Below are 922,746 nucleotides of genomic sequence, written 5' to 3' on the forward strand. Positions count from 1 at the left end.
CTTTTGTCTTTGCTACGCAACACTAACGCGAACGTAGGATAGGGGTAGGGGGAGAGGTTCTTTCAAGATTACTGGAACTGAATTGGTGTTCTAGAAATTCGGGCAATACTCTTGGATGGTTTTTACGTCCAAGGTGGTATTTTGCATAGAACGGATGGCTGCGACAGTTGCTTTAGCCCCAGCGATAGTGGTGATGATGGGGATTTTATACGCTAGACCTGTCCGGCGGATTAATCTGGCATCAGTTTGTGCTTCTTCTCCAGAAGGTGTGTTAATAATCAGCTGGATTTTTTGATTTTTGATGGCATCGATGACGTGGGGACGGCCTTCATGAAGTTTCAAGACTAATTCCACATTCAAGCCGTTTTCTAACAAAACTCGACGCGTACCAAAGGTAGCCATCACTTTAAAGCCTAAGTCGATAAATTCCCTAACTACAGATACGGCGGCGGATTTATCGCGATCGCTCATCGAGACAAAGACTGTTCCTGTTAGTGGCAGACGTTCTCCAGCACCTAATTCTGCTTTGGCGAAGGCGCGACCAAAGTCGCTGTCGATTCCCATTACCTCGCCAGTGGAACGCATCTCTGGGCCTAAGATTGTATCAGTTCCGGGGAATTTATTAAAGGGTAATACAGCTTCTTTGACGGCAATGTGGCTAGGGATAACTTCTTGGGTAAAGTTTAACTCTTCCAAGGTTTTTCCCGACATAATCAAGGATGCCAATTTTGCCAAAGATATACCAGTGGCTTTGGATACAAAAGGTACAGTCCGAGAGGCGCGGGGATTGGCTTCCAAAATATAAACTTGGGGTGAGTAAGAACTAGCACCAACAACGGCGAACTGAATATTCATCAATCCCACTACGGAAAGCGCCTGTGCTAGTTGTACTGTCCAACTACGAATTTGATTGAGAACGGCTGGTGGGAGGGAAATCGAAGGTAGAGAACAAGCGGAATCTCCTGAGTGAATACCCGCTTGTTCGATGTGTTCCATGATGCCACCAATCACGACACGTCCTGTATGGTCGGCGATCGCATCCACATCAACTTCAATGGCATTTTCGAGGAACTTGTCGATTAAAATTGGGTGTTCTGGTTCTACCTGCACCGCAAAGGTCATGTAGCGTTCCAATTCTGCATCGGAGTAGACAATTTCCATCGCCCTACCACCCAAGACATAACTCGGACGCACCACCACCGGGTAACCAATACGCTTGGCAACAATCAGTGCATCTTCGTAACTCCGGGCAATTCCGTTTGGTGGTTGGGAAATATTCAACTGTTGGAGGATTTTCTCAAATCTTTCCCGGTCTTCGGCGCTGTCGATTGAGTCGGGGGAAGTACCCCAAATTTTGGTAATTGCCGTTTCTTCATTCCCATTACCGATTACCAATGACCCATTCCCTACCTGCCTGAGATATTCCTGTAAAGGCAATGCTAACTTCAACGGTGTTTGTCCGCCAAATTGGACAATTATCCCTACGGGGTTTTCAGCTTCGATGATGTTGAGGACATCTTCTTTGGTTAAGGGTTCAAAGTATAGGCGATCGCTGGTGTCATAATCGGTGGATACTGTCTCTGGGTTGGAGTTGACCATGATTGTTTCATAACCAGCCCCTTTGAGTGCATAGGCGGCGTGACAACAACAATAGTCAAACTCGATTCCCTGACCGATGCGGTTGGGGCCACCGCCCAAAATCATCACTTTGGGTTTGCTGGCGGGGATAACTTCGGTTTCTTCTTCGTAGGTGGAGTAGTAATAGGGTGTAAACGCTTCAAATTCAGCCGCGCAGGTATCGACGGTTTTGTAAACGGGGGTAACTCCTAATTCTTTGCGGTAGGCGCGGACTTCATCTTCTGTGGTTTTGGTGGCAAAGGCAATTTGGCGATCGCTATAACCATCCCGTTTGACTGCATACATCTGCTCTCGCGTCAACTGTTTGAGAGGTGTGCGCTTGAGGAATTTTTCCACCTCTAACAGTTGCTGCATTTTATCTAGGAACCAAGGGTCAATGGCGGTGAGTTCGTAGATTTCTTCCGGACTCATCCCTAATTGCAACGCATGACGCACTGCAAAAATCCGGTCTGGGTTTGGTGTCCGCAGTTGGGCGCGAATTTGTTCACCACTAGGTAATTTTTCGGCTTTGTCGCAACCCCAACCAGCCCGGCCTGTTTCTAGGGAACGCAGGGCTTTTTGGAAGGATTCGTTAAAAGTCCGACCGATAGCCATTGCTTCCCCGACGGATTTCATTTGGGTAGTCAGGACTGGTTCGGAACCAGGGAATTTCTCAAAGGCGAAGCGGGGAACTTTGGTAACAACGTAATCAATTGTCGGTTCAAAGGATGCAGGGGTTTTCTTGGTGATATCGTTTCTAATTTCATCCAAGGTGTAGCCCACAGCTAACTTAGCAGCCATTTTGGCAATGGGGAAACCAGTGGCTTTGGAAGACAAAGCCGAACTGCGGGAAACGCGGGGGTTCATTTCAATGACAACCACATCCCCATTTACCGGATTCACCGCAAACTGAATATTAGAACCACCAGTTTCTACGCCAATCTCACGGATGATTTTAATCGCCATATCCCGCAGGCGTTGGTATTCCTTATCGGTGAGAGTTTGGGCGGGGGCGACGGTGATAGAATCGCCTGTGTGGATACCCATCGGGTCGATATTTTCGATGGAACAGATAATTACAACGTTATCTGCAAGGTCGCGCATCACCTCCAACTCGTATTCTTTCCAGCCGAGTAGGGACTGGTCGATAAGAATTTGGGAAACGGGACTTGCATCTATCCCGACTTGCGCCATTTCCTCAAATTCTTCTTGGTTGTACGCAATACCACCACCCGTACCACCCATAGTAAAAGCAGGGCGAATAATTAAAGGATAAGTGCCGATGCGACGGGCGATCGCTTTAGCTTCGTCTAAGGATGAGGCTGTACCACTGGGGCAAACTTTTACCCCAATCTTATCCATTGCTTCATTGAATAGTTTGCGGTCTTCGGCTTTCTCAATTGCCGGTAACTTAGCACCGATTAATTCAACGTTATACTGATCCAGTACGCCATTTTTTGCTAAAGCAACAGCGATATTTAAGGCAGTTTGTCCACCCATTGTGGGTAGTAAAGCGTCTGGACGTTCTCTAGCAATGACTTTTTCTACTAATTCCGGTGTTAGTGGTTCAATGTAAGTGCGATCGGCTGTTTCCGGATCGGTCATGATGGTCGCAGGATTGGAATTCACCAGCACTACTTCATAACCTTCTTCTCGCAGTGCTTTACAGGCTTGAGTCCCGGAGTAATCAAACTCACAGGCTTGTCCGATCACAATTGGGCCAGATCCCAATAATAATATCTTCTGGATGTCTTGACGGCGGGGCATAGTCGTTGGGTTGGAGTACGAGAATACAAATCCTGATTATTTTAAGGGTCTTTCCCCTTATTCATGTTGTTTATTATCAAGTTTTCTAGGTTTGATAACACAATAGCTGCCAGCTAGTACAACAAGGCAAAAGTCAAAATGATCATATCTCTATATAGTGCGCTGGTTAATCATTTCAAAGCGTCTGTGCTTTTTTGCACTCATTGCACTGAGTTATGTATTCATCCTTTGGTAGTATCCCAATACTACCCCTTTCGGAGAAACATAAATTTCATCAGTTTTGTCAGTAATTTAATTTTTCGATTTACTTTGCTTAAAAGTAGTGATATTTTACCCCACTTATCACATAGGGAAAAAACTTCAATCATCCCCAGGTCAGGCATTTATAACGTAAATTATATGAATACAATAGACTCAAACTTACTGACCATTTTCTCGACTGCATCATATTTAATGAAACAAAGACAAATAACTTTTAAAAATCTTCTAGTTCCGTAGGGTAGATATTGCCTACCAAAACCATAATACGCCGGGAAATGTCCACTCTATATATAAACAAAAAAATGGCAGATAAGTATCAATACTCTCTGCCATTTTTTATATTCTTTTAAGATCCGTTCTTGTTAAGGATAATTCCTATCTATTGTAGAATCAACTACCTTTAGGTTAAGTAAAGGTTAATTCTGAGCAGGCTGAACAAATCCTAAGGTTAAGCTATCTTTAGCTAAGAAGTGAGCTAAATGATAAGCTCTTTCTTCGGTTTTTAACAGAATTTTTTCGTAGAGGTAGCGTGTACCGCGATCGCCTAAACTTTCAGCCTGAGCCGCTTGGCGACGGATAACGTTGATAATAGCCTGTTCTGCTGCTAGGTCATTTTCTACCATCTTACGGGAAGAATATACGCCATCAGATTCTTGTTCAAAACAGGTTAATTCTGCTAACTTGCTGAAAGATGCAGCTGGTACGCCACCCAATCCGTTCAAGCGTTCGCCAATTTCATGAACGTGGTCTTGCACTTCATTGTAGCTGGAGTTAAAAAACTCATGCAGTGAATAAAATTCAGCGCCTTCAACTACGAAATGGTGTTTTTGGTACTGCAAATAAAGTGCTTGAAAACTAGCTAGAAGAACATTTAGTCCTTCTGTGACTGGAGCAGTTACACTCCGATCCAGTAGCACTGGATTGTCGTAAACCTGACCAAAATTTTGTAACAAAGTTTGTGTATCAGCCATTGTTCTCCTCGCTTTTGGGCAGTTATATTTGCTAACTGCTTAGTTACTACATATTAACATCTAAAAAATTAAAGCAAGCCTAATAAATAGCACAAATTTCTGATTTTTCTGTTGTCAAAATGCCAATTTTTAGCTTTTAGTATGGTGAATTTATACTCATTATTTAATGTTTAGTTACTACTCTTATTGCAAGAATTTCTAAACATTACTTTGCTATCTCAGAGTCGCTCCGCCTTGCTAGTAGATGAGAGTGGTCTGATTTAGCAAAAATTGGCTACAAACTAGAAATAAAACAGAAAAATTGTCATTTCCTAGACATCACACTCTACTTGCAAACAATGGTGTTCTCAGGAAAAATTATCAGAAAATTTCTCTCACAAGGTATAGAAGGGTTTTCATTCTATCCGCAAGCGATACGCCTACGCGTTATCTTGAATCATGAAGCTCTCTGGAATTCATAAATCATGAAAGGTAGACAAGTTCTACTTACAGGCGGTACTGGTGGACTAGGTGTAGGTGTCACACCAGTCGTCCTCGCCCAAGGTGCAAATCTGACCATTACTTACCGCAATCTCAAGGAAGTTGAACGCCTCAAGGAAGTTCTCCCGCCGGCGGATTTTGCCAGAGTTACTTTTCTTCCCGCTAACTTGGAAGAAGAATCTTCTGTTGATAATCTCATTACCCGCATCGGTAGGGTAGATGTATTAATTCATCTTGTGGGTGGCTTTTCGATGGGCAAAATCCATGAATACAGTTATTACAGTTGGAAACGAGAATTTGATATCAATTTAAATACAACCTTTCTGGTATGCAAATATAGCCTCAAAAGTATGTTAGACCACGGCTACGGACGCATTATCACCATAGGTTCTAAGGCTGCTGTGGAACCATCAGGAGGATTAGCCGCCTATTCTGCGGCGAAGGCGGGTGTGGTAGCTTTCACAAAAGCGATCGCTGATGAAACTAAAGGTACGAACATCACCGCTAATGTCATCCTCCCCACAATTATTGATACCCCCGCTAACCGTCAAGCGATGGGTACAGAGAACGCCGACAAATGGGTAAAGCCTGAGTCTATTGGCGAATTGATCTGCTTTTTAGCTTCAGAAAAAGCCAAAGATATTCGCGGCGCTGCTATTCCGATATATGGAGGGGTGTAGGGGTGTAGGGGTGTAGGAGAACAATTTTTTACTCCTCACTCCCTACTTCCTACTCCCTACTATTGCCTAATAGGTGTACCACAGGGATAAGTAGCAACTTCTCCGTTGGTTGCTACTTTCTCTACTGGTTGATCTTTCGCTGCTAGGTAGTCTGTGCGGAGTTTATCGTATAATTCTTCCCGTCTGTCATACAACCGCTTCAGAGGACGGGGTGGGCATTGATTGAGGATGTATGCTGTTACCAAAGGTAAGGCGATCGTGCTATCTGTGTAACAAACAATGGTGCTGGGTAGTTCGTCTGGGTCGATCTTACCCCAGCTTACTGCTTCTGCTGGTGTCGCTCCAGATAAGCCACCAGTATCAGGACGCGCATCTGTGAATTGAACGAAGAAATCATGTCCCCGTTCTTCTAAACCCAAAACTTCGTGAATCTGCGGTTGGGTTTGTAGCAAAAAGTTTTTCGGACTACCACCACCAAGAATTACAGCCGCACTTTTGCCTTCTCCTTCTCTGGCATTGTAGGCGATCGCAGCTGTTTCGTTCACGTCAATGGCTGGATCTAATACTAGTTGGGAACCTTCCAACGCCAACGCCGCTACGTTCATCCCGATGGAACTGTCACCAGGGGAAGATGTGTAAATGGGTACGCCATACTCATAAGCTGTAGCCAGCAAGCAGGAATGTTTCACCCCTAATTGCTTTTCAACTTCTCTCACATACTTACCCAAAAGATAATGAAACTCCGCCGTTCCCATCCGTTTTTGAAAGGGTTCTGCTTGCAAAATCTTGCGGATGAAAGCGTCAGTTTCTAGCAGGACATCGTAACCAAAGATGATGTCGTAAATTCTGATAGTCCCTTCTTCACGCAGCTTGACATCATCTAAAAACGGGTTCCCAGCAAACAACTCAAAACCTAACCCGTAGTGCATATCATGGTAAAGATTTGCACCAGTGCTAATCATCCAATCAATAAAGCCATTACGAATTAGGGGCGCAAGTGCAGACACGCCAAAACCGGCAGGTGTCATCGCACCGGAAAGACTTACACCCACAGTCACACCATCTTTGAGGATATCACAAGCCAATAATTGGCTGGCTTCCCGCAAACGTGCTGAGTTGTAGGCGGTGAAGTAATTATCAATCAAATCCACCACACTGATATCTGTTGACATCGGTATAGGTGCAATTTTCTTACCCAAATGTTTTGCCATTTTCAGACTCCCGAATCGTAACCTTGCCGAATTTAATGTTAACTATGTTTCAGCAATTTCTCGCATCGCCTGAATGTAAAAATCACTCGCGCTTTGTGCAGAATATAGGAAAACAAAATTTTCAGTATCTGTAGGGTCGTATGATGGTTGTGCTGGGCAATGCCCACCCTACATATATTTCTTATACATTTAAGGTTTGCCACGCTGCTACAGTGGTGAGTTAAGCTATTACACATTTAAATCGTATATTTCGCACTCAGGTTGTCCAAAGTCCAAGCTAGCCTTTAACTCTGGACTCTTGACTATGGACAGCCCTGACGCAAGAATATTTGATTTAGGTGCATATCACCTTATTTAATAACTTGATATACGAATTGCTTGTAGTCGCTGCAATATTGTCAACAAATGACCATTATCTATCATTTGCGCTAAATGACCACTACAAAAACGTTCTTTACGAACGTGGCTAGTCAATAATTTCTGTATTGTAGAAATATCAGCTAAATTTAATAGTTCGGGATTAGTTACAAAACGATTAGCTTCATCCTGCCAATTTGTCCAATCAAAAGATATGACAAAATTTCCTGCGTAAAGTGCTGTTATGAATCTATTAAATTCCTTAGAATAGCAGTAAGGGTCTAAGGTTAAAGGTTCAGTTTGGATGTCATATAGTTGGCAATTTTGACTGGAAAATAATGTTAGAAAAGTGAGTACATTATCAATGTTTTGTAGCGTAACTAAACTGGACATAACCATAAACTAAAGACTGTATAAATTGCGTGCTAGAAAGCAATTAGAGAGATTTACTAGATATATTCTTATACACATTACAAGGCTAAATCATTCGCGCAACATTGCCCATAGGAGAAGATTTAGCCAAGTATCAAAATCAATAGGTGAAAAAACTAATTTTTTCACCAAGTCTTTTTCTTTTCTCTGCCAGATTCCCCTCAAGTTCTCATCGATCTAAACACAAGTTTTTCTTGGGTTTGTTAGTTGTAACATTTATTTTCTGTATTTCCTGATGAATTTGATGACAAGCGATACACCAGAAGCATTAGAATCAGATAAGGAAATTGAGCGTCTCATTGATGAAATAATGGCATCAACCCAAAACCTTTCTGATGAACAATACCGCACCAAAATGCAGCGCCGCAAGGAAGTACAAGAGCGCCGCATATCTCAAGCTGTGCCAGAAAAAGGGTTAATTATTGTTAATACTGGTAACGGTAAAGGCAAAACCACCGCAGCACTAGGTATGGTATTACGATCGCTCGGTCATGGGTATAAAGTAGCGATCGTCCAGTTCATCAAGGGTGGTTGGGAACCTTCAGAAAAAAGCGTGTTTAGCTACTGGGAAGACCAAATCGAGTTTCACGCAATGGGAGAAGGCTTTACTTGGGACACCCAAGACCGCGATCGCGACATTGACAAAGCTCAAGCCGCATGGGAAAAATCATTAGAGTTCATCCTTGATCCTAAGTACCAGTTAGTTTTGTTAGATGAAATTAATATTGCCCTGAAAATGGGCTATTTAAGCGTAGATGAGGTGCTGGCTGGCTTGGCACGTAAACCCACAAGTAAGCACGTAATTCTTACAGGTAGAGGCGCACCAGCCGCCCTCATTGAACGCGCAGACTTAGTTACAGAAATGACACTGATTAAGCACCCTTTCCGTGATCAAAACGTTAAGGCGCAGCCAGGGATTGAGTATTAGTCGTGTATACACGTTGTATACAACACCCTGTTTTTGTAGAGACGTTGTATACAACATCTCTACTGACTACACATTTGTAGAATGCGGCGATCGCCAGGACTTATTCTGTTAATGGGATGATAATCTTGCAATGCTAGAGAGTACGCATAGCTCGTTGGCTCATCTTCAGAAAATTTGGGTAATGTACTAGCTGTAGCTACTTCAGGTGAAATACCAGCATCTGGTGTGGCGGTAACAGTCATTGCCAATTCTCCAGATGTATCAAGTTTGCCTTGAAAACAACTAAACTCAGAATTAGGCATATACAATGCGCCTACTAGTCTACCTTGCTGCTTTTTAAACAGAACATAACCTTGTCCTATTTGGTCTGGTTGTGGCGATTGTCCATAAAGATAAATGCCATCTTTCTTTGGTAAACTAAACTTCGGTGCGATCGCTGTTTCTTTTTCGGCTTTTTGATTCTTTGTTTGTGCTAAATCTTCACTAACTGGGCTGAAGCTCATCAAGGTAGGAGTCAGGGAACTATGTGGTTGGCCATACGTCGATAGGGTTATAGAAGTAAGTGACGATACTTCCCTACTCTGTACAGGCTTGATTTCTGCGCCCACTACGGAAAGAGTAAAAAGCAGACCAATAGCGGGGATTCTCAACTGACGCAAGGGTGAAGATTTAGAAATATTGTTAAGCACCCGACTCCTCCTGTGACAAACTTATACGACTGCCTCTGCAACTTGTCTTAAACCATAAGTAAATTTGCAACCTTTAAGTCTCGGTCAAAGGTTTGATATATTTCTTCTAGAAAAAATATTTTTTAAAAACTCAGGTTTTCTAGATTTTTCCGCAAGTTATCTCAAACTATCAGTGATTATGAAACTTTTGCTTCCCCCAACAGATTCACCCTATGAGGTGATGTCAACTGCGATTGAATCATTGATGAAGTTTACGGTCTTGCTGTGAAATTTCTCTGTTAAAGAAATTCATCTTGCTAGGTACATAGAGATATACAACAGCAAGTATCTTCATTTCGGAAAGCGTATGGTTTAATTTTTCCCAAACCTCTTGACGCTGCCATTTGCGGTAGTAGTTGTATACCGTTGAACTTGGTGGAAAGTCTCCTGGCAGCTATTCCGCTCACATCCAGTCTTCAAATGATAATAAATGGCATAGCATTGCATATTTCACGCATATCTGTTGTGTATGAATGCCCACCAGGTTTATTTGGTGGAATCAACTTAGCCAGGATTTCCCACGACCTATCAGTTAAGTCTGTGGGATAAGCTTTCGTACCATGAGCAACTATGTAGATAAACTGTGTGAAGTATCTCATTCCTTACATAGCTCCTCTCTCTTCGCTTTTAGATTTACTTTAATGAATAGCCTCTTAGTAGGGTAAAGTCTTGATCAGATGAGCAATTGGTATCAACTTGATGTCGCCGAAGTGCTGCACAGGCTGGGTAGTGAAGCTTCCTGGGGGTTGAGTACGCCAGAAGCTAGTCATCGTTTAGAAAAATATGGTTTCAATGAATTGATTGAGCCAGGACTGAAACAATCTTGGCAAATTCTTTGGGAACAACTCAGCGAAACACTGGTAATTATTTTGATTGCGGCTGCGGTGATTTCGGCTCTTTTGGGTGACTATAAGGATGGCTTAGGCATTATTGCCATTATTTTGCTGATTACTTTTTTAGGTTTTAGCCAAGAATACAGAGCGCAAAAAGCGATCGCCAATCTCAAACAGCTTTCAGCACCAAATGTCAAAGTCCGCCGTGATGGGCGTGTACAGGAAATCTCCGCCCGTCGTCTTGTACCAGGGGATATTGTGCTAATAGAAGCAGAGGATATTGTCCCAGCCGACTGCCGACTACTTTCTATTTCCGGTTTGCGGACTCAAGAAGCTGCTCTGACAGGAGCAGCCGAACCAGTAGATAAAAATATCCAGAGATTGACAAACTCAGAGGTAATGCTGGGCGATCGCCACAATATGGTTTATATGCAGACCATTGTTACCTACGGTCGGGGTGAGGCGGTAGTTACTGAAACGGGTATGCAGACTGAGTTGGGACACATTACCAACATGATTCAAACAGTAGAACCAGAACTAACTCCTTTACAAAAACGTCTGGATGTGCTGGGAAGGTGGTTAGCGATCGCCTCTTTCGCTTTGGTAGGAATCATCTTGGCTTTGGGATTGTTACGGGGTGAAGAGATCAAGTTAATGTTTCTTACCGCCATCACCTTAGTAGTTGCGGCTTTACCGGAAGGATTACCCGCAGTGGTCAGCATTGCCTTGGCATTGGGAGCGCAACAGATGCTCAAACGCCGGGCGTTGATTCGCAATCTACCCGCCGTAGAGACGCTAGGATCTGTGACTACCATTTGCTCTGGCAAAACAGGTACTCTGACTGAGAACCGCATGGTAGTGACTGTTTTAGATGTAGCAGGTCGTCGCTTAGATTTAGCTGCCCATATGCGTTGGGCATCACCTGTTGTAGATCCTAGTCAAGCCAGCCCATTCTTACTCAGTCAACCACCTGCCCTAGCTTTATTATTAGCTGGTGCTACTCTGTGCAATAACGCCAGATTAGAGCCAGACTGGGAAGAACCGCGTTACTTTCGTGCCGTCGGCGACCCCATAGAGAATGCTTTAGTGATGGCTGCTGCACACCAGGGACTCTGGAAAGGTGAACTAGAACAGACCATGCCCCGTGTAGGTGAACTGTTATCTGACTTTGAGCGTCAGCGCATGACCACAATCCATCAATTGCCGACGGCGTTAGCGGAAATTTCCTGTGCATTGGAGACAGTTTGGCATTGGCATAGGGAGATCGGGGAAACTGCTCCTTATATTGCTTTCACCAAAGGCCGAATCAAGAGTCTGCTGGATGTTTCTAGCCAAGTTTGGGTGGATGGATGTGCTGAAGAACTCAATGAAGTTCGACGCGAACAGATTTTAACTGCTTATCACCAGCTGACACAAAATGGTTTACGGGTTTTGGGATTATCTTTTCGGTTGTGGCAATCACTTGATATTGCTGAGATAGAACAGGACTTGATATTTATTGGTTTGGTGGGGATGAATGATCCAGCAAGACCAGAAGTTAGGGATGCCGTACTACTTTGCAAGCAGGCTGGTATCCGTCCGGTAATGATTACGGGAGATCACCCCCTGACAGCTCAATATATTGCTCAAGAGGTGGGGATTGCTACAGGCGATTTTATTCTCACCAGTAATGATCTCTCCCACCTATCCCCAGAGGCGTTGGGAAATCTCGTCGAAGAAGTATCAGTTTACGCCAGGATTTCCCCAGAACATAAGTTTAATATTGTGCAGTTTCTCCAAAGACGGCGGCATATCGTCGCCATGACTGGCGATGGAGCTAACGATGCACCTGCTTTGAAAAAAGCTGATATTGGCATAGCAATGGGCATTAACGGTACTGATGTCGCCAGAGAAGCAGCCGATATGGTGTTGCTAGACGACAACTTCGCCACCATCGTTGCTGCTGTCAAAGAAGGGCGAATAATTTACGACAATATCCGCAAGTTTATTAAGTACATCTTAAGTAGCAATGTTGGCGAACTCTGCGTGATGCTCCTAGCTCCTTTTTTGGGAATGCCACTACCATTGTTACCACTCCAAATTCTCTGGATCAATATAACTACCGACGGTTTACCAGCCCTAGCTTTAGGCGTAGAACCTGCGGAAAGAGACACCATGAATCGCCCTCCTCATCCCCCCCATGAAAATATTTTTGGACGAGGCATGGGCAGAGATATTATCTGGATAGGTTTACTAATGTCTTTTGTCTCCCTAGTCACAGGATATTTGTATTGGCGTAGTAGCAATCCAGGCTGGCAAACAATTTTGTTTACTACTGTCACCCTATCTCAGATGGGTAACGCCTTGGCCATTCGCTCAGAACGAGACTCTCTTTGGCAAATTGGGTTGCTATCCAACAAGCCAATTTTGGCAGCAGTAATCCTCACGCTGGTTTTGCAACTGGCTGTCATATATCTCCCTGTTTTACAGAACATTTTTGCAACAGTAGCCCTATCACCATTAGATTTGGGTGTTAGTTTGATTCTAAGTACCCTGGTCTTCTGGGGTGTGGAACTGAAAAAATGGCTGATGCGCCGCAGGCATTTTTAAACAACCATCATAGCGGTTTGCAGTTGGGTAAAATATAGCCTATTTCTAGGGGCGTACAGATGTTCGCCTCTTTATGAATTCTATTCACCAGGATCTAATCCAAAAGACACATAACTCATTTATGCCCAAAGCCAGTGTATTTTCATCTCTGATTATAAAAAGATTGAAAGTGAGATATGACAATTTTCACAAAAAACTCAGTTCCTCTTAGAGCAAGAGTAGAAACTATGTCAGCCTTTTCTTTGCCATCTGTAAATCCTTCTAGAGCAGATAGCGAAGTTATTTTACATGCAAAGGTAGAGGCATTTTATTATGATAGATTTTTGGCCTTACGTAATGTTTACCTTCCTATCTACAAAAACCTAATTACAACTTTAATTGGACCTTCTGGCTGTGGTAAAAGCACATTACTCCGGTGTTTTAATCGTCTCAATGATCTTATTCCCCAAACTCGCTTACAAGGGCAAATTATTTTTAAAGGACGCAATATTTATCATCCTCTAGAAGATGCCGTAGTTCTACGCCGCAACATTGGGATGGTCTTCCAAAAGCCAAATCCCTTTCCAAAATCTATCTATAATAATGTTGCCTTTGGTCTCCGCATTCAGGGATATCGAGGAGATATAGATGAAATCGTTGAGCATTCATTACGTCAGGCTATCCTTTGGGATGAGGTCAAGAATAAACTTAAAGAAAATGCTCTATCTCTTTCTGGTGGTCAGCAACAAAGGTTGTGTATCGCGCGAATGCTGGCTGTACAACCAGAGATAATTCTTATGGATGAACCTTGCTCTGCTCTTGATCCAACATCAACCAAGCAAATTGAAGCATTAATAAAAGAAATTAAGCAACAACATACTATTGTGATTGTTACCCATAATATGCAACAGGCTTCACGAATCTCTGATATGACTGCATTTTTCAATACTGAAATGATAGAAGGAAGCCGTACTGGTGAATTAGTCGAATATGATCACACACCTGTAATTTTTCAAAATCCAACAAGAGAAATTACTCGGCAATATGTGAATGGTTATTTCGGTTGAATTTTAAATATTTTTCAATGGTATAATTTCATCTATTTATGGGTAGATTATTCTAATTTTTTATTGGAATGATTCGATAAATAAGCTGCATCATTTTACAGGTAAATCAGCAAAACAATTAATGAAATAAGAGTTTTTACAAAAAAATACTATGAGGAAATTATCTATTTTTTATTGATACAATAAAGGTGTAAACATTCAGGAGACAATGATGTTATGTCACCTAAAATTTTACCAGATGTTGAAAATTTAGTAGAAGACCTTGGCGTTCCGGGTATTGCCGCGATAGTGCTTCTGCCAGTTATCGTTCCAGTAGTAACGGGTGTTGGTAAACCAATAGCTAAAACAGCCATAAAAGGCGGAATTCTCCTCTATGAAAAGGGTAAAGGAGTAATTGCCGAAGTTGGTGAAACTTTTGAGGATACTATGGCTGAAGCCAAGGCTGAACTCGCTGAACAACAATCTGAAGCTCACATGGAGACAATTGAACCATCTACTAAATAAGTACACTATCAACTCTAAGGAAATCTATGCTAGTGGTTGAATGTTGTAGTGTACAGGTATAAAAATGCAATTTTTTTTGCAAGATGGGTGAAATATCCATCTTTTTTAGTATTTAAAATTTTTTAAAGTATCTAGAGTATATGAGACACAATTGGCTCAATTATGGTGATTTTCAAATATTGCTGAGACGGGTGTTACATAGAAATAAAAAGCCAAAAGTAGAATCTGATATTTCTACAAAATTATCAGCAAAACTTCTTGATATTTCTACAAAAGATTTAGAAATATTACTGCGATCGCTCAATACATCCATTGAAGGTTTAAGTGAAATTGAATCGGAAATTCATTTAGAAAAATACGGATTAAATGAAATTGCCCGTGAGAGACCACCAAAATGGTATATTCAGATATTTAAAACTTTTCAAAATCCTTTAGTTATTCTCTTGATATCTTTGGCAATCGTCTCCTTGATGACAGGTGATATCAAAGCCGCCGTGATTATTTTCATCATGGTTGTCTTTAGTGTGTTGCTACGTTTTTCTCAAGAGTTTCGTTCTAGTCTAGCCGCCGAAAAACTCCGAGAAATGGTCAAAACAACTGCAACTGTTAGCCGCAAAGATCAGCGTCAAGATATTCCCCCAGAAATGCTTCAAGAATATGGTATTACTCTCCATCCCCATGAAGCAGAAAGAAAAGAAATTTCCATCAAGTTTTTAGTCCCAGGAGATATTATTTACCTCTCAGCCGGAGATATGATTCCCGCAGATGTGAGATTAATTACTGCTAAAGATTTATTTATCAGTCAGGGTGCGTTAACAGGAGAATCTCTACCCGTAGAAAAACATCCTACTTTACCCGCAGGTCAAACCCAAAGCGAAAACCCACTAGAATTAGTGAACATTTGTTTTATGGGTACTAACATTGTTAGCGGTACAGGTACGGCAGTAGTGGTACAAACTGGTAGCAATACTTACTTAGGTGCATTAGCTCAAACTCTGGTCGGTCAGAAAACACTCTCTAGTTTTGACAAAGGAGTAAATGGCATTAGCTTCTTGCTATTGCGGTTTATGCTGGTCATTGCACCTTTAGTATTTTTCATCAATGGCTTAATTAAAGGTAATTGGACAGAGGCTTTCTTTTTTGCGTTATCTGTAGCTGTAGGGTTAACGCCAGAGATGCTACCGATGATTGTAACGGCTAATTTGGGTAGAGGTGCGATCGCTATGTCTGAGAAAAAAGTGATCGTCAAAAATATCGACTCCATCCAAAGCCTTGGTGCAATGGATATTCTTTGTACCGATAAAACAGGTACTCTCACCCAAGATAAAATTATTTTGGAAATGCACCTGGATGTTTATGGTGAAGAAAATGACGAAGTTTTAGAGTATGCCTATCTCAATAGCTTTTATCAAACAGGGTTAAAAAACTTACTAGATGTAGCTGTACTCGAACACATCGAGTTACACGAATCTCTGAAAGTTGAAAAAGATTTCCGCAAAATTGATGAAATTCCTTTTGATTTTATCCGCCGTCGGATGTCGGTAGTAGTAGAAGAAACTCATCACAAGCATATATTAATTTGCAAAGGCGCAGTCGAAGAAATTCTGCAAGTTTGTACCCAAGTCCAAGGTAATGAACAGATTGTACCGATGGATGAATCAGCCCACACCCAAACGCTGCAATTAGACAAGGATTTAAATGAAGATGGTTTACGGGTGATTGCTGTTGCTTATAAAGAACTACCACCCGACCAACTCACATACTCAGTTGTCGATGAGTCTAATCTGATTCTACTAGGGTTCATTGCTTTTCTCGACCCTCCTAAAGAATCAGCAGCCCAAGCAATTAACGCCCTGAATCGCAATGGCATCCAAGTAAAAATCTTAACAGGTGATAATGAAATTATTACTCGCAAAACCTGTAAAGATGTGGGTTTATACGTTCACCACACACTCTTGGGTAACGAAGTTGAAAAATTATCTGATGAGGAATTAGCAGAAATAGCAGTCACAACAACTATTTTTGCCAAACTATCTCCCCTACAAAAAGCTAGAATCATTCAAGTTTTACGCCGTAAAAATCACATAGTCGGCTTTTTGGGGGATGGAATTAATGATGCAGCAGCTTTACGAGAAGCTGATGTTGGTATCTCTGTGGACACAGCCGTAGATATTGCCAAAGAGTCAGCAGATATTATCCTGTTAGAAAAAAGCTTGTTGGTACTGGAAGCAGGTGTAAATGAAGGGCGCAAGACCTTCGGCAATATTGTTAAATATATCAAAATGGGTACAAGTTCCAACTTTGGCAATATGTTCAGTATGTTGGGAGCAAGTGCCTTGCTACCATTTTTACCAATGAATCCAGTACAAATACTTTTAAATAATCTACTCTACGATTTTTCCCAAACTGGCATTCCCTTCGATCATGTAGATCCAGAATACCTAACTAAACCGCGTAAATGGCAGATTAATGATATCCAGAAGTTTATGCTCTACATCGGCCCCATGAGTTCGATTTTTGACTATGGGACATTTGCTTTAATGTGGTTTGTCTTTGGTGCTAACTCGGTAGAAAAACAAGCACTATTTCAAACAGGTTGGTTTGTCGAAAGTTTATTAACCCAAACCCTCATTGTTCACATTATCCGTACTGCGAAAATTCCCCTCATTCAAAGTACAGCAGCGTTGCCTACGCTACTAGTGACCGTGACAATTATGACACTGGGAATTTATATTCCTTTCTCTCCGATTGCATCCGGTTTAGGATTTGTGCCTTTACCCGCCAGCTATTTTCTCTGGTTAGGGTTGATTTTATCTAGTTACTGTGTATTGACACAGTTAGTAAAAACCTGGTTTGTGAAAAAATACGGCTACAACTAAACAACACCTCCAGCAACCGCCTTGAGTGGGGTCAGGATTCCACGCTCAGAGGTTTGACATTCCATATTTCTGGCAATATTCAAGAATCGTCCGATCTGAGGAAAATTTGCCAATTCGAGCTATATTCATCAGTAAGATTGGCAATGTGCTTCAAGCCGGGATCGTTTCACAGAGAAGTAAACCCCTAAAAAAATCGCCCCCTGAATGAGTTCAGGAGGCGCGGAGATTTGTACAGACGTAGCGGTGCTACGTCTTGATAATTTAGCTGGCGACGTATTCTTTGACATTGGCTCGACGGCGACGCAGATGAGCTAGTGCTTGATGTTCTAATTGGCGGACGCGTTCACGACTGAGGTTCAATCGTTCACCGACTTTCGCCAAGGACAATTCGTTACCGTCTAGTAAGCCAAAGCGCAAGGCTACGACTTCTCGCTGTTGGGGTGTGAGTTCTGCCAAGAGAGTATTCAAGTCTTGGCGCAAGAATTCTTGAGTGGTGTAATACTCTGGTGATGGGCCTTCATCTTCGAGCATTTCTTGCAGTTCTGTATCCTGGTTGTCACCAACTTTCACATCGAGAGAAACTGGTTGACGCGCCATGTTCAGATACTCACGAATCTGAGCAGGTTCTAGTTCTAGTTCTTTGGCGATTTCTGCCGGTGAAGGAGAACGCCCCAAGGTTTGAGCTAGTTCGCGTTGAACTTTTTTGATTTTGTTTAGTTTCTCGGTAATATGGATAGGTAACCTGATGGTACGACCTTGTTGAGCGATCGCACGGGTAATCGCTTGGCGAATCCACCAGTAAGCGTAGGTTGAGAATTTGTAACCCCTCATCGGGTCAAACTTCTCTACGCCTCTTTCTAGTCCTAGAGTTCCTTCTTGGATTAAATCTAGGAACTCCATGTTCCGCTTTTGGTATTTCTTGGCAATCGCCACTACCAAACGCAGGTTCGCTTCAATCATTTTTTGCTTGGCTCGCTTACCCTGAGTTACAGTCTGTTTCACCTCTGTTTCAGACTTTTGAACGTGGTCAGCCCACTCTGGTAAACTCGGTTCTCGATCCAATTTTTTCGCTAAAGCCTCTTTAGCGTCAATCAGCGACATCATTTGCTGCACCTGCTTCCCGTAAACAATCTCTTGCTCACGGGTGAGCAGGGGTACACGACCAATTTCGCGCAGATAGGTTCGCACCATATCAGCCGTGAATTTGGTATTTGTGTCTTCTGTGTGGGTGTTAACAGTAGGCATTGGTGCGTTGTCCTCTACTCCGTAAACACAATCAATATTGAGTAACAAATTTAGCTAGTAAACATCGTCCGCATCTCACAGAACTCAAGGCGCTACCAAACTTAAACAATTTCATGTATCCGTTTTCTAGAAGGCGCTGCCTTGAGATAGGTTCCCCTACCATCCGACAATGTTTTAATGTCTTACAAGCACAGTGGTCAATTTTCCAGAATTCTTTCTCTATTTCAGTTACTGGCAGTAACTGGTCAATACGAAGTCAGTATGAGTTCCACTTAGTTTTATATTAAGACAAATCAGGTGGATAGTAAAGTAGCCAAAAGAAGGATATGGATTATAGTGTAAAATTGCTTTTTTTATAAAAAGATTTTTAAGTTCCTTAGAAAAGCTAACTATACCTATAGTGACGCGAAAACCCCCTCTTCTGTTGCCTGCCAGTAGGGAGATAACCGAACTGTATGGGGTAAGGGTTTACTACTTACGTAGTTAGTTGTCGGTTGTCAGAGACGCGATTAATCGCGTCTGTACAGTTGTCTCTGCTGCTCTGCTCCCCCTGCTTCTCACACTAGAATCCCAAATCGGCTTTGGCTAGTTCAGCTGCTGCGAATACTTCTGCGTCTGGTTTTTCTTCCCATGCTGCATCGCCAATTTCCGCATAGAAGGTTGAATCATAGGGGCGAGTCCGGACTACCACAGGCATAGGTACGGCATGACCTAAAATTAAAGCTTGTTGCTTGGAGTCTAGCTTGGCTAAAACTGACCTGAGACCACCAGCCCCTGATACGCCGGTGAAGATGGCATCAATGTCTTTGTCGTCATTTAGTAAGGCGGTGATGCGTGTCCCAATTTGGGACATAACTTCATTATCTATGCCTGAAGGTCGTTGATCAACTACCAAAAGGGTGACGAAATATTTACGCAGTTCACGGGCAATTGTGCCGAATATAGTACTTTGAACGATCGCCGGGTCTAGAAAGCGATGCGCTTCTTCTATTGTAATCATTAATGGCGTTGGGCGATCGCTGGGATTTTTGCTTTGTAGGAATTTATCAGCTTTGCGGACGTAATGCTCATGAATCCGTCTGGTGATCATGTTAGTCACCAGCATATAAGAGAGCATATTCGACTGGGAACCAAATTCTATAACGACATTTTTGCCGGCTTCTAAAGATTGTAAAATTTTATTAATATAATTTTGGGGGCAAACTGCCCGCATATATTTAAGACCATCTAAGCGTAAGAGTTTACGCTGTAACGCCATAATTGAGCCTTTGTGTCCCCGCTTCTCATCACAAAACATCTCAATTTCTTCATTAGTCATATTCAGCAGTTGGACAATCCAAGATTTGCCGAATTCACTATATAAGATGTTGGCGTTATCTAAGGCTGCTTCCGATAAGCCTAAATCTCGACTACATAATTTAATATCTTCGACTTCGATTTGCTCATAACTCAAATAAAGTTCTTGGGAATCTCTGACACCCCGGCGCTTGGTTGATTCCGGGTCGAGGGTATATACTTCGACTCTCCCCGGAAACAGTTGCTTGAGTCCCTTAACGGTGTTGACATTCTTTCCTTCCGCTACTGCTTCCCAGCCATATTCGGAGTGCATATCAAATATCAAGTTAACCGCCGCATTCTTACGAATCACCCCAGCTAAGAGTAAGCGGGTGAGGAAAGATTTACCCGTACCCGATTTACCAAACACTCCGTTACTACGTTCGACAAACCGATTTAAATCAATACATACGGGAACATCCATATCTAAGGGTTTACCAATGGAAAAGTTTTTCCGTTGGATGTCGTCTTCCCAACCAAACACTCGCCGAAAATCATCCACGCTGGCTTCATAAACTTGGCTGAAGTGACTGGGGATAGTTTTCACGGGGAGTAATTCCATCGTCGTACTAGTTTGGGGTTGAAAAGAAGCCAAACCTGTGGAAGATGGGACAAAAGGATTTACAGATTTACCATCTGTTGCTGTCAAAGACTCATTAGATTCAGGGGTGAACATTAGCATTGGTGAGAGGTTAATCGTTCCATAAGTCCCACTCCCGGCTAAAACGTCCCGTAAAAAAGTGTCCTCCCAACTGGGGGGACTAGCAATAATGCGCGCGTTAGCAGTTCCCAAGGCTACATCTGTCAGCATACAGAAAAAGCGCGATCGCATCCCTTGGACTACCAAAAACTTACCTACCCGCATATCCTCAACGGAAATATCCGGGTGTAAGCGCACTTCTAAACCCTCAGTGAGAGAACCTTGAATTACTGAACCTAATGGTTGTTGTGGATTGTCATTGGTCATTAGTCATTAGTCAGTTGTCAGTTGTCAGTTGTCAGTTGTCAGTTGTCAGTTGTCAGTTGTCAGTTGTCTTCCCCTGCTCCCTCTGCTCCCCCTGCTTCCCTCGCCACTACCTAATCAATTTGAATAGACGTAGGCGCGCCACCGGTGGGTGGTTTACCAATTAGGGGTTTGCGGAATTGGGTGTAGATGCGATCGCGCCAGGCAAAAAAGGCTGCATAATCAGGGTTATCGGCTAATGATGGTACACCTTTACCTGCAATACTGGCGGGTAAGTCTAAATAAGAACCCTCTGGGAATTTTAACAGTATTGATAAACCAGCTACGGCTAAATCAGCCAAAGTGGGTTCGTCCCCGGTTAAATAAGGACTATCTGCTAACAATAGTGTAAGTGCTTCTAGGTCTTGTTTTAAATCTGCGATCGCTGACTTAACCACATCTGGACTATAACCAACACCAAATCCCAAAACTGTCAGCAAATCTGTGGGTACGCCTTCAACTAAGGTTTTGAGTACGTCTGGTGTGGAGGTGGGTAATAAAGCTTTGCGGAAACTTTGGTCTTGACTGATAGCTGAAAATAGTGCTTTTCTTCCTTTAATACCGATGGACTCATCAGCCCATTCTTCTATTAATAAAGTTAAACCTCTTTGTTTGGGGTCTGTTGGTAAAAGAGGACGGTCTGGATATTCTAAGTCTAAATATTTGGCGATCGCTGTTGAGTCGGAAATATATCTGTTACCATCTTTCAAGACTGGCACTTGTTTTTGTCCAGTTAACCTGAATAACTCTACCTGTCCAATTCCTGGGGTAACCTCAATTTTGCGATATTCTAATCCTTTGTAATCGAGAATTAGCCGTACTTTTTCTGAGTATTGGGAGAACTCCCATTGGTATAATTCTAACATAATTTATCTCTCTTTACGGAGTAATCAATCAACTTCCTAATTGTAACTGTACTTTCAGTAAATTTCCGGTGTAAATCATTAATTTCCCACCTCATTTATCAGGGAGATAAAGTCTATTTTTTCCTATTTATTTTTGTCAAATATCGATTTTTGTTTTATATTATTTTGGGAACGCCTATTTGCACTTAATCATCATTTGCACAGTAATTATATTTTGTTTTTACTGCTATAGTCTCAGCTTGTGCTGAAAAAAAACTAAATAGTTTCCTTTACCTATTACCTGAATCCAAAAAGTGTAATTAAGCCATGCTGCGTCAATAAAAATCAAAGCAGACTGCTATACATAAATCCTATTTGGTTATGGAAAAATTTAAGTATCTGTGGGCTGGGAATTACCCACCACAAAAGTAATACGATGGACAATGCCCATAGGCATATTTCAGAAATCCAGGATGAATCCCATATATTATTTCTGTGTTAAATACAAATTAGTTATCAGATTTTTCCACACACAGCATATTTTTGAATACAAATCTTACTTCTGTGGTTAGATTTTGTTGGTTGGAAAATGTTATAAATCTTTATGTAACCTAATTCAAATTAAAACAAACAAAAATTATGAGGGTGAATCAAAACAAACTGCTGACCAATTTGGTAGGTGTAGTGACGTTAGCAGGCGCTAGCCTCTCAATCACCTTACCATCGGGAGCAAGAGAAGTATTAAATCCCAATCCTACTATTTTCCAAGAAGCTCACTATAATCGGGGTCAACGGATTCAAGCAAATGTTAACCAGATAACAAAAGACAACAGCAAGAAACAGGTAGCACAAAATACAGGACGTACTAATCCTAGACCAAGTATTTTTAACGAGCCTCCCTATAACCGTGGTAGCCGTACTTCACCCACTCCAGTTACTCCTCCAGAAACCCAACCTACAACAGAAACACCCACAACACAACCACCAGCAGCAGAAACAACTAACACAGACTCGAAAAATCTGTTAGCGTTGGTGCAATCAAATAACTCTTTTACCACTCTCAACAAAGCATTACAAGCAGCCGGACTAACAGAAACTTTACAAGGCAAAGATAACTTAACAATTTTTGCTCCTACCGATGCTGCATTTGCTAAATTGCCACAAGATGCTCTACAAGCATTATTACAACCAGATAATAAAGAAGTATTACTCAAGGTGCTAACTTACCATGTTGTTCCTGGTAATGTTTTATCCACTGATTTGAAATCTGGTGAAGTGAAAAGCGTCGAAGGTGGCACAATTAATGTAAAAGTTGATAAGCAAGGTGTCAGCGTCAACGATGCGAAAGTAATACAAGCAGATATCAAAGCCTCTAATGGCGTAATCCATGCGATCGATACAGTAATTTTGCCTGCTGATTTGTAGAATTTTGGTAGCCAAGATGATTGGCTAAAAATTAAAGCTCTAGTACTCAACCGAATTAATTTTGACAGGTTATTCTCCTGATAGCCGACTTTTTTAAAAGGTCGGCTATCTATGACCTATCATAATGTGTTTGCTGGACTAATAGTAAAAAATCCCCCTTCAAAAGTTACTGTGAAGGGGGGTTATTATTTAATGTCCTCATTAACCTAATTAAACAGAGTTAAATTACGAATTACTTCTTGGCAATTACCCAAACTGCGTGAACAATTCCCGGAATATAACCGAACAAAGTCAAAAGTATATTAATCCAAAAATCCTTACCTATACCAACTTGTAGAAATACTCCCAAAGGTGGGAAGAAAATAGCACATAAAAGCCGAATTAAATCCATATTGACCTCCTTGTTAGTTAATCCTTATTAAGGAAACGTAAAACATATGGCTTGAGAATGAAAACCCCCATCCAACCACCACATACAAAACTAGTCATCCGCCACTAATTTTGGCTTTGTAGCCTAACTTAATCAAAATCTCTAAAATTTTCTGTTTATGTTCACCTTGAATTTCAATTTCGTTATCTTTAACCGTTCCACCTGTACCACATTGAGTTTTTAACTGTTTTACTAAATCTGCCAATACTTCTGGTTTAGTTTGAAAACCAGTTATCACAGTGACAGTTTTTCCTTTGCGGCCGGCGCGAGTAGCCTGCACTCTGACATTTTGTTGTTGTGGAGGTAGTTCGGGAGTTGGTCTTTCTAAGGCGGCGGAGTTATCGTTGCCAAATTCACGATACACAAAGCGCTTGTCAGAAGATTTGGAATTGGAAGAAGACATAGAATTTACTGAATACGAAAAATTAGATTTGTCAGTGTTCGGTTGTTTTGGAATTTTGGGGTATATTTTTGGGCTATATATCTATTACAAATTAAGAATTGGCAATTACGAACTAGTTTAATGTCTTTCTTGTGAAGCTACACTGTATTATCTGTGCCTCAGACTTTCCTATAATAATTAAGTCTATCCCATCATCAAAAATCATTCCGTGACTACCACTCCCCTTTCTCCAAGTACCCCCTCAAATGCTCAGGTTCCCGATATCCAAGGACGCTTTGGACGCTTTGGCGGTAAGTATGTGCCGGAAACCTTGATGCCGGCTTTGGCTGAATTAGAAACAGCTTATCAAAAATACCGCCATGACCCTGGTTTTCAAGCAGAACTGCAACAATTATTACGGGACTACGTAGGACGTGCGACACCGTTGTATTTTGCAGAACGCCTCACTGCCCATTATGCCCGACCAGATGGTACAGGAGCGCAAATTTACTTAAAACGCGAAGATTTAAATCATACAGGTGCTCATAAAATTAATAACGCCCTTGGTCAAGTATTATTAGCCAAGCGCATGGGTAAGCAGCGCATTATTGCCGAAACCGGTGCTGGACAACATGGTGTAGCAACGGCTACAGTTTGCGCTCGGTTTGGGTTGGAATGTGTGATTTATATGGGTGTTCACGATATGGAACGCCAAGCTTTGAATGTGTTTAGAATGCGGCTGATGGGGGCTGAAGTTCGTCCAGTAGAGGCTGGGACTGGAACTCTCAAGGACGCTACATCTGAGGCAATTCGGGATTGGGTGACGAATGTGGAAACTACTCACTACATTTTGGGTTCCGTCGCCGGGCCTCATCCTTACCCAATGATGGTACGGGATTTTCATGCAGTCATTGGGCAAGAAACTCGCGCTCAAGCTTTGGAAAAATGGGGTGGTTTACCCGATATTCTCTTGGCTTGTGTGGGTGGCGGGTCTAATGCGATGGGCTTATTTTACGAGTTTGTGAATGAGTCATCCATTAGGTTAATTGGAGTAGAAGCAGCTGGGGAAGGTGTCAATACAGAAAAGCACGCTGCCACCTTGACAAAAGGGCGCGTTGGTGTATTACACGGGGCGATGAGTTATCTGCTGCAAGATGAGGATGGCCAGGTAATTGAAGCGCACTCGATTAGCGCGGGGTTAGATTACCCTGGTGTGGGGCCAGAACACAGCTATTTGAAGGATGTTGGTCGTGCAGAATATTACAGTGTGACGGATGAGCAAGCTTTGGCTGCGTTCCAGCGATTATCCCGCTTGGAAGGAATTATCCCAGCCCTGGAAACAGCCCATGCGATCGCCTACTTAGAAACCCTCTGTCCTCAACTTGACGGTAGCCCCCGCATTATTATCAACTGCTCTGGACGCGGTGATAAAGATGTCCAAACTGTAGCTAAGTTTTTAATCCCACAATAAATCTATCTAAAGATAGATATTTTGTTAAAGATTTATAAATTTACGCAGGCTGTTTTGCAGCATTTTTCGGGAAAATTTAGCGAAAAATCAGACTTATAGGGGAGGGCGATCTGTGCGATCGCCTTCTTATTGATGAAAATCTATGAATTTAAAAGTTATCAGAGAATATTCAAAGGGATAAGGATAGAACCAAAGATATACAGAGCCACAGCAAATTTGTTCAAATCCAGGCGGTTTGTTTAGATGAACTGGAAGTTTACTCTCAGCAACTACGTCTGTGATTGCCAATGCTTAAAACAACAATTTACGCCGTTGCGTTAGGAACTTTCGCTCTCACCAGTGGAGCGAGTGCAGTTTCTCTCCAAATTCAACCTCCTGCACCCAAGTCTTCATCTATTTCCAGCGATCGCCTTCTCGCACAATACAGTTTTCCGAGACAATATAATCGTCTTCCCGCAAGATATCCTGGGCAATCTTACCCCCAAAGACCCTATAATCCCTCAGGTGGACAAAATAATCCTTCCAGCCCTTCAGGTGGACAAAATAATCCTTCCAGCCCTTCAGGTGGACAAAATAACCCTTCCAGCCCTTCAGGTGGACAAAATAACCCTTCCAGCCCTTCAGGTGGACAAAATAACCCTTCCAGCCCTTCAGGTGGACAAAATAACCCTTCCAGCCCTTCAGGTGGGCAAAATAATGGCAACTCAGCCTCTATAGAACAGGCAGTTTTCGATCAAGTTAATCAATACAGACAGTCCCAGGGCCTACCAGCATTAACCCGGAACGCTAGCATTGACGAGCAAGCCAGAACTCACAGCCAAAATATGGCTAGTGGTAAAGTTCCCTTTAGCCACCAGGGATTTGATCAGCGTGTGAAAGCGCTGAATATGCCCAACAAATCCGCAAGTGAAAACGTTGCTTATAACCAAGATAAAGACCCAGCAACACGCGCAGTGCAAAGTTGGCTCAAAAGCTCAGGACACCTAGCCAATATTAAAGGTAATGCCAACTTGACTGGGGTTGGTGTTGCTGTTAACGGTCAAGGTGTAGTTTATTTCACCCAAATTTTCATTCGTTCTTAGAACATTGAGGGTGGGGGATGATGAGCGTCAGAAATCATTACTGCCTCATTACCCTCATTTCTTTCTTCACTGGGCGAACAGTAATATGGGGCGAGGTTCCATCGAATTCACGTTTTTTGAGAAAAATTTATCAAAGCGGCGGGAAACTCCATCCCCTTGTAGGTGACGAATTTTAACCATAAGATGGTTTTATATGCTACAAATGGCGAACGAAATCGTTAGACGCTTAGATGCGTGTGCAGTTTTAGTAATTTGTCCCCAATTTTAAGGCTGATTAAACTGCAAAAGTATCCTGTTATATAACTTAGACAGTAGAAGTTAGAGTATAGGTCTTATAAGTATGTACACAAAGTAATTCTTCATGTCCCGACAACCTGCTTTTGGCATCGCTATAAGTATGCTTGTCCTTGCCGGAGGATTAATGGCTCCTCTAATACCAGGTCACTCTTCTACAAAACACGCCACTGGTGATTCACCGTTGTCGATTTTTTCTCATCAGGTTGCTACCACTACTACTACAACCTTTCAAACTACTGCTTTGGAAAAATCAGTATTTGAGCAGATTAATCGGTATCGGATGTCTAGAAGACTACCAAAGTTGACCTTAAATGCGAGGATCACTCAGCAAGCAAGAGTTCACAGTCGAAACATGGCTAGAGGTAGAGTTCCGTTTAGCCATCAAGGATTTGAGCAACGAGTGAATGCTATTCCTCTTCGCTACAACAGTGCTGCCGAAAATGTGGCTTTTAATCGGGGATATGACGATCCAGCAAACGAAGCTGTGATTGGTTGGATAGATAGTCCTGGTCATTTAAAGAATATCAAAGGCAATTTCAATATGACTGGTATTGGCGTTGCCACTAATGCCCAAGGGGAAGTTTATCTGACACAAATTTTCTTGCGTACTCGATAGATGGAATTGTGGGTTTTTTAGACAATAATAGTGTAGTGTCGGTGACTCGTCGGCAGATACTGCATATATTATTGAGTGATTCATGACATTACAAGATTTCCAAGTTGGCGATCGCGACCTTAGTGACGCTGCTGTTGACCAATATTTACAATCAGAGGCGATCGCTGTCGATACAGAAACGATGGGATTGTTACCCCAGCGCGATCGCCTGTGCTTAATTCAACTATGCAACCCAGAGGGTAAGGTAACTGCAATCCGTATAGCCAGAGGGCAAACCGCAGCGCCTAATCTCAAAAAACTCCTAGAAGCAACAAACGTCCTCAAAGTTTTCCACTTCGCTCGGTTTGATGTGGCTACCTTGCGTCACCATCTGGATATTCATGTCCAGCCAATTTTCTGCACCAAAATCGCCAGTAAGTTAGCCCGCACTTACACCAATCGCCACGGACTTAAAGATTTGGTGTATGAGTTGGAACAAGTAGAACTAGATAAAAGCGCTCAAAGTTCGGATTGGGGAAACGCTGCAAATTTAACTGACGCACAACTCAGTTACGCCGCCAATGATGTCCGCTATTTACTCAGCGCCCAGCAAAAGTTAGTCGCCATGCTCAAACGCGAAGAACGCTGGGAACTAGCACAACAATGCTTTCAAGTCCTACCAACAATTGTTTCTCTAGATTTATTACAGTTCAAGGATTTGTTTGAACATTAAATTAATCACTAGTCACTAGTCATTAGTCAAATGTCCAAACCAATGACCAATGACCAATGACCAATGACTACTAAACTTCCTTCTTCTGATTCTCTAAATGATTTTGCATTCGAGAAACAACGTTGTAGTCATCCGCACCTGCGGGAGTTCTGGACTCAATAATTCCTTCGGTAGGGCCACCAATCGCCTTCCATGCAGCTAAACCACCCTTGAGTTCAGAGACGTGGTTAAAACCAGCCGAACGCAGGAGATTTACTGCTTGGGAGGTTTGCTCATCACCTGCACCATAAACATAAATATCACGGCTTTTTTCTAAGGACGATGAGGCTCTGTCTACTAAGTCCTCAATGGGCATTGCCATCGCACCCATAATATGTCCATTGTTATAGGTAGAGCGATCGCTTACATCTAATATTGTAAAAGCTGGTTCGCCCCACTCTAAACGAGATTTGAGTGCATGAACATCAGATTGTGGTTCAATGGGTGGTTGCTGAGGAATAATACGGCCTAATGGATTATTAGTCATAACCTAACTATTAACTGCTAATGGAATTAACAGCAATTTAGCTAACTTTATCCGCTCATTTTCTCTGGCTGTGGTATGAATATCGTCTATTTATCTCTTTTGGTAGACTAAAAATAATTCATCCTCAATTTTTCGTTTTAGTCTACTATCCAAGGCATATCTTAGACAATCTCTTAGTAATTTATTAGCTTCAAAATATTGTTGTAATAGTCGAACCTGTTGCTGATTAAATTGCCAGTCATAACCAATATTACGATATTTAATTATCTTGCTTCTCAATTGCTGGTTCCATAATTTACCATTTTCATACCACCAATATACTACTTTTTCAAGGTTACCTTCTGCGCTGGGTAATCCTCTTTTTAGCTTTTGTAATTCTTCTCTAAATTCAGCATCGTTAACTACATTAATAGCTTCATCAAAATTAATATTGAGAGCGTAGATATAATTAAAAGCATGAGCATGATGCAGATTTTGTTCAAAACCAAGTTCTAGCTCACTCACACAGTTCAGAGTACTAAAAAGCAACTGATCCAGAGCTAATTCAGAATTAAAAGATAGATTATTAAATAAATCTCCTGCTAACACATCATTGGCACTATGGGTAAAAGTGCAACTACAAATTATGTAAAAGGCACGAGCAGCAAATACTTGCTGTGAATTAACCACTTCACTAGTTTTTTGATGCAGCCAAACTAAATAACTTTGAATCTTTTCATCAGCAGCTACAAGTTCATCAATTTTATCTTTCATTAATTGCAGTATTTCATCAGGGTTGTCTAGCATACTGACAATTAAAAATAATAAGTTATGCCAACGCTCCTCACCTATGTGGTTAATTAATAACTGCCAATTATAATTTTGAGCATCATCAACAATATATTTTGCAGTGAGATATTCTTGAAATGCCAAATGGGAAAAAGAATCAATCCCCCTAGCCCGTTCTACTAATAAACCATCTTGTGCTTCAATTCCTTGCAGAACAGCTATACTGTGCTGCTGTAAATCAATGGTATTTGATTGGTTGGATAAATAATCACATATTAGGTTTTGAATTTTATCTGAGGTAAAAAAATAATCTCCTTTCACAAAAGTATGGACAGCAAGGTAACAAAGCAGCTTTTTCTTATTTGCTAAATTTAAATGTGCATAGAAATCATCTCTTTTGATACCTCTAGTTTCATCCCATCTAGCCAGTAAAATATTCAGTGCCTGTTCATATAAGTTTGCCGGCTTATAGGGAAATTGCATCTTAACTCTAAATACTAGACACAAAAGATGTAATAAAATTGGTGTATTAGCTAATTCTCGGATACGCTGATTTTCTGGTAAGTTTAGTTGCTGGGTAAATATATTGCAAGTTGATTCACCTTCTTTGCTTGACAGATGAGCTACTGCCATAAACCATTGCCTGACAAAAACATCTCTTTGTTGTTCTTGAAAATCTGCAATTTCTACCTCAGTGAAACCTTGAAATCTATATTTTTGGGCAGAAACTCGGCAAGTAATTACAAATTGATTTTTATAAAATGTCTGAATAAACTTGCGGATTTCTCTGATAACTTTATCTACATGACTCAATGGCACTTCATCTAAAGCATCAAGTAAAATTAGTGCTTTACCGCCAGCAAGTACTGCTAAAGTTGATTCTTCTTCAACTCCATTGCAACTAAATTCTTGAAGTAAGTACTGTAGAAGATTTAACTCACTCTCACGTTGAGTATCTTCAGCAAATTCCTTTAACCTAATAAAAATAGGTACTTGATTGGGTCGTAATTTACCATGATTACATTCCATTGCTAGATACTGTAAAAATGTTGTCTTACCAGACCCAGGTTTACCCAACAGCATCAACTTTGAATAGCGCGATATGGCATCTAACCCTGCTAATGCTCTTTGATGGTTTCCTTGTCCAAACCCCTGAAAGTTAGACTCAAGACACCAATCGTTCATTAGGTCAGAAATTTCCCGCCATTGCTGACTGGTTATCTCCTCCAAAATACTCACAGGAGTGTAAATTTCACTTAAGGGAATTGCCTGAGCAATATCTAACATTTGTAGAGTACAGCACTGGTCTTGAATTTTCTCCTGACGCTTTTGGCGCACTTCCCTTACCAACACATCAAGGTCAATTCCTTTGGGTTGTAATGTAGTCTCTGATATTGCTTCCTCCGCTAAACCAACAACTTTTTGCCATGATAGTCCTAGTTGTTGGCAAATTTGCACAAAACAGCTGCGAGATACTGGCTCTCCCGCGAAAAACTTGGAGACTGGTTGACGTGTAATCCCTAACGCAGCTGCTAGTTTTTGTTGAGTCAAGGTTTTGTCGGTTAGGGCTGTTTTCGCGGCTCTAATACCTTCAGGCGAAGCTCTCAGTCCTTGGCTGGTCATACTCTCAGCTAAAATGTGTTATTAAATACGATTTTTTTGGTAGCTGCACGCAGACACACTCCGGACAAATACTCATATCTCCCCGTAGGTAGTTTTTTTATGAGTTAAATCAGAGTAGGCTATATCACGGATTTTTTGGATGGGATTGTTGCGTGGCTTTGTTTGGAAGCCAACTAGATTGATTTAGAGAAGTTCTACAAATTGGGAAACACACTGAAAACTATTAACTTCTCTCAACAGTGAAGATTCGTCATTTTAGCACGTAAGCAGAAAGACATACCAAGGTTATACAAAAGTCATACATTTTGTTTGCATAATCATGGCTGAACTTTTCATAAATTTAATGGAAAATTAAGTGTAGCTAAGTAATACAGAAATAATGTATTCCTGTCAGATATTGTCAGTCTACGTATTCACTAGAGGTAGACTTCAACCAACGCTCCTTACTAGAAGCGCTCATAACACAATCACCTTAACGGCTGTCTCTTGTGTAGGAGCATAACAAACAGCAAAACGCTAGATAAACAATAGGCTATAACAATCGCTGAAATAATATGGTGATGCTTTCCGCTACAAACCCCAAAATTCTTGTTGTAGATGACGATTTTGGAGTCCGTAACCTCATATATCGCTTTTTAAGTCGCAAATATCAAATAGAGTCTGCGGCTGACGGTAAAACAGCTTTGTCATTGTTTGAGCAATTCAACCCAGCCTTGGTGATTCTTGATTGGAATCTTCCCGATACTAGTGGCTATAGTCTTTGTCAAGAAATGCAGAGCCGTAATAACGTCTTGGTGATGATCTTGACTGGAAGAACAGAGGAAGCTGACAAAATTAAAATCCTGGCGGCTGGTGCTGATGACTTCATTACTAAGCCATTTAGTTTGGCTGAAATTGAAGTTCGTGTCCAAGCTCTTTTAAGACGTATCCGCTCTATTAAACCTTCTCCTTCACAACGCTTGATCTTTAAGCAGCTAGCAATTAACCCAGAAGGAAGAGAAGTAACTCTGAACGATAAACCTCTGAATCTCACCGCTTTGGAGTTTAATATTCTCCATTTCTTAGCTAGTCATCCTGGTCAAGCTTGGAGCCGTCCTCAATTGATTCAAAAAATTTGGGGTTGTGACTATGTAGGAGATGGACGGGTGGTTGATGTACACATCGGACAGCTACGTAAAAAGTTAGAATCTGATACCAGTATACCGGAGTTTATTAAAACTGTTCGCGGTTACGGTTATAAGTTTGAAATACCAGAATCTACACCAATTTAAGCCAGGAAAACAAGAGTTTACCTGAATAAAAAAGTTCACTCACACATTTCTATCAGGGTGTGGCTATTTATAATTTGACTGTTTATTTACATCTTCTTTTTTGATACTTGCAATCAGGGTCTTCTAGATAAAAAACATCCAAAATGTAGAGTGCGTCAGTATGAATAATTTCTCGGCACAGCTAAGCTTTCTCTCACTGACGCGCCCTACTAACTAAATCAGCAACGTATTCAAAATTATTTTTCCAAACCTAACCTTTGACTAACCAACTCAGCCGCTAATACGATCGCCTCCTTCATACTAGTAGCATCAGCAATACCTTTACCGGCAATATCAAAAGCTGTTCCGTGGTCTGGGGAAGTACGGACAAAAGGTAAACCTATAGAAGTATTCACAGCCCGGTCAAATGCCATCAGTTTGACAGGAATTAAACCTTGGTCGTGGTACAGTGCCAGGTAGCCATCAGCAGAGTGCTGCACAACCCCATTACCATACCAAGCTTGACCAGGCTTAACCCACATCGTATCCGGGGGAATCGGCCCATCTAGCTGGAAATTTGGGCGTTTTTGTCGTTCTGACTCTAACCAAGGAATTAACCAATCTAGTTCTTCTGTTCCCAGTTGTCCTTGTTCGCCACTGTGGGGATTTAAACCAGCGATCGCAATTCTCCCACTAGTGATGCCAAAATCTTTCTCTAAACACTCCACCAACAAATCTAATTTTTGCGTCAGCAATGGCGGTGTTAGTGTATCCGCCACTTGACGTAAAGGTATATGGGTAGTTGCGAGTAAGGCTCTCAGTGTCCAACCAGTGTGAGGCGATCGCGCGACAAATAACATCCCAAAGCGATCAACACCAGACTTTTCAGCTAGCAGTTCCGTTTGTCCTGGGTAATTATAGCCTGCGGCTTTCCATGCAGATTTAGCTATGGGGCCAGTCACAATTCCATCAAATTCACCCGCTAGGGTTTGGGCGATCGCATATTCCATATAAGTGAAACTGGCTGCACCACTAGCCGCGTTACCAGTTCCTACATTTATCTGTCCCGCAATTTCTTGATCAATAGTTACATCAATGATTTTTAATAAATTAGGATCAGCCAAAGGCGCTAAATTTTCAGTCAAGCTTAGTTGTTGATACGTCTTTATGAGTAAATTTTTATTACCTACTACAGTTAAGTCATAGTGATGACCGATTTCTAAATCAGCCAAAGCTTTTAAAATCACTTCTGTCCCGATTCCGCCAGGATCTCCCACTGTTAGAGCTAAACGTGGGCGATATTTTTCAGGTGTATTTACTGTCTGATTTTGATTTAATTGGTACATATAAGTACTTTAGAGAAGAATTTTTTGCTTGATTCCATCTCCCAATAGTAGGGATTGACTATCAAACTAGTTTAAAATTGTTTACACAGGTCTAATCCAAATACAAGGGGCTAGGGATTAGAGGCTAGAAGAAGCAGGAGGGCAGAGAAGCAGATGAGGGAGAATGAACAAATTATCATTCAATACTCATTACTCAGCACTCATGAATTAGCACTTCTGACTCCTGTGCCTGGATAAGACCAAAAAATCAAAATTTATTCGTCAAGGAGAATCACATTAAATGAGCGGCGAACTTCTGAATGCAGCTTTGTTATCTTTCGGCTTAATCTTCGTAGGTTGGGCTTTGGGTGCTTTACTATTGAAAATCCAAGGCGCAGAAGAATAATTTATCCGTATTTGCCTGCTTTCAACAGATGAGAAACCTGAATCGCTCTGGCAAAATAGCGTGTCCGGGTATTCCTCCGAAAAAGCAGGCTACGGCAGTCCACCCAGCGCTTCATACCGCGTGTGTGGCTGCATTCACCGGAAAACTTTGTTTTAGCGATTTTTTCAGTATCAATTCTGTTCCTTAAAAACCATTAATTTTTATTTACAGATATAATTCTGTTAAGATTCTTTTCATAAAAGTTTAAAATTTGTTACAACCCTCATGACATTATTAATAGTCGGTGCCACTGGCACCTTAGGAAGACAAGTGGCTCGTCGGGCGATCGATGAGGGATATAAAGTGCGTTGTCTTGTCAGAAGCCCTAAAAGAGCAGCTTTTTTAAAAGAATGGGGAGCCGAACTCGTCAGAGGAGATTTATGTCAACCCCAGACTCTGGCAGAGGCGCTAGAAGGCGTAACAGCAGTAATTGATGCAGCTACTTCTCGCGCTACAGATTCGCTGACAATCAAGCAGGTGGACTGGGAAGGACAAATAGCCCTGATCCAGGCAGCAAAGGCGGCGAGTGTAGAACGTTTTATATTCTTCTCTATTATTGATGCCGATAAATATCCAGAAGTCCCACTGATGGAAATTAAACGGTGTACAGAATTATTTTTAGCTGAATCTGGGATAAATTACACTGTTCTGCGCTTGGCTGGCTTCATGCAGGGGTTAATCGGTCAGTATGGCATCCCCATTTTAGAAGGGCAACCTGTGTGGGTAACTGGCGCATCTTCCCCAGTCGCCTATATGGATACTTTAGACATTGCTAAATTTGCTGTGCGGGCGTTGAGTGTGCCAGAAACAGAAAAACAAGCTTTTCCTGTAGTGGGTACTCGTGCCTGGAGTGCCGAAGAAATCATTAACTTATGTGAACGCTTATCTGGCAAAGAGGCTAAAGTTAGACGAATGCCCATCAACCTACTACGAGCTGTGCGCGGTCTGGCTAAGTTCTTTCAGTGGGGATGGAATATAGCCGACAGACTGGCATTTACCGAAGTTTTGGCTAGTGGTAGACCGCTAAATGCTTCAATGGACGAAGTTTACACAGTCTTTGGGTTAGAGAAAGAACAAAGTACTACTTTAGAAAGCTATTTACAAGAGTATTTCAGCCGGATTCTGAAAAAGCTCAAACAGTTAGATTACGAGAAAACTAAAACTAAAAAGCAGAAAGACAAAAAAACTCCCTTTAAAAAAGTCAATAGTTAATAGTCGCCAGTCAACAGTCAGTAATCAACAGTTTTTTACCATAGAGTATAGACTTTTGATGCCAAACTAATGACTGGTGATCCAAAATGTGTAACGATTACAAAAGACAAAGCGTCGCTTAAACTTGGATATTTGAGTGTGCCGAAAGTAGGCATTATATACAACGACATTAAACCGGTAGCCGGTCGTGTTGCTATCGAGTTAAAAGATAAGCTAACCACAGCCGGTTGGGATGTATCTATCACATCTAGTATCGGTGGCATATTGGGCTACTCTAATCCCGAAAGCCCTGTGTGCCACACACCAATTGACGGTTTGACACCCCCTGGTTTTGATTCAGAGATGAAGTTTGCCATAGTGCTGGGGGGCGATGGTACTGTTTTAGCCGCATCGCGTCAGGTAGCGCCTTGCGGTATCCCGATTTTGGCCATCAATACCGGACACATGGGGTTCCTAACGGAAACTTACCTAAATCAATTACCCCAAGCTATAGATCAGGCGATCGCCGGTGAGTATGAAATCGAAGAACGAGCCATGCTCACAGTCAAAGTGCTACGAGGAGAATCAGTACTTTGGGAGGCTCTATGCTTGAACGAAATGGTTTTGCATCGTGAACCATTAACGTCAATGTGTCATTTTGAGATTGCTGTAGGTCGTCATGCGCCAGTTGATATTGCCGCAGATGGGGTAATTGTTTCTACGCCTACAGGCTCCACCGCTTACTCTTTAAGCGCAGGTGGGCCAGTTGTCACCCCCGGCGTACCCGCATTGCAGCTCGTTCCTATTTGTCCCCATTCTTTGGCTTCTAGGGCTTTGGTATTTCCCGATACTGAACCAGTCAATATTTACCCGGTGAACATTCCCCGGTTGGTGATGGTAGTCGATGGCAACGGGGGATGCTATATTTTTCCCGAAGATAGAGTATATCTGGAGCGCTCGCCATACAGTGTCAAATTTATTCGCCTCCAACCACCAGAATTTTTCCGTATTTTGCGAGAAAAACTGGGTTGGGGTCTACCGCATATCGCCAAACCAACTTCAGTAGAATTACCTTAGTCAATAGTCAATAGTTATTCCCCTTTCCCCCACTCCCCATTTATTGCCTATACAATTAAACATCCTAATATCCCCAAATCTTATGATAGCTACTCATAGCCCCTGTGTTTTGGTGATCGAAACTGATGATAGCCTAGCGAATCAACTGTCTTTTGATTTACAAGAAGCTGGCTATGATGCTATTTTGGCGAGCGATGCGACTACTGGGTTACAATACTGTCGCGATCGCCAGCCTGCTTTAGTTGTATTGGACAGAATGCTGGCGGGTGAATCTGGTCTTTCTTTGTGCAAAAATCTCAGGAATACCGGAGTGCGATCGCCAGTATTAGTTTTAATGGCTAGGGACACAGTTGATGATCGGGTTGCTTGTCTAGAAGCAGGGGCTGATGATTATATTCTTAAACCTTATCGCCCAGAAGATTTTTTAAGACTGATTCGCCTCTACTTGAAACCAGATGTCGATACCACAGAACAGTTACGCTTTGGTGATTTGATTTTAGACCTAGCTAATCGCCGCGCTGTTTACAGTGGACGAAATGTCGAGTTAACAATGAAAGAATTTGAACTTTTAAAATACTTAATGGAACATCCCCGTGAAGTATTAACCCGCGAACAAATTCTCGAAAACGTCTGGGGTTACGATTTTATGGGTGAATCTAATGTTATAGAAGTGTATATTCGCTACTTACGCTTAAAAATTGAGGATGAAGGTCAAAAGCGTCTAATTCAAACGGTGCGAGGCGTTGGTTACGTCCTTAGAGAGTCCTAAAAATTTAACTTCGTAGTAATGCAAATTACATTCTATAATTAAGCACTCCCACTCTCTCACAGGTGGGATATTTGCTTTATGGCAGGTTATACCAATTCAACTAATGATTGCAACACATCTTTGGATGAAGAAGACGCGATTAATCGCGTCTCTACGGATGGTTATTTGTCGCATTCTTTTTTCAAATTGGTATTACATCCAAATTTATATGGTTTGTCAACCATCAACTGTCAACACGAAAAGATATGCAGGTCAAAACAAGGGCAGCTTAACCAGTCTCCTCAAGGTGCTAGAAAACATAACCGATAACCGTGGGCTTTTTCGTTTAATTTCTGTAAAATCGAAGTCTAAATTACAAAATTAAAAATTGTATGATGCGTTGGTTAAGTTTAATTCCGATGTTATTGAGTATTCTACTGATGGCTTGTTCTTCACAAAACACAGCCGAAACACCTACAGATACTGCTAGTCCTCCGCCTGCACTAGTAGTGAATTCTGGACAAACGCTACCAATTTCAGCTAAAGCAACTGTTCCCAATGGCACAACTATTGAATTAGAAGTGGCAAAAACACAAGAACAGCAGCAAATGGGACTGATGTATCGGCCAGCTTTACCAGATAACAGGGGAATGCTGTTTTCTTTTCCTTCTCCACAACCAGCTAGATTTTGGATGAAGAATGTACCGGTTGCTTTAGATATGGTGTTTTTGCAAAAGGGCGTAGTCAAGTATATTCAGGCTGCTGCACCTCCTTGCCTTAGTGAGCCTTGTCCTACATATGGCCCTGACGTACTTATTGATGCAGTCATAGAGTTACGTGCAGGCAGGGCAGCTGAGTTAAATTTGCAGCCAGGCAATAGTATCAAAATTGAGTTTTTAAATAACCGTAATTAAAAGTGTTAAATCTCTCAATGGCTTGTATTCCAAGGTAAACCTGATTTTTACTTCATGATCTTTGCGTAAAAAAAACATCAAGTATACGTAAAAAGCAAATTCTGCGGTTACTATTTAGTATGATGTCAAACACAACGAAATCTATACACTCTCAAGTGCGATCGCAGCCGAGAGAAACTTTATGCAAAAAATCTTTCTTTTGGCATAAGTGTAACTAGTTGTTTGTAAGGCAGTATTAGCTATGGAATCTTTGCTACTAAAAGTGTATCTAGGTGACACACTAAAGTAAAAAAAGATAAAACCTATTTGACCAGAACAACTAACAGCTGGAAAATAAAGCATCTAGATGAAATGACGGCTAAGATTAGCTATAATTCTCTAGTTTTCATTAAAAAATAGCTGTGTTTGCAGAATTTAAAAAATTGCTCTAGTGATTATCCGGTCATCGTATATTCACGGGTGAAGTGATATTTGCAAAGTATAGGGAAAAGGGAAAACACTAAATGACGATTCAGACTAAACAAGGAGGTGAGTTACAGATGTCACCATCTACTTATTCAAGACTAATTCATTTTCTACAGGAAGATTTAGCAATTTCTGCGGCATCTTTGGCTGTGGCACTACGCCATCGAGAACAAGATCCAGGGCCTTTGCCTATGATTCTTTGGCAGTACGGTTTAATTAGCTTAGAACAGTTAGAAAAAATTTATGATTGGTTAGAAACAGCGTAAGCTATGAAGTTCTCGTTTAGGAGAATTAAGGTATGTTACACCCACTCTGTCTTGTACCAAGACTGAGACACAAAAAGTTGGCTCCCGTCAGTTCTACTCATTTAAATACAAGCAAACTAGAAGAGCGAGTTGGATGATTAACTCGCTCTTTTAATTTAGCTTTCATGAACTTTTTACATCATGACAGAGAAAAAAGGAACTAGAGAGAATTATTTCCTACCCAATACCCAATCCCCATTACCCCAATCCTTTTTAATCAGGAGTTGCAACTTGCTGATCATGATGGTTGATTGACCAACGATGTTCTACTGATAGGGAAGAACCTAGACAAGAGTTTTCTAAGTGTTTTTGCTGGGCTGCTGCTTTTCTTAGTGTAATAATTAATTGATTTACTTGATGCCGCAAATCAGGGTTTTTACTGACTGCTGACATAGTTTGTCTTTCTAATAATTGGAGTATGAGTTCATAATGGATGGGTGAGGGTAGGGGAATTTGCTCCATGTAGTCAATTGGTGATGTTAAATTAAGCATTTTGTGATGCTTAGTAGTTGTATGTTATTAAGTTAATTTTTACACAATAAATAAATATTAACTATATTTTTTGATATTTAAATAGCTTTATAAAGTTTATTAGGGAACACCAAAGAATAAATTATTCCAAATTTACGGTTAGTAGGGTGCGTCAGTGCAAGAAAACCTAGCTGTACCAGGAAATTATTCATGCTGACGCACCCTACATATTAGACATTAGATAATGGAATTAAAACACTCAGAAGTGTAGGTACTGGCAAGTACACCATCCGCTAGAATTGCGGTACCTACTTTTCTGGTCGTAAGAACAACTTTTAAACACCACTAGGGAATAGGTTGGCGATCGCTAATTCTGGATCTGGTTGTTTGACTAAAGACTCACCAATCAACACAGCACTAGCACCAGATTGGGATACTAAACTTAAATCCTCTGGGTTATGTAATCCTGACTCGCTGACAACTAAAATATTTCGTTCTTGTAACTGGCTACCTCTGGCGGCTAAAAGTTGACAAGTAGTTTGTAAGTCTACAGAAAAATCTTCTAGATTGCGATTGTTAATGCCAACTAAAGATACGCCATCTAAAGCTAATACACGGTCAAGTTCTTCCAGATTATGAACTTCAACCAAAGCTGCCATATTCAAAGCCTTGGCAATTTTGATGAAGTACTGTAAATCTTGATCACTAAGGATAGCGGCAATTAACAACACAGCATCTGCGCCTTGAATCCTTGCCAGATACATTTGATAAGGATAAATCACAAAATCCTTGCAAAGTAATGGTAAATCAACGGCGGCGCGGACTTTAGTTAAGTTGTCAAAACTGCCTTGAAAAAACTTTTCATCAGTTAAGACGGAAATACAACTAGCGCCACCTTGTTGGTAGGATAAGGCGATCGCTACTGGGTCAAAATCTTCCCGAAACACGCCTTTACTGGGTGAGGCCTTTTTGACTTCGGCAATTAACGCAGGTGTGGTTCTACCTTGTTTTAAGGCGGCGAAAAAATCGCGGGTGGGTGGCGCGATACGTGCTTTCTTTTGCAATTCCAGCAAAGGCAACTTTTCCCGCATTTGGTCAACTTCTACTTCCTTTTGCCAAACGATTTCTTCCAGAATATGTTGTGGTTTGGCATCTGGTACAGCGACTTGGTAGCGCAATATCGATACATTGATAGCAGGATTTGGTTGTCGGCGACGGATTTGCATAAGGTTGTCAGTTGTCAGTGGTCAGTTGTCATTAGTCCATAGTCAATGGTCATTAGTTATAGCCGTGGACTATGGACTATGGACTGTTGACTAAACTAAACAATAGCTCGTTTATACGCTTCATCCAACACTTCGGATAATGTTGGGTGGGCGTGGACTAAATGGGCTAGGGTTTGGACGGTTTGACGGTTGGCTACGGCGGCGGATGCTTCGTGGATTAAGTCGGAGGCGTGTAAACCAAAGATATGTACGCCTAAAACTTCCCCTGTATCTTTGCGGTAGATGACTTTGGCTATACCGTCGGCTTCGTTTTCGGCTAAAGCTTTAGAATTGCCTTTGAAGTAACTTCTGCTGGTGGCGATTTCAAAACCTTCAGCTTGGCCTAATTCTTTAGCGCCTGTTTCTGTTAAGCCGACATAGCTAACTTCGGGATGGGTAAATGCGGCGGCGGGAATGCTGCGATAGTCTACTGTTCTTTCCTTACCGATGATATTTTCCACGGCGACAATGCCTTGGGCTGAAGCCGCGTGTGCCAGCATCATTTTGCCGTTGGCATCACCAATTGCCCACAAATGGGGTACTACTTCACCTGCTGATAACACTGCCATGCGATCGTCTACAGGAATAAAGTTGCGGCGGTCAAGTTCCACACCAATGGATTCTAAACCCAGGTTTTTGGTGGCTGGGATGCGTCCTGTTGCTACTAGGCAAGCATCTACCTCGATGACATCGACAACTTCCTTGGTTTTGAAATCTGCCAATTCAATTACTACTGGCGAACCAGGAATAACTTTTTTGGCATATACACCAACTTTTGTTTCAATATCGCGGGGTGTAATTAGCACCCGTTCCGCGAGTTTGGCGATATCGCGGTCAAATCCTGGCATTAACTGGTCGAGGGCTTCAATCAAGGTGATTTCACAGCCCAAAGCTGAGTAAATATCCGAGAATTCTAAACCAATGTAACCACTACCAATAATGGCTACCCATTCAGGTAAGGTTTCTAACTTTACGCCTTGGTCGCTGGTGAATACGGTTTTGCCATCTACTTCAATACCTGGAGGTACGAAGGGGACAGAACCAGGGGAAAGGATAATATCTCTAGCGGTGATGGTTTTTTCACCACCATCGCCTGTGACGGTGACTTTTTGTGTCCCCGCGATTTTGCCCCAACCCCTGATGATATCGACTCCCAGACGTTTCAGGCTATTTGTTAAATCTCCTTGAATTTTGGAGACGAGATTATTGGCATGATTAGCGATCGCTTGACGATCAAACTCCACATTACCAATTTGAATCCCCAGAGACTTCAGGTGATGAGCATCGCGTAATTCCCGCACACGTCCAGAAGCAGCCAACAGCGCCTTCGATGGAATACAACCCCGGTTGACACAGGTTCCCCCCATATCACCCGCCTCGATAATCGCCGTCTTTAAGCCACAACTTACCGCGTGTAGGGCTGCGCCATGTCCCCCTACACCAGCGCCTATTATGACTAAATCGTAATCAAATTCATGACTCACGTTAGTTTCCCCGTGTGCTTCGCCTCTCTATTTTCGACTTGTCTAGCCATCCTTGCAAGTCTTTGGAGGTGTGGAAGTTACTAAATTGGGGATTGGGGACTGGGGATTGGGTATTGTAGAGACGCGATTCATCGCGTCTATGAAAAAATTCATCGCGTCACTAATGACCAATCTCCTAATTGCAATCAATGAGCGGAAAGCCTAAGCTTGATCTAAGATTTATCTACGCACAGGTTTTTGCAGGCGATCGCTCGATGTCTCTACCCCAAATCAGTGAATTTACAGTCCGTCGCTACGCTAATGCCAAATCTTTCCAACGTGGGGAGGCTTATTTTGAAGCGGGTGCTGTCATCACAATTACTCAGCGTGGTCAGCAATTGCAGGCAGAAGTTGAAGGAAATGAACGATTACCTTATCGTGTATCTCTCAATTTTGATGACAAGACTATCGCTTCGGCCAAGTGTACTTGTGCTTATAACCTAGATGGCTGGTGTAAACACATTGTGGCGACGATGCTTGTATCTACAAGACAACCAGAAATTATTGAGCAGCGTCCTACTATAGAACAATTACTAGATCGTTTAGATCATGTCCAGACTCAAAGGCTCGTACAGGAATTAGTTGCCGAACAACCCCAACTCATAGATGTAATTGATCAGCACGTTAGTTGGATGACTAATCCTGTAGCTAAACCTATATCTACTCAACCCGGACGGCAAGTAACTGTGAATTTGGCTTCCTTTCGCGGACAGGTTAAGCAAATTTTGCGGGAAGCAGTCCGCTACTTTGAGGAGGGGTACGAGGAAGACCCAATTACCGAAGATTTGTTTAGTTTGGTGCAGACGGCTTTAGAATTTTCTCAGCAAGGAGAAAGTAATAATGCGATCGCCATTCTCGAAGCCATCACCTCTACCTGTGCCGAAAATTGGGATGAGGTATCAGAATATGGTGCTGACAATGATGAAATTGCCTGGGAGTTAAATCTGGCTTGGTGTGAAGTTATTCTCTCGTCTGAACTGACATCAGCAGAAAAAGTTGATGTGCAAGTGAGTTTGGAAGCTTGGCAAGATGAATGGAATGCCGACTTCACCATGAGTTTAGATGCGTTGCGTCAAGGTTGGGATAATCCGCATTTGCTGCGAGTTCTCCAGGGCGATATCGCTGAAATGGGTGTATGGGAGAGAGAAGTTCCCAATTATGCTGATGATTTGGCACAAATTCGCCTCAAAATTCTCGAACGCCAGGAACGCTACCAAGAATATCTATATTTAGCCCAAGCAGAGGGACAAACCCAAGAATATTTAACTATGTTGGGGCGTTTAGGTAGGGTAGAGGAAGCATTGGCGGCGGCGGAAATGCAGATGAGTTCCACAGAAGAGGCTTTTGCTTTAGCTAAAACCTTAGCGGAACAAGGTTCATTACCCGAAGCATTGGACATAGCCCAAGTTGGTTTTAAGTTACCGGGGAATTGTCGGTATGAATTAGGTATTTGGACAAGCGATTTAGCCGAAGCTGTGGGTAACCCAGAGATTTCTTTACTTGCACTCAAGGAAGCTTTTCAAGTTAAACCCTGCTTTGTTGATTATCAAAAAATGGCAGAATTAGCGGGTGAAAATTGGGAAAATGTCAAAACAGATTTATTAAGGATTATCCAGAGTTGTAAGACTTGGGGAATAGAATCAGCCAAGGTGGATGTATTTTTATCTGAGGGACTGATTGAGGATGCGATCGCTACTGTTAGTGAACTCAGTTCCTATCATTCAGCTTTAATCCACCGAGTCATGGAAGCTGCCATATCACATAAGCCCGATTGGGTAATAACTAATGCCCGTCGCCGTGCTGAAAAAATTATGGATGAGGGTAAGGCAGAATATTACAGTGAAGCAGTGCAGTGGTTGAAAAAGGTACGTGCTGCTTACATACAATCTGGCAGACAAGCTGATTGGTCAAAATATCGAGAAAAGTTAATAGAAATCCACGCCCGTAAACGGAAATTGATGGGAATGTTCAAAGAACGGGGGATGGAGTGACAAAGCAGGGGAGTATAGAATCAGGGGAACATTGGGGAATCATCGCCGTCACTTATGGTACCAACCGTGACTCATTAGACTATATGATTAAAAAGATACATTTATTTAACAAAGCTTAAAGTTGCTTTATTATATTATTTACCAACAGGTGTGAGTTGAGTTTTGGAATTAAAAAAAGATGGCTACTGCTACATCTACTGTTTCTGAACGTGAATCCCAAGCTGCGTTGACACGTCATTTAAATAAGTCTTACTACCAAGATGACCAGCAAGTTAAACTAATGAACTTGCAAGCAGAGGTAGACTCTCTGTTAGAACAATTACAAAATCTCAAAGAACAACGTTTAGCCGCTACTACCAAAGAAGAATAATTTTTTGATGGCGCGCCTTTATCATCTGTTTTTGGGAACACGCAACTTTCAACCATGAATCTTCACTTTCAAGCTTGGCGATCGCCATCGATACTTGATAAAGATTGTGTGAAGACATCATAAAATAAACTTAACATTATCCAATCAATTTAGTAAATGGGGGTGGAAAAAGTTTTCCACCCCCATAATTTTGGCAATTAATTATCTGTATCTGGACTGGGCGCGGAATCATCAATTGTGTCTGCTTGGGGATAGAGTTGCTTTGTCAGACCTTGGATATAACTGAGGCTTGCTGTGGAGGGTTTTGCTTGTTCTTCTAACCAAGAATTGGCTTTGGCTTCCCCCTGCTGGACTGTTAAAATCAAAGCCCCCCAAGCTTGGACGGCTTTTCTATTGGGGTTAACTTGCATTGCACCTACCACACGCCGCCATAATCGCCCTTTGTCTGCTTTTAACAAGATGGCTATTTCTTGTGCATTCTGTGGGGATGCGCTAAATACTTGCAACGCTTTTTCCCAACGACCATCAATTAAATCCGCAAGCACTTGTTCACTGGGACTAGCCCATGTTTTATCTGCTTGGGCTTTAGTTACTTCAGAGTGGAGGCGAATCAAGTCCAATTGTGATTGGGCGGCGGCTGGTAAAGTATTTTTGCGTTGTTTTTTAATAGATGTTAACCACTCGAAAGCTGGTGACCATAAGCCATTGCGGCTAATTAACAGGGCGTTTTTGTAACCAGAGTCTTTCAAGACGGGGTTTTGTAGAGAAATTTCTTCCAGTTGAATAGGATTCAGGTATAAGTTTACAGATTTAACTTGGTAAACCTGTAGTTTTGGTTCTAAACCTATGGTTTGATCAACGACTAATTCTTTCGCGTTACTACCTGTGACTTGTTCCCATTTGGGAAGGTGTCCATTGGGACTAGTCCAAGATAACATCAGTTGTAAGTTGCTACGTTCTGGATTGTAATAGACGATTTGACCGTAAGTGATAGTCCCTGAACCAGAAGCCGAGTGATGATCTTGTTGTCGCTGTCCGCGCAAATTTAACCAGACACCTGCTGCTGGTGTTCCGGCTTCAAAGCGGTTAACTACATCTAAGGGTAAAGGATTGCTAACATCTTCATTTTCTGGTGTATCCTCTGCCAAGGAAGCGATCGCATTCTGCCCATCTCCGGTAATCGCAAATGATTCTTCAGGGCCAGTAATGGGTAAACTATTTGCCAAGCGATAAAATTTTTCTGGTTGTGATTCGTATTTTAAATTTTCTAACTGATAAACCCTGAGTTCGACTATTTCTTTACAGTTGGCTACACAATCGGGACGCTGGCGCATCACTGGTAACAGCAATGATTTTTCCTCATCATCTAGAGGAATGGTTTCCCCTGGTATTTGTTGTTTTTGACTCAAGTTGATTTGGATTTGGGCGAGAGTTTGGGGGTTTTCGCTGTTACCGGGGATGTGCGCCCACTCCGGGAGGAAATTATTCAGCCAGCTTACCTGTTCTGGGTTAAATATCCACAGAATTCCAATCCAGGTACAACTCAGCACTAAGCCAGCACTTGTAAGTAAAATGGCGATCGCAATTATTGAGGATGGTTTATAGGATTTTGATGGAGAAATCGCTTTCTGTATCTGGGTTTGATTAATTCCTCCATCACCTTCTTTTGGCAAATCGGTATTACCTACCTGTTGTTGCTGGATTTGAGGTTTCTTCGCTTCCAAATCAGAGCCATTTTGCTTAGAAGATTTTGGCGTTAGCTTGCGCGAGCGATTTGCCATGTTATTTCTCTGTTAATTTCAGGTATTAATTTGTGTTTGTTTTTTCTTTTATACTCGCGCTTTGATTAGTTGCCTAGAAGTAAGTGGTTTAATTTTCTACACAAAAAGAATGAGTAGATATTTTGGGCGATCGCCTTTAGGTATTGCTTTGGCTACCCTGTTGGGTTTTCCGCAAAGTCAGGGTTGTTGTTGAGAGTACTTACGCAGCAGAATCATTTTAATCCCTGATAGGGATTTTAGAGGGTTTTAACATAATACGGTTAAGAAACAATATTCAGATATATTGGGTTTCAATCCCTGATAGGGATTTTAGAGGGTTTTAACTTTATGCGGTCTTTGTGCTGTTGGTAATACGTGGTTTCAATCCCTGATAGGGATTTTAGAGGGTTTTAACCGTTTCCGCCATTGGCTTTTCATACTGGGAAGAAGTTTCAATCCCTGATAGGGATTTTAGAGGGTTTTAACATATTTCTAGAAAATCATCAAGCTTTCTCGCCCAGTTTCAATCCCTGATAGGGATTTTAGAGGGTTTTAACGATATAGCAGAGAAACATGGATATGCACCAGTGTTTCAATCCCTGATAGGGATTTTAGAGGGTTTTAACACGATATAGGGATTTAACCTTGCCTTTAGCATCGTTTCAATCCCTGATAGGGATTTTAGAGGGTTTTAACTAGGTCAGGATTTGTTAACAAAATATCCGTTTCGGTTTCAATCCCTGATAGGGATTTTAGAGGGTTTTAACCGGTAATCTTTGCTTTCTGGCGTTCTTTAGGATTCTTGTTTCAATCCCTGATAGGGATTTTAGAGGGTTTTAACGGCTTTGGCTATACTTTCAGCCTTCAGATGCTCTGTTTCAATCCCTGATAGGGATTTTAGAGGGTTTTAACTCGTTATACACGACGGTATTAACGTCGATAATTACGTTTCAATCCCTGATAGGGATTTTAGAGGGTTTTAACATGATTTTCAGTGGCTAGCGATTAACACAATGAAGTTTCAATCCCTGATAGGGATTTTAGAGGGTTTTAACCAGATTACGGAGAAGTTGGCGGTTCTTGGTCGGAGTTTCAATCCCTGATAGGGATTTTAGAGGGTTTTAACCACAAAGGGATTAACTTTAGAAACATAGGGTTTGGTTTCAATCCCTGATAGGGATTTTAGAGGGTTTTAACGCCAAAGTTACCATGCGTAAGTCGTCCGAGTTAGTTTCAATCCCTGATAGGGATTTTAGAGGGTTTTAACTCACAAACGACTACTAAATGAAGATGCAAAGCAGGGTTTCAATCCCTGATAGGGATTTTAGAGGGTTTTAACTTTGTTGAATTAAAAAAGCGTACTCTTTTTGAGAGTGTTTCAATCCCTGATAGGGATTTTAGAGGGTTTTAACATTACCCTCCGGCGTAAAATTTAAGCTTCAAAATGTTTCAATCCCTGATAGGGATTTTAGAGGGTTTTAACGGATGAACTTTTTCTCCTGTATTGAGATAGCTTCCCCGGTTTCAATCCCTGATAGGGATTTTAGAGGGTTTTAACTAGTTCACCGTTACTCTCAGCCCATTTATCATATATGTTTCAATCCCTGATAGGGATTTTAGAGGGTTTTAACCCCAGAAGAAGAACTGCCAGACCCATCATAACGTTGTTTCAATCCCTGATAGGGATTTTAGAGGGTTTTAACTGATGTTTCGTATTTCAACTTACGCAAGAAAGTAGTTTCAATCCCTGATAGGGATTTTAGAGGGTTTTAACTCGTAGCAGACTTTACATAGCTGCCTTTTGCGTGTTTCAATCCCTGATAGGGATTTTAGAGGGTTTTAACTAAAGCAGGTACAGTTACAATCCTTTCCTCTTTAGTTTCAATCCCTGATAGGGATTTTAGAGGGTTTTAACAAGGGTTAAGGTTATTCCAGGTGGTGCAGAGGGATTGTTTCAATCCCTGATAGGGATTTTAGAGGGTTTTAACCTCTAATTAAGTTCATTTTTAATTAAAATACTCGTTTCAATCCCTGATAGGGATTTTAGAGGGTTTTAACTTTGTGTGGGTGTCAGCAATATGTTGATTCTCTGTTTCAATCCCTGATAGGGATTTTAGAGGGTTTTAACTCTACGTGATCAAATAGCTCAAATTGAAGCTCAGAAAGTTTCAATCCCTGATAGGGATTTTAGAGGGTTTTAACACTTGACTGAGATATTGGTTGCTGAGTAATCGGCGGTTTCAATCCCTGATAGGGATTTTAGAGGGTTTTAACCTCTTTCACGGCTATGCTGCAAGGCACTAGTTTTGTTTCAATCCCTGATAGGGATTTTAGAGGGTTTTAACACAATCTGAAGCCAACAAAGACTATCAATCATGTGTTTCAATCCCTGATAGGGATTTTAGAGGGTTTTAACTGTCTTTGTTGAGGCTTGTTCAGCTATTGAGTAGTTTCAATCCCTGATAGGGATTTTAGAGGGTTTTAACTAACATAGGTACTATTTATCTACGATGGGAAAGTTTCAATCCCTGATAGGGATTTTAGAGGGTTTTAACCGTGGAATTTCAGTACAAATCTAAACCCGCGGACGTTTCAATCCCTGATAGGGATTTTAGAGGGTTTTAACCCTATCACTAAGCAGGGAAAAACATTTTTCCCCTGTTTCAATCCCTGATAGGGATTTTAGAGGGTTTTAACCAGTAATGTTATGGAGTCGTCTAAGTCTCCAAGAAGTTTCAATCCCTGATAGGGATTTTAGAGGGTTTTAACATCGGTGGTGGATTGTTTTAGTACCTAGTGTACTCGTTTCAATCCCTGATAGGGATTTTAGAGGGTTTTAACCACCGCAGCGCCTCCAACTGGGTACTCAACTGATTACGTTTCAATCCCTGATAGGGATTTTAGAGGGTTTTAACCAACTTTATATATAGTTTTCACCCCTAATGATGTTTCAATCCCTGATAGGGATTTTAGAGGGTTTTAACTTCAGATGAGCTACCAGATGATTGCAAGTCTCGCGTTTCAATCCCTGATAGGGATTTTAGAGGGTTTTAACCCAGGATTACCAGCGCGTTTATTTACAGCGTCAGGTTTCAATCCCTGATAGGGATTTTAGAGGGTTTTAACAATCACGATAGGAATAACTATTGCCTGTACACTTGTTTCAATCCCTGATAGGGATTTTAGAGGGTTTTAACTTTATCTCAAATCTCCTATGAAGTACAGTCTTTAAGTTTCAATCCCTGATAGGGATTTTAGAGGGTTTTAACCGCTTGGCTCTCAAAGCTTTGGTGTATTTGGTTTTCAAGGTTCAGTTGCGTCAACATGGAGCCAAGATAACTTTTCAGACATGGGATTGTCAAGAAGCGTATGGTAAAAATTAACTCAAAAGCTGTTATGGCGAAGGTTAGAGGTAATTGCGTCAACCCCAATTTTAATGTTATGGGCTGCAACCTAATCAGGATGAGGCATAGAGGCAAAAAACTGAAGCTGTGCAGAAAAACATCTATGGGTTGACGCAATATTTTAAAAATTAAAGGTGGTACGGATAGCACCGATGAAAATATCATTGTTGCTGGAAATATGACCAGGGTCGGTGACGAGAAAAAAGCCAGGGGTAATGGCGATGTTGTCGTTGACTAAATAGCGGTAAAAAACTTCGTAGTGAGTGGAATTGCCAGTATCTGCGGTGGGTATTAATACGCCGTTGTTTAATTTTGGTGGTAAGCCGTAGAGAAAACCAAATAAATCCCCTTTTCTGCCAAAGGGGTCATATATACCTAAAGAAACTGTATAGGTGCTGCTGAGAACAACTGCATCTGATTTGAGAGAATCTGTCACCATGACACCACCCCAAGCACCAAGAACTAGCTTATTAGTTAATTGCCATCTCATGCTAGCGTTGAGGGCGTGGATTTGTGAAGGTTCGTTAATTCCCCCTGAGGTATCGGCGTTACTGCTACCAGTACCCGTATCTAAGTGACCATCGCTGGAATAAGCGTTGATATAAGCTAAACCTGTAATAAGTGAGGGGGTTGGCTTGTATAAAAACTGTAATCCTAAGGCGCTGTGATCTGCACCAAATAAACCTTGGTTGCTGTCGCTGCTACCTCTTGTACCATAGGCGAATTGCAAACGGATTTCGTCTGAAAGTAACCAGTCAAAGCCTAAACCAGCATCTAAGTTACCAATTCTCAAGATAGGTGTTGAACCTGCAAATGCAGATATTGCTCCTTGTCCTGCATCTGCATAGATAGAGTTAGGACTAAGTACACTGCCTAAGCTAAATCCTACAGGTTTAAAGGTGAAAACAACGCGATCGCCTAAACCTGCAACTCGATATTCAACAGAGTTTATACTAACTTGATTGTCGTAATTTCCTTGCCAAGCTAATCTTGCCATGTTGGTATTGAAGGCTTGGAGGTTTTCAAAGCTATTATTAGCGGCGTTTCCTGATATTAGCCCGACGCGAAAACGGTCTTTTCCTGTAAAGGAGGAAGCTAGTTGTAATTGTGTCAGGTAAGTAAAAATTGTGTTGGCTTCTCCATCACCTGGACGATTCCCCCCAAAACCACCAGCTAGCCCGAAAATAGTTTGTCCTCCTAATACTACGTTAGGGGAAAACTGTTGAGCTTGAATATCAGCACTACGGGCTTCTAAAGCATCAACTCTACCTCTAGAAATGGCTAATTCTGTAGCAAATTCTTCTTGGAGTTTTCGTAATGTTTCTAAATCAGCGTCGGTGACTTTATCTGTTAAGCCAGATGCAATTAATTGATTGATTTTATCTAAAGCAGCATTTAATCCAGCCGCAAATTCGTAACGTGTAATGGTGCGATCGCCTTTAAATGTACCATCAGGATAACCTGCTATCACTCCATAACGTTCTATTAAGGATTGCAAGGCAGCAAAAGCCCAATCACTTGGTTGTACATCAGATAATTGTGATACTGATGTCACCTGTGCCATATTTTGTTCAGGCGATGTTTGAGAGTAAATATCTGGATTAATCTGACTTTTCACATTATGTGGAAAATTTAATGTGAAACCTAACCCCCTAACCCCCTTCCCTACAAGGGAAGTGGGAAAATTCAAAGCCTCTCTCCTTTTAGGGGAGAGGTTTGGAGAGGGGTTTTCCAGATCCAGTGAAAAGTCAGATGGATTAATAGGAACTTGTTCAGCTAAATATTGAGCATCTTCGCTAATAATTTCAAAGGATAATTTTTCAACATCAGATTTATCCGGCGATCGCCATTGATTTTTGAGTATATCTTCCGCCAAAACTGGAACATTTAGCCCTAATAATACTGTCCCAGATAGTAGTAATAAGTTTATTTTATTTTGCATCACTCCTCACACCTGATCAAAATTGAAATTCTCAATAATTTATTGTTAAAAAATAGAGGAATCGAGAATTTAATACTTTCACCAAATTTTAACAAAATCTAGGGTTTTAAATTCCCTGCTTCTATCAAGCCGTAAGTGTTTTATGGGGATATTAAAAAATTAGCGATCGCGGGCTATACCCGTTGTCAAACTACCACGATAAGGAACACCTTCTTGTGGGCTTTCTCCATTCACAGCAAAAACTTCTATTTGAGTTATTTGACCGTTAGCATTAATTACGGAACCGCTAGCATTATTACCACTTAATCCCGCCCTATTAGACACGCCTGTATTGCCACCAATATCAATTGTTCGCTGATCAAAATCTACAGAAATATCAACTGGAGAGTTGGGATTATTATCAGGAATAAACACAGCATTATTACCCTGTCTTCGGTAAAAAGTACCTGTAACAACTTGTGGGTTTGTAATCCTGACGGAAACTGATGGACGAGGATTTAAATCACCTTCTGTACCATTGAGTGCATCAGCTAAAAATGTCCTGGTAAATCCTCTAAACCTGTCGGACTGTCTTCTCAAAGCGGCTAATGTTTCTATGCGTACAGCGTTGATTGTTTCTTGCACCGGAGTAGTTTCTTGAGCCACTAAATTTTCTTGTCCCGCACCTAGTCCAGAGGCAAGGGCAATACTTTTATAAAAGGCTGGTAAGTCAAATTCTTGAGGATTTCCCACTACACCATTTGTCACTGCTACCGTTTGACCACCAAGCAAAGATACAATTTTTCGTCCTCTTTGATCTGTAATTTTAATATCTCCATCAGTTAGGGCAAAAACTTGTGTTTTCTTGCTTTCTTGATTATGTATTACCATCACTGCACTAGCTTTTTGTGCAGGTGCATATAAATCATTATTTTGGGTTAACTTTGTATTTTTAGAATTAGTAATAACAGAGTGGTTAAGTTTGGCAATAGTGTTCTGCCCACTAGAGGTAATTGCTGGATTTGCTGCAAAAATAGTAATCTGACTTTCTGGTGTTTCTATTGCTGTTCCGACACTTCCTGGTGGACTCAAAATTAAAGCTGTGCCACTTTCCAATTTAAATATCATTTCATTCAGGGCAATCAGATTTCGCAACTTAAAGCGACGTAACCCTGGTTCAAAGCGAAAGATACTACTTTGGTCTACCCGAATGAGGGATTGATCATTAAAGAATAGTTGCGCTTCTGAACTGACACCCGTTTTTACTGCATCTTTAGGAACGACAACATCCTTGGGGCGTGCTGGGCGTTGAGTTTGGTTGTGTAGCAGCAGTTCCACAATCTTAGTAAGTTTGTAAACTTCGGCACGAGTCAGAAGCGGATCCGATTGAGCTAAAACGGGAGTTATCCAAGATACCGTAATCACTGTACTAATCAGTAATTTTTTCTGTAATGACCAAATCTGCCCTCTCATCACGGTTTACCTTAGGTGATGTTAAATCTACTGATAACGACTCGATTTCATAATACATAGTTTCATATTTATTTTTCTGTTTTGATATTAAGTTTAATTGCAAATTACATAGGCGTAAGCCTTGCTTTGGCTGCGTAGCTGAATCTGTAAAGGTAGTATTAGCCTTCTGAATTATGAATTACCCTAGCCAGTCGCCGTACCCCTTCTTGAATTTGCTGTTCATTGAGTTCTGCATAGCCAAAGATAAATTCACTACCAGGGCTATCTTTTAAATACTGGGGATACGCTGCCCCGATACTGACACCGGAAAGAGCTGCACTTTGGACTATTTCATCATCGCTGATTTGAGTATCTATTTTTACCATGAGGTGCATTCCTGCATTTTCTCCCAGAATTTTTGCCCTATTGCCAAAATGAGAAAACAAAGACTGTACTAAAGTTTGCCTACGTTGGTTGTAGAGCGATCGCATCTTTCTTATATGTCGTTCCAGATGTCCTTCTGTAATAAAATCAGTCAGGGCATACTGTTCTAGTAAACTACATTGCCTATCTGCCAGCCATTTTGCACGGGCAAATATATTTACTAAATTCTGGGGTAAAACTAAATAACCCAAGCGCAAGGCGGGAAAAAGGACTTTAGAAAATGTACCTACATAAATAACTGAGTTACCCTGATCTAATCCTTGTAAAGCTGGTATGGGACGCTCACCATAACGGTACTCACTATCATAGTCATCTTCAATAATCATCACCCCTGCTTTCTGCGCCCAAGCCAGTAACTCTAATCTGCGGGGAAGAGATAACACCGCACCTGTAGGAAATTGATGGGAGGGAGTGACATAAACTAGTTTAAGGTTAGGAATTATACTTGTTTTCAACTTATTGACTATTAGCCCTGATTGATCCACAGGAACAGGAAATAGACTAGCCCCCTGAGCTAAAAAAGCTCGTCTAGCACCTAAATAACCCGGTTCTTCTACAACAATTCCATCACCACGGTCAATTAAGATACGTGTAATTAAATCAAGACCTTGCTGAGAACCACCAACAATAATGATTTGTTCTGCCTGACAATTAACGGCTCTGGAGCGCGAAAGATAAGCAGCGATCGCCTCCCTTAATGGTTGATATCCCAGGGAATTATCTGTATAGTCAAGCACATTTGGTTTAAGTTGGCAATGACGCGAGATTAACTTACGCCATAAATCTATCGGGAACTTATCAAAAGCTGGTCGTCCATAACTAAAGCTAATTTCTACCGCTTGTTCTGGTATACATAAAAACGCTTTATCACTCAAACTTTTACCATAAGCTGATAAAGGCACAGGTGAGTTATTTGGTTGTAATTTTGACTCAATTGGTGCAGTATTCAGTAATTCATCGGGAAGTTGACGACAAACAAACGTCCCCGAACCCACAATAGTTTCTAGATAACCTTCACTCAGCAATAACTCATAACCTTGAGTCACAGTAGCACGAGAAACACCAAGTAATTGAGCAAGCGATCGCGTAGATGGTAGTTTTTCCCCTGAAATTAACCGTCCTAACAAAATAGCCCGACGTAATTCCTCATAAACTTGGCGATGCAGAGGTAAAGGTGCGTCTGGGTCGATATTAATAGCAAAATCCATTGTCAATCACAAATTACACAAGTGGACTGGTCAGATAACTAAAAAGTGGCTCTTGTTTCATGCCAATTACCTGATTACTCTAACCGTATAGAGTAGAAATTTTCCATCATGACGCAACAAAAAGCCCCCAGCCAAAGAACTACAGTTAAACGCGTACCTAAAAGAGCTAACTACGAAAGTGAAACTATTTATCAAATTTTAGATGAAGGATTAGTCTGTCATGTAGGTTTTGTGGCTGATGGACAGCCTGTTGTGATTCCTACAGCCTATGGAAGAATAGACGATACATTATATATTCACGGGTCACCTGCTAGCCGGATGTTAAAAACCCTGCAACAAGGTCTTGATATCTGCGTCACAGTCACCTTAATTGATGGGTTAGTCTTAGCGCGATCAGCGTTTCACCACTCTATGAACTATCGCTCAGTGGTAGTATTTGGTAAAGCCACACTAGTAGAAGATACAGAGCAAAAATTAGCTGCTCTCAAAGCATTTACAGAACACGTTATTCTAGGGAGGTGGGAAGAAGTGCGATCGCCTAATCGTCAAGAATTAGCAGGAACTCTAGTACTATCTCTACCTCTAACAGAAGCTTCAGCAAAAATCCGCACTGGTGAACCAATTGACGATGAAGCAGATTATCAAATACCAGTCTGGGCAGGACAAATTCCTTTAAAATTAACTGCGGCTACACCTATAAATGATTCCCGCTTAGATTCAAGCATAGAATTACCTGTATATGTAAAGAAGTACACTAGACCACAAAAAGGTGCTGCGTGAAAGTTTGTAATTCGTAGTGGTGCGTTCGCCTAAAGCCGTGTGCAACTTTCTCTCAGACCTAACCCCCAACCCCTTCCCTACCAAGATACTGTTGGCGAATTGATAGAGGGCAAAACCAATCATCACAAAATAGAAAATCAGGAATACTATGAGGCAGTGGGAGCAATTCGAGCAAAGTGAGAAACGCGAGTCTGACTGCGTGGGACATGTTGCCACCAATCCCACATCCGACTGAAGTTGATAGCAGCAGCAGTAATGACATGCTGCAAGAGAGTTTTGGCAAGACCAATGTAGCGACAACGGCGTAATTGGTAGCGACCAGTAGCTTGGGAAATCAAGCCTTCAACGCCAGCACGTTGGTGATAAATTTGTTGAAAAGATTCAGTTTTTTGGCGAATGCGAGCATCATGTAATGCAAGATGTAGTTCCTGTGGTTTGAGGGTCAGAAGACGCGGTAGTTTTTTGGAGCGAGTGCATTTTGAGCGACTTGAACAAAGCGAACAATCGGATTTGTCAAATTGTATTTTGACTACTGGATTGTCATGGCTATCGACAGTTGTACGCCAGGACTTACTTTGTTTACCCATTGGGCAATCAACACGCATCAAATCCCAATGAATAGTGAAGCAATTTTGCTCAAAGCCGGATTGTGCTGTTGCTTGCCAACTAGTTCCGGGGGGAACTTTTCCTACTAAATCAACATGAAAATGGGATTGACTATCGACTAAGTTTTGAGCATTGACATAGCCAGTATCGACAACATGTTCTTGTGGCAAAAGATTGTTCTGGTTTAAACGAGAATGAATTACTGGTGTCATCTCAACATCCGCACTTGTGGCCACGGACGTTTCCACATTGATAATTAAGTTTGGCAGTATGGGGTGACAAATTTCTGTCAGATGCAGATTATAACCAGTCCAGTTGATTTCTCGCTTGCTGGAATTGCGTGCATCAACATCGTAAGGAGATTCAATCTGTAGTCTATTTGGTGGTAAGTTATCTTGTTCTCGCCAATAGACTTGTTGCAATTGAATATAGTATTGTTGCACCCAAACTATACGTAATGTTTCCACTGATGGAATCTGCCACAGCCAATTACAAGTTGAGTCTGCATACAAAGCGGATAGCAAATGATGACCATCCTCACCAATTTTTCGCCTCAATTTCTCACGTTCGGCTTTTGATTTGGGCAAGCGGTATTGCTCAAATCTCAGGGAGTAACGTTCAAACCAATCAACGTCAACTCTCGATTTGAGCCAATCAGGGGCAAAATAAGCCAAGTCATTTAAGGTATGACGTAAAGTTTCTCCCACTAATTCCAAACGATTTAACTGTCGTACTGCGGCTAATACGTGAGTTGAATCAGTTCTGACACGGCCGCGATTTTTGAGCCAACCTAGTTCTTGGAAACGAGCTAGCATTTGGTTGAGTAACTCTCGCTCTCGTCCTGCTTTGATTAATCGCTGACGAAATTCTGAAAGTACTGAATAATCAAACCCTGGGTCATTTAATTCCAACGATAGTGCGTATTTCCAATCAATATGACCCCTCACTGCATCCGCCGCTTGTCTATCCGTTAAACCTTCGATAAATTGCATTACTGTCACTAATGCCAGTTGTCCTGCTGATATTCCACTTTGACCACAATCTGCGCGGTAAAGTTTGACAAAATCCTCATCCTTATATAACACTCCTATTTCATCCCGCATCTTCATATATATGTTCCCTTTGGGAAATGAATTCCGGGCTACTTGCGCTGTTGTTTCAGGAATCTGCGACATATCACGCGGGTGCAGGGTCATAATCTTTGTAGATGCTACGCTCAATATACTTATTCTCTTTTTTCCACTGTTCCAAACTCTTGAGGGGCTTAACCCTTCAATAATTCGCCAACAGTATCCTACCAAGGAAGGGGAGTAATAATTAAAGCCTCTACGCCACTTGCTACAACGCGGGGAACCCGCACAACACAGTGGCTCCTTCTTGCAGGGCAGAGTACGGGTACTCCTGCGGAGAACTCGTAGAGTAGCAAGCTATAAAGAGGGGTTTCTAGAATCATTTACCAGCACTTAATACTTACTATTTATGGCTAAAGTTTTTGACCACATCACCAAAGAATTACAAGAATTTATTGCAGCCCAACACCTGTTTTTTGTAGCTTCTGCACCCCTGAGTCCTGATGGCCATGTGAATATGTCTCCCAAAGGACTAGACTGCTTTCGGATTCTTTCCCCTCATCAGGTAGCTTACCTAGATTTAACAGGTAGTGGTAATGAAACCTCAGCCCATCTCCAAGAAAACGGGCGAATCACCTTAATGTTTTGCGCTTTTGAAGGAGCGCCTCTAATTTTACGCCTCTATGGAAAAGGAGAGACAATTTTACCCAGTTCCCCTAATTGGGATTCCTTGTACTCATTATTTCCTCCAATCCCTGGAACTCGGCAAATTATAGTTGCAGATATCGAACGTGTGCAAACTTCTTGTGGTCTTGGTGTCCCACTGTATGAATATCAAGGACAAAGACAGGCTTTAGTTGATTGGGCAGAGAAAAAAGGAGTACAAGGAGTTAATGACTATCGAAAGCAAAAAAATGTTGTGAGTATCGATGGTTTACCGACTCCACTCAGCAAATTATTTTAAGCAGCCTGAGAAAATTTCAGTAAATATGTAGGTTCTTTTGCTACAAAGATGATCTTTGTCATAAATTAAGTAATTGCCGAAAACAGAAAGCATTTACAACAAATGAGAAAGCAATATCTCTAATTGCTTGCTGAAAACACCGAAATGAATACGCAATCTACTGAAATGAGAAAGTATTTACAGCAAATGAATAAGCAATATGCCTAATTGCTTACGGAAAACACTGAAATGAGAAAGCATTTAAGGCAAATAAGAAAGTATTTAAGCATTTTGCTTTCTCAAACGCTTATGAGCAAAAAAATAATGCGCTAAAGCCCACCAAAAGCTACTTCTGGGATGAAAGCTACACCGGAGGTCATCGCTAAAAAAATCTAATTGTGTGAACAAATTACTAAGGACGCGCAATTTCCAAGTCTTTGCATATTTTGACAACTAGAACATCAACAATTTCTGTATGTCTGGGAACTGCTGATGTTCTATTGTTGATTGGATTGTAGTAAATTGTATGCTTCCCACCCTCTCGAAGAAATAAACAACCATTCTCTTCTAAATGGCGAATTAACTCACGTCTTTTCACTAGATTTTAACGGTAATCTGTTCACGAATAACGTTTTTGTTAGCGAGTTCTTTTTCTGCAAGCTCTCGATTAGAAATCAATATAAGTTCAATAGCTTCTAATAAACTTTCTCTTGCTTCTTCTAAAGTTCTCTCTTGAATATTTGCTCCTGGTAACTCTTGGGCATAGCCTATATACCAATCGCCTACTTTTTCAAATACAGCAGTGAAAGAGTTTTCCATATTATTTCATAATAATTGCTTGGACAAAACGAGCAACAATTATATATTTGCACTATGTGAGTACGAGCTTAGAATATCATAATTCAGTATTGACTTCCAATATATACTGGAAGTATATTAGAATGAATCAGTTTTTGAAGTGAGTTATACAACTTACAAAATACTGAACAGTTTCCTAATTGGTACTTAGGATGCTTTATATAGCTCTCTAGTGTTTTAGAGCGTTACAACGTGAAAATAGTTAAATTAAGGGTAATTTTGCAGCGATTTTGAACTGATTTGCTGTGATTTTGCCCTGTTTTGCTTTTGACAATAAGCCGATTTTGGCTCTATAGTTGATTACACTTAGTTGTTCTGTATAGGAAGTACCATCCTTGATAACTAAGCCTTAAATTCACGTTATAACGTCGTAAAATAAATTCTGGAGAATTTAATGAACGGAAAACTTTCTCGCCTTGAATTGGCAGCCCAGCTAGCTGAAAATACAAAAGAGAACGTAGAAATGCTCAAGCTACTATTAAAGCTAGACGAATTAGATAAAGTTGATGTACAACCAGATTCTCAGTTAAAGCGTAAAGCAGTTGAAATAGCTGTAAAAAAAGGTATTTACACTCCTCGACACGTCAACAAAATGACTTATACGGAACTTGAAGAGTGGTGTCTCGCCCAAAATTTCTAGTTTAGTTATTTAGCAATACAATAACCTATCCATTCGCTTGTGGAGTGGATAGGCTATGAGACCAAAGTAAAAATTCAGTTTTTGGCGTTGCTGAATCAGGGGATGAAATTTGATGTGCTGAAATCTCAAACTCTTTATCTTCTCTGCGTCTCTGCGTGATAGAAATCATCCCACATTTATGCAACGGACGGTTTTTCAATGCTTGGAAAAATTTGTCTCTGGTTAGTCCTAACCTAGAAATTATTTTCTTAAACCGTCACACCTTCCAATTGTTCATCTGTCAACTCATACAACTGACGCAACTTATCTAACTTATCTGTATCAGCTTGCCATAAACCCCGTCCATGCGCTTCTAACATCCTGTTGAGGATATTACGAAAAGCTTCTGGGTTGGCTTGGCGTAGTTTCTCTGCCATTTCGGGGTCTAAAGCATAAGTATCAGCAGCTTGGTCATAAACCCAATCATCTTTAAAATCAGCCGTACCACCCCAACCGATTAGGGCTGTCATGCGTTGGGAAATTTCATAAGCGCCACCGGAACCTTGATTCGCCATTGCATCAGCCCATTTGGGATTAAGTAATTTAGTTCGGTATTCCATCCGCAATAAATCTTCTAAGTTGCGGGGTGTGGTGTCTTTAGAGAAACTTTCGACAAAACTAGCCGTAACTTTCTTACCGCTTTGCTTTTCGGCTGCTTTTTTCAACCCGCCGGTGTTGGCGTAATATTCCTGAATATCGGTTAAACCATATTCTACCGAATCTATTTCTTGCACAATGCGATCGCTCGTCTTCAAAAGTTCCTGCAATACTTCTGGTCTAGCTTGTCCTTTGTCTTGTCTGCCATAGCTAAACACATTGCGACTTTGCCAAGTATTGCCTAACTCTTCGCCAGATTCCCAGTTACCATCAACAACTCTATCATTGACCAAAGAACCAAAATCACCCGCAGGATTGGAAAATAATCTCGCGGAAGCATTTTCTACGCCTTGGGCTTTTAAAGCTAAAGCGTGTTTTCTAATAAAATTCTGGTCTTCTGGTTCATCAGCATCAGCAGCTCTTTGAAATAAATCATCTAATAATTCAATGATGTTGACAAAACTATCTCTAAAAATTCCTGACAGATTTCCTAACACATCAATACGGGGATGTCCGACTTCTGCTAAAGGCTTCAATTCATAACGCACAATGCGACCTGTTCCTTCTTTCACAGGTTCAGCACCGACTAATTCTAAAAGAATCCCTAAAGATTCACCCTTAGTTTTAATCGCATCCAATCCCCACAATAAAACTGCTACGGTTTCGGGATATGTATGATGTTCTTGTAAATGCTGGGCGATGATTTTTTGAGCAATTTCTCGACCCCGTTCATAAGCTGCGGGGGATGGCATTCTATAGGGGTCTAAAGCGTGAATATTTCGACCTGTGGGTAATACACCAGCACCATCCCGTAACAAATCGCCTCCCGGTGCTGGGGGAATGTATTCACCATTTAATCCGCGTAATAAATTAGTTAATTCATCTGTAGTTTGCATTAACAAATCTGTAATTTGCTGCTCAATTTCTGGGTCTTTTGATTGTTCTTCACCAAAATAAGCATTGAGATAAGACGCTAATTCTTCTTGATTTGGTGCTTCACCTAATGTATGTAACCCAGAAGAAAACAAGCGCGTTTCTAAAACTTGCAAATACTCATATAATTTCACCAAATAATCATCAAAAGCATGGGCGCTAAACATTCTGATATTTTCTGGAGTGAAGGAAATACCCAAGCGTTTGGCATCTTCAAAGGGGCAATCTGTATCTAAACCTGTATCAACAATCTTTTTACAAATCCCTTCTTTCAAGACATAATTCTTTTGCGGGTCTTCTCGATATTCTGCAATTAAATCCCGCAGTGTAATTAATTCCTTATATAACCCAGCGCGACCATAAGGCGGGACATTGTGAGAAATTAGCACCCCATAACCGCGACGCTTGGCCAAAATCGACTCGGAAGGATTATTGGCTGCATATATATATAGATTGGGCAAATCTCCCAACAAAATATCTGACCAGGAATAACCAGTATTACCCAAAGGTGAACCGGGTAACCATTCTACAGTCCCGTGCATACCAAAATGGACAACAGCATCAGCTTGTAATTCATTTTGCAACCATTTGTAAAAAGCAGCATATTGGGGATGGGGTGTTAAATCACGTTCAAACATCAGGCGCATAGGGTCGCCTTGTATCCCCAATGGTGGCTGGACACCTATCCACACGTTTCCTAACTGCACACCACCAACATGAAGTTCATCACCGTAGGTTTTGATTCCGCTACCTGTCAAAGATTTCCATTGTTTTTCGATACGGGAAGTGCGGAGATATCCCAACCATTTTTCCAATTTACGGGAATTAACAGTATTAGCTGAAGAAGGAAAAGGTTTATTTTTCTCCCATCTTTCCATCTCTTCATCAGTTTCCTTCACCAGACGAATTAATTCTTCCCCATCTTCTGGGATATCGCCGACGTTGTAACCTTGGTCTTTGAGGGCGTGGAGTAATTTAATCAAACTACGAGGAACATTTAATAATGCAGCCGTACCCGTAGCCCCATAACCAGGAGGGAACCCATATAAGATGATGGCAATTTTCCGTTCTGCTGGGGGTGTTTGGCGTAAAGCAATCCAGCTTTTAACTCTACCAATGAGACGCTGTACCCGTTCAGGAACTAAATAAATATCTTCACCCACCAAACCACCAAGGGGTATGGTATCAATTGCACCGTCTAATTCTGGTAAGGCGTATAACACTACGCTTTGCAAACCACCCACACCTTGACGTGTCCATGAATGGATATCTTGAATTAATAAAGGTGCAGCGACAATATAAGGAACATTTTTGGCGGTAAGAATGCGCTTGGCTACTTCCACCTGACGACCAGCTTCCATTGAACCCGCCGGGCCACCGACCAGAGGAAAGCCAATAGTGGAAACAATTGCATCAACTTTAACGGCTTCTGGGGATAGTGAGGGTGTGGCAATATTACCGATTTGGCGTTGCTGAAATTCGTAGTCAGTCGTCATCCAATCCCGTACCGCAACGTGTCCTTCTACGCCGTTGATAAAAATAGGTAAGGGAATGAAACCCGCATCTTCAAAGCGGCGAATTAATTGGGGAATATAGGGTTGTTTGGTGATGACGTGTTTACGGTAGAGGAGAATACCAACAACTGGATTTGTGGCGACGTTGCGGGGATGGGTTTGATACCATGCCAAATATTCGCGGGGGGATGCAAAAAACCCTGGATAATCGGGATGCAATAAACCTATGTTGGGGGTTTCAATTGGTGGGGGAATGTCACCGATTTTTAAATCTAAATATTTTTCTGCTAGCGTCCAAAATAAAGCAGCCACGTTTTCAGTGCCGCCGGCGTTCCAATAACCATAGATAATTAACCAGTTGCGTAAGTCTTGGACTTTCTGCACTGGGACAAATTTTAAGAGTTTGGGGCCGATTTTTAAAAAGCTAATATAACCCGCGAGTTTGTCTTCTTCTCGTCCGTTGCTGAATTTGTCGAGAATAAATTTAACAGGTTTGGGCATTCCCTTTGGTTTATCACCAATGGCGAAAGCACCCAGTTTAGTTAAACTCATCAATTCTAAGGCTGACTCAAATACTAAGCGGATGGGAATTTGGGAAACGCGATCGCGCAACCACACAACTTGGTCATAATCAAATAGTAGGCTACCAAAAAACACATCCGCGCCTTGCAAGGCCGCTTCCACTTCCAGACGTTTGCTGGTAATATCGCGATCGCTAAACACCCGAATATCTAAATCAGCACAGCGAGAATTAGCCAAAAAGGCTGCTTTTCTGTACAAGTCAGCATTAAATGATTCAAATCCAGCAATCAAAACGATGCGTTTCATTCCCGTAAGCCAAGAAACATTTCTTTACCTAAAATTTTACATAAAGCTCTTGACAATTGGGCATCAGTTAGAGAAAAGGGATAGGGGATTGATTTGTCCCTAATTCCCAATTTTGGCAATTTGGCACATTTGATAATTATCAGGTTGGTATTCTGAGGTTCATGAATGTTCTTTGTGCGACCATACAGACTTGCAGAACCCCTCGGTTAACCACCGGGGGTCTTTTTTTTAACCTTTGTAGGGGATAATTTTTAAAAGATATCAGGGATAAATTCCAGTGGTTCCACAATCAGAACTTCAGGAAAACTCGTCTATGCAGGCCATTGGGCGTGTATTGGAGAGTTTGCGGAATTATAGATTGATTTCGCTGGGGGCTTTGTTGAGTCTTTTGCTGTTGACGGTGGCAAATGCAGTCACGCCCCAACTATTTCGCTGGGGAATTGATCAGGGCATTGTCAAGAAAGACTTACAGATAGTACTTTACAGTGCCGCCTGGATGGTAGTTGCGGCGATCGCTCGCGGTGTGTTTAATTTTGGTCAAAGTTATTTGGCAGAGGCGGCTTCCCAAGGTGTAGCTTATGAACTGCGAAACAAGATTTTTAGCAAAATTCAAAATCTCAGTTTTAGCTATCATGACCAGTCACAAACTTCTCAACTCTTAACCCGCGTCACTAGTGATATTGAGCAAATCCGCACTTTTATCGGTACTAGCTTAATTCAGGTAATTAGTGGAATAGTGACGTTAGCCAGTGCAGCCGTAATTTTACTAGTCATGAATTGGCAACTAGCACTAATTACCTTAACAGTTGTACCCATGTCAGGGTGGTTAATGGCGCGATTCATCACCCAAAATGACCGCCTGTTTCGGCAAGTACAAGAGCAACTAAGTGACCTAAATGCTGTATTGCAAGAAAATCTGATTGGTATCAGGGTAGTCAAAGCTTTTGTGCGGGAGTCGGCGGAAAGGTCACGTTACACAGGTCTGAATGATGCCCTAGTGACGGCTAACATGAAGACAATTAGCGCCATTCGTAATACCTTTCCGTTTATCTTTTTACTGAGTAACTTGGTAACCCTGGCGGTGTTTGGCTATGGTGGGGCGCAGGTAATTGGCAATACTTTCTCCATTGGTGAACTAGTAGCCTTTAACGCCTATCTAGTATTAATTTTGCAACCAATTTTACTGATTGGTTTTGCTGCGCCAGCGATCGCCCAAGCAGCCGCTTCTGCTCAACGAGTCTATGAGGTCGTAGATGCAGCAGTAGAAATCCGCGATCGCGCTGATGCCATTCCCTTTGAAATTTGTGGTGGTAGAATCACCTTTGAAAATGTGTCTTTCCGCTATCCTGGTGCAGCTACAGAAGCCCTAAAAGATGTTTCCTTTGAAACTAAACCTAACGAATTAATAGCCATTTTAGGCATGACAGGTTCCGGGAAAAGTACCGTTATGAACCTGATTCCCCGCTTTTATGATGTCACCAAAGGGGCAATTCGCATTGATGGGCGAGATGTGCGAGACTTTACCCTCAACAGCCTCAGAAAGCACATCGGCATTGTATTTCAAGAAACCACCCTATTTTCGGGAACTATCCGCGAGAATATCGCCTATGCCAAACCTAAAGCATCATTAGAACAGGTAATAGAAGTAGCGAAAACTGCCCAAATTCATGATTTTATTATCAGCCTGCCAGATGGTTACGAAACCATAGTTGGTGAACGTGGCGTAGGTTTATCTGGTGGACAAAAGCAACGAATAGCGATTGCTCGCACCCTCCTCACCGATTACAGTATTTTGATTTTGGATGATAGTACTTCGGCCGTTGATGCTAAAACCGCCTCTGAAATTCAAGCCGAACTGGATAGCATGATGCGGCAAAAAGCTTGTGTCACCTTTGTTGTAGCCCAACGTATCAGCACAGTCAAAAACGCCGACCGCATTTTTCTCATAGATAAAGGACGGTTAGTAGCCCAAGGTACTCACGAAGAACTAATGCAAACCAGCCCACTCTATGGCGCAATTTTGGAATCTCAAGTGAAGAAGAGACAGGAGACAGAAAAGGTAGGGAATGGGGGGTTGACAACTAACAACTAACAACTGACAACTGACAACTGACAACTAACAACTGACAACTCCCTATGAGAACTCCAGCCCCAGTTATTGCCTCCGAACAACAAGCAACTAAGCAACTTTCAACCTTACGGCGTTTTTTACAATACTTGCGTCCCTTTCGCAAAGAAGTTCCCATTGCTTTGAGTTTAGTATTAATCGGTGCTGTCACCCAGGCGATCGGGCCGTTTTTACTAGGTTGGTCAGTAGATAACCTCATAGCCAAAGGCAATTTACCAGGATTGCTACTGTTATTAGTGTTATTAGGCCTAAATTATAGTTTTGGTATCTGGGCAATTCGGGGGCAAATTATCCGCGTCGGCTGGATTATGCAGCGATTACTGGCTCAGTTGAGGCAAGATATTTTTACCAAAATTCAAAGTTTGCCACTCAGCTTTTTTGACCGCAGTGAAGCCGGTGATTTAATGAGTCGTCTGCTAAACGATGTCAACACTGTTAATCAAGCCTTTGGGCAAACGGTGGCACAAATGCTAGGTAATACCTTCAGTTTGGTAGGTATTGTCATTGCTATGCTTTCAATTAACTTACAACTTGGGTTGTTAAGTAACTTAGTTGTCCCTCTGATGATTTTTACCACCAGCTTATTTGCGCGTTGGGCTAGGACTAAATTTCGCGTCACCAGACAAACAATTGGGGAACTTTCCGCCAAGTTAGAAGAAGATATTGGCAGTGTGCGAGAAGCCCAAGCCTTTAACCGGGTACATCTCAACATCGCAGAATTTGACGTTCTCAACGCCGCTAATCGTGATGCCAACGTTGAAGCCGTAGCAATTACGGCGGCATTTTTACCATCAATTGATTTTCTCAACACCTTAGCTACAGCAGGTGTCCTTGCCTATGGTGGTTATCTTGCCGTGACAGGAGCCGCAACTGTGGGTGTGGTAACATCATTTTTACTTTACGTCCAGCAATTCTTCCGCCCCATCCAAATCCTCAGTCAGTTTTACACCCAAGCTCAGTCAGCCTTTGCCGGATTAGAGCGTATTTTCCTCTTACTAGATGAACCATCCCAACTCAATGACGCACCCAACGCCACCCAAATGCCTCCTATTCAAGGTGAGGTGACATTTGAGGATGTTAAGTTTGGGTATAATCCAGAGCAACTAGTCCTCAAAGGAGTTAATTTACACGCTGATGCAGGACAGATGGTGGCATTAGTAGGGGCGACTGGTTCAGGCAAAACAACAATTATTAACCTCATATTGCGTTTTTATGATGTGTCTGACGGTGCGGTAAAAATTGATGGCGTTGATGTGCGTAGTGTGACTCAAGCCAGCCTCCGCCATCAGATTGGCATTGTCCTGCAAGATAATATTTTGTTTAGCGGTACTGTTGCCGAAAATATTGCTTTTGGCGCGCCTTATGCCACTCAAGCCGAAATTGAAGCGGCGGCACAAATGGCAAACGTCCATGAGTTTATCACTTCACTACCGCAAGGTTACACAACCAAATTAGGCGAACGGGGCGCACCTCTCAGCCAAGGACAAAGACAACTGATTAGTATTGCTCGTGCAGTATTAATTAATCCCCGCATCTTGATTCTTGACGAAGCAACCAGTAGTATAGATACCCGAACAGAAGCTCTAGTACAGGATGCGATCGCCCGTTTATTACAGGGTCGCACCAGTTTTGTCATTGCCCACCGCCTCAGCACCGTTACCCAAGCTAATCAAGTATTGGTTATTCAGCAAGGGCAAATCGTAGAACGAGGTACTCACGCAGAACTTGTCAGGCAGCAAGGTATTTACGCTAATCTGTATGCACTCCAACTGGGGGCAGCGACAGCACAATAATTTATGGGTAATTGGTAATTGGTAATAATGTGACGGACTGCGGGTGTTCAGATCCCCGACTTTTTCAAAAAAGTCGGGGATCTAAGGGATATATGAAAAAAATCACCTCTGGATTTTCTACCTCAGAGGTGATTAGCAAAGACATCTGATTGTGGACTAGTCTGGAATTTAAATTTAACTTTGAAATCAAATATCTCCCCTCCATCTGAAGGCGCAAGCAAGGTTAAGTTGATTTGTAATTAGCAGTACAAAAATCCAAATACTAGTATTAAATTAACGTGAGTCTCCAACGGAGGCGCACCTACGGGAAGGGCGAAAGAAAACTTTCTGTTTTCTTAGGAGTTTGACGGAACCTAACCCCAACCCCTTCCCTACAAGGGAAGGGGCTGACAATCTATAACTGAGTACCAAATAATCAGGTTTTTAAGCCTCTACCCGCGTCGGGGAGAGGTTTGGAGAGGGGTTCTTCCGAATTTATCGAACTCACATTAAATTAATCTTAACCACGCTCCATAACAGACCGTAGATAATCATTGAATATTTAAACTCCATAATTATTACTAAACAGGTACTAAATACCGTTTCTTGATAAAGATGCACTTTATTCCGTACTGTAGAGACTTTCCATGCAACGTCTCTACATCATTTATTTGGCGCAACTTCATAGAGAATTGATATAAATATATACCTATTGTTTCTTTATCAAAATTACAAATGTATTATCTAGATTAGATGAGAAAATCTAAGAATAAATTGTACATTACTAAAGATTAAATAGTAATTTATTTTTGTCAATGAATCAACATGAATATGTACATATTACCTTAATGTAACTTTTTTTTGAGTCAGATATACAATAAGAAGAGATGCCAATGACTTATGCTTTGGTTGACCAACACAGCAAACTATTCTCCCTCTCAATCCCTTGTCTTTTATGGCAAGTTGATGCGCTGTAGTGGTAAGAGATGAACAGCATATCTATAGGCAGAGGGGATATCTCGTAAAACTTTTCCTGAAAAGAGTTTAATACTCTGGGTCGTTAAACTTTGAAATCTACACAATTAGACCAATTTGAGTGTATTTCAAGTGACTGAATATCATTTATTGTTTTGCTGATTGCTCAGCACAGATGGTCTATTGTCTATTACCTCAAACGCTTCGCCAGATTTAAAATCCAGAGGACTCAATGACTAACTCCAGTTTTACGAAAGGAAAAAATTCATATCACCACCAAGCGGAAGAACCGCATTTACCGACCAAAATACAGATAAAAAATGGTAGCAAACATGAAGTTTCTAGGCAGCGAGAACCTAGAAATGATGTATCTATTACTAATGACTTAAATCGGGGTCGAGTAGCTATTTTCATCGATGGTGCTAATCTATTTCAAGCCGCTTTACAACTTGGTATCGAAATCGATTACCTCAAATTACTTTGCCGTTTAACTGCGGGTTCTAGATTATTACGGGCATTTTTCTACACCGGAGTTGATATGTCTCGACCAACTCCTACACGTCAACGCACCAATGATAAGCAACAAGGTTTTCTATTTTGGATGCGCCGTAACGGTTATCGTGTTGTCACCAAAGAACTCCAAGTTACAGATAACAACAAAAAACCAAATTTGAACGTAGAAATTGCTGTAGACATGATCACCTTAGCACCTCATTATGATACAGCTGTCTTGGTGAGTGGTGATGGTGATTTAGCATACGCAGTCAACGCAGTCAGCAGCACCGGAGTTCGTGTAGAAGTCGTCAGTTTACGAACCATGACTAACGACTGTTTAATTGATGTCGCCGACTACTTTATTGACCTCGATAGCATTAAACAATATATCCAAAAGGATTCCCATCTAGGATATGGCTATCGGACGCTATCTAATTCTAATCTTTAAAATATAAAGGTTGGTTGAGTTAATACTCAATATGGTTAAGTGAAAGATAATTTCACCAGATTTGGATAAAAGCTATTGAGAAAGGATGCACTTGATATTCCTTTCTTTTTTCATGTTTGCAAACCGTAAATTAGTTTTAATAACCTAAAATCTATAAGACTAATATTCGATTTATGAACTATACGTAGGGCAGCCACTGCGTTGGACGGGTTCCCCGGCTTAGAGCAAGTGGCGTTGGCCAATGCCCACCACAAGCATGATATGGTAGGCATTGCCTACAGATACTTTTCCTTACTAACCTAAAAGCTATATCTAGCTCAAGCACAACTAAAAGCGTAAGTGTTAAATTAATTACTATCAGAACTCTTGCAGTTGCTGAAATAAAATAACAAGCCTAGAAATTACGCTGCGTACCTTACATCGAAATGGACATTCTAATTGTTGAGGATGAATCAGAAATTGCTCAGTTAATTCAACATTCCTTAGAAAAAGAGGGCTTTTCCTGTCGGACTAGCCGCGATGGAATCAATGCTTTACGAATGTTCCAAGAACAACCACCAGATTTAATCATCCTAGACCTGATGATTCCAGGGTTAGATGGGTTGGAAGTTTGCGCGAGAATTCGCCAGAAACCTGGGGCAAAAGACCCATATATACTAATGCTTACAGCTAAAGGTGAGGAAATAGACCGGGTAATTGGCTTGTCTACGGGTGCTGATGACTATATGGTCAAACCCTTCAGCCCTAGAGAGTTGGTAGCGCGAGTGCGGGCGCTTCTAAGGCGCAGTCTACGTCAAGGGGGACAAAATCAGGTAAGTCGAACTCAACACTTTATAGTAGATGTAGACCAACGGACTGCTAGTCGTCAAATAGATGCCCATCAAGCAGAAGCTTTAGATTTAACTACTCTAGAATTTAATTTATTAAGCACTTTTGTCAGCAATCCTGGGCGGGTGTGGAACCGAACCCAACTAATTGACAAATTGTGGGGAGATAATTTTTTTGGTGATGAGCGTGTTGTGGATACTCATGTAGCTAGGCTCAGAAAAAAAATTGAGCCTGATCCCACTAATCCCAGTTTTATTAAAACTGTCGTCGGAGTTGGTTATAAATTTGAAGACTCTCCCGTAATTTCAGCATGATCAACAAAGGTTGGCGTTGGACAAAATCCCTACCTTTAGCATCTCGCTTGTTTGTCTCCCATTTAGTGGTGATGATAGTGGGATTAATTAGTCTGGTGATTATCAGTAGAGTTTCGTCACCGCGCTTTTTTGTCCTGCACCTAGAAAGATTGGAAAGTGAAGGGGTAAATTTAATCAATGTTCGTGCAGATTTAGTCCAAGGGTTCGAGATTGCTTGGCGCAGTAGCACTATTTGGTCAGTTTTAGTCGGTAGCACGGCTGCGGGAGGCTTGAGTTACTGGGTTTCTAAACGGATTATGCAGCGATTAACTGAGATGGAACAAATCACTCAACAGTTTGCTGCTGGTCATCTACAAGCGCGACTACCTTTGTCTGACATCCCCGAACTCAATCGCTTGGGTACGAGTTTTAACCGCATGGCTGCAAGTTTGGAAGGGGTGGAAGCACGCCGACGGGAACTCATAGGAGATATGACTCATGAACTACGCACACCGTTAACAGTTGTGCGTGGTTATTTAGAAGAACTCGCCGATGGTGAAATTGAACCGTCCCCAGAGGTTTATCGGCGCTTGGCGAAAGAGACTAAACGTTTAGAACGATTGGTCAATGATTTACAAGAATTATCGAAGGCAGAAGCTGGTTATTTACCGATTAGAATACAGTCAGTAAATCTATATCCTTTATTAGAGTCTTTAGTAGAAAGATTTAGTGATCAATTGTTGGAGGATGGGCCAGTATTACTTGCAGAATTTACACCCCAAATCCCCCTTGTACTAGCAGATATCGATCGCACAGAACAAATATTAGTCAACTTGCTAGGTAACGCCATCCGTTATACCGTCAAAGGCTCAATTACCATCCGTACATGGGCTGAAAACAGGCAACTCTGGATTGCCGTGATTGATACAGGGATTGGTATTGCCTCAGAGGATATACCTCATGTATTTGAGCGCTTTTGGCGAGCTGATCAATCACGCGATCGCCATTCCGGTGGCACAGGTATTGGCTTAACTATCACTAAACACCTAGTAGAACTACAAGGTGGCGAAATTCACTTAGATAGTGAACTTGGTATTGGCAGCACTTTCCGATTTTGTTTGCCTCTAGCATAAGCAATAGTTTATAGATCACCGACTTTTTAAAAAAGTCGGGGTTCTGAGCGTTCATATTTTCCACACAAAACGAACGGCTTCCATTATGATAATGGTTATCAATCTTGTGAAGACTTATGTCAGTTGAAAATCCATCTACCGCCAAACCATTGAACCTGCTTCAACGCCCCCGTCGGTTGCGTCGGACTGTAACACTGAGGCGGATGGTGCGGGAAACTACCCTGACAGTGGATGATTTGATTTATCCGATGTTTGTCATGGAAGGAGAGGGGCAAAAAGTAGAAATTGCTTCTATGCCTGGATGTTATCGTTACTCCCTAGATTTGTTGCTCAAAGAGATAGCCGAAGTATCACAGCTAGGAATTAAGGCGATCGCACTTTTCCCTGTCATCTCCGAAAATAAAAAAGATGATATCGGTGCAGAAAGTTACAATCCAGATGGGTTAGTACAGCAAACAGTCAAAGCCATTAAACAAGCAGTTCCCGACATTGTTATTATCACCGACGTAGCCCTTGACCCCTTCACCACACATGGACATGATGGTTTAGTTGCTGAAAACGGCACAATCTTAAATGACCCCACTGTGGAAGTGTTAGTGAAAATGGCACTTTCCCAAGCCGCCGCCGGTACAGATTTTGTCGCCCCTTCCGACATGATGGATGGCAGAATTGGCGCAATCCGTCAAGCCTTAGATGCAGAAGGCTACGTTCATGTAGGAATTTTGGCATACTCCGCTAAATACGCCTCTGCCTATTACGGCCCCTTTCGAGATGCGTTAGATTCTGCCCCCAAATTTGGCGACAAAAAGACTTATCAAATGGACGCAGCCAACGCTAGAGAAGCAATTAAAGAAGTAGAACTAGATATTGCCGAAGGTGCAGATATTGTTATGGTAAAACCTGCCCTGGCATATCTAGATATCATTTATCAAGTCCGTCAAGCCACCCAGTTACCAGTTGCAGCCTACAACGTCAGTGGCGAATATGCCATGATCAAAGCTGCGGCTCAAATGGGTTGGATTGATGAAAAACAAGTGATTTTGGAATCTTTAACCAGCATGAAACGCGCCGGCGCAGATTTAATTCTCACCTACTTTGCCAGAGAAGTAGCACTGATGTTGCTTTAAAAATGGGAATGGGGAAGTAGAAGGGAGAACTTTTGACAATCACCCATTACTAATGATCAAAAAAATCGTCCCAGCCAGTTTTATAGTCATTCCCAATTCCCAATCCACCCATTTTGCGCTAACATGATAACGATTCTCATTATTTATTAATATGGTCAGTTCCTTAACCCAGTCCCAGAAAGACTTAGACCAGCACAACAACGAGCAACTTGTGCGGATTCGTCACACCTGCGCCCACATTATGGCGATGGCAGTACAAAAGTTATTTCTAGGGACAAAAGTAGCCACTGACTCAGTGACAGACAAGGGATTTTACATAGTTTCCAATTATTGAACATTGCCGGTACATATTGGCTGCCAAGAAGTAATTGACAAATACAAAACTCTCAAGTCTATTTGCTGAAATTGAATATACGTACATAGCCACAATTATTCAACAGCATCATTGATTTCATAGTTCACAAACATCTCATCATCCTATGAATACACTAACCGCAGAAACAACCAGCATAATTCCTGAAATTCCCAAACGAGGAATGCCAGTTACAATCATTACTGGCTTTTTAGGTAGTGGTAAAACAACTCTACTCAATCAAATTCTTAAAAATAAGCATGACTTAAAAGTAGCTGTTCTTGTCAATGAGTTCGGCGATATTAATATTGATAGCCAGTTATTAGTGTCTGTAGACCAAGATATGCTCGAACTAAGCAATGGTTGTATATGCTGCACTATCAATGATGGTCTAGTTGATGCTGTTTATCGGGTTTTGGAACGAGAAGAACGTATTGATTATTTAGTTATTGAAACTACTGGCGTTGCTGACCCATTACCCATTATTTTAACATTTTTAGGTACAGAGCTTAGGGATTTGACAAACCTTGATTCAATTTTGACGGTTGTAGATGCGGAAGCTTTTGAACCAACTCATTTCGAGAGCGAAGTTGCTTTAAAACAACTTACTTATGCAGATATTATCCTCCTGAACAAAACAGACTTGGCTACTGCGGAAAAAATTCAAGCATTAGAAGACTATATCCAAACTGTCAAAGATAGTGCAAGAATCCTACATACCAAATATGGTGAGGTAGCTTTACCCTTAATTTTAGGTGTTGGCTTAACCTCAAAAGATGACTATACAACTGATGATGCAGAAGCTCCTCATGAACATAATCATGAGCATCATAGCCAAGACCATGACCATCATGAGCATCACCATCTTCATGAACACCACTCCCATCATTTAGATAATGATGGATTTGTTGCGGTATCTTTTCAGTCTGATAGACCGTTTGATATTCATAAATTTGAGAATTTTCTCACAGAACAAATGCCCCAGAATGTGTTCCGAGCTAAGGGTATTTTGTGGTTTAGTGATAGTGAGTTACGCCATATATTTCAACTGAGTGGGCCTCGTTATAACTTACACGCCGATGAATGGCATACTTTACCAAAGAACCAATTAGTTTTTATTGGTAGAAAATTGGAGACTCAGCAAATTTATACACAACTTAACAATTGTTTGATATGATTAAGAAGTGTTAAGTAATCAAACGACTCGGTTAATAGATTTTTGTCAATCTCTAACTATTAACTAACTCACAATCTCTACCAATTAAACGAAATAATATGACTTTATCGATTCGTCCCGATACAGTTTCTGCTGCTCAGATGGTATCTTCTTTATCTACTCAGCAAACACCAACTGTCACAGAAGCAGAAATGGTACAGGCTGTGCGTACTTTACTAATTGGATTAGGAGAAAATCCTGACCGTGAAGGGTTGCTAGATACTCCTAAGCGAGTGGTAAAAGCTTTGCAGTTTTTGACTAAGGGATACAATGAATCCTTAGATGAACTGTTAAATGGTGCAGTATTTACAGAAGATGCCAATGAAATGGTATTGATTCGGGATATCGACATTTTCAGTTCTTGTGAACATCATATTTTGCCAATTATTGGTCGCGCTCATGTTGCCTATATTCCCAATGGTAAGGTGATAGGATTATCTAAAATTGCGCGAGTTTGTGAGATGTACGCTCGACGTTTACAAGTACAGGAACGTCTGACGCTACAAATTGCTGATGCACTGCAAGGTTTACTCAAACCTCAAGGGGTAGCAGTGGTAGTAGAAGCAACTCATATGTGCATGGTGATGCGTGGTGTACAAAAGCCTGGTTCTTGGACTGTAACTAGTGCAATGCGTGGTGTATTTGCGGAAGATGCTCGCACTCGTGAAGAGTTTATGAATTTAGTACGACATAATGCTAATTTTCACTAATACCGTTTCTTAATGAAGATGTGCTTTATTCTGGACTGTAGAGACCTTTACCTGGTGCAACTTCATAGAAAATGGGTATCAATAACCAAGATTTAGAGGACACCAAAAAATAAATTATCCGAAATTGATGGTTTGGTAGGGTGCGTCAGTATGAATAATTTCTGAGTATATTTAAGTTCTATCATACTGACGCACTCTACATTTTTGATATTTTTTATCTGGAATTCCCTTATATACAAGTAATAATCAAAGCTTAAAAAAGTTTTGTAATAGCGCATCTGTCTTTAAAATTAATGCCATAAATCCATAAATAAGGTACAGATGCGCTGCTACTGGCTAAAAATTTTCATTTATTCCACAAATCTGCAACGCTAAAACTTCCTATAAAGATGAATGTGGAGATAAAAGATATTTTGTCTCTGTGTTTATATCTATGTTGAAAAATTTAGCATTATTCTTTAAACCTCTTCATCTTCTCCTTGAATTAAAGAAGTAAGTCTATCTAAAGTTTGTGTTAGTTGTGTTAGCTTTTGCAAGGAATCATCTTGAGATTCAGCGAGGCTCTGCACTGCATCACACAAGGCAAAAATTTGATACCCCTGTTGCTGTAACTGCTTTCCTTGTGCTTCTACTTGGCAACTCAGATTTTCCACTCTTTCTGCGAGACGTTCAATGGTTTCAGTAGTAGATAATACTGCTTCCCCAATTTGCTCCACAATGGACTCTAGACGACTAATTTTTACCTCGACTCCAGATGCAACCATTTCTTGACTACCCCGATTGTAAGAGAGAATTTTAGTAATGTATGGATATTAATAATTGACTAATCTAGTCCAATAAATACAACTCTATATAAATGCTCTTTTCATACTATTGATGATTTTATTGATGGCTGCTTCTAGCAAATGGTAGAAGAATTTTTGCAACTTCAATGATAATTGAGCTAGTTTAATTGCTTTACCTTGTATCTGTCACCTGCATTTGATCTTGGTAAGAGAATCCTTGCTTAGGGATGTCTATCTGGACTTAATTTTGATCAGATGAATTTGAGATTTTTCACTCATACGATCGCCTGGTAACATTATTTGCGACTATAGGCATTTTTAATACATATTATTGTGTTTCAACCATCCTCCTCATGAAATATTTATTTCTCTTTATTTTAAATTTATAAAACTTCATGATCCCCAGAAGGTTGATGAAGATTACGTAAATATACCGTAAAATGTCCGAGTCTTTGATGAAGATGAGTTTATATTTTGTTGAGTGCAACTCAGTGTTATTACCCTTTTTGTTAGGCATTCGGCTAGAAAACGTACCATGTATCAAACACAATTACAAAGCGTCTTGCAAGGTACTACTTATAAGGATTGGGCGTTCGGGCTTATGCCCCATCCCTCAGTGCAATCTAAGTTCAAACGTTGTTTAGATATTTTAGGCAGCTTAGTGGGATTGGGAATTTTAGCGATCGCATTCTTACCAATTGCGATCGCGATCAAGCTCGATAGTCCAGGCCCAATTTTCTTTTCTCAAGAGCGCTATGGTTTTCGGGGTCGTCCCTTCCAAATTTGGAAGTTTCGCTCGATGGTGAACGACGCGGAGAGACTGAAAACCTTAGTAGATAACGAAGCAGACGGATTGATCTTTAAAAATAAAAACGATTTTCGGGTAACTAAAGTGGGGCGTTTATTGCGTAGTACTAGCTTAGATGAACTACCCCAATTCTGGAACGTCCTCATGGGTGACATGAGTTTAGTCGGAACACGTCCACCCACTGCTGATGAAGTAGCCAAATATAGCGATCGCCACTGGCAAAGATTAAACGTCAAGCCTGGCTTAACCGGCGAATGGCAAGTTAACGGACGTTCTCATGTCAAAGACTTTGAACAGATAGTAGATTTAGATTTGCAATATCAAAATAATTGGCATCCTCTATACGACTTGCTACTGATTGGTAAAACAATTTACGTTATCGTCGCTAGAGTTGGAGCCTTCTAAAGCGATCGCTCAAAATAATGATTGAGCAAGCTTGGCTCTCATCAATTACCCATTACCTATTACCGAAAACACCGCCCACAAGGGGGCGGTGTTTTTCATCTTTGCCTTTATGCGTACTGAATGATGTCTATTTACCTTTTCCCAGAATTAGTTAAACGTTTTTTCCCTGATTTCTTTGGCACAGCTTGAGCAGCAGAGCGAGGCTGATGCTTACTATCTTTGGGTTTTTGCTTGCGTTCATCCTGGCTTGGTTCTGGTTTAGTTTGGGAATTAGCTCCAATACCCGCTACCAATTCAAAAGGCAATCGTTTTTCAATCAGTTTTTCAATATCTGCCAACAAATGATATTCATCGGCGCTCACCAAAGATACAGCCTCACCTGATGCACCAGCACGACCAGTGCGACCAATGCGATGAACATAATCTTCTGGTACATAGGGCAAATCGAAATTGACCACATAAGGCAATTCGCTGATGTCCAGCCCCCGCGCGGCGATATCAGTTGCCACTAAAACTTGTAAACTACCATTTTTGAACTTTGCCAGAGCGTGGGTACGTGCCGACTGGCTCTTATTGCCGTGGATAGCTAGAGCTTGAATGCGCTCATGTCCCAATTGTTTCACCAGGCGGTCAGCACCATACTTGGTGCGAGTAAATACTAGTACTTGATACCAATTATCTTTCCGAATCAGGTGAGCAAGTAAATCTCGTTTCCTGTCGCGCTCTATTTTGTAGACTTTTTGTGTCACCGTATCGGCGGTAACGTTACGGCGTGCTACTTCAATCATTTGTGGGCGATTTAGCAGACCGGCGGCTAGTTCCTTGATTTTGTCTGAGAATGTAGCGAAGAATAGCAAATTTTGTCGCTGTTTGGGCAGCAAAGAGAGGATACGACGGATATCACGAATAAAGCCCATATCTAACATCCGGTCGGCTTCATCCAGCACGAGAATCTCAATCTGTGAAAGGTTTACCGTTCCCTGCTGCACATGGTCTAGGAGTCGCCCTGGGGTAGCAACCAAAATATCCACGCGACCCTTTAAACGCTGTTTTTGGGGATTAATACTGACTCCACCAAACATCACCATTGAGTTGAGGTTCAAGTACTTGCCGTAGTCACGTACGCTTGATTCCACCTGTGCGGCAAGTTCACGAGTCGGGGTGAGAATCAGCGCCCGAATGGGGGAGGAAGGACTGGAGGCGCTTTTAAGACTATCTTGGGATAATAAATGTAGCAGTGGGAGGGTAAAGCTGGCAGTTTTCCCAGTTCCAGTTTGAGCGCCAGCTAGCAAGTCACGTCCCGACAAGACAGCAGGAATGGACTGCATCTGGATTGGTGTAGGTTTGGTGTACCCCAACTCAGTAACAGCACGAATAATTTCATTGGACAAGCCGAGATGAGAAAAAGACATAGAACTCCGGATATAACATCGGCCTGTCACCAGTAGCGGTATCAGTCTTAGGCGGACGGACAAAGGTTTGAGGCGTGGGATGGGCAGTAGCGCCAAGACTGATAGCGAATACCCCAACCGTGAATCTTAACAGAGTAAAGGTGACATATAATCCAATTTCTTTAAACTTTAATATTGATGGTTGAGAATAATGGTTCCAAGCTAATGTACGTCTGATGACAAGTCATAGATACCCGACTTTTTCAAAAAAAGTCGGGTATCTGAACACCCACAACCTGGGATATTTCAAAAATTAGCAGTACCTAAGAAATTGAGTAAGTTACCGCAGAATACAAAACCGATCGCCATAAAAGCAAAACCTACAAAACGGACGATTGTGTATAAGCTATCCTTAACCAGTCGTCTGGTACTAGTGGCGATTGCATACTGAGTTAAACCGAAGCCTGCGGTGTAGGTAAGCAAGGAGATGAAATCAATCCCGTCGGTAACTTGTCCAGAAACGTAGCCTTGCAACAAACCAGCGATCGCACCTAAGATCACTACAACCAGCCAGTTAGGTTTATGGGGCATCACTAAGATAGCACCAAAGCCAATAGTAAAAATAGCGATCGCTATCTCTGCACCTGGTAAATGGAACGTCGATAAATGTGTAAGTCCGCCCAGTACAGATGCTAAGACAAAAGACATGGTGACGAATGAACCATGAACAATGCCTGTTGAGATTAAACCAATGCCTAATATCCTGGCTAAACTGTCGAGGTGCAGCACCGGATCAGCCACACCCCATAAAAAACCATCCCAGCTATTGGTTATCTGATATTGCAGAGATAATCCACTTACAGAGCTTAACAAACTAATTAGTATCAAAGCGGCGATCGCTCCCAGGTGACGATGCTGTAACTTCCTGACAGCAGTAGGTATGGATGTAGTTAACATAAAAATGCACAAGTAGTTTTTTGATACCTTATACTTCCCTGGCAATCAAAATAACTAACATCTCATACAAAACAGAGGTAGAGGGATAGGGGGCAGGATTAATGTACAAATGTTGGATAGAAAGTTTTTTTTGTTAACAACTAATACCTAATACCAATTCTCTATGAAGTTGTGCCAAATAAATGATGTAGAAACGTTGTATGCAACGTCTCTACAGTACAGAATAAAGTGCATCTTGCTCAAAAAACGGTATAAAAAAACTGGATTCTTATGTAGAAGACTTGAGGCGAGTTGGGATGCAAATGATAAACTCAGTCCCTTCGTTGGGAGCAGAAACACACTTTAGGGTGCCACCATGCTTATTGATAATCTGATAACTAATCGACATCCCTAGACCAGTACCTGAACCAATAGGTTTAGTTGTGAAGAAAGGGTCAAAAATTTTATTTCTTACTTCTTCCGTCATACCACAACCGTTATCAGAAATCTGAATCATCACTTGACTACTATCTAGAGCCTTAGTCTGAATCTGAATCAGTGGCTTGTTTGCTGATTCCTTGGCTGCTTCAATAGCATTGGTCAGGATATTCATGAATACTTGATTTAGTTGACCAGGATAGCACTCCACTAGAGGTAAGTTATTGTATTCTCTAACAACGTCAATATCTGGATGTTTGCCCTGACCTTTTAAGCGGTTTTTTAGCAGTAATATTGTATTATCAATGCCTTCATGAATATCTACTTGTTTAATTTCCGCTTCATCCAAGCGAGAAAAATTGCGTAAAGATAAAACTATTTCCCGAATGCGATCGGCTCCATTCTTGATAGAGGCTAAAATTTTTTCAAAATCGTTCTGTACAAAATCAAGATCAATTTCTTGTATGTAAGCCGCAATTTCCCAAGCAGGTTTAGGATAGTATTGCTGATAAAGAATAATTAGTTGCCACAAAGCTTTGGTATATTCATAGATGAAGTGAATATTACCGTAAATAAAATTAACTGGGTTATTAATTTCATGGGCAATACCTCCAACTAATTGACCCAAAGAAGACATTTTTTCTGTTTGAATCAGTTGGACTTGAGCGTTAGCCAAATCGTTCAAAGCGACTTGCAGTTTTTCTGCTTGGTCTTTAGCTTTAGCGGCTGTAGCCAAGGATGCCAACATACTTTGATGTAACTGATTGGTGCGCTCCTCAACTCTATTCTCTAAGTCTGCTTTAATTTGTAAAAGAGCTGCTTCTGCTGTTTTGCGCTCGATGATTTCCGTTTTGAGTCGGTTGTTAGCAGCTTCTAATTGTGCAGGACTAGGTAAAGCTAATAATTGCGGAACAATGGGTATGAGGACAATGGCTGTATATATGGAGATAAAAGCAGTGATTGCCTTCATGAAACCAGACAACCAATAAGTTGGATGCCAAAGTGTCCAGATTTCCATCACATGGGAGGTAGCACAGGAGACAATGAAAGCCCCAAATAGTAGAAATATCCATTTAAAAGGCAAATCTTGTCGCTTTCTAACAAAATAAACCAGGGTGATGGGGATGGAATAGTAGGCAACAGCGATGAGGAAATCTGAAAGTGTATGCAACCAAACTAATCCAGGTTGCCACAGGTAGCAATGGCCATGAGGGATAAATAAATTATCCGCAAAAACATTATGTATTAATTGTAACATTAAATATTGCCAAAGTATACTTCGCTACGATAATTTACATGGCAAGTATAAAATTTTGTAAATAAAGATGCTACAGAGAAATTACTAACTTAGTAGTTCTGCCACTTGATGCTGGCTCCAAAGTTTCCGGTACAGACCTGCTTGCTGTAACAGTTCCAAGTGATTACCCACCTGTACAATTTGACCTTTATCCATGACAAATATCCGGTCTGCCGCCGCCGCCGCCGAAAGTTGATGAGTGATGAAAACTACAGTCTTACGTTCAGTACCACTGGATAGATTATTGAGAATTTGTGTAGCTGTTTGATTATCCACACTAGAGAGGGCATCATCTAAAATTAAGACTGGAGCATTAACTAACATTGCTCTAGCTAGTGCAGTACGTTGCCTTTGACCGCCAGAAAGGGTAATACCGCGTTCTCCGACGATGGTTTCATACTGTTGGGGAAAATTAATAATTTCGGGATGGATTTGAGCTAGTTTAGCAACGTACTCTACATTTTCTGGAGGACTGACAGGATCGCTGTAGCGGATATTATTTTTAATTGTAGTACTAAATAAAAAGCTATCTTGAGGAACATAGGCGATCGCACTACGTAAATCGGCCAAAGCTATCTGAGTAATATCCTGCCCATCTAAAAACAATTGTCCTGGCGCAACTTCCAATAATCTGGGCAAGGCATTAGCTAACGTAGATTTACCAGAACCGATTGCTCCGACAATCGCTACGGTTTCCCCAGGAGCAATAGTAAAGCTAACTTTGTCCAAAGCCGGATTTTCAACACCCGGATAAGCGTAACTGAGATTTTTGGCAGTTAATTCCCCTTTTACCTCAGCTAATTCTAAATGTATGGCTGCATCAGCATCTTGAATTTTAGCTTCTACACTGAGGATAGCTTCCAAACGATCTACACTCACCTCACCCCGTTGGTAAGCAGAAATCGTGAAGCCTAATAGCGCTGTGGGAAAGACTAGACGTTCTATGTATATGAGAAGCGCCAAAAAATCGCCAACAGCTAAGGTTCCCTCGGCAATTCTTGACGTTCCCAACCAAATAACTACCAGTGAACTCAGACTGGCTAAACCACCAATTAAAGGAAACAGAATATTGCGGCTTTTGGCTAGTTCCAAGTTAGCACTTAATAACTTTTGATTTTGTTGGGCAAAAGCGCGACGCTCATTTTCTTCTTGAGCGTAAATTTTAATTAAAGCAATGCCACTAATATCTTCTTGAATCAACTCACTAATGTCAGAGAGTTGTTCTTGTACTTTTGCCTGTTCCTGACGTAAACGATTGCTAAATAAGTTGACTAAAACAAACATTAAGGGATAAATTGCCAAAGCTGCGAGTGTCAAATCGACACTAATTCTCAGCATGACGGGTAAGGTGAGAACGTAAGCAAATAGGGTGTTGGCCAAACTTAAGACCGCAAAACCTAATAAGCGCCTGACATTATCTACATCACTGGTGGCTCTGCTAATTAGATCACCAATTGTATTGGTGGCAAAATAAGCTGGTTCTAGCTTGAGTAAATGCTCAAAAATCCGTTGTTTAAGGTCAAATTCTACTTGCCTACCCACTCCAAATAACCAAATCCGCGAAGCCATGCGGATGAGCAACATAGCGGAACTAAGCAAGATAATAACTACTACGTAACGTAATATTTGGTTCCAGCTAAAGTTGGTAGAAAGTAGGTCAACACAAGCCCTAATCAACCAAGGGATATAAACACCCAGCCCATTGACAGACAACAAAGCCAGGATGCCCAATGCTGCTTCCCGCCAATGGGGACGCAGATAAGCAGCAAGTTTAGTAATTCGTCGAGATTTTGTCATGAATTGGGGGACTGGGTTTTGGTGACTGGGGACTGGTGAGTCAGCGACGGGTACGTAGGGGGTTTCCCCCATAAGCGACTGACGAACCCCGAAGGGGGAATTGGGGACTAGTGAGTGGAGAATGTTGAGTGGAGAGTGCCGAGTCAAAATTTCTTTACCTCTGCTCCCCTGCTCCTCTACTTTTTGCTAGTCCCTAGCCCCTGTTCTCTTTTTCAAGATACTTATTTTACCCTTATGATTGACGACCACGTAAGAAAAAATAAATCTGATTAAGATAACTTTCCCAAAATCTTGTTGTTTGTTGCAGAGTGTCTGCACTAGGTACAAAGTCACTCACAGTTAAACCTGTCCGATTTGCTACAGGGGCAGGAGTCTGTAACAAATAGGAGGGAATTTCTGAATTTAACGAGTTGAGAGCTATTGTTGTCTGCCCTGATTCCGCACTGTATAAGATATTGCTTCCAATATCAGTAATATTATTGCTTGATGGCTGCAAGGCTACTAAGGTTTGTGATGGTAGAGAAACAGATGTGGTAGCTAAGGTTCCTCCTAGCAACTTGTTGATGAATGGCATACTCGACAACAGTAGAATCGTCAATGCCCAACCGGCAAGATATCCTCCTGGCTTTTCTATACCACCGCCTTTAATTCTTTGGGCTGCGAAAATCAGCAGTAAAAGTGATCCCCCTAAGGGTTTGAGGGGAAAGGATACTAAATCCCAGAGCGATCGCACAGCTGGTTCATTCGGATTAATGAATGACAAAGCTAAGACAACCAAGATAATAACTAAGATTATTCGCCCAACAAAAGTACTGGAAGGATAAACTCTCTGAAACAGGGAATAGACAATAATCCCAATCAGTAGCCACAGCAGTACCCGGCTTAACAGTAAAAACATATATTTACGCTCTAATCTCCTTTTGTGGTTAGCCTAGAGGTCTTGCGAAGTGGATTTATTTTAGCCTCAACTGTAATTGCAGCATTTGACATCAAACTGTTCACCCCTCACACAAAAGACCACCGTCGTAGTGATTTTAGTGCAATTTTTCCACACTGCGTCCAATATTTATAATTTTCCAGATTATTAATTACTTACGTAGCTAAATTTTTTTGTTGAGACTGGGTGTAAGGGTGTAGGGGTGTAGGGGTGAATTCCGCAGGGTACTTTCTACCTTTCTTGCTAAATTAATTGAGTAGTTGTCACTCAAAAGGAAAAACTATGTCGCCTGGAAAGCCCAGCATCTTGGTAACGGGGGGAGCAGGATATATTGGTTCGCACACTGTCCTGGCTCTCAAGCAAGCAGGTTACGACGTGGTAATACTAGATAATTTGGTCTATGGACATCGTGATTTAGTAGAAAAAGTTTTACAAGTAGAATTGGTGGTGGGTGATACAGGCGATCGCTCTTTGTTAGATGAGTTATTTAAATCCCGTCATTTTGATGCAGTGATGCACTTTTCCGCTTACGCTTATGTAGGCGAATCTGTTAGTGATCCTGCCAAGTACTATCGCAATAATGTTTTAGGCACATTAACCTTATTAGAAGCGATGCTGGCTGCTTCAATTAATAAGTTTGTCTTTTCTTCCACTTGTGCCACTTATGGAGTGCCAAAAAGTGTTCCCATTCCCGAAGATCATCCCCAAGACCCCATCAATCCTTATGGTGCGACTAAGTTAATGGTGGAAAGGATTTTGGCGGATTTCGATGTAGCTTATGGTTTGAAATCAGTCCGTTTCCGTTACTTTAATGCTGCTGGTGCTAATCCTGATGGATTGCTAGGTGAGGATCACAACCCCGAAACTCATTTAATCCCTCTAGTACTACTAACAGCTTTAGGTAAACGTAAATCCATCTCTATTTTCGGCACTGATTATCCCACACCCGATGGCACTTGTATTCGGGATTATATCCACGTTAACGACTTAGCCGATGCCCACGTTTTGGGATTGGAATATTTGTTAAAAGGTGGAGATAGCGAAGTTTTTAACTTGGGTAATGGCCAAGGTTTCTCTGTCAGAGAAGTAATTGCAGCTGGTGAACAAGTCACAGGATTACCCATAGCCGTTGAAGAATGCGATCGCCGTCCCGGAGATCCCCCCAGTCTGATTGGTAGTGGTGAGAAAGCCAGAAAAATCCTTGGCTGGCAACCAAATTACCCATCAATCAAAGATATTGTTGCCCATGCTTGGCAATGGCATCAGAAGCGGCATCAATAACAATTCAAAATTCAAAATTCAAAATTCAAAATACCCTTCGGGTTCTCCGCAGGAGTACAAAATTCAAAATTACTAGATACCCGACTTCTTGAAGAAGTCGGGTATCTATGGCTTGTTTTTATTGCGCCAAATAGCCAATACAACACCTAAGACAGCTAAAATCGGCAGAGCGATCGCCCAAGGTGGTATAGATTTAGATTCAGCTGCTATATCAACTGAATTGTTATTGTTGACATTTTGAGTATTTTGTGTATTTACTGCATTGCCACCGGCTACGGTCACTTCAAATGTAAATTCAAATGGTTTGAAGTTTGCCCCAGTTGCGGGTTTACCACTTAGTTGTAGTTGATAAATTCCGGCTTTGGGAAAGGTAATATCTGCGCCTGGTATGCCCTGATAGCGTTCAGCATTCACTGGTTTGAGGGATGGTTCCAGTAGTGCCGGTTCTCCTGGTGTGTGGGGTTCGGCGTAAACTGCTAACTGACAATTACATTGCTGGAGGGGTAATATTGTGCCACCTTTGCGGGTGAGGGCAAACCAAGCTTGCGTCGGTTCACCTGCACGAGGGTTATCGTTGGGTTCTATGTGCAGTGTTCCGCCAATATCTGGTGATATCTGCACCTTATGGGCGGTAGCTGGGTGAATATTAGCGATGGATAAAGTTAAACAACTGAGAAATGGTACGAGGTATTGATTAACTCTAAGATTTGCTGTTGATACCTTGTTTTGGATTTTGTAATACACCAGGTGTTTTTCTTTGGTTGCTTTAGCGTGATTTGGTAGGGGGGACATAAAACTGCTTTACGGCTAACTTTGACCAAAAAAAGTGCGAGCGAACGAGCAACACGCTAAGAGTTATTATTCCTAACAGCACTGTTGCTATGATATTCCCCCAAGTTGACTGTAGAGAACCCAAATAGTGGGAACCAATCAACACCGCATGAATTGCACTCAACAGCAAAGCTGGTACACTCAGTAAATGAATCTGTCGCCAGTACTTGCCTAAAGATTTTTGCCATGATTCCCAACTTGTAAAAGCTGCGGGGGTCATTAAGATCAATGCTACAGCACCAGCAGCCATGCCTATTTGAAATTGTGGCGGTAAAAAGAAAAAGGCGGCAAAATTCCAGTCTAATGAATGTTGAATCATGTGGGTGGTATGCACCACAGACAACACAAATGCCCCTACCCCCAAAGCGCGACGATAATGCAACAGTGATGCCCAGAGTTTGCTAATGGGGCGAGCAATCAAAGCTAGAACCAAGCACAGTAAGGCTGCGTGTCCGGTATAATCTACCATTATGTCGCCAGTCCGCAGCAAAGTAATTGTCCCAATAGTCAGGGTAATCCAACCACCCAAACGAAATAACTGACTGCGCCTATCTTGACTCACCAAGGAAGTAGACACGCCTACGCCTAACATGGTGGGGAGTGTTCCCAAGCCAAAAGCCGCCATAGTCGCTCCACCCATCCATAGACTACCAGTTTCCGCCGCCTTAATCTGAGCAGCGTACAAAAAGCCACAGGGCATCAAACCCCAAGTCATGCCTAAAAGTGTGGGTGTCCACCAGCGCGGTTGCAAAGAAAGTTTGACCATTCCCGCACTCAGGCGGTTGTGTAAGTTGCCTTTTAACAGGGGATGCAATATGGGAATGTGGGGTAGTAAATTTGGTGCTAATTGCCCTAAGCCGAACCAAATCAACATTACACCAGTAATAATTGCCATGACTCGGCGAAAGTCGCTACCTAAACCCGCTAACTGTCCGCCTTGCAATAATACAGAACCGACTCCCCCAAGTCCAGCACCTACAAGGGCATAACTCAACATCCGCCCCAAGTTGAGCAGGAAATGAAACTTTAATTGCTGTTGCCAAGTCGGATTAGTTTTTGTGGGTGATATCTTTTTCTGAGAATCCTTTTCAGGAGTGGTGTGTTGATGAGATAGAGAAAACGCTACTGTTAACGGCCCACACATCCCAAAACAATGCCCAAAACTGCCCAAGAACCCCAGGATAGTGATGAGTGATAAATCTAGCATAAAGAAATTCCTGAGGCAGCTTTTTCGTACAGGTGGGGAGTAGGGAGGGGGAAAGAGTTATTTTGCTAAAAATTTTTATCTTTTGCAAATTTTACTCAACAGAATACTAGGGCAAAACATTAGGCCATATTGGTCACTTTGTCAAAAGACAAACTGTCGAAATTGTGTAGTCTCATGATGAAAAAACGGATTTGGTTGACATTGTTGGTGCTGGTGGTAGTTGTGATTGTGGGTAGTAGGAGCAGCGCTTTTTTTGAACAGCGCTCTTCGCCAGAAATTGTTGAGAGTGCGCCAGTAGCAACGCCACCGCCACAACCAGAGTTGCAGGAAGTCAAAGATGAGTTACAAGTATCTGTTGATAAATTATTAGCTCATATTCAACAGTTAAATTTTCAACGCTATACAAAAACAGAGCGATCGCGCACTCGGACATATATCATTAATGAACTGCGAAAATCTGGCTGGACACCAAAGCTGGAAAAGTTCTCCGGTGGTGTGAATGTGTTTGCTGAACGTCCAGGGACTGACAACACAGGCGACGCAATTTTAGTAGCAGCTCATTATGACACTGTAGTCGGTTCTCCTGGTGCAGATGATAACGCCAGTGGTGTGGCTGTAATCTTGGAAATCGCCAGACTGTTTGCTTCCCACCCCACACCCCGGACTTTGCAGTTAGCTTTTTTTGACCTTGAGGAAGCCGGACTAGTTGGTAGTAAAGCTTTTGTCACCAATACTCAACGCCTGGAAAAACTCCGGGGTGTGATAGTCATGGATATGGTTGGTTACGCTTGTTATACCGCCGGCTGTCAGCAATATCCACCGGGATTACCTGTTACCCCACCCAGCGATAAGGGTGATTTTTTAGTAGCCGTCGGCGATATCGAAAATTTGTCTTTACTCAAAGCTTTTAATCATGCAGATACAAAAAATCTTCCCAGTGTCTTAACTATACCGATTCCTCTGAAAGGTCTACTCACACCAGATACACTGCGTAGTGATCATGCTCCATTTTGGTATCAGGGAATAGGTGCAGTATTAGTCACCGATACTGCCAATTTACGTACACCTCATTATCATCAACCTACTGATACACCCAGCAATATTGAGCAAGCATTTTTTGTTGGTGCAGCGCAAATTGTAGTCAATGCAGTTAATACTTTGGTCAATAGTCAATAAGGTGATACGCACCTATATCAAATATTATTGCGTCAGGGCTGTCCATAGTCAAGAGTTCAGAGTTAATGGCTAGCTTGGACTGTGGACTTTTGACAACCTGAGTGCGAAATATACGATTTAAATGCGTAACAGCTTAGTCAATAGTCAATGTTAACTTTTCTCCATACCTGGGTAATTACATACACTTCTGAGAAATGATGCAGTATAAAGTGACAGGACTCAATAAAATCAACGATGATTTGCTTAGTCTGTTTTTTTGCATCATATATTTGGAGATTATAGTAAATATGCTGAGTATCTATAAACCTAGTGCTACGCTTTCCGTTGCAGCTGCGATCGCCTTATTATTGACAGGCTGTGGTGAAAGTAAGGTTGCTCAATGTAATAAAGTTATAAAAATCGCTAATCAAGCAGCTTTATTAGGTCAGCAATATGGTAAAGATCCCAAATCAGCTAAAGGTTCCCAAGGCTTAACTGAATTTGCTAGTAAGATAGACCAAGTAACCACAGAAATGAAAGGTTTGGCAATCAAGGATGAACAGTTGCAAGGCTTTCAGGGGCGATTTATCAAACTCTATGAAGATATTAGTAAGGGTTTGAATGAAGCCGCAACAGCCATAAATCAAAAGAATATTAAACAGGCAAATCGCTTTTTAGTAACCTTGCAAAAGAGCAGTCTTGAAGAAGGTGTCATAGTTAAAGAAATTAACGGCTACTGCTCTGGTAAGTAAAAATATACTTCTCATTAACTTTCTATTTTGGTGTGAAAGAACAGTTTGCTGGTAGCGTATTAAAACTAGGACTGAAGCAAGAAAGTGAAAAATCAAGGGTTTCGGCTCAGAGTACAAGTGTTCACAACCCTTACTCCCCTAAACCCTTGCACAGCTAAAAATCTTGTTGAGCCAGTCCTCAAAACATCGGCGAACATAAAAACAGCATGGGTGGCAGATTCATTGTATTTGAAGGGGTTGAAGGTTGCGGCAAAACTAGCCAAATGCAGCTTTGTGCAGAGTGGTTGCAAAATTTGGGAATTTCTGTGATTCTCACCCGTGAACCAGGAGGAACAGAATTAGGTGTAGATTTGCGGCGCTTGTTGTTACAGAAGGCGGAAGATAAGCCAATCGCTGAGGTGACAGAGTTATTATTATATGCTGCCGATCGCGCACAACACGTTGCCCAAGAACTCAAACCTAAGTTAGCTCAGGGTAAGTATATATTATGCGATCGCTATGTTGACTCTACTATTGCCTACCAAGGTTACGGTCGCAATTTGGACATGAATCTCATCCATCAGTTAAATGACATCGCCACTGGTGGGTTAACCAGTGACATCACCATCTGGCTAGATGTGGATGTTGAAGTCGGACTAGCCCGAAAACGGGGGGAAAATGTAGGACTAGACCGGATTGAACAAGAAACCATCGCTTTCCACCGCCGTGTACAGCAAGGCTATGCAAACTTAGCTGCATCCTCTCCCTCGCGCATCATCAGGGTTGATGGTCAATTGAGTAAAGAAACTGTACATAAAACCATTCAGGAGATTCTCAGCCCACATCTAAAGGAATGGCTGTAGTCAGTCGTTTGATATGTTTCGATGACAAAATCATCAGAATATTTATATCCAGCCCCAGCAAAACTTTATTTACTGGGAGTTTTTATTATCAACAACAGTTGATCTAATATAGAAGTTGCCAGATTGTTAACTTTATAAGTCTAATTTACTTTTATTAGCCTCATATGAAAAATTACTGCTTTTGCTTTTTACCAATATCGTTATAAAACGATAATTTGCTCCTCTATTTAGGGGTTAACACCAGGATCTATTGTAGTAGCCACCATGCCCAGAAAAGCCTCCAGAAAATGAATTGTAAGAGCCACTACTTCCTGAATAACCACCCCCAAACAAGGAGTTATACCCATAAGATTTACCCCAACCACCTCCTACAGATGACGTTTCCTGATGAAATAGTTCATCAAGAAAGCTGTCAGCATCAGATAACAAATCATAACCTGTAAGATGTAGTGTATCGATTGCGATATTAGCCATTTGTCTCACTCCTTCCTCCCAAGATTAAACCCAAGGAGATAATCTATGCAAACTAATTATTATGTTTACAATTTATTTTGTATAAATCAATATATAGAATAAATAAAAATAGACAAAACGTCTTAAATTTTGTCTAAAATATATCTTTACCAAAATGACTAAGTAGCTAGGTGAAATTAAATTAGGGATTGCCTATAAAAACGAAAAATCCAGGGTTTGCATAAGGGTGTAGGGGTGTAAGGGACTTCCAGAAAATAAATTATTCAATGGGTCAGAGCAAATATGATCATTGTATTCTTCCTCCCCTGCTTCCCCTGCTTACCACAGTGATTGTATATTTTTTTAGTTGGAAGTCCCTTATTGATGTGTAATATGTTTTAGTATCGCCGGGACGCTTAGCAATTATCTTTATAAATGTGACGGTTAGCCGCTTTATATGCAGCATTCAGCTAAATCTAACCACAAAACATGGAAAAACGACGACTATTAAGACAAATACGTAAAAAATTAAATAAGCTTTATATGAAATTTTAATTACTCAAGAATGACCAATAACCCGTTTGCACCACTGGTAGGACAAAAGCAAGCTATTGAGTTATTAACTCAAGCTGTTAAGCAAAACCGAGTAGCCCCGGCTTATCTATTTGCGGGGCCAGATGGTGTAGGACGGAGTTTAGCGGCGCGTTGCTTTGTAGAGTTGTTATTTGCATCTGTTGTGGAAGCGCGACTTCTTCCATCTTTACAACAGCGTTTACGTCAAGGTAATCACCCTGATTTACTGTGGGTACAGCCAACTTATCAATACCAAGGGCAAAGATTCACCGCCGCCCAAGCAGCAGAAAAGAAACTCAAACGCAAAGCACCGCCTTTAATTCGCCTAGAACAAATTCGAGAAATTACAGAATTTCTCAGCCGTCCTCCCTTAGAAGCACCAAGAAATGTGGTGGTGTTGGAGGAAGCGCAAACAATGGCGGAACCAGCCGCAAATGCTTTGTTGAAGACGTTAGAAGAACCAGGACAAGCAACCATAGTTTTGATTACGCCTTCCCCTGAGTCTGTATTGCCGACTTTGGTGTCACGCTGTCAACGCATTCCCTTTTACAGTTTAGATACAACATCTTTGACTCAAGTACTTACGCAAACCGGGAATCAAGCAGTTTTACAGCACCCAGCCCTGTTGAGTTTAGCATCTGGTAGCCCAGGGAGTGCGATCGCCTCTTATGAACAATTACAAACTATTCCCCCTGACTTACTGCAAGATTTAACAACAGCACCAAAATCTCAACGTCACGCGTTGGAATTAGCTAAGAGAATCGACAAGGATTTAGAAACGGAAGCACAACTATGGTTAGTGGATTATTTACAGCAATCCTACTGGCAAAAGCGGCATCTACCAGGGATTATCAGTCAACTAGAAAAAGCTCGTAAATACCTACTGGTCTACGCTCAACCGCGCCTCGTTTGGGAATGTACTTTATTATCTGTATATCAGGAATTTAATATCTAACTACTGGACAATTAATCCTCAACTGCGATACATCTTTTCTGGAAGAATGCAATTGTACAAAATACAGCTATAGAAATGATGGAAACTGCAACTGCTGACAATGGATGGGTGAATACTATCGATGCTGAAAATTTAGAGGTTATAAGTAAAGCACATTCTATCATTGCCGATAATATTTACTGTTCACTATCCACCTGTTCAGTTGATGGTTTTCCTTGGGTGTCGCCTGTATTTTTTGCTTATGATGATAGTTGGAATATTTACTGGTCTTCAGCTATTACATCCAAGCACTCACAAAATATTTATCACAATCATGGACGAGTGGCGATCGCTATTTATAATTCTAGTTTCCCAGAAGGTAGTCCAGAAGGGTTATATTTTCAAGGTACAGCTTGTGAGTTAAACCAAAACCAAGCCGAACAAGCTTTTCCTCTGCTAGCAAATCGCGCCAGAAAACCACTTCTCAAAACGGCGGCGGATTATCTAGATGATTCTCCCCGGAGAATTTACCAATTTCAATCTCAACAAACTTGGATTACTGGTAACCGATTATTAGTTAATAATCAATTGATTGATACAAAAATTCAGATCAATTTGTTCTCAAACTAATCCACAATTTGAATGTTATGGCTATAACCTTGCTCTGTTAGAAATAACTGCCGATGACGGGCAAAATCCTCTTTATAGCGTTTCTTGATGTAGCTTGCCTGGCGTAGCCATAGATGCACTTTATTCTGTACTGTAGAGACGTTGCATACAAAGTCTCTACATCATTCATTTGGCGCAGCTTCATATTAATTTGGTATTACAGGTACGCAGAGATAAATATACCCCAAATACAAGATGGGGCTAAAAAAATATTACAGTAACTCAAATATCAGCGTTTACTTCTTTTTCTGAGAGTGAGAATTACGCTGTGCTTGACTATCACTTCTTAGTTGTTGCCTGCCATTTGTAATAACTCGTAACATATCTTTTAGGTCTTGTTCGATCCCTTCCAGAACATGATCAGCATATTCATCAGCACCATTTTCGATTTCTTGAGCTTGAGCGATCGCTGTTTGTCGCATTTCTTCTAATTCCTGTTGACAAGCGCGCCGCTTGCGGTCAATTTCTGCAAGGGTTTCCTGCATCATTTCCTCACACTCTTGCTGAACCTGTCGGCGCAGTTGGTCAGCTTCTTGTTTCGCCTGTCTGATAATATCGCTTTCAGCTAAGATTTGCGCCCTTTTAGCTTGAGCTGCATCAACCAATTGCTGTCCATATTCTTCCGCCTCCAACAAGATTTCTTGCTTTTGTTCCAAGGTTGCGGCTGCATCCTGAAACACCGACGGTAAAGAAACTCTAATAAAATCTAGCTGTTCTAATAATTTTTCTTCATCTATCAGCGTCCTTCCCGTTAAGGGGACGCGGAAGCTAGATAAGATAATTTCTTCTAGGCGATCGAGTTCTTGCTGAATATCTACATTTCCTGTTCCTGGAGTATCTCCTGGGGGGCTGCCGTTGCCATATTCTGGTGAGGGGGAGTAATTTCCGTTGTAGTTGGATTCGCCGTTGGATAATTGTGGTTGTAGCATTTGTATATATCTAAAGCTATGTGTGGGGGGACAAGATGATCGACGGAACCACCAAATCTTGCAATCTCTTTTACCACACTACTACTTAAAAAACTATACTCATTTGATGTTGCTAAAAAAACTGTCTCAATTTGAGTAGAAAGAGTTTTATTAGTATGGGCCATCTGTAACTCGACCTCAAAATCAGAAATCGCTCGTAAACCCCTTAATAAAACCTGTGCTTGTCGCTGTTGGGCATAATTAACAGTCAGACCATCAAAACCATCGGCTTCTACGTTTGGTAAATGCTTAGTGGTTCTGCGAATCTGTTCTAGGCGTTCCTGCACGCTAAATAATGGTACTTTATTAGGATTTCGCAAGACGGCGACAATCACCAAATCAAATAAACGGCTACCACGCTGAATAATATCGAGGTGTCCTAAAGTGATCGGATCAAAGCTACCAGGATAAACAGCAATCACAATTTTAGATGTATCAAAGTTATTGAGGTGATTATATCCGGGGAATGGGGGGAAACAATTCAAAATTCAAAATTCAAAACAAGGCTTAGTGCCTGTTGACTATGGACTATTGACCATTGACTATGGACTATGGATTCATAATATTTATTTGGGTAATTTTACATGGCATTGCCTTTGGCGTTTCTGTTTACTTCTCCAGGGCCGGTTCTGGTGGAAATAGGCCCAATCACTATTCGCTGGTATGGCTTATTGATTGCTACGGCTGTGCTAATTGGTGTTAGCCTTTCTCAATACTTGGCAAAGCGCCGACAGGTGAATCCTGACTTACTCAGTGACTTGTCAATTTGGCTGGTGATTGGGGCGATTCCCGCAGCCCGGATTTATTACGTTTTGTTTCAGTGGTCAGAGTATGCCCAGCATCCAGAACGGATTATTGCGATTTGGCAGGGGGGAATTGCGATTCACGGAGCGATTATTGGCGGGACTCTAGCAGCGTTAATTTTTGCCAAGCTCAAGCGAGTTCCTTTTTGGCAATTAGCTGATTTGGTGGCTCCTTCACTGATTTTAGGGCAAGCGATCGGGCGTTGGGGTAATTTCTTCAACTCAGAAGCTTTTGGTCGTCCTACCAATTTACCCTGGAAGTTATACATTCCCATAGAACGCCGTCCTCCAGATTTAGCAAGTTTTGAGTACTTTCACCCAACATTCCTTTATGAATCTATTTGGGACTTAATGGTTTTTGCCTTGCTAATCACTTTATTCTTTCGTAGTTTAGCTGGCAAACCACGCCTCAAAGTAGGTACGTTATTCATGGTTTACCTAGCAACCTACAGCTTAGGACGCTTATGGATTGAAGGTCTGCGGACAGATAGCTTAATGCTTGGGCCGCTACGCATCGCACAAGTTGTCAGCCTGACAGGTATTACTTTAGGATTAGCCGGATTAGCTTGGTTGTACGTTCGCAAACGTCCTTTACCTGACGTTGTTTCTTCTCCCAAAGATACGGAGTAGAGGCTGTGGGGTGGGAGGCAAGGGGGCAGGGGGAGAAGAGGAATACTAATGGTTAATGGCAACTGACAACTGACAACTAACAACTGACCAAAAATAAAAAATGCCCCAGAATGATTTCTAGGGCTTAACCAGGGTGCATCTACCATTACTCTCTACTATGGCTAGAGGGATAATCCGGAAAGATACCGAGCAAATTCTCAAAAAATTTTTTGATTTTTTTCTGTCTACCGATAATTACTTAGATTTTATATAAAATTTTGTATGCAAAATCATGTAAATCCCCTAGATTCCGCCGTTTATATTGTAGGAGCGGGACCTGGAGACCCAGATTTACTGACAGTTAAAGCCCAAAAACTACTGTCAGTAGCAGATGTGATTTTATTCGCAGATTCGTTAATACCAGAGGAGCTTTTACAGTTTTGCCGAAAAGATGCAGAAATTATTCAGACTGCAAACAAAACTCTGGAGGAGATTATACCTTTGATGATCGCCAGGGTGCGATCGCACAAATCTGTAGTACGTCTCCATTCCGGTGATCCCAGTCTCTACAGCGCCATTAATGAGCAAATGCAGCTTCTGGCAGCAGCTAATATTCCTTTTGAAGTCATTCCCGGTATTAGTGCTTTCCAAGCCGCCGCAGCTAAACTGAAGGTAGAGTTGACTGTTCCTGGTTTAGTCCAGACTATTATTCTGACGCGCATTAGTGGACGAACACAAGTCCCACAGACAGAAGAACTAGCTACCCTCGCAGCACATCAAGCTAGTTTATGCTTATATCTGAGTGCGCGTCATGTGGAAAATGCCCAAGCTAAACTACTAGAACACTATCCCCCAGATACACCTGTAGCTATTTGCTTTCGCATAGGATGGCCTGATGAAAGAATTCGTGTGGTTCCTCTCCGGGAGATGGCAGAGTGTACTCAGCAAGAAAATCTGATTCGCACTACGTTATATGTGATTAGCCCTGCATTATCACATACCACTGGGCGATCGCGCTTATATCATCCTGAGCATAGTCATCTGTTCCGCACTGCTGGAGATAGCTAAGGTAAACTCATAATCTGACACGATATAAGTTCTCAAAAGGAAATGTTCAAGCCTTGACTAACCGACTTTTACTGAGGGAAAAACTACAAGCAAAACTGGCGGAGATCCAAATTAACAGTGCTGGCTCTCCTGTTACTAATGTGAAGCTAGATCAAACTATCGCCGCAGAAATCGAACAGATAACAACGGAATTAGAAAGCTGCAACCCCAATCCCCAGCCTCTGTTGAATGCTGCTGCTTTGCTGGAGGGTTCTTGGCAACTGCAATACTCAACTGCCAGAGAAATCCGTTCTTTGGATTCCCTGCCATTAGGACTCAAGGTAGGTAAAGTTTATCAAGTGATCGATGTTGCTAATAAATTGTTTTTTAATTTAGCTTTTGTGCAACATTCTCTGGGATTAATATCAGGATACGTGAAAGTAACAGCTAGGTTTGAGCCTGTGATAGATGATAAATCATCTGCACCAGACAAACGTATCAATGTCTATTTTGACAAACGCTATCTATCCATCGAGAAGATTATTGGCATTGATACCCCCCAACTCAACCCATTTAAGGTTGTGTCAGCGAACAATCCTCAAGGTAGAGTTGCCAGCCTTGACATTACTTACTTAGACGAAACCTTAAGAATTGGACGCGGGGGCGACGGTAGTTTGTTTATTTTGCAAAAATCTGATGAACTATGTAAGTAGCCGTCATCAGTCAACAGTCAACAGTCGTCAATAATTTTTCCACTCCTTAATTTTCCTCTAATCAATAACCTGCCTTCGCATAGATTTAATCTCTGCTCGCTTAGTTTTACTGTCAAGTCGTCTTTTTTGAGAACCGCGAGTTGGTTTAGTAGGTTTGCGTGGTTGGGGTAGTATGACCGCGCTTTTGATGAGGTCTTTGAGGCGTTGCAGAGCTTCTTCTTTGTTTTGCTCTTGGCTACGGTGTTCTTGAGCCTTGATGACAACGACTCCCTCTTGGTTAATGCGTCGGTCATTCAGCTTCAAAAGCTGCTCTTTATAGAAAGCTGGTAAGGATGAAGCTTCTATGTTGAAGCGTAGGTGGATAGCAGTAGAAACCTTATTGACATTTTGCCCTCCCGCGCCTTGGGAGCGAATGGCGCTAATTTCAATTTCGCTATCGGGGATGATGATTTTCTGGGAAATTTGCAGCATAACTTTATGTATAGCATTAAAGGGGCGATCGCCTCTGGTTGCTCAAAGACAATCGCCTCTAAATTACTTCTGCTGGCGTAGCTGCTCTACTATATGGTCTTCGAGTTCTTGTTTTTCTCGGTTACTAGCAGAACGTTGATAGTTCTTCCCTGTTTGTTGAATAAATTTACGTTTCTCTGCTGGGGACAATTTACCAGAAAAGTTTTTTTGCATTTCTTCCCAGGTTTGCAGGGCTACAGCTTCACCATGCTGGACAAGTGCAGCAGGGAGTAATTTTTTGGCTTCAATACGCAAATCTTCCTCGGTTTCCAAGGAAGATAAGTCTACATGGCTAAAATCAATATCGATAGAAAATTTACTCATTCAAATATTAAAACTCAGTATTGGCTACTCTTAAGGTTGAACGCTTTTTTATTAAACCCTATTAGGGTGGTTATTGGTTAATTCCTTAATGTCGTGGTAGATTTGCAAGGAAATCCCATCAAAAGACCCGTGAAATCAGAGTTAACAGTTCCAGAAGCTCATCGATAAGCAATCTCAAAGCACAATGGCACAAGAAATCGAGCGAAAATTTTTAGTCAACGGAGATGATTGGCGACAACTAGCTGAAGGTAGTCCATATCGTCAAGGATACATTCCTTCACAAGGGGCTACTGTGCGTATTCGTGTAGTTGGTAATCAAGGTTATTTAACTATTAAAGGCCCTACAGTCAATTTCTCTCGCTCAGAGTTTGAGTATCTTATTCCCCTTGCAGATGCCCAGGAAATGCTAGATACTTTGTGCGATCGCCCCTTTATCGAAAAAATCAGGTACAAAATCGATCTGGCTGGTTTAGTTTGGGAAATAGACGAGTTTGCCGGAGTCAATCAAGGCTTGATATTAGCAGAAGTTGAACTTGCCGATGAAGCACAAAAGATTGATATCCCTCACTGGATTGGCACAGAAGTTACTGGAGATCACCGATATTTCAATAGTTATTTAGTTAAACACCCTTTTTCGCAATGGTGATTGATATCTGTAATAAGTATGACCAAAGAAAAAAGTATACAAGCCCCCGGATTTATCCGTGGGGTATTTAATTTTGAATTTTGAGTTTTGAATTTTGAATTTTGAATTGGAGCGAAGCGACTTGACTCCCCGACTTCTTCAAGAAATCGGGGATATTTAGCATTAGATACGGGAGTAACGCAAACGTACTCTTAGTACTCTTAACCAACGTAGCCAAACCTGTGCTGGTTGCTCAAAGACAGTGAAGATATCACCAAAACCCAGGTTAGTTTTTTGATGATGTAACCAGTGTCTTTCAGGAGTGGTGATAAACAGAATTTGACATAAAATATTCACCAACTTTGGAGTTTGCCAACCTAAAGCTGTTACGTGTCTCCACCATACATGAAATTGACCTAACAATAATCCAGAAATAACACCAATGGGAGAGAAAGACCAGAGAACTACTGCTACTATTAAATAAGGTAAAGCTCCCAAAATACCATCTAAAAGAACTTGGGTATTGGAGGTTAAAATAGCATAGTGACGGAAGTTCTTTTTCCATGAATGATGCGTTTTTAAATGGAGACTACCAAAAACGTGTTCGGGTACGTGGTAGAAAAATGTAGACAAGAAATCGCCAAAAAATAACAATAGCCAAGCAACAGCGATCGCCTCAAGCATTTGTACTCCTCAAGTTCCGTAAAAAAACACCACACCAAAAAGGTGAATATCATTACTGTTGAAGCAGAGACACGGTTTTAATAATGTTTCCGCGAGTAAGTTTCAGATTATTTGGCTGAACATTTAGGTAATTGCAAAAGTTGCATTTTCACGAATTTATGCTCCTAATTACACGAAGCGGCAACCGTTGATAGCCTGTTATTTGGCTTCTGGATTTGGGTAGATAGAATTGATACATCTAAACACCGATAGACTTGCCGTACTTTATGGTAAATACCTTATAATTTTCTTATGAAGGCATATGCTATAAGCAAAGAATGAGTTAAAGTTCGTACAAATTTAGGTTAAGGTTATTCTTTTAATCTATACTTCAGTGAATGTATGATATGGGTGCATAATAAAATACATTAATATATGTACAAAGTATAATTAGGAATTTAATTAAATTAAATATTAATGGCTAGATTCAGCCTAAAATAAATAATTTTAATTCATTTATATGGGAAAGTTGTGATTAATTAATATCTGGATTGAGTAGGTTATTTAGAGCTATTTGCTACACAGAAATACTTCGATATCAAATTCTGTTTAAGCACTTTTATTCTCAACTGTTACAATACCTTTTTGCTCATAAATTGGCATGATTAATTTTCTCAGCTTTGGTAATTCTCTTTGAAATAATATTGAACCGATAATACAAGCTATACCATCAATAATTAATGTATTAGGTGCGCCGATTCTATTGGCTAATGCACCACCCAATAAATTACCCACAGGTATCATCCCTAAAAATGACATGGTATATAAGCTCATCAATCTACCACGCTTATCTTCTTCGACAATTGTTTGCAGAAATGTATTGCTAGCAGCTATTTGTAAAATTGTTCCTAAGCCAACAAACAACATGGTGAATAGAGAAAGAGGTAAATATCGAGAAATGGCAAAAGCAATTAGTCCAAATCCTAAAATTGCTGGAGCTATAGCAATGAGTTTACCAATGCCTAGAATTGTTTTTTTACTGGCTAAATAAATACCACCAGATAAGGCTCCCAGTCCTGAAGCTGCCATGATAAATCCTAAGCTTTCCGCACCACCTTTGAGAATAGTTTCAGCAAAAATTGGCACAAGGATAGTATTTTGTAATCCCATCAAACTCACTAAAGTTGATAGTAATAAAATCGCTCTAATTGGTGGAAAGCTAAAGGCGTAAATAAATCCTTCTTTGACTTGCTGTAAGGGATTACCATCAATTCTAGTCACTGTCCAAGGTTTAACTTTCATCGCCAATAAACTAGCAATGACGGCAATATAACTCAAGCCATCTATTAGAAAACAATACTTTACACCCACCCAGGATATTAATAAGCCCCCAATGGCTGGGCCAATTAATCGCGCCCCATTAATCATAGTCGAGTTGATGGCGATCGCATTAGCTATATCTTCTCTGCGTTGCACGAGTTCTGGGACAAAGGCTTGTCTAGCAGGTGCGTCTAAGGCGTTAATCATTCCTTGGAGTAAGCTTAAGGCGATAATATGCCAAATTTGAATGACACCTGTGAACATTAACGCTGCTAAGGTTAACGACTGAAACATTGCTAGTACTTGTGTACCAATCAAGGTTCGATAACGGGAAAATCTGTCTACAAATACGCCTCCAAAAGGTGCAAGAAAGAAACTAGGAATCTGACTAGTAAATCCCACAACTCCCAACATTAAAGGGGAATTAGTTAAGCTATAAACTAGCCAAACAGTGGCTAGTTGTGTCATCCAAGTGCCAATTAGAGAAATTCCTTGTCCTGCAAAAAACAAGCGATAATTTCTTGACCTAAAAGCAGGTATTTGCAGCCACGTTTTTTTATTCATAAATTATTTGTCTGAAAATTGGGGACTGATAAATTTAGTAAAACTTGATAATGTTTAAAGTGCGTAATATTAGCTTATTGATATATGTGCGGCTTTTCTTTCGTGTACGTAATATATTCCTAAAAAAAGCTAGAAATTTCTTCACCCCGTCGGATGAAGAATAATAAGACTTAAGAGAGGTTAGCGATCGCCCGATTTAAAAGCTGAGAAAATAGTTCACGTTCAGCATCAGAAATCCCTTGCATTGCTTCATCGCGTAGTTTTGCAGACAGTGGTGGTAAAACAGCTTCTAAATCTTTACCTGCGTGTGTTAACCAAATGCGCCAGATTCGGCGATCGTGTAGATCCCTTTCTCGACGCACCAAGCCCCGTTCTTCCATACGGTCTAGTACACCTGTCAGCGTACCTCCAACTTGCTTGAGTTTATCTCCAATACTCGAAGTAGGTAAACCATCTTCTTGCCACAGACAGCATAAAACTAGCCAATGAAATGGAGTCAGTCCAAAGGGTTCTAGTATTTCAGTAAACCTGCGGGTAAGCAGTTGTGAAAGTAACTTAATTCTATAGCCCACATTGTAGGGAGCCAGATTTTGTTGCCACGAATCTAAAGCTGGTGAATTATCTGGTTGGGCAATCATGAGACAATTACTTAGCGCACGTAATATTTATTATAGGGGGGTGAAGGGTTAATAGTCAATGATCAGAGACGTGATTAATCGCGTCTGTACAATTGTCTCAATAGTGATTCTCCTCCTACACCCCCACACCCCTACGGAACCGCTTGAATTAACTTGTAGTTGCGTACTTCACCGATGACGCGGTGTGGTCTGGATATTTCAGGTGAGTGATTTTTATCTATCCAAGCATAGCTAGAAGGTGGTAGTTGGGCGATTGTGTCTAGTTTTTGACCGTGAACAGGGGTGTAAAAATTGAGTAAGACAGAGTTCTTATCGTTTACCTGTACAAAGTTGATGGGGTTGTTTTGTAAGATAGAGGCGATCGCTGGTTGTTGGAAGAAAATACGAAAATCTGGATTATAGTCACCTAATAAGCCAAAGCCACCAGCAAAGGCCAAAGCTAACCAGCAAGGAATTAGCCAACCTGCAATCCAATAACGTGCGGAAAGAAACTTCCAGCCAAGTTTATGGCGACTAATCCAGACTACTGGCACAATAAACCAACTTAAACCGACAACTAAAGCAATAACTGCATACTTGCGATCGACAAAGCCCCAGATCAAGGTAGCTATGGCGGCTAACAAAAATAAAATTCCTAATGCACCGGAAGTATAGCTGAGGATCTGAGGAATATTACCCCTGTGCCACAAGGATTTTCTTTTTGTATATTCCATCTCGTAAACTTTACCCAACCAGTCTAAACCAACAGCCGCTAGCAAAGCGATGAAAGGATAAAGACTCAGAGCGTAGTGAGATAAACGAGTAGAGAAAATGGTAAGTTCTGCGAATAATACAAGAGGAAATCCTATCAGGAGCAAATTATAACGATGCCAAGGGCGACGAATAATTAATAGTGATCCCAAAAGACTAAAACATGGCCAGGGAAAAGCTTTTAAAGGGGTATTCCACAAATAAAATAATATCCCATTACCATCACGCTCTTCCGAGCCAAGAAGAAATACAAAGTTGACTAGAGGAGTAAAGGTATTATTACCGTCACCTTGCCAATTGAACCATGACCAAAGCAATATGGGGATAAAACCAATAACTACACCCAAGTATAACCAAGGGTTAATCAAATGACGATGACGACGATGTTCTGCTATTAAATAAGGTAATAAAGCTACAGTCGGGAGAACAATTACAAAGCTTCTCATTAAGAAACCTAAACCCAAACTTAACCCAACAATAAAACTAAAATAATTTCTATATTGAGGATGTAATTCTGCTTGAATAAGTAAGTAAATAGCCAAGAGTATCAAGAAAATCATTGGCATATCAGGATTACCTAAACGGCTATATTGCAGCCAGAGAAATTCTACACTCAAAATTGCTGCACTTAGCCAAGCTAAGGTTTTACTAAGCATGATCTTGCCAATTTCATAGACAAGTAATACGCACAAAATACCAAAAATCATGCTGGGTAATCTGACACTAAATTCGCTGACTCCAAATAACTGGTAGAAAATAGCAATTAACCAATAAGGGCCTGGTGTCTTATGGTGCATAGAACCCCAACTGGATATCCAATTACCAGAGTCCAATATTTGACGCGATCGCCAAGCATAAAGCCCTTCATCATGAGCGATTAAACTATTTTCCCCGGAGCTAAAAAGTAATAAGGGAACTGTCCAAATCAGCAAACTTATGTAAGGAAAGGCTGCTGATAAACTGATTTGTCGCCAAATAGCTGGCAATGGCTGTGATTTATACGACATTAAAGCACTAAGTAAATGGGTTGATGTACCTTAACTTTATTAAAATATGTTAAAGAGCATTTCTTTCCCAGAAAAACCAAAAGTTTTCCCTACAGACATTTATGTTGCTAAAACCAGATCAACGCTTGAAATTAGACGATACAGACGACAACTTATTTTATGCCTATCCCCGTTTTGTCACTCATGTGGATGAAGGTTTTATTCAACAGTTGACTGATTTATATAGAGAGCGATTACAGCCCAACACACGCATATTAGACATGATGAGTAGTTGGGTTTCACATCTACCAGAAGAGATAAAGTTTGCTCATGTGGAGGGACATGGACTCAACGCTGAGGAACTAGGACGCAATCCCCAACTTAACCATTACTTTGTGCAGAACCTCAACGAAAATCCAGGTTTACCCCTACCAGATCAAGAATTCGATGCAGTTCTCAATTGTGTTTCCGTACAGTACCTACAATATCCAGAAGCAGTATTTTCCGAAATTCACCGCATCCTCAAACCTGGTGGCGTAGCAATTATCAGCTTTTCTAACAGAATGTTCTATCAAAAAGCTATTCAAGCTTGGCGCGATGCTTCCGAGCCTGGACGTTTAGAATTAGTGAAACGCTACTTCGCCTCAGTACCCGGATTTAGCACTCCAGAAATTATTGCTCGTAAGTCAACAGCACCCAATTTCTTGCAGTGGTTAGGTGCGCCAGGGGGAGATCCCTTTTATGCTGCGATCGCTCATCGAGAAGGCTTCGCCTAGACTCATCGAAAGTAGAGTCAATATTGATCACTCATCCTCGAATTGGATCAAAAGATAAATTTTTGGGTATGAATTGACAGCAGCGCAGATAATTGCCTCAAAGCTGAAACATCAGGAGTAGACATGAACTTTCCTCGTTCCCGTAGAATTCTAGCGGCTGTATTGCTGTCTGTTTTGTTATTGACTACCGCCTGTACCCCTAAAGCACCAGGGCGATTTGACCAAGCACAGCAGGAAAGTAGCCGCCAAAAAACTGGACAAGCAGTAGCTAAAACGGCAACTCAGGGCGAGAAGTTTAACAAATTTTTCCCAAAAGAAGAAGCCGGGTATCAGAGGGTTTATACCCAAGAGAAAAAGGGCTTTGCTGAAGCCAAGCTGAAAAAAGATGGCAAAGATTTAGCAATGTTATCTATTTCCGATACTACCAGTACACCTGGAGCCGCCGCGAAATTCTCTAACAGTACCAAGAACATTGGTGGATATCAGGCAGTGGAAGTAGGTAATACGCAAACAGCAGTTTTAGTCGGTAAATACCAGGTAAAAGTTCTGTCACGTTCTCCGTCATTTACTGCAAGCGATCGCGCCGACTGGATAGAAAAATTTAATCTCGATGGCTTGGCTAAACTCAAATAAGTATTGTTTCTCTGCGTACCTCTGCGTTTAAGATTCAACCCTGAATTCGCTACCATTTGACCCAAAACAGATAATAAAACCTGATAATTAGGAGATTGTTGTGAGCAAAACTATCTTTGAGTTGGTTGATCAACTACCAACTAGTGGTTTAACTATATCTATGCTAAATGCTTTAGATTTTGTTGCTCCTGGTGAGTGGCAAAATACTGTTGGTTTTGTGAATACCATTAAGACTGTTACTGGTGAAACTGACGAAGGCTTAATTCAGCAAATTGGTGAACGAGCAATTTATCTCTTTAATGATCGCTCCCAAGGATATCAAACTGCATTATGGCTCTATCAAACTGTTGATAATACAGATAAAGCCTTGGGTGCGGCTGCTTTAGCTAACAAAGTCGGTGAAAAGTTACCCCTGTTGGGTTTCCTCAACTCAGTTACGCCCAAACCAGACAAAGCCCAAACTATAGATTTATCTCTGAAATTGGTGGCTGAACTAGTCGCTTTTTGCCAAATTAACGGTATTCCTGGGGATAGTATCGGCGATTTTGTTAGCTCACTTGGTGAGTATAGTGGTGAGTCACTAATTCGCATGGTAGCTTTAGTTTGTGTTGATGGTTTAATACCTTTAGGCCCAGATTTTATTAGTAGGGCTATATCTGCTTTAAGTCAAACTAATCCTCAAGAATTAGAGAAAAATTCCACTTTTCAAGGCATCAAGGATGTGATTCCTGGTGGAAATGCTGGTAGTAAACTCAACTTTATTGGTGAAAGTTTTGATTCAGTAAAAGGTTGGATGAACGGTTTAGTTAGTAGTCACAATTTAAGCCCACAAAAAGTAGTTCACAATCTGAGTAACTTTGTGGAAATCGCTGATGATAAGCTAGATTATTTAGCTGCTTTTTTAGATGTAGCCACGAATTACTACGAACATACAGGAACACAAACCTTAGCAAGACGCTTGATTGAGCGAGCTGTAGCGGAGATTTAAGCTAAGAGGTAATAGCAAAAATTCTACCTTTGCTATTACCTGTTAAGTAACTCACTGAATATCTTCTTACATAATATAAGTAGGAAACACCAAAAAACAAATTACCCGCAATTGATGGTTTGGTAAGGTGTATCAGTGCAATATAATCTAAACATACTCATAACTTATTCATACTGTCGCACCCTGCATTTTGGATATTCTTTTATCTGAAAGTCCCAAGTGAAAAAGAATATGCTAATTAAACATTAATAGATAATATTGATAAATAATCAAATTTACCTAAGTAAAAACCCTCAAAGATCCGGAAGTGAATTTATCGCCAAAAATATTAAAATTGGATGAATTGGTATTGAGATAATGACCTCATAGAAGGGAATACTAAAGCAGAGTTATAAAAATGTCAAGAGCGCTGCAATGATAGTATTGTCCGATCCAATATTTCCCCTTTCTGGATATCGCATTACAGAACAACTTTATTTTGGTAGCAAAACCATAGTTTATCGAGGTCTTAGAAAACAAGACCAGAAACCCGTAGTCATCAAATTGATGCGGAATGAGTACCCAACTTTCCAAGAAATTGCTCAGTTTCGTAACCAGTATACAATCACCAAAGATTTGGACATTCCAGGGATTGTGAAACCCCTGAGCTTAGAGACTTATCGTAACAGCTATGCTCTAGTGATGGAGGACTTTGGCGGCCTATCACTTAAGGACTGGGGGCAAATTAGCAAAGATAGTAACGAATATGGCACAGTTCTCAAAAGATTTTTTCACATTGCTATAGCGATCGCATCTACTTTAGAAAGTCTACATCGTAGTCGCATTATTCATAAAGATATCAAACCTGCCAACATCCTGATTAACCCTACTACACTGGAAATCAGGGTTACTGACTTTAGTATCGCTACTCTCCTACCAAGAGAAGTCCAAGTTCTCACAAATCACAATGTTTTAGAAGGGACGCTAGCTTATTTATCTCCTGAACAAACAGGTAGGATGAACAGGGGAATCGATTACCGCAGTGATTTCTATTCTTTGGGTGTCACTTTTTTTGAACTCCTAACCGGACAGTTACCCTTCATGACTATTGAGCCGATGGAGTTAGTCTACTGCCACATTGCCAAGCAACCACCAAAAGCAAGCGACATCAACCCTAAGATTCCCACAATTTTGTCTGATATTGTCAGCAAGCTGATGGCGAAAAATGCCGAAGACCGTTATCAGAGTGCTTACGGACTCGCATACGACTTAGAAATTTGCCATAAACAGTGGCAGGAAACAGGTAACATCACATCCTTTGAGTTAGCAACGAAGGATGTCTCAGATCGTTTTCTCATTCCCGAAAAGCTGTATGGTCGTCAACATGAAGTGGCAACTTTACTTGCTGCCTTTGAGCGGGCAACACAAGGAACGACAGAAATGATCTTAGTTACTGGATTCTCTGGCATCGGTAAAACTGCTGTAGTTAACGAAGTCCATAAGCCCATTGTTCGACAACAAAGTTACTTTATTAAAGGAAAATTTGATCAGTTTCAACGAGATATTCCTTTATCGGGCTTAGTACAAGCTTTTAGAGATTTAATTGGGCAAATACTTTTAGAAACTGATGCTCAAATTCAACGTTGGCGAAGCAAAATTCTATCGGCGTTAGGTGAACAAGCTCAAGTAATTATTGATGTAATTCCTGAACTTGCAGAAGTCATTGGTCAGCAGTCAGAGGTCAGCGAACTTTCGGGTAGTTCTGCTCAAAATCGATTTAATTTGTTATTTCAACGATTTATCCAAGTATTTAGTAGTAAACACCATCCTCTAGTTATTTTTCTGGATGATTTGCAATGGGCAGATACGGCTTCTTTAAAATTCATCCAGTTATTGATGAATCAAACAAATTTACTGAATAAAAATCCTGCCGCGCCTCCTGTGGAAACCAAAGAGAATCTCTGGATTCCTGTTTTTAATGGAGAACCTTGGACGGGTTCTGAGTTACAGAGAAATAATGAAGAAGAGCATAGCTTATTTCTCATTGGTGCATACCGTGATAATGAAGTCTCTCAAGCACATCCACTATCTTTGACAATCAAAGAGATTGAAAAAGTGCGGGGTAATATTACACGTATTTCCTTATCACCTTTAAATCAAACTAATTTAAACGCTTTAATTTCTGATACGCTACGTTGCCAAGAGGAAATAACTATTCCTCTCAGCCAAATGGTGTTTGTAAAAACACAAGGTAATCCTTTTTTTGCTACTCAATTTATTAAATCTTTACATCAAGATGGCGTAATTAAGTTTAATTTTGATGTTGCCTATTGGCAATATGATATTGCTAAAATTCAAGAATTATCTCTGACAGACGATGTCGTAGAATTCATGGGTCAGCAAATCGAAAAGTTGCCCACAACGACACAAAACATATTAAAATTAGCAGCCTGTATTGGTAATGAGTTTGATTTGAAAACTCTGGCGATTGCTCATGAGAAATCAGTGTCAGGTACAGCATCTGACTTATGGGCAGCATTACATGAGGGCATAATTCTACCTCAGACAGAGCTTTATAAATTCTTCCAAGAAGATAATAATTCAGTAGCGATTTTTGGGAATAAGAAACCTTATAAATCACGAATAAATCATTGCCGCCAAGTTCCCACATACAAGTTTATTCATGACAGGGTACAACAAGCCGCTTATTCTTTAATCCCGGAGCAACTGAGAAAACAAATTCACTTAAAAATTGGATTGTTGCTTTTAGATAAAATCCCCGTCGCTGAAAGAGAAGACAAAGTTTTTCAACTGGTAAATCAGTTAAATGTTGCAGTGGAGTTAATCACGCATCAAAGCAAGCGTGATGAATTAGCCCAGATGAATCTAATTGCTGGACGTAAAGCTTTAGCATCAACAGCTTATACAGCAGCAATTAAATATTTAACGACGGGAATTGAACTACTGGCAGGCGATAGCTGGGAGAATCAATATCAACTCACTTTAGCTTTGTATGAAACAGCAGCAGAAGCAGCCTACCTAGCTGGCAATTTTGAGCGAATGGAATCTTTGATTCAAGTAGTCTTATTACAAGCTAAAACACTGCTTGAACAAGTAAAAATTTATGAAATAAAAATTCAGGCTTATGGAGCGCAGAATCAAGCGATTGAAGCTGTCAATACTGCATTGACATTTTTAAAATTATTAGGAGTAGAGTTTCCAGAAAATCCCAGCCAGTCAGATTTTCAATTAGCAATGGCAGGGATTACAACAAATCTCAATGGAAAGCTAATTGAAAATTTAATTAATCTCCCAGAAATGAGAGATAAAAAATCACTAGCCGCAATCCAAATATTATCTAGTGCATCTGGTTTAGTATATCAAGCTGTTCCTCAACTGTTTCCACTGATTGTTTTAAAACAAGTTGAACTATCTCTTAAAGATGGAAATGCTCATTTATCAGCTTATGCTTATGTTCTTTATGGATTAATGCTTTGTGGCATTATAGGGGATATAGAATCTGGTTATCAATTTGGCAAACTGGCATTACGACTAACAGATAAATTCAATTCTGAAGAATTGAAAGCTAAAATAACAGAAATTTTCTACGCTACTATCAGCCATTGGAAAGAGCATACCAAAGAAATACTATCTCCTTTATTAGAAGGTTACTCTGCTGCATTACAAACGGGAGATTTGGAATTTGCCAGCTATTGTCTCTATACCCATTCTTATGCTTCCTATTTTATAGGAACAGAACTAACAGGATTAGCATCTGAAATGGCAAGTTATAGTCATGCAATATCACAAATTAAGCAAGAAAGGGTATTTAATTGGCACGCTATTTATAGGCAAACAGTTTTGAATTTAATACAAGCCAATGAAAATCCCTGTGATTTAATTGGTGAGGCATATAATGAGAAAATTATGCGTCATGTTCACCAGATATCCAATGATGGAACTGGTCTTGTATATTTACATTTTAATAAACTATTTTTATGCTATGTATTTGGTGAATTTAAGCAAGCGATTAAAAATTCTTACATAGCAGAAAATTATTTAGAAAGTGGAGTCGGAAATCATGTTTTTTCTCTTTTCTATTTTTATGATTCACTAGCAAGATTAGCCGTATACAATAATCTAATAGAAAGTGAAAAAAAGGAAGTATTAGATAAGGTACAAGCTAATCAAAATAAAATACAACATTGGGTGAAATATGCCCCCATGAATTATCTGCATAAATTTTATTTAGTAGAAGCTGAGCAATATCGTGTAAAAGAGAAGTATCTTGAAGCAATAGATTATTATGATCGCTCTATATACCTTGCCAAAGAAAATGAATACATTAATGAAGAAGCTTTAGCTAATGAACTTGCTGCCAGATTCTATCTTCAATGGGGCAAAGAAAAAATAGCCCAGACTTATCTCACTGATGCCTACTATGGCTACAGTCGTTGGGGAGCAAAAGCAAAAGTTGATGATTTAGCAAAACATTATCCCCAATTACTTGCGCCCATACTCCAACAAGAAAAATTGACCTTGCAAGCCAGTGATAGAATTACGTCTGCTACTTATCAATCTATACCAGATAGGAGTATCCAGCAGACAGTAATTGGTTCTAAAACCAGTATTTCTGACTCTTTAGATTTAGCATCTGTCATTAAAGCTTCTCAAGCTCTCTCCGGGGAAATTGAGTTGGAACAATTACTTTCCACCTTGATGCAGGTTGTCATGGAGAATGCCGGCGCTTCTAAATCAGCGTTGATTTTGACTGCATCAGATACTTCAGAATTAGTAGTTACTACAGTGAGTCACAGTACCAATTCTGCTTCTGTCTTCACATCGTTTCCTGCAAACATTTTAGATTCTAGTTTCGAGCTTCCTGTGAGCTTGATTAAGTATGTCAAACGTAATGGAGAAATCTTTGTTATCGATAATGCCAAGACTGTTGATTTCTTAGCTAGCGATCGCTACATTCTTCGTGAGCAACCCAAGAGTCTATTATGTATACCTATTATCAATCAGGGTAAATTATTAGGCATTCTTTATCTAGAGAATAATCTGACAACAGGAGCATTTACACGGGATCGCGTAGAGGTTCTGAAACTACTCACGACTCAAGCAGCAATCTCCATAGAGAATGCTATGCTTTACAAAAATTTAGCACAAGCTAATCAAAACCTAGAAGATTACAACCATCGATTAGAAGAAAAAGTAGAAGCTAGAACACAGGAACTCAATGATAAAAATCACTGCTTACAGCAAACTCTCCAAGAATTACAACGCACACAAACTCAATTAATTCAAAGTGAGAAAATGTCCTCTTTAGGGCAAATGATAGCGGGTATTGCCCATGAAATTAATAACCCCATTAATTTTATTCACGGCAATATTGCCCATGCTAGTGAGTATGTACAAGACTTACTCAATTTAGTTACTATCTATCAAAGAGAATGCCCTAATTATTCTGATATTCTTGCAGAGGAATATGCACAAATTGATATAGATTTCTTAGCAGAAGATTTGCCAAAAATTCTTAACTCTATGAGAGTTGGAAGTTCGCGCATTCGTAACATCGTTCTGAGTTTACGTAATTTCTCTCGGTTAGATGAATCAGACATGAAGCCTGTAGATATTCATGAAGGCATTGATAACACCTTGATGATTTTGCATCACAGACTTAAAGAGAATAGCGAACGCCCTGAAATTACACTTATCAAAGAATATGCACAATTACCACTTGTGAATTGTTACGCTGGTCAACTCAACCAAGTATTTATGAATATTATCAGTAATGCGATCGATGCTTTAGAGGAATCAGTCGTCAGTCGTCAGTTGTCAATTGGTAAAACAAATGACATGGACAACATGACAACTGCTCATCCTACTATTCGTATTTGCACGGAACTACTAGGTTCAACTACCTTACGAATTCGCATTGCTGATAATGGTTTTGGGATGACTGAAGCAGTGCAGCAGAAAATCTTTGATCCCTTTTACACCACTAAGCCAGTAGGCAGTGGTACAGGGCTAGGATTATCTATTAGTTATCAAGTAGTCGTGGAAAAACACAAGGGTCAGTTAACCTGTTATTCAGCCTTAGGGCAGGGTACTGAATTTGTTATTGAGATTCCTATCTAATAGTAGAGTAACTATACTATGTTGTGAATGTTGTTGAGGCAGCAGTTGAATAGTTTTGACGCTGATGTTTTCCTGTGATTAACATCTTAACTCCGTTGGCAGGTGTAAGAGTAAAACCTTGACGCTGAGGACGTTCTGGTTTTCCATCTGCCAGTGCAAATTGATAACGTGATAGGACTGTTGCTAATACTATCTTCATTTCAAACATAGCTATAGCCTGACCAATACAACCACGTACACCACCACCAAATGGCATAAATTCATACTGGGAAAATTCACGTTTGAGAAACCGCTCTGGTTGAAATAGCTTTGATTCGGGATATAAATCTTCTCGGTGATGAGTCAGATAAATGCAGCCAACTACTGTTGTACCACTCTCTAGTCGATTTCCCAGTAGCTCAACTGGTTCTTTCACTACTCTAGGTAGTGTTAACATGGCAACAGGGTTAATTCGCAAGGTCTCGTTACAGACAGCTGTAAGATATGGCAACCGAAAGATACTCATAGGATCAGGAGAATCACCGAGGCTATCTAACTCTTGGATCAGCCTTTGAAATACTTCTGGAGTTTGCAGAATCCAATATAAAGACCATGCCATAGCTGTCCCTGTAGTTTCATGTCCAGAAATCATCAAGGTGATCAATTCATCCCGCAACTCTTGATCTGACATGGAATTACCTGTCTCATCTCTAGACGATATGAGCAAGGAAAGAATATCAATACGATCAGAATTTATTTCCTGTCTGCGTTCAGCAATTTCTTCATAAAGCAGTTTATCAATTTTCTCTCTTTGGCGGACAAATCTTCCCCAGGGAGTCAAATTACCTAAATCTTTTTGGAGGAAAGGAAAAAAGAGGATACTAGAAGCCAATGGGGACTGAAATAATTCAGAAAGAAAAACTGGTAATAAGTGTTTGAATTGTTGACAACGTTCTCCCTCATAAAAACCAAACACAGCTTGTAAAATAACCTGCATCGAGATTTCTCGCATTGCTGTGAGAGCAGAAAAAGTAACATTCTGTTGTAGCTGACTAAAAAGGGTTTCAGTAATATTTCTGATTAAGTGGCCATACTCGCGCATTCTTTCCCCATGAAAGGAGGGCATAAGGAGTTGTCGTCGTTGCTTGTGTTTTACTCCTTCTAGTAGGAACATAGAATTGTTACCCACTAAAGGATACAAAATTCTGTTTGCTTCGCCAACAGCTACTAACTTTTTTCTGTCATTGGCAAAGATTGTCTGAATTCCCTGAGGGTGGCTAACAAACACTACAGTGTCGCCAAAACCAATTACCTCTGCTGTAAACATATCACGATGTTGCAGAGATGCTTTTTCCATGTATTCTACAGGGTCAGCAATCCATTGGAGTTTTTGTAGAAAAGGGTGAGTTTTTAGCGGATTAGGTCTCTTTATTTGATACTTCATAATAAAATATTGATGACTTTCTCAAGAAGCAAGTAATTCTAATTTCTCTGTTATTTGATAGCGCCCTGAATGAGCATACCAATCTAGATTTCCACGTATCCATGCGTGTAATCCAGATATATACTTTGTAATCTCTGCATCAGTTTCTGCACTAAAAGATGCAATTTTTGATTCTAAATTTACAAGTTTCTGAACCTCGTGATTGTGCATTGCAGCAGCCGCTAACATGGCTTTTTCTAGAGGAATTTTTTGATGATGGTGTATGACAAAAACTAAATTATGTACCTCACCGTTAGCTATTTCTCTGGGAGCGGAGAAAATATCATTCGACCAGGCAAGAATATTAATCGTCATTTGAGTTAGTTTTTTGAGAGTCTCATGATTTCTTAAAGAATAAGGAATCATTACTCTGTCACAGAATTCAATTAAGTTCAGACACAGAGCGGCTGCTGCGTTTGCGCTACGGATTTTGATATAAGCCTCAACATCAGGAACTGATACATTGACGCGGTTATGAGCTTCTTCAATACATCCGTGAAAATAATCCTCGAAGTTACGTACAAAATGATGGAAAAATGTTATGCCTCCTCTATTAATGATGCGATTTCTAATATCTCTTAATGCAAATCCCAGGGGTAGATCATCGGGAGTAAGTTCTGCTCCATTTAGTATTTCTAGGAATCTGTTACACCAAGTTTTCAGTAACTCCGGTTTTTTTCCTAAGTCTGAAATATCACATTGATCGTCCCAAATAAATAACCAGCTTATTACATCATTGGCAATTTTTAATTCTTCCAGTTGACAATGAGGATAAGCGCCTGCTGTGAGTAAATAAAATTTAGCTTTCGAGAAACGTTGATATAACGATTCACTATCAATTAGTTTGAAGCGAATTACCCATTGAAGTGCATAGTCTTGTAGAAATTCAGAATACGGATTTTTCCTTTCGGGAAATGGGCAGTATAAATTTGGGAAAGTAAATTTTTCCATAAATCCTTTGTGTTTCCAAGAAATGCCAATTTAACTAACTTAATAACTAGAATCGTTGCTCATCAAACTAAGCTCTTTTAGTTGAACTACGCAGATGCGCTGCGTGAAGCTTACGGAAGAATTTGCCAGTCTGAAGGAATTGGCAAATCTTTCCGCAGTACAGTCTTGCTATTGAGCTTTGGCTAAGGTGAAATTTCTGTTTTACAGCCTACGTGCTACATGGAGTTCAGCGTAAGCATAATAGACTAGCTAATTAGAGGAAGCGCCGAGGCGAAGACTCCTATAGCCAAGCTACTAGATTGCGAAGTTTCCCCAACTTGTAATCGTTAGCAGAAGATATGGAATAAACTTTTGACAAACCCTTAGTTCAGAGATTGAAAGCTTATCTTTTACTAAAGCTTATCCTTTCGTATCACTGAAACTTTAATGAACAGCACTTCATAAATCCGCATTTACACTGCTACCCAACAATGTAAAAACCACCAGTTATCACGTCACTTATGTAACTAAGTGTGAGCCTGCCTTTAACTAAGTTTCAGTTATGTGTACTTTCTGGTAACTACTTAAGTATTCTTTTATATTTTCCTTCAAAAAAGAACTGTATTTTTATGTAATTACTAAGAAATCTTCTATCTTATTAATACATTGATAAAAATTATACTTAACACAAATTATAAGATTAAGTATGTGATGTATTTTCACTGATCGTTTTATCTAAGCATCACAAAAGAGTTCTATAACTATGTGGTTATTGAAAATTTTGTGAAATAAGCCGTGTATCAACCGCATATTTACATACCATAGTTAGTTATCTTAATAACTTAGCCGTTAAGTATATACAGCTAAATGTGATGATATCATCATATTTAGGGATGATTAAGAAGATATATTTGACCGAAAAACCAAATATGATGTTGATAAAGTCCAGTATTTACAATATTTTCTATCGACTGATAGATGTATATAGGTAAAATTAACTATGTGACAAATAGTACATTACAATAAATGTTCTATTAAGCCTAGTATTTATCATCCATAGTGGTGGTGACAAATATGAAATTTGTATTGTACTTATACTAACTGAACCACTAAGTATCCTATGTAAAAAATTTTGGTAATCCAGTATTCTTTATATTTATTTAAAGAAACTATTTAATTACTAAGGTTGTGCTGATGTTTGATTGATAGACAAATTCAAATTTTCAGCGATCGCCGACAAGTATGGTTGAAAAATCGCCAAGTTCTCCAGGCTGTCAAATTTAGCTTTTGATGAACTTGGGTTAAAGGATGTGTTAATTACGTACAGTTGTGTACCATCTGAGGTAACGTAACCTATATATTGCTCTTGCACACCACCCTCTGGCTTGAGTTTGACAAAACCATAACGTATTCCAGGCTGTTGACCGAAGCTTACTTCTTGTGGTGGATAGGTTGAGAAAGTGGTTTTGTCTGCGTTTTTAGCTTGGTGGTTTTTTGCAAAGGTATTGTATGAGTCCGCCACCCAGGCTTGGAGTGCCTTGACCAGTTGGCTTTGGGACTGAGGATTTTGTAAATTGATTTGGGAACCTGGAGGGATACCAACTTCTGTTAGGTGCTTTTGAAATTGAGGATTGTCTTTTACCGGGTAAATATCAATCTCAACTGTACCCAATGTTTTACCTTGAGAAGCAACGCATAGTAAAGCGGTTTCTCCCTGACAAGGTAAGACTTGCCAATTGTTCGGTGCAGAGGTGCTGCGTAACAATCTTTGCCAAGTATTATCTTTTTTGAGATTGGCTGGTTTTGATGGGGTAGCAGTTTTCGTGGTTGTAGCTTCAGTATTAGGTTGTGTATCTTTATTTATAAAAAGGTTCGGGAAAGCAAACCTTGCTCCCACTGGGATGATAATGAGTAAAATAGTAGCAATTATAAGATGATAAACACGTAACATTTTTCTGATTGTCCCAAGGCAAAGATTGCAGATTAATTGTATCTACAATACTTTGTGAGTGTACAGGAATCTATGTGATATGTGTTGGGTTCAGGACAGTAAGAGCTGGAGTGTAGGCGATCGCAGGGACATTTTTATAGAGCTTCTCCTTTGTATGCTGAGGAGAGAGGCTTTGAGTCTTACTTCTCTTCCCTTGTAGACTGGGGGTTGGGTCTGTATTTGACTCAATTGCAACCCGCCATACTCTAAAGTCTTATAATTGAAGACCTAAGCAAACAAAAAATAATCCAGCAGATTTAATCTGCTGGAGATTCGACTATCTAAAGCTTGCGTTGCAGCAATAGGATTTAGTAACTACGGCGATTACCACCGCCGCCACCACCACGGTTATTATTGCCCCAACTACCGCCGCCACCACGAGGAGAACTTCTTTCTTCACGGGGTTTAGCTTTGTTAACTTTTAAATCACGTCCCATCCATTCAGCACCATCCAGTGCTTCAATGGCTGCGGTTTCTTGAGCTTCTGTTTCCATTTCTACAAAAGCAAACCCACGAGGACGGCCAGTTTCACGGTCGGTTGGTAATTGAACGCGGCTAACTTTTCCGTACTCTGCGAAGGCCAGCTTCAGGTCTTCCTCTGTAACTTGGTAGGATAAGTTACCGATGTAAATTGACATACAATGTCTCCGAATTCAGGAAATGTAGAGAGTTAAATTCGGAGAGATACTTTTTATAAATCAAAATGAGTCACTCAACCGAAAATAATTCTTATAGACTCAACTATAGCACAGCTCTTAAATGTTGGGAGAACTTGACACAGCATCATAAATTAGCGATTTATTGATGGTAATTTGTGGTTGAGACTTATCGATTTCATGTAGGTTTGAGGACAAACTTTATTACATCTCGTCGAACTGCACCAATATTTTTGCTATTTTCTGGCAAAGTTCTGTATGATAATGGCCGTTACTAGCCAGTAAACCACCCCATTGATTGATATCTCCGGTGTTGTACTGTAAAGGCGAGCCGTCAAAATGAGTAAACTGACCTCCAGCTTCGGTCAGAATTAACTCTGGTGCGGCTATGTCCCAGTCTTTGGGAGCAGATGTGCCAGACAGGGAAATGTAAAGGTCTGCTTGCTGTTCTAAAATAGTGGCTATCTTACAACCTACGCTACCCACAGATTTTTGCTGCTGACAGGGTAATTTTTCTAGTAGGTAGTTTAACTTTTGATTGCGGTGAGAACGGCTGACAACTATCTTGAGATCCTCTAATGACTTGGTTGTGTTGTTGAGTGATAGTTGTAAAACGTTGGAATTGTTGCGTGTTTCCACAAATGTACCACTATCTTTGATAGCGAAATATAATTTTTCTGCTTCCGGTATTGCTACCACCGCTAAAACTGGTCGATGTTCTTTGACTAAAGCAATATGGACTGCGTAATCACCTGTTTTTTCAATAAAACCACGGGTTCCATCTAAGGGGTCAATAATCCACACCCAGTCAGTTTTAGTTTTTGTATCTTCAGATAATTCTGATTTATAGGTTTCTTCACTGACGTAGGCAAAATCTTCCTGTCCTAAAGCAGCCTGTAGCTTTTGTAAAATATATTGACTGACGGTGATATCGGCAATGGTGACAGGCTCATTCTGCTTATACTGCACGTTGAGATTTGAGTCTGTGGCTGTGCCGTGATAATAGGATTGTAATATTTCGGCAGCACCCCAACCCACAGCACGGGCGATCGCTAATATCTCTTGTAAGTCTTTCATTTCACATCCATCCAACGGCGTGTACCAAAGAGTCTACAAGCATCAGCCGCAATTTTGGCTGCATATTCTAGTGCTTTAGTAAAACTTTCTTGTAAGATATAGTGGCAAAAAGCACCGTGAAAAATATCGCCAGCCCCCAGGGTATCGACTGCTGTAATCTTCGGTACAATCACAGTACCACGTTCACCATAACTTAGATATTCAATCGGCTTTTCGCCGTGGGTAATGGCAATGTGGGGAATGCCTAAGTTATGGAGATAAGCAAAAACTTCTCCGCTAGAACTACATTTAGGGGGATAAAAGTTAGCAGAACAAATGGCGTAATCAACGAATGGGAGGATTTGATCAAATCCTGGTTTCCAACTACCGCCATCAATTACTACAGGGATACGACTTGCTTTAGCCATTTGCGCGATGACATACCCCACAGTCATTTGATGCCCATCAATCAGCACGATATCAATATTATGTAAAATATCTGGTGGGATAGAGTCGCTACTAACTTGGGTTTTGACAGCATTGATCGAAATGACAGCCCGTTCCCCCGTGGCTTGGGTGACAATAATTGAAGATACAGGCGGTGGTGTATTAATAGTAGGATCAAGGTCAGCGATCGCTACTTGATATTTGGTTAAATCACTACGAATTAGTTGCGTCATCGGATGGGAACCAACTACACCCAAAACTTTGGCGTGATTACCCAGATAACTAAAAGTCACAGCCGCGTTAGTGGCAGGGCCGCCTGCTGCTACAGTGTAGTCAGTCGCCACTAATTTTTGATTATTTTTAGGGGCAGACTCAGCCAAGTAAATTAAATCTAATGTCACCAAACCCACGAATAGAGAGTGATTTGTCATTTGTTAGAGACGCGATTAATCGCGTCTGTACAATTTTCAGAAACGCGATTAATCGCGTCTGTACTAAATATTTATTGAATTTTGAATTGATTAAATGCAGACTGAACCCAAACCAGGCGCACTATATATAGTTGGTACACCGATTGGTAATTTGGAGGATATCACCTTTCGGGCGGTGCGGATATTGCAAAATGTGGATTTGATTGCGGCGGAAGATACGCGCCACACAGGGAAATTACTCCAACATTTGCAAGTAAAAACACCACAAGTTAGTTACCATGAGCATAATCGTAGTAGTCGCATCCCAGAATTATTAGAGCATTTGCATAGTGGTAAAGCGATCGCTCTAGTCAGTGATGCAGGTATGCCGGGAATTTCTGATCCTGGTTATGAACTGGTGAAAGCCTGTGTTGAGGTAGCCATTCCAGTAGTTCCCATTCCTGGTGCGAGTGCGGCAATTACAGCCTTGAGTGCGGCGGGACTACCAACAGATAAGTTTGTATTTGAGGGTTTTTTGCCAGCTAAAGGTCAACAAAGACGAGAACATTTAGAGGCTTTACAAACAGAATCCCGTACTTTAATTTTCTACGAATCGCCCCACCGTCTGCGGGAAACTTTACAAGATTTAGCAGAGGTTTGGGGAAGCGATCGCCAAATAGTCCTGGCAAGGGAGTTGACTAAATTATATGAGGAATTTTGGCGAGGGAGTATTGAGGAAGCGATCGCCCATTATCAACAAAAGGAACCCCAAGGTGAATATACGCTTTTGGTAGCGGGAAACCCACCCAGCCAAACCCTATTAACAGAAGAACAACTCAAAGCTGAATTACAACAATTAATCAGTCAAGGAATATCGCGATCGCAAGCTAGCCGTCAACTAGCAAAATACACTTCCCTCAACCGTCGCCAAGTCTATCAAATTGCTCTTTCTATAGTTATGAATCCTGAATAGTTAAGTAAAAGGCAGAAAGGAAAAAAACTTGTTCACTAAGAAAAAGAACGCAGCGATCGCTTGAGGGCGAAGCTGCGAGAATTAAATACAGATACAGATACTATTTAACCGAAATTGCTAGTTATGTAGATATAGTCTCTGTAGTTGGTAATTGGTAATGGGTAATCGAGAAGATTATGTTTACCCATTACTGATCAATTTTCAGGAAGAACCCATTTAGGTGGTTCCATCCTTTTTTTCCGCAGACGCTCTTCTGCCATTTGCAACATTTGGTCTAAAGAAGTCTCGGCAATGAATTGAGAAGTAGCCTCTCGAAACTCAATGTTCGGACATTTATCCCCTAGAACACAACCGTTGACACAAGCTTGAGCGCAGTTAATTTTCTGCTCCACAGTCCATTCCTCTCTACTCTGGGTCTTTTTCTGCCCTCCAGGTAAATTTTACCTTGGTAGTTAAAATCAAATTAGTCTAAATCTCTACCATTTAAAAAAAGGTCTGGGTACTAGGCATTGGGAAGAGGTGCAAGAGATGATGACTATTGACTGTTGACTGTTGACTATGGACTAATGACAAATGACCAATGACAACTGACAAATGACTCAACTTTTGGCTATTACTGGAACTATTGCAGCGATCGCTACTGCTATTGTCCCTCAACAAGGTAGCGTCGGTATCGTGCGGGTGTCTGGTTCCCAGGCAATAGCGATCGCCCAAACTCTGTTTCATGCACCAGGTAAACAAGTTTGGGAAAGTCACCGGATTCTTTACGGTTACATCCGCCATCCCCAGACGCGACAAATTGTCGATGAAGCACTGTTACTGCTCATGAAAGCCCCTCGTTCTTACACCCGCGAAGATGTGGTGGAGTTCCATTGCCACGGCGGAATTATGGCAGTGCAGCAGGTGTTGCAATTGTGCCTGGAAGGCGGCGCTAGACTCGCTCAACCGGGGGAATTTACCCTCAGAGCCTTTTTGAATGGCAGACTAGATTTAACCCAAGCTGAGAGCATTGCTGATTTGGTAGGAGCGCGATCGCCCCAAGCTGCTCAAACGGCTTTAGCTGGTTTACAAGGCAAACTCGCTCATCCCATCCGCCAGTTACGCGCTAACTGTTTGGATATTCTGGCAGAAATTGAAGCCCGGATTGATTTTGAGGAAGATTTACCCCCGTTGGATGATGAAAAAATAATATCAGATATTGAAAACATTGCCGCAGAAATATCGCAACTACTGGCAACTAAAGACAAAGGTGAACTGTTGCGGACAGGCTTAAAAGTGGCGATAGTCGGTCGTCCGAATGTAGGTAAATCCAGCTTATTGAATGCTTGGAGCCAGAGCGATCGCGCCATTGTCACCGACTTACCCGGCACAACCCGCGACGTTGTGGAATCGCAGTTAGTTGTGGGCGGTATTCCTGTACAGGTGCTAGATACAGCAGGCATTCGGGAGACTAGCGACCAAGTAGAAAAAATAGGGGTAGAGCGATCGCGCCAAGCCGCCAACACCGCCGATTTAGTCTTGTTAACCATCGATGCAGCCACAGGTTGGACGACTGGCGACCAAGAAATTTATGAACAAGTAAAACACCGTCCGTTAATTCTAGTAATGAATAAAATTGATTTAGTAGACAAAAAATTAATTACATCCTTAGAATATCCTAAAAATATTACTCAAATTGTCCACACAGCCGCAGCCCAAAAACAAGGAATTGATGCGCTAGAAACTGCAATTTTAGAGATAGTTCAAACTGGAAAAGTGAAAGCGGCTGATATGGATTTAGCCATTAATCAAAGACAAGCCGCAGCCCTCACCCAGGCGAAAATTTCTCTAGAACAAGTGCAAGCCACCATCACCCAGCAGCTACCCCTAGATTTTTGGACAATTGACTTACGCGGTGCAATTCAAGCACTAGGAGAAATCACCGGGGAAGAGGTAACGGAGTCAGTGCTTGATAGGATTTTTAGTAGGTTTTGTATAGGAAAGTAGACGGTCAGAATTTATTGGTATGGTTTTAGGAATATTCTGCAAAAGCAACCTCTTGAGGTAATTGCTTTAAGTGAACTGGGAATTAATTTAGATGCTGTATCGGAAGTCCCTCGAAAACAGGATAAAAGTACGCCCAAGGAGCCTGTTGCAATACAGGGAATATCAACTGCGTTGGGGGTTGAGCCTGGGAACCCTCATATAGCGGAGGAGAAGCTAAGTAATTAGCGCTCGGCATTTTCTAGCATTAGCTAAAATGCTGTCGATTGAAATCGGACGAGGTTGAAAAACTTAGATTTTAAAAACGGAGAGGGGGAGATTCGAACTCCCGGAGGTTTTAGCCTCATCCGATTTCAAGTCGGACGCAATCGACCACTCTGCCACCTCTCCAAATAAACTGTCGAGCTACTGCTACCCGTATTTTGTGGGTGAGCAATAAAGCTGACAGATAATACTATATCTTATCATCTACACAGATGGTACTACTGAAGTTGATCGCTCATAAAAAATTTCCTCTTTTGCCACCTGAAAATCTTCGCCTACCCAAATTAAGGAAGCTTGTGTCACTTCACCCGCCTCTAGGGAAACCAGGGAAAAGTTCCGCAGTTTACCGCTTTCACCTTCCACAATCCTTGGTACACTGGCGGCGTTTAGGTAAACTATGCCCTCTGGGCTTTTAAATATGGGTTTGCGTAGTTCTTTTTTGGTGTGCCGTAAACTATGGTGCATATGACCAAAAGTCACTAAGGCAATCTGTTTACCAGTCGTCATCGTCAGAGAGATTGCTTCGGCTAAATCTGGGTCGCCAAAGTCGCCGCCTATGGGATGCCAATCTTTGCCGCATGGGTCTTCTGGCCGATCGCCTAATCCACTCGGCCCATTATGACCAAGGAAAATAATCGTCTCACAGGCTGCACTTTTTACCGACGCAAAGATTCTCTGTGCTGATTCTTCCAGAGTGGTCACACCATAACGGTCTTTACAGATATCAGCAAATCGCCATTCATGACCACCCCAGCTAAAAGGGCGACCACCCACAACGGTTAAATTCCATTCGGGGAAATCCAGCTTACCGTAACCCACATGGGCTGAACCCAGTAAATCTAATTGTTCCTGTACCCAATCTTCCTTGGTGCGATCATAGGGACATTTCTTTCGTCCCCATTCTGTGGCAGTGTACCACGCATCATGGTTACCCATAACTGCTGCCTTGGGAATATTCAATGAAGCGATCGCTCTTACCACTTCCACCGACTCATTACCAAAGTCCCCCACAAACAGCACTAAATCAACACCCAGATGCTTGAGTGCCATGCCATCTTCTACTTCCCACTGATCATGGATATCTCCAACTACAGCAATTTTCAGAGTTTTGGATTGATATTTTTGACTGGTCATGCCACTTTCCTTGCCGTATATTTCCAGCATAGGAAACTCAGCCGGATTTGGACACTATTTCGGGGTATTAACCCGCCATCTATTTTTGGTAAAAACTACTATAATTAAATAACCAGACAAAATTTGTAATAAAAAGTAACCCTAACTGTGTTTACCACTGCCTTTGCTCAACGGGAACAAACTCAACCAGGTGGACTACCACTAGATTTATTTGCTGCTATTGATAGTCTGAAAAAAGAACTCAATGCGGTGATTTTGGCACATTATTATCAAGAGCCGGATATTCAAGATATTGCAGACTTTATAGGCGATTCATTACAATTAGCTAGAGCCGCAGCCAAGACCAATGCAGATGTGATTGTCTTTGCTGGCGTTCATTTTATGGCAGAGACAGCCAAGATTCTCAATCCTGAGAAATTGGTACTGTTACCAGATTTAAATGCGGGTTGTTCTCTAGCAGATAGTTGTCCACCAAAAGAATTTGCCGCTTTTAAAGCAGCACATCCCGATCATTTAGTAGTTTCCTATATTAACTGCTCTGCTGAAATTAAAGCTATGAGCGATATTATCTGCACGAGTTCCAACGCCGTGAAGATTGTGCAGCAAATCCCTAAAGAACAGCCGATTATTTTTGCTCCTGACAGAAATTTGGGGCGTTATGTGATGGAACAGACGGGACGGGATTTAGTACTGTGGCAGGGTAGCTGTTTGGTACATGAAACCTTCTCTGAGAAGAAGATTGTACAGTTAAAAGTTGCTCATCCCCAAGCCGAGGCGATCGCTCACCCAGAATGTGAAAGCAGTGTCTTGCGTCACGCTAGTTTTATCGGCTCTACAGCAGCTTTACTCCAATACTGCCAAACAAGCCCCAGCCAAGAATTTATTGTGGCGACTGAGCCAGGAATTATCCACCAAATGCAGAAACTAGCACCTAACAAGCATTTTATTCCTGCGCCGCCCATAAATAATTGTGCTTGCAATGAGTGTCCATTCATGCGGTTAAACACCCTAGAAAAACTCTACTGGGCGATGAAAAATCGGACTCCGGAAATCACCATGTCAGAGGATATCCGTATTGCGGCTTTGCGACCAATGCAAAGAATGTTAGAGATGAGTAATTAGTCAATTAATTCTTATATTTTTTACAAATTAAATGGGGAAACGTGATTTCCCCATTTTCCATATCATCTCTGTTTTCCAAATCCTCAAATCTAAACATTCTCTCTGGGTGACACAGTTCATACACTTTTGAATTGCTTAGTCATCATGGAGATTTATCCGCCTCTTTTTGTGCCGCTTCACTATATTTCTTATATAGCTGAGTACGTATCTTCGCTTCCTGGTAACGGCTGTGATTGGTTGGTACTGCACTCATTAAATCAGATGCTCGTTGCCACATAGCCGCTAACTCCAACCATTGAGTTGCACTAGTAGCTGTTTTACCAGATGCGGAGGCTTGATTAGCAAGGCGTACAGCCGAAGCAAAGGAGTCTTCAGATTCGTTAGTAGCGCCACTATTAAAAGCCTTGTTCAGTACTGCTGATTTTTTCCCGTTAGTGTTGGCTGTAGCTAAAGAATTGTGATTGTCTAGTTGTGCTGAATTTTGGAGTTGTTCACCAAACTGACTATAAAAAATCCACCCAACCGATAGCAACAAGCACAAACCAAATGCTGACCGCAACTTAACTTTGGAGACTTTTGTTTGTTTACCTTTTTTATGCAGTGGCGAGAGATCGCGTAAATTTACTTGTCCTTGTTCAGCTTGGGCTTCTTGGAAATCACTTATCAGTTGCTTGAAGACATTGGGTTGAGCAAGAGTGATTTCTTGTGACCAGAGTAATTGATTGTCACGATCGCGGTCAATTTCTGTCAACCATAGCAGTTGTTGTTCCCGAACAATCCGACTGTTAATTTTGATGCGGCGAATATGGCGCGGTGCAATTGATTCCAGAATGTGCTGGATTTGCTCTACCAGACTAGATTGCTCAAGTTGTTCTACCTTGGCTGCTTCGCATAATAGTTGCAGGACACCATCAGCAAAAACAGCCCTAATTCTCACACCGGATTTGGTGAGCTTTTCGTTTAATAATTGAATAATCGCCGCAACGCTTCCTTGGTGAGCTTGCCAGGCGATATCGTTTATCCGATCTACCATTGGAGATTTAATAATAGCTTTTAACCCTGAATTTTTTAAAAGAATCATAAATTTAGGCTGTTGTTCTACTGAACTTTACCTTGTCTTCGATTTTAGGAGTAAAAAGATCCGGTTGTCACATAAAATCTTAAAAATCTAGCCTCCCTATACTGATATCTACCAAGCTCTATCTTTACCGTTTTGCCTGTGTCAGTTGTCAGTTGTTAGAGACGCGATTAATCGCGTCTGTTGTTAATTTCAGTTGTTTTTTATTGCGCTGTACGTGTCAGTTGTTAATTGTTTTACCTCTAACTACTGACCACTGGCAAAATTGAAGATATTTACCGCACTACGATCATACTTAACCAAAACTAAATAACATCAGGGTCAACACTTAACACTTTTAACTTTTGTACCAATATTTTTCTAGTTCTAAACACCACCCTCTCCTTTTTATGATTTCAGAACGCTTTACCCAAGCCTTGACCTACGCTACTCAACTCCACACTCACCAAGTCCGTAAAGGTTCGGGTATCCCTTACGTAGCTCATTTGTTAGGAGTTGCTAGTATTGCCTTGGAATATGGAGCCAATGAAGATGAAGCCATAGCAGCACTTTTACATGATGCGGTGGAAGACCAAGGTGGTGCAGAGACGCGAGAAGAAATTCGTCGCCGCTTTGGTGAAACGGTCACGGCAATTGTTGATGGTTGTACAGACGCTGATACAATGCCAAAGCCCCCTTGGAAACAACGCAAGGAGGCTTATATTGCTCATATTTCTACCGCTTCTCCATCAGTGCTACTTGTATCAGCTGCTGATAAACTCCACAATGCTCGGTCAATTCTCCAAGATTATCGCCTTGTGGGTGAATCTCTTTGGGAACGCTTCCAAGGTGGTAAAACTGGTACTCTTTGGTATTACCGATCACTTGTGGATGCTTATCAAAAGACTGAAACTAGGGCAATTTTTGCAGAACTGGCACGGGTAGTTACCCAAATTGAGGATTTAGCATCTCAGAAAAAATCTGAAGCATGAAGGCTGAAAAATTCTTTGCCTCATACTTCACATCTTTGTTTATGCTTCGACTGTAACAGGAAAAACAGTCTTGTTTGGGCTAGCGGAACATACTACTAATAGATGTATCTTCATGAATCCGCCAGATGGTTTCCCCTAACAAGTTAGCGACTGATAACACTACTAGTTGGGGAAAGCGATCACTTTCTGGTATGGGTATTGTATTGGTGACAATTACTTCCTCAAACAAGCCACTGGACAATCGTTCAACAGCAGGAGGAGAGAAGACTGCATGGGTTGCACAAGCGTATACCTGACGCGCCCCTTCTTCACGTAATAATTTAGCGCCGGCGGCAATCGTACCACCAGTATCGATCATGTCATCAACCAAAACTGCTGTTTTGCCTTTGACATCACCAATCACATTTAAAACTTCGGCGACGTTATGAGCCTGACGGCGTTTGTCAATAATCGCCAGTGGGGCATCATTGAGCTTTTTCGCAAATGCTCTTGCTCTGGCTACACCACCAACGTCAGGAGAAACGACTACAAGATCATGCAGTTGTTTGCTTGTTAGATAATCCAGTAAGACTGGTGAACCGTACACATGATCAAATGGAATATCGAAGTATCCTTGAATTTGAGCAGCGTGTAAATCCATTGCCAGAACGCGATTAGCGCCAGCTTGAGTAATCAGGTTAGCAACCAACTTGGCAGTGATTGATTCTCTCCCTGCGGTTTTACGGTCAGCACGAGCGTAACCATAGTAAGGAATTACTGCTGTCACCTGTCGCGCAGAAGCACGCCGACAAGCATCAACCATAATTAGTAATTCCATTAAGTGATCGTTAACTGGTTGACAACATGGTTGGATGAGGTAGACATCACAACCCCGAATCGATTCCTGAATTTGAACATACAGTTCACCATCCGCAAATCTCTTGCGAATCATGGGGCCTAAGTCCATACCCAGGTAACGAGCGACTTCTTGAGAAAGTTGTACGTTAGAAGAGCCAGAAAACAGCCGCAGGCGATGATTTTCAGTCAGTCCTGTTGCAGTTGGCTGCATTTTAAAAGTTGCAGAACTGAGCACAGCAGATCCTCGATGTGCATTCATGGCAATCTTAGCATTAGATATTTGGTGGATTTAACTGAAAGAGAGCAAAAAAAACATCTGTGTGTTTTTTTGAAGCTTTCATAAATACTTTAAATATTTCTCAATATAATCATCATCTGCTCACTTTTCGTTCCTTTTGATAAACAAAGCATCATGCCGATTAACCCACGGACTAGCAGAAACTAGTTTAATTCTCGTTCATTATCCGCAAAACCAGATTTTCCGAGTCTATTTAGACTGAGAGACTTCTTCTTTATATTGCTAACGGAGGATTAACCATTAAATTAGTTAGTTGGTTTTGTCCTAATAGCAATTAAGAAATAGAATCATTAACAGACAAAAACCTTAACGAATTTTAAGGGTTCATTCAATATTCTACGATATTAGTCTCAAAAATATAATATAAACTGACAAACTAAATTTTTGACTGGTCATCAACAATTTTTTTCAGTTTATAAAATCATCTTAACTATTATCCATTCAGATTATAGTTGATGAGTTATTGGCTTACCGACTGAAATCTCATATTCTCCTGAAATATAGTTTATTTTTGAGGACAACTACTCATTCAGGGAAAGTTCCCCAGCAAGCAGTAATTTACTCTGAAGGTTACAGAGTAAAGATGCGACGATGCTCCCCTCCGTCTTTTCTACGGAACCCTCCATGAAAGACGATGGCGTTACGCTCACCGTAGGCGATCGCCCACCTGAGAGCGAAGCGAGTATGAGTCTAACTACAAGATTTTTCTGCTATTTTTCACAAGCTTATTTAAATATACGAAATGCGTGGGAATGATTGTTGCCTGCTCCCAAAAAGATTTTTTTGAGTCTATTGAACTGTTTTATGAAACTGAATGGCAGACATTGGTACGAAAGTAAAACAAATTCTACCACGACAATTAAAACCATCAATACCGTATTTCTATGAATTGAGAAATTCTTGTGGAGAAAATTGTAGTTAATTTCCACAAGCTCCCCTTTTTGATTATTACCTCAGACTTTTGATCGAAATTGACAAAAAATTCCCATCTGAATTTCAACCAATAAAAGGTGAAACCGTTGGTTGGGCATTTACACCCCTACACACGCCAGTTTGCTCAAGTCGGGAGACCCGCCCGCGCAACTGGCTCCCCTACACCCAGTTTCCACACCCAACCTGAGTGCGTAACTCCTACGAGTAGACGATCGCCTTTCATTTGAGGCAACATTGTTGATGGTAGATCCAAAGGTTGCCGAGCGTTGCACAATAGGCATACAACACATTAGTTGCCAGTTTACCTGCTGTGTAGGGTAGAATATCGCCGCAGGTAACTGTCTGTCGCCGCTTTGATTTATCTTGGTGGGTGACTTACTCCCTCCTGAGTTGCTATTACACTCTACTGATTGATCATGCAACCACCAATTTTAATTGGCACTGTCCTGCAAAATCGTTACCGCATTGTGCAAATTCTCGGACAAGGAGGATTTGGTAGAACCTATTTAGCGGAAGACCAGAGACGCTTTAACGAACTGTGTGCGATTAAGGAACTGATTCCTACTGCAACAGGGACTGTTGCTTGGGAAAAGGCTCAAGAGCTTTTTCACAGAGAAGCCGCTATCTTATATCAGATAGAAAATCCCCAAATACCAAAATTCCGCGAAAAATTTGAGCAAGACCAGCGCTTATTCTTGGTACAAGACTATGTAGCTGGGAAAACCTATTGGGACATATTGACGGAAAGGCAAGCTACCGGCAAAGCTTTCACGGAGTTAGAAGTATTACAGTTAATGCGCTCATTGTTACCAGTCTTGGAACATATCCACGGGCGCGGCATTATTCACCGAGATATTTCTCCAGATAATATTATTTTGCGGGATAGCGATTCTCAGCCAGTGTTGATTGACTTTGGGGTGGTCAAAGAATTAGCGACGCGTTTGCAGTCTCCAGAGATGACAACACCAGTTACCTCCGTGGGAAAATTGGGCTACTCTCCTAGTGAACAAATGCAAACGGGGCGGGCTTATCCTAGCAGTGATTTGTATGCTTTAGCAGTCACTGCGATAGTTTTATTGACGGGGAAGGAAGCATCAGAATTATTTGATGAGAACCAACTGAGTTGGACTTGGCAAAGATGGGTGAGAGTACATCCCGTCCTTGCCCAGATTATAAATCGGATGTTGAGTCATGCACCAGGCGATCGCTTCCAAACTGCGGCCGAAGTCGCCCAAGCATTACAAGCTATAGACCAACCCAATGTTGGTGTTTCTCTTCCTAACGTTTCCCGTGTGCAAACAATTGCCGTCGGTCGTCGTCCTGACTTTGCACCACCACCACCTGCACCCAACAAATCTGAACCTGTAATTCCTCCCAGTCGCAGTAGTTCAGTTTTAGATAGCCCTCTGGCTTTGGGGGCTATAGGTACGGCTGTAGTCATTTTGGCTGGTGTCGGTTCTTGGGCGCTGGTAAGTTCTATTCGCAGTCACTCATCATCACAGCCTGGTGAAACACCGCTGCCCCAAACCTTCCCCTCACCAGTAGTTACAGGTGGTACTACTTTCTCAACAGAAACCCCAGAACCAGTAGTTCTGAACAAGCGTCTCAATCTGGGAAACTCTAATACAGCTACGGTTGCAGATACTATCCAAGCAAATCAGATTATTCGATACAGTTTTTTTGGCAACGCAGGAGATAAGGTAACTACCTTTATTGACCAAGGTGAAGGCGTGTCATTGACTATTGTGGGTAGGAATCAACAGCCAATTGATAGTAGCGCCCAGCAAGTGACCAACTATGTAGGTACATTACCGAATACTGAAAGATATACCATTCAGTTGACTTTGGCTTCAGGGGTGGCTGCAAGTGACTACAGTTTGAATGTAGCCATAGAAAAAGCCATTCCCGCGACACCAACACCAACCCCCACACCTACGGAAACTCCAACACCAACCCTTACGCCTACAGAAACCCCAACACCGACATCTACACCGACGGAGACCCCAACACCAACCCCCACGCCTACGGAAACCCCAACACCAACCCTCACGCCTACAGAAACCCCAACATCTGTTCCTGAACCACAAAGTTTACCCTAATAGAACTTAACTTATGGATACAAAAAATCAGTTTCGATACCAGCGTTACCGTAATGCCTGAATGCCAGCGCCAACAGTGTATTACAATATTTGTGAGTTCTTAGCGATCAAAACTCTGAAGTAATGCGATTTACTTCATCACATACCCGTCTTCATTCAGATTATTAAACCAGATTGTTGAAGTCACTACTAATTACTGGAACTGATACAGAAGCTGGCAAAACTGCTTTGACTACAGTTTTGGCAGCTTACTGTCAGAAATATTACCCCCAAGGCAGTTGGGGAATTATGAAACCAATTCAATCGGGAATTGGCGATCGCGAATGGTATCAAAATCTGTTTACACTAGAGCAAACAATCGCCGAAATTACACCTCTGCACTTTAGCGCACCTCTGGCTCCTCCCATCGCCGCCGCCAAGGAAAATCGTTCTGTAGATTTAGCTATAGTTTGGCAGACTTTAACCCAGTTGCGATCGCGTCTTGATGTGTTGCTAATTGAAGCTTTAGGTGGTTTGGGTTCACCAGTCACCGACGAGTTAACAGTGGCAGATTTAGCCGGGGAATGGCGCTTACCTACAGTATTAGTAGTACCTGTAAAATTAGGTTCCCTGGGACACGCTGTAGCGAATGTGGCATTGGCTAGACAAACGCGAGTGGATCTCAAAGGGATTGTGTTGAACTGTACACAACCTATATCTGATGAAGAAATCGCCGACTTAACACCAAAAGATTTAATTCAATCCCTCACGAATATTCCAGTCTTAGGCTGTCTACCTTATGTAGATAACTTCTCTGATTTCGATCAACTGGTGCAAATCGCCTCAAATTTAGATTTAGAAACACTGGAGTAGGTGAGTGTAGGGGTGTAAGGGTGTAGGGGTTAGTGAAATGATGATTCTCTCGTTAGTTTGAGAGTCATAATTTACCCCTTGGTAAAAAGTCCCCAATCCCCAATCCCCAGTCCCCAACCCCCTCATGTGTACAACTGAAAATTTTTGGGAATACTATTCACAGCCACCAATATCCCCAGTTGTCAATTAACTTGAGGAATGTCCAAAAATGTCTATTGAGCAACTCCAGCCTGCCACTCAGCAACAAGCGAGTGTCTATTTGCCTTATATTCAGGGTACTAAACGCAATTCTTTGCCCCTTGCTATTAGTCTTTATCAAAAAGGCATTGTGGAAGGTCAACGCAAAATAGAAGCCGGTGAAAATGTTCCTTTTGTCGCTTCTTGGAATGTTGCTACTCTACCTTCAGATTTGACACGTTGCCGGATACAGTTTGATGGCAACGCTGAATTAAATTACGAAGTAATGATGGCAAGTTTTGAATTTATGAGTTTTCTCATCGAATTAATGGAAAATCATAGACGTTATAAGCTGACAGATTTCTCACAATCTTTTTACCGCAAACTCCTGCGTATAGATGAATGAAAGTCTGTTTGCGTATATGAGTGTAGGAGTTTAGAGACAGAAATATGTTCTGGAATCTATGCTCTTATACTCTGGAATTTATTAAAATTTGCTAATTTTTGGGTTTATTTAAACAATTTTAATTGTGTAATTTAAACAAGATTAATTTTCTTATATTTAACATAATAACTCTCCACCCGTAAGGAAACTCTTGATTTGAACTGTGGTCTATATAGATGGATGTTTTCGACAGGGTACAAGTGGACAGGACATTAGACCAGAGCAAAAATAACCCCTCTACTGAAAACTTAACCAAGCGCTCACGCAGAAGTGTTTATCGCAAATCCGAAAACTGACACGCGTAGCACAGTAAAATTATTTAGCATTTATATTCATTTAAATACCAAAAAAAAGTACATTTCAAGAAATTACCTTGTGAGAACGTCTGAGGTTTCTGCCGGAACCAACTAAAATTAGTAAACACCTGGCTGGGTTTTACTGCCTTTTGAAATTAGGAGTGCGTGTGTGCCAAAATCTGCTAAATATTTGCTGATTGGCTCGACTGAGACTTATAGCGGTAAGTCCGCAACAGTTCTGGGATTGTCTCATCAGTTACAGCAAAAAGGATTAGATATTGCTTACGGCAAACCATTAGGCAATAGTTTGAGTACATCTGAAGGTACTTTAGTTGAAGAAGATGTCCAGTTTATTACCCATAGTCTCAATTTATCGGCAAATCGTATTGCTCCCACAATATTGGCTTTAGATGAAGCCAGTATGCAGAAACGTCTATTTGGTGAAGACACAACTGATTATAGTCAGACTTTGGTGGAGCAGTATTTACAAGTTCCTCGTGGGGATTTAGTTGTGCTAGAAGGCCCTGGGGATTTAGCAGAAGGTTATCTGTTTGATTTGTCTTTACTGCAAGTAGCAGACGTTTTGGATGCGTCTGTACTATTGGTGAGTCGTTACAGTTCGCTAATTTCTGTGGAATCGCTATTATCGGCTAAACAACGTGTAGGCGATCGCTTGATTGGTGTTGTGATCAATGATATCCCGCCTGCCCAGTTAGAAACTGTTGAGAATTTTGTCCGTCCTTATCTAGAACAGCAAGGTATTGCCGTAATGGCGATGCTGCCCAAAAATGATTTACTCCGTAGTGTCAGCGTGGGTGAATTGGTCAAACAACTCAACGCCGAAGTTCTCTGTCGTAGCGATCGCCTAGATTTGATGGTCGAGAGTTTAGCAATTGGGGCGATGAATGTAAATGCTGCGGTGAAGTATTTCCGCAAGCGTCGGAATATGGCGGTAGTGACAGGCGGCGATCGCGTGGAAATTCAGCAAGCAGCCTTAGAAACCTCTACTCAATGCCTCATCCTTACCGGACAATTACCCCCTCCACAATTTATCCTCAGTCGTGCTGAAGAGTTAGAAATTCCCATCTTATCCGTTGACTTAGATACCCTCACCACTGTAGAAATTGTTGACCGCACCTTCGGCCAAGTGCGTGTCCATGAGCCGATTAAAGTACAGTGTATTCGTCAGTTAATGGCTGAAAATTTTGATAGCGATCGCCTGTTATCTAAACTAGGTTTAACGCCCGCTACAGCCTTACCTTAGATTTCCAACCTCTTCACACACAAATCTTTTGATACAAAATGAAAAACTTTACGACTCAAATTCGCTTCCTACTTACACGCTCTTTGGTAGAATAGCTTGGTCGTTTAATCTGAATATATCCGTCTTTGAGCCAGTCAACAGACCTCATTAACCTCGATACGTTAGCGCAAGAACTGGCGACAATCCAGCAAACAGGTTCTAAACGAATTGCTTTGCTGGGTTCCCGTCATGTGCCAATTACGCATCAAAATCTCATTGAAATGATGACTTATGCCCTGGTTTTGTCAGGGAATCGAGTCATTACTTCTGGTGCTACAGGTACTAACTCGGCTGCCATTAAGGGCGCAATGCGCGCTGACCCCAATTTGCTCACGGTAATTCTACCCCAAAGCTTAGAACGTCAGCCCCAAGAATCTCGCCAGCAACTAGAACAGGTGATGCACCTAGTAGAAAATCCTAGTAATGATAACTTGTCTCTTGCTGAAGCTAGTTACTTGTGCAACAAAGAAATTGTCTCCCGATGTCAGCAGCTCATCTGCTTCGCGTTTCATGACAGCCGTACTCTCCTACAAACTTGTGGAGATGCGGAAGAACAGAGAAAGGTTGTCACACTTTTCTACTTTGATTAGTCAACAGTCAATAGTCAAACATCGGGACTATAGACTGATGACTAATGAATAACTAACCATAAAGCATGATTATTTTCTTATATTCTATTGCCGCAGCTGCGGTTTTAATTTATCTGCCATTTTTGGTGGTAGGTTATGCTCGTGCGCGTGTTGGGTATGATGTTTCTGCTCCACGGGCGATGTTTGATAAGTTACCACCTTACGGACAGCGAGCTACATGGGCGCACCAAAATTCATTTGAGGCGTTTATGATATTTGCCGCAGCCGCACTAATGGCTTATGTGACTGGTGTGAATTCTCCTACAGCCGTATGGGCTGCGATCGCCTTTCTGGTGGCGCGTCTGCTATACTCTATCTTCTATATTTTGAATATACCGCTTTTGCGATCGCTCATGTACGCTATTGGCTCCCTTGGCTCTGGTACTCTCTTTGTCCTGAGCATAATTCAAGCTAAAGGTTGATTAGGAAGCGGGGACTGGGATTCTTTTCAATCCATGTTCTATCCTTGATCTAAAATCCAAAATCGCAAGTTAGACATTCTTTATGGCTTCTACTTATTCCTTTGACATTGTGAGCGATTTTGATCGGCAAGAACTAGTTAACGCTGTTGATCAAGTCATCAGAGACCTGAAAAGTCGTTACGACCTCAAAGATACTCAGACAACTGTCGAGTTGGGTGAAGAAAAAATCACGATTGGTACGGATAGCGAGTTTACCCTAGAGTCTGTTCATAACATTCTTCGGGAAAAAGCAGCCAAGCGTAATCTCTCACAAAAAATCTTTGACTTTGGCAAAGTAGAATCGGCCAGTGGTAATCGCGTCCGTCAAGAAATCACCCTCAAAAAAGGCATCAGTCAAGACATCGCCAAGCAAATTTCTAAATTGATTCGGGATGAATTCAAAAAAGTCCAAGCTTCAATTCAAGGTGATGCTGTGCGAGTGTCTGCTAAAGCAAAAGATGATTTGCAAACCGTCATCCAACGCTTGAAACAAGAAGACTATCCAGTGGCTTTACAGTTCACTAATTATCGTTAAGGGACTACCAGATAAAAAAATATCCAAAATGTAGTGTGCGTCAGTATGAATAATTTCTGAGTATAGTTAGGTTTTATGGCACTGACGCACCCTACTAAACCATGAATTTCGGGTAATTTATCTTTCGTTTTTCCCTAACAGGTAATTTCCAGACATGAAAAAGCGGGTGAGATATCATATCCCCGCTTTTTTGTTTGACAATTTATTAACGTTTAACAGTTCAGTGAATTATGATCCAATACAGTTCAGTTAGCGTTAAAAAACTGATTTAGTGTAGGTTGGGTGGAGGAACGTAGGCGCAGCCTTCTCGTAGAGTAACCCAACATTCTTGCCACTTTGTTGGGTTTCGCTATCGCTCCACCCAACCTACAATTATCCTTAACTGAACCGTATTGAATTATGATCTCCCGCCAATGCTTTTTTGAAATGCTGGTCGTTCAGTCATTTGCTTAATATAGTTCACCACTGCTGGATAATCGCCCAAATCTAGTTTCAGCATGATGGGAATATAAGCCAAAATAGACCCCACTGCAACATCAGCAACGCTGAATTCATTACCCAGCAAAAACGGTTGACGCTCAAAAATTTCATTGAGAGGAGTCAGCAAACGGGGCATTTCTTTTTCTCGATTTGCTTCGACAAAAATACCAGGCCCAAGGGTGGCGTTAGCAAATACTACCCATTGGGCGAGTATCCCTCGCTCCTCTGGTGACAGGGGAGCTTTACCGTACTTATCCCTAAGATAAAGTAAAATTGCTCCTGATTCCCAAAGCTGAAGATCCCCGTCTACAATCGCGGGTACTTTGCCAATGGGGTTTATTTTCAGGTATTCCGGCTGGCGATGTTCCCCCGCCTGCATATCTAACAAAACAAACTCATAGGGAACTTCTATCTCTTCTAAATACCACTTCACGATGGAAGCGCGGCTAAAAGCCCCTCCATAAAGTTTCAGCATAGCTACCTGAGATTAAAGTACTTTGTGAGTGTGGGAGTGCTGTTTGACGTTATCGTCTTTTGTTACTACTCTATTAGCATTTAATACCCGCTTACGGTCAAGGGAATATTTAAAATCCGTATAGGTTGTACCGAGAGGAATCAGAGTTTTGGCAATTTCTCGACGCTTGTATGTACGAGTGGCTGCAAATACTCGTGACGCAAATTCATCGGCGAACTGAGCCGAATCGGGAAAGCCTGCGGGTAAGATTGGCTCATCTCCATGCAAAACCGAACCCAAGGTGGTTGCATAGGCAAATTTATAAGAGGTGGGAATACCCTTCATAATTGCTTCTAAAGAAGCTGAGGGTATTGGTTCAATCACATCGACTTGATGAACTTCGCCATCTTCTTTAATGAAGCAGGTAGCCAGACCGATGACAATATAATCATCACTATTGAGATCGGCTGTGTTTTGCTCAGAAATTGTAGTTGTCATAGGGATTGGGGAGTTTTCAGTGTTGATTGCTGTAAGGCCCTGTGGGCATAGCTGCGCTTTAAGGGAAGGGCATTTAGTCCGTGCTGAGTAGGAAGCCCTTATCTCACGCGATGTGCGATTTATTTTTGAAACCCCTCTCCAAACCTCTCCCCGAAGCGGAGAGAGGCTTTGAATCTTGCTCCCCTTCCCTGTCTCCGACACGCTGCGCGAACGCAGGGAAGGGGTTGGGGGTTAGGTTTGAGAGAAAGTTGCACACGGCGTTATCTCTTAATTTTGAATTTTGTTGGCGAAGCCTTCCCGTAGGGTATTTTGAATTTTGAATTGATTGCCCTTGTGTGTCTTCCCTGGCATTTTACCGAATTTGTCAGTCTTACTACTTGAATAGTCTTAGAGATTAATATTTCTTGTTTCAGGAATTTACCCTGAGGATGACGTATGTATTACTAGATTGGAGCGTAAATAGTCTGTATCAGGTGTGCTTGTTGGCAAGAAAATTTCCGCAACAAGCTACCACCACAACTCTAATTTAATTTCTCAGACTAAGCAGCGAAGGTAGGAAAACATGAACAGTCACTCATTTTTAGCCTCTGGTGATCAGCAGAATAACTGTTACCAATTTATTGCTAAGACTAAACTGGACCCTCAAGAAAATGGGGCTAGGGGTGATGAGTCGGGGTTCGGTGATGGCTACTTACGCTCTTGTGCTTTGAGATCAGCGCAACAGGGAAATTATAGCGAAGCGATCGCTCTCCTGAACCAATTGATTAACCGCCATCCTGACAACGCGGTTGACTACAACAACCGGGGGTTAATCTATTTTCAATGTGGACATACTCAAAAGGCAATACAAGATTACAACACCGCATTACATTTGAATCCTGATTTAGCCAGCGCTTACAACAATCGCGCCAATTATTACGCAGCTTGTGGACAACTAGCAGCCGCTCTGGCTGATTACGATCGCGCTATTGATTTAAATCCTCGTCATGTGCGAGCCTGGATTAATCGTGGCATTACTCTACGCGATTTGGGCGAATATGACCAAGCAATTGAGAATTTTGATATTGCCCTGGTTTTTGGTCAGCTAGAGGGGCATATCTGGGCTGAACGTGGTAGAACTTACCATCTTTGGGGTGATTGGAATTGTGCGATCGCCGACTATCGTCGTGCCGAAACTCAATTACCTTCGTTACATGGTCGCAGAGATGTTCCTGGCTACCGTTTGCGGCTACAAATGGAAAATTGGTTAAATGAATTGCTGCCTTCGGCGTAATTAGTCGGTTGTCAATATAAGAGACGTTGTATACAACATCTGTACATTAATTCTTTCCCCTATCCCCTGCCTAATCAGCAGTACAACCCTGTATTTATAAGCCACTAAATCTATAAAAATAATTTATATTATCTCAACCCCAAGGCAATACTTTCCTTAGGGCATAGATTCTGAGGCTTCGGTATCTACTTGCTCTTCATTGGTCAATACAATGGGAATTTGATTAGGAGCAAATCGGAATCCTTGCTGTTGTCTAATACTATTAGCTTGACTCGAATCAAGATTGCGGCTCAATTGAGCTTGTAAATCGCTAACGCGCTTTTCCATCTGTTTGACCTCAACGCGCACTTCGCGCAACTTTGTTTGCTGTGAAAAGTGATGAGGTACAAGCTGCATCAAAGCGGCTGCTGCTGCGGCTGAAATCGCTATATTAGCCCCTATTTTCACTGTGGCTTCTATAGCCATTACTCGATAAGAGCGTTGGCGTAGATGCCGTTTTGGGCGGGGTACAGGACGAGGTTGCGGTGTAGGTTGTTGCGGAAATTGGGAAGGTTGAAAAGCGTTCATGATGCTCTAGAGAAAATTGCCTGATTGAATAGCTGAACCGTCAAGAGCCTACTGGCATAGATAACGGCTGAGATTAGCTGACATATTACTTCATTTTTTCCAAATTGCTACACGTATGCTGTTTGTCAAAAGTACACAAAAGATACGTAGGTAACTAGTTGGCACAGCTTTCTGGAATTCAGCCACCAGTATATGGAAACTGCTCCTTGTATGCCAGGATTATTATTCTTTTAAGAGTTAATGTCAATTGCAACGTATATCTCACTTGTAAAGCACAACTTACTGTATGATGTACAGTTTTGTATGTTTTGATTCCTCAGGAAAACTAAACCATTCTAAAGTATCAATCAAAACTTGCTTCTGTCAATTTTATTCTCATGGCAGATGTTACTTTTCTCGCAATTACTACCATTTTTGAAAGATATGTGTCTATTGTAGACTCATAAATGAGCATATATTTTCGATATATATTTTTATCTCAGGACGTATATACACTTAAAACATAAGTATAAAAAATACAAAAAAGTGTCTGCGTAGAGAAACCTTGTTTAATTCTCGTGGGTGCAAGTTGCACTGAAATTTATCTAACAAACAAACAAAACACAACAATCCAAAGTATCTGGATTGTTGTGTTCAGTAATAAGAAGCTTGAGTTTACATCAAGCCTGTTTGATGACTAATCATGACAAATTTTCATGACGAGTACCTAAGCAGACTTGATGAGAGGCTTCATTATTTGTAAAGTTCTGTTGCTAAACGCCAAGCTAGAAGACCTGGAATCAGCGCTACAGCTAGAGCGATGTACACTTGGGTATCCGAAATGGAAGACACTTGAGCAAGGTACAGAGTAGGCATGGTGGGAAACCTCCTAACCTTAAATGGATGTTGACATAGTAGTTCGTTTACTACTTTTCCTTGTTTTGCCAGAAATATGGAATATCTTGTTACAAGATGCAACAAAAGCACTTGTTAGTCAGTAGTCTTAGTTATCTTTCATTAAAAAAATTTATAAAAATATGGATTTTTATTTGGGGATAGACTTTGGTACGTCCGGTGCTAGGGCTGTGGTAATTGATGAATCAGCCCATATCCAGGTGCAGGTGCGTTATCCTTGGCTAGAGGTTGATTCCCTAGTCTCTAGTTGGCAAAAGGCGTTGTTGACGCTGCTGGGACAAATTCCCGAACAGTTGCGGCGAGAAATAAAAGCGATCGCAATTAACGGTACTTCCTCTACAGTTTTATTATGCGATGCAAATGGCAACCCTGTAGATACTCCTTTACTCTACAACGATGGGCGGGGATCAATAGTACTAAATGAGTTGAGAGATATCGCACCAGCAAATCATACTGTTTTAAGTGCTACCTCCAGCTTGGCTAAATTGCGCTGGATGATGCAGTTACCCTCTTTTGGCGAAGCACGATATTTTCTGCACCAAGCCGACTGGTTAGGGTTTCTCCTACATGGAAAGTTGGGAATCAGCGACTACCACAATGCTTTAAAGCTGGGTTATGACGTGGAAAAGTTGCAATACCCCGAATGGTTAGAAAGTCTGCAACTACCGATTCATTTACCCAAAGTTTTACCCCCTGGGACTCCCATTGGTGAAGTAAGTCCCGAAATTTCCCAACAGTTTTTATTACCTCCAGACTGCTTGGTATGTGCGGGGACAACAGATAGTATTGCAGCATTTCTGGCGAGTGGGGCAAAATCCCCAGGGGAAGCGGTGACTTCCCTTGGTTCGACATTAGTACTCAAACTTTTGAGTCACACCCCTGTAGAAGATGTACGATATGGAATTTATAGCCATCGCCTTGGTGATTTGTGGCTAACCGGTGGCGCATCAAATACGGGGGGTGCAGTATTACGGGAATTTTTCACTGATGCTGAGTTAGAAAACTTGAGTCGTGAAATTGATGCCACAAAAGCCAGCGAATTAGATTATTATCCCTTGTTGAAAGTAGGGGAACGCTTTCCTATCAATGATCCCAATTTACCCCCACGCCTCACACCACGCCCAGAGAATCCAGCAGAATTTTTACATGGCTTATTAGAAAGTATCGCCCGTATAGAAACCCAAGGATATGAACTATTACAAAAATTGGGTGCAGATAGCTTAAATCAAGTTTATACAGCCGGTGGCGGCGCAAAAAACCCCACATGGAATGCAATTCGGCAAAGAAACTTAAAAGTTCCCGTCATTTCTTCACTTAATACAGAAGCCGCCTATGGTTCAGCATTGCTGGCGATGGGAAGATAAGAGAAAAACTCCTCCTTCTCTCCCTGTCTCTGCGTGAATCAATCACACCATCATTCCCTCATCGGATATTCAGTATGATTTGTTCATAAATATCGTCTAAATCCGTATCTATCCCAGTGACAATAGACATATCTCGACTGATACTGGATTCATTAGATACCAGATTATAGGGTTCCAGGTTCGTCATCTGGGCAGCTATTTAGGGATAGATACTTCGCAGTAACCGAATGTCATCTATCCCTTTAATTATTGTGGATTTTATAAAAACTGCGATCGCCTAAATTCCCTCTTTACCTGCTAAACTTTGCAAAGCCAATAAACCAGCACCATAAGCAGGTTCATAGCGGGGGAAAATTACCTTCACCTGGGGAAATCTATTTACCATAGCTGCTGTAAATCTTTGCTGTATCTGACATCTACCCCGCCATACACTTCCCGTTGTCACTATTTCTAAAACTGAGTTAGGAATAAAAATTGCTTCGATTACTGTAGCTGTGGCTTTGACTAATTCTCTAACAGCATCGTCAATTATATTATTGGCTACTTCATCACCAGAAGCGGCGGCTAAATCAACAATAGGTGCTAAAGCTGCTATTTGTTTTACTCCCCATCCCCCACGATAGATAACCTCGATTAAGTCTTCAATATTTTCTAAATCTAAATTCTGTTTAAAAGCTGCTACGAGACTGGTAGATTTTTCACGCCCGTCATAAGATTTTAAGGCTGCTTGTAAACCAGCCACAGCAATTTTATAGGCGCTTCCTTCATCACCTAAAATATATCCCCAGCCACCAACTCGCTTGGTTTGTCCTTGATGATTGCGACCAAAAACGATGGAACCAGTACCAACTGCGACGACAATTCCTACAGGATGACTAATTCCGCCGACTAAAGCAATCAAAGCATCGTTACAAATAACAATATTAAATGGTTGTAAATTCCAGGTAATAGGTAAAGTTTTACTATTAATTAATTGTTCTATTAGATGTTTAACTACCTTTATATCTTCTGGACGACCTACACCAGCCAATCCCAAACATATAGCGTTAATTTCGATTGTTTTGATTAATTTGACAGCCTCATGAATGGCGGATTGAATAGATGTAAATGCTGCTTCTATCCCTATACTTTGATAATTAGCTGCACCAGCTTGACCGCGACCAACCACTTGATGTGTATCATCCATTAAAATACACACAGTTTTACTACCGCCGCCATCTATTCCTAAAACATAGCTCATATTAACTAGTTTGGTGATTGGTTTCTTCCGGCAAAGGAATAAAAAATAGAGAAATCATTCCAGGGATAGTTAAAACACAAACTAGGACGAAAAATAATGGATAGCCAAGTGAGTTTTGTAGATAACCGCTAACTATTCCTGGTAGCATCATTCCTAAGGCCATGATACCTGTAGATATGGCAAAATGGGATGTTTTATATTCTCCTTGAGAGATGTACATTAAATACACACTAAAAGCGGTGAACCCGAAACCATAGCCAAATTGCTCTAGGGAAACAAGGGGATATACTAATGTTAGCGGAGGTTGATTATAAGCCATGTAAACGTAGAATAGATCAGGTAGGTTCAAAGCTAAAGCCATTGGTAAGAGACATTTCTTCAGTCCATATTTAGCTATTGCTAGTCCTCCCAAAATACCGCCACAAATCAAAGAAATAACGCCAAATGTGCCATAAACTAAGCCAACATCCGATGTAGTTAATCCTAAACCACCTAATTCTGGTTTATCTAATAAAAATAAGGAAGCAATTTTCAGCAGCATGGCTTCGCCAAATCTGTAAAGTAGGATAAAAGCTAAAATGGCGAGAATTTTTGGTTGCTGGAAATATGAGGTAATTATTTTTAAAAAGGGGATTTTACTACTAGCTTGTAGTTCTCTTGGGTTATCTGATTCTGGGAAGGGTAAAATTAGGCGATCACTGACATAAATCATTGCTAAAATTACAGTAGCCGAGCCAATAGCCAAAGTCCAACTGAGAGGAATATCATTGAGGTAAGTTTCTAGTTGTCCGGCGAAAACTACTAAAAATCCAGAGCCGAAAATAACAGCTAGTCTATAGAATAGTGAGCGAACACCCACAAAGAAGGCTTGTTGGTCGGGATTTAACGCTAGTAGATAAAAGCCATCTGTTGCAATATCATAGTTTGCGGAAATAAATGCACCTATAGTCAAAGCAGCTAGGGAGATGAAAAAGAAATTTGGTAATTGTAAACAAAATGCTACTACAGCCAAACAAGCACACATAGCAAATTGAGTATAAAGTATCCACTGGCGTTTGGTTGAGTAAACATCGACAATCGGCCCCCAAAACATTTTAATTACCCAAGGTAGATAGAGAAAACTTGTCCAGAAGGCAATTTGTGTATTAGCTATTCCTAGCTTTTTGTAGAAAATTACAGAAACAGTGTTGATAATAACGTAAGGGACACCAGAAGCAAAATATAAAATAGGAATATAAGCCCACGGTGAGGTAAATCTGGCTTGATATTTCATTAAATTTCATTAAATCTATTAAGTAACGATGCTCTTTGATAGACGATAATTACACAGTTTATGTGAGGCGATCGCTACCAGTATTATCGTAAGATAAACTAATATTTTGAGCGATGAATGTAGCAAATCTATAAATTTAGATACTCTACTTATCTCTTCTGGTAGAAGGAAAAATTATTGGTAATTAATAAATTACTGGTAAGTCTTTTACACAGTAGAATTATGAACATTATCGCCTGGATTATTCTTGGTCTCATTGCTGGAGCCATAGCCAAAGCTATTTACCCTGGTCGTCAAGGTGGTGGTATTTTGGGAACTATGATCTTAGGTATTATTGGCGCTTTAATCGGTGGTACAATTGTTACCCTGATAGATACGGGAACACTACAACTGACCGCAGCTAGCCTTAGTATTTCTGGGATAATTGTGGCAATTATTGGAGCTATAGTTGCTATCTTTCTATGGAATTTAATCACTGGAAGTTCCAGAAGCTATTAGTCAGATGATAGAAATCATGGTTAGAGCGAATTTATTCAAAACTAACCTTTTTTACATGAAAAATTTAAAACAAAAATACTCCACTCTTTTACAAGTAGTGGAGTTAAAAAATACAAAATATTAATCTGGAAAATTTAAGCTGTAACTACAGTAATTAAAACGTGCATATCCTTTTAGGGACTTACAGAGAAAAAATATTCCAAATGTAGGGTGCGTCAGTATGAATAAGTTCTTGGTGTATTTAGGTTTTTTGATACTGACGCACCCTACTGAACTATCAATTTTGGATAATCTATTTTTTGGTATTCCCTTAAAGTTTTTTAGTCAATGGCTTTCTTTAATTCGTCCTTAATATTTTCTGTAGTATGAATCACCTGAGATTCAGCTTGTTTAGCTTTACCCTCTGCCTTATCTGCTGGGTTTCCGGTAACTTCGCCAATTACCTCTTGTAATTTACCTTCGATATTTTTAGCAGTTGCTTCAATTCTTTTTTCAGTACTCATATCTTCCTTAAACTATTGAAAATACCAACATAAAGTAAGCTACCAGTAAAAAGCTTTTTATTTGTCTATCATAGGAAAGATAATATTTGCTTTTTTTATATACCTGGGATAGATGATTCAATAGAAGATATCATGAGATATTCTACAGCACTGAAAATATCAAAATTAAATAGGTAAATCTTAGGAGTGGCTAAAAGATATCAGAAAAATGGGTGGAAACGCGAGATAAATGATATTTTACGGGGTACTTGTGGAGGTTTTCTATTTGGTATACCTTTAATATATACGATGGAAGTCTGGTGGATTGGCTCGCTAGCAAAACCAAGATTAATTATGATAGCGATCGCCTTGATGTTTATCGTAGTTTTCCTCCTCAATTATACTGAAGGTTTTCGCAAACGCAAAAATAACTGGCGAGTGGATGAAGCTGTCATAGATACTGTAGAAGCAATGGCGATTGGGTTTGTTTGTGCTGCTTTTATGTTGTGGTTATTGCAAGAAATCACGCCAGAAACTTCATTAAAAGAATCATTGGGTAAAATTGTTTTTGAAGGTGTACCTTTTACTTTGGGTGTAGCATTAGCTAACCAGTTTCTTGGAGATAGCAACCAGAATAATTTACCATCCAGTGATCATCAAGAAAACGGACTCAGCAAGTATAAACAAAATGGTTTGTATGGAACTTTGGCTGATTTAGGTGCGACTCTCATCGGTGCAATTGTCATTGCTTTTAATATCGCGCCTACGGATGAAGTTCCCATGTTAGCAGCCGCTATTTCACCGCCGTGGCTACTCGCATTAATCGCTGCATCTTTAGTAATTTCCTATGCTATTGTCTTCCAAGCTGGTTTTTCCGACCAGAAAAAACGTAGACAACAAAAGGGTATTTTTCAACGTCCATTAAGTGAAACAACTATTTCTTATTTAGTATCTTTGTTAGCAAGTGCATTAATGTTGTTGTTTTTTCAAAAAGTAACATTTGCAGACCCTTGGAGAATGTGGCTAGAACATACTTTAGTTTTAGGTTTACCTGCAACAATTGGTGGTGCTGCTGGTAGGTTAGCAATATGATGGAAGCAGAACAAAAATCAGCACGTTCTCTAGCTGAGTGGGTAACATTCGGTATTGCTTTGTTTATCCTCGGAATTATTATGAGCTTAGTAGCTTATCTTTGGCTACATGAGGAAAATAAACCCCCCGTTTTATCTGTTACGAAAAAACAAGTAATGCGGGAAGTTAACGGACAATTTTACGTTCCATTCGAGATAGTAAATACTGGTGGCGAAACTGCTGAATCAGTACAAATTATTGCTGAATTACAAATTACTGGTGAAGTTGTGGAAACAGGAGAACAACAAATTGACTTCTTATCTGACGGTGAGAAGGAGGAGGGTACATTTATCTTTAGCCAAAACCCCCGTCAAGGAAAACTAATTGTGCGTGTTGCTAGCTATAAGTTGCCATAATTAAAAAGCAAAACAAAACCCTAACCACAAATGGTTAGGGTTTCAGTTAAATATTATATACGCCTTATAATCTAGGCTTTATCAATCGGAGCGGCGGGATTCGAACCCACGACCTCCACTACCCCAAAGTGGCGCGCTACCAAGCTGCGCTACGCCCCGGTCAGAATTACTATATTACCGCAAACGCTTTGTGAAATCAAGGGGTAAGTTCAAAAAACTTTGAGCATTGCCGCAGCTTGCAACAGACTAGGCACAGCAGAGGCGTTCCATTTACCTTCTGCACAACGTCCTGTGTTGAGGATAAAGTGCAGACTGTATTCATGAGGATAACCCTCTACCTCCATCCATAATAAATCGCTTTCGGCTTCACAGGCAATCTTCTCTTCATCCATCAACTCGGCGGTGAGTTGCTTCATGGTGTTGGCTAACTTGGCTAAGAGGCGACAAAAATCATCTAACTCAGCTTCGGTTAACTCGATTGCCCAATCGTCAGTACCGACTAAACCTCTATATTCCCTTGCGTCGGGGTTCCAGCCAATACGCCAGCCAGCACCGCTTTTAATGAGACGTTCCATAACATTTTGATGAAGAGGTTATTTGAGGAGTTCAGCGCCTCCTGTTGGGGGTGGGGTTGGGGTGCGGGGAGTGCTGGGGCGTGGGGTTGGTTGAGTGGGGGTATTGGGGTTAAATATATTGGTTAATACTTGTACTAAGGCATTGCGCTGAGTGCGACTGAGGCGAGAAATAATCGCGCGATCGCCTTTTAAGGGATTCTGCCGCAATGTATCATTACCAGGATAGGTATTTTCGTACATAATTTCATTCGCATCCAAGTAATCGGCCAGAGTTAATTTCCAATCTAGGCGATAATTGGGCGCACGTTCTTTGACATATATGTGATATCTAATGAGGCGAGATGCTAAGGTGTTATTTTCTGCAACTCTTCCCGATTCTTTACTGATATATTGGTTTTCTTTGGGAAAATCAGGCAATTGCTGATAAACTAGCTGCCAAACGTCACCAGGACTAATTCTTTGGGCTACCGCAGGTTGGATGCTGATTAAATTACCTGCACTAAAAATAATAACACCCGCTACCACGAAGGTACTTATCAACGCTGAGTTAAACTTCACAACTACAAACTGGAGGGTTGACTAAAGCGCAAGCTTGTTTTTGATATCACAGGCACCCTGAGAAGAAAGTGCAAAGCGATTGCTTATCAACTCAGCACGGACTGAACGCCCCGCTATCGCTAATAGCACTCTCAACTCAGCAATATATTTTAAATTTCACCAATGATTTCTGGTTGTGTCAATTCATCAGACATTTCAATAATTGCCCTGAGTACTGGCTTCATCATGGAATCTTCAGCACTCTCAAATTCTTCATAACGCCGACGTTTAGCGCGATTTGCCACCTGAACCGTAATGCGGTAGCGATTGGAAGCTGCACTAATTAAATCCTCAGCACGGTGCATAATCTGAGATTGGGTTGTCTCGAATTTAGAACGCTTGAGCATAGTAATGGGTTCTTAGGGACTACCCTAGTTTAGCAGTAGTTATCATGACTAGGGACTCTTCAGGGGCAGGGAGGGGTAAGAACTGGTGAGTAATGACCTTTCTTGCGATAGAGGTTGATTGCTTTTGTCTGTTTATAAGTTGGTTGTAATTGTGAAGTCAATAAATTAACCAAATATTATGGCTGACATTGTGGAAACTGCTGTCAAAACTGGAAAATTCAATAAGTTTGTGCAGGCGGCTGAAGCTGCACAAATCTTAGATACTCTCAATAGTCCTGGGATTTTTACTTTGTTTGCACCTACTGATGAGGCTTTTGCAAAGTTACCACAGGGAACTTTAGAAGCATTGCTTAAAGATATACCCAAGTTAAAAAAGATTGTCACATATCACGTAGCTTTTGGTGATGTCCGGTCGGATGACTTGGTGCAAATTGCAGAAGCGGAAACCGTGGAAGGATCTGTTTTAGCAATTGAGTCTATCGACGGTAAATTTAAGGTGAATGGTGCTAATGTCCTGCAAACAGATATCCTGGCTGATAATGGTGTGATTCATGTTATCGACGCTGTTTTAATGCCGGCAATGGTAGCGGGGAAATAGTTCCTCATAGCCTGCGGAAAGGATTTCTTCTGGGAATGGGGTTGGGTATTACCGAATAAGGCAAAAGTAAAAAGTTAAAAGGCAAAAGAAATAAAAAGAACATCTCTAAACTCATAGGGATTATCTCTTCCCAACCCCCAGTCCCTAATCCCTAATCCCTAATCCCCAATCCCCAGTCCCTAATCCCCTAAACCCAAAATGCAGCCACTACGTGGGGGGAGATTTAAGGAAAGTTGTTTTGTTTCTTCTGTATTGTGCCAGCTAAATTCTGCTTCGCCATACAGGATTTTATCTGGCTGAGTCTGCAAACTAGCAACATCTACATTAGCCTGGGCTGGTGCTGTACCTACATTTACAGCAATAATCAGTTCTTCCTTACCTAAAGTACGGGCAAATACATACAATGCACCTTGCGCCCAAATAACTTGATACTCACCTGTGCGTAAGGCTGGGTAAGCGTGGCGTAAGGCTATTAATTGACGGTGAGTCTGGTAAATTTCTCTATCCCAGTTGGCTTCTAAGGGAAAACCCCGGCGAGAATCGGGGTCTATACCTCCCGGTAAACCCACTTCATCACCGTAGTAGATACTCGGCGCACCAGGAAAGGTAAGTAGTAATAGGGTAGCTAATTCTATACTGGCTTGATCACCGCCAGCAATGGTCATTAGTCTGGCTGTATCGTGACTGGCTAATAAGTTGAGTTGGGTAAGTTGAATTTCCCAAGGATAAAGTTGCAGTACTTCCTGAATTTTGGTGGCGTATTCGGCGGCGAATAGGGGCGGATACGGTTGATAGTCGCGGCTTTGGACTTGTTCTAAGACTACGCGATCGCCTGCGGTAAAAGCAATGGTCGGCCCGGCAAATAAGTAATTCATCACGCCGTCGAATTGCGTCCCATCTAGCCACTCACGGGAATCTCCCCACACTTCCCCCACAATATAAGCTTCGGGGTTAATGGCTTTAACGCGATCGCGGAATTCTTGCCAAAAGCCAGGAGTTTTAATTTCAAATGGTACATCCAATCGCCAGCCGTCGATGCCGAATTTAAGCCAATATTCGGCAATTTCCATAATATATTCCCGTACGTCTGGGTTATCGTGATTAAATACGGGCAAGGCACGATTATCAGCCCAACCTACGTAATTTGCCGGTAACTCACCTGTATATGGTGCAAGAGGCCAGCCTTCTATTTTGAACCAATTTACCCAAGGAGAATGGGGGCCATTTTCCAAAACGTCATGGAAAAAGAAAAATCCTCGACTGGAATGATTAAATACGCCATCGAGGACAACTTTAATATTGCGTTCGTGGGCCGCGTCTAGTAACTCCTTAAAAGCGGCATTCCCACCCAACATCGGGTCTACTTGATAATAGTCGTGGGTATGATAGCGGTGATTGCTGGCAGACTGAAAGATGGGCGTAAAGTAGATGGCATCGATGCCCAAATCTTGAATATAGTCCAACTGCTCCATAATGCCCCATAAATCACCGCCTTTGTATCCTTGCAGTGTTGGCATTGCGTCCCAGTCTTCCCAACGCACATCACGCAACAGCCGCTTCCGGGACTGTTTACTTATAGCAAAACGGTCTGGAAAGATTTGGTAGAATACAGCGTTTTTCACCCAGTCTGGTGTTTGAATTTGCATGAGTTCCCTTTTATGCCTTCAGGTGCGATCGTTACAAATAATTACCTATTTGTGATTCTTACTTATGATAGAAAATTTACATTTACCTATCAGTCATCAGTAGTTAATTTATATCAAGTTTGGGTAATTGGTAATTGGTAATTGTTTACTAGTTGTTACCTATTGAAGTTTTCAAAAAATACAAATATATGTAGGGTGGGCATTGCCCACCGAAAACCGGATATGGTGGGCAATGCCCACCCTACAGATACTTACTCTTATTCAATAATCAAATCTGATTCCCATATATAAATATTTCCAGTTTATTTTCTACTCTTTGAATTGATTTAATGATATTGCTAAAGGTAATAACCTAATTAGGAATTTATCAATTCAAAAATTAGTAATGAGTAAAACTTACTAAATTTCCTCCAATTACCAATTACTTACTACCAATTACCCCATCCAGAGTCGCATCAATACCAGCACTAATTAATTTAAATACTCTTGTAAAATTGGTGTCAAAATGCGACATGAAAAACTTGCGCCTGCATTGTTATTAGCCTATCAAGACCTTCAAAATGAAGGACAGACAGCTTTAATAAAGCATAGGCATTTTCTAGGTATAATTGCCCCTAAAACAGTTATCAAACCTACCAAAAGTATTATCTTTATCTACTGTGATGCTGACGCTGACTTAAGCCATTTGTCACAGTACGGGGTGGAAGTAAATCAAAATTCCGGCAGTGTTCGTACAGCTTTCTTACCCTTAGAAAATCTCGCCGCCATATCAGAAGAAGCCGCCATCCACAGAATTAAACCTTCACGTCAACTCAAGCTGCGGATGGATGTTGCACCCCAAGCCGTGCAATTGCCAGATTTTCATGGCAAAACAGGATTGACTGGTAAAGGTGTCATCATCGGCATTATCGACACAGGAATCGATGCCAAACACCATGCTTTTACTGGCCGGATTTTGCGGATTTGGGATCAAACTCTACCAGGCCCAGGGGTAAATGAGGGTGGCTACGGTGCGGAATTTACAGAAACACAACTTACCATTTCTCAAGATACGGCAGGTCATGGTACTCATGTTGCTGGCATTGCGGCTGGTGCGGATGCTACCTATCGCGGCGTAGCACCAGAGGCCGAGTTAGTCATTGTCAAATCTGATTTACAAGATGCCCATATTGCCGATGGCATCCGTTATATTTTTCGGGTAGCTGGTGAGTTGGGAAGACCAGCCGTAGTTAACATTAGTTTAGGTAATCATAGTGATGCCCATGATGGCACTGATTCTCTATCACAAATTATTGATGCAGAATCAGGTTCAGGCAAAATTGTATGTTGCGCTGCGGGTAATGAAGGTAACTACAATATTCACGGTCAAGCAAACATTCCCAGTGGACGCAACCGAGGAATGCGCTTTCATGTCCCCTTAAATCAAATTGGTATAGTTTGGTTAAATGCTTGGTATGCCAGTAGTGGCCAATTGGAAGTATCGGTACAGAGTCCCAACGGTTTTGTTAGTCCTTGGCAAAAAATTATCACTGACGGCAATCCTAGCCAAAGTTATAATTTACCTGATTCTCAGGTAGAAATTGTCACCCCAGGCCCAGACCCAGCCAATGGTGATTACAATGTCTTTGTACAGATTCGTGGTCAGGGTAAATCACCAGTACAAGGCGGTGTGTGGCAATTGCGATCGCGCAACACTTCCTCATCTGATACTAGACTGGATGTGTGGACACTGGACGATACATCCTCAGTGTTTTTTACAGGTAAAAGTGTCAAGGATGCCTTAAAAATTGGTTCTCCAGGCTGCGCTAAAAGTGCGGTGACGGTTGCTGCTTACACCACCAAAGCCAAGTTTCAAGATATAGATGGTCAGATTCAAGAAATGGGGCTTGATTTAAACACCATTGCGGATTTTAGTAGTGAAGGCCCTCTGCGGAACAATACCCAAAAACCAGATGTGGCTGCACCAGGGGCAATGATTGTATCTGCACTTTCTGGTTATGCTCATAGTGATGATCGCTCAATGACCATTAATCCCCAGTTTATCGCCATGTCTGGTACAAGTATGGCTGCACCGTTCATCACCGGCTTAATCGCCTTACTTCTGCAACGCAACCCTAGCCTAGACCCGGAGGCAATTAAAGACTTACTACGTCAAAGTAGTTCTATCCCTGGTAAACCTCCTGGTACATTTGACCCCAAATGGGGTTTTGGGCTGATTAATGCTGCAAAATTAATCGGCTGAGATTGAGGGTTTTTAGCCAAAAAGTCATGATTATGGATTACCAAAAGTTAGATGCAGCCCTGACTATGGCGCTAAATGAATCGCCAGAAGGCAGTTTAGAGATATTTATCCATACACACACTCACTTAGATGCTGGGGCAACTGCTGTGTTAAAGAGTCTGGGAATTAATTGTGTCAAAGCTAACCAGGAAATATTTACAGCCACAGTATCACCTGATCAGATTTCTCAGTTATCCGCCCAACCTTGGGTGAAATTCTTGAGGCAATCAGCTACACTGGACGTTATGCGATCGCCAAAATTAAGTTTACTCAGTAGTCACCACAACAGATTTTCAACCAAATTAAGGCGAGATTAAGAAATAGTGTAACTATTAACATATCTAATATTTTTAATTACCAGTGCAAATTAATACAGTAGAAATTGTTTTGTGATCAATGGCTACACGATACGTCACCAGTAAGGTTTTTTAAAATTCATTCAAGATAATCTTTGATCCCCCCTTACCAGCTGCCACAGACAGTCCTAAACTGTAGGTGGGAGTTGAAAGGCAGTTGGGAGAAATCTTGTGAAAAAAGTCTTAGCAATTATTCTTGGTGGTGGTGCGGGTACTCGCCTTTACCCACTAACCAAACTCCGCGCTAAACCGGCAGTACCAGTGGCAGGGAAATACCGCCTAATAGATATCCCTGTCAGTAACTGCATTAATTCGGAAATTTTTAAAATCTACGTATTAACACAATTTAACTCAGCTTCTCTCAATCGCCACATTGCCCGTACCTACAACTTTAGTGGTTTTAGCGAGGGTTTTGTGGAAGTGCTGGCCGCCCAGCAGACACCAGAGAACCCTAACTGGTTCCAAGGTACAGCCGATGCTGTACGTCAGTATCTCTGGATGTTACAAGAGTGGGACGTAGATGAATTTTTGATCCTGTCAGGAGATCACCTGTACCGGATGGATTATCGCCTATTTATCCAGCGCCATCGAGAAACCAATGCGGATATCACACTTTCCGTAATTCCCATTGACGATCGCCGCGCCTCGGATTTTGGTTTAATGAAGATCGATAACTCTGGACGAGTCATCGATTTTAGCGAAAAACCCAAAGGCGAAGCCTTAACCAAAATGCGTGTTGATACCACCGTTTTAGGCTTGACACCAGAACAGGCAGCATCACAGCCTTACATCGCCTCGATGGGGATTTACGTATTTAAAAAAGATGTTTTGATCAAACTGTTGAAGGAATCTTTAGAACGTACTGATTTCGGCAAAGAAATTATTCCTGATGCCTCCAAAGATCACAACGTTCAAGCTTACTTATTCGATGACTACTGGGAAGATATTGGGACAATCGAAGCTTTTTATAATGCTAATTTAGCATTGACTCAGCAGCCCATGCCGCCCTTTAGCTTCTACGACGAAGAAGCACCAATTTATACCCGCGCACGTTACTTACCACCCACAAAACTATTAGATTGCCACGTTACAGAATCAATCATTGGCGAAGGCTGTATTCTGAAAAACTGTCGCATTCAACACTCAGTATTGGGAGTGCGATCGCGTATTGAAACCGGCTGCGTCATCGAAGAATCTTTACTCATGGGTGCCGACTTCTACCAAGCTTCAGTGGAACGCCAGTGCAGCATTGACAAAGGAGACATCCCCGTAGGCATCGGCCCAGATACCATTATTCGCCGTGCCATCATCGATAAAAATGCCCGCATCGGTCACGATGTCAAAATTATCAATAAAGACAACGTGCAGGAAGCCGACCGCGAAAGTCAAGGATTTTACATCCGCAGTGGCATTGTCGTCGTTCTCAAAAATGCCGTCATTACCGATGGCACAATAATTTAGTCAGCAGTCAACCCTCCGGGTACTCTTCGAGAACTCCTTTCCTACGGAACGCTCCGTGAACGGAGAACGGCAGTTCGCAATCGACGCAAAGCGCCAAGACTGCGACTGCCTCACAGTCAACAGTCAACAACTTTGACTACTGACTACTGACTACTGACCCTAGACTAATGACAAAACTCATATTACTGATTGGTCTTCCTGGTAGCGGTAAGTCAAACTTGGCAAAACAATTAGTAGCACAATGCCCCCAGATGCAGCTGATTTCCACAGATGCCATCAGGGGGCAACTGTTTGGCTCAGAAGCAATTCAAGGGTCATGGCTGCTAATTTGGCGGGAGATAGAGCGGCAATTACAGCAAACTGTGATTACCAATAAAATCGCCCTTTTCGATGCTACCAACGCCCAACGCCGCCATCGTCGTGAACTTATTGCCCTAGCCCGTGAATTAGGCTTTACCGACATTACAGGAGTTTGGATCAAAACACCCGTCTGGTTATGTCTAGCACGTAACAAAAAACGCCCACGCCAAGTCCCCGAAGATGTCATCCTACGAATGCACCGCCAACTCCGCGATGCACCCCCCACCCTACAAGAAGGACTAGAAAACCTAATTGTCCATGAAAATATCTCTTCCCCCATTCAAGGCTCCCTACTCCCCATTTCCTCCATCGATAAGTACGGAAATTGCCCTGACCCAGTGAGCGTGAACCACACTTGATTTTCTTTATTATTTGTTAATTTAAAATCAGAATATTTATGCGTTGGCATTAGACCTAGCAAATTCTCAATTTCAAATCTTAGAAAAAAACTTAAAGAAATTTCTACAGGAGGCTGGTAGATGGCTGCAACAGACTTCAAAGACTATTACGCGATTTTGGGAGTTAGTAAAACTGCCACTCCAGAGGAAATTAAACAAGCTTTTCGCAAATTAGCCCGCAAATATCACCCTGATGTTAATCCAGGGAATAAACAGGCGGAAGCAAGCTTCAAGGAAGTTAACGAAGCCTACGAAGTTTTGTCAGATGCCGAAAAACGCCAAAAATACGATCAATTTGGACAATATTGGCGACAAGTAGGCGAAGGCTTCCCTGGGGGTGGCGCTGGTGTCGATATGGGTGGAGTGGACTTCAGCCAATACGGCAATTTTGATGAATTTATTAATGAGTTGTTAGGGCGCTTTGGTGGTGCTGCGCCTCGTGGTGGGCGACAAGGTTACTCTTATCGCACTTCTGGTGGTAGACCAGGAGGTGGTTTTGGCGGCTTTAATGACTTTGGATTTCAAGATGTAGGCACAGCAGGCGGTGGTCAAGATGCCGAAGCTACCATCAGCCTCACTTTTGCTGAAGCTTTTGCTGGAGTTCAAAAGCGCTTTAATTTAGGTAACGAAACTATTGATGTGCGAATTCCGGCTGGTACTAAACCCGGTACTCGCTTACGGGTCAGGGGTAAGGGTCAATTTAACCCCATGACACAACAAAGAGGCGATTTATATTTAAAAGTAGAATTTCAGCCCCACTCATTTTTCCAAATTGAAGGGGATAACTTGGCCTGCGAAATTCCCATTACTCCCGATGAAGCTGCGCTGGGAGCCTCCATTGATGTGCCTACACCCGATGGTTCTGTGAACGTTAAACTACCTGCTGGTGTGCGTTCTGGTCAATCACTCCGTTTACGGGGCAAAGGCTGGCCTATAGCCAAAGGCGGACGGGGTGATCAGTTTGTCAAAGTGGCTATTGTTCCACCAAAAGATATGAGCCAACAAGAGCGAGAATACTATGAAAAAATCCGGGCTATCCGCAGTTACAATCCCCGGAGTCATTTACAACAAGTTAAGTTGTGATATTCCGTTTTGCTAATTATTTATATCTAGGATTCGTACTTGATTTTTAAAACGTAGGGTGGGCATTGCCCATCGGCTCATGGTTTTAGTGGGCATTGCTCACCCTACAGATGTTGATAATTTTTCTGAAATCAAATCGAATTTCTATGGTTGATTTGGTTGGTAATGGGTAATATTAATACCGATTCAATTAATGATGGCAACACATCATTGGGTGAAGAAGACGCGATTCATCGCGTCTCTACAAGGGTTCTTTTTTTAAATTGGTATAATTGTTTTTTCCTATTACCAATTTTAATCAAATTTTTCTAACAATTTCTCGATACTAGCATTGTGATCAAAAAACGAAAATAAATGCTTGTAACGCAATCTACCATCTTTATCTAAGACAAATTGGGCTGGTAAAGGCGCTCCCAAGGCTTGCCCTACTTGATAGGTACGAAATGTCCGACAACTCGGATCACTAAGTAAAGGCATTTTTAAGCTCAAATCTTTAACTACTATTTGACTTTGCTTTTCATCAGTACTCGTAACTAATAAAACTTCTATCCCGCGATTGGTAAATTGTTCGTAGTTCTCATTTAAAGCTTTGATGTGAGGAAAGCAAAAGGGACAATATTGCTTTTCTGTAAAAATTCGCGTAAATGCCAGTAATACAGGCTGTTTACCTCGATAATTTGATAGTTTAACTAATGTTCCATTGGTAATATCTGGTAATTGAAAGTCTGGTGTTCCTACATCTAGCCTTAATTCGTTGCTAGCGGGAATAGGCAAGAAATTACGAAAGAACCGTTCATTCAATAAGCCACTAAAATCTGTTGAAGTTAACATAAACAGTTGAAAATTATCTAGTAGTAATATGATGGAAAATACAATTATAAAACCACAGATAAACACTGGAGTTAACACTGATTTTATATCTGTGTCTATCTGCGTTCATCTGTGGTGCGGATGATTATCTTATTTAACTCTTGCAAGCAGGATAGAAGTTGGAAGGTTTCTAAATAAAGTAATCGATCGCAGAGGGGCAGAATAAACATATGAAAGAAACAGCTATGAACCAATGAGGCTATTTTCTTTCCTTCTGCCTGCTACCCTCTCTTCGAGAGATGCGCGATCGCCAACTGCCTTCTTAAACAGCAGCGAAGTAAACTTTGGACTTCACAGGGTCGGGAGTCATGGTCTTTTCGCCAGGTTGCCAACCAGCAGGGCAAACTTCATCTGGGTGAGACTGGACATACTGGATTGCTTGTAATGTCCGTAGGGTTTCGTCAACGCTACGACCAAAAGCTAGGTTGTTAATAGTAGCGTGCTGAATGATACCATCTTTATCGATGATGAACAGACCACGTAAAGCAATACCTGCTGCTGGGTCTAGTACGTTGTAAGCGTCGCTAACCTCTTTCTTAATATCGGAAACTAAGGGATAATTTAGGTCGCCAACACCACCAGACTTACGATCAGTTTGAATCCAAGCTAGGTGGGAGAACTCGCTATCAACGGACACACCGAGAATTTCGGTGTTAAGTTTCTTGAATTCTTCGTAGCGATCGCTAAATGCTGTGATCTCCGTGGGGCAAACAAAGGTAAAGTCTAGGGGATAGAAGAACAAGACAACATACTTACCACGATAGTCGGAAAGCTTAATTGTCTTGAATTCCTGATCAACTACAGCTGTTGCTGTAAAATCGGGAGCCTGTTGACCAACGCGGAGGCTTTCTTGTGTTCCGTAGGTGATGGACATTAACTTAATTCTCCTTCAACTTATATCGGTTTACTAGGTATTGGAGTTTGGGTTAGGAATAAACTTACCCATCCACGCTTTCACCCTATCGGGTACTCTCCGAGAAGCCTTACGGGTACGCAGTCCTTTCGGGCTGTCTCACAGTTTGATTACGATCTGTTACGACTATATCATAGTCATAACGATTTTGAGTAGCAAATGGATGATTTAGATACAAGAGAATGGTTGCTGACTAATGGCTTAGGAAGTTTTGCCAGTGGTACTGTTTCGGATATCCGTACACGAACCTACCACGGTTGGCTATTTGCATCGACAAATCCGCCTTCTGGACGCACCTTACTGCTGTCGCACCTAGAAGCTAGTTTAGAAGTCTCAGGAAAAGTCGTAGCATTGGGGACGAATATTTGGGGTACAGGTGAGATTGCACCCACTGGTTACAAGCTACTACGTTCTTTTGATGTTAACCCAGTACCTAAGTGGATTTGGGGTGAAGGAGACTGGCAATTAAGTAGGCAACTTGTGATGCCTTACGGTGTAGTGGAAAGTGGAGAAGAATGTGAACTCAAGGCTCAAGAATCTCAATTTCGCCATCGGTTATTAATTCACTATCGTTACGAAGGTAGAGAAACTGCCGTATTGAGACTGCGATTGCTAATTGCCGATCGCGACTTTCACCATCAACAAACCAATAGCCTAGATTTACAATTTTCCCAAGTCCTGGGTAACAAGCAAATCTACTTGCAAGCCATGAATTCTGGTAGTTTCGGCACACCTTGGCAGTTGCGGTGGTCGCAAGGAGAATATCAAGCCAATGCAGTTTGGTATTGGCGTTATGGCTTACCAGAAGAAACACAACGGGGATTAGGCGATCGCGAAGACCTCCACAGCCCTGGTTATTTGACAGTGACTCTCCAACCAGGAGACACAGTCACTCTAGAAGCACGGATGGGTTTTCCGGCTGAACTCACAGATTCCTTAACCAGCGACACCTTTGCCGAAGCCGTGGAAGCAGAGCAAGAAAGACTGTCTCAGGTTTTTGGTTGGGAATGGGGGGAAGATAGGAGCGATGGGGAAGAATCTTTCCATATTTCCTCCTCATCCCCACTTTGGCAGCAACTACTCAAAGCCGGGGATCAATTTATTGTCTATCGAGATTCCATTGCAGGCCCTACGGTAATTGCTGGTTATCACTGGTTTAATGATTGGGGACGTGATACGTTAATTGCCTTACCTGGTTTAGCTTTAGTACCCAAGCGTTTTGAATTAGCAAAAGGTCTGTTGCAAACCTTTGGGCGTTATTGCCGCCACGGTTTGATACCTAACGCTTTTCCTGATATTGACAGCGAACCATATTACAACAGTATTGATGCAGCCCTATGGTGGATTGAAACTTTAGGACTGTACCTGGAAGCTACCCAAGATTGGCAATTTTTGGCGGAACAGTTCCCCACTGTCCAGCAAATTTACAAAGCATATTTTGGTGGTACTCGCTACAATATCCAACTCGATGCGACTGATGGTCTGATTGGCTGGGATGCTCCAAATGTTGCCCTTACCTGGATGGATGCGGTAGTTGGGGGAGAGCCGATGACTCCTCGTCCAGGTAAAGCAGTGGAAATTAACGCTCTGTGGTATTCTGCTTTATGTTGGCTGAGTCAATGGGCTGAACGATTGAGTCAGATGGATTTGGGTGATTCTGTTCGTCTGGAAAAACAGGGGCGGCGTTATGCTCAACAAGCCCAACAGGTGAAAGCTTCTTTGCAAAAATTTTGGAATCCACAGCTTGGTTATTTGTACGACACCATCGATTTAGACGATCGCCGGAACGCACAAATTCGTCCCAACGCGATTTTAGCTTTGTCTTTACACCACTGCGGATTTTCCCAAAAACAGGGACAACAAATATTAGATTTGGCAACTTATCGCCTGTTAACCCCCTATGGTCTTCGTAGCCTCGATCCGGCAGATCCAGAATATATTGGCAGATATGAAGGCAATCCCGAAAAACGCGATCGCGCTTACCATCAAGGTACCGTTTGGACTTGGCTAATTGGGCCTTTTATCCGCGCTTGGCAGCGTTTTTACCCAGAACAACCATTGCCTTTTGATTGGCAACCTCTATTAGATCACTTTTTAAGTGATGCTTGTCTGGGTTCTATTTCCGAAATTTTTGATGGTGACCCTCCTCATAGAGCAAGAGGAGCCGTAGCACAGGCTTGGTCAGTCGCAGAAGTGATTCGCCATTTGCGGACGACATGATTTGTGTTTGGTTTGTGGAGATTGGTAATATTTAATCGGTCATTGGTAATAGCCAAAACTATTATCTTTGACACTCCCGAAGGCGATCGCCTTCCTGCTTACAAAGCTTTATATATTTATCCCGTCTTTAATGACTAGGAAGAAAAACTCTTGTATAGCTTAAATTTAGATATGGCTCAGGTCGGATTTGAACCAACGACCCCAGGCTTATGAGTCCCGTGCTCTAACCAACTGAGCTACTGAGCCTTGTTTTTCACACATTTCTTAATATAGCTGACAAATTTATTTTTGTCTAGCACTCTGAGAAATGAATTTTCTCTGGTTGCTTGATATAAGCCTCTAACTAGCGCGGTGGCGCACTAGCAAAATATAGGAGAAACACTTTTTCTCTTCCCCTATACCCTTACACCCTTGTTTTTCTTGAGAGTAAGCATAGTTTCTCTATTTCCACAATTGGGAGAAGATTTCCCCCTTGCTTCAGCCAGACGGTCAACCAAATCTAAAAACTGGCGTAGGCCAGGAGTTGAAATAGTGGACGTAGCAAGGGGTAGCATTATCAGCTTTGAGGTGAAGGTTGATTATTGCGTCTTTGCTGCCAGCGCTGACGGGCATTAGCTTTCAGCTCTTGTAATTTAGTTCGCTGTTCTGGGGTTAAAACTGCTTCCATTTGTTGTTGTGAAGTTTGGCGAATTGACCGGATTCTAGTTTTCTGGTCTTCAGTCAAATTTAATTCAGCAAAATTCTTCTTACCACCGCGCTGGCCGGCTTGTGGGCGTTGACCTTGTTGACGCTGCGCCTGACGTGCTTGGCGTGCGGCTTCCATTTTGGCTTTCTGTTCTGGGGTAAAAACTGCTTCAATTTGGGCGCGGCTATTACGGCCAATTTCTTGTATTCTGGCTTTCTGTTCGTTGCTTAATCCCAAACTTTCCCAAGGGCCTTTCTTTCCAGCCTGTGCGATTAATAACACAGAAGAAGAATTTGTTTGTGCTTGAACAGCGAAGGGGGTTGCGGTTAAGGTGAGCGCCAGCGCTCCAACTAATAGGGATAAGGGTTTGAGTTGCATTAGGTTCCTTGATGTGTTTTCCTGTGGGAATGTAACCATCTTAGAAACCCAAATCAACTATCCACATGAGGAGAAAGTCATGAATACACCCATGACTTTTGTCATGCTTCAAACCTGAGTCAAGTGACTGGTGGTCTGATAAAAAATAAAGTAAACATAGAGAACTAGTCAGAATCCAGAAGTCAGAATACAAAAGAATTGAAATAAGTTAAAAGTTTATATGGTTTGTGATGTTCTCACTATTGTCAATCCTGACTTATACATTCTTTGTCACTATATTTTGCAGTATAAACTATGGGTCAATATATTAAAGTTCATAACCACCCTTTCCGCTTTTTACTATATCTAGAATGGATATTGTTGGCAATATCTATTATCACATCGATATTGCCCTATCCCTCACCTAGATTTTCCAGTAGGTTTCCAGAAATTACGATTATTAGTCTCACAATTTTTGGATTAATGGGACTAAGATTACCTACTAGTAATAACCTAAATAAAATAGTTTATACTGCCTGTGAAATAATTTTAATTTTCATTACTGGACTATTTGAAGGGAGAGCAGCTCGAATGTTTCCCTTTCTCTACATCATTTTAGTGACTCGTAGTTGTTTAATCTTTAAGTTACCTGGACGGTTATCTGTCACTTTGATTTCGTTTAGTTTGTTTTTATTCACCTTAATAAATCGATTACCTCGTCCTCCACTTCCACTACAAGCTCAAGAGCGTTTTCGCTTTTTCACGCTGAGTTTGACACTTGTATTTGGCTTAAGCTTAATTTTCGTCTTGCTGTTAATGAATAGCTTATTATCAGAACGTCAGAGTCGAGAAGAACTAGCCGTTGCGAATGAAAAACTACGTCAATATGCTCTACGTATTGAAAACCAAGCAACTCTAGAAGAACGCAATCGCATTGCGCGGGAAATTCACGACTCTTTAGGTCATTCGCTCACAGCATTGAATTTACAATTAGAAACTGCGCTAAAACTTGCACAGTCTAATCCCAATAAAGCACAAACTTTTTTAGTTAGGGCAAAAGAGCTTGGTTCTAAAGCTTTACAAGATGTGAGAAATTCTGTTTCTACTATGCGATCTCATCCATTGCAGGACAAAACTTTAGAGCAAGCAATAGATATCATAGCAGAAGACTTTCAACAGAATACCGGGATTATATTAACTAGTAGTTTTAATCTTGATTATAAATTATCAACAGAAGTTAGTACAGCCATATATAGGATCATTCAAGAATCTTTAACTAATATTTCTAAGCACGCCAGAGCCACAGAAGTTATTTTAGAAATTTCTCTCAATCGAGGTAGCTTATCTTTGATAATTCGGGATAATGGTAGAGGGTTTGATATACAACAAAATACTACAGGTTTTGGATTACAAAGTATGCGCGATCGCACTTTGGCTTTAGGAGGAAAATTTGCCATCAATAGCGATGTTGGTTATGGTTGTCAAATTACAGTTGATATTCCTGCAAGCAGATTAATATGATTAAAGTTTTATTAGTAGATGATCAAAATCTGATCCGTCAAGGATTAAGAGCATTATTAGAGCTAGAATCTGATATAGAAATTGTGGGAGAGGCAGAAAATGGAAAAATCGCTATTGATTTGATTCCCCAATTCCATCCAGATGTAGTATTGATGGATATGCGAATGCCAATTATGGATGGAGTAGCTGCTACACAAGAAATTCAACGAAATTTCCCCAGTGTTAAAGTTCTAGTCCTCACAACTTTTGATGATGATGAATATGTCAAAGCGGCTTTACAAAATGGTGCAATGGGTTATTTACTCAAAGATACACCCTCAGAAGAATTAGCTGTGGCAATTCGTGCAGTCGAGAAAGGTTACACTCAACTAGGCCCAGGAATAGTCAAGAAACTCTTAGTGCAGTTTCAGTCTACACCAAACCACACGCCACCTGCGCCGACTAATTTAGCTGATCTTACGCCCAGAGAAAAAGAAGTTTTACGCTTAATTGCCGCAGGTGCAAATAACAAAGAAATTGCCCAGCAACTCTATATTTCCGAGGGGACAGTTAAAAATCATGTGACGAATATTTTAAATCGTTTGAGTTTGCGCGATCGCACTCAAGCCGCTATCATTGCCAATACCTATTTAAGTCATCTCAATGAACCTGAATAAAAGTGATTATCTGATTTCACGCAAACAAATTCAAACATTCCTGCCGAAGAATACCCTTAGTCACTTTGATGTTCCTAAAAGATTTGGCAATTACTTCTTCACAAGATATTTGGATTTGTGCTTGATTTGCTAAAATTAGATCTTGAATTGAAGCACCATATATAATCTCTGCAATACCACTCCAAACGCAGGCTGCGGCACACATGGGGCAAGGTTCACCGGTGGTATATATGCTATAACCTTCTAAGGAAAAGCTTTGCAATTGCGCGGTTAAACGGCGAACCACATTAATTTCTGCATGAGCAGAAGGATCATTGTCTCTACCAACAGTGTTGTGTGCAAATGCCACAACTTGGTCATCTTTGACAATTACCGCACCGTATGGCGCATCTCCTTTTTTTGCTTCGGCGATCGCTAGACGCATAAAATATTCTGGATTCATAATTATCTTGATATTTCAGTCAGATAGACGGTAAAAATACCATATTTAAGCAGATATCGTGAAGTATGTTACTGAGTAGACAACAAACTGAATTTTACTTAACAGACCTAGAAACACCATTAGGTAAAGCTATTAATTTGACAATTGCTGCCTTGGTTCTATTATCATCAGGCATCTTTGTCGCTCAAACCTACGCTATACCTGATTCTATTAGGTTGCAGTTGGATCAAATAGATACAGTTATATTGATAATTTTTGCAGTAGAGTATGTCCTCCGCCTTTGGAGTGCAGAAAATAAACTAAAGTATATATTTAGCTTTTATGCCATTATTGATTTAATAGCAATTATGCCATTTTTATTAGGCTTAGTAAATATTAGCTTTATTCGGATATTACGCTGGTTTAGAATTTTAAGATTAATTAGATTCATTGATAGTAAATTTTTATTTGGCAGTATTAGTTCCGAAGACGGGATAATTTTTATTCGCATACTGTTTACTTTGTTTACCATAATTTTTGTTTATTCTGGCTTAATTTATCAAGTAGAACATCCCGTAAATGCTCAAGTTTATAATACTTTTTTAGATGCCTTTTATTTCTCAGTGGTCACAATGACTACTGTAGGCTTTGGAGATTTAACTCCCATTTCAGAACTAGGTAGATTATTAACTGTATTGATGATTTTGACAGGTGTAGCCATCATTCCTTGGCAAGTAGGAGATTTAATTAGGCGCGTAGTCAAAACAGCCAATCAGGTAGAAACTGTATGTTTGAATTGTGGTCTAAAATTTCACGATCAGGATGCAGAGTTTTGTAAACGTTGCGGAACTAAATTACCCAGCCAAAAAATGGATTAACTCTAACCTATTAATCAAAAACCTCACCCATAAGACAGAAGTCATTGTAAATACACCAATCACACTAGTAATTAAGAGAGATTCGTGGTGCAAAACAATGATTAAATTGTCTAACCCTGCTCTCCACGAAGAACCTCGTCACCAGTCAGGCGCTATCATTCCTCTCAAACAAGAAGAATCTTTGCTGGATTGGTTACAAAGTACAGGTCGATTAGTTTCTTACCAACCTATTGACTACTATTACGAAGACGAGGTAGATGAAGAAGACGTGGAAGAGTTTGTAGATGCCTATAGTTTTGATGCAGAAGAAGTAGAGGATTTAGAAGAGTAGAAGCAAGTGCTGGCAATTTTTAGAAGTGAAGATTGAAGAATAAACCAGCGATCGCCATTTTACTGCGATCGCTTACCTCATCCCCACCAATCGTTGAGGCGCGCTAGTTTTCTGCCTGACAGATTTCCCAGTCAGCAATTCTACAACATCCATGCCATTCCCAATTACACCGGGAACACTAGGATATCCAGCACTAGCCCCCACCAAGAATAAGTTAGGTAACTCTGTTGTGTAACCCAAGCGATTTAACCCCACCTGTCTAGGGACTAATTTCGCACCGTAAATATTACCTTGTGGTTGTCCCAGATAATATTCGCTGGTTGTGGGTGTGCCGTAAACTTTCATCCTGATGTAATTATCTATATCTGGAACGATATCACGCACACTGTTCATGATTTGTCGGTAGATCTCACGCTTTTTAGCTTTATAGGCTGCCGAGTCGTTACTATGCAGATATGCAAAAGGTTCATAAGCACAAACAGTGGCAATTTCTAAAACATGATGCCCGGCTGGAGCCATTCCTGGTTCATGAGATTTCATCGTCGGACAAGAAAGGAAAATCCACGGATGACTGAAATCACCTTGCAATTGTTGGTGATATTCTCTATTTAAATCTCCCGTAGGATAATACCAAATGTTCCAGTTACCAATGCCGTAGCGTTGTGGATCAAAATTGTTATCTAAACCCAAGTAAATATTAAAAGCACTGGCAGAGTATTCATAATCGGTCAGTCGTCGCCGTTCTTTGTGGCTGATAGCTTCACTATCGTGCATCAACTCTACTGTTAATTTAGGGTCAAGGTCGCTGATATAGGCTTTGGTGGCGCGATAGATTTTGCCATCAGCAATGACAGTATGAACTTTGCCACCACTAACTTGAATATGATTAACCGTCGTAGCATAAGCAATGACACCACCACCGGCGGTAATTGTCTCAACAATGGTATCAACCAAGTGCTTAAAGTGATATTTGGGATAATAAGCACCTTCAGAATAATCCCAAACCAGAGAAGTATGGGTCAGTAAAGCAATTTCTGCGGGTGGTAGTGCATAGTCGCCACTTTGTCCAGCCAGCACAGCTTGGAGTTTGGGCGATAACCCGGCATAGTTATACAAGTCTTGCAGAGTCCAATTGCGCTTTTTAAAAAGATTAAAATACTTAGGTAACTTTAACCAGTCAGATAGCTTTTGGTCAAACCAACGAATTTCTTGCGCTAAATTACGGATTTCTTGATGAAGTTGTTGAATTTCGTTGCAGTAGCGGTTAATAGCATTGGTTTCTTCAGGAAAGGTAGAAAGCAAACGATAGCGTAAACTTTCCCATCCCAAGGGAATTCTAAAATCTGCTTCTGGGGTGATGATGCGATCTATGCAGTCGGGGTCAAGGCTATTAAAAGGGACATCTTGACCAATATAGTAGAGAAATTGAGCGATCGCCTGGCCATGGCCACATTGAGAAACATAATGCACATCCGCACAAAAACTATATTCGCCGTAATCAAAAGTGTGACAACAGCCACCAGGTAAATAGTGTTTTTCTAAAACTGCCACATTATATCCTTGGCGAGTTAAACAAGCAGCCGTTGCTAATCCACCCAAACCAGATCCGAGAATTACATAATCAAAGATTTCCATATTCTCCCCCTCTGAAATCTTGATTGCTCTTAATTTCATCAATATTCTTGTTAAAACTTCTTATAATATGGTTACTGTTTTTGCAATTTTCATCCAATAGTACTGAGAAACCGGAAAAACATTAAATATCAGAGTCGATATTTAGTCTAGTTTGCATTGAGAAGACGAGAATTAAGCTAACTAGACTGTTTATTTTCCTCTCACTTAGTTATAGTTAAGGTATCTAAAGAGGATGATTGCATTTTCCATCTTGAAGAATCTGTAACTAATTACTACTAATCAAACTCAGTACTTTTATCTATGACTGATATTTTTTAGTCTATCTAACATCTCAAAATTCCTGGGAAACTATTTGTTTTTCTTAACACAACCCAAATTTTTTACGTACTTGTTTTAACATAGTTATGACTTACACACGAAAAAGAAAAATCAAGGGTTTTGATCAGGATGTAGAGGTTAAGGGTGTAGGGGTGTAGGGGTGTAAGGGTTTTAAACACTTACACTCTTAGACAAACTGGGTGTGTAAGTCCTAATAGTGATTGAAACCATATTTGCAATAGTAGGCTATGGTCGAAGGAATCCCGTCCCTCAGAAAGACTACGCTAACACATCCCATGAAAAGGATTCACTACTTACAATTTAGTCTGATTATCACTTATAAATTCCTTGCCATTTGCCATACTTGAGCAAATTTTCAAATATTTTGAACTATGGTTATGATAGAGATAGAAACATTACAATTTACTAAAAAATACAGATTAAATTCTCTTTTAATCACGGATAATAGCAGTATTTAGACTTTCAGTAAACTGCACAGACGATTATAATTTATAATCCTGAAAATATCATATTACATCGTTTTTAACTATATTCATAGTGGTATATATTAGTATTCATGATCTGCACCCATAGCCAGAATTTTTATGATTCATGTTCTTAAACAAATATATTGCTGAGAATATGTCTTCAAACTATATCCAAGGATATAGTTTTCAGCTTACTGAGCAAAACTATTGACAGAGATAGCTAAAACTTTATTTTGTTAAACATATAATTGAAGCACTAAAAAAGGTTCATCTCGAATCAAACACCGAGGTATCAATGTTACATACGCATATAATAGTAATCAATATTTATAGCATATGCCTAATTTATTAGTGCTAAATATGTTATGTGATACAACCATCAATCTTTTTGTGTCCACAGTACCAAATAAATACCAAATAAAACCCAAATTAGCAAATATATAAATAAGGTTAAATAATATGTTCACTGAGGTAATAAATCAACACAAGATAACGGCAAATAATCACATTCGGTCTGTGAATATAACTGAATCTCAACAAAAAAACACTCAAACTAATAGTATAGATTTTCCAGATATAGCTGTTTCTTTAACTCCTGTTGGATTAGTTTTTAGTTGGGTAATTTTTTTTATAATTTTACGAAAAATCCGTTCTATCATAGAAAATAAGATGGTTTTTACAGTGAAAGGGTTACATCAATTACCTTGTAAAAACTGCCAATATTATTGCAATAATCATTATCTTAAATGTGCAGTACAGCCCTCCATTGTACTCACAGATGAAGCAAAAAACTGTTCTGAATATTTACCCAAAAACGACAAATTTGATTCCAAACATTTTTTTTAATAGCTTCTGATAATTACAGAAGATATAAGAAAAAGGTAATAGATAATATAACAATTACCCATTACCAAATTATCATACCTTTTAGGTGATGATTTTAACCTATGTTATTTCTGCTTTTGCCGTTTTAATAAAATGCCAAATCCCATAACCAACGGTAAGCCAATAATAGAAGAGCCTTCCGGAACAGTGATAGATTGTTGCTGCAACAATGGTGGTAAAACTTGTGTTAGTGCTAGAGCAGTTATTTCTGAGTTTCGTGTGGAACCTTTGCGAAACTGAAGATTAATGGCTTCAAAAGTCACAGGACTTTCAATCAACCCATTAGCATCTATCCAATCTGAAGCTTTAATTGTAAGTGGGGAAGACATTAACGTTGACTTGGGATCAAAAATTTTCCAAGCAGTCTGAGCAATATCCCAATACGATAAAGAAGCTTCGTATGAGGTTGAACTCACCTTACTTACTCTCAAGCGGAAATCTGTTGGCTGACCTGCTGGAAGGTTTAATCGCGTTGATGCAGGTGAGTAGTTACTAATCGGATCGAAACCGGGATCTACATAAACTTGATGATAAGTGTCTGCAACATTGGTAGGATTACGCGGTCTCATTGCGACTTTAAGTTCAGCATTTTCATCAACTATTGAACTACCGCTCGGACAGGGTGGTGTACCGACAATCGTATTGCTTGAACTGTTGTAACATACAGGAGCATTATCAACATACTGCAAACCAACATAATACTTGTCATTTTCTCTGTGAGCATTTGTGCTAGGAAAAATTCCACTCCAGTATAAAGAAACGGGCCCTAAATCTAAATTTACACGATTATTTAGAGAATAAGAGGCAGTACCCCAAGCTGAAGTACCGACAATTTTACCGGCATTAATAGTTGTTCCACTTAATGACCAGCCGTCGCTGTTATCAAAATCTGTCTTGAAAATTTCTGTCTCGTTGGCATCATAGCTAAATTGCCCTAATGCTTTAGTTGGTAAAGTTATCAATCCTAGTAATGTTAAAAGTAAACCTAAACTAATACTTTTGTAAGTAAACATTTCCCCTCACTACATGATTTAGGATAGACTTAGCCAGTGATCAAGCGAATTGATAAAGCTCGCCAAAAAATAAGACAGTTCATCTCCAATAGCCCCAGCATAGGCCTACGCTAAAGTGCTTGCTAATTCAACAATCCAGGCGATGACTGGGTTTTTAGCTAGGAATTTGCTTTCTTTTTTGGCGCGTTAGTATAATTACTGATATTCAAACACAGTAGATTCTAATATTACAGTTGTATTTTTACAAGTAAAGCTACTTATTTAATATAAAAAACTGAGTTTTTTTAAATTTACTATAAAGTATCATCCACATTGTTCAATTAATGATTTTATGTGTATCTATCCTATGAATCTCAAAAGCATAATGTTTGACTGAGAAACCTGCCTAATATGTAGCAGATAACGGCTTGATATGAAGCTGGTTAAATATTTTTATCAACAGCGTTACAACACCTTATTATTAGGCGCTCAAAAATAAAAATATCAATATATGCGGATATATTAAGAGGCAATGACCTATAATCTACGGGCAAGCATCGCGCAAACAAAATAATGAAATTTCCCAGTCAGAGACTGGGAGTGAGGGGACAAATCTTAAGAAACTTTCGCTTCTAAGGATTTAAGTAACTCAGTATTGACACCAGATTCACGAGTCAGGGCGATTTTACCAGTACGGGCGATTTCCCTGATACCAAACTTTTGTAGCACCTGGACGATCGCCACCATTTTACCAGGGTCGCCGACCACTTCCAAAGTTAAAGAATCTTCCGCTACATCGACTACTCGCGCCCGGAAAATTTGAGCTAGTTCAATGACTTCTGAACGGTTGCTGCTAGTGGCGTTCACCTTCAGGAGCATCAATTCTCTCTCCACACAAGGAGTTTCAGTTATATCCTGTACTTTGAGAACGTTAACGAGCTTGTATAGTTGTTTGGTAAGTTGTTCAATCACGCGATCGTCACCAGGCACAACCATAGTAATGCGGGAAACCCCGCCCTCTTCCCCCGAACCAACAGCCAGGCTTTCTATATTAAAGCCACGACGAGCAAATAAACTAGCAATGCGGGACAGAACTCCCGCCTCATCTTCTACCAGAACTGAAAGAGTATGTTTCATCTTTGCCAACACAGGCTCAGACAACATATAACTAACCCGAATGTTAGCTAACAGCTGCCCTACACGTACTGCTTACTAGGTGAATAGGTTATAAATCTTATACTTTATTTTAAACTTAATCCCTGCATTCCTGAAATCTTCTATAAAAAAGTTATGTCTAAATCATTCCAAAAGCAGAAGTCATTTGGAGAATATATCTTTTGATCGGCAGATGTACATTATTTATCAACATCTTATTTTGAGAATATTGTCACCATTAAATCAGGAGAAAGACATTTATGGGTTGGTTAAAAAGACTTTTTGGCATGGAAAAACCTCAAAATGCCCAGGTAAATCCAACTCCGCAAGTATCCTCAGCCTCCACTACTGCTAATGCACCTACGGCTACCCAATCAATTCCACCAGAACGTTTAGGGTTAAACGGCGAATACGACCAAAGTGGTTTAGCAAAGCGAGTAGCACTGGCATTTGATCAAGACCAGCAACTTGATGATATGAATTCTTTGTGGGTTGCTCAAACTGGTAGCACCGTCGTTCTAAAAGGTTCGGTTCCCAGCCAAGACATTCTCAATAAAATGATTTCTGTGGCGCAGTCCGTACATGGCACCACAAACGTTGATACCAACCAAGTCAATATTGGCTAAAGACTAGCAATTTTTGTCATTTCTGGGAGATAACTAGATTTTAGTAATCTCCCAAGGACTTATCCATCCATGCCAAAATCGCCTTGTTTACCTGTTCTGGGCATTCATCATGGGGACAATGCCCTACATCGTCTAGGTTGAGCAATTGCAACTTTTCGTTGTATTGAGCGAATTGGTTAGCCAAAATCGGCGGAACAAACCTATCTTTGTTTCCCCAAATCAACAGCATGGGAATTTGTAGAGTTGGCAATATAGCTTTGACACTAGGACTAAAGTTAACACCGATCGCCGCTTTAAACAAAGCACTAAAAGCACGGGCTGAACCCCTATCCTGGGGAGGCCCAGCTAAAATATCCACCAGCTCGTCGGTGATGGCTGCGGGATTGGCGTAAGCAATACCAGCCCAACGGCGGAGAATGCTGGGACGGCGCACGAAATAAAACACTGGCTTTAAAAATATTGGAGAAGCGACAATATTTTTGATTGTCGTGACTACAGGCCTTAAAAAAGGTGGAATCATTTCTTGCTCTAATGATGGGTCTGGTAAACTCATCATCACAATCCCCTTAACCATATCGGGGTGAGCCGCCGCCGCCGCTAAAGAAATCAAAGAACCATTAGAATTTCCAATCAATACCACTGGTTGACGGATAAAAGCTCGCCAAAAATCGTAAACTTGCTCCACCCAAAGTTCAATACTGTAATTTGCAGGGGCTTTTTCCGAACCACCAAAACCAAGCATATCCAGCGCATAGACTGTATGAGATTCGCCCAAAACCTCCAAATTATGTCGCCAATGACCAATAGAAGCACCAAAACCGTGCAGTAAAATTAGAGGGGTTTTTTCCTGGCCTTCTTGGCTAGGACGAATGTAAGTATAACGAGTCCGCCACCCCCGCCAAACCCAATCTCGTTGATTCCCTACCCGTTCCCGCCAGTGTACCGTCATGGTCACAATTCCTTAGTGATTAATTTCTATCTTAAAGGGGGGTGTAAGGGTATAGGGGAGCCAGTTGCGTGGTGAGGCAGTCCGGTCTTGGGGGTTTCCCCCAGGAGGAATTGCCGAAAGGGTCTCCCGACTTGAGCAAACTGGCGTGTGTGGGGGTGTGGGGGATAACTATAATTTTTCCATTAAAAAAGAATTGTTACAATAGTTAACTATTCTCTAGATTGTGTGATTTAAATTAACGATCATAGAGAAGCTCTCTCAGAATGAGTAAAATAACAAATACAGAAACCAAATAAACTATTTTATGGACTAGCTACCTCAAAACTATAGACTCCTTCTGAAATTCTCAGTTATTTTAGTATTGTGCTGCTTAGGCAGACCAATCAAAACAAAGCAATCAAGTCCACATTACATTACTTAACAAAGAAGCTCCCACAAATCATAATGCCTGTGATTGAGAAAAAAAGAACTCGCGATCTGCCCCAAATTAACGAACGGATCCGCTTCCCGAAAATTCGAGTCATTGACACTGATGGTTCCCAGCTAGGAATTCTAACTCCACAGGAAGCGCTGCAACTAGCAGAGGAGAAGGAGCTGGATCTAGTGCTACTCAGTGACAAGGCCGACCCGCCGGTGTGTCGGATTATGGATTACGGGAAATACAAGTTCGAGCAGGAGAAGAAGGCGCGGGAAGCTCGAAAGAAACAGCACACGGCTGATGTGAAAGAAGTGAAGATGCGCTACAAAATCGAGGAACACGACTACAATGTCCGTGTTAAGCAAGCAGAACGCTTCTTGAAAGATGGTGATAAAGTCAAAGCAACTGTGATGTTCCGGGGTCGAGAGATTCAACACAGTGACCTGGCAGAAGATTTACTGAAGCGAATGGCAACGGATCTGGAACCGTTTGGTGAAGTGCAACAAGCACCCAAAAAAGAAGGGCGAAACATGATGATGCTCATCTCGCCTAAGAAGTAATACCCTAAGTATTCTTGTAACCAAGTAATCCACCACTGAAAATATCAAAACGGCTTCACCGTCGTTGAAATTAATTGCAATTTGATAGTCCTGAACTCTGAGTGGGAAACATAATACTCAGTTGTTCAGGACTTTTGCCATTTTGGGGATTGGTGAGCAATTATTAATTTTGAATTTTGAATTTTGAATTTTGAATTGATTGCTCCCCACTGGAAGGTGAAGATACCAGAAAGTAAAACATGGAATTGAAAAATTACTCGTTGGCGGCAAATCCAAGTTGGCTGGCACAACTTTTAAAATGGGTGAATCTACGACCAGAGGAAGGCGAACGGACTTGGATGATGTTTGCCTTTTACACGACTGTATCTGTGGGGTTGCGATGGGCTGAGGATAGTACAGTAGCACTATTTTTGGATGAATATGGCGCTGGGCCGTTGCCTTGGATGTATATTGCCAGTGCGGTTATGGGTATGGCGCTGGTTTTTGTCTATTCTTGGTTGCAAAAGATTTTTCCTTTGCGCTGGGTGGTGGTGGCGATCGCACCTTGTATGGTCGTGCCATTAATCTTGTTAGTATTATTACGCTGGGGCATCCATCTTTCTTACTTTTCAGTCATTGTTGTATTTTTACTACGGTTGTGGGTAGATTCCCTTTATGTAGTTAATGATCTAAATACTTCCATTGTTGCTAACCAATTATTTAATATTCGAGAAATTAAGCGCACTTACCCACTGATTAGTAGCGGATTATTAGTGGCTGATGTGATCAGTGGCTTTAGTTTGCCTTGGTTGCTGGAGTTCGCCAAACTCAACCGCGTGATTATGATCGCCTGTGGAGTGATTATGATTGGCTCGGCAATTCTCTGCTATTTAAGTTATCAGTATCGCAGTTCTTTTCCCGAAGCACCACAGCGCCTAATTCCTCAAGAACAAGCCTCTCGGCATCGGCGTATCCAAGCACCACTCAAGCGTTATACTTTACAGCTATTTGCCTTTGTTGGGCTGTTACAAATTATTGGTTTATTAGTTGATTTTCAATATCTCCAAGAACTAAAAATCAACTTAGGCGATCGCGAACTAGCAGGCTTTTTAGGTATATTTGGTGGGATTGTTGGCTTGTGTGAATTAGGAACTCAGTGGTTCGTTTCCAGCCGCTTGATCGAACGCTTTGGAGTGTTCTTTACTGCTGCACTTTTGCCTGTGGCTGTAGGCTTTGTCGTTCCTGGGATGATTGTTGTACTTTACTTACTACCAGGAATACAATCACTGGCATTTTTCTGGGGATTAGTCGGGTTGAAGTTCTTTGATGAACTGCTACGCTACACCTTCGTTATTAGTAGTGGGCCGTCACTATATCAACCGATACCAGAACGCATTCGTAGCCGGATGCAGGCATTATCAGGAGGAACGGCGGAAGCGATCGCCACTGGTACTGCTGGTATCATCATTGTGATTACCTTGTTTGTGTGTGGGTTATTTGTACCTGCAACAATGCAAAAGTGGGTGTTTATCTGCGAAACAATGGTAGTAGCCGTTGCCTGCTTGAAGGTAGTATGGTTATTGCGATCGCGTTATGTTGATTTGTTAGTCTTGAGCGCCGATAGAGGCGAACTAAGTGCCTCTAATGTGGGTTTACGTGCCTTTAAACAAGGGGTAGTCAAAGCTTTAGAAGAAAAGGGCAACACCGCAGATAAACACTCATGTATTGAATTATTAGCCCAAATTGACCCCCAAGGGGCAGCAGATGTTCTCTCACCAATTTTATTTAAGCTAACGCCAGATTTACAACGCCATAGTTTAGAGGTGATGCTAGGGGCTGATGCTAATCCCACCCATGTATCGGAAGTAAAATGGTTGTTAGAGCGTCATCCAGACAATGTTAATCCCGAAGTTTTTGCCCTAGCATTACGTTATGTTTGGCTAGCTGACCCCAATCCCAATTTAAGCCAACTGGAAGAATACCTCAACCAGCGCCACCACTCATTAACTCGCGCCACAGCTGCGGCTTTGCTATTGCGTCAGGGAACACCAATCCAAAAAGTAGCCGCCACCAAGACTTTAAGCCGGATGCTAACCCATAAGCAGGAACGAGAACGGGTTAATGGTGTCAAAGCCCTCCGAGAAGTGGTTTATTTACAGACGTTACGGATTCATATTCCTAATTTGTTACAGGATGAATCCTTAAGGGTGCGTTGTGCTGTCTTAGAAATGATTGCTGCAACACGCATGGAAGAATACTATTCCTCACTGCTGACAGCACTTTATTACAAATCAACCCGTGCTACCGCCATGCGTGCCTTAATCAAAATGGAGAATGAAGCATTGGATATGCTGTTACAACTGGCTACCAATGCCCATAAGCCAGAAGTATTAAGGATGTATGCTTGGCGTACCATAGGACAAATTTCTACTACAGAAGCTGTAGAGACTTTATGGTTGCAGTTGGAATCTTCTTGGGGTGCTACCAGGTACCATATTCTGCGTAGCTTGTTGAAAATTCAGAAACAATCAGAAATTACCAATTTAGTAGATAGGTTTCAACACAGTCGGGTAGAAAGTCTCATTGATCAGGAATTACGATTTTTGGGTGAGATTTATGCAGCTTATATAGACTTACGGCCACAATTAAATTTAGATAATAATCAAACAAATTCCAGAGCTTTGATTGTTGCGGATTTACTCCAACGTGCCTTGGCAGAAATGGAATGGGATATTCGGGAACGTTTATTATTATTATTAAAATTACTGTATTCACCAGATAAAATGCAGGCAGCCGCTTTTAATTTGCGGTCTGAATCGATGGTGAATTTAGCACGAGGATTGGAAATATTAGAACATACAGTAAATTTGCCCAGAAAATCATTGTTGTTAAATCTCTTAGATAAGCGATCGCACCAAGAAAAGCTGCATGATCTTTTAGAGGCAGAATTCACAGAATATCAACCGTTGTCAGCTAGTGAAAGATTGCGGAAGATGCTGACTTTAGGCACTTTTCTCTCTGATTGGTGCTTGGCTTGCTGTTTTCATTTTGCCCAGGTTAACCGGATTCGTTTGACAATTAACGAAATTCTGATGGCTTTGCGTCATCCTACGGGCTTTGTACGGGAAGCGGCGATCGCTTATTTGAGTGTGGTTTCACATCGCGTCCTCTTAGAACTTCTGCCCAAATTAAAAAAAGATTCTCATCCCCTAGTAGCAGCACAAATTCAGGAATTGATCAAAAAATCCGCCATCAAAATTAATCAATAAACTCAATCAGTAGGGAGAATTCGTAATTCTGTCAGCTACTAAGGCTCAGAACTTTTCACTTCTTCAACTTGACCAACTTCAAAAATCAAGGTGAATGGTTGTCCCATTTCTCGCTCGACAAATTCTTCTAGTAGCTTTACTTGTCGGGGTGTAACCGGGTCATTGGCTCGCACACTCAGCCGTACTTCCGGAGGATTAACTAACCAGTTGGTACTACTTCTAAATAATTGTAGGCGTTGAAAGGTGACAGTACGATTTAATAATGCTCTACGTAAACTGGTTTCTAATTGCGTCTGTCGTACAAGTCGAGCAAAGCTCACACCTAAAGGAATAACCAGAATAGCTGTTAGTACTAAAGTCCAAACGATGGGGCGACGTGCTTGGCTCATAGAAGTATAGCCTGCTGCCAAAAATGTCACCATACAGGAGAGGGTAATACCGAGTAGATTGGTGAGGTAGAGTAAGGTTGCGCCCAAACTGAGTGCGAAATCTGCCTTTGCTAAACCCAGACCAATTACGCATATAGGAGGCATGAGAGCTACTGCGATCGCTGTACCTGCTAAACTACCAGAAATTTTTGACTCAACTTTGGCATAAGCACTAATAGCACCAGCCGCGACGGCAATACCTAAGTCTAATAGAGTTGGTTCGGAACGAGCCAAGACTTCACTACCATAATCAGGTAGTCCCACTATTAAACCCAAAGAGAAAGCGATCGCCAGCGCTAATAATGTACCTAACGCTACTGAGATTACACCTTGGCGGAATAAGCCAATATCACCTTGCAAAGCACCAAAAGCTAATCCGCGAATGGGCAACATCAGAGGAGCGATAATCATCGCACCGATAATGACAGCGCTACTATTTGACAATAGACCAAAAGTAGCGATCGCACAGGAACCAACTATTAGTGCGATATAAGATATATCTAAAATTGACTCTTTAAATAAATCTACTTGTAACTGTTGTAGTTGTTCTGGCTGTCTTTGTTTGCGCCTGAAGTTCTGAAAGCGGTCTCGAATGTTAATACCCAAGAGCTTCCTCCTTCTTGTGGAATAAACTGGCAAATATTCGCGGCTTGATGATTAAAATCTTATATTCAGCCGATGTTATCTGGATATCATACTTGGAGAATAAGTACAGTATTCTACTAAATACTTACTCATGGTACTTGAATCAGCAATTAGTGAAGAAGCGATCGCCACGAATCTCAAGCAGTTCCTTTTAGTACTTTCGGTTTCTTTAGGCGTAGCCACCTTACCCCAAGTATTTAGTTGGTTTCGCCAAATCCCTTATACCTTACTCCTGGTAATTGTCGGCTTGGGGTTAGCCGTTGTTGATGTGCGCCTAGTTGTTTTGTCTCCTGCTTTAATTTTGTCCATCTTTTTACCACCCTTATTATTTGAAGCCGCATGGAATTTGAAATGGTCAGATTTACAGCGAGATTTTGTGCCAATTTCTCTGTATGCGGTGTTTGGGGTGATAATCTCAATTGCCGGAGTAGCAATTGGACTTAATCAACTAGGTGGAATTTCTTTAACTACGGCGTTACTCATCGGTGCGAGTCTTTCTGCTACTGATCCGGTTTCTGTGACCGCTTTGTTTCGAGAATTGGGTGTAGGAACTCGTCTTGTCACCCTCATGGAAGGCGAAAGCTTATTCAATGATGGTATGGCAGTAGTCGCCTTTGGTTTTTTGGTGGCTTTGCCTTTGGGAAGTGCCGAATTGGGTGTTCAACCGATTTTGTTACAGTTTTTTCAAGTAGTTGGTATCGGTGTAGCGATAGGCTGTTTGATTGGCTTTGCTATTTCCTACCTGACCCAACGCTTTGATTTGCCAATGGTGGAACAGTCCTTAACTTTGGTGTCCGCTTACGGTACTTATCTCGTTACCGAAGACTTGGGCGGTTCCGGCGTGATTGGCGTTGTCACTACAGGTTTGATATTAGGTAACTTTGGTTCACGCATAGGCATGAATCCCCGGACGCGGATTATTGTTTCCGAATTCTGGGAATTTTTAGCCTTTTTTGTCAATTCGATTGTTTTTTTATTAATTGGCGACCAAATCCGCTTTGCCAGTTTAGGAGAAAACCTGCAAATCATTGCTATCACAGTAGGTGCAATGATTTTCATGCGAGCAGTTACACTATTTATTCTCAGCAAATTGAGCGTTATGATGACTCAATCACAAGTCTCCTTACCTGAACAGACTATTCTTTGGTGGGGTGGGTTACGTGGTTCGGTGTCAATTGCCCTGGCATTGAGTGTACCGACTGTATTGCCAGGGCGAGAAAAAATCATTGCTACTGTCTTTGGAGTAGTCTTATTTACCCTACTAGTCCAGGGATTAACAATTAAGCCCCTGCTACAAAAGCTCAATTTGCTCGGCGATGCACCCTTACGCGAACAATATTTACAATTAGTCGCCCGTATTGTTGCTCTAGAACGAGTATTGCAATACCTGCAAACAGAAAAACGTCCCGGTATCGGCCCAGAGTTTCTTCGTTACCAAGAAAAACTTGTCACAGGCGAAATTGCAGAATTGCAAACCAAGATTGATAAATTACACCATGAATACCCCAATCTTCAAAACTTTACAACAGAACAATTCCGCGATGAACTATTAGCAATTGAGGCAGATACTTATGCGGAATTTGTCAAGTCTGGGCGATTAAATAAAGAATTAGCGCCGATGTTGGAAGATGTATTAGGGCATCAAAGAGACTAAAGTTGAGATCCTAGCGCTCAGAAATTATCTCTTACCCAATCCCCATCTTTACTTCATAACAGCAGCAAAAGGACAACGGCTAGTTTGTAAATTTGCTGATGCTGATTTCTCCCTTTTTCCCCAAAGTTTTCGGATGAAATTCCAAAACCTCCGCCAGAGAGAATTAGATTTTTTTTGCTGATTTTGGGGAGTTTTTAGTAATTTACCACCAGATGTCAGCTTTGCTAGGAACTGGGTATTGTCATAATAGTGTTCCAAAGAAAGGATTTTTAAATCATCTGTGACGCGCACAACGCTTGTACCAATGACTTCTATCATCTCGTCTGTGGGTGCATAGCCTTTAAATTCACCTTTAAATTCCCCCCAGTGTCGCCATTTAAAAACAATCTCCGGTGGCCCTGAATAAACTTCTAGAACTTCCCACAAAAAGCCGTTAGGAAAAGCTGTATGAAATAGACCAGTGGAAGTTTCAAAGTTTTCCTCAGTGGCTTTGTAATTTTTGGTATTGCCAATCATCAATTTATAAGTACCTGAATTAATCAAGTCTGTGATGGTATGGCGAGAACCTCCATTGGTACTCATGCGAAATTGGTCGGGAACAACAGAAAGCCACTGAGCAGGATTTGTTTTAAAGTTAGCTTCAATATCAAAGGTACGCACCAAATTTTGTACCAGTGTTTCCAGTGAATTGGATGGGTGATTACGTGTACTTTCCTGGGCAAGTTTTTCATTAGAATGGGTATAATCTGGTTTTTCACCATAACGCCAGTCAACATGAGTGCTGTACTTTAATACAGTGTCTCTATCTTGTACCCAAAGATGAAGTTTTTCGATGTCAATTTGACTCATAAACCCCTCTGCGAAATCAATGTGAAAATTATAAGTACCCGAATTTCGCAGCTAAATCCCCTCGATTTTTGCAGTTAAATATACAGATTATCTGCTGTTAATTTCTCATGAATTTGTAGCGATTGAACTATGTTAACTATCTGTACTTACTTCTTTTATATTATGCCAGTTAGCTCAATCATAATTGTTAATTTAGCAGCTATTGTCTGGTTAAAAGCCTTAAAATTTGCCAAATAAATTGGCAACAAGTAGTTGTTATGCTATGCAAAAATTGTCTAAAGTATAAATATTGGAACACTAAAAATTAATTAAACTGATACGCACAAAGCAGTAAGAATACTGGTTAAGGAAGGCTAAGTGAAATTACCAGATAAATACGAAAATATATTACTCAAAAATATTTGGGTGATGTGGGGTGCTATCGCCTTATTATCTACTAGCTGTGAGCAGGTAATTGAATCTTTGCCACCTCTCCCAACAGTTGAAATACCATCAAATCAGCCAGAAAAACCCCAAATTCCCGTAGAATCTGCCACAACTGCCCAAATCGAAACGGCCGTCCGCCAAGGTATCAACCAAGTACGACAAAAAAACGGGTTACAACCCCTACAAAATAACGTCAAACTAGCACAAGTAGCCCGTAAATACAGCCGACAAATGGCAGAAAAGAACTTTTTTAGTCATACCGGCGCTGATGGCAGTACCCCAGCAGATAGAGTCCGTGCTGGGGGTATTTCTTATTGGGTAGTCGGTGAAAATCTATACACAAGCACAAACATTCCTCGTCCTGTACCATCGGCGATTGAAGGGTGGATGAAAAGCCCTGGACATCGAGAAAATATTCTCCGCCCCGTATTTGCAGAGACAGGGGTAGGAGTGTGGCGAGTAGGTAATACTTACTATATTACTCAGTTGTTCTTGCGGCGATCACCCCTTGGATGGCCTTAAATATGCAGCGATCGCTGATAATTGTCTAAACTGCAAGTAGACCATTATTTTAGATAAACCTTGTGAAAGCGAGATGGATCATCACAGCAGTTTCAGCAGCATTGTTTTTTGGTGGTAGCCTATTTACATCACTGCGCGACCCCTGGTTTCAAAACTTACAACGTCCCGACTGGCTAACCTTTGAATTTCTCATCCCATTTATTTGGACGTTTATTTGGGCTTGTACAACCATTTCTGCGATTATTGTTTGGGAAAAAAGGACAAGACAGGGCTTTCGACCTTGGTATTTGATGGCTATTTATGCAGCGATCGCCATATCCACCTCCGCCTACAGTCCTATTGTAGTAGAACTGCGGAGCTTAACAGGGGGAATATTTATGGGTGGATTGGCAACGCTACTCGTCTATATTTTAGCCTTCCTAGTCAAGCCTATTTCCCCCAAAGCCTCTTGGTTATTCCTTCCCTACGCCCTCTGGGGACCCTTTGGTACTTATCTAACTTGGTTATTACTCCAACTAAATCCCGGTGTAGCCAATTAAATTTGGTAAAACTCCGCGTACCTCCCTTCTCTACGAGAGGCTGCGCCAACGGGTTCACCAGTCGCCTGGGTCTGGAAACCCTCCCGCAGCGCTGGTTCACCGCGCCTAACTTTGCGTTCCTCCGCGTTTAAAAACCTCCCACCTAACGCAAAGTTTCCCTACCTCAAGAAGTTTTCAGATGATGGCTACGCACTCGTTCAGGGCTACCAGTAGGAATAGAGGCGATTAATTTTTGGGTGTAGGCTTCCTTCGGTTCGCGGTAAATGCTTTCGGCTGTACCTTGTTCAACTATTTGACCACGATTCATGACTAAAATGCGATCGCTCATAAATTTCACCACACTCAAGTCATGGGAAATAAAAATATAAGTTAACTGAAATTCGTCTTGTAATTCTTTTAACAGATTCAATACCTGGGCTTGTACTGACACATCCAACGCCGAAACCGACTCATCACAAATGATAAACTTAGGATTCAATGCCAAAGAACGGGCAATACAAACCCGTTGACGCTGACCACCAGAAAATTGATGTGGGTAGCGATTCATTGCATCCGCACTCAAACCCACCCGTTCCAAAAGTTCTGCAACTCGTTCGCGCCGTTGTCTTGTTGTCTTACCTACAGAGTGAATTAACAACGGTTCCATCACTGCATCCCCAACCTTCATCCGGGGGTCAAGGGAACTGAAAGGATTTTGAAAGACTATTTGCATTTCCCGCCGTAGTTTTTGCAACGGCTCGCCTTTAAAATGAGTAATATCTTGCCCATCAAAGATAATTTGACCACTTATTGGCTCAATTAACCGCAGCAGAGTTCTACCCAGAGTAGTTTTACCGCAACCAGATTCCCCGACTAGACCTAATGTTTCCCCTGGTTTCACATCAAAGGAAACATCATTCACCGCCATTTGATAGCGTTTTGTCCCACCAAACCAACCTTTTACAGGGAAACCAACTTTCAAGTTCTTGATTTGTAATAAAGGTTGCTTTTCCTCCAGATTTTCTAATCTGGCGGATATTTCCTCAGAGGTAATTTCTGGCGGGTGTGCAGGTTCTTTGGCTTGGATAATTAACTGTCCACTTGATGTTTCTTCTACACTCATGTAGTCAGAAACGGTGAGTAATTTATGGGGACGGCGGTTCAGGGTGGGGCGACAAGCTACCAAGCCTTTAGTATATGGATGTTGGGGATTACTAAAAATTTGCTCGGCTGCACCATATTCGACAACCTTACCTTTGTACATCACTGCTACTTGGTCAGCAATTTCCGAAATTAAACCCAAGTCGTGGGTAATGAAAATTAAAGCCATTTCCCGCTTTTGCTGCAACTCGCGCAACAGTTCAATAATTGTTGCTTGTACAGTCACATCTAAAGCTGTCGTCGGTTCATCTGCAATCAATAGCAAGGGATTACAGGAAATCGCCATTGCAATCATCACCCGTTGCAATTGTCCCCCAGATAATTGGTGGGGGTAGCGTTCCAGCATGGTTTCTTTATGCTGCTTCACCAACTGCGCTAACTTGAACTCATCCAGGGGCGAGTTGGGGTTGGTTTGCGGCCAAGTTTCAATATATTGCTGTTTGATTTGCTCATCACTAGGTAAGAGTTTAACTTCTTGTAGACCTGCGATCGCAATCTGTTTTGCTTCTGTCTGGCTAACATTCTGATGACGGAGAATTGCTTCCGTCAGTTGAAACCCAATATCATAAACCGGGTTAAGAGAACTCATCGGTTCTTGGAAAATCATGGCGATGTCGCCACCCCGGTATAGTTGCATTTCCTCAGCAGATAACGCCGATAAATTGATGGGGTTAGCGTTGGCTTGGGGACAAAACAGAATTTCTCCGCCGCTAACTCTCCCAGGATGTTGCAACAAACCCATCACCGCCAATGATGTGACTGATTTACCACTCCCAGATTCACCCACTATTCCTAGAGTTTCACCCCGATGCAGCTGAAAAGAAACACCATCAACAGCTTTGACAGCATTGTCATCACCGGAAAATTCAACTTGTAGATTGCGAACCTCTAGGACAGTTTCTCTCATAGGAGCCAGTAATATTGAGTAAAAATTATTTGGATTCTAGCAGCAGTTGGGAAAATTCGGGACTGGGGATGGGGGACAAATCAATTCAAAATTCGTCTTGAAAAGTTTCCTACGGCGGGAAACCCGCCTACAGAACTTTCCGCAAAATTCAAAATTCAAAATAAATCTTTGAAACCCTCACCCCCTCACCCCCTCACACCCCTACACCCATTACCTAAAACGGAATATCGTCTGGGTCTGGTTCCTCTACTGGTGGGTAGGTAGTTTTGGGCGCGGGTTCATAGTTGTTTACTTGGGGTGCAACACTAACTTTACTGGCGGCTGGAGTTGGTGCTGGACGTGGTGATTCGTAGCTAGAAACATCTTGTTGGGTAGTAATAGTCGGGGATGATGGACGAGAGGGGGTTTCGGTGACGACTGGTGTTCTGGCTACTGTTGGTGATGAGGTGAAGTTACCACTAATTGATTGAATCTGTTGTACTGTTAATTCAGCCCGTTTTTCTTTAAATCCTTCTGGACGCTCGATGGTATTCATCCCTAAACGTCCAGCAATGATGACGCGATCGCCTTGATGATAGTTTTGCTGGATTTCTGTAGCTAAATTTCCCCAGCCAACAACTTTTAAAGTCGCTGGTGGGTCATCTGGTTTTTGGGAATTGGGAAATTGCACCAACATTTCTGTGACTGCTAAATTATCAGATGTATAGCGCAGTTGCGGTTCTTGAACGATTTCCGCTAATAAAACACAGCTGTTCATTAAATCCTCCTGACTGTATGAGAAATAGAAATTAGGGAAGAAATATTTCTGTTTTTGATTGTGAGATTTTCCCTTGATTAAATTTCTTCCCACTAGTGAAAAATTAGAGATTTTTGAATGTAGTGCCAAGCAATACTTAATATTTAATAGTTGGCTGCTTCTAAAATTAGTAATCTCTAATAAAAAACTCTCTAATAAGAGTCTGTTTTAGCATAAAAGCCAAGCGACAGTTTTGAACAGCATTTTTTAGATGCTGTTTGCCACTCCCGCCTGACTAAAAGAGCATTGATTTCTGCATGAGTAGTATAATTGTACCACTTGTTGACAGAGAAAATACTTGATTTGGATCGGAGTTAGCGAGAAAAATTTCGTTGCAGTAGAGGTTGAGGGTACGAGGGAAAGATCACTAAGACTCATGTGAAACCCTTGCCAATACTTGGTGTATGGGTATATGGGTGTGAGGATAAAAAGATAATGTTGGGGAATTATTTCTTCACATTTTTGCCAACTTGATGTTACACAAAAATACTGGTTGCTTCTAGAGCGATAAGACGATTAAATTTTGTTGAGACAATAAAAAGTATCCCAGACCCACCTCAACAAACAGTAGAGGAGGTACACGCATCTTTTTATTATAAGCAACGTGCAGACATTGAATCAACCATATAGGCGATCGCATTTTATGGGAAGTGACATACTCCAAACACGCCTTTTCCGGTGAGTGTGGGCTTCTCAGTGAGACCTAATTCATTTACCCGAAAGATGCTGCAACTGTCTTAACTGCCTTTTAATCTTTGCAATTATTCATACAACTATCTTCTTAAATGTCTTATCTGTCGTTGTTTTTTGCGATCGGCAATAAGATAATGTGACTGCTCTCAAGATGGACTACCTTTACATAAACCGACTTAATTTAAGAAGATAGGGGAATTGTTATGCTTTTTAAAGTAAATGGACGAATTTACGAAGAAGAAAGCGGAGTAGGTATTGCTAATTTAGTTGTCGAAGCCTTTGATAAAGATATCCTCAAAAATGATAAACTTGGTCAAACAAAAACTGATCAAGATGGCAAGTTTGCGATTAATTATTCAGAAGCAAATTTCAAAAGCGCATTAGAAAAGTTTGAAGGTAATCCCGATTTATATATCGTTGTTAAAACTCCAGACCTTGCCAATATTTTGTATAGTAGTGAGAAGAATATCCGCCCTGATGCTAGTACAAACGAGCATTTCGACGTACCTATTCCGAAAACAACTTTAATAGCTTATCAAGAACGATCAACTCAAGAAAATAAACAACTATTAAAAATTCTGCTGGGGATGGCTTGGCTAGATGGGGAACTCGAACCTGGAGAAAAAGAATATTTATCCAAAGTCGCAGCCCAAAAAAGATTAACTGAAGATGCAGAGATTAAAAGTTTATTATCTGATAGTAAGCCAATACAGCCCCAGCAGTGTTTTGATTGGTTACAAGCTTATTTAGGCAAAAATCCTAGCCCTTACAAATTTGAGGCTTTAGATGAAGTTTTAGAAAGCTTATTCACCAGTGGCGCAGAAATAGACGAACGAGAAAAAGAAATGTTAGCGGCTTTTGCTGACAAAAATACTCGTCAAACGGTTCTCCAGGAAAGACTAGGCAGCATTTTCCTCGATCCAGATTTCTTAGCTAAAGTCACTCCTGACACCCCAGATTCCCCTCAAACTGCCCGTAAAAACCTCAAAAAAGGCTTTGCTTATGCTCGTGTTCCCCAAGCAGTTTTAAGTAAACTCACATCTGCACAGTCTGATCCGCAAGTCAAGGAAGAATTAGCCCATCGCTTTTTAACTCTCAACTATGCTCCAGTCCGCAAAGAAATTACGGCTGATAACCTAGAAGTGATCGGCAAACTACCACAAGAGTTGTCAGGGACGTTTCTCCGGATTGGGCCGAACCCCCGCTTCGCTCCTTTGGGTCTTTATCATTGGTTTGATGGAGACGGTATGATTCACGGGGTACAAATTAAAAATGGTAAGGCCAGCTATCGTAATCGTTACGTTCGTACTGAAGGATGGAAGATTGAAGAAAAAGAAGGTCAAGCTATCTGGCCAGGATTGCTGAATCTACCCCGCTTCGATGAACCCCACGGCATTATGATGAAAAATGTAGCCAATACCGCTTTAGTTTGGCATCACGGACGGTTACTCGCTCTTTGGGAAGGAGGCGAACCTTATGAAATTAGCCTTCCCAATTTAGACACTGTCGGTTCTTATACCTTTAATGAGCAGTTAACCTTCCCCTTTTGCGCCCACCCCAAAGTCGATGCTAGAACCGGGGAAATGATGTTCTTTGGTTATCAACCCCTAACCAAGCCCTACGTTCAATATGGTATCGTCTCACCAGAAGGAAAAATTGTCAAAACCATACCAATTGACATTCCTTCTCCAATTAGTATGCACGACTTTGCTATTACGGAAAAATATACTATTTTCCTCGATATGCCTCTAGCCCTCAAACCGATGCGAGTTATGCAGGGCAAAGTTCCCCTCGTGTTTGAACGTAATAAACCGAGTCGTTTTGGTATTATTCCTCGGCATGGGGGAGAAATACGCTGGTTTACCGTGCCGAGCTGTATGGTCTACCATGTAGTCAACGCCTATGAAGAAGGTAACGAGGTAATTTTAGTTGCCTATCGCATGGATTGGACACAACTATTTATCCCTGACAGAGAAAACGCCCTCGATTTTGTCAACACCGACACCTCGTCAGAAAAACTTGCCCCAGAAATGACGAAATTGTATCGTTGGCGGTTTAATCTTTCTACTGGTCAAGTCAAGGAGGAAATACTTGACAAAGACGAAATTTGTGAGTTCCCCCGCATCAACGATCGCTTAATTGGATGCAAGATGCGTTATGTGTACTCCGGAATCGGGGCTATGTATATGGAACGCCCGCTATTTGATGGAGTCAAGAAGTATGACTTAGAATCCGGAACAGCGCAATCTGTTTATTTTGGTCGTGGACGCTTTGGTGGTGAATGTGTCTTTGCACCTCGTCCTGGTGGCAAAACTGAAGATGATGGATGGGTATTGACTTATATTTATGATGCCGTTAACAAGCGATCGGAATTTATTGTGTTAGATGCCCAGAATATCACTGCTGAACCTGTCGCCCGTGTTATTCTTCCTCAAAGAGTTCCCTTTGGCTTCCATTGTGAGTGGGTTTCTAGCGAGAAAATGGCAACCGCGAACAGATAGTTAAGGGTATTTATCTGAGGTTAGGGACTTCCAGATAAAAAAGGGCATTGCCCACCATATCCGGGTTTTGGTGGGCAATGCCCACCCTACATATACTTACTGTTGTTCTCTATAAAACCATCTATATCCCCGACTTTTGCAAAAAGTCGGGGATATGAAACTCTAGATATTCATAAATTTAATAGAAGTCTTAATTATTATTATAAACATCTGGTAATCTCCACCAAGGGATCTGAGGATATTCATGATGTTCTTTGTGATAACCAAAGTGATAACAAGTGATAAATGACCAAAAAACAGGCAATGGAGTACTTTGTGTGCAATGCAGATTTGTATATCCGCCTTCCCGCCTTTTATGTGGTAGAAATGTCCCAAAATAAAATAATTGTATGGAACTTAAAATAGAGGGTGTAACCCAAAACAAAATAAGATTCATGTAGGATATATGCAAGACATGATGTGAAAGATGAAAAGTTAATGTTAAGCCGACAATTTGTCGCCAATCCCAGTACGACATCATAAATTTAAAATACCAAATAAAGACATTTTGGTTTTGATTATGGTCGAAATCTGGATCAGTTTCAGTTCCAGGATATTGGTGATGCAAACTATGTTTTTCTACTAAGTTCTTATAGGAAAATAGCGCATAAAGTATTACAGATATCTTGCCTATCCAATCATTGACTTGAGGATTTTTGGCAACAACAAGACAGTGCATGGCATCATGAGCAGTAATAAATAATCCTGTATATAAGAATGTTTGCCAAATTATAGCTAATACTATCAATGGAAGCTGGATTTTAGCGGTATCCAATGACAGTAATAGTGTTAAATTGCTGCCCCACAAAGTTATAATAAAAAAAGCGATAAGAATTCCTTTATTAGTCATATTTTCAGTTTTCACATCAGCAATTACCTTTGTTAATTGCAAAGATATGGAATTACATTCAGTCATTGGTTTACTCCGTCATTGTAATTGGCGACGATTTTTATAGGTGGAATAATTGATTTTCGAGATTAAGTTATTAGGATACACAATAAAGAAAGATATATGGTAATATTTTCCTTTTTATTTAACTATTGAATTAGCAGCAAAGAAGTTTTTTTTATGTTTCGGAATTAGTACAATTTGTAAACCAAATAGTCTATAGTAAATCTTTTTAAATCTACTTATTGTATAAAGTGGAATTATTTACTTATATTTAATGAAAAAAATCATTGGGGGATATATTCTGGTATTAGTTAAAGAAAATTTACCCAACACAATATCATTATTGCTTGAGATTTTAAGATGCGATTAATCGTATCAAATAAAAGTATTTATTTTTGATTTTTAAACTCGGTCAGCCCCTAAATTTCCACTATAATATACAGCAATATACAGCCAAGAGAATTGGAAGATTTCTGGCTTAAACTCCAACCCATAAATCCTGCGGTGTCAGAGAAAATAGTTTAGTTTGCTTGTGCTTTTTTCCCCAAAGGGAACCTTCATTTCACATGAACAGGAAAAACGCCCAAGGCAATTAATCTGGCTGGTAGATCGCGCAATATTGGCAAGCGCAACAGTACCGGGGGCTGAAAAGTCAGATTGTCGGCTAGTACAGGAGCAAATACTCGCTTTTGAATGAAGGTTTGAAATGCTTGAATGATACGTGTAGGCAATTCCCGCCGATCTTGGACTTTGGCTAAATCCCTAAGTTTTACATGGTGATTTTGCAGTGGTTTTGTTAGGACATTAGCAGCTACCACCGCATCTTGAATCGCATAATTAATACCCACCCCACCAACAGGCGACATGATATGAGCTGCATCACCAATCAATAGCAACCCTGGACGATACCAGCGCTGCACAAGGTTTGATTCGACAGAAAGAAACGCTACCTGTGACCAGTCGTGTAAATTGTGGATACGATTTGCTAATTCTGGGACAACTTCCACAACAGATTTTTTCAGCGCTTCTAAACCTTGAGACCGTAACTGATGATAGCCTCCCTTGGGAATCACATAAGCCATTTGCCATTCATTACCACGGTCAAGCATAGCGATGATATGACCAGGGGCAAAACGCCCCATTCCTCCCTCACCATCTTCTGGTTGACGCGGTAGGCGGAACCAAAGAATATCCATTGGCGGTGAGGTTTCAGTTGCGGCAAAATCACCCAATTGTCGTAACCGTGAGTGACGACCATCTGCACCTACGGTCAGTGTTGCTTTAATTTCGTGCCAACCACCACCGCCTCGATAACGTACACCTTGAATTACTCCGTTTTCCTCAACTAATTCCTGCACATTCGCACCCATGACTAACTGAAAGCTTGGATATTTTTGCGCTTCTTGGGTAATAAACTCTAGAAATTTCACCTGAGGCAACATTGTAATGTAGGGATAGCGGGTTTTTAGGCGACTAAAATCAGCCAAAGTGAAGGTATTTTGTGGTGTTTTTACCCGAATTTGCCGCATTTTGGTATGGGGTAATTGTAGCAAGCGATCGCTTAATTCCAATTCCTCCATAATTTCCATCACCGATGGGTGAATTGTATCTCCACGAAAATCCCGATCAAAGTCTTTATGGGCTTCCAGCAATATGACAGAAACACCTTGACGCGCCAATAATAAAGCTAAGACAGCACCAGCCGGACCACCCCCAACAATGCAACAATCTGTATTTTTTACGTCTACAATTTCATGGGCAGGATTAGTCAGTAAATCGGTAGTCATCACAACACCTCCAGACAGCCCTAAAATCAAGGTTAGTGTGCTTTGGGTGGTGGGAGTACTTTTTTTAATTTTTCGTAGCGATAGAGAATGTGTATCATGGACGCTAAAATGTCCATTTAGTGATTAGTCCATAGTCAATAGTTCCAAGTTCAGAGCTTTCTTGACTAATGACCAATGACTAATGACCAATGACTAGTGACAATACTGTGGCGCAAGTTGTTTTAGAAAACGTTTACAAAAGTTTCCCTCCCCGCAGAGGGGAAAATGTGAGTTCACAAACTCCATCCGCGAAGAAAACTGATGCAGAACCAGCAGGAACCGTCAATGTTTTGCGACGGATAAACCTGACTATTCCTGATGGGGAATTTATGGTGTTGGTGGGGCCTTCTGGTTGCGGTAAAAGTACCCTGCTACGGTTAATTGCGGGGTTAGAAGTGATGACAGGCGGTAATATTTGGGTAGGCGATCGCTTGGTGAATGATTTACCACCCAAGGAACGGGATATTGCAATGGTGTTTCAAAATTACGCCCTCTATCCCCACATGACGGTATATGACAACATCGCCTTTGGTTTGCGTCGTCGTTCTAGTTCTGAACAACACAGAGACAATTCTCACCCCAGTTCCCAGACCCAATTCCCCACCTGGGCGGAAAATCTACTAGTAGGTGCGACAAGAAAGCTTCCCAAAGGACTGCGTTACATTTCCGATCAAGAACGAGAAGTAGACGAGCAAGTACGGTCTGTAGCGCATTTGTTACAAATGGAAACCTTGCTAAATCGCTTACCCAAACAACTATCTGGAGGACAAAGACAGCGGGTGGCTTTAGGAAGAGCGATCGCCCGTAATCCTCAAGTATTCTTAATGGATGAGCCGCTTTCTAACCTAGATGCCAAGTTAAGGGCAGAAACCCGCGCTCAAATCGTCAAATTGCAACGCCAGCTAGGCACAACAACGATTTACGTCACCCACGACCAAACAGAAGCCATGACAATGGGCGATCGTATCGCCATCATGAATCAAGGCCAAATTCAACAAGTAGCTTCCCCCCTAGAACTCTACAATCATCCGGCCAATCGCTTTGTAGCTGAATTCATTGGTACACCACCCATGAATTTTATTCCCGTAGAGTTCCACGCACCATTGTTAATTACCCATTCCCAGTTCCGTCTCACCCTTCCAGAGATATGGGCAAGTGCGTTGCAAAAATATGATGGGCAAACTCTCATTTTAGGCATTCGTCCAGAACATTTAACTGTGAGTGTACCCGCGACTAAAAATTTGCCAGTACAAGTAGATTTAGTAGAAAACTTAGGTAATGATTCTTTTATTAATGTGGTACTAACTGAGGCTGAATCTCGATTTGCTCATACAATTAAACCTTTGCAAGTACGAGTTCCATCAGACCGAATCATCAATGTGGGAGAGCAAATCTGGTTATCACTAACACTGGATAAAATTCACTTTTTTGACCCTGATACTGATTTAGCAATATTTCCTAAAAATTAGTCTCTTAGTTTGAATTATTGGGGACTTACAGATAAAAAAATATCTAAAATGTAGGGTGCGTCAGTATTAAAAATTTCTGAGTATAGTTAGGTTCTATGGCACTGACGCACCCTACTAAACCTCAAACGGGAATAGACAGCACCGCAATTACTATTTCTTAGCTTGACCTTTTTCTAAAGCTTGTTTTACTAAATCATCGCTAACGCTAGTGACTGCATCTTCTCTAGACGCGCCTATTTCTTTTGCTAACTCTATATAATCATCAGGATTGCTAGTAGATTGAGCTTCGGTTCTTGTTTCTTCAGGTACAGAGATTTCTTGCTGAGGTGCAGTAGCCGCTTCAGCCGCCGCAGCGCCTTCGGCAGTACGATCAACATCACTAATACTAAACTGTTGTGCAGCTGCATAATCAGCATCAAAATCAACTTTCGGTGCTTTTTCTTCACCACTAGCTATATTTTCCGCAGCTAATTGTGCATCGTGGGTAGGAGCTTCAATAAGATTAGGCTTTATTTCTTCGGACATCGCTAATACCTTCAATTGTTTTTAAATCGTTGTAGCGATGGTAACAAAGTGATGGACTAGTTTTTAGCTCCCTCTAGAAAGATTATTACCTCTATTAAAAGATAGATATAAATACTTAGATGTAGCAAATATAATTATTTCTCTGGAAAGTAGATAAAACAAACAGAATGTTGCTAATTATTACTTGGAGAACTTAAAAATCACTTGGAAATATAAGTTATGACTGCTAGTTACGAAAAAAATGTTTCTCAAGCTCTCAGTAATGAAACCCGTAGTTTAGTAGAAGCTTTTAATAAATTAGACACCGATGCTAAGTTAGCTTGGTTTTACTATGTTTATAAAAAAATGGGTGATTCTATCACTCCCGCCGCACCCGCAGCCGCCGAACCAGAATTAGCTCCCCTTTTATTAGGTAACTATTTTCAGTTATCAGAAGAAGATCAACTCAATATTATGCGGCAAATAGTTAATCGTGAAGATACAGAATATTCTCGTGCTTATGGAGCATTAAAAGAAAATAATCAATTATTAATTTGGTATGTATGGGCTGTAGCTATGGGCGATACAGTAGTGGGAATGCCAGATAATTATCAGCCCACAGAAGCTATAAATGATTTACTTTCACAAGTTGAAAACTTAGATTTTGAAGCACAAATGTCTATATTCCGGACTATTGCCGGGGAGATGGGACATACAAATGTCAAGCCAATTGAAACACAAGCACAAACAGGGAAAACATCAAGTTTTTAATTGAGTGGCTGGAAAGTAGGGAAAATTAAATTTGTCATTCCTACTTTCCTTACTATCAAATTCATATTAAATTAGGATTCACGCATCCAAATTTTCTGTTGAGACCGGGTGTGAGGGTTTCAAACATTTATATCCCTATACCCTTCTCCAAACCATTGATCTTTCGTTTTCATGGGTAAGCCTTAATCTATTAAGCGATCGCTCTCTTCTCTTCAAAATGGGCGATCTACGCGATAAACTCAGCCTAAATAGGCAGACTTGGTCTGTGATTTGTCGTAATTGGGGTCATACCGTTTCTTGATGTAGCTTGCCTGGCGTAGCCATAGATGCACTTTATTCTTTACTGTAGAGACGTTGCGTGCAACGTCTCTACTTATTTGGCGCAACTTCATAGAGAATTGGTATAAGCTTTCCAGTCATTGTGACCTAGTGCAGCAGAAAAAATCACTAAAAACTATTGACATTTGTCGCAGACTATGTTGATAATGGTTCTTTGTGGAAACTTTACCTCAATAAAATAAACACTTGGCTAACGTCATTGTAATAGGCGCTCAATGGGGCGATGAAGGAAAAGGTAAAATAACTGACTTACTCAGCCGCTCCGCAGATGTGGTAGTACGCTATCAAGGGGGTGTCAATGCTGGACACACAATTGTAGTCAAAGGTCAGACCTTTAAACTGCATTTGATTCCCTCTGGTATTTTGTACCCCGATACGGAATGTATGATCGGCTGTGGGACGGTCATCGATCCACAAGTTTTGATAAAAGAACTCGACCAATTAGAAAGTTTAAATATTTCTACTAAAAATCTGCTCATCTCTGAAACAGCCCATGTCACCATGCCCTATCATCGGCTAATTGACAAGGCATCAGAAGAGCGACGCGGAAGCCATAAAATTGGAACCACTGGTCGAGGGATTGGCCCTACCTACGCTGATAAATCCGAGCGCACAGGTATCAGGGTATTAGACTTGATGGACCCGGCGGCCCTCCGCGACCAGTTGGCATGGACAATAAATAATAAGAACCTCATTTTAGAAAAGCTGTATAACCTGCCACCTCTAGATACTGAAGAGGTCGTCAAAGAATATTTAGGGTATGCAGAACGTTTGAGACCTCACGTTGTTGATACATCTTTAAAGATATATGATGCCATTCAACGGCGGCGTAACATATTGTTTGAAGGCGCACAAGGTACGCTCTTAGACTTGGATCATGGGACTTATCCCTATGTCACTTCTTCCAACCCCGTAGCTGGGGGGGCTTGCGTAGGTACAGGTCTAGGCCCGACAATGATAGATCGGGTAATTGGGGTTTCCAAAGCCTACACAACACGAGTCGGAGAAGGCCCATTCCCTACCGAACTGGATGGGGAGTTAGGGGAATTATTGTGCGATCGCGGGGCAGAATTTGGCACCACTACCGGACGTAAGCGTCGCTGTGGTTGGTTTGATGCGGTTATCGGTCGCTACGCTGTGCGAATTAACGGCATGGATTGTATGGCTATCACCAAACTGGATGTCCTTGACGAGTTAGAGGAAATTCAAGTTTGTATAGCCTATGAAATAGACGGCGATCGCTGCGACCATTTCCCAACTAGCGCTCGTCAGTTTGCCCGGTGTCGTCCTATTTACAAAACCCTCCCAGGCTGGCAAGTGCCAACAAGCGAATGTCGCACCCTGGAAGACTTACCCCAACAAGCACTGGACTATCTAAAATTCCTCGCAGAATTGATGGAAGTCCCAATTGCGATCGTTTCTTTAGGCGCAAGCCGCGATCAAACTATCATCGTTGAAGACCCTATCCACGGGCCAAAACGTGCCTTGCTGCACCCCGATGGTACTCCCGCCTCTTTGTTGAGTGCATAATCAGTACTAAGTACTAAGTCAAAAGTCCAGAGTCCAGAGTTTTGTGACAACAGACAAATGTACAGACGCGATTAATCGCGTCTCTAACAACTAACAACCGACAATTAAACTAATATGGCTCTGACAGTCGAAACTAAAAAACGCCCAGAAGGCAGCAAGCCTAAAGCTTTGCGCCGCTCTGGATTTATCCCCGCTAATTTGTACGGACACAACGGTAGAGAATCAATTTCTTTGGTAGTTGATGCCAAAGTAGTTGAAAGATTACTCAAAGCAGCTGCTGTTAAAAAAACAGAAATCGAACTCAATATTCCTGAACTGGAATGGACTGGTAAAACCGTTCTTCAAGAAGTTCAGATACATCCAGCCAAAGGTACACCGTATCACATCAGCTTCCTTGCCACTGCCAAAGGCTAAAGCAAGTGCAAAATTTGTCTTACTTGCCATTTAAAGTTTGTGATAATTGCTGATAAGCCAGGGTTAAAACCCTGGTTTTTTGTTGTTTGCCTTTCTCAACTTTTTTAGACAGATTAAGTCTCAATCCCGTATCTTACGATAGTACTTAAACGGACATCTTGCACCAAACCGCGATTTTAATCGTTAAGTGAAAATGTTAGTAAATCAAATAGGCAGGAGCAATAAAGTGCAAATTGAAAAAACAGAGGTGGAAATTTCTACGCCTGATGGACAAATGCCTGCGTTCTTGTATCAGCCTTGTGAACATGGACAAAAGCCAGCCGTAATTCTTTTAATGGAAGCATTTGGCTTAACTTCTCACATTCAGGATGTAGCAGCTCGAATTGCTAACGAAGGCTACGTAGTTCTGACTCCAGATTTGTACTATCGTGAATTGACAAACAACAAGTTTGGATATGAAGAAGTTGAGCAAGCTATGGCGATGATGTACCGCCTTGACTTCGGTAAACCAATTGAGGAGGATATTAGAGCAGCGATCGCTTATCTCAAGTTACAGCCTTATGTATTCCCAGAAAAGATTGGCGTGACTGGGTTTTGCTTGGGTGGTGGTCTGTCTTTTCTCAGCGCTTGCAAATTTTCAAACGAAATTGCGGCGGTAGCTTCCTTCTACGGAATGGTTCTGGATGATTGGATAGAAGCGATAACAAACATCTCAGTACCCATATACTTATTTTACGGTGGTGTCGATCCATTTATTCCACTTGAACGTGTTCAGCAAATTGAGACTCGGTTCCAGGAACTTAGTAAGGAATACACATTGAAGGTTTATCCTGATGCTGATCATGGTTTTTTCTGCCATGAGCGTTCTTCCTATAACCGTTCAGCAGCCGAAGACTCATGGAATGAGCTGACACAGTTCTTCCACAGACATTTACAAAAGTCTGTCTAACTGCTACTTACAATAAGCGATCGCCTTTTGTGGAAGTTTTTAAATAAAATCTTCATCAAATGCTTGTGAGTTCGACGTTGAGGCTTTTACTCTCCTAAAAAAAGTACCATAATCAAGGTTTCAGCATATCCTGAACTCAGGTTAATTTAAAATTTCTATGACAGAAACGACTCTCCCACCCTTAATTCAGCAGATGTTACAACCAGGATTTTATCCTCATGAAGTAACAGAACCTATTCAACTAATTCAGACTCATGTTTCTTCTGTGTTACTCACAGGAGAGTATGCCTATAAACTAAAAAAACCAGTGAATTTTGGCTTTTTGGATTTCTCCACTTTAGAAAAGCGACAACATTTTTGTCAGGAAGAACTGCGCTTGAATCAACGAGGAGCAGCTGAATTATATTTAGAAGTTTTACCAATCAGTTTGGTAGGTGAGCAATATACTCTAGGGGGAACTGGTGAGGCTGTCGAGTATGTGCTGAAGATGCGCCAGTTTCCCCAGGATGGCTTATTCAGTGAACTTTTTGCCCAAGGTAAACTCACTGAGTCACACCTAGAAGAATTAGGCAAGGTCGTGGCTCAATACCATGCTAAAACTGAGACGAATGATTATATTCGCAGTTTTGGAGAAGTTCCTCAAGTGCAGGCTGCATTTGATGAAAATTATCAGCAAACTGAGAAATATATCGGTGGACCCCAAACACAGTTGCAATTTGACGAAACTAAAGCCTACACCGAGCGTTTTTTCGCAGAAAAACAAGAATTATTCCAGCGCCGAATCCAAAATAACTATATTCGGGAATGTCATGGAGACTTACACCTGAGAAATATCTGTCTATGGCAAGATAAAATTCTTCTGTTTGATTGTATTGAATTTAACGAACCTTTCCGCTTTGTTGATGTCATGTTCGATGTCGCCTATGCGGTGATGGATTTGGATGCACAGCAACGCCCAGACCTGAGTAACGCATATTTGAATACCTATCTAGAGCAGACTGGCGACTGGGAAGGGTTAGAAGTGCTACCCATATACTTAAATCGTCAATCTTATGTGCGAGCTAAAGTAACTTCATTTTTATTGGATGACCCCAGCGTCCCCGCGACGGTGAAGGAAGAAGCGACGAAAACAGCCTCTACATACTACAAACTGGCGTGGGAATATACCAAACCCAAACAAGGAAAACTTATCTTAATGTCCGGGTTATCTGGTTCTGGGAAGAGTACGACTGCAAAATATTTAGCCCGTCAACTAGATGCAATTCAAATTCGCTCAGATGCAGTCCGCAAACACTTGGGGGGAATTTCTCTGTGGGAACGTGGTGGTGATGACTTGTATACACCCGAAATGACCCAGAAAACCTATGCAAGGTTATTAAACTTGGGGACTATACTAGCTAATCAAGGTTACACAGTAATTTTGGATGCTAAATATGATAAACAAAATTTACGCCAAGAGGCGATCGCTCAAGCCGAAAAACATCACCTCCCCCTCCAGATTATTCACTGCACAGCACCCATAGAAGTTATACAAGAACGCCTAATAAAGCGTACAGGCGATATTGCCGATGCTACAGTTGATTTGTTATCTTCCCAACTCCAGCAAACTGAACCCTTTACCGACCAAGAAAAACCTTACGTGCAAACTTGGGACACAACTCAACCACCACACGTAATTGGTAATCGGTAATTTACCGAAAGCTTATTTATGGGGAAACAAGTGTAGGTTAAAAACGTTACCCCTACACCCCTACACCCCTACACCCCTACACCCCTAGTTCATTTATGGCTAACAATAACAACTTATTCAATTTCACTCCCGAATTCCTGTCGCAGTTAATATTTGGGGCATTTTTAATATTTATTTTAATCACAACAGGTTCGCCACCATCTTTGAGTATTTTTCTGGGAATTATTGGTGGTTTCGCCTTAGGCTGGTTTACTAATTCTACTAAAAGTAGTCCTCAAGCGCCTGTTGTCGCTTCTTCTGATGGTATTGATGCTGGATTAAAATACTGGTTATTTTTCTTGCTAGGGTTTGGATTATTAGGATATCCTGCACCCATGAGTATTTTACTGGGTGGAATAGGTGCTGTTGGGGGAGGCTGGATTATTGCTTGGTGGCGAAGCAAAGAAGAAACGAAAACTCAATTACCTGTGAATGCTTCACAAGAAGTTGTGAGTGAAGAGTCGAGCGACAGAATCACCAAGCGACAAACAAGAAGACCCGTTCGGCGTTACCGTCGTTCTGGTAGAAATTTTGGGTTTTTATTGTGGGGGAATAATCGAAATAATGACGAAGAGTGAATAATATCTGTGGGGGTTGGTAATTGGTAATTGGTAATTGGTAAGGATCAATCACTATTGTGAGCGCTGAGTTTATCAGGTTAAAATTGCTCCACCCATCAAGCGTTCATAGCGATATTTCAACTCTGCTTTCATTAAAGGCCAGCGCTCTAAACTCACATCTATTTCTATCACTTTCTCGGCGGCTTGTCTGGCTAATAATAAAACTTCTTCATCTTCTACTAAACTTGCTAAGGTAAAATCAGGCACACCAGATTGCCTTGTTCCTAACACCTCACCCGGCCCGCGAAAACGCATATCCATTTCGGAGATGAAAAAGCCGTCTTGAGACTGTTCTAATACTTTCAGGCGTTGTTGAGCGTCAGGACTTCTAGAACTACTCATCAATAAACAGTAAGACTGAGCTGCACCTCGACCCACACGCCCGCGTAATTGGTGCAGTTGCGACAAACCAAATCTTTCTGCATTTTCAATGAGCATCACTGTTGCATTTGGTACATCTACACCAACTTCAACAACAGTTGTAGATACAAGAATCTGCGTTTCATTATCGCGGAATTTGGTAATCGCTTCGTCTTTTTCCGCCGAACTCATGCGACCATGCAGCAAACCGACTTGAAACTCTGGAAAAACGCTCTCTTGTAACTTTTGGTGTTCTTCTACAGCCGATCGCAAATCTAGTTTCTCTGATTCTTCTACCAATGGCAAGACTACATAAGTTTGTCTACCTTGGGCAATTTCCCGGCGGATGAGGTCGTAAGCTTGAGGACGTTGTTGACCACTTAACATGGTCGTTTGAATCTTTTGTCGTCCTGGTGGTAACTCATCAATTTGACTGACGTTCATATCCCCGTGTATGGTTAATGCCAATGTCCGAGGAATGGGTGTAGCTGTCATAGTTAATACATGGGGTTGTTCGCCTTTTTGCTGCAACAGCGCCCGTTGTTTGACCCCAAAGCGGTGCTGTTCATCAATGACAACTAAACCCAAGCGTTGGAAGTTTACCGGGTCTTGAATCAAGGCGTGGGTTCCCACCAACAAAGGTAATTCACCTGTTTCTAGTTGGGAATGTATTTGTCTTCTTTTAACAGTTTTGGTTGAACCTGTAAGTAATTCCACGGGTAAATGCAACAGGTTAAACCAGCTAACTAACTTTCGGTAATGCTGTTCTGCTAATACTTCCGTAGGAGCCATGAGGGCAGCTTGGTAGCCGGATTGAATGGCGGCTAAAATTGCTACCACTGCTACCACAGTTTTACCTGAACCCACATCACCCTGTACCAGACGATTCATCGGTGTGGATTTTTGCAAGTCGTTGAGGATGTCGTTCAGGACTCGTTGCTGTGCGCCAGTGAGTTGGAATGGGAGTATTTCGTAGAAATTTTCGATTAACTGACCTTTGGGAGCCAGGATGGCGCTAGTTTGAATCGCTTTGGCTTGCTGCTGACGTTGCAATAAACCAAGTTGTAGGTAGAAAAATTCATCAAAAACGAGGCGACGACGGGCAACTTGTAGGGTAGCACTTTCATCAGGAAAATGGATGTTAGCGATCGCATCCTTCAATTCCATCAAACCATACTTTTCCCGCAAACCTTTAGGTAATGGGTCTTTCAAATGCACCGCCGCAGGTAAAGCCGCCAGTACCGCCTGTCTCACCATACTAGCCATTACTCCCTCGGTGAGGCTGTAAATCGGCACTACCCGCCCCATTGTCAAGGACTCAATAGTATCTCCAGGGTTCGCTAAAACTTCCAATTCGGGGTTATCCAGGGTCAAGCCGTATTTAGTCCCTTTCACTAACCCACAAGCAGCCAACACACTACCCACAGGATAACGGCGTTTTAAACTTTCCTGCCAAGCGCGACTGGTAAACCGCGCCCCCGCAGAGAAACGACTGATTTTAATTTGACCTGTATTATCTTTAAGTATTAACTCTAAAATCGATAATTTTTGATTCTTGGGGCTAGTAAAACAATTACACTTTTTCACCGTGGCTACTATGGTCACTGTCTCACCCGCTTCCAACTCGCGGATATTTACCTGACGCGCATAGTCGATATGGTCACGGGGATAGTAAAAAAGCAAGTCGCGCACTGTATACAAACGCAAAGCCGCTAATTTATCTGCTTTGCGAATGCCTATTTCTGGTAAATCACTGAGTTTCTGGTCAATTTTCGGAGCTAACCTCCGACTCACCTCCGCTACAACCGGGGTAGCATTAGGAAGTTTTGATTTATAACTAGTTGCTTGCGCTTCCTTAGGTTCTTCTTGCTCTTTTTGCAGTTGATAAAGATACCTACGCGTTTCCGCTATAAGGTGTTGTCTTTCTTTCTGTACCAAATTGGGATAGTTAGCAAACTTCTCTGCCAATTCTTGCCAACGACGACGTTCAATTGCAGGTAAAACCATCGGGAATTTCCCAAAAGTCAAGCTGAGAAATTCACTAAAGCGGTATTGCTTACCTAGCAAGTCTGTAAAGCCGTGTTCTGCTTCTACGGCTAAGGCTTTATGCAGTCTTATCCAATCTGGTTGGTCATTGCTCATTAGTCAACCCCTAAGGGGAATTCAAAATTCAAAATCAATACAATCAGAGTCAGTATTATGACCAATGCTAATAACAACTGACAACCGACAACTAACTAATCCTCATACCAACTGGAACGCCATGCGGCTTCAGCTTCCGCAATTGAACGTTCTCGTTGTTTTTTTTGATATTCTCTACCTAACTGGTTGAGCTTTCCTAATACATGGCGAATTTGCTTACGACTAGAGGAAAGGGTGGGGTCAGCAAACTCTATTTCTCCCAACCTCAAATTAACTGTCGTAATTTGCGTTAGGCTGGATTCTTCTTCATCTTGCTCATTTTCAATTTCAATCACCAAGTTTAAAAGGTTAGGTGGGCCTGGCATCATTTCCGCAGAAGCTTCCGATGCAGCAGCAGCCGCCTCTAAAATGGGTTCTGGTAATTTTTGGGGCAAAACCTGAGCTTTTTGCAGCAAAACATTAGTTTCATGAGAAACTTTTCTCAGTGTCCGTTGGGTTTCTTCTTCTATATACTGTTGCCACTTTGCCAGCACTACAGGATTAGAAGTATCTAATACATAAACCTGAGAGACTTCAGCCGCAGATGTTAGCGCCTCCTCTTCTCCTACTTCTGCATCTTCCTCATCTTCCTCATCTTCCCCATCTCCCTCAATTTCCGGACTCATCAGCTGGATTAGTAATCTTTCCGCCGCCTGCTTACCCAGTTTGCGGATGCCTTGTTGTAATTGCTGCCGTTGATTTAACGACAACTTCAAAAAGTTTTCGGGATACCCTTGTGTACACAAATGGTAACTTGCCAGAATTAACTGTTTACCTAATGCTTGACCCAAAACACCTAGATAACTAGCATAAGCGCTATGGAGTTCTGAGGCGATCGCTTGTATCGCTTCTTGCAAAGCCGCAATATCCTGCTCAATTCGCTCAATTGCTCTTCCCATATCTTGTATTTGTCCACCTGAACCTATTCATGGTACAAATGTACGCAATTATTTTAAAATAACTAGCGAGAAAATTTAATATATCTGAATTAATAAAATGCAGGCCAGGCTATTTGCTTGACCTGCTGCATAAAAGTCAAAAGCCCACAGTCCACAGTCAAAAAACTCATAAATAATGACTAATGACTAGTGACTAATGACTAATGACTAATTAATTACTTCACACCCATTTGGGCGGCGACTTCTTCAGCAAAGTTGCTTTCTTGCTTTTCGATGCCTTCACCCAGTATGTAGCGGACAAAACGGATGATTTCAACTTCTTCACCCGCTTTAGCCTTAACTTGTTTCACCAAGTCTTCTACAGAAATACTTTGATCGCGAATATAAGGCTGATCAACTAGAGTTAGTTCTTTCAGGCGTTTTTCAATCCGTCCTTGAACAATTTTTTCTCTAATGTTTTCTGGTTTATTTGCTATGTCTTCTTTACCAGATTCAACGTCTTTTTCTCTCTGGACAACTTCAGCAGGGATTTGCTCGACGCTGACATACTCAACGTTGGGACAAGCTGCAACCTGCATAGCTGCGTTTCTTGCTAAATTCTGCACTTCTTCGTTAGCAGCACCAGCCTCAGATTGAGAGTTTAATTCAACTAACACACCAACTCTACCGCCGGTGTGAATGTAGCTGTCTACAACTCCTGTCTTATCTGTGAGTGCAAAGTTGATGAAGCGCCGTACCTGGATATTTTCACCCAAGTTAGCAATAGTTTGCTTGATGGCTTCATCTACAGTGAGGTTAGCATCTTCAATGTAGGGTTGAGCTAGCAAAGACTCAACACTATCGGCTGTTGCTGCTTGTTGAGCTAAGTTTTTAACTAGAGTTTTAAAAGCATCGTTACGGGCGACAAAATCTGTCTGGCAGTTAACTTCTATCAGTACACCCACCTTACCACCGGGTTGAATGTAGGTGTCTACTAGACCTTCTGCCGCAATGCGATCGCTTTTTTTACCCGCAGAAGCGATACCTTTTTTACGTAGCCAATCTATGGCTTGTTCGACATCGCCTTCAGTTTCTTTCAGCGCTTTTTTGCAGTCCATCATGCCAGCACCAGTCTTTTGGCGTAGCTCTTGGACGAGTTTTGCAGATATTTCCGCCATGTTGCCTCAATTCCTAACTTGACCTTGAGTTGTAATCGCTCACTGAAACAGTGCTGAGTTATATAGTGCTGTATGCCAAGTAAAAGTACTTAAACAACAGTACGTACTTTTTACTCCCGTTGTTTTAGTTGCAAAACCAGCCATTTTGTGCTGAATTTTTTCAACATTTATTTTGGGATCATACCCAGCACCATACAAGTGTGTTGAGTATTTCTATCTTACTCAGGGCTGGGGAAGAAAAAGCGATGAAATCTCAAGCCTGAAGGATGAAATATGAAGCGTGAGCTGGTAAACTTCATCTTCCATCCTACAATTTGGCTTATTCTGCTTCCTCTTCGTCGTCGGGAATCACCGAGTCAGTGTACTCGGTTTCATCGTATTCGTAATCGTCCTCAGCGCCTTCGTAATCTTCGTACTCTTCTTCTACATCCAGCTGACCATGACGGCCTTCATAAATAGCATCCGCCAATTTACCCACTATCAGCTTAATTGATCTGATAGCATCGTCATTTGCTGGTATGGGGATATCTACTACGTCTGGATCACAGTTTGTATCCAACATGGACACAATGGGGATGCTGAGTTTTTGGCATTCTTGAACTGCGTTGTACTCCCGGCGTTGGTCTACAATTACCACTACATCGGGGACTTTCCGCATTGTTTTAATGCCACCCAAGTATTTTTGTAGTTTCGCCAGTTCCCGCCGTAGCATGGATGCTTCTTTTTTCGGCAGTAAATCTAAAGCGCCGCTTTCTTCCCGACGTTCTAAGTCTTTGAGGCGATCTACTCTGGTTTTGATGGTTGCCCAGTTGGTGAGCATTCCACCCAACCAACGCTGGTTAATGTAGTGGGAACCACAACGAGCAGCTTCCTGAGCGATAATCCCTGCTGCTTGCCGCTTCGTACCGACGAAGAGAAATTTCTTCCCTTGTTCGGCTTGCGATCGCATATAGTTATAAGCCTCATCCATCAAGTGGGCTGTCTGCACCAAGTCGATGATATGTACACCATTGCGAGAGGTGTAAATGTAAGGAGACATTTTTGGGTTCCAACGTCGGGTTTGATGCCCAAAGTGAACCCCAGACTCCATCATTTGAGCCAATGAAACTACTGGCATATATTTTATAACTCCTATTCGGGTTAAACCTCCACCTGGGTGTATTTCCTCACCAGGAAACACCCGAATTCCCAGATGTGCGGAATTTGGTTAGCCATACTAGGGTAACACACAGGTCAACCAACTATGTCAACCTATACGTTCGTTTTGGTAATTTGCTAGTAGGCGATCGCTTTCTACCACTGCACCATCTTTTAACCATGCGATCGGCTGTTCTGCCTCTACTTTATCTGGATTTACCCAGACAATGTTTTTTAGTTCATCAATTCTAGCCGATGCCTCACCAAAAAATTTTCTAGCGGTATTGTCATCTAATGACACGACAATTCTATCTGTAGCGTTTGCTGCTTCAATTAAGCATAAATCTTTTGTCATTTCTTCTATTCTTTTATTGCTGATACTGGCAGCTATACTTTCTACTTGTTTCCATAAATTATCATCTATTGATATATTTAAATAATGAACCTTTTTTTTAGAATACATTTGTATAAGCCATTTACGCGAGAAAGCGGATTTATGCCTGTTCCATTCATTTTTTATATCGTCTGTCATAACAATTTTATGACAGATATTTAAAACAGCTATCAAAAATTCTCGACAATGTACTGAAGTTGGATAAGTAGATTCTTCACCTCCAGCCGAACGTGCCACAGAAGCATCTATGACTAGACGCTTACTTATTTTATCCGCCATGTGTACCTTGAATTAATCGAGCTTCCGCAGCACTTAAATAACGGTTTTCTAATTGTAGAGATACGTCACCAAAATCTTCTGGCCAATCTCCAAAAGCACCTGTTTCATCTAAGTCAGCACTATTGATTTTTGTTATACCATCTTCTTGACGTGTAAACCAGTGTAATTTAACTAAATCTGGGGATAAATTGCCTTCAGCAACTAAAGATTGAGTTGCTAAAATTAATCTGTCGCTATGTGTTTCTACAACTATTTTTACACCTCGTTTTGCTGCGTTAGCTAAAATTTCTGCCATAGCAACTTGAGCGCGGGGATGTAAGTGTATTTCTGGTTGTTCAATATAAACTAATTGTCCTGGTTCTGCTACAAGTAAGGCGACTAAAACTGGTAAAGTCTGAGACACACCAAAGCCAACATCAGCAATACTGACCATATCCTTTTCATTGTCAGAATTTCTAGTAAGACGAGCAACTCTAAGCTCTACTTGTGTATCATCAAGTTGTTTAGCTTGTACTTTACTAGTTAGACCAAGAGACACAAGCGCATTATTCAATTCTTGAAGACGTTTATCTCTAGGTCTTTGCCAGCGATGAATAATACTAGCAACATAGTTATCAAATGTACCCGGAAAGGCATCACCTACAGCAGTAGTTTTATAGTTCCGTTCTGGATTCCCGCGTAATCCCGGTATATGTATAATTTTTCTTATTTGTCTGCCAAATAATTCTGTATGATCGGGAGTGATATAATTAAACAAAAAACTTTGAGAACTAAGCTTTTTTTGATTTATGAAATCATATAATTCAAACTCTAAAAAACAACGATTTCTGGAAATTATAAAAAAGAATTTTCCTTTTAAGTCTGTGTCTTGAATTGATTTATAAAAATCCAAATATTGCTTAGGTAGAATATTAACTACATCTGCTGGTAATGTATCAGTTGACAGTGAAACTTTACTATCATTTTTCTCAACTATCATTTCCTGTAAGTCAATCGGTTGTCTAGGGAACTTAGTAAAGATATTTTTAACAGATTGATTATGTTCTATCTCTATACCAATTACAAACCTCTGAATACGTTCTTTACCGGGTAGATGAGAGATTAATTGTTCTGCTGATGTAAACTTGACATTAGCTCCATTAAGTAACAAAGCCCCAGGGTCATAAGTTGCCTCTAGAGTTTGTTTCATCAACAATAAAGGTTGTATAATGCTTGACTTGCCCGAACTATTAGCACCTGCAAGAATTGTTAATGGACGTATTTCTATGCTGCATTCATCATAAAGTGACTTATAACCACTGACAGAAATTCTTGTTATTCCTTTAGCTGTTTCGTTTTCATTACCATTCTTAGAATGAGACGAACTCATAACTGCACTCTCTTAGGTTTATTTTGTTATTTTAATTATCCCTCTACTATTAGAAATATACTATTGACGCTGCGATCGCTTCAAAATCAACAACTATGGTATTAATATCAATGTTGGAAATATAGTTGTGGTGGGCAATGCCTACCCTACAGCTTTGTAACTTTGCGTCTGCCCTGCGGGAAAGCCTTGCAGCGAGTTCGTCTTTGCGTGAGGCAAATTAATTTTTTTATCAGCAACGCCAATATTTAAGACATCTTCTGCATCTGGGAATACGCTTGATAGACACCCTTAACGTTGTACCAGTTGAGGAAAATTCGCGCGATTTCCAAAGCTAACTGGGGTTTACCTGACTTAATTAACCACTGCAATAGGGGAGCCATTGTTTTTTCATTCAATGCCCCATTAAGTGAAAGAATCCCCCACAGTAAACGATGTAACCATGTCATTTGAATCATCATCCGCACTTCCCAGGTGGGATGCTTTTGGTAGAACAAAACACCCATACGTCCCCGTTGAATTTCTTTCTCGATTAAGTTGGGTACTTGTTCTAAATTAAATGGTGGATGCCAATGATAGCCTACAGCCGCAGGACATTTAATGAGTTGTAGTCCCAGGTTTTTGAGTCTGACACCTAACTCTAAATCTTCCCAACCGTAGAGTTGAAAGCCAGTATCAAAGAGTCCAGCTTGTTCTAGCCAATGCTTAGGGATGGCGACATTACCTGTAGCGAAAAAAGCGGCGGAAAAGTCGGTGATTTTATAAGGTTCAGCCGTGGGATTATCGAAATTACAAGTATTAATTACTGCACCGTATGTAAAAAAGCGATCGCTCCCCAATTTCTCTTGTCCTTGTAATAACGCATCTGCATGAGCTTGCAGGAAATTTTCCAGGACTACTAAATCACTATCTATAAATATAATGATGTCTCCTTGCGCCTGTTCTACGCCCAAGTTCCGTGCGGCCGCCGGGCCTGCATGATCTTGCTCGAACCAGCGCACATGGGGAAACTCTTCTTTGTGTGTTGTTAACCAGTCTAATGTGCCATCTGTCGAACCATCATCGACTAAAACGATTTCATATTCGTTAATTACAGTCGATGCGCTGAGTTGTTGCGCCTCTAGCGCGCGGAGGCATTTTTCTAAAATCGGCTGGCGATTGTAAGTCGGTATCACAACACTAATAAACACAGTCTCACCCACAACAGTACTACCCATCTCCAGGATAGGACAGTGTGGTACTTCCGACTGTTCCTTAACTGACTCTGGTTACGGAGATACTTGCCTCATGGATGCTGCTGAAGCTACTGAAATCTTATTTTAAATATGGGGATATATCTTCATTACTAAAGCAGTAATTTTCATAAAAAAATATATTTTTGCTCAAATAATCCCTATTAATAAATTCCCATTAATCAATATATAACCTGACGTTAACACTGGTTACTTAAATTCACTAAAAGCTTGGAAAATGTCGTAACTACAGGAATCTACGCTTGCCTCTCCTGTATTGACTACGGACTTTTGCCGTTAAAAATACACGATTAATCAAGCTGTTTCTGAGTGTTCTATGTAAATCTGTAGAGTTTTTATTTACTCAACCATTCTTGCTATCAAGCAATGAAATAAATAGCAACATTTGTGAACTTTAATTGGAGTACTCAGAATGAAAGGACGCTTTCACCCTAAAAATAATCAAACTATCAACCCATCTAGTAACGAGTCAATTCGTGATGTAATTGACCGTATGAGCATGAGTCGCCGTAAGTTTATCTTTACAGCTGCTAGTGCGTCAGTATTAACTGTTGTAGGTGAAGTTTCTATTGGTGGTTTTCTCCAAAGTGTTCAAGCCGCTCCAATTCCCAAGGGAACTGGATTTGCCGGTATTGGGTTCAAGAGCATTCCCCCGAATCTACTTAATCCTGCTACAGGAAAACTAGAAAAGGATCTTGTCAGTGTTCCCGAAGGTTACACAGCCAAAGTATTGGTTGCTTGGGGTGATCCAATCGCGCCTGGTGGCCCAACTTGGCTAGCAGATGCTTCCCAGGATGCGGCTGCCCAAGAAAAGCAGTTTGGTATGCACGCTGATGGTATGCACTACTTCCCAATATCCTATGGAAACCCTGTTGGTCGGACAGTCAGTTCACAAGCAAGATCATTAAGAAGCTTTTTAAATCAGCCAATCAACACTGGCTTGTTGTGCGTCAACCACGAATATACCCATGAAGAAATTCTGCATGGTTCCGAAGGTCTGACTCCAGTGACAATTCAGAAGGTGCGTAAGTCTCAGGCTGCTCATGGTGTTTCTGTTGTGGAGATAACCAAGAATGGTAATGACTGGACTTACAATCGCAATTCGCCTTATGGTCGCCGTGTTACTGCTAACACTCAGATGCGGGTTTCCGGGCCTGCTGCTGGTGATGTGTTGTTACAGTCGAAGAAGTTTAACATCACCCCAAATGGCTCGGTTGAGATTGGCACAAACGACGGTTACACCGCATACGGTACACTCAACAACTGCGCTAATGGCTACACACCTTGGGGTACTTATCTAACCTGTGAGGAAAATTGGAATGGTTACTTTGCTAACCCTACCTTGGCTGCCAACTCTACATCTGACGTGGAGTCAATTCCTGGGATAGATAAGTCTGATATCTTAGTCGGACAGAGACGTTACGGCATTCCTAGCCAGTCTAGCTATCGCTGGCCTGATGTTGATCCTCGCTTCAATGCCCAAACCAACCCATTAGAACCCCATTTGTTCGGCTGGGTGGTGGAAATTGATCCTTACGACCCTCAAAGCACACCAGTCAAGCGTACTGCCCTTGGTCGGTTCAAACATGAAAGCGCTCAAGTAGTTATTGATGACAATAACCGTGCTGCTTTCTATATGGGTGATGATGAACGTAACGAGTATATCTATAAGTTCGTTTGCGCCCAGCCTTATAACCCTGGAAATCGTGCTGCTAACCGCGATTTACTCGACAATGGTATTCTGTACGTAGCCAAGTTTAATGACAACGGTACTGGTCAGTGGATACCTTTGGTCTACGGTCAAAATGGTCTGACACCAGAGAATGGTTTTAGAAGTCAGGCTGAAGTATTGGTCAAGACACGTCAGGCAGCAGATCGAGTCGGCGCAACCATGATGGATAGACCAGAATGGACTGCTGTACGCCCTCGCATTGGTGGATATAAGGAAATTGAGGTCTACTGCACATTGACCAACAATAACCGTCGTGGCTCAACTCCACCTTCTTCCAACAATCCCAACGGTACAACAACGGCAGCTAGCGCACGTCCTCCTGTAGATGCCGCTAACCCTCGTCCTGACAACCTTTATGGCCATATTATTCGCTGGCGTGAAGATGGACAAAGGGTCACAGCTACCACCTTTAAATGGGATATTTTTATTGAAGCTGGTGACAAGACCAGACCTGAAGCAAATCTACAAGGCAACATTAAAGGCGACGACCTCGGCGCACCCGATGGTCTTTGGTTCGACGACTTCGGTCGCTTGTGGATTCAGACTGACCAAGCTGGTGACGGTCGCGGTGATTGGCAAAAAATTGGTGGAAACACTATGTCCTGTGCAGATCCCAATACTAAGCAAGTTAGGCGTTTCTTAACCAGCCCAACGGATTGTGAAGTGACTGGTATTACTAGCACACCTGATGGCAAAGCAATGTTCATCAATATCCAGCACCCAGGTGAAGGTGCGCCTCCTTCAAATCCCACCCAGACCAGTAACTGGCCTTATAGCCAAGGTTATGGGCCTTCTGGTCGCCCACGTTCATCAACTGTAGTGATTACCCGTAATGACGGTGGCGTGATTGGCGGTCTGTAATTTACATTTTTTTGATTAATTAACTATGTAGAGACGTTGTATTACAGCGCCTCTACATTTTTATATTTTGATAAAAAAGACAGGTACACACCTGCCCGGCTAGCAATATTCAGAAAAATGGTTTCTAGCTTGCTACTGTGGCTTTTTTCTTACGCTTCATAAATAATCCCACTGTACCAGCGATCGCTATACCACTAACTGCAAAGGGTTCTGGTACTTGACTGTAGCTGACAGTACCCGCTTCTGTGGCAAATACTGATCCGTCAATTTCATAAAATATATTTCCGCCTACATCGAGATTATTTTCATTGCCGATGAAAAACTTGTCTGCAACAAAATAACTGAGTCCCAAAAGTTTACCGTCGTTAAAGCTAACTATCGGGTATAAATCATAGAATTCATCATCTTCTTCTGTATAGGTATTACCTAAGTAGTTGAATTTAACTTCTAACCCATTCTCAACTCCCAATGTCTCCAGCCCTAAACCAGTTAAGAACGAGTCATCGTATTTAAGTGAACCGAAATACTGACCTGGATTGCTGCCAGATGTAGCATCAACGATGAAATTGTAATTAACTATTGCCGCTTGTGTTGGTTGAACACCAACAGCAGCAACAGAAATTGCCGCAATAGTTGCAATACCTAAACCTTTAGCTAATTTCATGAAAAAATGCTCCAAGCTTAAAAAGTGAAGAATAGTTACGCAATTACACTTAATAAGCCTTCAAATGATCACAAGAGGTTAAGGAATATCAAACCCAGGGTTAAATACAAATAGCATAACCGTGAAATTACGGTAATATGATAAAGTTCTGAGTACTGAGTTACGAGTAAGATATTCTTTTCCCTGTTTCTTAACTCTTATCCCTTCACTCAAAATAAAAACCCCACTGTTGAAGTGGGGAGTGATTCAATCAGGATTTTTGTCAGTACAAGTGTACTATATTATCCAGGAAATAACAAGCTTTACACAGGAAATACTGCATAGCTTTTAAATATGGGTAGTTTTTTTCTGGCGGTTTGACCACAAACCGACAAAAGTGGCGATCGCTGTCCCGAAAATAGTTAAGGGTTCTGGTACTTTAGAGTAACTGACTGTACCCACTTCATTAGCAGATAATAAATCAGCGCTCACAATACTGTAAAACTGATTACCCCCTGTATATGGATTATCTAAGTCACCACCAATAAAAAACTGGTCTTCAACTAAATAGCTAAGTCCTAAAAGTTTGCCATCTTGAAAGCTAACTAACGGTGCTACTCCGGTTGGATAATCAAAATCATCCATTTCTGTGTATTGAGTACCCAAGTAATCAAACACTACAGATAATAGTCCATTGCTAACATCCAGACTCTCTTCGCCAATACCATTTAAGTTCGAGTCATCAAAACTAAAAGACCCAACGTATACCCCTGGATTATCCCCAGCAGTAGCATTCACAGCGAAATTATAATTAACTATGGCAGCTTGTGTTGGTTTAGCTTCAATAGCAGCTAAAGAAATAGCGATCGCAAAAGTAGCAATGCCAAAATTTTTGCTTAACTTCATCAGAAACAACTCCAAAGCTAAAAAGTGAATATTGTGGCGGTTTCACTCACATAAATAAGCTTTGAACCAACGACAAGAGGTTAAAAACAATAGAATAAATGGTTAAGCAGCATGACCATAACTCACTAGTTGAATATTTGCACAAAGCTTGTTATGTCAGCGAATGATGATTGATCACCCTGGTTAATTACCCTATCAGTTGTTGCACAAAGAAAATATACACGGTGTAGTTAGATATAATAATGACTCATTATTTGTTTTCCTAACTGGAGAAAGCAATGGGTCGCGCCAAAAAGGTTGTTCTGGCATATTCTGGTGGAGTAGATACCTCCGTTTGCATTCCCTACCTAAAACAAGAGTGGGGAGTAGAAGAGGTAATTACCCTAGCAGCAGATTTAGGCCAGGGAGATGAATTAGAACCAATCCGAGAAAAAGCACTAAAATCGGGTGCAAGTGAATCCCTCGTAGCGGATGTCAAAGAAAGTTTTATTAAAGATTATGCTTTTCCCGCGATACAGGCCAACGCCCTCTATGAAAATCGCTATCCGCTAGGAACTGCCTTAGCCCGTCCGTTGATTGCGAAGATATTGGTCGAAGCAGCAGAAAAATACGGTGCTGATGCGATCGCACATGGTTGTACAGGTAAAGGTAATGATCAGGTGCGGTTTGATGTCTCTTGTACTGCTCTCAATCCTAAATTGAAGATCCTCGCCCCCGCACGGGAATGGGGTATGAGTCGGGAAGCAACCATCGCCTACGGTGAAAAGTTTGGCATTCCCTCACCTGTGAAAAAGTCTTCACCTTACAGCATTGATAAGAATTTACTTGGTCGCAGTATTGAAGCTGGTGCGCTGGAAGATCCCAAATTTGAGCCACCAGAAGAAATTTATGAGATGACAAAGGCGATCGCCGACACCCCAAATGAGCCAGAATACATTGAAATAGGATTTACTCAAGGTCTTCCCACGACTATCAACGGTACACCCAAAGACCCTGTAGCGCTCATCCAAGAACTAAATCAACTAGTTGGTAGTCACGGTGTCGGACGCATCGATATGATTGAAAACCGATTAGTGGGAATCAAATCACGAGAGATTTACGAATCTCCGGCAATGTTGGTGCTAATTCAAGCCCACAGAGACCTAGAAAGCCTGACATTAACCGCCGATGTTAGCCACTACAAACGAGGTATTGAAGAGACCTACAGCCAAATAGTTTACAACGGCTTGTGGTACAGTCCCCTGAAAGCCGCTTTAGATGCCTTTATTCAAAAGACTCAAGAACGGGTATCAGGAATTGTCAGAGTGAAACTATTCAAAGGTAACGCCACCATAGTCGGACGCTGGAGCGATAGTTCACTCTACACCCCCGACTTAGCAACTTACGGCGCTGAAGACCAATTTGACCACAAAGCCGCCGAAGGCTTCATTTACGTTTGGGGATTACCAACTCGTATCTGGGCGCAGCAGGATAGAGGTTAAAAACGAGGGATGAGGGAGTAGGGATAGGGAGTAAGATTCACATCTCTGAATCCCATTCCCCAATCACAAATACCCACTCCCTATTCCCCAGCCGCGCGTTTAACCTGGCGCGATTCCAACCATATAGGTACAAGAATCAATGCCGCAAGTATGGCTACAGCTAAAATTGCAAATTGACTGACCCAAGCTACCAACTGTTCAAGGGATATAACCTTACCTGCAAAAAAGGCTAATGTCACCATCAGGCTAGCCCAAGCAGTTGCTCCGGCTACGTTGTAAGCAAAGAATCTTCCAAAAGGCATTTCAGCTATACCAGCCAATGGTGCCGCAAAAATTCTTAATAACGCAAAAAAGCGGCCAAAAAATACAGCTTTAGCAGCATTTTGACTAAATTGTTCTTTGATATTTAAGAGTTTTTCTTCAGATATCCGAAAAATTTTCCCTATTTGCAGCAAGAAAGGCCAGCCGCCTAGTTTACCAATCCAGTAGCCGCAATTAGCGCCAATTACGGCTCCAGCAACGGCGACACCGAGAACCAGCCAGTAACTCAATTCATCACTGCCAGCCAAAAAGCCACCCACTAGAGTTACGGTTTCACCGGGGATGGGAAGACCCAAATTTTCTAGTAAAATTCCTAAGAAAATAGCCCAGTAACCGTACTGATGGGCAAACTCCTGAATGTTTTCTAGTGAAATCAGCTCAAGAGACATCCCGCACCGCCGTCTTTACAATTTTTTACCATATAGTTTATCTTGGCTCGTTTATGGCTGGGGTGTCAATCAAGCTGCTTTTGGAGATAAGATCAGATCAAATCTATTATATTTATTACTTATTCAGTATTGACAATCAAATAGTCAGCAGTTATTAGCACAAATGCACAATTACAGCGATAAATCAACTTTTTAATTATGAAAAATTTATAAAAACCACGGAAAAATATAAAAATTGTGTAAAAGATACGATTGATACCGAAATCCTTAGGCGTTTGTGCCTATATTGAGAAAAGTTAACACAAATTATACGGCATGAATACTGACGGATAACTGGTCAACTGCATGATTGCTACACTCTGCTTATGCGAGTAGAGCAAAACTCGCAGATAAGACTTAACCAGTATGAATGTCGTTTCTTGCTTTTGTTGAGCTTGCAATTTACTTAGTTAAATTTATGACACTCACTCAAGAACCACAAGTAGTTTTGTTTAAGCCCCAAGGCAGTATAGATTTGCAAGGTGGCTTGGCTTTGACTGAACAGATGACTCAGGCAGGGTCTCAACCGCATCAACTTTGGGTACTTGATTTAGCGGAGGTAGATTTTATGGATAGCTCCGGATTAGTTTCACTAGTAAAAGGACTTACTTCAGCGCGCCAACTTGGTTGTCGCTTGATACTATGCAACGTACAAACTCCAGTCCGATTGATTTTGGAACTGACTCAGCTAGACTCTGTATTTGAAATTTTTGATAGCTACGAGGAAATCTTAACACTCGTCAACGATAGTAGTTTTGCTTTAGTAAGCTAATCTATAAAAATACGATAGATGTATGGCAATGTCAATATTAAGTGGTAACATCCAGCTATTAGCCATATTTATCCGCCATTGCCTGTAATCGCACCTATCGCCGGAGAGCAAAACCTACGAGTAAACGTAATCTCACATCTTCCAATCACAGAAGTACCAGTACATACTTTGCCATCAGCAAAGCCGCACCGAATCAAACTGGAAAAAGCTTGTTTTTAATGTCAAGTGACAATTTCTAACCCATAACTTCTGGTCTTCTAATCTCTCATCAGTTATTTATTTGGAGTAGCTTTTCAAGGCGGATGCAGTGGGAAACAGTCAAAGTTAGTATTAAGCTTCTTTGCTACCCATACTGCACCGCGTATATGATTGTTAATTTTATGATAAACCCTACATATCAAGAAAGTTTTAACTGTCTATGATAGTGCCGAAAATATTAAAAAATTAGCTGATATATATTTAAATTTAGCGCGGAAAAACGTTTTCCCCCCACAAAATCACAGTCTACTTGATAGACCTTTAATGATAAGTATTTAGAAAAAGATAGGGGAGCAAAATCTACTCTTTAGTATTGAACTAAGTTAAATCACTACAAAATCACGCGTTCTGTACGCTAGGAATATTAGCTTGTCCCGATGTTGGACGTGGGAAGTTAGGTAAATCAATACCACTGTGGCTAGAGGTACGGGTTTTGAGTGCTAGACGATAACTCACACTTTGGAGTTCTGCTTGCAACTGACGGTTTTCTCTTTGTAGAACTGCGACTTTTTCTCTGACGGGAGCCATACGTTCTTCAAACTTACGACGGTAAATTTGCGGTAGTTCCTGCACTACTTGCTCCAACATCCGACTACGGTCTGTGAGTTCTTGTACAGACTGACGCAGTTGGTAAATTTCCGTGTCACGAGATGTAATCTGCTCTTGATAAAATGTTACTTGTTGTTCAACAGCTTGTAATTGCTCTCTTAACGCTTGTAACTGGCTTAAATCATACTCAGACTCTAAGCGTTGGGGCATAAAATTAGTATTGCCCTTGACTAGCCTAAATAGTTCTTGAGATAGCTGTTGTACTAGTTGATCTCGAAGCTGTAGTTCTTGACGCAGCTGCGATACTTCTGTCGATAGAGATTGGATGTTGGGTGTGTCAGTTTGGATCACGGTGGCTTACAGTTCCCATTGACGAATGTCGAACCTTATGTCTAACTGCAATAGTACTGCTTTTGACAAGTACTTGTTAATCTAGCATTCCCAACTAAATCAAAAAAAAGCCAAAAGGTAAAATTTTTTGTAAAAGGAATTAGGGACTGGGGATTGGGGGACTAAAGATTGCTGTTATTGTTTTCTTCGCTCCCTGCTCCACAGACTCTTACTGAGTATTGAGTTATGACAACCCAACACCCAGTATAGATTAGTTAGAGACTATATTAAGCGGTGACAGCAACTTTGTCTTCTTTTTCTTTTGTTACTTCTTGCTTAACTGTTAAGTAGCGAATTACTTCTTCGCTCAACCGCATAGCACGTTCTAAAATAGCGATCGCTTTTCCTGGTGCATTGTAGTTAAACTGCACGTAGAAACCATCACGCTGCTTCTTGATTTCATAGGCTAGACGGCGCTTACCCCGATTCTGCACTTCGATATCAGTTGCGCCTTGTTCTTGCAGCAGGTTTTGATATTTGGCGATCGCTAGTTCCACCTGTTCATCTGTCAGGTCAGGACGTAGGATGTATAAGGTTTCGTAAACTGTGGACATTGTTACTAAGTCTCCTTTTGGACAAGCTGGCTGCTCGTACTAATTTATACAATAGTTTGATAATAACTACTTGCATCAATCAACATCTGAGCAACAAGGAACTATAATCTTACCAGTTTTCAATTTGAATCATCATCTCAATCCGCCGAAATATCAAGGATATTCATCAAAGTTATGGCGCAGCGCTACGTGCGAGTTCAAAATCGGGAAGGTAAGATTTACTATGGGTTGCTACAACTGTCTTTCAATGTGCAGGTTCTAGATGCTCCACCGTGGCTGCATGGACAACCCACAGACCTAATTTTAGAACCAGATCATTATCAAATTTTGGCTCCCTGCGCTCCTTCTAAAATTGTCGCAGTGGGCAAAAATTATGCAGATCATGCAGCCGAAATGGGAACGTCAGTTCCAAGTGAACCACTAATTTTCCTGAAGCCACCAACAACGATTATTGCCTCGGAGACAGAGATTAAATATCCTCTCCAGTCGCAACGAGTGGATTATGAAGGAGAATTAGCCTTGATCATTGGCGATCGCACTTGTAACTGTACACCAGAGGAAGCCCAAACTAAAATTTGGGGTTATACCATTGCCAATGATGTGACAGCGCGGGATTTACAGCGAAAAGATGGGCAATGGACAAGAGCTAAAGGTTTTGATACTTTCTGCCCATTGGGACCTTGGATTGTCCGCGAATTGAGTCCAGGGGCAAGATTACAGACCTTTCTCAATGATGATGCTAATCCCGTACAATCGGCGGGAATTGATCAAATGGTATTTGCCCCTGATTTTTTGGTGTCATATATCAGTCAGGTGATGACATTGCTTCCCGGAGATGTGATTTTAACGGGTACGCCAGAGGGTGTAGGAGCTTTGCAACAAGGCGATCGCATCCGTGTAGAAATTGAAGGTATCGGTCGCCTAGAAAACACCGTAGCAGCCCATTAACTCTAGCGTACCTGCATATAAACAGCATCAGAAATGGCGGGAATTTCTGCGTAACGTCCCAACAAAGAGTTAGCCACACAATAGACCACAGCAGCAATGATGCCGATGAAAATAGTTGTGTATAAGGTTTGTATGGCAAAGCCACCAGTAGGAATTAATCCAACTACATCTGTGAGGATGCTAAACAAAAATATAATGATGTCTAACAATATGGCCTGCATGGTGTTGAAACGAATAAAATGATTAATTTTTTCGTTCCTCACTACCAATAACCATAAGGCAAAGAAAATGATGATTCCGGCATAGCGAACGCCGTAATAAATTCTCAATAGTGGAATGAGGGGCAGAAACAGCAGTTGCAAAACTGGAAACTGTCTCAACAAAAACTCACCAAAGACAAATACTTCAATTAGAGGAAGCAGGTAAGGTAAACAAGCAAATATTCTATCTTTAATCGTTGTAGACCCGCGCCATGTCATCGTGCGTTCTCCTGTGGCTAAATTTTATGAGCTACTTGAGCTTAGGATAACGCAGTTACTCAGCATTACTAGCAATTATGATTATTCTATATGGGCAACACGAAAACCCATGAGACATTCGTACTGCTCTGGTTGCTCTTGGGCTAGTTGACTAATAGCTTGACCACAGGTGAGCTTACCACCGCGCCATCGAGGTTGACCACTGCCGTTAGCGAGTAAACAAGATGGACAAACTCTCTCAGGGGCGAGGATTTGATCTTCCATTAAAATGACTAGCATCTCATCTCCTCCTGTAACTCCTCAAATGGATCAAAGTTAGGGTTGAGTAGTGATTAGTGAATAAATGTATCCGATCCATACTTTTTTTTGCAGCAGGTAACTTGGCAGACTCTTAGTTCAGCACCATTTTTGGGGAAAATTTTATTCATAAAAAATTGCCAAGTGAGTCTGAATTTATTGTATGTTGTATATCTCAGAGATTAACTCTTTGGGTGAACACTCATATATAAATTATTATTCCTTTTGACAAAGAAGCTGAATCAAGCTAGTAGTATTCGTCCCACTGATGTATTGAATGATGGAGAGTATTTATAATTCATATTTCCGGAAAGAGGCAAATGATGGTTATCCCATTAACCAATCTGGGAGCTAATAATAAATAAATCAGCATAAATAAAAGTCAATGGTACAGATGCGTTCATCGGATATGTACAGTAGCCAAAATAGATAGAAATCTTGATTGGTGGCTCTAAGTTATGTGCTGCGCTCAAACAAAATCAACTGTTGTACAAATTTCCATTAGGTATAGTTAAAGTGACTAGAACAAATTCAGATTTTCTCACTAATTCTGATCCAGCGATCGCCGGATTGATTAATCAAGAACTCCAACGTCAACGGGACCACTTGGAGTTAATCGCCAGTGAAAACTTTACCTCGGCGGCTGTCTTGGCGGCTCAGGGTTCGGTACTGACAAATAAATACGCTGAGGGGCTGCCAGGTAAGCGCTACTACGGTGGTTGTGAGTTTATCGATAAAATCGAGCAAATAGCCATTGACCGCGCTAAACAGCTATTTGGTGCCGCTCATGCCAACGTCCAACCCCATTCCGGCGCACAAGCCAATTTTGCTGTTTTCCTGACTTTACTCGCACCAGGAGACAAAATCATGGGGATGGATTTGTCTCATGGTGGACACCTCACCCACGGTTCCCCGGTAAACGTTTCCGGTAAGTGGTTCCAAGTTTGCCACTACGGTGTCAGTCAACAAACAGAACAACTAGACTATGACCAAATTCGTGAGCTGGCGCTGAGGGAGCGTCCTAAGCTTTTGATTTGTGGTTATTCTGCTTATCCCCGAATTATTGACTTTGAAAAGTTCCGCAGCATCGCCGATGAAGTTGGCGCGTATTTGCTGGCGGATATTGCCCACATTGCCGGTTTAGTCGCAAGTGGACTGCACCCCGACCCCATACCTTACTGTCACGTCGTCACAACTACCACCCATAAAACCCTCCGTGGCCCCAGAGGTGGTTTAATTTTGACCGGTGACGCAGAACTCGGTAAAAAATTGGATAAATCCGTTTTTCCTGGAAGCCAAGGGGGACCGTTAGAACACGTAATTGCTGGGAAAGCAGTTGCTTTTGGTGAAGCCTTAAAGCCAGAATTTCAAGGCTATTCAGCCCAAGTAATTGAGAATGCTCGTGCTTTGGCAAATCAACTCCAGAATCGTGGATTAAAGCTTGTATCCGATGGTACGGATAACCACCTAATGCTCGTAGATTTACGGTCTGTGAACATGACAGGTAAACGAGCAGACCAGTTAGTGAGTGAAGTAAATATCACCGCTAATAAAAATACGGTTCCCTTCGATCCCCAATCACCATTTGTTACCAGTGGTTTGCGCTTGGGTTCCCCAGCTATGACTACACGAGGAATGGGAGAGGCAGAATTTACCGAAATTGGTAATATTATCGCCGATCGCCTACTCAACCCAGATTCAGACACAGTCGCCCAAGATTGTAAACGCCGGGTAGCCGCATTGTGCGATCGCTTCCCCTTATATCCACACTTGGAAATTCCTGTACCAGTCTTAGCTTAGGGATTGAAGAGGGATGAGGGAAAAATTCTTCTCTCATTCCTCACCCCTCAAGAGTTTTTGAATTTTGTTGGCGTAGCCTACTCTTCTCCTTCGGAGACGCTAACGCGTAGCTTGCTTCCCCATAGGGGTACGAGAACGCTACGCGAACCCGTAGGGTATTTTGAATTTTGAATTGAGTTCCCCAGCCCCCATTCCCAAATTCCTGACTGATCAGGGTCTGAAATATAGTAAAAATAAGTAGGAAACCTCCCTCATCACATTTTTGTTTCATAAACTACTCATTAAAAATACAGATGCCTGCTCAGATTTATCATCTGATTGCCTTCTTGGTAGCGGCAGTAGTCGTTCTCTGGACTACGCCCGATGTCAGAAAAATTGGTATAAAAAGTGGACGTGTTGACCGCCCTGGCGATCGCAAAATCCATGACCGTCCGATGGTGCGTCTGGGAGGAGTTTCTATCTTCGCAGGTACAATAATCTCCTTAATGGTCGTTTGGTGGCTAGGTGGGTTTAACAATCTCTCACCAGAAAAAGAATGGCAAATTTGGGGTGTTATCTTAGGTGGTTTAGGCTTTTTTCTCATCGGTCTAGCCGACGATTTATTAACCCTATCTCCCTTGGGGCGCTTGTTAATACAAATGATTGTTGCGGCTGGTGCATGGAAAGCCGGTGTCAGCATAGATTTCATCAGCATCCCCACAATGGGAATTGTTGACCTGAATTTCCTCAGTTTGCCCATCACCGTTATATGGTTGGTAGGCATGGTAAATGCCATCAACTGGATTGATGGTCTAGATGGGTTAGCAGCTGGAGTATCGGGAATTGCGGCTGTGGTTATGTTGCTTGTGTCTTTGTTTATGCACCAACCAGCAGCAGCTTTAATTGCAGCCGCCTTAGCTGGCGCAGCCTTGGGATTTCTCCGTTACAATTTCAACCCCGCGCAAATCTTTATGGGTGATGGTGGTTCCTATTTTATGGGCTTCACCTTGGCGGCTGTGGGTGTGATTGGTTTGGTAAAAATTCCGGCTTTTACAGCTGTTATTTTGCCTTATTTAATTCTGGCAGTTCCCATTGTGGATATGTCAGCCGTGATTCTGTCTCGCATCCGCCGAGGGAAATTGCCTTGGGTTGCAGATAAACGCCACCTCCACCACCGATTACTACAAGCTGGTTTATCTCATCGCTGGACGGTTTTGTTTATTTATTCCTTAACTCTGTGGGTGGGGAGTTTAGCGTTAGTTGTGGCTGGTGTACCTAGCAGTATTGCTTACGCTTGTGGTTCAACATCCCTGTTAAGTTACGTTATTTGGCGAGCTTGGAGGGTTTCTCAGCAAAAGTGAAAAGGTAAAAGCAATAAAGTAGTATTAGCATCTTTTGCCTTTTTCCTTAAATTACATGAGTGCAGAAATTATTTGTGTTGGTACTGAACTGCTTTTAGGTGACATCCTCAACGGAAATGCTCAATATTTAGCACAGCAACTAGCCCAGTTAGGTATCCCCCATTACCATCAAACGGTAGTTGGGGATAATCCAGACCGAATTAAGCAAGTTATAGAAATTGCTATTTCCAGGGCTAATATTCTGATTTTTACAGGTGGTCTAGGCCCTACACCAGATGACCTGACTTGTGAAACCATCGCTGATTTTTTCGGTTCGCCTTTGGTAGAAAGTCCCGAAATTATCGAAGATATTACGCAGAAATTTGCTCAACGCGGTCGAGTGATGACACCAAGTAACCGCAAACAAGCTTTGATTCCTCAAGGCGCAGACATATTACCGAATCCCACTGGGACAGCTCCTGGTATCATCTGGGAACCTCGTCCTGATATGACAATTTTTACCTTTCCTGGTGTGCCTAGTGAAATGCACCGGATGTGGCAAGAAACAGCAGTACCATTTCTCAAAAATCAAGGCTGGGGTCAAGAGATTATTTATAGTCGCAGTCTCAAGTTTTGGGGAATTGGTGAATCTGCATTAGCAGAAAAGGTGACAGCTTATTTAAACTTACCTAACCCTACGGTAGCTCCCTACGCCGGGAAGGGAGAAGTCAGGCTACGTGTTTCGGCAAAAGCCCCTTCAGAAGTAGCCGCAGAGGCTTTGATTGCACCAGTGGAGAAGCAAATTAAAGACATTGCTGGCTTAGATTTTTATGGTGTCAATCATGATAGTTTAGCTTCCGTTGTCGGTGAGTTATTGCGGAGTTCAGGGGAAACCTTATCGGTAGCAGAATCCTGTACTGGTGGTTTGTTGGGGCAAATGTTGACGGAGATTTCCGGTAGTTCTGATTACTTTTGGGGTGGGGTAATTTCTTACGACAACTCGGTGAAGGCTGGGTTGTTAGGAGTGAACCCAGAAGATTTAGACAAATTAGGCGCAGTCAGCGATACTGTAGCCGAACAAATGGCTATAGGTGTAAAAACCCGTTTATCAACAACTTGGGCATTGAGTATTACGGGGATTGCTGGCCCAAACGGAGGGACAGAAACTAAGCCTGTGGGTTTGGTTTATATCGGGTTAGCTGGGCCAGGGGATGAAGTGACAAGCTTTAAATATAATTTTGGTACAATGCGCGATCGCTCTTTTATTCGTCATTTAAGTGCTTGTACAGCCCTGGATTTGCTACGGCGGCGCTTGTTGACAAGGTGATATACTCCCACACTTGGTGCAAACTGTAAGTGTGGGAGTATATCACCGAATCCGGGTATCTCGTCAGACAACAACTTTACCTAACATAATTCTCACCAAAAAAATGATCGCAGCCAAAGACAAAGCCCCCCAGCTAACCCCACAAGAATACTTTATTTGGGAAGAACAGCAGCTAGAAAAACACGAGTATATCAACGGCGAAGTTTACGCCATGACTGGCGGTAGCGTCAATCACGGGCGTATCGCCATCCGCTTCACCGCCATGTTCGACAGCCACTTACAAAATACAGGTTGCATCACTGGAAATTCTGATATCAAAGTCAATATCTTTGGCAGTAATAACTATACCTACCCAGATGCCAGCGTTACCTGCGACGTTCGCGATCAAACCACAACTCAATATATTACCTACCCTTGCTTAATCGTCGAAGTCCTCTCAAAAACTACCGAAGCCTACGACAGAGGCGGCAAATTCCGAATGTACCGCCAAAACCCAGCTTTGATCGATTACCTACTAGTCAGTTCTACTAGCGTCGAAATCGACCTGTATCACAAAAACGATGCAGGCGATTGGTTGATTATCAACTACAAACCAGGCGACACTATCGAACTCAAAAGCATTAACCTCAATTTCCCCATTGAAAAAGTCTATCGCGGTTTAACCCTCGAACCAGAAAATGGGGGATAGTATCGAATTATTACCTACGACCCAAATGGCAATTAATGATTGCTAACTTTGGCACTATCCAAACTCAAAAAAAGCTTTCAAAACCCATAAGATTGCCGTAGCGGTAAAGTTATGGGTAAAGTCATAGTAACTTGCTCTTATGGGGGTGGAGGGACTTGAACCCACACGACCGTTTAAGGTCAACGGATTTTCATTCTCTTGCAGCTTTCGCTACTGCCTATTGGCTTTGAGAATTGGACTCTCTCTTTACCCTCGTCTTGACGTTAGGGTAGCTCCCGTCGAGTCTCTGCACCTTCCGATTAGTTGTAAGTCATCTATTGTTAACTTACTAATTACTACTTCGGCTTGGCTCAGGATTGCCTTGTCTATAACTAGATTTAGGTTTCCCTGAGTTTGAGAGCATCCACTTAAAGAATTTCTTCTTTAAGGCTCAATTATTTAAGTCCGTAGCGTCTACCATTCCGCCACACCCCCCCGTTGTCTTGGGAGCTTGCTATATTTTGGAGGCAGCAAATACCCCCTCATATATTCCACCATTAAATGCGTATTTTGTCCAACTGGATTGAAAAATTTTTATCTCCCTTGAGAAATCTGCTGTTGCTAGCTGAGAGTTGCTTATGCTTCCTCGCAATTAACTAGACTTAGCATCTTCAATCTTTGCCTGACAAGAAAACTGCTTCTTTACTGGCTTTGCCATTGTAGCATTATCTTATAATTTTGATCAGCAAGAATCAGGAATTTTTGCTGGACTCATTTAAAAGCCCAATAGTTATGGTGTCTCCAGGCTTTCAGTTCAGCCTATGATGGAAAATAGATGCACCAATTGATCTGATCCACTCAAAGACAAGGATTTATGATTGTACCCCTGCTATATCTGGCTTTAGCCGGAGCTTACTTATTAGTTGTCCCTGTTGCTTTAATGTTTTACTTAAAGCAGCGCTGGTATGTGGTTAGCTCTGTTGAGCGCACCTTTATGTATTTTCTAGTGTTCTTGTTCTTTCCGGGGCTATTGGTTTTATCCCCATTCGTAAACCTGCGCCCCCGTCCACGCAAAATCGAAGTTTAATCAAGATTGGTAGGTCATAAATCTCATGCGACGTATTGACGCTATTGGAATTGGCATCGGCATTTTCATTGTCGGTGGTTTGGCATATCTAGGATTCCAGCTATTCGGTTTAGATGGTCAACAAGCTGGTATTTGGAGCCAAGTTTTACTAGTCATTGGTTTGATTGGCTGGTTAGCCACCTATGTCTTGCGTGCGGTGGGAAAAAATTTGACCTACCATCAACAACGGGAAGATTATGAACAAGCTTTCTTCCAAAAACGGCTAGACGAATTAACTCCTGAAGAATTAGCCAAGATTCAAGCTGAGATTGAACAAGAGAAACAAGCTCAGATTAATTCGTGATAGCCTGCGGCTAGGTCAACACCAAAATAATTCGTAATTGAAAATTTCTCAGAAGGTGTTGTCGGGGCGGAAGTCTTACGGTGGTCAGTTGTTTGTTACTATTGACTACTGACCACTGACTACTGATCACTGACTAATGACCGCAATTTCCGATCGCTTTGAAACCCTCAAACAGAATCAAGAGTGTGCGCTGATTCCGTTTATTACTGCTGGTGATCCTGATTTAGAAACTACGGCTGCCGCCTTAAAGATTTTAGATAGTAATGGTGCTGACATAATTGAATTAGGCATTCCTTACTCCGATCCTTTGGCAGATGGGCCAGTAATTCAAGCAGCCGCTACTCGTGCTTTACAAAATGGCACAAAACTGGAAAGTGTGCTGGAAATGTTAAAAGTCACCACACCCAGTTTGCAAGCACCGATTGTTTTATTTACTTATTACAATTCTATTCTGCACCGAGGGATTGACAATTTCCTTGAGCAAGTTGCTGCTGCTGGTGTCGCCGGCTTGGTAGTACCGGATTTACCCTTAGAAGAAGCCGCAGGACTACTTAAACCCGCTACTGAACGGGGGATTGATTTAATTCTGTTGATTGCCCCTACAAGTTCATCTGAGAGAATAGAAGCGATCGCTCGTTCATCACAAGGATTTATCTATTTGGTTAGTGTCACAGGTGTTACCGGGATGCGATCGCAAGTAGAAGGGCGTGTGCTTGATTTATTACAAAAAGTTCGGCAAGTAACCGATAAACCCCTCGGTGTTGGTTTTGGCATATCTCAACCCGCACAAGCAACTCAGGTGAGAGATTGGGGAGCAGATGCCGCTATTGTGGGTAGCGCTTTTGTCCAACGCCTAGCCACAGGAACACCAGCAGAAGGACTCAGTGCGATCGCGGAATTTTGTCAAAGTCTGAAGGCAGCCATCAAAACATCTTGATGATTACGATAAATTAGATTACAAAAGTATAACGGTGTAGTTTTTTTACACCTATTTTGTGGACAATTTAACATTTATGGTCTTGAATATTATCATCAGAATATTCATCTGTAAAAAAACTAGCTGAAACAACAGCTTAATATTTTGGGTATTATGTGAATTAAGTAGGCTAAAAGATTATGAGTGTGAGAGTAGGTCAGTCAAACGTTATGGAATTTACATCGCAGATGAGGGGTAAAGGCGATGAGTGAAAGTATGGCATTTATCGGCGGTGTCGCCGTGGCTGGACTGGCGGCTCTCTTGATGCTCAGAGGGACAGGTAATTCCCTACAGCCTAACTTTGGTGTGGCTTCACAAATGCCGGCTAACTTAGTAGCGCCCCAGGTGCTGCCGCCCCAATACCCACCTTACGGGCAAGCACCATATTCTAACCCACAACCAGCCGCACCAAATCCTGTGCAAACCGTGGAATTAGAACGCTTAAAAATGGATTTTGAACGCTTAAAGAGTGACAACGAACAACTAAGAGCGCAAAACCAACAACTCCAATTCCAATTCCAAAACTGGAACAATAGCCAGCAGATGCAGTTAGCCCAACAAAATACTCAAAGGGTAGCATCTGCTGCATTACAACCCCAAAGCTCTTGGTGGAATTCACCTATGGTCTGGGCTGTTGGTGGAGCAACTTTGACAATTGGCGGTGGTATTGTCGTCGCCGGTGTACTGTCTTTATTCTCACCACGTTCACGCCCCACCCGTACAGTACAAGTTATTCACCCATACCAAGGCCCTACACCACCATTGGTTCCTGTACGTAGGGCTGAATTCCTACCCCCAGCAGGGATGGAAACAAGAAGGGTGGAAGCTCATGAGTATGACGAAATGAGGTAAGAAGGCAGGGGGCAGGGGGCAGGAGGAATAATACTTAATCTCTCTCCTTCTCTCCTACTCCCTACTGCTTAATTAATAACCACCTTGAGGAAGTTCTGAAGAACTAGGTGTTTCATTGGTAGATTCTTCCTCATTCTTGGGTGATTCTTCCATAGAATTATTTAGCTCCCCTTGATTTTCTGTCTTGGGGAGTGCTTGTTTGGCTATATTTTCGGCGGCTTGTTTGAATATAGGTTCTAGTTTATCTCGCCAGTATTTAATGTTAGGTAACTTTTCTGGCTGATTTTTGTATTCTAAAACTTTATCCCATTGACCATCTTCTAGGGCTTTGTTGATGTCATTAAACAAGGCATCAGCTTTTTGCCAATCTTGCTGCCACTGATTAATCATGGCACTGGTTTCTTTAATACCAGCAGAAGCATTTGCCGGGATTGATCTTAGCATGGCGATCGCCCCGACTAAATCCCCTGATTCATACTTCCTCCTGGCTTGTTCCACAACTTTAGTGGTGTCTGTTTGGGGTTGTGCTGCTTCCGTTGGCTGAGAATCTGGGGAATCTTCTGGTTGTGGTGCTGAATTAATAAAAGGGTCTAATTTCGGTTGGCGTTTGGGTACTGGTCTAGCAGCAATCAAAGTACTATCATCAACCGTTTTCAACGCAATGCCTTTATCCCGTAGGCAAGAAATCCACTGTTGATTATTAATAATTACATCCGAATGCGCCCAAGCCAAACGACTAGAATTAAATTTTATTTCTACCCAACCTCTTTTTGTGCGTTTACCTGTGACCTCAAAGTTAGTATTAACACCAATAGTTTGTAAAACCGTATCAGTGTTAATGGAACTAGGTTCAGAACGGATATTAGAATTACCCGCTACTACAGCCAGGCATTTATTTCCTGATGTAGCATTATTACCCAAAACATTAGCAGCAAAATTTTTCACATTGGGATAAAAGTTAGCTACTAACGCAGCCGCGCCACCCGCCAATACAATCCCAATTAACAGAGGTAATGGGTCAGATTTGTGAGAGTCTTTACGTCCGGGTTTGGTAACAACTGGGTTTGTTGGTGCAACGGCTACAGTTTGCTGACGAGAGACAGGGGATGATGGTTTAGCTGGTTGATAGTAGGAGCTATTAAAAGGCTTTGCTGGTGTAGAGGATACAGCTACAGATACAGGATTAAGAGCATTTTGTAAGGCTTGTAAAGCTTCTGTGGCAGTTTGGTAACGGTCTTTAAAGTGATAGCGCACCATTTTATTTAAGACTACTGCCAGGCGATCGCTCACATTCACCAAATGCCGCCAAATCAGTTCTCCTGTTTGGGGGTCTTCTTGTAACTCTGTGGGTGAAATACCCGTTAAGGCTTGAATAGCGATAATCCCCAAAGCATAAATATCGCTGTTAGGTCGTGGTCTACCTTGCCCTTGTTCTGTAGGCATATAGCCAGGAGTACCAATGGCCACGGTAGCAGTAGGTTGTCCTCCCACTGTCACCAGTTGGGTACGCAATTGTTTAACAGCCCCGAAATCTACTAAAACTAACTTATTATCAGCAGTGCGGCGGATGATGTTATCTGGCTTAATATCGCGGTGAATCACACCTTGATGATGGACAAATTCCAAGATACTCAAAACTTCTTGCAACAGGTGAGTAACTTGGCTTTCACTCCAACGATTGCCAGGGATAAGTTCTTCTGTCAGGGTATGTCCGTCAATAAACTCTTGGACTAAATAAAATTCTTGATTTTCGTCAAAATAAGCCAGTAACCTGGGTATTTGGTCATGATGACCCAGATTTTCTAAAGTTTCGGCTTCGCTGTTGAAGAGGCGCTTGGCTGTTTCAAATACTCTGGGGTCAGATGTGGCAGGCTTGAGGTGCTTGACAACACAGGTGGGGTTGCCTGGCCGTCGGGTATCCTGAGCAATATAAGTTTGACCAAATCCCCCTATTGCCAGGACTCTAATTACTTGGTATCGATGATCTAGTAGCTTGCCAATCATATTCTCTCCCCAGAGTTATTACCTAGATTTCGCCGATGGTAATAAATATCTCCAATTTTTTTTACATGAAATCCGCTATCTTGATAAAAGATTTGGACTATATAAGCAATCTTTTTAATAAACAAGACTGTAAATTTTTCTTTTAGTGCCTTTGTTAATTACCAATGCCACCCAGAATAACAAACCAAGATACCTGGCACCAGGCCGAACTCCTCATGCAGCCTGCTTTTATTCGCGTTGTCGATAATCTCCGCAAGCAGCTAGATGAATCTGCTTGGAAAGGAACTTACCAAGATGTATTAATTTGGCCCCCCAACACCACAGATGAAACTAAAACTTTGGTGACGCAGTTATTGCAGGAAATGGAATCTGCAACCTTAGAACAGGCTGATGCCATCAGGGAAACTTTGGCTAAACTGCCAATGCCCCACCCAGGATATCATTTATGTTTGCAACGTCAAGACCAAAGTGCCAGTATCGATTTGTGGGAACTGTGTTATCAGGTGTGTTTCCGTAATTACACTTCTGGGAGTGAGTTGGTTGATATTGATACTAGTTTAATTGATGAAACAGGTGAGGTCGATTGGCAGCGTTTGGAAGTGAAGACTAAGGAATTAGTTGAGCAAGTGTTTGCGACTTTACCAGAAGGGTAGGGATGTTGCGATCGCCTAGCGTAGCCCAATAAGTCATAGAACTTGTTGGTTTATTTTCTCTTGTGCAGACTTTGGTGGGCGATCGCTAATTTAATACTTTTCACTTTCTGCCATGATAACTGCTAACACTCGCACAACCACAAACTATCTTCAAATGGTCAAAGCTTACTATCCCAAAGTATTTAAGAGCCAGTGCGGCATAGCTTTATTGCGCGGTCATGGCTTTTAGATATTTTTAAATAATAAAATCGACTATTTTTCAAAACTATCCTTACATCGAACTAAGGTTACTTTCAAAAACAAGCTTGTCCTTACCATCTATATATTGATATTTTTGGTAAATTCTATCTCTTGTAATAACAATCCTTTCAATAAATAAAACATCATCAAGAAAACTATTTAACAGTAAAGTACGTAATTCGTCAGATCGTTGAGAGCGAGAAATGTATAATATCACTCCTAAATCTTTATGGTCTTCTTCAGTCCAGCCTTCTTCATGAGAATAATTACTTCGTAGCGTGTAATTTTCTTTATGAGTTTGATCTTGAAAGTAGTAAATTCCACCCATATAATTACTTTCATGCTTTTCTAAAGTAACTTTTACTACTTTTTCAAAAGTTTTTTTACTTTATCTAAATCTTTTGATTTAAACCCATAAGTATCATAAATATTCATTTTTTCCCTGAAGTATATATAAATATAGGACTAGTATTTGATTTCTGAAATATACGTAGGGTGGGCATTGCCCACCTTATCATGGTTGTGGTGGGCAATGCCCACCCTACAGATACTTAGATATTTTCAATAATCAAATCGGATTCCTATACTACTATTTAACGATATGAAAATACGATCGCCTGATCTCTTTCGTTCCTCTCCTCCGTAAGCCAACTATATTGCTGTATGGGCGGTTTCCATTAGAGAGATTTCAAACGATCGCCGATGGAGGTCGGTCATACAATCGCGCGCAAAAGATTTGCGGCAAGATTTAGCTAAAATATTCTGTAAGCATCCTTGAATCAACTATTCACCGCCCAAAGAAATTGAGGATGCAAAAACTCTATAGTCAACTTCCACCAAAGACTAATAGATAACTAGAGGAATAACAAATGCCTAGCCAAACAAACTATACAGAGGCGTGTAATAATTTTGACAAAATTTATGAAGAAGCAGTTAATAGCCGTGAACCTGTGATTGTTAATCGTGAAGGTGCCGAAAGTGTGTCTGTAATTCCTACTGCGGAACTTAATAGCATTATAGAAACAGCATACTTATTTCAATCACCTGAAAATGCCGCACGACTTCTAGATGCTTTACAGCGAGTGAAGGCTAAGACGAATCATCCGCAAACCATAGATGAACTCCGCCAGGAATTTGGACTTTATGAAGAAGAGTAACTAAATTCGATGTCTTCAGATAATTTAGAACCAGAACCCCTTTCTCCATCTGAAGTTTCCCTAGAAAATAATTCAGAACGCGACCTTGTTTTTGATAAGAGATTTTTGGAAGACCTTACCTATTGGGTAGAGACAAATAGAAAGACTGCACTCCGCGTATTATCTTTAGTAGAAGAGATTAGACGCAATCCCTTTCAAGGAACAGGCAACCCTGAACCATTAAAATATCGGGATGCAAACGTTTGGTCGCGCCGAATTAATCAGACTGACCGGATTGTTTATGTCGTTACTGATAGCCGAATTGAGTTTATTCAAGCTCGGTATCACTATAGCGATCGCTGATTCTCAAACTTGCTGTAAATAATAGTCGAAACGCTGCCGCAATTGTTCAACTGTTAAATTTTGAGTCCAATATTCAACTACTGCATGACCAAAAGCCCAAGCGTTGCGGTCGGGTGTGGTGGGGTTTTCTAAAAGTAGCGGCCATAGAGATAAGAGGTCAAAGTTGAGGGTGCTGGATTCTTCTGTTTTTAATAGTGAGAATAAATCATAAGCCATTTGCAGTTTACCAATGACGATGGGTAACTGTTCTACGGGGATTTGTTCTGCTAGTAGGTAAGCTAAAGTTGGGGAACCAGTGGAAATGGTAGAAATGAACTGAAGCACAGGACTTTTGAGTAATGCTGTCAATCCTTGGGTGGTTGCCATTTGCAATGTGTAGTGGTCAATGATTTTGGCAGCAGCTACAGTACGGGCTTCTAGGTTACGCAAAAAGCGGGCGAGTCTGAGTTGTTTGGCTGGGGCGATCGCCTGGATTAATCCCAAGGATAAAGCCTCTATTCCCCAAGCAAGTCTACCTGTTTTTGTATCACCTGTGACAACGGGTATGACTAGATTACAAAAGTCTCCTAACAATTTAGCACGATACTCTGTAGCTTCGCGGATGGCAATTTCCTTTGGTCTGTTACCCAATTCCCAATCATAAGGCGGTTGCCATTCACGGATGGGACGCAGGCGATCTACTTGGGTAACTACAGCGATCGCGGGGATGTCTGCAACTGTGGTTTTGATTTCTTGCAAAAAGTCCACATCCATTTGCAAGGCGGGGTCAAGTACAGGGGTGACTAACAGTAATAAGTCGGCTTTGGTGGCATATTCTAATACTAAATCTCGTAAGTCACCCCGCTTGACTTGTTCGTATCCTGGTGTATCTAAGAGATTCAAGGTTTCCCCATCTTGGGTTTGCCAGTGGTAATTTTGAATCTCGGCGGTGCTGGGTAACACATCCACTTCTGCCAAATTACTTTGAAAGATTGTATTAATTAAACTGCTTTTTCCTGCTCCCGTTCTTCCTGCCAGTAAAATATTTACAGGTTTCTGGGCAACTTTCTCGACTGGTTGGGCTTGTGCGAGGATGTTTTCTAGTGTTTGAGTTTTGGTTTTTGGTAAGGTTGGGGTAGAAATGGTAGCTGTGGAGATATTGACTGTAGTTCCACTGTAGAGGGCGATCGCCTGGCGACACAAGTTGTTTAAAGCAGCTTCCCGCAGTAATTGCCCTAAATTTACCAATAATTGCTGATTTGCTTGATTAGTTGTGCCTTTAGTTGCCCGGTTAGCCGCCGCAGCCACAGGATTTAACAACCACTGCGCCCAATTCCATGCACGCCAGACCTTCCGCGCTGATGGTTCTAGTTTGCGATACACTTCGTATGCTTGGTATGCTTGCCCAATTGTTACCTGATTGAGTGCTGGTGATAACTTCTGCATCCACTGATCTAAGTCATCGACTGTTCCCCGAATCAATCCGTAAGCTTGGGGGACGTAGATATTTAGTAAGGGATACTGCACCTGGGGATAATAAATCAGGGCGATCGCTCTAACTAAATCTTGACATCTTTGCCAAAATGTTGTCCAATCTTCCCAAATCGGGCGATCGCCTTGGGCAATTGTCAGGATTTCTTGTAAAGCTGCTTCTATTTGTTGTGTCTTATCACTGCTGACGCTTGGTGTTGTGTCCTCCACCGCAGATTTGAGTTCTTCTTTAACTTCGGCTAATGCAGCTTCTATTTGCCGGATGGCTGGTTGTGTCCATTTCACCAACAACCAACGCCAAGCTACAAATACCAAGGTAAACACAGCCCAAATCCAACTTATTCCCCAAGTATGAATCTGCATCCCTGCGGATACTAACAAGAAAATCATGATGGAGGCGATCGGCATTGCCAATACCACCCACTGCCACGGTTTTAAACGTACCATTGCTCAATACCTACCTTAATTAAAGTTCCTGTACTGCTATCATTCAACCAAAGGCGGTGAGAACATAAGCCAAGAATCAATCTTTTTAAATTGAAATAATTAGCAGATATATACTCGATAAGTTAACAAACCGGGTGAGGGATGAAACTTATTTGAGCCAAGCAGAGCTTTTGAGCCTGCATTGTCATCAGTAAAGAACATTGCTCAGGTTTGTAGCAAAGCTGGTTGCAAATTATTTAAAATTTTGGTCAGTTTGTACGTATTTTGTCTTACCTTCTACATTAGTATAATAAATGTCAAGAATCTATAACATTTGATTCATTTAGCTAGGGAATCAACAGTGCTACCAAATAAGCGTACTCCCACAAACCAAGCTCAACGCTGGAAGTTTTTACAACTTTTTGGTCTGGTAAGACGTAATCCTCTACTAATTTCACGATGGGTTTTACGCTGGGTAATGGTAGGGACTGTTTGTGGTCTATTTGCTGGTTTGTACTGGAATGTTTTAGAACTGATGACTCACCAACTGGAAAGGTTTGAGAGTGTGAGTCTGCTAATAGTTATGCCAATAGCTGGATTAATTGTTGGCTTGGTAATCCACTTTTTAGGCAATCCTGGAGAAATTGCTGTCATTGTTGATAATATCCATTTTCGTGGCGGGCGCTTGGATATACGAAAAAATCCAGCGATGATTCTGGCCTCTTTGGTGAGTATAGCTGGTGGGGGCAGTGCAGGCCCAGAAGCCCCATTAGTACAAGTTACAGGTTCTTTTGGTACATGGGTAGGCGATCGCCTCGGTCTCCAGGGCGAAGATATGAGATCCATGAGTCTAGCAGCAATGGCTGCTGGCTTTACTGCCTTGTTTGGCGCACCATTAGGTGGAGCGATGTTTGCCCTAGAAATCCTTCACCATCAGCATATCATCGAATACTATGAAGCTTTAATGCCAGCTATTGTTTCTAGTTGCGCGAGTTACCTAGTATTTGCCTTAATCACTCATTTGGGAATTGCCCCCACGTGGCATTTTCCCGAATACAATTTAGAGAACATGGATGATTTTGCTTGGGCTATCCTATTCGGAATCATCGGCGCTGTTGCAGGCTGGATTTTTATGACCATTTTTCGCACCTGTGACAGATTATGGGCGATGCTTCCCGTCCCTGTCTATATACGCACCACATTAGCAGGATTGGGTTTAGGCACTTTAGCCATCTTCTTACCCCTAACCCGCTATTTCGGACATCAAGAATTAGAGTCAGTTCTAAATACTAATTTTTCAGTTGTTTTTCTCTTGATTTTAGCCCTGGGTAAGATGGCATCAATCAGTTTAACAGTCACTGGTGGGTGGCGTGGTGGTTTCATTATTCCCCTATTTTTTACTGGTGCTTGTGTTGGCAAAGCAATTGCAATTTTAATTCCGGGGTTGAATCCTACACTAGCTATGATATGCACAATGTCAGCTCTTAATGCAGGAGTGACACGCACACCTATAAGTACAACTTTGTTGTTATCAAAACTGACTAATTTTAGCCCTTTTACACCAATCCTTTTTGCGAGCTTGATTGGTTTTTTTCTCGCACCAAAAGTCCCCTTAATAGCTTCTCAGCTTAAATCACAGCAGTCTATTGAAGAGATACAAAGTTAAGTCATGGTCAAAATCTGCTGCAAAAAGATTTTGACATAAAGATTCAGCAATACCAATTTGGAAAATAAATTTAGGTGATTGTAGCAAAGAGGAGCTTTCTCATCGGGTAATTCATTGGGTTTTAAGTTTCTGAATCAAAACTAACTACATAGGTTTATGAACAAGCTTTAGGAATAACGAACTCTGCCGTTGTATCAAGACTTGTTCGTAAAGTAGTTATGTAAGGAGTCAGGCAATAAATTAAGTGATGTCTACGATAATGCTTCGCCTATGCCGCTTGTAATTTGATGCTACTAATTTCATGTTTGGTATAAAAATTACAATCTGATGAGGCGATATTAGTCAACCAGAAAGTGAGATAAATTCTTTGCTGTATTGAATTTCATCTATATTTTGTCTACTCTCCATACTGAGAATCAACAGATATAGAACTAGTATTTGATTTCTGAAATATACGTAGGGTGGGCATTGCCCACCGTATCATGGTTTTGGTGGGCATTGCCCACCGTACAGATACTTAGATATTTTCAAAAATCAAATATGATTCCTATATAAGTTGTAGGTAATAATCGCAAAAATTTGGTATTCTCACTTAATCTAAGCATGACGTTGTAAGTCAAATGCCGGACAAAAGTAAATATTTTTACCTCTGAATTCAACTTTAGTCATCATCATGAACTAAAGTTTCATACTTGCAGAAGTACTTATGGACAATTCAATTTAATTATGGTCTTCTCAATCTTGAGGATGCCTTCAATTTGTTGTGTTTATCAGGTATAAAAAATTATGAAAGCAAAACTGAGGTTTCAACCTGTTTCTCATAGCTGGGTGGCTTTACATCCAAAACCCAAAGGTGTCATTCAATTTATTGGTGGGGCTTTCTTCGGTACTTTTGTCCCCATGCTATTCTATCGCTATTTATTACAATATCTATTTGATAACGGCTACACTATTATTCTTCTACCTTTTAATTTTACCTTTAATCATTATGCAGAAGCAGGGTTTTTAATCAGAGAAGAATACGAAATTGCCCCAGAGTTAATTAGAATGGCAAAACTTGCTAATTATGATTATCAAGTCTATTTAAACGATCGGAAATTTTCATGGATAGGACATAGCATTGGCTGTAAGTATATTGCTCTTTTAGAGGCTTTTTCAGCATTACCAAGAGAGCGCAAAGAACTGGAAGAATTTATTGGTGATATAGTAGCTAAAACATCAAACCCATCAGAGCAGGCGAAAAATGAACGCAAAATTCAAGCTATCGTCGAAAACCTAGAAGTCCTCATGAATGATCTCAAGCAACAACGTGCTAAAGCAACCCAATTAATTAAATATTATCTTGGGTATGAGCCAGATACTTACTGGGATAGAATGGAAGACCCAAGTATTGACAGAACTTTCTTTAAAAGCCTCTTCATCAAAGGACAAACATCTATACTTTTAGCGCCTGTCAATACTGGTACTGATAGTGCAGTTCCCAAATTTTTGGCAAATATTATTGATAAATTAGGCTGGGGTGTTAAACCCAGCCCTCAAGAAACTTATGCTTTAATTCAAGCTACTAATCTCTTTAATCTTCTGGGATTGATTCGCTTCAAATCAGATAATATTGCTAAGTCAACGGGTGACTGGTTTATCAATGTTTTCAAAAAGCCACCAACAGATTTCCAGAATTATTTAGCAGGTGGTCACTTAAAACCTTTAGGTATTCGAGTCGGTGGTTATGTAGTGAATTTTCCCGATAGTTTACCTATTATTGAATCAGCCCAAAGACGAAGTTCTGAGTTGGAAATATATGTAGATAGCCTGCTTCAGGCTTTAGAAAAAGAACGGCGATTATAGCAATTTTAATCATCTTTGCAATAAAGATAGGACTTATGCAAGTGTCATAATTAAACTAACTATAGGGTGCGTCAGCCCTAATAATTTCGTACACATTAGAGGATATTCCTCATCTGACGCACCCTAATATTGTGCGAGTTGCGTAAGTCCTGAAAGAGATAACAGTAGGGGCGCACAGCAACACCCCTACTAGCTCGTATCCTATGAAGCTATAATCAAAAATTTCTGGCCGATGTTGGTTGGTCTAGATAGCCATATACTAGGCGAGAAACTTGATTGATGAACGCTTTAGCTCTAGCATCACCAAAAGGTCTGGCCACCATAATACCTGCCAAATAACGTTTACCAGAGGGTGTTTGGATAATTCCTGCATCTCCTAAAACTCTTCCAAGAGTCCCTGTTTTATGGGCTATGACTGCACCTTTACCCAGTCCTACGGGTAACAAGCTTCTATTTTTGCAGCGGCTCATAATGTCCATAACCCGTGAGTTGCTAGTAGCACTTAGCAACTTATTGTTGGAAATCAAAGCAGCTAAACGCACTAAATCTTTAGGACTAGTTTTGTTAGTTCCCTTGAAATCTCCTAGCAAATTGCGAATGACTGTATTTTGTAATCCCCAACTGCGAAATCTCTGATTCAATCGGTTTTTACCACCTAATCGGTCAATAATCATGTTCGTGGCGGTATTATCACTGATGATCATCATTTTGCTGGCAGTTTCCATCAGCTTAAATTTACTGCCTGCCTTTCTATATTGCATCGTTCCCGAACCACCGGTCATCAGGTCACGCCGCATCACCAAAGTTTCATTAGGGTTAATTCTACCAGCATCAATTTCTTCAAACAAAGCAATGAGAATCGGAAATTTAATTGTGCTGGCTGCGGCAAATGTTTTTTCACCATTGATATCCAGGTACTCCCCGGTTTCCATATCTAAGAAAAACATTCCGGCTGAGAGAGAACTGTAGCGATTCATCAATTGTTTAATTTGAGAATCTAGCTGTGATATTTCTCTACTTAAAGGAACAACACCTGCGAATTCTAAATTATTACTTACAGGAATTGAGATTTTTTCTTCACTTGTTTCTGTATTATCAGCGTCCTTCTTAATAGCTGAGAAATTGAGAATCCAATGTGAGGCAGAATCACCTTTAATTACTAACTTGTCGGGAGAAGTTGTATAACCTGGTGCTAACTCCACCACGATTCTGGCAGTATTGTTCTCAACCTTACCAATACGAATTTCTCGCACGGCGGCTCCGAAATTTTTACGTTGAGTATTAGCTTTGAAAGTTGTTCCTGGTAAGTCGATGACAATTCTGTCTGGATTATTAATTAAAAAAGCTCTGGGCTTAACTTCTGAATCAGTCGTGATATTTAGTTGATTCCGATTAGGATCAAATTTCCATGATTCTAAGCGAGCTGCATTTGCTGGAGTAGATAAAAGAATTGTGCTGACGAGGCCGAGTAAGAGAAAAGGTGACTTCATGCGTGTGAATTGTGAGGAGCTACAGAGATTATTTGCAATATTTTCCGGTGTTTTTTTAATTTTCCGGAAAGTGCTGTGGGAAGGTGATATTTTTGCCTATTTTCTGACATCGAGACGTTTGCAGATGCAAATAGTTCCACTGCAAACTCAAGACATTAAAGCTGACACTTTAGCCTTCTTAGTAACGATTGGTCAATAGTAAATTAACCTATTGTGTTACCCACAGTTGCTAAATTGATTGGCAGTAGGCAAGGAAAACAAAAGAAGCCTGAAGCTACCTTTTCTTTAACTTGCACATTTTTTCGTGTTGGCCGTTGACAGTTGACGGCTAACTGTCAACCATCAACTATCAACAAACCATACCAGTGAGTGTGTAATTTAAAAGCGTCATAGTTTATCAAGATTACAATAAATCCTGACTCCATATATCAAAAAATTACCTCAGTTTGACAAAAAAATTTTGCCAAGGTGGAGACTGAACCAAAAATTATTCAGTTATGTGGGCTAGTTGTGACTAGTACTGATCTATGGTGCAGCGATCGCCGCTATATTTTACTGAGTATACTTAATTAAAATATAACCAAAACTTAAAATGCCTCAGTCAAATTAAAAGATTGTATGAACTCCAGGCAGTAAATTTCTAATGCCAGTGACTTTTTGTGTATATTTACACCTAGCATAGAATAATTTATTTGACCAAAAACTGAAAATTTTACTTTACAGTCATGTCCGTACCTGATTTTACGCCTAAGCCGGAACGCTTTACTATGGATAGATTAGCTATTGTGAATCATCCAATGAATGCGGACTTTTTACAACAGCCTGTACACTATTCAGCTATTAGCGTTAGAAAAAGATTAATTGATATTATCGGTGCTATTGTGGGGCTGATAATTACAGCTATTATCACAGTTCCCATCGCTATACTTACTATTATTAATGATCCTGGCCCCATATTTTATTCTCAAATTCGTTGCGGTCTGAACGGCAGACATTTCCGCATTTGGAAATTTCGGTCTATGGTGGTTAACGCCGATAAAGTTAAGCATTTGGTAAAAAACCAAGCTCAGGGTCACATATTTAAGTCGGTGAATGACCCACGTATCACCCCTATGGGTAGATTTTTGCGTCGTACCAGCTTAGATGAGTTTCCCCAATTTTGGAATGTTTTAAAAGGGGATATGAGTTTAGTGGGAACTCGTCCACCCACACCTGATGAAGTTGTTCATTATGAACCACGTCACTGGGAAAGATTACGGGTTAAACCAGGAATGACGGGAGAATGGCAAACTAAAGGTCGTTCCAATATTAAAGATTTTGAAACTATCGTACAGATGGATTTAGATTATCAACGTAAATGGTCTATAACTTACGACCTCAGTCTGATATTGAAAACCGTGTGGGTAGTGCTAAAAAAAAGCGGTGCTTGTTAGTTAACCTTTCACACCACTGCCAATATCTGTTTCTACGATGTAACGCTGTAGTATAAGAAATAATACTAGTACAGGGGCGATCGCAATTACGGAACCAGCCGCAACCAAACGCCAGTCAAGGGAAAACGTCCCCGCCAGTTTAGCTACACCCAAAGGTAAGGTATACAAATTCTCATCCTGAATCACAATCAATGGCCACAGAAAGTCACTCCAAGCGCCGATAAATACAAAAATAGCTAGAGTTACCAATGCTGGTCTCACAGCAGGTAACATAATATGCCACCACAAGCCTAACTCCGAACTACCATCCATCCTGGCAGCTTCTTCTATTTCTTTGGGAACACCCATAAAAGCTTGCCTTAAGAGGAAAATACCAAAAGCAGAAGCCAAGCTAGGAAACATCATACCGAGATAAGTATTGCGTAAGCCCAACTGCACAGTCAAAATGTACAGTGGTATCATCACGATTTGGAAGGGAATCATAATCGTAGAAACGATCGCAATAAAAATCCAGTCCCTCCCCGGAAATGATAGCCTTGCTAAGGGGTAAGCGGCTAAGGAGCAAAATAACAGATTTAACCCTACAGTCAGTACGGAGACTAAAGTACTGTTATATAAATATTGTCCAAATGGTAGAGAATTCCACACCTTCAAAAAATTATCTACAGTCGGTTGACTTGGTAATAACTGCGGTGGAGACTGAAAGATATTTTCTGTAGGTGATTTTAAAGCAGTGCTGATGAGCCACAACAGAGGGAAGAGAGTGATTAAGGCGATCGCACCTAATAAACCATACATTACCAACGTTCGCCAGGGTGAATTTTGCGTTTTCCAATTCATTCTGTTCGTTGACGGTTGACAGTTAGCCGTTAACTATTAACATGAAAAGATGTTTCCGTCAAGACTGCTTGTAACGGTTGATCCCAATTTTCTTTGGGTAATTGAGGCAAATAGGCAAAATCAAAGACAATTCCGATAGTCGGCTTTTTTGACCATTCTGGAGAACTCAGTAGGCGATCGTAGTATCCCCCGCCGTAGCCTAAACGGTATCCTTGATAGTTACAAGCAACGCTGGGAACGAGAATTAAATCAACTTCCTCAGGGTCTATGGTTGGCGCTTGTGGTTCAGGCTCTTTGATACCATAAGCATTGATATTTAGGGAATCTTTAGGTATCCAACTATGCCACCTCAGGGATTGATCAACACAGCGAGGAAATCCCCAACGGTGGTGAGTATGGGCAAATAAGGAGCTAATATCAGGTTCTTGACGAAAGCTGAAATAGGCAAGTACTGTTTTTGCTTGGGTAAAAAGAGTGGATGATTGTAATAGATACGAAATGCGATCGCTCTTTTCTCGCCATTCTTCAACCGACATAGACTGTCGAGTTTTAATTAAACTCCGGCGTAATTGAGATTTAGTTAATAATTGATGGTCGTTCACTGGGCGCAAATTCAAAGATGGGGTATGGGGTGCTGAGTATGGGGAACAGGTGACAAAAACATTACCCATTACCCATCCACCCATTACCCATTACCCATTACTTAAGCAGCATTTTGTCGATACCAATCAATGGTATTTTTCAAGCCTTGTTTAAAGTCTACTTGGGCTGTGAAATTAAAAGCTTGCTTCGCTCGTTCGGTATCCAAACAACGCCGTGGTTGACCGTTGGGTTTATCGGTTTCCCAAACAATTTCACCTTTAAATTCCATCAATTCGCAAATGAGTGTAACTAAATCGCGGATGGAGATTTCGTAACCAGTTCCCAAGTTGACTGGCTCGGAGTCATTGTAGAATTGAGTTCCCATAACGATACCCCGCGCTGCATCTTCAGAATAGAGAAACTCGCGGGTAGGACTACCATCACCCCAAACTGGCAGCTCTTGATCACCCCTAACTTGGGCTTCATAGACTTTGCGAATTAAAGCTGGGATGACATGAGAACTACCAGGGTCAAAGTTATCTTCCGGCCCATATAAATTTACTGGCAGCAAGTAAACACCATTAAAGCCATACTGCTGACGATAAGATTGTAATTGAACTAAAAGAGCTTTTTTAGCAACTCCGTACGGAGCATTAGTTTCTTCTGGATAACCGTTCCACAGGTCGTCTTCTTTAAATGGTACTGGGGTAAATTTGGGATAAGCACAGATTGTACCCACACACACAAATTTTTCTACTCCAGCTTGATGGGCAGCATGGATTAATTGAGTACCCATAATCAAGTTATCGTAGAACAACTCTGCGGGTTTTTCCCGGTTAAGTCCAATCCCACCTACATGAGCAGCTAAGTGGATAATAATATCTTGTTGATCTACTGCGCGTTGGCAATTTTCCCAAACACGTAAATCTAAATCACGCGATCGCGGTACACTAATTTTCGCCGTATCAGCTCCAGCTTGACACAGCTGATCTATTACCTGACGACCTAGAAACCCTGCCCCACCAGTGACAAGAATCCGTTTATTTTTTAGTTCTAAGGCGGTCATACTTTCATCCTTGGCAAGAATTAATCAGAAGTGGAGTACACCCAGTTGTTGACGAATAGTAGCAATATCCTGCGGTAGGATTGAAGTATTGCCATTAGGTGAAGTCTGACCTAAAGCTTGCAAATCGGCTTCTACCATTAATGCCACCAATTCTTTAAAGGTGACAGAAGGCTTCCATCCCAATTTTTGTTGTGCTTTCGTGGGGTCACCAATTAATAAATCTACTTCCGCCGGACGCAGATAACGCTCATCAAACTCTACATAATCTTGCCAGTTAAGATTTACATAGCCAAACGCCAACTCTAAAAATTCACGTACTGAGTGGGTTTCTCCTGTAGCAATTACATAATCATCTGGTTGTTCTTGCTGTAACATCAACCACATGGCACGGACATAATCTTTGGCATAACCCCAATCTCTCTTGGCATCAAGGTTACCCATATAGATGTTTTTCTGATTGCCGGCAACAATCTGGGCAACAGCTCTAGTAATTTTGCGGGTAACAAAAGTTTCACCGCGACGAGGTGATTCATGGTTAAAAAGTATGCCATTACAAGCAAATAAACCGTAAGATTCCCGGTAATTGACTGTTTGCCAGTGGGCATAAACTTTGGCACAAGCGTAGGGACTACGGGGATAAAATGGTGTAGTTTCGCTTTGGGGTACGGCTTGCACTAAGCCATACATTTCTGAAGAACCAGCTTGGTAAAAACGTACTTGAATGCCTGTGCGTCGTTGGTAGTCACGGATTGCTTCTAGTAACCGTAGTGTTCCCATACCTACGGCATCTACTGTATACTCTGGCGAATCAAAGCTTACTCGTACGTGAGATTGAGCGCCTAAGTTGTAAATTTCTGTTGGTTGAACTTCTTCAAGAATTCGGCGTAGCGTTGTACCATCGGTTAAATCACCGTAGTGAAGAAATAACTTGGCTCCTTCTTGATGGGGATCTTCATAAATGTGATCGATACGGTCTGTATTGAATGTGGAAGTCCGGCGAATAATACCATGAACTTCATAACCTTGTTCTATGAGAAATTCGCTTAAATATGAACCATCTTGACCAGTAATCCCAGTTATTAATGCTCGCTTGTTTTGGTTCATGCTTTGTTTATTCCTTTTTGTCGGTGATGAAATTTTCGCAGGTCAATTGATACAACCTAGCAGGTAATGAATAAATTGCCTAACGGTAAACTTACGCGTTTTAAAGAGTACCCGGATTGTATCGTAAATAAATATACTTAATAAAGAGCAGTTTTTTCTGGCAACTCAGCTTTAAGACTCACAAGTCAAGTTTTTTAAGGCACTTTACCCTTTTTCTTAGGTATATTACCAAGATTTTTCTTGGCCAAAACTTTACACAAATGTCACTTTTATTAAGTTGGAATTAATCTAATATTGAAGATGAATGAATATTGGCTATGGCTAGATTAGGATAAGTCACAAAACTTGGTTCACATAGTTAATAATAACTAATAGCTCAGTAGTTGGTAATTGGTAATAGCTAATAGGAAATAGGTGAATTTTTTCTAATACCAATTTATGATTACCAATTACCAGAAATATATTGTCCGGAGGAAAATAATATTATTTGTGTGAAGGGGGAAATAATGCCCCCTAGTAAAAAAATCTTTTTTCGTCAGTATGCTCCGTTATTTTTGGGCATGATTACCACATCAATTGTTTTCAATATAATCCATAAGTCCAACCAGAGAGTCCTAGACTTGACATAATGCAAGTCGATTTGTACTCGTCGGGGATAGGGAATGTCATTCCTTCCTGAAACTTGCCATAATCCAGTAATTCCTGGTCGAATTGTTAGAACTTGTTCGATGTGATCACCATATTTTGGTAATTCTTCTGCTACTAAAGGGCGCGGGCCAACAACACTCATATCCCCTTTTAAAACATTCCAGAATTGGGGAAACTCATCCAGGCTGGTAATTCGTAAAAATTGACCAATTTTAGTAATTCTGGGGTCTTTTTTGAGCTTAAAACTACTTTCAAATTCCTGTCGCAACTGTGGCGATGTTTCCATCATTTGCATGAGGACTTCGTCAGCGTTGCTGACCATTGTCCGGAATTTAATACAATTAAAGGGTTTGTAGTTTTGGCCGATTCTTTCTTGGACATAAAAAATTGGGCCTTCTGAGCTTAAAGCAATCAGCGAGGCCAGAATTAAATAGACTGGTGAGAAGAGGATCAACACCAATAAAGAAAACACAATATCGAAAAGTCTTTTCGCAAACTCTCCGTTGATACCTTGCAAAGACAAACCTTTGGGTTTGATTTTAGGTGTCTTTGTTTTTTGACCACGCTTGACTGTAGAACGCATAGACGAGCTAGCATCTTGCCGTAAGCGTCGTTTGCCGGAGAGGAGTGAACTCTGGGCAGTCATCATACTCCTTAATAATCCACACCACACATAGTCCCAATCTTAAAGCCAAAAGGATGTGCTTCTGGGGTTAAATTGCCAAAAGCATACAAAAGAATTACAAAAAATTCTGCCTAACCTGCTAAATTAGGCTTTTGTTGATGGCACTGGTCTAAAAAATCTAGATAGCGCTTGGCAAAGTTTTGCGGGGAAAACTCAGCAGCGTGCGATCGCATATACTCAGGGTCAAGAGCATCTTGATACATTTCAAATTTTTCTACTGCCTCCACCAAAGCTGCTTGAGTTTGCATTTTAAAAAATATACCTGTTCCTGTATCTTTATAAGATCGTACATCCCTAACTGTTTCCGTGGCACCTCCGATACCATAGGCAATTACCGGAGTACCACAAGCTTGTGCTTCTACTAAAGCTATACCAAAATCTTCACAGGCAGCATAGACAAAAGCCTTGGCTTTGGCCATATACTTTTTGACTACATCATCAGGTTGCCAACCTAATATTTGGATATTAGAATTAGCTAGCTGGCGAATCTGTTTCATTTCTGAACCTGTACCAATGATGACTAATGGCCGTTGCAATTGGTTAAACGCTTTCACAATTAGGGATACCTGTTTATAACTCACCAATCGGCAAACTGTGAGATAAAAATCCTCTTTGTGAGGTAAAAATGGAAATTCTGCGACATTCACCGGCGGATAAATAACTTTGGCTTCTCGCCGATAGCAGCGCCATATACGCCTAGCTGTGTAATGGGAATTGGCAATGAAGTAATCTACTCGATTGGCGCTTAACACATCCCATTGGCGTAAACGATGTAATAAGTATCGAGTCACCCATCCCGCAACACCACTGCCCATTGGGCTGGAACGCAAATAATCAAAGGTTAAGTCCCAGGCGTAGCGCATGGGACTATGGCAATAGCAAATATGTAACTGGTCAGCAGTGGTTAATACGCCTTTGGCAACAGCATGAGATGAGGACAAGATTACGTCATACTGGCGCAAGTCCAATTGTTCGATTGCCAGGGGTAAAAATGGTAGATACTTTTGGATACCATTACGGGCCGAGGGAAAGTGCTGGAGGAAGGTCTTGCCAATCTGACGTTGGTACAAATAACTTTCAGGATTGTTAGACTCAAAGTCGATGAGAGCGTATAAATCGGCATCGATATGATGCAGAATTTCTTTGACAACGAGTTCTGAACCGCCGGTGGCTTTTGGTGTCAGCCACTCATGAACAAGAGCATATTTCAATGGCACAGCTAACTAACTTTAAGGTGTAGAAATTAAAGGAGGCAGGAGGCAGAGAGAGGGAGTAAGCAAGAAGCAAATTAAACCCCTCCAGCCTTGAAGCCACGGAAAAAATTACTCTATGGGAAACTGACTTTTAAAGTCAGGATTTTTTCAGGTCAAATTTCCCTTTACAAGCAAGAAATGGAAAGCGCTTCAGATAAAAAATACAGACGTACTTCTGTGAGGGGAGGTTCCAGAAGGATACAACAACCTGATAACCTCAAATCAGGGATTGGGGATTGGGTACTAGGGGTTGAGTAAGGGAATAATATTTTCTTTATTCTTATGTCTTTTCCCAGTCACCAGTCGCCAGTCTCCCCTTCGGGGTTCGCCAGTCGCTAATGGGGGAAACCCCCTACGTACCCGTCACTGGCTCACCATTCCCTCAAAAACATAGCAATGGGTAATTTATGCGAATTTTAATAATGGGTGGTACTAGGTTCATTGGTGTCTATTTGACGCAAATCCTGGTTGAACAAGGACATGAGGTAGTACTTTTCAATCGTGGTAATCGACCGTTACCAGCTTTACAGGGAGTAGGACAAATTATAGGCGATCGCACGGATGCCACGCAGCTCAAAGAAAAATTATCAGCAGAAAATTTTGATGTCGTTTTTGACAATAACGGCCGGGAATTAACAGATACTCAACCCCTGGCGGAGATTTTCCAAGATAGAGTGCAGCATTTTGTTTATATGAGTTCTGCGGGGGTTTATCTCAAATCTGACCAGCTACCCCACATAGAAGGAGATAAGGTAGACCCCAAAAGTCGCCACAAGGGTAAGCATGAAACTGAAGCTTATTTACAGCAAACAGGATTACCCTTTACTTCGATTCGTCCCACCTACATTTACGGCCCACGCAACTACAATGATTTAGAAAGCTGGTTCTTTGATAGGATTGTACGCGATCGCCCCCTGCCAATTCCAGGTAATGGGTTACATATTACTCAGCTAGGTCATGTCAAAGATTTAGCAATGGCGATGTCCCAAGTGATTGGTAATAAACAGGCCATTGGGCAAGTGTATAATATCTCTGGTGATCGCTATGTCACGTTTGATGGTTTAGCTCGTGCTTGCGCCCAAGCCTTGGGAAAATCAGCCGATGATATTAAAATTGTCCATTACGACCCGAAGAAATTTGATTTTGGCAAACGCAAAGCCTTCCCTATGCGAGTGCAACATTTCTTTGCTTCGGTCAACAAAGCACAGACAGAATTAAATTGGCAACCCCAATATGATTTAATTTCTGGGTTGGCTGACGCTTATGAAAACGATTATGTAGCAAGTGGACGCGATAAATCAGAAATCGATTTCTCTGTAGATGAGGAGATTCTCAAAGCTGAGAGTTGAGTCATGAGTGCTGGGTACTGAGTAAGAATTTTTTCTCTGCTCCTCTACCCCCTCTTTGACCACTCATACTAGTTCGGTCAAAAACGATAACATATTTAATTTCAACTAAAAAACTATAAAATTGATAATTACGAATTACCCATAGATGTTACTCTAAATCACTTAAAGTTTCAGGCAAAGAAGTTTTTTTCTCATTAGCAATATTGCGTTCGTACCAACTCATTAATGGCGTAGCAGATATGCCATGTATAACGACAGAAACTACAATCGTAGTGTAAGTTATCCAAGCTATTTCTTCGCCAACTCCATCTTTCAAACCATGACCAAAAGCATAGGCAAGATAATATAAGGAACCAACACCACGAATACCAAACCAGCCAAATAACCAGCGAGTAGCAGGATGGAAGTGGCGGCGATGGGATGCTAAAGGACGTTTGCCAATGGTGCTAATCCAGGCTCCAACAGGTCGAATAATTAAAAAGAGGAAAATAATTACTATCAAAGACTGATAGCCATAGTTAACTATTGGTTGCCATAGTAATATGGAACCTAATAATAATATTGTGCCAACTTCTAAAAGCTTTTCTAGTCGTTCAATAAACTCTAATTGTGCCAGTGGTCTTTCTGGATTTCTATAAGTATCTTGAAAAACTAATCCCGCAATAAATACTGCTAAAAATCCATAACCGTTGACAACTTCTGTTAGAGAATAAGTTAACAAAATTGCACTGAGAGCCACAAAGTCTTCCATCAAGGCATCGGCAGAACGGCGCTTCTGGATTTTTTGGTCAATCCATACAATAGCTTTAGCAACAACAAAACCCATAATTAATCCAGCAGCGATCGCCCAAATTAAATCAATGACCACCCACTGCTTAAACCAGGTATTCCAGTTGTCATCTTTAATAGCAAAAAGTCCAAAATAGACAAAAGGAAACGCTAAGGCATCATTTAACCCACCTTCAGAAGTTAAACCAAAACGTAGCTCATCTTTATCGTTAATATCTGTTAGTTGAACTTCTGATGCTAAAACTGGGTCAGTGGGTGCAAGAATAGCTCCTAATAAAATTGCTTCGCCCCAATTCATGGCTAAAAATAATTTAGCGACAATTGCTATAGCAAAAATAGAAATGGGCATTAAGAAACCAATCAGGCGTGCGGTAATATCCCACACTCTACGTCTCCTGGGATGGATAATTTTTAATCCACAGCTAAAAACGGAAATAATGACAACAAATTCTGTGATTCTTTCCAATAAATCTGCATTAAATACATCATCTCGCCGTAATTGTATCAACCCAAAGCCATAAGGACCAAGAATGATTCCCACTAAGAGATATATCAAAGCAAAAGATAAAGGTAACCGCGCAATCCAACCAGAACCTAATGTAACGATAAGCAAAAGTAGCCCAATTACAAATAGGTCAAGAATATAAATATCTATCATATAAATGATGTATAAAGAATCTGGATGGCTAGGCTATTTTAGAAGCGATCGCCTATTTGTATAAATGATCTACAGATAGATATCATGAAGATGACTTATATTAATTTCTACTTCTGCTAGCTTAGTTAGGATCGTGCCGAAAGGAGCATTTGTTATGAAACTTCCAGATAGTCCAAAGATACCAAGATTTATGCAGCTAGTGCAGTGGATTTATCAGCCATTGCAACTAATGGAAGCATCTGCCAAAGCTCACGGGGATTGTTTTACACTATGGCTGACAAACAAACGACCAATAGTATTTTTGAGTAACCCACAAGCAATTCAAGAACTTTTTACTACTCCATTAGAACAATTAGACGCTAGAGGAACAGCCCAAGTTTTACAACCTTTACTAGGAGAAAATTCTTTACTGTTGCTGTCTGGAGAAACTCACCAGCGTCAGCGTAAGTTGTTAACGCCGCCTTTTCATGGCGATCGCATGAGGGCTTACGGCGATATCATTACTAACATCACCCAAGAAGTCATTAGTAAATGGCAATTAGGCGAACCCTTCTCTGTGCGCGACTCCATGCAGGAAATCACATTGCGGGTAATTTTACAAGCTGTTTTTGGTTTACGTGAGGGAGAACGTTACACCCAACTACAAAAACGCCTCTGTGACATCTTAGATTTGAGTGGTTCTGCCTTACGTTCTACCCTATCCTTTTTGCCTGCATTGCAGATAGACTTAGGTAGTTGGAGTCCTTGGGGTCACTTCTTGCGTCAAAGAGCTGCAATTGACCAACTACTTTACGCCGAAATTCAAGACCGCAGAGATCATCCAGACCCATCCCGGACTGATATCCTGTCCTTGATGATGGCGGCGCGGGATGAAAATGGTGAAGCCATGACTGATATCGAGTTGCGGGATGAATTGATGACGTTGTTAGTCGCAGGTCATGAAACCACCGCCTCAGCTTTGACATGGGCTTTATACTGGATTCACAAATTACCGCAAGTACGAGAGAAACTTCTGGCTGAGTTAGATAATTTTGGTGACAATGGCGACGTAAATGAAATTACTCGCCTACCTTATTTAACGGCTGTCTGTCAGGAGACACTACGCATTTATCCCATTGCGATGGTGACCATCCCGCGTATTGTCAAGACAACTTTAGAAATTGGTGGTCATCAATTTGCACCAGGAACAATGCTTGTAGGCTGCATTTATTTAATGCACCGCCGACCAGATTTATATCCCCAGCCGCAAGAGTTTAAGCCAGAAAGGTTTTTAGAAAAGCAGTATTCATTATATGAATATCTACCATTTGGTGGCAGTAACCGTCGCTGTGTGGGTATGGCTTTTGCCTTGTATGAAATGAAATTGGTTTTGGCAACAGTATTAGCAAATATGGATTTAGCATTAGTTGATAACTATCCAGTCAAACCCACCCGGCGCGGTGTCACCTTAGCACCCTCCGGCGGTAAATGGTTAATTGCTACGGGACAACATCAAAAAGTCAAAAGCCCTGTAGAAGTATAGTTAATTGCCACAGCGATCGCCTATATTATTTTCCCATAGAGCGATCGCGCCCCAATCAATACTTTAATATCTCGCACAGACGGCGATCGCTCTCTGTGACATGAGTGTTATTCTCTAGATAATCTTGTAGCCAATTGCAACCACGCCGGAGTAGTTGGTCTAAATTTTCTATCGGCCATAATCTCACGGTGCGATCATCAGAAGCTGTGGCAATATACTGATCATCAGGACTAATACTAATACTTCTGACTGCACCTTTATGTCCTTTAAATTGTGCTATTTGCTGTCCGTTAAGATTCCATAACCGAACGGTGCGATCGTCGGAACTAGTGGCGATATACTGCCCATTATGACTAAAAACGGCACTTTTCAGGGGGGCTTGATGTCCTCTAAATTCTGTGAGTATTTGCCCATCCAGAGTCCACAACTTGGCTGTATGGTCTTCCGAAGCAGTCACCAGATATTGACAGTCAGGACTAAAATTCACACTCCAAACTGTACTTTGATGCCCCAAGAATTGCCCCACCTGTTGTCCCTGGAGATTCCACAATCTAGCTGTACAATCATCAGCCGCAGTGGCAAGATGCTCTCCATTACAACTAAAACTCACATATCGCACCCATTTATCATGCCCTTTAAATCGCATCAACTCCTGACCATCAAGACTCCATAATCTAGCCGTCAAGTCAGAAGAAGCAGTAGCGATATGCTGGCCATCAGGGCTAAAATTCACACTCCAAACTGTACCTTGATGCCCTGGAAATTGCTGAAGCATTTGCCCTGTAACATCCCATAATCGCACCGTCCGGTCAGAGGAAGTAGTAGCAATGTATTTACCATCGGGGCTAAAACTCACACTCCAAACTTTTCCTCGATGTCCAAGGAACTGTAAAAGCTCCTCACCTTGAATACTCCACAAACGTACCGTCCGGTCATCAGAAGCCGTAACGACCTGTTGCCCATCAGGGCTAAAATCTATGCTCCTAACTGTACTCTGATGTCCTCTAAATGGGGGGAATTGCTGCTTGTTTAGGTACCACAATCGGACTGTGCGGTCAGAAGATGCAGTTGCAATATATTTACCATCAGGGCTAAAACTCACACTCCGCACGTAGTCCTGATGTCCTGGGAATTGCTCTAGTTGCTGACCATTGAGATTCCAAACCCTAGCGGTGCGGTCAGAGGAAGCTGTAGCGATATATTTACCATTGGGGCTAAAACGCACACTCCAAACCACATCTTGATGGCCGCGAAATCGGCTTATCTGTTCCCCGGCTAGGTTCCATAATCGGGCTGTACCGTCAGAGGAGGCGGTAGCAACATACTGACCATCGGGGCTAAAACTTACATCCCAAACACAATCTTGATGTCCTGGGAAGCGGACAAGCAATTTACCCTTGAGGTTCCATAACCGGACTATTCGGTCATCAGCAGCTGTGGCAATGTGTTTACCATCAGGGCTAAAACTGACACACCAGACGGTTCCTTGATGTCCGGAAAACTGCGCTAGCTGCTGACCGCTAAAATTCCATAACCTAGCTGTGCGGTCATCAGAACTAGTGGCGATGTACTTACCATCAGAGCTGAAACTCACACTCCGCACATAGCCCTGATGCCCTTGAATTTTAGCTAATTGTTGACCCCTAAAGTTCCATAACCTGGCTGTCCGGTCAGAGGAAGCAGTCGCCATGTATTTGCCATCAGGGCTGAAATTGGCACTCCAGATTGTATCTTCATGCCCTTGTAATGAAATTAATTGCTTGCCTTGGAGATTCCATAATCTGGCGGTACAGTCATCAGAAGCCGTAAGGATATACTCACCATCAGGACTAAAACTGACGCTCCTGACCCAGCCTTGATGCCCTTGGAACTGATTACGCTCTTGGATATTGTCTAGAATTGTCTGCAAAGCTAGTAATGGACTAGTTGCTGGGTATTTTGCCAAAGAGCGACCATCTTTGACTAAAGCTTGCAAAGCTTTTCCACTCCGCATTGCTGACATAAGGGAGTCTAATTGTGCAAAATCAAACTGACGTAAAGCGCTGACTCCTTCCTGTTCTAAGGTTGTCCCTGCTTGTACTTCTCTGAGGACAATTTGTTGTTTTTCTAGTTCTGCGTTGACTTGAGTTAGTATGGTTTCTACCCGCTCTAGCTCTTGTTCAATCTGTTTTCTTTGTTCCCGTTCCTGTTCGAGTTCTGCCAATAACTCATTTCCCTGCTGTTGACGAATGAACGGGACTAAATAATCATGTACTAATTGATAGCGATCTGCTGGTACTTCTGGTAAAAGTAACACTAATCCAGATTTCACAAAAATTTCTAAGATTAAATCTAATGTTTTTACCTCTGGTTTTAAATCTGATGCCAAATCAGTCCGAGTTTTGAGAGGACGAGTACCGTTTTCGTCTGTGAGTAAATATAGTACTAGGCGCGCCATTTGTTCATTTTCAGAACCACAATTTCTAATAACTGTTTCTAAAAACCTTTCTACTAATTTTTCTTTAGTACCAAACTGACAATATTTTGCCAGAGTATTAATTTTTTCTGTTTGCATTTGCGCCCCCACAATCTGTAATTCAATGGGTCGCACTTCCCCAAATTGGCATGATAAATCTTCAACTAGCTTATCTATGAGTTTAGGTTCTAGGTAAAAGTGTGTTTTCTCTGTCAGGTTTTGAATAATAGCTTTGGCATCTGCTGGGGTAAAATTACCCAAATAATAGCGAATATTTTTATCTAAAATATTATTATTAATTGACCCCAAATTAAATAATCGTTCTAACTCTAGTAAGTAATGTAAATAATCTTCCCGCAACGAAAGTACAATCTTGACAAAAGGTATATCCAAACAAAAGCGTAAAAACTCGTAAAATGCTTTTCTGCTAGCTTTATCTGTATAAACGAAGAAAAATTCCTCAAATTGGTCAAAAATTAACACTGTTAACAGATGGCGCTCAGAATTTTTCTGTAATTGCTCTCTAATGGCTAGGGCTGAATTAAGATCATGAGATAACTTATAGCCTCTAACTTCTTCAACAGCTTGTGCTAAGTTTTGTCCTAATGTTCCTACCCAATCTGTATACACTCGTAACAATAGAGGTAAAGCATCACGTTCAGCAATCGGCTTTTCTTGCAAAGCGGGTATTAAACCAGCTTGTAAAATAGAACTTTTACCCACACCTGATTGACCATGAATGACAGTCAATTTATGTTCAGTGCTACTAATCCTTTCTCGCAAACGTTGAACATCCTTTTCTCGACCAGAAGCAACTATTTCTTGAGCAATTGTTCCCTTTCTGTATACTTGTAATTGGGCAGGATTAATCGCCTGAAGCTGGGGATTAAGATAAGATGCACCAACAAAAGCACGAAAACCATACTGTTGTTCAATTTGTAGTTGCTCTTGTTTAATTTGAAAAGCTGCTAAATATTGACTTTGCTCAAAGTAGACGTTACTTAACATCTCTAAAATATTAATATAAAGTCTGGGATTATAGTAAGCACAAGTTTCATTTTTAGCTGCCAATAAATTACTAATAGCATCAGTATTCTCATTTAACTCTTTTTGAGAACGGGCTAAAATAAATAGATATAAACTCCGTTCAGGGACTTTTTGATTTGATATATTCTTCAGTCTTTGTAATGCTTTTTGAGCAAGTTTTTTAGCTTCATACCATTGAAAACTTTCTAAAGAAACTTCAGCTAAAAATCCATAAGATTGGGCTATTTTTAGCGATTGTCCATAATTTTTATGTAGTTTCAATGATTTATGTGCTAGGTTATATAAATCTGGCCAAGCATTTAAGTTTCTTAATACCTCTCCTAACGTATTAATATACTTAGCGATTAAATTATCAAAGTGTCCTTTTTCTAAAATTGCAATACATCGCTGAAGATATTTCCTAGCTTTTTGGTAACAGTCCTGATTATCTATCTGATTCTTCTGCGCCTGTCTCACATAAGTCAAACCAATATTAAATAGTAATATTCCTTGCCGTTTCAAATTATGATTTTTTTGCCAAAAATCCAAACTATCTTGATAATGAGCCAAAGCAGAGTCTGTATTATCGTATAAATAATCATGTAAACCCCGGACAAACTCCAAGTTAGCTTGGATTACTTGATTTAATTCTCTACCTCGGTTTTGTAAATCTTGAATTCCTCGATTCAATTCCCAACAAATTTGTGGATTGGGAATTAAATCACCTATAAAAACTTCGTCAGTTTTTTTCTGAATAAAACTAATTAATTCATTAGTACTACTTTCAAATGCAATAATAGTTGCCCAATTTTCTAAATCGGTAGCTAATCTAATAAACTTTTGGAGAACTTGGTCATTAACCCAGATAAGTATGGGGAAGGGAAAGTTTTTCCTAAACTCTTCTCTGACTCGGTTAGCCGCAGTCAGCACAGTATCAATGTCTTTAGCTGACTCTAAGCCAAAGACAATCAATGCGGGTGGTTGTTCATCGCCTAATTGTTCATTTATGTTGGTGTACAGTGTTTTTACTGTTTCTGGTAAAGTGATTTCATGTATTTTGATTGGAGAAATTTGGTGTAGTTGTTGGGTAATGCGTTTACGCAAAGCCGCGTAATTACAACGCAATAATATTAAAGAAAATTCTCCCTGGGAAAAAGTAATTGCCCTGACCAAAGTTTGTAACGACTGCTCATTCTCAGGGGTTAAGTTATGGGAATTAGGTAGATTATTCATCTTATGAACAAGACAACATCTTATAATTTAAAGTCTTTGGCTTCTGCCAAAATCGGATTAATATCAAACCAAGAACCGTCCTCATCCCGGTATTCAAATACAAACATACTGGGAAGCAAAAGTTCATATTTTTCATGACCCCTCAGGCTTTTATCTTGCGCTACTTGGTAAAGAACTTCCCATTCATCAGGGGTAATAGCTAAAGAAAGTTCATTACAGCGTTGTTTAATTACCCTGTCTAAACATTCCCGTGAAATGGGCGGGTCTTCTTGTTGAAGACAGCGAAATAATATCATCAGCAGATTACGCAAATGACCACCACTAACTAAGCACAGTCTATCTAAGGTTTCAGGGCTGTCAAAAACCTCTGTAATTAACGTTTGGTTTTGTTCCCAACTTACCCCAGGAAACGCCCTGGCCATGACCATCTGTTGCAGCAGGTTAATTCCCTGGGCAAATTTAGTACCGTTCTGAAGTTTTACAGGTACCATTGGCAGAACTTTGGGGTCAATACCAAAGCGATTTGTTAATCTACCTAAAGCATTGGAGAATATTAAAACTAAGGGAATTGTATAAACAACATGGCAGCTTAGTTGGTTTAACTGTTCGCCGCGTTCTACAAATAAATATTCAGGCTGGATTTGACCTGTAGGCTTCAATGAATTATCAATACGGTCAAGATTGTCAATAATGACGACTAATCCTTTTTTACCTTGCAACTTCAGTTTAGCGATCGCTGGTTGCAGTAGTTCTTTATTGATAGACTCTAAAATGCCATTGGTGCGTGGTTCTAGATATTGCCGTAATTGCGATCGCAGTTTTGGACTATCTTTAGTTTTAGCGGTAATTTTGCCAATACCTACAGATAACTCCGCTTCTACGCCAATATCTAGCGGTGTTTGCAAAAAACCGACGATTTCTGTAAACAAATTTTGGAAGTATCCAGGTTTGAGGTTAATCTTGATTGCCTCTAGACTTTGACTCACCTCACGGGCTATAGCTAATAAAATATCTGTCACGTCTACATCAGCCATATCCAGGCTTTGGCTAGACTCAAAATACACCACATGAAATCCTTGCTGTTCTAACTCTGATTTCAGGCGGAGTAATTCCGTTGATTTCCCACAACCAATATGACCAGTAAACAACTGACAAGTAGGTTCATCTGGGGAAAGTCTGGTGATAGTTCGCCCTAATTCGTCAATAATCTTGCTACCCCGCACTTTAGAGAAATCAATGTAATATTGTCTATCCTCCGGTTTGCTGACAGCCAAAGTTTTGCTAGGGTTGCACGCCTGAAAAAACCTGATTAAATCTAACTTCATGAGAAAACACCCGAAATCAGCCTGGTAATAGCCCTATATTTCAGGATTATAGCGATATCATTACTAATAATTAGAAATTGCTAATAAAAGGTTATTTTCTACTAGTTTAATTTTATTTTTGCAGGGAATAATCCAGCAATTACATCCAACCTCGCAGCTTTTTATGCACCTGCGCCAAGTACCACATATAGTCATCAAGTTTATATTTATCAGCAGCCTTAACTATATATTCTTGAGCTAAAGGTAAATTATTTTCCGCCTCGTAATATAGTCCCAAATAAAGATGACTGTAAAACTTACCCTTATTACCTTCTGTTTGTCCAATGTTGAATACATTATCTGGCGTACAATGTCCGGCAAACAAATCATAGACAGAACGCATAATTAGTCTGGGGTCATTTTTCACCGTTAATAAGTTATTTCTTGCCTCTGTTACCCCGACTAAACGCGCCATGCACAGATATCGCCAAACAGTTTCTTCCACGTCTTGGGAATTGACTGTTAAATCTATTTCAAACTGTTGAGCGCCTTCAGCAAATCTATCTGCATAATAATAAGATAACCCTCGTTGCCAAAGGTATGGCTTAATTCGATTATCTAGTTTTTCTGCTGTGTCAAAATCATCAATTGATTCCTCAATTTTCGCTAACTGAAATTGCACCATACCCCGACGGATATAAGCATTAGGATTGTTAGGTTGTTTACTAATAACTTCGTTCCATTGCTGGAGTTGATTTTCTAAAGAATTGGCAAATAACATGATTTATATACGGTAATTTTAACTATCAACAACTGCAAGTGTAATAATTTATGTTTAATTCTACTTTCAGGTAATCCTGCTGAGTTGAGTGGGATAGTAAATTATTCACGCACAGATACAGAGAGGGGGGGAAAGACAGCTTGTTATGTCATACTGGGTTCTTGGTGTTCAATTTATATTGATCTATGTCTGGTTTGAAAGAATATCCTGGGGAACAACACATAATTATTCGCCACAGTCAACGCTTAATTAAAAGTTTTCAGCATTGGACAGGAAATTTATTACTAGATGTGCATGGGTCACCTGATGAAACAGCGTTGGCATTATTTGAAGCACCATTTGTCTTAGTTTCTCATGGTACGGAACCAGACCCGATTTTTAACTACGGTAATCGCAAAGCTTTAGAACTATGGGAACTGTCTTGGGATGAATTTACGAAAATGCCTTCGCGCAAGAGTGCTGAGGAGATGGTACAACAAGAACGCGATCGCCTGTTAGCAGAAGCAGCAACTCAAGGTTTTAGTTACTACTCTGGTGTACGCATTACCAGCACTGGCAAACGCTTTTATATGCAAGACGGTATCATCTGGAATCTGCTGGATGAACAACACCAGTATTGTGGTCAAGCAGCTGTTTCCTATAATTGTCAATTTATTACATAACCATGATTTGATTGCTAACGGTTAACTACCAACAGTGAAGAAGACGCGATGAATCGCGTCTCTACAGATGGTTTATTTGTCTCATTCTTTTTTCCGATTGGTATTAGATGGGCGATATTTTAAATCTTGATACCGTTTAACTCATATTCATCCACTGGCTAGAAGAAACTACTAGCAAAATTTACTACTCTGAGTCTAGAGACTGAAAAATCAGGAAAAACGCCAGTGGTTCCCATTAGAGATAATAATCCTGTAACAATTACGCCTTATGTGACTTATGGGCTAATTGCTGCCAATGTCCTCGCTTTTTTGTATGAAGCTAGCCTTCCTCCCCAAGCATTAGATGGGTTTTTGCATTTGGCTGCTGTTGTTCCGCGAGAACTGAGTTTAAGTTTTGCTGGTGTTTCTGTGCATCAACCAGTACCAGAGTGGGCAACTTTGATTACTTCCCAATTTCTGCACGGTGGCTTTCTGCACCTAGCTGGGAATATGTTGTTCCTATGGATTTTTGGTAACAATGTAGAAGAAAAACTTGGTCATGCCAGATATTTGCTGTTTTATCTGGCTTGTGGCGTTTTAGCGTCTTTAACCCAATGGTACTTCTCTCAAGATTCTAGCATTCCTTCTTTGGGTGCTAGTGGGGCGATCGCTGGTGTGATGGGTGCATACATCCTGCGTTTTCCCAATGCCGAAATTCTCGGTGTAGTCCCTTTAGGTTTCTTCTTCCCAACTTTCCGTGTTCCTGCATACTTCTTTTTAGGTTTTTGGTTCCTGCAACAATCTTTTTACGGACTTGCTGGTTTACAAACGCGCACTAACATCGGGATGGAAAGTGGTGGTATTGCCTACTGGGCCCATGCTGGTGGCTTTATTTTCGGCGCACTCCTGGGGCCCTTGTTGGGTTTATTCAGCGATAAAGCCAAGGAAGAATCTTGGTATAGTTAAATCCCCAATCCCCAATTAATTCAAGGCCAATGTGCGGTCGGAAAATCTGACTCATCTATGGATATGATTGTGTTCATTGATGAGTCATTTTGCTGTCCGAAGTTTTTATCTGGGGTATTGGCTAATTTATTAAGTGCTGCTAAAACTGCTGATGCAGACTGATAACGCTGTTTAAAATCTTCCCGCACCATTTTGCTCAAAATTTGTGCAAAGCCCTGGCTAACGAGTGCCTTATCTCTCCATTTTATTTCTTCATTCTCATCTCTGGGAAGATCGTGGGGGGCGATACCTGTTAAGGCTTTAATACCAATCATGCCGACTGCATAGATATCGCTATTGTATTGAGGACGGCCGAAACATTGTTCACTGGGTGCATAACCTTTAGTACCAATACCAATAGTAAAGGGGAGTGGCTCTTGATTGTTTGCTTGGGGTAAGGAAATTTCTTTGACTGCACCAAAGTCAATTAAGACTAATTTGTGGTCTGAGTGTCTGCGAATAATATTGCTGGGTTTAATATCTCGATGAATTACACCATTTTCATGAACGAATACTAATATTTCCAGTATTTCCCTAATAATTGCCACCGTCTCTGCTTCACTAATACTTTTACCTGATGGCAATTCCTGGTTGAGAGGATGACCAATAATATATTCTTGAACTAAATAAAATTCTGCTTCTTGTTCAAAATAAGCCAAAAGTTGGGGTATTTGCTGATATGAACCCAATTTTTCTAAACTTTGTGCTTCTAGATTAAACAAGCGCCTAGCTAGTTGCAATCCTTTTGCCTGGGTGTTGACTGGTTTCAGTTGCTTAACTACACATTGGGGATTACCTGGACGCTGGGTATCTTCAGCAATATATGTTTCACTAAATCCACCGTAACCAAGTACCTTGAGAATTTTGTAACGTCCACTGAGGATTTTTCCCGATACGGCTACATTTCTTTGTTGTAATAAGTCTTGTAGTTCTTGTTGTTGGCTAATAATTTCCTGAACAACAGGAGAAGTTTTATATTTCTGAAAAATATCGACTATTTGGCGAGTCCGGATTTTTTCTTTAGCTACTTCTGTTCCGAGATAAGATATGCCACAAAAGGCGATCGCCAACATTGGTATAGCTGTAGGAAATAGTAACTGTGCATAAACAAAGCTGATATAGCTAATACTACCCCAACCACTGGCGACAGCCAAACTTAAAATAAATCGCTGAAGTCCGCTTTTGCTTCTGGTAATGATGAAAGATGTACCACCAACTAATACCAACACAAACAAAGCTTGCAGAGATTGACTTGGAATCCCTTGGGCGATCGCTTTACCTTCCATCAATGTGGCGATCGCATTGGCGTGAATTTCTACTCCTGACATCTTTTCAGAAGATAACCAAGCGCTACTAACCGCTACAGCGTGATAATCATTTGCTAACTGGGCAGTTGCACCAATAATCACGATTTTGTTTTGAAATACTTGCCCTTGCTGTAAATAAGTATTCCAGTTTTGCGGGTCGAGGACGTGCCAAAAGGGAATCGTGGCAAATGTACCAGCCGGTCCCCAAAAATAAATGCGTTCTCCTGGTGAACGAGGATACTTTACCTTTGCTGTTGCCAACACTGCTTGGTCAAAGGATGGAATTTTATCCGTGAGGGCATCAACTTCGCCTAATATCTTTGTCAATTCACTACCTAAGCGATGTATTTTGCCATCCACCTCTACAGGAAAATTTACTGTACCTATTGATGCCTCATCGTTACGAAACTTTTCATAGGGCAACCTCAATTGAGTAAAGAATCCCTGGTGGGACTGAGAAGTTTCGTATTGTGCCGCTAATGTCACCTTGCCGCTATATTTCTGTAATACTGCTTGCAGTTGGCGATCGTCCTCATTTCCGTAGCTTCCAGGTAGATCAAAAACCACATCCAACGCAACAGATTTAGCTCCAGCCTGCATCAATTTTTCCACTACCTGAGCATAGGCAACACGCTTAAAAGGAAACTTACTCAGTGGTTCTAGGTAGGCATATTTCTGTGGATATGTTCTATAGTATTGTTCGGGTACTGATATTGACTGATCGTCAATTGCTAAGATCACTATGTCCTCTGGCGGGATAAGTGGTCCTCTGATTTGAAAAAATGCAGATATTGCTTGATTTTCCAGCAACTGCACTAAACTTAAGCCAGAAGTTGTCAACAAAGCTGCACCCATTGTTAAAGCAACAGTGAGTATGTTTCCTAAACGTACCAGACGCTGAGACTGGCGTGCTGCTGCTGTTAAAGTGGCTTTGGTTGTTTTATTTGACGCTATATTGGCAGTAGACCCATTTTTTTTGTTGACTTTTTCTGTAGGTTCTTCTGCCATATCGTGTTAATAATTGGTTTAAGTACAATTTTTTTATTTATTTAGTTTCATTTATACTACAACCACATTGAAATCAGAACTTAAATGATAATCTTATACATTTGTAATATAAATTTTATTCTGCGCCAAACTTGTGTTAAACAATCTCCACTCAGTCAAGATGATAGGGACTAGAGATTAAAGGTTAAACACTAGAAAACACAGATTTTTCTCCTTTAGTTGTGTGTAAAGTCTGAATAATAGGGAATAAGTGAAAGGACATAGGGTGGAGATCAAAGATTTTTTCATGCTGAGTCAGAGGATTTTTCCGGAAATGGCTGACTGGAAAAAATACTGTTAACCTAGCCTCTGTTGAGTAAACAATATTAGACCCTAGCTTCTCACCCCTAATTCTTGGCCTCTTACCTGCTACGTATACCGCTTATACAGAATTGGTATTTTTCACTCAGCTTTATTGTTAATTGCACAATCGATATATGGTACTTCCCCAATCTCCTATCTTCAGACCTATGCCTTACCTCTTTAGAAGTAAACTTGATAGATGGATAGCAAACAATCCTGTTACTGTGCCGATTTTATTGGTAGATTTTGATTACAGGGTGTTTCTCATAGTGTTGGGAGTTAAAATGTTCAACAACCAGCAGATGAATTCCTATATTGTTCCTAATTTTAGACATTGAAAGAGGTAAGATAAAATCTATACATGAAAAGTTTCGCTAGAGCTATTAGTCAATTTATCAAATGAGAATTGCTATAATCTATTGTCCATTCTAAATTCTTTACTATATATTAGGTGTATTTTTCTATGGGTTCCCCAATGAATCGTCTGTCTATTTTTGTAGACGGAAACAATATGTTCTATGCTCAACAAAAAAATGGGTGGTTTTTTGATCCAAGACGGGTTTTAGAATACTTCAAAAACGAGCAATCAGAAACAACATTAATTAACGCATTTTGGTACACTGGGTTAAAAGACCCCCAAGATCAACGAGGTTTTCGAGATGCTCTCATTAGTTTAGGGTATACAGTTAGGACTAAAATACTCAAAGAATATTATGATGATTCGTCCGGTCGTTACTCACAAAAAGCTAATTTAGACATTGAAATTGTCGTTGATATGTTTAATACGGTAGACCAGTACGACCGAGTAGTTCTATTTAGTGGTGATGGTGATTTTGAAAGAGCAATTGAATTATTACGTTCAAAAAATACACACATCACAGTAGTATCGACAGAAGGAATGATAGCTAGGGAATTACGTAATGCTACGGATAGATATATAGACTTAAATGATATTAGAGACCGTATAGAAAAAGCAGAAGGTTAATATCCTTAGCAATTATTTACAAAATTAAAACTACAAAAACTTAGGTTCTAGATATTTTAAGCAAAACGTACAACTAAACAAATAGCCAAAATGACTACTAAACCAGAGAGAATTATCATTTTTGATACAACACTCCGTGACGGGGAACAGTGTCCTGGTGCAACACTGAATATAGATGAAAAGCTGGCGATCGCCAAACAGTTAGCCCGCTTAGGTGTAGATATCATAGAGGCAGGTTTCGCTTTTGCTAGCCCTGGGGATTTTGAAGCAGTCCATAAAATTGCCCAAACTGTAGGGACGGAAAATGGCCCGGTAATTTGCAGTTTGGCAAGAGCTAGGCATGATGATATCAAAGCGGCAGCCGAAGCTATTAAACCAGCAGCTAAAGGCAGGATTCACACCTTTATTGCTACCTCAGATATTCACCTCCAGTACAAGCTGAAAAAAACCAGACCAGAAGTGATTGCGATCGCCGAAGAAATGGTAGCTTATGCCAAAAGTTTCACCGATGATGTGGAATTTTCCCCGGAAGATGCTGGACGTTCAGACCCAGAATTTTTGTATCAGGTTTTAGAGCGAGCGATCGCCGCCGGTGCAACAACAATTAACATTCCGGATACCGTTGGTTACACCACACCAAGCGAATTTGGGGCAATAATTAAGGGCATTAAAGAAAATGTCCCCAACATCGACCAAGCAATTATTTCTGTTCACGGACACAATGATTTAGGCTTGGCAGTTGCCAACTTCTTAGAAGCAGTTAAAAATGGTGCAAGACAACTAGAATGCACCATCAATGGTATTGGTGAAAGAGCAGGAAACGCCGCCTTAGAAGAATTGGTAATGGCGATGCACGTCCGCAGACAATACTTTAATCCCTTCTTAGGTAGACACCCAGATTCGGAAGAACCACTCACCAATATTGACACCAAGCAAATATATAAAACCTCACGCTTGGTTTCTAATTTAACAGGAATGTTAGTACAACCCAATAAGGCGATCGTTGGGGCTAACGCCTTCGCCCATGAATCAGGAATTCACCAAGATGGAGTTTTGAAAAACAAACTCACCTACGAAATCATGGATGCCCAATTGATTGGCTTAACAGACAATCAAATAGTTTTAGGCAAACATTCTGGGCGTAATGCTTTCCGTACCCGCTTGAAAGAATTAGGCTTTGAACTATCAGAAACTGAGTTAAATAAAGCCTTCGTCAAATTCAAAGAAGTCGCCGATAAAAAGAAAGAAATTTCTGATTGGGACTTGGAAGCAATTGTTAATGACGAAATCCAGCAAGCCCCTGATTTATTCCGCGTAGAGTTGGTACAAGTTTCCTGCGGTAGCAATGCACGTCCAACAGCAACAGTTACCCTCCGCACCCCAGACGGCGAAGAACTCACCGACGCAGCCATTGGTACAGGGCCAGTAGACGCGGTATATAAAGCAATTAACCGCGTGGTCAACGTCCCCAACCAATTAATTGAGTTCTCCGTGCAGTCAGTAACAGCCGGGATTGATGCCATTGGGGAAGTGACAATTCGTTTGCGGTATGAATCACGAGTATTTTCCGGTCATGCGGCCAACACCGATATCATCGTCGCCTCTGCACAAGCCTACGTTAACGCCCTAAATCGTTTATACGCATCCTTGCAGACTCAAGATAAGCAAACAGAAGTAACAGCATAAAACTTAAAATAAACCCAACTCACTACAAGTTGGGTTTATTTATTTCTCCTAATTATTTACTTCAACGAATGAAGTTCTATAAATATCATGCTCTTGGTAACGATTATTTAGTTATCAATCCTCAGGATTTAAAATTTAGCCTAACGCCTGAAAAAATTAAAATAATTTGCCATCGAAATTTTGGTATTGGATCTGATGGTATTTTGTTGGGGCCTTTAGCATCAACAAAAGCACAATTCGCCTTACGCATTTTCAACCCCGACGGAAGTGAGGCAGAAAAAAGCGGTAATGGACTGCGGATTTTCTCCCGTTATTTATGGGATATGGGACTAGTTGATGAAAATCCATTCTCAATTGAAACTGTAGGTGGACTAGTGGAATCTGCGATCAAAGATGCAGGTAAAACAGTCCAAGTAGAGATGGGGAAAGTCAGCTTTTGGAGTCGTGATATTCCAGTTGTTGGCGATGACAGAGAAGTAATTCAAGAAAAAATATTTCTTGATGAAGGCATTTTTACATTTTGTGCAGCCACAATAGGTAATCCACACTGTGTAATTCTTTTAGATGACATCAATGCCGATGTTGCCAGAAATTTTGGCCCAATATTTGAAGTTTTTCCTCTTTTCCCCAATCGCACTAATGTGCAGTTTATGAAGGTTTTAGATAGAAGCACTATTCAAATTGAAATTTGGGAAAGAGGAGCAGGTTACACTTTAGCTTCAGGTAGTAGTAGTAGCGCGGCGGCGGCTACTGCACATAAACTTGGTTTGTGTGACTCTGAAATTATTGTCCAAATGCCTGGGGGAGACATTTTAATTCAAATTAAAGATGACTTTCATATCTCTATGACTGGTTTTGTCACAAAAGTTGCCCAAGGAGAATTGTCAACAGAAATATTTGCCATAGAAACTGTCAGTAATATCTGAGAAAATTACTGAACCAATATCTAGATAGTAGAGTGTAAATTCAAAAATATTGCATCTACTACCTTCATGAATCCTCACAAAATAAAGGCTTGGGAAGAAGTTCGGACTACTTTTAAAGAGATTTGGGGTTACGAAGATTTCCGTCCGCCACAAGGGGAAATTGTTGGCAGTTTATTATCCCGAAAAGATGCACTAATTATTATGCCTACCGGGGGCGGTAAATCAATTTGTTTTCAATTACCTGCACTATTACAAACAGGTTTAACTTTGGTAGTTTCCCCGTTGGTGGCGTTGATGGAGAATCAAGTGCAAGAACTACTCCAACGCCAACAAAAAGCAGCACTATTGCATAGTGAGTTGTCCACATTTCAACGCCGCATAACTCTACAAGCATTAGAAAAACAACAACTAAGATTACTATATTTATCTCCTGAAACTTTATTAAGTCCACCAGTTTGGGAAAGATTATGTCAGCCACAACTGCAAATAAATGGCTTAATTTTAGATGAAGCCCATTGTTTAGTGCAGTGGGGTGAAACATTTCGCCCGGCTTACCGCAGACTAGGGGCTGTTAGACCTGCATTGCTCAAACATAAACCACCAGGAACTAAAATCAGTATTGCTGCGTTTACGGCTACGGCTGACCCCTCTGCACAACAAACTATTCAAACAGTTTTACAATTACAGCAACCAGATATTTTTCGCCTCAATCCTTACCGTCCTAATTTGCATCCTACTGTCCGCATTGCTTGGACACCAAAGGGTAGGAAACAGCATTTAATCAAATTTATTCAAAATCGACCCCAACAAGCAGGATTAATTTACGTCCGCACCAGAAGAGATAGTGAAGACTTAGCTGTATGGCTGTCACAAATGGGTTACGCCACAGCTAGTTATCATGCTGGATTAGGCGCAACAGAACGCCGGGAAGTAGAAGCCAAGTGGTTAGGGGGAAAAATTCCCTTTGTGGTCTGTACCTGCGCTTTTGGAATGGGGATTAATAAGCCAGATGTGCGCTGGGTAGTCCATTTTCACTCACCACACCTATTGTCTGAATATGTGCAAGAAATTGGTCGTGGGGGAAGGGATGGTAAACCAGCCGAGGCGCTGACATTGGTGAGTGAACCTACAGGGTGGCTAGATGCAGAGGATAAACAAAGACAGGAGTTTTTTCAAGAGAAAATGCGATCGCAACAACAAAAAGCCCAGCAATTAATCAAAAAACTACCACAGCAAGGCGAAATTAACTCTGTAACTAAACAATTTCCTGATAGTGCTGTAGCCCTAGCCTTACTCCACAGCAGTGGTCAATTAAACTGGCTAGATCCTTTCAATTACAAAATAGAACACAAGGCCAAAAGTCAGCCATCAAAACAATTGCAGGCTACTAAACAAATGACTCAATATTTAAATACTAAACAATGTCGCTGGCAATTTTTATTAAATGCTTTTGGGTTTGATAAAGAAGCAAATAACTGGCGTTGTGGACATTGCGATAATTGCCGAAATTAACTCATCCAGTAAGCTCATTCTTTTTGCCCTTAAATTTATCCCATAATGCGCGATGAGATGAATAACCAAATTCATCATTACGGGTTTCATATTGTTGAATCCAATTTTGAAGAAACTCAAAAGTTTTAGTTTGTTCTTCAGATGATTTGAACTTATGAGGTTCCCAAGGTCGATTGCTGTTGTTTTGTAAGCATTTATCGATGCCAGGGTTGAGAAAATAGATTTCAGTAGCAAATTCTAGAGCAATTTCTATGAGGCTACTATAGCAGCCTTCAATTATCCAGGTATGATTATTTTGGATAAATTCTAGTAAATCTTTTGCTGCATCTGCATGTGAACGGCGTACAGCAATTTGATTTGGTTCCCATGCAATAGTATCGAGGTCGAGAATTGGAATACAAAGATTTTGTCCCAGCTTCTGTGCTAAAGTGCTTTTTCCCGAACCGGAATTGCCAAATATCAAAATGCGATTCATTATACACACAAAATAAATGATGTAGAGACTTTGAGTGCAACCTCTCTAAAGTACAGAATAAAGTGCATCTTCATCAAGAAACAGTATAAGTTCTAATTATATTTTTAGAGGAGTTAAAAGTTGGAATTTAGATTAATTCCTAACTCTTAACTCTTGATTATGATTTTTTAAAACTGACGCAAAAACCGTAAATCACTAGCATATAAACGACGGATATCGTCGATTTGGTGTAACACCATTGCAAAGCGTTCGACACCAAAACCAGCCGCAAAGCCAGTATAAATTTCTGGGTCATAGCCTACAGATTTCATGACATTGGGATCGACCATACCGCAACCCATGACTTCCAGCCAGCGCCCATTCCACTGCAAATCTACCTCAGCCGAGGGTTCGGTAAACGGGAAGTAACTAGCACGGAAACGAATTGGTAAATCACCAAACATAGCTTGCAAAAACACTTTAATAGTGCCTTTGAGGTCGGTAAAAGTTAGCCCCTCATCAATGGCTAACAACTCAATTTGATGGAAAACTGCCGAGTGGGTGGCATCTACATTATCTCGCCGATAAACTCGTCCAGGAGCCACAATATGAATTGGTGGTTCCTCTTTTTCCATATAACGAATTTGCACCGATGAGGTGTGAGTACGCAGGAGATTACCGTCTGGGAGATAGAAAGTATCCTGCATATCACGGGCGGGGTGGTCTGGTGGAGTGTTGAGAGCTTCAAAATTGTAGTAATCTGTCTCCATCTCCAATCCTTGCGCCACCGTGTAGCCCAAGCCCACAAAAACATCTAGCGCCCGGTCGATGATGCCATTTAGGGGGTGAATACGTCCTTGCGGCTTGTAAATACCAGGCATAGTGACATCAAGGGTTTCCGCGTCAAGCTGTGCCTGAATTTGGGCAGATTCTAAAGATTCCCGTTGCTTATCTAAACTAGCCTGTAGGGCTTCCTTAACCGTATTGGCGATCGCTCCAATTTTCGGTCGTTCCTCTGCACTCATCTGCCCCATGCTTCGCAACAAAGCCCCCAATTGCCCTTTTTTGCCCAGATAACTAACTCTGAGTTCCTCCAGACGTTCGAGGGTATCGGCGGCGGCGATCGCCTGTTCTCCTTCCTGCCGCAATGCTAAAAGTTGAGCTTCTAAGTTGCTAGTCATTAGTCATTAGTTATTAGTCAGTGGTCAGTAGTCAGTGGTCAGTAGCAAAAAATAAACAACTGACAAAGGACAATTAACATTAGCAATGTGGGATTAATGAGTCAACGCCACACGATCAAACCATACTTCTGTCTACCAGTTTAAAGGCGATCAGGCATAGGTGCTGAAAGTCAAAAGACAAAAATAGCTATTGACAACTGACAACTAACCACTGACAACTAAACTATGAAATTACTGATTAGCAATGATGACGGCATTTCCGCCTTAGGTATTCGTACCTTGGCTAACGCCTTAGCCGAGGTTGGCCATGATGTAACTGTAGTTTGTCCAGATAGGGAGCGATCGGCTACTGGTCATGGACTGACTTTACATCAACCGATTCGCGCCGAAATTGTCGAGTCAATTTTTCACCCCGCGATTAAAGCTTGGGCTTGTGATGGTACTCCCTCGGATTGCGTAAAACTGGCACTTTGGGCTTTATTAGATTCTCCACCCGATTTAGTCCTCTCTGGAATTAATCAAGGTGCTAATTTAGGCACAGAAATTTTGTATTCTGGTACGGTTTCTGCGGCGATGGAGGGAATGATCGAAGGTATTCCCAGCATCGCTTTTAGCCTAACTAGCCACATTTCCCGAAATTTTCAGCCTGCGGCAAAGTTTGCCACCATTCTAGTAGAGCAACTCGCTGCCAAACCCATACCAGATTTGATGTTACTCAATGTTAATATCCCCCCTGTGGAATGGGAAGAAATCGCCGGCGTTAAACTCACCCGTCAAGGGGTACGGCGCTACGTCGATGTTTTCGACAAGCGCACCGATCCTCGTGGCAAAACCTACTACTGGTTAACTGGGGAAGTTTTAGAGGAAGTGGAACCCCCAGAAGGTTTAAATTTGCCCCAAAATGTACCCATTGATGTTCATGCAGTCAAAGATAACTACATCAGCATCACCCCACTGCAATACAACCTCACCTATGCCACCGCATTAGATAAATTATCTAATTGGAATTTTCCTATGTCTTAAATAGGGGTGTAGGGGTGTAAGGGTTAGTGAAATGATTATCCCCTAGTTAGTCTGAGAGTCATAACTCACTGCTTAGTAAAAAACATACACTTGTGAGAATCCCCAGTCCCCAATCCCCAGTCCCCAATCCCCAATCCCCAGTCCCCAATCCCCAGTGCAACACAACAAAATTTAGGCTATAAAGTTATGAGCATTCTTGCTATTAGTGATACATAAATACTGGGAATCATGAGGTAAACGCCTTGTATTACCTCACCTGGTTGACAATATCTACCGAAAACAAAGTATGCTGTTTTACCAATAACTCTATTCTCTATCTCCTACGGTAAAACAGTATAAATTTCACAAAACAAGTAACACACTTGTGAGTAAATAGACCGCTCAGTCCAGCAGAAAATACCCATGTCAAGGATAGAGAACCAATTTACTGTGCAATTTTGGGGAGTTCGTGGCAGCATCCCCTGTCCTGGTCCACATACAGTCCGCTATGGTGGTAATACACCTTGTGTTGAAATGCAGGTGGCAGGCAAACGTCTAATTTTTGATGGTGGTACAGGGTTACACGTTTTGGGGCAATCTTTATTGCGCCAAATGCCTATAGAAGCTTACCTATTTTTCACTCATTCCCATTGGGATCATATGCAGGGTTTCCCCTTCTTTGTTCCTGGGTTTGTGAAAGGAAATAATTTTCATATCTATGGTGCGATCGCTCCCGATGGTTCCACAGTGGAACAACGATTGAACGATCAAATGCTCCACCCTAATTTTCCCGTACCTTTGCAGATCATGCAAGCCAACCTGCATTTTCACGACGTGCAACCAGGGCTACCAATCCATATCAATGATATTACCGTCGAAACAGCAGCCCTCAACCATCCAGGTGAAGCCGTAGGCTATCGAATTAACTGGCGTGGTGGTGCAGCCGTTTACATTACAGATACAGAACATTTTCCAGATAAATTGGATGAAAATGTCCTGAAGTTGGCTAAAAATGCAGATATTCTCATTTATGATTCCACCTATACTGATGAAGAATATCACTCTGCCAAATCGCCGAGAATTGGTTGGGGACATTCGACTTGGCAAGAAGCTGTCAAAATAGCAAAGGCGGCTAATGTCAAAACATTAGTTATATTCCACCATGATCCTGCCCATGATGATGATTTCTTAGATCAGATTGGCGCGCAAGCTTTTGCCCAGTTTTCTGGGGCAATTATGGCGCGGGAAGGCATGGTACTACAGGTTCCTGTGTCGGCTCCCTTATCGGAATCTTTTCCCGTTAGTAATGTTTCCGCATAAAAGTTGCACTCGGAGTAATTGTAGATTTTAGATTAGATTGGTGATTAGGAACTGTCAGCGCCAGAATCTACCTGTAAGGTATTATGCGACGAGCTGATAGTTAAATAAACCTCAAATCCCAAAATCCAAGTGCTAAATCTGTCTCAAAATGGGTGTTCTGTGTGGGTTGCTTCTACAACTGAAATGGTTCTCACGCCAACGGCTGTTGCTCTTGGTAAGTTTGATGGAGTGCATCTTGGCCATCAAAGGGTCATTCAACCAGTTTTGCAGTCAACTAGGAGCGCACAAACATGGGGAGATGCACTAGACTCATCAGCCCAATCAGCGAACCCTCCAGCAGCACCACAAGAACGGATATACTCCACAGTTGTCACTTTTCGTCCTCATCCCCAAGAGTTTTTTACAGGACAAGCCCGTACTTGGTTAACTCCTCTAGATGAAAAAGTACAACAATTGCGATCGCTTGGGGTAGATCAACTAGTACTACTACCCTTTGACAAAGAATTAACTGCCTTGTCACCGGAAGAGTTTGTCGAAAAAATTCTTGTGCAACAACTACGCTGTCAACGAATTAGCGTCGGGCAAGATTTTTGTTTTGGCAAACAACGCCGTGGTACTGCCAGGGACTTGCAGTTAATTGCAGCCAAATACCATATCCCTGTTAGCATAGTTCCTTTACAAACTTCTGATGGGCAGTTTCTTGAAGACGGCAACTGTGGTAGCTTTGAGTCTCTAGAATATGCTCCTATTAGTACTTCATTAATTCGCCAAGCTCTAGAAACCGGTGATATCAAAACTGCCAATCAATTCTTAGGAAGACCCTACATTCTCATGGGCGTAGTCGTTGAAGGCGAACAACTTGGTAGAACCATTGGTTTTCCTACAGCCAACTTGGAACTACCAAAAGATAAATTTATCCCCCGTCAAGGAGTTTACGCCGTCCGTGTCAAAATTCTCGGTGAGAGCGCAGATGCTAATGTACCACCGGAAATTTTGGGGGTGATGAATATTGGCAACCGCCCCACAGTTAATGGTACTTATTCATCGGTAGAAGTGCATCTTCTAGATTGGTCTGGGGATTTATATGGCAAGGAAATAGTAGTGCAGTTAGTGGACTTTCTGCGACCAGAACAAAAATTTCCCTCTCTAGAAGCCTTAAAAGCGCAAATTCAACAAGACTCCACTGTCGCTAGACAAATTTTGTCAAGGGAGAATTGAGAATAGGGGTGTGGGAGTTTAGGGGTGTGGGGTTTTTGAACATCTACGCCCTAGTATTCTGAATATTTTTTATCTGGAAGTTCCTTATGGGTAGGTTCCACAGACCTTGGAAGTCAGAATTCAGAATAAATTTTAAATTTTGAATTTTGACTAGCCTAAGTGGGAACACTGTAAATACAGGAGTGGGGAATAAGGCATAGGTTATTCTCCATTCCAGTTTCTTATATGAGGAATGACACACGAAGAGTGGATTTGATTAGGAGTATAAGTTTTCAAAACCTTTACACCCTTACACCCTTACACCCCTCCTCTTGTATAAGTCCTGCCATACCCTAATCCCCGAACCTGTGGTGCATGAGAGAAAAAATTGACGCTTTAACCCAAAATCTGAACCGTACCATTGTTGGCAAAACCGAGGCTATCCGCTTAGTATTAGTGGCACTTTTAGGGGGTGGTCATGCCTTACTAGAAGATGTCCCTGGAGTTGGCAAAACTCTCTTGGCTAAATCCCTGGCACGTTCACTGGATGGTACATTTCAACGACTGCAATGTACCCCTGATTTACTCCCCACAGATATCACTGGCACTAATATTTGGAACCCCAAAAGCGGCGAATTCAGTTTCATGCCTGGGCCGGTGTTTGCCAATGTTGTCTTAGCAGACGAAATTAACCGCGCCACACCCCGCACTCAATCGGCTTTGTTGGAAGTGATGGAAGAACAACAGGTAACCGTTGATGGAGTTTCCCGCACAGTCCCCCATCCTTTTTTTGTGATTGCTACGCAAAACCCTGTTGAGTATCAGGGTACATTCCCTTTACCAGAAGCTCAAATGGACAGGTTTATGTTGTCTTTAAGCTTGGGTTATCCGGGTGTGGATGAAGAACTAGAAATGTTGCAAAATCTCCAGCATGGTATTAAGGTTGGTGATTTACAGCCTTGTTTGACCTTGGCAGAGGTGGCAGAATTACGAGAAATCTGTTCTCAAGTCAAAGTAGAAACTGTTTTACAGCAATATATCCTGGAATTGGTCAGGTCTACACGCCAAGACGAAGAAATTACTCTCGGTGTCAGTCCACGGGGTACTGTTGCGCTACACAAAGCTACCCAAGCACTGGCTTTCTTATTAGGGCGTGATTATGCCATTCCTGATGATGTGAAATTTCTCGCTCCTCATGTCCTGTGCCATCGCCTAATTGCCAGGGGTGGACGTAGTGCTAGAAGTATAGTTGATAGGTTATTGCGATCGCTACCTATTCCTTAATCTGCTTGAGTTTGCTCGTGTTAGGATCGCCTACAAAACAAGGTGGATAACAGAATGAAGGCGATCGAAGTTACTGGCACAATTGATTCTCAGGGAAATCTAATTCTAGACCAGCCAATTCAGGGAACAACTTACCCTCATCAGGTGCGGGTAATTGTCTTGGTTCCAGAACAGGCGGAAACAGAAGAAGTTGACCCTGATGATACACCAGTTGAGGAAATTAAAGCTAGCTTGCGAAGAGCATTAAAGCAAGCTAAAGAAGGAAAACGCATACCCCTATCCCAAATGTGGGAGGGAATTGATGCCGAATGAACAGCCATTGGTGTTAATAGATTTAACGCCTGAATATAAACAAAATTTACGCGACCTTGCCAAAAGATTTCGCAATATTCGCTCTGACGTTCAATCGATGATCGAGCAATTACAACAAGGTAACTTTGTCGGAGGTAAAATTGGCGGCATTGGTGAGGAGTATGTTGTTTAGAAGGTGAGAGTCCGCAACACTAACATCCAAAAAGGTAAGAGTTCTGGATATCGATTAATTTATCAACTAGAATCACCGACAAGTATTTTGCTACTCACAATTTATTCCAAGTCTGACCGAGAAGATATCGGTGTCAATGAAATTCGAGATACTATAGCTGATTTTTATGGTGAGTAAATTTAACGCTCACATTTGAAGATACTCGCTACCACTCATCACTGTCTTAGGTACGTCTTATGATAGAGCTACAAGTGCCACATCTACGTATTTGGGAAGTGAGGAATGTCAAATCTGGTGAAACGCAAAGCCCGTACTAGTTCACTTAACCGCCGACCCCTGGGTTTAATTTTCATTATCCTGGTATGGAGTCTGGCTATGGGTTGGTTACTAGCCTTGGCAACTAGCGCCCACAGTGCTACACCTACAGCAGAAATTGGCACTGTTGACGTAATTCCCCCAGGACAAAAACTGGGACAAGAACTGTATTTAGAAAATTGTGCTACTTGCCACATTGGTTTACCACCGGCTGTTTTACCCAGTCAAACTTGGCGGAATCTTCTACAAGACTCACAGCATTATGGTGTACAAATCAAGCCTTTAATAGATCCACCACGGACTTTGGTCTGGCGGTATCTTTCCACCTTTTCCCGTTCCCAGCTACCAGACGAAGAAACACCCTATCGCGTCAGAAATTCTCGTTATTTTAAAGCTCTACACCCTAAAGTTGATTTACCTCGACCTGTGCAGATCAATAGCTGTGTCAGTTGTCACCCTAGTGCAAGTCAGTATAATTTCCGTCGCCTGAGTGCAGAATGGGAGAAGTAGGAGTGGATAACTAGCAGAGAATTTGAACTCAGAAACTCATTACTTCCCCATCGGATATTGCTACTTAGCGAGGATCGGCGTTCTCTGCCTCATCGGAAGGTGAAATGATACTATTAGAACAGTCTCAATTTTAAACTGCGATATAAAAGCGCTCGTTTAGTAAACTGACTAAATCAACATTTTTGTTGTTGAGTTAATTTTCATTTCATCCCCATCCATCACCCAAATGTTTGGGTAGGGTTAAATTCTTATAATCAATAGCCAGATCCCTCTAATTCCCATCCCTTCGATTTAGTTCTATAACTTGCCATGCTAAAACTCTTGTTGGGCGACCCCAACGCTCGTAAGCTCAAAAAATACCAACCCTATATTACAGAAATTAATCTCTTGGAAGAGGACATTAAAGTCCTCTCTGATGAAGATTTAAAAGGTAAAACAGCAGAGTTTAAACAGCGACTTGCCAAAGGCGAAACTTTGGATGATATCCTGCCAGAAGCCTTTGCTGTGGTAAGAGAGGCAGGACGGCGAGTCTTAGGGTTGCGGCATTTTGATGTCCAGATGTTAGGCGGCGTGATTCTGCATAGTGGACAAATCGCAGAAATGAAAACCGGTGAAGGTAAAACCTTGGTGGCTACCTTACCGAGTTATTTAAATGCTTTGACTGGTAAGGGTGTACACGTAATCACCGTGAACGATTACCTGGCTCGTCGGGACGCAGAATGGATGGGACAGGTGCATCGCTTTCTGGGTTTGAGTGTCGGGCTGATTCAATCCAGCATGACTCCCAGTGAACGCCAGAAAAACTATGAGTGCGATATCACTTACGTTACCAATAGTGAAGTTGGTTTTGACTACCTGCGGGATAACATGGCTACATCAATGGCTGATGTGGTACAGCGTCCCTTTAACTATTGCGTCATTGACGAAGTAGATTCGATTCTAGTTGATGAAGCCCGCACACCTCTAATTATTTCTGGTCAGGTAGAAAGACCGACGGAAAAATATGTGCAAGCGGCGGAAATTGCTCTGACGCTACAAAAAGATGAGCATTATGAAGTAGATGAAAAAGCTCGTAACGTACTGCTGACAGATGAGGGTTTTGCACAAGCAGAAGAACTGTTAGGAGTAACTGATTTATTTGACCCAGAAGACCCTTGGGCGCACTTTGTTTTCAATGCGATTAAAGCCAAAGAACTGTTCCTCAAGGACGTTAATTATATCGTCCGTAATGGGGAAGTTGTGATTGTGGATGAATTTACCGGACGAGTGTTACCTGGAAGACGTTGGAGTGATGGTTTACACCAGGCTATTGAAGCTAAAGAACACGTAGATATTCAACCAGAGACTCAAACTTTAGCGACAATTACTTATCAAAACTTATTCTTGTTGTATCCCAAATTAGGTGGGATGACAGGAACAGCGAAGACAGAAGAAGCTGAGTTTGAAAGAATTTACAAATTAGAAGTCACGATCATTCCCACTAACAGAATTAGAAGACGGGAAGACTTGTCTGACTTGGTATTTAAAAAAGAAATTGGCAAATGGCAGGCGATCGCGCGAGAATGTGCGGAGATGCACGAACTGGGTAGACCAGTGCTGGTAGGGACTACCAGTGTGGAAAAATCAGAATATCTCAGCCAATTACTGAGAGAACAAGGTATCCCCCACGAATTGCTCAACGCTCGTCCAGAAAACGTAGAACGGGAAGCCGAAATTGTTGCCCAAGCTGGACGCAGGGGTGCTGTCACCATCGCCACCAACATGGCAGGACGGGGTACAGATATTATCCTTGGTGGTAACTCTGAATACATGGCGCGGTTGAAATTGCGGGAATATTTTATGCCGCGTATTGTCCGACCAGATGACGAAGATGTGTTTGGTGTACAAAGGGCGGCAGGATTACCCACAGGACATGGCGCTGGTCAAGGCTTTGTTCCTGGAAAGAAAGTCAAGACTTGGAAGGCTTCGCCAGAGATTTTCCCCACGCAACTTTCTAAAGAAGCAGAACAACTCCTGAAAGAAGCAGTTGATTTTGCCGTGCGGGAATATGGCGATCGCTCTTTACCAGAATTGGAAGCAGAAGATAAAGTAGCAGTAGCCGCCGAAAAAGCCCCTACGAACGACCCGGTAATTCAGAAATTGCGCGATGCTTACAAGCGAATTAAGCAGGAGTATGAAGAATTTACCAGCACCGAACATGATGAGGTAGTCTCACGGGGCGGTTTACACGTAATTGGCACAGAACGCCACGAATCACGGCGGATTGATAACCAATTGCGGGGACGGGCTGGGCGACAAGGCGACCCTGGTTCGACAAGATTCTTCCTCAGTTTAGAGGATAACTTACTGCGGATTTTTGGCGGCGATCGCGTTGCTGGCTTAATGGAAGCCTTCAATGTAGAAGATGATATGCCCATTGAGTCGGGGATGCTGACCCGCAGTTTGGAAGGCGCACAAAGAAAAGTCGAAACTTATTACTACGACATCCGTAAGCAAGTATTTGAGTACGACGAGGTGATGAATAACCAACGTCGCGCCATCTACGCGGAACGTCGCCGGGTTCTGGAAGGTCAAGACTTGAAGGAACAGGTGATTAAGTACGCCGAGAAGACGATGGATGAAATCGTTGACTACTACATCAACGTTGATTTGCCCTCGGAAGAGTGGGAATTAGATAAGTTGGTGGATAAAGTCAAAGAGTTTGTTTATCTGCTGTCGGATATGCAGGCGAGTCAATTGGAAGATATGGGCGTGAGTGAGATTAAGGCGTTCCTCCATGAACAGGTACGCATTGCTTACGACCTCAAGGAAGCTCAAATTGACCAGATTCAGCCGGGGTTGATGCGTCAAGCTGAACGCTTCTTTATCTTGCAGCGTATTGATACTTTGTGGCGGGAACACTTGCAACAAATGGATGCTTTGCGCGAGTCTGTTGGTTTGCGTGGTTATGGTCAGAAAGACCCGCTTATTGAGTATAAGAGCGAGGGTTATGAGTTGTTCTTGGATATGATGGTGAATATCCGCCGCGATGTGGTTTATTCGCTGTTTATGTTCCAGCCCCAGCCTCAGCCAGTTGTACAAACTTCTTCGGAGATGGTTTAGGGTTAAGTACCACAGATAAAATGTTTCACGCAAAGGCGCTAAGACGCAAAGTTGTCTTAGTGCCTTTGTGTTTTTGAACGCATTCGCCGTTAGGCGTTCCCGCAGGGTAGGGGCGCGGAGATTGAAGGATAGTAAGGTGAGCTGAGTGCTGTTAGTACACACAGAATCGTGGGAATCATAAGTTACGCATACAAGTTGTATTTATCCACAAAAGCTTACCTTACAAAAAAGAGAATATTTATGGTGTATGTATCACTTGATCTTGAGCAACTCAGAGAACAAGATACGAACTTTGTGCCTAAATCTCCTTTTCAGCACCAAATTGAGGCATTTGAAAAACTTAGTAATACTTTTCGGCTTGACAATAAAAAACCAGGCAGTGGAATATTAGTGCTGCCTACAGGTGCAGGTAAAACATTTACGGCTGTAAGGTGGTTGTGTGATCATGTAGTTCCTAAAAATATTAAAATCCTTTGGTTAGCTCCTTCATATTATTTATTGGATCAAGCATTCTCTACTTTTAAAGAAAATGCACGAGGAATTTCATATTCTAAAAAAATATTAAATATTAGATGTGTTTCCAGCAATCCTTCTCATGCTAAAGCAGCATCTATAAAATCAACCGATGATATTATCATCATGACAGTACAAACAGCTATCAGTAATTTAAGCCCTAATGCTTTAGATGGTTCAGGTAATAAGGTGAAAACACCTTTTAGAAAATTTATTGAAAATTGCAAAGAAACAGGTTTGTTTATAATAGTGGATGAAGCTCACCATTCACCTGCCTATGGTTGCAGAAATTTATTAATTGGTGAGATAGGACTTAGATCAATAGTACCCAATTCAAATATACTTGGTCTAACAGCCACACCAACTTATACAGATAAGACTAGAAGAGGTTGGTTATGGAAAATATATAAGGATGGAGTTAACGGAGTTATCTATCAAGCAGATAAAGAAGCCCTAATAGCACAAGATATTCTAGCTAGACCTAATTATATTGAAGTATCGACTGGTACAGAAATGGTAGTCGATGATAGATTATATGAAAAATTAGTTAAACAACACAAAGACCTTCCTGAATCAATCATAGAAACTCTTGCAAACGATAAACATAGAAATAATCTTATAGTAAAAACTTATACATCAAATAAAGATATTTATGGTAAAACTATTATCTTTGCTGACCGTTGGTTTCAATGTGTTTATATAAAAGATAAACTTCTTGAAAAAGGTATTAAAGCAGATGCTATTTATTCCCATATAGATGCTGATCCAGGTTCATCTGAGGCACGTAATAAGCGTAGAGAAGATGAAAATAAAACAATTTTAGATGAATTTAGGAACAATAAACTTGATGTTTTAATAAACGTAAGGATGTTAACAGAGGGGGCTGATATTCCTAATGTTCAAAGTGTCTTTATTACTCGCCAAACAACAAGCTCTATTCTCATGACTCAAATGATAGGTAGAGCATTACGTGGTAAAAAAATAAAAGGTAACAGTGAAGCAAATGTTGTTTTGTTCTTCGATGACTGGAAACGTTTAATTGATTGGGCTACACCACAAATTGGTGATACTAAAGATACAGGAAAAGAATCAACAATAAAGAGTTATCCACTAGAGTATATATCGATTCGCTTAGTTGAGGAATTATCAAAATCAATTGAGAGCGGTGGAGTCCATGAAGTAATATTCTCTAAAATTTTTCCTATTGGCTGGTATAAAACTGAAATTGTATATGCTGACTCTGACAAAAATAATGAATCAATAGAAGCGTTTACCGAATATGTTATGGTTTATGACCATACACAATCCAAGCTTAATAAGTTTATTAACTTTATTCTTGATTTCAAGTTGCCAGTTGAGTGGTCTAAAGAATATCTTAATGATGAATCCCTCGAACAACAAATCGGAGAATGGATAGATTCATGGTTTGATTGGAAAACTGATAATTTGGGTGACAAACTTAGTGCTGATTTAATTAAAATCGTCAGACATATTGCACAAAACCAATCTGCACCCGAATACTATTCATTTGACGAAAGAGAGAATTATGACTTAGATAGAATTGCCAAAAGACTTATTGACTTTTCGCCGAGAGAAATAGATAAATACATAAACGAAGAGTTTGCAAAACCTGGAACATTATGGAAAACATTTTATAAAACGCCAAATCGCCTCATAACATCTGTTCATTTAGCTATCATTAAAATTATTCACGGGGGTGATAGTGAAATACCTACTATTACCGTTATCTCTCCATCTCCACATAAAGATCGAGAACTTTCAGAAAAAGAAAAAGTAAAAGTAAAAAAGCGAGACAGTTACACTTGCTTATGTTGTGGAGCCAATACTGAAGCTAAATTACAAGTTGACCACATTAAACCATTTTCTATGGGTGGGGAAACATCTATTCAGAATTCACAAACTTTATGTAATATTTGTAATAAATGCAAAGGAAAGAATGAAATTGACTTTCGATGTAATACAACAAAGTTGGCTATTCCCAAAAATTTAGATTTAACATTTAGAACAGAAAGCCAACATTCTATAAGAACTTTAACAAGAGTAGTTAATTTATTTTATCATTGCAAAGCCATTTACAAAATTGAATGGGACAGTACCATCCGTGGATACATTATATATTTATATCCGGGAAATAATCCTCAATGGTTACTGCAACATAAAGCACAACTGCTGGAGTATATTCAAGATAAGCTTGGTCGCCAAGCTTATAATATTGTGGTCACTACAAAAGAATAAATCATAAAATCTGAAACAGAATGTATTTGGCACAACTTATTAATTCAGGGTGGCTACGGCAATAACTAAACCAGCCAAATCAGCAAAAGTGTAAATTTATGACTCAAGCCTTAACCAAACAAGTAATCTTTGATGAATTTATTGATTGGTTGCCAGAAAACTCAGAGGGACGCTACGAGCTGCATGATGGAGTGATTGTCGAAATGCCAAAGCCAAGCGGGAAGCATTCCAATGTTATAGGCTTCCTGATAGAAGAATTATTCCTTAGCATCATCCAAATAGGGAAACGCGGTATTTGGACTATTCCCAGAGAGTCGATTGTTAAGCCTAACAGTAAATCTGGTTATGAACCCGATATCATCGTTTTGGATCAAGAGGCGTTAAGCAATGAACCCCGATGGGAGCGTGAGTCCATCATTGAGAATCCAGCAAGTGTGAAGTTAATTGTTGAAGTTGTCAGCACGGCAGTTGCTTCAAGCCGGGAAACCCGTCCAACGCACTGCCTCACTAACTGGCGTGATGATTATTACAAAAAGCGTGCTGATTATGTTCGCGTAGCGTCTCGAAGGGAAGAGATGGGTATTCCTGAATACTGGATTGTAGACTATGCCGGCTTGGGTGGACGAGCTTTTATTGGCAACCCTAAACAGCCAACTATCTCAGTCAATTACCTAATTGAAGGTGAGTACCAAGTGAGTCAGTTTCGGCAAGGGGAACGCATTCAATCAGTTACATTCCCTGAGTTGGATTTAACTGTTGACCAAATTTTTCAGGTGGGATGATAAGTTGATTTGGGGAAAGTCCAAGGTGAAGGAACAGCGAGAAGGGATTCTGGGCTATTCTTAAATAGGTACGAGATTTGCCGAAGTAAGTAAGAATGAAACTGGCAGCAAGAGTAAGTCAGGTAACACCTTCGATAACCTTAGCGATCGCAGCGAAAGCTAAGGCCATGAAGGCAGAGGGTATAGACGTTTGTAGTTTTAGCGCTGGTGAACCCGACTTTGATACCCCAGCGCATATCAAAGCAGCAGCCGCCAAGGCTTTGGATGAAGGCAAAACCAAGTATGGTGCAGCAGCTGGAGAACCAAAGTTAAGGGAAGCGATCGCCCACAAGTTGCAAAAGGATAATCATCTGGATTACAAGCCAGAGAATGTCATTGTCACTAATGGCGGTAAGCATTCGCTTTACAACTTGATTGTGGCGCTGATTGATCCAGGTGATGAGGTAATTATCCCTGCTCCCTATTGGTTGAGTTATCCCGAAATGGTGACTCTGGTAGGTGGGAAGTCGGTAATTGTCCCCACAGATGCTTCCACTGGTTATAAAATTACTCCCGAACAACTGCGGAAAGCTATTACCCCCAAAACCAAGCTATTTGTCCTCAACTCCCCATCTAACCCCACAGGAATGGTGTATACACCAGAGGAAATCAAGGCTTTGGCTCAGGTAGTAGTTGATGCAGATATCTATGTTGTGTCTGATGAGATTTACGAAAAAATTCTCTATGATGGCGCACAGCATATCAGCATCGGTTCGCTAGGGAAGGAAATTTTTAACCGCACTTTGATTAGTAATGGCTTTGCCAAAGCTTATTCTATGACGGGGTGGCGCTTGGGGTATTTAGCCGGGCCAGTGGACATTATCAAGGCTGCTAGTTCCATTCAAGGGCATAGTACATCGAATGTGTGTACCTTTGCTCAATATGGGGCGATCGCTGCTTTGGAAGATTCCCAAGACTGTGTGGAAGAAATGCGCCAAGCTTTCGCTAAACGTCGTCAGGTAATGCTAGATCGACTCAACGCCATTCCCGGCTTGAGTACTGCAAAACCAGACGGTGCATTTTATCTGTTTCCAGATATCAGCAAAACCGGTTTGAAATCCCTCGAATTTTGTGATGCTTTGATTGAAGAACACAAGGTTGCAGTGATTCCAGGGATAGCTTTTGGTGCTGATGACAACATCCGCCTCTCCTACGCCACCGATTTGGCAACAATTGAGAAAGGTTTGGATCGGTTAGAGAAGTTTGTCCGTTCTCGCATTTAGTGAATCATCGGGTGTCAGCTACTGTCAAGTCAAAAATATCATACATCTTCTTATAGGGTGGGCATCTTGCCTACCCTAAATATTTGGGAGTTTTATTGTGGTGTGGAACATAATGAATATAGATTTGTAGTCTAGTCAGCGAATAAAAACGGAAAATATTCCTATGACAGCGCTTACATTAAATCTCGATTCTGTCATTAAATTGACAAGAGAACAGTTTTATAAATTGTGTATAGAAAACCCTGATTTAAAATTAGAACGCAATGCCCAGGGAGAATTAATTATCATGCCACCGACAGGAGGAGAAACAGGGAGAAGTAATGTTAATTTAATTCTGCAAGTAGCATCATGGAATGAAATAAATCATGGGGGTGAAGTTTTTGATTCATCTACCGGATTTACTTTACCCAACGGTGCTGATCGTTCTCCTGATGTTTCTTGGGTAGAAAAGTCTCGTTGGGAAGCGTTAACTAAAGAACAAAGAGAAAAATTTATTCCTTTGTGTCCTGATTTTGTCATTGAAATAATGTCACCATCCGACAGTTTAAAAAAAGTTCAAGACAAAATGTATGAATATATGTTAAATGGATGTAGATTGGGTTGGTTGATTAACCGAAAAAAACAGGAAGTAGAAATTTATCACCCAGAACGGGAAGTAGAAATTTTAACATTACCTCAAACGCTTTCTGGTGAAGATGTTTTACCTGGGTTTGTACTCAATCTGCAACGAATTTGGGAATAACATTAACAACTAATAACTAACACGCATTCACGGAATCAAGCTGAATTTTCCATCAAGGAGTATGGTTGAATTAAAACCTCTGCTGGAATCCCCAATTGTTGATGTAAACGCCGAATTATTTCCAAAGTTAACGCCTGTCTACGATGTAAAATGTTGCTGATTTCTGTTTTGCTGCCAATGACAGGCTCTAAATCATTTACAGATAACCCACGGGATTCAAGATAATATAAGATTTCTTCAATAGTATCTGGTGCTGCAATTGGGTAATGTTTTTGTTCGTAGGCTTCCACAAGTGTAGTTAATACTTCCAACTTGTCAGACTCTGGTGTATTTAATTTTGAATCGAACAATCTTGCAATTTCATCAAGCGCCGCACGATAATCAGCTTCATTACGAATCGGACGGGGTTCCAGCATAATATTACTGCCTCAAATACTTGTTGCATCTACTTTATCGTATTCTTTATGTGTTCCCAGAAAAGGAATAAAAATAATTCCAATGTCATAACGGATGTGAACAATTAAGCGGTAATCATTGCCTTTGATATTAAAAACCACTCGATTATTCGCAATAATACTAGTATTACGATAGGTGCTTTTAATATCTGCTGGACTATCCAATTCTGCACGAGACGCTTCATCAAACCAAGCTTTTAAGGGCTGTTCAGCATCGGGATACGCTTCCCAAAACTTTCGTAATGTGCTGCGGGCAATGATTCGCATAATACTAGTATTTCCTAAACCAAACCCATTTCTCGTAACCCTTGACGCAGCCTCATCGCTTCTTCTGGGTTGTCTTGTTCATGGAGGATAATGGCATTTTTAAAAGCTGTGATACTGGCCGGAACATTGCCGACTTTTAACTGTACTACCCCTAAATTTTGATAAGCTTCTGCATAGCTTGGTTTTAATTTAATGGCTTTTTGATAACAGGCGATCGCCTCTATAAATAAACCCATTGCTTTGCAGATCATCCCCAAATTATAATGTCCGGTGGCAAAGTTGGAGTCAATTTTTAAAGCAGTTTCATAGGTTTTTTTTGCCCCCTTTAAATCTCCAGAGGCTTTCAATAAACTACCTAAATTATTATATGCTCCTAACTTGAGCATGGGATAAATTGGCAATTTGATGGCAGTTTGGTAGTGATAAATTGCCTGTTGCGTGTTCTGCAAGCGATTGTAAGCAATGCCTAAATGATAATGGAGTTCATACAAAATTTCGTACTCTTCCTGACAAGCGTTGATACCGCGCTTTAATAACTCCATTCCTTTGTCAGTCTTCCCCGTCTCCACATATAACGCCCCTAACTTACTGCAAACATAGGGATCATGGGGATGAGTGGCGAGAAACCCTTCCATTGTGGCTTGGGCTTTGGCATATTTGTTATTTTGCGCGATCGCACTTTTTTGATAACCTGCATGAAGAATCGCTACCCCTTGTAAATAACCAATTTGCCATTGGGGTTCCTTCTGGAGAATTGCCGAAACACTATCGTCTACTAAAGCATGGTAGGGACGCTCAAAGCGAATTTCTGGATGGTTGCGAAATAGGCGCGACACCAGAGAGTAGGGAGATTGTTCTGCGCCTACTTCTTGACGCATGAGATTGACAAGTAAATATTCTTCACTGGCGATCGCATTTTTTAAATGTGGGACAATTGCTGGTGTAAGAGTTTCATCAGCATCTAAAACTAATACCCAATCACCAGTAACATATTTTAGGGCAGTATTGCGGGCTATGCTGAAATCGTTACACCAAACAAAATCATAAACCTCAGCCCCAAATTGTCTGGCAATATGGGGAGTACCATCTTGAGAACCTGTATCTAAAACTACAATTTCATTTACTACATTTACGACACTACTTAAACACTTTGGTAGTGCCGTCGCCTCATTTTTGACAATCATACATAGACTAAGTTTCATATTGGCGAATCATTATAGTTTTTCATGTATTTTCTCAATCATCACATCAAGGCTTTATTTTATTGACAAATATTAGGAATGATGTTAACAAATTTTGACTAATTAGCTGAGAGCAAAATTTGCTCATAAAGGGATTAATTTGAGATTTGTTGTGGCAATTTCATAGCACCTACACATCATCCACATATTTTATTCACAATACTGAATGAAATTAACTGGTTATAGTTAATGATTCGTTACAACTACTGTGGCGATGACGTTCCGCTTGAGAGAAGCATTTTTGGGGTTGCTTAAAATCCTTCACCCACAAGGAGATGAGGAATATGGTAATAAGTAATTGGACTATTACCCATTACCAAAGCGAGGGACTTGCAGATAAAAGAATATCCGCAATGTAGGGTGCGTCAGTGCAAGAAAACTTAGCTGTACCACGCAATTATTCATACTGACGCACCCTACTAACCGTCAATTTGCAATAGTTTATCTTCTGGTGTTCCTTTAACTAGAAGCCTCTGACTAAGGAGACAAACTTGCATAACACAATTCAGATGAGGTTCATGGTATCGTGTTCACCGTGACTTTTAATCTATCTACTAATACCTGACCTTTTGTGATACCAGCAGCTCGCCAGTAAAGCCTTAAACCAGACAATTGAGTGAAGTATTGATAAAAAGGAGCAGTACTACTTTGCGGTAAAAACATGATCGCTTCACGAGTAAAATTACCACTTCCATTCGCATCGCGCCATAGTTCTTGTGTATTTGGTGTGACTACATAGCGAAAAGTCTGCCAATTCGTCGAGGCTAACCCAGTAGCTGAACGTGACCAGCTATTAGCCGGAAAGGGAGAACCTTGACCGGGAACACCACCGCCAGCACTTTGGATAAACCCAGGTAACCACCAGTCAGGAATATTATCATTATTGGCATCAAATTTTTCGTATTCTCCCGATGCAGACATTCCCCCACCATATTGAAGCATAGCGAAAGAAGCCGCATTATTTCCAGAGCGAATACGGGCATGGTAAGCTGGTTGCGCCCATATGTTAGGCGTACTGAAGTCCTGGTATTTACTGTTAGGAGTGAGATTTAGTCCACCTATAGGATAGTTGTGATTTAGGATAACTAAAAATCGTCCCCCTTCACCAGAACTAGTATTACTCAACTCCATCCATTTGACGCGAAACTCTACGGTAACTACACGAGTAGCATGATTAATTGGTTGGGGAAATTGCCAGTCTAAAGCAGAAAATCCTTTTAAGCCTGTAAGATTGGTGTAATTGCTACTTAAGCCATTAATCAAGATATTAGCAGCGCTATGGGTTGTGCCATCAGCAATACCCACAGCTTTATTACCGCCGCCAATATCAAAAATTTGAAAAGCAGAAGTACCAACTGGATGACCACCCCAAGAGATACTGGTACTTAAGTCTTTCCAATTTCTTATGTGACTGAAGTTCTCATTAATTAGGGTAGTTGTAGATGCTATTACTGGTTTGGCTTCCATAATTGAGACTAGGGTAGTTAATCCCGCCAAACAGCCTAAAACAATTCTCGGTAGTTGCATAAAGTCGCTCTTATTCTAGCGCCACAAGTGTAAGCGTCAGAAGTTTCCGCGTCTATAGTAATCACCTTGAATTTGTGGAAGCTAGTCAGAAAATATAGCTGGGGACTGGGGACTGGGAACTGGGGATTGGGGATTGGGGATTGGGTGAAAGGTCTTGTTGTGTCTAGGTTGTATCATCTATTGATGTCCTAACACTACTGGTAACAGTTAGACTACCGTAGACCCAGAAAAATTATCGAAAAAGATTGACTTAGGAGCGATTTTGCCTGATGACCAAACCACCAGCAAACGCACCTAATATCGCACCTGTCCAAACTCCAGTTGTAGCACCTTGCCAAGTTGCTCCTGGGGTTATCCAAACGTTACATAATTCTTTTATGCCCCAATTTTGATTTTGACACCTCTGACTATGCAACATTAAGGTGATTTGACTACCAATGTTCCCGCCGAGAAATCCTGATGATAGTGCTAGAGCAGTACAGATTAAGATTTTATTTTTGACCATTTGTTCAGTTGTCAGTTGTCAGTTGTATGTGTTTTACCACTGACCACTAACTACTGACAACTCACAAATCAACCTGTATTTCTCATCCCTGCGGCAATACCATTAATGGTTAACAGTGCGCCGCGCAATAATTCTCCCTTGCTGTAACGAGAGTGAATGACACCAGAGGTAGCATTATTATTCTTGGACTGGCGTAGGCGCTTGAGGAGGGAAACTTGGATAAATCCTAGCGGGACGATTGTACCATTGCGTAACTGTACAGAACGCTGGAGTACAGGATCACCATCTAAAAGCCGACTGTGGTCGGTGATTTTTAAGACTAAATCTCTGGTGAGATAATATTCGTTAGCGATTTGCTCAAATACTTTCTCGAATCGAGACTTATCTTCAGGGTCAGATAATTCTTGTACGTAGTGACCAGCCATTTGCATATCTACTTTTGCCAAGGTCATTTCTACTTTAGAAATCACCATCTTGAAGAAAGGCCACTTGACATAAAAGTAGCGCATCAATTTGAGATGTTCTTCTGGTTCTTCGTTGAAAAATTCTTGCAAAGCTGTACCGACACCGTACCAAGAAGGTAGTAAGAATCGTGTTTGTGTCCAGCTAAATACCCAAGGGATGGCGCGGAGGCTGCTTAAATCTTTCTTACCAGAAGGACGACGGGCGGGACGAGAACTAATTTGTAGTTGACTGATTTCTTCGATGGGGGTGACTTGGTGGAAGAAGTCGATGAAATCAGGTTGTTCGTAAATTAAACCACGATAATGTTGCCGCGATCGCGCTGCTAATTCTTCCATAATTTCGTTCCACGGTTCAATATCATCAAACCCAGTCCGCAGGAGGCTGGCTTGAATTACCGCCGTGGTGATGGTTTCCAAGTTGTACAGGGCTAAATCTAGCAAGGAGTATTTGGAAGCTAATACTTCCCCTTGTTCGGTAATTTTAATCCGCCCGTTGATGCTGTGTCCTGGCTGTGCCAAAATCGCTTCGTGGGCTGGGCCGCCTCCCCGTCCTACGGAACCGCCGCGCCCGTGGAAAATCCGCAGATTTACGCCATATTCTTCGGCGATTTTCTGTAATGATTTTTGGGCTTTGTGAATTTCCCAGTTGCTACTCAAGAAGCCAGAGTCTTTGTTGCTGTCGGAATAGCCCAGCATGACTTCTTGTAAGTCGGGGGTTAATACGGAGTGGGGGGTGGGGAGTGGGGTTGACTCAGGACTGGGGACTTTTACCTCAGTACTTTTATAACCACCTGCTAATAGGGCGCGGTATAGAGGTAATTCAAATAACTGTCGCATGACGCTGCGAGAACGTTGTAAATCTTCGACAGTCTCAAATAATGGTACAACCTGAATTGTGCCGACGGCGATCGCTGGGTCAAAAAGTCTGGCTTCTTTGGCTAGGAGTAAAACTTCTAAGACATCGCTGACTTGACGACACATACTAATGATGTAAGTTTGGCAGATATTAATGCCAAATTCTTGCTGGAGCGATCGCACTACGCGGAAGGTTTTGATGACATCATTAGTTTTATCTGAGAATGGTAATTCTGACGAAATTAATGGGCGACGGGTTTGCAGTTCGGTTGTCAGCCAAGCCACTCGCTGTTCTTCGGAGAGGTCGTTGTATGGCTGGGGTAATAGTTGGAGATAGTCGAGAATCTCGTTTAACGCGTCGGAGTGTCTGGTGGATTCTTGACGAATGTCTAATTTTGTCAAGTTAAAATCAAAAATTTCCACTTGACAGATCAAATTATCCAATTCTCGGCAGCTTAAACCTGTTTCTGTCAAGTTATGCTGAATTAACCGTAGTTCTGCCAGAAATTCTGCCCCCGAACGATACATGGGGCTATCTTCATTGGTGGGGGTTTCACCTTTATATAATGCTAAATTGCGATCGCGGGTATTTTCCAGCCGCTTGAGGACGTAAGCTAACTTCAGGCGATAAGGTTCTTGGCGATATCTCAGGGCTAATGCGTCGTATACTTCACTTAACTGGGATTGATCTAACTCCAAGGATTCCAATAAGTCTGGTAAAACGTCACTCCAGTGCATGGAGATACTTAATAATTCAATCAATTGCTTGACTGACTTGATATATCTTTCCAGCACCATTTTGCGCTGATAACAAGCTGTCTGCCAGGTAATTTCCGGTGTTACCGATGGATTACCGTCTCTATCTGAACCTACCCAAGAACCGAAGGAACAAAAATCTTTACTGGGTGGTTCTAGCCAAGAAAAGGTTTGATTGAGGGCGTATTTGAAGCGCTTATACAGTTGGGGAATCCCATCAAATAAAACTTCTTGGAAGTAGTGCAAAGCATAATCCACTTCATCCAATACAGTGGGCTTAAATTGGTGGAGTTCATCTGTACGCCACCACAAGCGAATTTCTTCTAGTAATTTTTCCCGAATTTCCCCCGCTTCCCAAGGATAGCCGCCGCCCTCCTTAGCCCGATTTTCCACCTCATCGAGTTGTTGCAACAAATCTACTACTTGCCGTTGTTTGTCCCGAATGGTGTGGCGGACAATTTCCGTCGGGTGGGCGGTGAATACCAAACGGACATCTAGTTGGGAAATTAGGCGTTGAATTTGTTGGGGGGGGACATTTAATTTAGACAGTAAGGGAAATAACGCCGCAAAAGTACCTTTTTGTTTCCCTTGTCCGCGATTAGTCCAATTTTTTCCTAAGAAATCAGTTCCTAAGCCCCGGTTGAAAATGACATCATCTTCGTTGTGGTTAGAGGATGAGGTAATGTTTTCGGAACCATTCAGGGGTGCTGTTTCCGCTTCTAAGTCAGAATAGCGGGTTAATTGCTGCCTTTGCTCATATTCCTGCTCTATGATGTTGATCAGCTGAAAATACAAAGCAAAAGCCCTAGCCGCCCGGATAGCTTCATTAATATTCAACTGTTCAATTAACTTGACAGCAGAAACTGCTTGGTCTTTTGTGGCTTGTCCTTCTGGCGAACACAAATCACGCAACTGTCGTAACAAATCCACCATATTTTGGCCGCATTCTTGCCGCAGTACCGACTCCCACAGTTCTTCTACTATTTGGAGACGATGACGCAAGAATAATTCCGATGCTGGATATAAATTAGCAGATTCAGATAAGGAGTATAAAACAGAACCCATATTTGCTTCTCTTGTAAAGCCAATTACTGTTTAACAGATTGATTTTTGGTAACTTATGCTCTTAGTTACTTGTGTGAGCATATATTCAAAGTATATTTTTTAACTTTAATTGTTAGATTCATCGTCATCAGGGAAGGGTAAAATAGGCAGGCGATCGCCGCGAAATAATTCTTCACTGGCTTGGCCTAAGGATTCCAGGGCTTTTACGGTGACTTGTCCAGTGGTCAGCAGCAGTAGTATAGACGCTGTACCTATTTCTAAGAGGAAAGATTGGGGAATGCTAAACAAAACCAAATTTAATCCGGGGGTTGGTGTGGACTGTTGGGTAATAGGAGGCATTGCTTGTCCTTAAATGATTAGCCAGCGAGTAGAATAAAACGCAAAACTCAAAATCTGTATGACTTGTAACTGTATAAGACTATCTTGTCCTATTTAGCAAGCCGAGATGGTAACGAAATTGTTAACAGAAAACTTCAAAATGTGATAGACCTATGGTTTTAGTTTACAAGTGCAGGCACTACCCCCCAAAATTCGCTTCTTGTAAAGTTAACTGCCCATGAAAACAGTCCTACTAGATAGCCAGCAATCCTTGTTGCAATGGGTCAGCCAAGCAACGGGGATAAATACTTTCGGGGTGAAAGTCCGGTTACGGGGAAATGATCTTCATATTCTTTGTGAAGGTTTAGAGTGTCCTCAACGCTGGCGCACTCTCTCTGATTTGCTTCATGCGTTACAGCAAACAGATTTAGATGTCCTCACCAGCAACGAACAACCCTCAATATACCAAGTATTTGTCTACGGGCGAAAAAAAGGGGAGTACCGCCCCCAATGGTGCCACAAAGTCCACTTAAACCAGTTGGAACGCCATCTGGAACAAGTGGAACAAGCCCTACTAGAAGACGCAGCTAAAGCCCCTGGTGGGGCAATGATTCTCTCTAATGAGAGTTTGGCACGTCGAGGTGATGCCAACGCCATAGCCCGTTATCTCAGCGAAACCTTGAGTGCAATGGGTGTGGCGGTGCAGGTGAAGGTGAAACAGCATCAGCCTGAGGATGGTAATGCTGATGTATTTAGTCGCCTGTGGATATTTTGCCAGTCTGCTTATAGTCCTGACCCTTCATTATTAGCCGAACCCGTAGCTCAGAAATTACGCCAATTGAAGTTGGCTGGCTATCGTGATGCTGTTATTGTTTCTCAAGTTAGTGGTGAGACAAACCCTGATTGGTTGTTGAGGATTGACTTGACACCACCGGAGGTAATGCTGAAGGAATGGGCTAGGTGGGGGGATGTGCAAGCGATCGCCCGTCTACTCGCAGCCGCATTATCAGAGTTACTGGTAACTGTGCAGGTTTCTTTGCAAGAATCCACCCTACATATATTTTGTGAACCCACTGCTAATTCAGCGCCAGATTCCCCAGCACCAGACAAGACAAGTTGCATTGAGAAAATTTCCTCCCAACTAGAAGCGATCGCTCCCCAAGGTATCCTCGCGGCTACTGTTTACGGGCAGAAAATCAATGACAAACAACCAGAATGGATTGATTGGCTGAAGTTACCCGCCAGTGAACATCCAGCTTTGGCTACTTCCGCCTTTGACTTAGCTGTTACTGGTGATGAACCTGCAATTATTTTCCTCCTCGAACGCCTCCTCAACCCAGACCTAGACCGCAAGTTAAAAACAGGCGGTCTGCGGGTACTGTTGTTGCGGAAAGGGGATTTACTCCACATTATGTGTGATGCACCCATTTGTCCCAGTCGCAAACAAGTAGCACCAAAAGTTATCCAGTTTTTGCGTCAGTTAAACTTGGCGGGGACTGCTGGCGTGCGTGTTTATGGTCGCCGTGCCGGGAATAAAGAACCCTTTTGGCATTATGGTGTAGATTTAGTCCACCGCCAGCGCCTAGTTCCCGAAGCCACCCCAGAATTTGCCGCTACTTCCGAATACGTCAACGACCTAATTACCAGGGAAGATGACGAACCAATTTTACGTTCTGAGGTCACCACCGAGGAAGTCCAGAATTTTGTCTCGGAAGTGGCGCGAGATTGGGTAGCTACCACAACCACCACCGTGAGAAAGTGGTTTCTCAATACCCAGTTATTTACCGAAAGCGGTCAGCAGACCAACCAATTTACTGATACCCAAGGGGTAAAAGTTGCCTTAGTTTGGGGTACTTTGGGCTTATTACTCACCCTGCAAACAGATTGGATTTTAGGTGTGATTGTAACTCGCACTACGCCCAGTACAACACAGGCCGCGAGTATCTCCCAAGCATCACCCTCTGACCAAACTGACTATGAAGATAATCAAAGTCAGAGAACCGCATTTTTCACCAGCAGTTCTCAGCAGAGGGGTGGCGTATTCAATCCTTCTGGCTTTACTCAAGATGAGAACCAACCCAAAAACTTAAAAGCTGCACCGCTCAGAGAAAAAGCCACAGCTGCCGCTATTTTATTAGCCGCGCGATCGCAAATGCCCAGCTTTAATGTCAGGCAATTAGATGAACAATTGGCTTTATATAAGCAACGCATCGCCAGAAACGGTAAAGCGCCGGATGTGTTAATTATTGGTTCCTCCCGCGCCTTGAGGGGAGTTGATCCGATGGCTTTATCTAAAGCTTTAGCATTGCAAGGTTATCCCAAAATAGATGTATTTAACTTTGGCATTAACGGAGCCACCGCCCAAGTTGTAGACTTTGTAGTTCGCCAAGTTCTGCAACCATCGGAACTACCAAAAATCATTATTTGGGCTGATGGTTCCCGTGCGTTTAATAGTGGACGAGAGGATTTAACATTTAGAGCGATCGCTAATTCCCCTGGCTATCAAGATATTTTACAGAAAGCCCAGACAGCCTCCAGTAGCGAAGAATCAGCAAAAACTCCCCAAAAGTCGGCTGAAGAAGTGAAAAAACCACCCAAGCCAGAAATGAATAGCTATCAAGCTGTGAATTTGTGGTTGAACCAAGGTTTGGCGGCCGTTTCTGTCACCTATCAAAACCGCGAACAAGTCAAAATATTATTGCAAAATAAACTAGCATCTTTACCTATATTTAGTAGCAAGTCACCAGAAGCCAAATCACCAACACAGTCAACCATAGATAATGCCGAAGATAGTAGTAATTTACAAGCTGTTGATTTTGATGGTTTCCTTGCTTTATCTGTGCGCTTTCATCCAGCTAGATACTATCAAAAACATCCTAAAGTCACAGGTAATTACGACAACGATTATAAATCATTTCAAGTAGGCGGTATACAAGATGCAGCCTTCCGAGATGTTTTGCAATTTACCCAATCGCAAAATATTTCTTTAGTCTTTGTCAATATGCCTCTAACAGCAGAATATTTAGACCCAGTACGCAAAAAATACGAGCAAGAATTTCAGCAATATATGTTAGCTCTAGCCACAAATCCTAACTTTATCTATCGAGATTTAAGCGAACTGTGGACAAAAGCCAATGATTATTTTTCTGACCCCAGCCACCTTAATCGTTTCGGTGCTTATGAAGTCTCGAAAAAACTAGCCAATGACCCGATGATTTCCTGGCCAGCGAAGTAGTAGAGGAGCAGGGGAAGCAGGGGAAGCAGGGGAAGCAGGGGAAGCAGGGGAAGTAAAGAAGAATACTATGGACTATTGACCAATGACAACTGACAACTGACAACTGACAACTGACTAAACCATGAACTTTATATCTATTTTGTATGGGCTTTTCTTGTTAAGTGCGCTGGGGATTTATTGGTCTGTAGGTCGTAAGCAACTGCGATTGTGGACTTTATTGATTGCTAGCCTGGTGTTTTATGCTTCTTTGAGTATCCAATACATCCCACTGTTATTAACACTCACATTTATTAACTTCCGCTTAGGGCGAGAAATTGGTAAAAACACATCACCAGGACAACATAACCTCAACTGGCAAATTTCTAATGAAGAGTGGCAATTTGCTCAAGTAGATTGGAACCGCAAACGGCTAAATTTATTGTGGCTAGGTGTGGTTTTAAATGTTGTATTATTACTCGGATTTAAGTATATTAACAGTTTCTTGCAGTTAATTTTTGATTTTCCCGTTAACCCATCAGAGTCATCTTGGAAAATTATTGCACCTTTAGGAATTTCATTTTTTACATTTGAATGTATTGCTTATTTAATAGATGTTTATCGTGGTGCGCCAGCCACTAATAATTTTCTCCAATTCGCTACCTATAAATTATTTTTTGCTAAATTAATTTCTGGCCCCATTACCCGTTATCACAACCTAGCAAATCAATTTAATACCTTAGAGTTACCCACTGCTGATAAGGTGTCAGAGGCATTATGGTTAATTGCTAGGGGTGCTGTCAAAAAAGGGATTTTGGCAGACAGGCTAGGGATTTTTGTAGATTTGTGTTTCGGTAATTTGCCACGGGCTGGTAGTACTGATCTTTGGCTAGCTACCTTCGCTTATGGTTTGCAGTTGTATTTGGATTTTAATGGTTATGTAGACATCGCCCGTGGTACTGCTTTGCTATTTGGTTTAGTGCTACCTGAAAACTTTGATTTTCCCTATTTCACCACCAGCATCGCCGAATTTTGGCGGCGTTGGCACATGACTCTAGGAGATTGGTTGCGGAATTATGTCTACTTTCCTTTGGGGGGTTCCCGTCAAGGTTTAACTCGCACCAGCGGGAATTTGTTCTTGATTATGCTAATCGCTGGGATTTGGCACGGTTCCGCCTGGGGCTTTGTGGTTTGGGGGATGTATCATGGTTTAGCTTTAGTGGTTCATCGACTGACGGATGTAATGAGCGATCGCTACGAAAAGTTAGAGCTATTCTGGCAAAATCCTTTAGGGGTAGTTGTGGCTTGGCTATTCACCCAATGGATGGTTTTCACTTCTTGGATTTGGTTCCGTCTGCCTAATCTGCCAGAATCTTCTCTCGTCATTCAGCGTCTCTGGGGTCACTCTGCGGATGCCCAATTTGCACAAAAAGTCTACGTGGAAGCCTTAAATACTAGCCAATCTCAAGTGTCTGCCATTCTTATAGCTTTATTTACTCTCATGGGTATAACCTATGGCTTCAAAGGCAAGCTGAAACTAGAGTTAAACTGGCCTCTAAAACTCGTCTTTGTACCTCTATGCCTCTACGCTGTTTGGTTATTCGCCCCTGAAGGTAGCCTTCCTTATATTTACTTTGATTTTTAATAGTTTTCTCCCTAAAACGACGTAAATCAATAAATGTTTGCCGTCAGGAGTTTAGTCTCAAAAAAGGACTTTAGCTCTTATACCAATTCTCTATAAAGTTGCACCAAATAAATGATGTAGAGACTTTGTATGCAACGTCTCTACAGTCCAGAATAAAGCACATCTTCATTAAGAAACGGTACTACTAAAAAATCAGCTGCTATTGCTTTACATTACTCAATATATCGTTTTACATTACTTAATAAATATTGATTTAATCTCAAAGACTTACTGATATATACGGTTAATTAACTTTCAAACCAAGGAAATACAAGGACTCCCAAAGATAGAGGGAATAATTAACATTAAGAATTATTAATTCATGCGTTGTTTGTCTAGTAAATTTGCGTGAATTCATGTAAATTTTATGAGACAGGCGTAAGTCTAAAAAAACGTCTGAATTAATCTGCACAAATCCAAAGCAATCATAAAAAAATGACCACAACCTTACAACAGCGCAGCAGCGCTAACGTATGGGAACGGTTCTGCACATGGATCACCAGCACCGAAAACCGCATTTATGTTGGTTGGTTCGGTGTGTTGATGATTCCTACCCTGCTAGCCGCTACCGTCTGCTTCATCATCGCTTTTGTTGCTGCACCTCCAGTAGACATCGATGGTATCCGTGAACCAGTAGCAGGTTCCTTAATCTACGGAAACAACATCATCTCAGGTGCAGTTGTTCCTTCCTCCAACGCTATTGGCTTGCACTTCTACCCAATCTGGGAAGCAGCTTCCTTAGATGAGTGGTTGTACAACGGTGGTCCTTACCAGTTGGTAGTTTTCCACTTCTTGATCGGATGCGCTTGCTACCTCGGTCGTCAGTGGGAATTGTCTTATCGCTTAGGTATGCGTCCTTGGATCTGCGTAGCTTACTCTGCACCTTTGGCATCTGCTACAGCAGTATTCTTGATCTACCCCATCGGACAAGGTTCCTTCTCTGACGGTATGCCCTTGGGTATCTCCGGCACCTTCAACTTCATGATCGTGTTCCAAGCAGAACACAACATCTTGATGCACCCCTTCCATATGTTGGGTGTAGCTGGTGTATTCGGTGGTTCCTTGTTCTCTGCAATGCACGGTTCCTTGGTAACTTCCTCCTTGGTTCGTGAAACAACCGAAGTTGAATCTCAGAACTACGGTTACAAATTCGGTCAAGAAGAAGAAACCTACAACATCGTTGCAGCACACGGCTACTTCGGTCGCTTGATCTTCCAATACGCTTCCTTCAACAACAGCCGTCAATTGCACTTCTTCCTAGCTGCATGGCCTGTAATCGGTATTTGGTTTACCGCGTTGGGTGTAAGCACAATGGCGTTCAACTTGAACGGTTTCAACTTCAACCAATCCATCATCGACTCACAAGGTCGTGTGATCAATACCTGGGCTGACATCATCAACCGCGCTAACTTGGGTATGGAAGTAATGCACGAGCGTAACGCTCACAACTTCCCCTTAGACTTAGCTGCTGGTGAAGTTGCTCCTGTTGCTTTAACCGCTCCTGCTATCAACGGTTAATCTTCAGTTTCAGTTAATTAAAAAAGCGCTCTTCCATGCAAATTGGAAGGGCGCTTTTTTGGTGGCTAATTCTTCGATAGTTTACGCGATGTGCAACTTATTTTTGAAACCCCTCTCCATTCCCCTGAAACTGTAGAGACGTTGCATGCAACGTCTCTACTTTGAATCTTGCTCCCCTTCCCTGTCTTTGCTACGCAACGCTAACGCGAACGACACGCTGCGCGAACGTAGGGAAGGGTTTGGAGGTTGAGAGAAAGTTGCATACGGCGTTAGTTTACATATTTATACAGTACTAGTATTTGATTTTTGAAATATACATAGTTGGCAACTACCACCGTATCATGGTTGTGGTGGGCAATGCCCACCCTACAGATACTAGATATAAAAAATCCCATCCTATCATTGCGGCATTTTTTCACAGCCAACAAGCAGGAGGGGAGCAATAGAAATACAACAGGAACTTAATTATTTATTTCTGTGATGAAGAAGCTGGATTACCACCTTGTCGGGGAAAAGGTGCTTCAACAAAACCTAACTCAAACAACTGCTGATAAGCTTTCTTCCCTAAATCTCGTGTTGGGTTTTGACTTTTAATAATTTGCACCAATAAAGGTACAGCCAATTCTGCCTGGTTTTGGGCGCGATGTACCAATGCTAACTGATAGGTTGCTTCATCCCGCTTTTGAGCTGTTAATAAAGCTCTTTGACGTTGAGAATCAGAAACTCTATTGTCAATTCCCGAAAAACTAGAGTTTAAATCTTGATAAAAATTCGATAACTGATTGTATACCTGTCGTGCTTCTTGGAGTTTTTTGGCAGCTAAGGTATAGTTTTGAGCAGCAACCGCTTGTTCTGCTTCTTTCATTAAACGTTCTCCACCTTCGATGCTCAATAAGCTGTTATTTTGAGCTGTAGGACGCAGGTTATTTGGACTATTGGGGTCAATAGGTTGTGGGTTTTGAGCATTCACAGGTGCAAGCAGACCAAGGGCTGCTATCACCGAAAGGGAAGTCAAACGAATTACAGAAGCAGGTTCCGCGAAGTTCATGGGATCAATTTGTGCAACAACTATTAAGAAACAGATCAATATAGAGAAACTTCGGGTATCTTAACTCTGTTTGCGTTTTTAACAAAGCGAAGCTAAGTACTGAGTCTCTCTGATTTAGACAGAAAATCGGTTTAATTGAGTTCCCCTAGCCCGTGCATTCACCATAATCGCCACTATGAACGATACCTACGGTAATCAACGCAATAACCCTTCTGATTTTTCAACCACAGGTGCAAGCAAATTGGGATTAGTTTTGCAACGGGGTGGAGAAGAATTGATACTGGAAAAGGCATTAGACCGCTTCACCATCCGTTTTGTCACCGATTTTCCTGTGCAACAATTATCTCAGGTTAGTTGGGGTATTTGGCATAGCAGTATTACCCAAGCTCAATTAGAACTATACCAGGTTGCGCCCAACCAAATAGAAGAGGCGATCGCTCAAGCCCGCGCTGACCAAAATGTCACTTTTGCTAGTCATGCTTACACCATTAAGGATAATCCTGGGACATTTGTTTATCTCAGCGACCAAATTACAATTCAATTTGCGCCTAAGTTAGATGCTGTCAAAATTACCCTCATAGCCTCTCAATTCAACCTAGTTGAAGACAAGCCAATTCCCGGTTTACCGAATGCGTTTGTATTTTTGGTTAGCAAACAAGCTACAGAAAATCCCGTCAAAATTGCTAATCAATTACAAAGCATCCCCGAAGTTTTGGCGGCTGAACCGAATGTATTAATACAAGCGGAAACCCACTATAAACCCAGTGACAACCTTTATCCCCAGCAATGGTATCTCAACCACAACGGTGGTAATGAGTTGGCTACCAGTTCCCACATCGCTGTAGAACAGGCTTGGGACATTACACGCGGTGTCCGTTCTGTTGTGGTGGCTGTGGTGGATGACTCCTTTGATTTAAATCACCCAGATTTTCAAGGTAGCGGTAAGATTGTAGCTCCTAGAGATTTAAGAGAAAATGACTTTTTACCTTTACCAGGGGGGAAAGAAAAGAGTCATGGTACTGCTTGCGCTGGTATTGCCTTAGCGGAAGAAAACGGTGCGGGAATTGTCGGGGTTGCTCCTGGTTGTGCATTAATGCCTATTCGTACCACAGGTTTTTTAGATGACGAATCCATTGAGCAGATATTCAACTGGGCTATAGAAAAAGGAGCCAGTGTAATTTCTTGCAGTTGGGGAGCTTCGGCAGTGTATTTCCCCTTATCATTGCGTCAAAAAGCTGCTGTTACTAGGGCAGCTACCCGTGGACGTAACGGTAAAGGTTGCGTAGTCCTATTCGCTGCTGGTAACGCCAACCGTCCAGTTAGTGGCGCTATTTATGAACAAGATTGGCCAGATAATGTTCTACAAGGTGTGACAGATTGGTTAAATGGTTTTGGCGTACATCCTGATGTGATGACGATCGCTGCATCTACTAGTATGAGTAAAAAGGCCGCCTACAGTAATTGGGGACTGAATATTTCCCTATGTGCGCCTAGTAACAATGCCTCACCGGGAATGTCTTTTCCAGAGAAGGGTTTTTTGTATACACAACCAAGCATCAAAACTAACTTGAGTGGGTTAGGAATGCTCACGGCTGATATTGTAGGAGCCGCAGGTTATGACCCTGGTAACTTCACTAGTAACTTTGGCGGTACTTCCAGCGCCACCCCTGTAGTTGCTGGGGTAGCAGCCCTCGTTTTATCAGTTAATCCTGACTTGACAGCCCAACAAGTCAAACGAATTTTAGAAACAACAGCAGATAAAATTGTAGACCCTGACCCCGACCCCCAACTGGGGTTGAGTGAAGGCAAATATGATAAAAATGGTTACTCTCAGTGGTTCGGTTATGGTAAGGTCAATGCTGCTAGGGCAGTACAAGTGGCATTACAACAACGAACCACATTATCAGATGCTAGTAAACAAGTAAAAATTAGTAATTCTAACCGATTAGAGATTCCTGATAATAATATCCAAGGCATTAAAAGTACAATCTCCGTTGCCGATGGTAGCAGCGTTAAAGATATTCAAGTCGCCGTTAATTTAACTCACGATTTTTTAGGCGATATAGAAATTTATTTAATCGCCCCCAATAACCAGCAAGTGCTATTGCAAAATCGGACTTTAGGAAATCGCACAGATTTACAAATAACTTATGGAGTGCGATCGCATCCTACCCTGAAACAGTTGCTCTCACAATCAGCCACAGGCAATTGGCAGTTATGGATAATTGACTACTCGCCCCAAGATATCGGCAGACTCAACAGTTGGGAATTAACATTAGGAATTTAGTTAATAGTCAACAGTCAATAGTTCTCTTCTCCTGCTTGTTGCTCCTGTTCGGCTCACGCTCACAATGGAAGCCTGCTCTTCCGCAATTGCTCCACTTGGGCAAAGCCCAAGACCGCATTGCTCCTCCACCGCTTCTGCTCCCTCATCGCCCTTTCCCTTGGGAGGATTGCTAACTTCTGCGACATCATGATGACTAAAGGCTAGTTCTGGATTACTTAAGCTTTGTAAATCCCTAGCTAAATCTTCCGTGAGGCGTTTCGCGTTTTGCTTTACTTTACCATTGGTGTAATCCTGGACATTAATTGCCGTACCAATGTGAATGCTCACATCTGTACCCCAACAAGGATAAGGCTGACTGTAATTAATGCTAACGGGCAATATTTTTACCCCCAAACCTGGGTGACTAGATTCCGCGCTTAAAGCTAGACGGGAAATTCCTGACTTGAGTGGATGTAGTTTACCATCCCGAAAGATATTGCCCTCTGGATAAATGACTAACATTTGTCCTTGTTGGAGTAATTCCACCGCGTGGCGCAGAGTAGAAATGGCAGGGTGTTGAGTATCTATAGGAAAACCACCCATACGCCGCACAAACCAACCTTGCAACCCCCGACATTCAGTCTTAGTCACCATAAATTTTAAATCTCGACCGGTAACGTAACGCCCGGTTGCGTAAGGTAGGAGCAAGGAATCCCACCTAGCTCGATGAGTTGGAGCCAAAATCACAGGGCCAGTGTTGGGAATATTTTCTTGTCCAGTAATGGAAATGCGCCCAAAAAATGACGGTAGTAAGAGATAATTACCAACAAAATACAATACAGGACTCAACCAAGGAGAAACCTTTGAAGTAGTCACAGCTACCTGAGGAGGAAAGAGCGTATTTGTTGGTTGTGTTTGGCGAGTATCAGACACAGAGAAAAATTCGATCATGTTGGTAGCTGCGAATTGTCCGGTAAAAGTAGGGTGTGATATTAACGTAGTTCCACCGTAGATTTTCTTCCGTGACTTGTGTCATAGCAGCTGGACAGTTTTACGTCTGTCCGTTACTTGTTTTGCAACCGCCGATTTATAAACCAGTTTTGCAAATGCTGGCGACAGGCTGATTCTAGAATACCTCCGATAACTTGTAAGCGGTGATTAGAAGCCGCACTATCAGGGATATTTAAAACAGTCCGAATCGCGCCAGTTTTGGTATCGTCCACCCCATAGACCAGCTTTCCTAGCCGTGCCTGGATGATAGCGCCGGCGCACATTGGGCAAGGTTCTAGAGTGACGTACAATGTGCATTCATGGAGTCGCCAAGTTTGTAAAATTCTAGTAGCCGCCCTCAATGCCACAATTTCCGCATGAGCTGTTGGGTCTTGGTCTCGCTCCTTGCGATTTTCTCCTTCCGCTATCAAATTACCGCTAGCATCAGTAATTACCGCGCCAACCGGGATTTCACCTGCGTCTCCCGCCACCTTCGCTAGTTCTAGGGCGTGACTCATCCATTGACGGTATATGAGATATTCGGGGTAGTCAACTCCTGTGGGCAATTCAAAATTCCAAATTAAATAATTGTATTCCCATGACTTAATTACGCTGGCTGTACTAGTAGAGGATCAAGTTGACCTTTTGTATCTAGCTCATAAAGATCGTCACAACCACCGATGTGTTGGTTATTGATGAAAATTTGTGGTACTGTGCGACGACCGTTGGCGCGTTCTGCCATATTAGCTCTGGCTGCTTCGTCGCCATCGATTTTATATTCTGTAAATTGTACGCCTTTCCACCACAGTAACAATTTGGCACGAATGCAGTAGGGGCAGGTTTGCCAAGTATATATCTCTACGTTGGCTTTAATTTTTTCTGGAGAACGTCCGAAAAATTGATTAAATAAGTTCAACATAGCTTTTATTTTATAGATTTGTGTCCAAAATGTAGGGTGCGCTACTTGCGATATAACTTAACTATACTCAGAAATATTCATACTGACGCACTCCACCAAACCATCAATTTCGGATAATTTATTTTTTGGTGTTTTCTTTCTGGATTTTGTAATCGGGAATAGGTAATAAATTATTACCTATTCCCCATCATCCATTACCAATCCTTAAAGTCAAATATATCGTTTTTGTTAATCCAAACTAAACTCTATAAAATCTGTTTTGGTAAATAACATATTCTTGTCTACGGCTGACAATATTTTATTATTAGCACGCTCAGAATTTAAACACTCTATAACTAAACGTGCCACATCAGCGCGATGGATGCTACCTATAATTCTAGTATCTTCAGTTAATATGCCGTTTCCTGTGGATGGCTCTGATTTTAGTCCTCCAGGACGGATGATTGTATAAGTTAGTCCACTAGCAATTAAATGTTGTTCGGCTTTATCTTTCTCTACTAAAACTGGCCCCAATACTGCCAGCACTTGGGGAGAAAGAGCTTCTACACTATTTCCTGTACCAATAGAAGTCACAAGGATAAATTTTTGCGCTCCGGCTTTGAGTGCTGCATCAATGAGATTCTTGTTTCCGGGGTAATCTGGTTTTGCTGCGTCTGTGGGTAGACCACCGAGGGTGCTAATAACAGTATGAATAGGCTCATCGGTTAAAGTTGCCCGTTCTACATCGCTGGCATTTAAAGCATCGCCCAAAACAACTTGAACACCTATTGCCTCTAGTTCAGGACGAGATGCTTCACTTCTCAAAAGTGCTGTAACTTTGAGATTTTGGCTAGTTAAGTAGTTGGCAATTTCTCTCCCAACGCCGCGACTAGCACCAACTAAAAAAATATGGGATGAGTTTGTCATATGATTTGTAATAAATTAAAACTAATCACTTACGCTCAAAGGATTGTATCAAAGGATTAGTGACAATTAGTAATTGCTCAAGCTTTTGGAAGGCTTCTGGTTGGTGTCGCACATGAGCATCAATAAATAAATGGATGATTGTGGCTAGCAATAAACGAAAATGTTCTTGGGGTTGAGTGGCAGGAATGTCTTTAAAGGGTAGGGCTAAAGTTGAGTCAACTATATCGACGATGGAAAAATGATTTGCTCCTCGCAAAAGTAGTAAATAGCTGTTCTCGCGTCCTCCCATAATTGCTTCTTGGAAGGTACGAATGACTGGGGTGGTAGCGTCTTTTGTATTTAACCCAAAGTGAGCGCTACTGTTGGCAATCACTCCATCATGGGTTCCACCGATTACCAGTCGGGGCAGGGTATCTGGTAACGGCAAGATAGTATTAGGTTTATATCCCAACATAACTGCACCGGCGGTATGTGAGCCGTAGGCAAATGATGCTACGACTTGAGGGAAAAAGTTGGGGTTGGCATTTTCCATTGCCACTCTACCGCCTTCGGAGTGTCCACCCAAGATGATTTTCTCTAGGTCAAGTGTTCCAGATAAAATACCTGCACTCTGTAATTGCGCTAGTTTGGTTAGTATTACTGGCAAAGCTGAAGCAGTAGGAACAGTACCATAAAATTCTCGTTTTCGCTTTTCTATCTCAAACCCAGGTGTAAAGCTAACCAGTCCTGGAAGACTTTCCCCAACCCAGTTAAACATCACCACAACTAGTCCGGTTTGGGCTAATTCTATACCCAACCATTGATATTTTTGGGCATCGCAGTTAAAGCCGTTGAAGAAAATCACCACTGGGAAAGGAGCTTGTGCGGCATCAACGGGTAACATTCCCCAATTTTTTTCTAAATTACTATCTGTATTTTTTGCAGGATAGAGAACTTTGATGTGGATAGTATCGTAAGGAGATTCAGCGCTATCAACTTTAGCTGCGGTCAATAAAGCTTGCACAGTCTGCATAATTTATGATTCGTATTTACCTAAGCAAAACTGGAGTTATTGATAGGATTGATTACGAATTCAGTATGCAGTTAGTCTTTGTGCTAATAAATCGGCAAAAGGTATGTTGTTAAAACCAAGATTTGCCACTCTAACTTCAGAAGGTAGTCTGTTTTGAGGATCACTTAGTAAACAATACTAGTCTCTGACCCCTAAATTTTAATACCTAGAGTAATTATACTTAGCCCGATTGTGGGAGAGATTTTTTTCAGTAATTATGCCACTCTAATAGGTAATTCATCGTAGGTGAGTTATGGTTAAGCGATCGCCAAAATATATTGATGCGTCTCAAGATATTAAAGTAGCCGCTACTACAAAGATTTGGGGGTTTACGGTTGGTATGCTTGCGCTTTGTATACCTCTGTCGGCCGTAACTCGGAGTGGTGCTATCATTCCTTTGGCTGCTCTAGGAGGTGCAACAGCTGGGACTTTTGCTATATGGCGTGCTGATGAGAGGAAATCAAAACCTCACTACTTCTCTAATCAAAGGGTAGAACTATTGGAACAAAGAATTGCCAATCTAGAAACTATCGTTAGCAGTGATGACTCTGATTTACACACAAAAATCCAACGTTTAGATGCTGATAATCCTTCTGGTGTTATGACTGAAGTTACTACACCAGAAAACAAAGCTTAAAATCAACAATACATCTGATTTAGCCTTGATCTGCGATGAAGTTTAATTAACCTGAAACAATTTCTGCTTAGTTGTCCTGATCTCAAAACCTAGTTAAATCATACTCTTCTTTAGAAATAGAACTGTTCTAGGACAACAGTATCTTTTGGTTAAGGTTAGTTAGAATTGATGGACTTCATGGAAATTATTCCTATCTCAGTCATATCAAGCAATCAAGGCTAAAAATCCTATTAATAAGGATACTCTCTGCGAATTTTGCCTACGATTGTGTTCTATTAGACTGCGAGGATTACGGAATTTTTAATTAACTAGAAGTTATAAACTTGATTAATTGCATTGGTATAACTTACCTTAAGTATGCAAAATTGTGCCACAGGAATGCAGATGGATTGGATTAGCTTACTCAAAGCTCAACAAGCTGACTTCCTTCTCCGTGTGAAAAAACCGAAGACTTACGATCTGTCTTTGTTGGAAAGTCAAGTTAAAGGTTGCCACAGCGAAATTATGGCATTTTGGGGGGAGCCATTTGCCAAAATTCAGGAAGTTTCTCGCCGACAAGCTGAAATCCTTGCTAAAAATCCGCCTCCCATCCCGCCCGAATATCCAGAACCGCCCGACTGGACGATTCCTTTTCCTATCCACTTCCAGCAGCAAGCAGAAGATTATTTCTTGCGAGAACAAATTGTCGATCGCATTATTGTGGAACGTCTGGGTAAGTTACTGAAAAAATTGCCCCAGGATACTGTGAAAAACATGGTACTTGATGATGAAGGCAATTTGCGCGGTGAAAGCAAATTTACTTATTTGTTGGCAGATAACCCCAAAATCAGCGTGCAAGTTTATGTAGCGGATGGAGAAAGTTTTAATGGTATTAAGAAAGATAAAATTAAGTGGTCAGTTACTCAAGAAGATTTGAAAAATCACCAAGTATTAATTTTTCTGTGTTTATTTTATCCATCCACAGGTAAACTTGGTTATGAAAAGCAAGCTGTCGTAGCCGGCTTTTTACCCACTAGTCACATCGCCTTAACTGAACCAAAGCTATATTTCACCCCCAGTCATTTGTTATATGCAGGTGGATTAAGCTGGTATTTAGAATCACTAACTGCAAAAAAAGAGGCGAAACTAGATTTTCTGCCGGTAGTGATTGAGAGAACGATACCAGAAACTATTCAAACTGTACCCTCAGAACATCCCCGCAAAGAAATTATCGGTGATTGGGAATGTTGGCAGACATTAAGAGGACACACTAGAGGAATTAATTGCTTGTCTTTTAGTTCTGGTTGTGAAAATGGTTTGCCAATGTTAGCTAGTGGGAGTCGGGGAGAGACAAAACTCTGGGATTTAAGCCAGGGTGAATTAATCGATACTTTGTCGGAATATCCTTGGATTGTCTCTGGGTTAGTAGATGAAGTAAATTCTCTGGCTTTTAGTGCTGATGGGCAAATGTTGGTGAGTGGTGGTGCAGACTCCACTATTAAGATTTGGCATACAGGCGCACTAGATTTAATTGATATTCTGCACAAACACAATGGGATTGTGAGGTGTGCGGCTTTTACTCCCGATGGGCAGATGCTAGCGACTGGTGGCGACGACAGAAGAATCTTGTTTTGGGATTTGATGCACCGTCAGGTCAAAGCTATTTTGTCTTTAGATGATACGGCTGCTCATTCTCTAGTTTTGAGCAGAGATGGACAAACTTTAGTTACAGGGAGCTATCGCAAAATCAAAGTTTGGCAAACTTCTGGTTCCTGGTTCGGTAAAAATCTCAAGGATGCACAACCGTTACATACCCTGATGGGTCATGGTCATATCGTGCGTTCTTTAGCGATGAGTAAAGATGGTCAACTACTGATTAGTGGCAGTTGGGATCAGACGATTAAAATTTGGCACTTGGCTACAGGGAGATTAATTCGCACCCTCAAAGGTCATACAGATAAAGTGTATGCGATCGCCTTAAGTCCTGATGAACAAATTATCGCTAGTGGTAGCTCTGATCAAACCATCAAGTTGTGGCATCTGGAAACAGGCGAGTTATTAGCTACGTTTACAGGTCACACTGATATCGTCACAGCGCTAACTTTTACAACATCCGGTGAGATGTTAGTCAGTGGCAGTTTGGATAAGACGATTAAACTTTGGCAAAGGAGTTAATGAGGAATCATTGGTTAACAGTCAATAGTTATTTGTCTCTTTTTCTGTATTTTTTATGTTTCTAACCCCACTCAACAGCGCTAATCAAATTAGCGTTGTTTTTTGGCATATCTTGGAAATAATATTTTTGCTAGTGGCTTTTGATATGTAAAAATCTTTCATGGAGGCGCGGGGTATTCAGCCAGCAGATGCAAAAACAACTGATAGGCACTCCCGTAATCAAAAGCTGTCAATATCAAGTTATTATTGTGATATTTTAGAACAAATCAGTGCATACACTTGAGAGTAAGACAAGTTATCACCTAAATATTTCGGGTGCGATAATATTACATCCCACTGCGGATAATGGCTTTAAAGAGGTAATTGGCAAATTTAAGGATAAATAGCATTTTGATATTGCATCTGGAGGAATGGGCAAAATAATGCCAGTGAGTAACACAAAGCCTTCTTTGCAGCGCCAAATTAAAACTATGATTCGTTCTAGTGTTCAAACTGCTCAAAAGCTACCTTTGCGCTTGATTTTGGTTGTTCCTTTTGTGCTGCAAATTTTCACAGCAGTAAGTCTTGTAGGTTATCTCTCTTTTAAAAATGGACAGAAGGCAGTAAATGAACTCGCTGACCAGTTAATTGTAAAAGTGAATGGGCTAGTTGATCAACATCTTGATACTTACTTAGCAGTTCCTCGCCAGATCAATCAAATCAATGTGGATGCTACGAATTTAGGAATGCTGAATCTAGAAAACTTTCAGACTACAGGACGTTATTTCTGGCAGCAAATGCAGGTATTTAATGTTGGTTATATTAGTTTTGCTAACCCCCAAAGAGAATTTATCGGAGTTGAACGTTTAGATAAAGGTAGCCTATTAATTAATGAAGTTTCCCAAGAAAAGGGGATTGGCAAGCTGTATGTTTACAATACTAATAATCAAGGCGATCGCCAGCAATTAATAGCGGTCAAAGATTACAATCCCCATGTGGAAGCTTGGTATGCAGATGCAGTTAAGGTAGGGAAACCTATCTGGAGTCAGATTTATTCATGGGAAGATAAACCAGAAGTTTTATCTATATCTGCAAGTTATCCCATCAATGACAGTAATAATAAATTTGTTGGTGTGATTAGTGTTGATTTAATACTATCGCAAATTAACAGCTTTTTAGCCAATTTGAAAGTCGGACAAACAGGACAAATATTTATTCTAGAACGTTCTGGAATGATAGTTGCTTCTTCCACTAGTGAAGCACCATACAAAGTAATTAGCGGCAAAGCACAAAGGCTATCGGCACATCAGAGTCAAAATTATTTACTTCGAGAAACAACGGATTATCTGCAACAAAAATTCGGTCAATTAAAAAATGTTAAGAGTTATCAAGAAACTGTATTGCAACTACGACATGAAAGACATTTTGTGCAAGTAAGACCTTGGAAAGATAAATTAGGCTTGGATTGGTTAGTGATTGTTGTTGTTCCTGAGAGCGACTTTATGGCACAAATTAATACCAACAATCGCACAACTGTTTTACTTTGTTTGGGGGCGCTAATTATAGCGACGGCAATGGGTGTGTATACTTCCCGTTGGATTGCCCGTCCTGTTGTGCAGTTAACTCAAGCTAGTAGTGCGATCGCCTCTGGCAACCTTGACCAAGAAGTGACGATTTCTGGCTTAAAAGAATTGAGTATGCTTGCCACATCTTTTAATCAAATGGCAGGACAACTACGTGATAGTTTCGCAGAATTAGAAAAAACCAATCAAGAATTAGAAAACAGAGTTGCGGAACGAACGGCGGAAATCACAGCAGCTAAAGAAACGGCTGATGCTGCTAACCGTGCCAAAAGTGAATTTTTGGCTAACATGAGCCATGAATTACGCACCCCACTCAATGGTATTCTCGGCTATGCACAAATTTTGCAGATGGATTCCAATACTAGTGATGAGCAAATGCAAGGTTTGAACACTATTTATGAGTGTGGTTCTCATTTACTGACTTTAATTAATGATATTTTAGATATTGCCAAAATTGAAGCTAAAAAACTAGAATTATATCCTAAAGAATTTGATTTAAGAAAATTATTACTCGGTGCTTGTGAGATGTGCCGAATTAAAGCAGATCAAAAAGAACTTATTTTTAAATATCATTTAAATAATCGTATTCCTGCTAATATTTTCGCTGATGAAAAACGGATACGCCAGGTTTTAATTAATATTCTGAGTAACGCTATTAAGTTTACAGATCATGGTACAGTCACTTTTGATGTAGAAGTAGTTGCCTGTACTGGAACAAAATTAATTACCAATACAAATCAGTTACTGCCAGTTCATCAACTGAGATTCCACATTGAAGATACAGGCATTGGGATGACTGATGAACAACTAAAAAAAATATTTTTGCCCTTTGAGCAAGTAGGAGATAATTTGCATAAATCAGAGGGAACAGGTTTAGGACTAGCAATTAGTAGTCAAATTCTAGAATTGATGGGTAGTGATCTTAAAGTTGAGAGTGTATATGGTAAAGGAACTAAGTTTTGGTTTGATTTAGATTTACCTATAGTTGATACTGGGAAATTCTCTTTATCAGTTGAAGGTCAAAAAAATATTATTGGCTATGAAGGGAAGACAAGAAGTATCTTAATTATTGATAGTAGTTGGGAAAATCGTTCTATTTTCGCCAATTTATTGTCATCCTTAGGGTTTAAGTTGATTGAGGTTAGTAATCTACAAGAGAGTTTAGATAAGATAAAAACTGAACATCCCGATTTAATTATTGCTGATATCGCTATGCCGGAAATAAATAACTTGCAGGCGACAAAAAAGATGCGGTCGCAAGTAGAATTTGCAAATTTGGTGATTATTGCTTCGTCGGCTAGTGTATCTGAATATACTCGTCAGCAAAGTCAAGAAGCCGGTTATGATGATTTTTTAGCAAAACCTGTAAAGGTTGAAGAATTATTTAATATGTTACAAACTTATTTATCTTTGAAATGGATTTACTCACTTAATGATGATTCCTCAGCTAAAATTTCAACTACAGAAGAAATTATATTTCCCCCACCTACAGAATTGTTTAACTTATATCAAGCTGCTAAGGCTGGTTATGTAGTTGGTATTCAAGAAGAGATCATCAGAATTCAGCAATTAGATAAAAGATATACGCGTTTTGCTGTTAAAGTTTCAGAATTAATAGCAGAGTTTGAAGATGAGGCAATTGTTGCAATGATTCAACCTCATCTATCATATTGATATTTATCAGTTATTCACTAATAACGTCAAAAACCTATTATATAGATTTATATTTTAAGATACTAAAAATGGATTTTTTTCAGGAAAGTTATTAAATAAAGATGAATCTAAAACTACGATGTTTCATAGGATAATTAGATGAGCAGTCCCATAAATAACTCAGTCTTAATTGTAGATGATATCCCGACTAACATCAAGGTTTTGTTTGACATTCTCAATCAAGCTGGTTTTCGAGTTTCTGTTGCTAAAAATGGTCTAAGCGCGTTAGCAAAAGTACAAGAAACATTACCAAATTTAATTTTACTGGATGTCATGATGCCTGGTATGGATGGATTTGAAACTTGCCGCCACCTAAAAGCCAATCCCAAGACCAAGGACATTCCCGTAATTTTTATGACAGCTTTATCTGATACGGTAAATAAAGTCAAAGGGTTGCAAATTGGTGCAGTTGACTATATTACTAAACCTATTGAATATGAAGAAGTGTTAGCGAGAATCAATGTCCATTTAGAATTGCGGCGGACTCAATTAAAGCTAGCACAAGAGGAGAAAATGTCTTCTTTGGGACAGTTAGTGGCAGGAATTGCCCATGAAATTAATAATCCAGTTAATTTCATTTATGGGAATTTAACCCACGCCCAAAATTATGTTGGAGACTTATTAAATTTATTAAAATTATACGAAAATCATACGGTTAATCCAAGTCCGGAAATTCAAGCATTCTCCAAAAGTATTGAATTAGAGTTTATTAAACAAGATTTACCACATCTATTATCTTCGATGCAGATGGGGACTGAAAGGGTGGAGAAAATCGTGCGATCGCTGCGGTTATTCTCTCGATTAGAAGACCCAGAATTTCAACTATTTAACTTACATGAGGGTATTGATAGCACACTCATTATTTTAAGTCACCGCCTCAAAATTTTGCCTACAGATTCAACTATTCATATTATCAAGGAATATGGTGATATTCCTTTGGTTGAGTGCTATTCTGGAAAACTTAACCAAGTATTCATGAATCTGCTGGCTAATGCCATTGATGCCTTAGAAGAGTCAGTAGTTAATAGAGAAACAACTGATACATTGACAATTTGGATTCGGACAACAGTCGTGGATGACCAAAAATCAGTATTAATTGAAATTACAGATAATGGTGTTGGTATTCCTCTAGAAGTGCAACAGCGTATATTTGAGCAATTTTTCACTACCAAGCCTTTAGGTAAAGGTACAGGTTTAGGATTGGCGATCGCCCATGAGATTATAGTCGAAAAACATGGGGGTACTCTACAGGTACAATCTACTCCGGGAAAAGGTACTCAATTTTTAATCACTATTCCCATTCAACAAGTGATTAGATATTAATGTTAGCTATTTTTATAGTCATGATACCCTTACTATCTGTTTAGAGACAATAATCAGGTAGTAGTAATTCCAGCTTCAGCAGAAAAGTATTTAGGAGTCATGACAGCTTTATTTTTTGTACCTATATTTTATTTTTATGATTCTTTAACTAAATTAGTCATGAACTCTCATGCAGATGAGTCCAACATAAATCAACCTGGACTACTATATATTGATGTTATAAAAATTATTGGTTGTAACTGTTGCTCTGTTACAATTTCTGGGAATCATAATCTCATAGGTTATTTATAAAGCAAGAATAACATTTCTGTTGGGGAGCTTGTCTCTGTTGTAGCAAGTGGTATTCTGCTAGGCACATATGTAGATATGATTGGTCAGGAAAAGAATAATTTAAGCGATTAACACACCCAAGGTTTACTTTATAAATAGTCTCCTATCGCATCACCAGTGAATTAATATAAAATCCGCGAGTTCAAATCAAATGCTTGATACATCAACCGAAACTAGCTTTATTTTAGTTGTAGATGATACCCTCACCAATCTCGAAATTATCTCTGAAGCATTGATTGGCGCAGGTTTTGAAGTAGCCACCGCAGTTGATGGAAAAAAAGCGCTCGAACAGATACAAAGTAGAGTGCCAGATTTAATTCTGTTGGATGTAATGATGCCGGTAATGGACGGATTTGAAACCTGTAAAAACTTGAAAATTCAGCCAGAAACTCACGATATTCCCGTGATTTTCATGACAGCAATTACTGATACAAATAGTAAAGTAGAAGCCTTAAGTTTAGGCGCAGTTGATTACATTACTAAGCCATTCCATAAAGCAGAAGTTTTGGCTCGTATTTCTGCCCATCTGCAACTGAGAAGCTTGAATAAAAATTTAGAAAAACGAGTTATTGAACGCACGGCTGAATTGAATCAAGCATTGAAAGACCTACAAGAGTATCAACTCCAACTTGTACAACAGGAAAAAATGTCTGTGCTTGGACAATTAGTAGCAGGATTAGCTCATGAAATTAATAACCCAGTCAGTTGTATTTATGGCAATTTAGGTCACGCTTTGACGTATTTTGAAAATATGGATAAGCTGATTAATTTATATCAAAGTTATTATCCCCAGCCTGTACAAGAAATTCAAAACGAAATCAGTGAAATGGATTTAGCCTATGTGCGTTCTGACCTGCCCAATTTAATTTTCTCTATGAAAGAAGGCATTCAGCGCATCCGAGATATTAGCAGGAGTCTACGTATTTTTTCCAGGTCAGACACAGAAAAAAAAATTCAGTTTGATATTCATGAAGGGATTGATAGTACTATTTTAATACTCAAGCATCGATTGAAAGGATCTGAGAATCACCCTGACATTGAAATTAAACGAGATTATGGTGTCATACCTCAAGTTAACTGCTTTCCTGGGCAATTGAATCAGGTGTTCATGAATATTTTAGCTAATGCAATTGATGCCTTAGAAGAATCATTTAGTAATAATTATTATTCAGTAATAGATAGTGAAATTACTGTTAATCAGGAAATGATGGCTGAGACTCCGCAGATCATAATTCAGACAATACTGAGTGAAGATGAAAGTTATGCTTTAATTAAAATTAAAGATAACGGCATAGGAATGCCACAGCAAATTAAAGAGAGAATTTTTGATAATTTGTTTACTACTAAACCTGTAGGTAAAGGTACAGGTTTAGGATTATCAATTGCTCGGCAAATTATCATTCAAAAACATGGTGGTAAACTTGAGGTAAATTCAGAACCAGGAAGAGGCTCAGAATTTATTATTAACATCCCCATTGAATAACTATATCAATTGTCAAACTTAATTTCTCTAGCTAATTATGTATTTTGCTAGAACTTAATTAAAGCCAGGATGTTTTCTATGATTCTTCAATGATTGATAAATTAATCTTTATTTGCAATATAACTTATCATAAATTCATGAGTAATTTAGTATAAATTTGTCGCTAATTTGTGTGATTTGCAAATTTATTCATAAAACTAGGGAACTATATTGCTGTAGGGATTAATGTTTTACAGAGTAAAACGATGATGAAAATAGTAGTAGCCCACAGCAACGACCCAGATTCTCTATCAGCAGTTAAAGAGATTATTCAGCAATCAACAGATTCTCTTCAAGGAAATAATCCTCAAGCGGGAATTTTATTTGCAGCTATTGATTTTGATCACTCCCTAATTCTGGAAAATATTAATCAGGCTTTTCCGGGTATTGAGTTGATTGGTGGAACTACAGATGGGGAAATTTCTTCACTGTTAGAATTTCAGCAAGACTCAATAACTTTAATGCTATTCTGCTCCGACGAAATTGAAATTTTTGCAGGTGTGGGATATCAGGTTTCACACAATCCAATTACGGCGACTCAAGAAGCTGTACAAAAAGCCAAAGCCAAAAGCACAACCGAGCCTCAGTTATGTTTAACCCATCCAGAAAGCCTTACAACTAGCGGTGTGTCTATCTTAGATGGCTTAAAATTGGCTTTAGGAGAAAAGTTTCCCATTTTCGGTGGTTTAGCAGCTGATCAGTCAGTTTATCAAAACACGCACCAATTCTTTAAAACAGAAGTCTTGAGTGATGCTGTGCCAATTTTGCTCTTTTGTGGTCAAGTTTTATTTTCCCACGGTGTGGCTAGTGGTTGGCTCCCCATTGGTAAAACTAGCCAAGTTACCAAAGTAGATAAAAATATCGTCTATGAGATTGACGGTAAACCAGCTTTAGAATTTTATCGACATTATTTAGGTCAGCTTCCGCCGTCAATGGAATATCCTTTAGCCGTGTTTACTCATGATAAAACGAGTTTTTATCTGAGAGCGCCGATCGCCTATGATGAACAATTAGGTAGTGTCACTTTCTTTGCTGATATTCCTGAACAAGCGAGTATTAACATGGCTGAAGCAGGTAAAAGCGATATTTTAGCTGCTTCTCAAGCATCATTTATGACAGCGTTCAAGAATTACCCAGGAACGGAACCAGCAGGTGTTCTGTTTTTCTCTTGTGTAGCTCGAAGACAATTACTAGGTACACAAGCTCAACAAGAATATCTAAATACTAAAAATATTTCTAATAAATATTTACCATCTTGTGGTTTTTATTGTAATGGAGAAATTTCCCCTATAAAACCAACAGGTGAAACACATTTTCATAATGAAACTTTTGTCACTTTAATTTTAGGAACTCATTAATAATTTAAGGATTGTATGAATTGTGAACAAGAAATCCAGAGGCTGGAAAAAGCTAATAGAATCCTTCAGAAAAAATTAATTCGTTCAGAGGTTGATAGAGTTAGGTTAGAGGAAACTAACAGCAAAAAGGAAACTTTGCTTAAGAATGTAATTAATGAATTAAAGCAATCACAAATTCAATTAGAAGACAGGAGGCATGAATTAGAGAAAACCCTGTTTAATCTTCAGACAATGCAGGATAAAATGTCTGCCTTAGGTAGTATGGTTGCAGATGTAGCTCACGAAATTAATAATCCTGTGGGATTTATCATGGGGAATTTGAACCCAGCATTTGAGTATATTCATGAGTTATTCCGTCTGCTTGACTTGTATCAGCAATATTACCCCGAACCATGCCCAGAAATCCAGGCAGAAATGACAGCAATGGATTATGAATATGTGCGTGAGGATTTGCCTAAACTTATTTCCTCAATGAAAGAAGGAACTGATCGCATTAGCAAGCTTAGTAATAGTTTACGGACTTTTTCCCGAACAGATGCAGAATATAAATTGCTTTTTAATATTCATGAAGGGATTGACAGTACTCTTTATATTCTTCAGCATCGTTTAAAGGCTACTCAAGACCGTCCACAAATTCAAGTAGTTAAAAAGTATGCGGATATTCCTTTAATTGAATGTTTTCCCGGTCAATTGAATCAGGTGTTTATGAATCTTTTAGCTAATGCTATAGATGCGTTGGAAGAGTCTAATTTTGGGTTAAGTTTTGCGGAGATTGAGCAAAAAAACAATCAAATTACGATTATCACTAGTTTATTCGCCAATTCTATTTTAATTCAGGTTCAAGATAATGGTTTTGGGATATCAAATGAATTAAAATCAAAGATATTTGAACATTCATTTACTACTAAACCTGTTGGTAAAGGTACAGGATTAGGGTTAGCGATCGCTCAACAAATTATTGTTCAAAAACATGGTGGAAGGCTGGAGGTTAATTCAGTTCCAGGAGAGGGTTCGGAATTTATTATTACCCTTCCTATCGAATGATTTAAAAAAAATATCCCCGACTTTTGGGAAAAATCGGGGATAAATGGATTGAGATAGAGCTTACAAACCCTCTGATTTCTCAGCAGGAATAGCACTTACCTGAGTACTGACAACTTTTGTGGTTTGCAGAATTGCAGTATTGGCAACAGAATTATTTGCCAAAGTAAAGAGTGGATTAGATAAAATTCCTGCTACGGAGGTAGCAATCAAAGTCAATACTAAACCCACTTGCAATGGTCTAAATCCAGGTAAATTCCAACGTATTTCGGGGTAATTTTTGACTACATCGGACATTTCTTGGGGTTCTTTGACTACCATCATTTTGACTACGCGAATGTAGTAGTAGATGGAGACAACGCTGGTTACTAAGCCTAGTAAGACCAACCAGTAAAGACCTGCTTGCCAACCAGCCCAGAACAAGTAAATTTTGCCAAAAAACCCGGCTAGTGGAGGAATACCGCCCAATGAAAGCAGGGAGATACTCAAACCTAGTGTGAGGAGTGGGTCTTTTTGATATAACCCAGAGTATTCGGCAATTTGGTCGGTTCCTGTCCGCAGAGAGAACAGAATGATGCAGGTAAAACCGCACAGGTTCATGAACAGGTAAACCAGCAAGTAAAAGATCATGCTGGCGTATCCGGCATCAGTTCCAGCAATCAAGCCAATCATCACAAACCCGGCTTGGGCAATGGATGAATAAGCTAGCATCCGTTTCATGCTGGTTTGGGCTAGGGCGACAACATTACCCAAAATCATACTGAGGACGGCCAAGGCTGTGAACACAAATTTCCATTCTTCGGCGACGAAGGGGAAAACTGTGGTTAACAGACGGATAGCGAGGGCAAAGCCTGCTGCCTTGGAACCAACGGATAAAAAGGCAATCACTGGGGTGGGAGCGCCTTCATATACGTCTGGTGTCCATTGGTGGAAAGGTGCGGCGGAAATCTTAAAGCCAATACCCGCGATGACAAAAACCAGGGCAATAACTGCACCTAGTGATTGACCAACGTTAGCTGTAATAATTCCGTTAGCGATCGCACTCAGTTCTGTTTGTCCACCGGATAGACCGTATAAAAGTGACACACCATACAGAAATACTGCTGTGCTGGAAGCGCCAATCAACAAGTATTTCAGGGCTGCCTCATTAGAACGGGGGTCACGCTTGGTATAACCTGTCAACAAATAAGAGGAAATACTCAGTGTTTCTAGGGAGATGAAAATCATCACCAACTCACTAGCCCCAGAGACAAACATCCCGCCCAAAGTCGCAGTTAACAAAATAGCGATGAATTCCGCTAAAGCAGTTCCACTCTGCTCAACATAGCGGATTGACATCAAGATGGTAACAACGGCAGACAGGGCGATGATACCGCGAAAGATGATGCTGAGGTCATCACCAATAAACCCGCCAGTAAAAGAGATGGGATTGGTAGCATCCCATTGAAAATACAGGGCAACAATCGCCGCCAGTAAGCCTGCGATCGCCAGATATCCGATCCAGCGTGAGGATGTACGCCCTAAAATCAAATCAACAATCAAAACCCCCATGAGGGTGACAATTACAATTCCCTCTGGCAAAATTGTTCCAGCATTTAACTGGGCTGCAAGATTAGCAAAATCCATGAGATATATAGGTTTTGGCGATTAGACATCAAGGCTAACTTTGTTCATTCTATCTATTGTTCTTGACCAAAGTTGCATTTATCTTTTTAGCTTTTAGTTTATGCCCGCTTTTGGCTAAAAACTGCTCACTGGTAGCGTCTTAGCTTTCCGTTACGGACTGTTACTATACATACCATTAGATGAAATTATGCTTGAGTGTAGCATTTGTAACTTAGTAACGTGAATTGAAAACAAAGACTGGGTAAGCTTAAGAGGCAGGAGGAAAAGAGAAATACTAATGGTTAATGACCTTTTTTGAATTGATTTATCTAGGTCTTCCCAAGGTTGTAATATAGATGACTGCTTCATCATTGGGAATACCCAGAACTTCATTTACTTGGTCATCAAAAAAACCACCAATACCACTGACACCTAAGTTGAGTTGGATAGCGGCTAAATTCAATCTTTGTCCCAAATGTCCGGCATCCATGTGTAAGTAACGATAAACGCGATCGCCATATTGAGCGATCGCGGATTTAAGATCAGATGTATGAAAAATGACGGCGGCAGCATCTCGGCCTAGTTCCTGTCCCAAACAGAGGAAGTGTAACTCTCGCCGGAAGTTTTTAAACCGGATTTGCCTTAATTCTTGAGCTTTAGGCGCGTAATAGTAACAACCAGCCTCCAGTCCTTGGACTCCGCAGACAGCGATAAAAGTTTCAATTAAATTTAAATCAAAATAATCCGGGGAATTATCTAGACTTTGGTCAATATAATTTTGGGGTTGATAAGTAAAATCAAGTAAAGCTTTGAGTTCATCAAAGGTCAATTCCTCACCATTATAAGCACGGGTAGAACGTCGCTTGTGCATGGTGATTTCCAAATCTGACAGATTTTCTCCCCAGTATATGGGTGCGGAGACGGTGGAGATTTTCAAGCAGAAAGGGAAATTGTATTTATCCTCCAAGGATTTTTCTTGGATGACCGTTGGTAAATTCAGTTTGCCAGTGATACTAGCGGAAATTTGAGTATGGTGATGGAAATATTTGAGCAATTCACCGTCGGGAACTTGGGGATAATTAGTTTCTGTAGCTGAGGGGAGGGCTGTACATCCTGGAGATATATTTTGCTGGATATCTAATAAATCTGCTAGGGGTAAAACAGCGATCGCTCCTTCCTGTAGCGGATCAATATATAGTAAATCATTAACTGCTTCATCGATGAAACCGCCAATTAAGTGGGGACGATAATCAGTGATAGCAGCACTTAACTCGATATTTCCCAACAGGTGTCCTGTATCTAAACAAATGCGACGATAAGCCCGGTCTTCATAGCGCCACGCCGAACGATAGAAAACAGCCGTAACAATAATGGCTAATTGAGTACTTTCTAAAGCAGGATGCCAGAAACAAGCCTCTTGCAAACTTTGCCAAACATCACTTTCCCAATAGTGTATTAGGGAATGAGTGCGACATTGGTAGTTATAAAGCCCTGGCGATAGTAGGGGCGTACCACGGGAAACCACATATACCTCCGCCGGATATAATCCCCCCGCACTGGGCGCAGCACGTAAATACACCGTATTCCCCATAGAAGGCATTCTGGCAGTCAGCCCATAACTGCGAAACAATAACCGCGACAGCCTTTGCCACCATTGACCATTGGTATCATTGACAAATACCTCTGGTGTTTCTTGTAAATAGGGTTTAAGGTCAATAGCAGAACCGATTTTATACTCCTTAAACGGCACTGGCTGTTTAGCCCAATCTAACCTCTGACTTTTAGAGGCGATCGTCTCAGGGTCATATTTAGTACGTTCGTGATAATGTTGAGCAATTGACTGGTGTATTTCTGGCATAGTACTTTCAATACCCTTACGACATCCTCATTTTGATCTTGGCATTCATCAGTACCATTATTTCAGTCTAATCAGCACATTCCTCAGAATTACTATTGTTTAAGGAGGCAGGAGGCAGGAGGCAGGGGGGCAGGGAGCAGGGGGAGCGAAGAAGAATAACGATGGACTATTGACTATTAACAACTGACAACTGACAACTGACAACTGACTAATGACTAGCTAAATGATTACGCCGCCAACGGTAGAACCCATAGACTCCAGCAGACAAAATTAACCAATAGGGACTGTACACTATTAACCAAATACCCAATTTGAGCAGCCCAACCGTAAAATTTCCTAGCGAATAAGTGGATTTATTCCAAGTTTCTTGTATTTGGGAATTTACAGCCAGTTGAGGGCTAGTACTAGCGACGGCTGCTTTGAGATTGAGCGTAATAGTGGAATAGGCGACTTGATTCTGTAGGTTTTTTAATTGAGCATCAATTTGTTCGATAGATTGTCTAACATTGCTGAGTTCTTGGGCAACACTGAGTACATCTCTAACTGAACCTGCCCGATCCATAATTTTTTGCAGATTAGCTTCAGTTTTCCGGAGATTAGTTAATCTAGCTTGGAAATCAACCAATTGATTGCCCACATCTTCCGCCGTGATTTTACGATTTTCTACTGTGCCTAATTTAGCTAACTCCTCTATTGTGGGTTCTAGTGAGTTCTGCGGTACTCTTAGCTGTATTGAGGCAGTATGACGGGTATTTCCCTTTGTGGGTTGTTGTTCATTTAAGCCAATTAAGTCTCCCTGCTGACTATTAACAATTTGCGTAACAGTATCAATAGTTTTATCTACCGAGTTGACAATTAGAGTTATGGCCGCTTTTTTAATTAATTGGGGACGGGAACGGGGTATAGGTGCAGCTTGCGCCTTTTGTGCCACATTATCAGCAAGCTCAGAAGCAGTAACAGGTACAGGTGCTGATGCTTGATTTGTAGACTGGGGTGCAGAAGCGCAACTGGTAAAAATTACTCCCCCTATTAGCGCAGTGACAAATAAAGCTGATTTACGTGGTAATTGAATAGACTTTTGCATAATCTCACCCCAGATAGTTGGATTAATCATGAGTATTACTGAGAATAAAACCTAAACCTGGGATTGTTGCAATTTATGTAACGTATACAGTGCTACTCGTCGCTTGAAGACAAGTATATAGGGGAAATCTGGCGCAGGCCAGAGATCAGGCTTAACCCACCCATACCAAAACTGATCCAAGGTATCAAGCCTTCATAAGAATCCACTACACGCGCGGTAGTGGTTGGTCGCTTAGGGTCATAACGTACTGCTACTATTTTGCCGTTACTGGAACGGTAAGATCGATAATCACCTGTGAAACGGATGCGATCGCCTTTGGCTAGAAACTCAACTACAGGCGCATAGGTTTCCTTTTGCTTATCCTTACTGTCGCGTTCACGACGACGAAGGCTATCTACTACGGTACCCTGTGTTTGTTTTAACGTTGCACGTTCCTTGGTGATTTGATTATTTACCAAAAAACCGCCCCCAATAAACACACATCCAATCACCAGACCAAGAATGCCACTAAATTTATCTTCAAAGGTAATTTGGCGAAATTTCAAATTCATGGGCTTGACAATATCACAGCAATAGATTCCAATGAACTACCCTTGGCTAACTTCGTTTGAGCTAGGGGTAGTTCATCTTACAGAAAATTAATAGTAAATTATGTGAATTAAGGTGAAGAATTTCGAGAACTAAAGGCGATTAGGGAAGGTTGTAGAGGTGCAGAACTAATGACTAATGACCAATGACTAACACCTTTAAAGTACTCAGACTAGTATCGGCACAACCAGTAATAAATCCGCCTGAACTTTGGATGTGTTGTAAATATTCAATGGCAGGTTTTGTGATAACTTCTCCTGGCATAATAACGGGGATTCCTGGGGGATAAGGACAGATAATTTCTGCACAAATGCGATCGCGCGCCTGTTCGATGGATAATGTTTCACTATCGGCAAAAAAGGCATCACGGGGGGAAATCTCTGAAAAATATTCCAGATTACTATTAACTCTTGGGTTGACTAATGCCTTAGCAGGCGGTGTTGTTTCTGCTAAAGTTGTGAAACCTTGGACTAACTGCTCAATATCAGCAGTTGTGTTTCCCAAGCTAATAATAAAGGTGAGATGCTTGAAAGTGGCAAATTCAGCCGTTACCCCCAGTTGTTCATCTAAAATTTCTTCCGCCGCAAAACCCGTTAAACCCAAGCCGGAAACAGTGATAGTTAAGCGTGTTTTATCCAAAGTTGTAAACCCTGATGATGGTGTCATGGTAGGAGGTTGTAAAACTGATAAGCCAGGAATTTGACTAATTCTTTCTCTAGCTTCATTGGCTAGTTGTAAGGTACGGGACATTAACTGTTTCCCACACAAAGCCATTTGTTGACGAGCCGCATCCAGAGAAGCTAGAAGTACATAACTGGGGCTAGTGGACTGTAGCAGTTGCAAAGCCTGACTAACTCTAACCGCATTTATTCTGTCACCTTGGATGTGTAACATCGAAGCTTGCGTCATTGCACCCAGTACCTTGTGAATGGACTGTACAGTTAAGTCTGCACCTGCGGCTAAGGCTGGGGTAGGTAATTCTGGGTGAAAAGTGAAGTGTGCGCCGTGGGCTTCATCTACAAGTAGAGGAATATTGTATTGGTGGGTGATTTGGGCGATCGCTTCTAAATCCCCACACACACCGTAATATGTAGGGTAAACTGCCAACACCGCTTTAGCATCAGGATGTTGTTGCAAAGCAGCTTTTACAGCCTCAGGTGTCATACTGTGGGCAATATCTAAAACCTGGTCATATTCAGGATGAATAAAGATTGGGATAGCACCAGAGAGAATTAAACCAGCGATCGCCGATGAATGTACATTCCGAGGCAAAATAATCTTATCCCCTGGTCTACAAGTAGCCATAATTGCTGCCTCGACACCGCAAGTAGAACCATTGACTAAAAACCATGTCTGTGCAGCACCAAAAGCCGCCGCCGCTAATCGTTGGGCTTCCTGAATCACTCCTTGGGGTGCAGATAAATTATCTAAATTAGCCAACTCCGTCAAATCAGCACCAAACACAGCTTCACCCAACAAATCAGCCAAAGGTTGAGCAATCCCCCGCCCCCGCTTATGCCCAGGAGTATAAAACGCTGCATGAGGACGAGCGATACAAGCTTTTATCCCATCGATTAATGGTGTTTGGTTTTGATCGAGCATTGGTAAGGAGCAAGAAAAGAGATAGTAGGTCGGTGTAAATAATTATTATTGGAATAAGGCAGGGGGCAGGGAGCAGCTGACAGGTGTAGGTATTTTACAAACGTGGCTGAAATGGGGTTTTTCCGTTAGTTGAAAACTCAAATTTTAGTCTTTGATTTTCTACCTAAGAACGAAATTTCGTTATTTGAACCACGTTTAGAACTCTGTTTGAGAGTGTCCACTCATACCCACATCAAAAACCTACACCTGTCAGGCAGGGAGCAGGGGGAGCAAACTCTTCCCCTCAACGCGAGTGCGGAGCGGAACATGGGTACAAGCCCTGCCCTTCTAGGGCGCTTGACCGGGGCGGAGTACAAGCTCCGTCTCGGTCAAGCGCCCTTGCTCCCTGCCCCCTGCCCCTTTTCCTCTTGTTGACCAATCTTGGTAGAGTGAGAATATAAGCAAAATATAAACTCGCCAGATTTATACGGCAGAACATGGGCAGTATTTGGGAATTAGATTTTTACTCCCGTCCGATTTTGGACGAAAATCAGAAAAAAGTTTGGGAAGTTGTAATTTGTGAAAGTCCCTTAGATATTCGCACAAAGACGGATTCCTTATTTCGCTATGCACAATATTGTCCCAGCACTGAGGTCAATTCAGTTTGGTTAAGGACAGCCATTCAAGAGGCAATTAGCAAGGCGGGGGAAGCACCAATCAAAATTCGCTTTTTCCGTCGCCAAATGAATAATATGATCGTCAAGGCTTGCGAAGATGCAGGTATTCCAGCTTTAGCCAGCCGACGCACCTTGGCGCTCAATCAATTGCTGAAGCAGCGCATGGAAGAGGTTTATCCCCAAGAACCAGGTTATCAAGGGGGAACGACTCCCTCAGTGCGTTTGGACAGTCCCTTACCGCAACGCTTACCTGATGCCTTGGAAGGACAACAATGGGTGTTTGTCTCTTTATCAGCTGCGGATTTAGCAGAAATGCCAGAATGGGAAATTGGTTTTAGTGAGGCATTTCCATTAGATTTTGTCCAGGTATCGCCGGAAAGCCGCATTCCTGGGGTATTGATTTTCTCCCCTAGAGCTTTGCCAATAGCGGGTTGGATGTCTGGTTTGGAGTTGGCATTTTTGAGAGTAGATACCAGCCAAGGAACAAGACTAGTTTTAGAAACTGGTGCTACGGAAAGTTGGATTTTAGCAAATATCAAAAATCCCACCACCTTACAAGAAGCTAGAGGTTTCGAGGAAGCAAAACAAAAGGCCAACGGTGTACATTTTATCGGCGTGCAGTCAAACCCGGAAGCGGAGTCTTTTGCTGGATTTTGGCTGTTACAAGAGGTAGGGGTGTAGGGGTATAGGGGTGTGGGGGTACAGGGGATAAGAGAGATATGGATTGTCTATCTTTTTCCCCAGTCCCCAATCCCCAATCCCCAATCCCCAATCCCCAATCCCCAATCCCCAATCCCCATTCCTTTTAAATGGTGATAAAGACCAATGATTTGGGATAATTATCTGCGTCCGTCTGAAATCTACGCGGATAGTCACCAATGATTTGGGATAATGATCTGCGTGTACTGCCAGTTCAAAATCCAAAGTCCACAATTCACCGAGGGTCATGGGTTCTGAAAATTTGTCACAAGATACACTAGCAGAACATCTGCTGGAACTAGCTATTAAATCGGGAGCAGAAGCGGCTGAAGTGTATCAGTCGCGATCGCTTTCTCGTCCGGTATTCTTTGAGGCTAACCGACTCAAACAGCTAGAAACCAGCCAATCTGAAGGTACGGCACTGCGGCTATAGCGCAAAGGTCGCCCAGGACTCACGGTAGCTTATGGTTCAGTAGAACCAGGGGCAATGGTAGAACGCGCTCTTGCTTTGAGCGAACTGAACCAATCAGAACCAGTGGAATTGGTCAGCAACTCTAAGCCATCCTACCCAGACTTGGGTGAGGCTGTATCTGTAGAAGTTTTAGTTGGTTGGGGCAAAGAAGCGATCGCCATCATCCGCGATAATTATCCCGATGTCCTCTGTAATAGTGACTGGGAATGTGATGTGGAAACGACTAGACTTGTCAACACTCAAGGTTTAGATTGCTACTACAGCGATACTACCCTCAGTTGCTATATGTCCGCCGAATGGGTTCGTGGTGATGATTTTTTAAGTGTATCTGATGGACAAACTCAGCGTGATTACTTAGACCCGGAAAAGTTGGCTTATCAAATTTTACAAAGACTGGTTTGGGCTAAAGAAAACGTCCCACCTCCTAACGGTCGTGTCCCGGTTTTATTTACCTCCAAGGCGGCGGATATGCTTTGGGGTACGGCGCAAGCAGCGTTGAATGGCAAACGTGTACTAGAAGCAGCTTCCCCTTGGGCAGAACGCGTGGGTAAACAAGTAATCGCTCCTAGCCTTACCCTTTACCAAGACCCCCAAGCCGGGCCTTATAGCTGCCCCTTTGATGATGAAGGTACTCCGACCAAATCTTTGGTATTTATCGAAAAAGGCATATTACAAAATTATTATTGCGATCGCACCACCGGAAGGCAACTAGGTAATAGCACCACCGGCAATGGTTTTCGCCCTGGTTTAGGCAGTTATCCCACCCCTGGCTTATTTAACTTTTTGATTAAGCCTGGTTCTAAATCCCTCAAAGACCTGATCCAAAACATGGATGATGGCTTGATTGTAGACCAAATGCTCGGTGGTAGTGGTGGTATCTCTGGCGACTTTTCGATCAATATCGAATTAGGCTATCGAGTCCAAAAAGGTCAAGTAATCGGTCGCGTCAAAGATACAATGGTCGCAGGCAATGTTTATACCGCCCTCAAGCAAGTGGAATTAGGCAGTGATGCTGATTGGAACGGTTCTTGTTATACTCCGTCTTTAATAGTCGAAGGGCTATCGACGACTGGGAGGAATAATTAGGAGGCAGGGGAAGCAGGGGAAGCAGGGGAGGCAGGGGAAGCAAGGGGGCAGGGAGCAGGGGGAAGAAAATTGACTATGGACAATTTTACAGACGCGATTAATCGCGTCTCTGACAAATAACTAAATTAGTACTATGTACTTTCGCAGTTGGTTGCAGCCTAGACGGGGTTTAGCGATCGCCGAAGCTTGTGTTATTGGGGTTTTAGCTGCATTATCTGCGGTATTCCTCAAGGTTTGTTCGGGATTATTAGGTGCATGGCGGGTTCATAGTTCTCATGTTTTGCCTGCATGGGTAGTTTTACCAATCATCGGTTTGGGCTTTGGGTATTTGGCTGGTCTGATGGTGCAAAGATTAGCACCAGAGGCGGCGGGTAGTGGTATCCCCCAAGTCAAGGCTACCCTGGCAAATATACCGATGAAATTGTCTTGGCGGGTAGCGGTGATTAAGCTACTGAGTGCCATTATTGCTTTAGGTTCTGGCATCACATTAGGAAGACAAGGGCCGACAGTCCAAGTAGGGGCAGGTTTAGCGTCGGGGATGAGTCGCTTGGTTCCCACTTCTCCTGACCATCGGCGGCAAATGATTGCGGCTGGTGCGGGTGCAGGTTTGGCGGCTGCTTTTAATGCTCCCATTGCCGGGGTATTATTCATTATTGAGGAATTACTTCAAGATTTATCGGGATTGACTCTGGGAACTGCCATTATCGCTTCATTTATTGGCGGGGTAGTGTCCCGGTTGTTGGGTGGTCGCAGTCTAAATTTAAATATAGAATTACTTTCCTACTCCAGCCGGTTTACTTTTCCAGAAATTCCCTTCTTTTTGCTTTTGGGTGTTTTAGCGGGGTTACTGGGTGCATTATTTAATCGTGGCTTGATTTTTAGCCTCCAGTTTTATCGGAGTCTGCATATTAGTTTACCTTTGCGGGTCGGTTTGGCTGGGTTGGTTTCGGGGATTGTCGTATCGCTGTTACCTGAGTCGTTTCGGGATAATGCTGGTTTAAGGGAATATGTAATTACTGGTGATTTAAATCCAAGCTTTGCAGCGATCGCTTTTGTTGCTCAGTTTACCCTAACTTTAGTCGCATTTGGTTCTGGCGCACCCGGAGGTTTATTTGCGCCTAGCTTAATTTTGGGTTCGGCTTTAGGACATTTGGTCGGTGTATTAGAGTATCAAATCACTGGTGATGGTTCTCCTGTGACTTACGCCTTAGCGGGGATGGGAGGTTTTTTTAGTGCCGTTTCTAAAGTACCAATCACTGCCATTGTGATTATCTTTGAAATGACCACAGATTTTAATTTAGTGTTGCCTTTGATGATAGTGTCTGTGACGGCTTACTTGGTAGCAGACAAAGTAGTACCCGGTTCACTGTATGAGAAATTATTACTGTTGAATGGCATTACCCTCACTAAACAGATGTCGGTAGAGGGGATATTAAGCCAAATGACTGCAAAAGATGTGATGCAGCAACGGGTAGAAACTTTAGATGCAGATATTACCCTTGAAGAAGCCAAGCAAGCCTTTGCTAGTTCCCACCATCGCGGCTTCCCGGTAGTGGAAGATAACAAATTAGTCGGGATTATTACCCAATCAGATTTAACTAAAAGCCTCAGCCGCAATCTAGAGAATCATCCTCACCTCAGGGAAATCATGACCGCCAATCCCATGACAGTCACACCCATACATACCCTGAGTAATGTTTTATATTTGCTAGACCGCTATCAAATCAGTCGCCTACCAGTAGTAGACGGGCAAAAACTCATCGGGATTATCACCCGTGCAGATATCATTCGGGTAGAAGCAGACCGTCTCAACTGCGAAAACCCCAACCCAGGCCCCCAACCGGAACCATCCTATGTAGTTTACCAAACGCGGAGTCCCAGCACTGGCAGAGGTAGAATACTAGTCCCAGTAGCCAACCCAGAAACCGCCGCAACTCTATTAAAAATGGCAGCTGCCATTGCCCGCGATCGCCATTATGAAATAGAGTGTGTACAAGTGATGCTGGTTTCTCGTCACAGTTCCCCTTCAGAAACCACCGTCAGAACCGCCAAAAGTCGTCGCCTTCTGCGACAAGCCGAAGTATTAGCCAAAAAATGGCGCATTCCTCTACACACCCAAATTAGGGTCGCCCATGATCCTGCTCACGCCATTTTAGAAACCATCAAAGACCGACACATAGATTTAATTCTCATGGGATGGAAAGGCAGCACATCTACCCCAGGCAGGATTTTTGGCAATGTTGTAGACACCATCATCCGCCAAGCCACCTGTGACGTAGTACTAGTGAAGTTAGGTACTTCCCCAATCCCCAATCCCCCATTCAATCGCTGGCTAGTCCCAATGGCTGGCGGCCCTAACGCCAGAATAGCCATTAAATTATTACCGGCTTTAGTTACTTTAAGCGATGACCCACAAATCCGCTTGACAAGGGTGTTTAAACCTTGGGAATTTAGACCAGATATGACAGTTTTAGAACAAGCCATTCGTCAATTGATGCGTCGCCGCCAACTATCTAGTACTGTAATTGCTGCGCCGGTACAAGCTGATTCAGTAGTCGAAGGTGTGATTAAGTTAGTGAAAACCGAAGGTTATGATGTGGTGGTTTTAGGCGCTTCCCGTGAAGGTTTATTACAACAGGCTATTCAAGGTAATATTCCAGAGGCGATCGCTTCTGGTGTTGATATTACCGTAATTTTGGTAAGGGGAGCAATTGAAAGTTAGAATAATTCTTGTATTGACAAACATGAGAAATAATGTAGTCAATCGTGAAATTTGCCGATAAAACTATCAATTTCGGATTTGTTACAGCAAATACATAGCATTTACACATCATCTACATATTTGATTGACAATACTGGACTAAATTAACTGGTTATAGTTAATGATTCGTTACACATACTGTAGCGAGGACATACTACGCCAGTTTCTTATTCAGGACTTACCCATGAAAACGAAAGATCAAGGGTTGGGAAAAGGGTGCAGGGGTATGAATATTTGCAACCCTTACACCCCTATACCCTTACACCCTTACACCCGCTCTCAACAAACAACCTGTGTACGTAAGTCCTACTATTGTTTCCTATTTAGTAATATCAGGGAAGTGTAGATGAATTCCAGCCTGATTTTATCCAACATTTTAAATCCGCCAGTGCTTTTTTTCTTTCTGGGAATGCTGGCGATTTTTTGCAAATCGGATTTAGATATTCCCCAACCGTTACCAAAGTTATTCTCTCTATACCTGCTACTAGCTATCGGGTTTAAAGGAGGATATGAAATTGAAGAAAGTGGAATTAATCCAGAAATTGCCTTGACATTATTAGCGGCTATATTTATGGCTTCTGCTGTACCGATATATTCGTTTTTTGTGTTGAGAATCAAACTGGATAGTTATAATGCTGCTGCTATTGCAGCCACCTATGGTTCTATCAGTGCTGTCACCTTTATCACCGCTCAGTCATTTCTCAAAATTCTCAATATCTCCTCAGGTGGACACATGGTAGCAGCCTTAGCTTTGATGGAATCTCCAGCAATTATAGTTGGCATTGTACTAGTGAGATTATTCACGCAAAATAAAGACGAGGAGAAAGGAGAATTTTCTTGGGGTGAAGTACTTAGAGAAGCATTTTTAAATGGTTCAGTATTTCTCCTAGTTGGTAGCGTGTTAGTTGGTATTCTCACAGGTGAAAGAGGTTGGGAGAAATTACATCCCTTTACCCAAGATATCTTTTACGGAGTCCTAGCTTTCTTTTTACTAGATATGGGGATGGTAGCAGCAAGACGAATTAAAGACCTGAGGCGTACAGGCTCTTTCTTGATTGCATTTTCCATATTTATGCCTGTGGCTAACGCAATTTTTGGCATCATTTTAGCTAAATTTATCGGTATTTCCCAAGGAAATGCCCTCTTGTTTGCTGTTCTTTGTGCAAGTGCATCTTATATTGCCGTTCCAGCAGCCATGAGAATAACTGTTCCTGAGGCTAACCCCAGTTTATATGTATCTATGGCCTTAGCTCTGACTTTTCCTTTCAATATCATTGTCGGAATTCCCTTGTATTTCAACATCATCAAATTAATAGGAATTTAGGAAGTGGAAGCTGTCAAAAAAATAGAGGTAATTACCAATTCCCTAGAACTACCTAAAGTTCTAGAAATTCTTGAAAAATATGGTGTTTCAGGATATACGGTAATTGAAACTGTTACAGGTCAGGGACACAGAGGTAAAGTCATTGATGATTTAGAAACGCATATCCTAACTAATGGATATGTCATGAGCATTTGTACGGAAGCACAAGAACAAGCATTAGTAGAAGCGATTCAACCTGTAATTAAGAAATATGGCGGTGTATGTATTGTTTCTGATGCCAAATGGACTGCACATTAAATAAGGTATGTGATGTAGAAATAGGTGATTTAGTGATTCAGGTTTAATTCCTGAAAATCCAGAATGAGGGGGAAATATAAAAACTATCAAGTTTTTGCTTGCTTGTAAGCATTAAGATTAGACATCGAAATTTTCCTCATTCTGGATTTATTGTTTTTACTGATAAATTATGAGTTATTAAGCATAATTGGAGTTACAATTCATAATTGAGTCATGAATCAGTTGGAAACACATAAGCAACAATATATTAATAGTTGATTAAGGAGAATTTAACTGTGCCGATTAAGCGCATTATCGCTGGGCTAAATGAATTTCATGACAACTATTTTGTAGCTCATCGTGAGTTATTTGAGCATTTGTCTCATGGGCAAAATCCTGAGCTTTTGTTTATCACTTGCTCAGACTCAAGAATAGATCCGTTCTTAATCACACAAAGCCAACCAGGGGACTTATTTGTGATTCGCAATGTTGGTAATATTATCCCACCTTATAGTAGGTTGAACGGTGGGGAAGCTGCGGGGATAGAATATGCTGTTGAGGCTTTAGGTATTAAAGATATTGTTATTTGTGGACATTCTCATTGTGGTGCGATGAAGGGATTACTGCAAATAGGGAATCTTGCCCAACAAATGCCTTCAGTTTATGAATGGTTGAGGTGTCATGCTGAAGCTACCCGCCGCCTTGTGATGGACAACTACCAAGGTTATTCTCACGAGAAACTGTTAAAAATTGCTATTGAGCAAAACGTTCTTACACAGATAGAAAATTTAGAGACTTACCCCGTAATCCGTTCTAAACTTCATAGTGGTCAGCTGACACTTCATGCTTGGATTTATGAAATTGAAACTGGAGAAGTGTTTGCTTATGATGCTGAAAATAGTCAATTTAAAGTTATAGAGAATCGTCTATTTCCTGTGCCTAATCCTTTGACAAATTTACACTCAGCCTAAAAATATAGGCTTTATAGTAGTTTTTCTCAGTATAAATATGTGGAACTTTATTAGGGCTTACGCACCCAGATTTTCTGTTGAGACAGGGTGTAAGGGTGTAAGGGTGTAGAGACGTTGTATGCAAAGTCTTTACAGTCCAAAATAAAGCACATCTTCTATTAAGAAACGGTATCACCACTACCAATTACCAAACTTTTCTAATAAACATTCAGCAATACGCTTTGCTGCACCTGGTTTACCCATGCGGCGGACTCCATTTTCTCTGATGATGTGTAGGCTGTCAGGGTTGGTGAAAAGCGATCGCACTACTTGAGCTACTTGTACTGCTTCTTCGACTAAAATCAGGGATAAGCCTAAAAGTCGGCTTTGGGCTTCGGCAAAACCAGGGTTATATTGTGGCCCCTTTCCAGGAATAGCGATCGCAGGTTTACCTAAACCGATAAACTGTTCTGTAGCTGTACCAGCCATTGCGATCGCTACATCACCCCAATGCAAGCATTCATTATATGATTGTTGAGTCAAAATTAAATAGGCGTTACGTTGTTTAAATATCAACGCATTGCTATCTTGCAGAGGTAAGGGTAAATCTGCGTGGGGTCGCCAACCTTGGGATTGCACAGTTTGAGCAAGTATATTCAAGTCTAAACCAGATGCGATCGCTCCTAAAAATATCACACTGCCCGAATTGGGTAAAAATGTATCCCGTTCTTGAAAACTCCCCATTAAGGCAGAAACACCAGTCATAATTACCTGCCAATTTTGATAAGCCTCTGGTGGACGAGAACCAGGAAGCAGGGTAATTACCAGTGGTCTGTCCATCTCTTGATAGCGAGCATTGGCCATGTAAAATAACTGTGGTGAAACTTTTGGTTCTAGACCATCCATCATCGGGTTGCCGACATCAAAAGCGGGAATCGGCCAATTTTTTAGGGTTTGTGTAGTCAAACCATCTCTAGGAAACACCGCGCGACAACGGCGACGACTCATCAACCACCGTTCCCACGGATGATAAATTGAACCAGAAAAGTTTTCCCAACGGGCTGCTTTTGATTTCCTTGGTAGTACCCCTACTTCATCCCGCACATAGTATTCTGATTTCGCTGTCCCCACAAAAGCGTAATTAGCCCCACTGATAAAGGCAAACAATAAAGGGACAATATCGCCTACCGCGAGAATGGCGTTATTATTACCTAATTTTTTTTGGGAACTTACCCAACGCCGCACCGCTTGAATTTGACTCCAGGTAAGCTGCACTAAACCCCCGCGTACATCCCGCGCCAATTGTCGCCCATCCATGTAGATAAAGCCGCCAGAAGGCATGGTACGCACTGCACCAATCAGGGGGATATTTAAATTTTCATAAGCCCGTCCTTCACCTACCAGAGGTAAAGCATAAATATCTGGTGGGTTTGCTTGCTGTAATAACGCTTGCAAAATGCGGACAGCAATCACATCTTCCCCATGACCGTTACTTAGTACCAGTAATTGCAACCGAGGGGTTGCAGTTGGTGAGTTAGAAGCTAGGGATAAACGGGACACATCACTCATAGGAAAAAAAATATCAAAGTTAAAGCTCTAGTTAATTCCACTAGGTGGAAGTAAGTTATGTATCCATATAAGAATTACACAATCAGGTTCAATATTTTTCCGCCGTCAGACAGCCGATGTATGCTTGCTGTTCGCGTAGCGTTCCCGTAGGGTAGCAAGAATCCCCGAAAGAGAATTCCAGGGAGTGTGAAGAATTATAAAATAATGGGGCAGCGACTGTAGTTAATCGCTGCCCCAAAAATGTGTTATTTATGCAAATGCTTGCTTACGCAGGAATCAGCACGGTATCAATTATATGAATAACACCGTTATCAGCAGCAACATCGGGAGTCGCAACTTTAGCATCATTTATTTTGACACCATTAGATGCGTCGATTTTTACATCTGAACCCTGTACAGTAGTGGCTGACTTCAGCTTAACTACATCAGCAGCTAGAACTTTACCCGAAACAACATGATAAGTCAGGATTTTCTTGAGCTTGGGAATGTCTTTTAGCAAAGCATCCACAGTACCTTGTGGCAGTTTAGCAAATGCTTCATCGGTAGGTGCAAAAACTGTGAATGGACCAACACCTTTGAGAGTATCTACTAGCCCAGCAGCCTTAACCGCAGCAACTAAAGTGTTAAAGGAGCCAGCATTTACAGCAGTATCAACAATGTCAGCCATGTGTTTTGATAAGTTTCTGTACATCTAGATACAAAAATAAACTTTCTTATGAAGGATTGTATCTATCTTTAGAGATGTACTTAATTTGAGTCAGCCAGAACTATTTTGAAGCTGACTCAACCTTATCTCTTCTGTGATTTCCAAGTACCGTGAAAACTATGAGGGATGATACTGGGTAATTTTAGTTTGCAGATTGGTTCTTCATTGAGGCGCTCGCTATCATATATCCAAACTTGACTACCATGAGAATTGCCGTCATATACCACTGTTAAGACCCAATTTTCCGCAAGGATGGGTTCCGACGGATAGCAGTTTTCTCCTGGGTAGGCTTCGGTGAGGGTTTGTGTCTTGTGGTCAAAGCAGGCGATGGTGTTTAATAGTTCTTGGCTGATATCTGTGCCTTGGCGGAATCCTGACATATAGGTATATCGAGACTCTTGACCGACATTTTGCCGTGGAACATTAGGAAATTCACAATGTCTATCTAACAGTTGTTCAATTGCGGCTACTTTGCCAGATTGGGGATGTAAAGTGACCCGTGACAGTGTACTTTGAGCAGGTGTGTGAGTTTTACCAGTAGCGACTTCTTTGAGATATTGATTAGTTTGGAAATCTTCGTAACGGGCAATATCCACAATGACTGCACCACTAGCATCTACATAACCGTTAGCAAAATGCCACTGATACCAAGGTTCTGCTTCGCCTCGACTGACTAAAGATAAACTGTCGCGGTCAATAACCAAAATCTGAGTCCCTAATTCTGGTCGCCACTGCATAGAATCACTATAGTTGCTAGTCCCCAACAATATAGGCAACATACCCAGCCGCACAGGGGAAATGAAAAATATTAAATATTGTCCTGCTAAAACAAAATCATGTATCAGTGGTAGACCATCTAAGGGGTATGCAGCTTTTTGGATAATTTGACCTGTAGAGTCACTTTTGTAAACATTCAACTTGGCATTTAGCCCCAAGCTAATACCAAAATTAAAAATTTCCTTGGTCTGGGGGTCTTGCTTATAATGGGCAGAATAAGTTAATCCATTACTTAAACCACCTAAATTATCTTCGCCCCAGGTTTCTAAAGTCTGTAAATCTAAGGCGTAAGGTTTTCCACCTTCCCACAATGCCAAAAGTTTATCTGGTAATGCTAAGACTGAGGTATTGGCAGCATTTTTAACTGGTCTGCGCCATTGATTCCAAACGGGGCCTGGTGCAGTCATGCCATAATTGCCATACAAAAATTTATCGGCGGCGTTTTCTGCTTGATAGCCAATAGTCTGTACATAGCGGTAAACTGCATTCACACCGCCATCGGTAAAGTTGACAGCCAAAATTGCCCCATCACCGTCAAACCAGTGTCCTGCAAGCATCCTGCCACGTTCTAACCTGGCAGGGCCGTTGCGGTAGAGTGTACCCCGCAATCCTTCAGGGATGTTACCAGAGATAATGGACAACTGAGTCAGGGGAAATTCTTTGGCTGGTTCAGTTAATGCACTTGCCCAGGCTTTCTTACTTGATTTTTTATCAATTATCTGCATATAAGTTGCTAACTTAAGAAATGTGTGTGAGTAAATGATATATAGCCGTCATGCACCACTATCATACTGACTGGCGTGACAAGCCTAAAATGTAGGTTGGGTGGAGGCTTTGCGTAACCCAACACTCTGATCTATGTTGAGTGACTTTTATAATTGCAAACTGCCAATTGGCTTGACAAAATATCTCTCGGTGTTTCTATTGTAACATTAGGTATGACAATCAAGTTTGTCGATCGCCCGAATGTCTATGCCCCAGGTATCGCTGCCCCAATCGCTTCAGAAAGACCAACCCTTCACCGCCCTTGCACCCATGCAGGATGTGACAAACCTCTGGTTTATGAAGGTCATCGCCCACTACGGTAGTCCTGACTACTTTTTTACTGAGTATTTTCGCGTAAATGATACTTCGCGGCTCAATCGCGGTATTCTGGCAGCCATCACCGAAAATGATACAGGTCGCCCTGTTTTTGCCCAAATGATTGGGGAAAGTATTCCCGACTTGGTGAGAACCGCCAAGGAACTCTGCCACTATGATATCGCTGGAGTTGATTTGAACATGGGCTGTCCCGCACCGAGAATCTATCGTAAAAATGTCGGGGGTGGATTGCTACTCTCACCTGGGAAAGTGGAGCAGATTTTGGCAGAACTACGCCAGGCAGTGAGCGATCGCCCCTTAACAGTCAAGATGCGGGTAGGCTTTGAAAATACAGATACCTTTTACGAAATTCTCGATATCGTCAATCGCCACAACATTGATTTGCTGAGTCTGCATGGTCGCACAGTCAAAGATATGTACCACGGGGCAGTGAAATATGATTTGATTGCGGAAGCTGTGAAACGAGTGGATTGTCCAGTACTGGCTAATGGCAATATTCACTCCGCCACAACTGCCTTAGAAGTGCTGGAGCGAACAGGTGCGGCGGGTGTGATGGTGGGACGCTGGGCTATTGGGAATCCGTGGCTATTTAATCAGATTCGCCAGGCTTTACGAGGAGAACCAATCACCCCTGTTCCTTTAGTAGAAGTACGCAACTATATTGATCGTTTATGGCAAACCCCGACAGCCGCAACTATGCCAGAGCGATCGCGCGTAGGCTACTTAAAAATGTTCCTCAATTATATTGCCCTAAGTGTCGATGCTGAAGGTCAGTTCCTGCGACTGATGCGACGGACACAGACCGAAGTGGAAATGTTTAACCTCTGCGATCGCTTTTTACTTAGTGATCTGACGCAAACTTTAGCCTTAGCACCTTACTCAGGCGTAGGGGAGCAGGGGAGCAGGGAGCAGGGAGCAGGGGAGAAAGTATTTTCCCTTCCCTGTTCTTCTACCTCTTCGGTCAATAGTCCACAGTCCAAAAACCTTGATTTTGACCATTGACTATTGACTATTGACAAAAAAACCAGAAAATTAGTCATACTGCGTAAGTCCTAGTACTATCTCTTTTGACTAAAAAAGGAGATAAAAGCAGATTTTCTACAGCTTTACCTTGTAATAGGTCAACTAACATCGTCATTGCAGACTCACCCATTTCTAACATTCGTTGGCTGACTGTTGTTAGGGGTGGGGTAATATAACTGCTCAGAGCGATGTTATCAAATCCCACGAGGCTTAAATCTTCTGGTACGGAAATACTTAGTTCTTTGCAAGCTAAAAGAGCGCCAACTGCTACCATATCGTTGTAACAAAAAATGCCAGTTACACCAGCTTCAACTAGTTGAGGTAGCATTTTTTTGCCAATATCAATATCGTTGATGATTTTCGGGTCTTGGTTAATTGCCACCCAAGCCGGATTTTGTGGTAGACCTGCTTGGTTCAGAGCTATTTTATATCCTTCTAAACGCTGTTGATCTGCCTTGCTGCCATCACCCACCCCTAGATAAGCAATAGAAGTGTGTCCCATATCGATTAAATGTTCTACTGCTAAAGAGCCACCTAAGCGATCATCTATAGCCACTGAGTGAAATGTTTTGCCTTGATCTTCGGTGTCTATATTAATTAGAACTGTTGGCACAGTAAATTGTGTTAACTGTTTGGTGTACTGTTTGCTAATTCGTGAGTCCGCTACCAAGATACCGTCTACTCTCCGATAATGAAAATTCTCAATGGCTCCTATTTCTTGCTCAAAATCTCCGTGTGAAGCACTTAACAACACATTCAAGCCGGCAAGTCTGGCAACTTGTTCAATTCCTTCTACTAACTCACCAAAAAAGGGATCGGCAATGGAAGTGACAACTACCCCAACAGTATAAGTGCGTTGAGTTTGTAAACTTTTAGCGATCGCATTAGGAACATAGTTCATCTCCTGTGCGAGTTTTTTGATGTCCTCCCGTACCTGAGAACTAATTAGGGGACTGTCTCGTAAAGCTCGTGAAACTGTGGAATGAGAAACGCCTGCTTTTCGAGCAATATCTTCAATGGAAATCTTTCGTTCACTCATTTTCAGTATTGCTGTAGGTAACGTAAATAAACTTAACATATATTTTATGCACAGGTGTGCAAAGATAAAAAGCATAGGTTATGCACACCTGTGCATAACCTAAAAAAAATTCTTGTGGACTGAAACTCAATACTCAGTACGCAAAACTTTACAAGTCAACTATTCACCAAAAAATCTCATAACCAAATATGAAAAAGTCTTTCCCCTAAGCCATTACACTCTTACACCCCTACCCCCACTCTTGAATCCCTTATCCCCATTTTCAAAACAGGTCGGCATAAATATCTATCGTTAGGATAAGACAGAAAATACCCGCTACAAGGGACGATTAAAGTGGGTTTTAGTTTAGTTAACTTTTCTACACATATTTAAATTTTTCCCAGTTTTTCTACTTAGGATATAGATGGATGTGAAAAAACAGGCGATGTCTAAAGACAAGCTGCTACGCGTCTACGCAGCAACTTTATTAAGTATTGTCAGTGGTACTCTTGTCAGCTGCACAAACATTTCTCCCAATGGCCCAACGGCTGCTGACACTGATACCAATACCCAGACCAACAATGGATCTCCCCATAAATTGCGATCGGTTGGTGTTACCCTGGGGGATTTGAGTAACCCTTTCTTCGTTGTCATGGCCCAGGGAGCCGAGAAAGAAGCCAAGAAAATCGGTGGTGAGGATGTCAGAGTAACTGTAGTTTCTAGCGGCTATGACCTGAACCAGCAATTCAACCAAATTGAGAATTTCGTTGCGGCTAATACTGACCTGATTATCATCAATGCTGCTGACAGTAAAGGAATCAGACCAGCCGTTGACCAAGCAAGGCAAGCAGGTAAGGTTGTAATTGCAGTAGATACGGCAATAGAAGCAGACATAGACGCTACCGTCACCACCAATAATGTGCAAGCGGGAGAAATCAGTTGCCAATATATAGCCGATCGCCTCAAAGGCAAAGGTAATGTAGTCATAGTCAACGGGCCGCCAGTAACATCGGTAATTCAGCGAGTGGACGGCTGCTTGAAAGTATTAGCCAAATATCCCGATATCAAACTACTTTCTAAAGACCAGAATGCAGAAGGTAGCAGAGATGGCGGACTCAGGGTAATGAGTGATTTGTTAGTCACATTCCCCAAGATTGATGCTGTCTTTGCCATCAACGATCCTAGCGGTGTGGGAGTAGACCTAGCCGCCAACCAAGCCAAACGCCAAGACTTTTTCATTGTGGGAGTTGACGGTGCGCCAGAAGCCATAGAAGCGATCGCCTCTGGAGATAGTTTATATGCAGCAACGGCAACGCAAAACCCCAGAGGAATGACGCAAACAGCCATTCAGGTAGGCAACGACATTTTACATGGCAAAAAACCTGAATCACCCAATATTTTGATTCCTGCCAAGTTGATTACGAAAGAGAACGTGAGTACATCTACAGGCTGGTAGGGGTGTAGGGGTGTAGGGGTGTAGGGGAGCAACTGACAACTGACAACTGACTATTGACTATTGACCAATGACAACAAATATTAAAACAGATTTTTCTCCACCTGCGACTGCCACCCCTGTATTAGAAATGCAGGGGATTGCGAAACGATTTCATGGTGTTCCGGCTTTGCAAGGTGTTAATCTCACCATTTATCCGGGGGAAGTTCACGCCCTCATGGGTGAAAATGGGGCTGGTAAAAGTACATTGATGAAAATTCTCGCTGGGGCTTATATTGCCGATGAAGGGGAGATTCGCATCAATGGTAAAGGGGTGAAAATTACCGATCCGGGGACAGCACGCCAAGCCGGTATCAATTTGATTTATCAAGAACTCAATGTTGCACCCAATTTAACCGTTACCGAAAACATTTTTATGGGGAGCGAGTTAACACGGGGTCAATTTTTAGACCGCAAGGCTATGGAACTGGAAGCCCAACAAGTGTTAGCAAGCTTGGGGGCTAGCTTTGCACCAACTGATATTGTTGGCACATTAGCGATCGCCGAACAACAGCAAGTAGAAATTGCTAGAGCCTTGAAAGACAATAGCCGGATTTTGGTAATGGATGAACCAACAGCCGCACTGTCTGACCGTGAGACGGAGCGTTTGTTTGAGGTGATTCGCAAACTCCGCAATGATGGGATTGCCATTATCTACATCAGTCATCGCATGGAAGAAATCTATGCCCTAGCTGACCGGATTAGTGTACTACGGGATGGTCAATACATCGGTAGTTTAACCCGTGAGGAGATTTCTCCCCAGCGATTGGTACAGATGATGGTCGGTCGCTCCATGCAGGACTTTTATGAACATCAAAGGCAAAGCAATCCTGGCCCAGTGGTCCTAGAAGTGAGAAATATTAGTGATGGGCGCAAAGTCCAACCAGCTAGTTTTCAACTGCGGGCTGGGGAAATTCTCGGACTAGCGGGGTTAGTTGGTGCAGGACGCACAGAGGTATCCCGGCTGATTTTTGGCGCAGATCGCAAAGTAAGCGGTGAAGTATTTTTAAATGGCAAAAAACTAGAGATTCATTCCCCCAGTGATGCGATCGCCGTCGGTATTGGCTATGTCCCAGAAGACCGCAAAGACCAAGGTTTATTTCTGGAGATGAGTTCCCGTAAGAACATTGGACTCAATAGACTCAAGCAAGATGCTAATTTGGGCATCGTTAACTGGGGTTCAGTGAATAAGATTGCCACAGATGCAGTAGAAAACTTCCATATCCGCCTGGCGAACTTAGAAATTAGAGCCGTGGATCTTTCCGGTGGGAATCAACAAAAACTGCTGCTGGCGCGTTGGTTAGCCATTAACCCCAGAGTCTTGATGCTAGATGAGCCGACAAGGGGCGTAGATATCGGTGCTAAAAGCGAAATTTACCGGATTATCAGCGACCTATCAGCCCAAGGGGTAGCCATTCTCATGGTTTCCAGCGAACTACCAGAGATTGTGGGCTTGAGCGATCGCGTTTTAGTGATGCGAGAAGGACAACTGGTAGGTGAACTAGACAATAGCATCGGCAAAGAAATCACCCAAGAAAACATTATGCACTATGCAACTGGAGCATCGGAGGTAACCGCATCATGAGTCAAACCTTAAGACCTGCCAACAAAAGACCAAACGAGCATCCCAAATCACGCCAGCGTCAATCAATCAACAATCTTCTGCAAGTTGCAGGTATCCTACCAATCCTGGTTATCATCTGCATTTTATTTTCTCTCCTTAGCCCCAACTTTCCCACAGCAGGTAACGCCGTCAACATCTTGCGTCAGGCCTCAATCAATATTGTGCTGGCAACCGGGATGACATTTGTCATTCTCACCGGCGGAATTGACCTTTCCGTTGGGTCAATCTTGGCTGTATCTGCGGTAGTCACAGTCTTAGTATCCCTGCTTCCTGCATTAGGTTGGGCGGCTGTCCCGGTGGGTTTGTTGACAGGATTACTTTTGGGTTTACTCAATGGCGCTCTCATCACCTTTTTAGATGTCCCCCCCTTTATCGTCACCTTGGGTTCATTAACCGCCTTAAGAGGTGCTGCCTTTTTAATAGCCAACGGCACAACAGTTATTAATCGCAATATCAATTTTGCTTGGATAGGTAATAGCTATGTAGGCTTTCTTCCCTGGCTAGTCATCATCGCCCTATTGACTGTAGCCGTGAGTTGGTTCGTCCTCAGACAAACTGTTTTAGGTGTACAGATATATGCAGTGGGTGGTAACGAACGCGCCGCACGCTTAACAGGTATTAAAGTCAATCGCGTGTTGTTATTTGTCTATGGTGTGAGTGGATTACTAGCAGGTTTAGCCGGAATCATGAGCGCCAGCCGTTTGTATAGCGCCACCGGGATGTTAGGACAAGGCTACGAATTAGATGCGATCGCCGCCGTAATTCTTGGTGGAACCAGCTTCACAGGCGGCATCGGCACCATAGGCGGCACACTCCTTGGTGCATTAATCATCGCCGTTCTCAACAACGGTTTGACCCTCTTAAATATGTCTTTCTTCTGGCAACTAGTCGTCAAAGGACTAGTCATTATCGCCGCAGTCATGATTGACAGACTCCGCAGACGTTCCCGACGGTAAAAGAAGACAAGGGAGCAATCAATTCAAAAATATTGTCTCCCTACTTCCCACTCACTGCTTTCAAGACAACCCAGATAAAACACCAATTTTTGATAATTCTCGAACATAGCAAATAATCTTCAGAGAACCTCTGCGTAACTCTGCGCTAACCTTCCTGTACCTTTGCGTTGAAAAATGAAAACCGGGTTTCTCGTTGCGTGAACAATAGGATCACCAACTGTAAAGGCTGAAAAAATTCTTTGTAAGTTCCAATAATACAAAAGTCGAAATCTCTTAAGGATAGACCTAGCAAGAGATTTCCAACTTGTAATGCAGATTTTTTGCCAACCATAATACTACACCAATGCTGAAACATCTTTTATCTAGTTTTTCGCTCTTATTGTTGACCTCAACCGCAGTCTGGGCTACACCCTTAGATAACTCTGACACCTTACAAGAACAAGTCACATCAGTTTCCCAGTTTTCCGATGTCCAGCCCACCGATTGGGCATTTGCCGCACTGCAATCATTAGTGGAACGCTACGGTTGCATAGCAGGTTATCCCAATTCCATTTATAGAGGCAATCGCCCCCTAAGCCGTTATGAATTCGCCGCAGGTATCAATGCTTGCTTAGATCGCATCAATGAGTTAATTGCCACAGCTACCAACAATTTAGTCAATCAAGAAGACTTAGCAGTATTACAAAAATTACAAACAGATTTTGCCACAGAACTGGCAACCCTGCGCGGGCGAGTAGATAACTTAGAAGCACGAACAGCGACACTGGAACAGCAGCAGTTTTCCACCACCACTAGGCTGAATGGACAAATTATTACTGCCATTAGTGATACCTTTGGTAACAAAGTAGGCAGTACACGGGATGAAACCAACCTATTCTTTGCGACTCGCGGTCGTCTCAATTTAGAAAGCAGTTTCACAGGCAAAGATTTATTGCGAGTCCGGCTGGAATTTGGCAACTTTGCTAATAACAATGGCTCCAGCCAAATAGCCGCCGCCACAGGCACAGGGATGACACGGTTAAACTTTGATAATGACAGCAACAATACACTTTTCGTCCCCCACATCCGTTACTACTTCCCTGTGAGTAATTCCCTTTCCTTCGTCGTCGGCCCCACAGGTATTGGCTACAACGACATCACCGATAACGTGACTCCTGCCACGATCGCCGATGATGGTAATGGGATTCCCTCATTATTTGGTAAAAATAGTCTACTATTCGAGCGCGGTGGCGGTGGTGCAGCCGCTAACTGGAAGATTCGCCCAGACTTGCTTTTAACTATTGGCTATTTAGCCAATAGTCCCAATAACCCCACACCAACCAATGGTTTATTTGATGGTGGCTACAACGCTCTAGCCCATCTCGTCTATTACGGCCAGCAAGGATCAATTGGTGTTGCCTACTCTCATGGATACAACACTCCTGGCACTGTGGATATCACCGCCGGTAGAGGTAGCGCCTTATCCAGCGCCCCCTTTGGCAACAGTATAGCTACTGCTAACAGTATCGTTGGTGTACAGGGATACTATCGCTTTTCTCCCAAATTCCAAGTTCACGCTTGGGGTGGGTATATTTGGGCGACTGCCAAGAACTCTGGTTTTAGTGATATCTCTAATGGCAGGGGTGGTACTGATTCTCTGTTCGTCAACAGTGGTGATAATGCTAATGCTTGGTTTGGGGCAATTGGTATGTCGTTTCCCGATGTGGGTGGTAAGGGCAATTTGCCAGGAATTCTCTTGGGTTTGCCACCACGCGTTTCTAACAGTAACGTCCGTGAAGAGGGGGATAATTCTTACCACCTAGAAGCGTTTTATCGTTGGCGACTTAACGACAATATATCCATAACTCCTGGCTTCTGGATGATTCTTAACCCAGAAAATAATCGCAATAACGATACTCAATATGTGGGAGTAGTTCGTACAACATTCGATTTCTAAGTAAGTTACTGACAAAACAAATGCACCTAACGAGTAGGTGCATTGATTAGGCAATTTCAGAAAGAGCAGTAGTATGTAAAACTAAGTAGGTAATAACTTAGAGTGAATAGAGTTTATCTGAATACGGCATAAAATATCTCAGTAAATCTACTGTATTTTCGACTAAAACTAATGAAAGCAGTGATGATTGGTATTTTTACCATGAGCAAATTTTCTTAAGTAATTAGGACTTATACCAATTCTCTATGAAGTTGCCCCAAGTAAATGATGTAGAGACGTTGCATACAACGTCTCTACAGCGCAGAATAAAGTGCATCAGTCAATAGTCAAAATCAAGGTTTTTGGACTATTGACTATTGACTATTGACCACACTCACAAGAGTTTTTTGAGTCAGTGTGTAAGTCCTAATTACCTGTGTTGCTCTATCATTTAACTTCTTCATACCAAATACCCACGGTTTCAAAAGAAGCATAGGCAAGCTTGAGAAAATTTACCACTCTCTGTTTGCTGATGATGCCAAATTCTTTATATTCTCTTGCATCTGCAAAGGTTAATCTATGCTGGTCTATTATATTTCTTTCTTTATAGGCAAGTTTGGGAAAATCTATAGCCTTAACATTATATTTTTTTACTACCTCTTGGATCGTTGCATCTGAGTTTACGTGTTCCCAGTCATCGCATAGGCCGAGATTTTTCACTAATATATGAGGAACTTTACCACCATAACTATTTACAGACTGCTTAAATAGATTAAGACTGTCATACCCTCCTGTTGACACAAACCACTTACAAAAATCTACTCCTTGCGACTCTCCCAGTTCAATTAAATGATTCTTCTCAATCCATCCCTTAACGGCTCTATGAGATTGAGCCGCAAGATTAGCAATCACTGTTTTATTCATTGCTATCTCAAAAATTTTATCCGCCTTATCTGCGTGCCTTTCATCCTCTGTAAATACCGCATACTGACATATACCTTTGTAAACCCCAGCTACATCTGGATTTGACCTATCGGTTTCTACAGGTACAAATGGCATATTATTATCCAGACAATACTGAATCATCGTTCTAGCGACTAAAGACTTTCCCACCCCTCCTTTTTCTCCATCTATCAAATGAATTGTTGGCATAGCTGCACCTCTCTATTTTTAAACCTAGTATTGATTTCCTGATTTTATCAGGGTTAATGTTGACCAAAAGTTTGCCGCACAGTGCAAATATCATCTTTAGATGATGTTATAGCTTAGTATAAGAATTTGATTTGATGCTTGAACAAATCGCAGTATCTATACGCTAGGCAATGCCCACCATATCATAGTGTTTATAGTTGAGCCTGAGGCAAACTCAAATTCAGGATTTAGCTCATCTGTGTAACATAACTTTACTATCCCTGGTGATTTCCATATATCTCTCTGGAATCACTGGCAATAAAATCATCGATACTTCCTCTCAAGGTTAGATGAAAATCCTCTGTTTCTTGCTCTTCCTTAGTTTTACTTTTGCCTCGTCACAGTTAAGAGAAAACACGGTGAGCAAGGACGGATATAGACAATATGAAAATTTGATTTGATTTTTGTCTAAAATTAGCTATTTGTAGCGTTTTTGCCAAAATTAAAGTACGATCATCGAAGCTTTTCTTGGTTATGCGATCGCTAACAAAGCCTGATTCAGATAACATGATCAAATAGTGCGAAAAAAATTTTGCCTTGGGTTAAGAGGAACTTAACCTGATATAGTTCTCATGTACTATTTAGCCTTGTCTTTTTAGCAATCAAATCAGATTCAGATATTTACTAATTATTTATTAATCTAGATTAAGTATCTTACGAAAATTAATATATAGTCTCACTATGTTTCAGAAGCTAGATATTAAATCAATTTTTTTTAAATTGCTTCGTCTCCCGTTCAAACTGCTACCATCTCAGTTAATTACTCTCACGGTTGTACTAACTCTCCTATTATTTTTGCCACAAACATGGGTCACTTGGCAAGCTTACAATGATTTCAATAGTATTATCAAAAATGAATTAAGACTACAGAGTCTTAGTGAAAAAATTACTTATTATGATGAAGTTCTGACAATGTCAGCACGCATGAATGCTGTAACAGCTAATTCTGTGTGGGAAAGAAGGTATCGTCAATTTGAACCTTTATTAGATGCAGTAATTAAAGAATCTATTCAACTTGCGCCCGAAGTTTATAATAATCAAGATGCTAAGGAAACTGATTTAGCAAATAAACGTTTAGTGGAGATGGAATATAAATCTTTTGATTTAGTAAGAAAAGGCCAAGCACTAGCTGCGAGATCACTTTTACTAAGTTCACAATATGAATCGGAGAAACGAAAGTACGCATCCGGTGTTAATAAAATCAATCAGGCGATCGCTATACTGATAGATGAAAGAGTCTTAAAATATAAAATATATCTATTGTGGTCAATTGGTGGCTCAGTTACTAGCTTGGCTTTTCTTATCCCTTCATGGTTATTGGTATTACGTTTATTAAAGAATTATTTAACAACCAGTAAAATGGCTCAAATAACACTCAGGGATCTCAATTATGAATTAGAGATGCGCGTAGAAAAAAGAGCAAAAGAATTGCGATATAAAAATGATCAACTAACCCAAACATTACAAAAATTACAACAAACTCAGCTTCAATTAATTCAAACTGAAAAAATGTCATCTCTGGGTGAGATGGTGGCTGGTATTGCCCATGAAATAAATAATCCGATTACTTTTGTTAAAAACAACGTTAGTTATGTCAAGGAATACTCCCAGGATTTATTAAACCTAATACGGAGTTATCAAGATTACTATACCCAACCCCCCGATATTATCCAAGTACAAATTAACGAGATAGATTTAGAATTTATCCAGGGAGATTTTATCAAAATCCTCAACTCTATAGAATACGGCACTGATAGAGTTGAGAAAATTGTTAAATCCCTACGTAATTTTTCTCGCCTTGATGAAGCCGAAATTAAATCAGTCGATATTCATGAAGGAATTGATAGCACTTTGATGATTCTATCTCACCGATTGACAGCTATAGACAAACATCCAGAAATTTTGCTCATCAAAGAATATGCTTCATTACCATTGGTAGAATGTTATCCTGGTTTACTCAATCAGGTTTTTATGAATATTCTTGTTAATGCCATAGATGCTTTACATGAATATAATTGGCAACGCACAGATGATGAAATTAAGAATAGCCCTTCTAGGATTCAGATTTGCACTCATCAAATGAATGAATCTTGGATACAAATTCGGATTATCGATAATGGTATAGGTATTCCAGAAAATATTCGTGACAAATTGTTTAATCCATTTTTTACAACTAAGCCACTAGGTAAAGGTACGGGTATAGGATTATCAATTAGTTACCAAATTATTGTGGAGAAGCATACTGGAAAGCTGTACTGTAATTCTACAGAAGAACAAGGTACAGAATTTGTGATTGAAATTCCAATTACTCAAAATTCGTCTACATTCACGAATTAGATAACGCTATTTAACAATTGTCGAAGTAAAAATAGGTGTCCCTGGGCTTTGGGGTTTTTGGACAAGTCTAATAGTTTCTTGACAAACTACTAGTAGAGACTGTTATGTTCCCGGACGAGAGCGAATATGATCGGGTATGTGATGGCGATCGCCTAATATTTCTAATAAAGGGCCATTAACGTCAAATTTTACCATACTTACCGACGCGACCAAAATATTCACCCGATAGCGATAGCGTCCCAAATCAATCCCTAGTAGACTGCAAAGCATAATCCGAATCGTGGCTTTATGGGAAACTACTAAAACATTGCCTTGGGGATGTTTTTCCTGAATTTCCGCAATTACAGGCATAGAACGATTAGCAATATCTACCGCCGTTTCGCCACCTAGTGGTGCATTCCAAGCGGGTTCTGTCAACCATTTGACATAGTTTTCTGAGTAATTCTCTTGGGCAAAGGTTTTACTCTTAGTTTCCCATTCGCCGTAACTACCTTCTCTAAGTCCGTCACGCAACTGCATCTCCATACCAATAGCATCACAAAATGGCTTGGCTGTGGCAATTGTGCGTTTCATCGGGCTAACATAAACCGCTTCCCACTTCAATTTTTGATAAACCTTAGCAAAACTTTCTGCCATCTGCACCCCTTCAGAGGTCAAATCTGCATCAGTTTTACCGCAGAAATTACCACTTTGACTAAAAGTAGTTTCTCCATGTCGCAGTAAATATAAATTGAGTGTCATAGCTTATATTGCGATTGGGATAAAGGAGTTTGTGCAGAAATAAACTACCATCAATCTCACAATCGAGTATGTAACATCTGGACAAAGTAATCAACCCAAAGAGCCAATCAACCACAAAATTTTGAGATGGGACTGACAAAATAAATATAGTAACAAGCTCAATTACGCAACTTGATAAACTGTTGGCTGGGGAAGTGGTTCATTTGTGGCTTCGTAAGCCATAATTAGGGATTCTAACGCTTCAATACCGTTCGCTACAGTTTCCTCATAAGTATCGCCATGAGTGCGCCAATGCTGTCCGGGAAAATCAGGAAATCCAACTAAGAAGCAGTTATCTTCAACAGACCATTGAATTAACATTGGATACTTAAATTTACTCATCTTCCTGATTCTCCTGCTGTTGTTTCTCCTCTACCTCTTTTATAGCTTGTTGTACATCTTTTTCTTGGTAGGGTTTAGCGTCCGAACTATCTTTCCCTGAAACAGTTAGCTTTCCAGCATATAAGGGATTTAACCCGCAAATCATTCGGCTTGCTGCTATTTAGCGCTAATACGTGGGAACACTATGCAATGACAAGTGTTTGCAGGATATCGAAATGAAAAGAAAAAGAATTTTATTGGGAGATAAGGACGTTATTTCAACACAGAAGGATAAAAGCCCTATAAGCGCATCAACATTTAAGGCTAACGAAATTCATTGCTATTTACGCGACAAAATAACAAGAGATATAGGTTCAGAAGCAGCAATTTCCTGGGTGTTTGAAGGATTGCCGTGTGAAGTTATAAGGGAAAATACACCTGAGTGGCAATCTGGGAAAGTTTGGATATCTCTAGAGTTTGTACCGGATGACTTAGAAAATGACAGCGCTAAGGATTTGGCTGAATCTCCTTTAGACGACTTACGCACGGAATTACTTGATAAGAGCTAAATGCCATACCCCGTACCCTTCTAAAATATGCCATTTAAAACGCCATTCGGAATCGCTTATTTAATGCCTTTAAATATGGCATTGTTTTGAAGATATGGGGGTATGTCTACTTGTGGTAAAAATAGTGTTTTTGCTTGCCACTAACACAGAAAAATAAAGGAAGCAATATGTATAAATTATTACAAGCTGTACATTCACATATTAGATGTCGCTATTTAACAAATTAATGTCGCAAGCTTTAAAGCATAAAACCCTTTCCCCGTAAGGATTTTATAGATTTATATGATTGTATAAAAGTGACTAGAGATTTTTCATGGTTTTCACAAATTGAGGTCGCAAACCCGATAATTTCACAATTTAAGAGTCGTTTATTTTCTTCAGCCAGACAACCTAACGTTAAACGGCTTCACGAATTAGATGTCGCATTCCTGAGAGTGGCAATATATTTACTTACTCTAAAAGATAAAACCTGATTAATGGCAGTATGGCTGCATCAGTGCTGGAAAATTAACTGTCTTATCCTATTTCAGTGTATAACTAAAAAAATTAGCTACTAATCTTACATAACGAGGTTTCAGTTGTGGCGTTTCAACCTGAAGACATTCTAGAGGGTGGCCGTTCGATTCGTCCTTTCCTTCCAGAACTTTTAGGAAATGATGCGGTTCAAGTAGACAAGCAATTGGCTGAACTTTTAGCAAAAGCTATGGCTGGACAGCAAGTCGAGCAGCAGATTTTAGAAATACTCAAAAGTCACCCAGATACTCGCAATTGGATAGCGGAGTTTCTTAGTAATACTAAATTGGGAAAGGAAGTATTAATTGAATAACTGAGGTCAAATTTGGCAAATCCAATCAAACCCAACCTTGCCATGAACAATTTGAGGGTGAGACATTAACCATTGACAACGAGAAATTAACACAGTTTCTAGTTCATCGAGAGTAGAAAACATCTGATTAGCAACAGCTTCACGTAGAAGCGACCAAACACACTCAGTCGGTTGGAGTTGAGGTGTATAAGCAGGCAGAGGAAACAGAATGATACCAGCTGGCAACATTAATTGTTTACTGGTATGCCAACCAGCTTGATCAACAAGCAAAACAATGATTTTGTGATGATGAGGATTGACTTCAGCGGCAAAAGCATCTAAAGCCATTTGCATGACAGCAATGTTGACTCTGGGTAAAATCAAGAAAAAACTCTCGCCAGTAGCTGGATGGACAAATCCATAAGTATAAAGCCATTGGTAACGAGTGCGATGCACAGCATTGGGACGATGACCTACTGGTGTCCAAACTCGACGGACGATGGGTTTGAGGCCTAATCGAGCTTCATCTTCTGCCCAAACTTCAACTGATTTGTGCGGATGGAGGAAACGTAACAATCGCACAAACTCCGTTAACTCAGTTTTAAACATCTGTCTTTGAACAAAAGTTGCCGCCTCAGTATGCAGAGGTCGTGGTTGTTGCAGACTAAATCCTAGCCTTTTGAGGTAATCCCAAGCTGTAGTGACATGGAGTGTAATTCCAAACTGTACTCGGATCAATTCCCCTACTTTTGGCGCACTCCATAACCCCCCATCTTCTGGTGGTGAAGCTAACCTTTGGCGCAACCACTGTTGTTGCTCGTTTGTGAGTGCAAGTTTTTTTCCTCCTGGTTTCAGTTTCTGTTGATTGATGATTCCGTTTGCTCCTAGCTTGTTGTATCGCCGCACGATTTTTCTCACCCAGTCCCCTGAGAATCCCACAATCTCTGCTACCTTTTGCGCTGACAACTGTGGTTGTTGATTGAGCAATTTAATCACTAACCATCGGGTTTTCTCTTGTGCATCTTCACATCGGCGATAACTTTGTTCTATTTCTTCTGTTGATAGATGCTCTGTTAGTTTTATCCTGGGACGTACCATTTTTCTAGCCTTTTTCCCTCTGCTTCAAATGATACTACCTTTCCCTATTCAGTATAAGCAGCAGGTATCAAAAGGTTTTCAGCCACTTCCAGGTCAAGGCCAAGCATTATCTGCTCAAAAGTATATATGTCCTCAAGGGGACTACGTTTGGTATCGTCGGGTTGTTGGAGCGACAATCCCAACCTGTCCTACTCATGGTGTCCTGCTAATACCTGCTGATCAGTAATAAAAATATGCCAACCAAATTTTTGGAAAGTCTGGGTGGAAAACTTGCAGAAAACTGGGCTGCAAACATACTGACACCAGCCTTTGTCTTTTGGATGGGGGGACTATTAGCTTGGGTCTGGCGTTTTGGTCGAAAACCTTTGGAAGATTGGCTCAAGCAGCAACCAGAATCTTTGCTAATTGCTGTTACGGTAACTGGTTTGCTGGTGATTGCTGTCTCAGCTTTTGTGGTTCAAAGGTTTGATTTATCTGTTTTAAGATTTTTAGAAGGCTATTGGTCTCGGTGGTTGCAACCTTTTCGACGCTGGATGATACAGCAACAAGAGCAAGATTTTAAACGAAAAGATAAGCGTTGGCAAACTCTGGCTGATGAAAAAGATATAACTAATGAGGAATTGGAGGAATATGTGATGTTAGATGGACAACTTATGCAGTTTCCATCTCAAATTAATAGATTCATGCCTACAAAGTTAGGCAACATTCTTAGAGCGGCTGAAAGCCGTCCTTATGATAAGTATGGCTTGGATGCTGTAATTTGCTGGTCTCGCCTCTGGCTAATATTACCAGATGGGGTAAAGAAAGAATTACAGGAAGCACGGTCAAGTTTGAACACAGCAGCCCGTTTTTGGCTCTGGAGTTTGCTGTTTATCGTATGGGCTGTTTGGGCTTGGTGGGCTGTTCTTGCTGGGTTGCTGGGGATGGCATTTGCTTATAACTGGGCTGTTGATGCAGCAGGAGTCTACTGTAGCTTGTTGGAGTCCGCTTTTGATTTGTACCGCTTAGAACTTTATAAATCCCTTCGTTGGCCAATACCTATTAATCCTAAGCAAGAGCGAGAGTTAGGTAAGCAATTGACAAATTATTTATGGCGAGGTTCTGATGACGACAGACCAATATTTAAGCCTCTACAGTGAAAGTGACTGTATTATGGGCAATGTCTCTAAAAAATCTCAGTAAAATTAAACACTCGCTAAAATTTTGATAAATTTTCCCAATTTCACCAAAAAGTCCCATATTAATGAGTAGAGATGCTTTAGTTGTTGGCATTAATAAGTATAGTTTTGCAGGCTTGTCAGGTTTAAAATCGCCTGCTAAGGATGCAGAAGCGATCGCCAAGCGACTTAGTGAAGCTGGAAATTTTCATGTCAAGCGATCGCCACAATTCTTAGATCCGTTTGAAGATCATGCACCACGGGTAGCAGCAAATCAAGAACTCAAGCTGGCAGACTTAGAAAAGGCTTTAGAAGAATTATTTTATCCTGAAGGCAGGAGCATCCCAGATACCGCGCTGTTTTATTTCTCTGGGCATGGTCTTCGTAAAGAGGGACGCATTAAGGAAGGATATCTGGCAACCAGTGATACAAATCCTGATGTGGGCAACTGGGGACTGCGATTAAAGTGGCTGCGGGAATTATTGCAAGAAAGCCCAGTAAGACAGCAGATTATCTGGTTGGACTGTTGTTACAGTGGTGAACTACTCAATTTTACAGAAGCTGACCCAGGCGATCGCGGCAATACACGCGATCGCTGTTTTATTGCTGCTTCCAGAGAATTTGAGCCAGCCTATGAAAATGTTGGTGGAGCCAGTAGCCTACTGACAAGCGCAATTTTGCGCGGATTTGATTTGGCTGATGTATCTAACCAATGGGTGACGAACGAAACATTAGTGGCATTCTTGCGAGAAGAATTAAAAACAGCACCCCAAAAATTCATTTCTAATAACCTGGGGTGTATTAATATTATTTTCAGAGCAGAAACAACAAAAAAACAAGCTGTTCAACCTGTTACACCAACTGCCAATCAACCAAACCAAACGGCTAAATTAGCAGAACAGTTACGAGCTTGGTTTACTGCCTTACGTTATGACTTTGAACAGTATGAAATTAACAATGAAACTTATTTTGAGTGGATTATTAATGTAATTAATCCTGTAGGACGCAAGCGGTATAACCGAATTTTGGTACGCGGCATCACTGGAGAAGCCGAAATGAAAGATGTTGCCGCCTTGCGACAGTCAGTCAATGCTCAAAGAACCGATATAGGTTGGCTCATTACAAACCGCCGTGTCAGTCGGGCTGCTAAAGATGAGGTGAGCAAGCAAGAAAACCAGGATTTGTTCTGCTACACCCTTGATGAGTTGCTGGATCGAGATGCAGATTTTAGTTGCTATCTCAACTGGTTGGAAGATGAAATTAAGCAACGGGGAATTGACCGCACCTATGTACCCCTAGCTTGTACCAAAGAGGAATTTGATCCCATCTCAAAGCAGAAAATGGGGATGAGCCGTTACGCCCAAGCTGATGGTTGGATTGATGGTTATGTTGATCGCTGGCTTGATGATCCTGCTAAAGAACACCTTTCCATTCTGGGTGAATTTGGTACTGGTAAAACTTGGTTTGGGTTGCATTATGCCTGGACTACCCTGCAACGCTATCGTGATGCTCAACGCCGGGGTGTAGAACGTCCACGTCTGCCGTTAGTGATTCCTTTACGGGATTATGCCAAAGCAGTGAGTGTAGAATCACTGTTTTCGGAGTTTTTTTTTCGTAAGCATGAAATCCCTCTGCCTGGTTATTCTGCTTTTGAACAACTCAACCGCATGGGTAAAGTGCTGTTGATTTTCGATGGCTTTGATGAAATGGCAGCTAGGGTAAATCGCCAAGAGATGATCAACAACTTCTGGGAACTAGCCAAAGTAGTAGTACCAGGAGCAAAGGTAATTCTGACTTGTCGAACTGAACATTTCCCCGAAGCAAAAGAAGGCAGAGCTTTGCTAAGTGCCGAGTTGCAAGCTTCTACTATTAACTTGCCTCTAGAAACACCGCGCTTTGAAGTGCTGGAATTAGAAAAATTTGATGACGAGCAAATTCGGCAGGTATTTGGGTTTCGTGCTGAAGCAGAGACTGTGGAACAGGTAATGAATAATTCGACACTGCGGGATTTGGCACGTCGTCCCGTAATGACAGAACTGATTATAGAAGCTTTGCCAGAAATTGAGGCGGGTAAGCCAGTTGATATATCACGGGTATATTTATATGCTGTGCGCCACAAGATGGAAAGGGATATCAAAGCCGAGCGTACCTTTACCTCATTAGCAGATAAACTCTATTTTTTGTGTGAACTGTCGTGGGAAATGCTCTCACAAGACCAGATGAGCATGAACTACAAAGAATTTCCAGACCAGATTCGGCGTTTATTTGGTTCTGTAGTCGAGGAAGAAAAGGATTTAGACCACTGGCATTATGACATGATGGGGCAGACAATGCTGATTCGTAATGCGGAAGGTGACTACAGCCCAGCCCATCGTTCATTATTAGAGTTTTTTGCCGCCTATAAGCTGGTGGCAGAGTTAGGTGTTTTAGCCCCCGACTTCACAGAACTGGCTCAAGCACAGTCTTGTTTAGACAAAACTGTTCCAGCAAGAGATTACACTTGGTCAGAATACTTTCAGCGACAGTGCCAAGAAGATGGACAACTGCTACCCATAGCACCCATAAAGTCATTTACCAACGCATCTTTAGAGAGGTTATGTAATTATTTGGGTACGTCGCCTTTGGCAAAAGCTTTGCTGGATTTAGCTGTGCCAATGTTAGATGAGCAGGTTTTTCAACAAATTTTATTGAGGCTGATTCAAGCAACCCGTGGTAAAACTCAGGCTCAGGTGGGTTATATAGGCGGCAACTTAGTGAAATTACTAATAGAAAGAAATCCTTACAGCCTGGAAAATTGTGATCTCAGTAATACTGTAATTCCGGATGTAAACTTTGCAAATGCCAGCTTCCGGTGGGTAAATTTGATGGGAACGAATCTCACAAACTCTGTTTTTGCACCAGTTCTGGGAGTGGTCTATTCAGTGGCATTTAGTCCAGATGGCAAAAAATTGGTGATTGGAGATAGTAAGGGTACTATACAGGTCTGGGAAACATTTTCTGGCAGGGTTTTGTTGTTTCTTCAAGGACATGAAAATGGGGTCAAATCAGTGGCGTTTTCCCCCGACGGTGGGCGCATTGTCAGTGGCAGTAATGACAACACAATCCGGTTGTGGGATGTGAATGGTCAGCCCATTGGTCAACCCTTCCGGGGGCATGAAGGAGGGGTCAATTCAGTAGCGTTTTCCCCCGACGGTGGGCGCATTGTCAGTGGCAGTAATGACAACACAATCCGGTTGTGGGATGTGAATGGTCAGCCCATTGGTCAACCCTTCCGGGGGCATGAAGGAGGGGTCAATTCAGTAGCGTTTTCCCCCGACGGTGGGCGCATTGTCAGTGGCAGTAATGACAACACAATCCGGTTGTGGGATGTGAATGGTCAGCCCATTGGTCAACCCTTCCGGGGGCATGAAGGAGGGGTCAATTCAGTAGCGTTTTCCCCCGACGGTGGGCGCATTGTCAGTGGCAGTTATGACAACACAGTACGGTTGTGGGATGTGAATGGTCAGCCCATTGGTCAACCCTTCCGGGGGCATGAAGGAGGGGTCAATTCAGTGGCGTTTTCCCCCGACGGTGGGCGCATTGTCAGTGGCAGTAATGACAACACAATCCGGTTGTGGGATATGAATGGTCAGCCCATTGGTCAACCCTTCCGGGGGCATGAAGATATGGTCTATTCAGTGGCGTTTTCCCCCGACGGTGGGCGCATTGTCAGTGGCAGTTATGACAAGACAATACGGTTGTGGGATATGAATGGTCAGCCCATTGGTCAACCCTTCCGGGGGCATGAAGATATGGTCTTATCAGTGGCGTTTTCCCCCGACGGTGGGCGCATTGTCAGTGGCAGTTATGACAACACAGTACGGTTGTGGGAGGCGAATGGTCAGTCCATTGGTCAACCCTTCCGGGGGCATGAAAATTTGGTCAATTCAGTAGCGTTTTCCCCCGACGGTGGGCGCATTGTCAGTGGCAGTAATGACAACACAATCCGGTTGTGGGATGTGAATGGTCAGCCCATTGGTCAACCCTTCCGGGGGCATGAAGGAAGGGTCTATTCAGTGGCGTTTTCCCCCGACGGTGGGCGCATTGTCAGTGGCAGTAATGACAACACAATCCGGTTGTGGGATGTGAATGGTCAGCCCATTGGTCAACCCTTCCGGGGGCATGAAAATTTGGTCTATTCAGTGGCGTTTTCCCCCGACGGTGGGCGCATTGTCAGTGGCAGTTGGGACAACACAATACGGTTGTGGGATGTGAATGGTCAGCCCATTGGTCGACCCTTCCGGGGTCATGAAAATGTGGTCTATTCAGTGGCGTTTTCCCCGGATGGTGGGCGCATTGTCAGTGGCAGTTGGGACAACACAATACGGTTGTGGGATGTGAATGGTCAGTCCATTGGTCAACCCTTCCGGGGGCATGAAGATTGGGTCAGATCAGTGGCGTTTTCCCCCGACGGTGGGCGTATTGTCAGTGGCAGTGATGACAAGACACTCAGGTTGTGGGATGTGAATGGTCAGCCCATTGGTCAACCCTTCCGGGGGCATGAAGATTTGGTCAGATCAGTGGCGTTTTCCCCCGACGGTGAGCGCATTGTCAGTGGCAGTTATGATGAAACCATCCGTATTTGGGATGCAGCTACTGGTGATTGTCTGCGGGTAATCAGCTATAAACTTTGTGCAGGGCTGAATATTACAGGTGTAACAGGGCTAACGTCAGCACAGCGCGTAGCATTAAAACTAATGGGAGCGATTGATAATTTATGAGTCGAGATGCTTTAGTTGTTGGCATTAATACTTATAATTTTCCCCAATTGCCCCGCTTGCGATCGCCTGCCAAGGACGCGGAAGGTATTGCTCAACGACTAAGTGAAGGAGATTATTTCCGAGTTTGGCGGCTTCCAGAATACCTTGACCCATTTGAAAATAATGCCCCTCGTGTAGCTCAGAATCAAGAAGTTATCTTGAGGGACTTAAAAACTGCATTAGAACGACTATTTCTCCCTGAAGGCAATAATTATCCAGACACAGCCCTGTTTTATTTCTCTGGACATGGTATTCGCAGTACAGGACGCATTAAAGAAGGATTTTTGGCAACTAGCGACACCAACCCAGATGATGATAAATGGGGATTATCCTTACAGTGGTTACGGCGGGTGTTGGAAGAAAGCCCAATTCGCCAGCAGGTAATTTGGTTAGACTGTTGTTACAGTGGCGAATTGTTGAACTTTGATGAAGCAAATCCAGGTGATAAAGGAAAAGCACGCGATCGCTGTTTTATTGCAGCTAGTAGAGAATTTGAAGAATCCTGGACAGATCCCAACAGTGACTACAGTGTACTGACGAAGGTATTACTCAAAGGGCTTGAGCCGCAAAGACAACAAGACGGATTAGTAGATAATTACAGACTAATAGATTTTATCAATCAGAACTTAAAGCAAGAAAAGCAACGTCCGGTATTTTATAATTCTGGCTTGCCCATCACGTTGGTTAAAAGTAAAACAACTGTAACCCAAAATACTGATAATTCTTTGCAACCGAACAAAAATCCCTATCGGGGTTTAGCCGCCTTTGACTTTAAACCAGAAGACATTCAGTTTTTTTATGGACGAACAGCATTAACAGATGAACTTTTAGAGAAACTCTGGCAGCAGAATTTTCTGGCAGTATTAGGAGCATCTGGTAGCGGCAAATCTTCAGTTGTAAGGGCAGGCCTGCTAAATGCAATTCAGCAAGGGGAGCGACGAGACACAGCCAATTGGCATATTCTGCCAGTAATTACCCCAGGAAATGATCCTTTAGCAAGTCTTGCAGCAGCGTTTATTAATCCCAATGAACCAGATGGGCGTAAATCTCGCCTTTGCCAAACTTATAGCCGTGAGTTACAGGAGGAGGGAGCAAAAGCCTTAGCAAAGTTAGTTGCTGATTACCAGCCAAACCCAGTGGTATTGGTTATTGACCAGTTCGAGGAGGTATTTACACTCTGCAACGACAGCCAAGAAAGACAGAAGTTTTTTGCTTGTCTCATGGATGTGCTGACTTCGCCTAATGAAACTGAAAACAATACTGCTGCCTTACGAGTTGTGATCACCATGCGGGCAGATTTCTTGGGCAAATGCCTAGAACAAGATTATGCCGGACTTGCCGAAAATATCAAAAATCATATTGCAACAGTAACACCTCTGAACCAAGAGGAGTTGCGAGATGCCATTATCAAACCTGCTGAACTGGTGGGACTAAGTGTTGAGGAAGCACTGGTAAGGAAAATGATTGCCGATGTCCAGGGTTCTCCTGCTAGTTTGCCACTACTACAGTATGCCCTGACAGAACTGTGGGAACTTTGGCATCAAGACTGGCAGCAGCGTGGGACGACAGCAGGTAAGACATTAACACTGACAAACTATGTTCAAATTGGTGAAGTCAAAGGCGCTTTAGAAAAACAGGCAGATAAAGTTTACAATACCCTTTCCGAGAAAGAACAAGCAGTTGCCAAACGAATCTTTTTAGAGTTAACGCAGTTAGGAGAGGGTACTGAGGATACCCGTAGACGAGTTCTTAAAAGTGAGTTGATTAATGACCAGCATCCAGAGGAATTGTTAGATCAGGTAATTTGCAAGCTGGCAGATGCTCGATTAGTGGTCACGAACAATATTGTGCTAAATGTAACCACAGTAGTACGAACCGAGAAAATGGGAGATACGACATCCCAACCCGTTGAGGTGGTAATAGATGTAGCCCATGAAGCACTAATTCGTCACTGGACAAGTCTGCGGTTGTGGCTTGATGAAAACCGTGATGCTTTAAGAACGGAGAGAAAATTGCAGACTGCCGCTAAAGATTGGCAGGATCACCAACAAGATAGTGCTTATTTGTGGTTAGGTGCAAGGTTGGCAGAAGCACAAGAGTATGAGCAGAAATACTTCAGATTGGGGCGACTAGTTCCCCTGAGCAAAAAATTTATTGAAGCTAGCAAAACAGAACAACAGCGATTAGAACGAGAAAAAGATGAACAAATTCAGGCATTAAACCAGGCACTAACTGAATCTCAACTACGAGAGCAAGCTATAAGGATACTTGAGTTATTACAAATTCAACCACAGGATGGCGTGGAGTCAGCTATTCAGGCAATAGAAGAAAATTTGAAACAACTGCCAGCAAATATATTGACAGTAGTGCAGAATAACCTGCTGCAAGCTATGGCTATTGTCAATTTACCTAATATTATCCAAGGGCATGAATCTGGGGTCAATTCAGTGGCGTTTTCCCCGGACGGTCAGCGCATTGTCAGTGGCAGTGGGGACAAGACACTCAGGTTGTGGGATGTGAATGGTCAGCCGATTGGTCAACCCTTGATTGGGCATGAAGGAGCGGTCAAATCAGTGGCGTTTTCCCCGGACGGTCAGCGCATTGTCAGTGGCAGTGGGGACAAGACACTCAGGTTGTGGAATGTGAATGGTCAGCCGATTGGTCAACCCTTGATTGGGCATGAAGGAGAGGTCAAATCAGTGGCGTTTTCCCCGGACGGTCAGCGCATTGTCAGTGGCAGTTGGGACAACACACTCAGGTTGTGGAATGTGAATGGTCAGCCGATTGGTCAACCCTTGATTGGGCATGAAGGAGCGGTCAATTCAGTGGCGTTTTCCCCGGACGGTCAGTGCATTGTCAGTGGCAGTTGGGACAACACACTCAGGTTGTGGGATGTGAATGGTCAGCCGATTGGTCAACCCTTGATTGGGCATGAATCTGGGGTCTATTCAGTGGCGTTTTCCCCAGACGGTCAGCGCATTGTCAGTGGCAGTGGGGACAACACACTCAGGTTGTGGGATGTGAATGGTCAGTCGATTGGTCAACCCTTAATCGGGCATGAATCTGGGGTCTATTCAGTGGCGTTTTCCCCAGACGGTCAGCGCATTGTCAGTGGCAGTTGGGACAACACACTCAGGTTGTGGGATGTGAATGGTCAGTCGATTGGTCAACCCTTAATCGGGCATGAATCTGGGGTCTATTCAGTGGCGTTTTCCCCCGATGGCCAGCGTATTGTCAGTGGCAGTTGGGATAACACACTCAGGTTGTGGGATGTGAATGGTCAGCCGATTGGTCAACCCTTGATGGGGCATAAAGCTGCGGTCATATCAGTGGCGTTTTCCCCGGACGGTCAGCGCATTGTCAGTGGCAGTGCTGACAACAAACTCAAGTTGTGGCGTGGTAGCTGGCAATCATGGCTGAAGGTCTGCTGTGACCGATTAGCTTACTACCTCATCTCTCACAACCCTGAGAACAATATTATGGAAGGATCTTGCGCTGTCTGTGCAAAATATGCTTGGAGTAGTGCAGAAATAGCAAAAATTTTGCAGCGACAAGCTTATGATTTAGCTTTTCAGGGCAAGGTAGAGCTTGCAATCACTAAATTCCAGCAAGCAATCGAGTACGATCCCAGCCTAAAGTTAGACCCGGAAACAGAAGCTCATAAGTGGAGCAGACGTTAGAAGTAAATAGTGAGCAATCTAACTCCAGACTTCTCTCCCCCTGAATTGGAAAACGTCATAGTTTTTTAATCGTAATCAATCTTCATCTGGTTGTAACATCTCAAAGTATTTTGAGAGGTCATTGATAAATAACTTTACACACGATAAGTTTAGTTTTGCACACTATATGTTAGTGTAACGATATTCGTACAATGTAATTCACAAGATAAATTGAGTCAATCCTCTGACCATAATCTCCAAGCTCAGAAGATATTTGATGCTTTACCTAATTAGCCCAAACTGCAAAATCGATTTTTGGTGAAAAATTATGGTTTCCCAACTTCAGCAACGAAACGATTATTCATTTGCAGACTATAGCAACTCGTGTTGGTTCATTGACTTTGCTTTATTGGATATAAATATTGCTGACACAAATGGTTCATTGATTGGAAGACCCTATTTAACTACAGCTATAGATATTTATTCTCAATGCTGTATGGGTTTATTTTTGAGTTTAAAATCACCAAATCATCAAGCGATAACTCAAGCCTTGCGTCACGCAATTTTACCGAAAAGTTACGATTCAGAATATAACTTACGTCATGAGTGGATAACCTACGGCATCCCGGCAGGCTTACAACTCAATAATAGCAGTCTTACAAATTCCTATTTATTACAAGATAAATTGTCTCAACTAGGAATTAGTATATATTCTCCCAAGTCTGGCTCAAGATTGAATGATTCTTTTACTGAAAAATTATTTTCTGAGATAAATAGATACCTAAGTTCAGATGCACTATCAAATCAAATATCTACTGACAATAATTCTTTCCTGACTTTGGGAGTTTTAGAAAAAATATTAGTGCTTTACTTCGTTGACAATTTTAATCAACAAATTCATAATGATTCCTCGCATCAAACACGTCAAGAACGGTGGGAATCAGGCTTAGGTTCTGCGTCTAAGATGATTGAAGAAAACTTTATCCACACATTGTTAACTTAACAATGTACCAACAATTACAAGATTCTTATCCTGCAAACGACGATGGTGCTGTTGAATTACAAAAGCACCAAAATTCTACGAAAACCTCTTCTAAACTGCCGTCAGAAAAGTTAATTACCGACGACGTAAAGCTGAGGATGGAGGTAATTCAAAGCTTAACTGAACCTTGCGATCGCAAAACATACAGCGAGAAAAAGAAAGAAGCTGCCGAAAAATTGGGCGTAACAATTCGTCAGGTAGAGCGATTGCTGAAAAAATGGCGGGAAGAAGGGTTAGTTGGGCTAGCAACGACACGCGCAGATAAAGGAAAATACCGCCTTGAACAAGAATGGGTAGATTTTATAATTAATACTTACACCAATGGTAACAAGAAGGGTAAACAAATGACCCGCCATCAGGTGTTTTTAAAGGTTAAAGGTGAAGCCAAGGAAAAAGGTCTTAAAAAAGGTGAGTATCCTAGTCACCAGTCAATTTATAGAATTTTAGATAAACACATTGAGGGAAAAGAAAGAAAAGATAATGCACGTAGTCCTGGTTATTCAGGAGAGAAACTCACCCACATGACCCGTGATGGTCGAGAGTTGGAAGTTGAGGGCAGTAATGATGTCTGGCAATGTGACCATACTCGCTTAGATGTAATGTTGGTAGATGAGTATGGAGTTTTAGACCGTCCTTGGTTAACTATTGTGATTGACTCCTACTCTCGTTGTGTAATGGGTTTTTATTTGGGATTTGATCACCCTAGTTCTCAAATTGATGCCCTAGCTTTGCATCATGCGATTTTGCCCAAGTCCTATAGTTCTGAGTACACATTGCGTCACGAATGGGTAGCTTATGGCAAGCCTAACTACTTCTACACTGATGGTGGTAAAGATTTTACTTCTATCCACACAACAGAACAGGTTGCAGTGCAAATAGGTTTTTCTTGCGCTTTGAGAAGACGACCATCTGATGGTGGAATTGTTGAACGCTTCTTCAAAACACTTAACGAGCAAGTATTAAATACTCTCCCCGGATATACAGGCTCAAATGTTCAACAACGCCCAGAAAATGTTGATAAAAATGCTTGTCTCACTCTCAAGAATTTAGAGATGGTATTAGTACGCTACATCGTTGATGAGTACAACCAGCACACGGATGCCAGGATGAAAGACCAATCTCGAATTGGGCGTTGGGAAGCTGGATCGATGGTAGAACCATATCTTTATAATGAATTGGACTTAGCTATTTGTTTAATGAAACAAGAACGGCGCAAAGTTCAAAAGTATGGCTGTATTCAATTTGAAAATTTGACCTATCGGGCAGACCATTTGAGAGGTCGAGATGGAGAAACTGTAGCACTAAGATATGACCCTGCCGATGTAACTACGCTTCTTGTATACGAAATTAATGCAGACGGCACAGAAGAATTTCTCGATTATGCCCATGCTCAAAGTTTAGAAACAGAACACCTATCTTTAAGAGAACTCAAGGCAATTAATAAGCGGTTAAAAGAAGCAAGCGAAGAAATTAATAATGACTCGATTTTAGAGGCAATGCTTGACCGTCAAGCTTTTGTAGAGCAAACAGTTAAACAAAACCGCAAACAACGCAGACAAGCAGCAAGTGAGCAAGTTAATCCTGTAGAGCCAGTGGCTAAAAAATTTGCTGTCCCTGAGCCTAAAGAAGTCGAGACTGACAGCGAACCAGATATGGAATTACCTAATTACGAGGTTCGTTACATGGATGAATTTTTTGAAGAGGATTAGGTAGAGAATATGACGGATGCAAAACCATTAGACTTTATTCAGGAACCCACGCGAGAAATCCAAGCTCACATTGAACGTTTAAGCCGCGCTCCTTACTTAGAATTAAACCAAGTTAAAAGTTGCCACACTTGGATGTATGAGTTAGTTATTTCTAGGATGACTGGTCTCTTGGTAGGAGAATCACGCTCCGGAAAGACAGTTACTTGTAAAGCTTTTAGAAATAACTATAATAACTTACGACAAGGGCAAGAACAACGTATAAAGCCTGTGGTTTATATTCAAATTTCCAAAAACTGTGGCTCAAGAGAGCTTTTCGTTAAAATTCTCAAGGCCTTGAATAAACCATCAAATGGAACAATTGCTGATCTGAGAGAGCGAACACTAGATAGCCTTGAAATACATCAAGTGGAGATGCTAATTATTGATGAAGCAAATCACTTAAAAATTGAAACATTTTCAGATGTACGGCATATTTATGATGAAGATAGTTTAAAAATTTCGGTGCTACTTGTAGGTACTACAAGTCGGCTATTGGCAGTAGTAAAACGTGATGAACAAGTTGTTAACCGTTTTTTAGAAAAGTTTGAGATAGATAAATTAGAGGAAAATCAATTTAAGCAAATGATTCAAGTTTGGGAACGAGATGTGCTTAGATTGCCCGAAGAATCAAAATTAGCAAGCGGAGAGAGCTTTAAACTTTTGAAGCAGTCAACGAATAAATTAATTGGTAGGCTGGATATGATTCTTCGTAAAGCAGCTATTCGTTCGTTACTGAGGGGTTATAAAAAAGTAGACCAGGGTGTTTTAAAAGAAATTATTACAGCAACAAAATTTTAAAATGAGAGAAAGTATAAATGAAAATAAGCAGTTTTGGTTAATCAGAGTTGAGCCGCTAGAAGGGGAAAGCATCAGCCACTTCTTAGGTAGATTTAGACGAGAGAAAGGAAATAAATTTTCTGCTCCTAGTGGATTAGGTGATGTAGCAGGGCTTGGGGCTGTGTTAGCCCGTTGGGAGAAGTTTTACTTTAATCCCTTTCCTACTCATCAGGAGTTAGAAGCACTAGCATCTGTAGTACAAGTTGATGTAGATAGATTGCGACAGATGTTGCCACCACTTGGTGTCAGCATGAAACACAGTCCAATTCGATTGTGTGGAGCCTGTTACGCAGAGTCACCTTGTCATAAAATCGAGTGGCAGTTTAAAAAGACTGTGGGATGCGATCGCCATCAGCTACGCTTGTTATCAAAATGCCCTGTCTGCGAAAAGCCATTTCCAGTCCCCGCCTTATGGGTAGATGGAATTTGCAATAGATGTTTTACGCCTTTTGCAGAGATGGCACAATATCAAAAGCATTACTAAATAAAAACTTTGGCTTTACAATAACAAGTCAACTTATTTGAAATATTGCGATCGCACAGCTTAGTCCATTTCTACAACAGGTCACTTCAACGCCCAAAGTAGTTAGAATGCGATCGCCTAATCCAAGCATTGATGCAGCAGCAATGTCATAACCTTAAAATCTATGACTATCAAGGCCAAAAGTAGTAGATATACTGACTCATAATCAGCTTAGTTTCTCTTATGGTCGTAAGATGCAATATCTGGCTATCAAAAGCTGTAGAAATTTATTGCTAGAAAAATCTGCCATCTGGGAAACACTTCAATATGGTTGTTAGGCTTGAGAATCTGACAAAAGGCACACAAGTACAAGGGATTTTGCCCAACAATATTGTTACCATCGTTGATGCTCAGTGGCATGGCTCTGATGTTGTTGAACTTACTTATAAAGATGCTAGTGGCACGCTAGGGAATGAGTTGGTATTTCGAGATAAAGAAATTACCCTAGAAATTATCACTTCTGGCGGTGCTTGGAGTTTTACTGCTGATGGTGCTAACTTTCGTTTAGTATCAGAAGCCCACCGTATTCGCCTAGCTTATCTGTTTGACCCTTTACTAGCTGTTCACACCTCTCTAGTCGAACCGCTACCGCACCAAATTACTGCCGTTTACGGAGAAATGTTGACTCGTCAACCTCTGCGCTTTCTGTTAGCAGATGACCCAGGTGCAGGTAAAACTATTATGGCTGGGTTGCTGATTCGAGAATTGCTCATCCGTGGGGATTTACATCGCTGTCTTGTGGTTTGTCCTGGCAGTTTAGCCCCACAATGGCAAGATGAACTATCACAAAAGTTTCATTTGCGCTTTGAAATTCTCACTAATGACCGTATTGAATCAGCAGTCAGTGGAAATGCTTTTTCAGAAATACCATTACTGATTACACGATTAGATCAACTTAGTCGCAACCAAAACTTACAAGCGAAACTAGGGCAGACAGACTGGGATTTGGTGATTTGTGATGAAGCTCATAAAATGTCAGCTTCATTTTTTGGCGGAGAAATCCAAGAGACAAAGCGCTACAAGCTGGGCAAGCTATTATCGAGTTTAACCAGACATTTTTTATTAATGTCAGCAACGCCGCATAACGGTAAAGAAGAAGACTTTCAGTTGTTTATAGCGTTGTTAGATGGTGATAGATTTGAAGGACGTTTCCGCGATGGTGTCCACGTTGTAGATACTTCCGACTTGATGCGGCGTTTGGTTAAAGAAGATTTGCTCAAATTTGATGGCAAGCCATTATTTCCAGAACGTCAAGCCAGCACTATAGAATACGAACTCTCCGATTTAGAAGCAGTACTTTATAAGCGAGTTACTGAGTACGTCCGTGAGGAGTTCAATCGTGCTGATGCTTTAGAAAATGAAGGACGCAAAGGTACAGTGGGCTTTGCTTTAACTATTTTGCAACGCCGACTTGCTTCATCTCCAGAAGCTATTTATCAATCACTGCTACGCCGTCGAGAAAGGTTGCAAAAACGGTTGCGAGAAGAAGAATCGTTGAAGCGAGGAACTAATGCAACTATTGCATTTAAACAGGTTCTGGATTTAGAAGACATAGAAGATGATTTAGAAGATATTTCTATTGAAGAACGAGAAGCAACAGAACAAGAAGTAGTTGATTTAGCTACAGCATCACGCACGATCGCAGAATTGCAAACAGAAATTAAGCTTTTACAAGAATTAGAACAACTGGCTTTGCGTGTCCGGCGTAGTGGCAAAGATAAGAAATGGGAAGAACTCTCCAATCTGCTACAAAACAATGCCGAAATGTTTAATGCTGAGGGACATCGGCGCAAACTGGTAATTTTTACCGAGCATCGGGACACATTAAATTATTTAACAGACAGGATTCGGACGCTACTGGGACGTAATGAAGCGGTGGTGACGATTCATGGCGCAATGGGACGCGAAGAACGTCGTAAAGCACAGGACGCATTTACCCAAGATATTGAAGTGCAAGTCTTAATCGCTACTGATGCTGCGGGTGAGGGGATTAACTTGCAAAGGGCGCACTTGATGGTTAATTACGATTTACCTTGGAATCCTAACCGCCTCGAACAACGCTTCGGACGAATTCACAGGATTGGGCAAACAGAGGTTTGTCACTTATGGAATTTATTGGCAAAAGATACCCGTGAAGGCGATGTGTATTTAGCATTATTAAAAAAGGTGGAAGCAGAGCAGAAAGCACTGGGGGGTAAAGTATTTGATGTATTAGGGAAAGCGATCGCAGGCAAGGAACTGAGAGAATTGCTCATAGAAGCAATTCGTTATGGTGATCAACCAGAGGTACGAGACAAACTTAACCAAGTTGTCAACGATAAACTTGACCAACAACGATTGCGGGAACTTCTAGAAGAACAAGCTTTAGCCCATGATGCAATGGATTTTGCCAAAGTTCAACAAATCCGAGAGGAAATGGAAAGGGCAGAGGCAAGGCGGTTGCAACCGCACTTTATAGCTTCATTCTTCTTAGAAGCATTTGTCCAGCTTGGTGGAACAGTACGTCAGCGAGAACCCCAACGCTATGAAATTACTCATGTTCCATCTGTCATCCGCAACCGAGGGCGGCAAATTGGAGTAGGAGAACCATTACTACAGCGTTACGAACGTATTTGCTTTGAAAAAGATTTGATTAGTATTGCTGGCAAACCTCTAGCAGCTTTTATCTGTTCCGGTCATCCTTTGTTGGATGTCACAATTGACCTGACTTTGGAACGACATAGAGATTTGTTGAAACAGGGCAGTATTTTGGTGGATGAGAATGATTCTAGCGAAGAAACCCGCACGCTAATTTATCTAGAACATTCTATACAAGATGCAAGAACCAATCTCAATGGTGCTAGGCGTGTAGTCTCACGGCGAATGCAATATGTGGAAATTAACCCGGAGGGAAATGCCTACAATGCTGGACACGCACCTTACCTCAATTACCGTCCACTCAGGGATGAAGAAAAAGATATTTTGGCAGCAGTTCTAGAAGAATCTTGGCTACGAGAAGATTTAGAAGCAAAAGCCAAGAGTCACGCGATCGCTCACCTTGTTCCCCAACATCTTCAAGAACTCAGGCAGCGCAAAGAAGAACTAATTGCTAAGACGATGACAGCAGTAAAAGATAGATTGACCAAGGAGATTAATTACTGGGATCATCGCGCAGAAGAATTAAAAATACAAGAAGAAGCTGGTAAACCCAATGCCAAAATTAACTCAGCTAAAGCACGTCAACGAGCAGATGATTTGCAAGGGCGATTAATGCAACGTTTGGAGGAGTTGGAACAAGAACGTAAGTTATCTCCATTACCGCCTGTAATAGTTGGAGGTGCGTTGATAGTATCAGTGGGTTTGCTGGAACGACTGCAAGGCAAATCACAGCCTACAAAGGATATGTTTGCCAAGGATACAGAACGGGTAGAAAAGGCTGCAATGGCTGCTGTAATGACCGCAGAATGCACGTTAGGGTATGAACCAATAGATGTCAGTAACCAGAAGTGTGGTTACGATATTGAATCGCGCATTCCAGACACAGGACAGTTGCGATTTATTGAAGTTAAAGGGCGAATTACAGGGGCTAAAACTGTGACAGTAACGAAGAATGAAATTATTACGGCTCTCAACAAGCCAGACAATTTCATTTTGGCATTGGTACAAGTACCTTTAACAGCAGGATTGGATAGTAATGATTCTATTCGTTATTTACAGCGTCCGTTCCATAAAGAGCCAGATTTTGCAGTAACCAGTGTTAATTATGATTGGCTGGAGTTGTGGCAACAAGGAACTGAGCCAGTTTAGATTTTATTGTTTGGTGCGATCGCAATTTTGAAACAATAAGTCAGACAGGACAATCTAGTAATTCTACTGGCACAAAAAGTTAATAAAAAGACTATAAATACTAGATGAAGCTTTGTCATCTAGTTAAGCAATTTTTAGTTAAAAAAGGCTAATTAGCCCATCAAGACCCTATATAAATAATACGTGATTTCACATAAAAAAATATTTATTACGCTTAACAAGTACAAGTTTCGATTAAATCTGTCTGGTACGAAAAATGACATACCGCAAGAAGCTAATCGAAGTTGCATTACCACTGGAAGTAATTAATCAAGAATCCGCTAGAGAAAAATCAATTAGGCATGGACACCCTTCAACGCTACATTTGTGGTGGGCGCGGCGACCTTTAGCAGCTTGTCGAGCAGTTTTATTTGCATCATTAGTAGATGACCCATCAAGTCATCCCGATCAATTTCCTACGGAAGAGGCGCAGAAGCAAGAGAGAGAACGCCTGTTTGAGATTATTGAGCAATTAGTGAAGTGGGAAAATGTCAATAATCAGGAAGTACTAGAGAAAGCCAAAGCAGAAATTCTCAAATCTACAAATAATAATCCGCCACCTGTCCTAGACCCATTTTGCGGTGGGGGTTCGATACCTTTGGAAGCCCAAAGATTGGGGTTAGAAGCGCATGGTAGTGATATTAATCCGGTGGCGGTTTTGATTACTAAGGCTTTGATTGAAATTCCGCCAAAGTTTGCAAATCAGCCTCCGGTGAACCCTGAATCTCGAAAAAAATCTTTGAAGACGCAAAAATGGTTTGGGGCGCAGGGTTTAGCTGAAGATGTGCGTTATTACGGGCAATGGATGCGAGATGAGGCTTTTAAGAGAATTGGGCATCTTTACCCAAAAGTAGATTTACCGCAGGAGTATGGTGGCGGGGAGGCGACTGTTATTGCTTGGTTGTGGGCAAGAACAGTGAAATGTCCTAACCCTGCTTGTGGTGCAAAAATGCCTTTGGTGCGATCTTTTGCACTTTCGACGAAGAAGGGAAAGGAAGCTTGGGTTGAACCTATTGTTGATAACACTCAGCAACCTCCTGTTATAAGTTTTCATGTAAAAACTGGCAAAGGTAAGCCACCAGAAGGAACAGTTAGCCGTAAAGGAGCAGTTTGTGTTTGTTGTGCTACACCTGTATCTTTGGACTACATTCGCAGTGAAGGGAAAGCAGGACGGATGAGTGCAAAGCTAATGGCAATTGTTGCAGAAGGCGATCATGGGCGTGTATATCTATCAGCAAATGAGAAACATGAGGCAATTGCTGCAAAATCTCTGCCAGAGTGGAAGCCTGAAGCATCTTTACCAGATAACACACGCGATATCAGGCCACAAATTTATGGAATGCCAACATATGGTGATTTATTTACTCAACGTCAATTAGTTGCATTAAATGTCTTTAGTGAGTTGATATATGAAGTAAGGAAAAAGGTAATAACTGATGTTCTATCTACTGGGGGAGTAAATGATGGATTAACATTGTGCGAAGGTGGTATTGGTGCCACAGCTTATGGTGATGTAATAGCTACTTATTTAGCATTTGCAATTGATAAACTTGCTGATTATTGTTCTAGTATATGTACTTGGAATTCAGGAAGAGATAATATTAGAGATACTTTTGCCCGTCAAGCAATTCCTATGTCCTGGGATTTTGCTGAAACTAATCCCTTTAGCAATTCTAGTGGTAACTTTACTTTAGGTATTGAACAGTCTGCACAAGTACTCAATAAGGTTCCCGCTTGTAAAAAAGCTAAAATTGCTCAAAAAGATGCAACTACAAACAAAATTGAAGCTCCTCTAGTTCTTTGCACAGATCCACCTTACTATGACAATATTGGATATGCAGATTTATCAGACTTTTTCTACGTTTGGTTGCGTCGTTCATTAGGCTCAATATATCCTGATATTTTCAAGACATTACTGGTTCCAAAAGAAAAAGAACTAGTGGCTACACCTTATCGCTTTAACGGAAATAAAGAAAAGGCTAAAGTTTTTTTTGAACAAAATTTGAGCAATGCTTTTACAAGAATGCGTGAAGCGGCACATTGTGATTATCCACTTTCTATCTTTTACGCATTTAAACAAACGGAGGTAGATGAGGATAATGAATTAGACGGGAATGGAGTAAAAGCAATTGCATCTACAGGGTGGGAAACAATGCTTGAAGGATTAATTAAAGCAGGTTTTACTATCACTGGTACTTTACCTATGCGGACAGAACGTAGCTCCCGTACAGTTAGTCTGAATAGTAATGCTCTTGCCACGTCTATCGTCCTTATCTGCCGCCCTCGTCCAGAAACCGCCCCATCAACTACCCGCCGCCAATTTGTCAATTATCTCAAACGCGAACTCCCCGACGCGCTGCAAAAACTCCAACAAGGCAACATTGCTCCGGTAGACTTGGCACAAGCCAGCATAGGCCCTGGTATGGCAATCTACTCCCGCTACAGCAAAGTCTTAGAATCAGACGGTACATCAATGTCCGTCCGCACCGCCTTACAACTCATTAACCAAACCTTAGATGAATTTCTCGCCGAACAAGAAGGCGAATTTGACGCTGAAACCCGCTTTGCCTTGATTTGGTTTGAACATGTCCATTAAAGAATTATTTGTCAATTTTAAAAAATTAATGTCAGGCAGTGTCAGAGGCTAAAAAGCTTATACATCAAGGAAGTTACGCTTTTCACCGCTCTTATATTCTTTGAAGGCTTTTAAATAATTAAATGCCTTTTCTTTAAAAACCGACTCCTCAAAATTTAAACAATTAAATGCCTTTTGTTATGTTCGTCTCAACAGACTACTGACTTTTACTGTTATTCAGGGGAGCGATCGCTCTATTAAGTGGGGTGGAGCATCGTCGCTTATTATCTGCCTACCTCAATGTTATTGTGTCCTTTCATCATCTAGCACCACTCGTGAAAATCGATAACCACAAGTATATTTATCAGTAAAAGTGACACTAATTCTTTAAAACTGAAATATACAAGGCTAAAGTATTAGCCTAATTGCATAGGGCTAGAAAAATCGAACGTCTGGACATTAATTATTTAAAACTGACAAATAATTCCTTAATGGACAGAACAGCACGCATTTAATGAGGGTTTATTTGGCGAAGCGGAAACCCTCTCCAAAGCTAAAAATACAGCAGTACAAGGCATGGTAGACGCTGGTATCCTCACGGCCAAGGCAGGTAAAGTACGACTGCTACGCCGCAACGAACTACCTACAGACTGGAATCCCCAAACTGATAATCGTCTACCTGTTTGGGAAGCGACACAGCACATGATTCGAGAATTACAAGATGGTGCTGGAAATCAAGGTGCTGCGAATTTGCTCTGTCAACTGGGAACAATAGGAGAAGCAGCAAGGGAATTAGCTTATCGGCTGTATAACATTTGCGACAGAAAAGGCTGGGCTGCTGAAGGTGTCGCTTATAACAGCTTAGTAATTTCCTGGCCAGAAATTTCTCGCCTCTCTGCTGAAACCCAAGAAAAAACTCCCGTACAAATGGCTTTACTTTAATACTCTCTTTTTTAGCCTCAGCTAAAAACACATTATGGCTGGCTCTAAACATAGAGTCAGCTGCTTCCTCATGGTAAAAGCCAGGATTTATGAAAATTTAGTATAAAAAATAACTATGTCAATTAGTAACCGTGAAAGAGTTGGCAGGGCGTTAGAACTTTTGAGAGATGGCTTATATCCCTTTGTAGAACGTGAGATGCGTTCGGTTTTTGGTGATAAATGGCTAGTTGCCGCTACATCTTTTGTTCCAGAAGACCATACCCTACGGCGTACTGTTCAACAAATTCTCAAGCAGGATGAATCAGCCATCCTGAAGCTAATGTCTGGTCAATGGCGTGATGTCTTTAAAAAGACACTGGGAAATGCAGAAAGAAGCTTAGTTGGAGAACTCATTGACACTCGCAACTCTTGGGCGCATAACAAACCATTTTCTACAGATGATGCCTATCGCGCTCTTGATAGCGTTTCACGGTTACTTTCATCCATTTCTGCACCAGAAGCAGATGAAGTTGACAAGCAAAAACAAGAACTTTTACGAGTACGCTTTACAGAACAAGCCCGTCGGGAAACTCGCCGCGCTACTCTCCAACCAGTAGAAGGCAATCCCACAGGTGGTTTAAAACCCTGGCGAGAAATTGTCACACCTCACCCAGATGTTGCTAGTGGTCGTTACCAAGAAGCAGAATTTGCTGCTGACCTCTGGCAAGTTTATTTAGACGAAGGTTCTGATGAATACCGTATACCTACAGAGTTTTTCAGCCGCACTTTCCTCACTGAAGGGCTGAAGCAACTGCTGACAAATGCCTTAGTGCGCCTTGCTGGTAATGGAGGCGACCCTGTTATCGAACTGCAAACTAATTTTGGTGGCGGCAAAACTCACGCGATGCTGGCACTATACCATCTATTTATGGGAGTCCCAGTATCCAAATTACCTGGATTGGAGCCAGTACTAGCAGCAGCGAATGTTTCACCACCTGCAAAAGTAAACACAGCTGTACTGGTAGGCAACAAAATTTCTCCTGGTGAGGCTCAAACTAAAAAAGATGGTACTGTTATTCGCACACTTTGGGGCGAACTAGCTTGGCAATTGGGTGGTAGAGAAGCCTATGAAATGATTCGCCAAGCGGATGAAACCTCAACTAACCCAGGCGATAACTTACGGTTGTTATTCAACCGTTATGCGCCCTGTTTGATTCTCATTGATGAATGGGTAGCTTACGCCCGACAACTACACGAAATTAATGACCTACCAGGGGGGAGTTTTGATACTCACTTTACCTTTGCTCAAACTTTGAGCGAGTCAGCCAAAAATGCTAAAAAAACTCTGTTGGTAGTGAGTATTCCGGCATCAGATAATGAAATTGGTGGCGATCGCGGTAAAGCAGCCTTAAGTAGACTCAAAAATGCTATCGGTAGAGTTGAATCTCCTTGGCGACCAGCAAGTGCCGATGAAAGTTTTGAAATTGTGCGACGACGCTTGTTTCAACCCATCATCGAAGAAAGTGGCTTTGTTGCCCGTGATGCGGTCATCCGCGCTTTTGGGGAAATGTACCAAAACCAATCTCAAGAATTTCCCAGTGAGTGCCGAGAAGCCAGTTACAAGCGACGGCTAGAAAATGCCTATCCCATCCATCCAGAACTTTTTGACCGACTTTATAACGACTGGTCAACTCTCGACAAATTTCAACGCACACGGGGTGTCCTGCGATTAATGGCCAAAGTGATTCACTCCTTATGGGAGGGTCAGGACAAGAGCTTGTTAATCATGCCTGCCAGCGTGCCAATGGATGACGGACAGGTACAAACAGAATTAACTCGCTACCTCGAAGATCACTGGGTGCCAGTAATTGAAAAAGATGTCGATGGTGATAATTCTCTACCTTTAGCGTGCGATCGCCAAAACCCGAATTTAGGACGTTACTCTGCCTGTCGCCGCGTCGCCCGAACCATTTACCTTGGTTCCGCCCCCACACTCAGGGCAGCTAATCGGGGTGTAGAAGACAATCGGATCAAGTTGGGATGTGTCCAGCCTGGAGAAAGTGTAGCTACCTTTGGAGACGCACTACGCCGACTGACTGACCAAGCCACCCACCTTTATATTGATAACACTCGCTACTGGTTCTCAACTCAACCCAGTGTCACCAGACTTGCCCAAGACCGAGCCGAGCAAGTTCAACAGGATCAGGATAAAGTTTGGGATGAAATCATTCGCAGACTGAGGGCTGACAAGCAACGAGGAGAGTTTACGGCAGTGCATATTGCCCCTGATTCTTCTGCCGATGTGCCTGATGAAATGAATGCGAGGTTAGTTGTCTTAGGGCCACAGCATCCTCATAAAAATAAGGAAAACAATACCCCAGCCTTAACCAGAGGAAACGAAATACTTCACAACAAGGGAGCCAGCCCTCGGTACAGCAAAAATATGTTGTTGTTTTTAGCACCAGATAAAGCCAAACTGGAGTTATTAGAGCAATCTGTTTGTCAGTACCTGGCTTGGAATTCAATTGTCAGCGATAAAGAAGCTTTGAACTTAGATGTTTTTCAAAGCAATCAGGCAACAACTAAGCAACAGCAAACAGATAAAGATGTCAAAAGTTTAATCCAAGAAGCTTACATCTGGCTTATCGTGCCAAGTCAACCCGACCCTCAAGGGGAAATTGAATGGCAGGAAATCAGGTTGCAAAAACAAGACTCTCCAATTCTACAAGCCAGCCGCAAAGCAGTACACGAAGAACACTTGATCCCTAATTATGCTGCTAGTCGCCTACGCTTGGAAGCCCTTGACCCTTATCTTTGGCGAGATGTAAATCACCTCGACCTTAAGAAACTTTGGGAATACCTCGCATACTACTTGTACTTGCCACGCCTGAAAAATCAACAGGTATTATTACAAGCGATCGCAGAAGGTGTGGCATCCTTACTATTAAATGACAACTTTGCTTATGCCACGGGCTACGATGAATCCAAAGGACGCTATCTGGGTTTGAAAGCAGCTGAACACATTACTGTAACCCTTAGCAGTCAAAATTTAATAGTTAAACCAGAAATAGCGCAACGCCAGATGGAAGCAGATGCTGCTGCCATAACTAAACTTCCAATTCCAGGTGTTAAAGAAGGAACAGGAAGCTATAAGACTGAAAGAGAAAAAACTATTGATACTGTAATAACACCAGATGACTCATCTAATGGCAAAGTAACTGTCATCATTCCACCAAAACGCTTTTATGGTTCAGTCAAATTAGATGCTTTACGGTTACAACGTGATGTGCCACAGCTTGCTAACGAGGTAATTCAGCATTTTAGCAGTTTGATGGATGCAGAAGTAGAAATTACTTTGGAAATTCAAGTAAAAGCTCCTGAAGGAATACCAGAGAATGTGATTCGTACAGTTACAGAGAACTGTCGAGTTCTCAAATTTAGCCATCAGGAGTTTGAGCCAGAATAAGGTGAAACGTATTACGTCCTTAAAGGTATGGGGAGTCTTGTGGATAAATTGATGCTACTGCGATCGCCACCAGCTGTACTTTGTGTAATGACAATAGCAAAGTACAGCCCATCCTCATTTTATTTAGTTACTACTAAATAATTACAAGTAATAATCAAAGAGCTTAGAATAGCCAACTCTTCTTTATAAGACTAAACCCGTCAGGTATCTGACGGGTTTTTTGGAATTTTAGGAGCAGAATTGATAATTTCATCTATCCATCGCCTGAGAGAATCGTTCTCTTCTCTCAGGCTGCTAATTTTCCCAAGTATTCATTCTGGAGTACAGCCACCTGTTGTTTCAACGTCTCCAAGTCTGTTTGCATTTTAGCTAAATCTGGTGTTCCAGTGGATTCTTCAGCTAGGTAAGAACGAATCCAACCCATGATTAATTCGGAGGCTGTCTTACCCTCAGTTTTAGCTTTGTTCATAAAAGCTTCCTTAGTTTCATCGTCCATTCTGACAATGATTTGATTGCTTAATTTTGTCGTTTGCCGCTTTACCATATTCCTTTGTACTTGAAACTATTAATCTGTAATAACTCTATTTACCTTAATTGTGACGAATTTTAAAAATTTTGTAGTAACGCTATTGTTTTAGTAGTAACAGGTAGTTACAATAGAGTAACAAAACAAAGGCGATCGCTTGTCTCTGGCCGGAGGGCGATCGCCTTTTGTAAAACCCCAACAGTGAGGTTACTCAAATGATTGTACAAGAAGAGCTTGATAGCCAAGCCTCGGCTAAATCAGACTTTGAGGAATATATCACCCAGCTTGCTGACCCAGTTGCACCAGAAATTGAAATTGACTCAGTTTCAGAGGTGTTTGGTGAACTTTATCGAGTTTGGAATGGTTCTCAACTTCTCGGAACTTTTTATCAAAATCTGGAAGGTAAATGGATAGCCCAACCCTGTAATAGTGATGACAGACCATGTTGTGACACAGCTTTTGCAGCACAGATAATGATAATTGCTATCAATGGCTTACTGGTAGCAGATGTAGCCGCTTAATAGTTTTTCTCCTATCACCTAAAGACGTGGCTAGCTGCACGTCTTTTCCTTGCTTTTACTGTGTTTCTATTGTCTTCTGCTAATGGTAGAAACAATTTGCGTCGTACTCAAAATACGAAAGAAACTAATACTCAGTATCTTCTGCTTCAATACCGTAGTTGGTAAAAAGATCAGAAATAGAGATGTTCAGCGCTTTTGCCAGCTTTTCAATATTTTTGAGAGAAGGATTACGAGTTCCTGTCTCAATACTTGAGATGTAATTACGGTGAAGCCCAGCTTTTTCAGCCAGTTCTTCTTGAGAGTAATCCAGTTCTCGCCGTCTTCGTCTTATCGCTTTTCCGAAACGATATTCAATGTTGATGTTATTTTGCCTCACAGCCTAATAGTGAGGTAGTACCGATAATAAATCTACACATAATAAATGTGATTTTGCACACTATAAGTGTTAATTTAAGAATACTGGTGTATTTAGTACAGTTCAGGGAGCAGAAAACGCTATGAGTGTTATTACTATCCAATGTCGATTAATAGCCAGCGAAGCTACCCGCAGCTATCTGTGGCAATTGATGGCACAGAAAAATACACCTTTGATTAACGAACTAATTGAACAGCTAGGAATACATCCTGAGATAGAGCAGTGGTTGAAAAAGGGCAAGCTACCAGATGGAGTAGTCAAACCACTGTGCGACTCACTCATTACGCAAGAATCTTTTGCTAATCAACCCAAACGTTTTAATAAATCTGCTATTGAGGTAGTTGAGTATATTTACAAGTCATGGCTAGCTTTACAGAAAGAGCGACAACAAACAATAGATAGAAAAGAACATTGGCTCAAGATGCTCAAAAGCGATGTGGAATTGGAGCAAGAGAGTAAATGTACTTTAGATGCTATTCGCTCTCAAGCTACTAAAATTCTGCCGAAATATCTTGCTCAATCCGAACAAAATAATAATCAGACTCAGAGTCAAAACAAGAAAAAGAGTAAAAAAAGTAAAACTAAAAACGAGAACTCTACATTATTTGATATTTTATTCAAAGCTTATGACAAAGCGAAAAATCCCCTTAATCGATGCACTCTTGCGTATTTGCTCAAAAATAACTGTCAGGTTAGCCAAAAAGACGAAGACCCAAATCAGTATGCTCTACGCCGCAGTAAGAAAGAGAAAGAAATTGAACGTCTCAAAAAACAACTACAATCTAGGAAACCCAATGGTCGTGATTTGACAGGAAGAGAGTGGCAACAAACTCTCATAATGGCAACTTCATCTGTTCCTGAAAGTAACGATGAAGCTAATATTTGGCAGAAACGTCTTTTAAAAAAAGATATTTCACTCCCATTCCCAATTCGATTCAGAACTAACGAAGACCTAATTTGGTCAAAAAATGAAGAAGGACGTATTTGTGTTAGCTTCTCAGGTGAAGGATTGAATGATCACATCTTTGAAATATACTGCGGCAATAGACAAATTCACTGGTTTCAAAGATTTTTAGAAGATCAGAACATCAAAAACGATAATAATGACCAGCATTCATCTGCTCTGTTCACTTTACGTTCGGCAATTTTAGCGTGGCAAGAAAATAAACAACATAAAGAAAATAGCCTCCCTTGGAATACTCGTCGTTTAACTCTTTATTGCACCCTTGATACACGCTTGTGGACAACTGACGGTACTGAGAAGGTAAAGCAAGAGAAAGTAGACGAATTTACTCAACAATTGGCCAACATGGAACAGAAAGAAAACCTCAATCAGAATCAGCAAAATTATGTCAAACGCCTGCAATCAACATTAAATAAACTCAACAATGCTTACCCACGTCATAATCATGATTTGTATCAGGGTAAACCATCAATTCTAGTTGGTGTGAGTTTAGGTTTAGAAAAGCCTGCAACATTAGCTATTGTGGACAGTTCCACAAATATAGTTCTTGCATATCGTAGTATCAAACAGCTACTTGGCGATAATTACAAGTTGCTGAACCGCCAGCGACAGCAGCAGCAACGTAACTCTCATGAACGCCACAAAGCTCAAAAAAGCAATATGCCAAATAAGTTATCAGAATCTGATTTAGGAAAGTACATTGATAACTTACTAGCACAAGCAATTATCGCATTAGCTAAAAATTACCAAGCTGGCAGTATTGTTCTACCGACAATGAAAAATGTACGGGAGAGCATTCAAAGTGAAATAGAAGCTAGGGCAGTTAAAAGATGTCCTAATTACAAGGAAGGTCAGCAACAGTATGCTAAACAGTACCGCCAGAGCATTCATCGTTGGAGTTACAACAGATTGATGCAGTTTATTCAGAGTCAAGCAGTTAAGGCAAACATTTCTATAGAGCAAGGGCCACAACCGATTCGAGGTAGTTCTCAAGAAAAAGCGCGAGATTTAGCGATCGCAGCTTACTATTTACGCCAAAATAAATCTTAATTTTTGATTAAGCAAATATACTGAACCTTGACAATAAAATAAGTAATAGCGCCGCAGTTCATGTTAAACCTCTGAACTGTGAAAAATCTGGGTTAGGTTGACTATTGGAAAATAGTCCTGCTTTCTGACCCTGGTAGCTGCTCACCCCGATGCTGCTGTTTCCGAACAGGAATTAGGTGCGCTCCCAGCAATAAGGGCGCGGATATACTGCTGTAGTGGCTACCGAATCACCTCCGATCAAGGAGGAACCCATACCAATCCTTGTTTCCAGGCATTAGAAGAGATTAAAAATTTTCAGTCGATTCGCGCTTGCTTGCTGTGAAAGGATTTTAGCGTTTAATGGCACAAAAATTGCTCATTCAAACGGCAGTTGAAGAAGCTAGGAATATAGATCCGCGCTATCAACTCTGGAATCCTCCACAAAACAAGGATTCTATACAGGAAGGGTGACAATAGCCCTTCCCGTGTTGAGCGGGTTGAAAGGCTTCACACATTGCCAAAGACAATAGACGTAGCAGTGACAATAGCCCTTCCCGTGTTGAGCGGGTTGAAAGCGATATGCTAATAAATACAACCTATGCCATAGAAGGTGACAATAGCCCTTCCCGTGTTGAGCGGGTTGAAAGGTGTTACTCCTTAAATCTGGATTTAAGCCACAGGTGACAATGACCCTTCCCATATTGAGGCGGGTTGAAATAATTATGTATGTATTCATCTCCATTAGGATGGGTGAGAGTGATAATAACCATTCACGAAAGAATGGATTGAAAATGTAATACCTAACGATAAACAGAAATAGGCAAGTTATATAAATCTTTCCGGTGCAGGACTGGTTGAAATATAAAGATTACAAGATGTGGGTATGGGTTGAAAGGGTTCAAATCCGTCTGCTTAACTTTTGCTGCCAAGCATAGTGGTTAGAATAATTGTGTGCGAAATAAAGAACAAAAGTTTTTTGTTTAACCAAGGTATAGCAAAAGTTTTTAGAGCTTGAGCTAAAATTGAGCTTATGGTCTTCTATTTGATAGGACTGATGTTGACCAATCACCCCACACAATCGATTAGTCTCAAATATTGCGACATTAATTTGTGAACGGTTATCTTAAATGAGCCGCGACACTAATTAGTGAAACAGCGACATTAATGTGTGAACGGCGACATCTAATGTGTGAATGTACAACAAGCTAAGAGCTTCTTTCGGTCGGAGGTTTAACCTAAAGCCAGCAGTCGGATTTGAACCGACGACCTTCCGATTACAAGTCGGATGCACTACCACTGTGCTATGCTGGCAACTTAGTAATTGCTTTAACGCACTCACCGATTTTTAATTATATCACAGGTAATTTATTTGTCTACCCCTAAAGCAACTTAATTTAGGTCAGTGAATACTAGGGAATTGGCAAGGGCAAGAGAAGCCATCCTTGTGGGTTTACCTACCAAAAAACACGGAAATTGGCGATTCCGCATCAACTCCTTACTGGTAGGTGAGGGGGTTCTTTTTGTTCGGGGTAACTGTATTTTTTTGCTTGACTGGGTAAAGGAAGAGAGATTTATAATTGTTATTTAACAGATCACAAGCATGGCAGCATTGTTAGGACGAGATTTGTTAAGTCTGGCAGACTTGACTCCTACAGAACTTCAGGAACTTCTGCAATTGGCAACCCAATTGAAATCACAACAGTTGAAGTTGCGGTGTAATAAGGTATTGGGTTTGTTATTTTCTAAGGCTTCAACTCGGACACGAGTCAGTTTTACTGTGGCTATGTACCAACTGGGTGGACAAGTAATTGATCTTAATCCGAATGTGACTCAAGTTAGTCGAGGAGAACCAGTACAAGATACTGCACGAGTATTAGAGCGATATTTGGATGTTTTGGCAATTCGCACTTTTGAACAGCAGGAGTTAGCAACTTTTGCTGAGTATGCGAAAATTCCTGTAATTAATGCACTCACTGATTTAGAACATCCTTGCCAAATATTAGCGGATTTATTAACTGCACAAGAATGTTTTGACACAATTTCTGGGCTAACTTTGACCTATGTTGGTGATGGCAATAATGTCGCTAATTCTTTGATGCTTGGCTGTGCTTTGGCGGGGATGAATGTGAGAATTGCCACACCTAGTGGATATGAACCAAATCCGCAGGTTGTCGCACAAGCACAAGCAATAGCTGATGGTAAAACCGAAATTCTCCTCACCAATGACCCAGAATTAGCAACCAAAGGTGCATCTGTACTCTACACTGATGTTTGGGCGAGTATGGGACAGGAAGCAGAAGCAAACGATCGCTTTCCTATTTTCCAACCTTATCAAATTTCTGAGAAGCTATTGAGTCTGGCTGAACCAAACGCAATTGTTTTACATTGCTTACCCGCCCATCGTGGTGAAGAAATTACCGAAGAAGTAATCGAAGGTTCTCAATCAAGAGTTTGGCAACAAGCCGAAAATCGATTGCACGTTCAAAAAGCTTTACTAGCTAGTATCTTGGGGGCAGAGTGAACAGTTAAAAGTCAAAAGTAGAAAGGCAAAAGAAAATTAACTTATCTTTCTTTTGCCTTTTAAATTTTTATTTTTATCTTGTTATTAGAGGTTTTTTGTAGTACTAATGTTCTAGGGACATTTATATTTATCCTCCCTATTATTTTATGGAAAGCCTCACACAAGCGCAACAAGAACTTTATGAATGGCTGGCAGAATATATCCGTATTCACCAGCATTCACCTTCGATTCGTCAAATGATGCAAGCGATGAATTTGAAATCACCTGCACCGATTCAAAGTCGTTTAGAACATTTACGCACGAAAGGATACATCGAATGGACTGAAGGTAAAGCCCGGACTATTCGGATTTTACAACCGATTAAGCAAGGTGTGCCGGTTTTAGGAGCGATCGCCGCAGGTGGTTTAATTGAACCATTCACTGATGCTGTAGAGCATATCGACTTTTCTAATTTCGCTTTACCTGCACAAACTTATGCTTTGCGGGTAACTGGTGACAGCATGATTGAAGATTTAATTACTGATGGGGATTTGGTATTTTTGCGCCCAGTTCCCGAACCAGATCAATTAAAAAATGGTACTATCGTCGCTGCCAGAGTGGATGGTTATGGTAATACATTAAAACGTTTTTATCGAAGTGGCGATCGCATCACTCTTAAACCAGCCAATCCCAAATACAACCCCATTGAAGTTGCAGCCATACAGGTAGAAGTGCAAGGTTCTCTAGTTGGTGTTTGGCGCGGTTATATGTGAATGGTTGGGGACTGGGGGGAGATGGGGAAGAATTTCACCTACCTTGTTTCCCTCATCCTTCTCATCTTGTCAATGTCCAATCCTAGAAATTTTGAATTTTGAATTGGTATTATGTACCTGAAGCAAGAACCAGTGCAGCAATTTCCTGCTTTCCGGCTCAAATTACCATCTGTCAGGGAAAGCCAAGGTAGTTATCAGACTCAGCCATTACCAGGGTGTCCTAGAATGCCGTTATCTGTGCAGTTGCGCCAGTATCAACGTCAAGCTATGACTAACTGGTTTGCGAACAATGGCCGAGGAACGCTGAAGATGGCGACTGGTAGCGGGAAAACCATAACTGCACTGGCGATTACTTGCGAGTTATACCAGCAGATTAGTTTACAGGTGTTGTTGGTGGTGTGTCCCTATCGTCATTTGGTGACACAATGGGGGCGAGAATGTGAAAAGTTTAATTTACGACCTATACTAGCCTTTGAGAATTTACGCAGTTGGCAAAGTCAACTTTCTACCCAACTTTACAATCTGCGTTCTGGTTCTCAAGGTTTTGTGACTGTGATTACTACCAATTCCACCTTAATTGGGGATGGGTTTCAGTCACAACTCAAGTATTTTCCAGCGAAGACTTTAATTATTGGTGATGAAGCCCATAATTTAGGCGCACCTAAGTTAGAAGAAAGTTTACCTCGGCGGGTGGGTTTACGGTTGGCTTTATCGGCGACACCAGAAAGATATTTTGATGATGGTGGTACCCAATCTTTATTTGATTACTTCGGCCCAGTGTTACAGCCGGAGTTTACTTTACGGGATGCGATCGCTCAAGGTGCTTTGGTACATTACCTATATTATCCCATCTTAGTAGAGTTAACTGAGGCGGAAAGTATTGCTTATTTGAAACTAACTAAACGTATCGGGCGATCGCTATTATATAGAGAACGCAATAATGGCGAATCATCTAATTTTGAAGATAACGAAGATTTAAAGCCTTTATTAATGCAACGCGCCAGATTAATTGGTGCAGCAGCAAATAAATTAAATGCTTTACGTCAATTAATGGCTACTCGCCGAGAAACCACTCATACGCTTTTTTATTGTAGTGATGGTTCCCTAGAAACAGGACAACGTTCATCTCTGCATCAACTCAAAGCTGTGGCAAAAATTCTGGGCGGAGAATTAGGCTATAAGGTAAGTACATACACAGCCCAAACATCTTTACAAGAAAGAGAAATTTTACGTCGTCAATTTGAAAGCGGTGCATTACAAGGTTTAGTGGCAATTCGTTGTTTAGATGAAGGGGTGGATATTCCAGCAATTCAAACGGCGGTGATTTTATCCAGTTCTGGTAATCCTCGTCAGTTTATTCAGCGACGGGGTAGGGTTTTACGTCCTCATCCGAGTAAGGAAAGGGCTACTATCTACGACATGATTGTTTTACCGCCAGATTTGGATAGGGAAACTATAGAAGTTGAACGCAATCTGTTAAGAAAAGAGTTGCGGCGCTTTGTGGAGTTTGCCGATTTAGCTGATAACGCTGGTGAAGCTCGCATCAAGTTACTGGATTTACAAAAGCGATATGGATTGTTAGATGTTTAGTTATTACTCATTCTTCTATGTTTAATTTTGTAAAATTTTGTTCACTAGCTGAAAATATTTGTAGTGAATATGCGAAGATAATCTTGATCATAATAGGATGTAAGTAAAATTTTTAAAGCGACAAATACTCCATTGTGATCAAGATTGACTTTATGTAGTTAAGCATATCAGTTAACAGTACAAAAATAAAGTCATTTTTACCAAAAACATTGAGAATTTTCTGAGCATAATCCGCCTAAATTAAAGATAAGAGTAATAGTAGCTTTACTGAGGTAAAATCAACGGTGGGGAAGACTAGAATAAAGCATAACCTATTGCCGAATTAAGATGTCTCAAGAGCAAAATATTGATGATGTTCAGGAGCCAATTATTAATGCACCGCCGGAGGTACGGCAAATTATTGAGCGGGTATGGCATCTGGAAAAAAACAGACTAGATAAAAAAAGCAATAGCCCCATCAATGATGATATTTTGACAATTGTGAAGGAAGCGGTGCAATGAAGCTGACTTCAATTAAACTATGCAATTTTCGCTCCTTTTATGGCAGAACACCAGAGATAGTTATTGCTGGAGGAGATGTTCTTAACACTACGATTATTCATGGGAATAATGGCTCAGGTAAAACTAGTTTACTGAATGCCTTTACGTGGGTATTATATGAGAAGTTTAGTGCAGCGTTTGCCTCGATAGAACAACTGGTGAATAAAAGAGCGATCGCTGAAGCTAAACTCGGACAAGCTGTAGAATGTTGGGTAGAGATTAACTGGGAACACGAAGGTAAACGCTACAACGTCAAACGCCAATGTAAAGGCTATAAAAATAAAACCGACTTTGCTGTGGGTAAAACAGAATTACTCATGCAGGTAGCTGGGGATGATGGCAGATGGTATTACCCCAGCCAACAACCAGAAGAAATCATTGGACAGATTTTACCAGTTAGCTTACATCAATATTTTTTCTTTGACGGCGAACGCATAGAAGAAATCGTGCGTTCTGATAAAAAAGCGGAAATTGCCGAAGCGACTAAAATCTTCTTGGGTGTGGAAGTAATTAACCGTTCTATCAGACATTTAGGTGAAGCTAAAAAAAGTTTAGAAAATGAGTTAAAAGCAATTGGTGACTCCGAGATTAAACAGCTGTTGCGTGAACAAGAGAAACTAGAACAGGAAATTGAACGCATTCACACCAGACAAACAGAAATTAAGCAAGAGTTAGAATATCAACAGACCTTTAAGAAAGAAACGGGTAATCGTTTACAAGAATTAAGTGCAGCCAAGGAACTGCAACAAAGACGACAAGAACTAGAAAATCAAAAAAACTCCAATCAAGAAAGCCTCAGACAAACTAGAGAATCACTAAAGAAAATTATTTCTGCACGGGGTTACACAGTATTATTATCAGATACTACAGCCCAGTTTCGGACGATTATAAATCAACTTAAGCAACAAGGTGACTTAACCTCTGGCATTTCACGAGAATTTATTCATGAATTATTAAAGTCCCAACGCTGTATTTGTGGTGCAGAATTACATGAAGGTAATCATGCTCACACAAATGTGAGTCTCTGGTTAAATCAAGCAGGTTCCTCGGCGGTGGAAGAAACAGCAATTCGCATGAGCGCTCAAGTAGACGAAATTGATAAACAAGCGATCGTATTTTGGGAAGAAGTTGATAAGGAACAAGCGAGAATCAATCAGTTACGGCAAAATATATCTCAAGTTGAAAACGAATTAGAAACTATTCAAGAACGCTTACGCAAAGACGCTAACGAAGAAATTAGCAGTTTACAAAAGCGGTTAGATGAGATTGAAAGTAAAATTGATGAATTAAATAGAGAACAAGGTGCAAATCAGCAAGAAATTTCTCATGTACAGGCTGATATTGATGCTTTAGTTAAACAAATTGCTAAACAAAAGCTCAATGAAGAAAAGCAGTTATTGGCACAAAGGCGGATTAACGCTACACAAGACGCAATTGAACGCTTAACAGAAGTCAGAAATCGCCAAGAAAATCAGTTTCGACTGCAATTAGAAAAGCGCTTGCAAGAGATATTTAACTCCGTATCTTTTACGCCTTATGTACCTAAAATCAGTGATAAATATGAATTGACTCTTGTAGAAAGTACATCAGGAATGGAAGCATCAGTTGCAGCCTCTACTGGTGAAAACCAAATCCTGAGCTTGTCTTTTATTGCCAGTATTATTGATAAAGTTAGAGATTGGAGCGAAAAACGCAAAATCTTAACAGTACCCGATAGCAGTACTTTTCCCATCGTCATGGATTCCCCATTTGGAAGTTTAGATGAAACCTATCGCCGACGCATTGCTCAAACATTACCGGAGTTAGCTAATCAGTTAATAGTGTTAGTCACAAAAACTCAATGGCGGGGAGAAGTGGAAACAGAGATGACAGATAGAATTGGTAGGGAATATGTGCTGACTTACTACTCTTCTAAGCCAGATTGTGAACAAGATTATATTGAATTGGGTGGGGGAAGATATCCTTTGGTGAAACAAAGCCCGAATGAATTTGAATATACCGAGGTGATAGTGGTAGAGAGGGAGTGGTGATATTCGCAGATAAAACATACATAAATTTGAGAGGTTATTTATAGCGATTCCTCGTGAAGTTGGGTGCAGAATTAATGTTTTTAAACGCAGAGGGGCGCGGAGGGAAACGCGGAGGGGCGCGGAGAGTTTTTATTAGTGCAGTTGAGAAAAAGGAGTTGGTTATGGTTGCAAGTCCAGACCGGAATTATATGTCTCCTCAAGAATATCTGGAATGGGAAGAACGCCAAGATATTAAATATGAGTATGTCAATGGTGAAGTTTTTGCCATGACTGGGGGAACTCTTCCTCATACTACTATTGCTTTAAACTTAGCATCAGCATTAAAAAGCCATGTACGCGGTGGTTACTGTCGTGCTTTTATGTCTGACGCGAAAGTAGCAGTATCTGAGGGTATGTCGTTTCATTACCCTGATGTTGTTGTGAGTTGTGATGAAAGAGATAGACAAGCCATTAAATTTCTTCAGTATCCTTGTCTAATTGTCGAAGTTTTATCTCCAAGTACAGAAGCTTATGACCGAGGTGCTAAATTTAAGCAATATCGCCGCATTCAAACCCTAAAAGAATATGTCCTAATTGATGCAGAAAAAATCAATTTAGATTGTTTTCGGTTAAATAAAAACTGTATTTGGGAGTTGTATTCTTACGAAGAGGGAAACGAGGTTTATTTGCAGAGTGTTGATTTTCGATTTCCCATATCTCTGGTTTATGAGGATGTGTTTTTGGGTTAACTTTCACGCAGAAACGAGGAGTGATTGTTAAATTAAAATTATCTGCACTTCTTATTAGGTGGTTCATGAATATCAAAACTGAGGCGACTATTGAAGATTTGTACAGATTGCCTAACAATTGTAAAGCGGAAATTGTCAATGGAAAATTAGTGCTGATGTCTCCAACTGGATTTTTACCAGGACGTGCTGGGGGTGAAATTTATGCAAGTCTGCGGGACTATGAACGTCTGACAAAAAGCGGTTATGCTTTGCCTGACAATGTTGGCTTCCTGATTAATCTTCCTCATCGACGTTCATTAAGTCCTGATGCTGCATTTTATCGTGGACAACCTACAGGTGGAAAGTTTCTGAATGGTGCGCCTGTGTTCGCGGTTGAAGTGAGAAGTGAAAATGATTATGGGGATAAAGCCGAGGAAGAAATGGCAAAAAAAACGTCGTGATTATTTTGCGGCTGGTACTTTGGTAGTGTGGGACGTAGATGTACTCAAGGAGGAAGTGATTAGAGTGTATCGTGCTGACAACCCAGAACAAATGCAGGTTGATCACCGTGGTGAAGTAGCAGAAGCTGAACCTGCATTACCAGGATGGTTTATGCCAGTAGATAATTTGTTTATGTAGACAGTGTGGGCGTAGACGCAACCCATCGCTCTTTTACTTGGTATAAAATTATAAGAAGTGACACTTGTACCTTTCCGTTAAAATAGCAACAAAGTAGATATTCAAGTCATGGCTGCAAACAGAATCAGGGTTGCTAAAGATAAGGCTGAGTTGGTGAAATCGCTTTTAGCATCAAAAGACACAACCGGGCCTTTTCAAACTTATGTAGAAGTCATTGTTTTTGCAGCCGCATTAGGCGCAAAGCATAAGAAGCGAGTTCCTTTAGAAGTAATTTCTAAAGATTTATCTCCATTACGGCAGGATTATTTTACCAGTAGCTTTGCGCTGTTGATTAATTTATTGTCCATCACTGAAGCAAAAGACATTAAAATTCTTGATAATGATGATATGGCTGACGAGCAACGTATCCATATTCTTGAAGAATATGCTAATGGTGGGCTGGAAATTATACAAAATGAACTTCGTGGAGCAGTAGATTATTGTGAGCGACTGCTGTTAATTCTTAGTTTTGAAAGATTTAATAATGAGGGCGAAGGAGAGGAATTTAATCTCAGTAAATTTCTCTCCTAAATTATTTTACATAGAAAGCCTTAAAAAGCTAATTTTAGTAGACTTTATATTCTTTTTAAGAATCAATTTCATCATCTGCTTCTGATTCTTGCTGAAATGAACGTTGGTCTTTTAATTCTGGTAAACCAGCAGCAAGTATAGCAGAAAATCTATCACGAACCATATCTTCTTTTTGCTCTTTCTTCATTTTTTCGTGTTCTCTACCATAAAAGGTAACAACATCAAAACCCTTATATAATGTTCTATGAGCATCAGTACAACCAGGCCATTGAGCTTTGTTTGTCTCTGCACCAAAAAAGTTTAGTAGCTTGCGTCTCGATAAAAATTGATAACCATTGGCAATGTCAAGTTCCGTTTTTCGAGAACCGAAGTACCACAAGGATAATAAGGAAAATATTCTATCTTCTACTGCTTTATTAACTTTGATTTTTTCGTTTCCAGGGTTTGTGGCTATAAATGTCCATAGACGAAATGGATAATCTGGCAAGTTAGCATCAACTCTAAGAATATTTTTATCATATAACCTATCTAAAAATTTCAAAACATCATTAATATCACCTAAGTTTGTATCTTTACATTTATAGTCAAATTCTACTATTTTTCCTAAACGAATCATTGCCTTTTGAAATATAGCCTTAAAAGCCCATTGATTGTCTTTAATACTAGCAATATAATCTTGATGAGCTAGTATTTCTCGTTTATTCCAATCGCCATCTCTAGCAATCTCCTGCTCCCTAATGATACCTTTATGTTTACTGGTTTGAGCTTGAAACCTACCAAAAGTTCCCTCAATTAAATTATGCTCTCGCGCATATTTGAGTACTTCTCGATATGGTTTAAAATCTAGTAGAAGTTTAAGCATCCAGGGGCGAAAATTTACTTTAAAGCCTTCTATTGCTGAATTAAGATAATTCTCTGGTATTCTTGTAAATGGTGTAACAGGTTCTCCATCTTCATCACAATAATCTTCCATATAATATTCTCGGAGAGAACGTCCTTCATAATGAATCTCTCTATCATCAATACCAAGTGCAGAATCAATACTGTCAATGAAATCGAATACCTGCTTTTTTTCCATTGGATCGCGTGGTGGCTTTAAATCCAATATCGCCGAAACTAACAAATCCAAATGAACCAACGAATTTAAGTAGTAGGAACTATCAAATCGATTTAAATTTTCTTGCCAGCGAACGAGAGACAGAGGCAGCCTATCTTTCGCATCCTGAGCAGTACTTTTTGTTAGTAATGTTCTTACACATTGTGCACTAAGACTTTTGTCATCTAGAATCAGCTCTCTAGCCTTATCCACTGTCTTAGCATTTTTGTTTAAATCGGTAAATAATTCACGAGCAATTCCTCGAATGGAATAGTCCCCTTCACTTTGAACGTTTTGGAAACCAGCATCAGAATGAAGCAAAACGAACAATACCGGAATTTTGGTTTGTTGTTCAACAGTACGGAGAGTACCACCACGAAACTTTTGATCTTCACGGAAAGTACGAAGTGCCCAAAGACGATGTTGTCCATCTACAGCTACTGCCAATACTCGATCTTCATCCCATCGGAGTCTAGCAGAGAGTCCGAAAGAAAGGAATTGGACACCACCAAAGTTAGCAATCTTTGTTTGTGGGTTATTCCATTGTGCATCATCAGGATCAGTACCATCCCAAGGGATAGGAGGCGGCTCGATATTTATGGAATCATCGAAATTATCTTGGATTTTACCATCTGCGCCCTTCGGCATTAATACAATAGTAATTGCATTAAAAAACTTAAGCTTTTTTGGATCTAAAAGGTAGCCTTTAACAATCTCGTCTTCTACTCTCTTTTCATCTATTTCTCGTTGGAAAAGCTCTTTCAGAGACCATTTTGTGTATAAAGAAGCAGGAATTTGTTCGGCTATCTTTAGTTCATCAATAGCCCGATTAATTTCAACTAATGAAAGAAAATAGGGAAGCGCTATACCTTCTGATAATGTGTAGTTACCTGTTAAACCATAAAGAGGTTTATTGAATCGGGCTTTTCCTTCATTTTTTGAAAATATCAACATATTTGTTACCCATACCTAAGAGTAAATGATGGAAGAAATAGTCTAGATAATATATCTTCAACTAGTTTTTCTGTAGCAAGTTCAGAGTATTCAGACTCTTCAGTAAATTCATTCTCTAAGTCGTTGTTTTCATTCAGATTATTTGGAACACTACTTGAAGTGCTATATGATGTGTGAATGATTAAAAGTCTACATTTATTAATGTTATGTCCAGCAGTAGCTAGACGTTCACGTAAAATGCTACCTTCACTAAGATGACTACGAATTCGAGAGTAGAAATTATTTGCTTTTCCTATATATAGTGGCTGCTGAAATATCAGTGAATTCCTTAAAAGGATAAAAAGCATTTCCCGAAAGGAAGAATCAATCGCTAACTCTTTAAGTAAAGACTCTTTAGAAAAGCAAGTGTCTGGTTCTAGTTTGATTTTATGTATAGGCGGAAGTCTTGTTTCTCTTGAAGCCGAATGCTCCTTATTAAGTTCTTTAAGAATATAGTTAACGAAGATGTCAGGATCGTTTACTGCATTCGGTTCAATCTCAAAACGACGATACCAAGCATACACACCACCAATATTATTTGGGATGCGACTTAGAATAGAAACATTTCCGCGCATCTGCGCTAAATCGTACAAAACAACATTTTCACTCAGATGATGCACAGCAGTATCGCCGTGTAACCATGCCACAAACAAGACTCCTTTTATACTTTCATGTATCAGTGTAACAGAAAAATTTCATAGATGTGAGAAAATTAAAATATTTATCGTTAGAGAGTAGCTGGAAGTCCTACTTCTTTTGGTTCAACAAACTCACCATCAAACCCAATTGTTTTATTTTCTACAGTCCTAGCATTAGCCAAAGCTTTACGGAGTTCAGCACGTTCCATAGAATCTTGAATTCCGCCAAGGATATAAATTAATAACTTCGTCGCTAATTCCTTTCCTGAAACCTGCACTCGCTTTTTATTAGGGTCATACAATACTCCATACCACAGAGATTGAGGGTATTCCATACCAGTAAAACCCCCTTGTTGGTCAAACTTGCGTAACTTCTTAAAAATGCTGGCTACAGACAAACCTTTTTTAAAAACTAAAAATCCTAAAGCTTGCGCCAAAGCCACTTGTGCTACAGGACGAAAAAGTATGTTTGCTTCACCGCCTCCTTTTTCAAAACTGAAACGTCGTAAGATAGGTGTATCTTCATGTTCCAAAATTTTATAACTAGGTAAGCTTGCCAAGTTATCAAAGAGTTTGGTGAATTCTGCAATTCCCTCTTCAATTTCTTCATCTTCTGGACGCATGGGAATTAAACCTTTCTCAAAAGGTTTCCAATGCGGGAATTTTTGACCCAAGTATCTTTCTGACATATCTTGCAATGCTTGCAAAGTTGTCAAAACTGTAGAATTTGCTGCGACTGTTGCACTATTCCAATTAACGCGGGGCTTACGATTTGGTTTTTGTTCTAAAAGCGGATGAGTAACTGCAATTTTTCGCGCCACAATTGCAAAACCATCATCTTCATTTAACTGCGCCAACTGACCTTTAGTTAACGGTGCAGCCATCAAGTTCACATGAACAAAAATTGACCTCACCCGTCGTCTTGCTTCGGTGCGAGTCTCTCCAACATTCACCGCACAAATGAACTCAATACCTATTTTTTCTTTGGGTAAGCTTTGTAAATAATCGGGGTCTACTTGATACTGCTCTAGCAAATCTGAGACCGTAATAAAACTATCATCAGCAGTTTTATCCTTTTTATATCGTTGGAGTTTGCCAGTTTTGATTAACTCTATCAACCCCTGCACTCCCATCAGCCGATGTTGTCCATCTAATGCGTAAATGCTGACGTTATCCTCAGACACATTAAGCAAGCCGACCTTACCATCTTGATCTAGGGGTGTAAAATCAGTAGTAGATTTTCTCGCACGTCCTTCACTATCCCATTCATCAGCTTTGTGCTTATCTACCCAAGACTGATTAATTACCACTAGGACTGGTGGAAACTTATGATTTTTTCTAGCTGCTAAATACTGAACAAGGGGTGCTTGACGTGACCAGTCAAGGGGACGCTGTTGAATTTCTTCAATACTATCTGCGTCAATTTCGATGTTATCAGTCTCTGCATTATACTTTTTTTGCAGCAGAGGTAAACCAGAGGCAAACTGAACCCTACCTGCAAACCATTCCAGAGTGACAGACCCTACATAAGTTTCTACACCACCCATCTCAGTTTTTTGAACGAGAATTTGGTCTTTTTTTCCTAAAAATTTCTCTAAAAGAGAAGATAGTAGCTGTTTTTCCTGGATTTCTTGCTCTAGGTAGTCTTTAGCAATATCAGCAGTCAGATCAGATGTAGTATCTCTCATAATTAATTTTTAAAAACTTAGTCCCCTAATGTAGCTATCTTGTCCAAAAAGTTAGATACTAATAAATTAGTTTTTAAAAACTTTTTGGCAACCCGCGCATTCCATACGCTGGGGTTAAAAAAAGCGGTAACGCCCAAATGTCCAGAGGTAGGAAGCAATGACAGAAGCACAACAAGCAGAAAATAAAGGTCAGCAGACACGTACTCTAGCAGAGTTAGTGGAAGAGATCCAAGTCCTGACTACTGAAATTCAAGAATTGTATTGTTTAGATGAAATACCCTGGATTATAGGCGTATCTTGGGGCAAAGACTCTAGTACAGTTTTGCAGCTTGTTTGGAATGCGATCGCGGCTCTCCCGCCTGACAAAAGAACTAAGACTATCCACGTTATTACAACGGACACTAAGGTAGAAAACCCTATTGTTTCTGCTTGGGTTCGTCAATCAATGAAGCAGCTAGAGTCTGCTGCACAAGAGAAAGGAATGCCAATTAGTCCACATTTGCTGCAACCAGTAATTGAGGACACGTTTTGGGTAAATCTCATTGGTAAAGGGTATCCAGCACCACGTAACCAGTTTCGCTGGTGTACACCACGCTTGAAAATCAATCCTGCTAATCAATTTATACGTCAAATAGTTAGAACTAATGGTGAAACAATTCTTGTCTTGGGTACTCGTAAAGCAGAAAGTACTAAACGTGCTGCCACAATGAAAAAGCATCAAGCAGGTAGGGTACGAGATAGACTTAGCCCTAACGCTAGTCTGCCTAATTCTCTCATCTATACTCCTATTGAAGATTGGAGCAATAATGAAGTGTGGATTTACTTAAATCAGTGTGAAAACCCCTGGGGAAAAAGCAATAAAGAATTATTCAATTTGTATCGAGGTGCAACAGCAGATAACGAATGTCCACTAGTTATTGATACTTCAACTCCTAGCTGTGGTGATTCTCGGTTTGGCTGTTGGGTTTGCACACTAGTTAGTCAAGATAAATCGATGCAGGCAATGATCCAGAATGACGAAGAAAAACAATGGATGCAGCCTCTATTAGACCTTCGTAATAAACTGGATGCTAAAGATGATAGGGATAAACGAGACTTCAGAAGAATTTGGGGAGATGTCCAATTATTTGAACGCAATAAGAATGGAAAAACTTCTGTCGAACCAATACCAGGCCCATATACTAAATATTGGCGGGAATCCTGGTTAAAAGAATTACTAGAAGCGCAGACAAAAATACGCCGCACAGCACCAGAAGATATGCGTGATATTACTCTGATATCTCTGGAAGAACTGAGCGAAATTCGTCGTATTTGGTTAGAAGAAAAACACGAATTTGATGATAGCTTACCCCGCATTTATCAAGAAGTCACTGGTGAAGAATTTAAAGACCCACGTCCTGGCGCTGACCTGAGTCTATTAGGTAGCGATGAATGGTCTGTGTTAGAAGAAATTTGTGCAGGCGATGGTATGCACTTGGAACTAGTGGCAAAACTTTTAGACACAGAACGCCAATACCGAAAAATGTCTCGTCGTATAGGAATCTACGAAACTTTAGAACAATGCTTTACTACAAGTTCCCGTTCTAAAAAAGAAGCTGTTGACAATGCTCATTTGAAACGGGATTTGAAAAAAGCAGTTGAACAAGGTGATATCCAAAAAGTCAAGCAGCTAACTTTAGCTGACTTTGCCGTACCTAATGAACAAGCGATGACCGACTGTCGGTCGGAGACCATCGCATCTGCTCCAATTACGAATGCACCCGATACCCAAGGTGATGCAAAGAATACTACAAAACCTGTGGCTAAGGCGAAGGCTTGGGGGAATAAGAAATTCAAAAATAAAGAGACAAAGTCTTAAGCTGGTTCTTCATCATCGTCACCATCTCCTAAATAAAGGCTGATAAACACCTTTGTTACGGCTGGATTAATTTTTTTTCAACATATTAAACCCATCTATATGGGTTGAACATAGATTAATGATATTTCTTGAACTCGTTCTACAAAACTTTGGCCCCTACGTCGGTAGACAGGTAATCAATCTTGACCCAAGAACTGAAGACAATCCTCACCCAATTATTCTATTAGGAGGGATGAATGGAGGCGGAAAAACTACACTCATGGATTCCATACGCCTTGCTTTATATGGACAACGCGCCCAATGTTCTACCCGTGGAAATTTAAGTTATGGTGATTTTTTAACTCAATGCGTTAATAGTCAAGCTAACCCTACGGAAAAAACGCGGGTTGAGTTGCTTTTTGAACATATTGAAGATGATAAACCAATAAAATATCGGATTGTCAGAACTTGGGAAAAAAACCCTAAAGATGGTAAAGATGCACTAGGAATTTTAGGTGATGATGATACCTGGCCTGTGGATTCTCTGGTGAATATCTGGGATGATTATATAGAAAATCTTCTCCCTTTGGGTATTTCTAATTTATTTTTATTTGATGGGGAACAAGTTAAAGAACTGGCGGAACAGGACACACCACCACAAATTGTGATTGAAGCTATTCGTGGATTGTTGGGTTTAGAATTGGCGGATAGATTAGCTGTTGACTTAGAGATTTTAGTCAATCGCAAACGTAAGGAACTGGCTGAAAATAAAGATTTAGAGGAACTGGAAGAAATTGAGAAGAGGTTAAAATCACAGCAAGAAGATTATCAAGTTATAGCGGAAAAGTTAGCAGCTTTTAAAAATGAAATTGAAGAATTAGAAACTATACAGCGAGAAGCTTTAGATAAATTCGTTTCTGAAGGTGGTAAAATTGCTGCCGAACGCAATCAGCTAGAACAACAACAAAAGGAAAAATCCACCGCCGCCGAGAATATTAGACAGTCAATGTGTGAATTAGCTGCTGAGGTTTTACCGTTGGCGTTAATTCCTAATTTATTGAGTCAAGTACAAACTCAGGGAGCAAAAGAATTTCGCTATCAACAGATACAATTAGCTAGAGATGTTTTATTAGAGAGAGATAAACGCTTATTGCAATGGTTAAATAAATTAGCGATTGGTTCTGAACAGGTCGATAAAATCCAATCTTTTTTAGTGGAAGATGTGGATAATTTGTATACAGGTTATGCTCAGAAAGAATTACCTTGGTTATTAGCTGATGAAGAAAGTTTGAGTCAGTTAGATAATTCTATATATCACTTAAAAAATGCTAAAGTTTTAGCAAAGCAGCAATTAGCTAATCTTAAAAGTATAGAAGAAGAATTGATTGTGTTAGCTAGACAAGTGCAGACAGCAGCAGAACCAGAAGCTTATCAAAAGCTACGCGAGACTGTAGAAGAAGCGCAAAATCAGGTGGTTCAATCTAAGGCTAATTATGAAACAACTCGCCGTACTTTATCAGAATTAGCAGACTCTATTGAACAAACAAAGAAGGAATTGAAAGAATATACTGATAAAAATATTGACACTAAAAATAGAGGACATATTATTACTTCTGCTGCTAAAGTGCAAGAAACTCTTAAGATTTTTCGGGAAAAATTAACTCTGCGAAAACTCAATAAACTAGAGGAAGAAGTGAAGAATTGTTTCCTCTACCTACTGCATAAATCAGATTTAGTATATCGCCTGACTATTGATACTAAAACCTTTGCTTTATCTCTGTTTGATTTTGATGGTAAACGAGTCCCCAAGCATCGTTTATCAGCAGGGGAAAAACAACTATTAGCGATCGCCTTTCTCTGGGGATTAGCCAAAGTCTCTGGTCTGCGTTTACCCGTAGCTATCGATACACCCCTCGGTAGACTAGATTCATCCCACCGCCAAAACCTAGTAGAGAAGTACTTTCCCTCCGCCAGCCATCAAGTAATTCTCCTATCTACGGATACGGAGATTGGGAAAAAGGAAGTAGAAACCCTGAGAAGTAATGAGGCGATCGCCCGTGAATATCTCCTGCAATACAACTCCAAAACCCGCCAAACAACGGTTATAGAAAATAAATATTTTTGGTAATACAAATTATTATGGAATCGCCAATCGAAAGAATTAAACTCTCGCAAACTGCTAAAGACCAATTATTAAAACTCCGCCGCAATACCAAAATTGACCAATGGAATATCCTCTGTCGTTGGGCTTTTTGTCGTTCCCTCGCCGAAACAACTCCACCTTCTCCCGTCCCCATTCCCCAAGATAGCAACGTCGAAATGACATGGCGCGTTTTTGGCGGTGAAATCTCAGATGTTCTCCTCCTCGCCCTTAAGCAGCGCTGTCACAATGACGGTTACCCCACAGATAAAGAAACCCTAGCAACTCAATTCCGCCTACATTTACATCGTGGTATCGGTTATTTAGCAGGCGACCCAAATATCAAGAAAATTGAAGATTTAATTGAGCTAGCAATCAAAGATAGAAATAATATGAGTTAGCTATGCAATGCGATCGCAGGTTGATACATTTGAGTTGGGGTAAAACATCCCCGACTCCAACTGTCTTTAATTTTGTTGGCGCAGCCTTGCCGTAGGCTATTTTGAATTTTGAATTTTGAATTTTGAATTTTGAATTGTTACCTTGTTGTATTCGGCTTACCTGTAACTGTAAAAGCTGCCCAATAATAAGGATGAGAATATAGATTTTTATCAGCAGGCATTTTGCTAATTCTATACAAATGTGTTGCTAAATAAGCTCTGAGCTTTAACTCATCCGGGTCAAGGTTATTGAGTAAATTTTCATACCATTGTGTTAGTTCTGATGCCGTTAATTCCCGTAGCCAAGTTGTAGCTTCCGCTAAAGCCGTACTTGCTGATTGTACTAACTGTAGTCGTCGGTAAAATTCAATGATGACTAAAGCACTGGCTGATGATTCTACAGTCCAGAGAGTGCTGACGACTTGAGAAACACCTTTGTAGAAAAATGCACTCACTAAATCTACATATTCGCTGGTAGTTACTTGGTTAGTATTAGTTGCAGTTTCACAAGTAGAGAGAGTTACTAAGTTATAAGTTGATAAATTTGTTTCACAGATTTCTGCCAAGGTAAATTTATCTTCACCTGCTAGGGCTAATTCTGATCTTTGAGGATCTGTTAACCTATTAATTGCCTGACCTGTGAAATGCAACACATTATAATTACTAAAGAAAGCATCTTCAAAGTTATTTTTAGTAGCTTCTCCACCTTGGAGCCGTTGACGATTGTTAAACATCTGACTAACAACTTCGGCTTCTAGGTTAGCAAATCTCAAGGTCGGGTAAGCTGTACTATCAGGATATTCAACACTCAATAGTGTTTGATTGACAAATTGGCTAATATTGGCATTTTTTGCGGATAAAGCTATTTGAATATTTGGCAGATAGGCGATATCTGCATTTGGTATTGCTTCTGAGGATTCAGACATTTGAAACAAGCTATGAAGAGGCACTCTAAATAAATCACGGTGAGGGACTAAAATCAGTTGAGTAATATCTTCAAGTTCTTGTTGAATGGTGTCAATTTCTAGAATCTCCTTTAGCTGCAATAGCTTGTGTTCCATCTCCAACCGCCAAGGATGATTACTTTTGCTTTGTTGGTCTTGGGCTTGTTGATGATAATCTTGATAGTTTTGCTGCCAATCTTCTAACCAATTTTCAAAGGCAATTAGTCGCCTCATAGCTTCGGGTAGAGGTAAATCTTGTAGAGGTGTGGCGTTAATTGCCCCTAAATCTTGGACGGGTGTGAAAACAAGAATTGGTGACGGAGCTTGGTCTTTGACAATAAAGGTGTGTAAAGCGACTGGGCTAATATGCCAGTAAATAATTGCGGTGTGGGGATTAAGTAATTGTTGAACTGCACGATAATTTAGTGGTTGAATATCTGCGTTCCAGCCGCATAACAGCCAGGTTAAACAAGCATTTTTTCCCTGTTCTGCTATTTCCCAAGCTTCTACCAAATCACCATATTCTACAGCTACATCAACGGCTAATTGTCCGAATCCCGCAAATTTGAGTGCTAGTTGTTTTTTAATTTCTGCGGTGCGAGTTGGTTCATTCAGTAGTTGTTGTAATAATCTGGAGCCGCGTTGCTGAAATTCTTGGGCTTGTGTTGTTTGTCCTAGTCCTAGCAATGCTTTAACAAGAGACTGGAGAACTTCTAAATGTAACTGAGGAAAACCTGCGCTTGTGAGGGTTAATAGGGCTTGATTGTACTCGGTTACAGCTTTGCGCCAATAGTTACGGGATGTAGAATATTTTTTACCTTGTTCGTAATAAGTATTAGCGATCGCCAGATGTAATCTTCCCCAACCTTCTGGGTGGGTGTCTGGGCGGATATGTTTTAAACCTTCCTGATAGCTAGCTAATTTACCTTCATAGCCGGCCTGCTTTAAGGTGGAATTATTTGCAGCTATGGTAGTTAATAAATTTAGCGGTGTTTCCGTCTCATTTAAATTACCGATAGCCGTCCCGCGACCAATCCAAGCTTCCCAGTAGTCCAGCTTGATTTGTAAAGCATTGTCATAACAAACGATCGCTTCTAAAAATCGTTCTAAGTAAAATAGCGCTACAGCTTGGTTATACCAGGCGAGGTGAAAATCTGGCTTAATGGCTATCGCCTGCTTATAAGACGCGATCGCTTCTTCACGATGACCTAAATTTTCTAAAGCTACACCCCGGTTATACCAAGCTAAGTAAAAATCTGCCTGAATTGATAAAGCTTGATCCCAAGAGGCGATCGCTTCCGACCATTGTTTTAAATTAAATAAGACCACACCCCGATCAATCCACACCTCATGGAAGTCTGGTTGAATCTCCAAGGCTTTGTCGTAGGAGTCTATGGCCGCTTCGTATTGTTCATCTACACCTAAAGCAATACCTCGGTAATACCAATTTTCTTGGTCTTCCGGTGATAAAAGTAGGGCTTCATCGTAACTCGCAATAGCTTCCCCAATTTGTCCCAACTTCAATTCTGCCCAACCCTTACTAGACCAGGCCCCTGGCATATCAGGCTGAATCGTAATCGCTTGTTTGAGTGAGGCCACTGCTTCCTCATACAGTCCTAACTGCCCCAAAGTCCCGCCCCGATTATACCAAGCCTTGTAGTAATCGGGTTTAATTTCAATAGCTTGGTCATAGGAGGCGATCGCTTCCACAAACCTTTCTAAATGGAATAAAGTTAAACCACGATTAAACCAGTATTCATAGGAATTGGGGTTTAATTGAATTGCTTGCTCATAATTAGCGATCGCCCCTGACAAATCACCAGTCTTAGCTAACTGCAACCCTTGGTAAAATAATTCTTGGGCTTTGACAAAAGCATTAGAATGCTCATTGATAATAGCTGGCGGTTGGTTGTTCTGTACTATCAAATTAGCCGCCAATTGCTGGACTAAATTAGTACTTTGATCCAAGCGCACCATTAACTCATCCAAAGTGTAAGCAACATTGGGGTCTAAATTGACTAAAGACTGATCCCAATTACTTTGGGTGGATACTATGGCTGCTGAGTTTTGTTCTCGATAATCTAATACCAGTTCACTTAAGTTACTAATGACATCTTCTTGCGCCGGCATCAGTAAAGGCGGTGCTGTAAATTCGGCTTGTTGATATTCCCAAGTTAGTTCTTGTAAGTTTGTCGTGGCATCAACTACATCAGTTGGGGCTATTGGCTCTTGCCAACTAAGTTCTGGAGGATTTTCGATAATGTGATCATCCACTAATTCACTGGGAGTTATGTGATATTCCCAACTCAGTTCCTGCAAATTTTTGATTGTATCCTCATCAACTGAGCCAGTGGGGACTGCGTGATATTCCCAACTCAGTTCTTGCAAGCTGGTGATTGTATCTTCATCAAGATGATCAATTTCTGATTGTGTCTGGTGAGTAGCTGTTTCTGGTTCAGTGGAGTCCCATAATAAATCTCCGAGATTGCGGATTAATTCCTGTCCTGGCGAATCTGGGAGATGATCGCTAGTTTGGGAAACTGTAGTTGATGATACTTCTATCTCCTCATTCACTTCATTTATTTCTATAAATTCCCTATCTAGTAAACGGATGCCAATATCATAAGAAAGCTCTCCTACCTTGCCAATCCCCAGTTCACCCAGAGTCACCATTTGTCTACCTAAATGATGATTTGGTGCAGGTGACATGAGTAATTTTTCCCCAAACACCAACAGCCAATCTATCCAGCGCTCAACACTAATGCGGTCTTCCATCCGTTGCAAATACCTAATTGCCCACTGCTGACCGCGCCCTTGATTCACACCTTGCAGCAACTGATTAAACAACAGTTCCAAATCCGCATTAGTTAGCTCAGGTGGTTCTTCTGCCACCTGTTCCTTGACACCCTTGAAATAATCAGTTTGTGGATCATCAACAGGGTGCTTGTCAAAAGTTTTAAGCCACTGAAATAGCCGAGTGAGCATTTGCCATACTCTTAAATTTTATTTACCCTAGATTGTAGCGATCGCTGTGTTGAACAACTCATGATAATTCATGATTTACGTGAAATCCACTAAAATTAATAGAGTTTTTCATATTTATGTGTAGTGGGCTGGCCTATAAGAACCTATGCCAACGCCTAGTCTCTGTCTACAAAAGGCTTATAGCTTCAATTTTGCATCCCCGCAGCGCGGTTGATATTAACTAAATCGCGCCTTCGTCCGCCGCTAAATTTGGTAGTTCACCTAGATAAATAAAAATACAGCTATTAAAACAGCACTGAGAACAAAAGCTAATATCAGTGCATATTCCAATCTACGACTGAAAAATCCCACAGCAGCAATCACAATAATTGCTAAACCGAAAATAGCAACGTACTGTTCTTTTTGTAGACCCCTAGCAATCAGAGGGTCTTTACCTGGTGGTGGCGTTTCCTGGATTGTTTGAGGAGCAAGTTCTGACGCTGGGATTTCCTGTAACAATAAATTCATAAGATTATTCCTCAGACGATTTCGTCAATAAAGATTTTTTAGCCTTTAACCCTCTTTCCTCCCCTGTCTCCCCGTTCGCGTAGCGTCCCGTAGGGAAGTTCGCCCGGAGGGAAACCCTCCTTGCGACTTCTCTTCCTGCTTCCCCTGCCTACCTAAACTGTGTTGAATTATATGCAGTGATTATTCTGTTGCTTGTTGACTGGCAGCATAATATTGATTCATCAATGCCTCGACAATCACCTGGGGATCATCGGTTTCAATCGCTAGCTGTTCGGCAATCTGTTGGCGTAGGTTTTCATCCTCTTGCAGCATCTCAAATAACTGTTCAAGAGTAACTGTTTGATATTCTCCTTCTGGGTTTTCCTCAGTTGCGGAAACGCTTTCCTCTGGATATAATACATCAGTACTATCTAAGTCTGGGCCATCATATTCCCAAATCGGTTCGCCTTGATTGCGGCTCAAGACCTGCATCCCAATATCGTAGGCGACATCTCCCAGTTCCCCCACGCCCAATTCTCCGAGTTGGACTAATCGAGCCGCTAATTCATTATTTGGTGAGGAGGATGCTAGTAATTTTTCGCCAAAACGCCTTAACCACTCTACCCATTGTGCAGTTGTCACACGATGCTCAATTTTTTGCAGCCACTTTACAGCCCAAGCCTGGCCCCGCGCCTGATGCACTCCTTCGAGAAGTTCGGTGAACAGAAATTCTAAATCTGTATCACCCAGGGGTGGAGCTGGTTGTTTTGTCACGTTAGGACTAGTTTTCACCGCAGTCTGTTTCCTACCCCCACCAAACAAGCCTTGAAAAAAGCTTTTAAGCCATTGGACTAGCCGCCTGAGCATTTGCTGTACCATTTACTATTGTGTCCCCTAAGATTGTAGCCGCCTAAAGCGGGCGCAAAGCGCACTGTTGCCTTAGCCAAGTAAATATATGTAAGTGAATTTCACAGTCTCTTCTAGGGTATGTCACAGCTCACAAGATGAGTGGCAAAGTTTAAAATGGTTTAACTTCATTCACGATTCAAAATGGTCAGACTCTTTGGGGGCAAAAATTCTCATGATTGGGTGTAAGTAAATTTAAAGCACAACAACTTAGCAAATCAACCCTAGAAGGTATTGACTTTTTTCACCCATGTCTTATGTACCCCTGCACCACAAGTATCGCCCAAAGAGTTTTGCTGAACTGGTGGGGCAAGAGGCGATCGCTACCACACTCACAAATGCTATCCGTACGGCTAAAATAGCCCCAGCGTATTTATTTACTGGCCCCAGAGGTACAGGTAAAACCTCCAGCGCCCGGATTCTGGCTAAATCCCTCAACTGTCTCAACAGTGACAAACCCACAGCCGAACCCTGTGGCGTTTGTGATGTTTGTCAGGGAATCACCAAAGGCTACTCCCTGGACGTAATCGAAATTGATGCCGCCAGTAACACTGGTGTAGATAACATCCGCGAATTAATTGAAAAAGCCCAATTCGCCCCCGTGCAGTGTCGGTATAAAGTTTATGTAATCGACGAATGTCATATGCTCAGTAGTGCGGCATTCAATGCGTTACTGAAAACACTGGAAGAACCACCTAAGCACGTAGTTTTTGTTTTAGCGACAACCGACCCCCAACGAGTGTTACCCACGATTATTTCTCGTTGTCAAAGATTTGATTTTCGGCGCATTCAACTAGAGGCGATGGTGAAGCACTTAAGTGCGATCGCCTCAAAGGAAAATATTAACATTTCCCTAGAAGCTGTCACCTTAGTAGCTCAGTTATCCCAAGGCGGATTACGAGATGCAGAAAGTTTACTCGACCAATTAGCCTTATTACCTAACGAAGTCACACCAGAGCAAGTATGGGATTTAGTCGGTTCAGTCAGCGAACAAGATTTGTTAGTTTTATTGGCAGCGATCGCCCAAGATAACCCAGAATTAGTATTAGACTCTACCAGACAAATCTTAGATCGTGGTCGAGAACCCTTAACCATCCTGCAAAACCTAGCCGCCTTCTACCGCGATTTACTCATAGCCAAAACCGCACCCAATCGCCATAATTTAGTTGCTTGTACTCAGCAGACATGGAACGCACTAGTTGAATCTGCCCAATCTTTGCCCATAAGTACCATCTTGCTAGGGCAGAAACATTTACAAGAAGCAGAACTGCAAATTAAACACACCACTCAACCACGTTTATGGTTGGAAGTGACATTACTAGGATTATTACCAAGCGCCAGTATTCAACCCGCAGCTATAGCCCTGACACCAAGCAACCATCGCCCAGCACCACAGCAAGTTTCCCCAAAAGCACCCCCACAAAACCCATCTCCACAACCCCCTCCTCCACCCCCACCAGAAGCCTCCACCCGCCAAGAAACCCCAGACACACCCCCATCCATCCCATCCCCCATCGTGGAGGAAGTTAAAGCTACATCTTCCCCTGCTCCCCAGTCCTCAATCCCCAGTCCCTCAGAAGATGACTTTGCTCAAATTTGGCAGCAAGTCCTCAGTAATATTCAACAAATCCCCAGACGCGCCTTACTGGGTCAAATGTGTTACCTCATCGATTTTGCAGGTACTGTGGCTCGTATTGGTGTCAAAGCTGCGTGGTATGACAAAGTCAAGTCAGACTTACCTATGATTACGAGTGCTTTCCAGCAGACTTTTAATCGTGAAGTTCAGGTAACCTTAGAAAGGGGTAACCCATCAAACGCTACTACAGTCAGGAAAGTAGCACCAGCCAACGGTAATGGTAACAGCAACGGTAACGGTCATAACGGTACTTCCAGCGTACAACAGCCACCGTCACCAACCTACAGCAACCAAAAGCCGACTACACCTCTCCCACAACCTACCGCAACCGCCCCAACTCCAAAAACTACACCAATAGCCCCAAGTACGGGAGGAGCAAAAACACCGCCCCCAAAAGAGAACCAAGCACCTCTACTGGAGTGGGAAACTGATGAAGTGGCGATCGCTGCCCAACGTCTGGCAAAATTCTTTGATGGGCAAATCATCCGATTTACTGACGATGGCGAAGCATTATCAGAAATGGGTACATCTGAGTGGACGGATGAGTCAGATTTAGACGATGAATAATGCAGGGGCAAGAATTAATGTACAGAGGTTGTAGACAATATCTCTAGGACTTACTCATGAAAACGAAAAATCAATGGTTTAAGGAACTAAAACCATCAGTCAATAACTCTGTTCCGGTGCATCGGGATTGTTATGCTCGACCTTGAGTTGTAACAATTACCCTCTGGGAGCATACATTATGACTAGAACACCTAGTAACACAATCCAACCACCCAACAAATCAAATTTATCAGGTCTAATACGATCAACTAACCAGCCCCACAGAACAGATAACGCAACAAAAACGCCACCGTATGCTGCATAAGCACGCCCGAAATGAGTAGGTTGTAGAGTTGGAACCGCGCCATATAGACCAAGTATCACAACCCCAATCAAAGCTAACCAGAGACTCTTTCCTTCCCGAAGTGCCAGCCAAACCAAATAACCACCCCCAATCTCACAAAGCCCTGCTAAGACGAAAAATAGCATTGACTGAATCACTGTTGTTTCTCTTAATCATCAGCCTTAATATTCTCCCCTGATTGATGTGCTTCTTCATCAACACAAGAGGTGCGATTCGTTCAGCCAAAACTGCGGAACTCCTTGGGAAATGAAAAAAAAATGCAAAATCCCAAAATACGCTTTCGGATTTTGCATTTTGAATTTCCTGTAGGGATTATTCCCCACTCCCTGTATGCACGGTTTTCACCCACTTCAAGCGCTTGGGTCGGAATGACATCCGCGCTGTGGTGCTGCTCATCACTACTAACCAGTGCAACATATATAACGTGCCACGCATTGTTTGTAGTAACAAGACAAAGGGGGTATGAACTTGGAATTTTTGTTCTTGTCGTATGCGCCGTAAACCAGCAAACATTCCGACGACGGACATAGTTACAGACAAGCCTGTTACGGGGCCTAGCATTGGCGGACGATGGCGGACAACAGCCATGAGTAAATCGGGAATTGCTGCTGTCGGCAAGATATACATCGTCAGCATGAACATCAACATATCCCAAGTTTTCCGCGTACCCATGCGGTTTTTGAGAATCAAATCCCAATAGTCCAAATAGCGCTGATAGCCACCTTCCGCCCAGCGATTGCGCTGATGCCAAAGAGCGATCGCCGTCGTTACGCCTTCTTCCTGCACGGCTGGATAGAATAAGCATTCAATATCCCATTTGTCAAGATGCAGACGGAAAGTCAGATCCAAATCATCAGTGATTGTTTCTTCATTCCAACCGCCGCAGCTATCCAAGGCTTGGCGGCGCACAAATTGACCGTTCCCCCGCAGTTCACCGATGCCTCCCAGGGCGGTACGCTGTTGCTGGAACCAAATATCCAGCGACATTTCCGCCATTTGCCCCTTTGTCCAGAAATTTTCTTTGGCGTTGGCGATCGCTTTTCGCACCTGCACCGCCCCCACCTTTTCCCGTTGAAACAAAGGTACTACATGGAGTAGCATATCTGACGCTACTTGAGCATCAGCATCAAACACGGCGATGATTTCACCCTGAGTTAATGGTAAAACCTGATTTAATGCCCCTGATTTACCACCAGTAGCTTGGGCTGAACGTCTGAGGACTTTTAGTTTGTCGTACTCTTTTGCCAGTTCTGCTAGGATATGGGGCGTTTTATCGCTACTATTATCATCAATTATCCAAACTTCGTATTGCCCGTTGGGATATTCCAGATTACAAAGATTTCTCGCTAATTTAGCAATGACAGCTTCCTCATTTTTCGCCGCTACCAATATAGATACAAAAGGTAAACTACCCTGCATCTCTTTTTGATAGTGGCGGGGTCGAGCAAAAACTACTCCTAAAGCATGAATACCTAAAACGGTAGTCAACCCTAGTATAAAAATAGAACCCCAGGAAACCAAATGTAGAGCGATCGTGCCACTCCAGACGATTGTTAAAACTAGAGCAGCTTTCCCTCTACGTCCTTGAAACCGGGATGGTAGAGACAAATCCCGTGTTTCCACTACTGATTCCTCTGTTGTTGATACTTCAGACAACAAGGAATTGAGTGGATCAAGCTCTTTGTAGGAATCGTTGTCGGGCCAGGAATTCGCTGGCATAAGTTACTTGATCCAAAAAAAGCTAATGCAGCCCTATTTTAACCGAGATTTTAATATTTCTTAGCAGTAACTTCTGTTATCACTATCATTCTTGGGTTAGTTGTTGGTCAGTGGTCAGTATATCCTTATCCGTCTGCTTCCCTGCTCATAACCATGAGATAACGATAGACTGGGAAAATCACCCACCTTATCTACCTAAGCCGTAATGGTTTCCACCTTTCCCAATTCCGCATCTGTTGACTTATCCCGTGTGCGGCTAGCAATCCGTTCATTGCAACCCCAATTGGTTGAATGGCGACGACGACTGCATCAAAAACCAGAGCTAGCTTTTCAAGAAAAAATCACGGCTGCGTTTGTCTCAAGTAAGTTACAAGCATGGGGAATTGAGCACCAAACAAGTATTGCTCAAACTGGAATAGTGGCTACCATTAAAGGCGAAAAACCCAGCACTCAAGTCTTGGCAATTCGAGCAGATATGGATGCTTTGCCAATCCAAGAACTTAACGAAGTGCCTTACTGCTCACAGCATAATGGTGTGATGCACGCCTGTGGACATGACGGACATACAGCGATCGCACTTGGCACAGCTTACTATTTACAACAGCATCGTCAAAATTTTGCTGGGACTGTAAAAATCATCTTCCAGCCGGCTGAGGAAGGGCCAGGGGGAGCAAAACCCATGATTGAGGCTGGAGTACTGAAAAACCCTGATGTTGATGCAATTATCGGGTTGCACCTATGGAATAACTTACCTTTGGGAACAGTAGGTGTCCGCAGTGGCCCATTGATGGCGGCGGTAGAATTATTTGACTGTACAATTTTCGGCAAAGGTGGACATGGTGCAATACCCCATCAAACTGTAGATTCTGTAGTAGTTGCTGCCCAAATTGTCACTGCTCTACAAACCATCGTCGCGCGTAATGTCAACCCCATCGATTCCGCAGTGGTGACTGTCGGCGCACTCCATGGAGGGACAACCCATAATGTTATTGCCGATACAGCCACTATGAAAGGAACTGTCAGGTATTTTAACCCTGCTTTCCAAGGCTTTTTCCCACAAAGAATTGAGCAAGTTATTGCTGGCATTTGTCAAAGTCATGGCGCAAAATATGACTTTAAATATACTGAATTATATCCCCCAGTCATTAATGATCAGGCGATCGCTCAATTAGTGCGTTCTGTAGCAGCAGAAGTGATCGAAACTCCCATTGGTATCGTGCCAGAATGTCAAACTATGGGCGGTGAAGATATGTCTTTCTTTCTACAAGAAGTTTCAGGTTGTTATTTCTTCCTTGGTTCTGCTAACCCAGACAAAGATTTAGCCTATCCCCATCATCACCCCCGCTTCGACTTTGATGAAACTGCCCTAGCAATGGGGGTAGAGATATTTGTGCGGTGTGTAGAGAAATTTTTTAATGAATAAAAACTCCACCCACAAGGGGATAGAGTTTTGTCAGTAGTCAGTGGGAAAGATATGTAAAAACCACGCCAGATGAGGGTTGGGGTATTAGACCAGATCCTTTCAACAAATGACAACTGACCCTCCGGGTGACGCTCCTTACGTCGCTACCGCTACGCTAACGCCAGTTACTCATGGGGGTTTCCCCCATGAGTAACTGGCTCACAACTAACAACTGACACGCGCTCGCGCAATAAAAATAAGCAACAAGCCAGAGTTTCAACTCGCTTGCTGCTCATCATCAAAAATTATTTTTTTAACTCTGTCAAACTTATTTGTTTTTGCGCCGGGAACGTACCTTGAACATACCGAATGCTCCCAAAGCCATAATCACAGGTGTGGCTGAAGGTTCTGGTACTCGTCTTGTTGTGAAGTTATCCTTACCAAAATCCACAACAATCATCACATCGTTATAATCTTTGTCTCCACCGTTAAATAAATCTTCAAAACCCATCATTAAATAATCACCAACTTTCCAAGCCATTATGTGTTGTAGGCTATCTGGGTTGAGCGATGAATTTGCACCATAAATATTCCCATTGGGGTTATTATATCCATCTGCCTTGAGCAAAAAGTTGAGTTGTGTACCACCTCTGATTGTACCCAAGTCTACAAAGTCACCAATATCTAGAACACCATCGGAATTCCCTAAGGCACATTGATTTCGTGTACTGAGACAAGAAACGTCTTCAAAAACCATTCCACTGCTGTATTGACTACCTTTAACAGCTTCATAAGCCAATTGGTTTCTGTAGCCAGCACCTTCGTTGAGAAACCAAACTCGCACATTATGAGTATTTTTTAAATATAACTCTGAAAAGTCTAGTTTTTGAGCTTGAATTTGTTCTGCGGGAATTTCTACACCTTCCCGTTGCACTAATGCTTGAAACTGGGGAAGCAAAGACTGAAAATTTTGGTCTTGTGATCTATCTTGAAGGGTACTTTTTGTTAATTTACTCCAATCATTAGCTTTTTTAGCTGCTTCCTGTGCTTGTTGGGAAATGCTAGCAGCAGTATCGGCCTCTAACTTCGCCTGATCTCTCAAGACTTGAGCATCTCTAACCATGTTGTCAGCGTTCTCGATGGTTAATCTAGTTTCTTCTCTGACTTGATTTCTAGTTTGTTCAGCCGTGTTGCGTCTGCTACTCGCGTTATTGAAATTGGTAGTTGCTGTATTAAAAGTATTATTTGCTGTATTGAAGTTATTAGTAGCTGTATTCAACTCATTCCCAGTTCTAGTAAAGTTGCTATTAGCTGTGTTGAAATCATTTGTAGCTGTACTTAATCTAGTATTAGCTTGAGTAAGTTCAGTATTGGCTGTATTCAGGTTGTTGGTTGCGGTGTTAAATGCAGTATTGGCTGTATTAAAGTTGTTGGTTGCGGTGTTAAATGCAGTATTGGTTGTATTGAAGTTGGTAGTTGCAGTGTTAAATGCAGTATTGGTTGTATTAAAGGTGTTGGTTGCAGTGTCAAATGCAGTCTTGGCTGTATTAAAGTTTGTAGTTGCGGTGTTAAATGCAGTATTGGTTGTATTGAAGTTGGTAGTTGCAGTGTTAAATGCAGTATTGGCTGTACTTAATCTATTATTCGCTTCGTTTAGAGCGTTGGTAGCATTTTGAATGGCTTTTTGTGAATTTCCTTTTCGAGCTTGAGCTAGATTTCTAGTAGCAGTGTCAACCTCTGTTTGAGCATTATTGCGATTAGTCGTTGCGGTATTTAATGCGTTTTGAGCATTATCACGATTAGTCGTTGCAGTATTTAGTACGTTTTGAGCATTATTACGATTAGTCGTTGCAGTATTTAATGCGTTTTGAGCATTATCACGATTAGTCGTTGCAGTATTTAATGCGTTTTGAGCATTATTACGATTAGTAGTTGCAGTATTTAGTGCGTTTTGAGCATTATTACGATTAGTAGTTGCGGTATTTAGTGCGGTTTGAGCATTATTACGATTAGTAGTTGCGGTATTTAGTGCGGTTTGAGCATTATTACGATTAGTGGTTGCAGTATTTAGTGCGGTTTGAGCATTATTACGATTAGTGGTTGCAGTATTTAGTGCGGTTTGAGCATTATTACGATTAGTAGTTGCAGTATTTAGTGCGGTTTGAGCTGTTTGGAAACTTGCATCCACCTGGGTAAAATCTTGTTCGGCTCTATTAAGGCGACTATTCGCGTCACTTTTCGCTCTGTTTGTGGATCGTATAATACCACTGAGATCATCTTCTGCTTTTTTGAGTGCATTAGCAGTTTCCTGAGCTTTTTTTATAGCCTCAGGAGCCTGTTTAATAGCCATTTGAATAGGTTTTGCTGTGGCAGAAGTTGTGGTTTGTGTGGTGGCGGTTGCTGGTTTTATGGAGGCAAGAGTACTAGTCAACGCAGCCGTGGTAATTAATCCCAGAACAGCTTTTTGAGTTACAAGATTCATGATTTATCAGCCTAAGGTACAGATATTTTTGTTAGGTGAACAAAATAATTAATCTCTGAGGTTAGAAGTATTATTCAGTTCAAAAATGTTTAACTCAATCAATTTGTAACTCAAGCCCTGTCTGAGTAGCTAGGTTTTGCAGATATTTTCGTTCACTCTTTAAAAATCTAGTATTTGATTAGCAAAATATCTCTTGTTTAGTAGAGTGTGGTAATTTTTAGACGCAATAAAAACAAGAAATCTAGTAATAACACACAGCATTATGTGAGATTCATGGAACGGTTTATATATTGGTAGGTATTTCTAAGAATAAATTAGGCTGGGTAAGAATTAAGCTATTTAATTGCTGGACGTAGTTCTACTATAAGATTCATACTTAATTTTTGAAATATACGTAGGGAAGCCCCTGTGTTCTTACGCTTTTCACGGCAGTCACGCAAGTGGAACTGGGTATTGCCCGACCCACAGATATTTAGATTTTTTCTGATGGTTAAATCTGATTACTATATCAATCCCTAGAGAAGAATATTTATGAGGGATGAATAAATGATATGTTTACTGACGCAGAGTAAGCTATATCTCAGTTTATTCTTTACTAATTCTTGGTATTTATGCCTTGAATGATGATTTTCTATAAAAATTAATATTCTTGATAAGATTTTATTAAAGAATTTTTGGTGATACCAATTCTCTATGAAGTTGCGCCCAATAAATAATGTAGAGACGTTGCATGCAACGTCTCTACAGTACAGAATAAAGTGCATCTTCATCAATAAACGGTATGAGAAGCTATACTATGCGGGACTATTTATAAAGTAAATCTTATGTAGGGGAGGCAAAAAGCGATGTAGATGTTCTTCCCGCTTTATCGCCGTTGTGTTACGGCTATGAAGGAATTTAGAACTGAGAGACGAGACAATTTAGCTGTAACGCACCATCCCTGAGGTGGTGCGTTAGGTGCGAGGTACGTTGTGTTAGATAGCCTGAATCCACTCCTTAACAGCATATTCAGTCCAAATATTATGTTGCCAATAGGGGTCATTTTCAATTAGCTGACGTACTGTGGCTTCATCTTCCGCCTCGTAAATACCAAAGACTTTTGTCACATCTTTGGTCGGGCCGATGGTAATCAGCACACCAGATTCTTTTTGTTTTGCTAATCCATCCAAGTGTGCTTGACGGTAAGGTGTGCGTTTTTCGAGAACGTCTTCGCAGTATGTTCCCCAAACAATGTATTTAGGCATAGTGACTCAATTCAAAATTCAAAATTAATCATAAGTGATGAGTTGACACATCACTCATCACTTATTTTTAGTTAACTGCGGAGATTAACACCAAATTTTTCTACCAAAGCTTCTCGGACTTTGTTGTGTACTGGTTCGACCTCGGTATCTGTGAGAGTGCGATCGCTTGCCCGGTACACTAGTCTAAATGCTAAACTCCGTTGGCCTTGGGGGACGTTCTCACCGCGATATTCATCAAACAGTTCTACCGACTCTAGTAAACCTTTACCAGCCTTGTTAATGGCTTTTTCGATTTCCGAGACGGAGATTTTTACAGGTGCAAAAAAGGCAATATCGCGATCGCTTGCGGGATATGTGGAGTAAGGTTTGAATGCAGGTACAAGAATTTCATCTTTATCTAAAGCATCCAACAACACATCCAAATCCAGTTGGAACACATAGACTGATTCTGGTAAGTCTTTGTCACGCCGTAGTTGGGGGTGGAGTTGTCCAAAAATACCTAATCTATTACCACCAATCCATAATGAGGCGGTGCGTCCTGGGTGTAAGCGTTCGTCACGACAATCAGGCTGATATTCTACCAGGATGCCGAGTTGCTGAAATACGCTTTCTAGAATGCCCTTGGCTTCAAACCAAGTCAGGGGTTGGTCTTTACTACCTTTTGACCATTTGCCGAGGCTTGTATCTCCTCCTATGATACCAGCGATCGCATCTTTTTCTTGTAACCCATCTTCTTCTTGCCAGAAAATGCGCCCAATTTCAAAACCATTCAGGGAACCATTCCCTTGTTCTAGGTTGTATTGGAAAGCGTCAATTAAGCCAGCGAGTAAATCAGTCCGCAAGGCTGAATATTCGACAAATAAGGGATTACTCAAGACTATTTGTCTATCTTCCCCTGGTTTCACTAAGGAGTAATGAATTAATTCTGTTAAACCTTCCGCCCGTAGCGCAGCGCGTAACTTGCGTACCAGTTCTTGATCTACAGGTAAATAACCAGCTTCTGCTTTGTCTGGTAAGGTATCACAGAAATTATCATAACCATAGAGACGGGCAACTTCTTCAATTAAATCAATTTCTCGTTCCAAATCGCGGTAACGATAGGGTGGTACGGAAACATTCCAAGTCCCTTCTCCGGCTGGAGTTAACTCACATCCCAATGCAGTCAAGGTACGTTCTACATCTTTGGCTTCCAGTTCTCCAGTTTCTCCCACGTTGATGGGGCCGAGTACTTCATTCACCCGGTCTAAACGTAGAAAAATTGAACGACTCCAAGTAGTAGGATCGGGACGAGTATCAGCAATTTCCTGATGAACAATCACGCCATCAGCTAATTCACTAATTAAAGATAAAGCACGGCGATTAGCTATTTCCAACTCTGCCCGATTCACTCCTCGTTCGTATCTACCAGACGCTTCACTGCGTAACCCCACACTACGAGAAGAACGACGAATCGCCACAGAATCAAATAATGCTGCTTCTAAAATTAGGCTTTGTGTACCCTCGTGGACTTCGGTTTCTTCACCACCCATAACTCCCGCTAAAGCCACAGGTTGATCATTAGCCGTAATTAATAAATTTTGTGTTGTCAGGTTGCGAGTTTGTCCATCCAGGGTTTTTAGTGTTTCCCCTTGATTGGCACAGCGCACACCAATAGTTAAGTTATCAGCATTGGCAACAGATTTTAATCGCTCTTGGTCAAAGGCGTGTAATGGTTGCCCCCATTCCAACAACACATAATTAGTAATATCAACTACATTACTAATCGGTCGTACCCCAGCCGAACGCAAACGCTGTTGCAACCATTCAGGGGATGAAGCAATTTTTACCTGTTCAATGACTGTGCCAATATAAGCGGGACAAGCTTGGGTGTCGGCAATTTTTAAGCCTAACTTCCCCACACTCTCAGATACAAATGCTTCCCCAGGTTTCGGGATGCTCAATTTGGCATCAGTCAACGCAGCCACTTCTCGCGCTATACCCACCATACTTAAGGCATCTGCACGGTTAGCAGTAGCGGTGACATCTAAAATCACATCATCCAAACCCAACAATGGGCGCACATCACTACCCAAGGGTAAGTTTTCTTGGGGGAAAATATAAATGCCGTCTACCTCACTGGGTAAACCGAGTTCTTTCAAAGAGCAAATCATCCCTTGGGAAGGAACACCACGCAATTTTGCGGGTTTAATTTTCAAATCAATGTTAGGCAAATAAGCGCCTACAGTTGCCACAGGCACATAAATATCGGCTCGGACATTAGGTGCGCCACAGACAATATTTAAAGTTTCCGTTGCACCGACATCTACTTGGCAAACGCTCAATTTATCAGCGTTGGGGTGGGGTTGACGCTCAAGCACTCTCCCCACAACAACGCCATTTGCCCAAGTGCGGCGGTCTTCAATATCTTCGACTTCAAACCCAGCCATTGTAAGAATATGGGCTAATTCTTCTGGGCTAAGTTTTATCTCTACTAGTTCCCGCAGCCAGTTCAAAGAAATACGCATTGGAGTGTGCTTGTTTGAGGAATCGTCTTTTGCTCTAATTTTAGGTTGCCTAATTGTGAACGAGTCACCTCTCTAGGCATACCTGAACAATCCTACTACGTACGTTAACTTTGGAGAAACAGAGGGGAGTGAGAATAGGCAGGCAGGGGAAGAAAGATGGTTATTTTGAGAATTTTTTTCTTCTCCACTGGGGGAACACCAAAAAATAAATTATTCCAAATTGACGGTTAGTAGGGTGCGTCAGTATGAATAAATTCCTGGTACAGCTAGGTTTTATCGCACTGACGCACCCTGCATTTTAGACATTTTCTTATCTGGAAGTCCCTTACTCAAGAACAGCCTAGCTAATAAAAAATCGGTGTAGGTTGACTGCACCGATAACTGCGCCGACGCTTCGCGTACGCACATCGTAACTTTATTTGCACCAGACATTTACCTCACGCCAATGCTGAAGCTTGGGGTTTAGCAAAAATCATTCTCCCGGCTGAAGTTTGCAACGCACTAGTAACTACTACCCGCAGTTCACCACCTACATAAGCTCTACCTTCTTCTACGACAACCATTGTGCCATCGTCTAAGTAGCCAATTCCTTGAGTCGGTTCTTTACCTTCCTTGAGAATTTTTAGGTCAAGGTTGTCCCCAGGTAGATAGCTAGGACGGACTGCATTTACTAGGTCGTTCACATTCAACACAGGTACTTTCTGCACGCTGGCGACTTTTGATAAGTTGTAGTCGTTGGTGAGTAATGTGCCGTTGATTTCTTGGGCAAACCTAACTAGTTTGGCATCAACTGTTGCAATGTCTTCGTAGTCTGATGGATTAATCAAAATACGGTCTGGGTAGGCTTCCTTAATACGATTGAGAATTTCGAGTCCGCGTCTTCCTCTCACCCGCTTTTGGTCTTTGCTGGCATCCGCTACTTGTTGTAGTTCCAGCAAGACAAACTGTGGCACGATAATTTGCCCTTCCAGAAATCCGGTTTCTAGCAGTGCCTCAATCCGACCGTCGATAATACAACTAGTGTCTAAAACTTTAGTATTGGCGGGTTTTAATGTCCCTTCCGCCACCATTGTTTCCACGGTGTTGGGATTAATGAATCTCAATAAGCCCCGTCCGTGGGTGTCGGCTAAATTCATCCCCGTGACGGAGAGAATAATACTACCAACCACCGCCACCAGTGGTTTAATAAAACTAAAATCCGTGGGAATAGGTAGCAAAAATAGCGGAGCCAGCATTAAGTTTGCTAGCAATAATCCAATCACTAGGCCAATGGCACGCGTTAAAATTACTTCCAGTGGCAATTCGCGGACTTGGGCTTCTAACCGACGATAGGTCGTTTGGAAACTCAAACCAACAGCGCCACCAATGATGGCAGCAAAGACGGCAACAGTTAAGCGTAAAGCTTCGAGGTTCGTTACCCGATCCAACGTACCATTAGGTAGTAGTTCGGTGCTGTAGAACCCTATTCCTGCTGCTGCCAGGATGAATGAAAAAATAATAATGGCATCAAGCATGATTTTGCTGTTTTCCTGCGACTGTTTTACCCGATAAAGTCAAGTATTTTTAATTTCATCGGTAAGAGAGACTAATTATATTGACTTAGACTAGGGTTTTTATGCAGGCAATATCTGCAAACATTATAACCAAAGTCACTTCGCTTAAGATTTGTCATTGCTACGTCAATAAACTATAGAAACCTGTAAATAAACTATTTATTTTCATTATTTCTAATTTTCCGTTAATTAAGTTTATTCTTGTTCACAAATATGCAAAAAGTTAATGTTCCTAGCCTCGCTAGTTCTGCTTATGTACATATTCCCTTTTGCAGAAGGCGGTGCTTTTATTGTGACTTCCCGATATTTGTTGTCGGCGATCGCCAACGTGGTGAAACATCTGTTACCATCTCCGGGTATGTGGATACTCTCTGTGAAGAAATTGCCATTACACCAGTTTTTGGTCAACCCCTCCAGACCATATTTTTCGGCGGTGGTACGCCTTCGCTGTTATCTACAGCACAATTAGCACAAATACTAGGAACCCTAGATAAGCGGTTTGGGATTGTGCCTGATGCAGAAATTTCGATGGAAATTGATCCAGGTACATTTGATCTAGCACACATCCAAGGCTATCGTAGCGTTGGTGTGAATCGGGTAAGTTTGGGTGTACAAGCGTTTCAAGAAGAATTGTTAAAATTAGCTGGGCGATCGCACTCGCTTAAAGATATCTTTGCAGCTATAGACTTGATTCACCAAGTCGAGATTCCCGAATTTAGCATAGACTTAATCTCTGGGTTGCCGCATCAGTCTTTAGATCAATGGCAAGATTCCCTAGAAACAGCCGTTAACATTGCACCCACCCATATATCTATCTATGATTTGACAATTGAGCCAGGAACAGCCTTTGGTCGTTATTACAAACCTGGGGATAATCCCTTACCTACTGATGAAACCACAGTGAAAATGTATCAGATGGGTCAGAGGATTTTGACTGATGGCGGTTATGAACATTATGAAATTTCCAACTACGCCAAGCCAGGACACCAGTGTAGACATAACCGCGTGTATTGGGAAAACTGCCCTTATTACGGCTTTGGTATGGGTGCGGCCAGCTATGTAGAAGGTAAACGCTTCACCCGTCCCCGAAAAACAAAGGAATATTCTCAATGGGTGCAAGAGTTGATTGCTAATCACGGTGTGATTGATTGGGAAATTACGCCAAAAGCAGATGTATTGTTAGAAACGTTAATGTTGGGGTTACGCTTGGCTGATGGTGTGAGTTTAGCAGCACTAACCGAGGAATTTGGCAAGGAGAAAATACAAGAACTGCATCAATGTCTGCAACCTTATTTTACTCAAGGTTGGGTACAAGTTGTGGGTGATAGGTTGCGGTTGAGTGATCCCGATGGTTTTTTATTTTCCAATGTGGTGTTAGCCGATTTGTTTAGTCAGTTGGGTTAATGACCTTTTTTGAATTCACAATCCAAAATCCGCTACTCTAAAGCTGCGCCAACAAGCCCCCACTAATTGTCTTTAATTTTGAATTTTGCGAAAAGTTCTGTAGGCGGGTTTCCCGCCGTAGGAACGCCACTTGCTACAAGCCGGGGAACCCGTCCAACGCAGTGGCTCAACTTTTCAAGACGAATTTTGAATTTTGAATTGGAGCGAAGCGACTTGACCCGATCGCGCTATAAAAAGAATAATGAAGAGTAAAAAGCGACGAAACCCCCTGCGCCAATCACTGGCAGTTTTCCGTTATAGTGGCAGGGCAATATATTTGGTGTGGACTACTAGCCACACTATGACTATCATTCTGGCTACTTTGACTTTAGTGGCTGGTTTGTTACCTGCGGCGATCGCCTATATTGGTAAGTTAATTGTGGATGCGGTGGTTTTGTCATCCCAAGCCAACGCCAATCTTTCTCAGCCATTATTATATGTGAGTTTAGAGGCGATCGCTGTAGCTTTACTGGCAGGTAGTCAAAGAGGGCTGACTATTTGTCAATCTTTACTGCGAGTGTTACTTGGTCAGCGCGTCAATGTCCTCATCCTAGAGAAAGCCTTGACCCTTGACCTCACTCATTTTGAAAATTCAGAGTTTTATGACAAAATCACCAACGCCAGACGAGAAGCATCCATTCGCCCCCTTTCTTTAGTTAACCGCACCTTTGGTTTAGTGCAGAATGCCCTTTCTCTAGTTACATATGGCATTTTGCTCGTGAATTTCTCTCTTTGGGCTGTAGTTGCCCTAATTTTGGCAGCAATGCCCGCATTCATCGCCGAAACTAGATTTGCTGGGGAAGCCTTTCGTCTATTTAGTTGGCGTGCGCCAGAAACTCGCCAGCAGCATTATCTGGAAAATTTACTAGCTAGAGAAGACTTTGTTACTGAAGTCAAACTCTACCAGTTAGGCAAGATGTTATTGGGAAGATACCGTAACGTATTCAATCAACTCTATAGCGAAGACCGAGATTTAACAGTACGCCGGGGAGTGTGGGGATATCTCCTGAGTTTGGTGAGTACGGCGGCTTTTTACATCGCCTACGCTTGGATTGTCATAGAAGCGGTCTTAGGTAAGATTTCCTTGGGAGATATGACAATGTATCTCACTGTTTTTCGCCAAGGACAGTCTACTTTTGCCAATGCTCTCACCTCCATTGGTGGAATGTATGAAGATAACTTGTATCTTTCTAACCTTTATGACTTTTTAGAAGAGAAAGTCACCCAACCTGGGGGTAATGTAACTCAAGGAATCAATCCTGAAGATGGGATTCGTTTTCAGAATGTATCTTTTACCTATCCTGGTAGTTCTCAGCCTGCATTAAATAATATTTCTCTGCATTTAAAACCTGGAGAAAAATTAGCTATTGTCGGTGAAAATGGTTCTGGCAAAACGACTTTAATCAAACTACTCACACGACTTTACACACCAGATTCTGGCAGAATTTTATTAGATGGTGTGGACTTACAAAAATGGGATATCAATACATTGCACCGTCGGATTGGGGTAATTTTCCAAAATTTCGTCCGCTATCAATTTACTGTGGGTGAGAATATTGGTGTGGGGGATGTGGAAAATCTGGACGATAACAGGCGTTGGCAAGTAGCTGCTCAAAAAGGTATGGCGCAACAGTTTATTGAGACATTACCCCAAAGCTTTCAGACACAGCTTGGACGCTGGTTCAAGGGAGGACAAGAATTATCTGGCGGACAATGGCAGAAAATCGCTCTAGCTCGTGCATTTATGCGGACTCAGGCGGATATTTTAGTTTTAGATGAACCCACATCGGCAATTGATGCACAAGCTGAGTTTGAGATTTTCAATCATTTTCGTACTGTGACTCAAAATCAAATGGTATTCTTGATTTCCCACCGTTTTTCGACTGTGAGGATGGCTGACAAAATTTTGGTGATTGAAAATGGGGAAGTGGTAGAGCAGGGGACTCATGAGGAGTTGCTGGCGGATGGCGGACATTATGCCAGGCTGTTTCTGTTGCAGGCGGCGGGTTATCAGTAGAGAGAGATAATCCTTTTAAACGCAGAGGTACGCTGAGGGGAGCGCGGAGGTACGCTGAGGGAGATAGACTTTACTCTGCATACCTCTGCGCCTACCTCAGCGCCACTTTGCGTTGAAAAAGTTAATAATTTATGTAAAGTGGTACTGAAGTATGAAACTGATTTCCGAACCGTCGATTCCTGTAAAAATTCAAAAGATGAAAGAGAGGGTGCGGTGGAAGCACCCTAGTATTGTGCAACGGGGAATTGACCAAACGAGTATGGTAATAGACGATGGCCGGGATGATAACCCGGAATTTTCGTTTATGGTGATTGGGGATAGTGGTACAAAGTCTCATTACGGACATCATCCCCAAAGACAAGTTGCAGAACTAATGCTATCTCACAAGGATGAATGCCGTTTTGTGCTGCACACGGGCGATGTAATTTATGTGGTGGGTTCCCATGAGTATTACCCAGCAAACTTTATCGAACCTTACCGGGAGTTTTTAGTGGGTGGTGAGCATCCCCAAAACATTGCTTACGATCGCATGACTTTTAATCTACCGTTTTTACCTGTTCTGGGCAATCATGATTATTATGATGTGCCTTTGATGTATCGCTTGTTGACTGGTAGTACTTTACAGTTGCGGCGGATGCTACGGTATAAGGATTTTGAAATTGGTTGGCACGGTTCTAACCAAGGGGATGCTTACTCACGAGCCTTTATTGATTATCTAGCAACCATTACACCAGAAGACTTACATCGTCATTTAGATTTACACTACACCGCCAAAACTGATACTAATCGCTGTCTACGTTATGTACCGGGAAATTTCACCCGTGTACCTAACCGTTATTACAGTTTTCGTTATGGTGGGATAGATTTTTTTGCCCTTGATTCTAATACTTGGAATACACCGTCACCTCTACCCACAACCCAAGCCGGAGACATTTACCGCCGGGAATTGCAAAAGCGTCGCCAAGAAATAGACCAAGAAGAACTACAAATTTTAGCAGAGTGCGATCGTCTCAATCCAGATCAACCAGATGATGCGGAACAGCTCGACGACCTCAGCGCCAAGTTAGACCAAATCAATGAAATCAAACTCGACATCGAGAAGCAACTCGCATCTCACGACACAGTAAATATCGATTTTGAACAACTGGAATGGTTACGAAATCGCTTAATCGAATCTTGGAATACCAAGGAAGTCCGGGGAAGAATCTTATTTTTCCACCATCCACCATACGTTACAGAAGCAACCAAGTGGAATCAAGCCCAAACTTTGGCGGTGCGTCATCGTCTGCGTTGGGTATTCGACCAAGTGGCGGAAACTCTTGGTTCTTTGGTTAAAGAACGTCCTATAGTTGATTTAATTTTCAACGGTCACGCCCACTGTTTAGAATATCTCCGCACAACTGATACAGGCTATGCAGACTCAAACCTCAATTGTATTATCTCTGGTGGTAGTGGTCGCCGTCCCCGTCGTCAGCGACCAGAGGGGACAGAGTTAATGGAGATTTTTAGTGATGTTCCTGGTCATTCTTTGCGGAAAGTTGCAGACTCACTGTTGTATGTGGGACGCAGTGAACAAAACCTCCAAAAGTGCCTTTCCTACTCTGGTGTACGAATTGATGTTCAAGATGGTAATCCGCCTAAATTTATTGTCAGACCCTTGGTCGCAGAACGGGTTGATGGACTGTGGAATCAGCGTGAGTTGGAGTCTTTTGTGATTTAACAAGAACTATGATGATTTATAGAATTTGGCATTTAATTGTAATTATTTGGTTGATTGGAGGATGTTGGCTACTGGATGGTACAGGCGTAGCAATAGCGAGTCCCACAACTTCCAGTGTTTATGAACAAAGGTCTATCCACAGCCCAGATGGTATTGGTAAATACTACATGGGGCGAGAAATTGCCAAATTCATGGGACACACAGGCGCAGGTTGGCTGGAAAGACCAAGCCGTGAAGCGGAAGAACAGCCTAGTAAATTAATTAATGCCTTAAATTTAAAACCTGATGATGTTGTCGCAGACATTGGTGCTGGTACTGGCTATATTAGTTTGCAAATTGCCCCTTTACTAACAACTGGTAAGGTTTTTGCTGTGGATATTCAGCCAGAAATGTTGGAGATTCTGGAGTTTTTCAAACAAGAGAAAAATATCGCCAATATTGAGCCTATTTTGGCAACTGCCAATAATCCAAATCTTCCACCAGCAAGTGTAGACTTAGCACTGATGGTGGATGCTTACCATGAGTTTGAATATCCCCAGGAGGTGATGCAAGGAATAGTCCAAGCCCTGAAACCAGGCGGTAAAGTTGTACTGGTGGAGTATCGAGGGGAAAATCCATTTATCATGATTAAGCGTCTGCATAAGATGACGCAAAAGCAAGTCCGTCAAGAAATGGCTGCTGTTGGATTAACGTGGCGAGAAACTCAGAATTTATTACCACAGCAGCACTTAATGATATTTGAAAAAGCGGTCAGAAACTCATGATTGGGCTGGACTGATGAGCTATGAGATGCGATCGCTAGCACAGGCTCACACTCATATAAAATATCACTATCATCCTCAAATCAGTCCATGAATAGGTTTCCCTACGACCAGTTCGCCAAAGATTATCTTAAAGAATTATTACAGCAGAAGTAAGTCAAAATCTAGACGAAGAGGATAGAGATTTAATTATGCGCTTATCACCTATTTATGAGCGAAAATTAGCAGAAGCGAAACAACAAGGTCTTCAAGAAGGACTTCAAGAAGGAATTCAGGAAGGACTTCAGGAAGGAATCCAAGCCGAACGTCGTCAAGTTATAGAGAATGTGTTGCAAGTTCGATTTGGCTCTTTAGATGCAGAGTTAAGTGCAGTGATTGAACCTCTATTGAAATTAACTCCTGAACAATTCACTCCTATATTACTGCAACTATCGAGAGAAGAATTATTAAACAGGTTACTCCATTCCTAATATTAGGAAACACCAAAAAATAAATTATTCCCGATAGAAGGTCAGTAGGGTACGTCAGTATGAATAATCTTTTGGGACAGCTAGGTTTTCTTACACTGACCAAAGAAAAAAGGATACAAGCCCCCGGATTTATCCGTGGGGTATTTAATTTTGAATTTTGAATTTTGAATTTTGAATTGGAGAGAAGCGACTTGACGCACCCAACCTAATTGGATGCTTTTTTATCGAACAGAATTCAGGAGTCAGGAGCCAGAATTCAGTATGAATTCTGTGCGACTGGTGGATGAATAAATGGGTTTAAGCACGGAGCCAAATTTTCAATTTGGTGGTCTTCAATCAGTGGCGGGTCTGTAGCTTGCTTCCCGTAGGGTATCCCCCACTGATTGTATTCTGACTCCTGAATTCTGACTTCTGAATTCTTCAACTATAAGCCCCTATTGGCTATTTTTAATCACCTCCAATAATTCCCTTGGTTGGTGAATTAAAAAATCTGGATTTTGTTTAGCTAATATTTCGGGAGAATTAAAACCCCAGGTCACTGCGATTACTTTGATATTTGCTTTTTTTGAAGCTTCGATATCTCTAGTTTCATCACCAACATAAATAACTGCCTGAGGTTTGAATTGTTTTTGTCGGAGAACATTATTAATTATAGTTGTTTTACCAAAAATTGTGACCCCTGAGTAAATAAAATCAAACAGACTATCTAGTTCATTAATGCTCAAGAAATTTGTCACATTTTCCCTAGAATTAGACGTAATTATTCCTAGTTTATAATCATGTTCTTTCAGTTCTAATAAAGCTTCTTTAATACCAGGAATAGGTTTTAATTCATGAATTTTGTTTTTTAATTCCGACTTAACTTTTTTAACTAAAAACGGTATTTTTATCAGAGAAACGCCTGAATACTTGATAATTTCCCTAGATGAAAAATTCCTGAGGAGAGTCAATTGCTCTGGGGTGATTTGTACATAACCGAACTCTACCGCCAAGCGGTTGGCAATACTTACAAGAGCATCCACGGTATCCGCAATCGTGCCATCAAAATCAAAAATGATTACTTTCTGGGTCATTATTTCGCTTAGATGCGTCTAGATTAGCACGGGCATTCCGTCTTAACATTTCTGGCTTAATTCGCCTTAACGCTGATGCCGGAAATTGTTTATCCCACTCCTCGTCTGAGATTTGCGCTAATTCTATCAGCTTAGGAGCAATATTGTCTGGGTATGGTTGAAAATCTACCACATCTGTTGTTTGTGCAAAACGTTGATTCCAAGGACAAACATCTTGGCAAATATCACAACCAGCTACCCAGCCTTGCATTTGAGATGCGATCGCCTCTGGTAATTCTGCTGCTCGATTCTCGATGGTATGATAAGCAATGCAGCGATTAGCATCCACCACAAACGGCTGAGTAATTGCCCCTGTAGGACAAGCATCTAAACAACGAGTACAACTACCACAGTGTTCTGTATGGGGACTATCCTTTTCTAGTTCTAGATTTGTCACCACCTCACCCAAGAAGACCCAAGAACCATACGCTCTAGTAATTACATTCCCATTTTTCGCTATCCAGCCAATACCGGCTCGTTGCGCCCATACTTTATCTTGGACTGGCCCAGTATCTGCATAGTAACGAGCTTGGATACTTGGGTCTAATGATTGTAACCAAGTAGTTAGCGCTTTAAGTTTTCTGTTCATCACCTTGTGATAGTCCCTTCCCCAGCCATAGCGAGAGATTTTGGCGTATTCTGCACTATCGGGACGTTGGTGTGGGGTGTAGTAATTAAGAGCGACGCACACAAGCGATCGCGCTTCTGGCATGATCAAGCTTATATCACTGCGCTTCGGGTTATTCATCCACTCCATATCAGCGTGATAACCCAGCTTTATCCATGCTTGCAGCCTTTCGGCTTCTGCGTTTGTACTTTCATTGACAGCAGCAATGCCAACCTTGTGGAAACCTAACTCTTTAGCCTTTCCTTTTACCACATTGCTGCTAACTATGGAACAGTAGTTCATTTGTATAACCAAATTTTGCCAAACTGGCAGCCTTTCGATTATACATAACTTAGTCAAGACTTAGGTTCAATATTTCCTACTCAATCTATTTGTAAATTTTATTTGCCGATTGTTAAGAAATAATGCAACATAGATGCAAGAGGACAAGCAACCCAGAGTGATGCAACCCTCCCACTGATTCGCAAAGTATATAAACCCATCGACTGTGGTGCAATCATGACATTCACTTCTGATTCCGCTTCAACCCGTTTTTCTCAAGCTTTCGGTATCCAAACTGGTGATGCTGTTGCTTCTACCATTACTGTATTTCAAGGTCTGAGTATAGATGACCAGTTGGCAGTACTATGGTACGCTTACACCGAAATGGGACGTTCTATTACACCAGCCGCTACAGGCGCTGCTCGTTTACAATTAGCTGAAGGTTTGTTAAATCAAATCAAGCAGATGTCTCATGCAGAACAGTTACAAGTCATGCGTGACTTAGCTGCAAAAAATAATACTCAATTTTCTCGCTCTTACGGTATCCTCAGCAATAATACCAAGTTGGCTTTCTGGTATGAATTATCAGAATTAATGGTTAAAGGCTTCGTCGTACCCGTACCAACAGACTATAAAATTTCTCGTGATGGCTCTCAAGTATTAGAAGCACTGAAAGGATTAGACTTTGGTCAACAAATCACCGTTCTCCGCAAAGTAGTTGCTGATATGGGTGTTGACCCTTTAGCTGATTAACTATCTAACAATATCTTTCCAACCTCAATGTCATACTAGTTTTAGTTCCTAGATATTTATTTAGGAACTAAATCTTACTTAAGTAAGAGTGTCTGTTATGGGTAATACATCCCAATAGCAGCTTTTTTTATATTTACTTTTACATTTAAATTCAGGTTTGTAGTCAAGAAATGAGTTCTGACTACGAACTGACACTTAATATTTTACATACAGGAAATTTTATGAAAGCTGCTGAGTCTCTCCCTAATATCCAGATAAGAAGTATTGTAGGAATCACAGAGCCGACAATCTTACAATATTTTGCCACCCTCAACGCTGGAGAATTTGCAGCAACCGCCGCGTTATTTGCTGTTGATGGCGTAATGTATCCACCCTTTGAATCTGGTATTGTGGGGCCAGATGCGATCGCTACCTATTTACAACAAGAAGCCCAAGGTATCAAAGCTGACCCTCAGCAGGGATTGCTGGAAACCTCAGAGGACGGACAGACTCTAGTGCAAGTTTCTGGTAAGGTACAGACTTCTTGGTGTGGTGTGAATGTCTTATGGTTATTTACTCTTAACCCAGAAAAACAGATTACCCACACCCAAATTAAACTCTTAGCTTCTCCCCAAGAGTTACTGGCTTTGCGTCGTGAACAGTAGTCTTGATTAATGACTTTAACTTTGGGTTACGCTTGCTGCTTGTAGGGAACGTAGCAGCATTCTTCTTCCCAACTCAACATCTGATGGCGCACATTGCCAATCGGGGTGTGCTGTCATTAATAAGCTATCCAGAGTCTCTTGATCGAACAAATGCCAAACAGGAGCATTGTTGATTGTAGCTTCTATGGCATAGCAGTTAATCCCAACACAGTGAAGGGTGCAAGCACTGGCAATTCTCACCAAAGTCATTGTATCCCCTGGTTGCAAAGCGCGAAACTCCCGGATAGCTTGTCTCAGTTCACTCATCGTAGAAACCATTAACCCAGGCAAAGCTACGGTGAGATTTTTATCTCCATTTACCATCATCCAGTAATGCCGACTGGGGTCTATTCCTTCTAACCAAGGTGATTCATCATCAAGGCGATAGCGTGGTGATAAACAAAAGAAAGCTTCCATTGGTATCGGTGAGTTACGACTTTGGTTTTACTTAAAAGGATTTTCCACCACTGTGCATAACACTAAAAATGCAACGGCGGCTGTATGCTTTAAATATCTAATAAGTTCTACCTATAAATCAAATAAATTTAGCAAAAGTTATTAACTTACTTAATATCCCGTAATGATTGGAGGGTGAGGAGATAGAACAAAGCGATCGCCTATCATAAAACTAATAAGCGATCGCTTCATATTAGCTGAACTAACTAATCTTCTTGAGACACAGTATCATCAGCAGGTTGATTCGCTGGCTGATCATCTGACCAAGGATCATCTCCTTCAGGATAGTGAGAAACCATGACTAACTCAGACTCTTGTGAGTGGTCATGTCTCCATTCATCTAAAACATCTTTGATTAATACTTCTTGCACCCAAATTTTGGCGACAACAGTCAGGGGTAAGGCCAAGAATAATCCTAAAAAGCCGAAAAAGGTGACAAAAAATAGCTGGGAAATTAAGGTCACAGCTGGAAGTAATGAAACTTGTTGCGCCATGACGATCGGCGTGATGAAGTTGCTCTCAGTTTGTTGGATAATGAAATAAAGAATCAAGACAGCAACAACTTTCCACGGACTATCTAAAAAGGCGATCGCCATTGCTGGGACAACACTTAAGGTAGGGCCTAGATTAGGAATCAGATTCAAAAATCCGGCTAAAACGCCTAAAGCTAAGGCGGCTTTCACACCTAAGATTGACAAGCCAACTACACTCATCAGTCCGACTACACCCATTGCAATCACCGCACCTGTAACCCAACCCTCCAGCGAGACTTCGCATTTATCCAGAATTCCATCTACCCGGCGGCGATAAAAGGAAGGGAACAGCCTCACAAATACTTTGCGGTACGCAATGGGGTCAGCTAGCAACATCCCGGTTAAAACTAACACTAGCAAGACTTTGAGAACTACTTCCAGTGAGCCGGAAACAATGGCGAAAGAACTTCCCAAAACTCTATTAATAAAGGGTTGTGCTTGTTGGATCAGACTATTCAGATCGGGAATGTAAGGAACTAATTGGGCTGGGATGCGCGTTCTCAGTTCGTTAATCCAACCATTAAAGCGCTCAAACCCTTGGGGAACTCGATAGGTAAGTTCATTAAACTGCTCGGCAAAAGGTGGGACAATCAGCCAGAAAAAACCGATGACAATAGCGAAAAAGATAACTACAGCCAATACCACAGCCAATCCTCGTTTCACCCCAGAACGTTGAAAGCGTTTGGCTAGCCGATTTAAAGTGGTGGCTAAGACAACTGCGGCAAACATGAGCAGAAGTACTTCCTTAATTTGCCACAATATATATAGAGAAAGAACTATAGCGATTAAGCCGATCCATTGACCAAGGTTCACAGGCTGACTCCCAGCTGTTGATGTGATGCAAATTACACAAAATCCCAGGCTGATTTTAGCAATTGAGCCTGGATTCTTTAGTTAACTTTGTTTTTGTGTTTGGAATCGCCAGAAAAGAGCGATCGCCAAAATTATAGTCGGTGATAAAACTAAAATGAGCGCGTTGGTTGCTGTCGCCGGAATCGGCCACATCGGCGCTACATATTTAATTGAAACTGATATCAAGGCAGATATTATAAGCAATTTGAGAACAAAACTTAGCTGATTTTCCATAAAGTACGGCAATACACATTTTCAGGCGGGTATCCACTAATTTAAGTGGCACTATCAAATCTTTACAATAGACCTAAGAGTACACAAAAGTTTACCAATATTCGGGACTAGAGAATTGTACAGACGCCATTGATCGCGTCTCTAACAAATAATTTAAATTGAGGTTACATCAAAATGCCTGTTGAAACTGATAAAAAAAATTCAATTAAACCACCAAGGTTACGACAATTTGGCGGCAGTTTCCTGATTCTGCTAACTTTGCTGTTATTGCTTAACTTTATTGTTCCCAGTTTTTCTGGCCCTCGCTTGCCACAGGTTCCTTATAGTGACTTTATCGCTCAAGTACAAGCAGGTAAAGTAGATAAGGCGATTGTAGGGGGCGATCGCATTCAATACTCCATCAAAACTCAAACCCCCGACGGTAAAGTCGTAGACCAGGTATTTGCTACCACGCCGGTCGCTATTGATTTAGACTTACCCAAAATTCTCCGCGAAAATAATGTTGAGTTTGCCGCACCACCACCAGACCAGAACGGCTGGATTGGAACGCTACTAAGTTGGGTAGCACCACCATTAATTTTCTTTGGGATTTGGGCATTTTTAATTAATCGTCAAGGTGGTGGCCCAGCTGCATTGACAGTCGGGAAAAGTAAAGCCCGGATTTACTCAGAAGGTAGCACTGGGGTGAAATTTCTCGATGTGGCTGGGGTGGATGAAGCCAAGGCGGAATTAGAAGAAATTGTTGACTTCTTGAAAAATGCCACTAAGTACACAAATTTAGGTGCGAAAATTCCTAAGGGTGTGTTGTTAGTCGGCCCTCCTGGGACTGGTAAAACTTTACTAGCAAAGGCGATCGCTGGTGAAGCGGGTGTACCATTCTTCAGTATCTCTGGTTCAGAATTTATTGAGTTGTTTGTCGGTGTCGGTGCGGCGCGCGTCCGTGACTTATTTGAGCAAGCCAAAAAACAAGCTCCCTGTATCGTCTTCATCGATGAGTTAGACGCATTAGGTAAATCTCGCGGTGGTGCTGGCGGCTTTGTTGGCGGTAACGACGAACGCGAACAAACCCTCAACCAATTACTCACAGAAATGGATGGCTTTGATGCTAATACAGGTGTAATTATCATCGCCGCTACCAACCGTCCCGAAGTTCTAGACCCTGCTTTGCGCCGTCCTGGTCGCTTTGACCGCCAAGTCGTAGTCGATCGCCCTGATAAAATTGGTCGAGAAGCAATTCTCAAAGTCCACGCCAGAAATGTGAAATTAGCGAATGATGTCGATTTAGGTAACATCGCTATCAAAACACCTGGTTTTGCTGGTGCAGATTTAGCCAATCTTGTGAATGAAGCTGCACTATTAGCCGCCAGACAAAATCGCCAAGCTGTCGTGATGGCTGATTTCAACGAAGCTATTGAAAGGTTAGTAGCTGGCTTAGAAAAACGTTCTCGTGTCTTGAATGAAACCGAGAAGAAGACCGTCGCCTATCACGAAGTTGGTCACGCCATTATCGGCGCATTAATGCCGGGCGCTGGTAGAGTTGAGAAAATCTCTGTTGTTCCTCGTGGTGTTGGCGCTTTGGGTTATACAATTCAAATGCCTGAAGAAGACCGCTTCTTGATGATTGAAGATGAAATTCGCGGGCGAATTGCTACTCTGTTGGGTGGACGTTCGGCGGAAGAAACAGTCTTTGGTAAAGTCTCCACCGGTGCAAGCGATGACATTCAAAAAGCCACGGACTTAGCAGAACGTTACGTCACTTTATATGGAATGAGTGACAAATTAGGGCCAGTAGCTTTTGAGAAGATTCAACAACAATTCCTCGAAGGTTACGGTAATCCTCGCCGTTCCATTAGTCCCAAAGTAGCTGAGGAAATCGACCGCGAAGTGAAGCAGATTGTAGATAATGCTCACCACATCGCCTTGAGTATCCTGCAAAATAACCGTGACTTGTTGGAAGAAACTGCACAGGAACTTCTGCAAACAGAAATTCTCGAAGGTGCTGCACTCAGGGAACGCCTCAGCCAAGCTCAAGCACCAGAAGAACTACAAGAATGGTTGCGGACAGGTAAGATATCGGAAGATAAACCCCTAATGCAAACACTTCTGGTCTAAAGGTTCCACCTTTAGGGACTTCCAGATAAAAAATATCCAAATTGTAGGGTGCGTCAGTGCAAGAAAATCTAGCTGTACCAAGAAATTATTCATAAGTAGCGCACCCTTACTAACTTTTGTCCCCCACTGAATTTGTTACTACGAATTCAGTGGGGGACATTAAGCTTTTAACTTCTCTTTTGGTGACCAGTAATTGATAATGGGTAATAGAAAAACCAATTACCAATTAGCCATTACCCATCATCAACCATATCATCAGAATTAGACGGACTTGAAATTACAATCTTCTCCCAGGGTATTCAATTTCGCTACTCTTGACCTCTTCTGCTGTTAATAACTCCCGAATTAGACGCACAGTAGCTTTCTGCACTAATTGATTAGCAACTTGCTGTCCCAAACGCTGCACACCTGGATTGAAAGCCAACTGAGCAACTTGAGGTGCAAGCTGGGATGGGTCAAAGCCACGGGTTTCTCGTAGAATATTTAAGATATTTTTGATATGTTCTAAGGTCTGTTGTTGCTCAACTGTCGCGGCTGGAGTTTCGTTGATGGCTGTGATACCGACTCTTTCTCTGAGGAGGTAGGTAAAGTTATGCAGCACATTTTTACTTAAAGCATTAATTCCGTTGAGAAATTCATCGACCAACTTATCTCGAATAAAAGAGCCACGTTCAGACGAAAGAAAATCTACACCTTGATTCACTACTAAGTTCAAGTCGTAGTCTTGGTTTTTCCGCGCATTACGTAATAAGTTTTCTAACCGATTCCAACGGAATCTACCATCTTTAAAGAGTAAGTCTCGCAAGGATATTCTTAATTCTGGTGCTGGGTCGGTTAACAAACGTTTCGCAACGTAGGGATAAGCCTCACTCAAAACTTTAAAGTTGGGATCTATATAGATAGCAATTCCTTCCAGGGTGACGAGGGAGCGAATGATTAAAGCGTAGTAGGGAGGTACGCGGAAAGGATACTCATACATCAATTCTGATAGCTCATCAGTGATGCTTTTAATGTTAAATTCGGCTACGCTAGCCCCTTGAGCATTGGCAAAAACTTTGCCAAATGCGGGAATAATTGGGGTGAGGTCTGTTTCTGGCGAGAGAAAATCTAATTTAACGTAGTCTTTTGCTAACCCTTCAAAGTCACGATTAACTACATGAACGATCGCCTCAATTAAACCATAACGTTGTGGTGGTTTAATCTCACTCATCATCCCAAAGTCTAGGTAAGCTAGTTTACCGTCTGGTGTGGCTAACAAGTTACCAGGATGGGGGTCAGCGTGAAAGAAGCCATGTTCTAAAAGTTGTCTTAAGGAACACTGTACACCAACTTCGATTAAATAACGGGCATCTATCCCTTGGGCGCTAATTTCTGCTGTTTGGGTGAGTTTTGTGCCGTTGATCCACTCCATCGTCAAGACACGACGGTTAGTATATTCCCAGTATATTCTCGGCACATATATGTCTTGTATATGACCGTATAGTTGAAAGAAGCGTTCAGCATTTTCACCTTCGTGGATATAATCCATTTCTTCAAAAATGCGATCGCCTAATTCATCCAAAATCCCAACTAAGTCACTGCGTACCCTCTTGACTTTCTTTTGTACCCAAGCCGCTAGCCCACGTAAAATATATAAGTCAATCGTGATTCGTTCTCGTAAATCTGGACGCTGGACTTTAACTGCTACTTCTTCCCCTGTTTTTAATTTACCTTTATAAACTTGTCCCAAAGAAGCCGCCGCAATTGGTTGGGCTGAAAGTTCGGCGTAAACTTCTTCTGGTGACTGTCCTAATTCTTCTTGAATGAATTGGTACGCAATTTCGTTAGGAAAAGCCGGTAACTGGTCTTGTAACCTTGTCAGTTCTTCTAAATATATGGGGGGGACTAAATCTGGTCTAGTAGATAAGGCTTGACCAATTTTGATGTAAGCAGGCCCTAGTTGCGTTAATAATTCTTTTAACTGAATAGCTCGACGGCGATCGTTTTTGACGACTACTCCCCGTTTAGTATCCCACCACAACCCGAAGACAAAGGAGAAAGTAGGCCCCAAAACAGCAAAAATCCGCCGCAAAACTTGCAGTGGTCGATGACGATAATGCTCTGCTACCGCTACAGGGTCGTAAACTATTGTCTCAGGTTCGAGATTGTTAGTTACCAACACCTGGGGTCTTTCAGGGCTTACGGTTCCTGATGAGCGCACAACCAAGGCTTGTGTATCCTTTAGCTGTAGTTCGCCCTCAATCGGTCGGGAATTTGGGGGAAGTGTCTTCACAGTCATGAATAGAGCCACCGGTCGGATTGAACTTGTTAAGTATTGTAACAATATCTTTACAGGAAATTGCTAATTTAGTCTGGGAATTGAGAACTAGAGACTTAGGAAGATAATTTACCTAGTCTTTTTCTACTCCTTTGCTCCCCGTCCTGCCTTTTTTGTTACACTTGAATGTGCTTGCTAATTCAATGGTAGTAGGTATTGCTGGTTGCCGAAAGTGGGAAATATCCGGCATCTGCCCCTCTAGGAGAATATGGCTTGATGTTGCTTTGCCTGCGGATTGAAAATTTTGCCCTGATTGATCAACTGGAACTGGATTTCGGCGCTGGTCTGAATGTTTTAACAGGTGAAACCGGCGCGGGAAAATCAATTATTTTAGATGCAATTGATGCTGTGTTAGGTGGGAAAGTTTCTAGTCGGGTGATTCGGACTGGAACATCTAGGGCAATGGTGGAAGCCACTTTCACCACAAATCCCCCCTTAGCAGCTTGGTTGACAGAACAAGAAATAGATTTAATTGACGATAATTCTGTGGTCATTAGTCGAGAGATCACCGTTAGTACTAGTAATATCCGCAGCCGATCGCGGGTGAATGGTGTGTTAGTCAATCGCCAACTTATGGGCGGACTGCGCGATCGCTTGGTGGAAATTACAGCCCAAGGTCAAACAGTACAAGTAGGGCAATCAGCCCAAGTCCGGGACTGGTTGGATATGTACGGTGGTGATGCTTTAATTCAGCAGCGTCAACACATCGCCACAGCCTTTAGTGCTTATCAGCAAGCCCATACAAATTTAGAAAAGCGCCGGACATCGGAACGGGAACGACTGCAACAACTGGACTTATTAACCTATCAAGTCCAAGAGTTATCAACAGCCAATCTCAGCGATCCCCAGGAATTGGAACAACTGCAACAAGAACGGGAACGCCTGAATCATGTTGTTGATTTACAACAGATGAGTTACAAAATCTATCAGGCTTTGTATCAAACCGAAGATGAAACCCTAGCCGTCTCAGACCTCCTTGGCGACAGCGAAGCCACCTTAAACGATATGGTGGAATATGACGGGCAGTTACAACCATTGTTAGATTTGGTCAGGGATGCTCAAACAGCCATTACAGAAGTAGCCAGACAAATTAATACTTATGGGGAAAGTTTGGAAGCAGACCCCCAGCGCTTAGAAGAAGTAGAAGAACGGATTCGAGAGTTAAAACAAATCTGCCGCAAGTATGGCCCCAGCTTAACAGAAGCGATCGCCTACAGCGAAAAAATTCAAGCTGAATTGGCAGCCCTCAACGATAGCGAACAATCCATCGAAAGTTTAGAACAGCAGGAAAAAGTCTGTTTTGAGAAACTAACTCAGTCCTGCCAAAAGTTAACTCAGTTACGCAAGAAAACAGGCGCTACCTTAGAATCTCGGTTGATAGCCGAACTTAAACCCTTGGCAATGGAAAAAGTCAAGTTTCAAGTAGAAATATTGCCAATTGTGCCAACATCTGCTGGTGCAGACAAAATTACCTTTATGTTTAGCCCCAACCCAGGGGAACCACTACAACCATTAACAGAAATTGCTTCTGGTGGGGAAATGAGCCGCTTCTTACTAGCCCTGAAAGCTTGTTTTAATCAAGCTGATGCAGCAGCAACATTAGTATTTGATGAAATAGACGTTGGGGTTTCGGGGAGAGTAGCACAGGCGATCGCCGAAAAATTACATCAGTTGAGTCAAAGCCACCAAGTATTATGTGTTACTCACCAACCCTTAGTAGCAGCAATGGCAGATAAGCATTTCCGCGTAGATAAGCAGACTGTTACCCAGGGTAAGGGTAAAAAATCTAACAATGGTAATAGTGAACAGCGTACTGTGGTACGTGTAACAAACTTAGATGATTTGACTACCCGCAGGGAAGAATTAGCCCAGTTAGCTGGTGGAAAATCCGCCAGTGATGCGATCGCCTTTGCAGAAAGTTTGTTAACCCAAGCGGCTAATCACCGTCAGGGACAGAGGAGTTGAAATTGTAATACTCCGTTAATTAGCCGCATCAAAAACTTGCTGTGCGGTTAAATTTAACTGGGGAAAACTAGGTGATGCGATCGCCCTATTCCCTTGAAATGCCGTCATCTGATATTCACCTTCAACTAGTTCACAGACGAAAATCGTCGGTTGTTTGGGATTACCAATAAACTTTCTTGCACCCAACGCAGCATAATCAGCAATCCAATATTCGGGAATGCCTAATTCTTCGTAATCCCTAAATTTGTTGTAGTAATCGTCACGCCAATTTGTTGATACAACCTCAACTACCAAAGGAACAGATGCAGCTTGACTAACTGTTGACTGCTTTTGAAAAAGGGGTTCATTCTTCAGATTATCAAGATTGAGCAGCAATACATCAGGTGAATAAGCAGATTCGCCAGCAGGAGTTTTGATTAATGTAGTTTTGGGTATGGTGTAGGGAAGGTTGAGGCGATCAAATTCTACAGTAATCTTACGAGCTATAAATCCCACAACTTTTTCATGCTGTCCGCTTGGGGGTGGCATTTCAACAACTACTCCCTGATGCAATTCATAACATTTACCGTCGTTAGGATACCATTCGCTAAATTCATTGAAGGTTAATAATTTGGTCAATGCTTGGGTCATGATCTTACCTCCACACCCAAGATTATACATTCATAAAAATTACGCATGAAAATGAAATAGGGTTTGGGCAAATGTTGGAAACCCTTACACCCCTACACCCGTTCTCAAAAGAAAATCTGGGTGCGTAAGTTCTAAGTCAGCGACGCGACTATTGACCAGTCGGCTCTATTGTCACTCTGACAAAAAAATTACTGAAGTCCGGTTTGCTTCCATCCCGATTATGGCCGGGAGTAAAGTTTTCGTTTTTGAACAAATCACCAACAAGTTGCTCATATAAGCTTTTTTCAGATTGTAAACTTGCTGGCTCCATTTTGAGAATGATCGCCTGCTGCACGTTACCATTTTTATCAATCACTAAACTAGCTAGTAACTGTGCCGGCTTAATTGGGGAATCGCCAGGAAGATAGCTAGAGTCTACAGTTTTTGAACTGCTTCCTTGATATGCGGAAAGAACTTCCGGTAAATCATTGACTAATTGGCGTGCTTCTGATTCTGTCAGTGGTGCTAATGTGGCGATCGCTCCCCTGGCGGTAGAATTTGCATTATTCTCAGTCGGGGTGTTTGCAGGTTCTTCTGTTGGAGTTGGTGTATATTGCTCAGTGGGAATTTTTGCAGTTTCTCCAGTTGGGGTTTGTGAATTTTCCCCAAATGGAGTATTTGCCGTTTCACTGTTAGGAGTGGCTGAGTTATTCTCCGTCGGAGTCTTTGTCGTTTCTCCAGAGGATGTGTCTGGGGTGTCTTCGTTATCTCGCGGAGTTTTGTCTTCTACTGTTTCCGACTGTTGTACTTGTTCCGGTGTAACAGGTGGAATATCTGAAGGTAGAGGTTTTCCCTGTCCCAGTTCAATTTCTTCACGACGATTCCAAGGAAGCTCACCTACTGGAACTGTTGGTGTAGGTTTGGGTTCTGGTTGTGTGGTTTGTGTAGGTGTAGGTTCTGGTTCGGTAGTCTGTATAGGTGTTGTTGTAGACTCAGCTTGAGAAAAGACTTCCGTCTTAGACGGAGCAAGATTATTTCTGTCTGGCTGGGACTGCTCACCAGAAGTTATGATCTCAGCATCCTGATTTGTAGAAGTTGGTGGTGCTTGTGCTGTGGTGGTATTAGATACAGACTGTTCAGGTGGTGACGAAGCAGGTTTATCTGTAGAGTTAGTCTGAGGCGTAACTTCTATCAACTCTATAGGGACAACACTTTGATCTTGCTGTGGAAACCACAACCCTACCGTGCTAGATGAACGTATCAACCAAAAAGCTAATAAGTGGAGTGAAGCTGAACCTAGCGCTACAGCAAACCATAGACCAGGTGGATCATTATGTCTCCGCCAGACTTTAGCGGGAGTGGGAGTTTTATCCGCTACCGATGTTGTCATATTTAGATATAAATATACGATTCGGAGCTATTGCTGGTGAATCTAGATGAATATTAACGGTTAACCATTAATTCTGATTTCACAGCAAAAGTCAGAACTGTTTCATCTATTCCTTTAAGTTTTAGCGGACTACCTTTAGTAATTTCTTCGTCTTGTAAATAATCTGCTACAGCAGCAGAAACCAAGATTGTACCGGGAACAGCAGCAGATTGCAATCGAGCGGCGATATTGACACTAGGCCCAATAGCAGTATAGTCGGCACGTTCGGCACTACCAAACATTCCTACAACAGCCGTCCCTTGGTGAATACCACAGCGAAACTGCACACCGCCATAATCATGGGTATCAAATATCCCCTGATCCCGCCAACGCTGGTTTAGTTGAGCTAATGAGCTGTGCATGGCTCTAGCCGTATTCACTGCTCGACGCACCTGCTCATTAGGTGTGAGTTCTTCTGGCGCTCCATAGAGAGCTAAGATAGCATCCCCCATAAACTTATCTACAGTGCCACCATTATCAAACACAGCTTTAGTCATGAACTCTAAATACTCATTCAGTAATTCTGCCACTCGCCGGGATCTGAGAGTGTTGGCTAACTGTGTAAAACCAACGATGTCACTAAACAACACCGTAATTAAACGCGGTTCTGGACGCAAATCTAAACTTAAAGAACCAGCAGCCGCTTTTGACACCAACGCAGGCGGTAAAAAGCGCTTAAGAACTGATTCTGTCAGGTAAGTATTTAACTCCAAAACTCGCTTTTCATTTTCCTTCAAAGCTAAAAGATTACGAACCTCTGCTAGAAGTTCCCTGTCATTAAATGGTTTTGCTAAATACGCATCTGCTCCATGTTCTGTGCTTTCGATGCGGGTTTCCTCATCTACCTTTGCGGTTAGCAAAATGATTGGCGTTCCTTTCACTTTTTCGTCATTACGGATCATGCGAATCATCTCTAACCCTGTTACTAAAGGCATCATCAAATCAGTAACAATTAGATTAGGAACAAGTTCTTGGACTTTACTAAATCCTTCATAACCGTTACGAGCTGTATAAACTTGATAACCACTACGGCGGAGAATATCGGATACATAAGTTCGCAGATCCGGGTTGTCATCAACAACGAGGATTGAATGTGTAGATTGCTGTGTGCTGTTTGCTGTATGCTGCTGAGTCTCAGAAATAGGTAAGGGATTAATAGTTTCTATATCTATATTTTCTAGTGTTGTTTCTACCAGTTCTAAATCAGCTAGTTCTACACTAGCGCGGCTAGTGGTCAGCTCAACGGGCGTATCTGATACTTGCTGTAGAGGTAAGTGAGCATTACCGATAACTAGCCATAGGGTAAAGGTTGTACCTTTGCCATAGACTGATTCAACAGTAACTCTGCCACCGTGTAGTTCTACTAATTCTTTAACTAAGGCTAAACCTAAGCCGCTACCCTCGTAGGAGCGGTTTTCTGAACCTTCGGCTTGGCGGAAGCGCTCAAACAGATGGGGAATTTGCTCTTTAACAATGCCAATACCTGTATCTTGGACTTGCAAGATGCAGTGGTGTCCCTGAGATTGTAACTTGACACTGATTGTGCCACCTTCTGGTGTAAATTTCATGGCATTTGATAGGAGGTTATAAACCACCTTGTCAAATTTTTCCATGTCTATATAAACTGTAGGACATTCATCTAATTCGGTAGTCAGATGTAGTGCCTTTTTTTCACAGTAGGGGCGAAATGATTCAACAATTTGACTGACAAAATCTACTAAATCACAAGGACGGAAACTAGGCTGCATTCTCCCTGCATCTAAGCGTTGCAAATCTAATAGTTGGTTAACTAACCGCAACAGCCGTCGGGAGTTACGCAAAGCGATCGCACTTTGGGCGTAAGATAAACCCTCGCCTGTTCCCACTGCCGATTCTAACGGTCCTTGAATGAGGGTGATGGGAGTACGAAATTCATGGGATATGTTTTGAAAAAATTCTGTTTTTTGTTTGTCTAATTGCAGCAAGCGCTCGGCTTGTTCGCGGGTTTTTTGGTATAAATGAGACTGCTGTACGGCGATCGCGGCTTGTGCGGCTACAGCTTTTGCCAGTTCAATATCAGCTGATAGCCACTGCCTAGCTTTCTTGCCTTCTCGCAGAGTAATACTGCCTATACATTTGCCATCTGCCAGCAAAGGGACAACCATGAGCGATCGCGCTGGCATTTTCAAATTTAAATCAAACCTTTTGGTTTCCCAATCTGAATGATTCATATCCGTAATTATTACAGGCTGATGGGTTTTTAATATTTCCTGTAAAATTGGATTTTCTAAAATAGGTGCTTGTGACTCTGGTAATTCCTGAGTTATCAGACGGTGATTGTCCAACGAGTCTTCGCTATGTCGAGAACTATCATACAAGCCAACACACTTGACAAACTCATCCTCTTCCGTCCACAAAGACAACACACAGCCGTCAACTTGTAAAGCTTGCCCTAATTTTTGGGTAATTGCCGCAAAAATATCTTCAGGATTAAGACTAGAGCGAATCGCTGTTGTAATGGTATTGATCAAGGACTCTCGTTTTGCCAGCGCCCGTACTTGTTCATAAGCGTAGGCTTGGGACAAAGCCAAGGCAGCTTGATCCGCCACCATTAAAACTAACTGTACTTCTTCTTCTCCCCAGACCCGTGCTTGGGAACATTGATGCAGTGCCAAAACAGCCATCAGTTCTTGTTGGCAAATCAGTGGCACAACTAAACTAGAACGGATATCAGCCGCAGCAAACGCATCAGTTCTGTGCTGTAGTTCTGGGCTATCTCCGTGAAGGCGCTCATCACCTGCCACATCATGAATTATCTGCACTTCGCGGGTTTCCCAGACAGTATCAGCCAGAATCGTCAGGGGGGCAGAATTATGTATAGTTTTCTCTATGGCAGCTGGAGAATATTTCTGGTAGACAAATCCTTCATCTACTAATTGTCCATCTTGAAAGGAACGTAATAGACAGACATCCACCTCTAACATATGACCAACTGTATCGACAATTGCTTGCAAAATTTGTCGATAGTCTAAGGCACTGCGAATTGTGTTGGTGACAGTGTTCAGCAGTGATTCTTGGCGGAGCGTGCGGGTGAGTTCACGAGTGCGAGCTTTCAGAACATTGTGAGTATCTAGGGCTTGGCGGACTACAGCTTTGAGTTCTTCGGCTTCCCAAGGTTTGGTGACATATTTAAATACCTTACCAGCATTAATTGCTTCTACTAAGTCTTCTACGTCAGTGTAACCAGTTAAAATAATCCGAATAATATCTGGATATTGTGTAGCTGTCAGGCTCAAAAATTCCGTACCACTCATGATCGGCATTCGTTGATCGGAGATGATCACTGCGATCTCTCCCTCTTGCGCCAGCAGATCCAGTGCCGCAGGTCCAGATATAGCTCTCAGCACCTTGTAGTCACGATAAAAGGTGCGGTAAAGCAAGTCAAGGTTGTCTGGCTCATCATCAACAACCAAAATTTTGGGCTTACTGTTTACTGGGGATTTCATGCACCGCTTTCCTGCTGTAACGGCAGTCGGATAAAGGTTAATCTCATTGGGAAGGATTGGTTCACAGTAATTTGCCTCAATGGCTTTTTAGGGCTGCCATTTGCGCTAGCGCAGTGCAATTGGTCTCATTATCGATTTTTGCTTTACAGATTTGATGCTTATTAGTCAAATCTTGCCTCACCTCCAACAAACACATTTCAGTCTTACTGTATACATTCTTCGAGTCTGGTGCAAAAACCAGATGAAGCTACATATTAAGTTTGCCCGTTGCGACAGTTGTGCTAACACATTTAAGTAAATTTTATTTATAGCAGTTATCTTAGAGTAAGAGGACTGGAATTAGGGGCTAAGCTTTCTCCGTAAACTTCCGTATTCAAAGATATGACAGAGCGCTCACGCTGCCTAAGTTTTGTCGAAATCTCGAAATTTTATGTCACCATCCGAACAGAATTGGGCTAAGAGTGCGAAAGCCTACGGAGATGGATGGAAGAACAGTTGACAACTGACCACTGACCATTGACTATTAAATCAATTTACAAGTTCAATTTTCCCAGTTGCTGTTTAGAATATTTGAGAAGATTTTATTTGGATAATATTAATATTCAACTAGCCTTGACATCCTGGTTTTTTGATCCATCTAGCCACAAGCCAGTTACAGCAGATACTGAGCCAAGTTTTCGCCAAGTTCACATTCGTGCTGCTACACCTGCTGATTTGACTAGTATCGCCCAAATTATTGCAGAAAGTTTTCACTCTCAGAATGGTTTCTGGGGGTGGGCTTTTCCACTACTCCGTTTGGGTATTTATGAAGATTTCAAACATCGCCTGTTATCGCCTGCTCCCCATCACCTTTGTTTGGTTGCTGTGGAAACTACTAACGATGGAGTTGATCAGTTACTGGGAACGGTAGAAGTTGGTGTACGCTTTAGTGATTACTGGACGCAGACGGGCAAAAGTTTTCCTTACCTATCTAATTTAGCCGTTCATCCTCAATACCGTAGGCATGGTGTGGCTTCAAAATTGCTTGTCAGATGTGAGCAAGTTTCTCAAGAATGGGGATTTCAAAACTTATACCTGCACGTTTTAGAAAATAACTATCAAGCACGTCAGCTTTATTTTAAGTTAGGATATCAGGTACACAAAATTGACTCTCATTGGAATAGTTTTTTATTTCGACGCTCTCAACACATTCTTCTGCACAAACAAATCAATATCACTTCGACTGGCTAATTGGATTGTTTGTGGGAAAAAGTGGTGTGATACAAGGGGCTTTCTTCTACCCTTCGTAGATAGTAACTCCATACAGTCGTAATTGAAAATTTATGGTCTATGGGGTATCTATCATGTAATTATTATTCTCTGAACAGATTTTTTAAGTCATGAATTTGCATCATTCACCTTAATATTTTGGTTAAACATTATGAATTTGTAAGCATTCACCACTCACGAATAAGACATTCATAGATTTTGCCGTAAGATTAACTCCATAAATCCGTATGCTATCCTTTGCTCTGAACTCAGTTCTAATCTCTACGGACAATCGCTATGAATCGTTGTGTGAGGATGGTCTTAAATGAAGTTGTACTAACTTTTCTGTGGAAATAATACTCTTTCAGTTTTTTGATTAGCTTTATACTATTTCGACTAAGAAATATAATATGAATATTCCATCTTCACATAAAACGTTAATTTGCTATAATATTGGCAAATATAAATATTCTGAAATATCAATATTTGAATAAATAGCAATATCAGTAGAACTACCTTATAGAAACTTTTGAATCCTTACAATAACTTATCATTAAATATATTGGACTTTATCAAAACTTTAAATAAATTACACATATTTTAGAGACAATGTTGATTAATTCACATACAATGTGGTTACTTAATTAATGATTTGCATTAATATATTTGTATCTTAGTTAAATTGAACAGCCAATTTATACTACTAAGAAGCAATAAAAACTGAAGTGGTTTTTAACCATAAATATCCACTTTAAGTTGTCCACACAACTCAGTTATTAAAAAGTTTGCAAAAACATGGATAGCGAAAAACTCCAGCGCTATCAGATTACTATGGTATCAACTTACTACCCTGACACAAGTTGCCTTGACGATTTTGTCATGCTAGATGGGACTGAGCAATCACATAGCTCGGACGTTCTGACACTTCTGCACAGTGGAGAAGTTTTTATCGTCAATAGTCGGAGACGGAACGGATTAATATTATTTAAGCGCTACCATGCAGAATTTGCGGGTCCAGGGGCAGCGATTGGTGGGGACTATGATTGTGATTGTCAAAAGGTCATACCCATAGGTAATCTTTCTTTGTTAAGCCCTGAATCTTATGAAGAACGCCAAAAAGCTTATTTAATTCGGCGACAATGGATTCGTTTAATTAAACAAATTACAGAAAACCCAGTACCTCAGCAGCGAGTGCAGAAGATTCTGGATCAATTCGAGCAATACTTTCCGCCTACGACAGTAGCTGATTTACCCGATGTTGCTTTTGCTTTGTTAGTAGGAGTGCTACCACAAACGGCGGGAATGGTACGTCGTTGGGGCAGTGAAACTGAATAGATTTATCTTTGGTAATTGGTAATTGGTAATTGGTGTCTCCTCTAGACCTATGAGTTATGCCTTTATTAAGGCCGTTTGTATATGATTAAGCGTGCGGATGTTTTCTTCAGGTGTACCAATTGTAATTCTCAATCCACCGCTAATCTGGCGTACTAGAGTGCCAGAGTTTTTGAGTTGTTGATGAAGATTTAGTAAAGCAGTGTCTGGGGAATTTTTGTTATCGGTTTTAAGCTGCAAGAAAATAAAGTTTGCTGCACTTTCAGCAACGGCTAATTCTGGATATTTAGAGAGAGCAGTAATGAGTTTAGCGCGCTCATTGAGTATTTGGGGAATGGATTCTAGTAAGATGGCGCGATTTTGTAAGGCAACTAAAGCAGATGTAATAGAAAAACTAGGTAGATTGTAAGGTAAGCGGACTTTTTCTAAAATAGCGATCGCCTCTGGATGAGCGACACAATAGCCCACGCGCATGGCTGCTAATCGGAAAGCTTTAGAAAATGTGCGTAAAATTACCCAATTAGGACGCTGTACTAATTCGCTAATTAGGGTAGTTTGGCTAAACTCGAAGTAAGCTTCGTCAACTACGACTAAAATTTGCTCACTGAGACTTTTTAACCATCTCAACTCATTTGTAGTTAAAGGATTAGCGGTTGGGGAATTGGGATGAACGACGAACACCACGCGAATGGGTGGATTTTGAGTTTGTTCAATTGCAGATTGAGCTGCTGTTAAGTCTATTTCAAAATTTTCGGGATTCCTTGATACTGTCACGACAGGAATACCCAAAGTTTGTGCCAAAATCCCGTACATGGAAAAGGTGGGATTAGCAACTAGAATAGATCCTTGCGCGCCTAAACACGTAGCAATTAATAGAGAACGGATTAATTCATCTGAACCATTACCGACAGATATGTTAGCGGCGGTAATGGGTGATGATGAAATATTAGCTGATTCGTTAACATATTGAGCGATCGCATCTTTAAGTTCTTCATGTCCGCCGTCCGGATAACGATTGCTTTCAATGACCTGCTGAAAAGTCCAGGCGAGCTTTTGTTTTAACTCAGGAGGCAAATCACAGGGGCTTTCATTAGTATCCAACCGATCCAATTGAGCAGGGACGGCTGCATCTGTATCGCTGCTGGGGTGGGGTTTATAGGCGGTGAATTGGGCTAAGTCTGAGCGAATAAAAGGAAGCATAAGTTTTAGTCATTAGTCATTGGTCATTAGTCATTAGTCATTAGTTAGTTATCTTGATTTATAACTATGGACTATTGACTATTGACTATAGACCAAGTTCATATCTTACCGCTTTCGGGTAACTGACAAAATAGGCTAATTGCTTGCCATATTTCTTCCATGACATTACCTAAGGCGTGGTTGCTGTCGAGTTCTATTAGTTCCACCCAAGGGCGGGAATGAGCAAAATCGCGGCTGGCTGTGATGGGAATGACTTCATCATGTTTGCCATGCAAAATCAAGGTGGGGATGGGGCGTTGTATGTGGTCTTCTTGGTATTGAGCCGCATCTGTGACGAAATTGTAGCTTAGGGGGAGCGACGTTCCTTCACCATAATGGTAAACCGGGTAATATCCGTTTTGTTGCCAACTTTGTACCGCTCCTTCACCCATTTTGGGTAACCAATGGGATAAAAAACCAAATGCTGGCGCTAATAAAACTAAGCGTTGTACTTGTAAATATCGCTGTCCCAGATGAGCAGCAGTTAAACCACCTAAACTGGAACCAATTAGCGTTATTGGTACAGAATCATCAGGGAAAGTCGCTGCTATTTGCTGAATCTGGCGCGTGATTGTTAACTGGGAAAATTCACCAGCATTGAGATCAGGGATTGTTAGCTGTGTGTGAATTTGGGCAAAACGCTGACGAATATCTTGTGCTTTAGCAGATTGAGGGCTAGAAGCAAAACCGTGGAGGTAGATGTATTGGGTCATTGGTCATGGGTCAGTTGTCAATAGTCCATTGTGATTCTTCTGGCGTTGCTGATTGAGGGGATGATTTTTATCTCACGCATTCGCCGCCAGGCGTTCTCGCAGAGTAGGCGCAAAGGCGCAAAGAATCAATATTTTGCTGTGTATAAAAGTCTCAATTCATCCCGCATTTATGCAATGCCATTCTTCTTTGCTTTCCCTGCTTCCCCTGCCTCCCCTGCCCTTCTGCATCTTCATCGCATAGTAACAAACTCCTCGGCGGCGGAGGGATGAATACCGACGGTGGCATCAAAGTCTTTTTTGGTTGCACCCATTTTGACAGCGATCGCTACACCTTGGATAATTTCAGCAGCATTTTCACCCACCATGTGCGCGCCTAAAACTTTATCGGTGTTGGTATCAACCACTAATTTCATCATGATGCGCTCTTGTTTGCCTGTGAAACTGTGATACATAGGACGGAAGCGGGTGCGGTATATTGTGACTCCTTCATCACCGAGTTTTTCCCGCGCTTGAGTTTCTGTTAGCCCGACTGTGGAGGCTTGTGGGTTGGAGAATACCGCAGTTGGTACAGTTTCGTGGCTAAATTCTCGGCGGTTGTTACCAAATTCACTATCGGCGAAGGCGCGACCTTCCCCAATGGCTACGGGAGTGAGGTTTAAGCGGTCTGTGACATCACCAACAGCATAGATATTGGGTTGACTGGTTTGGCTGTATTCATTGACGGCAATGGCGTTCATGGTGCTGTATCCTGGCCCCTCTACGGAACTGGCAACAACATCAACACCAGCATTTTCCAAACCTAAACCATCTACATTGGGAACCCGCCCTGTGGCTACTAAAAATACATCGGCAATAATTGGTTCTTGGTCTCCAGATAGATTTATTTTCAAACCGTCTGGGACTTGTTCAACTGCTGTGACTACGGTATTTGGGATAATCCGAATACCGTGATTTGTCATGCCATCTTGAATTTCGGTACGGATGTCTTCATCAAAACCTTTGAGAATTTTGTCGCCTCTGGTAATTTGGGTGACTTCTGAACCTAAACCACGCATGATTCCGGCAAATTCCGTGCCGATGTAACCAGAACCGATAATAGCGATGTGTTTTGGTTGGGTTTTTAGGTGAAAGATTTCATTGGAGGTGATGCCATATTCCATTCCTGGTAACTCTGGCTTGAGGGGACGACCACCAACGGCAATTAAAATTTTATCGGCGGTATATTTGCGATCGCCTACTTCTACTGTGTGGGTGTCTACCAAAGTAGCACGACCGGATATCAGTTCTACCCCGGCTTTTTCTAAAAAGCTGATGTGCAGTTGGGATAATCGCCGGACTTCCTTATCTATAGATGTGATGAAATGTTCCCAATTTAATTCTGCCTTACCAACTTGCCAACCATAGCCTGCGGCATCCTCGAACAACGCGGGAAAGTGAGAACCATAAACCATGAGTTTTTTGGGTACACAACCCCGAATTACACAGGTTCCACCCACTAAATCATTTTCGGCGATCGCTACTTTTGCCCCGTAGCTAGCGGCTCGTTTAGAAGCAGCTAAACCACCTGAACCAGCACCGATGACAAACAAATCATAATCAAAAGTCATAATAACCTAACATACTATTTGCTGATATTTTAATGTAACAGTTGTTATTAGTCAGTTGTCAGTTGTCATTGGTCAGTAGGGGCGGGTTTATGAAGATCATCGTCCAAGAGTCAGGATATCTGTAAACCCGCCCGTACAGTTGTCAACAGTCAACAATTTTTCTGCTATTACCTTTCATTTTGAACCAAATCCGCCACCGCCAGGGGTTTCTATGACAAAGACATCCCCCGGATTCATCTCTACTGTCGCGGTACTATCTAAAGTTTCTTGGGTTCCATCGTGGCGTTCTATCCAGTTGCGTCCTACTTGTCCGGCTTCTCCACCATTTAAACCAAAGGGAGGAACTAAGCGATGTCCAGAAAGAATATTCGCTGTCATAGGTTCTAAGAAACGGATGCGGCGCACTACTCCATTACCACCGGAGTATTTTCCCTTACCTCCACTGTGGGAACGCAGACTAAAGCTTTCCACGAGTACAGGATAGCGGGTTTCTAATACTTCTGGGTCAGTGAGGAGGGAATTAGTCATGTGGGTATGAACTGCGTCTGTACCATCAAAGTTAGAACCTGCGCCGGAACCGCCGCAAATGGTTTCATAATATTGATAGCGATCGCTCCCAAAGGTAAAATTATTCATGGTTCCTTGAGAAGCGGCCATCACACCCAACGCACCATATAAAGCATCAACAATGGTTTGGGAGGTTTCCACATTACCTGCTACTACTGCACCTGGGTAAGTGGGGTTTAACATACATCCTTCGGGAATGATAATTTCTAAAGGTTTGAGACACCCCGCATTGAGAGGAATGTTATCATCAACCAGCGTCCGAAAGACATATAAAACTGCTGCTTGGGTGACGGCTTTGGGAGCATTGAAGTTACTATTTAATTGCTCAGATGTGCCTGTAAAATCAATTTCTGCACTACGGGTTTCCCTATTTATAGTTACTTTAACTTGGATTTTAGCGCCGCCATCCATTTCATACATAAACGAGCCATCTTTGAGAACATCAATTGCTCGTCTCACTGATTCTTCAGCATTATCTTGGACAAATTTCATATATGCTTGGACTGTTGCCAATCCATATTGAGCCACCATTTTATGTAGTTCTTGAACTCCCCTTTCATTGGCGGCGATTTGTGCTTTAAAATCAGCGATATTTTGGTCAGGATTACGAGCAGGATAAATATGATGTGCTAGTAAGTTTCTTACTTGGCTTTCCTGAAAATTTCCGGCTTCCACTAAGAGAAAATTATCAAAAAGAATTCCTTCTTCTTCTACTGTAGTACTGTGAGGAGGCATGGAACCGGGAGTAATACCACCGATATCAGCTTGGTGTCCGCGAGAAGCAACGAAAAATAATGGTGTGAGGTGATTTTCTTTAGTTTCTGGAAATACGGGGGTAATGGCTGTGACATCTGGGAGGTGAGTTCCGCCGTTATAGGGATTATTGGATAAATAGACATTCCCCGGTTTTATGGTGTCGCTTTTATCATTAATTAAACTGCGGACGCTTTCACTCATTGACCCCAAATGTACAGGAATATGAGGAGCATTTGCAACTAATAATCCAGAGGAATCGAAAATGGCGCAGGAGAAATCCAGTCTTTCTTTAATATTGACTGATGTGGCAGTATTTTGCAGAACAATTCCCATTTGTTCAGCGATAAATTGATAGAGATTTTTGAATATTTCTAAGCGGACTGGATCTGGCTGAGATGTTATGCGCATTTTTGGATTTTTAAAAATAGCAGTTTCCAAGAAAGTAATGAATGCTGAGTAATAAATACCAGTTTCTAGACTCTAATCTCTTTTTTAAAATCGTTGTAAAATCAAATGATTGTGTTTATTTAATCTTGCCTGCCAACTAGGTTCAACTACAATCGTGCTAATTTTTTCGATGATGATAGCAGGGCCGCTAATATTATCTTCTGGCTGTAAATCTTCTCGGCGGTAAACGGGTGTATCATTCCATTGATCTGCTGTAAACATTTGGACTGTTTCCACAGATTTGGGTGCTGCATCTATCGGACGAGTACGAGTAATTAATGGTTCGTCAGGAGTATTTATTTTTTGAATTACTTCTACTGACAGAGATTCAACAATTAGGCTTTTGGCTGACTGGATGAAACCATAACGAGATTTATGTTCTATCTCAAATTCTTGTTTCATTGTCGTCACATTTGAGGAAAAGGCTACTGTCAAAGTAGAGTTGGTTCCTGCATATTTTAAATTTAATTTTTTTATTATTATCTCTTCATTAGTTGTTTGCTCATTGCTAAATTCATTTTTGGCTTGAATTTCTAAAAACTCCATCAACGGCAATAATTGAGGGATTAATTCTTCAGTTAGAGGTTGTTCTACCCCTGCGACTCTGGTAGCACGGATATCAGCTAATCCCATACCATAAGCGGAAAGTACTCCAGCATAAGGATGAAGGAATATCTTTTTCATACCTAATGTATCAGCAATTAAACAAGCAACTTGTGCGCCTGCGCCACCGAAACAGCAAAGAACATAATCAGTAACATCATAACCGCGTTGCAAACTGATTTTTTTAATCGCATTTGCCATATTTTCTACTGCTATGGCGATAAATCCAGCCGCTACTTGTTCTGGTGTACGATGATTTCCTGTAATGGATGCAATATCTTGAGCTAGTTGAGTAAATTTTTCAATGACAATATCTTTATCTAAAGGTAAATTGCCATTATTTCCAAACACAGAAGGGAAATATTGCGGGTGAATTTTACCTAACATTACATTGGCATCTGTGACAGCCAAATTCCCACCACGCCGATAACAAGCAGGCCCCGGATTTGAACCAGCCGATTCTGGCCCGACTCGGTAACTAGAACCATCAAAAAATAAAATTGAACCGCCGCCAGCAGCAATTGTGTTAATTGCTAATACGGGAACTCGCATTCGTGCGCCAGCAATTTCTGAGTCTAATTGACGTTCATACTCACCTTTAAAATGGGCAACATCTGTACTTGTACCCCCCATATCAAAGGTGATTACTAAATCAAAGCCTGCTCTTTTACTAGTTTGAATTGCCCCAACTATACCGCCAGCCGGGCCGCTTAAAATACTATCTTTTCCCTGAAATTTATCAGCATCAGTTAAACCGCCATCAGATTTCATAAACATTAATCTGATATGAGGTAACTGACTAGATACTTGGTTGACATAGCGCCGCAGAATCGGAGTTAAATAAGCATCAACTACTGTTGTATCTCCTCGACTTACCAACTTCATTAAGGGACTAACTTGGTGGGAAATGGAGATTTGAGTAAAGCCAATTTCTTGGGCAATTTCGGCTACTTGTCGTTCGTGAGTAGGGTAGCGATCGCTGTGCATCAAAACAATGGCACAACTACGAATTCCTGTATGGTAAACTGCTTGTAAATCTTCTTTTAATTGTACAATATTGACAGGTGTTAATTCCTTGCCTTGGGCATCATAGCGTTCCTCTACTTCCACTACCTGTTCATAAAGCATTGTCGGTAAAATAATTTGCCGAGCGAAAATATTCGGACGATTTTGATAGCCGATTCTTAACGCATCTTTAAATCCTTTGGTAATCAGTAGGACAACCCTATCTCCTTTTCGTTCCAACAGCGCATTTGTTGCTACTGTTGTTCCCATTTTAACTACTTCTATTGCTGCATCAGGAATGGGTTGATTATCCGCAAGCCCTATAATATCTCGGATACCCTGGATAACTGCGTCTTGATATTGCTCAGGATTTTCGGAGAGTAATTTATATACTATTATCCATTCTTGATTAGGTAGAGGAACAATCAAAAAACGTTCGTTTGACTTTGATAATCTCTCTACGATCTCTGGATTATGGGTAACAGCAACAATATCTGTGAATGTACCACCCCGGTCAGCAAATACTTTTAACATTTCCCTATTTATGCGGATATTTGTATGATAACCATTAGGTGTGTTAAAAAGAAGTCTTTATGCTGTTTTTGATGGCTTATAGTACATAACCTTAAATTAGGCACGTTGCTTTCTTTCAGAATACAGGCGATCGCAGTGTAATGCCCAGGCTACACCAAATATACCACTTAGGGAACCAGCGATCGCAGCTGTCACCCCCCATCCCAATGGCCCAGTCCAGTTGGTAATTTCTTTGATAATTGCTGTGCTGGCTTTGCTAACTATATAAGCTGTTCCTATTGCACCAACAGTAACTAAACCTAAGTCTACCAGTATTCCTAACAGTGATTTGCTTGATAAGTCTTCTTCAAAATAAATCTTCCAAATGCTGGTATACATGAGAATATCAGAAGCAGTTAAGATGAATTGCTTGGGTATTTCTCCACCAGGACTTGGTATGGCTGAAGTTGTAGCGCCGCTAATAGAAGAAGTAGTGATAAATAAAACTGTCTCTATTCTCTTTTTATCTAAGTTACCCATTTTTAGTAATACCTATTGATTAAAAATAGAATATGTAGAATTCATACTTAATTTTTGAAATATTGGGACATAATAGCTGATATAAATAAAGTCCGCTTGCGCGGACTACGGACATTGGATAAGGTTAGGTTATTACCAAGATGGCCTACTATTTTCTAGAGGCTGATTTCATTCTTGACGAATAATTGATATAAATCAAGTATCTCTCACTAATTTTTTAGACATAATTATCAGAATAAAAAAGTCCATTCTTTTGGGGGTGGAGTTTTTGGTAATGGGTAATAGGGATGACATTTACCAATTATCCCTTACCTATTAACAAAAAATAGAATTTGATTTTCTATAATTTTTAATTTGAAAATAAAACTGTGGTTCACGAGGATAACCCTGGGATTTTTCACTTTTGGCGTTTTATTTTATCAATATTAAATATTCAGCATAATCATCTTCCTGCTTCCGATAGATTTTTTAAAACTTCAAGTGCATCATCACACCACTCTATCCAAGCTTGCTCATATTTAATTCCTGCTTTTAAGACTAAATTTTTCAATTTTTCATCCTTATTTAGTTCTTTCGGGTAAGGACATTTCCCATTCTGAATCTCTCCATAAGTAAGTAATTTTTCTAAATGGATTCGGCGATGACGTATGACATCTTCTATCAGCAGATTGACTGGTACTAGACCACCGGAAAAAATTTTGACTAACAAATCTTCTCTGACTACATCAGGTTCGCTGGGTTTGTGCATCCACTCAATCAGGTGCTGCTTTCCCTGTTCGGTGATCGAGTACACTTTTTTATCCAGGCGACCTTCACGGGGAATCACCTCGGACACAATTAAACCAGTAGACTCCAATTTACCCAGTTCTCTGTAGATTTGTTGCTGGGAAGCTTGCCAAAAATAACCTACAGACTCGCTGAAAACTTTAGAAAGATCATAACCACTGTGGGGTGCGTCAATTAAACAGGTCAGGATTGCTTGCGATAAACCCATAAAAAACTACTTGACAGATATTTTCTTAAGTGTACACTAGAACTTGTACACAACAAGTTGAATAAAACTTTGTAAATATAAAATGTTGTATACAGTAAATCTGCCAACATCTAGGCAATGACTTATGCAAAACCTCTATCCAGACCGATTTAGGAATCTCAGTTATCCTAATAGAAAGCTCATTTTCGGTATAGTTGCCATAGCGTTAGCAAGCGCAGCTGGTTCGCTGTATTTAGCCTCTGGCTTAGGAAATTCGGGGAAAGAAGTTACCCCATTGGTAATTGATCAGCGTCCTCCAATCAAGGCTATTACTGCTTTAGGGAGGATAGAACCCCAAGGTGAAGTTGTACAGGTGTCAGTTTCCCAGACTGCTGGTAGTAACCGCATAGCAGAATTGTTGGTAAAACAAGGCGATCGCATCAACAAGGGACAAATAATTGCTATCCTAGATAACCGTGATACTCGACTAGCGGCTTTAAATAGAGCCAAACAACAAGTTGCAGTTGCACAATCGCAACTAGCACAGGTAAAAGCTGGAGCCAAACAGGGAGAAATTGCTGCTCAACAAGCCATAATTGCAGAATTAGCAGCAGAACTACGCCAAGAAGTTGCAGCCAGAGTGGCGACGGTGAGACGCTTAGAAGCAGAAGTGAGAAATGCTCAAGTTGAATATCAGCGCTATCAATCGCTGCAAGCAGATGGCGCGGTTTCTGTATCTATGAGAGATAGTAAAAAACTAACTCTAGAAACCACCGAGGAAAGTTTACGGGAAGCCTTAGCCAACCGCAGCCAAACATCAGAAACTGTGCAAGAAAGACTTAGACAAGCAAAAGCCACCTTAAACCGAATTGCAGAGGTGCGTCCTACAGATGTGCAAGCAGCACAAGCAGAAGTAGAAAGTGCCAAAGCCGCAGTTCAAGAAGCCCAAGCTAATTTAGACTTGACTTATGTAAAGTCGCCTAAAGCTGGTCAAATCCTGAAAACTCATACCTTAGCTGGGGAAGTAGTCAGTGACAAAGGTATTGTGGAAATCGGACAGACTAATCAAATGTATGTAGTTGCAGAAGTGTATGAAGTTGATATCAACCGCGTCAAAGTTGGACAACGCGCAACTGTAACTCAACTCAACCTACCCGGAGAATTGACAGGAACCGTCGAGGATATTGGCTTACTAATTGCCAAAAAAGACGTACTCAACACCGATCCAGCCGCCGATATCGATGCACGAGTAGTAGAAGTCAAAATCCGCCTCAACCCCGAATCTAGCCAGCGAGTCACAGGTTTAACTAACTCCAAAGTCAAAGTAGCGATCGCCTTAAATTGAAAACCAACAACTAACTATGAAAAGAAAAATTCCTTTAGCATGGTTGCAATTATCGCGGGAAAAGGCACGGATGTTAGTAGCGATCGCCGGTATTGCTTTTGCAGATGTGCTGATGTTTTTACAACTTGGTATCCGCGAGGCTTTGTTTGATGGTGCTGTGCAACTACACAACAGCTTGGAAGGTGAGATTGTGCTGGTGAGTAGTCGTTACAAATCCTTATTTTCACAGCAGCGTTTTTCCCAACGCAGACTTTATCAAGCAATGGGTTTTACTGGCGTGCAATCAGTCAGTCCCATCTATGTCGATCCTCTTCCTTGGAAAAACCCTGACAATCAAGAAACTTGTAATATTTATGTTATTGCTTTTAATCCTGAAGAAAAAGTACTTAATTTAGCTGGTGTACAAGAGAATTTAACTAAATTAAGAGAACCTGATACTGTGCTGTTTGATTTAGGTTCTCGCAAAGAATTTGGTCAAATTGTTCCCAAATTTCAAACTCGTGGCACTTTCACCACAGAAATTAATAATCGTCAAATTAAAACTGTTGGCTTATTTAAATTAGGAACTTCCTTTGGCATTAATGGCAACCTCATCACTAGCGATGTGAATTTTTTTCGCCTCTTTAATCAAAGACGGCAACCAGGACTAATTGACTTAGGTTTGATTAAGTTAGAACCAGGAGCAAATATAAATTGGGTATTAGCTAACTTAAAAGCTAATCTTCCTGATGATATAAATATTTTAACAAAACAAGAGTTTGCCAACCAAGAAAGAAGCTATTGGAACAGTAGCACACCCGTAGGTTTTACATTTACGTTAGGTGCAATAATTGGCTTCATGGTAGGTGCAGTTATTGTTTATCAAATTCTCTATAGTGATGTTTCTGATCACCTACCAGAATACGCAACATTAAAAGCTATAGGCTTCAAAAATCGCTACTTACTCATAATTGTTTTTCAAGAAGCTTTGATTTTAGCCGCTATTGGCTTTATTCCTGGCATTGCCATTTCCCAAGGTTTGTATATGATTACGCGCCAAGCAACACTCCTCCCCATCATGATGACACTAGATCGGGCAGTATTTATATTTATGATCACAACTTTGATGTGTTCAATTTCTGCCTCACTAGCCATCAGAAAATTACAAGCTGCTGATCCGGCTGATATTTTCTAAACACCAATATAGTTAATTATGAATTATTATGTTACCTGCCATTGCTATTTCTCATCTCAATCATTATTATGGTGAAGGTTCACTCAAAAAGCAGATACTTTTTGATATCAATTTAACAATTCAACCAGGGGAAATTGTCATCATGACTGGCCCCTCTGGTTCAGGGAAAACTACTCTACTCACACTCATTGGTAGTTTGCGTTCTGTACAATCAGGAAGCCTGGAAATATTAGGTAAAGAGCTATCTGGTGCTACTAAAAATGAAATGGTAGAAGTGCGGCGTAACATTGGTTATATATTTCAAGCCCATAACCTTCTGGGATTTCTCACAGCCCAACAGAATGTACAAATGCCATTTGAAATGAACCAGAGTATTTCCTTTCGTGCAGCAACCACAAAAGCAGCAGAAATGCTAACAACTGTAGGTTTAGGAGAAAAACTCAATTATTATCCAGATGATCTCTCAGGTGGGCAAAAACAAAGAGTAGCGATCGCGCGTGCTTTAGTACATCACCCTAAACTAGTATTAGCCGATGAACCCACAGCCGCTTTAGATAGTAAATCCGGGCGAGATGTCGTCAATTTAATGCAGAAATTAGCTAAAGAACAGGGTTGCACAATCTTGCTAGTCACTCATGATAATCGCATTTTAGATATTGCCGATCGCATTATTCACATGGAGGACGGTTATTTGCATCAAAATTAAAAGTCAAAAAACTATGCAACTGAATATGTAATTTAAATGCGCCATAGCTTATTGGAATAATTACCAATTACCCATCACTTAACATCGTCTTAAACCCTGCTTGATGATTTATTGATAAATTTCTCTTGCTTAGTTAGACAAACTTAAGTAGCTTGCCAATATCTCAACATCTTAGTAGGGGTAAATATGGAATTAATAAATCGCAACTTCCTTGCAACCCATTGCAAACGCAGGAATTTTTTACTGGGTGCAGGACTAATCACAGGGTTAGTAGTAGCCAGTCAATGGCATCCTGTGATGGCGCAAACAAGATTTTCTGGCTATCCATTTAGTCTAGGTGTTGCCTCTGGAGATTCCTTACCTGATAGCGTGGTGTTATGGACAAGACTAGCACCAGATCCAGTCAACGGCGGTGGTATGTCACCAGTGAATGTTCCTGTGCAGTGGCAAATCGCACGGGATGAAAATATGACACAGGTTGTACAAAAAGGAACAGTCTTAGCAACACCCGAACTAGCTCACTCAGTACACGTTGATGTCCGTGGGCTAGAGCCTGATCGTTGGTACTGGTATCAATTCAAAGTAGGTAATGAAGTCAGCCCCAAAGGACGTACACGTACAGCCGCATCACCTCATAGCTCTATTCAAAAATTTAATTTCGCCTTTGCTTCTTGCCAAGATTGGCAGAATGGCTTTTACACAGCCTACAAACACATGGCTGAAGAAGACCTTGACTTAGTTGTGCATCTAGGTGACTACATCTATGAGTATGGGCCTCGCTCTGGTGCGCCACGTCAGCATATCGGCCCAGAAATCGTTACTCTTAGCGATTACCGAAACCGCTATGCTTTGTATAGAACTGACGTAAATTTACAAGCAGCTCATGCTAACTTCCCTTGGATTTTTACTTGGGATGACCATGAAGTAGATAACAACTATGCCAACTTCATTCCCGAAGATAACCAGAGTCGGCAAGCATTTGAGCGCCGACGAGCCAATGCTTACCAAGCTTACTATGAGCATATGCCATTGCGCCTATCCTCCTTGCCCAAGCAATCTAGTATGCTGCTATATCGACGGTTAACTTTTGGGGATTTAGCTGAGTTCAATGTCTTAGATACTCGCCAATACCGGACTGACCAACCTTGTAATGATGGACTCAAGCCACTGTGTAACGCAGCTTTAGACGCAGCCGCCACCATGACAGGTGCAAGACAAGAAGGTTGGTTACTCAGAGGACTAGACAAATCAAAAGCACGCTGGAATATAATTGCTCAACAAACAATGCTTGGTCAATTTGATTTTGATGCTCGTCCCGATTCCCAAGTCTTCAACGTTGACCAATGGGATGGTTATGTCGCGGCTCGTAATCGCCTCTTGAGTTTTTTCGCACAGCGTAGACCCTCAAACCCAGTAGTAATTACTGGAGATATCCATTCCAGTTGGGTACATGATTTAAAAGCTGACTTTAATAATCCACTGTCAGCAACCGTAGGGACTGAGTTTGTGGGTACTTCCATTACTTCTAGCTTTCCTACAAATTCCATTGCACCAGTTAGAGCAGCTTTGAGCAACAACCCCCATACAAAATTCTTCGATGGTGCTTATCGCGGTTATGTTCGTTGCCAACTAACTAGAGAACGTTGGCAAACTGATTACCGTGTGGTGTCCAGCATCCTTGAAGAGAATGCTTCTATTAGCACCCTCGCTTCCTTTGTGGTAGAAAACGGGCAGCCAGGTGCAAAAACAGCGTGATATGTAGGATTTTAGGAGAGGATTTAGCAATTGCTTTTTTCCTCTCTTTTTCTTTTAGCTAGAATATCTATCTCTTACGTTACTGGTTAGTGATGTGATATAAATGCGATCGCTTCTCAAACTTTAACCTACGCGGTTTTAATCAATATAATTGACATCAAAAATTGTTTAAAAATGCCATCATAGTTAAAGTAAAAGCATTCTGGAGACAAAACCACGGTTTACGCACGTCCTTTAGCACGGTTAATTGAGCAATTGCAACGCCTCCCTGGAGTTGGTCCCAAAACAGCCCAGCGCCTAGCCTTGCATATTTTGAAGCGACCAGAATCTGAAGTAGAAGCTTTAGCACAAGCTCTAGTTGAGGCGAAAAAGCAGATAGGCTTGTGTTCTGTCTGTTTTCACTTATCTTCTGAACCAGTTTGTGAAATCTGCCGCAATCCTAACCGTGAAAATAATACTATCTGCGTAGTAGCAGATTCCCGCGATGTGATTGCCCTAGAGAAAACCCGCGAATTCAAAGGTAAGTATCATGTCCTGGGTGGGGTGATTTCGCCGATGGATGGAATTGGCCCAGAACAGTTGACCATAACTCCTTTGTTGCGGAGGGTCAGTCAACAGCAACCAAAAGAAGTGATTTTAGCAATTAGTCCCAGCGTCGAAGGGGAAACCACAACATTGTATGTTGGTCAACTATTGAAACCATTTACTAAAGTGACAAGAATTGCCTTTGGTTTGCCCGTAGGGGGAGATTTAGAATACGCTGATGAGATTACACTGGCAAGAGCTTTAGAAGGACGCAGAGAATTAGATTAACTATGAACTAGATTAACTATAGATAAAACAAAAAGGCGCTCTCTAATAACGAGAGCGCCTTTTCGTAAAAATAGAACCTGGCACCGAGCGATTGTGGCATAGGGCAACCCCTAGACTATCGTAGCCGTAGCAGCGTTTCACAACTGAGTTCGGGATGGAATCAGAGTGGTTCCACTGCACCATAGGCACCAGGAAAAGTTGTTGGGTCAGAAAACCCTGAAGACTGCAAAAAACGCGATATACCAAAGATTGTGAGGTCAAGCCCTCGGTCTGTTAGTACTCCTCAGCTTCATACATTACTGCACTTCCACTTAGAGCCTATAAACGGGTGTTCTGCCCGTGACCTTACCTACTTGGTGTAGTGAGAGCACTCATCTTGAGGTGGGCTTCCCACTTAGATGCTTTCAGCGGTTATCCGCTCCGCACTTGGCTACCCAGCGTCTACTGCGGGTACAATAACTGGTACACCAGCGGTGCGTCCTTCCCGGTCCTCTCGTACTAAGGAAGGCTCCTCTCAATGCTCTTACGCCTGCACCGGATATGGACCGAACTGTCTCACGACGTTCTGAACCCAGCTCACGTACCGCTTTAATGGGCGAACAGCCCAACCCTTGGGACGTACTTCCGCCCCAGGTTGCGATGAGCCGACATCGAGGTGCCAAACCTCCCCGTCGATGTGGACTCTTGGGGGAGATCAGCCTGTTATCCCTAGAGTAACTTTTATCCGTTGAGCGACGGCCATTCCATTCTGCGCCGTCGGATCACTAAGGCCTACTTTCGTACCTGCTCGACTTGTCGGTCTTGCAGTCAAGCTCCCTTTATGCCTTTACACTCGCCGCACGGTTTCCAAGCGTGCTGAGGGAACCTTTGCGCGCCTCCGTTACCTTTTAGGAGGCGACCGCCCCAGTCAAACTGCCCACCTGAAACTGTCCTTTTTCCGGATCACGGAAATAAGTTAGAATCCTAGCTTCGCCAGAGTGGTATCTCACCGTTAGCTCCATATTCCCCACAAGGAATACTTCATCGCTTCCCACCTATCCTGCGCAAGCGAAGCCCGGACACAATTCCAGGCTACAGTAAAGCTTCATAGGGTCTTTCTGTCCAGGTGCAGGCAGTCCGTATCTTCACAGACATTCCTATTTCGCCGAGTCTCTCTCTGAGACACCATCCAGATCGTTACGCCTTTCGTGCGGGTCGGAACTTACCCGACAAGGAATTTCGCTACCTTAGGACCGTTATAGTTACGGCCGCCGTTCACCGGGGCTTCGGTCGTCAGCTTCAAACTTTCGCCCTGACCAACTTCCTTAACCTTCCGGCACTGGGCAGGCGTCAGCCCCCATACTTCCTCTTACGAGTTTGCGGAGACCTGTGTTTTTGGTAAACAGTCGCCTGGATCTCTTCACTGCGACCCACCTCATCGGTGGGCACCCCTTCTTCCGAAGTTACGGGGCCATTTTGCCGAGTTCCTTAGAGAGAGTTATCTCGCGCCCCTTGGTATTCTCAACCTCCCTACCTGTGTCGGTTTCGGGTACGGGTACGATATGTTCATCACATTACTAGCTTTTCTTGACACTATCCTTCACTACTCGGAGTTCGTAAACTCCTCCCAAACCAATCAGGGCGTAGCTATCTTTCATGCGTCCCTAGCAATGCTCCCATACCATAGTCAGGGATTGTTGACCCTGTGTCCATCGACTACGCCTTTCGGCCTCGCCTTAGGTCCCGACTAACCCAGAGTGGACGAACCTGGCTCTGGAACCCTTAGGGTTTCGGGGCATTGGATTCTCACCAATGTTTGCGCTACTCAAGCCGACATTCTCACTTCCGTCTCGTCCACAGCTGCTTGCCGCTACTGCTTCTTCCTACTACGGAACGCTCCCCTACCGATTAATGTTTAGTTAATCCCACAGCTTCGGTACATCGCTTAGCCCCGTTCATTTTCGGCGCAAGATCGCTTGACTAGTGAGCTATTACGCACTCTTTCAAGGGTGGCTGCTTCTAGGCAAACCTCCTAGTTGTCTAGGCAATCTCACCTCCTTTATCACTTAGCGATGATTTGGGGACCTTAGCTGGTGGTCTGGGCTGTTTCCCTCTTGACGATGAAGCTTATCCCCCACCGTCTCACTGGCAATGTGTCCATCGGGTATTCTGAGTTTGTCTCGATTTGGTACCGGTCTCCCAGCCCGCACCGAAACAGTGCTTTACCCCCCGACTATAATCATTACCGCTGCGCCTCAACACATTTCGGGGAGAACCAGCTAGCTCCTGGTTCGATTGGCATTTCACCCCTAACCACAACTCATCCGCCGATTTTTCAACATCGGTCGGTTCGGACCTCCACTTGGTGTTACCCAAGCTTCATCCTGGCCATGGTTAGATCACCAGGGTTCGGGTCTATAAACACTGATTATCGCCCTTTTCAGACTCGGTTTCCCTTTGGCTCCGACATTCTCGTCTTAACCTACCAGTGCCTATAAGTCGCCGGCTCATTCTTCAACAGGCACGCGGTCATCCGTTTAATCGGACTCCCACTGCTTGTAAGCTAATGGTTTCATGTTCTATTTCACTCCCCTTGCGGGGTTCTTTTCACCTTTCCCTCGCGGTACTGGTTCACTATCGGTCACACAGTAGTATTTAGCCTTACGAGATGGTCCTCGCTGATTCACATGGGATTCCTCGTGCCCCATGCTACTCGGGATTCAGCTACTATCCTTCAATTTTCGACTACAAGACTTTCACTTTCTCTGGTGCAGTATTTAGCTGCTTCGTCTAATCTCTAGATTCGATATCGCTGTCCCACTACCCCAGTCAGTAAACCAACTGGTTTAGGCTCTTCCCCTTTCGCTCACCACTACTCAGGGAATCTCTTTTGATTTCTCTTCCTCCAGCTACTAAGATGTTTCAGTTCGCTGGGTTGGCTCTTTCCTGTCTATATATTCAACAGGTAGTATTTAGGGTTGCCCCATTCGGACATCTCCGGCTCATAGTTTGCTTCCAACTCCCCGGAGTATTTCGTCGGTAACCACGTCCTTCTTCGCCTCTGTGTGCCTAGGTATCCACCATTAGCCCTTATTAGCTTGACCACTTTCTCTTTGGTTTTATCCTGCATTCACAGTTTGTCTGTGTCTGCCTGCTAATCTAATCGCGTTTTTATGCAGTTTTCAAGGTTCTGGCTAGGTTTTCACCCAGCAGTCTAACTTCCGTTAGTTGCTGGATTGTTTCTATCTAGATAAACTATACACGTAAGTAAACTAAAAACCGGAACAAGTAATACTTTGAAAGCTTTTACCAATCTCGACCGACCTAGAGTAGACCATCTGTTCATCTATTTGCTCTGTGCTTTCGATTCTCAGTTGGGTAGGTCTCCCTAAAAGGAGGTGATCCAGCCACACCTTCCGGTACGGCTACCTTGTTACGACTTCACCCCAGTCACCAGCACTGCCTTAGGCATCCTCCCCCACGAATGGTTGGAGTAATGACTTCGGGCGTTGCCAGCTTCCATGGTGTGACGGGCGGTGTGTACAAGGCCCGGGAACGAATTCACTGCAGTATGCTGACCTGCAATTACTAGCGATTCCTCCTTCACGCAGGCGAGTTGCAGCCTGCGATCTGAACTGAGCTACGGTTTACGGGATTTGCTTGCTATCGCTAGCTTGCTGCCCTCTGTCCGTAGCATTGTAGTACGTGTGTAGCCCAAGACGTAAGGGGCATGCTGACTTGACGTCATCCCCACCTTCCTCCGGTTTGTCACCGGCAGTCTCTCTAGAGTGCCCAACTTAATGCTGGCAACTAAAAACGAGGGTTGCGCTCGTTGCGGGACTTAACCCAACATCTCACGACACGAGCTGACGACAGCCATGCACCACCTGTGTTCGCGCTCCCTAAGGCACTCTTCCCTTTCAAGAAGATTCGCGACATGTCAAGTCTTGGTAAGGTTCTTCGCGTTGCATCGAATTAAACCACATACTCCACCGCTTGTGCGGGCCCCCGTCAATTCCTTTGAGTTTCACACTTGCGTGCGTACTCCCCAGGCGGGATACTTAACGCGTTGGCTCCGGCACGGCTCGGGTCGATACAAGCCACGCCTAGTATCCATCGTTTACGGCTAGGACTACTGGGGTATCTAATCCCATTCGCTCCCCTAGCTTTCGTCCCTCAGTGTCAGTTACGGCCTAGCAGAGCGCTTTCGCCACCGGTGTTCTTCCTGATCTCTACGCATTTCACCGCTACACCAGGAATTCCCTCTGCCCCGAACGTACTCTAGCTCTGTAGTTTCCACTGCCTTTACAAGGTTGAGCCTTGCTCTTTAACAGCAGACTTACAGTGCCACCTGCGGACGCTTTACGCCCAATCATTCCGGATAACGCTTGCATCCTCCGTATTACCGCGGCTGCTGGCACGGAGTTAGCCGATGCTTATTCCTCAGGTACCTTCACTTTCTTATTCCCTGAGAAAAGAGGTTTACAACCCAAGAGCCTTCCTCCCTCACGCGGTATTGCTCCGTCAGGCTTTCGCCCATTGCGGAAAATTCCCCACTGCTGCCTCCCGTAGGAGTCTGGGCCGTGTCTCAGTCCCAGTGTGGCTGATCATCCTCTCAGACCAGCTACTGATCGTCGCCTTGGTGCGCTCTTACCACACCAACTAGCTAATCAGACGCGAGCTCATCTCTAGGCAATAAATCTTTCACCTTTCGGCACATCCGGTATTAGCCACCGTTTCCAGTGGTTGTCCCCGACCTAGAGCTAGATTCTCACGCGTTACTCACCCGTCCGCCACTAAATCCGAAGATTCCGTTCGACTTGCATGTGTTAAGCATACCGCCAGCGTTCATCCTGAGCCAGGATCAAACTCTCCGTTTTGTTGTGTTTCGAGTTTGTTACCTGAAAAATCTCTTTTTCAGATTCCTTGCTATAATTTCTTAAGTTTTTGGGAAATCCCAAAACCAATTCATTTGACGAGGATTGGTTATTTCTAAGCTTTCAAAGTATTCTTTTTTCTCGGTTCGGTTGTCTCGGCTCTCTCGCCTCAACACTTAAACTAGAATAGCGAGTATTTTTATGTTCGTCAAGGGGGGAATTCAATTTTTTTTCTAAATTGCCAACGTTGTTAAAGCATAGAAAGGCTACAAAGCTTAATAGGTAAGGCTTGTAGCACTTAAAGTTTTCTAATTTTTTATTTTATCTATGAATTAGCTGGTCTTGCAGTCTGGCTACCATTTCGGCACGGGCTGACACTCCAAGTTTGCGGAACATTCTTTTAAGGGCTTGTTTCACGGAGTTTTGAGTAATCCATAGCTTTTCGGCGATTTCTGCGTTGGTTAGTCCTTGTGCTACTAATTCGGCAATTTGTAGTTCGCGGGGTGTTAAAGGATTGGTTGTGGAGGATTTAAATATGTTGGGGTTTGTTCTTAGGGTAGCGAGCTTAGCTGATAAATGAATGCAAAGGGCGCTGAGGTCGGCTAAGTCATTGGCGGTAAAGGCTGGTTTTCCTTTGTCGCGGGCGAAGTTGAGTGTGCCGATGAGACGACCGTCACAAATTATCGGCCCGGTCATGACGTGTCCGTGGTCGTGGCGTGGGCAGAAGTCTTTCCAGTCTTCTGGGGTGAGGATCAGTTGTTCATGGGCGGGGGCGTGGCGTTCGACTACATAACGACCTACGGGGTTACTTTCCAGGCAGACGGCGGGGATGCTCTGTGTTTCGGTATCAGGTTTTGATTCACTATCTATTAAATAGATGCCCCAATGTTGCACACCAAAATATTCGCCAATTTTATCCATGAGCGTTGGTTGTAATTCTTGCTCATTACGGATGTTGGCGATCGCATGAAATACATCATGTAGAGAAGTAGGCATAAGTGTACCCGTTTGGGGTCTATGCGGGACTCAACAATTACTTCTATGCTAATACCAGCAAAACTAAAAAGCGACTATAACTAATCGCGCTAGGAGAAGCACATGACAGTTACACAACTCTCTGCTCAGGAACTTTTCCGGGCTGCTTATGACAACCGTTACACCTGGGATAAGGATTTTCCTGGGTATTCAGCAGATATTACTTTTAAGGATGACGATAAAGTTATTACTGGCCAAGTTATCGTTAATGCCGAACTCAAGGCAGAAGTTTTGGGTGTAGATGACGAATCGGCTAAGAAAGCTATTCACGGTCAAGCTTGGGAAATTGCGATTCACCGTGTCCGCCGTACCTTTGAAGAAACTCACGGTGCAAACACTTTCCGTTATGGTGCGACTGACGAGAATGGGGAAGTGGAAATTTTGATGGGCGGTAAGGCTGAAGGCGATCGCTATAAAGTCCAAAATAATGTTGTTACTCTCGTTCACCGTCATATTCATGGTGTAGTTGTGACTATTAATACCTTTGGTGTTCACGACACTGGAGAAGGTTATTTATCTCACACTTATGACTCTGTGTATCATGAACCCAAAACTGGGGAACAAAGAGGCGGAGTCAGCAATTTTGTAGATGAGTACGAAAAAGTGGGAAATTATTTCATTCTTAATCGTCGTGAGATTCGTACGGAAACAGCAGGTAAAATTGCTATTCAAGAGTTCGCTTTCTCTAACATTAAATTGCTGACACCTGTTGCTTAAGCTGAGTGCTTGAGATATTAACGAGTGCAATCATAATAAATAAAGGGGATACCTAATTAAGGTGTTCCCTTTATTTAATGTGATATACATTCGGAATAAGCCCTCTCCAAACCTCTTCTTGCGTCGGGGAAAAGTTTAAACTACGCACTTTGAGAAGTGTTGCGTGATATTGTTTCTGAACTAGCTTTTATGCGGCTGAGAGTGCTGCGGCGAATGCGATCGCTTTTACGGACACCACCAGCCATTTCATATTCTCGACTGTTATTACCATATCTAAAGGCGACTCCAATCAACATCTTTTCACAGAGGTCGCCTAAAGTTTTTTCTAACTCTTTAATCTCAGTTTTGGATGAATTAATTACGGCTATTGCAGTATTATAAGCATCTATTTTACCACGCAATTGCTCTATGATTTGAGTCATGTTTTGTAAGTTGCGATCTTCCCCAAAATCCATGTTAGGGTCAACTGCTTTAAGACCAGAGGATCTTAATTCAGCTTTTTCGAGAATTGGGGATGTACCTTTTTTACGAGACATGAAATGCGCTCCTATTTGCTGGCTACTAGTCTAGCTTGACTTACAAAAACTAAGTTTAGGTTCAGTAAAATTTACAAATATTTGTGATTTATTTAACAAGTTTATTGATTTGGTTTCGTATTAATACTTAAAAAGTTCGTGTTGGTCACGAAATCAATTGTGTTGGTCACGAAATTAATTGCGTTAGTCACGAAATTAATTGCGTTGGTCACGAAATTAATTGCGTTGGTCACGAAATCAATTGTGTTGGTCACGAAATCAATTGTGTTGGTCACAAAATTAATTGTGTTGGTCACGAAATTAATTGCGTTGGTCACGAAAATGATTTTTTAAGCGCAGAGGAGTATGGAGGAAAGCGTGGAGGTACGCAGAGGTTTAGTCTATTTTTTTAGCGATGTACAATCATATCGAGATCTGCGTCTCATATAGCTGTAGCTAAATATATTGGGACATCAAGTGTAAGATAAAACCCTGGCAATAAAATTAGGGTGGGTATTGCTTACAGAGATAATGATGCTACTAAGAAATTATTCTTACTAACGGTATAAAGGATGAGAGGGGAACTCAAACACAAGCGTGATGTAGACGTTTTGTGTCTCAATTAACTTTGTTTGCATACATCTTGATGAAAAGGAAGATTGCAAACAATGCTTGAACAGCAACTCTCTGTAGAAAATACAGCCAGATTTGAGCAATTATGGAGTATTACCAAAGAACTCCGCCAAAAACTAGACGCACGTTTTGAGCTACGGCTAAACGAGTCTACCAAAGATTTACAAAATTATTCTGCTCAAGTAGGAGCCGCACACGGTTCGCTGAATACTTTTTCTGGTGCAGAAATTGATTGGCTGGTGCATTCCTGGATGCGAGAACCAATTTCAGGTTTTTGCAATATGCACTTAACAGTTTGGTTAGGTTCACAGATTCGCGTTCCTCATTTGGCTTTTGCTTTTGCTACTGTGCCAAACTTATTCTTTTACATGGATTATGTCAGTCGCAGTGATTTGTTGACTGATTTAGATTATTTAGACCGTTATTATGAACCTGCAAACGAAAGATATTTAACATTTCTCAAAGATGACCGCTTTCAGCAATATCACAGCAAAACTCTTTATATTCGTCAGGTACAATCACAGACAAGCCTTTGTTACACTAGTCAAATTACAGATGAAACAATTGCTACCCTGCGTTCAACAGCTCATGAGATGATAGATCGTTGGTTGGGTTGGGTAGATGAAGCGGAACCTGTACCAGAGTCAGAACGTGCTGCATTGGCGCAACGTGATTTAATTGTCCGCCGAGCGATCGCTGAACGTGACCCGGATAATAAAATTGCTGTGAAGCTATTTGGCGAATACATGACAGATAAATTAGTGCGATCGCTTTGGGGTGACAACTGACCTTTACGGGTGACGCTGCTAACGTCGCTACCGCTACGCTAACAGCAGTTGCTACAAATCGGGCAACCCGACGACAGTCGCTTCAAGTCGGCAAAGCCGCCCACAGCGCTGTCTCCCCAACGCACTGCTTTACAACTGACAACTAACAAATGACAAAAACAATCGAAGTTCGTAATCCACGGACGGGAAAATTTGATTATGTGATTATACCGCCACCACCAAGGTTGCTAGCACAGCAATGTAACCGGGCGCGACGGGCGCAATCTCGTTGGCAAGAATTGGGTGTGGAAGGAAGAATCACAACTTTACAGCAATGGAAGCAAGCTATACTTTCTCGGCGTGAACAGCTAACGGAAGCTTTGGTAAATGATACGGGCAGATTATCTATAACTGTATTAGAAATCGATTCTTTCCTTGCCAGTATTGATCGTTGGTGTGGTTTAGCGCCAGAACTACTACAAACATCTGCGAAAAATACTAGCATTCCGTTTATTGCGTTACAACAATCGTTGGTTCCTTACCCCCTTGTCGGTGTAATTAGTCCGTGGAATTTTCCTTTGACGCTGTCAATGATTGATACGATTCCGGCATTGCTGGCGGGTTGTGCGGTAGTTGTTAAACCTAGTGAAATAGCCCCCCGGTTTGTTGCACCACTGTTAATGGCATTAAATACAGTTCCTGAGTTGCGAGATGTCTTAATTTTTGTAGAGGGAGGCGGGGAAACTGGAGCAAATTTGATTAACTATGTTGATTTTGTATGTTTTACGGGCAGTGTAGCTACAGGAAGAGAAGTAGCAGAAACCGCAGCTAGACGTTTTATTCCAGCTTACCTGGAACTGGGGGGCAAAGATCCGGCGATCGTTTTAGAGTCAGCCAATTTAGAGTTAGCTACCTCAGCTATTTTGTGGGGCGCGGTTGTGAATACAGGACAATCTTGTTTATCTATTGAAAGAATTTACGTAGCTGAATCTAAATTTGAAGAGTTTTATCATCAACTAATAGCTAAAGCCCATCGTCTACAACTAGCTTACCCTTTAGTTGAAGATGGAGCGATCGGCCCCATCATCGCTGAAAAACAAGCCGGAATTATTAACGATCATATTTTAGATGCAGTTGAGAAAGGGGCAGTAATTCACTGCGGTGGTAAAGTCGAAGAATTAGGCGGTGGTTGGTGGTGTCGTCCTACAGTCATGACTAATGTCAATCACTCTATGAAGGTGATGACTGAAGAAACTTTCGGCCCAATTATGCCAGTTATGCCTTTTCCCGACGTGGAAGAAGCAGTATATTTAGCCAACGACACAATTTATGGACTAAGTGCGGCGGTGTTTGCTGGTTCAGAAGATGAAGCTTTAAAAGTTGCTCGACAATTAAATGCAGGTGCTATCAGTATTAATGATGCTGCTCTCACTGCTATGATGCACGAAGGAGAAAAAAACGCTTTTAACTTTTCTGGCCTTGGTGGCTCGCGTGTAGGTGCAGCCGGGTTAAAGCGGTTCTTGAGGAAACAAGCATTTTTGATTAAAACCAACTCTACTAGTGATCCTTGGTGGTTTGATAAGGGAGATTGAATATAGGAATAGTATTTGATTTCTGAAATATACGTAGGGTGGGCATTGCCCACCACAACCATTTCCTGATATATCAATACAAGTTGAGCGCCTGATGGGTGTATCAAAAAAACACCAAAAAATATGACTGTTCCAGCAACCTTCATCATATGGGAACATATATAAGTTGTAGCTGACTACCCAGATAGAGGTTGAAAGTGGATACCATCGCCATCCCCGCTCTGAATCGTCCTGTGGATGCCACAGTAGAGATTCCGGGTTCCAAAAGTATCACTAATCGGGCGTTGCTTGTTGCTGCTTTAGCACAAGGCGACTCTACTTTAGAAAATGCCTTATTTAGTGAAGATAGTGAATATTTTGCTAAATGTGTAGAGCAGTTGGGTATTCCCATCACACTCAATCCTCATCTGGCGCAAATCCAAGTTTCAGGTAAGGGAGGCGACATTCCTGCAAAACAAGCAGATTTGTTCGTGGGTTTAGCTGGTACAGCAGCAAGATTTATCACGGCATTAGTAGCACTTGGTAATGGCGAATATCGCTTAGATGGAGTTCCCCGGATGCGAGAACGTCCAATGGGTGACTTGGTAACGGTGCTACAAAACAGTGGCATAAAGATTAACTTTGAGGGCAACTCTGGTTTTATGCCCTACACTATTTATGGTCAGCAATTTGCAGGTGGACATTTTCGCCTCAAAGCTAACCAAACCAGTCAGCAACTCTCCGCTTTGTTGATGATTGCACCCTACGCCCAACAAGATACAACCATTGAGGTTGAGGGTACATTGGTTTCCCAATCTTATGTAAAAATGACTTGTCGCCTGATGGCTGATTTTGGTGTAGATGTCACCCAAACCGACGACAATCAATTTCATATCAAAGCAGGTCAGCGTTACCAAGCTCGACACTATACTATAGAACCAGATGCCTCAAATGCGTCTTATTTTTTCGCAGCCGCAGCCGTCACTGGTGGAAGAGTGCGGGTAAACCATTTAACTAAACAATCTTGCCAAGGTGATATTTTGTGGCTGAATGTTTTAGAACAGATGGGTTGTCAGGTGCTTGAGGGTGAAGATTACACCGAAGTGATAGGGCCAGAACAATTACAGGGTATCGACGTTGATATGAATGATATGTCGGATTTGGTGCAAACATTGGGAGCGATCGCCCCTTATGCCAACTCACCTGTTATCATCCGTAATGTAGAACATATCCGCTACAAAGAAACCGAACGTATCCGCGCCGTTGTCACCGAATTACGTCGCTTAGGCGTGAAAGTTGAAGAATTTGCCGACGGGATGAAAATTGAACCAACCCCCATCAACCCAGCCGCCATCGAAACCTACCACGACCATAGAATGGCAATGGCTTTTGCAGTTACAGGCTTAAAGACCCCCGGTATTGTGATTCAAGACCCAGGTTGTACAGCCAAAACATTCCCCGACTACTTTACTCGATTCTTTAAAATGATTGGGCAATAGTCAGTTGTCAATTGATTTAACAAAAATAGACGCATGGCAAAAAACGACAAAATTAACTTCTCAACTCCTAGCGGTTTTCCTGAATTTCTGCCTAGCGAAAAGCGCCTAGAATTATATCTACTAGATACCATCCGTAGAGTTTATGAAAGCTATGGATTTACACCTATTGAAACTCCCGCAGTTGAACGTTTAGAAGTACTACAAGCTAAAGGTAATCAAGGGGATAATATTATTTATGGTATCGACCCAATTCTGCCACCAAACCGCCAAGCAGAAAAAGATAAATCTGGGGAAACAGGCTCAGAAGCCAGAGCCTTAAAATTTGACCAAACTGTGCCTTTAGCAGCTTATATTGCCCGTCACTTAAATGAATTAACTTTTCCCTTTGCCCGTTATCAAATGGACGTGGTTTTTCGCGGAGAAAGAGCCAAGGATGGACGATTTCGTCAATTTCGCCAATGTGATATCGATGTAGTTGGACGAGAAAAACTCAGCTTGCTCTATGATGCTCAAATGCCGGCAATTATCACCGAAATATTTGAAGCAGTTCATATTGGTGATTTTTTAATTCGCATCAATAACCGAAAAGTTTTAACAGGATTTTTCCAATCTTTAGATATATCAGAAACGCAAATTAAATCTTGTATTAGCATTATCGATAATCTCGAAAAAATCGGTGAAGCTAAAGTTAAATTAGAGTTAGAGAAAGAAGGTATTAATCCAGAGCAAACACAAAAAATCATAGACTTTATCAAAATCGATGGTAGCGTTGATGATGTATTAGATAAACTCAAACATCTCTCACAAACCCTGCCAGAATCAGAGCAATTTAATCTAGGTGTCAGCGAATTAGAAACAGTAATTACAGGCGTGCGTAACTTGGGAGTTCCTGACAAACGCTTTTGTATTGATTTAGCGATCGCTCGTGGGCTAAATTACTATACAGGCACAGTTTACGAAACAACGCTGATAGGACACGAAGCTTTAGGGAGCATTTGTTCGGGTGGCAGATATGAAGAGTTAGTCGGCACATTTATCGGTGAGAAAATGCCAGGTGTGGGTATTTCCATCGGCTTAACTCGCTTAATTAGCCGCTTACTGAAAGCAGGTATTCTTAACACCTTACCGCCTACTCCAGCACAGGTAGTGGTAGTAAATATGCAGGATAACCTCATGCCAACTTATTTAAAAGTTTCGCAACAGTTGCGTCAAGCAGGACTGAATGTAATTACAAACTTTGAGAAACGCCAGTTAGGTAAGCAATTTCAAGCAGCAGATAAACAAGGCATTCAATTTTGTGTCATCATCGGTGCTGATGAAGCCGCAGCACAAAAGTCATCCCTCAAAGACTTAAAGTCTGGTGAGCAAGTAGAAGTAGCACTAGCAGATTTACCGGAAGAAGTTAAACGCAGACTAACGTAAATTTTAAATTGCACAGTAGCCTACACTCTACCATAGGCGATCGCATCCCTTAAATTTAGCTGTTGACTGTCTTCAAGATAGATTGTGCTACTTAGAAACAAAATAGCTTAGTAATGATGACACACTACTCAGATAACACTCTAAAAGTCGCTCATCAAGGATTTGAATTTTTTACTCAAGGTTTAGCAACGGGAGAATGGCAAAAATTTCTCGATATGCTAACCGAAGATTTTACCTTTTGGTTTCCAATGGGGGAATTTCATGGCTTGAATGTAGGTAAGGAAAGAGCCAAAGAATTTTTTACGTATGTTTCTGAGTCTTTTCATACTGGAATACAAATATCATCCCTAGACCGTGTGACTAGTAATGAAACAACAGTAGTCTTTGAGTTTCGAGATGAGGGACTATTTTTAGGAAAACCTTATAAGAATCGCGTAGCAGTTTCTTTTGATGTGCGTGGCGACAAAATTTGTAGCTATCGAGAGTATTTTGGTAGTGATGGTAAATCTAATTAAGATTTGGTTATTGAAAATTAATTTATTCCCCAATCCCCAACCTTAATTTAATTATTTTGAGCTTGGATTGCTTGTAGTTCCTTACATTTTGCCTCTGCGGCTTGATAAGCGTCTAGGTATTCCTGACCACCAAGCATGATATCACCATAATATTCGTAGGGTGCTTCACCATAAATGGGTAACGGGTCGTCTTCGGGATAATCTTCTTTTGATTCTTCTATCACCGCTTTGAGTTTTTTCACACTCAAACTTTGTGCAGCAAAATACCAGAGTTCTTCAGCCTTCTTATGCAGATGAGGTAATGTAGGGTCAATAACACTATCCCCTAACTCAATCCAACCGTGTTCTTTGGGTTTGTATGGCTTACCAGCAATCAGGAATCCTTGAACATAAGTTGCTCCTTGGGTTGCTAATGCAGCTTTATAAGCATTATCAAAGGGCTTATTTGCCTTGCTTTTGATGCTTTCAGCAACTTTTAGAGAAAGGGATTCATCCAACACTTTATTCATTGACAGCCCTCATGAGAGCGTCGAGTACAATATAAATATACACTAATCCCCAATCTTCACATTGATATGTAAAATGGTCAGCGTATCTTGCGCTATGCAGGCGATCGCTCATGACCATCACTAAACGTATACTGCCAAAATGGGGACTTTTTGTCAAAAAGCCCAACCTTTCCCAAAAATTAATGCTGATTGGGTTAGCCATCACCCTATTTTTCATCTTCTTGGCATTCTTCGCGCCTGTATTGCAAAGTTGGGGATGGATACAGAACCCTAGAGAGTTTCTGGCTAACACTCCTCAAGAAGCACCATCAGCCAAACATTGGTTCGGAACTAGTCTTTTAGGACATGATGTTTTTTCGCGGACATTATTTGGCGCACAAGCAGCGTTGCAAGTGGTGATTTTAGCCACGGCGCTGAGTATGATAGTTGGCGTGCCGTTGGGGATGGTGAGTGGTTACCTTGGCGGTAGGTTAGACAAGGCGTTACTGTTTCTCATGGATAGTATCTACACCTTACCGGGACTGCTATTGTCGGTAACCCTGGCGTTTGTAGTAGGCAGAGGAATCTTAAATGCAGCGATCGCTATTAGTATCGCATACATTCCCCAATACTACCGCGTTGTACGTAACCACACCGTCAGCGTCAAAACTGAAGTATTCATCGAAGCAGCGCAAGCAATGGGGGCTTCTACTTGGATTGTGCTTTCTCGTTATCTGTTTTTCAATGTCATTCAAAGCGTACCCGTACTTTTCACCCTCAACGCCGCCGATGCAATTTTGGTACTAGGCGGTTTGGGTTTTTTAGGGCTAGGATTACCGGAAGAAGTACCAGAATGGGGGCATGATTTAAAACAAGCTCTAGAAGCACTCCCCACTGGGATTTGGTGGACTACACTATTTCCCGGTTTAGCAATGACATTCATGGTAGTAGGGTTATCACTACTTGGAGAGGGGTTAAATGAATTTGTCAATCCTCGATTACGAGGAGAAAATCGGAAATAGTCATTGGTCATTGGTCAATAGTCATTAGATTATGGACAATTGTACAGACGCTATTAATCGCGTCTCTGACAACTGACTATGGACTTTTTTATTAATTACTGAGAGATTAAAGTGAAAGATAACATTTCGTTGATAGCTGCTGCTGCTGGTGGATTTATGCTTTCTGTGGCGCTGGCGGGAATTTTGAGAGGTGCGCCAGTCATGGCTTGGCAAGATAAATCTAGTTTTAGTGCCAGTGTGGTGACAAATTTAAGAGTTACAAGCAAAAAAACTGAGAACTTAGAATTTTTTGGCCCAGAAATCCCAAAAAGCTAATATGCTTTTGTGAAATACCCCAAATGGGTAATTATCGTCAGCTCAATCAAAGCTGATGATTTCTGCTGTGGTGGTTTGGTGTGAGGAATTGAACGTGGGGAATTCTCAAGTAATTGGCATTGACTTGGGGGGAACAGCAATTAAACTGGGGCGATTTAGCGAAGATGGGACTTGTTCACAATCTTTGACTGTAGAGACTCCCCAACCAGCAACCCCAGAAGCGGTTTTTCTGGTAATGGTGGATGCGATCGCGCAAATTGACCCAGATAATGAAACTATAGCTATTGGTGTGGGTACTCCTGGCCCGGCTGATGCTCAAGGACGCATTGCCCAAATTGCGATTAACTTACCCCAATGGGAAAATGTGCCTTTAGCTGATTGGTTAGAAACGAAAACTAACAAGCCGACAGTAATTGAAAATGATGCCAACTGTGCAGGAATCGCTGAGGCGTGGTTAGGAGCCGGTCGCCACTACCAAAACTTTATCATGCTAACTTTGGGGACTGGCGTTGGTGGCGCAATTTTTTTAGACGGTAAATTATTTGTTGGACATCGCGGCGCGGCTGGGGAATTGGGATTAATTACACTCCAACCAGATGGCCCCATGTGTAAAAGTGGCAACCCTGGTTCTTTAGAACAGTACACTTCCATTAAAGCTATTCGTCGCCTGACTGGTAAAGAACCTGCGGAGTTAGGTATGCTAGCTCAAGCTGGAGATATAGAAGCCTTACAATTTTGGCAAGAATACGGACAAAATTTAGGTATAGGTTTAACTAGTTTAATTTATGTTCTCACACCACAGGCGATCGTGCTTGGCGGTGGTGTCAGTGCCAGCCATGAGTTTTTCTTACCAACTCTCAAAGCCGAAATCGAACAGCGAGTCATGTCCACATCCCGCGCAGGCTTACAAATCTTGCCAGCAGAGTTGGGTAACTCAGCCGGTATGGTAGGTGCAGCAAGATTAGCTTGGAAAAAGTTTGGTAATGGGTAATTGGTAATGGTTGATTCAAAACTATTGACTATTGACTATGGACTAAGAAAAAGAATGTCCTGTGGTTTTTTGGACGTATTGCAAAACCTTTTTATAAGAATCTGGATTACTGACGGGGTTGATGATGATGGGAATAGTACCATCTGGTAGCCAAAAAGTTATTCTGCCGTTGGTTTCTTGACAAAAGGAACTAATGCAATTGAGATTAATTACATATTCATTTCTTTCATAAATGATTTTTACCCAATAGGCATTTTCTACTGCCACAGTAGTCACTTGTTCTAGATATTCTAGGATTTTGTGATAGTCTTCTAAGTCGGTTTGGGGGTTGATTATAATCGGAATGGCACAGTCAGGTAACCAAAATGTTACCCTGCCGTTCTTTTCATAACAAAAAGCGTTTACACGGTCAAAATTGATTACATATTCTTTCCTCTCATATATAAGTTTCACCCAGTACGCCACAACAGCTCCTCAAGTCCGAAATTCATGAATGATGCTTACCCTGTATGTTATGTAATCTGTTGACGTTCTAAGTTAATTTACTCGGATTTCTCTGGAAAATCCCAAAATTTTATTTTCTGGTAGGGGATAGGGAACAGGATTGATCAGCTTTTAGTGTAATAATTTTACAATTGGCTTATATGTAATAAATTACACTATAGTTCAGTTAAATGTCTTTCCCCACACCCTGACACCCCTATACCCCAGACCATTGAATTTTTAGGACACTTTTACTGGTGTCTGGAAATTAGCGGTAGGATGACTTTGAGCGATCGCAGCTTGGACAAAGCCAGTAAATAAAGGATGGGGCGTGTTAGGCCGCGATTGAAATTCTGGGTGGAACTGGCAAGAGATAAAAAATGGATGTTGTGGATATTCCACAATTTCCACTAGGCGGCCATCAGGAGATGTGCCACTAATGACATAGCCAGAATCTAATAACAGTTGACGATAGTCATTGTTGAACTCATAGCGATGACGATGGCGTTCTTGAATGATTTCTGCTTGGTAAAGCTTAGAGGCTAAAGTATTGGGGAGAATATGGCAAGGATATACACCTAAGCGCATGGTTCCACCTAAATCCACCACATCTTGCTGTTCTGGTAACAGGTTAATTACAGGATATTTGGTGGTTGAATCAAATTCCGCACTATTAGCACCAGCTAACCCGCCAACGTTTCTCGCCCATTCAATAACAGAACATTGCATTCCTAAGCATAAACCTAAGAAGGGAATCTGGCGATCGCGTGCGTATTTAATTGCGGCAATTTTGCCATCTACCCCACGCGTACCAAAGCCGCCTGGTACAACGATGCCATCTACACCTGCAAGGTAGGTTTCTGGTGCTTGGGTTTCCAAATCTTCGGAATTTATCCACCGCAATTGTAAATCTCCCTGAGTAGCAATTGCGGCATGACGCAACGCCTCTACTACTGATAAATACGCATCGCCCAAGCTGACATATTTACCAACAATGGCAATTTCTACCGTGTGTTTAGGACTATATAATCCTTGTACCATAGCTTGCCATTTCTCTAGGTTTGGTTGGCGTTGTTCCATTTGTAACAACTTGAGTGTTTGTTCTGCCAGTCCTTCCCCTTCCAGAATTAACGGGACTTCGTAAATACTTCTGGCATCTTGAGAAGTGATGACGCACTCTACCGGAACATCACAGAATTCTGACAATTTCTGTTTTAATCCTCTAGGTATGGGGCGATCGCTGCGACATACTAGAATATCTGGTTGAATACCAATTGATCTCAGTTCCTTGACAGAATGTTGTGTAGGTTTCGTCTTCATCTCCCCAGCCGAAGCAATATAAGGCATGAGGGTAACGTGCATATACAACACATTTTGCCGTCCTACCTGTTTGCGTAGCTGGCGAATAGCTTCTAAAAACGGTAGTGATTCAATATCACCCACCGTCCCACCAATTTCGGTAATGACTACAGAGGGATTTGTTTCTTTAGCAACTGACAAAATCCGTTCTTTAATTTCATTGGTAATATGGGGAATTACCTGTACTGTGCCACCATTGTAGTCACCGCGACGCTCACGCATGATTACCGCTTGGTAAATCGAACCAGTGGTAACACTATTGAGGCGTGACATCGAAGTATCGGTGAAGCGTTCGTAATGTCCCAAGTCTAAATCTGTTTCTGCGCCATCTTGGGTAACGAAAACTTCACCGTGTTGAAAGGGACTCATTGTACCCGGATCAATATTAATATAGGGGTCGAGTTTTAAAATCGACACCGAATAATCTCGTGATTTGAGTAAACGGCCTAGACTTGCTGCTACAATGCCTTTGCCAATACTGGAAACAACACCTCCAGTAACAAAGATAAACTTAGTCATAGTAGTTTGAATTTTTATCAACTGCTAACGATACCTTCCAAAATCCATCTCGTCATTGTGCCACAGTCACATAGTGAATACTTCTGTGATACTGCTGTGAAAAAAGTTCTCATCCCAGTAATATTAAGCTGCGTTGTCACCTCCTCCGTTGCTTTGTCTTCCTCACCTCTCAAAGTTGTTTATCCGCCGACAAACCACCAGACTAGTGCAGAAAAAATCTTTTTTATTGGTACAGCACCACCAAACGGCCAAGTTCTCGTTAATGGTAAGCCAATTAATCGCAGTCGGTCTGGCCATTTTGCCCCAAGTTTTCCCTTACAGTTAGGAGAGAATATCTTCACAGTACGTCACCAAAATCAAGAGCTTCAGATTAAGGTGACAAGGCTGAGTAATCAACCAGAGCTACCACAGGGTTTAGCATTTGCTAAAGGTTCTCTCACACCAACTGCCGACATTGCCAGACTACCCGGAGAACTAATTTGTTTTAGCGCTATTGCACCTCCTAACGCCAGTGTCTCTGTGAAACTGGGTAATCAAACTGTGGCACTTTTACCTCAACCACAACAAGCAATACTACCAAGTAATTTGGCTGCGCTCACTGGACAAAATCAACCCACTACCCAGTCTATCCCAGGAAAGTATGAGGGTTGCACAACAGTATCAGTTGCAACAGATTTGGAACAACCTCAATACCAACTGACACTTAATGGTAAGACGATAACTCAACCAAGTGCTGGCAAAATTACAATTCTCTCACCCACGCAGTTACCTGTAGCTGAGGTGGTAGCAGACGCAGGAGTTGCCCGGACTGGTCCTAGTACCGATTTTTCTCGACTTACACCACTGCCTAAAGGAACACGAGCCACTGTCACAGGTAAAGAAGGTGAATGGTTTCGCCTAGAATATGGTGCTTGGATTAATAGTCAGGAAACTCGCATTCTTCCAGGAAGCGTTCCGCCACGGACTGTTATACGTAGTGTCGGATATCGAAGACTTCCAGGTACGACAGAAATGCTTTTCCCTCTCCAAACCCCTGTACCTGTGAGTGTGCAACAAGGAGAAAAAACTTTCACCCTGACACTCTACAACACCACTGCCCAAACAGATATTATTCGCCTTGATGATGACCCTCTAATTTCTCGTCTAGATTGGCAGCAAATAGCCTCAGGAGAGGTAAAATACACCTTCAACCTGAAAAAAGCTCAACAGTGGGGATATAAGCTGAGATACGACGGTACAACCCTGGTGTTAGCTTTACGCCATGCGCCTGTTATCAGGCAGAATAGGCAAAAGCCCTTATCTGGTATCAAGATTCTACTCGATCCTGGTCATGGTGGTAAAGAATCTGGCGCAACTGGGCCGACTGGATATTTAGAAAAGGACGTAAATCTGGCAGTATCTAAGTTATTGCGTGATGAATTGCTCAAATTAGGGGCAAATGTAGTGATGACTAGGGATGATGATCGGGATGTGTCTTTGCCAGAGCGTCAAGCAATTATCAATCGAGAAGAACCAGCGATCGCTCTTTCCGTCCATTACAATTCCCTACCCGATAATGGTGATGCGGAAAACACTAAGGGAGTTGGTACATTTTGGTACAATGCTCAAGCCCATAGTCTAGCAGTATTTATGCACAATTACCTTGTGAATAAACTCCGTAGACCTTCTTATGGTGTGTTTTGGAATAACCTGGCACTCACACGCCCCGCCGCCGCACCCTCAGTATTATTAGAGTTGGGTTTTATGAGCAATCCCGATGAATTTGAGTGGGTGACAAACCCCCAAGAGCAGAAGAAGTTAGCGGAGGTTTTGGCTGAAGGGATAACCGAGTGGTTTAGGAGTGTTAAATCCTAAAACGCACACAGTAGGGAGTGGAAACTAGAGGAAATGAGGAAACGGTGAACAGTTATCAAAACAAAAAATACTGATAACTGTTCATTGTTGACTGAATGAACTAATGACCAATGACTTACGAGACTATAGCAAAATCGGTGTATTGTCTCATCTTAGGCTCATGAAATGCTAAAACAATGTCTTCTTTGGGGATACCAGCACGAACCAGATCAGTTGCTATACCGTCTTCAGTCCAATCTTCTTCAATCCAAAACTTATCATCACGAATCCGCACATAGACAGTCATACCAGAAATGCGATCGCCATTTTGCCAACCTAGATTCATCCAAATGTAATGAGCCTTGGACTCGTCTACAATTAAAAATGTCTCAATACCTGGATTAGGATTCTGCTTGCATAGTTCTACATACTCAGTCAAAATACGTTTAATTATTTTGGGATACTCAGTTAATTTATCCATTGCGTAATCTCCTCTGCCTCTATATCTACAACAATAATTGGAAGTTGATGTTTCTTGAGAATGAGTTGAATTACATCCTGAGTAAAAAAGTTATGATAAGCAACTTTGCTGACAGAAATATACAATTTACGGTCTGGTGCTGTTTCCTCTAAAAGATAACGGTAGATATCGTATTGACCAAGTGCCTCTTTCAAATCTTGTATTTTTGATGCACTAATGAAGCTTTTCACTTCTACAACCAGTTTTTGCTTGTCTCGTTGGGCTGCGATCGCACGATCAGCACCCAGATCAGCGTACAATGTTGTTCTGCGATACTGAATTACGTAAGGGTCATGTGTAATTGCCCAGCCATCTTTTACCAGTCCATTCTTTACCGCATTATGAATAGTATCTAGCTTAGGCATAGTTTAAGTATAAGTTAGCTTTTATATCTGTCAGATGCTAACTCTAAATTAGTTTGTAAAATATCCAGTCTTGGAGCGAACCATTTTTCATGCCAGCATCAAATATATTGGCATCGACTATGAGCCAGCAGCATAAATAGCAATACAAAGACCGTTATAAAATTGTTCGCTATTATAGCTACCATCTATAGCGTAAAATCTTCTATCACTATTATCAATTTGAGCAAATGGAACAATTTCAAATATCTGAGGAGTTTCTAGATTATCCTCATGCCCAATCACGGTAATATTATAATTTTTGTTACTTCTTGTGTTGATATGTTTAGCAACTAACTCAATAGCACTGTCAGGAATTTCTTTTCTAGGCATATCTTGGTGTTGGTACTTTTATCATAGATGATTGTACCCACTTTTACTATTTGCTTCCTACGGTAATTCTTCAATCACGCTGCCAACCGTGTAAAATTGGCATTGCAAATAGTCCCCAAGCTAAACCTGTAATTAATCCAAATGGTGTAACTAAGTAATTATTAAAATCCCATAAACCGAAAATTTGGGCTGCTAATTCCACAGGATAAGCCATCATGAATACACTGGCGAAAGCTGCACCATTCCAACCATATTGACTGAGCCAGTAAAAACCTTTGCCGCCAGTCGCAGCATATAGCAGGCGAGTAATTAATAATCCTGTGACAGTACCGTAACAGCGCATACAAACAGCCATGATAAATGGGGGTGCTAAATCTAAGCCCATTTCTGGTTGCGGACACACATGATTACCCATGAAATAAATAATATCCGCAATACCCCCAAGCAACCATACTCCAGACGCAGCCAGAAAGGGAGCTACTGGTGGGCCAAATACCATTCCCACCAGCATAAAGTCAGCAATGAAACTGACCCAATTAATTTGTAACTCTTTTGTTAAAACTACTCTTACCATTTCCTTTCTGTGCGTCTAGTGTAGTCCGTTGACTAACCTACCTTAGAAACGTAGGGGCTTGTCAACTTATCTAACTGCTGGGTTAGCAGACTGAGGAATAATCCTACATCTGTAACTACGCCTACTGATTCGATAGAACCGCGATCGCTCAATTTTGTCACGACGGCTGGGTTAATATCTACACAGACCATTTTCACGCCGGCTGGGGTCATATTCCCCACACCAATGGAATGCAGCATTGATGACAGCATCAAAATCATCTCCGCGCCTTCTAGATGTTTGGCGTATTCCTCCTGCGCCTTGATTAAATCCATCTGGGTATCGGGTAAGGGGCCATCATCCCGAATGGAACCAGCTAGAACAAAGGGGACTTGATTGCGGACGCATTCATACATCACACCGCTACGAATAATCCCTGCTTCCACACCTTTGGCTATACTGCCATAACGGCGGATAGTGTTGATTACCTTGAGGTGATGGCGATGTCCACCACGAACGGCGACACCCCGCTTCATGTCCACACCCAAGGATGTACCCATCATATTTTGTTCGATGTCGTGGACGGCGATCGCATTTCCACCCAGTAATGCTTGTACGTAGCCTTCCCGAATCAATCTGGATAGGTGTTCACCGCCACCAGTGTGAATTACCACAGGCCCGGCTGTGACAACTACTTTGCCACCAGCATCCCGTATTTTCCGCAATTCCCAGGCGACTTGCTCAACCACCAATTCCACCCGCCGTTCGCTGGAAACTCCCCCAGACATAAAGCTAAATTCTTGGGTGTTGCGTTGTTCTCGTGATTCGGTTTTGCGGATGGTGCGGATACCTAACACATCGACAATTACCTGTTCACCCGCTTTGAGGTCACGTAATATTTTACACCGTGCTAGTAGACCATTGGGGGTTTGAGAGATGGCGATCGCTCCATCCATCCGTTGATTTTCGACTTTGATCCACTGCCCATTAATTCTGACTTCTGTAGGATAAATGGTACTTACATAGAAATCATCAGGGGCTACACCATCTTGAGTTACAGGTTCAAGTTTGGCATCGCGCTCATCTTGAGGCAAGTCTACCGCACCCAAATCAATGAGCTGAGAAATGATTTCTTCCATCACCTCGTGGGAAGGTGCGGACACCTTGACTTCGGCGGCGGATGTGCTTTGGCGTTGTTCTCCCAAGTTAAAATTCAGAACCTGGAAGCTACCACCAGTATCGACAATCATGTCTAAGGCGCGGTTAATCAAGCCAGAATCAAGTAAATGCCCTTCGATGCGAATAATGCGGCTCTCTACATATACGTTGGCGTGAACTTCGTCTCTGACTGGTTCTGTTACCCGTAAGGTGAGACATTTCGCCGCACCACCAGCCTTGAGAAATTCGGTGAGTGGCGTTTCTAGAACTTGGAAACCAACATCTTCCAAGCTTTGTTTCAAAGCATTGCTGGCTTTGTTCATAATGACGATGTTTTCCACGTTCACCGTGTTACAAGCAAAGTTCACAGCATCGGCTTCAGCAATGGCTATGCGTTTTTCCGGTGCAACTCGCATCTCAATTAGACGATTGGAGTAGGAATCAAATGCACCAGGATAGTAGAGCAAATAGCCGTTAGCTAGTGGACAGAAGCAGGTATCTAGATGATAGAACCGCTCATCTATCAATCGCAGGGATAGTACTTCAATATCCAGCCATTTAGCCAAATATGGGTGGGAATCTAATTCCGAACGGAAACCATAACCAGCCCACAGCCAACGCCCTTCTCTGTCTAGTAGAGCGTCGCCTGCACCTTCAAATGGTAAGTCTTTAGGTAATTCATAAACTGTGTAACCGTTGTTTTCAAACCATTCTTTGAAGTATGGTTCTTCTCCCTGACGCTCTTTGTGTAAAAAGCGACTCAGGACAACATTATCACCCAACACCAAACCAGCATTAGCGGTAAAAACTAGATCAGGCCAACCCTTTTGGGGTGTCACCAAATCTACAATGGCGTGTTCTTTAAGGATTTGGTATAGTCCCTGCCACTGTTCTACAGCGCGATCGCGTGATGACTTGTGAATATTCCCTTCCATCCAGGGGTTAATCACATAGTCCACATCATAGTGGTCAGGGGGACACATCAAAAAACGAATCCGAGAAGTCATAAAAATATTACAAACGCTACAAACTTAATTCAGTCAGAAGTATTTTCTTTTTCCTTAATGTATACTCCTTGACTTAGTATCTATTTCTAGATAGTCGCAGGATTTACAAAAGTTTTGCTCTGATGCAAGTACCGGAAAAGCCTAAGTAATAGTAACAAACCTATAAGTTACTTAAATGCTAAGGAGTTAGTAGTATACCTCTGAGGCTGTAATCTCGCCCTATTTTAGCCACATTTAGTCTTAATAATTTAAGTTAAAAATGAAAAATTTAACTTTATCTTTAGAAGATAATCCTGATCCCCTGGATATTCAGACAGTAATTCGCAAAATCCTCGAATATAACAACAATAGTCAACTTAATAAAGATGTTACTAATCTTCTGAGCGTTTTTATTCGATATGCTCTCCTACTCTCCTACTTCGTTTTTACCTGCCTCTACCTCTGCTAACCTCAAGCTCAATACTTGTGCAACCTGTTCCTGACTCATTCCCATCTCTAGTAATTGAGGTACAGCGTTTAATCTGGCTTGGTGTTCAGCATCTGCTTGCTGTTGTTCGGAATCAGCCCGTTGTTGTTGGACTTGCTGTTGAGTCGGAAAGTAATTCACCAATCATATGCGGGTAGCGACCATTTTCTTCACAAGGAACGCACTATCTCACTATTGACTGAATTCAAGAGATGAGGAACAAGCATGAGATTTGGTTTGGATAAATCCTTTTAGAATACGCTTGAGAGAATCTTTTTTAATAAGTTTAATAGCTTGATTGGCATCTAGCCAACGTCGATATCTTTTATTGGCTTCTGGATAATTATTACTTATCATTTCGACTGGTAATAAATACATTTTAACTCGGTAAACTTTGCCTCGTTTACGATATTTATAAGTACCCAGTTCATTAACATCTACTTGCCCGATGACACCTGCTTCTTCCCAGGCCTCTTTAGCTGCTGAATCAGGGGGAGTCATGCCGTTAACGATTCCACCTTTGGGAATTACCCAACTCTGGCGATCGCGTGTCGTAATCAATAATATTTCAATTTTTCCATTTCTTTCTCTATAAGGAATTACCCCAGACTGGTTTAATTCTTTGCTGACTTTTCCTCTCATGAGACTTCTATCCTTTAGCTCACTTTTTTAGTGTATGGTTTTTACTTTGAGATATTCAGCGTTAATCGACTATAAATTTTTGTGAATTTATGTTCTAGTTTGTCAACATTTCATATTCATATAAGATATTGTGAATTTTCCGAATAAGAAAATGCACAAAATTAAATCAGCTAATTATGAAAAAATTCCCAAATCAGGGATGATTTTTGTCTAGTTTCTCAGTCCAGACTTTTATTCAACAACTACACCAAGACAGACCCCAACAGGCGATCGCTCACAATAAAGTAAAAAAAATCACTATCATGGTTTTTGATCCAAACGAGTTGCTTGCTCAAGTGCAGCTTTCTCCTTAGCTCTGTGGGCATATGGTTGTAATTGAATGCGATCGCAAGCTGTAATAATGCTTAAATTTTCCAAACTTATGCCCCTCATTAACATTTCTACACGCCAGGTATGCTGTGCTTGGTCGATTTCTGGTGCTTGTCCTTGGGGGGTTAATAATGCTTGAGTCCATGCTTGCCAATATTCCAAAACCTCAGATTCAGTTATTGGCTCACCTGCTGTATTAATAAACATGGCTGCATAATTATCTTTACGACTTTTCAGCCATTTAGTTAAGGGATTATCTGTGTAGGAACCATAGCGTTTACCTAAAATCCACTGATTGACAGGAACTTGACGGACAAATCCGGGGATGGTGATTTGCAGAAAATGCCCGTGAGAGTCATATATTTGATGATTACGTTGTAAGTTAACTATTTCTGTGACAGATAAGCCAGCCGCAAATAAAACGTAGGCGATCGCATAATCTTGTATGCCTGTCTTTCTCGCTTGTCGGAGAATTTCGTGAACTAACGTAGCAGGTAAATCAGCAACTTCTCTAGTAATAACTTTTTTATTTGTATTGGCTGTGGCTGACATTGCGCCGTGTAAGAATAATTCCACCAAATTTTCCAGAAAATCATCCCGACTCTCCCATAATTGATGAAATTCGCTGGTAAATTCAATCACAGCATAGCCTAAGATCATTCCATTGAGTAAACTTGCCAATTTTTCTGCGGGTAGATAAGTGTTTAAGTCTCCCTGTTGAATTACAGTGGCTAAATATTGAGCCACATAACGGTTAGCCTCTGTTAATCCCCGTCCTAAAGCACGGCGGTTCTCTGCCGGAAATTGGTCAGCTTCTCCTACCACAGACCTAACTAGTTCAGGCACCCTTTCCAAAGCCTGCAAGCTGTCACTTGCATAGTCTTTTAATGCCTGATAAACATTCCCTGGAGGCGTTGCCCGTTGTACCAAAGATTCACCCAAATTTGTAAAAGCTGCCGATTCTTCTAGCACAGCCAAAAGCAATCCATGTTTGTTACCAAAATTTCGGAACAAAGTCACTTCATTAACTGCGGCTTTTTCAGCAATTTGGCGGGTGGTAGTGCCACTAACTCCCTGAGCCGTAAATAACTCTAGTGCAGCTTGTATCAAGCGTTGGCGAGTTGAAAGCGGTGGAGAAACCATAAACAAAATGCAAGTGCTACTTGCACAAAAAGAAAGTGAAGTGCTAGCATATCAAATGTAAGTGATACTTGCTCTAGTTTACTGTAACGCATAGGTCTATATGGGTCGTGCCAATTCTACAAAATCAAGCACCAGATACGAACTCAGAAATCTTAATTGAATCTGATATTTCTTAATTTTGTGGCTTGCTTCCCGTGGGGTCTTTTGAATTGGTATGATGCACCAGGTACAAGAGCAAATCGCTACCTGATCCATTAATTAGGAATTGTTATGACCGTAAAACATCTGGCAATCGCCCCTGAGGGGAAGAAGTCATTGCGCCTCAATTGGACAAATGTGGCATTTTTTACCACTGTTCACGCTCTAGCTTTGTTGGCTCCTTGGTTTTTTTCCTGGTCAGCATTGGGTTTGCTGTTGTTTCTCCACTGGTTGTTTGGCAGCATTGGCATTTGCCTTGGGTATCATAGATTACTTAGTCATAAAAGTTTTCAAGTACCCAAATGGTTGGAATATGCGATCGCCACTATCGGCGCATTGGCTATGCAGGGAGGGCCAATTTTTTGGATTGGGGGACACCGCCAGCATCATGCTCACACCGAAGATGTCAATTTAGATCCATATTCTTCCCAGCGTGGATTTTGGTGGAGCCATATGTTGTGGATTTTATATCCCCGCTCCGAATTTTTCGACTATGAAATCTATCAAAAGTATGCGCCTGACTTAGCAAGACAACCATTTTATCGTTGGTTAGATCGTTATTTTCTCCTGTTGCAAATTCCTTTTGGATTACTGCTTTACGCTATCGGAGGATGGTCTTTTGTAATTTATGGTGTAGTTCTTAGAGCAGTATTGCTATGGCATTCCACTTGGTTTGTCAACTCTGCCACCCATATGTGGGGCTATCGTACCTTTAACGCTGACGATAACGCACGTAATTTGTGGTGGGTATCTATAGTAACCTATGGCGAAGGTTGGCACAACAACCATCATACTTTTCCCAACGTAGCAAAAGCTGGATTCCAGTGGTGGGAAGTTGATGTCACTTGGTGGAGTATTAAACTGTTGCAGACTTTAGGTTTGGCGAAGAAAGTAGTTTTACCACCTTCACAAAGAATGAATCAAGGATGAATTACTATCCCTTCATGATCAAGCAACCAACGCTTACGCTCTAGTCCTCCTGCGTATCCTGTAAGTAGATTGTTTGCGCCGATCACTCGATGACAGGGAATAACTATTGCAATTGGATTAAGTGAATTTGCCAAGCCGACAGCGCGATAAGCAGTCGGCTTATTAATTTTTGCCGCTAGCTCACCGTATGAAATAGTAGTCCCCCAAGGGATAGTTTGTAGAGCAAGCCACACTTGCTGCTGAAAAGGAGTTCCGCCAGTCTCTATCGGTAAATTTTTGAGGCTATAGCGATCGCCTTGGAGATAAGCTTGAATTAGGCTACTAAATCCCTGTGGGTTCTCTACCTCTTGAAAGTCACAGCTACCATAACGCTTTTGCAGAAGTTTTAACATTCTTGCCTCATAATCCGCAAAATCTAGAGCGCACAGTCTTTTTCTATCAGAAACAATCAAGATTGTGCCAATTTCTGAACTGATTTTGTCAATTAGGAGTTTCATAAGTCAGTCGTTCATGATGAATATGTCAGCCGAGTAAGAAAATTGATTTTATAAATTTAAAAACTTTTACATTTTTAATAAAAAAATGTATCAATTATTCAGCTATGCCGGATTAATTCTCCGATATGAGCTATTAATAAAACCTAACTACAGAGAGATGAAATAGGGAACGTTCCTGTTATAGAGAGCGTCAAGGTTCGCTGATGAAACTACATCAACGTATCAACAATAAAAGCCAGGATTTAATTATCTATGAATCCTACCGATTATGTTTCATCCTGACAACAGCCATCTGCAAATTTTAGGTTTTCTAACTCATGCTTGACGACGTAGATATATCTGTGGAAAATTCCCTTGAGCCACTGCTAGATGCTAACGAATGGAATGTGATTGAGACAGAGTTTAACCCTACACAACTACACCACAAAGAAACTGTCTTCACTCTCAGTAATGGTTATCTAGGAACCAGGGGAAGTTTTGAGGAAAGTTATCCAGAGGATTTTGCCGCCTCAATGATTCATGGCATTTATGATGATACGCAAATTTCCCATACAGAATTAGTAAATTGTCCTAACTGGTTGCCATTGGTAGTGGAGGTGGCGGGTGAACAATTTGGCATGAATTCGGGGGAAATTCTCCATTATGAGCGTCGGTTGGACTTGCGATTGGGTTTAGTTAGTCGTGATGTGCGTTGGCGTTCTCCCCAAGGTCATACTGTAGATTTGCATTTTGAACGTTTTGCTAGTTTGGCAGATCAACACGTATTAGCGATTCGTTGTCAAATCACATCTGTAGATTTTACAGGTGAGATTACAGTCACAGCCACATTTGATGGGGAACCAAAAACCCAAGGGACTCCCCATTGGCAAACTTTAAACCAAGGTGGCGTAGACCAGATTCTTTGGTTACAAAGTCAAACCCTGCATTCTGGCCTTGGTTTGGGAATGAGTGCCAAGTTAATCATAGATGGTGACGAGACTGCGGCTGTTTCTGTCAAAAATGCTGATTTTCCAACTTTGGGGACTACTTTTGAATGTAACCCAGGAAAAACAGTCATTGTGGAAAAGATTGTGACCGTGTTTACTTCCAGAGAAACAGACATCCCCATTGCAGCCGCACTAGAAAGATTAGCTGATGAACCCAGATACACTACCCTATTAGCTGCCCATATTGCTGCTTGGGAGCAAGTTTGGCAAAATAGCGACATTATTATTGAAGGCGATCGCCAAGCCCAACTCAGTGTCCGTTACAATCTTTTTCAATTACTATCCGTAGCACCAAGCCACGACGACCATGTAAGTATAGCCCCTAAAACCCTCTCCGGCTTTGCCTATAGCGGACACATCTTTTGGGACACCGAAATATTTATCCTCCCCTTCCTCACATTTACCCAACCAGCCTTAGCGCGAAACTTACTCACCTACCGCTACCACACCTTACCAGGCGCAAGACGCAAAGCCCAAGAAGCCGGTTATCAAGGCGCAATGTTTGCTTGGGAAAGTGCTACAACCGGTGATGAAGTCACCCCCCGGTGGGTTCCTGGTGCTAATGGTGAGTTAGTAAGAATTTGGTGCGGTGATATCGAAGTACATATCACAGCTGACGTAGCTTATGCAGTTTGGCACTACTGGCAAACTACCGACGATGATGAGTGGATGCACGACTATGGTGCAGAAATAATTCTTGATACAGCCGTGTTTTGGGAAAGTCGCGTCCAGTGGAATCAACAACGCCACAGTTACGACATTCTCGATGTGATTGGCCCCGATGAAAATCATGATCGCGTTGATAATAACGCCTTTACCAACTTGATGGTACAGTGGCACTTACAATCAGCTTTAGCCCTGTGGGATTGGTTCAAACACGTTTATCCCGAAAAAGCTGCACAACTAGTAAAACAACTTAACTTAACTACAGAACGTCTACACCGTTGGGCAGAAATTCAAGAACGTATCTTTGTCAATCAAGATATAACCACAGGTTTAATCGAACAGTTTGAGGGCTTTTTTCAACTAGAAGATGTCAACCTAGCTGATTACGAACCCCGCACAAAATCTTTGCAAGGTTTGTTAGGGATTGAAGCCACTAGCCAAAAGCAAATACTCAAACAGCCTGATGTGTTGATGCTACTTTACTTGCTACGTCAAGCTTACGACTATAACACCCTCAAAGTTAACTGGGACTATTACACCCAACGCACCGACCATACTTATGGTTCTTCACTAGGCCCAGCAATTCATGCTGTCTTAGCTTGCGACCTTAATAACCCTACAGAAGCCTACACTCATTTTTTAAGAGCTGCATTAGTAGATTTGGAAGATGTCAGACTCAATGCCGCCGAAGGAATCCACGCCGCCAGTGCAGGAGGAGTTTGGCAAGCTGTTGTTTTAGGGTTCGGGGGTGTGAGAATGACTCAATTTGGCCCGATGGCTTGTCCTAATCTCCCGTCAACATGGAAACGCTTGAAATTTAGGCTGCAATGGCGTAATGAATGGTATGAGTTTGATTTACAACCAGAAACAGCAATGTCAGTAGTGACACAAGAAGCTTCAGTTCCTGTTTTTGCCACTGTACAAGCTGTAATGGTTAATGGGTAATGGGTAATGGGTAATGGGTAATTGGTTTGTCGCAATTACCCATTAGGATGTGGGATTGACCTTTTTTGAATTTTTAATTTTGAACTGGAACGTAAAGCCTTTGGCATAGCCTCGATTAGTGCGTAGCGTCTCGTAGAGAAGCGACTTGACTCTCCATCCAACTAGAGAGTTCACAATAGGGTAGGAAAATCTCTTGGAGATGATATTAGATGCAACGCCTGTATGTAAAAAATCGCTTTTTGGCGTTTAGCTTTGTAGTGATGACATCCCTAAGCGGTGGAGTGTTGAGCGCTTGTTCTACAACGTCTCAAGCCCAAAATGAAACCCCTAAAGCCACTGTAACTGATGCTAATAACCAGCAACAGCATCATGATCACAGCATGGACATGGATTTAGGCCCAGCAGATGCTGACTATGAATTACGATTCATCGATGCCATGATTATGCACCATCAAGGAGCAGTGGACATGGCGAAGGAAGCGCAACAGAAGTCCAAAAGAACGGAAATCAAGCAACTAGGAACTGATATTATCAAAGCCCAAAACCAAGAAATTGCTCAAATGAAGCAGTGGCGAACAGCTTGGTATCCCAAAGCTGGGGATCAGCCAATGGCTTATGATGCCAAAATGGGTCACATGATGGCGATGTCACCTCAGCAACAGCAAGCCATGATGATGAGTATGAATTTAGGTACAGCAGATGCCGAATTTGATTTACGGTTTATCAATGCCATGATTCCCCATCATGAAGGTGCTGTAGTCATGGCACAAGATGCTTTACAGAAATCGCAGCGATCAGAAATTAAGAAGTTAGCTCAAGCAATTATCAAAGCGCAAAAAGGGGAGATTCAGCAAATGGAACAGTGGCGTAAAGCTTGGTATAACCAGTAATATCTACGGGAACGGGGAATTGGTAATGGATAATAATAACCAATTCTCAATAAAAAGCGATCGCCTAATTTGGAGTTGTGCGATCGCTTAATAATGGGAGTTGGATGGTGAAAGATTAGAAAAGCTGATTCATACCTGAGATAAGGCAGAGTCAACTAATTTTTTAAATTTCATATAAGCCTCTGGCGCTGTCAGAATAATTGAGTTGTTTTCTTCAGGGAGGCAAAATTCTTGGCTATCTGGGTAGTGATGAACAATAAACGAGGGTATAATTCCCAGCTTGACGGCTTTTTTCCCCAGTTCCTCTGCTTTTTCTGCTAGGGTATTTTCATCATGAAACAAGTAGTTACTCATAGGATCAATAGCGGCTATTTTCTATTTTTACAACTTCGCTGTGCTAGGAGTTGATAGAGTTTATTCACTGCTGCTCATCTCCTTCAAAGCTTTTATAAACCAGAAAGTTGAGGAACTTGTGAGGAAAACTATCAAAATCAGCAAAAGTTGATAAAGTTCCTGATCTCTAGTTCCTAATCTTCAATCCTCACAAAATCCTCATAATTCTTATTTATTATCTGCAATACTAGCCAAGTACAAGTTACTTTTGCTTGACAGTAGCTTGTCTGTCGAATTATTTATATGAACAGTTACCTAGATTTAATCCACAGAGATAGTCTTTTAAATTCCTTAAGCCTAGAGCATCTGAGAATTTTTGAGGCGATCGCGCGACATAAAAGTTTCACCCGTGCAGCCGAAGAATTGTTCACTACCCAGCCTTCTGTCTCACGTCATATTAAACAATTAACGGAAACAATTGGTTTGCCTCTATTTAAATATGTAGATAACTGCATTCAACTGACACCAACAGGGGAAGAATTATTAGTTATTTACCAGGAAATATTTCAGTATTTAGAAAATTTTGATACAAAATTAGTTGATTTGAAAGATAGCAATCAAGGCTGTTTAAAAGTCTCGGCTGTAACGACCAGCAAGTATGTTATTACTAATTTGTTGCAACCATTTTGCAAACTTTATCCTGATATTAGAATTGCCCTTGAGTTTACAAATCATGAAGTCATCTTAACCAGAATACAAGAAAATGCAGATGACTTTTATATCCTGGGGTATCCACCAAAAAAAGAAGATATTGAAATCAAGCCATTTCTGGATAATCCTTTAGTGGTAGTTGCTCCATCAAATCATCCTTTTGTTAAGCAATCATCTATTTCTTTGGAACGTTTAGCTAAAGAACAATTAATCATGCGAGAAAGAGGCTCGGAAACTCGTATGGCTGTAGAAATGTTATTTGCTGAACGGGGAATCAGAATGCCGGTTAAATTAGAGGTAAGTAGTAATAATGCAACTAAACAAGCAGTAATTGAAGGTTTAGGTCTAGCAGTTTTATCAATACATACCTTATATCCTGAATTACAACGAAATCAGCTATCAATCTTAAATGTAAAGGGGTTTCCTATTCTTCAACAATGGCAAATAGCTTACCCGAAGAAAAAATGGCTATCTCCTATTGTGAGTACTTTTTTAGAGTACTTACTAACAGAAGGAGTCAGAACTAAAAGTGAGAATTTTTGATATTGAGGAATCTGGTAATAGGTAATTGGATTATTACCTATTACCTATATCGGCAGGGTACAGTATGCAAACTATAGCTAGAGTATAAAAAATTGTCTATCTTTAGTTAGAGTAAATAATACCTAGTTGTCGATATTCTGAGTAAATAAGAACACGTTTTGATACGACAGATAAAAACACAGATATATTCATCTATCTGTGTTTTTTTGCGTTTGTACGTGTTGAAATTCTAGGTTGTTAGCCTACGTTACCCTAGAAAGCAAATAGTTCAATCTTCATTTAAGGGGTGAATATGTCAGAATTGATGCAAGCCATTTTAGATAGTGAAGAAAAAAATGATCTGCGCGCATTTATTAGTGAGTTGCGTCTGCAAGATAAAAATTACCTGCTACGCAACGATATACTGAATGTGTATAGTGAATACTGCTCTAAGTGCCAGAAATCGGAAACTTCTTATAAGTTTTCCAATCTAGGTAAACTTATTTACTACACTCAAGAAATAATTCAAGAAGACTCGAATTTTTGTTTCATTATTCGTCCTAATATTGCTGCTCAAGAGGTATATCGACTCACCGCAGATTTGGACGTGGAACCGATGACAGTTCAAGAACTGTTGGATCTGCGCGATCGCCTAGTCAATAAATTCCATCCCCATGAAGGTGATCTATTGGAACTGGATTTCGGCCCCTTTTACGACTACACCCCAACCATCCGCGATCCCAAGAATATTGGCAAGGGTGTACAATACCTCAACCGTTATCTCTCCAGCAAACTTTTCCAAGACTCTCAACAATGGCTGGAAAGTCTGTTTAATTTCTTGCGCCTACATAATTACAACGGTATTCAACTACTGATCAACTATCAAATTCAATCACAGCAACAATTATCCCAGCAGGTTAAAAAAGCGCTTAACTTTGTGAGCGATCGCCCCCATGACGAACCCTACGAACAATTCCGTCTGCAATTGCAAGCTATGGGCTTTGAACCAGGGTGGGGTAATACAGCCTCTCGTGTGCGGGATACCTTAAACATTCTGGATGAATTGATAGACTCTCCCGACCCCCTAACCTTAGAAGCTTTCATCTCTCGCATCCCGATGATTTTTAGAATTGTCTTAGTTTCAGCCCACGGGTGGTTCGGACAAGAGGGGGTTTTAGGTCGTCCAGATACCGGAGGTCAGGTAGTTTACGTTCTTGACCAAGCCAAGAATTTAGAAAAGCAACTGCAAGAAGATGCCATACTTGCAGGTTTAGAGGTGTTAAACGTCCAGCCCAAGGTAATTATTCTCACCCGGCTGATTCCCAATAGTGACGGAACTCTGTGTAACCAAAGGCTGGAAAAAGTCCACGGTACAGAGAACGCCTGGATTTTGCGCGTACCTCTGCGGGAGTTTAACCCCAAGATGACGCAAAACTGGATTTCCCGATTCGAGTTCTGGCCTTACCTAGAAACCTTTGCCATAGACTCAGAAAGAGAATTATTAGCAGAATTTCACGGTAGACCCGATTTAATCGTGGGTAACTATACCGATGGGAACTTAGTGGCTTTTCTGTTGGCGCGACGGATGAAAGTGACCCAATGCAACATCGCCCATGCTTTAGAAAAATCCAAATACTTGTTTAGTAACCTCTACTGGCAAGATTTGGAAGAAAAATATCACTTCTCCTTACAGTTCACTGCTGATTTAATAGCCATGAATGCTGCTAACTTTGTCATTAGCAGCACCTATCAAGAAATTGTTGGCACATCAGACAGTGTAGGACAGTATGAGTCTTACAAATGCTTTACCATGCCGGAACTGTATCATGTGGTCAACGGCATTGAATTATTTAGCCCCAAATTTAACGTTGTACCGCCTGGGGTAAATGAAAATTCCTACTTTCCCTACACACATACTCAAGACAGAATAGAAAGCGATCGCGATCGCCTAGAGGAAATGCTGTTTACCCTAGAAGATTCTAGCCAAATCTTCGGCAAACTCGACGACCCAAATAAGCGTCCTATTTTCTCAATGGCGCGACTTGACCGCATTAAAAACCTCACCGGTTTGGCAGAATGCTTCGGTAAAAGTAAAGAATTGCAAGAACATTGCAACTTAATTTTAGTTGCCGGTAAGTTACGTATCGAAGAATCAGAAGATAACGAAGAAAGAGACGAAATCGTCAAACTTTACCGAATTATTGACGAATACAACCTGCATGGCAAAATTCGCTGGTTAGGTGTGCGCTTATCCAAAAATGACTCCGGTGAAATTTATCGTGTCATTTGCGATCGGCAAGGCATTTTTGTCCAACCAGCATTATTTGAAGCCTTTGGGTTGACAATATTAGAGTCAATGATTTCCGGATTGCCAACATTCGCCACCCAATTCGGGGGACCATTAGAGATTATTCAGGATCAAATTAATGGTTTCTACATTAACCCGACCCATCTAGAAGAAACAGCCACAAAAATTCTAGATTTTGTCACCAAATGCGAACATAATCCCAACTATTGGAAGATAATTTCCGAGAAGGCTATTGACAGAGTATATAGTACATATACCTGGAAAATCCACACAACTAAGCTGTTAACTTTAGCCCGGATTTACGGCTTCTGGAACTTTGCCTCGAAGGAAAAACGCGAGGATTTATTACGCTACCTTGAATCTCTGTTCTATTTAATTTACAAACCCAGAGCGCAACAACTATTAGAACAGCATAAATATCGGTAATTTGTTATTAGTCATTAGTCATACCGTTTCTTAATGAAGATGTGCTTTATTCTTCAATACGGTTCAGTTAAGAGAATGGTAGGTTGGGTGGAGCGATAGCGGAACCCAACAAAGTCTTGAGAATGTTGGGTTCCGTTCCTCCACCCAACCTACACCGGTCTAAGTTGTTGCCTTAACTGAACTGTATTGATTTATTCTTAATTGTGAATTTTGAATCGGTATGACTATCTTGTCAAAGAATACCAAGTATTGAAGCCAACTACCCCATCTACTGACAGATTGCGCTGAATTTGAAAAGCTTTAACAGCAGTTTCAGTCAGCGCGCCAAAATTTCCATCTACTCGAACAGCATAGCCTTTAGCAACTAACAGCCGTTGCAAAGCCCGGACAGCAACACCAGAATTACCAAAACGTAGTGTGGGTAAATTGCGACGAGTAGTAGACCTTCTAGCAATTAGTATCTCATTACGAAACCTTTGGCTGATCAGGCGTGGTTCCTGAGAAAATTTGACCCTGACAGCTTGAAAATTATTAAATTCGTCCACACTATATAAGTCTTTTTCTAGAACTTTCTGTGTTTTTGTGATGAGAGATTTGTAATTTTCCGGTTGGTAATTAGCTTTAATCGTGGAGTCATTTTCATTAAGCTGCGTGAATTCAGGCGGCGTGATTTTTGCAGATGATATTAACTGATACGATTCACCCTGTATAGAATTTTTCACGCCTTTGTCAAGCTGAATTGCAGGCTTTTTGGGTACAATAGACGTAGAAGGTTGATTTTTTGCTAATACGCCAGTCATCAGCAAGACAATTTCATTCATGGTAATTGATGTCACTATGACCCATAATTCCTTTGACAGAAAAAAATAAATTATTCCGGAATAACGTCTACTTAAATCTAATGAGTTAAATTTGCATCGATGATGGATAATTTAGAAGCTAGCTGCAAAATTACGAAGATATCCTACCCTCTGACTTTTGGGTGATAACTTCTGTTATTGGAGCAAGTTTTTTTGTGATGGACTATTGTTTTGATACTTCATGCCATAGACTAATGTAAATCGCCAAATATCAAAATAGTCTTTTCGTTTAATGTGTGATTAATTTGAACTATTTAAAATACATCCTACTTAAGTCCTACAATTAAGTGTTAGAGAATAATAAACTGTAGATAATAAGAAATTTATTCCATCTGAAGCGGTATATATCCAGATAAATTTGTGCAATTTGGTAGCCCCAAATTACTGGTATTTTAATAAAGGTATTAATGATTACTTTTAAAACTATAAATAATGTCAGATTTAGTACTTTAAATACAAGACTTACACACCTGGTATAATAGTAGGGTGGGGCAGATATGAAAAATTTGTTTATTAACAGTATTTGAGCTATCTGACGGAACCTACACGACATATATCAGATGTAGATTCGTAGGGTGGGTATTGCCCACCCTAAAGGTACTTAGATATTTATGTGCGCGCAGTCTGCATCAAAAATAACCAAATCAGATTAATTAAGGCGATTCTAATTTAGTCACTCGCGCCTCTAATTTATTAACTTGTTGTTTCAATTCCACAACCAAAGTTGCTAATCTATCAAACATTTTCTCCTGTTCCTGCAAAGAGATATTTCTGCGGGAACCTGATGGGACAGTAATTGTTGTTCTGGGAGAAGATGGTGACTGGCGGTTTTGATTCAACTGAGATTCTATTTGGTTTAATCTCGATAAGACCCGACTAAAATCAGCTTGCAAATTGTTCAGGCGAGACTCAATTTGTTGTGATGATGCTGGACTTGATAACAATCCAAGCCAAATCACTATTACTAAAGCCCCAGCAAACAACCATCTACGCAACATTTACTCTACTCCTTTGGGAAGTAGATTTATAAAATAATTATTTCCTCAACTTCCCTATTTCATTGGTATTATTTATCGTTCAGATTCTAAATTGACAAATAACTGTTGCCAATCAACAACCTCAGCAACATTCGTCCCTTCCTTGACCTCAAACGTTACATTACATCTCTTTTGTTGTAGCGCTTGTACACACAATTCTGCTACATCCTCTCGGCTGATTTTGCCTCGAATATTATCACCTTGCTCGAAAATTAATGCCTTGCTTCCTGGTTCTTCAGTTAAAGCACAAGGTCTGATAATAGTGTAAGGAATGCCGCTTGCTCTTAAACTATCTTCTCCTTTTAACTTCCATGTCAAAATTCCTCCCAGTTGGTCATTTAATCTAACGGCTGGAGGTTCTTCATCTAAATTAATTCCTGGCCTACCAGGACGGGTTACACCTGCGGAACTTACAAGCACAAATTTTGGTGTATTTGCTCCACCATAAGCTTTGATAAATTCTAACTGTAGAGCAAAACCACCTGCTGAGAATTTAGGATTTAAAGCACCATCATATTCAAATTTACTTAACATTAGTTGGAATGAACTAACTCTACTACTGTCAATAGGTGGCGCATCTTGGACTATTTTTGCCCGAAATACCGGAACTAATTCTGTAAAGGGAACACGGATATTAATCCATGTATTCTCTACAGTATCAAAAGAATAGCTGTATCCTAGCCCATCCCATTTAGTCTCTGTCCGTAGGAAGATTTTGTAACGTTGACCGTCACCTTTCACCCGCAATTCCACACCTTCGTAACCAGATAAATTGAATGGTGGTTCAAAGTTTCTTGTCCTAACAGATGCGAATCCTCCTGAGTTCGCAGTAGAGACATTACCAGCAAATGAAGCAGTATTTTCTACTAATTGAATATTACTAGCACTTACTCCTCCCATGACGACATCATCCAGCGCACCCCAAATATTTTTTAACTCTGTTGATGGATGGGTAAAATCAAATATGAGTTTTTCATTAGTTGCAGGTAAATAATTGGCGGCTGCTGTGACTAAATTTTTAATTCCTTGATATTCGACATTTTCTGGGGTATCACCAACAATTTCTGGTTGATAAAATTTTACGCCTTGATAATATTTGGCTCTATCTGCGGTGTCTCCCTCCACTGGTTGGATGCGTACTGCGGTACAACAAATCACGGCCTGGATATTAGCCATAACCATAGGAGTTAATGTTTCCGGTTTAGTAATGTCCGCCACTACTAAATCAACATCATCACCAAGAATTGACCGTGCTTTATCAATGTCTCGTACGAGGGCGCGGACTTTTTCACCGCGTTCTCTGAGTTTCCGTACTACTCGTTTACCAACACCACCCGTTGCACCTGCTACTAGAATTACACCCATGTTATTTTCTCCATCAGTTCGAGGTTGATTATCCTGGGGACGACCTTGGATTAATTGCTGCACCCAATTCAAAAAAGGAATTACCTCGAAGTAAGTCAGCGTTTCAATAAACCTACATAAGTTCCATTGAGAACGATTTTTATCAGCCACAATTGCGTCCTCATAATTAGCATCTTGCTACATGATAACGATAGGTGGGGTGTGGAGAGAGAGGAGGAGTGAGAAATCAAATAGGAGTTGTGTTTTGCTGAGGCAGGTTAGGATACTTAAGTAGTTATGATTAATCAAATAGAAATCTACTTATGAACCAACTGGAAAAGGCTCAAGCTGAGTATGCAGGTTTTATTCAAGAGTTTCAAAGTGCCATCATTAGTACTATCAGCGAACAAGGGATTCCCAATGGTAGTTATGCTCCTTTTGTGATAGATGATGCTAAGAATATTTATATTTATGTTAGTGGCCTTGCCGTACACACCAAAAATATTGAAGCTAATTCTCTTGTAAATGTCTTATTTATTGATGATGAGGCAAAGACTAATCAAATATTTGCTCGTCGTCGCTTGAGTTTTGATTGTACAGCCACCCTCATCGAACGTGAATCCCAGACATGGAATCAAGTAGTTGACCAATTCCAAGAGCGTTTTGGTCAAATTATCGAAGTGTTACGGGGCTTGGGTGACTTTCGGATTTTTCAACTAACCCCCAAAGAGGGGCGTTTTGTCATTGGCTTTGGTGCAGCTTATCACATTAGTGGCGATCGCTTAGATACACTCGTCCCCATTACAGGCGATAAAGGATAGGGAAATTAAACATTATGCTTCAGTTTCAACCGCCTGGCTTTGGTCATAAAGTCGTCCACACATCTTTGGGCGCAATGGTTTACTATACCCAAACTGCTGCACCTTGGTGGGATGATGACTCTGAAGATTTACCACCCCTATTGTTTCTTCATAATTTTGGCGGGGGAGCGTCTGCTTACGAATGGTCTAAAGTCTATCCGGCTTTTGCATCTACACACCGCATTCTTGCACCTGATTTGATTGGCTGGGGAGAATCCGCACATCCAGTCAGGGATTATGAGATTAGAGACTATCTTACAGCGATCGCGGAATTTATCAGCCAAACTTGTCAGCAACCAGTCAAGGTAGTCGCGTCTTCCTTAACGGCTGCTTTCACTATCCGTTTAGCAATTACTCAGCCCGACCTGTTTGACTCACTCTATTTGGTCTGTCCTTCTGGATTTGATGATTTTGGTCAAGGTGCTGGTCGTAGATTACCACTACCGATAATTAATGCACCTTTATTAGATAATCTTATTTATGCCTTGGGCGCAGAAAATGAAATTGCTGTGAGGAATTTTCTGCAAAGTTTTTTATTCGCTCAACCACAACGGGTTTCGCAGGAAATGGTAGACGCTTATTTATATTCTGCACAACAACCCAATGCCAAGTTTGCTGCATTATCTTTTTTAAAAGGCGACCTTTACTTTGACTTGAGTTTATACATTCAACAATTGATAACTCCCACAGTTATCTTTTGGGGAGAAAAGGCACAATTCACCAGGATTGAATTAGGACAACGCTTGGCTAATTTAAATCCTCATATAATTAGAAAATTTTATGCGATCGCCGACACAGGAATATTACCCCATTTAGAACAACCAGAAATAATTATCGGCTTATTGCAACCATATGTAAAAGTATGAGATTTCAAATAGCAATTGCTATGAGTCCACCCAATTAATTTTGACAGGTTGCGGGTGTTCAGATACCCAACTTTTTTAAAAAAGTCGGGTATCTATGACTGATTAGGAAACGCCATAGTCCCTCATCCCTATTCTCTATAAACCACAGAAAGTACTTGTAGTTTACGTATTTCTTCACGCACACTCATGAGAATTTTACCGAGATGATTTTGTCCTGTTTTATCTGCTCCACAGCCCCAAAAATAGTCACAAGAAGAGTTTTCTACCAAAACCTCGTTACCTGTACTTAAGAGAACTTCTCTAATATCAGCATGAGTCAGAAATTTTTTCAGTACAGCTTCTCGCATAACTATAGTTTTAACTAAATCCCAATCTGGGCGAAGTTGACGACTGGTACATCGTCCTAAAGCAGCAGCTTCTTCTGGCGTTTTGCTAGTACGGATAGCGGGTATAATCGCCGCATCTACACTGCCAACAAACTTTTGCGCTTGATAATAATGTTCCACTGTTAACCAGTGAGTCCCCTGAATTTCAATGCTATGGGGAGAAAAGTTAGAAAAACAGCCATAAGGCTGCCAAACCTTATAAAAGTAAATAGTCATTGAAAAATTGCTCTTTTTTATAGATATATAAATCTCTATTTCTATAATGCCTGTAGATGCTGGCAAGAAGTGAGCGGCTTGGGATTGAAAGCTATTATTTGTCTGAAGATAGAGGATATTTTCAGACAAAAATCATATTTTGGTGAAAATCCAGTCTAAGAGGTTGACAATGGAAGCAAATAGTGGTTACTTCGGTAAGCATTTACCACTAATTTCTGCGGGAATTTTTTTAGGTTTGGGATTAGGAGGCTTTGTAGATGGTATTCTCCTGCATCAAATCCTCCAGTGGCACCATATGTTAAGCAGCGTTCGACCCTTGACCACCGACTCTAACATAGATGTGAACATGGTATGGGATGGTTTATTTCATGCTTTAGATTGGGTGTTGACTGTAATTGGAGTGGTATTGTTGTGGAGGGCTGGAGGACGTGATGATGTGGTGTGGTCATCACGCACCTTTGGCGGTTCTTTGCTTGTGGGTGCTGGGTTATTCAACCTGGTGGAAGGAATAATTAATCACCAAATTCTGGGTATTCATCACGTAAAACCAGGGGTACATCAGTTAGCTTGGGATTTAGGATTCTTGGTTTTGGGAGCGTTGCTTGTCTTGGTAGGTGGGATGATGCTACAAAGGGGCAACACTGAAATTAGTGAGTAGTTCAGTAGTTACATTCCTCAACTTTTTGTCCAGCGACTTATGTCCATCGATACTTTTGAAAAAAGCAGCTTGAATTGGCAGGTTTCTCAGTTCCAACAACAAGTAGGAGAATGGCTAGAATACCAGTCGTACCGCTTTGAGCAAGCATTACCAAATTTGAGTCCTGGCTGGAAACTTGCTCCGTGGGTGATTAATCTTTTGAGTGTTTTATCTTGGTCGTTACTAGTTTTATTCTTAACTGTAGTAATTTGGCGTTTATGGGTAGCATTTAGCCCTTATGTATTTTCATGGTTAAATAACAGAGGTTATGCTCAAAACGAGGCGAAAATATCGACTCCAGATTTATCTGTGGCAAATTGGTTAGAGCGATCGCAAGCACTGTACCATCAAGGTAATTATCGTGAGGCTTGTCGTTGTCTTTATTTAGCTATCTTGCAGCATTTGCACGACAGCAAACTTATTCTCCACAAACCTAGTCGCACTGATAGCGAATATCTGCAACTGCTACGTTTGTCTACAACTCCCGTCCAACCTTATGAAACTGTGATTACTACTCACGAGCAATTATGTTTCGGCAATGCAGAGATTTTGCCAGAAAATTATGAACAGTGTCGGCAAGCCTACCGGGAGATTGTACAGCAATGAAACGCTCAAATCGAGTTGCTTGGCTGGGTGCGATCGCTTTAGGGGTGATAATTATACTGAGTTTTATCGCTGCGCCTAATACACAAATTAATAGTGGTTCTACTTATAATCGCGCCGCCGATGGTTATGGTGCTTGGTATGCTTTTATGCAGAAACAAGGAATTACTATCCAACGCTGGCAAAAACCTTTAAGTCAACTCAATAATGAGAAAGAACCCGCTACAGTCTTACGAGTATATGGTTACCTAAGACAGCCACAATTAGATCGTGATGAAGAAAAATGGCTGGAGAAAGGGAATAATTTAGTAATTTTGGGTGTGCGTACACGGGTAAGTGCAGCCAACTTTCAGACTATGCAGCCGTCACCCGTCGGTGAAGTTAAAATTGACACGAGAAGACGTTTTCAAAAAGCTAAACAATCAGGAATTTTATTAGGCGATCGCTTCGGTGCTGTAGTCTGGGAAGAGAAGCGAGAAAAAGGTCAAGTAATTTTCGCTACCACTCCCTATTTAGCTGCCAATGCTTACCAAGATAATTTAAGTAATTTTCAATACTTAGCCAGTTTAGTCAACCAGAAAAACAATACCTTATTTGTAGATGAGTACATTCACGGCTATAAAGATGCTGATGTTAAGGAAAGTGAAGGACAAGGTGATTTAATCAGCTATTTTGCTCAAACCCCAATGATAGTAATACTGGTGCAAGCAGGTGTTTTATTATTGGTGCTGATTTGGGGACAAAATCACCGTTTTGGTAAGCCTATAGCTTTGAATACACCAGTTATTGATAATAGCCAAGCCTATATTCAAGCTTTGGCGGGAGTGCTACACAAAGCTGAATCTAGTGAATTTGTTGTAGAAATGGTGGGTAAAGAAGAACAACTACAACTCCAGAAAGCCTTGGGATTAGGCTCAGTGTTATTAGAACCCGAAACTCTGGTGAATATTTGGGCAGAAAAAACAGGTAAATCTGCTACAGAACTAGATGCAGTATTAAAACCACAGTATAGGAAACGCCGCTTGAGTGAAAGAGAACTATTAAACTGGTTGTTAAAATGGCGTAGCTTAAGGGTTGGGAGTTAGGGAAACTCAAAAAATAAATTATCCCAAACGGATAGTTTGCTAAGGTGCATCAGTATGAATAATGCCTGAGTATATTAGGACTCATACTTGATTTTTGAAATACACGTAGGGTGGGCATTGCCCACAGGCTCATGGTTGTGGTGGGCAATGCCCACCCTACAGATACTGAGAATTTTTCAGAAATCAAATCGGATTCCTATAGTTAGTTTCTATTGCACTGACGCACCCTACTGACATAGCTACGCAAATGTAAGCAAGGAGTTGGGGTTGGCTTCTGTCGAACTCACTTTAAGTTGAAATACGCAACACTTCTTTATGCTTGCTAGAAACGAATAATGTAGCCATTCTGAGTTTGATGAGGTAAATTAACCACAACGTATTCTTGAAACAGTACTGAGTACTAAGTAAAAAACTTAATTTTTATTTTCTCCCTATTTTTGAATTTTGAATTGATTTATCTTCACCAATCCCTTGTATTCTGCCAAAAAAACTTATGAGTGAAACCTATCCTATTCTTATTCACCTTGGTGAAAAACTGAACCGCGTTATTGTCGGACAATCTCAGCTAATACAACAGCTACTGGTAGGACTATTATCGGGTGGACATATCATTTTAGAGGGAGTGCCAGGAACAGGTAAAACGCTGTTGGTGAAAGTTTTAGCGCGGTTGATTCAAGCGGATTTTCATCGGGTGCAACTCACGCCGGATGTTTTACCATCAGACATTACAGGCACAAATATTTTTGATTTAAATAATCGCAATTTCACCCTGAAAAAAGGCCCTGTTTTTACAGAAGTTTTGCTTGCAGACGAAATTAACCGCACTCCACCAAAAACGCAAGCAGCGTTACTGGAAGCGATGGAAGAGATGCAGGTAACTTTGGATGGCGAAAGCTTACCTTTACCAGATTTGTTTTGGGTAATTGCCACCCAAAACCCTTTGGAATTTGAGGGTACTTATCCTTTGCCTGAAGCCCAATTAGATAGGTTCTTATTTAAGCTAGTGGTAGATTACCCCGACCAAACGGCAGAAAAGCAAATGCTACTCAATCGTCAAGCGGGTTTTGCCGCAAGACGCTCAGATATTAACAGTTTGCAACCAATAGCAACAGTCACTGATATCTTAGAGGCACGGCAGGCCGTCAAAGCAGTTAAGGTATCAGAATCTATTATTGATTATTTGTTGGCGTTGGTGAGGACATCACGTCAATATCCTGATTTAGCTTTGGGTGCGTCACCGCGTGCGGCTGGTGCTTGGTTGCAAACCTCTCAAGCAGTAGCGTGGTTAGAGGGACGAGATTTTGTGACTCCAGATGATATTAAAGCAGTTGCATCACCTTTATTACGTCATCGCCTGATTCTTAAGCCAGAAGCGATGCTAGATGGTTTACAAATTGATGCGGTAATTGCGGCGGTAGTTAATCAAGTCGCTGTACCAAGGTAATACCAATTCAAAATTCAAAATTCAAAATTCAAAATTCAAAATTAGGAATATACATTCTGGGTATGGTTCCAGCTAAACGGGTTTATCTGCTGCTAATTTTGGGACTAGCGATCGCGCCAATTTTATCATTGTTAATTGGTATTCCTGCCAGTATAGCGATCGCTCTATTATTCGATATCACCGTCTTAGGATTGATGATTGTCGATAGTCGGCAAGTACGTTCTCTGCGGGTAGAAGTTCAGCGTCAATTACCAGCACGTTTATCTATCGGGCGTGATAACCCCGTAATATTGTCAATCACATCAGCAAAGACTGAGGCTGTAGTTCAAATCCGCGATTATTACCCGACTGGATTTGGTGTCTCTACACTGACGGTAAATACTACAATTCCTTCACAAGGGAAGGAAGAAATCAAATATACTGTCAACCCAACACAGCGCGGGGAATTTTCTTGGGGAAATATTCAGGTACGACAGTTAGCGCCTTGGGGTTTAGCTTGGGATGATTGGCAGATTCCCCAAAGTGTACAGGTGAAAGTTTACCCAGATTTGATTGGATTGCGATCGCTCTCTATTCGTTTGACACTACAATCATCTGGTTCGATGCGCCAATCACGACAGTTAGGGATTGGGACAGATTTTGCCGAATTGCGGAACTATCGCACTGGTGACGATTTACGCTTGATTGATTGGAAAGCTACCGCCCGTCGTGTGGGAGTGCCTTTAGTGCGAGTACTGGAACCAGAACAGGAGCAAACCCTAATTATATTATTGGATCGCGGTCGGTTGATGACTGCCAGAGTCAAAGGATTACAACGATTTGACTGGGGATTAAATGCAGCTTTATCATTAGCTTTAGCCGGATTACATCGTGGCGATCGCGTCGGCGTGGGTGTATTTGACCGTCTTATGCACACATGGCTACCACCACAAAGAGGTCAACATCATTTAAGTAAGCTAATTGACCATCTGACACCGATTCAACCAGTATTATTAGAGTCCGATTATTTGGGCGCAGTAACAAATGTTGTCAGACAACAAACTCGTCGCGCATTAGTAGTAGTAATTACTGATTTAGTAGATGTCACCGCCTCTACTGAACTCCTCGCCGCACTTACTCGACTAGCACCACGCTATTTACCCTTTTGCGTCACCTTGCGAGATCCACAGGTAGACAATTTAGCACATACTTTTACGGAAGATGTGAGCCAAACTTACAACCGTGCAGTTGCTTTAGATTTATTGGCGCAAAGACAAGTTGCTTTTGCTCAATTAAAACAAAAAGGTGTCTTAGTACTTGATGCACCAGCCAATCAAATTACCGATCAGTTAGTTGATCGATATTTGCAACTGAAAGCCCGTAATCAACTGTAAGGGAGAGATTTACCTATAGGACTTATACCAATTCTCTATGAAGTTGCGCTAAATAAATGATGTAGAGACGTTGTATGCAATGTCTCTACAGTACTCTCACACCCGATCTCAACAAAAAATCTGGGTGCGTAGGTCGTAGAAGTTTGATTTTGAATTTTGAATTGATTTATTCCTGATTTGCAGGCGTAGTTGAAGCTGGTGGTGCTGCGGGTGCTGGCTGAGCAGGCTGGCGTAAACCTCGTAAAGTCGCTCTTAACTTGTCTTGACTAGCAGATTGAGCATTTTCTCTGCGCTGTCGTCTAGTAGGAGTAGGGGTTTGGGGTGCTTCTTGTGCAGAATTATTAGTTGTACGCTCCCGGCGGATACGGCGCAAACTCTCTCTAGCTGTACCTGTTCTTGTTGCTGAAGCAGGTGTACTAGGGCGTTCTGATGTAGATTCACTTGTGCGTCTAACTCTAGTTTCGCTGGAGGTTGGAGCAGGAGTATTAGCCTCAGTGGAAGTCACCAAACGTCTACGTCTGCGAGTTCCTTCTGTAGCATCATTATTAGCTGCTGTTGTTTGTTGGCTTCTGGCTTCAGCTTCTCTACGTTTTTTTTGTTCTTGGACTTGGCGGTGTCGTCGTGACCCTTGTAGAGCAAATTCAGTGGCGATCGCTACTCCCTGTCTACCACCTTCAGCAGGTTTTAATTTCCAATTACGTGCTTGTCTTAAAGTTTCTTCGTCTAGTTCTCGATTACCGCTAGAACGGGCAATTCTAGCACCAGTAACATTACCTTGAGAATCGGTATCAACAGCTACTTCTACTCTGCCTTCAATCCCCCGTCGTCTAGCAGCTTCTGGATATCTGGCGTTACACTCGCGGCAAGCTGCACGACCATTTCCTGATCTGTTGTTTTCACGCGGTTCTGTACGTATTTTGGGTGGTGTTGATGTTGTAGCGATCGCTTGGACGTTACCAGTACCACTACCAGTACCAGTACCACTACCATTACCAGTACCGCTACCAACACCGTTACCAGTACCGCTACCAATACCTCTACCGATACCACTACCAATACCGTTACCAGTACTGCTACCCGAACCCGAAGCTAGACTAGAGCCGGTTCCAGTTGCCACATTTCCCTGAACCGTTTGAGAATTTCTTAGTCCACTTAATAAGCGTCTTAAGTTGTCACTACTTTGATTTGTGCTGGGATTAACAATTGCTGATTTTGTTGGTGCTTGCGGTTCAGTAGCAATTTCTTGCGAAAGCTTATTGACTGGTTCTGCTTTCTCAATAGAAGTGATGGTCTTTTGAGGCTGTTGTTGAACTTGAGGCGTTTTGAAATTGTCAACTACTTTCGGAACTGGACGTACCTGGTTAACAACTTGTGGCTTTGTGGCAATGGAAATTTCACTACTGGAGCCGCCACCACCGCCTTGAGAACCTCCTCCAGAAGCATTATCTATTTTTGGTTCTGCCAAAACTGCCTCTGGTGCTTTTTCCACTTCCGCAGTTACAGGATCAACGATCGCTATTTCTATCGGTTCTTCTTCAACTTGAGGAATTCGTGCCAGAAAGTTACCCAAACCTGAAGCCAGCAAACCAATGTGTAAAGCCATTGAGCCAATGAAACTGTAAGTTAAAAAAGACTGGAGAGCCTTAACTTCCTTGGAACGTTGCTCGACATTATAACCAGAAAATGTCATAGCTTATTGCTACCTATTCTCACCAACTTAGCCATATTAAGATGAGCCTTGATAAATATCAAGTCAAACAATTATTTTTTCCAGAGAATTATGAGTTTAGGTGCTGGAGATTGGTTAAGCCAATGCGCGCCTATCCTAAATTGCAAACTCTTTCTCCCCCTGCTCCCCAGCTTCCCTAGCTCTCCCTACTTTTTATTTACTTGGGAGTCCCTGAAGTGCGTTTAGCTAATTGTAATTCTAGGCGATCGCCTGGATTTGGTTCCAACACTTGTGTAAGTAAATTGTTTTTTTTGAATAGCAAACGCAAGTCTGCAACACTTCCCTCCGTTTTGAGGACTTTTGTCAATAATCCCTCAAAGATGACATCTCCTCCGGCGGCGGTAGGAAGCATAACTTGTGGCTCCAACCACTGCGCTACTTCCAATGCACTTTTATATCCTTTAATAATTGGCCCCAGCAGGGGTAAAGCTAAGTCAACTGTTGGCGTAATTACAACATCCACTGGTGCAAACTGTTTCAACTGTGGAGAATGATAGCCATGAGGTTCGTAGTAAAGCGTTAAACTAGTGGCTAATTCTTTCACCAGATAACTATTTTCAACCACAGTCGGGCCGATTGGTGAACCAGGAAAAGCTCTAATTTCGATTTGATTATTGAAAGTAAAACTTTCACCATGAGCCAAGGTAGTGACAGACTTATAACCCAAAGCTTGCACTACTTTCGCCGCATTAGGAGAAGCCACCACTGGAATATTATGGTTTAGTTGCTTCAGTGTGGGTGGATGTGCATGATCTTCTAAACCTTGAGATAGCAGAATTAGATCAATATTTTCTGGTATGGTGCGTTCTTGAGGACGATACCCTTTGAACAGCCAATCTAAATTCCCAAAACTTAACGCATCAACCAACCACGGGTCTATAAGTATTCGCTGATTGCTGAGTTCGAGCAACCAACTATTGCTGTCTAACCAAGTTAAATACATAGCCAAAGCAAGATAACGCCTAATATCATTGTGACACTACAGCGATCAGTAACGCTGGGCGGAATGCCATCACCCCCAACGAGAGGAACTATGCCCAAAAAAAGAAGGATGAGCAAATCGCCCACCCTAAATAATTTTGCTTGTATTTTTTATACCAAGCCGCCAGCCGCTTGAAAACGAGCGCGAGCGCGTTTAAAGGCTTGATTAGCTTGGATTTGGGCTTGACGATCGCCTGCGGGTACTTGATTCAGCTTTGTTTGAGCTTGGCTGTAAGCAGTACGTGCTTCTTCTAGGTTAATCGTGTCGCCGCGTTCACCACCATTGACGAGAATGGTGACTTCATCTTCTTCAACTTCGGCAAAACCACCCAACAGGGCGATCGCTTGCCAATTTTGGCTCTTGCTGGTGCGTACTCGTAGTACGCCTGTATCTAGTGCGGTTAGTAGTGGTGCGTGTCCACTCAGGATACCTAGCTGACCGGTAGTGCTGGGTAAGATCACTTCATCAGCTTCCGCATCCCACACTGTTTTATCTGGGGAAATTACACGGACAGTTAGGGTCATAAGTTGTCAATTGTCAATTGTCAATTGTCAGTTGTCAGTTGCCAGTTGCCAATAGTCAGTAGTCAGTCATACAAATCTACTGACTACTGACTACTGACTACTAACAAATTAGCCTTTGAGTTTTTCGGCTTTGGCGATCGCTTCGTTGATGTCGCCTACCAAGTAGAAGGCTTGCTCTGGCAGATCATCCAACTCACCAGATAGAATCTTCTGGAACCCTTTGATGGTGTCTTCTAACTTCACGTACTTACCAGGAGAACCTGTGAATACTTCAGCGACGAAGAAGGGCTGAGACAAGAAACGCTCAACTTTCCGGGCCCGTGCTACGATGAGTCTGTCTTCTTCAGACAGTTCATCTAGACCCAGAATAGCGATGATGTCTTGCAATTCTTTGTAGCGTTGCAGGGTCGATTGGACAGCACGAGCAGTATTGTAGTGTTCGTCACCAACAATGTTAGGTTGCAACATGGTAGAGGTGGAACCTAGCGGATCTACCGCAGGATAAATACCTTTAGCAGCCAAACCACGAGATAGTACTGTTGTACCATCTAAGTGAGCAAAGGTAGTTGCAGGCGCGGGGTCTGTCAAGTCGTCCGCAGGTACGTACACAGCTTGAATTGAGGTGATAGAACCTTCGGTAGTGGAGGTAATCCGTTCTTGCAATTGACCTACATCAGTACCCAAAGTTGGCTGATATCCCACAGCAGAAGGCATCCGACCCAACAGCGCGGATACTTCAGAACCTGCTTGTACGAACCGGAAAATGTTGTCAATAAACAACAGTACGTCTTGCTTATTGACATCACGGAAGTATTCAGCCATTGTCAAACCAGACAAACCAACCCGCATTCTTGCTCCGGGTGGTTCGTTCATTTGACCGTACACCAACGCGATTTTTGATTCGTTGAGGTTGTCTTTGTTGATTACCCCAGATTCAATCATTTCGTTGTAGAGGTCATTCCCTTCACGGGTACGCTCTCCCACGCCGGCGAATACAGACACGCCACCGTGCTGGGTAGCAATGTTGTTAATCAGCTCCATCATGATTACGGTTTTGCCGACACCAGCACCGCCGAACAGACCAATTTTACCACCGCGTCGATAAGGGGTCAGGAGGTCAACAACTTTAATCCCGGTCTCGAAAACGGAAGGCTTGGTTTCTAGCTCTGTGAGCTTGGGAGCCGGACGGTGGATGGGTAAAGTTTCTTGGTTGTTAACTGGGCCTCTATTGTCTACAGGTTCGCCAAGAACGTTGAAAATCCGTCCGAGAGTTGCTTTACCAACGGGTACGCTGATGGGCGCGCCTGTATCGACGACTTCCAGACCACGGACTAAACCATCCGTGGAACTCATAGCAACGGCGCGTATTTGGTTGTCGCCCAAAAGTTGCTGTACTTCTACGGTGAGGTTGAGTTCCTGTCCAGCTTCGTTAGTGCCTTTGATGGTCAGAGCGTTGTAGATTTGCGGTAATTTTCCGCTAGGGAATTTAACGTCTACAACCGGACCAATGATTTGGGTAATGTAACCGATGTTTGTTTTTTCTGCGGTGGTGACCATGCTGCGCCTAATGGTTGAAGCTATATTTCAGAATGGGTCTTAGAAGACATAAGATTATGCAATGTCATCTTTCACTCTAACACCGGAGGGGGACAGAGTTCCGTTAGTAATTCCTTAAAAAGTAGTTCGGCGACTTTATTCCCACCAGCTTGACTGAATGACCCAACTCTATATCATAAATTGATTCTTAAGACTTACAACATTAGAGAAGTGGGCTTAAGTATGGTGTTTGTAGCCCCACAACAAAAACAAAAAAGAAGCGACTCTCTACAGAGCCTCTTCCCTCGGAAAAATCAATGATGATTATTTCTCATTCAGACTTACGCATTGCTCAGAAACAGCCGTTTGTTGCTTGAAGCTTGGTTAATGTGCTGGGATATTAGCACTTAACTGGCTGCTTTCGATTACGCTTGAGATTTGAGGTGATACCGAACGCACCCAGACCGAATAAACCAATCAGAGTAGCTGGTTCGGGTGTTCCCTGAGGATTTGTCACAATTTCTCTTCTGAGTTTCCGTTCAACTGTGTCAGCAAAATCTTGGAAAGTATTAGCCTGTAAAACAAAAGAACCAGTACCGCCCTTGACGTTATTGTTATAGAAGTTGAACAGAGATGTGCTGTTACCAATGACTAGACCATTGATGGCATCAACACCAGCTGCTAAAGCAGCATCGCGGGCAGCTGCTGTATTAGCACCTATATTTGTAGAGCCATCACCAGACACGTCAATAACTTTGCGTACGCCTTCAAAGTCGTTATTGAAGAAGAGGGGTGTAGCAAAATTAATTGCAGAACCGATACCAGTGTTACCACTAAAGGGACGTGGAGCTGCACTGATCGCCGCAGCAAAATTCTGTGCTGCTGCTACACTATCAATTAAAGTCCAACCTACGGTTTGTTGCTGCTGGTTTGTGCTACTCCAGTAGATGTAGTTAACAGCAATCTTGCCAATATTCCCTTTAGAGATGAAGTTGTTGAATAGATTAGGATTGCTAAAAGCATTTACATAGCCGTCTCTTTGTAGCTGAAATTCTGTACTGTCAACACTACCAGATACATCAACTAGTAGAGATAGTTCTAAATCAACAAGAGTAGCAGCATAGGCGCTTGTGGACATAGCCAGAGCCGACAAGGTACCAGCTACTGTTGTGAAGGTTGCTCTGAAAAATAATGAAGTCTTTTTGAGATTCATCTTGCTAAATCAAAAATGTAGGTTCCGACTGTGAAATTACTTACTCTATTGGAGTAAATAGTCCAAATGAAGATTTTAGATTCAGTCGCTCATCAGTAAATTTTTGCAGGAGAGTTTAATCAGGTACTTTGCGGCGCGCACACAATATCAACCCTGAAAAAATATCGAAAATAGAGTTCTCTTGACCTTTATTTGACTTATGGGCAAAACTTTACTCCGTGTTTTCCTCACCTAGACACTCAAAATGCTAGGGTAAATATTCTTAATGTACTAGTAGTATTTCGATAGCTTCACACAAAAAACATATTGTTGAGTCTGCTAGTTTATTAACCAAAACCTAGCTTATGTCTGGCTTATAATAATTTTTTATCCCAATACTTAGCTTGGGTAAATATAAATTTTCTATGTAATTCTACTAATATTTAACAACCCATTGCAATTATTGTGATTAAGGTTCGATGGTATAGTTAACAACCTTCAATTAGCTGGTCATATGTTATGGGTTGAGTGTTAGTTTCGGCGATCGCTCTCACAAATTCTGACCGGAAGAGGCAGGGGGAAAGGGAGCAGGGGAAGCCTTTTCCTTCTGCATGAAGCGGAATTTATAAAGCAAAAATAAGATTATTGTAGTGGCGTGGCAAGCTTAAATTAGCGCATTAGATTGGAAACAATTAAACACAGATAAACGCAGATGAATGCGGATAGAACTTCTGTTATTGGACTATTTTAGCCTTGTCATGCCACTGCCACTACTTAATATTTACTTTATAAATAATCTCTAAATCCTTAGTCCTGAATAGTATTAAAGTCAAGCCAATGATAACTGTTCATGGGTACTGGGTTCGCTGTCAAACCATACTTGATCTAATTCAGTTTCAGTAAATCTATAACCAAGGGTGGCTGCGAAATTGACTATTTTCTTTTTATCCCAATGGTAACTACCTAATAAACTACGACTACAGCACTTATTAAAGTATTTTTCATAAATAATTTCGTCAGCCATTAAAGCTTCATAAAAAGCATTTGCTTGTTGTATAGACATAATTCTTCTCCGTTAAAAATTTATCTTCATAGTTAATAAAAACTACTTTGAATTTTTAGATAATTCCGGTTATTAAAGACAAAATTGTTGAAATTTCATTCACTCTTTAAAATGCAAAATATAAAATCATCAAGAAATTATCTTTAAAGTAGAACTTTCAAGGCAAAAAATACTTACAACTTGGTAAATTTTTTATGATCAATAAGCATATAGATTCAACTTCGTGTAAAATCCCCCATAAACTAATTTGATTAAACATTTGCCGGAAAATTTTAGCTATTTTTTCATTTATGCAGAAATAGCCACGACAAACAGGGAGTCGAAAACTTCACTACATAGTTGGGTATTTTCAGAAACTTAAGTTTGAAGAACTGAATACCATCTGTCTAGTGATTATTTCCACGCCAAGGCGATCGCTTCTATGGAGAAACACACAATAGTACTCTTATGCTAAACCTAGAAGCGCTAATAACCAAGTATATGTATAGGGTTTTTACTGAAAAAATAAGTTTATTTATATAAATTTCATATAAAATTAAAGTAAAAATACGTAATAACCCAGTATTGGGGAACTTTTACTAAGTATCGAAACTAGCGATCGCCAAATTTAATCAGTAGAGCGATCGCTATACTCACAGCCAAAATTAGGGTCATACTCAACGCTGAACCAAAGCCCCAGTTTTGGGTAACTCCGAGAAATTGGTTATAAACTAGCCTGGCTGCCGTCATACTAGAAGCACCACCGAGTAATTCTGGGTCAATAAAGTCCCCTAAGGCTGTAATTAAGACAAGGAGAGAACCAGCCGTGATTCCTGGGGAAATTTGCGGAACTGTGACTTTCCAAAAAGCCTTGACGGGACTTGCGCCTAAATCTGCTGCTGCTTCTAGTAAGCGTTTATCTAACTTCTCTAATGAAGCGTATAAAATCAACACCATGTAAGGGAGTAGGCTGTAACTCATGCCAATTAAAACAGCTGGTGTACGGTTAAGTAGTTCTAAAGTAGGTAAACCGATGCTGTTCAATAGACTGTTCAAAAGACCAGTCGGGCGGAGAATGGTTATCCAAGCATAGGAACGGAGTAGAGAAGAAGTCCACAAAGGTAAGACAAAGCCTATTACCAGGAGATTGCGCCAGCGTTGCGGTGCAATTTGGGCAATCCAATACGCCACCGGAAAACCCAAAATTAGACAGATCGCCATTGTACCTAATGCCAACCAGAGCGATCGCAGGATTACTTGCAAGTATAAGGGGTCAAGTATGCGGACATAGTTATCCAATCCACTGGGGTTGACTATATCTCCTGGTCTAATATTGGGAACTAGACTCAACTGAAAAATTATCAATGTTGGTAGTACTAATAATAGTAATAACCAAATACCAGACGGCGCTAGCAATGCCAAAGGTTGGATAAGATTTAACTTTCGGCGGTTTAACTTTTGAATGTTGGCAAGATCATCTGGAGTATCACGAATTTCTGTATTCACAATTATAAAAGTAATTAACTGTTGACTATTGACTATTGACTATTGATTAACTACTAGTTAATTCCGTCCAGTAACGCTCATAAACTTCCTCAAATGGCCCCACTGGGCTAATGCGTTCACATTTATCTAAAATTGAAGATGGAGGATATAGATTTTCATTAGTTTTTATTTGTTTTGGTAATTGTTCAAATGCAGCATTATTAGGAGTAGAAATCTTCAGCCGTTCGCTTGTGGTAGCTGCTACTTCTGGTTGTAAAATAAAATTAATCCAGGCATAAGCTCCATCTAAATTGGGCGCTGATTTGGGAATAACAATTGTATCAGTCCATAGTGAAGAACCACTACGGGGAATAACATACTTCAGTTTAGGATTTTCCTTAATGACTTTGGTAGCATCAGCTGAGTAACACATTGCTAATGCCAAATCACCTGCTAAGATTTGATTGCGCCAAGCATCAGTGTCAAAAGCAGCGATCGCTGGTTTGAGTGTACTTAACTTTTCATAAGCTTGTTTAATTTGGGCTTCATTTTGCGAGTTATAGGAATAACCTAACATCCGCAACACCGCACCTATAACCTCACGGACATCATTGAGTAAAGTTATACGCTTACTGAGGAGCTTTTGATTTTTCCATAGATATTCCCAGTCTTCTGGTGCTTCTTTGAGAATTTCCGAATTATAGATTAAACCCGTTGTGCCCCAATTGAAAGGAATACTATAGCGGTTTTTAGGGTCATAACTAGGATTTTGAAATTGTGGGAATAAATTATCTAATCCAACTAGGCGATCGTGTTTTAATTCACTTAACAAACCCCTTTCTACCATCTTCTGTACCATATAATCAGATGGGTAAATTAGGCTATAAGTACCGCCACCTCCAGCTAAGAGTTTAGCTAGCATTACTTCATTAGAATCATAGACATCAACAAGCGCCTTCATACCAGTTTGGGCGCTAAAAGTTTGTAATAGTTTCTGATCGGAATACTGTGTCCAAGTATAAAGATATAATTGGTCACTGCGAGCAGAAGGATTAGAAGCTTTGACATCAGCTAACCTCCAGCCACAACTTGCTAAAGATAAACTGGAAAGTGCTGTGATTCCTTGTAGAAATTTTCTTCTATTAGTCATTAGTCATTAGTCATTTGATTAATAGCCAAACAATCACTTTCCGCCCACCAAGCATAAATAGGTGTTTCACGGTCTGGTAAATTACCAAATGTATTAGGTTGTAAAACATTAATATTAATGCCGTTAATTAATTGGACAAGATAATTAACGTGAGTTCCTAAATACATGACATTTATCAGCCTTCCTTCAAAACAGTTATTGAGCGAACTAGGCGGATAAAGGGAAAGTTGAATTTTTTCTGGTCGTACACTTACAACTACAGATTTTAATAATTCTGCGGGTGTATCTTCATTCCGGGCAACTACAATCGTGAGTCCAGTTTTGGTAACAATTTGAATATATTCAGCTTCTAATACGGTGATTTCACCACTAAACAAATTAGTATCACCGATAAAATCGGCGACAAAGGAAGTTTTAGGACGTTCGTAAATCTCTTGGGGAGTACCAATTTGTTCAATTTTCCCCTGGTTCATCACCGCAATGCGATCGCTTAAAGATAACGCCTCCTCTTGGTCATGAGTTACCATAATAAAGGTCAAACCCAGGTTTTTATGTAAATTTGATAACTCAACCTGCATTTCCTTACGTAACTTTAAATCCAACGCCCCTAAAGGTTCATCTAGTAACACCACAGCCGGACGATTCACCAAAGCCCTAGCCAAAGCAACGCGCTGCTGTTGACCACCGGACAGTTGACTAGGAAAGCGCGATCGCAAACTTTCCATTTTTACCAGTTTTAAAGCCTCTTTAACTCTGCTTTCTACTTCTGATTTCCGGGATTTCTTCAGCCGCAACCCGAAAGCAACATTATCCCAGACGTTAAGGTGATTAAATAGAGCGTAACTTTGAAATACTGTATTAACTGGTCGGCGGTAAGGGGGAATATTGGTCATCGGCTGACCCTGAATCAATAATTTACCAGCATCAACTTGTTCAAATCCGGCTATTAAACGTAGTGTCGTTGTCTTACCACAACCAGAAGGGCCGAGAATACTAAAGAATTCCCCTTGTTTTACATCTAAGTCCACTCCATGTACCGCCGGTTCTTGGTTGAAAAACTTGAACACGTTACGTAGTTCAACATCGAGGGGTAGAAGTGTTTTTACGCCCCTGGGATTCTGCGTGACAGTTTGAGCCATATTCATCAGTAGAATGCCGTGATCTTACGAGATTTTGTGTATTAATGTAGTCGATTAAGCAAACTCTTCATAGCCTTTGGTTCATTGTAGTCTGCTAAAAAGATTTGTTTATAAATACACTGACTAGATTGTTACAAGTTGAAGAGGTGTAGGAATTTTTGGGAATTATATACAAGTTACCGACTTTTTGGGAATTTTTACCTGTCTTATGCCTCTGCACTGTATATTTATACCTAATCACAGACCACTCATCTTGTTGTACCCGCTTCTTTTGCCATTGGTGGAGTGACCTATGATAAGTAGAATCGTCCCAGGTTCAAATATGGAATCAGACCGTAGCGTTATCATTCATCCTCGTCACACTTGCTTGCTGCTTCTACTCCCAATAGATAAAGATGCAGAGACTACATTAACAGGGCAATTACCCATTACCAATCAACACTAACCATGCAAAAAACAAAATGCAGGACTAGTTCAAGATGTACAGAACTGATTTAAAATAACTTGCCATAGCTAGATTTATTAGGTGCTATCACCCTAAATAGGGTAATAAAAATATAGGACAATTAACTGCATACAAATATTATTATCTAAGCAATTCTCTAATTATTATGGCTTTATTGCAACCATCTCCACTACTGGGTAAAAAAGATAAACGAACTGTTGGCAGGGGTTTTCAGTCTACGTTTTTGATTATATTTACCCTGCTAATGACGACGGGAATTAGTGCGCGGTTAGTATACTTACAAATTATTGAAGGCTCCCAATTTAAGCGCAAGGCCGAGTCAAACCGGGTTCGGGTCATCCCTAAACAACCAGAAAGGGGTAATATTTTTGACCGCAATGGCAAACTTTTAGCCAGTACACGTTATCCTCGTTCTATTTATCTGTGGCCGATGGCTCACACTAAAGCCTCTTGGTCGGTGGTGGGGCCACGTCTGGCAAAAATTTTGGAGATTCCCCAAGAGGAAATCGAAAAGAAATTAGAAGAGGCTGGTGCTAACTCTTCTTCACTCATTCGCATTGCTCGTAATTTGGATGAAGCCCAAATCACCGCTATCAAGGAATATGAAAGTGAACTTAAAGATGTAGAAATACACACGGAAGCTGTGCGCTACTATCCCCACGGAAGAGAATTGGCTCATGTTTTAGGTTATACGCGAGAGTTGACAGCTGAACAGTTAAAAGCTAGGAAGCAAGAAGGCTATCGCCTTGGTGATGTGATTGGTCAAATGGGCGTGGAAAAAGCCTATGAGAAATCACTGCGGGGTGAATGGGGTGGTCAACAAGTAGAAGTTGATGGGGCTGGTAGACCGTTGCGGGTTTTAGGCGAGAAACAAGCTAAAGCTGGTAATGATATACGTTTAACCATAGATTTAGATATGCAGAAAGCAGCAGAGAAAGCATTAGGCGATCGCAACGGGACAATCATCGCCCTAGACCCGAAAAACGGTGCTGTCCTAGCAATGGTATCTCACCCCACTTTTGACCCCAACATTTTCTCCAAGCAAAGGCTGACTCAAAAAGACTGGGAATCTGTCCAAGGTGAAGACCATCCTCTGGTCAATCGTGCTTTGAGTGCTTTTCCACCTGCTAGTACTTTTAAAGTTGTCACGATGACGGCTGGTTTAGAATCAGGTAAATTTTCTCCCAGCACAATATTACAGACATACGGTTCTCTAACTATCGGTGGAACCCGATTTGGGGAATGGAATCACGCCGGGTTTGGGCCTTTAGGTTTCGTTGGTGCTATGCAGTGGAGTAGTGATACTTTCTTCTATCAAATTGGTAGAGGAATTGGCGGCCCCACCTTGATTGAATGGACGCGTAAATATGGGTTTGGTCAGAGAACAGGCTTTGAGTTTGTTTCCGAAGAAGCTAAAGGTGCTGTACCAGATGAGACATGGAAACAAAAAGTCTGGAAAATGCCTTGGACTGTTGGCGACACAATTAATATGTCCATTGGTCAAGGCGCGTTATTAACTACTCCCTTACAAGTTGCGGTTATGTTTGCTGTACCAGCAAATGGTGGCTACCGTGTCCAACCGCATTTGCTCAAAGATAATGAAGAAGCTAGAAGCTGGCGAGAGCTTGTACAGATGAAACCGACCACTTTGAAACTTTTGCGCGAGAGTTTACGTAAGGTAATTTCTGATGGTACCGGGAAAGTTTTACATCAGCCGACAATTCCCCCAGTCGCCGGTAAAAGTGGGACTGCTGAAGCTTGGAAGGGAAGAGTCAAACAAAATCATGCTTGGTTTGGGGCTTACGCTCCTGCTGATAAGCCGGAAATTTTGATTGTCGCCTTTGCCGAACATTCTGGCGGCGGCGGTGGTAGCGTTGCTGCACCAATGATACTTAAAGTGATGGAAGACTATTTTCAACGCAAATATCCTGGCAAATATCAAAAGCCAGCCACTACAGAAGCAGCAAAAACCAGATAATACTAATTCCCAATAAAGAAGCTTAGGGGTAAGACCGTTTACCTTACCCCTAAACTTCCTTTTAATTACAAATTACAAATTATGAATTAGCCTTAACGTTTTTGAGTGGCGATCGCTAATTTTGCTCCCTGTACCTGACGTACTTGATCCATGATGGCCACTACCTTACCATGTCCTACTCTTTCATCAGCATTAATAACTACTAGGGCTTCCTGGTTAGCACCAACTAGGTTACGTAACTGTCCCGCCACAGCATCAACTAGAATCGGTTGACGATTCAAGCTAACCGCCCCTTGTTCATCTACCGTGATCGTAATCTTTGCAGGTACTTGCTGTTGTTTTGCCGTTGCCGCTTTTGGTAAATTAACTGGCAAGCCTTCTGAACGAGTTAAAAACAGCGTAGACATGATAAAAAATGTCAAAATCGCAAAAATCACATCGATCATCGGCACAATGTTGATCTGTGCTGGAATATCTGGCTCATCTTGTAGACGCATAAGTCCTCTCTCCTCTTTCGTAGCGGCGGCGGTAAAGTAATTCTAATTGACCGCCATACTCCTGAAATAGTGCCATCTGTCTGGTGTAAAGTCCCCGAAAGGAGTTGGCAAAAAACAGTGTGAATATTGCCACTACCAATCCTGCTGCTGTAGATACTAAAGCTTCACTAATACCCGCCGTCACACCTGCGGTTTTTGTCCCTCCCACATCACCAATATCTAAAGAAGCGAAGGAAGTAATCAAACCTAACACTGTACCCAGCAAACCTAAGAGCGGTGCTAAACCGATAATTGTGTCGAAAATATTTTGAAATCGCTTGAGTACGGGGATTTCGGCTTGAGCTTCGCTTTCTAGCGCCAGGCGAAATTCCTCCGGTGTTGGTTCTTCTAATTCCAAAGCCGATAAAAAGACACGCGCCAGTGGTAAATCTACATTTTTTCTGAGTTTATCTATTGCGCCAACTACATTATCTAGCCGATAGAGGTTCAACACATCTCTAACTACGCGCTGTTGGCGATTGTTGATTTTTAGCCAAAATCTGGCACGCTCAACAATCAATGCTACTCCCAACACAGAAAAACCTAACAGAGGCCACATGACTACGCCGCCTGCTGCAAAAAGATTTTGGATTCCCATTTACTGCCTCATCATGAATCAAAAACCAGATTAGCAGAATCCTCTGGTAAATTGATACTCTTTGTCAAGAGTACCTCAAATATGATGCAAATTATTCTCAAATTCTTGAGGTTGTATTCAGCATCAATTGCATCATAAATATTGACAAGAGTCATGGGGAGAGTATCTGTAAAGTTACTCCCAAGGCTTTTTATGCTAAATCAGAATACTTAAGAATCTGGTTTTTAGATTGGATATGCCGTAAACTTGTGCAAACTTCCACACATCGCTTGAGAATTTGATTTTCTATTGTCAATGTTAATATCTTAACTATTGATAATTAATAGCAAAAAATGTACTTAACAGTGAGTAATGATAAATTCGCAGATGGTAATTTTTGAGTTTGTTAGGACTTACGCACCCAGATTTTCTGTTGAGGCCGGGTGTAAAGGTTTCAAACATTTATACCCCTAAACCCCTATACCCTTACACCCTTCTTCCAAGTCTTGATATTTCGTTTTCATGCGTAAGTCCTATTTGTTATCAATTGCGTAATTTCTATGCTTGCTAAATGTCATCTTTTCCCTACTCCCTGGTATATTACTCATGACCTATGGTCAACATCAGCGATAACATAGGTATTTAAAGGAACTTTGCAAATCCAATGTGGTGTGAGGAGTCGGGTGATGAAGTATTTACCTTATTTAGTGGCAATTGTGGGAACTAGTTCTGCTTTGAGTCTCGTGATTAATACTCAACCAGTACAAGCGCAAGTTGCATATGGTAGCTATGTCGGTGTTGGACCAACTGTTGGTTTGACCGATAGTATCCAAGTTGGTGGGGTGCTAGCTTTCCGCTACAAACTGCTAGAATCACCAATTTCTTTTCGCGCTCAAGCTTTAGTTGGACAAAATACCGCAGTCGTACCTACAGTATCCTATGACCTCCCTTTAAATTGGCAAACAGATGCTTACTTAGGCGCGGGATTAGTTTTAACTGGCGGTAATAGTGCTTCTCCTGTCGGTGACAAAATTAGTTTTGCCCTACAACCCGGTATTGATTATGTCGTTCCTAACAGTAATACTGTGTTGTTTGGTAATGCCATCATCGCCTTTGATGCTTATCGTAACGGTGGCGGCGCAGCTGTCTCTGTTCAAGGTGGTGTAGGTTTGAGGTTTTAAATACATAGCAACAAAGTATGAAAACAAAAAACCTGAGTCTTGCTATGGACGCAGAGGCATAAGAGTATAAGCATTCAAACACCTGGTACTCTTATATCTTTGCGTCCACTTATCATGACCTTGCAGCATCAATATCTAATGATTTTGCTAGGGAAAATCTTACTGTCTATGATACACATCAATTTTTTACTATTGAATAACTTCTATCAATAGAAAACTGCGGTAAATATTTATAAGAAAAAGTTTACAAAGTTTAATAGAATAGATTCATTCACCAATAAGTATTTTTGCTTAATAACATGATGGCGGATGGATTTCCTTGGCTGACCGCGATTATATTACTACCACTCGTTGCTTCTGCATTTATTCCCCTGCTGCCTGATAAAGAAGGTAAGCTCGTGCGATGGTATGCCTTGGGTGTAGGAATCGCGGATTTTGTTTTGATGTGCTATACCTTTTGGCACCATTACGATGCAAGCAGTGCGACTTTTCAACTAGTGGAGAAATATGATTGGGTACCTCAGATAGGTTTTAGCTGGGCGGTCTCAGTCGATGGAATATCCATGCCACTAGTGTTGCTGGCAGGATTTGTGACGACCCTTTCTATGTTGGCTGCATGGCAAGTTAATCTCAAGCCTCGCCTGTTTTATTTCTTAATGTTGGTGTTGTATTCTGCCCAAATCGGGGTATTTGTCGCCCAAGATTTGCTGTTATTCTTCATTATGTGGGAACTGGAATTGGTTCCTGTTTACTTGCTTGTCTCGATTTGGGGCGGACAGAAACGCCGCTACGCTGCGACAAAGTTCTTGCTTTATACAGCAGCAGCTTCAATTTTCATCTTAATCGCTGGGCTGGCAATGGCTCTCCACGGCGATAATACTACTTTCGATATTGTCGAACTCGGTGCGAAAAACTATCCTCTGGCTTTAGAGTTATTACTTTATGCTGGATTACTAATTGCCTTTGGTGTGAAGCTGGCAATTTTTCCCTTACACACCTGGTTGCCTGATGCCCACGGTGAAGCTTCAGCACCTGTATCGATGATTTTGGCAGGGGTGCTTCTAAAAATGGGTGGTTACGGACTAATTCGCCTGAATTTGGAATTACTGCCAGACGCTCATATTTACTTTGCTCCAGTGTTAGCAACTTTGGGTGTAATCAATATTATCTATGGCGGTTTGAACTCCTTTGCTCAAACTCATATGAAGCGCCGCCTTGCTTATTCTTCCGTTTCCCACATGGGGTTTGTGCTGCTGGGTATTGCCTCTTTCACCGATGTGGGTGTGAGTGGTGCTATGCTGCAAATGCTTTCACACGGTTTGATTGCGGCGGTGTTGTTCTTCTTGGCTGGTGTAACATACGATCGCACCCATACAATGGCGATGGATAATTTGGGTGGTATCGGTCAAGCTATGCCCAAAGTGTTCGCTTTGTTTACCGCCGGCACAATGGCATCTTTGGCACTTCCAGGAATGAGTGGCTTTGTCAGCGAACTTAAGGTGTTTATTGGTGTTACCACTAGCGACATTTACAGTCCGACATTCTGCACCGTTATGGTATTCCTCGCCGCAGTAGGAGTTATCTTAACGCCGATTTATCTACTGTCTATGTTGAGACAAGTATTTTACGGCACTGGTGCAGAACTCAGTTGCAATATTAACAATGGTGCTTACGAGAACCAGGAAGATGAAGGAACAGCTTGCTTTGGTACAGACTGTCTCTTACCAGGGGAAGCTGTATACAGAGATGCCAGTATCCGGGAAGTATTTATTGCTGCGTCCTTCTTGGTGTTGATTATTGGTGTAGGTGTCTATCCTAAAATCGCTACGCAACTTTACGATGTGAAAACCGTAGCAGTTAATACTCAGGTACGCCAATCCTATACCCAAATTGCCCAAAGCAATCCTCAGATATATGCTAAAGGTTTCTTTGCTCCCAAAATTGTAGAGCCTGAAGTCATGGCGGTTTCGGGAATGATCAAATAATCCCATCATTTAGATAATAAGTTAGGCGATCGCTTCTTTGTGGGGCGATCGTTTTTTCTTTGGTTTTATTGATAATTCGGCTCTTAAAATAAAGATAAACTTACCTTTCCATAAGTATTATGAGTATCGCTACTACTAAACGTTTCACCGTAGCTGAATATCACCGTCTAATTGAACTCGGCTTTTTTGCTGAAAATGACCGATTTGAGCTAATTACAGGAGAAATAGTTCAGATGACATATAAGGGTAAACCTCATGCAGTTTGCGAAACTCGTTTAGAGAGGGAACTATACAAGTTGGTAGGAGATATGGCAACTCTACGAGGACAACAACCAATTACATTATCAAATTATAGTGAGCCGGAACCAGATAGAGTAATTGTTAAAAATCGAGATGATGATTATCTTACTTCTCACCCTAATGCTGTTGATATATTACTGTTAATTGAAATTGCAGATTCATCTTTGAAATATGACCAAGAAATTAAATTACCTGTTTATGCTGAAGCAGGTATTGTCGATTATTGGATATTTAATTTAGTAGATAAATGTCTTGAGTGTTATAGCGAACCTTATCAGGATTTGCAAGGTAGGTTTGGATATCGAAGTAAGTTAGTTTATCTACCAAATGAGTCGGTTAATTTACCAATTTTTTCTGATTTAGTTCTGAATTTATCAAAGGTTTTTCCTAGTTAGGGTATCTCGACTAAAGCCCTTGCTGTAAAATTTAAATCAATCCTTCCATCGCTTGTTGTAGATTATTTGTTAAATCAGCAACAGCTTGTCTTGCACCTAAACGACTCTCTTTATACTTGGGATACAAATCCGATACAGATAGCGGTTCACCAATAGTAATCTTGACTTTTTGCTTGCCTAACTTGGGGCGATTAAAAGATTTTGTACCTTGGATTTTTGCTAACATCTGCCAAACAATTAACACTGTTTCCGCAAACCTTTCTACTGTTGGTTTTTCGCGGATATAATTACCGGAAACAGCCACGAAACTTTCAACTAATCTCATATGCCACATTCTGGCGTTAGCTTCTTCTGCAACTCTATCGCCTAATGCCCGTTCAACGGCAGATAATCCTTTAATATCTTTGTAATCTTCCCTAAATATATAATTCCACCCGGCTTGCTCTACCCGGCGACAGCGATCGCTTAATTGTCCCTTTGGTTGTAAATTAAAATACTGCTCTGCTATTTCTAATGCAGCATTTAACAAGGCTTGTAAGCGTAATTTCAAGGCTTCATTACGATTATCGCTCGCCCCTTCCGTTACTGGAGATAACTTGAGATGATAAAACCGCGTGTAAAACTGTTCCATCAAAGACAGCAGATGTTCTGCCAAAGTCAACAAACGCGGGTAAAGTGACTCCAAATCAGGAACTTGGGTTTTAGTGCTTGTATCTACAGGTAAACCGCTAGCCACAGCCAACTCATCTAAAAGTTGGGCGATCGCTTGCCAAGGTGCATCAACGTAACTATATTTAATCCCAACTGGTACAATTAAAACCTGCTCGGTACGTCCGGCTTTGTGCAAATCTTCAGCACACCAAAAACCCATTTGGGCAATACCTGGTTCTAATGGGCTAATCATTTCCGATAAACCATTAGTAGCACCTTCTGGGGCAGCCGCCATCGGAAATTTGCCATTGGCGAACAAATCCCGCGCCGAACGTAACCCTGTCCAGTCAGCCTTACCCCTCTGTATGGGAGTCCCACCCAACTGAGATGCAAGCCAACCAACATAGTCACCAGCCCAGAGGGGAATGCCGCGATCGTAGATAAAATGAGCATGAATGGGAGATTGTAGTGCTATACCCTGCTGTCGTGCTACCCTTGGCACGAGTTGTGAAAGCAAATAAACCAAAGAAAATGGATCTTCCGTTTGTGGATGGCGAAACGCCAGTAAAAAGCGAATTTTACCCCCTTGAAACTCGCGGTAGAGATTTGCTAAAACCTCAGCATTGTCTGCTTCAATTTGGTTAATGGCTGTTTGAGAACGAATCCAAGTTGGTAGAAACAGGTGAACAAATCGCAGAAGTAAGGGATTAAAGGCTGGGGGGATAAATTTTAGAGGTGGTTGTGCTTGGTAAATCATGGGGACTGGGGATTGGGGACTGGGGATTGGGGACTGGGGACTGGAGATTGGGATTGGGATTGGGATTGAATCTAAAATTCTTACCCCTACACCCCTATACCCCTATACCCCTACACCCTTATTAGGAATAACCTATATTTTGTAATTCATAGTTCATGTTCGATATTTCGTAATTGAGTTGATACAGAAGTTAGTGATTTTGCAATTAGGAGTCAAGGAATAAACGATGCGACTGTCACAAATGTTATTCGTTACACTACGGGATGATCCGGCTGATGCGGAGATTCCTAGCCATAAGTTGTTACTACGTGCAGGCTACATTCGTCGCATCGGTAGCGGTATTTATGCGTATCTCCCCCTGATGTGGCGAGTACTGCAAAAGGTTTCTCAAATTGTGCGGGAAGAAATGAACGCGGCAGGCGCACAAGAATGTCTGTTACCCCAGTTACAGCCGTCGGAGTTGTGGAAGGAGTCGGGACGCTGGGATACTTATACTAAAGCCGAGGGAATTATGTTTTCCCTAATTGACCGCCGCGAACAACAATTAGGGTTAGGGCCGACGCACGAAGAAGTAATTACAGCGATCGCTCGTGATATGATTCGCTCTTACCGTCAGCTACCCCTACATCTATATCAATTGCAAACCAAGTTCCGCGATGAAATACGTCCCCGGTTTGGTTTGATGCGCGGACGGGAATTTATTATGAAGGATGGCTATTCTTTCCACGTCGATGAAGACAGCCTGAAAAAAACCTACCAAGATATGTACCAAGCCTACAGCAATATGCTACGGCGCGCGGGTTTAGCGTTTCGTCCGGTAGAAGCTGATTCTGGTGCAATTGGTGGTTCTGGTTCTACAGAATTTATGGTGTTGGCGGAAGCTGGGGAAGACGAAGTTCTCTACACCGATGATGGGAAATACGCCGCTAATGTGGAAAAAGCGGTTTCTTTACCTGCGGATGCGGAACCGTCACAGTTTACAGCTTTTGAAAAGCGAGAAACACCAGGAACAGAAACTATTGAAAAAGTTACTCAATTTCTCAAAGCTTCTCCTACCCAGATAGTGAAAAATGTTCTCTACCAAACGGTTTATGACAATGGTGTAACAGTTTTGGTACTGGTAATTATTCGTGGTGATCAAGAAGTTAACGAAGTTAAGTTACAGAATGAATTGACGAAATTAGCTCCTAATTACGGTGCAAAGGCAATTATTAACCTCACCGTTCCCAGTGCAGAAAACCAACAAACATGGACAGCAAAATCTTTACCTTTGGGCTATATTGCACCGGATATTGCTGATGAGTATATTGCTGCAAATAAACAAATTCATCCTAAATTTGTCCGGTTCGTTGATAAAACCGCCGTTGATTTAAAAAACTTCATTACAGGTGCAAATGAAGCTGGTTATCACGTTGTGGGTGCGAATTGGGGCGAACAATTTCCCCTACCAGAAATTGTTGTAGATGTGCGTAAAGCCAGGCCAGGCGATCGCGCTATTCATGACTCAACCCAAATCTTAAAAAGTGCCAGAGGAATTGAAGTCGGTCATATCTTCCAATTAGGTACTAAATATTCCCAAGCCTTAGGCGCAACCTATACCAATGAACAAGGTGAAGAAAAACCCCTGGTGATGGGTTGCTACGGTGTGGGTGTATCGCGGTTAGCCCAATCAGCCGTGGAACAATCTTATGACAAAGATGGCATTATCTGGCCCGTGGCGATCGCTCCTTATCATGCAATTGTGACAATTCCTAACATTAACGATGCTCAACAGGTAGAAATTGCGGAAAGGCTTTACACTGAACTGAATCAATCAGGGGTAGAAACTTTATTAGATGACCGTAATGAAAGAGCCGGAGTCAAATTCAAAGACGCTGATCTAATCGGTATTCCTTACAGAATTGTTACCGGACGAGCAATTACTAACGGTAAAGTTGAAATTGTAGAAAGGGCAACTCGCCAATCTCAAGAAATCCCCATTGATGAAGTTATTACCACACTCCAGCAGTGGATTAAAGCCGCAATAGAGCAGAAAAATTAAATTATGAGGAAATGAGACTATTTATTACTCTCATTTCCTCTGTATCTCTCATTCAACTGTTGAAAACTTGAAGAAATCATAACATTTACAGATTTACATAATTTGATAGGTGACGAATTCCCAACACTAATTCTAAAATGAATAATAAATAAAAATTTATAATCCAGAATTCAGAAAGACAGGTTAATTCCTATCAGCTAATTCTAGACAATAAATATATAATTTAGTGAAGGTGTGAAACCAGATATATTAACCCATCAATCATCATAGAAGTCTTGTTTCAGAATGACTTTTGAGCTTTGAACTCTCAACAGAGAAAGTGCAGCACTTGAATCTACAGAGTTATCTTTCAGGTTTTTGGAAACTCTCCATTTGTCAGCATCGTCCTTAACCAGGCTGCTCTTCACAACAAGACTACCTTTAGGAATTACCCATGAGAAGCAAAACCTATGGTTTGGGCAAAGGGTATAGGAATTTAGGGGTACAGGGGTATAGGTTTCAAAACCCTTACACCCTTACACCCTTACACCCTCGACTCCAAAAATAATCTCTGTGTAAGTCCTGTTTCAGCCCCCAGTCAGGAAGGTTTTAAATATGAATAACCAACAAGGATCTAACCGTATATCTTCAGGTGTAATTGCAGCAGTCTCAGCCGCAGTTGTAACGGTTGCTGGCGGCGTGGCTTGGATAACTGCCAACTCTCATAATAATCCCACACCATCAAATCCCTCTCAACGTGTCCAAGAACCAGGACAGCCAACAACCAAACAGCCAGGTAACGAGCAAACTGCTAGTGTTTATTGGCTCAAACCAAAGGGCGATAGCATAGATTTAGTTCCCCAAAGAGTGAGAGTAGCTGCTGTACAGCCGAATCAAGTTTTAGAAAAAGCTTTCCAAAATTTATTAGCAGGGCCGACAGAAGGAACAGACTCCACTACTATCCCCAAAGGTACTAAGTTATTAGGACTAAAAGTAGAAAATAATGATGAGGTACACGTTAATTTATCTGAAGATTTCACCAGTGGCGGCGGTAGTACCTCAATGATGGGTCGTGTTGGTCAAGTAGTCTATACTGCCACAAGTTTAAACCCCAATGCCAAAGTGTACATTGAGGTAAATAGTAAACCATTGGAAGTTTTAGGTGGTGAAGGCGTAGTCTTAGATCAGCCCCTAACCCGTGACAGCTTTAAGAAAGATTATCCACTTTAGTCAATGGTCAATGGTCAATAGTCAACAAATTCAGACTATGGACTAATGACTAATTTTTATTTAGCACCCTAAAATTACGGGCTTGCTGTTCTAACCTTGTAGCAAGGCGATCGCAAACCCGATTACACAACTCAAAAATCATCTCGTCTTCCACCCGGTAGTAAGCACTAGTTCCTTCACTGCGACGGCTGAGGATTCCAGCTTGCCACATTACTTTTAGGTGTTTAGACACATTGGCCTGGGAAGTCTGGGTTGCGTCTACCAATTCCTGTACACACTTTTCTTCATCCCGTAGTAAATGCAACAGCCGCAGACGCATCGGCTCACTTAGAAGGCTGAAGTATTCGGCTACTTGTTGCACCACTTCTTGAGATACAGGCAACGCTTGTTTCATCAGGATTGATCCGCAGGACTGACAACTTTACCAATGACTCACTGCTAGTAATTTAAGTTGCTAGCGGTCAATTTTATGGCTGGTAATGGGTAATGGGTAATGAGTAAAATCTTTCTCAATTACCAATTAGCGATTACCAGTTACCAATTACCAAACATAACTAGCAACTTGAGTTAGTAATGACTCACCTATATACATTAATACTTAATCTGGTTTAATTCTCATCAAAGGTTGATTATATTCTACAGGTTCGCCGTTTTGGACGAGAATTTCGATCACTTGCCCAGAAACATCAGCCTCAATTTCATTCATCAGCTTCATCGCTTCGATGATGCAGACGGTTTGACCTTGACGGATGCGATCGCCGACTTCCACAAATGCGGCTTCACCTGGTGCAGGAGCGCGGTAAAATGTTCCCACCATTGGGGAAGGCACTTCTGCTAATTTTTGGTCAATGATTTTTGCTCCTGGCTGTGAGCCGGAACTCGTGACCGCATGATCGGCTACACGGCTTGTTCCCACCTCTGGAGCCGGAGTTGGGGCAGGATGGGCAACAATCGGTACAGCCGATGGCAATCCCGAACCTACCACACCACTCAAAGGTGCTGTCACAACCGGCACAACACTGTTATTAACACCAACAGCTTTACGTACTGTTAGTTCAAAGTCGTCGCTTTTGAGCGTTACTTCCGCAATATCTGTTTGTGCAATAGTTGTCAGCAGTTGACGGATTTCATTAAAGTCCAATGGCACAGTTTTTATTACCTCGACCAGTCCGTAAATAAAGAATTTTTCATACCAACTCTCCAAAATCCATATACTATTAAGACTCAGAAACCTTAAGGGAATCTAGTTTTTTGAATTTTGAATTTTGAATTTTGAATTGGCCCAAGTGTGGCAGGGATTTAATCCCTGAAATAGGGATTGAAATCGGGATTTGTTCTCGGATGAGACGAAACCTATTCCCTGCCTAAATATTTATCGTCACGGGTATCAATTTTGATACGTTCTCCTTGAGAGATAAACAAAGGAACCATTACAGTTGCACCAGTTTCGACAATTGCTGGTTTCGTGCCACCTGTAGCCGTGTCACCCTTAACACCTGGATCAGTTTGTATAACTTCCAAGACTACAGAGTTAGCCAGTTCCACCTCTAGCACTTGCTCACCCCAACGAATAACGTTCACTTCCATACCTTCTTTAAGGTATTTGACGCGATCGCCAATTTGTGATGCGCTGAGTCGTCCTTCTTCATAGCTTTCCATATCCATAAAGACGAACTCATCGCCCTCTTTATAGGTATGCTGCATTGTAATTTTTTCTAAAGTAGCTTGTGGAACAGTTTCCCCAGCCCGGAAGGTTTTTTCTAAAACCTTGCCGCTTTGGACGTTCTTCAAAGTTGTCCGGACAAAGGCAGAACCCTTACCTGGCTTAACGTGAAGGAAATCTATCACTCGCCATACAGACCCATCTAAGACAATGGATACACCAGGTCGAAAATCGTTACTAGAAATCATGAAGCTTTCAAGTGTTGGAAGACAATCGGCATTTATTGTACCCTTCAAGGGTCTTAATTAGGTAATTAGTCAGTAGTCGGTGTTAGTTGTCATTAGTCCCCAATCCCCAAATACTACTCATGACTCGTACTGTGGGAAGATGATTGATGGGTTACGCCTAGTCAACAATTTGATGCTGCATTGAGCTATTCCATGTTGAATTTATTTAAATCCTGGCTGAAGAACAGCCTCATGGCAATACTGTTAGTAACAATATTTTTAGGCATAAATACAGCTGGCTGGACTCCTTCCAGTAACGCCGCCTTGCCATCTGGAAATGCGATTACTGACGGTAGAGCTTTATTGCGGTATGCACTCCCAATAAATAATAAGCCGGTACGCGAACTGCAAGCCAGTTTAGAAGATATTTCTGCCCAACTGCGTGCAAATCGCCGATGGGGTGCTGTCTCCAAAGACCTGAGTAAAGCATCCCGCATTCTTGATAAACCTTCACAAATCCTAACAAGCGTTCCGGAAGAACGCCAAACTCAAGCTGAAACTTGGATTAATGAATTAAAAACTGGTGTAGCAAAAGTTCAAGAAATTGCACAATCCAAAGATAAAGAACAAGTTCTACTAGAGAGAGCTAAATTACTTAATTTAGTCTCTCTTATAGAAGAATCAATGGTGAAGGAATTTCCTTTTGAAGTTCCAGAAGAGTATATTAACCTCCCTCAACTTAAAGGACGCGCCACCATAGCGATTAAAACCAACAAAGGTGATTTAACTGTTGTGGTTGATGGTTACAGCGCCCCTGTAACGGCGGGAAACTTTGTAGATTTAGTGCAACGGGGTTTCTATAATGGGTTAGAATTTACCCGTTCTGAAGAATCTTACGTTCTACAAACCGGAGATCCCCCAGGCAAAGAACAGGGTTTTATTGATCCCAAAACAGGCAAATATCGGGCTATCCCTCTAGAAATTCTGGTAGAAGGTGATAAAAAACCAACTTACGGGATCACCTTAGAAGACGCTGGACGCTATCTAGATATGCCAGTATTACCCTTTTCTTCCTTTGGTGCATTAGCAATGGCTCGTCCTGAAACCGAAGCCGATGGTGCGTCTTCCCAAGTCTTCTTCTTCTTATTTGAACCAGAACTCACCCCAGCCGGACGTAACCTCTTAGATGGTCGTTACTCAGTTTTTGGCTATCTCATAGAAGGCAGAGACATTTTAGATACACTAAAAGCCGGTGACAAAATCGAATCAGCAACCGTTGTTCAGGGACTAGACAATTTAGTACAACCCCAATCAGCCTAATACCAGTTCTCTATGAAGTTGCGCCAAATAAATGATGTAGAGACGTTGCCTACAACGTCTCTACAGTACAGAATAAGGTTCATCTTCATCAAGAAACGGTATAAGTATATTTCTGAGTTCTAAGTTATTAGGACTTACGCATGAAAACGAAATATCAGGGTTTTGAATAAGGATGTAAGGGTATAAGTCTTAACAGATAACCTGTTTGCGTAAGTCCTAGTTCAGAGTGAGAAGGCAATAAACAATACTCAGTTGTTACTTGTCTTTCTCTCTCATCCCTCATTCCTTCCAATGACCACAGTTAAAGATATTGGCGAACAAGGACTATTGAAAATATTGCAGCGCTTTTGTCCACCAGAAATTATTGGTGATGATGCGGCGGTGTTGGTGACAGAACCAGAGCAGTCTTTAGTTGTCACTACAGATATGCTGGTTGATGGGGTGCATTTTAGCGATGTCACAACTTCCCCAGAAGATGCGGGATGGCGTGCTGCGGCTGCGAATTTGTCAGATTTAGCGGCGATGGGTGCTACTCCTTTGGGTATTACTATTGCGTTGGCGCTTCCTGGGGATTTGAGCGTGAGTTGGGTAGAACGCTTATACCAAGGAATTACAGAATGCCTACAAAAATACAATACTCCCATTGTTGGTGGAGATGTGGTGCGATCGCCTATCACTACTCTATCCATTACCGCTTTTGGTCAAGTCCACCCCAATAGGATTATCCGCCGTTCTACTGCTCAAGTTGGGGATGCGATCGCAGTTACAGGTATTCACGGAGCCTCCCATGCGGGTTTAAAGTTGCTTCTAGACCCCAAAACAGGAAAAGACCTTACCCCCGAAGAAAAGGCGGCTTTAATTAAAGCCCACCAGCGTCCCCAGCCACGTTTAGATGTTCTTCCCTATCTCTGGCAAATCTCCCAATCTCCATTCCCTATCACCGGTATGGATAGCAGCGATGGTTTAGCGGATGCTGTACTACAAATCTGCCGAACCAGTGGTGTTGGTGCTGTTATAGAAAGCGACCAAATACCCCTACCAACAGCCTTCAACCACTGGCTAACACCAGAACAAGCTTTAAATTATGCTTTATACGGCGGTGAAGATTTTGAATTAGTGTTGTGTTTACCACCAGACCTAGCAAAAACCCTAGTACAAAATTTGGGTCAAAGTGCAGCTATTATTGGCACCATTACATCAGATACCGACGTGATACTGCACCATCGAAACACAAAAATCCCTGACCAAGTACTCACCCTCAGTCAGGGATTTCAACATTTTAGTCACTAGGATTAATTGCTAGTTGTCACTGCTTAGTAATACTAAACACAACTAACAACTAACAATTGACCAAATTAACTTAAACCCATTTTTCAGCCACTAATTCTGCCAAGTCAAGAACGCGTTGGCTGTAACCCCATTCGTTGTCATACCAGGCCATAACTTTCACGAGATCATTACCCATAACTAGGGTCAAGCTAGCATCAACGATAGAGGAAGCGTCAGTTCCTTGATAATCAGACGATACCAATTGCAGTTCGCTGTAGTCCAGAATGCCTTTCAGTGGGCCTTCAGACGCGTCTTTGAGGGCTTGGTTGACTTCTTCAGTAATAGTACGCTTCTCAACCTGAACTACGAAATCTACCATTGAGACGTTCGGGGTAGGTACGCGCAAGGCAACGCCATTCAGCTTGCCTTTGAGTTCTGGGATAACTAATGCGACTGCTTTCGCCGCACCGGTGGAGGTAGGGACGATGTTGATGGCTGCTGCCCTTGCCCGGCGTAAATCACGGTGAGAAGCATCTAATAAGCGCTGATCACCTGTGTAGCTATGGGTCGTTGTCATGCTGCCTTTGATGATCCCGAATTTGTCGTTCAGAACCTTAGCGATGGGAGCTAGACAGTTGGTTGTACAACTAGCATTACTGATAATGTGATGTACGTTGTGATCATAGTCGTGATGATTTACACCAATCACAAAAGTGCCGTCCTCGTTTTTACCGGGGGCTGTGATCAAAACTTTCTTAGCTCCAGCATTAACGTGCTTTAACGCACCTTCTTTGCTAGTAAATACCCCAGTTGATTCGATAATTAAATCAATTTCCCATTCCTTCCAGGGCAAGTTTTCTGGATTGCGATCAGATACGCATTTAATGGTCTTACCGTTAACGGTGATAGAGTTATCATCAGCCGTAATGTCAACATTCTTTAACTTCCCAAGCATCGAGTCATACTTTAGGAGGTGAGCATTAGTTCTCGGATCTGATGTGTCGTTAACAGCTACAAGCTCGATATTACTATTTTCTCGTCCCAGCCAGCAGCGTGCAAAGTTACGCCCAATACGACCAAAACCGTTGATTGCGACTCTAATCACAGTGTCTTGCCCTCTGTATATATGCCTATAAGTTGATATCTTTGACCCCAATCATATCGCAAAGGGGGAGGGTATTTATAACCATAAAGTGTTAGATCCAAAAAAAAACACATATTTTATTCAGAATCTTCTGAGTAAAGCTTGTGATCAGCGATGTAGGATCTCACATCTTCGGGAACTAAATAACGAATTGACTTCCCTACTCGATAAAGTTTACGAATTAAACTTGACGAAACTCCCACTAAGGGTATATGCAGTAAGTGCCAGTGAATAGTATTTGACTGTTTTCTCAATTGCTGCTTCACTTGCTTGCAGATTAACTCACTTTGAGCTATATTCTCACCACCTACCAATCGGGGTGCGATTAACCAATCACACATTGGTGCTAATTCCTGCCCACGGTACCAACGAGGTAAAGTTTGGAAAGTATCCAAGCCTACTATCCAGTACCAGTGAGTATTTGGGAAACAAACAGATAAGTCGGTCAAGGTGTTAATCGCGTAAGAAACTCCTGAGCGATTTTTTTCCACAGAGGAAACAGTAAACGCTGGGTTATCTTGTGTAGCTAATTGCAGCATTGCTAGGCGATGTCTAAAAGCAGATGCTTTTTTATGAGGAGGATTTAGTGATGGCACCCAAATTACTTTTTCTATTGATATCTGCTGCAAAGCTGCCTCAGCTATGAGCAAGTGTCCCCAATGAATCGGATCAAATGTGCCACCAAAAATTGCCAGGTGCTGCATGGTTATACCTTGGCTATCTGCAATTGAAAATGATTTTCATCGCCAATATGAGATTTTAATAAATTCATGCCTTGGCTTGATGAAATATTAGAACAGGTTTCGCTACGAATGTAGTCATCATGTAGCCAACACCAGTAAGGAATCGGAAAATATGTATTTGACATTACAAGAATTTCTTTCCCGATATGACGAAAATTTACAGAATAATCATAGAAACAGTATAGAAATAGCAAAAACCTCTAACCAAGGTAAAATCATTCTCAATAATCTAAATCTCAGTAGAAATTCCTTAGAAATTCATTCCTGAAAAAGATATAGGAGTAGTTACAGTAAAAATCCAAATCCTGTTATGATACGCGTGTTATTTGTGATTGATGGTGTGGTGTGGTGATAAGAGGAGTAATCAATGAATAATAGTGTAGATTTCGGCGGTAGACCATTTCATTTTATCGGAATCGGCGGTATAGGGATGTCTGCCCTGGCATACGTTCTTGCAAAACGCCAGTTGCCAGTGTCAGGTTCTGACCTTCGTCCTAATCATATTACGCGCAAGTTGGAATCTATCGGCGCGCATATTTTTAGTAGACAAGAAGCGAGTAATCTTGAATTCTTTGGCTCTAAAGTTAGCTCTACTGAAATAGAATTAAATACACAAGAAATGTTTCCGCTTGGCAAGTCAACATTGCCTCAAGTGGTTTGTTCAACAGCAATTAACTCGAATAATTTAGAATACCAAGCAGCAATAGAATTAGGATGCCCAATTTTACATCGTTCAGATGTACTAGCGGCTTTAATTAACGATTATCATAGTGTTGCCGTAGCAGGAACTCATGGCAAAACGACAACTAGTAGCATGATTGGTTATATGTTACTAGAAGCGGGTTTAGATCCAACAATCATTGTTGGTGGAGAAGTAAATGCTTGGGAAGGCAATGCCAGATTAGGACAAAGTCCTTATTTAGTAGCTGAGGCAGACGAATCAGATGGCTCCCTGGTCAAACACGCTCCAGAAATTGGTATTATCACTAATATTGAATTAGATCATCCTGACCATTACGACACCTTAGAAGAAGTCGTTGATATCTTTCAAACATTTGCCAAGGGTTGTAAAACCTTAATTGGTAGTGTTGATTGTGCAACAGTGCGCGAGTTGCTTCGCACCGCCGCCAGCGATCGCCAACAACCAACTATCACTTATAGTCTTCATCAAGATACAGAAGCTGATTACACCGTTACTAATATTGACTGCCGTGCTGACGGTACCACTGCTTTAGTCTGGGAAAAAGGCAAAGCATTAGGTGTACTGAAACTAAAATTACTCAGTCGTCATAATCTAAGTAATGCTCTAGCCGCAGTAGCTGTTGGTCGTCTAGTGGGTCTAGAATTTGGGGAAATCGCCAAAGGTATCGCTGGTTTTGAAGGCGCAAGACGACGCTTTGAATTCCGTGGCGAAGTCGATGGTATTACCTTCATAGATGATTACGCCCATCACCCCAGCGAAATCCGGGCTACATTGGCTGCTGCGAGGCTTCAAGCTAGACCAGGACAAAGAGTAGTAGCTATCTTTCAACCCCACCGTTATAGTCGCACCTTGACCTTTTTAGAAGAATTCTCTGAGTCTTTCAGTCATGCCGATTTGGTAGTACTGACTGATATTTACAGTGCAGGGGAGCCCAATTTAGGACTAATTAGTGGTGAACAGTTGGCAGAAAAAATTGCTCAAGAACACCCACAGGTAGTTTATCAACCAACTTTATCTACAGTGTGTGAGTATTTATTAAAAAATCTCCGCCCTGGTGACTTGGCTTTATTCCTGGGTGCAGGAAATTTAAATCAGGCAATTCCCGAAATCATTACCACACTGTGCGAACCTGCGACAGCCACATTGTGAGGACACTCACCAATGAAGGCTTTTATCTAAGCCAAGTGTTTACTTAGCAACAGTTTTATCGAAATTGCTGTAGTTGTACGGCAGATAAATGTAAAAATTTCACAATTAATTGATGTAAAGATGAAAATTTCCCAGGCAGTTGGAAACGCCTGTACAGTTCCTGCTTCCAATGTAGAGACACACAATAACAATCCTTCAAGAGAAAGTAAAATTATTTACTTACCCGGTACTAATTGCGAGATTAAGTCTCAAGCTCTGTTATCCGCATTTACTTCTTATAGAGTCGGGGGAGCAGCTGAACTGTATGTTGCCCCTCGCAATATAGAAGCATTGCAAGCCAGCCTCAAATATGCACAAGAGCATAACCTCAGAGTAACAACTCTCGGTGCAGGTTCTAACTTGTTAGTGAGCGATCGCGGCATCTCAGGCTTGGTCATTGCTACTCGTCATCTACGTTACAATCGTTTTGACCACCAAACCGGTCAAGTAACTGTAGCAGCCGGAGAATCAATTCCTAGTTTGGCATGGGAAATAGCAAAGCTGGGATGGCAAGGGTTTGAGTGGGCTGTAGGTATCCCTGGAACCGTTGGTGGTGCTGTAGTGATGAATGCCGGAGCGCATAATAGCTGTATCGCAGATATATTAGTTAGCGCTCAAGTACTTTCGCCTGATGGCACAATAGAAACACTCACTCCTGAAGAATTGGGTTATGGGTATCGTACTTCATTACTACAAGGTAGCAATCGCGTAGTCACCCAAGCCACATTCCAACTGCAACCAGGCTTTGATCCTGCCTACATCACAGCCACAACCAGAGAACACAAGCAGATGCGGTTAACCACTCAACCCTACAACTTCCCCAGTTGTGGTAGTGTGTTCCGCAACCCCAAACCTTATTCGGCAGGCTGGTTAATCGAACAATCAGGATTAAAAGGCTATCAAATAGGTGGCGCACAAGTAGCGCATCTCCACGCTAATTTTATAGTTAATCGCGGAGGAGCCAAAGCTAACGATATTTTCTGCCTCATCCGCCATATCCAGCAGGAAGTCCAAGAACGCTGGTCAATTTTATTAGAGCCAGAAGTCAAAATGCTGGGTGAATTTCAGGCGGCGTGAGGAATGGGGTAATGCTGAGATAGGGCTATGGGAGTAATGCCAAGAAAAAAACATAGTTTTTGTTCTTGTCCTCCCATTTACCCCTCCCCAGTCCCTAAAGTTTTGGTAAAAAAAGAGGCAAACTGCCCACCACATCTATAATTGAATTTGATTTGTTATTCAACGCACACGCGGACTATCAATTATGACAGGAAAAGGACAAGGATTCGGCTTCGGCTTGGGAAAAATGAAAGAACTGGCCGAAGCTTTCAAAAAAGCACAACAAGTTCAAGAAGGTGCAAAACGACTCCAAGAAGAATTGGAGCAAATGGAAATTCTGGGAGAAGCTGGCGGTGGACTTGTGAAGGTAATTGTCAGTGGCAACCAAGAACCAAAGCGAGTAGAAATTTCCCCAGATGCTTTAGCACAGGGGGCAGATTTACTTTCCGACTTGGTAACAGCTGCAATGAAAGATGCTTATATCAAGTCTACAGCCACGATGCGAGAACGCATGGAAGACTTAACCAGTGGGTTAGAACTACCTGGATTTTAGTCACTAGTCATTAGTCATTAGTCAATGGTCATATAGTCAACAAATTTGGAAACTATAGACTTTGGACTACTGACTTTTGACTTGGTTTGAGGTGATTTTTCTATATTTATAACCTGTTATAATTACGAGTTGAGTTGGCGTTACTCTTTTGTGCAAAAAGCTGTAAGAATGCTTTGCCAGCTTGAAGATTACTAGGAATTATCAATTATCACTTATGCCTTACAAACTGCTGTTTGTCTGCTTGGGGAATATCTGTCGCTCACCATCGGCAGAGAATATTATGAACCATCTGATTGAGCAGGCAGGTTTAAGCAATAGTATTATTTGTGACTCGGCTGGTACTTCTAGTTATCACATTGGTAGTTCACCTGACCGAAGGATGAGTGCTGCTGCTGTTACGAAGTTAGGAATTAAACTGCGGGGACAGGCTAGACAATTTGTCAAATCTGACTTCCAAGAATTTGACCTAATTCTAGCTATGGATCGAGACAACTATGACAACATTATTGCGCTTGACCATACTGGACAGTATCACAACAAAGTCAGTTTAATGTGTGAGTTTTGTTCGCGCCATAACCTGAAGGAAGTTCCAGATCCTTACTATGGCGGGACAGAAGGGTTTAATCAGGTGATTGATTTGCTGGTTGATGCCTGTGAGGGTTTACTGCAACATATTACCAGCCAGTAACTAGAAGCATAACTAGCAACTTGAACTAGATACAGATGTTACTCTACTAAACCATGTGTAATGGCAAAACGCACGAGTTCGGCCCGGTTGCTGGTGGTAGTTTTTCGCAGTAGACTACTAACGTATTTTTCCACGGTTCTGGGACTCAAGTGTAATTGATGCCCTATTTCGATATTAGACAAACCATGAGTCAACATTTCCAAGACTTCTTGCTCTCTCGGCGTTAAAGATGAGAGTAGGTGCGATTTTTCCACATGAGTGAATACAGAGTGATGACTCTCTACAATTTTGCTAGGGAGGGGGCTGCCTGAATTATCTTTTTGAGAAAATCTATATTCAGATTGAATGATTTGCGATCGCTCTAACAGATTATGAATCGCTGCTGCTAACTCTTCTAGTTCAAAAGGTTTAGGTAAGTATAAATCACATCCCGACTGATAACCAAGAATTCTTTCCTGGGTTCTCGTACGCGCTGTTAATAAAATTACAGGTAATAAACGGAATGGAGGTTGCTGACGAACTCGACGCACCAACTCATAACCATTCATTCTTGGCATCACAATATCAGTCACGATTAAATCAGGATGGTATACTTCCACCATAGTCAAAGCTTCCTGACCATCATTAGCCGTAATCACTGAATAGCCAGACAGTTCTAGGTAATCACTAATAGACAGACGAGTGCCCAGATCGTCATCCACTACAAGGATCGTCAAGGGCATGGACAATACACCCCTAGCATTATTTTTTACTGAGATTATCTCTACAAGCTCCATCTATGAACACCCATAAAATAGTGTTCTCATGTTTCATACTATGACAGGATTAGCGGCTAATGACTGGTCTAAAAGTAATTTATAAAGAAAATCTTAAATTATTTATTTAGCTAACTAACTTCAAAGTTGCTTTAAGCTCTAGTTAAAGAAAAGCACAGTGAATTATTGTAATTCTTCACAAACAACTAAGGGATAGATAGCTATTCTTAAACAAAGTATACATGAACACTAACTTTTCTAACATCTATATTTAGGGAAAATTTTCCATTCAAAGGGAGAAACGCTAAATTATATAGATATGAGCAAGAGTTAGTTCAACATTTATTATAGTGGGTTAATATACACTGCTGAATTCACTATAGGACTCCTAGAGCATCGATTCAGTAATTAAAAACCTACACCTGTCAGCCCAGCCCCCTTCCCTACGAGGCAAGGGGGAGCTAAACGCCCTTTTCCTCGTAGGAGCTAAAAATCTGAGCAGAGGCTTCCTCCGTTGGTGTAGCCCGCCGCAGGCATCAGAACTTTTCAAGGCAGAGGGGTAGAGGGAGAGGTTCTAGCATCCATTCAAACTATTTTTGCAGTAAGTTTAAAAGCAACCTAATTCTCAATGAGCGATAAGAGCGAAAGTTACAAAGTAATTACTGATAATCGACAAGCCCGTTACTTGTACGAAATCCTGGAAACTTTTGAAGCCGGCATTCAGTTGACAGGAACAGAGGTTAAGTCAATTCGTGCAGGGAAAGTAAACCTTCAAGATGGTTATGCTTTGCTTCGAGATGGTGAAATATGGCTAATTAATGCCCATATCTCTCCCTATAACGCTAGTGGGCAGTATTTCAATCATGAACCAAGACGGACGCGCAAGCTGTTATTACACCGTCAAGAAATTCGGAAGCTGATTGGCAAGGTAGAGCAGCAGGGCTTAACATTAGTTCCCTTGAAAATGTACCTCAAACGTGGCTGGGTCAAAGTTAGTATTGCTCTCGGTAAGGGGAAAAAGCTCCACGATAAGCGAGAAAGCCTGAAACGTCGCCAAGACCAGCGTGATATTCAACGAGCAATGAAAAATTATTAGTTGTGATTGTTCCTCAATTACTCCACTGGAGTTAGACAGCGATGGCTTCGCCCGCCGCAGGCATCGCAACAGTGGGTGGAATGTCATCACCACTAATAGAATGGTTGTATGTCCCCAGGTGAGTTAAGCAAATACAGAGTTTATAGCCGCAGATTGATTCTGCTAAGTTCAAGACTAGATAAAGTGGTGAGTAACTTTGGAAGCAACAAGGACCTCTCACCATGAACCGTGATTTTTCTAAAACTGTTGGCGCTGCTGTTATCACTTTAAGTATGGCAACTTTGCCTTTGAGCTTACCAGCAAACGCTCAGGTACAGACTGCCCCTAGAACTGATGGCACTACGACCAGAACTTATGATCGCACCGCAGATCGTAACGATTTTGACTGGGGCTGGCTAGGCTTAATTGGTCTATTGGGTTTAGCTGGGTTAGCCGGTAAAAAGCGTGACGATGAGCCAACCCGCTATCGTGATCCCAGCGCGCCTGGTGCTAGTAGCTATCGGGAATAGATATAGCTATCTGGTGAATTTTATACATATAGGCACGGCGGGAGATAGCTTGCTGGCAGAAATTTCTGGTTGTGGTTTTGTTGATTGCTGAGTCAGAAATTTTCTCATATAAGCGATCGCCCAAACCAGAGCATACCTGATGACACCGTGCCTCATTCTCCCATCAATGCTTAGTTGCTTGCGGGTTCTTCGTTAAATAAATTCAGTTCTTGACTTTGGTTTGCGGCTAAAGGTGTCCAATAGCTGGCAATGAGAGCAACCATTAACCACCAGAGAGTATTAACTTCTGGACGGAACCATATAGTGTCTACCGTGCCGTGAGCCAGCATTCCCAGCAACGTGGCTAAGGCACCCATTAACCAAAATCCTTGCACATTGGCAGATTGACGCAGACGGCGCAGCTGAACGAATGCTGTATTAATAGTGACGATAATTAACCAGAAAAAGCAAGCTAGACCAACAAAACCCATTTCCACAGCCACTTCTAGGAAAATGGAATAGGCGCTCAAAGCACTATAACGAGGTCTTTGGTAAAGAGGGTAGATTTTATTAAAAGAATTATGACCAGGGCCAATACCGATAATTGGGCGATCGCGGATCATCTCAAAAACAGCATCCCATACATTGCGCCGGAAATTATTGCTGCTATCTTGGCGATCGGCAAAAATGCTGAGAACCCGAAACCGCACTGGCTCGACAAATAACACCGCAATCAACAATACCCCTATTAAACCACCCAAAAGTATGGGTAATGACCAAGTTCGCCAAAAAGGCGGCATTTGCACGCTCCACCAATAAACTAGCAATGCCGTCGCCACTAAAACTGCTACCAAAAGACCAATCCAGCCGCCACGACTATAAGTAAAAATTAAGCAAGCAGTATTTACACACAGCATTGTGACGGCTAAAGATTTTCTTGCCCAGCCTTGCCAGACAAAAACTGCCATGAGGCTAAAAATCACCGCAGGTACTAAATAACCAGCCAACAAATTGGGATTGCCTAAATAACTGTAAACTCTTGTAGTTTTAGACAAGGTGGACTCTGGATCAACCCAAGTCGCCAGTGGGGGCGCACCAAAACGCCATTGTCGCATTCCATATATACTGACAACCAGTGATGCAGATAGGTAGAGGGTAATGATCCAAGACCTCAGGCGCGGCGATCTCAGTACCCTGGCGCAAAGAGCAAATAATAACAAATACAAAGTCAAGGTTAACAAGTCAGTTAATGCTGCCTTCTTGACTGGTGATAATGCCGTTGCAACAGCAGCAATTCCCCAATAGAGCAACACCAACAAATGTATAGGAGTCACAAGGAAGTTATTGCTTGATGAGGGTTCATCAGATAAAGTCAACAACAACCAAAAACCTACGCAAGCTATCAGCAGCACACCAACGAGAGTGCTAGAGACAAAAGGAGCCAAAACATATATCAAGCTGAGTAACGCAGCTGCAATAATGTCTCCCCACTGAAGTAAGAAACTAGTTTGCCGCCAAGAAGACAACTGTCCCACCAGGAACCGATGTAAGTAACTTGTAGCTAGAAACTGTTTTACAGGTAAAGAAGATAAAGTAAATCGTTGCCAGACTAAATTCATAAAACAAGCTGCGCTTGATTAGCAAGCCCCTACTGAACTTGGACTTAATCATAATGCGGCTCATTATAAAAAGGTAATAACTCAAATTGCAAATTGTTAATTCCTGTCCATGCTGACTAAAGTTAAGCATTCGGCCATCAAAATGCAGTGGAAAATAGAAACATTGCTCAAATATCGCTAACTTCAGGAGCTTTTGCCAACTGTAATGGTAAGTTCACTAGATAACGATGTCCGGATTCCCGTGAGCCTTGAATAGAAATTTGTCCACCGTGCAGTTCAGCTAACTGACAACTCAACAATAAACCCAAGCTTTCACGGGACAAATTACCTTTACTTTTGCTGGAATCGCCATCAGGATTTACAGCCAGAAGATCAGAATAAGAATCAGCTAAGGATCGTAACTTTTCCAGTGTCACAGGTAAACTTCTTGTTTCTTCCTTCGGTTCGGGAGGTACACTGTACGTAGCAGCATCAGCAGCCAAATCCATGACAGACAAGGAATTGAGGCGGAAATATGGGTCAACATCAGTAATCCCATCCCCTAACCAAGGGTGAGAAACCCAAACAGTAATATTCAGCGCATTTTCTTTATATGAGACATGAATACGCACAATACTGCCAGTAGCAGAAAATTGAATCACACTAAAAATTAGGTGATACAGCATTTGCCGAACTTTGTCTTTATCCAAAGGCCAAATACGGCTACGTCCTGGTTCTATAGACAAGCGAATGTCTTGTTCACGACGATTAGCTGCTTCCTCTAAAGTATTAATAGCTTGTTGACACAGCATTTCGATGTCTACAGGAGTGACATTTAATACATTAGCTTTTTCATCTATTGCTCCTAGCTCAGTAATTTCATTCACTAAAGAGAGTAAATACCGACCACTGTGTTGGATTATATCTAGATATTCACGTTGCTTCGTTGTCAAAGGCCCATAAATCTCACGTCCCAACACACTTGCCATCCCTAATACAGATGTCAATGGTGTACGTAATTCTTGAGTTAGTTGTGCTAAAAGTTCTATTTTGACCTGCTTGGTTGAATGTGAATCTTGTTCTACTTCTACATGAGGCGGAGTCAGTTGAGTCTCAAGAGGCTCATCATGAGGTATGAACGTGGGCGCACTCTTGAAGCTAATTTGCTCTGATTTTACCTGCATCAATAGGCGATTGCGCTCGAATTCGCTCATGCTCCAACGGGCGATAATTTGTAAAAATTCAACATCCCTGTTGGTAAAATTGCGCGGGACTAAATCCATCACCGCTAATGCACCAAGGCAATTTCCCGCAGCATCAATTAAGGGAGCGCCTAGATAAGCACGAATACCATAATCTTGGATCAGCTTACCAGTTGCTAGCGCCGGATCTGTTACTCTTAATGTATCATTAATAACAAGTATCTGATGGCTATCTACTACTTGTGTACAGAACGACTCTTGGCGTAACAACTGACGGCTCTGAGCCAAATGATTCATTAGTCCCAGTCTAGATAAGCCTACCGCCGATTTGAACCAATGACGCTCTTGATCGATAAAACCCAAAATAGAAATTGGTGCTTCCAAAAAATGAGCCGCAGTTTGAGTTGCTTCCTCAAAAACCGGTATTGTTTCTAGTTGTCGCAAACCTAATTCTGACAATGCTTTGAGGCGTTGTTGTTCTCTTGTGTCCTGAGAAACCCAACCGTCCTTGAGGGCAAATAATTTGTTTTCCGGCTCCACCATTGCCACCACTACCTTAATAAATTTTCGATAATGTAATTTATATAACCACTTAAGCAGGGTTATGATTTCCTATCCTTAAGCATTCCCCAATTTGACTGCTGATAAACAAGTTGGGAATAAAATTTTTCTTCCCGTGATGAAAATCATGTCAATGGTTATGTATTATGTCCTACTAGTAAATATTACGCGACAGTATGATGCCTTAAATATTTTTGGTGTTTTAAATCTGAGTGAGCGTTAGTTTATAATCCAAAATGGGTACTATAAAAACTTAATACTCTAGTCTTAAAAATATACTAATTTGACTATTTATATATACTGTTATCAACAAATGTCCTATTAATAGGAAAGCCTCATATCTTCTACAGTTTATCTGCTATGCAGATTTAATAGTAGAGAATATTCTCAACAAAATAGCTCTATTATTATCCGTTTTTATTGAACATCATTAATTAGCTAATTAACCAATCTCATTATTTATTGTTTACATAATTTTACCATTAAATTAATTTTCTTCATAATTCTTGACGGACAAAATAAAACTCTCAAGTTCGAGAAAATTGAGAGTTTTATTTGGCGATCGCTCTTTTTTACTTTTTGTTTTTTAGGGGTTTAAAAATAGATTTGATTGGGATTATAGAAGGCGATCGCTATATTTCTATTATGTATTTTATCTCTCACTAATTCATGAGATAAATACAAACCCAATTTGGGAATACTAACTAAAGTATAGCTACCTGACACATATAAGTAAGGTGGCTAATAATCATCTGAAGTTTAGCAATGAGGAGAATATTATGAGTTTACCAATAACAGTAACCTTTATGCTTGCTGATTGGATTGTCAAAGGATTAGCAGATGGAACATTGGAACGAGTTGGTGGTGTAATTCGAGATAAAGGAACTAAGCAAGTTGTTACTTGGTTACGAAGCATGAACAATAATTCACCATTACCAATACCAAATAAGTCATCTAACAATTTTCTGAATATTATTTTCTCTGGGGCAAATCTAGTTACTTCAGGTGTTAGTACTGCTGTAACGAAAAAAGGATTAGCTGACGTTAATCAGCGTTTAGGAGGGGTGGAACAAATAAATTTAGGCAACCTTGGTGTTTCAGGAGGAAATTTGGTTGCGACTGTTGCTAACACTGTTGTAACAGGAAAAGGATTAGCCGATGTTAACGGACGTTTAAGTGGTATTGATCATCAGTTAGAAGAACTAGGGCAAAATTTACAGTTTACTCAAGAGATTTTACAAGTAACTACAGCTGCTAGCCTACTTAATCTTGGTGTTTCAGTCATGGGTTTTGCTGTAATAGCACAACGTTTGAAAGAACTAGAAAAAAGTTTACAAGAGGCACAAGAGTTATTAACCAAAATTAATCGCAAAATTGATCTGAGTTTTTATGCTAATTTTCGTGCTGCCATTGAATTAGCAATTAATGCTTTCACAATGACAAAATCTGAAAATCGCAGAAGCAGCGCCTTACAAGCGATTAACCGATTTTTAGAAGCAGAACATATTTACACTGAATTGACCGACATTGAAATTGAGCAACAAAGCCAAATTGTTGATGAGTATCTTCTTACTCTATCTTTAGCATATCTAGCTGAAATACGTTGTTATTTAGAATTAGAAGAACATGAGACAGCATTACGGCGCTTCCAAGAAGGTGCAAGAGTTATACGTTCTCGAATTCAAAAATATGTTGACATTCTTTTAACTTCTAACCCCGCAGCATATCTACAACCTCACTTGAAAGGTCAGACTGATCTAAAAAGATTAACCCAAATTTACCAATGGATTGATCCGACTTTGGAAGAAAATGCAGTCTTTGAAATGCACCGTGAGAATTTATTTAAAATGGCGCAAGAACCTCATAAATGGGTAGAATGGCTACCACCAGCAATATTAACTCGCACTGAAATTCAAGGAGGATGGCTAGGACCAAATTCCAATGACTTGAAAAAAGAAGCTGATAAACGCCTACCTCAAATATTAGAAGTCATGGAATCGATGGTAGAGACTAATCGACGTTTTGAATCATATCAAACAGAAATACAAGCAATATCTCAACTTGGTATTAGCTTTCATGAATGGCTAAAATTATCGCCATCTACAGAAATTAAACCGGAAGGTGCAGAATTGATGTATATCATTCCATCTCAGCCTTTAGATTTACAAGTATCGGATTGATATATCAATAAAAAAAGCGAACTTTCGGGTTCGCCTTCAATCATTCTCTTGGTTTTTGAAAATCCAAATCTAAATCTTTGCTTCTTCCCTGACCAACTTATCCCAACCTAAATCTTTTAAATTATTATTACGACGTAGGGGACGAGTTACCAATTCTAAAATATCCCGCGCATTGGTAAACCCGTGAATCTGAGCAAAGGTAAACTCTACAGACCACTTAGTATTAATACCCCTTGCTTCCAGTGGGTTAGCATGAGCCATACCAGTAATGACTAAATCTGGCTTTAAATCATAAATTCTTTGTACTTGGTTATAGTTATCAGGCTTTTCTACCATTTTTGGTGAGGGTACGCCCATTTCTTGACAAGCTTTCTCTAACATTGCCAATTCAGCAGCTTGATAGCGCTTATCCATGTAGGGAATCCCAACTTCCTGAACAGTCATCCCACAGCGTACTAAGAAGCGTGCCAAGGAGACTTCTAACAAGTTGTCACCCATGAAGAAAACAGACTTGCCACGAATTAATTTTACGTAGTCTTCTAAGCCAGCCCAAATTTGTGCTTCACGCTCATCTAAACCTTGCGGTGTAATGCCAAACACAGAGCAAATTTTCTCAATCCAAGCGCGAGTTCCATCGGGGCCGATGGGGAAGGGTGCGCCGATGAGTTTGCACTTGCGGCGACGCATTAAGGTTGTGGCTGTACGACTGAGGAAGGGGTTGACACCAGCAACATAATACCCTTCTTCCAATACTGGTAGTTCTGTAAAGCGCTTGGCAGGTAGCCAACCGGAAACTTTAATACCTTGTTTTTTGAGTTCTAAGGTTAACTGGGTAACTACGGGATCGGGAAGGGAACCAAAGAGAACCAAGGGCGGATGATCTACATATTCTGATTCTTCTTGGGCTACTAATTCTTTTTTCTTGCCGAAATTTAACAGTTTTTGAACGGCATTACGTTCGTTTTTCTCTGCTTCTGCTACGGGGGCCTTATCAGGACAACGGTGAGCCATTGCAGCAAGAACGGTGTCTTCTCCTTGGGTGAAGGCGTAATCTAGACCATTAGCACGGGCAACGACAATGGGAATACCAAGTTCACCTTCTAGCTTTGGTGCTAGTCCTTCCAAATCCATTTTGATGATTTCGGTGGTGCAAGTGCCAATCCACACAATGACGCTGGGGTTGCGATCGCGCTTAATTTGTTCGCACAATCTTTTCAATTCCGCATAATCATTTAATTGTGCCGAAATATCCCCTTCTTCCAACTCTGCCATTGCATAGCGGGGTTCTGCGAAAATCATTACCCCCATCGCATTTTGCAGGAAATACCCGCAAGTCTTGGTTCCAATTACCAAAAAGAAGCTATCTTCAATTTTTTGGTATAACCATGCCACGCAGCTGATGGGACAGAAGGTGTGGTAATTGCCAGTTTCACACTCAAAGTTTAAAGCTGTTGGTTCTTGAGCGATGGTCATTTTGCTTTTCTCCCCTTTGTTATTTAACGGCAGGTATTGGGGGGAGTGGTGATTGGGGAGTAGAAAGTGGTGATTATTTCCCTACTACCTATTCCCTGTTCCCTATTCCCTCTTTTTGGCACATAGCACCAACTACCAATTCCTAGTAATTATGTGTTGGGGAAGAGGCGGGCAATCTCCGATTCATCAAAAACGCCAGCCGGTAATTCTTCACCCAAAAAATCGTTATTATCTTCAGTTTTGTGTAGAGATGTTTCATCACCCCAAACATCTGACAACACATCACTGAAGGCATTCTCATCTGGTGTGTTCAACTCATTGAGAATTTGCTCTTCTAGTTTTCCTGCTGATGTGGTAGCGATATCGAAGTTAACGTCACCAAAATCTTCTGTTTCCTGGGTGGTTGTGTGGCGGAACTCATCTTTTAATTGAGTTCCATTGGTCACAGAAATCTCATCCAGGTCGTTGAGGCTGGAAATCGAACCATCAATAATCAGAGTTTGATTGTCAGAATCTAAGCTAAAGCCGTTTGTTTCCGAGGTTGTAAAGGAATCCGCTTCTGCTCGATCTTCGATTTCAGCCGTCGGCTCATAGTGATGTTTTTCTACGTCAGCTTCGGAACTTGAATAGTTACCAAGAACAATGTCTGGGTCAAAATTCAACTCCAACACCTCAATTAAGGTATCGGCATCAGGATTCAATTTGGAAAAGGGAAACATTAACTGGGCTAATTTTGGCTCCAGCGCGTTCACCACTCCCAGGATGAGGTAAGAAGGTGGTCGCTTGCCACCATCTGGTGTATATACTGAATCCACTTCCATGTGGAGTTTAATCCAGTCACGATTGGCTTGAAAAAATTGCAACCACTTCTGTTTAATTGAATCCGTAAAACTGTTAAAGAATGCCATATTGACCCCATCCTGAAAATTCAGATGATTTATACAATCATCAAGTCTAGTTCCTCTTCAGGATTAGGAACCTGTGGTTTACCCGGATTTAAATAAAAATCTGATAATAAAGAAAATAATTCACGGTCGGGGGCATCGTTGGGTACGACACCTTCAGGACGTGCCAAAATCTGGTCGGCAATGCTGAGGTAGTAGTCGCAAACGTAGTTGAGAGAAGGATCTGACTCTGCCATTTCAAATAAAGTCTTACCCTTAACGCGGGAAACGCGAATATCTTCAATTAAGGGCAGTACTTCTAAAACTGGCATTGGCACTGCTTCAACATACTTTTCAATCAAGTCACGCTTGGAAGTACGGTTGCCAATCAGTCCAGCTAGACGCAGTGGGTGAGTCCTGGCTTTTTCTCTGACTGAAGCCGCAATTCGATTAGCTGCAAATAAAGCATCGAAACCATTATCGGTAACAATCATGCAGTAATCAGCATAGTTGAGTGGTGCGGCAAAACCGCCACAAACCACGTCACCCAACACATCAAACAAGATGACATCATATTCATCAAAGGCGTTGAGTTCTTTCAGTAGTTTTACGGTTTCACCTACAACATATCCACCACATCCTGCACCAGCAGGAGGGCCACCGGCTTCCACGCAGTCTACACCACCATAGCCTTTGTAGATTACATCTTCTGGCCAAACATCTTCGTAGTGATAATCTTTTTCTTGGAGCGTATCAATAATAGTGGGAATCAAAAAACCAGTCAGGGTGAAGGTGCTGTCATGTTTAGGATCGCACCCGATTTGCAGCACTTTTTTACCGCGTTTGGCTAGGGCGACGGATATATTACAGCTAGTTGTGGATTTGCCTATCCCACCTTTTCCGTAGACTGCTAGTTTCACTGTAGGTTGCCTCTTATCGTTTTTTATCAAACTTGTGGCTAAAACATTTTCCTTCACCTAGCCTCAGTTGGCGATGTGTGAGGTATGTGAGTTTGATTATTGACGAAACTACAGAGAAAAGAAAGGGGTGGTAAATATTTAAAATAGATTAATTAGATGCTAAAAGACTAAATAATGCTTTTTAAGCATTAAAAATATTTAAAAACCAATATTTTGTTTATAAATTATGAAATATAGTATTTTTTAACTTAAAAATATAAAAATAGTAACAATAGACAAAAAGACTAGATTTGTTTTGATTCAATAGTTTTTGTATATCTGGGCGGATATGAAAGCTATTGGAAGCTGGATTTGAGCTATCTGGAAGCGATCGCATACCGCCTAGCGTAGCTAATCGCCCCTGATGCCTTGATTTCGGGGGGCTTGACTGTGGATGAGTCAGAATAGCTCAATCTGACGCGAGTTAGTCAACACAGGCAGGGATCAATGCCAAATTATTCACCCTATGGTTGTGGCTGAACCACAATCATAGAGAGGATATTAGCTAAACAAAATGATTTTGTAAAAAAATATTAATTTTATAAATAAATCTATGCTTGGCTGGCATTCGAGGGCGTTTCCGATTCCAGGGTGGGGAATAACTTAGACTCCACAGCCTCAATTTCCTTTAAAGATTGCCAGCCTGCTTGCCACTGGAAGCCGTCTTGTAATAGCTTGGCATTCATCCAAAAGCGGACATTGGGGTCGCAAGCAGCCACCATCTCGGCATAAACCCATTTACCTTGATTTTTGCGGTTAACTACCTGGAAGTGTCGCCAACCATCTACTTTTTTCGTTGCTGTCCACTTGGAACCAACTAGATAAGGAAATTTTTGTTTTTTAATCATTGGTCAAAAATGAGAAATTTTTTGATATGGGGCTACTTTTAAGATGTTACGAAATCATAGTCGCAGCTAAATTTATGCTGTGATGGCGATCGCCTAGCCACATACTTAGTAGTTACAGTTTTACCTTGGGTATTAACTTTTAGTTCGATTATGTTAGGAGTCAAGAGATATGAAGCTGCAATCCTATCTTGAGAAGCTTGTCAGAGATATTTACGTTTTAGGGAGACGAACTACGAATCAACCAAACCAGCTTGAAAAATTTGGTTGGGGGTGAGATTTAATTCAGGAAAAGTTTGGGAGATAATAACATCATTATCTCGAAACTTACTGATTTGATATTCCCCGTCAACTAAATTACAGACCGAGATTGTTGGTTGTTTAGGACTACCGATAAAATTACGTCCACCTAACGCCGCATAATCGACAATCCAATATTCGGGGATACCCATCTCTTCATAGTCAGCATATTTTAAATAGTAATCGTCCCGCCAGTTGGTTGATACAATCTCAATTACCAAGGGGATTGATGCGCCCAAACTAATGGTAGATGTTTTTTTCCATAATGGTTCATTTATTAGATTTGTCTGATTTAGCACCAACACATCGGGAAAATAGCCAGAATCTTTTTCCAGAGGTCTAACTATAACTTGGTTGGGGATAATAAAAGGAAGGTCTAATCGAGCAAACTCCACTGTTACTTTTTTTGCTATAAAACCCTTTACTTCTTCGTGGTCTCCTACAGGTTGTGCCATTTCCACAATACTTCCATTATGTAGTTCGTAACGTATCCCGGAGTTTTCAGGTAGGCGATCGACAAATTCCTCAAAAGTTACTAGCTTGGGTATGGCTTGAGTCATAGCTGATAAAGAATTGCTGCTTTGGAAATATTATCTCTAATCTAGGTCTACTTCGAGCAACTCTACTGATGGGTAACGACTTAATCAAGATGAGGATATGGATTTATCAGACTGTCCAGAAGTTACGCCAGAGATGTTTGTTGTGTTATGCGCCTGTCTACTTATTTAGAGGAATTTTTAGTCAATTAGCTGCATTTAGTTACTTACTGCTGCAAGAGGGATGAGCAAATAGAGAAGTAATACTACTCTAGTAAGACGTGAAGACCGATCCCGGTGATGGTGCAACTCTCCGTAAAATGACGATATGAGAACAAATTGTTCTATCTGCATTTGAGCATTTAAATTTGGTCGTCCCTCAATCAGCCTATGCAACCTACTAATCCCAACCAATTTACAGAAAAAGCCTGGGAAGCGATCGCCCACACTCCTGAGATTGCTAAACAGCATCAACAGCAGCAGATAGAAAGCGAACATCTGATGAAGGCGCTACTGGAACAAGATGGTTTGGCCAGTGGGATTTTGACCAAAGCAGGTGTGAACTTACAAAAAATTGGCGATCGCACTGAACAATACATCCAGCGCCAACCGAAAGTCTCAGGTAACAGCACCTCAGTCTACCTGGGGCGGAGTCTGGATACACTGTTAGACAGAGCAGAAGCACATCGTAAAGATTTTAAAGACGAATATATTTCTATTGAACATTTATTACTGGCTTACCCTAAAGACGATCGCTTCGGCAAAGGTTTATTCCAAGAATTCGCTTTAGACGAAGGCAAGCTCAAAAATATTATTAAACAAGTTCGTGGGAGCCAAACAGTGACTGACCAAAATCCAGAAGGCAAATACCAATCACTGGAAAAATACGGGCGTGACCTCACAGAAGCAGCCCGGAAAGGTCAACTTGATCCAGTCATTGGGCGTGATGATGAGATTCGGCGTACCATCCAAATTCTGTCTCGCCGCACCAAAAATAACCCTGTGTTGATTGGTGAACCGGGTGTAGGTAAAACAGCGATCGCTGAAGGTTTGGCACAGCGTATCGTGGCTGGTGACGTACCCCAATCTCTCAAAGACCGCAAGCTAATCTCCTTAGATATGGGGGCGATGATTGCTGGGGCAAAATTCCGAGGAGAATTTGAAGAACGTCTGAAGGCGGTATTAAAAGAAGTCACCGAATCCGGCGGCAATATAGTTTTATTTATTGATGAAATTCATACTGTTGTCGGTGCGGGTGCAACTCAAGGCGCGATGGATGCCGGAAACTTGTTAAAACCCATGTTGGCGCGGGGTGAATTGCGCTGTATTGGGGCGACAACTTTGGATGAATACCGCAAATATATCGAAAAAGATGCGGCCTTAGAAAGACGCTTCCAACAGGTTTACGTAGACCAGCCCAGTGTTGAAGATACCATTTCTATTTTACGTGGCTTGAAGGAACGGTATGAAGTCCACCACGGGGTAAAAATTTCTGATAGTTCCTTAGTAGCTGCCGCTACGTTGTCCAGTCGTTATATTAGCGATCGCTTCCTCCCAGATAAAGCCATTGACTTGGTAGACGAAGCCGCCGCTAGACTGAAAATGGAAATTACTTCTAAGCCAGAAGAACTTGATGAAATCGACCGGAAGATTCTGCAATTAGAGATGGAAAAGCTATCTCTGCAAAAAGAAAGTGATGCAGCTTCCCGCGAACGCCTGGAAAGACTAGAAAAAGAATTAGCAGATCTCAAGGAAGAACAAAGAACCCTCAATACTCAATGGCAATCGGAAAAAGATGTCATTAATAAACTTCAGTCTGTTAAGGAAGAGATTGACAAAGTTAACTTAGAAATTCAGCAAGCAGAAAGAGACTACGACCTCAACCGCGCCGCCGAATTGAAGTATGGAAAGTTAACCGACTTGCACCGGAGACTGGAAGCAACAGAACGGGAATTGTCACAAACCCAAGGCACGGGTAAATCCCTGTTGCGAGAAGAAGTCACCGAAGCCGACATTGCGGAAATTATTTCTAAGTGGACAGGAATCCCCATCAGTAAATTAGTGGAATCGGAGAAAGAAAAACTACTGCACTTAGAAGATGAACTCCATCACCGGGTAATTGGGCAAGATGAAGCCGTCACAGCCGTCGCCGATGCCATTCAGCGATCGCGTGCTGGTTTGGCTGATCCTAATCGTCCCATTGCTAGTTTTGTTTTCCTGGGGCCGACAGGTGTAGGTAAAACTGAACTGGCGAAGGCGCTAGCGTCATATATGTTCGACACCGAGGAAGCAATGGTGCGGATTGATATGTCGGAATATATGGAGAAACACGCCGTTTCTCGGTTAATTGGTGCGCCTCCAGGGTATGTAGGTTACGAAGAAGGGGGACAACTCACAGAAGCCATCCGTCGCCGTCCTTATGCTGTGATTCTCTTCGACGAAATCGAGAAAGCCCACCCGGACGTATTTAATATTTTCCTGCAAATCCTCGATGATGGTCGCGTTACCGATGCCCAAGGTCATACAGTGGACTTCAAGAACACGATTATTATCATGACCAGTAACATCGGTTCCCAGTACATTCTCGATATAGCTGGGGATAACTCACGCTACGATGAAATGCGCCATCGGGTGATGGAAGCAATGCGAAATAGTTTCCGTCCTGAGTTCCTCAACCGGATTGATGAGGTAATTATCTTCCACGGTTTAGATAAGAAAGAATTGCGGCAAATTGTCCAGTTGCAAGTGGAAAGGTTAAAGGCAAGATTAGGCGATCGCAAAATATCTCTCCGGCTCTCCGATGCTGCACTAGACTTTTTGGCAGAAGTTGGATACGACCCAGTATTTGGGGCGCGTCCACTGAAGCGGGCGATTCAGCGCGAGTTAGAAACGCAAATCGCTAAGGCGATTTTACGCGGTGAATTTAACGATGGGGACACGATTTTTGTCGATGTGCAGAATGAAAGGTTGTCTTTTAGTCGCTTACCTGTTGAGGTGTTTAGTAGTTAATTAAATCCAGATTGGTTCGCGCAAAGGCGCAAAGGCGCGTCTTTGCGTTTTTTTGTAATTTATCATCAATTTTGAGCCTCATGAAACCTGGTTACTACTAGTACATTGAGATTGATAGAAAGGCGATCGCCTAACTGATGCGATCGCCTTTCTCATCATCTCAAGCATGGAGATTTGCTTGCTCTTGTAACCAAGGATCTACAGGCTGTCCATCTTTACGACGCAATTCAATTTCTATAGCTATTACCTCTTTGGAACCAGGAGGAGCAGGTTTTTGGTGAAAGATAATGTCATAGTCTAAGGGATTATGATTCCTTTCTTTCAACCACTCATGTACTTTCGTAGTCGCAAAGAATGATTGACCTTGCTCAAACATCCGAGTAATCTGCATTTGGAGGGTATAGGGATTTATCCGACCCATAATTTACTACCTTGTTTTAAAATTTCTCTATGCAGGCTAGTTACCTGCTGAACATACTCTAATATTAGTTGAGGGATAGGTATAGGATTTTTAGGGACTTCCAGATAAAAAATATTCAAAATTTAGGGTGCGTCAGTCCGAGAAAACCTAGCTGTACCAAGAAATTATTCATAAGTAGCGCACCCTACTAATCATCAACTTGAAGTAATTTATTTTTTGAGTGTGGGAGTTCGGTAAACCTCATATCCTAAATTTGGTGATTAGCACTCAAATTTAATCTATCTCAAGGCAATTTGCCATAATTGCTAGTTACGGTAAGCTCTAATTTGTAACCTGTAAAGTAACGGTTAGAATTAAAGCTAAGAAGTAATTGAGGAGCCACCAGGATGCAAGCAACATACGATTCCGATAAACGCAAATTGCTATCATCTCTGTGTCACGGGGCGATTTTCTTTAGTACAGCAATCTTTTCGATTGGCGTGCCAATTGTTATTAATTTAATATCTGACGATCCAGTAGTTAAAAGCAATGCCAAGGAATCGATTAATTTTCACTTTAATGTTTGGTTCTGGGCTACTGTAATTGGTGTACCGTTAGGTGTCTTATCATGGCTTACCTTCGGTATTGGCGGGATTTTGTTCTTTCCTATAGTAGCTTTAGGTTTTGCTATCCACTGGGGATTGACAATTTGGGCGATTATACATTGTCTAAGCCAGTCTGATGTACCGTTCCGCTATCCATTTATTTTTAGAGTGTTTTAACCCTCTTATGTCACTTTCCGAGTAATCTAAATAAAAGGGTTAAAAGAAAAAACTCTGGAAGGTAAGCAGGGCAATGGATGTAGAATTACAAATCCTGGAACATTTGGCAAGAGATGCCCAGCCCACAGTTGCGCTCGTAGATGAATATTGTGCAGAGTACAAAGACCTGTTCAAAGAAGTAAGAAATTATGAATGTTTTAAATATTTACACTTAGGGATAATTTCTCCTATTAAAAGAAAATCATTACCAGAGATAGCGAAAGTAGTATCCCTTTTCTGTCACTCTCCGAGAGAGCGATCGCTATAAGCCTGATCAGGCAATCAATACAAGCTATCCTATTAGAAAAAAATGAGTGTTGTATTTGTTATTAGGAAAAAATCTGGCGATTGCTTGCTACACAAAAGCCCTAGAATTCAGAAATGGTAAAAGTTTTCGGAGAGTGACAGAACAGGGATAACTGAAAATGCCGACAGCACTAAGAATAAAGCTGACAACAGAAGAAGACAAAACCTTGCAGGAGTTAAGCTTTGCAGATAATGTACCTCGAAGAGTCAAAATGAGAGCGATCGCATTAAGACTGAATGCAGATGGTTTAACAGTGCCAATGATTGCTGGTCACTTACATATTCATGAGCATACAGTGAGAGCAACATTACGTAGATGGGAAAACCTGGGATTAGGTGGATTGTGGGAAGCACCCGGACGTGGAGGAAAGCGGAAGTGGAGTTTAGAAGATATAAATGCGATCGCCCATTCAACGCAAAATCTGTTCAATCATTCGGTTAGCTTGGGAAGCATAACCACCGCCAAATAAATTGAAGTGATTAAGGATGTGATACAGGTTATAGAGTGTTTTCCGTCGTTCATAACCACCATCTAAAGGAAACACTTGGTTATAACCTTTGTAAAAAGCTGCGGGGAAACCGCCAAAAAGTTCTGTCATAGCGAGATCAACTTCTCTATCCCCAAAATAAGTAGCTGGATCAAATATCACTGGTTCCCCAGACACCGTACACCCAGCATTCCCACCCCACAAATCGCCATGAACTAAAGCGGGTTCTACTTCATGATCTGCCAATAGTTCTGGAAGCGCACCTAGTAACTCATCTTGTTTGGGAAAATTCCCACCCCGTCGCCTGGCTAACTGAAATTGATAACCAAGGCGATGTTTGCTATAAAATTCCGTCCAATCTTCCGTCCAAGTGTTGATTTGCGGTGTGGAACCAATGGTGTTATTCATATCCCAGCCATACCCTTGCTGACTAGTGGCTTTGTGCATTTTCGCCAAATTGCGTCCCATTTCTTCCCAGGAATTGGTGTTACCACTTCCCATTTCCAGCCATTCCAAAACAATATAGCTAGAGTTACCTGCAATTCCCCAACAAATTGGTTTTGGGACACGGATGCTATTTGTCGCCAACATTTGCTCTAATCCCAGGGTTTCCGCCTCAAACATGGCAACTTGAGATGCTTGATTAAGTTTGACAAAATACGTCAATGTACCATCAGCAACAGCATAGCCCTGGTTAATACATCCACCACTAACCGATCGCCTCTGCTGACTTTGAAACTTTTCGCCAGTCACCCGGCTAATTTGGGTATCTATTTCTGTCCACATCTTCAGAATTCAAAATTCAAAATTCAAAAATCTCTAGGATTAACACATAGGGTATGAGAAACTTACGTATTTTCTCACACCCAATTCCCAATCTACGCTGGTTTCATGACAACCACACCATAAGCCTCTGGGCAAAGATACTGGTTAGCAGCCAAGAGTAAATCTGGTGCTTCTTGGGTTTGAATGTGGGCTGGGTAGTTAAATGCTGGTTCTAAATCTCCTACCAGTGATTGATAGAATCCATATAATCCAGCGCGATCGCTTGGTGTTTCGTTGCCAAAAATAAATCTGTTGGCTACACGCTTACGGACACGGGCGATTTCTTTTTCTGTGACTAACTCTGTTTGTAGTTTACGGATATGTTGAGCGATCGCTTCCTCTACGGCTTGTAAATCTTCTACGGCGCATTTAGCGGAAATATAAAATGTCCCTTGCAAACGATTACTCATATTGCTGACAGAAATCGAAGTTACAAGTCCTCGTTCTTCCCGTAAATCCTGCACTAGCCTTGATGTTCTTCCATGTGCCAAAATACCCGCTAAAACATCTAAGCCATAAGTCTGTTCTAGTTGGTTCAACCCAGGAACTCGCCAAACCATGATCAGTCTTGCTTGCTGAAGACTTTCATCTACAAATTCCCGACGCACAATTTCTGTAAATGCAGGTTCGAGATTGAGGGGGCGGGGAGTGGGGAGTGGGGATGGGGGAGTTTTTTTGAGTTGGTTAAATCCTTCGACAATAGTTTCAATTAACTGTTCTTCCGGTAAATTACCTACAGCTACAGCCGTGATTGACTGGGGTTGATACCAACTAGCGTGAAAATCTCGCATCTGTTGGGGTGTTAGTTGGGAAATTACCGACTCTGGCCCCAATACTGGACGGCGGTAGGGTAACTCTGCAAATGCTGTTTCCATTGCCCGGCGGAAGGTACGGCGACGGGGATTATCTTCGGAACGTTTGATTTCTTCCAACACGACAAAGCGCTCACGTTCAAAGGCTTCATCAGGGATACTTGCATTTAAAACTACATCTATTTGTAATGGCGCTAATTTGGCAAAATCTTGAGGAGCAGTATTTATATAGTAATGAGTGTAGTCTTGACTGGTAGCGGCGTTAGTAACAGCACCTCGCTCTTCTATGTGACGTTCAAACTCACCACTGGCAAGGCGCTCAGTTCCTTTAAAAATCATGTGTTCTAAAAAGTGAGCCATACCGTTAATGGCATCAGATTCTACAGATGAGCCAACATCAATCCACAAGCTGAGATTCACGGCTTCAACTGGCATTTGCTCCACTATGATGGTCAAACCATTGGGTAGTGTATGTAGTTTTGGGGCATTAAGTCGGGGCAATTTCCGCAGGGTTGAGGTCATGGGTAGTGGGGAATTAACTGATCTGTTACTTCATATTATCCGCCACGAGATTAGGGCATGGGCATTTTCTTCGTCTCATAGAAAAACAACGCACAACTAACAACTGACCATTGACACCCAGAGAGCAGTAAAATTATGAGTAGTAATATTAATTTTTGTAAAGTAAATGTCTAATATTGTTAAGCAAGACAAACCCCGTGTAGTCGTGATTGGTGCGGGAATTGGTGGACTGACGGCTGCTGCATTATTAGCCCATCGTGGCTACAGCGTTCTCATCTTAGACCAAGCCCTCGTTCCTGGGGGTTGTGCTTCTACATTTAAACGCCAAGGATTCACCTTTGATGTGGGTGCAACTCAGGTTGCAGGCTTAGAACCGGGGGGAATCCATCACCGCATCTTTTCCGAACTGGAAATAGATTTACCAGATGCAACGCCTTGTGACCCCGCTTGTGCAGTTTATTTACCTGGGGAAAATACACCCATCAATGTCTGGCGCGACCCCCAAAAATGGCAAGAAGAACGCCAAAAACAATTTCCTGGGAGTGAACCATTTTGGCAACTCATGACTACTTTATTTAATGCCAGTTGGGAGTTTCAAGGACGCGATCCAGTTTTACCGCCGCGTAATTTGTGGGATTTGTGGCAGTTAACCCAAGCAGTAAGACCTAGTACCTTCGTTACTGTACCCTTTACATTATTTACTGTGGGTGATGCTTTAAGGTTGTGTGGGTTGGGAAATGACCACCGACTAAGAACGTTTTTAGATTTGCAACTCAAGCTATATTCTCAAGTCAACGCTGAAGAGACAGCTTTACTTTATGCGGCAACGGCGTTGAGTGTGTCCCAACTACCACAGGGATTGTTTCACCTAGAAGGTAGTATGCAGGTATTGAGCGATCGCCTAGTCGAAGCTTTAGAAAGAGATGGTGGTAAATTGTTGATGCGTCATACCGTTGAACAAATTAAAGTAGAAAACGGTAAAGCCTCTGCTGTCGTTATCAGAAACCAAAAAACAGGGGAAGTTTGGACAGAAGCAGCAGACCACGTAGTTGCTAACGTGACTGTGCAGAACTTAGTGCAACTCTTGGGTGACAAGACTCCATCAGGCTATAAACAGCGCGTTAATAAACTCCCCCAAGCATCAGGGGCATTTGTCCTGTATTTAGGTGTAGATGCTAGCGCTATCCCAACCGAGTGTCCCCCCCACTTGCAATTTTTATATGATGCTGATGGCCCAATTGGGGAAAATAATTCTTTGTTTGTGTCGGTGAGTCATGCTGGTGACGGTCGCGCGCCAGAAGGACAAGCCACAATTATTGCCTCATCTTTCGTAGATCCCAAACAGTGGTGGAGTACGGAAGATTACCCAGGTTTGAAACAGAAATTTACCCAAGAAGCGATCGCCAAATTAGCCCAGTACTTTTATCTCAAACCAGAGACAATTATTTATCAAGAAGCTGCCACACCGCGCACCTTTGCCCATTACACCGGACGCGATCGCGGTATAGTCGGCGGTATTGGTCAAAGAATCCCCACATTTGGCCCCTTTGGTTTTGCGAATCGTACCCCCATTGACCATCTATGGTTAGTTGGTGACTCTACCCACCCAGGAGAAGGAACAGCAGGTGTAAGCTATTCGGCCTTGACTGTAGTTAGGCAAATTAGTCATAGTCAAAAATATTGAACTGTTGACTATTGACCGATAACTCCTAACGGATAAGGATATATTTATCCTAGACTTACACTTTAGATAGTGATAAATTTCGCATAACATTAAGTATCTAATTGTGTAAACATCTACACTAGGCTGGATAGATGAATTACGAGATAGCTCGCAAACTCCTAGTAGGACAGACAATAGCAAGTGAGGAAAACCCTGATGCCTTGTTGATGCGAATGAGACATGGAAAACCGCCAGTGCCTGGTCAAATTACCTCAATTTTATTAGCATTGAAAGTAGTATTTGAGGCGCTGAAAGATTCCCCTAGTCTGGACAGGGAATTAGTTTTTGCACTTTATCAGTTAACTGTTAAGGCTCAACAGCTATTTGTGGCAGGACGTAGAGCTGGTGTAGATTGGCCACCACTACTTAAGGAAGATTTGTTACGAATTGCTTTAGCTACCGAAAGTATTTTCTCTGGTGTTTGGCAAACCCCACCCCCTGGAAATTTTTAATAGAGATATCCCCGACTCTTCTAGAAAGTCGGGGATATAAAGATAATCGCCATATCCCAACTAACGATTTCGCAGTTCTGCTTCTAACTTGTCCAAGTCATTCTTGAGTAAAACAGTCATTTGCCCGGTAAAAGCCTTGCCGTTTCTAGGTTGGGCAACTTCTAGCCAATAAGCATAGCGATCGCCCACCCGTAATTCTCCCTTCAACGCCTCCCTGATGGGGGTTTTCGCCAATCGCGCTGAGTTAATGGCGCTTTCGTTGGGATATTCATACAGTACTTGGGCGCGTTTAAAGTCTTGATAAATATCTAACCCATAAATCACCCGCAAGGATTCTTGTAAACGCTGCAAGCTCATGCCGTTAATAGCATCGTACATGGCAATGCGTTCACTACGAATCAAACTCCGGTCTTTGGTAAATCCTACTTTACCAGGAGGTAATACGGATGCTTGAAAAGTGAATCGCTGGGCTGCTGTATCACTTTTCTGGACAAATAATTTTTCTCCAGCCCTGGGACGGAGAGTGGGATGGGCTTGAATCCAAGTACCTACTTCTTCCGTACTTTGTCCTGGTAACGCGTCAGCCTGGGGGCTAGTCAATATTCCTACACATAACCAGGAGACTAGAGAAAAGGGCAAAATCAAAAAGTTCAGCCGAAATTTTTTGAGCATTTTCCTATTCGGGACTCATATAGAAATTTACCCGTGAGGGAATAACCATAGTTTTCCCGTTTTGCAGGAAGATTATTTCAATCACCTACCTAATCAACAAAAGCAGATGTCTGAACTATCTATGAGTTAATATCTCAGCAATATAGCTGTTGACTGTTGATTGTTGACTGTTGACAAGACTTGAAAGCTTTTTATTGTCAGGGTTTTATCTTAGCTTGATGTCCTAATATATCTGGCTACAGCAATACCACTCAGCCCAATTAGTTTACCAACCTTTTGCAAAGGTGGTGATCTTACATCTACAAATTCTGAGTGGAGGCGATCGCCTTCCTTAGTCAAAAACAGATCGATGAACTGGACTGCACTCATCAGATGTCAGGTTGAACAACTAGGAGTCTTAAATTAATGCTGAATGCTAAAACCAGTTTCGCCTTATTGATGGCTGTGTGTCTCATAGCCACCGGAGTTACAGGATATCTACTGGGGGGAATTAATCCAGAGTTAATTCAAGGTTGGTTAAAGGCTGCGGGGATTTGGGCCCCTGTTACTTATGTAGCTGTATATGTGGTTGCGACTATTTTAATTTTGCCATCAACAGCATTGAATTTAACTGGTGGAGCGATTTTTGGCCCCTGGATGGGGACATTCTGGACAAGTGTAGGTGCAATTATTGCGGCGATCGCTGCCTTCATTTTTGCGCGGACAGTAGGACGGGAAATTGTGGCTCAACGACTCGCCGGACGTTGGCAGGCTATCGATGCCGAAGTCAAGCAGGGAGCCGTTTTTTATATGTTTGCTATCCGCTTGATGCCCATCCTGCCCTATGGACTAGTCAATTTTGCTGCCGGTTTGACATCAATCAGCTTCCAGGATTACCTAATTGGTACAGCCTTGGGAACAGTACCCGGAATCTTACCGTTTGTCCTCTTGGGGAGTTCCGGCTTAAAAGCCATCCGCACTGGTGAGGTTCTACCATTAGTTGGTGCTTTGGCATTGATTGGAATGCTAGTTGGTGGTTCCACTTGGTATCGTCGTCGTCGCTCTTTTCCCACTCGTAAAAAACCCTAACACATCTCCACTATGCCGCCTAAATATTCTTTTATCGTCCCGATTTACAACGAAGAAGAAACCATCACAGAAATGTATCGCCGCATTTCCCAGGTAATGGATCAGATGGATGGTTCAGTCGAGTTGTGTTTAGTTAATGATGGCAGCCGCGATCGCTCTCTGAGAATGATGCGAGAATTACATCAAAAAGATCCGCGTGTTGTTTACTTAAGTCTTGCCAGAAATTTTGGTCATCAAATCGCCGTTACCGCAGGTTTAAATTTTGCCCGTGGACAAGTAGTTGTGATTCTCGATGCCGATTTACAAGATCCACCAGAATTGATCGCGGAAATGGTGGAATTATGGCGGCAAGGATATCATATAATTTACGCCCAAAGAATCAAACGCCGTCAAGAAGGCTGGTTTAAACGCTTCACCGCCTATACTTTTTATCGGATTCTCAAACAACTGGCAGATGTTGATATTCCTACAGATACCGGAGACTTTTGTTTATTAGATAGGCAAGTTGTTGATGTACTCAATGCTATGCCAGAGCGAAATCGTTACATTCGCGGCTTGCGTTCTTGGGTAGGTTTTAACCAAACAGCCGTTAAATTTGAACGAGATCCTCGTTTTGCTGGCGATGTTAAATATACATTTCGTAAATCTTTTGCATTGGCAATTAATGGCATAGTTTCCTTTTCTAAGGTACCATTAAGGCTTTCAACTTATTTAGGACTATTTGCAGCAATAGCCTCATTATTAATGTGTCTGTTAGTTTTATACTGGCGGATTTTTACACCCCATTCTCCCCTAACTGGAATCACCATTATTCTCATCGCTATCTTCTTTTTGGGAGCAGTACAACTGGTGAGTATTGGTATTTTAGGTGAATATATCGGGCGAATTTATGAAGAGGTTAAACAAAGACCACTTTATACATTGTCAGAAGTTAGCGGCTTTGAGCAGCAATATCCTGATGCTCAACAATCATTAGATATTTCTTCATCCAATTAAATACTAATGAATTATTGGCACTGAGTTCGTAGCTATATTTTCTAACTAGAAACCATCGCTACCTTAATTACCTTCCGCGCTTTCATATCATCAAATACTTGCTCTAAATCTTTTAAGGGACGCTGTTCACTAATTAATAATTCAAAAGGGATTTTACGGCTAGCTATGAGAGCCAGTGCTGCGCGGACATATTCAGGGGTGTTATGAAAAACTCCTTTGAGGGTGAGTTCGCTGTAGTGCATTTGTTCTGTATTCACTGTAATTGTTGTATCTCGTGGACAACCACCAAATAAGTTGACGATCGCACCAGGACGAGCGCAGGCGAGCGCAGTTTCCCAAACCTTGGGTACACCAGTCGCTTCAATCACTACATCCGCACCCCAGCCTTGGGTGAGGTCTTTTACCGTACCAGGAATATCCGGATTTTGATGATAATTAAAGGTTTTAGCTGCACCCAACTTTTGACCAATTTCTAGTCTTTGGTCGTTACCACCCCACAACAATACCTCCACGTTATCAGCTAAAGTAGCCACAAACATTAACCCAATTGCCCCATCTCCCAAGACAACAACCTTGTCTTGAGGTTTAATCTGAGAACGAGCTACCCCATGCAGGACGCAAGCCAAGGGTTCAGTCATGGCGGCTAATGGTAAAGGCAACTCATCAGGAATCTGCAATAAATTATGCTGTACTATGGGTGCGGGGATTTTTAAGTATTCAGCAAATGTGCCATTATTCCAAGTCAAGTTGGGACATAGGGAATATTCTTGGCGTTGACAAAAAAAACATTTCATGCAGGGTGCAGAATTATTGGCAACTACGCGATCGCCTATTTGCCAACCCGTCACACCCGCACCCACTGCCACAATTTCCCCGGCTGCTTCATGACCAAATAAAGTAGGCAGTTTTAACATCTTGGCATGACCACCACGCCGCCAGACTTTTAAATCTGTGCCACAGGTTGTTGCTGCTCCCACTTTAATTACCACTTCCCCAACCTCTGGAGATGGGTCAGCAAGCTGTTCTAAGCGTAAATCTTCTTGACCATAAAGCAAGGCTGCTAACACAGCTTTAACCCATAAAACTTAGTTTTTCATGATTGTATCAGGAGAAGTGGGTATCGGTGAGGTATGAAAGTAAGGGAATTCCAGATAAAAAAATATCCAAAATATAGGGTGTATCAGCGTAATAAAACTTAAATATACTCAGAAATTATTCATACTGATGCACCTCACCAAACTATCAATTTCCGATAATTTATTTTCTAGTTTTCCCTAATCACACTTTTGCCATTGGCTAAATAGGAAAAACGGTATTTATGCTGATGATCACTGTAAAAAATATAGACATCATATGTAATTAAACATACCCGTTAAACCGAAGTATCGGGGATTTAAATACATGAATGTACATTCAAAATTATTAGTTCAATATACAGAAAATTCCCTAATTAAACTCAAACTTATAAAATATGCTTTTGTGATAGCAGCAGTATTGTGGGACTATCATCAGGCGATCGCCCAAACTCCTGACCCTAGCTCCTTGCCAAAGGATCGTTTAGAAGATATTCCTACTAGGACTTTACCGTCGGAAGTATTACAAAAACCATCAGATCAAGAGCAATTGCCTACTCCAACGGATTTACCAGAGCAGCAAGATCCAGTACAAAATGATACTAATGCCAAATTTCGAGTTGATCGGATTGAAGTTGTTGGTAGTAAGGTTTTCCCACCAGAAAAATTTGCCTCTATTACAGATCCTTTTGTAGGACGAGAAGTATCATTTGCAGAACTGTTGCAAGTTAGAGATGCTATCACCAAACTCTACACTGATAACGGCTATGTAACGACAGGGGCTTTAATTACACCGCAAACAGTAGAAGCTGGAGTTATTACTATTCAGATAGTAGAAGGCAGTTTGCAGGAAATTAAGATTGTTGGTAATCGGCGACTGCGTAGTCAATACATTCGCGATCGCATCCAACTAGGTGCTAGTAAACCTCTGAATGTACCGCGCTTAATAGAAAAGCTACAAATTCTGCGTCTCGATCCCCGTATTCAAAATTTGTCAGCCGAGTTACAAATGGGTGTAGCGCCTGGAACTAACATCTTGCAAGTTGAGGTACAAGAAGCCGATACCTTCTCGCTGACAGCAACGTTAGATAATGGGCGATCGCCTAGTGTGGGTAGTTTTCGCCGGGGGGTAAATCTGCAAGAGGCAAATTTACTCGGTTTAGGTGACACTCTCAGCGTAGGATATAGCAATACAGACGGCAGTAATAGCATTAATTTAAATTACCAGTTGCCAATTAATACCCATAATGGTACTGTATCCTTCGGTCTTAATCAGGGGTGGAACCGTGTAATTGAAGACCCATTCAGCGTCCTAGATATTCAATCAAACACGACCTCTTATGAATTCGGTTATCGGCAGCCACTAATCCAAAAGCCAACCCAGGAATTAGCGGTGGGGCTATCTTTCTCACGCCAAGAAAGCCAAACTGAGTTAGGGCTAGATAATATTGGTGGGTTTCCTTTATCACCTGGTGCGGATGCAGAAGGAAGAACGAAGATTTCTGCCTTGCGCTTTACTCAGGAGTATACTCAACGCAGCAATGAGCAAGTTTTTGCAGCGCGATCGCAATTTAGCTTGGGCGTAAATTGGTTCGATGCTAATGTGAATGAGGATGAACCAGATAGTCGCTTTTTTGCTTGGCGGGGACAGGCGCAGTGGGTAAAGCAGTTAGCCCCAGACACCCTATTTTTAGCTAGAGGCGATATCCAACTAGCCTCAACTTCCTTAGTACCCTTGGAACAATTTGGTCTTGGTGGTCAGTTGAGTGTCCGAGGTTATCGCCAAGATACATTACTTACAGATAATGGTTTATTGTTGTCTGGGGAATTGAGATTACCGATTTTCCGTGCTGCCAAATTGGGAGGCGTGCTACAACTAACACCTTTTATGGACGTAGGTACAGGCTGGAATACCCAAGGCAATAACCCATCACCAAGTACCTTTGTGGGTACCGGGTTAGGGCTGCTATGGAAACAAGGGGATAGTTTCTCAGCTAGGCTAGACTGGGGTATTCCTTTAACATCCGTAGATGGTGAAAAGCGATCGCTCCAAGAAAATGGGCTGTACTTTTCAATACACTATACGCCATTTTAATGGCGGCGCTGATACAACCAATGATTTAATAGCACACTATTTTGGGCATCCTCAATAGCAGGTATAAATGAAAGGCTTGGTGATGAAAGCGACCTCTATTGGCTTGGGAATAGTGCTGTTAATGACAATGCTACCGTGCTGTGATCCTGTCAGTGGGCAGGTAATTCCCGATGGTAGTGTGAATACCAGAGTCTCTCAAAGCGGCGATCTCTTCACCATCACTGACGGTAATCGAGTAGGAGATAACTTATTTCATAGTTTCAGTCAATTCTCAGTTCCCAGCAACGGCACTGCTTTCTTCAATAACGCCTCAGATGTTCAAAATATTTTTAGTCGTGTCACAGGAGCCAGTGTTTCCCTAATTGACGGTTTAATACAAGCTAATGGTAACGCTAATCTATTTTTGCTCAATCCCAAGGGAATCATTTTCGGAGCAAATGCTCAGTTAAATATTGGCGGATCATTCATCAGTACAACTGCCAACAGTATCGAATTTGCCGATGGCATTGAGTTTAGTAGCATCAATTCTCAACCTGCTCCATTGTTGAGTATCAATGTTCCCGTTGGTCTACAACTAGGAAACAATCCTGCACCAATTAACCTTCAAGGTACAGGACACACTTTAACCAATACCAGTGGACTGACTCTAGCTCCCCTAATTCGGACTCCTCATCCCACAAAACTACAAGTACCATCGGGAAAAACCATAGCCCTAGTCGGCGGTGACATCAACCTCAATGGGGCAACCTTAATCGCGGAAACGGGAGGAATAGAATTAGGTAGTGTGATTAGTCCGGGATTAGTCAACCTCATACCTAGCGCCCAGGGCTACACCTTGGGATATAGTAATATACAACACTTTGGCAATATTCAACTAGCCGAGCGATCGCTATTAGATATAAGCGGTGTAAATGCTGGTTCCGTGCAGATTCGAGGTGGGCAACTGCGATTCACCGACGGTTCTCTAATCCTGTCACAAAATTTCGGCGCTCGCCCTGGTGGTGAAATTCGCCTCCAGACTACAGAATCCATTGAATTAATAGGCAGAACATCTGATGTTGGAATCCGGGGTGGGATACGTAGTGAAGCCTTAGGTATAGGAAACAGTAGCAATATCAATATTATTACCCCTATTCTCACCGTCAGTCAGGGAGCAGGTGTGACTAACTCAACTCTAGGATCTGCTTCTAGTGGCAATATCAACATTGAAGCAACTGCAACTTACCTCTCCGGCTTTTCACCCACAAATCCTGTTGAAGTTACCACAATTAATACTTCCACACTAGGCAGTGGAAACGCGGGTGATCTTTTCTTCAATGGCAGTAGTCTATTAATATCAGATGGTGCTTCACTGTCTTCGACCACCTTTGGCAACGGTTCAAGTGGTAAAGTCACAATTCGCAACACTAATACCACCGTCATCGGAGAAAGTCCCTCTGAACTGTACAGCAACATTAGCTCAACGACATTTGCAACTGGAAATGCTCAAACCCTGACCCTAGATACTAAGAACTTACAAATCTTGGATGGGGGAGCAGTGGCCACCACAGCATTTTTTGTAGGTAGTGGCGGAGACTTAAGCATCAACGCCAGCGAATCCATCACCATTAGTGGTCAAGGTCGAACCATTAGCAGTAGCATTAACGCCTCCACTTTGCGACCCGATCCTTTTTTACGACAAAGATTTGGTCTGCCGGACATACTAACAGCAAATCCCGGCTCTGTCAGCATCACCACACCTAAGCTAACATTAACCAACGGTGGAACCGTCGGTGTCACAAATCAAGGTAGCGGCAACGGTGGTAATATGAGCATCGCTACTAATACCATCCAATTAAAAAATCAAGGTTTTATTCAAGCACAGACAAAATTTGGCAACGGTGGGAATATTCAATTATCTGCAACAGACCTATTGCTATTGCGGCAAAATAGCCTAATTACCTCCACATCTGGTGGCTCAGGAAATGGAGGTAACATCAACATCAATGCACCCATCATCACGGGACTAGAAAACAGCGACATTATTGCTAATGCCATTAGAGGTCAGGGAGGCAATATTCAAATTACCACTCAAGGTATGTTTGGACTAAAATTTCGTGACCAAATCACCCCGGAAAGTGACATTACAGCCAGTTCCCAATTTGGATTAAGTGGCACAGTCCAAGTTAACACTGTGGGAGTTGACCCAAACTCAGGTTTAGTCGAATTACCAGCCAATGTTACCGATCCATCCCAGAAAATAGCTACAGGTTGCTCTAATAATCAAGGTAGTAGTTTTATCGCCATAGGAAGGGGTGGAGTACCGCAAAACCCGACACAAGAAATCAGGAGCGATCGCTCCTGGTCAGACACCCGCGACATCTCTGCATACCGGGAAACACAGACAGTCCAAGCTCAAATCCCGCAACCTCCAGAAACGCTTGTCCAAGCAACGTCCTGGCAACGTAACCCTCAAGGTAAAATTGAATTAGTGGTGGCTAAATCACCTCCGCAGATGCCACCAGCCCTAACCTGTGCTGCTGTAGTTGAAAATTAATTAATGTTACAAAACTTACCAAAATGGGAACAATAAATTGCAGGAGAAGAAACAATAACTGGATTCATGAAATTAACTTTTGTCGGGTTTGGTGTGCTGAGTGTAATCTGGTTATCTGCTGTTTACAACTATAGTGTTCACGCACAAGTAACTCCCGATAATACTCTCAATACTTCTGTTACTTCGACTACTTCCATGAGTGGAAGCAATAGTTACACTATCAACAATGGCACTCGTGTTGGGAATAATTTATTTCATAGTTTCAGCCAATTCTCTATACTCAGTGGCGGTTCTGCTTCATTTGACAATGCCACTGATATCCAAAATATTTTTAGTCGGGTGACTGGTGGTAATATTTCCAACATTGATGGTGACATCAGTGCCAAAGGTAGCGCCAACTTATTCTTACTCAACCCCGCAGGGGTTATTTTTGGGCAAAATGCCAGCTTAAATATTGGTGGTTCCTTTATAACCACAACTGCTAATAGTATAAAGTTTGCCGATGGGACAGAATTTAGTGCTTTGCAAGGTGCGGATCAACCTTTGCTGACAATGAGCGCACCAGTGGGCTTGCAAATGGGCAGTAATTCTGCTTCTATCAAAACTCAAGGAAGAGGATATGCAAATAGCGGTTCTTTTATCGTTCCCACACCCAACTCGACAGAACTACAGGTGAACCCAGGGAAAACCTTAGCATTGGTGGGTGGTAATTTACAAATAGACGGGTTTATATTGAATGCTCCAGAAGGGCGGGTAGAACTGGGTAGTACAAACGGAACTGGGCAAGTTAGTTTAATCCCAAATGCACAAGGTTATACTCTGGGTCATGAGGATGAACAAATTTTTGGTGATATTCAATTAGCCAAAAAGTCACTTATAAACGTAAGTGGTGTAAATTCAGGTTCGGTTCGTCTACAAGCAAGAAATATCCTTTTAACAGACGGTTCATTGATACTTGCACAAAATTATGGCTATCTTCCTGGTGGAGAAATTAGCCTTCAAGCATCAACAGCAATTGATTTAATTGGCAGAAGTAGTGATGGAAATGTGTTGAGTGGAGTTCGTAGCGAAACTTATGGAATTGGAGCAGGTGGAAATATTGGTATTTTTACTCGAAAACTTACTCTCCAAGAAGGAAGTGGTTTAAATAATATAACTTTGGGAACTGCTCCTAGTGGCAATATTGAAATTAATGCGAAAACAATTGAAATATCAGGTTTTTCGCAAGTAAACCCGAATGGAGTTACTAGCATTGGTACTTTGAGTTTTGCTTCTGGTAGTGCTGGTGATGTATTCGCTAATAGTGATAATTTACTAATATCCGGTGGAGCTTCCCTTTCTTCGGTTACGTTTGGTAGTGGAAGTAGTGGTAAAGTTTCAATTCGCAATCAAAACACCACAGTTATTGGAAACAGCCCTTCAGGATTTGATAGTGCGATTACTTTAGCTACATTCGCGTTCGGAGATAACAAAGATTTGATACTGGATACTGGCAAATTACAAATTTTAGATGGGGGAAGAATTGGTTCATCTACACTGTTTGCTGGTAACGGGGGAAATGTAAGTATCAATGCAAGTGAAGCAATCACAATTAGTGGACGTAACGATAATAACAACAGTGCAATTAATTCTTCCGCAACGCGTCTTAATGCACAGTTGCGTCAATCATTTGGCTTTCCAGATATGCTGACGGCAAACGCTGGTAGTCTTAGTATTACGACACCAAATCTGATACTGACGGATGGTGCTACTGTGACTGTAACGAGTGAAGGTACTGGTAATGCCGGCAACCTTAACGTTATTGCAGATATTATCCAATTAAAAAATCAGGCGTTGATTCAAGCACAGACCGAATCTGGTAATGGTGGAGATATAGACTTAAAGGTGGGAAGTTTGCTGTTAATGCGCGATCGCAGTAAGATTACAACCACAGCAGGCAGTACGGGTAATGGCGGCAATATCAACATTAATTCACCCACCATTGTTGGCTTAGAAAATAGCGACATCACAGCTAATGCTGTTCGCGGTAAAGGTGGCAATATTAACATCACTACTCAGGGAATTATCGGTTTAGAGTACCGTTCGCAACTAACACCAGAAAATGATATTACGGCCAGTTCAGAGTTTGGGGTGAATGGTACAGTGCAAGTCGATAACGTCGGTGTAGATCCGAATTCGGGTTTAGTGGCATTACCAACCAATTTTACCGATTCATCCCAAAAAATTGCTAGTGGATGTGCAGATAACAGTGGTAGTAGTTTCGTCGCTACAGGACGGGGTGGTGTACCGCAGAATCCCAATCAGGAATTAAGGAGCGATCGCACCTGGTCAGATATCCGTGATATGTCTGAATACCGCAATACTGGCGCAGTGACAGCACAAATTCCCAAATTTCTGGTTCTTGTCCAAGCCACTGGTTGGCGACATAATGCTCAAGGAAAAATCGAGTTAGTTGCGGATAAATCTTCTGCTCAGGTGAAACCAGCATTAACCTGTGCGCCAGTGGCTCAAAGCTAATTGCAGTGTCTAGTCAAAACAACATTGTGGGAAACCTAAGCATAAAGTTGAAATGGAGAAGGAGTGATGAAAGTAACTTCTGTGTGCTTGGGTCTAACTTGTGTGTTCTTAGCTGCTGGAATGTCTTTACCAGCCACTGCTCAAGTGACTTCTGATGATACCACAAACACTACTGTCAACCCAAGCGGTAATAATTTTCAGATTATTAACGGTACTGCCAGAGGAAATAATTTATTTCACAGCTTTAGTAATTTCTCTGTACCCAAAGACTCTTCAGCAACATTTGACTTAACTAATACACCAAATATTACAAATATATTTAGCCGAGTTACTGGTGGTAATGTTTCTAATATTGATGGAATGATTGAAACTGTTAAGAGTAATAATCCAGTAAGTTTGTTTTTAATGAATCCGGCAGGGATTGTGTTTGCTCCAAATGCCTCCTTGAATATTGGCGGGTCGTTTGTAGGAACAACGGCAAATAGTATTAAGTTTGCTGATGGGACAGAGTTTAGTGCCAATAATTCCAGTGTGACACCATTACTGACGATGAGTGTTCCAATTGGCTTGCAAATGGGAAGTAATCCAAACCCCATCACAGTTCAAGGTACAGGTTATGCCCTAACATCTGTCAGTACCGTTGCCCCCATCACTCAAAGTCCCAGTACCTCAGAACTAAGGGTAAAGCCAGTAAAGACCTTGGCACTGGTAGGGGGCGACTTAAATCTTACTGGGGCAACCTTGAACGCGCCCGAAGGACGTGTCGAATTGGGAAGTTTAAGCGGAGTGGGAATGGTCAGTTTGAACCCCATTTCTCAGGGTTATCAGTTAAGTTACGAGGGCGGGCAAAGCTTTGCAGATATCCAACTTACGCAAAAATCCTTGCTGACTGTAGGAGCATTATTAAGTGCAGGGGCATTAAATGCTGGTTCGGTACAATTACAGGGAAGGCACATTCAAATCAGTGATGGTTCAATTATATTTTCCAAAAATCTGGGAAATGTCGCTGGAGGTGAAATTATTTTACAAGCCTCGGACAGTATCGATATTATAGGTACAACAGCCAACGCCCAAATTCGCAGTGGCATCCGCTCTGAAGGTTTGAATACTGGCACAGGTTCACCCATCCATATCATCACTCCCCACTTAACCCTCTCACAAGGAGCAGGAGTTAACAACAATGCTTTTGGATTTGCTGCCAGTGGTGGGATTCAGATTGATGCACAGACAGTTGAGTTATCTGGTTTTTCTCCCATCAATCCTACAGGAGTAACGTCCCTGACCATCTCTTCCCGAACTCCCAAGTCAGCAGGCAATCTCTCCATTAACACTAATAGTCTACTGGTTTCTCAGGGAGCAGCCATCTCCTCAGTAGCATTTGGGACTGGTTCTACAGGGCAAGTCACCATTCGCAGTCAGAATACTACTGTCACGGGAGACAATCCGGCAGGACTCTATAGCAATATTAGTGCAATCACATATGGCACAGGCGATGCCCAAACCTTGACGTTAGATACGAAACGATTACAACTACTCGATGGGGGAGTAGTCGCAACCACATCCTTTTTGATTGGTAAAGCTGGAAATTTAAACATTAACGCGACTGAATCGATTCTGATTGACGGGCGCAGCCAGGCTAACAATAGCAGTATTAACTCAGCCGTCCTGATCCCGCCAGCATTAATCAAACAGTTATTCAGGTTGCCTAATATTTTGTCGGCGAATGGTGGAACTGTGAATGTAACCACCCCTACCTTGACGTTAAGCAATGGCGGCGCAGTTAGTGTGACTAATCAGGGTGCAGGCGATGGGGGCCATATAAACATTACTGCCAATACGGTATTTTTAGATCGTCAAGGTAGCGTTCAAGCTCAAACGTTGTCGGGCGAGGGCGGTAATATTACCTCACAAGTCAGTGAGCTGCTGTTACTACGTCACAATAGCCTGATTAGTGCGACATCCGGGAATACAGGTAATGGTGGCAATATTAGCATTAATGCTCCTGTTATCGCTGGGCTAGAAAACAGTGACATTATTGCTAATGCAGTGAAAGGAAGAGGTGGCAATATTGATATCAGGACTCAAGGTATTATTGGTCTAGCATTCCGTAATACTCTCACCCCAAGAGTTGAGCAGACCAACGACATCACAGCCAGTTCCGAATTTAACATTAATGGCACAGTAAAAATTAATAACGTTGGTGTTGATCCCAATTCGGGTTTAGTTGCACTACCCGCAAATATTATCGATCCATCCCAGCAAATAGCTAGTGGTTGTTCTGCCGATACTGGCAGTAGTTTCGTCGCCACAGGGCGGGGTGGAATACCGCAAAATCCTAGTCAAGAAATGAGGAGCGATCGCACTTGGTCTGATACCCGTGATATATCTGCATTCCAAAACAGACAGCAGACACAAGCACAAGCACCCACACAGCCACGAATCCCCGTCCAAGCAAATTCCTGGCATCGTAACAACCAAGGCAAAATTGAATTAATTGCGGATCAATCCCTAACACAGGGACAAACAGCATTAACCTGCATGGCTATACCCCAGAATTAATTGCGCCAACACAACCGTTACAAAAGACACCACCAAGGGAACAATAAATACGGAATATAACATAAATAATATCGTTCCATGAAATTAACCTTGGTTGGGTTTGGCTTTCTGGGTATATTCTGCCTATCTGCTGTTGATAATAATTGCGTTTACGCACAAGTAATTCCCGATCACACCCTCAAAACTTCTGTAAGTGGCAGTAATCCTTACATCATCACTGATGGTACTCGTATCGGCAATAATTTATTTCATAGCTTCAGCCAATTCTCTATTCTTAAAGGTGATTCTGCATCATTTGACAATGCTATAGATATTCAAAATATTTTTAGTCGTGTGACTGGCGGTAATATTTCCAACATTGATGGTTCCATCAGTGCTAATGGTAACGCCAACTTATTCTTAATCAACCCGGCTGGGATTATATTTGGGCAAAATGCCAGTTTAAATATTGGTGGATCATTTGTCGGGACAACAGCTGAGACTATCACATTTGCTGATGGGAAGAGATTTAGTAGCACAGACACTGATACATCACCCTTGTTAACCATGAATGTACCCACTGGGCTGCAATTTGGTAGTAATTCAGGAGGGATAACAGTTCAGGGTACAGGACATAATGCCCAATTAAGTGACTCACTACAAGTTTCTGGACTAAATCTCAGTACCAGAGGATTACAACTACAACCAGGAAAAACACTAGGGTTATTAGGCAGCAATATTGCCTTGGATGGTGGACTGCTCTCTGCACCAGGAGGACTAATAGAATTGGGTGGTATCACCAGTGGCAACGTCATTCTCAATTCTACTCCGCAAGGATTTGCCTTCCAGTATTCCCAAGTTCCGAGTTTTGGCAATCTTCAAATCACTCAACGAGCTTTAGCATCAACACGGGATTTCAATGGGGAAAGTGGAGGAGCCATCCATATCCAGGGAAAACAAGTCAGTATCCGCGATGGTTCGTTGATATTAGTACAAAATCGCAGCCAAAAGACAGCTGGTGATATTGCTGTTGATGCTTCAGAGTCTTTAGAACTTATTGGCAAGTCTCCTGATTTTCAAAGTTCCAGCAGTTTAGTGAATGAAAGCACTTCCTCTGGTAAGGCTGGGAATATTATCATTAACACTCCACGATTGAACATTGATCAGGGTGGGTATATTTATAACCGGACGTTCAGCACAGCACCAGGTGGCAATATTATCGTCAATACCGATGAAACGCGGGTTAATGGTTTTGCTTATGGTGATCCTTCCGCTTTTCGAGCAGTTAGTCAAATATTAGCTGCTTCCTATGCAGGCGGGAAAGGCGGTAATATTTCTGTCTCTACTCAAAAGCTATCTGTTTTAGCTGGGGGAAATATAGCAGCCAGACCCTATGCTGGAGGTAATGGGGGTGATGTAACAGTAAAAGCAGATACGATAGAAGTAGATAATACAGGCTCTCCGACTGGTTTTTATTTTAGCTTAATTTCGACTGCCACCTTTGGGTCAGGTAACGCGGGAAATTTGGCACTCGATACTCGTAAATTATCCGTGCAAGCTGGCGGCAGAGTGTCTGCTTCTAGCATAATTTTAGGTAATGCTGGTGTACTCACTATTAATGCTTCGGAATCGATTGATGTAAGTGGGGTTAAGGATGCAGACAATCCCAGCTATATCGGCACTGCTGTGCGTCCTTTTGGTGCATTTGCCCGAACTTCTCGTGCTAATTCAGGTAACACCACCATAAACACTCCAGTTTTGAATGTTACTGATAGGGCGACAGTTTTTGTGGAAAATTCTGGTTTGGGTACGGCTGGTACGCTGCAAATTAATGCCAACACCCTTAAACTTGACAATCATGCAAGTATTCTAGCATCTACAAAAGCTGGAGAGGGAGGCAACATCAATCTTCAACTACGGGATGTATTATTGATGCGTCATGGTAGCTTTATCAATGCCGAAGCAGGTAGTAATGGCAATGGTGGCAATATAAGTATTAACTCTCCTAATGTTGTTGGTCTAGAAAATAGTGACATCATTGCCAATGCCGTACAAGGAAAGGGTGGCAATATTCAAATCACAACTCAGGGAATTATTGGTTTGGAGTACCGTAATCTTCTCAATCCTAGAGAAATTTTGAGTAATGACATTACCGCTAGTTCCCAATTCAGTATTAGTGGTACAGTCCAAATTAATAATGTTGGTGTTGATCCCAATTCTGGTTTAATAGATTTACCGACCAATCTCTCAGACCCATCACAACAAGTTGCCACGGGTTGTTCTAATACTAATAGTAGTAGTTTTGTGGCTACGGGACGGGGTGGAATACCACAAAATCCTACACAACAAATGAGGAGCGATCGCACTTGGTCTGATATCCGTGATATCTCTGCATTCCACACCAAAGAACTAGCACAAGCCCAAATACCACAATCCCCAGAAAAACTTGTCCAAGCTACTTCCTGGCATCGTAACGCCCAAGGCAAAATCGAGCTGGTTGCCGCTAAATCCTCTTCGCAGATGTCACCAACCTTAACCTGTGCTGCTGCACCTCAAAATTAATGACTGTTACGAAATTTACTGAATTGGGAAATATAGATACGTAATAAAAACAAGAAATGGATTAATGAAATTAACTTTTGTTGGACTTGGTGTGCTGAGTGTAATCTGCTTATCTGCTGTTGACAACAATAGTGTTCACGCCCAAGTAATTCAAGATAATACCTTCAATACTTCTGTTACTCCCACTACTTCCATGAACGGAAGTAATGCTTACACCATCAACAACGGCACTCGTGTCGATAATAATTTATTTCATAGCTTTAGCCAATTCTCTATTCCCACGGGCGATTCTGCATTTTTCGGCAATGATCTTAGTATAGAAAATATTTTTAGCCGGGTGACTGGTGGTAATATTTCCAAGATTGATGGTTCTATCAATGCCAATGGTAAAGCCAATTTATTCTTACTCAACCCTGCGGGCATTATTTTTGGAAAAAATGCCAGCTTAAATATTGGTGGTTCATTTGTCGCAACTACAGCTAATAGTATTAAGTTTGAGGATGGGACAGAATTTAGTGCTGTAAATCCTGCCGCTAAAGCGTTATTAACAATGAGTGTACCTGTGGGTTTGCAAATGGGAAGTAACCCTGGTCAAATTACCGTCCAGAACACAGGGCATCAGTTGGCATTTCCGATTCACCCTTTGGTTTCTTCTCCAAATCGCAGCAACAATCCTGTGGGATTAAATGTTAATAATGGTAATTTGGCATTAATCGGGGGAAAAATCACCTTAGATGGAGGAGTTTTAAATGCACCATCAGGACATATTGAACTTGGTAGTGCTAGTAACGGAATAGTTAATTTAAACACTGCCTCTCAGAGTTGGAATTTTGACTATAGCAATATTCAGCAATTTGGCGATATTCAGTTGTCCCGTCAATCACTAGCAGATGCTAGCGGTACTCCTGCGGGTTCTATTCAATTCGTAGGTCAAAATATTAGTTTAAATGATGCTTCTGCTGCCCTATTGGTTAATGAAGGAAATGGCAATTCAGGGAATATTAACATTGATGCGAGTGGATCTTTAACACTACGAGGAACTGGCACTATAGGATTTCCTCAAAGTTTATTGCGTGCTGATAATTTCAGCGATGGTAGTGGAGGTAATATCATTGCTTCGGCTTCCCAAGTATTCCTTCAAGATGGCGGATCTCTTCATGGCATTAACTTTGCTGAAGGTACAGGAAGTAATATTTTTGTAGAAACTCAGGATTTAATTCAAATAACGGGAATATCACCAGTTAGCGGATTTGCCAGTTCATTGAATACTATCACCAGAGGTTCTGGAAAAAGTGGCGATATTCAAGTAGCTACCAACAAATTGCAAGTTTTAGATGGTGCTGTTATTGGTAATTCGCCTTGGTCAAATGGTGCAGGAGGTAACATCACCATTAACGCCTCTGATTTTATCGAAGTGGCCGGAGAAAACACAAAAAACTTGGCTGACAGTGTCATCGTAGTAGGAACATTCGACGAAGGAAATTCAGGTTTATTAACTATTAATACTGCCCAATTGAGAGTACGAGATGGTGGAGGTATAGTTGTCTCTACCGTCAATCAAGGAAATGCTGGTGATTTAGTGATTAATGCTTCAGACACAGTTGAGGTTAGTGGAGTGGGTAGTATTTCTGGTCTTCCTAGCCGCATTGGCGTGAGGGCAGAATTACTTGCACCACCAATTCGACAATTATTTGGATTACCGGATGTGATTACAGGTAATATAGGTAAGCTTACCCTCAACGCCCAACGTTTACAAGTCACAAATCAGGCAATTGTAGGGGTTGATCATCAAGGCATCGGAGATGCTGGACAACTGGAAGTTAATGCAGATTCCATCCGACTAGATAATGGTGGTAGCATTACAGCCGCTACAGTTCAAGGTGAAGGCGGTAATATTTTGATTAATTCCAATGACCTGCTATTGCGTCATGGTAGTTCAATTATGACTAATGCAGACGGTATTGGTAACGGGGGGAATATGACCATTAACTCTGCTGTGATTCTTGCTTTGGAAAACAGTGATATTGTCGCCAATGCCGTTCAAGGTAACGGAGGTAACATTAACATTACTTCTCAAAGTATTTTTGGGTTGAAATACCGTAACGAACTCACTACAGAAAGTGACATCACTGCTAGTTCGCAATTTGGTTTAAACGGAACAGTCAATATTTATCACTTTGGTGTTGATCCCAAAACTGCTTTAGTAGAATTGCCAAAAAATACTATAGATCCGTCAAAACAAATTGCTAGTGGTTGTAATGCTAATACTGGTAGTAGTTTTGTCGCCACAGGACGGGGTGGAATACCACAAAATCCCACACAGGAAATTAAGAGCGATCGCACTTGGTCTGATATTCGTGACATATCTGCATTCCACACCAAACAACAAGCACAAGCACCAAAAAATCCCGTAACACTTGTCCAAGCTACCTCTTGGCGACGTAACGCCAACGGCAAAATTGAGCTTTTTGCCGCTAAATCTCCTACAGGTGTGCAAATGTCATTAACCTGTGCATCTCTTGCCAAAAGTCAACCTTAGGTCATTTTCATGACTTTAACTGGATAAAGATAGTACTAATTTGAAAAAAGAATGTGGCAATCCTTAATTTTAAAATTTCAATAGCTGGCTGGGAATTACCCAGCTCCATTTCTTAGAGTTTAAACTTCTCAGTGATTCGCTGCATTGCCTCCTCCACATTCTCCCTACTGTTAAATGCGGAAATGCGGAAGTAGCCTTCACCTGCTGCACCAAAACCAGAACCGGGAGTTCCGACTACGTTGACGGTTTGCAATAGTTTATCGAAGAAATCCCAACTGGAAAGACCATTAGGGGTTTTTACCCAAACGTAAGGTGCATTCACACCACCATATACTGATAAGCCGGCGGCTGTCAGTTTTTCGCGGATAATTTTGGCATTATCTAAGTAGAAGCTAACCAGTGCTTTCACTTGCGCTTGTCCGGCTTCTGAGTAGACAGCTTCGGCCCCCCGTTGCACAATGTAAGATACACCATTGAACTTGGTGGACTGGCGACGGTTCCACAGTTTCCACAGTTCTACGTCGGAACCATCGGCGGCTTTAGCTTTCAAGGTTTTGGGTACGACGGTTAAGGCGCAACGAGTACCTGTAAAGCCTGCATTTTTGGAAAAAGAACGAAATTCGATCGCTACTTCTCTAGCTCCTTCAATTTCGTAGATAGAATGGGGTAGGGATGGGTCTGTAATATAGGATTCGTAGGCAGCATCAAAGAAAATAATCGAGTTATGTGCTTTGGCATAGTCTACCCACGCCTGGAGATGTTCTTTGGTGGCGGTTGCACCTGTGGGGTTATTGGGGAAGCAGAGATAAATTAAGTCTACTTTCTGGGAAGGAATTTCTGCGGTGAAGTTATTTTCTGCGGTGACAGGCAAATAAACCAAACCCTCAAATTCGCCTTTATCGTTAGCAACACCAGTATGTCCCGCCATGACATTGGTGTCTACATATACGGGATAAACTGGGTCGGTAACAGCAATGATGTTATTATCACCAAAAATATCGAGAATGTTGCCTGTATCGCACTTAGAGCCGTCGGAAATGAAGATTTCGGAAGCGTCTACATCTGCACCCCGCGCTTGAAAATCTTGGGTGGCAATTTTCTCCCGTAACCAAGCATAACCTTGTTCTGGGCCGTAACCTTTAAAAGAGGAGCGATCGCCCATTTCTTCCACTGCTTGAATCATGGCAGTTCGGCAAGCTTCTGGCAATGGTTCGGTGACATCACCAATACCTAAGCGGATGATCTTAGCATCAGGGTTGGCTTCGGCAAAGGCATTTACCCGTCGCGCAATTTCGGGAAATAAGTAGCCTGCTTTCAGTTTGAGGTAGTTGTCGTTAATAGTTGCCATAGTAGAGATAAAAAAAATTGCCTAGCTAAAATAGCTTATACCAAATTAATATGAAGCTGCATAGAATGATATGTCGAGGATAATTGAACGCAGATGCACGCAGATATTGACGAAGTCTTCCCGCAGGGTAAGCGGATAAATCAATGGATTTTATATTATGTGCAACCTCATATAAAGTTGGCATGACATTTCCAGGGTAGAATTAGTTAATGTAATATCTTATCTTTTTAAGACTGTTTTTTATAACTAAATATATACAAAAATCGACTTATAACTATTGCCAATCCGGGTTAAAATAATTCATCACCTGATATCAGATATAAAAGATTTAATATTATTTATTTGAGTTATTAATGTGACATGAATAGTTCTGAATAGAGAATTTAGTCAAGGTAATTGTGGGGTGAAATTTGAAAAATATTAAAATTTCTATTATTATCCCAACATTGAATGAAGCGGGTAATATTCAACAAACTATTGCCACTACTCAACCTAGTGTAAATATAGAAGTCATTGTTGTCGATGGTGGCTCACAAGATGGTACAGTGGCGATCGCTCAATCTTTAGGTGTAAAAGTTATCTCCTCATCTCCCGGCCGGGCGGTGCAAATGAACACGGGTGCGGCGCTGGCTACTGGTGAAATTTTGTTGTTTCTCCATGCAGATACGCTTTTACCTGTTGGTTTTGATGAAATGATTCGCACAGCATTACAACAGCCTGGGGTGGTGGCTGGCGCGTTTGCTTTGCGGATAGATGCAGACTTGGCGGGTTTGCGCTGGGTAGAAAAAGGGGTATACTGGCGATCGTGTTTTTTGCAAATGCCCTATGGCGACCAAGCAATTTTTATCACAAAGTCTATATTTGAGGAAGTTGGTGGTTTTCCTGAGTTACCTATAATGGAAGACTTTGAACTGATACGACGTTTAAAAGGTGTTGGTAAAATTACGCTTATACCTGTATCTGTGGCAACTTCTGCTCGGAGATGGTTACAGAGGGGGGTTTTTAAAACTACGCTAATTAATCAAGTCGTGATTATTGCTTATTTACTTGGTGTTGCACCAGCGCAATTACGTAACTGGTATCGTCAGGGGAAATTTTTTAGGTTTTAGGCTATCTAGATTGGGGTAGTTTGGTAGTAATTTGGTAGGGTGCGCTACTTGCGATAAAATCAAACTATATTCAGAAATTCTTCATACTGACGCACCTCCCATACCAATTCAATTAATGATTGCAACATATCGTTGGGTGAAGACGCGATGAATCGCGTCTCTACAAATGGTTTATTTGTCGCATTCTTTTGTCAAATTGGTATTACATTTTGGATATTTTTTTATCGGAAAACCCCTAATAATTACCAATTGAAAAACCCCGACGTGTCGGTTTAATACTGGCCAATTTCACCTGAAATTTTACCTTATCACTCATTTCACCGCTTCTCGCCTCCAAAGTCCAGTTACCAGGACGCAGCGACCAAAATAAAGAATTAGCTGACTGGGTATTCAACTTTTCACCGTTGAGCCACCACTCTATAGGTGTAGACTTACTTCCTACTAACTTAAATTCTAATTTTTGTTGTGCTTCTTCACCTGGATACAGTAAGAATAAATCGCCGTCATGAGGAGATAAAATTCTCAGGCTGCTGGTGGTAAACTGCGATCGCTGTTGCTTGGCTAACCACTCGTTATATTCTGGTGGTAAAGTAAACTGAGTGTCCCTTTCGTAGCTAATTTTATCTTCGGGATAGAAATATTCTTGCACTACGGAAGTACAGTCTGGTGTGGGACGTAACCCGGAAACTGCACAGATTGGTAGTTGCAATAAACCTGTTGGGGTGGGAAAACTAGCTGGTTCTTGATGTTCGTGCAGATGTAACATAATCCGATTCCACAAGGGGGCTGCACCCGTGACACCGGAAACTTGGCGCATGGGTTCACCGTTAAAGTTACCTACCCAGGTAGCGACGGTGTAATCAGTGGTAAAGCCGACTGTCCAAGTGTCACGGTAGTTGGAAGATGTACCAGTTTTCACAGCCACAGGGAAGGGTAAGTTTAATACTGAATCTACACCGAAAGCTGTGGCACGAGCATGGCTGTCGCTGAGGATGTTAGTGATTAATTGCCAGATTGTGGGGTTTGGGGGTTGGGTATGGGGGACTGGGGACTGGGAAAGGGTGGTGATTAAGGGGGTGGGTTGTCCTTGTCTTGCTATCGTTAGGTAGGCTTGGGCTAGTTCCCACAAGCTGACTTCACCACTACCAAGGGTTAAACCTAAACCATAGTATTCTGGGGTTTGCTTCAGGTGGACAAATCCCAGTTGATGCAGCCGTTCTAGGAAAGTTGGCACACCCACTTTTTCCAAGACGCGCACGGCTGGTACATTGAGGGAATTGGCTAAGGCGATGCGTACCCGCACTGGCCCAAGGAAGTTTTCCGTATAATCCGTTGGGCTGTAGAGTTGTGCGCCGGGGATGGCGTAATGGGTAGGGACATCTGCCAAAATAGTATTTGGGCGAATTAACCGCTTTTCTAAGGCTAATTCATAGACAAAGGGTTTCAGAGTAGAACCTGGTTGACGTAGGGCTTGAACTCCGTCGTTGCGTCCCAGTTGGGCTTGATTAAAGTAATCCGGTGAACCGACGTAAGCTAAAACTTCCCCAGTGTGGTTATCTATTACTAGTGCGGCTGCGTCATGAACGTTATTGGCAAAAAGAGTAGAAATTACCTGCTGTACTTGTGCTTCGACGAATTGCTGCAAAGGACGATTGATAGTTGTGTGGATAACTGATTGATTTGTGTCAGCAGGACTGGGAGGAATTTGATTAACTAACCAAAATAAAAAATGCGGTGCGGCGATAATTCCTCGCTGGTTGGACTGAAACACAACTTTTTCTGAGGATGTGCGATATGCTATGTCCTTGCTCACATACCCTTCCTGTACCATCCGATTGAGGACGTATTTTTGTCGTTGCTTCAGACGTTCCCAATGTTCGTAAGGGTTAAAGTAGGTGGGATTATTGGGAATGGCGGCTAACAAACTAGCCTGGGCAAGATTTAACTCACTGGCTGGTATGGAAAAATAAGTGCGGGCTGCTGCTTCTACACCATATATATTCCCTCCCATTGGTAGGCGATTAATATATGCAGAGAGGATTTCATCCTTACTCATCCCGGCTGCTAACCGCCACGCTAGCCAAATTTCCTGCATTTTCCCTGACAAGTGGCGGGGGACTGGTTCTAACATCCGCGCTAACTGCATGGTAATTGTGGAAGCGCCGGAAACAATTTTTTTGGCGTGGATGGCTTCTTTGATGGCGCGGACAATTGCTTGCAAATCCAAAGCCCCATGATGGTAAAAGCTACCATCTTCGGCGGCTAAAATTGCTTGGATAAACTGGGGGGAAATCTGATTTAGGGGTACTACTGATGTATGCTCTTGGTCACGGGTGAGTATTGTTCCTAATGGTAGCCCATTGCGATCGCTAAATTGCATTGCTAGTTGATTTTGGGCAATATCTACGGCACGAATCGGCGCAAAATAAGGTGATAAGCGGATTAATAGGCATATTAACAGCACAGCTAGGATCACCTTACTACTGTGCCGCATTCTGGTAAGCGATAGAGATATGAATTGCATCAGGGAGTACCCTGTTTAAGAAACTTGACTTTAATTTTGCCGTGGCGATGATATCTACAACAGTGAATATGTCAATTCCTTAATAATCAATTGCAAAATAATTCATGGTTAAGAATTGTAGTTGTTTTTTGGAATTACTGGTTTTGATTGGTTATCTATGTAGATAAATTTTGATTTTTAAACGCAGCGAAAAGTTCCTCGAAGCCGGGTTTCCCGGCGTAGGAAACTTTTCAAGACAGAGGAGTGCGGTGAACCAGCGTTGTAGGAGGGTTTCCCTCCGTAGACGACTGGTGAACCCGAAGGGAGGTTGGCGCGGAGGTGCGCGGAGTTTAAGAGAGATGGAATGAGACTAGTTGCTGTAATTTTTAATATTAAATTTATCAAAATATGATTATTAGAATCTGTATACGGTGTTTTCTTGTTCTAACCTTGGTGTTAGGAACAGGCGGATGTAATTTTTTTGGTATTAACTCAGCTAGAGAACCATTACCAGCAGTCTCTCCACTCACACCGCCAAAATTACCGGATTGGATTGAACAAATTAGTCCCATCGGACAAGCCCAACCTCTGAACCAAATCCGTATTCGTTTTAAAGAGGCTTTAATACCAGTTGAAAGTTTGGATAGTCCAGAACAACAGCAGTTATTACAAAAGTTTGCCCTTTGGCCGCCATTACCGGGACAGTTTCGCTTTTTGACACCGCGCATGGTGGGTTTTCAAGCTGATAAAGCATTGCCAATAGCCACGAGATTGCAAGTTACTCTTAAAGCAGGCTTAGCAGATTTAAAAAATCATCGTTTAAACAAAGATTTATCCTGGACTTTTAATACTCCATCTATCGATTTAACGAATTTACCTGGTGTGAATCCAATGGAAAAAGCTGATGCTGAACCCATTGATTTGCAACCGAAGTTACAATTTACATCTAATGTAGAACTAGATTTAGCTTCTGTACAAGAACATTTACAGCTAATCCCAGAAGGTAAAAATGAGGGTTTGCACTTCCAGGTAACTTTGAATAAGGAAGAAAATCCTCTAAATAATGAAGAACCTCTCAAGAAATTTGACCCTTCAGCACGTAATTGGATTTATAATCTTAGACCTCAAAAAAATCTGGAAAAAGCCACCAGTTATCGTTTGGTATTTTCTCCGGGAATACGTCCTGCCTATGGCAACCTAGCTACAGAAAAAGAATTTGCTAGTAAGTTATCTACTTATTCACCTTTGGCTTTTCAAAAAATTAACTTTTATGGACAACCAGATGCTGGGGGAACTTATGGAAGATTTATTAAAGGTAGTCCGCAGTTAGAATTTAATAATATTTTGGTAGCCGATTCAGCTAAAGCTAATATTCAAATTAGCCCAGCACCAAAAGATATTTCTAGGCTGTTACAAGTTAATGATGAAGATAGAATTATCGGGATTAATCCTTATGCCTTAGAACCTGCCAAGACTTATACAATTACTATTGGCGAAAATCTCCAGGATAAGTTTGGACAGACTTTAGGTAAACCTGTCTCACTTAAATATGATACTGGAGATTTAGCTGGGGATATCTGGGTTCCCTCAGACTTGAATATTTTCCCTTCAGGTAAAGATTTACGGTTAAATATTAGTACTGTAAATTTACCAGAATCTAAATATAAGGCTGCTTATCGAGTAGTTAAACCAACAGATTTAGTCTATTTTAACTATGGTAATGATTTATTAACGAAACCTGCTGAATGGCAAAGCTTCCAGGTATCAGGTAAGAAAAATCAATCAGTTGATATCACTGTTCCTCTACGAGAAAGAATCAACGCTAAAACGGGAATGTTAGCTTATGGAGTACAAGCCCGTACTAATAAATATCAGGAAAATGGTAAGGATTTGTGGAGAGAACCTACGACTTATGGTTTGGTGGAATTGACTAATTTGGGTGTATTTAGTCAATGGTTTCCTGAATCGGGGTTAATTCGGGTGAATCATTTAACAGATGGTGCGCCAGTAAAAGCGGCTGTTATAGAAATTTATCAATCAAAATTACAAGCAAAATCTCGCCCTGAACCTGTACCTTGTGCGACAGGGAAAACTGATGAAAATGGAACTTTTAGAATTAATCGTGCAGAATTACAGCAATGTACTGCTGGTAGCCAAAATTCAATTAAATCACCAGAATTATTAGTAATTGCCCGTGAAAATGAAGATTGGGCATTTACTAGAACTGATGAATATAGCGGTGTTTATGGATATGGTATTGATGCAGGTTGGCAAGGTAATAAACCTGAATCACGGGGAGTAATCTTTTCAGATAGACAGTTGTATCAACAAGGAGAAAAAGCTTGGTTTACTGGTTTTGCTGACTACTTACAAAATGGTGTAATCCAACAAGATAAAAATGCTGACTACCAAATAACATTGGTAAATCCTGATGGACAAAAGACCAGTTTAGGTACACAAACTACAAATGAGTTTGGGACGTTTTCCTTAGAAATGCCCATCAATAAAACTCAAAGCTTAGGCTACTATACAATTCAAGGTAAAGGTAAGAACGGACAGGAAATTTCTGGAGAATTTCGGGTGGCTGAGTTCAAACCACCTAATTTTAAAGTCGAAGTCAAGTTAGATAAAGAATTTGCTTACATTGGTGATGATGTTGATATTAATGCTTCCAGTAATTATTTATTTGGTGCGCCTGTAGAAGGTGGAGAAGCGAAATATTTTATTACTCGTCAACAAGCTAACTTCATCCCTAAAGGTTGGGAAGAGTTTACTTTTGGTCGCCAATGGTTTTGGCCGGAGGAAACCCCCACCATATCTAGTGATGTGTTGCAAAGTAATTCTCAGTTAAATACGAATGGTAAAAGTAGCCAAACGGTAAAGGTAGCTAAAGATTTACCGTATCCTATGACTTATCGGGTAGATGTACAAGTTGCCGATGTCTCTAATCTTTCGGTAGCTAATTCCCAAAGTTTTACAGCCTTACCAAGTAATCGTTTAATTGGCTTGAAAAGTAATTTTATTGCTGATGCAGGTAAAGCATTTCCTATAGAAGTAGTTGTTACTAAGCCTACAGGAGAAGTAATTGCAGGTCAACGAGTCCGGCTGGAATTGCAACAGATAAAATACAGCAGCGTCACTCAATTGGTAGAAGGTAGCGAAACACCAAAAAACCAAGTTGAATATAAAACAGTTGCCCAAACAGAAATTACATCTACTAGTAATTCGCAATCGGTGAATTTGACCCCAACTGAATCTGGTGCATATCGAATTAGAGTTAATTTTAGTGATGCCAAAAATGAATTAAGTGCCACAGATTCACAAATTTGGGTGACTGGAGGAAACGCAGTCTTTTGGGGTACGCGAGATAAAGATGTTTTAGAAGTTAAGTTAGATAAAAAAGAGTATAAAGCTGGTGAAACTGCTACCGCTTTAATTCAATCTCCCTATGCAGATGCAGAATTATACTTTGCGGTGATTAAAGATAAACCCATTTATCAACAAATTACCAAAGTTCAAGGCAACGCACCACAAATTCAGTTTCAAGTTACGCCAGAAATGCTACCAAATGCAGCCGTTGAAGCTGTGTTAGTTCGACAAGGTAAACCTATTAGTCAGGTAGAAGTAGGAAGTTTAGATAACTTGGTAAAAATTGGCTTTACTCCTTTTAAAGTTAACCTAGAAGATAAGTATTTAAAACTGCAAGTTAAACCAGTCCAAACATCTTTAGAACCTGGTGCAGAAGAAACAATCCAACTGGAATTGAAGGATAATCAAGGCAATCCCACCAAAGGACAGTTTACAGTCATGGTGATAAATGAGGCGGTACTGCAACTTTCTGGTTATCGTCCGCCGAATTTAGTAGATACAGTTTATGCAGAACAGCCAATATCTACCCGCTTTACTGATAACCGTCCAGATGTGATATTACAACCGCAAGATATAGCAAAACCCAAAGGCTGGGGTTACGGCGGTGGTTTCTCCACAGGTGCAGCAAATACTCGCACCCGCACCAACTTTCAACCCTTAGCTTACTACAATGGTTCTGTATTGACCGATGCTAACGGTAACGCACAGATAACCTTCAAATTACCAGATGATTTAACTACGTGGCGTGTGATGGCTGTGGCTACAGATGGAAACCTGCGTTTTGGCAATGGGGACGCGACATTTATCACCACCAAACCCTTACTAACTAATGCCATCTTGCCACAATTTGTCCGTCCAGGCGATCGCATCCTCGCTGGTTTATCCGTCACTAATAACACCGGAAATCGAGGGAATCTCTCAATTAACGGTGAACTTAGCGGGACTGTGAAGTTTAACAGCAAAAATCCCACAACTACTACGTTGCAAACCCAAGCTGAATCTGCAACTCAAGCCTATCGCTTCCCAATGGTGGCGGATAGTGTGGGATTTGGTAAAGTTCGCTTCACCACTCAGCTAAATGGTACAGCCGATGCTTTTGAATTACCTCTGCAAGTAAAACCACTGGAAATCACCGAACAAGTAGTTGAGACTGGTGTCAGCCAAAAACAAATCAAAATTCCCTTAAATGTTGATAAAAATATCTTTCCCGAAGCCGGCGGTTTAGATATTCAATTAGCGAGTACTTTGATTCCCGAAATTAAAGCACCAGCAAAAGAAGTATTAACAGATAATGATTTGCCATTCACAGAACCATCTGCAAGTCAATTAATCATTGCGACAAATTTACAAACTCTTGCCCAAAAATATGGTCAAACATTTGCAGAATTTAATTCTAGCCAACAGGCAAATTTAGCAGTTGAAAAATTGCGAAAACTACAAATCTCTGATGGTGGTTTTGCGGCTTTCCCTGGACAGGAAAAATCAGACCCTTGGGTTTCTAGTTATGCGGCTGAATCTTTAGTAAAAGCTAGTCAAGTCTTCCCCGACTTGGTTGACTCAGGAATGCTATCTCGCCTCAAAACCTATTTGCAAAAAGTTCTGGCAAACCCCGGAGAATATGATTTTTGCAAACAGCAACTATGTAAAAGGCAACTACAACTTAATGCTTTAATAGCCCTAGCAGAACTGGGAGATAAACGCAACACATTTCTAACAGATATTTATGAACAAAGTAACAAATTTGATTTAGTCACTCAAATTAAACTAGCGCGATACTTATCTCAATTCCCCGAATGGCAAGATGAATCTCAGCAATTGCTAAACAAGCTGCAACAAAACATCTATGAAACTGGACGCACAGCAGTTGTGAGTTTACCACCTAGTTGGGGATGGATGAGTTCACCAACCGCAGTACAAGCCCAAGCTTTACGCTTATTTATCGCCCAACAAAGCCAACCAAAACTAATAGATAAATTACTCCAAAGTTTACTTGCATTACGCCGGGATGGAACATGGCAAACTGACTATAACAATGCCCAAGCACTAACAGCCTTAGTAGAATATAGCCAACTACAACCCACACCACCTAATTTTGTCGCCACAGTGCAGTTAGCCGGTAAGAAGTTAGGAGAAAATCGCTTTGCAGGCTATAAAAATCCCAGCCTCCAGCTAAATGTACCGATGAATCAACTACCCCGTGGTCGCCATGATTTAACGCTACAAAAATCGGGTAATGGAACTCTACACTACTTGGTTGCTTATAACTATCGCCTGCAAGGAAATCAACCAGGACGCTTTAACGGCTTAAGCATAACACGAGAAATAAGTCAAGTAAATGCAGAGAAAGTTTTACGAAAAACAGGTATTTACGCCCTCGATCAACCCTTGACTTTAGCTCCCGGACAAGTGTTTGATATTGGTTTAGAAATTATCGCCGATCGCCCGGTAGATCATCTAGTAATTAAAGATCCCCTACCAGCAGCTTTAGAAGCCGTTGACGCGAGTTTCCAAACCACCACCGCCGCATTACAAGCAAAAGCCGATAGTTGGGAACTGGGTTTTAGGAATATTTATAGCGATCGCATTATCGCCTATGCCGACCACCTAGAACCAGGAGTTTACAGCCTCCATTATTTGGTACGTTCTGTTACCCCTGGGACTTTTTCCTGGCCTGGTGCGGAAGTTCACCTGCAATATGCACCAGAAGAATTTGGACGCACTGCGGAAATGAAACTAATAGTAGAGGAGACAGAAAAGTAAATCAGGCGCGTCACTCCTCCACACTCCACTAATTACCTAATTCCTGATACCTCTGCTGAAGATCAATAATTGTAAACACTGCCTCAAACTTCAAACCAACCGACTGATAAAACTCAGCCCCCCCTTGCTGTCTATCCACTAATGAAATGACCTCATCAACAACGTAACCAGCCGCCCTCAGTCGGTCAACTGCTTTCATAGCAGATTGTCCAGTCGTCACCACATCTTCCAAAACCACCACCTTTGCACCCTCTAGTAGATTGGGGCCTTCAATATAAGCCTTAGTCCCATGACCTTTAGCTTCTTTGCGAATAATCAAAGCTGGTATTGGTCGATTTTCATAAGCAGAAACCACACTCACAGCTGTCACAATTGGATCAGCCCCCAGTGTCAAACCAGCTACCGCTTGAGTATCTGGAGGTAACAGAGATAAAAGAATGCGACCAATTGCTAAAGCGCCTTGGGGGTGCAATGTTACCTGTTTGCCATTTATATAGTATGAGCTAGGCTGTCCAGACGAGAGAACAAAATCACCCTCTTTATAAGCAAGTTGACAAAGTAAATCCAGCAGTTTTTGGCGCAGAGTAGATACATCAGCAGTGGCTGCCCAAATATCTGACTGGGTAAGGCTTTCAGTAGAATACGTCATTACAAAACAGTAAAAGTTGTGCTACACCAAAGGTTGAACTCATGGGAGTTCTGAAATTAAGCATAAATGAAGATTTGCCTAAAAATTGAGGAGTAAAAAAGATGGGTATAAAATTTAGACCCCTCAGTGGTTTTTTAGTGCTATTAGCTACGGCTATAGCCTTTCCTGCTGTAGCGACTGCCGAAACAGCAGCCCCCAACTATGAAAGCACAAATGATGTATTTGAGCGAGCTTATTTTCGTCACGATCGCAACTTCTACGAAAATCTTACCCCCAAACGCCAGTTAGACGCATTTTTGGGTTCTGGTTCTGGTTTTCGCAATTCCTTCCCAGAAAATGAAATCGCCCGCGATGCCGAATTAGTTAACACACTCTACCGGGATGTCCTCACCCAACAATCAATGAATGATCCCTATCTGCGGACACCGGATTTACCTAACCCTTACGGTACATCGTTACTCATGTCCCCGCAAATGAACGCCAACAAGTTGAGGATGGGGACGGAATTCCGCTTTGAAACGGCACTACCCCGATAATCCGCCAGAGTTCATAACTAATAGTTAAAAGTCAGCCCTTATTGACTTTTGACTATTGACTTTTAACAAAATCCAGGGTGCAGGAGTTGAACCTGCCTTGGGCGAATTATGAGTTCGCTGCCTCAACCGCTCGGCCAACCCTGGTTAAGTTCCAATTGTATCCTAGAGTGTCAAGCTTGTGTACCTTCTAAGATAATTTATCAGATTTTTATACTACATAATCTAATTATGGAATAGTGGGGACTATCATTAATTGAGTTATGTTAAGCATTGAGCTATACAGCTTCAACACTCTTAACATAGACCAGCTAATATAGACCAGCATTCTTCTGCAATCGCTTGTCAGCAATGAGAATAAATTCTACTGTACTTCTTACTTTGATTTTGTTATTCCTAATGTTAGGAGCAGGCTCTGTGAGCGCATTTTTGGGATTTGACTTAGGAAGTTCCGCCCTCAAAGGCGTGACAACCCCAGATGGCCGCCCCACCAGCAAGTTTGCGAGTAGTAAAGCAAATAACTCCCAAGCAGGCGCTACAACCTTCTTAAAAGAAGAAGAAATATTAAAAATTGTTAAGTCCCGTATCGAAGGCAAATCTAAAGTTGCTAAATCCGAAAAACTAGATGAAGACGAAGAGGATATCAACGGCAAGAAGCAGAAGCCAGAAGAAAAACCCCCGGAAGTCGTAACGGAAAAACTCCAACCAGGTTTTCCCGTTAGTGCCGAAAATCAAGGCGTATCCTTATCGGTACAATCTGCCCGTTACTCCGGCGGTGATTTACTGCTAAAAGTGAAAATGCAGAACAAAGGCGCTGATTCTATCCGCTTTTTGTATAGCTTTTTAGATGTTACCGACGACAAAGGTAGAACTCTTAGCGCTAGCACAGAAGGTTTGCCAGCAGATTTACCCGCCAACGGCCCCGCGTTTACTGGTACAATTAGCATCCCTACGGCTTTACTTGATGATGTTAAAAAAGTATCTCTTGCTCTTACAGATTATCCCGATCAAAAACTAAAGCTAGAAGTCACAAATATTCCTGTAGATAAATAGGGACTAGGGACTAGGAAGCAGGGGATAAATTCCATCCCCAGTCCCCAATCCCCAGTCCCCAATCCCCAGTCCCCAGTACCCAATCCCCGATAGCCAACCCCCAGCATCATAAATTTTGCAAAAACTTTGGCGGTGAATGAATTTTCTAATTTGAACTTGACAGATGTGGGGCTGCGGTTGCTATCAGTACTGCTGCTGATTGTGATTAATGCTTTTTTTGTCACAGCAGAGTTTTCCATAGTTACTGTGAGGCGATCGCGCATTCATCAGTTAGTTCAATCTGGGGATATTCAGGCGATCGCCGTGGAGTCACTCCAGCGCAACATTGATCGAGTATTATCAACAACCCAATTGGGCATCACCCTCTCTAGTTTAGCCGTGGGTTGGATTGGTGAAAGTTCGATTGCTGTAGTTATGCGTTGGTGGATCAAATCCTGGCCGTTACCCGCCAATGTGAATAATTTTGTCGCTCATTCTCTGTCAATTCCCATCGCCTTTTTCTTGATTGCCTATCTACAAATTGTTTTAGGTGAACTGTGTCCCAAATCAGTCGCTATGCTGTACTCAGAACAGCTAGCACGTTTTTTGGGACCCGCAGTAAAAGCGATCGTGCGTTTTTTCCGCCCCTTTATCTGGATTCTCAACCAATCCACCAGTTACCTACTGCGGCTATTTGGCGTTGAATATACAGGGCAAAGCTGGCGACCACCGGTAACACCAGAAGAATTACAGTTAATCATCTCTACAGAAAGAGAATCAACTGGTTTACAAACGGCAGAAAGAGAACTGCTGAATAACATCTTTGAGTTTGGTGATGTCACAGCACAAGATGTGATGATTCCCCGCAATGGCATTATCGCCCTATCCAAAGATGCTAACTTCCAAAGCCTACTCCAACAGATGACAGCTACCGGACACTCGCGTTACCCCGTGATTGGCGAATCCTTAGATGATATTCGCGGGATTGTCTATTTTAGAGATTTAGCCAACCCCCTAGCAGTCGGCAAGTTATCTCTAGAAACACAAATTCAACCTTGGATGCGTCCAGCGCGATTTGTACCCGAACATACCCCCCTCAGTGAACTATTACCTATGATGCAGCAAGAAAAGCCAGCAATGGTCATAGTAGTGGACGAGTTTGGCGGTACTGTGGGTCTAGTAACAATTCAAGATGTCATTGCGGAAATTATTGGCAATGCTGGTGAAACCTCAAGCAGCGAAGACTTGCTGATTCAGATGTTAGACCAGGAGACATTTTTAGTGCAAGCCCAGGTCAACTTAGAAGACCTAAACGAAGTCCTACACCTGAATTTACCCTTAACAAAACAATATCAGACCCTAGCTGGCTTCTTGCTTTATCAATTGCAAAAAATGCCCATAAAAGGCGAAATCTTCTGCTACGACAACATCGAATTTACAATAGTCTCCGTTGACGGGCCGAGGCTGCATCAGATTCAACTGCGACGCTTGGGTTAGGGATCAGGGACTTTTCTTAGCTGGGGACTGGGGACTGGGTGAAAAGTCTTGTTGTGTCTAGGTTGTATCATCTATTGATGTCCTAACACTACTGGCAACAGCTACATAAGCTAGTCCCGATAAAACAGGTTTCACAGCCATTCCCTACACCCTTATACCCTTATACCCTTATACCCTTATACCCCTATATCCTTATACCCCTATACCCCTTTCAAGTAAGGAAGCGGATCTTCTAAACCTAATTCTGCAAAAGCTGCTAGGCGTAAGCGGCAAGAATCACAGACACCGCAGGCAACATCACCACCGTTATAACATGACCAAGTTAAGTTCCAGGGAACGCCTAATTGGTTGCCTAGTTGAATGATTGCGGTTTTTTTCAAATTAATCAGGGGAGCAACAATATTGATGGGTTGACCCTCCCGCCCTTGTTTGGTTCCCAGGCGGAAAACTTCCTGCATCGCCTCGATATAATCAGGACGACAGTCAGGATATCCTGAATAATCTAGCGCATTGACTCCAATGTAAACTCTTTCTGCGGCGATCGCCTCAGCATAAGCCAAAGCAAAACTTAAAAAAATTGTATTTCGTGCTGGTACGTAGGTAACAGGAATATTTTGTGACATTGCATCTACAGAGCGTTCTTGCGGTAAATCGATCTTGTCATCGGTTAATGCTGAACCACCCCAAAGGCGTAGGTCAAAATTGACAACTTGATGTTGTACTATTCCTGCGGTCTGCGCCACCAAAAAAGCTGAGTGCAGTTCTCGTCGATGTCGCTGCTGATAATCAAAAGAAATAGAATAACATTCACAACCATCGGCTTTTGCTTGGTACAAAATTGTGGAAGAGTCTAATCCCCCAGATAATAAAATGACAGCTTTCATTTAAGTTCCAAATTTTGGATAGTTAATTACTCGATCACCATGCTAGTAGTTCACCAACCCAAAATCGCTAGCTAATCTTGTCTTAACTCCTCACTCTCCCAGGACTTACGCAACTGGCACAATAGTAGGGTGCATCAGATGTAGAAAATTCCTGAATTTGTACGAACTTATTGGGTCTGGTCACCCTACAGTTAGTTTGATTATGACGCTTGCGTAAGCCCTCTCTCCATTTCTCTGTCTCGATAAAAATAGAAGAATAAATCTGTAAATAATGACAATTATTATGCAAGAATTATCTGAGTCAATTTGTTCAGATAATTTTCCATAAATATTTTTTTTATTTGTTCATCTCCGTGTATTATTTATATTAATTAGTGATTTTACTAACAATAAAATTATTGATTACTCATCTAGCTACTTGATTACCTACAAAAGATTGAGAAGATAACTACTTAGAGTATACATGAGTGATTATGCGTAAATAAAAATACATAAGTCCCGTTTTGAAAAACACACACAAGCCAGCAGTCTAGAAATATCTCGACAAAAGATAGCTAGATTACGGGAACTGATTACAAACTTTGAAATTCTTCATAAACAAGGCCTCTATGTTACCATCTGGATGGTTTTAGACGGATCATAACTGGCTGTACTGGCTGTTTAGTATAAAAGCCAACGGCCATAGCGTCTCTAAGTTTGGTGGTTGAGGAGAGAACAATAGTGCAAAATAGCATGTCAGTGGCAGAACCAAATTCACATACACAGCGTAACCAGCCACGACCGATTCGCGTAGGCGTAATCGGCGTAGGTAACATGGGACAACATCACACCCGTGTACTCAGTTCAATGAAAGATGTTGAACTGGTCGGTGTTTCCGACATCAACGTCGAACGAGGCCTAGAAACCGCTAGTAAATACAAGGTGCGGTTTTTTGAAGATTACTGTGACCTGCTTCCTCATGTAGAAGCCGTGTGCATAGCCGTTCCCACTCGCTTACACTACGCTGTAGGCATCAACTGTTTGTTAGCGGGAATTCACGTTTTAATTGAAAAGCCGATCGCTGCTAGTATTTCTGAAGCAGAATCCCTTGTCAATGCTGCCGCCGAGTCTCAATGTATCCTCCAAGTTGGGCATATTGAGCGCTTCAACCCAGCTTTTAGAGAACTGAGCAAAGTGATGAAAACTGAAGAAGTTCTCGCACTAGAAGCTCACCGTATGAGTCCTTACTCAGACCGCGCCAATGATGTTTCAGTGGTACTGGATTTAATGATCCATGACATTGATTTACTGCTAGAATTAGCTGCCTCACCAGTAACAAAATTAACTGCCAGTGGAACCCGCGCCTTAGACTCTGGTTATTTGGATTATGTGACTGCAACTCTAGGGTTTGCTAATGGGATTGTGGCAACTCTAACTGCCAGCAAAGTAACTCACCGAAAAATCCGTCGCATAGTTGCCCATTGTAAAAACTCTTTCACTGAAGCAGATTTTCTCAAAAACGAAATTTTGATACACCGTCAAACTTCTGCTAGCCCGGTCAATGACCATCGCCATTACAGGCAAGATGGTTTAATCGAGAAAGTTTATACTACTAACATTCAACCTTTGAGCGCAGAACTTGAGCATTTTGTCAACTGTGTACACGGTGGGAATCAACCTTCTGTGGGTGGTGAACAAGCCCTTAAAGCTCTCAGATTAGCAAGTTTAATTGAGCAAATGGCTCTAGAAGAAAGGGTATGGAACCCGTTAGACTGGCAATCAGAATCAAGAGTACAATCACTGACTCAAAGCGTATAGATGAGGCAAGAGAGCAGAGGCAAATACTTAGTCTAAGTCTTTCCCCCTCTGCTTTTTAAGTGCATATAAGCCTAAACTATAGAATCATGCTGTTGACGCGGCTAAAAAAATTAAAACTTCAATTCCCAAACTGCTAGAATGCTCGACTCATGGTTATAACCCTTGAGCAAAAATCATGGCAGGAATCACAAGTCGATAATCCTACATATTGACCAGGTAACTGTTAGCGGTTCTTAAGCATGGGGAAAAGCCTACACCTGTTAGTACGCTCTCACTCCCCAAACCCTTATTTGTTGCCTCAGGAAGCGAAAATTATTAAGTTTTACTAAAACTAGAGTTAGACTTAGCAACGAAAATATTACAACAGTCCCAAAAAATGTCATCCGACTGGATAAAAAATATTATTGAATCTCTAGGTTATTGGGGAATTGGTCTTTTAATGTTTGTGGAGAATCTGTTTCCGCCAATTCCTTCAGAATTAATCATGCCACTAGCAGGTTACACAGCCAACTTGCCAGGTTCAAAGCTGAACATTGTAGGTGTATTTATTGCTGGACTTTTAGGTTCTACAATTGGCGCACTTATCTGGTATTATCCAGGGAAGTTTTTGGGTGAACAGCGTTTACGATATTTAGCAGATAAATATGGCAAGTGGATTAGTGTATCTAGCCAAGATATAACCAAAGCAAAGCGCTGGTTTGACTCTCAAGGTAACAAGGCGGTTTTTATTGGTCGCTTAATTCCGGGAGTTCGGACTTTAATTTCCGTACCAGCAGGCATTAGCAATATGCCTTTGCTACCTTTTCTATTTTATACAACTTTAGGTAGCGCTGCTTGGGTTGGTTTGTTAACATACTCAGGATATCTTTTAGGTAGTCAGTATGAACTTGTGGATAAGTACCTTGCCCCTGTATCCAAAATTGTACTAGGGGCTTTAGTTCTGGTGTTTGTAGTCTGGGTACTCAAACGTAAGCGTAGAAACACCAGAATTTGAAGCAAAGTTCTTTTTTGTTTACAACTGGGGGTTACATCTGGTAAAAATTCGCCTACACTATGCCAAATAATGCTGAAGAAAGCGATCGCCTAAATTTTACTAAAATTTTAAAATTTGGCGTATTTATAGCTACACTTGACGAAACTCGGAAATTCTGGTATCCCCCATGTTTGTACGACGGGCATGATAACTTTTTACAGGTAAGTAAGCACGAGGAATTTTATGACAGACCAACCTTCCGCCGCTACCCCAATGAATGCTGCTGCCATCCCTTTAAACAGAGTGTCAGCATCTACCCCAATCAATGCAGCTCCAGCCAACAACAAGCCCAATAATGGTTCGAGCAAATCAATTCTCAGTGTTGACTTAGGCAGAACTTCCACAAAAACCTGTGTCAGCCGCGAACCCAATAACGTTGTGTTCGTACCCGCCAACGTCAAGCAAATGTCAATAGAACAAGTACGCGGGGGCGTTTTTGAAGCCCGTGCTACCGACCCGTTAATGGATTTGTGGTTGGAATATCAAGGCAAAGGCTATGCCGTTGGTCAATTAGCAGCAGACTTTGGGGCTAATTTGGGAGTAGGTCAATCTAAAGTAGAAGATGCACTAATTAAGGTACTGGCTAGTGCTGGCTACTTCAAACTCAAAGATGAAATTTCTGTTGTACTTGGTCTACCTTTTCTCTCGTTGGAACAATTTGAACGGGAAAAAGCACAGTTAACTAGCCAAGTCACCGGGCCTCATGTTCTCAACTTTCGAGGTGAATCTGTATCTTTGAATATCACCAAAGTTTGGGTCATGCCAGAAGGCTATGGTAGTCTTCTCTGGTCGGAAGCTCAACCTAAAAAAGGTGGTGCTAGTCCCGATTTTACAAAAATCTCCACAGCAATTGTTGATATTGGGCATCAAACTATTGATTTATTGATGGTCGATAATTTCCGCTTTGCACGCGGTGCTTCTAAGAGTGAAGATTTTGGCATGAACAAGTTCTATGAACTAGTAGCTGCCGAAATTGATGGTGCAGATAGTCAGTCTTTAGCCTTAATCTCTGCTGTTAACAAACCCAAAGGCGAACGCTTTTATCGTCCTAAAGGTGCTAGTAAACCAACCAACCTAGATGATTCTCTGCCCAACTTGATAGAGCAATTCTCTAGAGAAATTTGCAGTCGTGTGTTGGCTTGGTTGCCAGAACGTGTCACCGATGTGATTATCACAGGTGGTGGTGGGGAATTCTTCTGGGAAGATGTACAACGTCTACTTAAGGATGCTCAGATTAGCGCCCACTTAGCTGCTCCTTCTAGACAAGCGAACGCCTTGGGGCAGTATATTTATGGAGAGGCCCAATTATCCTCCAATCGTGCTGCTAGGGCTTAAAACGAATGTTCCAATGGTCAAAAAAAGTAGTTAAATCGGTTACGTTCAACCCAGAGGTCGCTGATGAAAGCTTGTTGGCGGTTGTAGAAAACTATCTAGAAAAACAACCGGAGAAGACCTTTAGCGACCTCTGCAAAGAAGCTTTGTGGCAAGCTCTATGCGTACCGGAATCTGTAAAACCAGCTCTCAGAACAACTACCACAGAGCCGGTTGAACAAAAAATCGATGAACTGCAACGTCAACTAGCTGACCTTGAGGAACGTTTTTTTGCCAAGGAATCTAATCGATTGGAATCGCTTGAGCGCCAGATTTTGCAGTTGACGCAACAACTGGCGCATCTCGCAATTATGGTGACAGAGCGACCTGTGGTTTACTCTCCACCCCAATCAGCACCAGCAGCAGATGTAGTAAACCCTCCTAATTATGCTGTTGAGTCAACAGAAGAAGTTGACCCGGTTATCAGTCGCTTAAGTCAATATCTAGATGATTTTTAACAGAAAACCATAATTGTCAGCCATTTATAAACTACGGCTATCAGTCCTTAATAGTATTCTATTAAGGATTATTAATATTTATTATCAGATTTAGAAACGTTGCACTGCAATGTCTGTACATACTGCATTCTGACCCATATGGTCTGCCTCTTTTGTTACTTGGGTGACTGTACAAATGCTAGAATCCTCAGGTGTAGACAGAGGATAATCTAATGCCAGTTATAGCTAGCTCTATCAAATTTGGTACAGACGGCTGGCGGGGTGTGATTGGTGATGAGTTCACCTTTGAACGCCTAGCTTTGGTTGCGCCAGTTGCCGCAAAAGTATTATATGATACTTATTACTCGACGGTGGGTAGCCGGACTATTATCGTCGGTTACGATCGCCGATTTATGGCAGAAGATTTTGCCCGTGCTGTCGCCGATGCTGTCACATCCGTGGGATTTGACGTTTTGCTCAGTGAAGGCTATGCACCAACCCCTGCGTTTAGTTGGGCGGCAAAACAACTCAATGCTTTGGGGGCGCTAGTTATTACAGCTAGTCATAATCCAGGGGCTTATTTAGGATTAAAAGTTAAAGGTTATTTTGGTGGTTCGGTATCGCCAGAAGTCACAAAAGATATAGAAGCATTATTATCAACAGGAGTACCACCCGCCGCCACTCCTGGCAAGTTAGAAACATTTGACCCTTGGCCTAGTTATACTCAGGGTTTAGAAGGCAAAGTTGATATTGCTAAAATTCGCAAAGCGATCGCCTCTGGTGAACTGACGGTGTTTGCTGATGTAATGCACGGCGCAGCAGCAACAGGCTTGGGGCGATTATTGGGCGAACGGGTACAGGAAATAAATAGCGATCGCGATCCTTTATTTGGTGGTGGTGCGCCGGAACCCTTACCCAAATACCTTTCCCTGTTATTTGAGACTATCCGCAAGCACCGAGAAACAAATCCATCAAGTTTATCTGTAGGGTTAGTGTTTGATGGTGACTGCGATCGCATCGCCGCCGTAGATGGAAACGCTAACTTTTTAAGTTCCCAAATTTTAATCCCCATCCTCATTGATCACTTGACTCAAAGACGCAACTTTACAGGGGAAATTGTCAAAACTGTCAGTGGTTCTGATTTAATTCCCAAAGTAGCCGCCCTACATAACTTGGCAATATTTGAAACAGCTGTTGGTTATAAATACATTGCTGACAGAATGTTAGCTGCGCCAGTGCTGTTAGGTGGTGAAGAATCGGGGGGAATTGGTTACGGTAGCCACATACCAGAACGGGACGCTTTATTATCAGCATTGTATGTCTTAGAGGCGATCGTTGAATCTGGGTTAGATTTAGGTGATTATTACCGTCAATTGCAAGAGCAAACAGGTTTTTCCTCTGCTTACGATCGCATCGATTTACCCTTGGCTAGTATGGATGTTAGAGCGCGTCTTTTACAACAACTACAAAGCCAGCCCTTAACTGAAATTGCAGGTAAAGCAGTAATTGACTGCAACACCACCGACGGCTATAAATTCCGCCTGGCAGATAATAGCTGGTTAATGATTCGCTTTAGTGGGACAGAACCAGTATTACGCCTTTACTGCGAAGCCTCTACCCTAGAACAAGTCCATCAAACTCTTGCTTGGGCAAAACACTGGGCAGAGTAAGATTTAGCTAATAGTCAATAGTTAATAGTCCATAGTCCAAAAGCTCTATTAACTGTTGACTGTTGACCACTGACCGTTGACTATTGACCAATGACTAAAATCCTCGTAGTAGCTACAAGTAACTCAGGTAAGTTGCGGGAAATGCAGGCTTATCTGGCAAATACCGACTGGAAATTAACTCTGAAGCCGCCAGAATTAGACGTTGAAGAGACAGGTGATACCTTTGCTGCCAATGCTTGTCTCAAAGCCTCTGAGGTTGCTAAAGCTACAGGAAACTGGGCGATCGCTGATGACTCTGGTTTACAAGTCGATGCCCTCAATGGCGTTCCTGGGGTATATTCTGCCCGTTATGGCAAAACCGATTCAGAGAGAATTTCTCGGTTACTAAAAGAATTAGATGGCGAAGTTAACCGAAAAGCGCAGTTTGTATGTGTCGTGGCGATCGCCTCTCCTGATGGAGCGATCACCCTGCAAGCAGAAGGTATTTGTCGTGGCGAAATTCTCCATGCACCCCGTGGTAGCGGTGGTTTCGGATATGATCCGATTTTTTATGTTACCGAAAAGCAGTTAACTTTTGCCGAGATGACACCAGAATTGAAGAAATCTGTCAGCCATCGAGGAAAAGCTTTTGCGGCTTTACTCCCTAAAATGGCAACAGTGCTGAGTTCAAGTTCTGAATAAAATATAGACTTACCATAATGGGATGGTAAGCCTAAAATAGTCGAATAGAAAATGTTTGTGGTTACTTATAAATCTAACGCTCAGCTTGAGCCTTGCTGCACCATTAAGTAGCTAGACATGATTAAATATAAAACGCTTAACGGAGTAATTAGCTTTGTTAGCCCGATTTTCAATAGCATGAATGAGAGCGAGTGCTAATTCATATTCATCATCAAAAATTTGTGAAGAAAGCTCATCGCGTTTGAGGTGCAACCACTCATCTTCAATACGGTTCATTTGAGGTGAGTATGGTGGCAAGAAAAAAATGTACAACCCTTGTTGTTGCCAACGTTGCCAGTGTTGTTGAACTTTTTTGCTACGATGAAATGATGCTCCATCCTGAATAATGACAGTTATCTGACCCGTTTGTTGAAGACGCTGTTGAGCTAAATGTGCCTGCCATTCAAGCAGTTGCAAGTAACGTTCGCTATTGAAACCACCGACTACAGCACCATATTCAAACGAGCGCTGCGGTTCCCAAAAACCAAGAACACTAATTATTCTGCCTCTTCTACGGGGTTGATTAATTGATTTTTGTTCGCCACGTTTGGAATAAGAATAATTGAGCGAACTTGTTCGTTCAAACCCAGATTCATCAAGATATTTTAAACAAATTAATCCATTACTAGCCCACTGGCATAACATCAACCAATCAGCACGTTTGCCATCTTGGAATGATGTTGATTTTGGCATCGGTGGTTTATGCCTTAACCGTTTCCAGGCATAATCTTTTTTTTAGAATTCGGCCCACTTGTCTACTACTGAGCGAGATTCCACGTTCAGCTACCAGACGTTCTTGTAGTTGACGACTTGTATAGCTACGTTCTTCGTAAGCGCCATTGTTCAACCGCATTTATATCTTCTAAACTCCACTTCCGCTTTCCTCCACGTCCGGGTGCTTCCCACAATCCACCTAATCCCAGGTTTTCCCATCTACGTAATGTTGCTCTCACTGTATGCTCATGAATATTTAAGTGACCAGCAATCATTGGCACTGTTAAACCATCTGCATTCAGTCTTAATGCGATAGCTCTCATTTTGACTCTTCGAGGTACATTATCTGCAAGGCTTAACTCCTGCAAGGTTTTGTTTTCTTCTGTTGTCAGCTTTATTCTTAGTGCTGTCGGCATTTTCAGTTATTTGCTCTGTTCTATTTTTATCTTATAATTTTTCATGTCTAGCTACTTAGTTGGTTTTGTTGGTAATAGGTAATAGACATCTCCGAAAATGATCAGAGCCTTGATATAAATGGCATACAAGATAGAAATACACTGATGAGAAATTAGAGAAATGTACGATAGAATAAAGCTTTGAGATGTTAAGTGTTGATAATTGAGCCAAAATCTTGAGTGATGTGCGTTGATTCTAGTTGGGTGGTATCGCTGATATTTGTGTTGGTAATATCAGCGCACCAATTCGGAATCTTACTAGTCCACAGATAGTCAAAATTACGGACTCATACTTTTGCGGATTTAACCGAAATCGTTCTTATACAACTCGAAATATTTTGACTGTTCTAATGCGGTGTTCTACAAAAATTCGTTTAGCTGAAAAAGCTTTGTTTTGTGCTTTTTGTTCTGGCGTTAGTTTTTGATTCTTGCTTTTTTTGATGGGAACATTAATGACATCTTCTCCGATATAAGCTTTATCTCCTTTAAATCTTTGTTTAGAGTCAAAGTTATCCCGATATTTTCGGAATAAAGTTATATCGCTTTTTGGACCTGGTTCTCCGGCTACAACATCTACAATGTCTTTACCTTCTGGCAAGATAATCATTTGACTTTTAAATGTATGATTACTCCGCTTACCTGAGTAATATTTTTCTTGTTCTTTATTATCTCCAGGTCTCTCTCTCACTCGTTCGTAACTATCTACTATTAGTTCATATTCCGTGAGAACTTCTTTGACTATTTCATAGTCGGCAGCGTTTTTTTTACTTGTTCAAGTAAACTGGATAGCAGCAATTCTCGTAAATTAGGCAACCAATAGTTAAACGTATCATTGGCAGTAGATTCACTGACTCCAAACTGGACACCTAGCAGTTGAAATGTCGTCATATGCCTGAGATATACCAAAGTTAAAATTATTTGCTCTTTCACAGATAATTTAGGTTTTCGACCTCCTCCTCCAGCAATCAGCCTAACTTTTTTTGCTTCTAACGCTGCTTGCTTTTTATTTTACAGCCTTAGAGCATTTTCCATGAGTTGTTGTAACTGTTCATATTCCAGTCCTCTTAACCTCTTTGTTTCTTTGGGATTTTCTTCAATGTAGTTCAGTATCTCACTCATCTTCTTATGTCAAAAAAACTGATTATGATGTTCTTCCACCACAAAATATACTATTTTGGAGATGTCTAATAAGCTGTTACGCATTTAAATTGTATATTTCTCACTCAGGTTGTCAAAAGTCCACAGTCCAGAGTCCAAGCTAGCCTTTGACTCTGGACTCTTGACTATGGACAGCCCTGACGCAAGAATATTTGATTTAGGTGCGTATCACCTTAGCTAATAGGTAATTGGTTTTCACTGTTGCCGATAACCAATTACCAAGTATCTGTAGGTTGGGCGTTGCCCACCGTATCATGGGTTTTGGTGGGCTAGGTAGGTTTCAACTATTACCGATTACCCATTACCCATTACCAAGCCTCTCAAATTGTAATAGCTAAATGCTAGACCGACCTCCTACGGAACTATCAAAACCTCGCAGGCGCTTACCTAATCAGCGTTGGCAAATTCACCTACAAAAAACAGATTTAGCCCAAAAACTGGCAGATGCGGCAAATCTTTCGCCTATTGTTTGTCAATTGCTGATTAATCGTGGTATTGAAACACCAGAACAAGCACAAGCATTTTTAGAACCTGAATCCTTAAATTTACCTTCGCCATTAACAGAATTTCCAGATTTGGCGATGAGTGTGGAGTTATTACAAGAGGCGATCGCTTCCCAAAGTAAAATAGCAATTTGCGGTGATTATGATGCAGATGGAATGACTAGCACCGCTTTACTTTTGCGTAGTCTCCGCAGTTTAGGCGCTCAAGTAGATTATGCTATTCCCAGCCGGATGCACGAAGGTTATGGTATCAATAAGCGGATTGTAGAAGAATTTCATAGTGAAGGTGTCAAGTTAATCCTCACTGTTGATAATGGGATTTCTGCATTTGAACCAATTGCTAGAGCCAAAGAACTGGGTCTCAATGTCATTATCACCGACCATCACGACATTCCCCAAAAACTACCCCCAGCCGATGCAATCCTCAACCCAAAACTCATCGCTGAATCTTCACCATATCGGGGTGTAGCTGGTGTTGGCGTTGCTTATATTTTGGCAGTATCTCTGGCACAAAAGCTAGACAAAACCAAAGGCTTAATTCAGCCGATGTTAGCACTGTTCACCTTGGGAACGATCGCCGATTTAGCTCCCTTAAGTGGTGTCAATCGTCGTTGGGTAAAACGTGGTTTAAAGCTATTACCTAAATCTCAATTACCAGGAGTCCAAGCATTAATCCAAGTTGCAGGAGTACAAGCGATCAATTCAAAATTCAAAATACCCTTCGGGAACGCCAAGGGCGAACAAAATTCAAAATTAATCAATAATGACTCTAATAAGGATTTAACTTATGGTGTCCCCAATCCCCAATCCCCAGTCCCCAATCCCCAATCCCTCAAACCAGAAGATATTGGCTTTCGTTTAGGGCCGCGTATCAATGCAGTTGGTAGGATTGGCGACCCTTTGACGGTAATTGAATTACTGACAACAGATGATGAGGGGTTGGCGTTAGAACGCGCTATGCAGTGCGAACAGGCTAATACTAGCCGTCAGCAAATGTGCGAAGAAATTGAACAACAAGCGATCGCCCACGTAGAAGATTTGTATGCAACATCTCTACAACAAGACCGGGTATTGGTTGTGATCCAACCCAATTGGCATCATGGTGTAATTGGTATTGTCGCCTCCCGCTTAGTGGAACGTTACGGTGTTCCCGTCTTTATTGGTACTTATGAAGATGAAGAACTAATTCGCGGTTCGGCTAGGAGTATCCCGGAATTTAATGTATTTGAGGCTTTAGAATATTGTCACGACTTGTTGGGTAAATATGGTGGTCACAAAGCCGCCGGCGGATTTTCTTTCCCCGCTACTAATTTACAGAAGTTGCGATCGCGTCTGTCTGAGTTTGCTAATCAATGTTTGCAACCCCAACACCTCAAGCCCTTACTGCAAATTGATGTTGAGGCTAACTTCAATCAAATCCATCAAGAACTGTATCAACAGCTAAACTCTCTCCATCCTTGCGGTATTGATAACCCTGATCCGGTTTTCTGGACACCCAATGTTCAAGTTGTAGAACAACAAATAGTCGGCAAAGGACATATTAAAGTCACACTCAGCCAAACTATCGAAGGTCAACCATATCAGTTTAAGGCGATCGCTTGGCGTTGGCGTGATTATTACCCTTTACCACCAAGATTAGATATAGCTTACAAATTGCGCGAAAATAACTTTAATGGCAATACCAGCCTGGAGTTGGAATTATTAGGTGTAAGACTGGCTCAGAAACAACTTGAGGCGCAGTCCCACCAGTTACAACTTTTTTATCAAGCTTCTTCTAAACCTTTAAGAACCGCCTTCAAGTACAATCAACGTCAATATACTTGCGGAGTCTATCAAAATAATTCTCTTCCCGAACTCAGAATTAAAAACTCAGATGGCAAAGTTCTAGTTATGCAGCCGGGAAATACAATTGGGTTACTAGGAACTAGTCGTGAAGATGCCCTAGAAATCGACTTAACTTTACCCCAATATGATTCTATTGTTCAAGCTGCTATCCAAGCATTGTCAATGCTGAGTGCTGAGTGCTGAGTATAAATTTCACCATCACTCAGCACTCATTAGTCTTATAGGTTGCCGTTGCGGAATGCCAGCACGAAAATCACAGCAGGCCCAGCAATGATTATTAGTGCAACAGAGGTTAGTTGGAAAATAACTTCCCAATTGATGTTGGCTAAAGCGTCAAACATTTGTCTCTATTCCTCCCAATTGTCTTAAAATTACTCAGTTGCAGTTGCAAAACCCGTATTAGATCATATCCGGCGATCGCCTGTAATATTTAATTTACTTAATAAAAGTATAGGAAAAAACATAAAATGGCAAACTGGCAATGCGTCAAACAATGTGGAGCCTGCTGCAATCTTGACCCAGCAGAACGTCCGGAAATAGAAGACTATCTCACCCCAGACGAACTAGAACTTTACTTCAGTATGGTAGGCGAAGGCGGATGGTGCATTAACTTTGACCATACCACAAGAGAATGTCGCATCTATTCAACACGTCCCCGTTTCTGCCGTGTAGAGCCAGACATATTTCAGGATATGTATGGTATTGAGTCAGAAGAACTAAATGATTTTGCCATAGAGTGCTGTCGCCAACAAATTGAAGGGGTTTACGGTGACAGAAGTCTAGAAATGCTGCGTTTTGACAAAGCCGTGGGGATTTAAAGTTATGTGAAGCTATTTTTAATCTGAGGCATCATTTTAAAGCTGCTTCCCACCAGTCTGAATCTGACGCAGGTCAAAATCAGGTGCTTCTTCCATCATTCCGCTTGAATATTCCCGTAATGCTTCGGCGATGCGGCGTGCTTCCAAGCGGTCAACACATAGGAAATCAGCAAAACGCCCTTCAGTAATCAAACCTTGATCTAGGGCTTCAATTGCCAAGTGTTGATAGTGGAGTGGCATCATATCAACCCTTTGGGGTATTTCTTCTAAACCAAGTTCCTGCTGCACTTTCCTAACTTTTAATCCCCAAAAACATTTATCGCAGTTGGGCAGCCAGAAGCATTAAAGATTGCTGTGGAAACAGATAAACCTTCCAAACGGTTCACTGGGTTAACAACCCTACTCATATTGATGAACTAAGCAAAACATTCTCAGGTTTAAGTCAAGCCAAATCCGTTGTAAATTGTGTTCACTTAGTAGCTTCCAAAGTATTCAAATAATTGATCAGGATTGTCTAGCCAAGCAGGAGTGTAAATTTCTGCTAGTTTTATCCCGTATTCTTGCTCATCCTCTACATCCATTCCTTGAAAGCTTACATATTCGTCCTCGCTGAGAATGTACGCCGCAAAATCCCGATTTTCAAAACCGTACAATTTACCTCCCTCCTCAAAGCAAGAGTCAGCCGTAGCATCATCAAACACCCGAAGCCTTGCCCAAGTTAATTTATTTGGTAAATCACACTCATACAGCCACCATTCAATAGCAACAATGTGTTTACTCCAGTAAAACTCTTCTTTGGTCACAATATTTGAAGCTTATTAAACTTTAAATTTAGTAAAAAAGATTTTAATGTGCTGAACAACATAATCAACAAACGCGATCGCACTCCTTGAGCTACGACATCGTAGGGAAGTTGCGCCGCATTGGCTCTTAGAAGCCTTATAAATAAAGTTTTATAGGAAAATAATCAAATTTTTCTTAACTCAGTTTCTTACTTGCAGCTAATCAAATAGAAAATTAGCTATATTTTCACAGCAACGCATAGTTTTAAATCTATATAAATGACACTTTAATATTTAATTGGCATCTGGGTGCAATACCGTATTCAATTAACAAATAAACTATTCATACCAGTCGGGGCCTTTGAAGAAGTCCCCATCTGCCCAAAAGGTTTTACAGACCAAAGAACCTTGGCCGGGACTACTGAAATTTTGGGCAGCCCTGAAGTCGGCTGCAATCACAATAGCATCATCCATTTCTACTCCACACAAGTCAGCCGCAGTAAAATCAGTACCACTCAAAATAGTTTCGTTAAGGTTGGCATCTCTGAAGTTAGTCCCTATACAATCTGCACCACTTAGGTCAGCCCCAGACAAATTAGCACCTTCAAGATTAGCAGCAGTCAGGTTAGCACAGAGTAGCCTAGCTCCACTCAAATCAGCATTGCTCAGGTTGGTGCCACTCAAATCAACTCTAATCAAATCAGCTTCACTCAAATCAATAGAGCGCAAATCTTCTCCATCCAGCGTCGAGGAGCTAAATATAATTCCCGAAAAATTTCTTTCTCCAGCTGCGTATCTTTTGAGCAATTTTTCGCTGTTAAGTCTTTCTCTTCTATCTGCCATAAACTAATTCAATCATTCCTAAATTTAAAACACTATCTTTACTGTTTTGTTGACACAGCAATTAAGCATTAATATACCCAAAGAATTTACAGCGTCTTCTTTCCAAGAAAAAAGAACTCGTTGCGACTCATGCAATCGCGGCAACAAGTTCGGTCTACTGAGCGTGGCTCACAAACTAAAACCACGCTCCTGCTGTCTTTTGTTTTGTTGCTCATTCAACAGATGAGCTTCTAGTTCCTGACTCCAATCAGGATTATGGGTTTTGAGCCTTTGACCCTGTGGCAACAGTTCCAATACTGCACTAGCTGTTTTATTCCCCTGCTCATCATTATTGAATGCTACGACCACCCTATTGAAACTCTTGAGAAATGCCATAGGTAGGTTATTCGGGTCATCAGCTACTATAAACGTGGTTCTAGTTGGTGGTAGCCCTTTGAAACTGATGTGCAGCCCATCCTCTTCTACGCCTGACTTCAGATTCCAACGCCTCAACAACTAAGTCATTAAAAGATTCGTTGCTTCCCTTCAGTTTTCTGGCTTTGGTAAGTAGTTCAGTAGGAAAGCGGATGGTTAAAGCTTCACGTTCCATACAGTTTATTGTAACCAAATAATGGTATCACCTATCATAACTACTCCATCTCACGAAAAAGCTGCATTTTTTTCGGTACGGTTGCAATTTATTACAACGATCTGAGAAAATGAGAAAAATATGAAAAACATCTAGTAATAAATCTACTGCCTGTGAAAATCGACTCTGCACCTGTCACCCTTGCCGGCGTAAATCCGACTATCAGCCAGCCAGAAATAGAAGAAAGTACTCAGTCCCATCTGGCTACTGCAATTATTGAGCCAGTTGAGGATAGTCCTAAAAAGCAGGAACCAGCTTTGGCTGTATTTGCTACTACCTTTGTGACTATTTTTCTGGCAGAAATTGGCGATAAAACCCAGTTATCGACTCTATTGATGAGTGCAGAGTCTCATTCACCTTGGGTAGTATTTCTCGGTTCGGGAGCAGCATTAATTACCACAAGTTTGTTAGGTGTCCTCCTGGGTAGTTGGGTTTCTAAACGCTTCAGCCCTAAAACCTTGGATAAATCAGCCGGAATCATGCTGCTATTTATCTCCCTCACTTTGTTTTGGGATATCTTTCACGGATAATATAAAAACTTCTAAATATTATGGATTGGCATCTTTTAGGACTCAGTTTTATTACGGTTTTGTTGTCAGAATTAGGTGACAAAAGCCAACTAGCAGCGATCGCTCTTTCTGGTCGTGGTCAGTCTGTAAAGGCTGTGTTTTTCGGCACTGCTAGCGCACTCCTGTTAACTAGTTTATTAGGCGCGTTAGCAGGCGGCGCAGTGTCAGAATTATTACCTACAAGAATATTAAAAGCGATCGCGGCTGTAGGATTCGCCATTCTCGCTGCCCGACTGTTGTTTTTTAATAATGAAGAAACATCAGATTCTGAACAGACACTATAGTTTTTACGATCAAGGGATTTTGGTAACTGGTAATTTAGGCTATACAGTTTGTTTGCGAAGTTAAATTGGTAGTTGTAAAACTAATACATCTTCCTCTGATGCAATGAATGTTTCACCTACTGTTAAAACAGCTATGGCGTTAGTTTGAGCTAGATTCATCAAATTACCAGAACTATGACTGCCGCCAGCTTTGTGAAACTCGTATAATCCATCAATTAGGTGCAGACTTCCCCAAATATAAGTTTCACGCTTACCGTCTGAGCGTAACTCATCATGCGATCGCACTTTTACAAAAATCGGTTCCCAACCTTGAGTTAATCCCCCTAACTTCCGAATTACTGGTTGGACAAATCGCCAAAATGTTACCATAACAGCCGCCGGGTTTCCTGGTAAACCGAAGTAGATGGGGGCTGGAGGTGTGGGAAAGGTGGCGACGGTGAGGGGTTTACCTGGGCGCATTTCCACAGAACGGATGTGAATTTTAGCGCCTAAGGAAGCTAGAATTTTCTCAACGTAGTCATAATCACCTACGGAAACGCCGCCGGAGGAAATGACTATATCGGCGTTAGCTATGGCTTTGGTGATGGTTTCTTCCAGGGCTGTTGGGTTGTCTTTGACAATGCCGAATAATATAGGTTCTGCACCACTTTGCTTGACTAAAGCTGCTAGGGCATACTGATTGGAATCGACAATTTGTCCTGGTTGTAAAGGCTTGTCAGAGGTAACTAATTCATCCCCAGTGGAAAAAATTGCTACACGAGGACGGCGGTAAACTTTTATCTGTGGGCATTGAGAAGCCGCTAATATAGCAATTTCGGCTGCATTTAATTGAATATTGGTTGGTAATAATTGTGTCCCGGCTTGGTGATAAGCTGCTTTGAGTCTGACGAATTCTCTTGGTTTTGGTGTTGTGAGGATAAACACGCGGTTATTCTCTGGGCGTGTCTTCTCTTGCATAACTACAGTATCCCCGCCACTAGGCATAACTGCGCCAGTAAAGATTCGGGCGGCTTGTCCTGGTTTTAGGGTGAATTTGGGTTGATAGCCTGCGGGAATTTCTGCAACAACTTCTAGGCTAACTGGCTGTTCGGCATTTGAGTTTTGTACATCTTCATAACGTACCGCGTAGCCATCCATCGCTGAATTGTCCCAATGAGGAAAATCTAGGGGGCTATTTACAGGCGTTGCCAAAATGCGCCCATTTGCTGCCCATAAATTGACAATTTCTGTGTCTTGTTGACTATCTAGGGTTGGTACTAGATTGAAAATAATATCTGCTGCATCCCTGACTGATGGCATGGGGTGTAGGGGTGTGGGGTTTTTCTTAACTTATACCAATTCAATTAATGATTGCAACATATCATGGGGTGAAGACGCGATAAATCGCGTCTCTACAAATGGTTCATTAATTTTGAATTTTGAATTAATTTACGCTATCTGAAAACTAAAATTGAGACTTGCCCAGTTATTTATATCTAATACATAGGAATCTGTAGCTGTGGTGGTTGTTTCTGTTTTGACTGCACTACTGTTATGTAAATCTTTTAGTAGCGCTTGTCCCACTTCTAAAGGATTGATTAATGTAGCTATCGGTTGTTGGTCGGCTGTGGAATATTTGGCATTATCTAAGATTTCTAAGGTGGCGTTAAAGGGTGCGGTGCTAAAAATCAGTTGGTGTTCGCATTCGTAAGCGGGGCCGGAAGTTACCCAGCCTGATGTTGGTGTTGTTTGCGGTAGAGTTACGGTTTCGTTTGGGGCAATAACTACTTGTTTAAGTTGGGGTTGATTTTCTGGATTGTTGGGTTCTTGGGGGGTTTGCCAAGGATAAAAAGCGATCGCAGTGCGATTGTTCTTTAATCCCAATAGCATAAAATATATGGGGCGATCGCTTAAGTTTTGGATGCGGTATTGTATCCGGCTACCAATAGGGATGATGGGAATTGGTAGTGGGGGGTTGGGAGTGGGGAGTGATTTTTTTGTAGCGGTTTCAGTAGTGATTGTCCTTGTGGTTTCTCTTTGCAGTACTGCCTGTGACGATATGCTATTAACAACCTCTAAGTTTACCTTGACGGGCAATCGGGAAGAACCTTGATTTTCTGTCAGTCGCCATAATTTAGCTGCCAGAAGAGTGGATAATTTTGATGATAATCGCTGGGCTGCTACTTTCACAGCTTCCCCAACTCCCCCATCTGTATTGGGAATTAGTTCACCATCCAAAGTAAACAGACCGTAGCGGCTGGGGGTTTGTGGCAGTTTCCCAAACAAATAATCGGCTGGTTGTTCTCCTGCAACTACAGTGGAAATATGACCAACACTAGCAAAGGCGCTGGTAGCATCTACTCGCTCAATTCTTTCTAGTTTAGTATCTAAGGCTAATATCAAATTAAGATTGCGGGGCAATACGCGTACAGTCTCTTGAATAAGTTGTCCTACTTGTAGGGGAAGCGTCTCTGCAAATTTAGAGACTTGGGCTTTAGCTGTTAATCCCATAAGAGATCGCAATGTTAATTGCTCTCCAGTTGTTAGAGTAAATTTAGAATTAGCACCGTAATTTTCTAAAACTTGTGCAGGTAATCCACCTAGCCATACTTGCACTGTCTTTCCATCTTCTTCTATGGACAGAATCACTCCCTCTGCACCAGCATGGCTATCTAATAGTAAATTTTCAACAGTTACCACTCCCAGTTGATTTTTCTTCTTAGTTAATAACTTTGGTTGCTGTTTACTTCCCAATTGGTGGATAGAACTTGCCGCATGGGAGAGACTGACTCTAATTGTTGTTGCTGGTGTTGACTGCCAAAGTTGTCTTGTTAAAGCGTAAGTGAATAAACCTGCATTAAACCCAGACATTAATATTTCCCTAGCCGACTGCTGGGGGTCTGATGTAGCGGATAGGATAACAGCCGGGCTAAATTCAGGATTTTGGGGTTTGATTTGTCGGCGGAAATCGAGTTCTGCTGCTGTTAACCGCGTTCCAGGTGACTCTTGACGGGCGCGGATTTTTAAACCTGCTGGCTGGTTGATAGCAGGAACAGTGTAGCTGGTATCCAGCACTGCTATGACACGATCTGTAGGGAGCGATCGCAACAATAATAATAATGTATCTTCTAATAAATAATTAGCTATCTGAGAATCCTGTGCTTCTTGATTTTCATCAGTTGTCACTAAAGCATTTTGTAGCGTATCCGATTCCACTGGTAACTGAGTACCGTAGCCACTAAAGTGAAAAACCACAACATCGCCTGGTTTAGCTTGCTTGACCAAGTGATCTAAAAAAGCTGCTTCAATAAATTCTCTACTCGCTTGTTCCTCAGTTAACGTCAAAATATCAGTAGCTTGAAAGCCAAACCGATGGACTAAAAGTTCTTTTTGTAGTTCCACATCGGTCAGACAACCACTCAGTGAAGAACTTTTCCGATATTGATTGATACCAATTAATAATGCTAACTTTCGCGGTGTAGGTTGTGCTAAGGCTTGATAATAGTGATTATTCATCGTTAACCACTCAGTTTCAGCCACACCCAACACCGCCAGTATTGAGCCAATCCGTTGTACAAAAGTCCGACGTTTCATAAAAACCATCAGTCCTCAGCTCGTCAGCTAACAGCTTATAGGGCTGAGGACTGGGGTGTAAACATAATTTGCCTAGAATCATTTTGGGGCAGGGGGCAGAAGACAGACCAGATGAGTAACTAATTCCCAATCCCCAATCCCCAATCCCCAGTCCCTAACTCCTAAGCCAACACCTGAACTCGCATAGCCCGCGCCAATTCGGCTGCTACTTCAGGACGAGAAAATTCTGGTGGTGGTAATTCACCGCGACGCAGCATTTCTCTAACTTTAGTTCCCGATAGGTGAACTCGTTCTTCTGGTCTACTGGGGCTGGTTTTGGTGGTAGCCATTTGTTTGGTGCGGGTGCAGTAGAAGGCGTGTTCAAATTTCATTGGCACAATGCCTAACTCACCAGGCTCAAACTCATCGAAGATATATTGAGCATCATAGGTTCCGTAGTAGTCACCAACTCCCGCGTGATCTCGCCCGACAATAAAGTGGGTACAGCCGTAGTTTTTACGAACTAAAGCATGGAAAATTGCTTCGCGGGGACCAGCGTAACGCATAGCGGCGGGATTAATTGCCAATATCACCCTATCTTCGGGGTAATAATGTTCCAGCAAAATTTCATAACAGCGCATCCGCACATCAGCTGCAATATCATCTTCTTTAGTTGCGCCTACCAAGGGATGTAAAAATAAACCGTCCACGGTTTCTAAGGCACACTTTTGAATGTATTCATGGGCGCGGTGAATGGGATTACGGGTTTGAAAGCCGACTATGGTTTTCCAACCCTTGTCTCTAAACATTTGCCGTGAAGCAACTGGGTCAATTTGATAATCAGGGAATAGAGGATGAGAACTGCGTTCCAGTAGCCATATATCACCTGCCAGATTCACAGCGCCTTGGTTATAAAGCACTTGCACCCCTGGGTGTTTGGCATCATCTGTGCGGTAGACGTTGATGGCTTCACGGGTTTTATCGTAGCGATATTTTTGCGTGAGTTGCAAAACCCCAATGTAGTCACCTGCGGGATTATCCAGGCGAACTAAGCCACCTTCCTGTAAAGAGGAAGCCACTTCTTCGCTGACCGATAATGTAATTGGTATCGACCATACAAGACCGTTAGCCAAGCGCATTTCCGAAACCACGCGATCGTAGTCTTCTTGGTTCATAAAACCAGTCAGTGGGCTAAAACCACCAATCGCAATCATTTCTAAATCGGAAACTGCCCGTTCGTCAAGTTGTACGCGGGGCAGAAACTCAGCTTTGGAAACAAACTCTTCTCTTTGTGCTGGTGTGGCTACGCGATTAACCAACTGTCCACCGTGCGCGGCAATAGCCTCTGGATGCTGACTCAACTTCAATCCCCTCTTAGTGATAACTACAATTGTTGCAAACTATGTACTAACTTATCAAAATGCTGGTACAGAGAAAAAAAAGTTTGGGTCTCTGGGAAATGACGGCGTGGTTTTCAACTCGAATTGTAGTTTAAGTTTCGTTCCTAAAAGCAACCCACACAAAATCAGGTTTTTAACTCTAACTGAACCGTATTGTGCTGTGATTAGGAATTTTCTTATGTATTTTTCAGGAGTCTTACTGTTTTATTCATGGAAGAAAGTTTGTTACACCTAGAAATCTACTGTGTATTATTTTGTTAAAACAGTACGTTGTACATAATTTATCTACTAGAAATAATTATTAAACCAGCATTATTCTACCTTAATTTTTTCGTGACTTATATTTACTCATTCCTGAGATTCATTCTGGATAACCGAGAATAAAAGTTTGCATTAATTACAAATGAACTAACTATTGCTTTTCAACTATTGTGTTAATCAAGCAACGAGTTGAGCAAACAAAACAGGTAATCAACTCAGAGCTTCCAGTCAATTTAAATTGTTAACTACGAGGTTGTCAGTTATGTCTCACGAATTGTTTATTAACTTATCCGATGAACAACAAGCAGTTGTTAAAGGTGGAGAGGATACTGATTTTCAAATTGACTTCACCTTTTACGAAGCCAAGCAAAATGTGTTGAATGGTACTACAAGCTCTGGCCCTAATGGTAGTACTGCTGCTTCTAATGGTAGCTCCACTAAGGTTAAGACTGCTGGTCTAGCTTTCTTAGCTTTAGGTGCAGATGACATTTTAGATTTGCACTAATCAAGCGATTAAGTTGATTCACAACATCAACTAATCAACTAATACGTGAGTTTGATCTAATTTGTACATCCAAGAAGGAATTAGCAGTTTTTGTGTGCTTAATTCCTTCTGGAACTCACGTTACGAATAAGCAAACTAAGTCCATTAAAACTACGAGGTTGTCAGTTATGTCTCACGAATTGTTTATTAACTTATCCGACGAACAGCAAGCATTTGTAGCTGGCGGTGTTGATTTTCAACTTGATGCTACCTTTTATAAAGCACAGCAAAATATATTAAACGGTAATACAAGTTCTGGTCCTGGCGGAAGCACTGCTGCTTCTAATGGTAGCTCCACCGATGTGAAGACTGCTGGTATAGCCTTCCTAGCTTTGGGTGCAGACGAGGTTTTAAGCATTGCTTAATCCAGCGATTAAGTTGATTCACAACATCAACTAATCAACTAATACGTGAGTTGGATGAAATTTGTATAGCCAAGAAGGAATTAGCAGTTTTTATGTGCTTAATTCCTTCTGGAACTCACGTTACGAATAAGCAAACTAATTCCATTAAAACTACGAGGTTGTCAGTTATGTCTCACGAATTGTTTATTAACTTATCCGATGAACAGCAAGCATTTGTAGCTGGTGGTATTGATTTCCAACTTGATGCTACTTTTTATAAAGCGCAGCAAAATGTATTAAATGGTAATACAAGTTCTGGCCCTGGCGGAAGCACTGCTGCTTCTAATGGTACCTCCACCGAGGTTGAGACTGCTGGTATAGCCTTCCTAGCTTTGGGTGCAGACGAAGTTTTAAGCATTGCTTAATCTAGTGATTACGTTGAGTTACTACATCAACTAATCAACTAGCAAGTGAGTTTGATAGCATCTGCATAGTCATGAAGGAATTAGCGTATCTTATTTTTCTAATTCCTTCTATCACTCACTTTATGAATAACTAAGTCCATCAAAAATACAAGGTTATCAAAGATGTCTTGTCAATTATTTATCAATTTATCTGATACACAACAAGCAGTTGTTACTGGTGGTACGGATTTTCAAATCGATGCTACTTTCTACGAGACTTATCGCAATGTACTAAATGGTGGTACAACTTCTGGCCCTAATGGTAGCACTGCTTTCTCTAACGGTAACTCTACCAGAATTAAGACTGCTGGACTGGCTTTATTAGCTCTAGATGCTGACAAAATTTGGTCATGGCCAGAAGAATAATCCAGTTATAAGTTAAAACATAAGCTGTAGGGTCGCACATTTACGCGACTCTATGACAAACAAACAGCAAATTTATGAGTAGGTAAATACAACTATGTCTCAAAATATCAACCTGAAAAAATCTCAGTATCTTCAAGATTTATCCGAACAGGAACAAGAGATTATATGCGGTGGTTATTTATTTCCCAAATCTAACATTTTTATGCAAATAACCAATCTTTTAACTACTGCCAAAAATCAAATGAGTGCTACAGAGGGTGATCAAACAATTACATCATACCAAGAAACTATATATCACTACACACAAATCACTCTAGTTATCGCATCTTCTAGAGATGATGCTGAAAGCTCAATTGGTAATTATTTTTAGGCGATGTACTGTCAGTTTATCTCGATTTCTCTACAAGGTATTTACAGCAGTACAAGCAAATCGCATTCTAAAAAGTTATCTGTTTGTAGTTACTTCAGCAAAAACTCGCATTTTTTGGTACTGCATATATACAAATATTGAATACATATAAAACAATCAATACTTGAAGAAATTGACATACTAATCTCAATCCATTCAATAGAAATGCTTAGTTTGTCAATCTCATAGATTTGTTCACTCCGTAATTACTGGAACATCATCTGATGTTCCAGTTTTTCTGATACAACACTCCCTCATGACAAAATCAGGCAGCCTAGTAATATTGAAAGTAGTGAAACCTGCATTAAAATGAAGACATCAAAGGTTTAATAATCACTCAGTTTGGTAAAATATTTAGCCATATCTGAACAGTTTATGAGTGTAATTGCCCCAAGCATAGCAACAAAAACGTGGTAATCATCTTTTGTGTTGATTTTGGATTGTTCTCTAAGAATTAGCAGATGCTTAGTCATCTCTTTTCATTTCCTAGCATCTTTCTTTAAACAATCACCTTTGATTTAGGCAAAAAAGACTATTCCTCTCGCACCTGGGTAAAGGTTTCTAATTCGTAAGTTAACAAAGCTTCTGCTTTAGCTTGTCTGATTGCATCTTGATTTTCATGTTCCAAAACAACTCGTCCATGAAGGCGAGATAGTAAAGCCTTCCATTGAACATCACCCAAACTTTCTACCAAAGCGATTTCTAATCTCTCAGTCACATCTAAACCCTCTTGTGTCAGCAGATTATTGGTTATAGACGATAACAACAGTTCAACATGATCAACAGCAACATTAGTAATGTTGACCATTAACATAGTTTTTCCGCCATTAGGACTAGTTACAACTGTTTTAATTACCTGTTTCACTTCTAAACTTATTAATTCCTCTGGTTGTGACCAATCAGGAAAAATAATTAGGTTAATATCTTCTAACCGTAAATTTTGACTTAGTGTATCTGCAAGATAATTATTGAAAAGTTCTTTGAATAGACTTTCTATTTTACTTGCATAAGAGCGACTATCTAAAAAACTAGGATTATCCTGCATTTTTTCCCTAATTTGGTCACTCTTCTGTCGCCGCAGTTCAGAATTAGTACCTAATGCAACTGCTAATTCAATATAGGACTCTTCACTATCTGCAACTAAATCAGGAATATTCAATGTTTGTATAATCGCTGCTCCCATTGCCGAACGGAAGCAATTTCCTTGTCTAGCGATGACAGGTAGATTCACCTGTAATGGTTCTATTAATGAAGTCGTCCCTGCAAATGGATAGGAATCTAAGTAAACATCAGCAATTTTATAGTATTCTTTCATGTCCTCCCGGTCTGGAATGGGTTGAATATCTAATACTATTAAACGTTCAGTAGCTAACCCATGCTGAGAAAATATAGAATTTAGGTGATCGATAAAATTTGCTTTTGGATAAGCATTTGACCAATTTGGCCCAAATGGTAACAGCACTAAAACTGAATTTGGTACTCTAGAAATGATGTTTGCCCAGGTTGCTACCAATTCTGGAACTATTTTGAAGTAGTTAGCACCAGAGATAAAAACAACAGCATTTTCAGGAATACCTAAACTATTCCTCTTGACTAGAATTGTTAATTTTCCCTCTTCCGTACCGTAACTAAAACAGTGAGCAGTTCCTTCTAGTTTAATTAGTTTTTCTTGATAATGGTCTTGTGCTATTGGTGAAGGATCAGTTAATGTGCCGGAAATATAATAATCTATATTTCGCATTCCGGTTGTCACAACTGAAGCACCACTAGTAACTTGTATTCTGGCTAACCTATGAATTGCTAACAGGCATATTTGATTGGTTACTGCGGTGACATTGGTAGCTATGAACAATATATCTAAGTCATCAGCACGAATGGTACTTACCTGTGCAGATAATTCCTGTGGCAACAGTTTAAAAGAATTCGCAGAACGTTGACAATATTGCTCTAGTCGATGACTTGTTTCTGTAAGTGAGTACAAAATTACCTCAAAATCTCGACTAATATGTTCATAAACAGGAAGACAAGCAAATGTTTCGGCTGAAGGTCTAAAATGCGATGCAAGTATACCAAGCCTAATTCTTTTGATATTTACAGGTCGTTCTACAAATTTATAATCAATTTTATTGCCATTGAGTTTCAGGTAACATTCTATTATTTCTGCCCGTTTAACATATATATCCTTCAGATTATTGTCATTAAAATAAATATGGGTAAAATTAGCAATCTGAGTAAAATAATTAGTGATTTGATAAGACGAAGATGAACCTAACTCCTTAAAAATATATTCATGTAAGGAATAAGTACATTTTTCGAGGTATTCATGATATTTTTTTGAATCTCCCAATGCTTTAAAATAACCTTGTGGCGACAATAAAAATTGCAGATAGTCATATAACAGCCATTCAGGTACTTGTGAAAAGTTAGACGATAGTAGTAATTGATTAAAATCACCAAACAGCATAGCTGCTAATAAATTCTGGATAGCTTTGGGGCGATTTAATTCTTGAGAAATAAATATCTCATTAAAAAGGATTCCATCTTTCTTAGTTAAACTTTTATCATTAATGCTATTCCTGAGGAGTATTTTGTGTATTTTTCCAAACAAACCAGCATACATCTCAGCTAATTTTTCATCTGGAAGACTAAGCCATTGTTCTGCTGTTTGTTTTTGCAACCGATTTAGTTCAGCATTATCCCTGCTCAAAATAGCATATTTACAAGCAGCCATTTGTCTTGTGAAGCCAGGATAACGGCTATCATTAGCAATAAAATAAAAAAGTTTTTGATAATCTAAGAAAATCACATCTTTTAAAGATGCATTCCGGTGGGTTTGTTGTTGGTGATGAATGCGAAATTGTGATAAATATTGATCAATAAATCCGATTTTGTATCGGCTCATAATTCTGAGCCACATTTCTAAATCTACAATCTGACACAGTTCGGGATTAAATAAGCCTACTTTCTCAAAAGCTTCTTTTTTGATTAAAACAGTAGTTGGTTCACCAATCTTATTAATAGGAGCATCAAGTATATTTGGGTCTTCTAGAAGCTCTTTGCCTAATTGAATTCTTTTTAAGTTTGACCAATATTTATGTATATCCTTGGCTTCATGATATTCTAAAGACTTTGGATTGTAGGTAACATCTTTATAAACAGAAAATAGTTTACGTGGTGAGAATACTAAACCTATCTCTTCATCTTGTTCTGCTAAGGTAACCATTTCTCTAATGGCATTTGGTTCTAAAATGTCGTCTTGAAATAAAAACTTAATGTATTTACCTTGAGTCTGAGAGATGCAGAAATTCCAGTTGTTAACCAAACCTAATCTTTCATGGGTGAATAAATAAATCTTTTTTTTTGATTTTTCTCGAAAAATATTAATCTTTTCTATTATTTTATCTTCTGAGTCATCATCTGAAATGATAAGTTCTATATTATTATATGTTTGTGAATCAATACTTTGAAGCGCCAGATCAATAAAAAATTCACCATTATATGTCGGAATACAAACACTAACCAATGGCTCATCATTAGCAATGATATTTTTCATCATACTTTTTAGTTATCTTCTAACTAGTTAGATGTTTAATAGATTTTTTAGGTTCACCCACTTTTGAAAGAAAGATAATTTTTTTGTGCCACAGACCCCAATACATGGGTAGCCTAAAAAAGTCGCTCTGCCAAAACCAGATGCTCCTGCTTTTTGATAGAATTATTTCAGCACTTGTGATTCACATATCAGTATTGAATCAACTCTAGTCTCACGATTTCTTAACTCCGGTGTATTACTCTTGCCCCATGCAAACTCTTGAATATTTATATATCCTGATTCAGTTAATCTGCGATATAACTCTTCTGTATCATAAAGCCACTGATGACCCCACCAACGCATAGAAATATTTAGCATCTCAGCACGTGTTTTAATAAATTGGTACTCTGGATATTTGAGCCACTCTTGATTACGCCAATCGTCAGACATATATTTTTGTACAACATATTCTAAGGACGGCATTGCTATGCGTAAAATCCCTTCGGGCTTTAAGATACGATAGCACTCCTTCAAAAAAAATAATCCTTCTTTCAAGGTTAAGTGTTCCAGAAAATGCTCGTTATATATTAATTCACAAGAATTATCATCGAATGGTAGTTTCTGTCTAGCATCACAGACTAAATCCACTGTTTTATAATTTTGCTCTATATCTATATTTATCCAGCCATCAAATCTGACATTGCCACAGCCAATATTTAATTTATAAGGTTTTGCAGAGCCAATAAATATTAAGCCAAATTCAATAAGTTGATTTACTGTATAGGCTGGAATAATTTCTGTTCCAGAAGTAAGAAGTGCATCTGAATTTTCTGAATCTAATACAATTCTAGCTTTCAGGAAAGATGTAAGAGTTCGCCACTGAATTTGGTCAAGTTTACCGACTAAAAATACATTAATATTTTTATTTTTTTCTAATTGTTCTTCTGATATCAGATTACTTAAAATACTAGATATACATAAATTAGCATCTTCTTCGCTAATCTTGGTTGTATCTATAAATAAAGCAATTCTATTATTTTCTGGATGCGTTAAGAGTAATCTAACAAGACAATATAGATTTTGATATAGATGTTCCTCTTCTTGATTCCAATCTGGAAAGACTATAAAATTTATATCTTTTAATTCCAAATGTTTGGGTAGATTTGTAGTGAATTTAGAAGTGGTTCCTTGATGTATAGAATTTAACTTCAATAAATGCTGCGAATAAAATTGAATTGCTCTATCTATAATTTCTTCATACTGCCCATCTAGATTAGATTTAACAGTATCTAGCATTTTAATGGTTTTATTTAGTTGCCAATCTCTGTTCTTACTTGACCAGACTCCTTCTGCATGAATTCTATAAGCTGACATTACTTTATCAATGTATCCAATTTTTCCATATTGTGCATTAAGAATGTGGAAAATCCAATCGCCCATGCCTTGTTCATAGAACCAATTAGGTATATTATCTACTAATCCAGCGCGATACATTACAGAGGGTGTGGAAATAAAATTGCGTATTAATAAATCTTCTATATAGGAGACTGGAGGTTGATTATGAAGAAATAGGTAGGGTTGGTATTGATTATCCTCATGAAAAATAATTACATTATGAAAACAAATCGTAAATTCTAAATTTTTATCTAAAAAGTCTACTTGTTTTTGTAGTTTATCCTCTGCAATCCAGTAATCATCTCCCTCCAAAATTGCTACATATTCACCGCAACAGGCTTGCAAAGTATTAACAAAATTCCTGTGCATACCTAAGTTTTTTTCAGGTAACAATAAGCGAATTTTATCTGCATATTTTTGTTGATAATCAATTAAAATTTTGCGTGTATCATCTGTAGAGCAATCTTCCCCTACAACAATTTCATACTCGAAGTTAACTTTTTGCATCAACACGCTTTCTATTGCCTGTGCAATAAATCTGCTATGATTGTAGGTTATAACTAGAACACTAACTTTCATAAATAATCTCCCTATAAAATAATGTTTGATATTTGTACTGAATGACTTAACTCAGATTGAAAATAAGTTGAGTTTTCTATTACAAACTTGATAATATCTATAATATTAGTAATATCGTCGATACTTACCGATGTTCCCGTAGGTAAAGAAATTACTCTTTGAACTACCTTTTCTGTTTCTGGTAGCAATAACTTAGAATAAGGATAATATGAATAGTACGGTTCCATATTATGGCAACCCGGATAAAAATATCTTCGAGCTATTACATTTTCAGCTTGTAATGTTTTCAGTAATTGATCTCTACTAATTCCCAAGATCATCTCATCAATTTCTAAAATAATATACTGATAATTAGATTTCTCAGTCTCGTTGTAAGTAATCAACTTAATCCCAGGAATTTCTTTTAGTTCTCTTTGGTAATACTTATAATTACGATAGTTAATGAAAACAAATTCATCTAGATTATCGAATCCTGTTAAACCCATTGCTGCTGAAACTTCATTCATTTTTCCATTAGTACCGATATAGATAACTCGGTCATAGCCAGCAAAACCAAAGTTAGTCATCAATCGAATTTTTTCCGCTAATTCATCACTATTTGTAACTATTGCTCCTCCCTCAAATGTGTTTAAAAATTTAGTTGCATGAAAACTAAAAACTTCAGCATCACCAAAGCTACCTATCATGCGTCCTTGATGTGAACAGCCAAAAGCATGAGCAGCATCAAACATTAATTTCAAATTGTGAGTAAGAGAAATTTCACTTAAAGCCTCTACGTCACAAGGGCGACCCCACAAATGAACACCAATAATACCAGTAGTTCGAGGGGTTATGCTTTGAACTATTTTGTTGGGATCTATATTATGAGTCTGGGGGTCTATATCACAAAAAACAGGTGTGATTTCTTGCCATTTGAGAGCGTGTGCAGTAGCAATAAATGTGAAAGAAGGAATAATCACTTCACCAGTGAAACCTACAGCACGAATGGCTATTTCTAAGGCTACTGTTGCGTTACACGTAGCGATACAGTGTTTTACTCCAACAAATTCAGCAATTTGTCGTTCAAACTCCTGTACATAAATACCATTGTTCGTAAGCCATTTTCTATCTAAGATATCATTGATACGTGATAATAAATTATCGCGGTTGCCAATGTTAGGACGACCAACGTGTAACTTTTCAACAAATCTTGGTGTTCCACCAAATATAGCTAAATCATTCAACTTTTGTTTCATTTGGGATAATGTATTAATTATGTACTTGAAAGAATGTTATGGAATATTTTAAAACTAGTACAATAGTTAAATCAATTTTTGTGCTACTACAGTATAGTGAATTGGCATTAACTGACGCTCCGGTGTCTCAATAGCATTTAATTCTAAAATAGAAAATCTTTCTAATAAAACTCGTAAGCCATGCTCTGTAAAACGCCAACAATCAGGAAGTGGTCCGTGAATCCTAAAATTAAAAGGTACGCTGAGAAATAATTTCCCATTTGGTTTAAGTATTCTTAGAATTTCGTCTACTGCCTTAAAAGGATGAAGTGTATGTTCTAGAACTTCAGTGCAAACTATATAGTCGAAAGTGTTGATCTTCAAAAATTCATTATATTGACAAATATCCCCGATATAAGTGCAGCCAGAATGGATATCTATATCAAATGTCTCTACCTTTATATATTCTGAAAAATAAGGTTTAGCGCCTGAATGAATTTGAGGCGCAATATCTAATAATATACCTGGTTGATGAGCATAATTAACAGATGTATATTTCATGAATTCGATTATATTTTTGCGAATCATTTTTAAATAATCAATATCATTTTGGCTAATTATACTATCTGACATATTTACTTATTTCCTATCATCTAAGAGCATTTCTATCATACTAAGATCAAACGTAGGAATACCTAGTTTTAAGCTTATAGACTTGCGTTCTCGAAAACTGTCATCAATAAATATTGCAGGACTTTCAACTATATATTTTGCTTTATCTTCTACTTTATTTATCTGAATAATATTGTCAAAAATATTTTGAATTCTATACTTTTTAAGAAAATCATATATATCTCCTGAATGCTTCGTTAATAAGACTATTTTTTTTGTATTATTTATGCACTGATATAAAAGCTTTATCAAATTCAAATTAACTTTATTATTACCAACCAAAGTGTCATCTAAATCCACATACACTGTTTGATAATCTACATTATGTGTGTACCGATTTATTAAAGCACGATCCATCGTTAAGTCAAATTTATTATTAATAATTTCAATTGGAACTCTTTCTTGCTCATATATACTTAAAAGAGGGAAATTTATTCCTTGTACTCTATGAAATGCCATCGCACCTGCTACGCGAGGGGCAATCTCTAAAAGTTTATATTCGCCACATTTATCTTGCTTTAATTGAAAAAACCAAACACCATAAAAATTTAACTTTTGTGTAATTAGTTCAGCATATCTAATAAATAATTCTTGATCTATGTTTTCACTAGAAACACTCATTGAAATACCACATTTTGTTCTAATTCTTTTTCTCCCACTACAAAATAATAATCCTAAGTCACGATGAGAAAAGCAATCAATTGTGTATTCTTCGCCAGGGAGATATTCGGTAATAATATATTTATTTATTTTAGATAAAAAGAAAGAAACATCTTGGGGATTATAGATAATATGTGTATCTTGAGAAGCTTGACCTTTATCTGGTTTAACAAATACAGGGAATTGTTTTATTTCATGTAAACTATGATATATCTCAGGAACTGGTATAGTTCCAAATAATACTTTATATGTTTTAGATTTAAATCTAGTAATTAAACAGGTTTCTAAAGGAGAAGTAACTATTTTAGCCTTAATGTATTGAGATTTTTCTGCTAAAGCAACAATTATATCGTCATAAGCTGGAAATATATAATCTATGCTATTAGCATCAATTACCTGATTTAAAGCATCTATCCATCCAGGCTCATGAATGCTAGGAATATTAAAATGTTCTGCAAAAACATATGGGGCGTGATTTGCAACATCTAGACCAGCCGAATATAGCTGAATATCTTTGCAGTCACATAATGCTCTATGAATTTCTAAAGCAATTTCCGATCCTCCTGGAAATATTAAGACTTTATATTTTTTCATTATGTTCTTAATTAATAATAAAGATAACAGTACTTTGCATTAATGCTCACTGCCAGATTGCTTCTCCTTCATGTCCATCAACACAGTTTTATAATCTTTGTCGAGCAGGATGCTGCTGTACTAACTTTTCCATCAGAGCGATCGCTCCCTTGTGATCTTTCAAACGCAACCGGATAAGAGACAGCTTTTCCAAAACTAACTGATTGTTAGGTTCTCGTTGTAAAACTAACTTATAACTCCTGGCTTCTGCTTGGAACGAAGACTCGACCAATTTACTAGCTAAACTCGATGTATTACTATTGACAAATTTTAGTCAAAGAGAAGTAACTATTCACTTAAATTAATGGTTTTGAAAAAGTAGCAAACTTCATAAATTAGTCTGGTTTAAATGCTCTTGAGAGTATAGTAAATATGGGATAACTAAGTTTGTAATTACTTTACTTTTCATACTCTATCAAAGACAAATTTGTTTTTGTGGCCAGTTTGGCTGATTTTTAATTTTTTTCAACATCAATACTCCAGACAAAATTACGCAGCACATCATCACCATACTTCAGATAATGTATTACTAATCGAATAAAATACCTCAGCATTTCTTCCGACTTTGAGTAACACAAAGTTTTGTAATGGAGGGACTAAAAGTATACACTTTAGTACGAAAAAATAAGGTTTTTAAGCCTCTCTCCATGTCGGGAGAGGTACCCTGCGGGTAGGCTTACGCCATCGTAAGAGAAGCAAGCTATGGAGAGGGGCTATTCCGAATTTATTGAACTCAAGTTAAGTTTATGCTTCTTCCAGATACCTCAGCCACATCTGTTCGTAAGCGTTCTCCATCTCACGGGTAAATTGCTTACCATTCCATAGAGGTGATGTTTTCCTTGACTGTTTTAGCTTCCAAACAATTTGCTGTCTTAAAACCTCGTCCTTACCCAAACGCACACCCCAATCTACATACTCTTCATCAGTCCAAGCTATCCCTTCTGGAATTCCAGCATTCATCATCATGGTGTAGCTGTTGCGCGCAGCAAATTGCTCACCTACCCGCGTCACCATAGGAATACACATCCACAGAGTTTCTAGGGTCGTTGTAGCTCCATTGTAAGGATAGGTATCTAATACTATATCGACAATTTCTAAATTAGCTCGGTGAATTGGTTCTGTAGAATCGATGGGAAGAAATCTCAGTTTTGAAAGTTCTACACCTTCTTCTTCTGCCAATTGCTCAAAGAATTTTTTAATACCTTCTTCTTCGGATACTCCTTTAATCAGAAAGTAGCTATTAGGAACTTCTTTGATGATTTTTAATTGTAGTCTTGTTGTGTGGGGATGTCGCTTAAAACCTCGCTGACCAGAAAAATAGACTATTGCATCACGAGGAATATCTAACTGCTCACGACGTATTGTAGGTACACTCACCTCAAAACCATCCACAGCTATATAAGTTTGAGGTAAACGCCAAATTTTTTCTTGGTAGTATTCCTGTGCATATTCTGGTAAAACATAGGGGTCAGCAATGAAATAATCTACTGCTGGGCTTCCTGAAGCATCCCAACCTAACCAAGTGACTTGAATGGGTGCAGGTTTTAGTCCTATCACTTCACAAATAAGATTTAGGGTAATACTATCTAAATCAACTAAAATATCAATCTCATCTTGATATATTTGTTCTGCTATTTCAAAACTATTATTTGATTTATAAACTTTACCTACTTGCTTGAGATACCATTCATGTAATGGATCAGATTTGGGATTAGTATTAACAAAATAGGCGTTTATATTAAATTTGTCTTGGTTTAGATACTGAAATAGCCAGCGTGCTAGCCAACCAACAGAATGTATTTTTAAACAAGAAGAGAGATATCCTATATTTATTTTTTCATTAGTTCGATTTTGTCTTTTGCGTTTTATGTGTCCCCGCTTATATTTCTCTATTTGTTCTTGAGAATAATTATTTATATTGACTTGACAGACTTGTAATAATTGATTTTGAATGTGTCTATTTTTTCTGGGATTATCTTCAATATACGGCGCAAAGAAATTGGTAGTACTTACTCTTATTGTTGTTGAAGAATCAAGATTTGTAGGGTTTTCTTCTATAAGAGATTTCACTAATAATTCATGTCTCTGATATACAGATAATGATTCTTCACAATACCCATTAGCACTCATTAATCCCCTAAGAATCAGACAGGTAGCATAAACTTTATTTACTAATCGCTGAACCAAAGAATAAAATAATTTAGCAGATTCTATACTCTTTTTGTATTGACCAGCATCTTGATAAAAATCAGCCAAATGTAATACAAACTTTGGGTTATTGGGGCTTAATTCTAAACAGAGTTCACATAACTTTGCTGCTACCAGAGGTAGTCGTTCGGATTGAAGAACCTCCGCCAGAGATGATAAAACAATAATCAGCAAAACTGGTGGATTATTTTGGCAATATGGTAAGCAGGCTTCTACTAAATCCAATGTTGATGGGTGCGCAGGTGCATAATCTAAAACACTCTTGACAGTTGTCATCAACGATTCTAAGTTGACTTCTACCTTTGGTTCAGATTTCAGGATTTCAATTACACCCAAATTATGTAAATTCTCACCTTGATAGGTTTCTAGCTTAATTCCAAGTTGTACCAAATGTAATAAGTTGTGAATGTCGTGGGGGTAAAGTTCTCTCAGAATTAAGCGAATTTTTTTAGCTACGGAATATTCTTCTATATCTTCTCGACGTTCGGCTTCTGTTTGTAAAGTTTTGAACAATTCCGTTTTAAAAGCCTCAAATTGCTCTGATTCTTCTTCTTTAACAGCTAGAAGCCAAGTTTCTTTAGCTTCTGCATCTTGTCCTAGTAACAGTAACATTAAACCCAAGTAGCAATAATGTAATTTAATCTCAGGTTCTGCGGCAATAGCTTCTTCATAGATATTAGCAGCCTGAATGTAATTTCCTGACAGGAAGAATTTCTCTGCACGCTGATGCCATTGAGCTGTAGCAGTTAAATCGAGCATAAAATTTATTAAAAACTGTGAGAATAAGAATATAGCTGTTCACAATTGATTGAAATACACTATAGGAAGATATAAAAAGCAATTTTTACGTATATTCAGCATGAAATATTACACTGGCGATTTCTTAGAGTAGTGATGAATGTAGACGTGATTAAAAAAAGCCCTTAAGGATAAATAGGAAAATTTTTGAGTATCAAATTACTCTGTTTTAAAAACACAAAACTAAATATTTATACTTATAGAATTTATTGTTATGGTAACCCGATTTGATTATTGAAAATATCTAAGTACCTGTAGGGTGGGCAATTCCCACCACTTAAAATAGTTGGCTTAATAGATAAACTTTATATTTAATCCAATCATATGAAATTTAGTATAATTAATGCGTGGCTTATGTCTGTATTTTTAGGAACCTTTATCTATATAATCATGTAACTTCATTAGATAAAACTGGCAAATATGTTTACACAAATCATGAATGAATTAGCTATTTATTAGCAGCTATTGTATTAATCAAGCGAGGATTTGAAAAGCCAATTAAAGGCAATCAATCTTTGACATTAATCAAATTACGGAGATTTTAATCATGTCTAACCAATTTTTTACAGAAGTATCCCTTGAGCAACAAGAAATTGTAGTTGGTGCAAGCAGAGGTGTTCAGCCTTATCCAGTCAAAACATATCATCCATATCAACCTTCTCCAATCAAAAGTGAAGAGAGAAAAAAGGGATATCCTGAAGCTCCCAAAGATTTAGTAAAAGGTAAAAGACCTATTGAATCTGAAGAGTCTTCTATCACATTCAATTTCTACTTTCATGACCTCAATGTTGAGAAGGTATATTTTGATGTTTAGAATGGAGTGAACTAAATCAAATTTAATGGATTCTGGAATGTAGCTTAATGTCTAGATTTTACATAACTGATTGTTACACCAAAAATCAAGTCAGGTAAAATCATTTCTGGAATTCTCAATTGAATCATACATATGATTCAGTTAACTTAAAGTTCAAAGTATAGTGACTGGAACATCTTTGGATGTTTCAGTTTTTTTATTTAATTAGAACGACTTGAAAAAAAACAACTATGTTAAATATAGGACTTACGCAAGTTTGATAATCAAACTAACTGTAGGGTGCGTCAGCCCCAATAATTTCGTACACATTAGAGGATTTTTCACATCTGACGCACCCTACTGGCGTGTCAGTTGCGTAAGTCCTGGAATAATTTAAGAACAATAGGATTGAGTTCGTAGTAAGGACTTTAGTCCTTTTTCGAGAACTAAAGTTCTCACTACAAACCTTTCATTATCTACCAATACAGTTCAGTTAAGGCAACAACAACTTAGACCGGTGTAGGTTGGGTGGAGGAGCGGAACCCAACATTCTCAAGACTTTGTTGGGTTCTGCTATCGCTCCACCCAACCTACCATTCTCTTAACTGAACCGTATTGCATTATCTACCCCGTTCTACTTAATCTCTAGCGTAAAGTAAAAAAATGAAAACATATATAGAAATCAGATTTGGTTATTGAAAAAATCCAAGTATCAGTAGGGTGGGCAATGCCTACCGTGTACAGGTTTTGGTGAGGAACACCCACCCTACGCGTAATTCAAAAATCAAATGCTAACACTATACCGATTCTTCATCCTTCACGAGAAAAAAGACCCCTGACTTCTCAAAAAAGTTGGGGGTTTAAGTCTTTTGCTTCCTATAAATCAGATAGGAAGTTTGTAGATAAATTGGATATTTAATTTACTCATGTTTAGAGAAATTAATGCGTTATTTGTGTCTGTATTTTTCGGAAATATCTCTGGCTTAATTATGATCTTAATTACAGCAAAATTAGTAATCAAGTTTGCAGAAAGTGAAAATGACTCAGCTATTAACTCCGAGCTATTGTTTAAAGCAAGCAACGAGTTGAACAACTTGAAAGAGACAATCAACTACTAGCTTGAAAGAATTCAAAACAATTGTTTTTACGGAGTGACAATCATGCAAGTTATCAACAATAATTTGTTTGCCCAAGTTTCATCTGAAACATCTGCTACTGTTAGTGGTGGAGTTGGAGAGTATGGTTATTATCAAAAAGGACCAAACGTTTCTTTTAATAATGATAACTACCTTCTTGCTCTTGGTGCTTTTTACCAGAACGCACCGGATGTACCTGGAACAATATTTGGAACAGCACTTATTAATAACGTAGTTACTTCAGTACCTATTCCGGTCAGAGGAATAACTAATGAAGAATCTTTAGAAGCCACAAAGATAGGTTTTGGTATCGGCGTAGGCGGCTGGTGGTAATAGGATTAAGGGATTTGCCTGAAAATTATCAGAAATACTGCCTAGACTTCAGGCTTTTCTAATAATGATTTAGAGGTAACTAACTCAACATTGAAATTCCTAAATACTGGAGCATAACAATGCTCCAGTATTCATCCTAAAAACAATACACCTCTTGCATAAATTGAAATTATTCCCAAAGCATGAAAAAAGACAGTCCACTTTTTACAGAAATCTCTTTAGAAGAAGCTGCTGTTGTGAGTGGAGGCTATATTCCAGTTACTTTTGATCTTAATATTTATTACTACATTTTGGGGGCAGCCTATGTATATGGGGTTTCTGGCGTTACTAATGAAGAAGTTCAATTTGCTTGGGAATCAGCATTCGTAGTTGATTACCGTTATGCACTTTTCCGGCGAACTAGAAGAGTGGATTCTTCAAGTTATTCCTAAAAGATTATTTGAAAAGTTTGAAAGTATAATAAGAAACCCTCTCCATAGCTTGCTTCTCTTACGAGACGCTATCGCGAACCCGCAGGGTACCTCTCCCCGAAACGGAGAGAGGCTTTTAAAACCCATAAAATTCCCTACAAGAGAACGGGGAATTGGGGGGTTAGCTTCTTAAGATTGTGATGTTAGGAATAATACTTTCTCAACAACCTCTAAGATAGGCAGTTATATATTTAACTTGCATAACTAGGGCGGGCAATATGACTCAGAAAATCTGAGTATGCAAATTAGACGTGTTTTAGGTTATTACAGAATTTAAATATAGGATTCATACTTGCTTCTTGAAATAAATGTAGGGTAAGTAATTCCCACTCTGCTACAGATAATATCAAATGTTTATGGCTTACTACTTTAGTTGAAAGAAAGCTGTCTTATGAAATACGCTCACGTTCAACAACATAGTCAAGAAGATTGTGGTGCGGCTTGTCTAGCATCGATAGCCAAACATTATGGACGCACTTTTACTCTCAACCGCATCCGTGAAGCTGTAGGGACAGGACAATTTGGTACAACTTTATTGGGTTTAAAACGAGGTGCAGAAACACTAGGTTTTAATGCACGTTCTGTTAAAACTTCACCGGAACTTTTAAACCAAATTAATGAAGCGCGGTTACCAGCAATTATTCACTGGAAAGGGAATCACTGGGTTGTTTTCTATGGTAAAAAAGGCAAAAAATGTGTAATTTCTGACCCAGCAGTTGGTATTCGCTATCTATCTGAAAAAGATTTAGTTGAAGGTTGGACGGATTGGTTGATGTTGTTGGTAGAACCCAATCCAGAATTGTTTTGGAAACTGGAAGATGACAAAGTTAGTGGCTTTTGGCGTTTCTTTAAGCGTGTTTGGCATTTTCGCAGTCTTATAGCCCAAGTTATTCCCCTTAATTTACTATTAGGAATTTTATCTTTAGCCTCTCCATTTCTCTTACAAATTCTGACTGATGATATTTTAATTCGGGGTGATACAAGACTACTGACTACTATGGCGATAGGTGTATTCGTCATGAATTTGATTTCTGGTAGTCTGGCTTGGGTTCAATCTAATTTAATCGCTCATTTTGCCCAACGATTACAATTAGGATTGGTCTTAGAATTTTGTCGGCAAATTCTCCAATTGCCACTATCATATTATGAAGCCCGACGCAGTGGCGAAATTATTAGTCGCCTCCGAGATATTAACCAAATTAACCAGTTAGTAGCTCAAGTAGTTATCAGTCTACCTAGTCGATTTTTTATTGCTGTTATTTCTTTCTGTATCATGGTCTTTTACAGCTGGAAGCTAACTGTGGTAGCCATGATTGTGTCTGTGTTTATGACTATATCTACGATTGTGTTTCTGCCAACTTTACAGCAGAAAACTCGTGAACTTTTAATTAAAGATGCGGAAGCGCAAGGTGTTTTAGTAGAAACTTTTAAAGGCGCTCTCACAGTCAAAACTACCACAGCTAGCCCACATTTTTTAGATGAACTACAAAGTCGGTTTGGTCATCTTGCTAATGTAACGTTACGTACAATTCAAATCGGCATTATTAATGGTACATTTTCAGGTTTGGTTTCTGGGATTGGTTCGATAGCATTACTCTGGGTTGGTGGTAATTTAGTAATTAATCCGGCAGAAAATTTGAGTATTGGGAAGCTACTAGCTTTTAACTCAATGAACGGAAATTTTCTAGGATTAATCGGTACTGTAATAGGTTTTGTTGATGAATTTACTACCGCAAAAACTGCCGTGCAACGCCTCACGGAAATCATAGATACCACACCTGAAAATGAAGGTGATGGGAAAAAGCCTTTTACTACAATCTCTGGTGATGCTGACATTATTTGCACAAATGTCAACTTTCACTATACCGGTCGAGTTGACTTACTAGAAGACTTTACGTTGACAATTCCTGGTGGTAAAGTCACTGCTATTATCGGCAAATCAGGATGCGGTAAAAGTACTGTCGCTAAATTAATTACTAGTTTATATACCCTACAATCTGGGAATATTCGGATTGGACTATATAACCTACAAGATATAGCCCTTGACTGTCTACGTCAGCAAGTGGTTTTAGTTCCTCAAGATGCTCATTTTTGGAGTCGTTCCATTATTGAAAACTTTCGCTTAGGAGCGCCATTTGTTACATTTGAGCAAATTGTCAGAGCTTGTCAAGTTACAGGAGCCGATGAATTTATTAGTAGATTTCCTGATAAATATCAAACGATTTTAGGAGAATTTGGGGCAAATATCTCTGGTGGACAACGCCAACGCTTAGCGATGGCTAGAGCCATTGTTACAGAACCACCAATTCTAATTTTGGATGAATCTACTGGTGGACTTGATCCAGTGAGTGAAGCCCAAGTTTTAGACGAATTATTACACCATCGCCAAGGTCAAACCACAATTTTGATTAGTCACCGTCCAAAAGTAATTAATCGGGCTGATTGGATTGTTTTATTAGATCAAGGACGCTTAAAACTTCAAGGTTCTATAGAAGATTTACGGACTAAAGCAGGAGAGCATTTAGATTTTTTAATTCCTTGAATTTTAAGAAAATAGGGACTAGAGGGGATGAGAAAGAGTGCAATTTGAGTAACTTAGTTTTCTCTGTTCCCTATCAATTTTTTCTATTTAAATACTGATAATTATTTGGTGAAGTATGCTGTATATTCAAAATAAGAAACTTATCCCGCCTCTGCAAGATGATGATGCTTTACCACCAGTTGGTATTTGGACATCTTTGCTGGGGTTATTTCTTATAGTGTCTGTTGGTTCAGCGATCGCCTTATCCTCATGGATTAAATATAATGTTGTCATCAAGGCTGGGGCTACTGTTCGTCCTATAGGCGAAACTCGCTTGGTACAGCCGGAAATTGAGGGGACGATTCAGAATCTCTTCGTAACGGAAAATCAAGTTGTCAAGCGGGGTGATGCGATCGCTACTCTCAATACTGAGCAGTTACAAATCAAGCAAAGTCAACTACAAGGTAATATCCAACAAATTAAATTACAGCTTGTGCAAGTTGATGCTCAAATCAGCACTTTCAATAGTCAGATACTCGCGGAAACCAAGGTAATCGAGCGTACTGTGGCTTCTGCTCAAGCAGATTTGGCTCGTAATCAACGAGAATATCAAGAACGTCAAATCACTACACAAAGTGAATATATCGCCTCTGAAGCTAGTTTGCAAAAAGCTATCGCAGATTTACGTAAATCTCAAGCTGATTTGAATTTTGCTAACGCAGATCGCGATCGCTATCAGCAATTAGCTGATATTGGTGCGATTGGTAGACGGGAATATGAACAGAAAAAACTCGTGGTAGAACAAGCTAAATCCGCCTTGGAAGCGGGAAAGCGCTCTGTGGAAATCGCTCAAGCCAAAATGCAATCAGCAAGGGCTGGGGTTAATCCCAGCATGGCAACGGTGGCGATCGCGCAAGAACGTATTGCTCAAGAAATTGCTAGGGGTGAAGCTACTATCGCTACGTTACAGAAAGAACAGCAAGCTTTAGTTCAGCGACGTTTAGAAATGCTGTCCCAACTCAACCAATCCCAAAAAGAATTACAACAAGTAGAAAAGCAACTGCAAAGCAGCGTAATTCGCGCTACCAGTGACGGTATTATCCTGAAGTTAAATCTGCGGAACCCTGGTCAAGTAGTACGTACTAGTGAGGCGATCGCAGAAATAGCACCACAAAATGCGCCGCTAGTAATTAAAGCAATGATTCCCACCGCAGACATTAAAAAGGTGGAAGTGGGGAAGAAAGTTCAATTGCGTGTTAATGCTTGTCCTTACCCAGATTATGGTGTTCTCCATGCTGTGGTGAGTGCTGTTTCTCCAGATGCGATCGCACCTCAAAATAACAATCCAGGGGGAGCATTATCGGCTGCTGCAACTCCTTATTTTGAAGCTACTATCCAACCAGAAAAAATCTCATTTGGGAATGGCGATCGTCAGTGTCATATCCAGTCAGGTATGCAGGCAGAGGCTCATATTATTTCTCAGGAGGAGACAGCACTACGATTCATCCTCAGAAAAGCAAGACTTATCACTGATTTATAGGTTAATCCAGATATAAGTTCCTCATTTTAGTAACTATACGTCCTTGAGTTCAGGGGCTAGAGACTAGGGGTTATACCCAACTTAAAACTTAAGAACCCCGACTTCTTTGAGAAGTCGGGGTTCTTAAGCTGTCGATATCTACTAATTCAGACATTTTACCTTTTATCAGAAGAATACTATCAATTTCTGGATAGAAACTTGGAAATTTTAGACAGATTACTTGTCATAAATCTATCGTGAATTCATTAATAGTATTAACCTATGATAACAAAATAGTTAATAGATAGATTTTGTGTCTCTGAAAACAAGCGCAGAAATTATAATTTTCACCATCTGAGTTATGACCATAATCCCGTTCCTGACATCCTATTACAGAGTTCAAAAAGCCCTACAATGGTGGTCTTATAGACAATCATCTAGATTTATTATAGAGGCTGAAAATATCCGGGATAGTCTATTACAGGAAACTTTTACTATGCGACGTAACTTAGATTTATTATCTACGAATCCTTGGGAATTATCAAGTGAGAAAATCAAACAATATTTAGATAAAGTTGATCATCTGCATCATTCTTTGGTAGACATAAGCGATCGCTTGTTTCCTGAATCACTACAAGATAGCTTTCCTCTGGCAATTGAGGGATTATTAAAGTCTTGGCTAGTCGCCAATCCCCACCTATATTTTCATATAGATATGCCGATTTATTGGCGACATGAGCCTGCCGAATCTGGTTTAATTATTTTAAATTCTCTAGAAGAGTTATTAACAATTACAATCTCCGATATATTGAAGCCTAATTCCATTTATATAAGTCTAAAACAAAAGCAGGAATTAGGACAATTATCTGTCAAAATAAATTATTCTGAAGTAGGTGCTATTCTTTTTCACTCTAGTTTATCCACCTTAGATTATCTATGTCAAAGCTGTCAATTTTTGACCTCAGTCAAATGCTTTTATCATACCCAAAGTTATAGAGTTTATTGGTACTTCTATTGGTAGATATTATCATGAATTTAACGACATTAATCCATTTAAATTGATTTTGCATCAGATAGATGTGCCTATTGTTTATCACATAAAATATTTTTCCGGCAGACATTAGAAACTATCACCAGTCAATTATTTATTCAGCACAGGATGAATTATGCAACAGACCACATCTGAAAAAGCATTAAGGAAGTTTCTAGTAATTGATGATCATGAATCAGTTTTAAGCGGGACAGTAGAAGTATTAAAAAGACATTATCCTGAAGGCGATTTTGTCTTAGCGATTAATGCAGAAAGTGCCTTTAATCAACTAACAATTTGTCCACCAGACCTGATAGTCATGGATCTTTCCATCCCTGAAAAATTAGGAATTAAAGCCCGCCCAGATACAGGTGTGCGACTGCTGAGAACACTGATGAAAAATTATCCTAATCTCAACATCATTGTACAGAGCGCTCATATTAGAACACTAGTGAGAATCCGACCAGATATTGATACTCATAAGGGAGGTTTCACCGTTGCTGATAAAAGTCTATCTACGCAAGAAATGTTGACTAGAGTAGATTGGGCATTACAAGGATTAACTCATACAAAAGATATTAAGGGAATCCACACCGGACTAGAAATAAAACCAGAGTGGTTGAGAGTTTTAACCTTGGCTTTTGAGGAAGGATTACAAGATAAAGCTATTGCCGAACAAATGTGTATTTCAGAACGTATGGTACGGCATTATTGGAGTAAATTACAAGATGCTTTGGGTGTTTATCCTGATGAGGGAAAAAATATCCGCATTCAAACCGAAAAGCGGGCTAGAGAAGAAGGGTTGATTGATTAAAGATGAACATTACACGACTATGAGTAATTAATAGTGGTTAGTTTATCTATCCCTAATTAATTAAACCTGACCAATTACTCATACCTAAAGACTAGGAGAATAGCATGATGCAACCTGGACTTTGGAGCGGAATTAAAGCAGAAATTGCCATTTGGCGCGTAGGTATATTACCAGGATTAGCAGTCATTGGACTAGTCACCTTTACAAGACTTTTTGGTTCGCTAGAGTCCTTAGAATGGATGGCTTTGGATAGTTTTCTCCGTTGGCGCTCAGAAGAACCTATAGATGCACGAATTCTGTTAGTAGAAATTAATCAAGGTGATAATTATTCTCTAACATCAACTATATCAGATAGTGGTTTTGTAGGGCTGCTGGAGAAGTTACAAGTTTATCAGCCTAAAGTTATCGGTCTAAATATTGATCGGAATTTACTCATCAATTCTCCAGAGGATGACCTGGTCAAGCTTTTTCAAAAGTACAGAAATTTAATTGCTACTGAAAACATTTTACCTGCCCAGATTCATTCGCATCTAGATTTGCCTCCTGAACAGATTGCTTTTGCAGACCAAATTCTAGATAGTGACGGTAAGGCGAGACGTAGTCTATTGGCAATTAATACATCTAATGGCTATAAATTATCTTTTGCTATGCGATTAGCAAGAATTTATTTAGCCCAGGAAAATATTAGTTTAGAAAGTAGTCAGTTGGGAAAAACGAAACTACCCCGCTTTTTACCAAACTCTGGAGGATATATCCGTGCTGATGCCAGTGGATTTCAAGTACTAATAAATTTCCGTAGTGGCACCAGAAGATTTAGAACTTTATCTGGGGAGGACATTAAAAATGGTAAATTTAACCCTGAATGGATACGCGATCGCATAGTCATTATCGGTATTACAAATACTCATAGTCAGGACTTTATCCCAACTTCAGCGATTACATCAATTAAATCAGCCCCCAAGCAAGTTAACACATTGGAAATCCAAGCACACGCCATCAGTCAAATTATTAGTGCTGTGCTTGATGGTAGACCACTAATTAATACTTGGAATGATGGATGGGAATATACTTGGATTTTTGTTTGGGGTTTTTTAGGAATAGTGATTGCTAGGTTCACTAAATCCCCACTAGTAAATTTTTTGGTTGTGGGAATAACTATCACTAGTCTACTAGTAATTAGTTACCTACTATTAATTTGGGGGTGGTGGGTTCCAGTCATACCTGCAATTTTAGTCTTGACCATAAATGGTATGGAACTGATAGCATTATATCAATACGACCAAGCTTTACGCTTAGGGATGAAAACGCGTCAAGACGTAATAGAAAGTACCTTTGAAACCATCCATAATGGACCACTACAAAGTTTAGCCCAAGTTTTAAAATTGATACGCTGCGAAAATACCAATACTCAGGAATTGCTCCCAAAGATTGAAAAAGAACTAGAGAAATTAAATCATGAGCTACGAGGAATTTACGAATTCTTGCAGCAAGAATATCCCAGTCAAGATATCAAACTGTATTTAGGTAATAATTTAGTCCTTAGTTTGCAAGATCCACTACACGAAGTCCTCTATCAAGTTTACAGTTATACTTTAGATAGAGAGTTTCCTTGCTTTAAAACAATTAAAGTTGCCATACGTAGCTTTGAACCAATAGATGAAAAAAGTTTAAGTATGGAACAAAAACGAGGAATTTGTAGATTTTTAGAAGAAGCTTTATGTAATGTAGGTAAACACGCTACCGGAGTCACTAAACTCCAAGTCACTTGCTCATTAATAGCAGGTTGGTACACGTTGAAAATTATAGATAATGGCTTAGGCGTAAATTCATCCAAAAAAGGACGAGGAACCCAACAGTTTATCAATTTAGCACGACAACTACGGGGAAAATTCCAGCGATCGCCCCAAATCCCCCAAGGAACCATCTGCGAATTATCTTGGCCAGTCAGTCAGTTTTGGAGATAGTAATCCCCAAATTCCCAGCAATTTGCCCAGCAACCATGCCACTATAGAAGACATAGCTTTAAACATAGCAAGAAAAAGGCTAGAAAACGCTGTGCAGATTACATTTTTAGGGACAAGTTCTGGTGTACCCACAAGAGCGCGCAATGTTTCCAGCGTTGCGCTGAGACTACCGCAACGGGCAGAGTTGTGGTTATTCGACTGTGGCGAAGGTACTCAACACCAAATTTTGCGGAGTGACTTAAAAGTCAGCCAATTGTCCCGAATATTTATTACCCATCTGCATGGTGATCACATTTTTGGTTTAATGGGTCTTCTTGCTAGTTGTGGCTTGGCGGGTAATGTTCAAAGAGTTGATATTTATGGCCCATCGGGTTTAAACGAGTATATCCAATCCGCTTCTCGTTATTCTCATACACATTTCTCCTATCCCATTAAAATCCATACTGTCCGCCCTGGTGTCATATATGAAGATGATGAATTTACCGTGACTTGTGGACTATTACATCATCGCATCACCGCCTTTGGCTATCGCGTAGCCGAAAAAGACCGAGCCGGACGCTTTGATATAGAAAAAGCCAAAGAATTGCAAATCCCACCTGGGAGAGTTTATGGTCAACTCAAGCGTGGTGAAACCGTTACCCTTGAAGATGGGCGTGTCATTAATGGCGCTGAATTATGCGGCCCCACAGAAATTGGGCGGAAAATGGCCTACTGCACAGACACAATATATTGTGATGGTGCTGTTGAGTTAGCTCAGGATGCAGACGTGTTAATCCACGAAGCCACCTTTGCCCATCAAGATTCAGAAATGGCTTTTCAGCGATTACACTCAACAACCACAATGGCAGCGCAAACAGCCTTAGCTGCTGGAGTGCGTCGATTACTGATGACTCACTTCAGTCCTCGCTATGCACCTGGTAACACCATAGAGTTAAAAGATTTGCTACAAGAAGCCCGTGCCATCTTTCCTCGTACAGATATGGCCTATGATTTTATGACTTATGAAGTACCCAGGCGACGAGAACCAATTTTAAGCTCAGTCTCCTCAAGTTCGGTGTAGGGCTTGACAGGTAAACCCCAATGGCCTTAGGAGTTAATCTGGTGGGGTGCGTTACAACTAAAATCTATAACGCACCGGAAATCTCGGATGCTGCGTTGTGCTACGCGACAACACACCCTACCGACGAGAAAATGCGATGACCTTCGGTCGGTCAGAGATCATCACCTCAATTAGATTCTAATGATTCTGCTGGCATCTCTTCTGCTGGCTGTTCTGTGACTGTAGGTGTTTGTGTTGTTGTAGAACGTGGACGACGTTTGAAGTAATCACCCAAGTTGACTTTCTTCCGTTGAGTCACTGGTTTTTCTTGTGATTCAGCTGGCAATGTAGGTGTTACCTCTGGTTGTGGTTCTGGGGTAACTGTCGGTGATGCTGTGGGTGTTACCTCTGGTTGTGGTTCTGGGGTGACTGTCGGTGATGGTATGGGTGTTACCTCTGGTTGTGGTACAGGCGACTCAATTACCTTTGGTAATGTCGGAGTCAGACTAGGCGAAGGTTGAGGACGAGGACGGCTAAAAAATCCACCGTTTTTAGGTTTTTCTGGTTCAGGAGTTGCTGTTTGTGATGGTTCAGTAGCTTCAGGGGTAGGAACTGTTTCCGTAACTTCCGGTAATGCTGATTTTTCTGGTTCTGGGCTAGGAGTTGCCGCAGGTGTTGGTTCTGCAAACGATGGTTTAGCCTCATAAGTCGGGTCTACAATACCACGGACTTCCTCAGCTTTTAATTCTCCCCTAATAATTCTGGACAAAGAATCTTTACCATTGGGTTGGTAGTCAAAAAGTCTGACTGTAGTATTAAAAGCATTCTTGACTGGATTCCCTTGATTGTCGAGGAATTCCAGCTTCACCCAATTTTTTCCAGGTTTAAAACCTTTGAGGTAAACTGCTTGCCACCGATCAAATACAAAGCTTTCACCATTTATAGTGCAGCGAATACGCCAATCACTGAATTGATCATTGGGTAGCTCTTTCGCAACTAGATGTAAAGGGGCGTTAGTCAGGTAAAAATCTAACAAGATTGGTTCTGCCCCATAATTGCCTTGAGGACTACTGTAAGTTAACAGAGGTAGGCTAGAGTCTGGATTATTATCGTCGCTTTTCGTAAAAACGTGAAATGTCGTCTGGGCGTAAGCACCCTCATTTTTAAAACTTTCATGCCAAGGACGGGAAGCAAAGACGCGCAGAGTATGAGTACCTGGAGATAAATCAGACAGCACTAAAGGCTGACTTAGTTCATAAACGGGTATATAAGGTTGATTATCTACAATTACGTGTAGATAAGGGCCTAAATCCCATTGTGGATGCTTAAAAATTGGCAGATCCTTAACTTGGAACTTCACCGAGACAGTATTGTCACTAATCACTTCCTCCGGTTGAGGGTTAACTATTGTCACCTGTGGTTGATAAATTTCTAAATTAGAACGTAATTCTTGAATCACATCTGGTGGTGAGACTTCGGAAAATTGCTGAGAAATCTGCTGAGGTTTGTCTCTTGCACTAATGGATACTTGTTGACTAACAGCTTTCTCACCACAACTAGCCACACCTAAGACTAGTACTAGTGTGATCAGCCACCTCAAAATAGTCGAACTTCCCAGAAGAACTTTCCTTAAAGGCCTGTTACGCCAAGAGTTCATACCTTATACCTAGTTATAGTCTTAAACAACTGCAATTATTGTGGCTGAATTGAGCGATCGCCTACTATCACCTACAAGCTGAAATCTTCATCACATACCATGAGTTTTTAGTAAAAATTAAAAATCAGGATTTTTTTTACAATTTGTTGTAAACATCAAAAACTAGGTGAAAATAAATATACCCAAAGCAAACTCAGCAAATTTGTCGCCGTTTTGGTATCAGAAGACATAAGTTTTACGAATTGTTATCCTTTGTAAATTAAATAGAGAAAGTATTGACTTTTTGCTAAATACTTTGCAGTGAAAAGGCAGATTAGACAAATATTCTGGCTATTTTGAATTATTGTTAAAATGTGTCCAACAAAGTACAAGTAAAGACTTTATAATTCAACAGAAACAAATTTCCACATAGCGCTTTCATCGCTGCTCCAGCCACACTCTGGAGAAAGCGACTAAGTATCACTTTGTGGTTTCATGATTCCTCATTCCTTATCACCAGAGGAGGTCGAATGACAATTAGTCCTCCGGAGCGAGAGGAAAAGAAAGCAAGAGTAATCGTCGATAAAGATCCGGTTCCCACCTCATTTGAAAAATGGGCGCAGCCAGGACACTTCGACAGAACTCTCGCTAGAGGTCCAAAAACCACCACATGGATTTGGAACCTCCACGCTCTCGCCCACGATTTTGATACACATACAAGCGATTTAGAAGACATCTCCCGCAAAATATTTGCGGCGCACTTCGGCCACCTGGCAGTTGTGACAATTTGGTTGAGCGGGATGATTTTCCACGGCGCGAAGTTTTCTAACTACGAAGCCTGGTTAAGTGACCCGTTGAACGTGAGACCCAGTGCTCAAGTCGTTTGGCCCATTGTTGGACAAGACATATTGAATGGTGATGTCGGTGGTGGATTCCACGGTATTCAGATCACCTCAGGCTTGTTCCAAGTATGGCGTGGCTGGGGTATCACCAACTCCTTCCAGCTTTACTGCACAGCTATTGGCGGCTTGGTATTAGCGGGCTTGTTCCTATTTGCCGGCTGGTTCCACTATCACAAACGCGCTCCCAAACTGGAATGGTTCCAGAATGTGGAGTCGATGTTGAACCACCACCTACAAGTCTTGCTAGGCTGCGGTTCCTTAGGATGGGCTGGACACTTAATTCACGTCTCCGCACCAATCAACAAGCTTTTGGATGCAGGGGTTGCAGTTAAAGATATCCCCTTGCCTCACGAGTTCATCCTCAACAAGAGCGTTTTGATTGACCTGTTCCCCGGCTTTGCTGCTGGTTTAACACCTTTCTTCACCTTGAATTGGGGTCAGTACGCTGACTTCTTAACCTTCAAGGGCGGTTTAAACCCTGTAACCGGTGGTCTGTGGCTGACTGATATTTCTCATCACCACTTGGCGATCGCTGTATTGTTCATCATTGCAGGACACCAATACCGCACTAACTGGGGTATCGGTCACAGCATCAAAGAAATTCTAGAGAACCACAAAGGCCCCTTCACAGGTGAAGGCCACAAAGGTCTCTACGAAAACCTGACCACATCTTGGCACGCTCAATTGGCAACAAACCTTGCCTTTTTGGGTTCCTTGACCATCATCATCGCGCACCATATGTACGCGATGCCTCCCTACCCATACTTAGCAACTGACTACGCAACACAGTTGTGTATCTTCACCCACCACATCTGGATCGGCGGATTCCTCATCGTCGGTGGCGCTGCTCACGCAGCAATATTTATGGTGCGGGACTACGATCCTGTCGTTAACCAAAACAACGTATTGGATCGGGTGATTCGTCACAGAGATGCAATTATTTCCCACCTGAACTGGGTTTGTATCTTCCTTGGCTTCCACAGCTTTGGTTTATACATCCACAACGACACAATGCGTGCCTTGGGTCGTCCCCAAGATATGTTCTCCGACACAGCAATTCAGTTGCAGCCGGTATTTGCTCAGTGGGTACAAAACCTGCATACCCTAGCTCCTGGTGGCACTGCACCAAACGCTTTAGAACCTGTTAGCTACGCCTTTGGCGGTGGTGTACTGGCTGTAGGTGGCAAGGTCGCAATGATGCCTATCGCATTAGGTACAGCCGACTTCTTGATCCACCACATCCACGCCTTCACCATTCACGTAACAGTTCTGATTCTGTTGAAAGGTGTATTGTTCGCCCGCAGCTCTCGTCTGATTCCAGACAAAGCGAACTTGGGCTTCCGCTTCCCTTGCGATGGTCCCGGTCGTGGTGGTACTTGTCAAGTATCCGGTTGGGATCACGTATTCCTCGGATTATTCTGGATGTACAACTCCCTATCAATTGTAATTTTCCACTTCAGCTGGAAAATGCAGTCTGATGTCTGGGGAACAGTAGACGCAGCAGGTAATGTGTCTCACATCACTGGTGGTAACTTTGCCCAAAGTGCCATCACAATCAACGGCTGGTTGCGTGATTTCTTGTGGGCGCAAGCTTCTCAAGTAATCAACTCCTACGGAAGTGCGTTGTCCGCTTATGGACTAATGTTCTTGGGCGCTCACTTTGTATGGGCATTCAGCTTAATGTTCCTGTTCAGTGGTCGTGGCTACTGGCAAGAATTAATTGAGTCCATTGTTTGGGCGCATAATAAACTGAAGGTAGCTCCTGCAATCCAACCCCGCGCTCTGAGCATTACTCAAGGTCGTGCTGTTGGTGTAGCTCACTACCTCCTGGGAGGAATTGCTACAACCTGGGCATTCTTCCACGCACACATACTTTCGGTAGGCTAGCAATTAGTTATAAAGAGTACTGAGTATTGAGTGCTGAGTACTGGGTAATAACAGGACTTAGGACTCAAAACTCAGAACTCTGGAATCTGAAACCTGATGGCTAAAGGTCAGAGGAAATATCAATGGCAACAAAATTTCCAAAATTTAGCCAGGATCTAGCACAGGACCCAACTACCCGTCGCATTTGGTATGCGATGGCTATGGGCAACGACTTTGAAAGCCACGATGGCATGACCGAAGAAAATCTTTACCAAAAGATTTTCGCTACTCACTTCGGTCACCTGGCAATCATTTTCTTATGGGCTTCTAGCCTCCTGTTCCATGTAGCCTGGCAAGGTAACTTTGAACAGTGGATTAAAGATCCTCTACACGTCCGCCCAATTGCTCACGCGATTTGGGACCCCCACTTCGGTAAACCAGCTATTGAAGCTTTTACCCAAGCTGGTGCTAACGGCCCAGTAAACATTGCTTACTCTGGTGTTTACCACTGGTGGTACACCATCGGTATGCGGACAAACACCGAACTATATACAGGTTCAGTCTTCCTGTTGTTGTTCGCGTCCTTGTTCTTGTTTGCTGGTTGGTTGCATTTACAACCCAAGTTCCGTCCTAGCCTAGCTTGGTTTAAGAGTGCTGAATCTCGTCTGAACCACCACTTAGCAGGTTTGTTCGGCGTTAGCTCTCTAGCTTGGGCCGGTCACTTGATTCACGTTGCTATCCCCGAATCTCGCGGACAGCACGTAGGTTGGGATAACTTCTTAACCACAGCGCCCCACCCAGCAGGCTTACAACCCTTCTTCACAGGCAACTGGGGTGTTTACGCTCAAAACCCTGATACAGCAGGTCACATTTTCAGTACCTCTCAAGGTTCTGGTACAGCAATTCTGACCTTTTTGGGTGGTTTCCATCCTCAAACAGAATCCCTGTGGTTGACAGACATAGCTCATCACCACTTGGCGATCGCTGTACTATTCATTGTTGCTGGTCATATGTACCGTACCAACTTCGGTATTGGTCACAGCATCAAAGAAATGATGAATGCCAAAACTTTCTTTGGCAAACCTGTTGAAGGTCCCTTCAATATGCCTCACCAAGGCATTTATGACACCTACAACAACTCTCTGCACTTCCAATTAGGTTGGCACCTAGCTTGTTTGGGTGTTGTTACCTCTTGGGTGGCGCAGCATATGTACTCTCTGCCTTCCTACGCATTCATTGCTAAGGACTACACAACACAGGCAGCACTGTACACCCACCACCAATACATAGCCATTTTCTTAATGGTTGGTGCTTTTGCTCACGGTGCTATCTTCTTAGTCCGTGACTACGATCCTGAACAAAACAAAGGTAACGTGCTTGAGCGTGTGCTACAGCACAAAGAAGCGATTATCTCCCACCTCAGCTGGGTATCGCTATTCTTAGGCTTCCACACCTTAGGCTTATACGTCCACAACGACGTAGTAGTTGCTTTCGGAACACCTGAAAAGCAAATCTTGATTGAGCCAGTATTTGCTCAGTTCATTCAAGCTGCTCACGGTAAGGTACTCTACGGCTTAGATACATTGCTGTCTAACCCCGATAGCGTTGCCTACACAGCCTATCCTAACTACGCCAACGTTTGGCTACCAGGCTGGTTAGATGCCATTAACTCTGGTACTAACTCCCTGTTCTTAACAATTGGCCCTGGCGACTTCTTGGTACACCATGCGATCGCCTTAGGTCTGCACACCACCACCCTCATCCTAGTCAAAGGTGCTTTGGATGCTCGTGGTTCCAAGCTGATGCCGGATAAAAAGGACTTCGGCTATGCCTTCCCTTGCGACGGTCCAGGCCGTGGCGGTACTTGCGACATCTCCGCTTGGGACTCCTTCTACCTATCTTTATTCTGGGCGTTAAATACAGTAGGTTGGGTAACATTCTACTGGCACTGGAAACATTTAGGTATTTGGCAAGGTAACGTTGCTCAGTTCAACGAAAATTCCACCTACCTCATGGGCTGGTTCCGTGACTACCTCTGGGCTAACTCTGCTCAGTTGATCAACGGTTACAACCCCTACGGTGTGAACAACCTGTCTGTCTGGGCGTGGATGTTCCTCTTCGGACACCTAGTTTGGGCTACTGGCTTCATGTTCCTCATCTCCTGGAGAGGTTACTGGCAAGAGTTGATCGAAACCCTAGTTTGGGCGCACGAACGTACTCCTATCGCTAACCTAATTCGCTGGAAAGACAAGCCAGTTGCTCTCTCCATCGTTCAAGCTCGTGTAGTTGGTCTAGCTCACTTCACCGTCGGCTATGTCCTCACCTACGCAGCCTTCCTCATCGCCTCCACTGCTGGTAAGTTCGGTTGATCTGGCTGCTAGTTTTGTAGGTAATTAAAAAAATCCCCTGCCGCAAGGTGGGGGATTTTTTTAACTGATACACAATTGAGTGTGCTAAAAAATATACTAAACATTATCAAAGTATTTCAAATATTTTGGAGTAATTATTTGATGCCCAATTTATCTGATAAAGAATTAATAGAACAATTACATAGAACTTGGGTTCAATTCTTAATTAATAGTGAACGAAAAGACTGCGCAGCAATTATGATTGATGCTGAATTGTCATTTGACTATGAATGGGATGAATACTATTCACGTAATTATATTTCAGGATTGCTTATATTCCTTCCGTTTAACTTGATGTTGACAGTCTTAAATAATGAAGAAATTCAAAGCTACCTAAAAAATACTTTTTTATTCATTGCTAATGGCCATGTCTGGAATAATATGCAATCTTTTCCAATTTATTACCGAATAAAATTATTACAAGTAGAAAAAAACTGGCAAAAAACTATTAAATTTCTCATTGCTAAATCAAAAGACTTAAATCAAGGGCTTGTTACTGAGAAAGCTTTTGCTCGGAAAGGTAGAGAGCCGATTATTTATAATGAAATAAAGTTTGCATCACAGTCTGAAATTAGGATTGCACAAGAATTAGAAGCTCAAGGTGTTTTGTTCTTTCCTCTACCTCTAGCTGTAAGACATGAAACAGGTAATATTTATGAAGATCATCGAGAGGTAGACTTTCTAGTTTGTCTAGATGGAACATCTGGAATTTTAGAGATTTCTTTCCATGAAGGTAGGTATGAGAAGGATAAGGAAAAAGATGCTTGGTTTAAAAAATCAGGAATTCTCTGTATTGAACATTACCCTGCTGAAAAGTGCTATCACCAGCCAAAAGTAGTTGTAGAAGAGTTCTTGAGCTTTCTTTCTAAACACAAAAGATAAGTATAAAAGGCTATATCTTAAAACTAATCTCAGGAATCATTAATGAAAATATTGATCTACTGGCAAGTATGAACACTAAACTTATTGAATCTCTAGTTCAAGTAATATTATCCCTCTCTGAAGAAGAACGCTCCCTTTTGGAAGAAAAGCTATTTTTTAATTCTTCCTATCCATCTACACCAGAGATTATGCAAGTTGCACAGAAAAGTAAAGCATTTGAATTTTTACATAATGAACCAAATTTATATACTCTAGAAGATGGAGAACCTGTGTAATGTCTCTACAAAAAGGAGATATAGTCTTGGTTCCATTCCCATTTACAGATTTGACTGGAACAAAATTGCGCCCTGGCTTAATTTTATGGGTTGATAATTCAGGTAATGATATAACTTTATGTTTTATCTCTTCTCAAGATGTCACTAATTTAACATCAGGAGAATTTGTTTTAGACCCATCAGATGCAGAGTTTGCCGGAACTGGATTAAAACTTATTTCTAAAGTTAGAGTAACCAGACTAGTTACGCTTGAACGTAGATTAATTACTAGAAGAATCGGTAAATTAGGAGTAAATCAAATCCAGCAGTTGAATTTACTTATGATTCAAGCGTTTCAATTGATGGAATAGCAATCAAAGAGCTTTGTTTTCATATTGTCGTAGCATTTCCGTAACATTCGATTTAGGAATTGGGCATATTGAAAATTTTGGTGATGACTTTTGCTCGGATGTAGCTCATTGCTCATATCACTGGTTACAGTAGATTCAACAAAATAACCATAGATGTAATATGCAGCTACCTATACCCCCGCACTTTAACTCAGCAAAAGTTGGCGAAGTTTGGCGAGTACCTTACCAAGAACGTGCAGCAGAAGCGGAAGCATGGGCAAAACAACACAACATCCAACCAGCAGCTTTTGATAAAACTCGTATTTGTTTATTACTAATAGATGTCCAGAACACCTTTTGCATCCCAGAATTTGAATTATTTGTGGGTGGTGAATCTGGGACTGGTGCTGTAGATGATAATCGCAGAATATGTGAATTTATTTATCACAACTTGGGTCTAATCACAAAAATTATTCCTACCTTAGATACCCATACCGCCATGCAGATTTTTCATCCTATATTTTGGGTGAATGAGTTAGGCGAACATCCTACACCAGCAGCTACTAGTATTACTCTTACAGATATTGAGAAAGGGATTTGGAAAGTTAACCCAGATGTGGCGAACAGTATTACTCATGGGGATTATGAATTATTAGAAAAACACGCTTATCACTATGTAAAACAACTAAGCCAAGATGGGAAATATCCTTTGACTGTTTGGCCTTACCATTCTATGTTGGGTGGTATTGGTCATGCGTTAGTTTCTGCTGTGGAAGAAGCCATATTTTTTCATGGTATAGCTCGTCACAGTCAAACACAGTTTGAGATTAAGGGTGACAATCCGTTAACAGAAAATTATTCTGTGTTACGTCCAGAAGTCTTAGTTGGTTTTGATAAAAATCCCCTAGCTGATAAGAATCAAAAATTAATTAAGCAGCTTTTAGAATTTGATGCTGTGATTATTGCCGGACAAGCAAAAAGCCATTGCGTTGCTTGGACAATTGATGATTTATTAACAGAAATTCAACAAGTAGATACAGCCCTTGCTAAAAAAGTTTATTTACTAGAAGATGCTTCTTCTCCTGTTGTAGTTCCTGGTGTTGTAGATTATACAGAACAAGCAGATGCCGCATTTGCTAAGTTCCAAGCAGCAGGGATGCAAATTGTTAAATCTACTGAACCTATCGATAAATGGTTACAGTAAACTACTTAAACTAACCAAAAGGTTACCCGACTGTCGGTGATTATGGTTTCAAATAGTCTTTAGGATTTTCTGCCACCCAACCTAGAGATGAACTAGCACGCACTTCAAAATGAAGATGGGGTTGTTTGGCTGTAGGTTGTCCTGTAGTGCCGACGGTGCCGAGTAACTGGCCTTGATTAACCTTTTGCCCAACCTTAACATTGATGCTGCCAAGATGGGCGTAGCGGCTTTGGAGTCCGCCATTGTGGTTGATGATGACCAAATTACCGTAAGTACCCTGCTCCTTAGCAAAGACTACCGTACCTGGTGCGATCGCCTCAACAGGAGTCCCCACTGATGCCAATAAATCCACCCCACTATGGAAAAATACTTCACCCGTATTAGGGTTAATCTGCCAACCGTAAGGTAAGCCTACCTCCACAGCCTGGGGAAAAGGATAGCCAGCTAACTGAGCAGAAGCTCTAGCTGTGGAAGGTCTAGGAGACTGGGTAAAAGAGCCATTAGGCGACCAATTTACCCCTGGAACAAACACAATTCTGGGATTTGCTTGACAGCCATTAATCTCAAATAGAGTATCAGGACGAACTTTATATCTCGTCGCTACCTGCCGCCAAGTTTGACCCTGAGGCACTTCCACAACCACCCCGTTGTAAGGAGGAATTTGTAATTCACTACCCACAGCCGGGGAAGAACCATTATGGAGAGATGGATTCATGCCAATCAGCGTTTCTGGGCTGAGATTATAGCGTTGGGCTATGGTTACTAACGTATCGCCACGAACTACTTTATGGCGCTTGAAGCGAGATAAAGCGGGAATTGGGCAACCCTCTACAGCAGCGTTAACCCTGCTCGCATGGGGGAGTATGGTCGTCAGTCCAATAGTGCTGACTAAACTACAGAGTAAAAGCAGACGGTAGGAAACAGTCATGTTTACAAATTATGAGCGCCTTAACTTTAAATTTTAGTTTGGGGATTGGGGACTGGGGACTGGGGGAAGAGCCAATTACTCATTACTCATACCAATTCAATTAATGATTGCAACACATCATTGGGTGAAGACGCGACACCAGTCGCTACAACGGGGGGAACCCCCGCAACGCGCTGGCTCATAAATCGCGTCTCTACAGATGGTTGATTTGTCCCATTTTTTTGTCAAATTGGTATCATTACCAATTACCCAATCCCCAAAAAAGCAACTCTATGTTAAATTTATCTGTCCAGTTAGGAGTTGCTTGACTACACTTAGAAATTAGCAACTGCATTGCTGTCCTTGAGCGTAGTCATTATGAATTTATCCCTAAAGCAACTGGCCGTTTATCTGTCTCTACTAGTAGTTGGTGGTAGTGCAGGTTTGTTAGGCAGTCGCTATCTCCTCCCACAAAATCGCTCGTTCCAACAACTCAAAAATGTCACAGTCGGTTTGCCTTCGGAATCTGTAGCGTCTAATCCTGTCATAGGTTCTGCGGCAAATAATGGGGGGGATAATGTCAATTTTATTGCTAGTGCTGTGCAGAAAGTTGGCCCGGCTGTAGTGCGAATTAATGCCACCCGTAAAGTTGCCAATCCTATCTCTGATGTTTTAAAGAATCCTCTATTACGTCGATTTTTCGGTGAAGATGAACAGCCAATTCCGCAAGAACGAATTGAGCGGGGTACAGGTTCGGGGTTTATTTTGAGTGAAGATGGGCAACTACTAACTAATGCCCATGTCGTAGCTGATACAGACACCGTACAAGTAACTCTTAAGGATGGTCGGACTTTTGAGGGGAAGGTACTGGGAGTTGACCAGATTACAGATGTAGCTGTTGTCAAAATCCCTGGAAGAAACTTGCCGACAGTGAACTTGGGGAATTCGCAAAACCTCATTCCAGGACAATGGGCGATCGCTATTGGCAATCCTCTCGGTTTAGATAATACTGTCACTATCGGCATTATCAGCGCCACCGACCGCACCAGCGCCCAAGTTGGAGTTCCCGATAAGCGAGTCAGCTTTATTCAAACCGATGCAGCAATCAACCCCGGTAATTCTGGCGGGCCTTTATTAAACGCTCAAGGGGAAGTAATTGGCGTTAACACTGCTATTCGTGCAGATGCTCAAGGTCTTGGCTTTGCCATTCCCATAGAAACAGCTGCCCGTGTCGCTAATGAGCTTTTTACTAAGGGGAGTGTACAACATCCGTTTTTAGGGATTGAAATGACAGACTTGTCCCCTAGCAAAAAACAGCAAATTAATATTGAAAACAAGTTAAATATTCGACAAGACACTGGGGTGGTAATTAAAGGTGTCTTGGATGATTCTCCAGCCAAAGAAGCAGGCTTGCTCCCTGGTGATGTGATTCAAAAAATTAACGGTAAAACAGTGAAAACATCAGCCCAGGTACAAAAATCGGTGGAATCCAGCACAGTTGGAGATATTCTAACCGTCGAAGTTAACCGCAGTGGTGAAATTCTCACCTTAAAGGTTCAGTCGGGAGTTTATCCCAACAGATAGCTAGTGGTCAGTGGTCAGATGTCAGTTGTGATTGCTTTTGCAACTGACTACTAGCTATTAACAAATGACACTTAGCCATTAGACAAATGATCTAACTGCATCCTTTGTTCCATTTGGCGTAAGAAGTATCCAGTCATCATTGCAGATGCTAATAACCCCGCTAGATTTTCTTTGTCTGTGGTAATTTGGACATTGAAATTTTCTGCGGGAAGCATTCCCACTAACCCTTGGACGTTTTGGGAAATAATTTGTTTAATTTCCGGGCTGACGGATTGAGCTACACGGGCTAGAACTTCGGGAGACTGATGTTGTAGATACTTTAGTAACTGATTTGGGTGTTCCCCAAAATGGTCAGAAAGAATTTGGTTGGTGTGTTCTTCGGAGTTGTCGTTTAAGAAGTCAGGATCAAACACCATTGGCAATTTTTTTTAGCTTAGTTGCTAATTCTACTCTAAACCATAGTACAAGAGTAGTGCTTTAGTCGGTTGTCAGTTGTCAGTTGTCGGTTGTCAGTTGTTCGTTGTCGTTCTTCTTTACTTCCCCTGCCTCCCCTGCCCCCTGCTCCCTTCCCTGCCCCCTACCCCCTGCCTCCCCTACTCCCCTGCTCCCACAGCTAAGTCTAGTTCCAACTGCTGTTCTTTCTGGTCGTTGTCAAAGGGTTGGGGAAGTTGCTCTATTTGGAAATATTGATGAAATTTTGGAGTGACTTGGAGCGAATAGGAACGGGACTCATTATCTCGGCGCTTACGCACAAAACCGAGTTCAACTAGTTCTGGTACGTGTTGATATACACCGGAACCGCGTAGCTCAATCAAGTCGCTTTGCAGGATGGGACTATTGAGGGCGATCGCCGCTAATGTCCGCAATGCACCTAGTCCCAATTCTACAGGAATCATTGTCTGCACTAAATCTTGGAAGTCTGAACGTAGTTGTAAACTGTAACCATCTGTAGTTTCTACAACTTCCAAGGCGCTATCTCGGTGGGCGTAGCTGTCCATTAATTCAATGATGCCTTCCTCTACGGTAGCGCGATCGCACGCGGCATACTCGGCAATCTCACTGACCGATAAGGGTTTACCCTTCAGATAAAGAATCGCTTCTATTTTCGTTGCTGTGGCTGTATTCATTTAGTCAAGAGTCATTAGTCAACCCCTTCGGGGAATTCAAAATTCAAAATTCAAAATTCAAAATTACAATCCCCATAAATAAATTTAGCGCGAAGTCAGAGCGGAGCTTTCCTCCGTAGAAGCTTTGCGGCTTGCCGCAGGCATCTGAACTTCGTAAGAGAAGGGCTTGTATCCTTTTTATTTTGGTTTATTAGTCAATGGTCATTAGTGTATGACTGTTGACCTTTGCCTAGTTTTACTCTATCGGTTAATTATGCGTCACAATAAATGTGTGGGATTATACATATTTTTCGATTTTCAGTCAAGATGCTTATCCAAGTTACTCGAAGCAGCAAAACACAAGCCTTTTAGCAGACTAAATTAGGAATTGTCTCGACTGTTAAGAATAAATTCAGCGATCGCTAAATCTTGGGGAGTGGTTACTTTCAAATTTGTTTCCTCACCTTCCACAATTTGCACTTCGATACCGCACTTTTCAAATAAAGCAGCATCGTCAGTCACTTCCCAACCTTGACGAACACCTTCAGCGTGGCACTGTTTCAACAACTCAACGTTAAATCCTTGGGGGGTTTGTGCTGCCCAAAGATTGCGTCTGTCTGGTGTACTTTGAATTATGCCATCTTCATCCGCAACTTTAATCGTATCTTTTACCGGGACAGCCGCAATCAAGCCGGAACAGTGACGAATTGCCTGAGCGCAGGAGTTGAGTAAATTCGGTGTCGCCAGACATCTAGCACCATCATGAATTAAAACTTGCTCTGCGGCTTTTGGTAGCGCCTGTAAGCCGTTGTAAACCGATTCTTGCCTAGTGGAACCTCCTAAGATAAATTCCACTGGTTTAGTCAGCTGTAAGTTAGCCAGAATGGATTTAAAATCTGGCCAGTCAGTGGGTTGGGAAATAATCCCAATCCAACTAATTTCACTGGCTGCTTGTGCAGCTAAAAGAGTCCAAGCAATAATAGGTTGCGATCGCACTTCTAGCAGCAGCTTATTGCGGTCACATCCCATTCTTTTGCCAACACCGGCGGCGGGAATTAGTAAATACACTGTCTTTTAATGCCAAACTAGGTAATGAATACAGGGAAACTTGGCTACCTCCAATTCAAAATTATGAATTGAAAATGACTTAGTTTTGAATTTTGTTGGCGCAGCCTTGCCGTAGGCTATTTTGAATTTTGAATTTTGACTTTCCCGTATTCACCTAAAATAAGGAGCGATAAGCGTCAATAAATATTATGCGAGTAGTAGCCCTTGTACCTGGCGGAATTGGCGATCAAATTCTGTTCTTTCCGACTCTAGACGATCTGAAGCGCTATTACCCAAACGCTCAGTTAGATGTTGTAGTGGAACCCCGGTCAAAGGCTGCCTACCGGGTGAGCAAGTCAGTAAACGACATACTGACCTTCGATTACAAAGACCGTAACAGCCTAGCAGATTGGGGAAATCTCGTAGGCACAATTCGTGATCGTGAGTATGATGTAGCGATCGCTGTTGGACAAAGCTGGTTAGTGGGTTTATTCCTCTGGTTAACAGGAATCCCCACCCGGATCGGCTACCAAGGTAAAGGTGCATCATTTCTGACCAAAACTGTACCCTTCAAACCATCCCAATACGCGGCGGCGGTTTACCACGACTTGCTGCAACCCTTTGGTATCACAACCCCTACTCCAGAGTTAGCGGTAAATGTGCCAAAACCAGATATTGACTGGGCAAATAGCGAACAAAAACGCCTTGGGGTTAGTGAAACAGGTTACGTTTTGATTTATGGTGGCTCTAGCTGGGTATCTCAGCCTCAAGCCTTGGATTCAATTTACCCTGTGGAAAACTGGCAGGAAATCATTCAAGACTTTCGACAAAAGCAGCCAGATTTGCCTATTGTAGTCATACAAGGCCCAGATGATGAGCAATTTGTGCGATCGCTCCGAGATTATTCTTTAGATATCAAGGTGACCTCCCCTGATAACGTCGGTAAACTAACGGCGATGATTGCTGGAGCTAACTTAATGCTGACTACCGATAGTGCGCCACTGCACTTAAGTGTGGCAGTACAAACCTATACTATTGCTCTATTTGGTTCCACAGACCCCGTCAAGTTATTACCCCAAAGCGATAAACTTCTGGGCATTAAATCTCCCACAGGTAGGGTGGCAGATATTTTACCCAAAGCTGTATTAGAAAAAGTTTGGGGAGGTTGATCGGAGGTAGGAGGCAGGGGAGGCAGGGGAGGCAGGGGGAGAACTGACTGCAAGATTTTCGCCCAATCCCAAATCCCCAATCCCCATTACCCCTTATCCCCAGAGGGGGCCCCACCTTCCCCAATCCCCAACTAAAACATCTCAAAAAAAGCATCTTCTAATTCGTAACCCAGCATTTGCGCCATAGACTTAAGACGCGATTGCGAGGGTATTTGTTGTTGTTTTAACCAATCACTTAAAACAAAAATCTTGTGCATCAAAAAGATTTCTAAAGCTTCGGGATTATACTGAATGCCTTCTTTGGCGCTGAACTGGTGCGGTACAAGCATAGCGGTGTAACGCCCCAGTTCACCAGTTTTCCAATCTAGTAAAAATGGCAACCAGGGATACTTGGCATCCAGACGCACAAACCACAGCCTTAATTCGGGAATTTCTGACAATTCGCGGGGATCGCCAGGCTCTAGAGTGTATTCGATAGCAAAACTTAACTGCTGTTCGTGGGAAGCAATATTTCCCTCTTGCAGCAGTTGGTTGATTACCTGATGTGCAGGTGATAAATCGAGAGTATTAACAGTGTCTGTATTGAGGGCGATCGTAATTGTCATGGACTCATCAGCTACTTTTTTAAGCTCAGTAGTATGCTTGAGAATCCACAGTACCAGCTTTCTGGTGTCGGCGCTATATTTTTTGACTGCGGAGCCAGTAAAGCCTGAAAATTGAGAAGTATTAAGTGTTGAGTTGAGTCCTGGGCAAGATGTTCTGCTTCCTGCTTCCTAGCAGAACTGTGTAACATCTTCACCACATTCGTCTGCTAAGTACATCAAGGCTTTAAAGCGAATTTCTATTAGCTGTTTGTAAAAAGGATTGAGTTTACATAGAGGCGGGATGTGAACTAAGGTGCGATCGCCCCATTTAAGTTCTCGTTCAAATGGACAACTGGCAGGAATAATTGTACACAGCCATCGTGCTAATCGGTGATTTTCGATTTTTAAAGATTCCAGCCATTGACGGATTGGTTGTAGTAGCAGATTTACAACAAAGACGAAGCTGAATGTGATACTAGACATCATGTTGTGAGTAAATGAATTTGTTGGGGAGTTAAAAGGATTTTTTCTAGCAAGAGACGGTCAGTTTTGACAGTATCTTTCATAATTGTTGCTTTGGCATTTTCAGTCAGTAATATTTTGCCATCAGCAGTAAAACTAAATTCTCCACCAGGCATAAAACCCTTTTGAACTAGTTTTTTTAAAGCAAATCTAGTTACTGATTCTAGTAATTGCTTGTAAGGTTTCCAATCAGCTAAATGATCTAAAATCCAGTGAAATGTTTCCGAATGAGATACTGATAATTCTAATATCGCTGCTGTGAGACATGATTCTATATAGTCCGGAGCTAAATGCCGTTCTAATTCAGTTACCCAAGTTTCAATTAGTTTCTTATCCTGAAACCTTAAGATATAAGTTGCTCTATCTAGATGAAATTGAAATAATTCTAAGTCTTTCATTTTTTTAGATAGTAATAAAAACGATTAGTTAAATTATTTTGTCAGTGGTGAATAATTGTTTGTATTTAATGTTAAAAAAGAATGTGACAAATGAACCATTTGTAGAGACGCGATTTATGAGCCAGCGCGTTGCGGGGGTTCCCCCCGTTGTAGCGACTGGTGTCGCGTCTTCACCCCAGGACGTGTTGCAATCATCAATTGAATTGGTATAAGTAATAGGTATTTATTTCTTACCCTCTTAGTAAAATTACTGTTAGACTGTTACCTTCCTAGTTGCTTCTAACTTTAAACATGAAAAATGCAGAACTTGTGGAGATACGTCTAAAGTTAGATATTTTTTTAATTTACCAATTTAAGGCTGCGGCAACTTGAGCAGGCAATTTCATTACCTTGAAGGGCTTGGTAATAATAGCTTGTACTCCTAGTTCGGCAAATCCTCTCTGTTCGGCGGTTTGGGTCTTTGCTGTCAGCAAAATTACAGGAATCGACTGAGTGACTGGATTAGCTTGTAGGGCTTGAAAAGTGGCAATTCCGTCTATGTCGGGCATCATCACATCTAGAAGAATTACGTCGGGTTGTTCAGCCGCCGCTTTAGCCACTCCCTCACTACCAGAAGCAGCCGTTGAAACTTGCCAACCGCCCACAGCTTTAAAAGCAAGTTCAGCTACTGCTCGGATATCATATTCATCATCAATGATGAGAATGCGTTTCGTCGCCATCTGATTCAAGACTCATAATTCAGCACTGTCTTTAGCCTAATTGCAAATTATTCTGTTGAGTAAGGTAATGACACGCTGCTCAAATTCTTGGGGGTTAATGCGTCCTTTAGTGAGAAATAATGTTTCCCCTAATTTTAATCTTTGGCGATCGCTCTCATCTAAATCGCGGGCTGTGTAAACTACTAAAGGTACATGATACAAATGCTGATGCTGCCGCAACCAGTCCACCACGGCAAAACCATCCCATTCGGGTAATCCCAAATCTAGTACCAACAAGTCGGGAATGATATTTTGACTAATTTGAATGGCTTCCCGTCCTTTTTGGGCATAGAAGGTAGAAATGCCGTGACGATTGAACATAGCAATCAATACTTGTGCTAAATCTGGGTCATCTTCCACAACTAGTACTTTGATGGCTTGTTGCTTGGTGGTAGCTTTTTCTAAAGCTCGGCATAACAACTTCACATCGGGAGGTTTGATAATCCAATCACTAACATCGTGGGAAAGTTCTTTATTATGGTCAGGTGTTACACCACTAAGAATAATTACGGGAACGTTTTGAGTTTCTGGCTGCTGTTTGAGCAGTGCTAATGTTTCCCAACCATCTATATCTGGCATCATGAGATTGAGAATAATTGCATCAGGTTGGTTGAATTTCGCCTTTTCTACAGCTTCTTTTCCTGATGCCACGGTCATGACTTGATAACCTTGCTTTTCGAGGATGACTTGCATAACAGCTCGCACGGAAAAATCATCATCGCAATGGAGTATCAGAGGAGAGGTTGAGTTTTTGGGGTGCTGAGGTGTGGTGTGGGGGCGATGTAGAAACTCTTCTTCTTGATTCTGCTCTTCTGGAAAAATTGGCAAGGTAAAAAAGAAGGTGCTACCCTCGCCCAAGGTGCTTTCAGCCCAGATTCGTCCTCCATGATGCTGCAAAATGCTGCGACAGATAGCCAAGCCCAAACCTGTGCCACCTTTTTGACGGGAGTCGGAGGCATCAACTTGCCCAAAACGCTCAAAGATAGATTCCAATTTATCAGCCGGAATACCCCGACCTTGGTCTTTGACTTCAAACAGGATCACAGGGTTAGGGAATTTTTCTAGCTCACTTTTTTCGGGAATTTTAGCAGTCACCCAAACTGTAGCCCCAGCAGGGGAGAATTTAATGGCATTGCTGATGAGGTTGGTAAATACTTGGATGATGCGATCGGGATCTGCCCAAAGGTGAGCTGATAAAGGTGACATTGCTAATTGTATTCCCCCTTGCTCTGCTAATTCCTCCATCACTTCTACTGATTGGGTCATTAAGTCGGCAGCATTGCAAGCTTGGGGAGTAATTTGGATTTTTCCCGACTCAATGCGTTCAATATCTAGGATGTCATTGATCAGACGCACCAATCTATCAGTATTATTAGCGGCAATGTTGAGCATCCGTTGGGCATCTTCAGAACCTGCCGGCACGACTTTGCTAGCTAATAAGTCTAAAGCGCCAGAAATGGAAGTTAAAGGGGTGCGTAATTCGTGACTGACGACAGAGACAAATTCATCTTTGAGGCGTTCGACTTCACGGCGATCACTAATATCCTTCATAAAGCAATAATGGCCGATACATTCCTGCTGTTGGTTATAGGCTTTCACCATTACTACTTGTTTATAAAAAGCTGAACCATCTTTACGCATGGCTCTAGCTTCCATTTCTACCTTGCCATTTTTCAGCATTTGGCGATAGGCAGCCATCATTTTTTCTTGGTCATCTGGATGAACAGTTGATGTCCACTCCATGCCAATCATCTCTTCTGGTGTGTAGCCAGTTATCTGGGCGTAGGCTGGATTTACTTTAATGTAATGTCCCTGAGTATCTAACTGAGAGATACCTTCCACAGCGCTTTCCAAGGCTTGGCTGAGGTGAAGCAGTTCTTCTTCGGCTCGTTTGCGATCGTTAATGTCCGTCATTGTGCCGATGTATCCTGTCACCTCTCCATCACTTCCTCTTTCGGGGATTGCTTGGGAGATTACCCAGTTAATGACGTTATTGGGATGGCGAAAACGATACTCTGCTTTAAACGGTAAATTTTGCTTTATGGCTTGATTCCATTCCCTCACAATACGCAGGCGATCGTCTGGATGCAGGGATTGTACCCAGCCTTCACCCAAGATGTCTTCGAGGGGTGAACCAATTAAATTGCAAGCTCTTTCATTAGCAAAAATGCACCGCCCAGAAGCATCATTACGAAAAATGCCTACTGGTGCGGTTTGTGCCAGGGTGGCATAACGATATTCACTTTCTCGTAAAGCTGCTTCTGCCAATTTGCGAGCAGTAATATCACTACCAATACCCAGAAAACCGGTAATATTTTCTTCTGCATCATACAAAGGTGTAACAGATAGCAGCACTGGGAAACGCGAACCATCTTTACGAATGTAAGTCCATTCCCGTTCTTCCACCTGTCCCAGTCGTGCTTTAGCCACAAAAACCTCAAATCCAGGTTCAATGGTTACCCCTAACTCTTGAGATAGTTCTTGTGCCACTTTCACGACTTCATTTTTATCGTGGACAATTTCTGGGGTTGTTTTACCAATCACTTCTTCGGCGGTATATCCCAGCCATCGTTGTGCAGCCGCATTAAATGTCAGAATTATGCCGTCTGGTGTGGTGGAAATAATTGTGTAATTGGCACTGTTTAAAATTGCCTGTTGCAATTTTTGATTTGTTGCTTCTAACTGTACGTTGCTAGGAAATTTCCCAGCTTTTGCAATTAGTTTTACACAGACAAAGGCTGTGTACAGAAAAATAATGGCTGTAATCGTTATAAAAAATGTATATAGTAATTCGGACATATAGGAATAGTATTTAAGTTCTGAAATATACGTAGGGGAGCCACTGCGTTGGTGAAGCAGTACGGTCTTGGGGTTTCCCCAAGTGGAGTAACTGCTGAAAGGGTTTCCCGGCAGTCACGCAAGTGGCATTGGGCAATGCCCACCCTACAGATACTCCCTGCCTAATTCAACTACTCAACACTCGATCTCTTCCACTCGTCTTAGCTTGGTTAAGAACTATGTCAGCTGCTTGATATAGGGCTTCAAGTGTGTCGCCATCTTGGGGATATTCCACCACTGCGGCGCTAAAGGTGGCGTGAAATGATTGATTGCTAGTAGTAATAAATTCAATTTGGCGGAAAGTTTTCAGTAACTCCCCTAACCGCCTTACCCCTTCACCTTTGGTTATTCCTGCCATTCCTAAGATAAACTCCGTCCCTCCCCAGCGCCCGACTACATCTTGACTATGGAACATTTGCCTTAATAATTCGCCCAGTTGAGATAAGATGCGATCGCCTACTTCATGACCATAGTTATAATTAATCTGCTTCAGTCCATCCAGTTCTACAACAGCGAAACTCATGGTCTGCTGGTGAGTATGACACCACTGAAGATAATGGTTTAATTCCTGGGTGGATTTACGGCGATTAGCTACCAATGTCAGCGTATCTATTTCTGCTAAATTCTGTAACCAGCGATTGTGTTCTAGACGGTTGAGTATCCGCCCTATGAGTTCGGGTTCGACAATGGGTTTACTAATATAATCGTCAGCACCTGCGATAAAAATTTGCTGTCTAGTTAGGGTATCGTGACGATTGGTAAGAAAAAGAATTGGTAAACCAGCCCATTGGGGTTCTTGTCTGGCAATTTGGCATAATTCTATACCACTAGTACTAGGCATTTCCATCTTTAAAATCAGCAGTTCTGGTTCAGCCAGTGCCATCGCTTCCAAAAATCCCTGGGAATGGGCGAGGGTATAGACTTTAATCCCCCAAGCACTGAGTAAAGTTTGGAGTGCGGTTAATATTTGCGGATCATCGTCTACAATCATCACTCTGGCTTGTGTTAGTTGCCCAGGGGCGATCGCCTCTGAACTCTGACTCCTGCTCTCCCTGACTAATTCCTGGTCTTTGTCAATCACTAGCACCAGGGGGCGATCATCCGCTTTTGCATCCACTACTGATGGTTCTGTTTTATACCCAGATTTTAAATTTTCTAATTCTTGGTGCAATGCCTCAACCACTTGCCCCAAATGCTTCCTACCAGACGCTTTTAGCTTTTTACCATTATCTAATAAAGATTCTATTTCTTGAGCTATCTGGGAACCTTCATCAGAGCCGAACATCCCCAAAGAACCAGCTAATTTGTGAGCTTCCACCTTGGCCTTTGACAGTATTTCCTCACTGACTTTGTTTTGTAGCAGTTTATGAGAAGCTTGTTCAATTACAGCTACTCGCGCTTCTATTTTCTCTACTACATCTTTCCATACTTGTCTTACCTCATTCTCGACCGGATTGGCGATCGCATCGGCAACTTTTTCAAGATTTAATTCTTCTTCTCTTCCTGACTGCACAGGTTTGAGCCGATACCCAATCCCATAAACCGTATCAATAGGATCTTCAACTACTCCGGCTGCTTTCAGCTTTTGCCTCAATCCTTTGATATGGGATCTGACTGTATCTTCTGTGGGTGGTTCTTCAAATGACCACAATTGGTCTATTAAAGCGCTACAACTAAAAATGCGGTGACTGTTGCGGAGAAACAGTTCTAACAAACCGTATTCTTTGGGAGTTAAATGTAAGAGTTTTCCATCACAGGCAACTTCACAAGTACTCGGATCAAGCCGGAGGTTATTCCACTCCAGCAGAGGCGGTAAAGCTGAACCACCCCGACGTAATAAAGCCCGAATTCTAGCTAATAACTCTTGAAAATCAAAAGGTTTTGCCACATAGTCATCTGCTCCAGCATCCAAGCCAGCAACCTTTGTAATGCTTGTATCTTGAGAAGTTAACAAAAGAACCGGTGTTTGATTACCACTAGCCCGTAACTGCCGACAGAAACTAATGCCATCGAGCTTAGGCAAGATTAAATCTAACAGAATCAAGTCATAAGTATATAACTCCGCAAAATTCCAGCCTTCTTCTCCATCTTTGGCGAAATCAACAGTATAGTGCTGACTTGTTAGCGACTTAACAAGTAATTCGCCAATCAGTTCGTCATCTTCTACTAGTAAAATTCTCATAGCGGTAAATCACCGCAATCACAACTTATTATTAACTGCAAAAAATAAATAATTGGATACAAAATCTGTTTAAAAAATCACACTCTAAGGCTAACTTATATCAAAGCAGCAATTTTGCTTATCTTCGTAAATGTAAACATTTAATTTATGATTACCGTGTTCCTAAGAGGTTGTTTGAAAAATATTATTTTCAACATCAAAATCTTAAGAACCTAACCCCCCTTAGCCTACCTTCCCTGCGTTCGCGCAGCGTGTCGTTCGCGTTAGCGTTGCGTAGCAAAGGGAATGGGGTTTTCAAAGCTTCTCTCCGTTCCGGGGAGAGGTACTCTACGAGAAGCGCTCCGCACTATGAAGAGAAGTCTTTAGTATCCTTCACGACTTTTCAAACATTCTCTAAGTATATTTGGCGTTGCATAAATGCGGGATGAATTGAGACTTTTATACACAGCAAAATATTGATTCTTTGCGCATTTGCGCCTACTCTGCGAGAACGCCTGGCGGCGAATGCGTGAGATAAAAATCATCCCCTCAATCAGCAACGCCGTATATTTTAGTTGTGATGAATAAGCTATTTACACCTCCATAGCCTTGTCCAAACACGTTATCTTTCGTCTTCATGGGTAACTCTCAAATAATACGGAACATTGTTGTTGCCAAAAATATAACCTTTTTATTATTAATTAGTCTCAACAACTTAATTAATAATAAAAAGGCTGCTAGACAACGGTTACTCGCTTAATTTCCCTGGTTTTGTTCCTGCAAATCTTCATTTACCGGAGTTTCGCCTGTCAAGTAAAGATGAGTTGCAGTTTCATCATCTAGAGGAAAGAAAGATTTCTCTAACTCCAGTCGCTGTTCAACATTACGCAAGAAATACCCATCTACCATTGCAGCACCTAAAAGCTGACTCAACTCTTCGCGGCTGGTAGTAATATTTGTGTTAAATTGCTCATGAGGTAAATTACCCAAAGTCGCCACAACAGCACGCTGAATCAATTGCAGAACTTCTCTTGAACCAGGTCTAGATAACTGGGTAACAGTTTGAGGACTCATTGATTGTACATATTCCCACAGCCCATTATTGTTTAGTGCTTCACTAGCTAAATTATCTGGATTACGATGGGAATTTTCATTCATGGTCACTATCTCAAATGTTGCTCAACTATCAACTAATTTAGCAATTTAGTTCTTAGCTCCTAGTTCGCATAACCGAACTTTTAGAGACAGGTTATCCTCCTATATAAAAAGAAAATAATTACAGATGAGTAAGATATTCTCTCCCAACTCCTGTTTCTTCACCTAATCTCTGGCTATAACGATATCGTTAGATTTAATCACAGCATAAGCTTCTGTACCCTCAGTTAGTTCTAGCTCCTCGGCTGACATCCTCGTGATAATCGAGGTTAGCTCAACTCGATGAACGATTTCTAATGTCACTTCGCTGTTAACAGAACCAACGACAATTTTTTTGATGACTCCTTTGAGAATATTACGGGAACTAACCTTAAAAGGTCTTTTGATACTAATAACTTCCAACTCGGATATTTCATTCGCCTCTGGTTCTATTTTAAGTGCCTGTTTGGTTGGTATTGATTTAGCTGTCGGAGCAGGCTGATTAAGTCCGCGCACAAGTTCCCGCAAAATCTCAGTTTTGGTGCGCTGAGACTGCTGACAAAACTCTTCGAGAATCTTGCGCTCCTCTTCCGATGTTTGAAAAGTGATCCATCCTTGTTCTTTTCTTGGCATAATGTTACCAATTAGGTTGGTACATATCGAAATTATCTAAGTACGATCCTACCAAGCCTCTATCCCTTGAAGCCGAGTCTATCTAAACACGATTTTCTATGAAACGAAGAGACATTCTCACCTTTGTTGGTACAATACTTGCTGGCTGGGTTTTGGCAGTCGGTTTACCATTGTTTACACCTGCTCCCGTAGTAGCGCAATCAAACGTTAATTTGCTTGTGTCTGCGGCTGCAAGTTTGAAAGACGCATTGGAAGAAATTAAGCCCCTGTATCAACAGAGTAAAGCAAATGTCAACATTAGCTATAATTTTGGTGCATCTGGCGCTTTGCAGCAGCAAATTGAAAACGGTGCGCCAGCAGATATTTTTATTTCAGCAGCTAAAAGACAAGTAGATACTTTAGAACAGAAAAACCTGCTCGTTCCAGGTACACGAGGCATTGTAGCAAAAAACCGCCTGGTCTTAGTTGTGCCGAAGAATGCAACTGGTGTTACCAGCTTCTTTAGTTTAAAAGATGCCCAAATTAAACGAATTGCTATTGGTGAACCTAGAAGTGTGCCTGCTGGACAATATGCGGAGCAGGTTTTGGATAAGTTAAAACTGTTGCCCGGTGTCAAGTCGAAATTAGTCTACGCTAATAATGTGCGTCAAGTTTTAGCATCTGTAGAAAGTGGCAATGCTGATGCAGGTTTGGTTTACGCTACTGATGCCAAAATTTCTGACAAAGTGAAAGTTGTAGTTGCTGCTGATGAAAAATACCACTCTCCCATTATTTATCCCTTAGCTGTGGTAAAAAGTAGCAAAAATGTTAACGCAGCAAAGGATTTCACCCAATACTTGACTACTAGTAGCCAAGTGAAAGCTGTATTAAGGAAATATGGGTTTATTTTGCCTTAAGGGTCATTAGTTCAGTTGTCAGTTGTCAGTTGCTTCCCCCTACTCCCTACTCTCTGTTCCCTATTTTCTCAGTAAGTGGGCGACAACAAATCAAGCTAATGGTGTGGCAAGGCTGAAATGATGCAATGAAATTAAACGCAGATGCACGCAGCGAAAAGTTCTGTAGGAGGGTTTCCCTCCGTAGGAAACTTTTCAAGACAGATAAACGCGGATGGAATTTCTGTTATTGCACTATTTAAAGCTGGTCACACCAGTAGTAAGGACTTTATTACTTCTTGGAGGACTAAAGTCTTCGCTACAAACCTTTAATTATTTTTACCTAGCTACTTAGACTTGCGACAAAAAGGAAAATCAAGAGTTGAAATAGGTGGAATAGCTAGATTTTATAAGTATATTTTCTCCATTTTATCGAATTGGTTTAAGTATTTAAACTGTAGTGTATTTTTAATAATTTTCGTTAAATGTCTTATCTGTCCTTGCATCTAGATTTTAATGCTGAGAAAATATTTATTTGTGAGTGCATTATAAATTACTCTCAAAAATTTTATCAGGAAGAGCATATATGAAATTTAAGTCAGCATCTGTAGGTATCGGCTTAAGCGTTCTCAGCAATTTGTTTTATCTCGGTGCTTTATCAACTCCTTTAGTTAATTCACAACGAGTCTTGGCTCAAGAAGTGGCTGCTTCCTGTCCTCTCCCACCAGAGATTGCTGTCACTTTCCTAGATTCTAAATGTGAAGCAGTCAAACTAGAACGTCCGCAAAAATTTTATCGCTACTATAGTAGTAGTACTAATAAATTTGGTAGGTATTTAACCACTAATCGATATAAAACAAACGTAGAAGTTATCAGGAATTTAGCGCTGAATCAAGAATGGGGCAATCAGGCGACTACAATTCTCAAAGTCACTGTTCCTGCTGGTACAACGGTATATCAAGGCATTGTTGCCCCCCAAACTCCTGCTCAGTGCTACCCAGGGGGAGGTCAGCAGACTTTTATTCAAGATACCAGAGATCCCAATATCAAGTGGAATGACGTAGGAAATCTCAAAATAGAAGCATTTAGTTGCCCATAAAATTTATGGAAATCAAAACCGAAAAGTTTCTCCATCTGATAGACCAAGCATTGAAGATTGCAGAACAGATGCGTACTGAACTAGCGGATTCAGAGCGTTTGAATAATGTGATTAGCGTTCTGCAATCTGTGAGAAATCAGGCATTGGCCGGGCAGCTTGAACCATCAGCAGGAACCTCAACTCTGGGGTTGGCTCGTGAAGTGGCTGATTGGGTTGAACCTTTAGATTCGCCGTTATTAAAAGCTGTAGGTGCAATTGAGGCGTTTTACCAAAACAACCTCTAAGTAGTCGTCATGAAATGTGTAAGCTACTCTTGCTTGAACTTGCACATTTCATGATAGCTGGGGACTGGGGACTGGGTGAAAAGTCTTGTTGTGTCTAGGTTATATCATCTATTGATATCCTAACACTACTGGCGACAGCTATAACAAAACATACAATTAATTTTTCCGTACTAAAGTTAATCCATCGCCGATGGGAATTAAACTTAAGGTGATGCGCTGGTCTTGTAATAGCTTGTGGTTGAAGGCGCGGATTTTTTTGGTGCGATTATCTTGAATTTCCGGATCGGCAACTTTACCAGACCAGAGAACATTATCGATCGCTATCACACCTCCTGAACGAATTAATTGCAGCGATCGCTCATAATAATTGTCATAGTTGCTCTTATCTGCGTCAATAAAGGCAAAATCAAAGGTTTCGGCTTCACCTGCTACTAGTAACTTATCTAATGTTTCCAACGCTGGGGCGAGATGAAAGTCTATTTTATGAGTTACTCCGGCTTGCTGCCAATAACGTTGGGCGATCGCGGTAAACTCTTCACTAACATCGCAGGCTACCAGTTTTCCGTCCGGAGGTAGAGCTAGTGCCACAATCAAGGAACTATAGCCTGTAAATACCCCCACCTCTAAAGTTTTTTTTGCACCCAGCAATTGCACCAACAACGCCATAAATTGTCCCTGTTCTGGGGCAATTTGCATTCTTCCCATAGGTTGCAAGGCTGTTTCTTGTCGTAGTTTAGTAAGTATTTCCGGTTCCCGCAAAGAAATAGATAGTAAATAATCATATAAATTTTGTGTGATTCCCAGAGTACGAGTCGTCATAAGATTAATTTGTAATTTGTCAGAACCTATGGCTTGCATCTACGTAATAATTAATTATTCACTGTCTGCTACTCCCTTAAATAGTGACTTTTTTCTCTCTCTAGGTTGAGAAAATCTGAGTTTTGTTTCCACCTCAAGACCGATAAATATTAAGTATATAGTAGTTAATTTTAAGGCAGATGAATAGGATAAATCCTTCATCGAAAGAGAGTTGTGTACTTGTTTTCCGTGGTCAGATTAATTATTTCAGGTGTGAGGAGAAATCATGTCAGTCACGTACATTGGCTAACAATTAGTACGTTTGGCTAACATCCGGGGTGAAAATGCGTAAGCTTGCTATTTGCAAGTGGGAGCAAAAGCACAATTAAACCTTGGGTTGATCTATCGATCCAAGGTTTAATTGTGTGGATGAAAATTTAATTTGTTGATCGAGAAGTTGTAGGTCTATTACCAGGAGAAACATATGGCAGAAAAGCAAACATTACAACCACCGCAGCAGCAAAAAACACCAGGTACAGAATCAAAAATGCAACCAAAACCTCAAGCTGATGATGCTCGGTATCTGGGTAGCGGTAAATTAAAAGATAAAGTTGCCTTGATTACTGGTGGGGATAGTGGGATTGGTCGGGCTGTGGCGATCGCCTATGCTAAAGAGGGTGCAGATGTAGCCTTTGTTTACTTGAGTGAACATGGCGATGCGGAAGAAACCAAAAATTTGGTAGAAGAACAAGGACGGCGTGCTGTATCTATCGCCGGGGATATAACTGATGAGGCTTTTTGTCAGCGTGCAATTCAACAAACTGTAGATGAGTTTGGTAAACTGGATATTCTCATCAATAATGCGGCTGAACAACATCCCCAAGAAAGCATTGAAGATATTACTAAAGAGCAGTTAGAACGGACATTCAGCACTAACATTTTCTCAATGTTCTACTTGACAAAAGCAGCACTCAAGCATCTGAAACAAGGTAGCGCTATTATCAATACTACTTCAGTTACAGCTTATAAAGGTAGTTCACATTTACTTGATTATTCTGCAACAAAAGGGGCAATTGTTGCCTTTACTCGTTCCTTATCACAAAATCTCATTAGTAAAGGTATCCGGGTTAATGCTGTGGCACCTGGGCCAATTTGGACACCTTTAATTCCCTCGACATTCCCCACAGAAAAAGTAGAAACCTTTGGTAAACAAGTACCGATGCAACGAGCAGGACAACCGGAAGAAGTTGCACCTAGTTATGTGTTTTTAGCTTCTGATGATTCGTCTTATATGTCTGGTCAAGTTTTACATCCTAATGGTGGGGAAGTAGTTAATGGCTAAATAGTCTAAATTTATGATTGAGAATTCAGCATAAATTATCTCTTATCTATTCTGGATTCTCACTCTTGAACGTTAATGTATGTCTGCCAACGGAGAGATGATTACGTCTTCAGCAGTTGCTATATCTAGTAAGGAACATTTAAAGAAAAAAGATAGCTTATGTCATCCCTAAAACCATTGCACGGCACAGAATTAGTAGATTGTGCTAGGGCAAATGCCAAGCAGGGAATTGAAACTGCTGCTTACCAATGTGGCTATGGTGATGATCTCAATAGATTTGCACGAGAACTGAGAAAAGCGTGTGAGGAAATGAATCTGCAAGTTAAAGAATTGAATGAGTTAATTACCGACCAGGATATGATTCTTAACTTGGGAACTGGAGAAATTATTGCACCGGATACAGCTTCGGAATTGTAAATATCAATAATTCACAATTGTAAAATCACTCTTGCCAAATTGAAGTAAATTAAAACTCCAAGTACGTCAACGGCTGTAGTAATAAAAGGTGCTGACATTAAGGCTGGATCTAAACGTAAGTAGCGAAACAAAAATGGCAGTGCTGAACCAGATATAGAAGCCAAAACAGAGATAGCGATTAAACTAGCACCAACAGCGATCGCAACTTCTAATCGACCTTGGAGAAAGTAAGCCCATACAGTGGCGATACTACCTAACATACCTCCTAGCAATGCACCAGCGATCGCTTCTCGTCCAATTACCTGTAATGTGCCAAGTGAGCGAATTTCGTCTGTATTCATCCCGCGAATCACGACTGTGGAAGACTGAGCGCCTACGTTACCACCAGTACCAGTTAACAAGGGGATAAAGGCGGTGAGGGTGACTACTTTTGTCAAGATATCTTCTTGGGACTTAATAATTGTGCCGGTGACGGTATTGGTGATTAAGAGAACAAATAACCATAAAACCCGCTTGCGAGCTACTTCCCATAAATCCATTTGAAAGTAATTGTCGCCACTGGACTGCACACCACCCCCTAAAGCGTAGATATCTTTGGTGGTTTCCTCTTCCAGAATATCAATTACATCATCAACAGTGACAATCCCGACTAAAAGCTGTTGCCTGTCTACCACCGGAACAGCCAGGAAATCATACCTTTGAATTAACTTAGCTACTTCTTCCTGGTGAGTATCTGTATTGACAAAAATTACATCACGGGTCATCACTTCGCCAATAGTCTGTTCTGGCTGGGATGTCACCAACTCCCGCAGTGAGACAATGCCGGTTAAGCGCCTAGCTTGATCCGTGACGTAAAGATAGTAGATCATCTCACTAGCATTAGCGAGGCTGCGAATCCGTTCTAGAGCTTGCCCTATGGTCATGTTTTCTTTCAGACCAATGAACTCTAGAGTCATGATGCGCCCGGCTGTATCGGCTTCATAACCCAACATTAGGGCTGTGGCTTGGCGTTCTGTTGGGCTAAGTTGTTCTAGTAGGTGATTGACAACCTTGGCAGGCAATTCATCAAATAATCTAGCTCGGTCATCCGACGACATTTGATCAACGATATCGCGGACTTCCTGGCTTTTTAGCTCTTCAATTAATCTTTCTTGAACACTGTAATCAAGATATTCATAAACTTCAATGGCTTCATCTTTAGAAAGCAAGCGAAAAGCTAAAGCGTGCATCGTTTCGGGCAAACCTTCAATCGCTTCGGCTATGTCCGCAGGCTGTACAGGTACAAGAATTGCTTTTGCTCCCTGTAAATCTCCTGCTTCTAATAGCATTCGCATCTGCGTCCGCACTAAATCACGCAATTCCCTACGTGACACATCCTGAAGGGTAGAGTTTAAATTGTTCGTCTCTGTCACTTTCCACTTTCCTCGACCAGTCTGAACAAGGTTGCTGCCCCTAGTCTAAGGGATTGTGGAAGGTGTAAGGTTAAACTTACCGTGATTTTTTCTGCTTTGATGTGTTGTCAGTTTTTTCTTAAGAAAATTTGGTTAAAAATCCCAACAGTTTTTTTGTTCTTGGTGTGAGGAGGGTACGGCGATAGGTATCTGCGGCTTTTTTGATGGCTTCAGCTTGGGTAGGATAGGGGTGAATCACATTACTGAGTTTGTTTAAACCTATTTTATTGACTATCGCTGTGGTGATTTCCGAAATCATCTCGCCGGCGTGAGTTGCCACAATAGTTGCACCGACAATTTCATCAGAACCTTTTTTGTGGTGAATTTTCAGAAAACCATCTTCTTGAGCATCGGCGATCGCTCGATCTACACTACTAAAAGGAATTTTAATTGTCTCTACGTCTTGACTTTCATACAGTCCCACATGGGCAATTTCTGGGTCAGTGTAAGTTACCCAAGGCATAACTAAGCTACTTAGTTTCGACCTGCCTAAACCAAAGGGTGAAAACAGGGTATTTTTAATGACAATGCGCGCGGCTGCATCGGCGGCGTGGGTAAACTTCCAATCCATGCAGATATCACCAGCAGCATAAATCTTGGGGTTAGTTGTTTGTAGATAATCGTTTACTTCCACACCCCGACGCTTGTCGTATTTTACCCCGACGGCTTCTAAATTCAACCCTTCCACATTAGGCGATCGCCCTGCACCCACTAATATTTCATCTACCGTCACCGAATCACGATAACCGTTAGTAGAAAAATACAACCGTTTACCTTCAGTTACCGTCACTACTTCTTCTACCTTGGCATTTAAAACTAGGCGAATCCCTTCTTTAATTAAAGTCTGTTGGACAACTTGCGCTGCGTCGTTATCTTCCTTGTTGAGGAGGTGGGAACCACTATGAATCAGCACTACCTCACTCCCCAAACGGCGGAAGGCTTGAGCTAATTCGCAACCAATGGGGCCACCACCAATTACAGCTAACTTTTCCGGTCGTTGAATTAAGGAAAAAACCGTCTCATTAGTAAGATATCCAGCTTGTTCAATGCCGATAATCGCTGGTTTTGTAGCCCTAGCACCAGTAGCAATCACCGCTTTTTTAAATTTCAGGGTTTTACCAGCTACTTCTACGATGTCACTGCTAGCAAATTTACCGCTACCCAAAAACACATCTACTCCCAAAGATGCAAAGCGTTCCGCCGAGTCATGATGGCTAATGTCCGCCCGTATTCGTCTCATCCTTGCCATAACTGCGGGAAAATCAATATCAATCTGGCTGGGAATATTAATCCCCAAATTTTTCCCGTTCCAGATTTCCCCCACCACCCGCGAAGACCGAATGATTGTTTTAGAAGGGACGCAACCCACATTCAAGCAATCTCCACCCATGAGATGCTTTTCAATCAGCGCCACCTTTAAACCCAAACCCAGACCAGCCGCACCCGCCGCCACCACTAAGCCAGCAGTTCCCGCACCAATCACTACCAAGTCATAACTATCAGCAGGTTGGGGATTTACCCAATTGGGCGGATGTACATAAGCCACCAATTTCTGGTTATATTCATCTACTGGGCGGACGATGACTCTATCTAGTTCTGAATTGGACATTGGGTGTAACCTCTCAGCAATCCAAATTACTCTATTGTAAGCAAGCTACAAAATTCGCAATTCAAAATCAGGAAATTCAGAACAGGCAATGTTAGTATTGAGTGCAGGCGAGAATATTTAGCTACGTTATGGATAGGGTGACTACACCCGATATTCTCACATTGGCATAAGCTTCAGAATAATTACTTTCATAAGAAATTTCTCATCTTTTATTCATTAAGCTTTCATAGATTACTAGTTAAACTGGCATTAATTTACAGTTAAGAAACTCAGTAGCAATTCACCTGTGTATAGAAACAAGCCAATTCCCAGAAAGATTTTAGGATATTTTTGCCCCTCAAGTTGATTGGCAAATAAATGATCGTCAGCAATACTTCTCACTTGTTGACCTAGTGCCTAAGGGTCTGTACTTAATTGCTGATCTATATATAAAGATAGTTGATTTTACTCAACATTATCAATGTAATTTGTTCCTATCAATTATGGGAAATTGCTAGATAAAAACTGGATTATATATTGTGTTAAAAATTAGTCAGGAGTACAAATGAACAACTTGTTACCCCACTCCAGAAAAATCACCAGAAAATCGGCTAGAATCAAATCTTATGAGCCTCGTAAATGCCGTATAGCGTTGTATTCCCACGACACAATGGGACTAGGACACAAACGCCGTAATTTGTTGATTGCTCAAACTTTAGGATTTTCACCACTACAAACTGATATTTTAATGATTAGTGGCATTCAAGATGCCAGCAGCTCACCAACGCCGCCAGGTGTAGATTGTTTGACCCTCCCGGCTCTGCACAAAAACATTGATGGGGAATATCAAGCACGAAAGTTGGATCTATCATTGCAGGAAATTATTACACTGCGATCGCAAGTTATCCTCGCCACTATCAAAACCTTTAAACCGGATATCTTCATTGTGGATAATGTCCCACGGGGCGCAGTCAGAGAACTAGATCCCACTTTAAAATACTTGCGTAGGGAAGGCAACACACGCTGCATTCTGGGTTTGCGCGATATCTTAGATGAACCTGCTTCCGTGAGTCGAGATTGGAAACGAGCAGCCAATGAAGAAGCGATTCAAACCTATTATGATCAAGTTTGGGTGTATGGCGATCGCAACATCTATGACCTAGCCAAAGAATATCACCTCCAGCCAAAAACCGCCGCCAAATTCCGCTACACAGGCTATCTTGACCAACGTAACCGCCTCAAATATCTGAATTCAGATATAGTTCAATCATTTAAATCCCTCAATCTACCATCTGAACGCTTAGTATTGTGTCTAGTAGGTGGTGGACAAGACGGCGCGCAGTTAGCAGAAACCTTTGCCCATGCAGAACTACCACCAGGGATGAATGGTATCATTTTGACGGGCCCCTTCATGCCACGAGAAGTCAGGCAAAAACTCCACAACTATGCAGCGCAACGTGATAATTTGCGCGTGTTGGAATATTTAGCCGAACCGACAATGTTACTCCATCAAGCCGAACGGGTGATTGCAATGGGTGGTTACAATACCACTTGTGAATTGTTGTCCTTTGGTAAGCGATCGCTTATTCTACCCCGTGTCAAACCCCGAAAAGAACAATTAATTCGGGCTGAACGATTAAAAAAACTAGGTTTAATTGATTTCCTACACCCAGATAAATTAACATCGGCGGCGTTAACCAACTGGTTAAATCTTGACATTCAACCACCACCAGTCCGTAAATTCGTCGATCTCAAAGGACTCACCCACATTCCCCAATTCGTCCATGAAATCCTCATGTCTACTCATCAAGCACCCCCACAAGCAAAAGCTTCTTAAATAGTCATTGGTCAATAGTCAATAGTCAATAGTCAACAAATATAGCTATTGCCAGTAGTGTTAGGACATCAATAGATGATACAACCTAGACACAACAATACTTTTCACCCAGTCCCTAGTCCCTAGTCCCCAGCTATATGTCTACGTCCGTCGCTTATATTCTCAAACGTTATCCCCGCTATTCTGAAACTTTTGTCGTTAATGAAATTTTGGCTCATGAAGCGGTTGGCTTAGATATAAAAATTTTCGCTTTAAGACCACCATCAGACACACACTTTCAAAATATTATTTCTCAAGTGCGTGCGCCTGTAACTTATATTCGTAAGCCAATTCAAGGTAGGGTGAGTGATTCACTTAATAGTCTTGCGCCTACAGCCGCTAGCTATTTTTGGGCAGAATTACAAGAAGCAAGTAAGGTTATCCCTGATTTTTGGTCAAAATTGGCCTTTGCTCAAGGGGAAAAAGCCAGCACTGTCTACCAAGCTGCATGGTTAGCACGAGAAGTCAAGCTCAAAGGTATCACTCATTTACACGCTCATTTCGGCACTGTAGCAACTAGTGTCGCTCGTCTAGCATCTCACTTTACGGGCGTTCCCTATACTTTCACAGCTCACGCTAAAGATATCTTTCATGAAAGCGTAGAATTTGCGGATATGGAACAAAAGCTAAAAGATGCGGCCGGTGTGGTGACTGTCAGTGACTATAATGTCAAATATCTGCAACAAACATATAACCTAGCTGCAAACCAAGTCCAACGCATCTATAACGGGTTAGATTTACAAAAATTACAATATTCTTCTCCGGCGGAACGTCCACCATTAATTATCTCAGTGGGTCGCTTAATTGAGAAAAAAGGGCTATCTGTTCTCATGGATGCTTGTGCAATTCTCCAGCAGAGAAATTATGAATTTCAGTGTCAAATTGTGGGTACTGGTTCTTTAGAATCAACTCTGCATCAGCAGATTCAGGATTTAGGATTGCAATCTTGTGTGCAAATTATCGGCCCTCGTCCTCAAAATGAGGTGTTTCAATTAGTACAGCAGGCTGCTGTGTTTGCTGCGCCTTATGTGATTGGCAAAGATGGTAATCGAGATGGATTACCTACGGTTTTACTGGAAGCTATGGCTCTGGGAACTCCCTGTGTCAGTACGGTTGTGACGGGTATTCCTGAAATAGTGCGTGATGGGGAGACTGGGTTGATTGTCCCGCAATATGATGCGGAGGAATTAGCCACTGCGCTTGGTCAACTTTTGAAGGATGCGGCTTTGCGGGTGAGGTTGTCTACTCAGGCTAGGAGTTTGATTGAGTCGGAGTTTAATATTTGTCGGAATACGGAAGTTTTGAGGGAGTTATTTCTCACGCAAAGGCGCAAAGGCGCAAAGGAGGAGTGAGGGTGAGAGTTGCTTATATTTGTGCTGATGGGGGGATTCCTGTTTTTGGGCAGAAGGGTTGCTCTATTCATGTGCAGGAGGTGATCCGGGCTTTGAAAGGGCAAGGTGGACAAGTTACATTGTTTGCTAATCGGTTGGGGGGAGAGTTACCGGCGGATTTGGCTGATGTGGTGGTGCATCAACTTCCACCTATTCCCAAGTTAGAGCGATTGCAGCGTGAGCAGGTTGCTTTGGGAATGAATCCTGATTTACGTTTAAGTTTGCAGAAGTTTGGCTCGTTTGATTTGATTTATGAGCGTTATTCTCTGTGGAGTTATGGCGCGATGGAATATGCCCAAGAGAGGGGAATTCCGGGTTTGTTGGAGGTGAATTCACCTCTGATTATCGAACAGGCACAGCATCGGGGTTTGATTGATCGTGATGGTGCGGAAGCTGTGGCGCGTCGGGTGTTTTCAGCCGCTACAGCATTGATTGCGGTTTCCGATGGGGTGAAAAGTTACTTGCTGGATTATGTGGATAGTAGCAAAGTTTATGTGATTCCTAATGGTGTTAATCCTCGTCGTTTTTCTCCTCTACGTTCTGTAAGTCAACGAGAAAGTTTTACAGTGGGGTTTGTTGGTAGTTTAAAACCTTGGCATGGATTACCTATTCTGACGGAAGCTTTTAGTTTACTGCATCAACGTGTTCCCCATGCCAAACTTTTGATTGTTGGGGATGGCCCGGAAAGAGAGAATCTGGAAGCTGAATTAGCTACACGGGGACTAGATGCTCATACTCAATTCACCGGTGCGGTAAATCCTGAGCAAATTCCCCAATTATTAACGGCGATGGATGTGGCTGTTGCACCATACGCCGCACAAGCTGATTTTTACTTCTCACCTTTGAAGGTGTATGAATATATGGCGGCTGGTTTGCCTGTAGTGGTTAGTCAGATTGGACAATTGACAGACTTAATTGATTCTGGGGTGAATGGTATGCTTTGCCCCCCTGGTGATGCGATCGCTTTAGCTAACACATTAGAACAATTATGGCGATCGCCTAATCTACGTCATAGTTTAGGACAAGCCGCGCGGGAAACTGTGATAGCTAATCATACTTGGGATGCGATCGCTCGGAAAATTCTGCATATAGCCTCTTCGTTACCTGTGGAGGTGAAACTATAAATGCTAAAACCCAAAAAATCAGCTGTTCCCGGTTTGTGGGAAGTGCTGGTTTATTTCTGGCCTGATATTCGTCCCCAGTATGGATTACTTTTAGTTTCGGCGATCGCTTTAATTGCAGATGTGGGATTGCGGGTGTTAGAACCTTGGCCTCTGAAATTCGTCTTTGATTATGTTCTTCTGCGGGGCGACAGGGTTAATACTCTTCCCCTCATAGCTAATCTAGAACCAATCACATTACTAACATTCTCAGCCGTTGCAGTTTTAATGATTACAGGGTTACGCGCTTTTGCTGCCTATGGAAGTACCGTAGGATTAGCCATAGTCGGTAGCCGAGTCATGGCTAAAGTGCGGAATCGTCTATATTGTCATCTACAAGATTTATCTTTGGCTTATCACACCAAAGCCCGTAGTGGTGATTTAATTATCCGTGTCAGTAGCGATGCTAGCCGTCTCCAAGAGATTATGATTACGGCAGCATTACCACTAGTAGTTAGCATTCTCTCTCTATTTGGCATGATTGGGGTAATGTTTTGGATGAATCTTAGCCTCACTCTGCTGTCACTCATCACGTTACCGTTCTTTTGGTTAGTCACTAACCGACTCAGCCAGCGCATCAAAGATTCTTCATTAAAGCAACGTCAACAAGAAGGGGCTGTGGCGGCGACGGCGGCTGAGTCTATCGCGGCGATTAAATTAGTCAAAGCCCTCTCCCTACAGGATGCTTTCGCACGGGTGTTTGCTCAACAAAATCAAAGTAGTCTCAAAGAAAGTGTCAAAACTCAACGGCTGGCGGCTCATTTGGAACGTACTGTAGATGCGGTAATTGCAATGGGAACAGCGATCGTTTTATGGTATGGCTCTTGGTTGGCGTTGCGAGATGCTTTAACCCCTGGGGATGTGCTGGTATTCCTTACATACCTCAAGAATGCCTTTAAGCCGGTGCAGAACTTCGCTAAATATACTGGACGACTGGCTAAAGCTGCGGCTTCTGGGGAACGGATTTTGGATGTGTTAAATCAAAAACCAGATATCCATGATTTACCGGATGCAGTCCCAGCCTCAATTTTCCGGGGTGCGGTGCGTTTTGATCGCGTCCATTTTGCCTATGACTCAGGACGAGTGTTACTAGAAGACATTAATTTAAACATTCAATCGGGACAGCAAGTAGCGATTGTAGGGACTTCTGGTGGTGGTAAATCGACGTTAGTCAGTCTTTTATTACGACTTTATGATCCCACCTCTGGGCGAGTGATGATTGATGGGCGAGATATTCGAGAATATACATTGGCATCATTCCGTTCCCAAATTAGTGTAGTTTTGCAAGATAGTCTGTTGTTTGCTGCCAGTGTTAAGGAAAATATTGCCTACGGGATTGCTGGGGTATCTGATGCAGAAATTGAAGCGGCGGCGCGTTTAGCTCATGCTCATGATTTTATCCAAGCTTTACCGCAAGGATATGACACCCTGGTGGGGGAAAGAGGCGCAACTCTTTCGGGGGGACAAAGACAACGGATTGCGATCGCTCGTGCGGCTATTCGTCAAGCTCCTATCTTGATTTTAGATGAACCTACTACGGGGTTAGATAAGGAGAGTGAGAAGGCTGTAATTGATGCGTTGCAAAGGTTGTCACGGAATAGAACGACTTTTTTGATTACTCATGATCTGGATTTTGCTACTCGCGCAGATATGATTATTTATCTGGAACATGGGCGGATTGTGGAACAAGGTTCTCATGTGGAGTTGCTGAACAAAAATGGGCGTTATGCGGCTTTGTATGAGGTGCAGGCTTCTTTGAGGGTTTAGAGAGAGTTTTTTTAACGCAAAGGGGCACTGAGGTATGCGCTGAGGTACGCTGAGTATGGATTTTAGTGATGAGAAGATGCCTTTTTTGGCGGATGCGGTTGATCGGGTACGGGTGGAGGAGTGTTTTAGGCAATGTTTGGTAATAGCCCAGAATTTTCGTGTGCAGAATATCCGGGTGATTCGTCATAAGTTGGGGCGGCGTTGTTTGATTGAATATGAGCTAATGGATGATGTTGGGGAAATTATTACTCTAATTGGCAAGGTGAGGGCTAAGGGAACGGATTTTCATAGTTATGAGTTACAGAAATCTCTCTGGGAATCGGGATTTGCTGATGATAGTGCTGATGGCATTTCTGTACCTGAACCTGTGGGGATAATTCCTGAGTGGCAAATGTGGTTACAGCGTCGGGTTGAAGGGGTGACTGCTACTCAAATCCTCTCACAAACTAACGGTATTTTCCCTGCAAAACTAATTGCTGAAGCTGCTTATAAATTGCATCAAGCTAATATTATCCCTCGTCGTTCTCATAGAATGTCGGATGAATTAAGAATTCTCCATGAACGGATTCCATTAGTGATGGAACAATATCCACAATGGCAAAGACGTTTAGAACGCATATTATTAGCCAGTGATGATTTAGGCGCAAACACACCAGAACTAAAACTCTGTGGTATCCATCGTGATTTTTACCCTGATCAAGTGATTATGAATAATTCTCGTTTGTATCTCCTTGATCTAGATTTATATTGTGCAGGTAATCCGGCAGTTGATATCGGTAATTTTATCGCTCATCTGCAAGAATATAGCTTACGTACTGTTGGTAATCCCCAAGCATTACAAGAGTATGAAGATATTCTCAAGACAAGATTTCTTCAGCTTACAGGTGATGAATTTTCCCTCGCTATTCAAGCCTATACCATCCTAACTTTAGTCCGACATATTTATATTAGTACCCTATTTCCCGAACGTCGCCCTTTTACCGCAGCACTATTACATCTCTGCGAACAACGACTCAATATAACTCATAATTCGTAATTATAAAGCGTTTCCCAACCTTCTGAGGTACTGAATACACCACTAATAAAATTTGGCAATCTCTGCGCCCCTCTGCGTTTAAAAACATTAGTTAAGTACGTCACTTAAGCAGAAATCCCTATAAATTTATATACGCAGATTTTAATTTTAGGAAATAGAATTAATGTTTTCAATCTTTTGTCAGAAAATACACCTGATTAGTTTAATAATTTTATCTATTTTGAGTAATATAGCTAAAGTCAGTGCAACAAATATTCCAGTAGAACAAAATAGTACATTAAATAAAATCATATCAGTTTCTCAACTAGCGGAGATTACCCATGACAGTTGGGCATTCCAAGCACTACAAGCATTAACTGAGCAATATGATTGTGTTGGTCTGGAGAATACTGACAATCAAATCATGACTAGATATGAATTTGCTACTAAATTAAATGCTTGTATTCTCAAGATAAATAATAGTAACTTTGACAAAGTTAATCGAGAAACATTAACTACAATCCAAAAACTACAAACAGAATTTTCTACGGAATTAGCAACTTTTAGAAACCGCATCGATTTATTAGAAAACAAGGTGGCTACATTAGAAATACAACAGTTTTCGCCCCAAGTTGAGTTAGAGGGAGAAGTTATTTTTGCGGTGACTGGAGTCGCTGGCGGGAAAAAAGCTAACAGTAGAACTAAGCCAATCAATAATAATTTAGTGTTGAGCGATCGCCTCCGTCTCAGCTTAGAAGCAAGTTTTAATGGTAAAGACAAGTTACAAGTCCGTTTACAGGGACGCAACACACCAGAATTAGCAGATTTCACCGACACTAAAATGGCTAATTTAGGCTTTGATGGTGACGATGATAATGAAGTAGAAGTAGATCAGCTAGATTACAAATTTCGACTAGGTAAGCAAACCCGCGTCACCTTATACGCTTTGGGAGGAGGATTAGGCGATTTTGTTCCTAGTGTTAATCCTCTGTTTAGTGGTAGTGGAGACGGTTCAATTTCGACATTTGGGCGAGAAAATCCAATTAGAAGACAAGGTGGCGGTACAGGTATCGGTATTTCTCATAATCTCGCCAAGTCTCTCAATTTTTCATTGGGATACGTCACCAACGATGCAGCTAATCCAGAAAAGGGAATTTTTGCTAGTCCTTATGGGGCGATCGCTCAAGTCACCCTGGAACCCACCAAAAACACGGCACTTAGTCTTACCTATATCCACTCCTACAATAATATCAACACCGGCACTGGCAGCGAGTTAACCAACAACCCCTTTAATAGTCAAGCAGATGCAATTACAGCTAATTCCTTTGGTGCAGAAGCCGCTTGGCAAATTAACCCAACCATTACCCTGGGTGGACGAGTTGGTTTGATTCATGCAACAGCAGATGATTTACCCACAAACCCAAATGCTACTATTTCCACATGGGCATTACTACTAACTTTGAACGATATTGGCAAAGAAAATAGCTTTGCTGGGTTTGTGATAGGTCAACCGCCTAAAGTGACACATAATAGTTTTGGTGATGCCTTTAAAGATCAGGATACATCTTTACATTTGGAAGCTTTTTACCACCTACAAATTACCGATAATCTGGCAATAACTCCGGGTTTATTTGTCATCACCAACCCAGAGCATAATAATAATAACGACAAAATTTATATTGGCACAGTTCGGACAACTTTCACCTTCTAATAGCAATTTTATAGGAGGTTGCACATAATATAAAATCTGTTGATTTATCCACGTTTCTCTGTCTTGAAAAGTTTACTAGGTCGGGCTAACCCTCCTAAAGAACTTTTCGCTGCGTGCATCTGCGTTCAACTATTCTATACAACTCATCACTCCTATTTAATCCTCATATAAGTCAGTTTGCAGGTTTCCCTGACTATCAAGATATAATTCTTCCTCAAGTTCTCCGTCAGTAATATCTACCTCATAAAATATACCTTTAGGTGTAATTTCAACTTCATATTTTGTGATGATATATCCAGGACGTTCTTGCTTGATACGTTTTAGTACAATAGGAGGGAAATCTTTTTCTGTCACATAGTACTCTGTTTCTAGCCATTCCCCGGTCTCGGAAAACTCCGCTTCGTATTGGATATTATTCTGAGTAAAAACTGCCTCATAACCGTATTCATGTCTTTGCCAGGTGTGAGGAATATTGGGATATTTAGCTTGGAAAGCTGCTTGAACACTTGGGGGAACTGTGATACTTTGTTCCTTTTTTGCGGGATGATAGCTAGACAATAAAAATACTATGAGATATGCACCACTAAACACAAATAAGAATAATGTAATTGGTATGTTTTTCACCTATTTACATAATTAATTTTGGATAAATGTTGCTTCTTGGGGTGGTTCCAAAGGTATGATAATCGTGAATACAGACCCTGCCCCTAGTTCACTTTGTAAGGTAACTCGTCCTTTGTGGGCTTCTGCAATGGCTTGGACAATAGATAAACCTAGCCCAGCACCTTCAGAAAGACGGCGACTGTTTGTTGCACGAGCAAAGCGCTGAAAAATTCTGTATTGGTCAGCTGATGCAATACCTGCACCTGTGTCACGTACCCAAAAGCTGACTTTATCTCTGTAAATCATTGACCCCAGAGCAATTGTATCAGTGTTGTTTGTATGTTGAGTGGCATTTTGTGCCAAATTCATCACAGCCTGAGTCAGACGTTGACGATCGCCTACTATTTTACCTCTAGCCACAGCTTCCAGTTTCCAGATGCGATCGCCAAGACCTTTGACTTTAGCAAATAATTCTTCGGTAAAAGTGCAAACATCAAATGTTTCTAGTAGTAAAAAATCTGGACGCTCTGCTTTTGCTAGTAACATCAAATCATTGACGAAACGGTTCATTCGTTCCAACTCATCTATGACTATAGTTAGAGTTTCTTGTATTTCTTTTGGGTCATTGCCCATCAATTCTAAATGACCACGAATAATGGTAATAGGTGTTCGCAGTTCATGTCCAGCATCATTAATAAAGTTGCGTTGACTAATAAACGCATTTTGTAACCTATCCATCATGTCATTAAACGTAGTGCCTAATTCTGCTAGTTCTCCATTACCATCTATAGTGATGCGTTGATTTAAATCAGTTTCACTAATTTTACGAGCTGTTTGAGTTAGTAAGCGCAAAGGAGCCAAAATTTTTCCTGAAGCAAGCCAAGCCAAAACTAAAGCGAATATTAAAACAAATGCACTCACTCGAACAATCACTGCTAAAGTTTCCAAAACTTCTCCACGTTCTCCAGCAGTAGTGTGGGCAATGACTATAACTCCCATGATTTCGCTCTGAATTTTCACAGGTTGAGCTAGATAAACGATGCTTTCAACTTCACTATTAGGTATTACAACTTCTTCTTGCTTTGTCTGTGTTAATTTCGCCCAATCTCGAATGAGTTTTGCATCCCTATCCATTTCTTTTGGTCTAGCTCTAGGACTTGATTTATAAAATTTTTCGTCCATCAGGGCAATCAAAAATGTATCGTCTTGTGGGAGTTGATTGCCTAAAAAAGCATCAAAAAACTCTCTTAGCTCTTGCTTTGTCGTTGGTGGCTTTAGTAGACGGTTATCATTTTGTTTAAGTTTATCAATAGCTTCAATACTTTCTTCATCTAACTGATGCTTAGGAGTATTACTTGTACCAAGTAGTTGCTCAAATATTTCTATCTTTTCTATTGCTTCCTCGTTTACACGTTGATTAACTCGTGCATATAAAGCCTGACGAATTGTCGGAATAAAAACCAGAAAAATAAAAAATAAAATTATGGCATACCAGGACAAAATCCTTGTACGTGTAGACCAGAAGAAGCCTCGACGGTGCTTGAGAAATGTTCCAGCTATGCTATTTTGCTGGTTCTTCACTGATTTATGAGTGTCAGGATAAAATAGTATAACTTGAGATTTATCTTTCTTAGCTTGTTGCCCCATATAACTATAAATTTATACGTATAATACTGCTAAAGTTTTGAATTTCGGCTCTAACATCCAAAATCCAAAACCTTGCATTCAAAATTCCGGTCACATAGGGAACACAAGCATCTTACGACAGTATTTATCTTTTGTCGGCAAAGAAGAAAGGCTGTAATCGAAACCTATGTTTATTAGTTTCTAACTCTCGGATGAAAGAACTGTGAGGTTTTGATGAGAATATTCTTATGTTCGCAGACGATAACCCATGCCTCGGACAGTTTCAATTAAGTCATTACCTAATTTTTTGCGTAAATAACCAACGTAAACATCAACAATATTCGAGCCTGGGTCATAGTCGTAACCCCATACCCTATCTAATAATTGCTCACGACTCAAAACTTGCCCAGGATGGCGAAAGAAGGTTTCTGCCAGCGTAAATTCCCTGGCTGGGAGTTCTATGGTGTCTTGACCGATTTTAACTTTGCGCGATCGCAAATCTAAAACTATATGTCCCGACTTAATTACCATCTCTTCCATAACCTGGCTACCACCACTCTGACGTAACCTAGCTTTTACCCGTACTAACAATTCTTCAAATCGAAACGGCTTGGTTAAATAGTCATCTGCTCCTGCTTCAAACCCTGCAACCTTATCTTGAATGTCATCACGAGCAGTCAAAATAATCACTGGGACATTTTCCCCTTGTCCCCGTAATTCTTCTAATACATCCAAGCCATCTTTACCAGGAAGCCCTAAATCCAAAATCATCAAATCAAAACCGCTACTTAATGCCATGTTAGTCGCCGAGTAGGCATCAGTAGCCACAGCCGTTGTAAAACCTTGAGAACGCAGTCCCTTCTCAATAAAAGCCGCTATGCGGGGTTCATCTTCAGCTATGAGAATCCGATTCATCCGATGCAACCTCTTTCAGTATTTCTAAGGATAGAGACAACTGTAAAAGTAAAGTCTGTTCCCAGAATACCTTTTCTTCATGATTTATACTGAAAAGGGGATGCTTAATTTGTTTAAGGGTGTAGGGGTGTAGGGGTATAAATTGAAATCCTTAAACCCAATCGGAGTCTAAAACCGATTCTGCTGCTAGACGTTCATCAGTACTGGCTGGCACTAAAGAGTAAACTAAGGGAATACCACTCAGGGTGCTGATGAGGACTAACTTGTAGCCAAAGTAATTCATTTTTCGACTGGCACATCACCCGTAATCAGCACTACCTGTAAAATCACTTTGACATTTATCACGCTTGTAGCCAACTACTGGTACTGGTTTTGTATCCAACATTAGGGTGCGCTCAAAGATTGCGCCCAACTCCACAACCCAGAAACGTCTTAATTCTTCCAGCATTCCCTCCAAGCGTCTGGCTCGTCGGTTGAACTGGCTTTGATCTAACAGTTGCGGGAATAGGCTGAAGTAGTTTGCCCGCACAAATCCTAAAAACTGCTGTTCTCCTGGGTATGGGAAAAAATCCATTGCTACCAACAACGTCAACATCTCACTATCTCTGAATCTCGGTGATGGCCCTGGTAATAACGGTACATAACGATAGCCTTTTTGCGATCAAAATTTGAGGGGAGGAGCGATCGCCTAATTAATGATTTAGTACCTGATAGTCTTGCCAACTATCAGGTAGCTTAAACACTTCTGGGGGTAATGACAGTTAACATGGGATTGTCATTCTTTACTTGCCATGCCAGCGAGAAAAGGCATAACTAGGAAAAATCTTTTCCTAGTATCCTGTTTCTAATTTACTCCGCGTAGCTTGCGAGTATTTTCTACTAAACTTTGGGCAAATTGATCAAATCTTTGGGAGAGTTTTTCATCAAGTAACTTTCCTTCAGGACTAAAAGCACTGTAGGCTTGTCCAATGGCAATTTGCTCTGGAATTACCCAACCATGTACCCAACGAACAATCAGTCTCAAGTCGTTTAGGGCGTTGCTATTTGATTGACCACCCAAAATGCTAATCAGTCCTGTAACTTTACCAGACAGTTCATCAAAGCTCATCAAATCAAGGGCATTTTTGATTACACCACTAACGCTGCCATGATATTCAGGTGTAGCTAAAATCAGTCCATCAGCATTACTAACGGTGTCACGCAAGCGCTGAACATCTGGATAATCTGAGTAGTCTTTACCACCATTGCAAAATGGTAATTGCCACTCCCGCAAATCGATAATTTCTACTTCCGCACCCAAGGCTTCTAGGCGTTGCGCTGCTACCCGCAAAGCTAACTGAGTGTAAGAGTTTGGTCTTAAACTACCAGCAATACCTACAATTTTTACCATAATGCACCTAACGTTAAGAATTTGTAAAAATACGAAGTCATTACGAATTTGTATATAATCTTAACGATTTATTTTCCTGTAGTCAAATTACCGCTGGACGACGGAAAATGGAGCTTTCGGTGGATATAAAGAATAGAACAGGAAATAAATCCGCAACAGACCTAATATTTTTTACCTGTTCTTTATTACCTGTTGCCTATTATCTGCCCTCCTGCCTCTTCTGAGAGTTAGACTAGATTAGATAAAGTGATGTCCAGTTATGGCAATTTTTGCTAGAAGAATAGGCTTAAATCAGCACTCAGCCTATGGCAGCAGACAAAGGGTAATTGTTATGAAAAATTTTGGGAAAAAGGCATTGATAAAACAGCAATCACCAAAGCGCGTTGCTTGGACTGGTGCTTTGGCAGCCAGTTTGATTATGTTACCAACGATGTTTGGCGGTAATCCTGTCTTAGCGCAAAAAGCAGAGCGTGAGTCTCTGTCATACGGAGAGTTGATTCAAAAAGTTAATCAAGAGCAAGTCAAAAGAGTAGAACTGGACGAAACTGAACAGATAGCTAAAGTTTATTTAAAAGGGCAAAAACCAGACGCACCACCAATACAGGTGAGGTTGTTGGAGCAGAACAACGAGTTAATTAACAGACTCAAAGAAAAAAATGTTGATTTTGGTGAGATTTCTTCTGCCAATAGTAGAGCTGCTGTAGGGTTATTAATTAACCTGATGTGGATTTTGCCATTGGTGGCTTTAATGCTGCTATTTCTGCGTCGTTCTACAAATGCTTCTAGCCAAGCAATGAATTTTGGCAAATCTAGGGCGCGTTTCCAAATGGAAGCCAAGACTGGGGTGAAGTTTGACGATGTAGCGGGTATTGAAGAAGCGAAGGAAGAATTACAAGAAGTTGTGACATTCCTCAAGCAGCCAGAAAGATTTACGGCTGTGGGTGCGCGGATACCTAAAGGTGTGCTGTTGGTGGGGCCTCCAGGTACTGGTAAAACTTTACTAGCAAAAGCGATCGCTGGGGAAGCGGCTGTACCATTTTTCAGCATTTCCGGTTCGGAATTTGTGGAAATGTTCGTGGGTGTGGGTGCTTCTCGCGTCCGCGATTTGTTTAAGAAAGCTAAAGACAATGCGCCTTGTCTGATATTTATCGATGAAATCGATGCAGTTGGCAGACAACGGGGTACGGGTATTGGTGGGGGTAACGATGAGAGAGAACAAACCCTCAATCAGTTACTCACGGAGATGGATGGTTTTGAAGGTAACACAGGCATCATTATTATTGCTGCAACCAACCGTCCCGACGTATTAGATTCAGCTTTGTTACGTCCTGGTCGTTTCGACAGACAAGTAATTGTTGATGCACCAGACTTGAAAGGACGCTTAGAGATTTTGCAAGTCCATTCACGCAATAAGAAAGTTGACCCCAGTGTATCACTAGAGGCGATCGCTCGTCGCACACCCGGATTTACAGGTGCAGATTTAGCCAACTTACTCAACGAAGCCGCTATCCTCACAGCACGTAGACGCAAAGAAGCAATTACGATTCTAGAAATTGATGACGCTGTTGATAGGGTAGTTGCTGGGATGGAAGGGACACCCCTAGTAGACAGCAAGAGTAAGCGCTTAATTGCTTACCATGAAGTTGGACATGGTTTAGTCGGGACGTTATTAAAAGACCATGACCCAGTGCAGAAAGTCACCCTGATTCCCAGAGGACAAGCACAAGGTTTAACTTGGTTTACTCCCAACGAAGAACAAGGGTTAATCTCTCGTTCCCAACTCAAAGCTAGAATTACTTCTACTTTGGCCGGTCGTGCTGCTGAAGAAATTGTCTTTGGTAAGCCAGAAGTGACCACAGGTGCGGGTGATGACCTGCAAAAAGTCACATCAATGGCAAGGCAAATGGTGACAAGGTTTGGTATGTCTGAACTAGGCCCCTTATCTCTGGAAAATCAAAGTGGCGAGGTATTTTTAGGACGCGACTGGATGAATAAATCCGACTATTCTGAAGAAATAGCTGCCAAGATAGATTCTCAAGTCCGAGAAATTATCAACACCTGTTACCAAACATCAAAGGAACTTTTGCAAACTAACCGCGTGGTTATGGAACGACTAGTAGATTTGTTGACAGAACAAGAAACTATTGAAGGTGATTTGTTCCGTAAAATTGTTAGCGAAAGTCAAAACCAAGTGGTTGATGAGCAATTGTCGATGGTAATGGGTAATGGGTAATTGTAGTGAAATCAACTGAGGACTTACGTACCCAGATTTTCTGCTGAGACCGGGTGTAAGGGTGTAAGGGTGTAAGGGTTTCAATCATTTATACCCCTATACCCTTAATTTTTTGTTTTCATGCTTAAGTCCTAAATCACATCAATCAGATTTCTATAGGAATTTACATTCGTAAGAAAAAACCAGAGAAATTACTCTCTGGCTGATTACAGACACAACAAAAATCTACTGAAAATTAACTTCGGTAATCACCTATGACAGCATGGTATAAGTTAAAAATACCATCTTTGGGAAATAGCAAATAGCCTACACAATGAGTAATTATCTGTGTTAACTATTGACTGTTTCTTAATTAGAATCTGCCTAGATTATGTAACCCCAAAATAATACCTACTCCCAGAATATGACCGAAAGCAGTGGTCGCAAGTAACGCAGGCGCACCAAAACCACCAAAGAATTTGGCTGAAGGTAAAGCTGGTTCTGCACTAGGATACTTGATGGTCTGCCTGCCGAAAGTAATGGCAATCACATTGGCAATAACCATAATAATCCCGATTGTAGGACTCCATTCCAGGGGGGTGGTTGCAGCAGCGAGTAAGGTTGAAGTTAACACCTGATTAGCTCCTGAAATTTATTAATGATTGACAATATAATCAGGATATTTCTCAACTAAATTCAAGAAGAATCCCTGTTTTGCATTATTATTTAACATTGCGTTTCATTACTTAATAAAAAATATTTTGTTTTTAAGAGATGCAGAGGAGAGGAAAGAGGGTTTAGGGGAAAAATAGAATGACTACGATAAATCTTTGGGGCTGTATCTATTGTGAGGGGATTTGATAGACTAGACACCGTGGATTTGTCTACTTGGGTAGCATTAGCAAAAACTAAGACAAATTGTGGACGAGTGGTTGAGCGCATCCCAAGATTAGCTGTGGCTGACACCGCTTGGTTTGCTGTACACATCTGTTGTAAATCAGGTAAATTCTACAGCGAAGGAGATACCAATTGTGTATTTCCCCTAATGAGTGTGATTAAACCTTTTACTTTCCTGTATCTATTGGAACACATGGGAATGGAAAAGGTTTTAAGCTGGGTTGGTGTGAAACCATCAGATGCGCCTTTTAATTCCTTAGAACAACTAGTGGCTGATGGTGGATATCCACGGAACCCGATGATTAATAGTGGGGCTATTACTCTCGCTGATAAATTACTAGGAGAGGATGCAGATTATAGCACGCGCTCTTTTTGCGAATGGCTAAACCAATTGGCAGGTAGTCAGATTCAGTTAGATGAATCTATGCTGGCTTCTGTCAGATTATCTCGCTCTCCTGCTAATCAGGCGATCGCTAATTATCTGGCAGAAAAGGGTTATTTAGGAAATCTTGATGTAGCACTTGATACTTATGAACAGATATGCTGTCTCTCTGGGACGGTTGAAGATTTAGCTTTACTGGGGAAACTCTTGGCTTTAGAAAGTAGCTCAATATCACCACAGCATCAACAGCTTGTTAACTCGGTCATGTTATCTTGTGGTTTATACCAAGCTTCTGCTGAGTATGCTGACAAAATTGGTTTACCGATGAAATCTGGGATTGGTGGGGGTTTACTCGCTGTAGTCCCAAAAGAAGGGGCGATCGCCTGTTATAGCCCAGCTTTAGATAGAATCGGTAATCCCGTAGGGGCGATCGCTTTTGTTGAGGTTTTATCCCGTTCTCTAGGTCTGTGCGGGAGATTTTCCCACCTTTAGCCAAAAACTAACGCTTTGGATGATCAGCCATGCTTAAGGTTTGGCGATCGCACCAGTTCGCCAGCCGACAACTGGGTTAATATCTTCAGCAATCGCTTTGTTCTATTGCTTGTACATTCCCCAGAGTAGTCCAAAATGGCTCTGATGCACTTTTCCGAAATATTGGGACATAAGGTTAGTTTGTGATTAGTTGTGAATTTTTCAACCCCCAACTACGTAATCGGAAACCCATAATTAAGAGCAGTGTGCCAAACAGGATGGTATAGGCAGCAATTAACCACAGAATAGCCAAAGCCTCCGCTACTGGCCAGGTAATCAATATGATACCGAAGATGAGAGAAAGAATTCCGGCTACTGCGGGAAGCCACTGATTGTCTATTGCTTGTCGTAGTTGCACAGATGTAAGAATCTCGAATATGCCTGTACAAATTGCCCAAGCAGCAATTAAGTAAAGTAATACAAATGCAGTGATCCCAGGGTAAATAAAAGCGATCGCTCCTACTCCAATACCTATGATTCCTTCTAGTAACAATAATTTACTATGATTGTCCTGTAACCGATCTTGAAATGCTGCGATCGCCAATAATATTCCCCCCAGCAGCCAAAAACTCCCAAACAGGTACACCAATGACTTTAAGGTCAGAATCGGCCAGCATAAAGCCACTAAACCAAAAATAATGGCGACCGCTCCCCGCGCCACCACTGTCCACCAATTGCGAGTTAGTCGTTTTCCCACACCCAGGGATTTATTTCTCATGATTTGAGTAAGTTATTCCCAACACACCTTGGCCATTATTTTCTTTACCAAGAAGCTATACACCGTTGTTCAACTTAGTATTGCTCGTCTGATATTTGTTACTGCCTTGTTAAACTCAGCTTAAATACTTCCTAATGGTCTTCCATCTGACTAAGGGTGCATGGTAAATATCTATCTGGTGGAAGAAGCAAGCAAAAAAAACTTCCAGATTATACCCCTACACCCCTATACCCTTCTCCAAACCCTTGATCTTTCGTTTTCATGCGTAAGTCCTATATATATGTCAGTCTGGTAATTGAGAATCGAACGCTTCTGCCTCCGTTACAATGTCTACTCAAGATTGGTTATCACAGTTGCAAAAACAGCGAGCGATCGCAGTCATCCGCGCCCCGAAACTGGAATTAGGGTTGCAAATGGCTCTGGCTGTAGCTTCTGGGGGAATACAGCTCATTGAAATTACCTGGAATAGCGATCGCCCAGGGGAATTAATCACCAAATTACGTGAGCAGTTACCGGAATGTATTATTGGTACTGGCACATTATTTAATTTGCAGCAACTAGAAGAAGCGATCGCCTGTGGGGCAGAATTTCTATTTACGCCTCATGTTGACTCAGTCATGATCAAAGCATCTGTCATCAAAAACATACCCATCATTCCCGGCGCACTCACCCCTACGGAAATTGTTAATGCTTGGGCTAATGGTGCAAGTTGTGTCAAAGTATTCCCCGTGCAAGCTTTAGGGGGGGCTGATTATATTAAAAGTCTGCAAGGGCCTTTAGGTCATATTCCCTTAATTCCCACCGGGGGGGTAACCCTGGAAAATGCCAAAAGACTAATCCAAGCAGGTGCGATCGCCGTTGGTTTAGGTGGAGAGTTATTTCCTCAGCAACTAGTGAAAGCGAAAAATTGGCAAGCGATCGCCCAATTAGCCAGGAACTTAACTCAAGAACTAAGCATTATAACCTAAAGCTTGGTAATAAGGATCAAAAATAAGTTTCACTCTCAAACAAAAAAGATGCCTTTCACCTATACCCCTACACCCTTAAACCCCTACACCCTTAAATTTTGAATTAGCGTAGTTTTCAGGATGAAATTATTGAAAAGCCACTGTTATAGTTGATTTCTCAAAATCGGCTTTAACTCCATGATTGATGTGTTTCAACTATGAAATCACTGATTTATCTCGACTGGAAACGTGGTTTAAAAATGTTCGTTGCTAGTGCAACATTATCCTTGAGTATGGTGAGTACCGGCTCTGGTGAAGCATTAGCAATTTCCACCCCACAAAAAATTGAAAATACTATCGAGACTTTACAAAAATCCGATCAACGTTGGATTCAAATTAATCTTGCCAATCAAAGATTAACCGCTTGGGAAGGTGGAAAACCTGTATATGCGATCGTCATTTCCTCTGGTAAAAGATCGACACCCACCCGCATAGGTTCTTTTAAGATTCAATCAAAGCATAAATCTACGCGGATGCGTGGTAGAAACTATGATGTTCCCAACGTTCCCTACGCCATGTTTTATAGCGGTAATTACGGAATTCACGGTGCATATTGGCATAAAAAATTTGGTACACCCGTAAGTAATGGCTGTGTAAACCTCGCCCCCAATCATGCTAAATGGCTATTCAATTGGGCATCTTTAGGAACACCAGTTGTCATTCAAAAGTAGTGCATACAAACAAAAAATCGTTACGGGCTATAACCTGTAACGATTTTAAGTTTTCAACCTACTATATCTAACAAAAATGTTGTGTGCGATTAGTGAAGTTGATCAAAAATAAAAGAAATTAGATTGAACGACGACGGCGAACTTTTATCATTCCAGTTGCTAATAAACCAAGACCCAACAAAGAAGCAGGTTCAGGTACGTAAGTACGGGGAGGGGGAGTATTTATCTTTATATTAGAGACGAATAATGAGGCATGAGATAAAGCTTTACCTGCATTTCCACTACCATCCAAAGCAACACCAATGGTATTGAAGATTCCCGTTAAGCCTTGAGAGAAATCATAATCTTTGAATAGGTAAGCGCTGTAACCATTACCTGCTTTGAGACTCACTACAAATGTGTTACTTGATAATGCTGATCCAAAATTAAATGCACCTGAGCTAGAGCCATTGTCTGCCGTAATCGCAAAGGGATTTGCGTCATCAGATTTGCCCGCTAAACTCCATTGCACGCCAGTACCAACAAAGCTGCTAAAGAGACTATCATCATTTAATTTAGAGAGCAAAGTACCTACAGCCCCTGTGTCGTTACCAGCATTTGGGCCGTCACAAGCTGTAGCTGAAACACCTCCAAGTGAAATATCAGCAATGCTGTCCATTAAAGAATTATTTGTCAATTTTAAGGAATTAATGTCTTGCTGTTATAGAGGCTAAAAAGCTTATACAGTAAGTATTTTAGGCTTTTTAGCCCTTTTATATTCTTTGAAGGCTTTTAAATAATTAAATGCCTTTTCTCTAAAAACTGACTCCTCAAAATTTAAATAATTAAATGCCTTTTCTTGAAAAAGTGGCACCTCTAAGCTTAAATAATTAAATGCCGCTTTAAGCGGAAGTTGCACGTTTGTGATACTTAAAAGCAGCAATGCTAGAAAAGAAAGTTAGCCAAGGTGAACAAAATAATCTGTTTGAGGTGACACCCATAGGCATGGAGTTGACGGCTCCCACTCAACAAGACCACAAAATCTTGATTGAGCAAATTGAGGATGCCCAGATGAAAAGAGAAATTCTCTTGAAAATGGATGCGATAGAGGATATCCAGACTAATTCTGATAATGGCAAACAGGAACGTATCAGACAGTGGGCGCAAAAATTAGGGAAGCATCCAAGAACCATTACCCGTATGTTGTCTAAGGCAGACATTGAAGGATTAGCAGCAATAATCAAAACCAAACGCGCGGATGCTGGTAAACGTAGAGGGAAAAAGCAGTGGCAGCCCAGCGTCGAGTATTGGGTGAATTTTATCGAAAAAACTTATAGAGATGGCAATAAAAATAGCCGTCGCATGAATCGCAACCAAGTTTACAACCAGGTGAAGGGACACGCCGAATTGGAATTAGGGTTGAAAGAGAGTGAATACCCAAGCCATGTGTTTGTTTATCAAGTGCTAGCTCCCTTAGTCGAAAAGAAAAAAGTCCGACATCCAGGGCAAGGTTCTCGGATTGTAATTAAGACAACGGCAGGAGAGTTAGTAGTTGAGCGTAGCAATCAAGTCTGGCAAATAGACCATACTCGTTTAGACACTTTATTAGTAGATGAGAATTTAGAACTAGCTGGCAGTCTCTACATTACTGTGGTCATCGATAGCTATTCCGGGTGTGCAATGGGGTTCTATCTGGGCTTTGAGGCAGCAGGGTCTCATGAAGTAGCACTAGCCCTGCGTCATGCGATTTTAGCCAAACAGTATCCGCCTGATTACCAAATACAACATGAGTGGATGCTTGCGGGACTGCCTGAATATATTGTCACAGACCGAGCCAAGGAATTTAGATCGGGGCATTTGCGACGAATTGCAATGGATTTGAATATTCAACTACGGTTACGTGCTTATCCACAGCAAGGAGGTCTGATTGAAAGCCTGTTTGATAAAGCAAATAAAGAAGTTTTGTCAATGCTACCTGGCTATAAAGGCTCCAATGTCCAAAAAAGACCATTAGATGCCGAAAAATATGCCTGTATAACCTACGAAGAATTTGAGAAAATATTAACTCGATATTTTGTTGACCACTACAATCAACATCTCTATCCTAGAGTCAAAAATCAGACACGAATTCAACGGTGGTGGGCAGGGTTAATTGGCAAACAACCTAAGCTATTAGAAGAACGCGAGTTAGATATATGCTTAATGAAGACAGTACCGCGCTGTGTGCAAGCGTATGGCTGTGTACAGTTTGAGTGTCTAATCTATAGTGCCACTTGGCTACAAAAGTTTGAGGGACAGCAAGTTACTCTCAGATACAATCCCAGCAATATTGTTACTCTCCTGGTTTATAGCGTGGAGAAGAACAATCAAGCGTCTGTTTTTCTAGGTACGGTAAAAGCCAGAGATTTAGATGAAGAACGTCTGTCCTTGAAGGAGTGGAAGGCAATAAAGCAAAAGGTTCGTTCTTGTGGTAAAACTATTGACCAGTCGTCAATTTTATCAGAGCGACTAGCTTTAAATGAGTTTGCTCAAGAGAAAATTAGGACTCTTAAACAACGACGAGCATCAGAACAAAAACGCATTAACCGCAAATCGGTTCAAAGCAAAGTCATTGAATTATTTCCTGAAGAAAACGAGACTACTGTTGTTTTAGAAAAGGAAACAGACGCTCCTGAGCTATCTCAACAATCAGCAATAAATTTGGTCAGTGAGCCTAAACAACAATGCGCTAAATCGAGTCAAAGCATTGCTTATGACTGGAACCAAATTATTGAAGAGAATTGGTAGCTTTTATGACGCAATCATCACCAAATTATCAACAATTTATAGAAGAACAAGAGCCTCAAACTTCTCCCGAAGCGCTATCAAAACATTCACCAGAAGTAGAATCTTTGATTGAGCGTCTAAGAAAAAGCGATACCTATTACCTTTTCATTCGAGACCGACAACTTTTCAATTGGTTAGATTTCCAACGTGAGTCTAGAGCTAATGGTTATGTTGTTGCAGTTAGTTGTGCAGATTTAAGAAAAGCTTGTCAATTTTATCGCTTGAGATATGTACGCAAACGTGGAACCTTACACACAATTCCTATGCCTGTTGTTTATGCACAAGTTCAGCAACCGGGTACGCCAACAGATTTATTTCTAGCAATTTTGTCAGAACTGAGTAATCCTTTTACGGGCGTATGTCAATTAAAACTCTTAAGAAATCGTACTTGGATGACACTTAGTTACTACAACGTTAGTGTGCTAATCATTGGGAATGCACATTACCTCACCTATCAATCTTTTAACGAGCTTGTTGAAATTACTCGCCATTTAAAAATTTCCGTAGTTCCTGTTGGTTCGCTTTATCTACATGAAATTCTCACTCGTCAAAGTAAGAAATATACAGATGTAGCCAATACATTCTTAGATTGGCATGAATTTAGCTCATTTCAAAAACAAGAAACAGCAGAAGTCATATCAAGTTGGGAGTCTCAAGTTCTAGATGGCTGGAAGCAACCATTAAATCTTACAAGTGATAGTGGCATTGTAAACATTCTTTATGAAAGGTCAGGGGGACAGGCTGAAACTTTATATGAAATGCTACGAAAAATTGCAATTTTCTCCCTAGAAAAGCCTGACTTAGCTCTAAATATTTCATCTTTAAAGTCCATTCTGTTCACTCGTAGTAAACCTGTTAACAGAATATCCACTTAGCTACTAAACTCAAACAGATAACCATTGTTAATGGAGTATCCTAGTTGAAAAGTCCCATTCGTCTCTAGCACAAGTTTGAGTTCCCCCACTTTCATAAAGGTAAGTCTTTTTAGATTTTTTAATCACCCGTTATTTTTAATATCGCTACATCTAAAATATCAACATCACTTTTTGGATAAGTAAAAAATTCAATATTCTGAAATAGCTTTTTCTTGGGTAAAGTTCCGTGCCGTTGTTTAAAAGCATCATTAGCATACAATTCGATATGTATGAGTTGATTATCAGTTATTTCTCTTCCTAAATATTTAGCTCGCTCTTTGACTAACCAATACTCTTTATTTTGAGTATTCATTTGTCGTTTTTGACTTTTTTGCTGATTACTAGCTATATGTTTATCCAGGTAAGAGGGCAAATGTTGTTCTAGGTACTTATCTACCTGTTGTTTAATCAGATGTTCCCAATCTATTTTTCCTGGATCTTTTATATTCCTTGAACTCTTAACTACTTCGTTTAAGGGATTATTTACATACTGGGAGATAAAATTAATTAGTACGGCAGTGGCTGTTGTACTGTTATCTCGACACTGGCGGGTGAACTTTTCCCAAAGTTCTACATCGCAGTTGAATGAAGCTAGTTTTTTATTACGTCCAGTGTTGCTCATATTTACGTCAAGTCTAGGTACAGTTAGAGCCGCTAAACCAGGCTCTAACAATGTTTTATCGTTATAGGTAATACCTATACGTTACCTAGATAACAATTCTCAAGTCACGCCCGCCAATTATGCCCTTTGGAATGCCCAAACTACTGTTTCCGTACCTGTTAGAGCATGATTTTACTATTGTGGGTGAAAAGTGACACTAATTCTTTAAAACTGGAATTTACCGAACTAGAGCTTGGCTCTCATTCCAAAGGACTCAAAAAATCGAGTGCCTGGACACTAATTCTTTAAAACTGACAAATAATTCTTTAATGTACAAATGCTGCATATTGCTGAAGAAGTTTGACCGCCACTGGTTTGACCTTGACCACTACTGGTTTGACCTTGACCACCACTGGTTTGACCTTGACCTTGACCACCACTGGTTTGACCTTGACCTTGACCGCCACTGGTTTGACCTTGACCTTGACCGCCACTGGTTTGACCTTGACCTTGACCACCACTGGTTTGACCTTGACCTTGACCACCAGCTTTAGCATACGCTGGTGCAACAATTGAGGCAGAAAGAATTCCAGTAACTAATAAGGCAGAGACGGATATACAAGAGAATTTGCGTTTCATGTGTGGCTAAAATTTAAATTTTGAGAAATTGGTATTGCTATTGGAGGAGTTAAGTTAACAGATGTTCTACTCAAAGTTTTACAGTCCGTCATAGTTTGAATTTTAATAAGTATTTCCTATATCAGCAATTGATTATCACCTTGCTTTATCATATTTTTAGAAAACCAAGCTTAAGTTTATTAATAGATAAAGATGTGACTGTATTTTCCGTATAAAGCTTGCCCGTCTTCATGTAGCTAATATATAAAAATTAGTATTGTTACTAATAGTTATTCAACCGAAGAAAATCCTTATTGAATGGTAATATTTCTATTTTTGATCAACCGTTAATTTACTAGTTTTTATTTAAGAAACAATTTATAAAGTAAATCTTAAGTAGTGGCGCAACAAGTTTTAAATATCTACAAAGCAAGACAATTACATTTATTTTGAAAGAAATGTCTACTGTGAATTTCCGGAATGTGAATCACTGAACATGAAGTAATTTATAGAAGAGGAAAATCTCGGAATCTGTCTCAAGGGAATTAGCGTAAATCCAGACTTTCGCTAAACTTTAATTCAAAAGCTCCTAGAATTACAACCGCTACAAAATGCCAAGATTTTTGTGATGAATCTTGGATATTGGGAACTTCAAAATCTAGGAATTGATGATGTTTGCATAATCAAGAAGGTGATGGGATATGCAAAGCTGGATTCTTAATATTTGGACACGTCGCTCAGGAAATTTGTTGACAGGTGCGATAGTTATGATGGTGGCTTTGCTTTCTGGGTTGCTACCCACGACAGCTGACCCCACTTCTGGGATATATAGAACCGCAGTAGTTGAGCAAAACAGCATTACTCAACCTCGGAGAATTGAAATTGATTTATCAGATCAACGCTTATTTGCCTGGGAAGGTAAAAAACTGGTGTATTCTTTCCGAATTTCCACAGGTAAGCGCTCCACTCCTACACCTGTAGGTCAATTTAAGATTAATTCCAAATATCGCACTAATCGGATGCGAGGGCCTGGCTATGACATTCCTAATGTTCCTTATGCTATGTATTTCCATCAAGGCTATGCTATTCACGGTGCTTACTGGCATAATCGTTTTGGGACTCCAGTCAGTCACGGTTGCGTAAATTTACCAGTCAAGTTGGCACGTAAGTTATACAATTGGACAACGCCAGGGACATTGGTAATAGTCCGACGATGAAGAGTAGTAAATCGGATATTCTTCCTCTGTTCCTTACCTTCATCTATTACTATTTAGTAGATGTTGTCAGGTTGATTGAGATATGAGAGATTACCTTTTGCGATCGCTACTTGTGAGCGGAGTCGTCATTGGCTGCGGATTTTCTCCATTGTCTGCTCAAGCACAGCAACAACAAGCTACTGATGTTCAAGTTGCTGCATTAGTGGAAGCATTAAGACAAGCTGCACCGCAAACTGGTAAAACCAACGATGGATTTTACAGTGCTTGGCAAGTTAAGCCGGAAACTCTCAGAGGTTGGTCGAGAACTTGTCTTAAAAAAGAAGTTACACCAACACAATTTGAAAATAACCCCACGTTAGCGCGTCAGGTAGTTTCTTGTATTACCCGTCGGGAGTTCAACCAGCAATTCCATGCTACCGGAAACAATGAAACTGCGGCTGTGCGTGGTGTAGCTTGTTGGTGGATGACTGGGGCATATACAGGCTGCAACACTGGTTTTACTGCTACCTATGTCCAAAAGGTGGTGGGACTATACCAGCAGCAGCGTTCCCAAGCCACAGCTAATACAGCAGGGCGATCGCGTTAATTAGGAGTTCCAAATCTACCTTACACAACATGGGTGGCATCTTGCCCACCCTAAATTTTCTTCATTTTGGATCTTGAATTGATTGACTCCCTACAATTAAAAATTCATTTAACAAGTACTGATTTGGTTGCAAATTAGTAGCAAAACGACTGTAAACAATTTGCGTTGTAGACGTATAAGAAAACCAATAAGTATCCTGAATGACTTGATAAGAATTACTGGAATCTGGTAAATCAAAATGAACTAATGCTAAATTGTTCAACCCAACTACTTCTCGCCCATCTTGAAACCAGGGAGATTGCCAAAATTTCAGGGGTTGTAACCATTGCCAGCGAGGATTTTTGCGGTTCCAGGGGGCGACAAAAGTAGACATATCTACTTGGCTATGGAGATTCTGGGCCTGTTGTCTTGGTATCCATTCCAATACACAATGCCAGTTAGGATTAGTGACTGCTTGACGACGGTGTAACCGTTTCGCCTTAACTTCCAGCATATTGGGTGGTTGATTCCAGCCCAGCCAACGGCGGATCTTTTCCGGTAAAAGCCATTGTTTTAGGCGTGTGTGAATTAATCTAGTTAGGGTCTCTTCATTTTTCAAAGCACTGGCGGTTAACTGGACTATGACAGATTGCCGTGGTGCATGGGGAATTGCTCCATAAGAGAAGCGGGCGGCACAACTGTAATGAATATCACCAGAGAGAATGATGACTTTTTGACGTTGCTCACATAAAGTTGTCAGGAGTTTTGCCAAGGCTTCAAAATGGATATTCCAGGAATCACCAACATCTGTAGAAAAAACTTTTTCACGCTTTAACTGCCAATGATGAATCCAATCGATCGCTTGCAATCCAAATACATTGGTAGGTGCAATCACAAAGGTGGTGAGATTTTGCTTGTCTGCATTTTTTTGTAATGGTTGCAGCAGTTGTTGCTTCATCGCACGGGGACATAACAACATGGGCGGGGCGATTGGTTTTTTGTCAGCTGGGTAGCCCCGCCATGTGCGCGTATCTAATACTATGACTTCATGACAATTGCTGGTGATTGTGTAGTGCCAAATCAGTGTTTCCGGATGTCGCTCCAGAATAAATACACCATCTTCTAAAACAAAATTGGGGAGTCCTGTGTTGGGGTTACAGCTAGGCATCCCGACATAACGAGCGATCGCCTGATCAGCTTCCATATCCTCTCCGGCTGATGCTGACCAATTCTCCGCCGCCGCCAGTAATTTTTCCCCAGATTGACCAGATGTAAACTGCTCTGGTGTGTTCCCCCAAGCTTGAAAGACACTGTATGCTAACAAAGCATTTTGTACAGTCCGCCGTCCCAGAGGATTGCCCAAAACCCGCAAACACCAAGCTTGATTTAAGTTCCAATCATCACTGACATCATGGTCATCAAAGACGGTGTACATGGGAATATTCGCCAGCGCCCGCCGCACCCGTCCCAGTGTGTAAATTAATTGTCGTAAATCAGCCACCGACTGATCCCAAATTTTTAGGGCTTGGCGATCGCTTGTTACCCATTTTCCTGGGGGAAAGGCCTCCGGCCAGCACACAGGAGACCAAGCCAGTAAATAAGCGGCGTAATATTCCCCCAAACTAAACAAATGACTGGAAACCTTCTCTGATTTATTATGCAATCCAGCCGTTAACTTGGCTTCTTCCGTCGCCACTTTTGCCCGTTCTCCTGGTGCTAGTTCCTTGGGAGTGCGATAACCTTGACCTACAGGAAGTTTTTCTTCCCAACCAAGCAGGGAATCGCCAAGATTGCTGGCGACCCATAAAAACGGATCTGCCACATCATCACCATAGATTTGATCACCCGTGAGGAATAACTGATGAGGACGGCGACGGGGTTGGTTGGCGGCTGATGCAATGAGAGAATCAAGCAAGGGTAAGGCATCTATTCCGTGTCCGTGGGGTTTGCGACAAGAAGCATGGATAATATGCAAATCTGCCAACGAATCTGGAGGAAGCACAAAAGTAGGTTTTTGATGCTCAAAGTAGCTAATACTGACTTGGGGAAAGCGATTGGAAAATAATGCTTGTTCTAGAGTCAGCACGCTGTGGTCAGCACAGGTGAACTGGAGGTCATAAGCATAAATACACTCATTAGTTAAACTAGCCCCCAAGGGAGACACGGCTGTAATCGCTACAATGTGCAGATATTTGCCTAAGGCAACAGTCAAGCGTTGTCCTTCTAATAAACAATTTCCTAACCTTTCACCATTATTTGTTGTTGCGTAAACTTTGAGTTCTACCTGACAAGATTTTTGCAGTGCAATCAGTACGGTGACTGATTTTGCTTCAGTATGTTGTAGCAATGGCCCCGCTAAAATTAACGGTAGTTCCTCGAAAAAGTCTTCAGCTTGGTTATTCATGACCAAAAGTTGCAGGTTTGAGAAATTGTTTGGACGATTCAAGTGAAATAGTATAAGTCCTAGAATTTAAAACTAGTTCATGAGTATGAGAACTTGGTTGACGAGTGTTTAAGACTCGTGAATGAGTGTTTGAAACTCGTGAATGAGTGTTTGAAACTCGTGGACGAGTGTGAGAACTCAGTTGACGAGTGTTTAAAACTCGTGAATGAGTGTTTGAAACTCGTGGACGAGTGTTTAAGACTCGTGAATGAGTGTTTGAAACTCGTGAATGAGTGTTTGAAACTCGTGGACGAGTGTTTGAAACTCGTGGACGAGTGTTTGAAACTCGTGAATGAGTGTTTGAAACTCGTGGACGAGTGTTTGAAACTCGTGGACGAGTGTGAGAACTCCAACGAGTCCTAAATTAAGCTACTTCAATTTTGATTTCTACCTTTAACTGAACCCATTAAAATATAAAGGATGGACTAATCGCCCATCCTTAAGCAAAAGAACTTTTAAATTTAACACTGAACGTAGTCGAAGTGTTAATTAAGCCCGTGCAATCCCCTCTTCTCGCGCTGCGCGTTGCACAGCAGCAGCGACGGCGGTAACGACACGCTCATCAAAGACCGAGGGAATAATATGTTCCCGACTCAAGTCTGAAGGATTAACCAAAGAAGCGATCGCACTAGCTGCTTCTAAATACATAGTGGTGGTAATTGTTTGCGCGCGACAATCCAACGCCCCACGGAATACCCCAGGAAAGGCTAACACGTTATTAATTTGGTTGGGGTAGTCACTGCGACCAGTAGCGATAACAGCTACATCGTTCTGCACTAATTCCGGCTGAATTTCGGGTATGGGATTGGCCATAGCAAAGACAATCGGGTCTTTAGCCATAGACTTGACCATTTCTGGTGTTAAGACTCCAGGCGCACTCACACCAATAAATACATCTGCCCCTTGGACTGCACCTGCTAGTGTACCTTGAGCTTTGACTGCAAACTCTTGTTTTTCTTCATTGAGGTCGGTGCGAGTGGTGGAGATAATGCCTTTAGAGTCGCACATCCAAATTTTTTCTGCCCCAGCTTTCCGCAGTAACCGGGCGATCGCCACACCAGCCGCACCAGCACCATTAATCACGATGCGGATGTCGGTGAGTGACTTCTGCACCAGTTTCAAGGAGTTAAATAACGCTGCCAAGGTGACAATTGCTGTACCATGTTGGTCATCGTGAAACACAGGGATATCTAGTTCCTGTTTTAATCTCTGCTCAATTTCAAAGCAACGGGGTGCGGCGATATCCTCTAAATTCACACCGCCAAAGACCGGGGCAATATTTTTAACTGCTTGGATAATCTCTTCTGTATTTTGAGTAGCCAAGCAAATGGGAAAGGCATCAAGTCCAGCAAATTCCTTAAATAACATGGCTTTACCTTCCATTACTGGTAAAGCTGCATGGGGGCCAAGATTACCCAATCCCAAAACTGCACTACCATCGGTGACAATGGCGACAGTATTTTGTTTGATAGTTAAGTTGTATACTTGCGATGGGTCTTGAGCGATCGCTGTACAAACCCGACCCACACCAGGGGTATAAGCCATTGCCAAGTCGGACACACTCTTGAGAGGAATCCGGCTGGTGATGCTGATTTTGCCGCCACGATGTAAATTAAAGGTGCGATCGTAAACGCTGACTAACTTAATATCAGGTATGGCTTTGACTGCTTGCACAATAGTTTCCGCGTGTTCGGTACTAGCAGCATCAACAGTTAAGTCACGGAGAGAAACTTGGCGTGTTTGCTCGATTAAATCGATTTGACCGAGATTACCACCACTAGATGCGATCGCCTGAGTGATAGATGCTAGCATTCCCACACGATTGGGAATCTGCAACCTGAGAGTAACACTAAAACTGGAATTAGGAGTTAGGTCTGCCATCTTAATAGGGGATTTTAGATTTTAGATTTTATATCGAATTGTTACAGTAAATTCCATTTTTACGATAAAACCTAGCACACCCAAATTATTTGCAGGATAAATTAAGACTTTCTATCGGTGCTAAAAGCAGATTTTTTTCCCTTGCAGTATGAGCATGAAACTGATGAATTCTCATAGGACTTACCCATGAAAACGAAAAATTCAGAGTTTGGACAAGGGAAGGGTATAGGGGCGTAAATGTTTAAAACCCTTACACCCCCTTACACTCACTCTCAACAGACAACCTGGGTACGTAAGTCCTAAGTTACTTTTTTCTCAATCTTGGGAACTCTATAAATACTGTCCAGTGAATAGAAGCCGAAGCGGTTAGAGCTATCTGCATCGGCTGATTTGAATTCTTGTGTCAGTATTCCCCAAGATTGTGAGGTCTGCTTTATGGATAAATCAATTATTCAGTTGATTGATGAATTACCGAACGATAATATTACCGTTAAAGTTCTCAACGCTCTAGATTATGTTGCCCCTGGCCAGTGGCAGAATTTAGTGGGTTTCGATAACAGTATCCGTGCGATTACCGGAGAAACTGACGCTAAGGTAATTCAAAGAATCCGCGATCGCGCCACTGCTTTGTATAATGACCCCCAACAAGGCTATCAGTCTGCCATCAAACTTTACCAAACCATAGATAAAGCCGACACAGCAATGGCAACTGCGGCTTTAGCGAATAAAGTCAGCGAGAAAATTGGCTTTCTATCTTTTTTAGGCAATATTACGCCCAAAGCTGACCTTACTCAAACAATTGACCTAGTACTGAAAATTGCGATCGAGATTATAGTTTTTTGTAAACTTAACGGTATTCCCCAACCAAACCCCCAAGAATTTGCCAATTCTCTGGCTAACAATTATCAAGATGCTTCCTTGATACGCATGGTAGCCCTAGTTTGTCTAGATGGGATTCTGCCATTAGGCCCAGACTTCCTCGGTAAAATTCAGGGAATAATTAGCGGCGCTGACTCCAACACCATAATTCAAAATCCTGTTTTCTTAGCCGTCAACACTTCCCTACCAGGAAATAATCCTAGCGAGAAACTTGGCTTTATTAATCAGGGTTTCAATGCTGTTCAAGGTTGGATGAATAATTTAGTCACCAAGACAGGTATCACCCCACAATCTATTTCTAGTCATCTTGGCAATTTTATTCAAATTGCTGATGATAATTTAGATTTTGTCGCCGCATTCCTCGATCAGACGACCAATTACTTTGAGCATACAGGTATTCAATCAGTAGCTCGCAGATTAATTTTGCAAGCCCATACTTTAGTTAAAGAAGAAATAAAACAAGAGATAACACAGCCTATTCAAAATGCCTCATCTGCTGTGAAATCAGATACTAGTCAGTATGCAGTCAACAAAAAAATAGAAGTCTGGGACGAAGAAGAAGAAGACTGGTATCAAGCCACAATTGAGAAAGTTCAAGATGACCAGTTCTTTATCAATTACATTGGCTATGGTTCATCCCATAATGAGTGGGTTGGCAAAGATGACATACGCACTACTGATTATGCCTCATCTGATGCCAATGGATATGCAGTGGGTAAAAAGGTCAAATGTTGGAGTGATGAAGAAGAAACTTGGTATACTGCAACCATTGAGAAGATCCAGGGAAATCAATATTTTATTCATTACACAGGTTACGATTCATCCTATGACGAATGGGTTAATGCTGATGATATTAGCTAACCATTGTTTATAGTAATGACTTTAGTTTAGGGATTTCCAGATAAAAAAATATCCAAAATGTAGGGTGCGTCAGTGCAGAAAACCTCACTGTAACAAGAAATTATTCATACTGACGCACCCTACAAACTACTAACCATCAATTTGGAATCCTTAGTCCTGAATTGCAAAAAGCAAAAAAGCGCCTCCCGTTAAGGAGACGCTTTCTTGTTGAATTAAGACTTCAGAATTAACCGTTGATAGCAGGAGCGGTTAAAGCAACAGGAGCAACTTCACCAGCAGCTAAGTCTAAGGGGAAGTTGTGAGCGTTACGCTCGTGCATTACTTCCATACCCAAGTTAGCGCGGTTGATGATGTCAGCCCAGGTATTGATCACACGACCTTGTGAGTCGATGATGGATTGGTTGAAGTTGAAACCGTTCAAGTTGAACGCCATTGTGCTTACACCCAACGCGGTAAACCAAATACCGATTACAGGCCATGCAGCTAGGAAGAAGTGCAATTGACGGCTGTTGTTGAAGGAAGCGTATTGGAAGATCAAGCGACCGAAGTAGCCGTGTGCTGCAACGATGTTGTAGGTTTCTTCTTCTTGACCGAATTTGTAACCGTAGTTTTGTGATTCGTTTTCGGTTGTTTCACGAACTAAGGAGGAAGTTACCAAGGAACCGTGCATTGCGGAGAACAAGCTACCACCGAATACACCTGCTACTCCCAACATGTGGAAGGGGTGCATCAAGATGTTGTGTTCTGCTTGGAACACGATCATGAAGTTGAAGGTGCCGGAGATACCCAAGGGCATACCGTCAGAGAAGGAACCTTGTCCGATTGGGTAGATCAAGAATACTGCTGTTGCTGCTGCTACGGGAGCGGAGAATGCTAGGCAGATCCAAGGACGCATTCCTAAGCGGTAGGATAGTTCCCATTCACGACCGAGGTAGCAGAATACGCCGGTCAAGAAGTGGAAGATTACCAATTGGTAAGGACCACCGTTGTACAACCACTCGTCAAGAGATGCTGCTTCCCAAATTGGGTAGAAGTGCAAACCGATGGCGTTGGAGGAGGGAACAACTGCACCGGAGATGATGTTGTTTCCGTAGATTAAGGAACCTGCTACTGGTTCACGGATGCCGTCGATGTCTACTGGAGGTGCAGCGATGAAGGCGATGATGAAGCAGGTGGTTGCAGCTAGCAAGGTGGGGATCATTAGTACGCCGAACCAACCGATGTATAAGCGGTTGTTGGTGCTGGTAATCCACTCGCAGAACTGTTCCCATACGTTGGCGCTTTTGCGCTGTTGTAAGGTTGCGGTCATGTTTTTATAATTGCGGTTAGTTATTTATGAATTAGGCGGTTGTTTTTTGCCTGTGTAACTACTTTACACTACTTTACAAAATCTCAGCATCTTTTTAATATGAGTAAAAACTATACAAATTGTCAGCTTTGCTTATCTAAAAGCACAGCTTGGCTACAGGAAGCTATGATGCTGCTAAGTAGAAGGTAAGCATGGGAACAAAAACAGATACACTGCTGTGATCGCCCAATGAAAAATGGGCATTGCATAAATGGGGCATAATTTCTATCACGCAGAGACGCAGGAAGGATAAAGAGTTTGAAATTTCAGCACATCAAATTTCGTCCCTTGATTCAGCAACGCCGGAAAATGAAACTCGTGTCATCGGGGCTACCTACGTTCGTTCTCTCCACCTCTGTGCGTGAGTAACCCATACAATAGTAATCGCAAGCCATAAGTCATCCCTACCAGTGAACTCACCTGCTACCAGCAATTCTGCTCAAACTCAATCGCGCAAAGCAGACCATATCCGCATCTGCTTAGAAGAAGATGTACAATTCCGCGCCACTACCAACGGACTAGAGCGTTATCGCTTCAACCATTCTTGCTTACCAGAAATAGATCGCAACGATATTGATCTGAGCGCAACTTTTTTAGGTAAAAAGCTGAATGCACCTTTGTTAATCTCCTCCATGACTGGAGGAACCGAACAAGCGGGAATTATTAACCAGCGTTTAGCCCGACTTGCCCAAGACTATAAATTTGCAATGGGTGTCGGTTCCCAAAGGGTAGCGTTGGAAAAACCACAAGTAGCCGACACTTTCGCCATCCGCAAGTATGCGCCTGATGTGCTGCTATTCGCTAATGTAGGTGCGGTGCAACTTAACTATAAGTATGGTTTAGACGAATGTCTGCGTATCATCGATATGCTAGAGGCGGATGCTTTGATTTTGCATATCAATCCCTTGCAAGAGTGCATTCAGCCCAAGGGTGATGTGAATTTTCAAGGATTGCTTGACAAGATATCGGAGTTATGCGAAGAGTTGTCAGTACCAGTAATTGCAAAGGAAGTGGGCAATGGTATTTCCGGCGCAATGGCTAAAAAGTTGATCGCTGCGGGAGTACAAGTAATTGATGTGGCTGGCGCGGGTGGTACTTCCTGGGCAAAGGTAGAAGGAGAAAGGGCGGAGAATTCTATGCAAAGGCGTTTAGGTAGAACCTTTGCAGATTGGGGAATACCCACAGCAGAGTGTATTACTAGTGTGAGAGCGATCGCCCCCCACATTCCCTTAATTGCCTCCGGCGGTTTGCGTGATGGGCTTGATATAGCCAAAGCGATCGCTTTAGGTGCAGATATCGCCGGTTTAGCCATGCCTTTTCTGCAAGCTGCGGTAGAGTCGGAAGCCGCTCTACAGGAATTAGCTGAGGTATTAATTGCAGAAATCACCACAGTATTATTTTGCACTGGCAACGCTACTTTACATCAGTTAAAACACTCTGGCAGTTTACAGCGCCTACAATAAATGAATAGGTAAGAATGGTTAGGCGTGATTGACTTACCACTAATGACTAAATAACTAATAACTAATGAGTAACTTCTTTAAACAAACTCTTGCTAGCTTACTAGGCACATTATTAGGACTGTTTCTGTTCGCTGGTGCAGGTACTACAGGACTTTTATTATTATTATTTGCTGCTGCTAGTTCCAGCAATACCAGCCCAGTAGTTAAAGATAAATCAGTAGTGGTTCTAGACTTGTCCATGAACATCACCGATAGAGAACCAAGTGCTGGCGAGGAACTACAAAATAGATTTTCCGGTGTAACACAAGAGCGGATGACACTTCGTAATGTTATCGATAGTTTAGAAAAAGCACAACGAGATAAACGCATCGTTGCTATTTACCTAGACGGTAGTCGTGGAGGAAATAATCTGGGTTTTGCATCGTTGAAAGAAATCCGCAAAGCTCTAGAAGAATTCCGTAAATCCGGGAAAAAGGTAATCGCCTATGGTGTGTCTTGGAACGAGCGGGAATATTACCTCAGTTCGGTAGCTGATACTATTGCACTTAACCCCTTGGGTGGACTAGAAATCAACGGTTTGAGTAGCCAACCAATGTTCGTCGCCGGAGCCTTGCAAAAGTATGGTATTGGCGTTCAGGTTGTAAGAGCCGGAAAATTTAAGGGAGCAGTTGAACCATTCGTGTTAAACAAACTAAGTCCCGAAAACCGCGAACAAACTCAAAAATTATTGGACGATGTTTGGGGTGAATGGCGTACCACCGTTGGCAATAGCCGTAAAATTAACCCACAAAAACTACAAGCGATCGCCGATAATCAATCATTATTGGAACCAACAGAAGCTAAAACTAACGGCTTAGTCGATCAGGTAGCGTACAACGATCAAGTAGTTGCTGACCTGAAGAAATTAACAGGTAGCGATAAAAAGGATAATACATTTACTCAAATTAGCCTGCGCCGATATGCTCAAGTACCCGGACAGTCTTTAGGTGTGGCAAGAAACTCTAAAAATAAGATTGCCGTAGTTTATGCCGAAGGCGATATTGTCGATGGTAAAGGCGATGATGGGCAAATAGGAGGCGATCGCTTTGCCCGCATCTTTAATAAAATTAGACAAGATGAAAATGTCAAAGCAGTCGTTTTACGCATCAATAGTCCTGGTGGTAGTGCTACAGCATCGGAGGTAATGCAGCGAGAAATACGCCTGACTCGTGAAAGTAAACCCGTTGTTGTATCTATGGGTGATTATGCCGCTTCTGGTGGTTACTGGATAGCCACCGACTCTAACCGAATTTTTGCCGAACCTAATACAATCACAGGTTCCATCGGTGTGTTTGGCGTGCTATTTAACGGGCAAAAGCTAGCAAACGATAATGGTATCACTTGGGATGCTGTCAAAACGGCACGTTATGCAGATTCTCAAACCGTCGCTCGTCCCAAATCACCCCAAGAGATAGCAATTTACCAGCGCAGTGTTGACCGCATTTACAATATGTTTGTCAACAAAGTTGCTCAAGGTCGCAAGTTACCCACACAAAAAGTAGCCCAAATCGCCCAAGGTAGAGTTTGGTCTGGTGTAACTGCAAAACAAATTGGTTTAGTTGATGAAATCGGTGGTCTAAACGCCGCCATAGAATACGCAGCTAAAGCAGCGAAACTAGGTAAAGATTGGCAATTAAGAGAATATCCCAGAGAAAGCTCATTTGAAGAGCGCTTTTTTGGCGGAGTAGTCGAGGAAATTAGTACGACTTTGGGAATTGAGAAGTTAGACGTTAAACCAAATGACCCATTAACAGTGCAAATCCGAAAAATCCAACAGGAAATCTCTGTTTTACAGACCATGAACGACCCACAAGGTGTTTATGCGCGGTTACCAGTTAACTTAAAAATAGAGTAATTCTACAGATTAACTATAAGGTTTGATATTCCTTAAAGTCTCCTTTTTAAGATAGATTAAGGTGAATTAAAAATCCGTTAACTAAAAACCTACATTGATCGCGCATCCTCACACCCTTACGCCCTTAAACTCGTTTCCCTGATCATCTTCCTCAATTTCTTGCCATCCGTGCATGGATGATATGCGCTTGATCGCCCATTCCAAAATCGTTGGTGGTGCTGCGGAAAGGAAAATACTGGGATAAACAGCAGTACCCCAATGAGGATGGACGATTACACAACACTTGTTTTTTAAGACTGGGTAATTAAGTAAAGCTTTGACAACTGCTGTATCATTATGGGGAATCACCCCTGGGCGGGAAAGCAAAGGGTAACCGGTACGAGGATCTATGAGGTCTGCTAGATAACCGCGATCGCGCAAATCAAAAGCTAAATCGCAGCCAAATCTCATAAACTTTTCTCGCAGATGTTCTTTTTCTCTCTCAATTTCTGCTGTGCTTTTCACCAATGGATATTTTGATTGCTGTAAGACAATCACAACCCAAAATAGAGTTTGCTCTTGCCAATCTGGTAATATCCGTTCGCGGTTGGCACAGATATACTGACTGGGGTAATGAATAGAAATTTGAACTGCTTGTCCCTGTTTGCCAACCAAATTAATGGGACGGCTTTGCTCCGCAGTATAAGCTCTGGGATAGTTCACCACATTGATTCGGTTTTTGCAACTTTTTAATTTATTCTTTAGAGTCGATGATAACTCTTAATACTTCCAAAAATTCATAAAATTTTCAGCAATAGTTATGTCTTAGGGAAAATTTAGCCCATACATTGCCAAGTTTTAATCTAATTTTTATATTTTATTAACCTCACCTAGTAATTTGTAATTTGTCATGGGTTATGCTAACAAATTTAATAATTATTACAGTCCCATTACCTATTACCCATGACCGCTTCTGAGAGCAGAAAATTTTACTAATCTAAGAGAGAAGACAGTTACAGACCCCCAATTAATCAAGTTTTAAAGCATTCACCGGCACTTCATCCCAAGAATTGACTGTTCTTAAGCGCGCTACCCAGCCAGAAGCCTTTTGATTATCCGTTAAGTTATTTTGAAACGACGCATGGCAATCTTGGGCTTGGGACTCGTTGCAAGAGGCAATACAGGCATGAATCATACCCGATGGATCAATCTGCTCATTTACCCAAATAGTCATAAACTACCCTCTGAAAAACGATTTGCTCTTTCCGAATACTAGTTAGAATTAAAAATTCTACAGCAAACATCCCTGTTAACATCAGTAATTAGTAACAATAAAATACAATTACCAATTACTTCATACAGTAATTCGTAGCTACTTCTCTATCTAGCTTTGGGTTTAAATTTCAACTCTGCTTGCCTCTCCTCTCGTAACGACGACGGTAGAGTAATTCTAACTGTCCTCCATACTCCTGAATCCAAGCTATTTGACGCTGATATAACCCCCGGAAACTATTAGCAAAAAACAGGGTAAAGATAGCAACAACTAAGCCAGATGCAGTAGAAACTAAGGCTTCACTAATACCAGCCGTCACACCAGCCGTTTTTGTTCCTCCCACATCACCGATGTTTAAAGATGCAAAGGAATTAATTAATCCCAAAACAGTACCAAGTAACCCTAATAAGGGCGCGAGACCAATTATGGTATCAAAAATATTTTGAAAGCGTTTGAGTACAGGTATCTCAGCTTGGGCTTCACTTTCTAAAGCTAATCGAAATTCCTCTGGTGTCGGCTCCTCCAATTCTAAAGCAGCGAGAAAGATTCGCGCGATGGGCAAATCGACATTTTGCCTTAATGCTTCCAAGGTGCTAACCACATTATCTAGCTGGTAAAGTCTAAGAACTTCCCGTACTATACGGTTTTGCTTGCCCGAAATTCTTACCCAAAAGCTGATACGTTCGATGATTAGCGCTACTGCTAATAAAGAGAACGCCAGCAGAGGCCACATAACCACGCCACCGGCTGTAAATAGATTCAAAATTCCCATCTGTTGCTCAACTCATTGATGCAAAACCAGATTAGCAGATTAGTAGTGAAGATAGAGAATGCTATGATTTTTAATACCTAAAAGTATTTAATCGGCTAAACGGATGGGAATTGTTATGACAAATTTTGTTCCCTGTCCTGATGATGAAATGCACTGTAAAGTGCCACCATGTTTTTCGGTAATAATCTGGTAGCTAATCGATAGTCCCATACCAGTTCCTTTTCCCACGGGTTTAGTTGTAAAAAAAGGATCAAACAAACGAGATTGTACCTCCTGGGGAATTCCTCTGCCGTTATCAGCAATCGCAATCACGACGCTTTCATCCACCTGCCAGGAAGTAATGTGAATAGTTGGTTCTGGACAAAGCCCATCATAGAATGCTTCTTCTAGGGCATCAATGGCATTAGCTAAGATATTCATAAACACTTGGTTCATCTGCCCTGCAAAACAAGGGATTTTGGGAATATCACCATACTCTTTGACAATTTCTAATTGTGGACGATGCTTATCAACAATTTCCTTTTTGTTCAAATTATCGGTGATGGTGTTCTGCCGACCGTAGGTCATCGCCTTGATAGTTTGTGATTTAATCCGGTGTTGTAAGATTAGTAATGTACTATCAATGCCTTCATGCAAATCAGCCGTTTTAAACTCAGCTTCATCCAAACGAGAAAAGATCCGCAAACTCAGCACAATTTCCCGGATACGCGATGCGCCTATTTTCATCGAAGCCAATATTTTTGGCAAATCTTCTATGACATATTCAATCTCAGCATCTTCTTGCGCTTCTTGAATCTCTAGCTCTGGGTTGGGATAATATTTTTGATAAAGCTGAAATAAGTTAAGTAGTTGCTGAATGTATTCGTCAGTATAGTTGAGGTTTCCGTAAATAAAATTAACTGGGTTGTTGATTTCGTGGGCAATACCAGCCACTAATTGTCCCAAAGAAGACATCTTTTCATGCTGGATTAATTGTGTTTGTGTAAGTTTGAGTTCCTGTAAAGTATTTCTGAGGGAAATATTCTTTTGTTGCAGTGCTTGTGTCCGCTCTTCAACTCTTTGTTCTAATGTTTGGTTATAAGCTTCTAGCTTTTTTTGCCCTTCGTATTGTTCCGCCAGTAGTAACTTGACTTGTTTAATCAACTGATTTAAGGAAATAGCTAGAATACCAACTTCGTCTTCTGTGTTAACGGAGGCTTGGAGATTAAAGTTAGAGTCTTGGGTAACTCGTTGTGCAACCTGAGTAACGGCTTGCAGGGGACGAGTAATTGTTCTTGTAGTTAAAAATCCAGCGATCGCTACAATAACACTACCCAGCACATACAAAAACCCCAAATGTTGCCACAGTTTCCATTGTGATGCTTTTAGTACTGATGTCGAATACAATACCGTGGTTGTCAAGGCCTGAGTAGTTCCTGAAAATAGGATACTCTTCGCTAAATAGTTATGTTTATTAACCATTATTTGTTTTACTGGCATATCAGGTGTGGGAAATTGCCAGTTACCTTGCTGCGCCGCTAATAGGGTTGTCGCAACTATACGATTATTTTTTTGGGTGATGAGATGTTTAGAAGAACCAGTCGCAATTTTTCTTAATAGAGTATTATCTACTGAGTTACCAATAATGATTCCTCCTAGTAATCCTGTCGCTGATTTGATTCCATAAGTTACGGTCTGGATAACTTGTGTACCATCTTCCGTATCTACCAAATCAGTGAGTTGCGCCCCACTGCTAGCACTACTGCTAATTAATTTATCCAAAAGTCTAACTTGGGACAGTGAATTACTACGTAAATCCGTGAGGACGTTACCTTGAGGATCAACTACCTTCAGCCAATCTAATCCTAATACCGTTCTTAGTGGCAATAATATCTGCAATAATAAATCTTGATCCCGTTCCTCAATAGCTCGGCGAAGCTTATCTTGATAGGAAATTAGTTTGATTTCAGTTTCTAGAGTTTTCTGTTCGTACTGAAAATCCTGATAGACACGCTCAGTAAAATTATTGACATCTTGACGAAAATTCTGTTCTAAACTTTCTGTAAACCAATGTCCTGTGACTACTAAACCCAACAAAAAGACACTTAGATAAACTATGAGTAGTGGTATGACAATTTTTTGGCTTAGATTTAGCTGCCGAAAAAATCTCTGCATAGTAAGTTATTGAATTGATGAAGTAGGGATAAAACCATTATTTTTGAGGATATTCTCGCCTTCTTTGCTAAATATAAAGTTAATAAAATTCTCTGTAGAGGCGGAAGGTTTTTTATCCCAAACTATGCCAATCTGACGTGCCATTTGGTATTTATCACTAGTGAAATTTTCAACTGTGGGGGCAACACCATTGAGATTGAGGCGATTGATTGGTAATTTATTAATTACAGAAGTTGCTAAAGAAAAAGCACCAAGAGAATTAGGCGTAATCTGTAAAGTTTCAATTAATTCTCCTTCTTTATTCAAAATAACTGCTTTAGTTGTAGTTTTATCTTCACCTAAATAGTATTTTCGCAATAATTTTTTTGCTGACTCGTCCTCAGGTCTATCCAACACAATAATGTTTGCATTGGAGCCACCCAATTCCTGCCAATTAGTAATTCTACCTTGATAAATTGCTTTTAACTGCTTATTCGATAAGTTGGTAACACCTTTCACGCTATTGTTAGTAGCAATTAATAACAAATCCTTTGCCAATTCACGATATTGAATCTGACCATTATCTTCTGCTTTCTTAATTTTATGGCTGCTACCAGCAATATCAATGATGTCATTTTTTAAGGCAGCGATCGCTCCCTCTGACTGATTATCAGAAATAAATTCTATTTTGACGTTTTTATTTTGAGCTTGATAAGCTTTTGCTAATAGTTTTAACACTGTAACAGTGGAACTAGAACCACCAATTTTAATTATTTTTTGGTTTGTAGAACTAGTAGGACTAACAACTTGATTAGAGGTTTTGGGTGTACTGGAGTTAATTGATGCACAACTGCAAAGACCTAAAAGTATACTTCCGATAATTATTGAGTTAGCAATCTTGGTCATGGGTGAATCTCCAAATATCTCTAAACCACCATTAGGTCTAGACATTCACACATTAATATTCCCTCGTTATCATCAATAGTAACAGTGTTGGGTGTTTATTGGTATTTTCAAATACACTTAATTTGTAACTTAATTTAAGTATATATACTATATAAAAGCGCGAAAAGCTTTTACTCCCGTTAAATAAGATTTAAGTTACTGTGAAATATTAATCACTGACTTTACAAAAATATATTGTTGAGACTTTCTTTTAATTAGCTGTGCTGTAGAAACTCAACTGTGGGTAATAAAGGGTCAGTAACTACGGCGACACCAGTAAAACCCCAGCGTTTGAGCAAACTTCCCAACTGTGTACCGGGAATAGATTCAATAGTAAAGCGATGCGCCACATCTGCCGCATGAGTATTCAGATAGCTTAAAGCCTCAAAATTTTCTCGAAATAATAACAAATAGCCAGACTCATCCTCATTGGGACGAGCAGTAATATAACGACCATCAGCTTTTGAGCGTATTAGGTAATGTACTTCGGAGAACATGGGAAGATGGGTGAGGAGAAAAGTTAACTATTCTAAACGGATGCGTGGGTCGGCTACTTTGAGTAATAAATCGGCTAGTAAGTTGCCTACATTAAGTAAAACGGCACTCATGACTAAACTTGCCATGACTAAATACTGGTCTTTGGCGATGACTGCTTGCAAAGTTAATCTACCTAAACCTGGCCAGTTGAAGAATTGCTCGGCGATAAATGCACCACCTAATAAACCGGCTAACTCAAAGCCTAACAGAGTAATCAGGGGATTAATGGCATTACGCAGTGCATGAACGTAAATCACGCGATTTTCTGGTAATCCCTTGGCGCGTGCTGTTTGAATGTAATCTTGCCGCAGTACGTCTAATAATTCGCCGCGAGTGATGCGTTGTAAACCGGCGAAACTGGTGATACTTAAGGCGATGGTAGGTAAAATCATGTGCCAGCCGATATCAATAATTTTACCGAACCAAGATAAATCAGCGTGGTCGATGCTTGTCATTCCACCTACTGGAAACAGAGGCGAACTGACTTGAGCAAATACGAGCAGAAACAACACAGTAATAAAGCTGGGGAATCCCTGTCCGGTGTAGCTAATTACCTGTAGAATTCGGTCAGTGGCTCGATTTTGTTTGACAGCCGCAACAATACCCAAGGGAATAGCGATCGCCCATGTCATGATTAAAGAAGCGATCGCTAATACTAAAGTTGCTGGTATTCTTTCCCATAACAGTGATGAAACTGAGCGCTGGTAAACAAAACTCGTGCCAAAATCTCCTTTGGTGAGAATCCGCCACAACCATAGCCAAAACTGTTCTACCCAAGACTTATCTAAACCAAACTGTCTTTTGAGTTCTTCGATGCGTTCGGGTGAAATTTTCGGATTTTGCCGCAATGTATCTACATAATCCCCTGGGGATAATTTCATGATGAAAAACGACAGCGCTGAAGCCAAAAACAAAGTCAACAGCGCCTGCAAAATCCGCTTCACCACATAAATAAACGTCTCGCTGGTGACTAGCCTAATCAGCCAATCCCAACTGCTTTCCCAGGTAATTCTTGTAGATGTCATGGTTGTCAGTTGTCGGTTGTCAGTTGTTAGATGTCTTTCTACCCTAACTAACGCGGTGTGCAACTTTTTCTTCAACCTAACCCCCAACCCCTTCCCTAGTAGGGAAGGGGAGCAAGATTAAAAGCCTCTCTCCGCTTGCCTAACGGCAGGCTAACGCCAACGGGGAGAGATTTGGAGAGGAGTTCTAAGAATAAGTTGCACATCCCGTTACCTAATATTCCACTAAGGAAATAATGGGTACATCAGGCAGATGTTTTCGCCCTTGTAAATCCCGTAGCTCGATAATAAACCCAAACCCCACTAATTCGCAGCCGATTTGCTGCACTAGTTTGGCTGTGGCGCTGGCTGTGCCACCTGTGGCAATTAAATCATCTACAATTAATACTCGACTATCTGGATGTAAAGCATCCCGATGCACTTCTAAACAGTCAGTGCCATACTCTAGTTCATATTCAATCGAGTGAACTGCTGCGGGTAACTTGCCTTTTTTGCGGACAGGAATAAAACCAGCCCCTAATTTATAGGCTAAGGGAGTACCAAAAATAAACCCCCGTGACTCCATACCAATAACGTAATCTATATCTAAGTTTGCTTCAAAGCATTTTTCCGCTAAAAAGTCAATAGTATATCGTAATCCTTGGCGATCGCGCAGTAGAGTAGTGATATCTCGAAATAAAATTCCGGGCTTAGGAAAATCAGGGATGTCACGAATGAGAGATTTTAAATCCATAGATTGGGGATTGGGGATTGGGTACTGGGGATTGGGTACTGGGGATTGGGGGGTTATCAGTTTGGAGTAATGATTCCTTACTCCTCATAGTTCCTTTTCTTCATCTCTAGTTATTAGTCCCCAATCCCTAGCCCCTTACTTACACCTGAAAAATCGTACACTATAATGTCATACGCCTGGGATAAAGGCTACTGTATCGTTATCCATTGACGATAGAGGGAATCTACATCAAGCTTAAATATGGATTTATACTCATAAAACAGGAGAATAAAATTATGCTTTAAAGACACAGATGTACTTATAGGTCAATTTCTGAGTAAAACAATTTAAGTAATGTGTATATCAAATAGCCAGGCTGATGCCGCAAGTTTAATCTTGTAGTTTAGCTGTTTATCTTAAATTAGTTGTACTAGTTTTATCTAGTCTATTAGAACTGCACAAGGTATTTGAGAGAATGAATGCTTCCGCTAGCTTAACGCCGTTTAACAGTCCAACGCCTCCATCCCTGCCGATGATATTGGAGACTTTACCAGATCCTGCGATCGCTGGACATGGATGTCCTGCACGCACCAGGTTGCAAATTGATTTAATTTTACTGGCAATTGAAGCTTTAGAACTGGGTGGTTCTGAAGCTATCCTGACGTTTGCGGCAGAATTGGACTTGAAGGGAATTGTCAAAGATCGGGTGAATTTGTGGCGAATGCGGAGTTCCAACCCGATTAGACGAGCGCATATTCGCCGCCCTTTAACCATCATGGAAGCAAAAGCTTTAGTCGTGATTGCTTGTTACATAGCTCGGCGCTTAACAGTGGTCATCCGCCAGATGTTGATGATTTGTCAACAAATGAATGACAAGCAAATTCCCCTGGAACAGAACTTACGCCTATCTAATTATTTAGAAAGATTTAGAGCGCATTTTAAGAGTAGAATGAATGCCCGCCGTTTTGGTGCATTAGCATTGAATTCTGATGAAAAATTAGATGAACTAGCGATAAATTTGTTAGGGCAATTGTTATTTTGTACTGGCACTGCTGGGATGCAGCGATTTTGGATCAGTCTATTTGACGGTGAAGTGGAATGAATATTCAACGAAAGTACAGTCTACCTAATTGTACGTTGCTTTTAGAAGGATTAAGTGATGCCAGTAGAGGTGCAAATTTTCAGGAATTGCGCCCTGAACTGTCTATCTTAGTCAATGCAGAATGTTATTTATCTGGATACAATCAACCCTTGGTGGGAGGACGGGAATTTTTTGAAAGTTTAGTCCGAGCAGTAAGCGGTTATGCTCAAGAATTTTTGAGTAGTGTGCCGAATCCCCAAGCACACAACCAAGATTCAGAACTAGTGGAAATTCAAAAAATAGATACTAATCACCACAAGTTAATCGTACATTCTGAGAATGCACCAGAGGAATTTAATAGAAACGCTAATTATAATAAACAACCAATTGAAATAGATTTAAATACGGTGCAGTTGTTTGATTTGGTGGAAGCTGTAGATCAGTTTTTCGCTGACACCCAAACTTTACCGGAGTTATCACTAGAATTACAACCAGTCACTAGACGTTATGGTGGTGCTAGTCAACTTGTCCTCAAACAGGCAGTACCGGCAACTATTGGCGTTTCCAGTTTAGCTGTAGCAGCGATCGCCTTTAGCCTCATTCCTGCGCCACAAATAAGGGTACCAGAGCCAAAACCAGAGGAGCAAACTAATTCCACCGCTCCCGTCACCAATCCCACCCCGACATCAACAACTACACCCGTAGCAGCAGCAAGTCCCACGGCGACGGCGGTACCCATCCCAGAAGCAACTCCCACCGCTACACCCGCCGCTACAACACAACCCACTGTTAAAGATTTAGAAGCGCTTTTAAATACAGTTACAGAAATCACCGATCCTTCCCAGCTTAGGGCATTAAATCGGCAAGTTTGGAACCAAATCGAGCCAGCTTGGAATAGTCGTTCTGCTGTGAAGGAAAATTTGATTTACCGTGTCGGTGTGGCTGCGGATGGAGCCATTGTAGGTTACAAAGCAGTTAACCAAGAAGCAAATGCCGGGATTGAATTAACACCTCTGCCCAACCTGCTTTATAATCCGGCAAATCGTCCCCCCATTGCCAATGAACCGATCGCCCAATTTAAAGTAGTATTTACCAACAATGGTGTATTAGAAGTTAGTCCTTGGCGCGGTTATGTGAGAACACCAGAAGTAATCGGGGCAAAAATTACCGATGCTAAAACTGTCAAAGATTTAAACCAAAAACTTTTCGATACAGTACGTCAAAATTGGAGTGGTAAGCCCACCTTTACCAAAGACTTAAAGTATCGAGTAGCCGTCACCAAAGAAGGTACAATTGCTGACTATGAACCCCTAAATCAAGTAGCTTTTGACTATTTCCGCGAAACACCTCTACCCAGGATGTTCCAAGCCGTTTACGGTTCCAATGCAGCCGCGCCTAACAACAAGGAACCTCTTGCACATTACCAAGTAGTCTTTCAACCCAGTGGCAAATTAGAAATCACTCCTTGGGAGGGATATAGGTAACTGGGGACAAAAAAGTCAAAAGGTAAAAGTCAAAAGATTTTTACCAAGAAGCGGAGGGGTAGGGAGCAGTACTCAGCGCTTCCCCTTTCCCTTACTTTTAATTTTGAATTGATTCATCTTGTAATTCTTCGCATATAATTTCCCCACAACTGGGCGGCTTGAGCGCTGCTACCAGAGGTAGGGGAATTATTATCGTTTCCTAGCCAAATACCTGTGACTAAGCGACGGTTGGGAATAAAGCCAATGAACCACAAGTCAACGTTTTTGTCGGTTGTACCCGTTTTACCTGCTTCCCCTAAACCAATGGCGGCGCTACGTCCTGTACCTCTGGTGATGACACCTTGCATTAAATCGGTCATTTGGTCGGCTATGGGTTGTGGTAAAACTCGCTTGTTAGCTTCGCGATCGCTATCAAAGGAATAAATTACACGACAGGTTTTAAAATCATTGCGATCGCTACAGTCGCTACTGTCTAAAATTCTATTAATGGCATGGGGTGGATTCCACACACCACGATTACCAATCGCCCCAAAAGCTCCCGTCATTTCCAAAACATTAACTACACTCTGACCCAAAACTAAACCCGGTACTGCCTCAAGTTGGGACTTCACCCCTAAACGTTGCGCCATTGATACTACCTTATCTAGCCCAACTTCTCTGGCAATTCTCAAAGCAATGGGATTTTCCGACAAAGCCAAACCCGTAGCAATATCTAAACTACCATCAGCACCAGAACGACAAGGCCTGTAAGTAAATCCCTGCCAAGTCAAAGGAGCGCAAGAATATGTCCTAGATGCTGGTATTCCTTGTAGCAGAGCTTGGGTATAAGCAAAAATTTTGAAGGTAGAACCAGGTTGTCTTTTAGCTTGTACAGCCCGATTGAACTGGCTAGTTCGATAATCAGTTCCCCCTACCATTGCCAAAATACTACCAGTTCTACTATCTAGGGTCACCATTGCCCCTTGAGAAAAGCGAAAAGTTGAACCGGCCGTACTAACTGAATTCCGCAAAGCTGTTTCTGCTTGAGTTTGGATGGCTGGATCAAGTTGGGTTTCAATGATGTAATTACCCTCCCTGGCGGCTCCCTCCCCTAAAATTGCTTCTAGTTCTTGGAACACATAGTTATAAAAATAGGGGGCAATTGTTTTGGCTTGTTGTTCACAAACCTTGGGGCTAACTTGGACAGTGGATCTTCTGGCTCGGTTCGCTTCTTCTGACGTAACCTTACCCATTTCCAACATCCGCTTCACCACGCGATTGCGATAGTCGGCGGCTTCTAGTTTATTGGGTCCACTGCCACAAAAATCAAAAGCATTGGGCGCTGGTAAAATTCCCACTAAAGTAGCAGCTTCCGCCAAAGTTAATTCTTTCGCTGGTTTATCAAAATAAAATTGTGCTGCGTCTTCAAACCCGGAGGTATCTGCCCCCAAAAACACCCGATTTAAGTACATCAGCAAAACTTCATCTTTGCTGTAAAAGGCTTCTAGCTTCAAAGAAACGATCGCCTCTCGTAATTTCCGTCCCAAAGAGTCTTGTCTGCCGACGTAATCACGAAACAAGCTACGGGCGACTTGTTGGGTAATAGTACTGGCTCCTTGTTGAACATCACCACTACGAGTATTGATTAATACTGCTCGTAAAATCCCCAAAGGATCAACCCCAAAATGCCAGTTAAAGCGGCTATCTTCAGAAGCGACCACCGCCGCCGACAAATAAGGGCCGAAGTCTTCTAACCGCTTCATGTCTACATGAGAAACCGTCCGAGGCTCACGTAATGGGGTACTACCATCACGGGCATAAACAACTACTGGAGCGCGAGTGGTTGTTGGTAAAGGCCTGACAGAGAATTTTAGCCACTCAACGCCAATAACCAATGCTAATAAGGCGCTAGCACCGCCTACGCCGTAGCCTGCCCAAGTCGCCGCCTTGACGTACCAGGGTGGCGGATCGACGTATTGTAGGCGCACAGAGGCAGCTAATTCTGGCGGCCCCAAGGTCAAAATATCGCCGTGGCGCAGTTCTAGGGTATGAACGCGCCGCTTACCGCGATAGATACCGTTAGTAGAATTTTCGTCTTTAATAATGAAAACCGGAGTACGCTGGCTAGAATCCCGCGATAAGGACAAATGAATTTGGCTAACTACTGGGTTGCGAATCACTATATCGCTGGATTTAGAGCTACGACCGAGAACATAGCGATCGCCTAGTAGGGGATACACCTCTGCTTTATCCGCCCCCGCATCCTGCACCCAGAGTTCCGGTACCTTGGCATTAGGCTTGAGCGCCAGCTTGGAAAAGTCAACCCTAGCTTGAATTGTATTGACTGCTTGCGTCAGTTGACCAAGTAAAGTTTGTGGCTTGTGAGGGGGTTGGGGAGAATTCATCGGCTATTTACATCACAATTTATTTGTACTGCGTGCGTCAGTTGTCATTTGTCATTGGTCAGTTGCTTTTGTTCTGGATTTAATTCCCCATTCCCTTATGGGTGGTTTTAACAATCTTGTCCCCTGCCACTGACTACTGACTACTGACAAAACTCCATCACCTCGTAGGTGGAGTTTTTATTAGCTCAGATTCAGGCAAATACCAATCTCAACATTGGTCTTTCATCATTATTTTACTCTTAACCCAAAAATAATTTTGCTGTACGGGATTATTCTAGATTTAATCTTACACCAACATTATATCTAGACCGTAAATACACTTTGTTTATTTCATTACTTTATGTTTACAGAGAAAACATTTATAACTAATTAGTAATGCCCATTTTATCTAAATTTCAAACACTTAAACACAATATTTAACAGGTTTAATTTTGTACTTTTAGGCATCTCTCATCAATAAATTACCAATGCAAATTTTACTGCTTGGACATATCTACTCTACAGACAACAAGGACAAACATCTTCCTAAATGAATATTTTCTAAAATTACATTGTCTGATTTAATAGTGCGAAGTGTTCCGTTTCCGTGTGAGGTTAAGTTCAGAATGAAGGGAAAATCTCTGACTTTGATTGGTACAGCTTTGACTTTAGCTCTCACAGCTAATTTTGCTGTTGCACAATCTAGTAAATCCCAAATTGCCCAATCAAGTGAATCGTCCACCAGTTCACCAACGGAAATCCAGCTATCACCAGAAGGATTTGAAATTCTTTGTAAGCGTTTCCCCCTCAATTCCCGTTGTCAAGGCAATAGCGCAGTTACGCCTAGTGGTTCTAGCAATACGACCGTAGACACTCAGCCTGCATCTAGCGAAACTCCAGCAACCACAGCGCCAGATAGCACCACTCTACCTGCACCTAGCGAAACTCCAGCAACCACAGCGCCAGATAGCACCACTCTACCTGCACCTAGCGAAACTCCAGAAACCCCAGCGTCAGGTAGCACCACTCTACCTGCACCTAGCGAAACTCCAGCAACCACAGCGCCAGGTAGCACCACTCTACCTGCACCTAGCGAAACTCCAGCAACCACAGCGCCAGGTAGCACCACTCTACCTGCACCCAGTGAAACTCCAGAAACCACAGCGCCAGGTAGCACCACTCTACCTGCACCCAGTGAAACACCCGTAACCCCAGCGCCAGGCAGTATTTCTCCTAGTACTGTCCCCGATTCTGGTGTACCTAAAACTCCTACTCCTGGTAACTAGACTTTCATCCCAGGTGGCACAAAGACTATAGTTAAATAAGAGAAAGGCTAGGAAGAATTGACCCTAGCCTTTTTCTCTATCTAGACCTGTGATGAGAATCAGGTGATTTCTGTAATGAGGCTAGTAGCAGGCAAACAATACCGATACTAATAAATGAATCTGCCATATTAAACACGGCAAAATTAATTAAGCGAAAATCTAGAAAATCAACTACATAACCTAAAGCAAACCGATCAATCCCGTTACCCATAGCGCCGCCCAGAATCAAGCCATAACCGAGTTGATCCCAACGTTCTAAAACTGGGCCTAACAATGCCAACCCTATTAATAATAAACTTACTCCCAAAGATAACCAGCGCAGCCATTCTACTTTTCCACTAAACAAACTAAAAGCTGCACCAGTATTTGTGACGTAAGTAAAGTGAAATATTCCCGGTAAGATTGGTAGTGTCTCTCCTAAGCTAAAGGTTTGCACGACCCAATATTTGGTCAGTTGGTCTACAAAGAAAGCAATAAAGGCAGCTATCCAGAAAAGGCGATTTTTGAAACGCATGGCAAGTTTAGTCAATAGTCAACAGTCCATAGTCAACAGTCAAAAGTCTATAGTCCAAAGCAGTCATCATTAACTAATGACTAATGGCTAATGACTGATGACCAATGACTAATGACTAATAAAACATCAAGTGTCGCAACACATATGCTACTACAGAGACAGCACAGACTACAGCTAATTGTCCCGGAATCACCCACCAAGAGTAGACAAGGATTGATTGCATTAAGGGTATTGTGTCTGTGCCTTGCCAGTGAAAAAAAGACCTAATCATGAGATAAGCAATGCCACACAGGTGTACGCTTAATAAACCACAAATACAGCTAAAAGTGAGAGACTCTATTTTAGGTCTAGCTTGAAAGGCAAAAAATCCACAAATCCAAGCTCCAGGGATGAAGCCTAGCAAATAACCAAACTGTGATGCTTTCACATAACCGATATTACCGCCACCATCAGAAAAGACAGGGTGCAAAGTCAAACCCATAACTAAATAAGCAATTTGTGAGAGCGCACCAGCATTTTTACCCCCTAAACAACCTACTAAAAGTACCGCACCAACTTGATAGCTGACACCTAATGAAAAGGTTTGGATTCCTGTCTGACTCCAATTCCAAGGTAAGGTAATACCATAAGCTTCTAAGAAAGTACCTCCCATTGTTAGGAGTAAGCCAATCATAGACCAAAGTAGTTGATTTGAGGCGGCAATCATTTATCAGGCACAAGGGGAAAGCAACAGCAACCAGTATAGGCATTAATTATGTGACTGAAATTCGTACTAATTTGTTCATATGTCCACTAGAATACTGAAGTTCCTTAGCTTGAATGGTTCTAAGTGCTGAGTAATGGGTATTGAGTGCTGTTAGCAATAGCGGGGTGTTGAGCCGCTTTTTGAGTGTTGAGTTAATAGCAGTGAATCATCACTCTCACTATTTTCTTTAGTCCTTGCCCCTCTATTACTCATTCCCCATCTGCCAGTCCCTAATCTCCAATTCCCTTTTCACCTATCCTGATGTGAACAGTTGATGATGGTTGCTGGGACTAAAAGATTAACTAGACTAAATATTCTATCTCTGCTTTTATTGTGCTTTTTTTGATAAGAATTTCATACAATTTATGTAATTTCCCTGTTGGCATAAGTTTTGTATCGGCTGAAATTTAGAGTCAGCGATCGCCTACCAAGGAAAATGGATTTTCATAATAATTATTTGCCAGTTTGTTTGTATAGTTCCTGTATAATTTTTTGCTCAGTGCTATAGAGGAAAACTTGGGCAGTATATCTAAAAAAAATATATTTTTTCCTTGTTTTAACCTTTCGTTAACCTTAATACCTATCTATAAGGGGTAGCGTAGAAGCGCCCATCTGAAAATTTCCTCAAACAGACAGCGATGCTCTCATATATCAAGAGAATTAAAAATAACCGCATTCCAGTATCAATTACCGTATTAACACTGGCGATGAGTTTAGCTGCTTGTGGTGGGCAGCAAGGCTCAGACAATACTGCAACTCAAGATGGTTCATCTGGTACAGCTAAAGATGCTACAGCTTCCAGCCCAGTAAAATTGGATCTTGGTGGCAATGTCACATTAACTGGAGCTGGTGCATCGTTTCCTGCACCGTTATATCAAAGTTGGTTCACGGAATTAAACAAAAAGTACCCCAATTTACAAGTTAACTATCAGTCAGTAGGTAGCGGCGCTGGAGTTGAACAATTTATCCAAGGTACGGTAGATTTCGGTGCTAGTGACGTAGCCATGAAGGATGAAGAAATCCAAAAAGTACCGCAAGACAAAGGTACTTTATTACTACCAATGACTGCTGGTAGTATTGTCTTGGCTTATAATCTCCCTGATGTTGCTGACCTGAAACTACCAAGGGCAGTTTACACAGACATTTTGCTAGGTAATATTAAAACTTGGAACGACAAAAAAATTGCTGATGCCAACCCTGGTGTAAATCTTCCTAATCAGCCAATTACAGTTGTATATCGTTCCGATGGTAGTGGAACTACAGGGGTATTTACTAAACACCTCAGTGCCATCAATCCAGATTGGAAAAGCAAAGTAGGCGATGGTAAAACTGTCAATTGGCCTGTGGGTGTTGGTGCGAAGGGAAATGAAGGTGTAACAGCTCAAGTCCAACAAACCCAAGGCTCTATTGGTTACATAGAATATGGCTACGCCAAACAAAACGGACTCAAGTTTGCGGCGTTAGAAAATAAAGATGGTAAATTTGTGATACCCACAGAAGAATCAGCATCTAAAACTTTAGAAGCTGTCACCTTACCAACAGACCTCCGCGCTTTTATTGCAGACCCAGAAGGTGCAGAATCTTATCCTATAGTCACCTACACTTGGATTATGACTTATAAAAAATATGCTGATCCAGTGAAAGCGAAAGCAGTGGAAGCCGCAATTGAGTATGGTTTAACAGAAGGGCAAAAGGTCGCCGCAGAACTGGGGTATGTTCCCCTACCTCAAAATGTGGTGGCAAAGGTAGCGGCTGTGGCTGACCAAATTAGTCCAGATTATAAAATTGCAGTAAGTGGCAACACAAGCGCTAGCAAGTAATCAATCCAAAAATTGATTGACTAATCAAATCACTTGGTCACCGTACAAGCTTAATGTTGATTAGGTTATGTGGCTGGTTTTGAGATTTTAGTACAGCCACAAGTTAATAAATCTACTTGCTTCTCACATTTTCCTCTGATTTAATCTTGAAAGTCAGTATTCATGGCTACAAACTCTCAAAATCTGCCATCAGCTATTAAAAGTCGCTCTGAAGCAGACAGATCCCTAGATCGAGGCTTTATTTGGCTGACTCGGATTTTTGCTTTGGCGATCGCTGGTACTCTGTTATGGATAGCTCTACAAGTCACTATTGCTGCTTGGCCGGCTATCAAGGAATTTGGTATTGGCTTTTTAGCCAAAAGTACTTGGAACCCTGTTAATAACGATTATGGGGTATTACCCCAAGTTTACGGAACGATCATTAGTTCCTTTATTGGTTTATTAATAGCTGTACCTATAGGAGTGGGAACGGCTGTTTTATTAAGTGAAGATTTTCTGCCAGTCAAAGTACGTACTGTACTAGTGTTTTTAGTAGAGTTGCTGGCAGCTATTCCCAGCGTTGTCTATGGAGTATGGGGTATTTTTGTCTTAGTACCAATCACAACTAATATAGGCAGATGGCTCCATAGTTCTTTGGGTTGGTTGCCCTTGTTTAGCACCCCTCCCACAGGCCCAGGAATGTTACCCGCAGGAATAATCCTGGCAATTATGACTCTGCCAATTATTACAGCCATCTCCCGTGATGCCTTAATTTCTGTACCTCCAAGTTTACGCCAAGCATCGTTAGGACTGGGCGCAACACGCTGGGAAACCATTTTTCAAATTCTGATTCCATCGGCTTTTTCTGGCATTGTTAGTGCTGTCATGCTAGCACTAGGACGGGCGATGGGAGAAACAATGGCTGTCACAATGCTGATTGGTAACTCCAACAATATTAGCCTTTCATTATTAGCACCAGCCAATACAATTTCTTCTCTACTTGCCAACCAATTCTCAGAAGCAAGTGGCTTGCAAGTCGCGGCTTTGATGTATGCTGCTTTAGTTTTATTTGTTTTGACTTTAGCAGTGAATATCTTGGCCGAATTTATAGTCCTCCGAGTCAAGCGAATTTAGCTTAGTGGTGAGTTGAATTTATGAATGCTGATTTTCCTGAAAGGAGTTTAACTCGCGCCCCCATGTCTGGACGGACGCTGTTTAATACGATGATGACAGGAGTAGCATTCCTGTGTGGAGCATTAGCTCTGTTGCCGCTATTGGCAGTACTATCTTATGTCATCATTAAAGGTTTTAGTAGTCTCAATCTAAGTATATTTACAGAATTGCCGCCCGCACCTCTAAGACAGGGAGGAGGTTTTGGTAATGCCATTTTGGGTACACTATTAATGGTAGGAATTGGTGCATTAATTAGTATTCCATTAGGTGTAATAGCGGCAATTTATTTAACAGAGTTTAGCTCTGGTAAACTAGCCAGATGGATTAGGTTTGCTACTAATGTCCTGAGCGGAGTTCCTTCTATTATTGCTGGTGTATTTGCTTATGGGATTATAGTTCTGACATTGGTAAAGCTGAATTTAGGTTCTTATTCAGCTATTGGCGGGGGATTTGCATTAGCAATCTTAATGCTGCCAATTATTGTGAGAACTACTGACGAAGCTTTACAGCTAGTTTCGCAAGATTTGCGCCAAGCATCTGTAGGTTTGGGAGCTACTAATTTTCAAACAGTAACACAAGTTGTCTTGCCAGCTGCTTTACCGGCAATTGTCACAGGATCAACATTGGCGATCGCCCGTGCTGCTGGAGAAACTGCACCTTTATTGTTTACTGCCTTATTTTCACCATTCTGGCCTAATAGCTTATTTAAACCCACAGCTTCGCTGGCTGTTTTGGTTTACAACTTTGCCATTTCTCCGTTTAAAAATTGGCAGTCACTAGCCTGGGCTGCATCTTTGATTTTGGTGTTGATGGTTCTCATCACCAGTATCATTGCTCGCTGGGCAACTCGTCAAAAAGCTTAGGAAGTAATCTCTTAATAGCTTAATCAACGTTATCTGCCATCCTTAACACTTACACTAGACCATTTATGGCTACAAATACTAGCACCCTCAATAGCACAGAAACCGTCCTGAAGACCGAAAATCTTAATGTCTACTATGGCAAATTCCTAGCCTTACAAAACATTTGGTTAGATATTCCCAAAAATAAAGTGACAGCCTTTATCGGCCCTTCTGGTTGCGGCAAAAGTACTTTGTTGCGTTGCTACAACCGTCTCAATGACCTGATTGAATCATTCCGAGCCGAAGGTAAAGTCTTTTATTACGGGAAAAATTTGTATGCACAAGATATTGACCCTGTAGAAGTGCGTCGTCGGATTGGGATGGTATTTCAAAGACCAAACCCATTCTCAAAATCAATTTATGACAATATTGCTTACGGAGCCAAAATTAATGGTTTCAAAGGTAATATGGACGAATTGGTGGAACGAAGCTTGCGCCAAGCAGCGTTGTGGGATGAGGTCAAAGATAAACTACGCCAAAGTGGCTTGTCTTTATCTGGTGGACAACAGCAAAGGTTATGTATTGCGCGAGCGATCGCCGTTCAACCAGAGATTATCCTCATGGATGAACCTTGTTCTGCGTTAGATCCCATCTCTACGTTACGTGTAGAAGAACTAATCCACGAACTGAAAGAGCAATACACTATTGTTATTGTTACTCACAATATGCAGCAAGCTGCCCGTGTCTCCGACATGACAGCATTTTTTAACGTCCGGCCTACAGAAACAGGGGGTCGTATTGGCTACTTGGTAGAATACGATGCCACAGAATCAATTTTCAATAATCCTAAGCAAGAAGATACCAGAGATTACGTTAGTGGCAGATTCGGTTAAATAAAGCTAATAACTTAATTTCTAAAATTAGGTATGCGCTGCATTCCTAATTTTATTTTTTTTGGGGGGTTGGAGACAATTCAAAATTCTCTATGGGTTTGGGGGTTTAGGGAGTTTAGGGGGTTTAGGGGGTTTAGGGGCGTAAATGTTTGAAACCCTTACGCCCGGTATCAACAAAATTCACAATTCCCTCATTACTGATGACTCGGTACGCAGTTAGATGTCTTGCGATCGCGTTTCAGCACTTAGAACTCAAGTCTTGATTATCGAATGATGGCAACGTTGCTGATGAAGCAGCAGCTTTTCAACAGCTTAAAATACTGTAACCTTAAAATACGCATAATCGATAGATTTACTGTAGAATAAATTTCAGCTACAAGCGAACGCATCCGTGAATATGTGGCAACACATCGGAAGCTAACTTTACAAATACCCTCTTATAGATAAAACCTGGAGAATTCCAATGGGTTACAAGCACATTGAAGTTAAGCCTGTATCTGGCTTTATCGGTGCAGAAATTGGTGGTGTAGACCTTTCTACTCATCTGCAAGATGAAACGATCCAAGAAATTCGCAAAGCTTTACTGAAGTGGAAAGTTGTATTTTTTCGCAATCAGAACATTGATCATGCGGCTCAGATCGCGTTCACAGGGCGTTTTGGTGAAGTAACCTATGCTCATCCCCACGAAGATGAGCCAATCGAAGGCTATTCACAAATCCTACCAATTGATCGTAGTCGCTACGAACGGCGCAATGGTCTACGTCGTTCCAGCTACGAAAGCCGTTGGCACACCGATGTAACAGCAGCTATCAACCCACCTGCGGGGTCGATTTTGCGTGCTGTTAACGTTCCCAGTATTGGCGGTGACACCCAGTGGACTAATTTAGTTGCGGCATACGAAGGTTTGTCAGCACCTGTGCGTGAGTTGGCAGACAAATTGAAGGCTGAACATCGTTTTAATGCACGTTTGCGACTACCCAGCAACAGCAAGATTGCCCAGCGCATTGCAGCGAATCCCATTGTTTCCATTCATCCAGTAGTGAGAGTTCATCCAGAAACAGGCGAACGTGCATTGTTTGTCAATCCTGGTTTCACCTCCCACATTCTTGATGTATCTCCCCAAGAAAGTGAGTTGCTACTTGAGTTATTCTTTAACCAAATTACCAAGCCAGCCTACACAACTCGTTTCCGTTGGAATAATGGTGATATTGCTTTCTGGGATAATCGTGCCACTGCACATTTAGCTCCTCAAGATTTGGATCATCTAGAAGTTGAGAGGGTGCTTTATCGCACTACTATCACTGGCGATGTCCCTGTTGGAGTCAACGGTTTCCGTTCCGAAATAGTTGAAGGTGAGCTGTTTACCAGCGAATTGCCAAATGCCTTGAAGAATAAAGTTGAGAAGGTTGCACAACCAGTGCTTTCCTAGAAAACTTGAGTGCTGAGTAAAAAAGCCCAGCTACTTACTCAGCACTCTTAATTTAAATTATGTTTCCAACTGCTTAAATCTGCTAAGGAGCGATCGCGATAACGCCCGTAACGCTCTGGTTTACTTTTGATTTTCATGCCCAAATCTGGCAGAATGCCAAAGTTAGGGGGCATTGGTTGGAAGTGTTTGGGCGAAGCGGAACTGATAAATTCTAATAATGCGCCTAACATTGTCGTCGGTGGTAACGCTAAGGGTTCTTTACCCAAAGCCAATCTGGCAGCGTTGGTTCCTGCTAACCAACCGCCTGCTGCTGCTGCTGTATAACCTTCTGTACCAATTAATTGTCCAGCAGCCAATAATGTGGGACGTTGCTTAAACTGTAGGGTGGGTAGCATTAATTGGGGTGCATTGATAAATGTGTTGCGGTGCATAACTCCCAACCTTACAAACTCCGCCTTTTCCAAGCCGGGGATCATTTGAAATACGCGTTTTTGTTCACCCCAACGCAGATTAGTTTGAAACCCTACCATATTCCACAATTGACCGGCTTTATCTTCTTGTCGTAACTGTACCACCGCATAGGGACGTTCCCCAGTCCGACTGTCAGATAAGCCCACTGGCTTCACGGGGCCGTAGCGCATGGTATCTTCTCCTCGTTGCGCTAACTCTTCAATGGGGAGACAGGCTTCAAAAAACTTGGCTGTTTCCCGTTCAAAGTCTTTAAGTTCTGTTTGTTCGGCTTTGCAGAGTTCTTCTCGAAACCGCAGATACTGTTCCTTATTCATCGGACAGTTGAGATAGGCGGCTTCACCTTTGTCATAGCGGGAAGCCATAAAAGCAATATCGCGGTTAATGGAATCGCCGACAATGATGGGACTAGCCGCATCAAAAAAGCTCATGTATTCCATCCCCGTGAAGCGGTGCAAATCTGCCGCCAAGTCGGGACTAGTCAATGGCCCGGTAGCTAACACCACAATCCCTTCAGGAATGGCAGGGACTTCACTACGGCGAAATTCCACTAGGGGGTGGCTAGCAAGAGTTTGAGTTAAATCTTGACCAAATTGACCCCGATCTACTGCCAGTGCGCCACCTGCGGGTACTGCGTGTTCATCTGCTTTGGCAATGACCACAGAACCCAGTTGGCGTAATTCTTCGTGTAGTAATCCCGCCGCGCGATCGCTTGCCATTGCCCCAAAGGAGTTACTACATACCAACTCTGCCAAATGTTCTGTATGATGAGCAGGGCTGAAACGTTTGGGACGCATCTCATGCAAAATTACTGGCACTCCAGCCTGGGCGATTTGCCATGCTGCTTCTGTCCCAGCTAGTCCACCTCCAATGACTTGTATCGGTTGTTGATCCATAATTCAATACCCAATTTTACCCAGTTGTAGTTTGCTGGGAGTGCATATCACCAATATAAATGATACTGTTTGTCAGTCGGGCTTTTATCACTAGTTTATAAATACAGGTGATCACCTATACTGGGCGTTCTGCGATCGCTAAAGGCTTATTATTTATTTTCTTGCTTTAGCTAGCGTTGACGTAGCTTAATAAAAACACGCTTAAATTTTTCAAAATCTTCTACACTAAGTTCTGTCTGTTGCCACGATTTCCGTGTCATTAAACGCTCAAACCAATCTTGCAAATTGGGGTAGTTACTAAAACTAATCCCTAATTTCGGCAACAAAGATAAATCGGTTCCAGCCACAATATCAGCTAAGGTCAACTGTTCTCCACCATAATAAGATTCGTTATCTAAAGATTCTGATAAAAATCCCAAGACTTTATTTATATGCTCATAGGCCTGCAAGAATTTTGCCGAATTTTTCTCCTCAAAAATCAAGGAAATCATTTTTGGTAATAGTTCATTTGTTGCCACCATCTGTACCATTCTGACTTTTGCTAAAGACTCAGATTCTTTAGGTAACAGTGCAGGTGTAGGGTATTTAGATTCCAAATAGTCCATGATTGCTAGAGATTCAATTACCCGAAAACCATCATCTAATATGACGGGAATATGATGAAATGGGTTGATTTCTACAAATTCAGGTTGCAGTTGATCGCCATCTAAGCTCATGAGTATTGGCTCAAATGTAATTTCTTTTTCTAGTAAGGTACGCCATACACGACGAGCCATAGGTGAACGATGATTGTAGTAGAATTTGAGCATACACTTTTATTCCTCAAAAAAAGACCGATGGGTTTGTAAGAAAATAAAAAAATCCTAAAAACTTTATTCATTATTTAATTTAGTAATATTTAAATATTTTTGCTGTAATTCATCTGGGATTCTCACTGGACGACCATTTTGTAAATTTACAAAAGCACCCTTCTGTTGAGCAACTGCTGCTAGTTGATTGTTTGCTAAAATCTCTGCTTGGACTGTCCATTTTAATCGTCCCAAATTACTTGCCCATAAGCGTCCAATTACTTGATCAATTAACTTAATGGGACGTTTATATTCAATTTCTGTCCCAGTAAGTATGGGTACATATCCTTGCTCAATTTGTTGATGAATGGGAAAATGTTCTTCTAGAAATTTTAAACGTAAATCTTCTAGCCACTTAATATACACAATGTTGCTGACAATTCCAGCAAAGTCAATTTCATAAGTTCTTACAGGTATTTGCAAGGTTACTTCTAATGCTCTATGTGAGTTATTTACTGTTAGCATAGTTACTCCTGTTTATTTAAGACCTTTTGGTCGGTTTCTGCACAAAAAATAAACTATCTTTGAAGATAGTTTATTCATGAAACTTTAAACTTCTACCTTGTAGCTAAGATTTAGCTCATCTCCAGGCACTCCCCTAATACCCCAATTTTGTTTGGGAATTTCCAAAAGTGTAATTTCGATATCATAAACTGAAATTTGCAATTGCTCGTTAATTTTTCTAATAATATCTTGTAGTAGCTGTTTTTTCGTCTCTACTGAACGCCCCTCAAACATAATAATTTCAATAATTAGATAATTTTCTGTTCTATCAGATGGATAGTAGAAATCTACTTTATCTAATGGGAAGAATCGATGAAATTTCTTCTCAGTACTAATCTGTAAAACTTCAATTAAAGAGGTATGGAGAATATTTGATAGCTCTGTTTTAATTGGGTTTAGTTTTGCTGCTAAGAGATTATTTATAAAGTAAATCTTTAGGAGACAAGACGACGTAGCATAATTCTAGTCATAACAGCATATATGGCTGCTTCGCTCATTTCGGTAAGACGCTCATAATCTTTACTAAGACGATGGTATTGGTTAAACCACCCAAATGTTCTTTCTACTACCCAACGTTTAGGCAAAACTTGAAATTCTTGTTCAGTACGCCGTATGACTTCAACATGAGCTTGGATCATCAACCAAACACAGAGTGCAAATTTATCACCGTCGTAACCAGAATCAACCCACATAACTTTAACTTTTTCCAGTAATTCCGGGCGTTCTTCTAGCAATTCCATGAGTGCGTAAGCAGCAAGTACTCGTTCTGGGGCGTTTGCTTCACTGACAACGACTTTTAACAAAAGTCCTAGACTATCAACCAAAGTCTGCCGCTTTCTGCCCTTTACCTTTTTACATCCGTCAAAACCGTACACATCCCCTTTTTTTGGTCGGTCTTGACCGACTGACTGTCTGCGGCGATCGCAGTTGGTTGTGTTGATTTGCCTAACTTTGAGCGAACTTGACCACGCAATGTATGATTTAATTTTTCCCAAACTCCCTTGCGCTGCCATTTCCTGTAGTAGCTGTATACCGTTGAGCTTGGTGGGAAGTCCCCTGGAAGCATATTCCATTGACATCCTGTTTTCAAATGATAATAGATGGCATTGCATATTTCACGCATATCTGTTGTGCGTGGATGTCCTCCAGTTTTTGCTGGTGGAATCAACTCAGACAGAATTTCCCACTCTATATCAGTTAAGTCTGTGGGGTAAGACTTTCGAGCCATGAGCAACTATGTAAATACACTGTTTATGAAGTATTTTATCGTTACCGTAACTCCTTTTCTCTCGCTTTTAGATTTACTTTATAAATAGCCTCTAAACCATAAACTTTAATTTGTACCATGAATTTTTAGGATATTTTCTGTGTAATGATTCAGATGATTCACTGCCCTTTGCATATAAATCGTATCGTCATAAAGCTGACTCATCATAATTGCACCTTCTAAAGTTGCAACTATGATAGTGGCAATTTCCTCAGTATTGACATGAGGCTGAATTTCTCCTCTCTCAATTCCCGTTTGAATGATTCGTCGAATCATATTCAGCCAAGAGTTCATCGCTTGTTGAGTGCGTTCCCGTAAAGCTGGATGTGTATCATCACTTTCCACAGCCGTGTTTAGTAACGGACATCCTCCGGTGATGGGTGGGTTTTCCGCAAAACTACTAAAGACTTGAATTAGTGCTTGTACACGTTCTATAGCATGACGTTTACTACGCAATGCCATTCTATAGTGTTTGCTGATGGAGGCGATCGCATAATCAAAAGCCTGTAGTGCTAATTCATCTTTGCTGTGGAAGTGATTGTAAATTCCTCCTTTTTGCAATCCAGTTACACGCATGATGTCAGAAATAGACGAACCAGCGTATCCCTGCTGGTTAAACAGTTCCGCCGCTTGTTGGAGAATTCGGGTTTTTGTTTCTTCGCCTTTAGACATCTTTTTACCGACCAGTTGGTCTGATTGAGAATAACATATTGACTATTGGAAAGTCTAGGGATGGGTAATGGGTAACTGGTCGCCCTGCTTTCCACTCCCCATTACCCCTTATCTTCAGAGGGACTCCACCTTCCCCAGTTCCTACGCTGAGAGAGTTAAAATTTGCTCAACGACTTGGGAATCTACATCTTTGTGTTCACCTAAGTTTGCTAAACCATGTTTTTGTAAATTTTCCACAACAAGAGGAATGGTTTCTAGTCCTACACCATAGTCAGATAGGCGAGTGCGGACACCTACAGACTCAAAGAAATTGCGAGTTTTAGCGATCGCCTCATTTACCCTTTCTTCTTCAGAACCATCGACGATGTTCCAGACTCGTTCTGCATATTGTAGGAGTTTTTGCCACTTGCGATCGCGTCTAATTGAGAGGGTGCTGGGTAAGACAATCGCCAATGTTTGAGCATGATCTAGACCATGCAATGCTGTTAACTCATGACCAATCATGTGTGTAGCCCAATCTTGGGGTACTCCTGCACCAATTAGCCCATTGAGTGCTAAGGTTGCAGCCCATACCAAATTTGCCCTAGCATCGTAATCTGTGGGGTTAGCTAGGGTTTTTGGCCCCTCTTCAATCAAAGTTTTCAGGATAGATTCTGCCCATCGGTCTTGCAATGGTGCATTAACTGAATAAGTCAAATACTGTTCCATCACATGGGTGTAGGCATCAACAATACCATTACCAATTTGTCTAGGCGGTAAGGAAAATGTTGTTTCTGGGTCAAGAACCGAGAAGCGAGGAAACACCAAGGGACTAGCAAAGAACAGCTTTTCTTTGGTTTCCCACTTAGTCACTACCGAGTTAGTATTCATTTCCGAACCTGTAGCTGGTAGTGTCAATACCGCCCCAAAAGGTACAGCCGCAGTCACAGGCGCTTGCTTTGCCAGTATATCCCAAGGATCGCCAACGAAAGGAACCGCCGCCGCAATAAATTTAGTCCCATCAACAACCGAACCACCACCAACAGCCAAGAGAAAATCGATACCTTCTTGGCGTACCAGTTCCACAGCTTGCAAAAGAGTTTCTAGATGGGGATTGGGTTCAATCCCACCAAACTCAAACACGTTCCGTCCAGTCAATGCAGATTTAACTTGGTCGTATACACCATTGGCTTTAATGCTACCGCCACCGTAGGTAATGAGAATCTTGGCATCAGTCGGAATTTCGGCGGCAATATTAGCGATTTGACCTTTGCCAAATAAAATTTTGACTGGGTTGTAAAAAACAAAGTTTTCCATAAATGTTGAAACCAAGGAATAAAATTTTGCCTTGAGTATTGTAATCAGTTTTACTATTTCTGCGCCTGTACCCATCAATGAGTAGGTAGTCTTCAGGAATGAGAAGCTTTACTAGCACATCTGCCGTGCTTTGAGAAAATATGAAAGACAAGGGACTTCCAGATAAAAAAATGTCCAAAATGTAGGGTGCGTCAGTGCGAAAAAACCTAGCTGTAACAAGAAATTATTCATACTGACGCACCCTACTAACCGTTAATTTGGAATAATTTATTTTTTGGTCTTCCCCAAACACAAAAAACCAGGATGATATTAAAATTACTCAGCACCACCTTAGACATTAAATCAAAAGCCAATGCAGATATTTAAGGTCATAGAAGAAGCCATTACAAAACCACCCATCCCCCACGAACCACATAAGCAATCGTTGAAAGCTTGGGCTATGTATTGTCTACGAGATAGAGGCTTTAAAGTTATTTACGCTCAAAATGCTGATTTTGCCATTGAAATCAAGGGTGGAGAAAAATTATACTTTAAAGTTTCCAATAGCCCCGTTGAGCAAAATAGCTCTTTTAGCTGGGTAGTTTGGGATAGCGCGACTAAAAACGCCAGTTTAATTCCCCAACAATCTTAAGCCGAGTTTTGGAGAGGTTTAGAGGTTAGGGGTGAAAAAAGAAAATTACTGAATCAGCACTCATAACTCGGCCATTCACAGAAAAATTTATGCCCTATCCTCTAGCCTCTTATTAATAATCATATGTTTCTTAGAGTCAAAACTAATCAAACCTTGTTGTTGTAACTTACCCATCAATCGTGTAATTGTCACTCTAGTAGTACAACAAGCACTAGCAATATCCTCATGAGTGAAACGTACACTTAGGCGAGTCCCTTCTCCTATAGGTTCACCAATTTCTTGTTTTAAAAACTGTAATAGATGATAGAGACGATCTTCTACTTTTCGTCTTCCAGCAATAACTAAAAAAGATTCCTTCTGCTGTAATTGCTGATTTATTTTCGGTAGCAGGTTATGACTCAGCATCTGGGAAACAGCTATTTCTGCAAAATTGATTGATACTAATTCCACCTCAGAAAGAGCCGTAGCTTGATAGATAGGTAAACTAGTCATACTAGAGCCAAATACCATGTGTGTTTTGACTAAACCCATTAATACTTCTTCACCTGTCTCACAAAAAGTACTCAGCTTGACTAAACCTTGGCGAACATACCAAATAACTAAAGGATTAAGGGGGATATTCTCTCCTTTAGCATATACGTATACTGAACGGTTTTGACTAAGATAATTTTCATGATTGACTAAGCCTAAATTTTGCTGTTGATTTTCATTAATGTGACTTAACAACCAGTGCAGAGATTTTATTTTACCGTTTTGGCTACGAACTACAGATATTGTTAGAAGCGCATCAAAAGACTCACCATGAAATTGGTGTAAGCGTACTATTAACTTTTTAGCCTTATCGGTCTGGAATAATTGATTGAGTTCACAGCGAAAGCTTTCCCTTTCTTCGAGGCGAATAAAATTAATTATTGACCTATCCACTAGTATATGTTTTGGTGCATTGAATAAATTTGCCGCAGTCAGGTTAGCTTCTTGAATAATTCCCTCTGCATTAGTTACTAAATAACCATCTGGTGCAAACTCAAACAAATCATGGTAGTGTTGGCGTTCTGCTTCTAATAAACTGCGTGTTTGTATAAGTTCCTCATTTTGATGATAAAGTTCTTCTGCCGCCATCTGTACTAGCTTGGAGTTACTATAAAGCTCTTTAAAAGCCTGTGGTAGTAAATCTGGCGGAATCCAAGGCAACACGCTAGCAGTTTGGTACAAATCTGCTAGTTGTTTATGTAATGCTTCTGCCCGTTGGATAAATAATTCTATATTCACTGTAGATGCCCACGACTTGATGACAGAAGTTAGTCAGTCAGATTTAATGCACTAATTTAAACAGGAATAACAGCACCTCTGGCACTGCCAATTGCAAATTTAATGGTCAATAAAATTGATAATTCAAATATTACTCAAAGGCTAAATTCATAAAATATTTTTAATAAGTATTCAAACCTGGAAAGATATTAATAATATGGGAAATGTGTCCGTATTATTTTGGAAGTATAACTATTAATAATGCCTAGATTTGAGACTTTAAGTCATAGTATAAATTAGCTTTTTTAAAGGATAAATTTACAGATAAGCCGCTAAATTACCACTTTTGAATCATGATTGCCTCTATCTGTGGTTGGATAATTCACCAAAGTTAGTAAAATATCAAGTTATGAGATAGTGCTGCTTTTTTAGTAAGTAATCGGCACACCCTGGGCAATTATTAATTTTTAAGAATTAGTGCGCCTATTTATCAGCGTACCTACTCGTTTATGGTCTTACGTCCGCCGCTAGCATCAAAACTGTTAACACTATAGAGATAGGTCAGGTGTAAATGTTTAAAATCCTTACACCCTTACACCCAATTCCAATAGACAACCTGGGTGCGTAAATCTTGTCCAAATATCATTATGGTGAAAACACCTCCACAGCATCGGACAATTCCTCTACTGGAAAACGGCAACAAATTCACCTGCGATAAATTTGCGCGTCTCCATTACGCTACACCTGCCCAGAAACTAGCGGCAGTAATTAATTCGTAATATTCATAAATTCTCAATTGATGGCAAGGCGCGGTCATGCTCCGTTCTATGAGCGATCGCCCATAGTATCCTCTCTGGGATAACACACTACTAAAGCCTCTAACTGTGCCGTAGCATACTTGACAGCAGTTTAGTTAAAGCATAAGGCATCTTGATTAGTAACGGCGTAAACTTTTTCAACATAAACACCCTACACTAGTTATAATTTCCTATAAGTTGAAAAAACTATTAAGATTTAGCGTAATCACTACGCTGCTTTCATACCCACTAGCTGACAACCACATTAGGAGGACTATCTATGGCGCTTGTACCATTGCGGCTGCTTTTGGATCACGCGGCTGAAAACGGTTACGGCATCCCAGCTTTCAACGTTAACAATTTGGAGCAGATTCAGGCAATCCTGAAGGCTGCTGCCGAGACAGATAGCCCCGTAATTTTGCAAGCTTCTCGTGGCGCTCGTAATTATGCAGGTGAAAACTTCCTCCGCCACCTGATCTTGGCTGCGGTAGAAACCTATCCTGAGATTCCCATCGTCATGCACCAGGATCATGGTAATGCTCCTTCTACTTGCTACTCAGCAATCAAGAACAACTTCACCAGCGTCATGATGGATGGTTCTTTGGAAGCTGATGCTAAAACCCCTGCTAGCTTCGAGTACAACGTGAATGTTACCCGCGAAGTTGTAAATGTAGCTCATGCTTTGGGCGTAAGTGTAGAAGGTGAACTTGGTTGTTTGGGTTCTCTAGAAACCGGCGCAGGTGAAGCTGAAGACGGACACGGTTTTGAAGGTACTCTTGACCATTCTCAACTGTTAACTGACCCCGATGAAGCTGTTAACTTCGTAGAAGCAACCCAGGTAGATGCTTTGGCTGTAGCTATCGGTACTAGCCACGGTGCTTACAAGTTTACCCGCAAACCCACCGGCGAAATTTTGGCTATCAGCCGTATTGAAGAAATTCACCGCCGTCTGCCTAACACCCACTTGGTAATGCACGGTTCTTCTTCCGTACCTGAAGATTTAATCGCTTTGATCAACGAGTACGGTGGTGCTATTCCTGAAACCTACGGTGTACCTGTAGAAGAAATCCAAAAAGGTATCAAGAGTGGTGTTCGCAAAGTTAACATCGACACTGACAACCGTTTGGCAATTACTGCGGCTGTACGTGAAGCTTTAGCCAAAAATCCCAAGGAATTTGACCCCCGTCACTTCCTCAAGCCTTCTATTACATATATGCAGAAGGTTTGTGCAGAACGCTATGTACAATTCGGTACTGCTGGTAATGCTAGCAAGATTAAGCAAGTTTCTCTAGAAACTTTTGCTGCTAAGTATGCTAAAGGCGAATTGAACGCTATCAGCAAATCTGCTGCTAAGGTTTAATTTTAATCAAAGATAAATAGGGGCAATACTTTGCTCCTGCAAAATTTTTGATATTGATATAAATAAACCGGGAAACTTCAGTGTTACCCGGTTTTTTGTGGAAATGAGTGATTCATTATCGTAGCGATGATAAAACTGTGCTATTACTATCCGTTGCATATTGGATAATTGACGTTAAAAACTTGTATCGTAGAAGATCAAGAATAGCTATATATCAGGTCGTTGATTGTCTTGAAGAAATACTTATGAATCAGCTAACTAGAATTACATTCCATCCTGAAGTTATGGGAGGTAAACCTTGTATTCGTGGGTTGCGGGTGACTGTCGGTACTATTATTGGGTTAATGGCATCTGGTAGAACTCCAGAAGAAATTCTTCAAGCTTATCCTTATTTAGAATTGGCTGATATTTATGAGGCTCTAGCCTATGCAGCTTGGCGGGTTGAGGAGATAGAATTGCCTTTAACTTCAGCATGAAAATTCTCATTGATATGAATCTTTCACCTGATTGGGTCGAAACTTTTGCACAAGCAGGTATTGAAGCTGTTCATTGGTCAACTATTGGAAATCCTCGTGCAACCGACCGTGTAATCATGACGTGGGCTGTTGATAACAACTACATTGTGTTTACAAATGATTTAGATTTTGGAACACTTTTAGCAGCTACTCAAGCAAATTCCCCCAGTGTTGTGCAAGTACGTACTCAAGATTTATTACCTGCTGCTATTGGAGAGTTAGTAATTACAACTTTAATTCAGTTCCAAACGCAACTGGAAGCGGGTGTCTTGATGACAATAGACCGTTTCCGTTCAAGAGTACGGATTTTACCCATTAAACGTTAATCATAGACAAGATAGTCAGTAATCTCTGTTACGACCTACAAGATGATACGAAATATTTATGACTTATGAACGAGAATATAAAACCTACGCCATACGTAAGAAGACCAAATCATATTGTAAAGTGTGCAATTCCCAGTTGTAATAATCTGGGGTTCAGGCATGATGGCTGCTTTAAGTGTGGTGAGTATAAATGTCCGAAACATTTAAGAACACCAATACAAGGAAAAGAATTTAATACAGAAGAAATATCATTATTTTACAATATTGATTCCAATGAAGGAATTTGTGCATTCTGCGGAAATGAACCAAGAAAGATAGTCAGTGTCAGAGCTGAAAGTACGGAAGGGAAAGAAATTGAAAAAGAAATTTATGGGGAATTTGTAAAATTACAGCAGGAGTTAAGCAAAAATTCATTGAGGAAACAATATTCACTCTTGTTATTTGAAAGAATCAGGCAGAATTTATCTTATATCGATTCTTTGGAATCCAGCCCATTAGAACAAAGGCTTTGGGCTGAACTTCTTGCAAGGGGTTTGGATGATTACATTAAGCCACAAATTGAATTATATGATAACGAAGGTATCTATATTGTTCGGGCAGATTTTGCAAGTACTTGGCTAAAAATGGCTATTTTTACAGATGGTATAACTTATCATTCTTCACCTCAAGCCCAAGCGCGGGACGCAGAGCATAATCTAAGAATACAAGAGATGGGATGGGTTGTAAAAAGATATGTAACAGAGGATATAGAATCTAAAATAGAAGCAGTAATTGAGGAGATTTATCAGTTAGTATGTTTGAAAATTTTGCAGATGAGTTAATAAATTTTAGTACTCAACGCATTATTATCTAAATATAGACTACCAAAAATACATATAATCACCATCAATCTACTGTTGCTCAAACAAGAGACAACAGCGATCGCCTACTTCAAATACCATCATCATTGTATAAGTATCAGCAATCAAAAATAACCAATGAGGTATATCATGCAACCAACAAAAACTAGACAGGAATTACTCAAAGCTATTGATGAAGAATTAGAACAAGCTTATGACGACACTTTAGAAGATGTTTTAGAGTTACTAAAAATTCGTAAAAGTGAAGATGAAGAAGATATTCAGGATATTTGTGCTGCAAAAAATGATACTACTATCTCTTGGGAGCAATATAAACAAGAGAGTGCATGATTTATCAAATAGAAATTACAACTAGGGCAGCTAAACAATTAAAAAAGCTATCTGAAGATATTAAGCTTAAAATTGAGGAAAAAATTCAAGAGTTATCAAACAATCCTCGCCCTAATGGCGTTGTTAAGTTAGAGGGTGAAGAAGATACATATCGTGTCCGTGTAAGTAAGTACCGTATCTTATACGAGATTAAAGATGATTTATTAATAGTTAAAGTTGTTAAAGTTAGTCATCGTAGAGATGTTTATCGCCGTAAATAGAGCTAATTAAATTTAATCTTAGCGATGTTTTTTGTCAGAGTGACTTTAGCTCATTGTATTTAATCAATCTGCCAAATTTTGATGTTTTGATCAGAACTACCACTGGTGAGAATCTTACAATCGGGAATACACTCATCAACAAGCAACTTCATAACTATGCTACCGCGTCAACAATTTGTTTCCTTGTCTCTTCTAAAAATGCAATAACTTGCTCTCTAGTTACAGTCGGAAATCCATCTAAAAAATCGTCAATCGACTCTCCGGCTTTGAGATAGTCCAAAAGTGTCTCCACGGGAACTCTAGTACCTGTAAAGACGGGTGTTCCACCCATAATTTCTGGCGATGTGCTAATAATTGAGGAGTATTTAAGCATAGCTATTTAACCTCCAAATTCCGTAGTGAATAGTTTATATTATTAAATTTTATCTATCTGCCAAATTTTGATGGTTTGATCAGCGCTACCACTGGCGAGGATTGTACCATCGGGACTGATGGCTACAGAATTGACTGATGCTGAATGTCCGGTGAGGGTGTGTAGTAATTCGCCTGTGGAAATGCGCCAAATTTTGATGGTGGTGTCGGTGCTACTGCTAACAAGAAATTGTCCATCTGGACTGGTTGTGAGGGATTTAATATCGCCTGAGTGTCCAGTTAAAGTATGCAGAATTTGACCTGTTAATAAATGCCAAATTTTGATGGTGGTGTCGGCGCTACCACTAAATAAAAATTGTCCGTCTCGACTGATGGCGATCGCTTTTACTTCGTTATCATGGCTGTTGAGGGTACGTAAAGGGTCGCCTGTGCGGGGGTTCCACAACCTGATTTTGTTGTCGGAACTACCACTGGCGAGGATTGTACTATCAGGGCTAATTGCTACGGCGTGAACGGCTGAGGAATGCCAAAGAGTGCAAATGCGATCGCCTTTTTGCAGATTCCAAATTTTAATTTTATTACTACCACTAGCTAAAATTTGCCCATCTGGGCTGATAACTACTACGTTTACCGGTTTTTGATGTCCTAAGAGGGTATGGAGTAGTTTACCTGTTTTTAAATGCCAGATTTTGACATTACTTTTCGGATGTATACCGCTACCCACTGCGAGAAAATTACCGTCGGGGCTGATGGCTACGGAGGAAACTTCTCCTAAATCACCTGTTAGGGTGCGGATGAGTTTACCCGTTTGCAAATTCCAGATATTAACTGTTTGATCTGTACAGCCGCTAACCAAAACTTCGCCATCGAGACTGATATCCACAGATGTGACTTTACCTGAATGTCCTGTGATTGTTTTGGTTAGGTCTGGGTATTCTAGGCTACGTTTGTATTTGAGGGTGGCGATCGCTTCTAGCAGTTTATCTACAGGTTCTAAACTGTGGCGATCGCCTATGGCTGTGAAATATTTTCTGAGCTTTTGGATATATTCTTCGTCTTCTATCTTGATGACTGACTGCATCGCTTCCAAGGGACTGGTAAAGTGCTGTAATGAAACTTGACGCAGTTCTAACCATGCGTTGATGGAGTAGTCAACTTCTGCTTGCGCCCAAGAATTATCCGGTAAATGGGATAAACTCTGCGCTAACTGCATAGATAATTCTGGTATCCAATAAAGTCGTTCTTTTTCTAAAGCTTCGTAAACTTGCTTGTAACTTGTGGCAATTGTTTGCAGGGATTGTATATCAATCGCATCTTTGAGCAAACTTGGTAACAGTTCTGGTAGTAGAGGTGGTATATCATGATTCCCCAGATGATAGATATCCGCTACCCAGGCCGTAACTAGACAATGACAAGTGATTAATACTTGGTAAAGTTGCTTAATATCTTGTTGATTGATTCGATACTGTAACGATAATTTACTAATATCAATACCCTGTGCTTGCCATTTTTCTGCTTTCTCTAAAATTGCTAAATTAAAAACATTATCTTTTCCGAATTCATTAATTTCTTCTACATCTACGCCTATTTCTAGTAGTTCATCTCTAATTTTCTTCCACTCTAAAGCCCGATTTTTTGCCGAATTCTGAATAATTTCTTTATAAGGTAAGCGAGAAATTGTTTTGTAATAGTAGGTTCCCTGAGTCAAACCCCAATAGGCAATGCGAAAATTTAAATAATCTCCATCATTTTCCGACTCTAAAATTAATATTGGCTCTGTTTTTAAGATTCCAAATAAAGCTTTGATACTTGATTCACTATGAAATCTTTTACTATCCCAAGCTCCAGCTAAAAATTCTATAGGTCTAGTGGGGTTGTGGAGAGAGTAATTTTTGTTGATGAACTCTCGTAAACCCTCCGCCAACATTAGCTCAACTTCCGAATAAGTCTCTGCTTGATTATCAAATTTATCAAACTGGATTTTTGGAGGTGCAATAAAAACTTTGAGAGGTTTACGTCCATAACTATGATGGGATTCTAAAATTTGTGACGGATATAACCTTAAAGGCCAACTATCAAGAATTTTGTTAACTTCTGGTAGCTTTAACGCTGTCTCTCTGTGTTGATTGGCAATTTGGGCTTGTGTTTCCCGTTGATAAGCCACCAATTGCTGCTGCCAAAGTTTTTCTTGTTCAAGGCTCTTATTTGAAGTATCAATATCATTGATATTATTGATAGTCTCGATACATCCCTGAATTAAATTGGGGACTTGGTATCTAGCTGTGGTTAGACTTTCCTCGCTTCTCTTGTGGATGATATTTACAAACACAGGAGCAAACTCTAGTACTAGTTGAATTAGTAATCTTAACCCTGGTTCCATAGGGGGTTCCTGTTAAATCTATCACATTAGTATTACAAGAAAATTATGTTAGCTTCTCGTCAAGCATTGCCCATACTATACATTGTGGATTAGCCGATCTTATCGTCTAACGTAACAATCAATATATACTGTCATCCTACTACTTCTAGATAACTTTTCTGTCGGAAGACATGATAATAATGAGTAAAGATATATGGGTGAGATTATTGCAGAAATCAAGAGCTATTTTACTTAAGCTCTTTTATTATGATACCAAACTCTGCAAAATCATAAATTTTGGCTTCTAATGCCTATTTTTCTGATGTGTAATTTCTACTTGAATGCGTCTTTATCATCTCTACAAAAATGTGTGCGATCGCCAGGACATAGTTAAATTTGTCCATACTGATTTACTTAATCATGAATTTGGTTATTGAAGCCAGTACTCAAAATAACTGTTTTTGTAATATATCCATGCTATTCCTAAGGTAAATGCTTCACTGTCAGTGAAACCTCAAATGGATGCAAACTCTCCGCATATCAAGGCTACTCATAAACCGAAAATTTTTAATAATTCAGAACGTTTTATTGAGGGATGGTATTGGGTAATACCATCTGATAATTTAGGAATAAATGAAGTAAAATCTATCACTCTCTTAGGTAGGAAACTAGTAATTTATCGCGGACAAGATTACCAAGTAACTATTTGTGATGCCTATTGTCCACATATGGGCGCTCACTTGGGAGAAGGTACTGTTGAAGGTAATGAATTACGCTGTGCTTTCCATCACTGGAAATTTAATGCTGATGGAATATGTGTGGAGATTCCGTGTTTAGATGAACCTCTGTCCCTCAAGTTAAAAACTTGGCCGACGGTGGAGAAGTACGGAATAATATGGATTTGGACTGGAGAAATACCACGAGAATCTGTACCATTCGTTCCAGAGTTAGAGTTTCAGGATTACGAGGCTGTTCTCGGTTCTAGTTTTGTGATAAATTGCCATCCTCATCTAATTATGTTGAATGCTATTGATACTCAATATTTTCAAGGAGTCCAGGTTTTAGATATTGGCTTTGAAAAACAGGAATTAAATCAAAATGCCATTATTTTTAGTAAATATAAACGACAATATCATGATTTGCCGTTTAAAAAAGTCTTTCGTCCTTTATACAAAAATCCTATTTATAGTATTTGCTATTGGTATGGTAGTACAGTCACTTTAACCGTAGGAACAGACTTACGCCGTTGCTATCTGATGTTAGCTTTGCGGTTAATTGCAGGGGAACAGGTAGAAGTACAAACTATATTTTTTACTAAGCAACGTAAAGGTCTTTTGGGTTGGTTATTTAACCGTTTGATGTTATGGCTGAGTAATTCTTTGGTGCAGGAATTAATCAGGGATGAGAGAAACATTTTACAGAATATGCAGTTTAATTTAAAAAATCCCATCAAAGTAGATCAATCGATTGTGCAATTAATCAATCATGTGGAAATGCAAAAACCTTTGATGTGGAAGACTTGGCTGTTAGCGCGATCGCCTGAGACAGAGGTAAAGGAAACTCAGACTAAATGGCGAGATGAATTGACTAACGATTAAAAAAAGATAAAAAGTAGAAAGTTCTCTATCATGACTTTTTACTTTTTCCAGTCAGGCAATTGCACTCATAAAAAGAAGTGGCAAAGCCACTTCAGATTTCCCAGGTAGAACCTAGAAATGAGTATAACGACTAAAAAAAATTAAAATCGTATAAATTGACACCAATTATTTTAATAATGCCAGCCTTGAGGCTGATAAATCCTCTATGGAGAAACAAAAAGCTAGAGATGAAATATTTTTATGTTCGATTGTAGATTTTTCTTTTGGGCGCTACTTGTATATTAAAAGCCATCCCAACAATCATTCAGGGGAAAACTATGGTAACTCATGTATGTACTGTGTGCGGCTACGAGTATGATCCAGAAGTTGGTGATCCAGATAGCGGTATAGCTGCGGCTACCCCCTTTGAGGAGATCCCAGAAGATTGGGTGTGTCCGGTTTGCGGTGCGACAAAAGATTTATTTGAACCAGCAGATTTGTAAAAATAACTACGATAACCGCTACGCAAAATTCAAAATCCTGTGTTCAAAGGTTTTGAAAGATTGACAATGAGAAATTTATTTCCGCCGTGCTGTACTAGCCTAGAAAGTAGGTGATCTAGAAAAGAAAGTTGGAAAATTGCTACCTTCAAAAATTGTAGTTGTTGGCGGCGGTGCCGCAGGATTCTTTGGTGCGATCGCTTGTGCTAGAGTCAACCCCCAAGCAGAAGTTACGTTAATTGAAGCCAGTCGTCAAACACTGGCGAAAGTCAGTGTTTCTGGCGGTGGGCGTTGTAATGTGACTCACGCTTGTTTTGATGCACATGAGTTAGTGCAGTATTACCCTAGAGGCGGTAAAGCTTTGCGGGGAGCTTTCGCACGCTTTCAGGCTAAAGATACGGTAGATTGGTTTGCAACCCAAGGTGTGCGGTTAAAAACTGAAGCAGATGGGCGGATGTTCCCCATCACAGATAGTTCGGAAACGATTGTAGATTGTTTGATGAACGCAGCCACAGCCGCAGGGGTGGAAATATTAACAGGAGTGGCTGTTGCATCAATTAAACAGTCACAAGGGAATCAGTTTGAGATTTTTTGCAGGTCGGGGAAGATCATCAACTGCGATCGCCTATTATTAGCTACGGGTAGCAGTCGTGTCGGCTATCAAATAGCCCAAGAATTGGGACATCATATTGAATCACCAGTCCCATCACTATTTACCTTTAATATTTCTGAAGCTAAATTGCGGGCGTTAGCAGGTATTAGCGTTAACCCGGCGCGGTTGCGGTTATGTGCTGATGGTGCATCACCACTGGAACAAACCGGCCCTTTGTTAATAACTCATTGGGGCTTAAGTGGCCCGGCTGTCCTCAAGCTTTCCGCTTGGGGTGCAAGATTGCTACACGACAAACGTTATCAAGCAACCTTGTTAGTTAATTGGTTGCCAGATTTTTCTCAAGAACAAGTACGGCAAAATATCCTAGCAATAAAAAATGAATGGGGAAAGCGGGCGATCGCTTTACATCGTGGCGTTGATTTACCGCACCGTCTTTGGCAATATATCATTGCTCGTGTCGGCATTACCACAGATGAGCGTTGGGCAGGATTATCCAATAAAACCCTCAATCTGCTAGTTCAAGAACTCACTCAAGGGCAATATTTAATTAGTGGTAAAGGAGTCTTTAAAGAAGAATTTGTCACCTGTGGTGGTGTGAATCTGAAGGAAATTAATTTTAAAACAATGGAAAGTAAACTTGTGCCAAATCTCTACTTTGCTGGAGAGATTTTGGATATTGATGGTGTTACTGGTGGATTTAATTTTCAAAGTGCTTGGACAACAGGTTACTTGGCAGGAACAGCTATGGGGGAACATAGTGCTGATTAGGTTTTGTTGATTAGTCAGTCTTTAAATATAGGGTGACTGTTTAAGATTACTACCTAACGACAAGCTAGAAGGAGAAAGGCTAAAAATCTTTAGTATTTTCTCCTTCTACTTTTTTATCTATATTTCTTAACCTAATCAAGTTGATTGATAGCTAGTCACTAATATTCTCTGCAAGCAAGATTAATTAAAAAGCGATCGCTTTGTAAATATAGGTAAATATCTAACTAAAAAATCGCAGTTTATTAATAAAAATAATTCAATTGCTAGAGGCTCAAATTACAAGGTTATGGTACTAATGATTTGCGATGATTGGACAAATACCAAACATTGTAGATGAAAAGCCCGTTTTCTTCTTCCTATTGTTATAGGAGTCTCCAGTTTTGTGTAAACTCGCGTTTCGCTAGAGGTAACACTTATGACTAGTTACGATCAGGTCTTTAACTCAAAAAAGACCATAGAAGAATCACTCAGCCCGGAAGAAGCAGTTGCTGCGATCGCAGTCGTTACCGCCATTGCCGATTCTAATATTGAAGAGATAGACGCAGAAAGTATAGCGGGCATACTTTGGGAATTTGAGGTTTTCGCTGAATATTCAGAAGATGAAATCATTGAAACGGTTGATGAACTCATCGCCATTGCCGAAGATGAGGGAGTCGGGGCTTTATTTAATGCAGCAAGTCAAGCCCTCACCGATGAGTTGGTCTGGGATGGGTTTGCAGCCGGGGTCATTATGCTCCTAGACGAAGAACAACTAGTAGTTCCTCAAGAGAAACAGGCTTATCTGAAAAAGCTTCAGGTAGCATTAAAACTGGAAGAGGACGAAGCCCAAGAAATCATCCAAGAGGTAACAGCAGCTTTCCAAGAAGTAGAAAATGAAGGTTACCTAGACGACGAAGACGATATTTTTACAGTAGAAAACTACTCTGATGAGGTATACGAATCACCCTTGGGTAACTTCACTGTACCCATTCCCGTTGATGCTGAACAAGGGGGGAAAATTCAAAGTCAAGAAGGCGTAGTTGGTTTCTCAGATGACTTCGGCACTTTATTAAGAATTGATTACTATCCCATACCTCCAGAACAATTAGAGGAACTTGACTCTACGGAAAAACAAGAATATCTCCGCTCAATCATGGTTGAAAAGTATGTACCACAGGCAATTCTGAATAATCTACCCAACGCGGAAATTAAGCATACAGAATATCAAGAGCATGAGACACTAGGCTATTATTATGCCCTGGTAGATATGCCTAATGGCTCAACAATTTCCCAAGCAGAGAACAACGGTACTGTTACTAGATTGAACGCTTATCGAGGTTTGATTTCCTTTATTAAAGATGATTTTTTGTATATAGTTAGCAACCAGCGTAGCTTTTTTAATGAAGATACTCCTACCTCTATTGAAGAAGAAGCTAAGAACATTAAAGAAAACATTTTAGGGTTTGTAGAAACTATAGAGTTTACCTAGTAGCAAACTCTGAATAAACATGAGTCTCCAACGAAGGCGAAGTTGGAGACTCATCTTACTTTATTTTGTTTTGTATTCTCATCACAGGAAGTTTTCTACATCCCGTGAACAGTGAATCAATTAGATCCGCGCTAAAATTGGTTCTGGTTTTGCTGTGTTGACAGTATTCGATTCTGAATCTGTGCTGTATATCTCACAGGAGTTATTGGGACTCTCGATCAGCTTAACTTTGTAAAGTTTAGCTCCTAATTCCTGGACGGGCGATCGCAGTAAGTTACTAATGTATAGAGCGATATTCTCAGCCGTTGGCACAACCTCAGCAAAGTAAGGAATATCTTTATTCAAAAATGTGTGGTCAAATGGTTCCACAACATAATCTTCAATCGCCTGATTCAAAGCACCTAAATCGATAATCATACCGGTGCGTGGATCAATCTCGCCTTTGACTGTCACTTCTAAATGATAGTTGTGTCCGTGACCGTGGGGACGCGCACATTTACCATAAATTTCTGTGTTGTCCTCTTGGCTAAGATTGGGATGAGCCAGCCGATGGGCGGCGCTAAAATGAGTACTGATAGTGAGGTAAGCTTCCATTCCGTTTCCTTGATAATCTGCCCAAAGTTCAGGATGTTCAAACAACTGCACACGGACTAAAGGCAAGTGAGGGGCTAGTCGCTGCCAGATAACCCGTGCGATATTTTCTGTAGTTGGCAAAGTTTGCCCAAATTCTGCCCAGACATCGTTGAGATAGGAAAAGTCCAGTTGGCTGGTAACTTCCCGCTTGATTACTTGCTTCACATCAGACAAGTTCAACACCATACCATATTCATCTAGTTCTCCAGCCAGAGAGATAAATATGACGTAGTTGTGTCCATGCCCAGGAAATCGAGAGCAAGCACCAAATTTTTCAATATTCTCGGCTTCACTCAGTTCTGGCAACCAATAGCGATGGCTAGCCGAAAACTGAGCGCGGCGATTTACAATACATTGCATGAGTAAACTGGGAGCAAAATTTAAACTTTCTTAATCTTTCACTCTTTCCAGCATAAACTAATTTCTTTGTCTGTAGCGATCGCATATTTTATTTCCTCACTAAAACAAGAGAATGCCCACTCTAAACCCAGTTTTCTAAAGCTAATTCTCTTACTTGCCGCATTCTTACAAAATCACTATCAGACGACACGATAATTAATGAGTGGCGTAAAGCGGTTGCGGCTATCCAGAGGTCGTTTTCACTGATACCAATGCTAGTTAATTTAGTTGTTTTGCGTTGACTTTTTTCTTTTGGGCCAAATTGCTTGATAATTTCTGATTTAAAATCACCGTAAATTTCTGTAGTCTCTTTATCGATTCCGTATAAATTAATCCGGCGCAGGAACGCATTGATTTTAATTAAATTAGCAGCCTTTTGATGGGAGTTGTGCGCCATAAACCTTAGCTCACCAGCAACTATCACGCTGGTTGCTAGTTGAACTTGACCAAGCGATCGCAAATGTTCGGCTACACTAGGCAGGCCTTCCATTAGGTAGGAACAGTGATTAGTATCAATAAGATACATAATTAAAATTCAAGTGGCATACGGCTTTCATGCACCAGTTGTAAACATTCTTTCATGTCTGAACCTTCCCAACTTCCCACAAATGCCAATAAATCTTGAGCAGTGGAACCTGTTAAAGTATGTTCGGCTATAACGGGTTTGATGTTTTTATGTTTGGCTTGTACAAACTGAACAAAGTCTAAAACTTCTTTTAATAGCGGTTCAGGCAAGGTTTCTAGTTCTTGAGTAATCTGTTCTTTAATTGACATTACCCCTACTCCTTATTTTCAAAACAACTAATTACAGGAAATCTTCTCTAACCTCTAATGACTGCTTACAGATGCTTGTGCTTCATAGTGCAATCTTGTAGCAATGCGGAATAATTCTTGACCTGTATGTAAATAGCGATCATCGTAGTTTAAGGGAAAGTAAGCCAATTCTTCTAGTCCGTCTGCTACTTGATTGAGGCTGTAGTAAAGGTGCGCGGCGGCTCTCGCCATACTAGGAGGGTTGGGACGGGAGCGAAAAATAGTTTGGGCTTGCTTGAAGTCATCTTTACAAGTTTGTAGGTATTCTTGAAACTCGTCCAATAGTTCATCATCAAAGGGATCAGCCGCTAGTTCCTCAATCTGTTCTTCCAACGAACTGAGAATAGTAGAAAGTAAACGATTGACTGGTTGATATACCAAGCGTAGCCATTCTTCTACCTGTTCATCAGCATCTTTGCCGCTTTTACGTTTTACTTGATATTCTTTTTGTGCTGATGTAGTACGCTGTAGGCGATCGCCTTTGAATTTCTGAGATTTATCCCGCAGTTCCTCATCATAATTGAGGCGACTTTGATTGTCGCCTAAAATTTCATAAGCTGCGTTAATTCGGATAATCTGCTCTTTATCTGCTGTGTCCTGGTTACTATCCGGGTGAAATAATTTTACCAAGCGGCGATAAGCTTGCTTGATCTCCGCTTGGCTGGCTTTAGGGCTGACCTTGAGAATTTCGTAGTGATTTAAATCTTTCTTAGAATCGACCATTCATCCAAAATTACGTTAGCTAATGCTAGCTGTTACCTTCGTTTCTAGGTCTTGGAACAATGGTGTACTCAGATACCTTTCTCCAAAACTAGGCTGAATCAATACAATTAAGCGTCCTGCGTTTTCTGGACGTTGAGCTACGCGAATGGCAGCACACAAAGCAGCACCACTGGAAATCCCAGATAATAGCCCTTCTTCTCTAGCTAAACGCCGACCATAAGCGATCGCTTCTTCATCTGTGACCGTAATCACTTCATCAATCAATTGTGTTTTTAGGACTTGGGGAACGAATCCCGCACCAATTCCCTGAATTTTATGGGGGCCTGGTTTACCTCCAGATAAAACTGGACTATTGGCAGGCTCAACTGCGATCGCCTGAAAACTTGGTTTACGGGCTTTCAGTACTTCCGCTACACCTGTGATCGTACCACCTGTACCCACCCCTGCGACAATCATATCTACCTGACCATCGGTATCTTCCCAGATTTCCTCGGCGGTAGTCTCCCGATGTATTTTCACGTTCGCTGGATTACGGAACTGCTGCAACATATAAGCGTGAGGGGTAGTATTCACTATCTCCTGGGCGCGGCGAATTGCTCCACTCATTCCTTCCATTCCTGGTGTCAATTCTAGCTCCGCTCCATAAGCCCGCAACATAGCCCGACGCTCACCACTCATGGTTTCTGGCATCGTTAAAATTAAGCGATAACCCTTGGCTGCTGCTGCCATTGCTAAAGCAATCCCCGTATTTCCCGATGTGGGTTCGACTAATACAGTCTTCCCAGGAGCAATCAACCCCTCCTGTTCAGCTGCATTAATCATACTCACCCCAATTCGGTCTTTCACAGATGATGATGGATTCATGCTTTCCATCTTCACAAGAATCTGAGCTACACATCCTTCCTCTTGAGGAATGCGATTTAGCTGTACTAAAGGTGTACGACCCACAAGTTCTGTAATGTTACGAGCAACCCGCATAATTTTCCCTTATTTAATTAATTATTTAGTCATTAGTCATGAATTACTTTCCCTCATTCACAGTACACGCCCGACAGCCTATAAACTATGGACTATGGACTATGGACTGTTGACTATTGACCACTAAATGTAATACATCACATCCAACTGCCTTCGAGAATCTCTTTTTTCACAAAGATCCTGTAGGCTATATTTTTTCAAAACGGAATTTGCCGCCTGACGCGCTTCTTGCCAAATTTCTTCTATAACAGAACCATCTAAGGTTTGAGACTTGAGATTTTCTTCACTAGTCTTCACCTCTAACCCTTCCAAACATTCCAATATCTCGAATATGCTAATTTTTCTGGGTTCGCGGGCTAAAAAATAGCCACCTCTTGACCCACGTTGGCTTCTGAGTATACCCCCGCGTCTTAATGTCGCTAATAGTTGTTCTAGATAGCGATCGGGTATGCTTTGTTGAGCGGCGATTTGCCTAATTTGCATCGGTTCGCCACTGTCGTAATGAGTTGCCATTTCTAGTAAGGCAAGAATTGCGTATTCTGATTTACACGATAGTTCCACAAGCAATAAGTGAGTGGTGAATAATTATGAATAGAGCGTTAAGTGTTAAACCCTAACTTCCTCTAGTATACTCCGGTTAAGCAGTAGGGTTTGTGCATTAGTGCTAAAGACAGCAAAAAACCCCGCTACTGAGCGGGGTTTCAATTATATTCAACTTTCTAGAAGTTTTTAATAGCTTAGAAAGTGAAGGTTGTTCTCAGAGTACCGATGATCGCATCATCTGCATTGCTGTTCTGACCAGGGTTAGTCAACCAGATTACACCAGGGGTGATGGAGATGTTGTCAGATACGCGATATTTGTAGAAACCTTCAACTTGGTAAGGAACTTCGTTAGCACCAGCTTGGACACCGCGTGCGTAAGGTTGAGCGCCTGCGAAGATACCCAGGACGTTACCTCTCTTACCAAAGTCAGGTAATGCTACACCGATACCGTAGCTCCAAACTTCTCTGTCATCGTTGGCACCGAAGCCTGTGACATCGCTGTAAGATACAAAGCCGCTAACTGATAGTTTATCGCTAGGTCTGAATGCCGCAGACAAACCGTAGGAGTTGCTGGAAGAAGCATTCAGGAAACTATTATTGTTGGCTAGTGAAGTACCTACGATAGCACCAGTATCTCCAGAGTTGAACAGTACGCCACCGGCACCACTATAACCATGAACATAAGTAGCAGCTAACGCCAAGCGATCGCCTACACTAAAGTTCAACTGACCTAAAGCAGCGTAATCGCCGTTGAATAGACCAGTATTAGGGCCAGGGTTATTAGCATCCGAAGCCAAATAACCTACGGTAAAGGAGCTAGGTCTTAAGATGCTACCACCTTGACCAAAAGGCACGTTGAAGGCGATACCTGCACCACCACCAATGCGGTAGATGGGATTTTCCGAGGAAAATGTAGATAAAGCGCCGTTACCGCCATCAGTCTTGTCAAAGAAATAAGGGTTGTTTACGGCTGCATAATGGCTGTGTCGTCCACCACTAGCGGCAAGGTAAACTTGAGCTGGGCCAACGGGTGCTTCATAGGTCAATCGGTCTATTTCTACACTATTGTTGCCAGTACTACCAACTTGGAAAGTTTGTAGTCCTTGACCACCAGCATCAATAAAATTGTTATTGTTATCTCTAAAATCAAAGCCAGTTGCATTACCAGCCGCTAAACGGGTGGTTAAAACGTCTCTACCTGTGAAGCTGGTTTGCAAGCCTAGACGAACTCTGTTTTGGAAAACAGTGTTGTTAGCGTCGCCAGTGTTTTCACCGAAAGCATCGGTAACGGCGAAGATAGCTTCACCGACTAGTTTTGTAGTTGTAGAGAACTGGTTAGCTTCCAATTCCGCAGTCCGTGCTTCTAGAGCATCTACACGACCGCGCAGGGTTGCCAATTCCGCAGAAAATTCTTCTTGTAAGCGTTGTAAGGTAGCTAAATCTTGCTTGGTTACTAGGTCTGCTGTTGCTGTAGCAATCAGTTCATTGACACGATCCAAACAAGCGTTTAAACCAGCCGCAAATTCATAGCGGGTTAAAGCACGGTTTCCACGATAGGTACCGTTGGGATAACCAGCAATACAACCGTAGCGCTCAACCAAAGACTGTAATGCTTGGAATGCCCAATCGGTTGGCTGTACGTCAGAGAACTGAGAAACCGAGGTGACTTGGCTTTGAGCGTTACCTTTACCTTCGCTGCTGTAGCGGTTAACTTGGTCGATAACCTTTGTATCTTCAGTTGTTGGGGCTGCTTGAGCCACAATTTCTGGTTGTTGAGCTAGTTCAGTAGGTACTACTGTTTCGGTTACTGATAATTCTGTAGTTGCATTTGTAGCTGCGATCGCTGCTGACGACACTAATAGTGTTGCGCCTAAAACAGCAGGGCTAACCACTAGGGATTTCCACAATAGATTAGACATTTTTACTTTTCTCCTCACACCTTGTATAGATAATTGTTCTTGTTGCAGCTACTCTCAAAAATGCGACATCTTATTGAAATCTTTTGATGAGGCATAGTTGCCACTATTACAATTTTAGTTTTTGCCAAGTTGATGATTGATTAACTTAGTATTAAAAATTAACGCAATTAACTCATGCAAAAACGTACCCATATAGCTGATTATTATAGAGCATTTCGACTGTATGGCAAGATAGGAGGGATCGCCTCATTAACTGTCACACTGATTCGTAGTTAGATTACAAAAGGGAGTATCTAATGTACAACTCCCTGTGTACCGAAAGTCATACATTGATGTATGTAGCTTCCAAGCAATACCAAAAAATGATTAGTTGATTTGGGAGATCGTTGCTGCTACATCAAAGTCTTTTTGTGTCAAACCACCTGCATCATGGGTTGTTAGTGTAACTTTGACTTTGTTGTAGGAGATTTCTATATCTGGATGATGTCCAGCTGACTCCGCAGGTTCTACCAACTTATTGACAAATGCGATCGCCTCAATAAAATCTTTGAACTTGCGGGTAGTCTGCAACTTAGAACCCTCTAACGTCCACCCAGATAGTTTGCTAGCTTGTGACTGAATTTCTGCATCGCCTAGTAATTGCGCCATTGGCAAAATCTCCTATATTTAAAAGATGTGTATGGCTCTGTCACCCTTGTCATTTTTTGATCTTGCCAATTTCTCTTTCCGCAAGGAGACAAGAAGCACGGGATATGGTCATTCCCTTACAAAAATTTAACGTAGTTATCTGCTGATTTTTCCTATGCAACCATCAATATCTTAAAACGTACCCATAAAAAACTATCCGCTCTGATTTAGATTGGATAATCTAAGTCAGAGCGGTCTAGCGGGTCTTCAGGTTGCAACCAGACTGCCGGAAGGAACTCCGAGCTTTAGCCTAGCTTTTGGAGCTAACTTAGTCTCGAAAAGACTAAGGCTAACTTTTAGAGAACAGCCCCGGCGCGCAGCCGGCTAACTGCAACCTGATGACCCATGCTTTTACTACTTTCTATCATGGGCATCACCTCCTTGTTGCCTAAACGGTCTTAGTCTCAAAAAGGCAGAGAATTTATCTCTGGGTTTTCACCTTTGCTCAATATAACATACAAGTTTAGAGATTAGTCCATAGTCAATTGACAATCGACCACAAAAAGAAAAACCCCCGCCAAAAAGCGGAGGTTTGAACACAATGGCAAGCGATGAATCTTAAATCATGCTTAGAGAGCATTACCGCGAGGTAATACTTCTTCGGGGAATACAAATTTTTCGTGAGGCTGATCTTGAGGAGCCATCCAAGCGCGGATACCCTCGTTCAGCAAAATGTTCTTGGTATAGAAGGTTTCAAATTCTGGGTCTTCTGCTGCCCGTAATTCTTGGGAAACGAAGTCATAAGCCCGCAGGTTCAATGCTAAACCAACGATGCCTACCGCACTCATCCACAACCCAGTGACGGGTACGAACAACATGAAGAAGTGCAACCAGCGTTTGTTGGAGAAAGCAATCCCGAATATCTGTGACCAGAATCGGTTCGCTGTCACCATTGAATAGGTTTCTTCTGATTGGGTGGGGTTGAAGGCGCGGAAGGTGTTTGCGCCTTCGCCGTCTTCAAATAGGGTGTTTTCTACTGTTGCACCGTGGATGGCACACAGTAGCGCTCCACCTAGTACACCTGCTACTCCCATCATGTGGAAGGGGTTTAGTGTCCAGTTGTGGAACCCTTGGAGGAATAACAAGAATCTGAAGATTGCTGCTACTCCAAAGCTTGGTGCAAAGAACCAAGATGATTGTCCCAATGGGTACATCAGGAATACGCTGACGAATACCGCTATGGGTGCTGAAAATGCTAGTGCGTTGTAGGGTCTGATTCCTACTAGGCGCGCAATTTCAAATTGACGTAGCATGAATCCGATCAAACCGAAGGCTCCGTGTAGGGCTACGAATGGCCATAACCCCCCTAGCTGACACCAACGGGTAAAGTCCCCTTGGGCTTCTGGTCCCCACAACAACAACAGGGAGTGTCCCATGCTGTCTGCTGGGCTTGATACTGCTACTGTCAGGAAGTTTGCTCCTTCCAGGTAGGATGATGCTAGTCCGTGGGTGTACCACGATGTGACAAATGTTGTACCGGTTAGCCAACCGCCTAGTGCTAGGAAGGCGCAAGGAAATAATAATATCCCTGACCAACCTACGAATACGAAGCGATCGCGCTTTAACCAGTCGTCTAGTACGTCAAACCACCCTCTACTGGGGGCCCTTCCTACTGCGATGGTCATTACAAGAAATCTCCAATGTTTTTATAAGTTCGGGTTTGCCTGTAGATGAAAATTGTATTACATCTTACAAACAGAAAGTTAACCAGATTGTCAATCTAGTTTACAAATTTTTACCGTCTCTAATAATTCTATGTGCAAACCGCTAATTTTTCCAGTAAATTTTGGGAATAATTTAATCTTTGGATACAGAAAGGGTTGAGGATGAGTGATTGGGGACTAGGCGGAAGCAGACAAGCACAGGGGAATCCTTAGCACCCGCTACACGCCCCCTACCCCGCTTCAGCACACCCTACAGGTTCTTCGCAGGAGCGCAGCACTCATGACTCAGCACTCATCATTCCCCAATCTCCAATCTCATAACGCTAAAATGAGTCCTACAGTTATATGTAATTCCTGCTAAATGTTTACCATTGATTTAAGCATCAAGAACACTGCCTTCCCAATAACAGTGCAACGTAAGACAGCAGAGGACGCTGAGGCTGTTTATCAGCTGATTTTGGCAGCGATCCGCTCTGGTAATCCTGATATTGTGGAACTGAAGTGTGAGGGCAAGACAGAGAAAAAAATTGCTGTCCGCGCTAGTGAAATTTCTGGAGTCCAGATTACTCAGAAAGATGGTGTCACTACAAGTAGTGGTAGAGCGCCTGGATTTTTTGCCCTAGCGGGTGAGTAACCCAAGGTATCAACATGGCGGACATGGGCATTGTCGTTAAAGATTTAAATTTCAGTTGGCCGAACGGTGAGACAGCAATTCAATCTTGCTCTTTGGAAGTACCCCAAGGAGAATTTTGGATGCTTTTGGGTACTAATGGCAGTGGCAAATCTACCTTACTCCGTCTCCTAGCAGGGCTTTTGGCTCCTAAATCTGGTGAAATTGGGGTTTTACATCCTGTGGGTTTTGTCTTCCAAAACCCTGATCATCAATTGGTGATGCCAACTGTTGGTGCTGATGTGGCTTTTGGTTTGGTGGAAGAAAAACTGCCAACATCGGCTGTCAGAGCGAGAGTAGAAGAGGCACTGGGGGCAGTGAATTTGAGTGCTTTACAGCTACGCCCAATTTACGCCCTGAGTGGGGGACAAAAGCAGCGTGTGGCTATTGCTGGAGCGATCGCTCGTCGCTGTGAAGTCTTATTATTAGATGAACCTACAGCCTTACTTGACCCAGATAGTCAACTGGACTTAGTGGCCAGTGTCCGCCGCCTAGTGAAAAGTAGGGGTATCACAGCTTTGTGGGTAACACACCGCTTGGATGAATTGAATTACTGTGATGGTGCTTTCTTACTGGAGAAAGGTTGTTTAGTAGATCAAGGTGAACCCCAACGCCTCAAACAACGCCTTATGGAAGTACACCAAGAAGCTTCTTGAATTGGAGAATGGGGAATGGGGGAAAGGATGAATGCCTCGCCCATACCTCATGACCAATCACTACTGGCAACTGACAACTGACCAGCCTGAATTAATCAGTAATTTTTGACAACTGCAACGCGCCATTAATGGCGCGTTTGTTATTATTTGGGGCTTTTTTCACCTCAACTTTGCAAACAAATCATAATTTCCAACTATTTGTAACATAGTGTTACAGGCGATGCTTCAATTACTATAAAAGTTATGAATGGATCTTGTTAACTCTAGAAAATTGTGATCGAAAACCATGCCCCGTTCCCCAATCCCAGCCGTTTTATTAGTAGACGGCTACAATATAATTGGCGCTTGGCCTTGTTTGAAAAAAACCCGTGATAAAAATGGACTAGAGGCTGCTCGCGGGCAACTTGTGGAAGCAATGACAAGTTACAGCTCGTATCAGGGTTATGACACTCAAATAGTTTTTGATGCTCACTATCAAAATACTTGTAGTAACAAAGAAATTATTACAGAGCTAGTTTCAGTTTATTACACAGATTTTGGGCAAACAGCAGATACTTATATTGAAAAAATTTGTGCTTCTTTGCGCCCTGAAGTTTCGCAAGCTCGCATTTCTCGTGTAATTGTTGCTACATCAGACCGCGCACAACAGTTGACAGTACAGGGATACGGGGCTGAATGGTTATCAGCATATCAACTGTGCGGCGAAGTAGAAACTACAGTGTGTAGGATGCGGCAAAAGTATCAATCTCGTAAACAATCTAAAAGCAGGTTTCTCGCCAGCACCATTGATCCTCAAGCGCGTCAAAAGCTAGCTGAACTACGAATGGGGATTTAAGTAAATATTACCATCTAAAAGCCTCTAGTGTCATTCTAGAGAAGGTTTTGGCTGGAATAATCTAGACAATAAAGCTACTGGAAAATTTTTTTTGCAAAAGTACTTGCCATATCCTATCGACTACGCTACTATTATAAATCGTGAGAGCAACGTTCCTCAGTAGCTCAGCGGTAGAGCGATCGACTGTTAATCGATTGGTCACTGGTTCGAATCCAGTCTGGGGAGTTTAACAATAGAGAAAGCAAATGGTAGAAAATGAAGCGAGAGAAGTAAAGCTTCGATAAGCTACTCAATGTGTTTCTGCAATTTTGGTCACTGGATTAATCTGTGGTTCTCCTGAATCATGGCTCTTATGGTACCTGTCCTGAGACATTATTGGCGGCACAGGACAGAGATTGCAGTGGGCTAAGCCCCGCCTTTGGCGATCGCAATTGGAACGAAAACCACTGCGATTTTTTAGAAGGGCGAGATTTTTTGTCCATACACGACGAATTGTTTGATAACTTTGGTATTCAGGTACAGGTAGTTCCCTAGACAGAATCACCACGATTGTTAATTAGGATTTCAGCACTGATTTACAATCATATGGAGCAGGATAAATATTCAGCGCGGCGCTCGGAGAATTGTCAAACAACTAAATTAAGTCTGTAGGGCGATCGTTGGTGATTAACTGAACTTGGTATAATAGTTTTGTACAACAACAATTAGTCCAAAAAGCGACAACTTCGAGCAATCAAAGAGGCTCTTTGAATGGAAATGACCCTTCAACGTCAACCGGATATTAACCTGTCATAGTTGTTGACTGTTGACAGACTTGAAAGCCTTTTATTGTCAGGGTTTTATCTTAGCTTGATGTCCTAATCTATCTGGCTACAGCTATAACAGGGGAATAATATGAAAAATATTGTGCAGAAAATATTTTCCGGTTTAGCTACACCTATAAAAATTTCTCTAGCAGTTTTGCTGTTAAGTACACCAGCAGTAGCTAACGAAAATTCTCAGATTACTGGTGGTTTAATTCCTAGAGAACCAAACTTCTTTAAACAGGGAAGGGATCTGTTTGATAGAGAAATCTACCGTTTACTCACAACAAATCGACAGACTCAAGAAGCCGTTCTCAAGATTCCCCATCAGTTATCAATTCAAGAACAATTATTTCCCTTGGAAAAGCCCCAACCCTTACCAAGTAATTATAATAGTCCTAAAACAAATAAATGACTTTAGTTGGTTATATGAGAAGTTATTGTGGGAATTGGAGATCATTAGCGACACTGTCCAAGTTTTGTTCTGAACTTTGTCTAACTTCTGTAGAAATATTTTAAGTTACTTCCAGACCAAAAATATTCAAAATGTGCGGTGCGTCAGTAAGATAGAACCTAACTATAAGAAGTAAGTTAATTTTTGATGGGTGCGGCTTTCTATCGAGAGTGTTGTGTGAATTTTGTCTTGTAAAAACAATGGGTAATTGTTCAATATCAATTACCCATTGTTATATCAAATATTCAAACTTTTACCAATTAGATATCTAAATCTGTGAGGTTAAGCTTAGAACCGTAGGTTTCAATAAATTCGCGTCTAGGTGCAACCCGATCGCCCATTAAAATTGTAAAGATGCGATCGGCTTCTGCGGCATCTTCAATTTCGACTCGCTTGAGGGTACGGGTTTCTGGGTTCATGGTGGTTGTCCAGAGTTGTTCTGGCATCATTTCACCCAAACCTTTGAATCGTTGGATGGTGTAGTTGGCATTTGCGGGAAATTTGGCGATCGCTTGTTGTAGATCACGCTCGCTATAGCAATACTCATAATTGCGTCCCCGTTCTACTTTATATAATGGGGGACAAGCAATATAAATGAAACCTTGTTCGATGAGCGCTCGTTGGTATCTATAAAAGAAGGTCAATATTAATGTGCGAATGTGCGCTCCATCTACGTCAGCATCGGTCATGATGATGATGCGGTGATAGCGTAGTTGGGTGGAGTCGAATTCTTCACCTTTGACACCTAAACCCAGGGCAGTAATTAACGCCTGAATTTCATTATTTTTATAGATTTTGGAATCGTCTGTTTTTTCGATGTTAAGGATTTTACCACGTAGAGGGAGGATAGCTTGGGTGCGGCGATCGCGTCCTTGTTTGGCGCTACCACCGGCTGAGTCACCTTCCACAATGTAAATCTCAGATTCGCTGGGGTCGCGGGAACTACAATCTGCTAATTTACCGGGTAATGGAGAAGATTCTAGTACTGATTTACGTCGGACTAACTCCCGTGCGTGACGTGCTGCTTCTGCGGCTTTGAAAGCTTGGATGGCTTTATCTAGAATTGCGTCAGCGATACCAGGGTGAAATTCTAAGTACTCGGTGAGGACTTCGCCTACTAAAGAGTCAACAATACCTCGGACTTCGGTGTTACCTAGTTTGGTTTTGGTTTGTCCTTCAAATTCTGGGTCTGGGACTTTGACGGAAATTACTGCTGTTAAACCTTCGCGGACGTGTTCACCACTGAGGTTTGCTTCATTTTCTTTAATTTTATTGCGCTTGCGGGCGATCGTGTTGAGTGTCCGAGTTAGAACCGCCTTTAAACCTTCTAAGTGTGTACCGCCATCTATGGTGCGGATATTATTGGCGAAACCCAGTACATTGTCTGTGTAAGCATCAGTACACCACTGCAAGGAAACTTCTATTTGTACGTTGTTACGCTCTCCCTGCACATAGATGATTTCTTCATGTAGTGGTTGCTTATCACGGTTCATGTAAGCAATGTACTCTTTGATACCACCTTTATATTCGTAGCTTTCTACTTTAGGTGTATCACTTTTTAGTAGTTCCAAACGATTGTCGGTGAAAGTGATTTTCACTCCTGCATTCAGATACGCTAACTCGCGCAGGCGACTTGAGAGGGTGATGTAATCAAATTCAATACTATTAGTAAAGATTTGACTATCTGGTTTGAAACTGACAGATGTTCCTGTTCTTGCTTCCTTATAGGGCTTTGCTATGAGTTCAGTAACAGGGATACCACGTTCATAACGTTGAATATGAACTTTTTTATCTCGCCAGACTGTAACTTCAACAACTTCTGACAAGGCATTAACTACGGAAATACCAACCCCGTGCAAGCCTCCAGAAACTTTGTAACCACCACCGCCAAACTTACCCCCAGCGTGCAGTACCGTCATCACTGTTTCTAAAGCTGATTTTCCCGTCCGCGAGTGAGTATCCGTAGGAATACCGCGACCATCATCTGTAACAGTCACGGAACCATCAGCATTGATATCCACCTCTATATGAGTGCAGTAACCTGCCAATGCTTCGTCAATAGAGTTGTCTACCACCTCATAAACTAGATGGTGGAGTCCTCGCGGCCCGGTAGAACCGATGTACATCCCCGGTCGTTTACGGACGGCTTCCAGACCTTCCAGAACTTGAATCTGATCGGCACTGTAACTGCTCGTCATGAATATTCTCCTGATGCGTGGGGTTGAAATCGCCCAAAGGCTAAAAAGTCAAATCACTCCAAAATTCTAACACAAAAGCCTTAAAGGCGACTGTAGGGCATTTTTGTGAGAAGTTTATATAGGGGATGTAACCCCATAAGTTTTTTGAATTAATCGCCTTACTATTGCAAATTTCACCGATTTATAACATACTCAACAAGTTTTGAGTAGAAGAGATTAAGACTTTGTAGTGTTTAGTCTCCGAACAAAATTTCACCTATCGTCTGTTAAATCGCTCAAAATCTAAAAAGAGCAAAATGCTTAAGAATTTTAGCACAAAAGCGTTGATGGGAAGCAGGGGAGTAGGGGAAAACTATTGACAACTGATAACTGACCAATGACTAAATTAATCGTAATTTGTGGAGCTACGGCGACGGGTAAATCTGGTTTGGCTTTGAACTTAGCCATGCGGTTGGGTTCTGTGATTTTGAGTGCTGATTCTCGTCAAGTGTATCGTGAATTTGATATTGGTACAGCGAAGCCAACGCTGGCAGAACAAAAAGCCGTTCCTCATTATCTAATAGATATCTGCACTCCCAGAGAAACGATGACAGTTGCAGATTATCAAGAACAGGCACAAGCACTAATTAATTCTCTGCCAGTTTCGCCGTTATTGTTAGTGGGAGGTACTGGTTTATATATACGTTCTATTGTGCAGGGGATGAAGATCCCCAGGGTTGCGCCGAATTATGAATTGCGATCGCAACTCGAATCTTTAGGTCAAACTACACTCTACGGCATATTACAACAAGTTGATCCCGTTGCGGCTCAAAAGATTCATCCCCATGATCCTGTACGGACTTTACGGGCAGTAGAAGTATTTTACGTTACTGGCATTCCCATATCGGCACAGCAAGGAGAAAATCCCCCAGATTACCCTATTTTACAAATTGGATTAGATTGTGAAATGGAAAGATTGAGTGAGCGCATTCACAAACGCACTGAACAAATGATAGCAGATGGCTTAGTTGGAGAAGTTGAATATCTGTGCCAAAAATATGGTGCTGATTTACCCTTGTTAAATACTTTAGGATATCAAGAAATTAAGCAATATTTAGCTGGAGAAATTTCCTTAGAAGCAGCCAAAGAATTAATCGTACTGCATACAAGACAATTTGCCAAACGCCAACGCACCTGGTTTAGAGCCTATCCCCAAATTGAGTGGTTTAATGCAGATGATGCTGATTTATTAGATATTGTTTGGCAGCGCATACAACAGTAGAGAAATTTGATCAAATGCCTCTAAATGATACAGTTACAAATCCAAAGACCCTCTTAGTTATTTACCTACAAAAACTGAGTAAGCTGTGCCAAAATCTACAAATAGAGGACTGTAGAACAGCATCATGATTGGATACATACTGCGGCGGCGTTATAAAATTATCAAACAATTAGGCTCAGGTGGGTTTGGCGAAACTTATTTGGCTGAATACCCGCAGGATCTACCAGTCAGCCCACAGTACAAATGTGTTGTCAAGCGACTTACTAGACCCCAGACTCCAGACTTAGATACAGAAGAAAGGTTTAAGAGGGAAGCAGCTATATTATTCAGGTTGGGTAAGGAACATAACCAAATTCCTGAACTGTATGATTTCTTTGAGGAAAATAGAGAATTTTATCTTGTTCAAGAATATATTGATGGACATGATTTGAGTTACGAAATGGAACAAGGTAAACCGTGGAGTGAGGCTGATGTAATTCAACTTTTGCAAGAAATTCTAGAGGTGCTAGATTTTGTTCATCAAAATAATGTGATCCACCGTGATATCAAACCATTAAATTTGATGCGGCGGTATTCAGATAATAAAATTGTCCTCATTGACTTTGGAATTGTCAAAGAAATAAGTGCTTTAGGCGTAAATGCTCAAGGAAAAATCAGCAGTACAGTTCCAATTGGTACTCGTGGTTATATGCCAAGTGAGCAATTTCATGGTCATCCTAAATTATGTAGTGATATTTATGCGGTAGGAATGACTGCAATTCAAGCGTTAACTGGTTTGCCACCACAAGAACTACACATAGATCCTGATAAATTAGAAGTTATATGGCGAGAAAAAGCTCAAGTAAGCAACATACTGGCAGATATTTTGACTAAAATGGTGCGTTATCATTCCAAGCTGCGATACACAGATGCAAGTGCGGTATTGGAAGCCTTAAAACAGACTCAGTTTAGTTTACAAACATCTGCCAACTCACCAAAATTAAAAGTTTCAAACCAATCTCAGTTATTACTATTGTTATTAAAACCAATTCAGATTGCAGACAAATATGGTTATATTGACCAGTCTGGACAGGTTATTATTCAACCCCAGTTTAATGAAGCTCATAATTTTGCCGAAGAGTTGGCGTGTGTCCAGTTTGATAATAAGAAATATGGGTATATCGACTTGAGTGGACGGGTAGTGATAGAGGCACAATTTCATGAAGCTTGGAGTTTTTCTGAAGGGCTAGCAGTAGTCCAGATTGGAGATAAATATGGATACATAGATAAAAATGGAACGCTAGTCATCCAAGCTCAGTTTGATTATGCTCACGACTTCCGTAACGGGAGAGCAATGGTTGAAATTGGAAAACAAAAGTACCATATCAATAAAATGGGAAACTTTATTAAAATTATTGGTATGCTATTTCAAAATCAAATGAAGTAACCCAGAGTTACTTTAATAAAAGATGTGACTATATGGGAATAAACAGCTATTTCAAAGTATTTGTGCTATTTTGCGCCTAGTTAAAAAAGTAACAATATAAATAACAAAAATATGTTCACCTTTTCTCAACCGATTAAACTGCTTACTTAGAATCAGTGCGATCGCCTCTTCACCCCCTGAAACTGCTATTCTTGCAACAATAGTAATTAAACTCCTCCACCAGTCTGTTAAATAAAAATCTATGCTTACCCAAGACCAAGATCAGAAACAACGTAACTGGAAACCCATTATCAAAGCATTCGAGGCTGTCCTGGGTACAAATGGCGTAGTCCAACGCCGTGAGGAACTTATCACTTATGAGTGTGATGGTTTAACTAGCTATCGCCAACGTCCGGCTGTGGCGGTGTTACCTAGAACGACAGAACAAGTGGCGGCGGTAGTTAAAATCTGTAACCAGTATGCTGTACCCTTCATTGCGCGGGGTTCTGGTACTGGTTTATCTGGTGGTGCTTTACCATCGGAAGATTCAGTTTTAATTGTTACTTCTTTAATGCGGCAAATTCTGAATGTTGATTTAGATAATCAGCGCATAGTTGTACAACCAGGAGTAATTAACAGTTGGGTGACACAAACTGTTAGTGGTGCGGGATTTTATTATGCGCCAGACCCTTCTAGTCAAATTATCTGTTCAATTGGGGGTAACGTTGCGGAAAACTCTGGCGGGGTACATTGTCTAAAATATGGTGTCACAACAAACCACGTTTTGGGTTTGAAAATCGTCACACCTGAAGGGGAAATAGTTGATTTAGGTGGACAAATTCCTGAAGCCCCTGGTTATGACTTAACTGGTATATTTGTCGGTTCGGAAGGTACTTTAGGGATTGCTACAGAAATTACTTTGCGGATTCTCAAAAGTGCAGAATCAATCTGTGTATTATTAGCAGACTTTACCAGTGTGGAAGCGGCTGGGGCGACTGTTTCTGATATCATCAGCGCGGGGATAATTCCTGGTGGGATGGAAATGATGGATAACGTTAGTATTAATGCAGTGGAAGATGTTGTCGCCACTAATTGTTATCCGCGTGATGCCACAGCGATTTTGTTAGTAGAAATTGATGGTTTAGATGTCGAAGTTGCCGTGAATAAACAACGGGTGACTGACATTTGTCAACAAAATGGGGCGCGTAGTGTGACTTCTGCTAGTGACCCAGAAACTAGATTGAAATTATGGAAAGGGCGTAAGGCGGCTTTTGCTGCGGCTGGTCATTTAAGCCCAGATTATTATGTGCAGGATGGTGTCATTCCTCGGACTCAGTTACCTTATGTATTGCAGGAAATTGAGGCATTGAGTCAAAAATTTGGGTATCCAATTGCCAATGTTTTTCATGCTGGTGATGGTAATCTGCATCCATTGATTCTATTTGATAATTCCATTTCTGGTGCATTAGAGAAAGTCGAAGAATTGGGAGGAGAAATTCTCAAACTTTGTGTGAGAGTCGGGGGTAGTATTTCTGGAGAACATGGTATTGGGGCAGATAAAAAATGTTATATGCCTGATATGTTTAGTGATGTTGATTTAGAAACAATGCAGTGGATCAGACAAGTATTTAATCCCCAAGGTTTGGCTAATCCTGGAAAGATATTCCCCACACCGCGCACTTGTGGCGAAGCTGCAAATGCTATTAAAAATCAACATTTTGAAGGAGTAGAAAGATTTTAATACTCATCAATTAACAACAAAAATATTTATTTGTAGTAAGGGCTAAAGCCCTTATTTTTTTAAAGAACTTGAAAAAATAAGATTTCATGTGTAAAACAATACAATTAAACAATATTTATAATATACTGACTCTATTGAGCCGCCATATTTATCTATGTACTTTGATTGGAAGAAAGATAAGCTTTACTTTTTTTGGATACTAGGAACTACTATAGGCCTAGTTGCTGGATTAATTTCTGCCCTTTTTTCTAGTGTTGCTATCTATAATCTCCCTCTTGTGGGTGCTAGCAAAGGACTGATAAACTTTTTGTCTAGTGCGATCGCAGGATTAATTCTAGGCTTCTGTCAAGGTATAGCTTTAGCAAAGTTATTAAAGCATCAGGAATTATCTACAAATATTCGTCGGCTTACTATTAAATGGATTCTGGCAACAACTATTGCATTTTCTCTAGGTGGTCAAGTCACCAGTCTATGGACTAATTTAGATGGTACTTTAACGCCTCAGATGTTAGTTTTTAAGCTATCTCTAATCCTATTTCTCATCGGACTTGCTCAAGGAATAGTCATGCAGTGGTCTATCAAAAAAATTTCCCAATGGTTACTTATCCATATTCTCAGCATTTTAGCTAGCGTTTTAGTCGGTGTATTTCTGTTTTTTCTCACAATTTCAATTGGCGGAGGGTTAAGTGGTGGTGGTTTAGGAGTTTTAGTTTACGCATTTCTGATTGCACCTTTATTAATTAGTGTATCTACAGGAATCATTTATGGTTCTATAACTATTCTATTTTTACCAAATTTATTAAAAAATGATATTTAACACCATTTTCTTTGTAATCTATGGAATTTTTGGCAATCAAGCAAGCTGATCACTAATTAATATACAGCATTCCTATTTGATTTGTGAAAATCAAGAGGATCAGATATCCGACTTCTTTAAGAAGTCGGATATATTTTGGTTCACGAATGATTTAGGATTGCTATAGTTTGAATTATTGATATATAGATGACGTTATTCATCAAGAGTTTGAGGGTATACTAACTTATTCCGTAATTCTTATCCCCTCTTCCCGGCGAAGTTAGACTTTCTCATGACTCGGTTGGCAAAATTGTTTTTTTCGTACTTACTGTTTATACAATTAATATTGTATTTAACAGGATTATCTATCCCTTCATTTTCTAATTATGAACAAAAAAGCAATCTACCGACTACAACAGAAATTCGTGGAGTTTGGCTGACTAATGTTGCTAGCGGTGTACTTTTTGTACCCTGGGGTATTAATCGTGCTATTGACCAACTATCTGCACTAAACTTTAATACAATTTATCCTGTAGTTTGGAACAGGGGCTATACCTTTTATAAAAGTGGTACAGCTAAATCTGTTACGGGTGCTGATACTCAACCGCTGCTGAATTTTGTCCACGGGGGACAGGATGTTTTAGCAAAGATAGTTGCACTTGCTAAACCGAAAAATTTAAGCGTTATTCCCTGGTTTGAATATGGTTTTATGGCACCGCCCGATTCAGTGATAGCAAAACGACATCCTGAGTGGTTAACAAACGGTCAAGGTGGAGTCGTATCTATTAGTGAAATGTTACCAGAAGAAAGCGACACCGACCCTACAAATAAGTTAGTTTGGCTCAATCCTTTACACCCAGAGGTACAGCAGTTTATCCTATCGCTAATTACAGAAGTTGTTACTAATTATCATATTGATGGCATTCAAATTGATGATCATTTTGGAATGCCAGTACAGTTTGGCTATGATCCATATACAACTGAACTTTATCAAAAAGAACATCAAGGTAAAAGCCCCCCTCGCAATCATTTTGATGGGGAGTGGATGAAGTGGCGTGCTAACAAGATCACTCGTTTCATGACACAAGTTTCTCAAGTAGTGAAAGAGATTAAACCCAATGTTAAGGTATCTCTTTCTCCTAATTCGCAAGCTTTTGCTTACAGGTATTATTTGCAAGATTGGGCAAGTTGGATAAAAACAGGTTTAGTGGATGAATTGATTTTGCAGGTGTATCGCAATGATAAAAGTAGCTTTGTGTACGAATTAGAACAGCCTGCTGTCAAGCTTGCGCGTACTCAAATTCCCGTAGCGATTGGCATATCCACAGGAACTTTGCGAAGTCCTGTTAAGATTGAGCAAATTAGAGAACAAGTACAAGCTGTACGCGATCGCTCTTTTTTTGGTATCTCTTTCTTTTACTGGGAAAGTCTGTGGGGTTACATCACCCCAGAATCACCCCCATACCGCCGTCAAATATTTCAACAAATGTTTACTGCTAAAGCCGCTAGGCCATTAGCACCAGTGAGGGAAAGCAAAAGGCAGGGTGAAGGGTAAAACGGCTCTTTCCTTGTCCCTAATCCCCAATTATCCCCATGAAAACACCGTTAAAATTTATCTTGCTGTGGACTATAGCTACTTTTGGTGGGTTTTTGGGTAGTTTGTTTTGGGTGGAAGTGGGGGAACAGTCAGAGATTGGCCTTGTACAAGCTGCTATTGGTGGATTAGCGATCGCCTTACCTCAAAGTTTAATTCTGCGAGAAAATATCTCTATATTCAAGTGGGTTTGTTTCACCTTGGTTGCTTGGGTATTAATTACAGCTATCGGTGTCGGCGCAATTGGTTGGGTTGTACCCTCTGGGGAAATTCTCCCTCTACGCCTCCTGTATGGGGCAAAAATCGGTGTTGTTGGCGGTCTGGCTTTGGGAATAGCCCAATGTTTGGCAATTCGTCAGCCAATCTTATGGACTTGGCAATGGATATTAGTTAATTCTTTTAGTTGGGCGATCGCTATCCCCATAGGTACTACTATAGGGTTTATCCTCTGCCGCCTCACTCACTTGTTTTTAGGTGAAGTCGCCGGATTAGCTATGACTTGGCTTGTAGTAGCCATCCTCACAGGTATTAACGCCTATAAGTTGGATAGGGGTGTAGGGGTTTAAAACTCTTACACCCTCACACCCTCACACCCTTACACCCTGTCTCAACAGAAAATCTGGGCGCGTAAGTCCTATTTAAGTTAAGCGAGCATGACTTTATTAAAATATATAACGTTAATTAATTTACTGTTTGAATTGTATTAAGCTTATGCAACAATCTTAATTAAATCTTAATAATAAATTTCAATAAAATTACATTAACCTGCAAATGCGTTTTCACCTTCACCAAGCAGGATTTTTTGTTCTTATTGCTATCCACTTTTCTAGATTTCTGGTAAGAAATAAAGATAGGGCAAAATATCACAAGCAAAGTCGAACTAAATTTCACTTTAGGCGCTAAAAAGCATTTTCTACCATGAAATTCCGAGAGAACGCGCCTACACGAGCCAGTAAAACCAGACAGGGACTCTCGCATGAATATCAACCCAGTAGATTCAGCCATCAAGTTGAAGCAGCAGTCGCATCCGCATATTCTTTTTGGGACAGAGGTAGATGAACACAGCAGTGGCGAACAATTATTACTGAGTATGTATGATTCTGTGCAGACATCTATATTTGTGGTGGATGTTCTACAAGATGGAGATTTTCAGTATGTAGCACTCAATCCCACCCATGAAAGATGGGTAGGGATTAGGTCAGAAGATTTGCGGGGCAAAAAACCAGAAGATATTTTAACAGCTGTTGATGCGGCTAAAGTGCGTCAGCACTATGCTGACTGTGTACGCTTTGGCAAAACGATTTCCTATGAACAATGCTTACAGTTTCAGGGAGTAAGCACTTGGTGGAGTACAACGCTTACGCCACTACGAGATACTAACTCCAAAATTTATCGATTGATTGGCACTAGTAGCAATATCACTGCGGCAAAACAAACAGCACAAGCCAGGGAAATTCAAGCGGAAGGCGCGCAGATTTTAGCCGCAATTGCCCAAAGGATTCAGGAATCTTTGGATTTAGAAACAATCCTTTATCAAACTGCCAAAGATTTACGACAGTGTTTAAAATGCGATCGCATTCTGATTTATCAAATCAAATCAGACAATAATGGGGCGATTGTTGCAGAATCAACTGTATTGCCTGATATTTCCCTCTTGGGAAAACACTTCCGTGATCCTTGCTTTCAAGGTAAAAATAAGGAATCTCAGGGGCGATGTTGTCTAGAAATTATTGAAGATATATATGCAGCAGGAGTGAAACCTTGCCAGAGGGATTTCCTCGCCTCCATGCAGGTGAGGGCGAATATAGTCATGCCAATAGCCTTAAAACCAGACTTATGGGGGCTGTTAATTGCTCAATACTGCTATGAACCACACCAATGGCAGCAAATAGAAATTGACTTACTCAAGCAACTAGCCACCCAGTTGGGTATAGGCATTCAAAATGCGAAACTACAACAGCAACTAAAACAACTGCAAGCCAAGCTAACAACACACAAACATGAGCAGCAAGCCCAGGTAAAACAGACAGACAAATTTCAAGCACTAGTTTTAAATATTACAGAAAAAACCCGTGATTACGGCGAGGAAACGCAAGTTTTAGCAACAGTCACTCAAGAATTAGCCAATTTATTCCAACTAGAATCTTGCTACATCGAACTTTATAGCACTGACTGCACCGTAGCTAGTGTAGTTCATGAATATGCAGCTAACCAGCCCACATACCAGGGACTCACTAGACAAATTGCAGACTTTAGCGAAATCTATGAACCACTATTGCAAAAACAGCATTTTCAAACCATAGAAATTGTCCCTGGTTGGCATCCTCAATTACTGGTTATTACCCAACTGGCTTGTCCCATTTTCGATGCTCAAGGGATGCTGGGTAATCTGTGGCTGATTCGACCCATACAACAAATGCTGACTCAATCAGAAATTTGCCTAGTACAAACTTTAGCAAATCTATGTGCGATCGCCATTCGCCAGGCCAAGTTAGACGCAACTAACCAAGCACGACTGAAAAAATTAGAACAACGAGAAAACCTGACCAACAAATTTCTCAGAAAACTTTCTCAAGAACTGCGGACACCAATAACTAGTATTAGCCTAGCAGCGCAAACCCTCGAAACTGTCCTCTCACCCTCAATTACCTTAGATGAAATCATCCCCCAGCTTTTACAGATTCTACATAATGAGTGTGGCAGAGAAAGCAAATTAATTAACGACTTGCTGACACTTACCTATCTACAAACCAAACCAGAACCGCCTACACTCATTTCCATCGACTTCCAAACCTGGCTTCCCCCCATCGTTGAATCCTTCCGTGACCTCACCAGTTGTCAGCAACAGCGATTACACCTGATAATTGAGCCAGGCTTACCGCGTTTAGAAACAGATATTACCGAACTAGAGCGGATTCTTACCGAACTACTCAGTCATACCTGCAAATATACTCCGGCTGGCGAATCAATTACAGTTTCCGCCCAACTCACAGATAATACTGTGCAACTAAGTATTAGCAATTCTGGCTTAGAAATTCCTACTCATGTGCGATCGCGCATCTTCGAGCCGTTCTATCATATTTCTAACAACGATCCTTGGAAATATAGTGGTACTGGCTTGGAAATGGCATTAGTCCAGAAAATGGTCAGGCATTTAGGCGGCTCCATTTCTGTCGAGAGTAGTCATGGTCAAACTACTTTTATGATCAGATTTCCCGCCTCACTCAGCTAAATCTTGGCAGAACTACAGAATTTTGTTAATATAGTGATTGGTGTGGGTGACTAGCTCAACGGTAGAGCAGTAGACTCTTAATCTATTGGTTGCGGGTTCAAATCCCTCGTCACCCACTTATTCCAAGGCCACCCTCAAACAATAAATTAAGTCTTCAGGCTGACAAGTTACTTTAGTACTTCATAACCCCCAGCGTTATTCTGTAGGGTGTTTCTAATTCTTTAATAGGGTGGATAGCCAAAATCATCTTCATCAGGATAAATATAGGAACTAGAAACCCCAGCCATCGCCATTTTCGGAGTTTCTGTTCTGACAGGTTCCTTCCCAAAATCTTTGTAATCTTCAAATGTTTTACAAATAATTGCCGATTCGGGCGCGTCGGAAGCTATCAGGTAATTAGTCAGATTAGCAATTGATGGATGCTCATAATCTACGGTCGAAGCCACCAAAACTGTATTTGGTTCAATTCCTCTTTCTTCACACTCAATAATCGGGCAGAAAATACCGTGAGCATGGAACAAAGGCCCCTTCGGCGTTATTGGCTGCTTGCGGTATAAAGCATAAGCTCTTTCTATCTCCGCCACAAAGCCACTAACTACTTTGCCTTGTTGAAATTCACAATAAGTCTTGCTAAAACTTGCCCCGGCTGCACCATTTAAGGTTAATTGCAGTGGTGATTCATGCAGAAACTTTTTATTTTCACCAACCAAGAAAATTAGATAACGTGTAAAGGTTTTAAATTTGAGTTTATCTGCCAAAAACGCATCATAATTTTCCTTCAAAGTTCCCAATTTGATCCCAGTCTCTCTGTCTTTAACAGACAAAGGCCCCCGCCGCACTATCACTATTCGGGGAGTCGCACTAATGAAAACTGTTTCGATACCGGAACTAAACTCATGTTCCACCTTTTCCCAATTTTCATCTGGCTGAAAACCCACAGCTTGAGCATTATCCAGCTTAATCGCTAAACCGTGATGCTGCATACCATCTGTGCCATACCGAGGATTAATCATCTGACACCAAGGGATGACTTGAGAAGGGGGTGCATTAAATTTTTCGTCCTCAAAGTCGAACTTAGCAGATGCTTTCATCGTTTTAGGCTGCGGGGTGTTTTTCTGGGGAAATTCGTCGGCACAATACCGGCATATGAAGGCAGTTAAAGAAACCAACCTATTGCTTTTCCAGATTAAGACAGAATCAATCTATGTTGCAATCCCTGTTTTGTTTTTTAACAACAACTTCATCCCCGCATTTACCGTATTTTCCCCAGTTAACACCTGATGTTCCCAAAAACCGCCTCAACCCTTAATTTTTTATTAAGTCGGCGGTAGTGACTCCGGTGGTGCTTCTGCGGGGGGAGCGAGTACCGCATCAGGGGCAATTTCTTCCACGGGAATTGGTTCCTTGTCCTCAGACTCAGGATGTGGTTGAGCGGCTTCCACCAATTCAGGGGCTGGGGGATTGGGTGGAATCACTTCTGGGACAATTTCTGTGGTGGAGTCAGTATCAGTAGACAATACTGCTGCTGGTGGTTCTGTAGTAGTTGTTGGTGATGAAGTCTCTGTAGTGGTAACGGTCTCCTCAGTAGATTTTTCCGTTTTATCAACAATTTCAACAGATGGTTTTGTTGTAGTTTGTACTGGAGCAGTTGTAACTTTTTGATTACCCGTCTGTTGTACTTTATTTTTCAAACCACTAAAAGTGCTACCAATATCTTGTTGTAACTGGGCAACTTTTTCCTGAAGAGAAAACTTAGCAGCTTGTTCTTGGATAGTTGACTGTATCACCTCAGGACTTGGTACGGTGGTTTGTTGTGCTAGGGGAGTCACCTGGCGACGCAATGAAAGAGTTTGCCAGCCAAACCAAACTAGGAGTGCCACACTAGCCACATGACCCAGTAAGAGACCTCCAGAAATTTTTGGTGCGAAAATCCACAAAACTAGGGCATAAAAAAGCCCTACTCCACTCCAAATAAAATCATTTTTACGGTGGATTTCCGGAAAAAAGAAAGCTGCAATGTAGATTGCTAAACTACCAAGGCCAACCACCAAGGCTAGGATATTTGCCAGCATTTTTTGGTTACTCCTTTTACTAGGGATTGGGTATTGGGGACTGGGGATTGGGAATGGGGTATTAGGGACTGAAAATATGTCACACTTTCTTCTCTCATGCCCTATTACTCAGCACCCAGTCCCCAATCCCTAGCCCCCAATTTCGCAAATTTTACAAGTTAATTGTTGATTTGGATACAAATTAAAACTATTTATCTGTGTTACTAGTGAGCTTTTATTCTTTAAATTAACTCTTAATGTCTTCTTTAGGGGAGAAGAGAAAAACTCGGTCTACCCTTAAAGATGAAAGAACCTGCAAGAGTTAGCCAAACATAGTTTATGACACTACAAAGCTTTGGTGTGATTGGTTTAGCCGTTATGGGCGAGAATATCGCTCTAAACGTGGAGCGTAATGGCTTCCCAATTGCAGTTTATAACCGTTCCAGAGAGAAAACCGATGCTTTCATGGCACAGCGTGCTGGTGGACGCAACGTTAAAGCTGCTTTTACCCTGGAAGAGTTTGTTGCTGCACTAGAACGTCCCCGCAAGATTCTAGTGATGGTGCAAGCTGGTAAACCAGTGGATGCAGTAATTCAGCAGCTCAAGCCTCTACTAGATGAAGGCGATATCATCATCGACGGTGGTAACTCTTGGTTTGAAGATACCCAAAGACGGACTCAAGAACTAGAACCAGCAGGCTTACGCTTCCTGGGGATGGGTGTCAGTGGTGGTGAAGAAGGCGCACTCAATGGCCCTTCACTGATGCCCGGTGGTACACAAAGTTCTTACGAGTATCTGTCCCCCATTTTCAACAAAATTGCTGCTCAAGTTGATGATGGCCCTTGTGTAACTTATGTTGGCCCTGGTGGTTCCGGTCACTATGTCAAAATGGTACACAACGGTATTGAGTATGGCGATATGCAGTTGATTGCAGAAGCCTACGACTTGCTGAAAACTGCTGGTGGGCTGGATGCTAAACAACTACATGAAGTATTTGCCCAATGGAATACTACCGATGAACTCAATTCATTTTTGATTGAGATTACAGCCAATATCTTCCCCTATGTTGACCCAGATACCAAGTTACCCTTGGTGGATTTGATTGTTGATGCAGCTGGTCAAAAGGGAACTGGACGCTGGACTGTACAAACTGCTTTGGAATTGGGTGTTTCTATCCCCACCATTACAGCAGCAGTGAATGCTCGGATTATCTCTTCCATTCGAGATGAGCGCATAGCAGCATCTAAGCAGTTGACAGGCCCTAGTGGCAAATATGACGGCGATACCAAAGAGTTTATTAACAAAGTCCGGGATGCACTTTACTGCTCCAAGATTTGTTCTTATGCTCAAGGGATGGCTTTGCTATCTACAGCTTCCACAACATTTAATTGGAATTTGAATCTGAGTGAATTGGCGCGGATTTGGAAAGGTGGTTGTATTATTCGCGCTGGCTTCTTGAATAAGATTAAGAAGGCATTTAACGAAAATCCCGCATTACCCAACTTGCTACTCGCTCCAGAATTTAAGCAAACAATTCTCGACAGACAAGCAGCTTGGCGGGAAGTAATCATCACTGCGGCTAAACTCGGAATCCCAGTACCCGCATTTAGTGCATCCTTGGATTATTTTGACAGCTATCGCCGCGATCGCCTACCCCAGAACCTCACACAGGCACAACGCGACTACTTCGGCGCACACACCTACTTGCGTACCGATAAAGCTGGCGCTTTCCACACTGAATGGGTTCCCATTGCTGAAGCCAAGAAATAAGCTGGTAATTCTCTAAATTCTGAACTTAATTTATTAGTGGCTCTAAATATTAGAGTCACTTTTTTATCAAGTTAAGTCCTCTCGTACAGTCACACAAGAAAACCTGGATAATTTAGCCGTTATTATTCCCAAGATATTTAGCTTTTAATTCTTCTAACTCTAAATCAATTGCACTCTTAGCAGAATTATTATTAGTTGCAGGTTGTGGTTGTATATTTTGTGGTTTTGATTTCCCACCAGGCAAAAATTGCGTTTTCAATTCCTCTAATTCCAAGTCAATTTGACTCTGGGTTTTTGACACAGGTTGTGGGGGAGGATTTTGTGGGACTTGATGACTAGGTTTTGCTGGTGTAGTTGCTACTGGTGAATGCTGATTTAAATCCTTTAAAACTTCCTCTACAGTTTGATAGCGTCTTGCGGGAACGCTTGCTGTCATTTTGTTGATAATTTGAGATAGATAATTGCTAACTTGTGGTTTTACATATTGCTGCCATACCCAGGTATCATTGTTGGTGTCGTAGGAATCAAAAGGCGATCTCCCAGTCAACAAATTAATACAAGTGACTCCTAAACTATAAATATCGCTGGCAAATATAGCCCTACCCCGCATTTGTTCTGGTGCTACATATTCAGGACTACCAATACTTGTCCCAGTTTGATTTAAGGCTGTATTAGTGGCAGATTTAGAAGCACCAAAATCTACTACAACTAGTTTGTTATCACTATTACGTAAGATAATATTTTCTGGCTTAATATCCCGATGAATCACCTGTCTGTTATGACAAAATTGCAATACAGGCAACAAATCATTTAATAGTTGAATGGTTCGCGTTTCACTGAAAACACCTTTATGTGCTAGTTCCTGCGCCAAGTTTAGCCCGTCAATAAATTCTTGTACTAAGTATTGGCGATCGTCTTGGGTAAAGTATGCCAAAAGTTCGGGAATCTGCGGATGCTTACCCAATTCGTCTAACTGTATGGCTTCTTGAGTAAATAATTCCACAGCTTTCTGGACTGTGTTAGTACCTTGAGCTTGGGGATAAAATTGCTTAATGACACAGCGAGGTTTGGAGGGTTTATCTTCATCCACTGCTAAGAAAGTTCTGCCAAAACCACCTTGTCCGATGGGTTTGATAGCCCGATAGCGTTCTTTTAGATGTAGCTTAGAACCACAACTTAGGCAAAATTTCACATCATGAGGATTTTCAGGCTTGGGACAACGGGGGTTAAGACAGTAGCTCATTGGTGGGATGGTGTTCACATCGCTCTTACTGTCTTTATTTTGCCTTGTGCTAGCCCAGAGTGGTTATGTTCGTCAAGCGGACTGAGTCAGCACTCTGTTGAGCCGATGTCACCAGATTGTGTAATAATAAGCCGATCGCTAGAGTAATAAGTTACCGACTGTGCAATCAACGGATAATATCAACGACCTGGCAGCAGCCTTACAACAGCCTGCGGATCTCACTTTTGAACTGCCCGATCCCGAAGATGAACAGATTCCAGAGTCAGATTTCCAACAGCAGTTGGATGTAGCTTGGCAGGTATGCGATCGCTTTGATTTGCAAACCGAAATCTGGCGGGGAAGAATCTTAAGGGCAATCCGCGACAGAGAAAAGAAAGGTGGCGACGGACGTGGTACTGGTTTTCTCAATTGGCTCAAGGAACGAGAAATCAGTAAGAGTCAAGCTTATGCTTGGATTCAACTGGCCAATAGTGCTGATACTCTCCTAGAAGAGGGCAAGCTTGAGCCAAGCGCGGTGAATAATTTTAGTAAACGGGCTTTTGTGGAAACCTCCAAAGCCTCCCCAGAAGTGCAACAAATGGTCAGTGAAGCCGCCAGCAAAGGCGATCGCATCACTAGGCGCGAAGTCCGTCAACTCACGGACGAATGGACGGCGATGTCTTCAGATTTATTACCAGAACCAGTCAAGGTAAAAGCCGCAGAAAATTCCCTTCCTCCGCGCTACATTGCCCCTCTGGTGAAGGAAATGGAAAAACTGCCAGAATCACACCAAAAGTTCATCCAGCGTGAAATAGCTGCCAATCCCGACGTTGATACCCTCAAACAAGCCACAACAGAGGCACGACAATTAGGCAAATATCTCAAATCCGCCGCCCAAGTCCAAGCTTTAACAGAGAATGATGTAGATATTGAAACAGCCCTAGAAGAAGCCCAAAGGGTCGGCTGTCTAAGTGTAGCGGCTGATTTAGTCAATCAAGCATCCCAAATAGAACAAACTATTGCCAAGTTATACATGACTTGGAAACGCATCAGTAATTTAGCAGATAGATTATATGTAGATACTGGTGCAAGTACTCCCAACTTGCGATCGCTCCTCAGTTGCATAGAACCCTTGGGTGGTGAAGTTATGGAAGTGCAACTCAGTGGCGCAACTGAACACACAGTCCGTTTGCAAATTCAGGAAACGAATTAGACACGATTAATCGCGTCTGTACAATTTCTATTCTGTACAAGCTGACGAATGTAGTGTTGGAGTATGAGGATTTACAGTAGGTGCTTGCGCCACCAGTACTATATTACCGTCGCGATCTATTTGCCAGCCTTGTGCTTCTAAAATTTGGGGAGAGACGTTCAAATTATCCTGCTGTGCGTGTTGTTCAGGAATACTATCAGCACTACTTTCTATCTGTGTCGGTAATGCAGCCCAACCTACCAACACAGCATCATCAATCAGCGTATCCGTAGGGCTAGATGCAATTCCTCCTCTTCCTGTAGAAACAAATGAACTTCTTTGCGAAATTCGACTAGGATGACAACTAGCAACAATTTTCTCAGAAGTATCAATGATATTTCTCGGCAATTCTATTAACCCTTTACTAGGATCAGCATCAGGTGTATTAATTTGTACGATGCCATTGAATGAAGGGTTTTCCTGAGAAAAAGCTGTAATATCATTACTAGGAAGCTTATTTGGGTCTAGTTTTTTAGGATTTTCAGTTGCTAGCAACTTTACTAATTCGGCACGATTACGAGGTACAAACCCCAAAACACTATTAGTATTTATAGTGATTTTCCCACCACTACCAGAGAATGCGTTGGCGGTGATATCACTATTTTCATTAGGAGTGCCAATAATAAAACCATTAGGTGCATTGATGATAATATTACCCCCATCGCCTCGCCCAGATGTGATACCTGCATTTGTGGAGATTTGGCTGTTACGGCGCATCAGTAGAGTGTTTTGCACCTGGATCTCAATATTACCACCTTGACCTGATTCACTATTTGATAAAAGTTTTCCCTGGTTATCCAGAACTATAGAACGAGCAGTTATGTTTAGTTCCCCAGCAGAGCCTAAATTGCTATTATCAACTCTCAGTCCAGCAAATTTTAAAACGACGCTGCCAACAGCTACTTCAGATGAATCTTTTACAGTCAATTTTCCTGTAATTATCATTAACTTGCCAGCATTACCATAACTATTTGTAGAAGCGGACAAAGAACTAGGAACATTTCTGGCTTTGCCACTTATTTCTACAGAATCAGCAGCATTGACTATTAAATCTCCTCCTGCTCCTGTAGCTAATATTATTCTTTCGTTATTAAAATCTGGTAACCCAAGGGAACTGGTAGATATGTTTCCCCCAACTTGGACAATTAATCTTTTTGTATTAATTGTGATATCACCCGCTTTACCATCAGACGCAGTTGAACTTGTCAATGCACTGGGTTCAACACGATTTGTATTCGGTACAAGAAAGCCACCAATCACTTCTACAGATTCAGCCGCGTTGATAACCAAATTTCCACCTGCTCCCTGAGCGAAAGTGAATGTTAATATTTGCGCCCCATTACGAATTACTAATTTGTTTGCGTCAATCGTTATATCTCCAGCTTTATTGAAACCCAATGTTTGAGTCGATAAGCGGACATCACGGCCATTCATCTCTACAGCTTTACCTTGGATATGAATATTACCGCCTCCATCACCGCCCACATCTATTTGAGATGGAAATGCAGAACCATCAACAGTTCTTTGAATTAATCGTATGTCTTGAAAATCTTGAATACCTTGATATCCCAATATCCAACCTTGATTTACTAGACTTAGACTGACGTAACTATTACTTCCTACACTTCCTAGTTCAATGCGACCCAAAGGAGCAGTCAGATTCCCACCTTCCATGATCAAGCCAGCACCAACTAAAGCTAGGGTTTTACCTGGTTTCACTTGCAGACCAACTGGCTCAAAAAGACTATTCATAGCTCCATTAGGGCTTGTTTGAGATTGATTATGAATAGAACCTGGATTTGCACCAAATTGTAAACCAATCGGAACACTAATTGATAAAGGAGATGGTACAAGGGATAACTCTCTTGTACTATAATTTCTTCTATCAGCGAAAATCAAAGTATCTGCCGTAGTCGCTACGAATGAACCGCCAATATTCAAAGAAGCATTAGAACCAAAAATAATGCCGTTAGGATTAATCAGAAAAAGATTGGCTTCATATTGGCTTTTCAGAATGCCATCAATCTGAGAAATAGAATTACCCGTCACTCGGCTAATAATATTTTTTACATCCACAGCATTTTTAAACTCGGCTGTAATTCCTTGAGCTACAGAAAACTGCTCAAAACTGTGGAAAAGATTATCTCCGGCTCTAGTTCCACCTTCAATAGAAATAATATTATTGTGTGTATTAATTTGGGAATTATTAATTAGTGTATTATCATGAACAACTTGCGCGACAGCATAATCTGTCATGCAGGTTAATACGCCGGCGATCGCAACTCCTAGCTTGGGAATCCAGACCCAAAAATTATTCATGTATGCTATTACACCTTTTCAGCCTTTACTATTTACCCAACACTAAAAATATTAGGGCTAGGTTTATTAATTGACATCTCAATTAATTCAACCAATATTTTGATGCTATGAGCTTCAACCCGGCTGATGATATTTTGATATGCAAATAATATACCGTAGGATATCAAAAATGTTTTACTCCTACGGTAGCAATTTTATTTTATTGAATTATCGATGTAGTAAGAACAGAAACAGCATGATCATGTTGCTATTTCTTTGAGTTTTGATACATAGAAACATTAAACTTCTCAAAAATTAACTTGCTATCGATGATATCGTGATTAATATTCATCAATAAGCACCATATTTTATTAATCACATATCAAACCTTTAGGAGTCATAACACAGCCCATTGGGGCTACTCTTACGGGAGAGTTCGCTTTTGTTTGCTGGTCAGCTTGTTCTTCTAAATCATTATTTGTTAAGGTTTGCTCTTCTTGAACACTCTCTACTAAAGAAATATTATCACTGAAAAAATTAGTATAAATATTTTCAATGCTATCTACTAATTCGTTTTGAAAGTCTGTTTGTGGCTGTTTTTGTGTTGGAGAATTCATGATTGTGTTTATCCTTACAAGTTATTAACTGAGTTGGGTGATTTTTTTGATGACCTAAATAATTCATCAGTCCGGCTTATGAGAATTACGGTTATAGTTACATAACTTTACTGATAATCAATCATAAATCATGGGATGTACTCAATTTTTCATACCAGTAGCAGCAATACCTTGGATAAACTGACGCTGACCGATAAGAAATAGCACCATTACAGGTACAGTTGCAATTGTGACTGCTGCCATCATCAAAGGCCAATTATTGGTAAACTGCTCCTGAAACTCCGCCAATGCTAGCTGCACCGTTCTTAATTCTGGTCTGGTGGTGAAAACCAAAGGTTTAAATAAATCATTCCATTCAGCAATAAAGGTGAACAGAAACAGCGTCACCAAAGCGGGGCGAGCCAGAGGTAACATCACTTGCCACAAAATTTGTATCCGGTTCGCTCCATCGATGGTTGCGGCTTCTTCCAACTCTACGGGAATTGTCTGGAAATATTGACGTAAAAGGAAAATGCCAAAGCCATTAACAGCAGTTGGTAAAATTAGCGCTCCGTAGGTATTAATCAAGTGTCCCCACTTCAACACCAAGAAGATGGGAATCACTAGTAATTGAAAAGGGATAATTAAAGTCGCTAAAACAATCAAAAGTAGTATTTGCCTACCCCGGAATTTCAGTCTCGCTAGGGCGTAGCCAGCTAGCGCTGAAGTGACAATCTGAAATGCCGTCACTGCGATCGCTACCAAGGTAGAATTAGCGAATGCCAACAAGAACTTACCTCGTTGCCAAGCATCGTGGTAATTAGCTAATGACCAATTATTTTTGGGCAAAAGTTCTAAATTTGAACCTGGAGGTGCAAAAGAAGTGAGAAAAACCACAAACAGTGGCAACAGCACAATCAATGCCCCCAGCAGTAGCGCTGCTAGACTCCAAAAATCAGCAGATTTCCAATTCCAGTTTAGTTTGGTCATGAGTTAGATCGCCAAGCACTTGTTTCTTTGGTAATACAGTATCGAACTCAGCAACCGCTAATCTATAACATAGGCAATTGTTAAGTAAAATTAAACCACAGTGAGCATTACCTTAAATTCATAGGGTAAATTAAAGTCTGGTATCAAATAATTCAGGTTTACAGGAGTAAACATATCATGCAGCAGGTTGCAGCCGATTTAGAAATCGATTTCAAGAGCGAAAAATATAAAGATGCCTATAGTCGCATAAATGCGATCGTGATTGAAGGGGAACAAGAAGCATATGAGAATTACATTCAACTATCCCAACTGCTGCCAGACGATAAAGAAGACCTAATTCGCCTCTCGAAAATGGAAAGTCGCCACAAAAAAGGATTTGAAGCTTGTGGACGGAACCTGCAAGTATCCCCAGACATAGAGTTCGCTAAAGAATTCTTTGCCGGGCTACACGGTAATTTCCAAAAAGCGGCAGCTGAAGGTAAAGTTGTCACTTGCCTATTGATTCAATCCCTGATTATTGAATGTTTTGCGATCGCCGCATACAATATCTACATCCCCGTGGCTGACGATTTCGCCCGTAAAATCACTGAGGGTGTAGTTAAAGATGAATACAGTCACCTCAACTTCGGCGAAGTTTGGTTACAGAAAAATTTCGCTCAATCAAAAGCAGAACTAGAAGAAGCTAATCGTCATAATCTTCCCATAGTCTGGAAAATGCTCAATCAAGTTGCCGATGATGCGGCAGTCTTAGCTATGGAAAAAGAAGCCCTAGTGGAAGATTTTATGATTCAGTACGGCGAAGCACTAAGTAATATTGGCTTCACAACCAGAGATATTATGCGGATGTCAGCCTACGGACTCACAGCAGCTTAAATAGTTCTGATTCCTGATTAAAGTAAGGCGGCCAGTTATCTATTTCAGACTGGTGATGGGTAATAGGTAATGGATAAAAATTTATTCCCAATTATCAATTACCAATTACCCATGATCAAACTCAGGACTCAGCATTCATCACAGTTTGTATAGTATTTTTAAGAGTTAAGTATTATCTCTTATCCACATATCCCACGCATTCGCCAAGACACAAGCCTAAATATATCACTCCATGTTTGGTCTAATTGGACATCTGACAAGTTTAGAACACGCTCAAGCGGTAGCTCAAGAACTGGGATACCCAGAATACGCCGACCAAGGGCTAGATTTTTGGTGCAGCGCTCCACCGCAAATAGTTGACCACATTAAAGTTACTAGCATTACTGGTGAAATAATTGAAGGGAGGTATGTAGAATCTTGCTTTTTACCAGAAATGCTAGCCAGCCGTAGGATTAAAGCCGCAACCCGCAAAGTCCTCAATGCTATGGCTCATGCTCAAAAACATGGCATTGACATCACCGCTTTGGGTGGTTTCTCCTCCATTATTTTTGAAAACTTCAAATTGGAACAGTTTAGCCAAGTTCGTAATGTCACACTAGAGTTTGAACGCTTCACTACAGGCAACACTCACACAGCTTATATCATTTGTCGGCAGGTAGAACAAGCATCACAACAACTCGGCATTGAACTCTCCCAAGCAACAGTAGCTATATGTGGGGCTACTGGTGACATTGGTAGTGCAGTTACTCGCTGGCTGGATGCCAAAACAGACGTAAAAGAATTACTGTTAATCGCCCGTAATCAAGAACGTCTCCAAGAGTTGCAAAGCGAGTTGGGACGCGGTAAAATCATGAGCCTAGATGAAGCATTGCCTCAAGCTGATATTGTAGTTTGGGTAGCTAGTATGCCTAAAGGCGTGGAAATTAATCCTCAAGTTTTGAAACAACCCTGTTTATTGATTGATGGTGGTTATCCGAAAAACTTGGGTACAAAAGTTCAGTATCCTGGTGTTTATGTACTGAACGGAGGTATCGTCGAACATTCCCTAGATATTGACTGGAAAATCATGAAAATAGTCAATATGGATGTACCTGCACGCCAATTATTTGCTTGTTTTGCGGAATCTATGCTCTTGGAATTTGAGAAGTTGTACACGAACTTTTCTTGGGGGCGCAATCAGATTACCGTAGACAAAATGGAGCAGATTGGTCAAGCATCAGTGAAACATGGGTTTAGACCACTGCTGGTTTAGGGACTGGGGACTGGGGACTGGGGATTAAGAAGAAAAATAGACCCTAGTCACAAGATTGTACCCAATCCCCAATACCCAATTCCTAATACCCACTACCCGATCCCTAATATCTAATCCCTAACTATGGCTACAACTGAGCGCAAACCACTACTGTTGGATTTTGAAAAGCCACTAGCAGAACTGGCAAACCGGATTGATCAAATTCGGCAACTGGCAGAGGAGAATGGCGTAGATGTGTCTGGTGAGATTCGCAAGCTAGAAACACGCGCTATGCAACTGCGTGAGGAAATTTTTAGTACTCTGTCTCCATCTCAACGACTACAAGTAGCACGTCATCCCCGCCGTCCTAGTACCCTCGATTACATTCAGGCCATCAGTGATGAATGGATGGAGTTACATGGCGATCGCTGTGGTGGTGATGATCCGGCTCTTATTGGCGGCGTAGCGCGTTTGGGTGGTAAACCTGTGGTGATGTTAGGTCATCAAAAAGGACGAGATACCAAAGATAATATCGCTCGTAATTTTGGCATGGCGACTCCAGGCGGCTATCGCAAAGCTATGCGGCTGATGGAACACGCCAACAAATTTAGTATGCCGATTTTGACATTTATCGATACTCCAGGCGCTTTACCCACAGTAGTAGCCGAACGTCAAGGTGCAGGGGAAGCGATCGCCTATAATTTGCGCGAGATGTTTTCTTTAGATGTACCAATTATCTGCACCGTTATCGGGGAAGGTGGTTCTGGTGGTGCTTTGGGTATTGGTGTAGGCGATCGCCTATTAATGTTTGAACACTCTGTCTATACTGTGGCTACCCCCGAAGCCTGTGCGGCAATTCTTTGGAAAGATGCTAGCAAGTCTCCCCAAGCCGCCGTCGCCCTGAAAATCGTCTCCCATGACCTGAAAAATTTGGGCATCATTGACCAGATATTACCTGAACCCACAGGTGGCGCTCATTCCGACCCTTTAACAGCTGCTACAACTTTAAAACAAGCCCTGTTAGATAACTTAGATGAACTAGACCGCTTAACATCACAGGAACGCCGCCAACTGCGTTATGATAAGTTCCGCAAAATTGGTGTATTTACAGAAGTTGCACATTAACAAACGCGCTTAATTGATTTATTACCCAAAACCAGTGTTATAATTACCTGTGGCTACTTAAAGATTTTTAACAATCTCATCAGCCATAGGTATTTATATCTAAATAGCCACTAATGTAGATGGGTGGCTAGATCAAAGTATTTGCTAATTAACTGTAGTAACATGGGCTAGTCTCTAAACTAGCGTTTGTTATTTTTGTGTAAACTAAAATTGCAGAGAACACTAATTATAGCAAATAATCATAGCATTTGTCAGGGAATATCATCGAAATTTAAGGTTAATTTAATCTATTTGACTCTAAAAATTTCGATAATTGGGTGACAAGGGCTTGCAAAACTGCCAAAAAATTGGGAGAAAGCATGAGTTTGGAGCAGAAACGACGCGCTCTGATTACTGGGGCAAGTAGTGGAATTGGCAAAGCAACGGCATTAGCCTTTGCAAAAGCAGGAATAGATGTGGCTTTGGTGAGCCGTTCTGGGGATAAATTGACACCTGTAGTAGAAGCAACAAAACAGACTGGAGTAGTAGCCAAAGCGTATACTGTAGACTTAGCAGACGTATCGCAAGTAGAGGCGAAAATCCAGGCGATCGCCATTGACTTTGGAGACATAGATATTCTTGTAAATAATGCGGGTGTAGCATACACAGCTACCTTAAGTGAAACGCCCTTAGCAGACTGGCAACAAGTAATTAACTTGAACCTGACCAGCGTATTTGAATGTATTAAAGGAATTTTGCCAAGAATGCGCGCTCGGCATACAGGCACAATCATCAATGTGTCTTCGATTGCAGCGAAACAATCTTTTCCGCACTGGGGAGTTTACAGCGTCAGTAAAGCAGGATTAATGGCACTTTCTCAAACCTTGGCACAAGAAGAACGTGTCCACGGCATTCGGGTAAGTGCGATTTGTCCAGGGGCTGTAAATACTGGACTTTGGGATACAGAGACGGTTAAAGCTGACTTTGACCGTTCCAAAATGCTCACCCCAGAAATTGTGGCTCAGTCAATTCTTTACACTGCACTATTACCACCACAAGCAGTCATTGATGAATTGACGCTCATGCCCAGCGCAGGTGCGCTGTAATTCGTAATTCGTAAATTCGTAATTCGTAATAGCCTACAGCTAGGCTTGCACTGATCCAGAGAAAGCTAACTCCTACGTAGTTTGTAGGATTATTTTGAATTCTGAATTTTGAATTCCCCTTATGGGGTTAACCATTGAATAAACCATAACCAAGACTGAAATTATGACTATTGCTAGTTCCAACGGTTCCAATCGCGCTCAATCGCCCCTAATTCCCGACTTGGCAGAAGCTATTAATACCAGACCTGACCGCAATACCCATAACGGCCGAGAACCAGAATTGCACCAACCTTCAGAACAAGACATGGATTCAATGATGGATGCAGTCAGGTCAATATTAGTGGGTGTTGGAGAAGACCCAGAAAGAGAAGGTCTATTAAAAACACCAAAGCGCGTGGCAGAAGCGATGCGGTTCCTGACCAGTGGCTACAACCAATCTTTAGAAGAATTACTCAACGGTGCTGTCTTTGATGAAGGTCATAACGAGATGGTACTAGTGCGAGATATCAACTTCTTTAGCTTATGCGAACACCATATGTTACCCTTCATGGGTAGAGCGCACGTTGCTTATATCCCCAACCAGAAGGTAGTAGGACTAAGTAAGCTAGCCCGGATTGTTGAGATGTATTCCCGGCGCTTGCAAGTACAAGAAAGGCTAACCCGCCAAATAGCTGAAGCTGTGCAGACCATTTTAGAACCCCAAGGTGTAGCGGTTGTGATGGAAGCCAGCCATATGTGCATGGTGATGCGTGGTGTACAAAAACCAGGCTCTTGGACTGTAACTAGCGCCATGTTAGGCGTATTCCAAGAAGAACAAAAAACTAGAGAAGAATTCTTTAACTTGATTCGTCATCAACCATCATTCTTTTAGGGAATGGGGAGTGGGGAATGGGGAATATCCCTTCTTCCACTCCCTAATTCCTACTCCCCAATTTTTCAAAAAGTAGTGCAACTTTATCTAAATCTTTGTCCCCTGGTTTCCGTTCGACACCGCTAGATAAATCAATGCCATCAGGATTAAGTTGGCTTAAAGCTTCTAAAATATTGTCTGGTGTCAGTCCCCCCGCTAGTAACCAAGGGCAACTTGGGTGAAATTTGTGTAACATTTGCCAATCTAAAGTTTGACCAGTCCCACCCAATTGCTGGGGATGATAGGCATCAAGTAATAAAGTATTTATATATTGAGTATAAATAATTGCTTGCTCCAGATGCTCAAGACTGCGAACTCGCAAAGCTTTGAGGATTTCTACTTGGGGAAGCGATCGCCGTAATTGGTCGCAAAACTCTGGGGTTTCGTCACCATGTAACTGCACACCAGTTAAGCCACAATCAATCACTGTTTGTTTAATTTCCGCAATACTGCTATTGGCGAAAACGCCGATTTTATCAATATTTTTGGGTAGTGGTGCTACTGCTGCCCAAATTTGTGCGGCTGTAACGTAACGCGGTGAAGAAGGTACACATATAAATCCTAGCGCTGTTGCACCCAAAGAGGCGATCGCTACTGACTGTTGTGGTTGAGTGATGCCGCAAATTTTCACACGCATAACAATTTCCCATATTGAGAACTAAAAAAAGTCGAATTTTGATTGATTAAGTTCGGTTGTGTCCTAACTAACTCTATAATTTTCTAGGTCTAGATTAACTTTGCCCTAGATATTTAGGAGACAAAAGCTTGATTTCATCAACCTTATTAGCAGTAGCTGCAACTGTACCTGCAACCCCTGAATGGTCGCCAACCGTAGGCATTATCATTAGTGCTAGCAGTGTGGTAGCTCTTTTGTTCGCTCTCAAAGTTGAATATCCCCAAGTAGGCCCCAAATTCCCTGGGTTGCCTATTAGCGTTCCCACCTTTATCGGTGCAATGGCTTTTGGTCATGTTCTTGGCATTGGTATCGTCTTGGGGTTGACTAATATTGGTCGTCTGTAGAATTGGATATCGCTAAGACTGGAAATTTCTGGTTTTAACGAATTCAAGTTTACAAATAATTTCTGTTCTTTCTCCAGCGATTAAACTTGCCATTTGGGTGCAGTTAGCTTTTACATCATTACCCCAACTTTAGAAGGAGAGTTGAACCTTTCTTTTGAGAGAGGATTCTGCGGCTTCACCAAGCGGAGTATTGATGTTGCTGTTAACTAATCAGCTAAATCAATTTATTCATGCAGGAGAAAGAACTATGCTCTCATCAATCCTCATAGCGGCTCAAGCCACCGTACCCAACACAGGTACAACCTGGAACTGGAATGGCACATTTATTATCATCGCTAGTTGTCTATTAGTGCTTTTAATTGCCGGCAGGTCGATTCGCTATCCCCATGTAGGGACAAAGATGCCTTTGCCCTTCCCTTCAATTTTCAATAATCCCAGCGTTGCCACATTTTTGGCATCTATGAGTTTTGGTCACATTATTGGCGTTGCTGCCGTGTTGGGATTGACTAATCTTGGTGTTATTTAATTAACTTATCTGCAATCTCACCCTCTCCTCTCAGGCTACGGTCTATAGGAAAACCAAAAAATAAGTTATCCAAAATTGATGGTTTGGTAGAGTGCGTCAGTGCGATAGAACCTAACTACATTCAGAAATTATTCATACTGACGCACCCTTGTATATTTTTTATTTTTTGTGTGTAGCCCGTAAATATTTGGCAGAGAGAGAGTAATAATTCTCACTTATTTGAAGTTGCTGGCAGAGAAGAATGATAGTTATGATAATTTTTCATTGATTTAAATAAAGAATACGTAAAAATACGGTCGTTAATCTTCAGTTAACCTAAATTTATATTTACCTTAACTTTTGACCAATAAATTCTCGGATGTACCTGTAATTGACAGTCAACTCAATTTCATCTGAAAACTTCCGACTAATTTAGTCTACTCAGCAATGAGTAATAAAACTCCGCCAGCCTTCATTTCAGGCTTGTGGGGAAGTTTTCGTGCTACGAATTTGTGGCACAACATCAACAAATCAGGCATTAGTTATTATATCCAAACCATGACTATCCAAAAGCTTATCGCCATAATAGCTCCATCTTTTATTCTGTTAGGAGCAATGTTGGCTCCAGCAGAAGCAACTACCCTCAAACCGATAGGTACTTATAGTACAGGTCTATTTGAGCAGGGTGGTGCAGAAATTCCAGCTTATGATCCTGTAAGTCAAAGGCTATTTGTGGTTAATGGGGGGACTAGTAGTATTGATGTCATCAGTATTAGTGATCCGACTAAACCCTCATTCTTGTTTAATATCGGTATTCAAGACTACGGTAGAGGGGTTAATAGCGTCGCTTTTAAGAATGGCTTACTGGCCGCAGCTATTGAAGATTTCACGCCCCAAAATCCGGGTAAAGCTGTATTTTTTGATGTTAATGGCAACTTAATCAATTCTGTAAATGTTGGAGCATTGCCAGATATGCTCACTTTTACACCAGATGGCAAACGTGTCTTAGTAGCCAATGAAGGTGAACCGAATACCAACTATACAGTTGATCCAGAAGGCTCAGTTAGCATTATTAATATAGCTGACTTTAGTGTCATCCATGCTGGTTTTAGTCAATTCAACAGTCAAATCGATCAGTTACGGGCAGGTGGAGTAAGAATTTTTGGCCCTAACGCTACTGTTGCTCAGGATTTAGAGCCAGAGTATATAACCGTTTCCCCTGATTCTACTAAGGCTTGGATATCGTTGCAAGAAAATAATGCGATCGCCACCTTAGACCTGATTACAAATGAGATTACCAATATCAACCCTTTGGGCTTTAAGGATCATAGCCTGCCAGGGAATGGTTTTGATGCTAGCGATCGCGATAATGCTATTAATATCTCTAATTGGCCTGTCTTGGGAATGTATCAACCCGATGGCATAGCTTCCTATACAGTGAATGGCAAGACTTATATTGTCACCGCTAATGAAGGTGATGCCAGGGATTACGCTGGTTTCAGTGAAGTAGTGCGCCTGGGTAGTAATCAGTATCTGCTTGATCCTACAGTGTTTCCGAATGCTAGTGTTTTAAAAAACACTGCTAATTTAGGTCGTCTCAATGTCACTAGAACTTTAGGCGATGAAAACAAAAATGGTTCGTTTGAAAAGATTTACTCCTATGGTGCGCGTTCTTTCTCTATTTGGGAATCGGATCAGACTACGGGTAAGTTAAAGTTAGTGTTTGATAGTGGCGACCAATTTGAACAAATTATTGCCCAACGTCTACCCGCGTTTTTCAACTCAAATAATACTGAGAATAGTTTTGATACCCGTAGCGATGACAAAGGGCCAGAACCAGAAGACGTAAAGATTGCCAAAATTAACGGTCGCTTTTACGCCTTTGTTGGCTTGGAACGGGTGGGAGGTGTGATGGTATATGACATTACTAACCCAGCCAAACCTGTTTTTGTAGACTATGCTAACAATCGTGATTTTACAGTTCCTTTACAAAATCCAGGTGGTAAGACTAACCCATTAGCCGGAGATTTAGGCCCAGAAGGCTTACTATTTATCTCAGCTGCTGATAGTCCCAATCAGAAGCCTTTGTTAATTACCGCCAATGAGATCAGTGGAACAACTACCATCTACTCTCTGGATATAGAAACAGTCCCTGAACCCGGAACTATGCTTGCTTTAGGTGCTGTTGTTTCAACTACCATCCTGAGAGTAAAGCGCAAACGCTAAGTTATACCAATTAGCAATTCGGAAAGTAAGTATCTGTAGGGTGGGCAATGCCCACCAAAACCCGGATATGGTGGGCATTGCTACATATAATTCACCAATCAAATAGTAGTCCTATATTCTCTTTTCTATATACTGACCTATCATTAATTGCTCACCAGCACGAGAAATAATAGTTTGTCTGGTGCGATATTTGCTACCAATTAACTTTAATTCTTCCTCAAATACTGAACCATTGTATTCGGTTCGCAAATATAAGGTTTTGGGGTTAGGAAAATTATACTGGGCTGTGACTGGTTTAGATGTGGCAAAACCGCGATCGCGGTACAAGGTGTTTCCTAAAGCACCAAATAGTGTGGAACCTTGAGACTCACTCCTGTTTTTTAGAACATCTGTACTGCACCATGTCACCTCTGCACCACAGATCAAAAAAACTGACTCAGCTAATTCATGTATCTGAGCCAGTTCTTGTAATTCATCGCAACCTTGTTCCAAAAATCGGATAGTAATCATACTCACCATCTCCTTGGTTTCACCGTCAGGGAGAGTATAATAACGCCTTTGCGAACGCCACTGACCAACCGACTCTTGAAAAAACTCGATGATTTGGGATTCATCAACGGTGTGTGCAAGTTTTGACAGCGATTTCACTCGTGATTGTCCTCACCTAAAAGGCAGAAATAATTGATTTTGTCTATATAATATATCGTAGCTAAAAGCAATTTATGTTCAGAAAATTTAATATATTACCGAAATCTTTCAGAATTGCCTATAACATTGCTAGTGTTTTTGCTAATATTTGTGTATATTTAGTAAAGCTAAATATTTGCACCTGATATTTTTTAGGGAAAAAAGTTAGAGACTAATTTTAGTTTCTTAAAGTTCCCTAACGGAAATAACTTTCATACCGATATAAAAAATTCATACACCTTACATAGCCAAATCAAATATCAAACACAATCCTGCAATTGCGTAAATAGAGTAGTAGCTAAATCTGTTTTGACTTTATCTCGTAAAAGTAGTAACGTTTGACACAAAAAAGTTCTTGGATAAACTTGGTTTATTCTCAATATTATTTTTCAGCCAGCATGATATGTACATGATTGCTAGGTAAAAAAGGCTGTTATTTTAAAAGCTTCCACAAACAAGGAAACAAACCATAAATGATTTTCAACCAAAATCCACAGCAAAAATCATGAAACAGCAAACTTACCCAGCGACAAGCCAGTTAATAAATACAAAATTACAATTTAGCGGTGAAATATCTGCCCACAGACAGATATTTCCTGACTGGCAATGTGCAAAACATAGCTTATTTGTTGCTTGTTTGTTGAGTGTGGGTGTACTAACAGCAAGTTGCGGTTCTTTACCCAAAGAAACAGCCGAAGCCCAATCTCAGCAACGTAGAGGTGGAGAACGAGGTGGGGTAGCACCTGTAGATGTGGCGATCGCCCGTAGAGAGAGGCTAGAGACACAACCAGAGTATACAGGTACAACCACACCATTTAGAACAATATCGTTGCGATCGCAGGTAGAAGCCAGACTCTTAGCTTTGAACTTAGATGTAGGTGACACAGTTAGACGAGGGCAGAACGTCGGACAACTAGATGACATCATATTATCCACAGACCTCAAGCAAGCAGAAGCCGAACTCGCAGCTTTGGAATCAGAAGTAGCTAGAGCGACAACCCAGGTAAGTAATGCCCGCACCCAAGTGGAACGGGCAAGACTCGAAGTAGTACAGGCTGAAGCAGATGCCCAACGTCAAGAGAGATTATTTAAAGAAGGAGCTATATCCGAGCAAGCCGCCGAGCAAGCACGGACACAAGCAAAAACAGCTACTCAAGCACTCCGCGCAGCTACTGAGCAAGTCCGAACCGAAGAACAAGCAGTTGCGGCTGCCAAAGGTAGAGTATTTGCCCAAAAAGCCGTAGTTGCCCAAACAAAAGAACGCCGCTCATATACACGCCTCACATCCCCCCTTAATGGTGTGATCACCGAGAGAGTCACAGAGCCAGGTAATCTCTTACAAGCTGGAGGAGAAGTTTTAAAAATTGCTGACTTGAGCCAAATTAAAGTAGTAGTGCAAGTCTCCGAATTAGAACTAGGACAAATTCAAGTCGGACAATCTGTACAAGTACGCTTAGATGCCTTCCCAGACCGAGAAATCACTGGTAGAGTCACCCGTATTTCCCCCACCGCCGATGCTACAGCTCGTTTAATACCAGTAGAAGTAGTAATTCCTAATAGTCAAGGCAATATTGGTAGTGGATTGCTAGCAAGAGTTAACTTTGCCAGTCAAACTCCAGAACGAGTGGTAGTCTCACAAACAGCCATTCAAAGGGAAGGCAGAAACCAGCAATCCGCCCCAAAAACCCCAAGACAATCACAAAATCAAAACGGCACACTGTACGTAGTTACGGATAGCCAAGGCAAGCCAACTGTCACAGCCCGTACAGTCACTTTAGGAAAAAGTGCTGATGGCAAAGTAGAAATTTTATCTGGCTTACAACCTGGAGAGCAATACGTCGCACGTAGTGGTAGACCCTTAAAAGATGGGGAAAATGTACGTCTTTCAATTCTTTCAGAGCGAAACCCTGCGAGGAATTAAAAATTCAAAGTAAAGATTTAGGTTGGGAATTTTTAATTTTGCGGAAAGTTGCGGTGCAGGGGTTCCCCCCGTTGAGCAAACTTTCCAAGACGAATTTTGAATTGGAGCGCAGCGACTCATGCAGCAAGTAAATAAAAGTGGCGGATTTAGTATTAGTACCGTATCAATTCGCCAACATATCGGTACACTCATGCTCACCTTAGCAGTTATGGTGCTGGGTGTATTTTTCATTATCAATTTGCCCGTAGATTTATTACCCTCAATTACCTATCCCCGCATTGGTGTACGCATAGAAGCACCTGGAGTTTCCCCGGAGGTAGCAATTGATGAAGTGACTAGACCTTTGGAAGAAGCCTTCTCGGCAACAGAAGGTGTGGTACAGATTTTTTCTCAAACTCGTGAGGGACAAGTCAGTTTGGATTTGTTCTTTCAACCAGGAGGTAATATTGACCAAGCTCTCAATGATGCTACTGCGGCTTTCAACAGAGCGAGAAACGGCTTACCAGACACAATTGAAGAACCGCGTCTGTTCAAAATCGATCCTTCCCAGTTACCAGTATATGAATTCGCCTTAACATCCCCCTCCTTAGAAGGGCTAGATTTACGAGTGTTTGCAGAAGAAGAACTAGCCCGCGAATTGGGTGTTGTTCCTGGAGTAGCTGGGGTAGACGTATCGGGCGGAGTGCAAGAAGAAGTTAGAGTTAATATTGATTTAGACCGCTTGCAAGCTTTGGGTGTAGGTTTAAATGATGTTCTAGATGAACTCAGAAACCGCAACGTTGATATTTCTGGTGGTCGGATTTTAGGACAAAATTCCGAACCTTTAACCCGTACTGTTGGACGCTTTCAAAGTGCCGACGAACTCAGAAATTTGTCCTTTGAGGTCTCCTCAACAGCTTCCTCAAATCCCAGTCAACAGTCAACAGTCAACAGTCAACCATCAACCATTAACAACCGCCGCGTTTATCTCCGGGACTTTGCCCAAATTATAGATGGTTCAGAACAACAACGGATATATGTCTCACTCAACGGTGAGCCGGCAGTCAAAGTCAGTGTTCAAAAGCAACCAGATGCTAACACTATTAATGTTGTTGATGCTGTAAAAAAACGTTTAGAAGAACTGCGACAATCTAGCGTAGTTCCTGAAGGTACCGTGATTACACCTACCTTAGATGAATCGAGATTTATCCGTAACTCTATCTCCAATGTTACCAGTTCTGGATTGATAGGAACAGCATTAGCGGCGATCGCTGTCCTTCTCTTCCTTGGTTCCTTACGACAGACCTTTATTATCGTTATCGCCATCCCTCTAGCCACCCTAGCCGCCATCATCTTGATGGGGTTATTCGGCTTATCCATCAACGTCTTTAGTTTAGGTGGTTTAGCCTTGGGCGTGGGTATAGTCGTAGACAACTCCATCGTCATGTTGGAGAGCATTGCCGAAGGCGTGGGCATGACTCCTGGTAAGGATAGTAAAAGCAGACTCAGTCACAAGCAACTAATTGCTCAAGCAGAAACCAGCAGCCAAGAAGTCGAATCGGCTCTAGTTGCTTCTACGAGTACAAACTTAGTGGCAGTGTTGCCGTTTTTACTTATTGGTGGATTTATAGCCTTATTATTTAACGAACTAATTCTCACCATCACCTTTTCTGTTGCCGCTTCTATCGTCATTGCTGTAACAGTTGTGCCAATGCTTGCTTCTCGTTTATTAGGCTGGAAATTTTCCAGTGGCTTGAGCAACTTTTGGCCATTACGAAAATTCAATGAGCGTTTTGAAGCAGCTACGAGAGGATATGGTAGATTTTTAGCTGGCATCTTACGCTGGCGATTAGTCACAGTAGCGATCGCCATTCTCCTGTTTGGTGGTGGTAGTTTATGGATGGCTCCCCAAATTCCCCAACAAATCCTCCCCCGTATTAGTACAGGACAAGCCAGCTTATTCGCTCAGTTCCCACCCGGCACGCCCTTAGAGACTAATAGCAAAGTCATGAGCGCGGTGGATGAAATCATTCGGCAACAGCCAGAAACAGAATATACTTTCACGACTGCCGGTGGTGCTTTATTTGGCACTAATACCAATGCTAACCCCTTACGAGGTACCAGCACCATCACCCTCAAACCAGGCACTAATGTAGATACTTATGTCGAACGAGTTACCCAAGAATTAAATAAACTAAATTTAGCAGGTATTCGTTTACGCTTGGCTCCTGGTCAAGTACGGGGTTTAATTACCAATAACTCTCCTGTACGCAATGCCGACGTTGATGTGATTCTCCAGGGTACTAATGCAGACACATTACAACAAGCCAGCCGTCAGGTACTAGCAGCCTTAGAAGAACAAGCCACCCAAGTGAGATTTCGTCCCGATGCTGATGAACGACAACCAGAAATTCAAATCTTGCCCGACTGGGAAAGAGTTTCTGCATTAGGACTAACTACTAGAGATATCGGAGACACAATTCAGACCGCCCTAGAAGGCAGCGTACCCACACAACTGCAACGCGGCAACCGCTTGGTAGATGTGCGAGTACAGTTAAATGAGTCAGCAGTACAAACAGGTTCCCAACTACAAAGACTACCTTTATTTGTTGGCAACAATCGGCAAGTTCGCCTCAGTGATGTCGCCAAAATTGTCGAAGCCCAAGCACCGGGAGAGATTCAGCGTATTAACCAACGCCAAGTTATCATATTTGCCGGAAATTTAACTGAAGGAGCTAGTTTAAGTCGCGCCATCGAACAGGTAAATAACGTCATTAGTAACCTAGAATTACCGGAAGGCGTAAGTGTTTTACCAAGCGCCGCCGCAGAATCCAATCGGCAACTACAAAGTTCACTGCAACTATTAGGCGGATTAGCTAGCTTTCTCGTTTTCGTCGTCATGGCAGTGCAGTACAATTCCCTCATTGACCCGCTAGTAATTATGTTTACCATTCCCCTAGCACTAGCAGGCGGGATTTTCGGACTTTACATTACCAATACTGCCATTGGTGCAACCGTCATCGTCGGTGCAGTTCTATTAGTGGGAATTGTCGTCAATAATGCCATCATCATGGTGGAATTGGCAAATCAAATCCGCGATCGCGACAAAGTTGATCGCCGCACTGCCATTTTGCAAGCTGCACCCCAACGCTTACGTCCCATATTAATGACCACCATTACTACTGTTTTAGGGATGTTTCCCCTAGCATTAGGAATCGGTGAAGGCTCAGAATTTCTCCAACCATTGGGTGTAGTAGTGTTTTCCGGTTTATCCTTAGCAACATTACTCACACTATTCATCATCCCCTGCTTTTACACCCTACTCCATGATTTATTGAGTGGAGCTTGGAGTAAGCCAGTATTTATTTGGTGGCGGGTTTGGAGGAAAAGGTTCACTTTGTAAAAAATTAGCTGTAATCACGTTGACGGTTGACTGTTCACCGTCAACGAAACTCATATATGATTATGTGATTTAAAGCCGTCATAGCTTAAGGACAGGCGATCGCATTTATTGATTGAGCGTGCGACTGAACAACGTTACATTAAGTAAAGCACTGGAATACTATCCTAAGATATTTAGTCTGCAAAAGCTGACTTAGATTATTTAGTTATAATTCCCAGTCAGTCAATACTTTATTGGAGTTGGTCATGCTTAAACAACTCATCCTTGAAAATTGGAAAAGTTTCCGTTATGCAGAACTTCCACTCGACCCGTTAACAGTTCTTATTGGTACAAACGCAAGTGGCAAATCTAATGTAGTTGAAGCTTTAGAATTTTTGCAAAGAATAGCTAGAGGCGAAAATGTTGAAGCAGCTTTAGCAGGAGACAAAACACTTGTATCCATTCGTGGCGGTGTTGAGTGGGCTGCTAGAAAACAAGAAACTGGATTTACATTACAAACTTTAATTCAGGGTGAGGATGAAACACAAGATTATTTATATACTGTACAAATACAAACCATACCTGAAGTCAGAGTAATACAAGAACAAATTACATTTGAAAATATAAATCAAGATAATGTAGTCTATAATAAAAAACATCTTACCGTAAAAAACCCTATTTTTCCTACAAAAAGTGGCTTAGAAAATTTAGAACTTCATGTAGATATTAATGATCTCATGCAATTTTTTCCACCAGATCAAAATATTCTATTAGGGGATAAAGATTTTCTAGAAACACTAAATAATGTTCTCTTGCCATTCAGAAATAAAGCTTGTAAGTTTGTTGTTGCCAGTCTAAAAAATATTTTTATCTTAAATCCTATAGCTTCTAATATGCGTAATTATTCCAGACTGGCTGATGATTTAGAAAGTGATGCTTCCAACATTGCAGGTGTTTTAGCAGCATTACCAGATGACCTAAAATTAGAAATTGAATTAACACTATCTACTTATATTAAAGATTTACCAGAAGGTGATATTAAAAAAGTATGGGCAGAGAAAGTTGGTAGATTTGGCACAGATGCCATGCTTTACTGTCAGGAAGAATGGAAACCCGGACATAGCACAGATATTGATGCGAGAAGTATGTCAGATGGAACTCTACGTTTCCTGGCAATTCTCACAGCTTTACTAACTCGACCAGAAGGTAGTCAAATTGTCATTGAGGAAATAGATAACGGTTTACATCCCTCCCGCGCCAAATTACTTGTCAAAATACTCAGAGAGATTGGCAGTAAAAGAAATATTGATATTTTACTTACCACACATAATCCTGCCTTACTTGATGCTTTAGGCCCGGATACAGTTCCATTTGTAGTTGTAGCTCACCGTGATGCAGAAACAGGAGAGAGTAAGCTAACTTTGTTAGAAAATATTGATAATTTTTCCAAGTTATTTGCATCCTATTCCTTAGGTGAAATGACAACTAAGGGGGCAATTGAAAGAAGCCTTTCTCATAGTGAATAATTATTCCTATGAGAAAGGTATTGCTCATCGATACATCCCTGCTATGTGTTTGGTTAAAAGTTCCAGGTAAGGAAACTGCTGGCAACAATAAATGGAATTTTGAACTTGTAAATCAGAAAATTCAGGAAGAAAGCGCCAAGTCCACTACCTTAGTGCTTCCTTTAGCTACGATTATCGAAACAGGTAACCATATCGCACAAGCGAAAACAAACGATTCAGCAGCTAAACTCATAACTGCTAGACAATTTGCCAACATCATTACTTATGCGGCTGATGAAACAAGCCCTTGGGCTGCTTTCCGTGAGCAAATTGTCCTTTGGGAAGCAGATGAACTCAAAAAACTGGCGGAGCAATTTCCTAATCAAGCTGTAGAAAAAACTTCTATGGGTGATGCTAGTATCGTTCTCTTGGGCTGGCATTATCACCAAAAAGGCTACCATGTGGAGTTTCTGACTGATGACGACAAACTGAAATCTCAGGAACCACCCCCACCATCACCACCCACACGCCGTAGTAGTCGTCGGTAAGTGTAGAAATAGTCTTAAGTCCTCTCTCTGGTTTGGGTAGAAGAATTATACATAGCCTTGAGACTGATACCACAACACCGTATCTTTCAAAGTCTCCCTCAAAGGGCGGAAGGTTGCGCCTAAATCTCGTTCGGCTTTGGCTGAACTTAACTTTGCTTTCTCAAGTAAAGTCTGGATACCAGCTAGTGGCATGGGGTTAACTCCACCAGTTAAACCTGTGAACTTTTCCAAAAACCAAGCGATCGCGATCGCCATCCCATCAGGAATTTCCATTCTAGGTGCTTTGACCCCGGAAATCGCTTCCAGTTCTAAGGCAATCTCTTTCATGGTTGTCAGTGGCCCCGCTACGATGTAACGCCCACCGCTTTCACCTTTTTCGGCAGCTTTTACCATAACCGTAGCCACATCCCGTACATCAGTCAATGCAGCACCACCATTAATTACCCCAGGCAGTTTACCTGCCAATAGGTCTAACACCAGTTGTCCCGCAGAAGTTGGTGCAGCATCTCCAGGCCCCATCATCCAACCAGGCAGAATCATCACTACGTCTATTTGGCTGGTGTTGAGAAAGCGGTAAATTTCCTGTTCTGCCAAAATCTTAGTTTTGAAATAAAGATTCTGTTCGGCAAATTTATTGTAAGGTGCGGTTTCCGTGGCTGCCTGATGTGGGTCAGTTTGGATCACCCCACTGGATGAGGTAAACACCACCTTTGCTACCCCCTGCGCCTCTGCTGCTTGCAGAAGTTCTATCGTGGTATCTACATTAATGCGCTTCATCTTCTGCCAATCACTACCCGGTTGGTAATACTCCCGAAAAAAAGCTGCCGTGTGAAACACCACATCTACTCCCTTTAATGCCTGAGTAAAGGCGGGTACATCTTCAATATCACCCTGAATCAGTTCAATGTTGCTATCTCCCAGGAAACGTTTGGCTTTATCAAGAGAACGAACCAAACCTTTTACTTGCCATCCCTGAGATACAAGCGCTCGGCAAAGATTACTACCCAGCAGACCTGTTGCTCCAGTCACAAAAGCTATTTTGCCGCTCATGATATTTATTCCTGTTGACCTTATAGCTTGTAAGCCCAGTCTGAACCTTGCTAGTGTGAGTTATTACTCACATCATATCTTGCAGTATATGAGCAAAAACTCACATGGTCAATCCCCAGGTAATGAACAAGTGGAGTCATCAGCTGTAAAAGATGACAATCTTCAGAAAAGCCGACGCAAACCATCAGGCGATCGCGGGCGGCAAAGACGTGATTTAATCCTCGATACGGCTGCCAATTTGCTAGCAGAGGGAGGGACTGAAGCTATCAATACCAACGCCTTAGCCGATCGCGCCAATATTTCCATTGGGTCAGTGTATCAGTACTTTTCCAACAAGGAGTCCATCCTCACGGCCTTAGGGGAGCGATATATGCAGCAATTAAGCAGGAATACAGTAGCAGCCTTACAACAGGATGTCTCTGGTCTAGATTTTGCCGCTATGGTTGATCGAGTAATTGACCCCATGATTGCCTTTGAGCGCCAGCATCCCGCTTTTAGACATTTAAACGCCGGTCAAGAAGGGGAAGGTATCCTGGCTGAAGGAGCCAAACGAGTTGATCAAGAAATACTAGCAACCATCTATGATTTGCTGCTGAGAGTTTGCCCTCATCTCCACCCCACCCAGGGTTGGCAAATTGCGCGGGTGACAAAAGCCCTTTATAAAGGCATGAGCTATTTAATCCAGCAAGAAAAAGAGATTCAAAACGCCGGTGGAGATATTAACAACATGATTGCTGATATGAAGCGGATGATGGTGACTTACTTAGAAGACCAGTTGGGACAATTAACTGTGGGATAGAGACAAGCGATCGCCCAATCAAAATACCCATAACCCGACTGTTGCAAATTAGTTAAAGATTCTCTGCTGGTGTTGAGTGCCAGATTGCACTGTAACTTAAAATAGTGATGATTATTAAGTCAAAACCAGTGGACTGAAACATAGCGATCCATTTATGATAGATGATCGTGAGTTTTTTAAACAAACAGACCATGAGCGCTCAAGAAATCATCCGTTCCATAGAAGCGGAACAACTAAAATCTAATCTGCCCGAAATTTACATCGGTGATACCGTCAGAGTCGGTGTGAAGATTAAAGAAGGTGATAAATATCGTGTGCAACCCTATGAAGGCGTTGTTATCGCCAGACGCAACGGTGGTATTAACGAAACAATCACCGTCCGCCGCGTCTTCCAAGGCGTTGGTGTAGAACGGGTATTCCTACTGCACTCACCCCGGATTGACAACATCAAAGTACTACGTCGTGGTAAAGTAAGACGTGCTAAACTGTATTATCTACGTGGTCGCGTAGGTAAAGCCACCCGGATCAAGCAACGGTTCGACCGTTCTCTATAATTTTTGTTCAGGGTATGGGAGAAATCTCAGTGAATCGGCGGCATCTGCCGCTAGTTAACTCGACAAAACTATGGTAGAATGGTAACCTAGTTATGTTAAACTAAAAAAAGTTTGACACAAACTAAAATCAAGCCAGCTTGTGCGCTCTTAGTTCAGTTGGTAGAACGCAGGTCTCCAAAACCTGATGTCGGGGGTTCAAGTCCTCCAGGGCGCGCTCGAAAGTAAAAAACACAGCCCGAACCAGTGGTACAACTGCTAAGATAGCAGGAAGTGCTATTGATTTCGGGTGTAGTTGTTTTATACTCGCAGCTTTTTTGCTTCCAGTTAATTTTGATGGAATTGAAGCTGTCAACCTGGATGAAAATTAGCAGAGTTATAGCTGTATTGAGTAAAGACGGGGGATAAACGACCGTGGCCAAAAAAAATGAAGCAGAAATCGCAGAGACTTCTGGTGGGTTTAACTTTACCAACTTCTTCCAAGGAACAAAAGAAGAATTAGAGAAAGTAGTTTGGCCCAGTCGCAAGCAACTAATAAGTGAATCAGCAGCCGTGTTGCTTATGGTGACACTCTCCGCTTCCCTAATCTACTTAGTCGATGGATTGTTTGCTTGGGTAGCAAAGCAGGTATTCTGATGACTTCTGCGACAGACGAACCAACAAACTCGGCGTTGCAGTCAGAGGAAACAGCAGAAACAGCACTTACAGAAGCACGCTGGTATGCAGTACAAGTAGCCTCAGGCTGCGAAAAGCGGGTAAAAACAAATTTAGAGCAGCGCATTCAAACTTTTGATGTGGCGGAAAAAATTGTCCAGGTAGAAATTCCCCACACACCAGCAGTCAAAATCCGTAAGGATGGCAGCCGCCAACACACAGAAGAGAAAGTATTTCCTGGCTATGTGTTAGTGCGGATGGTGATGGATGATGATACCTGGCAGGTGGTACGTAATACATCCCATGTAATTAACTTTGTGGGAGCAGAACAAAAACGTGGTACAGGCAAAGGCCGCGGTCACGTTAAACCACTACCCCTAAGTCACTCAGAAGTAGAACGTATCTTTAAACAAACCACAGAACAAGAGCCAATTGTCAAAATTGACATGGCTAGTGGTGATAAGATAATCGTGCTTTCTGGCCCATTCAAGGACTTTGAAGGTGAGGTAATTGAGGTTAGTCCAGAACGGAGTAAACTAAAAGCCTTGCTATCGATCTTCGGGCGAGACACACCAGTAGAACTGGAATTTAATCAGGTAGAAAAACAGAGCTAAATAAAAAATGGCGAAGAAAGTAGTAGCGGTCATTAAATTGGCCCTGAATGCTGGAAAAGCCAACCCAGCACCCCCAGTTGGTCCCGCCTTGGGTCAACATGGTGTTAATATCATGATGTTCTGCAAAGAGTACAACGCCAAAACAGCCGACCAAGCTGGCATGGTGATTCCTGTAGAAATATCGGTTTATGAAGACCGGAGTTTCACATTTGTACTCAAAACCCCACCAGCATCTGTATTAATCCGTAAAGCCGCGAAAATTGAAAGAGGTTCCAACGAACCGAATAAGAAAAAAGTTGGCACAATTACCACAGCACAACTGCGAGAAATTGCCCAAACTAAACTACCTGACCTCAACGCTAACGACATAGATGCGGCAATGAAGATTGTGGCAGGAACCGCCAGAAATATGGGTGTTACAGTCACCGATTAGTTAAAAATTTCGAGTTAATAGTGATGGGTACAGTGACTAGCACTGATTACTCAAAACTTGCCACTCATAACTAAAATTTATCGGGGGAGAAGCCAAGCTTCGTAACCGACCCCAGGAGATAACAATGACAAAGAAAGTATCACGGCGCTTGCGAGAGTTGCAAGCAAAAGTTGAAGATAGAGAATACGGGCCTTTAGATGCTCTGAGCCTGTTGAAAGAGACAGCCACAGCAAAATTTGCCGAAGCTGCGGAAGCGCATATCCGCTTAGGTATTGATCCAAAATATACAGACCAACAATTACGGACGACAGTTGCATTACCAAAAGGTACAGGGCAAATTGTGCGAGTAGCCGTAATTGCTCGTGGGGAAAAAGTTACAGAAGCCTCTAACGCTGGTGCTGATGTATTTGGTTCGGAAGAACTGATTGACGAAATCCAAAAAGGCCGCATGGATTTTGACAAGTTGATTGCCACACCAGATGTCATGCCACAGGTAGCAAAACTTGGTAAGATGTTAGGCCCTCGCGGTTTAATGCCCTCACCAAAAGGTGGTACGGTGACATTTGACATAGCAAGTGCGATCGCTGAATTTAAAGCAGGTAAGCTAGAATTCCGGGCTGACCGTACAGGCATTGTTCATGTTATGTTTGGTAAGGCATCCTTCTCGCCAGAAGATTTATTGGTAAACCTGAAGGCGTTGCAAGAGACGATTGATCGTAACCGTCCTTCGGGAGCCAAAGGTCGCTACTGGCGCACATTTTATGTGTCTGCCACAATGGGGCCATCTATTAGAGTCGATATTAACGCTCTGAGAGATTATAAACTGACTGAAGCTGCATAATCGAGGTAATGGGTGATGGGTAATAGGTAATGGATACAATACTATTACCGATGACTAATAACCAAAACTAAATATGCAAAGCCGGAGACAGCAGGTGCTAACAGCTTAAATACCCTGCCGAGGTGAAAGCTCTCTTACTCAATGTGACGTGAAAAATAATGCGTCTCTTTAGTAATCAGAGTCTTGAGACTAAACCCCGGCTGAGATAGTCGGGGTTTATTGTTATACCCTGGTCAGAAAAAATCATCAAAAGAGCCATCGACGATTATTTTGAGGAGGTGAAACCGACATGGGTAGAACGTTAGAAAATAAAAAGGAAATTGTAGCTGACCTCAAAGAAACTTTGGGTGAGTCTACTTTGGCACTGGTAATTGAATACCAAGGGCTGACAGTTGCTGAAATTAGCGACTTACGGCGGCGGCTGCGTCCTAGTGGTACTGTCTGCAAAGTAACTAAAAATACTTTGATGGGTATTGCCATTCAAGATGATGAAAAATGGCAGCCTCTGTCGGAGTTGCTCAAAGGTTCTTCCGCATTTTTGCTAGTTAAAGAAGACTTTTCTTCTGCGATTAAAGCATACCAAGACTTCCAAAAAGTTACCAAGAAGACAGAACTTCGCGGTGGCGTAATGGAAGGGCGCTTGCTCAAAGAACCAGATGTCAAAGCTTTAGGAGACTTGCCATCCAAGGAACAACTCATGGGTCAAATTGCTGGAGCTATCAACGCTTTGGCTACCAAGATTGCTGTGGGTATCAACGAAGTTCCTGGTGGCTTGGCGCGGGCTTTGCAAGCTGTCGCTGACAAAGAAAATGGCGGCGATGATAGTGCTGCCTAATTAGTAGTTAGCTGTTGTTAGCAGTTAATAAAAATTACAACTGACAACTGACAACTGACAACGAACAAATAAATAAATCAACATTACGGGAGTTATATCAATGTCTGCTGCAACCGATCAAATTTTAGACCAATTAAAATCTCTGTCTCTGTTAGAAGCTGCTGAGTTAGTTAAGCAAATTGAAGAAGCTTTTGGCGTAAGTGCTGCTGCACCCGTTGGCGTAGCTGTGGCTGCTCCTGCGGCGGCGGCTGCTGCTGAACCAGTAGAAGAACAAACCGAGTTTGATGTCATTCTCGAATCTGTTCCTGCTGATAAGAAGATTGCAGTTCTGAAGATTGTCCGCGAAATCACTGGTCTAGGCTTGAAAGAAGCTAAAGACTTAGTAGAGGCTGCACCTAAAGCAGTTAAGGAAGCGATCGCTAAAGATGCGGCTGAAGATGCTAAGAAGCGGATTGAAGAAGCTGGCGGTAAGGTAACAATTAAGTAATTAAGCCATCAGGCATCCATTGCTTAAATATTCTTACTATAAAAAAAGGAGTCTAATTGGACTCCTTTTTTGTTGGCAATATAACAACATTAATAGGACTTACGCACTGAACCAAAAAACCCTTCTGAGGGTGGTCAACAGTCAACCCTCCGGGTACTATTCCCTTCGGGACGCTCCACGAACGAGAACTCCTTCGGAGAACGGCAGTTCGCATACCTATTCTGAAGGTGCGTTAGCTTGCGGCATAATACTAAATTGGGAAAGGAAGTATTAATTGAATAACTGAGGTCAAATTTGGCAAATCCAATCAAACCCAACCTTGCCATGAACAATTTGAGGGTGAGACATTAACCATTGACAACGAGAAATTAACACAGTTTCTAGTTCATCGAGAGTAGAAAACATCTGATTAGCAACAGCTTCACGTAGAAGCGACCAAACACACTCAGTCGGTTGGAGTTGAGGTGTATAAGCAGGCAGAGGAAACAGAATGATACCAGCTGGCAACATTAATTGTTTACTGGTATGCCAACCAGCTTGATCAACAAGCAAAACAATGATTTTGTGATGATGAGGATTGACTTCAGCGGCAAAAGCATCTAAAGCCATTTGCATGACAGCAATGTTGACTCTGGGTAAAATCAAGAAAAAACTCTCGCCAGTAGCTGGATGGACAAATCCATAAGTATAAAGCCATTGGTAACGAGTGCGATGCACAGCATTGGGACGATGACCTACTGGTGTCCAAACTCGACGGACGATGGGTTTGAGGCCTAATCGAGCTTCATCTTCTGCCCAAACTTCAACTGATTTGTGCGGATGGAGGAAACGTAACAATCGCACAAACTCCGTTAACTCAGTTTTAAACATCTGTCTTTGAACAAAAGTTGCCGCCTCAGTATGCAGAGGTCGTGGTTGTTGCAGACTAAATCCTAGCCTTTTGAGGTAATCCCAAGCTGTAGTGACATGGAGTGTAATTCCAAACTGTACTCGGATCAATTCCCCTACTTTTGGCGCACTCCATAACCCCCCATCTTCTGGTGGTGAAGCTAACCTTTGGCGCAACCACTGTTGTTGCTCGTTTGTGAGTGCAAGTTTTTTTCCTCCTGGTTTCAGTTTCTGTTGATTGATGATTCCGTTTGCTCCTAGCTTGTTGTATCGCCGCACGATTTTTCTCACCCAGTCCCCTGAGAATCCCACAATCTCTGCTACCTTTTGCGCTGACAACTGTGGTTGTTGATTGAGCAATTTAATCACTAACCATCGGGTTTTCTCTTGTGCATCTTCACATCGGCGATAACTTTGTTCTATTTCTTCTGTTGATAGATGCTCTGTTAGTTTTATCCTGGGACGTACCATTTTTCTAGCCTTTTTCCCTCTGCTTCAAATGATACTACCTTTCCCTATTCAGTATAAGACACCCTATCTGACAGAAAATGCTTCACTGAATCGGCGGGTTACTGGTTCCATAATGAAGGTCAAAATTGATTTTTTCCGAGTGACAATTTCACCACTTGCAGCCATTCCTGGTGTAAATGTCACATTTTGACCGCGAACGCTGACGAAGTGCTGATTTAATTTAATTCTGGTGGGAAAAACTAAGCCTAATTCTTTGTCTATGGTGGCGTTAGGACTGACTTGTGCAACTTCACCCTCAATTGTGCCGAATTCTTGGAAGGGGAAAGTTGCCATTTTTACTTTAGCTCTCATTCCTTTGCGAATAAACCCAATATCACGGTTGAGAACTTTCACTTCTAGGAGCATCTCTTCGCCTTCTGGCAAGATTGATAATAACTCTTCGCCTGACTGTACTGGCCCTTTGGTGGCTTTGATTTTATAAATTGTGCCAGCAACGGGAGCTTTGATGGTTTCACCGTCTGTTTGTTTTTTGGCTTGCTCCAATTGTCCAGAAACGTTGGTTAGTTCTTCTTTGCGCTTGTTCATTTCTGTCAGGATTTCACTTTGGCGCTCTGATACTACGCGTTGCGCTTGATTACGAGCAGCTTGATACGCTTGTTCGGCTTGGCGAATTTCTTGGTCTTGTGCAGAAATATCTTTTTCTAAAGATGTAACTTTATCTTCAGCCTCTGTTAAGCGATTTTGGGCGTTGATGACTTCATCTTTAGCCCTAGTAATATCTGTTTGAGCGCGAGTTAATCTTTCTCTCGCTTCTAGATAATCAACTCGCGGAACAGCCCCAGGAGTGATGAGGATACGTAGATTTTTCTCTCTACTTTGAGCAATTTCGAGGTTTTCTTCTACTTTGCTGCTGATGCTTCTAGCATTAAACAGGTTCGTTTTGGCATTGGCAACACTAGTTCTAGCATTGACTAAATTATCTTGTAACCGAATGAGACGAACTCTGGCTTGGTCAATGAGCGATCGCTGACGGCTGGCTTCTGCTTCGGCTGCGGCTTGGCGTGCTTGGTAGTCGCGGAGGCGAGATTTTAAAAGTTCATCTTGGATTGGTGTACCAGTGGTTTGTCCACCAATACGTTCTGCTTGCAAACGCTGGATGTCTTGTTGAATCAGTTTAGTTGATTGGGCTAGTCGGGTGACATCAGTTTGTTTGAGGTCTGGGTCGCGTTGAATTAAAACTTGATCTTTCGTGACGCGATCGCCTTCTTGAACTTTAATGGCTTTAATTGTGCCATCACCAAGGGATGTTACGGGTCTGACCTGGGCGGAGGCGATTAATTCCCCTTGTGCAACAGCTACTTCGTCTATTTCTGAGAGAGCAGCCCAAGCGATCGTCCCAAATACTACTAAACTAATGGTTCCTGCTAATAATCTAGTATAAAGTGGCGGTAATTCTTTAACTGCCTTACCTAGTTCATAAGATAGTTGGTCTTCTGGTCTAGCAAACTGTTGTTTTGTTTGACGAGCTTGAGGAGCATTAGCTAATAGAGAATATTTCATAAAGTTTTTGATTTGGGCTTGGTCAGTTGTCAGTTGTCAGTAGTTAGTGGTTGGTATGCAGTGACAATTAGCCACTGACCACTAACAACCGACTTATTCAAACAGCTAAATAACGCCTTAAGAAACTTTCCAAAGTTTCCAAGGGAAAGCTAAAGGTCTGCTCTAATTTAGCTATCTCATCTTTTCTACAGAAAAATTCATTGGACAGTAATGTGCGGAAAGTTCCTAAAGCCTGTTGTGCTTCGGGATTAATTAAACCCAAGACACTCCGCAATCCATCAATTACCAATAATGGTGAGTTAACCACTATTGGTTCTTTCTTAAAGATATGACTGAAAATTTGGGGAATGTCTTCACGTAATAGAATCTCAGGCCCCCCGACGGAAAAGATTTGATTACGAGCGTCTGGAACAGTCACTGAATCCACTACTATCCTTGCTAAATCATCTGTACTCACAATGGAGGTACGGTTTTTGGGGTCGCCAATTAGCAAATATAACCCTGTTTCCCGAAACCTTTCTGCTAAAGGTAGCAAGTTAGATGCTAATCCAGCCGGACGTAAAATGGTGTAGTTCAAGCCACTAGCTGCCAAATAATTTTCTACAGCTCGTTTGGCTTTAAATACGGGAGCGTCTTCATACCCCCGTTCGGCTCCTAATACGGAAATAAAAACAAAGTGCTGCACTCCGTTAGCTTTCGCTTGGTCGATCAATGTGATGTTAGCACGATAGTCGAGGGTGAGTGCATCGTTATCAGAGCCGTGGGCGCTGATAATATATTGAACACCTTGGCAAGCTTTTTCTATATCTTGTTCGCGCCGCAAATCACCGATAAAGATGTCGGCTCCTCGGTGTTCCAGTTCACCGTAACGCGAGGTAAGACGGACAAAACCTCGCACAGAATGATCGTGTTCGCGCAGGAGTCTTATCACTCTGCGGCCAATGTCTCCTGTTGCTCCAGTTACCAAAAACATAGTGATTAGGGATTGGGGATTGGGGATTGGGGACTGGGGACTGGGGATTGGGGATTGGGGGTTGGGGATTGGGGACTGGGGACTGGGGAAATTTTTCTCCCTACTCCCCCTGCTTCCCCTGCTTCCCCTGCTTCCCCTGCTTCCCCTACTCCCCCTGCTGTCTTCTTTCACCAGTCCCCCAGTATCTAATCTAAATTCTCAACTTTAAATTTCGACAATGACGGGAGTATGGTCGCTTGGTTGAGTTAATTTTCTGGGGGAGACATCAATAATGCAACTTTTTGCCTGTTCGTATAGTACTGGTGTGAGGTAGTGATGATCTATGCGCCAACCTTGGTTGCGGCGGAAAGAGGCTGCGCGATAATCCCACCAACTAAAGTGTCCGCCTTCGGTGGTGAATTTGCGAAAAGCATCAGCAAAGCCTAGTTCTAAAACATCTCGTAAAGCTTGGCGCTCGGCTGGGGATGCCATGATGTGATTTTCCGCTTTGACTTTTTCGTGAATGTCTTTGTCTTCTAAGGCAATATTAAAGTCACCACAGATGCAGATGGAGGGCTGTAATAGCAGAAGCGATCGCAGATACTCTTTCAATACAGTCAACCACCGTAGCTTATACTCATACTTTTCGCTGGCGATCGCTGAACCATTGGGAACATAAAGGTTAACAATCCGGACACCATCGATCACACCTGTGATTACTCGTTTCTGCTCGTCCCATATTGGTTCTATATCTGGCAAAATCGGTGTGAATCCCGTGGTCACATCTGTAAGCTGTTGCTGGCTAATTAAAGCTACGCCATTGTAAGCTTTCTGTCCTGATATATATGAGTGATAGCCCAAATTTTCAAAAGGCGATCGTGGAAAATCATGATCTATAACCTTTGTCTCTTGCAAACACAGAACATCAACGGGATTTTGTTTTAACCAATCCACAACTTGCTCTAGACGAGTGCGAATCGAGTTAACATTCCAAGTAGCGATTTTCATCAGTTAATTAACAGTATGTAAATGAATAATGACTATGACATCGATTTTTTTTATGATTATTTAATATTTATCAGATTCCTTCATTTTTTTGCCTTTTCTTGCAAGAGAAGTCTTTTAGAATTGATCCCAAACTATATTTTTAGTAGTTTTCGCTACAAAATCCTCCTTTTTGTCAGCTAGGCTACAAAATATTTTACTTGCTTATGATTCTTCAGACAGATGAACTCGGAAAATATAAGCTATATTCTAAAAGTAGTAGCCTAGTGCCTATGATTCAGGGTTTAAAATATATTCCTTAAGTTGTTACAGTATGCTCAACCTAATATTCTCCTTGAAAGTGTTCATTAGGTTAATTTAAATGTCAAAACAGGAAGTAATAATTTTATTCCTCATAAAATGATGTAAGTCTTAATTGTGGGGAGCATCTTACCGACTGAACCGAAACAATTTATGAAAATCGCTCAAGTTGCCCCCTTATGGGAACGAGTTCCACCTCCCAGTTATGGAGGTATTGAACTAGTAGTAAGTCACTTGACAAACGAACTAGTTCGTCGTGGTCATGAGGTAACATTATTTGCCTCTGGCGATTCTCAAACCTTGGCACATTTAGAAACAGTTTGTCCGCGTGCATTGCGCTTAGACAAAAATGTTCAAGACTATGCCGCTTATGAAACTTTAGAACTGAGCCAAGTTTACCAGAACGCGACGGAATTCGATATTATCCATTCTCATTTAGGGATTTCGGCTTTACCTTTAGCGAACTTGGTAAAAACCCCTACAGTACATACGCTGCATGGACATTTTACCAAAGATAACCAAAACGTCTTTAGTCATCATCATCAACAACCATACGTTAGTATTAGCAACGCCCAGCGTCAAATTCATCTCAACTATATAAAAACCGTTTATAACGGTATTGAGCCAAAAGATTATCCGTTCATTTCTCAACCAAAAGAGCCGCCATATCTAGCATTTTTAGGACGCTTTTCTCCAGAAAAAGGCCCACATCAGGCGATCGCGATCGCTAAGCAGAGTGGTTGGCGTTTAAAGATGGCAGGAAAAGTTGATATAGTAGATGCCAAGTTTTTTGAACAAGAGATTCTTCCTCATATAGATGGTCAGCAAATTGAATATTTAGGCGAAATTAACCATACAGAAAAAGCTGAACTACTAGGCAATGCTGCTGCTACTCTTTTTCCGATCAATTGGCAAGAACCTTTTGGTTTAGTGATGATTGAATCAATGGCAACTGGTACGCCAGTCATAGGGATGAATTTAGGTTCTGTACCTGAGGTGATCGACCAAGGCAAAACAGGTTTTATCTGCCGAACTTATGAAGAAATGATTCAGATGATAGCTGTTACCTTGGAATTAGATCGTCGAGATTGTAGAGAATCCGTAGTCAACAAATTTAGCGTTAGCCACATGGTTGATGGGTATGAAGCGGTATATCAACAAATTATCAAAGACCGCGTTAACTTAAACGGTTATATCCACACAGCTAAAATCCGATTTTAAACAACTTTTTTTACATTTTCAACAACATTTTTCTTTTAGGAGGACATTGGTATGAGTCTGCGAGCCAATAATTGCCCATGTTGCGGTGGTTCTCTCCTCCGCCATGTCCGTCACGGGGAACTATATTGGTTCTGCCTATCTTGCCGCCAAGAAGTCCCACTACTAACTAACAATAGTCGTTTACCGAATGTGGATACTCGCAATAATGGAGGAGTTGTCCAAACAACTGTGAGCGTCGAATAGGGAATAGGGAGGAGCCACTGCGTTGCAGGATTGATGACGACAGTCTGCTTAAGAGAGAAAACCTTTCTAGGCGACTGTCTTCCTGTTCATGCCTACTTAGTAAAAGGTATAGCTGGAGACTGGGGACTGGGTGAAAAATCCTGTTGTGTCTAGGTCGTATAATCTATCGATGTCCTAACACTACTGGCAACAGCTATATAACTGTTGATGGTTGAATGTTGACAGACTTGAAAGCCTTTTATTGTCAGGGTTTTATCTTAGCTTGATTTCCTAATCTATCTGGCTACAGCTATAAGATCACTGTAAAGCTAGTTTATTTTTTATATTATTGAATACAGGCAATTCATTCTGACTTACTGACTAGAGATTGGCAAAGTAATAATAAATTTTGTTCCCTTACCCAAAGTTGACAAGCACTTAATTTGTCCGTTGTGCTTATCGACAATAATTTGCTGGGTGATGGCTAATCCTAGTCCAGTTCCCTTACCTACGGCCTTAGTTGTAAAAGATGGCTCAAAAATTCTGTCTTGCACCTCAGGAGGTATACCAAGAGCATTATCTTCAATGCAAATTGTTACACTTGCTTGCTCCTGATCAACCGATGTATTAATTGTAATTGTATGAGGTTCAGAAGCCTTTATTTCTTGATCTGAAAATTTCTGATGGAGATCATCAAAGGCATCAATAGCGTTGGCAATAATGTTCATAAATACCTGGTTAAGCTGTCCAGGATAGCAAGTGATTGGTGGCAAAGTACCATATTCTTTGATCACCTCTATTTTTGGGCGATCGCTTTGGTCTTTCAGCCGATGTTTCAGTAACATTAAGGTGCTATTCATACCTTCATGAATTTGAAACTCTACTTTAGAGGAGATATCAGATCGGGCAAAGGTTCGCAGAGAAAGGCTGATATCCTTTAGCCGATCAATCCCTTGGTGCATGGATCCCAAAATTTTTGGTAAATCTTCTGCTAAATACTCTAAGTCAATTTCTTCAACTAGTTCTTCAATTTCCGGGTCCGAGTGTGATAATTTTTGCTGTTGGAGATGAACTAAACGAAGAATATCCTTGACATATTCCTCAATATGAGAGCAATTTCCACTAATAAAACCAATCGGGTTATTAATCTCATGACCTATACCAGCAACAAGTTGTCCAAGGGTGGACATTTTTTCACTTTGGATGAGTTGTATTTGGGTTTGCTTTAACTGTTGTAGAGATTGAGTCAATTCTGCTGTACGTTCTTGGACTTTTTGTTCCAGGGTGCGGGTGAGATGGGATATTTTCAGGTGTAACTTTAATCGAGCAATAACTTCTTCGTGTTGGAAGGGTTTGGTAATGTAGTCAACTGCACCAATTTCTAGTCCTTTGACTTTATCTGTAGCATCAGACAACGCTGTCATGAAAATGACCGGAGTATTCTGAGTGATGGGATTGGCTTTCAATCTACGGCAAGTTTCAAATCCATCAATACCCGGCATCATGACATCAAGGAGAATCAAATCAGGATGAGCATATTCTGTTTGTTCTAGCGCCGACTCTCCATCCGTCGCCATGAGTGCTTTCCAACCACATCCCTGAACTGCTTCTGATAAAACTTTCAGATTATTGGGGTTGTCATCTACTAAAAGGACATATGTTGGCTGTACAAGAGGTTCTGCGATCATGGATGCGACTCCGTTATAACGAATGATTTCAGGAACTGGCGAATTTTTGCGGTTTGGAAGTTGGTAGTGAGTTTACTCAACTCAGTGGCGAAGGGAGCTAGCTGACTATTATGCTGAATTAGCTCTCTAAGAATTCCCTCAATCGCTGGTATATCCCCCATCATGGCCAGATGATAGAGTTCTTGCAAAACATCCTGTGATGGCAAAACCAATTCAGTATGAGTTGTATGTTCTGGTTGAGGAGATAAAGACAAAGATGCAGATGGGGTATAAATCCACTCGACTTGGAGTACCGATCGCAGCGCATTGAATAGTTCATCAATTTGTAAAGGTTTCGGCAAAAACGCTGTTGCTCCAGCCTGCAAACTCCGTTGGCGATTTTCCTCGAATACGCTGGCACTAGAGACAATGATGGGGATAGAACTAGTTTGTGGATTCTCTTGTAGCTGAACCATTAGCTCAAAGCCATCCATATTAGGCATAGCTAAATCAAGCAGAATCAAATCCGGATGATGTTCATGTGCCATCTGTAGTCCTTGTTTGCCGTCGCTTGCTTCTAGGGTTTGACAGCCAATTTCTTGTAGCAGACTGTTCAACATAGAACGGTGGTTGTCATCATCATCGACAATCAAAATTTGCGGCGCGTTACCCTGAATACCAATGATTTTCTGGTGCGTTGGGGCGTAGGTCTGCCAATCATGGGCAATTGGCACTGGAAGTGTCAAATCCAACCAGAAGATACTTCCTTCACCCAGGCGACTCTGTACCTGAATTTGGCTACCCATTAATTCGGCAATTCTTTGACTGATGGCTAATCCTAAACCAGTACCTTCAGATTGCCGTCTGTAATCACCTACTTGCTCAAAAGCCAAGAAGATTTTCTCTAGCTGCTCTGGGGACATACCCACGCCTGTATCTTCAATCTGGAAACGAAGTTTGGCAACAGAGGATTGTTGATTATCCTGATCTTGAGTGTCTAGTAACTCTACTTTAAAAGCCACCTCGCCGCTATCCGTAAATTTGACAGCATTACCTAGTAAATTGATCAACACTTGCCTTAGGCGTTTTTCATCCACCTCTATGACTGTTGGTAGGCGATCGCCCACGGAGACTTTAAATGCAATCCCCTTTTGCGCTGCTCGGATACTACAAATCTCGCTCACACCATGTAAGAAAGTTAGCAGATGTACATTAGCCTCCACCAACTCTAATTTACGAGCTTCAATTTTTGACAAGTCAAGAATGTCATTAATCAGTAGCAAAAGATGTGAGCCACATTGGTGAATAATGTTCACTCCCTCTAAGTCTTTCTCTTTCAGATTCGGTGATACCTCTAGCACCTGAGCAAAACCAAGGATGCCATTCAGTGGTGTGCGTAGTTCGTGGCTCATATTTGCCAGAAACTCACTTTTAGCTTGGTTAGCAGCGTCGGCAGCTTGCTTGGCTTCCAGTAGTTCATGAGTCCGTTCTTGGACTTTTAACTCTAGGGTTTTGGAATAATCTAAAAGTTGGCTATTGGCAATTTCTAATTGCTGATTTGCTTCTTCTAACTTCTGCTGTTTATAGGCATTAGTTGTGGCAATCACACTAACGATGAAAGCGGCTAAGGGGGGTGTGACCGGAATCAAAACACCATGCAGAAACATTCCATAGCCACCTCCCAGAAATGCCCCACTGATGGATGTGGTTGTCCAAAGAATTTTTCCGCCTGGAATCCTTCGTCCACTGCGTGCGCTAGCTAACAACCAACTACCGCTAGAACCGATCACAGACCATAAAATAATCCAGCCCGCCATAGACAATCCAGAAACACCACGTAGATTCGCTTTCCCTGTTCTTGCCCCTCGTACCAGTTGATGAGCAATATTGGCATGGATCACAACACCTGGTGTAGGTTTTTGAGCAGACATCAAGGAGGAGCTAAAAGGTGTACTAAAGAAATCGTTGGTACTGGCAGCAGTTGAACCGATAAAAACCATGCGATCGCGCATCAGTTCTGGAGGAATTTTCCCTGCCAACACATGGCGCATGGTAACTGTGCGAAAGGCTGCTTCTGAGCCGTACCAGTTAAGTAAAATTTGATACCCACCTAAGTCAGAATCCGTATAACCCGCACTTAAATTTTGTAGTGGTAAGTGTATTTGCTTACCCAAGCGAAACTTCTGCTGTTTGGCATCAACTGATTCTAAGGTGATTTTTTCGGCTTCTAGGTATTTGAGCGCTACAAGAGTTGCTAGTCCGGCTTTGATTTTACCTTCTTCTTGGGTATCGACCGCAGTCAAGAGGGCGCGACGCACATGGCGATCGCCATCCAACACCAAATCAGCTAATCCTATTTGGTCATTTTTTTTCAGTGCAGGTGGCGGATTGACACGCTCACCAGTGATTTTCTCAACTCCAATCAAATTGGGCGTAGTATGGAAAACTTCCACGAGTTGTTCATGGCCTTTACCTTCTGGTAAATCCCGATACAGATCCAAGCCAATGGCACGGGGTTGTTGCGATCGGATTTTTTCTAGTAACTCTGCCAGTGAGCTATCTGGAATCGGCCATTTACCAACTGATTGGATATCCCGCTCATCAATTGTGACAATGATGATTTCGTCAGCTATTGTATTGTGGGAACACACCAGAAGGGTATTTGCTTCACACGAACGCAGTCGCACCCATTCATCACGAAGTTTCCACTCAAGCAAATTGAAAATTCCTAACGATTGTCCGACAATAATCGTTAAGGCAACACTAGGCGTAATAATCAAGACAGTGCGAGTGCGCTGGATGAAAGCTTGGAATTTGCGCCACATAGTTCCGTCACACGCTTTAATTAAAATTGATGAGCATTGGGGATTAGGGATTGGGTTTGAGGAATAAATTTTTCTGGTTCCCAATCCCTAATCTTGATTAATTAGCAGATGCTAATAACGGAGCTTTAACAATCTCCTTCAAGCTAACTGAAGAAAGGAGTTCTTCCCATTGCTTGACGATAGTTGCATTATTGGGTTGAGATGTGTGCAGGGTAGCCAGTGTTTCTACACAGTCATACCAAACGCCAGATTTACCGAAAGCAGTTGCCAACTTCAACGCATCCCTCTGCTGCATTGCTGTTGCCAGTTCAGCAGTGGGTTGGATGCGCTGAATCCAACCATCAACGTAAGGTGTACTAGGATTGAGTTTTCCATCTACCTTCAGTGCCAGAAACCACTGATAGTTCTTCCCTACGGCTAAAGCTGGTGCGTCTGCTGGTAATCTTACTCCCATAACCCCAGCTTTCCCAGAAACAGGAATGGTTGTTTGATACTGCGTATTGCCGGCTTCATCCTTGAGACTGAAGACAGCCTCTTCTGCATTAGTAGTAGGTATATACACCATAATGGTGGGACGCTCAGATACCGTGGTGCCGTAGAAGCTTTGGGGTAAGAGTGCAATTAGGGCTGCTGGACCTGCCGCTCCCACAATTGAAGGATTCAAGTAGTAAGTACCAACGCGAGAAGCTCCTCCACTTGCCTCTTGAGGTGCGCCTTTGTCAGAAGCGGGAGTAAAGAGGTTGCCTCTGGAAGCTCCTCCACTTGCTTGTCTAGGAGCAGCATTGCGAGAATTGGGAGTAAAGAGATTACCTCTGGAAGCTCCTCCACTTGCGTGCCTGGGAGCGGCATTGCGAGAATTGGGAGTAAAGAGATTACCTCTGGAAGCTCCTCCAGTTGCTTGTCTAGGAGCGGCATTGCGAGAATTGGGAGTAAAGAGATTACCTCTGGAAGCTCCTCCAGTTGCTTGTCTAGGAGCGGCATTGCGAGAATTGGGAGTAAAGAGGTTGCCTCTGGAAGCTCCTCCAGTTGCTTGTCTAGGAGCGCCGCTATCGATTGGTGGGGTAAAGGTTATACCGTAGGCACTATTCCACATACCGCTAGTCATTAGAGCAATCAAGCCTAATGTACTAGCTAAATATCCAAGTCTCATGATTCTATCCCTTGTTTGATGAAAGGTAATACTAAGTAGATTTATTCTGATTGCGGGAAGAAGCGTGTAAGGTCTCTTTGGCTACTGATCAAAGTGAAGAATAGCTGATACCAATATAAACCAACTCTGGCTAAATATAGGTAAAAGATATTGCGAAGATTTTAATTTATAACCGTATTATTACTGAATTAAAGCCAGTTACCAACCAGAACGAAAGCAGACCAAAAGAAAGGATCTTGGAAATCAGTTTGATGAATCAGGTTGATTTGGGCTTGCCTCAATGCTTCGGCTTTGGTGATTTTTGGCTTTCGTAGTTGGTCATAGAAGCGCGTCATCAGCATTTCAGCAGCTTTATCTTTGACAGGCCAGAGGGTGGCAATAGTTGAGCGAGCGCCGGATTTGACCGCTAAGCCTGCCAGTCCCAGAACGGCGCGATCATCTCCAGTTGCAGTATCGCAGGCACTTAGTACCAATAATTCGATCGCTTTTGATGAATCACCACTACGATTCTTGAGTAGTTCAGACAACTCTTTGACATTTACTTGTCCATCCCAAGTCAATAAAAAAGTATCTTCGATACGGGAGCTGAACTGTCCGTGGGTAGCGAGGTGAACGACATCGGCATAGCTAGACTTGATACGATCTGCTAGGGCTTGACTGGTGAATTTCTGGTTCAATAGCATAGAAGAAGCTATTGTCTGAGAGATTTGCTTCACTTCTGATTCCACGGCAGGTAAGGCAGCAAAACCAGAGCGGGATTCGCTAATACCACCGATGATTGCCTTAATTTTGTTTTGCTCCAGGGATTGAGCAGCTATTAATTGCAACCCTGGTGAGAGAGCCACTGCATATTTCTCGATCAGATATTGGTGTCCATCGAACAGAGCAGCTATTGGTATATTCCGCAACTTGCCATCTAAAACAAATACTAGTGTTTTAGTATTTTTAAATGCTTGTTCTGCTTCTGCCGGACGAATCAGCCAATCATACACTTGTTGAGACAATCGCACCCTGTCTTGGGAATTGGAAACAGGGTTGAGGGCTACTAACAAATTATCAAGAGTTTGTTCGATATCAGCTTGAGATTTACGGGTTACATAGTAACGCAGAGGCTGTCCAGCTTGGGAGAGAATCACCGCTAGGCGATCGCTGAGAATAATCGGATAAATAACCGTCGCGGTTGGGTCAACTTTGTCAATTTGCTGGGCTTTATCTAAGCAAGCTTCGCGGAAAAAGTTATCAAGTTCAGCAATTTGTAACGATTCGATCAATTCACGAGCCTGCATTAAAGCAGTCTGGGTTGGTTGTTCTTCTAGAAGTAGACCTACTAACTCCCGATAGACAGGCTCTACACTTTCGCGGAAAGAAAATTGAACCTCCGGGTTCACTGCAACCATATCTCCCCGCAATGCTTTTAATGACTTAACTGCTTCCGTATAAGCTGTAATCGCTTTTGGGCGATCGCCCTGTTGCTTAAACAACTGTCCTACTTGCCATGCTGATTGAGCGATGATGTCGTCAGCTTGGAGTTGACGGGCAATATTGAGGGATTGTTGGGCTACTTCCTTGGCTTCCGTCCACTGCTTTGTCCGACGGTAGAGTTGCCCCCACTGATACAGTGCATAAGCTTGGGCTGGAGAATCTTCAATCTGTTGTGCAGACTTAACAGTCAATGCCATCAGTTGTGCCAAATCTTTAATTGGTAAAACTTGGTCAGGTTTTTCCAAGCGATTCAATGTAGCCACAAAATTAATGGCTGCGTAGAGTGAGCTATGGCTGGGTGGTAGTTCTGATAACTGTTGTTGTAATTGAGGTGCTAGGGGAACTGCATATTCTAGTTTGTCGTAATCTATCAATAATTTGAACCGAGCTAAACGCGCTTGCAAGGATTCATTTGGATTGGTGGCTACTTTTTCTGCGTCTTCAAAGTAATTTAATGCCACTTCTGGATCTTGGAAGTCAGAGGCAACTTTCCCCAGACTCGCAAGAATAGAACTTAAATGAGTTTTAGCGTCGATTTTATTGGCGGTGGCTAAACTTTGTTCTAAAATTAGCTGACTTTTATTATCACCGATCGCGTGCAACGTTAAACCTAGCGATCGCAACCCACTCACTTTAACTTCCGAATCTGGCATTTCTTGTAGCTTTTGCGTTAATATCTCCAATTGTTGTTTCGAGCGGCGATAAAATCCCAAGCTTTGTAAGGCTTGTGCTTGATTGATTTGACTACCCAAGCTGCCCACATTGTCGCCTGCTTGTTCATAATATTTTTGAGCTTGTTGCCAAATTTCCAGCGCGTTTTCCGCTTTGCCAGTACGTAATTGTAAATTTGCCTGAGTATTTAATATCTGCGCCCAGATAATCGCATCAACAGAAGGTTGAGCCGTTTGCAGAATTTTCACACTTTGCTCGATAGATTGTCTGGCGATGTCCCACTGATTGAGTTCCTGTTGTGCTAATGATAAGTAACTCAAGCTGAGAGCTTCATTAGTGCGATCGCCTTGGATATGATATCTCTGTGCAGCCGTTTGCCATGTTGTAGCAGCTTCCGCAAAACGTCCTGCATGGTAGAGGTTTCGTCCTTGTTCTAACCCGTTGGTAGTTTGAGGAGTGGATAATGACACATTGAGAGTTGTCTGTAACGGTATGGATGCTTTTGCAGGAGTGATGGTTACCGCTAAACAAAAGCTCAGAATACTTAAGCACAGATAAAGCCAAGGATTTTTTTTGATGGGAAAAATCATAAAAATTACTGATAAATTTGCTGTTTAGAGGTTTCCATAAAACGATTCATCTTGCATACTTATATTGCCCAGGTATAGCTGTGAACTATCAATGGAGACCTGATTTTACCTTTGTGTATCTATTCAAATCCTTGTGGGGAGTACAAAATTCAAAATTAATCACCCCATGAATCAATCTGGAGTCTTGCATCCTACTTTATTTTTGGTCAATTACTTCCATTTTGAGAAACAACACTACAGGTTAATGGTTGGTGTGAATAGGCAAAATACTCATCTGCGATCAACTCAATTTTGCTGTCAGCCTTACGATGTCGAGAATTAGCCTGGATAAAGATGTCTGGTCATGCTAGGTGCTTGAGTCGTTAGCTCATCGGTGTTCCGGTATGCAGAGATATAGCCGTAGCCAGATAGATTAGGAAATCAAGCAATGACTTTTTGATAACTCCTTAAATGATTGACATCTATCTATTGGATTAAATCTCTATAAAAATGTAAACAAGCGAAATATTGAACGCTTTTATACTCATAAGTTAACCCTTCTTTCTACTAACAAAGTGGTAATAAATGATAAAGCTAAACATCGGTTTTTATTATTCTATTTAAATTAGAAAAAGATTGACAAATATAATTTCTCGGTTTTCATATAAGGTATTGATAATTACAATGTAACTTTATGTTAGATAATACTTCAGTAGAAACAAATGTTCAATCAAAGTAATTCTTAAGAATGATGAACAGATGAGTTGAAATTTGGAATTATGGCAACAGCATCGCCACAAAATATGAGGTAAAAATATATGCGATTACCAGAAATTCAAACGATAGAAAATACACTCGATGATATTAATCGTCAAATTCCCGACAAAGCTGAATCTATCACTTCGGTAGGAAGAGATAATAAAATCAATGATCCAGATTTATCATATAAGCGATTGCTTTACGGCTTGGCTTTGGTAATATTAGCGGCTTTCCTATTTGTTGCTGCCATTTACTACGGAGTTATCAACCCTTAAGCTATTTTCACCTGGAACCAATTAGTTAGTTTGCACAGCAGACTTTGTTGAGAATAGTGCAATATATTTAGTTAACCAGTCTCATCAATAAGGCAGTATTTAAGCATGATATCTGATGGAATCATCTGTAATTTGCAGCGTAATATTTTTTATCAAAAAGTACAGATTTTGCTAAATACCAAGCTCATCCTATAAGAGAAATTATATGGACTAAATCGAGCATCAGAGATGTGTAGAAGACTACAAACTCATTTAATAATGAGAATCCATCTTTAGTTAGATGGTAGCAGTGGTAATTAATTGGTTGATTAATTCTAGGTTCATGAATTGCACCATTCTGCCTCAGAATGTAAGTTCAAAAATTAGCGTGTTTAATCCTAATAATTGCTGGCTTTGGCTATTAGTATTGACCATCATCTGTAGGCTGAAAGGATGTTGATTCAATTGAAAAAATTTGCTGGCTCATGAGAACTAGCAACTTGGATTAGCGTTTCAGGAGGATATGACTAGAATACATGGCTACAAAATATCCTAAATTTAGCCGGGATCTGGCTCAAGATCCGACTACGCGTCGAATTTGGTATGCGATCGCCACGGGAAATGATTTTGAAAGTCATGATGGCATAACTGAGGAAAATCTCTACCAAAAGATTTTCGCTACTCACTTCGGTCATGTCGCCATCATTTTCTTGTGGGCATCAAGTCTTCTGTTCCACGTCGCCTGGCAAGGTAACTTTGAACAGTGGATAAAAGATCCACTCCATATTCGCCCCATTGCCCATGCCATTTGGGACCCCCATTTTGGTGAACCAGCCATAGAGGCTTTTAGCCAAGGTGGTGCTAACTATCCCGTAAATATTGCTTACTCTGGTGTTTATCACTGGTGGTATACCATCGGGATGCGGACGAATAACGACCTTTACCAAGGTTCTATTTTCCTGTTGCTTTTAGCAGCCTTATTTTTATTCGCAGGTTGGCTACACTTGCAACCCAAATTTCGTCCTAGCTTGACTTGGTTTAAGAGTGCTGAACCTCGTCTGAATCACCACTTAGCTGGTTTGTTTGGTGTTAGTTCCTTGGCTTGGGCCGGTCACTTGATTCACGTCGCCATCCCCGAATCTCGTGGGGTTCATGTGGGTTGGAGAAACTTTCTGACTACTTTGCCTCACCCAGCAGGTTTAACACCATTCTGGATGGGTAACTGGGGTGTGTATGCCGAAAATGCAGATACGACCGGGCATATTTTCGGCACATCCCAAGGTGCAGGAACCGCTATTTTGACTTTTTTGGGTGGTTTCCATCCCCAAACTGAATCGCTGTGGTTGACTGATATGGCGCATCACCATCTAGCGATCGCTGTTATCTTTATCATTGCCGGGCATATGTACCGGACTAACTTTGGCATTGGTCACAGCATCAAAGAGATGCTGAACGCCAGACAATTCTTTGGTATCCGTACTGAAGGACAGTTCAACTTACCCCATCAAGGGTTATACGACACTTATAACAACTCCTTGCACTTCCAATTATCCATACACTTGGCAGCGTTAGGGACTGCGTTGTCGTTAGTGGCGCAACATATGTACTCGCTGCCGCCTTACGCCTTTATAGCAAAGGACTTTACAACACAGGCGGCGCTATATACCCATCACCAGTACATTGCTGGGTTCTTGATGGTTGGCGCGTTTGCCCATGCTGGTATTTTCTGGGTACGAGACTACGACCCAGAACAAAATCAAGGTAACGTCCTTGACCGTGTACTGAAGCATAAAGAAGCGATTATCTCTCACCTAAGTTGGGTGTCGCTTTTCTTAGGCTTCCATACTCTAGGACTATACGTTCACAACGATGTTGTAGTTGCCTTTGGCACTCCAGAAAAGCAAATTTTGATTGAGCCGGTGTTTGCTCAATTCATCCAAGCTGCTCATGGCAAACTGCTTTATGGGATGGATACTTTATTATCTAACCCAGATAGTATTGCTTATACAGCTTGGCCAAACCACGCTAACGTCTGGTTGCCAAACTGGCTAGAGGCGATTAACTCCGGCACTAACTCTTTATTCTTGACCATTGGCCCTGGTGATTTCTTGGTACACCATGCGATCGCTCTCGGTTTGCATACCACCACCTTGATTTGTGTTAAGGGTGCGTTGGATGCCCGTGGTACTAAGCTGATGCCCGATAAGAAAGACTTCGGCTTCACCTTCCCCTGTGATGGGCCTGGCCGTGGTGGTACTTGCCAAACCTCCTCTTGGGAACAGTCTTTCTATCTGGCTCTCTTCTGGATGTTGAATCTCCTGGGCTGGGTAACTTTCTACTGGCATTGGAAGCATCTTGGGGTTTGGCAAGGTAACGTTGCTCAGTTCAACGAAAACTCCACATACCTGATGGGTTGGTTCCGTGATTACCTCTGGGCTAATTCGGCTCAGTTAATTAACGGTTACAATCCCTACGGCACAAATAATTTGTCTGTCTGGGCTTGGATGTTCCTGTTTGGACATTTAGTTTGGGCTACCGGTTTCATGTTCCTGATTAGCTGGCGTGGGTACTGGCAAGAGTTAATTGAAACTCTAGTTTGGGCGCACGAGCGCACGCCCCTAGCTAACTTAGTTCGTTGGAAAGATAAGCCAGTGGCTCTATCTATTGTGCAAGGTTGGTTAGTCGGTTTAGCTCACTTTACCGTTGGTTACATCCTTACCTATGCAGCATTCCTTATAGCCTCAACGGCTGGTAAATTTGGTTAAAAAATTTTGATATCCTTTGACCTTAGCCATTGTCCCCCTTGATACCGTTAGGTGAAAGGGGGATTTTTTTCTAAAATTTGGCTTCAATTTCTCAAGGCACTAGACGCAATCTTCCTTGCACTTCAACACTGGGAAAATTCGGATCAAAAGTCAGGTTTTCTAGCTTTCCGTCCTTGAGAATGACAAAAGTATCCTCGACGTTAGCGCCTGTTAGACTGGGGTTCCAGGCGATCGCATCTTCATCCTGATATATCAATCTCTCGTTGAATCAAATTTTGGCAATTGGGTAGCGACTATATAAAGTCAACTGCTGCTGAAAGCGCCAGCGCTTGGCTATCCCAGTCCAGAGAGTAGGGGTAGGAGATTGTTACTTGTAAAGGCGGCACCCGGATTTGAACCGGGGGATGGAGGTTTTGCAGACCAAAAGGAATTGAATTAAACGCTTGCAGTATATGAATTGTGGCGATTAAGTTTTTCAGCGTAACTAAAATTGTGACTAACTTAATACTAGCTTGCCGTTAGTATCAAAACTGAAGGGCATATTGTTCTGGAGCGCGATCGCGTTCCATGAAGCGATTTCTGTTGCTGTCGGTTTTCCTAATAATGGGAGTCCTGTTGTTGCTTCATCCCAGAGTGCCTTGAGTATAGGATAATCTGATGCGCTTAGTCCCCCCATGTAGCCTGTGGGTGAAAGCAGGGTTTCCAGCCTGGTTACAGCCCTTTGGTTTATAGTTTGCGCGGATATGCGATTGTACCCGGTATTAAGGAGCATTTCTCTATTGAATGCCCCCCAGTCTGGAGGCGGGGGTATAGGTACGGCAGTGATAAAGTTTACGCCATCCCAGGTATCGCCAATATTTGCTGTATTTGAAGGAATTAGCAAATCATCGGTAGTGTATTCTTCTGGATTTTCCAAAAGGATGATATTGGCGACTAAATTATTTTGAATAACTGCATATCTCATGACCACCAGATCCTTACTTCACCACGTCCACCGTTGCCACCGTTACCACCTGTAGTTCCACCTGCTGCACCACTACCGCCGCCGGCCCCTGGTGCGCCACCGTTGCCACCATTTCCGCCTGTGGTTGTACCGTATCCGCCGCCGCCGCCACCAGTGCCAGCGCCTGTAGTTAAATCTGTGCCATTGTTTCCGTTATTCCCGCCAGCACCCCCACCGGTTCCCCCAATGCCCCCGGATGCTGGTAAGGTGCTACTTCCTCCTGTCCCTCCTGTGGTTGTGGTAGAGGTTCCGCCAGCACCCCCACCAGGTGCGCCGTAAACACTCGCATTTCCACTGTTGCCATTATTCCTGCCACCACCACCGCCCCCAAAAAGCCCTGGAGAAGTATCGCTTGTTCCGTCTGGAGCAGAAGCAACTCCAGTTCCGAGTCCTGGTTGAAGGCTGCTTGCTCCGCCTCCACCATTACTGGATGGACTAGCGCCACCATAAGCGATAAGAAAATTTCCAAAAGAAGAACTACCACCGGAAGCCCCGGTGCTTCCTATGGAAGATGTGGAGCCATTGCCACCTACGCCACCAGCCCCAATAGTAATAGCAACGGTGCTAGGCAATTCTCCAGCACTAAAAATTCTTCTTGTGCAGCTACCACCACCACCACCTCCACCAGCATTTGTGTTTCCACCACCGCGACCACCACCACCGCCGCCGTAACATTCCACAATCACGGTGGTAATGCCACTAGGTTTTGCCCAGGTTCCTGATGACGTAAACGCCTGATATCCGCCACTACCCCTTGTTATGGCAATACTTACACCCACTATTCCAGCACTCCTATTAAAAAGGTGGTTCCTGTGGCGTTGTAGGCGATCGCGGCTAGGGTTTTTCCCGTGGGTGCTTCAAAAGCGATACTCGCCCCAGTAGGGAAAGAAGTACCAAGCAATGTCCCAGCAGCAGCACCAATATTGGCGATGCTCACTGATATTTTCCCGGCTGTAACTGTTCCAGAGGTAGAAGTATTGACAAGTGTGGGTGTTGCAGTGCCACCACCACCAGTACCTACACCTAAGCCCTTTTCTATAAAAGCATCTGCGATCGCTTCGGCTTGGTTCGCCTGCGTTTGGTTGTATGTCACACCTTTAGGCATTCTTCCCCCTCCTTCTTTTGCCTGGATTCCATCCATCAAATCCTATTCCACCATTTCCCCCAATGACTTTGGGGTTAGTACTGTTCCCGTTACCATTTGGGAAATTTTCACTAATGGGCATATCTGTAGGAATTTCCTCTGGCGCTACATCATTCAGCACGATCCTCACAGCCCAGATGTGCTTACACTGCCCATCTTGTGCGCCAGCATCGGTATTACTCCAGTCTTCTTCTATTCCGTCATCTGATGTGCTGTTGGGGTTGGGGGATTTTTTCTTGGTTGCGTCAGGGCAGTTGCATTGCCAATCACCGTCGCCATCACCGTCACTATCACCGTCGCCGTCACCGTCACCGTCACCGTCACCGTCAGCATTACCACATTCCCATTTACTACCATCAGCAAATTCAATTTCAAATATTCTTACTTGCTGAGTTAAGAATGCTGAAAACTGCCCCCCTCCTTCTAGGTATTTAAAATTTACACTAAATTCATGTTGATAAGTTAAATTGTTTTGTTCCAATGAAACAAGACTTCCATTGCTATAAGATTCTTTGTCATCTTCTGTAAAATTCTCACCAGAAAATTCTACATATTGTTGAGTAAAGAGTGCATCAATAGGGTCATTTGGATATATTTCTGCACCGCTATAGCTTAGTGATATTGTCCAAGAAAGAACGCCACTTATTTTATTAATATTAAGTTCAGAATTAAAATCTATAGCCCCACTAGACCTAAGAGTAAAACCAGATACATTGGTTGCTTGATTGCAAGTTTTTTCTATTTTTACACTACTAGTTACTATATTGCTTTTATCAAAATTAGATTGCCAAGTATAAATAGAGCTAACATTTGCACCATCTATTACACCTGTTGCCGTGTTTTCTCCGTTCGGAAAATATTCAATTTCTCCAGTTTCTTCATTAAAAACTATTCCTGGTCGATAGTTATTAAGTAGCTCATCATCAAAGTATGGTTCAAATGTAAACTCTAATCCACCAGGAAATAGATAAATTTCTACTGTTACTTCAAAAGTTACTTCCCATTCTGGAAATGTTTCAGAGGCAAAACCACCAGCAACAGTAGTTTCTAATGTAAAGCCTACGTAATCTTCTCTGTTTGTTCCAGTAGTAAATTCGGAATTATTTATAAATTCTAACTCTGTTTGTTCTTCATTGCTAAAGGTATCAAACACCCATTCTTTTAATTCAAATCCACTTTCCGGGTCTGGAACTCTACCGCCAAAAGGTGGTACAAGTGTTCCTTTGTATATAGAATTGCCAATACTAATGCCACCACCGGGATGAGTTGTAATAACCTTTGAGGTGATTTTTACAGGTGAACCATCATTAAAAGCGCCACCTGTTGAATTAATAATTATCAAAGCATCGTTATTAACTATACCTTCACTATCGGCTGTAATACTAATAGTTTCAATAATAGTGGCTGTATACAATCCTGTCTGATTATCATAACTTTGAGCTACTACATTTGCTGGAGTGTTTATAGTTTCAAAATCTCCATCAAATCTTATATCCCCAACAAACCATTTAGGAAGATTTAAAAGCAAAGGCAATTCACAAGTAATATTATTTTGAGGTTTCTTGCTGACTTCCCAGTATCCCTTGGGTGCATTCGGGGAAGGTATTTTATATTTATCATCACCGTCTTTCAATACTTTATCTTCTTGGGCTATCTCCATACCTTTTTGGTATCTCTTCCACGCAGATTTATAATTATATTCTTGCTCTGGACTAAAGACTCTCGGCGCTCCAGTAACAGTAAGTTCAAAATCTTCTATAAAATCTAGTCGTGGTGCGATCGCATCGTCATCAAGATAATTGCCATCGGGTAATCTGCGACGATTTGATTTTTTACCGGGAACCTTAAAAGATACTTTGCTACTTTGTGGTAGGTCAAAAAATCTAGGAATACCACCATTATTTTTCCTTTTTCCCATCAATAATCACCACCTGTTGCAGTTACAATCACGCCAGCAGTAGCAGTGCCTAATGCAGCGTACAGTGCATATCCAGTAGGTAGCCGTAAACCTCTGTTGGGTGTTGCTGGCGTTTGGGAAGCTGGGAAAAGGATTCTTGGTAAGGTTACTTCAATTGGGTAGTTTGCGATCGCGGTCGTATTCCCGCTACCACTTACAGACGTGAGTGAAGTCTCAGCCAACAAAACATAATCACTACTACTGGGAGCTTTGAGAAAAATTCTCAGTGGGGAAGCAACAATGTCACCCAATGGATAAGCCTGAATCGCTTCAATCAGTGTTCCGTTAGTCCCGGCTGTCCCCAACAGTTTCGGCACAGCAGCGCCTGGCGAACGGTTAACAACTTCATTGGTAAGTGTAACCGTCCAAATGATGGGATTCTTAATGAAAATTGGCTGGGTATTAACCATAATTTGTACTCATACTAATTCTGTCACCGGTGCAAGTATCGGCAACGCCAGGGACAGCCATGATAAATTCTGCACCAGTCCGAGCAAAGCGATACCTGAGATTTGCCTCCTGGCGGTAGTTGGGAACCCAAAGGGGATGAGCCGCCAACAGGTCAGTTTCTTTAAGGTAGTTTTCCCACCAAACGCGGGAATCTCTAGCGGACTCCCGCAGAATTGCCCGGTTAATATCCCCGGTGTAGAGTTCTTTGGTGTTGAATCGGCTGGAGTCTCCCAGTAATTCAGAAGCTTCAAAAGCGCGATCGCACCTCTCCAAAATCTGCTGGATGCGCTGCACTTCGTAGTCATCTTGTAAGAGATTCATGGCTTCTTCCAGTCGGGCGCGATCGCCTGCGGGAACTCCAGCGCCGTAGCCAAGATGAAATCTACACCGGGATTTGTCCAGTTCAGAGAGGGCTGGCATATTTTAGAACTCAACATGAGGTAGGACGGCTTCCCAGTTAATGTTTAAGTCAGCGTTGAGCGTCTTCAATTGCTCAAGCCCGACGTAACCACCTTCTGGTTTGCGTTCCATGATTTTCCTGGCGGACAACTGCCCAACTCCGCGCAGTGCCTTACCAAGGCTGGAAGCAGAGACTTGATTGATGTTAATTTTCTCAATCGTCTCCCCTTCCTTCCCGCCGTCCAATACTTCAAAGGTGCGGGGTTGGATCAAATCCACCCCCTCGACTTTTGAAGCATTAATTACAGTCCCGCCATCCTTGCATTGGTAATGGGTGGAGAATTCGCCGGTAATTAGTATTTCCCGCCCCAGCCCTTTGTGAAAAGCGTTTTCACCTACTTTTAGTGTCATGGGAAAATTTCCTTAATAAGTGCTGGGGTAGCCGACTTGCTCTAGTCGGGAAGGATCAGCCGCTAACAAATAGCACACATCGCAAATTACCCTTTGCGTACCAGAAGCCACCCGTACACCAGTACCCGCCACCGTATTACCAGCGTTGGAATTGAGTAGTCTGTACTGAGTAGCGCCCCCCAGCGTTCCCAATGGAGCCGCCAAGGTATCGTAAGGGGTGGCGACAGAACGAGCGCTGCTGTTGGCTGCGATCGCACTACTCGCCACTGTCAACACCGGGGCTGTATCTGTATGAGCTGCTGCCACCTTTAGTCTTTCGCCGGTTGTCCCAATCAAAGCTACATTAGGAGTCCGCAACCCGATGTAGTAAACCTGTGCGCCAGCCGGGACAATAAGCGGGGTATCATTTCTATCCCTTTGATGGCTAGGAACAAAAATATCAATTTGGGTTTGCAAGCTGCTGGTGATGGTGGCGTAACCCAAAGCATGGTAAGCCAAAATCTTTGGGTAACATTCCAACCGCTCACCGTTATACCAGTTGAGTAATTGGGTTTGGTTGCCTGGGAAAAGTGGTTGAGTCATGTTAATCTCCGTAGGTTCTAGCAACCGTCACAAAGCGGTCATTGGTGAGTGACCAACCGCCGTACATAGCCCAAATCGCAATTACAAATCTTTGGTAATCGTCATTGTTGTTCAAGCGAACACTCACCGGGACTTCAGTTGCGATCGCTTCTCCCACCGCCTGCTGACCTAAGAAAATTCCCAGATGTCCAGTTCTGTTGGCTGCACCGGTGGGATGTAGTCCAGCATTAGTAGACGCGGTGTAATTTAAATTCACCGTCGCCGTGGGCATATTGTTGGATTCAAAAAATCTCACACCCTCAAACACAAACCCTGTAGGCATCGCCTCACCCATGAAGCTGGCTTGCCCATATTGAGAGCCACCGAAAATCAATTGGTTGGGGCCAGAGATATAACCCTGGTTGGGTGGTGGCATCATGGGAGCCGAGAACGGTGTAATGCCCGGCTGGAGGTAATTGGTAGGACAGAAAGAAGGATACTGAGCAACAGCGCGGAAATCTGGATCTTGCCGCAGGTGTTTGATAAACCGAGGGGCAGCCAAACAGTAGTAATACCCATCACTGAAGGTAGGAACGTTACGTGTCCGCATCCCTTCCACGATGGTTAACAGGTCATTTTTGACATCAATCTTTGGTGGGCCGGAAGCGTAAGTACCGCCATCCGCTACACCTTGGGGGTTGTAAGTAAACGGTGACTGCAAAAGTGTATTGATGTAGACCCTATCCAACCATTTCCGATAGTCCCGGAATAGAGTCAGCGCACCGATACTCTGGTGAAAGGCTTGTATCTGTTGCGGGTTGTACTGCCACAAAGCCCGTTGAGCCAGCAATATGGTCTCCATCGGAATCTTGAAATTCCCTGGAGCATTGGGGTTATTCGCATCACCACCACTAGGGCCTGTGTACTCATCAATGGTGACAATGATTTTGGATTTCAAAATGTCACGGGAATTAGCAGTACCAATTGTCTGAGTAGGAGCGCGGCGGCGGGATTCTAAAGTAAAGCTGTCGTCTTCCCAGTATTCGTATCTATCGAGCTGTACCGTCTTACCGCGAGTTGCCGAAGCATCCCAAACAACTTGAGGTTGACAGACGAACTTAGATATAAACTGGGCATCCGGTCTTAATAGTTCTGCTCCCAGAATCCTGGGAAAATCATCATCTATCCACACTGGGGTTCTGACCTTCTATGAAGTGGGCAACTTAGGTCAGAACTGAGAACGCGATCGCCCTGGACTAAACCCTCCAGGGTTTTTTATTGGTTGGCAAAAAACAAATTAGAAACGCAAGGTATTTGCCATCAGGTTGGCATTGGTATTGCGCGCCTGGTTGTAGGCATCCACCAAACCTTGAGCCGCATTGAAGCGGTTTTGCTGCTCGTTTATCGCCATATTGTTGTAGGTGTTTTGGCGCATTTGGTCAGCATTCAATCCCCGTGCAAAGGCTTGGTTTTCCATGCCAACGCCTTGCTGAAATCTCATGTCTGTTTGAGCGCGGGCGGTGGCGGCGTTGGCAAGTTCGTTCATGTCAAAGCCCAAGGCCTTGGCTTGGTCTAAAACATCGTCGTAATTGCGTCCGGCGGTAGCTGCCCGACCTGCTGCATTACCTATGGCAGCACCAGCAATATTTGAAGCTGCACTACCAGCAGCACGTAGTAAGGAAGGAGCAACGGCTCCGATAACAGCCTGCATATTTTTTCTCCTAATGACTAATGACCATTGACCATTGACTACTGACCAAACAGCGAAACGATATCCTGGCTGGCGAGTTGGTCAATCACCTGCCAAGCCATACCTGGGTTATGTTGCCAAGCGGATCTGAACTTGTCCCGGTTGTTGGTTGCACCGCCAACACCAGGGGCGGGGGGTGCGGGGAAAGATGGACGACTAAAGGCACTGGGGACAGAAGCTGTAGGTGTGACCAACTGCTTTTGTTGTGGTGGATCTAATTGCAAATACCACTCAGCACACTGCACCGGGTCAGAGAGAATTTCCCAGAACTTTTGGATCATCAAGTCCTGTGTTGCACTGAACTCTCCCAATACCACGGCATTAACCGCCAAGGGGCCAAGAGCATCCAGAGCTTGATCGGCGATCGCCAGATTTTGCTCTTGCTGTCCAATCAACTGGGAAAATTGCTCAATCACTTGAGTTGCGATCGCAATCTGTTGTTGTTGTTGAGCAAAAAGTCCAACAATCTGATCAGCAATGTTTAGTGCGTTAGTTTGACTCCGCACCACATTCTCCAGCCAGCCCACATACTCAGCAGTTTGGTTAGCGCTTACCCCTAGAGCGTTGGCTGTTGCCTGTCTGTTGCTGTTGGGCGAAGATACCCCAAAGTTCTGGGGAGACTGCGATGTCTGCTGGAAGCCCTGGGGGATAGAAATTGCTTGGCTGCTGTCCTGTTGGTAGACGTGGGACGGAATTGGTGACTGTACCGCCGGGGGTGGGGAGGGGATTGCCCCAATCCGCCCTTGAACGATATCCAACAGGCGGTTGGTAACTTGTCCCCACTCCTGGGAACTGTGTTGGGAGTCCTGCGGCGGCTGTGGAGCCGCGCTCGTCCCTTGGGGTATAAATGCCGGGGTTGGTGTCGCTTGGGGGGCTGCTACCATTTGTTGTTACATCGTTATATGAGTTAGAGCCATTGCCATTAGTTGTGGTAGGGCTATTGAGTTTGTCGGGTTCGTCGTAAGTCTCACCGTAAGAAAACTCTTGGGCAACTAACGACAAAGCTTTTTCGATTAGTGGGGTGATATCCAATCGCCACCCCAAGGGCATCGCCGGATCAAGCGGGTCAGGGAGACTCAAAAAGTTTTGATATAAACCTATGAGTTGATTAATCGCTTGAACTTTGTTTTGAGTGGTTCTATAGCTAAAATTCCCACTCTGCATCGCGGCGATTTCTTTATCGGTTTTGTCGGGAAAAAGAAAGCGTAAAACGTACTCAGTATTAATCCCCGCCTCTGCCAAGTTCCGTCCCACAATCGACTTATCCAAAATTTCCCGTGAAGTGTCTGGGAAAATTTCACTGGTGAACCTCCATTCAATTACTCTGTCCCCCATCGGTGGCATCCCAATCACACCGCGAGGGATAACGCCAAACTCCAACAGCATCTGACAGATATCGTCTGTGATGTCGTTGGGTGACTCTAGTTGAATGTCTTTGGGCTTGAGCTTGGCTCCCTGTTGTTTGTAGATGTCAGCCAGTAAGCCTTTAAATTCTTTTTCTTGCTCAATTGCTACTGCAAATAGAGATTGTTTAAACAGATTCTCCTCAGCCAAGAGAATCATCTCAAACAGTTTGCACAGTCCATAGTCATACAAAGCCAAACATTTTTTCCTAGCAGTCGCCGCAGTTGAACCACTTCTTACTTTGATTTCATATGCCGTCGCACCAGAACGAATCCCCAACGGATCAACACCACCCAAAGCTGTGTGTAGTTGCTCACGGTATTCCCGTTGATATAAATTCTGATCACCACTCACCGGGTCAACCTGAATATATCCCACCCGTTCATCAGGCCCAATACCACCAATCACACTGGCGACTTTTTCACCACCATCAAACTGACTGCGCTCCCTGGGGTCTGACCTGTTCGTGCTGGGATAGTACCCAGACTGAGATGCAACTGTGGGAACAAAACCTGATACAGCAGCAGCTTCCAAAACCTCAGAGCGCGATCGCGTCGTCACCAATGTAGGATTGGCAAACAGCGACAAGTTTCTATTGATAGTCGTCAGCATCTTGTCATGACGCTCAATCGGCTGACGCAACCAATGAAACTCACTTGACCCTGGTTGACCGGGACGGCTGGGATGATTGGGGATAGCCACACAGGGAATAAACCCCAAGGTGTTCTCTACAGTTTGTACATTAGGGTCTTGCAGATCGATATCACCCGTAATCCCATTGAGATTAGGCTTTTGTGTTAAATCATGCTGGCGGATTGTCTCTTTAGTAATTTCCAGTTTCACCCAGCGTTCTTCTTCCGTCCCCAGCAGCGAAAGCCGCTTGTAGGGATAGGCAATCACTACCCTTTCTAGTTCCCTACCCCCTGGCTTGTAGTAGGCTTTATACTCTGGGTTGGGGTCGGTTGTCCCCCCATGAAACCATGAGATTTCATAACTATCACCAGTGGGACGCAGGTAGAAAAGAATCTCGCCACAAGTCAGGTACAAGTCCCAGATGTAGTCCAAATAAAGATCCATCCGGTTGTACTTCCAGATACTGGAGATAAATTTCTTTCTCTCTCCAGTGGGGTCTTGCACCGGGTAAAGTTCGATTCCCCTGGCACCGAACAATTTCAACTGAGCAAGATGATTGGCAACAATCAGCGATTCGCCGCCGCCATTGCCGTCACGATTTACAACTGCCTGAATGATGTTCTCTAGGGTCATTAATTAGGAAATCCGGCTTACCTTCCGAGGGGTAAGCCGCGTAACAAAGGATACACTCTATAGAAAGACAACCTTCCTACCCTAAGTTGCCCACTTATCTATCTTGTGTCTGTGTCTCCAAAAAAGCTTAGACCAGCCTAATTGCGCTGGATATATTTCTATTAACCAGCGATCACACAAATAAGGACTATCAACTATTTGTTCGTAGTATTTCAAGTATTCTTCGTGGAAACTGCGATCCGCATCATTTAGGTTCATTTCACTTTTTCTCACGCAACCATAGGGAAAATTTCTCAAGGATTGGGTGATAGACTCTCTAAGTTGCGTAGAACAATCGTGAGGTTTACTAGCGTCACCGATTCATCCTGTCCGATAGCGTCTTTGGCTAAAATTTTTCTGATTTGAGTTTTCGTTAGGTTAGCGAGTTCTTCCATTTTTTTTGCCTGGTAAGTGGGGGATATCTGCGACAACAATGTTAGGTGTAGGAAAAATTTTTAGCCTAACAACAACGTGTCACACCTAATCGACCTGCAAAACCTCCCATTGTTGCTTTTCCTTCGGCAATGTGATCAAGTAAATGGGCGGTGCTACATAGTGAGTTATTTAACTCGCCAAGAAGCGTCATACCGATTTCGGGGCATTGAGCAGCTAAAGCAATAAGTTGTCGGCATTCAAGTTGCACTTTTTTTGCCTGCGCCTCAACACTTTCTGGTGTTGTTGTAACCTTTGTCATTTCGTTATCGGGTGTATAGTCCATAGCTAAGTTCGTAATCTCCAGTAAAGTTTGTTGATGAACAGACCTATTGTTCCCTCACGCAACCTCAAGCTTACGTCTACCCATCAACCCAACTAAGCAATAAACCAAAGCATCCACACAATCATCCTTATCCATCGCGCCAAAGTTAATGAGTTCATCAACCAACCGCCCCATCATCCGGTATTGGTTAAAGGTAACTAGCCCATTTTGAAATAACCCCGACACCCCGCGCAGTCGCTGCAACTTATCCCCTTTAGTCGTCGGCTGCTGGTATTGAATATTAAAAATCTGCTTCTCATTCACCAAGTAGTGAGTAAAGTCACCCTTCAAGGAACTTTGATAAGCCACAGCCTCAGCGCACAGTGTTATTGGCAACTCTCCCCAGTCTGCCCACAGTTCAATAATCTGGTCGAGCTTTTCAATATTCCCACTCCACCGACCCCGCCGGATGTCGAGAATGTAAAACTTGTTGCCAACTCGACCACCCAAAACAAACACCGTGTAATCAGCCCGTTCTCTGAGTGATGCTGACAAATCCCCACCGATACACAGCGAGTCAAAATGATCGGGGAATTCACCATGCTTGATCCACAGTGGGTCAATGGAGGTTTCAGAACTCCGCATTACCCGGTTTTGATACTGGAAGCTAAACGCGACCGGGCTATCTTCCCTCAGTGCTTGCAATTCTTCCAGGGTGAAGCGTTCCGGCCAGTAACTTACTTCCTTACCGTCATCATCATCAACAATTGCCTGCTGTACAATTTGCTTCCATCCCTTCGCCGGAATGAAATCAGTACAGTGGATGTCATCGGCACGGAAGCGAGTCCCAATATTGACCTGTCTCCCCCCTGGCTTGAGAGTAGGCCTGATTACCTCTGAATAGTTGGTGGTAATTTTCTCGCGTACTTCTGGATTCTCAATTGATTCAGAAGACTTAATAATGTCGTCGTAGACCACCAAATCACTACGGCGGCTGGTGATACTTCCAGTGATACCTGTGGCGTAAAAGGTGTAGTCAGAATCCAGGCTGTCAACACCTGCAAAATCCTTTCTAATTTCCCAGTCGGTATCACTCCACCTTTTACCCGGTAATACATTTGGGAAAACTTCCCTATACTTGGGACTCTCAATAATTCGCTTGATGATGCGGCTACGAGATAAGGCGACAGATTCAGAGTAAGAAACATAAATAATCTGAATACTGGGATTGTGACCAATCACCCACGCCACCCACATAGCAATCCAGGTACTCTTGGCACTACCTCTAGGTGCAAGAATACTCAGATTGTCCCCCGCGACTAATTCAAGAGTCTGGGAAGAAATCCCTGTAACTAGTTCAGTAATCCATTCCAGGTGATGCTCTGCTGCCGTTTTTCCCGTTACATACTCAGCAAAGTAAGCAAAGTCATTCCAAGCCCTAAGAGCATTGGGCGATCGCGCTGCAATAGTCGCTGATCTGGCGGCTTCCCTGGCTTTCTCTCTATACTGCTTATAGATTCGTGTCGCCATTGTTTTTACTTATGAACAAAGCAGAATTGATACAAGCAGTTGCCGCCAAAGCAAACGTCAGCCAAAAGCAAGCTGAGACAGTCCTTAACGCCACAACAGACACCATCGTTGAGACAGTCGCCAACGGTGGGAAAGTGATACTCGTTGGGTTCGGTTCGTTTGAAGCTAGGGCTAGAAAGGAGCGTGAAGGACGTAACCCCAAGACAAACGAAAAGATGATTATCCCAGCTACCACTGTCCCCGCCTTTAGCCCTGGTAAGCACTTTAAAACTGAAGTCACAGCTACTCTTCCTCAAGCCGGCTGAGGACACCTTTGGTAGCTTCCACCAATGCCGATTCAAAAGGCGTATCAGCGAAAATCAAGCGCAACTCTTGAATTGCCCGATACGCCCCTGCCATTTCCAAAGCCTTGCGATCGCGGATGTACTTTTGCCCGTTCACCGCCTCGGCACAAGCCCTCACTTCTCTGGATAAGTGAGAAACTACTGGCAGTAATTTTTCAGGGTCTATCGCCCCAACCCCTCCCTTGAGCTTCAGCACCTCCATTACGCTGTCAATTAGGTCAGCGTTTAGCACCAATACTTTCTGTAAAGCATCTCCAGTATCTACACCAGAGAAGGCTGATGTTAGGATGTTGAACCGTTTGGCCTCCTCACCTACTGGGAAAAATGCCCGATACCAATTCTGTACCGCAGTCTGAGAAACCTTATACCCCCAATCCTCAAGTAGTTGACGAATAGCCGTGGTGTTACGGTTGTGCTTACAAAATTCGTCAAACTCCTGTAACCGCTCGGCACTCATGAGCGAGCGAATCTGGTCTACCCTATGTTGAGGGGCTTTTCTAGTCACAGATGTTTACACTTGTTGATAGTTACCGTCTATTTCGGAAGGATGCGATCGCAGCAGAGCGATCCTCAGACTTTTCACGCTGCTTTATTTGGCTACGAAGTCCTGCCATATCGCGCTCCTGACCAAAGCCAGATTCCTGCATCCTCTCCCGCGCCGCAATTTGAGCCGCATCCCGGCGCTCAATAGATTGCAGGTTGTCACCTTGTAGAGTGCGGTTATTCTGGAAATTCTGATCAGTTTCTTTCGCTCTGTAACCAAAAGCCCTAGAAGCATTGGCTTCTGCCTCCCTTTGTCGCAAGTCAAAGCCTACGTTCCAGGTGTCTCTAAGTTGGTTTAGGCGGTCTTGAGCTTGTTGCTGGGCGGCCGTTCGATTCTTGTCTGCTAAGTACTGTCCATACTCAGCCCAGTCCATTTGCTTCCCGTCAACATTAAAAGTTAGATTTTGAGTCGAGACGGAAGATCCGCCGATGGCTGACATTACCATTAGAACCACCTCCAGGTCGATTCACCAGTATTGCCACTTAAAATGGCGGTATCCTGTTGTATCTGTGCTAACCTTTGTTGCGCCGCCAGTTGCGCCCCCTGCATAGTGCGTTCATTAGCTTGGCGTTGTTGCTCCAATATTTGTTGATTGTAGCGATCGCGGTCAGCTTGTGCTAATTGTCTTTTAAGGTCTCTTGTTGCGGACTCATCCCGAAGCCTCGACTCCTCCCGCATCATTGCCACCCTGGGGTTCAGTCCTGCTTCATACTCCACCCTGGGATTGTAGATATTTCCCTTGAATACTGGGCGATATACATTGAGTCCTTCTTCATAACCGGAATAACTGCCACCAGATCGGTTGGCTTCTCGCCTCGCCTCCGTTTGGCGCTCAAAATCCCTTTGCTTTGAATACTCCTCCCTCTGCGCCGCCTCAATACTGGCATTGCGTTGGCGATTGTAGGCATCCTGCTGATTTTGTCCCGCAAAAAACCTTTGCTGAAAAGCGTCGTCAGTTGCAGCCTGTTGCGACTGCCTCAATAGCCGTGCTGGATCGTTTGGCTGCAAGAATCGCTCCGGCGTTTCATTGCGCCTCGCCAAGTTCGTGTTCCTATTCCCTGTCCTGGTATTGGTTCCCGAAGTCATAGTAAGTTCGTAGCTCTGACCTAAGTTGCCCTCAACCGTCGTAACCAAGATTACAATTGAGAACTACGGTTCTCAAAAGTAATTTATGAGTGAAGAATTAGCTAAAAAAGCATATCGAGCATACGGTCAAACAACCGATTTCAAAAACTATCAAGGCTTATCCATGCCTGATTGGGAAAATCTCCCAGAGACTATTCAAAAGGCTTGGACGAGTGCTGCTGTTGCAGTGACTTCACCAGAGGAAAAGCCGCAAGACCTTAAGGAAAAATGGTACTGCTTTGATATGTATCCAGAGGACATAGACCCTCGGTTTGTTTACTGGTTATTAAAAAATGGCATTGAAATCAGGTTGAATGGGCTGGGCAAAAGAGGGGTGATAGCTAATTTGCGATCGCATCTGCCAGAGAGGTGTTGCACCCAGTTCTTCGCAGATGAGATGGAACCAGCACATATCTTTCCTGGATTGGGAGAAATACTAGACGTAACTAGCGCTTTAGATAAGCACGACGAAACTCTTGGTAAGCCGGAAAGAAGATACAGAAACCCTCTCACCGAAGATTTCGGCAGAATCAACCATAAAAATATCGCTGACCATCTGCTCGACGAGATTGAGAAGATATCTGTTAGACAGCACAGACTAAAGGGTTTTTTGATGATGTACAGGATGTCATTCAATCCAGGGGAGATTTTTCCTATTTCCTACAATGTGGACACAGAAGAAGGCAATGAGGATGATGAGTAGCATGAAATATTTTATTGACACAGAGTTCATTGAAGACGGTCAAACTATCGACTTAATCAGTATTGGTATAGTTTGCGAAGACGGGCGGGAATTTTACGGTATCAACTGGGATTGCGACTTCAAACACGCGAGTAAATGGGTCCAAGAGAACGTTCTGATTCATTTGCCATTTCGCCCGGTCAACGAACCAACCCCCAACACCCAAAACTGGTACACAAAAAAAGACTTGAAATTGGCTGTATTGGATTTTTTGGGATGCACTTACGGCACACCTGGGAGCTTATGCCCTGGCAAATATTACTTGTCAAATCACATCTCCAAGCCAGAGTTTTGGGGGTACTACGCTGATTATGACTGGGTTGTGTTTTGCCAACTATTCGGCAGGATGATTGACTTACCCCAAGGCTTCCCGATGTATTGTCGAGACATCAAGCAATGGTGCGACCAATTAGGCAACCCCAAGTTGCCCGAACAAGGCAAGGGTGAGCATAGCGCGATCGCGGATGCCAAATGGAACAAAACAGCGTGGGAATTTCTGCAAAAGTGGCAAGATGGGTTACTCAATGCTAGTGACTGGAGTGCCTAAATGGCTAAAGACAACATAATTCCCATATTGAAGAATGTTGAAGTTACTTGTACTACTTGCAAACAAAATCGAGTGACATCTTTTCCTGCTCCCAATCACTTTTTATGTGAGGTATGTAGAGCGAGGATATTTCAGTTAAGCGATTTGCTTTCTGCGGTTATGAGTGAAGATTTTGATTGTGCGCGATCAGTTGCCCAATCTATTTTGAATTTGGAATTGTAGCTATGCAAGACCTAGTGGTTTTAAAATTTGACTCTTACCCCAATGCGATCGCATGGCTGAACGAGAATCCTGGGGTTGCGGTAAAAGGAGAAGACGCACCTTTTGGATTTGGTATAGGAAAAAGTCTGATGTCATTGCATATTATTTTTTCTAGGTGCATGAATGAGGGCGATAGACTAAGAATTCTAGAATTTTTCCCAAGTGCCAAAGACGTAAATAATATGCGTCAAGAGATTGGGTATCCTCCCTTGGGACATTCTCATTCCATGTACCTGATTCACGGTTTTACCAGGAAACAGGTAATCGAAATACTAAAACACAATTTTGGTGTAACCGTTAAAAAATCTGAGTGTTGTGCAGAAATGGTTGACTTAGGTGAATGCTTTGATAGATTGAAAGAACTAGAAATAAGAATTGGTGGCCCGTTGAGCCGGGAAGATATAAATAAAATTGGTGACTTGTATAGAAAGTTATATCCTTGAACGAGCAATCAATCACCTGTCCCCAATGTGGGAAAATTTCCTACAACCAAAACGATATAATTCACAAATACTGTGGACAATGTCATCAGTATCATAAAGACATGAAACCCAAGTTTTCACGCCCAAAAAAGGGTTCAAAAAATTTGTGACACTTGGTGTTACTTTCAAAGTGGGTTTTCCCCAGCTAAAAATAAACCCTGCCGATGCCCTGCATCCAGCCTGTGGTGGGAATCATAGGGGTATGCACACCTGGGGAGGGGCTTATGACCACTGAATTATTTAGAGAGTACCGAAACAATCCCACACGGCAACTGCGCGATCGCATTTTCAACCACCATTACAAACTGGCCTGCGAGATTGCCCATCAATATAGAATCTGTTGTGATGAACCACTAGAAGATTTAATTCAGTTGGCGGGGGTAGGAATGTTGACAGCCATTGAGCGCTTTGACCCAAGCCGAAGCAATGCTTTTAGTTCATTTGCTTGCCCGTACATCAAAGGGGAGATCCGGCATTACCTGAGAGACAAAGCCAGTACTGTGAAGATTCCGCGATCGCTTCAGAGTTTGTACCAGCGAGGCAAGAAGCTGCATGGAACCGATGAGCAAATTGCAAAAGCTCTAGGCTGCACCCAACAGCAATGGAAAGAAGCCAAAGCCATAGGGGTTAATCGCAATTTGTTTAACATCGATAACTTGCTTACTCTCACACTGGAATGGAGCGAAGGGTGCGGAGGTTCTGACACAGTAAGTATGAAACGGTTTTTGTCGGCATTATCATTTCAAGAACAACCGGTTAAACCTATTGCCACCACCATAGAACCGTCTTCGTTAAGCCAGTTAGATGAAGCTAATCAACAGTTGATCGAGATGTTCTTCTTCCAGAATGAACCGCTTAAAGAAGTGAAGAGGACAGCGATCGCATCTGGTAAAGGCAAAGATGTTAAAACCTTATTGGTAAATGCAGTCTTAATGATCAACGGGTAGGATTGTGCAAGCCTTAATACTGTGGCGAGGGTTGCTCAATTCCTGCCTGATTTTTTCCTCCAGTAATCCCAGCCAATTGAGTCTATCAACCTGGGAAAGCCAAGTCATGTCTGGTGTTTTACTGGAATTAGTTATCTGCAAGGGACGCAGCGCAACTCCGAGTATTGCTCGTTTGGGTGCAAGTTCTCGGAGTGACCAGTTTCCGGTTGCACCTTGTAAATCAACATCCCACACACCAATAGCCCGGTTACTGCTATTAGGGTAAATTTCCCAAACTGCAAAGCGATGTGTAAGCGCAGCATTATGTGGATAAGGTAATGGTCGAAGCCGGAAAGCTGTCCCGCCGAACTCCCCAACCATCTCCGCTTGCAGTTCGGGGAGGTAATCAAGTGTGAGTAAATAGTCAGGGCTGCTTTGTTTGGGAATGATCCTATAGGTTGCGACAGCCCCTTGGGTGTTGCGTTCAAGTCGCAGTACAGCACAGTTGGCTCCATACCATCTCTTGATGATGGTTGGGCTAGTGCGCTGCTTTGATGCAGGTCGAAATAGTTTTCTAATCCATCTTCGTAATCGGGTGAGCCATGCCACATTATTTTTTCCCGATGTCGAAGCTGGACAAAAGATTGCTCACTCGGTCGGTGGGAGACAAACGAATGAACCCACCCAAGCCAGATATAAGAGCTATTCGCTCAATAGATTCTCGAAACGGTAATTGCCCCAGCCAAGCATCTCTGACGGTAATTCCTACTGGCATCATCAGCAGTAGCCACAGCAGCAACTCAAATGGGTCTAAATGAATTTTTTTGTCTTTTTGAAATACCAGCGTCAACCCACTGGATGGACGGTCATTGTCAATGGACTCCATAAGAGCATAGGTCAAGACTATACTCTAAGTTGCCCTAGCTTGCTAATTGCAGTTGGGATAGTTCCGTCAAGGTGGTTTCTAGCCAGGTGATATCTTCCTGGGTTAGTAGTAGTTTTACTTTCTTCCAAATAGCTTGAATTTCTTTGTCGTCGTACAAAGCTGTCAGCTTTTGGCTTAGTTCTGATACCTTCTGGCTATCTCGTCTACATACTGCGGCTGTGAGTTGGATTGATGCCCAGCCTTTGGCTTCGTCAATTACTAATGGCATAATTTATCTTTTATTAATATTTAATCTTGCGCCGTAAAGTTATTTTTTTAACTCAGAATTATCACTGAGTAAATTAAATACTTTGTACATTGGGCAGCTTAGGATATGGAAGAAGCTGCTTTAGTTTTAGAAACTGGGGATAGGTTAGCCTCACTTAATCCGGCTGCTGTTTACCTCGCCTCACTGGGTAAAGGTAGCCGCCGGACGATGAAGCAGGCATTGGATGCGATCGCACTCCTTGCCACTAATCAAACTTGTGATGCTATGAACTGCCCGTGGGGGCTACTACGGTATCAGCACACAATGGCAATTCGGGCTGAGTTGATGGAGAAGTACGCACCTGCGACGGCAAACAAGATGCTGGCTGCACTGCGGCGGGTACTCAAGGAAGCCCAACGCCTGGGGCAAATGACACCGGAAGATTACGCCAAGGCTGCTGATATTAAGCGAGTTAAGTCTAGTGGGTTGCCTAAAGGTAGGGCGTTGTCTTCTGATGAGCTGGGAAAATTGCTCAATGTCTGCGTTGAAGATGAATCAATATTTGGTGTTCGGGATGCGGCGATGTTGATGATACTCCGGGTGGGGTTGCGCCGGGGTGAAGTGGTGAACCTGGATTTAGCTGACCTTGACTTGAATGAAGGGAGTGTGAAGGTCAGAGGGGGGAAGGGACGTAAGGATAGGGTGGTGTTTTTTCCTGAAAGTGCGATCGCATACTTGCAGAAATGGGTGAAAATCAGGGGTGATGACTCTAGTCCGTTGCTACTCCCGATTAGCAAATCTGGTAATTTGGTGTGGCGACGGCTTTCTGATCAAGCTGTATTGTCAATCATGCTGGGACGGGGTGAAGAAGCAGGTATTGAGAATTTTACGCCCCACGATTTTAGAAGGACTTTTGCAGGTGACTTGCTGGATGCTGGGGTTGATATTGTGACTGTACAAAAGCTCATGGGTCATGCTGACCCGGCGACTACGGCGAAGTATGACAGGCGTGGGGATGCGGCGAAGAAACGGGCAGTTAACCTACTAAAGCTGTGACATCCACTTCATAGTGAACACCTTTGATACGCACCCGGATGTAATACGGCGGCTTAACTCCATTTTGTTGCAATAGATTAATCTGTGCTTTAACAGAGGCTTCATGCTTGTTTAGCCAGCTTTTTAAGGCTGATGGTAAGTGGGATTTCATTGCTCATCTTCTAAACTTTTCTTCCCCAATCTAGCCGCGATCGCATCCGCTAAATATTCTTCCGGCTCCTTATCAACCGCCGCCGCTTGAATTTTGATTTCATCTAAATGCTTCTCGGCGTTTCGCATAGTGTAGGTTTCCAGCGCAGTACTGATGCAGGCGCTGATATCTTTTCTGGTGGCTAGTGATGCAATAACCAATCTCAAATACAACTGCGCTGGGAGCTTTGGCACCCCTGGGCGTTTGTCGATGATTTCGGTGATAATACCGCGCTGCTTGAGAACTTCAATTAGTTTATCTATATCCACCTGCGATACCCTTACTATGCTTACCCTTGCTACTGCTTAGTAGCTGAGACTATGGTATCATGCGTTTATTAAGGTATCGCCCCCAGTGCTGACACACCAGGGACTTCCCCTCAAGTAGTCGTAACCTACTAAAGGAGCAATTTTAGTATGCACCCAAGAGAGCTTCGAGAAAAGTACAATCTTTCATTAACACAGTTAGCTTTTTATATGACCTGCGATCGCAGAACAGCTGAAAGATATTGTTCGCACGCATCAGACGACCCGCGACCCCAGGTTTTTTTAACCTGCCAACTGCTTGATTTTTATTGGCAGACTATAGGTAGAGTGCAGCCCCCGCCTTTTCTTGTACCGGCAATTTGACGGACGTAACTACGAAATTCAACCGCTACCCCACACCTGGCTGTGGGGTTTTTAATTGGGAGTTGTTGACGAAATTTTGACGGAATTATGAATGGTTGTTCTGGAATGCCCCAAAATTCTTTCACTGGATGATGTAGCGCCAGGGGTTGACTTCTTCCCCACCAAGACGATGTGTGCTGTATGCGGTGTTTCGCTCTCCACCTTAGAGAGATACCGCGATGACTTAATTAACTTGAAAGTGCCGAAGTTTGATTGGTACTTCTACAGCACAGGATTTGAACGCACCAGTGCAGAAATTATTTACCAATATGCCCAACTGGTAAAAATACAACGCAAAGACAGGGCAAAGAACTCAATTAAACAACACATGGAGGTTTTTTGGCGTGACAAATCGTAGAACAGGTAGAGCCAACAGCGACAAACCAACAGACTCGCAGTCCCCAGAACAACCTAACGGCAGCGTTGACGACACGATCATGTCGATGTCGCTGGACATGAAACGGACGATTAAAAAGGTTGTTGTCCATAATGCGATCGCAATGGCAATGCAGGATTTCGCCCTTGGTGACTACGGCGATGTAGAACCAGCAATGTTTACTCCTTTTTCGGGAGGAATGCTTTCCCCTTTGGAGTCCAGGCACCAAGCCCTTCTGGAGGGCAAGGTGATCACACCAGCACTGCTACCCTCCTCTGGCGAATCAACTGGTACATCTTCCTCTACTTGTTAGGAGTCCAAATGCAGCCACACCCAGAAGTAGACCAAACCAACATGATTGGCTGGCAACCCGTGTTCGCTACTAACCGTCCCCCGGCGACAACTTCCGCCAATCAAAACCTCATGCCCATGTTGGGTATAGGTGCGGCTGCTTTATTTGTCGCCGCATCTGGAGGGGTCTTATTCAAACAACATCAAGAAATGAACTCACAAAAATCAATATGGCAACAAGAAGCAATCACCCAAGAACGCAGTCGAATCATGGAATGCGTACAGTCACCACCCAGATAAATACAATCACCAATATTTTCTTGGCTAGTGTTGCAGCCACCAGTCTTTGGAGTACGGGATTTTTTGGAATAGGCGCGATTGGCTCATTAGGTGCGGAAATATTCACAACCAATGAGTACTGGCGACGACAGAAAGACCTCTTCACAGGCGCTGCATTAGTTTCATTGTCCATCCTGCTGGGGACTGGATTCACCAAAGGCACACTCACATTATTTGGAATTACTGACGAGGATGAGTAATGCGTTGAAGCAAAAACTCAACGCTTTATGTTTCATTGAGTTTGAGTTGGGTAGAAGATTTGAAGCGAGAATGCCTCTGTGCAACTGGGAGACATTCAAGCGGGAGAACGAAACAGAATATCAGCGAAGACAAATCTTAATGGATGAAATTTTGGAACTATGCAAGACACAACCCAAGCCGCCACAGCCATAGGCTTACACCTGACAACTGGTGACAACTACACCAACCCTGCCAAACCGCAAAATCAGCGCCTTTCTGTGTCCCCTGGTGGAGTGACAAGCCAGGAAAAAGACATTCAAATTGCTAGATACAAAAACATTGGTAACGCCTGGGATGTACTAGCCGCCGAACAAGACACCCTCAAGAAAAAGCACGTTGCCCATCAGAAATTATTTGAAGCTGGACAAGCCCAAATTACAGCTGCAACTGCCCTTACCAAATCATCAACAACCTGGAATAAGTTTCAATCTGCCGTTGCTGAACATCGCATCTCTCGGAATGAAGCCAGAGTTGCGATCGCAGCCATGCCGATTGAGATAGAGCGCCAAAATGTTGAACTGGAGAAGAAGCGGGAAAATCTCACTAAAGCCAAGATGGAACTTGAAGAGTTAATGATTAGTAATAAAGTCAAGCGCGAAGACTTAAGCCATCAAACAGTTCTGCGGCAACTCGACGGCATTGAGGTACAGGTAGCACTACCTGACCTGATGCAAAATATAAGCGGCTTATTGCCACCCACACCCGAACTTGTGATGATTCTGTAATGTATTGGTTAACCCTTTACACCACTGTTTTTTCAGGTGCGGTGTTATCAGGCAGAATCACCCTGATATTCAAGCCGCACCTATTTTTTATCTTCACCGCCGTCAGCCTAGCTTTCTACGGCTGGTGGCACTGGCAAAGGAACTACGGCGAAATTAAACCAAGTGATCAGGAAATATGGCTCAAGTCAGGCGTGATACTAATCGCGGTACTGGGGTATGGAGTGGGGTGGTTCAGATAGCAGCAGCCCACACTTTGATTATTGTGGGGCTGTATGAGCCAAGTGTCTTGTTGCCCACCACGGCTATTGGATTTTTTATTTCATCTTGGGTACTGGGAAAATTTCCAAATCCCTTACCCAGAAAGAATGAACTCATTGCCGCAGCGCACCGGGAAAATTGGCGGACATCGGCTTTAACCGAGGTGGAAAAATCGGCTCAGTCTAGGCTGGAAGAGATTGAGCAGAAGGCTGGCGTATTGGTAGAGATGCGATCGCAACTGCAAACTAAAAGCACTCAGTTGGCGCAATGGGAACAAAATCTATTGCAAGCTGAGGGGAAATTCCGCGAACTGCTGCAACAGACCGAAGACCACTACAAGGAATTACTGCAACAGCAAGCCGAACAGTACATGGCGGAGATACGGCTGCGGGAAGGGACTATCGTTGGCTTGCAGCAAAAAATCATGAGAATGGCAAACAGGCCAGACCCCAAGCAAGGGTTCGCGGCCTGGGTTGCTCAAATGCTGCTGGACGCTTTGGAACAAAACCAAGTTTACTGCCGGATGGTTGCTTTTCAAAAAGTCCCCGGTGTGCGTGAGGTTAGCGTCTGGGTGGAGTTGGAACCAATTGCGGTTGAACCGGGTTACGCCCGGAAACTGGAGGGGTTATCTAAAGAGGTAGCATCGCTGGTAAAGCTGGGTGAGCCGGCTATCCAGTGGGATGAGGATGAATGTATCTGGGAATTTCGCTTTGCTCCCAGATACGAAACTGAAGAAAGTTTGCTGGCTAACGTCATCGACGACCCGAAAGAATTACCCGCCGTCATTGAACCCGATGACCCCGATTGGTTCCGTCGAGCAATTCGTGTTTCCTTCAGCTGCTTAATTCACGGTGGGATGGGTGCGGGTAAGTCTGTACTGGTAAGTAACTTAATCTGCTGTGCCAATCAGGAGTTAGAACAGGTTTACAGTCTTGCACCAGAACTGGTAATCATTGACCCGAAATTCCCAGACAGTGAATGGATTATCGCCGGCAAGCGAATCAAACCAAACTATCGGGGGTGGGAAAATTCCATTACTGGCGTAGCCGACATGGGACAAGAAGTTGACCGCCGACTTGATGAAGCCAAAGCGATCGCAGAAGAAATCGACGAAGAACTATTTGCAGATCCTAATTACGTTCTACCCCTGCCAGAACGTACACCGACTATCTGGGTGATTGATGAGGCCGCAGCGCTGCATGAGCGATATGGTAATGAATTTTCCGAACCACTCAAGAATGCTTTTTGGGTCGGTCGTTCAACTCGTAATGTGGCGATCGCAATTGGCCAAAATCCCAACTGCTCTAACTATGGTTTACAGCGACCAGACGCAGAAAATGCCAGCCGCTTTTTCTTGGGTGCAGCAATGGCCTTGAAGGGACTGGATGAACTCAAAACCACCAGGGAACTGAAAACCAAACTCAGACAACAAATATATGCGCGGTTGGCATTGGTCAGACAAAGGAAGTTGCAAGGTATCGACAAGCCGGAGGAACAATACTTTGGCTTGGTGGCAATTCAAAATGAGATGCCATTTATTGCTCAGATGCCACCACCCAATGCTTTTGCTTTTGACGGCGAGGTGGAACTGAGGGAAGGGGAGGAAATTGAAACCATTGAAAACCTTATTGAACAAGCCGACTGGGAAGAAACGCTACGGGCCCTACCTGAAGAACTGCGAATCGTGGCTGAATACGCCAAACGCAAGCGGGGGGATTGGGTAACGGCGCGGGACATTAAGCGCGATCGCAACCGTGGGAAAATTTCCACCGCATCAACTGAAGAGGTGCGGCAATGGTTCACCCGGTTAGCAGCTATGGGTATAGGGGAGGTGACGGGTGGTGGTACAGCGCTCAAATACAAACTGGGATGATAGGTACGATAAGCGCTCCCAGGAATTGCACGGCAAGCCCTGGAGTGATATTTCTTTGGAGGTGCGGCGGACTACTGGGAATAAATGTGTGTTGTGCAGCAAAAGAGCTACCTGCACCCATCACACCTGTTACTTTGGCCCCTATAAGGCTGGGGTTGATTTATTTGGTTTGTGCAGTTCCTGTCATACCCAGGCGCATCTCGGCAGGAATTGGCGGCAGTATCGGTATCAGGGAGTGTGGCGAAACAAGAACACCCCGCAGTTTTACAAACGATTAAGACAGGGATGGTTATCGAAGCATGAGGCGGCCTCGAAGAAAATATCAAATACGATTCACGACCGACGAAAATCAGCAACAAAATCTATTTGATTTATGTGTGGGTATTGCAATGGTCATCATCATACTTTTGACCTTTAGCAATTGGAATTGGACACAAGAGATACACAATCAGCTACAACGCCATGATTCCACCACTCAACCTAGATGAAGCCCAGAAATTTTGCTGCTGTCAACCATACGCCGACTATCACATTTGCATCTACGCCGGCGGTGGCAGTGGCAGTTATAACGAGCATGATATGTACTGGGCATTCATAATTTACAACAACGAAGGCTACCGCCGTCACGATGGGCGTTTACCTGATTGCTTAGATGTTGACGATGGTATGAGCCATTGCCGGGCAATTATTGATACCTGGAATCGTGGTGTAACTTATGAAGATGTTTTTCTGTGGCGGGCTATTTGTGAATATCTCTGGCTAACCAAAGGAAAGGTATCTTATTTTGACCCAACTCACCCGGCATACATCCTCATGGCGGTTCCTGGATGCTGTCTACACTTAATAGACACTGACCGCACCCACAGACAAATGCTTTGGGATAAGCACAAAATTCAACTCATCACCTGGACAAAAGCCAGTAGACACCATGAAGGCTGGTGCTTAAAGGGCAACTGGGAAGATAAAATCGATTTTCTCGAACAGGTTTACATCTTGGGGAGAAACCCAAACAGCCTACCGCGTCCTTGGATCGAGAAGTGGGAGAGGAAGCAAAGACAGGAAAAACTTGAAGTTATTGACAAACACCTAAAAATCATTCTGTTTGGTTTTGAATGCCTGCAACGGAGTGTTGAGTGGGATTTGGGTTATGAGCGAATACGCCATCACCTAAGTGGGATTGCTTTGAAATGTAGAGAAACAAGGGAAGCGATCGCACTTCATTTTACAGACTTGACCCGTGGCTGATTAATTCACCAATTCTTCATGATGTAACGAGGGATTTTTCTGAGGCTTTATACAGCCAGAAAGACTTTGATGGAAAAAACACACAAAAACCATCTGCCATGAAAAGGGTTCTGTCTGCTTTTGCTTTCTCTCTAGTTCTGTTACCCGCCGTCGCTAATGCCCAGGCTGTAATTATGGGTGGTGATGGTTCCTATCTGGGGTTGGTGAGTAGTGATAGTTACGCTGAAGAGTCTATTTGTAATAAATATGGAACTTATGGCAGTCCCTATCAGGAGAACAGCATTTTTAACCAGTATGGGACTTACGGTGGTACGTACTCTGAACTGGGTGCATACAACCCACGGGCAGGTAGACCACCGGCATTAGTAGAGAACGGACAGGTGGTGGACATCATTTCAAAAGACCGACGATTAAAACCCAGTTTAAGAATTGACCCTGATATGTTGCGGTTTCAGGTTTGTGGAGAAGCCTTGTAAATAGTTGATTTTGATTGGATGGGTAAATAAAAATTTTACCCATCTTTTTTTATGAGCAATTTTCCCAGAGTATTTAAAACCCCAAGGTTTGATTCATTAGCCAGGCGCTCGTTGCTCGGTTTTGGCTATAGGAATCTAAGACAACTTCAGCCATTGACTTAGCTGAATACCTTGCACCCAGTAAGATACCTAAAATCATATTTAGGTCGTGTCTTTCCCGTTGTGGTAAATGTGGGTTGATACTGATTACACCAGCGTTCTGATTATTGACTATTAGCTGTGGCGGTTGGACGCAGTGCGGATTGTAGGGGCTATAAATTCCATGCGCTCCACCGTATAGAGAATTAGGGTTTTGTGTGCTGGTAGTTGAGTAGATGCTTCCGTAATTGCCTTGGGGGTTACAGATTGATTCAGGGTGTGAAACATCGGCGGTTATTATCCCTAGATAGGTTCCATCGGCTGCAACTATTACCATTTGTCCGTCTAGAGCAATATAAGCTCTTATCCCTTGAATAATATCTTGGCTGTTCATGGTTCACCCGGCTAACTTATCCCACCATAAAAACGGTGTTCTGGGTTGGGCTATCGGGGTGTTGCGGAATTAGTGTGAAATTTTCCCAAAGCCTGCGATCGCTCTAACCGCATTACCTATTGATATATGTGATGTGAACAAAAAGCCTCATTTATTCTATAGATTATGTTGCCTAAAAAAATACACTCACCAGTAGAAAGTGTGGCGAGTGTTTCAATGGGCAATTCATGCTACTGCTGTCTGCTCGTCAGCCTGTTCCTGCTTTTTTGTTTCAGGCATCCATACCAGTAGCTCTCCAGGTTGGCATTTCAATGCTTCACAGTACTTTTCTAGGGTTTCGCTTTCTAGCCTTGAGGGCATGATTTTAGAGTTCTTGTGCTTACTGACTGTAACCGGGTGCATCCCCGTCATTTTTGCCAGGTCTTTATAGTCAACTTCTCTATCAGCCATCAATACAGCTAATCGCCACTTGATAGACATTGTTTGGGAAATTTTCACAGTACTACTCTTTCATATTAATCCTTTCCCCAATATACCCATAAGCTTTATCCACTAACCAGTTAACCTTTGCAAATAATATTTTAGTCACACGCATTGACACTGTTAATCGTAGCGATTAATATATTAGTTATAGAGGCAAACGGGAAAACTTCCCAAAGCTTCTTAGGTTAGATGTTCCACGGGTGCAGTGTCAGATGCACCCTTTCCAAAAAAAATCACCGCCGCGCCAACGGCAGTGCAACTTAAATCAAAACGAATTAATTAAAAACTTGAACTAATCATGACATATACAGACACAAAAAGCCAAGCCAAAAAGCGCTACACCCTCCGCGAAGTCCAAGCAATAGCCAAAACCTACGACCTACTTATTCAACCAATCAACGCCAACTCCCGCGCACCCTACGGTATCTTCTTCGACGGTCAACTAGTAGCCGAAGTTAAAAAGCTGACAGATGCGATCGCAATCTTCCCCAATCTCTACACCGCAATCCAAGAGCAACTGGCAGAACAAGCAGCAGCCCAACAAACAACCGAAGTCAACAACAGCCAACCCGTAACACTACCCACCGTTGGCGAATCCTACCAAATCGGCGGCTTGACCATCAAATGCGCCCAAATCGGAGGTGAGGTTGCGGTCACCTGGGAAGTGTTCGACGGTGGAACCCTCGTAGGAACAATCAGCATGAAGTGGGACACCTTCTGGATAATTTCAATCCCTGATAGGGATTACTCAAATATCCCACCGAGTAAATGTTCTCACACAATTGTCTACGCCACACCCCAAGAAGCCACCTACGCCTTACTAGAGTCTCGTTCACTGGCGCTCATCACCTAAAGTAAAAAGCCGGCTCCCCTATATGAGCCGGCTATCCATCAAACAAACATTGTGAGTAAAAACATTATGAATTTAGAGCAGGCACTTGAACAAATTGAAATCGCCTACGCCGCCCTACAGGAAGTCAAAAAGTATCCGTTATTGCATCAGGTACACAGTGACACTGTAACAGACCTAGAAGACGCAATCCATCATACCAACGAAGTTTGGGCAAGGCTCGAAGAGTGCATTAAAAAAGCCGAGTAGAGCGAATGCCACCGCAACCCCTGAAAACGGTCGATGGCATTCGCTCAGTTCACAAACACACATAAGTACACGTACACGCCATGAAGTATATCCTAGTCATAATTATTTTGCTATCCAATCCCGCAGCCTACGCCGAAGACCATAGAGGCGCAAGCCGTAGACCAGGCAGTAATCCCCCAACAACTACTTACATACCGCCAAACCACGGTGGGCCAGTTTGTAACCCATGTATAGGAAGTGGAACCCGATGGAACTAAAAGATTACCCAGGTGCGATCGCATACATCCAAACCCAGATTCTTGATCTTAACCAAGAGATTGAGCAAATTTCCCAGTCCCTTAACCGTATCTGCAATCAATTTGAATTACAGGTAGCCTTTGATCCAGAATTAAAAAACGACTCTCAGCGCAAAGCCAAAAAGGCTGAACTAATTGCTTCCAGTGGAGACTATGAATATTTAAGCAAAGACCTTGCCGCTAGGATTTATGGACGCGATCGCGCACAGATCCAACTAGAGCAATTAAAAAACGAATTTACCATCCTCAAGCTTCTCAAACGAGAAGAAACAGCCAGACTAGAAGCCTATAACGAAATCGGAGTATGAAAGGACTCTACCGAGTATTCAGCATGAACAATGACCAATTTCAACTCTTCATGACCGTCTTACTCCGCATCGCCGATGCCCTAGAACGCATTGCCCCAGCCACCCCCAAGGCTCCCAACTACCAATACCCAATCGAACAGTTTCTTACTTTTGACTGGGAATCTATAGGGGCAGTAGTCGAAAAACACGACCAATACGGCGCGGCTGTAGTCTCCTGGGGTGGACGCTCCTTCTTACGGCGTTCACCCGCTAATAAATACAGTGCAGCCATCTGGTTTAGTTGCGCCGTTGGCAAGGATGGCGAGAACACTATCTATGAACGCCTGATCACTTTCAAGCCGAGAAACAGCAACGCCGAACCTATACCCGAAAAAGTCACCAATTTAATTAGTTATCCACAGGGTAAAGAAGCATGAACTACACCGAATTGATGAAAGAAATTGATAACCAAATCCAGCGTCTTAACTTGTCATCTGAACAAGTACGGGAATATTTAACCAAACACCACGACACATCAAGCCTTAACTTCTTACGCAACGAACAATTGCAAGACTTCTTAAACTACCTGCGACAACAACCATCACAACATCACATCACACTCCCATCCGGCCTGTTTGACCAGATGGAAAGGTATCTAGAAGCTCAAGCAGCCAATGCAGATCCAGAGGCATCCAGACTACTTATGGAACTAGAAGACCTGGAAATTGACCGCATAACAAAACAGGAGTGAGTCCTGTTGCTCACTCCTGTACATTGATCTGCTTTAACAGTCGCTGATAAAAATCAATTTTTTCTTCTAGCGACTGGTTCATGGACTGCAAGGTGTCGATGATTTGATTGTTGCCAGCTATTTGCTCCTTGCAATCTTCAACTAGCTGGCTAAGGGTTCCCCCAAAAGTTTCGCCTCCTGGGGTGAAATCATTCCCCTCGCGAACCTCTCCACTAGTTCGCTGCGGCTGATGCCGAACCTGTCCGAGAGTGAATCCAACTCCGCGATCGCACTGGGGGTTATCGAAATCACCACATTCTTCTTGTTCTCCCCATATTCCGCGTGCCGGGTTTTCGCGCCCTTGTGAGGCTGAGGTCTGCTTGGCATTGTCCTGTTCCACTTGATGTCCACCTAATTTTACATATGTAATGCAGTGAATCCTGTAAACATTTCATAAATAACCATCTTCTATAGATGTTTTTATATATGAAATGTTAACATTCACACTGGGAAGATTACATAGATAATGTACTGGGTAAAACCATAAAAAAACTGCCCTGTGGAGGGGCAGCTAACAATAGTAAGGATCGGATTATGCCTGATTTACAAAAAGTTTTTCTAGTCGTTAATCATAAAAATCTATCGCTCGACAGAGGAGGCAGGCTATGACCTCCTTTGTCAGAACTGATTTAAGACTGTTCAACCTAATACCCCCTGATAATATCACGACTCACATTAGGCGTTGTGCAGCCGACTTGCTCGGTATGTTTCAAAACTGGGCAACGAAAGAACAGCCAGGGTATTACTTCAAGGTGAGAGTACAGGATTTAGTTGATTATCTTGGAGGACTATACGGCAAGGCAACTGTCTCCAAATCTGCAAAATTACTTCATGAATTGGGGCTAGTTCTACAGGAAAAGCACAACAAAGACAGACAAGTACACACATACTACTATAGATTTCAAAGCCAAGTCCTAGATAGGCTTTTGCAAAATCAGCCTTCCCAAGAGCAAATCGAATCATCCGATGCTCAAGTTGAACCTTCCGATGTTCAAAGTGAGGTTTTCACCTTATATACAGATCCACAGAAAACTGATCAAGCATCTTTAGATCCACCAACAAACGAGTGTGTGGTGGAAGCTGAAGAAGAAATGAGTGAGGAAGAAATTCAAGCGGCCATCAGCGCATCTCTTGGGGTAGTATTTGAACCCTCACCACAAGAACAACCCGCCGCAGATTCGGCAGACACTGACTGCCAAATTGAGCAACCCAAGAAAAGCCGCGACCTCACCCCATTCTTCAACCGCCTGCGCGCCATCGATGTTCCCCTATCTGGGCAAATCCGCGAACTTCTTGTCAAAAAACCAGAAGACCAACTATCCCGCAACATCGCCGCCCTAGAAGAAGAAGCTGGCAAAAACGGGCTGAAAAACCCAATCGCCAGCGCTATTGCCGCCATCACTCGCAACTGGCAGCCGCGCATGGATGCAGCTGCTTGGTGGGAGACAGCAGCGCGAACGTGGGGACGAGAGCGCCGGGATAGCTTGATTCAAAACGTCAGCCGGCTTTTTTCTCCTTCATCTGGACGGGAAGAGTTTTTTATCATCTACAAAACAGGAAAAATGCTCAAATTGTCTGAAGCCTACAACATGAACTGGGATGAACTCGCCGCCTATGGGGGTCAGTCATGATGAAACCAGGAACAGAAGTAAAAATCACCAAAGGCGACCACAAGGGGAAACGCGGGAAAATTGGCTCTAACCGTCCTAGTAACTCCCTGCAAAAAGGTAAAGTCCCTGTAGTCGTTGGCAATAAAAATCAAGTCATCTGGACTCGCCCCGACTGGGTTTCAGAAATCATCTCCTCCAATCCCCATTACCCCTTATCCCCAGAGGGGGCCTCACCTTCCCCAGTCCCCAATCCCCAATCCCCAATCCCCAATCCCCGATCCGAAACAGAAAAACGCATCCTGGGATACCTAAAGACCCGAATAATTGCTCGTTCCCAAACAGAGATTGCGATCGCACTTGAAGCCTCCATGTTGGAAATTGGCATGGCTCTCAAGGACCTAGAGCGAGACGGACTAGTTTGTAACAACGGTGCAGATTATTATCACCTGCCAAAATTTCAAGTTGGGCAGTACGTTACAGACGGAACACGCACCGGGTTAATCAGCAGTGAAGACAAAAACATTTTCACCATCACTTTTGGCGAAGATGAACTGCAATGCACCATTGAAGACTTAAGGGAAAATTTCCAAGTATGCGGCAACCAATTAGAACTATTGGACTCTTTGAAGGCATCGGCGGATTCTGTAGAGCAGCCGAACTCATCGGCGGATTTGAATGGGTTGAGTCAGTCGAACTTGATAACGATGCCGTCCAAGTCCTCAGAGATAATTTTACCCACCACATCTACCACGGCGACATCCGAGACTACCACCCCCAACCAGGAGCCGCCGACCTCTACACAATCGGGTTCCCCTGCGACAACACAAGTAACGCCGGCGACAGAACAGGATTACTCGGAGACAAATCAGGACTGTGGTTGGAAGCGCTCCGTTGCGTTGTTGAGGGATTACCTAAATTCGCCATTATCGAGCAGCCAGAAGGAATTATTCATAGAGGCCTGCGAGGAATCCTTGGCGGACTGCGAATGGCAGGATATCAGTGGGAAGATCCGATCCTCCTACCGAGCGCTAGTGTTGGAGCAACGCAACGCCGCACCAGACTTTTTACAATTGCCTACCTTAACAGCCTTGGATGGGAAAACTTCCCGACCGGGTGGAACGACCAAGTGCGATCGCACTGCGAGGAAGTTAGGGCTAATTACAGATTCCCAACTATTGAGCGTAGAGGCGATGGCAGCCATCTCTGGATTCCCGACGAACTGGACGAAGTGCCTTTCGGGGTTGAACCTAGAACTCAATCAGGAAGACTACAATCAAGAATCCTTTACGGCAGAACAGTCATCCCCCAGCAAGCTGCAATTGCCCTCCAGCGAGTCAAATACCTGTGGGAAACAATGGATCGACCCCAAGAAAATCATTCTCAAACATGGGACACAGTATCGTTACTACGTTGATGCAGCCTACGCCGCTAATGTCAAAGTAGTGCAGGGATTTGCTGAAGTAATGCAGGAAGATTTATGGGATTGGTATCGTGAGCCTTTGCCTGTAGCCTTCCTTTCATCTGAGGGGAAAATCTATGTAGGCGATGGGCATCACCGGGTATCAGCCGCCCATACTGTTAAAAAACAAATTTACGTTGACCTGCGACCGGGCGAACTCGTAGATGCTATTTTATTTAGCTGTCAGTCAAACACTGACCACGGCTACCAACTCCGGGCTAAAGACCAACGTAAACGGATAGAGATGTTCTTGGATACTCTGGATGGGCTGGATGAAGTGCGATCGCGCCAACTACTAGAATCCGTTCCTGGTTTAAGCGAGATTGAGCGCCGTAACTGCCAGGGTGGTAAATGGTCAGCGCGGGTAGTTGCTAAATATTTACGGTTGACAGAATCCGGCTACCGCACTGTTATCAACATCCAGCAAGAACGGGAAATGGTCGGGTATTTTTCCCAGTTCAGTGAAGGTGACTGGGTGCGGGTACAAGAGAGTATCGCTGATGGGACTGATTTCCCTTGGGGGACAATCGCCCAAATCCAAAACCTTGATAAGCGTAAAGGTGTTTTCATTATTCCTTTACCCGGTGCAACTGATAGGGAAGGAAGAATATTGCCGAGTGGTTATATTCATCCTCGGTGCTTAGAAAAAACCGAAGCTCCCCAATTGCTAGATACTGGGAAAATTACTCAACCAGAAGCTATCACCTCAATCGAGCAAGAGGTGGAGCAGCAAGCAACCGAGTTAGGGTTGAGTAATCGCTCACAGATATTACCTGACGTAGAACGCAACCAAGGCGAACCCCATAGCCTAGTAGATGACAGACCTTTTACTGGTGAAGGCGATCAACTCAGTACCTGGATTAATGATCTACCAGAAGAAAATTTCCAAAAGGTATGGAGTGCGATTAACCAAAGGCAACCTGAAGATGTTAGTGGTTTTGTCAAACACCTTTCTGATGAGCAACTTTGGAGTGCGATCGCATCCCGAAGCGATGAAACCTTAGAAAAACTAATCGCTTGGGCAACCGAGATTTTAGAACAGCGCCGGGAGGAAATGCCCCATGCCTCGTAGTAATTTGCTACAGGTTGACTTATCACAGTTGGTCACCATTGCCGAAGCATCAAGCCAGCTTGGGCGCGGGTATAGCCGCCGGAGTATCATCCGCCGGATTGATTCCGGTGAATGGAAGGAAGGTATTCACTGGGTGGATGACCGCCGCGACGGGGCGCTTAAACGCATTATCAAAATCAATTTAGTGGAAGTGAATAAACTCAGGCAAGTGCCGGCGGGAAGAAGATGACTTATTTGGAAACCTACTTAATCAACCCTGATAAAACAGGAAATTTACACTACGACGACTGGCACAGGGGATACGGGGACTGTTGTGACAAAAAATTCCCACAACATATAGGCAATCAAGCATATATGACTGGGTGGTGCTACGCACTGGGTATGGAGGCTGGATACCAAAACCTTCCTGCTTTGCTTGACCGCGAAAGCTTCATGACCGGGTACAAGGCTGCTCAATACGAAAGGTATTGCCACGGGAATGGGACTTTGCTCAATTTTGAAAAATTGTAATCATGCCCATGCAACGTGAGCGATACCCAGACGATTGGGATGCGATCGCTCTACAGATAAAAACCGAAGCTGGCTGGAAGTGCCAGGAATGCGGTAGAGAATGTAGGCGATCTGGTGAAACCCTGAGCGATTTTATTGACCGAGTTGTGACAGAAACACCATCCCAGTTGCTTGATGAAATCATTGATAAACCTGCTCGGTTTATTCTCACGGTTGCCCACCTCAATCACATTCCTGAAGACTGCCGGAGGGAAAACCTGAAGGCACTGTGCAGCGTCTGCCATTGCCGGTATGACTTGAAGGCAATGGCACGAAAAAAGCGACTTAAGCGCGAGTACCACGGACAGCAAAGATTATTTGATTTAGATAATTAATATGCGACTAGCTTCTAGTATTCGTTACGGCGGTCAACTGATTGATGCAGTTGATGTTGATTACGATGATTACAAACGTCTGGGATTGATTTGCCCTGAGTGCAAGTCAGGAGTATTTCTGAGGCAAAAATCAGAAAGAGCAGCAGCACATTTTGCTCACTTCAAAGCTTCAGATCCAGCACTTGTCAAACAGTGTGAACTCAGAGTTTCCAGTTACACCAAAGAAGAGTTAGAGCGCAAAGCAAGGGAAGCTAAAAACCAACGACTTAAACTATTACAAACTTGGTTTTGGGATATCTATTTTAAACACGCATTCCGTGAAGGTAGAACAAAGCAAGCGATTGTTGAGAACAAGTCAATAGAACGGGCAAAAGAACGCTACCCTATTGACGGTTCTTGCTTTTGGTTTCGCAAACTTATCACTGCCGATAACGTACAAGAAGCAATTGACAATGCCATTTTGAGCATTAATCCTGAAGACTTAAGGTCGGATAGAGTGCGTTTTCTGCGAGAAAATTTGGTTAAATCTGAGATTGAATTACACAGGTTGATTTGTGGAGAAATAGTTGATTTTCTCAAAGTCAAGCGCAATTTGCCATTGCTTCAGAAAGTAATTGCCGCTAGTTTTATCATGATTGAATTTAGTCCCACCGCCCAATCACAGATCATCGCAGGAAGATGGGAAGTGCCTTTAACGAACGCCGTGGTGGTGCTGTGTATGATTCCTTGGGGTGAAGAGTTTCAATCGTTGGATAAAAAAGCACATGAGCAGTAACCTCATTATCGATTAGATTTTCGGTAAGGAAGATTGAAATCTAACGTTCCACTGATCTGAGAAAATTTCCTAACCATGAAGAATAAATTTTTAGTAACGTTATTAAAAAGTATTCCTGAAAATTTGGTAATAGAAATAGAGTTGCCAAACACACCAGAAAATTGCGTAGATGACCGTGAGCATTGGCTGAGGCACGTTCAAGCTGAATTGGAAATCATAGAACTTCACGCGGAATATAGCGAACCCTACGAGGGGGATGAGGATACAGAACCCGAAACAGAAATGACTGTTAAAGAACTTTTGGAATTTTTACTGAACTTTGACGCAGATTTAGAAGTGAAAATACTGCATCCCTACGGGGAATATTTCGATGTTGAATCTGTAGGGGTTCAGGCTAGAACCCTCATAATTACAGGCAAAACCGTTTAACTTAAGTCATACTAAACAAAGACGTGTCATTGATTATCTAGGGGGCTACCCGCTAGGTAATTAATCTACCCACTAGGTAATTAATCTACCCACTAGGTAAACAGGGTGGCTTCGGTCGATCACTCCGATTGATCACCAACTCATAAGCCCGTCGATAGGTGGCCTCATCAATCCAAGCCCTATAAGTCTTGAGATGCACAGGTAGGGAGTGTCCCATCAACCCAGCCGCCCAATCGGGAGCTAATCCAAATTCAAAACACCGCCGGGCGTAGCAGTGGCGTAAATCATAAGACCTGAACGGAACTTTACGATCATAAAACCACCCAGACACCTTAGTCCCAAGCTTGGCATTGCTGAAACTCTTGTCAATTTCTGGTGGCTGGAAATCCTGTAGGTTCCACTTATCAGCCCATTCAGGATACAAGGGGTAAACAAATCGTTCTCCTGTTTTCCCCTTCAGTACCCGCACCACTGGGAAATCTTCCAAGTCCAGATGGAATACTTCATGCGATCGCAAACCATAAGTCGCCAGCATCCCATACACCCAACGCCAAGACTCGGTTTTAATAGTCTCTCTATACTCAGCGATAAGCTTATCACTGGGAAGCTTACGCGGCTGCACGGCATCGGCTGAGTAGTTACCAGCTAATTCCTTGATTGCTTCCACTCCATCGAGGGATGCAAATCTTCCTAATTTATATAGATAGGTGCAGGTTTTCTTACGGGTTCTGGAGTCAGGTTCTGTGCTTTTTACTACTTCTAGTAGAGCTTCAAGGGTGAGAGTGCGATCGCCTGGGAGCTTACCAAAAATAATCCGGTAATCCTTCCAGGTAGTCATCGCCGCATCTGTTCGCTTGGTTCTCTGCCAGTGGTCATCCTCGAATTTCTCCAACCACTGGGAGATAGTTTGCTCCTCCCCTGGTGTTTCGATCCAGTTATCCCAAGAAAATTTCCCAGAGTCCAGCGCCACTCCCATCGACTTGGCTTTAATGATGGCTGATTGCAAGCCGGCTGGCGTAGCATTTAAGTCAAGCGATACCTTCTGTTGATAAGGTTGCTGCTTATCAATGTGGGGTTTGGGTGGCAACGTCGCCCGTAACCATAGCTTATTACCCCGCCGCTCAATGGATACCCTGGTGTTAGCTGCTTTTAGTTTCGCGTTGGCTTCGTCGATTTTCTCGTCAATTGTCACTAGATTTGTAACTATGTCATTGGCATACCTCGCCGTATTTTGACATAATTTGGCATATTCTGGACTATGCTTGTCTACCCCAGTTTTACCCCAGATGCCTTACTGTGATTTAACATAGAAACAACAAATCCCTTGATGGGCAAGGGTTTGTGACAAATAGTTTGTTAAAGGCGGCAGGCGGATTTGAACCGCCGGATGGAGGTTTTGCAGACCTCTGCCTTACCACTTGGCTATGCCGCCACACTGGCTTTCTGGCGTTTGCTTTGTCTACATCTGCGCTAACAGGAGCCAAACAGGAGCCATAAGTCACTAGCTTACCTAATATAACTCACCCATAACGTAAAAGCAACTTTACTTTGTTAGCTTACAATCAGGCTGAAGTGTGGCGGTACACGAGTCATGTCTTACGCTCTCTACTTGGGGCTTCTGCCTAAAGATGTGTAGTTTGCTGAGTCCTTTAGTGACCAGTATAGGAAGCTTAGGAGTCACGAAAGCTAGACCTGCTATCAGTAGAGCTAACAATTTACTGCGTAAACTTTTACCTATAGCGCCTTTCTGTACCGTTAACCCTTCTTCTGGTGGCTCTGAACCAGCAACTATTCTTTTGTTTCCGTGTTTTCGTTGGTAGTATCGTTCGTAGTTATCCATACAACTTAAGGCTTTTGGTGTAGCAGATAACTAAAGTATGCTCTTGTAGTTTACAGGCTGTCTACAGACTCTCACTAACCTTTACATAATCTGCGTTTGCTGTCCCAAGGTTGCAGGTGTCTCCACGTTGGGACAACTACAAGGGACAGGCTGAAAGTCTTGCTGTAACTGGGTTGTCCCAGGTGTACCTAGTTGTCCCCAGGTTTTGCAGACTTTGGACAACTTTCTATCTTCGGTTGTCTCTGCCCCTCTGATGCGTAACTACTACACATACTCTTATACTCTTATAACTCCTTGGGACAGTGGGGACAGAAGGGACAGAAAGCTGAGGTGTAGTCATACTAAGGTTTTAGGTGTCCCTAGCAAGTTGTCCCCAGGTGAAGACGACAGCTTAGGCTGGGACAAGGAGGCAAGGCACAAAGAAGCCAACACCTGTTGCTAACAAGTGCTGGCTTTACGTAAATGTCAACTAAGGCTGGCTTGCGGAGGCTTCTGCCTGCTTAGTAAGTTTCCACCTAACTTAGTAAAGGTCTTCTGAGTATTCTATGTTTTCTTCGGCAGGGATGTTGTCTCTAGTTACCCTTACGTCGTCAGTGCTAGTGTTTTCTAGGGTTGGGCGATACCAGTACCTAGCTTTTACACCGTTAAGCCGCTTCTGTTCTTTTGTGTAACCAAGTTGACGAAGGATAGCTGTAACATCTCCCTGTGCTTTCTTATCGTTCAGTTTGCTCACGTCGAAGCCTAAAGCGTTTTCCATGATGTCAGCAACAGTACAAGGGTTGTGACGCGCTGTGTAGGCTGTTATTTTCTCTGTCCAAGGGTTATCTTGTTCGTATTGGGCTGTATCTTCTGCTGCTTTCTCGACTTCCTCGCCTTCCAAGTGCCAGCGTTCACCAGCCAAGAACAGAGCTAACACGGCTGACCAGACATCATCTCTCATGTCTTCTACGGCTTTGGTGTCTACTCGTTGGTCTAAGTTGACAACCCAAAACCTACGATTACCTGTGCTGTCTGTTAGAAATTCGCTCTGGTTCGTTGTTCCGCAAATAACAAAATGTCTTGGGTAGGTGTCAGGCTCACTGGCGTAAGGTCTACGGTAGGTGTCACGCTCTATGCTCATGAATGACTTAATGGCTGACACGGCTTTCTTACTGAATGCGTTCTCTATCTCGCCCCACTCGATACACCAGCTACGAGTCATGGCTAACAGTTGGTCTACGTCGCTCTTGTGTTCCCCTAGCGTCTGGAAGGACTCACCGAATAGACTGCTAAAGAATGTTGTCTTACCTATGCCTTGCTTACCCTGTAGCACAAGCGCGCAATCAGCCTTGCATCCTGGGTTAAGCGCACGAGCAACAGCAGACACAAGCCAACGACGAACATACAGCCTATGTAAACGGTTGGTGATTCCCATTGCTTGGTAGAGGGCAGACAGAATAGGCTCTGGGTCTTCTGCGGCTGTGAGGCTCTGGAGGTAAGAACGGACAGCATGATACGGGTTGTCTTGTGCAATCACAGAGGCAATCCTACGGAAGTTATCGAACGGTAGGTCTAGGTCTAACTCTCTTTCACAGATATCATGTAGCTTCTCTATGCTCATGTGAATGCCTCTGAACCTAAGCTTATTCTGCATCTCATCCCACTGTAAGCTGTTGCCAAATAACTGCTCTAAGGTATCCCGCATAAGGTTACTCTTGCTTCGTTTGCCTCCGTTGCTAGTTAGTGTAATCGGCTTACTGGCTCCTGTGTTTGCACTGGCTAACGTTGCTCTGGTTTCCTCTTCAGACAAACCTAGACACTCGGTTGCAACAGTGAATAGACAGTTGTCAATGTCTTCGAGTTTGTCAGGGAACAAGCCAGCTAAGGTGTACTTGGTAGAGTTCAGAGTGCTGTTACGTTCGCCTTCCTTGGCTTGCTTTAGTTTGTTGGCAAAATGTTCTAGTTTCTCTCTGAAGTTCGCATCAGAGTAGTTAGGCTTAGGCTGGTTTACCTTGGCTGGCTTGCCAACTTCTGGTAACCCATCCATAATCTCATCTACTGCATACCGTGTACCCGAAGCCTCGAAGATAGTTACCAGCTTGGGTTCGCCTTTCTTGTGCAGTAGCCCTGGTAGCCTCATGACTCGCGCCAAGTCCTTCACAGCTTTGTCTGAGCCATAGTGAGCAATCAGCCTTTCTTGCCAACCTCTGAACTCATCGGCTGACGCTTGCACAGACTCATCTAGCAACCAGTAAGCATGACACTTGTCAGCACTGGTAGAGACAATCAGACTGGGCTGCAAATGCCAGCTATCGGGTATACCGTTATCACAGTCGATGAACAACGCGCGTACTTGGACTACGTTTGCTGTCTTGCGCTCTCCTGTGCCGTCTGTCTCTTGCACTGTGACAAATACGCCAGCACCTTTGTTGTTCAGTCGTTGCAGTTTGTTCCACGAGCTTGCTAACGTATCGTGCCAGCACTGGGCTAGTGTTCTATCTTTCTGTTCGCTGTCGCTGTCGTCAAAGGTTTGCCAAGTGACGGCTGTTTCTGAGTCTCCACATAGCAAGCTTAAGAAGGTTTCAGCTTGCGCGTAGTCAGAGTTTTGGTGTAGAATTGGGTTAATAGATTTCATGAGTTAACCGCCTCCCTGCGGTTTGCTTTTGTTTTGGATTTCTAGAGCCGTCATGTGTTCGCTGCACTGGCGGCTCTTTGGTTTGCTTAGAACTTCCAGTTCGCAAAGCTGGTTCACTTTCGTACTCGCTTTGCTTCGGTCGGTTTACTTAAGATTTGGACAAGTGAGAGAGAGCTTGTGTGAGCTTGTTAATTGTCTGTTCTAAGATTTCTGTAGCCTGTGCCTTAGTCATTTCTTGCCACTCTAGACACCAAGCCAGCCAAAGTAAGTAAGCTTCTGTAGCTGTCTCAGGTTTGGGGTTAGCTGCCAGATGGTAGGTTAGCTCTAGACGTGCTGCTTCTGTAAGCTCAGTACGGACGGAGTTCTTCTGTGCTTTGTTAGCCACTAATTTGTCTCCTTACCCTCAGTAAGCTCTGTGACGATAGCCAGCTTACAAAGCGTTCCAATGCGTACTTCTTTCGCTTTCGCTTGTGCTTTCAGTTGCTCGTATAACTCGTTGCTAACGTAGAACTGAACCTTAGTTGTCTTTCGGTCTGCCATAGTCGCTTTGCTCCTGCTCCTAAGTTTTCTTTAGATGTCATCAGAGGTTCGTTTGACCTCTACTAGTTTTTCTTGTGGACTGTAAAACTGTAGCGTGTGATACAGAAATAGTTAGTTTGCAAATATCCTCCTTTAGACATAGAACAGCTAATGCTAGTCCTTCAGCCCGTCTAATAGTTGCTGCACCTCATCTATGGCTAACTTAAAGCGTTCATGTCTTGGGCTAGTTGGGTGAAGTTCTGCCTTCCAAGCGGAAAGCAACGAGCGCAAGTCTTCAGTTAGCTGAACAAGAGCGTCAGCGTCCATATCTTCAGGCACTCTTACAACTTTTGTTTTCTTCCCGTTGTACTTGCTTCTGCGGTCGCCACCCCAAGCCTTCTTTAGACTTTCCATATTCTTGTTTGTTACGACCAAGTTTTGTTAGTTGTTCAGAGTTCCCGTCTGCTCGAAGTCAAACAAGAGTCATCTATTCGAGGCTTGTTTGTTGTCTTCGGAACTCCGCGCAGCCAGTAGTCTCTCTAGCCAATCTCGTTTCTTCTGCCAACTTCCGCCGCGCTTCTGTCCTAGCTTCTGCTCTAAGATGGCTACTACACTCCAACTCTCTGTATACAAACTTCTTAAGCTCTCTAAAGCGTGCTGTGTCAACTCGATTCCTGTAAGCGGTTGTTCGTTCAGCAGTTCACTTACAGCATTTACTTGTGTTTGCTGGGTGTTTTCGTAGTCGGCTGAACGTTCGTGAACAGGCGAACGCTGGCTTGCTGTAAGGCTTTCAGCGTTTTCTGAGGCTGAACTTAAGGTGAACTGGTCAGTCAGTTGCGAACGAGAATAGACAGATGAGGGTAGCTAATGCGGCTGATAGGTTGCCGTGTCCCTCAGAGTCAGCGAACGCTTGCAAGGCTTCTGCTTGCTTTGGGTTAACGTCTAAGCGAGAACGCCTCGAATAGCTGGCTTGTTCTTGACTTCGAGTTCTAGGCATAGTTATCTACCTCCTCTACTAAGTCTCCTAGTGTGCAGAAGCAATCACGGTAAGCCTTGTAAGCCCAGTAATAGCGTTCTCTGTTGCAGGTTTCTTCCTCTTCCCACTCATCACTGAGGGCAGATGGTAAGTATACAAGCCCGTAGACAGTGCGCTTTTCATCAGACAACCTACCGATAGGGCATAAGACAATACAACCAAGCAGTGTCTCGCCTCTTCGCTTGCAAGCCTCAGCTTTCGCGTCCCAGGCAGAACATGAGTCAACCCAAAGACTCTGAGGATAGCGGCGATAGCCAGCAAGATGACTGCTGCTGTCTTTAGGTAGACCTAGTGTGCAGCCAGCGTACCGAGCCTCTTTCACTTCCAAGGCAAACTTGCGCCCGTTAGCGTTAGTTATTATGATGTCTGCTTGCTTGCTCTTAGTGTCTCCATCGGCTACCGCAGGCAACACGACGGCATTCAGACCTTGCCTAGCGAGTTCTTGGACGACTAAGTTCTCTAGCTTGTGTGACCGTTGGTAAGTGTCGGCATAAGTTAACAGGCGTTCGTGGGTCATATAGTCTGCTACCTTCCCTTTACGTTTGTCTTGTCTCAGTTTCTCAGGACTGCTAACGCTAACGTGAGAACTACCTAAATGAACGAGTGTTTGCCCACCCAAGTCAACTTTCGTGTGAGGCTCCACAGGTGAACTAAGTACCAACCATTCGTTAGCTTGGGCTATCGCTTCCTCTTCGCTTAAGTTCTCGTATGGGTAAGTTGGCTGGAGCGTTGGTTCTAGCTCCAGTAGATGACCTTCTATAATCCGTTGCTTTCTCACTTTCATTCTCCTACTTAGTAATTTGTCTGATAAGCCAGCTTAGGTTCGCAGCCTTGGCTGGCTTTTTGCTTTCCTTAGTCTTCAGGGCTTTCTTGCGTAAGTCCGAAGCGGCTAACTTTAGTTATCTGTTTGCGACTTCGGAAGCTTGTGTGTCTTACCATCGAAGGTTAGCTTGTCCAGGTTCTCTAGAAGTTCTCGTACGAGTTCACTTAGGCTTCTGTAGCCCAAGTCCTTAGCCATGTCCTTATACCGTTTACCTAATGTCGGATTGCCTAAGTAAACCTCTACCGTTCCGTAAGTTGTCCTCTTGGTTAGGAGACAATAATCATCGTCTACTGGTAAAAGAAGGTTGTCTTGTCGTTGCTTTCTTCTGCTCACTGCCTTAAGTCTCCGTTTTCTTTAGTTCTCTGCGCTGTGTAGTGCTTTCACGTAATCCTTAGCTGCCCAGATTTCCTGCTGTATGCTTCTGCGTTCTTTGTCTGTTCTGGCTATCTGTAGCTGGCTGTATAGGTCTGCTAAGTGTAGATAAGCTGCACACAGAGCTTGTCTCACTAGCTGGCTTGTTTCCACTGGCTCACCTCCTCTTCGGTTAACTTATCCGGGTATTCTCTAGAAAAGCTGTGGGGTAAACTTGGAGGGCTTAAGCGAACAAAAGCAGAGGTAATTTGTAGTGATAACCGTACCTCTGTTGTTCGGGAAGTCCGAGTCAATAGATAACTTAAGTGTGCTGTTGACTTCGGTTGGTTGACCCAAAGTAAGAAAGACAAAGACAAAGTAAGAAACGAGTAAGAAACGCTTGCTTAAGCTAACGTGAACCCTATACAGCGTAAGCATAAGGGAAGCCATTACTGAGCAAACCTCTTGCTTACTTGTAGCTTGCTACTGACAACAGCAGTAAACTGCCTGACCCCTCCCCTTCCTTACTTTTGTGACCCTCTACTTAGCAGCTTGGGAAACGAAAGAAGAAAACCTTAGTCGGCTGTAGCTTAAGTGCTGGCTAACTATAATTGACCAACTGCTGTCTAAGGCTTGCTTGGTGCTTAGACAAAGACTTTCTCGCTCCAGCACAAGTGCGCTTAAGCCTCCGGGGGGAGTGAACTTTTGGCTGGCACTGGCAGTAGTTTTCTCTAGCAAATAGCCAACGTTTACCCGGACACTTAAGCCTTCTTCAGTCCACATAACAGACAAAGCCAACCGCAGATAACAAAAGCCTGTAAAGCTTACAGTGCTTAAGTTCCAGGCTCACTTCTATTCTATTTGTCTCTCCACAAAGGAAAACAAACGCTGAGAACCTTGCAAACTAAGGAAAGCGTTGGTGTATTCGTGCGCTGTGGACTTGGATACCCTAAGTTTACTTAGTTCTCACTTAAGTCAACCCAAAGCAAACAGGCGCAAGGTTGCTGAAGTGTACCCGCGCCCAACTGATAAGCCTCAGAAGGGTAGCTCTTATCTGGCTTCTGAGATTTACTTGCTTGCTGAATAAGCTTTCAGAAGAGTTCTCTTATTCTGACTTCTGAAGCTGTCAACCGTTGTTGGTTCTTAGGTTGGCAGGAGGTAAGCTCTTTCAGAGCGAACGAAGTTCTTTTGTACTAACTTCGGTAGACTGGCTGTGACGAGTAAGGCTGTATACAACAAGCGTTTTCTTGGCGTGTCTTAGTGTGCAGCATATTTGGTGATACTCGTTGCTAGTTGTTGGTAGCTGTCGTTTGTATTCTTCCAAGTGTGCAATAGCTAACCATAAGCGCCCTGAGATGTCAGTAAGCTGTATTTCGCTGTCACTGTTCCACCTCTGAAAACAAGCAGTACTTTAGGTTATCCGGTGATTCGTTCACTTCGTTCATAGTTATTCTCTCTGTAAGTCCCAAAGTCTGGCACACCGTAGTTCTTCTAATATACTGGTACTTCATGGTCACTGATACAGCCTGCGTAGTGTCTCATGATTACCTCTGGACTGTTCCCAACCCAACGAGCTATCTGCGGGATAGGGACACCTGCCTCTATACACTGGCTAATGAAAGTGTGCCTAGTGTTGTAAGGGCTTCTGTATCATCGTACTTTGCCCTCGTCCACGAGCGTAGCGAGTATGCCTCTGTAAACCTTCTGACCGCTTCTACACCCACGCCACACCTGATTCGTAAACTTACCGTTGTCTATCGGTTTACCGTTTGGACTGGTGAACACCAGTGAGTCAGGGCTAGTGTTAGCTGGACGAATTGACAAAAGTAGACTAGAGAGCTTCTGATTACATGGGAACTTTCTAGGTTTTCCAGTCTTCGTAGTCTTCCTTATGTCTAGCTGGCTATCATAAGACTCGCAGAAGGTTATCTGAGTACAGTCTAGGCTGACGTGTTGCCACCGTAACCCAATAGCTTCACCAGTCCGGCATCCAGTAAGAAATAGAAACTGGACAAAAAATAAGTAATGCGGTCGTTTGTCTGCGAAAGCCTGAATGATTGTGTCTCGTTCTGCTGCTGTGAACGCATTGGTCACAAGTTAAAAGTCAGGAAATTTTGTCAATACATCTTTGAGCATAAATATTTCTGTATAAGAATGATAATCGTATCGAAGGGGAAGGGTGCGAGAGACGCTCGCACCCTTCCACACCCCTATTTTTGATGATCATTATTGTGCTGGTTTGCTAGGATGATTTGCTTGCCAAAAAATTATGTGAAACTCAGTTAAGACAAATACTTGAGCAATGTAAAAAACCGTGAGTAGCAGCCGTAAGACTAATCGAGATCATGCCAAAAAGAAGCAACGGCCGATGGTGGAAGACGAAGTAATAGCATCGCATCTGTCGGCATTACTAACACCAGCCATTACATCCCAAGAAAATTACTATCGGCAACTGGGATTAAGAGATAGGATTCTCAACTTACCATTAATGGTGGCGGCGGTGCTAACTCTACTCTGGCGTGATGTTGCAGGAGTCACGGAACTGACAAGAATGTTAGCCAGAGAAGGCTTTCTATGGTGTAGACCCCTGGAGGTTAGCCAGCAAGCAATATCTCAAAGGTTTTTAACTTTTCCGGCTCAATTATTTGAGAAAGTATTTAAAGATTTATTGCCACATTTACAAGCTTCTTGGCAAAGAAGAAATCAACGTAAAATCCCCCCAAGTGTTCAATTTACTTTGACGAAATTTGAAAAGATATGGATAGTAGACTGTTCAATCTTAGAAGCGTTATTTCAGAAGCTTGATAGCTTAAAAGATGCGCCCCAAGGACAATTAGCCGGAAAAATTGGCACGGTCATAAATTTAGTAAATCTTCTACCTGTAGAAATCTGGTTTTGTGAGAATCCCAGAACTGCTGATACAAAGTTTGAAGCAGATATTTTAAATTTAGTTACACCCCATACGTTGCTGTTACTAGATAGAGGATTCTATCACTTTAACTTTTGGCTACAATTAATTGCTCAGAATGTAAATTTTATTACTCGGTTGAAGAAGGGAGCAGCAATTCATGTCCAGCAAGTATTTACAGATAGCTTTGCGCTAAGAGACCGTTTGGTGCGTCTTGGTTCTGGCACAAAGAAAACTACGTTTATTACTTTACGTCTCGTTGAAATTCGTTCAGATAAAACATGGCATTCTTATTTAACTAGTGTACTTGACCCAGAAGTTTTACCTCCATACGTTGTAGCTGATTTATACCGCCGCAGATGGCGAATTGAAGATGCTTTTAATACTGTAAAGCGACTTTTGGGTTTAAGTTATTTATGGACTGGTTCTGTTAATGGTGTTCAATTGCAAGTTTGGGGTACTTGGTTATTTTATGCTGTATTGGTTGATTTAGGTGATGCTGTCGCTGACGAACTTTCTCTACCTTTTGACTCCATTTCTTTAGAGATGATTTATCGTGGACTTTATCATTTTTATGTAGCCCATCAACAAGGCAAGGCAACTGACCCTATTAAATATTTTGCATCTCCTGAAAATCAAGACTTAGGGATTGTTAAACGGCAACGAAAACCAAATATGAAGCTCATTGTTGCACCCTTCCCTGATCAACAACGAGGAACTGAGGAATTTTTCTTTCAACCTCCTTCTAAAATCCCCTTGACAACTGGCTCACAACATTAACTTGTGACCAATGCTGTGAACGGGTCTATACTCTTGTCGCTCTTGGGCTTTCTTATACTGCTTGCCATCCCCGCAAACGGATTCGACTTAAGTAACCCAGATGACTCAGCCCATCTGCAACAAGCTGCAAAGTGAGTTAGCAAACGTTTAGCTGTGCTGGCACTTAGCGTCTGTAATAAGAAATCACGAATAGCTACAGCGTCCCTGATGTCTTTGCTAGGTAAGCTATCGATGTGATGAGCGAACTTTCTTATGTAATCTCGCTGATAGGTTGTAGGGGCAAGCTGAGGTCTTTTGTAATCGCAGTAGCTAACCCATAATTCTGATAGGTCAACTTTCTTAGCTACCGTTATCTTAGGTCTGAACTGAAGCTTATAGCGGTCGAGAGTTGGGTCTAGCTGGTCAGTCCTAATGTCTTCTTCTATCTGCCAAGCGACTACCTGGGCTTTCTTCTGGTTGTCTGTTGTTGCGTCTAACCCAGTGTAAATATAACGAGAGCTACCGTCTGCAATACGCCTCGGTAGCCTTAGTCTTAGTTTGCCTTGCTTATCTTCTACTGCAACATCAGCTTTGGAGGACTTTCCGCGAAGCGGAGACTTCTGGAGTTTGGTCTGCTTTGGTTTGCTGTTGTTTTCTTCAGGAGCCATATAGGAGCCAACTAGCGTTTTCTCTCAGTCGCTAGTTTCCTAAAGGCTTAATCTGGCGTTGTCAGCGATGCGGAGCCAGCTTTTGCAGACCTCTGCCTTACCACTTGGCTATGCCGCCACACTCTACAGTCAACCATCATAGCATAGGTTTGCTTTGTATTGCATCCCCAAGCTGCAAAATTTTTGCTATCGCTAGTGTAACTTTCAACGGATAGGCAGTGTTAAGTTAAAAAAATATAAGTTATAAACTAGTCTTATGAGAGAGAAGCATTTACACTTCTATTTATGAGTTATGAGTGTCGTAAAATACAAAAAAAATATAATTTACTCCTTAAGATAGATGAAAATCTGAAAGTAGCTATAAAAGTATAAAAAGAAACAAAAATTTCCCTATATTTATTTACCTAGATATAGTAGCAAGCCGTTAATTATATACCTGAGATGAGATAGCCTATTGCTTCATTGATAAGTTAAAAAATGAATTTACTACTCATTTCACGTTGTTAGGGAGAATCTAGTATCAATACGCATAAGTGGCTAAACGTAAAAATGAACGAAAAGTTACCCATCTCAATTGCTCAAATAACGGACATACATCTGTTGGCTTCAGAAAGCCAAAGGCTACAAGGAATATCTACAATAGAGTCTTTTTTAGCTGTGATGAAGCGGCTAGAGGAACTACGACCAGAGTTAGACTTGCTGCTGATGACGGGAGATTTATCCGAAGATGGGACACCAGAATCTTATGAAAACCTACAACACTATTTAAATTCATTGCAAATAGCCGCTTATTGGCTCCCAGGAAATCATGACTGTGCGATCGCAATGGATAAAATATTAAATCTAGGCATGGTTTCCCGACGTAAGTCTTTTCAACGTGGAAATTGGAATTTCATTTTGCTTAACTCTAGTATTCCTGATTGTGTATATGGTTATCTCTCAGCTACTACACTAGATTGGCTGGATTCTGAGTTAAGAATGCTACCTAATAACCCCACATTAATAGCGTTGCATCATCCTCCTGTATCAGTCAATTCCGCATGGATAGATGGTAGCTGTCTCCGGAATTCTCAAGAGTTATTTGCTGTGATTGATCGTTACCCGCAGGTCAAGCTAGTCTTGTTTGGTCATATTCACCAAGAATTTCGACATCAGCGCCACAATGTTCATTACTTGGGATCTCCCTCAACTTGCTATCAGTTCCAGTCGCAAAGCCCCATTTTTGCGATTAACCAAGAACTACCAGGTTTTCGTTTGTTGAAACTATACGCCGATGGCACATGGACAACTAAAATTGAGCGAGTGCCTTATTCCCTCCCAATAGAGTCGGCGGTAACGGTATCTTACTAAGTACCTGACAGTAATTTTATGGATAAAGAAAGCGCAGAGGGACGCAGAATATTACCAAGTTATACTCAAAACTGAGAAAGCTGCTCAACATCCCACTACAGCTAATATCACTCGGCACTTATTTTGACCTCATCGGCAAAATTCCGCAAACGTACAAAGTAGAACGGCCCAGCAACAGAACCCCAGATGTGTGCATCGGTTTCTAAATCTCGCCCTCTATCAAGACTGATAAATTTCTCTTCGTTAATTTCAAATTCGCTATCTAAGTAGGTCTTTTGACCTTTACGAACAACAATACAACCTTTTCCTGGTTCTACCGTACCTTTAAAGCTGTTACCAGTCCACTCAACAATCATGTTACAGCCTGGTAATTTTTCCAAAGATTCGCTAGTTAAAGTTTTCAACCGATTAAGGTCACGGGATGCACCGTAAAAATTCTCTTCTTGCTTAACTATATAATTTTCAATATGGATGCGATCGCCTACGGTCATTAGCTTGAGTACCCGCAAACGATAGGGATCATTCAGCATATAATCATAAGCTTGTTCAACGAAAAAACCTACTCCAGACAATACTTCCCACGGTAGGGGACGCATACACACACGAATATGGGCGTAAAAAGGTGGGTTTTCAAAAGCTTGTGCTTGATTACTAAAATCGGCTGCCATCCACCGTGCTAAGGTGGCTATGTCTGTAGAATGAGTCATTACATCAGATTTATTAAAAATATCTGAGAGTATTTTAAAGCTTAATGGGGATTGGAGACTGGGGATGAGGAATTGGGGATATTTATTTCAGTTGATGCGTCTAATGGATTTGCAGTTAAAGTTATTAGGCAGCAACTTGTACCCATTATCGGTTACTTACCTTCATACCCACAAAATCGTCAAATCCTTATGCTAAGGCGCTTAAGTCTCTTTATTACGACTGTGATTATTTGGCAACTTACCAGTTCTGTAACTCTAGCCAGGAGTAACGATCCTCAACAAGCAGACAGGTTTCCTCCTAGTCCATTGGAAATTACTAAGCCTGATCCGCTTGTACCCACTTTGCGAGATAAACAGCAGTTAACTGTTCCAGAAAGACAAAAGTTGGAAGCGGCGCTAGATGAGTTGAATCAACAAGCAACGGCAAAGTTGCAAGCTGGGGATAATTTAGGGGCGTTTGAAATTTGGAACCGTGAACTACGCTTGCGCCGTTATTTAGGGGCTGTTACTGAAGTAAAAGCCCTGTCGCGGGTTGGTGAGATTGCATGGAATCAAAACGATAGCCAAGAGCTACTATATATTACTCAAAGATTACAAGCAATTCAAAAACAGGTACAACTGCAAAACAAAAATGTGCAGCAAAGTGTTGACTTACCACTACTACAAGCCTTGGGCGAAGCTTATCAGAAAGTGCGATCGCTAAAAGGTGCCATTACAGTTTATAGCGAAGTTTTAGCCACAGTTCGGGAAAAACAAGATTTAGTTGCCCAAGTAAATACTCTCACAACCATAGGGGAACTCAATCTCAATTGGTTTGATTATCCCCAAGCTGCTACCGCCTACGAGGAGTTGCTTAGATTAGCTACCTCTGGGGGTGAAAATCAAAATCAAGAGTTCACATACTTGCAAAAGCTAGCTTATATTTATCAACAGTCTAAGCAAGCACAAAAATCTATTGATGTTTTAAACAAAATAAAAGCTATTTATTCCCAGAATAATAATTTTACTCAATTGCCAACCTTACAGCTAGCGATCGCCGCTAATTATGAAACTTTAGCGCGAGAAAATCCTGCTTTAATCGAAGCAGCTTTTAAAAACTATCAAGAAGCTTATATAACTGCATGGCAATTGCAACAGTATCCTAGTGCGGCGGAAGCTGTACAGAAATTAATCTCACTGTACCGTTCTCAAGGACAGCTAGATGAAGCTTTGCAAGCCAGCGAAATTCTTTTAGAAATACAAACACGAGCCGTCAATTTTTATGGTTTGATGGAGGCTTACGACCAAATAGGGAAATTATACTTAGAGCGGAAAGACTCCTCAGCCGCACTCGCAGCATTTCAAAAGGGTTTAGAACTGGCGAGACAATTAAAACATCAAGAAGCTTATTTCACACAGCAAATTAACAGTATTTAATATTGGTGATTGGTAATTGGTAATTGGTGATCGAGCATTACCCATTACCCATTACCCACCATATTTTCAGTTAGTAACTGAACTTAATATTACACAGAAGTTACTTCTTGCTTGTCGGAAGATTGTACTAATTCATACAGCTTGCTTTCAAACTTTTCCATACAAGCTGACCAATCGTAACCCAGTATGGAAGGGCGGGCTTGTTCACTCAAGGCAGATTTGAGTTCAGGATTTTCCAAAATTGTAATTATCTTTTGAGCAAAATCTTCTGGACTATTAGGTTCTGCTAAAAGACCATTCAGACCAGGGAAAACTTGTTCTGAAGTTGATGGTGCGATCGCTGCAACTACGGGAGTACCAGAAGCTAAGGCTTCGTTGGTTGTAGTGCAGAAGTTTTCTGTTACAGAAGGATTGACAAAAACATCGGCGCGGGCGAACCAACCTAAAAGTTCTGTACCGTGAGACTCACCCCAGAAGGTAATACCGGAAGGAAATTTTTGCACGCGTCTGCGGATTTCTTCATCTAGAGGCCCACTACCAATAATTACCAAATGCACATCAGGAATTTTGGCAGCAATCAGAGGATACATATCTATGAGTTGCGTGACATTTTTCTCGGCGGTGATGCGTCCTACAAATAATAGAGTTGGTCTACTATCGTCGGGAATTGGGTTGTGAGTGATGTTGCGGGGATGAAATTTCTCGCAATCAATTCCTTGATAAGGCACATATTCGCTACGCTGACATTTTAAGTTGTGGTATTTCTTGAGTTGTTCTCGTGAAGGAAACACATTCAAGTCATAATTGTCACTAAACTGTTTTACTAAAAGTGGAATCAGAGGGCGCACCAAGCTAAAGAAGATATCACCAAAGTAATATTTGATATAGGCAACAATGTCTGTGTGGAAGACAGAAATAATGGGTGTATGGGTGCGTTTAGCATATTTTACACCTACAGGACGACCATAACCCTGCAACAAACCTGAGTATAAACCCCGCATTTGTGCTGCTTCTTCCACTACGATTATATCTGGTTGGAAGTCTGAAAGTAACTTAGTATCACTCCAATGGCGATAGCTTAAAGGTTGGGGAAGAGACTTATAAAATATCAGTGGTTGTGTGGGAAATGCAAAGGAAGAAAAATTGGGGAAAGGTTTTAGTTCTTCTAGTCCCGCCATTGGGCGGCTTCCTACTTTTTTGGGGAACTTGTCGTTAATTTGGGGGTGAACAAGTAATACTTCATGACCTTGTTTTAACAACCAATGAACCCTCTGGTGTACCGCAACTGAGACTCCAGTTAAAAAAGGTGCATATAATCCGCTAAACAGCGCAATGCGAAGCTTTGATTTTTGCATACTTTTAGTAAATTCCTGTATTTCTTAGGGAAATTTGGTATTTGCAAGCGCCCTATTGTTTATTAGTCAATAGTCAGGAGTTATGGGTTAATTCAATGGTTGATAAGGACGATAATCAGCTAGGCGAATATTCACAGGCCCGTTAACTTCATAGGTGACACCACACCAATTAACTGTTTGCATCCGTAGAGAGGCTATCATTGCCCAGCCATAAACCCAGTGTGTAAGTGGTATTCCCATCGCTATTCTCAAGATGAGCGATGCTGACAGTTGAGTTACAGGTTTACCTTGTGAACGTATGATTGGTTGTACACCCAACTCTAAAAACAGGATGAGCATAGTTAATGCCAATATATAAATGACATACCAGCTCAAAGCAAAAATGGCTGTATCTCCTTGCCCACTAAAAAATGAGATAAACCACACAAACAATAGAAGTTGAGGTAGACCTATTGTTAAAACCGCTTCACCTACTAACACCCACCACCAAGGATGATAAAGTCGGAACGAAAGTAGTTGGCGCTGGAACGAGTATTTTAAATTTGGTAAATCACACTCTTGTGGATTGACCATAATCAGAGAAGGTACAAACTTGACCTGAAGATTATATTTAGCCATGACGCTAGATAGCATCGTATCCTCACTCAGGGTATGTTCCCACCTCTCTAACAACCCTGTTCGGTGCAGTACTTCCGTTTTTATTGCTAAACTTCCACCCCAAGGAATGCCGTATAGATACATCTGGACGATCGCCGAGATATTGCCAATGTACCGAACCACAGTCCCCCAATAGGTTCCTGTAGGTACATACCAATGATTACCTGTAGTTACTCCTACCGTCGGATTTGTCAGAGGGCTAACTAATTCTCGTAACCAATTGGCATGAACGATAGTCTCAGCATCTACTAAAGCCACTACCTGATAAGAATCATCTAATTCTGAAACAGCTTGCACTAAGGAACTGCATTTGAGACTACAAGTTTGGTTGATAGTCCGCAAATAATTAATTTGAAAATTATTTGCCCCGATTTCTTTAATAGTCTCGTTGACAACTTGCCAAGCTGGGTCTTGTTCACTATCGACGATCAGCTTTAAATCATAGCGTGGATAGTTTTGCTGGAGGAGCGATCGCAAACAATCAGGTAATAACGGATCTGCCCCCCGCAAATATAACAATACTGCCGTTTTTGGCAACTTCTCATCAGGTAAGCTATGGGATCGTAAGTTCAAAGACCACAAAAATTTGAGTACCAAGCCCACCTGAACAACTAACCAAATCACCAATAACTTAGATATTGATATCGCCAATTCGTCCATTTTATTGATTACCTCTACGCGATTTCTTAATTGGCGTGATGGCAAAGGCGTTATAATGCAACGCCTCTACCTAGCATTTTGGTAATCTCACAGAGACATTTTGCTATCAATAGGTTGATCCAAAAAATCATAGGCATGATACTCAACTAAGCGGATATCGTCATGGCTATGAATCCGATAAATAATACCCCGCCATTTAACAGTTGATATCCACACAGAAGATAGCATTGCTAACCCATACACCCATTGTGTTAGGGGAATTGCTAGTAACATTTTGCCCATCCTGGTAATTGATAACTGTGTCCCTGGCTGACCTTGAGCACAAATTACTGGTTGTAGCCCTATCTCCATCACCACCATGAGTAAGAGCAATCCCAGGGTATAAATGCTGTAGGAATTTAACAATAAACCTGCTACATCCCATTGAGCATCACCCAAAGACAACAGAAACACAATAATGCTTAAAGTGGGGAACAAAATGCTAGAAACAGCTTCACTAACTATAGCTAGCCACTGGGGATGATAAAGCCGAGAATAAAGCAGAAAGCGCTGGAGATATTCGATAATTCCCAACAAATCGCACTCTTCACGATTAACCATAATCAAAGAAGGCACAAATTTAACCCGTAAACCATGCTTTTTCAGCACATTGGGCATCATTAAATCCTCGCCAAAGGATTGCGCCCACTTTTCCAGCAGTCCTGTTTGACGCAACACCTGTGTTTTCACAGCTAGAGTCCCACCCCAGGGAATACCAAATAGGTACATCTGCACAACAGTAGCTATATTCCCGGTGTAACGTACCAAAGAACCCCAATAGCGGTTAGTAGGAACATACCAACGATTACCAGTCGTCGCCCCAATTTTGGGGTCACCCAGAGGGCTAACTAATTCCCGCAACCAATGAGGATGAACGATTGTATCTGCATCGGCTAAAGCAACTACTTGATAAGAATCATCCAAATCGGAAATAGCTTGAATTAGAGAACTGCACTTAAGACTACAGTTGTGGCGAATAACTCGCAAATGGTTAATTTGAGCGTTAGTTGCGGCTAATTTATCGATGCTATCACTAGCAATCTTCCAAGCAGGGTCATCCTGACTATCAACAACTACCTTTAAATCGTAATTTGGGTAATTTTGCTGTAATAATGCTTCTAAGCAGTTGGGTAAAAAAGGGTCTGCTCCCCGTAAACAAATAATTACCGCCGCTTTTGGTAACTGCTCATCAGGTATGTTTTTAGACCGCCATGTCCGCACATACAGCAAAAATACTAACGAAAGACACATCTGAATAACTAACCACCCCAGCAAAGACTTAGACAAGAAAATTGCCAACTCTTTCATCACATCTTTGTCTCCGGCAAATTTTGTCTTGCTTGTGTAATGGTCAAGATATGGGGGAGTGAGGAGTAAACATATATATCCCCAATCCCCAATCTCTACTCCTTATGGATCAAGTGAGTATTTAACGGAAATATTAACGCTGGTGCTTTTTGTGACTGTAAAACTTGACTTGCTAAATGCTGGTGTTCCTGTTTGGATAGAAACGATGGGATTATTAGAAATTCCAAAACCTTCTTTGGGAATACCAAAAAAGTCTGTATCTAACTTGCGATTGCCATTTTCATCATGGACGATCGCCACAGCATATTTGCCTGGTTTCAAGCCGTAGAAACTTTTGGTTACAGTCTTACCTGTAACTCTTGTACAGCCACTTTGGATTTCGCTAGTATCACTCATGGGAAATCCTTTTTCACTGGCGTACACCCGGAAGCATATTGCGCCTTTTTGTTGGCGTATCCCGTTGACTACAACAGTTAATTTAGTTGTAGTTTCTGCGTTCGCTGTTTTTAAGGAAACGATACTTAATAAAGCAGCTAATAAAAAGTAGCGCAAACGTGAAATACTCAACATAATTGCTATTCCTCAGATTATTTGAGATGGTTAATTCTAGAAAAATGCAGTCAGAGAAATGAGCAGGGAATTATTTTGCTCACGTCTGTCAATTTTCTAATCTATCCAGACCACTATTTAACTAACTTTTGAATGTCGGTATTTTGCAACCAAATTTTTGTTTGACTTAAACCTTGTTCTAGGTCAACTTTTGGTTTATAGTCTAATATTGTTTGGGCTTTAGTGATGGAATAGGCATAGGGACGAGTCATGAAGTCCACTGATTCTGGCAGGATATCGGCTTTTTTGCGAAATAGTTTTTGTCCCTGATTTCGCAGTTTTAAAAACAACTTCATTTCATCCTTTGGGATAGACATAGGGGCAGATGCACCTTCCATTGCCGCTAGGCGCATGAAGTATTCTTTCCAAGAAGTTTCTTCGCCATCGGTGATATTAAAGATTTCACCATAGGCATCTTTTTCTACTGCTAAAAAGATGGCATCAATTAAGTTATCGATATACACATGATTGATAACTCCTTGACCTTCGTTAGCATAGGCGAATAATTTCTGCCGCATCATTAATATTGGTCTGACTATCCAGGGAATACTTCCCGGCCCGTAAATATCTCCAGCGCGAATGATAATTAAGCCAAAATCGGGTGGAGAATTTAGGGGTAAAAGTTCGGTTTCAGCTTCGATTTTGGTTTGACAATAGGGATTGTTATCACCGGAGAGTGTCCCAGATTCAGTGATGCGATCGCTATAATTAAACCCATAAACCATAACGCTGGAAAGATGCACAAAGCATTTCACACCAGCATTTTTGGCAGCCTTAGCCATATTGACTGCACCATTCACATTAATTTCCCGAAAATTCTTGATGGGGCCTGCTTCTTCTGTCAATTGTTCTGTATGTAGAACAATGTCCACTCCTTGACAAGCCTTGTGGGCGATCGCTGCATCAGTGATACTACCAACAATCACCTCAGCGCCTAATTTCTGCGCTTTATCTTTATTAGTGGAAGTTTGCAGTCCACGCACTTTCATTCCCTGGGTGATCGCCAACTCAGCTGCACGCAAACCGATAAATTCATCAATCCCAGTAATCAGCAGAGTTTTATTTTGCAAATCCATAATACAGAGTTATTTTTTTACTAAAATTTCCATTCTCAACCCAGGAGAGAAATTACTCTCTACTCCCTAAAAAATATCAGCCGGGTCAGCCGAACGAAGTTTGTTAATAGCTAATGCGCCAGAAGTGATGCACATTAAGACTACAGATACAAAGACAATGAGGGCATTATTTGCCGTCATCACAATGGGTAACTTAGTAGCTGTCATCGCAAAATCATATAAGCCTACTGCAAATAAAAATCCTGGGATGTAAGCTAATAATGCCAAGATTAAAGCCTGTTGAAATACCACATTTAAAAGGTAAATGTTAGGATAACCAATAGCTTTTAAGGTGGCATAAGCGATAAATTGGGTGGCAATATTACTGTAGAGAATTTGATAAACAATCACCACACCCACAACAGAAGCCATTGTTAGCATTATGTTCAAAATAAAACCAATTGGTGTTCTGACTGACCAATATTGTTTTTCAAAATCGATAAATCCTTTACGAGTGAAAACTCTCACATCATTAGGTAAATTAGCTTCCAAATTGGCAACAATTCTCTCTTGATCCGCACCTGCTTTAAGAGTGATTGCACCAATATCAATTTTCTCTGCGGGGCGGGTATTAGGATTGATGCGGAGAAATGTGGAATCGCTGACAATTAAGTTACCATCAACACCAAAAGAAGGGCCTAAACTGAATAGTCCACCTACTCTGACTTTGTAGCCAATAGGCGCATCGAAGGGAAAAATTTCAATTGTCTGCTCTGTATCTCCTTTGTTAAAATTGGCAGCGATTGGGCCAAATTCTGGCCGGGAATCTCTGTCAAAAAGCATGACATCAGGAATTTTGAGCTTGTCTAAATTTTCTTCGACTTCGGGAATATTCATCACTGGCTGACCGGGGTCAAAACCAATTACATAGATGGAATATTTTTCTCCAGTTTCCGGATTTTTTAATTTTGCAAACTGCAAATACATGGGGCTAACTGATTCTACTCCATCAAACCCTAAAGCTTGATACAATCGAGTGCGAGAAAAACTTTGACTTGCCGTCAAAGATTTATATTGTGAACTGACTAAGAATAAGTCACCACGTAGATTTTGATGTACTGCGGTAGCACTAGAGTAAAGCGCATCTTGGAAACCAAGCTGCACAAACATCAGTAAGACAATAAAAGCAATGCCAGCTACAGCTATAAGAAAACGAATTTTCTGTTGGACTAGCTGTAGCCATGCTAAAGGAATTTTAAAATTCATATTGATTGTGTCAATTGATAGTTGTCAGAGACGCGATCAATCGCGTCTGTACTTTTCAGATATGCGGTTAATCGCGTCTGTACAGTCGTCCATAATCTAATGACTAATGACAATTAAATTTGAATTGATACATCAACTTGTAGGTTAGTTAAACGTGCGACCTTTTCGCTATCTGCGGGATTGTCAATGGAGACTTTAACTTCAATGATTCTCCGGTCGGTATCTGATCTGGGGTTGAGGCTGAAGATGCTTTGTTTATCAACTTGCCAACCAATCTCCTTAACAGTTCCTTGGAGTTTGCCAGAAAATGCTGTGCTGGTAATTGTTGCTTTTTGACCTACACGCACTTTTTGAATGTCAGTTTGGTAAACTTCGGCAATTACATACATCTGCGATGTCTTACCAATATCAGCAAATCCACTACTGGGGATAACTTCCCCTGTTTTGGCATGAGTTTTTAAAATTCTGCCATCGATGGGAGCTTTTATGTAAGTTAACTCCTGGTCGGCTTTGGCTTGTTTGACGGCTGTTACGGCGCTTCTCACTTCCATCTGGGCTAAGTCTACATCTACAGCCCGTACTTCTTTGACGCTGCTGAGTTTAGCTTTAGCTTCTTTGATTTGGTCAGCTAGGGTGTTTTGAGAGCGACTGAGAGAGGCTTTGGCTTCTGTGAGTTGTTGTTCAACAGTTTTGAGTTGTAAGGCTTTACTGTCAGATACAGATGCAGAAACAGCGCCTTCTTTGAATAATTTTTGATAGCGATCGTTTTCGGTTTGGGCGTTGTTGAGTTCAGCGTTGATCCGATTAATTGTTGCTTGTTGGGTAGCAACTTCTCCTTTTAGTTGCGACTCTAAACGAGCAACAGTTGCTTTTTGAGCATCAATGTCTCCAGGTTTAGCACCTGCTTTTACTTGTGCAAGTCTGATTTTGGCAATTTGCAGTTTATCTAAAGCTTGTTCTAGGGCTGAGGTTGCACGGCTATAGTCTTCCAGATATGCCAATACTTGTCCTGCTTGTACTTCGTCACCTTCTTTCACCAGTAATCTATCTACACGGATACCGTTGGTGGAACTAGGCGCAGATAAAGTAGTGATTTGACCTTGTGGTTGCAAGCGTCCTAGAGCGGTGACAGCAACTCTCACTGGTGCTGCTTTGGGAGTATTGGCAACAGGGGTTTTCACTGGTGCGGAAAATCGATTGGAGGACAAACTATAGAGGGATATTAGCCCAGCAGCTAAGGTGAGGGATGCTGCCAAAATCAACCGCCACCGACCTTGGGGTTTGATAAATAATTGGCGTTCTTTATTTACTGCCATATTTTCATTCCATTTTCTAATTGTAATTATTGAGGAAATAGCCCAGATGGCTATGTTGGTAAACTGCTAATCATCGGCAATTCGCCAAAGACTCTTTTCTTAAATGGTTTTTTGAAAACAGGGTGTAGGAGTGTAGGGGAAAGACTTTTTCATGTTTGGTGGTGAGATTTTTTGTGCGAGACTGACTTGAAAGAGGGTGTAGGGGTGTAAGGGTATGGGGGTGTAGGGGGAAGGATATCTTTTATCTATGACTGTGAAATTTTTTCATCGGGACTGTCTGGAAAATGCTGTTAATGTAGTGGCCTTGCTGAGTGAAAATTCCAGTCCCTAGAGTTGACCAACCCAAAATTTCTCGGCTAGGGGGAAGCGGGTGGAGAAAGAGGTTTTTTTGATGTGATTAACCTTACAAAGTTGACTTGCCAGCCTACTAAATCAATGTGAATGGACTGGCCTGTATTTAAAAGTAAAGCATTTAAGTCCTGAGAACCGAGAGGACGCAACGAAGGTATTTATGCTCTTTTGATCAGCGATCGCCTGTGAATATCTAGCAAAAAACTCTACCGTCAAGAATGGCGCTGACATTAGCTGATTGACCACTGTATTATCGACGCATTATTCTTACCCTAGCTGTGTAGTATAAGACATTCTCATAGATTTTGGAGAGAAAATCATCATTTCTGGATACTGATGAAACTTATTAGGTGTATCTTAGTCGTATTTGCTTGGTGTGATAATTGACTGCACTGAAAAATAGTAATACCAATTTGAGAAAATAATGGGACAGATACATACTCCAAAACCATAATTCAGCTTGGCTTCCTTAATTTTGAATTTTGAATTTTGAATTGGTATAACTATGCCTACAGTACCCATAGACCAAATTAAAATCGGTCGCAACCGCCGTCCGGTCAAGGGTGAGAAAGTTGACGAATTGAAGGAGTCCATCAAAACGAATGGTCTATTAAACCCTATCACGGTAGATCAACGCCTTACCTTGATTGCTGGACTACATCGGCTGACAGCTTGTAAGTTGTTGGGGTTAGAGGCCATTGAGTGCAATATTGTTAATTACGATGATGCTGACCAAGCCAGGTTAGCCGAAATCGATGAGAATTTGATTCGCAATGAGTTAGAACCTTTAGAGCGTTCAGAATTGTGGTTGGAACGTGACCAAATTCTAGCACGTATGGGACTGCGGGCGAAAGTTGGAGATAATCAACATACTTTTAAAGGTGGTGAAATGGTTTCACCACCTAAAAGAACAATAGAGTTAGCGAAAGAGGCTGGTTACTCGGAACGCACCTTTCAGCATGGTAAGCAAATTGCCAAAAGTATTCATCCAGAAGTCAAGCAGTTAATTAAGGGTACACCCATTGCGGATAGTCCCACAGCCTTGTTACAGGTGGCAAGGGCGGGGACGCAGGAGCGAAATTTGGCAGAGTCAGCACAGCAGGCTTGGGAGTTAGCCAAAACTCAGGGTGATCAAGAAGAGGCGGAACGACAAGCAAAGCTGATAGAAGAGTTAAAGGTAAAGCAAAAAGCCGCGCAGTTATTGGCTTATAAAAGTGCGATCGCCCAAAAGGAAGCGAAGTTAGCAGCGAAGAAAACTCAACACCAAGCAGAACCAGTCACCGCCGATGAACCCACGACTCAAATTGGTGATGAATGGATTTTAGGCAGACATTTAGTCTATTGCGGCGACACAGCCCAGGCGGAATTCCGCAATTTGTTACCTTCAGATGCAGCATTGGCGATCGCTACTCTCTCACCCACCTGGGAGCATAATTACTTGGTAGATGAAGCCAAAGTTGTGGCGGTTATCCGTTCGGAAGGGCATATTTACGAATTTTACAAGCGTAGTCAAATGCCCTTTCAATATGAATTATTACTAGGAAATCTTTACGTAGGAATTTTTTCTCATCAGGTAATAGCTAAACCCCAAACACCAATTAATATTGAGGGCGTTGAAGGAATTGTTAACTATTTGATCAATTTGTACACCAGTCCCAATCATTTTGTGATTGCTCCATTTATGGGACATGGTGAAATTTTAGTTACTTGTGAAAGGATGGGCAGAATTTGTTTTATTGGCGACAGCAATGCAGAATTAGTTGGTCGAGGTATTGGCAGATGGCAAAAATGGACTAGTAAAAAAGCCATAAAATCAGTTACTAGTGAAACCAAAATTAAAAAAGCATAATCACTCATCAATACACCAAGATAAATGACCATAAAAGCATTAATACCAATTTGAAAAAAAGAATGTGATAAATAAACCATCTGTAGAGACGCGATTCATCGCGTCTTCACCCAAGGATGTGCTGCAATCATTAATTGAATTGGTATAAGTTGGTATTGCCCCAAGCTATTACGAATTAAAATTTATTCTGTAGCTTGTTTACCAAATACTAATTTAGGTAGATGCAATTTAGGTAATTCCTAACAAGCCTTTTATATGTTTATTATGCACAATCAATAAAATCGATATTTGCTTGATAAATACTTATGCTTGTTCATAGGTCATTTATATTAAAAAACCCTCAAAAATGACAGCTTAATTATGTCGTTATGCTGAAAAATTAATCTATAGATTTAAGTCATTAAATTTATTTGTTTCCAGAATGATTACTGATGTAACAAATAGCTGAAATTCCCTGTATATCAAGATATAGTTAGCCTTACAGCTTGGATCAAGCAAATTAACCGTTTATATTTATGGGTTCTTAGTTATACCTTTCTACTATATCTAAACTGTAAATTTCATCAACAAACAACTAGTTTTTTTATAAAAATAATTTAAACAAATGATTTAGTTTCCATGAACTGTGCTATTGTTTGTATTAATTCAACGTTAAAAAGTGGCAAGGCAAATTAGTTATTTAATCGCATCTGTAACAGTAAAAACTAACCCCGGTGAGAATGGTAGAAATAACTACTCAATGGAAAAAGCTACAAGACTTTATTTCCCTTCTGCCTGCTGTTACCGACTTCCTGCCTTCTAATGACTGCATCACCATCACCTTTTATATGCTTGATTAGTCTTTCAAATAATGGTGTGAATTCGGAGTTAAGGTGATGTTCTTTCTGTAACTAACTTGTCAACTTTTCTGGGTCAAATCCCATAACATATATTATCCTGGACGCTGAAACTGGCTATGGCATTCATCAAGATACAGAACGTTGTCATTAATACCAGCTACGTGGCTGCGGTGAAGCTAGAAAATCAAACTAGTTTGGGAGAAAAAAGCGTTTCTGTCCTAATAGCTACTCCTCAGTTGCCATCGTTCCAGTGGGATACAATTGCTCAAAATCTCTACCATTACGAATGGATAGAATTTACTGGTCAAGCAGCTACCGTGATCCAAGATTATTTTACCAGTTTCAACAACGTGATTGACCTATTACCACAATATCAAGAGTCAAGCGTTGGATAACATTCTACTGATTCAGGGTATAGGGGTGCATGGGTATAGGGGTATATGTGTAGGTTATAAAAATTTTCAACCCTTACACCAATTTTTTATAAAGCTGCATAGAATCAGATCCCCCCTAGCCCCCCTTCAAAAGGGGGGAACCGGAAAAACACATATCAAAGTCCCCCTTAAAAAGGGGGATTTAGGGGGATCGAAATATGTGCAACTTCACATTAAATTGGTATTACACCCCCACACCCTCAGACTCCTATACCCTTCAAATTAACAGGGTTGAATGACCAGTATGTATAGTGTGGTGTTTCAAAAAAGCATTTAGCCTGACCTACAGCAATAGCAATTCTCCAAAATTCAGTCATAAATTCAAGCTCGAAAACCTGAGAGAAGATTGGTTTTTAAATTCTAAATTTTGAATTTTGTTGGCGTTCGCGGTAGCGTCTCGTAGAGAAGCCTTTCCGTAGGGTATTTTGAATTTTGAATTTTGCGGAAAGTTCTGTAGGCGGGTTTCCCGCCGTAGAAAACTTTCCAAGACGAATTTTGAATTGATACACGCTGTGCCAACGCACATAGGATAGCTAGTTGCTAACAAGAACGAATCGATTATTTTAACTGAGCAACAGAAACTACTGTAGCTGCAATTTTCACAGTACTTCAGAACAGTATATGTCCTATGTCTGCTAATCCAATTGATACAGCCTTAGCGGAGTTAGAAGCCCAAATAAATAACTGCGAAAAGGCTTTGTTGAGGTGTATTGAGGAAAAGAAAATGAAATCAGAAAAACCAATGTCAATCAACAAAATTAATAGACAGCTACAACATAATCCTATTGCCATTATTGGCATGGCTTCCCTACTACCCGAAGCGAGAAATTTACGGGAGTATTGGCAAAATATAGTTAACAAAATTGATTGTATTACTGATGTTCCCTCTACTCACTGGAGCGTTGAAGATTACTACGACCCCAACCCCAGAACCACCGAAGATAAAACCTATTGTAAACGGGGTGGCTTTATTCCGGAGGTTGATTTTAACCCAATGGAATTTGGGATTCCTCCCAGCATCTTGGAAGTAACCGACGTTTCCCAACTATTAAGTTTAGTAGTTGCGAAAGAAGCAATGGAAGATGCAGGTTACGGCGAATCCCGCGAATTTAACCGCGATTTGGTGGGGGTAATCTTAGGTGTGGCGATGGCGAAACAATTGGGTATGCCATTGTCTGCACGGTTAGAATATCCAATTTGGGAAAAAGTTCTCAAAAATAGCGGACTCTCCGACGAAGACACCAAAAAAATCGTCGATAAAATCAAAAGTGCTTACGTCAAGTGGGATGAAAACGCCTTCCCCGGTATGCTGGCTAACGTTGTGGCTGGACGCATCGCCAACCGCTTGAACTTTGGCGGGATGAACTGCGTTGTGGATGCAGCTTGTGCGAGTTCCTTCGGTGCATTGAAGATGGCGATTAGTGAACTAGTCGAACATCGCGCCGATATGATGCTGACTGGTGGTGTGGATACAGATAACACCATCATGGCTTATATTTCCTTCAGCAAAACCCCAGCCGTATCTCCTGGTGATAACGTCAAACCCTTCGACGCTAAATCCGACGGGATGATGTTAGGTGAAGGTATTTGTATGCTGGTGCTGAAGCGCTTGGAAGATGCAGAACGTGATGGCGATCGCATTTACGCAGTCATCAAAGGGATTGGTACTTCTAGCGATGGTCGCTACAAGAGTATATATGCACCCCGTAAGGAAGGACAAGTCAACGCCCTACGCCGTGCTTATGAAGATGCAGGTTTCTCTCCCGCAACCGTTGGTCTAATGGAAGCCCACGGTACTGGGACAATGGCTGGCGACCCCACCGAGTTCGGTTCTTTAAGAGATTTCTTTGGCGAACACGACAAGAAAAAGCAGCATATTGCTTTGGGTAGTGTGAAATCCCAAATCGGTCACACCAAAGCGGCGGCTGGTGCAGCCAGCTTGGTTAAAACAGCTTTGGCGCTGCATCATAAAGTATTACCAGCGACAATTAACATCACTGAGCCTAACCCCAAGCTCAACATTACAGAATCCGCTTTTTATCTCAATACTGAAACCAGACCTTGGATTCGTCCAGAAGGGGAACCACCAAGAAGGGCTGGGGTGAGTTCCTTCGGTTTTGGTGGAACAAACTACCACGTAGTTCTCGAAGAACACGAAGCCGAACAAAATCGCCCTTACCGCTTACACAACAGCGCCAGCGAAATCTTACTGTTTGCGGCGAACCCGGCGGAACTCCTCAAACAATGTGAGGAAGTTTTAGGTAAGTTGCAATCAGAGGGTGGTGACAAGCACTATTCCCAATTAGTTCGGGATTGTCAAGCGTTACAAATTCCGCAAAATGCAGCTAGGGTCGGCTTTGTCGCGGAGAACTTGCAGGAAGCTTGCAAGTTCATGCAAACCAGCATTGACTGGCTAAAACATAAGGCTGGTGTAGCAAATTGGGAACATCCCCAAGGGATTTATTACCGCGCTTCCGGGATGGAATTAAACGGTAAAGTCGTCTCCCTGTTCTCCGGTCAAGGTTCCCAATACCTGGAAATGGGACGGGAACTGGTGATGAACTTCCCCACCTTGCGCCGTTTGTTTGGTTACATGGATGGGTTGTTGCTCAAAGATAACTTACGCCCCCTATCTGAGATTGTTTTCCCCCATCCTGTGTTCTCTGAAGCCGAGAAAAATGCTCAAGTTGCTGCACTGCAACGCACAGAATATGCACAGCCAGCGATTGGGGCATTTAGCGCCGGATTGTATGCCATCCTGAAGCAAGCTGGATTTAAATCTGACTTTGTCGCCGGACACAGCTTTGGGGAAATCACCGCTTTGTGGGCTGCGGGTGTGTTGAGTGACGCAGATTATATGTACCTAGTGAAAGCTAGGGGTCAAGCAATGGCTGCGCCAGAAGACCCAGACCATGATGCGGGGACAATGTTGGCGGTGAAGGAAGACCTGAGCAAAATTGAACCCATCCTCAAGCAGTTTCCTCAAGTTAGCATCGCTAATTACAATTCTCCCACCCAGATTGTTTTAGCAGGGCCGACCGCCGAAATCGCTAAAGTCCGTCAAGCTTTACAAGCCCAAGGTTACGCGGCTGTACCCTTACCAGTGTCCGCCGCCTTCCACACCTCACTGATTGCTTTCGCCCAAAAATCCTTTGCGATCGCCACTAAGTCAGTCCAATTCAATGAGCCGAAAATCCCTGTATTCACCAACGTTACAGGTAAGCCTTATCCCAAAGAACCCCAAGCGATTCAAAAAATCCTAGAAACTCACCTGGCTAACTCGGTGTTGTTCAAACAGGAAATTGAAAATATCTATGCGGCTGGTGGTCATTGCTTCGTAGAATTTGGGCCGAAGCGGATTCTTACCAACTTGGTGAAAGATATTCTCGGCGATCGCCCCCACATCACCGTATCTTTGAACCCCAGCACCCAAAAGAACAGCGATCGCTCTTTGCGGGAAGCAGCCGTACAAATGCGCGTGATTGGGATGCAGTTGCAGAACCTCGACCCATATCAAGCCCCACCTGCACTACCCCCAACTGAGACCAAGAAAGGTCTGAGTGTCACCTTACGGGGTATCAACTACAGATCGGAAAAAACCAAAAAGGCATGGGAAGACGCAATGAACGATGGGTTCAAAGTCTCCTTACCTCCTGCACCCACTGTCACAGTTCCCCCCGTCAAAGAGACAAACGGTAACGGACACAGCAAAATTTCCGAACTGCCGAAAATTATTAATAACTCTACTAGTGTTACCCCTGTCAAACCTGAAATGAATTCTGCGATCGTTTCACCTCAACTAGTCGAAGAAAAGAAGATGCAAACACCAGAAAAACTGGACAACTACAAGCGAGTGCTAGAAAGCCTAGAGTACCTGACAACTCAGTTTCAACAAAACCAAACTGAGAATCTCCAAGTTCATGGTACTTACCTCAACCATCAGATGGAATACACCAAAGCATTCTTCCAACTGATGCAGCAACAAAACACCTTGTTTGCAAACGCTAAATCTTCCCAAGAAGCTGCCCAGCTAAAACTAGTGGTGATGGAAAGTTTAGAGCGCAGCATGATGCAGTTTCACTCCCAACAAGGCGAAACCCTCCGCATCCATGAAAAATATCTCCAGGAACAGGTAGCATACGCCAGAGAATTTTTTGAACTGATTCAACAACAATACTCAATGGTGTTGTCTGGTCAGGTGAATCCCCCAGCAACTCCAACACCAGTCAAGGAAGTTCCTGCTTTCACCATCGAAGCACCTGTAACTCCCACCCCCAAAATAGTTGAGCCTCAACCTGAGTCTGTAGTCAAAAATGGCTTTAGCATAGTTGACGCACCCATTCCCCCTGCACCCACAACCTGGGAAATTCAGTCTGAGCTTGTGGTGACAGCACCCGCTTCTGTCGTCTCTACAATTGAGCCTGAGCCAGTAATTGCCGCACCTGTAGTCAACCAAGTTGCAGAATTTACTCCTGCACCTGCACCTGTAGTCGCTCCTGTCATTACACCAGCTATTGATGTTGCTGACTTGGATAAGAATCTTCTAGCAATCATCAGTGATAAGACTGGTTACCCAGTGGAAATGCTGGAACTGGAAATGGACATGGAGGCGGACTTAGGGATTGACTCCATCAAGCGGGTAGAAATCTTAGGCGGATTACAAGAAGTGTATCCCGACCTACCCAAGCCCAACTTAGAAGAACTGGCAGAAAAACGCACCATCGGACAGATTGTCGATTATCTCAAAGCTAACACCGCTATTAGCCAATCTGTAGGCATTGCCATTCAGCAAGCGCAACAAGCAGCCGAGATGCCAACACTGGTAGTCACTGCAAGTATACCTACACCAGCCCCCGTAGTTGTGCCTGAGCCTGTAGCTATCCCCGCAACTCCAGCACCGGCAGCCCCAACCGACACCTCAGACTACGCAGACTTAGGACAAACCCTACTCAACATTACTAGCGATAAGACTGGCTACCCAGTAGAAATGCTAGAACTCGATATGGACATGGAAGCAGACCTGGGGATTGACTCCATCAAACGGGTAGAAATCCTGGGAGCAATGCAGGAAGCGTACCCCAACCTACCCAAGCCCAACATCGAGGAATTAGGCGACCTCCGCACCATTCGGCAAATTGTTGACTACCTCCAGAAGCTGGCGGGAGGTGAAAAAAAAAAGTCTCAGTCTGAGCGGGACTGGCAACCAGTCAGCATAATCGGCAACGTTCCTCGCTGTCCAGCCAAACTCAAATACCTACCAACACCGGATAGCTTAGACTTTTCTTTACCAGAGGGACACATCTGTTTAATTACCGATGATGGTTCCCTCACCACCTCCCAAGTAGCCCAATCTCTGACAGAGCGTGGTTGGAAAGTTGTAGTCCTAAGCTTCCCCCAATCCCTAGTTCCCCATCAGTCCACCTTACCCGCCAGCGTCCACCGCGTCACCCTCGCAGATATGAGTGAAGAACTACTCCAACACAAATTATCTGCGATCGCCACCAACTACGGCAAGATTGGCGCTTTCATCCACATCCACCCAGTGTTCCAAAACTTGGGAATTTACATACCACAAGAAAAGTCAATTGTCAAGCACGTATTTTTCCTGGCGAAACATTTGAAAAAATCCCTCACGGAAGCCGGACGCTATGAGCGCAGTTGTTTTGTGACGGTGACTCGATTGGATGGAGCCTTTGGCTTAGAGCATAACACCAATTTTGGCGCGATCGCCGGTGGGTTGTTTGGACTAGTGAAAACTCTCAGATGGGAATGGCCGAATGTCTTCACCAGAGGGATTGACTTAAGCCCCGCGTTGAACCCTCAGCAGTCAGCACAGTTTATTCTCGACGAATTACACGACTCCAACCTCTATATCCCTGAAGTCGCTTACGGTTCTCAAGGCCGTGTCACCCTCATCAGTTAATTACTCCGCGTACCTTTGCGTTCCTCTGCGTTGAGAAATATGCTTTTTTATCTCACGCAGAGACGCAGCGAAAAGTTCCTCGAAGCCGGGTTTCCCGGCGTAGGAAACTTTTCAAGACAGAGGCGCAGAGAGATAAATGAGATACTTTTAGAATTCAAGTATATGACTACACTCACTCAAGTTCGTCCTGCTTCGGTTTTTGTTGTAAGTGGCGGTGCGAAAGGCATTACGGCGCAATGTGTGATTGAATTGGCGCAGCACCAGCCTTGTCGTTTTATTCTCCTTGGTCGGTCGGAAGTTATTGAAAGTGAGCCGGATTTTGCTCGTGATTGTGTTGAGGAGTCGGTTTTAAAAAAAGCGATTATGCAGCACCTGGTGGCGCAAGGGGAAAAGCCTACGCCGATGAGTGTACAGAAGGTTTATCACAAGATTGTTTCTAGTCGGGAAATTAAGGCGACTTTGGAGGCGATCGCAGCGACGGGGTCACAGGTAGAATATATTGATGTTGATGTGACTAATGTGGCTGAGTTACGCCAAAAGTTAGCGGCTGTGGGGAAAATAACAGGTATTATCCACGGTGCGGGTAATTTGGCGGATAAGTTAATTGAGAAGAAGACAGACCAGGATTTTGAGAAGGTTTACACGGCGAAGGTGCAAGGTTTAGAAAATCTGCTGTCTTGTGTGGATGCTAATCAGTTAGAACATTTGGTGTTATTTTCCTCGGTGGCTGGTTTTTATGGGAATATGGGGCAATCGGATTATGCGATCGCTAATGAAATTCTCAATAAGTCTGCCCATTTAATTAAGAAAAACTATCCCCAGTGTCACGTTGTGGCTATCAATTGGGGTGGTTGGGATAGTGGGATGGTGACACCAGAACTGAAAAAAGCTTTTGCAGAACGGGGAATTGATATTATCCCTGTGGATGTAGGGACAAAGATGCTGGTGAATGAATTACATCCTAGTCACCATGATTCTACACAAGTAGTCATTGGTAGCCCTATTATCCCCGCACCAGGAAACATTGACCCCCAGTTACGCAGCTATCGCATCCGTCGCCGCATGACTGTAGAGGCTAATCCCTTTCTCCTAGACCATGTGATTGCTGGTACTCCAGTATTACCAGCTACCTGTGGGATGTCTTGGATGATTAATGCTTGTGAGGAGTGTTATCCCGGTTACAGGTATTTCCGTTGTCAAGATTTTAAAATTTTGAAGGGTATTACTTTCAATGACAAGGTAGCTACCGAACATATTTTAGAAATACAAGAAGTTGCGAAACATGGTTCTGAATCCATTGAATTTCAGACCAAGATACTCAGCAAGACACCGGAAGGGAAAATTCATTATCACTTCAGCGCTCACATCACCATAGTGCGGGATTTACCACCAGCGCCAGTGTATGAATCTCTCGACCTCACAGAAGATCATACCATTGGGGCGATCAGTAAAGATTTTTATCAAAAGGGGGGTTTATCCCTATTTCATGGTACTTCTTTCCAAGAAATCACCAGAGTTTTAAATATCAATTCCCGGAAAATTACTGTTGAATGTTGTTGGGCAGAAATTCCCCTCGAAGTTCAAGGACAATTCCCCGTCAAATGGCACAATCCGTACGCCACAGATTTGAGTACACAACCCCTATGGTTATGGTTGAGTCATGTACATCAAGAAGTATGCTTACCCGGACAAATAACTAAATCAGAACAGTTTCGAGCCATCCCTCGCAACAAACCATTTTATGTTTCTTGCGAAATCGAAAACAAAACACCATCTGGTGTCACAGCTGATATCATCTTGCATGACCGAGAAGGAAAAATCTACTTCCGTATTTACCAAGCGAAAGCAATCATTGCACCGATGAATTTACACTAACCAAAGTCAGAGTTGTGGGGAGCAGGTGATGAATGAAAGTTCAAACTCTTAATCCTCTCTGCGCCTCTGCGTGATAGAAATCATCAACCCTGACACACTCCCCAATTCTTAAAATAAAACCCTCAAAATATCCTAAATGATTTAGGATTGCTATAGTAGGCCGAAATGAAATCAGCCTCATATCTTTGCTTGTCTGTAAAGTAGCGTAAATCCTGTAAGACTGCGATTTGATTTTTGCCAAAAATGCGGAGAATCCAAAAGGTTTCTTTCTTACTTCCTAACTATAGCGATTTGCAGTTGAGTCAAATACAGACCTAACCCCCAACCCCTTCCCTACAAGGGAAGGGGAGTAAGAATCAAAGCTTATTTCCTTGTAGGAGAGAGGCTTTAAAACCCAATTTTTCGCTGATATTTAACTCTTTACTCCCCTCTCCGCGTCGGAGAGGGGCTGGGGGAGAGGTCAAAAAAGACTTGTCGAACTCAAGTTATATTAAGTCTGGGGAATAGCGTAAATCCAATAATTCGTAATTCGTTATACCCTAACGAGGATATCAGTAGTGGAAAAAATCGCCATCATTGGCTTATCATGCCTGTTTCCTGATGCTAATAATCCTGAGCAATTTTGGCAGAATCTCACCGAGCAGAAAGATTCGACATCATCTGTAACTGTTGCCCAAATGGGTGTAGATCCCACAATATTTTACGACCCGGTAAAAGGCAAGCCGGAAAAATTTTATTTTCTCAAAGGTGGATTTATTCAAAACTTCCAATTTGATGCTAGTGAATACAATCTGCCATCAGAATATGTGGAAAGCTTGGATAATACCTTCAAATGGTCGCTATATGCGGCTAAACAAGCAATAAAACATAGTGGTTATTGGGGAAATCAAGATGTCCTATCTAAATGTGGAGTCATTTTAGGTACTCTCTCTTTCCCAACTAAGCTTTCTACTCAACTGGTTACACCTATTTATCGACAAACTATAGAACCTGCTGTTGCCGAACTTTTACAAAATCAAGATTTTCATCTGGCTGCTTTACCTACAGCAACTAAACCATCTCTACATAATGCGATGATATCTGGTTTACCAGCCGCATTAGTTGCTCAGGCTTTCTCTCTATCAGGTACTCATTTCTGTATCGATGCGGCTTGTTCTTCTGCTTTCTACGCTATCAAGTTAGCATCTCATTATCTGTGGACAGGTAAGGCTGATGTAATGTTAGCTGGTGCTATTAGTTGCTCAGACCCTTTGTTTTTGCGGATGTTGTTTTCTGGGATTCAAGGCTATCCAGAAAATGGGATTAGCTCTCCTTTAGATAAATCATCCAGAGGCTTAGTTACATCCGAAGGCATTGGTATGGTAATGCTAAAACGATATAGCGATGCTGTGAGGGATGGGGATAAAATTCTGGCTACAGTTTGTGGTAATGGTCTTTCTAATGATGGGAAGGGTAAGCATTTGCTCAGTCCCAACACGAAAGGGCAAGTTACAGCTTTTGAGAGAGCCTATAAAGAAGCCCAACTTAGCCCCAAAGCTATAGATTATATGGAGTGTCACGCTACCGGCACTTTGTTAGGAGATACGACGGAATTTAATTCCATCGAAAGCTTTTTTGGAGAACATCAAGCCGCACCATTAATAGGTTCAAGCAAAGCTAATGTAGGTCACTTGTTAGTTGCGGCGGGGATGGTGAGTTTAACGAAGGCGATTTACGGCATGAATTATGGTGTGATTCCACCCACGATTAATGTCAATGACCCTATAGGTACTGAAAACAATGTCATTTCTCCCCAAAACATTGTTCGGACTCCCACAGCCTGGCCTATCAATACCGGAACTAAACACGCGGCTTTAAGTGCTTTCGGTTTTGGTGGTACAAACTCCCATCTGATTTTGGAAAAAGCAGCAGATTTGTAGCCATAACTTGAGGGCTGAGGGAACACCAAAAAATAGGCGTTGCTGATTAGTTTAGTAGAGTGCGTCAGTATGAATAATTTCTGAGTATGTTTAGGTTTTATTGCACTGACGCACCTTACATCTACTCACTTCTGCCTCCTGCCTTTCTTCTATCAATTCAACCTTGACAGGCTAATAGTAAAGTGATGTTTGCAGCAGAAAATAACAACACAGCAAAAATCGCCATTGTAGGTATGGATGCCTTCTTTGGTGAGTGCAATGGCTTAGATGCTTTTGAACGCAGTATTTATGATGGTAAGCAGCATTTCATTACCCTACCGCCGAAAAGATGGTACGGTATTGACGAGCAGAAAGACTTACTGCAAGAGTATGGTTTAACTGATGGTAAAGCCCCTGTAGGTGCTTATATCAAAGACTTTGATTTAGACACTCTCGCTTATAAGATTCCTCCTAACGAAGTCGAAAAACTCAACCCTCAACAATTGCTACTGTTGACAGTGGCCGATCGCGCCCTGAAAGATGCGAAAATTCCTGAAGGTGGCAATGTAGCTGTGATTATTGCGGCTGAAGCCGAATTGTCTGTACACAAGCTACAGCAACGGTGGGATTCATCTTGGCAAGTTAAAGATGGTTTGAATGCGGCGGAAATTACCTTACCATCAACCCAAGTTTCCCAACTGGAAAGTATTGTTAAAGACAGTGTTCACCATCAGGTAGAAATTGGTGAGTATTTGAGCTACATCACCAATATCATGGCTAGTCGGATTTCCTCTTTGTGGAATTTCACCGGCCCTTCTTTCACCCTTACGGCTGTAGAAAGTTCGGCTTTTAAGGCGGTGGAAGTTGCCCAAATGCTGTTGATGACTCAAGAAGTGGATGCAGTGGTTGTGGGTGCGGTAGATTTGGCTGGCGGTGTGGAAAACGTATTATTACGTAGTCAAACCGCACCAATTAATACTGGCGCTAATACTCTCAGCTATGACCAAAAAGCCAATGGTTGGACGGTGGGAGAAGGGGCGGGTGCTGTTGTTCTCAAGCGTCATCAGCAAGCGATAGAAAATGGCGATCGCATTTATGCTGTAATTGATGCTATTAGTATTGGGCAATCCCACACCAAAGTCTATGGGGGCAGTGTTAACCAAGCCTGTCAGCAAGCCTTAAAGATGGCGGGTGTGCCACCTGAGCAAGTCAAGTATGTGGAGGTTTGCGCTAGTGGGATTCCCCAGGAAGATGAGGCAGAAATCGCTGGTTTAGTTCAGGCTTATCCATCGGTGGGTGATGGTTTGCACTGTGCAATTGGCAGTGTCAAAGCGAACATTGGTCATACTTTTGTGGCTTCGGGAATTGCCAGTTTAATTAAAACTGCTCTGTGTTTGTATTACAGATATATCCCGGCTACTCCTAACTGGTCTGGTGTGAAGACTCCCCAAGCATTTGAGGGTAGCCCCTTCTATGTAGTTACAGAATCTAGACCTTGGTTTCTCAGCAAGAACGCCTCCCGACGTATTGCGGCGATTAATGGTATGGGGTGTGATGGTAGTTATGCCCATGTCATCTTGTCGGAAGAAACTAATCAAGCCGAACGCCCGAATCAGTATTTGGAACAGATGCCCTTTTTGCTGTTCCCGGTGGCTGGTGATGACCGGACAAGCCTTTTAGAGGCTTTGGATAAGCTGCAAAAGAGTATTGCTGAGAGTGCTGATTTTTCTCGTAGTGCTAGCCTGGCTTTTACTACTTTCCAGCAGCAATCACAAGCTAACTACGCGGTATCAATTACGGGGCGGAACAAAAAAGAACTCCTCCGAGAAATCGAATCGGCACGGAAAGGTATTAACACAGCTTTTGATAAGGGTACAGATTGGCAAACCCCTGTAGGTAGTTATTTCACAGCCCAACCCTTGGGTAAAAAGGGTGAAGTGGCTTACGTGTATCCGGCGGCGGTTAATTCTTATATAGGTATCGGGCGCAATCTTTTCCGCCTCTTTCCCAAACTCCACGATAATTCTTTTGTTAAGAGCCTCTACAAACGGGCTGCGGATATTGAACGCTTAGTTTTCCCCAGAAGCTTAAGTAAGTTATCTACTAGGCAGTTAGAACAGCTAGAGAAAAAACTCTTGAGCGATTCCCTAGCGATGTTTGAAGCAGAAATTTTCTGCACCAGATTGCTGACGACAATTATTCGGGATGATTTTCAAGTCCACCCCAAATATGTGTTTGGCTACAGCTTGGGTGAAACCAGTATGATGGTTGCTCAAGGGATTTGGAGCAATTTTTCGGAAGTTAGTAACTCTTTTAACTCATCAACTTTATTTGGTGATAGGTTATCCGGGCCGAAAAATTCGGTGCGTGAGTATTGGGGATTACCAAAAGCTGCTACGGCTTCAGGTGATAATTTATGGGGTAATTATGTGCTGATGGCTAGTCCTGTCCAAGTGCGGGATGCTATCCGAAACGAACCCCGTGTTTATCTGACGCAAATTAATACACCGGAAGAGGTATTAATTGCCGGTGACCCAGCAGCTTGTCAAAGGGTGATTAAAACCATTGGCTGTAATTCTTTCACAGCGCCCTTTGATCATGTAATTCATTGTCAGGCCATGCGATCGGAGTATGATGAGTTTGTGCAATTAAATAGCTTACCAGTCCAAGATATTGCTGATATCACCTTCTACTCTGCGGCGGAGTATCAACCTATAAAACTGGAGACTGGAGTTGTGGCTAAAAGTCTGGCGACTGGGTTATCCCAAGAACTGGATTTTCCCAAATTAGTAAACCGCATCTACGACGACGGGGCAAAAATCTTTATTGAGGCTGGCCCTGGTAGTGTTTGTTCTCGTTGGATTGACAAAATTTTAGAAGACAAAGAACACATCACCGTTTCCCTCAATCGTCGAGGAATTGATGACCATACTTCTTTCGTGAAAGCTTTAGCTAAACTTGTCAGTCATCGGGTGAATGTGGATTTGTCACCACTGTACAGCCCAGTGATTGAAACTAGCAACTTAAATAAAGTCACACTGCGGAAGATAACCGTCGGTGGTGACTCCATCAGTGGCAAAATCTTGAGTCCAGAAAACCTCCAGCTATTTGCAGAAATTAGGGAGAAAAAGCAACAAAATATAGCACCCTCTGGTAATGCTTTAGGTATTAATTCAACGTATTTATCTCATCAAAAAAGTCTACCAAAGCCAAAACCATTTTCCGCAGAAAATATCATTGAACACGGTTTAAAGCCAGAAGAACCATTAAAATCGTCTGAGTTAACTGCAACTCAACCAGCCAAACCGTCAGATTTTCTCTCCAATACCACCACCGATATCGAATTTGCCACCATCATCAATATGTTGGATTTAAATAAGGCTCAGTATCAAAAACTGAATGCGAATAATCTGCAAATAACGCAAAATCACACAGCCTTCTTAAAAGCCAGACAAGATTTTAGTCAGCAAATGAGCGAAATTATTCAATTACAAATGGTTTGTGCCGAAGATTTATTGCAGGAAGACGGTAACTAGTTTAGTAAGAGTTTTAGTTTGAGGGGGATTTGGTAATAGATAATTGGTCATTCTCTACCCCCCATTACCTATTACCCATTACCCATTACCAATAGGTAGTAATTCATTGCTAATCGTGCGAGGGAACGACCGTGACCACTGTTGATGCGTTGATAAATAAATATGATAATGGCTTAGGCTTTTTAGCTTATACCTCATATCAAAATCTAGCTTGGAAAGGTTCTTTAGACTGCATATCTTTTGACCACACAGCCATAAAAAATAAATTACTGGCTTTAGATAAACCTTGTTATATTGTGAAGGTTGCTGGCAAGATTGGTCTCACAAATGACGGTTATTTATCTGCGGCCGAACTTGGGACACCAGGACAAGTAGAACTTTTAACATCTCTACCATCTATCCGCATTCAACAATTAGGTGACCCCAATTTTCTCTCTTTTTACGGCGTACAATCTGCCTATATGACTGGAGCGATGGCTGGTGGTATTGCTTCTGAGGAAATGGTCATTGCTTTAGGTAGAGAAAAAATTCTCGGTTCTTTTGGTGCAGGTGGTTTACCTCCAGAACGTTTAGAAGTAGCTATTAATCGCATTCAACAAGCGCTACCTCACGGCCCCTATGCCTTCAATTTAATTCACAGCCCCAACGATATGGCGATTGAACGCCGGGCAGTGGATTTATACCTCAAATATGAGGTAACAACTGTAGAAGCTTCAGCATTTTTAGATTTAACCGCCAACATTGTTTATTATCGGGTGGCGGGGTTAAGTTTAAATGATGCCAATCAAATTCAAATTAAAAATAAAGTCATTGCCAAAATTTCTCGCCGGGAAGTTGCGAGTAAGTTTATGCAGCCTGCACCAGCCAGAATTATTAAAGAACTGCTGGAACAAGGTTTAATTACGGAGTTGCAAGCCAAGCTGGCTGCTAATGTACCGATGGCGGATGATATTACTGTAGAAGCTGATTCTGGCGGTCATACAGATAATCGTCCCTTAGTTTGCTTGCTGCCTTCTATTATTGCTTTGCGGGATGAAATTCAAAGACAATATAATTACTCGCAACCTATTAGAGTCGGTGCAGCCGGAGGAATTGCCACACCAGAATCAGCATTAGCAGCTTTTATCATGGGTGCTGCTTATGTGGTGACTGGTTCGGTGAATCAAGCTTGTATTGAATCGGGTGCTTGTGACCATACCAAGCAATTATTAGCGCAAGCGGAAATGGCTGATGTAATTATGGCTCCCGCCGCCGATATGTTTGAAATGGGAGTGAAATTACAAGTCCTCAAACGGGGGACAATGTTTGCTATGCGGGCGCAAAAATTGTATGAACTATACCGCACTTATGACTCGATTGAAGCGATTCCTCCAGCAGAAAGAGAGAAGTTAGAAAAACAAGTTTTTCGCAAGACAATTGCTGAGGTTTGGGAAGGAACTGCGGCTTATTTATCTCAGAGAAATCCTGAGAAATTGGGTAAGGCAGTTAATAATCCTAAATTAAAAATGGCGTTGATTTTCCGTTGGTATTTAGGTTTGTCTTCTCGTTGGTCTAGTGCTGGAGAAAAAGGGAGAGAAGTAGATTATCAAATTTGGTGCGGCCCGGCAATGGGCGGGTTTAATGACTGGGTGCGCGGTTCTTATTTGGCAGAAGCAAATAATCGGCGGGTTGTGGATGTGGCTCATCATATTATGACTGGTGCGGCATTCTTATATCGCATTCAAAGTTTGAAAATTCAAGGAATGCAAATTCCCGATTACTACTGTCAATATCATCCGGTTCGTTACTAGGAATGGGTAATGGGTGATGGTTAATGGTAATGGGCTGTGGGCTTGTCGAAGAGTCGAAGTAGTTCTCACGCTGAAGTCCGAATGGTAATGGGTAATAGTTGAAAGATTCATGGTAAACCACCAATTACCAATGACCAATTACCAATTACCAAGATTATAAATCGACAACTTGACTTACTAAATAATTCGGAGATTTCATAATGAGTCTAAAACAAAATTATAGTGCAGCAGATATTCAAGCTTGGATGATAGCTAATCTAGCTGAATTGTTGGGGGTGGATGGTGATGAAATCGATGCTACTGTCAATTTAGAAAGCTATGGTTTAGATTCGGCACAGGCAATGGTTCTAGTTAGTAAACTAGAGCAATTGTTGGGATTTCAACCTTCACCTTTATTGTTGTGGCATTACCCTACTATTGAGTCATTGTCTGAACGTTTAGCTGAAGAGTTGGCAGAACAATCAGAGGAACAAGATACAGATTCTGCTACTGCTAGCCACAGCAATGGTACACCAGTCCTCGACTTACAAGCTGAGGTGGTTCTTGACCCCACAATTCATCCTGGTGGTGCTATCCCGGTTGATTTTCCGGTAACTCAACCTAAGAAAGTATTTCTGACTGGGGGGACTGGGTTTTTAGGCGCTTTCTTAATTCGGGAACTGCTACAGCAAACTCAGGCTGATGTATATTGTTTGGTACGCGCTGCTGATGCCCAAGCTGGTAAAGCAAAAATCCAAACTAATCTGGAAGGTTACGCGATTTGGCAGGAAGAATATGCGTCGAGAATTATTCCTGTTGTTGGTGATTTAGCGGAACCACTTTTGGGTTTAAGTTCCACACAGTTCCAGACTTTGGCGGCGGAAATTGACACTATTTATCATAGTGGCGCATTGTTGAATTATGTTTTCCCTTACTCAGCTTTGAAGGCGGCGAATGTATTGGGAACTCAAGAGGTTTTACGATTGGCTTGCCAAATTAAAGTTAAGCCGGTGCATTATGTTTCTAGTGTGGCGGTGTTTGAATCACCTGTCTATGCTGGTAAGGTAGTCAAGGAAAGTGATGATTTTAGCCATTGGGAAGGGATTTTCCTTGGTTATTCCCAAACCAAATGGGTGGCAGAAAAGTTGGTGAAGATTGCGAGCGATCGCGGTTTACCTGTTACTATCCATAGACCACCCTTAATTGGTGGAGATAGTGCCACTGGTATCGGTAACACCCACGACTTTATCAATTTGATGGTTAAGGGTTGTTTGCAAATGAAATGCTTTCCCGATGTAGAGTATATGCTAGATATGTCTCCTGTAGATTATGTCAGCAAAGCGATTGTGCATCTATCGATGCAAAAGGAATCGCTAGGTAAAGCTTTCCACCTACAACACCCAGAACCAGTATCTTTAAGTGTCTTAGTTGACTGGGTACGTTCATTTGGCTACGAGATTAAAACCCTTCCCTACGAAGAATGGCAAGCAGAGTTAATTGCAAATGCCACTTCTGTAGATAATCCCTTATACACCTTGCGTCCTTTCCTCCTAGAACGCTGGTCTGATGAACAACTCACTATCCCTGATTTGTACCTCAAAGCCAGAAGACCCCACATTAGCTGTCAAGACACCCTCAAAGCCCTAGCTGGTACTTCTATTGGTTGCCCACCGATTGATGGCAAATTATTCATGACTTACACAGCTTACTTGATTCAAACTGGGTTCTTGACCTTGGCTTGAGGAGAAGACGCGATGCCAGTCGCTACAACGGGGGGAACCCCAACGGACAGTTCGCTCAAGTCGGGAAACCCGCCCACGCAACTGTCCTCCGCAACGCGCTGGCTCATGAATCGGGTGAAGACGCGATTCATCGCGTCTCTACAGATGGTTTATTTCATGCGTGTAACCCAGTTTCTCAGAAAAACTGGGTTTTTCCTGTTGCATGATATTAAATAAGGTTTATCAATAACACTACCCCCCTTAAATAAATGCTATAAATGGAGTTGAATTCAGGTTAAACCTCATTGAACAAATCCCTAGCTTAAATAAATGAATGCCTGTTCTGCAACATAGGCGATCAACACTGTTATGAGTGAGTTATCCTAGTTTTTGCCAAACAAGTGCAGTCTACGCGCGTAAGTTCTATGAGCGAGTTTGAAGTGTAGCTGTCTTTATCGCATTTAGTTGTGGATGGGTGGGTAGTTTGATGGTTTCAAATATCTGTGGTCATGTCTAAATTAGGCTACACAGAGTTTACCCAAGATATCGATGCGTAAATCCTGCGGCTCAGAATTTGGAGACTAGCAGGTTACAATGACAACTCTTACAGGTAAGACAGTACTGTTAACCGGCGCTTCACGCGGTCTTGGTGTCTACATTGCTCGTGCTTTGGCGAAAGAACAGGCAACGGTAGTTTGTGTTTCTCGTTCTCAATCAGGATTAGCTCAAACCTGTAATGTAGTTAAGGCTGCGGGTGGTAAAGCGATCGCTATTCCTTTTGATGTGAGGAACATATCACAATTATCGGCTCTTGTCCAGCAGGCTCAAGATATTGTCGGCCCTATTGATGTCTTGATTAACAATGCTGGCATAGAAATTAACGCAGCTTTTGCGAATTATTCTCTAGCGGAAATTCAATCAATATTCAACACTAATCTATTGGCTGTTATGGAATTAACACGTTTGTTACTACCCAGCATGATGGAACGCGGTAGTGGTCGAATTGTCAATATTGCTTCTTTAGCTGGTAAAAAGGGCGTTGCTTTCAACAGCGTTTACTCAGCTAGCAAAGCAGGTTTGATTATGTGGACTGATGCGATGCGTCAGGAATTAGTTGGTACTGGTGTCAACATTTCGGTGGTTTGTCCAGGCTATGTCTCGCAAACTGGGATGACTGTTGATACTCGTGTCTCTGCGCCCAAGTTAGCAGGTATTTCTACGCCCAAAAGTGTAGCAAATGCCGTCGTCAAAGCTATTAAAAAGAAAACATCTGAAGTTGTTGTCAATCAAAATCCCATCACGGAAAGTTTGACAAAATTCATGTTGGCTATAGGGCAAATTTCTCCCACTTCGGTGGATAGAATTTATCGTTGGTTGGGGGTAGTGGATTTCAATCAAAAACGAGCTGAAAATAGAGTCAAAGACGGCTATGTAGCTGTCGAGTCTCATCGCTCATGACACCGCAGTTGCTTAGGGAATGAGGTTTTGATTATATCAATACTGCCAGAATTTTGGCTGCCAGCCAAAACCCGCCACGGCAACAGCAGCAACACAATTATCATCTGGCACTAGCTCTAGGAGACTCCACGCTGGAGTTGTCTGTAACTTAGCTGGTTCTGTGGGAGTTAGTGCTATTTCAATTTCTTCTAATTTAGCGATGCCGTCACCCGTTGCTTTAAGATAAGCCTCTTTACAAGTCCAGTAACGAAAGAAAATTTTTTGTTTTTGCTCATCGGGTAGCGATCGCAATAATTCATATTCTCGCGGTAAAAAGAACCTTTTGGCAAGGGATTCTAAATCAGATGTGGGGCGGAGATATTCTAAATCGATGCCGATTTGACGCGTGTAATTGACTGCACACAAACCCAAATTCTGGGAGTGTGACAAGTTAAATAATAAACCACTGTCGGCAAAGCGATCGCCTAATACTGGTTTACCACGGGATTCATATTCAAATTTAACTTGCTTTGGTTCCACCCCCAAATAAAGTCCCAAAATACTGCGGAGAATACCACGACCAGCAGTAAAACGCTGGCGATGTTCGGGAAAATAAAATCTGTTTGCACGGGCTAATTCGTCACTAGATAAAGTGGCTGCTAAATGCTGTAGTTGTGATTCTGGTCGGTCAAGGGGAATGCGCCAGAGATGAACTTCATCTGATAATAAGGTTAAATTTGGGGGTTTTGGTAGCCAAGTATGCTGCAACAATTAACAATTAAAAATAAATGAATGCAATTATTAATATAAGATTTTTATTAAACTTTTGTCGTAGAGACTTATATTAAGTTACTAAAATGACTACACCTCGAAAGGCAGTATATGCAGCAAGACTTTAGCCGGCGTAAATTTGTATCATATGGTGCAGCTACTTTTACTACTACTCTATTACTAAAAGCTTGCAGTAGTAATCAAACTTCTACGCCAACGGCTAGTAGTGGACAGGAAAAGTTTAAAATAGCGATCGCCCTACCTGGTGCAATCACAGACCAAGCTTGGAATCAGTCTGGCTATGAAGGACTAAACTTAGCTAAACAAAAGCTCAATGCAGAAGTCGCCTATGTGGAACAAGTCGCCCAAACTGACCAAACAGAAGCATTAACAGACTTTGCCCGTAAGGGTTATAATCTTATATTCGCCCACGGTGGACAATTTGATGCAGCGATAGAACAAGTCGCGCCGCAATTTCCCAATACATTTTTTGTGGGTGTAAATGGTAATACCAAAGCAGAAAATATCGCCTCTTTGCGAATCGACCACTTGCAAGGTAGTTATTTATGTGGCATTATTGGCGCGTCTGTAACTAAATCTAATAAATTAGCTTATATTGCTGGACAAGAATTTCCCGCCACACAGGAAGAACTAAGAGGATTTGAATTAGGAGCAAAATCCGTTAACCCCAAGATACAAGTTATCTCTACATTTACGGGCGATTGGAGTGATGTTGCTAAGGCAAAAGAAGCGACACTAGCTTTAATCTCCTCTGGGGTTGATGTCATTTATCAATGGTTTGATAGCGCCTCACCCGCAGTTTTACAAACAGCTAGCGATAAGGGTGTTTATGCTTTTGGGAATACCAAAGACCAGTTAGATATTGCCCCCAAAGCAGTGTTAACCAGTGTAGTTAAACGCTTAGATATAGCTATAGCTTATTTAGCGGAACTCGCCCAGCAAAAACAACTGAAAGGGCAGATATATACTATCGGTTTGGAACGAGAAGATATATTATCTTTAGGTAAATTTGGCGTAGCAGTGCCGGAAACTATAAAACAAAATACTTTAAAAATAAAACAGGAAATTGTCGATCAGACAATCACCTTTGTAACTTGTCAGGAAGCTGGTAAAAATACACGTTGTATCAAAAAAGCCTAAATGTATTTACGTTTAGAAAATATTAGTAAACGATTTAATTCATTTATTGCTAATGATAATATCAGCTTGAGTGTTGATGCTGGTAAAATTCATGGAATTCTAGGTGAAAATGGTGCTGGTAAAACCACTTTAATGAATATTATTGGTGGTCTATATCAGCCTGATGCAGGAGAAATATATTTACAAGATCAGCCAGTCAAAATTACTTCGCCAAATCAAGCCATAAAACTCGGCATAGGTATGATATATCAACACTTCATGCTTGTGCCACAGTTAACTGTAACTGAAAATATTATCTTGGGTAGGGAAAATAGTTGGCGTTTAAATCTGCGACAAAAACAACAAGAAATTGCAGCTTTATCCCAAGCTTATGGATTAGAAATTGACCCCACAGCTAAAGTAGAGGATTTACCTGTAGGCACACAACAGCGAGTAGAAATTCTCAAAGTTTTATATCGTCAAGCTAAACTATTAATTCTCGATGAACCAACAGCTGTGCTTACACCCACAGAAGTAGAATCATTAATTAATATCCTGCGACAATTGGCGGCGGCTGGTAATACGATTATTTTTATTAGTCATAAGTTAGAAGAAGTAATCAATCTCTGCGATACCGTCACAGTGTTGCGGCGAGGTAAAGTTGTGGCGACAACGACAACTAAAGATATGACTCCTCAAAAATTAGCAGAATTGATGGTAGGACGGGAAGTAGTTTTACAAGTCAATAAGTCTGCATTTGTACCTGGAAAAGTCATACTGTCGGTAGAAAATTTGCAAGTTGCTGATGATAGAGGTATTCTTGCTGTCCACAATGTTTCCTTTCAATTGCTGGCTGGGGAAATTTTGGGAATTGCTGGTGTAGATGGGAATGGACAGCGAGAATTAGCTGATGCGATCGCCAATTTAAGAGGCATCCTCAATGGTACAATTCAACTTAATAGCTCCTCTCCTCAACAAAAAATAGGATATATCCCTGAAGATAGGCAAAAAATGGGACTGGTGTTACAGTTTACTATTGCCCAAAATTTAATTTTAAATGTTTTTAAAAAAATACCTTTCTGTCGGCATTTCTTATTGAAATCATCAGTAATTAAACATCATGCCCAAGTTGCAATGCAGGAATTTGATATCCGGGCGACTGGGGAAGATATCCAGGTAAGTCAACTATCGGGGGGCAATCAACAGAAGGTAGTTTTAGCGCGAGAACTGGCGGGAAAACCAGATTTAATTGTAGCGATGCAACCCACACGGGGCTTAGATGTTGGGGCGACAAGTGCAGTTCATTCCCGTTTGTTAACAGAACGCGATCGCGGTGCGGCAATATTGTATATTTCTACTGAGTTAGAAGAAGTCATGGCAATGAGCGATCGCATTGCTGTAATCTACAGAGGTAAGTTTGTCGCTATTTTGGATGCACAGACGGCGATAATAGAAGAAATTGGTTTATTGATGGCTGGGGGAACACGCAGAGAATAAAATGCCAAGTCTGTACATCATCGGTGGTGCAAACAGTTCCGGAGACGCTACGAGAGAGGGAGAGTAAATTTAATTTCTCTATATTTACCTTTGTGCAATGGTTGGATGATACATAACAATTCAAGTTCATCACCTGTTTTCGTTGCAGAACGCATCATTAATCAGCAGCCTATAATCTATGTAAATGAAACTTGGAATCGAATTACAGAGGTAGAAAATGACTGAAGAAGAAATGAAAAATTTACATAGTAAAATTGATGTTGGAGTTAAAGCTGCAATTGCCGCAGCCATAGAACGACATCGCAAGCTTGGTCAATTGATTAGTATTATGCAAGATGGGAAGGTTGTAACTTTAACTGCTGACGAAATTACAGCGATTCAGGCAAATAACATCTAATGGGAATTACATTAAATCTAAAACAGGTATCTCCATACGTATTGGAAAAAATCAAAAAATATCCTGATTTATCAGGTTTGTTTTTAGATGCAAAATACTTAGAGGATTCATCATTTTGGCAAAATTTTTCAATAATTGAACGTGATGATATTGAGTGGTTTCATGAGGCAATTAATTTTGTACAAGAGGGAATAGATAAATTCAAAAAAGATAAAACGGAAGAATTTGAAAAAATTAAAGACGATATTACTTTAATTATTAATGAAGGCAAAGGTGAATATTTAGACTTAGATAAAATGTGGCAGCCACTAATATTTTTACTTACGGGATATGACTTTTACGATCAACCATTATATTTATCTAAATTAGTCGTTAGTCAAAATCCCGAAGATAATCTTCCTTTAATTAGGGCTGTAATTGGCAGTAATGGAATCGAACATTATGAGCGTGACTATCCATTATTATACTTTAATGATGATGAGGTCAGAAAAATAGCCGATGCTTTATCCAATTTTTCTATTGAAACTATTAGAAAGAGATTACAATTTAGAAGTTTAGAAGAAGATAGCTATCATCATTTATATGAATACGCATATAACCCACTTGTGAGATATTACCAAGATGCGGCTGAGAAAGGAAATGCAATGTTTCTGCACTTCAGCTAGATAAATATTGGTAATCATCGCATCATGATCACAAATAAACGCTTTCAACTCCTGTTACCAATCCTATCACCGCTAATTGCAATTATCTCTGCTCTCATCGTCGGTGCTATCCTCATCCTACTTGCTGGGGCAAATCCCATCACCGCCTACACAGCTTTATTCCAAGAATCCCTTTCTACTTACTTCGGCTTTGGTAACACCCTCACCAAAATGACACCCCTCTTATTCACCAGTTTAGGTGTCTTAATAGCATTAAAGGCTAGTCAATTTAATATCGGTGGCGAAGGACAAATTTACCTTGGTGCGTTGGGTAGCACTTTAGTTGGGTTATATGTGCAAGGATTACCTGCTATCATCCACATTCCTCTAGCACTTGTCGCAGGTTTTGGATTTGGTGCGGTTTGGGGTTGGATACCCGGCTATCTCAAAGCCGTGGGGGGAGTCAATGAAGTTATCACCACCCTATTACTAAATTACATTGCCATAAATTTAATCAGCTACTTGGTGCAGAACCCCTTAAAAGCACCAGGCGCACCTAGTCCCTATTCGCCATTGATTGCTAAATCTGCACAATTGCCCATCATCCTACCCCAAAGTCTAGCCCATGCAGGTATCTTACTAGCTTTACTCACTGCCGGACTACTATGGGTGTTACTAGGGCGATCGCCTCTAGGATACCAAATTTCCGCCGTTGGTTTTAACCCCACAGCCGCCCATTATGCCCGAATTTCCGTCAAAAACACCATCATGCTAGTAATGTCCTTAGCCGGTGGTTTAGCAGGCTTGGCGGGTGCATCGGAAGTTATGGGGTTGAAATATCGCCTATTTGAACAAGTTTCCCCTGGCTACGGATTTGATGCCATTGCGATCGCCTTCTTAAGTCGCGGTAGTATTAACGGTGTAGTCCTAACTGCTTTATTTTTCGCCGCTTTGCGTAGTGGTGCAAACGTCATGCAACGTAGCGCAGGTGTTCCCGTCACCGTAGTTTACGCCATCCAAGGATTCACCGTCCTATTCATCGCCATCAGCCTCGCCGTAGAAACACAAATCAAAACGCAAAGTAACGCGGAGATTTAACCCTAAAAATTCTCAGCCTTCCTCCGCGCTTCCCTTAGCGATACTCTGTCTTGAAAAGTTTCCTACGGAGGGAAACCCTCCTTCTCCTAACGGAGACGCTACGCGAACAGAACTTTTCGCTGCGTTTAAAAACCATGAATCACCTTAACTTCCTCTCCGATTACCTCATTGCTAGTGTCAACCTAGCCATACCCCTAGCATTTGCAGCCCTTGGCGGAATGTACTCAGAACGTTCAGGAGTACTCAATATTGCCCTAGAAGGGATGTTATTAACTGGTGCTTTTACCAGTGCAGTTACCACACTTTACACAGGCAATCCTTGGATAGGTGTCTTCTGTGCTTTAATTGCTGGGGGATTAGTCGGTTTACTCCACGCTTTTTTATGTGTAACATTATACGTCAATCAACTAGTCTCAGGACTAGCAATTAATCTGGTAGCGGCCGGGTTGACATCATTTTTAGCGCGGTTAGTATTTCATGGTAGTAGCACCCAAAGATTACCAGGAATTGAGCCTATTATTATTCCTGGCCTAGCAAATATACCCATACTTGGAGCTTTATTATTTCAACAAGATATTTTCGTATATTTACTAATAATTTCAGTGATTGTCAGTAATTATATTTTATTTCATACTAGCCTTGGCTTAACTTTACGGGCAGTAGGGGAATATCCCAAAGCAGCTGCAACGGCTGGTGTGTCAGTATCAAAAGTGCAATATGCGGCTGTATTTATCAGTGGTTGTCTAGCCAGTTTAGGTGGTGCTTATCTTACCTTAGTGCAGATAAAATTTTTCACCGAAAATATGAGTGCAGGTAAAGGATTTATTGCGATCGCTGCTTTAATTTTTGGTAGGTGGCATCCTTTAGGTATTACTCTAGCTTGCTTTTTATTTGGCGCTACAGAAGCTTTGCAATTACGCATTCAAGCCTTGGGTGCAAACATCCCTTATCAGTTTCTTGCCATGTTACCCTATGCGATCGCCTTCTTTGCCTTAGTGGGATTAGCTGGTAAATCTAAACCTCCCCAAGGTAACGGTGTTACTTACTCACCAGAACATTCCCAAGATATTTAACAACTAGCATACCTTCACACCGACCAAATCAATATCAGCCAACCATATCAGTCTACTTTGAGCTGATGTAGTTTCTTCCAAAATAGGCGATCGCCATTCCACAGCATAAAGCCAATTTTGTTTTAAACTGAAAACCCCTTGAATAATACGCTGATTTGGCTGTTCACTAAAATCAACCTCAACCACATCGCCTAATTGAAAAGCCTGCCCAGAAACAATTTGACTTTTGAGTACACCTGTTGGTGAAAATTCACCACTTCGTAAATAAAGAGTTTTGTTATGACAAACTATTGCATAAATCCACTCTTCCTCTTCCCAATGAACGCCGCAGCAATAGCCTGATAAATCAGGGCTTAACAATACCTCTTCTCTGATTTGAACAGCCAATGGAGGTATGATTGCACCCCAAGCAGGAGAAATATGCCAACAAGACTCTAAAGTCGTAATCTGATTCATCATGATGCTTTTCGGTTCTATTTTTATACATAGACTCGTTTACACGAGTAATATCCGGAACATAATTCCCATCTGTTTAAAATAAGACAACAGAGACCACACCCCAATCAATAACTTTGTTAGCCCAACAGCAAAGAATCGAATTATGGAGGGATGAAAATTATGGGTTTTTATTCGCAAGTCATTTTACCGCGTCTTTTAGACTGGAGCTTGTCTGATCCCACCCTAGCTACATATCGTCAGGAACTACTAACAGACGTAACAGGAGAAGTACTAGAAATCGGTTTTGGCACTGGATTAAACTTGGCTTACTATCCTTCACATATTCACGAAATCACCACGGTTGACGTGAATCCTGGGATGAATACCCTCGCACAAAAGCGTATTGATGACTCTGGGATTAAAGTTCAACAACTCCTGCTATCAGGCGAAAATCTTCCTATGGCAGATAATACTTTTGATAGTGTGGTCAGCACTTGGACTTTATGCAGTATTGCCAATGTAGAACAAGCCCTACAGGAAGTTTATCGGGTACTAAAACCAGGTGGTAAGTTCTTTTTTCTAGAACATGGACTGAGTAATAAGCCTAATGTACAAGTCTGGCAGAATCGCCTAACCCCAATTCAGAAAATCTTGGCAGATGGGTGTCATCTAAATCGAAATATTCAAAAATTAGTAGAAAAAAGTTTTAACCATGTAGAGCTAAAACGCTTTACACCTGAGAATTTTCCTGATTTGATGGCACATTTTTACAAAGGATGTGCGACTAAAAAAGCAATATAAATTCATGATCAAGGAAATCAATTTTATGAGTTGATTTCCTTGATCTAATTTAAGTCTTAAATATCTCATCTACAGGAATTTGGTAGCCATTAGCGAGGCGATTAGTTGTGTTAGCCGTAGCAATAATTGCCAAGAGTTCACCAAACATAGCATCATTCATCCCCTTCCCACGCGCTGCTGCTGAATGGGAAGAAATACAATAGTCACAGCCATTAGTGACGCTCACCGCAATGTAAATTAGTTCACGTACCAAGGGGTCAAGTTCACCAGGACTAGCCATAACCTCTTTGATGCTTTCCCATGTTCTTTTTAAGGTGGGAGGATGGTTGGCTATGGCTTTCCAGAAGTTGTTGATATACTCCGTCTGACGAGTAGCGCGGATGTCGTCGTATATGGCCTTTACTTCGTCGCCTGCATCTTCGTATTCAATCAGCTTAGTCATATTATTTTGACAGACAAATCACAATTAGGCATTTTGGCACACTCAATTTTAAAAGTATAGATATCCTGTAAGGGTGGGATATATTCATGTGAAAAGTAATAAAAGGCAAAATCTCTCAGTTCATCGCTGAGAGATTTTTATTCAAAATAACTGAGGTCAAGTCTGATAAAGCACCCAGTTCATCACGGCTATTTAGTCTAGTCATCCTAAATTAGTAACTATTTATAAAGTAAACATTAATTAGAGTGTGTTATGGCTCTACCCTAACGCACCGTCATATAAACCGATGCTATAGAAATTTTATCTTTACTTTAGAAATAACCTCTTATAGTGACCATTAAAGTTTTTCTAGGAATGGATTAAAAACTATATCTTGCAAGTTTCTCCATTAATCTATTCAAAGTTTTGTCTGAGCGCACCTCTGTTTATAGCGGACTAAACAACATATCAAAGTCAACAACAGAATAGCTTTCATAGTCGATGGTTCTACTACCCTTGTCACTTCTGTTGGGGGTTGAGTAATGGGGGTTTCACAAACTCCTCCGTTCGGGTTTCCACCAGGATTGACAAAATCACATACATTAGTAGGAGGATTAGTTGGCGGAGTCGGGAAACCCGATGTTCCAGGAGGTGAGGAACTGGATGAATCACCTCCACTGAGTAATAAGGCAAGAAGAGGAACAATAGCTAATAATCCTAATGGTAATAAGCTAGGCGAACCTCCAGCAGAAGTTACAAGAAATTCTCCACCCCCAAGTCCTTCTCCCTCGATAACTTCCAGCCCTCCTGGTGTTGCTAGCGTCTCATTTAAAATGCCACCAGGAATTGTTGCTCCCTCTTCAGAAAAAGCTACTAAAGTTTGGGGTTCCCGCGCATACGGTTGACCTGTTGATATGGAAGTATATGGATGAGAGAGTATTCTTAAACTCGTCTCCTGGATTTCTCTATTGTTTCCTGAACGTAAAGCATTTAACCCTCTTTCAAGGTTATTGACATAAAATTCCGTCATTTTTGAATCTAAGCCAAGCTGACGAATTTCTTGCTCTAAGTTAGGTATTTTTGATGCTTCTTGTAAAAGAGTGTTGACGTAGCTAATCTTCAGGTTTATGAATCCACTACGAGGATCAGATCCTGAAAGAGGTGCTAATAGAAAGTTTTTAGTTACATCTCTTAAGCCTGCTACAGGATTAGAACTCAGTTTAGAACCAGAACTATATTGAACAGAATCTAATATTTCTCTATCAAATTTTCTCCAAACAGAGGCGTATGGGTTGGGATTGTAGCCATAAAACTGAGAAAACTTGCGATAGTTGTCTTCCCCACCAGCTGCTCGCATTAACATCTGCTGATAGGTAGGGCCGCCATTAGACTGAATTACTTGCTCAAGAATCGTTCCAGTTTTGTTACAGCCTAAAGCAAATCCTACGGAACATTCGGGAATAACTCTGATCTGACGTAGACCTTTAGCGTCATTCTGGAGCTGATATTGGAGTAGTTGACGTTCTTGTCCTGGTGGAATCTTTGCACCAACATTTAAACTTCCTTGGCCTGCATTTGCGTTCTCGCATACAGTTAATACTGCTGCCAAAGATGACAGCAATATGACAATATTTTTAACAAACTTCATATATGCTTGGTAAATGACACAAAACTAACTAAGTACAACAACTGCTTTTGAGGGGTGAGTATTTATTGATTGGGTTTTAAAGTTCCTTTTGGAGATACTGGCAGTGCATTTTTTAGGGAGCCAGAACTCACACTCTTCGGCACTTGAATATTGAGGGTAATAGCAGTACCTTGGAGTTCTCCGGTAGTGAGTTTGTGATAAATAACTAACGCACGGTTGGGTTGGTCAAAGACAAAACCACGACGAGAAGGTTGTATTTTGCCTTCCTCTACTAGCTCAATAAAGGCTTCTAGATATCTACGTATACTTTGACGATTTTCTGGATTGATATTTGTATGGTTTGCAATGAGAGTCATAAAGAAATCTAGACTCCGGCTATCCTGTCCAGTCGTGAGAGTACCACCATCCAAAAAAGAACTACCAATGAGTTTGCCGTTAACTTCTTGAACTTTAAATAAGGTATAGTAACGCCCCTCTTTTTTAGAGTCATTCACATAGCATACCCAAGAGCCTTCTTCACTCTGTGTAAAACCTTGAGCCGCAAGATAAGACAGTGCAGAATCATTACCTCTTTTTTGTCCAGGTAATGGAGGTAGCAAACTTTCGACTGGATCTGAGGCACAAATTTTCTGTGCAGCTTGTGGCTGAGGAGATGCTTGAGTGTCTTGTGCAATTGCAACATTAGGAATAGACACGAAAGCTAATGCCGACAAGGTAAGTAGTTGAGACAAAAAAATAATGGGTTTCATCATTTTTATTTCCTTATTTGAAATGTTAATAGACTGATTTGTAAACAACATGGAAATTTTATGGGTGTGGTACAAAGAAAGTTAAATTTATTTGATTTACTCACTATCAACCATTAGGTAGATTTACTATATGTAAATTATTTATGTATTATTCCGGATATCGCTACTTTATATAGATAAATCTAGAAGGTATTAGAGATCAATCTTGATTATTGAGAGTAAATATATCTCCTTTTATAGGCAGGTTATATGTTCAAAGTCATACACCATGACTTTGTTAATTGTTTGAAAAAATAAGCTTATACTTAAGTTTTTGCTATTAATTAGAGAATTTGCTACATTTATCTAGAATTTGAACCCCTCCCTAATATGTCCTAAAACTATTTACTGTATTGAGCTTTTTTGTCGGTGCTAATAGCGTTTTTTAGTTATGATACAGATTATAAATTACGTTTATGTAATTTATGATACTTTTGCTCCTAATTTAACTTGTTGCAGTTATAACAAGATTTTTAGCTTTACAATAAGTATGTAACATTTTTTAAAATGTTACTTGATTATCGAAGAAACTAATTCAGAATCATACCTTAATTTATGCAATCTTAACTCCGTATTCCGCCAATTAATGAGACTGTTGATGAATACTAGGAGCATTTGCAGTTAGTCTGGAACATTTTTTTGTTGTTGTAGGTAATACCTCTACGTCATTTAGTTTTAACATTTTCAGGTAAGATCAAAACATTGATTTTGTATGTGTGCAGTAATTCTACCATCAGAAAGTAAGAACATAAGAGTAGCATATACAACTTTAAAAATTGCACACTAAATAACTTGATTCCTTTAAACAACGCAGATACAAGTGCAAATTAACGTTGCTATATTTATATTGATAAGTATATACTTATATAATTATGTAAAATTGTGAAGAAGTGTTAAAGTCATAAGTATTCACGGACACCTCATCAATAAGCTGTTCTGCTCTTAAGTTGCACAATCCATCATGAGGGCTGTTGACAGTTGGCAGCATCTATCGAATGTTCATAACCCCGACTTTTTCAAAAAAGTCGGGGTTCTATGACTGTAATTATCATTTACACAAATCTATCCATAAATCACAAAGTCCACCTCATAGGAAGTGGACTTGTTAACTATATTTATGGTTAGTGGATCCGAGCAGAGTCGAACTGCTGTCCAAATTGGGTATTGACCCCCCGCTCATTCACAGGTTTAGCCTTTCTGACCCTCAAGGCGGGAATCGTTCATTATCCCGAACGTAGGATGCTCTGATTAAATCTTAGCTAGCAAGCCAACCAGAGAACACTTGCTAGAGCATCCGTTGGGGGTTGGTCTTCAGTCCTTAACGGAGTCAAACCGAAGACGCTCGAACCTGTAAGAGGCTAATTAGGCAGCTACTAGAGCGTCCTTACGAGCAAATTTTACGATGTTATTCGCATTTACTTTTGTTTTGAGCCTTGATTTGCGAGAGGAGACTCACTCTCGACCTGAATCACAGAGTAGCGTTCGCCAACCTGTCGAAACCGTTACGGACCCATGTACTTTATATTCTTATTATAGTTCTCTGTGGAAAAAATGTGTTACAAGATGACAAAGAAATATTAAACTCTCCTTCTACACCCTTAACTGTCATGAGTCAGACTAAAGACGGCGTTCGCTGGACTATTCAAGATGTGGCAGCTTTACCTGATAACGAGTGGATTCGTTATGAAATTATTGATGGAGAATTGTTTGTGACGCGATCGCCCCACCATAAACATCAGCACGTAATTGGATGTATCTTTTCGGTGCTAAACTCTTGGTCGATAGATAGTGGTTTGGGAGAACCATCCATTATGCCAGGACTAATTTTCTCTGACTCCGATAATGTAGCTCCTGATGTAGTGTGGGTGAGTTATGAACGGTTGGCTCAAATTCAAGATGAAGCGGGACATTTTCGCGGAGCGCCGGAACTGGTAGTGGAAGTTTTATCTTTAGGAAAAGCTAATGAAGACCGCGATCGATTAGCTAAATTGAAACTGTATTCGGTTCAGGGAGTGCAGGAATATTGGATTGTTGATCGCATTGCTCAAAGAATTGAAGTTTATAGACGAGACTATGCTCAATTAAAATTGGCGACAACTTTGCTGGTGGATGATGTGATCACGTCGCCGTTGCTGCCTAACTTTACCTGTGAAGTAGCGCGTCTGTTTGTATCACGAAGTTAGGCATGGTAGGAGTTAACTTTGTCTTTCTCAAAAGCAAAAATAGCTAATCGCTAGATTTAAAGTCACCAGCAATTAGCTATTTATTACAGTTAACAATTGGCTTTTTCCTAAGTCAACGCTTCTGCACCACCAACGACCTCAAGCAGTTCTTGAGTAATGGCGGCTTGACGGGCTTTGTTGTAGGACAGTGAAAGAGACTTGATTAATTCACCGGCGTTATCGCTGGCGTTGCTCATGGCTGTCATCCGTGCAGCTAGTTCACTGGCGGCTGATTCTTGCAGCGCCCGTAATAACTGGTTGCTTAAATACAAGGGCAAGAGTGAATCAAGAATCTGTACTGGGTCTTGTTCAAAAATCATGTCGCGGGGCAAGGGACGAGCTTGAGTTGTCACCGTTTGCCGTTCCACTTCAAATTGACCGCCACGAGTTGTCAGACGGAAGATTTCGTCATCGGCTGCTTCTAAACCTTGAGTGTCAAGGGGTAGCAAGGTTTGGATGACGGGACGAGAGCTAACCAAGGAGACGAAGCGGGTGTAAACTAACTCGATGCGGTCTACTTTTTCTGAGAGGAATAAAGACAGCAATTCGTCAGCTATTTTATTAGCTTCTTCGGCAGTGGGGATTTGCTCTAAGCCAGTATAACTAGCGTCAATTGGTTGCTCACGCCGTCTAAAATATTGTTCAGCTTTGCGCCCAACAATGACAAATGTGTAGTCTAGACCTTCTTTCTTGAGTTCTTTGGCACGGTTTTCGGCACGACGGATGACGTTAGTATTGTAACCGCCGCACAAACCGCGATCGCCAGAAATAACTAGCAAGCCTACTGATTTAACTTCCCGTTTTTTCAGTAGTGGTAAGTCTACATCTTCAAAGCGCAGACGAGTTTGCAAGCCGTATAATACTTGTGCCAAACGGTCAGCAAAGGGACGGGTAGCAATTACTTGTTCTTGGGCGCGACGTACACGCGCCGCCGCTACCAGCCGCATGGCTTCTGTGATTTTCTTGGTGTTTTTGACCGACTGAATGCGATCGCGTATTGATTTGAGATTAGGCATAATATTTGTTGATTGTCAGTTGTCAGTTGTCAGTTGTCAGTTGTCAGTGTGTATTACTACTGACCACTGACCAATGACTAATGACTAATTACGCTGTAGCCTTGAAGGTTTTTTTGTAATCGTCTAAAGCTGCCTTCAATGCTTTTTCTTCATCATCACCCAGTGTTTTCTTGGATTGTACGTCTTGGAAGTAGGGGTTAACGCCAGACTTCAAGTAATCTCTCAAGCCTTTGGTGAAGGTGGTGACTTTATCAACAGGGATATCATCTAAGTAACCGTTGATACCTGCGTACAGAATGGCTACTTGTTCAGCTACGGATAGGGGCTGATTTTGAGACTGTTTGAGGAGTTCCCGCAGGCGTTGACCTCTTGCCAATTGGTCTTGGGTAGCTTTATCTAAGTCGGAAGCAAATTGCGCGAAGGCTTGGAGGTCGTCAAACTGTGCTAGTTCCAGTTTGATTTTACCAGCAACTTTTTTCATCGCTTTGGTTTGTGCCGCAGAACCCACACGGGATACAGAGATACCAGGGTTTACAGCCGGACGAATACCAGCGTTAAACAAGTCAGAAGATAAGAATATCTGACCGTCGGTGATAGAAATTACGTTGGTAGGAATGTAAGCGGAAACGTCACCAGCTTGGGTTTCGATGATTGGTAGCGCGGTCATGCTACCTTTACCCAATTCATCGCTGAGTTTAGCTGCTCTTTCCAACAAACGAGAGTGAATGTAGAATACGTCTCCAGGGTAAGCTTCCCGTCCTGGTGGACGACGTAACAGCAAGGACATTTGGCGATAAGCTTGAGCTTGCTTAGATAAGTCGTCGTAAATTACCAAGGTAGCTTTGCCTTTGTACATGAAGTACTCAGCAATGGTTGCACCTGTGTAGGGAGCCAAGAATTGTAGGGTAGCAGGTTCGCTGGCTCCAGCAGCAACTACTACTGTGTAATCCATTGCACCTTTTTCTTGCAGGGTTTGGACTACGTTAGCAACGGTGGAAGCTTTTTGACCAATGGCAACGTAAACGCAAACTACATCTTCACCTTTTTGGTTAATGATGGTGTCGATAGCGATCGCAGTTTTACCTGTTTGACGGTCACCAATAATTAATTCCCGTTGACCACGGCCGATGGGAATCATGGAGTCAATCGCGGTGATACCTGTTTGCATCGGTTCGTGTACGGAACGACGAGCAATAATACCAGGTGCAGGTGATTCAATCAAGCGGCTTTCGCTGGCTTTGATGTCGCCTTTACCGTCAATAGCACGACCTAAAGCATCGACAACGCGGCCAATTAAGGCTTCACCAACACCGATTTGAGCAATTCTACCGGTAGCGGTAACGGTGCTACCTTCTTGAATTTCCCGGCCTTCGCCCATCAATACCGCACCAACGTTATCTTCTTCTAAGTTTTGGGCGATACCAACTGTGCCGTCTTCAAATTCCAACAGTTCCCCAGCCATAGCCTTTTCTAGACCATAGATCCGGGCGATACCGTCACCTACTTGTAGTACAGTACCGACGTTAGCAACTTTGACTTCTTGGTCGTATTGCTCGATTTGCTGCTGAATAATACTGCTGATTTCGTCAGGTCTAATTGAAATGCTCATGTGTGTATCTTTTTTTCTTGCGAGACGGAAGATATTTAATAGACGCGAGAAATAATATCGCGTCTGCATTTAGTTTGAGGTGTTAAGAGTTAACCACAGATCACAAACAACTTTAATTGTCAAGTGCCTGATGTGAAACCGCTAACTTTAACCTCTGAACTTTCTAGCTATTGCTTAGGCGCAAGGAGAGGCGACGCAACTGACCCCGGATACTAGAGTCAATTACCTGAGAGCCTACTTTAATGATCACACCACCAATCAGGTCACTGTCTACCTTGGTTGCCAGTTCCACTTGACGAGCTTTGGTGAGTGCCAATACCTTTTCTTTAACTGCTTGCTGTTGATCTTCTGTTAAAGCCACAGCAGAAGTGACTTCCGCTAATACGGTTTGATTCAGTTGCCGTAAGAGAGCCAAATACTGCTGTAAAATCTCTTCCAAGAAGAAAATGCGTCGTTTATCTACCAACAACAGTAAGAAGTTACGTAGGTAAGGGCTAGCTTCACTCAATATTTGTTTGATGAGAGCTTTTTTGTTCTCAGCTGCAATAAAGGGGTTGTCGATAAAGTTGCGTAGCTGCTGATTTTCTGCCAGCAGGTTCAGCAAAGTACGCGCATCTGTGCCGAACTCTTCCGTCAAGCTTTTCGATTTGGCGATTGACAACAGTGCCTGAGCGTAAGGTTGAGCTACCTCAGTGTTTGCTACTTTACTTGTCATACTTCGCCTCCCAATTGTGCGATGCTACGGTCAATTAAAATCTTTTGAGCATCGTCAGCAATGCCGCCTTGCAGTTCCGACTCGACTTTTTGCAATGCCAAAGCAACTACTCGCTGCCGCAACTGAGCGATCGCTCTATCTAGTTCTGCATTCAAGTCTGCTGCCCCTGCTTCTTGTAAGCGTTCAATATCTACAGCAGCTTGGGCGAGGATGGCTTGACCTGCGGTTTGAGCATTGTCTTGGGCTGATTTTTTGATTCTCTCAGCTTCTGCTTGTGCTTGCTCTAGTTTTTGTTGCGCCTCTTTCAGTTGCTTGGCTGCATCTGCGGCACGTTGTTCTGCATTCTTAATTGCTGTTTCAATGTTTTCGCGGCGAGTTTTCAGGGTATTACCCAGAACCTTCCGTCCAAAGACAAACAGCACAGTAATAATAATGGCCAGGTTAATCAGGTTGGTGTCGAGAATATTGGTATTTAAACCAAAACCACCTTCCGCCCCACCTTCTGCCAATTCACCTCCAACGGCGCTGGCTTCCGCCATCAACAGTAAAAAAGTCCCCATGATTTTTCATCCACAACTGCGCTGCCAAAGGTTTGTGTCATTCGCCCCTCGTCATTTTCTCTTTTGACTAATGACTAATGACCAATGACTAATGACTAAATTTATTGAGTTAGCGCTGCTTTACTAGATCGGCTCCCAAAAGCTTTTCTAGGATTTGGCGACTTAGGGCATCTACTTGTTGCTCTAAAGAAGCCAGAGCCTGCTGTTTTTGCTGCTCAATTTCACCGGCCGCTTGTTCTCTTTGTGCCTGAGCTTCTTTTTGAGCTGCTGCTACTTTTTCGGCAGCAATTTTTTGGGCTTCGGCTTGAGCGTCAGCAATAATTGTTTGTGCTTGCCGTCTAGCTCCTGCTAACTCTTGTTCGTAAGCCTCTGCCAATTTCTCAGCTTTGGACAAACGCTCTTGGGCTTCTAATTGATTGTTCCGAACATATTCATTTCGTCCATCAATAGCTTTAC

General features: G+C 41.7%; 791 protein-coding genes, 9 tRNA genes, 3 rRNA genes, 1 other RNA gene, 9 pseudogenes, 1 CRISPR repeat array and 1 other annotated feature (1 of these 815 only partly in view). Of the genes and pseudogenes, 421 read left to right on the forward strand and 392 right to left on the reverse strand.

Translation table 11 applies throughout. The features are described from left to right. Positions 1 to 90 precede the first annotated feature (90 nt). Both carB and dpsA read right to left on the reverse strand, forming a co-directional pair. Entirely contained in the window at positions 91 to 3,384 is a 3,294-nt protein-coding gene (carB, locus tag GSQ19_RS14745) for a carbamoyl-phosphate synthase large subunit (protein WP_011318692.1), read from the reverse strand. Positions 3,385 to 4,061: 677 nt separating this feature from the next. Then, complete coding sequence (gene dpsA / locus GSQ19_RS14750; RefSeq protein WP_010997949.1) at positions 4,062 to 4,616, reverse strand: DNA starvation/stress protection protein DpsA; 555 nt, start codon at positions 4,614 to 4,616, stop codon at positions 4,062 to 4,064. A 464-nt stretch (positions 4,617 to 5,080) separates the two neighbouring features. On the opposite strand from dpsA, the gene fabG reads away from it, so the two are divergent. Continuing rightward, on the forward strand, positions 5,081 to 5,776 hold the full coding sequence (gene fabG / locus GSQ19_RS14755) for a 3-oxoacyl-ACP reductase FabG (RefSeq protein WP_011318693.1): 696 nt from the start codon (positions 5,081 to 5,083) through the stop codon (positions 5,774 to 5,776). 59 nt (positions 5,777 to 5,835) lie between these two features. On the opposite strand, the gene GSQ19_RS14760 is transcribed toward fabG, so the two are convergent. Further along, positions 5,836 to 6,987: a homospermidine biosynthesis protein gene (locus GSQ19_RS14760; protein ID WP_011318694.1), complete on the reverse strand. Its 1,152-nt coding sequence runs from the start codon at positions 6,985 to 6,987 to the stop codon at positions 5,836 to 5,838. A gap of 354 nt (positions 6,988 to 7,341) precedes the next feature. After that, the gene (locus GSQ19_RS14765; RefSeq protein WP_224311825.1) at positions 7,342 to 7,737 is read right to left on the reverse strand and encodes a DUF6508 domain-containing protein; all 396 of its coding nucleotides are present in this window, start codon (positions 7,735 to 7,737) and stop codon (positions 7,342 to 7,344) included. A 283-nt stretch (positions 7,738 to 8,020) separates the two neighbouring features. On the opposite strand from GSQ19_RS14765, the gene cobO reads away from it, so the two are divergent. Beyond that, positions 8,021 to 8,704: a cob(I)yrinic acid a,c-diamide adenosyltransferase gene (gene cobO / locus GSQ19_RS14770; RefSeq protein WP_041456151.1), complete on the forward strand. Its 684-nt coding sequence runs from the start codon at positions 8,021 to 8,023 to the stop codon at positions 8,702 to 8,704. Positions 8,705 to 8,763: 59 nt separating this feature from the next. Here cobO and GSQ19_RS14775 read toward each other — a convergent pair whose 3' ends face one another. Both GSQ19_RS14775 and GSQ19_RS14780 read right to left on the reverse strand, forming a co-directional pair. Continuing rightward, the gene (locus GSQ19_RS14775) at positions 8,764 to 9,393 is read right to left on the reverse strand and encodes a hypothetical protein (RefSeq protein WP_041456154.1); all 630 of its coding nucleotides are present in this window, start codon (positions 9,391 to 9,393) and stop codon (positions 8,764 to 8,766) included. A 340-nt stretch (positions 9,394 to 9,733) separates the two neighbouring features. Next, a pseudogene (locus GSQ19_RS14780) lies at positions 9,734 to 10,031 on the reverse strand (transposase); the annotation flags it as partial. Between the two features lie 78 nt (positions 10,032 to 10,109). Between GSQ19_RS14780 and GSQ19_RS14785 the strand changes: the two are divergent. The 4 genes from GSQ19_RS14785 to mgtA all read left to right on the forward strand — a co-directional run bounded on the left by GSQ19_RS14785 (position 10,110) and on the right by mgtA (position 17,283). Further along, positions 10,110 to 12,854, forward strand: coding sequence for a cation-translocating P-type ATPase (locus tag GSQ19_RS14785; protein ID WP_011318699.1), 2,745 nt, complete (start codon positions 10,110 to 10,112; stop codon positions 12,852 to 12,854). A gap of 227 nt (positions 12,855 to 13,081) precedes the next feature. Beyond that, positions 13,082 to 13,900: a phosphate ABC transporter ATP-binding protein PstB gene (pstB, locus tag GSQ19_RS14790; protein WP_041456156.1), complete on the forward strand. Its 819-nt coding sequence runs from the start codon at positions 13,082 to 13,084 to the stop codon at positions 13,898 to 13,900. Positions 13,901 to 14,116: 216 nt separating this feature from the next. Further along, positions 14,117 to 14,404 (forward strand): DUF5132 domain-containing protein, encoded by a 288-nt coding sequence (locus tag GSQ19_RS14795; RefSeq protein ID WP_011318701.1) that lies wholly within the window; start codon positions 14,117 to 14,119, stop codon positions 14,402 to 14,404. Positions 14,405 to 14,544: 140 nt separating this feature from the next. Next, positions 14,545 to 17,283 (forward strand): magnesium-translocating P-type ATPase, encoded by a 2,739-nt coding sequence (gene mgtA / locus GSQ19_RS14800; protein ID WP_011318702.1) that lies wholly within the window; start codon positions 14,545 to 14,547, stop codon positions 17,281 to 17,283. 261 nt (positions 17,284 to 17,544) lie between these two features. Here mgtA and GSQ19_RS14810 read toward each other — a convergent pair whose 3' ends face one another. The 3 genes from GSQ19_RS14810 to GSQ19_RS14820 form a co-directional block, all read right to left on the reverse strand. Further along, entirely contained in the window at positions 17,545 to 18,528 is a 984-nt protein-coding gene (locus GSQ19_RS14810; RefSeq protein WP_011318703.1) for an RNA polymerase sigma factor, RpoD/SigA family, read from the reverse strand. 562 nt (positions 18,529 to 19,090) lie between these two features. Next, positions 19,091 to 20,830 carry a helicase HerA domain-containing protein gene (locus GSQ19_RS14815; protein ID WP_011318704.1) on the reverse strand — a complete coding sequence of 580 codons (1,740 nt, stop codon included), beginning with the start codon at positions 20,828 to 20,830 and terminating at the stop codon, positions 19,091 to 19,093. Between the two features lie 110 nt (positions 20,831 to 20,940). Beyond that, on the reverse strand, positions 20,941 to 21,732 hold the full coding sequence (locus GSQ19_RS14820) for a glutathione S-transferase family protein (protein WP_011318705.1): 792 nt from the start codon (positions 21,730 to 21,732) through the stop codon (positions 20,941 to 20,943). A gap of 618 nt (positions 21,733 to 22,350) precedes the next feature. Here GSQ19_RS14820 and GSQ19_RS14825 point away from each other — a divergent pair. Then, positions 22,351 to 23,136, forward strand: coding sequence for a fasciclin domain-containing protein (locus tag GSQ19_RS14825; RefSeq protein WP_011318706.1), 786 nt, complete (start codon positions 22,351 to 22,353; stop codon positions 23,134 to 23,136). 232 nt (positions 23,137 to 23,368) lie between these two features. Here GSQ19_RS14825 and GSQ19_RS14830 read toward each other — a convergent pair whose 3' ends face one another. Together GSQ19_RS14830 and GSQ19_RS14835 are read right to left on the reverse strand one after the other, a co-directional pair. Beyond that, positions 23,369 to 23,527 (reverse strand): YqaE/Pmp3 family membrane protein, encoded by a 159-nt coding sequence (locus GSQ19_RS14830; RefSeq protein ID WP_011318707.1) that lies wholly within the window; start codon positions 23,525 to 23,527, stop codon positions 23,369 to 23,371. Between the two features lie 94 nt (positions 23,528 to 23,621). After that, the gene (locus tag GSQ19_RS14835) at positions 23,622 to 23,969 is read right to left on the reverse strand and encodes a translation initiation factor (RefSeq protein ID WP_011318708.1); all 348 of its coding nucleotides are present in this window, start codon (positions 23,967 to 23,969) and stop codon (positions 23,622 to 23,624) included. Between the two features lie 208 nt (positions 23,970 to 24,177). Between GSQ19_RS14835 and trpB the strand changes: the two genes are divergently transcribed. The 4 genes from trpB to GSQ19_RS14855 all read left to right on the forward strand — a co-directional run bounded on the left by trpB (position 24,178) and on the right by GSQ19_RS14855 (position 28,126). Further along, complete coding sequence (gene trpB, locus GSQ19_RS14840; protein ID WP_011318709.1) at positions 24,178 to 25,419, forward strand: tryptophan synthase subunit beta; 1,242 nt, start codon at positions 24,178 to 24,180, stop codon at positions 25,417 to 25,419. Positions 25,420 to 25,706: 287 nt separating this feature from the next. Then, positions 25,707 to 26,501: a CAP domain-containing protein gene (locus GSQ19_RS14845; protein ID WP_011318710.1), complete on the forward strand. Its 795-nt coding sequence runs from the start codon at positions 25,707 to 25,709 to the stop codon at positions 26,499 to 26,501. Between the two features lie 361 nt (positions 26,502 to 26,862). After that, on the forward strand, positions 26,863 to 27,414 hold the full coding sequence (locus GSQ19_RS14850) for a CAP domain-containing protein (RefSeq protein ID WP_041456159.1): 552 nt from the start codon (positions 26,863 to 26,865) through the stop codon (positions 27,412 to 27,414). 82 nt (positions 27,415 to 27,496) lie between these two features. Then, on the forward strand, positions 27,497 to 28,126 hold the full coding sequence (locus GSQ19_RS14855) for a ribonuclease H-like domain-containing protein (protein ID WP_011318712.1): 630 nt from the start codon (positions 27,497 to 27,499) through the stop codon (positions 28,124 to 28,126). Positions 28,127 to 28,196: 70 nt separating this feature from the next. Here the strand turns inward: GSQ19_RS14855 and GSQ19_RS14860 are convergent, their stop codons facing one another. Next, positions 28,197 to 28,652, reverse strand: coding sequence for a rhodanese-like domain-containing protein (locus GSQ19_RS14860; RefSeq protein ID WP_011318713.1), 456 nt, complete (start codon positions 28,650 to 28,652; stop codon positions 28,197 to 28,199). A gap of 90 nt (positions 28,653 to 28,742) precedes the next feature. Next, positions 28,743 to 31,043 (reverse strand): NACHT domain-containing protein, encoded by a 2,301-nt coding sequence (locus GSQ19_RS14865; RefSeq protein WP_011318714.1) that lies wholly within the window; start codon positions 31,041 to 31,043, stop codon positions 28,743 to 28,745. A gap of 554 nt (positions 31,044 to 31,597) precedes the next feature. Here GSQ19_RS14865 and GSQ19_RS14870 point away from each other — a divergent pair. After that, positions 31,598 to 32,314 carry a response regulator transcription factor gene (locus GSQ19_RS14870; RefSeq protein ID WP_011318715.1) on the forward strand — a complete coding sequence of 239 codons (717 nt, stop codon included), beginning with the start codon at positions 31,598 to 31,600 and terminating at the stop codon, positions 32,312 to 32,314. Between the two features lie 236 nt (positions 32,315 to 32,550). Here the strand turns inward: GSQ19_RS14870 and pdxA are convergent, their stop codons facing one another. Continuing rightward, positions 32,551 to 33,639, reverse strand: coding sequence for a 4-hydroxythreonine-4-phosphate dehydrogenase PdxA (gene pdxA, locus GSQ19_RS14875; protein WP_011318716.1), 1,089 nt, complete (start codon positions 33,637 to 33,639; stop codon positions 32,551 to 32,553). A 280-nt stretch (positions 33,640 to 33,919) separates the two neighbouring features. Here pdxA and petM point away from each other — a divergent pair, with 280 nt between their 5' ends. The 6 genes from petM (at position 33,920) to GSQ19_RS14905 (ending at position 38,724) form a co-directional block, all read left to right on the forward strand. Next, the gene (gene petM / locus GSQ19_RS14880; protein WP_010998885.1) at positions 33,920 to 34,024 is read left to right on the forward strand and encodes a cytochrome b6-f complex subunit PetM; all 105 of its coding nucleotides are present in this window, start codon (positions 33,920 to 33,922) and stop codon (positions 34,022 to 34,024) included. A gap of 264 nt (positions 34,025 to 34,288) precedes the next feature. Further along, positions 34,289 to 35,275: an SDR family oxidoreductase gene (locus tag GSQ19_RS14885; RefSeq protein ID WP_011318717.1), complete on the forward strand. Its 987-nt coding sequence runs from the start codon at positions 34,289 to 34,291 to the stop codon at positions 35,273 to 35,275. Positions 35,276 to 35,413: 138 nt separating this feature from the next. Continuing rightward, complete coding sequence (locus GSQ19_RS14890; protein ID WP_041456720.1) at positions 35,414 to 36,331, forward strand: NAD(+) kinase; 918 nt, start codon at positions 35,414 to 35,416, stop codon at positions 36,329 to 36,331. Positions 36,332 to 36,413: 82 nt separating this feature from the next. Beyond that, complete coding sequence (nblR, locus tag GSQ19_RS14895) at positions 36,414 to 37,100, forward strand: response regulator transcription factor NblR (RefSeq protein WP_011318719.1); 687 nt, start codon at positions 36,414 to 36,416, stop codon at positions 37,098 to 37,100. Between the two features lie 371 nt (positions 37,101 to 37,471). Then, positions 37,472 to 37,993 (forward strand): DUF192 domain-containing protein, encoded by a 522-nt coding sequence (locus GSQ19_RS14900; RefSeq protein ID WP_011318720.1) that lies wholly within the window; start codon positions 37,472 to 37,474, stop codon positions 37,991 to 37,993. A 503-nt stretch (positions 37,994 to 38,496) separates the two neighbouring features. Beyond that, complete coding sequence (locus tag GSQ19_RS14905) at positions 38,497 to 38,724, forward strand: DUF2949 domain-containing protein (RefSeq protein ID WP_010998879.1); 228 nt, start codon at positions 38,497 to 38,499, stop codon at positions 38,722 to 38,724. A 252-nt stretch (positions 38,725 to 38,976) separates the two neighbouring features. Here GSQ19_RS14905 and GSQ19_RS14910 read toward each other — a convergent pair whose 3' ends face one another. The 3 genes from GSQ19_RS14910 to lpdA all read right to left on the reverse strand — a co-directional run bounded on the left by GSQ19_RS14910 (position 38,977) and on the right by lpdA (position 41,983). Continuing rightward, positions 38,977 to 39,225: a DUF5340 domain-containing protein gene (locus tag GSQ19_RS14910; RefSeq protein WP_041456162.1), complete on the reverse strand. Its 249-nt coding sequence runs from the start codon at positions 39,223 to 39,225 to the stop codon at positions 38,977 to 38,979. A 344-nt stretch (positions 39,226 to 39,569) separates the two neighbouring features. After that, positions 39,570 to 40,460, reverse strand: a complete 891-nt coding sequence (trpC, locus tag GSQ19_RS14915; protein WP_011318722.1) for an indole-3-glycerol phosphate synthase TrpC — start codon at positions 40,458 to 40,460, stop codon at positions 39,570 to 39,572. Positions 40,461 to 40,555: 95 nt separating this feature from the next. Then, entirely contained in the window at positions 40,556 to 41,983 is a 1,428-nt protein-coding gene (lpdA, locus tag GSQ19_RS14920; RefSeq protein WP_011318723.1) for a dihydrolipoyl dehydrogenase, read from the reverse strand. A gap of 188 nt (positions 41,984 to 42,171) precedes the next feature. Between lpdA and GSQ19_RS14925 the strand changes: the two genes are divergently transcribed. Together GSQ19_RS14925 and GSQ19_RS14930 are read left to right on the forward strand one after the other, a co-directional pair. Next, complete coding sequence (locus GSQ19_RS14925; RefSeq protein ID WP_011318724.1) at positions 42,172 to 44,013, forward strand: SWIM zinc finger family protein; 1,842 nt, start codon at positions 42,172 to 42,174, stop codon at positions 44,011 to 44,013. Between the two features lie 178 nt (positions 44,014 to 44,191). Then, positions 44,192 to 44,383 carry a hypothetical protein gene (locus tag GSQ19_RS14930; protein ID WP_011318725.1) on the forward strand — a complete coding sequence of 64 codons (192 nt, stop codon included), beginning with the start codon at positions 44,192 to 44,194 and terminating at the stop codon, positions 44,381 to 44,383. A gap of 197 nt (positions 44,384 to 44,580) precedes the next feature. On the opposite strand, the gene GSQ19_RS14935 is transcribed toward GSQ19_RS14930, so the two are convergent. The 4 genes from GSQ19_RS14935 to pdxR form a co-directional block, all read right to left on the reverse strand. After that, positions 44,581 to 46,164: a hypothetical protein gene (locus GSQ19_RS14935; protein WP_011318726.1), complete on the reverse strand. Its 1,584-nt coding sequence runs from the start codon at positions 46,162 to 46,164 to the stop codon at positions 44,581 to 44,583. Positions 46,165 to 46,378: 214 nt separating this feature from the next. After that, positions 46,379 to 49,412: direct repeats of the CRISPR family, unit length 37 nt; unit sequence GTTTCAATCCCTGATAGGGATTTTAGAGGGTTTTAAC. 256 nt (positions 49,413 to 49,668) lie between these two features. Beyond that, positions 49,669 to 51,489, reverse strand: a complete 1,821-nt coding sequence (locus GSQ19_RS14940) for an iron uptake porin (protein WP_011318727.1) — start codon at positions 51,487 to 51,489, stop codon at positions 49,669 to 49,671. Between the two features lie 159 nt (positions 51,490 to 51,648). Then, positions 51,649 to 52,941 carry a FecR family protein gene (locus GSQ19_RS14950; RefSeq protein ID WP_011318728.1) on the reverse strand — a complete coding sequence of 431 codons (1,293 nt, stop codon included), beginning with the start codon at positions 52,939 to 52,941 and terminating at the stop codon, positions 51,649 to 51,651. 158 nt (positions 52,942 to 53,099) lie between these two features. Beyond that, on the reverse strand, positions 53,100 to 54,572 hold the full coding sequence (gene pdxR, locus GSQ19_RS14955; protein WP_011318729.1) for a MocR-like pyridoxine biosynthesis transcription factor PdxR: 1,473 nt from the start codon (positions 54,570 to 54,572) through the stop codon (positions 53,100 to 53,102). A gap of 108 nt (positions 54,573 to 54,680) precedes the next feature. Between pdxR and GSQ19_RS14960 the strand changes: the two genes are divergently transcribed. After that, on the forward strand, positions 54,681 to 55,352 hold the full coding sequence (locus tag GSQ19_RS14960) for a pyridoxamine 5'-phosphate oxidase family protein (protein ID WP_011318730.1): 672 nt from the start codon (positions 54,681 to 54,683) through the stop codon (positions 55,350 to 55,352). A 146-nt stretch (positions 55,353 to 55,498) separates the two neighbouring features. On the opposite strand, the gene GSQ19_RS14965 is transcribed toward GSQ19_RS14960, so the two are convergent. After that, positions 55,499 to 57,154 carry an IS5-like element ISAva5 family transposase gene (locus GSQ19_RS14965; RefSeq protein ID WP_041455935.1) on the reverse strand — a complete coding sequence of 552 codons (1,656 nt, stop codon included), beginning with the start codon at positions 57,152 to 57,154 and terminating at the stop codon, positions 55,499 to 55,501. A gap of 283 nt (positions 57,155 to 57,437) precedes the next feature. Here GSQ19_RS14965 and GSQ19_RS14970 point away from each other — a divergent pair, with 283 nt between their 5' ends. Next, positions 57,438 to 57,992, forward strand: a complete 555-nt coding sequence (locus GSQ19_RS14970) for a pyridoxamine 5'-phosphate oxidase family protein (RefSeq protein WP_011318731.1) — start codon at positions 57,438 to 57,440, stop codon at positions 57,990 to 57,992. Between the two features lie 391 nt (positions 57,993 to 58,383). On the opposite strand, the gene GSQ19_RS14975 is transcribed toward GSQ19_RS14970, so the two are convergent. Together GSQ19_RS14975 and GSQ19_RS14980 are read right to left on the reverse strand one after the other, a co-directional pair. Next, positions 58,384 to 58,569: a type II toxin-antitoxin system HicA family toxin gene (locus tag GSQ19_RS14975; protein WP_011318732.1), complete on the reverse strand. Its 186-nt coding sequence runs from the start codon at positions 58,567 to 58,569 to the stop codon at positions 58,384 to 58,386. Continuing rightward, on the reverse strand, positions 58,569 to 58,790 hold the full coding sequence (locus GSQ19_RS14980) for a type II toxin-antitoxin system HicB family antitoxin (RefSeq protein WP_011318733.1): 222 nt from the start codon (positions 58,788 to 58,790) through the stop codon (positions 58,569 to 58,571). The genes GSQ19_RS14975 and GSQ19_RS14980 overlap by 1 nt, the downstream gene beginning before the upstream one ends. A 433-nt stretch (positions 58,791 to 59,223) precedes the next feature. Here GSQ19_RS14980 and GSQ19_RS14985 point away from each other — a divergent pair, with 433 nt between their 5' ends. Continuing rightward, positions 59,224 to 59,469 carry a hypothetical protein gene (locus tag GSQ19_RS14985; protein ID WP_011318734.1) on the forward strand — a complete coding sequence of 82 codons (246 nt, stop codon included), beginning with the start codon at positions 59,224 to 59,226 and terminating at the stop codon, positions 59,467 to 59,469. 248 nt (positions 59,470 to 59,717) lie between these two features. Here the strand turns inward: GSQ19_RS14985 and bchH are convergent, their stop codons facing one another. Then, positions 59,718 to 63,380 (reverse strand): magnesium chelatase subunit H, encoded by a 3,663-nt coding sequence (gene bchH / locus GSQ19_RS14990; RefSeq protein ID WP_011318735.1) that lies wholly within the window; start codon positions 63,378 to 63,380, stop codon positions 59,718 to 59,720. 277 nt (positions 63,381 to 63,657) lie between these two features. Between bchH and GSQ19_RS14995 the strand changes: the two genes are divergently transcribed. The 9 genes from GSQ19_RS14995 to folE (GSQ19_RS15035) all read left to right on the forward strand — a co-directional run bounded on the left by GSQ19_RS14995 (position 63,658) and on the right by folE (GSQ19_RS15035) (position 74,857). Next, on the forward strand, positions 63,658 to 65,472 hold the full coding sequence (locus tag GSQ19_RS14995; protein ID WP_041456166.1) for an ABC transporter ATP-binding protein: 1,815 nt from the start codon (positions 63,658 to 63,660) through the stop codon (positions 65,470 to 65,472). 44 nt (positions 65,473 to 65,516) lie between these two features. Continuing rightward, positions 65,517 to 67,301, forward strand: a complete 1,785-nt coding sequence (locus GSQ19_RS15000) for an ABC transporter ATP-binding protein (protein ID WP_011318737.1) — start codon at positions 65,517 to 65,519, stop codon at positions 67,299 to 67,301. Between the two features lie 1,186 nt (positions 67,302 to 68,487). Further along, entirely contained in the window at positions 68,488 to 69,198 is a 711-nt protein-coding gene (locus GSQ19_RS15005; protein ID WP_010998860.1) for a LabA-like NYN domain-containing protein, read from the forward strand. A gap of 425 nt (positions 69,199 to 69,623) precedes the next feature. Continuing rightward, on the forward strand, positions 69,624 to 70,340 hold the full coding sequence (locus GSQ19_RS15010; protein ID WP_011318738.1) for a response regulator transcription factor: 717 nt from the start codon (positions 69,624 to 69,626) through the stop codon (positions 70,338 to 70,340). Next, entirely contained in the window at positions 70,337 to 71,452 is a 1,116-nt protein-coding gene (locus tag GSQ19_RS15015) for a sensor histidine kinase (protein WP_011318739.1), read from the forward strand. Before GSQ19_RS15010 ends, GSQ19_RS15015 begins: the two co-directional genes overlap by 4 nt. Before the next feature lie 116 nt (positions 71,453 to 71,568). Continuing rightward, a complete protein-coding gene (gene hemB, locus GSQ19_RS15020; RefSeq protein WP_011318740.1) occupies positions 71,569 to 72,579 on the forward strand; it encodes a porphobilinogen synthase in 1,011 nt (336 codons plus the stop codon). Positions 72,580 to 72,730: 151 nt separating this feature from the next. Next, positions 72,731 to 72,913, forward strand: coding sequence for a hypothetical protein (locus tag GSQ19_RS15025; protein WP_011318741.1), 183 nt, complete (start codon positions 72,731 to 72,733; stop codon positions 72,911 to 72,913). A 145-nt stretch (positions 72,914 to 73,058) separates the two neighbouring features. After that, positions 73,059 to 74,108, forward strand: coding sequence for a CobW family GTP-binding protein (locus GSQ19_RS15030; protein WP_011318742.1), 1,050 nt, complete (start codon positions 73,059 to 73,061; stop codon positions 74,106 to 74,108). Between the two features lie 98 nt (positions 74,109 to 74,206). Further along, positions 74,207 to 74,857 (forward strand): GTP cyclohydrolase I FolE, encoded by a 651-nt coding sequence (gene folE, locus GSQ19_RS15035; RefSeq protein WP_011318743.1) that lies wholly within the window; start codon positions 74,207 to 74,209, stop codon positions 74,855 to 74,857. 458 nt (positions 74,858 to 75,315) lie between these two features. Here the strand turns inward: folE (GSQ19_RS15035) and GSQ19_RS15040 are convergent, their stop codons facing one another. Then, positions 75,316 to 75,621 (reverse strand): hypothetical protein, encoded by a 306-nt coding sequence (locus tag GSQ19_RS15040; RefSeq protein WP_011318744.1) that lies wholly within the window; start codon positions 75,619 to 75,621, stop codon positions 75,316 to 75,318. Between the two features lie 556 nt (positions 75,622 to 76,177). Between GSQ19_RS15040 and GSQ19_RS15045 the strand changes: the two genes are divergently transcribed. Next, on the forward strand, positions 76,178 to 76,855 hold the full coding sequence (locus tag GSQ19_RS15045; protein ID WP_011318745.1) for a sugar transferase: 678 nt from the start codon (positions 76,178 to 76,180) through the stop codon (positions 76,853 to 76,855). 131 nt (positions 76,856 to 76,986) lie between these two features. Here the strand turns inward: GSQ19_RS15045 and GSQ19_RS15050 are convergent, their stop codons facing one another. The 5 genes from GSQ19_RS15050 to fraI form a co-directional block, all read right to left on the reverse strand. Beyond that, positions 76,987 to 78,267, reverse strand: coding sequence for a DEAD/DEAH box helicase (locus tag GSQ19_RS15050; RefSeq protein WP_011318746.1), 1,281 nt, complete (start codon positions 78,265 to 78,267; stop codon positions 76,987 to 76,989). 285 nt (positions 78,268 to 78,552) lie between these two features. Next, entirely contained in the window at positions 78,553 to 79,203 is a 651-nt protein-coding gene (locus GSQ19_RS15055) for a HupE/UreJ family protein (RefSeq protein WP_011318747.1), read from the reverse strand. 268 nt (positions 79,204 to 79,471) lie between these two features. Next, positions 79,472 to 80,878, reverse strand: a complete 1,407-nt coding sequence (locus GSQ19_RS15060; RefSeq protein WP_011318748.1) for a sensor histidine kinase — start codon at positions 80,876 to 80,878, stop codon at positions 79,472 to 79,474. A gap of 84 nt (positions 80,879 to 80,962) precedes the next feature. Continuing rightward, positions 80,963 to 82,714 (reverse strand): ABC transporter ATP-binding protein, encoded by a 1,752-nt coding sequence (locus tag GSQ19_RS15065; protein ID WP_041456722.1) that lies wholly within the window; start codon positions 82,712 to 82,714, stop codon positions 80,963 to 80,965. Positions 82,715 to 82,946: 232 nt separating this feature from the next. Next, a complete protein-coding gene (gene fraI, locus GSQ19_RS15070) occupies positions 82,947 to 83,612 on the reverse strand; it encodes a septal nanopore formation protein FraI (RefSeq protein WP_011318750.1) in 666 nt (221 codons plus the stop codon). 321 nt (positions 83,613 to 83,933) lie between these two features. Between fraI and galE the strand changes: the two genes are divergently transcribed. Further along, positions 83,934 to 84,932, forward strand: a complete 999-nt coding sequence (galE, locus tag GSQ19_RS15075) for a UDP-glucose 4-epimerase GalE (protein WP_011318751.1) — start codon at positions 83,934 to 83,936, stop codon at positions 84,930 to 84,932. 105 nt (positions 84,933 to 85,037) lie between these two features. On the opposite strand, the gene GSQ19_RS15080 is transcribed toward galE, so the two are convergent. Beyond that, positions 85,038 to 85,724 (reverse strand): hypothetical protein, encoded by a 687-nt coding sequence (locus tag GSQ19_RS15080; RefSeq protein WP_041456172.1) that lies wholly within the window; start codon positions 85,722 to 85,724, stop codon positions 85,038 to 85,040. Then, on the reverse strand, positions 85,699 to 86,970 hold the full coding sequence (locus GSQ19_RS15085; RefSeq protein WP_011318753.1) for an urease accessory protein UreH domain-containing protein: 1,272 nt from the start codon (positions 86,968 to 86,970) through the stop codon (positions 85,699 to 85,701). Before GSQ19_RS15085 ends, GSQ19_RS15080 begins: the two co-directional genes overlap by 26 nt. A gap of 177 nt (positions 86,971 to 87,147) precedes the next feature. On the opposite strand from GSQ19_RS15085, the gene GSQ19_RS15090 reads away from it, so the two are divergent. From GSQ19_RS15090 to tmk, 3 genes are all read left to right on the forward strand, one after another. Then, on the forward strand, positions 87,148 to 88,146 hold the full coding sequence (locus GSQ19_RS15090) for a M28 family peptidase (RefSeq protein ID WP_041456173.1): 999 nt from the start codon (positions 87,148 to 87,150) through the stop codon (positions 88,144 to 88,146). Between the two features lie 287 nt (positions 88,147 to 88,433). Beyond that, positions 88,434 to 88,877, forward strand: a complete 444-nt coding sequence (locus GSQ19_RS15095) for a hypothetical protein (protein ID WP_011318755.1) — start codon at positions 88,434 to 88,436, stop codon at positions 88,875 to 88,877. 206 nt (positions 88,878 to 89,083) lie between these two features. Next, the gene (tmk, locus tag GSQ19_RS15100) at positions 89,084 to 89,719 is read left to right on the forward strand and encodes a dTMP kinase (RefSeq protein ID WP_011318756.1); all 636 of its coding nucleotides are present in this window, start codon (positions 89,084 to 89,086) and stop codon (positions 89,717 to 89,719) included. Positions 89,720 to 89,953: 234 nt separating this feature from the next. On the opposite strand, the gene GSQ19_RS15105 is transcribed toward tmk, so the two are convergent. Beyond that, on the reverse strand, positions 89,954 to 90,193 hold the full coding sequence (locus tag GSQ19_RS15105; RefSeq protein ID WP_041456174.1) for a hypothetical protein: 240 nt from the start codon (positions 90,191 to 90,193) through the stop codon (positions 89,954 to 89,956). 544 nt (positions 90,194 to 90,737) lie between these two features. On the opposite strand from GSQ19_RS15105, the gene holB reads away from it, so the two are divergent. Further along, entirely contained in the window at positions 90,738 to 91,700 is a 963-nt protein-coding gene (gene holB / locus GSQ19_RS15110) for a DNA polymerase III subunit delta' (protein ID WP_011318757.1), read from the forward strand. A gap of 75 nt (positions 91,701 to 91,775) precedes the next feature. Next, a complete protein-coding gene (locus tag GSQ19_RS15115; RefSeq protein ID WP_011318758.1) occupies positions 91,776 to 92,309 on the forward strand; it encodes a pyridoxamine 5'-phosphate oxidase family protein in 534 nt (177 codons plus the stop codon). A 275-nt stretch (positions 92,310 to 92,584) separates the two neighbouring features. On the opposite strand, the gene GSQ19_RS29745 is transcribed toward GSQ19_RS15115, so the two are convergent. Beyond that, positions 92,585 to 93,277, reverse strand: coding sequence for an ATP synthase subunit B family protein (locus GSQ19_RS29745; RefSeq protein WP_185478958.1), 693 nt, complete (start codon positions 93,275 to 93,277; stop codon positions 92,585 to 92,587). Continuing rightward, entirely contained in the window at positions 93,163 to 93,738 is a 576-nt protein-coding gene (coaD, locus tag GSQ19_RS15125) for a pantetheine-phosphate adenylyltransferase (RefSeq protein WP_041456176.1), read from the reverse strand. Before coaD ends, GSQ19_RS29745 begins: the two co-directional genes overlap by 115 nt. A gap of 162 nt (positions 93,739 to 93,900) precedes the next feature. On the opposite strand from coaD, the gene lgt reads away from it, so the two are divergent. The 3 genes from lgt (at position 93,901) to GSQ19_RS15140 (ending at position 96,488) form a co-directional block, all read left to right on the forward strand. Next, the gene (gene lgt, locus GSQ19_RS15130; protein WP_011318761.1) at positions 93,901 to 94,749 is read left to right on the forward strand and encodes a prolipoprotein diacylglyceryl transferase; all 849 of its coding nucleotides are present in this window, start codon (positions 93,901 to 93,903) and stop codon (positions 94,747 to 94,749) included. A gap of 261 nt (positions 94,750 to 95,010) precedes the next feature. Further along, entirely contained in the window at positions 95,011 to 95,796 is a 786-nt protein-coding gene (cobM, locus tag GSQ19_RS15135; RefSeq protein ID WP_011318762.1) for a precorrin-4 C(11)-methyltransferase, read from the forward strand. Between the two features lie 53 nt (positions 95,797 to 95,849). Further along, positions 95,850 to 96,488 carry a PAP/fibrillin family protein gene (locus GSQ19_RS15140; RefSeq protein ID WP_011318763.1) on the forward strand — a complete coding sequence of 213 codons (639 nt, stop codon included), beginning with the start codon at positions 95,850 to 95,852 and terminating at the stop codon, positions 96,486 to 96,488. A gap of 57 nt (positions 96,489 to 96,545) precedes the next feature. On the opposite strand, the gene arfB is transcribed toward GSQ19_RS15140, so the two are convergent. Continuing rightward, a complete protein-coding gene (arfB, locus tag GSQ19_RS15145; RefSeq protein ID WP_011318764.1) occupies positions 96,546 to 96,959 on the reverse strand; it encodes an alternative ribosome rescue aminoacyl-tRNA hydrolase ArfB in 414 nt (137 codons plus the stop codon). 63 nt (positions 96,960 to 97,022) lie between these two features. Next, complete coding sequence (locus GSQ19_RS15150; protein WP_010998826.1) at positions 97,023 to 97,322, reverse strand: hypothetical protein; 300 nt, start codon at positions 97,320 to 97,322, stop codon at positions 97,023 to 97,025. A 184-nt stretch (positions 97,323 to 97,506) separates the two neighbouring features. Between GSQ19_RS15150 and GSQ19_RS15155 the strand changes: the two genes are divergently transcribed. Next, complete coding sequence (locus GSQ19_RS15155; RefSeq protein WP_011318765.1) at positions 97,507 to 97,968, forward strand: CYTH domain-containing protein; 462 nt, start codon at positions 97,507 to 97,509, stop codon at positions 97,966 to 97,968. Positions 97,969 to 98,130: 162 nt separating this feature from the next. Here the strand turns inward: GSQ19_RS15155 and GSQ19_RS15160 are convergent, their stop codons facing one another. The 4 genes from GSQ19_RS15160 to GSQ19_RS15175 form a co-directional block, all read right to left on the reverse strand. Next, positions 98,131 to 98,631 (reverse strand): sterol desaturase family protein, encoded by a 501-nt coding sequence (locus GSQ19_RS15160; RefSeq protein ID WP_011318766.1) that lies wholly within the window; start codon positions 98,629 to 98,631, stop codon positions 98,131 to 98,133. Positions 98,632 to 99,219: 588 nt separating this feature from the next. Next, positions 99,220 to 100,494 (reverse strand): MFS transporter, encoded by a 1,275-nt coding sequence (locus tag GSQ19_RS15165; protein WP_011318767.1) that lies wholly within the window; start codon positions 100,492 to 100,494, stop codon positions 99,220 to 99,222. A 170-nt stretch (positions 100,495 to 100,664) separates the two neighbouring features. Beyond that, positions 100,665 to 101,132 carry a MarR family winged helix-turn-helix transcriptional regulator gene (locus GSQ19_RS15170; RefSeq protein WP_011318768.1) on the reverse strand — a complete coding sequence of 156 codons (468 nt, stop codon included), beginning with the start codon at positions 101,130 to 101,132 and terminating at the stop codon, positions 100,665 to 100,667. 131 nt (positions 101,133 to 101,263) lie between these two features. Beyond that, complete coding sequence (locus GSQ19_RS15175; protein ID WP_011318769.1) at positions 101,264 to 102,889, reverse strand: ArnT family glycosyltransferase; 1,626 nt, start codon at positions 102,887 to 102,889, stop codon at positions 101,264 to 101,266. A gap of 101 nt (positions 102,890 to 102,990) precedes the next feature. Here GSQ19_RS15175 and GSQ19_RS15180 point away from each other — a divergent pair, with 101 nt between their 5' ends. From GSQ19_RS15180 to GSQ19_RS15195, 4 genes are all read left to right on the forward strand, one after another. Beyond that, a complete protein-coding gene (locus GSQ19_RS15180; protein WP_011318770.1) occupies positions 102,991 to 103,644 on the forward strand; it encodes a class I SAM-dependent methyltransferase in 654 nt (217 codons plus the stop codon). A 123-nt stretch (positions 103,645 to 103,767) separates the two neighbouring features. Next, positions 103,768 to 104,277, forward strand: a complete 510-nt coding sequence (locus GSQ19_RS15185) for a hypothetical protein (RefSeq protein WP_011318771.1) — start codon at positions 103,768 to 103,770, stop codon at positions 104,275 to 104,277. Positions 104,278 to 104,377: 100 nt separating this feature from the next. Beyond that, a complete protein-coding gene (locus tag GSQ19_RS15190; protein WP_011318772.1) occupies positions 104,378 to 105,265 on the forward strand; it encodes a hypothetical protein in 888 nt (295 codons plus the stop codon). Positions 105,266 to 105,679: 414 nt separating this feature from the next. After that, complete coding sequence (locus GSQ19_RS15195) at positions 105,680 to 111,385, forward strand: trifunctional serine/threonine-protein kinase/ATP-binding protein/sensor histidine kinase (protein WP_011318773.1); 5,706 nt, start codon at positions 105,680 to 105,682, stop codon at positions 111,383 to 111,385. A 16-nt stretch (positions 111,386 to 111,401) separates the two neighbouring features. Here the strand turns inward: GSQ19_RS15195 and GSQ19_RS15200 are convergent, their stop codons facing one another. The 6 genes from GSQ19_RS15200 to GSQ19_RS15225 all read right to left on the reverse strand — a co-directional run bounded on the left by GSQ19_RS15200 (position 111,402) and on the right by GSQ19_RS15225 (position 118,357). Continuing rightward, positions 111,402 to 112,808 (reverse strand): cytochrome P450, encoded by a 1,407-nt coding sequence (locus GSQ19_RS15200; protein WP_011318774.1) that lies wholly within the window; start codon positions 112,806 to 112,808, stop codon positions 111,402 to 111,404. Between the two features lie 21 nt (positions 112,809 to 112,829). Continuing rightward, positions 112,830 to 113,798, reverse strand: coding sequence for a terpene synthase family protein (locus GSQ19_RS15205; RefSeq protein WP_011318775.1), 969 nt, complete (start codon positions 113,796 to 113,798; stop codon positions 112,830 to 112,832). A 1,159-nt stretch (positions 113,799 to 114,957) separates the two neighbouring features. Next, positions 114,958 to 115,728, reverse strand: a complete 771-nt coding sequence (locus GSQ19_RS15210) for a hypothetical protein (protein ID WP_011318776.1) — start codon at positions 115,726 to 115,728, stop codon at positions 114,958 to 114,960. A gap of 347 nt (positions 115,729 to 116,075) precedes the next feature. Further along, positions 116,076 to 116,405, reverse strand: a complete 330-nt coding sequence (gene rbp / locus GSQ19_RS15215) for an RNA-binding regulator (protein ID WP_011318777.1) — start codon at positions 116,403 to 116,405, stop codon at positions 116,076 to 116,078. 222 nt (positions 116,406 to 116,627) lie between these two features. Beyond that, positions 116,628 to 117,500, reverse strand: coding sequence for a 3'(2'),5'-bisphosphate nucleotidase CysQ family protein (locus GSQ19_RS15220; protein ID WP_011318778.1), 873 nt, complete (start codon positions 117,498 to 117,500; stop codon positions 116,628 to 116,630). Further along, positions 117,497 to 118,357: a sugar kinase gene (locus tag GSQ19_RS15225; protein ID WP_011318779.1), complete on the reverse strand. Its 861-nt coding sequence runs from the start codon at positions 118,355 to 118,357 to the stop codon at positions 117,497 to 117,499. Before GSQ19_RS15225 ends, GSQ19_RS15220 begins: the two co-directional genes overlap by 4 nt. A gap of 94 nt (positions 118,358 to 118,451) precedes the next feature. Here GSQ19_RS15225 and rsmI point away from each other — a divergent pair, with 94 nt between their 5' ends. Next, complete coding sequence (gene rsmI / locus GSQ19_RS15230; protein WP_011318780.1) at positions 118,452 to 119,309, forward strand: 16S rRNA (cytidine(1402)-2'-O)-methyltransferase; 858 nt, start codon at positions 118,452 to 118,454, stop codon at positions 119,307 to 119,309. A 194-nt stretch (positions 119,310 to 119,503) separates the two neighbouring features. Here the strand turns inward: rsmI and GSQ19_RS15235 are convergent, their stop codons facing one another. Then, positions 119,504 to 119,701 (reverse strand): hypothetical protein, encoded by a 198-nt coding sequence (locus tag GSQ19_RS15235; RefSeq protein WP_011318781.1) that lies wholly within the window; start codon positions 119,699 to 119,701, stop codon positions 119,504 to 119,506. 202 nt (positions 119,702 to 119,903) lie between these two features. Here GSQ19_RS15235 and mnmE point away from each other — a divergent pair, with 202 nt between their 5' ends. After that, on the forward strand, positions 119,904 to 121,295 hold the full coding sequence (mnmE, locus tag GSQ19_RS15240; protein ID WP_011318782.1) for a tRNA uridine-5-carboxymethylaminomethyl(34) synthesis GTPase MnmE: 1,392 nt from the start codon (positions 119,904 to 119,906) through the stop codon (positions 121,293 to 121,295). A 302-nt stretch (positions 121,296 to 121,597) separates the two neighbouring features. Here mnmE and GSQ19_RS15245 read toward each other — a convergent pair. Together GSQ19_RS15245 and GSQ19_RS15250 are read right to left on the reverse strand one after the other, a co-directional pair. Continuing rightward, positions 121,598 to 121,682: transfer RNA gene (locus tag GSQ19_RS15245), tRNA-Ser, on the reverse strand. Between the two features lie 78 nt (positions 121,683 to 121,760). After that, on the reverse strand, positions 121,761 to 122,690 hold the full coding sequence (locus GSQ19_RS15250) for a TIGR04168 family protein (protein WP_011318783.1): 930 nt from the start codon (positions 122,688 to 122,690) through the stop codon (positions 121,761 to 121,763). A 147-nt stretch (positions 122,691 to 122,837) separates the two neighbouring features. Here GSQ19_RS15250 and nadA point away from each other — a divergent pair, with 147 nt between their 5' ends. Further along, complete coding sequence (gene nadA / locus GSQ19_RS15255; RefSeq protein WP_011318784.1) at positions 122,838 to 123,812, forward strand: quinolinate synthase NadA; 975 nt, start codon at positions 122,838 to 122,840, stop codon at positions 123,810 to 123,812. Positions 123,813 to 123,954: 142 nt separating this feature from the next. Here the strand turns inward: nadA and GSQ19_RS15260 are convergent, their stop codons facing one another. After that, positions 123,955 to 124,845: a hypothetical protein gene (locus GSQ19_RS15260; RefSeq protein ID WP_224311755.1), complete on the reverse strand. Its 891-nt coding sequence runs from the start codon at positions 124,843 to 124,845 to the stop codon at positions 123,955 to 123,957. A gap of 434 nt (positions 124,846 to 125,279) precedes the next feature. Here GSQ19_RS15260 and GSQ19_RS15265 point away from each other — a divergent pair, with 434 nt between their 5' ends. Next, positions 125,280 to 125,861, forward strand: a complete 582-nt coding sequence (locus tag GSQ19_RS15265) for an HD domain-containing protein (protein WP_011318786.1) — start codon at positions 125,280 to 125,282, stop codon at positions 125,859 to 125,861. 79 nt (positions 125,862 to 125,940) lie between these two features. Here GSQ19_RS15265 and GSQ19_RS15270 read toward each other — a convergent pair whose 3' ends face one another. After that, positions 125,941 to 126,957: a ribose-phosphate pyrophosphokinase gene (locus GSQ19_RS15270; RefSeq protein ID WP_011318787.1), complete on the reverse strand. Its 1,017-nt coding sequence runs from the start codon at positions 126,955 to 126,957 to the stop codon at positions 125,941 to 125,943. 663 nt (positions 126,958 to 127,620) lie between these two features. On the opposite strand from GSQ19_RS15270, the gene GSQ19_RS30265 reads away from it, so the two are divergent. The 8 genes from GSQ19_RS30265 (at position 127,621) to GSQ19_RS15305 (ending at position 134,726) form a co-directional block, all read left to right on the forward strand. Then, positions 127,621 to 127,752, forward strand: a complete 132-nt coding sequence (locus GSQ19_RS30265; RefSeq protein WP_255449158.1) for a hypothetical protein — start codon at positions 127,621 to 127,623, stop codon at positions 127,750 to 127,752. A gap of 593 nt (positions 127,753 to 128,345) precedes the next feature. After that, the gene (locus GSQ19_RS15275; RefSeq protein WP_011318788.1) at positions 128,346 to 130,028 is read left to right on the forward strand and encodes a serine/threonine-protein kinase; all 1,683 of its coding nucleotides are present in this window, start codon (positions 128,346 to 128,348) and stop codon (positions 130,026 to 130,028) included. Positions 130,029 to 130,202: 174 nt separating this feature from the next. After that, positions 130,203 to 130,880 carry a dethiobiotin synthase gene (gene bioD / locus GSQ19_RS15280; protein WP_011318789.1) on the forward strand — a complete coding sequence of 226 codons (678 nt, stop codon included), beginning with the start codon at positions 130,203 to 130,205 and terminating at the stop codon, positions 130,878 to 130,880. 208 nt (positions 130,881 to 131,088) lie between these two features. After that, the gene (gene ebsA / locus GSQ19_RS15285; RefSeq protein ID WP_011318790.1) at positions 131,089 to 131,463 is read left to right on the forward strand and encodes a type IV pilus biogenesis protein EbsA; all 375 of its coding nucleotides are present in this window, start codon (positions 131,089 to 131,091) and stop codon (positions 131,461 to 131,463) included. Positions 131,464 to 131,967: 504 nt separating this feature from the next. Further along, the gene (locus tag GSQ19_RS15290) at positions 131,968 to 133,062 is read left to right on the forward strand and encodes a phosphotransacetylase family protein (protein ID WP_011318791.1); all 1,095 of its coding nucleotides are present in this window, start codon (positions 131,968 to 131,970) and stop codon (positions 133,060 to 133,062) included. A gap of 125 nt (positions 133,063 to 133,187) precedes the next feature. Further along, positions 133,188 to 133,691 carry a DNA-processing protein DprA gene (locus GSQ19_RS15295; protein WP_011318792.1) on the forward strand — a complete coding sequence of 168 codons (504 nt, stop codon included), beginning with the start codon at positions 133,188 to 133,190 and terminating at the stop codon, positions 133,689 to 133,691. Positions 133,692 to 133,756: 65 nt separating this feature from the next. Continuing rightward, a complete protein-coding gene (locus tag GSQ19_RS15300; RefSeq protein WP_011318793.1) occupies positions 133,757 to 134,152 on the forward strand; it encodes an MAPEG family protein in 396 nt (131 codons plus the stop codon). 82 nt (positions 134,153 to 134,234) lie between these two features. Further along, complete coding sequence (locus tag GSQ19_RS15305; protein WP_011318794.1) at positions 134,235 to 134,726, forward strand: YajQ family cyclic di-GMP-binding protein; 492 nt, start codon at positions 134,235 to 134,237, stop codon at positions 134,724 to 134,726. A 397-nt stretch (positions 134,727 to 135,123) separates the two neighbouring features. Here GSQ19_RS15305 and GSQ19_RS15310 read toward each other — a convergent pair whose 3' ends face one another. Both GSQ19_RS15310 and GSQ19_RS15315 read right to left on the reverse strand, forming a co-directional pair. Further along, positions 135,124 to 135,681 (reverse strand): glutathione S-transferase family protein, encoded by a 558-nt coding sequence (locus GSQ19_RS15310; protein WP_011318795.1) that lies wholly within the window; start codon positions 135,679 to 135,681, stop codon positions 135,124 to 135,126. Between the two features lie 12 nt (positions 135,682 to 135,693). After that, positions 135,694 to 136,158 (reverse strand): hypothetical protein, encoded by a 465-nt coding sequence (locus tag GSQ19_RS15315; protein WP_011318796.1) that lies wholly within the window; start codon positions 136,156 to 136,158, stop codon positions 135,694 to 135,696. A gap of 562 nt (positions 136,159 to 136,720) precedes the next feature. Between GSQ19_RS15315 and GSQ19_RS15320 the strand changes: the two genes are divergently transcribed. After that, positions 136,721 to 137,431 (forward strand): tetratricopeptide repeat protein, encoded by a 711-nt coding sequence (locus GSQ19_RS15320; protein WP_011318797.1) that lies wholly within the window; start codon positions 136,721 to 136,723, stop codon positions 137,429 to 137,431. A gap of 156 nt (positions 137,432 to 137,587) precedes the next feature. Here GSQ19_RS15320 and GSQ19_RS15325 read toward each other — a convergent pair whose 3' ends face one another. Both GSQ19_RS15325 and psaM read right to left on the reverse strand, forming a co-directional pair. After that, positions 137,588 to 137,998 (reverse strand): slr1601 family putative cell division protein, encoded by a 411-nt coding sequence (locus GSQ19_RS15325; RefSeq protein ID WP_011318798.1) that lies wholly within the window; start codon positions 137,996 to 137,998, stop codon positions 137,588 to 137,590. A gap of 732 nt (positions 137,999 to 138,730) precedes the next feature. Then, entirely contained in the window at positions 138,731 to 138,853 is a 123-nt protein-coding gene (psaM, locus tag GSQ19_RS15330) for a photosystem I reaction center subunit XII (RefSeq protein ID WP_011318799.1), read from the reverse strand. Positions 138,854 to 139,014: 161 nt separating this feature from the next. Between psaM and GSQ19_RS15335 the strand changes: the two genes are divergently transcribed. Further along, positions 139,015 to 140,256 (forward strand): FGGY-family carbohydrate kinase, encoded by a 1,242-nt coding sequence (locus GSQ19_RS15335; protein ID WP_011318800.1) that lies wholly within the window; start codon positions 139,015 to 139,017, stop codon positions 140,254 to 140,256. Between the two features lie 277 nt (positions 140,257 to 140,533). On the opposite strand, the gene GSQ19_RS15340 is transcribed toward GSQ19_RS15335, so the two are convergent. Both GSQ19_RS15340 and GSQ19_RS15345 read right to left on the reverse strand, forming a co-directional pair. Continuing rightward, positions 140,534 to 141,496, reverse strand: a complete 963-nt coding sequence (locus tag GSQ19_RS15340) for an N-acetylglucosamine kinase (protein ID WP_011318801.1) — start codon at positions 141,494 to 141,496, stop codon at positions 140,534 to 140,536. 1 nt (position 141,497) lies between these two features. Beyond that, entirely contained in the window at positions 141,498 to 142,769 is a 1,272-nt protein-coding gene (locus GSQ19_RS15345) for an MFS transporter (protein ID WP_011318802.1), read from the reverse strand. Between the two features lie 222 nt (positions 142,770 to 142,991). Between GSQ19_RS15345 and GSQ19_RS15350 the strand changes: the two genes are divergently transcribed. Further along, positions 142,992 to 143,267 (forward strand): GlsB/YeaQ/YmgE family stress response membrane protein, encoded by a 276-nt coding sequence (locus GSQ19_RS15350; protein ID WP_011318803.1) that lies wholly within the window; start codon positions 142,992 to 142,994, stop codon positions 143,265 to 143,267. A 320-nt stretch (positions 143,268 to 143,587) separates the two neighbouring features. Here the strand turns inward: GSQ19_RS15350 and GSQ19_RS15355 are convergent, their stop codons facing one another. Beyond that, a complete protein-coding gene (locus GSQ19_RS15355; RefSeq protein ID WP_011318804.1) occupies positions 143,588 to 143,770 on the reverse strand; it encodes a CsbD family protein in 183 nt (60 codons plus the stop codon). 186 nt (positions 143,771 to 143,956) lie between these two features. Here GSQ19_RS15355 and GSQ19_RS15360 point away from each other — a divergent pair, with 186 nt between their 5' ends. Together GSQ19_RS15360 and GSQ19_RS15365 are read left to right on the forward strand one after the other, a co-directional pair. Further along, complete coding sequence (locus GSQ19_RS15360) at positions 143,957 to 144,841, forward strand: TIGR02587 family membrane protein (protein WP_011318805.1); 885 nt, start codon at positions 143,957 to 143,959, stop codon at positions 144,839 to 144,841. Then, positions 144,838 to 145,236, forward strand: coding sequence for a TIGR02588 family protein (locus tag GSQ19_RS15365; protein ID WP_011318806.1), 399 nt, complete (start codon positions 144,838 to 144,840; stop codon positions 145,234 to 145,236). Before GSQ19_RS15360 ends, GSQ19_RS15365 begins: the two co-directional genes overlap by 4 nt. Before the next feature lie 85 nt (positions 145,237 to 145,321). On the opposite strand, the gene GSQ19_RS15370 is transcribed toward GSQ19_RS15365, so the two are convergent. From GSQ19_RS15370 to GSQ19_RS15385, 4 genes are all read right to left on the reverse strand, one after another. Then, a tRNA-Pro gene (locus GSQ19_RS15370) sits at positions 145,322 to 145,395 on the reverse strand. 50 nt (positions 145,396 to 145,445) lie between these two features. Next, the gene (locus GSQ19_RS15375) at positions 145,446 to 145,811 is read right to left on the reverse strand and encodes a DUF1818 family protein (RefSeq protein WP_011318807.1); all 366 of its coding nucleotides are present in this window, start codon (positions 145,809 to 145,811) and stop codon (positions 145,446 to 145,448) included. A gap of 18 nt (positions 145,812 to 145,829) precedes the next feature. Further along, a complete protein-coding gene (locus GSQ19_RS15380) occupies positions 145,830 to 146,369 on the reverse strand; it encodes a hypothetical protein (protein ID WP_011318808.1) in 540 nt (179 codons plus the stop codon). Positions 146,370 to 146,518: 149 nt separating this feature from the next. Next, entirely contained in the window at positions 146,519 to 146,755 is a 237-nt protein-coding gene (locus GSQ19_RS15385) for a DNA-directed RNA polymerase subunit omega (RefSeq protein ID WP_011318809.1), read from the reverse strand. Between the two features lie 178 nt (positions 146,756 to 146,933). Between GSQ19_RS15385 and GSQ19_RS15390 the strand changes: the two genes are divergently transcribed. Beyond that, a complete protein-coding gene (locus GSQ19_RS15390; protein WP_011318810.1) occupies positions 146,934 to 147,353 on the forward strand; it encodes a fasciclin domain-containing protein in 420 nt (139 codons plus the stop codon). A 179-nt stretch (positions 147,354 to 147,532) separates the two neighbouring features. Here the strand turns inward: GSQ19_RS15390 and GSQ19_RS15395 are convergent, their stop codons facing one another. Continuing rightward, the gene (locus GSQ19_RS15395) at positions 147,533 to 148,999 is read right to left on the reverse strand and encodes a glycoside hydrolase family 13 protein (RefSeq protein ID WP_011318811.1); all 1,467 of its coding nucleotides are present in this window, start codon (positions 148,997 to 148,999) and stop codon (positions 147,533 to 147,535) included. Between the two features lie 505 nt (positions 149,000 to 149,504). Here GSQ19_RS15395 and GSQ19_RS15400 point away from each other — a divergent pair. From GSQ19_RS15400 to GSQ19_RS15420, 5 genes are all read left to right on the forward strand, one after another. After that, complete coding sequence (locus GSQ19_RS15400) at positions 149,505 to 151,241, forward strand: S8 family peptidase (RefSeq protein ID WP_011318812.1); 1,737 nt, start codon at positions 149,505 to 149,507, stop codon at positions 151,239 to 151,241. Positions 151,242 to 151,273: 32 nt separating this feature from the next. Beyond that, positions 151,274 to 151,597 (forward strand): hypothetical protein, encoded by a 324-nt coding sequence (locus GSQ19_RS15405; protein ID WP_224311874.1) that lies wholly within the window; start codon positions 151,274 to 151,276, stop codon positions 151,595 to 151,597. A gap of 210 nt (positions 151,598 to 151,807) precedes the next feature. Next, the gene (locus GSQ19_RS15410; protein WP_011318814.1) at positions 151,808 to 153,097 is read left to right on the forward strand and encodes a glucose-1-phosphate adenylyltransferase; all 1,290 of its coding nucleotides are present in this window, start codon (positions 151,808 to 151,810) and stop codon (positions 153,095 to 153,097) included. Positions 153,098 to 153,264: 167 nt separating this feature from the next. Beyond that, positions 153,265 to 153,816, forward strand: coding sequence for an AAA family ATPase (locus GSQ19_RS15415; protein ID WP_011318815.1), 552 nt, complete (start codon positions 153,265 to 153,267; stop codon positions 153,814 to 153,816). Positions 153,817 to 153,936: 120 nt separating this feature from the next. Then, complete coding sequence (locus GSQ19_RS15420; RefSeq protein ID WP_011318816.1) at positions 153,937 to 154,938, forward strand: DnaJ C-terminal domain-containing protein; 1,002 nt, start codon at positions 153,937 to 153,939, stop codon at positions 154,936 to 154,938. 294 nt (positions 154,939 to 155,232) lie between these two features. Here the strand turns inward: GSQ19_RS15420 and GSQ19_RS15425 are convergent, their stop codons facing one another. Then, positions 155,233 to 155,769, reverse strand: coding sequence for a peroxiredoxin family protein (locus tag GSQ19_RS15425; protein WP_011318817.1), 537 nt, complete (start codon positions 155,767 to 155,769; stop codon positions 155,233 to 155,235). Between the two features lie 301 nt (positions 155,770 to 156,070). Further along, a complete protein-coding gene (locus tag GSQ19_RS15430) occupies positions 156,071 to 156,682 on the reverse strand; it encodes a peroxiredoxin (protein WP_010998772.1) in 612 nt (203 codons plus the stop codon). Between the two features lie 198 nt (positions 156,683 to 156,880). Here GSQ19_RS15430 and GSQ19_RS15435 point away from each other — a divergent pair, with 198 nt between their 5' ends. Beyond that, entirely contained in the window at positions 156,881 to 158,941 is a 2,061-nt protein-coding gene (locus GSQ19_RS15435; protein ID WP_011318818.1) for an amylo-alpha-1,6-glucosidase, read from the forward strand. A 3-nt stretch (positions 158,942 to 158,944) separates the two neighbouring features. Beyond that, positions 158,945 to 159,079: a hypothetical protein gene (locus tag GSQ19_RS30270; protein WP_255449082.1), complete on the forward strand. Its 135-nt coding sequence runs from the start codon at positions 158,945 to 158,947 to the stop codon at positions 159,077 to 159,079. 34 nt (positions 159,080 to 159,113) lie between these two features. Here GSQ19_RS30270 and GSQ19_RS15440 read toward each other — a convergent pair. Continuing rightward, positions 159,114 to 159,187: transfer RNA gene (locus tag GSQ19_RS15440), tRNA-Met, on the reverse strand. A gap of 310 nt (positions 159,188 to 159,497) precedes the next feature. Continuing rightward, entirely contained in the window at positions 159,498 to 160,004 is a 507-nt protein-coding gene (locus tag GSQ19_RS15445) for a pilus assembly protein (RefSeq protein ID WP_041456187.1), read from the reverse strand. A 294-nt stretch (positions 160,005 to 160,298) separates the two neighbouring features. Between GSQ19_RS15445 and GSQ19_RS15450 the strand changes: the two genes are divergently transcribed. Both GSQ19_RS15450 and GSQ19_RS15455 read left to right on the forward strand, forming a co-directional pair. Next, positions 160,299 to 161,504, forward strand: coding sequence for a sensor histidine kinase (locus tag GSQ19_RS15450; protein WP_011318820.1), 1,206 nt, complete (start codon positions 160,299 to 160,301; stop codon positions 161,502 to 161,504). Then, positions 161,501 to 162,160 (forward strand): response regulator, encoded by a 660-nt coding sequence (locus GSQ19_RS15455; protein ID WP_011318821.1) that lies wholly within the window; start codon positions 161,501 to 161,503, stop codon positions 162,158 to 162,160. The genes GSQ19_RS15450 and GSQ19_RS15455 overlap by 4 nt, the downstream gene beginning before the upstream one ends. A gap of 16 nt (positions 162,161 to 162,176) precedes the next feature. Here GSQ19_RS15455 and GSQ19_RS15460 read toward each other — a convergent pair whose 3' ends face one another. Further along, positions 162,177 to 162,602 carry a nucleoside deaminase gene (locus GSQ19_RS15460; protein ID WP_011318822.1) on the reverse strand — a complete coding sequence of 142 codons (426 nt, stop codon included), beginning with the start codon at positions 162,600 to 162,602 and terminating at the stop codon, positions 162,177 to 162,179. A 65-nt stretch (positions 162,603 to 162,667) separates the two neighbouring features. On the opposite strand from GSQ19_RS15460, the gene GSQ19_RS15465 reads away from it, so the two are divergent. After that, entirely contained in the window at positions 162,668 to 163,459 is a 792-nt protein-coding gene (locus GSQ19_RS15465; RefSeq protein WP_011318823.1) for an ion transporter, read from the forward strand. A 97-nt stretch (positions 163,460 to 163,556) separates the two neighbouring features. Beyond that, positions 163,557 to 163,790, forward strand: coding sequence for a DUF3134 family protein (locus GSQ19_RS15470; RefSeq protein ID WP_011318824.1), 234 nt, complete (start codon positions 163,557 to 163,559; stop codon positions 163,788 to 163,790). A gap of 72 nt (positions 163,791 to 163,862) precedes the next feature. Here GSQ19_RS15470 and GSQ19_RS15475 read toward each other — a convergent pair whose 3' ends face one another. Further along, positions 163,863 to 165,425: a phytoene desaturase family protein gene (locus GSQ19_RS15475; protein WP_011318825.1), complete on the reverse strand. Its 1,563-nt coding sequence runs from the start codon at positions 165,423 to 165,425 to the stop codon at positions 163,863 to 163,865. Between the two features lie 1,265 nt (positions 165,426 to 166,690). Here GSQ19_RS15475 and GSQ19_RS15480 point away from each other — a divergent pair. Continuing rightward, positions 166,691 to 167,077, forward strand: a complete 387-nt coding sequence (locus tag GSQ19_RS15480; RefSeq protein ID WP_011318826.1) for a hypothetical protein — start codon at positions 166,691 to 166,693, stop codon at positions 167,075 to 167,077. A gap of 104 nt (positions 167,078 to 167,181) precedes the next feature. Here GSQ19_RS15480 and GSQ19_RS15485 read toward each other — a convergent pair whose 3' ends face one another. Further along, entirely contained in the window at positions 167,182 to 168,129 is a 948-nt protein-coding gene (locus tag GSQ19_RS15485; RefSeq protein WP_011318827.1) for a PEP-CTERM sorting domain-containing protein, read from the reverse strand. Positions 168,130 to 168,723: 594 nt separating this feature from the next. Beyond that, the gene (gene ilvN, locus GSQ19_RS15490) at positions 168,724 to 169,245 is read right to left on the reverse strand and encodes an acetolactate synthase small subunit (RefSeq protein ID WP_041456726.1); all 522 of its coding nucleotides are present in this window, start codon (positions 169,243 to 169,245) and stop codon (positions 168,724 to 168,726) included. A gap of 278 nt (positions 169,246 to 169,523) precedes the next feature. Here ilvN and GSQ19_RS15495 point away from each other — a divergent pair, with 278 nt between their 5' ends. After that, on the forward strand, positions 169,524 to 169,889 hold the full coding sequence (locus tag GSQ19_RS15495; RefSeq protein WP_011318828.1) for a BON domain-containing protein: 366 nt from the start codon (positions 169,524 to 169,526) through the stop codon (positions 169,887 to 169,889). Between the two features lie 40 nt (positions 169,890 to 169,929). Here the strand turns inward: GSQ19_RS15495 and GSQ19_RS15500 are convergent, their stop codons facing one another. Then, positions 169,930 to 170,844, reverse strand: a complete 915-nt coding sequence (locus tag GSQ19_RS15500) for an alpha/beta fold hydrolase (protein WP_041456190.1) — start codon at positions 170,842 to 170,844, stop codon at positions 169,930 to 169,932. A gap of 438 nt (positions 170,845 to 171,282) precedes the next feature. Between GSQ19_RS15500 and infC the strand changes: the two genes are divergently transcribed. Then, a complete protein-coding gene (gene infC, locus GSQ19_RS15505; RefSeq protein WP_011318830.1) occupies positions 171,283 to 171,816 on the forward strand; it encodes a translation initiation factor IF-3 in 534 nt (177 codons plus the stop codon). A gap of 239 nt (positions 171,817 to 172,055) precedes the next feature. Further along, complete coding sequence (locus GSQ19_RS15510; protein WP_011318831.1) at positions 172,056 to 175,064, forward strand: hypothetical protein; 3,009 nt, start codon at positions 172,056 to 172,058, stop codon at positions 175,062 to 175,064. 38 nt (positions 175,065 to 175,102) lie between these two features. Here GSQ19_RS15510 and GSQ19_RS15515 read toward each other — a convergent pair whose 3' ends face one another. Next, positions 175,103 to 176,098, reverse strand: a complete 996-nt coding sequence (locus GSQ19_RS15515; protein WP_011318832.1) for a DUF389 domain-containing protein — start codon at positions 176,096 to 176,098, stop codon at positions 175,103 to 175,105. A 130-nt stretch (positions 176,099 to 176,228) separates the two neighbouring features. On the opposite strand from GSQ19_RS15515, the gene GSQ19_RS15520 reads away from it, so the two are divergent. Then, positions 176,229 to 177,791: a cation:proton antiporter gene (locus GSQ19_RS15520; RefSeq protein ID WP_011318833.1), complete on the forward strand. Its 1,563-nt coding sequence runs from the start codon at positions 176,229 to 176,231 to the stop codon at positions 177,789 to 177,791. A 48-nt stretch (positions 177,792 to 177,839) separates the two neighbouring features. On the opposite strand, the gene GSQ19_RS15525 is transcribed toward GSQ19_RS15520, so the two are convergent. Continuing rightward, positions 177,840 to 178,640 carry an ester cyclase gene (locus GSQ19_RS15525; RefSeq protein ID WP_011318834.1) on the reverse strand — a complete coding sequence of 267 codons (801 nt, stop codon included), beginning with the start codon at positions 178,638 to 178,640 and terminating at the stop codon, positions 177,840 to 177,842. A 357-nt stretch (positions 178,641 to 178,997) separates the two neighbouring features. Between GSQ19_RS15525 and GSQ19_RS15530 the strand changes: the two genes are divergently transcribed. Next, positions 178,998 to 179,588 (forward strand): CAP domain-containing protein, encoded by a 591-nt coding sequence (locus GSQ19_RS15530; protein ID WP_011318835.1) that lies wholly within the window; start codon positions 178,998 to 179,000, stop codon positions 179,586 to 179,588. A 62-nt stretch (positions 179,589 to 179,650) separates the two neighbouring features. Next, positions 179,651 to 180,127 (forward strand): TspO/MBR family protein, encoded by a 477-nt coding sequence (locus tag GSQ19_RS15535; RefSeq protein WP_011318836.1) that lies wholly within the window; start codon positions 179,651 to 179,653, stop codon positions 180,125 to 180,127. A gap of 163 nt (positions 180,128 to 180,290) precedes the next feature. Here GSQ19_RS15535 and GSQ19_RS15540 read toward each other — a convergent pair whose 3' ends face one another. Next, positions 180,291 to 182,174 carry an ABC transporter ATP-binding protein gene (locus tag GSQ19_RS15540; protein ID WP_011318837.1) on the reverse strand — a complete coding sequence of 628 codons (1,884 nt, stop codon included), beginning with the start codon at positions 182,172 to 182,174 and terminating at the stop codon, positions 180,291 to 180,293. A 214-nt stretch (positions 182,175 to 182,388) separates the two neighbouring features. Then, positions 182,389 to 182,931: a single-stranded DNA-binding protein gene (locus GSQ19_RS15545; RefSeq protein WP_011318838.1), complete on the reverse strand. Its 543-nt coding sequence runs from the start codon at positions 182,929 to 182,931 to the stop codon at positions 182,389 to 182,391. Between the two features lie 935 nt (positions 182,932 to 183,866). Here GSQ19_RS15545 and GSQ19_RS30445 point away from each other — a divergent pair. Further along, positions 183,867 to 186,164, forward strand: a complete 2,298-nt coding sequence (locus GSQ19_RS30445; protein ID WP_011318839.1) for a carotenoid oxygenase family protein — start codon at positions 183,867 to 183,869, stop codon at positions 186,162 to 186,164. A gap of 190 nt (positions 186,165 to 186,354) precedes the next feature. Here the strand turns inward: GSQ19_RS30445 and crtW are convergent, their stop codons facing one another. Beyond that, the gene (gene crtW / locus GSQ19_RS15555; RefSeq protein WP_011318840.1) at positions 186,355 to 187,119 is read right to left on the reverse strand and encodes a beta-carotene ketolase CrtW; all 765 of its coding nucleotides are present in this window, start codon (positions 187,117 to 187,119) and stop codon (positions 186,355 to 186,357) included. A gap of 533 nt (positions 187,120 to 187,652) precedes the next feature. Next, entirely contained in the window at positions 187,653 to 188,882 is a 1,230-nt protein-coding gene (locus tag GSQ19_RS15560) for an FAD-dependent oxidoreductase (protein ID WP_011318841.1), read from the reverse strand. 206 nt (positions 188,883 to 189,088) lie between these two features. Here GSQ19_RS15560 and GSQ19_RS15565 point away from each other — a divergent pair, with 206 nt between their 5' ends. Further along, the gene (locus GSQ19_RS15565) at positions 189,089 to 190,390 is read left to right on the forward strand and encodes an ABC transporter ATP-binding protein (RefSeq protein WP_041456731.1); all 1,302 of its coding nucleotides are present in this window, start codon (positions 189,089 to 189,091) and stop codon (positions 190,388 to 190,390) included. 150 nt (positions 190,391 to 190,540) lie between these two features. Here the strand turns inward: GSQ19_RS15565 and GSQ19_RS15570 are convergent, their stop codons facing one another. Beyond that, positions 190,541 to 190,915, reverse strand: coding sequence for a hypothetical protein (locus tag GSQ19_RS15570; protein WP_011318843.1), 375 nt, complete (start codon positions 190,913 to 190,915; stop codon positions 190,541 to 190,543). Between the two features lie 219 nt (positions 190,916 to 191,134). Between GSQ19_RS15570 and GSQ19_RS15575 the strand changes: the two genes are divergently transcribed. The 6 genes from GSQ19_RS15575 (at position 191,135) to GSQ19_RS15600 (ending at position 197,204) form a co-directional block, all read left to right on the forward strand. Next, positions 191,135 to 191,665: an orange carotenoid protein N-terminal domain-containing protein gene (locus GSQ19_RS15575; RefSeq protein WP_011318844.1), complete on the forward strand. Its 531-nt coding sequence runs from the start codon at positions 191,135 to 191,137 to the stop codon at positions 191,663 to 191,665. Between the two features lie 525 nt (positions 191,666 to 192,190). Beyond that, entirely contained in the window at positions 192,191 to 193,534 is a 1,344-nt protein-coding gene (locus tag GSQ19_RS15580; RefSeq protein WP_011318845.1) for an adenylosuccinate synthase, read from the forward strand. A 114-nt stretch (positions 193,535 to 193,648) separates the two neighbouring features. Continuing rightward, a complete protein-coding gene (gene rplY, locus GSQ19_RS15585) occupies positions 193,649 to 193,948 on the forward strand; it encodes a 50S ribosomal protein L25 (RefSeq protein ID WP_011318846.1) in 300 nt (99 codons plus the stop codon). A 226-nt stretch (positions 193,949 to 194,174) separates the two neighbouring features. Further along, entirely contained in the window at positions 194,175 to 194,897 is a 723-nt protein-coding gene (locus tag GSQ19_RS15590; protein WP_041456732.1) for a dienelactone hydrolase family protein, read from the forward strand. Between the two features lie 157 nt (positions 194,898 to 195,054). Beyond that, positions 195,055 to 196,587: a bifunctional aminoglycoside phosphotransferase/ATP-binding protein gene (locus GSQ19_RS15595; RefSeq protein ID WP_011318848.1), complete on the forward strand. Its 1,533-nt coding sequence runs from the start codon at positions 195,055 to 195,057 to the stop codon at positions 196,585 to 196,587. A 95-nt stretch (positions 196,588 to 196,682) separates the two neighbouring features. After that, positions 196,683 to 197,204, forward strand: a complete 522-nt coding sequence (locus tag GSQ19_RS15600; protein WP_011318849.1) for a hypothetical protein — start codon at positions 196,683 to 196,685, stop codon at positions 197,202 to 197,204. A 75-nt stretch (positions 197,205 to 197,279) separates the two neighbouring features. Here the strand turns inward: GSQ19_RS15600 and recG are convergent, their stop codons facing one another. The 7 genes from recG to GSQ19_RS15635 form a co-directional block, all read right to left on the reverse strand. Beyond that, positions 197,280 to 199,748 (reverse strand): ATP-dependent DNA helicase RecG, encoded by a 2,469-nt coding sequence (gene recG, locus GSQ19_RS15605; RefSeq protein WP_011318850.1) that lies wholly within the window; start codon positions 199,746 to 199,748, stop codon positions 197,280 to 197,282. Positions 199,749 to 199,843: 95 nt separating this feature from the next. After that, complete coding sequence (locus GSQ19_RS15610) at positions 199,844 to 200,686, reverse strand: hypothetical protein (protein WP_011318851.1); 843 nt, start codon at positions 200,684 to 200,686, stop codon at positions 199,844 to 199,846. 215 nt (positions 200,687 to 200,901) lie between these two features. Further along, positions 200,902 to 201,843: a translation elongation factor Ts gene (tsf, locus tag GSQ19_RS15615; RefSeq protein WP_011318852.1), complete on the reverse strand. Its 942-nt coding sequence runs from the start codon at positions 201,841 to 201,843 to the stop codon at positions 200,902 to 200,904. A 319-nt stretch (positions 201,844 to 202,162) separates the two neighbouring features. Beyond that, positions 202,163 to 202,960, reverse strand: coding sequence for a 30S ribosomal protein S2 (gene rpsB / locus GSQ19_RS15620; RefSeq protein WP_011318853.1), 798 nt, complete (start codon positions 202,958 to 202,960; stop codon positions 202,163 to 202,165). A 129-nt stretch (positions 202,961 to 203,089) separates the two neighbouring features. Continuing rightward, positions 203,090 to 203,653, reverse strand: a complete 564-nt coding sequence (locus tag GSQ19_RS15625; RefSeq protein ID WP_011318854.1) for a hypothetical protein — start codon at positions 203,651 to 203,653, stop codon at positions 203,090 to 203,092. Beyond that, positions 203,643 to 205,022 (reverse strand): AAA family ATPase, encoded by a 1,380-nt coding sequence (locus GSQ19_RS15630; protein WP_011318855.1) that lies wholly within the window; start codon positions 205,020 to 205,022, stop codon positions 203,643 to 203,645. Before GSQ19_RS15630 ends, GSQ19_RS15625 begins: the two co-directional genes overlap by 11 nt. Before the next feature lie 245 nt (positions 205,023 to 205,267). Further along, positions 205,268 to 206,236: a glycosyltransferase family 2 protein gene (locus tag GSQ19_RS15635; RefSeq protein WP_011318856.1), complete on the reverse strand. Its 969-nt coding sequence runs from the start codon at positions 206,234 to 206,236 to the stop codon at positions 205,268 to 205,270. Between the two features lie 448 nt (positions 206,237 to 206,684). Here GSQ19_RS15635 and GSQ19_RS15640 point away from each other — a divergent pair, with 448 nt between their 5' ends. Beyond that, entirely contained in the window at positions 206,685 to 208,865 is a 2,181-nt protein-coding gene (locus GSQ19_RS15640; protein WP_011318857.1) for a PhoX family protein, read from the forward strand. Positions 208,866 to 208,989: 124 nt separating this feature from the next. On the opposite strand, the gene GSQ19_RS15645 is transcribed toward GSQ19_RS15640, so the two are convergent. Together GSQ19_RS15645 and GSQ19_RS15650 are read right to left on the reverse strand one after the other, a co-directional pair. Beyond that, entirely contained in the window at positions 208,990 to 209,529 is a 540-nt protein-coding gene (locus GSQ19_RS15645) for a PEP-CTERM sorting domain-containing protein (protein WP_011318858.1), read from the reverse strand. 327 nt (positions 209,530 to 209,856) lie between these two features. After that, positions 209,857 to 210,414 (reverse strand): PEP-CTERM sorting domain-containing protein, encoded by a 558-nt coding sequence (locus tag GSQ19_RS15650; RefSeq protein WP_011318859.1) that lies wholly within the window; start codon positions 210,412 to 210,414, stop codon positions 209,857 to 209,859. Between the two features lie 278 nt (positions 210,415 to 210,692). Between GSQ19_RS15650 and GSQ19_RS15655 the strand changes: the two genes are divergently transcribed. After that, complete coding sequence (locus GSQ19_RS15655; protein ID WP_011318860.1) at positions 210,693 to 211,895, forward strand: argininosuccinate synthase; 1,203 nt, start codon at positions 210,693 to 210,695, stop codon at positions 211,893 to 211,895. An 80-nt stretch (positions 211,896 to 211,975) separates the two neighbouring features. Here GSQ19_RS15655 and GSQ19_RS15660 read toward each other — a convergent pair whose 3' ends face one another. Next, a complete protein-coding gene (locus GSQ19_RS15660) occupies positions 211,976 to 212,605 on the reverse strand; it encodes a DedA family protein (protein ID WP_011318861.1) in 630 nt (209 codons plus the stop codon). A 457-nt stretch (positions 212,606 to 213,062) separates the two neighbouring features. Here GSQ19_RS15660 and GSQ19_RS15665 point away from each other — a divergent pair, with 457 nt between their 5' ends. Then, the gene (locus GSQ19_RS15665; protein ID WP_185478758.1) at positions 213,063 to 213,416 is read left to right on the forward strand and encodes an STAS domain-containing protein; all 354 of its coding nucleotides are present in this window, start codon (positions 213,063 to 213,065) and stop codon (positions 213,414 to 213,416) included. A gap of 597 nt (positions 213,417 to 214,013) precedes the next feature. Here the strand turns inward: GSQ19_RS15665 and GSQ19_RS15670 are convergent. Both GSQ19_RS15670 and rpsF read right to left on the reverse strand, forming a co-directional pair. Continuing rightward, on the reverse strand, positions 214,014 to 214,574 hold the full coding sequence (locus GSQ19_RS15670) for an Npun_F5560 family protein (protein ID WP_011318863.1): 561 nt from the start codon (positions 214,572 to 214,574) through the stop codon (positions 214,014 to 214,016). A 266-nt stretch (positions 214,575 to 214,840) separates the two neighbouring features. Beyond that, a complete protein-coding gene (rpsF, locus tag GSQ19_RS15675) occupies positions 214,841 to 215,167 on the reverse strand; it encodes a 30S ribosomal protein S6 (protein WP_011318864.1) in 327 nt (108 codons plus the stop codon). A gap of 174 nt (positions 215,168 to 215,341) precedes the next feature. Here rpsF and GSQ19_RS15680 point away from each other — a divergent pair, with 174 nt between their 5' ends. Next, positions 215,342 to 216,115, forward strand: a complete 774-nt coding sequence (locus GSQ19_RS15680; RefSeq protein ID WP_011318865.1) for a fumarylacetoacetate hydrolase family protein — start codon at positions 215,342 to 215,344, stop codon at positions 216,113 to 216,115. Positions 216,116 to 216,117: 2 nt separating this feature from the next. On the opposite strand, the gene GSQ19_RS15685 is transcribed toward GSQ19_RS15680, so the two are convergent. Both GSQ19_RS15685 and GSQ19_RS15690 read right to left on the reverse strand, forming a co-directional pair. Further along, positions 216,118 to 216,594 carry a Tic20 family protein gene (locus tag GSQ19_RS15685; RefSeq protein WP_011318866.1) on the reverse strand — a complete coding sequence of 159 codons (477 nt, stop codon included), beginning with the start codon at positions 216,592 to 216,594 and terminating at the stop codon, positions 216,118 to 216,120. A gap of 81 nt (positions 216,595 to 216,675) precedes the next feature. Further along, on the reverse strand, positions 216,676 to 216,873 hold the full coding sequence (locus GSQ19_RS15690) for a hypothetical protein (RefSeq protein WP_010998935.1): 198 nt from the start codon (positions 216,871 to 216,873) through the stop codon (positions 216,676 to 216,678). A 534-nt stretch (positions 216,874 to 217,407) separates the two neighbouring features. Between GSQ19_RS15690 and glyA the strand changes: the two genes are divergently transcribed. From glyA to GSQ19_RS15730, 8 genes are all read left to right on the forward strand, one after another. Further along, complete coding sequence (glyA, locus tag GSQ19_RS15695) at positions 217,408 to 218,691, forward strand: serine hydroxymethyltransferase (protein ID WP_011318867.1); 1,284 nt, start codon at positions 217,408 to 217,410, stop codon at positions 218,689 to 218,691. Positions 218,692 to 218,984: 293 nt separating this feature from the next. Next, positions 218,985 to 220,031, forward strand: a complete 1,047-nt coding sequence (locus GSQ19_RS15700) for a glycosyltransferase family 4 protein (RefSeq protein WP_011318868.1) — start codon at positions 218,985 to 218,987, stop codon at positions 220,029 to 220,031. Between the two features lie 55 nt (positions 220,032 to 220,086). After that, positions 220,087 to 221,337, forward strand: coding sequence for a competence/damage-inducible protein A (locus GSQ19_RS15705; protein ID WP_011318869.1), 1,251 nt, complete (start codon positions 220,087 to 220,089; stop codon positions 221,335 to 221,337). Between the two features lie 103 nt (positions 221,338 to 221,440). Then, positions 221,441 to 222,025, forward strand: a complete 585-nt coding sequence (locus GSQ19_RS15710; RefSeq protein WP_041456734.1) for a Uma2 family endonuclease — start codon at positions 221,441 to 221,443, stop codon at positions 222,023 to 222,025. 853 nt (positions 222,026 to 222,878) lie between these two features. Further along, entirely contained in the window at positions 222,879 to 223,091 is a 213-nt protein-coding gene (gene ndhL / locus GSQ19_RS15715) for an NAD(P)H-quinone oxidoreductase subunit L (RefSeq protein ID WP_011318871.1), read from the forward strand. A 25-nt stretch (positions 223,092 to 223,116) separates the two neighbouring features. Further along, positions 223,117 to 223,434, forward strand: a complete 318-nt coding sequence (locus GSQ19_RS15720; protein ID WP_011318872.1) for a DUF3007 family protein — start codon at positions 223,117 to 223,119, stop codon at positions 223,432 to 223,434. Between the two features lie 136 nt (positions 223,435 to 223,570). Further along, on the forward strand, positions 223,571 to 224,371 hold the full coding sequence (gene trpA / locus GSQ19_RS15725) for a tryptophan synthase subunit alpha (RefSeq protein ID WP_011318873.1): 801 nt from the start codon (positions 223,571 to 223,573) through the stop codon (positions 224,369 to 224,371). A gap of 243 nt (positions 224,372 to 224,614) precedes the next feature. After that, complete coding sequence (locus tag GSQ19_RS15730) at positions 224,615 to 225,262, forward strand: hypothetical protein (RefSeq protein WP_011318874.1); 648 nt, start codon at positions 224,615 to 224,617, stop codon at positions 225,260 to 225,262. A 72-nt stretch (positions 225,263 to 225,334) separates the two neighbouring features. Here the strand turns inward: GSQ19_RS15730 and GSQ19_RS15735 are convergent, their stop codons facing one another. After that, positions 225,335 to 227,266, reverse strand: a complete 1,932-nt coding sequence (locus tag GSQ19_RS15735; protein WP_011318875.1) for a serine/threonine protein kinase — start codon at positions 227,264 to 227,266, stop codon at positions 225,335 to 225,337. A 164-nt stretch (positions 227,267 to 227,430) separates the two neighbouring features. Between GSQ19_RS15735 and GSQ19_RS15740 the strand changes: the two genes are divergently transcribed. Further along, positions 227,431 to 227,919, forward strand: coding sequence for a hypothetical protein (locus tag GSQ19_RS15740; protein ID WP_011318876.1), 489 nt, complete (start codon positions 227,431 to 227,433; stop codon positions 227,917 to 227,919). A gap of 271 nt (positions 227,920 to 228,190) precedes the next feature. Here the strand turns inward: GSQ19_RS15740 and GSQ19_RS15745 are convergent, their stop codons facing one another. Further along, positions 228,191 to 228,487, reverse strand: a complete 297-nt coding sequence (locus GSQ19_RS15745; RefSeq protein ID WP_011318877.1) for a hypothetical protein — start codon at positions 228,485 to 228,487, stop codon at positions 228,191 to 228,193. A gap of 541 nt (positions 228,488 to 229,028) precedes the next feature. Here GSQ19_RS15745 and GSQ19_RS15750 point away from each other — a divergent pair. Then, a complete protein-coding gene (locus tag GSQ19_RS15750; protein WP_011318878.1) occupies positions 229,029 to 229,316 on the forward strand; it encodes a type II toxin-antitoxin system Phd/YefM family antitoxin in 288 nt (95 codons plus the stop codon). Positions 229,317 to 229,325: 9 nt separating this feature from the next. Continuing rightward, positions 229,326 to 229,658, forward strand: coding sequence for a Txe/YoeB family addiction module toxin (locus tag GSQ19_RS15755; protein ID WP_011318879.1), 333 nt, complete (start codon positions 229,326 to 229,328; stop codon positions 229,656 to 229,658). Positions 229,659 to 229,661: 3 nt separating this feature from the next. Here GSQ19_RS15755 and GSQ19_RS15760 read toward each other — a convergent pair whose 3' ends face one another. Continuing rightward, complete coding sequence (locus tag GSQ19_RS15760; protein WP_011318880.1) at positions 229,662 to 231,575, reverse strand: GTPase family protein; 1,914 nt, start codon at positions 231,573 to 231,575, stop codon at positions 229,662 to 229,664. Positions 231,576 to 231,915: 340 nt separating this feature from the next. Between GSQ19_RS15760 and GSQ19_RS15765 the strand changes: the two genes are divergently transcribed. Continuing rightward, positions 231,916 to 233,220, forward strand: coding sequence for a chloride channel protein (locus GSQ19_RS15765; protein ID WP_011318881.1), 1,305 nt, complete (start codon positions 231,916 to 231,918; stop codon positions 233,218 to 233,220). Between the two features lie 786 nt (positions 233,221 to 234,006). Beyond that, positions 234,007 to 235,065: a DUF1350 family protein gene (locus GSQ19_RS15770; protein WP_011318882.1), complete on the forward strand. Its 1,059-nt coding sequence runs from the start codon at positions 234,007 to 234,009 to the stop codon at positions 235,063 to 235,065. A gap of 215 nt (positions 235,066 to 235,280) precedes the next feature. Here the strand turns inward: GSQ19_RS15770 and GSQ19_RS15775 are convergent, their stop codons facing one another. After that, positions 235,281 to 236,555 carry a serine hydrolase gene (locus GSQ19_RS15775; RefSeq protein ID WP_011318883.1) on the reverse strand — a complete coding sequence of 425 codons (1,275 nt, stop codon included), beginning with the start codon at positions 236,553 to 236,555 and terminating at the stop codon, positions 235,281 to 235,283. On the opposite strand from GSQ19_RS15775, the gene GSQ19_RS15780 reads away from it, so the two are divergent. After that, a complete protein-coding gene (locus tag GSQ19_RS15780; RefSeq protein ID WP_041456192.1) occupies positions 236,554 to 236,754 on the forward strand; it encodes a hypothetical protein in 201 nt (66 codons plus the stop codon). The genes GSQ19_RS15775 and GSQ19_RS15780 overlap by 2 nt on opposite strands. 526 nt (positions 236,755 to 237,280) lie before the next feature. Further along, positions 237,281 to 237,988: a sugar transferase gene (locus tag GSQ19_RS15785; protein WP_011318884.1), complete on the forward strand. Its 708-nt coding sequence runs from the start codon at positions 237,281 to 237,283 to the stop codon at positions 237,986 to 237,988. On the opposite strand, the gene GSQ19_RS15790 is transcribed toward GSQ19_RS15785, so the two are convergent. The 6 genes from GSQ19_RS15790 to GSQ19_RS15815 form a co-directional block, all read right to left on the reverse strand. Beyond that, complete coding sequence (locus GSQ19_RS15790) at positions 237,989 to 238,828, reverse strand: carbohydrate ABC transporter permease (RefSeq protein WP_011318885.1); 840 nt, start codon at positions 238,826 to 238,828, stop codon at positions 237,989 to 237,991. A gap of 29 nt (positions 238,829 to 238,857) precedes the next feature. Continuing rightward, positions 238,858 to 239,514: a 5-formyltetrahydrofolate cyclo-ligase gene (locus GSQ19_RS15795; protein ID WP_011318886.1), complete on the reverse strand. Its 657-nt coding sequence runs from the start codon at positions 239,512 to 239,514 to the stop codon at positions 238,858 to 238,860. 17 nt (positions 239,515 to 239,531) lie between these two features. Then, a complete protein-coding gene (locus tag GSQ19_RS15800; protein ID WP_011318887.1) occupies positions 239,532 to 240,476 on the reverse strand; it encodes a GDP-L-fucose synthase family protein in 945 nt (314 codons plus the stop codon). A gap of 24 nt (positions 240,477 to 240,500) precedes the next feature. Then, entirely contained in the window at positions 240,501 to 241,580 is a 1,080-nt protein-coding gene (gmd, locus tag GSQ19_RS15805; RefSeq protein ID WP_159368352.1) for a GDP-mannose 4,6-dehydratase, read from the reverse strand. Between the two features lie 535 nt (positions 241,581 to 242,115). Then, the gene (locus tag GSQ19_RS15810; protein ID WP_010998957.1) at positions 242,116 to 242,874 is read right to left on the reverse strand and encodes an undecaprenyl-phosphate galactose phosphotransferase family protein; all 759 of its coding nucleotides are present in this window, start codon (positions 242,872 to 242,874) and stop codon (positions 242,116 to 242,118) included. A gap of 110 nt (positions 242,875 to 242,984) precedes the next feature. Further along, positions 242,985 to 244,130 carry a glycosyltransferase gene (locus GSQ19_RS15815; RefSeq protein ID WP_011318889.1) on the reverse strand — a complete coding sequence of 382 codons (1,146 nt, stop codon included), beginning with the start codon at positions 244,128 to 244,130 and terminating at the stop codon, positions 242,985 to 242,987. A 443-nt stretch (positions 244,131 to 244,573) separates the two neighbouring features. On the opposite strand from GSQ19_RS15815, the gene GSQ19_RS15820 reads away from it, so the two are divergent. After that, entirely contained in the window at positions 244,574 to 245,515 is a 942-nt protein-coding gene (locus tag GSQ19_RS15820) for an NAD-dependent epimerase/dehydratase family protein (RefSeq protein ID WP_011318890.1), read from the forward strand. Positions 245,516 to 245,663: 148 nt separating this feature from the next. Here the strand turns inward: GSQ19_RS15820 and GSQ19_RS15825 are convergent, their stop codons facing one another. Then, positions 245,664 to 246,962, reverse strand: a complete 1,299-nt coding sequence (locus GSQ19_RS15825) for a cation:proton antiporter (protein ID WP_011318891.1) — start codon at positions 246,960 to 246,962, stop codon at positions 245,664 to 245,666. A gap of 154 nt (positions 246,963 to 247,116) precedes the next feature. Between GSQ19_RS15825 and GSQ19_RS15830 the strand changes: the two genes are divergently transcribed. Beyond that, complete coding sequence (locus GSQ19_RS15830) at positions 247,117 to 248,484, forward strand: cytochrome P450 (RefSeq protein ID WP_011318892.1); 1,368 nt, start codon at positions 247,117 to 247,119, stop codon at positions 248,482 to 248,484. A gap of 55 nt (positions 248,485 to 248,539) precedes the next feature. On the opposite strand, the gene GSQ19_RS15835 is transcribed toward GSQ19_RS15830, so the two are convergent. From GSQ19_RS15835 to GSQ19_RS15845, 3 genes are all read right to left on the reverse strand, one after another. Beyond that, positions 248,540 to 253,198 carry a WD40 domain-containing protein gene (locus tag GSQ19_RS15835; RefSeq protein WP_011318893.1) on the reverse strand — a complete coding sequence of 1,553 codons (4,659 nt, stop codon included), beginning with the start codon at positions 253,196 to 253,198 and terminating at the stop codon, positions 248,540 to 248,542. 20 nt (positions 253,199 to 253,218) lie between these two features. Next, positions 253,219 to 254,523 (reverse strand): P-loop NTPase fold protein, encoded by a 1,305-nt coding sequence (locus GSQ19_RS15840; RefSeq protein WP_011318894.1) that lies wholly within the window; start codon positions 254,521 to 254,523, stop codon positions 253,219 to 253,221. A 139-nt stretch (positions 254,524 to 254,662) separates the two neighbouring features. Then, positions 254,663 to 255,283, reverse strand: a complete 621-nt coding sequence (locus GSQ19_RS15845; RefSeq protein WP_011318895.1) for a tetratricopeptide repeat protein — start codon at positions 255,281 to 255,283, stop codon at positions 254,663 to 254,665. A 185-nt stretch (positions 255,284 to 255,468) separates the two neighbouring features. On the opposite strand from GSQ19_RS15845, the gene GSQ19_RS15850 reads away from it, so the two are divergent. After that, positions 255,469 to 255,945, forward strand: coding sequence for an MEKHLA domain-containing protein (locus tag GSQ19_RS15850; RefSeq protein ID WP_011318896.1), 477 nt, complete (start codon positions 255,469 to 255,471; stop codon positions 255,943 to 255,945). A gap of 225 nt (positions 255,946 to 256,170) precedes the next feature. After that, a complete protein-coding gene (locus tag GSQ19_RS15855; RefSeq protein ID WP_011318897.1) occupies positions 256,171 to 256,890 on the forward strand; it encodes a rhomboid family intramembrane serine protease in 720 nt (239 codons plus the stop codon). Between the two features lie 20 nt (positions 256,891 to 256,910). Here GSQ19_RS15855 and GSQ19_RS15860 read toward each other — a convergent pair whose 3' ends face one another. After that, on the reverse strand, positions 256,911 to 259,244 hold the full coding sequence (locus tag GSQ19_RS15860; protein ID WP_011318898.1) for a CHASE2 domain-containing serine/threonine-protein kinase: 2,334 nt from the start codon (positions 259,242 to 259,244) through the stop codon (positions 256,911 to 256,913). 805 nt (positions 259,245 to 260,049) lie between these two features. Here GSQ19_RS15860 and GSQ19_RS15865 point away from each other — a divergent pair. The 4 genes from GSQ19_RS15865 (at position 260,050) to GSQ19_RS15880 (ending at position 264,695) form a co-directional block, all read left to right on the forward strand. Then, positions 260,050 to 260,571, forward strand: coding sequence for a LabA-like NYN domain-containing protein (locus tag GSQ19_RS15865; protein ID WP_011318899.1), 522 nt, complete (start codon positions 260,050 to 260,052; stop codon positions 260,569 to 260,571). Between the two features lie 90 nt (positions 260,572 to 260,661). Beyond that, a complete protein-coding gene (locus tag GSQ19_RS15870) occupies positions 260,662 to 262,257 on the forward strand; it encodes a 2-isopropylmalate synthase (RefSeq protein WP_011318900.1) in 1,596 nt (531 codons plus the stop codon). Positions 262,258 to 262,325: 68 nt separating this feature from the next. Then, positions 262,326 to 263,183: a diaminopimelate epimerase gene (dapF, locus tag GSQ19_RS15875; protein ID WP_011318901.1), complete on the forward strand. Its 858-nt coding sequence runs from the start codon at positions 262,326 to 262,328 to the stop codon at positions 263,181 to 263,183. A 66-nt stretch (positions 263,184 to 263,249) separates the two neighbouring features. Then, positions 263,250 to 264,695 (forward strand): RecQ family ATP-dependent DNA helicase, encoded by a 1,446-nt coding sequence (locus GSQ19_RS15880; protein WP_011318902.1) that lies wholly within the window; start codon positions 263,250 to 263,252, stop codon positions 264,693 to 264,695. 1 nt (position 264,696) lies between these two features. Here the strand turns inward: GSQ19_RS15880 and GSQ19_RS15885 are convergent, their stop codons facing one another. Both GSQ19_RS15885 and pheS read right to left on the reverse strand, forming a co-directional pair. Then, complete coding sequence (locus GSQ19_RS15885; protein ID WP_011318903.1) at positions 264,697 to 265,170, reverse strand: P-loop NTPase family protein; 474 nt, start codon at positions 265,168 to 265,170, stop codon at positions 264,697 to 264,699. A gap of 167 nt (positions 265,171 to 265,337) precedes the next feature. Further along, entirely contained in the window at positions 265,338 to 266,330 is a 993-nt protein-coding gene (pheS, locus tag GSQ19_RS15890; RefSeq protein WP_011318904.1) for a phenylalanine--tRNA ligase subunit alpha, read from the reverse strand. A 225-nt stretch (positions 266,331 to 266,555) separates the two neighbouring features. Between pheS and surE the strand changes: the two genes are divergently transcribed. The 12 genes and pseudogenes from surE to GSQ19_RS15950 all read left to right on the forward strand — a co-directional run bounded on the left by surE (position 266,556) and on the right by GSQ19_RS15950 (position 281,099). After that, positions 266,556 to 267,353, forward strand: a complete 798-nt coding sequence (surE, locus tag GSQ19_RS15895) for a 5'/3'-nucleotidase SurE (protein ID WP_011318905.1) — start codon at positions 266,556 to 266,558, stop codon at positions 267,351 to 267,353. A 402-nt stretch (positions 267,354 to 267,755) separates the two neighbouring features. Further along, positions 267,756 to 268,652, forward strand: a complete 897-nt coding sequence (locus GSQ19_RS15900; RefSeq protein ID WP_011318906.1) for an MBL fold metallo-hydrolase — start codon at positions 267,756 to 267,758, stop codon at positions 268,650 to 268,652. A 129-nt stretch (positions 268,653 to 268,781) separates the two neighbouring features. Further along, positions 268,782 to 269,870, forward strand: coding sequence for a bifunctional riboflavin kinase/FAD synthetase (locus GSQ19_RS15905; protein ID WP_041456194.1), 1,089 nt, complete (start codon positions 268,782 to 268,784; stop codon positions 269,868 to 269,870). A gap of 354 nt (positions 269,871 to 270,224) precedes the next feature. Then, complete coding sequence (locus GSQ19_RS15910) at positions 270,225 to 271,133, forward strand: AAA family ATPase (protein ID WP_011318908.1); 909 nt, start codon at positions 270,225 to 270,227, stop codon at positions 271,131 to 271,133. Between the two features lie 54 nt (positions 271,134 to 271,187). Beyond that, on the forward strand, positions 271,188 to 271,445 hold the full coding sequence (locus GSQ19_RS15915; protein WP_011318909.1) for a type II toxin-antitoxin system RelN family antitoxin: 258 nt from the start codon (positions 271,188 to 271,190) through the stop codon (positions 271,443 to 271,445). Further along, a pseudogene (locus GSQ19_RS15920) lies at positions 271,435 to 271,794 on the forward strand (type II toxin-antitoxin system RelE/ParE family toxin). The gene GSQ19_RS15915 and the pseudogene GSQ19_RS15920 overlap by 11 nt, the downstream one beginning before the upstream one ends. Before the next feature lie 105 nt (positions 271,795 to 271,899). Continuing rightward, positions 271,900 to 272,442, forward strand: a complete 543-nt coding sequence (locus GSQ19_RS15925) for a cytochrome c (RefSeq protein WP_011318910.1) — start codon at positions 271,900 to 271,902, stop codon at positions 272,440 to 272,442. A gap of 309 nt (positions 272,443 to 272,751) precedes the next feature. Continuing rightward, positions 272,752 to 275,544, forward strand: coding sequence for a preprotein translocase subunit SecA (secA, locus tag GSQ19_RS15930; RefSeq protein WP_011318911.1), 2,793 nt, complete (start codon positions 272,752 to 272,754; stop codon positions 275,542 to 275,544). A gap of 240 nt (positions 275,545 to 275,784) precedes the next feature. Next, a complete protein-coding gene (locus GSQ19_RS15935) occupies positions 275,785 to 278,313 on the forward strand; it encodes a DEAD/DEAH box helicase (protein WP_011318912.1) in 2,529 nt (842 codons plus the stop codon). Between the two features lie 98 nt (positions 278,314 to 278,411). Further along, positions 278,412 to 279,095, forward strand: a complete 684-nt coding sequence (locus GSQ19_RS15940; protein WP_011318913.1) for a Uma2 family endonuclease — start codon at positions 278,412 to 278,414, stop codon at positions 279,093 to 279,095. Between the two features lie 95 nt (positions 279,096 to 279,190). After that, positions 279,191 to 280,357: a pyridoxal phosphate-dependent aminotransferase gene (locus GSQ19_RS15945; RefSeq protein WP_011318914.1), complete on the forward strand. Its 1,167-nt coding sequence runs from the start codon at positions 279,191 to 279,193 to the stop codon at positions 280,355 to 280,357. A 163-nt stretch (positions 280,358 to 280,520) separates the two neighbouring features. Next, positions 280,521 to 281,099, forward strand: a complete 579-nt coding sequence (locus GSQ19_RS15950; protein ID WP_011318915.1) for a Uma2 family endonuclease — start codon at positions 280,521 to 280,523, stop codon at positions 281,097 to 281,099. Positions 281,100 to 281,134: 35 nt separating this feature from the next. Here GSQ19_RS15950 and GSQ19_RS15955 read toward each other — a convergent pair whose 3' ends face one another. From GSQ19_RS15955 to GSQ19_RS15985, 7 genes are all read right to left on the reverse strand, one after another. After that, positions 281,135 to 281,515, reverse strand: coding sequence for a helix-turn-helix domain-containing protein (locus GSQ19_RS15955; RefSeq protein ID WP_011318916.1), 381 nt, complete (start codon positions 281,513 to 281,515; stop codon positions 281,135 to 281,137). A gap of 12 nt (positions 281,516 to 281,527) precedes the next feature. Continuing rightward, positions 281,528 to 281,821, reverse strand: coding sequence for a type II toxin-antitoxin system HigB family toxin (locus GSQ19_RS15960; RefSeq protein WP_011318917.1), 294 nt, complete (start codon positions 281,819 to 281,821; stop codon positions 281,528 to 281,530). A gap of 14 nt (positions 281,822 to 281,835) precedes the next feature. Next, positions 281,836 to 283,023: a tetratricopeptide repeat protein gene (locus tag GSQ19_RS15965; protein WP_011318918.1), complete on the reverse strand. Its 1,188-nt coding sequence runs from the start codon at positions 283,021 to 283,023 to the stop codon at positions 281,836 to 281,838. 555 nt (positions 283,024 to 283,578) lie between these two features. Further along, the gene (locus GSQ19_RS15970; protein ID WP_011318919.1) at positions 283,579 to 284,589 is read right to left on the reverse strand and encodes a hypothetical protein; all 1,011 of its coding nucleotides are present in this window, start codon (positions 284,587 to 284,589) and stop codon (positions 283,579 to 283,581) included. Positions 284,590 to 284,839: 250 nt separating this feature from the next. After that, positions 284,840 to 285,094 (reverse strand): hypothetical protein, encoded by a 255-nt coding sequence (locus GSQ19_RS15975; protein ID WP_011318920.1) that lies wholly within the window; start codon positions 285,092 to 285,094, stop codon positions 284,840 to 284,842. A gap of 68 nt (positions 285,095 to 285,162) precedes the next feature. Further along, positions 285,163 to 288,234: a phosphoenolpyruvate carboxylase gene (gene ppc / locus GSQ19_RS15980; RefSeq protein WP_011318921.1), complete on the reverse strand. Its 3,072-nt coding sequence runs from the start codon at positions 288,232 to 288,234 to the stop codon at positions 285,163 to 285,165. A 105-nt stretch (positions 288,235 to 288,339) separates the two neighbouring features. Then, positions 288,340 to 288,573: a hypothetical protein gene (locus GSQ19_RS15985; RefSeq protein WP_011318922.1), complete on the reverse strand. Its 234-nt coding sequence runs from the start codon at positions 288,571 to 288,573 to the stop codon at positions 288,340 to 288,342. Between the two features lie 217 nt (positions 288,574 to 288,790). Here GSQ19_RS15985 and GSQ19_RS15990 point away from each other — a divergent pair, with 217 nt between their 5' ends. The 3 genes from GSQ19_RS15990 (at position 288,791) to psbA (GSQ19_RS16000) (ending at position 294,965) form a co-directional block, all read left to right on the forward strand. Beyond that, positions 288,791 to 291,787 carry a DUF1574 family protein gene (locus tag GSQ19_RS15990; protein WP_011318923.1) on the forward strand — a complete coding sequence of 999 codons (2,997 nt, stop codon included), beginning with the start codon at positions 288,791 to 288,793 and terminating at the stop codon, positions 291,785 to 291,787. A gap of 121 nt (positions 291,788 to 291,908) precedes the next feature. Continuing rightward, positions 291,909 to 293,408, forward strand: coding sequence for an MBOAT family O-acyltransferase (locus GSQ19_RS15995; RefSeq protein ID WP_011318924.1), 1,500 nt, complete (start codon positions 291,909 to 291,911; stop codon positions 293,406 to 293,408). A 474-nt stretch (positions 293,409 to 293,882) separates the two neighbouring features. After that, positions 293,883 to 294,965 (forward strand): photosystem II q(b) protein, encoded by a 1,083-nt coding sequence (gene psbA / locus GSQ19_RS16000; protein ID WP_011318925.1) that lies wholly within the window; start codon positions 293,883 to 293,885, stop codon positions 294,963 to 294,965. A 469-nt stretch (positions 294,966 to 295,434) separates the two neighbouring features. On the opposite strand, the gene GSQ19_RS16005 is transcribed toward psbA (GSQ19_RS16000), so the two are convergent. Continuing rightward, on the reverse strand, positions 295,435 to 296,013 hold the full coding sequence (locus tag GSQ19_RS16005) for a hypothetical protein (protein ID WP_011318926.1): 579 nt from the start codon (positions 296,011 to 296,013) through the stop codon (positions 295,435 to 295,437). Between the two features lie 175 nt (positions 296,014 to 296,188). Here GSQ19_RS16005 and GSQ19_RS16010 point away from each other — a divergent pair, with 175 nt between their 5' ends. Beyond that, positions 296,189 to 298,300, forward strand: coding sequence for a S8 family serine peptidase (locus GSQ19_RS16010; RefSeq protein ID WP_011318927.1), 2,112 nt, complete (start codon positions 296,189 to 296,191; stop codon positions 298,298 to 298,300). 165 nt (positions 298,301 to 298,465) lie between these two features. Here GSQ19_RS16010 and GSQ19_RS16015 read toward each other — a convergent pair. From GSQ19_RS16015 to GSQ19_RS16035, 5 genes and pseudogenes are all read right to left on the reverse strand, one after another. Beyond that, positions 298,466 to 299,230: pseudogene (locus tag GSQ19_RS16015) on the reverse strand (lysophospholipid acyltransferase family protein); the annotation flags it as partial. A 113-nt stretch (positions 299,231 to 299,343) separates the two neighbouring features. Beyond that, entirely contained in the window at positions 299,344 to 299,787 is a 444-nt protein-coding gene (gene tadA / locus GSQ19_RS16020) for a tRNA adenosine(34) deaminase TadA (protein ID WP_011318929.1), read from the reverse strand. Between the two features lie 89 nt (positions 299,788 to 299,876). Further along, on the reverse strand, positions 299,877 to 300,188 hold the full coding sequence (gene grxC, locus GSQ19_RS16025; RefSeq protein WP_011318930.1) for a glutaredoxin 3: 312 nt from the start codon (positions 300,186 to 300,188) through the stop codon (positions 299,877 to 299,879). Between the two features lie 228 nt (positions 300,189 to 300,416). Beyond that, entirely contained in the window at positions 300,417 to 301,094 is a 678-nt protein-coding gene (locus tag GSQ19_RS16030) for an SDR family oxidoreductase (protein ID WP_011318931.1), read from the reverse strand. Positions 301,095 to 301,119: 25 nt separating this feature from the next. Continuing rightward, positions 301,120 to 302,106 carry an alpha/beta hydrolase family protein gene (locus tag GSQ19_RS16035; protein WP_011318932.1) on the reverse strand — a complete coding sequence of 329 codons (987 nt, stop codon included), beginning with the start codon at positions 302,104 to 302,106 and terminating at the stop codon, positions 301,120 to 301,122. Between the two features lie 292 nt (positions 302,107 to 302,398). Here GSQ19_RS16035 and GSQ19_RS16040 point away from each other — a divergent pair, with 292 nt between their 5' ends. From GSQ19_RS16040 to GSQ19_RS16070, 7 genes are all read left to right on the forward strand, one after another. Further along, complete coding sequence (locus tag GSQ19_RS16040) at positions 302,399 to 302,782, forward strand: hypothetical protein (protein WP_041456196.1); 384 nt, start codon at positions 302,399 to 302,401, stop codon at positions 302,780 to 302,782. A 357-nt stretch (positions 302,783 to 303,139) separates the two neighbouring features. Next, positions 303,140 to 304,936: a WD40 repeat domain-containing protein gene (locus GSQ19_RS16045; protein WP_104009911.1), complete on the forward strand. Its 1,797-nt coding sequence runs from the start codon at positions 303,140 to 303,142 to the stop codon at positions 304,934 to 304,936. 422 nt (positions 304,937 to 305,358) lie between these two features. Beyond that, positions 305,359 to 308,172, forward strand: coding sequence for a hybrid sensor histidine kinase/response regulator (locus tag GSQ19_RS16050; protein ID WP_011318935.1), 2,814 nt, complete (start codon positions 305,359 to 305,361; stop codon positions 308,170 to 308,172). A gap of 138 nt (positions 308,173 to 308,310) precedes the next feature. Continuing rightward, positions 308,311 to 309,534 (forward strand): hybrid sensor histidine kinase/response regulator, encoded by a 1,224-nt coding sequence (locus GSQ19_RS16055; RefSeq protein WP_011318936.1) that lies wholly within the window; start codon positions 308,311 to 308,313, stop codon positions 309,532 to 309,534. Between the two features lie 481 nt (positions 309,535 to 310,015). After that, the gene (locus GSQ19_RS16060) at positions 310,016 to 311,347 is read left to right on the forward strand and encodes a hybrid sensor histidine kinase/response regulator (protein WP_011318937.1); all 1,332 of its coding nucleotides are present in this window, start codon (positions 310,016 to 310,018) and stop codon (positions 311,345 to 311,347) included. 245 nt (positions 311,348 to 311,592) lie between these two features. Continuing rightward, positions 311,593 to 312,744 carry an FIST signal transduction protein gene (locus GSQ19_RS16065; protein ID WP_011318938.1) on the forward strand — a complete coding sequence of 384 codons (1,152 nt, stop codon included), beginning with the start codon at positions 311,593 to 311,595 and terminating at the stop codon, positions 312,742 to 312,744. A gap of 15 nt (positions 312,745 to 312,759) precedes the next feature. Beyond that, positions 312,760 to 313,788 (forward strand): sensor histidine kinase, encoded by a 1,029-nt coding sequence (locus tag GSQ19_RS16070; protein WP_011318939.1) that lies wholly within the window; start codon positions 312,760 to 312,762, stop codon positions 313,786 to 313,788. 60 nt (positions 313,789 to 313,848) lie between these two features. Here GSQ19_RS16070 and GSQ19_RS16075 read toward each other — a convergent pair whose 3' ends face one another. The 5 genes from GSQ19_RS16075 to GSQ19_RS16095 form a co-directional block, all read right to left on the reverse strand. Then, a complete protein-coding gene (locus GSQ19_RS16075) occupies positions 313,849 to 315,411 on the reverse strand; it encodes an NAD(P)H-quinone oxidoreductase subunit N (RefSeq protein WP_011318940.1) in 1,563 nt (520 codons plus the stop codon). A gap of 304 nt (positions 315,412 to 315,715) precedes the next feature. Then, positions 315,716 to 317,248, reverse strand: coding sequence for a SagB/ThcOx family dehydrogenase (locus GSQ19_RS16080; protein WP_011318941.1), 1,533 nt, complete (start codon positions 317,246 to 317,248; stop codon positions 315,716 to 315,718). Between the two features lie 208 nt (positions 317,249 to 317,456). Further along, a complete protein-coding gene (locus tag GSQ19_RS16085) occupies positions 317,457 to 318,332 on the reverse strand; it encodes a DUF4349 domain-containing protein (protein ID WP_011318942.1) in 876 nt (291 codons plus the stop codon). A 92-nt stretch (positions 318,333 to 318,424) separates the two neighbouring features. Next, entirely contained in the window at positions 318,425 to 318,883 is a 459-nt protein-coding gene (locus tag GSQ19_RS16090; RefSeq protein ID WP_011318943.1) for a DUF3592 domain-containing protein, read from the reverse strand. A gap of 172 nt (positions 318,884 to 319,055) precedes the next feature. After that, on the reverse strand, positions 319,056 to 320,522 hold the full coding sequence (locus tag GSQ19_RS16095; RefSeq protein ID WP_011318944.1) for an aminotransferase class I/II-fold pyridoxal phosphate-dependent enzyme: 1,467 nt from the start codon (positions 320,520 to 320,522) through the stop codon (positions 319,056 to 319,058). A 476-nt stretch (positions 320,523 to 320,998) separates the two neighbouring features. On the opposite strand from GSQ19_RS16095, the gene GSQ19_RS16100 reads away from it, so the two are divergent. From GSQ19_RS16100 to GSQ19_RS16125, 6 genes and pseudogenes are all read left to right on the forward strand, one after another. Continuing rightward, positions 320,999 to 321,859 (forward strand): Tab2/Atab2 family RNA-binding protein, encoded by an 861-nt coding sequence (locus GSQ19_RS16100; protein ID WP_011318946.1) that lies wholly within the window; start codon positions 320,999 to 321,001, stop codon positions 321,857 to 321,859. A 265-nt stretch (positions 321,860 to 322,124) separates the two neighbouring features. Beyond that, positions 322,125 to 323,435, forward strand: a pseudogene (locus GSQ19_RS16105) (TldD/PmbA family protein). A 133-nt stretch (positions 323,436 to 323,568) separates the two neighbouring features. Continuing rightward, positions 323,569 to 326,157 carry a chloride channel protein gene (locus GSQ19_RS16110; RefSeq protein WP_011318949.1) on the forward strand — a complete coding sequence of 863 codons (2,589 nt, stop codon included), beginning with the start codon at positions 323,569 to 323,571 and terminating at the stop codon, positions 326,155 to 326,157. A 385-nt stretch (positions 326,158 to 326,542) separates the two neighbouring features. Then, positions 326,543 to 327,520: a sodium-dependent bicarbonate transport family permease gene (locus GSQ19_RS16115; protein ID WP_011318950.1), complete on the forward strand. Its 978-nt coding sequence runs from the start codon at positions 326,543 to 326,545 to the stop codon at positions 327,518 to 327,520. A gap of 3 nt (positions 327,521 to 327,523) precedes the next feature. Next, positions 327,524 to 327,817 (forward strand): P-II family nitrogen regulator, encoded by a 294-nt coding sequence (locus tag GSQ19_RS16120; protein WP_011318951.1) that lies wholly within the window; start codon positions 327,524 to 327,526, stop codon positions 327,815 to 327,817. A 275-nt stretch (positions 327,818 to 328,092) separates the two neighbouring features. Next, positions 328,093 to 328,767, forward strand: a complete 675-nt coding sequence (locus tag GSQ19_RS16125) for a carbonic anhydrase (RefSeq protein ID WP_011318952.1) — start codon at positions 328,093 to 328,095, stop codon at positions 328,765 to 328,767. A gap of 177 nt (positions 328,768 to 328,944) precedes the next feature. Here the strand turns inward: GSQ19_RS16125 and GSQ19_RS16130 are convergent, their stop codons facing one another. From GSQ19_RS16130 to GSQ19_RS16140, 3 genes are all read right to left on the reverse strand, one after another. Continuing rightward, positions 328,945 to 330,315 carry a lipid-A-disaccharide synthase-related protein gene (locus GSQ19_RS16130; RefSeq protein ID WP_011318953.1) on the reverse strand — a complete coding sequence of 457 codons (1,371 nt, stop codon included), beginning with the start codon at positions 330,313 to 330,315 and terminating at the stop codon, positions 328,945 to 328,947. 265 nt (positions 330,316 to 330,580) lie between these two features. Continuing rightward, positions 330,581 to 330,982, reverse strand: a complete 402-nt coding sequence (locus GSQ19_RS16135) for a fasciclin domain-containing protein (RefSeq protein WP_041456199.1) — start codon at positions 330,980 to 330,982, stop codon at positions 330,581 to 330,583. Between the two features lie 122 nt (positions 330,983 to 331,104). Further along, positions 331,105 to 332,523 carry a carotenoid oxygenase family protein gene (locus tag GSQ19_RS16140; RefSeq protein ID WP_011318955.1) on the reverse strand — a complete coding sequence of 473 codons (1,419 nt, stop codon included), beginning with the start codon at positions 332,521 to 332,523 and terminating at the stop codon, positions 331,105 to 331,107. Positions 332,524 to 332,770: 247 nt separating this feature from the next. Here GSQ19_RS16140 and GSQ19_RS16145 point away from each other — a divergent pair, with 247 nt between their 5' ends. Further along, positions 332,771 to 333,901, forward strand: a complete 1,131-nt coding sequence (locus GSQ19_RS16145; RefSeq protein ID WP_104009913.1) for a tRNA-dihydrouridine synthase family protein — start codon at positions 332,771 to 332,773, stop codon at positions 333,899 to 333,901. A 34-nt stretch (positions 333,902 to 333,935) separates the two neighbouring features. On the opposite strand, the gene GSQ19_RS16150 is transcribed toward GSQ19_RS16145, so the two are convergent. Then, positions 333,936 to 334,961, reverse strand: a complete 1,026-nt coding sequence (locus GSQ19_RS16150) for a LacI family DNA-binding transcriptional regulator (RefSeq protein WP_041456200.1) — start codon at positions 334,959 to 334,961, stop codon at positions 333,936 to 333,938. 403 nt (positions 334,962 to 335,364) lie between these two features. Here GSQ19_RS16150 and GSQ19_RS16155 point away from each other — a divergent pair, with 403 nt between their 5' ends. The 4 genes from GSQ19_RS16155 to GSQ19_RS16170 all read left to right on the forward strand — a co-directional run bounded on the left by GSQ19_RS16155 (position 335,365) and on the right by GSQ19_RS16170 (position 340,948). Continuing rightward, on the forward strand, positions 335,365 to 336,396 hold the full coding sequence (locus tag GSQ19_RS16155; RefSeq protein WP_011318958.1) for an ABC transporter substrate-binding protein: 1,032 nt from the start codon (positions 335,365 to 335,367) through the stop codon (positions 336,394 to 336,396). 67 nt (positions 336,397 to 336,463) lie between these two features. Continuing rightward, entirely contained in the window at positions 336,464 to 338,017 is a 1,554-nt protein-coding gene (locus GSQ19_RS16160) for a sugar ABC transporter ATP-binding protein (protein ID WP_011318959.1), read from the forward strand. Further along, a complete protein-coding gene (locus GSQ19_RS16165; RefSeq protein WP_011318960.1) occupies positions 338,014 to 339,012 on the forward strand; it encodes an ABC transporter permease subunit in 999 nt (332 codons plus the stop codon). The genes GSQ19_RS16160 and GSQ19_RS16165 overlap by 4 nt, the downstream gene beginning before the upstream one ends. A 343-nt stretch (positions 339,013 to 339,355) precedes the next feature. Further along, positions 339,356 to 340,948 (forward strand): iron uptake porin, encoded by a 1,593-nt coding sequence (locus tag GSQ19_RS16170; protein WP_011318961.1) that lies wholly within the window; start codon positions 339,356 to 339,358, stop codon positions 340,946 to 340,948. Positions 340,949 to 341,374: 426 nt separating this feature from the next. On the opposite strand, the gene GSQ19_RS16175 is transcribed toward GSQ19_RS16170, so the two are convergent. Continuing rightward, the gene (locus GSQ19_RS16175) at positions 341,375 to 342,079 is read right to left on the reverse strand and encodes a P-loop NTPase family protein (protein ID WP_011318962.1); all 705 of its coding nucleotides are present in this window, start codon (positions 342,077 to 342,079) and stop codon (positions 341,375 to 341,377) included. Positions 342,080 to 342,799: 720 nt separating this feature from the next. Between GSQ19_RS16175 and GSQ19_RS16180 the strand changes: the two genes are divergently transcribed. Then, positions 342,800 to 344,455 (forward strand): sensor histidine kinase, encoded by a 1,656-nt coding sequence (locus GSQ19_RS16180; protein WP_011318963.1) that lies wholly within the window; start codon positions 342,800 to 342,802, stop codon positions 344,453 to 344,455. 102 nt (positions 344,456 to 344,557) lie between these two features. Here GSQ19_RS16180 and GSQ19_RS16185 read toward each other — a convergent pair whose 3' ends face one another. The 3 genes from GSQ19_RS16185 to GSQ19_RS29750 all read right to left on the reverse strand — a co-directional run bounded on the left by GSQ19_RS16185 (position 344,558) and on the right by GSQ19_RS29750 (position 345,722). Further along, complete coding sequence (locus tag GSQ19_RS16185) at positions 344,558 to 345,196, reverse strand: histidine phosphatase family protein (protein WP_011318964.1); 639 nt, start codon at positions 345,194 to 345,196, stop codon at positions 344,558 to 344,560. A 162-nt stretch (positions 345,197 to 345,358) separates the two neighbouring features. Then, positions 345,359 to 345,577 (reverse strand): type II toxin-antitoxin system HicB family antitoxin, encoded by a 219-nt coding sequence (locus tag GSQ19_RS16190; RefSeq protein ID WP_011318965.1) that lies wholly within the window; start codon positions 345,575 to 345,577, stop codon positions 345,359 to 345,361. Continuing rightward, positions 345,570 to 345,722, reverse strand: a complete 153-nt coding sequence (locus tag GSQ19_RS29750; protein WP_185478986.1) for a hypothetical protein — start codon at positions 345,720 to 345,722, stop codon at positions 345,570 to 345,572. The genes GSQ19_RS16190 and GSQ19_RS29750 overlap by 8 nt, the downstream gene beginning before the upstream one ends. A gap of 70 nt (positions 345,723 to 345,792) precedes the next feature. Between GSQ19_RS29750 and GSQ19_RS16195 the strand changes: the two genes are divergently transcribed. Both GSQ19_RS16195 and GSQ19_RS16200 read left to right on the forward strand, forming a co-directional pair. Further along, complete coding sequence (locus GSQ19_RS16195) at positions 345,793 to 346,125, forward strand: KGK domain-containing protein (protein WP_153228494.1); 333 nt, start codon at positions 345,793 to 345,795, stop codon at positions 346,123 to 346,125. 580 nt (positions 346,126 to 346,705) lie between these two features. After that, positions 346,706 to 346,951 carry a hypothetical protein gene (locus tag GSQ19_RS16200; RefSeq protein WP_011318967.1) on the forward strand — a complete coding sequence of 82 codons (246 nt, stop codon included), beginning with the start codon at positions 346,706 to 346,708 and terminating at the stop codon, positions 346,949 to 346,951. Between the two features lie 6 nt (positions 346,952 to 346,957). Here the strand turns inward: GSQ19_RS16200 and GSQ19_RS16205 are convergent, their stop codons facing one another. Continuing rightward, complete coding sequence (locus GSQ19_RS16205) at positions 346,958 to 348,028, reverse strand: IS630-like element ISAva6 family transposase (protein WP_011316335.1); 1,071 nt, start codon at positions 348,026 to 348,028, stop codon at positions 346,958 to 346,960. A 233-nt stretch (positions 348,029 to 348,261) separates the two neighbouring features. Here GSQ19_RS16205 and GSQ19_RS16210 point away from each other — a divergent pair, with 233 nt between their 5' ends. The 11 genes and pseudogenes from GSQ19_RS16210 to GSQ19_RS16260 all read left to right on the forward strand — a co-directional run bounded on the left by GSQ19_RS16210 (position 348,262) and on the right by GSQ19_RS16260 (position 372,580). Then, positions 348,262 to 349,167 (forward strand): hypothetical protein, encoded by a 906-nt coding sequence (locus GSQ19_RS16210; RefSeq protein ID WP_011318969.1) that lies wholly within the window; start codon positions 348,262 to 348,264, stop codon positions 349,165 to 349,167. Between the two features lie 104 nt (positions 349,168 to 349,271). Beyond that, positions 349,272 to 353,945 (forward strand): caspase family protein, encoded by a 4,674-nt coding sequence (locus tag GSQ19_RS16215; protein ID WP_011318970.1) that lies wholly within the window; start codon positions 349,272 to 349,274, stop codon positions 353,943 to 353,945. Further along, on the forward strand, positions 353,942 to 357,664 hold the full coding sequence (locus GSQ19_RS30025; RefSeq protein ID WP_011318971.1) for an nSTAND1 domain-containing NTPase: 3,723 nt from the start codon (positions 353,942 to 353,944) through the stop codon (positions 357,662 to 357,664). Before GSQ19_RS16215 ends, GSQ19_RS30025 begins: the two co-directional genes overlap by 4 nt. Before the next feature lie 307 nt (positions 357,665 to 357,971). Further along, positions 357,972 to 358,646, forward strand: coding sequence for a hypothetical protein (locus GSQ19_RS16225; protein ID WP_011318972.1), 675 nt, complete (start codon positions 357,972 to 357,974; stop codon positions 358,644 to 358,646). A gap of 2 nt (positions 358,647 to 358,648) precedes the next feature. Next, positions 358,649 to 360,394 (forward strand): Mu transposase C-terminal domain-containing protein, encoded by a 1,746-nt coding sequence (locus GSQ19_RS16230; protein ID WP_011318973.1) that lies wholly within the window; start codon positions 358,649 to 358,651, stop codon positions 360,392 to 360,394. 9 nt (positions 360,395 to 360,403) lie between these two features. Next, positions 360,404 to 361,231, forward strand: a complete 828-nt coding sequence (locus GSQ19_RS16235; protein ID WP_011318974.1) for a TniB family NTP-binding protein — start codon at positions 360,404 to 360,406, stop codon at positions 361,229 to 361,231. 1 nt (position 361,232) lies between these two features. Next, positions 361,233 to 361,754, forward strand: a complete 522-nt coding sequence (locus tag GSQ19_RS16240) for a TniQ family protein (protein WP_011318975.1) — start codon at positions 361,233 to 361,235, stop codon at positions 361,752 to 361,754. Positions 361,755 to 362,060: 306 nt separating this feature from the next. After that, the gene (locus GSQ19_RS16245; protein WP_011318976.1) at positions 362,061 to 365,579 is read left to right on the forward strand and encodes a helicase-related protein; all 3,519 of its coding nucleotides are present in this window, start codon (positions 362,061 to 362,063) and stop codon (positions 365,577 to 365,579) included. A gap of 256 nt (positions 365,580 to 365,835) precedes the next feature. Next, a complete protein-coding gene (locus GSQ19_RS16250) occupies positions 365,836 to 368,214 on the forward strand; it encodes a DUF1156 domain-containing protein (RefSeq protein ID WP_011318977.1) in 2,379 nt (792 codons plus the stop codon). Positions 368,215 to 368,745: 531 nt separating this feature from the next. Further along, positions 368,746 to 369,135, forward strand: a pseudogene (locus tag GSQ19_RS16255) (DUF1156 domain-containing protein); the annotation flags it as partial. Positions 369,136 to 369,250: 115 nt separating this feature from the next. After that, positions 369,251 to 372,580: a Swt1 family HEPN domain-containing protein gene (locus GSQ19_RS16260; RefSeq protein WP_011318979.1), complete on the forward strand. Its 3,330-nt coding sequence runs from the start codon at positions 369,251 to 369,253 to the stop codon at positions 372,578 to 372,580. A 286-nt stretch (positions 372,581 to 372,866) separates the two neighbouring features. On the opposite strand, the gene GSQ19_RS16265 is transcribed toward GSQ19_RS16260, so the two are convergent. After that, entirely contained in the window at positions 372,867 to 373,124 is a 258-nt protein-coding gene (locus GSQ19_RS16265) for a hypothetical protein (protein ID WP_011318980.1), read from the reverse strand. Positions 373,125 to 373,321: 197 nt separating this feature from the next. Here GSQ19_RS16265 and GSQ19_RS16270 point away from each other — a divergent pair, with 197 nt between their 5' ends. Continuing rightward, the gene (locus tag GSQ19_RS16270) at positions 373,322 to 373,627 is read left to right on the forward strand and encodes a hypothetical protein (RefSeq protein ID WP_011318981.1); all 306 of its coding nucleotides are present in this window, start codon (positions 373,322 to 373,324) and stop codon (positions 373,625 to 373,627) included. 124 nt (positions 373,628 to 373,751) lie between these two features. On the opposite strand, the gene GSQ19_RS16275 is transcribed toward GSQ19_RS16270, so the two are convergent. After that, entirely contained in the window at positions 373,752 to 374,003 is a 252-nt protein-coding gene (locus GSQ19_RS16275; RefSeq protein WP_011318982.1) for a helix-turn-helix domain-containing protein, read from the reverse strand. A 121-nt stretch (positions 374,004 to 374,124) separates the two neighbouring features. On the opposite strand from GSQ19_RS16275, the gene cas12k reads away from it, so the two are divergent. Next, positions 374,125 to 376,056, forward strand: a complete 1,932-nt coding sequence (gene cas12k / locus GSQ19_RS16280) for a type V CRISPR-associated protein Cas12k (RefSeq protein WP_011318983.1) — start codon at positions 374,125 to 374,127, stop codon at positions 376,054 to 376,056. A 1,218-nt stretch (positions 376,057 to 377,274) separates the two neighbouring features. Here cas12k and GSQ19_RS16285 read toward each other — a convergent pair. Continuing rightward, positions 377,275 to 377,346 (reverse strand) — tRNA-Thr (locus tag GSQ19_RS16285). A gap of 289 nt (positions 377,347 to 377,635) precedes the next feature. Here GSQ19_RS16285 and argF point away from each other — a divergent pair. From argF to GSQ19_RS16320, 9 genes are all read left to right on the forward strand, one after another. Beyond that, a complete protein-coding gene (gene argF, locus GSQ19_RS16290) occupies positions 377,636 to 378,556 on the forward strand; it encodes an ornithine carbamoyltransferase (protein ID WP_011318984.1) in 921 nt (306 codons plus the stop codon). A 146-nt stretch (positions 378,557 to 378,702) separates the two neighbouring features. After that, complete coding sequence (gene lexA, locus GSQ19_RS16295; RefSeq protein ID WP_011318985.1) at positions 378,703 to 379,308, forward strand: transcriptional repressor LexA; 606 nt, start codon at positions 378,703 to 378,705, stop codon at positions 379,306 to 379,308. Positions 379,309 to 379,419: 111 nt separating this feature from the next. Beyond that, positions 379,420 to 380,898: a DNA phosphorothioation system restriction enzyme gene (locus tag GSQ19_RS16300; RefSeq protein WP_011318986.1), complete on the forward strand. Its 1,479-nt coding sequence runs from the start codon at positions 379,420 to 379,422 to the stop codon at positions 380,896 to 380,898. Positions 380,899 to 381,225: 327 nt separating this feature from the next. Continuing rightward, positions 381,226 to 381,399 carry a hypothetical protein gene (locus GSQ19_RS29765; RefSeq protein ID WP_011318987.1) on the forward strand — a complete coding sequence of 58 codons (174 nt, stop codon included), beginning with the start codon at positions 381,226 to 381,228 and terminating at the stop codon, positions 381,397 to 381,399. Further along, complete coding sequence (locus tag GSQ19_RS16305; RefSeq protein ID WP_011318988.1) at positions 381,396 to 383,468, forward strand: AAA family ATPase; 2,073 nt, start codon at positions 381,396 to 381,398, stop codon at positions 383,466 to 383,468. Before GSQ19_RS29765 ends, GSQ19_RS16305 begins: the two co-directional genes overlap by 4 nt. A gap of 161 nt (positions 383,469 to 383,629) precedes the next feature. Continuing rightward, entirely contained in the window at positions 383,630 to 384,196 is a 567-nt protein-coding gene (locus GSQ19_RS16310) for a Uma2 family endonuclease (RefSeq protein WP_041456750.1), read from the forward strand. A gap of 65 nt (positions 384,197 to 384,261) precedes the next feature. Then, positions 384,262 to 384,636 carry a Uma2 family endonuclease gene (locus GSQ19_RS16315; RefSeq protein ID WP_235622530.1) on the forward strand — a complete coding sequence of 125 codons (375 nt, stop codon included), beginning with the start codon at positions 384,262 to 384,264 and terminating at the stop codon, positions 384,634 to 384,636. Continuing rightward, complete coding sequence (locus GSQ19_RS30030) at positions 384,593 to 384,814, forward strand: Uma2 family endonuclease (protein ID WP_235622531.1); 222 nt, start codon at positions 384,593 to 384,595, stop codon at positions 384,812 to 384,814. Before GSQ19_RS16315 ends, GSQ19_RS30030 begins: the two co-directional genes overlap by 44 nt. 108 nt (positions 384,815 to 384,922) lie before the next feature. Continuing rightward, positions 384,923 to 385,384, forward strand: coding sequence for a DNA phosphorothioation-associated protein 4 (locus tag GSQ19_RS16320; RefSeq protein WP_011318990.1), 462 nt, complete (start codon positions 384,923 to 384,925; stop codon positions 385,382 to 385,384). A gap of 55 nt (positions 385,385 to 385,439) precedes the next feature. On the opposite strand, the gene GSQ19_RS16325 is transcribed toward GSQ19_RS16320, so the two are convergent. The 3 genes from GSQ19_RS16325 to GSQ19_RS16335 all read right to left on the reverse strand — a co-directional run bounded on the left by GSQ19_RS16325 (position 385,440) and on the right by GSQ19_RS16335 (position 389,799). Continuing rightward, positions 385,440 to 387,434 carry a ParB N-terminal domain-containing protein gene (locus tag GSQ19_RS16325; protein WP_011318991.1) on the reverse strand — a complete coding sequence of 665 codons (1,995 nt, stop codon included), beginning with the start codon at positions 387,432 to 387,434 and terminating at the stop codon, positions 385,440 to 385,442. Positions 387,435 to 387,439: 5 nt separating this feature from the next. Continuing rightward, entirely contained in the window at positions 387,440 to 388,120 is a 681-nt protein-coding gene (locus tag GSQ19_RS16330) for a GIY-YIG nuclease family protein (protein WP_011318992.1), read from the reverse strand. A gap of 80 nt (positions 388,121 to 388,200) precedes the next feature. Continuing rightward, entirely contained in the window at positions 388,201 to 389,799 is a 1,599-nt protein-coding gene (locus GSQ19_RS16335; RefSeq protein ID WP_011318993.1) for a DGQHR domain-containing protein, read from the reverse strand. Between the two features lie 157 nt (positions 389,800 to 389,956). Between GSQ19_RS16335 and dndC the strand changes: the two genes are divergently transcribed. The 3 genes from dndC (at position 389,957) to dndE (ending at position 394,177) form a co-directional block, all read left to right on the forward strand. Continuing rightward, positions 389,957 to 391,657: a DNA phosphorothioation system sulfurtransferase DndC gene (dndC, locus tag GSQ19_RS16340; RefSeq protein WP_011318994.1), complete on the forward strand. Its 1,701-nt coding sequence runs from the start codon at positions 389,957 to 389,959 to the stop codon at positions 391,655 to 391,657. 118 nt (positions 391,658 to 391,775) lie between these two features. Then, positions 391,776 to 393,764: a DNA sulfur modification protein DndD gene (gene dndD / locus GSQ19_RS16345; RefSeq protein WP_011318995.1), complete on the forward strand. Its 1,989-nt coding sequence runs from the start codon at positions 391,776 to 391,778 to the stop codon at positions 393,762 to 393,764. Positions 393,765 to 393,775: 11 nt separating this feature from the next. Beyond that, a complete protein-coding gene (gene dndE, locus GSQ19_RS16350) occupies positions 393,776 to 394,177 on the forward strand; it encodes a DNA sulfur modification protein DndE (RefSeq protein WP_011318996.1) in 402 nt (133 codons plus the stop codon). Positions 394,178 to 394,314: 137 nt separating this feature from the next. On the opposite strand, the gene GSQ19_RS16355 is transcribed toward dndE, so the two are convergent. The 3 genes from GSQ19_RS16355 to GSQ19_RS16365 form a co-directional block, all read right to left on the reverse strand. Beyond that, complete coding sequence (locus GSQ19_RS16355; RefSeq protein ID WP_011318997.1) at positions 394,315 to 398,145, reverse strand: CHAT domain-containing protein; 3,831 nt, start codon at positions 398,143 to 398,145, stop codon at positions 394,315 to 394,317. Positions 398,146 to 398,406: 261 nt separating this feature from the next. Continuing rightward, positions 398,407 to 398,652: a hypothetical protein gene (locus GSQ19_RS16360; RefSeq protein WP_011318998.1), complete on the reverse strand. Its 246-nt coding sequence runs from the start codon at positions 398,650 to 398,652 to the stop codon at positions 398,407 to 398,409. A 180-nt stretch (positions 398,653 to 398,832) separates the two neighbouring features. Next, on the reverse strand, positions 398,833 to 399,510 hold the full coding sequence (locus GSQ19_RS16365; RefSeq protein ID WP_011318999.1) for a hypothetical protein: 678 nt from the start codon (positions 399,508 to 399,510) through the stop codon (positions 398,833 to 398,835). 277 nt (positions 399,511 to 399,787) lie between these two features. On the opposite strand from GSQ19_RS16365, the gene GSQ19_RS16370 reads away from it, so the two are divergent. Then, the gene (locus GSQ19_RS16370) at positions 399,788 to 401,740 is read left to right on the forward strand and encodes a DNA polymerase III subunit gamma/tau (protein WP_011319000.1); all 1,953 of its coding nucleotides are present in this window, start codon (positions 399,788 to 399,790) and stop codon (positions 401,738 to 401,740) included. A 156-nt stretch (positions 401,741 to 401,896) separates the two neighbouring features. Here the strand turns inward: GSQ19_RS16370 and GSQ19_RS16375 are convergent, their stop codons facing one another. Then, positions 401,897 to 402,208, reverse strand: a complete 312-nt coding sequence (locus GSQ19_RS16375; protein WP_011319001.1) for a YnfA family protein — start codon at positions 402,206 to 402,208, stop codon at positions 401,897 to 401,899. Between the two features lie 187 nt (positions 402,209 to 402,395). Beyond that, complete coding sequence (locus tag GSQ19_RS16380; RefSeq protein WP_011319002.1) at positions 402,396 to 403,802, reverse strand: glycosyltransferase family 2 protein; 1,407 nt, start codon at positions 403,800 to 403,802, stop codon at positions 402,396 to 402,398. A 205-nt stretch (positions 403,803 to 404,007) separates the two neighbouring features. Between GSQ19_RS16380 and GSQ19_RS16385 the strand changes: the two genes are divergently transcribed. Further along, a complete protein-coding gene (locus GSQ19_RS16385) occupies positions 404,008 to 405,225 on the forward strand; it encodes a M20 family metallopeptidase (protein ID WP_011319003.1) in 1,218 nt (405 codons plus the stop codon). A 307-nt stretch (positions 405,226 to 405,532) separates the two neighbouring features. Here the strand turns inward: GSQ19_RS16385 and GSQ19_RS16390 are convergent, their stop codons facing one another. The 4 genes from GSQ19_RS16390 to GSQ19_RS16405 all read right to left on the reverse strand — a co-directional run bounded on the left by GSQ19_RS16390 (position 405,533) and on the right by GSQ19_RS16405 (position 412,948). Next, positions 405,533 to 407,686 (reverse strand): DUF4114 domain-containing protein, encoded by a 2,154-nt coding sequence (locus GSQ19_RS16390; protein ID WP_011319004.1) that lies wholly within the window; start codon positions 407,684 to 407,686, stop codon positions 405,533 to 405,535. A 974-nt stretch (positions 407,687 to 408,660) separates the two neighbouring features. Next, positions 408,661 to 408,930, reverse strand: coding sequence for a YciI family protein (locus GSQ19_RS16395; RefSeq protein ID WP_011319005.1), 270 nt, complete (start codon positions 408,928 to 408,930; stop codon positions 408,661 to 408,663). Between the two features lie 71 nt (positions 408,931 to 409,001). Next, positions 409,002 to 411,434, reverse strand: coding sequence for a phenylalanine--tRNA ligase subunit beta (pheT, locus tag GSQ19_RS16400; protein WP_011319006.1), 2,433 nt, complete (start codon positions 411,432 to 411,434; stop codon positions 409,002 to 409,004). A 437-nt stretch (positions 411,435 to 411,871) separates the two neighbouring features. Further along, on the reverse strand, positions 411,872 to 412,948 hold the full coding sequence (locus GSQ19_RS16405; protein ID WP_011319007.1) for a PIN/TRAM domain-containing protein: 1,077 nt from the start codon (positions 412,946 to 412,948) through the stop codon (positions 411,872 to 411,874). 252 nt (positions 412,949 to 413,200) lie between these two features. On the opposite strand from GSQ19_RS16405, the gene hemW reads away from it, so the two are divergent. From hemW to GSQ19_RS16430, 5 genes are all read left to right on the forward strand, one after another. Further along, positions 413,201 to 414,391: a radical SAM family heme chaperone HemW gene (gene hemW / locus GSQ19_RS16410; RefSeq protein WP_011319008.1), complete on the forward strand. Its 1,191-nt coding sequence runs from the start codon at positions 413,201 to 413,203 to the stop codon at positions 414,389 to 414,391. 241 nt (positions 414,392 to 414,632) lie between these two features. Then, positions 414,633 to 416,447 carry an ABC transporter ATP-binding protein gene (locus tag GSQ19_RS16415; RefSeq protein ID WP_011319009.1) on the forward strand — a complete coding sequence of 605 codons (1,815 nt, stop codon included), beginning with the start codon at positions 414,633 to 414,635 and terminating at the stop codon, positions 416,445 to 416,447. A 151-nt stretch (positions 416,448 to 416,598) separates the two neighbouring features. Then, positions 416,599 to 418,167 (forward strand): metallophosphoesterase family protein, encoded by a 1,569-nt coding sequence (locus tag GSQ19_RS16420; RefSeq protein ID WP_011319010.1) that lies wholly within the window; start codon positions 416,599 to 416,601, stop codon positions 418,165 to 418,167. An 8-nt stretch (positions 418,168 to 418,175) separates the two neighbouring features. Beyond that, a complete protein-coding gene (locus GSQ19_RS16425) occupies positions 418,176 to 418,931 on the forward strand; it encodes a class I SAM-dependent methyltransferase (RefSeq protein WP_011319011.1) in 756 nt (251 codons plus the stop codon). 188 nt (positions 418,932 to 419,119) lie between these two features. Continuing rightward, positions 419,120 to 419,398 carry a hypothetical protein gene (locus GSQ19_RS16430; protein ID WP_011319012.1) on the forward strand — a complete coding sequence of 93 codons (279 nt, stop codon included), beginning with the start codon at positions 419,120 to 419,122 and terminating at the stop codon, positions 419,396 to 419,398. A 434-nt stretch (positions 419,399 to 419,832) separates the two neighbouring features. Here GSQ19_RS16430 and GSQ19_RS16435 read toward each other — a convergent pair whose 3' ends face one another. Beyond that, positions 419,833 to 420,471 (reverse strand): HAD-IA family hydrolase, encoded by a 639-nt coding sequence (locus tag GSQ19_RS16435; protein ID WP_011319013.1) that lies wholly within the window; start codon positions 420,469 to 420,471, stop codon positions 419,833 to 419,835. Beyond that, positions 420,446 to 421,420: a tRNA epoxyqueuosine(34) reductase QueG gene (gene queG, locus GSQ19_RS16440; protein ID WP_011319014.1), complete on the reverse strand. Its 975-nt coding sequence runs from the start codon at positions 421,418 to 421,420 to the stop codon at positions 420,446 to 420,448. The genes GSQ19_RS16435 and queG overlap by 26 nt, the downstream gene beginning before the upstream one ends. Positions 421,421 to 421,636: 216 nt before the next feature. On the opposite strand from queG, the gene GSQ19_RS16445 reads away from it, so the two are divergent. Both GSQ19_RS16445 and GSQ19_RS16450 read left to right on the forward strand, forming a co-directional pair. Continuing rightward, positions 421,637 to 422,152 (forward strand): orange carotenoid protein N-terminal domain-containing protein, encoded by a 516-nt coding sequence (locus GSQ19_RS16445; protein WP_011319015.1) that lies wholly within the window; start codon positions 421,637 to 421,639, stop codon positions 422,150 to 422,152. Positions 422,153 to 422,373: 221 nt separating this feature from the next. Continuing rightward, a complete protein-coding gene (locus tag GSQ19_RS16450) occupies positions 422,374 to 422,796 on the forward strand; it encodes a ketosteroid isomerase family protein (RefSeq protein WP_041456202.1) in 423 nt (140 codons plus the stop codon). A gap of 15 nt (positions 422,797 to 422,811) precedes the next feature. On the opposite strand, the gene GSQ19_RS16455 is transcribed toward GSQ19_RS16450, so the two are convergent. The 3 genes from GSQ19_RS16455 to GSQ19_RS16465 all read right to left on the reverse strand — a co-directional run bounded on the left by GSQ19_RS16455 (position 422,812) and on the right by GSQ19_RS16465 (position 424,910). Beyond that, entirely contained in the window at positions 422,812 to 423,252 is a 441-nt protein-coding gene (locus GSQ19_RS16455) for a hypothetical protein (protein WP_011319017.1), read from the reverse strand. Positions 423,253 to 423,497: 245 nt separating this feature from the next. Further along, a complete protein-coding gene (locus GSQ19_RS16460) occupies positions 423,498 to 424,637 on the reverse strand; it encodes an AI-2E family transporter (protein WP_011319018.1) in 1,140 nt (379 codons plus the stop codon). An 81-nt stretch (positions 424,638 to 424,718) separates the two neighbouring features. After that, complete coding sequence (locus GSQ19_RS16465) at positions 424,719 to 424,910, reverse strand: hypothetical protein (RefSeq protein WP_104009916.1); 192 nt, start codon at positions 424,908 to 424,910, stop codon at positions 424,719 to 424,721. Positions 424,911 to 425,084: 174 nt separating this feature from the next. On the opposite strand from GSQ19_RS16465, the gene ftsH (GSQ19_RS16470) reads away from it, so the two are divergent. Beyond that, positions 425,085 to 427,022 carry an ATP-dependent zinc metalloprotease FtsH gene (gene ftsH, locus GSQ19_RS16470; RefSeq protein WP_011319019.1) on the forward strand — a complete coding sequence of 646 codons (1,938 nt, stop codon included), beginning with the start codon at positions 425,085 to 425,087 and terminating at the stop codon, positions 427,020 to 427,022. A gap of 277 nt (positions 427,023 to 427,299) precedes the next feature. Here the strand turns inward: ftsH (GSQ19_RS16470) and GSQ19_RS16475 are convergent, their stop codons facing one another. Continuing rightward, the gene (locus GSQ19_RS16475) at positions 427,300 to 429,300 is read right to left on the reverse strand and encodes an ABC1 kinase family protein (RefSeq protein WP_011319020.1); all 2,001 of its coding nucleotides are present in this window, start codon (positions 429,298 to 429,300) and stop codon (positions 427,300 to 427,302) included. Positions 429,301 to 429,555: 255 nt separating this feature from the next. Here GSQ19_RS16475 and recN point away from each other — a divergent pair, with 255 nt between their 5' ends. After that, positions 429,556 to 431,304: a DNA repair protein RecN gene (gene recN, locus GSQ19_RS16480; RefSeq protein WP_011319021.1), complete on the forward strand. Its 1,749-nt coding sequence runs from the start codon at positions 429,556 to 429,558 to the stop codon at positions 431,302 to 431,304. A 15-nt stretch (positions 431,305 to 431,319) separates the two neighbouring features. Here the strand turns inward: recN and GSQ19_RS16485 are convergent, their stop codons facing one another. The 3 genes from GSQ19_RS16485 to GSQ19_RS16495 form a co-directional block, all read right to left on the reverse strand. Next, positions 431,320 to 431,934 (reverse strand): Uma2 family endonuclease, encoded by a 615-nt coding sequence (locus tag GSQ19_RS16485; protein ID WP_011319022.1) that lies wholly within the window; start codon positions 431,932 to 431,934, stop codon positions 431,320 to 431,322. Between the two features lie 148 nt (positions 431,935 to 432,082). After that, entirely contained in the window at positions 432,083 to 433,303 is a 1,221-nt protein-coding gene (locus GSQ19_RS16490; protein WP_011319023.1) for a hypothetical protein, read from the reverse strand. A 53-nt stretch (positions 433,304 to 433,356) separates the two neighbouring features. Then, entirely contained in the window at positions 433,357 to 436,827 is a 3,471-nt protein-coding gene (locus GSQ19_RS16495) for a response regulator (protein ID WP_011319024.1), read from the reverse strand. 585 nt (positions 436,828 to 437,412) lie between these two features. Here GSQ19_RS16495 and GSQ19_RS16500 point away from each other — a divergent pair. Both GSQ19_RS16500 and GSQ19_RS16505 read left to right on the forward strand, forming a co-directional pair. After that, the gene (locus GSQ19_RS16500; protein ID WP_224311858.1) at positions 437,413 to 438,057 is read left to right on the forward strand and encodes a GNAT family N-acetyltransferase; all 645 of its coding nucleotides are present in this window, start codon (positions 437,413 to 437,415) and stop codon (positions 438,055 to 438,057) included. A gap of 813 nt (positions 438,058 to 438,870) precedes the next feature. Then, positions 438,871 to 439,410 (forward strand): hypothetical protein, encoded by a 540-nt coding sequence (locus GSQ19_RS16505; RefSeq protein ID WP_011319026.1) that lies wholly within the window; start codon positions 438,871 to 438,873, stop codon positions 439,408 to 439,410. 54 nt (positions 439,411 to 439,464) lie between these two features. On the opposite strand, the gene GSQ19_RS16510 is transcribed toward GSQ19_RS16505, so the two are convergent. The 7 genes from GSQ19_RS16510 to GSQ19_RS16540 all read right to left on the reverse strand — a co-directional run bounded on the left by GSQ19_RS16510 (position 439,465) and on the right by GSQ19_RS16540 (position 448,391). Beyond that, positions 439,465 to 440,607: a histidinol-phosphate transaminase gene (locus tag GSQ19_RS16510; protein ID WP_011319027.1), complete on the reverse strand. Its 1,143-nt coding sequence runs from the start codon at positions 440,605 to 440,607 to the stop codon at positions 439,465 to 439,467. A gap of 98 nt (positions 440,608 to 440,705) precedes the next feature. Next, entirely contained in the window at positions 440,706 to 441,359 is a 654-nt protein-coding gene (locus GSQ19_RS16515; protein WP_011319028.1) for a YqiA/YcfP family alpha/beta fold hydrolase, read from the reverse strand. Positions 441,360 to 441,589: 230 nt separating this feature from the next. Beyond that, positions 441,590 to 442,966 carry a glutathione-disulfide reductase gene (gene gor, locus GSQ19_RS16520; RefSeq protein WP_011319029.1) on the reverse strand — a complete coding sequence of 459 codons (1,377 nt, stop codon included), beginning with the start codon at positions 442,964 to 442,966 and terminating at the stop codon, positions 441,590 to 441,592. 174 nt (positions 442,967 to 443,140) lie between these two features. Beyond that, positions 443,141 to 444,697, reverse strand: a complete 1,557-nt coding sequence (locus tag GSQ19_RS16525) for a hydantoinase B/oxoprolinase family protein (protein WP_011319030.1) — start codon at positions 444,695 to 444,697, stop codon at positions 443,141 to 443,143. 84 nt (positions 444,698 to 444,781) lie between these two features. Beyond that, positions 444,782 to 446,878 (reverse strand): hydantoinase/oxoprolinase family protein, encoded by a 2,097-nt coding sequence (locus GSQ19_RS16530; RefSeq protein ID WP_011319031.1) that lies wholly within the window; start codon positions 446,876 to 446,878, stop codon positions 444,782 to 444,784. Positions 446,879 to 446,974: 96 nt separating this feature from the next. Beyond that, positions 446,975 to 447,397: a hypothetical protein gene (locus GSQ19_RS16535; protein WP_011319032.1), complete on the reverse strand. Its 423-nt coding sequence runs from the start codon at positions 447,395 to 447,397 to the stop codon at positions 446,975 to 446,977. A 442-nt stretch (positions 447,398 to 447,839) separates the two neighbouring features. Continuing rightward, positions 447,840 to 448,391: a PadR family transcriptional regulator gene (locus GSQ19_RS16540; RefSeq protein WP_011319033.1), complete on the reverse strand. Its 552-nt coding sequence runs from the start codon at positions 448,389 to 448,391 to the stop codon at positions 447,840 to 447,842. Positions 448,392 to 448,515: 124 nt separating this feature from the next. Here GSQ19_RS16540 and GSQ19_RS16545 point away from each other — a divergent pair, with 124 nt between their 5' ends. The 5 genes from GSQ19_RS16545 to recR all read left to right on the forward strand — a co-directional run bounded on the left by GSQ19_RS16545 (position 448,516) and on the right by recR (position 454,163). After that, the gene (locus GSQ19_RS16545) at positions 448,516 to 449,715 is read left to right on the forward strand and encodes an ABC exporter membrane fusion protein (protein WP_011319034.1); all 1,200 of its coding nucleotides are present in this window, start codon (positions 448,516 to 448,518) and stop codon (positions 449,713 to 449,715) included. A 16-nt stretch (positions 449,716 to 449,731) separates the two neighbouring features. After that, positions 449,732 to 450,889, forward strand: a complete 1,158-nt coding sequence (gene devC, locus GSQ19_RS16550; RefSeq protein ID WP_011319035.1) for an ABC transporter permease DevC — start codon at positions 449,732 to 449,734, stop codon at positions 450,887 to 450,889. Between the two features lie 28 nt (positions 450,890 to 450,917). After that, positions 450,918 to 451,595: a DevA family ABC transporter ATP-binding protein gene (locus GSQ19_RS16555; RefSeq protein WP_011319036.1), complete on the forward strand. Its 678-nt coding sequence runs from the start codon at positions 450,918 to 450,920 to the stop codon at positions 451,593 to 451,595. 186 nt (positions 451,596 to 451,781) lie between these two features. Then, on the forward strand, positions 451,782 to 453,350 hold the full coding sequence (locus GSQ19_RS16560) for an alkaline phosphatase D family protein (protein WP_011319037.1): 1,569 nt from the start codon (positions 451,782 to 451,784) through the stop codon (positions 453,348 to 453,350). Positions 453,351 to 453,605: 255 nt separating this feature from the next. Further along, positions 453,606 to 454,163, forward strand: coding sequence for a recombination mediator RecR (gene recR / locus GSQ19_RS16565; protein ID WP_011319038.1), 558 nt, complete (start codon positions 453,606 to 453,608; stop codon positions 454,161 to 454,163). 75 nt (positions 454,164 to 454,238) lie between these two features. On the opposite strand, the gene rrf is transcribed toward recR, so the two are convergent. From rrf to GSQ19_RS16585, 4 genes are all read right to left on the reverse strand, one after another. Then, positions 454,239 to 454,356: ribosomal RNA gene (gene rrf / locus GSQ19_RS16570) — 5S ribosomal RNA — on the reverse strand. Positions 454,357 to 454,416: 60 nt separating this feature from the next. Further along, a 23S ribosomal RNA gene (locus tag GSQ19_RS16575) occupies positions 454,417 to 457,246 on the reverse strand. Between the two features lie 287 nt (positions 457,247 to 457,533). Continuing rightward, a 16S ribosomal RNA gene (locus tag GSQ19_RS16580) occupies positions 457,534 to 459,022 on the reverse strand. Together the 16S, 23S and 5S rRNA genes form the textbook arrangement of a ribosomal RNA operon. Before the next feature lie 318 nt (positions 459,023 to 459,340). Beyond that, the gene (locus tag GSQ19_RS16585) at positions 459,341 to 460,015 is read right to left on the reverse strand and encodes a LuxR C-terminal-related transcriptional regulator (protein ID WP_011319039.1); all 675 of its coding nucleotides are present in this window, start codon (positions 460,013 to 460,015) and stop codon (positions 459,341 to 459,343) included. A 102-nt stretch (positions 460,016 to 460,117) separates the two neighbouring features. Here GSQ19_RS16585 and GSQ19_RS16590 point away from each other — a divergent pair, with 102 nt between their 5' ends. Continuing rightward, the gene (locus tag GSQ19_RS16590) at positions 460,118 to 460,771 is read left to right on the forward strand and encodes a DUF3386 domain-containing protein (protein WP_011319040.1); all 654 of its coding nucleotides are present in this window, start codon (positions 460,118 to 460,120) and stop codon (positions 460,769 to 460,771) included. A gap of 140 nt (positions 460,772 to 460,911) precedes the next feature. On the opposite strand, the gene GSQ19_RS16595 is transcribed toward GSQ19_RS16590, so the two are convergent. Continuing rightward, positions 460,912 to 461,307, reverse strand: a complete 396-nt coding sequence (locus GSQ19_RS16595; RefSeq protein WP_011319041.1) for a hypothetical protein — start codon at positions 461,305 to 461,307, stop codon at positions 460,912 to 460,914. A 647-nt stretch (positions 461,308 to 461,954) separates the two neighbouring features. Here GSQ19_RS16595 and GSQ19_RS16600 point away from each other — a divergent pair. The 5 genes from GSQ19_RS16600 to GSQ19_RS16620 all read left to right on the forward strand — a co-directional run bounded on the left by GSQ19_RS16600 (position 461,955) and on the right by GSQ19_RS16620 (position 467,693). Beyond that, on the forward strand, positions 461,955 to 462,707 hold the full coding sequence (locus GSQ19_RS16600) for a red chlorophyll catabolite reductase (protein WP_011319042.1): 753 nt from the start codon (positions 461,955 to 461,957) through the stop codon (positions 462,705 to 462,707). A gap of 149 nt (positions 462,708 to 462,856) precedes the next feature. Next, entirely contained in the window at positions 462,857 to 464,278 is a 1,422-nt protein-coding gene (locus GSQ19_RS16605) for an aldehyde dehydrogenase family protein (protein ID WP_011319043.1), read from the forward strand. Positions 464,279 to 464,475: 197 nt separating this feature from the next. Continuing rightward, complete coding sequence (gene aroA, locus GSQ19_RS16610) at positions 464,476 to 465,756, forward strand: 3-phosphoshikimate 1-carboxyvinyltransferase (protein ID WP_011319044.1); 1,281 nt, start codon at positions 464,476 to 464,478, stop codon at positions 465,754 to 465,756. Positions 465,757 to 465,789: 33 nt separating this feature from the next. Continuing rightward, complete coding sequence (hisS, locus tag GSQ19_RS16615; protein WP_011319045.1) at positions 465,790 to 467,178, forward strand: histidine--tRNA ligase; 1,389 nt, start codon at positions 465,790 to 465,792, stop codon at positions 467,176 to 467,178. A 116-nt stretch (positions 467,179 to 467,294) separates the two neighbouring features. Further along, complete coding sequence (locus tag GSQ19_RS16620) at positions 467,295 to 467,693, forward strand: nuclear transport factor 2 family protein (protein ID WP_041456204.1); 399 nt, start codon at positions 467,295 to 467,297, stop codon at positions 467,691 to 467,693. A 47-nt stretch (positions 467,694 to 467,740) separates the two neighbouring features. On the opposite strand, the gene GSQ19_RS16625 is transcribed toward GSQ19_RS16620, so the two are convergent. Next, positions 467,741 to 468,202, reverse strand: coding sequence for a hypothetical protein (locus tag GSQ19_RS16625; RefSeq protein ID WP_011319047.1), 462 nt, complete (start codon positions 468,200 to 468,202; stop codon positions 467,741 to 467,743). A gap of 110 nt (positions 468,203 to 468,312) precedes the next feature. Here GSQ19_RS16625 and GSQ19_RS16630 point away from each other — a divergent pair, with 110 nt between their 5' ends. The 3 genes from GSQ19_RS16630 (at position 468,313) to GSQ19_RS16640 (ending at position 470,509) form a co-directional block, all read left to right on the forward strand. Continuing rightward, entirely contained in the window at positions 468,313 to 469,203 is an 891-nt protein-coding gene (locus GSQ19_RS16630; RefSeq protein WP_011319048.1) for an ABC transporter permease, read from the forward strand. Positions 469,204 to 469,314: 111 nt separating this feature from the next. Beyond that, on the forward strand, positions 469,315 to 469,518 hold the full coding sequence (locus GSQ19_RS16635) for a hypothetical protein (RefSeq protein ID WP_011319049.1): 204 nt from the start codon (positions 469,315 to 469,317) through the stop codon (positions 469,516 to 469,518). Positions 469,519 to 469,573: 55 nt separating this feature from the next. Continuing rightward, positions 469,574 to 470,509 carry an ROK family protein gene (locus GSQ19_RS16640; RefSeq protein WP_011319050.1) on the forward strand — a complete coding sequence of 312 codons (936 nt, stop codon included), beginning with the start codon at positions 469,574 to 469,576 and terminating at the stop codon, positions 470,507 to 470,509. 42 nt (positions 470,510 to 470,551) lie between these two features. Here the strand turns inward: GSQ19_RS16640 and GSQ19_RS16645 are convergent, their stop codons facing one another. Beyond that, the gene (locus GSQ19_RS16645) at positions 470,552 to 470,974 is read right to left on the reverse strand and encodes a hypothetical protein (protein ID WP_011319051.1); all 423 of its coding nucleotides are present in this window, start codon (positions 470,972 to 470,974) and stop codon (positions 470,552 to 470,554) included. Between the two features lie 258 nt (positions 470,975 to 471,232). Further along, the gene (gene pyrG / locus GSQ19_RS16650) at positions 471,233 to 472,870 is read right to left on the reverse strand and encodes a CTP synthase (RefSeq protein ID WP_010999126.1); all 1,638 of its coding nucleotides are present in this window, start codon (positions 472,868 to 472,870) and stop codon (positions 471,233 to 471,235) included. Positions 472,871 to 472,966: 96 nt separating this feature from the next. Between pyrG and GSQ19_RS16655 the strand changes: the two genes are divergently transcribed. Next, positions 472,967 to 474,724 carry an N-acetylmuramoyl-L-alanine amidase gene (locus GSQ19_RS16655; protein WP_011319052.1) on the forward strand — a complete coding sequence of 586 codons (1,758 nt, stop codon included), beginning with the start codon at positions 472,967 to 472,969 and terminating at the stop codon, positions 474,722 to 474,724. A gap of 115 nt (positions 474,725 to 474,839) precedes the next feature. Here the strand turns inward: GSQ19_RS16655 and GSQ19_RS16660 are convergent, their stop codons facing one another. From GSQ19_RS16660 to GSQ19_RS16695, 8 genes are all read right to left on the reverse strand, one after another. Further along, positions 474,840 to 475,184 (reverse strand): XisI protein, encoded by a 345-nt coding sequence (locus tag GSQ19_RS16660; protein WP_011319053.1) that lies wholly within the window; start codon positions 475,182 to 475,184, stop codon positions 474,840 to 474,842. Then, the gene (locus GSQ19_RS16665; RefSeq protein ID WP_011319054.1) at positions 475,172 to 475,588 is read right to left on the reverse strand and encodes an element excision factor XisH family protein; all 417 of its coding nucleotides are present in this window, start codon (positions 475,586 to 475,588) and stop codon (positions 475,172 to 475,174) included. The genes GSQ19_RS16660 and GSQ19_RS16665 overlap by 13 nt, the downstream gene beginning before the upstream one ends. 117 nt (positions 475,589 to 475,705) lie before the next feature. Continuing rightward, a complete protein-coding gene (locus GSQ19_RS16670) occupies positions 475,706 to 475,957 on the reverse strand; it encodes a hypothetical protein (RefSeq protein WP_011319055.1) in 252 nt (83 codons plus the stop codon). A gap of 70 nt (positions 475,958 to 476,027) precedes the next feature. Next, entirely contained in the window at positions 476,028 to 476,531 is a 504-nt protein-coding gene (locus tag GSQ19_RS16675) for a DUF2085 domain-containing protein (RefSeq protein WP_011319056.1), read from the reverse strand. Between the two features lie 32 nt (positions 476,532 to 476,563). After that, positions 476,564 to 478,675, reverse strand: a complete 2,112-nt coding sequence (gene argZ, locus GSQ19_RS16680; protein ID WP_011319057.1) for a bifunctional arginine dihydrolase/ornithine cyclodeaminase — start codon at positions 478,673 to 478,675, stop codon at positions 476,564 to 476,566. 406 nt (positions 478,676 to 479,081) lie between these two features. Beyond that, positions 479,082 to 479,282 carry a hypothetical protein gene (locus GSQ19_RS16685; protein WP_011319058.1) on the reverse strand — a complete coding sequence of 67 codons (201 nt, stop codon included), beginning with the start codon at positions 479,280 to 479,282 and terminating at the stop codon, positions 479,082 to 479,084. A gap of 51 nt (positions 479,283 to 479,333) precedes the next feature. Beyond that, a complete protein-coding gene (locus tag GSQ19_RS16690) occupies positions 479,334 to 479,783 on the reverse strand; it encodes an NUDIX hydrolase (RefSeq protein WP_011319059.1) in 450 nt (149 codons plus the stop codon). A gap of 300 nt (positions 479,784 to 480,083) precedes the next feature. Beyond that, entirely contained in the window at positions 480,084 to 481,295 is a 1,212-nt protein-coding gene (locus tag GSQ19_RS16695) for a TetR/AcrR family transcriptional regulator (RefSeq protein ID WP_011319060.1), read from the reverse strand. A 270-nt stretch (positions 481,296 to 481,565) separates the two neighbouring features. Here GSQ19_RS16695 and GSQ19_RS16700 point away from each other — a divergent pair, with 270 nt between their 5' ends. Beyond that, the gene (locus GSQ19_RS16700) at positions 481,566 to 482,423 is read left to right on the forward strand and encodes an acyl-CoA desaturase (protein ID WP_011319061.1); all 858 of its coding nucleotides are present in this window, start codon (positions 481,566 to 481,568) and stop codon (positions 482,421 to 482,423) included. Here the strand turns inward: GSQ19_RS16700 and GSQ19_RS16705 are convergent. Next, positions 482,414 to 482,920, reverse strand: a complete 507-nt coding sequence (locus GSQ19_RS16705) for a methylated-DNA--[protein]-cysteine S-methyltransferase (protein ID WP_011319062.1) — start codon at positions 482,918 to 482,920, stop codon at positions 482,414 to 482,416. The genes GSQ19_RS16700 and GSQ19_RS16705 overlap by 10 nt on opposite strands. A 317-nt stretch (positions 482,921 to 483,237) precedes the next feature. Here GSQ19_RS16705 and GSQ19_RS16710 point away from each other — a divergent pair, with 317 nt between their 5' ends. Next, entirely contained in the window at positions 483,238 to 485,517 is a 2,280-nt protein-coding gene (locus tag GSQ19_RS16710; RefSeq protein ID WP_011319063.1) for a glycoside hydrolase family 65 protein, read from the forward strand. A gap of 209 nt (positions 485,518 to 485,726) precedes the next feature. Next, on the forward strand, positions 485,727 to 486,407 hold the full coding sequence (locus GSQ19_RS16715; protein ID WP_011319064.1) for a DUF305 domain-containing protein: 681 nt from the start codon (positions 485,727 to 485,729) through the stop codon (positions 486,405 to 486,407). A 129-nt stretch (positions 486,408 to 486,536) separates the two neighbouring features. Here GSQ19_RS16715 and GSQ19_RS16720 read toward each other — a convergent pair whose 3' ends face one another. After that, positions 486,537 to 486,761 carry a hypothetical protein gene (locus GSQ19_RS16720; protein ID WP_011319065.1) on the reverse strand — a complete coding sequence of 75 codons (225 nt, stop codon included), beginning with the start codon at positions 486,759 to 486,761 and terminating at the stop codon, positions 486,537 to 486,539. Between the two features lie 282 nt (positions 486,762 to 487,043). On the opposite strand from GSQ19_RS16720, the gene GSQ19_RS16725 reads away from it, so the two are divergent. Both GSQ19_RS16725 and GSQ19_RS16730 read left to right on the forward strand, forming a co-directional pair. Next, the gene (locus GSQ19_RS16725; RefSeq protein WP_011319066.1) at positions 487,044 to 487,994 is read left to right on the forward strand and encodes a LysR family transcriptional regulator; all 951 of its coding nucleotides are present in this window, start codon (positions 487,044 to 487,046) and stop codon (positions 487,992 to 487,994) included. Between the two features lie 292 nt (positions 487,995 to 488,286). Further along, complete coding sequence (locus tag GSQ19_RS16730; RefSeq protein WP_011319067.1) at positions 488,287 to 490,707, forward strand: sucrose synthase; 2,421 nt, start codon at positions 488,287 to 488,289, stop codon at positions 490,705 to 490,707. A gap of 224 nt (positions 490,708 to 490,931) precedes the next feature. Here GSQ19_RS16730 and GSQ19_RS16735 read toward each other — a convergent pair whose 3' ends face one another. The 3 genes from GSQ19_RS16735 to GSQ19_RS16745 form a co-directional block, all read right to left on the reverse strand. After that, a complete protein-coding gene (locus GSQ19_RS16735; protein ID WP_011319068.1) occupies positions 490,932 to 491,528 on the reverse strand; it encodes a peptidoglycan-binding domain-containing protein in 597 nt (198 codons plus the stop codon). A 692-nt stretch (positions 491,529 to 492,220) separates the two neighbouring features. Further along, the gene (locus tag GSQ19_RS16740) at positions 492,221 to 492,565 is read right to left on the reverse strand and encodes a hypothetical protein (protein WP_011319069.1); all 345 of its coding nucleotides are present in this window, start codon (positions 492,563 to 492,565) and stop codon (positions 492,221 to 492,223) included. A gap of 72 nt (positions 492,566 to 492,637) precedes the next feature. Continuing rightward, the gene (locus GSQ19_RS16745) at positions 492,638 to 494,119 is read right to left on the reverse strand and encodes a CIA30 family protein (RefSeq protein ID WP_011319070.1); all 1,482 of its coding nucleotides are present in this window, start codon (positions 494,117 to 494,119) and stop codon (positions 492,638 to 492,640) included. 152 nt (positions 494,120 to 494,271) lie between these two features. On the opposite strand from GSQ19_RS16745, the gene GSQ19_RS16750 reads away from it, so the two are divergent. Together GSQ19_RS16750 and GSQ19_RS16755 are read left to right on the forward strand one after the other, a co-directional pair. After that, on the forward strand, positions 494,272 to 494,769 hold the full coding sequence (locus tag GSQ19_RS16750) for a HugZ family pyridoxamine 5'-phosphate oxidase (protein ID WP_011319071.1): 498 nt from the start codon (positions 494,272 to 494,274) through the stop codon (positions 494,767 to 494,769). Positions 494,770 to 494,783: 14 nt separating this feature from the next. Next, positions 494,784 to 495,674, forward strand: a complete 891-nt coding sequence (locus GSQ19_RS16755; protein ID WP_011319072.1) for an alpha/beta fold hydrolase — start codon at positions 494,784 to 494,786, stop codon at positions 495,672 to 495,674. A 128-nt stretch (positions 495,675 to 495,802) separates the two neighbouring features. On the opposite strand, the gene ybiA is transcribed toward GSQ19_RS16755, so the two are convergent. After that, entirely contained in the window at positions 495,803 to 496,276 is a 474-nt protein-coding gene (gene ybiA / locus GSQ19_RS16760; RefSeq protein ID WP_011319073.1) for a riboflavin biosynthesis intermediates N-glycosidase, read from the reverse strand. Between the two features lie 169 nt (positions 496,277 to 496,445). Here ybiA and GSQ19_RS16765 point away from each other — a divergent pair, with 169 nt between their 5' ends. The 5 genes from GSQ19_RS16765 to GSQ19_RS16785 all read left to right on the forward strand — a co-directional run bounded on the left by GSQ19_RS16765 (position 496,446) and on the right by GSQ19_RS16785 (position 501,478). After that, positions 496,446 to 496,934, forward strand: a complete 489-nt coding sequence (locus tag GSQ19_RS16765) for a DUF2243 domain-containing protein (protein ID WP_011319074.1) — start codon at positions 496,446 to 496,448, stop codon at positions 496,932 to 496,934. Positions 496,935 to 496,973: 39 nt separating this feature from the next. After that, entirely contained in the window at positions 496,974 to 497,579 is a 606-nt protein-coding gene (locus GSQ19_RS16770) for a DUF4129 domain-containing protein (protein ID WP_011319075.1), read from the forward strand. Then, on the forward strand, positions 497,576 to 498,661 hold the full coding sequence (locus tag GSQ19_RS16775) for a DUF4350 domain-containing protein (RefSeq protein ID WP_011319076.1): 1,086 nt from the start codon (positions 497,576 to 497,578) through the stop codon (positions 498,659 to 498,661). Before GSQ19_RS16770 ends, GSQ19_RS16775 begins: the two co-directional genes overlap by 4 nt. A gap of 493 nt (positions 498,662 to 499,154) precedes the next feature. Continuing rightward, on the forward strand, positions 499,155 to 500,105 hold the full coding sequence (locus GSQ19_RS16780; RefSeq protein ID WP_011319077.1) for an AAA family ATPase: 951 nt from the start codon (positions 499,155 to 499,157) through the stop codon (positions 500,103 to 500,105). A 62-nt stretch (positions 500,106 to 500,167) separates the two neighbouring features. Beyond that, positions 500,168 to 501,478, forward strand: a complete 1,311-nt coding sequence (locus tag GSQ19_RS16785; protein ID WP_011319078.1) for a DUF58 domain-containing protein — start codon at positions 500,168 to 500,170, stop codon at positions 501,476 to 501,478. Between the two features lie 166 nt (positions 501,479 to 501,644). Here GSQ19_RS16785 and GSQ19_RS16790 read toward each other — a convergent pair whose 3' ends face one another. The 9 genes from GSQ19_RS16790 to GSQ19_RS16830 form a co-directional block, all read right to left on the reverse strand. Then, positions 501,645 to 503,168: an energy transducer TonB gene (locus GSQ19_RS16790; RefSeq protein ID WP_011319079.1), complete on the reverse strand. Its 1,524-nt coding sequence runs from the start codon at positions 503,166 to 503,168 to the stop codon at positions 501,645 to 501,647. Positions 503,169 to 503,364: 196 nt separating this feature from the next. Further along, the gene (locus GSQ19_RS16795) at positions 503,365 to 504,150 is read right to left on the reverse strand and encodes an MBL fold metallo-hydrolase (protein WP_011319080.1); all 786 of its coding nucleotides are present in this window, start codon (positions 504,148 to 504,150) and stop codon (positions 503,365 to 503,367) included. Positions 504,151 to 504,299: 149 nt separating this feature from the next. Beyond that, positions 504,300 to 504,713 carry an ATP synthase F1 subunit epsilon gene (gene atpC / locus GSQ19_RS16800; protein ID WP_011319081.1) on the reverse strand — a complete coding sequence of 138 codons (414 nt, stop codon included), beginning with the start codon at positions 504,711 to 504,713 and terminating at the stop codon, positions 504,300 to 504,302. 108 nt (positions 504,714 to 504,821) lie between these two features. Next, positions 504,822 to 506,270 carry a F0F1 ATP synthase subunit beta gene (gene atpD, locus GSQ19_RS16805; RefSeq protein ID WP_011319082.1) on the reverse strand — a complete coding sequence of 483 codons (1,449 nt, stop codon included), beginning with the start codon at positions 506,268 to 506,270 and terminating at the stop codon, positions 504,822 to 504,824. Between the two features lie 379 nt (positions 506,271 to 506,649). Further along, positions 506,650 to 507,462 (reverse strand): DUF1194 domain-containing protein, encoded by an 813-nt coding sequence (locus GSQ19_RS16810; protein ID WP_011319083.1) that lies wholly within the window; start codon positions 507,460 to 507,462, stop codon positions 506,650 to 506,652. 808 nt (positions 507,463 to 508,270) lie between these two features. Next, positions 508,271 to 508,504 (reverse strand): Nif11-like leader peptide family natural product precursor, encoded by a 234-nt coding sequence (locus GSQ19_RS16815; protein ID WP_011319084.1) that lies wholly within the window; start codon positions 508,502 to 508,504, stop codon positions 508,271 to 508,273. Positions 508,505 to 509,095: 591 nt separating this feature from the next. After that, positions 509,096 to 509,989 carry an ABC transporter permease gene (locus tag GSQ19_RS16820; protein ID WP_011319085.1) on the reverse strand — a complete coding sequence of 298 codons (894 nt, stop codon included), beginning with the start codon at positions 509,987 to 509,989 and terminating at the stop codon, positions 509,096 to 509,098. A gap of 46 nt (positions 509,990 to 510,035) precedes the next feature. Next, entirely contained in the window at positions 510,036 to 511,118 is a 1,083-nt protein-coding gene (locus GSQ19_RS16825; RefSeq protein WP_011319086.1) for a polyamine ABC transporter substrate-binding protein, read from the reverse strand. Then, a complete protein-coding gene (locus GSQ19_RS16830; protein ID WP_011319087.1) occupies positions 511,118 to 512,263 on the reverse strand; it encodes an ABC transporter ATP-binding protein in 1,146 nt (381 codons plus the stop codon). The genes GSQ19_RS16825 and GSQ19_RS16830 overlap by 1 nt, the downstream gene beginning before the upstream one ends. Positions 512,264 to 512,549: 286 nt before the next feature. On the opposite strand from GSQ19_RS16830, the gene GSQ19_RS16835 reads away from it, so the two are divergent. Further along, positions 512,550 to 512,702 (forward strand): hypothetical protein, encoded by a 153-nt coding sequence (locus GSQ19_RS16835; protein ID WP_153228411.1) that lies wholly within the window; start codon positions 512,550 to 512,552, stop codon positions 512,700 to 512,702. Between the two features lie 166 nt (positions 512,703 to 512,868). Beyond that, positions 512,869 to 514,701: a penicillin-binding protein 2 gene (mrdA, locus tag GSQ19_RS16840; RefSeq protein WP_011319088.1), complete on the forward strand. Its 1,833-nt coding sequence runs from the start codon at positions 512,869 to 512,871 to the stop codon at positions 514,699 to 514,701. A 92-nt stretch (positions 514,702 to 514,793) separates the two neighbouring features. On the opposite strand, the gene GSQ19_RS16845 is transcribed toward mrdA, so the two are convergent. Together GSQ19_RS16845 and GSQ19_RS16850 are read right to left on the reverse strand one after the other, a co-directional pair. Further along, on the reverse strand, positions 514,794 to 515,198 hold the full coding sequence (locus GSQ19_RS16845) for an ExbD/TolR family protein (protein WP_011319089.1): 405 nt from the start codon (positions 515,196 to 515,198) through the stop codon (positions 514,794 to 514,796). Then, entirely contained in the window at positions 515,182 to 515,835 is a 654-nt protein-coding gene (locus GSQ19_RS16850; protein ID WP_011319090.1) for a MotA/TolQ/ExbB proton channel family protein, read from the reverse strand. The genes GSQ19_RS16845 and GSQ19_RS16850 overlap by 17 nt, the downstream gene beginning before the upstream one ends. Positions 515,836 to 516,500: 665 nt before the next feature. On the opposite strand from GSQ19_RS16850, the gene GSQ19_RS16855 reads away from it, so the two are divergent. From GSQ19_RS16855 to GSQ19_RS16865, 3 genes are all read left to right on the forward strand, one after another. After that, the gene (locus tag GSQ19_RS16855) at positions 516,501 to 516,995 is read left to right on the forward strand and encodes a hypothetical protein (protein WP_011319091.1); all 495 of its coding nucleotides are present in this window, start codon (positions 516,501 to 516,503) and stop codon (positions 516,993 to 516,995) included. A 299-nt stretch (positions 516,996 to 517,294) separates the two neighbouring features. Beyond that, positions 517,295 to 518,980, forward strand: coding sequence for an NAD(P)H-quinone oxidoreductase subunit 4 (locus tag GSQ19_RS16860; protein ID WP_011319092.1), 1,686 nt, complete (start codon positions 517,295 to 517,297; stop codon positions 518,978 to 518,980). A 119-nt stretch (positions 518,981 to 519,099) separates the two neighbouring features. Further along, positions 519,100 to 519,675, forward strand: a complete 576-nt coding sequence (locus GSQ19_RS16865; protein WP_011319093.1) for a Uma2 family endonuclease — start codon at positions 519,100 to 519,102, stop codon at positions 519,673 to 519,675. A 31-nt stretch (positions 519,676 to 519,706) separates the two neighbouring features. Here the strand turns inward: GSQ19_RS16865 and GSQ19_RS16870 are convergent, their stop codons facing one another. Continuing rightward, positions 519,707 to 521,083, reverse strand: coding sequence for a lysophospholipid acyltransferase family protein (locus GSQ19_RS16870; protein WP_011319094.1), 1,377 nt, complete (start codon positions 521,081 to 521,083; stop codon positions 519,707 to 519,709). 226 nt (positions 521,084 to 521,309) lie between these two features. Between GSQ19_RS16870 and GSQ19_RS16875 the strand changes: the two genes are divergently transcribed. Next, positions 521,310 to 523,124: a proline--tRNA ligase gene (locus GSQ19_RS16875; RefSeq protein ID WP_011319095.1), complete on the forward strand. Its 1,815-nt coding sequence runs from the start codon at positions 521,310 to 521,312 to the stop codon at positions 523,122 to 523,124. Positions 523,125 to 523,718: 594 nt separating this feature from the next. Then, positions 523,719 to 524,333 (forward strand): GerMN domain-containing protein, encoded by a 615-nt coding sequence (locus GSQ19_RS16880; protein ID WP_011319096.1) that lies wholly within the window; start codon positions 523,719 to 523,721, stop codon positions 524,331 to 524,333. 49 nt (positions 524,334 to 524,382) lie between these two features. Here the strand turns inward: GSQ19_RS16880 and GSQ19_RS16885 are convergent, their stop codons facing one another. The 3 genes from GSQ19_RS16885 to efp all read right to left on the reverse strand — a co-directional run bounded on the left by GSQ19_RS16885 (position 524,383) and on the right by efp (position 526,244). Beyond that, entirely contained in the window at positions 524,383 to 524,727 is a 345-nt protein-coding gene (locus tag GSQ19_RS16885; RefSeq protein ID WP_011319097.1) for an ArsR/SmtB family transcription factor, read from the reverse strand. Positions 524,728 to 524,931: 204 nt separating this feature from the next. Next, positions 524,932 to 525,480, reverse strand: a complete 549-nt coding sequence (gene accB / locus GSQ19_RS16890; RefSeq protein WP_011319098.1) for an acetyl-CoA carboxylase biotin carboxyl carrier protein — start codon at positions 525,478 to 525,480, stop codon at positions 524,932 to 524,934. A 206-nt stretch (positions 525,481 to 525,686) separates the two neighbouring features. Then, a complete protein-coding gene (gene efp / locus GSQ19_RS16895) occupies positions 525,687 to 526,244 on the reverse strand; it encodes an elongation factor P (protein WP_011319099.1) in 558 nt (185 codons plus the stop codon). A gap of 192 nt (positions 526,245 to 526,436) precedes the next feature. Here efp and GSQ19_RS16900 point away from each other — a divergent pair, with 192 nt between their 5' ends. Together GSQ19_RS16900 and thiL are read left to right on the forward strand one after the other, a co-directional pair. Further along, entirely contained in the window at positions 526,437 to 527,543 is a 1,107-nt protein-coding gene (locus GSQ19_RS16900) for a peptidylprolyl isomerase (protein ID WP_011319100.1), read from the forward strand. A 291-nt stretch (positions 527,544 to 527,834) separates the two neighbouring features. Then, positions 527,835 to 528,833, forward strand: coding sequence for a thiamine-phosphate kinase (thiL, locus tag GSQ19_RS16905; RefSeq protein WP_011319101.1), 999 nt, complete (start codon positions 527,835 to 527,837; stop codon positions 528,831 to 528,833). Positions 528,834 to 528,903: 70 nt separating this feature from the next. Here thiL and GSQ19_RS16910 read toward each other — a convergent pair whose 3' ends face one another. The 3 genes from GSQ19_RS16910 to GSQ19_RS16920 all read right to left on the reverse strand — a co-directional run bounded on the left by GSQ19_RS16910 (position 528,904) and on the right by GSQ19_RS16920 (position 530,824). Next, the gene (locus tag GSQ19_RS16910; protein WP_011319102.1) at positions 528,904 to 529,917 is read right to left on the reverse strand and encodes a type I glyceraldehyde-3-phosphate dehydrogenase; all 1,014 of its coding nucleotides are present in this window, start codon (positions 529,915 to 529,917) and stop codon (positions 528,904 to 528,906) included. 116 nt (positions 529,918 to 530,033) lie between these two features. After that, on the reverse strand, positions 530,034 to 530,660 hold the full coding sequence (nadD, locus tag GSQ19_RS16915; protein WP_011319103.1) for a nicotinate (nicotinamide) nucleotide adenylyltransferase: 627 nt from the start codon (positions 530,658 to 530,660) through the stop codon (positions 530,034 to 530,036). A gap of 2 nt (positions 530,661 to 530,662) precedes the next feature. Continuing rightward, the gene (locus tag GSQ19_RS16920; protein WP_153228461.1) at positions 530,663 to 530,824 is read right to left on the reverse strand and encodes a hypothetical protein; all 162 of its coding nucleotides are present in this window, start codon (positions 530,822 to 530,824) and stop codon (positions 530,663 to 530,665) included. A gap of 242 nt (positions 530,825 to 531,066) precedes the next feature. Here GSQ19_RS16920 and murC point away from each other — a divergent pair, with 242 nt between their 5' ends. The 4 genes from murC to GSQ19_RS16940 all read left to right on the forward strand — a co-directional run bounded on the left by murC (position 531,067) and on the right by GSQ19_RS16940 (position 534,887). Further along, complete coding sequence (gene murC, locus GSQ19_RS16925; protein ID WP_011319104.1) at positions 531,067 to 532,551, forward strand: UDP-N-acetylmuramate--L-alanine ligase; 1,485 nt, start codon at positions 531,067 to 531,069, stop codon at positions 532,549 to 532,551. Between the two features lie 120 nt (positions 532,552 to 532,671). Then, positions 532,672 to 533,667, forward strand: a complete 996-nt coding sequence (murB, locus tag GSQ19_RS16930) for a UDP-N-acetylmuramate dehydrogenase (RefSeq protein ID WP_011319105.1) — start codon at positions 532,672 to 532,674, stop codon at positions 533,665 to 533,667. A gap of 184 nt (positions 533,668 to 533,851) precedes the next feature. Next, a complete protein-coding gene (locus GSQ19_RS16935) occupies positions 533,852 to 534,199 on the forward strand; it encodes a YbaB/EbfC family nucleoid-associated protein (protein ID WP_011319106.1) in 348 nt (115 codons plus the stop codon). Between the two features lie 214 nt (positions 534,200 to 534,413). Continuing rightward, positions 534,414 to 534,887, forward strand: a complete 474-nt coding sequence (locus GSQ19_RS16940) for a low molecular weight protein-tyrosine-phosphatase (RefSeq protein ID WP_011319107.1) — start codon at positions 534,414 to 534,416, stop codon at positions 534,885 to 534,887. A gap of 38 nt (positions 534,888 to 534,925) precedes the next feature. Here GSQ19_RS16940 and GSQ19_RS16945 read toward each other — a convergent pair whose 3' ends face one another. Beyond that, on the reverse strand, positions 534,926 to 535,609 hold the full coding sequence (locus tag GSQ19_RS16945; protein WP_041456206.1) for a response regulator transcription factor: 684 nt from the start codon (positions 535,607 to 535,609) through the stop codon (positions 534,926 to 534,928). 661 nt (positions 535,610 to 536,270) lie between these two features. On the opposite strand from GSQ19_RS16945, the gene smpB reads away from it, so the two are divergent. Next, on the forward strand, positions 536,271 to 536,738 hold the full coding sequence (gene smpB, locus GSQ19_RS16950) for an SsrA-binding protein SmpB (RefSeq protein WP_011319109.1): 468 nt from the start codon (positions 536,271 to 536,273) through the stop codon (positions 536,736 to 536,738). Positions 536,739 to 536,769: 31 nt separating this feature from the next. Here the strand turns inward: smpB and GSQ19_RS16955 are convergent, their stop codons facing one another. After that, the gene (locus tag GSQ19_RS16955) at positions 536,770 to 536,961 is read right to left on the reverse strand and encodes a hypothetical protein (protein ID WP_153228460.1); all 192 of its coding nucleotides are present in this window, start codon (positions 536,959 to 536,961) and stop codon (positions 536,770 to 536,772) included. On the opposite strand from GSQ19_RS16955, the gene GSQ19_RS16960 reads away from it, so the two are divergent. Further along, positions 536,960 to 537,247, forward strand: coding sequence for a WGxxGxxG family protein (locus GSQ19_RS16960; RefSeq protein WP_011319110.1), 288 nt, complete (start codon positions 536,960 to 536,962; stop codon positions 537,245 to 537,247). The genes GSQ19_RS16955 and GSQ19_RS16960 overlap by 2 nt on opposite strands. Before the next feature lie 6 nt (positions 537,248 to 537,253). Here the strand turns inward: GSQ19_RS16960 and GSQ19_RS16965 are convergent, their stop codons facing one another. The 3 genes from GSQ19_RS16965 to GSQ19_RS16975 form a co-directional block, all read right to left on the reverse strand. Further along, positions 537,254 to 537,403 carry a hypothetical protein gene (locus GSQ19_RS16965; protein WP_153228459.1) on the reverse strand — a complete coding sequence of 50 codons (150 nt, stop codon included), beginning with the start codon at positions 537,401 to 537,403 and terminating at the stop codon, positions 537,254 to 537,256. A 14-nt stretch (positions 537,404 to 537,417) separates the two neighbouring features. Next, entirely contained in the window at positions 537,418 to 538,845 is a 1,428-nt protein-coding gene (locus GSQ19_RS16970) for an IctB family putative bicarbonate transporter (RefSeq protein WP_011319111.1), read from the reverse strand. A 167-nt stretch (positions 538,846 to 539,012) separates the two neighbouring features. After that, positions 539,013 to 540,569: a GAF domain-containing sensor histidine kinase gene (locus tag GSQ19_RS16975; RefSeq protein WP_011319112.1), complete on the reverse strand. Its 1,557-nt coding sequence runs from the start codon at positions 540,567 to 540,569 to the stop codon at positions 539,013 to 539,015. Between the two features lie 797 nt (positions 540,570 to 541,366). Between GSQ19_RS16975 and GSQ19_RS16980 the strand changes: the two genes are divergently transcribed. After that, positions 541,367 to 542,767, forward strand: coding sequence for a hypothetical protein (locus tag GSQ19_RS16980; RefSeq protein ID WP_011319113.1), 1,401 nt, complete (start codon positions 541,367 to 541,369; stop codon positions 542,765 to 542,767). 69 nt (positions 542,768 to 542,836) lie between these two features. Here the strand turns inward: GSQ19_RS16980 and GSQ19_RS16985 are convergent, their stop codons facing one another. The 6 genes from GSQ19_RS16985 to GSQ19_RS17005 all read right to left on the reverse strand — a co-directional run bounded on the left by GSQ19_RS16985 (position 542,837) and on the right by GSQ19_RS17005 (position 547,788). After that, the gene (locus GSQ19_RS16985) at positions 542,837 to 544,240 is read right to left on the reverse strand and encodes a ferredoxin:protochlorophyllide reductase (ATP-dependent) subunit N (RefSeq protein ID WP_011319114.1); all 1,404 of its coding nucleotides are present in this window, start codon (positions 544,238 to 544,240) and stop codon (positions 542,837 to 542,839) included. A 149-nt stretch (positions 544,241 to 544,389) separates the two neighbouring features. Continuing rightward, entirely contained in the window at positions 544,390 to 545,148 is a 759-nt protein-coding gene (locus GSQ19_RS16990; protein ID WP_011319115.1) for a DUF5331 domain-containing protein, read from the reverse strand. Between the two features lie 29 nt (positions 545,149 to 545,177). Beyond that, positions 545,178 to 546,044, reverse strand: coding sequence for a ferredoxin:protochlorophyllide reductase (ATP-dependent) iron-sulfur ATP-binding protein (bchL, locus tag GSQ19_RS16995; protein WP_010999204.1), 867 nt, complete (start codon positions 546,042 to 546,044; stop codon positions 545,178 to 545,180). 590 nt (positions 546,045 to 546,634) lie between these two features. After that, positions 546,635 to 546,931 carry a TIGR02450 family Trp-rich protein gene (locus GSQ19_RS17000; RefSeq protein WP_011319117.1) on the reverse strand — a complete coding sequence of 99 codons (297 nt, stop codon included), beginning with the start codon at positions 546,929 to 546,931 and terminating at the stop codon, positions 546,635 to 546,637. A gap of 38 nt (positions 546,932 to 546,969) precedes the next feature. After that, complete coding sequence (locus tag GSQ19_RS30275) at positions 546,970 to 547,095, reverse strand: hypothetical protein (RefSeq protein WP_255449096.1); 126 nt, start codon at positions 547,093 to 547,095, stop codon at positions 546,970 to 546,972. 66 nt (positions 547,096 to 547,161) lie between these two features. Further along, the gene (locus GSQ19_RS17005; RefSeq protein WP_011319118.1) at positions 547,162 to 547,788 is read right to left on the reverse strand and encodes a Uma2 family endonuclease; all 627 of its coding nucleotides are present in this window, start codon (positions 547,786 to 547,788) and stop codon (positions 547,162 to 547,164) included. Positions 547,789 to 548,154: 366 nt separating this feature from the next. Here GSQ19_RS17005 and clpB point away from each other — a divergent pair, with 366 nt between their 5' ends. Then, the gene (gene clpB / locus GSQ19_RS17010) at positions 548,155 to 550,773 is read left to right on the forward strand and encodes an ATP-dependent chaperone ClpB (protein WP_011319119.1); all 2,619 of its coding nucleotides are present in this window, start codon (positions 548,155 to 548,157) and stop codon (positions 550,771 to 550,773) included. A gap of 160 nt (positions 550,774 to 550,933) precedes the next feature. Here clpB and GSQ19_RS17015 read toward each other — a convergent pair whose 3' ends face one another. After that, a complete protein-coding gene (locus tag GSQ19_RS17015) occupies positions 550,934 to 551,194 on the reverse strand; it encodes a hypothetical protein (RefSeq protein ID WP_011319120.1) in 261 nt (86 codons plus the stop codon). Between the two features lie 386 nt (positions 551,195 to 551,580). On the opposite strand from GSQ19_RS17015, the gene GSQ19_RS17020 reads away from it, so the two are divergent. From GSQ19_RS17020 to GSQ19_RS17030, 3 genes and pseudogenes are all read left to right on the forward strand, one after another. Next, on the forward strand, positions 551,581 to 551,955 hold the full coding sequence (locus GSQ19_RS17020; RefSeq protein WP_011319121.1) for a DUF4870 domain-containing protein: 375 nt from the start codon (positions 551,581 to 551,583) through the stop codon (positions 551,953 to 551,955). Between the two features lie 73 nt (positions 551,956 to 552,028). Then, positions 552,029 to 552,229: pseudogene (locus GSQ19_RS17025) on the forward strand (IS701 family transposase); the annotation flags it as partial. Between the two features lie 190 nt (positions 552,230 to 552,419). Then, the gene (locus GSQ19_RS17030; protein ID WP_011319123.1) at positions 552,420 to 552,770 is read left to right on the forward strand and encodes a helix-turn-helix domain-containing protein; all 351 of its coding nucleotides are present in this window, start codon (positions 552,420 to 552,422) and stop codon (positions 552,768 to 552,770) included. On the opposite strand, the gene GSQ19_RS17035 is transcribed toward GSQ19_RS17030, so the two are convergent. Together GSQ19_RS17035 and GSQ19_RS17040 are read right to left on the reverse strand one after the other, a co-directional pair. Then, complete coding sequence (locus tag GSQ19_RS17035) at positions 552,711 to 553,574, reverse strand: fructosamine kinase family protein (RefSeq protein ID WP_011319124.1); 864 nt, start codon at positions 553,572 to 553,574, stop codon at positions 552,711 to 552,713. The genes GSQ19_RS17030 and GSQ19_RS17035 overlap by 60 nt on opposite strands. Positions 553,575 to 553,666: 92 nt before the next feature. Then, the gene (locus GSQ19_RS17040) at positions 553,667 to 554,947 is read right to left on the reverse strand and encodes a M16 family metallopeptidase (protein ID WP_011319125.1); all 1,281 of its coding nucleotides are present in this window, start codon (positions 554,945 to 554,947) and stop codon (positions 553,667 to 553,669) included. A 166-nt stretch (positions 554,948 to 555,113) separates the two neighbouring features. Here GSQ19_RS17040 and crtD point away from each other — a divergent pair, with 166 nt between their 5' ends. Continuing rightward, complete coding sequence (gene crtD, locus GSQ19_RS17045) at positions 555,114 to 556,631, forward strand: C-3',4' desaturase CrtD (protein ID WP_011319126.1); 1,518 nt, start codon at positions 555,114 to 555,116, stop codon at positions 556,629 to 556,631. A gap of 131 nt (positions 556,632 to 556,762) precedes the next feature. Continuing rightward, positions 556,763 to 557,122, forward strand: a complete 360-nt coding sequence (locus GSQ19_RS17050) for a hypothetical protein (RefSeq protein ID WP_011319127.1) — start codon at positions 556,763 to 556,765, stop codon at positions 557,120 to 557,122. A 60-nt stretch (positions 557,123 to 557,182) separates the two neighbouring features. On the opposite strand, the gene GSQ19_RS17055 is transcribed toward GSQ19_RS17050, so the two are convergent. Beyond that, on the reverse strand, positions 557,183 to 557,794 hold the full coding sequence (locus tag GSQ19_RS17055) for a hypothetical protein (RefSeq protein WP_011319128.1): 612 nt from the start codon (positions 557,792 to 557,794) through the stop codon (positions 557,183 to 557,185). Positions 557,795 to 558,004: 210 nt separating this feature from the next. Further along, positions 558,005 to 558,163, reverse strand: coding sequence for a hypothetical protein (locus GSQ19_RS17060; protein ID WP_153228493.1), 159 nt, complete (start codon positions 558,161 to 558,163; stop codon positions 558,005 to 558,007). A 36-nt stretch (positions 558,164 to 558,199) separates the two neighbouring features. On the opposite strand from GSQ19_RS17060, the gene GSQ19_RS17065 reads away from it, so the two are divergent. After that, complete coding sequence (locus GSQ19_RS17065) at positions 558,200 to 558,862, forward strand: TVP38/TMEM64 family protein (RefSeq protein WP_011319129.1); 663 nt, start codon at positions 558,200 to 558,202, stop codon at positions 558,860 to 558,862. A 12-nt stretch (positions 558,863 to 558,874) separates the two neighbouring features. Further along, positions 558,875 to 559,858, forward strand: coding sequence for a glycosyltransferase family 2 protein (locus GSQ19_RS17070; RefSeq protein WP_011319130.1), 984 nt, complete (start codon positions 558,875 to 558,877; stop codon positions 559,856 to 559,858). Between the two features lie 41 nt (positions 559,859 to 559,899). On the opposite strand, the gene GSQ19_RS17075 is transcribed toward GSQ19_RS17070, so the two are convergent. Then, positions 559,900 to 560,925, reverse strand: coding sequence for a zinc-dependent alcohol dehydrogenase (locus GSQ19_RS17075; RefSeq protein WP_011319131.1), 1,026 nt, complete (start codon positions 560,923 to 560,925; stop codon positions 559,900 to 559,902). A 334-nt stretch (positions 560,926 to 561,259) separates the two neighbouring features. Here GSQ19_RS17075 and GSQ19_RS17080 point away from each other — a divergent pair, with 334 nt between their 5' ends. The 6 genes from GSQ19_RS17080 to GSQ19_RS17105 all read left to right on the forward strand — a co-directional run bounded on the left by GSQ19_RS17080 (position 561,260) and on the right by GSQ19_RS17105 (position 575,718). Next, positions 561,260 to 563,026 carry a ShlB/FhaC/HecB family hemolysin secretion/activation protein gene (locus GSQ19_RS17080; RefSeq protein WP_011319132.1) on the forward strand — a complete coding sequence of 589 codons (1,767 nt, stop codon included), beginning with the start codon at positions 561,260 to 561,262 and terminating at the stop codon, positions 563,024 to 563,026. Positions 563,027 to 563,108: 82 nt separating this feature from the next. Next, positions 563,109 to 565,562, forward strand: a complete 2,454-nt coding sequence (locus GSQ19_RS17085) for a beta strand repeat-containing protein (RefSeq protein WP_041456756.1) — start codon at positions 563,109 to 563,111, stop codon at positions 565,560 to 565,562. A 66-nt stretch (positions 565,563 to 565,628) separates the two neighbouring features. Beyond that, entirely contained in the window at positions 565,629 to 568,079 is a 2,451-nt protein-coding gene (locus GSQ19_RS17090) for a two-partner secretion domain-containing protein (RefSeq protein ID WP_011319134.1), read from the forward strand. 66 nt (positions 568,080 to 568,145) lie between these two features. Further along, a complete protein-coding gene (locus tag GSQ19_RS17095; RefSeq protein WP_011319135.1) occupies positions 568,146 to 570,638 on the forward strand; it encodes a two-partner secretion domain-containing protein in 2,493 nt (830 codons plus the stop codon). 78 nt (positions 570,639 to 570,716) lie between these two features. Next, a complete protein-coding gene (locus GSQ19_RS17100) occupies positions 570,717 to 573,179 on the forward strand; it encodes a beta strand repeat-containing protein (RefSeq protein WP_011319136.1) in 2,463 nt (820 codons plus the stop codon). A 64-nt stretch (positions 573,180 to 573,243) separates the two neighbouring features. Then, positions 573,244 to 575,718 carry a two-partner secretion domain-containing protein gene (locus GSQ19_RS17105; RefSeq protein ID WP_011319137.1) on the forward strand — a complete coding sequence of 825 codons (2,475 nt, stop codon included), beginning with the start codon at positions 573,244 to 573,246 and terminating at the stop codon, positions 575,716 to 575,718. 112 nt (positions 575,719 to 575,830) lie between these two features. On the opposite strand, the gene GSQ19_RS17110 is transcribed toward GSQ19_RS17105, so the two are convergent. Continuing rightward, the gene (locus tag GSQ19_RS17110; RefSeq protein ID WP_011319138.1) at positions 575,831 to 577,066 is read right to left on the reverse strand and encodes an LL-diaminopimelate aminotransferase; all 1,236 of its coding nucleotides are present in this window, start codon (positions 577,064 to 577,066) and stop codon (positions 575,831 to 575,833) included. A gap of 410 nt (positions 577,067 to 577,476) precedes the next feature. Here GSQ19_RS17110 and GSQ19_RS17115 point away from each other — a divergent pair, with 410 nt between their 5' ends. After that, positions 577,477 to 578,175 (forward strand): TIGR04283 family arsenosugar biosynthesis glycosyltransferase, encoded by a 699-nt coding sequence (locus tag GSQ19_RS17115; protein ID WP_011319139.1) that lies wholly within the window; start codon positions 577,477 to 577,479, stop codon positions 578,173 to 578,175. Between the two features lie 235 nt (positions 578,176 to 578,410). Here the strand turns inward: GSQ19_RS17115 and pbpC are convergent, their stop codons facing one another. Beyond that, entirely contained in the window at positions 578,411 to 580,699 is a 2,289-nt protein-coding gene (pbpC, locus tag GSQ19_RS17120; protein ID WP_011319140.1) for a penicillin-binding protein 1C, read from the reverse strand. Between the two features lie 387 nt (positions 580,700 to 581,086). Here pbpC and GSQ19_RS17125 point away from each other — a divergent pair, with 387 nt between their 5' ends. Beyond that, positions 581,087 to 586,807, forward strand: coding sequence for an alpha-2-macroglobulin family protein (locus GSQ19_RS17125; RefSeq protein ID WP_011319141.1), 5,721 nt, complete (start codon positions 581,087 to 581,089; stop codon positions 586,805 to 586,807). Between the two features lie 28 nt (positions 586,808 to 586,835). Here the strand turns inward: GSQ19_RS17125 and pyrE are convergent, their stop codons facing one another. Next, the gene (pyrE, locus tag GSQ19_RS17130) at positions 586,836 to 587,456 is read right to left on the reverse strand and encodes an orotate phosphoribosyltransferase (RefSeq protein WP_011319142.1); all 621 of its coding nucleotides are present in this window, start codon (positions 587,454 to 587,456) and stop codon (positions 586,836 to 586,838) included. A 101-nt stretch (positions 587,457 to 587,557) separates the two neighbouring features. Between pyrE and GSQ19_RS17135 the strand changes: the two genes are divergently transcribed. Next, entirely contained in the window at positions 587,558 to 587,992 is a 435-nt protein-coding gene (locus GSQ19_RS17135) for a hypothetical protein (RefSeq protein ID WP_011319143.1), read from the forward strand. Between the two features lie 71 nt (positions 587,993 to 588,063). Here the strand turns inward: GSQ19_RS17135 and GSQ19_RS17140 are convergent. After that, a tRNA-Ile gene (locus GSQ19_RS17140) sits at positions 588,064 to 588,136 on the reverse strand. A gap of 204 nt (positions 588,137 to 588,340) precedes the next feature. Between GSQ19_RS17140 and GSQ19_RS17145 the strand changes: the two genes are divergently transcribed. Both GSQ19_RS17145 and GSQ19_RS17150 read left to right on the forward strand, forming a co-directional pair. Continuing rightward, complete coding sequence (locus tag GSQ19_RS17145) at positions 588,341 to 589,042, forward strand: hypothetical protein (protein ID WP_011319144.1); 702 nt, start codon at positions 588,341 to 588,343, stop codon at positions 589,040 to 589,042. A gap of 132 nt (positions 589,043 to 589,174) precedes the next feature. Continuing rightward, on the forward strand, positions 589,175 to 590,518 hold the full coding sequence (locus GSQ19_RS17150; RefSeq protein ID WP_228119680.1) for a hemolysin family protein: 1,344 nt from the start codon (positions 589,175 to 589,177) through the stop codon (positions 590,516 to 590,518). Positions 590,519 to 590,718: 200 nt separating this feature from the next. On the opposite strand, the gene queC is transcribed toward GSQ19_RS17150, so the two are convergent. Next, positions 590,719 to 591,402, reverse strand: coding sequence for a 7-cyano-7-deazaguanine synthase QueC (queC, locus tag GSQ19_RS17155; RefSeq protein ID WP_011319146.1), 684 nt, complete (start codon positions 591,400 to 591,402; stop codon positions 590,719 to 590,721). A gap of 720 nt (positions 591,403 to 592,122) precedes the next feature. Between queC and GSQ19_RS17160 the strand changes: the two genes are divergently transcribed. From GSQ19_RS17160 to rdgB, 6 genes are all read left to right on the forward strand, one after another. After that, entirely contained in the window at positions 592,123 to 593,199 is a 1,077-nt protein-coding gene (locus GSQ19_RS17160; RefSeq protein ID WP_041456208.1) for a Gfo/Idh/MocA family protein, read from the forward strand. 376 nt (positions 593,200 to 593,575) lie between these two features. Continuing rightward, complete coding sequence (locus GSQ19_RS17165; RefSeq protein WP_011319148.1) at positions 593,576 to 594,193, forward strand: DedA family protein; 618 nt, start codon at positions 593,576 to 593,578, stop codon at positions 594,191 to 594,193. Positions 594,194 to 594,415: 222 nt separating this feature from the next. Beyond that, positions 594,416 to 595,567, forward strand: coding sequence for a filament morphology actin-like protein FcmB (gene fcmB / locus GSQ19_RS17170; protein WP_011319149.1), 1,152 nt, complete (start codon positions 594,416 to 594,418; stop codon positions 595,565 to 595,567). Positions 595,568 to 595,572: 5 nt separating this feature from the next. Continuing rightward, on the forward strand, positions 595,573 to 596,061 hold the full coding sequence (gene fcmC / locus GSQ19_RS17175; RefSeq protein ID WP_011319150.1) for a filament morphology membrane protein FcmC: 489 nt from the start codon (positions 595,573 to 595,575) through the stop codon (positions 596,059 to 596,061). Positions 596,062 to 596,273: 212 nt separating this feature from the next. Further along, on the forward strand, positions 596,274 to 597,710 hold the full coding sequence (locus tag GSQ19_RS17180) for a phosphoglucomutase/phosphomannomutase family protein (protein ID WP_011319151.1): 1,437 nt from the start codon (positions 596,274 to 596,276) through the stop codon (positions 597,708 to 597,710). Between the two features lie 90 nt (positions 597,711 to 597,800). Continuing rightward, positions 597,801 to 598,391, forward strand: a complete 591-nt coding sequence (gene rdgB / locus GSQ19_RS17185; protein ID WP_011319152.1) for an RdgB/HAM1 family non-canonical purine NTP pyrophosphatase — start codon at positions 597,801 to 597,803, stop codon at positions 598,389 to 598,391. A 111-nt stretch (positions 598,392 to 598,502) separates the two neighbouring features. On the opposite strand, the gene GSQ19_RS17190 is transcribed toward rdgB, so the two are convergent. The 4 genes from GSQ19_RS17190 to GSQ19_RS30455 all read right to left on the reverse strand — a co-directional run bounded on the left by GSQ19_RS17190 (position 598,503) and on the right by GSQ19_RS30455 (position 600,487). After that, a complete protein-coding gene (locus GSQ19_RS17190) occupies positions 598,503 to 599,123 on the reverse strand; it encodes a transposase (protein WP_011319153.1) in 621 nt (206 codons plus the stop codon). A 125-nt stretch (positions 599,124 to 599,248) separates the two neighbouring features. After that, positions 599,249 to 599,560, reverse strand: a complete 312-nt coding sequence (locus GSQ19_RS17195) for a helix-turn-helix domain-containing protein (RefSeq protein ID WP_011319154.1) — start codon at positions 599,558 to 599,560, stop codon at positions 599,249 to 599,251. Between the two features lie 358 nt (positions 599,561 to 599,918). Continuing rightward, on the reverse strand, positions 599,919 to 600,287 hold the full coding sequence (locus GSQ19_RS30450) for a transposase family protein (RefSeq protein ID WP_011319155.1): 369 nt from the start codon (positions 600,285 to 600,287) through the stop codon (positions 599,919 to 599,921). A gap of 50 nt (positions 600,288 to 600,337) precedes the next feature. Next, positions 600,338 to 600,487: a transposase family protein gene (locus tag GSQ19_RS30455; RefSeq protein WP_242035413.1), complete on the reverse strand. Its 150-nt coding sequence runs from the start codon at positions 600,485 to 600,487 to the stop codon at positions 600,338 to 600,340. A gap of 608 nt (positions 600,488 to 601,095) precedes the next feature. Between GSQ19_RS30455 and GSQ19_RS17205 the strand changes: the two genes are divergently transcribed. After that, positions 601,096 to 603,288 (forward strand): single-stranded-DNA-specific exonuclease RecJ, encoded by a 2,193-nt coding sequence (locus GSQ19_RS17205; protein WP_011319156.1) that lies wholly within the window; start codon positions 601,096 to 601,098, stop codon positions 603,286 to 603,288. A gap of 35 nt (positions 603,289 to 603,323) precedes the next feature. Here the strand turns inward: GSQ19_RS17205 and psb30 are convergent, their stop codons facing one another. Further along, positions 603,324 to 603,446, reverse strand: coding sequence for a photosystem II reaction center protein Ycf12/Psb30 (psb30, locus tag GSQ19_RS17210; RefSeq protein ID WP_010999254.1), 123 nt, complete (start codon positions 603,444 to 603,446; stop codon positions 603,324 to 603,326). Between the two features lie 126 nt (positions 603,447 to 603,572). On the opposite strand from psb30, the gene GSQ19_RS17215 reads away from it, so the two are divergent. After that, the gene (locus GSQ19_RS17215) at positions 603,573 to 603,923 is read left to right on the forward strand and encodes a YkgJ family cysteine cluster protein (RefSeq protein WP_011319157.1); all 351 of its coding nucleotides are present in this window, start codon (positions 603,573 to 603,575) and stop codon (positions 603,921 to 603,923) included. Between the two features lie 36 nt (positions 603,924 to 603,959). Here the strand turns inward: GSQ19_RS17215 and GSQ19_RS17220 are convergent, their stop codons facing one another. From GSQ19_RS17220 to GSQ19_RS17240, 5 genes are all read right to left on the reverse strand, one after another. Continuing rightward, positions 603,960 to 604,211, reverse strand: coding sequence for a hypothetical protein (locus GSQ19_RS17220; protein ID WP_224311907.1), 252 nt, complete (start codon positions 604,209 to 604,211; stop codon positions 603,960 to 603,962). Positions 604,212 to 604,396: 185 nt separating this feature from the next. Further along, a complete protein-coding gene (locus GSQ19_RS17225; protein ID WP_011319159.1) occupies positions 604,397 to 604,726 on the reverse strand; it encodes a hypothetical protein in 330 nt (109 codons plus the stop codon). Positions 604,727 to 605,044: 318 nt separating this feature from the next. Then, positions 605,045 to 605,548, reverse strand: a complete 504-nt coding sequence (locus tag GSQ19_RS17230; RefSeq protein WP_011319160.1) for a pentapeptide repeat-containing protein — start codon at positions 605,546 to 605,548, stop codon at positions 605,045 to 605,047. Positions 605,549 to 605,716: 168 nt separating this feature from the next. Next, the gene (locus tag GSQ19_RS17235; RefSeq protein ID WP_041456209.1) at positions 605,717 to 605,923 is read right to left on the reverse strand and encodes a hypothetical protein; all 207 of its coding nucleotides are present in this window, start codon (positions 605,921 to 605,923) and stop codon (positions 605,717 to 605,719) included. Between the two features lie 40 nt (positions 605,924 to 605,963). After that, entirely contained in the window at positions 605,964 to 606,137 is a 174-nt protein-coding gene (locus GSQ19_RS17240) for a YlcI/YnfO family protein (protein WP_153228383.1), read from the reverse strand. Between the two features lie 152 nt (positions 606,138 to 606,289). Here GSQ19_RS17240 and GSQ19_RS17245 point away from each other — a divergent pair, with 152 nt between their 5' ends. Continuing rightward, positions 606,290 to 606,706: a TMEM165/GDT1 family protein gene (locus GSQ19_RS17245; protein WP_011319162.1), complete on the forward strand. Its 417-nt coding sequence runs from the start codon at positions 606,290 to 606,292 to the stop codon at positions 606,704 to 606,706. A gap of 20 nt (positions 606,707 to 606,726) precedes the next feature. Then, positions 606,727 to 607,029: a TMEM165/GDT1 family protein gene (locus tag GSQ19_RS17250; RefSeq protein WP_011319163.1), complete on the forward strand. Its 303-nt coding sequence runs from the start codon at positions 606,727 to 606,729 to the stop codon at positions 607,027 to 607,029. A gap of 60 nt (positions 607,030 to 607,089) precedes the next feature. Here GSQ19_RS17250 and GSQ19_RS17255 read toward each other — a convergent pair whose 3' ends face one another. From GSQ19_RS17255 to sat, 3 genes are all read right to left on the reverse strand, one after another. Further along, a complete protein-coding gene (locus tag GSQ19_RS17255; RefSeq protein ID WP_011319164.1) occupies positions 607,090 to 608,328 on the reverse strand; it encodes a molybdopterin molybdotransferase MoeA in 1,239 nt (412 codons plus the stop codon). Between the two features lie 129 nt (positions 608,329 to 608,457). After that, positions 608,458 to 610,602, reverse strand: coding sequence for a caspase family protein (locus GSQ19_RS17260; protein WP_041456762.1), 2,145 nt, complete (start codon positions 610,600 to 610,602; stop codon positions 608,458 to 608,460). Between the two features lie 161 nt (positions 610,603 to 610,763). Further along, a complete protein-coding gene (gene sat, locus GSQ19_RS17265; RefSeq protein ID WP_011319166.1) occupies positions 610,764 to 611,942 on the reverse strand; it encodes a sulfate adenylyltransferase in 1,179 nt (392 codons plus the stop codon). Positions 611,943 to 612,504: 562 nt separating this feature from the next. On the opposite strand from sat, the gene GSQ19_RS17270 reads away from it, so the two are divergent. From GSQ19_RS17270 to GSQ19_RS17290, 5 genes are all read left to right on the forward strand, one after another. Beyond that, complete coding sequence (locus GSQ19_RS17270) at positions 612,505 to 612,747, forward strand: CTB family bacteriocin (protein WP_011319167.1); 243 nt, start codon at positions 612,505 to 612,507, stop codon at positions 612,745 to 612,747. 167 nt (positions 612,748 to 612,914) lie between these two features. Further along, positions 612,915 to 613,151 carry a CTB family bacteriocin gene (locus tag GSQ19_RS17275; protein ID WP_011319168.1) on the forward strand — a complete coding sequence of 79 codons (237 nt, stop codon included), beginning with the start codon at positions 612,915 to 612,917 and terminating at the stop codon, positions 613,149 to 613,151. A 167-nt stretch (positions 613,152 to 613,318) separates the two neighbouring features. After that, a complete protein-coding gene (locus GSQ19_RS17280; RefSeq protein ID WP_011319169.1) occupies positions 613,319 to 613,555 on the forward strand; it encodes a CTB family bacteriocin in 237 nt (78 codons plus the stop codon). Between the two features lie 162 nt (positions 613,556 to 613,717). Further along, the gene (locus GSQ19_RS17285; protein WP_011319170.1) at positions 613,718 to 613,960 is read left to right on the forward strand and encodes a CTB family bacteriocin; all 243 of its coding nucleotides are present in this window, start codon (positions 613,718 to 613,720) and stop codon (positions 613,958 to 613,960) included. 94 nt (positions 613,961 to 614,054) lie between these two features. Further along, a complete protein-coding gene (locus GSQ19_RS17290; protein ID WP_011319171.1) occupies positions 614,055 to 614,330 on the forward strand; it encodes a hypothetical protein in 276 nt (91 codons plus the stop codon). A gap of 571 nt (positions 614,331 to 614,901) precedes the next feature. Here GSQ19_RS17290 and GSQ19_RS17295 read toward each other — a convergent pair. The 7 genes and pseudogenes from GSQ19_RS17295 to GSQ19_RS17325 all read right to left on the reverse strand — a co-directional run bounded on the left by GSQ19_RS17295 (position 614,902) and on the right by GSQ19_RS17325 (position 626,021). Continuing rightward, the gene (locus GSQ19_RS17295; RefSeq protein WP_011319172.1) at positions 614,902 to 617,925 is read right to left on the reverse strand and encodes an O-linked N-acetylglucosamine transferase family protein; all 3,024 of its coding nucleotides are present in this window, start codon (positions 617,923 to 617,925) and stop codon (positions 614,902 to 614,904) included. Between the two features lie 159 nt (positions 617,926 to 618,084). Continuing rightward, the gene (locus GSQ19_RS17300; protein ID WP_011319173.1) at positions 618,085 to 619,875 is read right to left on the reverse strand and encodes a glycosyltransferase; all 1,791 of its coding nucleotides are present in this window, start codon (positions 619,873 to 619,875) and stop codon (positions 618,085 to 618,087) included. Between the two features lie 11 nt (positions 619,876 to 619,886). Next, a complete protein-coding gene (locus GSQ19_RS17305; RefSeq protein WP_011319174.1) occupies positions 619,887 to 621,110 on the reverse strand; it encodes a DegT/DnrJ/EryC1/StrS family aminotransferase in 1,224 nt (407 codons plus the stop codon). Positions 621,111 to 621,176: 66 nt separating this feature from the next. Further along, complete coding sequence (locus tag GSQ19_RS17310) at positions 621,177 to 621,722, reverse strand: methyltransferase domain-containing protein (protein WP_011319175.1); 546 nt, start codon at positions 621,720 to 621,722, stop codon at positions 621,177 to 621,179. A 6-nt stretch (positions 621,723 to 621,728) separates the two neighbouring features. Beyond that, positions 621,729 to 623,015 (reverse strand): ATP-grasp domain-containing protein, encoded by a 1,287-nt coding sequence (locus tag GSQ19_RS17315; RefSeq protein ID WP_011319176.1) that lies wholly within the window; start codon positions 623,013 to 623,015, stop codon positions 621,729 to 621,731. 39 nt (positions 623,016 to 623,054) lie between these two features. Beyond that, a pseudogene (locus GSQ19_RS17320) lies at positions 623,055 to 623,280 on the reverse strand (tetratricopeptide repeat protein); the annotation flags it as partial. Between the two features lie 518 nt (positions 623,281 to 623,798). Continuing rightward, positions 623,799 to 626,021 (reverse strand): O-linked N-acetylglucosamine transferase, SPINDLY family protein, encoded by a 2,223-nt coding sequence (locus GSQ19_RS17325; protein ID WP_011319177.1) that lies wholly within the window; start codon positions 626,019 to 626,021, stop codon positions 623,799 to 623,801. 586 nt (positions 626,022 to 626,607) lie between these two features. Here GSQ19_RS17325 and GSQ19_RS17330 point away from each other — a divergent pair. From GSQ19_RS17330 to GSQ19_RS17370, 9 genes are all read left to right on the forward strand, one after another. After that, positions 626,608 to 626,874 carry a hypothetical protein gene (locus tag GSQ19_RS17330; protein WP_011319178.1) on the forward strand — a complete coding sequence of 89 codons (267 nt, stop codon included), beginning with the start codon at positions 626,608 to 626,610 and terminating at the stop codon, positions 626,872 to 626,874. Positions 626,875 to 628,013: 1,139 nt separating this feature from the next. Further along, the gene (locus tag GSQ19_RS17335; protein ID WP_011319179.1) at positions 628,014 to 628,322 is read left to right on the forward strand and encodes a hypothetical protein; all 309 of its coding nucleotides are present in this window, start codon (positions 628,014 to 628,016) and stop codon (positions 628,320 to 628,322) included. A 182-nt stretch (positions 628,323 to 628,504) separates the two neighbouring features. Beyond that, on the forward strand, positions 628,505 to 628,753 hold the full coding sequence (locus GSQ19_RS17340) for a hypothetical protein (RefSeq protein WP_011319180.1): 249 nt from the start codon (positions 628,505 to 628,507) through the stop codon (positions 628,751 to 628,753). Between the two features lie 430 nt (positions 628,754 to 629,183). After that, complete coding sequence (locus GSQ19_RS17345; RefSeq protein WP_011319181.1) at positions 629,184 to 631,334, forward strand: peptidase domain-containing ABC transporter; 2,151 nt, start codon at positions 629,184 to 629,186, stop codon at positions 631,332 to 631,334. 115 nt (positions 631,335 to 631,449) lie between these two features. Further along, the gene (locus GSQ19_RS17350; RefSeq protein WP_011319182.1) at positions 631,450 to 632,853 is read left to right on the forward strand and encodes a beta-barrel domain-containing protein; all 1,404 of its coding nucleotides are present in this window, start codon (positions 631,450 to 631,452) and stop codon (positions 632,851 to 632,853) included. A gap of 340 nt (positions 632,854 to 633,193) precedes the next feature. Further along, entirely contained in the window at positions 633,194 to 633,853 is a 660-nt protein-coding gene (locus GSQ19_RS17355) for a hypothetical protein (RefSeq protein WP_011319183.1), read from the forward strand. A 145-nt stretch (positions 633,854 to 633,998) separates the two neighbouring features. Then, a complete protein-coding gene (locus GSQ19_RS17360; protein ID WP_011319184.1) occupies positions 633,999 to 634,676 on the forward strand; it encodes a response regulator transcription factor in 678 nt (225 codons plus the stop codon). A gap of 104 nt (positions 634,677 to 634,780) precedes the next feature. Further along, positions 634,781 to 636,640 carry a CHASE2 domain-containing protein gene (locus GSQ19_RS17365; RefSeq protein ID WP_011319185.1) on the forward strand — a complete coding sequence of 620 codons (1,860 nt, stop codon included), beginning with the start codon at positions 634,781 to 634,783 and terminating at the stop codon, positions 636,638 to 636,640. 91 nt (positions 636,641 to 636,731) lie between these two features. After that, positions 636,732 to 637,700 carry a ribonuclease Z gene (locus GSQ19_RS17370; RefSeq protein WP_041456767.1) on the forward strand — a complete coding sequence of 323 codons (969 nt, stop codon included), beginning with the start codon at positions 636,732 to 636,734 and terminating at the stop codon, positions 637,698 to 637,700. A gap of 166 nt (positions 637,701 to 637,866) precedes the next feature. Here the strand turns inward: GSQ19_RS17370 and GSQ19_RS17375 are convergent, their stop codons facing one another. Further along, on the reverse strand, positions 637,867 to 639,336 hold the full coding sequence (locus GSQ19_RS17375; RefSeq protein ID WP_011319187.1) for a hypothetical protein: 1,470 nt from the start codon (positions 639,334 to 639,336) through the stop codon (positions 637,867 to 637,869). A gap of 509 nt (positions 639,337 to 639,845) precedes the next feature. Between GSQ19_RS17375 and psaA the strand changes: the two genes are divergently transcribed. The 6 genes from psaA (at position 639,846) to GSQ19_RS17405 (ending at position 647,181) form a co-directional block, all read left to right on the forward strand. Further along, positions 639,846 to 642,104 (forward strand): photosystem I core protein PsaA, encoded by a 2,259-nt coding sequence (gene psaA, locus GSQ19_RS17380; protein ID WP_011319188.1) that lies wholly within the window; start codon positions 639,846 to 639,848, stop codon positions 642,102 to 642,104. Between the two features lie 122 nt (positions 642,105 to 642,226). After that, positions 642,227 to 644,452 (forward strand): photosystem I core protein PsaB, encoded by a 2,226-nt coding sequence (gene psaB, locus GSQ19_RS17385; protein ID WP_011319189.1) that lies wholly within the window; start codon positions 642,227 to 642,229, stop codon positions 644,450 to 644,452. A 141-nt stretch (positions 644,453 to 644,593) separates the two neighbouring features. Then, on the forward strand, positions 644,594 to 645,373 hold the full coding sequence (locus GSQ19_RS17390; protein WP_011319190.1) for a hypothetical protein: 780 nt from the start codon (positions 644,594 to 644,596) through the stop codon (positions 645,371 to 645,373). Between the two features lie 68 nt (positions 645,374 to 645,441). Next, positions 645,442 to 645,648, forward strand: coding sequence for a hypothetical protein (locus tag GSQ19_RS17395; RefSeq protein ID WP_041456211.1), 207 nt, complete (start codon positions 645,442 to 645,444; stop codon positions 645,646 to 645,648). Further along, a complete protein-coding gene (locus GSQ19_RS17400) occupies positions 645,648 to 645,998 on the forward strand; it encodes a type II toxin-antitoxin system PemK/MazF family toxin (protein WP_011319191.1) in 351 nt (116 codons plus the stop codon). Before GSQ19_RS17395 ends, GSQ19_RS17400 begins: the two co-directional genes overlap by 1 nt. A gap of 160 nt (positions 645,999 to 646,158) precedes the next feature. Further along, positions 646,159 to 647,181 (forward strand): cysteine hydrolase family protein, encoded by a 1,023-nt coding sequence (locus GSQ19_RS17405; protein WP_011319192.1) that lies wholly within the window; start codon positions 646,159 to 646,161, stop codon positions 647,179 to 647,181. A 40-nt stretch (positions 647,182 to 647,221) separates the two neighbouring features. On the opposite strand, the gene GSQ19_RS17410 is transcribed toward GSQ19_RS17405, so the two are convergent. Beyond that, on the reverse strand, positions 647,222 to 648,109 hold the full coding sequence (locus tag GSQ19_RS17410; RefSeq protein WP_011319193.1) for a LysM peptidoglycan-binding domain-containing M23 family metallopeptidase: 888 nt from the start codon (positions 648,107 to 648,109) through the stop codon (positions 647,222 to 647,224). A 357-nt stretch (positions 648,110 to 648,466) separates the two neighbouring features. On the opposite strand from GSQ19_RS17410, the gene GSQ19_RS17415 reads away from it, so the two are divergent. Next, the gene (locus GSQ19_RS17415) at positions 648,467 to 649,672 is read left to right on the forward strand and encodes an HhoA/HhoB/HtrA family serine endopeptidase (protein WP_011319194.1); all 1,206 of its coding nucleotides are present in this window, start codon (positions 648,467 to 648,469) and stop codon (positions 649,670 to 649,672) included. A 71-nt stretch (positions 649,673 to 649,743) separates the two neighbouring features. Here the strand turns inward: GSQ19_RS17415 and GSQ19_RS17420 are convergent, their stop codons facing one another. From GSQ19_RS17420 to ispD, 3 genes are all read right to left on the reverse strand, one after another. Beyond that, positions 649,744 to 650,088 (reverse strand): DUF760 domain-containing protein, encoded by a 345-nt coding sequence (locus GSQ19_RS17420; protein ID WP_010999289.1) that lies wholly within the window; start codon positions 650,086 to 650,088, stop codon positions 649,744 to 649,746. 177 nt (positions 650,089 to 650,265) lie between these two features. Beyond that, a complete protein-coding gene (gene scpB / locus GSQ19_RS17425; RefSeq protein ID WP_011319195.1) occupies positions 650,266 to 650,799 on the reverse strand; it encodes an SMC-Scp complex subunit ScpB in 534 nt (177 codons plus the stop codon). Positions 650,800 to 651,159: 360 nt separating this feature from the next. After that, complete coding sequence (gene ispD, locus GSQ19_RS17430; RefSeq protein WP_011319196.1) at positions 651,160 to 651,846, reverse strand: 2-C-methyl-D-erythritol 4-phosphate cytidylyltransferase; 687 nt, start codon at positions 651,844 to 651,846, stop codon at positions 651,160 to 651,162. A 188-nt stretch (positions 651,847 to 652,034) separates the two neighbouring features. Here ispD and GSQ19_RS17435 point away from each other — a divergent pair, with 188 nt between their 5' ends. Further along, entirely contained in the window at positions 652,035 to 652,994 is a 960-nt protein-coding gene (locus GSQ19_RS17435; RefSeq protein ID WP_011319197.1) for a glycosyltransferase family 9 protein, read from the forward strand. Positions 652,995 to 653,125: 131 nt separating this feature from the next. Here GSQ19_RS17435 and GSQ19_RS17440 read toward each other — a convergent pair whose 3' ends face one another. From GSQ19_RS17440 to GSQ19_RS17475, 8 genes are all read right to left on the reverse strand, one after another. Beyond that, positions 653,126 to 653,599 (reverse strand): CRR6 family NdhI maturation factor, encoded by a 474-nt coding sequence (locus tag GSQ19_RS17440; protein ID WP_011319198.1) that lies wholly within the window; start codon positions 653,597 to 653,599, stop codon positions 653,126 to 653,128. A gap of 168 nt (positions 653,600 to 653,767) precedes the next feature. Then, the gene (locus tag GSQ19_RS17445) at positions 653,768 to 654,064 is read right to left on the reverse strand and encodes a Mo-dependent nitrogenase C-terminal domain-containing protein (protein WP_011319199.1); all 297 of its coding nucleotides are present in this window, start codon (positions 654,062 to 654,064) and stop codon (positions 653,768 to 653,770) included. Then, positions 654,061 to 654,498 (reverse strand): hypothetical protein, encoded by a 438-nt coding sequence (locus GSQ19_RS17450; RefSeq protein ID WP_011319200.1) that lies wholly within the window; start codon positions 654,496 to 654,498, stop codon positions 654,061 to 654,063. The genes GSQ19_RS17445 and GSQ19_RS17450 overlap by 4 nt, the downstream gene beginning before the upstream one ends. Positions 654,499 to 654,842: 344 nt before the next feature. Further along, a complete protein-coding gene (locus tag GSQ19_RS17455; RefSeq protein WP_011319201.1) occupies positions 654,843 to 655,217 on the reverse strand; it encodes a response regulator in 375 nt (124 codons plus the stop codon). A 36-nt stretch (positions 655,218 to 655,253) separates the two neighbouring features. Beyond that, positions 655,254 to 658,055, reverse strand: a complete 2,802-nt coding sequence (locus tag GSQ19_RS17460) for a PAS domain S-box protein (protein ID WP_011319202.1) — start codon at positions 658,053 to 658,055, stop codon at positions 655,254 to 655,256. A 166-nt stretch (positions 658,056 to 658,221) separates the two neighbouring features. After that, positions 658,222 to 660,276, reverse strand: coding sequence for a response regulator (locus tag GSQ19_RS17465; RefSeq protein ID WP_011319203.1), 2,055 nt, complete (start codon positions 660,274 to 660,276; stop codon positions 658,222 to 658,224). Positions 660,277 to 661,011: 735 nt separating this feature from the next. Next, complete coding sequence (locus tag GSQ19_RS17470; protein ID WP_011319204.1) at positions 661,012 to 661,413, reverse strand: DUF760 domain-containing protein; 402 nt, start codon at positions 661,411 to 661,413, stop codon at positions 661,012 to 661,014. 162 nt (positions 661,414 to 661,575) lie between these two features. Continuing rightward, positions 661,576 to 662,022 (reverse strand): TOBE domain-containing protein, encoded by a 447-nt coding sequence (locus GSQ19_RS17475; protein WP_011319205.1) that lies wholly within the window; start codon positions 662,020 to 662,022, stop codon positions 661,576 to 661,578. Between the two features lie 98 nt (positions 662,023 to 662,120). Between GSQ19_RS17475 and modA the strand changes: the two genes are divergently transcribed. The 3 genes from modA to GSQ19_RS17490 all read left to right on the forward strand — a co-directional run bounded on the left by modA (position 662,121) and on the right by GSQ19_RS17490 (position 664,277). Next, positions 662,121 to 662,918, forward strand: coding sequence for a molybdate ABC transporter substrate-binding protein (gene modA / locus GSQ19_RS17480; protein WP_011319206.1), 798 nt, complete (start codon positions 662,121 to 662,123; stop codon positions 662,916 to 662,918). Between the two features lie 562 nt (positions 662,919 to 663,480). Continuing rightward, complete coding sequence (locus GSQ19_RS17485) at positions 663,481 to 663,993, forward strand: hypothetical protein (RefSeq protein ID WP_011319207.1); 513 nt, start codon at positions 663,481 to 663,483, stop codon at positions 663,991 to 663,993. A gap of 5 nt (positions 663,994 to 663,998) precedes the next feature. Beyond that, positions 663,999 to 664,277, forward strand: coding sequence for a hypothetical protein (locus GSQ19_RS17490; RefSeq protein WP_011319208.1), 279 nt, complete (start codon positions 663,999 to 664,001; stop codon positions 664,275 to 664,277). Between the two features lie 156 nt (positions 664,278 to 664,433). On the opposite strand, the gene GSQ19_RS17495 is transcribed toward GSQ19_RS17490, so the two are convergent. After that, the gene (locus GSQ19_RS17495; RefSeq protein WP_041456773.1) at positions 664,434 to 665,096 is read right to left on the reverse strand and encodes a class I SAM-dependent methyltransferase; all 663 of its coding nucleotides are present in this window, start codon (positions 665,094 to 665,096) and stop codon (positions 664,434 to 664,436) included. Between the two features lie 463 nt (positions 665,097 to 665,559). Between GSQ19_RS17495 and GSQ19_RS17500 the strand changes: the two genes are divergently transcribed. Both GSQ19_RS17500 and GSQ19_RS17505 read left to right on the forward strand, forming a co-directional pair. Next, the gene (locus GSQ19_RS17500) at positions 665,560 to 666,417 is read left to right on the forward strand and encodes an SDR family oxidoreductase (protein ID WP_011319210.1); all 858 of its coding nucleotides are present in this window, start codon (positions 665,560 to 665,562) and stop codon (positions 666,415 to 666,417) included. 159 nt (positions 666,418 to 666,576) lie between these two features. After that, positions 666,577 to 666,834 (forward strand): hypothetical protein, encoded by a 258-nt coding sequence (locus tag GSQ19_RS17505; RefSeq protein WP_011319211.1) that lies wholly within the window; start codon positions 666,577 to 666,579, stop codon positions 666,832 to 666,834. Positions 666,835 to 666,845: 11 nt separating this feature from the next. Here the strand turns inward: GSQ19_RS17505 and mgtE are convergent, their stop codons facing one another. Then, positions 666,846 to 668,246 (reverse strand): magnesium transporter, encoded by a 1,401-nt coding sequence (mgtE, locus tag GSQ19_RS17510; RefSeq protein ID WP_011319212.1) that lies wholly within the window; start codon positions 668,244 to 668,246, stop codon positions 666,846 to 666,848. Between the two features lie 118 nt (positions 668,247 to 668,364). Beyond that, a complete protein-coding gene (locus tag GSQ19_RS17515; RefSeq protein ID WP_011319213.1) occupies positions 668,365 to 669,894 on the reverse strand; it encodes a mercuric reductase in 1,530 nt (509 codons plus the stop codon). A gap of 544 nt (positions 669,895 to 670,438) precedes the next feature. On the opposite strand from GSQ19_RS17515, the gene GSQ19_RS17520 reads away from it, so the two are divergent. From GSQ19_RS17520 to GSQ19_RS17545, 6 genes are all read left to right on the forward strand, one after another. Next, entirely contained in the window at positions 670,439 to 671,710 is a 1,272-nt protein-coding gene (locus GSQ19_RS17520) for a glycosyltransferase family protein (protein ID WP_011319214.1), read from the forward strand. Between the two features lie 137 nt (positions 671,711 to 671,847). Then, positions 671,848 to 673,101, forward strand: a complete 1,254-nt coding sequence (locus tag GSQ19_RS17525) for a glycosyltransferase (protein WP_011319215.1) — start codon at positions 671,848 to 671,850, stop codon at positions 673,099 to 673,101. 2 nt (positions 673,102 to 673,103) lie between these two features. Next, positions 673,104 to 674,264 carry a glycosyltransferase family 4 protein gene (locus tag GSQ19_RS17530; RefSeq protein ID WP_011319216.1) on the forward strand — a complete coding sequence of 387 codons (1,161 nt, stop codon included), beginning with the start codon at positions 673,104 to 673,106 and terminating at the stop codon, positions 674,262 to 674,264. After that, positions 674,265 to 676,067, forward strand: a complete 1,803-nt coding sequence (locus GSQ19_RS17535) for an ABC transporter ATP-binding protein (protein ID WP_011319217.1) — start codon at positions 674,265 to 674,267, stop codon at positions 676,065 to 676,067. A gap of 55 nt (positions 676,068 to 676,122) precedes the next feature. After that, the gene (locus GSQ19_RS17540; RefSeq protein ID WP_011319218.1) at positions 676,123 to 677,103 is read left to right on the forward strand and encodes a phosphotransferase; all 981 of its coding nucleotides are present in this window, start codon (positions 676,123 to 676,125) and stop codon (positions 677,101 to 677,103) included. 220 nt (positions 677,104 to 677,323) lie between these two features. Next, positions 677,324 to 678,793 (forward strand): iron uptake porin, encoded by a 1,470-nt coding sequence (locus GSQ19_RS17545; RefSeq protein WP_228119716.1) that lies wholly within the window; start codon positions 677,324 to 677,326, stop codon positions 678,791 to 678,793. A gap of 156 nt (positions 678,794 to 678,949) precedes the next feature. Here the strand turns inward: GSQ19_RS17545 and GSQ19_RS17550 are convergent, their stop codons facing one another. The 5 genes and pseudogenes from GSQ19_RS17550 to GSQ19_RS17570 form a co-directional block, all read right to left on the reverse strand. Further along, a complete protein-coding gene (locus tag GSQ19_RS17550) occupies positions 678,950 to 679,417 on the reverse strand; it encodes a PepSY-like domain-containing protein (RefSeq protein WP_011319220.1) in 468 nt (155 codons plus the stop codon). Positions 679,418 to 679,429: 12 nt separating this feature from the next. Beyond that, a complete protein-coding gene (locus tag GSQ19_RS17555; protein ID WP_011319221.1) occupies positions 679,430 to 681,043 on the reverse strand; it encodes a sensor histidine kinase in 1,614 nt (537 codons plus the stop codon). A 225-nt stretch (positions 681,044 to 681,268) separates the two neighbouring features. After that, positions 681,269 to 681,937 carry a response regulator transcription factor gene (locus tag GSQ19_RS17560; protein ID WP_011319222.1) on the reverse strand — a complete coding sequence of 223 codons (669 nt, stop codon included), beginning with the start codon at positions 681,935 to 681,937 and terminating at the stop codon, positions 681,269 to 681,271. A gap of 163 nt (positions 681,938 to 682,100) precedes the next feature. Continuing rightward, positions 682,101 to 682,595: pseudogene (locus GSQ19_RS30540) on the reverse strand (transposase family protein); the annotation flags it as partial. A gap of 186 nt (positions 682,596 to 682,781) precedes the next feature. Further along, complete coding sequence (locus GSQ19_RS17570) at positions 682,782 to 683,327, reverse strand: NADPH-dependent FMN reductase (RefSeq protein ID WP_011319223.1); 546 nt, start codon at positions 683,325 to 683,327, stop codon at positions 682,782 to 682,784. Between the two features lie 331 nt (positions 683,328 to 683,658). Between GSQ19_RS17570 and ftsH (GSQ19_RS17575) the strand changes: the two genes are divergently transcribed. Beyond that, positions 683,659 to 685,560, forward strand: a complete 1,902-nt coding sequence (gene ftsH, locus GSQ19_RS17575; RefSeq protein ID WP_011319224.1) for an ATP-dependent zinc metalloprotease FtsH — start codon at positions 683,659 to 683,661, stop codon at positions 685,558 to 685,560. Between the two features lie 352 nt (positions 685,561 to 685,912). On the opposite strand, the gene psaK (GSQ19_RS17580) is transcribed toward ftsH (GSQ19_RS17575), so the two are convergent. Then, positions 685,913 to 686,173 (reverse strand): photosystem I reaction center subunit PsaK, encoded by a 261-nt coding sequence (gene psaK / locus GSQ19_RS17580; RefSeq protein WP_011319225.1) that lies wholly within the window; start codon positions 686,171 to 686,173, stop codon positions 685,913 to 685,915. A gap of 213 nt (positions 686,174 to 686,386) precedes the next feature. On the opposite strand from psaK (GSQ19_RS17580), the gene GSQ19_RS17585 reads away from it, so the two are divergent. After that, positions 686,387 to 687,310 carry a glutaminase gene (locus GSQ19_RS17585; RefSeq protein WP_011319226.1) on the forward strand — a complete coding sequence of 308 codons (924 nt, stop codon included), beginning with the start codon at positions 686,387 to 686,389 and terminating at the stop codon, positions 687,308 to 687,310. 175 nt (positions 687,311 to 687,485) lie between these two features. On the opposite strand, the gene GSQ19_RS17590 is transcribed toward GSQ19_RS17585, so the two are convergent. Continuing rightward, on the reverse strand, positions 687,486 to 688,067 hold the full coding sequence (locus GSQ19_RS17590) for an HdeD family acid-resistance protein (protein ID WP_011319227.1): 582 nt from the start codon (positions 688,065 to 688,067) through the stop codon (positions 687,486 to 687,488). Between the two features lie 326 nt (positions 688,068 to 688,393). Between GSQ19_RS17590 and GSQ19_RS17595 the strand changes: the two genes are divergently transcribed. Then, complete coding sequence (locus tag GSQ19_RS17595) at positions 688,394 to 689,035, forward strand: bifunctional 4-hydroxy-2-oxoglutarate aldolase/2-dehydro-3-deoxy-phosphogluconate aldolase (RefSeq protein ID WP_011319228.1); 642 nt, start codon at positions 688,394 to 688,396, stop codon at positions 689,033 to 689,035. Between the two features lie 197 nt (positions 689,036 to 689,232). After that, entirely contained in the window at positions 689,233 to 689,745 is a 513-nt protein-coding gene (locus GSQ19_RS17600; RefSeq protein WP_011319229.1) for a L,D-transpeptidase, read from the forward strand. 118 nt (positions 689,746 to 689,863) lie between these two features. On the opposite strand, the gene GSQ19_RS17605 is transcribed toward GSQ19_RS17600, so the two are convergent. Beyond that, positions 689,864 to 690,403 (reverse strand): PEP-CTERM sorting domain-containing protein, encoded by a 540-nt coding sequence (locus GSQ19_RS17605; RefSeq protein ID WP_011319230.1) that lies wholly within the window; start codon positions 690,401 to 690,403, stop codon positions 689,864 to 689,866. Between the two features lie 60 nt (positions 690,404 to 690,463). Beyond that, on the reverse strand, positions 690,464 to 690,643 hold the full coding sequence (locus GSQ19_RS17610; protein ID WP_153228523.1) for a hypothetical protein: 180 nt from the start codon (positions 690,641 to 690,643) through the stop codon (positions 690,464 to 690,466). A 23-nt stretch (positions 690,644 to 690,666) separates the two neighbouring features. On the opposite strand from GSQ19_RS17610, the gene GSQ19_RS17615 reads away from it, so the two are divergent. Next, positions 690,667 to 692,511, forward strand: a complete 1,845-nt coding sequence (locus GSQ19_RS17615) for a Mu transposase C-terminal domain-containing protein (protein ID WP_011316412.1) — start codon at positions 690,667 to 690,669, stop codon at positions 692,509 to 692,511. A gap of 5 nt (positions 692,512 to 692,516) precedes the next feature. Then, complete coding sequence (locus tag GSQ19_RS17620; protein ID WP_011316413.1) at positions 692,517 to 693,425, forward strand: ATP-binding protein; 909 nt, start codon at positions 692,517 to 692,519, stop codon at positions 693,423 to 693,425. Between the two features lie 118 nt (positions 693,426 to 693,543). Here GSQ19_RS17620 and GSQ19_RS17625 read toward each other — a convergent pair whose 3' ends face one another. Both GSQ19_RS17625 and GSQ19_RS29775 read right to left on the reverse strand, forming a co-directional pair. Then, the gene (locus GSQ19_RS17625; protein WP_224312222.1) at positions 693,544 to 694,137 is read right to left on the reverse strand and encodes a hypothetical protein; all 594 of its coding nucleotides are present in this window, start codon (positions 694,135 to 694,137) and stop codon (positions 693,544 to 693,546) included. A 225-nt stretch (positions 694,138 to 694,362) separates the two neighbouring features. Beyond that, entirely contained in the window at positions 694,363 to 694,704 is a 342-nt protein-coding gene (locus GSQ19_RS29775) for a hypothetical protein (RefSeq protein WP_011319231.1), read from the reverse strand. Positions 694,705 to 695,384: 680 nt separating this feature from the next. Between GSQ19_RS29775 and GSQ19_RS17635 the strand changes: the two genes are divergently transcribed. After that, positions 695,385 to 695,900 carry a L,D-transpeptidase gene (locus tag GSQ19_RS17635; protein WP_011319232.1) on the forward strand — a complete coding sequence of 172 codons (516 nt, stop codon included), beginning with the start codon at positions 695,385 to 695,387 and terminating at the stop codon, positions 695,898 to 695,900. Between the two features lie 82 nt (positions 695,901 to 695,982). Then, positions 695,983 to 696,486 (forward strand): hypothetical protein, encoded by a 504-nt coding sequence (locus tag GSQ19_RS17640; RefSeq protein ID WP_011319233.1) that lies wholly within the window; start codon positions 695,983 to 695,985, stop codon positions 696,484 to 696,486. Positions 696,487 to 696,547: 61 nt separating this feature from the next. Here GSQ19_RS17640 and GSQ19_RS17645 read toward each other — a convergent pair whose 3' ends face one another. Together GSQ19_RS17645 and GSQ19_RS17650 are read right to left on the reverse strand one after the other, a co-directional pair. Next, positions 696,548 to 698,869: a metallophosphoesterase family protein gene (locus tag GSQ19_RS17645; RefSeq protein ID WP_011319234.1), complete on the reverse strand. Its 2,322-nt coding sequence runs from the start codon at positions 698,867 to 698,869 to the stop codon at positions 696,548 to 696,550. A gap of 528 nt (positions 698,870 to 699,397) precedes the next feature. Further along, the gene (locus tag GSQ19_RS17650) at positions 699,398 to 700,789 is read right to left on the reverse strand and encodes a malic enzyme-like NAD(P)-binding protein (protein WP_011319235.1); all 1,392 of its coding nucleotides are present in this window, start codon (positions 700,787 to 700,789) and stop codon (positions 699,398 to 699,400) included. A 435-nt stretch (positions 700,790 to 701,224) separates the two neighbouring features. Between GSQ19_RS17650 and GSQ19_RS17655 the strand changes: the two genes are divergently transcribed. Beyond that, positions 701,225 to 702,529, forward strand: a complete 1,305-nt coding sequence (locus GSQ19_RS17655) for an agenet domain-containing protein (protein WP_011319236.1) — start codon at positions 701,225 to 701,227, stop codon at positions 702,527 to 702,529. 226 nt (positions 702,530 to 702,755) lie between these two features. On the opposite strand, the gene psbA (GSQ19_RS17660) is transcribed toward GSQ19_RS17655, so the two are convergent. Next, positions 702,756 to 703,838, reverse strand: a complete 1,083-nt coding sequence (gene psbA, locus GSQ19_RS17660; protein WP_011318412.1) for a photosystem II q(b) protein — start codon at positions 703,836 to 703,838, stop codon at positions 702,756 to 702,758. Positions 703,839 to 704,287: 449 nt separating this feature from the next. Here psbA (GSQ19_RS17660) and fni point away from each other — a divergent pair, with 449 nt between their 5' ends. Together fni and sppA are read left to right on the forward strand one after the other, a co-directional pair. After that, positions 704,288 to 705,340, forward strand: coding sequence for a type 2 isopentenyl-diphosphate Delta-isomerase (gene fni / locus GSQ19_RS17665; RefSeq protein WP_011319237.1), 1,053 nt, complete (start codon positions 704,288 to 704,290; stop codon positions 705,338 to 705,340). Positions 705,341 to 705,404: 64 nt separating this feature from the next. Beyond that, positions 705,405 to 707,234: a signal peptide peptidase SppA gene (sppA, locus tag GSQ19_RS17670; protein WP_011319238.1), complete on the forward strand. Its 1,830-nt coding sequence runs from the start codon at positions 705,405 to 705,407 to the stop codon at positions 707,232 to 707,234. 108 nt (positions 707,235 to 707,342) lie between these two features. Here sppA and GSQ19_RS17675 read toward each other — a convergent pair whose 3' ends face one another. The 8 genes from GSQ19_RS17675 to GSQ19_RS17710 all read right to left on the reverse strand — a co-directional run bounded on the left by GSQ19_RS17675 (position 707,343) and on the right by GSQ19_RS17710 (position 714,628). After that, on the reverse strand, positions 707,343 to 707,939 hold the full coding sequence (locus GSQ19_RS17675; RefSeq protein WP_011319239.1) for a methylmalonic aciduria and homocystinuria type D protein: 597 nt from the start codon (positions 707,937 to 707,939) through the stop codon (positions 707,343 to 707,345). 301 nt (positions 707,940 to 708,240) lie between these two features. Then, positions 708,241 to 708,447 (reverse strand): hypothetical protein, encoded by a 207-nt coding sequence (locus GSQ19_RS17680; protein WP_010998720.1) that lies wholly within the window; start codon positions 708,445 to 708,447, stop codon positions 708,241 to 708,243. Between the two features lie 169 nt (positions 708,448 to 708,616). After that, positions 708,617 to 709,258, reverse strand: a complete 642-nt coding sequence (locus GSQ19_RS17685) for a MotA/TolQ/ExbB proton channel family protein (protein ID WP_011319240.1) — start codon at positions 709,256 to 709,258, stop codon at positions 708,617 to 708,619. Between the two features lie 87 nt (positions 709,259 to 709,345). Beyond that, complete coding sequence (locus tag GSQ19_RS17690) at positions 709,346 to 711,412, reverse strand: sensor histidine kinase (RefSeq protein ID WP_011319241.1); 2,067 nt, start codon at positions 711,410 to 711,412, stop codon at positions 709,346 to 709,348. A gap of 6 nt (positions 711,413 to 711,418) precedes the next feature. Further along, positions 711,419 to 712,342, reverse strand: a complete 924-nt coding sequence (locus tag GSQ19_RS17695) for a substrate-binding domain-containing protein (protein ID WP_224312035.1) — start codon at positions 712,340 to 712,342, stop codon at positions 711,419 to 711,421. A 209-nt stretch (positions 712,343 to 712,551) separates the two neighbouring features. Further along, complete coding sequence (locus GSQ19_RS17700) at positions 712,552 to 712,833, reverse strand: hypothetical protein (RefSeq protein ID WP_011319243.1); 282 nt, start codon at positions 712,831 to 712,833, stop codon at positions 712,552 to 712,554. Positions 712,834 to 712,860: 27 nt separating this feature from the next. Beyond that, positions 712,861 to 713,898: an ABC transporter permease gene (locus GSQ19_RS17705; protein ID WP_011319244.1), complete on the reverse strand. Its 1,038-nt coding sequence runs from the start codon at positions 713,896 to 713,898 to the stop codon at positions 712,861 to 712,863. 211 nt (positions 713,899 to 714,109) lie between these two features. Beyond that, positions 714,110 to 714,628, reverse strand: coding sequence for an adenine phosphoribosyltransferase (locus GSQ19_RS17710; RefSeq protein ID WP_011319245.1), 519 nt, complete (start codon positions 714,626 to 714,628; stop codon positions 714,110 to 714,112). Between the two features lie 454 nt (positions 714,629 to 715,082). On the opposite strand from GSQ19_RS17710, the gene GSQ19_RS17715 reads away from it, so the two are divergent. Both GSQ19_RS17715 and GSQ19_RS17720 read left to right on the forward strand, forming a co-directional pair. Further along, on the forward strand, positions 715,083 to 715,709 hold the full coding sequence (locus GSQ19_RS17715) for a DUF3038 domain-containing protein (RefSeq protein WP_011319246.1): 627 nt from the start codon (positions 715,083 to 715,085) through the stop codon (positions 715,707 to 715,709). Next, on the forward strand, positions 715,706 to 717,172 hold the full coding sequence (locus GSQ19_RS17720; protein WP_011319247.1) for a DUF4335 domain-containing protein: 1,467 nt from the start codon (positions 715,706 to 715,708) through the stop codon (positions 717,170 to 717,172). Before GSQ19_RS17715 ends, GSQ19_RS17720 begins: the two co-directional genes overlap by 4 nt. Before the next feature lie 113 nt (positions 717,173 to 717,285). Here GSQ19_RS17720 and GSQ19_RS17725 read toward each other — a convergent pair whose 3' ends face one another. Then, entirely contained in the window at positions 717,286 to 719,556 is a 2,271-nt protein-coding gene (locus tag GSQ19_RS17725; protein WP_011319248.1) for a transglycosylase domain-containing protein, read from the reverse strand. A 605-nt stretch (positions 719,557 to 720,161) separates the two neighbouring features. Here GSQ19_RS17725 and GSQ19_RS17730 point away from each other — a divergent pair. After that, complete coding sequence (locus GSQ19_RS17730) at positions 720,162 to 720,821, forward strand: hypothetical protein (protein ID WP_011319249.1); 660 nt, start codon at positions 720,162 to 720,164, stop codon at positions 720,819 to 720,821. Positions 720,822 to 720,897: 76 nt separating this feature from the next. Here the strand turns inward: GSQ19_RS17730 and lspA are convergent, their stop codons facing one another. Together lspA and GSQ19_RS17740 are read right to left on the reverse strand one after the other, a co-directional pair. Further along, positions 720,898 to 721,374: a signal peptidase II gene (gene lspA / locus GSQ19_RS17735; protein WP_011319250.1), complete on the reverse strand. Its 477-nt coding sequence runs from the start codon at positions 721,372 to 721,374 to the stop codon at positions 720,898 to 720,900. 115 nt (positions 721,375 to 721,489) lie between these two features. Then, the gene (locus GSQ19_RS17740) at positions 721,490 to 722,080 is read right to left on the reverse strand and encodes a biotin transporter BioY (protein ID WP_010998708.1); all 591 of its coding nucleotides are present in this window, start codon (positions 722,078 to 722,080) and stop codon (positions 721,490 to 721,492) included. A gap of 677 nt (positions 722,081 to 722,757) precedes the next feature. Here GSQ19_RS17740 and pstS point away from each other — a divergent pair. The 5 genes from pstS (at position 722,758) to GSQ19_RS17765 (ending at position 728,255) form a co-directional block, all read left to right on the forward strand. Then, positions 722,758 to 723,939, forward strand: coding sequence for a phosphate ABC transporter substrate-binding protein PstS (pstS, locus tag GSQ19_RS17745; RefSeq protein WP_011319251.1), 1,182 nt, complete (start codon positions 722,758 to 722,760; stop codon positions 723,937 to 723,939). Positions 723,940 to 724,101: 162 nt separating this feature from the next. Next, positions 724,102 to 725,052 carry a phosphate ABC transporter permease subunit PstC gene (pstC, locus tag GSQ19_RS17750; protein ID WP_011319252.1) on the forward strand — a complete coding sequence of 317 codons (951 nt, stop codon included), beginning with the start codon at positions 724,102 to 724,104 and terminating at the stop codon, positions 725,050 to 725,052. Between the two features lie 20 nt (positions 725,053 to 725,072). Further along, positions 725,073 to 725,954: a phosphate ABC transporter permease PstA gene (pstA, locus tag GSQ19_RS17755; protein WP_011319253.1), complete on the forward strand. Its 882-nt coding sequence runs from the start codon at positions 725,073 to 725,075 to the stop codon at positions 725,952 to 725,954. Positions 725,955 to 726,019: 65 nt separating this feature from the next. Then, positions 726,020 to 726,826, forward strand: a complete 807-nt coding sequence (gene pstB / locus GSQ19_RS17760) for a phosphate ABC transporter ATP-binding protein PstB (protein WP_011319254.1) — start codon at positions 726,020 to 726,022, stop codon at positions 726,824 to 726,826. 463 nt (positions 726,827 to 727,289) lie between these two features. Next, positions 727,290 to 728,255 (forward strand): TauD/TfdA dioxygenase family protein, encoded by a 966-nt coding sequence (locus tag GSQ19_RS17765; RefSeq protein WP_011319255.1) that lies wholly within the window; start codon positions 727,290 to 727,292, stop codon positions 728,253 to 728,255. A gap of 47 nt (positions 728,256 to 728,302) precedes the next feature. On the opposite strand, the gene trmFO is transcribed toward GSQ19_RS17765, so the two are convergent. From trmFO to GSQ19_RS17800, 7 genes are all read right to left on the reverse strand, one after another. Beyond that, positions 728,303 to 729,619: an FADH(2)-oxidizing methylenetetrahydrofolate--tRNA-(uracil(54)-C(5))-methyltransferase TrmFO gene (gene trmFO, locus GSQ19_RS17770; protein ID WP_011319256.1), complete on the reverse strand. Its 1,317-nt coding sequence runs from the start codon at positions 729,617 to 729,619 to the stop codon at positions 728,303 to 728,305. 170 nt (positions 729,620 to 729,789) lie between these two features. Beyond that, positions 729,790 to 730,428: a glutathione S-transferase family protein gene (locus GSQ19_RS17775; protein ID WP_011319257.1), complete on the reverse strand. Its 639-nt coding sequence runs from the start codon at positions 730,426 to 730,428 to the stop codon at positions 729,790 to 729,792. A gap of 63 nt (positions 730,429 to 730,491) precedes the next feature. Further along, a complete protein-coding gene (locus tag GSQ19_RS17780; RefSeq protein ID WP_011319258.1) occupies positions 730,492 to 730,932 on the reverse strand; it encodes an acyl-CoA thioesterase in 441 nt (146 codons plus the stop codon). Positions 730,933 to 731,016: 84 nt separating this feature from the next. Then, positions 731,017 to 731,403: a tautomerase family protein gene (locus GSQ19_RS17785; RefSeq protein ID WP_041456213.1), complete on the reverse strand. Its 387-nt coding sequence runs from the start codon at positions 731,401 to 731,403 to the stop codon at positions 731,017 to 731,019. Positions 731,404 to 731,405: 2 nt separating this feature from the next. Next, a protein-coding gene (locus tag GSQ19_RS30545) for an IS5-like element ISAva8 family transposase (protein WP_104009900.1) occupies positions 731,406 to 732,199 on the reverse strand; the annotation gives its coding sequence in 2 pieces (ribosomal slippage) (positions 731,406 to 731,848 and positions 731,848 to 732,199; 795 coding nt in all). 105 nt (positions 732,200 to 732,304) lie between these two features. Continuing rightward, positions 732,305 to 732,910 (reverse strand): TetR/AcrR family transcriptional regulator, encoded by a 606-nt coding sequence (locus GSQ19_RS17795; protein WP_011319261.1) that lies wholly within the window; start codon positions 732,908 to 732,910, stop codon positions 732,305 to 732,307. A gap of 141 nt (positions 732,911 to 733,051) precedes the next feature. After that, the gene (locus GSQ19_RS17800; RefSeq protein WP_011319262.1) at positions 733,052 to 734,206 is read right to left on the reverse strand and encodes an iron-containing alcohol dehydrogenase; all 1,155 of its coding nucleotides are present in this window, start codon (positions 734,204 to 734,206) and stop codon (positions 733,052 to 733,054) included. Between the two features lie 352 nt (positions 734,207 to 734,558). Here GSQ19_RS17800 and GSQ19_RS17805 point away from each other — a divergent pair, with 352 nt between their 5' ends. After that, complete coding sequence (locus GSQ19_RS17805; protein ID WP_011319263.1) at positions 734,559 to 734,837, forward strand: hypothetical protein; 279 nt, start codon at positions 734,559 to 734,561, stop codon at positions 734,835 to 734,837. Between the two features lie 87 nt (positions 734,838 to 734,924). Here the strand turns inward: GSQ19_RS17805 and GSQ19_RS17810 are convergent, their stop codons facing one another. Then, positions 734,925 to 736,106, reverse strand: a complete 1,182-nt coding sequence (locus tag GSQ19_RS17810; protein ID WP_011319264.1) for a helix-turn-helix domain-containing protein — start codon at positions 736,104 to 736,106, stop codon at positions 734,925 to 734,927. 626 nt (positions 736,107 to 736,732) lie between these two features. Here GSQ19_RS17810 and GSQ19_RS30285 point away from each other — a divergent pair. From GSQ19_RS30285 to GSQ19_RS17840, 7 genes are all read left to right on the forward strand, one after another. Next, the gene (locus GSQ19_RS30285; protein WP_268895492.1) at positions 736,733 to 736,864 is read left to right on the forward strand and encodes a hypothetical protein; all 132 of its coding nucleotides are present in this window, start codon (positions 736,733 to 736,735) and stop codon (positions 736,862 to 736,864) included. A 298-nt stretch (positions 736,865 to 737,162) separates the two neighbouring features. Further along, positions 737,163 to 738,242, forward strand: a complete 1,080-nt coding sequence (fba, locus tag GSQ19_RS17815; protein WP_011319265.1) for a class II fructose-bisphosphate aldolase — start codon at positions 737,163 to 737,165, stop codon at positions 738,240 to 738,242. A gap of 245 nt (positions 738,243 to 738,487) precedes the next feature. Next, on the forward strand, positions 738,488 to 738,718 hold the full coding sequence (locus GSQ19_RS17820; RefSeq protein ID WP_011319266.1) for a DUF433 domain-containing protein: 231 nt from the start codon (positions 738,488 to 738,490) through the stop codon (positions 738,716 to 738,718). Next, a complete protein-coding gene (locus tag GSQ19_RS17825; RefSeq protein ID WP_011319267.1) occupies positions 738,715 to 739,083 on the forward strand; it encodes a DUF5615 family PIN-like protein in 369 nt (122 codons plus the stop codon). Before GSQ19_RS17820 ends, GSQ19_RS17825 begins: the two co-directional genes overlap by 4 nt. A gap of 65 nt (positions 739,084 to 739,148) precedes the next feature. Continuing rightward, positions 739,149 to 739,904, forward strand: coding sequence for an endonuclease domain-containing protein (locus GSQ19_RS17830; protein WP_011319268.1), 756 nt, complete (start codon positions 739,149 to 739,151; stop codon positions 739,902 to 739,904). Positions 739,905 to 740,072: 168 nt separating this feature from the next. Beyond that, entirely contained in the window at positions 740,073 to 740,273 is a 201-nt protein-coding gene (locus GSQ19_RS17835) for a hypothetical protein (protein WP_011319269.1), read from the forward strand. Further along, a complete protein-coding gene (locus GSQ19_RS17840; RefSeq protein ID WP_011319270.1) occupies positions 740,270 to 740,533 on the forward strand; it encodes a type II toxin-antitoxin system RelE family toxin in 264 nt (87 codons plus the stop codon). The genes GSQ19_RS17835 and GSQ19_RS17840 overlap by 4 nt, the downstream gene beginning before the upstream one ends. 154 nt (positions 740,534 to 740,687) lie before the next feature. On the opposite strand, the gene GSQ19_RS17845 is transcribed toward GSQ19_RS17840, so the two are convergent. Together GSQ19_RS17845 and GSQ19_RS17850 are read right to left on the reverse strand one after the other, a co-directional pair. Beyond that, positions 740,688 to 740,906: a DUF433 domain-containing protein gene (locus tag GSQ19_RS17845; protein ID WP_011319271.1), complete on the reverse strand. Its 219-nt coding sequence runs from the start codon at positions 740,904 to 740,906 to the stop codon at positions 740,688 to 740,690. A 42-nt stretch (positions 740,907 to 740,948) separates the two neighbouring features. Then, positions 740,949 to 743,285 (reverse strand): WD40 repeat domain-containing protein, encoded by a 2,337-nt coding sequence (locus tag GSQ19_RS17850; RefSeq protein WP_011319272.1) that lies wholly within the window; start codon positions 743,283 to 743,285, stop codon positions 740,949 to 740,951. 497 nt (positions 743,286 to 743,782) lie between these two features. Here GSQ19_RS17850 and GSQ19_RS17855 point away from each other — a divergent pair, with 497 nt between their 5' ends. The 4 genes from GSQ19_RS17855 (at position 743,783) to GSQ19_RS17870 (ending at position 748,190) form a co-directional block, all read left to right on the forward strand. Further along, positions 743,783 to 744,862, forward strand: a complete 1,080-nt coding sequence (locus GSQ19_RS17855; protein ID WP_011319273.1) for an aromatic ring-hydroxylating dioxygenase subunit alpha — start codon at positions 743,783 to 743,785, stop codon at positions 744,860 to 744,862. Between the two features lie 317 nt (positions 744,863 to 745,179). Further along, a complete protein-coding gene (rd, locus tag GSQ19_RS17860) occupies positions 745,180 to 745,344 on the forward strand; it encodes a rubredoxin (RefSeq protein WP_011319274.1) in 165 nt (54 codons plus the stop codon). Positions 745,345 to 745,480: 136 nt separating this feature from the next. Then, on the forward strand, positions 745,481 to 746,722 hold the full coding sequence (locus tag GSQ19_RS17865; protein ID WP_011319275.1) for a BaiN/RdsA family NAD(P)/FAD-dependent oxidoreductase: 1,242 nt from the start codon (positions 745,481 to 745,483) through the stop codon (positions 746,720 to 746,722). Between the two features lie 415 nt (positions 746,723 to 747,137). Beyond that, positions 747,138 to 748,190 carry a tellurite resistance TerB family protein gene (locus tag GSQ19_RS17870; RefSeq protein ID WP_011319276.1) on the forward strand — a complete coding sequence of 351 codons (1,053 nt, stop codon included), beginning with the start codon at positions 747,138 to 747,140 and terminating at the stop codon, positions 748,188 to 748,190. 120 nt (positions 748,191 to 748,310) lie between these two features. On the opposite strand, the gene GSQ19_RS17875 is transcribed toward GSQ19_RS17870, so the two are convergent. The 9 genes from GSQ19_RS17875 to psbD form a co-directional block, all read right to left on the reverse strand. Then, positions 748,311 to 749,183: a 6-carboxytetrahydropterin synthase gene (locus GSQ19_RS17875; RefSeq protein WP_011319277.1), complete on the reverse strand. Its 873-nt coding sequence runs from the start codon at positions 749,181 to 749,183 to the stop codon at positions 748,311 to 748,313. Between the two features lie 121 nt (positions 749,184 to 749,304). After that, positions 749,305 to 749,712 carry a type II toxin-antitoxin system VapC family toxin gene (locus GSQ19_RS17880; RefSeq protein ID WP_235622532.1) on the reverse strand — a complete coding sequence of 136 codons (408 nt, stop codon included), beginning with the start codon at positions 749,710 to 749,712 and terminating at the stop codon, positions 749,305 to 749,307. A 38-nt stretch (positions 749,713 to 749,750) separates the two neighbouring features. After that, complete coding sequence (locus GSQ19_RS17885) at positions 749,751 to 749,996, reverse strand: DUF2281 domain-containing protein (RefSeq protein WP_011319279.1); 246 nt, start codon at positions 749,994 to 749,996, stop codon at positions 749,751 to 749,753. 54 nt (positions 749,997 to 750,050) lie between these two features. Then, the gene (locus tag GSQ19_RS17890; protein ID WP_011319280.1) at positions 750,051 to 750,758 is read right to left on the reverse strand and encodes a J domain-containing protein; all 708 of its coding nucleotides are present in this window, start codon (positions 750,756 to 750,758) and stop codon (positions 750,051 to 750,053) included. Between the two features lie 15 nt (positions 750,759 to 750,773). Continuing rightward, complete coding sequence (cysK, locus tag GSQ19_RS17895; protein ID WP_011319281.1) at positions 750,774 to 751,736, reverse strand: cysteine synthase A; 963 nt, start codon at positions 751,734 to 751,736, stop codon at positions 750,774 to 750,776. Between the two features lie 123 nt (positions 751,737 to 751,859). Further along, positions 751,860 to 752,297: an RrF2 family transcriptional regulator gene (locus tag GSQ19_RS17900; protein WP_011319282.1), complete on the reverse strand. Its 438-nt coding sequence runs from the start codon at positions 752,295 to 752,297 to the stop codon at positions 751,860 to 751,862. Between the two features lie 176 nt (positions 752,298 to 752,473). Continuing rightward, positions 752,474 to 754,198 (reverse strand): iron uptake porin, encoded by a 1,725-nt coding sequence (locus GSQ19_RS17905; protein WP_011319283.1) that lies wholly within the window; start codon positions 754,196 to 754,198, stop codon positions 752,474 to 752,476. 366 nt (positions 754,199 to 754,564) lie between these two features. Next, positions 754,565 to 754,846, reverse strand: a complete 282-nt coding sequence (locus tag GSQ19_RS17910; RefSeq protein WP_011319284.1) for a 4a-hydroxytetrahydrobiopterin dehydratase — start codon at positions 754,844 to 754,846, stop codon at positions 754,565 to 754,567. Positions 754,847 to 755,454: 608 nt separating this feature from the next. Then, positions 755,455 to 756,510: a photosystem II D2 protein (photosystem q(a) protein) gene (gene psbD / locus GSQ19_RS17915; RefSeq protein WP_011318085.1), complete on the reverse strand. Its 1,056-nt coding sequence runs from the start codon at positions 756,508 to 756,510 to the stop codon at positions 755,455 to 755,457. A 400-nt stretch (positions 756,511 to 756,910) separates the two neighbouring features. Between psbD and GSQ19_RS17920 the strand changes: the two genes are divergently transcribed. From GSQ19_RS17920 to GSQ19_RS17945, 6 genes are all read left to right on the forward strand, one after another. Further along, complete coding sequence (locus GSQ19_RS17920) at positions 756,911 to 757,183, forward strand: UPF0367 protein family (RefSeq protein WP_010998680.1); 273 nt, start codon at positions 756,911 to 756,913, stop codon at positions 757,181 to 757,183. A 14-nt stretch (positions 757,184 to 757,197) separates the two neighbouring features. Then, on the forward strand, positions 757,198 to 757,875 hold the full coding sequence (locus GSQ19_RS17925) for an ABC transporter ATP-binding protein (protein ID WP_011319285.1): 678 nt from the start codon (positions 757,198 to 757,200) through the stop codon (positions 757,873 to 757,875). Between the two features lie 286 nt (positions 757,876 to 758,161). Continuing rightward, the gene (locus GSQ19_RS17930) at positions 758,162 to 758,710 is read left to right on the forward strand and encodes an NYN domain-containing protein (RefSeq protein ID WP_011319286.1); all 549 of its coding nucleotides are present in this window, start codon (positions 758,162 to 758,164) and stop codon (positions 758,708 to 758,710) included. Between the two features lie 153 nt (positions 758,711 to 758,863). Further along, positions 758,864 to 758,935 (forward strand) — tRNA-Asn (locus GSQ19_RS17935). A gap of 102 nt (positions 758,936 to 759,037) precedes the next feature. Beyond that, entirely contained in the window at positions 759,038 to 759,244 is a 207-nt protein-coding gene (locus GSQ19_RS29780; RefSeq protein ID WP_185478811.1) for a hypothetical protein, read from the forward strand. A 360-nt stretch (positions 759,245 to 759,604) separates the two neighbouring features. Continuing rightward, the gene (locus GSQ19_RS17945; RefSeq protein WP_011319287.1) at positions 759,605 to 759,928 is read left to right on the forward strand and encodes a hypothetical protein; all 324 of its coding nucleotides are present in this window, start codon (positions 759,605 to 759,607) and stop codon (positions 759,926 to 759,928) included. A gap of 299 nt (positions 759,929 to 760,227) precedes the next feature. On the opposite strand, the gene gyrB is transcribed toward GSQ19_RS17945, so the two are convergent. Beyond that, positions 760,228 to 762,165, reverse strand: coding sequence for a DNA topoisomerase (ATP-hydrolyzing) subunit B (gyrB, locus tag GSQ19_RS17950; protein WP_011319288.1), 1,938 nt, complete (start codon positions 762,163 to 762,165; stop codon positions 760,228 to 760,230). A gap of 376 nt (positions 762,166 to 762,541) precedes the next feature. On the opposite strand from gyrB, the gene miaA reads away from it, so the two are divergent. The 8 genes from miaA (at position 762,542) to GSQ19_RS17990 (ending at position 772,310) form a co-directional block, all read left to right on the forward strand. Further along, a complete protein-coding gene (miaA, locus tag GSQ19_RS17955; RefSeq protein WP_011319289.1) occupies positions 762,542 to 763,426 on the forward strand; it encodes a tRNA (adenosine(37)-N6)-dimethylallyltransferase MiaA in 885 nt (294 codons plus the stop codon). A gap of 124 nt (positions 763,427 to 763,550) precedes the next feature. After that, a complete protein-coding gene (locus tag GSQ19_RS17960; RefSeq protein WP_011319290.1) occupies positions 763,551 to 764,852 on the forward strand; it encodes a WG repeat-containing protein in 1,302 nt (433 codons plus the stop codon). A gap of 241 nt (positions 764,853 to 765,093) precedes the next feature. After that, the gene (gene glcD / locus GSQ19_RS17965) at positions 765,094 to 766,572 is read left to right on the forward strand and encodes a glycolate oxidase subunit GlcD (RefSeq protein WP_011319291.1); all 1,479 of its coding nucleotides are present in this window, start codon (positions 765,094 to 765,096) and stop codon (positions 766,570 to 766,572) included. Between the two features lie 154 nt (positions 766,573 to 766,726). Next, a complete protein-coding gene (locus GSQ19_RS17970) occupies positions 766,727 to 767,389 on the forward strand; it encodes a hypothetical protein (protein ID WP_011319292.1) in 663 nt (220 codons plus the stop codon). A 271-nt stretch (positions 767,390 to 767,660) separates the two neighbouring features. Next, positions 767,661 to 768,923, forward strand: coding sequence for a glycoside hydrolase family 10-like protein (locus GSQ19_RS17975; protein ID WP_011319293.1), 1,263 nt, complete (start codon positions 767,661 to 767,663; stop codon positions 768,921 to 768,923). A 38-nt stretch (positions 768,924 to 768,961) separates the two neighbouring features. Beyond that, complete coding sequence (locus GSQ19_RS17980; RefSeq protein ID WP_011319294.1) at positions 768,962 to 769,528, forward strand: hypothetical protein; 567 nt, start codon at positions 768,962 to 768,964, stop codon at positions 769,526 to 769,528. Positions 769,529 to 769,938: 410 nt separating this feature from the next. Next, entirely contained in the window at positions 769,939 to 772,194 is a 2,256-nt protein-coding gene (locus GSQ19_RS17985; protein ID WP_011319295.1) for a sensor histidine kinase, read from the forward strand. Between the two features lie 44 nt (positions 772,195 to 772,238). Beyond that, positions 772,239 to 772,310 (forward strand) — tRNA-Lys (locus GSQ19_RS17990). 105 nt (positions 772,311 to 772,415) lie between these two features. Here the strand turns inward: GSQ19_RS17990 and GSQ19_RS17995 are convergent. Both GSQ19_RS17995 and GSQ19_RS18000 read right to left on the reverse strand, forming a co-directional pair. Further along, complete coding sequence (locus GSQ19_RS17995; RefSeq protein WP_011319296.1) at positions 772,416 to 773,285, reverse strand: DUF5895 domain-containing protein; 870 nt, start codon at positions 773,283 to 773,285, stop codon at positions 772,416 to 772,418. A gap of 225 nt (positions 773,286 to 773,510) precedes the next feature. Next, positions 773,511 to 774,266, reverse strand: coding sequence for a Ycf66 family protein (locus GSQ19_RS18000; RefSeq protein WP_011319297.1), 756 nt, complete (start codon positions 774,264 to 774,266; stop codon positions 773,511 to 773,513). 318 nt (positions 774,267 to 774,584) lie between these two features. Between GSQ19_RS18000 and gndA the strand changes: the two genes are divergently transcribed. Then, positions 774,585 to 776,015: an NADP-dependent phosphogluconate dehydrogenase gene (gndA, locus tag GSQ19_RS18005; RefSeq protein WP_011319298.1), complete on the forward strand. Its 1,431-nt coding sequence runs from the start codon at positions 774,585 to 774,587 to the stop codon at positions 776,013 to 776,015. 112 nt (positions 776,016 to 776,127) lie between these two features. Here the strand turns inward: gndA and GSQ19_RS18010 are convergent, their stop codons facing one another. Next, positions 776,128 to 777,258 carry a serine/threonine-protein kinase gene (locus GSQ19_RS18010; RefSeq protein WP_011319299.1) on the reverse strand — a complete coding sequence of 377 codons (1,131 nt, stop codon included), beginning with the start codon at positions 777,256 to 777,258 and terminating at the stop codon, positions 776,128 to 776,130. A 160-nt stretch (positions 777,259 to 777,418) separates the two neighbouring features. Here GSQ19_RS18010 and GSQ19_RS18015 point away from each other — a divergent pair, with 160 nt between their 5' ends. Continuing rightward, positions 777,419 to 778,450 carry a hypothetical protein gene (locus tag GSQ19_RS18015; RefSeq protein ID WP_011319300.1) on the forward strand — a complete coding sequence of 344 codons (1,032 nt, stop codon included), beginning with the start codon at positions 777,419 to 777,421 and terminating at the stop codon, positions 778,448 to 778,450. 27 nt (positions 778,451 to 778,477) lie between these two features. Here the strand turns inward: GSQ19_RS18015 and GSQ19_RS18020 are convergent, their stop codons facing one another. The 3 genes from GSQ19_RS18020 to GSQ19_RS18030 all read right to left on the reverse strand — a co-directional run bounded on the left by GSQ19_RS18020 (position 778,478) and on the right by GSQ19_RS18030 (position 782,373). After that, positions 778,478 to 780,808 carry a two-partner secretion domain-containing protein gene (locus GSQ19_RS18020; RefSeq protein ID WP_011319301.1) on the reverse strand — a complete coding sequence of 777 codons (2,331 nt, stop codon included), beginning with the start codon at positions 780,806 to 780,808 and terminating at the stop codon, positions 778,478 to 778,480. Between the two features lie 350 nt (positions 780,809 to 781,158). Next, on the reverse strand, positions 781,159 to 781,404 hold the full coding sequence (locus tag GSQ19_RS18025; protein WP_011319302.1) for a hypothetical protein: 246 nt from the start codon (positions 781,402 to 781,404) through the stop codon (positions 781,159 to 781,161). Positions 781,405 to 781,545: 141 nt separating this feature from the next. Beyond that, entirely contained in the window at positions 781,546 to 782,373 is an 828-nt protein-coding gene (locus tag GSQ19_RS18030) for a carbohydrate ABC transporter permease (RefSeq protein WP_011319303.1), read from the reverse strand. Between the two features lie 177 nt (positions 782,374 to 782,550). Between GSQ19_RS18030 and GSQ19_RS18035 the strand changes: the two genes are divergently transcribed. The 5 genes from GSQ19_RS18035 to folE (GSQ19_RS18055) all read left to right on the forward strand — a co-directional run bounded on the left by GSQ19_RS18035 (position 782,551) and on the right by folE (GSQ19_RS18055) (position 787,558). Further along, entirely contained in the window at positions 782,551 to 783,246 is a 696-nt protein-coding gene (locus tag GSQ19_RS18035; RefSeq protein WP_011319304.1) for an aldehyde oxygenase (deformylating), read from the forward strand. A gap of 232 nt (positions 783,247 to 783,478) precedes the next feature. Then, the gene (locus tag GSQ19_RS18040; protein ID WP_011319305.1) at positions 783,479 to 784,498 is read left to right on the forward strand and encodes a long-chain acyl-[acyl-carrier-protein] reductase; all 1,020 of its coding nucleotides are present in this window, start codon (positions 783,479 to 783,481) and stop codon (positions 784,496 to 784,498) included. A 123-nt stretch (positions 784,499 to 784,621) separates the two neighbouring features. Next, on the forward strand, positions 784,622 to 785,602 hold the full coding sequence (locus tag GSQ19_RS18045; protein ID WP_011319306.1) for an acetyl-CoA carboxylase carboxyltransferase subunit alpha: 981 nt from the start codon (positions 784,622 to 784,624) through the stop codon (positions 785,600 to 785,602). A 359-nt stretch (positions 785,603 to 785,961) separates the two neighbouring features. Next, positions 785,962 to 786,687 carry an SDR family oxidoreductase gene (locus GSQ19_RS18050; protein WP_011319307.1) on the forward strand — a complete coding sequence of 242 codons (726 nt, stop codon included), beginning with the start codon at positions 785,962 to 785,964 and terminating at the stop codon, positions 786,685 to 786,687. A gap of 163 nt (positions 786,688 to 786,850) precedes the next feature. Continuing rightward, entirely contained in the window at positions 786,851 to 787,558 is a 708-nt protein-coding gene (folE, locus tag GSQ19_RS18055) for a GTP cyclohydrolase I FolE (protein ID WP_011319308.1), read from the forward strand. 43 nt (positions 787,559 to 787,601) lie between these two features. Here the strand turns inward: folE (GSQ19_RS18055) and GSQ19_RS18060 are convergent, their stop codons facing one another. Further along, positions 787,602 to 788,234, reverse strand: a complete 633-nt coding sequence (locus GSQ19_RS18060) for a phosphoribosylanthranilate isomerase (protein WP_011319309.1) — start codon at positions 788,232 to 788,234, stop codon at positions 787,602 to 787,604. A 128-nt stretch (positions 788,235 to 788,362) separates the two neighbouring features. Between GSQ19_RS18060 and psaK (GSQ19_RS18065) the strand changes: the two genes are divergently transcribed. The 3 genes from psaK (GSQ19_RS18065) to GSQ19_RS18075 all read left to right on the forward strand — a co-directional run bounded on the left by psaK (GSQ19_RS18065) (position 788,363) and on the right by GSQ19_RS18075 (position 791,348). Then, entirely contained in the window at positions 788,363 to 788,617 is a 255-nt protein-coding gene (psaK, locus tag GSQ19_RS18065; protein WP_011319310.1) for a photosystem I reaction center subunit PsaK, read from the forward strand. 247 nt (positions 788,618 to 788,864) lie between these two features. Continuing rightward, positions 788,865 to 789,143 (forward strand): photosystem I reaction center subunit PsaK, encoded by a 279-nt coding sequence (gene psaK / locus GSQ19_RS18070; RefSeq protein ID WP_185478743.1) that lies wholly within the window; start codon positions 788,865 to 788,867, stop codon positions 789,141 to 789,143. A 426-nt stretch (positions 789,144 to 789,569) separates the two neighbouring features. After that, complete coding sequence (locus tag GSQ19_RS18075; protein WP_011319312.1) at positions 789,570 to 791,348, forward strand: choice-of-anchor I family protein; 1,779 nt, start codon at positions 789,570 to 789,572, stop codon at positions 791,346 to 791,348. A gap of 111 nt (positions 791,349 to 791,459) precedes the next feature. Here the strand turns inward: GSQ19_RS18075 and GSQ19_RS18080 are convergent, their stop codons facing one another. Then, on the reverse strand, positions 791,460 to 791,996 hold the full coding sequence (locus tag GSQ19_RS18080) for a phycobiliprotein lyase (protein WP_011319313.1): 537 nt from the start codon (positions 791,994 to 791,996) through the stop codon (positions 791,460 to 791,462). A gap of 544 nt (positions 791,997 to 792,540) precedes the next feature. Here GSQ19_RS18080 and GSQ19_RS18085 point away from each other — a divergent pair. The 4 genes from GSQ19_RS18085 (at position 792,541) to GSQ19_RS18100 (ending at position 799,370) form a co-directional block, all read left to right on the forward strand. Further along, positions 792,541 to 793,956: an efflux RND transporter periplasmic adaptor subunit gene (locus tag GSQ19_RS18085; RefSeq protein WP_011319314.1), complete on the forward strand. Its 1,416-nt coding sequence runs from the start codon at positions 792,541 to 792,543 to the stop codon at positions 793,954 to 793,956. Between the two features lie 118 nt (positions 793,957 to 794,074). Continuing rightward, complete coding sequence (locus tag GSQ19_RS18090) at positions 794,075 to 797,338, forward strand: efflux RND transporter permease subunit (RefSeq protein WP_011319315.1); 3,264 nt, start codon at positions 794,075 to 794,077, stop codon at positions 797,336 to 797,338. A 245-nt stretch (positions 797,339 to 797,583) separates the two neighbouring features. Next, entirely contained in the window at positions 797,584 to 798,843 is a 1,260-nt protein-coding gene (locus GSQ19_RS18095; protein ID WP_011319316.1) for an AAA family ATPase, read from the forward strand. Between the two features lie 8 nt (positions 798,844 to 798,851). Continuing rightward, a complete protein-coding gene (locus GSQ19_RS18100) occupies positions 798,852 to 799,370 on the forward strand; it encodes a hypothetical protein (RefSeq protein WP_011319317.1) in 519 nt (172 codons plus the stop codon). A 45-nt stretch (positions 799,371 to 799,415) separates the two neighbouring features. Here GSQ19_RS18100 and GSQ19_RS18105 read toward each other — a convergent pair whose 3' ends face one another. Beyond that, positions 799,416 to 800,420, reverse strand: a complete 1,005-nt coding sequence (locus GSQ19_RS18105) for an SDR family oxidoreductase (protein WP_011319318.1) — start codon at positions 800,418 to 800,420, stop codon at positions 799,416 to 799,418. Between the two features lie 88 nt (positions 800,421 to 800,508). Between GSQ19_RS18105 and GSQ19_RS18110 the strand changes: the two genes are divergently transcribed. The 9 genes from GSQ19_RS18110 to rplL all read left to right on the forward strand — a co-directional run bounded on the left by GSQ19_RS18110 (position 800,509) and on the right by rplL (position 805,634). Next, the gene (locus GSQ19_RS18110; protein ID WP_011319319.1) at positions 800,509 to 801,219 is read left to right on the forward strand and encodes a TetR/AcrR family transcriptional regulator; all 711 of its coding nucleotides are present in this window, start codon (positions 800,509 to 800,511) and stop codon (positions 801,217 to 801,219) included. 191 nt (positions 801,220 to 801,410) lie between these two features. Further along, entirely contained in the window at positions 801,411 to 801,773 is a 363-nt protein-coding gene (rplS, locus tag GSQ19_RS18115; RefSeq protein WP_041456214.1) for a 50S ribosomal protein L19, read from the forward strand. Between the two features lie 141 nt (positions 801,774 to 801,914). After that, positions 801,915 to 801,987, forward strand: a tRNA-Trp gene (locus GSQ19_RS18120). A 197-nt stretch (positions 801,988 to 802,184) separates the two neighbouring features. Next, positions 802,185 to 802,406, forward strand: coding sequence for a preprotein translocase subunit SecE (secE, locus tag GSQ19_RS18125; protein WP_010999422.1), 222 nt, complete (start codon positions 802,185 to 802,187; stop codon positions 802,404 to 802,406). After that, positions 802,406 to 803,038, forward strand: coding sequence for a transcription termination/antitermination protein NusG (gene nusG / locus GSQ19_RS18130; protein WP_011319321.1), 633 nt, complete (start codon positions 802,406 to 802,408; stop codon positions 803,036 to 803,038). Before secE ends, nusG begins: the two co-directional genes overlap by 1 nt. 7 nt (positions 803,039 to 803,045) lie before the next feature. Next, entirely contained in the window at positions 803,046 to 803,471 is a 426-nt protein-coding gene (gene rplK / locus GSQ19_RS18135) for a 50S ribosomal protein L11 (RefSeq protein ID WP_010999424.1), read from the forward strand. A gap of 124 nt (positions 803,472 to 803,595) precedes the next feature. Then, positions 803,596 to 804,312, forward strand: a complete 717-nt coding sequence (gene rplA, locus GSQ19_RS18140) for a 50S ribosomal protein L1 (protein ID WP_011319322.1) — start codon at positions 803,596 to 803,598, stop codon at positions 804,310 to 804,312. Positions 804,313 to 804,375: 63 nt separating this feature from the next. Beyond that, positions 804,376 to 804,542: a sequence feature (ribosomal protein L10 leader region), on the forward strand. 59 nt (positions 804,543 to 804,601) lie between these two features. Further along, positions 804,602 to 805,147: a 50S ribosomal protein L10 gene (gene rplJ / locus GSQ19_RS18145; RefSeq protein ID WP_011319323.1), complete on the forward strand. Its 546-nt coding sequence runs from the start codon at positions 804,602 to 804,604 to the stop codon at positions 805,145 to 805,147. A gap of 100 nt (positions 805,148 to 805,247) precedes the next feature. Further along, positions 805,248 to 805,634: a 50S ribosomal protein L7/L12 gene (rplL, locus tag GSQ19_RS18150; RefSeq protein WP_011319324.1), complete on the forward strand. Its 387-nt coding sequence runs from the start codon at positions 805,248 to 805,250 to the stop codon at positions 805,632 to 805,634. 288 nt (positions 805,635 to 805,922) lie between these two features. Here rplL and GSQ19_RS18155 read toward each other — a convergent pair whose 3' ends face one another. The 4 genes from GSQ19_RS18155 to xth all read right to left on the reverse strand — a co-directional run bounded on the left by GSQ19_RS18155 (position 805,923) and on the right by xth (position 810,513). After that, the gene (locus GSQ19_RS18155; RefSeq protein WP_011316335.1) at positions 805,923 to 806,993 is read right to left on the reverse strand and encodes an IS630-like element ISAva6 family transposase; all 1,071 of its coding nucleotides are present in this window, start codon (positions 806,991 to 806,993) and stop codon (positions 805,923 to 805,925) included. A 63-nt stretch (positions 806,994 to 807,056) separates the two neighbouring features. Further along, the gene (locus tag GSQ19_RS18160) at positions 807,057 to 808,553 is read right to left on the reverse strand and encodes a beta-barrel domain-containing protein (protein WP_011319325.1); all 1,497 of its coding nucleotides are present in this window, start codon (positions 808,551 to 808,553) and stop codon (positions 807,057 to 807,059) included. Between the two features lie 97 nt (positions 808,554 to 808,650). Continuing rightward, on the reverse strand, positions 808,651 to 809,526 hold the full coding sequence (locus GSQ19_RS18165) for an SDR family oxidoreductase (RefSeq protein ID WP_011319326.1): 876 nt from the start codon (positions 809,524 to 809,526) through the stop codon (positions 808,651 to 808,653). A 204-nt stretch (positions 809,527 to 809,730) separates the two neighbouring features. Next, entirely contained in the window at positions 809,731 to 810,513 is a 783-nt protein-coding gene (xth, locus tag GSQ19_RS18170) for an exodeoxyribonuclease III (protein WP_011319327.1), read from the reverse strand. Positions 810,514 to 810,963: 450 nt separating this feature from the next. Here xth and GSQ19_RS18175 point away from each other — a divergent pair, with 450 nt between their 5' ends. Continuing rightward, a complete protein-coding gene (locus tag GSQ19_RS18175) occupies positions 810,964 to 812,031 on the forward strand; it encodes a glycosyltransferase family 4 protein (RefSeq protein WP_011319328.1) in 1,068 nt (355 codons plus the stop codon). Between the two features lie 51 nt (positions 812,032 to 812,082). Continuing rightward, on the forward strand, positions 812,083 to 812,274 hold the full coding sequence (locus GSQ19_RS18180; RefSeq protein ID WP_011319329.1) for a hypothetical protein: 192 nt from the start codon (positions 812,083 to 812,085) through the stop codon (positions 812,272 to 812,274). 353 nt (positions 812,275 to 812,627) lie between these two features. Here the strand turns inward: GSQ19_RS18180 and GSQ19_RS18185 are convergent, their stop codons facing one another. The 4 genes from GSQ19_RS18185 to GSQ19_RS18200 form a co-directional block, all read right to left on the reverse strand. Beyond that, entirely contained in the window at positions 812,628 to 813,941 is a 1,314-nt protein-coding gene (locus tag GSQ19_RS18185; RefSeq protein ID WP_011319330.1) for a hybrid sensor histidine kinase/response regulator, read from the reverse strand. Beyond that, the gene (locus tag GSQ19_RS18190; RefSeq protein ID WP_011319331.1) at positions 813,938 to 816,745 is read right to left on the reverse strand and encodes a CHASE2 domain-containing protein; all 2,808 of its coding nucleotides are present in this window, start codon (positions 816,743 to 816,745) and stop codon (positions 813,938 to 813,940) included. Before GSQ19_RS18190 ends, GSQ19_RS18185 begins: the two co-directional genes overlap by 4 nt. 97 nt (positions 816,746 to 816,842) lie before the next feature. Continuing rightward, a complete protein-coding gene (locus GSQ19_RS18195) occupies positions 816,843 to 817,895 on the reverse strand; it encodes a DUF928 domain-containing protein (protein ID WP_011319332.1) in 1,053 nt (350 codons plus the stop codon). Between the two features lie 188 nt (positions 817,896 to 818,083). Next, positions 818,084 to 820,639, reverse strand: a complete 2,556-nt coding sequence (locus GSQ19_RS18200) for a CHAT domain-containing protein (RefSeq protein ID WP_011319333.1) — start codon at positions 820,637 to 820,639, stop codon at positions 818,084 to 818,086. 797 nt (positions 820,640 to 821,436) lie between these two features. Between GSQ19_RS18200 and GSQ19_RS18205 the strand changes: the two genes are divergently transcribed. Then, a complete protein-coding gene (locus tag GSQ19_RS18205) occupies positions 821,437 to 821,652 on the forward strand; it encodes a hypothetical protein (protein WP_011319334.1) in 216 nt (71 codons plus the stop codon). A gap of 515 nt (positions 821,653 to 822,167) precedes the next feature. Further along, positions 822,168 to 824,396: a photosystem I core protein PsaB gene (gene psaB / locus GSQ19_RS18210; protein WP_011319335.1), complete on the forward strand. Its 2,229-nt coding sequence runs from the start codon at positions 822,168 to 822,170 to the stop codon at positions 824,394 to 824,396. Positions 824,397 to 824,487: 91 nt separating this feature from the next. On the opposite strand, the gene GSQ19_RS18215 is transcribed toward psaB (GSQ19_RS18210), so the two are convergent. The 17 genes from GSQ19_RS18215 to GSQ19_RS18295 all read right to left on the reverse strand — a co-directional run bounded on the left by GSQ19_RS18215 (position 824,488) and on the right by GSQ19_RS18295 (position 837,007). Next, positions 824,488 to 824,652, reverse strand: a complete 165-nt coding sequence (locus tag GSQ19_RS18215) for a hypothetical protein (RefSeq protein ID WP_224311900.1) — start codon at positions 824,650 to 824,652, stop codon at positions 824,488 to 824,490. Positions 824,653 to 824,892: 240 nt separating this feature from the next. Then, the gene (locus tag GSQ19_RS18220) at positions 824,893 to 825,360 is read right to left on the reverse strand and encodes a hypothetical protein (RefSeq protein ID WP_013036433.1); all 468 of its coding nucleotides are present in this window, start codon (positions 825,358 to 825,360) and stop codon (positions 824,893 to 824,895) included. Further along, the gene (locus GSQ19_RS18225; RefSeq protein ID WP_013036434.1) at positions 825,357 to 826,178 is read right to left on the reverse strand and encodes a glycine-rich domain-containing protein; all 822 of its coding nucleotides are present in this window, start codon (positions 826,176 to 826,178) and stop codon (positions 825,357 to 825,359) included. Before GSQ19_RS18225 ends, GSQ19_RS18220 begins: the two co-directional genes overlap by 4 nt. Continuing rightward, positions 826,178 to 826,504: a hypothetical protein gene (locus GSQ19_RS18230; protein ID WP_013036435.1), complete on the reverse strand. Its 327-nt coding sequence runs from the start codon at positions 826,502 to 826,504 to the stop codon at positions 826,178 to 826,180. The genes GSQ19_RS18225 and GSQ19_RS18230 overlap by 1 nt, the downstream gene beginning before the upstream one ends. Next, entirely contained in the window at positions 826,497 to 828,461 is a 1,965-nt protein-coding gene (locus GSQ19_RS18235) for a hypothetical protein (RefSeq protein ID WP_013036436.1), read from the reverse strand. Before GSQ19_RS18235 ends, GSQ19_RS18230 begins: the two co-directional genes overlap by 8 nt. Next, positions 828,461 to 828,910, reverse strand: coding sequence for a hypothetical protein (locus tag GSQ19_RS18240; RefSeq protein WP_013036437.1), 450 nt, complete (start codon positions 828,908 to 828,910; stop codon positions 828,461 to 828,463). Before GSQ19_RS18240 ends, GSQ19_RS18235 begins: the two co-directional genes overlap by 1 nt. After that, the gene (locus GSQ19_RS18245) at positions 828,903 to 829,370 is read right to left on the reverse strand and encodes a hypothetical protein (protein WP_013036438.1); all 468 of its coding nucleotides are present in this window, start codon (positions 829,368 to 829,370) and stop codon (positions 828,903 to 828,905) included. Before GSQ19_RS18245 ends, GSQ19_RS18240 begins: the two co-directional genes overlap by 8 nt. 3 nt (positions 829,371 to 829,373) lie before the next feature. Further along, positions 829,374 to 829,760, reverse strand: a complete 387-nt coding sequence (locus GSQ19_RS18250; protein ID WP_013036439.1) for a ComEA family DNA-binding protein — start codon at positions 829,758 to 829,760, stop codon at positions 829,374 to 829,376. Positions 829,761 to 829,772: 12 nt separating this feature from the next. After that, entirely contained in the window at positions 829,773 to 830,342 is a 570-nt protein-coding gene (locus GSQ19_RS18255) for a hypothetical protein (protein WP_013036440.1), read from the reverse strand. A gap of 1 nt (position 830,343) precedes the next feature. Next, positions 830,344 to 831,513 carry a hypothetical protein gene (locus GSQ19_RS18260; protein WP_013036441.1) on the reverse strand — a complete coding sequence of 390 codons (1,170 nt, stop codon included), beginning with the start codon at positions 831,511 to 831,513 and terminating at the stop codon, positions 830,344 to 830,346. Positions 831,514 to 831,618: 105 nt separating this feature from the next. Beyond that, positions 831,619 to 832,032, reverse strand: coding sequence for a hypothetical protein (locus tag GSQ19_RS18265; protein WP_013036442.1), 414 nt, complete (start codon positions 832,030 to 832,032; stop codon positions 831,619 to 831,621). A gap of 38 nt (positions 832,033 to 832,070) precedes the next feature. Beyond that, positions 832,071 to 832,598, reverse strand: coding sequence for a hypothetical protein (locus GSQ19_RS18270; RefSeq protein ID WP_013036443.1), 528 nt, complete (start codon positions 832,596 to 832,598; stop codon positions 832,071 to 832,073). 16 nt (positions 832,599 to 832,614) lie between these two features. Then, entirely contained in the window at positions 832,615 to 834,741 is a 2,127-nt protein-coding gene (locus GSQ19_RS18275; RefSeq protein WP_013036444.1) for a hypothetical protein, read from the reverse strand. An 81-nt stretch (positions 834,742 to 834,822) separates the two neighbouring features. After that, a complete protein-coding gene (locus GSQ19_RS18280; protein ID WP_158647781.1) occupies positions 834,823 to 834,999 on the reverse strand; it encodes a hypothetical protein in 177 nt (58 codons plus the stop codon). Positions 835,000 to 835,034: 35 nt separating this feature from the next. Continuing rightward, positions 835,035 to 835,175, reverse strand: coding sequence for a hypothetical protein (locus tag GSQ19_RS18285; RefSeq protein ID WP_158647782.1), 141 nt, complete (start codon positions 835,173 to 835,175; stop codon positions 835,035 to 835,037). Between the two features lie 65 nt (positions 835,176 to 835,240). Beyond that, positions 835,241 to 835,498 (reverse strand): hypothetical protein, encoded by a 258-nt coding sequence (locus tag GSQ19_RS18290; protein ID WP_013036445.1) that lies wholly within the window; start codon positions 835,496 to 835,498, stop codon positions 835,241 to 835,243. Positions 835,499 to 835,552: 54 nt separating this feature from the next. Then, positions 835,553 to 837,007 carry a phage terminase large subunit family protein gene (locus GSQ19_RS18295; RefSeq protein WP_013036446.1) on the reverse strand — a complete coding sequence of 485 codons (1,455 nt, stop codon included), beginning with the start codon at positions 837,005 to 837,007 and terminating at the stop codon, positions 835,553 to 835,555. Between the two features lie 11 nt (positions 837,008 to 837,018). On the opposite strand from GSQ19_RS18295, the gene GSQ19_RS18300 reads away from it, so the two are divergent. Then, complete coding sequence (locus GSQ19_RS18300; protein ID WP_013036447.1) at positions 837,019 to 837,312, forward strand: HU family DNA-binding protein; 294 nt, start codon at positions 837,019 to 837,021, stop codon at positions 837,310 to 837,312. Here GSQ19_RS18300 and GSQ19_RS18305 read toward each other — a convergent pair. The 3 genes from GSQ19_RS18305 to GSQ19_RS18315 are packed head-to-tail and all read right to left on the reverse strand — an operon-like array spanning position 837,290 to position 838,936. Further along, positions 837,290 to 837,856, reverse strand: coding sequence for a hypothetical protein (locus GSQ19_RS18305; protein WP_013036448.1), 567 nt, complete (start codon positions 837,854 to 837,856; stop codon positions 837,290 to 837,292). The genes GSQ19_RS18300 and GSQ19_RS18305 overlap by 23 nt on opposite strands. A 22-nt stretch (positions 837,857 to 837,878) precedes the next feature. Further along, positions 837,879 to 838,340, reverse strand: coding sequence for a hypothetical protein (locus GSQ19_RS18310; protein ID WP_013036449.1), 462 nt, complete (start codon positions 838,338 to 838,340; stop codon positions 837,879 to 837,881). Next, a complete protein-coding gene (locus tag GSQ19_RS18315) occupies positions 838,340 to 838,936 on the reverse strand; it encodes a hypothetical protein (RefSeq protein ID WP_159368353.1) in 597 nt (198 codons plus the stop codon). Before GSQ19_RS18315 ends, GSQ19_RS18310 begins: the two co-directional genes overlap by 1 nt. A gap of 130 nt (positions 838,937 to 839,066) precedes the next feature. Between GSQ19_RS18315 and GSQ19_RS18320 the strand changes: the two genes are divergently transcribed. From GSQ19_RS18320 to GSQ19_RS18335, 4 genes are all read left to right on the forward strand, one after another. Next, complete coding sequence (locus tag GSQ19_RS18320; RefSeq protein ID WP_013036451.1) at positions 839,067 to 839,723, forward strand: hypothetical protein; 657 nt, start codon at positions 839,067 to 839,069, stop codon at positions 839,721 to 839,723. A gap of 1 nt (position 839,724) precedes the next feature. Next, positions 839,725 to 840,309: a 3'-5' exonuclease gene (locus GSQ19_RS18325; RefSeq protein ID WP_013036452.1), complete on the forward strand. Its 585-nt coding sequence runs from the start codon at positions 839,725 to 839,727 to the stop codon at positions 840,307 to 840,309. A gap of 224 nt (positions 840,310 to 840,533) precedes the next feature. Beyond that, positions 840,534 to 841,013, forward strand: a complete 480-nt coding sequence (locus tag GSQ19_RS18330; RefSeq protein WP_013036453.1) for a hypothetical protein — start codon at positions 840,534 to 840,536, stop codon at positions 841,011 to 841,013. 263 nt (positions 841,014 to 841,276) lie between these two features. After that, positions 841,277 to 841,999, forward strand: a complete 723-nt coding sequence (locus GSQ19_RS18335; RefSeq protein WP_013036454.1) for a sigma-70 family RNA polymerase sigma factor — start codon at positions 841,277 to 841,279, stop codon at positions 841,997 to 841,999. Here GSQ19_RS18335 and GSQ19_RS18340 read toward each other — a convergent pair. The 3 genes from GSQ19_RS18340 to GSQ19_RS18350 are packed head-to-tail and all read right to left on the reverse strand — an operon-like array spanning position 841,982 to position 843,132. Next, a complete protein-coding gene (locus tag GSQ19_RS18340; protein WP_013036455.1) occupies positions 841,982 to 842,587 on the reverse strand; it encodes a hypothetical protein in 606 nt (201 codons plus the stop codon). The genes GSQ19_RS18335 and GSQ19_RS18340 overlap by 18 nt on opposite strands. A gap of 1 nt (position 842,588) precedes the next feature. Continuing rightward, a complete protein-coding gene (locus GSQ19_RS18345) occupies positions 842,589 to 842,864 on the reverse strand; it encodes a hypothetical protein (protein ID WP_041457272.1) in 276 nt (91 codons plus the stop codon). Between the two features lie 34 nt (positions 842,865 to 842,898). After that, positions 842,899 to 843,132: a hypothetical protein gene (locus tag GSQ19_RS18350; RefSeq protein WP_013036457.1), complete on the reverse strand. Its 234-nt coding sequence runs from the start codon at positions 843,130 to 843,132 to the stop codon at positions 842,899 to 842,901. Between the two features lie 105 nt (positions 843,133 to 843,237). Between GSQ19_RS18350 and GSQ19_RS18355 the strand changes: the two genes are divergently transcribed. Further along, a complete protein-coding gene (locus tag GSQ19_RS18355) occupies positions 843,238 to 844,167 on the forward strand; it encodes a tyrosine-type recombinase/integrase (protein WP_013036458.1) in 930 nt (309 codons plus the stop codon). Here GSQ19_RS18355 and GSQ19_RS18360 read toward each other — a convergent pair. Both GSQ19_RS18360 and GSQ19_RS18365 read right to left on the reverse strand, forming a co-directional pair. Next, positions 844,148 to 844,318 (reverse strand): hypothetical protein, encoded by a 171-nt coding sequence (locus tag GSQ19_RS18360; protein WP_158647784.1) that lies wholly within the window; start codon positions 844,316 to 844,318, stop codon positions 844,148 to 844,150. The genes GSQ19_RS18355 and GSQ19_RS18360 overlap by 20 nt on opposite strands. Beyond that, on the reverse strand, positions 844,315 to 844,626 hold the full coding sequence (locus GSQ19_RS18365) for a hypothetical protein (protein WP_013036459.1): 312 nt from the start codon (positions 844,624 to 844,626) through the stop codon (positions 844,315 to 844,317). Before GSQ19_RS18365 ends, GSQ19_RS18360 begins: the two co-directional genes overlap by 4 nt. A gap of 451 nt (positions 844,627 to 845,077) precedes the next feature. Between GSQ19_RS18365 and GSQ19_RS18370 the strand changes: the two genes are divergently transcribed. The 10 genes from GSQ19_RS18370 (at position 845,078) to GSQ19_RS18415 (ending at position 850,848) form a co-directional block, all read left to right on the forward strand. Continuing rightward, entirely contained in the window at positions 845,078 to 845,383 is a 306-nt protein-coding gene (locus GSQ19_RS18370; RefSeq protein WP_013036460.1) for a hypothetical protein, read from the forward strand. Positions 845,384 to 845,462: 79 nt separating this feature from the next. Further along, the gene (locus tag GSQ19_RS18375) at positions 845,463 to 845,714 is read left to right on the forward strand and encodes a hypothetical protein (RefSeq protein WP_158647785.1); all 252 of its coding nucleotides are present in this window, start codon (positions 845,463 to 845,465) and stop codon (positions 845,712 to 845,714) included. 8 nt (positions 845,715 to 845,722) lie between these two features. After that, positions 845,723 to 845,992 (forward strand): hypothetical protein, encoded by a 270-nt coding sequence (locus tag GSQ19_RS18380; protein ID WP_013036462.1) that lies wholly within the window; start codon positions 845,723 to 845,725, stop codon positions 845,990 to 845,992. Beyond that, complete coding sequence (locus GSQ19_RS18385; RefSeq protein WP_013036463.1) at positions 845,968 to 846,231, forward strand: hypothetical protein; 264 nt, start codon at positions 845,968 to 845,970, stop codon at positions 846,229 to 846,231. Before GSQ19_RS18380 ends, GSQ19_RS18385 begins: the two co-directional genes overlap by 25 nt. Continuing rightward, the gene (locus tag GSQ19_RS18390) at positions 846,224 to 846,424 is read left to right on the forward strand and encodes a hypothetical protein (protein ID WP_158647786.1); all 201 of its coding nucleotides are present in this window, start codon (positions 846,224 to 846,226) and stop codon (positions 846,422 to 846,424) included. Before GSQ19_RS18385 ends, GSQ19_RS18390 begins: the two co-directional genes overlap by 8 nt. Next, positions 846,391 to 846,996: a hypothetical protein gene (locus tag GSQ19_RS18395; protein WP_013036464.1), complete on the forward strand. Its 606-nt coding sequence runs from the start codon at positions 846,391 to 846,393 to the stop codon at positions 846,994 to 846,996. The genes GSQ19_RS18390 and GSQ19_RS18395 overlap by 34 nt, the downstream gene beginning before the upstream one ends. A 175-nt stretch (positions 846,997 to 847,171) precedes the next feature. After that, entirely contained in the window at positions 847,172 to 849,127 is a 1,956-nt protein-coding gene (locus tag GSQ19_RS18400) for a hypothetical protein (protein ID WP_013036465.1), read from the forward strand. After that, complete coding sequence (locus GSQ19_RS18405) at positions 849,096 to 849,497, forward strand: hypothetical protein (RefSeq protein WP_158647787.1); 402 nt, start codon at positions 849,096 to 849,098, stop codon at positions 849,495 to 849,497. Before GSQ19_RS18400 ends, GSQ19_RS18405 begins: the two co-directional genes overlap by 32 nt. A 92-nt stretch (positions 849,498 to 849,589) precedes the next feature. Then, positions 849,590 to 850,372, forward strand: coding sequence for a hypothetical protein (locus GSQ19_RS18410; protein ID WP_013036466.1), 783 nt, complete (start codon positions 849,590 to 849,592; stop codon positions 850,370 to 850,372). Positions 850,373 to 850,470: 98 nt separating this feature from the next. Beyond that, positions 850,471 to 850,848 (forward strand): hypothetical protein, encoded by a 378-nt coding sequence (locus GSQ19_RS18415; RefSeq protein WP_013036467.1) that lies wholly within the window; start codon positions 850,471 to 850,473, stop codon positions 850,846 to 850,848. A 73-nt stretch (positions 850,849 to 850,921) separates the two neighbouring features. On the opposite strand, the gene GSQ19_RS18420 is transcribed toward GSQ19_RS18415, so the two are convergent. Beyond that, complete coding sequence (locus GSQ19_RS18420; protein ID WP_013036468.1) at positions 850,922 to 851,380, reverse strand: hypothetical protein; 459 nt, start codon at positions 851,378 to 851,380, stop codon at positions 850,922 to 850,924. Between the two features lie 225 nt (positions 851,381 to 851,605). Then, on the reverse strand, positions 851,606 to 851,860 hold the full coding sequence (locus GSQ19_RS18425) for a helix-turn-helix domain-containing protein (RefSeq protein ID WP_224311896.1): 255 nt from the start codon (positions 851,858 to 851,860) through the stop codon (positions 851,606 to 851,608). Between the two features lie 301 nt (positions 851,861 to 852,161). Here GSQ19_RS18425 and GSQ19_RS18430 point away from each other — a divergent pair, with 301 nt between their 5' ends. From GSQ19_RS18430 to GSQ19_RS18455, 6 genes are all read left to right on the forward strand, one after another. Next, on the forward strand, positions 852,162 to 852,716 hold the full coding sequence (locus GSQ19_RS18430; RefSeq protein WP_013036470.1) for a hypothetical protein: 555 nt from the start codon (positions 852,162 to 852,164) through the stop codon (positions 852,714 to 852,716). Positions 852,717 to 852,782: 66 nt separating this feature from the next. Beyond that, positions 852,783 to 852,962 carry a hypothetical protein gene (locus GSQ19_RS18435; protein WP_041457275.1) on the forward strand — a complete coding sequence of 60 codons (180 nt, stop codon included), beginning with the start codon at positions 852,783 to 852,785 and terminating at the stop codon, positions 852,960 to 852,962. 80 nt (positions 852,963 to 853,042) lie between these two features. Beyond that, positions 853,043 to 853,219 (forward strand): hypothetical protein, encoded by a 177-nt coding sequence (locus tag GSQ19_RS18440; protein WP_158647789.1) that lies wholly within the window; start codon positions 853,043 to 853,045, stop codon positions 853,217 to 853,219. Next, entirely contained in the window at positions 853,210 to 853,566 is a 357-nt protein-coding gene (locus GSQ19_RS18445; RefSeq protein ID WP_013036471.1) for a hypothetical protein, read from the forward strand. Before GSQ19_RS18440 ends, GSQ19_RS18445 begins: the two co-directional genes overlap by 10 nt. Positions 853,567 to 853,589: 23 nt before the next feature. Further along, entirely contained in the window at positions 853,590 to 853,982 is a 393-nt protein-coding gene (locus GSQ19_RS18450) for a single-stranded DNA-binding protein (RefSeq protein WP_104010074.1), read from the forward strand. Next, entirely contained in the window at positions 853,979 to 854,296 is a 318-nt protein-coding gene (locus GSQ19_RS18455; protein WP_013036473.1) for a hypothetical protein, read from the forward strand. Before GSQ19_RS18450 ends, GSQ19_RS18455 begins: the two co-directional genes overlap by 4 nt. A 141-nt stretch (positions 854,297 to 854,437) precedes the next feature. Here GSQ19_RS18455 and GSQ19_RS30550 read toward each other — a convergent pair whose 3' ends face one another. Continuing rightward, positions 854,438 to 854,662: a ribbon-helix-helix domain-containing protein gene (locus GSQ19_RS30550; RefSeq protein WP_104010070.1), complete on the reverse strand. Its 225-nt coding sequence runs from the start codon at positions 854,660 to 854,662 to the stop codon at positions 854,438 to 854,440. Positions 854,663 to 854,940: 278 nt separating this feature from the next. Between GSQ19_RS30550 and GSQ19_RS18465 the strand changes: the two genes are divergently transcribed. After that, the gene (locus tag GSQ19_RS18465) at positions 854,941 to 855,966 is read left to right on the forward strand and encodes a MarR family transcriptional regulator (protein WP_013036475.1); all 1,026 of its coding nucleotides are present in this window, start codon (positions 854,941 to 854,943) and stop codon (positions 855,964 to 855,966) included. Between the two features lie 184 nt (positions 855,967 to 856,150). On the opposite strand, the gene GSQ19_RS30555 is transcribed toward GSQ19_RS18465, so the two are convergent. Next, positions 856,151 to 856,330, reverse strand: a complete 180-nt coding sequence (locus GSQ19_RS30555) for a hypothetical protein (protein ID WP_104010071.1) — start codon at positions 856,328 to 856,330, stop codon at positions 856,151 to 856,153. 207 nt (positions 856,331 to 856,537) lie between these two features. On the opposite strand from GSQ19_RS30555, the gene GSQ19_RS30560 reads away from it, so the two are divergent. The 3 genes from GSQ19_RS30560 to GSQ19_RS18485 are packed head-to-tail and all read left to right on the forward strand — an operon-like array spanning position 856,538 to position 858,705. Beyond that, on the forward strand, positions 856,538 to 857,359 hold the full coding sequence (locus GSQ19_RS30560) for a DNA cytosine methyltransferase (protein ID WP_104010072.1): 822 nt from the start codon (positions 856,538 to 856,540) through the stop codon (positions 857,357 to 857,359). After that, the gene (locus tag GSQ19_RS30565; protein ID WP_159368354.1) at positions 857,265 to 858,476 is read left to right on the forward strand and encodes a ParB N-terminal domain-containing protein; all 1,212 of its coding nucleotides are present in this window, start codon (positions 857,265 to 857,267) and stop codon (positions 858,474 to 858,476) included. The genes GSQ19_RS30560 and GSQ19_RS30565 overlap by 95 nt, the downstream gene beginning before the upstream one ends. Further along, positions 858,466 to 858,705, forward strand: a complete 240-nt coding sequence (locus GSQ19_RS18485; protein ID WP_013036477.1) for a hypothetical protein — start codon at positions 858,466 to 858,468, stop codon at positions 858,703 to 858,705. The genes GSQ19_RS30565 and GSQ19_RS18485 overlap by 11 nt, the downstream gene beginning before the upstream one ends. Before the next feature lie 44 nt (positions 858,706 to 858,749). Here the strand turns inward: GSQ19_RS18485 and GSQ19_RS18490 are convergent, their stop codons facing one another. Continuing rightward, positions 858,750 to 858,950 carry a hypothetical protein gene (locus GSQ19_RS18490; protein WP_158647790.1) on the reverse strand — a complete coding sequence of 67 codons (201 nt, stop codon included), beginning with the start codon at positions 858,948 to 858,950 and terminating at the stop codon, positions 858,750 to 858,752. A 38-nt stretch (positions 858,951 to 858,988) separates the two neighbouring features. On the opposite strand from GSQ19_RS18490, the gene GSQ19_RS18495 reads away from it, so the two are divergent. The 3 genes from GSQ19_RS18495 (at position 858,989) to GSQ19_RS18505 (ending at position 860,564) form a co-directional block, all read left to right on the forward strand. After that, positions 858,989 to 859,360 (forward strand): hypothetical protein, encoded by a 372-nt coding sequence (locus GSQ19_RS18495; RefSeq protein ID WP_013036478.1) that lies wholly within the window; start codon positions 858,989 to 858,991, stop codon positions 859,358 to 859,360. Between the two features lies 1 nt (position 859,361). Then, positions 859,362 to 860,135, forward strand: a complete 774-nt coding sequence (locus tag GSQ19_RS18500; RefSeq protein ID WP_013036479.1) for a hypothetical protein — start codon at positions 859,362 to 859,364, stop codon at positions 860,133 to 860,135. Positions 860,136 to 860,210: 75 nt separating this feature from the next. Then, the gene (locus GSQ19_RS18505) at positions 860,211 to 860,564 is read left to right on the forward strand and encodes a hypothetical protein (protein ID WP_013036480.1); all 354 of its coding nucleotides are present in this window, start codon (positions 860,211 to 860,213) and stop codon (positions 860,562 to 860,564) included. 85 nt (positions 860,565 to 860,649) lie between these two features. Here GSQ19_RS18505 and GSQ19_RS18510 read toward each other — a convergent pair whose 3' ends face one another. The 11 genes from GSQ19_RS18510 to GSQ19_RS18560 form a co-directional block, all read right to left on the reverse strand. After that, entirely contained in the window at positions 860,650 to 861,756 is a 1,107-nt protein-coding gene (locus GSQ19_RS18510) for a site-specific integrase (protein WP_013036481.1), read from the reverse strand. A gap of 168 nt (positions 861,757 to 861,924) precedes the next feature. Further along, positions 861,925 to 861,996 (reverse strand) — tRNA-Cys (locus GSQ19_RS18515). Positions 861,997 to 862,485: 489 nt separating this feature from the next. Further along, complete coding sequence (locus GSQ19_RS18520) at positions 862,486 to 862,626, reverse strand: hypothetical protein (protein ID WP_153228370.1); 141 nt, start codon at positions 862,624 to 862,626, stop codon at positions 862,486 to 862,488. A 298-nt stretch (positions 862,627 to 862,924) separates the two neighbouring features. Further along, entirely contained in the window at positions 862,925 to 865,018 is a 2,094-nt protein-coding gene (locus tag GSQ19_RS18525; RefSeq protein ID WP_011319337.1) for a virulence-associated E family protein, read from the reverse strand. 148 nt (positions 865,019 to 865,166) lie between these two features. Further along, positions 865,167 to 865,403, reverse strand: coding sequence for a hypothetical protein (locus GSQ19_RS18530; protein WP_011319338.1), 237 nt, complete (start codon positions 865,401 to 865,403; stop codon positions 865,167 to 865,169). Between the two features lie 308 nt (positions 865,404 to 865,711). Next, positions 865,712 to 865,864 (reverse strand): hypothetical protein, encoded by a 153-nt coding sequence (locus GSQ19_RS18535; RefSeq protein ID WP_153228369.1) that lies wholly within the window; start codon positions 865,862 to 865,864, stop codon positions 865,712 to 865,714. Positions 865,865 to 866,020: 156 nt separating this feature from the next. Beyond that, positions 866,021 to 866,203: a hypothetical protein gene (locus tag GSQ19_RS18540; RefSeq protein ID WP_011319339.1), complete on the reverse strand. Its 183-nt coding sequence runs from the start codon at positions 866,201 to 866,203 to the stop codon at positions 866,021 to 866,023. A gap of 160 nt (positions 866,204 to 866,363) precedes the next feature. Continuing rightward, the gene (locus GSQ19_RS18545) at positions 866,364 to 866,534 is read right to left on the reverse strand and encodes a hypothetical protein (protein WP_153228368.1); all 171 of its coding nucleotides are present in this window, start codon (positions 866,532 to 866,534) and stop codon (positions 866,364 to 866,366) included. Beyond that, on the reverse strand, positions 866,527 to 867,357 hold the full coding sequence (locus GSQ19_RS18550; RefSeq protein WP_011319340.1) for a hypothetical protein: 831 nt from the start codon (positions 867,355 to 867,357) through the stop codon (positions 866,527 to 866,529). Before GSQ19_RS18550 ends, GSQ19_RS18545 begins: the two co-directional genes overlap by 8 nt. Positions 867,358 to 867,750: 393 nt before the next feature. Further along, positions 867,751 to 867,921: a hypothetical protein gene (locus tag GSQ19_RS18555; RefSeq protein ID WP_153228367.1), complete on the reverse strand. Its 171-nt coding sequence runs from the start codon at positions 867,919 to 867,921 to the stop codon at positions 867,751 to 867,753. Between the two features lie 366 nt (positions 867,922 to 868,287). Next, positions 868,288 to 868,530, reverse strand: coding sequence for a hypothetical protein (locus tag GSQ19_RS18560; protein ID WP_153228366.1), 243 nt, complete (start codon positions 868,528 to 868,530; stop codon positions 868,288 to 868,290). An 840-nt stretch (positions 868,531 to 869,370) separates the two neighbouring features. On the opposite strand from GSQ19_RS18560, the gene GSQ19_RS30060 reads away from it, so the two are divergent. Next, positions 869,371 to 869,538 carry a hypothetical protein gene (locus GSQ19_RS30060; protein ID WP_228119709.1) on the forward strand — a complete coding sequence of 56 codons (168 nt, stop codon included), beginning with the start codon at positions 869,371 to 869,373 and terminating at the stop codon, positions 869,536 to 869,538. Here GSQ19_RS30060 and GSQ19_RS30570 read toward each other — a convergent pair. After that, a pseudogene (locus GSQ19_RS30570) lies at positions 869,539 to 869,841 on the reverse strand (site-specific integrase); the annotation flags it as partial. Positions 869,842 to 870,115: 274 nt separating this feature from the next. On the opposite strand from GSQ19_RS30570, the gene GSQ19_RS18570 reads away from it, so the two are divergent. Continuing rightward, positions 870,116 to 871,435 (forward strand): IS4-like element ISAva1 family transposase, encoded by a 1,320-nt coding sequence (locus tag GSQ19_RS18570; protein WP_011319344.1) that lies wholly within the window; start codon positions 870,116 to 870,118, stop codon positions 871,433 to 871,435. Here GSQ19_RS18570 and GSQ19_RS18575 read toward each other — a convergent pair. Continuing rightward, the gene (locus GSQ19_RS18575) at positions 871,432 to 872,082 is read right to left on the reverse strand and encodes a site-specific integrase (protein ID WP_011319345.1); all 651 of its coding nucleotides are present in this window, start codon (positions 872,080 to 872,082) and stop codon (positions 871,432 to 871,434) included. The genes GSQ19_RS18570 and GSQ19_RS18575 overlap by 4 nt on opposite strands. A 549-nt stretch (positions 872,083 to 872,631) precedes the next feature. Between GSQ19_RS18575 and cpdA the strand changes: the two genes are divergently transcribed. Beyond that, positions 872,632 to 873,432, forward strand: a complete 801-nt coding sequence (gene cpdA / locus GSQ19_RS18580) for a 3',5'-cyclic-AMP phosphodiesterase (RefSeq protein WP_011319346.1) — start codon at positions 872,632 to 872,634, stop codon at positions 873,430 to 873,432. Positions 873,433 to 873,539: 107 nt separating this feature from the next. On the opposite strand, the gene GSQ19_RS18585 is transcribed toward cpdA, so the two are convergent. Continuing rightward, the gene (locus GSQ19_RS18585; protein ID WP_011319347.1) at positions 873,540 to 874,139 is read right to left on the reverse strand and encodes a chromophore lyase CpcT/CpeT; all 600 of its coding nucleotides are present in this window, start codon (positions 874,137 to 874,139) and stop codon (positions 873,540 to 873,542) included. Positions 874,140 to 874,328: 189 nt separating this feature from the next. Between GSQ19_RS18585 and GSQ19_RS18590 the strand changes: the two genes are divergently transcribed. Continuing rightward, positions 874,329 to 875,555, forward strand: a complete 1,227-nt coding sequence (locus GSQ19_RS18590) for a tetratricopeptide repeat protein (RefSeq protein WP_011319348.1) — start codon at positions 874,329 to 874,331, stop codon at positions 875,553 to 875,555. Between the two features lie 89 nt (positions 875,556 to 875,644). Here the strand turns inward: GSQ19_RS18590 and GSQ19_RS18595 are convergent, their stop codons facing one another. The 7 genes from GSQ19_RS18595 to GSQ19_RS18625 all read right to left on the reverse strand — a co-directional run bounded on the left by GSQ19_RS18595 (position 875,645) and on the right by GSQ19_RS18625 (position 883,820). Then, positions 875,645 to 876,910, reverse strand: a complete 1,266-nt coding sequence (locus GSQ19_RS18595) for a glycosyltransferase (RefSeq protein WP_011319349.1) — start codon at positions 876,908 to 876,910, stop codon at positions 875,645 to 875,647. Between the two features lie 87 nt (positions 876,911 to 876,997). After that, positions 876,998 to 878,227: a glycosyltransferase family 2 protein gene (locus GSQ19_RS18600; protein ID WP_011319350.1), complete on the reverse strand. Its 1,230-nt coding sequence runs from the start codon at positions 878,225 to 878,227 to the stop codon at positions 876,998 to 877,000. A gap of 87 nt (positions 878,228 to 878,314) precedes the next feature. Further along, positions 878,315 to 879,574 (reverse strand): glycosyltransferase family 2 protein, encoded by a 1,260-nt coding sequence (locus tag GSQ19_RS18605; RefSeq protein WP_011319351.1) that lies wholly within the window; start codon positions 879,572 to 879,574, stop codon positions 878,315 to 878,317. Positions 879,575 to 879,676: 102 nt separating this feature from the next. Further along, positions 879,677 to 880,144 (reverse strand): DUF2141 domain-containing protein, encoded by a 468-nt coding sequence (locus tag GSQ19_RS18610; protein WP_011319352.1) that lies wholly within the window; start codon positions 880,142 to 880,144, stop codon positions 879,677 to 879,679. A gap of 113 nt (positions 880,145 to 880,257) precedes the next feature. Continuing rightward, on the reverse strand, positions 880,258 to 881,259 hold the full coding sequence (locus GSQ19_RS18615) for an NAD-dependent epimerase/dehydratase family protein (RefSeq protein WP_011319353.1): 1,002 nt from the start codon (positions 881,257 to 881,259) through the stop codon (positions 880,258 to 880,260). A gap of 66 nt (positions 881,260 to 881,325) precedes the next feature. After that, positions 881,326 to 882,504 (reverse strand): ABC transporter permease DevC, encoded by a 1,179-nt coding sequence (devC, locus tag GSQ19_RS18620; protein WP_011319354.1) that lies wholly within the window; start codon positions 882,502 to 882,504, stop codon positions 881,326 to 881,328. A 113-nt stretch (positions 882,505 to 882,617) separates the two neighbouring features. Next, entirely contained in the window at positions 882,618 to 883,820 is a 1,203-nt protein-coding gene (locus GSQ19_RS18625) for an ABC exporter membrane fusion protein (RefSeq protein WP_011319355.1), read from the reverse strand. Positions 883,821 to 884,676: 856 nt separating this feature from the next. Between GSQ19_RS18625 and GSQ19_RS18630 the strand changes: the two genes are divergently transcribed. The 10 genes from GSQ19_RS18630 (at position 884,677) to GSQ19_RS18680 (ending at position 905,473) form a co-directional block, all read left to right on the forward strand. Then, positions 884,677 to 886,020 carry a ParB N-terminal domain-containing protein gene (locus GSQ19_RS18630; protein WP_011319356.1) on the forward strand — a complete coding sequence of 448 codons (1,344 nt, stop codon included), beginning with the start codon at positions 884,677 to 884,679 and terminating at the stop codon, positions 886,018 to 886,020. Between the two features lie 955 nt (positions 886,021 to 886,975). Then, positions 886,976 to 887,254 carry a hypothetical protein gene (locus tag GSQ19_RS18635; RefSeq protein WP_010999474.1) on the forward strand — a complete coding sequence of 93 codons (279 nt, stop codon included), beginning with the start codon at positions 886,976 to 886,978 and terminating at the stop codon, positions 887,252 to 887,254. Positions 887,255 to 887,921: 667 nt separating this feature from the next. After that, positions 887,922 to 893,216 carry a type I polyketide synthase gene (locus tag GSQ19_RS18645; protein ID WP_011319357.1) on the forward strand — a complete coding sequence of 1,765 codons (5,295 nt, stop codon included), beginning with the start codon at positions 887,922 to 887,924 and terminating at the stop codon, positions 893,214 to 893,216. Positions 893,217 to 893,378: 162 nt separating this feature from the next. Further along, positions 893,379 to 895,091 carry an SDR family NAD(P)-dependent oxidoreductase gene (locus tag GSQ19_RS18650; protein ID WP_041456218.1) on the forward strand — a complete coding sequence of 571 codons (1,713 nt, stop codon included), beginning with the start codon at positions 893,379 to 893,381 and terminating at the stop codon, positions 895,089 to 895,091. A gap of 557 nt (positions 895,092 to 895,648) precedes the next feature. After that, complete coding sequence (locus GSQ19_RS18655; protein WP_011319359.1) at positions 895,649 to 897,010, forward strand: beta-ketoacyl [acyl carrier protein] synthase domain-containing protein; 1,362 nt, start codon at positions 895,649 to 895,651, stop codon at positions 897,008 to 897,010. Positions 897,011 to 897,195: 185 nt separating this feature from the next. Then, positions 897,196 to 900,525, forward strand: coding sequence for a PfaB family protein (locus GSQ19_RS18660; RefSeq protein WP_011319360.1), 3,330 nt, complete (start codon positions 897,196 to 897,198; stop codon positions 900,523 to 900,525). A gap of 131 nt (positions 900,526 to 900,656) precedes the next feature. Continuing rightward, positions 900,657 to 902,315: a PfaD family polyunsaturated fatty acid/polyketide biosynthesis protein gene (locus GSQ19_RS18665; protein ID WP_011319361.1), complete on the forward strand. Its 1,659-nt coding sequence runs from the start codon at positions 900,657 to 900,659 to the stop codon at positions 902,313 to 902,315. Between the two features lie 200 nt (positions 902,316 to 902,515). Next, positions 902,516 to 904,036, forward strand: a complete 1,521-nt coding sequence (locus GSQ19_RS18670; protein WP_011319362.1) for a thioester reductase domain-containing protein — start codon at positions 902,516 to 902,518, stop codon at positions 904,034 to 904,036. Next, complete coding sequence (locus GSQ19_RS18675; protein ID WP_153228365.1) at positions 904,033 to 904,242, forward strand: hypothetical protein; 210 nt, start codon at positions 904,033 to 904,035, stop codon at positions 904,240 to 904,242. The genes GSQ19_RS18670 and GSQ19_RS18675 overlap by 4 nt, the downstream gene beginning before the upstream one ends. A gap of 367 nt (positions 904,243 to 904,609) precedes the next feature. Beyond that, complete coding sequence (locus tag GSQ19_RS18680; RefSeq protein ID WP_011319363.1) at positions 904,610 to 905,473, forward strand: SDR family NAD(P)-dependent oxidoreductase; 864 nt, start codon at positions 904,610 to 904,612, stop codon at positions 905,471 to 905,473. A gap of 36 nt (positions 905,474 to 905,509) precedes the next feature. Here GSQ19_RS18680 and hetI read toward each other — a convergent pair whose 3' ends face one another. Next, positions 905,510 to 906,223 (reverse strand): 4'-phosphopantetheinyl transferase HetI, encoded by a 714-nt coding sequence (gene hetI, locus GSQ19_RS18685; RefSeq protein WP_011319364.1) that lies wholly within the window; start codon positions 906,221 to 906,223, stop codon positions 905,510 to 905,512. Positions 906,224 to 906,334: 111 nt separating this feature from the next. Between hetI and GSQ19_RS18690 the strand changes: the two genes are divergently transcribed. From GSQ19_RS18690 to GSQ19_RS18715, 6 genes are all read left to right on the forward strand, one after another. Further along, positions 906,335 to 907,384, forward strand: a complete 1,050-nt coding sequence (locus GSQ19_RS18690; RefSeq protein ID WP_011319365.1) for a BMP family protein — start codon at positions 906,335 to 906,337, stop codon at positions 907,382 to 907,384. After that, positions 907,385 to 908,860: an ABC transporter ATP-binding protein gene (locus tag GSQ19_RS18695; RefSeq protein ID WP_011319366.1), complete on the forward strand. Its 1,476-nt coding sequence runs from the start codon at positions 907,385 to 907,387 to the stop codon at positions 908,858 to 908,860. A gap of 217 nt (positions 908,861 to 909,077) precedes the next feature. Further along, complete coding sequence (locus GSQ19_RS18700) at positions 909,078 to 909,257, forward strand: hypothetical protein (RefSeq protein WP_011319367.1); 180 nt, start codon at positions 909,078 to 909,080, stop codon at positions 909,255 to 909,257. After that, positions 909,257 to 909,922 carry a DUF1877 family protein gene (locus GSQ19_RS18705; RefSeq protein ID WP_011319368.1) on the forward strand — a complete coding sequence of 222 codons (666 nt, stop codon included), beginning with the start codon at positions 909,257 to 909,259 and terminating at the stop codon, positions 909,920 to 909,922. The genes GSQ19_RS18700 and GSQ19_RS18705 overlap by 1 nt, the downstream gene beginning before the upstream one ends. A 24-nt stretch (positions 909,923 to 909,946) precedes the next feature. Further along, positions 909,947 to 910,999 (forward strand): ABC transporter permease, encoded by a 1,053-nt coding sequence (locus GSQ19_RS18710; RefSeq protein WP_011319369.1) that lies wholly within the window; start codon positions 909,947 to 909,949, stop codon positions 910,997 to 910,999. 134 nt (positions 911,000 to 911,133) lie between these two features. Next, the gene (locus GSQ19_RS18715) at positions 911,134 to 912,072 is read left to right on the forward strand and encodes an ABC transporter permease (protein WP_011319370.1); all 939 of its coding nucleotides are present in this window, start codon (positions 911,134 to 911,136) and stop codon (positions 912,070 to 912,072) included. 3 nt (positions 912,073 to 912,075) lie between these two features. Here GSQ19_RS18715 and GSQ19_RS18720 read toward each other — a convergent pair whose 3' ends face one another. Continuing rightward, positions 912,076 to 912,531 (reverse strand): DUF1392 domain-containing protein, encoded by a 456-nt coding sequence (locus tag GSQ19_RS18720; RefSeq protein ID WP_011319371.1) that lies wholly within the window; start codon positions 912,529 to 912,531, stop codon positions 912,076 to 912,078. Between the two features lie 159 nt (positions 912,532 to 912,690). Between GSQ19_RS18720 and GSQ19_RS18725 the strand changes: the two genes are divergently transcribed. Next, positions 912,691 to 913,311 carry a class I SAM-dependent methyltransferase gene (locus GSQ19_RS18725; protein WP_011319372.1) on the forward strand — a complete coding sequence of 207 codons (621 nt, stop codon included), beginning with the start codon at positions 912,691 to 912,693 and terminating at the stop codon, positions 913,309 to 913,311. A 49-nt stretch (positions 913,312 to 913,360) separates the two neighbouring features. Here GSQ19_RS18725 and GSQ19_RS18730 read toward each other — a convergent pair whose 3' ends face one another. The 4 genes from GSQ19_RS18730 to ssrA form a co-directional block, all read right to left on the reverse strand. Then, a complete protein-coding gene (locus GSQ19_RS18730) occupies positions 913,361 to 913,753 on the reverse strand; it encodes a carboxymuconolactone decarboxylase family protein (protein ID WP_011319373.1) in 393 nt (130 codons plus the stop codon). Positions 913,754 to 914,150: 397 nt separating this feature from the next. Beyond that, on the reverse strand, positions 914,151 to 915,380 hold the full coding sequence (locus GSQ19_RS18735; RefSeq protein ID WP_011319374.1) for a hypothetical protein: 1,230 nt from the start codon (positions 915,378 to 915,380) through the stop codon (positions 914,151 to 914,153). 62 nt (positions 915,381 to 915,442) lie between these two features. Further along, positions 915,443 to 916,180: a hypothetical protein gene (locus GSQ19_RS18740; protein ID WP_011319375.1), complete on the reverse strand. Its 738-nt coding sequence runs from the start codon at positions 916,178 to 916,180 to the stop codon at positions 915,443 to 915,445. A gap of 1,110 nt (positions 916,181 to 917,290) precedes the next feature. After that, positions 917,291 to 917,680, reverse strand: a transfer-messenger RNA (tmRNA) gene (gene ssrA, locus GSQ19_RS18745). 95 nt (positions 917,681 to 917,775) lie between these two features. Here ssrA and GSQ19_RS18750 point away from each other — a divergent pair. Next, the gene (locus tag GSQ19_RS18750; RefSeq protein WP_041456792.1) at positions 917,776 to 918,351 is read left to right on the forward strand and encodes a Uma2 family endonuclease; all 576 of its coding nucleotides are present in this window, start codon (positions 917,776 to 917,778) and stop codon (positions 918,349 to 918,351) included. 107 nt (positions 918,352 to 918,458) lie between these two features. On the opposite strand, the gene GSQ19_RS18755 is transcribed toward GSQ19_RS18750, so the two are convergent. The 5 genes from GSQ19_RS18755 to GSQ19_RS18775 form a co-directional block, all read right to left on the reverse strand. Then, a complete protein-coding gene (locus tag GSQ19_RS18755) occupies positions 918,459 to 919,406 on the reverse strand; it encodes a F0F1 ATP synthase subunit gamma (protein WP_011319377.1) in 948 nt (315 codons plus the stop codon). 88 nt (positions 919,407 to 919,494) lie between these two features. Beyond that, complete coding sequence (gene atpA, locus GSQ19_RS18760) at positions 919,495 to 921,015, reverse strand: F0F1 ATP synthase subunit alpha (RefSeq protein WP_011319378.1); 1,521 nt, start codon at positions 921,013 to 921,015, stop codon at positions 919,495 to 919,497. A 163-nt stretch (positions 921,016 to 921,178) separates the two neighbouring features. Continuing rightward, on the reverse strand, positions 921,179 to 921,730 hold the full coding sequence (gene atpH, locus GSQ19_RS18765; RefSeq protein ID WP_011319379.1) for an ATP synthase F1 subunit delta: 552 nt from the start codon (positions 921,728 to 921,730) through the stop codon (positions 921,179 to 921,181). Further along, positions 921,727 to 922,290, reverse strand: coding sequence for a F0F1 ATP synthase subunit B (locus GSQ19_RS18770; RefSeq protein ID WP_011319380.1), 564 nt, complete (start codon positions 922,288 to 922,290; stop codon positions 921,727 to 921,729). Before GSQ19_RS18770 ends, atpH begins: the two co-directional genes overlap by 4 nt. A gap of 109 nt (positions 922,291 to 922,399) precedes the next feature. Beyond that, positions 922,400 to 922,746: the 3' portion of a F0F1 ATP synthase subunit B' gene (locus GSQ19_RS18775; protein WP_011319381.1), read on the reverse strand. The gene runs 145 nt beyond the window's last position; the window shows 347 of its 492 coding nt (coding positions 146-492); its start codon lies off the right edge, out of view — the gene reads right to left on this strand; the stop codon is at positions 922,400 to 922,402.

The sequence above is a fragment of the Trichormus variabilis 0441 genome, assembly GCF_009856605.1.
GTDB lineage: Bacteria > Cyanobacteriota > Cyanobacteriia > Cyanobacteriales > Nostocaceae > Trichormus > Trichormus variabilis.

Coding starts and splice junctions, on each gene's coding strand:
- GSQ19_RS16980 (WP_011319113.1), top strand. CDS start 541,367: ATGAGTTTACCAATAACAGTAACCTTTATGCTTGCTGATTGGATTGTC.
- ftsH (WP_011319224.1), top strand. CDS start 683,659: ATGAAAAATTTTGGGAAAAAGGCATTGATAAAACAGCAATCACCAAAG.
- GSQ19_RS15090 (WP_041456173.1), top strand. CDS start 87,148: ATGAAAAAACGGATTTGGTTGACATTGTTGGTGCTGGTGGTAGTTGTG.
- GSQ19_RS18385 (WP_013036463.1), top strand. CDS start 845,968: ATGCGTACAGTCACCACCCAGATAAATACAATCACCAATATTTTCTTG.
- GSQ19_RS15385 (WP_011318809.1), bottom strand. CDS start 146,755: ATGCTCAAGCGTTCTAAATTCGAGACAACCCAATCTCAGATTATGCAC.
- GSQ19_RS15965 (WP_011318918.1), bottom strand. CDS start 283,023: ATGAAACTTAGTCTATGTATGATTGTCAAAAATGAGGCGACGGCACTA.
- GSQ19_RS16845 (WP_011319089.1), bottom strand. CDS start 515,198: ATGCGTCTACAAGATGAGCCAGATATTCCAGCACAGATCAACATTGTG.
- GSQ19_RS16735 (WP_011319068.1), bottom strand. CDS start 491,528: ATGAATGAAATTGTCTTGCTGATGACTGGCGTATTAGCAAAAAATCAA.
- GSQ19_RS15355 (WP_011318804.1), bottom strand. CDS start 143,770: ATGAGTACTGAAAAAAGAATTGAAGCAACTGCTAAAAATATCGAAGGT.
- psbD (WP_011318085.1), bottom strand. CDS start 756,510: ATGACCATCGCAGTAGGAAGGGCCCCCAGTAGAGGGTGGTTTGACGTA.
- GSQ19_RS16205 (WP_011316335.1), bottom strand. CDS start 348,028: ATGGTACGTCCCAGGATAAAACTAACAGAGCATCTATCAACAGAAGAA.
- GSQ19_RS17800 (WP_011319262.1), bottom strand. CDS start 734,206: ATGGAAAACTTTGTTTTTTACAACCCAGTCAAAATTTTATTTGGCAAA.
- GSQ19_RS15010 (WP_011318738.1), top strand. CDS start 69,624: ATGGACATTCTAATTGTTGAGGATGAATCAGAAATTGCTCAGTTAATT.
- GSQ19_RS15470 (WP_011318824.1), top strand. CDS start 163,557: ATGATTAAATTGTCTAACCCTGCTCTCCACGAAGAACCTCGTCACCAG.
- GSQ19_RS17475 (WP_011319205.1), bottom strand. CDS start 662,022: ATGCCAAGAAAAGAACAAGGATGGATCACTTTTCAAACATCGGAAGAG.
- GSQ19_RS15630 (WP_011318855.1), bottom strand. CDS start 205,022: ATGAGTTCGTCTCATTCTAAGAATGGTAATGAAAACGAAACAGCTAAA.
- nusG (WP_011319321.1), top strand. CDS start 802,406: ATGACTTCTGCGACAGACGAACCAACAAACTCGGCGTTGCAGTCAGAG.
- rbp (WP_011318777.1), bottom strand. CDS start 116,405: ATGTCAATTTACATCGGTAACTTATCCTACCAAGTTACAGAGGAAGAC.
- gmd (WP_159368352.1), bottom strand. CDS start 241,580: ATGAACCAAAACAAGCGAGCATTAATAACTGGGATTACTGGTCAAGAT.
- atpC (WP_011319081.1), bottom strand. CDS start 504,713: ATGACCCTAACTGTCCGTGTAATTTCCCCAGATAAAACAGTGTGGGAT.
- GSQ19_RS18040 (WP_011319305.1), top strand. CDS start 783,479: ATGTTTGGTCTAATTGGACATCTGACAAGTTTAGAACACGCTCAAGCG.
- GSQ19_RS17310 (WP_011319175.1), bottom strand. CDS start 621,722: ATGTCAGATAGTATAATTAGCCAAAATGATATTGATTATTTAAAAATG.
- GSQ19_RS15420 (WP_011318816.1), top strand. CDS start 153,937: ATGGCTGCAACAGACTTCAAAGACTATTACGCGATTTTGGGAGTTAGT.
- GSQ19_RS16170 (WP_011318961.1), top strand. CDS start 339,356: ATGCTGAAACATCTTTTATCTAGTTTTTCGCTCTTATTGTTGACCTCA.
- GSQ19_RS15080 (WP_041456172.1), bottom strand. CDS start 85,724: ATGTCCCCCCTACCAAATCACGCTAAAGCAACCAAAGAAAAACACCTG.
- GSQ19_RS14835 (WP_011318708.1), bottom strand. CDS start 23,969: ATGTCTTCTTCCAATTCCAAATCTTCTGACAAGCGCTTTGTGTATCGT.
- GSQ19_RS16415 (WP_011319009.1), top strand. CDS start 414,633: ATGAAGAGTAAAAAGCGACGAAACCCCCTGCGCCAATCACTGGCAGTT.
- GSQ19_RS15955 (WP_011318916.1), bottom strand. CDS start 281,515: ATGCTGGAACCCCGTCCGATTCGTAATGAAGCTGATTATCGTGCGGCG.
- GSQ19_RS17035 (WP_011319124.1), bottom strand. CDS start 553,574: ATGTGGACAGAAATAGATACCCAAATTAGCCGGGTGACTGGCGAAAAG.
- GSQ19_RS16145 (WP_104009913.1), top strand. CDS start 332,771: ATGCCCCAGGTATCGCTGCCCCAATCGCTTCAGAAAGACCAACCCTTC.
- GSQ19_RS17315 (WP_011319176.1), bottom strand. CDS start 623,015: ATGAAAAAATATAAAGTCTTAATATTTCCAGGAGGATCGGAAATTGCT.
- GSQ19_RS17080 (WP_011319132.1), top strand. CDS start 561,260: ATGAATGTACATTCAAAATTATTAGTTCAATATACAGAAAATTCCCTA.
- GSQ19_RS17405 (WP_011319192.1), top strand. CDS start 646,159: ATGCAGCTACCTATACCCCCGCACTTTAACTCAGCAAAAGTTGGCGAA.
- GSQ19_RS16785 (WP_011319078.1), top strand. CDS start 500,168: ATGGTTCCAGCTAAACGGGTTTATCTGCTGCTAATTTTGGGACTAGCG.
- GSQ19_RS15650 (WP_011318859.1), bottom strand. CDS start 210,414: ATGAAGTTAAGCAAAAATTTTGGCATTGCTACTTTTGCGATCGCTATT.
- GSQ19_RS17985 (WP_011319295.1), top strand. CDS start 769,939: ATGAATATCAACCCAGTAGATTCAGCCATCAAGTTGAAGCAGCAGTCG.
- GSQ19_RS18750 (WP_041456792.1), top strand. CDS start 917,776: ATGAGTCAGACTAAAGACGGCGTTCGCTGGACTATTCAAGATGTGGCA.
- GSQ19_RS17305 (WP_011319174.1), bottom strand. CDS start 621,110: ATGAAACAAAAGTTGAATGATTTAGCTATATTTGGTGGAACACCAAGA.
- GSQ19_RS16135 (WP_041456199.1), bottom strand. CDS start 330,982: ATGGCTGACATTGTTGATACTGCTGTAAATGCTGGCTCCTTTAACACT.
- GSQ19_RS18575 (WP_011319345.1), bottom strand. CDS start 872,082: ATGGCTCCTGAAGAAAACAACAGCAAACCAAAGCAGACCAAACTCCAG.
- rsmI (WP_011318780.1), top strand. CDS start 118,452: ATGCAGACTGAACCCAAACCAGGCGCACTATATATAGTTGGTACACCG.
- GSQ19_RS16835 (WP_153228411.1), top strand. CDS start 512,550: ATGATAAGTAGAATCGTCCCAGGTTCAAATATGGAATCAGACCGTAGC.
- gndA (WP_011319298.1), top strand. CDS start 774,585: ATGACACTACAAAGCTTTGGTGTGATTGGTTTAGCCGTTATGGGCGAG.
- GSQ19_RS17605 (WP_011319230.1), bottom strand. CDS start 690,403: ATGGACAGCATTGCTGATATTTCACTTGGAGGTGTTTCAGCTACAGCT.
- GSQ19_RS15200 (WP_011318774.1), bottom strand. CDS start 112,808: ATGAAGTATCAAATAAAGAGACCTAATCCGCTAAAAACTCACCCTTTT.
- GSQ19_RS18550 (WP_011319340.1), bottom strand. CDS start 867,357: ATGAAAGTGAGAAAGCAACGGATTATAGAAGGTCATCTACTGGAGCTA.
- GSQ19_RS16225 (WP_011318972.1), top strand. CDS start 357,972: ATGGTTTCCCAACTTCAGCAACGAAACGATTATTCATTTGCAGACTAT.
- GSQ19_RS15525 (WP_011318834.1), bottom strand. CDS start 178,640: ATGAGTCAAATTGACATCGAAAAACTTCATCTTTGGGTACAAGATAGA.
- GSQ19_RS17655 (WP_011319236.1), top strand. CDS start 701,225: ATGGATAAATCAATTATTCAGTTGATTGATGAATTACCGAACGATAAT.
- GSQ19_RS15320 (WP_011318797.1), top strand. CDS start 136,721: ATGAACAGTCACTCATTTTTAGCCTCTGGTGATCAGCAGAATAACTGT.
- GSQ19_RS16045 (WP_104009911.1), top strand. CDS start 303,140: ATGCAAAATTGTGCCACAGGAATGCAGATGGATTGGATTAGCTTACTC.
- GSQ19_RS18505 (WP_013036480.1), top strand. CDS start 860,211: ATGAAGAATAAATTTTTAGTAACGTTATTAAAAAGTATTCCTGAAAAT.
- GSQ19_RS16775 (WP_011319076.1), top strand. CDS start 497,576: ATGAAACGCTCAAATCGAGTTGCTTGGCTGGGTGCGATCGCTTTAGGG.
- tmk (WP_011318756.1), top strand. CDS start 89,084: ATGGGTGGCAGATTCATTGTATTTGAAGGGGTTGAAGGTTGCGGCAAA.
- GSQ19_RS18030 (WP_011319303.1), bottom strand. CDS start 782,373: ATGACCAAACTAAACTGGAATTGGAAATCTGCTGATTTTTGGAGTCTA.
- GSQ19_RS17460 (WP_011319202.1), bottom strand. CDS start 658,055: ATGTCCGAATTACTATATACATTTTTTATAACGATTACAGCCATTATT.
- GSQ19_RS15185 (WP_011318771.1), top strand. CDS start 103,768: ATGAACTTTCCTCGTTCCCGTAGAATTCTAGCGGCTGTATTGCTGTCT.
- GSQ19_RS15870 (WP_011318900.1), top strand. CDS start 260,662: ATGACTACTAAACCAGAGAGAATTATCATTTTTGATACAACACTCCGT.
- GSQ19_RS18325 (WP_013036452.1), top strand. CDS start 839,725: ATGAAATATTTTATTGACACAGAGTTCATTGAAGACGGTCAAACTATC.
- GSQ19_RS16030 (WP_011318931.1), bottom strand. CDS start 301,094: ATGACAAACTCATCCCATATTTTTTTAGTTGGTGCTAGTCGCGGCGTT.
- GSQ19_RS16690 (WP_011319059.1), bottom strand. CDS start 479,783: ATGAGAGGAAAAGTCAGCAAAGAATTAAACCAGTCTGGGGTAATTCCT.
- GSQ19_RS18285 (WP_158647782.1), bottom strand. CDS start 835,175: ATGGAAGAACTCGCTAACCTAACGAAAACTCAAATCAGAAAAATTTTA.
- GSQ19_RS30265 (WP_255449158.1), top strand. CDS start 127,621: ATGAAAGACGATGGCGTTACGCTCACCGTAGGCGATCGCCCACCTGAG.
- GSQ19_RS18045 (WP_011319306.1), top strand. CDS start 784,622: ATGGCTACAACTGAGCGCAAACCACTACTGTTGGATTTTGAAAAGCCA.
- GSQ19_RS16115 (WP_011318950.1), top strand. CDS start 326,543: ATGAATTCCAGCCTGATTTTATCCAACATTTTAAATCCGCCAGTGCTT.
- GSQ19_RS15625 (WP_011318854.1), bottom strand. CDS start 203,653: ATGGCGGATAAAATAAGTAAGCGTCTAGTCATAGATGCTTCTGTGGCA.
- GSQ19_RS16960 (WP_011319110.1), top strand. CDS start 536,960: ATGAACCGTGATTTTTCTAAAACTGTTGGCGCTGCTGTTATCACTTTA.
- recG (WP_011318850.1), bottom strand. CDS start 199,748: ATGAGCAATGACCAACCAGATTGGATAAGACTGCATAAAGCCTTAGCC.
- GSQ19_RS17335 (WP_011319179.1), top strand. CDS start 628,014: ATGCAAGTTATCAACAATAATTTGTTTGCCCAAGTTTCATCTGAAACA.
- GSQ19_RS18495 (WP_013036478.1), top strand. CDS start 858,989: ATGCCCATGCAACGTGAGCGATACCCAGACGATTGGGATGCGATCGCT.
- GSQ19_RS30030 (WP_235622531.1), top strand. CDS start 384,593: ATGGGGATAAAGCCGAGGAAGAAATGGCAAAAAAAACGTCGTGATTAT.
- GSQ19_RS16175 (WP_011318962.1), bottom strand. CDS start 342,079: ATGCCAACAATTCATTTGATAGATGGAGAAAAAGGAGGGGTGGGAAAG.
- murB (WP_011319105.1), top strand. CDS start 532,672: ATGAAAATTTCCCAGGCAGTTGGAAACGCCTGTACAGTTCCTGCTTCC.
- GSQ19_RS16365 (WP_011318999.1), bottom strand. CDS start 399,510: ATGGTACAGCAAATGCTCAGGCGGCTAGTCCAATGGCTTAAAAGCTTT.
- cpdA (WP_011319346.1), top strand. CDS start 872,632: ATGAACGAAAAGTTACCCATCTCAATTGCTCAAATAACGGACATACAT.
- GSQ19_RS16715 (WP_011319064.1), top strand. CDS start 485,727: ATGCAACGCCTGTATGTAAAAAATCGCTTTTTGGCGTTTAGCTTTGTA.
- GSQ19_RS15560 (WP_011318841.1), bottom strand. CDS start 188,882: ATGACTACCGATTTACTGACTAATCCTGCCCATGAAATTGTAGACGTA.
- GSQ19_RS18280 (WP_158647781.1), bottom strand. CDS start 834,999: ATGAACCTAAATGATGCGGATCGCAGTTTCCACGAAGAATACTTGAAA.
- GSQ19_RS17970 (WP_011319292.1), top strand. CDS start 766,727: ATGTACTTTGATTGGAAGAAAGATAAGCTTTACTTTTTTTGGATACTA.
- GSQ19_RS18195 (WP_011319332.1), bottom strand. CDS start 817,895: ATGAGACTTGGATATTTAGCTAGTACATTAGGCTTGATTGCTCTAATG.
- GSQ19_RS18175 (WP_011319328.1), top strand. CDS start 810,964: ATGAAAATCGCTCAAGTTGCCCCCTTATGGGAACGAGTTCCACCTCCC.
- GSQ19_RS17020 (WP_011319121.1), top strand. CDS start 551,581: ATGCAAGCAACATACGATTCCGATAAACGCAAATTGCTATCATCTCTG.
- GSQ19_RS15055 (WP_011318747.1), bottom strand. CDS start 79,203: ATGTTAACTACATCCATACCTACTGCTGTCAGGAAGTTACAGCATCGT.
- GSQ19_RS16935 (WP_011319106.1), top strand. CDS start 533,852: ATGACAGGAAAAGGACAAGGATTCGGCTTCGGCTTGGGAAAAATGAAA.
- GSQ19_RS15985 (WP_011318922.1), bottom strand. CDS start 288,573: ATGCCTCCTATTACCCAACAGTCCACACCAACCCCCGGATTAAATTTG.
- GSQ19_RS16975 (WP_011319112.1), bottom strand. CDS start 540,569: ATGGTGGAGCCGGAAAACAAATTATTTGCCCTCAAGGACGGTTGGGTT.
- GSQ19_RS17295 (WP_011319172.1), bottom strand. CDS start 617,925: ATGATGAAAAATATCATTGCTAATGATGAGCCATTGGTTAGTGTTTGT.
- psaK (WP_185478743.1), top strand. CDS start 788,865: ATGCTCTCATCAATCCTCATAGCGGCTCAAGCCACCGTACCCAACACA.
- GSQ19_RS16560 (WP_011319037.1), top strand. CDS start 451,782: ATGGAATTAATAAATCGCAACTTCCTTGCAACCCATTGCAAACGCAGG.
- GSQ19_RS15790 (WP_011318885.1), bottom strand. CDS start 238,828: ATGAATTGGAAAACGCAAAATTCACCCTGGCGAACGTTGGTAATGTAT.
- GSQ19_RS14965 (WP_041455935.1), bottom strand. CDS start 57,154: ATGACCCTGCACCCGCGTGATATGTCGCAGATTCCTGAAACAACAGCG.
- recN (WP_011319021.1), top strand. CDS start 429,556: ATGTTGCTTTGCCTGCGGATTGAAAATTTTGCCCTGATTGATCAACTG.
- GSQ19_RS16190 (WP_011318965.1), bottom strand. CDS start 345,577: ATGAGTAAATTTAAGTATCCAATGTTAATTCAATGGTCTGTTGAAGAT.
- GSQ19_RS16585 (WP_011319039.1), bottom strand. CDS start 460,015: ATGCCTACTTCTCTACATGATGTATTTCATGCGATCGCCAACATCCGT.
- GSQ19_RS16060 (WP_011318937.1), top strand. CDS start 310,016: ATGCTTGATACATCAACCGAAACTAGCTTTATTTTAGTTGTAGATGAT.
- GSQ19_RS16940 (WP_011319107.1), top strand. CDS start 534,414: ATGCCTTACAAACTGCTGTTTGTCTGCTTGGGGAATATCTGTCGCTCA.
- ilvN (WP_041456726.1), bottom strand. CDS start 169,245: ATGAAACATACTCTTTCAGTTCTGGTAGAAGATGAGGCGGGAGTTCTG.
- GSQ19_RS15710 (WP_041456734.1), top strand. CDS start 221,441: ATGATCGCAGCCAAAGACAAAGCCCCCCAGCTAACCCCACAAGAATAC.
- GSQ19_RS16040 (WP_041456196.1), top strand. CDS start 302,399: ATGGTTAAGCGATCGCCAAAATATATTGATGCGTCTCAAGATATTAAA.
- GSQ19_RS15095 (WP_011318755.1), top strand. CDS start 88,434: ATGCTGAGTATCTATAAACCTAGTGCTACGCTTTCCGTTGCAGCTGCG.
- GSQ19_RS14980 (WP_011318733.1), bottom strand. CDS start 58,790: ATGGAAAACTCTTTCACTGCTGTATTTGAAAAAGTAGGCGATTGGTAT.
- GSQ19_RS14850 (WP_041456159.1), top strand. CDS start 26,863: ATGTCCCGACAACCTGCTTTTGGCATCGCTATAAGTATGCTTGTCCTT.
- GSQ19_RS16195 (WP_153228494.1), top strand. CDS start 345,793: ATGAAAAGAAAAAGAATTTTATTGGGAGATAAGGACGTTATTTCAACA.
- GSQ19_RS16305 (WP_011318988.1), top strand. CDS start 381,396: ATGAAGCTGACTTCAATTAAACTATGCAATTTTCGCTCCTTTTATGGC.
- GSQ19_RS18590 (WP_011319348.1), top strand. CDS start 874,329: ATGCTAAGGCGCTTAAGTCTCTTTATTACGACTGTGATTATTTGGCAA.
- GSQ19_RS15730 (WP_011318874.1), top strand. CDS start 224,615: ATGAGTGAAAGTATGGCATTTATCGGCGGTGTCGCCGTGGCTGGACTG.
- GSQ19_RS16665 (WP_011319054.1), bottom strand. CDS start 475,588: ATGCCTAAGCTAGATACTATTCATAATGCGGTAAAGAATGGACTGGTA.
- sppA (WP_011319238.1), top strand. CDS start 705,405: ATGAGTAACTTCTTTAAACAAACTCTTGCTAGCTTACTAGGCACATTA.
- GSQ19_RS17390 (WP_011319190.1), top strand. CDS start 644,594: ATGCCCAATTTATCTGATAAAGAATTAATAGAACAATTACATAGAACT.
- GSQ19_RS16150 (WP_041456200.1), bottom strand. CDS start 334,961: ATGAGTGAACGAAAGATTTCCATTGAAGATATTGCTCGAAAAGCAGGC.
- GSQ19_RS30445 (WP_011318839.1), top strand. CDS start 183,867: ATGCTTTTTAAAGTAAATGGACGAATTTACGAAGAAGAAAGCGGAGTA.
- GSQ19_RS18605 (WP_011319351.1), bottom strand. CDS start 879,574: ATGAAAGAGTTGGCAATTTTCTTGTCTAAGTCTTTGCTGGGGTGGTTA.
- GSQ19_RS16315 (WP_235622530.1), top strand. CDS start 384,262: ATGAATATCAAAACTGAGGCGACTATTGAAGATTTGTACAGATTGCCT.
- GSQ19_RS16265 (WP_011318980.1), bottom strand. CDS start 373,124: ATGGTAAAGCGGCAAACGACAAAATTAAGCAATCAAATCATTGTCAGA.
- GSQ19_RS15540 (WP_011318837.1), bottom strand. CDS start 182,174: ATGAGAGAAACTGTCCTAGAGGTTCGCAATCTACAAGTTGAATTTTCC.
- GSQ19_RS15940 (WP_011318913.1), top strand. CDS start 278,412: ATGACTCAAGCCTTAACCAAACAAGTAATCTTTGATGAATTTATTGAT.
- ndhL (WP_011318871.1), top strand. CDS start 222,879: ATGATTGTACCCCTGCTATATCTGGCTTTAGCCGGAGCTTACTTATTA.
- GSQ19_RS17135 (WP_011319143.1), top strand. CDS start 587,558: ATGGGTATAAAATTTAGACCCCTCAGTGGTTTTTTAGTGCTATTAGCT.
- GSQ19_RS15720 (WP_011318872.1), top strand. CDS start 223,117: ATGCGACGTATTGACGCTATTGGAATTGGCATCGGCATTTTCATTGTC.
- rpsF (WP_011318864.1), bottom strand. CDS start 215,167: ATGTCCACAGTTTACGAAACCTTATACATCCTACGTCCTGACCTGACA.
- GSQ19_RS15225 (WP_011318779.1), bottom strand. CDS start 118,357: ATGACAAATCACTCTCTATTCGTGGGTTTGGTGACATTAGATTTAATT.
- GSQ19_RS18020 (WP_011319301.1), bottom strand. CDS start 780,808: ATGAATAATTTTTGGGTCTGGATTCCCAAGCTAGGAGTTGCGATCGCC.
- xth (WP_011319327.1), bottom strand. CDS start 810,513: ATGAAAATCGCTACTTGGAATGTTAACTCGATTCGCACTCGTCTAGAG.
- GSQ19_RS15450 (WP_011318820.1), top strand. CDS start 160,299: ATGGGTCAATATATTAAAGTTCATAACCACCCTTTCCGCTTTTTACTA.
- GSQ19_RS18395 (WP_013036464.1), top strand. CDS start 846,391: ATGCAAGACACAACCCAAGCCGCCACAGCCATAGGCTTACACCTGACA.
- GSQ19_RS18310 (WP_013036449.1), bottom strand. CDS start 838,340: ATGGTAATGTCAGCCATCGGCGGATCTTCCGTCTCGACTCAAAATCTA.
- GSQ19_RS16425 (WP_011319011.1), top strand. CDS start 418,176: ATGATGATTTATAGAATTTGGCATTTAATTGTAATTATTTGGTTGATT.
- GSQ19_RS16240 (WP_011318975.1), top strand. CDS start 361,233: ATGAGAGAAAGTATAAATGAAAATAAGCAGTTTTGGTTAATCAGAGTT.
- GSQ19_RS16065 (WP_011318938.1), top strand. CDS start 311,593: ATGATGAAAATAGTAGTAGCCCACAGCAACGACCCAGATTCTCTATCA.
- cas12k (WP_011318983.1), top strand. CDS start 374,125: ATGAGTGTTATTACTATCCAATGTCGATTAATAGCCAGCGAAGCTACC.
- GSQ19_RS16010 (WP_011318927.1), top strand. CDS start 296,189: ATGAACGATACCTACGGTAATCAACGCAATAACCCTTCTGATTTTTCA.
- GSQ19_RS18090 (WP_011319315.1), top strand. CDS start 794,075: ATGCAGCAAGTAAATAAAAGTGGCGGATTTAGTATTAGTACCGTATCA.
- GSQ19_RS14855 (WP_011318712.1), top strand. CDS start 27,497: ATGACATTACAAGATTTCCAAGTTGGCGATCGCGACCTTAGTGACGCT.
- GSQ19_RS16435 (WP_011319013.1), bottom strand. CDS start 420,471: ATGACCCAGAAAGTAATCATTTTTGATTTTGATGGCACGATTGCGGAT.
- GSQ19_RS15835 (WP_011318893.1), bottom strand. CDS start 253,198: ATGAATAATCTACCTAATTCCCATAACTTAACCCCTGAGAATGAGCAG.
- GSQ19_RS17590 (WP_011319227.1), bottom strand. CDS start 688,067: ATGAGAAATAAATCCCTGGGTGTGGGAAAACGACTAACTCGCAATTGG.
- GSQ19_RS17350 (WP_011319182.1), top strand. CDS start 631,450: ATGCTGTATATTCAAAATAAGAAACTTATCCCGCCTCTGCAAGATGAT.
- GSQ19_RS14960 (WP_011318730.1), top strand. CDS start 54,681: ATGACGCAACAAAAAGCCCCCAGCCAAAGAACTACAGTTAAACGCGTA.
- GSQ19_RS17395 (WP_041456211.1), top strand. CDS start 645,442: ATGAACACTAAACTTATTGAATCTCTAGTTCAAGTAATATTATCCCTC.
- GSQ19_RS18335 (WP_013036454.1), top strand. CDS start 841,277: ATGACCACTGAATTATTTAGAGAGTACCGAAACAATCCCACACGGCAA.
- GSQ19_RS17375 (WP_011319187.1), bottom strand. CDS start 639,336: ATGAACTCTTGGCGTAACAGGCCTTTAAGGAAAGTTCTTCTGGGAAGT.
- GSQ19_RS17490 (WP_011319208.1), top strand. CDS start 663,999: ATGGAAATCAAAACCGAAAAGTTTCTCCATCTGATAGACCAAGCATTG.
- GSQ19_RS16155 (WP_011318958.1), top strand. CDS start 335,365: ATGGATGTGAAAAAACAGGCGATGTCTAAAGACAAGCTGCTACGCGTC.
- clpB (WP_011319119.1), top strand. CDS start 548,155: ATGCAACCTACTAATCCCAACCAATTTACAGAAAAAGCCTGGGAAGCG.
- GSQ19_RS18110 (WP_011319319.1), top strand. CDS start 800,509: ATGAGCAAAAACTCACATGGTCAATCCCCAGGTAATGAACAAGTGGAG.
- GSQ19_RS15170 (WP_011318768.1), bottom strand. CDS start 101,132: ATGATTGCCCAACCAGATAATTCACCAGCTTTAGATTCGTGGCAACAA.
- GSQ19_RS16215 (WP_011318970.1), top strand. CDS start 349,272: ATGAGTAGAGATGCTTTAGTTGTTGGCATTAATAAGTATAGTTTTGCA.
- GSQ19_RS18235 (WP_013036436.1), bottom strand. CDS start 828,461: ATGGGAAAAAGGAAAAATAATGGTGGTATTCCTAGATTTTTTGACCTA.
- lspA (WP_011319250.1), bottom strand. CDS start 721,374: ATGCGTTTCAAAAATCGCCTTTTCTGGATAGCTGCCTTTATTGCTTTC.
- GSQ19_RS14810 (WP_011318703.1), bottom strand. CDS start 18,528: ATGCCTACTGTTAACACCCACACAGAAGACACAAATACCAAATTCACG.
- GSQ19_RS17905 (WP_011319283.1), bottom strand. CDS start 754,198: ATGTCTAATCTATTGTGGAAATCCCTAGTGGTTAGCCCTGCTGTTTTA.
- carB (WP_011318692.1), bottom strand. CDS start 3,384: ATGCCCCGCCGTCAAGACATCCAGAAGATATTATTATTGGGATCTGGC.
- GSQ19_RS15970 (WP_011318919.1), bottom strand. CDS start 284,589: ATGCAACTACCGAGAATTGTTTTAGGCTGTTTGGCGGGATTAACTACC.
- GSQ19_RS14970 (WP_011318731.1), top strand. CDS start 57,438: ATGGCTAAAGTTTTTGACCACATCACCAAAGAATTACAAGAATTTATT.
- GSQ19_RS18160 (WP_011319325.1), bottom strand. CDS start 808,553: ATGAAATATTCTCTATTAGCTAATGCTCCTCAAGCTCGTCAAACAAAA.
- GSQ19_RS15570 (WP_011318843.1), bottom strand. CDS start 190,915: ATGTCCGAAGAAATAAAGCCTAATCTTATTGAAGCTCCTACCCACGAT.
- GSQ19_RS17205 (WP_011319156.1), top strand. CDS start 601,096: ATGCTAGACCGACCTCCTACGGAACTATCAAAACCTCGCAGGCGCTTA.
- GSQ19_RS16110 (WP_011318949.1), top strand. CDS start 323,569: ATGTACTTTCGCAGTTGGTTGCAGCCTAGACGGGGTTTAGCGATCGCC.
- ppc (WP_011318921.1), bottom strand. CDS start 288,234: ATGGGTTCTGTTTTATACTCCTTATCTGAATCTGCTAATTTATATCCA.
- GSQ19_RS17040 (WP_011319125.1), bottom strand. CDS start 554,947: ATGACCTCAACCCTGCGGAAATTGCCCCGACTTAATGCCCCAAAACTA.
- GSQ19_RS16675 (WP_011319056.1), bottom strand. CDS start 476,531: ATGGTAAGAGTAGTTTTAACAAAAGAGTTACAAATTAATTGGGTCAGT.
- GSQ19_RS16590 (WP_011319040.1), top strand. CDS start 460,118: ATGACAGTTACACAACTCTCTGCTCAGGAACTTTTCCGGGCTGCTTAT.
- GSQ19_RS17700 (WP_011319243.1), bottom strand. CDS start 712,833: ATGTTCTCCGAAGTACATTACCTAATACGCTCAAAAGCTGATGGTCGT.
- GSQ19_RS18755 (WP_011319377.1), bottom strand. CDS start 919,406: ATGCCTAATCTCAAATCAATACGCGATCGCATTCAGTCGGTCAAAAAC.
- ybiA (WP_011319073.1), bottom strand. CDS start 496,276: ATGACTATTTACTTTTATAAGGTTTGGCAGCCTTATGGCTGTTTTTCT.
- GSQ19_RS17465 (WP_011319203.1), bottom strand. CDS start 660,276: ATGAGAATTTTACTAGTAGAAGATGACGAACTGATTGGCGAATTACTT.
- GSQ19_RS16765 (WP_011319074.1), top strand. CDS start 496,446: ATGGAAGCAAATAGTGGTTACTTCGGTAAGCATTTACCACTAATTTCT.
- GSQ19_RS17925 (WP_011319285.1), top strand. CDS start 757,198: ATGGCGGACATGGGCATTGTCGTTAAAGATTTAAATTTCAGTTGGCCG.
- GSQ19_RS15690 (WP_010998935.1), bottom strand. CDS start 216,873: ATGCTAGTCATTTTAATGGAAGATCAAATCCTCGCCCCTGAGAGAGTT.
- GSQ19_RS17920 (WP_010998680.1), top strand. CDS start 756,911: ATGTTTACCATTGATTTAAGCATCAAGAACACTGCCTTCCCAATAACA.
- dndE (WP_011318996.1), top strand. CDS start 393,776: ATGGAATCGCCAATCGAAAGAATTAAACTCTCGCAAACTGCTAAAGAC.
- psaM (WP_011318799.1), bottom strand. CDS start 138,853: ATGCCTACTCTGTACCTTGCTCAAGTGTCTTCCATTTCGGATACCCAA.
- GSQ19_RS16095 (WP_011318944.1), bottom strand. CDS start 320,522: ATGCTCGATCAAAACCAAACACCATTAATCGATGGGATAAAAGCTTGT.
- GSQ19_RS15415 (WP_011318815.1), top strand. CDS start 153,265: ATGACAAAACTCATATTACTGATTGGTCTTCCTGGTAGCGGTAAGTCA.
- folE (WP_011318743.1), top strand. CDS start 74,207: ATGACTTTATCGATTCGTCCCGATACAGTTTCTGCTGCTCAGATGGTA.
- GSQ19_RS15830 (WP_011318892.1), top strand. CDS start 247,117: ATGAAACTTCCAGATAGTCCAAAGATACCAAGATTTATGCAGCTAGTG.
- GSQ19_RS17230 (WP_011319160.1), bottom strand. CDS start 605,548: ATGGCAGATAGAAGAGAAAGACTTAACAGCGAAAAATTGCTCAAAAGA.
- GSQ19_RS17620 (WP_011316413.1), top strand. CDS start 692,517: ATGACGCAATCATCACCAAATTATCAACAATTTATAGAAGAACAAGAG.
- GSQ19_RS16300 (WP_011318986.1), top strand. CDS start 379,420: ATGTACCTGAAGCAAGAACCAGTGCAGCAATTTCCTGCTTTCCGGCTC.
- GSQ19_RS18410 (WP_013036466.1), top strand. CDS start 849,590: ATGATTCCACCACTCAACCTAGATGAAGCCCAGAAATTTTGCTGCTGT.
- GSQ19_RS17505 (WP_011319211.1), top strand. CDS start 666,577: ATGTCATCCCTAAAACCATTGCACGGCACAGAATTAGTAGATTGTGCT.
- GSQ19_RS16080 (WP_011318941.1), bottom strand. CDS start 317,248: ATGCCAGAAATACACCAGTCAATTGCTCAACATTATCACGAACGTACT.
- pheT (WP_011319006.1), bottom strand. CDS start 411,434: ATGCGTATTTCTTTGAACTGGCTGCGGGAACTAGTAGAGATAAAACTT.
- atpA (WP_011319378.1), bottom strand. CDS start 921,015: ATGAGCATTTCAATTAGACCTGACGAAATCAGCAGTATTATTCAGCAG.
- psbA (WP_011318925.1), top strand. CDS start 293,883: ATGACCACAACCTTACAACAGCGCAGCAGCGCTAACGTATGGGAACGG.
- dndD (WP_011318995.1), top strand. CDS start 391,776: ATGATATTTCTTGAACTCGTTCTACAAAACTTTGGCCCCTACGTCGGT.
- GSQ19_RS17640 (WP_011319233.1), top strand. CDS start 695,983: ATGAGAGATTACCTTTTGCGATCGCTACTTGTGAGCGGAGTCGTCATT.
- GSQ19_RS15705 (WP_011318869.1), top strand. CDS start 220,087: ATGAGTGCAGAAATTATTTGTGTTGGTACTGAACTGCTTTTAGGTGAC.
- GSQ19_RS18075 (WP_011319312.1), top strand. CDS start 789,570: ATGAGTAATAAAACTCCGCCAGCCTTCATTTCAGGCTTGTGGGGAAGT.
- GSQ19_RS17110 (WP_011319138.1), bottom strand. CDS start 577,066: ATGGCAACTATTAACGACAACTACCTCAAACTGAAAGCAGGCTACTTA.
- GSQ19_RS18545 (WP_153228368.1), bottom strand. CDS start 866,534: ATGCCTAGAACTCGAAGTCAAGAACAAGCCAGCTATTCGAGGCGTTCT.
- GSQ19_RS16885 (WP_011319097.1), bottom strand. CDS start 524,727: ATGAAACAAGCGTTGCCTGTATCTCAAGAAGTGGTGCAACAAGTAGCC.
- GSQ19_RS18265 (WP_013036442.1), bottom strand. CDS start 832,032: ATGCAGGCTGTTATCGGAGCCGTTGCTCCTTCCTTACTACGTGCTGCT.
- GSQ19_RS17835 (WP_011319269.1), top strand. CDS start 740,073: ATGCAACCAACAAAAACTAGACAGGAATTACTCAAAGCTATTGATGAA.
- GSQ19_RS17105 (WP_011319137.1), top strand. CDS start 573,244: ATGAAATTAACTTTTGTTGGACTTGGTGTGCTGAGTGTAATCTGCTTA.
- trmFO (WP_011319256.1), bottom strand. CDS start 729,619: ATGGATCAACAACCGATACAAGTCATTGGAGGTGGACTAGCTGGGACA.
- GSQ19_RS17215 (WP_011319157.1), top strand. CDS start 603,573: ATGGCAAACTGGCAATGCGTCAAACAATGTGGAGCCTGCTGCAATCTT.
- smpB (WP_011319109.1), top strand. CDS start 536,271: ATGAGCGATAAGAGCGAAAGTTACAAAGTAATTACTGATAATCGACAA.
- GSQ19_RS15595 (WP_011318848.1), top strand. CDS start 195,055: ATGACAGAAACGACTCTCCCACCCTTAATTCAGCAGATGTTACAACCA.
- GSQ19_RS17125 (WP_011319141.1), top strand. CDS start 581,087: ATGATTATTAGAATCTGTATACGGTGTTTTCTTGTTCTAACCTTGGTG.
- grxC (WP_011318930.1), bottom strand. CDS start 300,188: ATGTTGAACTTATTTAATCAATTTTTCGGACGTTCTCCAGAAAAAATT.
- GSQ19_RS16075 (WP_011318940.1), bottom strand. CDS start 315,411: ATGGATTTTGCTAATCTTGCAGCCCAGTTAAATGCTGGAACAATTTTG.
- GSQ19_RS18645 (WP_011319357.1), top strand. CDS start 887,922: ATGTCTGCTAATCCAATTGATACAGCCTTAGCGGAGTTAGAAGCCCAA.
- GSQ19_RS15865 (WP_011318899.1), top strand. CDS start 260,050: ATGGGTTCCCCAATGAATCGTCTGTCTATTTTTGTAGACGGAAACAAT.
- gor (WP_011319029.1), bottom strand. CDS start 442,966: ATGACTTTTGATTATGATTTGTTTGTCATCGGTGCTGGTTCAGGTGGT.
- GSQ19_RS15395 (WP_011318811.1), bottom strand. CDS start 148,999: ATGCAAATTCAAACACCAGACTGGGTGAAAAACGCTGTATTCTACCAA.
- GSQ19_RS17560 (WP_011319222.1), bottom strand. CDS start 681,937: ATGAATCGGATTCTCATAGCTGAAGATGAACCCCGCATAGCGGCTTTT.
- GSQ19_RS14925 (WP_011318724.1), top strand. CDS start 42,172: ATGAGCGGAAAGCCTAAGCTTGATCTAAGATTTATCTACGCACAGGTT.
- GSQ19_RS14940 (WP_011318727.1), bottom strand. CDS start 51,489: ATGCAAAATAAAATAAACTTATTACTACTATCTGGGACAGTATTATTA.
- GSQ19_RS18485 (WP_013036477.1), top strand. CDS start 858,466: ATGCCTCGTAGTAATTTGCTACAGGTTGACTTATCACAGTTGGTCACC.
- GSQ19_RS18370 (WP_013036460.1), top strand. CDS start 845,078: ATGGTTGTTCTGGAATGCCCCAAAATTCTTTCACTGGATGATGTAGCG.
- GSQ19_RS16180 (WP_011318963.1), top strand. CDS start 342,800: ATGTTTCAGAAGCTAGATATTAAATCAATTTTTTTTAAATTGCTTCGT.
- GSQ19_RS18770 (WP_011319380.1), bottom strand. CDS start 922,290: ATGGGGACTTTTTTACTGTTGATGGCGGAAGCCAGCGCCGTTGGAGGT.
- surE (WP_011318905.1), top strand. CDS start 266,556: ATGAAATTACTGATTAGCAATGATGACGGCATTTCCGCCTTAGGTATT.
- GSQ19_RS18635 (WP_010999474.1), top strand. CDS start 886,976: ATGGCATTCATCAAGATACAGAACGTTGTCATTAATACCAGCTACGTG.
- GSQ19_RS16250 (WP_011318977.1), top strand. CDS start 365,836: ATGACATACCGCAAGAAGCTAATCGAAGTTGCATTACCACTGGAAGTA.
- GSQ19_RS15015 (WP_011318739.1), top strand. CDS start 70,337: ATGATCAACAAAGGTTGGCGTTGGACAAAATCCCTACCTTTAGCATCT.
- GSQ19_RS14985 (WP_011318734.1), top strand. CDS start 59,224: ATGAACGGAAAACTTTCTCGCCTTGAATTGGCAGCCCAGCTAGCTGAA.
- GSQ19_RS17325 (WP_011319177.1), bottom strand. CDS start 626,021: ATGCTCGATTTAACTGCTACAGCTCAATGGCATCAGCGTGCAGAGAAA.
- GSQ19_RS16825 (WP_011319086.1), bottom strand. CDS start 511,118: ATGACTAATAGAAGAAAATTTCTACAAGGAATCACAGCACTTTCCAGT.
- GSQ19_RS16710 (WP_011319063.1), top strand. CDS start 483,238: ATGCTTGACGACGTAGATATATCTGTGGAAAATTCCCTTGAGCCACTG.
- GSQ19_RS16050 (WP_011318935.1), top strand. CDS start 305,359: ATGCCAGTGAGTAACACAAAGCCTTCTTTGCAGCGCCAAATTAAAACT.
- mgtA (WP_011318702.1), top strand. CDS start 14,545: ATGAGACACAATTGGCTCAATTATGGTGATTTTCAAATATTGCTGAGA.
- arfB (WP_011318764.1), bottom strand. CDS start 96,959: ATGCTGCAAATTTCCCAGAAAATCATCATCCCCGATAGCGAAATTGAA.
- GSQ19_RS16395 (WP_011319005.1), bottom strand. CDS start 408,930: ATGCCTAAATACATTGTTTGGGGAACATACTGCGAAGACGTTCTCGAA.
- GSQ19_RS18050 (WP_011319307.1), top strand. CDS start 785,962: ATGAGTTTGGAGCAGAAACGACGCGCTCTGATTACTGGGGCAAGTAGT.
- GSQ19_RS16360 (WP_011318998.1), bottom strand. CDS start 398,652: ATGAATTTATTGTTACAGGAAATCCCAGCGTCAGAACTTGCTCCTCAA.
- GSQ19_RS17235 (WP_041456209.1), bottom strand. CDS start 605,923: ATGGCATTTCTCAAGAGTTTCAATAGGGTGGTCGTAGCATTCAATAAT.
- GSQ19_RS15960 (WP_011318917.1), bottom strand. CDS start 281,821: ATGCGAATCATTGCCCGCAGCACATTACGAAAGTTTTGGGAAGCGTAT.
- GSQ19_RS17995 (WP_011319296.1), bottom strand. CDS start 773,285: ATGAAAGCATCTGCTAAGTTCGACTTTGAGGACGAAAAATTTAATGCA.
- GSQ19_RS17880 (WP_235622532.1), bottom strand. CDS start 749,712: ATGGAAGGCCTGCCTAGTGTAGCCGAACATTTGCGATCGCTTGGTCAA.
- GSQ19_RS17720 (WP_011319247.1), top strand. CDS start 715,706: ATGAATATTCAACGAAAGTACAGTCTACCTAATTGTACGTTGCTTTTA.
- GSQ19_RS18690 (WP_011319365.1), top strand. CDS start 906,335: ATGCAGCAAGACTTTAGCCGGCGTAAATTTGTATCATATGGTGCAGCT.
- argZ (WP_011319057.1), bottom strand. CDS start 478,675: ATGACTTCTCGGATTCGTTTTTTGATGTGTCCCCCTGACCACTATGAT.
- GSQ19_RS18525 (WP_011319337.1), bottom strand. CDS start 865,018: ATGAAATCTATTAACCCAATTCTACACCAAAACTCTGACTACGCGCAA.
- GSQ19_RS16780 (WP_011319077.1), top strand. CDS start 499,155: ATGAGTGAAACCTATCCTATTCTTATTCACCTTGGTGAAAAACTGAAC.
- GSQ19_RS17635 (WP_011319232.1), top strand. CDS start 695,385: ATGCAAAGCTGGATTCTTAATATTTGGACACGTCGCTCAGGAAATTTG.
- galE (WP_011318751.1), top strand. CDS start 83,934: ATGTCGCCTGGAAAGCCCAGCATCTTGGTAACGGGGGGAGCAGGATAT.
- GSQ19_RS17455 (WP_011319201.1), bottom strand. CDS start 655,217: ATGGCGACGAAACGCATTCTCATCATTGATGATGAATATGATATCCGA.
- GSQ19_RS17360 (WP_011319184.1), top strand. CDS start 633,999: ATGCAACAGACCACATCTGAAAAAGCATTAAGGAAGTTTCTAGTAATT.
- GSQ19_RS16235 (WP_011318974.1), top strand. CDS start 360,404: ATGACGGATGCAAAACCATTAGACTTTATTCAGGAACCCACGCGAGAA.
- GSQ19_RS17805 (WP_011319263.1), top strand. CDS start 734,559: ATGCAGATATTTAAGGTCATAGAAGAAGCCATTACAAAACCACCCATC.
- GSQ19_RS18725 (WP_011319372.1), top strand. CDS start 912,691: ATGGGTTTTTATTCGCAAGTCATTTTACCGCGTCTTTTAGACTGGAGC.
- GSQ19_RS15390 (WP_011318810.1), top strand. CDS start 146,934: ATGGCTGACATTGTGGAAACTGCTGTCAAAACTGGAAAATTCAATAAG.
- GSQ19_RS17165 (WP_011319148.1), top strand. CDS start 593,576: ATGTCATCCGACTGGATAAAAAATATTATTGAATCTCTAGGTTATTGG.
- GSQ19_RS17930 (WP_011319286.1), top strand. CDS start 758,162: ATGCCCCGTTCCCCAATCCCAGCCGTTTTATTAGTAGACGGCTACAAT.
- GSQ19_RS30285 (WP_268895492.1), top strand. CDS start 736,733: ATGGTGAAAACACCTCCACAGCATCGGACAATTCCTCTACTGGAAAAC.
- psaB (WP_011319189.1), top strand. CDS start 642,227: ATGGCAACAAAATTTCCAAAATTTAGCCAGGATCTAGCACAGGACCCA.
- GSQ19_RS18720 (WP_011319371.1), bottom strand. CDS start 912,531: ATGATGAATCAGATTACGACTTTAGAGTCTTGTTGGCATATTTCTCCT.
- GSQ19_RS16640 (WP_011319050.1), top strand. CDS start 469,574: ATGATTTCTGCTGTGGTGGTTTGGTGTGAGGAATTGAACGTGGGGAAT.
- GSQ19_RS17705 (WP_011319244.1), bottom strand. CDS start 713,898: ATGACATCTACAAGAATTACCTGGGAAAGCAGTTGGGATTGGCTGATT.
- GSQ19_RS16475 (WP_011319020.1), bottom strand. CDS start 429,300: ATGACTGTGAAGACACTTCCCCCAAATTCCCGACCGATTGAGGGCGAA.
- GSQ19_RS18330 (WP_013036453.1), top strand. CDS start 840,534: ATGCAAGACCTAGTGGTTTTAAAATTTGACTCTTACCCCAATGCGATC.
- GSQ19_RS17085 (WP_041456756.1), top strand. CDS start 563,109: ATGAAAGCGACCTCTATTGGCTTGGGAATAGTGCTGTTAATGACAATG.
- GSQ19_RS16130 (WP_011318953.1), bottom strand. CDS start 330,315: ATGAGTGATGTGTCCCGTTTATCCCTAGCTTCTAACTCACCAACTGCA.
- GSQ19_RS17960 (WP_011319290.1), top strand. CDS start 763,551: ATGATTGGATACATACTGCGGCGGCGTTATAAAATTATCAAACAATTA.
- GSQ19_RS16795 (WP_011319080.1), bottom strand. CDS start 504,150: ATGTATTTAACTTGGTTAGACAGCAATAGTTGGTTGCTCGAACTCAGC.
- GSQ19_RS17255 (WP_011319164.1), bottom strand. CDS start 608,328: ATGCCATCAGTCAGGGATGCAGCAGATATTATTTTCAATCTAGTACCA.
- GSQ19_RS18670 (WP_011319362.1), top strand. CDS start 902,516: ATGAGTCTAAAACAAAATTATAGTGCAGCAGATATTCAAGCTTGGATG.
- GSQ19_RS16320 (WP_011318990.1), top strand. CDS start 384,923: ATGGCTGCAAACAGAATCAGGGTTGCTAAAGATAAGGCTGAGTTGGTG.
- GSQ19_RS17410 (WP_011319193.1), bottom strand. CDS start 648,109: ATGACTGTTTCCTACCGTCTGCTTTTACTCTGTAGTTTAGTCAGCACT.
- GSQ19_RS15780 (WP_041456192.1), top strand. CDS start 236,554: ATGCGTGTGAATTGTGAGGAGCTACAGAGATTATTTGCAATATTTTCC.
- GSQ19_RS16450 (WP_041456202.1), top strand. CDS start 422,374: ATGAAAGCTGCTGAGTCTCTCCCTAATATCCAGATAAGAAGTATTGTA.
- pstS (WP_011319251.1), top strand. CDS start 722,758: ATGCTCTCATATATCAAGAGAATTAAAAATAACCGCATTCCAGTATCA.
- GSQ19_RS15160 (WP_011318766.1), bottom strand. CDS start 98,631: ATGCTTGAGGCGATCGCTGTTGCTTGGCTATTGTTATTTTTTGGCGAT.
- GSQ19_RS29775 (WP_011319231.1), bottom strand. CDS start 694,704: ATGAAACGCAAATTCTCTTGTATATCCGTCTCTGCCTTATTAGTTACT.
- pyrE (WP_011319142.1), bottom strand. CDS start 587,456: ATGACGTATTCTACTGAAAGCCTTACCCAGTCAGATATTTGGGCAGCC.
- GSQ19_RS15600 (WP_011318849.1), top strand. CDS start 196,683: ATGGCTAACAATAACAACTTATTCAATTTCACTCCCGAATTCCTGTCG.
- argF (WP_011318984.1), top strand. CDS start 377,636: ATGGCAGCATTGTTAGGACGAGATTTGTTAAGTCTGGCAGACTTGACT.
- rdgB (WP_011319152.1), top strand. CDS start 597,801: ATGACTAAAATCCTCGTAGTAGCTACAAGTAACTCAGGTAAGTTGCGG.
- bchH (WP_011318735.1), bottom strand. CDS start 63,380: ATGAAACGCATCGTTTTGATTGCTGGATTTGAATCATTTAATGCTGAC.
- GSQ19_RS16465 (WP_104009916.1), bottom strand. CDS start 424,910: ATGGAAAATCAGCTAAGTTTTGTTCTCAAATTGCTTATAATATCTGCC.
- GSQ19_RS15425 (WP_011318817.1), bottom strand. CDS start 155,769: ATGTTAACTTCAACAGATTTTAGTGGCTTATTGAATGAACGGTTCTTT.
- GSQ19_RS16620 (WP_041456204.1), top strand. CDS start 467,295: ATGACACACTACTCAGATAACACTCTAAAAGTCGCTCATCAAGGATTT.
- GSQ19_RS17765 (WP_011319255.1), top strand. CDS start 727,290: ATGGGTTACAAGCACATTGAAGTTAAGCCTGTATCTGGCTTTATCGGT.
- GSQ19_RS17525 (WP_011319215.1), top strand. CDS start 671,848: ATGTCTACGTCCGTCGCTTATATTCTCAAACGTTATCCCCGCTATTCT.
- infC (WP_011318830.1), top strand. CDS start 171,283: ATGCCTGTGATTGAGAAAAAAAGAACTCGCGATCTGCCCCAAATTAAC.
- GSQ19_RS18185 (WP_011319330.1), bottom strand. CDS start 813,941: ATGATCGCAGAACCTCTTGTACAGCCAACATATGTCCTTTTAGTAGAT.
- GSQ19_RS17595 (WP_011319228.1), top strand. CDS start 688,394: ATGTCTACTCAAGATTGGTTATCACAGTTGCAAAAACAGCGAGCGATC.
- GSQ19_RS15745 (WP_011318877.1), bottom strand. CDS start 228,487: ATGGGTGGAATTTACTACTTTCAAGATCAAACTCATAAAGAAAATTAC.
- miaA (WP_011319289.1), top strand. CDS start 762,542: ATGACTAAATTAATCGTAATTTGTGGAGCTACGGCGACGGGTAAATCT.
- GSQ19_RS16595 (WP_011319041.1), bottom strand. CDS start 461,307: ATGTCTCGTAAAAAAGGTACATCCCCAATTCTCGAAAAAGCTGAATTA.
- GSQ19_RS18570 (WP_011319344.1), top strand. CDS start 870,116: ATGGTGGAAGACGAAGTAATAGCATCGCATCTGTCGGCATTACTAACA.
- GSQ19_RS18445 (WP_013036471.1), top strand. CDS start 853,210: ATGGAACTAAAAGATTACCCAGGTGCGATCGCATACATCCAAACCCAG.
- GSQ19_RS18240 (WP_013036437.1), bottom strand. CDS start 828,910: ATGGTTAATACCCAGCCAATTTTCATTAAGAATCCCATCATTTGGACG.
- atpH (WP_011319379.1), bottom strand. CDS start 921,730: ATGACAAGTAAAGTAGCAAACACTGAGGTAGCTCAACCTTACGCTCAG.
- GSQ19_RS18740 (WP_011319375.1), bottom strand. CDS start 916,180: ATGTTGTTTACAAATCAGTCTATTAACATTTCAAATAAGGAAATAAAA.
- GSQ19_RS16385 (WP_011319003.1), top strand. CDS start 404,008: ATGGTTTCCACCTTTCCCAATTCCGCATCTGTTGACTTATCCCGTGTG.
- GSQ19_RS18735 (WP_011319374.1), bottom strand. CDS start 915,380: ATGAAGTTTGTTAAAAATATTGTCATATTGCTGTCATCTTTGGCAGCA.
- ebsA (WP_011318790.1), top strand. CDS start 131,089: ATGTCTATTGAGCAACTCCAGCCTGCCACTCAGCAACAAGCGAGTGTC.
- GSQ19_RS16035 (WP_011318932.1), bottom strand. CDS start 302,106: ATGCAGACTGTGCAAGCTTTATTGACCGCAGCTAAAGTTGATAGCGCT.
- GSQ19_RS15175 (WP_011318769.1), bottom strand. CDS start 102,889: ATGTCGTATAAATCACAGCCATTGCCAGCTATTTGGCGACAAATCAGT.
- GSQ19_RS18085 (WP_011319314.1), top strand. CDS start 792,541: ATGAAACAGCAAACTTACCCAGCGACAAGCCAGTTAATAAATACAAAA.
- GSQ19_RS15995 (WP_011318924.1), top strand. CDS start 291,909: ATGAACTTTATATCTATTTTGTATGGGCTTTTCTTGTTAAGTGCGCTG.
- GSQ19_RS17275 (WP_011319168.1), top strand. CDS start 612,915: ATGTCTCACGAATTGTTTATTAACTTATCCGACGAACAGCAAGCATTT.
- GSQ19_RS18630 (WP_011319356.1), top strand. CDS start 884,677: ATGCCTACAGTACCCATAGACCAAATTAAAATCGGTCGCAACCGCCGT.
- trpA (WP_011318873.1), top strand. CDS start 223,571: ATGACCGCAATTTCCGATCGCTTTGAAACCCTCAAACAGAATCAAGAG.
- GSQ19_RS16770 (WP_011319075.1), top strand. CDS start 496,974: ATGTCCATCGATACTTTTGAAAAAAGCAGCTTGAATTGGCAGGTTTCT.
- GSQ19_RS15465 (WP_011318823.1), top strand. CDS start 162,668: ATGTTACTGAGTAGACAACAAACTGAATTTTACTTAACAGACCTAGAA.
- tadA (WP_011318929.1), bottom strand. CDS start 299,787: ATGAGTCACGCCCTAGAACTAGCGAAGGTGGCGGGAGACGCAGGTGAA.
- GSQ19_RS18320 (WP_013036451.1), top strand. CDS start 839,067: ATGAGTGAAGAATTAGCTAAAAAAGCATATCGAGCATACGGTCAAACA.
- GSQ19_RS16160 (WP_011318959.1), top strand. CDS start 336,464: ATGACAACAAATATTAAAACAGATTTTTCTCCACCTGCGACTGCCACC.
- GSQ19_RS16390 (WP_011319004.1), bottom strand. CDS start 407,686: ATGAATCTTGTAACTCAAAAAGCTGTTCTGGGATTAATTACCACGGCT.
- murC (WP_011319104.1), top strand. CDS start 531,067: ATGAATAATAGTGTAGATTTCGGCGGTAGACCATTTCATTTTATCGGA.
- mrdA (WP_011319088.1), top strand. CDS start 512,869: ATGGCTTTATTGCAACCATCTCCACTACTGGGTAAAAAAGATAAACGA.
- hemW (WP_011319008.1), top strand. CDS start 413,201: ATGCAAAAAGTTAATGTTCCTAGCCTCGCTAGTTCTGCTTATGTACAT.
- GSQ19_RS18250 (WP_013036439.1), bottom strand. CDS start 829,760: ATGACACTAAAAGTAGGTGAAAACGCTTTTCACAAAGGGCTGGGGCGG.
- GSQ19_RS17695 (WP_224312035.1), bottom strand. CDS start 712,342: ATGTCTAGACCTAATGGTGGTTTAGAGATATTTGGAGATTCACCCATG.
- crtW (WP_011318840.1), bottom strand. CDS start 187,119: ATGACTGAATGTAATTCCATATCTTTGCAATTAACAAAGGTAATTGCT.
- GSQ19_RS15900 (WP_011318906.1), top strand. CDS start 267,756: ATGTCAAGGATAGAGAACCAATTTACTGTGCAATTTTGGGGAGTTCGT.
- GSQ19_RS15925 (WP_011318910.1), top strand. CDS start 271,900: ATGTCAAATCTGGTGAAACGCAAAGCCCGTACTAGTTCACTTAACCGC.
- GSQ19_RS15950 (WP_011318915.1), top strand. CDS start 280,521: ATGACAGCGCTTACATTAAATCTCGATTCTGTCATTAAATTGACAAGA.
- GSQ19_RS17710 (WP_011319245.1), bottom strand. CDS start 714,628: ATGGATTTAAAATCTCTCATTCGTGACATCCCTGATTTTCCTAAGCCC.
- GSQ19_RS18715 (WP_011319370.1), top strand. CDS start 911,134: ATGAATCACCTTAACTTCCTCTCCGATTACCTCATTGCTAGTGTCAAC.
- GSQ19_RS17030 (WP_011319123.1), top strand. CDS start 552,420: ATGCCGACAGCACTAAGAATAAAGCTGACAACAGAAGAAGACAAAACC.
- GSQ19_RS15375 (WP_011318807.1), bottom strand. CDS start 145,811: ATGGAACGTCTCATTAAAAGCGGTGCTGGCTGGCGTATTGGCTGGAAC.
- GSQ19_RS15680 (WP_011318865.1), top strand. CDS start 215,342: ATGGCGCAGCGCTACGTGCGAGTTCAAAATCGGGAAGGTAAGATTTAC.
- GSQ19_RS16880 (WP_011319096.1), top strand. CDS start 523,719: ATGAATAACCAACAAGGATCTAACCGTATATCTTCAGGTGTAATTGCA.
- GSQ19_RS17535 (WP_011319217.1), top strand. CDS start 674,265: ATGCTAAAACCCAAAAAATCAGCTGTTCCCGGTTTGTGGGAAGTGCTG.
- rplY (WP_011318846.1), top strand. CDS start 193,649: ATGGCTCTGACAGTCGAAACTAAAAAACGCCCAGAAGGCAGCAAGCCT.
- GSQ19_RS17870 (WP_011319276.1), top strand. CDS start 747,138: ATGACTAGTTACGATCAGGTCTTTAACTCAAAAAAGACCATAGAAGAA.
- hisS (WP_011319045.1), top strand. CDS start 465,790: ATGGCAAAAAACGACAAAATTAACTTCTCAACTCCTAGCGGTTTTCCT.
- cobO (WP_041456151.1), top strand. CDS start 8,021: ATGACAAGCGATACACCAGAAGCATTAGAATCAGATAAGGAAATTGAG.
- GSQ19_RS16630 (WP_011319048.1), top strand. CDS start 468,313: ATGACCATCACTAAACGTATACTGCCAAAATGGGGACTTTTTGTCAAA.
- GSQ19_RS17090 (WP_011319134.1), top strand. CDS start 565,629: ATGAAATTAACTTTTGTCGGGTTTGGTGTGCTGAGTGTAATCTGGTTA.
- GSQ19_RS15455 (WP_011318821.1), top strand. CDS start 161,501: ATGATTAAAGTTTTATTAGTAGATGATCAAAATCTGATCCGTCAAGGA.
- crtD (WP_011319126.1), top strand. CDS start 555,114: ATGTCTAATATTGTTAAGCAAGACAAACCCCGTGTAGTCGTGATTGGT.
- GSQ19_RS17145 (WP_011319144.1), top strand. CDS start 588,341: ATGAGAATAAATTCTACTGTACTTCTTACTTTGATTTTGTTATTCCTA.
- ftsH (WP_011319019.1), top strand. CDS start 425,085: ATGCCTGTTGAAACTGATAAAAAAAATTCAATTAAACCACCAAGGTTA.
- GSQ19_RS15755 (WP_011318879.1), top strand. CDS start 229,326: ATGTCTTCAGATAATTTAGAACCAGAACCCCTTTCTCCATCTGAAGTT.
- GSQ19_RS17420 (WP_010999289.1), bottom strand. CDS start 650,088: ATGGTGTTTGATCCTGACTTCTTAAACGACAACTCCGAAGAACACACC.
- GSQ19_RS18450 (WP_104010074.1), top strand. CDS start 853,590: ATGAACAATGACCAATTTCAACTCTTCATGACCGTCTTACTCCGCATC.
- GSQ19_RS18300 (WP_013036447.1), top strand. CDS start 837,019: ATGAACAAAGCAGAATTGATACAAGCAGTTGCCGCCAAAGCAAACGTC.
- GSQ19_RS16490 (WP_011319023.1), bottom strand. CDS start 433,303: ATGACAACATCGGTAGCGGATAAAACTCCCACTCCCGCTAAAGTCTGG.
- GSQ19_RS18730 (WP_011319373.1), bottom strand. CDS start 913,753: ATGACTAAGCTGATTGAATACGAAGATGCAGGCGACGAAGTAAAGGCC.
- fcmC (WP_011319150.1), top strand. CDS start 595,573: ATGTTCCAATGGTCAAAAAAAGTAGTTAAATCGGTTACGTTCAACCCA.
- GSQ19_RS15640 (WP_011318857.1), top strand. CDS start 206,685: ATGAAAGGACGCTTTCACCCTAAAAATAATCAAACTATCAACCCATCT.
- GSQ19_RS18695 (WP_011319366.1), top strand. CDS start 907,385: ATGTATTTACGTTTAGAAAATATTAGTAAACGATTTAATTCATTTATT.
- GSQ19_RS17515 (WP_011319213.1), bottom strand. CDS start 669,894: ATGTCCAATTCAGAACTAGATAGAGTCATCGTCCGCCCAGTAGATGAA.
- pstA (WP_011319253.1), top strand. CDS start 725,073: ATGAATGCTGATTTTCCTGAAAGGAGTTTAACTCGCGCCCCCATGTCT.
- GSQ19_RS15060 (WP_011318748.1), bottom strand. CDS start 80,878: ATGTTACAATTAATACATAATGTTTTTGCGGATAATTTATTTATCCCT.
- GSQ19_RS18295 (WP_013036446.1), bottom strand. CDS start 837,007: ATGGCGACACGAATCTATAAGCAGTATAGAGAGAAAGCCAGGGAAGCC.
- GSQ19_RS16870 (WP_011319094.1), bottom strand. CDS start 521,083: ATGATTTACCAAGCACAACCACCTCTAAAATTTATCCCCCCAGCCTTT.
- GSQ19_RS15740 (WP_011318876.1), top strand. CDS start 227,431: ATGCCACCCAGAATAACAAACCAAGATACCTGGCACCAGGCCGAACTC.
- GSQ19_RS18105 (WP_011319318.1), bottom strand. CDS start 800,420: ATGAGCGGCAAAATAGCTTTTGTGACTGGAGCAACAGGTCTGCTGGGT.
- GSQ19_RS17435 (WP_011319197.1), top strand. CDS start 652,035: ATGCGAGTAGTAGCCCTTGTACCTGGCGGAATTGGCGATCAAATTCTG.
- GSQ19_RS16515 (WP_011319028.1), bottom strand. CDS start 441,359: ATGACCCAATACATCTACCTCCACGGTTTTGCTTCTAGCCCTCAATCT.
- GSQ19_RS15260 (WP_224311755.1), bottom strand. CDS start 124,845: ATGGTAGATCGGATAAACGATATCGCCTGGCAAGCTCACCAAGGAAGC.
- GSQ19_RS15910 (WP_011318908.1), top strand. CDS start 270,225: ATGAGAGAAAAAATTGACGCTTTAACCCAAAATCTGAACCGTACCATT.
- GSQ19_RS17570 (WP_011319223.1), bottom strand. CDS start 683,327: ATGGTAAAAATTGTAGGTATTGCTGGTAGTTTAAGACCAAACTCTTAC.
- scpB (WP_011319195.1), bottom strand. CDS start 650,799: ATGAATACAGCCACAGCAACGAAAATAGAAGCGATTCTTTATCTGAAG.
- GSQ19_RS18255 (WP_013036440.1), bottom strand. CDS start 830,342: ATGACTCAACCACTTTTCCCAGGCAACCAAACCCAATTACTCAACTGG.
- GSQ19_RS18600 (WP_011319350.1), bottom strand. CDS start 878,227: ATGGACGAATTGGCGATATCAATATCTAAGTTATTGGTGATTTGGTTA.
- GSQ19_RS15795 (WP_011318886.1), bottom strand. CDS start 239,514: ATGGGTGGATGGGTAATGGGTAATGTTTTTGTCACCTGTTCCCCATAC.
- fcmB (WP_011319149.1), top strand. CDS start 594,416: ATGACAGACCAACCTTCCGCCGCTACCCCAATGAATGCTGCTGCCATC.
- GSQ19_RS17520 (WP_011319214.1), top strand. CDS start 670,439: ATGAACAACTTGTTACCCCACTCCAGAAAAATCACCAGAAAATCGGCT.
- GSQ19_RS17650 (WP_011319235.1), bottom strand. CDS start 700,789: ATGGCAGACCTAACTCCTAATTCCAGTTTTAGTGTTACTCTCAGGTTG.
- GSQ19_RS17100 (WP_011319136.1), top strand. CDS start 570,717: ATGAAATTAACCTTGGTTGGGTTTGGCTTTCTGGGTATATTCTGCCTA.
- GSQ19_RS16725 (WP_011319066.1), top strand. CDS start 487,044: ATGAACAGTTACCTAGATTTAATCCACAGAGATAGTCTTTTAAATTCC.
- GSQ19_RS16970 (WP_011319111.1), bottom strand. CDS start 538,845: ATGAATTTAGTCTGGCAACGATTTACTTTATCTTCTTTACCTGTAAAA.
- GSQ19_RS16855 (WP_011319091.1), top strand. CDS start 516,501: ATGAAGTATTTACCTTATTTAGTGGCAATTGTGGGAACTAGTTCTGCT.
- GSQ19_RS18010 (WP_011319299.1), bottom strand. CDS start 777,258: ATGAGCTACTGTCTTAACCCCCGTTGTCCCAAGCCTGAAAATCCTCAT.
- GSQ19_RS16700 (WP_011319061.1), top strand. CDS start 481,566: ATGACCGTAAAACATCTGGCAATCGCCCCTGAGGGGAAGAAGTCATTG.
- GSQ19_RS17885 (WP_011319279.1), bottom strand. CDS start 749,996: ATGTCAATTAAAGAACAGATTACTCAAGAACTAGAAACCTTGCCTGAA.
- GSQ19_RS14795 (WP_011318701.1), top strand. CDS start 14,117: ATGTCACCTAAAATTTTACCAGATGTTGAAAATTTAGTAGAAGACCTT.
- GSQ19_RS15050 (WP_011318746.1), bottom strand. CDS start 78,267: ATGTCTTTTTCTCATCTCGGCTTGTCCAATGAAATTATTCGTGCTGTT.
- psaB (WP_011319335.1), top strand. CDS start 822,168: ATGGCTACAAAATATCCTAAATTTAGCCGGGATCTGGCTCAAGATCCG.
- GSQ19_RS18660 (WP_011319360.1), top strand. CDS start 897,196: ATGTTTGCAGCAGAAAATAACAACACAGCAAAAATCGCCATTGTAGGT.
- GSQ19_RS14820 (WP_011318705.1), bottom strand. CDS start 21,732: ATGTTAGAATTATACCAATGGGAGTTCTCCCAATACTCAGAAAAAGTA.
- GSQ19_RS16865 (WP_011319093.1), top strand. CDS start 519,100: ATGAGTATCGCTACTACTAAACGTTTCACCGTAGCTGAATATCACCGT.
- rplK (WP_010999424.1), top strand. CDS start 803,046: ATGGCGAAGAAAGTAGTAGCGGTCATTAAATTGGCCCTGAATGCTGGA.
- GSQ19_RS16405 (WP_011319007.1), bottom strand. CDS start 412,948: ATGCTTGATGCCATTATTATTTTTTCATTCATCCTGGCAGCAGCAGGA.
- GSQ19_RS15265 (WP_011318786.1), top strand. CDS start 125,280: ATGATTTCAGAACGCTTTACCCAAGCCTTGACCTACGCTACTCAACTC.
- fraI (WP_011318750.1), bottom strand. CDS start 83,612: ATGTTTTTACTGTTAAGCCGGGTACTGCTGTGGCTACTGATTGGGATT.
- lexA (WP_011318985.1), top strand. CDS start 378,703: ATGGAAAGCCTCACACAAGCGCAACAAGAACTTTATGAATGGCTGGCA.
- devC (WP_011319354.1), bottom strand. CDS start 882,504: ATGAATTTTAAAATTCCTTTAGCATGGCTACAGCTAGTCCAACAGAAA.
- GSQ19_RS15270 (WP_011318787.1), bottom strand. CDS start 126,957: ATGAATGCACATCGAGGATCTGCTGTGCTCAGTTCTGCAACTTTTAAA.
- queG (WP_011319014.1), bottom strand. CDS start 421,420: ATGAACTACTGTTCCATAGTTAGCAGCAATGTGGTAAAAGGAAAGGCT.
- GSQ19_RS18425 (WP_224311896.1), bottom strand. CDS start 851,860: ATGTCTATCAAGTGGCGATTAGCTGTATTGATGGCTGATAGAGAAGTT.
- GSQ19_RS18610 (WP_011319352.1), bottom strand. CDS start 880,144: ATGTTGAGTATTTCACGTTTGCGCTACTTTTTATTAGCTGCTTTATTA.
- GSQ19_RS15975 (WP_011318920.1), bottom strand. CDS start 285,094: ATGGTCAAAAATAAAATCTTAATCTGTACTGCTCTAGCACTATCATCA.
- atpD (WP_011319082.1), bottom strand. CDS start 506,270: ATGGTCACCACCGCAGAAAAAACAAACATCGGTTACATTACCCAAATC.
- GSQ19_RS15665 (WP_185478758.1), top strand. CDS start 213,063: ATGACACTCACTCAAGAACCACAAGTAGTTTTGTTTAAGCCCCAAGGC.
- GSQ19_RS15760 (WP_011318880.1), bottom strand. CDS start 231,575: ATGGTACGTTTAAAACCGTGGCAGTGGGTGGTATTGGCAATGCCGATC.
- GSQ19_RS15800 (WP_011318887.1), bottom strand. CDS start 240,476: ATGACCGCCTTAGAACTAAAAAATAAACGGATTCTTGTCACTGGTGGG.
- pstB (WP_011319254.1), top strand. CDS start 726,020: ATGGCTACAAATACTAGCACCCTCAATAGCACAGAAACCGTCCTGAAG.
- GSQ19_RS14905 (WP_010998879.1), top strand. CDS start 38,497: ATGACGATTCAGACTAAACAAGGAGGTGAGTTACAGATGTCACCATCT.
- GSQ19_RS15575 (WP_011318844.1), top strand. CDS start 191,135: ATGACTGCTAGTTACGAAAAAAATGTTTCTCAAGCTCTCAGTAATGAA.
- GSQ19_RS18205 (WP_011319334.1), top strand. CDS start 821,437: ATGCGATTACCAGAAATTCAAACGATAGAAAATACACTCGATGATATT.
- GSQ19_RS18400 (WP_013036465.1), top strand. CDS start 847,172: ATGGCTCAAGTCAGGCGTGATACTAATCGCGGTACTGGGGTATGGAGT.
- trpC (WP_011318722.1), bottom strand. CDS start 40,460: ATGCAAATCCGTCGCCGACAACCAAATCCTGCTATCAATGTATCGATA.
- GSQ19_RS16505 (WP_011319026.1), top strand. CDS start 438,871: ATGGATAGCGAAAAACTCCAGCGCTATCAGATTACTATGGTATCAACT.
- pstC (WP_011319252.1), top strand. CDS start 724,102: ATGGCTACAAACTCTCAAAATCTGCCATCAGCTATTAAAAGTCGCTCT.
- GSQ19_RS16355 (WP_011318997.1), bottom strand. CDS start 398,145: ATGCTCACTCGGCTATTTCAGTGGCTTAAAACTTTTGACAAGCACCCT.
- GSQ19_RS17005 (WP_011319118.1), bottom strand. CDS start 547,788: ATGACTCAAGCCATACCCAAGCTAGTAACTTTTGAGGAATTTGTCGAT.
- GSQ19_RS16090 (WP_011318943.1), bottom strand. CDS start 318,883: ATGAATTTGAAATTTCGCCAAATTACCTTTGAAGATAAATTTAGTGGC.
- GSQ19_RS16695 (WP_011319060.1), bottom strand. CDS start 481,295: ATGGTTTCTCCACCGCTTTCAACTCGCCAACGCTTGATACAAGCTGCA.
- GSQ19_RS17195 (WP_011319154.1), bottom strand. CDS start 599,560: ATGCCGACAGCACTAAGAATAAAGCTGACAACAGAAGAAAACAAAACC.
- GSQ19_RS15435 (WP_011318818.1), top strand. CDS start 156,881: ATGGATGATTTAGATACAAGAGAATGGTTGCTGACTAATGGCTTAGGA.
- GSQ19_RS18585 (WP_011319347.1), bottom strand. CDS start 874,139: ATGACTCATTCTACAGACATAGCCACCTTAGCACGGTGGATGGCAGCC.
- GSQ19_RS14860 (WP_011318713.1), bottom strand. CDS start 28,652: ATGACTAATAATCCATTAGGCCGTATTATTCCTCAGCAACCACCCATT.
- GSQ19_RS15935 (WP_011318912.1), top strand. CDS start 275,785: ATGGTGTATGTATCACTTGATCTTGAGCAACTCAGAGAACAAGATACG.
- GSQ19_RS16830 (WP_011319087.1), bottom strand. CDS start 512,263: ATGAATATGGCTCAAACTGTCACGCAGAATCCCAGGGGCGTAAAAACA.
- GSQ19_RS14825 (WP_011318706.1), top strand. CDS start 22,351: ATGAGGGTGAATCAAAACAAACTGCTGACCAATTTGGTAGGTGTAGTG.
- GSQ19_RS16875 (WP_011319095.1), top strand. CDS start 521,310: ATGCGACTGTCACAAATGTTATTCGTTACACTACGGGATGATCCGGCT.
- thiL (WP_011319101.1), top strand. CDS start 527,835: ATGACCACAGTTAAAGATATTGGCGAACAAGGACTATTGAAAATATTG.
- GSQ19_RS17830 (WP_011319268.1), top strand. CDS start 739,149: ATGAACGAGAATATAAAACCTACGCCATACGTAAGAAGACCAAATCAT.
- GSQ19_RS17780 (WP_011319258.1), bottom strand. CDS start 730,932: ATGCTAACAGTAAATAACTCACATAGAGCATTAGAAGTAACCTTGCAA.
- GSQ19_RS16210 (WP_011318969.1), top strand. CDS start 348,262: ATGCCAACCAAATTTTTGGAAAGTCTGGGTGGAAAACTTGCAGAAAAC.
- GSQ19_RS15210 (WP_011318776.1), bottom strand. CDS start 115,728: ATGTTACGTGTTTATCATCTTATAATTGCTACTATTTTACTCATTATC.
- GSQ19_RS16525 (WP_011319030.1), bottom strand. CDS start 444,697: ATGCGCATAACATCTCAGCCAGATCCAGTCCGCTTAGAAATATTCAAA.
- GSQ19_RS16750 (WP_011319071.1), top strand. CDS start 494,272: ATGAACCAACTGGAAAAGGCTCAAGCTGAGTATGCAGGTTTTATTCAA.
- glcD (WP_011319291.1), top strand. CDS start 765,094: ATGCTTACCCAAGACCAAGATCAGAAACAACGTAACTGGAAACCCATT.
- GSQ19_RS16380 (WP_011319002.1), bottom strand. CDS start 403,802: ATGCCAGCGAATTCCTGGCCCGACAACGATTCCTACAAAGAGCTTGAT.
- GSQ19_RS16660 (WP_011319053.1), bottom strand. CDS start 475,184: ATGGATAAATTAACTGAGTATCCCAAAATAATTAAACGTATTTTGACT.
- GSQ19_RS18390 (WP_158647786.1), top strand. CDS start 846,224: ATGAGTAATGCGTTGAAGCAAAAACTCAACGCTTTATGTTTCATTGAG.
- GSQ19_RS16600 (WP_011319042.1), top strand. CDS start 461,955: ATGCTTGAACAGCAACTCTCTGTAGAAAATACAGCCAGATTTGAGCAA.
- GSQ19_RS16495 (WP_011319024.1), bottom strand. CDS start 436,827: ATGAAATCCCCAGTAAACAGTAAGCCCAAAATTTTGGTTGTTGATGAT.
- rplA (WP_011319322.1), top strand. CDS start 803,596: ATGACAAAGAAAGTATCACGGCGCTTGCGAGAGTTGCAAGCAAAAGTT.
- GSQ19_RS15880 (WP_011318902.1), top strand. CDS start 263,250: ATGAATCCTCACAAAATAAAGGCTTGGGAAGAAGTTCGGACTACTTTT.
- GSQ19_RS18415 (WP_013036467.1), top strand. CDS start 850,471: ATGAAAAGGGTTCTGTCTGCTTTTGCTTTCTCTCTAGTTCTGTTACCC.
- GSQ19_RS16810 (WP_011319083.1), bottom strand. CDS start 507,462: ATGAATCTCAAAAAGACTTCATTATTTTTCAGAGCAACCTTCACAACA.
- GSQ19_RS17240 (WP_153228383.1), bottom strand. CDS start 606,137: ATGGAACGTGAAGCTTTAACCATCCGCTTTCCTACTGAACTACTTACC.
- psaA (WP_011319188.1), top strand. CDS start 639,846: ATGACAATTAGTCCTCCGGAGCGAGAGGAAAAGAAAGCAAGAGTAATC.
- GSQ19_RS16185 (WP_011318964.1), bottom strand. CDS start 345,196: ATGACACTCAATTTATATTTACTGCGACATGGAGAAACTACTTTTAGT.
- GSQ19_RS15275 (WP_011318788.1), top strand. CDS start 128,346: ATGCAACCACCAATTTTAATTGGCACTGTCCTGCAAAATCGTTACCGC.
- GSQ19_RS16965 (WP_153228459.1), bottom strand. CDS start 537,403: ATGAGGCACGGTGTCATCAGGTATGCTCTGGTTTGGGCGATCGCTTAT.
- GSQ19_RS30555 (WP_104010071.1), bottom strand. CDS start 856,330: ATGCCAATTTCCAACATGGAGGCTTCAAGTGCGATCGCAATCTCTGTT.
- GSQ19_RS17975 (WP_011319293.1), top strand. CDS start 767,661: ATGACTCGGTTGGCAAAATTGTTTTTTTCGTACTTACTGTTTATACAA.
- GSQ19_RS18290 (WP_013036445.1), bottom strand. CDS start 835,498: ATGGACTATACACCCGATAACGAAATGACAAAGGTTACAACAACACCA.
- GSQ19_RS14765 (WP_224311825.1), bottom strand. CDS start 7,737: ATGTCCAGTTTAGTTACGCTACAAAACATTGATAATGTACTCACTTTT.
- GSQ19_RS18190 (WP_011319331.1), bottom strand. CDS start 816,745: ATGTGGCGCAAATTCCAAGCTTTCATCCAGCGCACTCGCACTGTCTTG.
- GSQ19_RS14950 (WP_011318728.1), bottom strand. CDS start 52,941: ATGAGAGGGCAGATTTGGTCATTACAGAAAAAATTACTGATTAGTACA.
- GSQ19_RS16555 (WP_011319036.1), top strand. CDS start 450,918: ATGTTACCTGCCATTGCTATTTCTCATCTCAATCATTATTATGGTGAA.
- GSQ19_RS16705 (WP_011319062.1), bottom strand. CDS start 482,920: ATGAAACTCCTAATTGACAAAATCAGTTCAGAAATTGGCACAATCTTG.
- GSQ19_RS16165 (WP_011318960.1), top strand. CDS start 338,014: ATGAGTCAAACCTTAAGACCTGCCAACAAAAGACCAAACGAGCATCCC.
- pdxR (WP_011318729.1), bottom strand. CDS start 54,572: ATGGATTTTGCTATTAATATCGACCCAGACGCACCTTTACCTCTGCAT.
- GSQ19_RS15350 (WP_011318803.1), top strand. CDS start 142,992: ATGAACATTATCGCCTGGATTATTCTTGGTCTCATTGCTGGAGCCATA.
- tsf (WP_011318852.1), bottom strand. CDS start 201,843: ATGGCGGAAATATCTGCAAAACTCGTCCAAGAGCTACGCCAAAAGACT.
- GSQ19_RS16445 (WP_011319015.1), top strand. CDS start 421,637: ATGACATTCACTTCTGATTCCGCTTCAACCCGTTTTTCTCAAGCTTTC.
- GSQ19_RS15040 (WP_011318744.1), bottom strand. CDS start 75,621: ATGGTTGCATCTGGAGTCGAGGTAAAAATTAGTCGTCTAGAGTCCATT.
- GSQ19_RS14845 (WP_011318710.1), top strand. CDS start 25,707: ATGCTTAAAACAACAATTTACGCCGTTGCGTTAGGAACTTTCGCTCTC.
- holB (WP_011318757.1), top strand. CDS start 90,738: ATGACCAATAACCCGTTTGCACCACTGGTAGGACAAAAGCAAGCTATT.
- GSQ19_RS18220 (WP_013036433.1), bottom strand. CDS start 825,360: ATGAGATATGCAGTTATTCAAAATAATTTAGTCGCCAATATCATCCTT.
- GSQ19_RS18710 (WP_011319369.1), top strand. CDS start 909,947: ATGATCACAAATAAACGCTTTCAACTCCTGTTACCAATCCTATCACCG.
- GSQ19_RS17190 (WP_011319153.1), bottom strand. CDS start 599,123: ATGCCAAAATCAACATCATTCCAAGATGGCAAACGTGCTGATTGGTTG.
- GSQ19_RS17500 (WP_011319210.1), top strand. CDS start 665,560: ATGGCAGAAAAGCAAACATTACAACCACCGCAGCAGCAAAAAACACCA.
- pdxA (WP_011318716.1), bottom strand. CDS start 33,639: ATGTACCAATTAAATCAAAATCAGACAGTAAATACACCTGAAAAATAT.
- GSQ19_RS17355 (WP_011319183.1), top strand. CDS start 633,194: ATGACCATAATCCCGTTCCTGACATCCTATTACAGAGTTCAAAAAGCC.
- GSQ19_RS17440 (WP_011319198.1), bottom strand. CDS start 653,599: ATGACAATTACGATCGCCCTCAATACAGACACTGTTAATACTCTCGAT.
- GSQ19_RS18095 (WP_011319316.1), top strand. CDS start 797,584: ATGCTTAAACAACTCATCCTTGAAAATTGGAAAAGTTTCCGTTATGCA.
- GSQ19_RS15340 (WP_011318801.1), bottom strand. CDS start 141,496: ATGAGCTATGTTTTAGGAATAGATGGCGGCGGTAGTAAAACTGTGTGT.
- GSQ19_RS16005 (WP_011318926.1), bottom strand. CDS start 296,013: ATGAACTTCGCGGAACCTGCTTCTGTAATTCGTTTGACTTCCCTTTCG.
- GSQ19_RS18200 (WP_011319333.1), bottom strand. CDS start 820,639: ATGATTTTTCCCATCAAAAAAAATCCTTGGCTTTATCTGTGCTTAAGT.
- GSQ19_RS16455 (WP_011319017.1), bottom strand. CDS start 423,252: ATGGAAGCTTTCTTTTGTTTATCACCACGCTATCGCCTTGATGATGAA.
- GSQ19_RS17740 (WP_010998708.1), bottom strand. CDS start 722,080: ATGATTGCCGCCTCAAATCAACTACTTTGGTCTATGATTGGCTTACTC.
- GSQ19_RS16740 (WP_011319069.1), bottom strand. CDS start 492,565: ATGTTGCGTAGATGGTTGTTTGCTGGGGCTTTAGTAATAGTGATTTGG.
- dndC (WP_011318994.1), top strand. CDS start 389,957: ATGACAGAAGCACAACAAGCAGAAAATAAAGGTCAGCAGACACGTACT.
- GSQ19_RS18375 (WP_158647785.1), top strand. CDS start 845,463: ATGTCGATGTCGCTGGACATGAAACGGACGATTAAAAAGGTTGTTGTC.
- GSQ19_RS15820 (WP_011318890.1), top strand. CDS start 244,574: ATGCGAATTTTAATAATGGGTGGTACTAGGTTCATTGGTGTCTATTTG.
- GSQ19_RS17775 (WP_011319257.1), bottom strand. CDS start 730,428: ATGCTCAAATTCTACTACAATCATCGTTCACCTATGGCTCGTCGTGTA.
- GSQ19_RS15825 (WP_011318891.1), bottom strand. CDS start 246,962: ATGATAGATATTTATATTCTTGACCTATTTGTAATTGGGCTACTTTTG.
- hemB (WP_011318740.1), top strand. CDS start 71,569: ATGTCAGTTGAAAATCCATCTACCGCCAAACCATTGAACCTGCTTCAA.
- GSQ19_RS16755 (WP_011319072.1), top strand. CDS start 494,784: ATGCTTCAGTTTCAACCGCCTGGCTTTGGTCATAAAGTCGTCCACACA.
- GSQ19_RS15510 (WP_011318831.1), top strand. CDS start 172,056: ATGGAATTGAAAAATTACTCGTTGGCGGCAAATCCAAGTTGGCTGGCA.
- GSQ19_RS18360 (WP_158647784.1), bottom strand. CDS start 844,318: ATGAAATCCCACTTACCATCAGCCTTAAAAAGCTGGCTAAACAAGCAT.
- GSQ19_RS16720 (WP_011319065.1), bottom strand. CDS start 486,761: ATGAGTAACTACTTGTTTCATGATGAAAATACCCTAGCAGAAAAAGCA.
- GSQ19_RS16100 (WP_011318946.1), top strand. CDS start 320,999: ATGGGCAGTATTTGGGAATTAGATTTTTACTCCCGTCCGATTTTGGAC.
- fba (WP_011319265.1), top strand. CDS start 737,163: ATGGCGCTTGTACCATTGCGGCTGCTTTTGGATCACGCGGCTGAAAAC.
- queC (WP_011319146.1), bottom strand. CDS start 591,402: ATGAAAGCTGTCATTTTATTATCTGGGGGATTAGACTCTTCCACAATT.
- GSQ19_RS18275 (WP_013036444.1), bottom strand. CDS start 834,741: ATGACCCTAGAGAACATCATTCAGGCAGTTGTAAATCGTGACGGCAAT.
- nadD (WP_011319103.1), bottom strand. CDS start 530,660: ATGCAGCACCTGGCAATTTTTGGTGGCACATTTGATCCGATTCATTGG.
- GSQ19_RS17450 (WP_011319200.1), bottom strand. CDS start 654,498: ATGAAAGACTTAGAATTATTTCAATTTCATCTAGATAGAGCAACTTAT.
- GSQ19_RS15915 (WP_011318909.1), top strand. CDS start 271,188: ATGAAGGCGATCGAAGTTACTGGCACAATTGATTCTCAGGGAAATCTA.
- GSQ19_RS17495 (WP_041456773.1), bottom strand. CDS start 665,096: ATGACGACTCGTACTCTGGGAATCACACAAAATTTATATGATTATTTA.
- GSQ19_RS18380 (WP_013036462.1), top strand. CDS start 845,723: ATGCAGCCACACCCAGAAGTAGACCAAACCAACATGATTGGCTGGCAA.
- GSQ19_RS16325 (WP_011318991.1), bottom strand. CDS start 387,434: ATGTTGATATTTTCAAAAAATGAAGGAAAAGCCCGATTCAATAAACCT.
- GSQ19_RS16375 (WP_011319001.1), bottom strand. CDS start 402,208: ATGCTATTTTTCGTCTTAGCAGGGCTTTGTGAGATTGGGGGTGGTTAT.
- GSQ19_RS16310 (WP_041456750.1), top strand. CDS start 383,630: ATGGTTGCAAGTCCAGACCGGAATTATATGTCTCCTCAAGAATATCTG.
- GSQ19_RS15005 (WP_010998860.1), top strand. CDS start 68,488: ATGACTAACTCCAGTTTTACGAAAGGAAAAAATTCATATCACCACCAA.
- GSQ19_RS17825 (WP_011319267.1), top strand. CDS start 738,715: ATGAAAATTCTCATTGATATGAATCTTTCACCTGATTGGGTCGAAACT.
- GSQ19_RS15205 (WP_011318775.1), bottom strand. CDS start 113,798: ATGGAAAAATTTACTTTCCCAAATTTATACTGCCCATTTCCCGAAAGG.
- GSQ19_RS30560 (WP_104010072.1), top strand. CDS start 856,538: ATGCGGCAACCAATTAGAACTATTGGACTCTTTGAAGGCATCGGCGGA.
- GSQ19_RS15115 (WP_011318758.1), top strand. CDS start 91,776: ATGATGGAAACTGCAACTGCTGACAATGGATGGGTGAATACTATCGAT.
- psbA (WP_011318412.1), bottom strand. CDS start 703,838: ATGACCGCAACCTTACAACAGCGCAAAAGCGCCAACGTATGGGAACAG.
- pstB (WP_041456156.1), top strand. CDS start 13,082: ATGTCAGCCTTTTCTTTGCCATCTGTAAATCCTTCTAGAGCAGATAGC.
- GSQ19_RS14930 (WP_011318725.1), top strand. CDS start 44,192: ATGGCTACTGCTACATCTACTGTTTCTGAACGTGAATCCCAAGCTGCG.
- GSQ19_RS15475 (WP_011318825.1), bottom strand. CDS start 165,425: ATGGAAATCTTTGATTATGTAATTCTCGGATCTGGTTTGGGTGGATTA.
- GSQ19_RS17000 (WP_011319117.1), bottom strand. CDS start 546,931: ATGATTAAAAAACAAAAATTTCCTTATCTAGTTGGTTCCAAGTGGACA.
- GSQ19_RS17555 (WP_011319221.1), bottom strand. CDS start 681,043: ATGGGGCAACAAGCTAAGAAAGATAAATCTCAAGTTATACTATTTTAT.
- GSQ19_RS17285 (WP_011319170.1), top strand. CDS start 613,718: ATGTCTTGTCAATTATTTATCAATTTATCTGATACACAACAAGCAGTT.
- GSQ19_RS18595 (WP_011319349.1), bottom strand. CDS start 876,910: ATGCAAAAATCAAAGCTTCGCATTGCGCTGTTTAGCGGATTATATGCA.
- GSQ19_RS18245 (WP_013036438.1), bottom strand. CDS start 829,370: ATGCCAGCCCTCTCTGAACTGGACAAATCCCGGTGTAGATTTCATCTT.
- GSQ19_RS30550 (WP_104010070.1), bottom strand. CDS start 854,662: ATGCCAAGCAGACCTCAGCCTCACAAGGGCGCGAAAACCCGGCACGCG.
- GSQ19_RS16920 (WP_153228461.1), bottom strand. CDS start 530,824: ATGTCAAATACATATTTTCCGATTCCTTACTGGTGTTGGCTACATGAT.
- cysK (WP_011319281.1), bottom strand. CDS start 751,736: ATGCGGGTTGCTCGTAACATTACAGAACTTGTGGGTCGTACACCTTTA.
- GSQ19_RS15430 (WP_010998772.1), bottom strand. CDS start 156,682: ATGTCCATCACCTACGGAACACAAGAAAGCCTCCGCGTTGGTCAACAG.
- GSQ19_RS18560 (WP_153228366.1), bottom strand. CDS start 868,530: ATGTGGACTGAAGAAGGCTTAAGTGTCCGGGTAAACGTTGGCTATTTG.
- GSQ19_RS18465 (WP_013036475.1), top strand. CDS start 854,941: ATGACCTCCTTTGTCAGAACTGATTTAAGACTGTTCAACCTAATACCC.
- GSQ19_RS17730 (WP_011319249.1), top strand. CDS start 720,162: ATGAAGGGAAAATCTCTGACTTTGATTGGTACAGCTTTGACTTTAGCT.
- GSQ19_RS15480 (WP_011318826.1), top strand. CDS start 166,691: ATGTTCACTGAGGTAATAAATCAACACAAGATAACGGCAAATAATCAC.
- GSQ19_RS16530 (WP_011319031.1), bottom strand. CDS start 446,878: ATGTTAAAAGTATTTGCTGACCGGGGTGGTACATTCACAGATATTGTT.
- GSQ19_RS15400 (WP_011318812.1), top strand. CDS start 149,505: ATGCGACATGAAAAACTTGCGCCTGCATTGTTATTAGCCTATCAAGAC.
- secA (WP_011318911.1), top strand. CDS start 272,752: ATGCTAAAACTCTTGTTGGGCGACCCCAACGCTCGTAAGCTCAAAAAA.
- GSQ19_RS16625 (WP_011319047.1), bottom strand. CDS start 468,202: ATGAATAAAGTGTTGGATGAATCCCTTTCTCTAAAAGTTGCTGAAAGC.
- GSQ19_RS15065 (WP_041456722.1), bottom strand. CDS start 82,714: ATGACAAAATCTCGACGAATTACTAAACTTGCTGCTTATCTGCGTCCC.
- pheS (WP_011318904.1), bottom strand. CDS start 266,330: ATGACTAGCAACTTAGAAGCTCAACTTTTAGCATTGCGGCAGGAAGGA.
- GSQ19_RS14830 (WP_011318707.1), bottom strand. CDS start 23,527: ATGGATTTAATTCGGCTTTTATGTGCTATTTTCTTCCCACCTTTGGGA.
- GSQ19_RS16230 (WP_011318973.1), top strand. CDS start 358,649: ATGTACCAACAATTACAAGATTCTTATCCTGCAAACGACGATGGTGCT.
- GSQ19_RS18155 (WP_011316335.1), bottom strand. CDS start 806,993: ATGGTACGTCCCAGGATAAAACTAACAGAGCATCTATCAACAGAAGAA.
- GSQ19_RS17980 (WP_011319294.1), top strand. CDS start 768,962: ATGAAAACACCGTTAAAATTTATCTTGCTGTGGACTATAGCTACTTTT.
- GSQ19_RS18060 (WP_011319309.1), bottom strand. CDS start 788,234: ATGCGTGTGAAAATTTGCGGCATCACTCAACCACAACAGTCAGTAGCG.
- GSQ19_RS15840 (WP_011318894.1), bottom strand. CDS start 254,523: ATGAAGTTAGATTTAATCAGGTTTTTTCAGGCGTGCAACCCTAGCAAA.
- GSQ19_RS15845 (WP_011318895.1), bottom strand. CDS start 255,283: ATGTTATTTGCCAATTCTTTAGAAAATCAACTCCAGCAATGGAACGAA.
- GSQ19_RS29765 (WP_011318987.1), top strand. CDS start 381,226: ATGTCTCAAGAGCAAAATATTGATGATGTTCAGGAGCCAATTATTAAT.
- GSQ19_RS17845 (WP_011319271.1), bottom strand. CDS start 740,906: ATGCTTAAATACTCCTCAATTATTAGCACATCGCCAGAAATTATGGGT.
- GSQ19_RS14815 (WP_011318704.1), bottom strand. CDS start 20,830: ATGACCAATGACAATCCACAACAACCATTAGGTTCAGTAATTCAAGGT.
- fabG (WP_011318693.1), top strand. CDS start 5,081: ATGAAAGGTAGACAAGTTCTACTTACAGGCGGTACTGGTGGACTAGGT.
- GSQ19_RS15785 (WP_011318884.1), top strand. CDS start 237,281: ATGTCCGTACCTGATTTTACGCCTAAGCCGGAACGCTTTACTATGGAT.
- GSQ19_RS15685 (WP_011318866.1), bottom strand. CDS start 216,594: ATGACATGGCGCGGGTCTACAACGATTAAAGATAGAATATTTGCTTGT.
- GSQ19_RS16815 (WP_011319084.1), bottom strand. CDS start 508,504: ATGTCTATACAACAAGCAAATGCTTTTTATGAAGCTTTAATGGCTGAC.
- GSQ19_RS15460 (WP_011318822.1), bottom strand. CDS start 162,602: ATGAATCCAGAATATTTTATGCGTCTAGCGATCGCCGAAGCAAAAAAA.
- GSQ19_RS18680 (WP_011319363.1), top strand. CDS start 904,610: ATGACAACTCTTACAGGTAAGACAGTACTGTTAACCGGCGCTTCACGC.
- GSQ19_RS15945 (WP_011318914.1), top strand. CDS start 279,191: ATGAAACTGGCAGCAAGAGTAAGTCAGGTAACACCTTCGATAACCTTA.
- GSQ19_RS18650 (WP_041456218.1), top strand. CDS start 893,379: ATGACTACACTCACTCAAGTTCGTCCTGCTTCGGTTTTTGTTGTAAGT.
- psb30 (WP_010999254.1), bottom strand. CDS start 603,446: ATGTTTGACGCTTTAGCCAACATCAATTGGGAAGTTATTTTCCAACTA.
- GSQ19_RS17890 (WP_011319280.1), bottom strand. CDS start 750,758: ATGGTCGATTCTAAGAAAGATTTAAATCACTACGAAATTCTCAAGGTC.
- GSQ19_RS15850 (WP_011318896.1), top strand. CDS start 255,469: ATGTCTGGTTTGAAAGAATATCCTGGGGAACAACACATAATTATTCGC.
- GSQ19_RS15990 (WP_011318923.1), top strand. CDS start 288,791: ATGAAAACAGTCCTACTAGATAGCCAGCAATCCTTGTTGCAATGGGTC.
- GSQ19_RS18420 (WP_013036468.1), bottom strand. CDS start 851,380: ATGAACAGCCAAGATATTATTCAAGGGATAAGAGCTTATATTGCTCTA.
- GSQ19_RS18500 (WP_013036479.1), top strand. CDS start 859,362: ATGCGACTAGCTTCTAGTATTCGTTACGGCGGTCAACTGATTGATGCA.
- devC (WP_011319035.1), top strand. CDS start 449,732: ATGAAAAGAAAAATTCCTTTAGCATGGTTGCAATTATCGCGGGAAAAG.
- GSQ19_RS17725 (WP_011319248.1), bottom strand. CDS start 719,556: ATGAATTCTCCCCAACCCCCTCACAAGCCACAAACTTTACTTGGTCAA.
- GSQ19_RS18435 (WP_041457275.1), top strand. CDS start 852,783: ATGAATTTAGAGCAGGCACTTGAACAAATTGAAATCGCCTACGCCGCC.
- GSQ19_RS16990 (WP_011319115.1), bottom strand. CDS start 545,148: ATGGCATTCTTTAACAGTTTTACGGATTCAATTAAACAGAAGTGGTTG.
- GSQ19_RS17470 (WP_011319204.1), bottom strand. CDS start 661,413: ATGAATGAAAATTCCCATCGTAATCCAGATAATTTAGCTAGTGAAGCA.
- GSQ19_RS17645 (WP_011319234.1), bottom strand. CDS start 698,869: ATGAATAACCAAGCTGAAGACTTTTTCGAGGAACTACCGTTAATTTTA.
- GSQ19_RS15000 (WP_011318737.1), top strand. CDS start 65,517: ATGAGAACTCCAGCCCCAGTTATTGCCTCCGAACAACAAGCAACTAAG.
- GSQ19_RS17260 (WP_041456762.1), bottom strand. CDS start 610,602: ATGAAACGTCGGACTTTTGTACAACGGATTGGCTCAATACTGGCGGTG.
- rplS (WP_041456214.1), top strand. CDS start 801,411: ATGAGCGCTCAAGAAATCATCCGTTCCATAGAAGCGGAACAACTAAAA.
- GSQ19_RS17685 (WP_011319240.1), bottom strand. CDS start 709,258: ATGGGAATTTTGAATCTATTTACAGCCGGTGGCGTGGTTATGTGGCCT.
- GSQ19_RS18535 (WP_153228369.1), bottom strand. CDS start 865,864: ATGGACGCTGACGCTCTTGTTCAGCTAACTGAAGACTTGCGCTCGTTG.
- rd (WP_011319274.1), top strand. CDS start 745,180: ATGGTAACTCATGTATGTACTGTGTGCGGCTACGAGTATGATCCAGAA.
- GSQ19_RS14865 (WP_011318714.1), bottom strand. CDS start 31,043: ATGACCAGCCAAGGACTGAGAGCTTCGCCTGAAGGTATTAGAGCCGCG.
- GSQ19_RS15750 (WP_011318878.1), top strand. CDS start 229,029: ATGCCTAGCCAAACAAACTATACAGAGGCGTGTAATAATTTTGACAAA.
- GSQ19_RS14785 (WP_011318699.1), top strand. CDS start 10,110: ATGAGCAATTGGTATCAACTTGATGTCGCCGAAGTGCTGCACAGGCTG.
- pbpC (WP_011319140.1), bottom strand. CDS start 580,699: ATGCAATTCATATCTCTATCGCTTACCAGAATGCGGCACAGTAGTAAG.
- GSQ19_RS17345 (WP_011319181.1), top strand. CDS start 629,184: ATGAAATACGCTCACGTTCAACAACATAGTCAAGAAGATTGTGGTGCG.
- GSQ19_RS18180 (WP_011319329.1), top strand. CDS start 812,083: ATGAGTCTGCGAGCCAATAATTGCCCATGTTGCGGTGGTTCTCTCCTC.
- GSQ19_RS29750 (WP_185478986.1), bottom strand. CDS start 345,722: ATGATTTGCGGGTTAAATCCCTTATATGCTGGAAAGCTAACTGTTTCA.
- GSQ19_RS16085 (WP_011318942.1), bottom strand. CDS start 318,332: ATGCAAAAGTCTATTCAATTACCACGTAAATCAGCTTTATTTGTCACT.
- GSQ19_RS15365 (WP_011318806.1), top strand. CDS start 144,838: ATGATGGAAGCAGAACAAAAATCAGCACGTTCTCTAGCTGAGTGGGTA.
- GSQ19_RS17795 (WP_011319261.1), bottom strand. CDS start 732,910: ATGTCTAAAGGCGAAGAAACAAAAACCCGAATTCTCCAACAAGCGGCG.
- GSQ19_RS15735 (WP_011318875.1), bottom strand. CDS start 227,266: ATGATTGGCAAGCTACTAGATCATCGATACCAAGTAATTAGAGTCCTG.
- GSQ19_RS17690 (WP_011319241.1), bottom strand. CDS start 711,412: ATGCAGAGATTTTTTCGGCAGCTAAATCTAAGCCAAAAAATTGTCATA.
- GSQ19_RS18700 (WP_011319367.1), top strand. CDS start 909,078: ATGACTGAAGAAGAAATGAAAAATTTACATAGTAAAATTGATGTTGGA.
- GSQ19_RS15520 (WP_011318833.1), top strand. CDS start 176,229: ATGGTACTTGAATCAGCAATTAGTGAAGAAGCGATCGCCACGAATCTC.
- GSQ19_RS17680 (WP_010998720.1), bottom strand. CDS start 708,447: ATGACTATTTGGGTAAATGAGCAGATTGATCCATCGGGTATGATTCAT.
- GSQ19_RS15155 (WP_011318765.1), top strand. CDS start 97,507: ATGGCACAAGAAATCGAGCGAAAATTTTTAGTCAACGGAGATGATTGG.
- rpsB (WP_011318853.1), bottom strand. CDS start 202,960: ATGCCAGTAGTTTCATTGGCTCAAATGATGGAGTCTGGGGTTCACTTT.
- GSQ19_RS16540 (WP_011319033.1), bottom strand. CDS start 448,391: ATGGGTTTATCGCAAGCAATCCTGACCTGTTTAATTGACGCACCCCAC.
- GSQ19_RS17065 (WP_011319129.1), top strand. CDS start 558,200: ATGCTGAATGCTAAAACCAGTTTCGCCTTATTGATGGCTGTGTGTCTC.
- GSQ19_RS15305 (WP_011318794.1), top strand. CDS start 134,235: ATGGCTTCTACTTATTCCTTTGACATTGTGAGCGATTTTGATCGGCAA.
- GSQ19_RS15655 (WP_011318860.1), top strand. CDS start 210,693: ATGGGTCGCGCCAAAAAGGTTGTTCTGGCATATTCTGGTGGAGTAGAT.
- GSQ19_RS15310 (WP_011318795.1), bottom strand. CDS start 135,681: ATGCTGAAACTTTATGGAGGGGCTTTTAGCCGCGCTTCCATCGTGAAG.
- GSQ19_RS14870 (WP_011318715.1), top strand. CDS start 31,598: ATGGTGATGCTTTCCGCTACAAACCCCAAAATTCTTGTTGTAGATGAC.
- GSQ19_RS14900 (WP_011318720.1), top strand. CDS start 37,472: ATGATGCGTTGGTTAAGTTTAATTCCGATGTTATTGAGTATTCTACTG.
- cobM (WP_011318762.1), top strand. CDS start 95,011: ATGCAAAATCATGTAAATCCCCTAGATTCCGCCGTTTATATTGTAGGA.
- dpsA (WP_010997949.1), bottom strand. CDS start 4,616: ATGGCTGATACACAAACTTTGTTACAAAATTTTGGTCAGGTTTACGAC.
- GSQ19_RS18355 (WP_013036458.1), top strand. CDS start 843,238: ATGGAAGAAGCTGCTTTAGTTTTAGAAACTGGGGATAGGTTAGCCTCA.
- GSQ19_RS15105 (WP_041456174.1), bottom strand. CDS start 90,193: ATGGCTAATATCGCAATCGATACACTACATCTTACAGGTTATGATTTG.
- GSQ19_RS16945 (WP_041456206.1), bottom strand. CDS start 535,609: ATGCCCTTGACGATCCTTGTAGTGGATGACGATCTGGGCACTCGTCTG.
- GSQ19_RS17445 (WP_011319199.1), bottom strand. CDS start 654,064: ATGATGTCTAGTATCACATTCAGCTTCGTCTTTGTTGTAAATCTGCTA.
- GSQ19_RS15610 (WP_011318851.1), bottom strand. CDS start 200,686: ATGGGAAGAGCAATTGAGCGAATTGAGCAGGATATTGCGGCTTTGCAA.
- GSQ19_RS17050 (WP_011319127.1), top strand. CDS start 556,763: ATGAATTACGAGATAGCTCGCAAACTCCTAGTAGGACAGACAATAGCA.
- GSQ19_RS16485 (WP_011319022.1), bottom strand. CDS start 431,934: ATGACCCAAGCATTGACCAAATTATTAACCTTCAATGAATTTAGCGAA.
- GSQ19_RS18625 (WP_011319355.1), bottom strand. CDS start 883,820: ATGGCAGTAAATAAAGAACGCCAATTATTTATCAAACCCCAAGGTCGG.
- GSQ19_RS15660 (WP_011318861.1), bottom strand. CDS start 212,605: ATGTCTCTTGAGCTGATTTCACTAGAAAACATTCAGGAGTTTGCCCAT.
- GSQ19_RS17850 (WP_011319272.1), bottom strand. CDS start 743,285: ATGGAACCAGGGTTAAGATTACTAATTCAACTAGTACTAGAGTTTGCT.
- GSQ19_RS15885 (WP_011318903.1), bottom strand. CDS start 265,170: ATGAATCGCATTTTGATATTTGGCAATTCCGGTTCGGGAAAAAGCACT.
- GSQ19_RS17060 (WP_153228493.1), bottom strand. CDS start 558,163: ATGAGTGCAGTCCAGTTCATCGATCTGTTTTTGACTAAGGAAGGCGAT.
- GSQ19_RS30455 (WP_242035413.1), bottom strand. CDS start 600,487: ATGACGACATTTCAACTGCTAGGTGTCCAGTTTGGAGTCAGTGAATCT.
- GSQ19_RS15150 (WP_010998826.1), bottom strand. CDS start 97,322: ATGAGTAAATTTTCTATCGATATTGATTTTAGCCATGTAGACTTATCT.
- GSQ19_RS16790 (WP_011319079.1), bottom strand. CDS start 503,168: ATGACATTTTCTGGTTATAATGTCGAGCAACGTTCCAAGGAAGTTAAG.
- GSQ19_RS16900 (WP_011319100.1), top strand. CDS start 526,437: ATGTTGAATTTATTTAAATCCTGGCTGAAGAACAGCCTCATGGCAATA.
- GSQ19_RS17365 (WP_011319185.1), top strand. CDS start 634,781: ATGATGCAACCTGGACTTTGGAGCGGAATTAAAGCAGAAATTGCCATT.
- GSQ19_RS14910 (WP_041456162.1), bottom strand. CDS start 39,225: ATGGAGCAAATTCCCCTACCCTCACCCATCCATTATGAACTCATACTC.
- GSQ19_RS15315 (WP_011318796.1), bottom strand. CDS start 136,158: ATGACAACTACAATTTCTGAGCAAAACACAGCCGATCTCAATAGTGAT.
- pyrG (WP_010999126.1), bottom strand. CDS start 472,870: ATGACTAAGTTTATCTTTGTTACTGGAGGTGTTGTTTCCAGTATTGGC.
- GSQ19_RS18615 (WP_011319353.1), bottom strand. CDS start 881,259: ATGGATTTGCAAAATAAAACTCTGCTGATTACTGGGATTGATGAATTT.
- GSQ19_RS16955 (WP_153228460.1), bottom strand. CDS start 536,961: ATGGTGAGAGGTCCTTGTTGCTTCCAAAGTTACTCACCACTTTATCTA.
- GSQ19_RS16335 (WP_011318993.1), bottom strand. CDS start 389,799: ATGAGAGATACTACATCTGATCTGACTGCTGATATTGCTAAAGACTAC.
- GSQ19_RS16860 (WP_011319092.1), top strand. CDS start 517,295: ATGATGGCGGATGGATTTCCTTGGCTGACCGCGATTATATTACTACCA.
- GSQ19_RS16670 (WP_011319055.1), bottom strand. CDS start 475,957: ATGCCTAGAAAAGAAATTCCTGACAGTGCTATTGAGTTAGTTGCTAAA.
- GSQ19_RS17015 (WP_011319120.1), bottom strand. CDS start 551,194: ATGGGTCGGATAAATCCCTATACCCTCCAAATGCAGATTACTCGGATG.
- GSQ19_RS16850 (WP_011319090.1), bottom strand. CDS start 515,835: ATGGGAATCCAAAATCTTTTTGCAGCAGGCGGCGTAGTCATGTGGCCT.
- gyrB (WP_011319288.1), bottom strand. CDS start 762,165: ATGACGAGCAGTTACAGTGCCGATCAGATTCAAGTTCTGGAAGGTCTG.
- GSQ19_RS14760 (WP_011318694.1), bottom strand. CDS start 6,987: ATGGCAAAACATTTGGGTAAGAAAATTGCACCTATACCGATGTCAACA.
- GSQ19_RS17180 (WP_011319151.1), top strand. CDS start 596,274: ATGCCAGTTATAGCTAGCTCTATCAAATTTGGTACAGACGGCTGGCGG.
- GSQ19_RS29745 (WP_185478958.1), bottom strand. CDS start 93,277: ATGCTACAACCACAATTATCCAACGGCGAATCCAACTACAACGGAAAT.
- GSQ19_RS15405 (WP_224311874.1), top strand. CDS start 151,274: ATGGATTACCAAAAGTTAGATGCAGCCCTGACTATGGCGCTAAATGAA.
- rplL (WP_011319324.1), top strand. CDS start 805,248: ATGTCTGCTGCAACCGATCAAATTTTAGACCAATTAAAATCTCTGTCT.
- GSQ19_RS17910 (WP_011319284.1), bottom strand. CDS start 754,846: ATGGCGCAATTACTAGGCGATGCAGAAATTCAGTCACAAGCTAGCAAA.
- GSQ19_RS17415 (WP_011319194.1), top strand. CDS start 648,467: ATGAATTTATCCCTAAAGCAACTGGCCGTTTATCTGTCTCTACTAGTA.
- GSQ19_RS17875 (WP_011319277.1), bottom strand. CDS start 749,183: ATGCAATGTATTGTAAATCGCCGCGCTCAGTTTTCGGCTAGCCATCGC.
- GSQ19_RS16545 (WP_011319034.1), top strand. CDS start 448,516: ATGCAAAACCTCTATCCAGACCGATTTAGGAATCTCAGTTATCCTAAT.
- GSQ19_RS17855 (WP_011319273.1), top strand. CDS start 743,783: ATGGATGCAAACTCTCCGCATATCAAGGCTACTCATAAACCGAAAATT.
- GSQ19_RS18430 (WP_013036470.1), top strand. CDS start 852,162: ATGACATATACAGACACAAAAAGCCAAGCCAAAAAGCGCTACACCCTC.
- GSQ19_RS15325 (WP_011318798.1), bottom strand. CDS start 137,998: ATGAACGCTTTTCAACCTTCCCAATTTCCGCAACAACCTACACCGCAA.
- GSQ19_RS16535 (WP_011319032.1), bottom strand. CDS start 447,397: ATGGGTAACTTAGATAAAAAGAGAATAGAGACAGTTTTATTTATCACT.
- GSQ19_RS16430 (WP_011319012.1), top strand. CDS start 419,120: ATGCGCTTATCACCTATTTATGAGCGAAAATTAGCAGAAGCGAAACAA.
- GSQ19_RS16140 (WP_011318955.1), bottom strand. CDS start 332,523: ATGCAGATAATTGATAAAAAATCAAGTAAGAAAGCCTGGGCAAGTGCA.
- rplJ (WP_011319323.1), top strand. CDS start 804,602: ATGGGTAGAACGTTAGAAAATAAAAAGGAAATTGTAGCTGACCTCAAA.
- lgt (WP_011318761.1), top strand. CDS start 93,901: ATGGCATTGCCTTTGGCGTTTCTGTTTACTTCTCCAGGGCCGGTTCTG.
- GSQ19_RS16260 (WP_011318979.1), top strand. CDS start 369,251: ATGTCAATTAGTAACCGTGAAAGAGTTGGCAGGGCGTTAGAACTTTTG.
- GSQ19_RS17820 (WP_011319266.1), top strand. CDS start 738,488: ATGAATCAGCTAACTAGAATTACATTCCATCCTGAAGTTATGGGAGGT.
- GSQ19_RS17945 (WP_011319287.1), top strand. CDS start 759,605: ATGAAAAATATTGTGCAGAAAATATTTTCCGGTTTAGCTACACCTATA.
- GSQ19_RS15025 (WP_011318741.1), top strand. CDS start 72,731: ATGGTCAGTTCCTTAACCCAGTCCCAGAAAGACTTAGACCAGCACAAC.
- GSQ19_RS15300 (WP_011318793.1), top strand. CDS start 133,757: ATGATTATTTTCTTATATTCTATTGCCGCAGCTGCGGTTTTAATTTAT.
- petM (WP_010998885.1), top strand. CDS start 33,920: ATGAGCGGCGAACTTCTGAATGCAGCTTTGTTATCTTTCGGCTTAATC.
- GSQ19_RS15645 (WP_011318858.1), bottom strand. CDS start 209,529: ATGAAATTAGCTAAAGGTTTAGGTATTGCAACTATTGCGGCAATTTCT.
- GSQ19_RS15030 (WP_011318742.1), top strand. CDS start 73,059: ATGAATACACTAACCGCAGAAACAACCAGCATAATTCCTGAAATTCCC.
- GSQ19_RS16055 (WP_011318936.1), top strand. CDS start 308,311: ATGAGCAGTCCCATAAATAACTCAGTCTTAATTGTAGATGATATCCCG.
- GSQ19_RS15335 (WP_011318800.1), top strand. CDS start 139,015: ATGGATTTTTATTTGGGGATAGACTTTGGTACGTCCGGTGCTAGGGCT.
- GSQ19_RS15220 (WP_011318778.1), bottom strand. CDS start 117,500: ATGAAAGACTTACAAGAGATATTAGCGATCGCCCGTGCTGTGGGTTGG.
- GSQ19_RS14885 (WP_011318717.1), top strand. CDS start 34,289: ATGACATTATTAATAGTCGGTGCCACTGGCACCTTAGGAAGACAAGTG.
- GSQ19_RS18440 (WP_158647789.1), top strand. CDS start 853,043: ATGAAGTATATCCTAGTCATAATTATTTTGCTATCCAATCCCGCAGCC.
- GSQ19_RS15495 (WP_011318828.1), top strand. CDS start 169,524: ATGGGTTGGTTAAAAAGACTTTTTGGCATGGAAAAACCTCAAAATGCC.
- GSQ19_RS17615 (WP_011316412.1), top strand. CDS start 690,667: ATGCTAGAAAAGAAAGTTAGCCAAGGTGAACAAAATAATCTGTTTGAG.
- mnmE (WP_011318782.1), top strand. CDS start 119,904: ATGACTCAACTTTTGGCTATTACTGGAACTATTGCAGCGATCGCTACT.
- GSQ19_RS17280 (WP_011319169.1), top strand. CDS start 613,319: ATGTCTCACGAATTGTTTATTAACTTATCCGATGAACAGCAAGCATTT.
- GSQ19_RS17840 (WP_011319270.1), top strand. CDS start 740,270: ATGATTTATCAAATAGAAATTACAACTAGGGCAGCTAAACAATTAAAA.
- nblR (WP_011318719.1), top strand. CDS start 36,414: ATGATAGCTACTCATAGCCCCTGTGTTTTGGTGATCGAAACTGATGAT.
- GSQ19_RS15345 (WP_011318802.1), bottom strand. CDS start 142,769: ATGAAATATCAAGCCAGATTTACCTCACCGTGGGCTTATATTCCTATT.
- GSQ19_RS18100 (WP_011319317.1), top strand. CDS start 798,852: ATGAGAAAGGTATTGCTCATCGATACATCCCTGCTATGTGTTTGGTTA.
- GSQ19_RS17250 (WP_011319163.1), top strand. CDS start 606,727: ATGGATTGGCATCTTTTAGGACTCAGTTTTATTACGGTTTTGTTGTCA.
- GSQ19_RS15045 (WP_011318745.1), top strand. CDS start 76,178: ATGTATCAAACACAATTACAAAGCGTCTTGCAAGGTACTACTTATAAG.
- GSQ19_RS17095 (WP_011319135.1), top strand. CDS start 568,146: ATGAAAGTAACTTCTGTGTGCTTGGGTCTAACTTGTGTGTTCTTAGCT.
- GSQ19_RS17485 (WP_011319207.1), top strand. CDS start 663,481: ATGAAATTTAAGTCAGCATCTGTAGGTATCGGCTTAAGCGTTCTCAGC.
- GSQ19_RS18025 (WP_011319302.1), bottom strand. CDS start 781,404: ATGAATTCTCCAACACAAAAACAGCCACAAACAGACTTTCAAAACGAA.
- efp (WP_011319099.1), bottom strand. CDS start 526,244: ATGATTTCTAGTAACGATTTTCGACCTGGTGTATCCATTGTCTTAGAT.
- GSQ19_RS15635 (WP_011318856.1), bottom strand. CDS start 206,236: ATGGGTAGTACTGTTGTGGGTGAGACTGTGTTTATTAGTGTTGTGATA.
- GSQ19_RS15250 (WP_011318783.1), bottom strand. CDS start 122,690: ATGACCAGTCAAAAATATCAATCCAAAACTCTGAAAATTGCTGTAGTT.
- GSQ19_RS17540 (WP_011319218.1), top strand. CDS start 676,123: ATGGATTTTAGTGATGAGAAGATGCCTTTTTTGGCGGATGCGGTTGAT.
- GSQ19_RS15545 (WP_011318838.1), bottom strand. CDS start 182,931: ATGAACAGCTGTGTTTTATTAGCGGAAATCGTTCAAGAACCGCAACTG.
- GSQ19_RS15165 (WP_011318767.1), bottom strand. CDS start 100,494: ATGAATAAAAAAACGTGGCTGCAAATACCTGCTTTTAGGTCAAGAAAT.
- GSQ19_RS15195 (WP_011318773.1), top strand. CDS start 105,680: ATGATAGTATTGTCCGATCCAATATTTCCCCTTTCTGGATATCGCATT.
- GSQ19_RS18230 (WP_013036435.1), bottom strand. CDS start 826,504: ATGCCTAAAGGTGTGACATACAACCAAACGCAGGCGAACCAAGCCGAA.
- GSQ19_RS16070 (WP_011318939.1), top strand. CDS start 312,760: ATGAATTGTGAACAAGAAATCCAGAGGCTGGAAAAAGCTAATAGAATC.
- GSQ19_RS15810 (WP_010998957.1), bottom strand. CDS start 242,874: ATGACTGCCCAGAGTTCACTCCTCTCCGGCAAACGACGCTTACGGCAA.
- GSQ19_RS15445 (WP_041456187.1), bottom strand. CDS start 160,004: ATGCAACTCAAACCCTTATCCCTATTAGTTGGAGCGCTGGCGCTCACC.
- GSQ19_RS17400 (WP_011319191.1), top strand. CDS start 645,648: ATGTCTCTACAAAAAGGAGATATAGTCTTGGTTCCATTCCCATTTACA.
- GSQ19_RS16510 (WP_011319027.1), bottom strand. CDS start 440,607: ATGCTTCCTTTTATTCGCTCAGACTTAGCCCAATTCACCGCCTATAAA.
- GSQ19_RS16270 (WP_011318981.1), top strand. CDS start 373,322: ATGATTGTACAAGAAGAGCTTGATAGCCAAGCCTCGGCTAAATCAGAC.
- GSQ19_RS17300 (WP_011319173.1), bottom strand. CDS start 619,875: ATGAAAGTTAGTGTTCTAGTTATAACCTACAATCATAGCAGATTTATT.
- GSQ19_RS14935 (WP_011318726.1), bottom strand. CDS start 46,164: ATGGCAAATCGCTCGCGCAAGCTAACGCCAAAATCTTCTAAGCAAAAT.
- GSQ19_RS17600 (WP_011319229.1), top strand. CDS start 689,233: ATGAAATCACTGATTTATCTCGACTGGAAACGTGGTTTAAAAATGTTC.
- GSQ19_RS16730 (WP_011319067.1), top strand. CDS start 488,287: ATGTCAGAATTGATGCAAGCCATTTTAGATAGTGAAGAAAAAAATGAT.
- GSQ19_RS15860 (WP_011318898.1), bottom strand. CDS start 259,244: ATGGCAGAAGAACCTACAGAAAAAGTCAACAAAAAAAATGGGTCTACT.
- GSQ19_RS18350 (WP_013036457.1), bottom strand. CDS start 843,132: ATGCCATTAGTAATTGACGAAGCCAAAGGCTGGGCATCAATCCAACTC.
- GSQ19_RS17330 (WP_011319178.1), top strand. CDS start 626,608: ATGTCTAACCAATTTTTTACAGAAGTATCCCTTGAGCAACAAGAAATT.
- GSQ19_RS15700 (WP_011318868.1), top strand. CDS start 218,985: ATGCCTGCTCAGATTTATCATCTGATTGCCTTCTTGGTAGCGGCAGTA.
- GSQ19_RS18000 (WP_011319297.1), bottom strand. CDS start 774,266: ATGCTGGCAAATATCCTAGCCTTGGTGGTTGGCCTTGGTAGTTTAGCA.
- GSQ19_RS17340 (WP_011319180.1), top strand. CDS start 628,505: ATGAAAAAAGACAGTCCACTTTTTACAGAAATCTCTTTAGAAGAAGCT.
- GSQ19_RS15085 (WP_011318753.1), bottom strand. CDS start 86,970: ATGCTAGATTTATCACTCATCACTATCCTGGGGTTCTTGGGCAGTTTT.
- GSQ19_RS16245 (WP_011318976.1), top strand. CDS start 362,061: ATGGTTGTTAGGCTTGAGAATCTGACAAAAGGCACACAAGTACAAGGG.
- GSQ19_RS15180 (WP_011318770.1), top strand. CDS start 102,991: ATGTTGCTAAAACCAGATCAACGCTTGAAATTAGACGATACAGACGAC.
- GSQ19_RS16370 (WP_011319000.1), top strand. CDS start 399,788: ATGTCTTATGTACCCCTGCACCACAAGTATCGCCCAAAGAGTTTTGCT.
- GSQ19_RS30025 (WP_011318971.1), top strand. CDS start 353,942: ATGAGTCGAGATGCTTTAGTTGTTGGCATTAATACTTATAATTTTCCC.
- GSQ19_RS17070 (WP_011319130.1), top strand. CDS start 558,875: ATGCCGCCTAAATATTCTTTTATCGTCCCGATTTACAACGAAGAAGAA.
- GSQ19_RS16605 (WP_011319043.1), top strand. CDS start 462,857: ATGACAAAAACAATCGAAGTTCGTAATCCACGGACGGGAAAATTTGAT.
- GSQ19_RS15770 (WP_011318882.1), top strand. CDS start 234,007: ATGAAAGCAAAACTGAGGTTTCAACCTGTTTCTCATAGCTGGGTGGCT.
- GSQ19_RS18035 (WP_011319304.1), top strand. CDS start 782,551: ATGCAGCAGGTTGCAGCCGATTTAGAAATCGATTTCAAGAGCGAAAAA.
- GSQ19_RS18705 (WP_011319368.1), top strand. CDS start 909,257: ATGGGAATTACATTAAATCTAAAACAGGTATCTCCATACGTATTGGAA.
- modA (WP_011319206.1), top strand. CDS start 662,121: ATGAAACGAAGAGACATTCTCACCTTTGTTGGTACAATACTTGCTGGC.
- folE (WP_011319308.1), top strand. CDS start 786,851: ATGACTATTGCTAGTTCCAACGGTTCCAATCGCGCTCAATCGCCCCTA.
- GSQ19_RS17290 (WP_011319171.1), top strand. CDS start 614,055: ATGTCTCAAAATATCAACCTGAAAAAATCTCAGTATCTTCAAGATTTA.
- GSQ19_RS17715 (WP_011319246.1), top strand. CDS start 715,083: ATGAATGCTTCCGCTAGCTTAACGCCGTTTAACAGTCCAACGCCTCCA.
- GSQ19_RS17055 (WP_011319128.1), bottom strand. CDS start 557,794: ATGCTCAAAAAATTTCGGCTGAACTTTTTGATTTTGCCCTTTTCTCTA.
- dapF (WP_011318901.1), top strand. CDS start 262,326: ATGAAGTTCTATAAATATCATGCTCTTGGTAACGATTATTTAGTTATC.
- GSQ19_RS18455 (WP_013036473.1), top strand. CDS start 853,979: ATGAACTACACCGAATTGATGAAAGAAATTGATAACCAAATCCAGCGT.
- GSQ19_RS15775 (WP_011318883.1), bottom strand. CDS start 236,555: ATGAAGTCACCTTTTCTCTTACTCGGCCTCGTCAGCACAATTCTTTTA.
- GSQ19_RS16985 (WP_011319114.1), bottom strand. CDS start 544,240: ATGACCATCGCTCAAGAACCAACAGCTTTAAACTTTGAGTGTGAAACT.
- GSQ19_RS16420 (WP_011319010.1), top strand. CDS start 416,599: ATGAAACTGATTTCCGAACCGTCGATTCCTGTAAAAATTCAAAAGATG.
- GSQ19_RS18165 (WP_011319326.1), bottom strand. CDS start 809,526: ATGTTTTTGGTAACTGGAGCAACAGGAGACATTGGCCGCAGAGTGATA.
- GSQ19_RS17270 (WP_011319167.1), top strand. CDS start 612,505: ATGTCTCACGAATTGTTTATTAACTTATCCGATGAACAACAAGCAGTT.
- GSQ19_RS18345 (WP_041457272.1), bottom strand. CDS start 842,864: ATGGAGTCCATTGACAATGACCGTCCATCCAGTGGGTTGACGCTGGTA.
- GSQ19_RS15485 (WP_011318827.1), bottom strand. CDS start 168,129: ATGTTTACTTACAAAAGTATTAGTTTAGGTTTACTTTTAACATTACTA.